Origin of the sequence: uncultured Psychroserpens sp., assembly GCF_947500255.1 — a bacterium.
Classification (GTDB): Bacteria; Bacteroidota; Bacteroidia; order Flavobacteriales; family Flavobacteriaceae; genus Psychroserpens.
In genome coordinates this window covers 1-922746 of sequence record NZ_CANMRL010000001.1, presented here as the reverse complement: position 1 = coordinate 922746, position 922746 = coordinate 1, and the positions used below count along the sequence as shown (strand labels likewise).

At 33.2% G+C, this 922746-nt stretch carries 778 protein-coding genes, 7 tRNA genes, 2 pseudogenes and 1 riboswitch (1 of these 788 only partly in view); of the genes and pseudogenes, 425 read left to right on the top strand and 362 right to left on the bottom strand.

The annotated features are described in order from the left end of the window. From Q0783_RS03935 to Q0783_RS03890, 10 genes are all read left to right on the top strand, one after another. A protein-coding gene (locus tag Q0783_RS03935) for a glycosyl hydrolase (RefSeq protein WP_298893461.1) crosses the window boundary here: on the top strand, positions 1-2839 show its 3' portion. 254 nt of this gene lie to the left of the window's left edge; the window shows 2839 of its 3093 coding nt (coding positions 255-3093); its start codon lies beyond the left edge, outside the window; its stop codon occupies positions 2837-2839. Next, positions 2839-3387 (top strand): CopD family protein, encoded by a 549-nt coding sequence (locus tag Q0783_RS03930; protein WP_298893460.1) that lies wholly within the window; start codon positions 2839-2841, stop codon positions 3385-3387. Before Q0783_RS03935 ends, Q0783_RS03930 begins: the two co-directional genes overlap by 1 nt. A gap of 90 nt (positions 3388-3477) precedes the next feature. After that, positions 3478-4887 carry an ATP-binding protein gene (locus Q0783_RS03925; RefSeq protein ID WP_298893459.1) on the top strand — a complete coding sequence of 470 codons (1410 nt, stop codon included), beginning with the start codon at positions 3478-3480 and terminating at the stop codon, positions 4885-4887. 14 nt (positions 4888-4901) lie between these two features. Further along, the gene (locus tag Q0783_RS03920) at positions 4902-5684 is read left to right on the top strand and encodes an enoyl-CoA hydratase-related protein (RefSeq protein ID WP_298893458.1); all 783 of its coding nucleotides are present in this window, start codon (positions 4902-4904) and stop codon (positions 5682-5684) included. A gap of 385 nt (positions 5685-6069) precedes the next feature. Beyond that, positions 6070-7143: a PA0069 family radical SAM protein gene (locus tag Q0783_RS03915; protein ID WP_298893457.1), complete on the top strand. Its 1074-nt coding sequence runs from the start codon at positions 6070-6072 to the stop codon at positions 7141-7143. Between the two features lie 84 nt (positions 7144-7227). Beyond that, positions 7228-9573 (top strand): PSD1 and planctomycete cytochrome C domain-containing protein, encoded by a 2346-nt coding sequence (locus tag Q0783_RS03910; RefSeq protein ID WP_298893456.1) that lies wholly within the window; start codon positions 7228-7230, stop codon positions 9571-9573. Positions 9574-9578: 5 nt separating this feature from the next. Next, positions 9579-11039: a DUF1501 domain-containing protein gene (locus tag Q0783_RS03905; RefSeq protein ID WP_298893455.1), complete on the top strand. Its 1461-nt coding sequence runs from the start codon at positions 9579-9581 to the stop codon at positions 11037-11039. A 1-nt stretch (position 11040) separates the two neighbouring features. Further along, positions 11041-12084, top strand: a complete 1044-nt coding sequence (locus Q0783_RS03900) for a 6-bladed beta-propeller (RefSeq protein WP_298893454.1) — start codon at positions 11041-11043, stop codon at positions 12082-12084. After that, positions 12081-12866, top strand: a complete 786-nt coding sequence (locus tag Q0783_RS03895) for a chitobiase/beta-hexosaminidase C-terminal domain-containing protein (RefSeq protein WP_298893453.1) — start codon at positions 12081-12083, stop codon at positions 12864-12866. The genes Q0783_RS03900 and Q0783_RS03895 overlap by 4 nt, the downstream gene beginning before the upstream one ends. Continuing rightward, on the top strand, positions 12866-14992 hold the full coding sequence (locus Q0783_RS03890; protein WP_298893452.1) for a c-type cytochrome domain-containing protein: 2127 nt from the start codon (positions 12866-12868) through the stop codon (positions 14990-14992). Before Q0783_RS03895 ends, Q0783_RS03890 begins: the two co-directional genes overlap by 1 nt. A 40-nt stretch (positions 14993-15032) precedes the next feature. Here Q0783_RS03890 and Q0783_RS03885 read toward each other — a convergent pair whose 3' ends face one another. The 6 genes from Q0783_RS03885 to Q0783_RS03860 form a co-directional block, all read right to left on the bottom strand. Then, on the bottom strand, positions 15033-15455 hold the full coding sequence (locus Q0783_RS03885) for a hypothetical protein (protein ID WP_298755230.1): 423 nt from the start codon (positions 15453-15455) through the stop codon (positions 15033-15035). 246 nt (positions 15456-15701) lie between these two features. Beyond that, on the bottom strand, positions 15702-16283 hold the full coding sequence (locus Q0783_RS03880) for a dihydrofolate reductase family protein (protein WP_298893451.1): 582 nt from the start codon (positions 16281-16283) through the stop codon (positions 15702-15704). Positions 16284-16525: 242 nt separating this feature from the next. Next, positions 16526-17080 carry a hypothetical protein gene (locus Q0783_RS03875; RefSeq protein ID WP_298893450.1) on the bottom strand — a complete coding sequence of 185 codons (555 nt, stop codon included), beginning with the start codon at positions 17078-17080 and terminating at the stop codon, positions 16526-16528. 210 nt (positions 17081-17290) lie between these two features. Continuing rightward, positions 17291-18829, bottom strand: a complete 1539-nt coding sequence (locus Q0783_RS03870) for a rhomboid family intramembrane serine protease (RefSeq protein ID WP_298893449.1) — start codon at positions 18827-18829, stop codon at positions 17291-17293. Positions 18830-18993: 164 nt separating this feature from the next. Next, the gene (locus Q0783_RS03865) at positions 18994-19623 is read right to left on the bottom strand and encodes a hypothetical protein (RefSeq protein WP_298893448.1); all 630 of its coding nucleotides are present in this window, start codon (positions 19621-19623) and stop codon (positions 18994-18996) included. Positions 19624-19886: 263 nt separating this feature from the next. Beyond that, positions 19887-20825 carry a J domain-containing protein gene (locus Q0783_RS03860; protein WP_298893447.1) on the bottom strand — a complete coding sequence of 313 codons (939 nt, stop codon included), beginning with the start codon at positions 20823-20825 and terminating at the stop codon, positions 19887-19889. 257 nt (positions 20826-21082) lie between these two features. Here Q0783_RS03860 and Q0783_RS03855 point away from each other — a divergent pair, with 257 nt between their 5' ends. From Q0783_RS03855 to Q0783_RS03750, 22 genes are all read left to right on the top strand, one after another. Further along, positions 21083-22033 (top strand): polysaccharide lyase family 7 protein, encoded by a 951-nt coding sequence (locus Q0783_RS03855; RefSeq protein WP_298893446.1) that lies wholly within the window; start codon positions 21083-21085, stop codon positions 22031-22033. Positions 22034-22044: 11 nt separating this feature from the next. Beyond that, positions 22045-23130 carry a T9SS type A sorting domain-containing protein gene (locus Q0783_RS03850; RefSeq protein WP_298893445.1) on the top strand — a complete coding sequence of 362 codons (1086 nt, stop codon included), beginning with the start codon at positions 22045-22047 and terminating at the stop codon, positions 23128-23130. Positions 23131-23214: 84 nt separating this feature from the next. Beyond that, a complete protein-coding gene (locus Q0783_RS03845; protein WP_298893444.1) occupies positions 23215-25539 on the top strand; it encodes a chondroitinase-B domain-containing protein in 2325 nt (774 codons plus the stop codon). A 23-nt stretch (positions 25540-25562) separates the two neighbouring features. After that, positions 25563-26588: a polysaccharide lyase family 7 protein gene (locus Q0783_RS03840; RefSeq protein ID WP_298893443.1), complete on the top strand. Its 1026-nt coding sequence runs from the start codon at positions 25563-25565 to the stop codon at positions 26586-26588. A gap of 53 nt (positions 26589-26641) precedes the next feature. Then, a complete protein-coding gene (gene gndA, locus Q0783_RS03835) occupies positions 26642-28528 on the top strand; it encodes an NADP-dependent phosphogluconate dehydrogenase (RefSeq protein WP_298893442.1) in 1887 nt (628 codons plus the stop codon). A gap of 15 nt (positions 28529-28543) precedes the next feature. Next, entirely contained in the window at positions 28544-29818 is a 1275-nt protein-coding gene (locus Q0783_RS03830; RefSeq protein ID WP_298893441.1) for an Nramp family divalent metal transporter, read from the top strand. Positions 29819-29840: 22 nt separating this feature from the next. Beyond that, the gene (locus tag Q0783_RS03825; RefSeq protein WP_298893440.1) at positions 29841-30929 is read left to right on the top strand and encodes a polysaccharide lyase family 7 protein; all 1089 of its coding nucleotides are present in this window, start codon (positions 29841-29843) and stop codon (positions 30927-30929) included. A gap of 9 nt (positions 30930-30938) precedes the next feature. Continuing rightward, positions 30939-31709: an SDR family oxidoreductase gene (locus Q0783_RS03820; protein ID WP_298893439.1), complete on the top strand. Its 771-nt coding sequence runs from the start codon at positions 30939-30941 to the stop codon at positions 31707-31709. A 160-nt stretch (positions 31710-31869) separates the two neighbouring features. Then, on the top strand, positions 31870-34437 hold the full coding sequence (locus tag Q0783_RS03815; RefSeq protein WP_298893438.1) for a chondroitinase-B domain-containing protein: 2568 nt from the start codon (positions 31870-31872) through the stop codon (positions 34435-34437). A gap of 11 nt (positions 34438-34448) precedes the next feature. Further along, entirely contained in the window at positions 34449-36737 is a 2289-nt protein-coding gene (locus tag Q0783_RS03810) for a heparinase II/III family protein (protein WP_298893437.1), read from the top strand. Between the two features lie 12 nt (positions 36738-36749). Beyond that, positions 36750-37097, top strand: coding sequence for a cupin domain-containing protein (locus tag Q0783_RS03805; RefSeq protein ID WP_298893436.1), 348 nt, complete (start codon positions 36750-36752; stop codon positions 37095-37097). A 310-nt stretch (positions 37098-37407) separates the two neighbouring features. Next, on the top strand, positions 37408-40515 hold the full coding sequence (locus Q0783_RS03800) for a TonB-dependent receptor (RefSeq protein WP_298893435.1): 3108 nt from the start codon (positions 37408-37410) through the stop codon (positions 40513-40515). A gap of 15 nt (positions 40516-40530) precedes the next feature. Continuing rightward, positions 40531-41982 (top strand): RagB/SusD family nutrient uptake outer membrane protein, encoded by a 1452-nt coding sequence (locus Q0783_RS03795; protein ID WP_298893434.1) that lies wholly within the window; start codon positions 40531-40533, stop codon positions 41980-41982. Positions 41983-42000: 18 nt separating this feature from the next. Then, positions 42001-43968: a PKD domain-containing protein gene (locus Q0783_RS03790; protein WP_298893433.1), complete on the top strand. Its 1968-nt coding sequence runs from the start codon at positions 42001-42003 to the stop codon at positions 43966-43968. Positions 43969-44088: 120 nt separating this feature from the next. After that, complete coding sequence (locus Q0783_RS03785; protein WP_298893432.1) at positions 44089-45018, top strand: polysaccharide lyase family 7 protein; 930 nt, start codon at positions 44089-44091, stop codon at positions 45016-45018. A 151-nt stretch (positions 45019-45169) separates the two neighbouring features. Next, positions 45170-45871, top strand: a complete 702-nt coding sequence (locus Q0783_RS03780; protein ID WP_230934471.1) for a FadR/GntR family transcriptional regulator — start codon at positions 45170-45172, stop codon at positions 45869-45871. Between the two features lie 26 nt (positions 45872-45897). Continuing rightward, a complete protein-coding gene (locus tag Q0783_RS03775) occupies positions 45898-47184 on the top strand; it encodes an MFS transporter (protein WP_298893431.1) in 1287 nt (428 codons plus the stop codon). 33 nt (positions 47185-47217) lie between these two features. Further along, positions 47218-47982: an SDR family NAD(P)-dependent oxidoreductase gene (locus Q0783_RS03770; protein WP_298893430.1), complete on the top strand. Its 765-nt coding sequence runs from the start codon at positions 47218-47220 to the stop codon at positions 47980-47982. Positions 47983-48034: 52 nt separating this feature from the next. Continuing rightward, entirely contained in the window at positions 48035-49054 is a 1020-nt protein-coding gene (locus Q0783_RS03765; RefSeq protein ID WP_298893429.1) for a sugar kinase, read from the top strand. A 9-nt stretch (positions 49055-49063) separates the two neighbouring features. After that, positions 49064-49732: a bifunctional 4-hydroxy-2-oxoglutarate aldolase/2-dehydro-3-deoxy-phosphogluconate aldolase gene (locus Q0783_RS03760; RefSeq protein ID WP_298893428.1), complete on the top strand. Its 669-nt coding sequence runs from the start codon at positions 49064-49066 to the stop codon at positions 49730-49732. A gap of 7 nt (positions 49733-49739) precedes the next feature. Next, complete coding sequence (locus Q0783_RS03755; RefSeq protein WP_298893427.1) at positions 49740-50270, top strand: LacI family DNA-binding transcriptional regulator; 531 nt, start codon at positions 49740-49742, stop codon at positions 50268-50270. 9 nt (positions 50271-50279) lie between these two features. After that, positions 50280-51113 (top strand): DMT family transporter, encoded by an 834-nt coding sequence (locus Q0783_RS03750; protein ID WP_298755204.1) that lies wholly within the window; start codon positions 50280-50282, stop codon positions 51111-51113. A 163-nt stretch (positions 51114-51276) separates the two neighbouring features. Here Q0783_RS03750 and Q0783_RS03745 read toward each other — a convergent pair. The 3 genes from Q0783_RS03745 to Q0783_RS03735 form a co-directional block, all read right to left on the bottom strand. Beyond that, positions 51277-51350: transfer RNA gene (locus tag Q0783_RS03745), tRNA-Asn, on the bottom strand. Between the two features lie 85 nt (positions 51351-51435). Beyond that, complete coding sequence (gene rseP / locus Q0783_RS03740; RefSeq protein ID WP_298893426.1) at positions 51436-52761, bottom strand: RIP metalloprotease RseP; 1326 nt, start codon at positions 52759-52761, stop codon at positions 51436-51438. A gap of 79 nt (positions 52762-52840) precedes the next feature. After that, positions 52841-54775 (bottom strand): M1 family aminopeptidase, encoded by a 1935-nt coding sequence (locus tag Q0783_RS03735; RefSeq protein WP_298893425.1) that lies wholly within the window; start codon positions 54773-54775, stop codon positions 52841-52843. A 113-nt stretch (positions 54776-54888) separates the two neighbouring features. Here Q0783_RS03735 and Q0783_RS03730 point away from each other — a divergent pair, with 113 nt between their 5' ends. The 4 genes from Q0783_RS03730 (at position 54889) to Q0783_RS03715 (ending at position 58129) form a co-directional block, all read left to right on the top strand. After that, positions 54889-55557, top strand: a complete 669-nt coding sequence (locus tag Q0783_RS03730; protein ID WP_298893424.1) for an SCO family protein — start codon at positions 54889-54891, stop codon at positions 55555-55557. Between the two features lie 72 nt (positions 55558-55629). After that, complete coding sequence (locus tag Q0783_RS03725) at positions 55630-55863, top strand: FeoA family protein (RefSeq protein WP_298893423.1); 234 nt, start codon at positions 55630-55632, stop codon at positions 55861-55863. Beyond that, positions 55856-57955 carry a ferrous iron transport protein B gene (gene feoB, locus Q0783_RS03720; RefSeq protein WP_298893422.1) on the top strand — a complete coding sequence of 700 codons (2100 nt, stop codon included), beginning with the start codon at positions 55856-55858 and terminating at the stop codon, positions 57953-57955. Before Q0783_RS03725 ends, feoB begins: the two co-directional genes overlap by 8 nt. A 30-nt stretch (positions 57956-57985) precedes the next feature. Continuing rightward, a complete protein-coding gene (locus tag Q0783_RS03715) occupies positions 57986-58129 on the top strand; it encodes a FeoB-associated Cys-rich membrane protein (RefSeq protein ID WP_298753816.1) in 144 nt (47 codons plus the stop codon). Here the strand turns inward: Q0783_RS03715 and Q0783_RS03710 are convergent. After that, entirely contained in the window at positions 58126-58554 is a 429-nt protein-coding gene (locus Q0783_RS03710; protein WP_298893421.1) for a hypothetical protein, read from the bottom strand. The genes Q0783_RS03715 and Q0783_RS03710 overlap by 4 nt on opposite strands. 118 nt (positions 58555-58672) lie before the next feature. Here Q0783_RS03710 and Q0783_RS03705 point away from each other — a divergent pair, with 118 nt between their 5' ends. Genes Q0783_RS03705 through Q0783_RS03680 form a run of 6 tightly spaced genes read left to right on the top strand, consistent with a single transcriptional unit; the run spans position 58673 to position 64069 of the window. Further along, positions 58673-59329: a metal-dependent transcriptional regulator gene (locus tag Q0783_RS03705; RefSeq protein WP_298753820.1), complete on the top strand. Its 657-nt coding sequence runs from the start codon at positions 58673-58675 to the stop codon at positions 59327-59329. Continuing rightward, complete coding sequence (locus tag Q0783_RS03700) at positions 59319-60125, top strand: transporter (protein ID WP_298893419.1); 807 nt, start codon at positions 59319-59321, stop codon at positions 60123-60125. The genes Q0783_RS03705 and Q0783_RS03700 overlap by 11 nt, the downstream gene beginning before the upstream one ends. Positions 60126-60134: 9 nt before the next feature. Continuing rightward, positions 60135-61052 (top strand): zinc ABC transporter substrate-binding protein, encoded by a 918-nt coding sequence (locus Q0783_RS03695; RefSeq protein WP_298893418.1) that lies wholly within the window; start codon positions 60135-60137, stop codon positions 61050-61052. Next, a complete protein-coding gene (locus Q0783_RS03690; protein WP_230934451.1) occupies positions 61052-61789 on the top strand; it encodes a metal ABC transporter ATP-binding protein in 738 nt (245 codons plus the stop codon). The genes Q0783_RS03695 and Q0783_RS03690 overlap by 1 nt, the downstream gene beginning before the upstream one ends. Continuing rightward, positions 61789-62916, top strand: coding sequence for a metal ABC transporter permease (locus Q0783_RS03685; RefSeq protein ID WP_298893417.1), 1128 nt, complete (start codon positions 61789-61791; stop codon positions 62914-62916). Before Q0783_RS03690 ends, Q0783_RS03685 begins: the two co-directional genes overlap by 1 nt. Beyond that, positions 62909-64069 (top strand): metal ABC transporter permease, encoded by a 1161-nt coding sequence (locus Q0783_RS03680; RefSeq protein WP_298893416.1) that lies wholly within the window; start codon positions 62909-62911, stop codon positions 64067-64069. The genes Q0783_RS03685 and Q0783_RS03680 overlap by 8 nt, the downstream gene beginning before the upstream one ends. 5 nt (positions 64070-64074) lie before the next feature. Here the strand turns inward: Q0783_RS03680 and Q0783_RS03675 are convergent, their stop codons facing one another. Together Q0783_RS03675 and Q0783_RS03670 are read right to left on the bottom strand one after the other, a co-directional pair. Continuing rightward, positions 64075-65418 (bottom strand): HAMP domain-containing sensor histidine kinase, encoded by a 1344-nt coding sequence (locus Q0783_RS03675; RefSeq protein ID WP_298893415.1) that lies wholly within the window; start codon positions 65416-65418, stop codon positions 64075-64077. Beyond that, the gene (locus Q0783_RS03670; RefSeq protein WP_298893413.1) at positions 65408-66760 is read right to left on the bottom strand and encodes a sigma-54 dependent transcriptional regulator; all 1353 of its coding nucleotides are present in this window, start codon (positions 66758-66760) and stop codon (positions 65408-65410) included. Before Q0783_RS03670 ends, Q0783_RS03675 begins: the two co-directional genes overlap by 11 nt. Positions 66761-66967: 207 nt before the next feature. Between Q0783_RS03670 and Q0783_RS03665 the strand changes: the two genes are divergently transcribed. The 10 genes from Q0783_RS03665 to Q0783_RS03620 all read left to right on the top strand — a co-directional run bounded on the left by Q0783_RS03665 (position 66968) and on the right by Q0783_RS03620 (position 84263). Then, entirely contained in the window at positions 66968-68218 is a 1251-nt protein-coding gene (locus Q0783_RS03665) for an efflux RND transporter periplasmic adaptor subunit (protein ID WP_298753833.1), read from the top strand. Between the two features lie 32 nt (positions 68219-68250). Then, positions 68251-68928, top strand: coding sequence for an ABC transporter ATP-binding protein (locus Q0783_RS03660; RefSeq protein WP_230934445.1), 678 nt, complete (start codon positions 68251-68253; stop codon positions 68926-68928). 128 nt (positions 68929-69056) lie between these two features. Further along, positions 69057-71456 carry an ABC transporter permease gene (locus Q0783_RS03655; protein ID WP_298893411.1) on the top strand — a complete coding sequence of 800 codons (2400 nt, stop codon included), beginning with the start codon at positions 69057-69059 and terminating at the stop codon, positions 71454-71456. Between the two features lie 22 nt (positions 71457-71478). Beyond that, complete coding sequence (locus Q0783_RS03650) at positions 71479-73926, top strand: ABC transporter permease (RefSeq protein ID WP_298893409.1); 2448 nt, start codon at positions 71479-71481, stop codon at positions 73924-73926. A gap of 54 nt (positions 73927-73980) precedes the next feature. Beyond that, positions 73981-76413, top strand: coding sequence for an ABC transporter permease (locus Q0783_RS03645; RefSeq protein WP_298893407.1), 2433 nt, complete (start codon positions 73981-73983; stop codon positions 76411-76413). Positions 76414-76444: 31 nt separating this feature from the next. Then, positions 76445-78799: an ABC transporter permease gene (locus Q0783_RS03640; protein ID WP_298893405.1), complete on the top strand. Its 2355-nt coding sequence runs from the start codon at positions 76445-76447 to the stop codon at positions 78797-78799. 33 nt (positions 78800-78832) lie between these two features. Next, entirely contained in the window at positions 78833-81214 is a 2382-nt protein-coding gene (locus Q0783_RS03635) for an ABC transporter permease (protein ID WP_298753843.1), read from the top strand. A 176-nt stretch (positions 81215-81390) separates the two neighbouring features. Then, positions 81391-82137 (top strand): head GIN domain-containing protein, encoded by a 747-nt coding sequence (locus Q0783_RS03630; protein ID WP_298753848.1) that lies wholly within the window; start codon positions 81391-81393, stop codon positions 82135-82137. Positions 82138-82150: 13 nt separating this feature from the next. Next, on the top strand, positions 82151-82828 hold the full coding sequence (locus Q0783_RS03625; RefSeq protein ID WP_298753850.1) for an ABC transporter ATP-binding protein: 678 nt from the start codon (positions 82151-82153) through the stop codon (positions 82826-82828). A 10-nt stretch (positions 82829-82838) separates the two neighbouring features. Beyond that, positions 82839-84263, top strand: a complete 1425-nt coding sequence (locus Q0783_RS03620) for a TolC family protein (protein WP_298893403.1) — start codon at positions 82839-82841, stop codon at positions 84261-84263. A gap of 12 nt (positions 84264-84275) precedes the next feature. Here the strand turns inward: Q0783_RS03620 and Q0783_RS03615 are convergent, their stop codons facing one another. Then, entirely contained in the window at positions 84276-85094 is an 819-nt protein-coding gene (locus Q0783_RS03615) for an AraC family transcriptional regulator (RefSeq protein ID WP_298893401.1), read from the bottom strand. A gap of 343 nt (positions 85095-85437) precedes the next feature. On the opposite strand from Q0783_RS03615, the gene Q0783_RS03610 reads away from it, so the two are divergent. The 5 genes from Q0783_RS03610 (at position 85438) to Q0783_RS03590 (ending at position 91026) form a co-directional block, all read left to right on the top strand. Further along, the gene (locus Q0783_RS03610; protein WP_298893399.1) at positions 85438-85911 is read left to right on the top strand and encodes a hypothetical protein; all 474 of its coding nucleotides are present in this window, start codon (positions 85438-85440) and stop codon (positions 85909-85911) included. Positions 85912-86020: 109 nt separating this feature from the next. Next, a complete protein-coding gene (locus Q0783_RS03605) occupies positions 86021-87568 on the top strand; it encodes a serine hydrolase domain-containing protein (protein ID WP_298893397.1) in 1548 nt (515 codons plus the stop codon). Positions 87569-87572: 4 nt separating this feature from the next. Then, positions 87573-88679, top strand: a complete 1107-nt coding sequence (locus Q0783_RS03600; RefSeq protein WP_298893395.1) for a DUF2911 domain-containing protein — start codon at positions 87573-87575, stop codon at positions 88677-88679. Between the two features lie 9 nt (positions 88680-88688). Next, positions 88689-89783 carry a hypothetical protein gene (locus Q0783_RS03595; protein ID WP_298893393.1) on the top strand — a complete coding sequence of 365 codons (1095 nt, stop codon included), beginning with the start codon at positions 88689-88691 and terminating at the stop codon, positions 89781-89783. Between the two features lie 10 nt (positions 89784-89793). Next, on the top strand, positions 89794-91026 hold the full coding sequence (locus tag Q0783_RS03590; protein WP_298893392.1) for a S41 family peptidase: 1233 nt from the start codon (positions 89794-89796) through the stop codon (positions 91024-91026). A gap of 36 nt (positions 91027-91062) precedes the next feature. Here Q0783_RS03590 and Q0783_RS03585 read toward each other — a convergent pair whose 3' ends face one another. Genes Q0783_RS03585 through Q0783_RS03570 form a run of 4 tightly spaced genes read right to left on the bottom strand, consistent with a single transcriptional unit; the run spans position 91063 to position 95355 of the window. Beyond that, a complete protein-coding gene (locus tag Q0783_RS03585; RefSeq protein WP_298893390.1) occupies positions 91063-93210 on the bottom strand; it encodes a hypothetical protein in 2148 nt (715 codons plus the stop codon). 11 nt (positions 93211-93221) lie between these two features. Beyond that, complete coding sequence (locus Q0783_RS03580; RefSeq protein ID WP_298753868.1) at positions 93222-93764, bottom strand: sigma-70 family RNA polymerase sigma factor; 543 nt, start codon at positions 93762-93764, stop codon at positions 93222-93224. A 48-nt stretch (positions 93765-93812) separates the two neighbouring features. Then, a complete protein-coding gene (locus Q0783_RS03575; RefSeq protein WP_298893388.1) occupies positions 93813-95021 on the bottom strand; it encodes an MFS transporter in 1209 nt (402 codons plus the stop codon). A 10-nt stretch (positions 95022-95031) separates the two neighbouring features. Continuing rightward, positions 95032-95355: a TraR/DksA C4-type zinc finger protein gene (locus tag Q0783_RS03570; protein WP_298893386.1), complete on the bottom strand. Its 324-nt coding sequence runs from the start codon at positions 95353-95355 to the stop codon at positions 95032-95034. 88 nt (positions 95356-95443) lie between these two features. Here Q0783_RS03570 and Q0783_RS03565 point away from each other — a divergent pair, with 88 nt between their 5' ends. After that, positions 95444-95587 carry a hypothetical protein gene (locus Q0783_RS03565; protein WP_298893384.1) on the top strand — a complete coding sequence of 48 codons (144 nt, stop codon included), beginning with the start codon at positions 95444-95446 and terminating at the stop codon, positions 95585-95587. Between the two features lie 2 nt (positions 95588-95589). Here Q0783_RS03565 and Q0783_RS03560 read toward each other — a convergent pair whose 3' ends face one another. Beyond that, positions 95590-96384, bottom strand: a complete 795-nt coding sequence (locus Q0783_RS03560; RefSeq protein WP_298753874.1) for a DnaJ domain-containing protein — start codon at positions 96382-96384, stop codon at positions 95590-95592. Between the two features lie 126 nt (positions 96385-96510). On the opposite strand from Q0783_RS03560, the gene Q0783_RS03555 reads away from it, so the two are divergent. The 4 genes from Q0783_RS03555 (at position 96511) to Q0783_RS03540 (ending at position 98929) form a co-directional block, all read left to right on the top strand. Next, the gene (locus Q0783_RS03555) at positions 96511-96918 is read left to right on the top strand and encodes a hypothetical protein (protein WP_298893382.1); all 408 of its coding nucleotides are present in this window, start codon (positions 96511-96513) and stop codon (positions 96916-96918) included. Between the two features lie 116 nt (positions 96919-97034). After that, positions 97035-97445, top strand: coding sequence for a BrxA/BrxB family bacilliredoxin (locus Q0783_RS03550; protein WP_298893380.1), 411 nt, complete (start codon positions 97035-97037; stop codon positions 97443-97445). An 84-nt stretch (positions 97446-97529) separates the two neighbouring features. Continuing rightward, entirely contained in the window at positions 97530-98273 is a 744-nt protein-coding gene (locus Q0783_RS03545; RefSeq protein WP_298893378.1) for a lysophospholipid acyltransferase family protein, read from the top strand. Further along, on the top strand, positions 98270-98929 hold the full coding sequence (locus Q0783_RS03540) for an HD domain-containing protein (RefSeq protein WP_298893376.1): 660 nt from the start codon (positions 98270-98272) through the stop codon (positions 98927-98929). The genes Q0783_RS03545 and Q0783_RS03540 overlap by 4 nt, the downstream gene beginning before the upstream one ends. 6 nt (positions 98930-98935) lie before the next feature. Here Q0783_RS03540 and Q0783_RS03535 read toward each other — a convergent pair whose 3' ends face one another. After that, positions 98936-99901, bottom strand: a complete 966-nt coding sequence (locus Q0783_RS03535) for an NAD-dependent epimerase/dehydratase family protein (protein ID WP_298893374.1) — start codon at positions 99899-99901, stop codon at positions 98936-98938. 154 nt (positions 99902-100055) lie between these two features. Here Q0783_RS03535 and Q0783_RS03530 point away from each other — a divergent pair, with 154 nt between their 5' ends. Both Q0783_RS03530 and Q0783_RS03525 read left to right on the top strand, forming a co-directional pair. Further along, entirely contained in the window at positions 100056-100580 is a 525-nt protein-coding gene (locus tag Q0783_RS03530; protein ID WP_298893372.1) for a hypothetical protein, read from the top strand. Positions 100581-100681: 101 nt separating this feature from the next. Further along, positions 100682-102745, top strand: a complete 2064-nt coding sequence (locus Q0783_RS03525; RefSeq protein ID WP_298753887.1) for a M13 family metallopeptidase — start codon at positions 100682-100684, stop codon at positions 102743-102745. Between the two features lie 69 nt (positions 102746-102814). Here Q0783_RS03525 and Q0783_RS03520 read toward each other — a convergent pair whose 3' ends face one another. Next, positions 102815-103504: a hypothetical protein gene (locus tag Q0783_RS03520; RefSeq protein ID WP_298893369.1), complete on the bottom strand. Its 690-nt coding sequence runs from the start codon at positions 103502-103504 to the stop codon at positions 102815-102817. Between the two features lie 160 nt (positions 103505-103664). Beyond that, positions 103665-104471: an NAD(P)H-binding protein gene (locus Q0783_RS03515; RefSeq protein WP_298893367.1), complete on the bottom strand. Its 807-nt coding sequence runs from the start codon at positions 104469-104471 to the stop codon at positions 103665-103667. Between the two features lie 108 nt (positions 104472-104579). Between Q0783_RS03515 and Q0783_RS03510 the strand changes: the two genes are divergently transcribed. Beyond that, complete coding sequence (locus Q0783_RS03510; protein WP_298893366.1) at positions 104580-105044, top strand: CBS domain-containing protein; 465 nt, start codon at positions 104580-104582, stop codon at positions 105042-105044. A gap of 2 nt (positions 105045-105046) precedes the next feature. Here the strand turns inward: Q0783_RS03510 and Q0783_RS03505 are convergent, their stop codons facing one another. The 3 genes from Q0783_RS03505 to Q0783_RS03495 are packed head-to-tail and all read right to left on the bottom strand — an operon-like array spanning position 105047 to position 106641. Further along, positions 105047-105736, bottom strand: coding sequence for a GIDE domain-containing protein (locus tag Q0783_RS03505; protein WP_298893364.1), 690 nt, complete (start codon positions 105734-105736; stop codon positions 105047-105049). A 55-nt stretch (positions 105737-105791) separates the two neighbouring features. After that, positions 105792-106142: a hypothetical protein gene (locus tag Q0783_RS03500; RefSeq protein WP_298893362.1), complete on the bottom strand. Its 351-nt coding sequence runs from the start codon at positions 106140-106142 to the stop codon at positions 105792-105794. Then, positions 106123-106641 (bottom strand): GNAT family N-acetyltransferase, encoded by a 519-nt coding sequence (locus tag Q0783_RS03495; RefSeq protein ID WP_298893360.1) that lies wholly within the window; start codon positions 106639-106641, stop codon positions 106123-106125. Before Q0783_RS03495 ends, Q0783_RS03500 begins: the two co-directional genes overlap by 20 nt. A 213-nt stretch (positions 106642-106854) precedes the next feature. On the opposite strand from Q0783_RS03495, the gene ssb (Q0783_RS03490) reads away from it, so the two are divergent. Then, positions 106855-107187, top strand: a complete 333-nt coding sequence (gene ssb / locus Q0783_RS03490; protein ID WP_298893358.1) for a single-stranded DNA-binding protein — start codon at positions 106855-106857, stop codon at positions 107185-107187. A 97-nt stretch (positions 107188-107284) separates the two neighbouring features. Here ssb (Q0783_RS03490) and Q0783_RS03485 read toward each other — a convergent pair whose 3' ends face one another. The 35 genes from Q0783_RS03485 to Q0783_RS03315 all read right to left on the bottom strand — a co-directional run bounded on the left by Q0783_RS03485 (position 107285) and on the right by Q0783_RS03315 (position 145328). Then, positions 107285-108361, bottom strand: a complete 1077-nt coding sequence (locus Q0783_RS03485; protein WP_298753905.1) for a TlpA disulfide reductase family protein — start codon at positions 108359-108361, stop codon at positions 107285-107287. Between the two features lie 108 nt (positions 108362-108469). Beyond that, entirely contained in the window at positions 108470-110098 is a 1629-nt protein-coding gene (locus tag Q0783_RS03480; protein ID WP_298893356.1) for a T9SS type A sorting domain-containing protein, read from the bottom strand. A gap of 27 nt (positions 110099-110125) precedes the next feature. Beyond that, positions 110126-111028 carry a C1 family peptidase gene (locus Q0783_RS03475; RefSeq protein WP_298893354.1) on the bottom strand — a complete coding sequence of 301 codons (903 nt, stop codon included), beginning with the start codon at positions 111026-111028 and terminating at the stop codon, positions 110126-110128. A gap of 866 nt (positions 111029-111894) precedes the next feature. Beyond that, positions 111895-112590 carry a TlpA disulfide reductase family protein gene (locus Q0783_RS03470; RefSeq protein ID WP_298893352.1) on the bottom strand — a complete coding sequence of 232 codons (696 nt, stop codon included), beginning with the start codon at positions 112588-112590 and terminating at the stop codon, positions 111895-111897. Position 112591: 1 nt separating this feature from the next. Next, positions 112592-113290, bottom strand: coding sequence for a redoxin domain-containing protein (locus Q0783_RS03465; RefSeq protein ID WP_298753913.1), 699 nt, complete (start codon positions 113288-113290; stop codon positions 112592-112594). Positions 113291-113369: 79 nt separating this feature from the next. Continuing rightward, positions 113370-113603, bottom strand: coding sequence for a hypothetical protein (locus tag Q0783_RS03460; RefSeq protein WP_298753915.1), 234 nt, complete (start codon positions 113601-113603; stop codon positions 113370-113372). A gap of 7 nt (positions 113604-113610) precedes the next feature. Further along, positions 113611-114330: a TlpA disulfide reductase family protein gene (locus Q0783_RS03455; RefSeq protein WP_298893351.1), complete on the bottom strand. Its 720-nt coding sequence runs from the start codon at positions 114328-114330 to the stop codon at positions 113611-113613. Then, positions 114327-114992 (bottom strand): peroxiredoxin, encoded by a 666-nt coding sequence (locus Q0783_RS03450; RefSeq protein WP_298893349.1) that lies wholly within the window; start codon positions 114990-114992, stop codon positions 114327-114329. Before Q0783_RS03450 ends, Q0783_RS03455 begins: the two co-directional genes overlap by 4 nt. 48 nt (positions 114993-115040) lie before the next feature. Further along, positions 115041-115544 (bottom strand): phosphoglycerate mutase family protein, encoded by a 504-nt coding sequence (locus Q0783_RS03445; RefSeq protein ID WP_298893347.1) that lies wholly within the window; start codon positions 115542-115544, stop codon positions 115041-115043. A 151-nt stretch (positions 115545-115695) separates the two neighbouring features. After that, positions 115696-116697, bottom strand: coding sequence for a redoxin domain-containing protein (locus tag Q0783_RS03440; RefSeq protein ID WP_298893345.1), 1002 nt, complete (start codon positions 116695-116697; stop codon positions 115696-115698). Positions 116698-116771: 74 nt separating this feature from the next. Continuing rightward, a complete protein-coding gene (locus Q0783_RS03435) occupies positions 116772-118118 on the bottom strand; it encodes a hypothetical protein (RefSeq protein WP_298893343.1) in 1347 nt (448 codons plus the stop codon). A gap of 176 nt (positions 118119-118294) precedes the next feature. Further along, positions 118295-120190 (bottom strand): T9SS type B sorting domain-containing protein, encoded by a 1896-nt coding sequence (locus Q0783_RS03430; protein ID WP_298893340.1) that lies wholly within the window; start codon positions 120188-120190, stop codon positions 118295-118297. Positions 120191-120228: 38 nt separating this feature from the next. Continuing rightward, positions 120229-121419 (bottom strand): TlpA disulfide reductase family protein, encoded by a 1191-nt coding sequence (locus Q0783_RS03425; RefSeq protein ID WP_298893338.1) that lies wholly within the window; start codon positions 121417-121419, stop codon positions 120229-120231. Positions 121420-121423: 4 nt separating this feature from the next. Beyond that, entirely contained in the window at positions 121424-122974 is a 1551-nt protein-coding gene (locus tag Q0783_RS03420; RefSeq protein ID WP_298893336.1) for a hypothetical protein, read from the bottom strand. A gap of 103 nt (positions 122975-123077) precedes the next feature. Next, entirely contained in the window at positions 123078-123716 is a 639-nt protein-coding gene (locus Q0783_RS03415; RefSeq protein WP_298893334.1) for a hypothetical protein, read from the bottom strand. 117 nt (positions 123717-123833) lie between these two features. After that, the gene (locus Q0783_RS03410; protein WP_298893332.1) at positions 123834-124604 is read right to left on the bottom strand and encodes a LytTR family DNA-binding domain-containing protein; all 771 of its coding nucleotides are present in this window, start codon (positions 124602-124604) and stop codon (positions 123834-123836) included. A gap of 5 nt (positions 124605-124609) precedes the next feature. Continuing rightward, complete coding sequence (locus Q0783_RS03405; protein WP_298893329.1) at positions 124610-125635, bottom strand: histidine kinase; 1026 nt, start codon at positions 125633-125635, stop codon at positions 124610-124612. After that, positions 125632-126675, bottom strand: a complete 1044-nt coding sequence (locus Q0783_RS03400) for a histidine kinase (RefSeq protein ID WP_298893327.1) — start codon at positions 126673-126675, stop codon at positions 125632-125634. The genes Q0783_RS03405 and Q0783_RS03400 overlap by 4 nt, the downstream gene beginning before the upstream one ends. Beyond that, the gene (locus Q0783_RS03395; RefSeq protein ID WP_298893325.1) at positions 126665-127879 is read right to left on the bottom strand and encodes a hypothetical protein; all 1215 of its coding nucleotides are present in this window, start codon (positions 127877-127879) and stop codon (positions 126665-126667) included. The genes Q0783_RS03400 and Q0783_RS03395 overlap by 11 nt, the downstream gene beginning before the upstream one ends. Positions 127880-128065: 186 nt before the next feature. Then, a complete protein-coding gene (locus Q0783_RS03390) occupies positions 128066-129211 on the bottom strand; it encodes a serine hydrolase domain-containing protein (protein ID WP_298893323.1) in 1146 nt (381 codons plus the stop codon). A 76-nt stretch (positions 129212-129287) separates the two neighbouring features. Further along, the gene (locus Q0783_RS03385) at positions 129288-130136 is read right to left on the bottom strand and encodes a LytTR family transcriptional regulator DNA-binding domain-containing protein (protein ID WP_298893321.1); all 849 of its coding nucleotides are present in this window, start codon (positions 130134-130136) and stop codon (positions 129288-129290) included. Positions 130137-130138: 2 nt separating this feature from the next. After that, the gene (locus Q0783_RS03380; protein WP_298893319.1) at positions 130139-131374 is read right to left on the bottom strand and encodes a TlpA disulfide reductase family protein; all 1236 of its coding nucleotides are present in this window, start codon (positions 131372-131374) and stop codon (positions 130139-130141) included. A gap of 163 nt (positions 131375-131537) precedes the next feature. Then, positions 131538-132749 (bottom strand): TlpA disulfide reductase family protein, encoded by a 1212-nt coding sequence (locus Q0783_RS03375; protein ID WP_298893317.1) that lies wholly within the window; start codon positions 132747-132749, stop codon positions 131538-131540. A gap of 52 nt (positions 132750-132801) precedes the next feature. After that, positions 132802-133896, bottom strand: a complete 1095-nt coding sequence (locus Q0783_RS03370; protein WP_298893315.1) for an alpha/beta hydrolase-fold protein — start codon at positions 133894-133896, stop codon at positions 132802-132804. 5 nt (positions 133897-133901) lie between these two features. Then, positions 133902-135155: a TlpA disulfide reductase family protein gene (locus Q0783_RS03365; protein WP_298893312.1), complete on the bottom strand. Its 1254-nt coding sequence runs from the start codon at positions 135153-135155 to the stop codon at positions 133902-133904. Positions 135156-135173: 18 nt separating this feature from the next. After that, the gene (locus Q0783_RS03360) at positions 135174-136181 is read right to left on the bottom strand and encodes a hypothetical protein (protein WP_298893310.1); all 1008 of its coding nucleotides are present in this window, start codon (positions 136179-136181) and stop codon (positions 135174-135176) included. Next, positions 136147-136809: a hypothetical protein gene (locus Q0783_RS03355; protein WP_298893308.1), complete on the bottom strand. Its 663-nt coding sequence runs from the start codon at positions 136807-136809 to the stop codon at positions 136147-136149. The genes Q0783_RS03360 and Q0783_RS03355 overlap by 35 nt, the downstream gene beginning before the upstream one ends. A gap of 80 nt (positions 136810-136889) precedes the next feature. Further along, on the bottom strand, positions 136890-138221 hold the full coding sequence (locus Q0783_RS03350) for a serine hydrolase domain-containing protein (RefSeq protein WP_298893306.1): 1332 nt from the start codon (positions 138219-138221) through the stop codon (positions 136890-136892). Between the two features lie 75 nt (positions 138222-138296). Beyond that, entirely contained in the window at positions 138297-139475 is a 1179-nt protein-coding gene (locus Q0783_RS03345) for a VCBS repeat-containing protein (protein WP_298893304.1), read from the bottom strand. An 8-nt stretch (positions 139476-139483) separates the two neighbouring features. Beyond that, entirely contained in the window at positions 139484-140650 is a 1167-nt protein-coding gene (locus Q0783_RS03340) for a TlpA disulfide reductase family protein (protein ID WP_298893302.1), read from the bottom strand. Between the two features lie 13 nt (positions 140651-140663). Continuing rightward, a complete protein-coding gene (locus tag Q0783_RS03335) occupies positions 140664-141785 on the bottom strand; it encodes a hypothetical protein (protein WP_298893301.1) in 1122 nt (373 codons plus the stop codon). Between the two features lie 157 nt (positions 141786-141942). Next, entirely contained in the window at positions 141943-142686 is a 744-nt protein-coding gene (locus Q0783_RS03330) for a hypothetical protein (protein ID WP_298893300.1), read from the bottom strand. Between the two features lie 116 nt (positions 142687-142802). Next, a complete protein-coding gene (locus Q0783_RS03325) occupies positions 142803-143714 on the bottom strand; it encodes an AraC family transcriptional regulator (RefSeq protein ID WP_298893299.1) in 912 nt (303 codons plus the stop codon). A gap of 411 nt (positions 143715-144125) precedes the next feature. Further along, positions 144126-144383: a hypothetical protein gene (locus tag Q0783_RS03320; protein WP_298893298.1), complete on the bottom strand. Its 258-nt coding sequence runs from the start codon at positions 144381-144383 to the stop codon at positions 144126-144128. 39 nt (positions 144384-144422) lie between these two features. Further along, the gene (locus tag Q0783_RS03315) at positions 144423-145328 is read right to left on the bottom strand and encodes an AraC family transcriptional regulator (protein WP_298893297.1); all 906 of its coding nucleotides are present in this window, start codon (positions 145326-145328) and stop codon (positions 144423-144425) included. A 122-nt stretch (positions 145329-145450) separates the two neighbouring features. On the opposite strand from Q0783_RS03315, the gene Q0783_RS03310 reads away from it, so the two are divergent. The 12 genes and pseudogenes from Q0783_RS03310 to ssb (Q0783_RS03255) all read left to right on the top strand — a co-directional run. After that, positions 145451-145957, top strand: coding sequence for a hypothetical protein (locus Q0783_RS03310; RefSeq protein WP_298893296.1), 507 nt, complete (start codon positions 145451-145453; stop codon positions 145955-145957). Between the two features lie 107 nt (positions 145958-146064). After that, positions 146065-147555: a serine hydrolase domain-containing protein gene (locus Q0783_RS03305; RefSeq protein ID WP_298893293.1), complete on the top strand. Its 1491-nt coding sequence runs from the start codon at positions 146065-146067 to the stop codon at positions 147553-147555. A 1-nt stretch (position 147556) separates the two neighbouring features. Then, the gene (locus Q0783_RS03300; RefSeq protein WP_298893291.1) at positions 147557-148255 is read left to right on the top strand and encodes a GLPGLI family protein; all 699 of its coding nucleotides are present in this window, start codon (positions 147557-147559) and stop codon (positions 148253-148255) included. A gap of 8 nt (positions 148256-148263) precedes the next feature. Continuing rightward, entirely contained in the window at positions 148264-149076 is an 813-nt protein-coding gene (locus tag Q0783_RS03295; protein WP_298893289.1) for an alpha/beta hydrolase-fold protein, read from the top strand. Further along, complete coding sequence (locus tag Q0783_RS03290) at positions 149069-149647, top strand: hypothetical protein (protein ID WP_298893287.1); 579 nt, start codon at positions 149069-149071, stop codon at positions 149645-149647. Before Q0783_RS03295 ends, Q0783_RS03290 begins: the two co-directional genes overlap by 8 nt. 3 nt (positions 149648-149650) lie before the next feature. Then, complete coding sequence (locus Q0783_RS03285; protein ID WP_298893285.1) at positions 149651-151204, top strand: beta-lactamase family protein; 1554 nt, start codon at positions 149651-149653, stop codon at positions 151202-151204. Positions 151205-151206: 2 nt separating this feature from the next. Beyond that, positions 151207-151464 carry a hypothetical protein gene (locus tag Q0783_RS03280; RefSeq protein WP_298893282.1) on the top strand — a complete coding sequence of 86 codons (258 nt, stop codon included), beginning with the start codon at positions 151207-151209 and terminating at the stop codon, positions 151462-151464. 70 nt (positions 151465-151534) lie between these two features. Further along, positions 151535-151669: a hypothetical protein gene (locus Q0783_RS03275; RefSeq protein ID WP_298893280.1), complete on the top strand. Its 135-nt coding sequence runs from the start codon at positions 151535-151537 to the stop codon at positions 151667-151669. 23 nt (positions 151670-151692) lie between these two features. Further along, positions 151693-153096, top strand: a complete 1404-nt coding sequence (locus Q0783_RS03270; RefSeq protein ID WP_298893278.1) for a serine hydrolase domain-containing protein — start codon at positions 151693-151695, stop codon at positions 153094-153096. Positions 153097-153207: 111 nt separating this feature from the next. After that, a complete protein-coding gene (locus Q0783_RS03265) occupies positions 153208-153714 on the top strand; it encodes a hypothetical protein (protein ID WP_298893277.1) in 507 nt (168 codons plus the stop codon). A gap of 1 nt (position 153715) precedes the next feature. Further along, positions 153716-154822 carry a T9SS type A sorting domain-containing protein gene (locus tag Q0783_RS03260; protein WP_298893275.1) on the top strand — a complete coding sequence of 369 codons (1107 nt, stop codon included), beginning with the start codon at positions 153716-153718 and terminating at the stop codon, positions 154820-154822. Positions 154823-155254: 432 nt separating this feature from the next. Continuing rightward, a pseudogene (ssb, locus tag Q0783_RS03255) lies at positions 155255-155428 on the top strand (single-stranded DNA-binding protein); the annotation flags it as partial. 69 nt (positions 155429-155497) lie between these two features. Here the strand turns inward: ssb (Q0783_RS03255) and Q0783_RS03250 are convergent. From Q0783_RS03250 to Q0783_RS03225, 6 genes are all read right to left on the bottom strand, one after another. Further along, complete coding sequence (locus Q0783_RS03250; protein ID WP_298893273.1) at positions 155498-156814, bottom strand: T9SS type A sorting domain-containing protein; 1317 nt, start codon at positions 156812-156814, stop codon at positions 155498-155500. 157 nt (positions 156815-156971) lie between these two features. After that, positions 156972-157361, bottom strand: a complete 390-nt coding sequence (locus Q0783_RS03245; protein WP_298893271.1) for a hypothetical protein — start codon at positions 157359-157361, stop codon at positions 156972-156974. Positions 157362-157401: 40 nt separating this feature from the next. Continuing rightward, entirely contained in the window at positions 157402-157950 is a 549-nt protein-coding gene (locus Q0783_RS03240; protein ID WP_298893269.1) for a carboxymuconolactone decarboxylase family protein, read from the bottom strand. Positions 157951-158078: 128 nt separating this feature from the next. Continuing rightward, entirely contained in the window at positions 158079-158231 is a 153-nt protein-coding gene (locus Q0783_RS03235) for a hypothetical protein (RefSeq protein ID WP_230934399.1), read from the bottom strand. Positions 158232-158323: 92 nt separating this feature from the next. Further along, entirely contained in the window at positions 158324-159163 is an 840-nt protein-coding gene (locus Q0783_RS03230) for a helix-turn-helix domain-containing protein (RefSeq protein WP_298893266.1), read from the bottom strand. Positions 159164-159212: 49 nt separating this feature from the next. After that, positions 159213-161621: a hypothetical protein gene (locus Q0783_RS03225; protein ID WP_298893264.1), complete on the bottom strand. Its 2409-nt coding sequence runs from the start codon at positions 161619-161621 to the stop codon at positions 159213-159215. Between the two features lie 238 nt (positions 161622-161859). Here Q0783_RS03225 and Q0783_RS03220 point away from each other — a divergent pair, with 238 nt between their 5' ends. Further along, positions 161860-164442: a phosphoenolpyruvate carboxylase gene (locus Q0783_RS03220; protein WP_298893262.1), complete on the top strand. Its 2583-nt coding sequence runs from the start codon at positions 161860-161862 to the stop codon at positions 164440-164442. A 7-nt stretch (positions 164443-164449) separates the two neighbouring features. Here Q0783_RS03220 and Q0783_RS03215 read toward each other — a convergent pair whose 3' ends face one another. Next, positions 164450-165352, bottom strand: a complete 903-nt coding sequence (locus Q0783_RS03215) for a histone deacetylase (RefSeq protein WP_298893259.1) — start codon at positions 165350-165352, stop codon at positions 164450-164452. 69 nt (positions 165353-165421) lie between these two features. Between Q0783_RS03215 and Q0783_RS03210 the strand changes: the two genes are divergently transcribed. Beyond that, on the top strand, positions 165422-165568 hold the full coding sequence (locus Q0783_RS03210; RefSeq protein ID WP_298893257.1) for a hypothetical protein: 147 nt from the start codon (positions 165422-165424) through the stop codon (positions 165566-165568). Continuing rightward, positions 165552-168068, top strand: a complete 2517-nt coding sequence (locus tag Q0783_RS03205) for an alkaline phosphatase family protein (RefSeq protein ID WP_298893255.1) — start codon at positions 165552-165554, stop codon at positions 168066-168068. The genes Q0783_RS03210 and Q0783_RS03205 overlap by 17 nt, the downstream gene beginning before the upstream one ends. A gap of 56 nt (positions 168069-168124) precedes the next feature. Here the strand turns inward: Q0783_RS03205 and Q0783_RS03200 are convergent, their stop codons facing one another. Then, a complete protein-coding gene (locus Q0783_RS03200; RefSeq protein ID WP_298893253.1) occupies positions 168125-168958 on the bottom strand; it encodes a T9SS type A sorting domain-containing protein in 834 nt (277 codons plus the stop codon). 256 nt (positions 168959-169214) lie between these two features. Here Q0783_RS03200 and Q0783_RS03195 point away from each other — a divergent pair, with 256 nt between their 5' ends. Beyond that, on the top strand, positions 169215-169553 hold the full coding sequence (locus tag Q0783_RS03195) for a T9SS type A sorting domain-containing protein (RefSeq protein ID WP_298893251.1): 339 nt from the start codon (positions 169215-169217) through the stop codon (positions 169551-169553). A 4-nt stretch (positions 169554-169557) separates the two neighbouring features. Here the strand turns inward: Q0783_RS03195 and metG are convergent, their stop codons facing one another. Then, positions 169558-171603: a methionine--tRNA ligase gene (metG, locus tag Q0783_RS03190; protein ID WP_298893249.1), complete on the bottom strand. Its 2046-nt coding sequence runs from the start codon at positions 171601-171603 to the stop codon at positions 169558-169560. A 59-nt stretch (positions 171604-171662) separates the two neighbouring features. Here metG and Q0783_RS03185 point away from each other — a divergent pair, with 59 nt between their 5' ends. After that, complete coding sequence (locus tag Q0783_RS03185) at positions 171663-172691, top strand: LD-carboxypeptidase (RefSeq protein WP_298893247.1); 1029 nt, start codon at positions 171663-171665, stop codon at positions 172689-172691. Position 172692: 1 nt separating this feature from the next. After that, the gene (locus Q0783_RS03180) at positions 172693-173457 is read left to right on the top strand and encodes a HEAT repeat domain-containing protein (RefSeq protein WP_298893246.1); all 765 of its coding nucleotides are present in this window, start codon (positions 172693-172695) and stop codon (positions 173455-173457) included. Here Q0783_RS03180 and Q0783_RS03175 read toward each other — a convergent pair. After that, on the bottom strand, positions 173438-175564 hold the full coding sequence (locus Q0783_RS03175; RefSeq protein ID WP_298893245.1) for a serine hydrolase domain-containing protein: 2127 nt from the start codon (positions 175562-175564) through the stop codon (positions 173438-173440). The two genes, Q0783_RS03180 and Q0783_RS03175, sit on opposite strands and share 20 nt — an antisense overlap. Before the next feature lie 79 nt (positions 175565-175643). Continuing rightward, positions 175644-176579 (bottom strand): helix-turn-helix domain-containing protein, encoded by a 936-nt coding sequence (locus Q0783_RS03170; RefSeq protein WP_298893244.1) that lies wholly within the window; start codon positions 176577-176579, stop codon positions 175644-175646. Between the two features lie 306 nt (positions 176580-176885). On the opposite strand from Q0783_RS03170, the gene Q0783_RS03165 reads away from it, so the two are divergent. Beyond that, positions 176886-177245: a YraN family protein gene (locus Q0783_RS03165; RefSeq protein WP_298893243.1), complete on the top strand. Its 360-nt coding sequence runs from the start codon at positions 176886-176888 to the stop codon at positions 177243-177245. Here Q0783_RS03165 and Q0783_RS03160 read toward each other — a convergent pair. From Q0783_RS03160 to Q0783_RS03145, 4 genes are all read right to left on the bottom strand, one after another. After that, the gene (locus Q0783_RS03160; protein ID WP_298893242.1) at positions 177242-177580 is read right to left on the bottom strand and encodes a hypothetical protein; all 339 of its coding nucleotides are present in this window, start codon (positions 177578-177580) and stop codon (positions 177242-177244) included. The genes Q0783_RS03165 and Q0783_RS03160 overlap by 4 nt on opposite strands. Before the next feature lie 141 nt (positions 177581-177721). Further along, positions 177722-178300, bottom strand: a complete 579-nt coding sequence (gene nadD, locus Q0783_RS03155; RefSeq protein WP_298893241.1) for a nicotinate (nicotinamide) nucleotide adenylyltransferase — start codon at positions 178298-178300, stop codon at positions 177722-177724. Then, positions 178297-178893 carry a guanylate kinase gene (gene gmk / locus Q0783_RS03150; RefSeq protein WP_298893240.1) on the bottom strand — a complete coding sequence of 199 codons (597 nt, stop codon included), beginning with the start codon at positions 178891-178893 and terminating at the stop codon, positions 178297-178299. Before gmk ends, nadD begins: the two co-directional genes overlap by 4 nt. Positions 178894-178917: 24 nt before the next feature. Then, positions 178918-179778, bottom strand: coding sequence for a YicC/YloC family endoribonuclease (locus Q0783_RS03145; RefSeq protein ID WP_298893239.1), 861 nt, complete (start codon positions 179776-179778; stop codon positions 178918-178920). 97 nt (positions 179779-179875) lie between these two features. Here Q0783_RS03145 and Q0783_RS03140 point away from each other — a divergent pair, with 97 nt between their 5' ends. Beyond that, positions 179876-180352 carry an acyl-CoA thioesterase gene (locus Q0783_RS03140; RefSeq protein ID WP_298894162.1) on the top strand — a complete coding sequence of 159 codons (477 nt, stop codon included), beginning with the start codon at positions 179876-179878 and terminating at the stop codon, positions 180350-180352. Here Q0783_RS03140 and Q0783_RS03135 read toward each other — a convergent pair. Next, positions 180344-181237, bottom strand: coding sequence for a DMT family transporter (locus Q0783_RS03135; RefSeq protein ID WP_298893238.1), 894 nt, complete (start codon positions 181235-181237; stop codon positions 180344-180346). The two genes, Q0783_RS03140 and Q0783_RS03135, sit on opposite strands and share 9 nt — an antisense overlap. Then, the gene (locus Q0783_RS03130) at positions 181230-181589 is read right to left on the bottom strand and encodes an ArsC/Spx/MgsR family protein (protein WP_298754061.1); all 360 of its coding nucleotides are present in this window, start codon (positions 181587-181589) and stop codon (positions 181230-181232) included. Before Q0783_RS03130 ends, Q0783_RS03135 begins: the two co-directional genes overlap by 8 nt. 114 nt (positions 181590-181703) lie before the next feature. Here Q0783_RS03130 and Q0783_RS03125 point away from each other — a divergent pair, with 114 nt between their 5' ends. Further along, complete coding sequence (locus Q0783_RS03125; RefSeq protein ID WP_298893237.1) at positions 181704-182951, top strand: sodium:proton antiporter; 1248 nt, start codon at positions 181704-181706, stop codon at positions 182949-182951. Here Q0783_RS03125 and Q0783_RS03120 read toward each other — a convergent pair. Next, positions 182948-183670 (bottom strand): DUF3298 and DUF4163 domain-containing protein, encoded by a 723-nt coding sequence (locus Q0783_RS03120; RefSeq protein ID WP_298893235.1) that lies wholly within the window; start codon positions 183668-183670, stop codon positions 182948-182950. The two genes, Q0783_RS03125 and Q0783_RS03120, sit on opposite strands and share 4 nt — an antisense overlap. Positions 183671-183820: 150 nt before the next feature. Between Q0783_RS03120 and Q0783_RS03115 the strand changes: the two genes are divergently transcribed. Then, entirely contained in the window at positions 183821-184960 is a 1140-nt protein-coding gene (locus Q0783_RS03115; RefSeq protein ID WP_298893233.1) for a cystathionine gamma-synthase, read from the top strand. Between the two features lie 74 nt (positions 184961-185034). Here the strand turns inward: Q0783_RS03115 and Q0783_RS03110 are convergent, their stop codons facing one another. Then, positions 185035-185850, bottom strand: coding sequence for a glutamate dehydrogenase (locus Q0783_RS03110; protein WP_298754069.1), 816 nt, complete (start codon positions 185848-185850; stop codon positions 185035-185037). A 222-nt stretch (positions 185851-186072) separates the two neighbouring features. On the opposite strand from Q0783_RS03110, the gene gdhA reads away from it, so the two are divergent. From gdhA to Q0783_RS03090, 4 genes are all read left to right on the top strand, one after another. Then, positions 186073-187416, top strand: a complete 1344-nt coding sequence (gene gdhA, locus Q0783_RS03105) for an NADP-specific glutamate dehydrogenase (RefSeq protein ID WP_298893231.1) — start codon at positions 186073-186075, stop codon at positions 187414-187416. A gap of 124 nt (positions 187417-187540) precedes the next feature. Further along, on the top strand, positions 187541-189907 hold the full coding sequence (locus Q0783_RS03100; RefSeq protein WP_298893229.1) for a two-component regulator propeller domain-containing protein: 2367 nt from the start codon (positions 187541-187543) through the stop codon (positions 189905-189907). A gap of 11 nt (positions 189908-189918) precedes the next feature. After that, positions 189919-190638 (top strand): DNA repair protein RecO, encoded by a 720-nt coding sequence (gene recO / locus Q0783_RS03095; RefSeq protein WP_298893227.1) that lies wholly within the window; start codon positions 189919-189921, stop codon positions 190636-190638. 5 nt (positions 190639-190643) lie between these two features. Continuing rightward, positions 190644-193052: a TonB-dependent receptor gene (locus Q0783_RS03090; protein WP_298893225.1), complete on the top strand. Its 2409-nt coding sequence runs from the start codon at positions 190644-190646 to the stop codon at positions 193050-193052. A gap of 64 nt (positions 193053-193116) precedes the next feature. On the opposite strand, the gene Q0783_RS03085 is transcribed toward Q0783_RS03090, so the two are convergent. Next, on the bottom strand, positions 193117-198408 hold the full coding sequence (locus Q0783_RS03085) for a choice-of-anchor D domain-containing protein (RefSeq protein ID WP_298893223.1): 5292 nt from the start codon (positions 198406-198408) through the stop codon (positions 193117-193119). Positions 198409-198532: 124 nt separating this feature from the next. Here Q0783_RS03085 and Q0783_RS03080 point away from each other — a divergent pair, with 124 nt between their 5' ends. Continuing rightward, on the top strand, positions 198533-199006 hold the full coding sequence (locus tag Q0783_RS03080; protein WP_298893221.1) for a regulatory protein RecX: 474 nt from the start codon (positions 198533-198535) through the stop codon (positions 199004-199006). A 56-nt stretch (positions 199007-199062) separates the two neighbouring features. Here the strand turns inward: Q0783_RS03080 and Q0783_RS03075 are convergent, their stop codons facing one another. The 7 genes from Q0783_RS03075 to Q0783_RS03045 all read right to left on the bottom strand — a co-directional run bounded on the left by Q0783_RS03075 (position 199063) and on the right by Q0783_RS03045 (position 206535). After that, positions 199063-199554, bottom strand: a complete 492-nt coding sequence (locus tag Q0783_RS03075) for a DUF6646 family protein (RefSeq protein ID WP_298893218.1) — start codon at positions 199552-199554, stop codon at positions 199063-199065. A 62-nt stretch (positions 199555-199616) separates the two neighbouring features. Next, positions 199617-200480: a cupin-like domain-containing protein gene (locus Q0783_RS03070; protein ID WP_298893216.1), complete on the bottom strand. Its 864-nt coding sequence runs from the start codon at positions 200478-200480 to the stop codon at positions 199617-199619. Positions 200481-200628: 148 nt separating this feature from the next. Continuing rightward, a complete protein-coding gene (gene bioB, locus Q0783_RS03065) occupies positions 200629-201723 on the bottom strand; it encodes a biotin synthase BioB (RefSeq protein WP_298893214.1) in 1095 nt (364 codons plus the stop codon). A 28-nt stretch (positions 201724-201751) separates the two neighbouring features. Then, positions 201752-203176, bottom strand: a complete 1425-nt coding sequence (locus Q0783_RS03060; protein ID WP_298893212.1) for a T9SS type A sorting domain-containing protein — start codon at positions 203174-203176, stop codon at positions 201752-201754. Positions 203177-203288: 112 nt separating this feature from the next. Then, positions 203289-204719, bottom strand: a complete 1431-nt coding sequence (locus tag Q0783_RS03055) for a flotillin family protein (RefSeq protein WP_298754093.1) — start codon at positions 204717-204719, stop codon at positions 203289-203291. Further along, the gene (locus Q0783_RS03050) at positions 204688-205320 is read right to left on the bottom strand and encodes a hypothetical protein (protein WP_366522585.1); all 633 of its coding nucleotides are present in this window, start codon (positions 205318-205320) and stop codon (positions 204688-204690) included. The genes Q0783_RS03055 and Q0783_RS03050 overlap by 32 nt, the downstream gene beginning before the upstream one ends. Positions 205321-205392: 72 nt before the next feature. Further along, positions 205393-206535 (bottom strand): beta-ketoacyl synthase N-terminal-like domain-containing protein, encoded by a 1143-nt coding sequence (locus Q0783_RS03045; protein WP_298893211.1) that lies wholly within the window; start codon positions 206533-206535, stop codon positions 205393-205395. A 120-nt stretch (positions 206536-206655) separates the two neighbouring features. Between Q0783_RS03045 and Q0783_RS03040 the strand changes: the two genes are divergently transcribed. Then, entirely contained in the window at positions 206656-207087 is a 432-nt protein-coding gene (locus Q0783_RS03040; RefSeq protein WP_298893208.1) for a cytochrome c oxidase assembly factor Coa1 family protein, read from the top strand. 6 nt (positions 207088-207093) lie between these two features. Here the strand turns inward: Q0783_RS03040 and bioA are convergent, their stop codons facing one another. The 5 genes from bioA to Q0783_RS03015 are packed head-to-tail and all read right to left on the bottom strand — an operon-like array spanning position 207094 to position 211089. Beyond that, on the bottom strand, positions 207094-208359 hold the full coding sequence (gene bioA, locus Q0783_RS03035; protein WP_298893205.1) for an adenosylmethionine--8-amino-7-oxononanoate transaminase: 1266 nt from the start codon (positions 208357-208359) through the stop codon (positions 207094-207096). Beyond that, positions 208356-208964 carry a dethiobiotin synthase gene (bioD, locus tag Q0783_RS03030; protein ID WP_298754103.1) on the bottom strand — a complete coding sequence of 203 codons (609 nt, stop codon included), beginning with the start codon at positions 208962-208964 and terminating at the stop codon, positions 208356-208358. Before bioD ends, bioA begins: the two co-directional genes overlap by 4 nt. After that, positions 208961-209374: a DUF2007 domain-containing protein gene (locus Q0783_RS03025; protein WP_298893203.1), complete on the bottom strand. Its 414-nt coding sequence runs from the start codon at positions 209372-209374 to the stop codon at positions 208961-208963. Before Q0783_RS03025 ends, bioD begins: the two co-directional genes overlap by 4 nt. A 31-nt stretch (positions 209375-209405) precedes the next feature. Continuing rightward, positions 209406-210554, bottom strand: a complete 1149-nt coding sequence (locus tag Q0783_RS03020; RefSeq protein WP_298893202.1) for an aminotransferase class I/II-fold pyridoxal phosphate-dependent enzyme — start codon at positions 210552-210554, stop codon at positions 209406-209408. Positions 210555-210561: 7 nt separating this feature from the next. Then, entirely contained in the window at positions 210562-211089 is a 528-nt protein-coding gene (locus tag Q0783_RS03015; RefSeq protein ID WP_298893200.1) for a hypothetical protein, read from the bottom strand. A 131-nt stretch (positions 211090-211220) separates the two neighbouring features. Here Q0783_RS03015 and Q0783_RS03010 point away from each other — a divergent pair, with 131 nt between their 5' ends. From Q0783_RS03010 to Q0783_RS02965, 10 genes are all read left to right on the top strand, one after another. Beyond that, positions 211221-211742 (top strand): DUF2975 domain-containing protein, encoded by a 522-nt coding sequence (locus tag Q0783_RS03010; RefSeq protein WP_298893199.1) that lies wholly within the window; start codon positions 211221-211223, stop codon positions 211740-211742. A 2-nt stretch (positions 211743-211744) separates the two neighbouring features. Continuing rightward, entirely contained in the window at positions 211745-212269 is a 525-nt protein-coding gene (locus tag Q0783_RS03005; RefSeq protein ID WP_298893198.1) for a DUF2975 domain-containing protein, read from the top strand. 2 nt (positions 212270-212271) lie between these two features. Next, positions 212272-213081 (top strand): DUF2975 domain-containing protein, encoded by an 810-nt coding sequence (locus Q0783_RS03000; RefSeq protein WP_298893196.1) that lies wholly within the window; start codon positions 212272-212274, stop codon positions 213079-213081. A 2-nt stretch (positions 213082-213083) separates the two neighbouring features. Beyond that, positions 213084-213290, top strand: a complete 207-nt coding sequence (locus tag Q0783_RS02995) for a helix-turn-helix transcriptional regulator (RefSeq protein ID WP_230934352.1) — start codon at positions 213084-213086, stop codon at positions 213288-213290. Next, entirely contained in the window at positions 213277-213822 is a 546-nt protein-coding gene (locus tag Q0783_RS02990) for a GNAT family N-acetyltransferase (RefSeq protein WP_298893194.1), read from the top strand. The genes Q0783_RS02995 and Q0783_RS02990 overlap by 14 nt, the downstream gene beginning before the upstream one ends. A gap of 43 nt (positions 213823-213865) precedes the next feature. Next, on the top strand, positions 213866-215122 hold the full coding sequence (locus Q0783_RS02985) for a Y-family DNA polymerase (RefSeq protein ID WP_298754120.1): 1257 nt from the start codon (positions 213866-213868) through the stop codon (positions 215120-215122). Beyond that, positions 215119-215559: a translesion error-prone DNA polymerase V autoproteolytic subunit gene (gene umuD / locus Q0783_RS02980; protein ID WP_298893192.1), complete on the top strand. Its 441-nt coding sequence runs from the start codon at positions 215119-215121 to the stop codon at positions 215557-215559. The genes Q0783_RS02985 and umuD overlap by 4 nt, the downstream gene beginning before the upstream one ends. A 144-nt stretch (positions 215560-215703) precedes the next feature. Next, a complete protein-coding gene (locus Q0783_RS02975) occupies positions 215704-216612 on the top strand; it encodes a helix-turn-helix domain-containing protein (RefSeq protein WP_298893191.1) in 909 nt (302 codons plus the stop codon). A 104-nt stretch (positions 216613-216716) separates the two neighbouring features. Next, complete coding sequence (locus Q0783_RS02970) at positions 216717-217832, top strand: nuclear transport factor 2 family protein (RefSeq protein ID WP_298893190.1); 1116 nt, start codon at positions 216717-216719, stop codon at positions 217830-217832. A gap of 20 nt (positions 217833-217852) precedes the next feature. Further along, entirely contained in the window at positions 217853-218269 is a 417-nt protein-coding gene (locus Q0783_RS02965) for a nuclear transport factor 2 family protein (protein WP_298893188.1), read from the top strand. A 117-nt stretch (positions 218270-218386) separates the two neighbouring features. On the opposite strand, the gene Q0783_RS02960 is transcribed toward Q0783_RS02965, so the two are convergent. Then, positions 218387-218662, bottom strand: coding sequence for a F0F1 ATP synthase subunit epsilon (locus Q0783_RS02960; RefSeq protein WP_298893186.1), 276 nt, complete (start codon positions 218660-218662; stop codon positions 218387-218389). A 17-nt stretch (positions 218663-218679) separates the two neighbouring features. Beyond that, positions 218680-220188 (bottom strand): F0F1 ATP synthase subunit beta, encoded by a 1509-nt coding sequence (gene atpD, locus Q0783_RS02955; protein ID WP_298893184.1) that lies wholly within the window; start codon positions 220186-220188, stop codon positions 218680-218682. A gap of 855 nt (positions 220189-221043) precedes the next feature. Between atpD and Q0783_RS02950 the strand changes: the two are divergent. After that, positions 221044-221703, top strand: a pseudogene (locus Q0783_RS02950) (thrombospondin type 3 repeat-containing protein); the annotation flags it as partial. Positions 221704-222496: 793 nt separating this feature from the next. Here Q0783_RS02950 and Q0783_RS02940 read toward each other — a convergent pair. The 5 genes from Q0783_RS02940 to Q0783_RS02920 form a co-directional block, all read right to left on the bottom strand. Beyond that, on the bottom strand, positions 222497-224146 hold the full coding sequence (locus Q0783_RS02940; RefSeq protein ID WP_298893182.1) for a G-D-S-L family lipolytic protein: 1650 nt from the start codon (positions 224144-224146) through the stop codon (positions 222497-222499). Positions 224147-224157: 11 nt separating this feature from the next. Next, the gene (locus Q0783_RS02935; RefSeq protein WP_298893180.1) at positions 224158-226911 is read right to left on the bottom strand and encodes a TonB-dependent receptor; all 2754 of its coding nucleotides are present in this window, start codon (positions 226909-226911) and stop codon (positions 224158-224160) included. A 201-nt stretch (positions 226912-227112) separates the two neighbouring features. Then, complete coding sequence (gene glmS, locus Q0783_RS02930; protein ID WP_298893178.1) at positions 227113-228960, bottom strand: glutamine--fructose-6-phosphate transaminase (isomerizing); 1848 nt, start codon at positions 228958-228960, stop codon at positions 227113-227115. 6 nt (positions 228961-228966) lie between these two features. Beyond that, the gene (locus Q0783_RS02925; protein WP_298893176.1) at positions 228967-230622 is read right to left on the bottom strand and encodes a DUF4270 domain-containing protein; all 1656 of its coding nucleotides are present in this window, start codon (positions 230620-230622) and stop codon (positions 228967-228969) included. 11 nt (positions 230623-230633) lie between these two features. Then, positions 230634-231443 (bottom strand): glycogen/starch synthase, encoded by an 810-nt coding sequence (locus Q0783_RS02920; protein WP_298893174.1) that lies wholly within the window; start codon positions 231441-231443, stop codon positions 230634-230636. 109 nt (positions 231444-231552) lie between these two features. Between Q0783_RS02920 and panC the strand changes: the two genes are divergently transcribed. The 12 genes from panC to Q0783_RS02860 all read left to right on the top strand — a co-directional run bounded on the left by panC (position 231553) and on the right by Q0783_RS02860 (position 248470). After that, entirely contained in the window at positions 231553-232404 is an 852-nt protein-coding gene (gene panC / locus Q0783_RS02915) for a pantoate--beta-alanine ligase (RefSeq protein ID WP_298893169.1), read from the top strand. A 13-nt stretch (positions 232405-232417) separates the two neighbouring features. After that, entirely contained in the window at positions 232418-232768 is a 351-nt protein-coding gene (panD, locus tag Q0783_RS02910; protein WP_230934337.1) for an aspartate 1-decarboxylase, read from the top strand. A 4-nt stretch (positions 232769-232772) separates the two neighbouring features. Continuing rightward, entirely contained in the window at positions 232773-233726 is a 954-nt protein-coding gene (locus Q0783_RS02905; RefSeq protein ID WP_298893167.1) for a lysylphosphatidylglycerol synthase transmembrane domain-containing protein, read from the top strand. Between the two features lie 36 nt (positions 233727-233762). Beyond that, positions 233763-234908 (top strand): alpha/beta hydrolase-fold protein, encoded by a 1146-nt coding sequence (locus Q0783_RS02900; protein WP_298893165.1) that lies wholly within the window; start codon positions 233763-233765, stop codon positions 234906-234908. An 83-nt stretch (positions 234909-234991) separates the two neighbouring features. Next, positions 234992-236173, top strand: a complete 1182-nt coding sequence (locus tag Q0783_RS02895; protein ID WP_298893163.1) for an alpha/beta hydrolase-fold protein — start codon at positions 234992-234994, stop codon at positions 236171-236173. A gap of 201 nt (positions 236174-236374) precedes the next feature. Next, positions 236375-237733, top strand: coding sequence for a DNA repair protein RadA (gene radA / locus Q0783_RS02890; RefSeq protein ID WP_298893161.1), 1359 nt, complete (start codon positions 236375-236377; stop codon positions 237731-237733). A gap of 107 nt (positions 237734-237840) precedes the next feature. Further along, positions 237841-238410: a Crp/Fnr family transcriptional regulator gene (locus tag Q0783_RS02885; protein WP_298754156.1), complete on the top strand. Its 570-nt coding sequence runs from the start codon at positions 237841-237843 to the stop codon at positions 238408-238410. 452 nt (positions 238411-238862) lie between these two features. Then, positions 238863-243146, top strand: a complete 4284-nt coding sequence (locus tag Q0783_RS02880) for a LamG-like jellyroll fold domain-containing protein (RefSeq protein WP_298893159.1) — start codon at positions 238863-238865, stop codon at positions 243144-243146. A 127-nt stretch (positions 243147-243273) separates the two neighbouring features. Beyond that, positions 243274-243861: a hypothetical protein gene (locus Q0783_RS02875; RefSeq protein ID WP_298893157.1), complete on the top strand. Its 588-nt coding sequence runs from the start codon at positions 243274-243276 to the stop codon at positions 243859-243861. A gap of 82 nt (positions 243862-243943) precedes the next feature. Continuing rightward, positions 243944-247348: an isoleucine--tRNA ligase gene (gene ileS / locus Q0783_RS02870; protein WP_298893155.1), complete on the top strand. Its 3405-nt coding sequence runs from the start codon at positions 243944-243946 to the stop codon at positions 247346-247348. A 5-nt stretch (positions 247349-247353) separates the two neighbouring features. Beyond that, positions 247354-247731 (top strand): TraR/DksA C4-type zinc finger protein, encoded by a 378-nt coding sequence (locus Q0783_RS02865; protein WP_230934329.1) that lies wholly within the window; start codon positions 247354-247356, stop codon positions 247729-247731. 124 nt (positions 247732-247855) lie between these two features. Next, the gene (locus Q0783_RS02860; protein WP_298893153.1) at positions 247856-248470 is read left to right on the top strand and encodes a lipoprotein signal peptidase; all 615 of its coding nucleotides are present in this window, start codon (positions 247856-247858) and stop codon (positions 248468-248470) included. Here Q0783_RS02860 and Q0783_RS02855 read toward each other — a convergent pair. The 5 genes from Q0783_RS02855 to rimK form a co-directional block, all read right to left on the bottom strand. Beyond that, positions 248467-248877 (bottom strand): response regulator, encoded by a 411-nt coding sequence (locus tag Q0783_RS02855; RefSeq protein WP_298893151.1) that lies wholly within the window; start codon positions 248875-248877, stop codon positions 248467-248469. The two genes, Q0783_RS02860 and Q0783_RS02855, sit on opposite strands and share 4 nt — an antisense overlap. 5 nt (positions 248878-248882) lie before the next feature. Continuing rightward, positions 248883-250337, bottom strand: coding sequence for a PAS domain-containing sensor histidine kinase (locus Q0783_RS02850; protein WP_298893150.1), 1455 nt, complete (start codon positions 250335-250337; stop codon positions 248883-248885). 113 nt (positions 250338-250450) lie between these two features. Further along, complete coding sequence (locus Q0783_RS02845) at positions 250451-251020, bottom strand: 5-formyltetrahydrofolate cyclo-ligase (protein WP_298893149.1); 570 nt, start codon at positions 251018-251020, stop codon at positions 250451-250453. Then, positions 251013-251984: a succinylglutamate desuccinylase/aspartoacylase family protein gene (locus tag Q0783_RS02840; RefSeq protein ID WP_230934324.1), complete on the bottom strand. Its 972-nt coding sequence runs from the start codon at positions 251982-251984 to the stop codon at positions 251013-251015. The genes Q0783_RS02845 and Q0783_RS02840 overlap by 8 nt, the downstream gene beginning before the upstream one ends. Continuing rightward, positions 251985-252860, bottom strand: a complete 876-nt coding sequence (gene rimK / locus Q0783_RS02835; RefSeq protein WP_298893147.1) for a 30S ribosomal protein S6--L-glutamate ligase — start codon at positions 252858-252860, stop codon at positions 251985-251987. A gap of 120 nt (positions 252861-252980) precedes the next feature. On the opposite strand from rimK, the gene uvrC reads away from it, so the two are divergent. The 10 genes from uvrC to Q0783_RS02785 all read left to right on the top strand — a co-directional run bounded on the left by uvrC (position 252981) and on the right by Q0783_RS02785 (position 268818). After that, positions 252981-254774, top strand: coding sequence for an excinuclease ABC subunit UvrC (uvrC, locus tag Q0783_RS02830; protein ID WP_298893145.1), 1794 nt, complete (start codon positions 252981-252983; stop codon positions 254772-254774). Between the two features lie 44 nt (positions 254775-254818). Beyond that, complete coding sequence (locus tag Q0783_RS02825) at positions 254819-257008, top strand: patatin-like phospholipase family protein (protein ID WP_298893143.1); 2190 nt, start codon at positions 254819-254821, stop codon at positions 257006-257008. A 189-nt stretch (positions 257009-257197) separates the two neighbouring features. Further along, positions 257198-258358 (top strand): homogentisate 1,2-dioxygenase, encoded by a 1161-nt coding sequence (locus Q0783_RS02820; RefSeq protein WP_298754179.1) that lies wholly within the window; start codon positions 257198-257200, stop codon positions 258356-258358. A 10-nt stretch (positions 258359-258368) separates the two neighbouring features. After that, positions 258369-259529 carry a 4-hydroxyphenylpyruvate dioxygenase gene (gene hppD / locus Q0783_RS02815; RefSeq protein ID WP_298893141.1) on the top strand — a complete coding sequence of 387 codons (1161 nt, stop codon included), beginning with the start codon at positions 258369-258371 and terminating at the stop codon, positions 259527-259529. 182 nt (positions 259530-259711) lie between these two features. Next, positions 259712-260491 (top strand): DUF3108 domain-containing protein, encoded by a 780-nt coding sequence (locus Q0783_RS02810; RefSeq protein ID WP_298893139.1) that lies wholly within the window; start codon positions 259712-259714, stop codon positions 260489-260491. A 5-nt stretch (positions 260492-260496) separates the two neighbouring features. Then, the gene (locus tag Q0783_RS02805; protein WP_298893137.1) at positions 260497-261429 is read left to right on the top strand and encodes a tryptophan 2,3-dioxygenase family protein; all 933 of its coding nucleotides are present in this window, start codon (positions 260497-260499) and stop codon (positions 261427-261429) included. A 13-nt stretch (positions 261430-261442) separates the two neighbouring features. After that, positions 261443-262732, top strand: a complete 1290-nt coding sequence (locus Q0783_RS02800; RefSeq protein ID WP_298893135.1) for a M23 family metallopeptidase — start codon at positions 261443-261445, stop codon at positions 262730-262732. Further along, positions 262732-264378: a glucose-6-phosphate isomerase gene (pgi, locus tag Q0783_RS02795; RefSeq protein ID WP_298893133.1), complete on the top strand. Its 1647-nt coding sequence runs from the start codon at positions 262732-262734 to the stop codon at positions 264376-264378. Before Q0783_RS02800 ends, pgi begins: the two co-directional genes overlap by 1 nt. A gap of 162 nt (positions 264379-264540) precedes the next feature. After that, positions 264541-267114 (top strand): carboxypeptidase-like regulatory domain-containing protein, encoded by a 2574-nt coding sequence (locus tag Q0783_RS02790; RefSeq protein WP_298893131.1) that lies wholly within the window; start codon positions 264541-264543, stop codon positions 267112-267114. A gap of 12 nt (positions 267115-267126) precedes the next feature. Beyond that, positions 267127-268818, top strand: coding sequence for a choice-of-anchor J domain-containing protein (locus tag Q0783_RS02785; RefSeq protein WP_298893130.1), 1692 nt, complete (start codon positions 267127-267129; stop codon positions 268816-268818). Between the two features lie 68 nt (positions 268819-268886). On the opposite strand, the gene gldD is transcribed toward Q0783_RS02785, so the two are convergent. From gldD to mutY, 4 genes are all read right to left on the bottom strand, one after another. Further along, positions 268887-269468 carry a gliding motility lipoprotein GldD gene (gldD, locus tag Q0783_RS02780; protein ID WP_298893128.1) on the bottom strand — a complete coding sequence of 194 codons (582 nt, stop codon included), beginning with the start codon at positions 269466-269468 and terminating at the stop codon, positions 268887-268889. A 15-nt stretch (positions 269469-269483) separates the two neighbouring features. Next, a complete protein-coding gene (locus tag Q0783_RS02775) occupies positions 269484-270791 on the bottom strand; it encodes a gliding motility-associated protein GldE (protein WP_298893126.1) in 1308 nt (435 codons plus the stop codon). Between the two features lie 25 nt (positions 270792-270816). After that, positions 270817-271269: a single-stranded DNA-binding protein gene (ssb, locus tag Q0783_RS02770; protein ID WP_298893123.1), complete on the bottom strand. Its 453-nt coding sequence runs from the start codon at positions 271267-271269 to the stop codon at positions 270817-270819. An 83-nt stretch (positions 271270-271352) separates the two neighbouring features. Further along, positions 271353-272393 carry an A/G-specific adenine glycosylase gene (gene mutY / locus Q0783_RS02765; protein ID WP_298893121.1) on the bottom strand — a complete coding sequence of 347 codons (1041 nt, stop codon included), beginning with the start codon at positions 272391-272393 and terminating at the stop codon, positions 271353-271355. A gap of 134 nt (positions 272394-272527) precedes the next feature. On the opposite strand from mutY, the gene Q0783_RS02760 reads away from it, so the two are divergent. Then, positions 272528-272818 carry an HU family DNA-binding protein gene (locus Q0783_RS02760; protein ID WP_028870804.1) on the top strand — a complete coding sequence of 97 codons (291 nt, stop codon included), beginning with the start codon at positions 272528-272530 and terminating at the stop codon, positions 272816-272818. 315 nt (positions 272819-273133) lie between these two features. Then, the gene (locus Q0783_RS02755; protein WP_298893097.1) at positions 273134-274678 is read left to right on the top strand and encodes a ribonuclease E/G; all 1545 of its coding nucleotides are present in this window, start codon (positions 273134-273136) and stop codon (positions 274676-274678) included. 65 nt (positions 274679-274743) lie between these two features. On the opposite strand, the gene Q0783_RS02750 is transcribed toward Q0783_RS02755, so the two are convergent. The 6 genes from Q0783_RS02750 to Q0783_RS02725 form a co-directional block, all read right to left on the bottom strand. Beyond that, on the bottom strand, positions 274744-275121 hold the full coding sequence (locus Q0783_RS02750; RefSeq protein WP_298893095.1) for a hypothetical protein: 378 nt from the start codon (positions 275119-275121) through the stop codon (positions 274744-274746). An 88-nt stretch (positions 275122-275209) separates the two neighbouring features. Then, entirely contained in the window at positions 275210-276718 is a 1509-nt protein-coding gene (locus tag Q0783_RS02745) for a hypothetical protein (protein WP_298893094.1), read from the bottom strand. 219 nt (positions 276719-276937) lie between these two features. Next, positions 276938-277156, bottom strand: coding sequence for a hypothetical protein (locus Q0783_RS02740; protein WP_298893092.1), 219 nt, complete (start codon positions 277154-277156; stop codon positions 276938-276940). 76 nt (positions 277157-277232) lie between these two features. After that, positions 277233-278270 (bottom strand): aldo/keto reductase, encoded by a 1038-nt coding sequence (locus tag Q0783_RS02735; protein ID WP_298893090.1) that lies wholly within the window; start codon positions 278268-278270, stop codon positions 277233-277235. 96 nt (positions 278271-278366) lie between these two features. Next, positions 278367-279326: an OmpA family protein gene (locus tag Q0783_RS02730; protein ID WP_298754224.1), complete on the bottom strand. Its 960-nt coding sequence runs from the start codon at positions 279324-279326 to the stop codon at positions 278367-278369. 25 nt (positions 279327-279351) lie between these two features. Continuing rightward, entirely contained in the window at positions 279352-280113 is a 762-nt protein-coding gene (locus Q0783_RS02725; RefSeq protein ID WP_298893088.1) for an exodeoxyribonuclease III, read from the bottom strand. 111 nt (positions 280114-280224) lie between these two features. On the opposite strand from Q0783_RS02725, the gene Q0783_RS02720 reads away from it, so the two are divergent. Next, positions 280225-283641, top strand: a complete 3417-nt coding sequence (locus tag Q0783_RS02720) for a hypothetical protein (RefSeq protein WP_298893086.1) — start codon at positions 280225-280227, stop codon at positions 283639-283641. A 59-nt stretch (positions 283642-283700) separates the two neighbouring features. Next, positions 283701-285665, top strand: coding sequence for a heavy metal translocating P-type ATPase (locus tag Q0783_RS02715; RefSeq protein ID WP_298893084.1), 1965 nt, complete (start codon positions 283701-283703; stop codon positions 285663-285665). Positions 285666-285750: 85 nt separating this feature from the next. Here the strand turns inward: Q0783_RS02715 and Q0783_RS02710 are convergent, their stop codons facing one another. Then, positions 285751-286125, bottom strand: a complete 375-nt coding sequence (locus tag Q0783_RS02710) for an NINE protein (RefSeq protein WP_298893082.1) — start codon at positions 286123-286125, stop codon at positions 285751-285753. A 53-nt stretch (positions 286126-286178) separates the two neighbouring features. Here Q0783_RS02710 and Q0783_RS02705 point away from each other — a divergent pair, with 53 nt between their 5' ends. Further along, entirely contained in the window at positions 286179-287048 is an 870-nt protein-coding gene (locus Q0783_RS02705; protein WP_298893081.1) for a hypothetical protein, read from the top strand. A 52-nt stretch (positions 287049-287100) separates the two neighbouring features. Here the strand turns inward: Q0783_RS02705 and Q0783_RS02700 are convergent, their stop codons facing one another. Together Q0783_RS02700 and Q0783_RS02695 are read right to left on the bottom strand one after the other, a co-directional pair. Continuing rightward, positions 287101-288642, bottom strand: coding sequence for a glycine--tRNA ligase (locus Q0783_RS02700; protein ID WP_298893079.1), 1542 nt, complete (start codon positions 288640-288642; stop codon positions 287101-287103). A gap of 63 nt (positions 288643-288705) precedes the next feature. Continuing rightward, a complete protein-coding gene (locus tag Q0783_RS02695; protein ID WP_298893077.1) occupies positions 288706-289590 on the bottom strand; it encodes a hypothetical protein in 885 nt (294 codons plus the stop codon). Between the two features lie 81 nt (positions 289591-289671). On the opposite strand from Q0783_RS02695, the gene Q0783_RS02690 reads away from it, so the two are divergent. Both Q0783_RS02690 and Q0783_RS02685 read left to right on the top strand, forming a co-directional pair. Next, positions 289672-290340, top strand: a complete 669-nt coding sequence (locus Q0783_RS02690) for a phosphoribosyltransferase family protein (protein ID WP_366915430.1) — start codon at positions 289672-289674, stop codon at positions 290338-290340. Positions 290341-290404: 64 nt separating this feature from the next. Then, positions 290405-292009, top strand: coding sequence for an Ig-like domain-containing domain (locus Q0783_RS02685; protein WP_298893072.1), 1605 nt, complete (start codon positions 290405-290407; stop codon positions 292007-292009). On the opposite strand, the gene Q0783_RS02680 is transcribed toward Q0783_RS02685, so the two are convergent. From Q0783_RS02680 to Q0783_RS02665, 4 genes are all read right to left on the bottom strand, one after another. After that, positions 291996-292775 carry an amidohydrolase gene (locus tag Q0783_RS02680; protein WP_298893071.1) on the bottom strand — a complete coding sequence of 260 codons (780 nt, stop codon included), beginning with the start codon at positions 292773-292775 and terminating at the stop codon, positions 291996-291998. The genes Q0783_RS02685 and Q0783_RS02680 overlap by 14 nt on opposite strands. A gap of 95 nt (positions 292776-292870) precedes the next feature. Beyond that, complete coding sequence (locus Q0783_RS02675; RefSeq protein WP_298893069.1) at positions 292871-293380, bottom strand: hypothetical protein; 510 nt, start codon at positions 293378-293380, stop codon at positions 292871-292873. A 62-nt stretch (positions 293381-293442) separates the two neighbouring features. Next, positions 293443-294585, bottom strand: coding sequence for a methionine aminotransferase (locus tag Q0783_RS02670; RefSeq protein ID WP_298893067.1), 1143 nt, complete (start codon positions 294583-294585; stop codon positions 293443-293445). Between the two features lie 25 nt (positions 294586-294610). Further along, positions 294611-294805 (bottom strand): hypothetical protein, encoded by a 195-nt coding sequence (locus Q0783_RS02665; protein WP_298893065.1) that lies wholly within the window; start codon positions 294803-294805, stop codon positions 294611-294613. A gap of 115 nt (positions 294806-294920) precedes the next feature. On the opposite strand from Q0783_RS02665, the gene Q0783_RS02660 reads away from it, so the two are divergent. The 3 genes from Q0783_RS02660 (at position 294921) to Q0783_RS02650 (ending at position 298432) form a co-directional block, all read left to right on the top strand. Continuing rightward, on the top strand, positions 294921-295436 hold the full coding sequence (locus Q0783_RS02660) for a hypothetical protein (RefSeq protein ID WP_298893063.1): 516 nt from the start codon (positions 294921-294923) through the stop codon (positions 295434-295436). 58 nt (positions 295437-295494) lie between these two features. Continuing rightward, a complete protein-coding gene (locus tag Q0783_RS02655; protein WP_298893061.1) occupies positions 295495-297579 on the top strand; it encodes a S46 family peptidase in 2085 nt (694 codons plus the stop codon). Between the two features lie 88 nt (positions 297580-297667). Next, complete coding sequence (locus Q0783_RS02650) at positions 297668-298432, top strand: hypothetical protein (protein ID WP_298893057.1); 765 nt, start codon at positions 297668-297670, stop codon at positions 298430-298432. Between the two features lie 51 nt (positions 298433-298483). Here the strand turns inward: Q0783_RS02650 and ahcY are convergent, their stop codons facing one another. Then, entirely contained in the window at positions 298484-299797 is a 1314-nt protein-coding gene (gene ahcY / locus Q0783_RS02645; RefSeq protein ID WP_298754261.1) for an adenosylhomocysteinase, read from the bottom strand. 136 nt (positions 299798-299933) lie between these two features. On the opposite strand from ahcY, the gene Q0783_RS02640 reads away from it, so the two are divergent. The 8 genes from Q0783_RS02640 to Q0783_RS02605 all read left to right on the top strand — a co-directional run bounded on the left by Q0783_RS02640 (position 299934) and on the right by Q0783_RS02605 (position 307231). After that, the gene (locus Q0783_RS02640) at positions 299934-300560 is read left to right on the top strand and encodes a 4'-phosphopantetheinyl transferase superfamily protein (protein ID WP_298754263.1); all 627 of its coding nucleotides are present in this window, start codon (positions 299934-299936) and stop codon (positions 300558-300560) included. After that, complete coding sequence (locus tag Q0783_RS02635; protein ID WP_298893055.1) at positions 300561-301286, top strand: geranylgeranylglyceryl/heptaprenylglyceryl phosphate synthase; 726 nt, start codon at positions 300561-300563, stop codon at positions 301284-301286. A gap of 7 nt (positions 301287-301293) precedes the next feature. After that, the gene (locus Q0783_RS02630) at positions 301294-301554 is read left to right on the top strand and encodes a hypothetical protein (RefSeq protein ID WP_298893054.1); all 261 of its coding nucleotides are present in this window, start codon (positions 301294-301296) and stop codon (positions 301552-301554) included. After that, positions 301538-302179 (top strand): nicotinamide riboside transporter PnuC, encoded by a 642-nt coding sequence (gene pnuC / locus Q0783_RS02625; RefSeq protein ID WP_298754270.1) that lies wholly within the window; start codon positions 301538-301540, stop codon positions 302177-302179. The genes Q0783_RS02630 and pnuC overlap by 17 nt, the downstream gene beginning before the upstream one ends. Continuing rightward, complete coding sequence (locus tag Q0783_RS02620; RefSeq protein WP_298754272.1) at positions 302131-302706, top strand: ATP-binding protein; 576 nt, start codon at positions 302131-302133, stop codon at positions 302704-302706. The genes pnuC and Q0783_RS02620 overlap by 49 nt, the downstream gene beginning before the upstream one ends. Beyond that, positions 302703-304259, top strand: a complete 1557-nt coding sequence (locus tag Q0783_RS02615; protein WP_298893050.1) for a DUF4301 family protein — start codon at positions 302703-302705, stop codon at positions 304257-304259. Before Q0783_RS02620 ends, Q0783_RS02615 begins: the two co-directional genes overlap by 4 nt. 1 nt (position 304260) lies before the next feature. Next, complete coding sequence (gene arfB / locus Q0783_RS02610) at positions 304261-304668, top strand: alternative ribosome rescue aminoacyl-tRNA hydrolase ArfB (protein WP_298893048.1); 408 nt, start codon at positions 304261-304263, stop codon at positions 304666-304668. A 319-nt stretch (positions 304669-304987) separates the two neighbouring features. Further along, a complete protein-coding gene (locus tag Q0783_RS02605; protein ID WP_298894160.1) occupies positions 304988-307231 on the top strand; it encodes a TonB-dependent receptor in 2244 nt (747 codons plus the stop codon). 89 nt (positions 307232-307320) lie between these two features. On the opposite strand, the gene Q0783_RS02600 is transcribed toward Q0783_RS02605, so the two are convergent. After that, positions 307321-307746, bottom strand: a complete 426-nt coding sequence (locus Q0783_RS02600) for a hypothetical protein (RefSeq protein WP_298754279.1) — start codon at positions 307744-307746, stop codon at positions 307321-307323. A 168-nt stretch (positions 307747-307914) separates the two neighbouring features. Here Q0783_RS02600 and greA point away from each other — a divergent pair, with 168 nt between their 5' ends. Then, positions 307915-308388, top strand: coding sequence for a transcription elongation factor GreA (greA, locus tag Q0783_RS02595; protein WP_298893046.1), 474 nt, complete (start codon positions 307915-307917; stop codon positions 308386-308388). An 87-nt stretch (positions 308389-308475) separates the two neighbouring features. Then, on the top strand, positions 308476-308865 hold the full coding sequence (locus Q0783_RS02590; RefSeq protein WP_298893045.1) for an HIT domain-containing protein: 390 nt from the start codon (positions 308476-308478) through the stop codon (positions 308863-308865). Here the strand turns inward: Q0783_RS02590 and Q0783_RS02585 are convergent, their stop codons facing one another. Continuing rightward, the gene (locus tag Q0783_RS02585; protein ID WP_298754286.1) at positions 308866-309222 is read right to left on the bottom strand and encodes a hypothetical protein; all 357 of its coding nucleotides are present in this window, start codon (positions 309220-309222) and stop codon (positions 308866-308868) included. It abuts the gene before it with no gap. A gap of 9 nt (positions 309223-309231) precedes the next feature. Continuing rightward, positions 309232-310437, bottom strand: coding sequence for a HAMP domain-containing sensor histidine kinase (locus tag Q0783_RS02580; protein WP_298893043.1), 1206 nt, complete (start codon positions 310435-310437; stop codon positions 309232-309234). A gap of 152 nt (positions 310438-310589) precedes the next feature. Between Q0783_RS02580 and Q0783_RS02575 the strand changes: the two genes are divergently transcribed. The 3 genes from Q0783_RS02575 to aat all read left to right on the top strand — a co-directional run bounded on the left by Q0783_RS02575 (position 310590) and on the right by aat (position 312756). Further along, positions 310590-311459, top strand: a complete 870-nt coding sequence (locus Q0783_RS02575) for a flavin reductase family protein (protein WP_298893041.1) — start codon at positions 310590-310592, stop codon at positions 311457-311459. A 42-nt stretch (positions 311460-311501) separates the two neighbouring features. Further along, complete coding sequence (locus tag Q0783_RS02570) at positions 311502-311873, top strand: DUF3127 domain-containing protein (RefSeq protein WP_230934272.1); 372 nt, start codon at positions 311502-311504, stop codon at positions 311871-311873. A 256-nt stretch (positions 311874-312129) separates the two neighbouring features. Then, positions 312130-312756 carry a leucyl/phenylalanyl-tRNA--protein transferase gene (gene aat / locus Q0783_RS02565; RefSeq protein WP_298893039.1) on the top strand — a complete coding sequence of 209 codons (627 nt, stop codon included), beginning with the start codon at positions 312130-312132 and terminating at the stop codon, positions 312754-312756. Here the strand turns inward: aat and Q0783_RS02560 are convergent. From Q0783_RS02560 to Q0783_RS02550, 3 genes are all read right to left on the bottom strand, one after another. Beyond that, positions 312753-313439 carry a DUF2490 domain-containing protein gene (locus tag Q0783_RS02560; protein WP_298893036.1) on the bottom strand — a complete coding sequence of 229 codons (687 nt, stop codon included), beginning with the start codon at positions 313437-313439 and terminating at the stop codon, positions 312753-312755. The two genes, aat and Q0783_RS02560, sit on opposite strands and share 4 nt — an antisense overlap. After that, complete coding sequence (locus tag Q0783_RS02555; protein WP_298893034.1) at positions 313420-313917, bottom strand: hypothetical protein; 498 nt, start codon at positions 313915-313917, stop codon at positions 313420-313422. The genes Q0783_RS02560 and Q0783_RS02555 overlap by 20 nt, the downstream gene beginning before the upstream one ends. Before the next feature lie 76 nt (positions 313918-313993). After that, on the bottom strand, positions 313994-314557 hold the full coding sequence (locus Q0783_RS02550) for a DNA-3-methyladenine glycosylase I (protein ID WP_298893032.1): 564 nt from the start codon (positions 314555-314557) through the stop codon (positions 313994-313996). A gap of 143 nt (positions 314558-314700) precedes the next feature. Between Q0783_RS02550 and Q0783_RS02545 the strand changes: the two genes are divergently transcribed. Further along, positions 314701-315321: a thioredoxin family protein gene (locus tag Q0783_RS02545; protein WP_298893030.1), complete on the top strand. Its 621-nt coding sequence runs from the start codon at positions 314701-314703 to the stop codon at positions 315319-315321. Here the strand turns inward: Q0783_RS02545 and Q0783_RS02540 are convergent, their stop codons facing one another. The 8 genes from Q0783_RS02540 to Q0783_RS02505 form a co-directional block, all read right to left on the bottom strand. Beyond that, entirely contained in the window at positions 315322-316074 is a 753-nt protein-coding gene (locus Q0783_RS02540; RefSeq protein ID WP_298893027.1) for a hypothetical protein, read from the bottom strand. 58 nt (positions 316075-316132) lie between these two features. After that, positions 316133-316672, bottom strand: a complete 540-nt coding sequence (locus tag Q0783_RS02535) for a hypothetical protein (protein ID WP_298754300.1) — start codon at positions 316670-316672, stop codon at positions 316133-316135. Positions 316673-316709: 37 nt separating this feature from the next. Further along, the gene (truB, locus tag Q0783_RS02530; protein ID WP_298893025.1) at positions 316710-317402 is read right to left on the bottom strand and encodes a tRNA pseudouridine(55) synthase TruB; all 693 of its coding nucleotides are present in this window, start codon (positions 317400-317402) and stop codon (positions 316710-316712) included. A gap of 2 nt (positions 317403-317404) precedes the next feature. Next, positions 317405-318202: an undecaprenyl-diphosphate phosphatase gene (locus Q0783_RS02525; protein ID WP_298893023.1), complete on the bottom strand. Its 798-nt coding sequence runs from the start codon at positions 318200-318202 to the stop codon at positions 317405-317407. A gap of 74 nt (positions 318203-318276) precedes the next feature. Then, a complete protein-coding gene (locus Q0783_RS02520) occupies positions 318277-318534 on the bottom strand; it encodes a DUF3098 domain-containing protein (RefSeq protein WP_298754306.1) in 258 nt (85 codons plus the stop codon). A 6-nt stretch (positions 318535-318540) separates the two neighbouring features. After that, entirely contained in the window at positions 318541-318891 is a 351-nt protein-coding gene (locus Q0783_RS02515; RefSeq protein ID WP_298893021.1) for a hypothetical protein, read from the bottom strand. 56 nt (positions 318892-318947) lie between these two features. Continuing rightward, positions 318948-319607 (bottom strand): hypothetical protein, encoded by a 660-nt coding sequence (locus tag Q0783_RS02510; protein WP_298893019.1) that lies wholly within the window; start codon positions 319605-319607, stop codon positions 318948-318950. Between the two features lie 13 nt (positions 319608-319620). After that, positions 319621-320499 (bottom strand): permease-like cell division protein FtsX, encoded by an 879-nt coding sequence (locus Q0783_RS02505; protein WP_230934261.1) that lies wholly within the window; start codon positions 320497-320499, stop codon positions 319621-319623. Positions 320500-320621: 122 nt separating this feature from the next. On the opposite strand from Q0783_RS02505, the gene Q0783_RS02500 reads away from it, so the two are divergent. The 5 genes from Q0783_RS02500 to Q0783_RS02480 all read left to right on the top strand — a co-directional run bounded on the left by Q0783_RS02500 (position 320622) and on the right by Q0783_RS02480 (position 326161). Next, complete coding sequence (locus Q0783_RS02500) at positions 320622-323630, top strand: class I tRNA ligase family protein (RefSeq protein WP_298893017.1); 3009 nt, start codon at positions 320622-320624, stop codon at positions 323628-323630. Positions 323631-323638: 8 nt separating this feature from the next. Beyond that, complete coding sequence (locus Q0783_RS02495) at positions 323639-324001, top strand: hypothetical protein (protein ID WP_298893015.1); 363 nt, start codon at positions 323639-323641, stop codon at positions 323999-324001. Between the two features lie 41 nt (positions 324002-324042). Next, positions 324043-324558: a hypothetical protein gene (locus tag Q0783_RS02490; RefSeq protein ID WP_298893013.1), complete on the top strand. Its 516-nt coding sequence runs from the start codon at positions 324043-324045 to the stop codon at positions 324556-324558. 85 nt (positions 324559-324643) lie between these two features. Beyond that, positions 324644-325339: a zinc metallopeptidase gene (locus Q0783_RS02485; protein ID WP_298893011.1), complete on the top strand. Its 696-nt coding sequence runs from the start codon at positions 324644-324646 to the stop codon at positions 325337-325339. A 96-nt stretch (positions 325340-325435) separates the two neighbouring features. Further along, the gene (locus Q0783_RS02480; RefSeq protein ID WP_298754319.1) at positions 325436-326161 is read left to right on the top strand and encodes a Bax inhibitor-1 family protein; all 726 of its coding nucleotides are present in this window, start codon (positions 325436-325438) and stop codon (positions 326159-326161) included. Positions 326162-326217: 56 nt separating this feature from the next. On the opposite strand, the gene Q0783_RS02475 is transcribed toward Q0783_RS02480, so the two are convergent. From Q0783_RS02475 to Q0783_RS02465, 3 genes are all read right to left on the bottom strand, one after another. Then, positions 326218-326895 carry a response regulator transcription factor gene (locus tag Q0783_RS02475; protein ID WP_230934255.1) on the bottom strand — a complete coding sequence of 226 codons (678 nt, stop codon included), beginning with the start codon at positions 326893-326895 and terminating at the stop codon, positions 326218-326220. Beyond that, positions 326885-327691, bottom strand: a complete 807-nt coding sequence (locus Q0783_RS02470) for a sensor histidine kinase (RefSeq protein ID WP_298893009.1) — start codon at positions 327689-327691, stop codon at positions 326885-326887. Before Q0783_RS02470 ends, Q0783_RS02475 begins: the two co-directional genes overlap by 11 nt. Before the next feature lie 607 nt (positions 327692-328298). Then, positions 328299-328709, bottom strand: coding sequence for a hypothetical protein (locus Q0783_RS02465; RefSeq protein ID WP_298893007.1), 411 nt, complete (start codon positions 328707-328709; stop codon positions 328299-328301). A gap of 182 nt (positions 328710-328891) precedes the next feature. Between Q0783_RS02465 and Q0783_RS02460 the strand changes: the two genes are divergently transcribed. The 3 genes from Q0783_RS02460 (at position 328892) to Q0783_RS02450 (ending at position 331137) form a co-directional block, all read left to right on the top strand. Beyond that, positions 328892-329416 carry a tail fiber protein gene (locus tag Q0783_RS02460; RefSeq protein ID WP_298893005.1) on the top strand — a complete coding sequence of 175 codons (525 nt, stop codon included), beginning with the start codon at positions 328892-328894 and terminating at the stop codon, positions 329414-329416. 63 nt (positions 329417-329479) lie between these two features. Then, positions 329480-330292: a T9SS type A sorting domain-containing protein gene (locus Q0783_RS02455; RefSeq protein WP_298893003.1), complete on the top strand. Its 813-nt coding sequence runs from the start codon at positions 329480-329482 to the stop codon at positions 330290-330292. A gap of 74 nt (positions 330293-330366) precedes the next feature. Next, on the top strand, positions 330367-331137 hold the full coding sequence (locus tag Q0783_RS02450) for a T9SS type A sorting domain-containing protein (protein WP_298893001.1): 771 nt from the start codon (positions 330367-330369) through the stop codon (positions 331135-331137). A gap of 66 nt (positions 331138-331203) precedes the next feature. Here the strand turns inward: Q0783_RS02450 and Q0783_RS02445 are convergent, their stop codons facing one another. Together Q0783_RS02445 and Q0783_RS02440 are read right to left on the bottom strand one after the other, a co-directional pair. After that, positions 331204-331674, bottom strand: coding sequence for an Lrp/AsnC ligand binding domain-containing protein (locus Q0783_RS02445; RefSeq protein ID WP_298892999.1), 471 nt, complete (start codon positions 331672-331674; stop codon positions 331204-331206). Positions 331675-331686: 12 nt separating this feature from the next. After that, positions 331687-333051: a saccharopine dehydrogenase C-terminal domain-containing protein gene (locus Q0783_RS02440; RefSeq protein WP_298892997.1), complete on the bottom strand. Its 1365-nt coding sequence runs from the start codon at positions 333049-333051 to the stop codon at positions 331687-331689. A 92-nt stretch (positions 333052-333143) separates the two neighbouring features. Here Q0783_RS02440 and Q0783_RS02435 point away from each other — a divergent pair, with 92 nt between their 5' ends. After that, the gene (locus tag Q0783_RS02435) at positions 333144-333539 is read left to right on the top strand and encodes a DUF423 domain-containing protein (protein WP_298892995.1); all 396 of its coding nucleotides are present in this window, start codon (positions 333144-333146) and stop codon (positions 333537-333539) included. Positions 333540-333599: 60 nt separating this feature from the next. Beyond that, positions 333600-335207 (top strand): phosphoenolpyruvate carboxykinase (ATP), encoded by a 1608-nt coding sequence (pckA, locus tag Q0783_RS02430; protein ID WP_298892993.1) that lies wholly within the window; start codon positions 333600-333602, stop codon positions 335205-335207. 80 nt (positions 335208-335287) lie between these two features. Here the strand turns inward: pckA and Q0783_RS02425 are convergent, their stop codons facing one another. Further along, a complete protein-coding gene (locus Q0783_RS02425) occupies positions 335288-336040 on the bottom strand; it encodes a uroporphyrinogen-III synthase (protein ID WP_298892992.1) in 753 nt (250 codons plus the stop codon). A gap of 16 nt (positions 336041-336056) precedes the next feature. Next, positions 336057-336710, bottom strand: a complete 654-nt coding sequence (locus Q0783_RS02420) for a DUF4271 domain-containing protein (RefSeq protein WP_298892990.1) — start codon at positions 336708-336710, stop codon at positions 336057-336059. Positions 336711-336873: 163 nt separating this feature from the next. Between Q0783_RS02420 and Q0783_RS02415 the strand changes: the two genes are divergently transcribed. Both Q0783_RS02415 and Q0783_RS02410 read left to right on the top strand, forming a co-directional pair. Then, complete coding sequence (locus Q0783_RS02415) at positions 336874-337599, top strand: polyprenol monophosphomannose synthase (protein ID WP_298892988.1); 726 nt, start codon at positions 336874-336876, stop codon at positions 337597-337599. A 1-nt stretch (position 337600) separates the two neighbouring features. Then, positions 337601-338947: a dihydroorotase gene (locus Q0783_RS02410; protein ID WP_298892986.1), complete on the top strand. Its 1347-nt coding sequence runs from the start codon at positions 337601-337603 to the stop codon at positions 338945-338947. A gap of 7 nt (positions 338948-338954) precedes the next feature. Here the strand turns inward: Q0783_RS02410 and Q0783_RS02405 are convergent, their stop codons facing one another. After that, a complete protein-coding gene (locus Q0783_RS02405; RefSeq protein ID WP_298892984.1) occupies positions 338955-339971 on the bottom strand; it encodes an NAD-dependent epimerase/dehydratase family protein in 1017 nt (338 codons plus the stop codon). Positions 339972-340057: 86 nt separating this feature from the next. Between Q0783_RS02405 and tyrS the strand changes: the two genes are divergently transcribed. Then, on the top strand, positions 340058-341350 hold the full coding sequence (gene tyrS, locus Q0783_RS02400; RefSeq protein WP_298892982.1) for a tyrosine--tRNA ligase: 1293 nt from the start codon (positions 340058-340060) through the stop codon (positions 341348-341350). Positions 341351-341444: 94 nt separating this feature from the next. On the opposite strand, the gene Q0783_RS02395 is transcribed toward tyrS, so the two are convergent. The 3 genes from Q0783_RS02395 to Q0783_RS02385 all read right to left on the bottom strand — a co-directional run bounded on the left by Q0783_RS02395 (position 341445) and on the right by Q0783_RS02385 (position 345072). Beyond that, a complete protein-coding gene (locus Q0783_RS02395) occupies positions 341445-341894 on the bottom strand; it encodes a YHS domain-containing (seleno)protein (RefSeq protein ID WP_298892980.1) in 450 nt (149 codons plus the stop codon). A gap of 30 nt (positions 341895-341924) precedes the next feature. Continuing rightward, the gene (locus Q0783_RS02390) at positions 341925-342905 is read right to left on the bottom strand and encodes an acyl transferase (protein WP_298892978.1); all 981 of its coding nucleotides are present in this window, start codon (positions 342903-342905) and stop codon (positions 341925-341927) included. Positions 342906-342972: 67 nt separating this feature from the next. Then, positions 342973-345072 carry a T9SS type A sorting domain-containing protein gene (locus Q0783_RS02385; RefSeq protein WP_298892975.1) on the bottom strand — a complete coding sequence of 700 codons (2100 nt, stop codon included), beginning with the start codon at positions 345070-345072 and terminating at the stop codon, positions 342973-342975. A gap of 345 nt (positions 345073-345417) precedes the next feature. Between Q0783_RS02385 and Q0783_RS02380 the strand changes: the two genes are divergently transcribed. After that, the gene (locus Q0783_RS02380; RefSeq protein WP_298892973.1) at positions 345418-346101 is read left to right on the top strand and encodes a response regulator transcription factor; all 684 of its coding nucleotides are present in this window, start codon (positions 345418-345420) and stop codon (positions 346099-346101) included. Further along, positions 346101-347144 (top strand): ATP-binding protein, encoded by a 1044-nt coding sequence (locus Q0783_RS02375; protein ID WP_298892971.1) that lies wholly within the window; start codon positions 346101-346103, stop codon positions 347142-347144. The genes Q0783_RS02380 and Q0783_RS02375 overlap by 1 nt, the downstream gene beginning before the upstream one ends. On the opposite strand, the gene Q0783_RS02370 is transcribed toward Q0783_RS02375, so the two are convergent. Further along, positions 347118-348179, bottom strand: coding sequence for a glycosyltransferase (locus tag Q0783_RS02370; RefSeq protein ID WP_298892969.1), 1062 nt, complete (start codon positions 348177-348179; stop codon positions 347118-347120). The genes Q0783_RS02375 and Q0783_RS02370 overlap by 27 nt on opposite strands. Before the next feature lie 81 nt (positions 348180-348260). On the opposite strand from Q0783_RS02370, the gene trmB reads away from it, so the two are divergent. The 7 genes from trmB to Q0783_RS02335 all read left to right on the top strand — a co-directional run bounded on the left by trmB (position 348261) and on the right by Q0783_RS02335 (position 353028). After that, positions 348261-348935, top strand: coding sequence for a tRNA (guanosine(46)-N7)-methyltransferase TrmB (gene trmB / locus Q0783_RS02365; protein ID WP_298892968.1), 675 nt, complete (start codon positions 348261-348263; stop codon positions 348933-348935). A 2-nt stretch (positions 348936-348937) separates the two neighbouring features. Next, on the top strand, positions 348938-349567 hold the full coding sequence (locus Q0783_RS02360; RefSeq protein ID WP_298892965.1) for a LysE family transporter: 630 nt from the start codon (positions 348938-348940) through the stop codon (positions 349565-349567). Positions 349568-349582: 15 nt separating this feature from the next. Further along, entirely contained in the window at positions 349583-349912 is a 330-nt protein-coding gene (locus Q0783_RS02355) for an MGMT family protein (protein ID WP_298892963.1), read from the top strand. A gap of 168 nt (positions 349913-350080) precedes the next feature. Continuing rightward, entirely contained in the window at positions 350081-351217 is a 1137-nt protein-coding gene (locus Q0783_RS02350) for an Mrp/NBP35 family ATP-binding protein (RefSeq protein ID WP_298892961.1), read from the top strand. A 3-nt stretch (positions 351218-351220) separates the two neighbouring features. Then, positions 351221-351463, top strand: coding sequence for a NifU family protein (locus Q0783_RS02345; protein ID WP_230934229.1), 243 nt, complete (start codon positions 351221-351223; stop codon positions 351461-351463). 171 nt (positions 351464-351634) lie between these two features. Next, complete coding sequence (locus Q0783_RS02340) at positions 351635-352696, top strand: NAD(P)/FAD-dependent oxidoreductase (protein WP_298892958.1); 1062 nt, start codon at positions 351635-351637, stop codon at positions 352694-352696. Continuing rightward, complete coding sequence (locus Q0783_RS02335; protein ID WP_298754377.1) at positions 352696-353028, top strand: 2Fe-2S iron-sulfur cluster-binding protein; 333 nt, start codon at positions 352696-352698, stop codon at positions 353026-353028. The genes Q0783_RS02340 and Q0783_RS02335 overlap by 1 nt, the downstream gene beginning before the upstream one ends. Here Q0783_RS02335 and Q0783_RS02330 read toward each other — a convergent pair. The 16 genes from Q0783_RS02330 to Q0783_RS02255 form a co-directional block, all read right to left on the bottom strand. After that, positions 353025-353921, bottom strand: a complete 897-nt coding sequence (locus Q0783_RS02330; protein WP_298892956.1) for a metallophosphoesterase family protein — start codon at positions 353919-353921, stop codon at positions 353025-353027. The genes Q0783_RS02335 and Q0783_RS02330 overlap by 4 nt on opposite strands. A gap of 49 nt (positions 353922-353970) precedes the next feature. Continuing rightward, positions 353971-354681, bottom strand: coding sequence for an SGNH/GDSL hydrolase family protein (locus Q0783_RS02325; RefSeq protein WP_298892954.1), 711 nt, complete (start codon positions 354679-354681; stop codon positions 353971-353973). A gap of 252 nt (positions 354682-354933) precedes the next feature. Then, the gene (locus Q0783_RS02320; protein ID WP_298892952.1) at positions 354934-355971 is read right to left on the bottom strand and encodes a T9SS type A sorting domain-containing protein; all 1038 of its coding nucleotides are present in this window, start codon (positions 355969-355971) and stop codon (positions 354934-354936) included. Between the two features lie 143 nt (positions 355972-356114). Continuing rightward, positions 356115-356450, bottom strand: a complete 336-nt coding sequence (locus Q0783_RS02315; RefSeq protein WP_298892950.1) for a hypothetical protein — start codon at positions 356448-356450, stop codon at positions 356115-356117. 138 nt (positions 356451-356588) lie between these two features. Then, positions 356589-357074 carry a hypothetical protein gene (locus Q0783_RS02310; protein ID WP_298892948.1) on the bottom strand — a complete coding sequence of 162 codons (486 nt, stop codon included), beginning with the start codon at positions 357072-357074 and terminating at the stop codon, positions 356589-356591. Between the two features lie 66 nt (positions 357075-357140). Next, entirely contained in the window at positions 357141-357497 is a 357-nt protein-coding gene (locus tag Q0783_RS02305) for a hypothetical protein (RefSeq protein WP_298892946.1), read from the bottom strand. Positions 357498-357624: 127 nt separating this feature from the next. After that, positions 357625-358044 (bottom strand): hypothetical protein, encoded by a 420-nt coding sequence (locus Q0783_RS02300; protein WP_298892944.1) that lies wholly within the window; start codon positions 358042-358044, stop codon positions 357625-357627. A gap of 121 nt (positions 358045-358165) precedes the next feature. Further along, positions 358166-358660: a hypothetical protein gene (locus Q0783_RS02295; protein ID WP_298892942.1), complete on the bottom strand. Its 495-nt coding sequence runs from the start codon at positions 358658-358660 to the stop codon at positions 358166-358168. Positions 358661-358841: 181 nt separating this feature from the next. Then, a complete protein-coding gene (locus Q0783_RS02290) occupies positions 358842-359357 on the bottom strand; it encodes a hypothetical protein (protein WP_298892940.1) in 516 nt (171 codons plus the stop codon). Beyond that, on the bottom strand, positions 359357-370597 hold the full coding sequence (locus Q0783_RS02285; protein WP_298892938.1) for a hypothetical protein: 11241 nt from the start codon (positions 370595-370597) through the stop codon (positions 359357-359359). Before Q0783_RS02285 ends, Q0783_RS02290 begins: the two co-directional genes overlap by 1 nt. 31 nt (positions 370598-370628) lie before the next feature. After that, on the bottom strand, positions 370629-371339 hold the full coding sequence (locus Q0783_RS02280; RefSeq protein WP_298892935.1) for a hypothetical protein: 711 nt from the start codon (positions 371337-371339) through the stop codon (positions 370629-370631). Beyond that, on the bottom strand, positions 371339-378007 hold the full coding sequence (locus Q0783_RS02275; RefSeq protein WP_298892933.1) for a hypothetical protein: 6669 nt from the start codon (positions 378005-378007) through the stop codon (positions 371339-371341). The genes Q0783_RS02280 and Q0783_RS02275 overlap by 1 nt, the downstream gene beginning before the upstream one ends. A 564-nt stretch (positions 378008-378571) precedes the next feature. Continuing rightward, the gene (locus Q0783_RS02270) at positions 378572-379750 is read right to left on the bottom strand and encodes an acyl-CoA dehydrogenase family protein (RefSeq protein WP_298892931.1); all 1179 of its coding nucleotides are present in this window, start codon (positions 379748-379750) and stop codon (positions 378572-378574) included. 100 nt (positions 379751-379850) lie between these two features. Then, the gene (locus Q0783_RS02265) at positions 379851-380564 is read right to left on the bottom strand and encodes a methyltransferase (RefSeq protein WP_298892929.1); all 714 of its coding nucleotides are present in this window, start codon (positions 380562-380564) and stop codon (positions 379851-379853) included. Beyond that, positions 380557-381087 carry a ribosome maturation factor RimM gene (gene rimM / locus Q0783_RS02260; protein WP_298892928.1) on the bottom strand — a complete coding sequence of 177 codons (531 nt, stop codon included), beginning with the start codon at positions 381085-381087 and terminating at the stop codon, positions 380557-380559. Before rimM ends, Q0783_RS02265 begins: the two co-directional genes overlap by 8 nt. Positions 381088-381186: 99 nt before the next feature. Continuing rightward, positions 381187-381705, bottom strand: coding sequence for a 30S ribosomal protein S16 (locus tag Q0783_RS02255; protein WP_298892926.1), 519 nt, complete (start codon positions 381703-381705; stop codon positions 381187-381189). A 192-nt stretch (positions 381706-381897) separates the two neighbouring features. On the opposite strand from Q0783_RS02255, the gene Q0783_RS02250 reads away from it, so the two are divergent. Further along, positions 381898-383184 (top strand): DUF6252 family protein, encoded by a 1287-nt coding sequence (locus tag Q0783_RS02250; protein ID WP_298892925.1) that lies wholly within the window; start codon positions 381898-381900, stop codon positions 383182-383184. Positions 383185-383345: 161 nt separating this feature from the next. Next, positions 383346-387731 (top strand): DNA polymerase III subunit alpha, encoded by a 4386-nt coding sequence (gene dnaE, locus Q0783_RS02245; RefSeq protein ID WP_298892923.1) that lies wholly within the window; start codon positions 383346-383348, stop codon positions 387729-387731. Positions 387732-387738: 7 nt separating this feature from the next. Here the strand turns inward: dnaE and Q0783_RS02240 are convergent, their stop codons facing one another. From Q0783_RS02240 to Q0783_RS02230, 3 genes are read right to left on the bottom strand one after another with little or no spacing between them, the layout of a single operon-like run. Beyond that, complete coding sequence (locus Q0783_RS02240) at positions 387739-388170, bottom strand: SRPBCC domain-containing protein (RefSeq protein WP_298892921.1); 432 nt, start codon at positions 388168-388170, stop codon at positions 387739-387741. Beyond that, positions 388163-388492 (bottom strand): metalloregulator ArsR/SmtB family transcription factor, encoded by a 330-nt coding sequence (locus Q0783_RS02235; protein ID WP_298754401.1) that lies wholly within the window; start codon positions 388490-388492, stop codon positions 388163-388165. The genes Q0783_RS02240 and Q0783_RS02235 overlap by 8 nt, the downstream gene beginning before the upstream one ends. Further along, the gene (locus Q0783_RS02230; RefSeq protein WP_298892919.1) at positions 388482-388913 is read right to left on the bottom strand and encodes an SRPBCC domain-containing protein; all 432 of its coding nucleotides are present in this window, start codon (positions 388911-388913) and stop codon (positions 388482-388484) included. The genes Q0783_RS02235 and Q0783_RS02230 overlap by 11 nt, the downstream gene beginning before the upstream one ends. A 295-nt stretch (positions 388914-389208) precedes the next feature. Between Q0783_RS02230 and trxA the strand changes: the two genes are divergently transcribed. From trxA to Q0783_RS02210, 4 genes are all read left to right on the top strand, one after another. Then, complete coding sequence (gene trxA, locus Q0783_RS02225) at positions 389209-389529, top strand: thioredoxin (protein WP_298755187.1); 321 nt, start codon at positions 389209-389211, stop codon at positions 389527-389529. 88 nt (positions 389530-389617) lie between these two features. After that, positions 389618-390163 carry an ATP-dependent Clp protease proteolytic subunit gene (locus Q0783_RS02220; RefSeq protein ID WP_298754405.1) on the top strand — a complete coding sequence of 182 codons (546 nt, stop codon included), beginning with the start codon at positions 389618-389620 and terminating at the stop codon, positions 390161-390163. 3 nt (positions 390164-390166) lie between these two features. Further along, entirely contained in the window at positions 390167-391096 is a 930-nt protein-coding gene (locus tag Q0783_RS02215) for a DUF58 domain-containing protein (protein WP_298892917.1), read from the top strand. 77 nt (positions 391097-391173) lie between these two features. Further along, a tRNA-Asp gene (locus Q0783_RS02210) sits at positions 391174-391247 on the top strand. A 178-nt stretch (positions 391248-391425) separates the two neighbouring features. On the opposite strand, the gene Q0783_RS02205 is transcribed toward Q0783_RS02210, so the two are convergent. Next, on the bottom strand, positions 391426-392529 hold the full coding sequence (locus Q0783_RS02205; protein ID WP_298892914.1) for a hypothetical protein: 1104 nt from the start codon (positions 392527-392529) through the stop codon (positions 391426-391428). Between the two features lie 449 nt (positions 392530-392978). Between Q0783_RS02205 and Q0783_RS02200 the strand changes: the two genes are divergently transcribed. From Q0783_RS02200 to Q0783_RS02190, 3 genes are all read left to right on the top strand, one after another. Continuing rightward, positions 392979-393152 (top strand): hypothetical protein, encoded by a 174-nt coding sequence (locus Q0783_RS02200; RefSeq protein ID WP_298892912.1) that lies wholly within the window; start codon positions 392979-392981, stop codon positions 393150-393152. A 198-nt stretch (positions 393153-393350) separates the two neighbouring features. Next, positions 393351-395285, top strand: a complete 1935-nt coding sequence (locus Q0783_RS02195) for a tetratricopeptide repeat protein (RefSeq protein ID WP_298892911.1) — start codon at positions 393351-393353, stop codon at positions 395283-395285. Positions 395286-395289: 4 nt separating this feature from the next. After that, positions 395290-395958, top strand: a complete 669-nt coding sequence (locus tag Q0783_RS02190) for a response regulator (protein WP_298754415.1) — start codon at positions 395290-395292, stop codon at positions 395956-395958. Positions 395959-396192: 234 nt separating this feature from the next. Here Q0783_RS02190 and Q0783_RS02185 read toward each other — a convergent pair whose 3' ends face one another. Then, a complete protein-coding gene (locus Q0783_RS02185) occupies positions 396193-396690 on the bottom strand; it encodes a DUF456 domain-containing protein (protein ID WP_298754417.1) in 498 nt (165 codons plus the stop codon). Between the two features lie 120 nt (positions 396691-396810). Here Q0783_RS02185 and Q0783_RS02180 point away from each other — a divergent pair, with 120 nt between their 5' ends. The 5 genes from Q0783_RS02180 to Q0783_RS02160 all read left to right on the top strand — a co-directional run bounded on the left by Q0783_RS02180 (position 396811) and on the right by Q0783_RS02160 (position 402009). Beyond that, positions 396811-397539, top strand: a complete 729-nt coding sequence (locus Q0783_RS02180; RefSeq protein WP_298892910.1) for an energy transducer TonB — start codon at positions 396811-396813, stop codon at positions 397537-397539. 134 nt (positions 397540-397673) lie between these two features. After that, on the top strand, positions 397674-398036 hold the full coding sequence (locus Q0783_RS02175) for a BlaI/MecI/CopY family transcriptional regulator (protein ID WP_230934207.1): 363 nt from the start codon (positions 397674-397676) through the stop codon (positions 398034-398036). A 1-nt stretch (position 398037) separates the two neighbouring features. Next, on the top strand, positions 398038-400347 hold the full coding sequence (locus Q0783_RS02170) for a M56 family metallopeptidase (RefSeq protein ID WP_298892909.1): 2310 nt from the start codon (positions 398038-398040) through the stop codon (positions 400345-400347). Further along, a complete protein-coding gene (locus Q0783_RS02165) occupies positions 400347-401483 on the top strand; it encodes a tetratricopeptide repeat protein (RefSeq protein ID WP_298892908.1) in 1137 nt (378 codons plus the stop codon). The genes Q0783_RS02170 and Q0783_RS02165 overlap by 1 nt, the downstream gene beginning before the upstream one ends. Before the next feature lie 49 nt (positions 401484-401532). Then, positions 401533-402009: a hypothetical protein gene (locus Q0783_RS02160; RefSeq protein ID WP_298754428.1), complete on the top strand. Its 477-nt coding sequence runs from the start codon at positions 401533-401535 to the stop codon at positions 402007-402009. A 16-nt stretch (positions 402010-402025) separates the two neighbouring features. On the opposite strand, the gene Q0783_RS02155 is transcribed toward Q0783_RS02160, so the two are convergent. From Q0783_RS02155 to Q0783_RS02140, 4 genes are read right to left on the bottom strand one after another with little or no spacing between them, the layout of a single operon-like run. Continuing rightward, positions 402026-402763, bottom strand: coding sequence for a Bax inhibitor-1/YccA family protein (locus Q0783_RS02155; RefSeq protein ID WP_298892906.1), 738 nt, complete (start codon positions 402761-402763; stop codon positions 402026-402028). After that, positions 402763-403635 carry a hypothetical protein gene (locus Q0783_RS02150; RefSeq protein WP_298892903.1) on the bottom strand — a complete coding sequence of 291 codons (873 nt, stop codon included), beginning with the start codon at positions 403633-403635 and terminating at the stop codon, positions 402763-402765. The genes Q0783_RS02155 and Q0783_RS02150 overlap by 1 nt, the downstream gene beginning before the upstream one ends. Before the next feature lie 54 nt (positions 403636-403689). After that, positions 403690-404817: a glycosyltransferase gene (locus Q0783_RS02145; protein WP_298892901.1), complete on the bottom strand. Its 1128-nt coding sequence runs from the start codon at positions 404815-404817 to the stop codon at positions 403690-403692. Further along, complete coding sequence (locus Q0783_RS02140; protein WP_298892898.1) at positions 404817-405791, bottom strand: lysylphosphatidylglycerol synthase domain-containing protein; 975 nt, start codon at positions 405789-405791, stop codon at positions 404817-404819. The genes Q0783_RS02145 and Q0783_RS02140 overlap by 1 nt, the downstream gene beginning before the upstream one ends. A 25-nt stretch (positions 405792-405816) precedes the next feature. On the opposite strand from Q0783_RS02140, the gene Q0783_RS02135 reads away from it, so the two are divergent. The 17 genes from Q0783_RS02135 to Q0783_RS02055 all read left to right on the top strand — a co-directional run bounded on the left by Q0783_RS02135 (position 405817) and on the right by Q0783_RS02055 (position 421645). Continuing rightward, positions 405817-406452 carry an outer membrane beta-barrel protein gene (locus tag Q0783_RS02135; protein WP_298892896.1) on the top strand — a complete coding sequence of 212 codons (636 nt, stop codon included), beginning with the start codon at positions 405817-405819 and terminating at the stop codon, positions 406450-406452. Continuing rightward, the gene (gene ruvC, locus Q0783_RS02130; RefSeq protein ID WP_298892894.1) at positions 406452-407006 is read left to right on the top strand and encodes a crossover junction endodeoxyribonuclease RuvC; all 555 of its coding nucleotides are present in this window, start codon (positions 406452-406454) and stop codon (positions 407004-407006) included. Before Q0783_RS02135 ends, ruvC begins: the two co-directional genes overlap by 1 nt. Positions 407007-407034: 28 nt before the next feature. Continuing rightward, on the top strand, positions 407035-408765 hold the full coding sequence (locus Q0783_RS02125) for a hypothetical protein (protein ID WP_298892892.1): 1731 nt from the start codon (positions 407035-407037) through the stop codon (positions 408763-408765). After that, positions 408765-409895, top strand: a complete 1131-nt coding sequence (hemW, locus tag Q0783_RS02120; RefSeq protein ID WP_298892890.1) for a radical SAM family heme chaperone HemW — start codon at positions 408765-408767, stop codon at positions 409893-409895. Before Q0783_RS02125 ends, hemW begins: the two co-directional genes overlap by 1 nt. Continuing rightward, positions 409895-410644 (top strand): cyclase family protein, encoded by a 750-nt coding sequence (locus Q0783_RS02115; RefSeq protein WP_298892888.1) that lies wholly within the window; start codon positions 409895-409897, stop codon positions 410642-410644. The genes hemW and Q0783_RS02115 overlap by 1 nt, the downstream gene beginning before the upstream one ends. Positions 410645-410711: 67 nt before the next feature. After that, positions 410712-411323, top strand: coding sequence for a DUF4230 domain-containing protein (locus Q0783_RS02110; protein WP_298892886.1), 612 nt, complete (start codon positions 410712-410714; stop codon positions 411321-411323). Beyond that, positions 411320-411721, top strand: coding sequence for a GNAT family N-acetyltransferase (locus Q0783_RS02105; RefSeq protein WP_298892884.1), 402 nt, complete (start codon positions 411320-411322; stop codon positions 411719-411721). Before Q0783_RS02110 ends, Q0783_RS02105 begins: the two co-directional genes overlap by 4 nt. Next, a complete protein-coding gene (locus tag Q0783_RS02100) occupies positions 411718-412080 on the top strand; it encodes an MmcQ/YjbR family DNA-binding protein (RefSeq protein WP_298754450.1) in 363 nt (120 codons plus the stop codon). Before Q0783_RS02105 ends, Q0783_RS02100 begins: the two co-directional genes overlap by 4 nt. Before the next feature lie 228 nt (positions 412081-412308). Continuing rightward, positions 412309-412491 (top strand): hypothetical protein, encoded by a 183-nt coding sequence (locus Q0783_RS02095; protein ID WP_298754453.1) that lies wholly within the window; start codon positions 412309-412311, stop codon positions 412489-412491. 121 nt (positions 412492-412612) lie between these two features. Continuing rightward, a complete protein-coding gene (locus Q0783_RS02090) occupies positions 412613-413026 on the top strand; it encodes a response regulator (protein ID WP_298754455.1) in 414 nt (137 codons plus the stop codon). Next, positions 413027-413566 (top strand): heme NO-binding domain-containing protein, encoded by a 540-nt coding sequence (locus Q0783_RS02085; RefSeq protein WP_298754457.1) that lies wholly within the window; start codon positions 413027-413029, stop codon positions 413564-413566. It begins immediately after the preceding gene. Next, complete coding sequence (locus tag Q0783_RS02080) at positions 413566-416040, top strand: PAS domain S-box protein (RefSeq protein WP_298892882.1); 2475 nt, start codon at positions 413566-413568, stop codon at positions 416038-416040. Before Q0783_RS02085 ends, Q0783_RS02080 begins: the two co-directional genes overlap by 1 nt. After that, entirely contained in the window at positions 416037-416357 is a 321-nt protein-coding gene (locus Q0783_RS02075; protein ID WP_366915429.1) for an Hpt domain-containing protein, read from the top strand. The genes Q0783_RS02080 and Q0783_RS02075 overlap by 4 nt, the downstream gene beginning before the upstream one ends. A gap of 10 nt (positions 416358-416367) precedes the next feature. Further along, the gene (locus Q0783_RS02070) at positions 416368-417078 is read left to right on the top strand and encodes a LytTR family DNA-binding domain-containing protein (protein WP_298892880.1); all 711 of its coding nucleotides are present in this window, start codon (positions 416368-416370) and stop codon (positions 417076-417078) included. A 478-nt stretch (positions 417079-417556) separates the two neighbouring features. Further along, positions 417557-420154, top strand: coding sequence for a T9SS type A sorting domain-containing protein (locus Q0783_RS02065; protein ID WP_298892878.1), 2598 nt, complete (start codon positions 417557-417559; stop codon positions 420152-420154). Between the two features lie 193 nt (positions 420155-420347). Beyond that, entirely contained in the window at positions 420348-421259 is a 912-nt protein-coding gene (locus Q0783_RS02060; RefSeq protein ID WP_298892876.1) for an HNH endonuclease signature motif containing protein, read from the top strand. Next, positions 421256-421645 carry a (deoxy)nucleoside triphosphate pyrophosphohydrolase gene (locus Q0783_RS02055; protein ID WP_298892874.1) on the top strand — a complete coding sequence of 130 codons (390 nt, stop codon included), beginning with the start codon at positions 421256-421258 and terminating at the stop codon, positions 421643-421645. Before Q0783_RS02060 ends, Q0783_RS02055 begins: the two co-directional genes overlap by 4 nt. Here Q0783_RS02055 and Q0783_RS02050 read toward each other — a convergent pair whose 3' ends face one another. Beyond that, positions 421646-423709, bottom strand: coding sequence for a tetratricopeptide repeat protein (locus Q0783_RS02050; RefSeq protein WP_298892870.1), 2064 nt, complete (start codon positions 423707-423709; stop codon positions 421646-421648). 153 nt (positions 423710-423862) lie between these two features. On the opposite strand from Q0783_RS02050, the gene Q0783_RS02045 reads away from it, so the two are divergent. The 3 genes from Q0783_RS02045 to Q0783_RS02035 all read left to right on the top strand — a co-directional run bounded on the left by Q0783_RS02045 (position 423863) and on the right by Q0783_RS02035 (position 426777). After that, positions 423863-424141 carry a hypothetical protein gene (locus Q0783_RS02045; protein WP_298892868.1) on the top strand — a complete coding sequence of 93 codons (279 nt, stop codon included), beginning with the start codon at positions 423863-423865 and terminating at the stop codon, positions 424139-424141. Positions 424142-424167: 26 nt separating this feature from the next. Continuing rightward, a complete protein-coding gene (locus Q0783_RS02040) occupies positions 424168-425421 on the top strand; it encodes an oligosaccharide flippase family protein (RefSeq protein WP_298894159.1) in 1254 nt (417 codons plus the stop codon). A gap of 123 nt (positions 425422-425544) precedes the next feature. Further along, positions 425545-426777: a glycosyltransferase gene (locus tag Q0783_RS02035; protein ID WP_298892866.1), complete on the top strand. Its 1233-nt coding sequence runs from the start codon at positions 425545-425547 to the stop codon at positions 426775-426777. Here Q0783_RS02035 and Q0783_RS02030 read toward each other — a convergent pair. Genes Q0783_RS02030 through Q0783_RS02020 form a run of 3 tightly spaced genes read right to left on the bottom strand, consistent with a single transcriptional unit; the run spans position 426755 to position 432581 of the window. Continuing rightward, complete coding sequence (locus Q0783_RS02030; protein WP_298892864.1) at positions 426755-428272, bottom strand: glycoside hydrolase family 2 TIM barrel-domain containing protein; 1518 nt, start codon at positions 428270-428272, stop codon at positions 426755-426757. The two genes, Q0783_RS02035 and Q0783_RS02030, sit on opposite strands and share 23 nt — an antisense overlap. Beyond that, the gene (locus tag Q0783_RS02025) at positions 428266-429492 is read right to left on the bottom strand and encodes a hypothetical protein (RefSeq protein ID WP_298892862.1); all 1227 of its coding nucleotides are present in this window, start codon (positions 429490-429492) and stop codon (positions 428266-428268) included. The genes Q0783_RS02030 and Q0783_RS02025 overlap by 7 nt, the downstream gene beginning before the upstream one ends. Further along, complete coding sequence (locus Q0783_RS02020) at positions 429492-432581, bottom strand: hypothetical protein (protein WP_298892859.1); 3090 nt, start codon at positions 432579-432581, stop codon at positions 429492-429494. The genes Q0783_RS02025 and Q0783_RS02020 overlap by 1 nt, the downstream gene beginning before the upstream one ends. 178 nt (positions 432582-432759) lie before the next feature. On the opposite strand from Q0783_RS02020, the gene Q0783_RS02015 reads away from it, so the two are divergent. Both Q0783_RS02015 and Q0783_RS02010 read left to right on the top strand, forming a co-directional pair. Then, entirely contained in the window at positions 432760-433944 is a 1185-nt protein-coding gene (locus tag Q0783_RS02015) for a response regulator (RefSeq protein WP_298892857.1), read from the top strand. A 17-nt stretch (positions 433945-433961) separates the two neighbouring features. Continuing rightward, positions 433962-434456: a family 2 glycosyl transferase gene (locus Q0783_RS02010; protein WP_298892854.1), complete on the top strand. Its 495-nt coding sequence runs from the start codon at positions 433962-433964 to the stop codon at positions 434454-434456. 28 nt (positions 434457-434484) lie between these two features. Here the strand turns inward: Q0783_RS02010 and Q0783_RS02005 are convergent, their stop codons facing one another. After that, positions 434485-434961 (bottom strand): GNAT family N-acetyltransferase, encoded by a 477-nt coding sequence (locus tag Q0783_RS02005; protein WP_298892852.1) that lies wholly within the window; start codon positions 434959-434961, stop codon positions 434485-434487. 61 nt (positions 434962-435022) lie between these two features. Here Q0783_RS02005 and Q0783_RS02000 point away from each other — a divergent pair, with 61 nt between their 5' ends. Then, positions 435023-435601, top strand: a complete 579-nt coding sequence (locus Q0783_RS02000) for an alkylphosphonate utilization protein (RefSeq protein ID WP_298892850.1) — start codon at positions 435023-435025, stop codon at positions 435599-435601. On the opposite strand, the gene Q0783_RS01995 is transcribed toward Q0783_RS02000, so the two are convergent. Next, complete coding sequence (locus Q0783_RS01995; protein ID WP_298892848.1) at positions 435588-436445, bottom strand: AraC family transcriptional regulator; 858 nt, start codon at positions 436443-436445, stop codon at positions 435588-435590. The genes Q0783_RS02000 and Q0783_RS01995 overlap by 14 nt on opposite strands. 158 nt (positions 436446-436603) lie before the next feature. On the opposite strand from Q0783_RS01995, the gene Q0783_RS01990 reads away from it, so the two are divergent. The 6 genes from Q0783_RS01990 to Q0783_RS01965 are packed head-to-tail and all read left to right on the top strand — an operon-like array spanning position 436604 to position 443353. Next, positions 436604-437518, top strand: coding sequence for a dihydrodipicolinate synthase family protein (locus tag Q0783_RS01990; RefSeq protein ID WP_298754495.1), 915 nt, complete (start codon positions 436604-436606; stop codon positions 437516-437518). 1 nt (position 437519) lies between these two features. Then, positions 437520-437786, top strand: coding sequence for a DUF1272 domain-containing protein (locus tag Q0783_RS01985; protein WP_298892847.1), 267 nt, complete (start codon positions 437520-437522; stop codon positions 437784-437786). Then, a complete protein-coding gene (locus Q0783_RS01980) occupies positions 437783-439366 on the top strand; it encodes an aldehyde dehydrogenase (NADP(+)) (protein WP_298892846.1) in 1584 nt (527 codons plus the stop codon). The genes Q0783_RS01985 and Q0783_RS01980 overlap by 4 nt, the downstream gene beginning before the upstream one ends. Continuing rightward, complete coding sequence (locus Q0783_RS01975) at positions 439363-441093, top strand: DUF885 family protein (protein ID WP_298892845.1); 1731 nt, start codon at positions 439363-439365, stop codon at positions 441091-441093. The genes Q0783_RS01980 and Q0783_RS01975 overlap by 4 nt, the downstream gene beginning before the upstream one ends. Next, on the top strand, positions 441086-442096 hold the full coding sequence (locus Q0783_RS01970; protein ID WP_298892844.1) for a 4-hydroxyproline epimerase: 1011 nt from the start codon (positions 441086-441088) through the stop codon (positions 442094-442096). The genes Q0783_RS01975 and Q0783_RS01970 overlap by 8 nt, the downstream gene beginning before the upstream one ends. Before the next feature lie 9 nt (positions 442097-442105). Beyond that, positions 442106-443353, top strand: coding sequence for an FAD-dependent oxidoreductase (locus Q0783_RS01965; RefSeq protein ID WP_298892842.1), 1248 nt, complete (start codon positions 442106-442108; stop codon positions 443351-443353). On the opposite strand, the gene Q0783_RS01960 is transcribed toward Q0783_RS01965, so the two are convergent. Continuing rightward, positions 443354-444673 (bottom strand): S28 family serine protease, encoded by a 1320-nt coding sequence (locus Q0783_RS01960; RefSeq protein ID WP_298892841.1) that lies wholly within the window; start codon positions 444671-444673, stop codon positions 443354-443356. Between the two features lie 279 nt (positions 444674-444952). On the opposite strand from Q0783_RS01960, the gene Q0783_RS01955 reads away from it, so the two are divergent. Then, positions 444953-445231, top strand: coding sequence for an STAS domain-containing protein (locus Q0783_RS01955; RefSeq protein ID WP_298754510.1), 279 nt, complete (start codon positions 444953-444955; stop codon positions 445229-445231). Here the strand turns inward: Q0783_RS01955 and Q0783_RS01950 are convergent, their stop codons facing one another. The 5 genes from Q0783_RS01950 to Q0783_RS01930 form a co-directional block, all read right to left on the bottom strand. Then, positions 445232-445696 (bottom strand): nuclear transport factor 2 family protein, encoded by a 465-nt coding sequence (locus tag Q0783_RS01950; RefSeq protein WP_298892839.1) that lies wholly within the window; start codon positions 445694-445696, stop codon positions 445232-445234. 33 nt (positions 445697-445729) lie between these two features. Continuing rightward, positions 445730-446830 carry a DUF4407 domain-containing protein gene (locus Q0783_RS01945; protein WP_298892837.1) on the bottom strand — a complete coding sequence of 367 codons (1101 nt, stop codon included), beginning with the start codon at positions 446828-446830 and terminating at the stop codon, positions 445730-445732. 133 nt (positions 446831-446963) lie between these two features. After that, a complete protein-coding gene (locus Q0783_RS01940) occupies positions 446964-447827 on the bottom strand; it encodes a hypothetical protein (RefSeq protein WP_298892835.1) in 864 nt (287 codons plus the stop codon). Positions 447828-447965: 138 nt separating this feature from the next. Further along, on the bottom strand, positions 447966-450989 hold the full coding sequence (locus Q0783_RS01935) for a M56 family metallopeptidase (protein WP_298892833.1): 3024 nt from the start codon (positions 450987-450989) through the stop codon (positions 447966-447968). Between the two features lie 2 nt (positions 450990-450991). Continuing rightward, complete coding sequence (locus Q0783_RS01930) at positions 450992-451357, bottom strand: BlaI/MecI/CopY family transcriptional regulator (protein ID WP_298892831.1); 366 nt, start codon at positions 451355-451357, stop codon at positions 450992-450994. Positions 451358-451483: 126 nt separating this feature from the next. Here Q0783_RS01930 and Q0783_RS01925 point away from each other — a divergent pair, with 126 nt between their 5' ends. After that, complete coding sequence (locus tag Q0783_RS01925) at positions 451484-452878, top strand: M28 family peptidase (protein ID WP_298892829.1); 1395 nt, start codon at positions 451484-451486, stop codon at positions 452876-452878. Between the two features lie 57 nt (positions 452879-452935). On the opposite strand, the gene Q0783_RS01920 is transcribed toward Q0783_RS01925, so the two are convergent. Beyond that, complete coding sequence (locus tag Q0783_RS01920; protein WP_298892826.1) at positions 452936-454327, bottom strand: dipeptidase; 1392 nt, start codon at positions 454325-454327, stop codon at positions 452936-452938. A gap of 120 nt (positions 454328-454447) precedes the next feature. Between Q0783_RS01920 and Q0783_RS01915 the strand changes: the two genes are divergently transcribed. Further along, positions 454448-454529: transfer RNA gene (locus Q0783_RS01915), tRNA-Leu, on the top strand. A gap of 74 nt (positions 454530-454603) precedes the next feature. Here the strand turns inward: Q0783_RS01915 and Q0783_RS01910 are convergent. From Q0783_RS01910 to Q0783_RS01890, 5 genes are all read right to left on the bottom strand, one after another. Beyond that, a complete protein-coding gene (locus tag Q0783_RS01910; protein ID WP_298892824.1) occupies positions 454604-454786 on the bottom strand; it encodes a DUF4177 domain-containing protein in 183 nt (60 codons plus the stop codon). A 155-nt stretch (positions 454787-454941) separates the two neighbouring features. Next, on the bottom strand, positions 454942-457860 hold the full coding sequence (locus Q0783_RS01905; protein ID WP_298892822.1) for an alpha-amylase family glycosyl hydrolase: 2919 nt from the start codon (positions 457858-457860) through the stop codon (positions 454942-454944). A gap of 81 nt (positions 457861-457941) precedes the next feature. Continuing rightward, complete coding sequence (locus tag Q0783_RS01900; protein ID WP_298892820.1) at positions 457942-459126, bottom strand: SusE domain-containing protein; 1185 nt, start codon at positions 459124-459126, stop codon at positions 457942-457944. A 14-nt stretch (positions 459127-459140) separates the two neighbouring features. Beyond that, positions 459141-460733 (bottom strand): RagB/SusD family nutrient uptake outer membrane protein, encoded by a 1593-nt coding sequence (locus Q0783_RS01895; protein WP_298892818.1) that lies wholly within the window; start codon positions 460731-460733, stop codon positions 459141-459143. 42 nt (positions 460734-460775) lie between these two features. Then, positions 460776-463673 carry a SusC/RagA family TonB-linked outer membrane protein gene (locus Q0783_RS01890; protein ID WP_298892816.1) on the bottom strand — a complete coding sequence of 966 codons (2898 nt, stop codon included), beginning with the start codon at positions 463671-463673 and terminating at the stop codon, positions 460776-460778. A gap of 314 nt (positions 463674-463987) precedes the next feature. On the opposite strand from Q0783_RS01890, the gene Q0783_RS01885 reads away from it, so the two are divergent. The 11 genes from Q0783_RS01885 (at position 463988) to Q0783_RS01835 (ending at position 482750) form a co-directional block, all read left to right on the top strand. After that, positions 463988-465040: a LacI family DNA-binding transcriptional regulator gene (locus tag Q0783_RS01885; RefSeq protein WP_298892814.1), complete on the top strand. Its 1053-nt coding sequence runs from the start codon at positions 463988-463990 to the stop codon at positions 465038-465040. Positions 465041-465170: 130 nt separating this feature from the next. Next, positions 465171-466544 carry an MFS transporter gene (locus Q0783_RS01880; protein ID WP_298892812.1) on the top strand — a complete coding sequence of 458 codons (1374 nt, stop codon included), beginning with the start codon at positions 465171-465173 and terminating at the stop codon, positions 466542-466544. Between the two features lie 2 nt (positions 466545-466546). Beyond that, positions 466547-467239, top strand: coding sequence for a beta-phosphoglucomutase (pgmB, locus tag Q0783_RS01875; protein ID WP_298892810.1), 693 nt, complete (start codon positions 466547-466549; stop codon positions 467237-467239). Positions 467240-467256: 17 nt separating this feature from the next. Then, positions 467257-469563 carry a glycoside hydrolase family 65 protein gene (locus Q0783_RS01870; protein WP_298892808.1) on the top strand — a complete coding sequence of 769 codons (2307 nt, stop codon included), beginning with the start codon at positions 467257-467259 and terminating at the stop codon, positions 469561-469563. A gap of 31 nt (positions 469564-469594) precedes the next feature. Beyond that, the gene (locus Q0783_RS01865) at positions 469595-471565 is read left to right on the top strand and encodes a glycoside hydrolase family 13 protein (RefSeq protein WP_298892806.1); all 1971 of its coding nucleotides are present in this window, start codon (positions 469595-469597) and stop codon (positions 471563-471565) included. A gap of 1 nt (position 471566) precedes the next feature. Beyond that, the gene (locus tag Q0783_RS01860; RefSeq protein ID WP_298892804.1) at positions 471567-472523 is read left to right on the top strand and encodes an alpha/beta hydrolase-fold protein; all 957 of its coding nucleotides are present in this window, start codon (positions 471567-471569) and stop codon (positions 472521-472523) included. Further along, positions 472524-474968 carry a TIM-barrel domain-containing protein gene (locus tag Q0783_RS01855; RefSeq protein ID WP_298892802.1) on the top strand — a complete coding sequence of 815 codons (2445 nt, stop codon included), beginning with the start codon at positions 472524-472526 and terminating at the stop codon, positions 474966-474968. A 4-nt stretch (positions 474969-474972) separates the two neighbouring features. Then, positions 474973-476406, top strand: a complete 1434-nt coding sequence (locus Q0783_RS01850; protein WP_298892800.1) for an alpha-amylase family glycosyl hydrolase — start codon at positions 474973-474975, stop codon at positions 476404-476406. A 3-nt stretch (positions 476407-476409) separates the two neighbouring features. Further along, on the top strand, positions 476410-478068 hold the full coding sequence (locus Q0783_RS01845; protein WP_298892798.1) for an alpha-amylase family glycosyl hydrolase: 1659 nt from the start codon (positions 476410-476412) through the stop codon (positions 478066-478068). Between the two features lie 8 nt (positions 478069-478076). Next, complete coding sequence (locus tag Q0783_RS01840) at positions 478077-480194, top strand: glycoside hydrolase family 97 protein (RefSeq protein ID WP_298892796.1); 2118 nt, start codon at positions 478077-478079, stop codon at positions 480192-480194. Between the two features lie 180 nt (positions 480195-480374). After that, positions 480375-482750 carry a GAF domain-containing protein gene (locus Q0783_RS01835; protein ID WP_298892794.1) on the top strand — a complete coding sequence of 792 codons (2376 nt, stop codon included), beginning with the start codon at positions 480375-480377 and terminating at the stop codon, positions 482748-482750. A gap of 15 nt (positions 482751-482765) precedes the next feature. Here the strand turns inward: Q0783_RS01835 and Q0783_RS01830 are convergent, their stop codons facing one another. Continuing rightward, on the bottom strand, positions 482766-483968 hold the full coding sequence (locus Q0783_RS01830; protein ID WP_298892792.1) for a Pycsar system effector family protein: 1203 nt from the start codon (positions 483966-483968) through the stop codon (positions 482766-482768). Positions 483969-484174: 206 nt separating this feature from the next. Between Q0783_RS01830 and Q0783_RS01825 the strand changes: the two genes are divergently transcribed. Genes Q0783_RS01825 through Q0783_RS01785 form a run of 9 tightly spaced genes read left to right on the top strand, consistent with a single transcriptional unit; the run spans position 484175 to position 494856 of the window. Next, positions 484175-485737, top strand: coding sequence for a protein adenylyltransferase SelO (locus Q0783_RS01825; protein ID WP_298892791.1), 1563 nt, complete (start codon positions 484175-484177; stop codon positions 485735-485737). Between the two features lie 20 nt (positions 485738-485757). After that, positions 485758-485988 carry a peptide methionine sulfoxide reductase gene (locus tag Q0783_RS01820; protein WP_298892790.1) on the top strand — a complete coding sequence of 77 codons (231 nt, stop codon included), beginning with the start codon at positions 485758-485760 and terminating at the stop codon, positions 485986-485988. Continuing rightward, on the top strand, positions 485985-486941 hold the full coding sequence (locus tag Q0783_RS01815) for an aldo/keto reductase (protein WP_298892789.1): 957 nt from the start codon (positions 485985-485987) through the stop codon (positions 486939-486941). The genes Q0783_RS01820 and Q0783_RS01815 overlap by 4 nt, the downstream gene beginning before the upstream one ends. A gap of 7 nt (positions 486942-486948) precedes the next feature. Next, positions 486949-487230 (top strand): DUF427 domain-containing protein, encoded by a 282-nt coding sequence (locus Q0783_RS01810; RefSeq protein WP_298892788.1) that lies wholly within the window; start codon positions 486949-486951, stop codon positions 487228-487230. After that, positions 487230-487757 carry a peptide-methionine (S)-S-oxide reductase gene (locus Q0783_RS01805; protein WP_298892787.1) on the top strand — a complete coding sequence of 176 codons (528 nt, stop codon included), beginning with the start codon at positions 487230-487232 and terminating at the stop codon, positions 487755-487757. The genes Q0783_RS01810 and Q0783_RS01805 overlap by 1 nt, the downstream gene beginning before the upstream one ends. Positions 487758-487767: 10 nt before the next feature. Next, positions 487768-488985 carry a bifunctional alpha/beta hydrolase/OsmC family protein gene (locus Q0783_RS01800; RefSeq protein WP_298892785.1) on the top strand — a complete coding sequence of 406 codons (1218 nt, stop codon included), beginning with the start codon at positions 487768-487770 and terminating at the stop codon, positions 488983-488985. A gap of 23 nt (positions 488986-489008) precedes the next feature. After that, positions 489009-490154 (top strand): ergothioneine biosynthesis protein EgtB, encoded by a 1146-nt coding sequence (gene egtB / locus Q0783_RS01795; protein ID WP_298892784.1) that lies wholly within the window; start codon positions 489009-489011, stop codon positions 490152-490154. Between the two features lies 1 nt (position 490155). Continuing rightward, positions 490156-491100: an L-histidine N(alpha)-methyltransferase gene (locus tag Q0783_RS01790; protein ID WP_298892782.1), complete on the top strand. Its 945-nt coding sequence runs from the start codon at positions 490156-490158 to the stop codon at positions 491098-491100. A gap of 33 nt (positions 491101-491133) precedes the next feature. Next, on the top strand, positions 491134-494856 hold the full coding sequence (locus tag Q0783_RS01785) for a metallophosphoesterase (protein ID WP_298892780.1): 3723 nt from the start codon (positions 491134-491136) through the stop codon (positions 494854-494856). A 108-nt stretch (positions 494857-494964) separates the two neighbouring features. On the opposite strand, the gene Q0783_RS01780 is transcribed toward Q0783_RS01785, so the two are convergent. Together Q0783_RS01780 and Q0783_RS01775 are read right to left on the bottom strand one after the other, a co-directional pair. Next, positions 494965-495396, bottom strand: coding sequence for a hypothetical protein (locus tag Q0783_RS01780; protein WP_298892778.1), 432 nt, complete (start codon positions 495394-495396; stop codon positions 494965-494967). A gap of 154 nt (positions 495397-495550) precedes the next feature. After that, positions 495551-496567, bottom strand: coding sequence for a trypsin-like peptidase domain-containing protein (locus Q0783_RS01775; protein ID WP_298892776.1), 1017 nt, complete (start codon positions 496565-496567; stop codon positions 495551-495553). 112 nt (positions 496568-496679) lie between these two features. Here Q0783_RS01775 and Q0783_RS01770 point away from each other — a divergent pair, with 112 nt between their 5' ends. Further along, positions 496680-497330, top strand: a complete 651-nt coding sequence (locus Q0783_RS01770; RefSeq protein WP_298892774.1) for a hypothetical protein — start codon at positions 496680-496682, stop codon at positions 497328-497330. A 9-nt stretch (positions 497331-497339) separates the two neighbouring features. On the opposite strand, the gene Q0783_RS01765 is transcribed toward Q0783_RS01770, so the two are convergent. The 4 genes from Q0783_RS01765 to Q0783_RS01750 all read right to left on the bottom strand — a co-directional run bounded on the left by Q0783_RS01765 (position 497340) and on the right by Q0783_RS01750 (position 503724). Next, positions 497340-498068 (bottom strand): DUF3575 domain-containing protein, encoded by a 729-nt coding sequence (locus Q0783_RS01765; RefSeq protein WP_298754581.1) that lies wholly within the window; start codon positions 498066-498068, stop codon positions 497340-497342. 220 nt (positions 498069-498288) lie between these two features. Further along, on the bottom strand, positions 498289-499590 hold the full coding sequence (locus Q0783_RS01760; RefSeq protein WP_298892771.1) for a T9SS type A sorting domain-containing protein: 1302 nt from the start codon (positions 499588-499590) through the stop codon (positions 498289-498291). A 109-nt stretch (positions 499591-499699) separates the two neighbouring features. Then, a complete protein-coding gene (locus Q0783_RS01755; protein WP_298892769.1) occupies positions 499700-502024 on the bottom strand; it encodes a T9SS type A sorting domain-containing protein in 2325 nt (774 codons plus the stop codon). A 104-nt stretch (positions 502025-502128) separates the two neighbouring features. Then, positions 502129-503724 (bottom strand): tetratricopeptide repeat protein, encoded by a 1596-nt coding sequence (locus tag Q0783_RS01750; protein ID WP_298892767.1) that lies wholly within the window; start codon positions 503722-503724, stop codon positions 502129-502131. Positions 503725-503884: 160 nt separating this feature from the next. On the opposite strand from Q0783_RS01750, the gene Q0783_RS01745 reads away from it, so the two are divergent. Further along, positions 503885-504295, top strand: coding sequence for a hypothetical protein (locus Q0783_RS01745; protein ID WP_298754590.1), 411 nt, complete (start codon positions 503885-503887; stop codon positions 504293-504295). 18 nt (positions 504296-504313) lie between these two features. On the opposite strand, the gene Q0783_RS01740 is transcribed toward Q0783_RS01745, so the two are convergent. Continuing rightward, on the bottom strand, positions 504314-505372 hold the full coding sequence (locus tag Q0783_RS01740) for an adenylate/guanylate cyclase domain-containing protein (protein ID WP_298754592.1): 1059 nt from the start codon (positions 505370-505372) through the stop codon (positions 504314-504316). Positions 505373-505468: 96 nt separating this feature from the next. On the opposite strand from Q0783_RS01740, the gene Q0783_RS01735 reads away from it, so the two are divergent. Further along, complete coding sequence (locus Q0783_RS01735) at positions 505469-505894, top strand: TerB family tellurite resistance protein (protein ID WP_298754594.1); 426 nt, start codon at positions 505469-505471, stop codon at positions 505892-505894. 68 nt (positions 505895-505962) lie between these two features. Here the strand turns inward: Q0783_RS01735 and Q0783_RS01730 are convergent, their stop codons facing one another. From Q0783_RS01730 to Q0783_RS01685, 10 genes are all read right to left on the bottom strand, one after another. Then, complete coding sequence (locus Q0783_RS01730) at positions 505963-506793, bottom strand: universal stress protein (protein WP_298892765.1); 831 nt, start codon at positions 506791-506793, stop codon at positions 505963-505965. A gap of 302 nt (positions 506794-507095) precedes the next feature. Continuing rightward, positions 507096-508916, bottom strand: coding sequence for a pyruvate kinase (locus tag Q0783_RS01725; RefSeq protein WP_298892764.1), 1821 nt, complete (start codon positions 508914-508916; stop codon positions 507096-507098). Positions 508917-508960: 44 nt separating this feature from the next. Next, on the bottom strand, positions 508961-510100 hold the full coding sequence (locus Q0783_RS01720) for a porin (protein WP_298892763.1): 1140 nt from the start codon (positions 510098-510100) through the stop codon (positions 508961-508963). Between the two features lie 23 nt (positions 510101-510123). Beyond that, positions 510124-511542, bottom strand: a complete 1419-nt coding sequence (gene aspA, locus Q0783_RS01715; protein WP_366915428.1) for an aspartate ammonia-lyase — start codon at positions 511540-511542, stop codon at positions 510124-510126. Between the two features lie 44 nt (positions 511543-511586). Further along, positions 511587-512168, bottom strand: coding sequence for a TlpA disulfide reductase family protein (locus tag Q0783_RS01710; RefSeq protein ID WP_298892762.1), 582 nt, complete (start codon positions 512166-512168; stop codon positions 511587-511589). Between the two features lie 24 nt (positions 512169-512192). Then, the gene (locus tag Q0783_RS01705; RefSeq protein ID WP_298754601.1) at positions 512193-513494 is read right to left on the bottom strand and encodes an anaerobic C4-dicarboxylate transporter; all 1302 of its coding nucleotides are present in this window, start codon (positions 513492-513494) and stop codon (positions 512193-512195) included. Between the two features lie 53 nt (positions 513495-513547). Then, positions 513548-513970 (bottom strand): hypothetical protein, encoded by a 423-nt coding sequence (locus Q0783_RS01700; protein ID WP_298754604.1) that lies wholly within the window; start codon positions 513968-513970, stop codon positions 513548-513550. A 17-nt stretch (positions 513971-513987) separates the two neighbouring features. Continuing rightward, complete coding sequence (locus Q0783_RS01695; RefSeq protein WP_298892760.1) at positions 513988-514731, bottom strand: succinate dehydrogenase/fumarate reductase iron-sulfur subunit; 744 nt, start codon at positions 514729-514731, stop codon at positions 513988-513990. Between the two features lie 7 nt (positions 514732-514738). Beyond that, positions 514739-516649 carry a fumarate reductase/succinate dehydrogenase flavoprotein subunit gene (locus Q0783_RS01690; RefSeq protein WP_298892758.1) on the bottom strand — a complete coding sequence of 637 codons (1911 nt, stop codon included), beginning with the start codon at positions 516647-516649 and terminating at the stop codon, positions 514739-514741. A gap of 7 nt (positions 516650-516656) precedes the next feature. Further along, positions 516657-517319 carry a succinate dehydrogenase cytochrome b subunit gene (locus Q0783_RS01685; RefSeq protein WP_298754610.1) on the bottom strand — a complete coding sequence of 221 codons (663 nt, stop codon included), beginning with the start codon at positions 517317-517319 and terminating at the stop codon, positions 516657-516659. 482 nt (positions 517320-517801) lie between these two features. On the opposite strand from Q0783_RS01685, the gene Q0783_RS01680 reads away from it, so the two are divergent. The 4 genes from Q0783_RS01680 to Q0783_RS01665 are packed head-to-tail and all read left to right on the top strand — an operon-like array spanning position 517802 to position 525037. Beyond that, on the top strand, positions 517802-520144 hold the full coding sequence (locus Q0783_RS01680) for a TolC family protein (RefSeq protein ID WP_298892756.1): 2343 nt from the start codon (positions 517802-517804) through the stop codon (positions 520142-520144). A gap of 5 nt (positions 520145-520149) precedes the next feature. Beyond that, positions 520150-521229 carry an efflux RND transporter periplasmic adaptor subunit gene (locus Q0783_RS01675; protein WP_298892754.1) on the top strand — a complete coding sequence of 360 codons (1080 nt, stop codon included), beginning with the start codon at positions 520150-520152 and terminating at the stop codon, positions 521227-521229. Between the two features lie 18 nt (positions 521230-521247). Beyond that, on the top strand, positions 521248-524367 hold the full coding sequence (locus tag Q0783_RS01670; protein WP_298892752.1) for an efflux RND transporter permease subunit: 3120 nt from the start codon (positions 521248-521250) through the stop codon (positions 524365-524367). Then, entirely contained in the window at positions 524360-525037 is a 678-nt protein-coding gene (locus Q0783_RS01665; protein WP_298754629.1) for an ion channel, read from the top strand. The genes Q0783_RS01670 and Q0783_RS01665 overlap by 8 nt, the downstream gene beginning before the upstream one ends. Here the strand turns inward: Q0783_RS01665 and Q0783_RS01660 are convergent. Continuing rightward, positions 525034-525843, bottom strand: a complete 810-nt coding sequence (locus tag Q0783_RS01660; protein WP_298892750.1) for a hypothetical protein — start codon at positions 525841-525843, stop codon at positions 525034-525036. The two genes, Q0783_RS01665 and Q0783_RS01660, sit on opposite strands and share 4 nt — an antisense overlap. 125 nt (positions 525844-525968) lie before the next feature. On the opposite strand from Q0783_RS01660, the gene Q0783_RS01655 reads away from it, so the two are divergent. The 8 genes from Q0783_RS01655 to Q0783_RS01620 all read left to right on the top strand — a co-directional run bounded on the left by Q0783_RS01655 (position 525969) and on the right by Q0783_RS01620 (position 533361). Next, positions 525969-526655 carry a glycerophosphodiester phosphodiesterase family protein gene (locus Q0783_RS01655; protein ID WP_298892748.1) on the top strand — a complete coding sequence of 229 codons (687 nt, stop codon included), beginning with the start codon at positions 525969-525971 and terminating at the stop codon, positions 526653-526655. Then, on the top strand, positions 526652-527863 hold the full coding sequence (locus Q0783_RS01650) for an NAD(P)/FAD-dependent oxidoreductase (protein WP_298892746.1): 1212 nt from the start codon (positions 526652-526654) through the stop codon (positions 527861-527863). The genes Q0783_RS01655 and Q0783_RS01650 overlap by 4 nt, the downstream gene beginning before the upstream one ends. Then, positions 527860-528405: a DUF1697 domain-containing protein gene (locus Q0783_RS01645; protein WP_298892744.1), complete on the top strand. Its 546-nt coding sequence runs from the start codon at positions 527860-527862 to the stop codon at positions 528403-528405. The genes Q0783_RS01650 and Q0783_RS01645 overlap by 4 nt, the downstream gene beginning before the upstream one ends. Before the next feature lie 87 nt (positions 528406-528492). After that, positions 528493-529578, top strand: a complete 1086-nt coding sequence (locus Q0783_RS01640) for a diphosphomevalonate decarboxylase (RefSeq protein ID WP_298892742.1) — start codon at positions 528493-528495, stop codon at positions 529576-529578. A 90-nt stretch (positions 529579-529668) separates the two neighbouring features. Next, positions 529669-530598, top strand: a complete 930-nt coding sequence (locus Q0783_RS01635; protein WP_298892740.1) for a mevalonate kinase — start codon at positions 529669-529671, stop codon at positions 530596-530598. A 10-nt stretch (positions 530599-530608) separates the two neighbouring features. Next, positions 530609-531511 carry a geranylgeranylglycerol-phosphate geranylgeranyltransferase gene (locus tag Q0783_RS01630; RefSeq protein WP_298892738.1) on the top strand — a complete coding sequence of 301 codons (903 nt, stop codon included), beginning with the start codon at positions 530609-530611 and terminating at the stop codon, positions 531509-531511. Then, positions 531511-532461, top strand: coding sequence for a carbon-nitrogen hydrolase family protein (locus tag Q0783_RS01625; RefSeq protein ID WP_298892736.1), 951 nt, complete (start codon positions 531511-531513; stop codon positions 532459-532461). Before Q0783_RS01630 ends, Q0783_RS01625 begins: the two co-directional genes overlap by 1 nt. A 39-nt stretch (positions 532462-532500) precedes the next feature. Next, a complete protein-coding gene (locus Q0783_RS01620) occupies positions 532501-533361 on the top strand; it encodes a pseudouridine synthase (RefSeq protein WP_298892734.1) in 861 nt (286 codons plus the stop codon). Between the two features lie 12 nt (positions 533362-533373). Here the strand turns inward: Q0783_RS01620 and Q0783_RS01615 are convergent, their stop codons facing one another. The 5 genes from Q0783_RS01615 to Q0783_RS01595 all read right to left on the bottom strand — a co-directional run bounded on the left by Q0783_RS01615 (position 533374) and on the right by Q0783_RS01595 (position 536806). Then, positions 533374-534267 (bottom strand): class I SAM-dependent methyltransferase, encoded by an 894-nt coding sequence (locus Q0783_RS01615; RefSeq protein WP_298892732.1) that lies wholly within the window; start codon positions 534265-534267, stop codon positions 533374-533376. A gap of 162 nt (positions 534268-534429) precedes the next feature. Beyond that, positions 534430-534789 carry an MmcQ/YjbR family DNA-binding protein gene (locus tag Q0783_RS01610; RefSeq protein ID WP_298892730.1) on the bottom strand — a complete coding sequence of 120 codons (360 nt, stop codon included), beginning with the start codon at positions 534787-534789 and terminating at the stop codon, positions 534430-534432. Positions 534790-534802: 13 nt separating this feature from the next. Next, positions 534803-535342 carry a dihydrofolate reductase family protein gene (locus Q0783_RS01605; RefSeq protein ID WP_298892728.1) on the bottom strand — a complete coding sequence of 180 codons (540 nt, stop codon included), beginning with the start codon at positions 535340-535342 and terminating at the stop codon, positions 534803-534805. 5 nt (positions 535343-535347) lie between these two features. Then, positions 535348-536361, bottom strand: coding sequence for a transglutaminase domain-containing protein (locus Q0783_RS01600; RefSeq protein ID WP_298892726.1), 1014 nt, complete (start codon positions 536359-536361; stop codon positions 535348-535350). Between the two features lie 16 nt (positions 536362-536377). Then, complete coding sequence (locus Q0783_RS01595) at positions 536378-536806, bottom strand: carboxypeptidase-like regulatory domain-containing protein (protein ID WP_298892724.1); 429 nt, start codon at positions 536804-536806, stop codon at positions 536378-536380. Between the two features lie 342 nt (positions 536807-537148). On the opposite strand from Q0783_RS01595, the gene Q0783_RS01590 reads away from it, so the two are divergent. Continuing rightward, a complete protein-coding gene (locus tag Q0783_RS01590) occupies positions 537149-537454 on the top strand; it encodes a hypothetical protein (protein ID WP_298754666.1) in 306 nt (101 codons plus the stop codon). Positions 537455-537478: 24 nt separating this feature from the next. Here Q0783_RS01590 and Q0783_RS01585 read toward each other — a convergent pair whose 3' ends face one another. From Q0783_RS01585 to Q0783_RS01560, 6 genes are read right to left on the bottom strand one after another with little or no spacing between them, the layout of a single operon-like run. Next, positions 537479-538852 carry a mannosyltransferase gene (locus Q0783_RS01585; protein WP_298892721.1) on the bottom strand — a complete coding sequence of 458 codons (1374 nt, stop codon included), beginning with the start codon at positions 538850-538852 and terminating at the stop codon, positions 537479-537481. After that, the gene (locus Q0783_RS01580) at positions 538852-540342 is read right to left on the bottom strand and encodes a cellulose synthase family protein (RefSeq protein WP_298892719.1); all 1491 of its coding nucleotides are present in this window, start codon (positions 540340-540342) and stop codon (positions 538852-538854) included. Before Q0783_RS01580 ends, Q0783_RS01585 begins: the two co-directional genes overlap by 1 nt. Beyond that, a complete protein-coding gene (locus Q0783_RS01575) occupies positions 540339-541037 on the bottom strand; it encodes a glycosyltransferase family 2 protein (protein ID WP_230934125.1) in 699 nt (232 codons plus the stop codon). The genes Q0783_RS01580 and Q0783_RS01575 overlap by 4 nt, the downstream gene beginning before the upstream one ends. Continuing rightward, on the bottom strand, positions 541034-541861 hold the full coding sequence (locus Q0783_RS01570) for a toxin-antitoxin system YwqK family antitoxin (protein ID WP_298892717.1): 828 nt from the start codon (positions 541859-541861) through the stop codon (positions 541034-541036). Before Q0783_RS01570 ends, Q0783_RS01575 begins: the two co-directional genes overlap by 4 nt. Next, positions 541861-543450 carry a 4Fe-4S dicluster domain-containing protein gene (locus tag Q0783_RS01565; protein WP_298892715.1) on the bottom strand — a complete coding sequence of 530 codons (1590 nt, stop codon included), beginning with the start codon at positions 543448-543450 and terminating at the stop codon, positions 541861-541863. Before Q0783_RS01565 ends, Q0783_RS01570 begins: the two co-directional genes overlap by 1 nt. Before the next feature lie 2 nt (positions 543451-543452). After that, positions 543453-544757, bottom strand: coding sequence for an FAD/NAD(P)-binding oxidoreductase (locus Q0783_RS01560; protein ID WP_298754679.1), 1305 nt, complete (start codon positions 544755-544757; stop codon positions 543453-543455). A gap of 205 nt (positions 544758-544962) precedes the next feature. Here Q0783_RS01560 and Q0783_RS01555 point away from each other — a divergent pair, with 205 nt between their 5' ends. The 5 genes from Q0783_RS01555 to Q0783_RS01535 all read left to right on the top strand — a co-directional run bounded on the left by Q0783_RS01555 (position 544963) and on the right by Q0783_RS01535 (position 549721). Next, entirely contained in the window at positions 544963-545670 is a 708-nt protein-coding gene (locus Q0783_RS01555) for a DUF547 domain-containing protein (protein WP_298892713.1), read from the top strand. A gap of 34 nt (positions 545671-545704) precedes the next feature. Next, positions 545705-546574 (top strand): hypothetical protein, encoded by an 870-nt coding sequence (locus Q0783_RS01550; RefSeq protein ID WP_298892711.1) that lies wholly within the window; start codon positions 545705-545707, stop codon positions 546572-546574. 36 nt (positions 546575-546610) lie between these two features. Further along, positions 546611-547609, top strand: a complete 999-nt coding sequence (locus Q0783_RS01545) for a glycoside hydrolase (protein WP_298892709.1) — start codon at positions 546611-546613, stop codon at positions 547607-547609. A 64-nt stretch (positions 547610-547673) separates the two neighbouring features. Beyond that, positions 547674-548936, top strand: coding sequence for a POTRA domain-containing protein (locus Q0783_RS01540; protein ID WP_298892707.1), 1263 nt, complete (start codon positions 547674-547676; stop codon positions 548934-548936). A gap of 53 nt (positions 548937-548989) precedes the next feature. Next, positions 548990-549721 (top strand): metallophosphoesterase family protein, encoded by a 732-nt coding sequence (locus Q0783_RS01535; protein ID WP_298892705.1) that lies wholly within the window; start codon positions 548990-548992, stop codon positions 549719-549721. On the opposite strand, the gene Q0783_RS01530 is transcribed toward Q0783_RS01535, so the two are convergent. The 11 genes from Q0783_RS01530 to Q0783_RS01480 all read right to left on the bottom strand — a co-directional run bounded on the left by Q0783_RS01530 (position 549722) and on the right by Q0783_RS01480 (position 558662). Further along, positions 549722-550417: a TIGR04283 family arsenosugar biosynthesis glycosyltransferase gene (locus Q0783_RS01530; RefSeq protein WP_298892703.1), complete on the bottom strand. Its 696-nt coding sequence runs from the start codon at positions 550415-550417 to the stop codon at positions 549722-549724. Beyond that, on the bottom strand, positions 550410-551342 hold the full coding sequence (locus tag Q0783_RS01525) for a DUF547 domain-containing protein (protein WP_298892701.1): 933 nt from the start codon (positions 551340-551342) through the stop codon (positions 550410-550412). The genes Q0783_RS01530 and Q0783_RS01525 overlap by 8 nt, the downstream gene beginning before the upstream one ends. A gap of 41 nt (positions 551343-551383) precedes the next feature. Continuing rightward, positions 551384-552271, bottom strand: coding sequence for a sterol desaturase family protein (locus Q0783_RS01520; protein ID WP_298894157.1), 888 nt, complete (start codon positions 552269-552271; stop codon positions 551384-551386). 10 nt (positions 552272-552281) lie between these two features. Next, the gene (locus Q0783_RS01515; protein WP_298892699.1) at positions 552282-553397 is read right to left on the bottom strand and encodes an inorganic phosphate transporter; all 1116 of its coding nucleotides are present in this window, start codon (positions 553395-553397) and stop codon (positions 552282-552284) included. A gap of 125 nt (positions 553398-553522) precedes the next feature. Further along, positions 553523-554335 (bottom strand): purine-nucleoside phosphorylase, encoded by an 813-nt coding sequence (locus Q0783_RS01510; RefSeq protein ID WP_298754699.1) that lies wholly within the window; start codon positions 554333-554335, stop codon positions 553523-553525. After that, entirely contained in the window at positions 554328-554939 is a 612-nt protein-coding gene (locus tag Q0783_RS01505; protein ID WP_298754701.1) for a TIGR04282 family arsenosugar biosynthesis glycosyltransferase, read from the bottom strand. Before Q0783_RS01505 ends, Q0783_RS01510 begins: the two co-directional genes overlap by 8 nt. Further along, positions 554932-555447 (bottom strand): rhodanese-like domain-containing protein, encoded by a 516-nt coding sequence (locus Q0783_RS01500; protein WP_298754703.1) that lies wholly within the window; start codon positions 555445-555447, stop codon positions 554932-554934. The genes Q0783_RS01505 and Q0783_RS01500 overlap by 8 nt, the downstream gene beginning before the upstream one ends. A 42-nt stretch (positions 555448-555489) precedes the next feature. Further along, positions 555490-556458: an arsenosugar biosynthesis arsenite methyltransferase ArsM gene (gene arsM, locus Q0783_RS01495; protein ID WP_298754706.1), complete on the bottom strand. Its 969-nt coding sequence runs from the start codon at positions 556456-556458 to the stop codon at positions 555490-555492. 116 nt (positions 556459-556574) lie between these two features. Continuing rightward, a complete protein-coding gene (locus Q0783_RS01490; RefSeq protein ID WP_298754708.1) occupies positions 556575-557252 on the bottom strand; it encodes a DUF2064 domain-containing protein in 678 nt (225 codons plus the stop codon). A 3-nt stretch (positions 557253-557255) separates the two neighbouring features. After that, on the bottom strand, positions 557256-558320 hold the full coding sequence (gene arsS, locus Q0783_RS01485; RefSeq protein WP_298754710.1) for an arsenosugar biosynthesis radical SAM (seleno)protein ArsS: 1065 nt from the start codon (positions 558318-558320) through the stop codon (positions 557256-557258). A gap of 6 nt (positions 558321-558326) precedes the next feature. Next, a complete protein-coding gene (locus Q0783_RS01480) occupies positions 558327-558662 on the bottom strand; it encodes an arsenosugar biosynthesis-associated peroxidase-like protein (protein ID WP_008270413.1) in 336 nt (111 codons plus the stop codon). 179 nt (positions 558663-558841) lie between these two features. Between Q0783_RS01480 and xdhC the strand changes: the two genes are divergently transcribed. Continuing rightward, positions 558842-559618, top strand: a complete 777-nt coding sequence (gene xdhC / locus Q0783_RS01475; RefSeq protein ID WP_298754712.1) for a xanthine dehydrogenase accessory protein XdhC — start codon at positions 558842-558844, stop codon at positions 559616-559618. On the opposite strand, the gene Q0783_RS01470 is transcribed toward xdhC, so the two are convergent. From Q0783_RS01470 to Q0783_RS01445, 6 genes are all read right to left on the bottom strand, one after another. Further along, positions 559615-560025, bottom strand: a complete 411-nt coding sequence (locus Q0783_RS01470) for a hypothetical protein (RefSeq protein ID WP_298754714.1) — start codon at positions 560023-560025, stop codon at positions 559615-559617. The two genes, xdhC and Q0783_RS01470, sit on opposite strands and share 4 nt — an antisense overlap. 90 nt (positions 560026-560115) lie before the next feature. After that, positions 560116-560685 carry a GNAT family protein gene (locus Q0783_RS01465; RefSeq protein WP_298754717.1) on the bottom strand — a complete coding sequence of 190 codons (570 nt, stop codon included), beginning with the start codon at positions 560683-560685 and terminating at the stop codon, positions 560116-560118. Positions 560686-560697: 12 nt separating this feature from the next. Beyond that, positions 560698-563025 (bottom strand): molybdopterin cofactor-binding domain-containing protein, encoded by a 2328-nt coding sequence (locus Q0783_RS01460; protein WP_298892697.1) that lies wholly within the window; start codon positions 563023-563025, stop codon positions 560698-560700. Beyond that, entirely contained in the window at positions 563018-564430 is a 1413-nt protein-coding gene (locus Q0783_RS01455; RefSeq protein WP_298754721.1) for an FAD binding domain-containing protein, read from the bottom strand. Before Q0783_RS01455 ends, Q0783_RS01460 begins: the two co-directional genes overlap by 8 nt. Before the next feature lie 3 nt (positions 564431-564433). Beyond that, complete coding sequence (locus Q0783_RS01450; protein WP_298754722.1) at positions 564434-564907, bottom strand: nucleoside deaminase; 474 nt, start codon at positions 564905-564907, stop codon at positions 564434-564436. 39 nt (positions 564908-564946) lie between these two features. Beyond that, on the bottom strand, positions 564947-566401 hold the full coding sequence (locus tag Q0783_RS01445; protein ID WP_298892695.1) for a membrane dipeptidase: 1455 nt from the start codon (positions 566399-566401) through the stop codon (positions 564947-564949). Between the two features lie 167 nt (positions 566402-566568). Here Q0783_RS01445 and Q0783_RS01440 point away from each other — a divergent pair, with 167 nt between their 5' ends. Then, positions 566569-567276, top strand: coding sequence for a M90 family metallopeptidase (locus Q0783_RS01440; protein WP_298892694.1), 708 nt, complete (start codon positions 566569-566571; stop codon positions 567274-567276). Positions 567277-567278: 2 nt separating this feature from the next. Here Q0783_RS01440 and Q0783_RS01435 read toward each other — a convergent pair whose 3' ends face one another. The 13 genes from Q0783_RS01435 to glp form a co-directional block, all read right to left on the bottom strand. After that, positions 567279-569438, bottom strand: a complete 2160-nt coding sequence (locus tag Q0783_RS01435) for a molybdopterin cofactor-binding domain-containing protein (RefSeq protein ID WP_298892693.1) — start codon at positions 569436-569438, stop codon at positions 567279-567281. Between the two features lie 11 nt (positions 569439-569449). Further along, complete coding sequence (locus Q0783_RS01430; RefSeq protein ID WP_298892692.1) at positions 569450-569911, bottom strand: (2Fe-2S)-binding protein; 462 nt, start codon at positions 569909-569911, stop codon at positions 569450-569452. 62 nt (positions 569912-569973) lie between these two features. Beyond that, positions 569974-570555: a nucleotidyltransferase family protein gene (locus Q0783_RS01425; protein ID WP_298892690.1), complete on the bottom strand. Its 582-nt coding sequence runs from the start codon at positions 570553-570555 to the stop codon at positions 569974-569976. Then, the gene (locus Q0783_RS01420) at positions 570552-571574 is read right to left on the bottom strand and encodes an XdhC family protein (protein WP_298892688.1); all 1023 of its coding nucleotides are present in this window, start codon (positions 571572-571574) and stop codon (positions 570552-570554) included. Before Q0783_RS01420 ends, Q0783_RS01425 begins: the two co-directional genes overlap by 4 nt. A gap of 153 nt (positions 571575-571727) precedes the next feature. Continuing rightward, positions 571728-572735 carry a GTP 3',8-cyclase MoaA gene (moaA, locus tag Q0783_RS01415; RefSeq protein ID WP_298892686.1) on the bottom strand — a complete coding sequence of 336 codons (1008 nt, stop codon included), beginning with the start codon at positions 572733-572735 and terminating at the stop codon, positions 571728-571730. Between the two features lie 2 nt (positions 572736-572737). After that, positions 572738-573649 (bottom strand): bifunctional molybdenum cofactor biosynthesis protein MoaC/MoaB, encoded by a 912-nt coding sequence (gene moaCB, locus Q0783_RS01410; RefSeq protein ID WP_298892683.1) that lies wholly within the window; start codon positions 573647-573649, stop codon positions 572738-572740. Between the two features lie 3 nt (positions 573650-573652). Next, positions 573653-574099, bottom strand: a complete 447-nt coding sequence (locus Q0783_RS01405) for a molybdenum cofactor biosynthesis protein MoaE (RefSeq protein ID WP_298892681.1) — start codon at positions 574097-574099, stop codon at positions 573653-573655. After that, positions 574099-575175, bottom strand: a complete 1077-nt coding sequence (locus Q0783_RS01400; RefSeq protein WP_298892679.1) for a HesA/MoeB/ThiF family protein — start codon at positions 575173-575175, stop codon at positions 574099-574101. Before Q0783_RS01400 ends, Q0783_RS01405 begins: the two co-directional genes overlap by 1 nt. A 5-nt stretch (positions 575176-575180) precedes the next feature. Beyond that, entirely contained in the window at positions 575181-575414 is a 234-nt protein-coding gene (locus tag Q0783_RS01395) for a MoaD/ThiS family protein (protein ID WP_298892678.1), read from the bottom strand. After that, positions 575398-575982 (bottom strand): molybdenum cofactor guanylyltransferase, encoded by a 585-nt coding sequence (locus Q0783_RS01390; RefSeq protein ID WP_298892676.1) that lies wholly within the window; start codon positions 575980-575982, stop codon positions 575398-575400. Before Q0783_RS01390 ends, Q0783_RS01395 begins: the two co-directional genes overlap by 17 nt. Further along, positions 575983-576726, bottom strand: coding sequence for a sulfite exporter TauE/SafE family protein (locus tag Q0783_RS01385; protein WP_298892674.1), 744 nt, complete (start codon positions 576724-576726; stop codon positions 575983-575985). Further along, positions 576723-577061 (bottom strand): winged helix-turn-helix domain-containing protein, encoded by a 339-nt coding sequence (locus Q0783_RS01380; protein WP_298892672.1) that lies wholly within the window; start codon positions 577059-577061, stop codon positions 576723-576725. Before Q0783_RS01380 ends, Q0783_RS01385 begins: the two co-directional genes overlap by 4 nt. 7 nt (positions 577062-577068) lie before the next feature. Then, positions 577069-578244 (bottom strand): gephyrin-like molybdotransferase Glp, encoded by a 1176-nt coding sequence (gene glp, locus Q0783_RS01375; protein WP_298892670.1) that lies wholly within the window; start codon positions 578242-578244, stop codon positions 577069-577071. A gap of 214 nt (positions 578245-578458) precedes the next feature. On the opposite strand from glp, the gene Q0783_RS01370 reads away from it, so the two are divergent. The 24 genes from Q0783_RS01370 (at position 578459) to Q0783_RS01255 (ending at position 615945) form a co-directional block, all read left to right on the top strand. Beyond that, positions 578459-579124 (top strand): DUF4255 domain-containing protein, encoded by a 666-nt coding sequence (locus Q0783_RS01370; protein ID WP_298892668.1) that lies wholly within the window; start codon positions 578459-578461, stop codon positions 579122-579124. After that, entirely contained in the window at positions 579117-580454 is a 1338-nt protein-coding gene (locus Q0783_RS01365) for a hypothetical protein (RefSeq protein WP_298892666.1), read from the top strand. Before Q0783_RS01370 ends, Q0783_RS01365 begins: the two co-directional genes overlap by 8 nt. A gap of 27 nt (positions 580455-580481) precedes the next feature. Next, positions 580482-581891 carry a phage tail sheath C-terminal domain-containing protein gene (locus Q0783_RS01360; protein ID WP_230934074.1) on the top strand — a complete coding sequence of 470 codons (1410 nt, stop codon included), beginning with the start codon at positions 580482-580484 and terminating at the stop codon, positions 581889-581891. 38 nt (positions 581892-581929) lie between these two features. Further along, positions 581930-582847: a hypothetical protein gene (locus Q0783_RS01355; protein ID WP_298754762.1), complete on the top strand. Its 918-nt coding sequence runs from the start codon at positions 581930-581932 to the stop codon at positions 582845-582847. Positions 582848-582866: 19 nt separating this feature from the next. Then, positions 582867-583784 (top strand): hypothetical protein, encoded by a 918-nt coding sequence (locus tag Q0783_RS01350; RefSeq protein ID WP_298892663.1) that lies wholly within the window; start codon positions 582867-582869, stop codon positions 583782-583784. A 27-nt stretch (positions 583785-583811) separates the two neighbouring features. After that, positions 583812-584285 (top strand): phage tail protein, encoded by a 474-nt coding sequence (locus Q0783_RS01345; RefSeq protein ID WP_298754765.1) that lies wholly within the window; start codon positions 583812-583814, stop codon positions 584283-584285. Between the two features lie 8 nt (positions 584286-584293). Continuing rightward, on the top strand, positions 584294-584758 hold the full coding sequence (locus tag Q0783_RS01340) for a phage tail protein (RefSeq protein ID WP_298754767.1): 465 nt from the start codon (positions 584294-584296) through the stop codon (positions 584756-584758). A 3-nt stretch (positions 584759-584761) separates the two neighbouring features. Continuing rightward, positions 584762-584926 (top strand): DUF5908 family protein, encoded by a 165-nt coding sequence (locus Q0783_RS01335; protein ID WP_298754769.1) that lies wholly within the window; start codon positions 584762-584764, stop codon positions 584924-584926. Next, positions 584926-585630: a hypothetical protein gene (locus Q0783_RS01330; protein WP_298892661.1), complete on the top strand. Its 705-nt coding sequence runs from the start codon at positions 584926-584928 to the stop codon at positions 585628-585630. Before Q0783_RS01335 ends, Q0783_RS01330 begins: the two co-directional genes overlap by 1 nt. 1 nt (position 585631) lies before the next feature. Next, positions 585632-587419: a type VI secretion system tip protein VgrG gene (vgrG, locus tag Q0783_RS01325; RefSeq protein ID WP_298892659.1), complete on the top strand. Its 1788-nt coding sequence runs from the start codon at positions 585632-585634 to the stop codon at positions 587417-587419. A gap of 9 nt (positions 587420-587428) precedes the next feature. Beyond that, positions 587429-587719 (top strand): PAAR domain-containing protein, encoded by a 291-nt coding sequence (locus Q0783_RS01320; protein ID WP_230934066.1) that lies wholly within the window; start codon positions 587429-587431, stop codon positions 587717-587719. Between the two features lies 1 nt (position 587720). Further along, complete coding sequence (locus Q0783_RS01315) at positions 587721-588143, top strand: GPW/gp25 family protein (RefSeq protein ID WP_298754778.1); 423 nt, start codon at positions 587721-587723, stop codon at positions 588141-588143. A gap of 16 nt (positions 588144-588159) precedes the next feature. Continuing rightward, entirely contained in the window at positions 588160-592524 is a 4365-nt protein-coding gene (locus Q0783_RS01310; protein ID WP_298892657.1) for a hypothetical protein, read from the top strand. A gap of 7 nt (positions 592525-592531) precedes the next feature. Continuing rightward, positions 592532-599614: a hypothetical protein gene (locus Q0783_RS01305; RefSeq protein ID WP_298892655.1), complete on the top strand. Its 7083-nt coding sequence runs from the start codon at positions 592532-592534 to the stop codon at positions 599612-599614. Positions 599615-599618: 4 nt separating this feature from the next. Then, a complete protein-coding gene (locus Q0783_RS01300; protein WP_298892653.1) occupies positions 599619-601229 on the top strand; it encodes a contractile injection system tape measure protein in 1611 nt (536 codons plus the stop codon). Between the two features lie 55 nt (positions 601230-601284). Beyond that, a complete protein-coding gene (locus tag Q0783_RS01295; RefSeq protein ID WP_298892651.1) occupies positions 601285-604194 on the top strand; it encodes a DUF4157 domain-containing protein in 2910 nt (969 codons plus the stop codon). Positions 604195-604197: 3 nt separating this feature from the next. Continuing rightward, entirely contained in the window at positions 604198-604368 is a 171-nt protein-coding gene (locus Q0783_RS01290) for a hypothetical protein (RefSeq protein WP_298754788.1), read from the top strand. A gap of 1 nt (position 604369) precedes the next feature. After that, positions 604370-608689 carry a DUF4157 domain-containing protein gene (locus tag Q0783_RS01285; RefSeq protein ID WP_298892649.1) on the top strand — a complete coding sequence of 1440 codons (4320 nt, stop codon included), beginning with the start codon at positions 604370-604372 and terminating at the stop codon, positions 608687-608689. A gap of 16 nt (positions 608690-608705) precedes the next feature. Further along, a complete protein-coding gene (locus Q0783_RS01280; RefSeq protein WP_298892647.1) occupies positions 608706-609596 on the top strand; it encodes an ankyrin repeat domain-containing protein in 891 nt (296 codons plus the stop codon). A 99-nt stretch (positions 609597-609695) separates the two neighbouring features. Continuing rightward, positions 609696-611108, top strand: coding sequence for a vanadium-dependent haloperoxidase (locus tag Q0783_RS01275; RefSeq protein WP_298892645.1), 1413 nt, complete (start codon positions 609696-609698; stop codon positions 611106-611108). Between the two features lie 11 nt (positions 611109-611119). Then, on the top strand, positions 611120-611881 hold the full coding sequence (locus Q0783_RS01270) for a ParA family protein (protein WP_298892643.1): 762 nt from the start codon (positions 611120-611122) through the stop codon (positions 611879-611881). A 14-nt stretch (positions 611882-611895) separates the two neighbouring features. Next, complete coding sequence (locus Q0783_RS01265) at positions 611896-613473, top strand: DUF4157 domain-containing protein (protein ID WP_298892641.1); 1578 nt, start codon at positions 611896-611898, stop codon at positions 613471-613473. 75 nt (positions 613474-613548) lie between these two features. Then, on the top strand, positions 613549-614901 hold the full coding sequence (locus tag Q0783_RS01260) for an ATP-binding protein (protein ID WP_298892638.1): 1353 nt from the start codon (positions 613549-613551) through the stop codon (positions 614899-614901). Between the two features lie 306 nt (positions 614902-615207). Then, positions 615208-615945 (top strand): helix-turn-helix transcriptional regulator, encoded by a 738-nt coding sequence (locus tag Q0783_RS01255; RefSeq protein WP_298892635.1) that lies wholly within the window; start codon positions 615208-615210, stop codon positions 615943-615945. Positions 615946-616055: 110 nt separating this feature from the next. Here the strand turns inward: Q0783_RS01255 and Q0783_RS01250 are convergent. Continuing rightward, positions 616056-616131 (bottom strand) — tRNA-Phe (locus Q0783_RS01250). A 191-nt stretch (positions 616132-616322) separates the two neighbouring features. Between Q0783_RS01250 and Q0783_RS01245 the strand changes: the two genes are divergently transcribed. The 7 genes from Q0783_RS01245 (at position 616323) to Q0783_RS01215 (ending at position 624250) form a co-directional block, all read left to right on the top strand. Then, on the top strand, positions 616323-617051 hold the full coding sequence (locus tag Q0783_RS01245; RefSeq protein ID WP_298892634.1) for a type III pantothenate kinase: 729 nt from the start codon (positions 616323-616325) through the stop codon (positions 617049-617051). Beyond that, positions 617051-618355, top strand: a complete 1305-nt coding sequence (locus Q0783_RS01240) for a hypothetical protein (protein WP_298892632.1) — start codon at positions 617051-617053, stop codon at positions 618353-618355. The genes Q0783_RS01245 and Q0783_RS01240 overlap by 1 nt, the downstream gene beginning before the upstream one ends. Positions 618356-618372: 17 nt before the next feature. Further along, positions 618373-619755 carry a hypothetical protein gene (locus tag Q0783_RS01235; RefSeq protein ID WP_298892630.1) on the top strand — a complete coding sequence of 461 codons (1383 nt, stop codon included), beginning with the start codon at positions 618373-618375 and terminating at the stop codon, positions 619753-619755. Further along, positions 619756-620325 carry an LPS export ABC transporter periplasmic protein LptC gene (gene lptC / locus Q0783_RS01230; protein WP_298754809.1) on the top strand — a complete coding sequence of 190 codons (570 nt, stop codon included), beginning with the start codon at positions 619756-619758 and terminating at the stop codon, positions 620323-620325. A gap of 74 nt (positions 620326-620399) precedes the next feature. Then, positions 620400-620591, top strand: a complete 192-nt coding sequence (locus Q0783_RS01225; RefSeq protein WP_298754811.1) for a hypothetical protein — start codon at positions 620400-620402, stop codon at positions 620589-620591. A 2-nt stretch (positions 620592-620593) separates the two neighbouring features. Then, entirely contained in the window at positions 620594-621883 is a 1290-nt protein-coding gene (locus Q0783_RS01220) for a hemolysin family protein (RefSeq protein ID WP_298892628.1), read from the top strand. A 204-nt stretch (positions 621884-622087) separates the two neighbouring features. Beyond that, positions 622088-624250 carry a SurA N-terminal domain-containing protein gene (locus Q0783_RS01215; RefSeq protein WP_298892626.1) on the top strand — a complete coding sequence of 721 codons (2163 nt, stop codon included), beginning with the start codon at positions 622088-622090 and terminating at the stop codon, positions 624248-624250. Between the two features lie 48 nt (positions 624251-624298). Here Q0783_RS01215 and Q0783_RS01210 read toward each other — a convergent pair whose 3' ends face one another. Beyond that, entirely contained in the window at positions 624299-625213 is a 915-nt protein-coding gene (locus Q0783_RS01210) for a GYDIA family GHMP kinase (protein WP_298892624.1), read from the bottom strand. A gap of 1 nt (position 625214) precedes the next feature. Beyond that, on the bottom strand, positions 625215-626531 hold the full coding sequence (locus tag Q0783_RS01205; RefSeq protein WP_298892622.1) for a hydroxymethylglutaryl-CoA reductase, degradative: 1317 nt from the start codon (positions 626529-626531) through the stop codon (positions 625215-625217). 177 nt (positions 626532-626708) lie between these two features. On the opposite strand from Q0783_RS01205, the gene Q0783_RS01200 reads away from it, so the two are divergent. The 4 genes from Q0783_RS01200 (at position 626709) to Q0783_RS01185 (ending at position 633698) form a co-directional block, all read left to right on the top strand. Continuing rightward, positions 626709-628934 (top strand): S9 family peptidase, encoded by a 2226-nt coding sequence (locus Q0783_RS01200; RefSeq protein ID WP_298892620.1) that lies wholly within the window; start codon positions 626709-626711, stop codon positions 628932-628934. Between the two features lie 24 nt (positions 628935-628958). Continuing rightward, a complete protein-coding gene (locus tag Q0783_RS01195; RefSeq protein ID WP_298892618.1) occupies positions 628959-630779 on the top strand; it encodes a peptide MFS transporter in 1821 nt (606 codons plus the stop codon). Positions 630780-630850: 71 nt separating this feature from the next. Beyond that, the gene (locus Q0783_RS01190) at positions 630851-633055 is read left to right on the top strand and encodes an oligopeptide:H+ symporter (RefSeq protein WP_298892616.1); all 2205 of its coding nucleotides are present in this window, start codon (positions 630851-630853) and stop codon (positions 633053-633055) included. Between the two features lie 85 nt (positions 633056-633140). Further along, positions 633141-633698 (top strand): thioredoxin fold domain-containing protein, encoded by a 558-nt coding sequence (locus tag Q0783_RS01185; RefSeq protein ID WP_230935010.1) that lies wholly within the window; start codon positions 633141-633143, stop codon positions 633696-633698. Positions 633699-633706: 8 nt separating this feature from the next. Here Q0783_RS01185 and Q0783_RS01180 read toward each other — a convergent pair whose 3' ends face one another. Together Q0783_RS01180 and Q0783_RS01175 are read right to left on the bottom strand one after the other, a co-directional pair. After that, a complete protein-coding gene (locus Q0783_RS01180; RefSeq protein WP_298892614.1) occupies positions 633707-635743 on the bottom strand; it encodes a ComEC/Rec2 family competence protein in 2037 nt (678 codons plus the stop codon). 41 nt (positions 635744-635784) lie between these two features. Continuing rightward, positions 635785-636303 (bottom strand): C40 family peptidase, encoded by a 519-nt coding sequence (locus Q0783_RS01175; protein WP_298892612.1) that lies wholly within the window; start codon positions 636301-636303, stop codon positions 635785-635787. A gap of 139 nt (positions 636304-636442) precedes the next feature. Between Q0783_RS01175 and Q0783_RS01170 the strand changes: the two genes are divergently transcribed. Continuing rightward, complete coding sequence (locus Q0783_RS01170; protein ID WP_298892611.1) at positions 636443-636784, top strand: hypothetical protein; 342 nt, start codon at positions 636443-636445, stop codon at positions 636782-636784. Here Q0783_RS01170 and lpxB read toward each other — a convergent pair. The 3 genes from lpxB to surE are packed head-to-tail and all read right to left on the bottom strand — an operon-like array spanning position 636754 to position 638955. Further along, entirely contained in the window at positions 636754-637878 is a 1125-nt protein-coding gene (lpxB, locus tag Q0783_RS01165; RefSeq protein ID WP_298892609.1) for a lipid-A-disaccharide synthase, read from the bottom strand. The genes Q0783_RS01170 and lpxB overlap by 31 nt on opposite strands. Positions 637879-637901: 23 nt before the next feature. Continuing rightward, positions 637902-638186: a hypothetical protein gene (locus Q0783_RS01160; RefSeq protein ID WP_298754834.1), complete on the bottom strand. Its 285-nt coding sequence runs from the start codon at positions 638184-638186 to the stop codon at positions 637902-637904. After that, entirely contained in the window at positions 638176-638955 is a 780-nt protein-coding gene (surE, locus tag Q0783_RS01155; RefSeq protein ID WP_298754835.1) for a 5'/3'-nucleotidase SurE, read from the bottom strand. Before surE ends, Q0783_RS01160 begins: the two co-directional genes overlap by 11 nt. A gap of 214 nt (positions 638956-639169) precedes the next feature. On the opposite strand from surE, the gene Q0783_RS01150 reads away from it, so the two are divergent. Further along, positions 639170-641332 (top strand): carboxy terminal-processing peptidase, encoded by a 2163-nt coding sequence (locus Q0783_RS01150; protein ID WP_298894156.1) that lies wholly within the window; start codon positions 639170-639172, stop codon positions 641330-641332. 1 nt (position 641333) lies between these two features. Beyond that, on the top strand, positions 641334-642428 hold the full coding sequence (locus tag Q0783_RS01145) for an ABC transporter permease (protein WP_298892607.1): 1095 nt from the start codon (positions 641334-641336) through the stop codon (positions 642426-642428). Positions 642429-642431: 3 nt separating this feature from the next. Here the strand turns inward: Q0783_RS01145 and yihA are convergent, their stop codons facing one another. Both yihA and Q0783_RS01135 read right to left on the bottom strand, forming a co-directional pair. Then, positions 642432-643040: a ribosome biogenesis GTP-binding protein YihA/YsxC gene (gene yihA, locus Q0783_RS01140; RefSeq protein ID WP_298892605.1), complete on the bottom strand. Its 609-nt coding sequence runs from the start codon at positions 643038-643040 to the stop codon at positions 642432-642434. 31 nt (positions 643041-643071) lie between these two features. After that, the gene (locus Q0783_RS01135) at positions 643072-643836 is read right to left on the bottom strand and encodes an alpha/beta hydrolase (protein ID WP_298754838.1); all 765 of its coding nucleotides are present in this window, start codon (positions 643834-643836) and stop codon (positions 643072-643074) included. A gap of 299 nt (positions 643837-644135) precedes the next feature. Here Q0783_RS01135 and mraZ point away from each other — a divergent pair, with 299 nt between their 5' ends. From mraZ to Q0783_RS01060, 15 genes are all read left to right on the top strand, one after another. Then, positions 644136-644603 (top strand): division/cell wall cluster transcriptional repressor MraZ, encoded by a 468-nt coding sequence (gene mraZ / locus Q0783_RS01130; RefSeq protein ID WP_298892602.1) that lies wholly within the window; start codon positions 644136-644138, stop codon positions 644601-644603. After that, the gene (gene rsmH / locus Q0783_RS01125; RefSeq protein ID WP_298892600.1) at positions 644590-645486 is read left to right on the top strand and encodes a 16S rRNA (cytosine(1402)-N(4))-methyltransferase RsmH; all 897 of its coding nucleotides are present in this window, start codon (positions 644590-644592) and stop codon (positions 645484-645486) included. Before mraZ ends, rsmH begins: the two co-directional genes overlap by 14 nt. Next, positions 645483-645800 (top strand): FtsL-like putative cell division protein, encoded by a 318-nt coding sequence (locus Q0783_RS01120; RefSeq protein WP_298892597.1) that lies wholly within the window; start codon positions 645483-645485, stop codon positions 645798-645800. Before rsmH ends, Q0783_RS01120 begins: the two co-directional genes overlap by 4 nt. A 58-nt stretch (positions 645801-645858) precedes the next feature. Then, complete coding sequence (locus Q0783_RS01115) at positions 645859-647805, top strand: penicillin-binding protein (protein ID WP_298894155.1); 1947 nt, start codon at positions 645859-645861, stop codon at positions 647803-647805. After that, complete coding sequence (locus Q0783_RS01110) at positions 647805-649268, top strand: UDP-N-acetylmuramoyl-L-alanyl-D-glutamate--2,6-diaminopimelate ligase (RefSeq protein WP_298892595.1); 1464 nt, start codon at positions 647805-647807, stop codon at positions 649266-649268. Before Q0783_RS01115 ends, Q0783_RS01110 begins: the two co-directional genes overlap by 1 nt. Before the next feature lies 1 nt (position 649269). After that, the gene (mraY, locus tag Q0783_RS01105) at positions 649270-650511 is read left to right on the top strand and encodes a phospho-N-acetylmuramoyl-pentapeptide-transferase (RefSeq protein ID WP_298754843.1); all 1242 of its coding nucleotides are present in this window, start codon (positions 649270-649272) and stop codon (positions 650509-650511) included. After that, positions 650512-651843: a UDP-N-acetylmuramoyl-L-alanine--D-glutamate ligase gene (gene murD, locus Q0783_RS01100; protein WP_298892593.1), complete on the top strand. Its 1332-nt coding sequence runs from the start codon at positions 650512-650514 to the stop codon at positions 651841-651843. It begins immediately after the preceding gene. A gap of 10 nt (positions 651844-651853) precedes the next feature. Continuing rightward, on the top strand, positions 651854-653047 hold the full coding sequence (locus Q0783_RS01095; protein WP_298892591.1) for an FtsW/RodA/SpoVE family cell cycle protein: 1194 nt from the start codon (positions 651854-651856) through the stop codon (positions 653045-653047). Continuing rightward, entirely contained in the window at positions 653047-654141 is a 1095-nt protein-coding gene (gene murG / locus Q0783_RS01090; RefSeq protein ID WP_298892589.1) for an undecaprenyldiphospho-muramoylpentapeptide beta-N-acetylglucosaminyltransferase, read from the top strand. The genes Q0783_RS01095 and murG overlap by 1 nt, the downstream gene beginning before the upstream one ends. Next, entirely contained in the window at positions 654142-655494 is a 1353-nt protein-coding gene (murC, locus tag Q0783_RS01085) for a UDP-N-acetylmuramate--L-alanine ligase (RefSeq protein WP_298892587.1), read from the top strand. After that, positions 655484-656203, top strand: coding sequence for a cell division protein FtsQ/DivIB (locus Q0783_RS01080; RefSeq protein ID WP_298892586.1), 720 nt, complete (start codon positions 655484-655486; stop codon positions 656201-656203). The genes murC and Q0783_RS01080 overlap by 11 nt, the downstream gene beginning before the upstream one ends. Before the next feature lie 3 nt (positions 656204-656206). Beyond that, complete coding sequence (ftsA, locus tag Q0783_RS01075; RefSeq protein WP_298892585.1) at positions 656207-657541, top strand: cell division protein FtsA; 1335 nt, start codon at positions 656207-656209, stop codon at positions 657539-657541. 80 nt (positions 657542-657621) lie between these two features. Beyond that, positions 657622-659559, top strand: coding sequence for a cell division protein FtsZ (ftsZ, locus tag Q0783_RS01070; RefSeq protein WP_298892584.1), 1938 nt, complete (start codon positions 657622-657624; stop codon positions 659557-659559). A gap of 147 nt (positions 659560-659706) precedes the next feature. Beyond that, complete coding sequence (locus tag Q0783_RS01065) at positions 659707-660156, top strand: GatB/YqeY domain-containing protein (RefSeq protein WP_230934022.1); 450 nt, start codon at positions 659707-659709, stop codon at positions 660154-660156. 32 nt (positions 660157-660188) lie between these two features. Continuing rightward, positions 660189-660262: transfer RNA gene (locus tag Q0783_RS01060), tRNA-Arg, on the top strand. Between the two features lie 242 nt (positions 660263-660504). Here Q0783_RS01060 and Q0783_RS01055 read toward each other — a convergent pair. After that, a complete protein-coding gene (locus Q0783_RS01055) occupies positions 660505-661428 on the bottom strand; it encodes a LysR family transcriptional regulator (RefSeq protein ID WP_298892583.1) in 924 nt (307 codons plus the stop codon). 86 nt (positions 661429-661514) lie between these two features. On the opposite strand from Q0783_RS01055, the gene Q0783_RS01050 reads away from it, so the two are divergent. The 4 genes from Q0783_RS01050 (at position 661515) to Q0783_RS01035 (ending at position 664105) form a co-directional block, all read left to right on the top strand. Continuing rightward, positions 661515-661751 carry a hypothetical protein gene (locus Q0783_RS01050; RefSeq protein ID WP_298892582.1) on the top strand — a complete coding sequence of 79 codons (237 nt, stop codon included), beginning with the start codon at positions 661515-661517 and terminating at the stop codon, positions 661749-661751. A 21-nt stretch (positions 661752-661772) separates the two neighbouring features. Further along, positions 661773-662741 (top strand): sodium-dependent bicarbonate transport family permease, encoded by a 969-nt coding sequence (locus tag Q0783_RS01045; protein ID WP_298892581.1) that lies wholly within the window; start codon positions 661773-661775, stop codon positions 662739-662741. A 103-nt stretch (positions 662742-662844) separates the two neighbouring features. Further along, complete coding sequence (locus Q0783_RS01040) at positions 662845-663144, top strand: hypothetical protein (protein ID WP_298892580.1); 300 nt, start codon at positions 662845-662847, stop codon at positions 663142-663144. A gap of 100 nt (positions 663145-663244) precedes the next feature. Beyond that, positions 663245-664105 carry a zinc-dependent peptidase gene (locus tag Q0783_RS01035; protein ID WP_298892579.1) on the top strand — a complete coding sequence of 287 codons (861 nt, stop codon included), beginning with the start codon at positions 663245-663247 and terminating at the stop codon, positions 664103-664105. On the opposite strand, the gene Q0783_RS01030 is transcribed toward Q0783_RS01035, so the two are convergent. The 6 genes from Q0783_RS01030 to Q0783_RS01005 form a co-directional block, all read right to left on the bottom strand. Beyond that, the gene (locus tag Q0783_RS01030; RefSeq protein ID WP_298892578.1) at positions 664106-664687 is read right to left on the bottom strand and encodes a hypothetical protein; all 582 of its coding nucleotides are present in this window, start codon (positions 664685-664687) and stop codon (positions 664106-664108) included. 89 nt (positions 664688-664776) lie between these two features. Then, positions 664777-665838 (bottom strand): nucleotidyltransferase family protein, encoded by a 1062-nt coding sequence (locus Q0783_RS01025; protein ID WP_298892577.1) that lies wholly within the window; start codon positions 665836-665838, stop codon positions 664777-664779. A gap of 51 nt (positions 665839-665889) precedes the next feature. Further along, complete coding sequence (locus Q0783_RS01020) at positions 665890-667023, bottom strand: hypothetical protein (RefSeq protein ID WP_298892575.1); 1134 nt, start codon at positions 667021-667023, stop codon at positions 665890-665892. Between the two features lie 14 nt (positions 667024-667037). Next, complete coding sequence (locus Q0783_RS01015; RefSeq protein ID WP_230934012.1) at positions 667038-667199, bottom strand: hypothetical protein; 162 nt, start codon at positions 667197-667199, stop codon at positions 667038-667040. An 87-nt stretch (positions 667200-667286) separates the two neighbouring features. Continuing rightward, positions 667287-670841: a T9SS type A sorting domain-containing protein gene (locus Q0783_RS01010; RefSeq protein WP_298892573.1), complete on the bottom strand. Its 3555-nt coding sequence runs from the start codon at positions 670839-670841 to the stop codon at positions 667287-667289. 214 nt (positions 670842-671055) lie between these two features. Then, positions 671056-674475, bottom strand: a complete 3420-nt coding sequence (locus Q0783_RS01005) for a choice-of-anchor J domain-containing protein (protein ID WP_298892571.1) — start codon at positions 674473-674475, stop codon at positions 671056-671058. 824 nt (positions 674476-675299) lie between these two features. Here Q0783_RS01005 and Q0783_RS01000 point away from each other — a divergent pair. From Q0783_RS01000 to Q0783_RS00900, 21 genes are all read left to right on the top strand, one after another. Continuing rightward, complete coding sequence (locus Q0783_RS01000; protein WP_298892569.1) at positions 675300-676385, top strand: DegT/DnrJ/EryC1/StrS family aminotransferase; 1086 nt, start codon at positions 675300-675302, stop codon at positions 676383-676385. Positions 676386-676401: 16 nt separating this feature from the next. Further along, positions 676402-677268 carry a sulfotransferase gene (locus Q0783_RS00995; protein WP_298892567.1) on the top strand — a complete coding sequence of 289 codons (867 nt, stop codon included), beginning with the start codon at positions 676402-676404 and terminating at the stop codon, positions 677266-677268. A 41-nt stretch (positions 677269-677309) separates the two neighbouring features. Beyond that, positions 677310-678473, top strand: coding sequence for a hypothetical protein (locus Q0783_RS00990; protein ID WP_298892565.1), 1164 nt, complete (start codon positions 677310-677312; stop codon positions 678471-678473). After that, the gene (locus Q0783_RS00985) at positions 678470-679894 is read left to right on the top strand and encodes a lipopolysaccharide biosynthesis protein (protein ID WP_298892564.1); all 1425 of its coding nucleotides are present in this window, start codon (positions 678470-678472) and stop codon (positions 679892-679894) included. The genes Q0783_RS00990 and Q0783_RS00985 overlap by 4 nt, the downstream gene beginning before the upstream one ends. After that, a complete protein-coding gene (locus Q0783_RS00980; RefSeq protein WP_298892562.1) occupies positions 679894-680736 on the top strand; it encodes a nucleotidyltransferase domain-containing protein in 843 nt (280 codons plus the stop codon). The genes Q0783_RS00985 and Q0783_RS00980 overlap by 1 nt, the downstream gene beginning before the upstream one ends. Then, on the top strand, positions 680733-681476 hold the full coding sequence (locus tag Q0783_RS00975; RefSeq protein ID WP_298892560.1) for a sulfotransferase domain-containing protein: 744 nt from the start codon (positions 680733-680735) through the stop codon (positions 681474-681476). Before Q0783_RS00980 ends, Q0783_RS00975 begins: the two co-directional genes overlap by 4 nt. Before the next feature lies 1 nt (position 681477). After that, positions 681478-682437, top strand: a complete 960-nt coding sequence (locus Q0783_RS00970; protein WP_298892558.1) for a hypothetical protein — start codon at positions 681478-681480, stop codon at positions 682435-682437. A gap of 58 nt (positions 682438-682495) precedes the next feature. Then, positions 682496-683587, top strand: coding sequence for a glycosyltransferase (locus tag Q0783_RS00965; RefSeq protein ID WP_298892556.1), 1092 nt, complete (start codon positions 682496-682498; stop codon positions 683585-683587). 9 nt (positions 683588-683596) lie between these two features. Beyond that, positions 683597-684334: a class I SAM-dependent methyltransferase gene (locus Q0783_RS00960; RefSeq protein WP_298892554.1), complete on the top strand. Its 738-nt coding sequence runs from the start codon at positions 683597-683599 to the stop codon at positions 684332-684334. A 141-nt stretch (positions 684335-684475) separates the two neighbouring features. Continuing rightward, positions 684476-685246: a class I SAM-dependent methyltransferase gene (locus Q0783_RS00955; protein ID WP_298892552.1), complete on the top strand. Its 771-nt coding sequence runs from the start codon at positions 684476-684478 to the stop codon at positions 685244-685246. Positions 685247-685335: 89 nt separating this feature from the next. Beyond that, on the top strand, positions 685336-686613 hold the full coding sequence (locus Q0783_RS00950; RefSeq protein WP_298892550.1) for an O-antigen ligase family protein: 1278 nt from the start codon (positions 685336-685338) through the stop codon (positions 686611-686613). Further along, on the top strand, positions 686607-687701 hold the full coding sequence (locus tag Q0783_RS00945; protein ID WP_298892548.1) for a glycosyltransferase family 4 protein: 1095 nt from the start codon (positions 686607-686609) through the stop codon (positions 687699-687701). Before Q0783_RS00950 ends, Q0783_RS00945 begins: the two co-directional genes overlap by 7 nt. Then, positions 687694-688860, top strand: coding sequence for a glycosyltransferase family 4 protein (locus tag Q0783_RS00940; RefSeq protein WP_298892546.1), 1167 nt, complete (start codon positions 687694-687696; stop codon positions 688858-688860). The genes Q0783_RS00945 and Q0783_RS00940 overlap by 8 nt, the downstream gene beginning before the upstream one ends. Then, positions 688857-689315 carry an acyltransferase gene (locus Q0783_RS00935; RefSeq protein WP_298892544.1) on the top strand — a complete coding sequence of 153 codons (459 nt, stop codon included), beginning with the start codon at positions 688857-688859 and terminating at the stop codon, positions 689313-689315. The genes Q0783_RS00940 and Q0783_RS00935 overlap by 4 nt, the downstream gene beginning before the upstream one ends. Next, positions 689316-691454, top strand: a complete 2139-nt coding sequence (locus Q0783_RS00930; protein ID WP_298892542.1) for a bi-domain-containing oxidoreductase — start codon at positions 689316-689318, stop codon at positions 691452-691454. After that, complete coding sequence (locus tag Q0783_RS00925) at positions 691444-692649, top strand: delta-aminolevulinic acid dehydratase (RefSeq protein WP_298892540.1); 1206 nt, start codon at positions 691444-691446, stop codon at positions 692647-692649. Before Q0783_RS00930 ends, Q0783_RS00925 begins: the two co-directional genes overlap by 11 nt. Further along, entirely contained in the window at positions 692639-693337 is a 699-nt protein-coding gene (locus Q0783_RS00920; protein ID WP_298892539.1) for a WecB/TagA/CpsF family glycosyltransferase, read from the top strand. The genes Q0783_RS00925 and Q0783_RS00920 overlap by 11 nt, the downstream gene beginning before the upstream one ends. A gap of 23 nt (positions 693338-693360) precedes the next feature. Continuing rightward, entirely contained in the window at positions 693361-694461 is a 1101-nt protein-coding gene (gene wecB, locus Q0783_RS00915; RefSeq protein WP_298892537.1) for a non-hydrolyzing UDP-N-acetylglucosamine 2-epimerase, read from the top strand. Positions 694462-694566: 105 nt separating this feature from the next. After that, positions 694567-695679 carry an MraY family glycosyltransferase gene (locus Q0783_RS00910; RefSeq protein ID WP_298892535.1) on the top strand — a complete coding sequence of 371 codons (1113 nt, stop codon included), beginning with the start codon at positions 694567-694569 and terminating at the stop codon, positions 695677-695679. Between the two features lie 88 nt (positions 695680-695767). Then, positions 695768-696529, top strand: a complete 762-nt coding sequence (locus tag Q0783_RS00905; RefSeq protein ID WP_298892533.1) for a polysaccharide biosynthesis/export family protein — start codon at positions 695768-695770, stop codon at positions 696527-696529. Positions 696530-696531: 2 nt separating this feature from the next. Continuing rightward, on the top strand, positions 696532-698871 hold the full coding sequence (locus tag Q0783_RS00900) for a tyrosine-protein kinase family protein (protein ID WP_298892532.1): 2340 nt from the start codon (positions 696532-696534) through the stop codon (positions 698869-698871). Here Q0783_RS00900 and rpe read toward each other — a convergent pair. The 6 genes from rpe to Q0783_RS00870 all read right to left on the bottom strand — a co-directional run bounded on the left by rpe (position 698868) and on the right by Q0783_RS00870 (position 704788). Beyond that, entirely contained in the window at positions 698868-699530 is a 663-nt protein-coding gene (gene rpe, locus Q0783_RS00895; protein WP_298892531.1) for a ribulose-phosphate 3-epimerase, read from the bottom strand. The genes Q0783_RS00900 and rpe overlap by 4 nt on opposite strands. A gap of 319 nt (positions 699531-699849) precedes the next feature. Next, positions 699850-700713, bottom strand: a complete 864-nt coding sequence (locus tag Q0783_RS00890) for a sigma-70 family RNA polymerase sigma factor (RefSeq protein ID WP_091423042.1) — start codon at positions 700711-700713, stop codon at positions 699850-699852. Between the two features lie 177 nt (positions 700714-700890). Beyond that, positions 700891-702126, bottom strand: a complete 1236-nt coding sequence (locus Q0783_RS00885) for an outer membrane beta-barrel protein (protein ID WP_298892529.1) — start codon at positions 702124-702126, stop codon at positions 700891-700893. After that, positions 702116-702682 (bottom strand): sigma-70 family RNA polymerase sigma factor, encoded by a 567-nt coding sequence (locus tag Q0783_RS00880; protein ID WP_298892527.1) that lies wholly within the window; start codon positions 702680-702682, stop codon positions 702116-702118. Before Q0783_RS00880 ends, Q0783_RS00885 begins: the two co-directional genes overlap by 11 nt. A 50-nt stretch (positions 702683-702732) precedes the next feature. Then, positions 702733-703695, bottom strand: a complete 963-nt coding sequence (locus Q0783_RS00875) for a hypothetical protein (RefSeq protein ID WP_298892525.1) — start codon at positions 703693-703695, stop codon at positions 702733-702735. A gap of 31 nt (positions 703696-703726) precedes the next feature. Next, the gene (locus tag Q0783_RS00870) at positions 703727-704788 is read right to left on the bottom strand and encodes a hypothetical protein (RefSeq protein WP_298892523.1); all 1062 of its coding nucleotides are present in this window, start codon (positions 704786-704788) and stop codon (positions 703727-703729) included. 227 nt (positions 704789-705015) lie between these two features. Here Q0783_RS00870 and Q0783_RS00865 point away from each other — a divergent pair, with 227 nt between their 5' ends. Further along, on the top strand, positions 705016-705411 hold the full coding sequence (locus tag Q0783_RS00865; protein WP_298754929.1) for a hypothetical protein: 396 nt from the start codon (positions 705016-705018) through the stop codon (positions 705409-705411). 161 nt (positions 705412-705572) lie between these two features. On the opposite strand, the gene Q0783_RS00860 is transcribed toward Q0783_RS00865, so the two are convergent. Then, the gene (locus Q0783_RS00860) at positions 705573-706541 is read right to left on the bottom strand and encodes a hypothetical protein (protein ID WP_298892521.1); all 969 of its coding nucleotides are present in this window, start codon (positions 706539-706541) and stop codon (positions 705573-705575) included. Positions 706542-706658: 117 nt separating this feature from the next. On the opposite strand from Q0783_RS00860, the gene Q0783_RS00855 reads away from it, so the two are divergent. The 3 genes from Q0783_RS00855 (at position 706659) to Q0783_RS00845 (ending at position 709444) form a co-directional block, all read left to right on the top strand. Then, on the top strand, positions 706659-707291 hold the full coding sequence (locus Q0783_RS00855; protein WP_298892519.1) for a hypothetical protein: 633 nt from the start codon (positions 706659-706661) through the stop codon (positions 707289-707291). Between the two features lie 10 nt (positions 707292-707301). After that, positions 707302-708399 carry an acyl-CoA desaturase gene (locus Q0783_RS00850; RefSeq protein WP_298892517.1) on the top strand — a complete coding sequence of 366 codons (1098 nt, stop codon included), beginning with the start codon at positions 707302-707304 and terminating at the stop codon, positions 708397-708399. An 85-nt stretch (positions 708400-708484) separates the two neighbouring features. Then, entirely contained in the window at positions 708485-709444 is a 960-nt protein-coding gene (locus Q0783_RS00845) for a fatty acid desaturase (protein WP_298892516.1), read from the top strand. Between the two features lie 3 nt (positions 709445-709447). Here Q0783_RS00845 and Q0783_RS00840 read toward each other — a convergent pair whose 3' ends face one another. Continuing rightward, positions 709448-710446: a hypothetical protein gene (locus Q0783_RS00840; protein WP_298892513.1), complete on the bottom strand. Its 999-nt coding sequence runs from the start codon at positions 710444-710446 to the stop codon at positions 709448-709450. A gap of 136 nt (positions 710447-710582) precedes the next feature. Here Q0783_RS00840 and Q0783_RS00835 point away from each other — a divergent pair, with 136 nt between their 5' ends. Next, positions 710583-711161 (top strand): hypothetical protein, encoded by a 579-nt coding sequence (locus tag Q0783_RS00835; protein ID WP_298892511.1) that lies wholly within the window; start codon positions 710583-710585, stop codon positions 711159-711161. A 59-nt stretch (positions 711162-711220) separates the two neighbouring features. Here the strand turns inward: Q0783_RS00835 and Q0783_RS00830 are convergent, their stop codons facing one another. After that, positions 711221-713476, bottom strand: a complete 2256-nt coding sequence (locus Q0783_RS00830) for a polyribonucleotide nucleotidyltransferase (RefSeq protein ID WP_298892509.1) — start codon at positions 713474-713476, stop codon at positions 711221-711223. Between the two features lie 198 nt (positions 713477-713674). After that, the gene (gene rpsO, locus Q0783_RS00825; RefSeq protein ID WP_230935007.1) at positions 713675-713944 is read right to left on the bottom strand and encodes a 30S ribosomal protein S15; all 270 of its coding nucleotides are present in this window, start codon (positions 713942-713944) and stop codon (positions 713675-713677) included. A gap of 180 nt (positions 713945-714124) precedes the next feature. On the opposite strand from rpsO, the gene Q0783_RS00820 reads away from it, so the two are divergent. Then, entirely contained in the window at positions 714125-715006 is an 882-nt protein-coding gene (locus tag Q0783_RS00820) for a hypothetical protein (RefSeq protein WP_298892508.1), read from the top strand. 91 nt (positions 715007-715097) lie between these two features. On the opposite strand, the gene Q0783_RS00815 is transcribed toward Q0783_RS00820, so the two are convergent. The 4 genes from Q0783_RS00815 to Q0783_RS00800 all read right to left on the bottom strand — a co-directional run bounded on the left by Q0783_RS00815 (position 715098) and on the right by Q0783_RS00800 (position 723740). Continuing rightward, complete coding sequence (locus Q0783_RS00815) at positions 715098-719012, bottom strand: caspase family protein (RefSeq protein ID WP_298892506.1); 3915 nt, start codon at positions 719010-719012, stop codon at positions 715098-715100. A 160-nt stretch (positions 719013-719172) separates the two neighbouring features. Further along, a complete protein-coding gene (gene accD / locus Q0783_RS00810) occupies positions 719173-720030 on the bottom strand; it encodes an acetyl-CoA carboxylase, carboxyltransferase subunit beta (RefSeq protein WP_298892504.1) in 858 nt (285 codons plus the stop codon). A gap of 36 nt (positions 720031-720066) precedes the next feature. Next, positions 720067-721134 (bottom strand): class II fructose-bisphosphate aldolase, encoded by a 1068-nt coding sequence (fbaA, locus tag Q0783_RS00805; RefSeq protein WP_230933973.1) that lies wholly within the window; start codon positions 721132-721134, stop codon positions 720067-720069. A 125-nt stretch (positions 721135-721259) separates the two neighbouring features. Next, positions 721260-723740, bottom strand: a complete 2481-nt coding sequence (locus Q0783_RS00800) for a BamA/TamA family outer membrane protein (protein ID WP_298892500.1) — start codon at positions 723738-723740, stop codon at positions 721260-721262. Between the two features lie 197 nt (positions 723741-723937). Here Q0783_RS00800 and Q0783_RS00795 point away from each other — a divergent pair, with 197 nt between their 5' ends. After that, complete coding sequence (locus tag Q0783_RS00795; RefSeq protein WP_298892498.1) at positions 723938-724663, top strand: RNA methyltransferase; 726 nt, start codon at positions 723938-723940, stop codon at positions 724661-724663. Here Q0783_RS00795 and Q0783_RS00790 read toward each other — a convergent pair. Beyond that, a complete protein-coding gene (locus tag Q0783_RS00790) occupies positions 724650-725363 on the bottom strand; it encodes a porin family protein (protein WP_298892496.1) in 714 nt (237 codons plus the stop codon). The two genes, Q0783_RS00795 and Q0783_RS00790, sit on opposite strands and share 14 nt — an antisense overlap. A 31-nt stretch (positions 725364-725394) precedes the next feature. After that, entirely contained in the window at positions 725395-726126 is a 732-nt protein-coding gene (gene ubiE / locus Q0783_RS00785) for a bifunctional demethylmenaquinone methyltransferase/2-methoxy-6-polyprenyl-1,4-benzoquinol methylase UbiE (RefSeq protein WP_298754945.1), read from the bottom strand. 122 nt (positions 726127-726248) lie between these two features. Between ubiE and trkA the strand changes: the two genes are divergently transcribed. From trkA to Q0783_RS00765, 4 genes are all read left to right on the top strand, one after another. Continuing rightward, positions 726249-727595 (top strand): Trk system potassium transporter TrkA, encoded by a 1347-nt coding sequence (gene trkA, locus Q0783_RS00780; RefSeq protein WP_230933968.1) that lies wholly within the window; start codon positions 726249-726251, stop codon positions 727593-727595. A gap of 22 nt (positions 727596-727617) precedes the next feature. Next, positions 727618-729111 carry a potassium transporter TrkG gene (locus Q0783_RS00775; protein WP_298892494.1) on the top strand — a complete coding sequence of 498 codons (1494 nt, stop codon included), beginning with the start codon at positions 727618-727620 and terminating at the stop codon, positions 729109-729111. A 161-nt stretch (positions 729112-729272) separates the two neighbouring features. Continuing rightward, positions 729273-729527, top strand: coding sequence for a hypothetical protein (locus tag Q0783_RS00770; RefSeq protein WP_230933966.1), 255 nt, complete (start codon positions 729273-729275; stop codon positions 729525-729527). Positions 729528-729697: 170 nt separating this feature from the next. Continuing rightward, positions 729698-729970 (top strand): hypothetical protein, encoded by a 273-nt coding sequence (locus tag Q0783_RS00765; protein WP_298892492.1) that lies wholly within the window; start codon positions 729698-729700, stop codon positions 729968-729970. 77 nt (positions 729971-730047) lie between these two features. On the opposite strand, the gene Q0783_RS00760 is transcribed toward Q0783_RS00765, so the two are convergent. Together Q0783_RS00760 and Q0783_RS00755 are read right to left on the bottom strand one after the other, a co-directional pair. After that, positions 730048-731232, bottom strand: a complete 1185-nt coding sequence (locus Q0783_RS00760) for a pyridoxal phosphate-dependent aminotransferase (protein ID WP_298892490.1) — start codon at positions 731230-731232, stop codon at positions 730048-730050. A gap of 15 nt (positions 731233-731247) precedes the next feature. Continuing rightward, complete coding sequence (locus Q0783_RS00755) at positions 731248-732345, bottom strand: acyl-CoA desaturase (protein ID WP_298754950.1); 1098 nt, start codon at positions 732343-732345, stop codon at positions 731248-731250. Between the two features lie 145 nt (positions 732346-732490). Here Q0783_RS00755 and rsmG point away from each other — a divergent pair, with 145 nt between their 5' ends. Then, positions 732491-733120: a 16S rRNA (guanine(527)-N(7))-methyltransferase RsmG gene (rsmG, locus tag Q0783_RS00750; protein WP_298892488.1), complete on the top strand. Its 630-nt coding sequence runs from the start codon at positions 732491-732493 to the stop codon at positions 733118-733120. Between the two features lie 51 nt (positions 733121-733171). Here the strand turns inward: rsmG and Q0783_RS00745 are convergent, their stop codons facing one another. Beyond that, positions 733172-734848: a DUF6029 family protein gene (locus Q0783_RS00745; protein WP_298892486.1), complete on the bottom strand. Its 1677-nt coding sequence runs from the start codon at positions 734846-734848 to the stop codon at positions 733172-733174. Between the two features lie 25 nt (positions 734849-734873). After that, positions 734874-735359, bottom strand: coding sequence for a TlpA disulfide reductase family protein (locus tag Q0783_RS00740; RefSeq protein ID WP_298892484.1), 486 nt, complete (start codon positions 735357-735359; stop codon positions 734874-734876). A 163-nt stretch (positions 735360-735522) separates the two neighbouring features. On the opposite strand from Q0783_RS00740, the gene Q0783_RS00735 reads away from it, so the two are divergent. Continuing rightward, a complete protein-coding gene (locus tag Q0783_RS00735; RefSeq protein ID WP_298892482.1) occupies positions 735523-736839 on the top strand; it encodes an Omp28-related outer membrane protein in 1317 nt (438 codons plus the stop codon). A 72-nt stretch (positions 736840-736911) separates the two neighbouring features. Here the strand turns inward: Q0783_RS00735 and rpsU are convergent, their stop codons facing one another. From rpsU to Q0783_RS00715, 4 genes are all read right to left on the bottom strand, one after another. Further along, on the bottom strand, positions 736912-737106 hold the full coding sequence (gene rpsU / locus Q0783_RS00730) for a 30S ribosomal protein S21 (protein WP_230933958.1): 195 nt from the start codon (positions 737104-737106) through the stop codon (positions 736912-736914). Between the two features lie 29 nt (positions 737107-737135). Beyond that, on the bottom strand, positions 737136-737999 hold the full coding sequence (locus tag Q0783_RS00725) for an RNA polymerase sigma factor RpoD/SigA (RefSeq protein WP_230933957.1): 864 nt from the start codon (positions 737997-737999) through the stop codon (positions 737136-737138). A 144-nt stretch (positions 738000-738143) separates the two neighbouring features. Beyond that, entirely contained in the window at positions 738144-740774 is a 2631-nt protein-coding gene (locus Q0783_RS00720) for an AsmA family protein (RefSeq protein WP_298892479.1), read from the bottom strand. Positions 740775-740862: 88 nt separating this feature from the next. Continuing rightward, positions 740863-741567, bottom strand: coding sequence for a queuosine precursor transporter (locus Q0783_RS00715; protein WP_298754957.1), 705 nt, complete (start codon positions 741565-741567; stop codon positions 740863-740865). Positions 741568-741638: 71 nt separating this feature from the next. On the opposite strand from Q0783_RS00715, the gene folK reads away from it, so the two are divergent. Next, entirely contained in the window at positions 741639-742769 is a 1131-nt protein-coding gene (folK, locus tag Q0783_RS00710) for a 2-amino-4-hydroxy-6-hydroxymethyldihydropteridine diphosphokinase (protein WP_298892477.1), read from the top strand. Positions 742770-742797: 28 nt separating this feature from the next. Here folK and Q0783_RS00705 read toward each other — a convergent pair whose 3' ends face one another. Next, on the bottom strand, positions 742798-743454 hold the full coding sequence (locus Q0783_RS00705) for a methyltransferase domain-containing protein (protein ID WP_298892475.1): 657 nt from the start codon (positions 743452-743454) through the stop codon (positions 742798-742800). Continuing rightward, positions 743455-743994: an RNA methyltransferase gene (locus Q0783_RS00700; RefSeq protein WP_298892473.1), complete on the bottom strand. Its 540-nt coding sequence runs from the start codon at positions 743992-743994 to the stop codon at positions 743455-743457. Positions 743995-744116: 122 nt separating this feature from the next. Here Q0783_RS00700 and mutS point away from each other — a divergent pair, with 122 nt between their 5' ends. The 3 genes from mutS (at position 744117) to Q0783_RS00685 (ending at position 747008) form a co-directional block, all read left to right on the top strand. Further along, positions 744117-746729 carry a DNA mismatch repair protein MutS gene (gene mutS, locus Q0783_RS00695; RefSeq protein ID WP_298892471.1) on the top strand — a complete coding sequence of 871 codons (2613 nt, stop codon included), beginning with the start codon at positions 744117-744119 and terminating at the stop codon, positions 746727-746729. A 103-nt stretch (positions 746730-746832) separates the two neighbouring features. Next, positions 746833-746904: transfer RNA gene (locus tag Q0783_RS00690), tRNA-Gly, on the top strand. Between the two features lie 20 nt (positions 746905-746924). Further along, a tRNA-Leu gene (locus Q0783_RS00685) sits at positions 746925-747008 on the top strand. A gap of 357 nt (positions 747009-747365) precedes the next feature. On the opposite strand, the gene Q0783_RS00680 is transcribed toward Q0783_RS00685, so the two are convergent. From Q0783_RS00680 to Q0783_RS00590, 20 genes are all read right to left on the bottom strand, one after another. Then, positions 747366-747857 (bottom strand): hypothetical protein, encoded by a 492-nt coding sequence (locus Q0783_RS00680; RefSeq protein WP_298892469.1) that lies wholly within the window; start codon positions 747855-747857, stop codon positions 747366-747368. Between the two features lie 7 nt (positions 747858-747864). Further along, positions 747865-748362 (bottom strand): DUF6252 family protein, encoded by a 498-nt coding sequence (locus Q0783_RS00675; protein ID WP_298892467.1) that lies wholly within the window; start codon positions 748360-748362, stop codon positions 747865-747867. A gap of 175 nt (positions 748363-748537) precedes the next feature. After that, positions 748538-748813 (bottom strand): hypothetical protein, encoded by a 276-nt coding sequence (locus tag Q0783_RS00670; RefSeq protein ID WP_298892465.1) that lies wholly within the window; start codon positions 748811-748813, stop codon positions 748538-748540. Further along, positions 748786-749136, bottom strand: coding sequence for a hypothetical protein (locus Q0783_RS00665; RefSeq protein ID WP_298892463.1), 351 nt, complete (start codon positions 749134-749136; stop codon positions 748786-748788). Before Q0783_RS00665 ends, Q0783_RS00670 begins: the two co-directional genes overlap by 28 nt. Before the next feature lie 398 nt (positions 749137-749534). Further along, positions 749535-749972: an SMI1/KNR4 family protein gene (locus tag Q0783_RS00660; protein WP_298892459.1), complete on the bottom strand. Its 438-nt coding sequence runs from the start codon at positions 749970-749972 to the stop codon at positions 749535-749537. Positions 749973-749978: 6 nt separating this feature from the next. Beyond that, positions 749979-761741: a deaminase domain-containing protein gene (locus Q0783_RS00655; protein ID WP_298892457.1), complete on the bottom strand. Its 11763-nt coding sequence runs from the start codon at positions 761739-761741 to the stop codon at positions 749979-749981. Between the two features lie 9 nt (positions 761742-761750). Further along, positions 761751-762485, bottom strand: a complete 735-nt coding sequence (locus tag Q0783_RS00650) for a hypothetical protein (protein WP_298892455.1) — start codon at positions 762483-762485, stop codon at positions 761751-761753. Next, complete coding sequence (locus tag Q0783_RS00645) at positions 762475-763110, bottom strand: hypothetical protein (protein ID WP_298892453.1); 636 nt, start codon at positions 763108-763110, stop codon at positions 762475-762477. Before Q0783_RS00645 ends, Q0783_RS00650 begins: the two co-directional genes overlap by 11 nt. A gap of 19 nt (positions 763111-763129) precedes the next feature. After that, positions 763130-769258 carry a hypothetical protein gene (locus tag Q0783_RS00640; protein ID WP_298892451.1) on the bottom strand — a complete coding sequence of 2043 codons (6129 nt, stop codon included), beginning with the start codon at positions 769256-769258 and terminating at the stop codon, positions 763130-763132. A gap of 9 nt (positions 769259-769267) precedes the next feature. Then, positions 769268-769852 (bottom strand): hypothetical protein, encoded by a 585-nt coding sequence (locus tag Q0783_RS00635; protein WP_298892449.1) that lies wholly within the window; start codon positions 769850-769852, stop codon positions 769268-769270. Positions 769853-770132: 280 nt separating this feature from the next. Then, positions 770133-771170 (bottom strand): T9SS type A sorting domain-containing protein, encoded by a 1038-nt coding sequence (locus Q0783_RS00630; RefSeq protein WP_298892448.1) that lies wholly within the window; start codon positions 771168-771170, stop codon positions 770133-770135. Between the two features lie 40 nt (positions 771171-771210). Continuing rightward, a complete protein-coding gene (locus Q0783_RS00625) occupies positions 771211-771708 on the bottom strand; it encodes an OmpH family outer membrane protein (protein WP_298892446.1) in 498 nt (165 codons plus the stop codon). Continuing rightward, positions 771701-772195: a hypothetical protein gene (locus Q0783_RS00620; RefSeq protein WP_298892444.1), complete on the bottom strand. Its 495-nt coding sequence runs from the start codon at positions 772193-772195 to the stop codon at positions 771701-771703. Before Q0783_RS00620 ends, Q0783_RS00625 begins: the two co-directional genes overlap by 8 nt. Continuing rightward, on the bottom strand, positions 772195-773151 hold the full coding sequence (locus Q0783_RS00615; protein WP_298892442.1) for a hypothetical protein: 957 nt from the start codon (positions 773149-773151) through the stop codon (positions 772195-772197). The genes Q0783_RS00620 and Q0783_RS00615 overlap by 1 nt, the downstream gene beginning before the upstream one ends. Continuing rightward, entirely contained in the window at positions 773135-773662 is a 528-nt protein-coding gene (locus Q0783_RS00610; protein ID WP_298892440.1) for a hypothetical protein, read from the bottom strand. Before Q0783_RS00610 ends, Q0783_RS00615 begins: the two co-directional genes overlap by 17 nt. Continuing rightward, a complete protein-coding gene (locus tag Q0783_RS00605; protein ID WP_298892438.1) occupies positions 773663-774841 on the bottom strand; it encodes a PilN domain-containing protein in 1179 nt (392 codons plus the stop codon). Continuing rightward, positions 774841-776766 carry a type II and III secretion system protein gene (locus Q0783_RS00600; RefSeq protein ID WP_298892436.1) on the bottom strand — a complete coding sequence of 642 codons (1926 nt, stop codon included), beginning with the start codon at positions 776764-776766 and terminating at the stop codon, positions 774841-774843. Before Q0783_RS00600 ends, Q0783_RS00605 begins: the two co-directional genes overlap by 1 nt. A 6-nt stretch (positions 776767-776772) precedes the next feature. After that, a complete protein-coding gene (locus Q0783_RS00595) occupies positions 776773-778173 on the bottom strand; it encodes a GspE/PulE family protein (RefSeq protein WP_298892433.1) in 1401 nt (466 codons plus the stop codon). Between the two features lie 3 nt (positions 778174-778176). Further along, on the bottom strand, positions 778177-778662 hold the full coding sequence (locus tag Q0783_RS18360) for a prepilin peptidase (protein ID WP_366915424.1): 486 nt from the start codon (positions 778660-778662) through the stop codon (positions 778177-778179). 1 nt (position 778663) lies between these two features. Next, positions 778664-779092 (bottom strand): type II secretion system protein, encoded by a 429-nt coding sequence (locus Q0783_RS00590; protein ID WP_298892431.1) that lies wholly within the window; start codon positions 779090-779092, stop codon positions 778664-778666. Between the two features lie 519 nt (positions 779093-779611). On the opposite strand from Q0783_RS00590, the gene Q0783_RS00585 reads away from it, so the two are divergent. From Q0783_RS00585 to Q0783_RS00540, 10 genes are all read left to right on the top strand, one after another. Further along, positions 779612-780292, top strand: coding sequence for a hypothetical protein (locus tag Q0783_RS00585; protein ID WP_298892429.1), 681 nt, complete (start codon positions 779612-779614; stop codon positions 780290-780292). Positions 780293-780329: 37 nt separating this feature from the next. Beyond that, positions 780330-782177, top strand: a complete 1848-nt coding sequence (locus Q0783_RS00580; RefSeq protein ID WP_298892427.1) for a histidine kinase — start codon at positions 780330-780332, stop codon at positions 782175-782177. 2 nt (positions 782178-782179) lie between these two features. Continuing rightward, entirely contained in the window at positions 782180-782914 is a 735-nt protein-coding gene (locus tag Q0783_RS00575; RefSeq protein WP_298892425.1) for a LytTR family DNA-binding domain-containing protein, read from the top strand. A 101-nt stretch (positions 782915-783015) separates the two neighbouring features. Continuing rightward, positions 783016-783834 (top strand): hypothetical protein, encoded by an 819-nt coding sequence (locus tag Q0783_RS00570; RefSeq protein WP_298892424.1) that lies wholly within the window; start codon positions 783016-783018, stop codon positions 783832-783834. Positions 783835-784014: 180 nt separating this feature from the next. Then, complete coding sequence (locus Q0783_RS00565) at positions 784015-786195, top strand: T9SS type A sorting domain-containing protein (protein ID WP_298892423.1); 2181 nt, start codon at positions 784015-784017, stop codon at positions 786193-786195. A gap of 178 nt (positions 786196-786373) precedes the next feature. Continuing rightward, positions 786374-792283 carry an Ig-like domain-containing protein gene (locus Q0783_RS00560; protein ID WP_298892422.1) on the top strand — a complete coding sequence of 1970 codons (5910 nt, stop codon included), beginning with the start codon at positions 786374-786376 and terminating at the stop codon, positions 792281-792283. 3 nt (positions 792284-792286) lie between these two features. Continuing rightward, positions 792287-794011 (top strand): PKD domain-containing protein, encoded by a 1725-nt coding sequence (locus tag Q0783_RS00555; RefSeq protein WP_298892421.1) that lies wholly within the window; start codon positions 792287-792289, stop codon positions 794009-794011. A gap of 2 nt (positions 794012-794013) precedes the next feature. Next, complete coding sequence (locus Q0783_RS00550) at positions 794014-794730, top strand: hypothetical protein (RefSeq protein WP_298892420.1); 717 nt, start codon at positions 794014-794016, stop codon at positions 794728-794730. Between the two features lie 120 nt (positions 794731-794850). Then, positions 794851-804627 carry an RHS repeat-associated core domain-containing protein gene (locus tag Q0783_RS00545; protein ID WP_298892418.1) on the top strand — a complete coding sequence of 3259 codons (9777 nt, stop codon included), beginning with the start codon at positions 794851-794853 and terminating at the stop codon, positions 804625-804627. Continuing rightward, entirely contained in the window at positions 804620-805132 is a 513-nt protein-coding gene (locus Q0783_RS00540) for an STM3941 family protein (protein WP_298892417.1), read from the top strand. The genes Q0783_RS00545 and Q0783_RS00540 overlap by 8 nt, the downstream gene beginning before the upstream one ends. A 200-nt stretch (positions 805133-805332) precedes the next feature. Here the strand turns inward: Q0783_RS00540 and Q0783_RS00535 are convergent, their stop codons facing one another. The 6 genes from Q0783_RS00535 to Q0783_RS00510 form a co-directional block, all read right to left on the bottom strand. Next, complete coding sequence (locus Q0783_RS00535; RefSeq protein WP_298892415.1) at positions 805333-806454, bottom strand: type II secretion system F family protein; 1122 nt, start codon at positions 806452-806454, stop codon at positions 805333-805335. Continuing rightward, positions 806444-806932, bottom strand: coding sequence for a hypothetical protein (locus Q0783_RS00530; protein ID WP_298892414.1), 489 nt, complete (start codon positions 806930-806932; stop codon positions 806444-806446). The genes Q0783_RS00535 and Q0783_RS00530 overlap by 11 nt, the downstream gene beginning before the upstream one ends. Further along, entirely contained in the window at positions 806916-807272 is a 357-nt protein-coding gene (locus Q0783_RS00525) for a hypothetical protein (protein WP_298892413.1), read from the bottom strand. The genes Q0783_RS00530 and Q0783_RS00525 overlap by 17 nt, the downstream gene beginning before the upstream one ends. After that, the gene (locus tag Q0783_RS00520; RefSeq protein WP_298892410.1) at positions 807250-808455 is read right to left on the bottom strand and encodes a hypothetical protein; all 1206 of its coding nucleotides are present in this window, start codon (positions 808453-808455) and stop codon (positions 807250-807252) included. Before Q0783_RS00520 ends, Q0783_RS00525 begins: the two co-directional genes overlap by 23 nt. Positions 808456-808676: 221 nt before the next feature. Beyond that, positions 808677-809060, bottom strand: coding sequence for a hypothetical protein (locus Q0783_RS00515; protein ID WP_298892408.1), 384 nt, complete (start codon positions 809058-809060; stop codon positions 808677-808679). Positions 809061-809168: 108 nt separating this feature from the next. After that, positions 809169-810395, bottom strand: coding sequence for a glycosyltransferase N-terminal domain-containing protein (locus tag Q0783_RS00510; RefSeq protein ID WP_366915423.1), 1227 nt, complete (start codon positions 810393-810395; stop codon positions 809169-809171). 87 nt (positions 810396-810482) lie between these two features. On the opposite strand from Q0783_RS00510, the gene Q0783_RS00505 reads away from it, so the two are divergent. From Q0783_RS00505 to Q0783_RS00495, 3 genes are read left to right on the top strand one after another with little or no spacing between them, the layout of a single operon-like run. Beyond that, positions 810483-811637 carry a DegT/DnrJ/EryC1/StrS family aminotransferase gene (locus tag Q0783_RS00505; protein ID WP_298892406.1) on the top strand — a complete coding sequence of 385 codons (1155 nt, stop codon included), beginning with the start codon at positions 810483-810485 and terminating at the stop codon, positions 811635-811637. 1 nt (position 811638) lies between these two features. Then, entirely contained in the window at positions 811639-812661 is a 1023-nt protein-coding gene (gene galE / locus Q0783_RS00500) for a UDP-glucose 4-epimerase GalE (protein ID WP_298892404.1), read from the top strand. A gap of 10 nt (positions 812662-812671) precedes the next feature. Continuing rightward, on the top strand, positions 812672-813949 hold the full coding sequence (locus Q0783_RS00495) for an amidohydrolase family protein (RefSeq protein ID WP_298892402.1): 1278 nt from the start codon (positions 812672-812674) through the stop codon (positions 813947-813949). Positions 813950-813998: 49 nt separating this feature from the next. On the opposite strand, the gene lspA is transcribed toward Q0783_RS00495, so the two are convergent. From lspA to Q0783_RS00480, 3 genes are all read right to left on the bottom strand, one after another. Further along, positions 813999-814517, bottom strand: coding sequence for a signal peptidase II (lspA, locus tag Q0783_RS00490; protein WP_298892400.1), 519 nt, complete (start codon positions 814515-814517; stop codon positions 813999-814001). A gap of 5 nt (positions 814518-814522) precedes the next feature. Then, positions 814523-815416 (bottom strand): ACP S-malonyltransferase, encoded by an 894-nt coding sequence (gene fabD / locus Q0783_RS00485; protein WP_230937110.1) that lies wholly within the window; start codon positions 815414-815416, stop codon positions 814523-814525. Positions 815417-815492: 76 nt separating this feature from the next. Beyond that, positions 815493-817052: an FAD-dependent protein gene (locus Q0783_RS00480; protein WP_298892397.1), complete on the bottom strand. Its 1560-nt coding sequence runs from the start codon at positions 817050-817052 to the stop codon at positions 815493-815495. Positions 817053-817296: 244 nt separating this feature from the next. Here Q0783_RS00480 and Q0783_RS00475 point away from each other — a divergent pair, with 244 nt between their 5' ends. The 5 genes from Q0783_RS00475 to Q0783_RS00455 all read left to right on the top strand — a co-directional run bounded on the left by Q0783_RS00475 (position 817297) and on the right by Q0783_RS00455 (position 825952). Then, positions 817297-818838 carry an AraC family transcriptional regulator gene (locus Q0783_RS00475; protein WP_298892395.1) on the top strand — a complete coding sequence of 514 codons (1542 nt, stop codon included), beginning with the start codon at positions 817297-817299 and terminating at the stop codon, positions 818836-818838. Positions 818839-819507: 669 nt separating this feature from the next. Continuing rightward, positions 819508-822621 carry a SusC/RagA family TonB-linked outer membrane protein gene (locus tag Q0783_RS00470; RefSeq protein WP_298892393.1) on the top strand — a complete coding sequence of 1038 codons (3114 nt, stop codon included), beginning with the start codon at positions 819508-819510 and terminating at the stop codon, positions 822619-822621. Positions 822622-822631: 10 nt separating this feature from the next. Continuing rightward, entirely contained in the window at positions 822632-824107 is a 1476-nt protein-coding gene (locus tag Q0783_RS00465; protein ID WP_298754974.1) for a RagB/SusD family nutrient uptake outer membrane protein, read from the top strand. A 17-nt stretch (positions 824108-824124) separates the two neighbouring features. Continuing rightward, positions 824125-824967, top strand: coding sequence for a hypothetical protein (locus tag Q0783_RS00460; protein WP_298892391.1), 843 nt, complete (start codon positions 824125-824127; stop codon positions 824965-824967). A 10-nt stretch (positions 824968-824977) separates the two neighbouring features. After that, positions 824978-825952, top strand: a complete 975-nt coding sequence (locus Q0783_RS00455) for a hypothetical protein (protein WP_298892389.1) — start codon at positions 824978-824980, stop codon at positions 825950-825952. Between the two features lie 321 nt (positions 825953-826273). Here Q0783_RS00455 and Q0783_RS00450 read toward each other — a convergent pair whose 3' ends face one another. From Q0783_RS00450 to Q0783_RS00430, 5 genes are all read right to left on the bottom strand, one after another. After that, a complete protein-coding gene (locus Q0783_RS00450) occupies positions 826274-827695 on the bottom strand; it encodes an SUMF1/EgtB/PvdO family nonheme iron enzyme (protein ID WP_298892387.1) in 1422 nt (473 codons plus the stop codon). 6 nt (positions 827696-827701) lie between these two features. Further along, positions 827702-828604 carry an alpha/beta fold hydrolase gene (locus Q0783_RS00445; protein WP_298892386.1) on the bottom strand — a complete coding sequence of 301 codons (903 nt, stop codon included), beginning with the start codon at positions 828602-828604 and terminating at the stop codon, positions 827702-827704. Positions 828605-828739: 135 nt separating this feature from the next. After that, complete coding sequence (locus tag Q0783_RS00440) at positions 828740-828949, bottom strand: hypothetical protein (protein ID WP_298892385.1); 210 nt, start codon at positions 828947-828949, stop codon at positions 828740-828742. Continuing rightward, positions 828946-830190, bottom strand: coding sequence for a T9SS type A sorting domain-containing protein (locus Q0783_RS00435; protein ID WP_298892384.1), 1245 nt, complete (start codon positions 830188-830190; stop codon positions 828946-828948). Before Q0783_RS00435 ends, Q0783_RS00440 begins: the two co-directional genes overlap by 4 nt. 8 nt (positions 830191-830198) lie before the next feature. After that, a complete protein-coding gene (locus Q0783_RS00430) occupies positions 830199-833027 on the bottom strand; it encodes a T9SS type A sorting domain-containing protein (RefSeq protein WP_298892383.1) in 2829 nt (942 codons plus the stop codon). 302 nt (positions 833028-833329) lie between these two features. On the opposite strand from Q0783_RS00430, the gene Q0783_RS00425 reads away from it, so the two are divergent. The 3 genes from Q0783_RS00425 to Q0783_RS00415 all read left to right on the top strand — a co-directional run bounded on the left by Q0783_RS00425 (position 833330) and on the right by Q0783_RS00415 (position 836276). After that, complete coding sequence (locus Q0783_RS00425) at positions 833330-834103, top strand: LytTR family DNA-binding domain-containing protein (RefSeq protein ID WP_298892382.1); 774 nt, start codon at positions 833330-833332, stop codon at positions 834101-834103. A 213-nt stretch (positions 834104-834316) separates the two neighbouring features. Further along, positions 834317-835195, top strand: coding sequence for a histidine kinase (locus tag Q0783_RS00420; RefSeq protein WP_298892381.1), 879 nt, complete (start codon positions 834317-834319; stop codon positions 835193-835195). Beyond that, positions 835188-836276, top strand: a complete 1089-nt coding sequence (locus Q0783_RS00415) for a histidine kinase (protein WP_298892380.1) — start codon at positions 835188-835190, stop codon at positions 836274-836276. Before Q0783_RS00420 ends, Q0783_RS00415 begins: the two co-directional genes overlap by 8 nt. On the opposite strand, the gene Q0783_RS00410 is transcribed toward Q0783_RS00415, so the two are convergent. The 8 genes from Q0783_RS00410 to Q0783_RS00375 all read right to left on the bottom strand — a co-directional run bounded on the left by Q0783_RS00410 (position 836273) and on the right by Q0783_RS00375 (position 844086). Beyond that, positions 836273-837202 carry a dihydrofolate reductase gene (locus tag Q0783_RS00410; protein ID WP_298892379.1) on the bottom strand — a complete coding sequence of 310 codons (930 nt, stop codon included), beginning with the start codon at positions 837200-837202 and terminating at the stop codon, positions 836273-836275. The genes Q0783_RS00415 and Q0783_RS00410 overlap by 4 nt on opposite strands. 326 nt (positions 837203-837528) lie before the next feature. After that, positions 837529-838071, bottom strand: a complete 543-nt coding sequence (locus Q0783_RS00405) for an energy transducer TonB (RefSeq protein ID WP_298892378.1) — start codon at positions 838069-838071, stop codon at positions 837529-837531. 38 nt (positions 838072-838109) lie between these two features. Further along, positions 838110-838934 carry a thymidylate synthase gene (locus Q0783_RS00400; protein ID WP_298892377.1) on the bottom strand — a complete coding sequence of 275 codons (825 nt, stop codon included), beginning with the start codon at positions 838932-838934 and terminating at the stop codon, positions 838110-838112. Between the two features lie 179 nt (positions 838935-839113). Continuing rightward, complete coding sequence (locus Q0783_RS00395) at positions 839114-840859, bottom strand: nucleoside transporter C-terminal domain-containing protein (protein WP_298892376.1); 1746 nt, start codon at positions 840857-840859, stop codon at positions 839114-839116. 10 nt (positions 840860-840869) lie between these two features. Further along, positions 840870-841478, bottom strand: coding sequence for a bifunctional nuclease family protein (locus Q0783_RS00390; RefSeq protein ID WP_230937090.1), 609 nt, complete (start codon positions 841476-841478; stop codon positions 840870-840872). Between the two features lie 115 nt (positions 841479-841593). Beyond that, complete coding sequence (locus tag Q0783_RS00385; protein WP_298892375.1) at positions 841594-842556, bottom strand: electron transfer flavoprotein subunit alpha/FixB family protein; 963 nt, start codon at positions 842554-842556, stop codon at positions 841594-841596. Between the two features lie 21 nt (positions 842557-842577). Continuing rightward, positions 842578-843324: an electron transfer flavoprotein subunit beta/FixA family protein gene (locus Q0783_RS00380; RefSeq protein ID WP_298892374.1), complete on the bottom strand. Its 747-nt coding sequence runs from the start codon at positions 843322-843324 to the stop codon at positions 842578-842580. 27 nt (positions 843325-843351) lie between these two features. Further along, entirely contained in the window at positions 843352-844086 is a 735-nt protein-coding gene (locus tag Q0783_RS00375) for a hypothetical protein (RefSeq protein ID WP_298755002.1), read from the bottom strand. A gap of 329 nt (positions 844087-844415) precedes the next feature. Here Q0783_RS00375 and Q0783_RS00370 point away from each other — a divergent pair, with 329 nt between their 5' ends. After that, complete coding sequence (locus Q0783_RS00370) at positions 844416-845393, top strand: pyruvate dehydrogenase complex E1 component subunit beta (protein ID WP_230937086.1); 978 nt, start codon at positions 844416-844418, stop codon at positions 845391-845393. Between the two features lie 156 nt (positions 845394-845549). Then, entirely contained in the window at positions 845550-848060 is a 2511-nt protein-coding gene (locus tag Q0783_RS00365; RefSeq protein ID WP_298892373.1) for a DUF5686 and carboxypeptidase-like regulatory domain-containing protein, read from the top strand. A gap of 19 nt (positions 848061-848079) precedes the next feature. Here Q0783_RS00365 and Q0783_RS00360 read toward each other — a convergent pair whose 3' ends face one another. The 7 genes from Q0783_RS00360 to Q0783_RS00330 form a co-directional block, all read right to left on the bottom strand. Continuing rightward, a complete protein-coding gene (locus Q0783_RS00360) occupies positions 848080-848904 on the bottom strand; it encodes a cyclase family protein (RefSeq protein ID WP_298892372.1) in 825 nt (274 codons plus the stop codon). 141 nt (positions 848905-849045) lie between these two features. Then, a complete protein-coding gene (locus tag Q0783_RS00355) occupies positions 849046-849483 on the bottom strand; it encodes a DoxX family protein (protein ID WP_298892370.1) in 438 nt (145 codons plus the stop codon). Between the two features lie 5 nt (positions 849484-849488). Next, positions 849489-849941: a carboxymuconolactone decarboxylase family protein gene (locus tag Q0783_RS00350; RefSeq protein ID WP_298755007.1), complete on the bottom strand. Its 453-nt coding sequence runs from the start codon at positions 849939-849941 to the stop codon at positions 849489-849491. A 77-nt stretch (positions 849942-850018) separates the two neighbouring features. Next, positions 850019-850600 carry a Crp/Fnr family transcriptional regulator gene (locus Q0783_RS00345; protein ID WP_298892369.1) on the bottom strand — a complete coding sequence of 194 codons (582 nt, stop codon included), beginning with the start codon at positions 850598-850600 and terminating at the stop codon, positions 850019-850021. A gap of 10 nt (positions 850601-850610) precedes the next feature. Next, positions 850611-851396, bottom strand: coding sequence for a GNAT family N-acetyltransferase (locus Q0783_RS00340; protein WP_298892368.1), 786 nt, complete (start codon positions 851394-851396; stop codon positions 850611-850613). Next, the gene (locus Q0783_RS00335; protein WP_298892367.1) at positions 851396-851935 is read right to left on the bottom strand and encodes a TetR/AcrR family transcriptional regulator; all 540 of its coding nucleotides are present in this window, start codon (positions 851933-851935) and stop codon (positions 851396-851398) included. The genes Q0783_RS00340 and Q0783_RS00335 overlap by 1 nt, the downstream gene beginning before the upstream one ends. Positions 851936-852008: 73 nt before the next feature. Then, complete coding sequence (locus Q0783_RS00330; RefSeq protein ID WP_298892366.1) at positions 852009-852446, bottom strand: helix-turn-helix domain-containing protein; 438 nt, start codon at positions 852444-852446, stop codon at positions 852009-852011. Between the two features lie 90 nt (positions 852447-852536). Between Q0783_RS00330 and Q0783_RS00325 the strand changes: the two genes are divergently transcribed. Continuing rightward, positions 852537-852893: a nuclear transport factor 2 family protein gene (locus Q0783_RS00325; protein WP_298892365.1), complete on the top strand. Its 357-nt coding sequence runs from the start codon at positions 852537-852539 to the stop codon at positions 852891-852893. 15 nt (positions 852894-852908) lie between these two features. On the opposite strand, the gene Q0783_RS00320 is transcribed toward Q0783_RS00325, so the two are convergent. The 3 genes from Q0783_RS00320 to Q0783_RS00310 form a co-directional block, all read right to left on the bottom strand. Next, on the bottom strand, positions 852909-853760 hold the full coding sequence (locus Q0783_RS00320) for an FkbM family methyltransferase (RefSeq protein WP_298892364.1): 852 nt from the start codon (positions 853758-853760) through the stop codon (positions 852909-852911). A 78-nt stretch (positions 853761-853838) separates the two neighbouring features. Then, on the bottom strand, positions 853839-854036 hold the full coding sequence (locus Q0783_RS00315; protein WP_298892363.1) for a hypothetical protein: 198 nt from the start codon (positions 854034-854036) through the stop codon (positions 853839-853841). Positions 854037-854048: 12 nt separating this feature from the next. After that, complete coding sequence (locus tag Q0783_RS00310; RefSeq protein WP_298892361.1) at positions 854049-854732, bottom strand: DUF6090 family protein; 684 nt, start codon at positions 854730-854732, stop codon at positions 854049-854051. A gap of 206 nt (positions 854733-854938) precedes the next feature. On the opposite strand from Q0783_RS00310, the gene Q0783_RS00305 reads away from it, so the two are divergent. The 4 genes from Q0783_RS00305 (at position 854939) to Q0783_RS00290 (ending at position 859686) form a co-directional block, all read left to right on the top strand. Next, complete coding sequence (locus tag Q0783_RS00305; RefSeq protein WP_298892359.1) at positions 854939-855466, top strand: inorganic diphosphatase; 528 nt, start codon at positions 854939-854941, stop codon at positions 855464-855466. A 116-nt stretch (positions 855467-855582) separates the two neighbouring features. Beyond that, complete coding sequence (locus tag Q0783_RS00300) at positions 855583-858000, top strand: sodium-translocating pyrophosphatase (RefSeq protein WP_298892358.1); 2418 nt, start codon at positions 855583-855585, stop codon at positions 857998-858000. A 117-nt stretch (positions 858001-858117) separates the two neighbouring features. Next, positions 858118-858636 carry a hypothetical protein gene (locus Q0783_RS00295; protein WP_298892355.1) on the top strand — a complete coding sequence of 173 codons (519 nt, stop codon included), beginning with the start codon at positions 858118-858120 and terminating at the stop codon, positions 858634-858636. 54 nt (positions 858637-858690) lie between these two features. Continuing rightward, on the top strand, positions 858691-859686 hold the full coding sequence (locus Q0783_RS00290) for a phosphatase domain-containing protein (protein ID WP_298892353.1): 996 nt from the start codon (positions 858691-858693) through the stop codon (positions 859684-859686). A 46-nt stretch (positions 859687-859732) separates the two neighbouring features. Here the strand turns inward: Q0783_RS00290 and Q0783_RS00285 are convergent, their stop codons facing one another. The 7 genes from Q0783_RS00285 to Q0783_RS00255 all read right to left on the bottom strand — a co-directional run bounded on the left by Q0783_RS00285 (position 859733) and on the right by Q0783_RS00255 (position 867196). Continuing rightward, positions 859733-860971, bottom strand: a complete 1239-nt coding sequence (locus Q0783_RS00285; protein WP_298892351.1) for a sodium:proton antiporter — start codon at positions 860969-860971, stop codon at positions 859733-859735. Further along, on the bottom strand, positions 860971-861717 hold the full coding sequence (locus Q0783_RS00280; RefSeq protein ID WP_298892350.1) for a hypothetical protein: 747 nt from the start codon (positions 861715-861717) through the stop codon (positions 860971-860973). The genes Q0783_RS00285 and Q0783_RS00280 overlap by 1 nt, the downstream gene beginning before the upstream one ends. Before the next feature lie 3 nt (positions 861718-861720). After that, positions 861721-863337, bottom strand: coding sequence for a glutamate synthase-related protein (locus tag Q0783_RS00275; protein WP_298892349.1), 1617 nt, complete (start codon positions 863335-863337; stop codon positions 861721-861723). A gap of 161 nt (positions 863338-863498) precedes the next feature. Beyond that, positions 863499-864113, bottom strand: coding sequence for a deoxynucleoside kinase (locus Q0783_RS00270; RefSeq protein WP_230937068.1), 615 nt, complete (start codon positions 864111-864113; stop codon positions 863499-863501). 2 nt (positions 864114-864115) lie between these two features. Beyond that, a complete protein-coding gene (locus tag Q0783_RS00265; protein WP_298892347.1) occupies positions 864116-864898 on the bottom strand; it encodes a hypothetical protein in 783 nt (260 codons plus the stop codon). A gap of 86 nt (positions 864899-864984) precedes the next feature. After that, positions 864985-865662: a response regulator transcription factor gene (locus Q0783_RS00260; RefSeq protein ID WP_298892345.1), complete on the bottom strand. Its 678-nt coding sequence runs from the start codon at positions 865660-865662 to the stop codon at positions 864985-864987. Then, positions 865655-867196, bottom strand: coding sequence for a HAMP domain-containing sensor histidine kinase (locus Q0783_RS00255; protein ID WP_298892343.1), 1542 nt, complete (start codon positions 867194-867196; stop codon positions 865655-865657). The genes Q0783_RS00260 and Q0783_RS00255 overlap by 8 nt, the downstream gene beginning before the upstream one ends. Before the next feature lie 123 nt (positions 867197-867319). Between Q0783_RS00255 and Q0783_RS00250 the strand changes: the two genes are divergently transcribed. The 4 genes from Q0783_RS00250 (at position 867320) to Q0783_RS00235 (ending at position 872435) form a co-directional block, all read left to right on the top strand. Then, a complete protein-coding gene (locus Q0783_RS00250) occupies positions 867320-867685 on the top strand; it encodes a hypothetical protein (protein WP_298892341.1) in 366 nt (121 codons plus the stop codon). Positions 867686-867694: 9 nt separating this feature from the next. Beyond that, on the top strand, positions 867695-868546 hold the full coding sequence (locus Q0783_RS00245) for a GLPGLI family protein (protein WP_298892339.1): 852 nt from the start codon (positions 867695-867697) through the stop codon (positions 868544-868546). A gap of 168 nt (positions 868547-868714) precedes the next feature. Continuing rightward, positions 868715-869617, top strand: a complete 903-nt coding sequence (locus tag Q0783_RS00240; RefSeq protein ID WP_230937062.1) for a GLPGLI family protein — start codon at positions 868715-868717, stop codon at positions 869615-869617. 67 nt (positions 869618-869684) lie between these two features. Next, the gene (locus Q0783_RS00235) at positions 869685-872435 is read left to right on the top strand and encodes a carboxypeptidase regulatory-like domain-containing protein (protein ID WP_298892336.1); all 2751 of its coding nucleotides are present in this window, start codon (positions 869685-869687) and stop codon (positions 872433-872435) included. Between the two features lie 146 nt (positions 872436-872581). Here the strand turns inward: Q0783_RS00235 and Q0783_RS00230 are convergent, their stop codons facing one another. Continuing rightward, the gene (locus tag Q0783_RS00230; RefSeq protein ID WP_298892334.1) at positions 872582-874402 is read right to left on the bottom strand and encodes a hypothetical protein; all 1821 of its coding nucleotides are present in this window, start codon (positions 874400-874402) and stop codon (positions 872582-872584) included. Positions 874403-874551: 149 nt separating this feature from the next. On the opposite strand from Q0783_RS00230, the gene Q0783_RS00225 reads away from it, so the two are divergent. Then, positions 874552-875397 (top strand): GLPGLI family protein, encoded by an 846-nt coding sequence (locus tag Q0783_RS00225; RefSeq protein ID WP_298892332.1) that lies wholly within the window; start codon positions 874552-874554, stop codon positions 875395-875397. Between the two features lie 77 nt (positions 875398-875474). On the opposite strand, the gene Q0783_RS00220 is transcribed toward Q0783_RS00225, so the two are convergent. From Q0783_RS00220 to metK, 3 genes are all read right to left on the bottom strand, one after another. Beyond that, positions 875475-877289: an Ig-like domain-containing protein gene (locus tag Q0783_RS00220; protein ID WP_298892330.1), complete on the bottom strand. Its 1815-nt coding sequence runs from the start codon at positions 877287-877289 to the stop codon at positions 875475-875477. A gap of 248 nt (positions 877290-877537) precedes the next feature. Further along, a complete protein-coding gene (locus Q0783_RS00215) occupies positions 877538-878050 on the bottom strand; it encodes a hypothetical protein (RefSeq protein WP_298892328.1) in 513 nt (170 codons plus the stop codon). A gap of 210 nt (positions 878051-878260) precedes the next feature. Next, the gene (metK, locus tag Q0783_RS00210; RefSeq protein ID WP_298892326.1) at positions 878261-879514 is read right to left on the bottom strand and encodes a methionine adenosyltransferase; all 1254 of its coding nucleotides are present in this window, start codon (positions 879512-879514) and stop codon (positions 878261-878263) included. A 256-nt stretch (positions 879515-879770) separates the two neighbouring features. Beyond that, positions 879771-879892: riboswitch (SAM riboswitch) on the top strand. Between the two features lie 119 nt (positions 879893-880011). On the opposite strand from metK, the gene Q0783_RS00205 reads away from it, so the two are divergent. The 7 genes from Q0783_RS00205 to Q0783_RS00175 all read left to right on the top strand — a co-directional run bounded on the left by Q0783_RS00205 (position 880012) and on the right by Q0783_RS00175 (position 888951). Continuing rightward, positions 880012-881187: a PLP-dependent aspartate aminotransferase family protein gene (locus tag Q0783_RS00205; protein ID WP_298892324.1), complete on the top strand. Its 1176-nt coding sequence runs from the start codon at positions 880012-880014 to the stop codon at positions 881185-881187. Beyond that, on the top strand, positions 881174-882256 hold the full coding sequence (locus Q0783_RS00200) for an aspartate kinase (protein WP_298892322.1): 1083 nt from the start codon (positions 881174-881176) through the stop codon (positions 882254-882256). The genes Q0783_RS00205 and Q0783_RS00200 overlap by 14 nt, the downstream gene beginning before the upstream one ends. 5 nt (positions 882257-882261) lie before the next feature. Further along, a complete protein-coding gene (locus Q0783_RS00195) occupies positions 882262-883263 on the top strand; it encodes a homocysteine S-methyltransferase family protein (protein WP_298892320.1) in 1002 nt (333 codons plus the stop codon). Next, positions 883263-885941 (top strand): methionine synthase, encoded by a 2679-nt coding sequence (metH, locus tag Q0783_RS00190; RefSeq protein ID WP_298892318.1) that lies wholly within the window; start codon positions 883263-883265, stop codon positions 885939-885941. Before Q0783_RS00195 ends, metH begins: the two co-directional genes overlap by 1 nt. Before the next feature lie 172 nt (positions 885942-886113). Beyond that, on the top strand, positions 886114-887070 hold the full coding sequence (gene metF / locus Q0783_RS00185; RefSeq protein ID WP_298892316.1) for a methylenetetrahydrofolate reductase [NAD(P)H]: 957 nt from the start codon (positions 886114-886116) through the stop codon (positions 887068-887070). A gap of 34 nt (positions 887071-887104) precedes the next feature. Beyond that, positions 887105-888202, top strand: a complete 1098-nt coding sequence (locus tag Q0783_RS00180; protein ID WP_298892314.1) for an acyloxyacyl hydrolase — start codon at positions 887105-887107, stop codon at positions 888200-888202. Continuing rightward, on the top strand, positions 888199-888951 hold the full coding sequence (locus Q0783_RS00175) for a head GIN domain-containing protein (protein ID WP_298892312.1): 753 nt from the start codon (positions 888199-888201) through the stop codon (positions 888949-888951). The genes Q0783_RS00180 and Q0783_RS00175 overlap by 4 nt, the downstream gene beginning before the upstream one ends. A 219-nt stretch (positions 888952-889170) precedes the next feature. On the opposite strand, the gene gldA is transcribed toward Q0783_RS00175, so the two are convergent. Beyond that, on the bottom strand, positions 889171-890064 hold the full coding sequence (gldA, locus tag Q0783_RS00170) for a gliding motility-associated ABC transporter ATP-binding subunit GldA (protein WP_298892310.1): 894 nt from the start codon (positions 890062-890064) through the stop codon (positions 889171-889173). A gap of 281 nt (positions 890065-890345) precedes the next feature. On the opposite strand from gldA, the gene Q0783_RS00165 reads away from it, so the two are divergent. From Q0783_RS00165 to rlmN, 15 genes are all read left to right on the top strand, one after another. Beyond that, entirely contained in the window at positions 890346-891173 is an 828-nt protein-coding gene (locus Q0783_RS00165) for a prephenate dehydratase (RefSeq protein WP_298892308.1), read from the top strand. After that, positions 891170-892315: an aminotransferase class I/II-fold pyridoxal phosphate-dependent enzyme gene (locus Q0783_RS00160; RefSeq protein ID WP_298892306.1), complete on the top strand. Its 1146-nt coding sequence runs from the start codon at positions 891170-891172 to the stop codon at positions 892313-892315. The genes Q0783_RS00165 and Q0783_RS00160 overlap by 4 nt, the downstream gene beginning before the upstream one ends. 3 nt (positions 892316-892318) lie before the next feature. Then, positions 892319-893170, top strand: a complete 852-nt coding sequence (locus tag Q0783_RS00155) for a prephenate dehydrogenase (protein WP_298892304.1) — start codon at positions 892319-892321, stop codon at positions 893168-893170. Between the two features lie 9 nt (positions 893171-893179). After that, a complete protein-coding gene (locus tag Q0783_RS00150) occupies positions 893180-894262 on the top strand; it encodes a bifunctional 3-deoxy-7-phosphoheptulonate synthase/chorismate mutase type II (RefSeq protein WP_298755077.1) in 1083 nt (360 codons plus the stop codon). Between the two features lie 133 nt (positions 894263-894395). Continuing rightward, positions 894396-895052: a T9SS type A sorting domain-containing protein gene (locus tag Q0783_RS00145; RefSeq protein ID WP_298892302.1), complete on the top strand. Its 657-nt coding sequence runs from the start codon at positions 894396-894398 to the stop codon at positions 895050-895052. A gap of 71 nt (positions 895053-895123) precedes the next feature. Next, positions 895124-896074 carry a ribosome small subunit-dependent GTPase A gene (rsgA, locus tag Q0783_RS00140; protein WP_298892300.1) on the top strand — a complete coding sequence of 317 codons (951 nt, stop codon included), beginning with the start codon at positions 895124-895126 and terminating at the stop codon, positions 896072-896074. Next, entirely contained in the window at positions 896061-896378 is a 318-nt protein-coding gene (locus tag Q0783_RS00135; protein ID WP_298892298.1) for a hypothetical protein, read from the top strand. The genes rsgA and Q0783_RS00135 overlap by 14 nt, the downstream gene beginning before the upstream one ends. A gap of 20 nt (positions 896379-896398) precedes the next feature. Further along, positions 896399-896851 carry a D-aminoacyl-tRNA deacylase gene (gene dtd, locus Q0783_RS00130; protein ID WP_298892295.1) on the top strand — a complete coding sequence of 151 codons (453 nt, stop codon included), beginning with the start codon at positions 896399-896401 and terminating at the stop codon, positions 896849-896851. Further along, positions 896851-897378: a metal-dependent hydrolase gene (locus tag Q0783_RS00125; RefSeq protein ID WP_298892293.1), complete on the top strand. Its 528-nt coding sequence runs from the start codon at positions 896851-896853 to the stop codon at positions 897376-897378. Before dtd ends, Q0783_RS00125 begins: the two co-directional genes overlap by 1 nt. An 86-nt stretch (positions 897379-897464) precedes the next feature. Further along, positions 897465-899366 carry a DUF3857 domain-containing protein gene (locus Q0783_RS00120; protein ID WP_298892291.1) on the top strand — a complete coding sequence of 634 codons (1902 nt, stop codon included), beginning with the start codon at positions 897465-897467 and terminating at the stop codon, positions 899364-899366. A 16-nt stretch (positions 899367-899382) separates the two neighbouring features. Beyond that, positions 899383-901401, top strand: a complete 2019-nt coding sequence (locus Q0783_RS00115) for a hypothetical protein (RefSeq protein ID WP_298892288.1) — start codon at positions 899383-899385, stop codon at positions 901399-901401. Position 901402: 1 nt separating this feature from the next. Further along, positions 901403-901729 (top strand): nucleotide pyrophosphohydrolase, encoded by a 327-nt coding sequence (locus Q0783_RS00110; protein WP_298755087.1) that lies wholly within the window; start codon positions 901403-901405, stop codon positions 901727-901729. A 29-nt stretch (positions 901730-901758) separates the two neighbouring features. Further along, positions 901759-902985, top strand: a complete 1227-nt coding sequence (locus Q0783_RS00105; protein ID WP_298892286.1) for a 3-phosphoshikimate 1-carboxyvinyltransferase — start codon at positions 901759-901761, stop codon at positions 902983-902985. A gap of 137 nt (positions 902986-903122) precedes the next feature. Further along, complete coding sequence (gene queA / locus Q0783_RS00100) at positions 903123-904172, top strand: tRNA preQ1(34) S-adenosylmethionine ribosyltransferase-isomerase QueA (RefSeq protein ID WP_298755091.1); 1050 nt, start codon at positions 903123-903125, stop codon at positions 904170-904172. Between the two features lie 206 nt (positions 904173-904378). Next, complete coding sequence (gene rlmN, locus Q0783_RS00095) at positions 904379-905419, top strand: 23S rRNA (adenine(2503)-C(2))-methyltransferase RlmN (protein ID WP_298755093.1); 1041 nt, start codon at positions 904379-904381, stop codon at positions 905417-905419. Positions 905420-905468: 49 nt separating this feature from the next. Here the strand turns inward: rlmN and Q0783_RS00090 are convergent, their stop codons facing one another. Further along, complete coding sequence (locus Q0783_RS00090) at positions 905469-907121, bottom strand: choice-of-anchor J domain-containing protein (RefSeq protein WP_298892284.1); 1653 nt, start codon at positions 907119-907121, stop codon at positions 905469-905471. Positions 907122-907278: 157 nt separating this feature from the next. On the opposite strand from Q0783_RS00090, the gene Q0783_RS00085 reads away from it, so the two are divergent. From Q0783_RS00085 to dnaG, 5 genes are all read left to right on the top strand, one after another. Further along, positions 907279-908256, top strand: coding sequence for a polyprenyl synthetase family protein (locus tag Q0783_RS00085; RefSeq protein WP_298892282.1), 978 nt, complete (start codon positions 907279-907281; stop codon positions 908254-908256). Between the two features lie 106 nt (positions 908257-908362). Continuing rightward, a complete protein-coding gene (locus Q0783_RS00080) occupies positions 908363-908929 on the top strand; it encodes an RNA polymerase sigma factor (protein ID WP_298892280.1) in 567 nt (188 codons plus the stop codon). Beyond that, complete coding sequence (locus Q0783_RS00075) at positions 908916-909749, top strand: hypothetical protein (RefSeq protein ID WP_298892278.1); 834 nt, start codon at positions 908916-908918, stop codon at positions 909747-909749. Before Q0783_RS00080 ends, Q0783_RS00075 begins: the two co-directional genes overlap by 14 nt. Positions 909750-909775: 26 nt before the next feature. After that, positions 909776-910849: a hypothetical protein gene (locus Q0783_RS00070; RefSeq protein WP_230937028.1), complete on the top strand. Its 1074-nt coding sequence runs from the start codon at positions 909776-909778 to the stop codon at positions 910847-910849. Between the two features lie 88 nt (positions 910850-910937). Next, positions 910938-912905 (top strand): DNA primase, encoded by a 1968-nt coding sequence (gene dnaG, locus Q0783_RS00065; protein ID WP_298892275.1) that lies wholly within the window; start codon positions 910938-910940, stop codon positions 912903-912905. On the opposite strand, the gene Q0783_RS00060 is transcribed toward dnaG, so the two are convergent. Both Q0783_RS00060 and nadE read right to left on the bottom strand, forming a co-directional pair. Next, positions 912902-913531, bottom strand: coding sequence for a response regulator transcription factor (locus Q0783_RS00060; protein WP_230937026.1), 630 nt, complete (start codon positions 913529-913531; stop codon positions 912902-912904). The genes dnaG and Q0783_RS00060 overlap by 4 nt on opposite strands. Before the next feature lie 137 nt (positions 913532-913668). Beyond that, positions 913669-914457, bottom strand: a complete 789-nt coding sequence (gene nadE, locus Q0783_RS00055) for an NAD(+) synthase (protein WP_298892274.1) — start codon at positions 914455-914457, stop codon at positions 913669-913671. A 105-nt stretch (positions 914458-914562) separates the two neighbouring features. Between nadE and gldB the strand changes: the two genes are divergently transcribed. The 3 genes from gldB (at position 914563) to Q0783_RS00040 (ending at position 916618) form a co-directional block, all read left to right on the top strand. Then, entirely contained in the window at positions 914563-915522 is a 960-nt protein-coding gene (gene gldB / locus Q0783_RS00050; RefSeq protein ID WP_298892271.1) for a gliding motility lipoprotein GldB, read from the top strand. Next, positions 915522-915860: a gliding motility protein GldC gene (gene gldC / locus Q0783_RS00045; RefSeq protein ID WP_298892269.1), complete on the top strand. Its 339-nt coding sequence runs from the start codon at positions 915522-915524 to the stop codon at positions 915858-915860. The genes gldB and gldC overlap by 1 nt, the downstream gene beginning before the upstream one ends. Positions 915861-916003: 143 nt before the next feature. Next, entirely contained in the window at positions 916004-916618 is a 615-nt protein-coding gene (locus Q0783_RS00040; protein ID WP_298892267.1) for a DUF4230 domain-containing protein, read from the top strand. Here Q0783_RS00040 and Q0783_RS00035 read toward each other — a convergent pair. Together Q0783_RS00035 and Q0783_RS00030 are read right to left on the bottom strand one after the other, a co-directional pair. Beyond that, a complete protein-coding gene (locus Q0783_RS00035; RefSeq protein WP_298892265.1) occupies positions 916613-916918 on the bottom strand; it encodes a rhodanese-like domain-containing protein in 306 nt (101 codons plus the stop codon). The genes Q0783_RS00040 and Q0783_RS00035 overlap by 6 nt on opposite strands. Positions 916919-916928: 10 nt before the next feature. After that, positions 916929-918674 carry an aromatic amino acid hydroxylase gene (locus Q0783_RS00030; RefSeq protein WP_298892263.1) on the bottom strand — a complete coding sequence of 582 codons (1746 nt, stop codon included), beginning with the start codon at positions 918672-918674 and terminating at the stop codon, positions 916929-916931. Positions 918675-918791: 117 nt separating this feature from the next. On the opposite strand from Q0783_RS00030, the gene Q0783_RS00025 reads away from it, so the two are divergent. The 5 genes from Q0783_RS00025 (at position 918792) to paaC (ending at position 922639) form a co-directional block, all read left to right on the top strand. Further along, positions 918792-919361: a TetR/AcrR family transcriptional regulator gene (locus Q0783_RS00025; RefSeq protein WP_298892260.1), complete on the top strand. Its 570-nt coding sequence runs from the start codon at positions 918792-918794 to the stop codon at positions 919359-919361. 69 nt (positions 919362-919430) lie between these two features. Beyond that, positions 919431-920504, top strand: coding sequence for a 1,2-phenylacetyl-CoA epoxidase subunit PaaE (gene paaE / locus Q0783_RS00020; protein WP_298892257.1), 1074 nt, complete (start codon positions 919431-919433; stop codon positions 920502-920504). A 71-nt stretch (positions 920505-920575) separates the two neighbouring features. Then, positions 920576-921532, top strand: coding sequence for a 1,2-phenylacetyl-CoA epoxidase subunit PaaA (gene paaA / locus Q0783_RS00015; protein ID WP_230937017.1), 957 nt, complete (start codon positions 920576-920578; stop codon positions 921530-921532). Positions 921533-921543: 11 nt separating this feature from the next. After that, on the top strand, positions 921544-921831 hold the full coding sequence (gene paaB, locus Q0783_RS00010) for a 1,2-phenylacetyl-CoA epoxidase subunit PaaB (protein ID WP_230937016.1): 288 nt from the start codon (positions 921544-921546) through the stop codon (positions 921829-921831). 52 nt (positions 921832-921883) lie between these two features. Next, positions 921884-922639, top strand: coding sequence for a 1,2-phenylacetyl-CoA epoxidase subunit PaaC (paaC, locus tag Q0783_RS00005; protein WP_298892252.1), 756 nt, complete (start codon positions 921884-921886; stop codon positions 922637-922639). Positions 922640-922746: the final 107 nt, after the last annotated feature.

The following is a 922746-nucleotide window of genomic DNA, read 5'->3' as shown; positions in this document are numbered from 1 at the left end:
TGGTGGAAGTATCGGTGCAATTACAGTATCAAAAAGTGATCCTAATGTAATGTACGTTGGTGGAGGAGAGAAAACAGTTCGTGGAAATGTGTCTTCAGGTTATGGAATTTGGAAAAGTGTTGATGCAGGAAAAACATGGGCATCTTCAGGTTTGAAAAATTCACGCCATATACCTCGAATTGCAGTTGACCCAACAGATCATAATATTGTATATGCAGGTGTTCTCGGAAACATCTACAAACCAACTCAAGAACGCGGTGTTTATAAAAGTATAGATGGTGGAAAGACATGGAAAAAAACATTATTTTCTAACGAACATGCTGGCGTTGTTGATTTAATCATAGATCCAACAAATCCTAGAATATTGTATGCATCAACATGGCGCGTTCAGCGCACGCCTTACAGTCTAAGTTCTGGTGGTGATGGTTCTGCGTTATGGAAAAGTACAGATAAAGGCGAAACCTGGAGCGAGATTTCAACTAAAAAAGGATTTCCAGAAGGAACTTTAGGAATTATAGGTGTTACAGTATCACCTGTAAATAATCAACGTGTTTGGGCTATCGTAGAAAATAAAGATAAGGGTGGTTTATATAGAAGCGAAGATGGAGGCGAAACTTGGAAACAGGTTAATAGCGAACGTAAATTGCGCCAGCGCGCATGGTACTATACCAGAGTGTATGCAGATACTAAAGATGTAGATGTGGTCTATGTTTTAAATGTACGTTATCATAAAAGTACAGATGGAGGAAAAACATTTAGCACTTATAATGCGCCACATGGAGATCATCACGATTTATGGATTGCACCTGAAGACCCAAATCGAATGATTATTGGTGATGATGGTGGAGCTCAAGTGACTTATGATGGAGGAGATACATGGAGTACCTATAGAAATCAACCAACCTCTCAGTTTTATCGTGTCACGACAGATAATCATTTTCCTTACCGTATTTATGCAGCACAACAAGATAACTCTACTATTAGAATACCGCATAGAACAGATGGTAGATCGATTTCTGAAGACGACTGGGAAAGTACAGCGGGAGGAGAATCGGCTCATATTGCTGTAGACCCAGAAGACAATGATATTGTTTATGGAGGAAGTTATGATGGGTTTTTAACCAGAGTGAATCATAAAACAGGTACAGTAAGAGCTATTAATGTTTGGCCAGACAATCCAATGGGTCATGGTGCTGAAGGGATGAAGTACCGCTTTCAGTGGAACTTTCCTATTATTTTCTCTAAGCACAATCCTGATCGATTGTATACATTTTCTCAGCATGTTCACGTTACTGAAAATGAAGGACAGTCTTGGAAAATTATTAGTCCGGATTTGACTAGAAACGATCCCGAAAAATTAAAATCTTCAGGAGGACCAATCACACAAGACAATACTTCTGTAGAGTATTATTGTACAATTTTTGCCGCTCAAGAATCGCCTATTACTGAAGGTTTACTATGGGTTGGTAGTGATGATGGTTTAATTCATATCACAAGAGATGGTGGACAAAATTGGGATAATGTTACACCTAAAGGGATGCCAGAGTGGATGATGATTAATAGTATAGAACCTAGTGCTTTTGATGCTGGAACATGTTATGTGGCTGGAACAAAATATAAAACGGGTGATTTTACACCTTACCTTTATAAAACAACCGATTACGGTAAAACGTGGAAGAAAATTACTAATGGGATTAATCCAGAACATTTCACAAGAGTACTGCGCGAAGACCCAAAACAAAAAGGGTTGTTATATGCTGGAACTGAAACAGGGATGTATATTTCGTTTGATGATGGAAAGAATTGGAAGCCTTTTCAATTAAATCTTCCAATAGTCCCAATTACTGATATAACACTAAAAGACAACAACCTAATTGTTGCAACGCAAGGAAGAAGTCTTTGGATTATTGATGACTTGACTGTTATACATCAATTGTACAGTTCCAATACGGAAGACAACAGGTTATTTAAACCTAAAGACACCTATAGAATGCGTGGTGGTAGTCGCAAAGGAAGTAAGACAGATGGAACGAACCATCCAAACGGTGTGGTAACGTATTTCAATCTAAAAAGCTATGACGCAAAAAATGATGAAGTGTCACTTACTTATTTTGATACTAAGGGCGATACGATTAAGACGTTTTCAACTAAAAACAAAAAAAAGGATAAACTCGAAGTTAAACAAGGGATGAATCAATTTGTGTGGAATATGACTTATGAGGGCGCCGAACGTTTAGATGGTATGATTTTGTGGTGGGCAAGCTTAAATGGTCCAAGAGCAATTCCAGGAACTTATAAAGTACATCTTAACGTGAATGGAACAGCAATTCCACAGTCGTTTAATATTGTCGCAGATCCTCGTGCAGAAAGTTCACAAGCCGATATGCAAAAGCAATTTGATTTTATAAAAGATGTCAATAAAACCATGGATGATGCTCATAAGTCTATCAAGTCCATTAGAAAAATTAAAAAACAGCTTTCAGCTTTTGAAGCACAATACAAAGGAAATGATAATCTGAAACAGTTATTGGAAGACGCAAAAAAGCTCAAGGAAGAATTTACAGCAATTGAAGAAGCCTTGTATCAAACCAAAAACAGAAGTGGTCAAGACCCTTTAAACTTCCCAATTAGGTTGACAAACAAATTAGGGCATTTGAACTCTTTAGTAAGTATGGGAGATTTTCCGCCAACCGATCAGGATATAGCTGTAAAAAATGAACTGACGGCTAAAATAGATGAACAATTAAATGCATTTAACACATTGATATCCAATAAAATCAAACAGTTTAATGCAGACTTTAATGCTAAGAACTTAAACTATTTATTTGTCGAGGATTAATGGAGTATTACAACTATATAAAAGCCCTTCATCTTATTTTTGTTGTAACGTGGTTTGCAGGTCTATTCTATATTCCTAGATTATTTGTGTATCAAATTGAAGCGTTCCATAAGCCATCTCCTGAAAAGGAAATCTTGGGAAAACAATTAAAACTAATGGCTAAACGATTATGGAATATCATTACATGGCCATCTGCGATTTTAGCGACACTATTTGCTATTTGGCTCATTGTATTGCAACCTGTTTGGTTAGAACAACCTTGGATGCATGTTAAGCTTACTTTTGTTGTGCTGCTACTTTTATACCATTTAAAAACACATCAGTTTTATAAGCAATTACAACGTGATGAGGTAAAGAAAACCTCAAACTTTATGCGGTTATGGAATGAAGGTGCAACCTTTATTTTATTTGCTGTAGTATTTTTAGTTATTCTGAAGAATGCTATTAATTGGATCTTTGGCGTTATAGGGATTGTTGTGCTAGCTGTTTTATTGATGTTAGGTTTCAAGATTTATAAGAATATTAGACGCAAAAATCCTGAAGCTTAATATTGGCTTAATTATTGTTACATTTATCGCACTACAAAAATTGAGATGAAGTTAAACAAACTGTCTTTACGAGTCCGCATATTTTTTGCCATGATATTATTGGTGCTTATTGCATCTATACTTATTGCAGGTGTCACTATTTACCAATATAATGAAGAAGCTAGAGATTATCATAAGGGTCGTTTAGAACGAAAAGAACAGGCTATAATTAGTGATATAGACTATGTGATTAAAGAAACAACCTATCTCGTTGAAACAGAAAAGGTGCCTTTGATTTTTAAAGATGAAATCTATAGAATTGCAGAAATTCACAGTTTAAGAATTAATTTGTATGATTTAGATGGAACTTTGCTCATTACGTCTAAAGCAAGCTTTACCAATGACTCAATATCTCAATGTATAGATACTAATGTTTTAAACGAAATTTCAAATACTGCGGAACATCGTTTTGTAGAAAAAATCCAAAAAAATGGTGAGACGTTTCAATCGTCTTATCGATATATTGTTGATTCTAAATCGAAACCTCTAGCTATTTTAAATTTACCGTATCTCGAGAATGATGATTTCCTAAATAAAGAGTTAGATGAGTTTTTAGAGCGACTTGCTTACGCATATTTGTTTATGATGCTCATCGCCATTATTCTTGCATTGTTGTTATCAAAATACATCACAAGAACCTTAAAAACTATTGCAGATAAAATAAATGAAACTCGATTAGAAAAGCGGAATAAGAAAATTGATATTGCATCCTCTAGCGAAGAAATTTCGACGCTAATTAACTCGTACAATAGTATGATAGACGAGTTGGAGGAAAGCGCTGTGAAATTAGCAACAAGTGAACGTGAGCAAGCATGGAGAGAAATGGCAAAACAAGTCGCTCATGAGATTAAAAACCCGTTAACACCAATGCGTTTGAGTGTGCAAAGTTTTCAGCGTAAGTTTAATCCAGATGATGAAAATATTCATCAAAAAGTAGACGAATATAGTCAGACACTCATTCAGCAAATAGATACAATGAGTTCTATAGCCTCAGCATTTTCAAATTTTGCCAAAATGCCTGCTCAAAAAAATGAAACATTAAACGTTACCAATATTGTAAAATTGGGACTGGATATTTTTAGTGAAGATTATATTATTTTTTCTTCCGAAGATGAAGATATTGTAGCTAATTTTGATCGCACACAATTAATACGTGTTGTTACCAATTTAGTTAAGAATGGAATTCAAGCCATTCCTGAGGATAAAGAAAACCCAAGAATTGAAGTAAAAGTCACTTCTGAAAATGATATGGTTAAAATTACTGTAGAAGACAATGGGGTTGGAATTACTGAAGAGAATAAACCATTGATCTTCGAACCTAAATTTACGACAAAAACAAGTGGAATGGGATTAGGTTTAGCTATGGTTAAAAATATTGTTGAAACTTATAAAGGAAATATTACCTTTACATCTCAACAAGGAGATGGAACAACGTTTTCTGTTACATTTCCGAAGTTATAACAATACAAAACATCATGAGTTACGAAAATATCTTATCGAACACCTATAACGGAATTACAACAATTACAATTAATAGACCGAGTAAACTTAATGCTCTAAATAAAGCAACCATACAGGAGTTGCACGATGCACTTAAAATAGCTAACAAAAGTGGTGACACAAAAGTTATTATTATTACTGGTAGTGGAGAAAAAGCATTTGTTGCAGGTGCAGATATTAGCGAATTTGCAGATTTTGATGTTAAGAATGGGGAGAAATTAGCTGCTAAAGGGCAAGAACTTTTATTTGATTACATCGAAAACTTAGGAACTCCAGTCATAGCGGCTGTTAATGGTTTTGCGCTAGGAGGAGGTTTAGAATTGGCTATGGCTTGTCATTTTAGAATCGCCAGTGCTAATGCTAAAATGGGATTGCCTGAAGTTTCACTTGGAGTTATTCCAGGATATGGTGGAACCCAGCGTTTGCCTCAGTTAGTAGGTAAAGGTCGTGCTATGGAAATAGTGATGACTGCAGGAATGATCGATGCCAATCAAGCATTACAGTATGGTTTGGTAAATCATGTCACTGCTGAAGGTGAATTAATTGCCTTGGCCGAAAAGATTGCAAGTAAAATCATGCGTAATTCTTCAGTGGCTATTAAAGCTGCAATTAAATCCATTAATGCTAATTATAAAGATGGTGTTAATGGTTATAAAACCGAAGTCAAACAATTTGGAAAATGCTTTGGTACCGAAGACTTCACAGAAGGAACAACAGCATTCTTAGAAAAGCGTAAAGCAGATTTCCCAGGGAAATAGTGAGTTAAATGAGCAACAAAACAACGTTCGTTTTTTTACCCATACTAGTTTGGTTTTCATCTTTGTTTGTTGTCTATATCTTTTTAAGGCCTTTCTTTACGGAAAATTTCACATCAGATTTTTGGGTTTTCTTTGTACTATTTATTCTTGCTGAAAGATTAGCTGTTGCCATTGGTATTGTTGAAATATGCAAAAAACATAGACTAAGTATAAATAGTTGGTTTGTAGTTTCTCTAGTTTTTGGACTCAATACATTACTATTTATAAACATAGCAATTTGGTTAAAACCCAATAACAAATAAACCTATTATTACTTTTAAAAAGTATTAACTCTTAAGCTTTAAGATTTATAAATATTTTGTAATTTTACAAAAAAATACAAAATATGTTTAAAAAATCAATCATAAAAGGCCGAGGTGCTCAGCAGAATGTACACAATCGTTTTTTTGAATTGAGTCATGAGCAACGCGATGATTTTTTAGAATATTGTGCAAAAGAAGGTGAGCAAGCCGATCAAAATAAAACATTATACCTTCCTGTTTTTCCAAAAACGATTGTCAATAAAGTCACAAGTCCAGATGTAGGAATGGCTTATTCTATGAATATGTATCAAGGCTGTGAACATGGTTGCATTTATTGTTATGCACGAAATAGTCATGAGTATTGGGGCTTTAGTGCTGGATTGGATTTTGAACGTCGTATTTTAATTAAAAAGGATGCACCAAAGTTATTGGAAGCTTTTATAAAGCGTAAAAGTTGGAAAGCCTATCCTATAGTGATGTCTGGTAATACAGATTGTTATCAACCTGCAGAGAAAAAATTTAAAATTACTAGACAATGCTTAGAGGTGTTTTTGAAGTATAAACATCCAGTAGGGATCATTACTAAAAACGCTTTGATTCTACGTGATCTAGATATTCTACAAGAATTAGCTAAAGACAATCTAGTTAGTGTAAATATATCCATAACATCGCTATCTGAAACAACAAGACGAATCTTAGAACCTAGAACGGCATCCATTAAGAAACGATTAAAGACCGTAAAAATGTTGAGCGAACATGGTGTTCCTGTTAATGTGATGCTAGCACCAATTATTCCTTCAATTAATAGTCATGAGATCTTACCAATGGCTAAATCTGTTTCTGATGCTGGTGCATTAAGTATAGCACATACAATTGTACGATTAAATGGAGCTATTGGCGAAATCTTTACAGATTGGATTTATAAAGCACTTCCCGATCGTGCAGAGAAAGTATTACATCAAATAGAAAATTGTCATGGAGGAACACTAAATGAGTCTCGCTTTGGAAAACGAATGAGTGGTGAAGGCCAAATAGCAAAACAAATTCATGATCTAGTCAAATTAGCTCGACTCAAATACTTCAAGGAAAAAACAATGCCTAAATTAAATATTGAGTTACACGAACCTTTTAAAGATGGACAGATGCGATTGTTCTAATATTTTGGTTTTACTAGTACAGATTACTATCTTGTAGGGCATTAGTTTAATATTGCCCCTAAAGGCTTTGTAAGCAGCTAAAAATTGAAAAAGAAAGAACAGAACAAACCATTTAAATGGGTATTGTATTTTGCAATACCGTTTGTTTTGGTCCTGTGTTATAAATACATTTCAAAGACGTCTAAAAGCGACTATGTTACTGTTGATTCGGCAGATTTAACCAATGCTAATTCTACTAAAGAAGTACCCAAAACTATCGATTATATTTTCGACGTAAAACCTATTTTATCTGATCGCTGCTATTTGTGTCATGGCCCAGATAATGGTACACGTGAAGCGAATTTAAGATTAGATACTAAGGAAGGTGCTTATGCGGCTATTGGTGAAAATTTAGACCGATTTGCTGTCGTCCCAGGAGATACACTTTTGAGTCAAATGGCTCATAGGATTAATTCCACTAATCCCTTAAAAATGATGCCTCCTGAAGATTCTAATTTGTCACTAAATACTTATGAAAAAGCAGTGCTTACAAAATGGATTGCTCAAGGTGCAATTTGGAAAGATCATTGGGCATTTGTTCCTCCTGAGAAATCAAAGATTCCTGAGGTAAAAAATAGCAACCTTGTTGTAAATGAAATTGATAATTTTATCATCCAAAAGTTAGAAGAACAAGGATTGTCACTTTCTGAAAAAGCTAGTAAGGAAAAGTTAATAAGACGGGTTTATTTTGATTTAACAGGTTTACCTCCGAGCCTAGAAGATATTGATGCTTTTTTAGCTGATAATTCTAATACTGCCTATGAAAAAATAGTTGATCGCTTACTCAACTCGACACAATATGGAGAACATATGACTGCAAGTTGGTTGGATGTTTCTAGATATTCAGACACACATGGTTACCAAGATGACTTAGAGCGTGTTATGTGGCCTTGGCGCGATTGGGTTATTAGTGCTTTTAATAGAAATATACCCTATGATGAATTCATTAAATGGCAACTTGCTGGCGATTTATTACCCGATGCTACATTAGAGCAAATTCTAGCGACAGGATTTAATAGAAATCATAAGATTACTCAAGAAGGTGGTGTGATAGATGAAGAATATCGTGTAGAGTATGTTTTAGATCGAACTAATACAGTTTCAAAATCTTTATTAGGATTAACTATGGAATGCGCCCAATGCCATGATCATAAATACGATCCTATTTCTCAAAAGGAATATTTTAGTTTTTACAGCTTCTTTAATAAAGTTAAGGAAAAAGGGCGAATGGATTATGGTGAAATCCCAGAACCTAATATTAAGATTACTGAAAAAGAAATTGATGAGGTACTGTCATTTATAAATAAACCAGACTCGATTCCAGAGATTGATTTGATGGTTATGCGAGATGATGCGCCTAATAGAAAAACATATGTACTCAAAAGAGGTGCTTATGATGCACATGGTGAAGAAGTCGAACCTGCAACACCAAAAGCGGTGCTTCCTTTTGATGGTTTTAAAAAAAACAGATTAGGATTAGCAAATTGGTTTTTTGATGAGAAAAATACATTGACAGCTAGAGTCGCTGTCAATAGGTTATGGCAACAAATTTTTGGAGTTGGTATTGTCGCTTCCAGTTCAGATTTTGGGAATCAGGGCGCACTACCATCGCATCCCGAATTATTAGATTGGTTAGCGATTACATTTAGGGAAGGTGGATGGGACATGAAAAAGATGATGAGGCGAATGGTCATGTCTAGCACTTATCAACAAACATCAAAAGCTACTCCTGAATTATTAGAAATTGATCCTTATAATAAATGGCTGGCTCGAAGCTCAAGACAAAAATTAACTGCAGAAATGATACGAGATAATGCACTTGCTGTTAGTGGGTTATTGGTAGAAAAAGTTGGTGGGCCAAGTGTGAAACCATATCAACCCAAGGGGCTTTGGGCTGAAACGACATCAGGACAAGGACTTACAGAATATATTATGGACACAGGCGAGAATTTATATAGAAGAAGTTTGTATACCTTTTGGAAACGAACGGTTCCTCCTCCGGCAATGCTCACTTTTGATGCAGCAACTAGAGATTTTTGTACCATAGAACGCCAAAAAACAAGTACACCATTGCAAGCTTTAGTAATGCTTAATGATCCTCAGCTTATTGAAGCTTCAACTGTTCTGGCCACTCATTTACTTAAGGATAAGAATTTAACAGATAAAAAACGAATCCAGATTATTTTTAGAAAAATTACATCTAGAGCTCCAGAGGAATTTGAAGTTGATAACCTTCTAAACTTTCTATCTGACTCAGAAGCAAATTATGATGATACAAAACGGATTCAGTTAACGGAAAAACAAGAAGATATTTCAGAAGAAAAATTATATGCATTGAGCACATTAACAAGTTTGATTTTCAATTTAGACGAAGCCATTGTAAAAGGATAGTAACTATGGAAGATGAAGTTTCAAAACATTTTTTGAATAATAACAGGCGACAATTTATCAAAAAATTGGGTTTAGGTATTGGTGGATTGGCTGCGGCGTCTATGCTAGATCCTTTCTCTTCAATTGTTGAAGCCGAAGGGTCTCCTTTAGCTGGCATGAATTTACCTCATTTTGCACCAAAAGCAAAGCGAGTGATATATCTGTTTCAAAGTGGTGGTCCATCGCAATTAGAATTATTTGATTACAAACCTTTACTTGATAAAATGCGTGGTCAAGATCTACCAGATTCTGTGAGGCAAGGTCAGCGTTTAACAGGGATGACTTCTGGTCAAGATAGTTTCCCTTTAGTTGGTAGTCAGTTTAAATTCAATCAGTATGGTGAATCCAGAGCTTGGGTTAGTGATTTAATGCCTTATACTGCCAAAATTGTAGATGAGCTTTGTTTTGTGAAGTCTATGCATACTGAAGCTATTAACCATGATCCAGCAATAACATTCTTCCAAACAGGATCTCAGCAGGCAGGACGACCAAGTATAGGTTCTTGGATGAGTTACGGTTTAGGTAGCTTAAATGATAACTTACCTACATTTACAGTATTGTTATCGAGAGGAACTGGACGACCTCTTGCGCAACCTTTATATTCAAGACTTTGGGGAAATGGTTTTTTAAGTTCATTACATCAAGGTGTGCAGTTTCGTTCAGGTAAAGATCCAGTACTATATCTAAAAGATCCTGAAGGAATGACAAGGTCTGAACGTCGTAAAATGCTCGATCATATTAGTGAATTAAATGAGAAGCAAGAGCGTGAATTTGGTGATCCTGATATTAATAGTAGAATTGCGCAATATGAAATGGCTTATAGAATGCAAACATCTGTGCCAGATACTATGAATATTGAAGACGAACCAGACCATATTCTTCAAATGTATGGCTCTAATGCGGCAATACCTGGAACCTATGCTGCAAATTGTTTGTTAGCAAGGCGCTTAGTAGAAAAGGATGTAAGATTTGTGCAGTTGTATCATATGGGTTGGGATCAACATGAAAATTTACCATCTCAAATTGAAAAACAAGCTAAAGATATCGATCAAGCTACTGCTGCATTGATTATGGATTTAAAACAACGAGGATTATTAGAAGATACACTTGTAGTTTGGGGAGGAGAATTTGGCCGAACCAATTATAGTCAAGGCACATTAACCGATACAAATTACGGCAGAGATCATCATCCAAAATGCTTTACCATGTTTATGGCAGGAGGAGGCGTAAAGCCAGGATTTACATATGGGGAAACAGATGATTTTGGTTATAATATTGCAAAAGACCCAGTACATGTTCACGATTTACAAGCCACAATGATGCATTTAATGGGAATAGATCATACCAAGTTTACGTACAAACATCAAGGAAGACGTTTTAGACTTACTGACGTTTCTGGACATGTTATTAATGATTTGATAAGCTAATATGAGTAGGAGGAAATTTCTAAAGCAATCGTCATGTCTTGCTATGGGATTATTAACGTATCCTATGTATAGTAGTGCTTTTTCGTTTAGTAAGACCGAAGATATTATTGTTGGACACAACTCTCATAAGTATAAAGTCAATCTTAATTGGGGACAGCTTAATTCATTAAAAACACCTGTTAATGATTGTCATGAGATGGTTCAAGATTCGAAGGGACGAATTGTGTTATTGACCAATCATATTAAGAATAATGTGATTATCTATGATAAATCTGGAACGTTATTAGAAACTTGGGGAACAGAGTATCCTGGCGCACATGGATTAACTTTAGTGAAAGAAAATGGAACAGATTTTTTATTAATTACCGATTATGAACGTCACCAAATCATTAAAACTACTATAGACGGTAAGGTTGTATTTACTTTAGATTTTCCTTCGGAAACAGGAAAGTACTCGACAAAAGAGGAGTTCAAACCAACGGAGACCACTGTGGTTGAGAATGGTGATTTTTATGTTGCAGATGGTTATGGTAAGCAGCATATTTTACATTATAATCACAAAGGAGAGTTATTGAATATTTTTGGAGGACAAGGAACTGGAAACAGACAGTTTTTAAATGCTCATGGGATTTGTTATGATGATAGAGACAAACAAAATCCGTCACTTTTAATATCTGCAAGAGAATTAAATCAATTAAAACGATTTAGTTTGAAGGGTGAATTTTTAGAAACTATAAATGTACCTGGCGCTTTAATTTGTCGTCCTGTGATTCATAAAAAGGACATTTATTTTGCCGTGTTGAGGTCTAAAAATTCATTGCGCTCAAACTCTGGCTTTATTTTAATTATGAATGAGAATAATGAAGTCATATCTTGTCCTGGAGCTACAGCTCCTTCTTATAAAAATGACAACCTAGAAGAGCTATATCAAACTATTCGATTATTTCAACATCCTCATGATGTGTGTATTGATGATGATGAGAATATGTATGTGGCACAATGGAATTCGGGTCAAACCTATCCCATAAAATTAATGCGAGTATGAAAGTGAACATTGTGGTTTTGGTCATGCTTTGCTTTTTTGGTTGTGCTAAAAAAGATAAGAGTCCGTATGTTCAACAGCAAGATATTCAATTGGAGCAGCCCAGAGTAAAAGCATCAAATACGATTATTGATTCTTCAGTTGTAATCACTTCAGAATTACGTATGAAAGGGGTTGAGATATTTTATACATCTGATGGTTCCGAACCATCTAAATCCTCAGAGGCCTATAAATCGGCTTTAGTAGTAAGTGAAGAAGGGCGTTATAAGTTTAAAGCCTTTCATCCCGATTGGAAACCTAGTACTGTTTCAGAATTGAGAGTTTATCAAAAAGGAATTACGCCTCTTAGTATCGACTGGAAGACCAAAGCACATAGTACCTATCCAGGCTTAGGTGACTCAACACTTGTGAACCATCAAAAAGCAGAGTTAAATTTTAGAGATCAACAATGGGTAGGTTTTGATACTATTGTGAAAGCCAATGTTCATTTTGCAAAAGACACGTATATTAAAAGTATTACTGTAGGCTATTTGGTGGACACAAAATCTTGGATTTTTCCGCCAGAGGTCGTCTCTGTAATAATTAATAAAACAGATACAGTACAAGCAAAAACACCTAAACCAGAAAACAAAGAGGTTTTGGCATTAGATGATGTTCGAATTTTAATAGAAAAAAATGTTGAATCACTATCGGTAATGATAAGTAATACCAAAGAATTACCAGAATGGCATGCAGGAAAAGGACTCAAAGCATGGCTGTTTATGGACGAATGGATTTTTAATTAATGACAAATAATAATCAGATATATAAAAGTGTTTTTTTAATAATACTACTCCTATTTGGAGTACTAACATTGTATGGTATAAAAACAGATGAAGCACCTCGATTTATTTTAGCCTTAGGACGTTTTCATCCATTGCTTTTACATTTACCAATTGGTGCATTGATAGTCACTTTTTTTATTGATGTTTTAGGAAGATTTCAGAAGAACTATCCAGAAAACACCATAAAGAGTTTGCTCGGTTTTACTTCACTTTTTGCAATCATCACCTGTTTTTTGGGTTACTTTTTATCTTTAGAAGGCGGTTATCAAAAGGAGACCTTAGACCTTCATTTTTATACAGGAATTGCTACAGCACTATTAGCTGTTGTTCTTTTCTTTATGAGTTTAAAGCCGTCTTTTAAGTCGAATAAGATCTTTCTTCCATTGTTTATAGCAACTGTAATTAGTATTAGTGTTGCTGGTCATTATGGAAGTGTTTTAACACATGGTGATCAGTATTTAACCGAATACATAAGTGTTTCGAAAAAAGAACGCACGATTGAAGACATTGATAGTTTAAAGCTATACAATGATGTCGTTGCAAAGATTTTGGATAAAAAATGTATTCAATGTCATAATGCATCAAAGCAAAAAGGAGAATTGTCACTAGTTACAAAAGAGCAGATCTTAAAAGGTGGTGCGAGCGGGTTGAGTGTTATTAGTGGAAATGCTTCGGAAAGTTTATTGTATTCAAGAGTGTTGCTTCCTATTTCCGATGAGGAGCATATGCCTCCAGAAGGGAAGGAGCAATTAACAAAAGATGAGATTTGGTTAATTGAACATTGGATAGAAAATGGGTTAGATTTTGAAAATTATGCGACTGTTAATTCAGAAAATGACACCTTAAAAAAGAAACTAAACAAGTATCTCGTTTTTAACAAAGTAAATATTCCTAAAGCATCTCAAGATGATATTGATGACGTAAAAGCTGCAGGATTTCGTGTGCTTGAATTGGTTCCGGGTCAAGCAGAACTTAATGTCAAATATTTAGATAGTGTTCCAACTAAAAATACGATGGAAACCCTTTTGGCTTTAAATGAACAAATCATTGAATTAGATTTTGGTAATTCGGGAATAACAGATGAGATGACTTCAGGGTTTAAAAAGTTCAAAAACCTCAAATCACTACGCTTACAGGGTACGGCAATTTCAGATAAAACTATTGAAAACCTTAAAGCAATGGAGCATCTCGAAGTGCTTAATATTCACAATACTGCTATTTCCGAAGAAGGACTTGAAAACCTATTAACGACAATACAACCTAAGCGTATTTACTCATGGAATACTAATGTTGATAATGATAATGCGCAACGACTAGCCAACACCTTTGGAGTTAGCATTCAAAATGATATTGTTGGTTTTGTAGATAGAAGTCAGTTAGAACCACCACTAATAAGTCCGAGTAAAACCTTGTTTAATGATACAATTCATGTTAATGTGTTGAGTCGATTAAAAAATGTAGACATACGGTATACGCTCAATGGAGATGTGCCAGATTCTACGTCTAAAATTTTTGATAGAAAACTAATTTTAAACACTTCAAAAACACTCAAAATTGCTGCGTTTAAAGATGGTTGGGAGCCGAGTGATGTGATTACACGACACTATGCAAAGGTCCAGTATGCTGTGACAGATTTTATAATAGAAGAAATGCCTGACGATCGCTACCCAGATCCTTTAAAGGTGTTTGATATGAAAGAAGGCAGTACCGATTTTAGAGATGGTCATTGGATAGGTTATTTTGGTAATGATTTGCAGATTACTATTGACCTAAAAGAGAAGCAAACTGTAAATCATATTTCTGTTAGTTGTCTTGAAGATATTGGGAGTTGGATTTTATACCCAACAGATATTACTGTTTTTACATCCACTACCGAAAAAGGCATTTACAAAAAAGTGGGAGACCTAAAAAATGCACCTAGCACCAAAAATGTAGACCCTCGAAAAGAAAAATTCACTATAGCATTGCCAGAGACCACGGCAAGGTACTTTAAGATTGTTGTTAATAATCATGACGCCTTACCTAGCTGGCATCCAAGTGCTGGTAACCCATCTTGGCTTTTTGTTGATGAGGTTTATTTTTGGTAGTGAAGATTGTTAATTATACGGTTTGGTGCAGTCACTGTTTTTATTCAAAAGCTAGCAAGTCTGGTTTTAAAAATTCTCTTTTTGCTAATTCAGAGGTGAAAATATTGAAACTGTAATGCGTATTTACCAATTCTTTAAATTCCGATTTTAATTGTGGAAATTCGTTAATGAAGTCGGTAAAATTCTCCGACTTAGATTTTTGCATAAAGTGGTTCACAATTCTAGTGGCAACTATGGTTAAAGTCTTATGATATTTGTCTTTGGCTCCAACAGTTTCAACAAAACTCTGAAGTTGATCTTGTATATCCTGTTCGGCTTGTTTTATTCCAAGCCTGTAAATGTATAACCAAGCCAAACGTAAATGAGCTTCGTGATTAAATATTTCAGGATTTAAAGACCCATTTGCAAATTGATCAATAAATTTACTATCAGAAAGTTGATTATGATTTGATTTACTTTCCATTTTTTAATTGGTTTTTAATGTAACGCTTCACAATCTTAACCAACTTGAGTAAGGTATTATGCACGTTGTTGTTGTTGAGGCTTACTTCTTTTATAGGCATGAGTGTGTAATGTTGTATAGCGTATTTGTGTATAGTGGTTAGAACTAAGTTAGTAAAAGAAAACGAACCAGAGGAAAATCCGCTAGGACTTTCCCGAATAAACACAGATCAAGCAATTAACTATTTACGTTGTTGTAGCCAGTGATTTATTCACATTTGTAGATACTCATTACTACTCCATTAGAGGTTGATTCCGATTTAACTAAAGTCAGGTTTTTTGGCACGAAATCTTTAGAAAATAAGCGCTTTCCTTTGCCAAGAACAACAGGGAAAGTCCAAATTCTAAATTCATCAACAAGGTCATTTAAAAGTAGTGTTTGAATCAAATCCCAACTTCCATGAACTTGCAATAATAAACCATCTTGAGATTTAAGTTTAGAAATTTCTTCTGCAACATTTCCTGTAATAGCTATTGAATTTTTCCATTCTAACTTGTTATCCGAATTGGTTACAACATATTTTGTTGCTTTGTCCATTGGGCTTTCATCTGAATTTCCATTCATGTTTGATTTATGAGCAGATGCAAAAATATCATAAGTCTTTCGCCCCAGAAGTAAATCATATGGCTCTGACATTGCTTCGCTTTTGACTTGTTCCATTACCTCATCCCAATATTTATCTGCCCAACCACCAAGTTTAAAACCATTAGAGGTGTCTTCTTCGGGTAGTTTAGGAGCTTGCATTACTCCGTCAAGTGTAATGAAAGTTAAAAGTGCAAGTTTTCTCATTTTTTGATTTTCTTCCAAAGTTTTATCACATTGGATACAATGTGTTCGTGTATGGTTTGCTTAGCCAGTTCGCTGCACTCGTGTGTTACGTTGGCTAGGAACTAAGTTAGCAAAAGAAAACGAACCTGAGGAAAATCTGCAGTATTTTAACCGACATTTACATTAAACAAATATTCTACTAAAGCATTCAGCCCTATTGCTACAGCTCCCACAAAAGCAATACACTTTTTTATCATTTACTATTAGAAATGCCAACCTAACTTCACAGATATTTCAGGGATAATTACTGGGGTTTCAAACGTACTTCCATCAACTATAACATCTTTGTCTCCAGCGATTCTTAAATGTCCAGCCACCCATGGATTTAAATAGAAGTTTTTGTAAAACTTCCATACGTAACCACCACCTAATGTAAATATCACGTTGTTGTATTTTGAAGTATTTAACTTGGCATCGGTCTGTATCTTGGCGTCCCAATACTCTAAGCCAGGCCCAATCCACCAACCTTTGAAGTCAGGTTTAAAAAAGTAATCTACTATAGTTGCATAAACTCTAATTTCATTATTGGTAAAACCGTCGTCTAAGATAAAGTCTGGTGTATCTATTTTTGTAATTACCGCTCTATATCTAAAATGATTGTGACCAACCCAGACTGAGGCATAATACCCTTGGAATATATATGGTACAGCATCTAGTTCAAAACCTATACTAATATTTTTTGTTGATTGATTATCTGCTTGACCAAAGGAGTAATTAAAAAGTAGTGCAAAACAGACAGATAAGATTATTGCTCTCATGATATAATATGTTTTGAGAGCAAATTACTGAAGTGAGTCTCCTTATGAAATGATTTTAATCATCTAACACCTTGTTTTTAATGGTTTAGAACGGTCTGGTATATAAAAAGTAACGGATTTTTATCACTAACTTTTCGGACTATAACTGACTTCTAATTTATTCATTTTCTTTCGATTAAGCGATTTAACCGTTATTTTTTATAAACGTTGTTAGCTTGCGTTTTTTTTCAGTTGTTCTTTATTTGTCAATATTAAAATTCCTCCAATCACAAATCCGCTTATCAGTCCACCAAAATGAGCTGCATTATCAATTCCGCCTAAAAATCCAAATAACAAACTTACTCCTGCGTAAAGTCCTAATAGCATCCAAGTCATTCCTCTCATATAATTTGGGTAAATTTTAAAAACTGTAAAAGCCAAAATTAGACCATAAAGTCCAAAAATTGCCCCAGATGCTCCAACACTAACTGTGTTTTCGTGCCAATAAATACTCGCTAAACTTGCAAGTATTCCGCAAACAATGTAGGTAATTATTAATTTTACCGAACCAAGAATGTTTTCCAATAAACTGCTTCCAAGTCCAAGACCTATTAAGTTCATAAACAAGTGTAATAGTCCACCGTGAATAAACATCGAAGAAAATAACCTCCAATACTCGCCATTCATAACTTCAAATCTTCTATTCCCTCCAATTTCGAGTAATTCTTTTGGTGTAGGCGAAACTATGTTTAGTCCGTCAAATGTCATAATTAGAAAAACAATAATATTTAGAAGCAATAAAATTGCTGTGGCTTTATTTTCGCCCATTGGATTTAAAAAGCCAATCATATCTTTTAAATCATCTTCTTTTAGTGGGTTGTTCTTTTTAAAATCGTTTAATTCCTTTTCGTCAATTTTTGGAATTACTACCATTAGCAAAAGAGCTAATGCTCCAATTCCAAAAGACCCAAAAATCCAAGGAAATGAATTGCCGAGTCTTTCTTCAAAAACATCATTTTTAGGTACAAGTATTATTTGTTCTTTTTCGTTTAGATTAGCGTTTCTTTCTTTTATTGCTTCTATAAATCCATCTCTGTCGTCTGAATATCCTAGACGTTCAAAATATTCTACATCTTGAAAATTATAGGTTTTAAATTCTTGTTCTGATTTGTTTAAAAAAGTTCTGTAATCTGAATTTTTCCTTTGTTCATTAATATGATTACTTAAATTCTTTTTATACTCAACTCCGTACCAAACAGAGCTTGTTTCTTCAAACGGACAAGCGAGATATAAGTAAAAGTTCAGATTCTCATTATTTCGACCAGAAGTTCTAGCAGTTACATATGGAAGACTTGAGTTATGGTCTATATTAAATGAGGTTATTTTAAAATATTTTTCGTTTTTTAATTCTTTAATTTTTGAGATTGAAGATATTTCGTTTAAGTCAAAAGAACTTTTCTCAATGTAGTTTTGACTTATTATTATTGGTACAGCCATTGCTGCTGCCATAGCAAATTGATATCCAAAATATCCATTATCTCTTTTGCCTCTAACATTTAAAATTCGAATTCTTCTTCGTAACCAAATAAGTATTGGAATCCAAGGAAGAGCGAAAGGAATCCAAAAATTCAATAAGTTTTCTTTTATGGGTAAAATTCCGAGTTTGATATCTAAAGTCCAACGAAATATGTTGTAAAAAAGAATAGTTCCTATCGAAACTATTAAAAATGGAATATATACTTCTTGAAGTTTTGTTTTAATATTGTTCAATTCTCGATGTTGGTTTTAAATGCAAGCTAACGTGTTTGTGCATGAGTAGTTGCGTGGGTTAGCACTTAACTTTGCAAGTTCACACCGAGCTGAAAATCCGCTAGGATTTTCAGAAGTAAGCGAGAACAAACAATTACTTATAGCTATTGTTGTGCATAGTATTTTTATTTTTCTGCCTTCGGAATTTTTCCATTCATCCATTCCTTAATTTGAAGTTCTGAACCTGGAAGCATTGCCATTTGTTTGGTTTCCATTTCAATAACACAAAAAGCAAGTATGTGAAAGTCCGAATTATTATATTTTTTTGCTATTTCGTCATTTCCTACTTCTGAAACATATCCCAATAGCCTCAATATTTTCCCTTCTTTTTCATATCCACTTTTTACTAATGAAGCTATCCAAATGGTTTTTCCGCCTTCCAATTTGACTTGATAGTAAAGTTTGTCATTATGAGCATTTTGAACTTTTGTAACTAATCCATTAAGCGCAACTATTTCCCCATTTCGTTTTTTAATTTTTTTCAAGTCTTTACTCTCGAAATTTGTTGGACAAGGGTTATTAGTTGTGGATTCAGCCGAATTTTCTACGTCAGTTTTGATTAGCTTTCTGATTTTTTCGCACTTTTCATTTAACTTTGGTATAATTCCATTTTTCACTTTTTCTAAAGCTCCTTTTTGAACTAATATTTTATGTTCAGTCGAGTCAACAATGTTAAATATGAAATTAAATTCCTTGTCATAGCACCTATTGAATTCAGGTTTTATTTCTGAGTATTCTTTTAGTTCGTCACTCATACATTGACAGATTTTGTCCGATATTTTTTCGGTAATCGTTTCAATGCTTTGAGCGAAACTTGTCAGACTTATTAAAGTCAAAATTATAATTGTTATTTTCTTCATTCTCGTGATTTCGGATATTATGCTCAACGTGTTCGTGTATGGCTAGTTATGTTGGTTAGATCTAAGATAGTAAAAGGGAACGAATCATTAGGGAGATCCATAGGATTTTCCGAGTACACACAGAACGAGTAATTAACTATACACGTTGTTATATGACGTTACGATTTACGGTTTTTCAATTCTTCAAATGCCATGTTAATTTCTTGCATACGTCTATTAAGTATAGCCTGTTCTAAATCACTTAAATGACTGTATTTGTCAGGATGATAGAGGGCAGCCATTTTTTTTCTAGATTTGTTTAATTGATCCATTGTGTAATTTTTTGGTAATGATAATATTTCATCAACTCTAGAATCCATTCGGTGATTATGTATTTCATTATTGGAAATTTCTTTATCATAACTTGTTTCTGTTCCTGGAATAGGAGCTTTAATTTTCAAAGCTAATCTTTGTGGAATTGAAAATTTTGTACCAACAACTAAACCTTCTTGGCTTCGCCATTTTAGTAATCGCCTTCTTGCATCGTAAAGTAAATCTGAGTCACCGATATCACAATTTAAAAATTCATTGCCTAAAAAATCATCAACAGATCTTGATTCATATTCATTTGGCTTTTTACCTTTATTATTGAGTATAAAATCTAGTTCAAAAGCTTCATATTTGTCTGGTTCAAAATTTAATACAAATGCCGCTTCTCTCCAAGTTGATAAAAGAACACATTGTTCAATTAATTTGCTATCACTAACCCAGTTTTGTTTGGATTGAAATAGAATTGATTTTTTTTCAACTCGATAACCTCTATTTAATTCGAGTTCAATTATCCCATCTGCGCCAACACGATTCTCGGTCGCATTGATTCCTCTTCCACGGAATTTAGTATAATTTAAAGACCAAGACCAAACCCCTTTAATCTCGTCCTGAGTTACTTCAACTTTCCGGTTACGAGCTCGTAGAGTTCCTCCGAAGTCACCAGTTAATGTGTCTTCATCTTCGTTTGCTGAAAAATATCCGTCAAGGGCAACTTTATATTTGATATTTAGATGGTTACGAATATCTTCTTTTACTTGCTCTGGAATATATATTTTTCTTCTAGACATTTTTTTTTAGTAATGACATATAACTGGTTATATGGAGATAAATATACACGTTTTTGGGGTCTATGTTCCCAAAAACAGGAAGTTTTGATGGTAGACAGAATTTGTAACATTAGTGTCTGTAGCGAATAAGATCAAGCATCAACGTATTCGTAAGACAAGACCTGTTAATTATGGGAGCAAAGTTTGTTCAATTCAAAAATATATTTATATTTGGTAAACCAATCTGGTAAACCAATTTTATAATTCACGAATGACTCATGAGATTAACAATAAAAACAGATAGCTCTAGATTAGTCTTTTTTCTTTTCCTTTTAGTCATAGTTGGGTGTTCAAGCGAAAACGATACACCTAATGATGTTGATGTTTTAGATGAGGTTGTTGAAAATGAAGAAGAGGAGGAGGAAGAAGAAGAGCAAGAGGAAACACCTGTTTATGCAGATATCGATTTTTCTAATTGGAAAGTCACACTACCTATTGATGCAAATAATAACGGAAGTCCAGACGAGTATCAACCTGATGAATTAATGAATTTTGGATATCAAACGCTAGAGCCGGTTCAACCATTTATGTATGATGATACCATTGATTCGTCTCTTGTTTTTTATACCTATCCAGATGTATCTACTACCAATAGTTCATATTCCAGAACAGAATTAAGAGAACTTATAAACCCAGATAATGCACGTGAAAATTGGACATTACTTGAAGGAGGAGAAATGATTGGACGACTTAAAGTTTCTGAGGTCTCTCAAAACAACCAATCTAGTGATGATTATCATAAGGTTATCGTCATGCAAATTCATGGGATTATTTCAGAAGAAGATATGGATATCCATGGTTTTTCATCTAATAACGGTCCACCATTAATTAAAATCTATTGGAAAGATGGTTATGTCTGGTCTCACAAAAAATCACTTATTGATGAGGATACAGATGGTGATGATTTGCTTGAAACATCTAATAATACATGGTATGATATTAAGGTAAACTTAGGATATGTTGGTTTTGATGCTTTTGATTTTAGAATTTCTGCCACAGATGCAAGAATAGAAATACAACTTAATAATGAAACCCCTTATGTTTATCAAGATATAAGCCTTGATAAATGGCCATATGAGAATTATTTTAAAGCAGGCAATTATCTAACATCAACAGATGAAAATGCTTTCTCCTATGTGAAATATTACAATTTGAGTATTACTCATTAAAAATATTAATTATGAAAACAAAATTACTTTTTATTTTTTTACTTACCTGTCAATTAGCAAGTGCACAATTTTATTTAAACGAGGTTATGTTGGATCCACCTGGTACTCCAGATGCACCACATAACTTTATAGAGATTAGAGGTGCTGCTTCAACTCCTCTTACAAACATGTACATTGTTACAATTGAAGGTGACGGAGATAGTGATGAGGGAAGAGTCGATGAAGTTATAGATATAAGTACTTTTTCAACTGGAACAAATGGCTATTTTGTGGCTGCACAAACAGGAAATTTTTATAATATAAATCCAGATGCAACGGTAGCACTAGATTTGTTTTCGGGTGATGTAGAAAGCCAATCGCATACTATTATGTTAATTCAAACTGCCACTCCGCCATCTACTGGAAATGATATTGATCCTGACGAAGACGGTACGCCAGATGGTTCAATTTGGGATGGATGGACTGTGTTAGATAGCGTTACGCTTCTTAAAGATAATAGTCAATCTACAACAACAGCAGTTGCTTATTCAACAGTTGTATTTTTAGAGAATAATGAGGCAACTACACCAACAGTAATTGCTCCTGTTGGAGCTACTATCATAAGTACTCCAGGTACTCAGTTCGATTATGCAGGTAGAATAGGTAATTCTACAGGAGATGCATTAACTAATGATGCACTAACTTCTGATTGGGTTGGTTCTGATTTGCCTTCTTCAGCTACTCCTTCTATGGCTGGAGATTTTTGGGTAATGAGTTCTAGTAGTAGCGCACTACGTGCTTATCCGGAAAGTTTTGAAGGTTCAGAATTAAATCATATTGGAGGTCCAAATCCAAGTCAGAATACACTATCAAATGATGAGTTTGCCTTATCAAATTTTAAAATATATCCTAATCCAGCAAAAGATTATATTACTATTGAAACGAACAATGTTGCAATAACTTCAATTGTTATGTATGACATATTAGGTAAAAATGTATTTGCTCAAAGTGAGCTAACTAATAATCGTATTAATGTTTCAGATTTTAACTCGGGTTTGTATTTTGTTAAGATTGAATCTAGTGGAAACAGTATTACAAAAAAACTTATTATTGAGTAAGTTTAAATTGGCCTCTAACAAAAAGCTTTTTATTACGAAAAGCTTTTTGTTTTATATCTTATAATTTTTTACAAAATAGTTTTTATGAAAAAGAGTCTTCTTCTATGTATTATTCTAGTGATTTTTGCTTGTGAGCAGAAGTCTGATATCCGTTCAATTTCAGTTTCCAATGCTAAAGAACTTAATAACGCTATTGAGAATTGTAAGGCTGGAGATGAAATTATTTTGACTAATGGGATTTGGAACGATGTAGAAATAAAGTTTAGAGGCAAAGGCACTAAAGATAATCCTATAACCTTGAGAGCCGAAACAGCTGGTAAAGTTAGTATTGAAGGACAATCTTATTTAAAATTTGGAGGAGAATATTTAATAGTAGAAGGCTTACATTTTAAAAATGGCTTTTCTCCTTCTAATGCAGTGATTGATTTCAAAATTGGACATAAAGATGCGCCAGATGAAATTTCCAATAATTGCAAAGTCACCAATTGTGTAATTGAAGATTTTAATAAACCCAAACGCGATAAAAGCGATTTATGGGTTCAGTTTTGGGGACGACATAATGAATTAAGTAATTGTTACATTGCAGGAAAAACTAACAGAGGACCAACGGTAAGAGTTAGTATTGCAGGAATAGAAAGTATAAACAATTACCATCAAATCGTTAATAATCATTTTGGACCAAGACCAGTCAAAGGTGGCCCAAGTGGTGAAACCATTCAATTAGGAGACAGCTATACCTCAATGTCGCCAAGTTACACAATGGTCGCTAATAATTTGTTTGAAGAGTGTAATGGAGAAGTAGAAGTCATTTCAAGTAAAACAAATTTTAACGTATTTAAAAACAACGTGTTTTATAAAAGCGAAGGCTCTTTAGTTACACGACATGGTAATTATGTAACTGTAGATGGTAATTATTTTATAGGTGATGGAGTGAACGAAAACTATGGAGGCATTAGAATAATAAATACAGGGCATTGGGTCGTCAACAACTATTTTTATGGCCTTAAAGGGAAAAGTTTTAGAAGCCCTTTAGCGGTTATGAATGGTATTCCAAAATCACCTTTAAACCGTTACAACCAAGTCACAGATGTTGTAGTAGCTTATAATACCTATGTGAATTGTAGCTCGCCTTGGCAGTTTGGTGTAGGACAAAATTTAGCTCAAGCAGATGTATTGCCAAAATCTGAAATTCGCTCAGCAAGAGCCATAAGAACAACAGTTGCTAATAATATAGTATATAACGAAAAAGGATTAGAAAGCATCGTTGTAGAAAATGACAAAGCAGATGGTGTTACGTTTAAAAACAACATCATTAATAATCAAGGTATAGGCTTTAACGGATTTAATAAAGGTATCGTTGAAGCACCATTAGAGCTACGAAAATTATCAGATAATATTTATATTCCCGTAGGAATTCCTACAGATTTTGAAGCCTATAATGGGTTTGATTTTAATACTATTGAAAACGATTTGTTAGGTGTATCTAGAAAAGACAGTAAGAGTGTCGGTGCAGTAATAGGTAAAGATGTTTCTAATCCAAATATTTTAGATAAATCTAAATATGGGACAACATGGTTTTCCAATGAAGTAGAAGTTAAAGAACCCGTAACATATAAGGTTACTAATATAAATGAGTTAGAAGCTAAAATAAACGAAGCAAATAATGGAGATATAATTGCATTGGCTCAAGGTGTTTATAATGTGGATAAATCTCTAACAATTAACAAAACGCTTTTTATCCAATCTCAAGGAAATGAAAAAGCACAACTTGTATATTCAGGAGAATCTAATACACCTTTATTCTCTTTGCAATCTTACGGAAAACTAACAATATCTAATTTAAACTTAAAAGGAAATAATTCAAATTATGCCTTTGCAAGTCTCAAAGAAAACATGTCTAACCATTTTGGGTTGACAGTTTCTAATTCTGAAATAAGCAATTTTGGTTATGTGCTAAAAGCCTATAAGGAATCATTTGCAGAACGAATTACTTTTAAAGAGACATTAATTTCTGACTGTGAAAATGGCATTGAATTGTCTGAAGAAACGAACGATAAAGGCGATTATAATACAGAATACTTAACGATAAGTAACTGCGATTTCAATAATGTAAAAGCAAATGTTATTGATTATTACAGAGGAGGTTATGATGAGTCTACAATAGGAGGAAACCTTCTAGTAACCAACAGCACATTTACAAACTGTGGTAAAAACGAGAAAAACAAAATGCTCTTAAATCACAGAGGAATTATAAATGTAAATATTACTAAAAACACATTTAAAAATAATCCAGTGCAGTTTGTTTCAATCTTATGGGGAGCAAAAAATAATGTAGAATCAGAAAACACTTTAGATAATTCTGGACAAATAAAAACAGAGGAAAACTTAAAAATGAAGTTGATGTATTAATCTAATAAAAATGAATCAGCAATATGAAAAAAGCATTAATTGTAATAGTTGCATTTTTAGTAATTCTTTCTTGTAAAAAGAATTCTAAAGAAGCCGTTTCAGAGATTGTAAATGAATCAGAAGCTGTTAAAAAATATCCAAGCGATGTTATTCCTTTTATGGATAAATGGAAGATTCTTTTAGGTGATGGGACACGATCTGACAGTTTAGTTAAGTTTCAAAAGGATGACTTTTTTTATGTAGAAAGTGAAGAGGGTATAGATTGGGTAGTTTATAAAACACCTAATTCTGGAGTCACTTCAAGAACGTCAAGCAATACCAGAACAGAATTAGGAGAAAAAAAGCATTGGATTCCTGAAGAAGGAGGTAAATTAACAGGAACGCTAAAAGTAATGCATGTCTCAACAACTGGAGATGCGACTGCATCTTCTTCTTATTCTGTAGTTATTGGACAAATTCATAGTGATGAAGGTCATGAAAATGAACCGCTTAAAATCTATTATAAAAAATTTCCTGGTCACGCAAAAGGTTCTGTGTTTTGGAATTATGAAATCAACACAAAAGGAGACAATATTGGAAGATTTGATTTTTCAACAGCAGTTTGGGGTTATGATTTTTCAATAGTCGGTTCTAACCCTACAGATTACCCAAAAGAGCCAGAAAATGGTATTGAGCTAGGTGAAGAATTTAGTTACGAAGTTAATGTATACCAAGGTGTTATGTACCTCACTTTTACTAGTAAAAACCATGAAACAGTAAAATTTACAAAGAGTTTAATAAAATCAGAATTTGCAACAAAAGCAGATATTCCTGAACAAGTATTAAAAGTATATGCAAATAGAGAAAAAGGAGGAGGCGTTGAAAGAGAAATAGCATATGCTGGTGAACTAAACTATTTTAAACAAGGCGCTTATAATCAAGCTAATGCAAAATCTACTAAATCCAAGGTTTATGGAGGTGACATAGCAAAACAATATGCTAACGGAAGTTATGCCGAAGTTTGGTTTAAAGATGCAACTGTAGGTTCTGGTACTATGCCTAAAGAATAAGTTCTCGGGTCATAATACCAACACTTCAAGTGCAATAGTATCATTTTTGAATCATGAAAAATAAGGTAGTATTCATAATGGGAGTTTCAGGAGTTGGTAAAAGTACCATAGGAAAATTACTAGCTCAAGACTTAAATATTCCTTTTTTTGATGGTGATGATTTTCATCCTGAAAGCAATATTACTAAAATGTCTTCAGGTCAACCTTTAAATGATGATGATAGGCAACCTTGGTTAGAAACTTTAAATGCTTTAGCAAAAAAAGAACTCATTAAAAACAGTTGTATTATTGTTTGTTCTGCATTAAAGCAAAAGTATCGTGATATTGTGAGTAAAGAAATTGAAAGCAAGACAAAATGGGTCCATTTATCAGGATCATATGAGCAAATTTGCGAAAGAATGAATAGCAGGACTAAGCATTTTATGCCTTCAGAATTACTCCAATCACAATTTGATATTTTAGAAAATCCTACAGAAGCATTGCAAATAGATGTTAGTAAAACTCCACAAAATATTATAAGAACAATCAAACATGAATTAATGGATGCATCAGAATTTGGAGTTTTTGGTTTAGGAGTGATGGGAAAAAGCCTTTGCAGAAATTTAGCTAATAATGGTTTCAAGATATCTATGTTTAATAGACATGTTGAAGGTTTAGAAGAAGATATAGCCACAAACTTTAAAACGCAATTTAAAGAATTGTCTCAAGCTGCAGCTTTTGATGATATTGCAGCTTTTGTTAATTCTTTGCAACAGCCAAAAAAGATAATGCTAATGGTCAATGCTGGAAAAGCAATAGATGATGTCATAGAAGATCTTTTACCTTATTTGTCTGAAAGCGATATTTTAATTGATTGTGGAAATTCAAATTATAAGAAAACAAAAGAACGCTACGAGTATTTAAAAACAAAGAACATTCACCTCGTAGGCGCAGGAGTTTCAGGAGGTGAAGAAGGCGCTTTAAAGGGACCATCTATTATGCCAAGTGGAGCTAAAGAAGCCTATAAAAAAGTAAAGCTTTATCTAGAAGCTATTTCAGCTAAAGATAAAGACAATTTACCATGTTGTACTTATATTGGACCAGACGGTAGTGGTCATTTTATAAAAATGGTTCATAATGGTATCGAGTATGTTGAAATGCAATTGTTAGCTGAGGTATCTACTATTTTAGAAGCCTTAGGTCAAAACCCAAGCGAGATTGCTGATACTTTAGAAAGTTGGAAGGGTCAAGCAAGTAGTTACTTATTGGATATAACAACTTCAATCTTTAGAAAAAAAGAAGGTAATGATTGGTTGGTAAATAAAGTTTTAGATAAAGCAGGAAATAAGGGAACAGGAAATTGGACTGCAATTGCTTCTGCAGAACTAGGAGTTCCAAGTACATTAATAGCATCAGCTTTATTTACAAGATATATGTCATTTTATAAAGAAGAGCGGCTTCAATTGAACAAGAGTTTTAAAAAGGGAAGTTATGTGAAATTTAAAATAACGTTTAACGAATTATTTGAAGCATATCAATTTGCGAGAATTATAAATCATTATCAAGGATTTAAACTCATAACTGAAGCTTCAAAGTCTTATGCATGGAATTTGAACCTTAGTGAAATTGCAAGAATCTGGACAAGTGGGTGTATTATTAAATCTAAACTTATGAAAGATTTAGTTGAAATCTTTAAGAATACATCTAATCTATTGACTCATAAAAAGATTATAGAAACACTTAATCAATATAAATCTTCGACAAAGACTGTCGTTTTACAATCTATTCTTAATGATGTTTCAATTCCTGCATTGAGTGAAGCAATTCAATTTTTTAATGGAATAACTACAGCATATTCCTCTGCAAATATCATACAAGCACAACGTGATTACTTTGGTGCTCATACATATCAGAGATTAGATGATAACTCAGGAAAAAATTATCATACAAACTGGAAATAAAAACCAACTATTATTATGGAAGCACCAACAATTAAAAAAACTTTTCTCAAAAAGATAATTACCATAATATTAGGTTTTGGTCCAGGGATTTTTGCAATAGGTTATACTATAGGTACAGGTAGTGTAACTTCAATGATAGTTGCGGGAAGTAAATTTAATATGCAATTACTTTGGGTGCTTTTTTTAAGTTGTTTATTCTCTGGAATTTTAATGTTTGCATACGGAAACTTTGCATTAATAACAGGAGAAACAGCACTATACGGATTTAAAAAGCATTTGAAGTTTGGTAAAGTATTGGCTATCTTAATTATTGTCGGTATTACATTTGGACAATGGAATTCACTCATGGGAATTTTAGGAATTTCATCAAATATTATTTTCGAAATTCTGGTACTTAATTTTGAAGGATTAAGTACTCATGAATATGGAACTGTTTTAACGATAGCAATTATAATAATTGTTACGTTTTACCTGTTGATGCTAGTTGGTAAGTACACTTTTTTCGAAAAGATATTGATCATATTTGTTACACTAATGGGCATGTCATTTTTGCTTTCATTATTTTTTGTACAGCCACTTCCAATAGATGTTGTTAAAGGTTTAATACCTACTATTCCAGATGTGCCAGGCGGTAAAATGTTAGTTGCTGCTTTTGTTGGCACTACTATGGCTGCAGCGACGTTTTTATCTCGCCCATTATTTGTTAAAGGAAAAGGTTGGACGATTAAAAACTTAAAGCAGCAAAAAAAAGACGCCATTACAGCTGCTATTTTAATATTTATAATCAGTGGTACCATAATGGCAGTTGCTGCTGGTGCTTTATTTTATAAAGGCATAGAGGTTAACCATGTACTAGATATGGCAAACACTTTGGAGCCCGTTGCAGGCAAATGGGCAGTCACTATTTTCTTTTTCGGGGCTTTGAGTGCTGGTTTATCTTCTATTTTTCCTTGTTTGCTAATAGCGCCACTTTTGGTTGCAGATTATCAATCTGGAACGATAGATACCAATTCACGCCAGTTTAGAATTATAACAGCTATAGCATGTTTGGTAGCTTTAATTGGTCCGGCATTTGGCGCAAATCCTATAGAAATTCAAATATTATCACAGGTGTTTAATGTATTTGTATTGCCAATTGTAATATTAGGAATTATACTAATGTTAAGTAGCAAAAAGGTGATGAAAGGTTATAAGACGCATCTTGGTGTTTATATTGGGATGTATGCAGCATTGTTCTTTTCTTTAGTGATTTCTTATAACGGTATAATAGCATTACTAGAGTATTTTTAATAGCATTCAAATACATAAAGAAATGAATAAAAAACATATCATATCATTAGTAACAGTTTTTACTCTTGGTGTTTTTTTAATACTAAGTAGTTGTAACAACACTGAAAAAAAGTCAAATAAAAAAGAAGGGCAAAAAACCGTTTACGCAAGTGATGTTATTCCATTTTTTAACGATTGGAATTTAATTTTAGGAGATGGCTCAAATGTTGGTCATGCAAATAATTTTGAACATGAAGATTTCTTTTATACAGCAAATGATGGTAAAGAAGATTGGGTAGTTTATAAAGCACCCAATGCAGGAAATACCCACGGGACTTCAAATAATTGTAGAACCGAATTAGCTCAAGTAAAAAAATGGTATCCAGCAATTGCTGATGATAAACTATCAGCGACGCTCAAGGTCATGAATGTATCATCAACAGGTGATGCTCGCGTAGCAGCTTCTTATTCCGTAGTTATTGGCCAGATTCATAGTGCCGATGGGCATGAGAATGAGCCACTTAAAATATTTTACAAGAAATTCCCAGGTCATAGTAAAGGGTCGGTTTTTTGGCACTATGAGATTAATACAGCTGGTGACGATAATTCTGGACGATGGGATTACTCTACTGCTGTTTGGGGTCATGACTTTTCTGTAGTTGGTACTAGCGAAAACACCTATCCAGAAGAACCTAAAGATGGTATTGAATTAGGGGAAGAATTTAGTTATAAAATTGAAGTTAAAAATGGTATTATGAACTTGACATTTACCAGTAAAGAACATAAGACTAAAACATTTACAAAGAACTTAATCGAATCAGAATATACTACAAAAGATGACATACCTGAACAAACCCAAAGCTTGTTTGTACCAATAGGACAAGATGGGTTAGAGCGCAAGAACGCCTATGCTGGTGAAGGCTGTTTTTTTAAATTAGGGTCATATAACCAAACCAATGGAAAGTCACCAGACGTAAATAAAAACTGGTGTTCTGGTGCTGAGACACATGGTGGAGATATACATAAACAATATAAAGATGGAAATTACGCTGAGGTTTGGTTTAAAAAAGCAAGTATAACTGTAAGTGATACATCAGTATCTAATCAAGGCTATTTTACTAAAAATGATTAATTCAATGATATGAAAATATATAAAAAATTAACTGGGAAAAAAGTGCTCATTACTGCTGGAGCTCAAGGTATTGGTGAGTCTATTACTAAACACTTTATTGATAATGGTGCCCATGTGGCTGTCCACTATTTTTCTAGCGCAAATACTGCAAATCAATTGGTTGAATATGCAAAAGGCAAAGGACAAAAAGCGATTGCTATAAGTGGTGATTTAACAAAGGAAGACGATGCCAATGCGCTAGTTAAAAAATCGGCAGAGGCATTAGATGGTTTAGATATACTAATTAATAATGCCGGATCACTAGTTGCACGTAAATTGCTAAATGAAATGGAAACTGAATTTTGGAATAAAGTCATGGATATCAATCTCACATCTATGATGTTTGTTACAAGAGCTGCATCACCTTATTTAGCAAAAAACATCAATAGTAGTATCGTTAATTTGGCATCATTGGCAGGAAGAAAAGGAGGCCACCCAGGTTCTTTAGCCTATGCTACTAGTAAAGGTGCTATCTTAACTTATACAAGAGCACTTGCAACCGAGTTTGGTACTCAAGGGACTCGAGTTAATGCAGTAGCTCCAGGTTTAATTCTTGGCACTTCATTTCATGACACACACACAACAAAAGAATCAGCAGCTGCAACAATTTCTGGTATTCCAATTCAAAGAGCAGGTAATGCTGCAGATGTAGCTCGAGCAGTCTTATATCTCGCATCTGAATATGACGGTTTTATTACTGGTGCTACTCTCGATATTAATGGAGGTGTTTACAACATGTAGTTCGTCATTAAAGTTGATGTGGTTAAATACAAATCAGAACTAATTACTCGTTAAAAAAACATATACTAACTAAGTACATTCAACGTAAATATTCGATTTCAAAAATTATTCTTATATTTGGTTAACCAGTTTGGTTAACCAGTTTAACAATACATTTAAAATGAAAAATATTTTACTTTGTTCTTTATTACTTTTTTCTTCATTAGTAATAAGCCAAACGACTTATAATATCACTAGCCCTGAAGCATTAGAGAATGAGGTTTATGGACCAGGAGATGTAATTATTTTAGCAAATGGAACATACAATACTGAAGAACGAATAGACTTTATTGGTAATGGAACTGCAAGTGAACCTATTGTTTTTAGAGCAGAAACACCTGGAGGCGTTATTTTTACTGGTGGTTTACAAATGAATATTGGTGGTGATTATGTTATCGTGGATGGCTTTCATTGGCAAGGAGGTTTTGGAGCTAGCAATTTTATTCAATTTAGAAATGGGACTGATTATGCTAATTATAGTACAATTCAAAATTGTGCGATTGATGGTTTAGCAATACACCCTGATGATGTAGCCGATGATATGGCGAACAATTCTATTACAAAACATAGATGGATTGTACTTTACGGAACTTACAACAATGTGATTAACTGCTCTTTTATGAATAAATCAAGTGCAGGTGCCCTAATATTAGCAGAATACCAGTATAATGCTGAAAATGATCCTTGTGCAACAGTTGGGCACACCATAAGTAATAATTATTTCTATAACTATGAAAAAATTGATAATACGTTAAGTAATTCTGGTGATAGTGAGACTATTCGTATTGGTTCTAGTGGAAATCAAAATGTAAATAGTAATGTTGCTGTAATCAATAACTATTTTGTTGAGGCTGATGGTGAAAATGAAATCATCACCAATAAAAGTAAAAACAACATATTTATTAATAACACTTTTAGAAGATGCAGAGGGTCTTTAGTATTGCGTCATGGTTCTGATGCGACGGTTGATGGAAACTACTTTTTAGGTGAAGACGTTGAAGGCACTGGAGGAATCAGAATTACCGATAGCAACCATGACATTACGAATAATTACATTCAAGATTGTATTACAGTAAATAGCCAGGCCAAATGGAATAACGGTATAACATTTTTAGGTGGTAATGATAATAATGCAGTTCCTTGTACATCTACTAATACTACAAATGGATACCAAAAATCTGAAAATATTAACCTGTCAAATAATACCATAATAAACACTAATGCACCATTGTTTTATAACACCGATAAAGGGTCAACCGATCCAACAGGAACTGTTTCTGATAATTTAATTTATTTCGCTGCGGCCAATCCAAATATATCAGATATTATTTCTGGTGATACACCTACGTCCTATGCTAATCTGGGTACAACTTTAATGTACACAGGAAACGTTTATAAAGGAACTGTTTTAGGTGAAACCAATACAGGCTTCTCTGAAGAGACTGGAATAGCAGCAACAGCAAATGGTGAAATTTTTACGTTTTCTGGACCTGGTTCTTCCGGAAAAGGTGCTGATATGGGTACTTATGAACCAACAACCGACGCTATGGTTGGTTATGGAATAGGAGCATGTTTTGTTGATAATTTAGGCGCTAGCATTTTGGATGGTGATTGCACCATTAGTGTATCAGAAACCTTAACTGTTAGTAGCTTGCCAGAGTTTACCTTTAATGCTGGTAGTAATGATGTTTCTGTAAATGCAAACGTAAGTTGGACAGCTGTATCTAATGACGCTTGGATATCTATTGATATTAGCTCAGGAACTGCTAGTGCAATTGTTTCAGTGACAGTTGCTGAAAATACAGATGTAAACAGTAGAGCAGGTACCGTAACTTTTATGCAAGACCCTGGAGGTGATGATATTGTAAGAATCTTAAATGTTACACAAGAAGGTGCAGATTTAACAGAGTTATACGACCTAATTAATACAGGTCTAATTGATGACCCTGTTACCATTCACTCTTTTTCGCAAGAACAAGTAGAGCCTGCTAATAATAAATTTAACTACGCATCAAACACATTAGATAAAGATACTGAAACACATTGGACAGCCCAAGATGGTGCTATTTTACCAGGAGATAACAAAGGCGATGGAGAATATGTTATTTACGATTTAGGTAGTGAATATGAGCTTGATTTAATACAAATCGCTACAGATGACAAGAATGATCCTTATGGTTTACAAGTCTGGCTGTCTACAACGGGAACAAATGCTTCAGATTTCACAATGGTATTACCAACAACTGGAGATTTATTAATTACTACAACAACTGGCGTAAATGATGCTTTTGATCAATATGAGATAACTGCTAATGCACGCTATGTGAAATTAATGGGTTATGGAAGATTTAATAGTGCAGGCGATACTAGAGTAAGCGTATGGACGAATATTACAGAAATAGAGTTCTTTGGTAATCAAAGGTTATCAATTAGTGAAGTTGATTTACAAAATAGCATATCACTTTATCCTGTTCCTGCTAAGGATAAATTGTATATTAAAGACATAAATAACCAGATTGATTTTATTCAAGTATATAGTTTAGATGGTAGAAAAGTTATTGAGAAAACTATACATACAGCCTCTGAAGAATTAAGTATAGATACATCATCATTGATTAATGGAGCATACATTCTTAGCTTATCAAATAGAAATCAGATCATATCAAAAATGATAGTTATTTCAAATTAATGTTACAAACCATGACACTAGGACATAATATAACTTTAAAATTTGCAATAGTAACTCTTGTTTTTACAATGATTTCTTGTAAAAATGAAAACACTTCTATTTCAGATAATAATTCTGAAACTATAACTTCTGAAGAGCATCCAAATTTGATTTTAACCAAAGAAGGCGTTAAAGCTATTAGAGCAAATTTAGGAGAGATTCCAATTTTTGATCAAACATTAGCTAAAGTTCAAGAAGAGATAGATATTGAAATTAATAATGGTTTTGATGTCCCAATTCCTAAAGATTATTCTGGAGGTTATACGCATGCAACACATAAAAAAAACTATAGTTTAATGCAAAAAGCTGGTGTGTTGTATCAAATTCTTGATGATGAAAAATATGCCAATTTTGTAAAGGATATGCTGTTTGAATATGCTAAAATGTATCCAACATTACCTATTCACCCTAAACCAAGATCTTATGCAAGAGGGAAACTGTTTTGGCAATGCCTGAACGATTCTAATTGGTTGGTATACACAAGTCAAGCCTATGATTGTATATACGATTACTTAACAGAGGAAGAGCGTAATAATTTAGAATCAAACTTGTTCAGACCTTTTGCGGATCATATTTCAAAAGATAATCCTCAATTCTTTAATCGTGTTCACAACCATAGCACCTGGGGAAATGTGGCTGTTGGAATGATTGCCTTGGTAATGGAAGATGATGCTTTATTGCAGAGCGCATTATATGGTATAAAAAACATTGATTTAGATAAGAGTTTAAAAGACAATGACGGTGGCTTCATAAACAAAGATGGGAAAAAGGGCTTTTTTGCAAACTTAGATGAACCTTTTTCTCCAGATGGTTATTATACTGAAGGACCTTATTATCAGCGTTATGCAATGTATCCCTTTTTAATATTTGCTCAAGCACTTCAAAACAAAAAACCAGATTTAAAAGTTTTAGAATATAAAGACGGTGTATTACTTAAAGGAGTTAACGCATTATTAAATTTATCTGATGCTGATGGCGATTTCTTTTTGTTGAATGATTCTCAAAAAGGAATGTCCTATTATAATACGTCTTTAATATCAGCTGTAGACATTGCCTACCATTTTGGAGGTAATAACCCCGAATTATTAAGTATAGCAAAAAAACAAAGTGAAGTCACACTTGATGACGCAGGTTTAGCAGTAGCACTTGGTATAAAAGAAGGGAAGACAAAACCTTTTGATAAAAAATCTATTGAATTATCAGATGGAGCAAATGGTGATCAAGGAGCAGTAGCTATTTTGAGAAGTGGTAATTTAGAGTTAGTACATAAATATACAGCACATGGATTAAGCCATGGACATTATGATAAATTATCGTTTGCCCTTTTCGAAGATGGTAAAGAAATTATTCAAGACTACGGAATGTCACGTTACGTTAATATCGAACAAAAAGGTGGTGGTAATTATTTAAAAGAAAATAAAACTTGGGCCAAACAATCTATTTCACATAACACATTGGTGCAAAATGAAACATCTCATTTTCAAGGAAAATATGATATTGGGAGTAAGCACCATTCATACAAATATGTGTTTAATGCTGATAATGAAAACTTGCAAGTATCCAGTGCAAAAGAAGACAATGCATATCCAGGAACCAAGTTGCATCGAACCTTTGTAACAATAAAAGATAATGATTATGACAATCCTTATGTTTTAGATATTATGAGAGTAGAATCTGAAACAGCTAATCAGTATGATTTACCACTCTATTATTTAGGACAGCTAATACAAACAAGTTTTGAATATACAAAAAGTGACGTTCCGCAAATTTTAGGTAATAAAAATGGGTATCAACATTTATATAATGAAGCTAACGCAATAACTAAAGGCGAAAATATAAAACTAAACTGGTTGCTAAATAATAAATTTTACAATTATACTGCGGTAACATCAAAAGGAGACGAAGTTATTCTTGCTAAAATTGGCGCGAATGATCCAGAATTTAATTTACGTCAAGAACCTGCGCTTGTTTTACGAAAAAGAAATTCAAAAAACACGGTGTTTGCTTCAATTATAGAATCAACAGGTGTATATAGCCCAGTGTCTGAATTAGCTATAAATTCTAAGAGTAATATAAAATCTATTGAGGTTGTATTAGATTCTAAAGATTATACAGCAATTCAAATCATAACAAATAAAGATAAAAAAGTAATGTTTGTTATTTCTAATCTAAATAATGATAATGAAATAGAACACAAATTAAATATAAATAACAATGAGGTGTCCTGGAAAGGTCCTTTTATCTTAAAAGAAATCAACTAAAAATTAAAACACATGAAAACATTTGGAGCAAGTAAAGAATTTATCTTAGACAAAGACCTTGAATGGGAAAAGGTAGGAGAGGGCGTAAAGCGAAAAATAATGGGCTATGATGACAAAATTATGTTGGTAAAAGTACATTTCGATAAAGGAGGAATTGGTTACAAGCATGAACATTATCATAGTCAAGTGACTTACGTAGAAAGTGGCGCTTTTGAGTTTTCTATAGGCGACGAAACCAAAATCGTAAAAGGAGGAGATACGGTTTATATCCCACCACATGTATTACATGGCGCAACTTGTACTGAAGAAGGTGTCTTAATTGATGTATTTAGCCCTATTCGAGAAGACTTCATGGAGTAAATATTTAATTTTTTGCTAGTTTTTTTATCGATTTGTGACTTTTAGGTATAATATTTTACGAAATCGTTGGATTTAACAAAAATTTATATATATTTGGTAAACCAATCTGGTAAACCAATTTTTTTTAAACTAAAAAAAGGACAGGGTGGGCCTATCCTTTTAAAAAATACTTCTTTAAACCGAAGTAAAAAAAATGATGTAATTACTTAAAAGTAAATACATAAGCAAAGGTACAAAAACATATTAATTTGCTATGCATTGACTTCAAGTAATTGTAATTACTAACTAATTCAATTCAAAAAGATTAATTATGAATTTAAAAAACAAACTGCTGCTAATAGTTTTATTACTATTCAGCGTAACAATGTTTGCCCAAGACAGTTTCCTACTCAAGGGTAGCGTTGTTTCTGAAGTCGATAGTCAACCTATTCCAGGTGTAAACATTTTAGTTTTAAAAACTACAAGAGGGGCTTCAACGGATTTTGATGGAAAATTTGAAATCCAAGTGACAAAAGGAGATGTACTTCAATTCTCTTATTTAGGTTTCGTGACAAAAACAATTATTGTTGGAGATCAAACAACTGTATCCATTTCACTTGTTGAAGACGCAAGTAAACTTGATGAGGTTGTAGTTATTGGTTATGGTACTCAAAAGAAGAGTCATTTAACAGGAGCGATTTCTAAGGTAACTAATGAAAAATTAGACCAAATACCTGTTTCAAGGGTAGATGATGCCTTGATAGGTCAAGTATCTGGGGTTAATATCCAATCAACAAATGCAGAAGCCGGTGGTGCACCTACCGTTACTATTAGAGGTGTTGGATCTATTACAGCAGATTCAGGTCCTGCAGTTGTAGTTGATGGTGTAGTTGTTAACTCTGAATTTCTTGGTAACATTGATATGAACGATGTGGAGTCTTTTGAAGTGTTGAAAGATGCTGCATCAGCTGCTATTTATGGTAGTGAAGGTTCTAATGGTGTTATACTTATTACTACAAAAAGTGGTCAGGAAGGAAAAACAAGATTTAGCTATCAAACCTACCTAGGTTTTAAAGATGCACATGGAAGTGATGATTATAGAAAAAGTGTAGCAGATTGGGCTAGAATAGAGCAGGCTGCAACAGGTACACTTTCAGGAGAAACTTTATATGCACAATTATTAGTTGCTACCACAGGTATTGATAGAGATTGGCAAGATGTTTTTTTTAATGGTGGTACTATTACAAGTCATTCCTTTGCAGCGCGTGGAGGATCAAAGAGTACTAAATTTAGTACATCCTTAAGATACCTTCATGATGAAGGTGTTGTAATAACCGATGATTACAAATTGTATACGGCAGCCCTAAAAGTTGATTCTAAATTAGGTGATAGGTTTAAGTTTGGAGTTAGAGCTACGCCATCTTATACTGAGCAAAGAAGATTACCTACATCAATACATAATCCTACACGTCAATCACCATGGTTGCCAATATTTCATACCGAAGAGACACTACAATTTATTAATACGGATACATATCCTGATGTAGGTGTAGGAGATTACTTTTTAGAGAATCATTTAATAAACTTGGATTTGGACAACGATGGTAACAACGAAAGACCTCGTACTTCGGGAGATTCAAACCCATATCAACAATATGTTGAGAGAGAACATTATGAGTTTAATACTAAGTTATTTGGTTCTACATATTTAAGCTATGAAATTTTAGACGGATTAACAGCAAAAACATCTCTCGGTATTACTTTAGAACAAAGAAAGAGAACAAGATGGGACGGTACAAATTATCATGCATCCGGAGCAAGTAGAGCACAATATGATTTACAGAATAGATTTCGTTCAAGAGTGATTTCAGATAATACGATTTCCTATAACAAAATATTTAATAATGATCATGAGTTTAATTTACTGGTAGGTATGACCGTACAGCAAAGAAAAAGTGAAAACAGCGGTGTTATCGGTAATGGGTATACTAATGATTTGCTTCCAAACTTGCAAGGTGCTACTCAAATAGCTAATTATGGTGAGGTGAATGAAAACAGAAAGAAAGTAGGTTATTTTGCCAGAGTTAATTATGCTTATAAGGATAAATATTTATTCAATGCTTCTTTTAGACGTGATGGTAGTTCTGTTTTTGGGATCAACTCAAAATGGGGTAATTTCCCAGCCGCATCTGTAGGTTGGAATGTACACAATGAAGATTTCTTATTAGATAGTGATGTCATAAGCAGATTAAAGTTTAGAGCTAGTTATGGTTTTACAGGTGCTGAGAATTTTAATGTAGGTGATGGTAATGTAAATGCATGGCCTTATTTGGCATTGTTACAAAATTCAAATGCTATTACTGGAGGCAATATAACTCCTGGTGTTTCACCACTTAACATAGCAAATACTTTGTTACAATGGGAGGCTTCAGAAGAATTTAATCCTGCAGTAGATTTTGGATTTTTAAATAATAGAATATCAGGATCGTTGGATTATTATCAAAGAACTAGTGACGAATTATTATTAGAAAATCCTGTGTCTTACGTTACTGGATTTACAAGCGGTATTGTGAATTTAGGTGAGGTGCAAAACAGAGGATGGGAACTAGAGTTAAGAACTAAAAATATCTCAAGAGAGAATTTCTCTTGGAGTTCAACTCTTATAGCATCTACTAACCAAAATGAATTACTAAGTTTTGGTGATTCGAATAATGCGCTAATAGAAGATACTTATGGTAGAAACTCACAATGGATTAACCGAATAGGTGAACCTATTTCATCTTTCTGGGGTTATGTAGTAGATACCGAAGCTTATAATGATACTGATTTCAGAACAACTTATGTTGACAATCCTTGGAATCGAATTAATGGTCAAGCCGATGATACTATAGTAAGAGATTTAAATGGTGATGGTGTAATTACCGAAGAGGATAAAACTATTTTAGGAGATCCTTACCCAGATTTAATATATAGTTTTACTAATGACTTTAGAATTGGAGCCTTTGACTTCTCGTTTATGGTACAAGGAAGCCTTGGAGCCCAAGTAAATAATATAGGGGATCAATACTTCTATAATTGGTTTGGTAATAGAACCAGAAGTGGTGGAGAAGCACAAGCAGTTGCTGATGGTCTTGTACCACATGAATCTTTCATTCAAGAAAAAGTGCTAACAAGTGAAGTTATTGCAAGTGCAGACTACTTTTCACTGCGAAATGTAAGCCTTGGGTATAATTTACCAGATGATTTAACATCAAAATTAGGTTTAACAGGTCTAAGACTTTATGCTACAGCTCAAAATTTGATTTACATCACTGCTGATGATTATCATGGTTTTAATCCAGAACATGTAGATGGTAATAATCCAAGAGCTTATGGCTCTCAAAGAGCGGGTACACCTATATTTAAAACAATAACATTTGGTCTAAACGTTGACTTTTAATAAAAAAAACTTATTATGAAACATATAAAATATTTAGTCTTTGCCATTACAGGACTTATTTTTACTTCCTGTAGCGATGATTTTTTAAATCCATTGCCAGACACTGCAGTTGCAGTAGAATCGTTTTTCCAATCTGATGAAGATGTGTTAGCTGGAATTATTGGAATTTATGACTCCTACCAAGGTGTTAATGAAAACACACAAACTAATATTGGTAGAGCAAATAGAGGAGTCCAATTTTTACATCTTCTAACAGAACACCGTACCGATAATACTAGAAATGCAACACTCGAAGGTTCGAAATCTGATTTTCACAGATATGTGGTTAATGCCAACAATGTAGAATCTGAAGATTTTTATCAATCAATGTATCAAGTTATTTTCAGAGTTAATAATGTTCTGAGCTTTATTGATGTTGCAGACGAAAGTAATCAAGCAAGTTATGCAGCTGAAGCTAAATTTTTAAGAGCTTATGCGTATTTTAACTTGGTTAGATTATATAGTGATGTGCCTTTAGTTACTTCGGTAGTTGGTCCAACAGATAGCGAAGCACTTTTTACTAGAACTCCTGTAGCACAGATTTATGTACAAATTGTAGAAGATTTACAAGAAGCTGTTAATAATTTAGATAACTCTTTTAAATCAAGAGCATCAAAGGCAGCAGCACAAGCGTTGTTAGCAAAAGTATACTTAACGCAGTCAAGTCCTAATTATTCTGGAGCACAGCAATTATGTGAATCTATTATCAACAGCGGAGAATTTGATTTAGAAAGTAATTTCAGCGATGTGTTTTATTCAGAATTAAACAATGAAATTATTTTTGCTATCCAATATGAAACAGGAAATTCTTTAGAAAGCCAAAGTTTTTCTTCTGAATTTACTTCAGCATTCCGTCAAGGAAGAGAGGATGGTCAAAACATTGTTAATACAAATCTTTTTTTAGATTTTGCAACACATGGAGGCAATAGAACAGCAGCTTCTATAACTAATCTTGGTATTCTTGGTCAAGATGATAATGAAGTGATAAAATTTTTACCTGATGGATCTGATATTACGACCTCGCCTCCTTCATATGGTGGGAATGCTCGAAATGCTGGTAATGATTATATCGTATTGCGTTATGCCGATGTGCTTTTAATGCATGTTGAGGCGATTATGGCAGGAGGTTCACAAACAAGTAATTCAAACGCTTTGAATTCTTTTCAAGAAGTAAGAGACAGGGCTGGGTTAACCGATTTAGTTTCTAATATTACAAAAAACGACTTGCTTACGGAAAGACGTGTTGAATTAGCATTTGAGAATCAACGTTGGTTTGATCTACTTAGATTTGGCGTTGCAGAAGAAGTATTAAGCGCACATGCAACAGACAGAGGATATGTTTTTTCTGGTAGAGACTTACTGTTACCTATTCCAGCAAGAGAAATAAATCTAAGTGGTGGTCTTTTGACGCAAAACCCAGGATATTAATATTTAAATAATTAAACGATGAAAAATAAAATAAATATTTTCCGTAATACAACATTACTGGTAAGTGTCTTTATAGCTAGTCTTTTAGTTGGTTGTACACTTCGAGACGATTTACCAGGCGCTAATTCTAAAGCTGACACTGTGCCACCTGAAGCTAACTTTTCTTATGCTTCTGATAGCAATGATTTTAGAACGATTAATTTTACTAATCTTTCTTCTGAAGCAACTACCTTTGCATGGGATTTTGGAGGAGGAGCTACTTCTGACCTACAAGATCCAACCCATACGTTTGAGGCTGGTGAAGGTACATATTCTGTCACTTTAACTGCTAGCGATGCATTAGGTGCTGTAGATACCGTAACTATTGAAGTTATAGTAGCAGAAGGTCCATTTCAACCAATTATTTTAGAACCAGGTTTTGAAGATGATACCTTGCCTGGTGGTGGTGGCGATGGCCGTGACTCATGGAGAAATAGTGATTTAGGCGGCGTTATTCAAATTACGGGTAGTCCAGTAACATTTGGAGATCAAGGAGCTAAGTTGCCGTTACCTGCAGGAGATCGTATAGGTTATCAAGAAATTACTGTCGAACCAGACACAAACTATGATCTAAGATATTATTATACAATGTTGGATAATTCTTCTAATCCATCATTAACTGTATCAATTTTAGGTGTAACAGAGTTTGGGTCTCCTGAGACTACACAAGAAGCTCTTGATGCTACAATCGCTTCTGTAACTGTAACCGATGATTCGGAACCTGCTGTATATGTTCAATCGACCTTAACATTTAATTCTGGAATCAATAATACCGTTGCAATTTATTTCACCAATGGTCCTGTTGAAGCTAGACTTGATGACTTCACGATTGATGTAGCACCTGAAGGTGCTGTACCTCCATCTGCAGGATTTAATTCTGTTCAGAGTGAAACTAATTACTTGGAATATACATTTAATAACTCATCTACAGGTGCGACAAGTTACCTATGGGATTTTGGTGATGGGAATACTTCAACAGAAGAATCTCCTACTCATGTTTATGACACACATGATATATACACAGTGACACTTACAGCTACTAATGATGCAAATCTGTCAACGTCTTTAAGCCAGAACATTGATATACAAGCACCGGTCACTGCTGCTTTTACCTATTTAGTTGATGGATCTGACTATAGAACTTATGAGTTTATGGATGCTTCGGAAGGAGCAGTAATGTTATTGTGGGAATTTGGAGACGGCTTCCAATTTACAGGCATGAATCCTTCGCATACTTATACTGAAGATGGGATTTATACAGTGACTTTAACAGCAACTAGTATTACGGGAAGTATAAGTGTTGCAACTGAAGAACTTATAGTAGCTGAAGGCTTTGTCGTACAGGTTTTAAATGGAACTTTTGACCTTTATGGTACAACACCTGGATGTGATGGTGAAAGTACTGGTGATAATGCTGATGCTTGGGATATGACACCAAACTCTACCATTAAAGATTGTGATGGAAATGACATTCCAAGCCCGTATGATCCGCTTTGGGATAACGGTGCTTTAGATTCATGGCTTGACGCCTTTTATGGTGATAATAGTGAACAAGCTGGGTCTACTTCTAGTGGAAACAACGGAACTAGAGGAGCAAAACTTGACGAAACAGGTCGTCGATTGTATCAGGTTGTTCAAGTGCAGGTAGGAGAGACATACACGTTCTCTATTGACGCAAGCACAACAGCTGGAGGGATAACTTCCGAAGTATTTATATTAAATACAGAAATTGCAGATGAGGTAGGTATTAATGCCTCGACTTCTGATCCTGCAATTGATGCCTATTTTGCAATTCCAAATACTTTCGATACAGATGGTGGTGCTTATAATACCCATACATTCCAATTTACAGCATCTACGAATGAGATTGTTATTTATGTTAGGAATGTTGATGTCATAGATAATGTTGCTGAGGCTTTCTTTGATAATATAATGATCACAGATTAGAAATAAGCATAAAATTAAAAACCACCCAGAAACTAAATGTGTTACTGGGTGGTTATAAAACAATTGAGACGAAGACATATGAGCTGACTTCGTAATTATTATGAATAATTAATATATAAAATGAAAAACTTCCGAAAAGAAATATTAACAATTCTATTGATGGTATTCATATCAGTTAATGTTTCTTCTCAAGAAAAGAGTAGTAACGTAACAGAATCGGATAAAAAAACTGAAAAACAGGATAAAAAAAGAAAGAAGAAGAAGAAAAAAAAGAAAGTAAAATTACCTGATATTGACTTGTCTCATTGGAAAGTCACTATTCCAATTGCTAATGATAAAGGAAAACCTTATGAAGTTGAAGCACCTGAGATATTGGATTATGCAAATAATGAGAAGCTGAAGACATATATGTATAATGATTCAGTTAAAGGAGCATTGATTTTTTATGCGAAACCAACAAGTTCAACCACAAGGAATACAAAGTATTCCAGATCTGAGTTAAGAGAGCAAATGATTCCTGGTGATAATAATACCAATTGGACCTTTAAACAAGGAGGTGTTATGAAAGGCAAACTTGCCATGGAAGAGGTGTCAAGAGATAAAAATGGTAAATACCATCGTGTCATTATCATGCAAATTCACGGTAGATTAACTAATGAACAACGTGATCTTATAGGTGCAGATGATAATAATGCGCCACCAATATTAAAAATCTATTGGGATAATGGAAAAATAAGGGTAAAAACTAAGGTGTTGAAAAATTTAAACTTATCTGATACCGATATTTTGCATGAAGAGGCTTGGGGAAATGATGATGGATTTAATTTTGAAGAAAAAGTTGGATTTAAAAAGTTTACACTCGAAGTCAAAGTATCTGAAGGTAAGATGGTTATTATTTTAAATAATACTGAATATAAAGTTTATGAAAATGTTCATATGACAAGATGGGGAATATTTGAAAACTATTTTAAAGCGGGAAATTATTTTCAATCGCGAGATGAAGGCGCTTTTGCTCGAGTAAAATATTATAGTTTAGAAGTTAATCATTAATGTAAAAATTTGAATTGGTCTCTTATTGAATTCTACTTATTTCAAAAGGATAAGTAGAATTCTTTAAACACTAACAAAGATTTAATGTGACTTGCATATTATTTCCCTAAATTTAGATTAAAACCAGCAGACAAAAAAAGAGCTTAAGATTATGAAAATAGACATACTAGCAAAAAAGGATAGTCAAAGTGTTCAGAAGACAATTATATCTAATATAAGAGAGCTTATAAATCGTAAAAATCTTGAACCTGGAGACAAGTTGCCTTCTGAAAGAATGCTGTCTGAAAAATTTGGAGTTACCCGAAGTAATGTGAGAGAAGCTATTCAAAAACTTGAATTCTATGGCTTATTAAAATCGATTCCGCAAAGCGGAACTTTTGTCGCAAATATTGGAGTGATTGCTATGAATGGTATGATTGAAGATATTTTAAGATTAGAAGATCCAGATTTTAAATCTTTGGTTGAAACAAGAATATTATTAGAACTTAAAACAGTTCGTTTGGCTGCTCTAAGACGAACAGATGAAGATCTTGAAAAAATGAAAGAAGCACTCGAAGCTTATACTAAAAAAGTGTTAGACGGTCAAGATGCAGTACAAGAAGATTTACTATTTCATTTAGCTATAGCAAAAGCTAGCGGGAATAGTACAATGAATACATTTATGCTTATTATCACACCAGAGATCATAACTAATTTTGAAAAATATCATGTGTGTGATAAAAGTTTAGCTCGAAATGGAATTCAAGAACATCAAGAAATATTTGAAGCTATAAAAAGCCAAAACCCTCAATTGGCTAAGGAGAAAATGAAAGAACACTTTAGTGTGTTATATCAGTATTGTTACAATGTTTAACTAATTAACACACACAACTTTCAAATATGAAATTAAAAGGATTAAGATGGTGGATTATAGGTTTAATCTTTGTTGCCACCGTAATAAATTATATTGATAGAACAGCTTTTGCTTTACTTTGGCCAGAAATGGGTAAAGATTTAGGCATGGATAAAACAGATTATGCTTTAATGCTTAATGTGTTCATGTTTACTTACGCAGCAAGTAAATTTTTATCAGGAAGATTATACGATAAAATTGGTACCAGAATAGGTTTTGTTTTATCAATAATAGTATGGTCTCTAGCTGCTGCTTTTCATGCAGTCGCAAAAGGCGTAATGTCTTTATCAATAGTTAGAGGTTTACTTGGTTTAGGAGAGGCAGGTTTATGGCCTGGAGCTGTAAAAAATAATGGAGAGTGGTTTCCTGTAAAACAAAGAGCCTTGGCACAAGGTATATTTAATTCTGGAGCCTCTATTGGTAATGTAATTGCTCCAATAATTATCGTCTATTTATACGCGCAATTTGGTTGGAAATCTACTTATGTAATATTAGGTCTTTCCGGTATTATATGGGTATTACCTTGGCTTGTTATTAACAAAAAAACTAAGCCAGAAAATCACCCTTGGATGACAGAAGGTGAAAAAAACATGTTACTTAATGATCGTTTAGCCAATAACGTAGTTGAGGTTGAAGGTGCTAAAAGTTTAAGTGTTGTCAAAATATTGAGTTACAAACAACCTTGGGGAATTTTACTATGCAGATTTTTTATAGAGCCTATTTGGTGGTTCTTTGCTGGTTGGATGCCAATTTACCTAAATTCCAAATTTGGTCTAAGTATAGAAGAAATTGGAAATACTATGTGGATCTCTTATCTAATGGCAGCTGCTGGAGGAATATTAGGTGGACTATTTACTGAAGAAATAATAAAACGCACATCTACAGATTTTGGAAGAAAAGCGAGTATAGTTTTAGGAAGCGTTTTAATTATTATAGGTTTTGTATCTATTATATTATTTGTAAATGATTCTAATTATATGACCTTCATATACCTTGCTGGATTAGCACTTTTTGGATTTCAGTTTGCAATTGGTAATATACAAACACTATCAAGTGATTTATTTAGAGGGCCATCTGTTGGTACTTTAGCTGGATTAGCCGGAACTGTAGCGGCATTTTCGGTTATGATTATGAATTGGTTTATTGGTAGAATCACAGAAGGAGGATCATACACTCCTGCGTTAATAACGATTACATTGTCAGTAGTATTAGCCGTGTTAGCAGTTCTTATTTTAATTAAAAAAGTAAAATTAGTTATAAACGAAGAAAATTAATAAATATAAAATTTAAAAATAACCATAATTAATATGAGTGAAAATAAAGGAAAAGTAGCCATAGTAACAGGAGCTACAGGAGGTATTGGTTTTGAAGTAGCAAAAAGACTAGGTCAAGATGGATATACAGTAGTTCTAAACGGTATTCAAGATGATGAAGGAGCTAAACGATTAAAAGAGCTTACAGATCAGGGAATTACTGCTGAATACTATGGGTTTGATGTTACAAATGAAGAACAAGTAACAGCTAATATCAAAAACATAGGAGAAAAATATGGAAAAATAGATGTGCTAGTTAACAATGCTGGTGGATTAGGTGGACGGTCTCGATTTGAAGACATGACAACCGAATTTTATAGGTTTGTAATGGCACTTAACTTAGATTCTGTGTTTTTTGCTTCAAGAGCAGCAATACCTTACCTGAAAAAAGGAGAACATCCTTCTATAATTAATTACACATCTAATGCTGGATGGACAGCAGGAGGTCCTGGAGCAGGAGTTTACGGAACCTCTAAAGCTGGTGTTCATGCTATAACCAGAGCTTTAGCAAAAGATTTAGCTGAATATGGAATTAGAGCAAATGCTGTATCTCCAGGTACAATTGACACACCATTTCACGCGCAAATTAAATCCACTAAACCAGAAGTTTTTGCATCTTGGGCAAATAATATTATGTTAGGAAGGTTAGGTCAACCAGAAGATGTTGCAGGAGTCATTTCATTTTTAGCTAGTCAAGATGCTGCTTTCATAACAGCCGAAACCATTCAAATTGGAGGAGGACAAGCTTTAGGAATTTAAAAAATAAAGCTGTTAGATTTAAAAAGATAAAAATAGTATTTAAATTTAGAGAATGAGTAAGATTGTCACATTTGGTGAAATCATGTTACGTCTTTCCACAGAGCGCTTTTTAAGATTTTCTCAAGCCAAATCATTTAACGCTACTTATGGAGGAGGAGAGTTTAATGTAGCTGTATCTTTAGCTAATTTTGGGGTTTCATCTGAATTTGTTACAAAATTACCTGATAATGAAATAGGAGAAAGTGCATTGATGGAAATGCGTAAACGAAACGTAATTTCTAAAAATGTTCTTTTTGGAAAAGACCGTTTAGGGATTTATTTTCTTGAAACAGGTGCCGGAACTAGAGCAAGTAATGTCGTTTATGATAGAGCTCATAGTGCTATGGCTAAAATTGAAAAAGGCACGTTTAATTGGGAAACAATACTTAAAGGAGCAACTTGGTTTCACTGGAGCGGAATTACTCCTGCCATATCAAACTCTGCTGCTGAAGAATGTCTTGAAGCAGTAAAAGCTGCTCATAAATTAGGGCTTACAATCTCATGTGATTTGAATTATAGGTCCAAATTATGGAAGTACGGCAAAGAGCCTCATGAAATTATGCCAGAACTCCTCAAGTACAGTAATGTCATTTTAGGAGATATTGATACCGCCTATTTTATGCTAGGTCGCCATAAAGAAAACCCTAACTATCAAGACCTAAAATCGCTACCTCTTCTTTATGATAAAATAATAGAGGAATGCCCAAATCTAGAACTTATAGCAACTACCCTAAGATACTCTGTTAGTGCGTCTCATCAAAGAATTGGAGGAATTCTATATGATCGGAAAAACATTTATGATGCTAATATAAAAGAAGTTACACCTGTTGTTGACCGTGTTGGAAGTGGAGATGCCTTTATGGGTGGATTGATTTATGGATTACTAAACTCGGAAGATAAGCAACGTGCAATAAATATTGCTGTAGCTTCTTGTTGCCTTAAACATACCATATATGGCGATTATAACTTGGTGTCAATTGATGATATTAATAAGTTCTTAGATGGAGAGAACACAGGAAAAGTATCCAGATAAATTAGAGATATGGCAAAATATTCGAGATTAGAAGTTATAAATGTAATGTCTAAAACAGGACTTGTGCCATTGTTTTATGATTCTGATATAGAGCATTGTAAAAGTATATTAAATGCTTTGTACAAAGGAGGAGCAAGGCTCTTAGAGTTTACAGCCAGAGGAGATTTTGCTGAAGACATCTTTGCCAAACTTAATATTTATGCTTTGGCAAAACTTCCAGGAATGATATTGGGAGTAGGTTCTGTGACTGATGCTGCTTCGGCCTCGAGGTATATGGCATTAGGAGCCAATTTTATTGTGACTCCAGTATTGCGAGAAGATATAGCTATAGTTTGTAACAGGAGAAAAGTACTTTGGTCTCCTGGTTGTGGTTCTCTTTCTGAGATTGCTAAAGCCGAAGAGCTTGGTTGTGAAGTTGTAAAACTCTTTCCAGGTGGAATTTATGGACCTGATTTTGTAAAGGCAATTAAAGCACCACAACCTTGGACTAGCATAATGCCTACTGGAGGTGTGTCACCAACAAAGGAGAATTTAAGTCAATGGTTTGATGCAGGAGTCACATGTGTTGGAATAGGCTCAAAGCTTATTAAGAAAGACGCTAATGGAGACTATGATTTAGAAAGTATTGAAACCACGACTCGAGATGCTTTGCAAATAATTGAAGCCATAAGAAAATAATTATATTGTGTCAACAATTACACTAAAAGAACTCTCACTTGTATCAGGTTACTCAGTATCTACTGTATCTAAAGCACTTAACAATAAATCGGATATAAGTAAAAACACAAGAGAGGTTATTAAAACGATAGCTAATAAATATAACTACATTCCAAATACTTCTGCTGTAGCTCTGAGGAAAAAGAAAACCAAGGCGATCTCTGTCATTGTTCCTCAAGTAAATACATCTTTTTATAGTTGCTTTTTGTTCAACATTGAAAAAATTGCATATTCTCGAGGCTATAGAGTGATACTATTTCAGTCTTTACAGGATGCTTCCAGAGAAAAGGAATTTATAAATAGTAGTAATGATGGTAGTGTTGATGGGATCATCATAATTTCATGCAGTACAGAACTTAATATCGCTCCCGAAGAAAAAAATATCTTACCTGTAGAGTATGTTAAGATTAATGATATTATTTCCGAAGCTCAATTAAAAAAGGAAAGTATAATGCATTTTAGTAATTTGCTAAGACGGATAACAAAGTTTAAAAGTTAAAAGTACTCTATGTTTAAAAAAGCAATCGTTTTAATGATTATAAGTGCTTTTGCTTTTGCTATTTTAAATGTATTTGTCAAAAGTCTAAATCAATTTAATGTGTATCAAATTGTGTTTTTTAGATCAATAGGTTCTTTGGCTTTTACAATTCCATTTTTATTGCATCATAAGATTTCTCTTTTTGGTAAAAAAAGAACTTTACTCGTTTTAAGAGGTATTGTAGGTTTTGTTGCAATGACTCTTTTTTTTTCCTCAATTAAACATCTTTCTATGGGATCGGCCGTTTCTATACGGTATCTTTCTCCCATTTTTGCAGCGCTATTTGCCCTTGTTTTATTAAAAGAAAAAATAAAATATTTACAATGGGTTTGCTTTGCTATCGCTTTTTTTGGAGTACTTATATTAAAAGGGTTTGATGCACAAATCAATGAACTAGGTTTATTGTATGCAATGTCATCTGCTTTATTTACAGGATTAGTATTTGTAATAATAAGAAAGATTGGAAATAACGATCACCCGATTGTGATTGTGAACTACTTTATGATCATTGCTGCATGTCTTGGAGGTCTTTTTGCAATTTCTGAATGGAATAATCCTGTTGGTATAGAATGGATAATTCTTTTAAGCCTTGGAGTTTTTGGTTATTTCGGACAATATTATATGACCAAAGCATTTCTAATAGGTGAAGTCAATCAAGTTGGTCCATTAAAATACATCGAAGTTATTTTTACTATGTTAATTGGTGCAATTTGGCTTGATGAAATTTATACTTTTTGGAGTTTTATAGGTGTGTCGTTAATTATTATTGGATTAACATTTAATGTGATTATTAAAACGAAATAGTTTAGACATAAATATATTGATTATTGAACTTTTGTTTGCTCCTATTTCCTGAAAGTGCTCTGGACATGCTTTGAGCTCCTCGAAATACTTCGCTTTCGAGATAAACTTTTTGCCCAATTCGTTGTACAAAAAAACCCATCACTTTCGTGACAGGTTTTATTTGCTCCTCTTCTTGGGCTCGAACCAAGGACCCTCTGATTAACAGTCAGATGCTCTAACCAACTGAGCTAAAGAGGAGTGTTTATCGCTTTAGCGAGCGCAAATATATATTATTTTTTAGGTTTAAAAAAAGATTTTTTTAAAAAAATTGCTTAATTTTTTTCTAAATCCAATCGTTGATATTCGCAAATAGAACTAAGGTGATTAAAATCACGAATCCAACAAGCTGGGCACGTTCTAAAAACTTCTCGCTAGGTTTTCTGCCTGAGATGATTTCAAATAATAAAAACATCACATGACCACCATCTAATGCAGGAATAGGTAACAGGTTAAGTACGCCTAACATGATTGATAAAAAGGCAGTTAATACCCAAAATGCTTGCCAGCTCCAAAAAGGAGGAAATACTTCATAAATTGCTTTGAAACCTCCAACACCTTTATAAGCTCCAGTACTAGGTGTAAATATGGCTTTTAATTGTGCACCATACTTTCGTAAGGTATCCACAAAATCAAAAGCACCAGCACCAAAACTTTCTCCAAACGTATAGGTTTGAATTGTACGATCAAAGTAACCCAACTCAACAAAGCGATCTTCATCATATCCAGCTTGAAATCCAAATTTACCTTCACCATCAACTTTTAATTGCTTGGTGATTTCTTCTTCGCCTCGCAGCAGTTGAACAGTTAAGGTTTCGTTTTTATAACCAGTCATTAACGAGTCTAATTGATCGAAATATCTTAGTTCTTTTCCATCAATAGATGTAATAATGTCTTTTGGTTTAATGTCCGCATTTTTGTTCAATGATGTATCCGCTATTTTACGAATCATAAATGGAATGCGTCGTTCAAATAGGTCTCTACTTTTTGCAGATGAAAACTGACCCAGAAAATCTTCAGGTAAAGTGATTACTTGCTCTTGACCATGTCTTCTTATGGTGAATGTTTCAGCTCCAATAATATTAGACTTAACGTCATAATCATTGACAACTGCAACATCATTAACTTTTATAATCTTATCTCCTGTTTTAAAACCAATGTCTTGTAATAGTTCATTTTCAATCCAATACCCATCTTTTAAGCTCTCTATAGTAGTGGTCTTGTCTCCGTATACAAAAGCAACAAACACGTAAATGAAATAGGCTAATATGAAATTAACGGTGACACCACCTAACATGATAATCAAACGTTGCCAAGCTGGCTTAGAGCGAAATTCCCATGGCTGAGGTGGCTGCGCCATTTGCTCTTTGTCCATACTTTCATCAATCATTCCGGCAATTTTTACATAACCACCAAGTGGTAACCACCCAATACCATAAACAGTTTCTCCAATTTTCTTTTTGAATAAAGAAAACTTAATGTCAAAAAAGAGGTAAAACTTTTCTACTCTGGTTTTAAATAGTTTCGCTGGTATAAAATGTCCTAATTCGTGTAATACGATTAGTAATGAAAGACTCAGTAAAAATTGAGATATTCTTATTACAAACTCCATGTATCGTTAGTCAAATAAAATTCTAGTCGACAAAAGTAGTGTTTTAGCAGCATTTAGAAAATTTTAATCGGTTTAATGGCTAATTTTTTAACACCGATTTAGTAATGATGCCTTCATTGGTTTGAAATTGAACAAATAATAATCCAGATGACCAGTAGGATGTATCTAGTGTAGAACTCCAAGGCAACTGATTTATTAATTGCCCAAGTGTATTGTAGATTCTAATTTCTGAAACTTCGGTAGCTTGAGGTTTTTCAATATGAAGTACCTCAGATGTTGGATTAGGATATACAAAAAGCTCTGGATTGATGTCAAACTCATCTGTGCTTAATAGCACGTTATTATTTGCTGAGATCAAATCAGATTCTGGATCGAATAAAACAGTTTGTACCGTAAAGTTTACAGTTTCCAAAAAGCTTTGCTGATTAGTTGTATTATCTAAAACAAGGTCCATTTGCTCACCAAGCGTTCCTATTAATCGTATAGGGACAGGTGCTTCAAAATAGGAAACCGAAGCATGACTTTGTGTTTGTTCTATGGTTATTCCTACTTGATTAGTTGTTGGTTGATTCCAGGTAATTGTATAGCTAGGATACCCTTGGTTATAAAGCCAATCGTTAAAAAATTCGGTCAAATCTTCTCCCGACGTTGCTTCAACAATAGCGATAAAATCCTCAGTTTTAGCATAATCATAGGCATGCTCAGATGTATTTAAATAATCTTGAAGCGCTTGATAAAAGGTAACATCACCAAGCTTTTTTCTAAGCATATGTAATACCATAGCACCTTTGTTATAAGAAAGACGACCGCTAAAAATTCTTCCAACGGATGTCGTATCTGCATCTGAAAGATAAACGGCTCCATTAGGTGCAGCTGTAATTGAACTATTTCGTTGCTGTTTCCAGGTTGTGAATGCATTATTTCCGTCTAAATGTTCAATGACAATCCCAGACAGATAGGTTGCAAAACCTTCGTTGAGCCAAATATCTTTCCAACTACCACATGTAATTTTATTCCCAAACCATTGATGTGCCAATTCATGAGCAATTAAGTTTCGCCCAAAACTCCCCATAAATGATACTGTAGTATGCTCCATTCCTCCGCCCCAACCAAATTGTGCATGGCCATATTTTTCATTAGCAAAAGGATATTCTTCAAACAAATCATTAAAAAGATTCATTATAGGTACTGTAACAGCTGTGCCGGCTTGAGCAGTACTTAAACTTTCGGGATAAACATAGTTCACAATTTCAAATGGGTTTCCGTTGTTAGGAACCGTTTGAGTGTACACACTATAATTTGTTGCGGCAATGGCAATAAGATATGCAGGAATAGGGTAGCGGTGTTTAAAATGTGTTGTTTTTTCGTTTCCATTTATAACCTGACTTTGTTCTAGTCCGTTTGATACCGAAATGTATTCTTCGTTTGATGGGTTAAACCTAGGTGTCGTCATAAAGACATCTATAGAATCTATTTTGTCAATGAGGTCTTGTTTACAAGGCCACCAAGCTTTAGCTCCATATGGTTCAGAAAGTGTCCAGATGATTGGGTCACCATTATGTTGATTCTGTTCAAATGAACCTAGTCCAGCAAACTCAGGATTTCCAGAGTAACTTACCGTTAAAGAATCTAAAGTTCCTGTACCTAAAGTTGAAGGAAGTGTAATGATAAGTTCATCACCAAGATGCGAGTATGATAATAGATTACCACGTTGTAAAACCTGATTAACGGTCATATTTGATGACAAATCAAAAGTTATGGTGGTCATATTGCTCTTAGCTGTAAAATAGGATGTGATATCTCCTGTGATAAATGAAACGGCAGGATCTATGTCTAATTCCAATCTGTGATATTTTAAATCGTAATTGCCAGTATTTAAGTTTGAGCGTTGCATGATGCGGTTTAAGGCAGATTTTGCTTCGGCTTCACGGATGGTATTTAAGGTTTCGTTGTAATCTTGAGAAAATGATACTGTCGAAAACAGTCCCAAAAAAATGAGTAGTCTTAACTTCATGGTAATAATCTTTTTCTTTTTTAACAATATAGCTTGTTAAAAGTAGTCATTTTGTTGCTATTCTGTCGTATTTTTGCACTCAAATCTTACATTAAAGCCTTAAAAATCAAGAGATGTTTGCTTATATCAAACAATTTAAATTCTTTTTTATCGTCTTGCTTTTAGTCTCAGGGATTATTATTTCAATAATTTATTCTATACTAAAAGTAGAAAAACCATTACCAATTTATCAACCCAATAGAGTAGATGCTTCGTTAGTAGATAGTACTATTCATCATAAAAAGAAGTATCATACAATTGCAGATTTCAAATTGATAAATCAAAATGGAGATACTATAACCCAAGATACTTACAAGGATAAAATTTATGTTGCTGATTTCTTTTTTACAACATGTCAAACCATCTGCCCAGTTATGACAGATCAAATGAGCCGTATTCAAAGCGAAATTATTAACGACGATGAAGTTTTATTGTTGTCGCATTCGGTAACTCCTGAGATTGATAGTGTAGCACAGTTAAAACGATACGCTATAGAGAAAGGTGTTAATGATAACAAATGGAACTTAGTTACTGGTGATCGAAAACAAATCTATGATCTGGCAAGAAAATCCTATCTGGTTGTTAAAGATGATGGCATGGGAGAATATGGTATGGTGCATACCGAAAATTTTGCACTCATAGATAAAGACAAGCAAATAAGAGGTTTGTATAATGGTATTAGTCCAACGTCTGTAGATTCGTTAATTCATGACATTAAACGTTTAAAAAAAGAATATCAATAGTTTTAACGCTACAATTTTTTTACACTGAAATTTTCCTTTACTTTTGCTTACTTAAAATCAATCTAAATAAGAGTGCAAGTCACATTAGCAGATATAAAAAGAGGTCAACAGGGCGTTATTACTGACGTTTCTTCAATTCATATTCCGCTCAAACTTCTAGAAATGGGATGTTTACCAGGTAATATGGTCGAACTAGTTCAAGTAGCACCATTTGCCGATCCAATGTATCTTAACATTAACGGAACACATTTAGCCATAAGAAAAGAAACGGCTATTCACATTTTAATCGATATTTCTAATGAGTAAACAAATTAATGTTGCACTTATTGGAAACCCTAATACTGGAAAAACCTCAGTATTTAATGCACTTACAGGTTTAAATCAAAAGGTAGGGAACTATCCTGGGATTACTGTAGAGAAAAAAGAAGGCATCTGTAAACTACCAAGAGGTGTTAAAGCGCATATCATTGATTTGCCAGGAACTTACAGTTTGAATGCGTCTTCACTAGATGAAAATGTCGTTATAGAATTACTTTTAAATAAAAACGACAAAGATTTTCCTGATGTTGCTGTAGTGGTAAGTGATGTTGAAAACTTGAAACGTAACCTACTGCTCTATACTCAAATAAAAGACTTAGAAATCCCCACAATTCTGGTGATCAATATGTCGGACCGAATGGAATACAAAGGGATTCATTTGGATATTCCTTATTTAGAACAAGAGCTACAAACAAAAATTGCTCTTATAAGCACAAGAAAAAATAAAGGAATAGATCAATTAAAAGAGCTAATTACCAATTATAAAGACTTATCGGTTACGCCATGTTTAAATGCTTCAGAAATAGATACAGCTTATTTTGAGAAGTTACGCCAAGCATTTCCAAATCAGTTATTGTATAAACTCTGGTTGGTAATTACTCAAGATGTTAACTTCGGAAAGGTTGATAGGAATCAAATTGAGGCTATTAATAGTTTTAAGACTAAAGGAAAGTCAGACCTGAAACGATTGCAACAAAAAGAAACCATAAAACGCTATCAGTTTATCAATAATACGCTTAAGAAAGGTCAAACAATCGATTTAAGTAATGCCAAAGACTTGCGTATAAAACTCGATAGAATTTTAACACATAAGATTTGGGGCTATCTCATCTTTTTTGTGATTTTACTCACTATTTTTCAAGCCATTTATGATTGGGCTGAAGTCCCAATGGATTTTATAGATAGTACATTTGCTTCACTTAGTGAATGGGTGAAAAATGTCTTGCCTGAAGGTGCATTTACTAATTTAATTGCTGAAGGAGTTATTCCTGGACTTGGCGGTATTGTCATATTTATTCCCCAAATAGCATTTCTGTTTTTGTTTATAGCCGTTTTGGAAGAAAGTGGATATATGAGTCGTGTGGTCTTTTTAATGGATCGTATTATGAGACGTTTTGGGCTTAGTGGTAAAAGTGTAGTGCCTTTAATTTCTGGAACGGCATGTGCCATTCCAGCTATTATGGCAACTCGAAATATTGAAAGTTGGAAAGAACGTTTAATTACAATTTTAGTAACACCTTTTACAACCTGTTCGGCACGTTTACCAGTGTATTTGATTATCATTTCATTGGTTATTCCTCAAGGTCGTTTCTTAGGCTTAAGTTATCAGGCATTGACATTAATGTTATTGTATCTCATAGGGTTTGGAGCTGCTATTTTTTCGGCTTGGCTTTTAAACAAAATATTGAAGATTAAAAGCAAGACTTTTTTTGTTGTTGAAATGCCAAATTATAAGGTGCCTTTACTTAAAAATGTAGCGCTGACGGTTTTAGAAAAAACGAAATCTTTTGTGTTTGGTGCAGGTAAAATCATTTTAGCGATTTCAATTGTATTATGGTTTTTAGCATCTTATGGACCAGGAGAACAATTCAATAATGCTGAAGAAATTGTAACTGCAGAGTATGCTACAGATAACTTATCACAAGATGAATTAGATCAAAAAATAGCCTCTCATAAATTAGAGCATTCCTTTATTGGTATAGCTGGTCATGCCATAGAACCAATTATTAGACCTTTAGGTTACGACTGGAAAATAGGCATTGCAATAGTAAGTTCGTTTGCGGCTCGTGAAGTTTTTGTAGGAACATTGGCAACCATCTACAGTGTGGGTAGTGATGAAGAAGAAACGATAAAAAATAGAATGGCAAAAGAAATTAATCCTGTTCTTGGTACACCATTATTTAATTTCGCAAGTGGGATTTCATTATTACTCTTTTATGCATTTGCTATGCAGTGTATGAGTACATTAGCTATAGTGAAACGCGAAACCAATACTTGGAAATGGCCTATATTGCAATTAACTATTATGAGCGCCTTTGCTTATGTAGTGGCATTGATTGCTTATCAATTTTTAAAGTAAGATTAGTATATTATTAACGACAAATCAATTATGAATACCATATTACAAAACATATTAGTCTTTACTTCAGTAGCTTTGGCGATATGGTTTTTATTGCGCAAGTTTGGGGTCCTTCCGAAGAAAAAGGTAGTGAACAACAAAGCTTGTGGTGATGATGGTTGTGGTTGTCACTAAAGTCGTTTAGGTTGAAATACAACGTCTAAAATATAATCCTGCTCTGGAATACTGTTAGTTCCTTTTGGGTAAGGTTTCAAGGTCATCCCATAGATTTTAAAATCAGTACCATTAAAGACTAGATTGTTTTCTTCCATGACATAACCACTTGCATGAATTGTAATTTCTTTATCCAGAACAAAGGCTCCTTTTTTATAAATAGACACTAATACTTTTGCTTCACCAGCTCTAACACACATCACATCTTTTGGACATCTAGAATCTGATATCAGTTTTTTAAACTTTACTTCATAGTCTTCAAAATCTACTTTCTGATGAAATCCAACAGAGGTACTTATGCTTAGAGAATCTTTAACGAAAGGTGTTTGGGCGTTAATAGATATAAATGCAAAGCTCAATAATAGGGTAATACTTAAGGTTTTCATGCTTCAATTTAATTAAATCATAACTTTTATGTTACCAAAATTAACAAAACATTAAAATTTTAGTTACATTTGTAAAATATTTAAGCTTACTTAAAAATAAATTAAAGTAATTTAAAAAATGTCTGTAGCTATAGAGAACTTCGTAAAAGCGATTTACAATAATGATAAACACGATATTAAGGATACTAAACCTGGTAATATCGCTAAAAAATTAGGTATTTCCAATGCAGCAGCAACAGACATGGCTAAAAAATTAGCAGCCAAGAATTTACTTAATTATGAAAAATATCAAGCGTTACAACTCACAGAACAGGGTACAAAAATGGCCCTTAATGTGATTAGAAAACATCGTTTATGGGAAGCTTTTTTATTTAAAATGTTTGACATGACCTTACATGATATTCATCGTGAGGCAGAATTACTAGAACACCAAACCTCAGATTTGTTGGCTGAAAAAATTAGCGAATATTTAGGCCATCCAAAGTTTGATCCACATGGTGATCCTATACCAAATGCTAATGGTGAAATCACCACCGAAGACACGTCAATCTCTTTAGCTGAAGCCGTTGAAGGTAAAACATACACTATTGCTAGGTTAATGAGTGATGATAAAGAATTTTTTGAGTTTTGTGCTCAAAACCAAATTAGATATAGAAATACACTAACCGTTTCAAAACAATTTATCGGTAATAAAATGACTCAAATTTCCATTGGATCCAATACCATTGTTTTGAATGAAGATTTTACTAAAATTATTTATGTTGATGAAAACTAAAAACACCTACTTACTTATTGTATTGATGCTATTTTCAATAGCTATTAATGCACAAGATGAAAACCAAAATAATGTAACGTCTGAACCATTAGTTACTGATCGACCTGATGCTACAGAAGCCTCATCAACAGTTGGAAAAGGCGTTCTTCAAATAGAAACAGGAGGTTTATATGAATCTTTTGAAGAAAACTCTGTGACATCTCAAAGCTACACCTTCAATACAACTCTTGTGCGTTACGGTATCCTCGATAATATAGAATTACGCCTAGGTTGGGATTTTGTAGAAGGCGTGACAAAAGTTAATGGTAATAAACTAGATAATGTCACCAGCGGATTATCTCCATTGCTACTTGGTGTAAAAATTGATATCACTGAAGAGAAAAATGGTATGCCAGAAATTGCATTAATCGGACATGTATTTCCGCTTTTTAGTGCATCTAAAGATTATCGTCCTGAAACTACTGGAGTCGATTTTAGATTTTCTTTATCTCATACGCTAAGTGAAAACTCAAGCTTAGGCTATAATATTGGAGCTCAATGGGGAGATGATTCTTCAGAGGCTGCAGCAATTTATACATTAGCTTACGGCTATAGTTTTACAGATAAGTTTGGTATGTATGCCGAACTCTATGGTGATTTACCAGAAGATAGTTCAGCTAATCATTATTGGGATGCAGGACTTACTTATTTAATTTCAAACGACTTACAATTAGATGCATATGTTGGTACAAGCATCACTGAAGGTCAAGATATCCTAATTGGTTTAGGCGCTAGTTTTAGAATACCTACTAAATAAAAAACAACAATGAATACATTAAAAAAATTATCAATACTAGTATTAATTACAGCCTTTTTTGGGTGTAAAAATGACACACCATCTAATGGAAAACTAAATGTAGTTACTACGACTACAATGATTACCGATTTAGTTGAAAATATAGGTGGAGATCATGTGAATGTTAAAGGCTTGATGGGAAGTGGTGTCGATCCACACCTCTATAAAGCCAGTGAAGGCGATGTTACAAAATTGGTAGACGCTAATATTATTTTTTATAACGGACTACACCTTGAAGGTAAACTTGTTGAGGTGTTCGAAAAAATGGAAAGCAGTACTAAAACACCAATAGCTTTAGGTGAAGCGTTAGATAAAAACACTTTAATAGGATCAGATTATTTTGCGTCTAATTATGATCCGCATGTCTGGTTTGATATCGATTATTTTAAACAATTTGCGGCTAAAGTAACTCAAGTACTTTCAGAAAAAGACCCAAAGAATGCCGAGAATTATAAAGCCAACGAAGCTGCTTATGGTGCAAAATTAGAAGCGCTTCAAGCTAAAGTAAAAGGAATCATTGAGACGCTTCCAAAAGAAAAACGAATTCTAGTTACTGCCCACGATGCCTTTAATTACTTCGGAAAAGCATTTGACTTTGAAGTTGTTGGCTTACAGGGATTATCTACTGCAACAGAAGCAGGAGTTCAAGATGTTCAAAATTTATCAGCATTTATTATTGAAAAAGATATCAAAGCAATTTTTGTCGAAAGTTCAGTTCCAAAACGAACTATTGAAGCGTTGCAAGCAGCAGTAAAATCTAAAGGTCATGAAGTGACTATTGGCGGCACCTTATACTCTGATGCATTAGGAGACGCTGGAACTATAGAAGGAACCTATATTGGTATGTTTGAATATAATGTCAATACAATTGTAAATGCCTTAAAATAATGAGCGATAAGATAGCAGTACAAGTCGATGATTTAACTGTAGCGTATAACTACAAACCTGTGCTTTGGGATATTGATCTCGAAATTCCAGAAGGTGTTTTAATGGCTATTGTCGGACCTAATGGTGCTGGAAAATCAACACTTATCAAGTCTATTTTAGGAATTTTGAAACCTATAGCTGGTAGTGTTTCGATCTATGGAAAATCATACGATAAGCAACGCTCTTTAGTCGCTTATGTACCTCAAAAGGGAAGTGTAGATTGGGATTTTCCAACAACTGCGCTTGATGTCGTAATGATGGGAACTTACGGAAGTTTGGGTTGGATCAAACGACCTAGACAAAAGCAAAAGAAAGCGGCACTTGAAGCACTCGAAAAAGTAGGAATGCTACCGTTTAAAAACCGACAAATAAGCCAGCTGTCTGGTGGACAACAACAGCGTATATTCTTAGCTCGAGCATTAGTGCAAGATGCGTCTATCTATTTTATGGATGAGCCTTTTCAAGGTGTAGATGCCACAACAGAAATTGCCATCATCAATATTTTAAAAGAACTACGAAAAGCAGGAAAAACTGTAATTGTTGTTCATCATGATTTACAAACGGTTCCAGAGTATTTTGATTGGGTAACCTTTTTAAACGTGAAAAAGATTGCAACTGGACCAGTTAAGGATATTTTCAATGATGATAATTTGACAAAAACCTATGGTATTAATTACAAAGTAAGTATACAAGAGTAATGGATATTCAAGAGTATTTTTCTTTAGTATTTTCAGATTATACTTTACGTACAATCACACTTGGAACAGCAATTTTAGGCGCTGTAACAGGTATGTTAGGCAGTTTTGCTGTATTGCGAAAACAAAGCCTTTTAGGTGACGCTATTTCTCACGCTGCTTTACCAGGAATTGCTATTTCATTTTTAATTACTGGAGCAAAAGATAGTAACACACTATTATTAGGTGCTCTAGTAAGCGGGTTGATTGGAACGTTTTGGATACGTGGAATTATTACCAAAACTCATCTCAAATCTGATACTGCCTTAGGCTTAATACTCTCCTTGTTTTTTGGCTTCGGAATGCTTTTGCTAACGTTCATTCAAAAGCAACCTAATGCCAATCAAGCTGGATTAGATAAATATTTATTTGGTCAAGCTGCAACTTTAGTAGAAAGTGATGTATGGATGATGGCTATCGTTACTGGGATTTGTCTTTTTGTATTGTTACTCTTCTGGAAAGAATTTAAAATTTTACTCTTTGATAAAGACTATGCTAAGACACTTGGGTTTAACACGAAAACCATTGATATTCTTATTACTAGCTTTATTGTATTAGCTATTGTTTTAGGGCTTCAAACCGTAGGTGTTGTATTAATGAGTGCCATGCTTTTAGCTCCAGCTGCTGCAGCTAGGCAATGGACAAACAGTTTAGCAACTATGGTGTTTCTAGCAGCGCTTTTTGGTGCATTCTCGGGTGTTTTCGGAACAGCAATAAGCGCCAGTCAAAATAATCTGTCTACTGGACCAGTAATTGTTCTTGTAGCTGCTGTTTTTGTGTTTGTTTCATTTATATTTTCGCCTAGTAGAGGTTTGTTGTTTAAACAAATACGTTTTATCAAGAATCGTCGTGATTTGCAGTTACATAAAACCTTAGCCTTTATGTATAATATTGCCGAGACACATGACGATATCTCTCATCCTCATGAGATAAAGATCTTAAATAATTTTCAAGGATTTACGAAAGGAACACTTAAAAAATTAGTTGAAAAAGACTACGTGACACTACAAGGATCGACTTGGAGTTTAACTAACGAAGGCTTTAAATCGGCATCTAATCTATATAACCAATTAACCAAAAACGATGAGTAATGCGCAAATAGAAATACAGCTCATTGCAAGTTTAGTAGCTATTGCTTGTGCTATTCCTGGAACATTTTTAGTACTTCGGAAAATGGCTATGATTAGTGATGCTATTAGTCACTCGATACTACCAGGAATCGTAGTTGGATTTTTTATAACTCATGATTTAGGATCGCCACTTCTAATTTTACTCGCCACTTTAGCAGGTGTGGTTACAGTTGTACTTGTAGAGTATATTCAAAAGACAGGTTTGGTAAAGGAAGACACAGCTATTGGTCTCGTATTTCCTGCATTGTTTAGTATTGGTGTTATTCTAATTAAAAAGAATGCAGATGACATTCACTTGGATGTCGATGCTGTTTTATTAGGTGAATTAGCTTATGCACCTTTTGATCGATTGTTTGTTTCTGGTGTAGATCTAGGACCTAAGTCATTATGGATTGTGGGAGCAATTCTTTTAATAACTATCGTATTACTAGTCGCATTTTTTAAAGAATTAAAGTTGAGCACTTTTGATAAAGGCTTGGCGGCGTCATTAGGATTTTCTCCTGTTATTATTCACTACGGACTAATGACAGTCTCATCTATAACAACCGTAGGAGCTTTTGATGCGGTTGGTGCTATTTTGGTCGTCGCTCTTATGATCGCTCCAGCAGCAACGGCTTATTTATTGACTACAGATTTAAAGAAAATGCTCTTTCTGTCTATTGCATTTGGCATATTTAGTGCCATTTCAGGCTATTGGTTTGCACATTGGCTAGACGCATCTATTGCAGGATCTATCACCACTATGCTCGGTGTATTGTTTTTGTTGGTGTATTTGTTTGCTCCAAACAAAGGTGTTATCGCAGTACTTTATCGAGAAAAACAACAACGCACAGAGGTGTCGCTGTTAACCTTTTTACTTCATTTAAAAAACCATGACGAAGAGCGTGAACGTCATGTTAATCATTTAAATGAGCATATCAATTGGCAAAAAGTTAGATCTAAAACCGTTTTGGAACTAGCTTTAAAAAATAACATGATAATTATCGATAATAATATTGTGTCATTAACGTCTAAAGGTGATGAGTTTACAACTCAAGCGATAGATTATATTATTACCAATGAAGATGCTCAGATCGAAGACATGAAAGATGATTTCTTTTTGTTTAGAGGCTAATTACATTAGAACACAAGACTAAAGACAGACCCTTCTCCTTCTAAACTCTTTACAAGTATTTTACCTTTATGAAGTAGCATAATTTGCTTACAAAGGCTTAATCCAATTCCGCTTCCAGTGGCTTTGCTTGTGAAGAATGGAACAAAGATGTTTTCTAAAATATCTTGAGGAATACCCGTTCCGTTATCATATACTTTTAAAACAATATTTCTACTCGTATTTTGAGATGCTGATACTTTAATTTGAGCATCTTCTTTGTGTTTGCAGGCATCTACAGCATTTAATATTAGATTAATCAAAACTTGTTCAATGAGGTGAGTATCAATATCTAATTCTAATTTCGGTCCAGAAATTTTAAACGTTATATCTATGTTCTTGGCTTCAATTGAAGGCGCCATTAACAATTGAATATTACTAAACAGTTCAGACACTTTAACCCTTTGTAAATTCAGGTTTGTGACCTTACTTAAACTGCGATAAGTTTTAGCAAATTTAAGCAAACCATCACTGCGATTTTTGATCGTTTTTATTCCAGAATTTAAATCGTCTAATTCAAGATTACTTTCTTTAGGTTGTTTGATAGCTATCTGTAAATTAGATTGAAGTGTATCTGCTAACGATGAAATGGGAGCAATAGAATTCATGATTTCATGAGTCATAACGCTTAATAATTTCTTCCAAGATTCAGACTCATTTTTGTTTAAGGTATTATCAATATCCTGAATAACAATTAATTTAAAAGCATCATCATCAACCTGAAAAACCGTATCAGAAATTAGTATTTTGATACTTTCATTTTGTAAGGCGATAGAAATTGAGTTTGGTTCTCTATGATAGGTTTCAAAAATAGTATTGAATAGTTCTGGTTTTCTATTTTCAATAAATCGTATGTTTTTAAAGGAAGGCATATCCAATATTTCACCAAAAGAATCATTAACCCACAAAACATCACCTGTTTCTAAGTTATAAGCTATGATGCCAATATCGACCATTTCTAAGATCTTTTGTAGATAAACATATTGCGCTTGATTCTGAGAGTTGATTTCTTTTATAGTTCTATTAATTTCATTAAAACCAGTATACAAAAACCGTATATCTTTTGGGCCTCTGTCTTCTGGAAACCACCTTGAGAAATCACGATATTTTACCGCTTCAAAAAAATCGTCCATAGCGACAAATCGGCGTTTAATAAAGGTATATGTATTAATAAGAAGATAAAGTAACCCAATACCTATAATAACCGAATACACCGTTTGATCTTTATAAATGGTATACACTAAAGCCAGTATGGCACTAACTAAAAGTAGAATTCTAAAAAAAAGTCTAAAGATGTAAGCTCTATAGTTCATACTTATCTAGTCGTCTATATAAAGCAGCTCTTGTAATTCCTAATTCTTTGGCAGATTTAGATACATTGCCTTTATTTTTTTCTAATACCGTGAGAATGGCATTTTTTTCTATGTCATGCAAATTTAGGCTGGCGATGGTAGTATTGGAGGCTACCGAAGAATGCTCGATGGAAGAAAATACCAAATCATCAGGTTTTAAAACAGTTCCATCTGCCATTATTACAGCACGTTCAAGTACATATTGAAGTTCTCTTACATTCCCAGGGAAATCATGTTTTTTCAATTTTGAAATAAAACCAGGGTCAAACGAAAAAGTATTTTTATTATATTTTTCGGCATAAAGTGATACAAAATGGTGAGACAATTCGGTAATATCTTTACCACGATCTCTAAGTGGAGGCATAGTAATGTCAACGGTGTTGATTCTATAAATTAAGTCTTTTCGAAACTTCTTTTCATCTGCCAAAACTATTGGGTCAACATTTGTAGCACATATCAACCTAATATCTATAGGGATAGAATCATTAGATCCTAGAGGTGTAACTTGCCTATTTTGTAGCACTGTTAACAATCTTACTTGTTGTCCTAAGGTAATATTTCCAATCTCATCCAAAAATAAGGTTCCACCATTAGCAGCTTCAAATCGACCTTTTCTGTCTTCTCTGGCGTCTGTAAAAGCTCCTTTCTTGTAGCCAAATAATTCGCTTTCAAAAAGAGAAGATGTTAACGCACCTACATCAACTTTTACAAAGGGCTTATTTTTTCTGTTAGAATTATCATGAAGAGCTCTTGCAATTAGATCTTTACCAGTACCATTTTCGCCTAGTATAAGTACATTAGCATCGGTTGGTGCTACCTTTTTAAGTTTTACAAAAACATCAGTCATTACATCACTATCACCAATAATTTCAATACTGTTAGAATTAAAACTTTCTTTATGTACCGACTTTGATTTCTTCTGACTTAGAATTGTTGTTATGGTCTCAATAACTTTTTTATTATTCCATGGTTTCATTAAGAAATCTGAAGCACCTTCTTTAAGTCCTTTTATAGCCAAATCAATGTCTGCATAAGCTGTCATAAGAATAACTGATATTTCAGGATTTTGTTTTTGAATTTTATTCAACCAAAAAATACCTTCGTTACCAGTATTGACTAAACCACTAAAGTTCATATCCAAAATAACAATGTCGAATGAAGCACCTTCAATTTGAGATAATATATTATTTGGGTTTTTTTCGGTGACCACCTCTCTTACCAATGGTTTTAGGAGTAGGCGTAATGCTGTTAAGACATCTACATCATCATCTATGACTAATATGGAAGCGTTTTTTAAAACCATTACTACAATATTACGATTTTATATTCAGCTTCTAAAGACTCTAAAACCAAAAATATTTATGTGATATAAAGTGTACACTATCGAACACAAAGTGTATCAAAATCGAACACTTTTAATTTTTCATTTATATGTAAACACTTGATTGTTAGTAAAATAAAACTTTGGCATCATCTTGACTATAAATGTAGTGTCATAAAAAAAATAAAGATGGACCTACCAATTAAAAAGAAAAAATTTTCAAAGCAAAAACTGGGACTCATTACTGGTGTTTTAATTATTGTTGCCTTAATAGTTTATGTTATTGTTCAAACTTCTGGTGGTTCTAAATTGAACGTTGAAAAGGAACGAATTTCTATTCATACTGTTAGTAAAGATGTATTTCAAGAGAATATTCCAGTGAATGGTATTGTATTACCAATTACGACAATTTATCTAGATGCTTTAGAAGGTGGTCGTGTTGAAGAAAAATTTGTAGAAGATGGCGCGATGATGAAGAAAGGAGAGCCAATTCTTCGCTTATCAAATACAGATTTAGAATTAAGTCTGGTCAATCAAGAAACGTCAGTTTATAATCTACTAACACAGATGCAAATCTCTCAAAATGCAGCACGCCAGAATACTATTAATAGACAAAATCAATTTACAGATGTTGAGAATAGCCTTATTGAAGCAGAACGTGTATATACGCTAAACAAAAGATTATATGATAAAGGTGCTATTGGAAGAATGGATTTCGAATCGTCTAAAAATAATTTCGATTACCAGAAAGAACGTATGAAATTGGCTAAACAAGTATTATCTGAAGATTCTATCTCTTCAAAACTTGAAATAAATCAAGCTAAAAGTTCTTATGCTAGAACACAAAGTGCTTTAGAATTAATGCGAAAAAAAGTAGGAGACCTAGTAGTACGCGCACCAATTGATGGCCAGTTAACATCTTTAGATGCCGAAATAGGACAATCCATAAATAAAGGAACACGATTAGGTCAAGTAGATGTTACTAGTGGGTATAAAGTAAGAGTCGATATCGATGAGCACTATATTTCTAGAATTTACAATGGACAAACAGGAACATTTACACTTAATAATAAAACCTACACTTTAGTCATTAAGAAAGTATTTACTCAAGTAACTAATGGCCGTTTTCAAGTTGATATGAAGTTTGAAGGTGAAGTCCCTGAAGGTATTAGAAGAGGGCAAAACCTTCAGATACGTGTTGCACTTAGTGCCGAGAAAGAAGCTTTATTAGTTGCCAAAGGTGGTTTCTTTCAAAAAACAGGAGGTAACTGGATGTTTAAAGTAACTGAAGATGGATCTACAGCCTATAAAGTAGATGTAAGATTAGGCAGTCAAAATACAGAATATTATGAAGTTCTTGAAGGATTAAATCCAGGAGATAAGGTTATAACGTCTAGTTATGACTCTTTTGGAGACGTTGAAGAACTTATTTTAAAATAGAATAGAAGACAATCAATTAAAAAATGAATACAATGATACAGATTACGGATTTAGAGAAATTTTACAGAACAGAAGAAGTTCAGACTATTGCTTTAAATAAATTATCCTTTGGTGTTAAAGAAGGCGAGTTTGTTGCGATAATGGGACCCTCAGGTTGTGGGAAATCTACATTATTAAACATCTTAGGCTTATTGGATGATCCAGATGGAGGTAGTTTTATGTTTAATGGTCAAGAAGTCGCTGGTTATAATGAACGAAAACGTTCAGAGTTGCGTAAACATAATATAGGTTTCGTATTCCAAAGCTTTAACCTTATTGACGAGCTTACTGTTTTTGAAAATGTAGAATTACCATTAATCTATACAGGTGTTAAACCTTCAGAACGAAAGAAGAAAGTTGAAGAAGTTTTGGAAAAAATGCAAATTATGCATCGTAGAAATCACTTTCCTCAGCAATTATCTGGTGGTCAACAGCAACGTGTAGCAGTTGCCCGAGCAGTAGTTAATAATCCAAAATTAATTCTAGCAGATGAACCAACAGGAAACTTAGATAGTACTAATGGTAATGAAGTTATGGACTTGCTTATAGATTTAAATGAAGCAGGTACAACTATCATTATGGTGACGCATAGTGAACATGACGCGAAATATAGCCATCGTATTATTAGAATGTTAGACGGTCAAAAAGTAACAGAGAATATTCTGGCTTAAAACAATACCATCAATCAAATCAATCAACTAGGTGAAGTCACTTCAGTATAAACACTAACCAATCAAATCAATTATACTGAAGTGTTGAAACCAAATCAATCAAAAACGAATAGTAATCTTTAGAAATCATGCTTAAAAATTATTTCAAAATAGCGTTTAGAAACCTTCTTAAAAATAAGGTGTATTCATTTATAAATATTTCGGGTTTAGCGATCGGAATGGCGGCTACTATGCTTATTGGACTTTGGATTTTTGATGAGCTTAGTTACAACGATTACTTTGATGATAAAGTTACTATCGCACAAGTTTTTCAGCATGAAACCAATAATAATGAGACCGATACTGGTCCTGCAATTCCTAGACCACTAGAGTTTGCATTACGCCAAGATCATGCAGACAATTTTAAGCATATCATCATGTCTTCTTGGGAGCAACCAAGATATCTGAAATATGGTGAAACTAATATTAATCGTCAAGGAAATGCTATGCAAGAAGGCGCAACAGACATGTTGAATCTAGATATTGTTGAAGGCATAAAAGATGGTTTAAAAGAGAAGAACTCGATTATGCTTTCTCAATCTACAGCAGCATCTTTATTTGGAGACGATGTTGCCATAGGAAAAATAGTAAAAGTTAATAATCAAGATGACCTCATTGTAACTGGTATTTATAAAGATATTCCAGAGAACAATTCGTTTAGCGATATGGATTATTTAATACCATGGAAACATTATGTAAGTACGCAACGATGGTTAGAAAGAGCGAAAACATCTTGGGGAAATAATTCGTTCCAAATGTTTGTTCAGATTAATGATAATACAACTATGGAAGCGGTTTCTGCTAAAATAAAAGATGTTAAGAAAATCGGAGATCCTGATGAGGCCGAATTTAATCCAGAAATGTTCTTATTTCCTATGAAGGATTGGTACTTAAGAGGTGATTTTGAAAACGGAGTGCAATCTGGAGGACGAATTGAAAATGTATGGTTATTTGGTGTTATAGGTATTTTTATATTATTACTTGCATGTATTAATTTTGTTAACCTTAGTACAGCTCGCTCTGAGAAACGAGCAACTGAAGTAGGTATTAGGAAATCTATTGGATCTCAACGCGGACAACTTATTTTTCAATTTTTAAGCGAATCTTTTCTAATTGTTATTTTATCATTCGTTTTTGCTGTTGGTGTCGTACTTCTATTTCTAAATGGGTTTAATAATTTGGCAAGTAAGGCTATTGTTTTTCCTTGGGAGAATTTTCAATTTTGGGCTATTTCATTACTATTTATAATAGTTACCGCATTTTTAGCAGGAAGCTATCCGGCACTTTATTTATCATCGTTTAATCCAGTTGCAGTTTTAAAAGGAACGTTTAGAGCAGGGCGTTATTCTTCGTTACCAAGAAAAGTCCTAGTTGTCACTCAATTTACAGTATCTATTGCTTTAATTATAGGAACTTTAGTTGTTATGAATCAAATTCAATTCAGCAAGGATAGACCTGTGGGTTATGAAAGAGAAGGCTTAATTCAAATTCCTGTAATGAGCTCAGAGTTTGTAGGAAAACATGAAACAATGCGAACACAGTTTGTAGCTTCTGGTGGCGCAATGAGTATGACAACCATGAGTAGTCCTACAACAAATGTATGGTCCAATCGAAGCGGTTATACATGGGATGGTAAACCTGTTGGATTTCAAGAGGATTTAGCGCATACTTCGGTTAATTACGATTTTGTAAAAACCTTAGGTTTAACACTAATTGAAGGAAGAGGGTTTTCTCGTGAATTCGCAACAGATTCTAATGCTGTTATTCTAAATAAAACAGCAGCAAAATATATGGGATTAACAAATCCTATAGGGATGTACATTAGAGATTCTGATACCGAAGACCCATTCACACCTTTGAAAATTATAGGTGTTATAGATGATATGATTGTGCAATCTCCATATCAACCTGTAAAACAAGCGATGTATGTTTTTGAACAATATGGCAATATTGCATTCTATAACCTTAGATTAAATCCTGAAAAAAGTACAAGTGAAAATCTAGCTCTCATAGAAAACGTATTTAAAAAGAACTTTCCTAATACACCATTTGACTATCAATTTGTGGATGAGGAATATGGTCAAAAATTTAGAGCAGAAGAACGTATAGCTAGTCTAGCCAGAGTTTTTACGGTATTAGCCATTTTTATTAGTTGTCTTGGCTTATTTGGGCTAGCATCTTTTGTGGCAGAACAGCGCACTAAAGAAATTGGAGTTAGAAAAGTATTAGGAGCATCGATAAGTCAGCTTTGGTTATTACTTTCAAAAGACTTTATAACACTTGTAATCATTTCACTTATTGTAGCTTCTCCTTTAGCATATTACGTTATGGGACAATGGTTACAAAAGTTTAGTTATCGTACATCTGTTGGTTGGGACGTGTTTGCAATAGCATGTTTTGGCGCATTAATAATCACGCTAATTACAGTAAGTTTTCAAGCGATTAAAGCTGCAACTGCTAATCCAGTAAAATCATTACGTACAGAGTAAATCAATCAAAAATCGAGCAGTTATGATTAAAAATTATTTCAAAATAGCGTGGAGAAACATAATGAAGCACAAAGTGTTCTCTCTTATCAATGTTATTGGTCTTACTATAGGTTTAAGTGCATCGTTCGTTATAGGCCTTATGGTTTTTTACGATTCTACTTTTGATACGTTTCACAAAGATGGTGATCGAATTTACAGAGTGGTGACAGATTTTAGCAGTCCAGAAGGACAATATCACAATTCTGGTGTTACACTATCTTTAGAAGACGCAATAAAAAATAATTCGAATTTTGAAACGGTTGGTGGTTTCTATATTGAAAGACCAACAAAGGTTGAAAATAAAGACAATAATTCTGAATTTAAATGGCCAAACTTTGTCATTTTTACTGATCAAAATTATTTTAAGATTTTTAACTATAAATTCTTAGCAGGAGATAAAACAGAAGTATTATCTAAGCCAAATACAGTGGTTTTATCAGAAAAGCGAGCTGCAGATTATTTCCCAAAAATGAAACCTTCGGAAATTATTGGAAAAACTTTGGTTTATAACGATTCTTTAAATATAACAGTTACAGGAATTGTTGAAAATTTTAAGGAAAGAACAGATTTTGTTTTTGAAGAATTTATTTCTCAACCAACCATATTACAAACAAGATTAAGACAAAACTTTTTAAACAAAAACTGGAATAATACTAACTCTGCTTCACAGTTAATAGTTAAGGTTAGTGAATCTGCCAATTTTGAAGCCATTCAAAAACGATTCGATGATTTGGTTTTAGAGCATAGAAGTGAAGATGCTAAAAAATATAACAATTTTAGAGCGTTTAAGTTACAACCATTAAGCGATATTCATTTTAATGAAAATTATGGGATTTATGATTGGAGTAAAGGGCAAGCCAGTAAGTCATTACTAACCAATTTGGCTTTAGTTGCATTGTTTTTATTGTTATTGGGATGTATTAATTTTATTAATCTTAACACCGCTCAGGCATCACAACGTGCTAAAGAAATAGGTATCCGAAAGACCTTAGGAAGTTCAAGAAAACAGCTTATAGGTCAGTTTATGGGAGAAACATTCTTACTCGTGTTTCTATCGTCCATATTATCACTTTTGTTATCTAAATGGCTAATTAATGTATTTTCAGATTTCATTCCAGAAGGCTTAGAATTTGAACTTTTTAAATCACCTTTAATTATTTTAAGCATAATTGTTTTACTACTAGTAGTTACAATTTTATCAGGGTTTTATCCGGCACTTGTCTTATCAAAATTTAATGCTGTTTCTGTTTTAAAAAATCATCTTTCAGTAGGAGAAAATAAAGTTAAGTTAAGAAAATACTTAACTGTTTTTCAGTTTACAATTGCCCAAGTATTTATAATTGCTACATTATTGGTTGGAAAACAAATTAATTATCTTCTTAGCAAGGATATGGGTTTCAAAACTAATGCTGTGGTTTCAGTATATAGTCCTAGGGCAGAGAGTGAGTTATCTAAAAAAGAAATTTATGTCCAAAAATTAAAAACAATCCCTCAAATAAAAAACATAAGTATTGGAGGTAATCCTCCTGCGTCGTTTTCAACTAGTACATCAAATGCGTCCTTTGTAGATGGAGAAAAAGAGATTGCTACCGAACTTCAATTTATACAAGGAGATACTCATTATTTAGATGTTTTTGAGTTGAATTTATTAGCGGGTCGAGTGTATAGAAATGATACCATTAGAGAGTTAGTTATAAACGAAACATTTGGTAAAACACTTGGCTTTAAAACTCCGCAAGAAGCCATCGGTAAAAACATTGTATTAAGCGAAGAGAATGTACCAATAGTTGGAGTTATGGCCGATTTTCACCAGCGTTCCTTGAAGACAGATATAGAACCAATGGCATTAGTAGGCGATTGGTATCGTGATAGGTTTAGTCAGTTTCAAGCCATTCATATTTCATTTAAAAATGAGTCTTCCGAAAATTTAAAGTCCACATTATCTAAGATTGAAAATGTTTATAAATCGGTTTATACCGAAACAGAGGATTATCGCGTGCAATTTATGGATGAGACTATTGAAACGTTTTATAATCGCGAACAAAAAATTTCTAAACTACTTAATTGGTCAACGGGTTTATCCATATTAATAAGTTGTTTAGGATTACTAGGATTGGTTATTTATACCACCAATCGACGCGTTAAAGAAATAGGGGTTCGTAAAGTTTTAGGGGCATCATTATTACAAATCAATACATTACTGTGTAAAGAATTTTTGATTCTTGTAACGATAGCATTTATTGTAGCATCTCCAATTGCTTATTACGGAATTAATAACTGGCTTCAGGATTTTGCCTATAAAACAAACATTAGTTTTTGGCTGTTTCTAGTAAGCGGATGTGCCATGATTTTGTTTGCCTTAATTGTAATTAGTGCTAAGACTTTACAAGCAGCAAATGCAAATCCAGTGAATTCATTGCGCTCGGAATAATAAATCAATCTGTGTTGAATTAGTTTCAGCATCATCAATTAAAAATATAAAATCATGATTAAGAATTATTTTAAAATAGCCTGGAGAAACCTTCTAAAGAAAAAAAGCTTTACAGCTATAAATATTATTGGTTTGTCATTAGGCATAGGTTGCTTTATTATGATTTCTATGTTCGTGATTGATGAAATAAGTTATGATCGTTACCATGAGAAAGCAGACCGTATTTATCGTATTAATTCTGATGTCATTTTTGGCGGAACCGAATTGAGTATGGCTGTAACTTCAGATCCAATGGGAGAGGTCTTAAAGAATGATTACCCAGAGGTTGAAAATTATGTGAGATTCTATGCATCGCAAGGGTCTAAGCTAATAAAAAAAGGAAGTGAATATATTAACGAAGGAGCTGTGGCTCATGCCGACTCTACCTTATTTAACGTCTTTACTTTACCAGCAATAATTGGTAATCCAAAGATAGCACTTAAAGACCCAAATACAGTAGTTATTACAGAGACAGCTGCTAATCGCTATTTTGGTAGTCCTCAATTAGCAATAGGGCAATTTTTAGAAACTGATGATAATGGCAAGACATTGTATAAAGTAACTTCAGTTATTGAAGATATGCCCAAAAATTCACATTTCAATTTCGATTTCTTTTTTTCTATGGCTAATGTAAATTATGATTTTGGAAATTACTTAAGCCATAACTTTCATACCTATGTACTATTAAAGGAAGGAGTTGATTATAAAGCATTCAATAAGAATTTTAAAGCGGTTATTGATAAATATTTACTTCCACAGGCAGCTCAGATCATAGACATTTCTAGTATGGATGATTTTGAAGCAAGCGGAAATAAATTGGAATATTCTTTAATTCCACTTACAGATATTCATCTGCGCTCCTCGAGAGGTATTGAATTAAGTGCTAACGGTAATATTCAGTACGTTTATATTTTTTCTGCTGCTGCGTTATTCATATTATTGATTGCTTGTGTCAATTTTATAAATCTTACAACGGCTAGATCTTCTGGTAGGGCAAAAGAAGTTGGGATTCGTAAAGTTTTAGGTTCTGAAAAGAAATCATTAATTGGTCAGTTCTTAACAGAGTCAACCCTAATAGCAATTTTAGCGCTTTTTGTAGGCTTATTGTTTGTATGGTTGTCTTTAAGTTGGTTTAACGGTGTCTCAGGAAAAGAGATGTTAATGACATCCTTGTTGAGTCCAAAATTTTTAATTTTCATTTTTGTATTACCATTTATAGTAGGTGGATTAGCAGGTGCGTATCCAGCATTCTTTTTATCTTCATTTCAGCCTATTAAAGTTTTAAAAGGAAAATTATCATTAGGTCATAAGAAAAACACCTTAAGAAACTTTTTGGTCATATTTCAATTTGCAACATCCATTATATTAATTGTTGGGACTATAGTCATTTATAAACAACTCAACCATATTCAAAATTCTAATTTAGGATTTAATAAAGACCAGGTTGTGGTAATTAGTAATTCTGGATTATCAAGCGAAACTAGGCAATCTCTAAAAAATGAAATTGAACAATTAACCGAAGTGAAATCAGCTTCATTTGCAGGTTATTTGCCAGTAAGTAGTTCTTCGCGTTCGGACACAACATTTTCAACAGAATCTGTTATGACTGAATCCAATGGATTTAATATGCAGTACTGGAACATAGATTATGATTATTTAGAAACCATAGGTATGGAAATTAAGGCAGGTCGAAATTTCTCCAGAGATTTTGGTTCAGATTCAACAGGCATCATCTTGAATGAAACAGCTGTTAAATTGTCTGGGTTTGTAAATCCTATCGGGAAAAAGTTATATACAATAGATGGTAATGGTGACCTCGAGGGCTATACGATTATTGGTGTAGTTAAAAATTTCAATTTTGCATCGCTACGCGAAAATGTTGGAGGCTTATGTTTCCAATTAGGAAATAACAGTTGGGAAAGCGCTTATAGATTTAATACAACCGATATTAGTGGTTTATTGTCTACAATTGAAAGTAAATACAAAGCTGCAGCTCCTGGTATGCCATTTGAATATGAGTTTTTAGATGAAGCTTTTGATAACATGTATCGACAAGAAAGACGTGTTGGTACAGTTGCTATGGCTTTTGCAATACTAGCTATAATTATCGCTTGTTTAGGCTTATTTGGATTGGCAACATATATAGCAGAACAACGTACAAAAGAAATAGGAGTGCGTAAAGTATTGGGTGCAACTGTAGCTAATATTGTAAAAATGCTATCTAAAGATTTTGTGAAGTTGGTAATTATTGCCTTTGTAATTGCAACACCAATAGCCTGGTGGTTTATGAATAAATGGCTACAAGAATTTGCCTTTAGAATAGACCTTACATGGGGAGTTTTTGCAGTTACTGGATTTGTTGCATTAGTCGTAGCTCTAATTACATTAAGCTTTCAGGCTATTAAAGCAGCAATCGCTAATCCAGTTAATTCTCTAAGGTCAGAATAAATTAATCAATCATCATCAAAAAACAGAAATTATGATAATCAATTATATAAAAATAGCATTCAGGAGTTTACTCAAAAACAAAGGGTATAGCTTTCTTAATATTTTTGGATTGGCTATAGGAATTACCTGTGCGAGTTTAATTTTTCTTTGGGTAGAAGATGAGTTAAGTTTTAATCAATCTTTTGCTAAACAAGATGAAGTTTATTATGTGCCAACCAATCAAAATTACGAGGGTGAATGGCGAACGTTTTATTCTACACCAGGACCACTAGCTCAAGACATGCTCAATGAAATTCCTGGTATTGTAAGAGCAACTAGGTCTAGTAGCGAAGAGCGTTTATTTGCCGTTGGAGATAACTCGATTACTAGAAAAGGACGCTATGCAGATCCCGATTTCTTAGACATTTTCAGCCTTAAATTTATTGAAGGTAACCGTGAAGGCGCTTTTGTAAATCCTGAAGCTATTGTATTAACTCAAGAAACAGCCGAACAACTTTTTGGTAAAGATGAAAAAGCCCTTGGGAAAGTGGTTAGAGTAAGCAATAAAGACAATTATCTAGTTACAGGTGTCATTGAAAATTTGCCTAAAAATGTCTCGTTTCCTTTTAGTTGGGTGGCACCTTTTGAACGTTATAGCGAAGGAGCTCAATGGATGACAGAATATGGTAGTAATTTTTCAGATACGTTCGTAGAACTATCTCCTGAAGCAAACTTTGAAACGGTAGATACTCAAGTAAGAGCACTAATTGGTAAAAAAGCTGAGTTTACTGATGATTATGCTTTTTTGCATTCTATCAAAGATTGGCACTTGCGCTCCAAATTTGAAGGCGGAGAAATAGTTGGTGGTCGTATTACCTATGTACGTTTGTTTATGATTATAGCATTTATAATTTTACTTATAGCATGTATCAATTTTATGAACTTATCTACAGCCCGAAGTGAAAAAAGAGCTAATGAAGTTGGTGTACGTAAAGCTATGGGTTCTAGTCGTTCAAGATTGATTACACAGTTCATTTCTGAAGCTTTAATCCTTGCATTTATTGCTGCGGCATTTAGTGTTTTGTTACTTGCTGTTTTACTGCCTCAGTTTAATCTCATTATTGAAAAAGACTTGTCTTTAGGCTTAACTAATCCAGTTCATATTTTTGTGTTATTGGGTATTGCGATAATATGTGGTGTTTTTGCAGGTTTATACCCAGCGTTTTATTTATCGTCTTTTAAACCTGTTGAAGTTTTAAAAGGTCTTAAAGTTACACATGGTTCAGCTTCATTTATCCGAAAAGGATTAGTGGTAGGGCAGTTTACCGTTTCTATCGTATTTATCATTTTTACCATATTGGTATATCAGCAAATTCAGCATGCAAAAAATAGAGAATTGGGTTATGATAAAGACCAATTATTGTCGATGCGAATTGATCGTGATTTTATACCAAAGTTTGATTTAATTCAACAAGAATTAATAAGAACAGGTTCTGTGCACAATGCGACTTTATGCAACTCTAAAATACTTTCGAGTGGTAATAATGGCTCTGGTTTTCGTTGGAAAGGCGGCACAGATACTGAAGACGTTTTGCTCTCTTTTAGAAATGTTACTCAAAGCTTTTTTGAAACTACAGGAATGGAAATCATAGAAGGTAGAGGCTTTAGTAATAATGTTGAGGCAGATAGCGCTTATGTTATGATTTCAGAATCTTTAGCTAAAATGATGGGAGACGAAAACCCAATAGGAAATATTATTAGTCGTGATGAAGATAATATGGAAATAATAGGTGTTGTAAAAGATTATGTCTATGGAGATATGTTTGATTCTAGTGATCCAGTACTATTTTTACATTACCCTAATTATGCGAGATTCATGTTTATAAAAACAAAGGACGGTGTTCCTATTGATGAAGCCCTTACTGATATTGAAGCCGTATTAAAAAAACACAATCCAGCGTATCCTTTTGAATATACTTTTGTAGATGAGGCTTTTAATGCCAAGTTTAAAAATGAGCAATTGGTTGGTGAATTATCTCAGATATTTGCTATGCTTGCGATACTTATATCTTGTTTAGGACTTTTTGGTCTAGCAGCTTATACAGCTGAGCAACGCAGTAAAGAAATAGGTGTGCGTAAAGTTTTAGGCGCTAGTGTTTCAGGTATTGTAAAGTTATTATCAAAAGACTTTTTAAAGCTCGTAGGTATTTCCATTTTAATTTCTATTCCTATTGCATGGTATGCAGCATATAATTGGCTTCAAGATTATGCTTACAGGATAGAGATAAACTGGTGGATTTTTGTCATAGCAGGTGTACTTGCCATATTAATCGCTTTAGCTACAGTGAGTTTTCAAGCGGTTAAAGCAGCGATTGCAAATCCAGTAGATAGTTTAAAAACGGAATAGATTGAATCATCATTAATCAAAAAACGAATTATCATGATACGGACACATTTTAAAATAGGTTTAAGAAGCATTATAAAGAATAAAGGCTTTTTCGCACTTAATGCAAGTGGCTTGATTATTGGGTTGACCTCGGTAATTCTAATAAGTTTATGGGTTCATAGTGAGTTGAGTTATAATGAAGAACTAACCAATTATAATACGATTGCCAGTGTTATACAAAATAGAGCTTTTGCAGGAGAAATAAACACTAATACTGGTCAGGCTATGCAATTAGCACCAGAGTTAAGGAGTCAATATGGGAGCCATTTTAAGCATGTTGTGACAAGCTCAAGGAGTAGTGGTTTTGAAATTACATATAATAAAAACATTGTCGTAGTTGATGGGAGATTTGCAGAACCTGGATTAGCTAATCTTTTAGATCTGAAAATGATTAATGGAAGTATATCTGCACTCGATGATATTTCATCTGTATTGATTTCTGAAAGTGCTTCTAAAAGTATATTTGGAGATAATAATCCAATAGGAGAAACGCTAAAGTTAAATTCTGCTTTGGAAATGAAGGTTGCAGGTGTCTATAAAGATTTACCGCAAAATTCGAATTTTAAAAAATTGAATTTTATAGCTCCTTGGGAACGATTAAAAACAAGTCAGAAATATGATGAGAGATTAGGTTGGGGAAATCGTTGGTTTCAAGTTTTTGTGCAATTAGATGATGAAAGTTCTTTGAGTAATGTGTCTGCAATTATTAAGGATGTTGCAAAGAATAATTTCCCTGAAGATTCTGCAAATGCTGAATTATTTCTTTTTCCAATATCTAAATGGCATTTATATTCTGAATTTGAAAATGGGATTAGTGTAGGTGGAAAGATTGAGTATGTTACAATATTTAGTATCATAGGAATTTTTATACTGCTCTTGGCGTGCATAAATTTTATTAATTTAACTACAGCAAATGCTTTAAAAAGAGGAAAAGAAGTTGGAGTTAGGAAAACACTTGGGTCTTCTCGAAAACAATTAGTTTTTCAATTCTTTACAGAATCTTTTATGCTTATTTTGTTCTCATTCTGTATAGCGCTAGTTTTAGCGTTCTTGATACTTCCTCTGTTTAATACTATTACTTTGAAAGAGGTTTCTGTACCTTTTAATAGATGGTCCTTTTGGATAGCCAGTTTAGTATTGATTTGTATTACAGCAATTTTAAGTAGCCTTTATCCATCTATGTATCTTTCTTCTTTTAGACCTGTTAAGGCGCTAAAGGGTGCTAGCGATAAGCACAGAAGCCCACTAATTTTAAGGAAAGCACTTATTGTGACACAATTTGTAATTTCTAGTATTTTGATTATCGGAACACTTACTGTTGTTAGTCAAATTAACCATGTTAAAGACAGACCAATAGGGTTCAATAAAGATTTGTTGGTTAGTGTGCCTATAAATAATGATAAGGTATTACAAAGTTTTGAATCAATTAAAAATGAACTTTTAGAGTCTATTCATGTGGAACAAGTAACGGCTTCAGATGAAAAAGTGACTAGTATATATACGACCAATGGAGGTTTTGATTGGAAAGGAAAGGACCCAAATTTTGAAGAAGAGTTTCATACCATAAGAGCGACTCATGGTTTTGGAAAAATGATAGAATGGGAGATTTTAGAAGGAAGAGATTTCTCTCAAGAGTTTGCTAGTGACTCATTAGCCTTTATAGTAAATGAAACAGCTGTGAAATATATGAATCTTGAAAATCCGATTGGAGAATTTATAAATTGGGGAGGAAATGAAAACTACAAAATCATAGGTGTGGTTAAAGATATGGTAACTCTATCGCCATTTGACCCTATTGTACCAACATTATATGTGTTACATCAAGGAGATTATTTGAATTATATCAACATAAAAATAGCTTCTAATACAGATAATGTCAAAGCAGCTATTAGTAAGATAGAAAATGTCTTTCAAAAATATAATCCTGAAAATTTATTTACGTATACATTTTTAGACGATGAATATCAAGAAAACTTCAATTCAGAAAAACGAACAGCGAAATTGATAGGTATATTCTCAATTGTAGCAATAATTATTAGTTGTCTAGGAGTTTTAGGTCTTTCAATATATATGACTATACAACGGAAAAAAGAAATTGGTATTAGAAAAGTCTTAGGAGCATCAATACATTCAATTTGGCAATTATTGTCGAAACAATTTATGATACTTGTTATTATTTCATTGCTAATTGCAATACCAATTGGGTATTACTTTTCATCACAATGGCTGATGGAGTTTAGCTATCGAATCAATGTGAATTTTTGGATTTTTGCTTTGGCTGGTTGTATTACTATAGGAATCACTTTAATAACTGTAAGCTTTCAAACGATTAAAGCTGCTATTGCAAATCCAGCTGATAGTTTAAAAACCGAATAAATCAATTTTATAGTTTTTAAGTGTTCGATTCTGAACAAGAAGTGTATCAAAATCGAACACTTTACAGTCTTTCAATAAAAATAAAAATCTGATTATCAATTAGTTATACGTTTGGCATCATCTTCACTATATATTATGTGTAAAACTATTTTATGAGTCATCAAAAACAAATAATCATGAAAAATTTAAAACACATTATAGTAGCGAGTTTGATTGTAACTAGTCAAGCATTGCTAGCGCAAACAAAGAAAACTGTATCATCTTTTAATAAGGTCATTATAAGTCCGCACATAGAAACCACTTTTGTTCAAGGTGACGAAGAATCTGTGACCATATTAGAAAATACTGTATTAGACGATAAAGTGAATATTGAAGTTAAGGGAGGAACACTTAGAGTATATTTAGATGATGCAAAAGTGACAACGAAACATGAAAAAGTAGTACGTAATGGAGTAAAAATGAATGTGCCTATCTATAAAGGAAAAGTATTAACCGTAAGAGTTACTTATAAAAGCATTGATAATTTGTCTTTAAGAGGTGAGCAAAAAACAGTTTGCGAGAGTTTAATAGCTGTTGAACATTTTAAACTCAAAATTTATGGAGAATCTGAGATCACATTTAAAGAGGTAAACTTCAAAACATTTGATGTTGATATTTATGGTGAGAGTCAATTAACTATAGAAGATGGCACTACCGAAAATCAATATATAACGGCTTACGGAGAAAGTGAAATAGACCTTATTGGAGTTGATAATAAAAGATCTAAGCTTAAAGCTTTTGGTGAAGCAGAGTTTAAAGTACAAACTTCAAATCATATCAAATTTACAGCTTATGGTGAGGCTGAGTTGTATTATAAAGGTACAGCCGAAGTGAGTAAAGGAATAAGTTTTGGAGATTCAAAAATCAATCGTATAGATTTATAAAACATCAATTAAAATGGCAAATACATTATTAAGTTTAAACGTAGCGACAAGAACTGTTAATTCGGGAAGCAATGCAGTAACCTTATTAGATAAGATTAATCTTCAAGTAAAAGAAGGTGAATTCATTTCCCTAATGGGGCCTTCAGGTTCTGGTAAGTCAACTTTACTAAACTGTATTGGCATGTTAGATAGTTTTACAGGAGGTGGTTATACGTTTCTAGGTGAGCCGGTTCATAGTATGAAAGAGAAAAACAGATCTAAATTGTACAAAGAATATATCGGATTTGTATTTCAGGCTTATCATCTTATTGATGAGTTAACGGTTTGGGAAAATATTGAAACGCCATTATTATATAAAAATGTAAAATCTTCTGAACGTAAAGCTTTAGTAGCTGATATGCTAGACCGTTTTAATATTGTTGGTAAAAAGAACTTGTTTCCAATACAGTTAAGTGGTGGTCAACAGCAACTAGTAGGAATTGCCAGAGCACTTATTGGAAAACCCAAATTAATTTTGGCAGATGAACCAACAGGAAACCTAAACTCTAAACAGAGTACAGAGATTATGGAGTTATTTTCACAATTAAACAAAGAGGGTGTAACTATCATTCAAGCAACACACTCCGAGCACAATGCATCCTATGGCTCAAGAATTATAAATCTATTAGATGGACGAATAGTCTCAGAATAAGAAGAACATCATGAAACATAAAAGCATAGTAATTACCCTCATAATTTTAATGAGTTGGGCAGGATACACTCAAAATTTGAATCAGAAACGTTATTCATTAGACGACTGTATTTCTATTGCATTAGCGAATAATCTCGATTTAAAATCGGCTAATTTAAGAGCTAATTCAGCTAAAGTAAATCATCAACAATCAAAAGCCAATATGTTACCAAGCATAAATGGAAACTTTAATTTAGGGGTTAATAATGGTAGAAGTATAGATCCATTTACCAATGATTTTATAAATCAAGAATTAACATTTTCTAATATGGGTTTAAGCTTGGATGCTACTATTTTTAATGGATTCAGATTATTGAATGCAGCAAAGCAAAATTACTTAAATAGAAAAGCATCGGAGTTTGAAACTGAGGCTGCTAAGCAAGATTTGGTGTTGAATGTTACTTTAGCATATTTACAGGTTTTAAATAGTAAAGCGGTTTTAGATTTAGCGAAACAACGTTATGAAACGACAAAGAAACAACTGAAGATTCAAGAAGATTTTTATAAAAATGAATCTGGAAACCCAGCCGACTATGCCGATATTTTAGGGCAAGTTGCCAATGATGAGACTAGTATTTTGGTTTCAGAATCAAACCTGAATAGTGCCAAATTAAGCCTTGTAAGATTATTGAATTTACCAGAAAACATCCAAATAGATACAGAGTTGATGCTGTTAGACTTCGAGAAATACAATCGTTCTGCTGATGAGGTCTATACAGAAGCTTTACAGAATTTAGCAACATTTAAAGCGAGAGAATTACGTATTGAAGCAGCTAAAAAAGGGATTAGTGTTGCGAAGTCTCAATTTACGCCTGAGGTGTCTGTTTTTGGTGGCGTCAATACAAATTACTCTAGTGCAGCAGAAACGTTTTCTGAAACAGGGACAAGTATCGTAGACACAGGAGATTTTGTGACTTTTAATGGTCAAGACCTACCTGTGATGACCGAACAAACATCCTTCTCACCACAAAATATCAATTTTAAAGATCAGTTAGATAATAACTTAAGTACAGTCGTTGGTGTTTCAGTGAGTGTGCCTCTTTTTAATGGTTTTAGAGCAAAAAATAATGTGGCTTTAGAAAAAATCAGAGTTGAGGAATCGGTTTTAGAATTAGAACGAACACATTTGGATATTAAAAATACAATAGCTCAAATTCATTTTGAGATGGAAACAGTTTACAATCGTTATCAAAGCTTATTAAAGCAAGTTGATGCTTATGAAGAATCATATCGTATTAATGAAATTCGATTCAATAATGGAATTTCTAATTTCTTAAACTATATCACCAGTAAGAATAATTTAGATAATGCTAAAGTAAACTTGACCAATGCTAAATACGACTATTTATTGCGTGTAAAAGTGCTAGATTTTTACAGAGGAAATCTATCGATTTGATAAGATAGATATTTAGTGATTTAAAATTGAAGCTTTTTGAAACTCTCTAGGTGTCATTGAGGTCTCTTTTTTAAATGCAGTATAAAATGAAGATGTTGAGTTAAATCCTACATCGAAAGCAAGCTCTTCTATTTTAGTATTTACTGAATCAGGATTTTTGAGCTTTTTTATAATGTCTTCAATTCTCATATGATTTATAACTTCTGGAAAAGATTTTAGATATCTATCTTTAATCGTTATAGATATAATGTACTTAGGAATGTTTATTGTTTTAGAAAATTCGGTTAGAGATATTCCTTGTTTATGATACATTTTTTTCACCTCTAATGCTTCTATTATTGTATGTATTTGCTCAGGTTTAGGTTTAGTTTTATGTATTGCCTTCATTAGATTTGGAGGATATTTCATCATATAAATAAATAGTCCACTAATGATTAATGATGAGAGGCCTGTACCAATCACATATAGTTGGATAGTAGCAACAAAATATTGAATTAAAAAAACAAACAACAATAGACTCATTGTGATAAAGATGACCTTATCTAATTTTAAGAGATGAGAATCCATTGTTCTTCTTTTAAAAACAAACCTGAAATAAATATAAGCGAGATACACAGTTAAACTTATATTGCATGCCAAATACATTTCATTATCATATTTTTCAGAAATAGTCATGAGTAAGCAGCCAATAATAGGAAATACTAAATGTAAGTATTCTGCTTTCGGAAAATCTTTAGCGTTTTGTTTAGAATCAAACTTAAAATACCAATAGACTAGTGGGCCAAAAGTAGAGAAGCCTAAAAACCCTATGATGATTCCTATTGTTGGCATAATTGAAAATTGGCTCACGGCAACATAGTATAATACTGACTTTATCAACCGTAATGATATTGCAATAATCAAAAGAATCAAAAAGGTTTTCTTTAGATTTTTTTCTTTGATGCCAACCATAAGGTACATCGTCGTAAAGAGACACATTGCAATAGATATTCCAGAAAAAATAGAAAGCAAATAGTAGATTCCCATAGGTGCAAAATACTTTAAATTTTAAATTGGTTTTATAGTCCCTCTTGTTAAAAAAATCACAAACTTATATCCTGTTTTTTGAAATCAGGAGTTTTAGAATGCCTAAGTAAACTAGTTTTAATCACGATTAACAAAAACAATGTGATTGATGAAATATATTAAACTTTTCATACTTGTAGTGATTGTGAACACCAATTTATCAACTTATGCACAACAAGCAAAAGACGATACTAAACAACTAGAAGATTTAGTGAATTCTATTTCTGAAGGTGTGAATATGAGAAATCATTCTATGATTCTTAATGCATTCATACACCCATCGGCACTTATTTATTCAACTTATGAAGGAGTGTCTGTTGGAGGCCATTCAATTAAATCTAATACAGCCCAAGGATTAGCAGATTTTATAAAAGATTCAAATGACATTATAAAACAGCAATTTGATTCAGTTAAAATAGAGAAGATTTTTAATGGGAGAGCTGTGGTGACTACTTATTATTATGTAACAATTAATGGTAAAAAATCTCACAAAGGAGAAGAATTTTATTCTGCTGTAAAAACGAAAAAGGGATGGAAGTTCATTTCCTTAATGTTTACACTAGAAGCTTGGAAAGATCAATAGAGAGTAAAGTTGTTAAATCTCTCACAATTTTATGTCCAGCTTTAAAAAATCAATACATAACTATAGATGTGAAGTCCTAGTTTCGTATCCAATCAAAAAAACGTTATAAATGAAAATTAAATTACCAAACTACAGTACAATTTTACTTATTTTAACCTTTTTCGTAACCTGTTCTGTTGCCTACTCACAAGAAAAAGCATATGCTGAAAAAATTGACGATTTTATTGAAAAGGTAAATGAAATGTTTCCAGATGTTCCTGCCTTGGGAGTTGCTATAGTCAAAAATGATAAACCAATACTCGTAGAAGGATATGGCTATGCCGACTTGAAAAACAAAAAAGAAGCCGATAAGAATACATCCTTTTATATTGCCTCTACAACGAAGTCTTTTATAGGTATTCTTGCAACATTATTAGAGTATGAAGGCTTATTAGATTTATCTGCACCTTTAACTAATTACAAACCATTTAAAACATTGTCTAACAAAGAAGTGTTTGAAAAAACAACGATTGCTGAGTTGCTCAATCATACCAGTGGTTTAACAAATAACTTTATCACTTTTAGAAATTCGTATTTGGGGAATTTATCTCAAAAAGATGCTATAATGCTTTTAGATAATGCGACCAAAATAGGGGAGAAAAAATTTGAATACTCTAATATTGGCTATAATCTACTTAGTATTTTATTAAAAGAAGAATTTGGTAAGGATTGGAGAAATCTATTGGATGAAAAATTATTTGTACCATTACAAATGAATCATACCTCGGCATATATATCTAAAGCTACCAAAGAAAAATGGATGTTAGCCAAACCTTATATAGCACAAGAAGAGAAGGGTCCCAAAGAATATTCTCATAAGACAGATAACACAATGCATGCGGCCGGAGGATTAATATCTTCTGCTTCAGATGCAGCAAAGTGGTTATTATATAATATAAATCAAGGAAGCGTTGGCGAAAAACAAATTAGTGCATCACAGGTTTTAGAAAAAGCACATAAACCTAGTGTGAAATATATCAAAGAAAAGGGGCAAATATTTCAAGGTTACAGTTATGGAATGGGATGGCATAATGGAACCTTTAAGGATAAAAATAAAGTGATTTATCATTTTGGAGGGTATAATGGTTTTCAATCTCATATTTCGTTCATGCCTGAAGAGAAAATAGGGATTGCAATTTTTACCAATGAAGAACATTTTGGAGACAATGTAGGTAGTATTATTGCATCCTATGCTTATGAAGTATTGTTAGACGAGAACCCAAATGAGGAAATTTATGAGCAAAAATTAGATCATTTAGATGGATTTCAACTCAAATTAGTTGAGAATTTTTCAAAAAACAAAGAAAAGGAATCCTATTTTGAATGGCGACTAACAACATCGTTACAGGCATTTACAGGAAAATTTTATAACAAATACATGGGCATTATTAGAATTAGAAAAAAAGACGATGCCTTGTATATCAGATTTGGTGAATTGGAAGCAGAAGCAAAGGTTTCACCAAAGATCAATAGTATGCGAGTTGAGCTTATACCTAATCGTCCAATGACCTTATCTTTTAAAGTAGATGATACTCATCATACTATAAAAGAAATAAATAGTGGTGGCTTAACTTTTAAGAGAATAGAGATCAAAGAAATACAATCACAAAAAAACTAATTAAATGACATCCAAAATTCTAACAATTTTATGCGCAATTGCATGCATTTTTAATAGTCATGCACAGCGCTCAAACCCATTTCATACATTAAATACACCTAGCAGTAGCCCTCAAGTACTAGAGATGCAAAAGTTAGGCGTAACACAAATAGAAATTAATTATCATAGTCCAGCGCTAAGAAATAGAGATGTTTGGAATACACCTGGAGTGATTCCTCAAAATGGAACTCCAATTGCTTGGAGGGCTGGAGCAAATATGAATACAACAATATCATTTAGCACAGATGTGTTTATTGAAGGACAACCATTGTCTGCTGGGACCTATGGTTTTCATATTGTTCCTAACGGAAATGAATTTAAATTACTATTTGCTCATAATAACAATCAATGGGGAAGTTACTATTTAGATACCAATAAAGACATCACTTTAAGTGTTGATGTATCTGGAGTTAGCTGCCCAAAATCTGAACAACTAGATTATGAGTTTTTAAATAGAACCGAAAATAGTGTCGTTATTGGATTAGAATGGGGAGAAAAGAGAATACCATTTACTGTAAGTGTAGATCTAAATACAACAGTGGTAAAAAGTTTAAGAAAGGAATTAAGAGGTATTAATACGTATCGTTGGGAAGCCTGGAATGATGCTGCGAGTTGGTGTTTAAATCACAATACAAATTTAGAAGAAGCTTTAACCTGGGCAGAGCGCTCTATTTTAGGCGGCTATAATGGTTTTGGAGCTAATAAGAATCTTACAAATCTTACAACTAAAGCGAGAATACAACAAAAACTAAATAAAACCGAAGAGTTACAACAAACAATTATAGAGGCATTATCTACTGTAGGTACGGCATACGATATTAATACATTTAGCATGTTTTTAATACGAAACAAAAGTTTTGATGAGGCTTTGCAGTTAAGTGAAATCGGACTTAAAGACAATCCTAAAGTATGGTATTTAATGCTTAATCATGGGATATCTAATTACTTCCTTGGAAAGAAAAAAGCTGCGGTAAAAATGCTAGATAAAGCACATCAAAACACTCCAGATTCTTATAAATCATATGTGGGTAAAGTTTTGGATGATGTTAAAAATGGGACATACAAATTATAGCTTAAGTCAATGGATTCAAAATATTTAGTTATAGCTCTTTTTAGCATATACTTGTTTAATTGTGTCGAACAAAAAGTGCCACCAAAAGTGAAGTATTATACTAAAATTGTAGGTATTGTCTCACCATTTATGGATTATAATCTTCAAGGAGATTTAAAAGGCGATACATTAAATGTAGTCAATTATTATAGAGTAGAATATGATAATGATTCTCAAATTTCAAATATTGCCTTTTATAAAATGGGAAAAAAAAGTGAGGACAGTTATTTTGGGACACATCGAGTCATGTATCACTACGAGAAAGGAAAATTATTAAGACAATACTTTAATGCAAATGGTTTTAAAAGTAACATGTCTAGACACTATTATGGTGGTGGAGATATTCATATAGAAGAGTTTGATCTGGATCCATCTGATAATAAAAAGCGACTTGTATTTAAAGACTCCACTATGAAAAGAGTTGAGACAGGCCTTGCAACTTATGAGTACGTTTGGTCTGTAAAAAGTAATGATAAATTTATACAAAACCAGTACAAAAAGAATGGTGCTCGAAATTATTTAACCGCTTATTTCCCTTTTTATAAATCTGAGATTACCGTAGACCATAGAGGATATTTATACAGTATATCAAACATTGACACACTTACAAATACCTTAGCTATACATGAGTCTGCTGGTTACGCAAAGGTTCTTTTTGATTTTGATGATTATGGAAATGAAAAGGGATGGCGGTTTTATAATGTAGAGGGGAAATTATCCAACAGAAAACCTTTTCTCAACATGGAGCATGGGTATGCACAATGTCTCTATGATTTCTCTTATCGAAATCAAAGATTAGGATTTTTACGCGCATTTTCAATGCGTCTTTATGACGCTAATAATCAGCCAGTGAATAGTAATTTAAATATACATAAAACACATTTTACAATTAATGATAATGATGATATAAGTGCTATAGAATATTTTGATGCATCCCTAAATAAACAATTACATCCAGAGTTTAACTATCATAAAATAACGATTGATTATCAAAATAATGGTGAAGCTCCAGTTGTAAAAACCTATGATGACAATGATTTAGAGATTATAAGAAAAGGAACATAATAACTCACTAATGCTAAATTCAATATTCAAAAAATCACCAGTAATAGTTCTTTTTTTCGTTGTATTCATTTCGCAAACTTCATATGGTCAGTGGAAATTTGCTGATAGTATTAATATGACTTCCGAAAATTATAGTTTAAATTTCAATGAAATCAATGATATTGTAAAGAAAAAATACAGTCATTTAAAGCGCAAAAAAATAGACTTAGATGCTTTGTTTTCAAACGTTAATCAAAAAATTTCTGTTTCAAAAACCAAAGAAGAATACTTTCAATGCTTGTTATATTACTTTTCTGAACTCAAAAACTCTCATAGTCGTCTTTTTTTAGATGATTATGGCATAAACTGTTCTGCAAAATTAATTCAAAATCGTCTTTTTTTAGAAAGGATAGAGGATAATACTTTTATTGAAAATGGAATACAATTTGGTGATGAAATTGTTGAAATTGATCATATTCAAATGTCGAAGTGGTTAGAATCTCAGCTCAATTATATCAGTTCGTCTACTTATGAAGGCGATATAAATGCAGTGGTATTGTTTAAAGTTTTTAGTTCTACATTTAAAGACGTTAGGACCTACAGTATTAAAACTTCGAGTGGAATAAAACAAGTAAAAGTAAACTTAGTAAATCCTGCCGATTATTCACACTTATTGTTTAGAAATCAACGAAAGGCTAGTGGTAAAATATTAAACAAAGAAACGGCATATATAGAAATTAAATCTATGACAGGTAAGGTTGTTCAGGATTTCATAAAAGTTTACGACACCTTAAATAATTACCCAAACCTAATTATAGATATAAGAAGAAATTCTGGAGGTAATTCTGACTACAGCGAACAAATCGCTAGTTATTTAATACATAAACGCATGAGAGCATGTGTGTCAAGAAAAAAAATAAACCCAAAACCAAACAGCTATAAAGGAAATATTTATGTGCTAACAGATGTTTTTACAGGGTCGGCAGCCGAAAGTTTTGCTCTAGATTTACACGAAAGTGGAAACGTCGTTTTAGTTGGAAGCCAAACAAATGGTGATACGGGAAACTTACCAAAAGTTTTTACTACATCTTTTGGTTTGTCCTTTAGTATTCCAATCCGAAAACCAGTTCAGATTTCTTTCAAAGAATTTCCAATGGAAGGAATTGGAATACCTCCGCATCATAGCATAGAACAAACCATTAAAGATTATGTAAATAATATTGATACTGTTTTAGAATATACTTTAAATCTCATTGAGAAATGAATAACTTCTAAAATCGCATAAAATAATACCTATGTATTAAAGACTACTGTTTAATTTCTCCAACACTTGTTTTAAGTCTCCAATACTAACTTCCTTAAAATCAAAATCAAGTTGTGGATTTACCTTTGTCGTTGTGTCTATGGTATCGTAATAGAGTTTTCCGTTTTTGCGCTTAATAGCAACAAGAACAATCGGCTCACCTGCACCAACAGTTTGAAAATCATAAACTCCATTGGTGTACCAACTTGGTAAAACCGAATTCATAGATTTAAACACCATACTTATACTGGCACCATCTGCATTTTTAATTTTGAGCTTGTATTTGATACGTTTAGTTCGTCCATTGATAAAACGATCACAATTGATCCATCCTAAATTTGACGTTTTCAAAACATAATAACTCACATCTCTGGATGATATATCCGAATTGGATTCTTCCAATAATTCGTCAAATTGATTAGCGGTAACGGCAACTCTTCCTGCCGAAAAGGTTTGCTTTGGTACAACTCTGATTATACTGGTTGTCGTAGGTATTTTTTTGTCATCCCAAGGGATTCGTACAACATGTCCACCTCGAGTTATTGAGTCATCTTCAAGAATTTTAAACTTAGTACCTTGCATTTCAAATAATGGTTTTCTAAGAACAAAACGTTTATTATTCATCACATCAAGTTCCCGAATTAAGCGTTGCTTCTTGTAGTTTTCCCATTCCATAATAAACAGCGAGTCTACTGGGAAATCCTTGTCGTGCATTACTTCTCTAATGAGCTCTACCATACCACGACGTTCTGTGTATATGGTATCCATTTCAATAATAGGCTTTATGTTTAAAGGATCAATACTAACTGCTATTGGATTTGTAGATATACTATCCAAATTAGAGAATCGTGTATTAGTATTCGTAGATTCACCCTCAATAGTAAAAACTATAGGTAAGGAGTAAGGCACAATTACTGTTCTACCACGTTGTACTCCTGGATTGAATTGTGGTAAGAGATTAAGTACGCGATCGGCTTCTTCGCTTAGTCTAGGATGTGCTGCACGAGTTTGAATAAAGACTACATTCCCACCTTGATCGATTTTAAAAATACAGTTGATACGCTGTTTGCCAGATAACCCTAAACTAATACCTGTTTCAGTATTAAAATTCCGACTAATAAATTTAGAGATAGCATTTTCGGTACATTTTTTTCTAGTCTCATTGTCTTCGGCCTCACAACCTGGAAATGTTGGAACTTGCTCTACAATAGCAAATGGAACTTCTACAGTTTCTTCTTGGACTATTAAACCATCTATAACGTCGCTCTGAAGTGTCCAATTGATATTATCATTTGACCATTGCCCAGAGAATAATTGCATTTCTGGTTTTTTGTTTGTCGTCGGAAATTGAATCTCAATTGGTGTACCATCCTTTAATTCTAATGCAGTGCCATTTTGCTTGGCTTCTATATAAAGCATACCACCAGTTTCTAATTGTTTTCCATTGGATACTGTTGAAAGATTTGCGAGTAATATATCTGATAATTTGTAATACTCTGTTACGTTTAGGTTGATTTTACCAGTAACAATTTGCTGTGTGTTTGGATTGATGAAAGTTCCTTTTTTGATTTTTAAAATGGTTCCTTCTTTGCACTTAATTATCGTATCGTTAGTAACATCGATTTTAATGTTTTGAGGCTTCTTTTGGATATTGACTTGTGTTTCGGAGATACTTCCAAACTTTTTGTTAGTGGTAGTTGTGGTATAGCTAATCTCAACTTCAGAATCTGTTTTTGTGCTATCTGTTTTTACTTCAGAATAATCAACTGTAGTATCATGCTCTGCTTTTTTAGTTGATACAGAATCTAGAAGTATGGTATTTAAACTATCGTTGTTTGAAGCTGGTTCAATTTCCGAAGTATTAAAAACTATAGTATATAGCATTACTAAAGCTCCAATTACAATGATTGAAATCCCTGAAATTTTTATCCACTTTTGGGTAGTGTAAGCGCGTTTCGCTTTAAAGATATCTTCTTTAATTTTAATACGCTCTAATCCATTTACAAAAACAATATGCTCTTTGTAAAGTGTATTAAATTCTACATTGGTCTTGAGCTTATTTTCAAAGTTTAGTTGCTCCTCTTTGCTTAATAAATTGTTGAGGTAACTGTGAATGAGTTCTATATGTTGGTTATAAGTTTCCATGCTTTTTTGATTTAGGATTGAACCGATTTTAATTTGGTTTTATAAATGTCTTTTGCTTTTTGTAAGCATTTGTACTTCTGATTTTTTGCAATTTTTGAAGATTTAAATTGCATTACATTAGCGATATCATGAAATGACATGGCCTTGTGGTAAAACAGTTGTAGTAATTGTTGACATCGTTTTCCAATTTCTAGAAAAGCATGTTCGGCAAGTTGGTATTTTTTTTCTTCTATAACAGCTTGAAATACTTCAACTTCTTGCGCATTGAGTTGTTGTAATTGCTGTTTCGAGAGGTTTTTTTGAATATCTGACCACACAAATCGTGATACCGAATAGAGATAGGTATAAAACGACGAGGTTAATTTAAAGTTTGAGGTTTCTAAATTTCGATTTAAAATGATTAATGCTTCTTGAAACACATCATTGGCATCTGCTTTATTTCCGCCTTTGGAGAGCACAAGCTTCTCTATTCTTGGATAAAGGCGATAGAGTTTTTTAAACGCCTTATCACGCTGACCGTTTTTAAAAAGTACTAAAATGTCTTGATCACTCATACATGCTTTTACTTATTAATGGTCAAAAGCTCAAAAGGTCTCCTAAAATTATTCTATTAATTCATGTTCAGACAATACATTTTGATCATCTCTTTTTTGAAAAAACCACATTAGTATGGAAATTAACCCATAAAATGCAAGTGCGAAAGTTATAGCAATTAATATACCAGAAGGGCTAATTTCATCAAAATAATCTCGAATATTAAACGCTATTTTATTGAATATGAATATCGGAATAGTGACTAAGCTAAATATTATAGCTAAATATTTTGGATTTGTATAACGTGTTATAGTAGCATATAGCATAGGTCCTAAAAAAGTTTCACCAATAGACAATAAGATAAATGAAAATAATAATGTTGATGTATTACCGTCAGAAGGGTTTTCAGGAAAATAAATGAGTAGACTTATAGCAAAAGCAGACAAAATTAATCCGATACAAAATTTAGAGAATTGATTGGTATAAACAAATGTCCAAATAATAGTAAGTAAAAACCCGAGAACAATTCCAACAATTACGGGTATGTTTTGCATTATAAAACTGCTTGATTTTGAACCATATGTATGAGAATACATGAGTTCTGCTGACGCGTCATATGAAGCCCAAAAAACTACTGAAAATACAAGAGCGGCAAAAACAAAAATAAAACTTTTGATTTTGTCATTATCTGTTTTGTTTTTGTCGTACGTTGGTTTTGAGTCAATAAGAAAATAGGCCATCAATGTGGATATAATTAACAATATACCGCTAAAAACAAATCCATAAGCCATGTATTTATTAGCAAGTAAGGTAATAATTGCAACACCTAAAAATGCACCAAAATTTATAAAGAAGTAAAGTCCTGTAAAACCAGAGTCAACAAGCTTTGGTTTATTTGAATATTGCTTGCCAAATTGCGCTAATAGATTAGGAGATAACAATCCATTTCCAATAACAAAAAAGATAATTCCAATATAGAAAAATGATAATGTTGGAATACATAGTATAAAACAACTAAAAGCTTGCAATAAGCCACCAATTAATAGTGCTAATTTATTACCAATAAGTAAATCCCCCAACAGAGCTCCTAATAATTTTGATCCATAGAAACTTGAGGTAAGGATGCCGTAAAAATAAAGGGCTTCACTATTGGTCATCTGGATACTTTCGCTAACCATATACAATACAATAATAGATCTCACTCCATAATATGAAGCTCTTTCAATTCCGTAGGAAATGGCGTATAAAAAAGCATTTAGAGAATGAGTTTGCTGCATAATTTATAAATTATCTCGCACAGTTAACACACAATAAACTTTCAGGTCTTATCAAGATTCTCCCAACTGGTATTTGCTGTTTACATTTCAAGCATAAACCAAAGTCGGTATCATCAATTTTTGACCATACACGTTTTAAATTATTGAGTTTGATTTCAGCTTGTCGTAATGAGGCTTCATTAACACTTTTGTTATTTATGGCATCCATTCTACTCACACGACCAATGGCATCATTTGGAGAAATGGGCTTGGTAAGTTCTTTATAATGTTCTATTGATGCTTCAGTTTTAGAGATCTCCTCCAAAATAGTTTGTTTTACCTGTGCTTTATCCATAGCGATCCATTATTTGATGATTCTAAAATAAGCTATAAAAATGAAAGTTCTATATTTAGCAACGACTATAAGACCCTAATATACTATTATGAAACTCATTGAATATGTTACTGGTAAAGGCGGATTTATGATTCTTGCCTTAATTGTGGTTGCTGTATTTATCTACAGGAAATACAAAGAAAAACGCTACTATAAAGACGTTGAAAAGCGTATAAATAATAAAGATAAATAATATTAAAAGCCACGTTCCTTCTGCAATTGCTCATAAGCTAATTGCACTTGTCTGAATTTTTCTTCTGCGCCTTTTTGATGCTCTTTTCCTAAATGAATCACTTTATCTGGATGGTACTTTTTTGCCATCTTTCGATAGGCTCTTTTAACTTCGTCATCTGTTGCATCTTTAGTAATTTCTAAAATCTTATAAGCATTATCACTACTATTGTAGAACATGGCTTTAATGCTTCCATAGTCACGAGTACTTATCCCTAAATACCCCGAAATCATATAGATCTGTGACACCTCGTTATCAGTAACCATACCATCTGCCTTTGCTATTCCGAAGAGAAAATGAAGCAGTTGCAATCGTGAAGAGTGATCCATCATTTGCTTGATTTGCAAGCACACTTTACGCGTAGGGATATTTTGTTTATTGATGTTTTTAAACAATTTAAAAGCGTGATTGGCTCTTTGTTTTCCATACATACTTACAAATTGCTGACGCACATAATCCAATTCACGTTGATCTTGAATACCATCGGCTTTGATAATAACAGATGCTAATATTAAAAGGCTCACTTCAAAATCCCCAGATTGTGTTTGTGGTCTTGTACGTGTTTGCGTTCGCGAACGCGAACGCGATGTTGACTGTCTTGAACGTCTTTGTTGCTTCGGATTTCCTTCATTTAATAAAAAGCCACTTTGTTCGGCTGCACCATCAATTAAACTTCCAATAGCGAGACCAATTATAGCGCCTATAGGTCCGCCAAAAGACCATCCTAAAGCACCTCCTACCCATTTTGCAAAACTCATGTACGACTGTTATTTATTGTTGATTTCAAATATACTATTTGTTAGTAGATTTTTTTAGATTTTGTTACGATTAGACGCAACCTTTTTAAGGTTTTAGTATCTTCTTAGTATAAAATCGATTGTATTATGAAATCCTATATTTATCTATTGATATTTACAATGTTCGTGTTTTCGTGCAATAATGACGATGATGGTGCATCAAATAATGAATCTACACTACATGGCGAATGGTCTTTGGTTAACGTATCTGGAGGCTTGGCTGGGATAGATGATGATTTTCCAGTAGGATTAATCACTTGGGATTTTAATCTTAATGCCCAAGAGTTAACTGTTACTAACACTAATGTTGAACTTGTAATTTATGATGGTCTACCAACAGGTACTTATGATTATTCTGTAATGACTTCAACAGGAAGTGATGCAACGATAGTAATTAATAATGTTAATTATGCTGTAGTTTCGATAACATCAACAAGCCTTGTATTAGATGAAGGTGTTGCAGCAGATGGATTTTTACTCACCTATATGAGGTGATGATCTGCTATTGAAAACTTAAATGGTACCATTCAAACTGCTTACCGATTAGTGCATTCTTCGCACTATTTTTGCGTATCTTTGCAATTCAATAGTAATAATTAAAAAACAAAAATATGTATCCAGCAGAATTAGTAAAACCTATGCGTGAAGATTTAACCAACGTTGGTTTTGAAGAATTACAGACAGCTGAAGCTGTCGAAGCTGCTTTAGCAAAAGAAGGAACAACCTTAGTAGTTGTAAATTCGGTTTGCGGTTGTGCAGCTGCCAATGCTCGTCCTGGAGCGAGACAGAGTTTACAAAATGCAAAACGCCCTGACCATATCGTTACGGTTTTTGCAGGTGTAGATAGAGAGGCTGTAGATGCAGCAAGAGCACATATGGTGCCATTTCCTCCAAGCTCGCCAAGTATGGCTTTATTTAAAGATGGTGAATTAGTTCATATGTTAGAGCGTCATCATATTGAAGGTCGTCCAGCAGAATTAATTTCTGAAAATTTAATGGATGCTTATAACGACCATTGTTAAAGAGCATTGCATAAAATAGTATATAAAACCACGATTTGATCGTGGTTTTTTTGTGTATTATTTTCATTCAATTAATTTTACAACATGCAAAAAATACTAGCTTATCCTTTAACCGTTGTCTATTTTATAGTCTTTGGATTAACCTTACTTATTTTTCACCCGATACAGTGGTTTTGCTATAATGTTTTTGGATATCAAGCTCATAAAATTTGTGTTGATGCACTTCAATTTTGTTTAATGCGATGCTTAAATGTTTTAGGAACTCGGTTTTCTTGGAATAATGACTATGAGATTCCTAAAAACAAACCATTACTTATCGTTTCTAATCATCAAAGTATGTATGATATATCACCAATAATGTGGTATATGCGACGACATCATGTGAAGTTTGTTGCTAAAAAAGAATTAGGAAAAGGATTTCCTAGTGTGTCGTATAATTTGCGTCATGGCGGCTCTGTATTAATAGATCGTAAAAACCCAAGACAAGCCTTACCTGCAATGGTTACTTTTGCAAAATATATAGAGGATACCAATCGAGCAGCAGTTATTTTTCCTGAAGGAACACGAAGCAAGACAGGTGAACCAAAACAATTTAAAACAAGAGGGCTGGAACTCTTAATGGAAAACACGCCATCTGCACTTATCGTTCCTATAACTGTAAATAATTCATGGAAAACATTGCGATATGGTAAGTTCCCAATGGGAATAGGAAGTTATATCAAATTTAAGGTACATCAACCTATTGATTTGTCTGAGGTAGAGGACCATAAAAAATTAGTCAAAACAATAGAGAATACAATAACGAGTTCTATAATTCTAAAAAAATGACAGAGGCACAACACCACCAAATTCAACTCACTAAAGCATTTGTGAAAACAACATTAGAAAATGCAGAAGGCGGTCATGATTGGTTTCATATCCTAAGAGTCTATAATAATGCCTTACTTATCACTAAGGACGAAATTGTTGATGAGTTTACAGTAGCGTTAGGCGCTTTGCTTCATGATATAGCAGATAGCAAATTTCATAATGGAGATGAAACTGTTGGTCCTAAAAAGGCACGTGAATTTTTGTTTGGTATCAATGTAGATTCGGTAGTCATAGAACATGTTGTTAATGTCATTGAGAATATTTCATTTAAAGGAGGCAACCAAACTCAAAAATTTAAATCACCAGAATTAGATGTCATTCAAGATGCGGATCGCTTGGATGCGATAGGAGCCATAGGAGTGGCTAGAGCTTTTAATTATGGAGGATTTAAAAATCGAAAACTCTTTGATCCATCTATTCAACCAAATTTAAATATGAACAAAGAGGAATACAAAGCCTCTAAAGCTCCAACAATTAATCATTTTTATGAAAAGCTATTGCTATTAAAAGATAGAATGAATACCAATACAGGCAAAAAAATCGCAACCGATAGACATAAGTTTATGGAACAGTTTTTAGATCAGTTCTATGCCGAATGGGATGGAGAAAAGTAAAGGGTATTAAGAGTTAATTTCTGAATCTTGATACTTACGGCCCAGTTGCTTGAGCATTTCTGTCGTCATTTTTTCCAGATTAAATTCATGATTCCAGTTCCAGTCTTCTCTTGCTGCAGAATCGTCTATTGACTTTGGCCAACTATCGGCAATTTGCTGTCTGTAGTCAGGACTGTAAGTGATTTCAAAATCTGGAATGTGTTTTTTTATTTCTTCGGAAATGGTCAACGGTGTAAAACTAATAGCACCTAAATTATAAGATGATCTAATTTTTACCTGTTCAGCAGGAGCTTGCATGAGATTAACAGTGGCATTAATAGCATCATCCATATACATCATTGGTAACTCTGTATGCTCAGATAAAAAACAATCATAATGCTTATCTAATATAGCTTGATGATAGATTTCAACAGCATAATCTGTAGTTCCTCCACCAGGCATCGTTTTCCAACTAATGATACCAGGATACCTAATACTTCTCACATCTACACCATACTTTTTATTATAATATTCACACCAACGTTCCCCAACTTGTTTTGTAATACCATAGACAGTAGTTGGCTCCATGGTGGTATATTGAGGTGTATTTTCGGTAGGCGTTGTTGGTCCAAAAACAGCTATACTCGACGGCCAAAAGATATGTTTTATAAATCCGTCTTTAGCCAAATTCAATACATGAAATAGAGAATTCATATTAAGATCCCATGCTTTCATAGGGTATTTTTCACCAGTAGCACTTAGCATAGCAGCCATTAAGTAAACGGTATCAATATTGTGCTTTTCAACACAAATTTTTATAGAGTTGTAGTCTTGGGCATCAACAATTTCAAAGATGCCAGAATTAACGACTTCAAGGTTGTGATAGCCTATATCGCTAGCAACAACATTCTCAGATCCATAAATATCTTTTAATTTAAATGTAAGTTCAGACCCAATTTGTCCGCCGGCACCAATGATTAATACTTTAGGCATAGATAGATGATGTTTAATCGTTCCTCAAAAATAACAAGAATATAGAGTACAAAAAACATAAAATTGTAAAATTAACAACTCATTAATTTTTGTTAATTGCATAATAGATTTATACGCTTTGCCTATATTTACCTCAAATTGAATAGGTATAATTATGCGCTTCATTACGCTTTTATTTATAAGTTTTAGTTTGTTACTCACCAATTGTAAAGGAGATACGGTTTCAGAAGTAATTGAAGAGACTCAAGAAGAAATTGATGCTCGTAAAATATCACAAAAAGATATTGAAAGCTTTAGATATGCAGATTTCGGATTGAGTTCAGATGCTCAAAAAGCTGTAACCGATTGGCAAAAGTTTCAAGAGCTTAATACACAAATTGAATTATTGAAGAAAAGCGACCTTAGCTTTTTTAATGGAGACCTTTTATTGTTGAAAACGTTTTTAACCGAATTAAGAACCGAAATGCCTGAACAATTACAAACTAATGAGATTAATGCTAGAATAACGGCTTTAGATACCAAAGGTCAAAAGTTAAATAGTCTTTTAACGATTAATAATATTAGTAAGGAAGAGAAACTTCAAGGGATTAAAGAGTTGTTAATTGCAGTATCTAACCTTAATCTACAAATCAATAAGAAGTTTGAGTTTGATAAAAACAATGTTTTTAAGCCAGAATGATTCTTTAAAATAGTCTTAATATTTTGTTAATATGTAACATTTTGGCGATTGAGGCTTCTTATTAATAACTAATTTTAATCAAATTTAATTTTCACCACATTATGAAAACCAATATCAAGAGTATTTTGGTGGTTTCTGTGTTGGGACTTTTTGCATTTTTAGGATGTAAGGAAGAACCAAAGGAAGAAACTGCTATGATTGAGAAAATTCCCGGAATTGTTCTCGAAAACATGGACACTTCTGTAAGTCCGAAAGATGATTTTTACAATTACGTTAATGGTAATTGGGTAAAGACAACAACAATCCCTGAAGAAGAAACACGTTGGGGAGGATTTGGAGTACTTCGTAAATCCACAAGAGATGACGTTTTAGAAATTATGAATAGGTCTAAAGAACTAAACACCTATGAAGAAGGAACCGATCAGAAAAAAGCATTACTGATTTTTGAATCGGAATTAGACACAGTTGCTCGTGACGAAGCTGGTATAAAACCATTAAGACCGTTTTTAGAAGAAATTGATGGTATTAAAAGTCTTCAAGATATGCAAACAGCAATTGCAACATCTATTGGCGTATCGGCACCATTTGCTCAATTAGGAGCTGGGCCAGATTTAAACGACAGTAGTATGAATACGACTTGGGTTGGACCTGCAGGCACTGGATTGCAACGCGATTATTATTTAGATCAAGACGATAAGTCTAAAGAGATTAGAGAACAATATAAGGCGCATGTCTCAAGAATGCTACAGTATATTGAATACTCAAAAGAAGATGCAGATGCTGCAGCAGTTAAGATTATCGACATGGAAACTCAACTTCAAGAGCCGAGATTGGACAAAGTTGCAAGAAGAGATTTACGTAACATGAACAATCCAAATTCTGTTGCTCAGTTGCAAGAGATGTGTCCAGCTATTGACTGGAACAAAATGATTACAGATTTGGGCATCAAAAAGAAGATAGACACCATACTTGTTGCTCAACCTAAATATATGGTTGCGTTAAACGATTTCTTAAAGAATACATCTTTAGATGATGTTAAAACATTAATGGATTGGACTACGATAAACAATGCTGCAGGATTCTTATCTACAGATATTGAAAGAGCTAATTGGGAGTTTTATTCTCAAACACTTAGAGGAGCAAAAAAACAACGTTCGGCTGAGGAACGCGCTTTAGGAACTGTAACCGGTTCTGTAGGAGAAGCTATTGGTAAAGTTTATGTAGATGCTAAGTTTCCACCTGAAGCTAAAGAAAAAGCTGAAAAAATGATTGCAAATGTGATTAAAGCTTTTCAAAATAGAATTGAGAAATTAGATTGGATGAGTTCTGAAACTAAAGCAAAAGCTATAGAAAAACTGGAAAAGTTTACTGTAAAAATTGCTTATCCAGATGAGTGGGAAGATTATTCTACACTTATGGTTAAAGAAGGTAACACCTATGCTGAAAATATGATGGCTGTGGGTAATTGGGCTAAGGCAGATAATTTAGCTGATATTAATGAGCCTATAGACAAATCAAAATGGGGAATGCCACCACAAATGGTGAATGCTTATTTTAATCCAATTAATAATGAAATTGTTTTCCCAGCAGCCATTTTACAACCACCTTTCTATAACTGGACAGCAGATGAAGCTGTAAATTATGGAGGTATTGGTGCTGTTATCGGTCATGAGATTTCACATGCTTTCGATGATTCTGGATCACGTTTTGATGCTGATGGAAATTTAAAGAATTGGTGGACTGATCAAGATCTTGAAGAATTTACAAAGCGAGGAAATGCTTTAGCTGAGCAATACAGCGCAATAGAAGTAATGGATAGTGTTTACATTAACGGTAAGTTTACTTTAGGTGAAAACATTGGTGATCTTGGTGGTGTGCTAGGAGCTTATGATGGTTTACAATTATACTTTGCTGAAAATGGAAGACCAGAAAACATTGATGGTTTTACACCAGAGCAACGTTTCTTTATGTCATGGGCAACGGTTTGGAGAACTTTAACTAGAGAAGATGCTTTAAGAACTCAGGTTAAAACAGATCCACACTCTCCAGGAATTCAAAGAGCAGTACAACCGCTTAAAAATATTGATGCATTTTATGAAGCATTTGATATAAAAGAAGGTGATGCGATGTGGTTAGCTCCAGAAAAGCGTGTTAGAATTTGGTAAACATACCAATGTATATAAAACAAAAAAGCACCCAATTTGGGTGCTTTTTTATTAAAATCAAAAATATAGTTATTCCTTTTTCTCTTTTCGCGCTACTAAAGCATCTTTACTTAACTTAGCTAGGTTAAAGTTAGCATCCATGACCATGGCTTCATCCAACAATCCAATTGCTGTATCTAAATTGTCAGTTTGATTCATATTAAATACAATCAAAGCTTTTAGATAGGTTAATGCACCTTTTAATGAAACTTCATAAGGTCTCTGAGATTCGTAGTATGAACGTTTCATATCATCTTTAACATTGGCTAATCCAAAATCTACTTTTGCTTTCGCACCTGCTAGATCTTGTGTTTGTACTTTAAGATCTGCAATTTCATAGGCTAAATATGAATTAGCATCTCTTTTAAATAATTCCTCATAAAATACTAAGGCACGTTGCGGCTGGTTTAAAGCCTTTAATGCAATAGCTTTTACTTCAGTATTCATATCAGTATCTGTCGGATTTTGTTCAATTCCAATAGTATTCAAAGCTTCAAGGTTTCTGCCTTCAGAAGCGTAGATGTAAGCCAGTGTATCTAATCTCGCTTTGTTTGGCTGTAAAACATTAAGATGTGTCATAGCATTAATAACACCTTGAATATCACCTTGAGTTTTCATTTGCTGATAATAAGCTTCAAAGTGTTTTACAAGTTCAGATTTTGTTTGTGCAGTGACACTAAAAGTGCATACTACAGCTAAAAGGAGGATAAGTTTTTTCATCTGTTTAGATTTATTGTTTTTAATTGTCAGATGTAACATTCATCAAGTTCATTTGCTTTTTAAACATAGTTCTTAATTAAGAATGTTTCATAATATTCGTCATTTATTGCGCCAAAACTAAAAAAATATATGGCATATACTCTTAAAAGTCTGCTAATTATTAGAGTTTTACTTTGAAATCATAGTTCAAAACACGTACCAATTTTTGAGAATCGATATACTTTCCTTTACTTTTTATAGATTCATCAAACTCAGGAACAGGAATATTCATCGCTTTGCAAACCGAAGTGTAATAGGCTTTTTTTGTTGGATGAGGTAGTGTAGATGCATTTAAAGTAGTAGACCAAGCTTGCTGTTTGATAATTGACAAGATAATACCAATACAATCGTTACGATGAATTAAATTCACAGGAGCATCGGCATTTTTAAGGTTCTGTTTTCCTGATAAAAAACGAGCAGGATGTCTATCTTCAGCAAAGAGCCCGCTAAAGCGCAATAAGGTTGTGTCGAAGTTTTTATTCTGCTGAAATAGGCGTTCTACCATAACTAGTTTTGATGCTGTTTTGGATTTAGATGTTGGAGTATCCTCAGTAATTATTGGACATGTTTCGTCATCATCATACACCGAAGTCGAACCAATAAGCACTACATGTTTTACCGAAGCTGTTTCAATATGCTTAACAAGGTGTATCATTTGCTGTACATAATTATGTTCAGGATTTTTACGTAGACCAGGAGGAATGTTAACAATAAGTATTTCGCAATGATCTAAACAGGCTTCAATATTACCTATAACACCTTCCAAAGATAATTGTATTATAAATGGTGTAATATTCGCTTGCTCAAGCTTAGGAATTTTGTCTTCTGAAGTTGTAGATCCATTAACTTGATAATCATTTTCAAGGAGTTGTTTTGCTAATTCAAAGCCTAACCATCCACAACCAATTACACAAATTTTGTGACGCAATTTTTTAGTTTTTTATTACTCTGAAATGTACAAATTATTAGTTGGATAACCACTCTAGCTAAATTCACTTATTTTCAGTAACTTTAAAACACACTAAAAGAATTGGTTATGGGCATTAAAAGTTTTCAAGGAGCAAGAAAGCAGCAAAATACTGCTGAAGTAAAAGCAATTACAGTCAGTGATTTTATGACACGCGACTTAATCACATTTAAACCAGAGCAATCTGTTGAGGAAGTGATTCAAACGTTGATTAAGAATAAAATTTCTGGAGGTCCAGTAGTAAATAACAACAACGAGTTGGTTGGTATTATTTCTGAAGGCGATTGTTTAAAGCAAATTAGCGAAAGTCGTTATTACAATATGCCAATGGAGCAACATACTGTTGAAAATCGAATGGCAAAAAATGTAGAAACCATTGATGGTAATATGAATGTTTTCGATGCTGCTAATAAGTTTTTAGAATCTAAAATTAGACGTTTCCCTATCGTTGAAAATGGTAAATTAGTTGGGCAGATTAGTCAGAAAGATATTCTAAAAGCTGCTATAGAACTCAAAGGGCAGAATTGGAAATAAGTTTACAGCTTTCGATGATTAGGTAAGGTTTCAGGTAAATCAGTAATAATGATTTTCTGTTTGCCTTCACTTTCTAATGTCGCAATCTTAGAATATGGATACTCAGGTAAAGGCTCACTTAATGCTTTCCATTTTGCAATTCCTGCCACTGTAATTCGCTCTCCAATTTCAATAACACCTTCTTCATAACGTAAACGTTTATTCATGCCGAAGAAATTTTCTGGATTAATATTATAACGTCTTAAAACCGCTTCAAATTTTGGAGTTGGGCTGTTAAACACTCCAGATGATTGATTGGTGTCTTTTACAAGATAACTGATATAATTTCGAGGGTTCGCCGATGGTTTTACAATAACAAAGTCACCATTAGTGTCTATAAAAAACTCTTGAAATTGTTCATCTTGTACTAAGGTTTTCCAATGTGAACTTTTTCCAGAATTTACACGTTGCTGAATTCTAATTTGATAGAACACACATTTTCGTCCAGTGTAAGGTGCTATTAAAGGAGCTTTGACATGTAACGCTTTACCACTTACTTTTGAAAGATCATTAGTTTTTAAACTTGATGCAGGTTTATAAGGTATTTTAGAAAGGGTTCTAATTATCACATTTCTTTTACTGAAATGAACAGCTAAGAAAATAATAAGACCTATAACGCAAATGGCAATAATGATAATAAGAGGAGTACTCATAAAAGATGGTTTGGTTGTATATATAAGTAGTTAAAATCTAAAAAACGTTACAATGTCAACTTTCGCGTTTCACTAGGGCATAATAGTCTCCTTCTAATGGTAAGTAGCCTTGATCATACACAAAATAGTATACGGTTCCGGCTTTTGTAGTATAGATACTAGTAAAGTAATTGAAGTCGAATCCTTTTTCTATCATTCGCGCTCTAGAGATTTTTTTCTTTTGATCGGGATTGAGCTCTTCTAATATGCGATAGTTCTTTCTCAATCGGTTGTTGGTATTCCTTATTAAATTCTTACTGTCTTTATTAATTGCATTATTATAGGCATTACGACAAGCATCACTACAGAATTTCTTATCAATTCTACCCACTATTTTTTCACCACATTCAGGACATTGTTTTTGCATAGTCTTCTTTTTTAAGTTCGTACCAATTAATCATTTCACCTTCAAATAGGAATTGTTCAATATAATTCAATCCTATTTTTTTAAGTATTTTATTAGAACCAATATTTTTAATTTCGGCCGCACCATAAATGATATCTAGTTTTAGGTCTTTAAATCCAAAATCTAATACGGCTAAAGATGATTCAGTTGCATACCCTTTTCCCCAATACCTTGGAATAAAACGATAGCCAATATCATAAAAGTCTCTTTTTGACCCTAAGGCTTCTTTATCTCCAGTATTAAGTTTTAACCCAGACCAACCTATAAAATCTCCAGATGATTTTTCAATGGTTGCAAATCGAGCAATGCCACGTTTATGATATTGCTCTCTTATAAAATTAATATTCTCTTGCGCTTGTGCTTTTGAAGTAATAGGACGCTTTCCAAGGTATTTATGAACTTCAGGGTTTGAATCTAATTCAAACATACCGTCAATGTCTGATGGTAAAAGTTCACGCATGATAAGGCGTTTTGTTTCTAGGTAAAATAGCATATGCAAAGATACATTTTTTCCGTTTACAAACGACTACAAACACTTACAAACGATTTTAAATATGTAACTACCGACTAATATTTGGAGTTCGTTACATATTTGCACTGTTGAATCACTGAAGGTTCAATAGCATTAACTGTTTAACACTTGCCAGTGACGGCAGGTATAAATTTAAAAATTATGAACACACTTAGAAACAGAGTACAGTTGATTGGAAGATTAGGACAAGATCCAGAAATCATCAACTTTGAAGACGGAAACAAAATGGCAAAATTCTCATTAGCTACAGACGATAGCTATAAAGATAAAGATGGGAATAAAGTAGAGCGTGCTTATTGGCACAATGTTGTGGTTCGTGGCGGACTAGTAAAAGTAGTAGAAGAGTACGTGAGCAAAGGAAAGGAAATTGCAATAGAAGGTAAACTCACTAATCGTTCTTGGGATGATAAAGACGGACAAAAGCGCTATACGACCGAGATAATTTGTAATGAGTTGTTGATGTTAGGGAAATAAAAAACATTAATATGCAATATAAAAATGCGAGTATTCTATTTTAGTTATTCGCATTTTTAATTTGATAAAAAATTCAAAGGATTATTAAGGAAATAAGCTATTTAATTGATTTCAATATATTCTTTATCTTATTAAGATTCTCTCCTCCATTTCCAACGTATTTTAATATTCCATGAGAATCAAAAATACAATATAGTGGTATTGTCATTTGTTTATGCCCATAAGCACTTCCATAAAATTTCCATAATACATTTTCATTACCCAACCCATCTATAGTTGTTGGCCAGTCTATTTTATAATTAATTAATATATTTTTAGCAGCTTCTATTCTATTCGGGTAATCAATGTTAATTGTGATAATATTTAAATCCTTTTTATAATTTGTTTCTATAGATTTTAGAAGAGGAAATTTTTCTACGCAAGGGAGGCACCATGAGGCCCAAAAATCTAAAATTAAAGGTTTTCCTAATAAATTATTAGAATTAATAGTTATTCCATCAAAAGATTTTTCAATAAAGGGAATAACTTTATCACCCAATTTTGGTATAGGTCTTGAATTTTTCTTAAAAATTAATGTGTACTCTTCAGATAATATATTGATCGTATAAGTAACATTACATAAACTAATTAATTGATGAGTAGTATAGTGTTCATTTTTACCATAAAATTTTCCGTCATTATTGATATCTATTGACAGATTAGTTCCTATTTCACTATCTTTTTTCTCAAATATTCCATTACCATCCATATCCCTTATAGAAATTTTGAAATTACAATCAGCTGTTTTAAATGTGCCAGTTAATCTATAATTTGATATCCAATACAAGCTTTTTGTTTTTTTTTCATTACTTATTTCAGTTATATATTTAATGGTATATGGAAGAATGAGGTCATTTTTTCGCTTTATTTTAAAAGTAAAGGTTGAACCTGCTTTTAATTTCACTGTTTTTTCACCTTCATACGTTGGAATAGTAAAAACTACACTATTCATAGTCATATGTTTAATTTTTAATTGAACATTTCCAGGAGCAATACCAATACTATCTTTGACCCATATTGGTGATAGTAGTTTTGATTTATAACTATCATCAATTTGCATTTGGACATAGGTTCGCTCTTGAGCATTAACTATTAGATTAATAAAAATTACTAGAAACAATAATTGCTTTTTCATCGTATTATTTTATATCTACAAATTGTTATTCAATTTTTTTTGAGAGTGATATTAAGGTAAATTATAGGTTAATCATTAAACTAATTACTGGGCTTATATTTGCATACTTCAATTAACAACTAGTTTTATAATTTTATTTAAATTAGTTCCTGTAAATTTCATTAAATACAGACCAGATTTTAGATTAGATAGATTTAACGTGTTGTTTTCAATAGTTACATTGTTAAAAACCCTTTTCCCAAGGATATCATATATATCTAATGAGACTCCATCAATGTTTTGCAATCCTGAGATAGTTAAAACGCTTGTAGTATTAGGGTTTGGATATATTTTAATATTATTAGTTATTTGCGCATCATGTAATGATAGAGTACTGTCTCCATACATTTGGATGAAAATTTCATTCTCATTACCTACAAGAGGAGGGATATTATCGTCACCGTACCACGTAATTATATAGGCATTTTGATTGTTGGTTGCAATTGCTGGACTATCAGCTTTAAATGAACTGTCATTATCATCTCCCATATCACTTAATCTAAAAGAAGTACTATTATTAGTTCCTGAAGCATTTAATTTTTGACCAAAAACTTCTTCTTCAGAGAGCGTGAAGTCTGCTCTATAGATTACCATATATTCATTATTTGTATTGTTCCAAACGACGTCTGGAAAAGCTGTGTCAAAATTACTATCGGTAGCTGTTACAGCTGTTATTTGAAAGTCATTACTGCCAAGTTCACTTCCTGAACTTGATAGTAGCTGCCCATAAACTTCAAATTGGCTAATAACAGTATCGGTTCCATTCCAAACAACTAAATACTCATTGTCAGTCGCATTATATGCTACACGAGGCCTTATAGGAAAAAAACTGATATTAGTATCTGGTCCCATATCACTTATTCTAAAATTAGAACCCGATATACTTTGCGAGTCTAGGTCATAGATTTGTCCATAAATCTCTTTTTCGTCATCTGTGCTGGTCTCTCCTTGCCAAACAATCAAAAAATCATTCTCTATGGAATTCCAAATCAAATCTGGACCTCTAGCATCGAAATTTGCATCTGCTAAAGGAAGCTGTTGACTAATTTGAAAATCATTAACTCCAATTTCGGCGCCAGAATTTGAAAGGCGCTGGCCATAAATTTCAAACTTATTATTAATAGATTCGTCGCCTTCCCAAATCACTAGGTATTCATTGGAAGTAGCACTATATGAAACTCTAGGGAGGAAAGCTCCAAATGAAGTATCGCCTTCATTACCCATATCGCTAATTCTGAAATTTGCACCAACAAGATTTCCTGTATTAGCATCTACAATCTGTCCAAAAATTTCGAATTCATTGTCTACAGATGTTTCTCCTCTCCATACTACCAAAAACTCATTATCTGTAGAATTATAAACTACATGAGGGTCTTCTGCTCTAAGCTGTGTTTCACCATCGGTTCCTGTAACACTAATTCTAAAGTCATTAACACCAGTTTCGGTGCCGTTATCTGATATGAATTGTCCATAAATTTCAAATTCATTATCTACAACTGTTCCTGTATTGTCATCTGCAGACCAGACAACAAGATATTTGTTTTCTATATCACTGTAGGCAACTTCAGGGAAAAATGCAAAGAAATTTGTTGCTCCATTGTCTCCCATATCACTAATTCGAAAATCATTGGTGCCAAATTCTTGAGCATAAATGTTTACAGAAAATAAGATAGATAAAATGAGTAGTTTTTGCTTCATAATGTTTGTTTATTTAGTTTTATATAATTAGTTCTTAATCGTATATGCAGATGCTCCCATAGATACTTTGGTAGCATACTCTTGTTGGTCTTTTGTCAAGTTTGGTATTTGTGCTATTAAATTATTAGCTTCAAAGTGTTCTAAAAGGTACTTTTTAGACATTGTCCCATAACCATTTTCACCCCAATCTTTACTCCAGCTATTCTTAAAAGAGAACATTTCAGTTTTTTTATTGTAACCTGTAATTAAAACAACATGACCTCCCATTAGTACAGGACTATCAGGAATAGTTAATGCACCTGTTTTAACATCCATACCGTTTTTGTAAATCCATATATTAACAACTACTGGACGCTTTTCTGATAGAATAAATTCATCAATTTCCTCAAGTGGGATATGTACAATTTTTAAGTTGATATCTAAGGTTTTTGCGCCTTGAGGAGGTACTCCTGTATGACATTCTCTTGATGAGACTCCATTATCTGTTTTACAGTTTTTGGCATTTGATTCTTTCCAGGAAGCACTACCGTCATAGATCCATTCACTTTCTTCCATACAACCATTTTGAAAACCTGTAACAGCTAAATAGCCACATAAGCCATCAACGGGTTCATAAGATTGTTTTAAAAACGAATTACTTAAAACCGTTTTTTTTGCATTGTAGTATGCATAAGCTTCAGACAAGTCATAGGTCTTTCCTAGATCTTTTTGAATAACAAATTCTGCTAATGCTGTAGAAGCAAAGGCACTACAAGTATTACGAACACCTTGATTTTTGACCTCAGACATCTTTGAAGATAAATCGATTGAATCTAGCTTGTTTTTTTTATCAAATTCAAAAGAATATTGTTGTTTCAGTGTCTCAAATATCTCATTTTGAGCTAGAGATGACATTGAGATTAATAGGAAAAATGGTATTAAAAATTTCATTATAATTTACTTATAGTAGTTTGTTAATTTCTTGATTTGACTTACCGTTAGCCTCATTTTTGTATCTAGTGATAATATTTCACCTATAATAACTGTTAAAAGTGACCTGTTAGCTTTAATTCAAAAATTACATGTATCACATTAAAAATGACACTTAAAGCAGTAATTATAGACGCAACAATAATCATATGGAGTGTGGTGTTTTTTAAATAAACTTTACTTAATTTCATATCAAACAATTAATTTCTAAATTCAGTGTATAGTTTTTGTATTCTTTTATTTGTATTTACTTCTTAAATCATAGCCCTATAGTTATCTTTATGCATATTGAAATAACTAGTCCAATGATAAAATGGAGGATGTTTTTTGTTAATGATTTCTTACCTGAAATGTTGTTAATGATTTTAAAAGCTTTTATTACCTCGAATCTGTGAATCCATAGTATATATAGGATTATGCTTTGATATGCAATTGCAGATGCTAATGCCCACCATAGTACATCGTAAATTATATCTTGTATAATTATGTTTATTAAGATACCCGTTAATATGAAACAACCTATAATTCTTGTTTTGCGTAGCACTAATAGACCTGCTCCCAGTAATTCAAAAAGGCCAATGATTATGGGAAATGTTAATGTGCGACCATAAAAAGCCCACATCAATTCCATGTTAGTTAGGTTTTTTACAATTTCATTGGCGTAGGGAGCCTCTCCAAATTGCATATATTTAAGTGCACCATAAAGAAACATGGAAGAGGATACATATATAACCAAAACACTTTCTAGCAAGCCTTTAAAAAAATCACTTTTATTTAGTTTAAGTTTAACCATGTTGATTTGCTATCATATGTGTTGGATAAATTGTTTAAAGTAATGAGTTGATTTTTTGACTTAACACATCATAAATATTATCTCTGTATCCAATAATGGCCTCTCTTATGATTCCTTTTTTATCTATGATTAAATGTGTTGGATAACCTTTAACTTTAAAACCTTTAACAAAGTCATTTACATCTGGTACTACTTGATATGTGAATTTTGTACTTGTTTTCTTAAAAAACTCATTGAGTGTTTCTTCTGAGTCTAATGAAGGTGCTAAGAATTGAACATTTGAGTTATTGTCAAATTTCTTTACAACCTTATTAAGTTCTGGCATTTCCCGAATGCAAGGCGAACAGTGAATAAACCAAAAATTAAGCACTGTTACTTTACCTTTTAAATCATTTTCATTATACGTCTTTCCGTTTAAAGTTGTAAATGAAAATTCTGGAAATGGTTTATTTAAAGTATGCTTTAGCCATGTCGTGTGTTTCTTATTTGTATCGTCGTTAACATCACCTTTAACAGGAATAATTGTGAGTTCAATTTTCCCGTTGCTTAATTGCTTTTGAGTTAATTTAAATGCACCTTTATATATAATATCTTCAGCTTCTTTTTTTGCAAGAACCTTACCCTCTTCAGATTTGAAAATCAAATTAGGATTATCCAAATCTAGTTTAAAATCTTGAGCGGCAACTTGGGAGGTTATCAACAAAATGATATATATAAATAGTTTGCGCATGTTAGTCTAGAAGCTTATTTATTTTGGTTGTTAATTGCTCTTCAATATTTATCCCGCCAGAAAACACAAACTTTATTATCCCATCTTTATTAGTTACAATATGTAAAGGGTAAGATTGAATTTGAAGCTTTTTATTAAGTTCCATTGTATCGTAAAGGTTAATAAACTTGAAATCATTCTCGTTTATGAAATCACTTAAAATTTGCTTGTTTTCAAACGTCATTGATACAAAGTTTACGTTTTTAAACTCATTTTTTAAATTATTAAGAACTGGTATTTCACGAATACAGGGTTGGCATTTAGTAAACCAAAAAGTATAAACAGTAATTTTTCCTTTAAAATCATTATTTAAAAATTCTTTATCATTTAAATTTTTGAGTTTAAAATCTGGAATAGACTTGTTTATTAAATCATTATAGTAGGATTTTCTGTTATCTAAATGCTTGTTTTTAGCTATTTCAGCTTCAGTATATATTGTGTATATATTTCTATTTATTGAATCTTTACGAGAAGACATAAAAATTTTATCATTATTTTTCATTTTTTCAAATTCTTCTTTAGTAATTGTTCTTCCCAAACTATCTTCAATTAAAATTTCTTTTTGAGCTATACCAGTCTGATACAATACAAATGTGATTATGACTGTAAGACCTAACGATAACAATAAAATAACTAAAACATCTTTTTTATAAATTTTCACTCTGATCGTTGCCTTATTTTACTTTTCATTTTTTAAATCATTTTATGTTTATAAACATAATTGTATGTCGGAAAATTTATTACTTACTCTTTGGCATGGAAAGTATAATTTCTTTTTTTCCATTTTTTATAATACGGTGTGCCATTTTAAAAGGTCTTTCAGAAATAAATTTTTCCACTTCGTCTTTTGTCAAAGTTTTTCCAGTATCTGATTTAAATATTGTATTAAGGTCATTAGTATCTATTTGAGCATTTAATACGCTCAAAGAAAAGAGTAATAGAAAATTGACAACTTTAAAAAGAATAGATTTCATATCAGCTTTAATTAAGATTAGTATTAATGGCCTTTGAGAGTTTACTTACAATATCAGTATCATAACCAATTAGAACATCTGTGATAATACCTTCTTTTGAAACAACAATATGAGTAGGGTAGGATGATACCAGTAGTTTTTTTAGTAATGGCTTTGCATTAAATAATACATCATAATCAAAACCTTCTTCTCTAGTTTCAAAAAAATCGACCAAATCCTCTTTAGTTTCATACGTAGGAGCTAGAAACAAAACGTCTTTATTTTGGTATTTGTCTACTAACTTATTTAGGTCTGGTATTTCTTTTATGCAAGGCAAACAATTGATAAACCAAAAATTAAGAACAGTGACTTTACCTTTCGTGGTTTTATTAGAGATTTTTTGTCCTATTAAGCTTGTTAAGGAAAACTCAGGGAATTGTTTTCCAATTTTAGAAGCTCTCCAATCTTTACTGCTTAATTGGTGCTGCTTATCAATTTTTGTTTTTTGTGTTTTATCCAATATTTTTAAAACAATTTCCATTTTGCCTTTGTTCATTTTATATTTCATCTGAACATTGTCACCTCCATAGGTTTTGTAAAGTGTTTTCACTTCATCTTTGGTTAATACTTTACCTTCTTCAGATTTGTATACAATATTTTTGTCATCAAAGTCAGGTGCACTTGTTTGAGCAGTTGTTATGGTGAGAGCAAATAAAAGGACCCAAAAAAGTAAAAGATGTTTTTTCATTTTAACAAGTTATTGATTGATTGCGATAATTTTTCTTTGATGTTTTCATCAAACCCAATAATAATATCACGTATGACTCCTTTGGTATCTATTACCATATGTGTTGGATAAAAATTGAGACCAGTTTCGTAGTTTAAAGCTCTTGAGTTTGAAAGTATTTGATATTTAAAGTTGTTTTCTTTTGCTGTCACAAAATCTTTTAATTCGTTTTCATCATCAATACTTGGAGCAAAAAACACGACGTTTTGAGATTTGTATTTATCAACTAGTTTATTTAATTCGGGCATTTCTTTTATGCAAGGTTTGCATTTGGTGTACCAAAAGTTTAAAACAGTTACTTTGCCTTTAATTGTATTATTGGTTGTGGTTTCACCATTTAAATTTTTCAGAGAAAATTTGGGAAGTGACTTTCCAGTCCATTTATTAATCCAATCTTGAGATTCTGATTGTTTTTGCCGGGCTTCATTTAAGACTTCTCCTTTGATAATATATACAACTGTTTTTCCATTAGATAGCTGTTTGTTATATGTTTTATAAGGTGTTTTTTTTTCTTTAATATCTTCTACTTCTTGTTTGCTAAGTATAGTGCCATCAGGAGTTTTATAGATAATATTTGGATCATCAAGGTTTAACTCTTGCGAAAAAGCCAATGAGCAACTCATGAATAAAAAAATAAATACTATTGTTCTATAAAGGGCTTTCATAACATATTAAAGGTTGCAGAGTTGAAGATCATTAACAACATTGTCTTTAATGGTAATAATATAGAGGTTACCATAATCATTTTCTTGAATTTGGCCATACTTGTTTTTACCAATAAATGTGTTGACATACATTGGTGTTGTATTACTATGACCTACAATAAGTACATTTTTGCCTTTGGTATCATTAACAAATTTTTGCAGATCAAAAGCTCTTGGATCGTATAATGTTGTTTCTAGTTTATTAGCTTCAGCTGTTGGTTCTGCTGTTTCTTTTGTTCTAAAGTAATCTGTAGAATACACAGCGTCTATTTTATATCCTTTAAGAATGTTTGCCCAATGTGCAGCTCTTTCTTTTCCTTTATCTGTTAAATGCGGATTTTTACTACCATCATTAGCTTTTTCGGCATGACGAATGAAGAAATATGTTGTAGTAGTAGTAGTTTCTTTATCTTGTGCGCTTAGGATGTTAATAGTACATGTTACGCATAAGAGTAATAGTATTTTTTTCATGTTTAAATTTTTTGTTTGGTGCAAAGAAGTAAAATGAGTGCTTATTTATGTGGTGAAAATTGCTTATTGTCAGTTTTTGTTCTTTGAATGAGTTTTGTCATTATTATCTTTTTTGATTTTAACTCATCAAGAGTTGATATTATTAACAATACTAATTATTAGTTAAGATTTCATTTATTGTTTGTTCCCAATTATTGTGTGGTCTTAAATTCTTAGCAATAATTCTTCCTTTAGGATCAATCAAGAATGTAGATGGAAATGAATTTAGTTTAAATAAATTATTAGAAGATTTACCTTGATCAATTACTTGTGTCCAAGTCATTTCATTATTGCTAATAAAATTCTCCCATTTCACTTTATCGGTTTGTACAGCAATTCCTATAATTTCAAAATGTTTATTTTTTAAATTTTTGTATAGCAGTTTTGTGTTTGGAACTTCTTTAATACATGGCTTACACCAAGTACCCCAAAAATCGAGTAAAATAAACTTGCCCCTATAATCTTTCAAGGAAATAGAATCGCCTGTTGAGTTGGGTAAAATTAAATTAGGTGCTAAAGAACCTATAGATGTTCTTTTTAGACTAAAATATTCCTTTTTTATAAGTGAAGTAATATTCCAATCTGGATGAGTGCTTATGAAATCTTCAATTATTTCTGTTATTTCATCATCTAATTCTAGATAGTAAGGCCATACCTCTAATGCTTTCAGAATTATTGGAGATCCTCTAAGTTTACTCTTGAAAATTTCTTTTTTCTCCTCTACATCTGCCATTTTAAATTGATGAAATGTTTTTGTTAAGTGTATTTGACTTTTATTACTTTCAATATCCATTTCTTCATCAGAAATATTAATTTTTATATTATCACCTGGGAAAACTATGAGATCATTATAAACAGGTGTTTTTCCTAATTGAAAATAATAAAACCTTGGTTCGTTAATTGTATCTGAAAAATGAAATTTCCCGTTTGAATTTATGTTTTGGACTTCCCATTTTGTTCTGTCGTTCTTTAGAGAATCTTCGATAAATACGATAACCTCTCCATTGACTGGATTTTTTATATTAACATCAATTGTAAATGGCTCAATTGCATTTTTGTTGCATGATAGAGACATAATTAATATTACGACGCAACTAAAGGCTTTATTTTTCATAACTATGAAAATCTTTGATAAAATTGTCTAGTAAAGTTATATTAAAGGAAGACCTTTGAAGTGGTTAAAGTTGCTTATTCTTTCTTTTTTAAAACATATCTTATTTCTGATTCTTTTACGATTTCAAAATCGCCTTTAAATCGCAATACATAGCCATCACCAACGATACTGTCTTTAGTTATTGTTTTTGGGGCCTTTAAATAACAGCTTTTAAAATCTAAGGATATTAAAATACCGCTATGAGCATTAAGAGTTCCCCATGAATCTTGAAGCTTTACGCCACCAAAATACCTCCCTTCATTTTCAATACTATATTCTGGAGGCATAGCAGAAAAACTCTGTTTAAAAAAAGGCACGAATAAATGTGGTTGTATTTTGTAGTTTTGAATAATTGTATCTGTTATTTTTTGTTGTTGAGCGGCGCGTTTAAACTCTTTGTCTGAGATTTTATGTAAATCGTATTTAGAGATATAATATTCTATATCGTTATTACTTGTTAGATTTAGTTTTTCGGAAAAAAAGTTTGTCAAATTTGTCTTAGGTGTTATTTTTTTATGCCACAAAGCATCTATTTTATTAATAGCATTACCATAAATTGGTATGGAAAAATAGGCGAACTGCCTATTATAGTTATCGAGATTGATATAATTATCTATAAGCATTGTATAAAATGAGGTATAGCTTTGCTCATAAAAATCGGTTGCAATGCTCAATGCCATAAATTCTGCAAGACCCTCATTGAGTTCTAAGCTATTTTCTTGATCTTTATAGAGAGGGAATTCCATATGTCTTATTTTCCTAACAGACAAAGCATCCTTTATTAAACTTAGGTCTTTTTGATTGGAGTTTATAAACCGTTTTAACAACTCTATTTCTATACGCATTAATAATCGTCCTTTGTATTTATTTAAATGACTGATATCAACAGTATGTTTTGGAAACCCTAGCTCTCCTAAGGCAATATGACTTAATTCATGAAGATTTAATAACTTGGCATATAGAGGAGGCATGTTTGATAGTGGTAATTCTAATACAGCCCATTTTTTTTCTTTCCAATTTATATTTGTGTTTCCATTTACAATTATTTCTTTAGGAAACTTTCCTTCAAAGCATTTATACCCTGGTGTAAAACTATCATTGTCTGGATTTGTATTGGCATAATATGTTTTTGTTTTATGATCAATAAAGAGCATGGGACCATATATGTTTTTATCCCAAATATGGGCGTTGGCTGTGGCAATAGAATCTGTCTCTTTAAATAACCGACTAAAATCTTCTTTTGTGATATACTCTGCAGTTTCTGTTATAGTTTGATGAATTTCATTTACGCTTTTTTCAACCTGATGAGGATTATTTTTACAGGTTAAACATAATAATATTGCAATGACAAATAGTGTCTTAAAAGTATTTGATGTTATCATTGTCGATTTTTTTAGATATGGTATCTAAATTAAATGAGCGGCTTAGTTTAGAAAAACGATTTGTAACGAAACGTTGTTTTAATGTAGTGGAATGTCTTAACATTATAAAAGTGTAAGGTTTTTAGAAGAAGAAACTCAACAAATAAGTTGGTCAATTCTTTAAATATTGTATTCAATTACCTTTTTAATGTGAAATGCCCCGTTTTTTCTAATCCAGATTTAGTTTTGAAGACAAACCAATAATCTGATGCAGGGAGTTGGAGACCATTGAAAGTACCATCCCAACCAATTATTGAATCGGGTATAAAAGAGAATAGCATTTTTCCATATCTATCAAATATCGTTATTATGGATTCTCTTTTTATTCTATCTGTTGCACCTTTAATGTTCCAAAAATCATTTAGATTATCTCCATTTGGTGTAAAAAATTTTGGAAAAACAATAGAAAGAATCTCAATATTAGTAAAACAATCTATGTCTAAGTAAAAGTTTGTTATTGTATAACAGTCATGTTCGTTGGTGACTTTAATGAAAATTTCTTGAATAGGGTTTTCTAAATAGTAGATGTTTGATATTTCGTTAGTATCGTTTTCGGCATCTAAATGACTTAAATAAAATGTGGTTTCAAAGTTCCCTTCACTTAAAATGGTATCATTTTCAATATCGTTTAGGTTAAAATACCCATTACTGTTTTCATCAAAGTAACAAAAATCAAGTATTAAAGTGGATTGCATACTTGATAATGGAAGTAAAAGCGGAATGTCATTATTTATAACCTGAAAGCTATAAACCAAATTACAACCACCGTTATTATTTTCTACATTAACAAAGAGAGTTTCCAGATTTGTAATACTGCTATATTGAAGAGGTAAGGGGTTACTAACATTATTACTTTCAAGATCTGTATTATAATATGTAAAGGTTAAATTATCATCAGGATTTATTTGCATTTGAGTGGACACCTCAGATAGGTCAAGAACATCATCAAAACATTTTATGAGATCTAGTGGTTGATTAACGTTTGGATAAGAAGAAATAGTAATATCTAAAATAATAATATCATCTGTTCCAGTAGTTGTACTTTTTATTCTTATATAGAGAGTTTCTTCTCCAGGTGTTATGTTTGTCCAAGTTCCAGCTATACTATTCACTTCATTTTCAGCATCATTTAAAGTTAAATATGTATTTATGTCAAATACTATAGCTTCATGTAATCCTGCTGCGCCAAACCATTTGTCTTCTGGATTGGGGTTTTGAATAATATCTGAAAATGTAAAATCTGACAGATTTATTTTAAACAGTTTATTAGGTGTCACACCATAAAGGCTACCTAATTCTGATGCCAAACCGTAAGTTTGATTAGGTAGTTGACCTAAATCAATATGGGAGATATAATCTCTATCCTCGTTTACAGTTACTTCATATAGTCTAAAGTTGTCATTAGCTAATCTCCATGATATATACATTTTGTTATTGAGTAACACAAAATCACCTCCAGAAGTTCCCATTTGGAAATCATGCCAAAGTTCATAATTAGATAGTGTTGTGTCATTAATATTACTATATCTATATATACGAGATTCAACTCCGTTACCTGTATATAAATTGTCTAAATCGTCAAATGAAAGTGCATTGTTTTGAAAAGAAGAATCGTCATAATAAAAAGCACTACAATTATTATCAACGCTAATTATTGAATAATCATCGCAAACAAAAACTTGTTGGTTTGAGTTAACTGCTATATCTGAAAAACTTCCATTTAAATTACATAATGTAGAAATGTAAGGATCATTAGAAGTAGAATAAATAGAATAAATATTTCCGGTTGAACTTGAAACTAATACTTCTTCTAAAAAATAATTATTTTCTACTCCTACTGTTTGTATAACGTAGTTTTCTATTTCATGAACATTAATAGACATATACCCATCAGCGTCTTCATCACACAGGGTTATTGCTAAATTTTGATTTGTAAGTCTATTATATGAGCTAGAGTTTTGGGAATAAATTACGTTTGACACCAAGTATAAATAAATCACAAGAGAAATAAGACTAGTCGATGTGTTTTTCATTAGTAAATTGTTTTATTCGGAGATAGAATACTGCTCATTTATAGGTGCTTATTAATAACACTTTTCCAATGTTCGTAGGATTTTGAATTAAACCCAATCTCAGAGTACAAAACTTTACCTTGTTTATCTAGAATGTATAGAGTAGGATATGCTCTAACATTATAGTTATAACCGACTTGATCTCCTTGACTAAGATGCAAATAAGTGTAATTGTTTTCGGAAAAGAATTTTTCGGCATCACCAATGGCGTCATTAACCGAAATACCAATTACCACGACATCCTTATTAAGATAGTTTTTATGAAGTTTTTCTATAGTTGGCATAGCTTTAATACAGGGTGCACACCAAGTACCCCAAAAATCTAAAACTACTATTTTTCCTTTTAATTCGGACAATTTTTTAAGCTCTCCTTTTCCTGAATATAATTCCCAATTTGGAGCGGCCTGCCCAACCTTTAAGAGTGGTTTTTTTGGACGTTTAAATATCTCATCATGAGATGTGATGAAAACCTCTTTTTTATTACTATCAATATTGTAATCATCCGAATTTGGCATGAAATCTATATCTGTTATTGTGTATGAAACAAATACTTTATGAGTCTCATAAGCCCTAATTATATAATCAACTTTCCCAATCCAAAGCACCTTAGAGCTTTGGTTCTTTTCAATCTTTTTTGAGTGTTTTGATACTTTTATTTCTTTTATTTTGTAACAGTTTATGCCATTAATCTTTTCTTCTCCGAGCAGCTGATGTTTTATATCATGCAATAGATAGTCTTTATTTTTTATAAGACTTCCTGATTGATTATCTATGCTTAAGGTTACGAGGCTTAGAGGTATATATCTTACCGCAGATCTTATACTGCCTTCATTTATTCTGATAAGATTAGTGTATCCTGAATGATCTATAAAAACGGTATTGTTTTGATATGCATATTTAATCTTGGTCTCTTCGCCGTCATAGCATATATTGGCATCAACTAAAGCTTTCCAATCTTTCATGTTTTTTGCTGATGGTGCCTTGTAGTTAATTTTGGATTGAATTGAAAAACTCTTTTTATTAGGACCATTGTTAGTGGCTTTTTCCTCTAAGCGAGCATTATATTTAATAGTTTTAATCTGCTCAATTTTTTTTGTGAATTTTAGTATTATTTCAGATGCATTATTATTTTCTTGTGTATGCATGACTAATGGAATAATCAACACAATTGCTAGGTATATTTTTTTCATAACTCTAATTACTTTTCCAAGCATTAAATAATTTTTCTTGCATTGGAGTAGGGGTTTCAGTTTTATATATTTTTATGCTAGAAACACTGCTTTCTTTTTGCTCATAAACAATCCCAATTTTTTCCAGGTACTTATCATAAGGCAACTCTTTGTCTGTATAAACGCATTCATCAAAAAAAGCTCTAATTTCTGGATAGGTCATTTCTACCAAATCGTTAATGAAGTTTTCTTCTGAAACAGGCTTTCCTTTACCGTATTTTTTAATTAGTTTTTGAAGCAATTCTCTAAGACCTAATTCTCCATTACTTAACTCTAATAATTCTATATCAAGAAATAAGGCGGTAAGAGCGCCTTTGAAATAAATATTCCCGTACTCCCTTGCACCTGCTTCGGTAAAAGACTTGTCGGCTATTTGTTTTAAACTCCACTTTGGATTAAAGTAATTTTTGTTAATCTGTATTTTCTTTTTAATATGTTCTTCAAGAAATGTTTCAAAGTTTACTAAACCAGCTCTAAATTGCAATATTTTAGAGGCCCATTCTGTAACGCCTTCATATAGCCACAAATGTTGAGACGGCACAGGTGATTTAAAATTAAATTCTTCAATAACTTCACTATGGATATTTAAAGGTGTTACGATATGAAAAAACTCATGAGAGGCTAAATCTTGAATTTGTTTCATAAAAGGTTCGGTAGGTTCCGATTCTTGTAAAACATACTGAGAACTATATGAATGCTCCCACGCTCCTAACTGTTTTGATGTATTTGGCTCAAAATGATATAGAAACACATAACGGTCTACAGGTAATTCTTGAAGAAATTCTTCAGTTGCCAAAATCATTTTTGACATACCATTGAGTATTTGACTAGAATTGATCTTATCGTTTTGAGAGTATGTATAGATTTCAATATTAGTTCCAGACACTAATTTTTCAGCTTTAGAGAGCTTTCCTAATAAAAAGGGAGAATCTACGGCGTGGTCAAAATTTTCAGCATAATATTTACCATTGGTTTCTTTTAATGCCGTACCTACTTCCCATGATGTAGGTTTCAAAAACTGAATGTGTATTGAACGATTTTGAGTACCTTCAAAATATCCAATAACAGTATGCAGGCTTATATACGCATGATCGTTTTCTAATGAAGATCCACACATAGCATGAATAGGAAACTCTTTTACAGGCGTATCCCATGTTTCTGCAATTTTATATTCTATTTTAGAAACTTTTCTTGGTTTTGAAATGTAATATTGATTTACATTGATTTTCTCTACATCAATTTCATTCCCTTTTTTGTCATATGCTTTAAAGTGATTTACAAATCGTCCCATATTCATAGTTTGGTAAGCACCTGGCGCTGTAGAGGCAAATTGAAAGATATGACTCTTTCGTGGTAGTTTTTTAAGGATTTTACCTGTTACAAGAATGGTGTCTTTGGATGTGTCTGTTGTTAAATCGAGAGTAAACGCTACTCCCTTTTTTTGGGCATTAATCTGGAGTGATGTTAATAATAAAACCACAAGCATTCCTTTTATATTTAAGCTATGTTTTTGCATTTGGATGAGGTTTATATAAGATGTGAACTCTACCATCATAGAGTCCACACCTAAAACTAATACATGTAATAAATTAGTTAGTTACTTAACGTAAAATATAGTATTAAGGGTTAATATTGAATACCGTTTTTGGGTATTCTTTGTTTAGAGCTGTTATGTTTATTTTCTGAGTAAATGCCTTGTTGGTTAATCCTATTGGTAAGTAATTATCGCATTGGATGTACCAATATTGAGTATATGTTACTTTCTTTTGACCGTTCTTTAAGATACTAGCTTTGATTTTATAACATTGTTCTCCATTATATTGCTCTTTACCTAGGTATTCGTATCGGGTTGATTTACTGGCATAACTATTTTTTGTATAAGGAAGGACATTCATACTATATACGAAGGGCATCAAATAAGAGATGACTAAATTTTTAGCAGGTGTGTTGAGCACCTTTTTAAACTTTTTGCCTTTATTATACTTGAATTGATCTCCATCATATGAAAAAGCAAATTCTTCGGTTTTTCCATTTTGTTCAATATTGCCTTTGGCAATTACCATTACTTTACCAAAAGCAACATCTTCAACATTTTCATCTTTGCTACATATGAAAGTGGCATTAATGTTTGGTCGCAATTCATGATTTTTTTCTTGAACAACTTCATATTCTATTGAGTATATGGATTTTAACGCATTTACAGATTTAACAATAATGGCATCGGCTTTTGCCTGTTCCTGCGCGTTCAGTTGAAACATAGCAAAACACATAAGAGTTATAAGAAATGATTTTGTTTTCATGATAAGAACTGTGCTTGTTTAGACATTCTAAAATAGAAATAGCCTTTAGGATACATGTGGTTATAATTGCTTATTTCAGAATATTAAATCACCTTCAAACCACTTTTTAAAATCTCCAACATTATCTCGGCTTACTATAATTGCTACATCTGTTTTTACTTTGCAATTAATCTTCAATCTACTGTTTGAGTAAACAATAACATTGGCAATAGTATTTATACTAACTATAAATGTTCGATTCACTCTAAAAAATGTTTTAGAATTTAAAACTTTAACCAAATCCTTTATGGTAAAATCAATAATATATTTCTTGTTTTGATTTGTGATAAGGTAAATCGTTCTGCCTTCGGCATAAAATAGAGCGATATCTGTTTCAGAATTTACAGTATGAATATAGTTTCCTAATTTCACCATAAACCGCTCTTTGTTTTTTCTTTTTTCAACCTCTCTTTTTAAGCTTGTAATACTTTCATTTATAGAGTAAAAGGAGGTCATGTTTTTAAGTTTATTTAAAGCTGTAGATACATCTGTAAAATGGATGGGTTTTAAGATGTAATCTATACTATTTACCTTAAATGCATCAATGGCAAACTCATCATAGGCAGTAACAAAAATAACAGGCTTCTTTATGATTACATTATTAAATATTTCAAGACTTAGTCCATCTGTTAGCTGTATATCCATAAATACAATGTCGTAATGAATACTACTCATTGTAAACCAATTAATAGCTTCTTCTACGCTAGTTATTTTAGCAACAATTTTAACTTTAGAGTTATATTTTAACAGATAGCGTTCTAGTTTATCAGAGGCTAAAACTTCATCCTCAATAATTACTACATTCATATCTATTATTTTGTGGTTAACAATTTTGGTATACTAATTATTCTGAACTCATTTTTTTCAATAATTTGAATCTGTCGTTCAGTATATATTGAATAGATATTTTGAATATCACCTAAACTTTCTATGATTAGCTTTTTATTTAATCGATCATTTTTAAGGTATTTTAAAATGATATCGTTGTCTGTGTCATTTATTTCAATTACAAATTCGATTCTAGAATTGGTTATAGAACTATTAATGACCTTTTGCATTGTTTGTAAAAGAATACCAGGAACCACTAAGAAATCTAATAATAAAACCCGATTCACTATTGAAATATTTTTATGTGGAATGGTATTTATAAGTGCTTGTAGTTTAGTACAAATTTGTAACTCCTTATTAAAAGAAACTAGCTGTCTAGTTTTATGCACTAAGGTATATCTATACAAGCTGGCTAGGTGATTCACTAGATCATTTGATTTATGATCTTCTAATTTCACCAAGATGATAAGTGCTTCTAAACTTGAAAATAATAGACTCGGATTAATTTCTTTTTTAAAATCAGAATAATTACGTTTTATATTGTCATTTTTTAGTTGTTCTGTCTGAAGCTTTAGGGCTCTTGATTTTTGCAAATAATTTGAGCTTATAACCAATAAAATGTGAGTTAATGTAATTAAAGAAAAAACACAATTAAATAGCAATATTTCGTTGGTGCTAGGAAGAAAGCCAAAAATGTAAGTATAGTAAATACTTATGGATATTGTTACTGCGGATACACAAACCATAATTGCGAAAAATATTTGTAATAAAATAGAACTAATCATACCCTGAGAAAACCGTGTTTTATTAAATACAATGATTTCTACTCTTAGCAGTTCTAGAGTTATATATGATAAACCAATACAAATAAACAGTTCGTTACTTATAAATGAAGAATGAAGTTGTTCTAGACTATTATTTACTAAGAGTATAAGTAAATATACTGCGGTTCCATTAAATATGGGATTAAGCAAACGAAAGCCAGGATGATCTAAGAGCATTTTTTTCATACTAAAAATGGAATTTCAACAATGAACTCTTCATCACTATTAATGTTTGTAATTTTTTTTCCTAATAATTTATAGCGTTCAACTATGTTGTGCATTCCTATGTGTAAAGACTCTTCTAGATTTCTTTTTTTATTGATATTATTTTTTACTAAAACCCCTTTGTGATTTGTGGATATTGTTATTAAAAGAGGGTTGTCTTCTCTCAATTCATTATGTTTTAAGGCATTTTCAACAAGTAATTGCAGTGTTAAAGGAGGAATCTTTTGTTTTAAATAGTTGTCATTTACATTGATAATACATGAAAACTTATTTTGAAACCTTGCTTCAAATAAAAACGTATATGATTTTACAATTTCTAGCTCTTTTTTCAAACAAATTAAGTCTGTTGTACTTGAATCTAGTATTGATTTATATAGATTAGCCAGATGCCTTATAAATTGCTCTGTCTCAAGTTTGTCTTTGTCAATTAAAGATGATATTGCATTTAATCCATTAAATAAAAAATGAGGGGTAAGCTGTGATTTTAATGTTTCTAACTTTAAGTTGATTTGTCGATTTTCTTGTTCTATTAATTTTAGTTTTGATAAGGTATGGAAAGAGTAGGTATATAAAGCAAAATGACCTATAGTGTACATTAACATTATAAAAAGAAGTGTAATGCCTAGTTTTAAAATATCTTGTTTATAAACACTAAAAACAACGGAATCAAAAAACAGCGCTCTATAAATCATTAAAATGCAAATGAAAACGATAAAAACGATAATAAAGTTTAGGATGATACTAAATATAAAGCGTGTAATTATGTTCTTATTCCAGGATATTTTGTTATCTAGTATTGTATTTATATAGTTTACGCTGCACAGAGCTATGGCTCCTGTACTTCCAGATATAATAACCATACAACCAAAATCATTATTAAAGATATCAAGTAATAGTAAAGAACCTATTAGAGCTCCAAATAAAAAGCCAATTAAAAGCGTAAAGATATTTTTACTTATACTTTTTTTTAAAAATGGTATTATTGATATATTATTTTTCAATGGCATTTAGTACTTTATCATAGTAAAATTCATAATTGGGTTTTAGTCTCATGGCAATTTTTCGATATTGTTCTTTTACGTTTTCAGTTGATTTTGAAATAGTTTTTGAAACTCCCATCATTGATTTGTATAAACTGATAGGTTTAACCGTATTTTTTAGAATAGTGTTTAGTATTTCTAATATTTCACTTTCCGTATAGGTATTATGAGAAAAAACATATTCATAAAAAGTTATGGCGTTAGATTCTTTTTGTGGACTCGTTTGGATTGCAATAAGTAGTTTTCTTAATGCTGAGATGTCTAATGATTGGGTTAAAATTTTTCTTATAACATTATTACTGTAGAACTCTTCAGAATTAATTTGATTAAATAGAGTTAAAATTTGATCTAGAGATTTATTTGCGCCCTGAATTTCAATTAAACTATAACATAATTTTGTTATGTAATTTTCGGAGGTAATGCTTTTTGAAATAGCCATTATATCTTGAGAGCTTGGCATCTCTGTAAGCTCGTTGCTCGTTTTGATAGCATTTTGAAGTAAAGAAAATTTATAAAAGTCTGATTCGTATTGAGAGATTGTTTTTATGAATGTAGCGCTTACTCGGGAATCTTTCAGAAAACTATTTTGATTTTTCTCTAATACCTCAAATATATAAAGTTGTTGCTTTATAAGCCCATTTAAGTTTTTTAATATTGTATTTAATTCATTAACAGATAGTCGCTTTTTGAGAAGAAAATCAATATACTTTGATTTTACAAAATCATAAGATAAATCTTCTATAGTTTTTAATACGGCATTGACGCCTCCTTTTTTAAATGACCTATCCACTCGACTTTTGCCTCCAAGAAATGTTGTTTTAATAATTTTTGGTAACACTTTTGACAACCATTTCTTTCCCTTAGGAACAAAGTTTTGCTTTTCATTTTTAATAAAAAACTGTTTAATAAGCCCGCCATTATTATCAGATTTAATAACAAGCCTTCTTTCAACACCAAATGAGGATTGCTTTATTTCTATGAAGCCATAATTGGAGATACTTATTATATTTTTGTCATCTTCTGAGACCACAATATCTCCTTCAAAATGCACATTGAAATAATCGTCCTTATTTCGTTTAGTTGTATCTACAGATATAGCATTTACTTGTGTAGTGTAACCTGTTGCTATAATTATCATCAATAGTTTGATTACTATTTTTTTCATAACCTTTATTATTTTTTACATTAATTATTACCAAAAGTAGTGGCACTTAGTCTCTGTTAAAAATAAATGGTAACCAATCGTTATTTTCATGTATTAAGCCGTTAATATTTAGTTTAAGCAATAGATTAATAGTGTTGTAAGAGTTAATGATATAAAACGGCTATTTGATAATTGTGGTTATTATTGCTAAAACAAGAAGAGTTTTTTTATAATCCTATTTCTCATTTTACTATACTCTTTTTTAAATATTGGAGATGCTGATCTAAGACCTGTATTGCAAAATATAGCTATGGTCATATCTTTATGTGGAAAGTAATATAAATCTGTTGTTATGCCAATACCACGACCGGAGTGTCCAAGAAGAAATTTGTAAGGAAAGCTTTTGTCAGCCATTAGCCCTAACCCATAATCAGGATCGTTTTCATCATTCCATGTCATCATTTCTTTTAGTATTTCTTTTCCTAAAATTTTACCATCTACAAGTTTTTTTAAAAAATTAGTAGCGTCATCAATCGTGGCATAAATACCATCATCACCACTATACCAATTGGTAGTTTCTATGGTTTGAGATGTTAGGTTTTCTAGAGTTTCATCTAAATTAATGTCGCCATAATATTGTAGATTGCTAGAATCTGGTATTTGCTTATAGTAGGTGTTTTTAAAACCATGATGCTTTAAGAAATCTCTCATATATTTCACATGACCATCTGGTAATATTGTATCCATTATCATGGTCAATAAGAGGTAATTTGTACTACAGTAATTAAACTTACCATATATGGCTTTTGAATATGTTTTTCCATATGCATAGCGTCTTAGAGCGTTTATATGAGATAAAGTGTCTAGTTTTAAATTCCCAGAAAGGTAAAGTTTGTTTAGTTCTGGGTTAGAATTGTAATTGTAGAACCCAGAAGTATGGCCTAATAAGTTTCTTATGGTTACTTTTTCCGCATTAGGTAAACCTTCTATAATCTCTCTGGGGAGATAATTTTCAATTTTATCATCTAGTTGTAATTTTCCATCTTCGACTAATTTTAAAACAGCTGTTGCAGTATAAGTTTTCCCTATACTGGCTAGGCTAAAAATGGCATTTTTATCAATTAATGTATTGGTCTTGGTATTTGCATAACCAGATTTGCCGATCCATTTACCATATTCTGGACTTTCAATAGATATTAGAACGCCTTGTAATTTTCCATCTGTAGCCTTGTCAATGATAGACTGGATTTTTTTGAACTTTGAATTGTTTGATTCAAAAGAAAGTAATGCAAATGAAACACACCCAATAAGAATAAATAGAGCGATTTTTTTTGTTTTGTTTAAATATTTCATAATTCAGTTTTTTTCAAAGGGAAGAAAAGAGCTCTTATTTCTTTTTGTACCGAAGTAGAATTTTCTTGAACTGCTATTAATTTATGACCGAACTGCTATACCATTGTCTAAATTTAGCTGCTTTTAGTCTACTTACAGTAACAATTGTATGGTCAATAAACTCATTATTTAACTCAATTTCTATTTTCCCATAGGTAGATGATCTGGTTTTTTTAATACCTTCTTTGTGTGTGATAAGATGACGAGATAGTTTAAAAAAATCACATTCTGGCAGTTGTGATTCTAGGTATGTTAAAGAACCATTAAACGAGCCCAATTTTTTATTTGTATTGTATACATTTATTACACCGGATTCTATAATTGCATATCTAATTTTTGAGACAGGAGCATGAATGATAAAGTTGCCTTTAACAAGCTCTATTTCTTTTGAAGATTTATCTATATAACTTTTGAGTTTTTGATTTTCGTTTAGATTATTAATTAAGTTTTTATTTACTAATACCCATTTGTTATATAAAAAGAAACACCATTTTATGAGTGATGAGATCAACACTATACTAAGTACTATGAGGTTTATTAATAAAGTTTCGTCTATTGAGTGAAACGTATCTCCGGAAAGCCAGATATAAAGATTCCCAAAACCATTTACTATTACGAATAAAAGGGCACTAAGAACAATGAAGTTTAAAAATAAATGCAATTTAAAATTTGAACTCCAATTTAGTTTTTTGTCGAGTTTGTTAGAGGCATATCTGGTAAGTTCAGTAATTATTGTTGCGAAAAATATAGCAACTAGAAACTCTTTAAAAATAAAGTCAGGATGTTTAGGATTAAAGCAAATATTTATCAAAATATTAGATAAAACACCTAACATTAAGGGTTCTAAAACTCTTGAATTTATACGATAAAAAAGGCCTTTTGTCAAAATCATTGATTTAATAAGCTATTAATCATCTTTTTCCAGTTGTGAAATCCATCTTGAGAAAAGTCGGTTTCATAATACGACACCTTCCCTTGTTTGTTTATTATGTATACGGTTGGGTAATATTCTACTTTGAATTTTTTCGCTATATCAATTCTATTTGGAATATGAGTATAGCTATATTTTTTGTTATTGAAGTATTTTATTGAAGCGCTATTATCTTTCTCATTGGCCGATATTCCCAAAATAATTACATTCTTATTGTTTTTATAATGCTTATAAAGTTGTTCTATCTGCGGCATTGCTTTTTTACATGGTGCACACCAAGAACCCCAAAAATCTATAAAAACTACTTTCCCTTTGAGGTCTACTGAGTTCCAAATTTTCCCATCTTGATCTTTAGCAATCCATTTAGGAGAATTAGTCATAAGCTTTAGTAGTTTTTCACCAGCCAGTTCCATTCGAGCTTGGCTAACACTCATAGTATTTTCATTAGCACTTTTGGTTTTAAAAGGTTTTTTATCGCTTTTATTGATGTTTTTGATACTGATTTCTTGTTTATAAAATTTCTCATCTGAGAAGCCAATTGGTAAAAAGCTATGAGTACTAATGTACCATATCTTTATTCTCTTTCCTTTTACAATCTCTCCTTCTGCATTTATTACAGCGCTAGTTGTTTTAACCTTAAAACACTTTTCTCCGTTATACATTTCAATTCCTTCATATTTATAGCCAAAACCTAAAGGCATATAAGGTACTTCATCAGTATAGGGAAATGCCTGCAACATAAATAAATGTTGTTGTAAATACCCCATGACTATTTTGCGAGTAGGACTCTTAATCACTTTGTTTTTAATATTGCCTCGAGAATACTTGAATGTGTTACCATCATAAGAAAATGAAAAATCTTCTTTTTTTCCATTTAATTCAATGGTTCCTTGAGCCTTTAACTTTGCTTTCCCAAAACCAACGTCTTTAACTCTTGAGTCTTTTTGACAAGTGAAGATAGCATCAATGTAGGGTTGCCCATAACGTTCTTTAAGTGCTTTTTGTTGTATGATTTGATATTTTATTGATTCAATTGAGGATAGTGCTTCTCTTGATTTATTTAATATATCGCTTAACGATATTGATTCAATTGAAATTGGTATTCTTGATTTTCTATTTATTGATTCTTGAGAAAAAGTTGATAATATGCCACATAAGAATGCAACTATTCTAATAGAAATTTGTTTCTTCATTTAATTGATTTTTAAACTACTTTAACTTAGAAATAGCTCTTTTGCTCTCAATTAATATCTTATCTATTGAGTTAATATCTTGAGCAAAAGAGCTAAAATTCAACACTAAAAAAACAATACTATTAACCTAAAGTATAGCGATGATATCATATATAAATTGCAATTACTCAATTAGTTTATCTATTGTTGTTTTCCAGCGTTCAAAACTGTTTGGGTGATACCCTTTCTCTGCACTAGCTATCTTTCCATGCTTATCTAAAATGTATAAAGAAGGGTATTCTTTTACTTTATAGTTTGATTTAGCGATATCATCTCCATTGGGTATATGTGTATAATTATATCCTTTTTCCTTAAATAGCTTAAGAGCTGCTTCTTTATCTCTTTCTCCTGCTGAAATACCAATAATAATCACATTTGGATTATGTTTATAATGATCTTGAAGTTTTTGTATATCTGGCATAGCTTGAATACATGGCGTACACCAACTGCCCCAAAAATCTAACAATACAACTTTTCCTTGGAGTTGCTTAGAACTAATAGTTTTTCCAAATTGATCTTTGGCGCTCCATTGAGTTGGGATTTTACCTATTGGTAATAGATTTGCCTTTGTCAGTTCATTTTCTACTTCATTTCCAGTTAAATAATCTGTATTTGAATTTTTATTAGATAGTGTAAAAAAGGAATTTGGGATGGGATAGTTTATCTTTTTTAGAGTGATGTCTTTATAGATAAAACCATCTGAATATGCCCTTGGTAAGCAATCTAGTTCACTTATCCACCAAATATTTTTTGTAATAAGTTCTTTTCCATTTGGAGCTTTAAAAGTCACAGATGTTTCTATTTTATTGCATGGGTGTCCATCTTTTTCTTCGGTAGTAATTAAATTTATATCAACCTTCCCTTTACCAGATATCATTTTATATGGGTCTTCTTCTGCAAAAGGAAAAATTCTCATCATAAATAGATGTTGTTGTAATTTCCCCATGGTTACATTTCTTGTTGGTCCCGAGATGCTTTTTTGTCTTGCCTTTTTCCCTATTTGATACATGAAATCTTCCCCATCGTAGCTAAAGCTAAATGGCTTTTCATTTCTATTTTCTGTAATTATTCCAGTTGCTTTTATTAAAGCTTTGTCAAAACCAATATCGTCCAAGCAGCTATCTTTTTTTTGAATGATCGTAGCTTGAATTTTTGGCATACCATAACCAAATTTGCCTGGAGCACCTTTCTGATGTATTGTATATTCTATAGATGAGATTGTCTTGCATATTTCATTAGATTTTTCTAATATTTCTTCTGCAGTTTCTTGAGAATAAGAAAATGATGAGACACCTAAAAAAGTAAAAAGGTAAAAAACGATTTTCAGTACTTTCATGATTTTTTGATTTTAGCTAATCAACTAAAAAATTAGTTAGAAAAAGTGGTGATTATTGCTTAAAAATTTTAATCAAAGATTTAAGAAAAAAATCGCGCCACATTATATCATCATGAGCAGCGACGTATATTTGATAATGGGATGTTATACCTTCTTTGAGCAACAATTCATTTAATAATTTTGTTAGTTCAGAATAATCTTTTTCTAATGTGCCAGCGCATAAATGGTACTTCGATGTGGTATTTTTAAACTTTACTTCTATTAATGGTAGCCAACCAAACGATCCTAAAATAATGTGTTGATACATATTTGGGTAATTTATGCTTGCGTCCAAAGAAAAGGCTGCCCCGTTAGAACATCCAAAAATCATTCTATCAGTTTGTTGATTTGATACGTTAAATTTTGCTTCAATATGCTCAATAACTTCTTCATTAAAAAACTTCATGTGTTTCGAGTATAAAGTGCTATCTGTATCAGGTATATATTTATGAATGTCTTTTAGGTAGGCTAATGTTCTAAATTGCTTTATAGTGTTATCATTTGAGTGTACTCCAATTAAGACAATAGGAGGGATCTGTTTATTTATGATGAGCTGCTCTATATACGTCGCATAATTAGTAATCCAAGCACCATCTGTTAAATAAACTACTGGACAGTTTTTAGAGGTTTTATTGTAATTTGGTGGAAGGTATATACTAATACTGCGGTTTTCTTTTAACCATTTACTATGTATTGAATCATGAATTATATGACCTTTTAATGCACTTACTTTTTGATTTGTTAAATGCAAACTATCTCCTAAAAAGTGACTTTTGATACTTAAGAAATGGTTAGAATTTTTGTACGTTGAAAATTGATATTGTAATATCACTTCATTAACATTTGGTATATGTTTGGTGAGTTTCCATAACTTTTTTTCGCCATTATGAGATAGTTGATATAAGCGATCTCCTTTGATGTTAAAATGTACACTGTCTAATTTAATAGTTGACTTATAATTTACAAATAGTGTGTCGTTGTAAGTTTTTATGTTTTGAGCTTTTATTGTTACTGAAAAAAATAATACTGAAAAAACATATAACATCTTTAAAAAGTGAAAAGAGGTAGTATTATTCTTATTAGACATTAAATGATATTCTTTTAACATACTACTTAATTTATTTCATTAATATATTTTTCAATTTCTTCGGCCTCAATAGCTGTTAATACAACTTTCCCTCCACTAGAAATTAAAATATATGTAGGAAACATGTTTATTCTGAAAATATCATCAAAGTTTTCATCTGCAAGAGCAACTGGCCATTTTAGCTCATGATTCTTAATATACTCTTCTACCGATTTAAACGTGTCATGTTTAAAAACCCCTAAAACTTCAATATCGCCATTTTTATACATGTTTTTTACGATTGGCTCTTGAGAAACACAACCTCTGCACCATGTACCACCAACATCTATTAGTAAATATTTTTTTGTTTTTATTAAATCTTTTAAAGTCACTAAAGTGTCATCCAGCAGGGTAATTGATAAAGAAGTCAAGTCTTTAATCTTTTTAAAGTCATAACTTGGCTTTTTATGGGTTTGTGATAATGTAATTTTGTTTCCGTTGGATGTCACATTCTTTATGTGGTATTTTTTATCATATATTTTGAAGATTGCATTATGGCTTATAGGTTCTGCAAATCTTAATATTGATGTTAGTGTTTTATCTGTATCAATATGTCCCTCTAAAACGAGAACACGATCACCTAGTTTATTTGTTTGAAAAGAAAACATTCCATCAACAGAATTATCTACTAAAAGAATAGTTATTGGCTTTTTATCTAAAAAATGTTTTGAAATTCTAACTGAAAGACGTTTGTATGCTAACCAATATTTAGCAGGTAGTATGTTGCTTTTTGGGAATTTTTCCGCAAAATTTTGTTTAAGCTTACTTTCATATTGAGGGCTTATTTGACTTTTAGAAAGTTGATAGTGATAAATAGCTGAAATACTATTATTATTTGCTAATTCTAATGTTGAATTATTTTTGAAAATGATCGGAGTTCCATCATCTGTAAAATCTAAGTTTCCATTTCTATCTATAAAAATTGAAGGATTATCTGTAGTATAATTTTCGATTAAAGCCACCAACTCATTTTTAAATGAAGAAGAGCTTACTCCTGTAAAATAGAAAAAGCAATAGGACGTTTGTGATACATCTAAGTTTTTGGGAAGCTTTCTTATTTTTTCACTTTTCACTTTGTTATGGATAGAATCTGAATCTAATTTAAATAACGGGTTAAATCCAACAAGGTCAGATGACATACCAAATGGTGTCACATATAAATTTTTTAAATCAAAACTTATATCTTGCGCATTTGAGAATTGAATTAATATCAAGATAAAAAATAGTTGTATATTTTTCATTATTAAGTACGAAGTGAATTATGGGTTTTGAAGTTTTGTTAACCATCGTAGTGTATTTAAGAATAGGCCAGCATTATTGGCTTCGGGGTCATGAATGGTAACCGCTATTTTTTTGTCTTTAATAAGCAGGTTCATGCTTCTAAAAATTCCTTGATCTGTGCATATTACTACACGTCCATTTCCATATTCAAAACCAATCATTCCTGCATAGTTGTTTGAGTTTTCTTCGATATATTCCTTTTTACCTATTTCAGGAGTGTAATTAATCGTGTTTTCTGGAAAAGGCAAAATCACATCTTCGGGGTTTCTAAAAATTGCTGCGCCACAATAGAACCTAATATTATTTGGGATTGTTCTTTTCTCTAACGAGTTTTTAAAAATTGGGTGATCGAGGTTAAGCATTTTATTATTTTTGTTCATCATAAAATGACCGCATACCCCATCTTCACTTGTGTGATATTGTTCTTGAAACGCATAACCATCTCTAAGCTTAACTTGTAAGGCTTCTACAAGTGGTAATGCACCACTTCCTTCAGGGAAATGTGAAAGAAATAAGAGTAAACTTCCGCCATTAAATACAAACTTTCCAATATTACTTACTTCTTTAGTATTTAAGGGTGAAGTATACAATATCTCCTTTTTGGTTCCATTATCTAGGACCTCTTCGTCATTTGGCATACCATGGATTATAAGTAAATCAGTACTCTCATTGTTGAGATGTTTTTCTAATAGTTTCTCTCCAGAAAATTTGATGTTAAAACCGTCTGCTTTAATAATGCGAAGCATTTCTCTTGCAGTTTCCTTACCATAAGGTTTAGAATAAATGGTATTATGAATACTATCTATCATCACAGTCATATTATGGTTGTTTTCAACAGGTTTGAACTGATATCTATAATCTTCTTCTAACTCTGCTTCAACTGTAGGTTTTTGTGCAACAACGTTTAAACTTGTGAAGAAGATTAAGTATATATATTTTAACAATCTGATTTTAACAATCACTAAAGATATATTTTGTTTTTTCATAATGTTGTATAAGTTGTACTTGTAATTGACGTATTTGTTTCAAGTTTCGAAGGAGTCCTTCAAAGTCACCTTCTTGCATTAACTCTACGGCTCTATTAATTAACCTTGAAACACGATACTTTTGGCTGTATAAATCTTCTAAATTATAGAGGCAGTCATAGTTGATTTTTCCTAATGCATTTGTTGACTTTGCTGTTTCTAATGCAATAAATCTAAGGTTTGTTATTTCAAAATACATTGTTATTGCCCCATCAAATTTGTAGAGGTTACTGCCTATGATTTTTTTGGAATCATTTATTTTATAAAAACTTGGGTGATTTTTTTGAAACTCATTTAGTTGTTCTACTGAAGCTTCAAATGCAGTATTGAAATCACTTATTTTTTTAAAGTCACCAAGAGTTTTAATTAGTGTATCTAAATGTTGAATACTGTTCTCTATTTCGGCATAATTGTTATTTATTTCGATATATATTTTTGATAAAGCAATATCTTTTGTTGTATTTGTCTTTCTGCTTTCATTCCAATTATTAAACCATATTGCTAAGCTTATACCTACAAAAATCAGTATGACTTCTGATAGTAAGTATTTTGCATTTGTTCTAGAAATTATTCTTTTTAATCGACCCAATTTTTAGTGTTTTTGATTTTGTTTATGGCTGCAGAATATTTGATTATAATTTAATTCTTAATAAGAAACGATTAATGGTTTTATTTCACTTCTTTTTTAAATATTATATTTTTTGTTTTGGTTGTATTTAAGAACATTAATTTTTTATTTTCATCATAAGTGAATTGCATATCGTTTAGAATTATAGTGTTTCTATTAATTGGAGTGAATTGATATTTACTCTTTTCAAAGTAAACATTAACCAAAGTATTATTTTCGATTTCAATTTTACATCTGGTCTTTATTTCGTTTGAAAGCCAATTGCCATTTATTTTTTCGTTTACCGAGAAGTTACCCGAAGGAATGATATTTAATTTTGCCATATTTTTTTCTTTTGATACAGTTCTAGATAGATTCCAATTAGTTATACTACTTATGATACTGTAAGTAAGCTCTTCTACACTGTATTTTGGATTACTGTTTGTTAAAATGACTAAAGCAAAATCTTTATTGGGCACTACTGCGATATCATGGGTGTATCCACAAAATATTCCACCATGTTTGTAAATGGAATAATCATTAATAGTTTCTTTATAAAATCCATAACCATAATTGTTAGTAAGAGTGTCTAAAGGTTTTTTGACATTTACCATCTTGTATAAAAGGTTTTGTGTTGGAAATGAATTGGTTAGATAGTTTTTAGCCCAAATACACATGTCGTTTAAATTGGAAACTAAGCCTCCGTCTCCAGTGACATAGTCATTAGAGCTGAAAGGATGATAGAACATATTTTGAAAATAATAGCCTTTTGCAATTGAGTTGAAATCATAATCCTTATGAAGAAATGTGGTGTTCTTCATTTTCAATGGACCAAACAATCTTTTGTTGGCAATAATATGCAATGGTTTCCCTAGTACTTTTTCTATAATTCTGGCTAGTAAAAAATAGTTTGAATTGGAATAGCTGTAATCTGTTTTGGGAGCAAAGTTTAATGAACCTTGAGCATTAATAATTTCAAATACCTTTTCGGGAATTGGTAATTGGTTTTCAGGGTAGCCCATTAAAGCTAAAAGTTCTACATAGTCTTTAATTCCTGATACATGATGTATTAGATCTTCAATAGTTATATTATTATAAGCCTTATTTAGATTTGGAAGGTGATCAATAATATTGTCATCTAGGTTCAGTTTTTTTTCTTCAATGAGTGTTAAAACAATTGCTCCAACAAATTGTTTTGATACCGAGGCCATTCTAAATTTAGTAAGAGAATGTATCCTATGTTTTGAAGTTAAATCTGAAAGCCCTTCAAAATATTGTAATATGGTATCATGAGTTATTAGACCTACAGCATAACCTGGAGTCGTAGAGCTTATGTTATATGTTCTATTGAACTTTTTTAATTGAGACTCTATTTTAGTGTTAATTGTAGCCATTTTAGAATTTTGGCCTAAGGATATATTTATAAAGGTTAATAAAACTATTATGAATGCTTTTTTATGCCCCATTAATTACTTACTTAAGAATAATTTATCATTGATTCCAAAACATGCTAAATAGATATCTGGTTTGTTATCTTGATTGAAATCCGCGACCTCTATATCGACAATTAAACCATTGATGGGATACTTTATAAATTGTTCTGTATGTTCTTTAAAATTTCCTTTTCCATCATTGATGCCAATAGAGAAACCATTCATTTTACCTAGTAATAAATCTAAGTCACCATCGTTATCTAAATCAAAAAAATCGGCATCAACAGCAGCTATGGTGTTTTTAAAATGGAGCAGCTCTTTACTTTTATCGATATATTTTCCATTTTCATTGATTAACAATCGCTGTATGGGTTCTTTTTGAGTAAACATTTTTACATTCGCAAAATAGATGTCTAAATCACCATCATTATCTACATCGGCAAAGTCGGCTTCTCTAGTCTCTTCAGAAATACCAGAACTAAATGCTTGATAGGTAATATCTTTAAAATAGCCTTTCCCATCATTTATTAATAAACGATTGTCATCTTCATTGCCAACCAAAATATCAAGGTCGCCATCATTATCATAATCGCCTACTTCTAAATCTTGAGTTACATCAGATATAGCTGGAAGTCTTGTTTCAGTTTCATCAACCAAGGTTCCTTTTTCATTTTTTAGATAATAATTTTGTCCATTATTACCTATAATACAATCCTTCCAGCCATCATTATCAAAATCACTAACCATTAAAGCGTTTGAAATTCCTTTTACAGGAAATTTATCTGATGCATCAATGAACTTATTACTCTCGTTTTGTAAGTATAGTTCATTTATTTTATCATCTTCTGTTATGAATAATATATCAAGTTTGCCATTATTGTCTATATCTTTTATTGCGACATCCTCCGAATCGTGATAAGGATAATATTGATAAGGTTTAGTTGTTTGTTTTGCAATCTTGTCTGGTAACATATAGCTACCGTCAGAGAAGTGTCCTTTGCCATCATTTATAAAAATTAAATTTTTATAAAACTCTATAGCTACCACTATATCTAGATCTCCGTCATTATCAATATCTGCTACATTGGCATCCATTGAATTATATGGAAGTTTCGCGGCTTGTGGCAAATGGGTAAATGTAACTTCTTCAAGTTTTTGCGCATTTAAGGTTATAGATATTAGTAAAAGGACAACTATGTAGATTTTTGCTTTCAAATGAAATTTTATTTTAGTGCTACGTCTATAATTTTACTCCAATCATGTAATCCATTTTCATTATATTTTTTTTCTGCATAAATGATGTTTCCTTTTTTATTTAGAATATATAATGTAGGGTACACTTTTACTTTTATTTGTTCTGCAAGTTCTTCACCATAAGGTAAATGTAAATAAGTATAACCTTTAGACTTAAAATACTTTTCGGCTGCATTGGGTTTGTCGTTAACCGAAACACCTATGATTACAACATCCTTGTTTTTGTATTTATCATGTAATTTTTGAATATCTGGCATCGCTTTCTTACAAGGAGGGCACCAAGTCCCCCAAAAATCAATAACAACTATCTTTCCTTTAAACTCTGAAGATAATCTCAGATTGCTAGAAGCATCTTTTAGATACCATACTGGGAATTTTTCTCCAATGTTTAGCAGACCAGTATTTTCAATGGTTTCATTTGTGGTATAGTTTATCTTATCGTGTTTAACTAATTTAAATGCGTCATTAGGATGAGTTTGGTTAACTTGATTTACCTTTATTGAAAATTTTTGAAGTTTACTTTCATGAGCTACAGGATAGAATGTTTTAGAGTTAATCCACCATGTGTATTCATATATTTTATTTTCACCAGAAAGAGGAGAAGCAATTGATTTCTTTGCAAGAAGTTTATAACAGTTTTGACCATCTTTTTTTTCTATTGCTAGTAATGATACATCATCATGAACTATAAAACCTTTTTTAAGAAGTAATGGTCTTCTATAGATGAACAACGAACTGCCTAATAAATCGATAACAGATTCCATTGTTGGGTCGTCTATAATAGTTATTTCTCCATTCTGTTTTGGCTGCACAAACAACGTATTACCATCATAAGAAAAACTAAATGTTGAAGTTTTTGAAACCTTGTCCGTTAGTCGTATTATCGCTTTTTGTTTTGAGTAACCAAATCCATTGTTATTGTCAATATCTGTTCTTTCCTGTAAATTCTCACTTTTAGCTATATTACCATAATTGTCTTCTACGGTCATTGTATAGCTAATGGTCTTAATTTTATCAAAAATCTCAGTTACTTTTTTCACCACGTCTGTTCCATTTTTTAAATCTTGTGAATGACTTATGCTTGTTGTAAATAATACAAGAACAACTATGATTAAGTATGTAAATCGAAGTTTCATTTTTAATGATATTTTATTTTGCTTTTTGAGCATTGGCTTGAGCTTGCTTTGCCCAATCTGTCCAATCTGCATATTCAAAATGTTCTAAAACCTTTCCATCTTTGATTACCAAATTAGTTACCATAGGAACATTGAACTCAAAAACAGCATCAGAGTGCATCATTCCTTGGAAAAATTTTGCAGGAATTCTATAATAATAATTACCCCAAATTGCTACATATGGACCTGAATAAAATTCTTTTTCGAATGTATATTTAGCATCTTGTACACCATTGAATCCACTTTTTAAATCAGCTATAATTTTGTCTTTACCAATGCTTTTTTTAACATTTGGGTTTATTACAGCAGTTGAAGGATCGAACCAAAAAGATTCATCAGTGTAAAAGGTTTCTAGTTTTTCATAGTCTAAATCGTAAAATGCTTTTAGGTATGTTTTTGTAACATCTTTTATCGACATATGGTCTCCTTTGGTAAATAGAGATACTTCCAATTTTGGGTTTAATTCAATCTTACTAAATTCTAACTCATAAACTCCAGCACTAACCTTTTTTGGAAAATACATACCATCAATGATTTGATGTTCTTTGTAAACAAGTTTTTGTTTACTTTCTACATCTTCTGTTTGATTAATAAAATAGGTTTTTGAATCTAACCACACATGGGATGTCTTTCCTAAGACATCGGTAATTTCCAACTTAATTGATTTTTTTTCATTAACGACTTCATCTGTTAAGTATTTGATTTTAGCGCCATTGTTTTTATAATACCAAAGTTGATTATCAATGGTTGCACTTGTTGAATAAGCGTTTAGTTTTGCTTGGTCATAATCAACAGGATCATTGGCTCCAGCAAATTGATTAATCTCCCAGCCAGAGTTTCCATTAATAACTACAAGCATTTTTGTTTTATTTAATTCTATTTTTCGTCGCCATTTATCTGGCCGTTGTTTGATTATCTCTAAGTTTAATATTGTACCGTTTTGTATAAAAGTGCCTTCTATTTTCAAGCTGTTAACAGTACTTAGTTTTGTTTGATTAAGAGCTTTAAAGTGTTTTTTTAGTATGGAATTAACTTTAGCATCTTGAGCATTTATACTAAAACTGACAAATAGAAGAGCAATTAGGATTTTTTTCATTGTTTAAAATATTTAATGATTTGTAAATGGTTTTGTCCAAGTGGAATCTATCTGCCAAATCAAAAAAAAAGTTGTTGAAATGATGTGGTGATTATTGCTTAATAGTATAATTGAGACTAAAAGTGATTTGTATTGATTTTATGATGTGTTACAATTTTTAAAATAGTTTGATTTTATAACGTTTTACACCATCCCAAACCTCTACCATTTTTAAGACTTCCCTATTGTTCTTATCAATCCAGAATATAGCATGATTTTCTCTTTCATATTTAATTTTAAGTAACCAACAGTTAACTTTACCAGTACTTCCAATAGTTATGGTGTCTTCTCCAATTACCTCATAGTTGTAATACGTAGGACCATTAGTACTGCCTGGATGGTAAAAATTAATCCTAAAAACTGTGTTTTTTTTAAATGGTAAACATTGAAAAGTTTCTAAGTCTAATTCCCAGTTAAGTGTAGGTTCTTTTAGCTTTAAATAGAAATCCCTCTTAGAGTTTTGAATAATACTATCTGACCCTTTTATATGATTTGAAGTAAAATTGAAAGCATCTTTTTTAGTTATCCCTACTATTGCAGAATGATAAATAGGATAAAAATTTTCTTTTTTACAGATAGAATAAACAGTTCTAAATTTTCCAACTTTAGGTTTTTTCCAATGTTGCTCAATAATAATGGCGTCTTTATTATTGTGCGTTGAAAATTTAATTACTCTCTCCCAAATAGAAATGTTTACAACATCACCATCTTTGTTTTCTCTATAAACTAGATATTGTTTCTTTCCTTCTGTTAAATATGTAGTGTTTAGATTTTTCTCATTGATTGTTATAATATCATTTTGAGATGTAATCATTGACTGCCAGAAAAGTACAATGATTAGGGTTGTAGTTGTTGTTTTCATTGTTTCCCAATTTTCAGAAAAATGAAGAAACAATTGATGATTTATGTGGTCTTTATTGCTTAAAACTATTAGACTTAAAAAAGTAATGTTTTAATGTGTATTATAAATTTAGACTACTAAATTTTTATCTGTTTTTGGTAGATAGAGGGTAAAAGGCCATAGTACTTTTTAAAAACCTTAGAAAAAGCACGATAGTCTGTGAAACCGCACAAGTCAGAGGCCAAATTAATACAGTACCCTTTGCTTAACAACTCTTTAGCTTTTTTAACTCGAAGTTCTATTATCTTTTTATAGGGTGTTGTACCCATTATTTTTTGATAACACCTCAATGAATGATATTTAGATAGACAAGCCATTTGAGATAAATTTTCTAGAGTTATCTGTTCTGTATAATTATCATGAATGTAATGATTCATGGCATCAACACGTCTATAAATCTCTTCTCTAGTTGATAATTTTGAATGTGGTAATTGAGAGATCTTAGAATGAATATTAAGTTCATTCTCTATCAACAACTCTCCAAAATTTAAATAAAATGATTCTTCGTTATAAACATCACTAATTGTATTATGTAATAAAGTATACTTTATACTTTGCAATACATTACTAAATCTTGTATTTGTAATTCTATTTTTTTGGGTAAAGAAATCTAAACTATTTGAGCTGTTAATGAAAGGGTTATCAAGACATAGGTTTATTTTTTGACCAATTGAAACTGCTAGGTTATTTAAAAACTTATCTGTTAAACCAACACAAATTCCTACAACTGGAGTTTTACTCTTTACTAAAGCTTCTAATTCAACATATGGGTTAGTAATAAGATAGCTTTGATTATCAATTTGAATCTTTTTATTAATGGTGTAATAGGTTTCAATACCATTTATTGGTATTTTTACTGAATAACGTGACGAAGACAACTTACCTTCAAAAAGGTTAATTTTTGAATAAAAAATAATATTCTTAGGGAGCGTTTTATTCTTTCTTACAGTTTCTTGTCCTTTGAACTCATTTATTTGCAATGTTTTCATTTTGATAAGCAATAATTACCGTATTAATTCAACTAAATTATCTGAATTTAGATATAAATAAATAAAAGATTTGAACAGTAACAAAAAACGATTAAAATTTAACACATCTTTATAAAACAATTTGTGTTTTAAACAATTTTTTAAGTTAGAAGAATTAAATCGTCAAGCATAACTTACTCACGTATACAATGGGGCCAACTCGCAAATTTTATAAGCGCATTAAGAAAAGAAGTTGATTTACTTAATGTATTGTGTAAAAAAACAGAAGGGAAATGAGCTAAGCTATGGTTTATAGATTATGTTTCAAGCATAGAGATAAAAACCCACATAACCTTACTATAAATGTTAGAAGCACTCAAAAATATCGATGGATTTCTTTTGACAGTTTTTTAAATGTATTTCTTTAAAAAATCAAAAAGGAAATCCTGTTTTTAACATTAGTTCTATACACTCATTACATTTATTATGAATCGCATTGCAATCATTGGAATAATATAGTTCTAATTTATTTTTAATTTCACTGCTAATGCCTAAAAGGTAGCCAATAGGCATTTTTTTTAAGCAAACAGCAGATTGAGTTTTATCATTTTCCTTTTTTATGATTACAGGAAATTCTATGGCATCTCCAGATAATTCTATAACCTCTTTTTCTGTGACTCTTTTTATCATACTCAAAATTGAAGTATATCATAAAAAAATACGTGGTAATTATTGCTCAATGATTTGTCTGTATTGAGAAGGTGTTGTATGATAAACCTTTTTAAATAATTTTGAAAAAGCTCTATAATCTGCAAATCCGCAGGAATCCGAAATTTCGTTAATACTGTAACCCTTTAACAAAAGCTCCTCAGCTTTACTAAGTCTAAGATTTATGATTTTTTTATAAGGAGAAATACCTTCTATTTTTTGATAACATCTAACGGCATGATACTTAGATAAACAAGCGATTTTTGCTAATTCTTCTAAAGAAATATTATTGTTATAATTATCATGAATATATTGATTCATTAAATCGATTCTTCGATAGATTTCTTCTTGAGTAGAAAATTTGGATTGATTTAAATTATTAATTTTTGATCTAAGTTCTAGTTGATCATTGATAAGCATTTCGCCAAGATCTAAGAAAAAAAGTTCTTCATTATAATCCTGAGTTAAATGATTAGTCGTTAATTTTGATTTTAAGGTTCCAAGAAAACAAGAAAGAAGACTATTTTTAATAGCATAGTTGTGACTCACTAACATGAAATCTGATGAATCTTCTTTTAATTCTAAAGCGCTTTTAAAATCAGAATTCATATTTGTATATAGGTTTTTTAAGAAATCTTCAGTAAATCCGATACATATACCTTTTACAAGTTTATTTGAGTTAACTGAAACTTCAGTTTTAAGACCAGGATTTGTTAATAGATAATGTCCTTCTTTTACATGAAACTTTTTACCATTTATGACATAGTTTTCACTGCCTTCTAAAGGTAATTTTATTCCATAATGACCAGAATACAACTGTGTTTCAAAAGTATTTAATTCAGAATACACAATACTATTAGAAGACTTAATTTCTTTATCATTTCTAACCTTTTCTCCTTTATATGTATGTATTTTGAGTGTTTTCATAAATAAAAAAGCAATAATGACCACATAATTTATATGCAATACAATGATTTTAGCTATCTAATATTATTTAACGCTAAAAAGTACAATTCGTAACATATATTATAAAAACTTTAACATAGACCATGAAAAAAATTCTCATCACATTTTCATTAATTCTAACAAGTCAAATTAATTCATATTCTCAAACAACATATAATACTGAATCTATAGATGAGGTCATAAACGCCACATATGATATTCTCTCCGGTGAAGCGGGAGAACGTGATTGGGAAAGTTTCAAATCACTTTTTCATGAGTCTGCCAAGATGGGAGCCACTATTTTGGGGCAAGATGATAAAAGAACTTTTTATGGTTTTACAGTAGACCAATATATTTTAAATAATGATGCTTTTTTAAAGAAAAGCGATTTTTATGAAGAAGAAATTGGAAGAAGAGTAATGGGGTTTGGAGGTGTGGCAATGGCATATAGTGCTTTTCAATATAAGTTTTCAAAAGATGGTAAAATTGAAGCTAGAGGAATCAATTGCATTCAACTTATAAAAGAAAAAGGGCGCTGGTGGATTACCAGTTTACTTTGGGAAGATGAGTCTACAAATAATAAAATACCTGAGAGTTTAATACATAAATAGACTTTGACTACGGTTCGTTACATAAATTATGCACTTTAATACATTTCATAGAAAAGAAGTTTTTTTCATTAATAGTTTTGTTTCAGAAACTTAAAATTCAGAAAAAGATGAAAAAAAGAACTTTATTTATAATTGTCGTACTAATTGTGCTGTCCAAAAACTTAATAGCACAAGATAGTAAAGAAGAAAGGTTATCAAATTTTATTGAAGAAGTTCTAGAAGCTTTTCCGGTAATACCTGGTGTAAGCATAGCCATATCTAATAATAACGAAACACTTTATACAAATGGCTTTGGGAAATATGATATTGAAAATAATTTTAAATGTGATAGTAATACTAATTTTTATATCGCTTCTACTACCAAAAGCTTTGTAGGGTTATTAGCTGCATTATTAGATAATGAAGGAAAAATAAATCTCAATGAACAAATTACGAGTTACAAACCATTTAAGAATTTTTCTAATACAGACTTGTTTAAAAATATAACTGTTTTAGATTTAATTACACACCAAAGCGGTATTGATAACCATTATCTTTCTTTTTTATTAGCATATTCTGGAGACTACACCAATGAAACTATACTAAAACTTATTGAAGAAGAAACCTTTAAAAATGAAAAAGGAAAAGCCTTTGCGTATAGTAATTTTGGATATTACCTGTTTGATGTTCTTATCAAGGAAGAACTTGGGCTAAGTTGGAAAGGTTTACTTCATGAGAAGGTGTTCAAACCTTTAGATATGCAAAATACAACAGCTTATATATCTCGCGCAAAAAATGTTGCTAAGCCTTATATTAGTGTGTTTCCTGAGCAATTAAAAACAATACACTTGCAAAAATCTGATGCTACTATGCATGCTGCTGGAGGTTTAGTAAGTAACGCTAATGATATAGGTAAGTTTTTATCATTTTTCCTAAGTAAAGGAATGTATAATAATGAAACTTTAGTTTCAAAAGAATTAATTGAAAGCACCTATGCAAAACATATTTCTGCTGCACATGATGGGATTAAAGTATTTGATGGGAAAGCTTATGGTAAAGGTTGGCGAATAGGAAATTTCAATAAGTATAATGTCATTTATCATTTTGGAGGCTATTCTGGTTATTATTCACATCTTTCTTTTTTACCAGAACAGAACTTAGGGGTGGCAGTTTTCATAAATCATGAATTCGGATTGCCAGTTGCTAACCTTATAGCGAACTATACTTACGATTTGTATCTAGGAAATGACTCCAATTTGAAAAAGCATGAAAAAACTTTAGAAAAAAAGCTTCCTAAGTTGTTGAAATCTGCACAAAAATCTCAAGTTGCACACGAAAAAAAACAAGCAGCAAGACGTTGGGAACTTTCACTAGAAAAACAAAATTATATAGGTCATTATTATAATGAGAAATTTGGCACTGCCATTGTAACTTTTAATGAAGATAAAAATTATATAGAAATTGGAAATCTAAAAGCTGTATGCACCCCTTTCCCTCAGTTAGATACAATGCGTGTAGAACTAATTCCTAATTCGGGAACAGTCATAAAATTTATTATAGAAAACAACGAAGCTATATCTATTTCTTACGGAGGAGAAATATTTAAAAAACAAAAATAATATGAAATCAAAATTTTGTTCCACTCTCTTAATCAGCTTTTTTATTTTAAATATAGGAGCTCAAAACAAATCAGGAAAAGCAGTTTATCATGTAAAACGTGATACTGAAGTCTCAGCAGGTGGTATGTTTATTAGTAAAGAGATGGATGAGTTAATTTACGAAATGTCTAATGCAGATTATGAAGTCCTGTTTAGCAATAATATAATTTCATTTAAAAGAGAAAAGCCAATAGTGTCTAAAAACACAAGAATTAATATCAATTTTGCAGATTTAGAAGTAACGGGATCTGATACATTATTCTCTAATTTAAAATCTAAAAACTTTATTCATAAAAAGCTTTTTAATGGATCAAAGTTATATTTGATTGAGGATGATTTGCCTAAAATAGAATGGAAAATTCATAACGTTGAAAAAGAGATTGATGGTTATAAATGCAAAAAAGCGACTGCAACATTAAAAGCTAACGAATATTTTTTAAAGGACACTAAAGTTATAGCTTGGTTTGTCGAGAACAAAACGATTGTTTTTCCTAGCAAATATTTTGGATTAAATGGAACTATTGTTGAGTTAACAACAAATGACTTTAATTATAAATTGAAATCTCTAGAATTTGATGATGAGGTCGAAATAGTTTCACCAAAAGAAGGTGCATCTATAAGTCAAAAAGTATTCAAAAAAGTTTTTGATAACAATAAATAATTTTTGTTATGAAGTTTAGATTCATCATATTTACCAAGCTCTTCTTTTTATTAATTTTCATTAGTTGCTCTAAAGCGGATGATAGTGTCACTACAGATAAAGTAGACATTATTAATATTCATTCCAATATTGTAAATGAAGATTATGTGTTATATGTTTACTTGCCACCAAGTTATGAGAATAGTTCTAATGATTTTCCAGTACTGTATCAGCTCGATGGAGATTTTACCGTTGAACTTACAATAGAAAATGCAGAATCTTTATCAAGTATTGAAGAGTTTATTATAGTTGGAATTGATTACTTAGGAAACAATAAACGAGAAAGAGATTTTACTCCGACATATCAAGAAGATTTTCATGATAGTGGAGGTGCAGATGCTTTTTACGATTTTTTAAAAACAGAACTCATTCCTTATATAAATTCAAATTATAGAGTAGACTCTAATTTTGGTAATACTTTAAAAGGACATTCTCTAGGCGGTTTATTTGCAACAACAGCTCTATTGAAACACAACCAAAACCCTAATGTTTTTAAGAATTATATTATTGAAAGCCCTAGCTTATGGTGGGATAATGGTTTAATGCTTAGTGAAGAGCAAGAATTTTCAGAAGCTAATACTAGTTTAGATACAAAAATATATGTGAGTGTTGGCGAGTTAGAACAAGTAATTCAAAAACTATATTTTGAAACTTTTAAGACACAACTATTGAGTAGAAATTATTTAGGTTTAACATCTAAATTTCGAATCCTTCCCAATGCAAATCATAGTGATGTTAGAAATAACCCAGAAGTATTAACCTATATCTATCAAAATGAGTAGTTTGAAATTATGCTTTTTATTATTTATATCAATGGTTTCATTAACCATAGTAAGTGCACAAAATGAAAGGCAATTAATAGATGAATTATTGCTTAGGACTAATATTAATAGGATTGCCGATGATATTATTACAAGTATTGAAATAGAAGTTAATAGAGATATCTATCATTGGGGTTTTGGTAAAGGACATGTTGGAATATCTATGCAATATGGCGTGTCTATTATTGGTAATGATAATTCACAGATTGTTCAATCTAGAACGAGTTATTGGCAATATATACAAGCTAATGTAGGACATCGTTTTTTATTTTTTAATAAACGATTGTCTATGTTATCAAGTATAAAATTTGGGCCAAGTAATTTTCACCAAAAAGCAACATTAAATGATTCTAATTTGGAAATTAACAACACATACGAATTTAGTAAAACTGAATTTACAATACAATCTCAAATAGGAATAGGGTATAGGTTAGGAAAATCTTGGGGCCTTGAGTTAATGGCTTACTTACCCCTAACTAAGTCTAAGTTAACTCAATTAGGCGCAGGTCTTTCTCTTAACATAATGATTTAAAAGATGAATAAAAAAATAGTTTGTATTGTAAGTTTATTGATAGTGATTTTATCATGTAAAAACAGCGAGCCAGAAAAACTAGTAGAAAGAACAATTGAAAATAGTTTATTGTCAAAGTATTCAAATTCATTTGATAGTTTATCATTTATGAGCCTTGAAGCTAGAATGAATTATTACAAAGTTCCTGGTTTAAGTCTATCTATTATCGAAAATGGTGATATTATTCAATCTAATTTTTATGGTTATAGAGATTTAAATTTAAAATTCAGAGGGAATGTTAATACCATGTTTCAGTCTGCCTCTACAGGCAAATCATTAACAGCTACATTGGTAATGCAACTAGTTAATGAAGGGTTACTAGACTTAGACACAGATATAAATCAATATTTAAAAACATGGAGGATTCCTGAAAATGAATACAATAAAAATGAAATTATAACACTAAGAATGTTACTTAGTCATACTTCAGGATTGTCCACTCATGGTTTTGATGGATACAAGAAAACAGACTCTTTGCCAAATATTTATCAAATTTTAAATGGTAAACCACCTGCAAATTCTAGTAAAGTAGTATCTAAAAGGAAACCACAAACTAAATGGGAGTATTCTGGAGGTGGTTATCAAGTCATACAACTTATTATTGAAGATATAACAGGCAAACCTTTTGTGGATGTCGTCACAGAGAAACTCATAAAGCCTTTAAAATTAACCAATACGGTCTGGCAAACTCAATTAGAAAGTAAGTATTACTTAAAGGTCTCCAAAGAATATCATAAAGGAAATGAAATGTTAGAAGGTGGTTGGTTTAATTTGGCTTCAAATGGTGCAGGAGGCGGATTATGGACAACACCAAAAGATTTGGCAAAATTTATCATTACTCTAAATAAATCTAGATTTAAGCCCACAGCAATCAGTTTATCTCAAGAACAAGCAAAAGAAATGCAAACCAAACAAACCACTAATAAGGCTTTTGGATTGGGGCTCTTTTTAGATATTAATGATGAGTATACTGCTATTTACCATCCGGGTGGAAATATGGGTTATAGAACAATGATGTATTATATACCGCAAACTAAGCAAGGAATTGTTATTATGGCAAATTCTGACAACGCGTGGTATTTAATCCCAGAAATTATGAGAGCGGCTTCTTATGTTTATAATTGGCCGTCATATAAAGTGAATATAAAAGAAGAGTCAATAGTTTCCAATTACATAAATAAATTTTTAAGTGATAAGGATTTAAAAAAGCTTAAATCCAGATTGAGTGCTAGTTCCAAAAATAAAACTTACAAAGAAGTTATATACAATGAATTAAGTGACTTTGGAGCTTCTCAATATCAAATATGGAGAATGAAAGAAGCGATTTCACTCTTTAAAATGAATAATGAATTGTTTCAAGATTCATTAGATACTTATATTAATTTAGGAATGGCCTACAGAAGAAATGAAAATTATGAGCTAGCAAAAGAGGTTTTTGAAAGAGGGATGGAAATAGACTCTACAGATGAATTCTTAATTGAAAAAATAAATGAAATGGATAAAAAAATAATCCGCTAAATATGAAAAAAAGCATAGTTTTAATTTTCGGGATACTTCTATTTGGATGCAACCATGAAAATAGTTATTTATTAATAGACGATGCTATTTATTTCAAAAATGCAACCATCATAACAGCCAATCAGCACGGAGACATTATAAATCAACAAAGCCATCTTGTAGTTCAAAGTGATTCTATAGTTTATGTTGGAGAAAAAGCTCCCCAAATAAAAGGTAAACCAATAGATAGAATTTTATTATCTGCTCAGAATTTAGAATAAAAAGCAACTTTAACCACATTAGTAGAAATGTATAACCTCAATTTTGATTGGAAATCTAAATAAGGTATTTATGAAAAAAAAAATACAAATTCGTCCAATTTCGATTATTTTATCTGCACTTTTTCTAAGCATATTTGGAGGGATCTGGTATGGTTGGTGGTTTAGTGATGTTCAAGTAGAAGCACATAGGTACTCTACCTACTAAATAACTTTTCAAGGCAAAAAATAATGAATTATAACTCTAAGATTTTTAAAGTATTAATGTTTTCGATATTACTGATAAACTGTAATTCTAATACCAAAAACAATCAAAACATATACAAAGGAGAGAGGCTTCAGATGTATGACTATCTAAATCTTAGATCACAAACAGCATCATATAGTGGAACTGTATTAGTAGCAAGAAATGATTCTGTTATTTTTTCTAAAGGTTTTGGCTTTGCTAATCGAGAACAACAAATAGCAAATAATAAAGACACAAAATTCAAGATAGGATCAATCACAAAAACATTTACTGCAGTAGCTATTTTGCAATTACAAGAAAAAGGTCAACTGTCTGTTGAAGATAAACTTTCCAAGTTTTTAACTGATTTTCCTAATTCTCAAAATATACAAATTAAACATCTACTCAACCACAGTTCAGGACTTCCACAAGACTGGAGAGAGAGTTGGCATGAAAGTAGAGTGTTTAATTTTGATAGTATCATTAGTATTATAGGTAAACAAACACTCCTCTTTAAGCCTGGTACTTCAGAAGAATATTCTAATGGAGGGTATGCCTTGTTGACCAAAATTATAGAACAAGTGTCTGGTTTAACATATGAGGAGTATTGCGAAAAATACATTTTTTTACCTGCAAAGATGAAAAACACTGGAGCTGTTTTTAACCCTCAGGAAACATACGAAAACTTTGCATCTGGTTATCAATACGGAGAAGGGAAGGATGGTTACAATACCAATATAGAAGCTCAATATGTTTTTACTCCCAACCTTAAAGGACAGGCCTCGGCTTATTCAACAGTTAAAGACTTATATAACTATCATTTGGCCTTAAAAAATAAAACATTACTTAATGAGTCCTCTACCCAATTAATGCTTAGTAAGTTGCCTAATTCAGAATATACACTGGGAAGTTGGTTGAATGTTGAAACGAAAACGAATGGTATTTTGTCTTATTGCTCTGGAGTTTCTAATGGCTTTGAGTCTGTTATGTATAGATATTTGGATAAAAATAGAAGTATCATTGCTTTAAATAATCATCAAAATACAGATGTCTTTAATATTAGTAGAACCATGAGCGCTATTGTGGACGAGAAAAAGATTTATAATCCTCAAATTAGGAGTGAAATTCCTATAGAAGATATCTCAAGCTATAATTTCATTAAAGGCAAATATATGTATCCTGACGATGTTGAAGATTTTTTTGAAATAATCATTAAAGATGCAAGAGTATTTGTGTTTTCCAATAACGAGCCCTTAGAAGAGCTTTTTCTCTATAAACCCAATTATTTCTTCTCCAAAAACTATGATTTACAATTAGATTTTTCTGAAAAAGGTAAATGCCTATGGATATACAATGGTGTTACAGATGCCTACATGTTGGAAAAAGATAGTGATGAAATTTCCAAATAAATGACTACGATTGTTAAAACTTTTAGACATTAAATAACAAGCAATAATCACCACTCTTTGCATATTAATTTTTGATTATTTAGAGGTAATCATTAATCAAATCATATTAATATGAAAAATTCTTTTTTACTTTTTTTAGTATTCCTAGTGTCTATCAGTATGTCTTCATGTAGCAATGATGATGATACTGTAGCACCAAATGAACAACAAACAAATTTAATTGGTATATGGAACGGCAATCTTAAAGATAGCTTTTACAATGAAAATACAGGCTATCCCAATGGTATAAATTTCACAATTGATGTGAAGCAACAATTAATTATAGCTGACGGTAATGTTCCTGGTGATTATATCATTGGGAAAATTTATTTCTCAGACACTATAACATCCTGCTGTGGACAAGAAAATGATGGGCAGATTACGGCACAATATTTTGATGATGGAAAGTTGAGCAATGCAGTTATTCAACAAACGTCAAGTATTAACAATATTATCTGTCAAGGTATATTGACTGGAACAGGATTATTTACATCTAATACGATGACTATAAATTTCATTGGAACTGATTGTGAAGGATTTCATACTGGAGGTGAAATACAATTAACTAAATCAAATTAAGATGAGAAAATTTAACTTGTTTATAGTACTCTTAATATCATTCAATACCTTTTCTCAAAACGTAGATACTTTAGTAAATAACTCTACATTTACTATGAATCACGGTTGTGTTATTGGTGATGATGGAAGTATTTATTCTACAGATTTATTAGGCAATGGATCGTTCAATGGAGACAATATATATAAAACACTACCTGATGGAACTACAACGCTATTCGCAAGTGGTATTTCAGGAGCTTCAGGACTAGCTATTGATTCTTCGGGAAATTTATATGTTTCAGAGCTGAATTTTGGTAGAGTTTGGAAAATTTTACCAGATGGTACAGCTTCAATTTATACCTCTGGAATGGGAGTTCCTGCTGGACTTGCTTTTGATAGTCAGGGGAATTTATTTGTGGCTAGTTTCCAAAACGACTTAATCATTAAAGTTGAACCAAATGGTAATGCTAGTATTTTTGCTAATACACCTGATGAACCTGTAGGAATTATTATAGATGAGAATGATAATTTATATGTGTCTCATGAATCCTCACATGTCATTAATAAAATAACTCCAAATGGAATTCAAACAGAATTTGTGAATATTCCCAATACAAAGTTCCAATACTTGACCTTTTTTGGAGATGATATCTTAGTTACTGGTTCAATAGATCATAAAATTTATCATATAACCTCTGACGGAACATATACAGTTTTTGCTGGAAGTGGAGTTCAAGGAAATATGGATGGGGATATAAATTTGGCGTCTTTTGATAATCCAACAGGAATTGGTATATCGCCGGATGGTCTAACGTTGTATATTGTCGAATTAAACAGAATAAGAACTATAGATAATTTAAACCTATCAATTGATAATTCTAAAAAAGAATTATTTAAAATTTTCCCAAATCCAATTAATGAAAACTATGTACAAATAAATTTTGATAATACATTTGATGGTGTTTTTAAGCTTTTTTCTGTAACAGGACAGGAATTAATCAAAATTGAGTTATCAAATGAAACAAATCTAAAATTGGATTTCGCTAATCTGTCTTCAGGTATATTTTTCTATAAGTTACAAGGTTTTAAAGACAATAATACTTATACAGGTAAACTCATCAAGCAATAACAATGATCCTCAGATACTATTATGTATTTTATATTTTCGTTTTGATTTCTCTGAGTATATCTATAAAGACTAAATATGTAAACTTCAAGGATAGCCCAAAAATATTTAAACTATCCTGTTATTTTATTTTCAGTTTTTCTTTTTGGATATGTCTTAGTTATTTGGTTATTATCTGGCACTTTTTGAATGTTAGTATTCTTTGGGTTTTTATATTTCCAATACTATTGCTTTTACTTGCTCTAATCCTTGATTATGTTTTTGGTTTTAAGGATGTTAAAAGTAGTCCTTACATTCTTAATTTTGGAGCTGTAGATTTTTGGTATTTACCTGGAGTAACCTTTGTTGGATATTTATTAAAATAAAAATAGAGAACTGTCAAAAAGTTGCAAAAAATAAATTTAAAACGGTAACTAACTACAATTGGTATCTACTCACAATATTGTGGTTCGTGGCGGACTAGTAAAAGTAGTAGAAGAGTACGTAACTAAAGGAAAGGAAATTGCAATAGAAGGTAAACTCACTAATCGTTTTTGGGATGATAAAGACGGACAAAAGCGTTATACGACCGAGATAATTTGTAATGAGTTGTTGATGCTTAGTAAATAAACAACATCTTTATAAAAAAGCCCGCGATTTAAAATCGCGGGCTTTTTTTATTTTATGAAGTAAACTCCTTTACTGTCTAACAATCTTTTTTGTTACAGATAAACCATTAACATCATCTTCTATAGTCATAAAGTAAATAGATGTTTTTAACTGAGATAAGTCCATATCAATAGTTCTGTTAATACTTGATACATCTTTATCTAAAACAACGCGACCATTAACATCAAATATCGAGATGTTAAAATCACTATCATTATAGTTTCCTGGTAAAGTGATTCTAATATTGTCATTAAAAGGGTTTGGTGCCACTTCTAAGCTTTCTAAAGTAAAGTCATTAACACTAAGTGCAGGACAAAGCGTCCAGCCCATATCTAGAAATAATCCACGTGTAATAGGGCCAGTATTATGGTTGGCTTGACCATTACCTATAGAAGGCGTCATTAATGAATTAATATTGGCGTTTGGAAAAATATTATCATCCCAATGGCTATAACTAGATCCTTGATTAAAAGGGTTTGGTGCCCAATATTCTGGTGGTACTCCTGCATTTGCTGCGACAGCTGCTGGACTATTAGAAAATAAATTTCCACCAGTTAGTTGTTGTAATAATTGAAACGAAGGATCTGGAAAATCTAAAATAGAAGTTCCTGCTCCATTTTCTACAAAATTATCGTAAGCACTTACAAAACCACCGTTTCTAAGCAATCCTTCTGTGTTAGCACCATTTGGCCTTGCAAAACCAGCAAAACCTAATCCATGTCCTAGTTCATGCAATACAACCGATACAAAATCGAATTGATTATTAAACGGATTAGCATCAGTTCCAAAATACCAATTTATCGAATTGCTAAAATTACAGTTGATATCAATTGATGCTTGCGGTGGAAATGGATCTGTATCAGAACCCGTTAACTTTTCCGCAAGTGCTCTTGGGAAAAGTGTATTAGGTGGAATACCTGCTCCAGTCACTTCAAAAAATCCGTTTGCAGAAGCACTTCCTAAAACACCAGGACCTAAAGCGGTGTAATTTGCATTTATTCTAATTGGCACTGAAGATTCTATAGTATTAGACCAAATATCTACAGCAAATTGAAATGCAGCTTGAGCTTCAGGAGTAAATCCATTATAAGAGACTACAAAAGTTGAGCATGCTGCTCCATTAGAATCTGCAACATCTCTTGCTAAAATTAAATCGTTGGGTATAGAAATCTGCTCATTGTTTGGATCAAATATTCTTGGATATTCACAAGTAGGTCCATCTAAATAAACAGCTTCGCCTACAATTTGATAATCTTGAGCGAATACTAATGTTGTGCAAGATATCATTAAAACAAATGCTAATGCTTTTGAAAAAAAATCTCGTGGGTAAGTAGTTTTACTTTTCATTAATTCTTCTTTTTTAAATTTTTTGAACGCTAAAGTTACGAAATAACTACGTATTATGTAAAAGTCGTAATAAAAATAATATAATTACAAAGGACTATAAAACAAAAAAGACTTTCCCTAGGGAAAGTCTTTTCGCAATTAATCAACTTTAGTTAGCCTACTTAACAATTAGGGTATATTGTGGCGTCTTATTTAGAGGGCAAAAATATATGTACTCTCCTTTTGTTAACTTCGTTTTATTTGAGCTTTGTGTTTCTCCATCTTTTACTACTTGTGTTACATAAGCAGTCTTAATATGATTCTCTGGTTTAGAAGCATCTTTCCCTTTGGGTACTAAAACAAAACCAACCTCTTTTCCTACATTGTTGTTTGCAACTTCAAAAATATAAGTCCCTTCACTTACTGTTAAGGCCTTTTGTGTGAACTCACCTGTAGTTTGCTCTAGTGATACTATTTTTACATCACCTTTTGTCATCATTTTATCTTGAGCATTTGTAGTTAATGTAAATGCTAAAACCATTACGAATATTGAAATTACTTTTTTCATCTTTTTATAAGTTTTTATGTGTTTAATTTATATTTTGAATTTATACTAATACGTCTTCTAATGAAGGAGCTACTGGAAAATCTACAGGAACTTTAGTCGTACTATGAATGTAGTTAGAAATGGTTTTGTCTCCAACCAATGAAATAGTATCAATTAAATTAGCTTTTGTGTAACCTGCTTCGAAATAGTTGTCTAATACGTCTTGATCTGTATTTCCTCTATTTTCAGTAATGTTTCTAGCTAATCTAGCTAAAGCATCTAATTTAGTATCAAATGAAGCTTTACCTGTTCTTAATTCTAAGATTTGATCATCATTAAAGCCGTTCATTTTTCCAATGGCTGTATGAGCAGATAAACAGTAAATACAATTGTTAACTTGACTTACGGCCAAATTCACAACTTCTTTTTCTTTTGCAGATAATGAAGTTTTTGCATTAGAAAAGTTAAGGTAGTTCTCTAAAGCTGTATCACTATTAGCATAAGTTGCATATAAATTAGGAACAAAGCCTAATGCTTTATTAAGGTTATCAAAAATAGCTTGATTATTTTCGCTTACGTTTTCTCTTGTTGGTACATTGAATGTATTCATAATATTTGTTTTTAAATGTTTGTTATTATTTACATTGCAAAGATGCAATGACTGTTATGGTTTTGAAATGGTCTTTTTTCCTTTTGAGTTGTCAATTTTTCCCGAATCACTTTTTTTACTTCTGAAAATTAACCAATATGAGGTTTTTCAGCATCACAATAGTAATCGTGAATATGTTTCTGCTCGCAATGTGTTTTCGGACTTATGGTTTGAACAATTTTTTTTTGACTTGTTCTAAATATTTCAATTAAATTGAAAATAGATATGTGTTTTAAATTCATCTTTATATGTGTTTTGATTTAACACTACAAAGATGCGATAGGTACGTGGTTTAAAAAATGGAAGGACTTCCTTATGAATTGTCAATTTTTCCCTAAACGTATAATTTGCTTCCTTTTTTGAATTCTGAAGGTGTTAATGATGTTTGCTTTTTAAACAACCTGCTTAAATGCGACGCATCATCAAATCCAATATCGTATGCGATTTCTTTTGAAGATTTATCAGTATACAATAATTGACGTTTAGTTTCTAGTACTATACGATCATGAATGATTTGTAACGGACTCTTTTGATATTTTGAAAAACTATTAGATAGCGTTTTTGGTGATTTGTTTAATTTTTCAGCATAAAAAGAGACACTGTGTTCCTGTTTATAATGCGTCTCTACTAAAAAATTAAAATGTCGTAATGTGTCATTGCTTCCTTTTAAAGGTTTGGTGTCTTCAGAACTAGATTTCAATAAACGTGTCGTTTTAATGATAAATCGTGCCATAAGCATACGTAACATTTCTGCTTGAATGGTATCTGTTGTTTCCAATTCGTCTAAAAACACTTCATGTAATATGGAAAATTTCTGCTGTTCTGTTGTGTTTAGCGTTATAATGGGAATATGCTCATTTCCGAAAAACAATAAACCTGCACATCCTACTTCTTTATCATGGTCTTTTATACAATAGAATTCTCTATTAAACTGATAAACAATCACGTCGCTACCTTCTACAAATTGAAAATACTGAATGGCTGTAAGTGATAAAATTTGATGAGGTTCTAGAGTTAGTGGTATACCATCTACAATAACCTTAATGGGCGAACTTGTAGCCCACACAAATGTGTATAGTCCAATAGGTTTTGATGAGGTATACTTAGAAAGTAATTGTTCATCACCTACATTTAAAATAGCATTGGTAGAAAACTCTGTAAATGTTTTTGACATGAACTAATGGTCTCATTTAACATTGAAACATTACAATAGAATTTAAGATTTAATTAGAATTAGTGTTTTCTATCGTTTTAATTTCTGATAGTAATTCATTACCATTTACAATACCATTAATATAGAGATTGATACGTTCAATACTTGAGTTTTTAATTTTAAAACGAATCAAACCTTCACTATCGACTTTTAAATTTGGTTTCCAATCTATAGTCCCATATTCATTAAAAAACTTTGTATTGTAAAACTGATACTTTGGTGTATAGAATTGTTTGTCTTCATCAAATGTTAGCGGAAAATCAAATGTAGAAATGGTATTGGCTTTTCCATCATTTCTATAGAAAAACTCTGGACTAGTATAAATCTTTATAAAACCAGCTTGGCCTCTAATACCTCCACCAAAACCGTAATACTCTACATCAACATAATCTACATATGACAGATTAATCGTAGCTAAAATATCAAAGTTAGATTCCCACAAGAGGACATCGTCCAAGTAAACTAACGGTACAGGGTTGCCCCAATTCACCCTAGGGTTTATAATGGAAAATATACCATTTACGAGATCATATCTGGCTACAAAACCAATGGAGGTTAAATACACATCCAAAGGTGTGCCTCGAAGACGCTGTCTATTAGTAACCTCAAAAATTTTGCCTTTAATTTTTTTCTCTTGGAGTTTCTCTATTCTGGTTTTTTCCTTTTTTCCAGTAATCACAACTTCATCTAAGGTTTCAATATCACTCCAAGAACTTGGTGTATTGGGAATTCTAGTGCTAGTAGTCAATCTTGAACTATCAAATAAGGCATAGTCATATGTTTTATCGAATTGAGAAAACGTTGATGGATAAAATTGTGGATACACTGAAGGTGCTCTAGGCTCTCCTTTTTTGTTGAGATAACCTATTTTAAATTTCTCTTCGCTATCTGGGAAAAGTCCTTTGGTTAAAATAGTTCTATCATTTTCAGTAACGGTATAAATCTGTGATGTACTTTCCTTGAGAGGATAAGTCATGTAAATACCAGATTTGACTTCTCCATTTATATTTGATGTTATTCTAATACCTTGTTCAAACTCGTATTTATAGATATTACTAAAATTAAAAATGTTAGTCCAGTTATAACTGCTCCAGCCCTGAGTAAGTAATAAATTATCTAACTCATATGTTGTTTTACGGCTCTTATCTTTAAAGTAATATCCAGCATTTTGTATTGGTGTTTTTATATAAGGTTGTAAGTATAATTGTGATAGTAAATTGTGATGATGATTGTAGCTTTTAGTTTCTGAAGGCAATATCGATACACTCACGTTGTTAAATTGATTAAGTTTATTGTTGTCAACTTTTAGAGTTATCAATAGAGAATCCTTGTCTTGAACCGAAGACATATAGTTGGTTTTTCCTTTATTGATATTGATGTGGTTAAACACTAAGCGCTCCAAAATGGGTTTGTTTTTTTCGTCAAACACAGTGAAAATATTAATGCCAGAAAATAATTCAGATCTAGGAACAGTCAAAGTTTTAGCATGTTCATTCATTTTAAACGGAACAACACTTATATCATTTCCATTATGAATAGCAAGTTTGAATGTTTTAGTTTTTAAAATAGCAATTGAAGCGTCGTTAGTTGCAAAGTTAATGAGTAGCCTGTCTTGTAGATTATTAACAGTCATATTAAAACCTATAGCTTTAATATCTTTAATTTCAATAGTATTAACAGCGTCATTATGATAGACGTTCACAAAATATTTACGATTTGGTTCTGGGTTGAAAATAACTTTTGAAATTCCTAACGCATTAAGCTCAAATTCATTAATCGTTAGGTTATTGTCATCAATAATTTTTGCTTTTGCATAAGGTAGGCCTTTACCAGATTTGTTCTTAACAATAATACCAGCGGTATTAAGCGTATTGTATACTAAGTGACCACCTTCGCCTAAAATTTGAATATCAAGGTCATTATCTATCGCTTTTGATGCTATTTCAGATTGCGTATCAGCATCAAGTACACTAAAGACCTGCTGAAAATGATTTTGCTCTTCAAAGTTGAGCATCCAATTCGTATAAGCCTTAAACATAAAGTTGCCACTTTTCAGTTTTTCGTCAATATAGAATACGTTTGAAGCAACACCATCAACAACACGTATTAGTTTTTGTTTAATCACATTTCCGTTAAGATCTGAAATGATACAGTAGAGGTTTGATGTTAAATTAGATCTTTCTTTTGTGAATTTATCAAAAGCATAAGCCGTAAAACCTAACATTTCACCATTTATATATGTTGATTTATTTAAATGTGCATAAATAGTTTCTCTTGGAGCTTCGGTATAATCTTCATAGGCATCTACCAATGATTCTTCATCGAAATTGTTTTGTGCGTTGAGATTTAAAAGTGAAGAGCTAATTAGAAAAAAGCAGAAATGATAAAAACGGAAGTGCTTAAAAAGATTAAAATTCATAGTTGATGGTTTTTAGTCTAGCATTTTAAATATCAACGCTTTAAAGCGTTGACATAGAACATAAAGATACTTTAAAATGAGCTATTTTCTTACAAAACCGTTATTAATTTATAGTTAAAATTTATTTTAATTGATATTTTGATAATTAAGGTTTATAAAAATTGAAGAATCCATAAAAAATAAGATGAGGTTACTTTAACCTTGCAAGCTTTAGTATCTTTATACAAACTACGATAAGATGTCTACGCAGCCAAAATTGACAAGATTCAAGCAAAATGTCATGTCTAAATACCAAATTTACAATAGTATTTTTATGACATTACCTTTTGATACGATTACAAAAACAGGTGCTTTGTTACCATTATTTCATGAAACCTGTCAAAAAGGATTTAAAGCAGGCGACGATCCCACAACCATAGTAGAAACTTTTTTTAAGAAGTACCAAGCGCGACGCTCAACACAAAGTCAGATCAATTTACTGTTTCGATTTATTCAATATATCGAAAGACAAGTAGTGCTATTTGATGCTATTGAAGATGCTGCGTTCTCAATTGTAAATAACATGGATGGTATTGGAACGTTACGAAGTTTAAAAGAATCGGCTATTTCAGAAAATAAACTTGAAGAATTACAACGGTATCTCGAAGAATTTAAAGTTCGAATTGTACTTACAGCGCACCCTACGCAATTTTATCCAGGATCTGTTTTAGGGATTATTACAGATTTAACCGAAGCGATCAAAAGAAATGATCTGCTCGTCATTAACGACTTACTTGCACAATTGGGTAAGACACCATTTTTTAAACACAAAAAGCCTACACCATATGATGAAGCGGTTAGCCTAATTTGGTATTTAGAGCATGTGTTTTATTATTCTTTCGGAAGCATTTATAACTACATTCAGCAAAATATTTTTGATGGGCAGCATATTGATAATGACATTATAAATATTGGCTTTTGGCCTGGAGGTGATCGTGATGGTAATCCATTTGTTACTCCAGAGATAACCTTAAAAGTTGCTAGAAGATTGCGTGAAACTATTTTTAAAAATTACTATCGTGATATTAGAAAATTAAAAAGAAAGCTAACCTTTAAAGGGATAGGCGAGCGCATGACTAAATTAGAAATTCAACTTTATAAAGCGTTTACATCTTTAGAAAAAAGTGAGTTGACATTAACACATTTTAAATCAGAATTAGAGGCTATTAAATCGATGGTTATTAATGAGCATCAGTCGTTATATCTTGATGAAATTAATAGTCTTTTAAATAAAATTCAGTTGTTCGGATTTCATTTTGCAACATTAGACATCCGACAGGATAGTCGTGCTCATGCTTCAGTTTTTAATGCTATGGTCGATACATTAATCGCTTCAGGAAATGCTATTTTCCCAAAGAACTATCAAGAATTACCAGAAAAAGAACAGGTAAAAGTACTTTCAAAAATTAAAGGCAGTATTGATCTTTCATTATTTGAAGATGACACTGTTGTAAAAACGCTGAAAACTATTGAGGCCATAAAAACGATCCAAGAGACCAATGGCGAACGTGCAGCTAATAGATATATTATTAGTAACAATCAAACTACACTTCATGTTATGCAATTGTTTGCTATGTTAAAATTAGTGGCTTTTGAAAATGAGTTAACAGTTGATATAGGGCCATTATTTGAAACTATTACCGACTTAGAGAATGCGCCAACAGTAATGGAGGAGCTTTATACAAATCCAGATTATGCAAAGCATTTAAAGAAAAGAGGGAATAAACAAACCATTATGTTGGGCTTTAGCGATGGCACTAAAGATGGTGGATACCTAATGGCTAATTGGGCGATATTTAAAGCGAAGGAGCGTCTAACTGCTGTTTCCAGAAAGTATGATGTAACTGTGATTTTCTTTGATGGTCGTGGAGGACCTCCAGCTAGAGGAGGAGGGAAAACCCATCAATTTTATGCATCGTTAGGACCAACTATTGAAGATAAAGAAGTGCAATTAACTATACAAGGGCAAACGATTAGTTCTAATTTTGGCACATCAGATTCTTCTCAGTATAACTTAGAGCAATTGATAAGTTCTGGTATTTTAAATCATCTCAATGAGACTAATACAGCTATGGCTAAACACCATACCGAAGTGATGAACGATTTGGCTAGCTTAAGTTATGAAACGTATTCAAACTTTAAAAAACACCCCATGTTTGTACCATATTTAGAACGTATGAGCACATTAAAATACTATGCAAAGACGAATATTGGAAGTCGACCTTCTAAACGCGGGAAATCAGATAAGCTCATTTTTGAAGACCTAAGAGCGATTCCTTTTGTAGGTAGTTGGAGTCAGCTAAAGCAAAATGTTCCAGGTTTTTTTGGCGTTGGTACAGCACTTCAATACTATGAAGATAAAGGCGAATTTAAAAAAGTAAAAGACCTTTATAATAATTCAAATTTCTTTAAAACGCTTATTGAAAACAGTATGATGTCATTGTCTAAATCATTTTTTGATCTCACAAAATATATGGCAGATAATGAAGAATTTGGTGAATTCTGGACCATTATTTTTAAAGAATATGAAACTTCTAAGCGTTTATTGTTAAAGCTTACTAATTCAAAAGAACTCATGGAAGAAGAGCCTGCAGGAAAAGCATCAATAGATATGCGAGAGGCTATTGTATTGCCATTATTGACTATACAACAATATGCGCTTAAAAAAATACAAGAGTTGGAAAAAGCAGAAGTTAGAGATGAAGAACAGATAGCCATTTTTGAGAAAATCGTAACCCGTTCGCTTTTCGGAAATATTAATGCGAGTCGTAATTCGGCTTAAGTTGTTTTTAAAAGAAAATCTCTTGAGCCAAGCGATAAGTATTGGCATGTGCTTCGACAATAGTTTTGATATCTGGACTATAACCACCTCCCATACTACACATCACAGGAATGTTATGAGATTTACAAGTGCTTAAAACAAATTGATCACGTGTTTTACAGCCATTTAATGTTAGTCCTAATTTACCAAGCTTATCAGTTGCAATTACATCTACACCACTGAGGTAATAAATAAAATCGGGTTCTTCTTGCTTGATTAATTTTGGAAGTATATCATATAAGATATTGAGATAGGTATCATCATCAGTATCATTTTCTAAAGCGATATCTAAGTCGCTCATTTCTTTTTTAAATGGATAATTGCTTTTTCCATGCATGGAAAATGTAAAAACAGAAGTGTCGTTTTGAAAAATCTCTGCTGTTCCGTTACCTTGATGTACATCCAGATCTACAATTAAAATCTTATGTACTAATCCTTTATCTTGAAGATATCGTGCACTAATAGCCTGATCATTTAACAAGCAAAAGGCTTCACCACGATTGGTATAGGCATGATGTGTCCCGCCTGCAATATTCATTGCAATTCCATATTCTAATGCGTATTCACTCGCTTTTATAGACCCATCTGCTATAATGACTTCACGTTCAACCAAAACAGAGCTCAAAGGAAACCCTATTTTACGAGCTGCCCTTTTATCTAAGGTTAGTTGTTTTAGATCTTGGTAGTAGTCTTTAGTATGTACATTTAGAATGTGAGTATCACTTGGTGTTTCTGGCTTAAAAAAATTAGCCTCCGTACAGGTGCCTTCATACAGTAATTGCTCAGGAAGCAACTCATACTTTAACATGGGAAAACGATGCCCTTCTGGCAATGAATGTTTGTAAATAGGATGGAAAGCTATTTTAAGCATTTAAAATTTTAAAAATGTAAATATACGTCTAAGATTTATTCTATTTTTATGACGATTAAAATGAATTAAATGAAGGAAGAATTACAAAAGCAACCTATAGAGATTACTGAAAAAGGATCACTCGGACTTCTAGCACTTGGTGACCTAGGTTTGAGGGCTTGGAGGGAAGTAAAAAAAGAAGCAAAACAAAACCGTAAGAATGAAGAAGAAGAATAAAGTTTTGTTGTTAGGTTGGGACGCGGCTGATTGGAAAATTATGGGACCTTTATTAGCAAAAGGTCAAATGCCAGCACTAAAAAAACTTATAGATAGAGGTGTTTATGGAAACATGGCTACGATGAATCCTCCGTATTCTCCTATGTTGTGGTCTACCGTAGCTACTGGGAAAACTCCAGATAAACATGGTGTTTTAGGATTTTTAGAGCTCATGCCAGACATGAAAGGAGTTCACCCAGTAACTGTTAATTCAAGAAAATCAAGAGCTATATGGAATATATTACATAATCAAGGCTTTAAAAGTAACTTAGTAGGTTGGTGGCCAAGCTTTCCTGCAGAACCTATTAATGGTGTTGTTGTTACAGATCGATTTCAAAAAGTAAGTATGGATCCAAAAGCTAAAAACCCTATAGTTTCTGGTACCATACATCCCGAATCATTAGTGAAAGAGATGAGTGACTTAAGATTGTTTCCTTATGAAATAACAGAAGCTCATATATTGCCTTTCATGCCCAAAGCAAAAAACATTGACCAGAAAAACGACAAAGGTTTACGCGCATTTGCTAAAATTATGGCAGAAAATGTGTCTATACACTCAGCAGCCACATATACCATGCAAAATTCTGAATGGGATTTTATGGCTGTTTATTACGATTTGATAGATCATTTTTGTCACGCATTTATGAAGTTTCATCCACCTAAGCTAAATCCCGTTCCTCAAGATTTATATGAGATATATAAAGATTGTGTGAATAGTGCCTATCGTTTTCAAGACATGATGTTAGAGCGAACCTTAGAGCTTGTAAGTGAAGACACAACCATTATCATTATGTCTGATCATGGTTATGAATCTGATCACAAGCGCATTTTGGAGATGCCTAAATATCAAGCAGCTCCTTCATTAGAACACCGTCAGTTTGGGATGTTTGTAGCAGCTGGACCTAATATTAAAACCAACGAAAAAATATTTGGTTTAGGACTCATTGATATTGCGCCAACCCTATTACATATGTTTGATTTGCCTATTGGTAAAGATATGGATGGTAAAGTCGCACTAGATATTTTTAAGGAAACATCACCACCTAATTATATTGAGAGTTGGGAACATATAGAAGGTGATTTTGGTGAGTCAAAAAACACAGATTATAAAGATTTCTTGAACGATCAAGAAACTATGGAACAGCTTATAGAGTTAGGTTATATAGATCGTCCTGATGAGAAAATTGAAAATTCAATAGTAAAGGTTAAATGTGATTTAAAACATAATTTAGCTCGAGTATATCTTGGGAAAAAAGACTACGATAAGTCAAAAACCATATTGTTAGAATTAATTGAAGAAAAAGATCCCATAGATCTTATTCCATATTATATGGATTTATTAGCGATTAGTTTTTCTGAAAGCGATTATGACAAAGCAGAGATCTACTTGAATGAATTGAGAACAAGAGATAAAAAATTTAAAATAAATACGTACTTCTCTGAGGCTAAAATTTTAATGCACAAGGGTCGTATAGATAAGGCTTTAAAGTTGTTGATTGAGGCAAAGAATAAAAAACCTAATGCTCAAGTATGGTATGAAATAGGTAAAATATACCTTCAGATTGGTGACTATTCTAATGCCAAAAATGCCTTTGAAAAGAGTTTAGAATTAGAAGTAGATAATGCGAAATTTCATAATGCATTAGCCGTTACATTAATTCGTCTTGAACATTTTGAAGAAGCCGCCGAACATGCTTTAACTTCTATAGAACTGGTAAAGTACTTTCCCGAAGCACATTACACATTGGGTGAAGCCTTAGAAAAATTAGGAGACACCGAAAATGCAAAGAAAGCTTATCAAACAGCTGCTAAATTAAAGCCTAAAACACATCATCGCGCAGAAAAGGCCATAGAAAACATTGAGTTGCAAAATCGGTTTGAGGATAAAATAAATTCAACCAATCATAAAGACCAAATCATTGTGGTTTCTGGGTTGCCAAGATCTGGAACCTCCCTAATGATGCAAATGCTTCATAAAGGAGGCAAAACAGTGTTAACCGATTCTAATCGTAAGGCTGATATTTCGAATCCTAAAGGCTATTTCGAATACGACCCTGTTATGTCCTTACATAAGGATAATACTTGGTTACATAAAGCGCAAAATAAGTCTGTTAAGGTTGTGGCTCCCTTACTTAAGTTTTTGGATCCTCAGTATCGCTACAAAGTAATTTTCATGAATAGAGACTTACATGAAGTGGTACAATCTCAACAAAAAATGATTGGTAAGGATACCGAAACGTTGCCAATACGATTGTTTGAATCCTACAAAAAGCATCTTAGTTTGGTTGAAACCTGGAAGAATAAAGAACCAGGAGTAGAGCTTATATATATCAATTATAAAGATGTATTAAGTAGTACTAGAGAAGTGACCTCAAAAGTATCTTCGTTTTTAGGAGAAGATCTCGATCTTGATGCCATGATTGGATGTGTAGATACATCTTTGTATAGAAATAAATCTTAGACCATAAAAAAAGGGACTGCAATTACAGTCCCTTTTTTTATCAATTTTATCTTGTTTTATAATACCACTTTTTTTCTTATTGCTGCTTTTGAGTTCACATCAATAAGTTCAATAATATAAACACCTGAAGCAACTGTGTTCGCTTCTATTACATAAGTATTATCAGTAACAGTCCCTTCTAAAACTTGCTTTCCAGTCATACTAAACAACTTATAGTTGGCTGTATCTGTCAAATTATAAAGTCCTATACTTTTATTTAAAGCAACTATTCTAACATTCTCTAAAATATTTGTTTCTACACTTAAGGTTTGTTGACCTGCCATGATACTTTGGTTAGCGGTTTGATTATAAGCAAAGTCTTTTACTGTCCAAGTATCTAAAGGTCCTGCTCCTACGTCTAATCTTGCCCAACCATAATGGATGCTTCCGCCAATATTAAAACGTAAACCAATAAAGCCATCTGTGACGCTACACCAATTACCAATACTACAGCTACTGCCATAATTTAAAGATTGAAAACCATTAGAAAATCCATTATTATTCCAGGCAGACCCTCCGCTTGAAATAGCATCTCCAGAGTTTAAAACAAAAGGATATGCATAGGTTGCACCACTTGATCCAAGTACATCATTACTTGCTGTTAGAGGTGAAATTAAAACAGCAGCACTACTAGATGAACTTACGCCGTTTTGGAAAATTCTAAAATCATTTGTACCATTATTGTCCAAGTCTAAAAAGTATTCTCCTCCAACACCAGATGAAGAAAAATCGGGATCTACATTTGTGTAGCTTATTTGCCCACTAGCATCAGCTACACCTGCTATGGCTACAGTTAAGGCACCATACTTGGCAAGTTGTTTTGATAATTTTAAAGAGGTAGTTTTTTTCATATTGAAATACGTATTGAGTTATGAGTGACCAAATTACATTTTTTATCAATATACTTTTACTTTTTCAAAGTTAAAGTTAACAAGAACGTGTTGATAACTCATTAATTTACAGTTTGCTATTTACTAGTGTTTTTTTGGTTGAGACATTTGATTGTGTAATGAATTAACAATAGCGATTTTAACTTTAATCGCATAATTATTTGATTTTTAAATCGTTATTGATAACCCTATTCATCAATCACTAAATTTAAACATCATGAAAAATGCGCGCTTTGCTTTTTTAATCTTAATCATTTGTAACTATTCATTTTCTCAAGAACAACAACCAGAACCGCCTAAAGAAAATCAACTTCCAGAAAAAATTGAAGTTTTCAAGTTTCATCCCAACCCTGTGGAAGATGAATTATTCGTTATAGGTACACATAAAATAAAGAGCATAGAAATTATGGATGCACTAGGCAAGAGTGTGGCTGTACACCAATTTGATAAAAGCATTATTAGAATGAATGTTGCACAACTAGAAAGCGGTATTTATTTTCTAAAGGCGATAGACAAATACGACCAACAAGCCATTAAAAAACTAGTCGTTAAATAAGGGTCTAACTTATCTGCAACCCACTATTTACCGTAGTATCTGGATTAACGAATACCAATTTCCCTTCAGGTGTTTCGGTCATTAAAATCATGCCCTCGCTCTCCACACCTCGTAACGCTCTTGGCGCCAAATTCACTAAAACAGTAACTTGTTTTCCAACCACTTCTTCAGGAGTGAAACTTTCGGCAATACCAGAAACAATAGTTCGTGTATCAATACCTGTATCTACTTTTAACACTAGAAGTTTTTTAGTTTTTGGCATTTTTTCAGCTTCGAGAATGGTTCCAACTCTCATGTCGAGTTTTGTGAAATCGTCAAAAGTGATTGTTTCTTTTTGAGGCTCTACTTCTTTATTCGCTGCTTCGTTAGCTTTCTTGCTTGCTTCTAATTTATCTAATTGCTCTTGAATGGTTTTATCTTCAATTTTAGAAAATAATAATTCACCTTTTCCAATATGATGACCCGATGGCAATAGAATATCCTTAGTTGAAATATCGGTCCATGAATTTGTATCTATATCTAAAATACGTTTTAATTTTTCAGAAGTAAATGGTAAAAATGGCTCACTCAACGTGGCTAACGCACTCGCAATTTGAAGTGCTACAAACATGATTGTTTTTGTACGCGCTTCGTCAGTTTTCACCAACTTCCAAGGTTCTTCATCGGCTAAATACTTATTCCCTAAACGTGCTAGATTCATTAATTCTTGGCTCGCTTCTCTAAATCGGTAACGTTCGATAGAGCTTTCTATAACAGATGGATAGGCTTTAACAGTAGCTAAAGTTTCTGTATCAATTTCTGAAAATTCTGAAGTTTCAGGTATCACACCATCATAATATTTATTGGTAAGCACTACAACGCGATTAATAAAATTTCCGAAGATCGCTACCAACTCATTATTATTTCTTGCTTGAAAATCTTTCCAAGTAAAATCGTTATCCTTACTCTCAGGAGCATTTGCTGTTAATGCATAACGTAATACATCCTGTTGATTTGGAAAATCCTCTAAATAATCAGGTAACCAAACCGCCCAGTTTTTTGAGGTCGATAATTTATTGCCTTCTAAGTTTAAAAACTCATTGGCAGGCACATTATCTGGCAAAATATAAGACCCTTCAGCTTTAAGCATTGATGGAAAAATAATGCAGTGAAACACAATATTATCCTTACCAATAAAATGAATTAATTTAGTGTCTTTATCTTTCCAATAAGGTTCCCAGTCTTTGCCTTCATGTGCAGCCCATTCTTTAGTCGCAGAGATATAACCAATAGGTGCATCAAACCAAACATAAAGTACTTTTCCTTCACCTCCAGGTACTGGAACAGGAATTCCCCAATCTAAGTCACGTGTTACAGCTCTTGGACGTAAGCCATCATCAATCCATGATTTTACTTGTCCGTAAACATTTGGTTTCCAATCTTTTTTATGGCCTTTTAATATCCATTCTCTTAAAAAACTCTCATGTTTATTAAGTGGTAAAAACCAGTGTTTGGTCTCTTTTAAAGTAGGAACATTTCCTGTAATTGCCGATTTAGGACCTATAAGGTCTGTAGCATTTAAACTCGAACCACAATTTTCACATTGATCTCCGTAAGCTTCTTCATTACCACACTTTGGGCAAGTTCCGGTAACAAACCTATCGGCTAAGAATTGATTAGCTTCTTCGTCATAGAGTTGTTCTGTTACTTCCTCAACAAACTCATGTTTATCATATAAGGTTTTAAAAAACTCTGATGCTGTTTCATGATGAATTTTTGCTGAGGTTCTGGAGTAGTTGTCAAATGTAATTCCGAAGTCTACAAACGATTTTTTAATAATAGCATGATATTTATCTACAACATCTTGAGGTGTTACGCCTTCTTTTTTTGCTTTGATTGTAATAGGTACGCCATGTTCATCACTTCCACAAATGAAAGCCACATCATTACCAGTTAATCGTTTATAACGTGCGTAAATATCTGCTGGCACATAAACACCTGCCAAGTGCCCAATATGAATTGGACCATTAGTGTAAGGTAAAGCTGCAGTAATTGTATATCGTTTAGACATTTCGAATTCGTTTTAACAAGCTACAAAAGTAAGCATTTTACAAGCGTTTTAGAAAAAAAATGTACATTTACAATATGTCTAAAATGTGTAATGTTTTACTTTTAATTTGTCTGATTTTTTTCTTCGGAAATGTAACAGCACAAGAACAATCTGAACAACAAAATCTAATTACTTTGATACAACCACCATACTTGAAAGCTGGAGATACCATTGCTATTGTAGCACCTTCAGGGATATTAAAAAACAGAAATGATGAAGTAGAGCAAGCAACAGCCTTATTAAAAAGTTGGGGATTACATGTTGTGGTAGGAAAACATGTGTTTAATAAAGATGATCATTTTGCAGGAACCGATGATGAACGTTGTGAAGATTTTCAAAAGGCATTAGATGATCCAAAAATTAGTGCGATTTGGTGTGCTAGAGGAGGTTACGGAACCGTTAGAATATTAGATAAGTTAGACTACACAAAATTTAAGGAACACCCTAAATGGTTGATAGGCTATAGTGATATTACGGCATTGCACAATCAATTCCACAATGAAGGATTTCAATCTATACATGCATTAATGTGTGTGAGTTTAACTAAAGATTTAGAAGAGATCAAAGAAACAGTAGATACGTTTAAAGCGACAATTTTTGGCAACCCGGTTAATTATACTTTAGAAGGTTCTAATTACAATAAGGTTGGTGAAGCTAGTGGGCCTCTAGTTGGTGGAAATTTGACAATGTTGCATACCATGTTAGGCTCAAAAACGAGTATTGATGTGTCTGGTAAGATTTTATTTATTGAGGAAATAGGGGAGTATAAATACCATATAGATCGTATGTTGCAGAGTTTAAAGCGCGCAGGTTATTTTAATAACTGTAAAGGTGTTATTGTAGGCGACATGAGTAAACTACGGAAGAACACAACACTTTGGGGAACCTCAGTTGAGCAATTAGTTATTGATGCTTTAGCAGATTATGATTTTCCAATTGCGTTTAATATGCCAGCAGGTCATGAAAAGGATAATCGTGCTATGGTTTTAGGAAAAGTGATCGAGTTGAAGGTTGAAAAAGGTAAAACAACAATTACTTTTAAAGATTAACATGGCATTCTACGACTTATCAAAAGAAGAACGGAATCTCTTAGTTACCCAAATAAATACTGAAATTGCGAGCGACTTATCTCAAGACAAAATAGAACATATTCTTGCCTATTTTTCAGATGAAGATACTTATATACGCAAAACGGGCTATCTAGCTATAGGCAAGATCTTTTATTCACAATCATCATTACAAACCAAAATTTTTTCAGTATTAAACACTTTGATGCAATCTGATGATGAATTAATACGTCAAACTGTAATCAATGCTGCCGGAGAAATAGGGAAATTTCATTTTGATAAAATTCAAGATTTCATGGACATGGGTTTGTTTGATGACCATCATCGTGTGCGTAATGCCGTAATAGGCTCTATAAAGAAAATGGGAGAGAAAAATCCAGAGCCTGTTTTAACTTGGGCAAAATCGTACCTTAAACATGCTGATAAAGAAATACGAAGAGAAATTTGCCATGGTATTGAACTTCGAGGACGTACACATCCACAAGACATTTTGCCATTGTTAAAAGAACTTGAGTTTGACGACACACGACGTGTTTCTGATACATTGGTGCATGTACTTGGTCAAATAGCCTATAAGAATGGTTGCTTAAAAACAGTGGTGGCACATCTCAATACATGGAAAAACAGAGAACTCGTTGAAAAGGCATTAGATGAAATTGTCGATGTACATGATCGTTATAAAAAGTTTGCTGTGCTAACGCAAGATGAAGCCATTGCTTATATTGATGCTAATTATAAGCCTCTTTAATTTCTTCCAAAACTTTATTTGAAATTTCATTCCCTTCTTTATCAATATTTATAAACCAAGCATTGGTTGTGCAGGTTCTATTTAAAACATCAGTATTTGAGCTACAATTTTGCTTAGTTCCTTTGATTAAATACCCTGTTTCAGTTAGCTCAGCAGTGTAACCATATTCATTATAGAAATCACCATAGCTGTTATTCCATTGTTTCTTTCCTTTTTTATCCACCTTTACTACATAAACATCATAATTACCATTACCATAGGAGCTTGTAGATCCAATAATTAAATACCCTCCATCTTTGGTATTAATAATCGAACTCGCTTTATCATAACTTTTACCGCCAAATTGTTGCGACCAAATTTCATTACCATTTTCGTAATTTTTAGTCAGTAAAATTTGTGATGACTCCCCATTTTTTGAACCTATCGTCGTGACATTTATTGAGCCATTTTCAGTAGAAATTTTGGGTTGAAATTTCAGGTTTGTTTTCTTGATGAATTTATTATTTAAGACACGATTTGTAGTGAGTAAAATAGAAATCACTCTATTAAATTGGTCTCTTTCAACTTTCATGATATAATCAAAAACCAAAAGTTCATTTCTATTTAAAACTTCAAGTTCTTGCTCATTGTTCCATCCATGTAATGCAACCATAAGTGTGTTGTTTTCTGAAAGTCTAATACTAAATTCAACATCTAATTCAGTACTATAATAACTACCTTCAAAGCTTTCTAAGTCAGAAAGTGTAACTTCTTCTTCAGGCATCTTTGAATATACATTTGCTTTTCCTGAGGGATAAAAGAGAATCAATTGATCAGAGAGAAACCCAATCTTAAGTTTAGTATTATAGGAAATGGCATAGACGTTAGGTTGTTCTTTAGTAAGTTCAATAGGGTTATTGTTACCGTTTCTCCATGTGAGTTTACCGTCTTTAGATTCAATACGTATCAAATATTCATTAGGCGATAGGTACTGTCCAATTAGTTGATTTTGCTGTGTATTATTTGAGATGTCTGTTAGACGATCATCATAAGTTTCTTTAACGTCTTTTTTTGGTAATAAGATTTTAGCGACTTCATCGGCAATAGCACCACTCCAGAGGTTACTATTGTTACTCATTACAAAAACTGATAACTTCTGACTCGGAATTCGTATCGTTTGTGAATGATATGATCCTGTTCCACCCGAATGATGAATAGCGTCATAATTTAATCGCTTTCCAAATTCTAATCCAAAACCGTAGGTAGTGATTTTGCTATTTTGGATGGGCTTCTGACTTTGTATAAGTAATTGATTGTTTGATTTTTGAGCATTTTGAATAGCCTGTTCGAAAATAAGCTGATCTTTCAATGTTGTAAATAGAAAACCATCACCATATAAATTCGTAATCATTGGATATTGTTGCCATTTACCATCTCCCCAATCAGAATACGGTAAAGCTTGGTTAGGAATCACATGCATATAGTTTTTTAGAAATGTTGTATGTTGCATTCCGAATTCTTCAAATAGGTTTTTAGAATAGTCGTGAAAAGACATTTCAGAAACGATTGCCACAATTTTAGTAAGTAATGTATACCCAGAGTTACTATACATATATCTTGATCCTGGCTTAAAAGCTAAATCTTCCTGTTTTTCTAATAATGCAATAGCATCATCATTATCTAAACCTTCTTGACTCCACCAAGGATTTTGCTGTATGCTCATAAGGTCATAGAAATCTCTAATACCACTGGTGTGATTAAGCAAATGTCTAATTTTGATATCCTCATTGACTTTAGGATAAAACTCAGGAAGATATTTTCGAATATCGTCTTCCAAACTTAATTTATTTTCTATGCTCAGCTTTAGGATACATAAAGCAGTAAACTGTTTGGCTGTAGAAGCGATGTTCGACCTTGATTTCTCATCAATCTTTACTTGGTGCTGTAAACTTGCCAAGCCCTTGTAGTTTTCGTAAACGATTTTTCCGTCTTGAACAATACCTACAAATAACCCAGGATCATTAGAAGTTAGTTTCGAGTTAACTATTGAATCAATTTGTTTTATTTGCTGTTGTGCAGCTAGAGAAATTGAAATTAGTAAAGCGAATAGGGTAATTGTTTTTTTCATGACTAAAAAATTTAATTTGATACAAAAGTCATATGAAATACAATGCAAAACGCTTCAAATCTAGATTTGAGACCTCTTTTTAAGATAATTTAACAAGATATTCTTTAGGTGAAAGTGATGTGTTTTTTTTGAACGCTCGATTAAATGTGGCTTTACTATTAAATCCACATTCTAATGCGATACCAAGAAGTGTTTTGGTGTTTTGTTCTCCCTTTTTTAGCTGTTCAATAACGGCTTCAACTCTGTAATGATTAATAAAGTCATTAAAATTCATTTGAAAACCTGAATTAACTACAGAAGACACAACTTTGGTCGTTGTTTCTAATTTTTTGGCAACATCAGACAAGGTCAATGTAGAATTTTCATAGATTTTATCGTTATTAATTAAGGCCAATATTTTGGGTTTCCAATCTTCAATATCTTTTTCGATAGGATTGTCTGGAGTTGTTGTTAATTGCTCTTTTTCCTTCGGGAAAAAATCGAGATTCTCCGAATTTGTAGTGGACAGTATAGAAGACTTCACAGCATTAGAAAAACCATTAACTGAGATATAATAAAAAACAAAAGAGAAAGAGATGTAATGCCAGAATTGACTTCCAAATTCGCCCCAATCGGGATTTAGAATGAAAAATAAAACGCGTAAAATTAAAATACCTAGAAAAGCGATCATGAAATTTCGTATCCATTGAAATAATATGGTATCAGCATAACTCACAGTCTCAAAAATTAATTTTTTGTAGTTAGCATAATATTTTAAACTTAATATTAAGTAAAAACTCATTGAGATTAAACCGGCAACTTGATACCAATTAGCTAAGTCTTTGTCTCTGCCATCTGCATAAAAGTAAAAACTGTCAAGTACCAATTTATCTGTCACAAAAACAATAAGACTATATATGAGATAAAGTAAAGCTGGTATGAAATGAATCCAATCTTTTTTCGTTAATCGAAATGAGGTATTTAATAAACTTTGCGTATAAAAATAAACCACAGGGCCAATTAATAGGACTTGCATAAATGGTATAAAAAACAAGATTTCCCTAGTCAATTTTTCCGAATACCAATTGGCATATCCCAGCATATAAGGTGTGATATACATAGCATACAAAAAAAGTAATAAGCTTAACCATTTACTTGACTTACTATTATGTGTTATACCTTTTCTCAATAATAAAAACGAAAAGACAATGCCATGAAAAAAGAAAATCAGGAGTAAAGAGCTTTTTTGACCAAAGCTAAACGGAAAGTCAAATAATGAATTGATGAATTATGTATTTAAATTAATAACTTAAAAGTAATACTATTTTTCTATTTTAGTGATATGGCAAATCATAATGAGCTAGGAAAAAGAGGTGAGCAATTAGCTATCAATTTTTTATTGAAAAACGAATACGAGATTCTTGCTCAAAATTATGTATTTCAAAAAGCCGAAGTAGACATTATTGCTAAAAAAGGGAATGTTCTAGCTGTTATAGAGGTTAAAACGCGTTCTTCAAAAGATTTTGGGAATCCTCAAGACTTTTTAAAGCCAAAACAAATTCAACGCATAATTAAAGCTGTTGATGAATTTGTAAAATCTAATGCACTTGACGTTGAGGTGCGATTTGATATTATTGCGATAGTAAAAAACGGAAAACAATTTGATATTGAGCATTTAGAAAATGCGTTTTATCATTTTTAAAAAATGATATTGAGAGATACTAGTAACAATGCATAATAGCATGCATTGATCATTTTGTCTTTGGTGCTTAAAGCTAAGTACCGTTTTGCTTCATCTCTTACCAAAGCAGAAGACAAACTAAGAGAGAGAATAATAACAGCTGAAAATATGAACCAGTACAAAGAATCTGGGTAAGTTAAAAAGTAACCTGTGGTGATAAATGCAAATATTAAAGCTGCAGATATTCCAAATTTAATTCGTCCTAATTTTGTGAGGTTATTACGTTTCACACATTCATAAACCTTGTAGAGCAAGAGCGCTAAGAGAGAAAAACCTATGATAAGTGTGTAACTCATGTGGGATTTAAATATTTAGACAATAAAAATATAGATTTTTTTTTGATGTATAAAATTTTTTTTCATCAAGTTTAACATCAATATGATGTTAACGTTATATACGTCGAGATTATTGTATAGGTTTGAAAAAAAAAGAAAGATTTATTTATAAAAATTCATTTCATCTAAATACTCCCATACATGTTCAGGTAGCATAGGGCGAACATTTTTCCCTTCCTTTATAGATTTTCTAATAAAGGTAGAAGACAACTCCATTATAGGAGCATTGACTTTATGGATCTTTTTATGATCATCAAATTGGGTGTCTACAGATCCTTCAGAAATTCTCGGATAAATATATATGTTATGATTTTCTAAAATGAGATCATAATTTTTCCACTTATGAAAACTCTTCAAGTTATCTTCTCCCATAATTAATGCAAATTCATATTTTGGATATTTCTCTTGAAGATGCGTTAGAGTATTAATGGTGTAATTAGGCTGTGGTAAATTAAATTCAATATCACTAGGCTCTAATTTCACATAATCTTCTGTAGCGCGATATACCATTTCATAGCGTTGACGATTGTCGAGTAATGAACTTTTCTTTTTAAAAGGACTATGAGGTGTTACTACAAACCAAATTTTGTCCAAATCACTATATTCTGCTAAATGATTTGCAATAGTTAAATGACCAACATGAATTGGGTTAAAGGTTCCAAAATACAAGCCTACCTTCATGACTTTTCATTGATAAAATTTGACACTAAATCATAGGCGTTTTCAAGTGCCTTATCTAAATCTTTATTAAGAACAATCTCATCAAATAATGGTGCAGTAGCTAATTCAGCTGGAGCTTTAGCAACACGCATGCTAATTTTTGCTTCACTTTCTTCACCACGTTCTTTAAGTCTTATGATAAGCTCATTCAAATCTGGAGGTTTAACAAAAATTGCCAATGTTTCTTCAGGAAATTTCTTTTTTATTCGTAGTCCGCCCGATACATCAATATCAAAAATCACGTGCTTACCTTTAGCCCAAATACGTTCAACTTCAGTTTTTAAAGTCCCGTAGAAATTATCTCTATAAACTTCTTCCCACTCTAAAAACTCATCGGCTTTTATTTTATTTTTAAACTCTTTTAAACTCAAAAAGTAATAATCTTTTCCATGAATTTCTTTTCCACGTTTTTCTCTAGAAGTCGCAGAAATTGAAAACTCTAAATTGAGTTCTTCTTGTTTTAGTAAATGCCTCACTATTGTTGTTTTTCCAGAACCTGAAGGAGCCGAAAACACAATTAACTTTCCTTTTTTTATGGGTTTTTTGTCTTTCACAAATAAGATTTAGAATGTTGTTTTTTAAAGAACGTTCAACAACTGTTCCTTAATTTTTTCAAGTTCGTCTTTCATTTGTACCACCAATTTTTGCATTGGTGCATAATTTGATTTAGAACCTATGGTGTTGATTTCTCGTCCCATTTCCTGAGTGATAAAACCAAGCTTCTTACCATTGGAGTCATCTGATTTTAAAGCTTTTTGAAAATAATCTAAGTGGTTGCTTAAACGTACTTTTTCTTCGGTGATATCAAATTTTTCTATGTAATAGACTAATTCTTGTTCAAAACGATTTTCGTCAACTTTTTCCTTTATTTCAGAAATCCCTTTTGTTAAGCGTTCTCTTACACCTTCAATACGATCTGGATCCATAGCAATCACATCGTCGAGCAGTCCTGAAATATTTTTCACACGAGCGAGAAAATCTGCTTCAAGACTTTTACCTTCATCCAATCTGTATGTATATATTTTGTCAAGACTATTATCAATAGCTTCAGCAATTTGTTTCCATTCGTCTTCATCAATTTCGTCACGTTCGGTGGTCACAGCATCTGGTAAACGAATGGCCATTTTTAAATATTCGGTTTCCTCACCAGTATTGATAACATCTTTTAATTGCTTTATATACTGTTTAACAACCGTTTGATTAATTTGAGTCGACGTTTCTTCTCCAGTGATTTCCATATAAAGCGAAAAATCAACTTTACCTCTTACCAATTTAGAAGCAATAAGCTTTCTTATACTTAATTCTTTTTCACGGTACATAGAAGGCATACGCGCATTTAGATCAAGATTTTTACTGTTAAGTGACTTTATTTCAATAGATATTTTTTTGGTTGGAAGCTGTAATACAGATTTTCCATAGCCTGTCATTGATTGTATCATGGACAAATTTTAAAAGTTGAGCAAAGGTAAGGAAAATCGCAACGTGAGTTTAAGTTGATTATAAAAAACAATAACTTTGCAGCTTCAAAAAAGAAATATGTATAAAAAAGATTTTGAAATACGTTGGAGTGATGTTGATGCTAATAGTCATTTAGCAAACTCAGCATACGTGAATTTTATGAGCCATACACGAGTTGGCTTTTTAAATGAACATGGATTTTCTATGAAAGAATTAATAGCACATGGTATTGGACCAGTGGTGTTTTCTGAACAAATTTATTATTTCAAAGAATCATTTTTAGGTCAAACCATAACAGTAACGCTGGCAGTTTCTGGATTGAGCGATGACGGCATGTTGTTTAAATTTGAACACAATTTTTATAATGAAAAAGGGAAGCATTTAGCAACCTGCGATATTTTAGGCGCATGGATAGATTTAAAGGCTAGAAGTTTGACCGTACTTCCAGAACCATTAAAAGTATTGATGTTGCAATTTCCAAAGTCGGAAAACTTCAAAGTGCTAACTAAAGCAGATACCAGATCAGGTGGGAAAGTGCCTAAAAACTTAAGCTGATAGTTTTGGTTTTTTGGTCACCAAGTAAACCCCAGAGAAAATTAAAAGCATAGCAATGAGCTTTACAGGGCTTATTGCATCTACACCCATAATTATAGCAAACATTCCTGCTATTACTGGTTGTAAGTAAATAAAAACACCTACTGTAGACGCTTTTAATGATCGTAATGCGAACGGATTCAACACATAGGTAGCAAACGTAGCACCAACAACTACAAATAGTACCGAAAGCCATACATAAGGTGTAAAAGTTTCCCATTGAATTTCTGTAGCTTCAGTATATCCAAAAGGTAAAACCAATACTAGCCCAATTAAGAATAGCCATTTTATAAGTGTGAATGGATGGTATTTAGATGTCAATTTTTTAATAATAATGATATATATACTGTAAGATATGGCATTAATAAAGATGAATAAGTTACCTAAGGGTACATTGTCACCAATACGCGTAGATTTGCCTAACAGAGTTAATAGAACACCTCCGCAAAATCCTAATACAACTCCTAAGACCTTTAGTTTAGTTATTTTTTCGGATAAGAAAAAGGAAGAAAGTACTAGGATGATTATAGGTGTTATGGTTACAATAACTGAAGCATGAATAGGTGTTGTTAACTCTAATCCTTTCAAGAACAATAGCATGTTTATAGCGACGCCAAACATTGCACCTAAGAAAAATGTAAAATAATCTTTTTTGTCAATTTTTTCTCGCTTTAAAAATAATCCTGTAAGCCAAAACAACAAGGTAGCTCCACCAACTCTTAAAACCACAAGGGCAAAAGGTTTTACAAAATTCTCATTGATGACAATTTTGGCAAAAGTATAGTTCAACCCATATAGCAGTTGAACCATGAATAAAGCAAGTATTGCGTATCTCCTGTTATTCATTTGCGTGAATATAGGCTTTGGCAGCATCTACAGTTTTAGCGCTATTACCAATAAATATTTGGTCGTTGTATACAATAACGGGTCTGCTTAAAAAAGTATAGTGATCTAAAATGTAGTGCTTGTAATCTTTTTCGGTGAGATTTTGATCTTTCAAGCCCATTTCCTTGTAGAGTTTTGCACGTTTACTAAATAAAGCCTCATAACTACCAGCCAATTTTTCAAGTGCTTCAATTTGCTTTACTGTAATGTCTTCCGTTTTTATATCCTGAAATACAACATCATCTGGTAAATCCAAAGATTTAATAATTCTTATGCATGTGCTACAGGTCTTCAAGTAGTATATTTTTTTCATAAAAGTTTTTTTAAAACCTTGATAATTACCAAGATGTTTAATAGGCGATGTACTTTGCAAAGTAAACTGATTTCAAAAGAAAAATAGTTACTTTTATCGAAAATTTAGTTACCTATGGATTATTATGGAATAGCATCAGTTTTAATAGTGTTATCAGCACTTTTTGGTTATATAAATGTTAAGTTTTTGAAGCTGCCAATAACTATTGGTTTGATGTTAATCACTATTGTATTTACAGTAATTATAATCGCTATAGGACAGTTCGATGATACCTTGTTGTTGCGTGAAAAGGAGCTCATTTCTCAAATTGATTTCAAAACAGTTTTACTGGATATCATGTTGAGTTTTCTTTTATTCGCTGGAGCTTTACACACAAACTTTAATCAACTTAAAGTGCAGAGATGGCCGGTTTTGGTCTTTGCAACCTTAGGTGTCTTGGTCTCTACCTTCTTAGTAGGTGTATTAACCTATTACTTACTTCAGTTTATAGGAATTGATGTTGCATTTATCTATTGCTTGTTATTTGGTGCCTTAATTTCGCCAACAGATCCTATTGCAGTTTTGGGTATTCTCAAGAAAGCTGGAGCACCAAAAAAATTAGAAACTAAAATTGTAGGAGAATCTTTGTTTAACGACGGTGTGGGAGTTGTTGTTTTTCTAACAATTTTTGCCATTGCAGCAAAACCTGAAGCAGCAATTCAGGTGGGAGAAATAGCAAAACTATTTGGCCAAGAAGTCATTGGAGGTATAGTTCTCGGTCTTATTTTAGGATACATAACCTATAAACTGTTAAAGTCTATAGATGATTATGAAGTAGAAGTTATTATTACTATTGCAACAGTTATGGGAGGAAGTCTATTAGCGCACTACTGGCACTTATCTGCTCCATTAGCTATGGTTACTGCTGGTTTAATTGTTGGAAATGATACAGTACGACAATCGGCTATGTCTGAAATCACCGAAATGTACGTTGATAAATTTTGGGAATTAATCGATGTGCTTTTAAATACGGTTCTTTTTGTAATGATTGGCATGGAAATATTAGTGCTTAGCTTTAGTTTTGATTATGTTTTAGCTGGTTTAATAGCAGTGCCATTAGTATTGTTAAGTAGATATATTTCCTTATGGTTACCAATCAAATTCTTCCAAAAGAAATTAGAATTTGTAAGGCACACTAACTTAATTATGACATGGGGAGGGCTACGAGGCGGTATCTCAATTGCATTGGCTTTGAGTCTAACTCAAGATATGCATCGCGATTTGTTTTTAGTGATAACCTATATAATTGTCGTATTCTCAATAATTGGTCAAGGACTTACAGTAGAACCAGTAATCAAACGTTTGTCAAAACAGAAAGATTAACTTCTGTTTAAGAAAGAATTTACCTCTTCGAAAGGAATAGTAAATTCAATAATCCCTTGCGCATAGGAAGCTATTTCATAAGGGTTGTATAATATGATCAAACCTTCATCACTGTAACCTAGAGATTCAGGTAGCTGAAAATCTTTTCCGAAGAATAAATCTTCGACAGGTTCATTGCCAGATTTTGATTTAACTTCATCTATCAACTTATGTTCAATTAGTTTTGAAAGTTTTTCAGTATTTGAAATGAGTTCTTTTTTTGTGAGTAATTTTCCAGTTTGTGGATCAAAATTAAAAAAGCGAACAGTGGTATTTCCGTGAGCGCCACCTGTGTCTAAATATGAGTTAATAGCTATACTGATAATTTCTGGTGAGCGATACGTAACTTCGCCATCGATAAAAGCTTCCCATTGTTGAGCGTCATTTGGAAATTCATTTTTAAAACTAGAGAACTCGTAATTAAATTTTGCTACGGCATCATCAATAGAACCTTTTGTTTGAGAATCTTCTGAAAAATTAATTTGTTTGACAATATAATTTTGAATAGATGTGTTAATGCGATTTGCAATGTCCTCTGTGCCTTCAGCTTTAGGATAAACTATAGATATTTCGGCCGATTGGGAGGTTTCGATTTGCTGTTCAATAAAGTCAATTGTAACTTCTTTGTTGCAAGAATATACTAAGGTTAAGATAATGATGATGAGGCTTGTTTTTTTCAAAATTTAATAGTTTCTGTTAAACATACAATAAAGGTATTATATAGATTTGAATAGAACGAATTAAACCTTAAATTTGTTGCATACTACAATACCCTGAAATGATTTTGCTTAGTTTACGACTGAGGAATTTTAAAAACTGAAATAATACAAATGAAATTTAACACAAAAACAATACATGGAGGGCAAGAACATGATCCAGCTTATGGAAGTGTAATGCCACCAATTTATCAAACATCAACTTATGCGCAATCCACTCCTGGAGGGCACAAAGGTTACGAATACTCAAGAACACACAATCCTACCAGAAATGCTCTAGAGAATGCTTTTGCTAGTATCGAAAATGGTAATCATGGTTTAGCTTTTGGCTCTGGATTAGCAGCAATTGATGCCGTTTTAAAATTATTGCAACCTGGTGATGAAGTGATTTCTACAAATGATTTATATGGTGGAACGTATCGTTTGTTTACCAAAATATTTGAAGGGTTAGGTATTAAGTTTCACTTTATAGGTATGGAAAATGCGTCACATATTGAAAGTTATGTGAATGAGAATACCAAATTGATTTGGGTAGAAACACCTACTAATCCAATGATGAATATTATTGATATCAAAGCTACTGCTGCTATATCAAAAAAACATAATATCCTTTTAGCTGTTGATAATACATTTGCGACGCCTTATTTACAACGACCTCTAGACTTAGGTGCAGATATTGTGATGCATTCTGCTACAAAATACTTAGGAGGACATAGCGATTTGGTTATGGGAGCATTAATCGTTAAAGATAAAGATTTGGCAGATCGTTTGTATTTTATTCAAAATGCTAGTGGAGCTGTATGTGGACCTCAAGACAGTTTTTTAGCATTAAGAGGTATTAAAACACTACACATAAGAATGCAACGTCATTGTGAAAATGGTAAAACAGTTGCCGAGTATTTAGCAAATCATCCCAAAATTGAAACCGTATATTGGCCTGGTTTTGAAAGTCACCCTAATCATGACATCGCAAAAACACAAATGGATGATTTTGGAGGGATGGTATCTTTTACAACGAAAGGAAACAACTATGAAGAAGCAATTAAGATTGTCGAAAATCTTAAGATCTTCACTTTGGCCGAATCATTAGGTGGTGTAGAGTCTTTGGCTGGCCACCCTGCAAGTATGACACATGCTAGTATTCCAAAAGAAGAAAGAGAAAAAACAGGCGTTGTTGACTCATTAATTAGATTAAGCGTTGGTATAGAAGACGAAGATGATTTAATTGCAGATCTAGAACAAGCCATTGGGTAAACAACCTGAAATGGATATAAAGCAAAAAGACCAAGCATTAACTTGGTCTTTTTTATATTTAAAATTTTTCTTTTTCAATCGAGGTAATAAATATACCCAAAGTTTAACCAAACTAGCCAATCGTTAGCTTTGTTGGATTTTAAGTTGTGATCTAAGCCATCTACTTTATCATTAAAGTAATACTGCCACCTTAAGTCAACCATCAAATCTGATAGTACAGTTAATTTATAACGTGTTCCAACACTTCCTACAACAGACCAAGTTGTATCGTTGCCATTAAATAGAAATGGATCTTCATTAGCGTTTGGAACAGCAGCTTGTCCCCAAGGTATCCAGAAATTATTTATGTTATCAATATTCCCATCACCATATGTGGTTGACACTTCTGGGTTATAAGATGTAAAATGCACACCTAGACTTATGAATGGTGCAAATGAATAGCTAAAAGCTTGGAATGAACGAATACTTTTTGGAAAAAATTCAATTTGTGTACCAATATCAAAATTCTGTGCCACACCAGAGTGTCGTCTTAAACGTTCTGCGTTTTCACTTGTTCTAGAAGGATCAGCCCATTTTCCAAAATGGTCTAAATTTGTCTTATTCCAGGAAATTTCGTTTCGTAATTTAAAATGATCATTAAAAAAAGTATCTGTTGTATAACAGTTACAATCAGCCCTATAAGCAAAATTTATGTAGTGTACTATACCAATTCCAATACCAGTATTACCTGCATTTGTTTCAAAATCTCGTCTAACACCAAAGTCAGACTGAAAGGCTACAGGTCCAGCTATGACACCAATTTCATGAGAAAAACCAAGCTGAGAATAACATTCGTTTATACCAAGTATAAATACGAATAAGTATGTTAATTGTTTAAAATTAAACGTCATAGGTTTCATTTTATTGAGGGCTTGTTCGCAAACAAATATATAAAAACTAGATGAACTACCAAAAAATTAGACGAAATGTAAAAATATCCGAACAATTGCATAATATTAAATTAACATATAAATAATCTGACATTGAGAATATGAAAAAAAATAGAGGTACATTTTAAAGATAATGTATCTTTGTGCTATAAAAATTTACATACATTATTAATACTGTAATAAATGAAAGAAAAAATTGACGCTTTTTTAAATCTTGTAAAAGATAAGAACAGTCACGAAACTGAGTTTTTACAAGCTGTACATGAAGTTGCAGAAACTGTAATCCCTTTTATAGAGGAGAACCCTAAATACCAAGGCAAAATGTTATTGGAACGCATGGTTGAACCTGAACGTACTATTATTTTTAGAGTACCTTGGATTGACGACCAAGGTAACACTCAAGTAAATAGAGGGTTTAGGGTAGAATTTAACTCTGCAATTGGTCCATATAAGGGAGGTTTACGTTTTCATCCATCAGTTAACTTAAGCATTCTTAAGTTTCTAGGATTTGAGCAAGTATTTAAAAACTCTTTAACAACATTGCCAATGGGTGGTGGAAAAGGAGGTTCTGATTTTAATCCAAAAGGGAAGAGTGATAATGAAGTAATGCGCTTTTGTCAATCATTTATGACCGAATTATTTAGACATATTGGCCCTAATACTGATGTTCCTGCTGGAGATATAGGTGTTGGTGGACGTGAAATAGGATATATGTTTGGTCAATATAAGCGATTACAAAATGAGTTTACTGGTGTTTTAACAGGAAAAGGGATTAGCTATGGTGGATCATTAATTAGGCCAGAAGCGACAGGTTATGGCTGTGTATACTTTGCCAAAAACATGTTAGCCACTAATGGTGATTCATTTGAAGGGAAATCAGTAGTAATTTCTGGTTCTGGTAATGTAGCACAATATGCTTGTGAGAAAGCAACACAATTAGGGGCTAAAGTAGTAACATTATCTGATTCTTCTGGATATATCCATGATGCCGATGGCATTGATGCCGATAAATTAGCTTTTGTAATGAATCTTAAGAATGTAAAACGAGGTAGAATAAGTGAGTATATTGATACATATCCTACGGCTACATTTCATAAAGGAGAAAGACCATGGTCTGTTAACTGTGATATTGCGTTACCTTGTGCAACTCAAAATGAACTTAATGGAGACGAAGCTAAATTATTAATAGCTAATAATGTTATAGCTGTTGCCGAAGGCGCTAACATGCCAACAACACCAGAAGCTATTGAAGCGTTTCAAAATGCTAAAGTATTATTTTCACCAGGAAAAGCATCAAATGCTGGAGGTGTAGCTACTTCTGGATTAGAAATGAGTCAAAACTCATTAAGATTAAGCTGGACCAGAGAGGAAGTTGATGAAAAGCTTAATAAAATTATGGATGATATTCATGAGTCTTGTGTTGAATATGGCACAAGAGCAGATGGTTATGTCGATTATGTAAAAGGCGCTAATGTCGCTGGTTTTGTAAAAATTGCTGATGCAATGCTTGCTCAAGGTGTTGTATAATCTACATTATAAATAAATAAAAAAAGCTTTCAGATAACTCCTGAAAGCTTTTTTATTTACTAAGCTTATATGATATTTGATAAAATGTCGTTAGATATAAATATATTTGACAAAAACAATTGGTATGTTTAAAAGAATAATATGTATCCTTTTAGTTTTAATTTCTTTTGAAAGTAATTCTCAAGATTTTTCTACGCTTTGGGAAGGGTACTTCTCTTATTTTGATATAAAAGATGTCACTCAAAGTAGCGACAAAATTTATGCAGCTTCAGAGAACGCTATATTTAGCTATGATATATTTACCAATGAAATAGAAACAATAACCACAATTAACGGTTTATCAGGAGAAACAATATCTACTATAAGGTATAGTGATAATTTTAATGTATTGATTGTTGGTTATGAAACGGGATTAATGGAAATCATTTTTGATTCAGACTCTGAAATATTATCCGTTGTTGATATCCTAGAAAAAGAATCTATTTCCCCCACACTTAAAAGGATTAATCATTTTAATGAAGATAATGGACTCCTCTATATTTCTACAGATTATGGGGTTTCTGTTTATGATTTAGAGCAATTGCAGTTTGGAGATACTTATTTCTTAGGTAACGGAGGTAGTCAGATAATTGTTAATCAAACAACCATTTCTAATGGTTTTATATATGCCGCATGTAGTTCAAGTAATGCTATAAAAAAGGCATCGCTTTCCAATCCAAACTTGATTGATTTTCAACAGTGGACAACCATCTCTTTTGGTAATTTTGTCGCTATTCAACAGGTAGGAAGTAAGTTATATGCAGTAAGACTTAATAAATCTATATATGAAATTGTAAATGATAATTTAAATCTATTACTTGTATATCCAACATTACCTGTAGATGTTAGAACAGTCGGTGATAATTTAGTCGTGGCGCTTCAGGAAACAGTTTTTGTTTATGATGAAAACTTTGTAGAAGTTCAAAGCGCAACCACAAATGAAAATTTTGATACCGATTTTACTTCGGCTACAATTTCCGAAAATGATATTTATATAGGTACTATTGGTTCTGGTGTTCTAAAAACAATTCAAGATACACCTGATGATTATGATATTATCTTACCGCAAGGCCCTTTAAGAAATGAGGCCTTTAAAATACAAGCAAATAATGGCGTATTATGGGTAACTTACGGCGATTATAATAGATCTTTTAATCCTAGTCCTTTCAGGCAAAGAGGGGTTAGTGTTTTTAGAGAAGAATCTTGGAACAATATTCCTTACGATAGCTTATTTAATGCCCGAAACCTATGTGATATAGCTATAAATCCGTTTAATCCAAGTCAGGTTTTTATTAGCTCATTTCAAGACGGTATTGTCGAAATTAATGATGAAGTACCTACAATAAAATATAATCAAAATAACAGTGGGTTGGAATCCTTGATATTTCCACCTGCTCCAAATTTTGTAAGTATACGTCAAGCAGGATCAACATTTGATAGAAATGGAATTATGTGGACAGTGACCTCTAAAGTAGATCGCGCTTTAAAATCGTACGATCCATCCACAAATCAATGGCAAGGTTTCAGTTTTTCCGAAATTTTACCAGATGCTTTAAATGGAGAACAAGGGTTTTCTGATGTGGTCGTTGGAAGTGGAGGTATGAAATGGGTTGCTGCTTATAGAAAAGGTGTCATAGGATATAATACAGATACACAACAAATAAATACTGTATTTACTGAAGAACAAAATATGCCATCTGAACAAGTAAGAGCGCTTGCATTAGATAGTAGAAATCAACTTTGGATAGGAACAAGTAAAGGACTAAGAGTATTATTTAATACCTCAAATTTTGTTGACGACCCAGACCCAAGAGTTAATGAGATTGTGATTTTAGAAAACGGAATACCTACCGAATTGTTATCAAATCAATTTATTACAGACATAAAAGTTGATGGTTCAGATAATAAATGGGTCGGAACATTGGATTCCGGTATTTTTTATTTTTCTCCAGATGGTCAAGAAACGATATTTCAATTTACAACAGATAATTCACCATTGCCTTCTAATACCATAACAGACATATCTATTGATCCTGAATCGGGTAAAGTATTTATAGCAACAACTAGAGGGTTAGTATCATTCTCATCTGGAGGTACAAAACCAAAAGAAGATCTTGAAGAGGCGTTTGTGTATCCAAATCCTGTAAGACCAGAGTATAATATTTTAGGTTTTGATGATTTAAATGATATTAATAAAGGGATTAAGATTTCGGGATTAACCGAAAACGTGAATGTAAAGATTACCGATATAGAGGGCAACCTTGTTGCCGAAGCTCAATCTCGTGTCAACCAAAGATCATCTAATTATAATTTCGCTATCGATGGTGGTACCGGAATTTGGAATGGAAAAAATCTAAGAGGTAATGTTGTTGCTTCTGGTGTGTATTTACTCTTAATCTCTGATTTAGATTCTTTTGAAACCAAAGTTCTAAAGCTCTTAATTGTTAGATAACAAGTTCTATAATGCTTATTAAAACTAAAGTTATTGTTCTTTCCAAGCTCAAATATAGGGACAATGATCTTATCGTAAAATGCTTTACCTGGCATAGAGGCGTTGTAAGTTATTTACTAAGAGGTGTTCTAAATTCTAAGAAGGGACAATCTAAAATTGCCTATTTTCAACTATTGTCTCAATTGCAGATAGAGGAGAGTTATAGAGAGAATCAATCTTTACAGACCATTAAAGATTTACGATTAGATTACAGCTTTACTAGTTTACATACAAACATACTTAAGAGTTCAATCGTAATGTTTTTAGCTGAGGTTTTGGCCTCAGTTCTTAGGGAAGAGGAGAAAAACGAACAACTTTATGACTATCTAGAAACAACCTTTCGATGGTTGGATACTAAAGATGAGTTTTCAAATTTCCATTTATTATTTTTACTCAACCTAACAAAACATTTAGGTTTTTATCCTGATACAACAAATACTAATCAAATGTATTTCAATTTAAACAATGGTCTTTTTGAATCTAAAAAAGAAGATATTTACAGTATTTCAGGTGAAAATTTAACAACCCTTAAACAGCTATTAGGCATAAATTTTGATGCATTAGAAAGTATAAAATTGAATTCAAAACAAAGACAATCATTTCTCGCTATGCTATTGCTATATTTTGAATTACATTTGGGCAGCTTTAAAAAACCAAAATCCCTACAAATTTTCAATCAGGTATTTAATTAAAATTTATGAAGTCTATACTTTCAGTTTTATTTATCCTTTCATTTTTAATAGGTAATGCACAAACCGTTACTGTTTTAGAAGAAGGCACAAAGGCACCTATATCTGGTGTGGCCATTTTCAACTTTAAAAAGGATAAGTCTGTTGTGACTAACATAGATGGAAAGGCATCTTTAGAGTTGTTCGAAGCTAATGAAACTGTCTATTTTCAAAATATTCTATATAAGAAAAGAGCGATTAAAATATCTCAAATTGGTGTAGATTTTATTATATACTTAACACCAAGGATAGAAGATTTAAATCAAGTGGTTATTTCAGCTTCAAAATTTGAACAAAGTAAACGCGATATACCGCAAACTATTGTGAATATAAGTGCTAAAGACATTCAGTTTGAAAACCCACAAACCAGTGCAGATCTTCTTGAAAGTACAGGAAATGTATATATTCAAAAGAGTCAATTAGGAGGAGGCAGCCCAATGATAAGGGGTTTTTCTACGAACAGGCTTTTAATTACTGTTGATGGAGTGCGAATGAACAATGCAACGTTTAGAGGTGGTAATATTCAAAATGTCATTTCTATCGATCCTTTTACGATTCAAAATACCGAAATTACCCTTGGAGCTGGATCTGTAGTCTATGGAAGTGACGCCATTGGTGGCGTTATGAGTTTCTACACGCAAAAACCACAGTTATCTTATAAAGATTCTCTATACTTTAATGCTAATGCAGCATTAAGGTATGCTTCTGCAAATAAAGAAAAAACAGGACATTTAGATTTAAATTTTGGCTTAAAGGAATGGGCTTTTCTGAGTAGTGTGAGTTATACAGATTTTGATGACTTAAGGATGGGAAAGCACGGTCCAGATGATTATTTAAGGCCTGAGTATGTTGAAACTATTAACGGAGAAGACGTTGTTGTTCAAAATGAAAATCCTCGTATTCAAAAACCAACTGGCTATGACCAGATCAATTTCTTACAGAAAGTAAGGTATGAACCGAAAGAAAACCTAAGTTTCGATTTGGGATTATATTATACCACAACATCATCTTACCCTAGATATGATCGATTAATTAGATATAGAGATGATAACCTGCGTTCTGCCGAGTGGAACTATGGACCGCAACGTTGGTTCATGGGTAATTTTCAAGTGACAAAATTGAGCAGTGCTTCTAATCTTTATGATAAAATTCAAGCAACAGTTGCTTATCAAAACTTTCAAGAGAGTAGACAAGATAGAGATTTTCAATCTGAAATTAGAAATATAAGAGAAGAAGCTGTAGATGCCTACTCTTTAAATGTAGATTTAGAGAAAAGTTTAAGCACTAAGACAAAACTGTTCTACGGACTAGAATATGTTTACAACAATGTTAATTCTGAAGGAATTGAGACAAACATTACAACTAATACAAGCATGCCAAGCGTATCAAGATATCCTAACGGATCCAATTGGCAATCTATAGCCGCTTATGCCAGTTTTAAGTATAAGCCTAATTCTAAATTCGTATTTCAGTCTGGCCTGAGGTATAACCATATCACAGCTAATGCAGATTTTACTGAAAACAACGAATTCTTGAATCTCCCGTTTGATAAAGCTAAACTTAATGCTGGAGCAATTACAGGAACAGCAGGAATAAGCTGGATACCTTCAAAAATGATGCAATGGAAATTTAATGCGTCTACTGCATTTAGAGCCCCAAATATTGATGATATAGGTAAGGTGTTTGATTCAGAACCAGGCTCGGTTGTGGTGCCTAACCCTAATTTAAGACCAGAATATGCTTATGGTGGAGAACTTGGGTTTCGATTAAATGTTGATGATACATTCATTGTAGAAATGGCTACTTATTATACTTTTTTAGATAATGCATTGATTCGAAGAGATTTTACATTGAATGGTGCATCTCAAATTGAATATGATGGTGAATTAAGCAATGTACAGGCTATTCAAAATGCATCAAAAGAATGGATCTATGGTTTTGAGGCAGGCATTCTTGTTAACTTTACAGAACGTTTAAAACTCTCATCACAATATAACATTCTTGGTGGAACAGAAGATAATGAAGGTGTTGAAGTGCCTGTTAGGCATATTGCTCCAAATTTTGGAAACACACACTTTATTTGGCAAAACGAGAAATTTCAAATAGATGCATTTGCCGAGTATAATAGTGAGTTGTCCTTTAGTCAATTTGCACCTTCAGAACAATCAAAAGATTTTATTTACGCATTAGATGAAAATGGAAATCCTTACTCACCATCTTGGTATACATTTAATATCAGAACGAAATATAAAATTTCCGATGCAGCAACATTTATCGCATCTTTAGAGAATATAACAGACCAGCGTTACCAAACGTATTCTTCAGGTATTGCTGCTCCCGGAAGAAACTTGATTTTATCACTGCGTTATAGTTTATAGGTGTTAAAACAAAAGAGGTTTCAGTATATACTAAAACCTCTGTCTTTTATTGTTCTTGTGTAGTTTATTTTCTTTTTACTGCTTTCTTAGTAATTACTTGCCCATTAGAAAGCGTCACTCTCGCAATGTAAGTCGATTGACTTAAACGAGATAAATTGTAAGTTTCCACATTGTTATTTCCTTTGAGCTGATAAATTACACGCCCTATAGCATCAAGGATTTCAACATGTTGTATAAGTAAAGCATTACCTACTGAAAATTTAACATCACCATCATTTAATTCAACAATTGTAAAATTATTAGGATCTATATCATTTTCATTTACTGAAAGTGCTTCAGGTTGAAATACGATTTCAAAACGTGAATTAAATTCACCAACTTCAGAAGTAAAGACGTAATCGTTGGTGCTTAAATCATGAGTAATATCTAATAAGTTATCTTTTAGATACACCGTATTATTATTCATGAAATCACCCTGTAATTCAGCAATAGATATAGTATATAGAGTAGCCTCATCTATAGTTGTATAAAATCCTAAAGGAACAACTTCTTCAATTGTCAAAGTATTTGTTGCTTTCCCTTGAATGGCAAATTTCTTATCGCTAGAACTATCAATTAATGAGTAGAATACCGCATTAGCATTAGCCGATAGGTTTTTGTGTGCATCATAATACATGCCATCATCATCATTGGTTGCTCCATCTACATAACCAACAAGTATTTGATTGAAAACACCGTTATCTGAAGTTAAATCTAATCGAATCTTGTTAAATATTGAAGCACTTGTCGTTCTAAAGAACTGTGAATTGTTTCCAGTAACTCTCATACTGTTATTAAATACAACATCTGTTGTTCTTATAGATCCTGAAACTATAGTAGAAGGAGATGCATCAGACATAGATACAAAGAACCCTTGACCTGAAGGAATAAAGCGATCTGGAACAACACCATCTCCACCGGCTGTTTGACCAGTACCATTTATAATGGCATAATCACTTTGCGAGTAATTCAGTACTTCATTACCATTAGTGTTTCCATCTGCAGGCGTATTATGAGACCAAAAGAAAATAGCACCATTAGTAGCACCTACTGTTTGGTCAATACTAGCATTAGCAGTTAAAAATAAGTCGGCATCAATAGCTGAAGGATAAGGATTACCTATGAAATTCCAGTTATTATCATTTGTTTCTGCATCATTTCTATAAATAGGGATGTTGTAAACTCCATTATTAAAAGGGCCTTCAAACGTATACTTGTATTGTGCAACACCAACATAGCCTAAAGCATTATGAGTTGATGCATATCCAATACCAGGTGCCATTACCATTGCGGCACCAGCTGTTTGCCAGTCATTGGCATCATCATCAATATCATCTTGACCAGCTACTGCAGTATTGTCGTTATTAGTTTCTTGAAAAGAGTCTCTAAAGTTTTGTCCATTATACCAAAAACGTCTTACCGAAGAAGCTTCACTTAAACCATCACTAATAATTTCTCCAAAGACAGGTGATGACCAATAGGTATACTCTTGATACGAATTTAAAATAGCCGTTTCTTTTTCAACAGTACTTCTCGTTTTATCACTAGTCACTGCACCATCTACAACTCCAGAATCGTTATTTTGAACAAATGCACCATCAGTTTCAATCAAGATGTTTCCATCTACAGTGAGATCGTTTTCAACTTCAACATAAGTTCCATTAGATATAGTTAGTGTATGGGTAGCATTAATAATTAAGATACAGGCTTCGAAACTTGTTTGTCCGTTTGTACCAATACTCGTATCATAATCTCCATCAATAACGGCTACCTTATCAATAGCTGGAACAGAAGACCAATTCGTACCATCCCAAATGGTTCTTGGAATATCTAATTTAATAGCGTTACTAGCAGTATAACATGTTGCATCATCCTCTCTTACCTGACAGTAATATTGATAACCATCTAAATTAAAAGGATCTAAAATATTTAATGTAGCTAATGTAGCTCCAGAATAAGTTGCTCCATTAGTAATAGCTGTCCAGTTTAAGTCACCTTGAGCAGCAAAGTACCATTGATAAGCTAATGAATTTCCGCCAGAAAAACCTTCATTGGCAGTAACACTAAGTGATACTGTAAGGTTACAATCAGTCGATGGTAAGCTTGGTTGAGCGGTTATTAATGGAGGTGTACCTGTTGAGAAGTCATAAACACCTATATCCGAATAATCATTTGTACTTACACATGTAGCAGAACCAGAACCAGCCCAATCAATTATATTCCAATCTCCAGTATTAAATGTTGTAGTAGGAATAGGTGTGGCTGTATTTAATCTTCTGAAATTAAAACCTCTATCTCCTGTTATAGATGTAGAATTCAACCAATTGTCAACTCCAAACTCTCCAAAGGCATCTATTAATGTACCTGAATTGTAAAGACCAATAAAATCATGCTCATTATTGACAACATTCACACCAGCTAATGTCGAACTTACAAGATCTCCATAAGAACCGTCTCCACCAGGTGTAGCACAAAGTGAACTTCCAAGTACTCCTGAAGTACCAGTAGTTAGAACAAAAGTGTCTCCAGCATTAATAGTCCCACTTAAGGTTTGAGATGTAAAACTAGAGGTACTACCATTGGCATAAACCCTAACCTCATAGCTAGCTAGATTCACATTAGCACCTGTTGCGTTATAAATTTCTATATATGTTAAACTACCATAGGTTGCATCTGTAACTTCGCTTATGAATAACTCACCTAGTGCCGAACCACCTTCGCAGGTTCCAATTTGAGTGTCTATTACAGTAAATGCAGCATTACCCGGACAACCTAAATCATCAGTGATTTCTAAATTTCCTGTTAGCGCACCATTAGGAACTGTAACTTCCATAACTGTACTAGATATATTATTAACAGTTGCTGCTAAACCATTAAAGGTAGCTGTTGCTGTACTTAAATCTGTTCCTGTAACAGTCACTATAGTTCCCTCAGGTCCAGAATTTGGAGATAATGTTATTGCATTTGCAACACAATTCCCAGTTCCTTGAACTCTAAAATTATAAGGATTTTCATCACCATCATTGTTAGTAATGATAATATCTGCTTGTCTTATACCAGCAGCAAGTGGAGAGAACGACACTTCAAATACTGTAAGATTAGATATAGCAACACTTGATGCTGGAGCTACCGTTATAGTGAAATCGCCTGGATTAGTTCCACCAACAGTAATGTTAGATATGTTTAATACATCTGTTCCTATGTTTTGAATTCTGAATGTTTTTTCTTGAGACGATCCTATAAACTGGGCAGCAAATAATGTATTATCAGTACCGCTTGGTGTAAGATCTCCATCAGCAATATCAGGAAATGCTCCTATATCTCCTTCAACGTTTATTTCAGGAGCTGGAGAAGCGCCTGTACCTTGTAGAGTTATGGTACAAGCAGATTCATCAGAATCATCATTATTAATAGTAAGTGTTGCATTTCTGAAGCCAATAACACTCGGAGTAAATCTTACGGTCACCGTTTGAGTATTTCCTGCAGCAACAACAAAAGGAGTAGCTGGAGAAACAATCGAAAAATCTCCTGAAGCAGCCCCAGTAATAGCAAATGAAGATACGGTTAAACCTAAAGCTCCATCATTGTCAATATCAAAAGTAATATCAGTATCAAAACCAGTGGCTTGAGAGCCAAACGCCATCACAAAAGCGCCACAGGCTTGATCGGTATTTGAATCATCAACAAGTTGTATCTCTGGTACTGTACACGGAGAGACTAGAGTGTTATCTCCTGGAGAACCTCCGGTTAATACGGCTTGCCAATTTGTATCTGTATCAGAATTATCTGCAGTGGCGTCAATAACGTGAAAAGAACTACCATTACCATCAGTAGCATTACTATCAGCATCATCGTAAGCGACCAAATCTATCACATCATTAGCTGGAGATTCCAGTGTAATAGTAGCTCCACCATTGATCAGGAAATTCGTAGTTCCAACAGGATTAGAATAATCTGGCGTAAATGGACATTCTGGCGCAGGAGATGACCCTAAATGTCCTAATAAGACAGTAATACAAGTATTTGCTGGAATTGTAGTAGTTGAAGGAAATGTAAACCTCGTTGTTCCATTAACATCTATTGTATAGTCACTTACATCTTGTGCAGTGCCATTAAGATTACAGATTTCTATCCATTCGTAATCATTTGCAGCTGGAGGGTTATACATGATTTCTGTAATCACCACATCGGCTAAAATAGTCACAGTTAACATGGCACTATTTGATGTGGTAGATCCACAAGTATTTGTTGCAATACATCTATATAAGTCACCATCCATTGCAACTGCTGTTGCTCCTGTTGTATAAGTATCGGTTGTTGCTCCTGTACCACCAGTAACATTATTCCATATGGTTCCTCCATTTGTCGATACTTCCCATTGATAAGAGGTTGCATCACTTGAAGCTATAGAAAACGAAGCTGTATTTGGTTGCGAAACAGATTGGTTGGCAGGTTGTGTTGTAATAGATGGTACTGTAATTCCTGTACCTGTTACATTACTTGTAGGTGAATTACTTCCTGCAGTTGAACTAGTTGCAGTTATTGTTGCTCCTTGAGTTCCTGTACCAGAAGGTGTAAACGTAACATCATAGGTTGCAGTACCAGATGGAGCAATTGTTGTTGAAGACAAATTACTTATAACGAATTGAGCATCATCTGAAACAACATTAATTCCATTTGCAGTTAACGTTCCATTATTTGTTATTGTATATTGTATAGTTGATGCAGCTGTAGTTAAGCATGACGATCCATGATCTGTAGTTCCTGTAATTGATAAGTCAGGATCTGCAACTACTGTGTAGTCTGATATAGAAATGTCATCCACATTCATTCTACGATTACCAGAAGTTCCAGGTGTAGAAGCTATGACGATTCTAACTCGAATATTTCCAGTAACATTTACAGTTTCAGAAAACACTTGAACTGTTGCTGTAGCCGTAAAATCGCTACCAATTTGAGTCCAGCTACTTCCATCATTTGTAGAGTACTCAACTGCCCAGGGCTGTTGTGCTCCGTCAGTACCAAATCGTCTGTATTCAAATGAAATGGTACCAATACCATTTGCTTTGTTGGCTAACATGGTTATTCCAGAACCATTTCTTCCTCTAAATCTGGCAGAATGCAGAGCGTTTTTATAATCACTAGCAGTAGTACCTATTAAGGCCTCGGTCATATCCCAGTTAATACCATTTAAAGTAACGGTGTTAGATGCATAGGCAACCTTGGTGTCATCTTCAAAGTCTACATCGTATTGTGCAAAACAAGAAAAGCTTGCGCACAAAAAGGCTAGTAAGATAAGGGAGTAATTCTTTCTCATAGGGATGAATTAATTTTTTTTATTTTTTTACTCAAAAAGCAAACATGCGAATTTACGCAAAAATACTTATTAATGAGTGGTTTAAGGTACGACATTTATTAACAAAAAGTTATATTTTCGCGCTATGAATCTATCAAGAACATATACATTCGACGAAGCGCAGAAAAAGCTAGAACGATATTGTGCATATCAAGAACGTTGTCATAAAGAAGTGACGCAAAAATTATATGAAATGAGAATGATTCCAGAGGCTAGAGATCAAATTATAGTGCATTTACTTCAGCACAATTTTTTAAACGAAGAGCGTTTTGCGAAGGCATTTGTGAGAGGGAAGTTTAGGATAAAAAAATGGGGAAAGCAACGATTACAATTAGAATTAAAACGAAGGGATATTAATAAAACCTTGATTAATATTGCTTTGAGTGAAATTAACGAATCTGATTATTACTCCGCTTTTCATGCATTAGCCGAAAAAAAAGCTGAGACAATTAAAGAGACCAATGTGCTTAAAAAGAGAAAAAAACTTGCAGATTATTTATTGTACAGAGGATGGGAAAGTCCTCTAGTATATGAGAAAATTAGAGAGTTAATTCCATAAAAAACCAGCTTTAATCAAAGCTGGTTTTTTACATTTAAATATGTTCTTCAATCGCTTTACAGATTAAAAGAAGCGCCAATATTTATCGCAAATTGGTTGTGAATAAAATTTGCTGGCTCTAATTTATCTTCATCATATTTTGCTAGAGGAAAAGTAGCTTCAGTATACACTCCAAATCCGTCAGTAAAGAAATAACGAGCACCAATATGACCACCAAAATTCTTTAAGCTTAAACTTAATCCAGGATATAGATCAAAATTGTCATCGATATTTAAAACATTACCTAAGTTAGCATTGAAACGAGCTTTTAAATCAAAACGATCACCAAAATCGGCATCTAAAATATCATCAACACCAAGGGCATAGGTTGAAGAAACTCCTATAGAAATATTTTCTCCAATTCCATAATCATAGGTAACGTTTATTCCAGTAGCTTCATCTTGAAGGTTGGCTCCAATTTGAAATTTTTGGTCACCTTTTCCTTTGTAAGCTTGAGCATTTACAAATGAAACAGATACCAAAGCGGTAAGTAAAAGTAATTTTTTCATAATCATTATTCTAAAAATTTGAGAAGGCAAATATATTATAAGTTTTTAATACTGAGGAGTTTTTACGAAAAACTCTTATTTGTTCTTGTAATGGCTTGTTCGTTTTTCCAATCAATCCATTTTTGACCTTTTATCCGCCTCATAAGATTGTCAAAATGACGCATAACCAAAACATTGTAGATTGCCTTACTTAGGTTTTTTGGGTGTCTAGCTATTGCTCTTAAACTCATAGAAAAGCCAGGCGTAAGATACTTCATGTAGTGCCAATACCCTTCAGGCATATATAATATTTCTCCATGACTTAATTCGCATTGCCAGCCTTTTGCATGCTTTAGTGCTGGCCATTTTTCGAAATCTGGATTTGAAAAATCAATATCTTCTCTGGTTATCAACGAATGCGGAATTTTATATAGATAATCGTTTTGCTTTTGATCAAACAAAATACACTGTTTTTTTCCTTCAAAATGAAAATGAAAGATATTCGCTAAGTCGATATCATAATGCATAAAGGTGTGAGAATCTCTACCACCAAAAAATAACATGGGTAGACTTTTCATTAGTTTTAAACCAAAATCGGGATAAGAATAATCGTTTTGAAGTTGTGGGATTTCTTTTAAAACATTCCAAAGAAAAATGCGATATTTTGTAGGCTCTTTTTTAAGTAAATCTACATATTCACTCATTTTCATTTTAGCATGAGGCTCATTGAATCCATCTTTATAATCGACTGGTCTGTCATCATAAAGTGGCACGGTTTTGTCGCCTGCGATGTCCTTCATGTAGTCTAAACTCCATTTTGTATAGGCAGGCCAATCTTCAATAAAACGTTCTATGACCACAGGTTTTTGTGGTTTGAAGTAGTTTTTTATAAACTCCTCTTTGGTAATGTTTTTAACACGAGGAATATCTTGAAGATTGAGTTTCAAATGTCAAAAAATTTAAGTTTCAAAGTTAAGAAAACGTTATGAAACGGAATTAATTGTATGTTAAAATTTCCGAACTAAACACCAATTTTGAATTTTTCAAAATTAAAAACAATTGGCAAACTTGTCAAGTCATTTACTTAAGCATGAATTACTTAAGTGCCTTTGCTTTTTGCTTAGCTTCTTCATTACGCTCAATAGTATGCTCTGGTCTCGTCCATTTTGGTTTTTCACCTAAGGCTTGATATTGCGAGTTTTGAGCTTCTACTGTTTCAGGTTGCATTTTTTTGATAAATGGTTTTTGAGGATTTAAACCAAGTAGTTTAAACATTTCCATGTCTTCGTTCACATCTGGATTTGGAGTTGTAAGTAATTTGTCTCCAGCAAAAATTGAATTTGCACCAGCAAAGAAACACATGGCTTGGCCTTCACGCGTCATTTCGGTACGACCAGCACTTAAACGTACTTGAGTTTCTGGCATTACAATTCTGGTGGTTGCTACCATTCTTACCATATCCCAAATAGATACTGGTTTTTGGTCTTCTAAAGGTGTTCCTTCTACAGCTACCAAAGCATTTATTGGAACGGACTCTGGTTGTGGATTCAACGTTGATAAGGCCACTAACATACCTGCTCTATCTTCAGTTTTTTCTCCCATTCCAATGATACCACCAGAGCAAACCGTTACATTAGTTTTTCTAACATTATCTATAGTTTCTAAACGATCTTCATAGCCACGAGTAGAAATCACTTCTTTATAGTATTCTTCAGAAGAATCTAAATTGTGATTATAGGCATATAATCCAGCTTCAGCCAGACGCTGCGCTTGGTTTTCGGTTATCATACCTAAGGTGCAGCACACTTCCATATCTAGCTTATTAATGGTTCTTACCATTTCTAAAACCTGGTCAAACTCTTCACCATCTTTCACATTACGCCAAGCGGCTCCCATACATACACGAGAACTTCCTGATGATTTTGCTCGTAAGGCTTGCGCTTTTACCTGTTGAACAGACATCAAATCGTTGCCTTCAACATCTGTGTGATATCGTGCTGCTTGTGGACAATATCCACAATCTTCAGGGCAACCACCTGTTTTTATTGAAAGTAATGTTGATACTTGAACTGTATTAGGATCGTGATGCTTGCGATGAATAGTTGCGGCATCGTATAACAATTCCATTAAAGGTGTATTATAAATCTCTAGAATTTCTTCTTTGGTCCAGTTGTGTTTAGTAGCGCTCATATTTTTTATTTAATAGAATTCAAAAATATTAATTCTTGAGTATTTTTTTTCTAAAAACACCAGAGATTGTTTTTAGTTCAAGCAAATAAGTCCCTTGAGCTAAATCATTAATATCTATTTTATAAAAAGTTTCGTTATTTAACTTTTCTTGCTTTATTATCCTGCCTTTGATATCTAAAATCAAAAACTCACTTATATGAGTATTATTTTGATTTTCAATATTGATTATATGAGTTGATGGATTAGGATAAATTATAAATTGATTTATAGATTCATCATCTATTCCTAAAGTATATAGATTGTTTACGTATAGATTAGTTGTGCTAGTAAAAGAACTGTTTGAGCCAATATTAATAATTTCAAGATCCGAATCACCATCAATATCAGCGGCTGCAATACGGCTAATAAAATCTAAGCCTTCAAAAGTGGGTATTGTGGCTTCAGTAAAATTACCCGAGCCATCATTTAGGTAAAGTTTTGTCGTTTTAGAATCGTTTATTAATCTTCCGGTTAAAAGCACATCTGGAAAATTGTCATCGTTAATATCTGCAAAGATAGCTTCTCCTAATTTTACATCTTCAAAAGGCGTATTGAGTACTTCTGAAAAATTCCCATTCCCATCATTTATAAATAGACTTGTTATAGGATCGTTTGAAGAAAGCTGACCAGTAATTATCAAATCTAAATCATTATCATCGTCGATATCATCAGAATCTATAGAGCTGAAAATTAAACCAGAGAAAGAAGTCCCAATTACTTCAGAAAAGTTTCCGTTTCCGTCATTTTCATAGAGCTTGGCTATTTTTCCTTCAGCGGAATAAGTTTCGCCTATAATTAATAAATCAGAATCTAAATCACCATCCTTATCAAAAAACTCGAAATCTCCAAAATCTATACCTGTGATACTATTAGCAGAAATTTCGGTAAAAGTACCATTACCATCATTTTGATAAATTTGAACGATGGCATCTCCAACTAACAATATATCTTGATCCAGATCACCATCTATATCTTCAAAATTAACAATACCGCTTCCTATATTAAAAGTAGTTCCTGTAACTTCAGTGAAATTACCATTTCCATCATTTGTAAATAGAATAGTTGTAGGGTTATTGTCTGCCATTCTTCCATTAATTATGAGATCCAAATCTGTGTCTCCATCAATATCTTCGAAATCTACAGAACTATTGTCTAGACCTACAAATGTTGTAAATGTGGACTCTGAAAAACTACCACTACCGTCATTAATATAGAGTTTTGAGTAAAGAATAGTAGAGCCCGATGTATTGTCTGCTCCAGAAATAAAAACATCATTATCTAGATCGCCATCAACATCTGCAAATTTCACACTACCTAGAGTAACATTATCAAAAGGGGTATTTGTTGCTAATGTAAAAGTTTGAGAGAAAGAAAATGAACTATAAAGAAAGAGAATGAGTAGTGCTTTTTTCATATTGTTATATCGCGTTTTGTGAAGCAAAAATACCTTTTTTATGTTCATATTGCTTCTGATTCTGTAATTTATTATTGAAAAAAAAATCCGCTATTTAGCGGATTTTTTACAATTAACTTTCATCATCTTCTTTTTTCTTCGGAAGTGATTTTGGATCTTCTGGTTTGGTTTTGTCTTTTCCTTTCAGGTACTCAGGTAAATCCATACCAGCCATATTAAACATATCTTGTAATGGCGGAACAGATTTGTACATTCCTGATAGGAAATTAGCTGTTGATGATTTTCCATCTTCTCCATTTCCACCATTTTCCCAAACGGTTACTTTGTCAATCTTGATGTTCTTGATTGCTTCAGCTTGTGTTTTTACCAATTCAGGTAATTTGTCTGCAATTAATAATAATACAGCATCTTTACTACTGTTTCCAGCAGCTTTTACGATTTCTTGTAAACCAGCAGCTTGTTTTGTTAAGACTTCAAATTGTCCTTGTGCTTCAGCTTGTGCTTTAAATAAGATGGCATCAGCTTCACCTTTCGCTCTTCTACGAATCATTTCAGCTTCAGCTTCGGCATCAATCTCTACTTTGCGTTTATCAATTTCAGCAGGAACAATAACATCTGCCATTTGAGATGAGCGTTCTCGTTCTGCTCTTGCTATTTCGGCATCTTTTTCAGCAGCATAAGATTCTTCTAAGGCTTTAGCACTTTGTACTTTTTCTGCTGCTATAGCCACACGCTCAGCTTCGGCTTCACGTTGACGACGTAACGAATCAGAATTGGCTACAGCAATTTTCGCTGTATTTTCACCTTCAACGGCTTGTGCATTTGCAGCGGCAACTTGTGTTCTTTCATCTTGTACAGCATTTGCCTCACCAATAGACCCATCTCTAGTTTTCTCTGCTACCGATTTACGAGCGGCATTAATAGCATGTGCAGCAGCTTCTTTACCAAGAGCTTCAATATAGCCAGACTCATCAACGATATCTGTAATGTTTACGTTAATCAATTTAAGACCAACTTTCTTTAATTCGGACTCAACACTTTGAGAAATATTAGTTAAAAACTTGTCTCTATCACTATTAATTTCTTCAATATCCATTGAAGCTACTACTAAACGCAATTGACCAAAAATGATCTCTTTTGCTAATTCTTGAACATCCTGTTGCGCTAGACCTAGTAATCTTTCGGCAGCATTTTGCATCACACCAGGTTCGGTAGATACACCAATAGTAAAACGTGATGGTACATTTACACGAATGTTTTGTTTTGAAAGCGCGTTAACTAAGTTAACTTCGATAGAAATAGGTGTTAAATCTAAGAATTCATAATCCTGAATTACAGGAAAGATAAAAGCTGCACCACCATGGATACATTTGGCCGATTGACCTCCACCTACTTTTCCATAGACCACCAAAATGCGATCGGAGGGACAACGTTTATAACGTTTAATTAGAATTATTAGGAAGACAAATACAATGAGTATCGCAACGACGATCACTATTGGAAAGCCTAAATCAAAGTTTTGTTGTGTCAGAAGGTAGTTCATGTGTTTCTGTTTTAATTGGTTCTATAGGTTTTTTTGTTTGTTCTACTATTAAAATGCCGTTGCTTGTTACATCGACAACTTTAATAAGTGTCCCGGATTTGAGTTCTACAAGAGAATCTGATAACGCTTCAAGTTCGCGTAATGTTCCTTGAACACGTACACTAACTTTTCCCATTTTGGTTCGGTTTGCGCCAACAGTGAGATAAATTTCACCAATGGCACCAATTGCATTTTTGTAATCTAAGGTTCCGCTGTCTGCTAATTTCCGCATAGAAAAAAACATAGCTGCCATAAGAGCCATCATTAGCAATCCACAAACTGTAGCAATGATGACGCTAATAGGTTTAGACATGCCTGCATTGACACATGCCACGCCTGTCCATCCAAAAATGGTAAAGAAGCCAACAAGATTTTTAAAGGTGATAAATTGAAATCCAATTCCTGTATCTGCATCAATATCAGAATCGACATCGCCTATGTCGTCACCGCCATCAATACCAGCAAAGGTTGTGATGATAACGAATAAAAAAATTAGGGAGCCAATGAGTGCAATAATCCAAAAGAATTGAGAGAATCCATCTAAAGCTGAAAACCATTCCATAATAGGTTAGTGTTAAAAATTAATACTGAAATATAAGACCTTTATAGCGGTCTTACAATTATATATCAAATGTTATTTTGATAGCAAAATAGATACTGCATTTCCACCAAATCCAACGGCATTAACCAAAATGTTTTTGATGTGTTTAGGTGTTTGGGATTTTAGGTAAGGTATTGAAATAAACGTCTCGTGTTGCAACATCATAATCGCCATTTCGATATTTAAAAGTCCGGAAGCACCAAGGCTGTGACCTATCTTCCACTTATTAGTAGTTAATGAAGGAATTTTGTTACAAAAAATCGATTCGATAGCATTTATTTCGGCCTGATCTCCTTTTATCGTTCCTGGTGTATGAGTGACAATAATATCGACATCTTCTGGTTTCACAGAGCCTAGAGCCATTTTCATAGACCTTTGAAAACACAGTGCATTGGTTGATAAGGATGCATTGTGCTCTAATAGTTCTGTAGCATAACCAATACCAATAATTTTAGCTAAGGCATTGTTAGTGTCTCCAGATTCTAAACAAGCCATAGCAGCTCCTTCACCTAAAATCATTGTATTGTCTTTTTTACTCAAATCTAATGACTGATTTGGAAATAGAGAGTCATCAGTTTTTGCATAAATTTTCAAGGCTTGCATCTGGGCAATAGTGAATGCTGTTAAAGGCGCTTCACTTCCGCCAACTAGAAATTTGTCGCACATCCCAGAGTTGATCCAAGCAATACCATTTAATAAAGCATGTAATGCAGTAGAACAAGTAATGGAGTGTGAAATTTCTGGTCCTTGAGTTCGTAAGTCATGTGCAACCCAAGACGAAATATTTCCTAAGGTAGTGGTTGGAGAGGTAAGCGTATTCGCTTTTTGGTTGTTAATAAACTCTGAATGATAATTTTCAAAAAGAGTAGTTGCACCTCTTGATGATCCAATATTAATTCCGAAATTATCGGAAGCTTTCCAATTGGCATTTGTTACCGCTTGTCTTGATGCATATATGGCAAATAGTACAGAATCATCTAATGTTTTATACTTTGAATTAGATTGCTTCAATGTATCAATCCCTTTCTTTGTTTCAGTTGAGATTTTAGCAATAAGGTTACCTTCTTTTTTAGTAAAAAAATGATTGGTATTTGTATAATTTTTCCAAATCTCATCAGGTAAAGAACCTAGTGGAGAAATAGAAGCGATAGCTGTTATGGAAATAGGGTGTTGCAAAAGCAATTGAAATTTTATGCAAAAATAGGATATTGTATATTTATGTAAACATAAAATCGAGATAGTTTGAGTAACAATTTTGAATTATAGCAGACCTATCAAATAAATCAATCATATATTATGGAACACGTACGTCAAAAAAGCTGGTTTGGACGAAACTGGCTCTGGGTTTTACCTGTAGGAGGTTGCCTAGGTGTTATTTTATTATTTGTATTTGGAATAGGCGCTGCAATTTTTGGTGTCTCTAAAATTATCAAAGAATCTGCACCTTACGAGTATGCTGTTGAATCTGCTAAAAGTAATGGTGATGTCCAAGATGCCTTAGGAGAAGTTATTGATACCGATGGGCTTTTTGAAGGTAATATCACTATCAATAATAGCACAGGAGAGGCCGATTTAAAAATTCCAATTAAAGGGGAAAAGGGTAAAGGGATTATTGTTGTTCTTGCTGAAAAAGACGACGAAGGCTGGCAGTATGAAAAACTGTATGTCCTTATTAAAGAGACTCAAGAAAAAATCAATTTGTTAGAAAAGAGCATAGAAGGTGATTGATTTTTTCTATATCATTTCCAACGCGTCTTCTATCACCTGATACACCTTTAGTAATTGCTTATCTGTAATCACATAAGGCGCTAGGATATAAACGGTGTTGCCCAATGGTCTCAAGCACACGCCATTTTTCATAAAGAAGTTAAAGAGCTTGTCGCGTAAATTCCCATAACGCTCCATTTCAACATTGAGGTCTAAAGCAAAAATGATTCCTGTTTGTCTCACAGAAGCCACTTTCGGATGTGTTTTGATGTGTTTTCCAAATTGTTTGTGCGATTCTATGATACGTTTGATATGACGTTGGATCTCATCAGAAATTAATAATTCTATTCCTGCTAATGCTGCAGTACATGCCAACGGATTGGCAGAGTAGGTGTGACCATGAAACAATCCTTTGCTTATCTCATCACTATAAAAGGCATCGTAGATATCTTGGGTACAGCTAGTTATGGCCATAGGTAACAATCCAGCTGTTAGTGCTTTGCTTAAACAAATAATGTCTGGCTTAATCTCTATATGATCTGAAGCAAAATGTTTTCCTGTTTTTCCAAAGCCCGTCATGACCTCGTCTGCAACAGTTATAATTTGATTTGATTTGCAGAATTTCAGAATACGTGCTAATCCTTCTGCATCATGCATTTTCATTGCTGCAGCGCCTTGTACTAATGGTTCGTAGACAAATCCTGCTACGTTGTGTTGCGATGAAATGTCTTGTAAGCGTTCTAAAATTGTGTCATGATTTTTACCATTTGGTGTTGGAATACGTTTAACATCCAGAAAGAAATCTTCAAAAGGACCATTGTAAACCGATAGCCCAGAAACACTCATAGCGCCAAATGTGTCACCATGAAATCCGTCTTCAAATGCAATTAAAACATTACGTTTTTCACCATGATTGAAATGATATTGCAATGCCATTTTAATACCAATTTCTACTGATGTTGAACCATTATCGCTAAAAAAAATCTTGTTTTGATTTTCTGGTAGGATATCTATCAAGGCTTCGGAAAGTTTAACTGCAGGTTCATGAGTAAAACCACTAAATACAACTTGATCCAAAATTTGCATTTGTGTAGCAACTCGATTGGTGATATAATTGTTGCAATGCCCATACATACTCGTATACCAAGAGGCGATGGCATCTATATATTCGTTGCCATTTTCGTCTATTAGTACGCAACCTTGAGCTTTAACAATCGCTGTAGTTTCAGGATGTAATTTATGCTGTGTTAATGGATGCCAGATGTGTTTTTTATCTCTTTCTTTTAGATTCATAGTTTACTTTTAAATGCTTCAGCATATTCTTTAACCACATTGTGATCAAAGTAAGGTTCTTCATTAATACGACCTATAACTTTTACTTTGGTCATTTCTGTAATAATGGCTTCAGTTGTTTTATGCTCATTTCCGCTAAAAATAATAGACACTTCAAATCCTTTTTCCTTGAGGAGATTAATCGTTAATAATGAATGATTGATACTACCCAAATAGTGTCTTGATACTACAATAACCTTGTAAGTCGGTTTAATAAGATCAAGAATGGTATTCTTTTTATTAATAGGGACAAGCAAGCCACCAGCACCCTCTATAACTAAATGATTATTTGTTTTAGGTGGTTTTATATCCTTTAGTTGTATAGAAACACCATCAATATCTGCAGCAGCATGCGGACTCATGGGTGTCTGTAATGCATAACTATTGTCATGAAACTTTGATTTATGGTTGGATACATACGATTGGACTTTTTTTGTGTCGCAAAAGTCTAATTCACCTGCTTGTATAGGTTTCCAGTAATCTGCTTTCAACGCTTCAGTAATGATTGCAGAAGCCACTGTTTTACCTACATCAGTTCCTATTCCAGTAATAAAGTATGTGCTCATTTTTGTTTAAATTCTGTATTACAATTATCGCATTTGTATTTGTAACGTGTATGAAATGGTAGCGTTCCGGATAAAAACCCAATAATAAAAGCAAAAAAAGATTTAAAATCTGTAATCGTCGAAAATAATTCGACTTTCTCGCTATTGCAGTTTGGGCAATGAATAGTATTACCATCATCGTCTAAAGCATATTGTTTAATTGTACTTAAAATATGCTGTGCTTTCATCGCATCTTCCGATAGTACTTTTAGTTTTACACCTCCAATAGCATTACTTACCAAGGGGTCGGTATCAATAGTAAGATGATCTTGTAGGAACACTTTCACACCTTCTGCCTCCAAACGTCCTTTAATGATTTGGGCTTCTGTTGTGTATTGAAATCTTGCTATGGTTTTAAATTTTTCGCTCATTTAGAGTAATGACATACTATGTTCACAACGTTTATACAAAGGTAGTGAGTATACCCAAGACTTCCGAGATTTCTTTTTCAGTATTAAAAGCATGCAAACAAAAACGTAAGCGTTCTTTTCCTTTAGGCACAGTAGGTGATAGAATTGCCTTTACATTAAAATTATTGTCTTTCAGTTTATTGGAAAGTTGTTTAACCTTATCGTTTCCAGAAATAACACAACAGTGAATAGCAGAATCACTTGTAATAAACAATTCTTGAAGTTTTAGTTTGCTGATTTCAGATTTAAAAAATTCAATATTGTGATGAAGTTTAATCGTATGTTTAAGTTGATTCTGTAGTTCATAATACGCTACTTTAATAAGTGCCAATGTATGTGGAGGGAGTGCCGTAGTATAAATAAAAGGTCTTGAAAAATTAATGAGATAATCTCTAAGTGCGTTGCTACATAAAATAGCCGCACCATGAGCACCTAAAGCTTTTCCAAACGTTATGATTCTGGCAAAAACCATGGCTTCAAGTTGATGCTTAGAAATGAGGCCATTACCATGAGTTCCAAAGACACCTACAGCATGTGCCTCGTCAATGATAAGATGGACATGTTTTGCTTGACATAGTTGCGATAGCGTAACTAAATCTGGAGCATCACCATCCATAGAAAATACCGATTCGGTGACAACGTAAATACATTGACCTTCTTCTGAAACATGCTCAGAGTGCTGATCAATTAGTTGTTCTAAATGTTTTAGATTGTTATGCTCAAATTTATAAGCTTTAGCATGACTCATTGTAATGCCATCGCGAATAGATGCATGGCAATATTCGTCGTATATAATAATGTCATGGCGTTGTGGAACACATGAGAAAAATCCTATGTTGGCGTCATAACCGGAGTTAAAAACAAGCGCATTTTCAGAATTATGAAAGGCGGCTATTTGTTGCTCGACCTGTTGATATAATGTATGATTGCCAGATAATAATCGAGAACCTGTTGCACCATTTTGAACACCATTTTGAGTATCTAAAATTTCTAGCGACTTGTTAAATAGGTGTTTTGATTTTGAAAACCCTAAATAGTCATTAGATGAAAAATCAATCAGATTGTTAGTTTCACCAAGCTGTCGAAAGGCATTTTCTTCTTGTCGCTTATTGAGTTTATGTTGGAGTTTTTTAGGCAGCATTTCACAATTAATCTATATAAACTAGTTCTCTTTTGTCTCTAAGAATGTTCTTATCCACCCATTTATAATCATTTGGTGCAGTAGCATCTAAAAGATCAATCAATAGGGCATCGGCAATATGTGAAGCAACATCGAAAGCATCTTTAATATCTTTAGTTTTATAAACAGTTATTTTCTTATTTCTTCCATAAAAAATATTTAAAACTATTATAGGAAAAGAGTTTGTTGTTTCTGCACTAAGTGCTCTTACTGTAATGTCTTCTGTTGTATTAAAGACAGAAATATATTCAGGGTTTTCAAGTGAGTTCCAAGAGCCGAACTTTATACCTAGAAATGATAAGGTTTTTCTGTAGGTTTTTGATTCTAAGTCAATTTCTGAACCTTCAGTTTTAATCATTAATATGCCAAATAAAATAGGTACTAGCATTAGGAATTCTAAATTAAACAATCCATAAATTCCTACTAATATTGCTGCGATTCCACCGATAAATTTCCAAATCGGTACTTTTCTTGTATATCTAATTGTAGCATCCATAGCCACAAATATAGCTAATGAAAAAGTGAATGAATAATGATTTGTAGAAACAATAAAATTATCTTTTTTAAACAAAAAATTATTGTTTATCAATAATTTTTATATATTTGTTATCGTTAAACGATAATTAAATGAAAACAAAACAAATTTTTAAGACCATGAATATTGTGTCGTGGATTGTATTTATCGGTTTTTGTATTAAAGCTGGAGCTATAACTATCGTATCAGTAATGAGTCTTTCTGGACATACAAATGCGACTAAAGATTTATATATGGGTATTGATCTTTCAAACATATATGCGTTTAATAGTGCTCATTTTATTTGTGTAGTTCTATTACTTGTATTAATGGCAAGTTTAAAAGCTTATATCTTCTACCTTTTGATACATGTGTTTAAGCACATGGATTTTAATCATCCGTTTAATGATGTCGTGATGGCTTTAATTTTTAAGATAAGTTATGTGGCTTTGAGTGTTGGACTATTAGGAATTATTGGAAAGGCTTATACAACTTGGTTAGCATCCAAGGTGGTTTTCGCTCAAATAGATATAGAAGCATCTGCCTATATATTTATGGCTGGCGTCGTATTTATTATAGCGTCTTTATATAGACGTGCTATTGAAATTCAATCAGAAAACGAACTAACCATATAATCATGAAAGACAATACAACTATTTTAACAATTATTACTTGGGGTGTTTTGCTAACGGCAATTTCGGTATTACTCAATGACATGCGTGAGTTTGATTTTAATCAGTTTAAAGAGTTTCAAAATTGGGCAAAAGTTGCAGATAAAAATGAGACCTGGTTAACTTCAGAAAACGCAATTAAATGGAGCTATTATGCGATTAGTGCTGGTTTGTTTTTTTGGAGAGGGTATCTTATTTACGGGTTTTCTTATTTTTTATCTATTCTGAAAGAGATCGAGCAAGGCCATTATTTTAGCGACAATAATATTAGATACTTCAAGAAGATAGGAAACATTTTTATTCAGTATACAATTAGTGTGTTGGTGTTGAGGTTTCTTATGGCAGCCATTGGTAAGTCTACCTTTGACTTCTTTGATGAGCTGAAAGCCGAATTTACATTTTTAATCCCAGCAGGATTGGCGTTTTTCATCCTTGCCGAAATTTTTAAACGCGGGAAACAAGCTGAAGAAGAAAACGAACTAACCATATAATTATGAAAACAGGAACTGCTCTTGCTGATATATTATTTTTAATATGCAGCATTTCATTTTATTTATTAATTATAGCTTTTGGATTTGCATTAGCTACTGAGGCTTTTACTGATGATGGCAAAATGGGTAATTTCTCTCCTAAATTTAATAGTTCTCTTGGTTACGAGATGCCTGTTGAATTTAAAGTTAAACCTAAAAATCCAATGTTTAATAATATACTGTTTACTGATTATAAAGAAGGGATTGATGATAAAGGGAAGAAAACATACGCTACTATACCTCAATATGCTAATTTAATAACTACAGAAGATTCCTTAAATTTTAAAGCTGTTGTAAGTATTAATAACTATGGAATGGGAGATAATTTCGAACTGACTTCTAATGTGTTTAGAGGAGATGGTCATGTACATATAAAACCTAAAACAGTATTCAATAAAGTGATTATTGTGTTTAGAACTTATTTAAACTTTATTATTTTAATCATTGTTTTCTTCTTTCTTAAGAATATATTTAAGATGTTAAGAATCACTATTGAATTTTCTCAAAAGCTATATAAATTAATACAAATGTTAGGCGTAATAATGATTTCTAAGGTTCTACTCGCTGTAATAATTAATTCTATTCTAGGGATGACATTAAAAGATATTGTTATACAGCCATTGAATGATGGCTTAAACTATGTAGATATAGCCATGAGTTCACGTTTAGATTTTGATTTTTCATTGTTTTTAGTTGGGTTTTCTCTTATTGTTCTTAGTGCACTATTAAAGTCTGGTAGTAAAATGCAACAAGAAAACAAATTAACCATTTAAGTATGCCAATAATTGTAAATTTAGATATAGTGCTTGCCAAGCGGAAAATGAAAAGCAAAGAATTGGCTGAGATTATTGGTATTACAACAGCTAATTTGTCTATCTTAAAGTCTGGCAAAGCAAAAGCAATTCGATTTTCTACTTTAGAGGCTATTTGTGAAGCTTTAGACTGTCAGCCTGCAGATATTTTGGAGTATGTTGAAACCTAAAATTACATATCATAGAGTAAAAACCAACGAGGAATTAGAAGCTATTTTGAAGCTTCAAAGTGATAACCTTCCCAAAAAGATAACAGCTTCAGAACAAGAAAAGGAAGGCTATGTCACCATTCATCATACTTTTGATATTTTAAAGCGTATGAATGATTCATGTGCCCATATTATTGCAAAGCATGAAGAAAATATTGTTGGTTATGTGTTATGCATGACTAAAAGCTTTAAAGATGAGATTCCCATATTAGTGTCTATGTTTAATGAAATCGAATCGATTATTCCAGAGGCGCAAAACTATATAGTGATGGGACAAGTATGTGTATCTAAGGCATATAGGAAGCAAGGTATATTTAGAGGCTTGTATCAATTTATGTCTCAAGTGTTAAAACCAGACTTTGATGCCATAATTACAGAAGTAAATATTAAAAATGTGCGTTCTTCAAATGCGCATCTAGCTATAGGTTTTGAGTTGTTAAAAATCTACAACTCTAATGACGATACCTGGGAACTTATTCGTTTGTCTATTTAAATAGAATTGTAAAATTCAAACATTTTATTGTATATTTACACATATGTTTGCACTTGTGGATTGTAATAATTTTTATGCGTCTTGCGAACGTGTTTTTAACCCTAATTTACGAGGAAAACCAATTGCGATTCTTAGCAATAATGATGGTTGTGTAATTTCACGAAGCGATGAAGCAAAAGCGTTGGACTTGCCAATGGGAGCACCTATTTTTAAATGGGAAGGCTTTTGTAAGGTCAATGATATTCATGTACTGTCATCCAATTATCCTTTATATGGTGATATGAGTAGTCGCGTTATGAATATTCTAAGTCAGTTTACTCCAGATGTTGAGGTGTATAGTATTGACGAGGCTTTTTTACAATTTAAAGGTTTTGAAAACTATAATTTTGATGACTACGGAAATGAAATGCGACATCGTATTTTAAAATGGACAGGCATTCCAACTTGTGTTGGTATAGCTCCAACAAAAGCCTTATCTAAAGTAGCTAATAAAGTTGCTCGAAAATTTCCGAAGCAAACAAAAGGTGTTTATGTGATAGATTCTGAAGACAAACGTATAAAAGCCTTAAAATGGATTAAAATAGAAGCTGTTTGGGGAATAGGATATGGCCTACAAAAACGACTAAAAGCTAAAGGTTGTAAAACTGCTTATGATTTCACACAATTATCTGATGATTGGGTACGAAAAACTTTTTCTATTACCGAATGGAAGTTAAAGAAGGATTTAGAAGGAAACTCTAAAATTTTATTAGATGAGCCTAAAAATAAACGAGCTATAGCAACAACACGTAGCTTTGAATATACCTATTCAGATATTGAGAATATAAAAGAGCGTATTTCTACTTTTGCGACCAGTTGTGCCGAAAAACTGCGCAAACAAGGATCGAGTTGCCACATGATTATTGTGATGCTAAGTAGTGATAGACACAAAAAAGATTTAGAACAACATCGTGCAAGTAAAAGTATAAGTTTATCTTACCCAACAAACTCATCTTTAATCATAAGTAATTGTGCAATCAATGCAGTAATGTCTATCTTTAAAACAGGAATAAAGTACAAAAGAGCAGGAGTAATAGTTACAGGCTTGGTGCCAACCAATAATCATCAATTACATTTGTTTGATGCTGAAAACCCTAAACATCAACCATTGATGCAATCGATTGATAGTTTAAATACAAAATATAAAAGTCATAAAATTAAATTAGGTAATCAAGATCTAAAACGTACATGGAAAATGCGTCAAGAGCGATTATCACCAAAATATACCACGAGTATTAACGATATTATTGTAGTAAAATGATAACACACAAATCAGAAAGTTTAACTTTTTTCACACCAGAAGTCATAGAAGGAGCGGCAGCACAATTGTTTGACGCAGGGATTTCAGCAGGTTTCCCTTCACCAGCCGACGATTTTAAAGAACAACGCTTATCTCTAGATGAAGAATTAGTTCGAAATAAAGAAGCTACATTTTATGCTCGTGTGAGTGGGCAGTCTATGATTGGAGCAGGGCTAGAGGATAATGATTTATTAGTTATAGACCGAAGTCTTGAACCAGCAAATAATAAAATAGCTGTTTGTTTTTTAGATGGCGAGTTTACAGTAAAACGGTTACGTGTATCTAATAACCAAATGTGGTTGCAGCCAGAAAACCCAGATTATCCAATTATTAACATCACCGAAGAGAATAATTTTCTAATTTGGGGTATTGTTACCAATGTCATTAAAAAAGTATAATAGACTTTAATGGATACCTCCAATCAACTGTTATTTTTTTTCAGCGCTTTAGGTGTTTTTAATGGGTTTTTATTAAGTTTCTACCTTCTCTTTTTTCGTAAAAAAAACCGCTTACCTAATTACTTTTTGGGATTACTCGTTTTAATGTTAAGTATTAGAATTGGTAAATCTGTATATATGGTTTACAATGAGAATGATGTATTACTCTATATTCAAATAGGTTTGTCTGCTTGTTTTTTAATAGGTGTAATGCTATTCTATTATATAAAAGCGTCTCTTGACGAGATAAAAAAGGTGCCCAATTCCTGGAAAATCCATATCACCATTTTGCTCATTTTTATAGTTGTTGTAGGAATTTTGAAACCCTATAAAAGTGAACGCGCATTTTGGAATACATATTTTATACGTTTTATTTACTATACCTGGGGAATTTATGTCTTATTGTCTGGATATCTATTGAGACATATTTTAAAAAGATTCATTAAAAAGTATAAATCCTGTACTACTTCTGAGGTGTGGCTATTGGTCGTTTATGCTAGCTCACTTACCATTTACCTAGCCTATATGCTTGGAAGAAAAAAGTGGTATATCTCAGGAGCTGTATCGTTTTCCGTAGTGTTATATTTAGTGATATTCTTTTTGTTATTTAGAAAAAATAGAAAGGAAATATTTACTGAAGCTGAACCAAAATATGGATCAAAAAAAATAGAGAACACCGAAGCAGAAATCTTTATTAAAAGACTTGATGCTATAATGGAAGAGAAAAAACTATATAAAAACAGCAATATAAAACTTAAAGATATTGCTCACGAATTAGAAGTATCTACACATTATTTATCTCAATTATTAAATGATAATTTAGGAAAATCTTTTGCGCAACATATAAATACATTGCGAACAGAGGAAGCAAAAGAACTTCTTCAAAAGAACGATCAATTTACGCTAGAGGCTATTGGTTTGGAAGCAGGTTTTAGTTCTAAATCAACATTTTATGCAACATTCAAAAAGTTAACAGGAACAACTCCTGCTGAATTTAAAAAACAGTTTTCATAGCTCTTTTTCTCCAAAATTATAATTCTGGACATATCAATTATAAATTAAGAACACATTTTTAATTCGTTTTTAGAGATTTATTCTCAATCAATAAAAAACGAAAGATGAAAGTAAAATTTATAACAGCTGTTTTATGCTGTTCAGTAGGTATGTTGTTTGCCCAATCAGCAGATGAATTTGCCATCAGTAAAACATTGCATGATTATATCAACGGGAGTTCATTTAATCAGCCAGAACAAATTAAAAGCGCATTTACAAAAGATGCTACTTTGTACCTTACTAAAGGTGATGGTACTTCTGTGTTGTTTTCGCCTGAGACCTATTCAGATTTATTCAAAAAGAATAAGCCTGGAACTTTTGCTGGTAGAATAGGAAATATTTTAACAATTGAGGTTTATAATGATATTGCTACAGCTAAAGTGGAGATTACTATGCCAGAATCTAAACTCTATTTCATAGATTTGTTTTTGCTCAAAAAAGTAAATAACAGTTGGAAGATAATAAGTAAAACAGCGACGAGATCTCCTTTAGAAAGTAAAGGGCGAATTTTATTTATCATGTCCAATGCCAAAACTTACGGCAATTCAAGCATCGAGACAGGTGTAAGCTTTTCAGAAATTATATATGCTTACGATACTTTTATAAATAACAATTATCAGGTAGACTTTATGACGCCTCATGGAGGTGCGATTCACTTAGGCCATTATTATAATGCAAAAGATAGTCTACAGCGTCAATATTATACCAATAATCAATTTATGACGCGATTAACCTATACTAAATCTCCAGATGAAATTAATGCTTCAAGTTATAATGCAGTGTATTATGTTGGAGGTGGTTCTGCTATGTATCAGGTTCCTGAAAACAAACAGATTCAAAATATCTCAATGGCTGTTTATGAGCAAAATGGTATTGTTTCAGCGGTTTGCCATGGTACAGCTGGAATTGTTAATTTAAAAACCAGTGATGGAGGCTATTTGGTTGAGAATAGAAAAGTAAATGGTTATCCAGATATACTTGAGAAAAAAGAAAAAGCTTATTATAAAGAATTTCCATTTTCTATAGAAGAAAAAATCAAACAGCATGGAGGAGATTTTAAGTATTCAAAGACGGGTTGGGATAGTTATTATATTTCAGATGACCGATTGATAACAGGACAAGACCCATCCTCATCTACCAAAGTAGCCAAAGAAGTTATAGCAAGATTACAAAAACAATAATCATTTTAAATTTAAAAACAATGAAAACATCAATCATTACATTATTACTATGCTTAAGTATGTCAACAATTACTTTAGCTCAAGATTCAGAGTATAAACTAGTAGAGCAAACGGTGTCTTATTATTTGGATGGAGGAACCAACAACGATTTTGACACGCTTAAAAAAGCGTTTCATAAGAATGCCACAATGAAATATATACGAAATGGTGAGTATACGGAAGTTAATGCTTTAGAGTTTTTTAAAAAAGTAGTAAAACGTGGTCCAAAGCAAGATCGGAAAACACGTATCACCTATATCAATATCACAGGAAATGTGGCTAATGCTAAATTAGAAATAGATTATGAGAAATTTAGTTTTATAGATTATATGAATTTGATTAAGATTGATGGCGAGTGGAAAGTAGTAAGTAAAATATTTTATAGAAAAGGGAAATAATTTTAAAGTAAAATAAGCAACATTGCTTATGTTGCTTATTTCTTAATAAAAATCAATTAAACAAAAACGCCAAACATAATGTTTGGCGTTTTTTATATATGTAAACAAAATAATGTCTTAGTCTGCTAATACAATTACTTTATTATCTTTCATTTCAATTGTTCCAGAAGTGATAGGTAACCAAAACCCTCTATCAGATTTATTAAATAAAGATTCAACCTCTTCTTCAAGAGTAATATTACCGTTAATTTTCACGTTTCCTTCTTTTAGTAATGAGATGACAGGTGCGTGATTAGTTAACATTTCAAATTCACCCATAACACCCGGAACAGTAACGCTAGTTACTTCTCCACTAAATAGTGTAGCTTCTGGTGATACAATTTCTAAAAGCATAGTTCTGTAATTTTAGATTAAGCTTCTGCAAGCATTTTTTCTCCAGCTTCGATAGCTTCTTCGATAGTTCCTTTAAGGTTAAAAGCAGCTTCTGGTAAGTGATCTAATTCACCATCCATAATCATGTTAAATCCTTTGATAGTTTCTTTAATATCAACTAATACACCAGGAATACCTGTAAATTGCTCAGCTACGTGGAAAGGTTGAGATAAGAAACGTTGAACACGTCTTGCTCTACCTACAGCCATTTTATCTTCTTCAGATAATTCTTCCATACCTAAGATGGCAATAATGTCTTGTAATTCTTTATAACGCTGTAATAACTCTTTTACACGTTGTGCACAATCGTAGTGATCGTCACCTAAGATGTCAGCAGTTAAGATTCTTGATGTAGAATCTAAAGGATCTACCGCAGGATAGATACCTAACTCAGCAATCTTACGAGATAATACTGTTGTTGCATCTAAGTGAGCAAAGGTAGTCGCAGGAGCAGGATCGGTTAAATCATCTGCGGGTACATAAACCGCTTGTACAGATGTAATAGATCCTTTCTTTGTTGATGTAATACGTTCTTGCATTGCACCCATCTCAGTTGCCAATGTTGGTTGGTAACCTACCGCAGAAGGCATACGACCTAATAATGCAGATACCTCAGATCCAGCTTGTGTAAAACGGAAGATGTTATCTACGAAGAAAAGAACGTCTTTTCCTTGTCCATCACCAGCTCCATCACGGAAATATTCTGCTATAGTTAATCCTGAAAGTGCTACACGAGCACGAGCTCCAGGAGGTTCATTCATTTGTCCGAAAACGAAAGTTGCTTTAGAATCTTTCATTGCAGATTTATCAACTTTAGATAAATCCCATCCGCCTTCTTCCATAGAGTGCATAAAGTCATCACCATATTTGATAATACCTGATTCTAACATTTCACGAAGTAAATCATTACCCTCACGAGTACGCTCACCTACACCAGCAAATACTGAAAGTCCACCGTGTCCTTTTGCAATGTTATTAATTAACTCTTGAATCAATACTGTTTTACCTACACCAGCACCACCAAATAAACCAATCTTACCACCTTTTGCATAAGGCTCAATTAAGTCGATTACTTTGATACCAGTAAATAAAACTTCTGTTGATGTTGATAAATCTTCAAATTTAGGTGCTTGTCTGTGGATTGGTAAACCGTTATCACCAGATTTTGGTAAATCTCCAATACCATCAATTGCATCTCCAATTACGTTGAAAAGACGTCCGTAGATATCTCCACCAATTGGCATTTGAATAGGAGCACCAGTTGCAGTAGCCTCTGTACCTCTACTTAAACCATCAGATGAATCCATCGCAATAGTACGTACAGTATCTTCACCAATGTGAGATTGTACTTCTAGTACTAAAATAGAACCATCAGCTTTTTTAATTTCTAGAGAATCATAAATTTTTGGAAGTTCAGAACCAGCTTCGAATTCAACGTCGATAACTGGACCTACTATTTGTGCAACTTTACCTGTAACTTTTGACATTACTTATGTATTTAATGTTTAGATATTTCGATTGCTAAAAACATTCGTTTTTCGCGCTGCAAAGATATATCTTTTTAATTTAAAACTAAAGTAATTTTAAAGGCTTTTTTATTCAATATATTTTTGAGGAGTTTTTCACTCTTAATAAAAAAATAATCTCATTAATTTGGTTTTCTAGTTTTCGATAAATGGTAATTTTCCTACATTTTTTTTGCGTAACTTAAAGACTTAACCCAAATCTTTTTTATTATGAAAAATTATTATTTATTTATGTTAATGCTCTTACCTGTTCTTGGTTTTGGACAGTTTGGACCTTATTATCCTGCTAACGCCAGTTGTAGTCCTACATTAGATTATTTTGACGATGTACCACAAACGGCTAATACCTACATGAAATTCAATGTTGAGTATAGTAGCATAACTGGCCCTCAATTAATTGAAAACTATAATTTACAATATCCCGTTGATCCTTGGGGAGCTACAGGATGGCAACTTATCATTAGAAGAAAAGACGCTAATGGTGATGTGTATCCATTAAATAGTGATCCAATACTTAATCCAATACCTCCTGGACAAGAGTTGTATTATGTTTATCTGAATACACCAACAGATCATTATAATTATGAATTTCTATTTCCGTATACCAATCCAGTATCAGGAGCGTCATTTGATTACTACAAATATTATTATGAAAGTGATAGTATTGACGTGAAGTCATTATTTCCAGACCATGTGTCTTCAGATGAGTATCTAATTACATTAGTTACTGTAAAACCAAATCCTTTGGGTTGGCCACCTGTATTAACACAATGTATTGATATGGATTTGCCAATGATTGGTATTTATCAAGGTGTTGATACTGATGGTGACGGTATATTTGATTTGGAAGATAACTGTGTTAGTACATCAAATCCAGGTCAGGCTGATAGTGATAATGATGGAGCTGGAGATGTGTGTGATAATTGTCCAAATGATGCAAATCCAAATCAAGAGGATAATGATAATGATGGTCTAGGAGATTTATGTGATGACGATGATGATAACGATGGTATTATTGATACTAATGACAATTGCCCATTAATAGCTAACCCTGATCAAGCTGATGCCGATAATGATGGTATTGGTGATGTATGTGATGATGAAGATGGTGACGGAATAATTGACATTAATGATAATTGTCCTGAAGTTGCCAATGCCGATCAAGCTGATGCAGATGGCGATGGTGTTGGTGATGTATGTGATAACTGTGAGGACGATGCAAACGCCGACCAAGCAGATAATGATGGTGACGGTCTTGGGAATGCTTGCGATAACTGTCCAAACAACTCTAACTCTAGTCAAACAGATAGTGATGGAGATGGTCTAGGTGATGTATGTGATAATGATAGAGATGGTGATGGTGTAAACAATTCAAATGATAACTGTCCAGATAATTATAATCCAGATCAAGCAGATACTGATAACGATGGTTTAGGTGATGCATGTGATGATACTGATAATACTGCTTTACCTAATTTAACTTGGGGAAATATTATTGTTACTGTTTCTGGAACTACATATAATGTAGGAAATGGAGAAACTATTATTTTCAAGAAAGATGAATGGGCCGATTTTGATATTACTGTTCAAAACAACGATGATGGAGATGCAGGTGGATTTCCAACATATTTAGGTGTTTCGACATCTTCTTCGGCATATCCTAATGGTACAGCTGCTGTTTATGGCTTTTCTACGCCTAACTTTGGTAGTGGTATTAATGCCAATAGCTCTGAAACTGTTAGTATTAGTGAATTTATTGGAAGTAATATATTAGGATTGAACTTACAAGAAAATGTAACTTATTACATGTTTTTTGACATCGATTATGATAATTCTGTCGAAGAATCAAATGAAAACATAAACGATAATATTTATGTGTTTGCATTTAAATGGGATGATCCTGCTACTTCTGGACGAGTTGCACATTTAGATATTGGAAATGGGTTAATTGAAGTGCCTTTAGATAGTGGAGGAGGACTTGTTCCTTTTGGTAAACAACTTCAACCAATTTTTAATTTAAAGTTGTATAGTTTATATAATTCGGGGACACCAATTATAAATCAAAATGTAGTTGATGGGCAAATTGTTAATGTGTCAACACTTGGAGCTGGTACTTATATAGTTCATGTTAATGATGAGTATGTCAAGAAGTTTAAAAAAGCAAAAGGAGGACTTATAAGTATAGACGACTGATGAGTTATTTGTTTTCTAAATAAAAAAAACACCAGAGGTAACTCTGGTGTTTTTAGTTTATATAAATTCTATCTTCTTATTGCAATGCAGGCGAGTAGTTTGTTGGGTATTCACCAATATCTACAAAATTACCAGAAGCTTCAAAATTTGATCCATAAGTGGCATCAATTGCTTTCATAAATTCGTTTGCCAATAAAGCATATCCTCTAGCAGTTGGATGAACTCCATCTAAAGAAAATGCACCTCCAGTTACTAAACTGGATGTTAAGATAAAGTCACCACTAGCAAGCCCGCCATTAGCTAATTGATTAAGTAAAGCATTAGCATCTACAAAAGCTAAACCAGCTTGGCTAGCACTAGCAGCAATAGTTGCGTTAAAACCAGAAGTAGCTTGAGCAACTTCAGCTTGTTCTGTTGGTAATAATACCCATTTATCTTCTAAAGGTAATGATACACCCTCTACAGCAAATTGACCTGCTAAAGTAGGTGGTAAGCCTTGTGTTCCTAAGAAGTCAGCAAAATCTTCATTAACCGTTCCAATTATAGAAGAACTTGGAAGTACCATTAAGTCATCAGGAGTTGCTTGTCTAGCTTGTCCGTAAACAAATCCTAACAAACCAGCTACTTGAGGAGCTGCCGCTGCAGGTAATCCAAACGATTGTACAAACGCAGGGAATGTTGGACTTGCGTTCAATACGCCAGTAATTTGAGCAGCTAGATCCATTAAACTCTCGTCTCTAATTACAACAGGACTCGCTTCAGTTTCAGAAAAAACGATTTGACGATCTGTTGCATTTGGAATTCCTTGACTTTCTAAGAAAGCAAATACCTGATTGATTTGACCGAAAATTCCATTTAGTGTTGGTATTTGTGGACCAAAACTTGGGTTTGACGGATCAAGAGGGTTATGAGGTACAGTTGTAAAGTATGGTATAGATGTTACATCTGGAATATTAGCCACAACGCCTTGAGCGCCTTGTGATGTTAACGTACTAATTAATGTACCATAAGCAAAATCAAAAGTTCCCTGATCTGTTAAAGCACCAGAAGCACCACCAGAAGTTGCATAACCTAATACATCATTGTTTCCTATCCATAATGAGAAAAATGATGGCGATTGTGCCATAGCTAATTCTATTATGGAAGCATCAGTATTTCCTGCTATTCTAATCGCATAAGGATTTGCAGCAGCAGGGAAATTTGCTAGGTTACCATAGCCATTGGCAAGTAAGTGAAAACTTAATGCTCCAGGTACACCAAGATTGTTAAATGGTCCTGTTGGGTTGTTTAAAGCAAAATCAGTAGTAGACATTGCAGCAGGATTTAAACTTTCTAAAGGAACTGGTCCTGCACCTCCAAAAGCTAATCTAGGAGCGAATAATCGTTCACCAGTTACTGGATTTAAAACTGGGTTACCAGCTAAAATAAGACCTCCAACATTGTCACTGGCTAATGGTTGTGTGAAACTTCCACCGCCAACTAATGCAAACTGTTGCGATAAGGTATTAGGAAGTGAATTTTGTTGACCAGCAATAAATAGTGCGTTATCTGTAAACCCGGCTGTTAGAGAGTTTCCTAAAGCAACATAGTTTGATAAGTTTGCAGATCCGGCAGTCAAAGCAGGTAGTTCGACAGCGTCTTCAGTCGTGTCAAAATCCTCTTCATCATTACAAGCTGTAAATCCAATTAGGACTGCAGATAATAGAATATATTTTATCGTTTTCATTATTGTAATTTTTATAAGTTATTAATCGTCCAAGATACGTAGTACATAGATCCAATAAATCCAGTACCAAAAGCAGTAAAGTATTCATCACCTGTTAAGTTAGTTGCACCAGCTTTAAATGATGATTTTAAGCTAGGAACTCTATAATTTATTTGTGCATCTAAGACATGGAATTCTGGTACAACACCTTCTCCAAAAGTCGCTTCCCAGAAATAGTCATCACTAAATCTGTAAGCAATATTGAAACCGAAGTTTTTGAATAAATCAGTATGACCAAAAGAGGCTTTAAACTTATGCTCTGGAGTGTTAAAGTTTGTCATGAAATCTGGATTAGCAGCTTGATCAAAATCTTGTTTTGTGAAAGTGTAACTTCCACCTAAATCAAAACCATTAAATACTTTAGTTGATAATCCAAGAGAAGCTCCATATGAATTAACATCAGCATCAGAGTTTGTGTAAGTACTGTAGGCTTGAGAATCACCGTTTGCAATTGCAGCAACAGATAACGACCCATCACCAACAGTTCCATATAATGGAGAGATAACAACTTCTTGAGAAATGAAATCCTTGTATTTGTTATAATAGGCGCTAAAGTCTACAATTAATTTATCAAATTTTCCTCTATACCCAGCTTCAAATGAGATCACTTGTTCAGGTTCTACCAAACTAGGGTTACCAATTTCAAGTGCTGCAGGGTTTCCTGATTCTTGAAGCGCTAAAACAGAACTTAAGGTATAAGAGTTGTTATATGCAGCTGCACCTGTTTGAGTTACAGAAGCCGGAATACCTAAGGCTTGTCCTGCTGCACTAATAGAGTAGTCTCTAACATATCTTTCTAAGTTATCAGGAGCTGCACCAACTAAAATAGCTCTACCAGCATCTAAACCAATAAATAAATCTTGAGTTGTTGGGTTTCTAAATCCTGTTTGTACAGAAGCTCTTATGTTATGATTTTGATTAACTGTTAAACCAGCTGATAATCTTGGTGAGAAGAAACCATCAAAAAATTCAGACTTATCATAACGAACAGACCCTGTTAATTTCAATTCCATAGTTTCATTGAGGTCAAATTCTTTTTGTATTTGAGTATAAATCCCAAATTCAGAGTAGTTAATAGGACCATCAGTATCTGTGTAGATTGTTCCACCAGAATTTAAACTATAACGTCTAAAAGAACCACCAACTTGGATATTAGCAAAATCAGTTAAATGGCTAAAATTGTAGTTACCATCGGCATGGTAATATTTAGAAGCATCTTGGAATTTTGATCCAGTAGTTAAATCTGGGTCATCAATACTTCTTTCAAATGCTGCTTGAAATTCAGGAGATCCTGGTTCAAAACGTCCAGATTCTGCCTGAGCCCTTGCAGCAGCATGTGCTTGTGCATCTGTTGCTCCTCCTAGTGTTTGAGCAACATAAGTATTAATGTATTCTCCAAACCATTGCTCGTCACTTTTCCATGCTCTGTTAATGTTAATTCCTGTAAATACCATATCATAAGAATCTCCGGCTTTATCAGCAACTACATAACCTCTCAAGAAGAAATTATCATTTCTAACTTCAAGTTTGTGTTGCTCTTGGAAGAACCCATTGATATTATATCTATTTGTTCCTTGGTAAATTGTTGATCCAGTTCCAACCTTACCTACGTAAGATAGTTCTAAACTGTTACCTTCAATTGGGCGATAGTATAATCCCCAATCTGCTTTAATACTTTCGGCGTTATAATTGGTTAAGTCACGTTCGTTATAACCTGTCCTACTCACCGATACATCAGGTACAATACCTGCACCACCAGCTAATCCTCTAATATTTGCTGATACTTCATCACCATAAACGTTAATACCATTATAGTTTAAATTGTTAGCTCTTGTTCCGCCAACCATGTCATTATCGACTTCACTAGTTGCTGCCCAGTCTGTTCCTTTTAAGTAGCCAAAGTTGATTTTAGCAGCGAATTTATCACTGAATTTATAGGCTGCTCTAAAACCTAAATCTGTGTAATCGTTGTCTCCTGCAGATTCCTGAGATGTAATACCTTTTTTAATATAACCACTAATACCTTGGTGATCAAAAGGGTTTTTACTTCTCATAAACAAAATACCGTTAAAAGCATTTGCTCCATAAAGTGCAGAAGATGCACCAGGTAGAAGTTCGACACTTAAAACATCGGTTTCTGTCATACCAACTAAGTTACCTATTGGAAAGTTTAAGGCTGGAGTAGAGTTGTCCATCCCATCCACTAATTGCATAAATCTAGTATTAGCAAATGTGGCAAAACCTCTTGTGTTGATAGATTTAAATGTTAAACTGTTGGTGTTGACATCTACACCTTTTAGATCTTCTAGACCTCCGTAGAAATCGGCCGAAGCTGTATTCTTAATTTCTTTTAGACCAAAACGCTCTACAGTTACTGGTGATTCAAAAATTCGTTCTGGAGTTCTAGAAGCCGAAATAACGACTTCATCTAGAGAGGTTCCTTCAATCATAGTAACATCTATGGTTTGAGGATTTGTAGTTACTTCTTTAGTAACGGTATCAAAACCAACACTACTTATTTGAATTGAAAAAGGAGGGTCTTGATTGACTACTAAGGTGTAGTTACCATCAAAATCTGTAATCGCTCCAGTAGTCGTACCTACAACAAGGATATTGGCTCCTGCTAGAGGAATACCATTATTGTCAACGACTTTACCTTTAACTGTTGTTTGTGCAAAGGTAAGTGCACAACAAAACAGCATCATAATCTTAAAAATTGTCTTCATTTTAGGGAATTAGTTAAATTTAGTAAAGCAATATAAATAATTAAATGATACTGAAATGAAAAAAATCAAAAAAAGTATGCACGCATAATAGTTTTTAACAAAAAAAACGGGTGTATTTTGAATATTTTATAAAACAAAAAGCTGAAAATGTGAATTTTACATTTTCAGCTTCAGTATATAAGGTAATAATTAAGGTCTAATTTATTCTACAGTAACCGCTTTTGCTAAATTACGAGGTTGATCAACATTTTTACCAAGCATTAAGGCAATATGATACGATAATAATTGTAAAGGTATTGTAGTTAATAAAGGTGTTAGCGACTCAATTGTTTCTGGAACTTCAATAACATGGTCGGCTAAACCTTTTACTTGTTTGTCTCCTTCGGTGACAATACCTATAATTTTTCCTTTTCGAGATTTTATTTCTTGGATATTACTTACCACTTTTTCATAATGTCCTTTTTTAGTAGCGATAACTACTATTGGCATATTTTCATCTATCAATGCAATAGGTCCGTGTTTCATTTCAGCAGCAGGATACCCTTCGGCATGTATGTATGAGATTTCCTTGAGTTTTAATGCGCCTTCAAGAGCAACAGGGAAATTGTAGCCTCTTCCTAAATATAAGAAGTTATGGACATCTTTATAAATGGCAGCAATGCTTTTTACATAAGCATCAGATTCTAGTGCTTTTTTTACTTTTTCAGGAATTAGCTCTAACTCTATCAAATGATGTCTATAGTCTGAACTTGATATGGTACCTTTTGCTCTAGCTAAGCGAAGAGCTATAAGAGTAAGCACAGTAATTTGAGTAGTAAATGCTTTTGTAGATGCCACACCAATCTCAGGTCCAGCATGCGTATATGCTCCAGCATGAGTTTCTCTAGCTATGGACGAACCTACAACATTGCAAACCCCAAATACAAAGGCTCCTTTAGATTTTGCCAATTTAATGGCAGCTAGCGTATCAGCAGTTTCACCAGATTGAGAAATTGCAATGACCACATCATTTTCAGTTATCACAGGATTTCTATATCTAAATTCAGAAGCGTATTCTACTTCTACAGGAATACGAGCTAAGTCTTCAAAAATATATTCAGATACTAATCCAGCATGCCATGACGTACCACAAGCGACAACAATAATTCTATGTGCGTTTAAGAATTTTTTCATGTTATCTTCAACACCTGCCATTTTTATAATACCTTCATTAGAGAGTAGTCTCCCTCTAAATGTATCTAAGATAGCACTAGGTTGTTCGTATATTTCTTTTAACATGAAATGTTCATATCCACCTTTTTCAATTTGCTCAAGATTTAATTGAAGAGCTTGAACATAAGGATCAACTAAAGAGTCGTCTTTTATTTTTCTAATTTTCACACCTTTATTGCGTCTAACAATAGCCATTTCTTCATCTTCAAGATAAATCGCATTTTTTGTGTATTCAATAAAAGGAGAGGCGTCACTTGCTATGAAAAACTCATCTTCACCAATACCAATTGCTAGAGGGCTTCCTAAGCGAGCCACTACAATTTCGTTAGGTTTGTTTTTATCAAAAACAGCAATAGCATAAGCACCTACAACTTGATTTAAAGCAATTTGTACTGCCTTTCCTAGTTTGATGTTTTCGTTTTTTTTAACATCTTCAATGAGATTAACTAAAACTTCGGTGTCTGTATCAGATTTAAAATTGTAACCTCTTTTGATTAATTCTTTTTTTAGAGACTCATAATTTTCTATAATACCATTATGAATAATTACGAGATCTCCAGAATTAGAATAATGTGGATGAGAATTGATGTCATTTGGGACACCATGTGTCGCCCAGCGTGTATGACCTATACCTAACGAACCATGAGTTGAGATTTCATTTTCAAGTCTTGTTTCTAAATCGGAAACTTTACCTTTAGTTTTAGACAACTTGATGTCTGTTCCGTCGTATAGTGCGATACCTGCACTATCATAACCTCTATATTCCAATCGTTTTAATCCTTTCAGAATAATTGGGTAGGCTTCTCTATGTCCTATGTAACCGACAATTCCGCACATATTGATTTAGTTGTTTGGTTCAGTAAAAAATATTTCTAAATATAACTTTTTTTCTTCATTGGACGTGTTGTTTCCGTACAATACAGTGCTTCGAGGAGTAATAATTGAACTTACTGGTGTGCCTTCTTCAATATCGGTTCCGTTAAGAACATCAAAAAGAAAGTTGCTGTTTTCTAAATTTATATTTCCTGAAACGGCTAAACCTAATGCGACATTTGTCGAATCTCTTAGTAATAAGTTATTGATGTGCTCTGTTATTTTGATTTTATATTTAATACCATCTTGTGTTGGATCATCATCTACGCGTTGTAATCGTCCAAGGTGGTTGATTCTAGAGAACGTAGGAAAGGATGTGTTAGCATTATCTAAGAAATAATCGGCAAGGGGTGTTCCATTGTTAGCGTCATACATATATAAACGTTCTGGTTCATCACCATCTACAATAGATTGATTTACAAAGAATACAAGGTTAGCTTCATTGATAAGCTTTTTACTACTTACAAATTTACCTTCGGCATCTGTAACAACAAATTCATTTTTGAAGGCTTCGAATGCATTCTCATTAGTATCGTCATCATCAATATCATCACCATTAAATAATTTGATTTCTGCTACTGAACCTTGACCTCCTTTTAAAATTAAATTTTCATCACCTGTAGTTTCATTTCCATCTGGAATTGTAAAATCGTTCGAAATAAAATTCACTCGGTTATCTCTAAAATTTAATGTGTATGTCGCATTAATTGGATCTGCTCCTTCAACATCACTATCTCTAGTATAGAAAATCGTAATATTTGAAGCAGGTGCTGTAATGTTTAAAAGAGACATATTTCCCTCACCATCTACGGCTTCAACTTTAAAGTAAATCCCTCTAAAGTAATCGTTAAAATTATTAGAATTACTCAATTCAGGTTCTCCTTCTTTGTCTATGATTTTCGTTCTCCAATATGTCGTATCAAGTTTTACTCTTAATCCAGGAGCAAGTCTATTAGTTAACTCCCCTTCTTCATCTCTAAGTTCAATTTGTAATGGACTAGGTGCGAACTCATCAAAATCTAGATCTGTGTTTCCGTCTTCATCTACTAGTAATTCTAAAGGAACAGCTTCCAATTGATTTGAATCAATTAAATCTATTCCTGTACTCATATTAGCATAATAATTTTGAGGGTCACTAATTTCACCCGAAGGATCAAAGTCTCTCAAAAAATAATTACTTTCAAAAAGTGATAACTTGATTTTTCCACCACCAAATACTGAGTCTAATTCGTAAATTGTTCCCCCATCTTCATCAAGCTCTATCGGTCTACTAAAATATGGGATGTTTAATACTACAGAATCCATTACTACATTTTCGCCAAATGTTGGATTTATAAGAGATGATTCTACTTCTGTGACAAAACTAGCTGTTGTAAATCCACCATTAATATTATCCTTGTAGATACCTAACATGTTTATAGGTAGACCATTTGTTTGAACAGGGTCTAAGGACTTCGTATATGCTATCACATCAAAGTCTCGAGATGTTGTACTGAAATGGGTTGCATTATCATCGTTGATAATATCTGAATCGATATCTGCAAAATCCTTGTCACAAGCAATAAAAGAACTAATTAAAAGTGCTAATACTGCTATATTTCTTAAAGCAATTTTATTTTTTTTCATAAATGTATTTACTAATCTAAAACTTTAGTATTGTAAAATTCTGTGTAGTGGTCAGCAAAATCCTCTAATGGGAAATAATCTAGAACTGGTTTGTCGGCAGCATTTAGATAGGTATCCAGCTCATTAGGTAATTCACTTGACCCTTTTATCAATGCATCAGAATGATCTATAGCAACCTTCATTAGGTTAGTATAAGTAGGGTTAGCTAAAGATTCTATTTTACTTTCGTCTACGTTGTCGAACTTTACTTTATTAATCATGTCCTTATCTAACGTTCCTTCAAAGCTTTGATTGTATACTGAAGTCACAATTTTACTTTCAGTGAATAAAGGTTCATTTTTATAAAACTCTTTAAGGTATAAAGGAAGTAAAGAAGCTAACCATCCATTAACATGGATAATATCTGGAGACCAGTTTAATTTTTTTACAGTTTCAATGACACCTTTGGCGAAAAATATGGCACGCTCATCGTTATCATCAAATAATTTTCCATCTTCGTCAGTTAACGTTGCTTTCCTTTTAAAATATTCTTCATTGTCAATAAAGTATACTTGAATTCTTTCTTTCGGAATTGACGCTACCTTGATAATTAAAGGCATATCTAGGTCATTGATTACCAGATTAATACCAGAAAGCCTGATAACTTCATGAAGTTGATGTCTTCTTTCATTAATATTTCCGTAACGCGGCATAAATATTCGTATCTGTCCTCCTTGTTTGTTCACCATTTTTGGAGCTTCAAATGACATTGAAGAAATCTCAGTTTCTGGCAAATATGGTACAACCTCAGATGACACATACAATATTCTCTTATCTTTCATAAATTTATCGTTTTAGAAATTAAAAATAAAAAACATGCAAAATTACAAAAATTTATGCAGATTGCTAGTAAAATATTAAGTTTGCAGGCTGTTAAACTTTTGTTATTGTATGACCATTTTTAAAAATAAAACAGACTTAATAGCCTTTGTTAATACAATTAAGTCTGATAAGAAAACACTTGGTTTTGTGCCTACAATGGGTGCACTACATCAAGGACATGCTTCATTAATAATTGAAGGTTTAAAGCACAATGACTTTGTTGTTGTAAGTATTTTTGTGAATCCGACGCAATTTGATAACAACGAAGATCTTGTAAAATACCCTAGAACTTTGGACAGCGATGTTAAATTACTTTCAAATATTTCCGAAGAAAAAATAATTGTTTATGCTCCTACAGTTGAAGATATTTATGGTAACAATGTGATTTCAACATCATTTTCCTATGATGGTTTAGAGCACGAAATGGAAGGCCGATTTAGAGATGGTCATTTTGATGGTGTAGGAACTATTGTGAAACGACTTTTTGAAATTGTGAGACCTGATAATTCTTATTTTGGAGAAAAGGACTTTCAGCAACTGATGATTATTAAAAAATTGGTTGAAAAATATAGTATTCCGGTAAAGGTTAATGGTTGTAAAATATTCAGAGCCAAAGATGGTTTAGCAATGAGTTCTCGAAATACCAGATTAAAACCAGAATATAGAGCAGCTGCACCTTTTATTTATAAAACTTTGAACACGGCTAAAGAAAAGTTTGGCACAAAAAGTGCCAATGCTGTTACAAAATGGGTGACTAAACAGTTTGCTAAGCATGACTTATTAGAATTAGAATATTTCATTATTGCTGATGTGAAAACCCTAAAAACAGTAAAACGAAAGTCAAACAAAAAATCATATAGAGCATTTATTGCAGTATATGCAGATGATATTAGACTTATTGATAATATCGCACTAAATTAATTATCTTTGCCTCATGCAAATTCAAGTAGTAAAATCCAAGATTCACAGAGTAAAAGTAACAGGTGCAGACCTAAATTATATTGGTAGTATTACTATCGATGAAGATTTAATGGAGGCAGCCAATATTATTCAGGGTGAGAAAGTTCAAATTGTTAATAACAACAACGGAGAACGTTTAGAAACGTATTGTATACCAGGACCTCGAAATAGTGGTGAAATTACACTAAATGGTGCAGCAGCTCGTAAGGTAGCTGTTGGTGATACACTTATTCTAATTACTTATGCGTTTATAGATATTGAAGATGCTAAAGTGTTTAAGCCTTCTTTGGTGTTTCCTGATGAAGCGACTAATCTTTTAAAATAAACTTTTGAGTCCGAAACTTAAAAAACGCCTAAGGTTAATTATTCCGCTAGCTTTAGCGGTTTTCTTTGGGTGGTATACTTTTTCAAAATTACCAGTTTCAACGATCATCCCATTTGTGAAATCGGCAAATTATTGGTGGATAGCATTGGGTGTCTTTTTTGGATTTTTAAGCCATTTGTCTAGAGCTTACCGTTGGAAATATCTTTTGGAGCCTTTGGGGTATCAAATAAAACTGCCTAATAGTATTATGGCTGTTTTCATTACATATTTGGCCAATTATGGTATTCCAAGATCTGGTGAAGTGCTACGTGCTGCTGTACTAACAAATTATGAAGATGTCCCTTTCGAAAAAAGCTTTGGGACTATTGTCGCAGAGCGCATAGCAGATTTGTTAGTTATGATAGGTATTATCACTATTACCTTGGTTTTAGAATTTGATTTCATTGTGGAGTTGCTTCAAAAATCATTTCAGCCTAGAAAACTTGTTTTGTTTGGTTCAATTGGCATTTTATTAGTGGCTTTGGTTTTCATGATTATCAAAAGAAGTCAATCTAAATTTGCTGTAAAAGTTAAATCCTTTTTTAATGGTTTAGTTGAAGGTATGTTGAGTATCTTCAAGATGAAATATAAATGGGCATTTATTGGGCATACTTTATTTATTTGGGGAATGTATGTTTTGATGTTTTATGTCACCACATTTGCACTTCCAGATTTGGATAAAGTGAGTATTGGTGCAATTTTAGTAGCTTTTATTTCAGCAAGCTTTACCATTGCAGCAACAAATGGAGGGATTTTTGTTTATCCAGCGGCAGTTATGGCAGCGTTTACAGTATTTGGAATTGCTAAAGATCCAAGTTTTGCTTTTGGTTGGATTATGTGGTCTTCGCAAACAATTATGATCATAATTGCTGGAAGTTTGTCTTTTATATATCTGCCAATTTACAATAGAATTAAATAATTTTTTACCTTGCTTTATTATTAAACCTAGCTTGTCATGAATAAAACCATCTTATTTATACTATGTGGACTGTTCTTTAAAACGGCCACTTCACAAGTCATTTACGAGACTATAGAGTCCTCTAAATTGGGAGAATCTCGAGAGATTAAAATTCAGTTACCAAGAAATTACGATCCTGAAGGTGATATTTTATATCCTTTAATTGTTGTATTAGATGGTGACTATTTATTTGAACCTGTGATTGGAAATACAGACTACCATTCGTATTGGGGAGATATGCCAAGATCTATTGTTGTTGGTGTTAATCAAGCAAAAACTAGAGATGAAGATTTATCTTTTAGTATAGAAAGTAATTTTCCCTCTAATGAAGGTGGTGCACAATTTTTCGAATTTATAGGTATGGAACTCATACCATATATAAACGACAATTACCTTACCTCAGATTTTAGAATCGTTGCTGGACATGATCAAAGCGCAAATTTTATAAATTACTGGTTATTTAAAGATAAACCACTATTTAGAGGTTACATTGCTTTTAGTCCAGATTTATCACCTGAAATGGTTAGTAGATTACAAGAACGCTTATCGACCACAGTAGAAGATACGTTTTACTATTTGGCAACTGCTGATAATGATGTGAAAAGTTTGCGAGAAGATATTTTGACATTGAATACAGCATTAAGTGCAATTGAGAATCAAAAACTACACTATCGATTTGATGATTTTACAGATGCTGATCACTATTCATTAGTTGGTCTAGGTATTCCAAAAGCAGTCAATGAAATTTTTAGTTTATTTAAACCTATAAATCGAAAAGAGTATAAAGAAAAAATGCTCACATTTGAAGGCAGTCCCTATGAATACCTTATGAAAAAATATGAGGATATTGAGTTTTTCTATGGATTTGAAAAAAAGGTCGTAGAGAATGACCTTAGAGCTGTTCTTGCTGCGAGCAAAAAGAAAAATGATGAAGAATCACTTAAAAACTTGTCAAAATTAGCCAAAAAAGAATATTCAGAGTCTATGATTAGTGCCTATTACTCTGGTCAGTATTATGATTTTATAGGAAGCACTAAAAAGGCACTCCAAAGTTATCAATCTGGTTTATTACTTGAAGAGTCAGAATTTATATCTAAGGATATGTTATTAGATTTAATTTATGATATTCAAGATCAGGATTAAATAAAATCGTGCATTTCATCGAATAAATTGGCATTTTAACTTAATTTAGGTATATTTACAATCCCTAAATTAACCTACTTAAGATGAAAAATGCCTTACTTTTTGTCATCTCTTTATGTTTTTGTGCTCAAATATCTGCACAGGTCATTTACGAGAAATATGAATCTAGAAAATTAAACTCAACTAGAGATTTAAAAATTAAGCTTCCAGATAATTATGATCCTGAATCTGAGCTTAAACACCCAGTTATTATTGTATTTGATGGTGAATATTTATTTGAACCTGTATGTGGTCAAGTGAGTTTTCAAACACATTTTGATGAAATGCCAGAGTCGATTATAGTTGGTATAGTTCAAGGTAAAGAGCGTTTCTACGACAGTTACTTCGATGAGGTGTCTGGATTGCCTTTTGAGTCTGGAGATCGTTTTTACAAGTTCGTAGATCAAGAGTTAATACCATATATAGATGCCAATTACAATACCAGTAAATTTAAAGTTGCTGTTGGCCATAATCTTATGGGCAATTTCATCAATTCATTTTTATTTCACGAAAAACCAGTGTTTCAAGCTTACATTAATATAAGTCCTGATTTTAAAGGAACTATGAGTCAAAATGTAGCTACACGATTAGAATGGCTTGAGGATGACATATTTTATTATATGGCAACTTCAGATAAAGACATAAAATCTATTAGGGATATTGTTAGAGATACAGATAATAGCATAAAGGCTTTAGATAATCAAAAGCTAACGTATTATTATGATGAGCTTAAAGGCGATTCTCATTATCAATTAGTTACTGGCGCATTGTCAAAGGCAATGGATCGAATTTTTGAGCTGTACAAGCCTATAGATGAAAAAGAGCTCAAAGAAAAAGTGTTCCCTTACGATGGAACATTAGACGATTATATTGTAGATAGATATAAACGTATTGATGATTTATTTGGAATTTTTAAGCCCATTTCCGAAGTAGAGCTTCAACAACTGATTACTGTAGCTGAAGAACGAGATGACTTAGAATCGGTTTATAAAATTGGAAAATTAGCAAATAAATTAAATCCTAGTTCATCATTTGGCACCTACCATATGGCATTATATGCAGAGAAATTAGGAAAAACGAAAAAAGCAGTCAAATTGTACGAATCTGCACTTACCCTTGAGGATATGGCTCATATAGACCGTGAGTTTATTATGTCGCATGTAGAAGGGTTAAAAGTGGTTGAAGATGATACAGAAACAGAAGATGATGAAGATGAAGAAAACTAAAATAAGTATATATTCTACAGATTATTTCTTTGAGTGGCTTTATCGTAAAATAAAGAAATTCTTGTTTTCTAATATACCGTCAAAAGTTATAGCTGTAAAAATGTTAGCTCTCATTAGTTGGTTTAAAGATATCAACTAAAAATAGTTTAATTTAGCTGAAATTTTAATTCAAACCTTTCCGAATGTCTTCGGAAAATGAATATGGCTAAACTCAAAACGACTTTTTTTTGCCAAAATTGTGGCTCCCAATATGCCAAATGGCAAGGCCAATGCACATCCTGTAAAGAGTGGAATACCATCACCGAAGAGGTTATTCAAAAACCCGAAAAGAGTGATTGGAAAACACCAACCAATGCATCAAAACGTGTTTCAAAACCACTCAAAATAAATGAGATAGACACATCACAGGAGGCTAGATTAAATACGTTGGATGATGAGTTTAATCGTGTGCTTGGAGGTGGTATTGTTCCTGGATCTTTAACGCTTTTAGGAGGCGAGCCTGGTATTGGGAAAAGTACATTATTACTACAAATTTCATTAAAACTGCCTTATAAAACATTATACGTTTCGGGAGAGGAAAGTCAAAAACAAATAAAAATGCGAGCCGAACGCATTAATCCAAATGCTAATAATTGTTATATACTTACCGAAACAAAAACTCAAAATATTTTTAAGCAAATTACTACGCTTGAACCTGATGTGGTCATTATCGACTCCATTCAAACCTTACATAGTGATTATATAGAATCATCTTCTGGAAGTATTTCGCAAATTAAGGAATGTACGACCGAGCTAATCAAATTTGCTAAAGAAACAGCAACTCCAGTTATTTTGATTGGACATATTACTAAGGATGGAAATATAGCAGGGCCTAAAATATTAGAGCATATGGTGGATACTGTCCTACAATTTGAAGGTGATCGTAATCACGTTTTTAGAATTCTTCGTGCTCATAAAAATAGATTTGGTTCTACGAATGAACTTGGTATTTATGAAATGCAAGGTACTGGATTAAGGGAAGTCTCTAACCCTTCTGAAATTTTAATTTCGGCTAAGGACGAAGAACTATCTGGTAATGCTATTGCAGCAACACTTGAAGGTATGAGGCCATTAATGATAGAGGTTCAAGCATTGGTGAGTACCGCTGTTTATGGAACACCTCAAAGAAGTGCTACAGGTTTTAATGCCAAACGGTTAAATATGTTACTTGCCGTTTTAGAAAAGAGAGCTGGGTTTAGGTTAGGAGCTAAGGATGTGTTTTTAAACATTACAGGTGGAATTACGGTTGATGATCCAGCCATTGATCTTGCTGTGGTAGCCGCAATCTTGTCTTCAAATGAAGATGAGGCTTTGCAAAAAGACTTTTGTTTTGCTGCCGAAGTTGGTCTTTCTGGAGAGATTCGTCCTGTTCAACGTGTAGAGCAACGTATTCTAGAAGCCGAAAAATTAGGTTTCTCAACTATTTTTGTATCTAAGTACAATAAAATTTCATTAAAAAAGACATCAATTAAAATTCAATTGATTTCTAAAATTGAAGACTTAGTTGAGTGGATTGTTTAGTGTTATAATTTACACATTATCTTTTTTTATGTCATTTTGTAGGTATTATTTGTGTTCGCCAATAGAAATTTCAAACTTGTAGGTATACCAACACTAAGTCCTACATTATGAATAATCCAAATTTTGATTTTTTAAAGTCAAAATTTAATGTCTCTGAAGAGCTATTTAAAATTCTTCAAGGCCTTGCTGTAAAAAAAACGCTTAAAGCAGGTGAAAAGACAGCAAAACAAGGAGGAATGAGCAATAAAGTGCTTTTCTTAACTTCAGGCTTAATGAGAGCTGTTCAAACCTTAGAGTCTGGAAAAGAGTTTACAAAAAACATATTCTCTCCCATAAGTTTTGTAGCGCCATTTTCTTCTATTTTACAAAAGAAACCTTCATTATTATGTTATGAAGCATTAACGGATTGTAAAGTTTTTGAAATTAATTTTCATGAGTTTTTAAAACTAAGCCATACCAATATAGAACTCAGTAATCTATATAATAGGGTTTTGGAGTACATTTTTATCATCTACGAAAAAAAGCAATTAGAATCGATGTCCTTAAATGCTACCGAACGTTATAAAATTCTAAAAAAACAGATACCAGATATCGATAATCTAATTGCTCAATACCAAATAGCATCTTACTTAAACATCACTCCAGTGCAATTAAGTAGAATTAGGAAAACATTATAACGAAAATTAACATAGGTTAATTCATTTCTAAAGAATACTAACTACGTTTGCATATCAGTTGATAACTAAAAATAATCCCTAATTAATAGCAAACTGAAAAAAAGCGAGTGTCATACAGACCTTGCTTTTTTTATTTATACACTTTAGACTAATCTGCAAATAATGTTTTGTGTTTTAGATAATTAAAAGTATAAATCTTCACAAAAACGAGTGTTTTTAATCGATATTTTAGGCATTTCATTATTGACAAAATACACTTTATCGATTTTTATTATTTGTTTATCGAATAAGACACGGACTTGCTTTTCGCGTTCTCATACGAAGTACTATTATTGTGTTGTATTTTAAAACTAATCATAAGGTTTTAAGATAATTAAACTTCCCTCAAAGTTAAAATCCATTAGACTAAAATTTAAGTAGTACATAATTAAATAGTCCCAAACTATAATATTATGAGAACAAAACTACTATTATGCCTGCTAGCCATATTTTTTATATGTAATAAAAATATTGCCCAGAACTCAGATGTTCAAATCACTGTAAAATGGGGTGGCAATTCGTTCGAAAATAAAGTTGAGATTTACAACACAGCAAACGATTTGATTGCCACTATTTGTGATGATAACCAATGCTATGTTTCAACTCAAGCAGGTGTTACCGACCAATATGGTGCGAAATATGATTTAGGTTGTGTTACCAATGGTAATAATTACTACATCAAAATGTACGATATTGCCAATGATGGTTGGCAAAGTGGATATGTTACTGTAACAGTAGCTGGAGTTCAAGTTATTAATGACAATGGTACCAGTGCTAGTACAACTGGTTCAACCGTATTTTTTAATGTATCTGGTGGTGACGCAACTTGTAATGCTCAATTAGATACAGATCAAGATGGTTATGCAGATTATTTAGATTATGATGATGATGGAGATGGAATTACTGATGGAGCAGAAAACCTTGGTCAAGATAGGTTCGAATGTACTTTACCAGAATTAAAATTCGAAAATGGAAGCTATGATGCCGCAGCTAGTACTGCTGCTGAAGGCCTAGTAGGTTCGGTATACAGATTTGGAAATGCCATCCAAGGGTATGATGTTCTCATGGAAGTTACTGAAATGACCAATGCAACCATTGCAAACATAGATGTTGATACCGTAGATAATCCTACATACTTGCAAACAGAACTAAATCTTACAGGTGTAGGTACTCCTGGAGTAACATTTAAATTTACTGTTGTCAATTCTGGAACAACAACACCTTCAACGGAAATATTTAGAATTAATGGAATTACATGGGATTGTGATGGTAGTGGTAGTATGAAAGAATCGGTTGTTTACTACAATCCTGCAGCATATGGAACTGAGAATCCTACTTCTTTGGAAGTTTTACCAGTAGGTAGTGATGTGCAAATTAGTGCTTCTGGACTGCAAGAAGGACCAGGTTTTTCAACATTGAAAGTACTAAGAGCGTATTATCAATTTATTGGTAATTCATTTACTATGAGAATGCAAGGAATCAAAACCGGCAGCTCAACTACTAAACGTCAATTTGGTATGTCTTTTACCCAATGTGAATTTTTAGATTTTAATGCTAATTCATTAGTCATTATTACTGGAGAAGATTTTGATAATGATGGAAAATATAACCACTTAGATTTAGATAGTGATAATGATGGTATACCAGATAACGTTGAAGGTCAAACGACTTTAGGATATGTAGCACCAGTTGGAAGTGTTAGTAAGTTTGGTATAGATACAGCATATGGCGAAGGAATTATTACAGTAGATACAGATGATGATAACACGCCAGATGTATTAGATTTAGATACAGATAATGATGGCTTATTAGATATTAAAGAAAACGGAATGGCCGATAATATTTCTTCTTTTTCAGATGCTGATAATGATGGTTTAGATTTGCTATTTGAAGGAAGTAATACCAATGACCCTCTTGATGTTAATGATGATATTAATACGCCAGAATCTTCAGTATTACCAGATACCGATGGTGATTTGTATACTGGAGGAGACTTAGACTATCGTGATTTGTTCAACACTAACCCACCACCTTCTGCTACGCTTGATTTTGATGGTGTAGATGATTATGTTGTTGGAACTTCAGTGTTTTCACCAATAACTCAAACAGATACCGATGGTGTAACACTAATGGCTTGGGTTAAAAGTGATTCTAATGCATCAGATACTAACGAAAAATTTGTCTTTGGAGAAGAAAACGCTATAGAGGTGTATATCACAGATAAAGAGATTCGCGCTACCATTAAGTTTGTTAAATCAACTGGCGCAATTGCAAGCCGAACGATTTATAAATCTACTTTAGAGATAGAACGAAATGTATGGCGTCATATCGCTGTAAAGGTATCTTTTACTGATAATAGAGCGTATTTGTTTTTGGATGGAGAGGAAGCATTTTCAACAAATTTAATTAATGCTGTGGCTTTTACAAGTTCTACGACATCAGATGAAGAAGTCTTTAGAATAGGGAATAGAGAAACACTTTTATCATCAAGCTTTTTTAAAGGAGCGATTGACGAAATAAGAGTTTTTAATACAAATTTGACTGAAGAAGAAATTCAAGAGATTGTATACCAAGAAATCGAAAATGTTGGTGGACAATTAAAAGGAGCGATCATAGAAAATACTATTGATAACGTTGACTGGTCTAATTTAGAATTATATTATCCACTTAGTAATGTACAAACAAATATCATCAAAGACCACTCTCCAAAAGCAAGAGATGCAAAGATGTATAACATTACTACAATTCAAGAACAAACAGCTCCAATGCCTTTTGAAACAAAACAAAATGGAAGGTGGGATCATAAAGATACATGGTTGCATGGTGATGTTTGGTACATTCCAGGAGATGAAATAACACAAGCAGCTTCGTCTGGAGATGATGAACTTATAAGTTGGGGGATTTACCACATTAAAAATGATGTAAATCTTATAACATCATTAGATTCACAAGAAGGAATACTAGCGCTAGGGTTGATTGTTGATAGCAATAATGAATTCTCTGTTGGAGATAATAGTACAGATTTACAACTCAATGTTTCAAAATATTTAAAACTCGATGGAACTATAGATCTTTCAAACGATTCGCAATTAATTCAAGGATCTAATAGTGATTTGGTAACCTCGGCTACAGGTAAAATATTAAGACGTCAAGAAGGAAATTCAAGCGTATATTGGTATAACTATTGGTCGTCTCCTGTTGGTCAATTAGGAGCTACCTCACTAGCAGATAATAATACCAATACTAACAACCCAAACAATTCAGATTACAGGCTAAATATGCTTAAAAAAGGAGATGGTAGTGCTGTGGAGTTTACAAGTGCTTACGATGAAGTTGGAAAAGTCAGTATAAGCTGGTTGTATTCTTATAAAAACGGAATTGAATATTGGGATTGGTCTGCTGTAACACCTACAAGTCCAGTAGAACCTGGAGTGGGTTACACACAAAAAGGAACAGGAACTTCAGATTCTAACCAACAATTTATTTTTGAAGGAAAACCAAATAATGGTACCATTTTAATTGATGTAATTGATACTGGCGGAAATGGATCAGTACCTGCTGTATCTAAAACCGATTATTTATTAGGAAACCCTTATGCATCTGCTTTAGATATTCACCAATTTATTGATGATAATGCTGGTGTTATTGATGGAACATTACAATTATGGCAACAGTGGAGCGGAACATCACATAACTTAGATGAGTATGATGGAGGTTATGCTCAGGTTAATAAAATGGGATCGGTTAGAGCATATCAATTTGTTGGAATTGAAGGCGCTAATAATGGAAGTCAGGATGGAACAAAAACACCAACTAGATATTTGCCAGTTGGACAAGGGTTTATGACTGAAATTGTTGCCGACGGAACTATTGAATTCAATAATGGTCAGAGAGTCTTTAAAAAAGAATCTGATTACGCAGGTAACTATAATAATGGTTCAATTTTCTTCAGAAATGCAAATACTGAAGAGGATAGTTCAATTTCAGATGAAACTACAGAAGAACCAATTATGCAAAAAGTTCGATTAGAGTTTAGTTCAGTAGATGGTCCTGCAACGCGACGTGAATTATTATTAGGGTTTAGCAACTTTACATCAGATGATTACGACTATGGTTATGATGCTAAAAATGTAGATGAAAATGAAGATGATCTTAACTTGATTTTTGAAAATCAATTCATGACCATGCAAGCTTATAGTGCAATATCAGATGATAAAATAGTACCATTGTCGTTAATGGCATCTGGAAGCTACAATTATAAAATTAAAGCGACACAATTTGAAAATTTTGAAGAAGAACAAGCGATATACCTAAAAGATAACCTTACAGGAACATACTTCGATCTTAAGTCTGATTTAGCTTATGAGTTTTCTTCTGATGAAGGCGAATTTAATAACAGATTTGAAATTGTATTCCAATCTGAACAAGAGTCTTTATCTACCAATGATGATGACTATCAGTATAACTTAATTTATTTTAATAACGATTCAGATAAATTATTTGCTAAAGGATTGCAAACAGATGTCGACCAATTGATGTTTCTAAATATTTTAGGACAATCTGTAAGAGCGTATAAAAACCTTACGGCTCAAGAGTTAGATAACGGAATAGAAGTTTCAAATTTAAGTACCGGAACTTATGTGGTATATCTCAAAATGGGATCACGTGTAGAAACTAAAAAGATAATTATAAATTAAAAGAGCCCCTAATCCCGGCAAACCGCTGAAAAAAAAGCAAGTGTCTTAATTGGCCTTGCTTTTTTTATTTATATTAACTTCTTAAATTTAGAACTTTAAACGTTAACAGTGATTCAATTAAAACCGAATGAAAAAGAAATCTAAAATTTCAGAATATCTAATTCAACTTACCTTGGTTGTACTAGGAGTCTTTCTTGGGATTTTAGCTTCAGAATGGAACGCTTCAAAAAATTTGGAAAACAATCAAAAAGAAGTACTAAATAATATAAAGCAAGAGATCACTTCTAATTTAGAGACTGTAAAAAATGCTCAAAATAATAGGACAAAATTTAATAAGTCACTTGACAGTTTGTATCCTTTGCTCACTAAAGATGTTTTAAAAGAAAATTTATTTGACAGGAACTTTGATGAACGATTTCCCAATTGGAGAGGAGTTGGGGATGGGCAATTATCAAATGCAATGTTTGAAATGGCAAAATACAGTAATTTATTATCAAGTATGGATATTGAAGTTGCTGCTCAGTTAACTAAAACTTATGCGGTTCAACAAGGCTTAAATAAAACTAGAGATACTTTTTTAGACAAATTTTTTGATTTCAATTCTCAAACTAAATATAGTGATGCTCTACGTGTAATGTTTGCTATTAGACAAGAACTTGGCAGTTTTGAAAATTCACTTATAAAAGAATATTCAAAAACTCTAGAAATGCTTTAATTCCCCTATCGTTTTTCTTTAATACTGCTTCAATTTTCCCTAAAATTCCTTAATTTCGCGACGCGATTAGAATATTGATATCATGAACGGTAAATTTCCTGAATATAAAGGACTTGACTTACCAAAAGTTGCAGAAGACATCCTCAACTATTGGCAAGAAAATAACATCTTTGAAAAAAGCATTTCTACGAGAGAAGGTCATACGCCTTTTGTCTTTTTTGAAGGGCCTCCATCTGCCAATGGGTTGCCTGGAGTACACCACGTTCTAGCACGTGCGATTAAAGATATTTTTCCACGTTATAAAACCATGAAAGGCTACCAAGTAAAGCGTAAAGCAGGTTGGGATACTCATGGTTTACCTATTGAACTTGGTGTAGAAAAAGAACTCGGTATTACCAAAGAAGATATTGGAAAAACAATTTCTGTCGAAGATTATAACGCTGCCTGCCGTAAAGCCGTCATGCGTTATACCGATGTCTGGAATGACCTCACACAAAAAATGGGCTATTGGGTAAATATGGATGATCCATATATAACTTACGATCCTAAATACATGGAAAGTGTTTGGTGGTTGCTCAAACAAATTTATGACAAAAGCTTATTATACAAAGGCTATACAATTCAGCCGTATTCGCCTAAAGCTGGAACAGGGTTAAGTTCTCATGAATTAAATCAACCAGGAACGTATCAAGATGTGACCGATACCACTGTGGTTGCACAATTTAAGGCTAATGAATCCTCTTTGCCAGACTTTTTGCAAAATGAAGGTGATATCTTTTTCTTAGCATGGACAACGACACCTTGGACATTACCAAGTAATACAGCGTTAACTGTTGGACCTAAAATTGATTATGTTTTAGTGGAAACTTACAATCAATATACGTTTCAGCCAATGAACGTAATCTTAGCTAAGAAATTAGTAAACTATCAGTTCTCTGGAAAGTATAATTTAGTTGAAGAAAAATCAGACTTGTTAGCTTACAATTCAGGAGATAAAAAGATACCGTATTATGTGGTTAAGGAGTTTAAAGGTTCAGATTTAGTTGGAATAACTTATGAACAATTATTACCATACGCTTTACCAAACGATAATCCGGAAAATGCCTTTAGAGTGATTTCTGGAGATTTCGTTACAACCGAAGATGGTACTGGAATTGTACATACAGCACCAACGTTTGGAGCAGATGATGCCATGGTTGCTAAACAAGCAACACCAGAAGTGCCACCTTTATTAGTGAAAGATGATAATGGCAATTTAGTGCCATTAGTCGATCTACAAGGTCGTTTTAGACCAGAATTAAACGAGTTTGCTGGTAAATATGTGAAGAATGAATATTACGCAGAAGGTGAAGCACCAGAACGTTCAGTTGATGTTGAACTTGCCATTAAATTAAAAGAAGAAAATAAAGCCTTTAAGGTTGAAAAATATAAACATAGTTATCCAAATTGCTGGCGTACAGACAAACCTATCTTGTACTATCCGTTAGACTCTTGGTTTATTAAAGTAACTGATGTCAAAGATAGAATGCATGCGCTTAATACAACGATTAATTGGAAACCTGAGTCTACTGGTACTGGACGATTTGGGAACTGGTTAGCTAATGCAAACGATTGGAATTTATCGCGATCACGTTATTGGGGAATTCCATTACCAATCTGGAGAACCGAAGATGGTAAAGAAGAAATTTGTATTGGTTCCGTTGAAGAGTTAAAAACTGAAATGACTAAAGCTGTTAAAGCAGGTGTCTTGGCTAAAGATATCTTCGAAGGTTTTGAAGTAGGAAATTTTTCAGATGAGAATTATGCGAAAATAGACTTACATAAAAATATAGTTGATGACATTGTATTAGTATCTGAAAGCGGTCAACCTATGAAACGTGAAAGTGATCTAATTGATGTTTGGTTCGACTCTGGTTCTATGCCTTATGCACAGTGGCACTATCCGTTTGAAAATAAAGAATTGATCGATGATAAAAAATCATTTCCTGCCGATTTTATTGCTGAAGGTGTCGACCAAACACGTGGTTGGTTTTATACCTTGCATGCTATTGGTACAATGGTATTTGATTCTGTAGCTTACAAAAATGTAGTGTCTAACGGATTGGTTTTAGACAAGAACGGACAAAAAATGTCTAAGCGTTTAGGTAATGCTACAGATCCATTTGAAACCCTAGGAACATATGGAGCAGATGCCACTCGTTGGTATATGATCATGAATGCCAATCCTTGGGATAATCTAAAGTTTGATCTGGATGGAATTGAAGAAGTGAAACGTAAGTTCTTTGGAACATTATACAACACTTATTCCTTCTTTACCTTGTATACAAACCTAGATAATTTTACGTATTCTGAAGTTGATATTCCTTTAGCAGATCGACCAGAAATTGACCGTTGGATTTTATCCGAGTTGCATACATTGATTCAAAAAGTAGATGATTACTATGCAGAATATGAACCAACAAAAGCAGCAAGAGCGATTTCAGATTTTACACAAGATTATTTAAGTAACTGGTATGTGCGTTTAAGTAGAAGACGTTTCTGGAAAGGAGATTATCAATCTGATAAAATTTCAGCATATCAAACACTATATACTTGTATGGAGACTATTGCTAAGTTAGGAGCGCCAATTGCACCTTTCTTTATGGATAGATTGTACATGGATTTAAATGCCGTGACTAACAAAGAAGATTTTGAAAGTGTACACTTAGCAGATTTTCCTCAATATGATGCATCTTATGTTGATAAACGTTTAGAACGTAAAATGGAAAGTGCTCAAACAATTTCTTCACTGGTATTATCGTTAAGAGCTAAAGAAAAGATTAAAGTGCGTCAGCCTTTACAGAAAATCATGATTCCTATTGATAATCAAACCCAAAAGGAAGAAATATTAGCGGTTTCAGATTTAATCAAGTCCGAAGTAAATGTCAAAGATGTTGAGGTTCTGGAAGATGCTTCAGATATATTGGTGAAACAAATAAAACCAAACTTTAAAGTTTTAGGGCCACGTTTTGGACAAGACATGAAAGCTGTGGCTCAGGCAGTTAACAACTTTACGGCTGAAGACATTAAAAAAATCGAGCAAAATGGTGTTTTAAACGTTGAAGTTAATGGAAAAAACATTACTTTAGAACAATCTGATGTTGAGATCACTTCTAAAGATATTGAGGGTTGGCTTGTCGCAAGCGCTGGAGCATTAACTGTTGCTTTAGATGTTACTTTAACTGAAGATTTAAAGAAAGAAGGTATTGCAAGAGAGTTGGTAAACAGAATTCAAAATTTACGTAAGGATTCTGGATTTGAGCTCACCGATAGGATTGCAGTACAGTTTAAAAAAGATGATCAAATTATTAACGCGATAAACACAAATTTAGAGTACATTAAAACAGAAACATTAACCGATGAGTTAGAGATTTTAGAGGACTTAAATAATGGTATAGAAATTGCTTTTGATGATGTAAATACCAAATTGTTTATTAAAAAAATGTAGAAATTATGCCTGACAAAATAAGATATTCAGATAGCGACTTAAGTGAATTTAAAGCACTTATTCAAGAAAAAATAGAAAAAGCACAACATGATCTAGAGTTGATCAAAAGCGCTTATATGAATGACCATAATAATGGTACAGACGATACGTCGCCAACGTTTAAAGCGTTTGATGAAGGTAGCGCAGTTATGAGCAAAGAGTCAAATTCTCAATTAGCAATTCGACAAGAAAAGTTTATTCGTGATCTCAAAAATGCTCTAATTCGTATTGAGAATAAAACATATGGTATTTGTCGTGTTACAGGAAAGCTAATTAATAAAAAGCGCCTAGAATTAGTGCCTCATGCTACACTTAGTATTGAAGCAAAGAACATGCAGAAATAATTTTACATCACTATAAAAAAACGTCTCATAAATTTATGAGACGTTTTTTTATATACTACAATTAGATGTATTAATTAGCGTTTACAATATTAACCCTATTTTTGTTGATGCCTAAACCCAAAAAATGTCTTTAAAAAAAGCTACTATTCTTATCATTCTCATTTTGCTTATCGATCAAATAAGCAAGTTTTATATTAAAACCCATTTTACTCTAAAGGAAAAAGTAGAGGTCTTAAGTTGGTTTCAAATTGCCTTTGTAGAAAATGATGGTATGGCTTGGGGAACAAAACTTAGTGATTTTATTCCTTCCATTTCTGATAGGACAGCAAAGGTGTGTTTGACATCATTTAGAATTATAGCTGTTTTTGGCATTGGTTATTGGCTACATACATCTATAAAAAGTAAAAGTCCTAAGATTTTAATTTTTGCTATTTCACTTATTCTAGCTGGTGCCTTAGGTAATATTATAGATTCTGTGTTTTATGGGATTATATTTGATTCCAGTGATGGTCAAGTAGCTACATTTTTACCAGATCAAGGCTATGACTCGCTATTTCATGGTAGTGTGGTAGATATGTTGCATTTTCCTATTTGGGAAGGAAAATTGCCAAATTGGTTGCCTTTTGTTGGTGGAAACTCAGCCAGTTTTTTTGACCCCGTTTTTAATATAGCAGATATGGCTATAAGTACAGGTATAGGAATTTTAATATTCTTTAATAAACGCGCTTTTAGATCTTAAGCAGTTTTTGTAAATACAGCTTCTAGCTGATCTATTTCTACGGGCTTTACTAAATAGTTTTTTACACTTGATAGTGATTTTGCCTTAGCTATATCACTTTGGTTAATGGAAGAACTTACTACATAAAGTGTAATTGTTTTTTTAATCTTATTCCTTATCGCTGTGAATCGTTCAATAAATTCCCAACCATCCATAACAGGCATATTCAAATCAAGTAGTATAACCTCTGGAATGAATTCATCCTCTAGGTTTTGAAGAATGGTTTCAAAATATTCTATGCCATCTTTACCATCATTAAATACAAGAAGGTTGTCACATAGTTTTTTAGTCTCTATAATTTTCCTTATCAAATTCACATAGATACTATCATCGTCAATAATGCAGGCGAGTTTAATTTTATCGTTCATATCTATTAAAATTTAATGGTAAATGTAGTGCCTTCATTCAATATACTATCGACGTCTATTTCTCCGTTTAAAGATTCTATTTGATTTTTAGTAATAAATAAACCAATACCTACGGCGTCTTTATTATAATGAAACGTTTTATACATTCCAAAAACCTTGTCGCCAAATTTTTCCATATCTATTCCTGCGCCATTGTCTTTAATTTCTAAAACTACACGGTCATTATCTTTAAAGTCAACGAATGTTTTTACCGAAATGATAGGATCTCTATCAACATGCTTATATTTGATGGCGTTGGTTAATAAGTTTAATAAAATACTATCCATGTAAGCTGGAATGTAGTCTACGTCTTTAACCTCACTAAAATCAGGAAGTATGGTAACGTTGTTTGTCGATATGATTTGACTTATTGAAGTACAGACTTGATTTAAGGTTGCAGCAAAATTTACCTTTTCTCTATGTTGGTCTGCATTTGTTTGAATAGTTACAACTTCGTTTAAATGTTCAATTGTAGTATTTAAACTGTCAGACACATCTTTAATGTTGTCCATTAATTCTAACTTTTCTTCAATACTGTCCATATCATCGATGAGTTGAACAATTAACGATAGATTACTAGAGTGAGATCTTAAATTATGAGACACTATATGTGCAAAATTGAATAATCGAGAATTTTGGGAAGCTATGATTTCCGATGTTTTTTCAAGATTGATCTCTTTTTGCTTTACATCATCAATATCTTGAAAAACACCTCTTAAACCAATAATCTCTTTACTATCATTAAATACAGGCTTTCCCATAGCTCTTGCCCAGAATTTTCTATTATGTGCCGTAACCATTAAAATTTCAACATCAAATGGTTTTCCAGACATTCCACATTCCATAAATACAGTCTTAGCCAATGCTTGATGTTCTTTAGCGTATAATTTCAATCCCATTTTTAATGATGGAATAAAATCTTCAGGATACTCTAATATTTTACGGGTGATATGATCCCAATAACTTTTTTTCTTTTCAAAATCTATATACCAACTTCCAGTAGAAGTCATCATAGCAGTCTCATGATAATAAAACGTACCACCTCTTACTTTTTCGTGAGTATTGAGTTTAGATTTGAAAAAGAAAATGGTTTTTGAGTTTTCTTTTGAATCAATATTGATGTCATCATTTGTTTTACATACATACTCTAGATATTTTCCTTCTTTACTTAGCAGCAAGACATTTTGCTTAAAGTCGACATCATGTCTAACTAGGTTGTAAAAATTATCTTTAAAATGAGCACGATAATCCTCATGAATAATATTGTTTAAGAAAAAGTCGAGTTTGATGGTAACATCATTTGGTTGGTAACCGAGATTATTGATAAACGCTTTTGACCAATAACTTGTATTGTCATTCAACTCCCAATAGCAATATTCACTATTAGGAATCAGCTTTTCTTTTAGGGCAGATTCCGTCATTAATTAGTAGGTTAAGAATCAGATTTAGGGATTAAATTCTTATGTTAAAGAATGCAATATATAAAAAAAATGCATTTAATCTAATTTTTATGCATTTAATCGATAAAAATTACTTAGAGAAATGTATAAATTTTGTCAGGGACTACACAATAATCTAACTTGACATCAGTTTTGAATGCGTCAGAAATTTCTTTCTTTGAGCTTTGAAAAAAAGAAAGTCCAATCTTTATTGTTTCAGGTTTGCATGTTGCTAGAAACGCATCATAAAATCCTTTTCCGTAGCCTACACGATGTCCAGTATTATCAAAAGCGAGTAATGGAATAAATACCACATCAATTAAAGAAGTATTAATAGGGATTCCATCTACTGGTTCTGGAATGTTCCATTTGTTTTTTTTGATTTTAGTGGCATCGGTCAATAAATAGTGTGACATTTCAAGCGTAGAAAAGTTGCTTTTAGAAATGATAATGTTTTTGTCTTTACCTGAGAGAATATTGAGTATGTATTCAGTATTAACTTCATTATGCTCAGTAATAGATAGAAACAGGTGATAGAATTCACGATCCCAAATTGGTAAAGTGAGCAATTGATTAGCAATTTGTAAACTCAATGTTTCAATTTGTTCTTCGGAAAGATGTTTTCGAAGTTGTTTATAGGCTTTTCGTAATTCGGCTTTAGTCATTTTTTAAAGCTGTTGAAATATGAAAGATCGCATCACCTTGATAAATAATTGGAGATTCGTTGATATTAAAGATATATCCGTCATTTGGTGCTTTGACAAAGTGGTTAAAACTACCATAAGGATCAGTGATATGACCAATAACATCGCCTTTTAAAACATGAGTATTTATCTTAACAGTGGGTTTGAACATTCCAGAGTAATTGGCACGAATCCATTTACTATTTGAAATAAATACACATGATTTTTTTGGTTGCGAGACTTTAAACTTGCTATTAAGCATTTCTAAATGATCTAATACGCGTTTCGCACCATTTACACCTGTATTTGTAATTGTATTGTCAATATTAAACGACTTTCCACCTTCAAAAAGAAGTATAGGGACGCCTAATTTATAACAGGTATTTCTAAACGACTTATTAAGGTTCTTAGAGTACAAAACAAAAGGAGCTCCAAAGACTTTTGCCAACTTTTTGAGGTTTTTTTCACCTTTGATAATCCTAATCTGTGCTGCATTAAAACGATCTGCTCCGCCTGTATGGAAATCAATTACCAAATCGGCATGAGGTAAAATTTCGGTTACTAATTTAAAAGCAACGCGACTGGCTAGCGAACCACCTTTAATCCCTGGAAATACACGATTTAGATCTCGACCATCAGGAAATTCACGATCCATCTGGATGAAACCAAAAACATTAATAACAGGAACACAGATAATTGTCCCTCTTTTTGGTTTATTGATGCCTTTAGCAATAATCTGTCTAACAATTTCTACACCATTTACTTCATCTCCATGTATACCAGCAGTAATTAAAACTGTTGGGCCTGGTTTTTTTGAACGTTCAATAATAACAGGAACATCAATAGTATTCTGTGTGTGAAGTTTAGCAACATTAAAACTTACTGTTTTGCTTTTTCCCAAAGGGACATCCTCACCTAAAATTTCTAATATATCTTTTTCGCTCATCTATCTTCTGTTGCGTTCAATAAAAGTTATAATCGCTCTAGCAATATTTTTTTCTGTAGCAGTTTCTATACCTTCCAATCCTGGTGTTGAGTTCACTTCTAAAAGTAATGGGCCTCTTTCAGATTGTAACATATCAACACCGCAAACAGGTAATTTCAATGCTTTTGAAGCATTCATTGCAACACGCAATTCATCTGTATTCAATTTAATAATATTAGCACTTCCACCACGATGCAGATTAGATCTAAATTCACCTTCCTTTCCTTGGCGTTTCATAGCACCTACTACTTGTCCGTCAACAACCAATGCTCTAATATCGGCACCTTTAGCTTCTTTAATATATTCTTGAACAATGACTCTGGCCTGAAGTCCGTTAAAGGCTTCAAGCACAGATTCTGCTGCATTTTTTGTTTCAGCTAAAACAACACCCAAACCTTGAGTGCCCTCTAAAAGTTTTATAATCACTGGAGTCCCGCCTACATGTTCGATAACTTCCTCAACATCTCGAGAATAATTTGTGAACACGGTTTTTGGCATTCCAATACCCGCTTTACTTAAGCGCTGAAAGCTTCTTAATTTGTCACGAGATCGTAAAATGGCATCTGAAGTTACAATAGTAAATACACCCATCATTTCAAATTGTCTTACTACAGCACAACCATAAAAAGTAACCGAAGCTCCTATTCTTGGAACAATAGCATCTACATAGTCTAAGTAGCGATCTTTATAGTAAATGGTAGGTTTTTCTTTTTCAATAATAATATCACATTTAAGAGGATCAATAACTTCCATATCATGACCCCTTGCTTCTCCTTCTTTTACCAGTCGTTGGGTCGAATATAAATGTGGGTTTCTAGATAAAATGACAATATTCATGTAAGGTGCTTAAGGTGTTTGGCAACTCTTAAAACCAAACCCATTTAACGATGTTGCAATATACTAAAATACGTTAGCATTTAATTTTTACAATATTAGCTTTTCATTTACCTTTGAGTAATGCAAAAACCTACGTTAGATATTCAATTAAAGACCTTACCTCATCAGCCAGGCGTATATCAATATTTTGATGCAGATGATAATTTAATTTATGTAGGAAAAGCTAAAGATATAAAGAAACGTGTGAGTTCATATTTTACGAAAACACATGATAATGGAAAGACGAGAGTATTAGTAAAAAAAATAGCTAGTGTTAAACATATCGTTGTTGATACCGAAACCGATGCACTTTTACTAGAAAACAATCTTATAAAAAAATACAAACCACGTTATAATGTATTGCTTAAAGATGATAAATCCTATCCTTGGATTTGTATAAAAAAAGAACGTTTCCCTAGAGTGTTTTCAACACGACGTGTGTTTAAAGATGGTTCTGAATATTTTGGACCCTATACTAGTATGAAGACGGTTCACACCTTACTCGACTTAATTAGAGGTTTATATCAATTACGAACGTGTAATTTTAATTTATCTAAAGAAAAAATTGAAGCGGGAAAGTATAAAGTCTGTCTTGAGTATCATTTAGGGAATTGTAAAGGTCCATGTGAAAATTTGCAAACAGAAGAAGGTTACAATAGAAACATAGTTGCAATACGGGAAATAATAAAAGGAAATTTTAAAGACTCGTTATCTCAGTTTAAGACACAAATGAAGCAATTGGCTCAAGATATGCAGTTTGAGGAAGCACAACGAATAAAGGAAAAAATAGAAGTTTTAGAAAACTATCAAGCAAAATCTACTATTGTGAATCCTAAAATTAGCAATGTCGATGTGTTTAGTATTATGAGTGATGAAAGCTATGCGTATATTAATTTTTTACAATTGTCCTACGGAAGTATTATTAGATCACATACCTTAGAAATAAAAAAGAAATTAGACGAAACAGATAAAGAATTATTAGAACTATCAATTACAGAGATACGACAGCGTTTTAATTCTAAATCTAAGGAAATTTACGTGCCTTTTAAAGTTGATTTGGGAGGTGAGATAAAAGTTACTGTTCCTAAGTTGGGAGATAAAAAGCATATTTTAGATTTATCGCTTAGAAATGCAAAGTACTATCGTATGGAGCGTTTCAAACAAGTTAAAATTATAGATCCAGATCGTCATGCTAATCGCATTATGGCACAAATGAAATCTGATTTACGCCTGTCGGAAGAACCGCGTCACATCGAATGTTTTGATAATTCGAACATACAAGGAACACATCCAGTAGCCGCTTGTGTTGTGTTCAAGGATGGTAAACCAAGTAAAAAAGACTATAGACATTTTAATATTAAAACGGTCGATGGTCCTGACGATTTTGCATCAATGGAAGAGGTTGTATATCGTCGTTACAAACGTTTATTAGAAGAAGAACAATCATTACCACAACTTATTATTATTGACGGCGGAAAAGGACAATTATCATCGGCTCTTAAAAGCTTAGATGCTTTAAATTTGAGGCAGAAAATTGCTATTATCGGAATTGCAAAACGTTTAGAAGAATTATTTTACCCAGATGATCCAATTCCGTTATATTTAGACAAGAAAAGCGAAACGCTTAAAATTATTCAACAATTAAGAAATGAAGCGCATCGTTTTGGTATTGAGCATCATCGAAATAGACGAAGTAAAAGTGCGCTTTCAACAGAGTTGGAAACCATTCCAGGTATAGGAGAGCAAACGGTCGTGGCATTGATGAAACAATTTAAATCGGTCAAGCGAATTTCCGAAGCCAAAAAAGAAGATTTAGAAAAAGTAGTTGGCTTATCTAGAGCTCAAAAAATAATAGATTATTACAGTAAGAAGTGAAGCGCATAGTTGTTATCATATTTATATTGTGTTTGACGTTTTCTATGAAAGCACAAGTCAATTACAAAACAGACAAACCAAAAATAGGTTTGGTCTTAAGTGGAGGTGGTGCAAAAGGATTTGCGCATATTGGTGTGCTAAAGGTTATTGATAGTCTAGGGATTAAGGTAGATTATGTTGCAGGAACAAGTATGGGAGCAATTGTTGGGTCGCTTTATTCAGCTGGATATTCTGGTAAACAATTAGATTCTATTTTTAGAGACTTAGATTTTGAGAAAGTCATCAATGATAATCTTCCGCGTTCGGCAAAGACCTTCTATGAGCGCGATAATACTGAAAAGTATGCTGTAGCATTGCCATTTAACAATTTTAAACTCAAACTGCCTTCAGCGCTATCCAGAGGTCAAAATGTATTTAATTTGTTGTCAAAACTCACACTTCATGTTAGTGAGGTTGATGATTTTGATAATTTACCAATTCCGTTTTTTTGCATTGCTACTAATATAGAAACTGGAGAGCAAGTGATGCTAGATTCTGGGAGCTTGCCCTTATGTATTACAGCTAGTGGCGCTTTTCCGTCATTATTCCAACCCGTTAACATTAATGGTCAATTACTTATCGATGGAGGCGTTGCGAATAACTATCCTATTGACGAGCTTAGAGCCAAAGGTATGGATATCATTATTGGCGTTGATGTGCAAGATGGTTTAGCTACTCGCGAAGAAATGACATCGGCTCCTGATGTATTATTGCAGATTAATAATTTTAGAACAATAAATGATATGAAATTGAAGTCTAAAAAGACAGATGTTTATATTAAACCAGATATCAAAGATTTTACCGTCGTATCATTTAGTGAAGGGGAAAAAATTATAGAAAATGGAAAACTTGCAGCTTTAACACAATTAGATCAGTTATCTCAACTACCAAAAAAGTCTGATGAAGATACTACACGAGGTCTAAAGATTGTTCTTAAAGATAGTATTGCCATCAATGATATTTATTTAAAAGGGAATAAAAAATACACACGCTCTTATATCTTAGGGAAGCTAAAACTTAAAGCCAATGAGAAAGTGAGTTATTCAAATTTTGATAGAGGTGTAAATAACCTTGTGGCGACCAATAATTTTGATGCATTCCAGTATGATTTTAAAAAATCTAGAAGTAAAGAAGGGTATGATTTACACGCTACACTTGAAGAAAGTAAGGTCACTACGTTTTTAAAGTTAGGTATTCATTATGATGATTTATACAAAAGTGCGGCATTAGCTAATCTTACCAAGAAACAATTACTTTTTGATAATGATATTGCCTCTTTAGATATCATTCTAGGAGATAATGTGCGATATAATTTTGAGTATCTTATCGATAAGGGGTTTTATTGGAGTATTGGTTTGCGATCACGATACAATCAATTTGAAAAAAATATCAATGCCGAATTATTATTAGACAATGCTCAAATTACCGCTACCGGAATAAATAAACTTGATGTTGAATTGCGTGATCAAACCAATCAATTTTATTTACAAACTTTATTTAGAAAGGACTTTGCATTGAGCATTGGTGCTGAGCACAAACGCCTTAATATTAAGTCTGAAACAATAACAATTGATACCGAAACCGACGAATTTGAATTTGAGAACACCGACTATTTCAGCATCTTTGGAGCACTCATATTAGATACTTATGACAATAGGTACTACCCGTCCAGTGGTGTTTATTTTAATGGCGATTTTCATACCTATCTTTTTGCTTCAGACTTTAATAAAGGTTTTGACGAGTTTTCAATTGTCAAGGCAGATATAGGTTATGCCTTTAGTATTTCAGATAAGTTAAGTATCAATCTTCAAACCAGTGGAGGATTTAAATTTGGAGACAATTCAACACAAACTTTAGATTTTGCTCTAGGTGGTTATGGCAATAACTTGATCAATAATTTTATTCCATTCTTAGGCTATGACTTTATTTCGTTAACAGGTAATAGCTATGTTAAAGCTTATGCATGCGCAGATTATGAAATAGTTAATAAGCATCATATCACTTTAGAAGCTAATTGGGCTAATGTGGATAATGACATTTTTGAATCAGGCGAATGGTTTACTCTACCAGATTATAGGGGTTATGGTATTGGTTATGGTATTGAAACATTTTTAGGACCTGTTCAAGCAAAATTTAGTTATTCACCAGAACAACGAAAAAGTGTTTGGTACTTTAATATTGGCTTTTGGTTTTAGAATATTGAGAAATTTCACGATATTTGAAACATGTCAAATCTATTCTTCAAAGATTTATTAAGTTATCTTCATTTTCTTATCAAGAGAAACCCTGAATAAGCACACATATTTGTATCTTTATGTCAAGTCAAAATGTTTTGAGTTGAGCAAATTCAAACTTTTAATTTCAATTATTTAATATAAATATGTATGCCTTTTTATCATAAATTAGGAAAAATCCCATCTAAGCGCCATGTTCAATTTAGAAAAGAAGATGGAAGCTTATATGCTGAACAATTATTTGGCACCATTGGGTTTGACGGAATGTCAACCAATAGTTATCACGAACAACGACCAACACAGGTAAAAGCAATAAAAAAACAGTATAGTGTTGCTCCAAAAATTGCAAAAGCAAATCATATACAATCCTATCGTTTTAGAGGATTTCAAGTCCAACCTGAAAATGATTATCTAGAGAGCAGAAAAGCAGTATTAACCAATAGTGATTGTACTATAATTTTAGCTGCTCCAAAACAATCAACAACTGATTATTTCTATAAAAACTCTGATGCAGATGAGCTTATTTTTGTTCATAAAGGAACAGGAAAGTTGAGAACACATCTTGGGAATCTCGATTTTAAATATGGTGATTATCTTGTGGTTCCTAGAGGAATTATTTACAAGATGGATTTTGATACCGAAGACAATAGGTTATTTATTGTAGAGTCACGCCGACCAATTTATACGCCAAAACGCTATAGAAATTGGTTTGGACAATTACTAGAACATTCTCCGTTTTGCGAACGTGATTTACGACAGCCGCAAGAACTCGAAACTTATAATGAAACAGGAGAGTTTCTTATGAAGGTTAAAAAACAAGACGATATATTTGAAATGGTTTACGCATCGCATCCATTTGATGTGGTGGGTTATGATGGTTATAACTATCCTTATGCCTTTTCAATTCATGACTTTGAGCCTATCACTGGTCGTATTCATCAACCACCTCCAGTGCATCAAACTTTTGAAACAGATGCCTTTGTAGTATGTAGTTTTGTGCCGCGTTTGTACGATTATCATCCAGAGAGTATTCCAGCACCATATAATCACAGTAATATAGATAGTGATGAGGTGTTGTATTATGTTGACGGTGATTTTATGAGTAGAAATGATATTGATGCAGGTCATATTAGTTTGCATCCTGCTGGTATTCCTCATGGACCACATCCTGGAGCTACAGAACGCAGTATAGGAAAAATAAAAACAGATGAGCTCGCTGTTATGGTAGATACATTTAAACCACTACAAGTAACAGAAGAAGCTTTAAAAATAGCAGACGAAGATTATTTTAAATCTTGGTTAGAACATTAAAATAAATATTATGGCAAAAGAAGTAAAAAGTGTCAATTACGGATTAGAAAAGATCTTTGAAGACGCACAAGATTTTTTACCACTACTAGGAACTGATTATGTTGAGTTTTATGTTGGAAATGCAAAACAATCTGCTCATTTCTACAAAACGGCATTTGGATTTCAATCCCATGCTTATAAAGGCTTAGAAACAGGCTCAAAAGATTCTGTGAGTTATGTACTTAAACAAGATAAGATACGATTGGTATTAACAACACCTCTAAATAGTAAATCTCCAATTAATGATCATATTGTTAAGCATGGCGATGGTGTAAAAGTAGTAGCACTCTGGGTCGATGATGCTAGAAAGTCTTATGAAGAAACTACCAAAAGAGGAGCGAAGTCTTACATGGAACCTGTAGTAGAAACCGACGAGTTTGGAGAAGTTGTTAGAGCAGGAATATATACCTATGGTGAAACCGTACATATGTTCGTTGAACGTAAAAACTACAATGGTATATTTATGCCAGGGTTCCAAAAATGGGAATCAGATTATAATCCAGAACCTGTTGGACTAAAATACATAGATCATATGGTAGGTAATGTTGGTTGGGGACAAATGAATACTTGGGTAAAATGGTATGAAGATGTTATGGGATTTGTGAATTTCCTATCCTTTGATGATAAACAAATCCATACCGAATATTCTGCGTTGATGAGTAAAGTGATGAGTAATGGTAATGGACGAATCAAATTCCCAATTAATGAACCAGCTAAAGCGGCAAAGAAATCTCAAATAGAAGAATATTTAGATTTTTATGAAGATTCTGGAGTTCAGCACATAGCTGTCGCAACAGATGATATTATAAAAACAGTAGCCCAACTTAAAGCTAGAGGTGTTGAGTTTTTACCACCTCCACCACAATCATATTACGATATGATTCCCGAACGATTGGGAGTGCATATGGACATGATGAAAGAAGATATAAAAGAACTTCAAAAACTCTCTATTCTTGTAGATGCTGATGAAGAAGGTTATTTACTTCAAATTTTCACTAAGCCTGTAGAAGATAGACCAACATTGTTTTTCGAAATCATTCAACGTATGGGAGCACAAGGTTTTGGCGCAGGTAATTTTAAAGCTTTGTTTGAATCCATTGAGAGAGAACAAGCAAAAAGAGGAACGTTATAAACAACAATTATATAAACGCTGTCCATTTGGGATGGCGTTTATATTTTAAATTCTAACAGAAGTATAACACCTTTGTTTATAATGGTTTCAATAAAATTTTTATTTTTGGAATAGTAATTGTAATTCTTCATTACGAACAATAAAATGTGATACTGAAAGTTACATTTACAATACTATATATGATGAGAAACTTACTACTTATAATTGGCGTTCTATTTTGTTTGCAAACTTCTACTGCCCAAAAGAAAAGTGCATTCAAAGATGGTGAATGGTTCAAATTTAGAATGAGCTACAGTGGATTCCTAAAAGCAGGAAACGCAACATTGTCACTTAAAGAAACAAAGTTAAATGGAAAGCCTGTATACCATGTTGTTGGGAAAGGCTGGACAACTGGTGCTATTAAGTGGTTTTTCAAAGTAAAAGACAGGTACGAAAGTTATTTTGACAAGGAAACCGGAGTTCCATACAAGTTTATTAGAAAAATTGATGAAGGAGGTCACACCAAAGACATAGAGATCAAATTCAATCAAAATAAAAAAGAAGCCCAAGTCGAAAATAAAAAGCATAAAACGAAAAAGACTATAGCTACAGAACAAGATGTTCAAGATATGGTATCTGCATTTTACTATTTAAGAAATAATTATGACACTAAAAACATTAAAATAGGCGAGGTAGTAACACTCAATATGTTTTTTGATGAAGAAAATTATAATTTCAAGCTTAAATTTTTAGGAAGAGAAACTATTAAAACAAAATTTGGAAAAATTAAAACATTAAAGTTTAGACCATATGTTATGGCTGGACGTGTATTTAAAGAACAGGAAAGTTTAACACTTTGGGTAAGTGCAGATGAAAATAAAATCCCTTTAAAGATTAAAGCAGATCTAGCCGTAGGTTCATTAAGAGCAGACCTTGAAGATTATAAAGGATTAAAACATTACTTTCCTATTCAATTTGACTAACTAACATGGATGACACACAACATTTTGACGATATCATAAAACAGCTTCAAGAGAAGTATACTAAAATAGATCAAGATACAGACGATCACCTTTACGGCTTGCTTTATAGCAAGCCTATTACATATTGGGACTATATACAAACAGATGCCCTTTTGAACCTTCAAATACAGCGAACAACACTTCCTGATGAGATGGTTTTTATTGCTTACCATCAAATCAATGAATTGATCTTTAAAATGATCCTTTGGGAAATTCAACAGGTTGCAGAAAAAGAAAACCTTAATGTTGAATTTTTTGAAAATAAAATTATGCGTGTTAGTCGCTATTTTGATATGCTAACTACATCCTTCAATATCATGCGTGAAGGTATGGAAATTGAGCAATACATGAAATTTCGATATACGCTTACGCCAGCGAGCGGATTTCAAAGTGCACAGTATCGAATGATTGAGTTTGCTTCAACAGAATTAATAAACTTGATTGATTACAGATTTAGGAAAACCATAGATCGTAATACACCTTTTGAACATGCCTTTGAACACCTGTATTGGCAAGCAGCAGGGAAAGATTATAAAACAGGTAAAAAATCAACACTCTTAGTTAATTTTGAAAAACGATACAAAGGTGATTTCATTCGTTTTATGCAAACCTATAACACTAAAAATCTATGGTCTCGTTTTAAAGAACTTCCAAAAGAAGATCAACAGGACGCAGATTTAGTCAAGGCTATGAGGCATTTTGATTACACTGTAAATATTACCTGGGTTATGGCACATTATAATGCTGCAAAACACTATATAGAAAGTGGAACAGGAGATGGTGAAGCCACGGGTGGAAGTGACTGGAAAAAATATATGCACCCAAAATACCAAAAGCGTATTTTTTTTCCTGAACTTTGGAGCGAAAAAGAATTAGAAAACTGGGGAGAAAACATATAATACCATTAGCTTAATGCAACCAAAACAATTATTAATAGCACTTTTTATTTGTATTGGTTTTTTTTCATGTAAAGAAGACGAGAAAAAACCAGAGTTAGATCAATTACAAACTTATGTAGAGCCTGAACCTTTAAAAGAGTTTGGTTTAGTGCTCGACAATTACATCGTTAAAAGAGATACGATCAAAAAAGGGGATAGTTTTGGCGAAATCTTAGAGCGTAATCATATTGGTTACCCAAGAATCTTCAATATTGCTGAAAAAATTAAGGATTCATTTGATATAGGAAAATTAAAAATAGGTAAGCCTTATACACTCTTTTGTGCTAAAGATTCGCTTCAAACACCAGAGTGCTTTATATACCAGCCCAATAGTATTGATTACGTAGTCATTAAAATGACAGACTCTGTAGTTGCTTATAAAGGCAAAAAACCCATTACAATTGTACAAAAAGAGGCCTCTGGAGTTGTGATGAATAACTTGTCTGAAACAATGGAAGCTCAAGGGTTGCCATATCAATTAATAAATGATATGAGTGATATATATGCTTGGACTATTGATTTCTTTAGACTTCAAAAAGGAGATCGTTTTAAAATAGTGTATAATCAACGCTTTATTGAAGACACCATTTATGCAGGTATAGAAAGTATTGATGCCGCCTATTTTGAGCATAAGAGTGAGCCATTTTATGCATTTAATTTTCAGGTGGATAGTATGAAACAAATTTCAGATTATTTTGATGAAAATACAAAGAGTTTAAGACGAACATTTTTAAAAGCTCCTGTGCAGTTTAGTCGAATCTCCTCACGTTATAACCTAAATCGTCGCATCAAATACTATGGTTATAAATTACGACCACATCGAGGTACCGATTTTGCGGCTCCAATAGGAACTCCTATTCTAGCCACTGCAAATGGAACCGTAACCGAATCTACAAGACGTGGTGGAAATGGTAAATTCGTTAAGATCAAACATAATGGAACTTACAGCACACAATACTTACATATGAAAGCACAAAATGTTAGAAAAGGTGATTTTGTAAAACAAGGTGATGTGATTGGATGGGTTGGTATGACAGGTAATACAGGTGGACCTCACGTGTGTTATCGATTTTGGAAAAATGGAAAACAAGTCGATCCTTTTAGAGAGAAATTGCCTGCAGCAGAATCTATTCCAGATTCTCTTAAGGCAAATTATACCGAATTTATCAAACCTTTAAAATCTCAGTTGGACAATATACAGTTTGAAGATAATAAAATTGAATTACCAACCGAAGACGAAGTACTAACGTCGAAAATACAATAATGGCATTACAAACAGTCAACCCTACCACAACAGTCGCTTGGAGTAAGCTAAGTGCACATTTCAAAACCATAGAAAATACACATCTTAAAGCCTTATTTGCTAAACATCATAATCGTGCACATGATATGACCGTGAGTTGGGAAGATTTTTTTGTTGATTATTCTAAACATCGTGTGTCCAAAGAAACGATAAGCTTGTTACTGGAGCTAGCCAATGAAGTTGGATTGAAGGATGCCATGCAGAAATATTTTGGAGGAGATGTAATCAATCAAACTGAAGGACGTGAAGTCTTACATACAGCTTTGAGAGCACCTGAAAGTGCTCAGGTTTTTGTAAATGGTGAAAATGTTATCCCTGAAATTTTTGAGGTTAAACAAAAAATAAAAACCTTCTCAAATCAAATAATTAATGGTGACCTTAAAAGTTATTCCAACAAACCATTTACAGATGTTGTCAATATCGGTATAGGTGGATCTGATTTGGGACCAGCTATGGTTGTCGATTCATTATCGTATTATAAAAACCATCTTAACACTCATTTTGTGAGTAATGTTGATGGTGATCATGTCAATGAAATCATTAAAAAATTAAATCCAGAAACCACACTATTTGTAATTGTTTCTAAAACATTTACGACACAAGAAACATTATCTAATGCCAATACAATTAGAGAATGGTTTTTAAAGGAATCGCCTCAAGATGCTGTGTCTAAACATTTTGTTGCAGTATCTACCAATATTGAAAAAGTAAAAGCCTTTGGTATTGATGAAAACAATATATTCCCAATGTGGAATTGGGTAGGGGGTCGTTTTTCGTTGTGGAGCGCCGTTGGATTGTCTATAAGTCTAGCTGTAGGCTATGATAACTTTGATCAATTACTTCTTGGCGCACATAAAATGGACACACATTTTAAAACGGAAACGTTTGATAAAAACATTCCAGTCATTACAGCGCTTTTAAGTGTGTGGTATAATAACTTTTTCAATGCTGAAAGTGAAGCAGTAATTCCGTATTCGCAGTATTTGAATCAATTTGCTACCTATCTTCAGCAGGGTATTATGGAAAGTAACGGTAAAAGCGTTGATCGAAATGGTGATGCGATAGATTATCAAACAGGAACCATAATATGGGGTGAGCCAGGAACTAATTCTCAACATGCGTTTTTTCAACTAATACATCAAGGAACAAAATTAATTCCGGCAGAGTTTATAGGTTTTGCCAAATCATTGCATGGAAATCAAGATCACCAAGACAAACTAATGTCTAACTTCTTTGCTCAAACTGAAGCCTTGATGAATGGTAAGTCTAAAGATGTTGTAGAAGAAGAATTACAATCTCAAGGGCTTTCCGAAGAAAAAATGAAAGAGTTGATACCTTTTAAAATATTTGAAGGTAACAAACCAACCACTACTATTCTCATAGAAAAGTTAACACCTCAAAGCCTTGGAAAATTAATTGCCATGTATGAACATAAAATATTTGTTCAAGGAATTATATGGAATATTTTCAGCTACGATCAATTTGGTGTTGAACTTGGAAAGCAGCTCGCAAATACAATTTTAACAGAACTTCAAAGTGCGAATGTTATTAACAATCATGACGAATCTACTCAAAACCTCATTAAACACTACCAAGATATAAGATAGAGTTGTTAAATACTTGTTGACTTAGTGTAAGCTAAATGTTAAATTTTTAAGAAATTTTAAGTAATTTTAACAGTTAAAAATTCTTAACATTTTGGTAATACAGTATGTTCCTATTGAACGTACTTTTGCCGCAAATTTAAAACTCTAAATAATTCTTAAACAATGAAAAAAATTTCAAAATGTTTATTGGTATTTGTAGCTTTATTGTGCACTACAATTGCTTTTTCACAAAGCACAATTACAGGTAAGTTAGTCGGTTCAGATATGAACGAACCATTACCTGGAGCAAATATCATTGAAAAGGGGACGTCTAATGGTACTAATACCGATTTTGATGGAAATTTCACCCTTAAAACTCAAGCTTCATCGGGAGAATTAGTAATTACGTTTGTTGGTTACAACTCGCAAACAATTGCTTTCTCTGGAGATATGGATCTTGGAACAATTACTCTTGTCTCAAGTGAAGTAGGCTTACAAGAGGTGCAAATTATTGCGTCTGTAGCAGTAGACAGAAAAACGCCTGTTGCCGTGTCAACAGTTAGAGCTGCAGATATCCAATTAAAATTAGGAACTCAAGAATTTCCTGAAGTCTTAAAATCTACACCTGGTGTATATGCTACAAAAGCTGGTGGTGGTTTTGGAGATGGTCGTATTAACTTACGTGGATTTAACTCTGAGAATGTTGCTGTAATGATTAACGGTGTGCCAGTAAACGATATGGAAAATGGTCGTGTTTTCTGGAGTAACTGGGCAGGATTAGGTGATGTGACGAGTTCAATGCAAGTACAAAGAGGTCTTGGTGCTGCTAGAGTTGCTGTACCTTCAGTTGGTGGTACTATCAATATCTTAACTAAAACAACCGATGCTGAAGCTGGTGGAAACATCATGACAACACTTGGTAATGACGGGTATAGAAAATTTGGAATAACGTATTCTACAGGTCTAATGGAAAATGGTTTTGCTGCTACAGTTTCAGCTGCTAAGACTGATGGAGATGGTTATGTGCAAGGAACACCTTTTAATGCTGTTTCTTATTTTGTTAACGTATCTAAAGAGATCAACGATCAACATAAGTTATCGTTTACGGCTTTTGGTGCAAAACAACGTCACGGTCAAAGACAAAACAGACATTTAATTGACACGTATAGACAAAGTGAAGACGGAATTAAATACAACTCAGATTGGGGCTTTAAGAATGGTCAGCTAACGTCTATAGAAGATAACTTTTATCACAAACCTCAAATCTCTTTAAACCACTATTGGGATCTTAATGATAAAACTAGCATCTCGACAGCTGCCTACGCATCTTTTGGTACTGGTGGTGGAGGTGGAACTCTAGGTAGTGATGCTGACGCTCCAGGATTTGAAAATGATGGAAGATTTAAATTTACAAGTGCAGATTATCGTATTGGAGAATTTGGTCCTTTAGATTTTGATCGTATCGTTGATGAAAATATTGCAAATGGAGCTAACGGTTCTAATGCTGCTTTAAGAGCTTCTCGTAACGACCACAATTGGTATGGAATTTTATCTACATTGAAATCAGATTTAACTGATGACTTAGTGCTTTTAGCCGGATTAGACTGGAGAAGTTATACAGGAAAACACTTTAGAGAAGTTACCGATCTATTAGGAGGTCAATTTATAATTAATGAGGATAACGTTAATAATCCAACAGGTATCGCAAGAGTAGGTGATAAAGTAGCTTATAATAACGATGGAATAGTAGGTTGGTTAGGTGCATTTGCTCAGTTAGAATATGATGTAAATGAAAATTTCAATACATTCATATCATTAAACGCATCGAACACATCTTACAAGAGAAAAGATTACTTTAATTACTTAAACGGAGATCCTCTACAAGAAACAGATCGTTTCAACTTTTTTGGTTATGGAGCAAAAGGTGGTGCTAACTATCGTATCGATATGAACCATAATGTATTTGTAAACATAGGATACTTTGAAAAAGCAGCTGATTTTGACGCAGTTTTCCCTAACTTTAACAATGATGAGATTAATAAAAATGCCGAAAATCAAAAAATCACAAGTTATGAAATAGGTTATGGTTTTAGAGGCGAACGTTTGTCTGCTAATGTTAACTTATATAGAACTGCTTGGAGAGATAGAACAGAAACATTGTCTTTCCAATTAAGTGAAGACGAAACAGGATTTGCTAACATTTTAGGTGTAAATGCAATTCACCAAGGTATTGAAATTGACTTTGTATACAAAGCAACGGATAAATTAGACATCACAGGTATGGCATCTCTTGGAGATTGGAGATGGGAAGAAGATGTTACAGGAGTTAACATTTTAAATGAAGAGCAAGAAGTAGTAGATACAGTAAATTTATTTATTGAAGATACACCTGTAGGTGATGCTGCTCAAACTACAATGGCATTAGGTGTTAATTATAGATTTGGAATAAATACGAGATTATCTATAGATTATAACTATTTTGATCGTTTGTATGCAGATTTTGATCCAAGTGATAGAGGAACACAAGGTGCTCCAGATCCATGGGAAGTACCTTCTTATGGTGTATTTGATGCTGCTATTACTCACGGTTTCTCGTTTGGAGAGTTTGATGCGTCTCTTGTAGCTAGAATAAATAATATATTTAATACAGAATATATAGCAGATGCTTTAGATGGCTCAGGTTCAAATGCTGAAACAGCTTTAGTTTACTATGGTTTTGGTAGAACATTTAGTGTAGGAGCACAACTTAAATTTTAAAAAAACAAAACAATGAAAAGAATAGTTTATGTATTAGCCTTTATAGGCGCAATCTTTACAGGGTGTAATCCTGTAGAAGATATTAATAATGATCTCGCTAATCAAGATAATCCGATAATCGGAAATGATGCATTTACATTGTCGTCAGATGATTATGCTGCTCTTGTAGAACAAGGAGAAGATGAAGAACCAGATTACTATGAAACATTTGAAGCGTTTGCTGATTTAGAAGATGCAAAAGTGATTTTACCTCCGTTTTTAGCAGATAGATACCCATTTTGGGGTACTGGTTCATCGGTAACTGTGAGTTTTAATTTAAATGATGGAAACCCAGAAGATGTTAGTGCTTTTGTAAATGCCGACGTTTATAATCTTGGGAATACTGATTACCCAACGAGTAACAGTAATGCGTTTTTACCTGGTGAAGATGTTGAAGTTGCTTTAGAAGGTGTTTTGGCTTCAGAATTTGCAACTCCTGCAGAAGGACAAGTTGTAAGATTATCATACAATGAATTTACTGGACAACCAGAAGTTGGTTTAGCAAGTGTTTATGGTGCTGCATTTCCAACAAACTTTGGTGATTTTGAACTTATAGAGGTTCTAGATGATGGATTAGAAGGAATGGATGATAACTTAGGGTGGAGAGACCAACCTTCTTATGCAGAAGGATCTGGATTTTCAGGTGGAGCCAATGCTACAGAAGAGTGGCTTATTTCTCCTGAGGTAGATTTATCTGGAATTTCAGGTTTATCTTTTCAAATTACCCAAGAAATAGATTTCTTAGGTGATATCGCATTATTTGATATATTAGTATCTACAGATTATACTACAGGTGGAGATCCTATGGCTGCAGCATGGACAGCAATAGCTTTTGATAAAACAATTTTTGGAGATATGACAACTTCAGAAGATTTTGATTTTACAGCATACGATGGACAAACTGTACATGTTGCTTTAAAATATAGCTCTACAGATTCTGATTCGCCAAGATGGAGAGTTCAAGATTTTGCTGTTAGAACAACAGGTTTCTCTGGAGATACTGAAACTAAAAATGCATACTACAGGTATTCAGAAGGAGAGTGGGATGATGTCGGCGGAGTTTACTATTTAACTACTGCAGATTATGATTCTATGGGTGAAAATTCTGGGCAACCAGGAGCTTTCAATAATTTTAGTGGTTCTGTTTTACCTAGCAACTATTTACCACAATGGTTAGGTATTAACTACCCATTTGCACAAGAAGAAGATGAATTATTCATCATCTACAGATTCTTTGGTGGAAGTGGAATAGGAACAGTAACTAAAGGAAACTTATACACGTTTAATGGTGGAAGCTGGTCACCAAGCATCTCGTCTTTACAGTTTGGTCTTGAGAATGGTGTTTGGATTCCAGACAATACTATTAGATATACCTTAACAGGTAGTGACTATACATTAGTTGCTTCAGAATTAATAGCTGTTGAAGGATTTGAAGCAGCAGCAGAAAACTTAGATAATTTTGGTAACTTTAATAGAACTGGAGGAAGTACTAACTGGACTGATGAAATGATCGTTACTGCTTTAAATATTGTACTAGATAATTTAAACCCTTCTGCAGAAGAAGGACAAAAATATGTTGTTACTGTTGCAACTTGGGCACCTGGTAATTCAACTGAAGAATTCTCGATGATTAAAAGTAGTGGTGAATGGGTTATTAACGAATAATCGATTTAGTATCTATCTAATACATAAAAAAAAGCCTATCAATTTTGATAGGCTTTTTTTTATGTTTTTCATTCCTTCCATTCTATGGATTCCATAATGCGTTTAATGTCATTTTTTAAATACACAGCAGCAGGATAAATAGAATCGTAATTAGGTTCAGTATAAAAGTACAAAGAACCACTTAAAAAGTGATTAATACTATCTGTGACATAAAATTGAGATTGTGAAGCAGCATTTCCTCCAACTTCATAAAACATTCCAAATACGCTTTGCTCTGGGTTTTCATAAATAATACTTTCTATCTCATCGGCCTTTATAGTATGTTTCTGCGTTAGCGTTTGCGCATCTCTTAATAACGTATCCAGATTAGTAGCGTTAACCTTTTTATAGGTAAGATAGATAGTGCCTTTCATAGATGGATAGTTAATATCTACACCATAAAAGTTATTGATACCGTCTAACTTAATATTAGAAATTTTGTCGGCGTTGATATTCTTTTCAAAGGTAAAAGGTAAACGCACATCCACTTTTGAATACTCTGGTTTTTTATAGTCCAGTCTTAACATGGCTTTAGGTTTTGGTAGCGGATCATTTCCGCAAGAAAAACAAACTGCAGCTAGTAATGGAATACATAATTTTTTAATAATCATAAATAATATACAAGTTTAGTCTAAGATAGTAAACTTGATTTGTTTGATTCGTTTATTGTCAATAGCTTCAATAGTAAAAACGTAGTTTTTAAAATTTATTTTATTTCGTGGTCTAGGAAATACTCCAGAAATCTCTAAAACAAACCCTGCGATAGTTTCAGCTTCACCCTTGTTCTCTTCAAAGTCGGCCTCGTCTTTAACCTTGACTATTCGATAAAAATCTTTTAAAGTGGTTTTTCCTTCAAACGAATAATTTTGATCATCAATTTTTGTGTAGATGACATCATCATCGTCAAATTCATCACTTATATCTCCTACAATCTCTTCGATAACATCCTCTAAAGACACTACACCTGAGGTGCCACCATACTCATCTACTACTACTGCTAGATGCACTTTCTTCTCTTGAAACTCAACCATTAAGTCATCAAGTTTTTTGTTTTCAGGAACAAAGAATGGTTCGCGAAGTAAGGTGGTCCAATCAAATTGTTTGCGTTCAATATGTGGTAATAGATCTTTGATATATAAAATACCTGTAACATTGTCTATACTGTCTTTGTATACTGGAATTCTAGAATAGCCATTTTTGATGACCTCAGGAATAATTTCATCATACTTCAAGTCTTCGTTTAGAGCAAAAATATCCATTCTCGGTCGCATGACTTGTTTTGTATCAGTATTTCCAAAGGATACAATACCTTCTAATATTTTTTGCTCTTCATCTGTTGTGTCTCCCTCAGATGTTAATTCTAAAGCTTGAGACAGTTGATCAACACTTAGATTTGATTTTTGTTTCCCTAGTTTTTTATGAATGGATAAGGTTAAATGGCGCATTGGTAAACTGATTGGAGAAAAAATAACATCCAAAAACTTTAACGGGATTGCCATAAATGTCGAAAACTTAACACGATTTCTACTCGCATAAATTTTAGGGACAATTTCACCAAATAATAATATCAAAAAGGTGATAACAACAACTTCCAATAGAAATCGAACCCAAGTAATCTCTATATCTTTAAACAATGTTTCACCTAGATAGGCAAACAGAATTACAATGCCAATATTGATAAAGTTATTGGCAACTAGTATTGTTGCTAAAAGTTTTTTAGGCCGCTCTAATAATTTTGAAATAATAGTAAACTTTCTAGGGTTTTCTTCTAGACCTGTATCTATATCAGATTTTGTTAGCGAAAAAAAGGCTACTTCAGCACCCGAAATCAATGCAGAACACAGTAGTAAAATAAAAAGTAATATAAGCCCAGAAACGAGCGATACGTTTACTGTAAGCATTGTCATTATTAAACTCGAGGGTTCAGGATCCAAAGTAAATAATTTAAGTTTGATTTATTTAAAACGGAAGATCATCATTATCTTCGGCTATAGGTTCGGAAACAGATGTATTAGATGGTTGTTGGGTAGCTTGCTGAGGGTTAGAAGCTGGTGTTACTCCACCTTGATTTTCATTCTTAGTTGATAGGAACGTGAAATCGGTGCATTGAATTTCGGTCGAATAACGATCTGCACCTTTGTCATCTTGCCATTTTCTTGTTTTTAAACGCCCTTCAATATAGACTTTGTCACCTTTTGAGAGGTATTTTTCACAAATTTCAGCAGCTTTATTACGAACCACAATGTTATGCCATTCGGTATTTGTAACGCGTTCATTAGTTTGTTTGTTCGTGTAGGTTTCGTTTGTTGCTAATGGAAAACGACCAACGCAATTACCACCATCAAAATAATGCATCTTTACTTCATCGCCCAAATGCCCTATAAGCATTACTTTATTTAATGTTCCTGACATAGTTTCTATTGTTTAAGACTACAAAATTAATCATTTTAAAGTCTGATTATTAAAAGTATGAAAAATTTATGAGTTCTCTAAAATCAGAAATCGAACCTGTCTATAAAATTGCTAATTAATATTGAGGTGGGATAGGTTTTTAATTCTGAAATTGATATGCCCTTTTTAGGAAGCTTCTTAACTTCGATAATCCAGAATTTGGTATATAAATGTTGATGTGATAATTTGTGAACGAGCTCATTTGTATTATATAGGCTGTATGTGAACTTCGAACCGTTAAAAAGAGATTTAATACCTGGATTACTTTCAAATACTTCGGAAGTTAATGCACTTTTAGTTTCAACAAGAGGAAATTGATATAAATTTTGCCAAATGCCTTTAGATGTTCTTTTTTCAAAAATTATGTTGTTGTCTTCAGATATAATGACCAAAAAGTTGAAGTGCTTTTTTGTCACTTTTGTTTTCTTAAGTTTAACAGGAAGCTCATCTACTTTTCCTTTTTGAATCGCAATACAACTAGTGTTGAGCGGACAAACGATACAGTATGGACTTTTAGGTTTGCACTGCGTAGCGCCAAACTCCATAACGGCTTGGTTATAATCTCCAGGATGTTTACTATCAATTAAGCTCGTCGCTAGTTTTTTAAATTCTTTGATACCTTTTGTCGAGTTGATTGGTGTATCAATACCAAAATAGCGCGACAATACTCTATATACATTACCATCAACAACTGCGTGAGGTTCATTAAAACAGATCGAAGCGATGGCGCTAGCTGTATAATCGCCTACACCTTTGAGTTTTACTATTTCAGTATAGGTATTTGGAAATTCTCCGCCTAATACATTAGCAATGTATTTTGCAGAGGTGTGCAAATTTCTAGCTCTAGAATAATAGCCTAAGCCTTGCCAAAGCTTTAAAACGTCCTGTTCATTGGCATTTGCAAGGTCAAAAACAGATGGGAAACGGTTAACAAAAGCTTCATAATACGGTAATCCTTGTGTAATCTGTGTTTGTTGCATGATTATTTCAGACAACCAAATGTGATACGGATTTTTAGTTGTTCTCCATGGTAGACTTCTCTTATTGACTGAGTACCAATGTGTTAAAATTTCGGTAAAATTCATTTAAAAGGCTTAATTTTTACAAAAATAAATCTTTACAAGGTTAAATTTTAATTAATTACGCTTGAAATATTGAAATTAAATTACCTATATTTGCATCCCTTATAATTAATAGATAACCCTAAAAATTAATAACAATGACAAAAGCTGATATAGTAGCGAAAATTTCTGACAAACTAGGAATTGAAAAAGGAGATGTACAAGCAACAGTAGAAACATTCATGGAAGAAGTTAAATCATCTTTAGAAGGTGGAGATAACGTATACCTAAGAGGTTTCGGAAGTTTTATCGTAAAAACTAGAGCAGAAAAAACTGGTCGTAACATTTCAAAAAACACAACAATAAAAATACCTGCTCACAACATACCTGCATTTAAACCTGCTAAAGTATTTGTTGAAGGTGTTAAGACTAACGTTGAAGTAAACTAAAACATTAAAACAAATATTAATTTAAAAAAGACTTATTTATGCCAAGTGGTAAAAAAAGAAAAAGACACAAGGTAGCGACGCATAAGCGTAAAAAACGTAGACGCGCTAATCGTCACAAAAAGAAATAAATTAAGAAAAGTAGTTTTTTAACTACTTTTCTTAATTTAAAAAACAACGTTCTTTGATATAAAATTTATGAGTTTTATTACGATTTACCATCGTAATACATGAATTTGCTGGATTAAATATCCTGTGTCAAAATAAAATAACATCCATCTATCTCGAAATGAATCGGGATGGATTAAAATGAACAACATGGAAAAAGAATTGATTATAAGATCGAGTTCTGATATTGTTGATTTTGCCTTATTAAAAGATGGAAAACTTATCGAGTTACACAAAGATGAAGATGATAACAACTTCTCGGTTGGTGATATATTTATTGCCAAAATACGAAAAGCTGTTCCTGGTCTAAACGCTGCATTTGTAAATGTAGGTTATGAAAAGGATGCGTTTTTGCATTATCATGATTTAGGACCAAAATTACCTTCTCTTTTAAAATTCGTTAAACGTGTAAGCACAGGTAGACATACCGATTTTTTACTGAAAAATTTTCAGTTTGAGAAAGATATTGATAAAAACGGCAGTATTGCCAATGTTTTAAAATCAAATCAATCTCTATTAGTACAAATTGTAAAAGAACCAATTTCAACCAAAGGCCCTCGTATTAGTAGCGAGTTGTCTATTGCTGGTCGTTATATTGTCTTAGTACCATTTTCTGATCGTATTTCAATTTCACAAAAAATTGAATCGAAAGAAGAGAAAGATCGCTTAAAACGATTGGTCAAGAGTATTACGCCTAAAGGGTTTGGTGTTATCATTCGTACAGTCGCAGAAGGCAAGAAAGTTGCCGAACTCGACAAAGATTTACAGAACTTGCTGAATAGATGGACAGCAATGTGTAAAAAATTAAATAAAGCGCATCATCCTAGTAAGGTTTTGAGTGAAATGAACAAAGCATCTTCTATTTTAAGAGATATTTTTGATGATTCATTCTCGAGCATTACAGTAGATGACGAAGTGCTTTATGGACAGATTAAAGATTACGTGCAAGAGATTGCACCTGCTAAAGAATCCATAGTAAAGATGTATAAAAATGGCGTGCCACTATATGAAAAGTATGGTATAGAACGTCAAATTAAAACCTCTTTCGGTCGCACAGTGTCGATGGCAAAAGGCGCTTATTTGGTAATAGAACATACCGAAGCGATGCATGTGATTGATGTGAATAGCGGAAACAGATCTAACAAAGAAAAAAATCAAGAAGACACTGCTCTGGAAGTCAATTTAATTTCTGCTTCAGAAATTGCTCGTCAGTTACGTTTACGTGATATGGGAGGCATTATCGTTGTCGATTTTATTGATATGGGAAGAGCAGAGAATCGAAAAAAATTGTACAATCATCTTCGTGACGAAATGAAAGATGATAAGGCAAAACATAAGATTTTGCCACCTAGTAAGTTTGGTTTGATACAAATTACCAGACAGCGTGTTCGCCCAGAACGCAATATTAAAACAAAAGAAGAAAACCCTAACGGAGCAGTAGGAGGAGAAATTGAAGCACCAATAATTGTGATTCAAAAGATTACCCAAGACCTCGAAAGGCTTTTCAAAAAAGACTATAAGAAGATTACGCTTAATGCGCATCCATTTATAGCAGCCTTTTTAACCAAAGGGTTTCCATCAGTACGTTCTAAATGGTTTTTAGAACATAAAAAATGGGTAAAAGTTTTACCTAGAGATGCTTACACATATCTTGAATATCATTTTTATGACAAAAATGGTAAGGAAATCAAATAATATCTAAAAAACCCCTTTTCACTTATGTGGAAAGGGGTTTTTGTTTATTTAAAACTAGAATCAAATTATTCTTTGTTTTTCTTTTTTATGATTGTGTCTTTCACTTTAAGATTTTTAAATAAAAGACTATCAATCCTTTTTTGGTAAGCTATATAGTCTTCAACCGAATCAAAACTAAGAGATTTATCGGCATCTATACTGTAATCTAATTCAAAAGTAGAATTAGTCCCTTTCATATGTCGTTCCAGTTTTAAGGTGATAATCAGTTGCTTTTCATTGTATTTATTTTCAAAAAATAATCTTAATCTTCTATTCAACGCACTTGATTGAACAGAATCCTTGATGGCTAAGTGAAGTTCTTCCATGATAGGTGCACTTTTCTTAATCGCCTTATATTGAGTGTCATTGATATCCACATAAGTTTTAACTAGACTATCATTCAATTTAATTTGAGTTTCATTTTGTGCAGAAACTTTATTTAAAGAAACTGATAGGATAAGAAAAATACAAGAGTATAATCTTATAAAGTTTTTAGTTTTGCAAATCATAGCCATATGTGATTATATTTCCAGTTGAGTGATTATATACAACATAGAAGGTATAAACTTTAGATCTTTTCCAAGGGAACCCATCTATATTTAAACCAGTTGTTATTTTTCCTTTTATACTTACTTTAATTGTGTTTTGTTCACTGGAAATGTCTGTCCAATACTCTCCAATTTCTGTATAAGATGTTATTGTTTCATTTCCACTAATGTAAGTTTTTACGTCAAGAATCTCTATGCAATCGCAAGAATTTCCATCAGGAACTTCTTTGTCAACATCCATTTCTATAGCATAACTAAATAGTGGCATTAAAAAGTTGAAAGTAAAATTATCTCTTTCTACTGAAACAGTATGAGATGATGAATTATTAGAATTTTCAAAAAAATCTTCTACTTCATCAAATGTGTCAAAATTGGGATAGCTATTTATTTGATTCGATAGATCGTATTCTAACGTTACATTAGGGTTATTCATCAAATAATTAATCATACTTATTGCAAAATCTAAAGCCTCCTGCGAGATTTCAGTCATTTGATTTGGATCTAAACCACTATCTTCAATACTATCGTTATTTTTATCCTTGGCACGATTGGCATTCAAAAAATTAGCAATGGAAGTTAATTGCTCTTGAGAGGCTTGATTGAGCAGCCATTCTGCTTCAGGCAAAGCCACATGTCCTAATTCTAAAGCCATAATGATAGAAAGTGGGTTGGCACTTACAGTATTATCTAGCCACCAAGGTTCTTCAATGCTGCCATTTGTGCCTGCGATACCTTCATCTAAAGCTGGAATACTAAAACCAGGATTTCCAAAACCAGAGTCACTAATCGGACCACCAGTGCTAGAATCTCCCACAGCAATAACCTCGACAACATCATTTTCAATAAAACCATCTAGCCCAAACCAATCACCACCAACCCAATCGAGAAGGCAGCCGAGACTATCAAAAGGACTCTCGCAATCGCCAGTATCGGTTCTGTTAAGTGTATTGCTTACCAAATTGGGTAAGCCTTCTGAGATGCGCTGGCCGTCATCATATTCGTAGGCATATTCAATTATACCATCCAAGTTATAGATGAGCATAAAGCCAGAAAAGGCAGTATCATTTGTACTCTGCTTATAAAACAGGATGAAAATTTTTGATTGCATATCTCCATTCATTTCTACAGACCCAATAAAGCTTTTGGCTTTTCCAGAAGTGGGTAAGTAAATGGGTGTATATAGAATATCCAGAGTTTCTTGAGGCTCCTCCTTATATGCCTTAGATTTCGACTTATCCCAATCGGTGTCTAATGAGCTATCACCATTTCTAAATAAATCAGTTGTTTCTAAAGAAGACAAGTTTATTTTTTCATTGAAGTAAGTTTTAGCTCTTTCAATACTTGGCACTTTGTATTGATTAACACTTTCATTTGTATTATCGTCTTTCTCACAAGACCAAGTTAGTAGCAGTCCTACAAAGAGTAAGACAGCCGTTTTAAAATTATGTTTCATTGTACTATTGAATTTAAGTTAGTGTTCAGTGAATTTAATCGATTAAATGATTATATAGAATATTTTCTACACAATCAAATATAGAAAATATTCTATATGAATGCAATTAAATAATTGATTTATTGATATTTAATACTATGAAGGAGGCTGAAAAAATAAAAAAAACCTAGTCATAGCTAGGATATTTAGATAGTTGTTTTCTTGAAATAGTTTTTAATTCTAATCCTTATCAAGTTCGCGTTGCATGAGTTTATTCTTTAATTTAAAGTATTTCATGACTCTAATGTATAGAAATATAAAAAGCACAAAAAAGCTTATTACAGCTGCAATATATAGAATGTATAAGATCATCGTAAGTGTTGCAAATCCTGAAATACTATCATTTAATTCATAAGGTGGGTTCTGAAAAAACAGGAGAGATAGATTAAATATGTTCATGTCGATTGATTTAGTGTTAATCAAATATAGAATATAATCGACAATAAATCAATATAAATCTCAAAAAGCAATATTATTATGGCGCTGGATTAGGAATTTCTGCATGCACCTCATTGATGGCTTTTAAGAGCTCGTCACTTAATGTTATATCAATACTATCGATATTTTCTTCTAATTGTTCTAAAGAGGTCGCACCAATAATACTACTCGTTATAAAAGGTCTGTCTGTTACAAAAGCCAATGCCATTTGTGCTAAGGTCATACCATTGTCTTCCGCAATTTGCATATAACGTTTGGTGGCCTCAGTTGCTTTAGCTCCGCTGTAACGTGCAAATCTAGGGAACAGCTTTAATCGTGCATTATCTGCTGCAGTACCTTTAATATATTTTCCTGACAGCACACCAAATGCCATTGGTGAATAGGCTAATAAACCAACCTCTTCCCGAATAGCAACTTCTGCCATATCGCCTTCAAATACGCGATTTAATAACGAATATGCATTTTGTATGGTAATCATTCTTGGTAAGTTATGTGTATTGGACTCTTCCAAATAACGCATAGTTCCCCAAGCTTTTTCATTTGAAATCCCAACCTGACGTATTTTTCCAGATTTGATGATCTCATCCAAATTATGTAGGATCTCATTAAAATTATCGGTCCATGGATCATTAGCATTATGATTATAATCCCTAACACCAAACATATTGGTTTGACGCTCTGGCCAATGTAATTGGTATAAGTCAATATAATCAGTTTTTAAACGCTTTAAGCTGTTATCTACAGCGTCATTAAGTGCAGCTTTACTAAACCCATTGGTTCTAATATGTGCTGTATAATCTCCTGGACCAGCAATTTTGGTGGCCAGAACAACCTTATCTCTGTTTCCAGTTTTTTCAAACCAATTTCCAATAATACGTTCGGTTTCGGCATAAGTTTCTGCCGTTGCTGGAACAGGATACAACTCTGCCACATCAAAAAAGTTGACACCTTTGTCTATGGCTAGATCCATTTGAGCAAAACCTTCGTCTTGAGTATTTTGATTTCCCCAGGTCATCGTTCCTAAACAAATTTTACTAACTTTTATATCGGTTTTTGGTAATGTGGTGTATCTCATGGTGTTGGTTTAATTTTAAGAAGTGTAAAGATAAGAAGATGGTTCAGCTTTTTAAAAACTGAACCATCCTAAATCTATGTTAAGGTTTTGAAGCGCTTAAATGTCGTTCAATAGTTTTGAAATCTCATCTAATTTTGGCGTTAAAATTACCTCTATACGGCGATTTTTTGCTTTGCCTTCGGAAGTATCGTTACTTGCAATTGGTGCATATTCACCACGACCAGCAGCTGTTAAATTTTCAGGATTAATTGCTGAATTTTCTCTAAGAATATTCACTATTGCCGTAGCTCGCTTAGTCGAAAGATCCCAGTTGCCACTCAATTGCGAATTCCCTTTATAAGGTACATCATCGGTATGTCCTTCTATTAAGATGGCAATCTCAGGATTGTCGGCCAGTACATCACCTAGTTGCTTAACGGCTTGTTTTCCTTGTGTACCAACAGCCCAACTTCCAGATTGAAAAAGAAGTTTGTTTTCCATAGACACATATACTTTACCGTTACGCTGTTCTACAGTTAATCCTTTACCTTCAAAATTGGTTAATGCTTTAGAAATAGCATCTTTTAATTTCGTCATTGCCGCATCTTTAGTAGCAATCACATTTTCCAGTTCGGCTACACGTTGTGATCTAGAGTCTAATTCTTTCTTTAATTTTTCTAACCTTGCATTTTCTGCTACTAAGGCTTGTTCTTTAGCTTCCAACTGCGCTAATAATTCTCTATTCTTTTTTGAATTGGCTGCTATAGATGCACTACTGTTTTTTTCCAATGCATCATATGAAGCTTTTAAATTATCTAGGTTTGATTTGGTAGCGTCGTATTCAGATTGGAGCTTATTACGTTGCGCTAAGGTCTTATCATAATCTTGCTGAAGTCTAGTCAAGTCATTTTCGGCTTTGTTCAAAGCTGTTTCCAGATCCCTATTACTATCAGATAATTTGCGGTGCTCTTTTTTTAGATCTGCATATTTATTTTCTAAATCAGTGTATATTTTTTTAGATACACAAGACGTTGTAAATACAAAGGTTAGTGCTATTAATGACAATTTTTTAATCATGTTAATCAGGTTAAGTTTGTTATAATTAATTTTCTATTTCTACTAAGATCGGACAATGGTCACTATGAACCGCTTCCGTGAGGATAACGCTGCGTTTGATATTTTCTTGTAATGGTTGGCTAACCATTGCATAATCTAAACGCCAACCTTTATTATTCGCTCTGGCATTGGCGCGATAACTCCACCATGAAAATTCTTGTTTCTCTGGGTGTAAGTGTCTAAACGAATCTATAAAACCGCTATCAATGAAACGACCCAACCATTCACGTTCTTCAGGTAAAAACCCAGAAACACCTTTCATTTTTGGATTGTGAATATCAATCGCTTCATGACAAATGTTATAATCGCCAAGAATAACTAAGTTGGGCTTCTCTTGCCTCAAGTTGTTTAAATACGAATGAATCATATCCATGTATTCAAACTTGTGTGCTAATCGAGCATCATTGGTTCCAGAAGGTAAATACATACTCATTACAGACAAGCCATTAAAATCGGCTCTTAGATTTCGTCCTTCAAAATCCATAGATTCAATTCCCGTTCCATATTCTATATGGTCGGGTTCCGTTTTACTTAAAATGGCAACACCGCTATAGCCTTTTTTTTGAGCACTAAACCAATAATTATATTTATAACCAGCATTTTCGATAGCTTCAATATCAACTTGCTCCTTCATGGCTTTGATTTCCTGTAAACAAATCACATCTGGATTTGCGCTTTTAAGCCAATCGATAAAGCCTTTATTCATTGCAGCTCGAATACCGTTGACATTGTATGATATGATTTTCATTCTGAAAAGTTAAGATTTCAGCTAAATTAAATAATACTGTACTTTTACACTATTATTTTAACCCGATTTTAAGGATAAAATAATTTCCGCCTTTAGAAGTTTATATACTGAATGAAAATTGCTATTTCGCTTATGTGTTTTATAATGTCTTTTTGTGCCTTAGCACAAGAGGAACAATCTAATTATAGGACAAAGAAAGTAGTCGTTAGAGATTCTATTAAAGTCGATACTGTTAGTATTAATTCTAGCTGGTTTATCTTAAAGCGTAAAGATAAAACTACCATTGATACCTCGTATTATAAAGTTGATTTTGCCAAAGCCTTACTAACGTTCAAAAAACCGATTGCAGTTGATTCTGTAGAGATCAATTATTTGCGATATCCTGATTTTTTAACTCGGAAATATTTCCAACTAGACGATAAGATTATTGTTGATAATACCGACAATCTTCAACGTTTATACAAACTCAATCAATCCAACATCGAAAAAAATTTCACCCCTTTTGATGGCCTGAGCACTTCTGGAAGCATCTCAAGAGGAGTCACTCTTGGTAATAATCAAAATTCGGTGTTGAACAGTGAACTGGATTTACAGATTTCAGGAAAGCTAAGCGATAAGGTATCACTAAGAGCGTCAATTCAGGATGCTAATATTCCTTTGCAAGAGAGTGGATATTCACAGCGATTAGATGAGTTCGATCAGGTATTTATCGAATTGTTTAGTGATCGATGGAACATTAGAGCAGGAGATATAGATCTAGCCAACACTAATAGTTATTTTGCCAGCTTTACTAAGCGTGTTCAAGGCTTACAGGTGGCTGCAAATTTTGAAGGAGAATCGTCTAAAACCAATCTATTTGCTTCTGGAGCACTAGTTCGAGGACAGTTTACAACAAGCCAGTTTGTAGCACAAGAAGGAAACCAAGGTCCCTATAAATTGACAGGCCCTAATAACGAATTATTTGTGCTTATCGTCTCTGGTAGCGAAACGGTTTATGTTAACGGGATTCCCATTGAGCGTGGTGAAAACAAAGATTATATTATCGATTATAACGCTGGTGAGATCATCTTTAACTCGACGTATCCTATCACTTCGGAAATGCGAATTACAGTAGATTATCAGTTTAGTGATCGTAATTTCTCCCGCTTTACGGTTTTTGGAGGAGGAACTTATGAAACTGAAAAACTAAAACTTGGAGTTTCGGTATACTCTGAAGCAGATGCTAAAAATCAACCATTGCAACAAAATTTATCTACCGAACAGGTGGATATCTTATCTAATGCTGGAGATGATCAATCATTAATGGTAGCGCCTTCCGATGTTGCGCAAGCGTTTGATGACAACCGTATTTTATACAGAAAGGATATCGTTGGTGGTGAAGAAATTTTTGTGTTCTCTAATAATCCTGATGACGATTTGTTTAGTGTTCGATTTACTTTAGTAGGCGAAAACCAAGGAAATTATGTCATCATAAATAGTAACGCTGTAGAAAATATCTTCGAGTATGTTGCACCTTTAAATGGCATTCCTCAAGGAAATTATGAGCCTATCGTACGATTAATTGCACCAGAAAAACTACAAGTTGCTGTTGTTAATGGTGCCTACAAACCAAACGAAAAAACAGATGTCTATTTTGAATTGGCAGGAAGTAAAAACGACCTTAACTTGTTTTCTAGCATGGATGATGATGATAACGATGGCTTCGCTGGTAAGCTACGTATCAATCAAAAAGTTATTAAAACAGATAGCTTATGGAATTTAAATGCTTATGCCGATGCTGATATTATTAATAAGAACTTTAAAACGATACAACGCTTATACAGAGCCGAATTTAATCGTGATTGGAACTTAGAAGATCCGCTAGGAAACCAAATACTATTGTCTTCGGGAGTTGAATTACTTCATCAAAAAAAAGGAATAGCAACATATAAGTTTGAGCATCTTAACTATTCCGAAAATTTCAATGGGAATCGCCATAATATGCTGGCAAATCTTCAACTTAATAAATTCAATATATTTTCTAATTCTAGCTTTTTGAGTAATAAAAGTAGTGCGTCAACGTCTACTTTTGTACGTTCTTTTAATCGAGTAACCTATAATTTTAATAACGATAAACAATGGGTTGGTGCAAAAATTGCTTTAGAGGATAGTGAGCAGCGTGAAAGATCTACTGATCTATTAACAAATTTGAGTCAGCGATTTAAGTCTTACGAAGCTTTTACAGGTTACGGAGATAGTACAGGTGTTTTTGTTGAAATAGGCTATAAATTTAGAGTAAATGATAGTTTGCGTACTAATGAGGTTAAACGTGTTAACACATCTAATACCTACTATTTAAAATCTCAAATCATTCAGAATAAAACTACCAATTTAGGACTATATGCCAACTACAGAACATTGAAAAGCGAAGATGAAGGTATTGAAGATGAAAACTCATTGAACTCGAGATTAAATTTTAATCAAAAATTGTGGGGCAATCTAGTACTTTGGAATACGGTTTTTGAAACCAATTCAGGTACATTACCACAGCAAGATTTTACCTATGTAGAAGTAGAGCCAGGCCAAGGCGCTTACACTTGGATTGATTATAATGACAACGGAATTCAAGAACTCAACGAGTTTGAAGTTGCCCAATTTGCAGATCAAGGTAGTTATATTCGTGTCTTACTACCAAATCAGGTGTTTGTGAAAACGCATCAAAACAGATTTAGTCAAACCTTGACAATCAATCCAAAGCAATGGTCTAGTTCAGAAGATAAAGGGAAGAAATTCTGGTCACATTTTTATAATCAAACCTCGTTTTTAATTGATAGAAAAAACAGAAGGGTTGGAGATGGTTTTGATTTAAATCCTTTTTCTACAGATGAAATTAATCAACTCGCACTCAATAAAAGTATTAGAAATGTATTGTTCTTCAATAGAGGTCAACAAAAGTATACAACGTCTTATACGTTTTTGTCTAATACCAATCGATCAACATTGTCTATAGGATTTCAGGAGAATAAGTTGCAAAGTCATCAACTTCAATTTAATCATAAATTTTGGAAGAGTTGGCTAATTAATTTGCAATCTAGTTTGGAGATCAATGAGAGTTTGAGTGAAAATTTTGCAACTAGAAACTATGAGTTGGATGAAGTACGATTTCAACCTAAGCTATCCTATATATTTAATGAAAATGCTCGTTTTGATGTGTTTTATCAGTACACATCTAAAGATAATACTATTGGTGAGATGGAACGACTTACCCAAAGCAATTACGGATTATCATTTACCTATAATAATGCCAATAAAATTGCATTAACAGGTGAAGTTAATTTCTTTAAAAATGAATTCTCCGGAAATGCTAATACTCCAGTAGCTTATCAAATATTAGAAGGTTTGCAACCAGGAAATAACTTTACATGGAGCTTACTTGCTCAGAAGAAGCTTACCAAGTTCTTGGATCTAAATTTGAATTACTTCGGAAGGAAAACAGAGACCAGTAAAACCATTCACACAGGAACTGTCCAGTTAAAAGCTTATTTTTAAGTTTTGTAAGTTTTATAGGGTAGTTACGAAACCAATATTTGATCCATAAAATTATTGAGATGAATCAAAATAAACCTAATGAACATAGTCATAACCACGGAATTTTAGGCGAAAAAACAGAATTGTATTTTGCCATTTTAAGTGGTGTGTTCTTTTTTACCGGACTTCTTATTGAGCATTTCAGTACTATCCAAGAGTGGGCATTGGGATGTTTCATTGCCGCTTATATTTTTGGAGGATATTTCACGACTCTAGAAGCTATTAATAAGATCAAGAAAGGTGAATTTGAAATCGATTTTTTAATGTTAGCAGCTGCTATTGGAGCAGCATACATCGGGAGTTGGGGAGAAGGAGCGCTATTGTTATTTTTATTTAGTTTAGGCCATGCTTTAGAGCATTATGCCATGAATAAGGCAAAAAAATCTATTGAGGCCCTCGGAAATTTATCACCTAAAATAGCATTGTTAAAAAAGGAGAACGAATTGGTAGAAATACCTATTGAATCGCTTCAAATTGGAGATGTCATTGTAATAAAACCTAACACCAAAGTGTCTGCCGATGGTGTCGTTATAAAAGGCAATAGTAGTATTAATCAGGCATCAGTAACAGGAGAGAGTATTCCTGTAGATAAATATTCTATTTCTTCTTTAGAAACTCACACAGAGTTTAATGATATTGAAAGTAAGCACAAAGTGTTTACTGGTACCATAAATGGAGATAATGTTATTGAAGTAAAAGTACTTAAGCTTAGTGAGGATAGTACTATTGCACGTTTAGTGAAAATGGTTAGTGAAGCTGAAACTAAAAAATCACCAACGCAGCTACTAACTAAAAAGTTTGAAAAGTGGTTTGTCCCTATAGTTATTCTATTGGTGGTCACGCTGTGTTTTGCGTACTTGGTTATTGACGAAACATTTAATCAAAGTTTGTATAGAGCCATATGTGTTTTAGTTGCTGCAAGCCCATGTGCTTTAGCAATTTCTACACCAAGTGCTGTATTAAGTGGGATTGCTAGAGCGGCCAAAAATGGTGTGTTGATCAAAGGTGGTCGAGCACTGGAAGACATGGGAAGCTTAACGACCATTGCTTTTGATAAAACAGGAACGTTAACAGAAGGCAAACCTAAATTAACGAATGCTATTCCATTGAATGGGTTTGATAAAACTAATTTTTTGAGTTTGGTACTAGATGTAGAAAGTTTGAGTAACCATCCGCTCGCTAGAGCAATATCAAAAGATATTAGAGAACAGTATCAAATTGAAACTAAAAACCGAGCTTCTGATATGTCTGCGATTCAAGGAAAGGGTATCAAAGCCCAGTACGAAGGAGATGAGGTGATAATTGGTAATCCGCGATTGATGACCGATAATGGTATTGATATATCTACTGAAATAGAAACGCAAATGAGTGATTTGCTTCAAAGTGGTGAGACAGTTATGCTCGTTGCATATCATAAAGAACTCATAGGTTTAATTAGCGTTATGGATGTTCCTAGACCATTTGCTAAAGACACCTTACAACGTTTAAAAGCCATAGGCATTAAGAATATGATTATGCTCACAGGAGATCATCAAAATGTAGGTAATTCTATTGCACGTCAAATTGGTTTGACCGAGGCTAAAGGAAATTTACTACCTGAAGATAAAGTAAAAGCAATCCAAGAGCTAAGACAAAGAGATTCTAAAGTCGCCATGGTAGGAGACGGTGTAAATGATGCGCCAGCAATGGCAAATAGTACTGTTGGTATTGCTATGGGAGCAGCGGGAAGTGATGTTGCTCTAGAAACTGCAGATGTTGCCTTGATGTCTGATAAAATTGAAAGCTTACCGTTTGTTATTGGTTTGAGTCGTAAATCTAGATCCATTATAAAACAGAACCTTTGGATTAGTTTGGGCGTTGTTGCCTTTCTAGTACCAATAACTATGATGGGTTGGGCAAATATAGGAAGCGCAGTTGCCATTCATGAAGGTTCTACCTTACTCGTAGTAATTAATGCCTTAAGGTTACTAAGGTATAAAATGTAAAAACTCCCAAACCAATGGCTTGGGAGTTTTTTTTATAGTTTATAGATATCATGTTTGATGATATCAAGAATCTTAATTTAAAATCCTAGAAGAAACTACTTTTGTATGATCCATTTTTAGGCTCGTACGATCCGGTAATAATTCCAATTAAATCGACAATTGCCCAAATACCAAGACCACCTAAAGTAAGGATAAATAGTATGTTCCATCCAACAGGACTTCCTAAGTACCATCTGTGTCCAGCAAGACCACCTAAGAAAAACCAAAGCAATAATGCTACCCCTTGACTTTTTTGAGCAGCTTTTGCAGCCGGTGAATAAAATGTACCGTTGTCTTCAGTGTCTACAGTAGTCACAACTTCTGTACTTGTAGTTTTAGCTTTTACTACAGGAAATGAAGCATAGCTTAAGTTTACTGTTAGCATTAAAGCTAAGAGGGAAAGAATAATTTTAAATTTCATAAGATTTAATTTATAAGTTTATATTTACAAGTATAATAATTAAAATGCTATTAATGAGAAATTTCCTATGTTTTTTGTGTTCGATGATGTACTTTTTTTCTTACGGACAAGATACTTCAGAGTTTATGGGCGCTATTAAATTAAACGATACATCGTTTATAAGTTACAGTGTACACTTTACTGAAAAAGAAGGTGTTATAGATGGTTATTCTATTACAGATCTTGGCGGACCACATGAAACAAAATCAATGATTAGTGGATTTTTTAATGATAAAGAGAATAGAATTAGCTTTAGAGAACAAGGTATTGTTTACACCAAATCGGAAGTGAGTAGTGATGATTTTTGCTTCGTGAATTTTAAAGGGTCATTAAAAAAACTTAATGGAAAAGGAGAGATCAAAGGCGATTTTAAAGGTTTGTATAGTGATGGTCAAGAATGTATTAGTGGAGAGATTTTGATGGCAGATATGCAAAAAATTCAAAAGAAAGCTAAGAAGTTAGACAAGAAGATTGACAGAAATATCTTCGTAAAAAAAGAAGTTAAAGAAAAGATCAATGTTGTTAAACTTGTCGATTCATTAAAGACCACCTTCATTTCAAAAGATGAAACACTCAACTTTTTTAGCAAAGACAAAAAGATTACCATTGTGTTGTATGATGCTGGGCAAGAGGATGGAGACAAGATCAATTTAAAAATTGATTCTAAGGTTGTGCTCAGAAACTATGCTGTTACTAAACATAAAAAGAAAATTGAAATAGTTCTTGATAAACCTGAAACAGTTTTAGAACTTGAGGCATTAAACATTGGGAAGGTGTCACCAAATACTGTGTTTTTGGAGATTGAAGATTCTTCCAATAATTATAAAGCACTTACTAATTTAAAAATTAGGGAAAAAGCGAACATTGTATTATTAAAACGATAAAACAAAAAGCGCCTTGATTATCAAGGCGCTTTTTATATATATCAAAAGACAATTATTTCATTTTCATAAGCCAATGCTTAACATCGACTTCTTTTTTAATAATGTCTTTTAAGTCTTCAATTTTAACACGTTGTTGTTCCATAGTATCACGATGACGTATGGTTACAGTGTTATCTTCTAAAGTATCATGATCTACAGTTATGCAAAATGGTGTTCCAGCAGCATCCTGGCGTCTATAACGTCTTCCTACAGCATCTTTTTCATCATAGGTAACATTGAAATCCCATTTTAAATCATTCATAATTTGGCGAGCAATTTCTGGTAAATCATCTTTTTTCACAAGAGGTAGTATAGCCGCTTTAGTTGGAGCCAATACTGCAGGTAGTTTTAACACAGTTCTAACACTTCCATCTTCTAAAGTTTCGTCTTCAAGCGAATTAGAGAATACAGCTAAGAACATACGATCCAAACCTATTGATGTTTCTAAAACATAAGGTGTATAGCTCGCATTATCTTCATGATCAAAATACTGTAATTTCTTACCAGAAAACTCTTCATGCTGCTTTAAATCAAAATCAGTACGTGAGTGAATTCCTTCTAATTCTTTAAATCCGAATGGAAATCTAAATTCAATGTCAGTAGCCGCATCAGCATAATGTGCTAATTTCTCATGATCATGGAAACGATAATTATCATCTCCCATTCCCAATGATAAATGCCATTTCATTCGGTTGTCTTTCCAATGCTCAAACCATTCCTTTTGTGTCCCTGGTTTGATAAAAAATTGCATTTCCATCTGTTCGAACTCGCGCATTCTAAAAATAAATTGTCTTGCTACAATTTCATTTCTAAAGGCTTTTCCTGTTTGGGCAATTCCAAAAGGAATCTTCATACGTCCCGTTTTTTGAACGTTTAGAAAGTTCACAAAAATACCTTGCGCTGTTTCAGGGCGTAAGTATAAATCCATAGCGCTTTCAGCTGATGCCCCAAGCTTAGTTCCAAACATCAAGTTAAATTGCTTAACGTCTGTCCAATTTCGAGAGCCCGTCATCGGGTCTGCAATTTCAAGCTCTTCAATTAAAGCTTTCACATCTGTTAAATCTTCATTTTCTAGAGATTGCCCTAAACGCTTTAAAATTGTATCAATCTTTTCTTGATAGCCAAGAACACGTCCATTGGTGCTTAAAAATTCATCTTTATTGAAAGCGTCACCAAAGCGTTTTGCAGCTTTCTTGACTTCTTTTTCAATCTTATTTTCAATTTTTGCACAATAGTCTTCTACTAAAACATCTGCACGATAACGTTTTTTGGAGTCTTTATTATCAATTAAAGGATCGTTAAATGCATCAACGTGACCAGAGGCTTTCCATGTGGTAGGATGCATAAAAATTGCAGCATCTATACCAACTATGTTTTCATTCATTTGTACCATAGCTTTCCACCAGTAGTCACGAATGTTTTTCTTTAGTTCTGCTCCATTTTGAGCATAATCATATACTGCACTTAATCCATCGTAGATTTCACTACTTTGAAATACGTAACCATACTCTTTTGCGTGAGAGATTACTTTTTTAAATTGATCTTCATTTGCCATGGTGCAAAAATAAAAAACCGCTCCAATTAACGGAACGGTTTTTAAGAAATTATATAGTGTTGGTTATTTTAATTTTACTTCTGTACTTCCAAGCTTTCGGTCTTCGTGAAATATAGAGACATAATACATGCCACTTACTAGAGGCTGTTCATCAATATCTGCATCAACATCAATACAAACTTCGATAACTTTGTTATCATAGTTAACCACTTTCCTTGCGCTGTAAATTAAAGACGAATTACCAAAGTGAATAGCACCTTTATCTGCTACAACATTATTTCTCGGATTTAATATTTGAATGTACAGTTCTTTTTCTCCTGCTTCTGTTAATGAGTTTTCAGCAAGTGTAAAACACACCTCGATACTTTGAACACGTTTTGCTTTATTACTTGATCGTTTAGCGCCAAAGAATTTTTCAAAACCTTTAGCATGAAATGAATTAGCTGTAAGTTTAGCTCCAATTTCAATACTCTTTTCAAGGTCCTCATTTTCTTTTAAAAGTGTAGAGTTTTCACGTTTTTGTTTTCTTAATTCGTTGTATGCTAGGAGTTTTTGCTTTTCTAGATTTTTATTAACCTCGTCTAAAGAATCGACTGTTTTGAATAAAATTTTGTTTCTAGCCTTTAAGTTGAATAATTGACGCTTAAACTTAGACAATACCGAAAGGTCACTACGAAGCATTCTAAGTGAGTCCAAAGTTATTCGGGTACGTTTTTTAGCATCTTCCAACTGGGAAGAAATCAGATCATTTGAAATTGAAACATCATCATAGCGCGTGATCATTTGGGAGAGCTCACTTTCAACTAGCTTCTTTTCCTGTTCTAAAAATTGCTGATGCGATACAATGGATTGGTAACTTGTAAAACTATAAACTGTTAAAACTGCAACCGCAACTATTAAAGAACCAATAATTAATCTGTAGTTAAATGATTGAGGGTTAACTATCATTATTAATATCGTTATTTTATCTTGCGAAACTAAATAATATGTAACCGATAACTGATTTTAATCGTTGAAATGATAAAAAACTTGTTAAACTTATTTTTTCCGCAAATTTGTAGCGCTTGTAGTAATCATTTGTCAGACAATGAACTACAAATATGTACGACTTGCCGACACCAATTACCATTAACAAATTTTCATGATGATCCTAATAATGCGCTTCATAAAATGCTTTACGGAAGAGTAAAATTACAACAAGCAACAGCGTTGCTTCACTTTTCAAAAAAGGGAATTGTTCAACAAATGATGCATAACTTAAAGTATAGAGGACAAGAGCAAATTGGAGAGTTTTTAGGAGAATGGCTTGGTGAACTATTGAAACCAATGAGTTCTTATCAAGATATTGATGTTGTGATACCAGTGCCATTACATAAGGCAAAACTAAAATCAAGAGGTTATAATCAAGTTGATAAATTTGCAAAGGCAATTGCCAAGTCATTACATGCAGAATATAACACTACCATGTTAGTTAAAACAACAAATACAAAAACACAAGTGTTTAAAGATCGTTTAAAACGACAATCTAGTGCTCATAGTAATTTTGAAATTCAAAACGGAATTACATTAAAAGACAAACATATCCTTTTAGTTGATGATATCATTACTACTGGAGCAACTATAGAAGATTGCGCAAATCAATTATTGAAAATTGAAGGCGTTAAGTTAAGTTTGGCCACAATGGCTATTACAGATTAAAACGAAGTTAATTGTTTTGAGGATAAAGAGGTTTATTGTTAATTTGCTGAAATTTGAAGTGAGAATGCATAAAACTATTTTACAAGGTTTAGCTCTAGTTGCCATAATTATTACCTTGGCGAGTTGCGCTAATAGAGGAAACCCTTCTGGTGGACCAAAAGATGTGGAAGCACCTGTAATTATAAAATCTACTCCCGAGAATTTTACAACAAACTTTAAAGGAAAAGAAATTAGAATCTATTTTGATGAATATGTTAAGATTAAAAACCTCCAAAAGCAGCTTATCATTTCACCTCCAATGGATGTTGAACCTACTGTGACACCTCTTGGTACTGCTAGTAAATCAATTAAAATTATCATCAATGACACCTTAGATGATAATACTACTTATGCTTTTAATTTCGGACAAAGTATTGTTGATAATAATGAAGAAAACCCTTACGATTATTATAAATATGTGTTTTCTACTGGAGATTATATCGATTCGCTTTCGGTTAAAGGGAAGATATTAGATGCCGAAAACAGAAAACCAGATGCTTATATTTCTGTGATGTTGTATGAGCAGGATTCAACGTATACAGACTCTACTGTTTACAAACAAAAACCAAAATATATCACGAATACTTTAGACAGTATAACAAATTTTAGTATCGACAATATAAAACCAGGAAACTATAAACTGGTAGCTCTTAAAGATGAAAATGGAAACTTTACATTTCAGCAAGACAAGGACAAAATAGGATTTTATGAAGGCTTTATTACTGCACCAACAGAAGAAGAGTATACCATCAAACTGTTTAAGGAAGAATTAAATTTTGAAGCCAAACGACCTAAGCAAGTTACTGGTCAAAAAATTGCGTTTGGTTATGCAGGGGATTATAAAACGATGGACATTGAAATGCTTGGTGATCTGCCAGCAGATTATAAAACTCGAATAACTAAAGACGAAAAGACAGATACTTTGTATTATTGGTACAAACCAAAAATTGAGTTGGATTCGGTATTATTTGTTGTAAAGAATAAGACATATATAGATACTTTAACGCATAGGTTTCGCGATATTGCCAAAGACTCATTAACGGTCAAGGCAACAATAGCTGGAACCATAAATTTTAATGATGATTTTAGCATTTCAGCTAATATTCCTTTTGAAACCATTAATGAAAATCAAATCACTATCCTAGATAAGGATTCACTTAATGTTCCTTTTAAAACTACGTATAGTAATTATGATAATGTTTATAGTTTTCAGTTTGATAAAGAAGAATCAAACACCTACAAAATTAGAATGCTTCCTAATGCTTTGGAAGATTTCTTCGGAAACGTAAATGATACGCTTAATTATACGGTAAAGACCAAAACGTTTTCTGATTATTCTAATATTAGGATCACACTAAGAAATGCCGAGTACCCTATGATAGTTCAACTCATGACTGAAAGAGGAGAAGTCAAGTATGAACAATTTGCTGCTCAAGAGCAGTTGTTTGATTTTAGAAATCTCAATCCAGGGAAATATTACATTAGAGTGATTTTTGATGCAAATGGAAATAAAAAATGGGATTCTGGTAATTTTTTAAAGCAACTACAGCCAGAACGAGTTGCTCACTATCCAGACCTCGTAGATGCTAGAGCCAATTGGGATCCAGTTATTGAAATTATTTTAAAGTAAACATATCCCTATCGTTTAAAAAACCAAGCTTTGTTCTGTATTTGGAAATATGCATTTTATCAAGTGTAACGATTGCTATAGCTTCTTTACCAATTGGAATATTGTCTATTCGTTCACCAAGCACATCATAAGCTGCAGAGTGACCAGAATACTCATAATTATTACTATCTAAACCTACACGGTTAACTCCAATACAATAACTCATATTTTCTATTGCACGAGCTTTAAGTAATGTATCCCATGCTGAAATTCGAACTTTTGGCCAATTAGCAACATAGAGTATGACATCGTAATCATCTGTATTTCTTGCAAAAACGGGGAAACGTAAATCATAACAAACCAACGGACAAATTTTCCATCCTTTATAGTCTACAACTAACCTGTGTTTACCCGACTCATAGACTTTGTCTTCACCTGCAAGTGTAAATGTATGTCGTTTATCATAGCTATTAATTTTACCATTTGGCTCGATAAATAGCAATCGGTTATAAAATTTTTCATTCTCTTTTATAATACAGCTACCAACAATTGCCGAATCCTTTTCTTTGGCGATATGTGTCATCCATTTAACTGTAACCCCATCTATAGATTCGGCGATACCTTTTGGATTCATGGTAAAGCCTGTGGTGAACATTTCTGGTAATACGATTAAATCTACTGACTCAGAAATTGTTTCGATTTTGTCTCTAAGGTTGATTCGGTTTTGAACTGGGTTCTCCCAAACTAAAGTCGATTGTATTAAAGCAACTTTTAACTGATTTTGCATGACTTAAAATTACAAATTTTAAGCATAAAAAAAATCTATTTTGAAAGGTAAATCACCAAACAAAATAGATTTATAGTCAACAATATATGTGATGGTTATAATTTCTTTTTGGCTTTATCAATATTTTCCCTTAACCCTTCAAGCTTTTTTAACCATTTAACTTCATCTTGAGGAGATAGTTTGCCTTTGCGTTTTAGTTTGTCATATTTTTTTTGAGCAGCATTTAGTTTTTTATTGGATTTTTCAAATTTATCCTGAGCTCTTTGTTTTTTCTTTAATGCCTTTTCAGCACGTTTTTGCTCTTTTTCTGCCTTTTTTTGTGCTTTTTCGGCTTTTTTCTTGTCTTTTTCGAGTTTTTTTGCTTCTTTTTGCTTTTTCTTCTCTTGTTTTTCTGCAGCTTCTTTTAGTTTCATTTTTTCTGAAACCGTAGCAGCCTGTTTAAAAATATTAGCCCTTTCTTCAGCACTTAATGTTTCGGTAATTTCTTTACCGTCTAAGTATATTTTTTCTTTTTTAACCTCATAGGTTTTACCATTTTTTATAACTTCTTGTGCATTCACAGTAAATGCAAAGCATAAAAGGAGAAGAGTAATTATATATTTCATAATCTTTAGTTTAGTTTCTTCTAATAATTAGAAACAAAAATATTCAAAAAGTCACTTTTAAGTTAAATTGTATTTATGATTTTCGCTGCAGCTTCTAGAGTCTCATCAGTTTTTGCAAAACAAAAACGCAGTACCTTATCATCACGTCTATCATCATTAAATACCGAGAGTGGAATAGAAGCAATGCCTTTTTCAATAGTAAGACGTTTGGCAAAATCAATATCATTTTCAGAAGTAATTTTAGAATAATCTAACACTTGGAAATAAGTGCCTTTTGACGGAGTAAATTTAAACCTAGAATCTTTAATAAGATTGAGAAACGTATCGCGCTTTTCTTGATAAAAATGAGATAAATCTAAATAATGCTGAGGTACTTTTAGGTAATCGGCCAATGCTTTTTGTGTAGGATGATGAACCGAAAACACATTAAATTGATGAACAGTTCTAAAAGCGTCCATTAAGTCTTTTGGTGCACAGCAGTAGCCTATCTTCCATCCAGTATTATGAAATGTTTTTCCGAAAGAAGCCGTAATAAAACTTCGTTTTTTTAATTCTGAAAATAAACACACGCTTTGGTGTTGTGCTTTATCAAAAATTATATGCTCATAAACTTCATCACTTAGAACAATAGTATTAGTCCCATTAGTAAGTTCTTGAAGTTTAAGCATATCTGCTTCACTCATAACAGTACCACTTGGATTGTGTGGTGTATTTATAATGATGAGTTTTGTTTTTTTGTTAATACATTGTGCTACTTTATCCCAATTTATTTGGTAATCTGGAGCTTCAAGAGCTATAGCAATTGTTTTTCCTCTATTGAGGTCTATAGCTGGTTCATAACAATCATAGGCAGGCTTAAAGATGATGACTTCGTCTTCTGGTTTTATAAAGGTTGAAATAATAGTAAAAATTGCTTGAGTAGCACCTGCTGTTATTGTAATTTCATTTTCTGGATGATAGTGCGTGTCGTATAGTAATTCTATTTTTCTTGATATAGCGTCGCGTAATTCAAAATTTCCAGGCATTGGTGCATATTGATTATAACCAGAGTTCATAGCCTTTGAAACACCATCAATAAGTTTTTGATCACTTTTAAAATTAGGAAACCCTTGAGATAAATTAATTGCATTGTGCTTATTAGCTAATGCGCTCATCACCGAAAAGATCGAAGTTTCTACATTGGTAAGTTTTGGATCTAATTGCATCTTGTAAATATACTAATGATAATAATTAAAAGAAAAGAGAGTTGTATAACAAGTAACCATTACCTCTAACTATCAAACCATTACTTACATTACTTACTATTCTAATAGTCTCTTGCAACTCCAAAGTAGAGAAAGTTGTTGTAAACTCAAATAATAAAACACCCGAGATTTCATTTGCGGTTGAAGATAAAATACCATCGTTAGATTCAGTAAAACTCAAGATTAATTTCAAACCAAAAGGGAACTACAGTAGCATAGTAAATGGACTAAAAACGGATAGAGTTTATTTTAAGAATGTATACCAAACCAATAGAGAAAAAGCAATAGATTCTGCCATGACCTATTTATATATTAAGCTTTTAAATGAAATCGTACCACATTGGTATGGGACCGAATGGGATTTCAATGGTCATACAAATACACCTAATGAAGGTGAAATTGCTTGCGGTTATTTTGTGTCGACAACTCTAAAACATTTAGGGTTTAATTTAAATCGATATAAAATGGCTCAACAGGCTGGACTTATTGAAGCACAGCTATTGCAACCCAAATCCGAACTCAAGATCTATTCGAATGTATCTTTTGAAACCTTAAAACAAAAAATTAACGCAGTCTATAGCGACGGAATCTATTTTGTTGGACTTGATAATCATGTGGGTTATGTATTATTAAAAGACAAAGAACTTTACTTTCTGCATTCGAGTTATGTCGATGATAAAGTGATGATAGAAGATGCCGAAACATCTCCTTGTTTTTCTTCTAATATCTATGTGTTTGCTGAAATATCTACTAACAAAAAACTTATTGGAAGCTGGATTTTAAATGAGCGTTTGATTGTACCAACTAATTAAGTTTACTTTCAGTAACTTTTTTATCTTTACGTGTATTCAAAATTTAAAATCAGTTATCATGAGGTTTCTAAAAATTATCTTCTTTTTTATTGCGTTTCAAATGACTGCCCAACAAGGCGGTATGTGGATCCCTTCATTGTTAGAAGGAATGAATGAAGACGAAATGCAAAGTTTAGGTAGTAAATTAACAGCACAAGATATTTACGATGTCAATAATTCGAGTCTTAAAGATGCTATTGGCCATTTTAATGGCGGTTGTACAAGTGAAGTAATTTCTCCTAAAGGATTATTATTAACCAATCATCATTGCGGCTTTAGTCAAATACAATCGCACTCATCTTTAGAGAACGATTATTTAAAAGATGGTTTTTGGGCAATGTCTTTAGAGGAAGAAATTCCTAATGACGGACTTTACGTCGAATTCATTGTACGAATTGAAGATGTTACTGAGACTATGTTAGCTGGAGTGACTGAAGATATGAGTCCGAGAGATAAACAATCAAAAATTGATATTAATAGAAATGGAGTCGTAAAAGCCACTCAAAAAGAAGATTGGCAAGGCCTTAAAATTAGACCGTTTTATAAAGGCAATCAGTATTATTTATTTGTGACCGAACGCTTTGAAGATATACGTTTAGTAGGTGCGCCTCCAAGCAGTATTGGGAAGTTTGGTAGTGATACAGACAACTGGGTTTGGCCAAGACATACAGGAGATTTTTCGATGTTTAGAATCTATGCCGATAAAAACAATCGGCCTGCAAAATACAGTAAAGATAATGTACCTTATAAGCCAAAACATTTCTTACCAGTATCATTAGATGGTATCGAAGAAGGTGACTTTACCATGGTTTTCGGATTTCCAGGTCGTACTAACGAGTATCTTCCATCTGTAGCTGTAGAGCAAATTACACAAAAGGTAAATCCATCCAATATCGCGATTAGAGAAGCGGCTTTAAAAGTCATTGATGCCAACATGAAAGCTGATGACCAAATTAGAATTCAGTATGCATCAAAACAAGCACGAATTGCTAATGCCTGGAAAAAGTGGATTGGAGAAAATCTAGGTATTGAAAAAAGCGGTGCTGTTGCAATAAAACGCAAGTTTGAAAGTGAGTTTACAAAAGCTTTAAAAGCTAAGGGAATGGAAGCCAAATATGGTACTATATTACCTGAGTTCGATCGTTTGTACAAAGAATTCGAGTCGGTAAATGTAAAACGCAACAATTTTCTTGAAGTATTTTTCCGCACCAACGAACTTATGCAGATGACCTTTAGAGCCTACCAAATGGAACAAGCTCTTGCGAAAAACCCTGAAAACTCGAAAGCTATTGCAAGCTTTAAAAGTCGTATAGAGCGTATTCATAAAAACTATAATGCTAAAGTAGATAAAGGGGTTTATGAGTTGGTGATGCCACTATACTCCAAGAATGTGGATGCTTCAATTTATAATAAAACAGCATTTACTAATATGGATCGCACCTTAGGTTTATTACAAGGAACTTCAACAGAGGTGCTTGAAAAACTAAATAGCGATGCGGCATACCAATATGCTAAGCCATTGATTGAAGAGTTTTTTACAACGCTAGAACCAGAATTTCAACGTATAAATACACAAATCAATGCGCTTCAAACAACATACATGACAGCCTTAATGAAAGTAATGCCAGATGAACGTTACTTCCCAGATGCTAATAGCACACTTCGTGTGACCTATGGAAAAGTAAACGGCTATGCACCTCGTGATGCAGTGTATTACAATCCGGTGACCTATTTAGATGGTGTGATCGAAAAATATGTGCCAGGCGATTATGAATTTGATGTCCCACAAAAGCTTAGAGACTTATATGACGCTAAAGATTATGGGCAATATGCTGATAAAAATGGAAAACTTCCTATTTGTTTCTTAGGAACTAACCATACCACAGGAGGAAACTCTGGGAGCCCAGCAATTGATGCCGAAGGAAACCTCGTAGGACTCAACTTTGATCGTGTTTGGGAAGGTACCATGAGTGATATTTATTACGATCCAGAAATTTGCCGAAATATTATGGTTGATTTACGCTATGTCTTGTTTATTGTCGATAAATATGCAGGAGCCAAACGTTTGATTGATGAAATGAAATTAGTACATCCAAAGAAATAAAATAATACCTTTTATAGACAAAACCTTTCTAGAGATAGAGAGGTTTTTTTGTTTTATACGATATATGTCACTTATACGTTAAGCATATATGAAACAACTATTAGTTCTTATAACTTGTTTACTGTCATTAACAGTTAGTTCCCAATCCAAATCCAAAACCATTCATGTGTTTGTTGCTTTATGTGATAATGTTAACCAAGGGATTGTACCCGTTCCTGCCAAATTGGGTAATGGCCAAGACATTAAAGGGAATTTATATTGGTCTGCATTGTATGGTGTGAAAACACATTTTAAAAATAGTAAGGATTGGACGCTTGTCTCTTCAAAAAAAGATATAGGTAATCATGTTTTAGAGCGTGTATTGTTTAAGCATAAAACGACTAACACTTATTTGTTGGCAGACGCTTATGATGGAAAGTATATTAAGAAAACCACTATCGATTTTCTGGAAGCTTCGGCTGGAAGAAACCCTATTACTATTAAGCAGAAGGAACAAAGACTCCAATTTGGTGGTGATGCACAGTTAGTATCGTATATAGGTCATGACGGATTGATGGAGTTTAATGTGCAAGGCAATTTTAAACCTATTAATGACAAGAAGCGCGATGCCATTATTTTAGCCTGTATTAGTAAAGATTATTTTAAACCTTATCTCAAGCAAACCAAAGCTAATCCATTGGTGTGGACAACCGGTTTAATGGCTCCTGAAGCCTATACCTTAAAATGGGCAATTGATGGTTGGATTCTCAATGAAACTGATGCTCAAATTAGTGAACGTGCAGCAAAAGCATATCATCAGTATCAAAAATGCGGATTGAAAGGCGCAAAGCGTTTGTTGGTGAGTGGGTATTAAAAAAACCCTCACATCACTGCAAGGGTTTTAATATTTAATATAGAACTATTATTAATATCTGTAATGCTCAGGCTTAAATGGACCTTGAGGCGTTACACCAATATATTCTGCTTGATCTGGACGAAGTTCAGTCAACTCAACACCAATTTTCTCTAAGTGTAATTTCGCTACTTTTTCATCTAAATGCTTTGGTAACATATAAACCTCATTTCCGTAGGCATCAGCATTATTCCAAAGTTCAATTTGTGCCAACGTTTGGTTGGTGAATGAATTACTCATTACAAAACTTGGGTGACCTGTAGCACATCCTAAGTTTACTAATCGACCTTCAGCCAAAATAATAACATCCTTACCATTTATAGTGTACTTATCTACTTGTGGCTTAATTGTGTTCTTTGTATGACCATGATTGTCATTTAACCATGCCATATCAATCTCATTATCAAAGTGACCAATATTACAAACGATTGCCTTGTCTTTTAAAGCTTCAAAGTGACGTGCTTGAACGATATCTTTATTTCCTGTTGTTGTAATTACAATATCAGAGTTTCCAACAACAGTTTCTAATTTTTTAACTTCAAAACCGTCCATTGCAGCTTGTAATGCACATATAGGGTCAATTTCAGTAACCGTTACGATACTTCCTGCACCTTTAAAAGAAGCAGCTGTCCCTTTACCAACATCACCATAGCCACAAACAGTAACACGCTTTCCAGCAAGCATTACATCTGTTGCACGACGAATCGCATCTACAGCACTTTCTTTACAACCATACTTGTTGTCAAATTTCGATTTTGTAACCGAATCGTTAACGTTAATCGCTGGCATTGGTAAAGTTCCGTTTTTTACACGTTCGTATAAACGGTGAACTCCTGTTGTTGTTTCTTCAGATAAACCATTGATACCTGCAGCTAATTCTGGATATTTATCTAATACCATGTTCGTTAAATCTCCACCATCATCTAAAATCATATTTAATGGTTGACGATCTTCACCAAAGAATAAGGTTTGCTCGATACACCAATCAAATTCTTCTTCTGTCATATCTTTCCATGCGTAGACTGGAGTTCCAGCATCTGCAATTGCAGCAGCAGCTTGATCTTGTGTTGAGAAAATATTACAAGAACTCCAAGTCACTTCTGCTCCTAAAGCTTGTAGCGTTTCAATTAAAACGGCTGTTTGAATGGTCATATGTAAACATCCAGCAATACGAGCACCTTTTAAAGGTTGTGAATTTTTGTATTCTTCACGAAGACTCATAAGTCCTGGCATTTCAGCTTCAGCCAATTCAATTTCTTTTCTTCCCCATGCAGCAAGAGACATATCTTTTACTTTGTAAGGTACGTAAGTCGTTGTTTTATCCATTTGTTTATTTTTATGCTTTCTTATTTTTTAATTATGCTTTGCCTTTTAGAGTTTGAAATTGGTTAAATTCGCTTGACCAAAATATCAATTTCGCCAAAGGCGCTGCAAAGATAACCATTAAGTTTCAGATAATTAAATGCCACTTTATAAAACTATCCAACCAAACTCACAAACTACTGTTAAAATCTGGAAGATTACAGAGTCTTATGAGGACTTATTTAAACCTTTAGATTTAAAGTCAAATAGCTTAGAGCGTGTTTTAGGAATGAAAAGTGAACTGCACCAACGCGGATTTCTAAGTGTTCGACATTTACTTAGAGATTTTGGTTATACAGATCAAGATTTGTATTATGATGACTACGGAAAACCGCATTTAAAAGATGGGAAACACATATCCATTACCCATTCATTTATATTTTCAGGAGTGATTATTAGTGATAATGAAGTAGGAATTGATATCGAAAAACAAAGAGAAAAAATTGCAATCATTGCCAAGAAGTTTGTGGATTATGAATTTAAATATCTTTCTAAAGATGACGACACCTACATAAAAAAACTCACAGTAATTTGGGGAATTAAAGAATCACTTTACAAATTATTTGCGACACCAGGCATGTTGTTTAGAGAGCATTTTTTAGTAATTCCATTTATGTTACAAGATGGAAAAACGGTAGCCTGGATAGATTATATGAACAAGAAATATAGATATAACACAGCGTTTTTAGAGTTTGAAGGATTTACTTGTGCTTTTGTGACCACTTAAATGAAGACAGTTTATAGTAACATATTGAATTCTATTTCCGAAGACAAAAAAGGATTAGCGGTACTTATAGATCCAGACAAAATGAAACCTGAAGGCTTATCTGATTTCATGGAAAAACTCAATAAGAGTAAGGCCAATTTAATCTTTGTTGGTGGTAGTATAGTTGATGATCATGCTACTGAAATTTTAGTGACAGAAATTAAGAGGTATACGAATTTACCTATCGTTTTATTTCCTGGTGATGTGGCGCAATTGACAAATCGTGCCGATGCTGTTTTATTTTTATCATTGATTTCTGGGAATAATCCAGAGTATCTTATAGGGAAACATATTCAGGCTGTTTCAAAGTTGAAAGGCTCTAACTTAGAAGTGATTCCTACGGGCTATGTACTGATTGAAAATGGAAAACAAACAGCAGTTGAGAAGGTCACAAAAACGAAGCCTATATCAAGACAGAATGTTCAAGACATAGTTGATACAGCTAAAGCAGGCGAACTTCTTGGGATGAAACTCATATATCTTGAAGCCGGTAGCGGTGCTCTGCATCCAGTGCCAGCCGAAATTATTAGTTTTGTGAAACAAGAATTAAAGATTCCACTTATTGTTGGTGGTGGTATAAGAAGCCAACAACAATTAGAAACCGCTTATACTAATGGAGCAGATATCGTAGTTATAGGAACTGCTTTTGAAGATGATGTCTCCTTTTTTGATGAATTAAAAAAATAATACATACGTGAATATTTCAGTAGAATTAACCTTAACGCCATTACATGATGACTATGAACCTGCCATCATTCATTTTATAAAAAAATTACGTGCTTCAAATTTAAAGGTGCTTGAAAATCCTTTGAGTACTCAAGTTTATGGAAATTATGATGAGGTGATGGCCTTGCTTACTTCAGAAATAAAAGAAGCTTTCGAGCTTATAGAAAATGGACTCTTACATATGAAAATCGTAAAATCTGATCGACACGACTATGAACCACATTTTTGAGTTTTTTTTTGAGACCTATCAAAACAGGTCAATACATCTTGTCGTCCTTGAAGCCATTGCTTTTGTATTTGGTATTGCTAGTGTGATTTATGCTAAAAAAGAAAACATTTTAGTGTATCCTACGGGCTTGGTTGCAACTATTGTCACTGTATATATTTTTTTACATGATGAATTAATGGGAGATATGATGATGAATTTTTACTATTCTGTAATGAGTATTTATGGATGGTGGAATTGGTCTAGAAAAAAAGATGATAAATACGTTGTTCCAATATCAAGAACCAATACAAAAGAAAAACTTATTGGTTTCGCAATGTTTGTTTTGACCATGATTGTAACCTATTTGGTGTATAAAGGATATGGTACTGAAATTAACTCATCTAATTATATAGATATTTTTACATCAGGCGTATTTTTCACAGCTATGTGGTTTATGGCCAATAAGAAACTGGAAAACTGGACGCTTTGGATTTTTGCTGATATCATAACAGTTCCTCTTTATGCTTATAGAGGTTGGGGAATGCTATCTTTACAATATTTAATATTTACAGTGTTAGCAATACAAGGCTACTTAGCATGGAAGAAAAGCTTAAACAAATCGGTAACATTAACTCAAACTGTATAAAAGTTGTTTTATATGGACCAGAGTCTACAGGAAAATCGTCTTTGGTAAAAGAGTTGGCCAATTACTACAATACAGTTTATGTCGAAGAATTCTCACGTACCTATGCCGAAGCTAAAGCATTAGATAATCATAGATTAACAAAAGATGACGTTCTGCCCATTGCTATAGGACAGATGCAATTAGAAAATGAGCAATTAAAGAAGGCAAACCGACTTTTAATTTGCGATACAGATTTGTTAGAAACTCAAGTGTATTCTCAATTTTATTACCAAGGATTTTGCCCAGAATTAGTCAAAAAATATGCATTAAAAAACACTTATGATTTGTATTTTTTGACTTATATTGACACGGTGTGGGAAGCTGATGGAATTCGCGATCAACCACACAATAGATTGCAACAATTTAATCGCTTTGAACAAGCATTAATAGCTTCTAAAAAACCTTACATTGTGGTAAAAGGAAGGTTTGAAGAACGATTGAATTTTTGTAAAATACACATTGATGAACTTTTAAAAAAAGCCGATTGAATTTTTCTGAAAAAGATATACTACAAATAGAAACTAAAGGGTTAACTGTGCAAAAAGTTGAACAGCAAATTAGACTTTTTGAAAACGGAATACCTTTTTCCAACTTAGTTTCTGAAGCAACAATAGATAATGGGATTTTAAGATTATCTAACGAAGAAAACACACGTTTAATCTCTCGCTTTGAAGCAAAAAAAGATGCTATTTCTATTTTAAAATTTGTTCCAGCATCTGGCGCAGCTACTAGAATGTTTAAATTCTTATATCCGTTTTTAGAAAAATACAATCTTAAAAAGAAAAGTATTAATTCGTATATAAATACCAATAAAAATAAAGACTTATCTATCTTTTTTGTTGGCTTAGAAAAGTTTCCTTTTTATAATATTGTTAGAGCTAGATTGAAAGATGCTTATCCTAATTTTGATGAGTTATCTATAGACGAACAAGGGTTTAAATTTGTTCAAATGATGCTAGATAGTGACAAATTAGACTATGGAAATTTTCCAAAGGGGTTATTACCTTTTCATGAATATAAAAATCAAGTTATATCAACTGCTTTTGAAGAGCATTTGTACGAATCTGCATTGTATTCATCAAGTGATGAACCAACAAGATTGCATTTTACTATTTCAGAAAAGCACAATCATAAATTTGATGAGGAATTCGCCAGAATTGAAAAGAAAGTAGAAGATAAAACAGGTTCCAAATTCGATATTTCATTTTCATATCAAAAGGAATCTACAGATACTATTGCTGTTACGCCAAAAAATAAACCCTTCAGAAATGAGAACGGATCTTTACTGTTTAGACCTTCAGGACATGGAGCGCTAATTGAGAATTTAAATGACCTTGATGCCGATATTGTTTTTATAAAAAATATTGATAATGTGGTCACCTATAAATACAAAACTGAAGTAGCTAAGTACAAAAAAGTACTTGCTGGAATGCTTATTGAAATTCAAGAACAAGCGTTTAAATACTTAAATATTCTTGACGATGACAACCTTTCAGAAGAATTGCTTATTGAGATTGCCGAGTTTTTGGCTAACAAATTGAATGTCAGAATAAGTTCGGAGTTTGAAAAGTATTCTCGTAAGTATCAAATCGAATATTTAGCTGAAAAATTAAATCGTCCAATTCGTGTTTGTGGCATGGTTAAAAATGAAGGCGAACCTGGAGGTGGTCCATATTGGATTAAAGACGAAAGTGGAAATACCTCGCTTCAAATTGTGGAGTCGGCTCAGATCAATAAAAAGAGTAAACACCAAAAGGATATTTTAAAAGGCGCTACTCATTTTAACCCTGTAGATTTAGTTTGTAGTGTTAAAAATCATAGAGGTGAAAAATTTGACCTTCGAAAGTTTGTAGACCCCAAAGCTGCTTTTATTTCCATGAAAACCAAAACAGGAAAAGACCTAAAAGCATTAGAACTTCCTGGATTATGGAATGGCAGTATGGCCAACTGGAATACTATTTTTATCGAAGTACCATTAATTACCTTCAATCCAGTTAAAACAGTAAACGACCTGCTTAAGGCTCCGCATCAAATTAAATAACATGTTTGATGAGCAAACCATATTAAATGAATTAACCTTTAAAGCAATTAGAAGTTCTGGGTCTGGCGGACAACATGTTAATAAAACAGCTTCTAAAGTAGAGCTGACCTTTGATTTAGAACATTCTCAAGTCCTTACTTCAGAGCAAAAAGAGCTGCTCAAAACAAATCTCCAAACAAGATTGACAAAAGAGGCCCTACTAATCATGCAATGTGGTGAAAGCAGAAGTCAGTTTCGGAATAAAGCCATTATCATCCAACGTTTTTTAGAATTAATAAAGGCTAACTTGATTGAAGAAAAAGAACGGATTCCTACTAAAATACCTAAGGCAGTTGTAAAAAAACGACTCACTAATAAGCGTAGAAACTCAGAAAAAAAAGCCAATCGAAAACCACCTGAAATTGATTGATTAAAAAAATTAAAAATTATTGATGTGCAAATGATAAATCTACTTTATCTTTGCAGCGTTCTCAAAAAAGGGGTGCCTATTATCGGCTGAGATCATACCCATTGAACCTAGAACAGGTAATGCTGTTTAGGAAGCGAACGTTAAGAAAATGTCCAGTGGACATTTTTAGTGAGTGCAAAAAAATGCTTCTAGCGTTTTTCTAATCAAACTTATATTAATGTTCACAATTTTTATTAATTATTAACACTAAAGAATAATTACCTCTTTTTATTCGATTATTTATAATCGTATGAAATCTACTATTCTTAAAATGAAATCAATGAGGCAAAATGTGTCTCACTGTAGATTCAGTTTCGGCTTTCAGAATAAAGTCCACGGAACTAAAAACATTTTTCTTTTTTTAACACTTCTTGTGCTATCAGTCAGTACTTATGCACAAGAAAAACAACAAGATTCTACCAAAACTGAAAAGCTTGACGAAGTTCTCGTTAAAGCCGTAAGAGTAGAAGCTACATCGCCAATTACACATAGCAATGTGACCAAAAAGGAATTAGCAAAACGCAATTTAGGACAAGATATTCCAGTACTTTTAAACTATCTTCCTTCAGTAGTCACCACAACAGATGCTGGTGCAGGAGTAGGTTATACAGGAATTAGAGTACGTGGTATTAATGCACAATCAACCAATGTCACTATTAATGGAATCCCATACAATGATGCTGAATCTTTAGGAACGTTTTGGGTCAACTTAGGAGACTTCGCATCGTCTGTAGAAAGCTTACAGTTGCAACGTGGTGTTGGAACATCGACCAATGGATCTGGAGCGTTTGGTGCTAGTATCAATGTATTAACCGATGCTGTATCTACAGAATCTAATGGAGAAATTTCTAATTCCTTTGGAAGTTTTAATACTAGAAAGCATACTGTAAAATTTAGTACAGGCTTACTTAATGATCATATTGAAATTGCTGGTCGTTTATCAAATATTTCGTCTGATGGTTATATCGATAGAGCAGAGACCGATTTGAAATCGTACTTTTTACAAGGCTCTTATGTTGATGATAATACATTGATTAAAGCTATTATGTTTGGCGGTAAGGAAGTAACTTATCAGGCGTGGAATGGTATTGACGTAGAAACTTTGACAAATAATAGAACCTTTAACCCTTCAGGCATATATACAGATGCCGATGGTAATACGCGCTTCTATGATAATGAAGTTGACAACTACAATCAGGATCATTATCAATTGCATTGGAATCAGCGTTATAACAACAGATGGTCTACAAACGTTGGATTGAATTATACCTATGGACGAGGTTATTTTGAACAGTATAGAGAAGATGAAGATTTTTCAGATTATGATTTAACACCATTAGAGATAGGAAATGAAACCGTTAATACAACAGATTTGATTAGACGCCGTTGGTTGGATAATGATTTCTATGTATTAAATGCTAGTGCTAATTACAAAAACAATGAAGTGAATTTGATCTTCGGAAGTTCATATAGTTTTTATGATGGCGATCATTTTGGTGAAATCATCTGGGCAGAATTTGCAAGTGATAGTGAAATAAGAGATCGCTATTATGAAGGAAACGGTCAAAAAACGGATTGGAGTTTATTTACTAAAGCTACGTACCGTCTTAATGATAAAGTGAGTTTATATGGTGATTTACAATTGCGCTTGGTTGGTTATGAGACTTCGGGATTGACTTCTGATAGAATTCCGTTTAATGTTGATGAGAGCTATAGTTTCTTTAATCCTAAAGCAGGAATTACGTATAAAGTTAACGGAAATAATAGTTTGTATTTTTCTTATGCCAGAGCAAATCGAGAACCAAACCGAAGTGATTTTGAGAATAATGCAACTGTAAAGCCAGAGCAACTTAACGATTTCGAATTAGGTTGGAGACATAACGAGCAGAAGTTTAGATTGAATGTAAATGCCTACTACATGTTATATAATGAGCAACTAGTCTTAACAGGTCAAATTGATACGACTGGAGATCCAATTAGAGCAAATAATGGTGATAGTTACCGACTAGGTTTAGAAGTAGATGCAGCCATTGCAATTACTAATCAATTTTCGGTACAACCAAACTTTACGATTAGCTCTAATAAAAATAGGGAAACGTTTGAATCTGTAAATGGTGTTTTATTAGATCTTGGTAAAACAGATATTTCGTTTTCTCCGGAATTGGTTGCTGCTAATGCTTTTGTATTTCAACCAAAAGAAGGCTTTCAAATATCATTATTAAGTAAATATGTTGGTGAACAGTTTATGGAGAATACCGAAAATACTGATTCTAAATTAGATAGTTATTTCGTTAATGATCTTAATGTGACTTACGAATGGAAACCAAAGTCAATTTTCAAGTCAGTTGTGTTTTCTGGATTGGTTAATAATATATTTAACGAAAAGTATGTGTCTAATGGCTATTTTGGATCATTTGATTTTGATGATGCTTCAAGTCCAACAGGAACTACAACAGGTTATTTTGCTGGATTTTATCCACAGGCTACAACTAACTTTTTGTTAGGAGTGACGTTAAAGTTTTAATACAATTCCTGAAAAAACAGGAAACTAAAATAGAAAACTCCCAATCGTAAGATATGGGAGTTTTTTATATGACTTAATTTTTGATGAGATTAATTACTAATCACCAAATTATTACCAGACAATGTCACACGATATTCTTTTAATCCGCAAGGCAAAGGATCTCCAATTGATTGACCAGTAAATAAACTGTATTCATTTTCGTCAGCACATCCACAAGTCACGTTAACGCCATCAATTTGTAAAAAAGAACAGCTAGAAGGTGCATGATTTGGATCAAAAGCGTCCCAAGCACGATAGTTGCCATTACCAACGTTTGTCACATAAATACCACCATTACCTTGATTCGCCACATAGACCGAATTACTAATGAACATGAGTTGACTAAATTCAGGTAAATTTAAATTGAGTGAAGCATTTACACCAACGTTGAGTAAAAAGTTACAATTGTTTATTCTGTCGTCACTCCCACAATTCATTAAAAACAAGAGAGATAACATAAAAAGGCCTTTTTTCATAGACTTGTTAAGTTTTTGTTGCAATTTACAATATTTTAAAGGTTGAATTAAATATTTTGTATCTTTGTATAACAAATCTCGTGATAGCGAGATTTTTTTTATGCTGAATAAGATGAGTTTATTTTATATCTTAGATTTCAGCATCTTTTATTATTAAACGATTGAATTATGAGTAAAGTATCTTATTATACAGCTGAAGGTTTAAAAAAGTTGAGAGACGAGCTGCAACATTTAAAAGATATAGAGCGTCCAAGAGCATCTCAAGCTATTGCAGAAGCAAGAGATAAAGGTGATTTAAGTGAAAATGCCGAGTATGATGCAGCAAAAGAAGCACAAGGTATGTTGGAAATGAAAATTTCTAAGTTAGAAGAAACACTTGCTGGTGCACGTGTTATAGACGAATCTCAAATGGATACGTCGAAAGCTTTAGTATTATCTAAAGTGAGAATTAAAAACCAAACCAATGGCATGGAGATGACTTATACCTTAGTAGCTGATGGTGAAGCCGATTTAGCCTCTGGTAAGATTTCTGTGAATTCTCCTATTGGAAAAGGATTATTAGGTAAGTCTGTTGGTGAAGTAGCAGAAGTGCAAGTGCCTAATGGTATTATGAAATTTGATATTTTGGAAATTTCAAGATAGGTTATTCATCTTGTTAATATATAGATAAAAGATTCCTTCAAAAGAGGAATCTTTTTATATTTACATACACTCTAATACATTATAGCCATGGCTTCTATCTTTACAAAAATAATTAATGGCGAAATCCCTTGTTACAAAGTTGCAGAAACCGAAGAATTTCTTGCTTTTTTAGATATTAACCCTAATGCCAAAGGACATACGCTTTGTATCCCAAAACAGGAGGTAGATAAAATTTTCGATTTAGATGAAACGTCGTATCATGGGCTTATGGAATTCTCTCGTCAAGTTGCTATAGCTCTAGAAAAAGCAGTGTCTTGTAAACGTGTTGGAATGACCGTTATCGGACTTGAAGTACCGCATACTCATGTGCATTTAATTCCTTTAAATTCTATGGAAGATGCGCGATTTATTAGAAAAACACCTTTAACAAAAGATGAATTTGAAGCTACAGCTAATAAAATTGCATCGTTTTTATAATTAGAAAGATAATATTCCTGTCGCAAAAAGAACGACCACAATTAACAATAGCGCATCAGCTATTATGAAAATCCATGCAAGTTTTTTCAACTTTGTAGACCTTGGCTTTGGGTTTACAGCACGTTCTTGATACGCCACTACTTGCTCAATATCGTTGGTCCAACGCACAGGAAAAATATCTGTATTACAGGTATTGCAACGCATTTCATGAGTAGTGTCACCAGTAATGGCTTTGTAAAACGCATTCTCAACAAAGCGTTGCTTAAATGTTAATTGCAAACCTTCATTAGAATAACACTCAGGACAATTGTTGTTGAGCTGTACTTCTTTAAGTGTAAAGTATTGTTGTTCTTTCATGACGTGTAACTAAGATAACAATTTCAATGAAATTTGCATAGTCGTACCTTTGCCAATTTCAGAATTAAGGACTTTAATTTTTCCATTATGATAATCATCGATAATGCGTTTTGCCAATGAGAGTCCTAATCCCCAACCACGCTTTTTGGTAGTAAAACCAGGTTGGAAAACAGAATTGAAATTTTGTTTAGAGATTCCTTTACCAGTATCCTGAACCGTTATTTTTACGTATTTATCATCATTTGTTATGGCCAGTTTTAATGCTCCTTTTCCTTTCATAGCATCAATGGCATTTTTTACTAAATTTTCAATAGTCCAACTGTACAATTGCTTGTTGAGGTCTACATACAATTGCTGTTCTGGTGCTGTAATTTCAAAATCGATCAATTTTGATGATCGTGCTTTTAGGTATTCATAAGAGTCTAAAGTCTCTTTAACAACATCGGTTTTTTCTAACGTAGGTATAGAACCTATTTTACTAAAACGGTCTGTAATAGTTTGCAATCTTGTAATGTCTTTTTCAATTTCAGATAAATAATCTGGATTCACATTTTCGCTTCTTAAAATTTCAGTCCAGCCAACCAAAGATGACAATGGTGTTCCGATTTGATGTGCTGTTTCCTTCGCCATACCTGTCCATAATTTATTTTGATCAGCTGTTTTTGAACTTTTGTAGAAGAAATAAGCCACAGCTGCAAATAAAAATATGATGAGTAATAAGGCTAATGGATAAAATTTAAGCTTGTTTAATAGTGGTGAATTTCCATAGTAAAGCGTTTGATTATTGGTTCCAATTTCTATAGGTGTATTTTCTTTACCATATTTTGAAATGAGCATTTTAAGGTTTTCATTGACATATTTAGTTTCTTCAATGTTATGAATAGAATCAACTTCTGTTTTATTGATAATATTTCTAAAATTCACAACAACCGAATCTGCATCAATAAGAATCATTGGTGTTGTATTATTGTTGTCAAGTATTTCAAAAGCGAGGTCTAGATCAGCAAAAACATCATCACTATTACTAAGTTCGGCATCTTCAACTGCTTTAAGTAGATCTCTTTGAGCCGACGACCAGATTTCCATTTTGCTACGTTCTTCTGCTTTGAAATTTTGAAAAAACACATAAGTATTCCACAGAATAAGAGAGATAATTATAAATGAAGTTACGATGATAATCCATCGTGTCATATTGCGGTTTATGGTAAGTGCCATTAACTATATTTTTGAATTTTAAATATAAAGGATTTATGTTAATAATATTGTGTTCAGATAGGGTGAATTCATTTTTATAACACTAGCAATATGGTTACATTTGCATTTCAATATCTTGAAACGGTTGCGTTTAAGGGGAAAACAACAACAAAATGGCATCTTTTAATCCAAAAGACATTTCTACAGGACGTTTACATGGCTACTTATTAAGTGCTGTAGCGCCTAGACCTATAGCTTTTGCAAGTACAGTTGATGCCGATGGAAAGCCAAATTTATCACCTTTTAGTTTTTTTAATGTGTTTAGTGCTAATCCGCCAATTATGATATTTTCTCCTGCTCGCCGAGTACGAAATAATACCATTAAACACACCTTAGAAAATGTTGAAGCAACTAAAGAGGTGGTTATTAACGTAGTTAATTATGATATTGTTCAGCAAATGTCATTGAGTAGCACAGAGTATGCTAAAGGTGTTAATGAGTTTGAAAAAGCTGGATTAACCATGTTGGAGTCAGATATTGTAAAGCCGTTTAGAGTTGCAGAATCTCCAGTTCAATTTGAATGTAAAGTCAATGAAATTGTACATTTAGGGACCGAAGGAGGCGCAGGGAATCTAGTGATTTGCGAAGTGGTAAAACTTCATATTTCTGATGATGTTCTAGATGATAAGGACGTTATTGTACAAGAAAAATTAGACTTGGTAGCTAGAGCTGGAGGCAGTTATTACAACCGAGCAAAAAAAGGTTTTTTTGAAATTCCTAAGCCAATTTCTACTTTAGGAATAGGCGTAGATGCTATGCCAAATGAAGTTAAAAACAGTATGGTTTTAACGGGTAATGACTTAGGTATGTTAGGTAATGTTGAAACCCTGCCTGAACAAACCGAAATTGATGAATTTGTAAATAATGTAAGTGAGCGATATCCTAATATTAAGAATATGTCTCACCACGAAAAACATAAAATTGCCAGAAACTATTTAAGTTATGGCGATGTAGATAGTGCATGGAAATTGTTACTGTCTTAAGTAGTAAAAACAATCTAAATTAAACATAAGTAAATACAAAAAATGGAAGTACAAGGAAAAATCAAAATGATTGGAGAAACTCAAACGTTTGGAAGTAATGGGTTTAGAAAGAGAGAATTGGTAGTAACGACAGAAGAACAATATCCACAACATATTTTGGTTGAATTTGTTCAAGATAAAACAGACTTATTAAACAATTATCAAGTTGGACAATCTGTTAAAGTAAACATCAATTTAAGAGGAAGAGAGTGGGTAAATCCACAAGGAGAAACAAAATACTTTAACTCTGTACAAGGATGGAGAATTGAAGCCTTACAAGCCGAAGCAGATAATATGCCACCAGTAGCACCTACTGAAGCTTTTGAACCTGCAACTAACTTAAATGAGGAAGATCATGATGATCTACCATTCTAATTGGAGTTATTGCAATAAAAATCTTAAAAGCCTCAATACTAATTGAGGCTTTTTTATAAGAAAAAGTCCCGAAAAATTCCGGGACTTAGTATTGTGGTTTTAGGTTTGACCTTTATAAACAAACTCAAAAAAAAGCAATGATGAACAAAATTTAATTCACAAAGGTCATATCAAATATGGCGAAAAATCGATACTTTTCAAAGTTTAAAACTAGATTTAACATACTAATAGTCAACTATAACGTTATAGTGATCCAATGCATTTCCTTAATCAAGACATAAAATTCCCAGATATATCCAATGCCACAAAAGAGGGTATTTTAGCTGTTGGTGGCGATTTATCTCCTGAGCGATTGATATTGGCTTACAAAAGCGGTATTTTTCCATGGTTCGATAATGAGGAGCCTATTATTTGGTGGTCTCCAGATCCTCGATTTGTACTAATTCCAGAGCGTTTGAGAGTTTCTAAAAGCATGAAGCAAGTTCTTAGAAATAGTAATTTTAAAGTCACAGTAAATAAAAGCTTTGAAACGGTTATTGAAGAGTGTAGCAAAATGAAACGCCCAGGACAACGAGGCACATGGATTACTCAAAGCATGAAGGAAGCTTATATTAAACTCTACACTTTAGGTTTTGCAAAATCTGTCGAGGTTTGGTTAAATAATGAGCTTGTTGGTGGTTTGTACGGTGTTGATATTGATAATGGTATTTTTTGTGGTGAAAGTATGTTTAGTAAAGTGAGTAATGCGAGTAAAGTAGGTTTTATCACATTTATTCAAAATTCAAACTATAAACTTATAGACTGCCAAGTCTATACAAATCATCTTGAAAGCTTAGGTGCAGAAGATATTTCAAGGGAAGAGTTTTTAAAGTACTTAAATTAGAGGTTAAGTTCTAATGATGTATTTAAAAATACAGATTCAGCTGTTCTAATGTTTATTTTATCCAATCGTAGCTCTACACCAAATTCAAAGTTTAAGTTTTTTGATATTAACATGCCAATTGAAGGCGATACACGATATTCTAATTCTGGCTTATCTATTTTTGTACTAGTTAGTAATGCTTCATTTGTAAACACTAAATACGTTTCGCCAACATCTAATTTTAAGCCTTGTAAAGGGACATCGAATGCCAAACGATATCGAAACCTGAACGCTGTGAAGTCATCATAAAAACGTTGCTCACTTCTAAAACGATGTCCTAATCGTAACGTTTTAAAAATAGACTTTCTATTGTATTGTTGGGTGAGTCGAATCTCATTACTTGAATCTTCAAAAACTCCTCTGTTTCTATACATTAAACCTAAAGCAATACTTTGTTTCAGATCAAGTTTTAAGGCTGAAAAATGCGCAATTTGAATTTGTCGCATGCGATATACAATGTGCTCATCTGTATATATAAATGCTCTATTACTAAATTCAAAATTTACGCTGTACGATTTGTTAAAGTTGTGACGCAGAGCAAATGCATTTTCGTTAAAAACTTGAGTCTCGGCTTGTGCAGATAAAGATTGTCCTGATAACAAGAAAGCTACTAAAACTAAAATTCTAGTACATAATATATTCATAACTATCTTGTTGTAAGTTGCGAGCATTTAAAAACACACCTTTAGTATCAAAGGTCATTTCCTTAAGTTCCCAAGATCTTTCAGATTTTATAGCAACGATAATTTCATAGTTTGAATTTATAGAGACTCTATTATCTAAAATGGAATTTATAAACTCAACTTTACTCTTTTCCGAATTAAAAAGATATTGTTCTTGAATCTTAATCAGTTCAAACTTATCTGAATTTTCAGATAAATAAGAGTTAATAGTGTTGAGTACATTTGGTGGGAGTTGACGTTTTTTAATAACGACCTCAATATCTTCTATCGTCCCCGAGCTATTTAACTCAAGGCTAAACCAGTGTTTGTTATATTTAAATTTGCTCTCATAACTCAACTTGTCACCATCTGTTTCTCTATAGTACCGAATACGCTTTGCTTGATCTGGAATTGACTCAAAAACAAATTGTATTCGTAACGGAAGATCAGATAGTTGCATTCTAGACTCCTTTTCATTTTTGGTTTGGGCGTTCAAATTTGAAAAGGAAAAAAAGACTATTATACAGTATAAAATTCTAAACCTCATTATATCTAAAGCAATTAATTTCATGGTCATTTACCATACCTGTAGCTTGCATATGAGCATAAATAACGGTTGAGCCTACAAATTTAAAACCTCGTTTTTTTAGGTCTTTACTAATCGTATCACTAAGCGGAGTGTTTGCTGGAGCTTTTCTATAATCTTTAAAACTGTTCTTAATAGGCTTACCATCAACAAAACCCCAAATGTATTTTGAAAATGAACCAAATTCATCTTGAATTTTCATAAAAGCCTGTGCATTGGTTATGGTTGCATTTACTTTAAGCTTATTTCTAATAATGCCTTCATTTTGAAGTAGCTTATCTATTTTTTTCTGATTGTATTTCGCGATCTTTTTATAATCAAAATGATCAAATGCCTTTCTAAAGTTTTCACGCTTTCTTAAAACGGTAATCCAACTTAAACCCGCTTGAAACGTCTCTAAAATTAGAAATTCAAATAAAGTATCGTCATCATAAACAGGAACACCCCATTCCTCATCGTGATACGCCTCATAAAGTGTGTGTCCTTCACACCAACCACATCTATGTTTTGCCATAATAGTTCTATTGAATTTTAAAAATAGTAAGTTTTTGCTTAATAATCCGTCTTATTTTAGGACGATGTAAAAGGTTTATTGATTTCATGATTAAAATCAGCTTTCATTGCATTAGTTTCACTTAAATTGCACATCTAAATATTATGATAACATTGGAACAGATAACAGTACAAGACATTATAAAAGACAGCTTAAAAAAAGCAATTTCATATCAGGATTACCGCACACTAGTGCATCAATTAGTAGAAGATGAATCTACCAGCGGAAATGAGAAAACAGAAGCTTTAGTTAACTACACAATGCTTAACGACCGTCGAATGAAACGTTGGGATAAAACCGTTAAAGTTTCTGAAGACATTAAAGAGCGTTTTGCTAATTTTAACGGAAATGTGACATGGTTGGTCATTACCGAAAGTTGGTGTGGTGATGCGGCTCATGTGATACCAGTACTTAATAAATTGGCAGAGTTGTCGGAGCACATCGATTTGAAATTGGTATTTAGAGATGAAAATGGTGAGCTTATGGATCAGTTTTTAACTAATGGTGGACGCGCAATTGCCAAGTTAATTATGATTGATAATACAACTGGAGACGTTGTAAATACATTTGGACCTAGACCAAGTGAAGCAACACAAATGGTTAACGATTACAAAGCAGAACATGGTACATTAACTTCAGAGTTTAAAGAAGACCTGCAGGTTTGGTACAATAAAAATAAAGGTCAAAATATTATTGAAGATATGGTAGGCCTTTTAGAATTGTAATTACTTTCCTTGAAAATAATACGTAATAGACCCAATTTGACTTTTTCTATCTGCCGAAGAGAATAGAGCGTTTTTTGCATATTCTAAAGCGGTATCAATTAAACATTGATTCTTGCTTGATGACGATGAGTTGATATAAGTATCTGTGACTTGTCCAAGTTCATTAACTGTAATATTCACCACAATTTTTCCACTAACTTCACACAAATACACAGGAGGTGGTAACTTAACTTTTGATCGATTGGTTAAAGAAAAAGATACACTACTATTGGCATTCCCTTTATTGTTTTTAGCATCTTCTTTTGGTGAATGCATGGCTAAAACGTCATTTGCTTTATTGAAGGTTTTACGCTCGTTTTCTTTTAAAGCATAATTTTTTGAACTTCTATATGATGAGTTAGAGGTCATTACCTCTTCAGATGTGGAAGATGACTCTTCTTGAGGCTCTTCAGGGTCTTCTGAGGTGTCTTCAGGTTGAGAATTCATAGACTTGAAGTTACGCATCATTTCTTTGAACTCTTCATCTTCATTAAAGGCTTGGTTTGTTTTCGGATTCACATTTTCTTGCTCTTCAAGAGCTTTTAAACGCTCTAATTTCTCAAGCTCTTCAATAGTTTGAGGTTCGAGTTCGTAATAACTTTCAGCTATAAATTCTGCTTTTTTCTTGATATGAAAACTAAACATAGCAAGAACTAACGTCCCTGTAATTAAGGACGTGATAAGGAGTGCTTTATGTTTTTCAACAAAATTCAAGTAGGCAAATTTTAATTATAGTTGGTCTGTTATATACGTTCAATATACATAAATTGGATTAAAAGAGCATAAATTCAAAGAAAATGGCAAAGCTAGAAAGCTTTTCAGTTTGCCTAAAACCAAAGCGTTTTCTGCTAAAATCGAAACCGATTAAGAATGAATTTTTGAAATTATCGTCATAGGCACGATATCCAATGCCAACTTTATACGTATTCCCATTTTCAAAGGCTTTTCCTAGGTCGACCAATTTCCCATAACCACCACGAACAAAGACCTGATCATCAAAATCGAAGATGTTATACGTAAAATCGAGATAGACAGGCAAAAAGTTTAAATTTTGGTCTATATAGTGGTCGTATTCAATATTGAGCCCTAAACTGGAGCGTGTGTCAAATTGGTAACCAATCGTATTGTTTATGAAAATACCGTTGAGGTTAATAAATGATTCACCATCATCATTAGCAATAGTATAATTATCATTTGTAGTTAAGGTTGCAGATAATGATGCTTTGTAAAAAACTCCGCGCGTTTTTTCATCATCTTGCGCTTGAATCATTAAAACGGACAATAATAATAGTAAAGTAGAGAGTTGCTTCATGATTAATTTTTGTTAGAAGCAATACAAGCATCAAGAATTATTCCGAAGAAAGTGTAGCAATAAAATCTTCTGGCGAAACGGCGTTTTCAACATCAAAATCTCCTATTTTAGTTCGACGTAATACCGAGAGATGTGCACCAGAATTTAGGGCTTTACCAAAATCATGAGCTAATGAACGAATATAAGTTCCTTTACTACAAACAACTCTAAAGTTTACATGTTGACCATCGATATGCGTAATTTCAAATTCAGAAATATGAACAGTTCGTGATTTTATGTCTACAGCTTCACCAGCACGCGCATACTCATACAAACGTTTTCCATCCTTTTTTAACGCTGAAAACACAGGAGGAAACTGTTCGATTGCTCCAATAAATTGCTTGGTTGTGTCTTTAATCAAGGCTTCGGAAATGTGTTCGAAAGGAAACGTTTGGTCGATTTCAGTTTCAAGATCGTAAGAAGGCGTTGTACTTCCTAGAACAAATGTACCAGTGTATTCTTTGTCTTGCCCTTGAAAGGTATTAATCTGTTTGGTCATTTTTCCGGTACAGATAATCAATAACCCTGTAGCTAGAGGATCTAATGTTCCTGCATGACCGACCTTAATTTTTTTAATATTGAAAGCTTGTCTAATTTCCCATCGCAACTTATTAACGGCTTGAAAGGAAGTCCAATTAAGGGGTTTGTCAATAAGTAAAACCTGTCCTGATTGGAAATCTTCAGCTGTCATTGTTAACGGTTTAATAGGGTGAAAATAATTGCTGTGATACCAACAATAGCACAGTATATCGCAAAGTAAGAGAGTTTACTTTTTTTAACCAAAGCAATCATCCATGTACAGGCAAATAGCCCAGCGATAAATGCTGCGATAAAGCCAATTCCTAAACTTGTGAAGTTAGCGCTTTCATAAGTAATATCTCCACTTAAAATATCTTTGGCAATTTTTCCAAAGATCAAAGGGACGACCATTAAAAACGAAAAACGAGCAGCTCTGGTTTTATCATTTCCTAACAATACAGAGGTAGAAATTGTCGCTCCAGATCGTGAAATACCTGGAAGTAAAGCAATAGCTTGTGAAATACCAATAATGAACGCATTAGGGAAACTTACTTTTTTATTGGTATCCTTAGCGCGATCTGCTAAAAATAGCAATGCAGCAGTGACAATAAGCATACAACCTACGAGTAAGATGTTTCCGCCAAATAATTGTTCTAATTGTTCTTCAAAAAAGAGACCGACAATTACTGCGGGAATCATAGATATGGCAATTTTAGACACAAATTTTAAATCGTCATTCCATTCAAACTTTAAGATGCCTTTGATAAGATCTAGGATGTCTTTTCTAAAAACAACTATCGTGCTAAGTGCAGTAGCAAAATGTAAAACGACTGTAAATAGCAGACTTTCTTTTGGTACCGACTTATCGCCAAGAATAGCCTTGCCTAATTCGAGATGACCACTTGATGACACTGGTAAAAACTCGGTAAGTCCTTGAATAATTCCTAATACAATAGAATCGATGATATCCATGAGGCAAAAATATCAAAATTGATGTACCTATTGATAAAAAGTATATGAATTTGTAAAAAAGAATTACTTTAAGATTAAGATCCTTTATTCGGATTTAATAAAATCGCATAGACTTGAATACCAAAACCTATGAGAACCAAAGTTGGTGCTAAACGAATACGTCTCCAGTTAAAGATTTCTGGGTTGAATACATTTGGGTCGTCACTACCACCTCCAGACATTAAAATAAAACCAAGTGCTATACAGACTAAGCCTATAATCATGAATTTGTAATTCTTCTTTCCGAAGATAAAATCGCCTTTAGATGTTTCTTTACGTTTCTGTTCTCCCATACTATTTTAAAACTCTGAAAAAATAATCTCATCACCTACTGCTAATTGTGCAATATGCTCTGAAGTGCCAAAAAATAATTTTGGTAAGTGCAAAGTAACGGTTTTATTTAAAACTTTTGCGTTAAGAGAATCTAAATTTAGGCCGCGTTCTAATCCGCGATTAATATAATAGTGGTCACCATGGTCATCGCTAAAAATAATGTCAGAGGATGTTCCTTCTTTAATACTGATGATTTTTTCAATTTCAATATCACATTCTTCAGGCTTTGGATCGGTAATGATACAAGAGTAGAATGATAAGGTTATTACAAAAAAGAGACTAAGGGCTAGGACAAAAAAAGGACGTAGTTTTTTCATGACTAGTGGGTTGATGTTTAATGATAACGTATGAAACCACTAGGATATTATAAGGTCTAACTTTTCTTCTTAGATCGTCCTTCAGAAAACACAATGTTGTTTACTAAAGTTTCAAGTTCTTCTCGCTGTGCATCAGTATCATACGAAATAACGATCAATAAGCTAAAGCCCTTTGTAATGGTTGACATATATTGTTGGTGAAATTGTGACCCTAAATAGTCAACATCAACTTCTAGAATATCAAACGAGTAGTTATCCATAACTTTAGGGTCGTCTACATAGTTAAATGTATAATCTAGCTGCATCTGTTCCATTAATTTTTGGGCTTCTACTAAGTAATCTTTCCCACGTTTTACCTGTGGAAATTGATTGATGTTTTCTGCAATAAGGCTAATAGATGGATTGTAGCCTAATGTTGATCCTAACTCATATTTATAGGCCGTAAATAAAGTAGCATTATTTATAGTTGAAGCATCTATAGCGCGCTTTAGGTCTTCATCTGCAATAAGGTCTCTTCCAAGCTCAGAAATCTCTTCGCGTTCCTCTACTGATTGTACATCCCAAGTTGCATCAAAAGGCATACGCATTTTAAAATAATTATTGGTATATACACCGTTTTCAACTTTACCATAATCGAAATTTTCGGGAATATTAGAAGACTCTGTTTTGCAAGCAAAAGCTGTAAGAATAGTGATAAGAAATAATAGTTTTTTCAAAATGATATAATATTTAATAATACAATTGGTCGGTTTTTAAATTCAAGAAACGCTGCGTCGCAATAAATGTACTTACCCAAGTAATTAAAATACCTAAAAGGAAAATACCAATAAACAGAGCACTAATTAATACAGGTTTTTGAAGTAATTCTAGTTCCGGGAATGTTTTATTGAGATAATAGAGTACAACTCCCATTCCTACTAAAGCAACAATAGCTCCAATAACTCCTAATTGAATACTTTTAAAAACAAAAGGTTTTCTAATAAAGCGCTTCGTTGCACCTACCATTTGCATAGTTTTTATAATAAAACGTTTAGAGTACACGGCTAAGCGTATCGAACTGTTGATTAATAACACAGCAATTAATGTAAAGACAGCACTAAGGATAAGAACCCAAAACGTAATTTTTTTGACATTATCATTCATCAATTCAACAAGGTTGTTGTCATATTTAATGTCTTCAATAAAGGCTTTGTTAGATAACTCTGCGGTAATACCATCCAAAGTTTCGTTAGTCACAAAATCTGCTTTAAGGTATACATCTATTGAGTTTTGTAAAGGATTAGTTCCTAAAAATTCGGTAAAATCTTCGCCGAGATCAGATTTTACGATTTGCGCAGCTTCTTCTTTAGAGACATATTTTGCTTCTTTGGTATAATCTGCCATGGCTAAACTTTTTTGAAGTTGATTCACTTCAACATCCTTTGCAGAGTCGTTCAAATAAATGGTCACAACAACTTGTTCTCTAAAATGATCGGCTACTTTTTTTGCATTTAACACCAATAAGCCCAAACATCCTAATAAAAATAAGACTAAAGCAATACTGATGACTACAGAAAAGTATGAGGAAATTAATTTTCGTTTTTGATATTGATCAAAAGATGACGCCATAAATAGAACAGATTAATGATGTAAAAATAAAAAACAATTTGTTTGTTTAAGGTTTACAACGCTTAAACTTTTAAATGTGTTGTAATACCTTTAAATTTGCGGTCTAAATTTGCAAAGAAACCATGAGTTATCATTTTAACGAGATAGAAGCCAAATGGCAAAAATATTGGGCAGACAACCATACGTTCAAAGCTGAAAATAACAGTGACAAGCCTAAATATTATGTATTAGACATGTTCCCTTATCCTAGTGGAGCTGGTTTACATGTTGGTCATCCCTTAGGTTATATTGCAAGTGATATTTATGCACGTTATAAGCGTCATAAAGGTTTTAATGTATTGCATCCTCAAGGTTATGATAGCTTTGGCCTACCAGCAGAACAGTATGCTATACAAACGGGTCAGCATCCAGCAATTACTACTGAAACTAATATAAAAACATATAGACGTCAACTGGATCAAATCGGATTTTCATTTGATTGGAGTAGAGAAGTACGTACGAGTAATCCAGAGTATTATAAGTGGACGCAGTGGATTTTCATTCAGTTGTTTGAGTCTTACTATTGTAAAGATTCAAATATGGCTAGACCAATTGCCGAATTAATCTCTGTTTTTGAAGCCGAAGGAAATACGAGAATAAATGCTGCATGTGATGATGATGTGACAGCGTTTACTGCTGAAGATTGGAACGGTTTTTCTTCGGAAGAACAACAAGATATGTTGCTAAAATACAGACTAACCTATTTAGCAGAAACTGAAGTGAACTGGTGTCCTGCATTAGGAACCGTTTTAGCCAATGATGAGATCGTAAATGGTGTGTCTGAACGTGGAGGACATCCTGTGATTAGAAAGAAAATGACCCAATGGAGTATGAGAATTTCAGCCTATGCTGAACGGTTGCTTCAAGGATTAGAAACGATTGATTGGACCGACTCGCTAAAGGAGAGTCAGCGCAATTGGATTGGGAAATCGGTTGGTGCTTCAGTAACTTTTAATGTGAACGGTCATGATGCTGTTATTGATGTATTTACAACACGTCCTGATACTATTTATGGTGTGTCGTTTATGACCTTAGCACCAGAACATGATCTCGTGTCGAAAATTACTACAGCAGATCAAAAGGTTGAAGTAGAGACTTACATCGTAGCTACAGCAAAACGAAGCGAACGCGATCGTATGGCAGATGTAAAAACCATTTCTGGAGTTTTTACTGGTGCTTATGCAGAGCATCCATTTACCAAAGAACCAATTCCGATTTGGATTGGTGATTACGTATTAGCAGGCTACGGAACAGGAGCAGTGATGTCTGTACCATGTGGTGATCAACGTGATTATGATTTTGCTAAGCATTTTAATATCCCGATTCCTAATATTTTTGAAGGGGTCGATATTTCCGAAGAAGCCTATTCAGATAAAGACAATACGGTCATTGCCAATAGTGATTTCCTTAACGGGATGAACTATAAAAAAGCGACGAAGCGTGCTATTTACGAATTGGAGCAATTGGGTCAAGGTGAGGGTAAAACGAACTATAGGTTGCGTGATGCTGTATTCTCGCGCCAACGTTATTGGGGCGAACCGTTCCCAGTATACTATGTGAATGGTAAACCACAAATGATTGCACTTGAGCATTTGCCAATCGTATTGCCTGAAGTAGAAAAATACTTGCCAACTGAAGAAGGTGAACCACCTTTAGGTCGTGCCGATGTTTGGGCTTGGTGTACTGAAAGTAATGCTGTTGTTGGTAACGACAAGGTTAATGATACAACTGTATTTCCTTTAGAACTAAATACGATGCCAGGTTGGGCAGGAAGCTCTTGGTATTTCTTCAGATATATGGAAGAAGCTGCGAATAGAGCTGATGTGTTTGCTACGGAAAAGGCATTAAAATACTGGGAAAATGTCGATCTCTATATTGGAGGAAGCGAGCATGCGACAGGACATTTATTGTACTCGCGTTTTTGGGTGAAGTTTATGCATGACAGAGGTTTTGTTGGTGTAGACGAGCCATTTAAAAAGTTGATTAACCAAGGGATGATCTTGGGGACGAGTGCTTTTGTTTATGGTCTTTGGGTTTCTTTTTCAAATCATAATTCTGAAGAAGATTTAAATTCTGGAGATAATAAAATAGCAGATGATGTTAATAGACCTTTCTTGTTAGTAATTTCTAAAGATAAATTTGATGAAATAGATACGGATCAAATAGATATTGATGAAATTGAAGATTGGATAGTTGATAAATTTCCAAACTCGACTCCTCCATGTATGTTTGATAAAAATGCTTCAATAAAGAATATTTTCAACTATACACCGATGACTATTCATGCCGATGTATCATTTGTAAATGCTTCGGATGAATTAGATTTTGAGACATTTAAAAATTGGAGAGAAGAATATAATAATGCGATGCTTTTTGAAAATAGCACTTACAAAGTCGGTCGCGACGTCGAAAAAATGTCCAAGTCTAAATACAACGTGGTCAATCCAGATAACATTTGCGAACAATATGGCGCAGATAGTTTGCGTCTTTACGAAATGTTTTTGGGGCCTTTAGAGCAAGCTAAACCTTGGAATACAGCTGGTATTACTGGTGTTCATGGGTTTTTGAAAAAACTATGGAAATTGTATGTTGATGACAATAGCGTAAAGGTTAGCGATGCTGAGCCTTCAAAAGATAACTTGAAAACACTTCATAAAACGATTAAGAAAGTAGAAGAAGACATCGAGAATTTCTCGTTCAATACGTCTGTGTCGACCTTTATGATCGCTTCCAATGAATTGACACAACAAAAATGTACAAGTAAGGCTATTCTTGAACCATTATTGGTATTAATTTCCCCGTATGCACCTCATATTGCTGAAGAGCTATGGCATAAATTAGGGAATGATCAATCAATCTCAACGGCTCCATTTCCGAAGTTTGAAGAGAAACACTTGGTAGAAAGCAATAAGAACTATCCAATCTCTTTTAACGGTAAAATGCGTTTTACTTTAGAATTACCTTTAGATATGAGTAAGGACGATATCGAAAAAACGGTGATGGCTCATGAAAAAACGATTGCACAATTACAAGGGCGTGAACCTAAAAAGGTGATTGTGGTTCCTGGAAAAATTGTTAATATAGTAGGATAGAAATTAAGATGTTTAGGATTAAGAAATACGATAAGGTTGTGCTGTTCTTTTTTGCAGCCATTGTTATCGGCTTTTCTCTTATCTGGCTTTTTGAAGAACGATTTGATAGAGACGAATGGATTACTAATCCGCGAACGCGTTATAAAATGGCAGACCATATTGTAAGTAGTGATACACTTATTGGAAAGACTAAAGAAGAAGTTATTTTTATTTTAGGTAGCCCAGATGCAGACAACCTTATTGAAGTGGATCACGTGTCTTATGATATTGGAAAAGCCCCAAGTTTCTTTAAATCTGGTGAACGGCAACTCGTTGTTTTTTTTGAAAGCAATCTAGCTTTTGAAGTCGCAGTTGTATCTTCAGAAGATTGATAAGCTTAAGAACTTTCATTATTTTTACTAAAACATATAGCATGAGAGGTCTTATATTTTTTGTTATTCTGTTAGTTGGAACGTCAACATTTGCTCAAGATAAAGTGTTTCCAAATGACTACTTAGGTGTATATCAAGGAGATTTGGTAATTACCAATCCACAAGGGAAACAGACTATACCTATGGAATTTCATTTTAAAGACACCGATTCTCTTGATGTCTTCACTTATAAACTAGTGTATTTAGTTAATGACAAGCCAGTTGAAAAGGATTATATATTAAGAGTGAAGAATAAATCTAAAGGCGAGTTTCTTATCGATGAAAATAATGGTATCATATTGTCCGCTAACTATATTGATAACACATTATATAGTGTTTTTGAAGTTCAAAATAGTCTATTGACTACCACAGAAACGTTTTATGATGATAAGATGGAGTTTAAAATTGTGTTCTCTAATATGAATGACAAGACCAACATTGAAGGCAATGAAGACACACCTCAGGTGACCAATTATCCTGTGACTGTCATACAAAAGGCGATTTTAACAAAACAATAACTGACAAAATTTCTCTAACTATACCATTGGCTTACTTTTTGTAAATAAATTAATAACAATTTAATTCTTAAAAATTATGAATGGAATGATGGGATATTACATACTAATTGGTGCCATAGCATTGGTAAGTTGGTTGGTAAGTAATCAATTAAAACAAAAATTCGCAAAGTACTCTAGAGTACAGTTACGCAATGGAATGAGTGGACGAGAAATTGCTGAAAAAATGCTTGCAGATAATGGTATTATGGATGTTGAGGTTATTTCTGTGGCTGGTCAGCTAACAGATCATTACAATCCAAAAAATAAAACAGTCAATTTAAGTGAAGCGGTTTACAATCAGCGTAATGCAGCAGCTGCGGCTGTTGCTGCCCATGAGGTAGGCCATGCTGTTCAACATGCTCAAGCGTATAGTGCTTTAGGAATGCGTTCGGCACTAGTACCAATTGTTAGTGTTACCTCAGGAATGTCACATTGGTTGGTGATTGGAGGCTTGATTCTAGGTGCTGCTGCAGGTGTTGGTCTAGGCTATTGGGTGTCAGTTGCAGGACTTGTGTTTATGGGATTTGCTACTTTATTTAGCTTTATTACATTACCTGTAGAATATGATGCAAGTAACAGAGCATTAGCTTGGTTAAAGAACAAAAATGTTGTGACTCCCGACGAGTATAAAGGTTCTGAAGATGCTTTGAAATGGGCAGCAAGAACGTATCTGGTTGCAGCTGTAGGTGCACTGGCGTCACTTTTATATTGGGCACTTCAAGTATTTGGCGGAAGCGACTAAAGAAAATACATATAAGATTTTAGCCGAATTACGTTTTTTTACACGTGATTCGGTTTTGTTTTATTACTTTAGATATAACTAAAATTAAATGTGCTTATGGAAAATTTCAATCAAAACCCCATTGAAAACACTAATGACAAATTGATGATTAGTGCTTTGTCTGCTACTGATCGCGTAGCATTCTATAAAAAGACGTATGCTCATGTTGCTGGAGGTGTACTCGTGTTTATTTTGTTTGAATGGATGCTTTTACAGAGTGATACTATTGTTAATTTTGCATTATCAATGACGCAAGGATGGCGATGGCTTATTATGCTTGGTGGTTTTATGTTTATTACCAATTACGCCGAAGGAATGGCTTTGAAAACGCCAGATAAGAATAAGCAATACTTGGCTTATGGACTGTATATCTTAGCCGAAGCTTTTATTTTCGTACCACTTCTCTATATAGCCACTGCGTTTTTGAATGATGGTGGTGATATTTTATATCAAGCAGTTATTGTAACCCTTTCTTTATTTACTGGATTATCGGCAGTGGTATTTATAACCAAGAAAGATTTTTCTTTTTTAAGAACAGGAATAATGATTGGTTTCTTTATCGCTATGGGATTAATTGTAGCTGGAACGCTTTTTGGATTTAATCTTGGTCTGTGGTTTTCTGTTGCAATGTGCCTTTTAGCAGGTGGTTCTATCTTATATCAAACGTCCAATATGGTACATAAATACTCTACTGAAGACTATATACCTGCAGCTTTAGGATTATTTGCATCGTTGATGTTGCTTTTTTGGTATGTATTACAAATTTTCATGTCTAGAGATTAATTCTTCCGAAGAACATATACAAAAGCATTCTGAAAAGGATGCTTTTTTTATTACAATTAAAACTGTTCCTCTAGATTGACCAACTTGTTTTGAATGGCATACACCACTAGACCAGCGAGGTTTTTAGCTTCAGTTTTTAACAAGAGATTATTACGATGTCCATCAACGGTTCTTGGACTAATAAAAAGTTTTTCGGCAATTTCGTTGGTTGTATATTGCTTACAGATAAGATCCAGTACTTCTTTTTCCCGCTTCGTGAAATACGTTGTATCGAAGTTAGATTTTTTAACTTGATCATTATTGTTTAATAGGCCTTCATGGATAAATTTCATCACTTGCTCGTCATAATAAAACCCTTTATCTGCTACCTCTTTAATAGTTGTGAGCATTAATTTTGGTGTGCTATTTTTTGCTAAATATGCCACAGCTCCAATAGAGATCATATTAATAATAAATGGTTTGCTAAAGTAACTTGTAAGCGCTATGATCTTGATATCTGGAAACTCTTTTCGTATAAGTTTGGTAGTTTCAACCCCATTAAGACCAGGCATTTTTAAATCTGTGATGACAATTTCAGGTAATTGTTCTGCAGAACGTAGTTGCTCCATAAGATGATTCCCATCCTCAGCATCAAATAAGATGTCTAAGTTTTTTTCTTTACTTAAAATTGAGATCAGCCCTTGTCTAAATAAGAGCTCATCGTCTGCTACAGCGATTGTGATTTTAGTATCCATAAGAGTGACAATTAATTGTGAATATACTTCCTGTTTTTTTCGAGCTCTCAACAAAAAGTTGCCCATTTAAGATTGCAACTCTACTCTTTATATTTTGTAATCCAATTCCGGATTTCTTTTTATGTTCATTAACATCGAAACCGATGCCATTATCTTTGAAAACCAATTCAAAGCCTTGCTTTTCTTTTATAAGCTTCATTTGAAGCAGATCTGCTTTTCCATGCCTTAGTGCATTATTGATCAATTCCTGAGCAATCCTGAACACGTGAAGTTCACTATTTTTATCAAGCTGTTCAAGTGTTTCAATATGATGGTTTATTTTAATTGAGGTGTTTGATGTAAACTCTTCAAATAGTTCTTCCAAAGCCACTTTTAAACCAAACTTATCCAAGATTGGAGGCATTAATTCGTGGGCAATTTTCCTTGAACTTTCCAAGGTTCGAGTTGTGATATCAAGAATATGATTTAGGGCATCTTTGTGTTCATCATTTATGGTGTCGTCTTCAATTAATACGTTGGTCGTTAGGCTCACCACGTTTAATTTTGAACTAATAGCATCGTGTAAGTCTTGAGCAATACGGTTGCGTTCTTCTTCTTGAACTTTTATAGTCGTTTGTAATATTTTTTTCTGATGATCAAGTTTGATATTAACTTTTTCAACCTCTTTTTCAATAATTTTTTTACGGGAATAATAAAAAAACAGGATAAGTCCTAGTGTGACTAGAACCAAAAAAATGATACTATAAACAAGTGCACCTATGATTTGCTCTTGACTGGCAGAAAATTCGTTTTCCATTGTATCAAAATTAAAGTTAAATAGACAACATATAGAATTTTATTTATAAGATATATATTTCTTATTTCACTATTAAAATCTAGATCAGATAAATAATTTCCTAGAATAAAGATAAGAGTACTTGAAGTAATATATACAAGGACACCAGCATTTATTAAAATATATTTATAAATATGACTTAAAGAATTATACAAGTGTACTATTGAATAAATTACTAGCGGTAGTGAGGTAACAAAGATCTCAAGAGAATTAAATTGGGTAAATAAACTTGGTTTAAATGCATATTGAACACTTAGTATTGCTAACACTAATACGATTGTATAAATGACATATTTTTTCTGTTTACTCTTAAATAACGCTCTATAAAAAAGAGAGAGGAAGATAAATTGAGTAATAAAATAAAAATGAGATAAATACAAGTTTGGAATTTTATAACTAGCCAGAATAAATGCAGTAATTGCTATAGTAGCTGAAACTACAAGGTACCAACTAAAATACTTATAGGCTACAACGTTCTTGTAACGTTTGTAGCCTATAAGGTATAATAAAGCATTTATAAAAATTAATATAATTCCTGTGTATTCAAAAAGGGCATTTATTAATTTCATTAATAGGCTTCTGAGGTTATTTTGTGATAAAGTAAACTACCTGTATCACAGTCATTTGGACACGGTGTTGTAAAATCATAAATAGCAGATTGGCCGCCATCAACAGTAGTGATATCTTTATATAGTTTTCCGTCTGTTGTTTCGGTACCAACTATTAATAGTTTTTCTTCTCCTGCATAATCAATTCCTAAATAACCTCTTAAAGAGAAGTCATAGGTTCCAGGTACTACTTGTAGTTTTTTAGTGCTGGCATCTATGGTAAAATCTAGGCTCATTTCATTAAAACAGGCGACTAGGTCTTCGACTGGAATTCTAAAAGCTTTAGACAGTGTTTTGTGTTTGCTTTGCCAGTTTTCTGTCCAATCTTTACCTTCTTGGAGGGTTCTTGTTAAGGGTTTTGATGCACTCATAATATTTAGTTTTTGTTGATTAATATGCCTTAAAGCTACTCAATTAGAAATTAAAATTGAAGCCTATTTTAAAAAACAGGTATTTCTACGTGTTTTTAACTTATAGTGATTTTGCGCTTAAAAAATAAGTGGTTTACTGCCACATTTGTAGTCTATTAATCAATATAAAAAATTAGACTATTATGGAACAGTACATTGGACAAATTATGATGTTTGGAGGAAACTTCGCCCCAAGAAATTGGGCGCTTTGCGACGGACAATTATTACCGATTGCAAGTCACACTGCATTATTTTCAATTTTAGGAACCACTTATGGAGGTGACGGAAGAACGACTTTTGCTTTACCAGATTTAAGAGGTAGAGCAGCATTACATGCAGGTAATGGACCAGGAATTGACCCTGTATCACTTGGTCAAAAAGGAGGAGAGAATAGAGTGACATTAAACGTGACTCAAATCCCTGCGCATAGCCATACAGGAACAATTGAAGCTACAAATCCGGTAGGACGTGGACAAGGAACAACTGATCCAACAAATGCTTACCCAGCAGAGGGAGGATCATATGCGTCAGCCAAAAATGTAAAAATGGCAGGAGATGCCGTTCAAACAAATAATACTGGTGGTAACCAGGCTCACGATAATATGCAACCATATTTAGGGGTAAACTATATAATCGCTTTAGAAGGTATTTTCCCACCTAGAAGCTAACTAATTATTAATGTAGAGTGTGCTTTATGGTACACTCTGCATTAGTTATAAAACTCTATTATTATGAAAACAAACTACACTTATTCAAAGAAATCACTATTGAACACCATGGTTTGGTGTTTTTCGCTGTTTTTAAGCTTTAGTAGTGTAGCCCAAAATCTAAATTTTACAATCGATACAGCTGTTGATAATGGCACCGATATTACCGAAACTATTGTTAATGGATCAGATACCTATGTTTTAACCGTTGCGCATTCAGGAAATGAGGAACTTGATAATTTAGGAGGAGGCGACCTTGTATTTTTCCTAAGTGCAATAGACCCACTTACACCTCATAGTTTAAAAATCACTAAAAATGGGAATCTTATTAATTTTAAGCTCAATAGTATTGATTACGACACGCTAGGTGCTGGTACTATTTCTGTACGAAATCAAGATGATGAAGTCATCTCGAGTCCTACATTTTATCCTTTAGGAGCTGGTTCGTTATTTATATCAAATCCAACAAATGGTTTTGATATTACGGAAATTAAAATCTTTCCAACAGATACAGATGATCTAAATGATTTTGGATTTCATAACATTAATATTGACATTCTCGATACGCTTGGTGTAGATGAAAGTACGTTATTAGAAAATCATGTCACTATTTTTCCAAATCCATCAAATGGAGACATCACCTTAAAGAATTCGACAATTGCTCTAGAAAAAGTAGTTGTTTCAGATTTAAACGGACGCACAATTGTTACTCAAAATCTAAACGGAGTTATTGGAGACCTTGATCTTAAAATGAGTTCAGAACTATCAACAGGATTATATTTAGTTACGATCTCCTCTAAGGAGGGCTCGGCCGTTAAAAAATTAATTATTAAATGATCTATGTATTGGAGACTGGATGATTTATTATGTTATCTTTAGTTTCCAAATCTATTTTATTAAACACTTATATTATGAGAAAACTTTACATTTTAACTTTATTGATTTCATCGTTTTGCACTGCGCAAAACTTAAACTTCACTATTGATACTGCCACTGATAATGGCACTACAATTACTGAAACAATTGTAAGCGGTCCAGACACTTATGTGTTGACTGTTGATCATTCTGGAAATGAGGAGTTAGACAATTTAGGAGGCGGAGATCTTGTGTTCTTCCTTAGTGCTATTGATCCTCTTACACCTCACAGATTGAGCATTACAAAAAACGGAATGCCAACTAATTTCAACCTGAATAGTATTGACTATGATACGTTGGGAGCTGGTACAATTTCAGTAACTAATCAAGATGATGAAGTCATCTCTAGCCCTACAGCTTATGCCTTAGGTGCAGGATCATTGACAATTACTAATGCTGCAAATGCGTTGAGTATTACGCAGATTAAAATCAACCCTACCGATACGGATGATTTAAACGACTTTGGATTCCATAATATTAATGTGGAAATACTTGATACCTTAAGTACAGAGGATGTGTCTTTAGAGCAAAGTATTGATATTTTTCCAAACCCTTCAGAAGGAAAAATTACCATTAAAAATTCGGGTATTGTATTAGAAAAAGTAGTGGTAACTGATTTGAATGGTCGTACAATCACGACTCAAAATTTAGAAGGAATTACGACTGATAAAGACTTGGATTTTAGTTCGGTATTGTCATCAGGATTGTATTTAGTAACTATTTCTTCAGAACGTAATTCTATTACTAAGAAGTTAACGATCAAATAATAACCAATCAATCTTAAAGCAAAAAGCGACCTCTTATGGTCGCTTTTTTTATAAATTAAAAGTCAATTATATTTTGATTTGACGTTCAATTTGCTGGTCTAAGGAAATAAAGGTTTCTGTTCTTGAAACACCAGTAATTGATTGAATATCACGATTAAGAACATGCATTAAATGTTCATTGTCCTTACAAAGAATCTTTATAAAAATACTCCAATTCCCTGTGGTATAATGGCATTCTAAAACTTCAGGGATCTTTTGTAATTGCTTTACAGCTTCAGGGTTACTAATGGCCTTGTCTAAGTATATTCCAATAAATGCCATCGTTGTATACCCTAAGACCTTTGGGTTGATAACAAACTTAGAACCCGAAATTAATCCAGATTTCTCAAGCTTTCTTAATCTTTGATGTATGGCTGCTCCCGAAATACCAACCAAACGTGCAATTTCTAAAATTGGTGTTCTAGCATCTGCCATTAATGCACGTAGTATCTTTTTATCGATACCATCAATTTGTATGTTTTGATTGACCATTTTCATAAGCAATACATCTTATATGTTTAAAGGGTTATATCCTAAATAAGGAACTTCTTTTTCTGAAAATTGAATTCCGAAATCTTCTAACTCCTTTAAAATAGGTTCATAAACTTCTTTTGTAATTGGAATCTGAACACCAGGTGTCGTAATCTTTTCGTTTAAAATCGCTAATGTGGCAATAGCTACAGGTAAACCAACAGTTTTAGCCATTGCAGTGTAGGTTTGATCTTCTCCAATAGTAACCATAGTGGAATCAATTTGATACATCTTGCCATTAAGTTCATATCCGAACTTATGGTACATAACAATCATATCTTTATCCTCTTCTTTAAGAGTCCAACTATCCATTAATATCTTCTGAAGAATTTGTGCTGGTGTTGCTTTTTTGAGTTCAACCATTTTGGTTTTACTAAACAGATCTAATTCTTCGAGCTTGTCCCAAACAATATCATCTTGATCTATTTTGAGCGCATGCCTAAATTTTAATTCTACAGAATCTGTAGGACTGTATGGTAAAAAAGCATTGACAAAATCGCGATAACTCATATTTTCACTATCATCAATAGTGTAGCTGTCATCTGTTAGGCCCAATTGAACAAACATATTCCAGGCACGGCTAAATCCCACACGTCGCATAGTGCCTCGATATAAGGTTTTAATATCATCTAATCCATAAACAGATTGATATTTAAGAGAATCTCTATTGGCATACGCCTCAAAACGCCCAAAACCATCAATTTCTAAAAACTCTGTTCTTCTAAATAATCTATTATATGGGATATATTTATAAGCGTTTTCTTGTAAAAACTTTGCAGCGCTTCCTTGTCCTGCAACAACAACATTTCTAGGATTCCATGTGAACTTATAATTCCACAGATTATTATCGCTTTCAGGTGCTACTAAACCACCAGTAAACGACTCAAAAAGCACCATTTTCCCTCCTTTATCAACGACATTATCAATAACCTGCATAGCACTCATGTGATCGATGCCTGGATCTACACCTATCTCGTTCATAAATACTAATCCTTTTTCGGTTACCGCTTTGTTGAGTTTTTGCATGTCATCACTTACATATGACGCAGTAACCATATTTTTTCCAAAGGTGATACAATCTTTTGCAACTTCTATGTGATACCTCGCAGGTAACATAGATACAACGATATCTGCATTTTCAATAGCAGTTTGTCTAGATGATTTATCGAAAACGTCCAAAGTAATCGCATTGGCATTTTCGTGATCGCCAATTAATTTTTTAGCGTTTAGTATGTTGATGTCACCTACGATGACATGAAGTTCTTCTTCAATAGATTTATCTAATAAGTATTTTATGAGGTAAGATGCAGATTTTCCTGAACCTATGACTAAAATCTTTCGCATAATGGGTTGAGTTGAGTAATTTTGTTTTAAGATAAATTCAGCACGAATTTACTAAATAGTAAGGGTTATAAAAACCAAAAGTCAATTTATATATGAACAAAAAAATTCTTGTTACAGGATGTGTTTTAGGTCTAATAGCTATAGTTATAGGAGCTTTTGGCGCACACGGTTTAAAATCAATTATTTCGGTAGAATCTCAACAATCTTTTGAAACAGGAGTACGTTATCAAATGTATCATGCTTTATTTCTTTTATTTATAGGAAGTTATTCGGCATTGAACCAAAAAGCAAAAAAGATCATTTTTTATTTGGTATTATTAGGTGTTTTGTTTTTTTCAGGTTCGATTTATGGGTTAGCTACAAATGAGCTTTCAGGCTTTGATTTTAAACAAATAGGTTTCATTACTCCAATTGGTGGATTACTATTAATTATGGCTTGGTTTATTTTGTTGATAAACTTTTTGAAAACCAAGACCGATAAATCTTAAAATTAGCAGTCTACTTTAAAATAATGTTTAATTTTGCACTTTAAACAACACAAACAAATTATGGTAAACCATACACATACAACGAAAACGATTTCGTTAGATACTTACGGAATTAAAAATGCTCAAGTAAGATATCAATTGTCTCCAGACGAACTGCAGGAATTTACAATCTCTAAAGGACAAGGTCAAGAAACATCATCAGGTACTTTAGCTGTTAGAACAGGTGAGTTCACAGGTCGCTCTCCTCAAGATAGATTTATTGTGAAAGATGATATTACAAAAGATCGCATTTGGTGGGGAAATATTAACATTCCTTTTGAACCCGATGCTTTTGATAAATTATATGATAAAGTCACTAATTATTTATCAGGTAAAGAAGTTTTTGTAAGAGACAGTTATGCATGTGCAGATGAAGATTATAAACTTAATATTAGAGTGGTTAATGAATATCCATGGAGTAACATGTTTGCTTACAATATGTTCTTACGACCAACTGAAGATGAGTTAAAAGATTTCTCTCCAGAATGGACCGTTATTAATGCGCCAGGTTTTATGGCTGATGCTGAAGTGGATGGAACAAGACAACATAACTTTGCGATTTTAAACTTTTCAAAGAAAATTGCACTTATTGGTGGTACAGGATATACAGGAGAAATTAAAAAAGGTATTTTTTCTGCATTGAACTTTATTCTTCCAGTGTATAAGAATACCTTACCAATGCATTGTAGTGCAAATGTTGGAAAAGATGGAGATACTGCCATCTTTTTTGGTTTATCAGGAACAGGTAAAACAACCCTATCAACAGATCCAGACCGTAGTTTAATTGGTGATGATGAACATGGATGGACTAATGAAAATACCGTATTTAATTTTGAAGGTGGTTGCTATGCCAAGGTGATTAATTTATCACAAGAGCAAGAACCAGAAATTTATGACGCTATTAAAAAAGGAGCCATTCTTGAGAATATTGTCATGAATGATGATGGAGAAGTGGATTTTGCTAATACATCTATCACACAAAATACAAGAGTAAGTTATCCAATTCACCATATTGATAATATTCGAGTACCATCAATAGGAAAGAACCCAAAAAATATATTTTTCTTAACTGCAGATGCTTTTGGTGTATTACCTCCAATTTCTAAGTTAACTCCAGGACAAGCTGCTTACCATTTTATTTCAGGATACACAGCAAAAGTAGCAGGAACTGAAGCAGGGATTGATGAACCATTACCAAGTTTCTCTGCATGTTTTGGAGCGCCTTTTATGCCTTTACATCCAACGAAATATGCTGAAATGCTAAGTAAAAAGATGCAAGAAGCTGGTGTAAATGTTTGGTTGGTAAACACAGGGTGGACTGGTGGTCCTTACGGTGTTGGTTCACGTATGAAATTAAAATATACGCGTGCAATGATTAGTGCTGCAATGAATGGAAGTCTTGAAGCAGCAAATAAGGATAATTATCATATTCACTCTGTATTTGGAGTGAAGCAGCCGAGAACATGTCCAAATGTACCTACAGAAGTCTTAAGTCCAAGATCAACATGGAACAACGACGAAGGCTACTACAAGACAGCAGCTAAATTATCACAATCATTTAGAGATAACTTTAAACAATTTGAAGAGTTTGCAAATGCAGAAATAATGGCAGGAGCACCTTTAAAGTAATCTAGAAATCAGTATAAATAAAAAAGCGTCCCGATAAATTTATCGGGACGCTTTTTTGTACGTTATTATATCTAAAAGAATTATTTTCCTTTATTAACTTTATCTATATACTTCTCTAAAGCCATAGTCATTGATGGTGTTTCAGGAGTTGGAGCAGAAATATCTACTCTTAAACCATGCGATTCCACAGCTTTAATCGTGGTGTTGCCAAAAACAGCAATACGTGTGTCATTTTGCTTAAATTCTGGAAAGTTATGAAACAAAGATTCAATACCAGAAGGACTAAAAAACACTAAAATATCATAGTATACATTTGCCAAATCTGATAAGTCACTGATGACCGTTTTATAAAAAACCGATTGTTTCCACTTCACATTTAAGTTGTCCAAAATTTCAGGAACTTCAGGTTTTAATTTATCAGTTGTTGGAAGTAAGAAACTCTCCTCTTTATATTTCTTGATTAATGGCGATAAATCTTTAAATGTGCGTTTACCTACATATATCTTACGTTTTCTATATACTACATATTTCTGAAGGTAATATGCAACAGCTTCAGATTGACAAAAATATTTCATCGCATCTGGAACTTTAAATCGCATTTCATCTGCAACTCTAAAAAAGTGATCTACCGAGTTTCTACTAGTTAGTATGATAGCAGTGTAATTAGAAAGATCCACTTTTTGTTGCCTAATCTCTTTGGCTTCTACACCTTCAACGTGTATGAATGGTCTGAAATCTATTTTTACCTTTTGCTTTTCTTGAAGATCAAAGTAAGGTGAATTTTCTATCTTAGGCTCTGGCTGAGATACTAAAATCGTTTTCACTTTCGTCATATTCCTTAAAGTGTTTTTAAGCGTTGAAATCTTTAATTAACTTATATAAAATTAGATAGGGTCCAATTTCAAGTGCGCAAAGATACAAAATAAAATAGAATATGTTATTTAAAAGTAATTTTTGATGATTCTTGAAGGAAGAAATAAATCCTATCAAATTAATTAAGACCATAATGCAGATAACAACATATATAATCGTTTTTGAAGGGCTTAAGGTGTAAATCAAAATACAATTAATAGGAAATAAGACAAAACCAGTATAGTTTTTAAATGTTGTTTTTTGAAATAAATATGAATCTATAAGCTCATCAATCTCAAAAAGACTACCAATTAATCGTTCTAATAGGATCTTAATTAAAAACAAAACACCAACACCAAATAATAGCTTGAAAAAGAGATTAAGGTCAAATTCTGAAGGATTGACTAAGGTAGAATAACTGATGAATGCAAAAATAGAAACAGAAATAATGCCATTGAAAAAAAGAAGTGCATCAAATCCATCAATAAATTTTTGATCTCTAGCATAGATTTTTAAATACTTAGAGTTACCAATAACAGCCAAAAAGTCTTTAAACCTATGTGCAAAAACATATTTGGATAAGGTAATAAAGACAAGGCCAAGAATTAGAAAAACTGTAAACCAATCGTTGTAAATCACATCTCTGAGCATACTACAAAACTATGAAGAATATTTGATGAATAGGTGTCTTATATTCTGCAACTTCAAATCAATAAGGTAAGATTAACAATGTTTATGATTTTAAGCCTTATTTTTAAATCATAAAACACTTACTTTTGTCGTTGACTAACATTAAAAACTATTATAACTCTCGATGCAAGATGCTATTGTCATCATACCAACCTATAATGAAATAGAAAATATTGAAGCAATCATAAGAGCTGTTTTTGCTCAAGATAAAGCTTTTGATATTCTAGTTGTAGATGATAATTCTCCAGATGATACAGGTGCAAAAGTTGGAGCGCTTCAAAATGAATTCCCTAATCGGCTTCACTTGTTGTCAAGGGCTAATAAAACAGGACTCGGTACAGCTTACATTGCTGGATTTAAATGGTGTTTGTTAAAACATTATGAGTATATATTTGAAATGGATGCCGATTTCTCACATAATCCCGATGATCTTATTCATCTTTATAATGCATGTGCTGTTGAAGGTGCAGATATGGCCATAGGTTCTCGTTATATAGATAATAGAGTGAATGTAGTTGACTGGGATATGAAACGACTGATGATGTCATATTTCGCTTCTAAATATGTCAAATTTATCACTAGGATGCGTATAGATGATACCACAGCTGGTTTTATTTGCTATAAACGACATGTACTAGAAACTATCAACCTTGATAAAATTAAATTTGTTGGTTATGCTTTTCAAATTGAAATGAAGTTTAAAGCTTATCTTAAAAAGTTTAATATCGTTGAGGTTCCGATTGTATTCACGGATCGAACAAAAGGAAAATCTAAAATGAGTGGAAGTATTATTTCTGAAGCTATTTTTGGAGTTATTAATATGAAGTTTAAAAGTTTATTTGCTAAATAAGATGCAAGAAAAAATCATACTCATTAAAAATGCTAAAATCGTAAATGATAATAAAATCATTGAAGGTGATATTTTAATTGAAGGCGAATTTATCAAAGAAATTTCTGAAACAATAAGTGCAAAATCGGCCGATGTTGTTGTAATTGATGCTGAAGGCAATTATGTGTTTCCTGGAGTTATAGATGATCAAGTTCATTTTAGAGAACCGGGTCTCACTCATAAAGGAAATATTGCCTCAGAATCTAAAGCAGCCATTGCAGGAGGTATTACCTCTTTCATCGAAATGCCCAATACAAATCCTCAAACCACAACAGTAGACAAACTTGAGGAAAAATTTGAAGTTGCTTCAAATACATCATATGCAAACTATTCATTTATGTTTGGAGGCACCAATGATAATTTGGATGAAATCCTTAAAGTCGATCCTAAAACTGTTGCTGGATTAAAACTGTTTCTTGGGTCTTCAACAGGAAACATGCTAGTTGATGATCCAAAAGTAATTGAGAAAATCTTTAGTAGTACTGATATGGTGATTTCTGTGCATTGTGAAGATGAAGCTACCATTAGGAAAAATATGCAAGCACATATTGATGAATATGGTGACGATATTCCTATTGAAAAACATCCTATCATTAGAAGTGAAGAGGCTTGCTATCTATCATCTTCTAAAGCGATTGAATTGGCCAAAAAAACTGGAGCTAGATTGCATGTATTTCATTTATCAACAGGCAAGGAAACTAATTTATTTAGTAATAAAATTCCGTTAAAAGATAAAAAGATAACTGCCGAGGTGTGTATTCATCATCTTTGGTTTAGCGATGAAGATTATAAACAAAAAGGCACGCATATTAAATGGAATCCTGCAGTGAAAACAGCTAAGGATAGAGACCAACTTTGGAAGGCACTTTTAGATGATAGAATTGATGTAATTGCCACAGATCATGCACCACATACTCTTGAAGAAAAAAGTAATGTGTATACAAAAGCACCATCTGGCGGACCGTTAGTTCAGCATGCTTTGGTGGCAATGATAGAAATGTATCATAACGATAAAATTTCTTTGCCAAAAATCGCTCAAAAAATGGCACATAATCCATCTATATTGTTTCAAGTTGAAAAACGAGGTTATATTAGAGAAGGGTATTATGCCGATTTAGTTATTGTAGATATTAATAATCCATGGACTGTTAAAAAAGAGAATATTCTATACCATTGCGGATGGTCACCTTTTGAAGGAACTACTTTTAAATCTCGAATAACACATACCTTATTAAATGGAACTTTAGTCTATAATAATTTTAAAGTCTTAGATGTAAAAGCGGCCAAGCGATTAACATTTGACAGATAAATAAGATTTATTTTAAATCATCTAGATAATATTGAGAAACCTTTGCTATTGATTCATCAATAGGTTGAAATTTAAAGTTGAGTTCAGTTCTCACCTTAGAATTGTCATAAATCGTTTTCTCTGAAATAGACTTTGCCAATTGTTTTGATAATTTTCTACGTTTGCCAAACAATTTGTGATTGACCCAATCCAATCGCCAAACTACAGATAGTAAAAAAGGTGTAGCTTCCTTGGTTGAAGGTTTTGCATTTAATTGTTTAGCAACTTTATGCCCAAAGGTTTTGAATGATACATTTTCTGAAATCACAATAAAGCGCTCATTTTTAGTAGAACCATTCATTAATTGTATCATAATAGAAACCGTATCCCAAACATCTACATATGCTGAAGTTCCTTGAGTATGATAGTTTAACCCTTTGTAAATTTGTCTAAATAAACTGCCACTACCACCACCTTTCCAAAAGCCTGGTCCTAAAATAATACCAGGATTGACAATTACAGCATTGACGCCTTCTTGAGTGGCTCTCCATACTTCCATTTCGGCACCATACTTAGTGATGGCATAAACACTATTGTCATTTTCTGGATTCCAATCTGTAGTTTCGTTGATCAAAGTTTCAGCATCTTGTTCTTGTCCAATGGCAGCGATAGAGCTTACGTAACACAATTTTTGTATTGAATTTGAAATACACAGGTTGACTATATTGGCAGTGCCTTTGATGTTTGTTTTTCGAAGATCTTTGTATCGGTTTGGCTCAAAACTTATAAATGCAGCGCAATGGTAAACATGTGTAATACCATCAAAAGCAATTTCTAAAGCAGGAATATCATTGATATTTGCTTCAACCCATTCAATTTTATTATAAAGTGTGTCTACATCATCTGTATAATAAGCAAATACGTTCTTTACAGCGTCTAATTTATGAGCTCTTCTGTATGTGGCTCTTACCAATTGATTATCACTCACCAATTTGAATAATAAGTGAGAACCAACCAAACCTGTACCACCTGTGACTAAAATCATAGCATAAAATTACGCTTTTTTTCGATTGTCTTTTTGTGATTAGAGGTATAAATCTATCTTTGCGGAAGATTACTAATACACTTATTATGATAAAGAATTTTGTAGAAGAATTGCAATGGAGAGGAATGGTTCATCAAACCATGCCTGGAGCCGAAGAACATTTAATGGAAGCGATGCGATCTGCCTATATTGGTTTTGATCCAACAGCAGATTCTTTACATATTGGAAATTTAGTACCTATCATGTTATTGGCGCATTATCAGCGCTGTGGTCATAAACCATTTGCTTTAGTTGGAGGCGCCACCGGAATGATTGGTGATCCTTCTGGTAAATCGAGTGAGCGTAATTTATTAGACGAAAAAACGCTACGTCATAACCAAGAAGCAATTAAAAATCAGTTAGCACATTTCTTAGATTTTGAAAGTGATACTGCTAATGCTGCTGAATTGGTCAATAATTACGATTGGATGAAAGAGTTTTCTTTTTTAGAATTCATTCGTGATGTAGGGAAACATATTACTGTAAATTATATGATGGCTAAAGATTCTGTGAAGAATAGAATTTCTTCAGAATCTAGTGACGGAATGTCTTTTACAGAATTCACATATCAGCTGGTTCAAGGATATGATTTTTTACATTTATACAGAGCTAATGATTGTACGATCCAAATGGGAGGAAGTGATCAATGGGGAAATATCACCACAGGAACAGAATTGATAAGACGTATTGCTCAAGGAAAAGGCTTTGCGATTACTTGTCCGTTAATAACCAAGAGTGATGGATCTAAGTTTGGAAAGTCTGAAGGAGGAAATGTATGGCTAGATGCCAATAGAACCTCTCCATATAAATTTTATCAATACTGGTTGAATTCTAGTGATGAAGATGCTAAAAAGTATATCAAAATCTTTACGTTTTTAACTCAAGAAGAGGTAGAGGATATTGTTAAGACGCATCAAGAGGCTCCTCATCAACGTGGTTTACAAAAGCGTTTAGCTGAAGAGATAACAACAATGGTTCATTCTAAAGCAGATTTTGAAAATGCTGAAAAAGCATCTAATATTTTATTTAGTAAAACCTTTAAAGCAGATATTAAAACCTTAGATGAGAAAACCTTTTTAGATGTATTTGAAGGTGTGCCTCAAGCTGAAATTTCTAAAGATGAACTTTCTCAACTAGATATGATTGGCGCTTTAGCTGCTAAGACCAATTTCCTAGGGTCTAATAGCGAAGCACGTCGTGCTTTAAAAGAAAATGCTGTATCAGTAAATAAAGAAAAGGTAAAAGAAGATTACCAGTTATCTGAAGACGATCTCATTAATGATACTTATATCATTCTTAATAAAGGAAAAAAGAACACGTATATTATCAAAGTGCATTAAATAGAAAAACGTCCCGCAATCAACGGGACGTTTAACATTAACCAATCAACTATTATTAGAAGCTAATCCTTCTTTTTCATAGAACTCTAAACTACTAGTCTAAATTCATAGCTTCCCAATTTTTGTCGGCTTTTATTTGTAAACCTTTCACATTATTTTTTTTCCATGAATTTAATGTGTTATTTCCCCAAGCATTATAGAATAAATACAGCTTACCGTCTCTAATTTCGAATGTCTTTGGGTTAATGTCTACCTTCTTGCCACTAACAGCTATAGCGTAAGCACAGTAACCACCATATTGCGGAACGTATTTTTCTGGATTGCTTTTAAATGTATTCAGGTTTTTTTCTGAAGAAAATTTAAATTTTACATCATCATAAGTGGTTGTATATGCTTTGTCACCTTCGATGGCTTGGTTATTAAAATAAGCGACAACATCATAACCTTTGGCTACATAGTCTTTCTTCGTATTGTAATCTACAGATTGTGCGAATGTGGTTATCATTCCGAAGAAAAAGATAACACTAAATAATTTTGTTTTCATTTGCTTGTAGTCGATAGAAAACTACAAACTTTACAAGACCATCAAATTGCAGCCTCTAATATCACTAGAATCAAAGCGACCAATAATTTCAAAACTATGATCTTTATAAGTACGACCTAAATCTTGTGTGGCTATAAATGAACACGAATTGATATTTGCTAAGTCAATGATATTAATACCACCTGTTTTATTTATGTTTTGAAGTGTTAGAGCATCTTCAGGATCTCTAGTTAAAACACGCATCCAGTTTGGACATTTAAAACGACCATTGCCTAATGAATATGCTTGGCTTAAAAGTTCTGTCATACCATATTCACTATGAATTTTTGACACTCCAAAACCAGATTTTAAAAGCGCATGTAATTCGTCACGAACTAATTCTTTGCGACGCCCTTTCATCCCACCAGTTTCCATAACGATAGTGTTTTTAAGCTGAAATTGATACTGCTCTACTACATCCAATAAAGCAAAGGAGACACCAATAAGTAATATCTTCTTTCCCTGAGTATCTAAAGTGATCAATTGCTGTTTAAGGTCATTAATGTTATGAAGATAGAATCCGCTTTCTGGGTGATTGGAGTGCTGTATCATATCATTAACCATATAGATCAATGACGACCCTTTGCGTTCTAAATAATTAGGTAGTAAGGCTAGAATAACATAATCTTTAATAGTGCCGTAGAACTCCTCAAATCCCTTACGAAAGCTTTGCTCATAAATTGATAAATCAGTTACATAGTGTTTACTGGTTGTAGAGCCAGTAGTTCCACTGCTAGAAAACACATCTTGAATTTGAGCTTTAGAACTCAAGATGTCATGGCTTTTAAAAAACTGAATTGGTAAAAACGGAATGTCTTCAATCTGTTTTACATCACTTGGATGTGTGTATAATAAATCACAAAACGAACGATACACAGGATTATTTTCAAACTGAAATTTAAAAATATCTAATGCCAATGTAGAGAATTCTTTTTCCGAAGAAATAGAAAAAATAGCGTTTGTGTTTATCATTAGTGCAAAAATAAAAAAAGCGCCTCAAAATTACTGAGACGCTTTTATAGTTATTTATTATAACGAATTACTTGATCACTAACTTTTTAGTTACCGAAGCATTATTTTGAGAAATCTTTAAAATGTAAACTCCTGCGTTTAATGCAGATATATCTAAACGATCGTTATTTAAAGCTGTATCAATCACTTGCTTTCCTAAGATGTCATAAACAGCAACAGAAATAGCATCACTATTGTTACTTGTAATATTTACAAACCCTGTTGAAGTTGGGTTAGGATATACTTTAAAGTTATCTGCTCCAAGGTCTTGTGTAGACAACGTTGTTGGAGTAACTTCAGCCCATGATGTTCCTAATCTCAATTCATCAACATCCATAAAGCCAGTCTCAATAGTGTTATCTTGTCTTAAAGCAAATCTGTCAATACTCGCAGCCATTGCTGGATCAATAAATGTAATAGTTTCAGCAGGTTCAACACCTTCAAAATCTGAACTTGATGGATTAATCCATGCTTTCATTACACCTGTTGTCGTTTCGTAGCTCATAACAACAAAAACTTCGTCGTTAAGTCCATGCTCTGTAGCATTTATAATATCTGCAGCACCTGTATTGTATCCAAGACCAATTTGGTATCCTCCAGGAGAAGGTACTACCCATAATCTTCCATCAAAATTACCTAGAAAAGCAAAATAACCTCCATCAGGATCTGTAACTGCACTTAAATCTGTCACTCTAAAAATGAAAGATGAATACACAGTACCACTAGTTACAGGAGCAAAGAAAATAGCATTGTCAATACCACCACCATCAAAAGATACTTTGTTACCTGTTGAAGTAGCAAGTCCAGTATAACTTAAACTTGTAGCTGAAACCAAAATCTCATCTGATGTACCCGAAATATTATCCCAATTTGGAGCACTAGTAAGTGTTGATCCATCAGCATAATCAAATCCTTCATATAAAGGTAATGTTAGCTCAGGATCACAATCAGGACTATTGATATTTCGTGTAAAATCACATCCACTATTTGCTGAGTCACCAGTGAAGGTTACAACAAAGTCTGTGTTTTCAGTTACACCAGTAATTGTTATTGTACCAGCAGCTACACTAGTTGGATCATCACCTCCAACAACTCCAATTCCTCCAGTATCTATAGTATAAGTAGTTGTTCCTCCACCTGTATAATCTATAGTTACATTGTATGTGTCTGTTGTTCCAGACGTAATATTATCACAAGTTTCAGTAATAGTTCCAACTTGCAAATCACAAGGGAAAGAGATGTCAAAACTTACCATATCTGAAGCGACAACGCCACCATCTATAAGTTCAACAGTAACCACATAAGTGTCACCATCGGCAGTTGGTGTAATTGTAAAAGGACTAGTTGTATCAACTGTAGTAGCAGGAGCCCCTCCATTAGTTACAACAGTAACATTAAAAGTAGACATTGCAGGAGCATTTTCAGCATTAAAAACAATATCAACTGAAGTCGTTCCAGATGCTAAAGAAGATGCATCAGCAGGAGATGTAATTGTCACTACAGGAGAAGTAAGACAACCTGTATAGGCTCCTAAAGTTCCCCATCCTGAATTTGATGCGCCAATATTCCACTCCGAAGTAGCAGCATCCATACCAAAAGAACCTAATTCATTTGGATTAGGATCACAGATAGATGTTTTTCTAGTTAAGGTCTGGTCTTGAGTTCCATTAGTGTCGTCACCAACAGCCCATCCAGAACCTGGATCACCTTGTAAGTCTCCAATAAGATCAATAATTGTATAAGTTGTTGCAGTAGCTCCAGCTAATGTTAAAGCGAAAGCATCATCACCATTACTTAGGAACGTAAAAGTTTGATCTGCAGCAGCTAATATAGTAGCATCAGCACTTGGATGTGCTATAACATAAACATCACCATCCATTAGCATTGTTCCAGGGGCAAACGTCACGTTATCTGGAAAATCAAATTCTCCAAAAACGTCACAACCGTTAGAGCAGCTTGATAAAGAGTAATTGCTTAAGTCTACGTCAGCACCAGTTCCATTATATATCTCTAGGAACTTATTATTCGATGAACCTTCACCATACTTACTGAATAATAAATCAGAAGTTTGAGCTAAACACAAAGATGTTGTAAGCAAGGTTAAACATAAAAAGTAAAGTTTTTTCATAATTATTTTGTTTGTTAAAAAGTTAAGTATTTGAAAAAATAGCAAACAAATATAAGCAGAATTTGCAGTTTAAACGAATAATTGACAAGCTATATGACCATTTAACAATTGAATAACGTTTTATTTAAGTAACTAAAATGCAGTCAAATAATATAATCGTTGAATTTTTGGAGTAGTGTGTTATTTGAATTTCAGATGTAATGCACTTTTGCTCGATCATTTTACTTTAATGCATAGAAATGCTAGGGCGATTTAGCAAGGTTAACTTAATGTTATCAATTTATGGTTTAGCATAATTTTTTTTTATAAGTAGTATATTTACGTCACAAAGTTTTCACTATAACGATGAAAAAAAGAGACATTAAAATCTTGTTAGTTGATGATGAACCAGATATTCTAGAAATTGTTGGTTATAATTTATCGTCTCAAGGCTATCAAATTATTACTGCTGAAAATGGCGTTCAAGCTGTGAAAAAAGCAAAAAAAGAAAAACCACAATTAATCATTCTTGATGTAATGATGCCAGAAATGGATGGTATTGAAGCTTGTGAGCAGATTAGAAAAATTCCGGAGTTGAGTGAAACAATTATCACATTTCTAACGGCTCGAGGTGAAGATTATTCTCAAATGGCTGGTTTTGACGCTGGCGCAGATGACTATATCACTAAACCTATCAAACCTAAAGTTTTAGTGAGCAAAGTAAAGGCGCTATTAAGACGTCTTAAAGACGAAGAAAAAGCTGAAGATGTCCTGAAAATTGGTGATCTTGTCATTAACAGGGAAGAATATAAAATTACAATAAAAGGTCAAGAATTGGTCTTACCAAGAAAAGAGTTTGAATTATTATCTTTGTTGGCAACAAAACCTAACAAAGTTTTTAAACGAGAGGAAATACTTGACAAAGTATGGGGGAATGAAGTTGTAGTTGGCGGACGTACCATTGATGTTCATATTAGAAAACTACGAGAAAAAATTGGTGATAAAAAGTTTAAAACTATAAAAGGCGTTGGGTATAAGTTTGTAGATTAATGCAGAACAAATTAAAAAAAACGTACAAGTTTGCCTTTAAAACATCCTTGTATATTACATTTTTTTTGACGCTCTTATCGAGTGTTTTTTTGTATTTATTACACTCTATTGATATATTCTATCTAATATCTTTTGCATTATTTACTTATGTTTTATCTTTTATAGTTATTCAGTATAGAGTTGAGCGCTTTATTTATCGACGTGTCAAAAAAATCTATGATGATCTAACACTTTTAGAATCTGCATCTTTACGTAAACAGCCTATAACTACAGATATGGCAACGCTTACCGAAGAAATTGATAAGTACGCTAGAGATAAAAAATTAGAAATAGAAACACTTAAAGTTAGAGAGGAGTATCGTAAAGAATTTTTAGGTAATGTTTCACATGAATTAAAAACGCCGCTATTTACGGTTCAAGGCTATTTACTCACGTTATTAGATGGTGCCATTGACGATAAAAATGTTAGTGAAAAATACTTGAATAGAGCAAGTAAAGGTCTAGAACGTCTTATCTATATTGTTAAAGATTTAGATATGATTACCAAATTAGAAGTTGGCGATTTAAGATTAGATATTGAAACTTTCGATATTGTAGAATTGGTAGAAAGTGTATTTGAGCTTCTTGAAATGAAAGCAGCTAAGAAAAAAATATCGTTAATGTTCGATATTGATTATAATAAGCCTGTTCTTGTATCGGCTGATAAAGACCGAATTCAACAAGTGCTTTCAAATCTTATTGTGAATTCTATTAAATACGGAAAAGAAAAAGGGACTACAGAAATAAGTATAGAGAATCTCATTAAAAACAAGGTTATTGTAAGGGTTACAGATAATGGCGAGGGCATTTCTCAAATCAATATTCCTCGTTTATTCGAACGCTTTTTTAGGGTAGACAAGAGTGGTTCTCGTAAAGAAGGCGGTTCTGGGCTAGGGCTTTCAATTGTGAAGCATATTATTGAAGCTCATGACGAAAAAATCTATGTAGAAAGTGAGATTGATGTGGGTAGTGAATTCTCATTCACCCTCGAAAAGGCTAAATAATTTTTTATAATTCACTTCATAATCCATGGCGTTCAAACCTTTATATTCTGAAATAGATTTTAATTTTTCGATGTTAAAATCATCTTGCGTGCAACTAGGAGTGTAGCCAAGGTCTGTTAATCGTTTAGCCAGATATTCTTGTTCAAATTGTCCTGGTGTTGGAATAAAAAATGCTTTTTTACTTAATTTAGTCAAATCCATTAAAGATGTATATCCAGAGCGACATACTACAAGGTCACTTTCATTTATAGCTTTACCAAGAGCATCAGTGGTCATAAAGTTGTAGATAGTCATATGGTTGTCTTCAGAAATATACTGGTCTTCCTCAATGACACCTCGTATAAAAATCACCTTGCCATTAAAATGTTTGAAATCTTCTAAGAGCTTATTCTCTAATAATGTGCGCTGAGGCTCTGGTCCAGAAAGTAAAACCATGACATCGTACTTAATATCCAATATCTCTTTTTTAAAACGACTTAGGGGACCAATATATTTAATCGGCATTTCATGCATATTGGTATGTCCCAAAACACCACTAAGGTTAATGTCACCCAAATTATCTGGAACCCAACATTCATGAAAACGCTGAATTATTTTTTGGTGGAGTTTGGTGCTTAACCAAGTTGTACTTCCACTTAATACTTGAAGTTGATGCGTTATAAACACACATGGAATATTTTTATTGTGAACACCTAAACGGTTATCAGAGATAACACCATCTATATTATAATCTTCTATAATAGAAGCGGTTGCTTTTTTTTCAGCTTTAATAGCTTTCATTAGTTTTGGAGAACTCTGTAATAATTTAAGCTTAAAGTGTTGTCCTTTTTTTGGGTATGTAATGTCATATGAAGGCAATGTAATGGCTTTTAAATCAGGAAACTCCTTCTTTAATAATGAAAGTGCATTACCGTCACTTGCAATAATAGGCTCATAGTTATGAGTAATTAAAGCATTAATAATAGGAATACATCTGGTTGCATGACCTAATCCCCAATTTAAAGGCGCTATGAGTATTCGTTTTTTCAAATTCATTAAAAACAAAGTTAAAGCTTAAAATGTTTCCTTAATTTTACGGCGTGATTAGTAAAAATAAGAAATTGTTAATTTTTAAAAGTGGGAAGCAAAAACAAACTTAAACGATTTAAAGAAAATGAAACCTTTAATAATGTGTTTCAGCCTAAACGAGACGAACTCGTTAGCGACAACTATAACCTTAAAGGACATTGGAATGCCACTGTGTTTAAAAATGACAACCCTTTAGTTCTTGAGCTAGGCTGTGGTCGTGGAGAGTATTCAGTAGAACTAGCAAAGAAGTTCCCAAATAAAAATTTCATTGGTATCGATATTAAAGGTGCTCGTTTTTGGAGAGGTGCAAAAACAGCTTTAGAAGAAAATATACCTAATGTTGCATTTTTACGTACACAAATAGAATTAGTAGACTATGCCTTTGCAAAAGATGAAGTCGATGAAATTTGGATTACATTCCCCGATCCACAAATAAAATACAAGCGTACCAAACATAGAATGACCAATTCTGAGTTTTTAAAACGCTACAAAACGATTTTAAAACCAGATGGTGTTGTTAATTTAAAAACCGATAGCGAATTTATGCATGGCTATACACTTGGACTTCTTCATGGAGAAGGTCATGAGGTTTTATATGCCAATCATAATGTTTACAAACAAGAGGGAAGCCCTGAAGAAGTAACAAGTATTCAAACCTACTACGAATCCCAATATCTGGAACAAAACAAACCAATTACGTATATTAGGTTCAAAATTAAATAGATTTGAATATTACTGTCATTTTTTTTCTAGGATTAATTATTGCACTTGTAGGAGTTATTCCTCCTGGTTTACTAAATATGACAGCAGCAAAAGTAAGCCTTAAAGAAGGTTCTAGTAGAGGTGTTGCGTTTTCTATTGGAGTGTGCTTAATTGTATTTTTGCAAACCTATATTGCCGCAATGTTGGCACGTTATCTTAGTAATCACCCTTATGTAGTTGAAATTTTACAACGTGTCGCTTTTGTTATTTTTGTTTTAATTACTATTTATTTTTTGTTATTGGCTAAAGCGTCTACAAAACCAGATATAGAGCAGCATACAAAGAGTAGTCATAGTCGTTTTTTTCAAGGGATGTTCCTGTCTGCTATTAATGTGTTTCCAATTCCTTATCAGGCATATATGACCATAACCATTGCAACTTTTGGATGGTTTGCTTTTGATACAACAAGCATTATTACCTATTGCTCTGGAGCATCTATGGGAACCTTTGTAATGCTTTATGTATATATCTTCTTTTTTGATAAGATTAAGGATAAAGCATTTACCTCACAAAGAAATATGAACTATCTCATTGGAGCTATTACAGGAGTTGTTGCAGGAGTGACATTGATTAATATTATAATGGATTTATAAAAAGAAAGATAAACCATGAAACCAGAAACACTTAATTTCTTTGATAAAGTTTATGATGTTGCACGATTAATTCCCTACGGTAGAGTAACGAGTTATGGAGCCATTGCCAATTATTTAGGCGCAAAACGAAGTGCGCGAATGGTTGGTTACGCTATGAATGGATCTGGAGGTAAGGACGTTCCAGCGCACCGCGTTGTGAATCGAAAAGGATTACTAACAGGAAAACACCATTTTGATGGAACTAACCTTATGCAACAGCTTCTTGAAAGTGAAGGCATACCAGTTATTGATAACCAAATTCAAGATTTAGATAAGGTGTTTTGGGATCCAGCTAAAGAATTGTAATTCGTCTTTTTTAAAGGTTTTTGAAATCGTATAGTACAACCTATAACAAACCCAAATTCTACCATAAGAAATAGCAATGTTAAGGCTTTAATCTTCAAGCTTTATTAAGTATATTTGCATTTTAGAATGATTCTTAATAAATAAGAATTTCAGTTTTTAGAAGTTACTATGAAACTAAATAAACAAGATATACTTAAAGCACTCGAAACAATTTCAGCACCTGGAGAAGGACAGAATATGGTAGAGAGTGGCGCAGTAACGAACATTGTTACTTTTGCAGATGAAGTTATTGTAGATATCACAATAACCAATCCTAGTTTACAAGCCAAAAAGAAAACCGAAGTTGAGATCATGAAAACAATTCATGATATCGTATATGAAAAGGCTAAGATCACAGTTAATGTAAAAGTAGATGCGCCAACCAAGTCAGCGCCCAACGTGATAAAAGGAAAAGCCATTCCAGGCATTAAAAATATTATAGCTGTGGCCTCTGGAAAAGGAGGAGTAGGGAAGTCTACGGTTACAGCAAACCTTGCAGTTACCTTAGCAAAAATGGGATTTAAGGTTGGTATTTTAGATGCTGATATTTACGGTCCTTCAATGCCTATTATGTTCGATGTTGAATTAGAACGACCTTTGGCTGTTAATGTAGACGGTAAGTCAAAAATGAGACCTGTTGAAAATTATGGTGTTAAGATTTTGTCTATCGGATTTTTCACAAAACCAGATCAAGCAGTAGTTTGGAGAGGACCAATGGCAGCAAAAGCATTAAATCAAATGATCTTTGATGCCGCATGGGGAGAGCTTGACTTTATGTTGCTGGATTTACCTCCTGGAACAGGAGACATTCATTTAAGTATTATGCAGTCACTTCCAATAACAGGAGCTGTTGTTGTTAGTACTCCTCAAAACGTTGCTTTAGCAGATGCTAAAAAAGGCGTGGCGATGTTTCAACAAGAAAGTATCAATGTTCCTGTGTTAGGTATTATTGAAAATATGGCTTACTTCACACCAGAAGAACTTCCAGATAATAAATATTATATTTTCGGAAAAGAAGGCGCTCAAAATCTTGCCGAAGATTTAAACGTACGTTTTCTTGGAGAGTTACCACTTGTGCAAAGTATTCGAGAAGCTGGAGATGTTGGTCGACCAGCAGCATTACAAACGGCAACACCTTTAGAACAAGCTTTTGAGAAATTAACTCAAAATGTCGTAGAAGAAGTGGTGAGACGTAATGATAATTTACCACCAACAGAAGCAATTAAGATAACGACCATGGCTGGATGTTCAGCAGTAAAGAAATAATAGATGAGTACAGAAGAATTAAGACTTAATGTAGAAAAAGCATTGGACGAAATTCGTCCCTTTTTACAAAGTGATGGAGGCGATATTTCATTGCTGTCTATAGAAAATGATAAATTAGTTAAAGTGCAATTACAAGGCGCTTGTGTTGGATGTAGTGTTAATCAAATGACACTTAAATCTGGTGTTGAGATGACGATTAAGAAGTACGCACCTCAAATAGAGCAAGTCGTTAATATTGAGTCTTAGTATAGCGTGACCACAAGGGTCAGGCTTTCACTACTCGCTCTCTGCGAGGAGCTCAAACAGGTCGTTCAATCCTTCACGCATACTGATAAATATCATAAAAAAGAGACTTAAATTATTAGAACTTTGCCTAAACAAAGCTGATTAAGAACTACATAATTTCGAACAAAACAAATGATTAAAACAGATATACTCATTATTGGAGCTGGGCCAACAGGTTTATTCACCGTTTTTGAAGCAGGTCTGCTTAAGTTAAAATGTCATTTAATCGATGCACTGCCACAACCAGGAGGTCAATGTTCAGAGATATATCCTAAAAAACCTATTTACGATATACCTGCCTATCCCGAAATTCTTGCTGGAGATTTAACCGATAAATTATTAGAACAATGCAAGCAATTCGAACCAGGCTTCACACTTGGAGAGCGCGCCGAAACTATAGATAAACAAGAGGATGGAACATTTATTGTAACCACTAATAAAGGGACTAAACATCAAGCACCTGTAGTTGCTATTGCTGGCGGACTTGGGAGTTTTGAACCACGTAAACCATTAATTCATAATATTACCGATTTTGAAGATAAAGGTGTAGAGTACATTATTAAAGACCCAGAAATTTATAGAGATCAAAAAGTAGTTATCGCTGGAGGTGGAGACTCGGCATTAGATTGGAGTATCTTTTTAAGTGATGTCGCAAGTGAGGTGACATTAATTCATAGACGTAATGAGTTTCGTGGTCACCTAGATTCGGTAGAAAAAGTTCAGGAACTAAAAAATAAAGGAAAAATAAATCTCATTACTCCTGCTGAGGTCATTGGAATTGTAGGAGATCGAAAGGTGAAGGCTGTAGTTGTAAAACAAGCAAAACATATCGAGAAGGAATTTGAAATAGACTGTGATCATTTTGTGCCACTTTTTGGTTTGTCACCAAAGCTAGGGCCTATTGCCAATTGGGGATTAGAGATTGAAAAAAATGCTATTGTAGTTAATAATGCCTTAGATTACCAAACCAATATTCCAGGTATTTTTGCCATTGGAGATGTGAATACCTATCCTGGAAAATTAAAGTTGATCTTGTGTGGTTTCCATGAAGCAACCTTAATGTGCCAAGCCGCTTATAAGATTATTAATCCTGGTAAGCGCTACGTATTAAAATATACAACCGTAAGTGGTATTGATGGTTTTGATGGAACGCGTAAAGAAGCGCCAAAAGCAGTTGTAAAAGCAATAGAGTAGTGGAACAAGACGTCAATATAAAAATAATTGATCGCGATGGTGTAACCCATGAGGTTTTAGCACCAACAGATATGGCTATGAATCTTATGGAGGTTGTACGGTCATATGAGCTCGCTCCCGAAGGCACGATTGGTATTTGTGGTGGAATGGCCATGTGTGCTTCCTGCCAGTGTTATGTAAACTCCACACATGAATTACCCGAAATGCAAGACGATGAAGAAGCCATGTTAAGTGAAGCTTTTTATGTTAAAGATAATTCGCGTTTGGGTTGTCAAATTCAAATTACACCTGAAATGGAAGGCTTAGAGGTAGAATTAGCTCCTGAGAGTTAATCTGTTTTATAATCAGCCAATTTTCGAGGACCTTCCAATAGAATTCTAACAATTTTTAGTGTCCCATCATCTGTGGTAGCAATTTGCCATTTGATGAGTGAGATCTCGCCATTTTCAATTTCAATACCAGTAATACTTCTTGGGTGAACACAGCTTCCGTCGTTAAAAAAAGCAATGTCTCCTGGCTCAGGAAAACGAGGTCTATGGGTATGCCCAACTATTGTAATTAGGTTATCATTATCTGCAATCCATTTTTTTGTGCGACGTTCGATTTTAATCAATTCTTTGTAGTTTTTTGCTGGACTCGTTGGGTCTGCAATGCCCATCACATTTAATGGTTTCCAAAGAATACGTACCATAAAGCGACTCCATTTCCAGAAGAGATAATTCCACCAATCGGCTTGATGCCCATGAGCTAAGAATAATTCTTGTCCAGTTTCAGAATGTTTTAAAACAACTGCTTCATGGTATTTGATGTTACAAAACAACTCGACATCTTCGCCTATTTTAGGATCAAAATAAGTAGATAAATGTTTTTCTACATAACTGGGATCACGATACACCATATCATGATTTCCCCAAATCATATGCAGTCGCTCTTGCTCATGAAATAATTTCATCAACAGATACACATTCTTATGCGCATCTAAAATGGATTCGAAAGAGATGTTTTCCCAAAGTTCATCACCATCGCCTAATTCACAATAGCTAAAACCTTCGGCATAATAATGTTTTAAAGCATGAAAATAAATGTTTCGATTATTGGCAAAGTCATCAGCAAAACTATTATCGCCTCTATGGCAATCACTGAATAAAATGAATTTGCTCGTATCATCAAAGTGAACAACCTTAGCATTTTTATAAGCGCGATCTAATCTGGTTTTTGACGACATGGATAAACTTTCAACTAAAATAAGCAGAAATTAAATAACCTGAGAGGACTCATTCAATTTTTTCAATAGCTAGCGGTAATAGTCGTTCAACGAACATTGAGTAAGCCAATGTTGAAGGGTGTAAACCATCTGAAGCCACTAAATTTGGGTTGTCCAAACCTTGACGTGTAATATCTGTTATATTCAAAAAGCTAATACCTTCTTGGGTACAGTAATTTTCGGCAAACGTATTATAGAGGTCTATTTCTGATGAGGTAGTTGTTGGATTTCCAAAGTTTTGTCCAAATACAGTAAAGGCATAATCAGGAATAGAGAGGACAATGAGTTTAGTTTTATCGCCTTTAGCAGCTGTGATAGCTGTTTGTACCAATTGCGGAAATTCGGTCTCATAAAGAGAAAAGGGCTTTCCCTGAAATTGATTATTAACACCAATTAGGAGTGTGACCAGATCGTAATCGTTGGTGATATTTTCCGAAGCAATAGTATTGATAAGATTAGTGGTTGTCCAACCCGTTTGCGCTATGACATTGAGATTTAATGTGTCTTGCTCTGTATATCTCAACTTTAAACTATCCTTCAATTGCTCTGGAAATCGACAAGTCTCACAAACACTTTGTCCGATAGTATAACTATCTCCTAAACTTAAAATTTTAAAGGTTTTAGGTGTGAGTGTTTCGTTAATAATTATTGAATCATCATTAGTAGAACAACTCATAATCATCAACAGAATCAAAAAGAAAATCGATTTGATTTTATTCATAATTGTAAAGATACGACATGAAATAAAAATGCTTCTCAATTTGGGAAGCATTTGATTTTTTAACACACATACTTATATTATTGAACGTATGAGTGAGATAACAAAATAAGCCTTAGGCTTTATTTGAAGGCGTTAAAACCAGTAAGATTTATGCCAGTAGGTAACTATATATGATGAGTTCCTTGGAAAGTGATCATATCATCTGTTTTGTTGTATCAACGAAGGCACTTCACTAGCAATAGGATATAGAACTTATTGTTTTATGAATTTTTTTACTATTGAAGACGACTTGCCAATGCATTTGATATGATAATGACCTTGGGACAAACTTGAGACATCAATTTGATCGTTTGGAAAAACGGTTCCGCTTTTTATAGTTCTACCACGACTATCATAAATAGTATAATCAAGTTTATCTTTATTGGTTAGTTTTAAATAGTTGGTCGCTGGATTTGGAAAAATTTTAAAATCGATATTAGAAAACTCGTCAACGCTTAAGGATAAATCGATTTTAGATAAGACATCATCTTCCAACACATACATCACATCACCATCAAAAGTAATATCTCTTGGAAGGTTTAGACTGGTTAATACATCTTCAACAACTATTGGGTTTTCCAAAGCATTGGCTTTCACAATTTTTCCAGTAGTTAATGAAGCCATGTAAAGGTCGTTGTCTTTAAATTCAATTCCAATGGGCCAATTTATCCCTGTTAAAATTTCTTCCGCTTCGGCATCAGGATCTAATAAACTAATTTTATGCATTCTTCCAAGAGTCGATTGTGTGAAGTACAAAACATCATCTTTAACATCGAGACCGATTACGCCAGGATATGGTCCTAAAAAAAAATCGGCAGAATTTGACCCTCCAGTTAAATCATATTTGTATATGATTCCAATAGCATTATTTGTGTAATATAAATCGTTACCATAAATTTCTAACATGTTAGGTGAGTCACCAGATGTTGTAACAAGAATAGGTGAAGGATTTGTTTGTGTAAGATTAAGTTTTACAACTTGAGCAGAATCAAAAAGCGCCACATACATAAAATCATCTTTTACAGCCATACCTGCTGGGTTAGCTAAACCTGAAATTAAGGTAGTAACTGTTGGATTTTCCTCATTAATATCAATGTAAAAAATGCTTTCATTATCAGTAAAATATAATGTGTCGCCTTCCAGATGTAACCTATTCGCGTCTATTAAACCATCAACAAGAGGTGTTAATTGTGCATAAAAAACGGTGATATTGAAAAGAAATAGTAAGGTAAAGATGTAATTTTTTTTCATGAAATTTTGATTTAAGGGTGCCTAAGATTTAAAGTTATTATATTTAATTCTAGATGCCAATAAAATTGGTGTTTATTTTGATTATCAATAATTTAGGGATGCTTAGTAAGGTTTTTGAGAGAATAGAAATTCAATTGATTGAGTTATTCAGGAAAAAGATCAATTTTATTTAATATTAAAGTAGTTTGTTTGGAAATTAGCGAACAGTGTATAAGCTCATCATTTGAGTCTTGGGTATATAGAATCATATAATTACCATTAAACATTTTATTTTCAGATATAATTCTTATTGAATCTGTTTTGGAATATTCTATAACATCCCAATTAGCATGATTAAGAGGGTGTAAATCTTCTATTTCTGGAAGAATGATTTTGTCATCATCGATCGAGATTATCGGGATACGTATGCTATCTTTATAATTCTGACCTTGAAAGGACAATTCCTGAACTTCCCAAAGCCCTATCATCTTATCTTCCAAAGGTTTTGAACAACTATATGTGCTACATAGTATTAAAACAATAAAAAAAATCTGATAAACGCTGTTTTTCATTATTAACCTTATATTTATAAATATATCAATTAAAATAGAAAACATTTTAATTATCTGTGACATGAATTACAAGCTAGTGAGATTGGTATTAGGATTCGTTTTAAAATAGTCATTATTAGAGAATTGAGGATAAACCTCAAGTACATCTGCAATAAGATTGGCTTTAGTATTAGTGAATAATTTCCATAGATGTTGAAATTTTGTTTCAAATTCACAAGCTGTATTTTCATCTCTAATTTGTATTACGTCTTCCTTTTTTAATATTGAAAAATCATATTCGTTATATCGATAATCAAATACTCCAATTTCTGCATCTTTAAATTTTTCAGGTTTTAAATCATTTTTTAAAACCTTCAATCCTCCTAAAAAGCCATCTAAAAACTGAAACAAAAAAGCTTTAAATTCTATCTTATTGCAAGCTTTACAATAAATTTCAACTTCTCCATAGAACAGCTCATTACTTATTAATTCTTTGGTAAGTTCAAAAGAACTCAAGTTTTTTATTGCGCTTTTTGTAGCGTTATGGTCTAATTTATATCTTAAATCTAACATGTGTTAAAGTTTCATTATGCTGACTGGTGCTATTGAGTGCAAATAGAACGCATTTAAATTATAATGCTAATCTATCTCATTGCGCTTTAACTCTTTAAACTCATCTAAAAGCTTAAAAAATAAGTTAAAGGCTTTTTCTTCATCATTATTGCATTTATCTAATAAAAATTCGGAACATGAAGGCCCTTGAGATAAAGGAATATAAGATTGTCCTTGAATCCAAAACCTAAACTCATTTAAATTTACATCCTTTTCATTATAAATTAAACCATGATCATAAAAGCCCCATTTCCCAAAAACCATATAGCCTCTAATATAGTTTTCTAAAGCACTTATCGATTTTGATGTTAAAAAGTAAGGTCTTTTTCTAATTAATTCTAATACGTCATGTATTTTATTTGTATAGATTTTGTCGTTTTCCATATCAAAATAATTTAACATTTAGTAACATTTAGTAATGGATTAGTGGTAGGCATTATGTCATGAATAGTTAATTTTAAAGTAGCCAACTGTACACACGAATTACAAATCTGCGTTAGTTGGTTCATTCTTAATTACTCTGTTTTCTAGCAACAATTTGCAATTTATCTGAGATAAGTAATAATTCAGTAATAGTAGTATATCCATCATTTAGAAAGGTGGTGTCCATTTCATATCGATTATTGAATTTCGGGTTACTTGCACTTTTAATAGTAATATAATTGTCACTATCGTTAATTATCAATTCTCCTTTTATTTGCTCATCTATAGTTAATAAATCCATAATAAAATTACCATATTTATCTACAATCATATAGTCAACAATTATTATCATTTCTGAATCATTATTTAACAAATCAGTATTCTCTTCGTAAATATGAACCAACTGCCAATTACCTTCAAATTGACTCGGAATAGTTGCTCGATTGCAATTGATAAACAGAAGAAAAAACAACCCGCTTATCACATATTTAAATACACTATAGTTCATTTATTTATATTAAATCTCTCACACCAACCTTAGCAACAAGCGTCATATTTGTTACAATTTAGACATAGCTCAATTTATATCTATATTAAACAGCATGGACGTTTGCGTTGGTGAGAGGTAGTTAATCTTCTATATCTCTGTCATAGGGCCAAGCTAATTCTTTTTCATTATGATACTCTTTTAAATTTTCAACGCCGTTCTCTTTTGAATAAATAAATACTCTTTTAGGAAATGGCTGCTCTAAATTAATCGGAACTTCTTTTTCTCCTAGAGTCTGACTTATATAATAATAGGTCATATTGTTAATTTCTTTAATACTATCTAATGTAGATTTCATATTGCAACAATAGCTAGTAAAGCTGCAGCCATAAGAATAAAAATAGACGTCTTTCTTCATTTTATTATCCAAATAAACTGATGGAATCCTATTTAGACAAGTATCCAATTTAGAATCACTTAAGAAAAACAACTGATTGTTTTGAATACCTGTTGTAAAAGATATGTCGTTCACATTATAATGGCTAACGGACTTATAGTTCTTAAACATATTTCTTTTATCTCTACACGAAACAAATACGATAATTAATAATATTACAAATAGTGGTAGCTTTTTCATTTAATAACCATTTGGATTTATACCCTTACCATTTCTATTTTTTTCTTTTTTGAATTTTTCCTCACGCTGGCCTTAGATATTTGTTGTGATTTAAATATAGCTTAATATCTCTACTTTTAGCTTTGTTTATTTAGCACAAGCGTGGACGCTTGCGATAGCAAAGAATCAGTACTCTAATATTTTAATACTCAAAAAAATCCAAAACCTCATTTTGAATCAAGTAATTGATTACTTTATTTGATAGTAAATAGGTGTTATTTTCTATTTCTAGTAAATCTGTAGGTGAATTGAATTTTTTTTTAATTTTATTATCCACATTATTACTTACAATATAAAAATGATACCCTTCTAGTATTAGTTCTTTTAAGTGTTTAGATAACACATAATAACTACCATAGTTTCTTGACATGCAAATCATGTTTAAAGAACACAGAGGGTTATTTAGTTTTTTTATTATTTTTTTCCACAATTGTTCAGAGTAACCATGATTTTTTAAATTTTCATTATAGTAAACATAAAAATCATCATGTATAAATATGTCTTTTTCTTTTGTACTTAAAATCTTGTTTACCGTAAATTCACAAAAAAATTCTCCGTCTTGTTTTTTTTCTTTGTCAAAACCTAAGTCAGAAAAAAAATTGCTACTCTTTGATATTTTTTTATTACAACTAATTATTGTTAAGTTAACTCCTGACATTATTTATCAATTATTTTAATTAAATCTGCTGAATTATTAATTATATTCTCTCTTTTAACTCCCCAATCTAACAAGTTTTGAATTTGCTGATTAGATAATTTTTCTCCAGTATAATAAAAATATTCCATGCCTTCTTCTGCAGATGCCTTTAGTTGCTTCTCAACTTGCCATTTGTTTAATTTGGCACCTTTTTTAACTTCAATCCAAATAGAGTTATCAATATTTATATCAATATCAGTTCTTGATTTTAGACTTAAATTGCTAATTTCAGAATCTATTGCTTTTATTCTATTGGGTCTACTAAATTCAATCATATTTGCTAAATTAGCAACAAACTTGTCTCCTACATTGCTACTTTTTGGCATCCATATCTTTACAGATTTGATAATACCTTCACTTCCATATTTTATTATCAATCCGCTTGCAAAAGGAACAACTGTTGCTGTTGCATAAGAAAATGCACTAATTCCATCATCAATATCTCCAGTTAAAGAATACTTATATCCATAATAACTTGCTAAGACAGGATCCATGACTGTGTCAATTCCTGGGACTGAACCAATCATTTCCATTCCGTTTTCTAATGGCTCTAAAATTGCAAATTCAGCTAAATCATTTATTCCATCAACAGTCTTTAAAATCTTTTCTTGTTCAATTCTTCTAGCATCTTGCCCTTTGCCTACAAAATCACGTTTATTTAAACTGCTTACTCCTACTTTGTAACCAGATGCATCTAGAATTTTATTGACACCCGAAATGCCTTTGCTCTTTTTCTTTCCTCTACCATATTTCCACCACAAATAGAGTCGATTTAGAGATATAGGATCAAATTCCGAGCCTTCTAAATCAATTCCGTCAATCACCCTGTTTTCACTAAATACGTAAGGGCTGTTCCAGGGAAAAGATCTAAACAAAGGATCCACAGCAAAAAATCGTCCCACCCTTGGATCATGCATTCTAAACCTATAATTGATAGAATTCCCTTCACCTTTTACTTCGTCATCTTTTTCCTGCCCTTGGAAACCATAACGGTAATCACTTATACTACCATGGCGATCTGGCATGAGCATTCCAAAAGGATAATAGTCATTATAGGCTACAACATCTGGTATAAAGGTACCAAAAATATCAATCTCATTAGAGTTTTGAGCCACTGTAGTGATATCTGTAATACTTAAATTTTTAATGGTAAAGGTTTCGGCACTACTAAAACTATTATCAGAGTACACAATAATAGAATGTGTATTGGTAATATTAGTATGTATAATGGTTCCTGCCGTTTGAGATTGGTTTATAAACTCATCATAAAATACATAACCATCATTATCCTTGATCTTGAGTTTTAAATTAGAAGTATAATTATCTCTATCAATATCTAACTGGATTAAATAATCGGTATTGGCTGTCAAATTATAATTACCAATGGCTCCAGAATTTGCGCTTAATACGTTGACTTCAATACCATTACTTATGGTATTGATACTTGCGATATTGTAGGTGTTCCAGAGTTCGCCCAAAGTAGAATTGCCATAGGTTTCACTCCCTAAGTTTTGAGTAGGTAATTTGCGGTCTGTAATTACAGAGAGTACATTCCCCAAATGGTTACTTAGCTCGTAACGTTTGTCACCTACCAAACGATTATAGGCATATATATTTATCATACCAGGCAACAGCGGATCGCTATCGTGAGCATCTAAAAAGTCTGGGTGACCATCGATATCTTCATCTTCATTGGTTGGGTCGTTGTCGCCATCGTCATCTTCTTCTTCGGTGATATAACCATCGTTATCATCGTCAATATCCAAATGGTTTGGACTGCCATCGGCATCAGTATCTAATAAGTACACATCTACACCATCATTTGGCAATGGATCGAAGGTGTTTTCAAAAGCGGTTAACACCGTATCATCATCATCATCAATATCGAGGTAGTTTGGACTGCCGTCGCTATCAAAATCTTGGTTACTATGATACTCGTCAATAGTTAACACTGTATCATTATCATCGTCGTTATCTAAATAGTTTGGAATGGTATCAGCATCGAAATCATCATTGGTTGGATCGCCATCGGCATCAACATCTTCTAAAATGGTGTTGATACTATCGTTGTCATCATCGACATCGAGATAATTAGGTATCCCATCGCCATCGGTATCATCATTAATTGAAGAACCCGATTGGTCTATATCTTCATCGATAGTTAAAATACTATCATTGTCATCATCGGTATCTAGATAATCTGGAGTACCGTCACCATCAGAATCTTGAGCATCGGCATAATCTCCATCGCCATTAGGATCCATACCTTCATCATCATTTAAAACCGTATCATTGTCTAAATCGTCATCCACACCACAAGATGGTATCCATTTAGAAGGGGATAGATCATCTAACGATATGGTTAAGCCATTAGATATTGGCGACTCACCAATTGTTGTAAATCTAAAATCTCTTACATGACCTTCGATATCATAGGTGAGGTTGCACATTTCAAAATTATGGTTGGATATGTATGAGAATGATTCGGTATAGCTTACGGTTTCTACAGGCAATTCTTCTTTGGTTAAACCTCCCGCAGATGAGATGGTATAGGTATTTCCATTATGAATAAGCGTCACATTAAGGTAATTATTGATGCCATAGTACACATCGTAATAGATGGATTGGATATCTGTATTAGAGGTTACCGTTGTAGGATCGGTAATATAGACTAAGGTTGTTGTTTTTGTATACTGATTTGGACCAACTAAAGTAAAGTTTGTAAATCGTATTTCTGGAAGATATCGTATATCACCATTGCCTAAGTCTTCTTTCACTACAGCCACTTTTATGGTGTTTGCCTCGCCCAAATCTGTACTTGCCAATTGGTAAATAACACGTCTTGTATTTGGAAAATCTGCTAAGGTAAGATTGGTATCTATCGTAAAGTTATTACCAGTGGTAAAGCTAATATCCATGGCATTATCTGTAAAAAAGGCCGAAGTCGCATTAGATGAATTAAAGTTATAGGCACAATTATCACATATATTTGATTCGATAACCTGATTGATCGGGTCAAAGGCAATTAAATCATTAGCGTCGTAAGTGACCTCTGCCAATTTAAGTTTGCTGTATTCCTGTAATCCTAGTCGGCTGCTTCCATAAATATTGTGCTCTAGCACGCTGTACTCAACAGCAGTAGTGCTTCGGGTTGGGTTGGTATACTTCAGGTCATTTACTGCCAGTGTATTACCTTGAGCATCTCTTATATAATAGGTTTCGGTTGGCGAACCAATAAATGGGTGGACACGTTTTGATATACGATTACCTAAACCGTCATAATCAAAGAAAATATCTCTACCGTCTTTAACGATCTTTTTTACTTTTCCTGATACATTCCATTCTACCGTCATGGCTTCGCTAGTATCGGAAACTAATTGGCCAATATCATCATAAGTATAATTATCAAAAAGCTGTTCGTCAATATCAGAATCAAACTGGCTGTAATTGGTTTGCGAATCACCAACAAAGTTTAATTGATTAGTGCCTGCATTATACACATAGTTAAATTGATCCATTTGAATGCCCTTAACATCTCTATTTAATTGCTTTAAATTTCCATTTCGATCGTACTCATAACTGGTATCATATCCTGCATTGACCACACTAATACTTCCATTGGCGTTATTTTCTGTAGCTAATTGATTGGTACTTGATTTTATTCTATTTAATTGATCATAGATATAGGTATTCGAAAGTGTACCTAGTTTAAGTTCGTTTAATCCTCTAAGCGAGGTGGTCACTTGTTTTATATTTCCGTTGTATAAATTGGATTGTGATTGGGTTAAGGTTCCAGACAGATTTGACAATCGGCTTTGATGGTTAGCGATGTAATCATTATCAAAATAATTAAGCACATATCCTATAGCATCTTTAGCGGTTTTGTTATTGACACCAAAATGCCCATCATTTCCTATATCATCTTCGGCATCTATTTTTTCTGAATTAACCCCTTTTAACCAACCTTGAATGGTATAGGCATAATCTAAACCTTGCACTTTTTTATCACCTATAACTGTACGAGCCATAGGTCCATGTTTGTAGTATTCGTAAGCGGCTTCTTTCTCCCAAATAACACCATCTCTAGACGTTTTTACATCTAAAATTCTATTGTCGGCATCATAGTTATAGGCATGGATAAATTGGTCTTCCTTATCTTTTTGATAGTAGACCTTGTTTACATTACCACTTATCAAATCATAGTCATAGTACACCTTTTTTACGTTTTGTTCTAATAAGCTCAAGTATGAATTATTGATATAGGTAATAAACTCTTTAACATTACCATGGATATCATAACTGTAGAATAATCCATTCTGAAAATTAACAGGATTGGTTGGATAGGTTTCGTAGTATAGTACCGAAGTCACTCGATTTCTATTGTTGTAGCGATTATAGTTTTCGAAAAGATCAGCAATATCATTACTGAAGGCCTTATCATATTGTGTTACGGTAACCTCTTTTCTAAGCTGTGAAAAATTATCTGGGAAGTTATCGAGATTAACCTCTTCTACTATCGATTGGTCAAAATTACGTACCAATCGGCCTCTATTGTTAATTGTATACAGATTATTAGGAATACTCAATTCGCCAGATTCTTTAATTCTACCTAGTTCATCGTAAGAGGTATAGCTATATCGTTGTAATTCGGTACTGGTTCTTACAATTTTTACATCATGAATTTTACTATCGGTTCCTGTTAATGCACAATCAAATCGTAATGGTAACCCTGGAGTAGCTTCGGTTCGTGTCTTTTTTAGAATACCATTAACATAGAACTTGATTTGATCACCAGTTCTGGAAATTCTCAGTACATCACCTGCATTCCAGGAGCCAGCTGATGCAAATCCGCCTGGATAATAAAGTCGATAGGAACCAAAAGACTGTGGATGTATTCGATAATCTACATCATCATGATCTGTATCTGTATCTTCATAAGATAAACCTGCCATGTAACCATGATCTTGTAAGGTCCATTCTACATAACCATCACCATAAATAAGTTCTTGAGATGATGTACCTGCATTCCATGATCCAGAGGTTGTTTTGGTGATTGTACTTCCTGTGATACTTACATTCACTTGATTAATAAATGTTGGTGTATCTATGACTTCTTCATAAAATCCATTTTCAGGTTGAATTTGAATGGCATTTTGGGATAATACGATTCTACCTAGATCATCATAAGCAAATCTCGTTTCGCCTCCATCAGGTGTGTTTTGATAAACCAATTGATTTAATGAATTGTATTTATATCTTGTTTTAAGCGTGTGGTTCGGATTTATATCTGCATTGGTAGAGCCAACTTCTAAAGTTCGTAATTGGTTTATTTGTGTATTATCAGGTGTTTCCAGTCTATCAACACCTTCAGGAGATACGGTTTGCATTAGGTTACCTGCTTGATCGTAATAGTATAAGGTATATTGAAATTCTTTATCGTCATAGGTAAGATCAAAGGTCTCCACCAAATTATCCATGGCTGCATTTAGATATTCATTTTTGAAAAAAGCTCTTTGTTCTTCGAGGTATTGCTCATACAAATTATTGGCATACGAGGCTTGAATATTATCGATAAACTCTTCACAGTCGTCAAAAGCCTCAACACCTGGCGTATCAATTTCTAGTATTCCTGTTGGACATGTTTTTGTAGCTGGTAGATAGACTTGATTAACATATTCTAACCAATTTAGAGCTTCGGTATTTACTGGAAGTGAATTTATATAAGATAAAAAATCGGATATGGCTAGAGAGGTATCTGGATGACCTGCACCTAAAGCATGAGTACTAAAAGAAAAGAATGATATATAATTTTCATTATCGATGCCGTCAATATCAATATCAAATTCATCGATGTAAACCAAATAATCGGCTAATGAATATTTGTAGCCCAGTTCACAAAAGGTGTCTTTATCTAACCAATCTGGAATTTCAAAACCAGGAATCAAGCTGCTATATCCATTTCCGTCATCTGCTCCAAGTGTCGCAAGATAAGAGGTCCATTTGTCATCACAACTTACTGGCATTGGAGGCACTGGAACACAAGGGTTACATGGATTGGTGTTTGCTGTTCCTGAAGGTTGATAGAGTTCATTATATACATTTGTCATAAACGTGGTTAGCGCAGGACAATCATATACGCCCGAAGGTAGGTTAGGATTTAACTCGCTTAAGGTTAAAAACTTAAAATCTGAAGTATATATACTATTCGTGTTATCATAACTCACAGGCGTCCCAGAAATTAAACTATCAATAAACTCATAAGGAGTTAAAGACGTTTCTGGAGTACTTGGGTCATTGTCTATGATGGTATTAGTTGTCGTATCATAAATGATAAAAAACACTTTTTTAATGAGTGGGTTGTTAACTAAGTTATTATACGACGCTTGAGTATCACTTAAACTAGTAAACTTATCTCTTGCTATGACCACAAACATCACATCCATAGGTTTGTCAATAACCGTTGGAATATTATCGGCCATAATCTTAAATGAATTTGAATAATTATCATTTTGAATTTCATATAAGTATGGCGTTGTTTTTGGTTGACTTGCCGCTATCGTATATGAATATTGAGTAGCCGATCCCAGATAAGTAGTGACATTTCTTTGTATCGCACCATGAGTAATAAATTGTCCGCCAGAGGCATCTAAACTAGACGTTAATAAGAGATTGTCGTCTAATATTGAATTGAAAAAAGATAAAAATCCAGAGACTACATTTGATCGATTATCATTAGTAAAAGGGTTTCCTAGTGAAGCATTAGGCATTAAAATGGTTAATCCTATATGTTTTTCGTTACAATCACCAAGAATTGGAAGCGTTCCATTAGGATTAAAATCATCTGTATCACAACCGCCAATGACTGCACAAGAAGCACCGTCAAAAACAACTTCGACAGGATTATTAATATCTCCATCTTCAATAATGATTGCTAAAAAAGAGAATGTTTGTTCTCCATTATTATCATTTACATAGACCAAATCTCTAACATCGACGATGTACCATTGTCCATTTGCAGATCCATAATTGTTCCAGTTATACATGTTTGATGGATCATTGGTAGCATCAATAGTGATTGTACAGGTGTCACCATTATTCTCGTTTGAGTCTAAGTCGTCGTCGTCACCAACAAAAATTTCAAGAACACCTGTTCCTGCTGTAGATCCATTGGTGTATATTTTAATTCCTGATGCGCCTTCAAGCGGCTGACTTGAATTCCCTAATATGATGTTGCCGCCTAATCCAACATACAAATCTGGCGTTAGGTATTGCGCATTGGTATGTGCAGTTACCGAAGACGTCGGGATTTGCCCAGTAGTTTTTACAAACAGCCCTTTAAGTAGGGATTCCATATCATAAACTCCAGGACAGTTGCCTGTTTGAATCCATGTTTGATAATCGACTTCATCGGCTAAATCTTCAAAATTAGCAGAGCCAGTTGATGTATCTAATAAAACATCATAAGGGATAAAACGTCTCAACTTATTTTCATAGGCGCTCGAGAAACTGTTTTCACAAACACCTGAATTACTTGAATTACCAGATGGGTTTTCATCAAAATAAAAATCGAATACGTTTCTAAAACTTTGAGGATAATCACTTAATAGTGCCAAAGGATTATCGCTTAAATCTTCAACACAACCATTAAAAAATCCATTTTGGTTGGCATAAATGTTTGACATTATGAACACAATCTTGTCTTTAGTACTGAGATACATCGATCTATAGCCTTGCCAAAATTGTTGTTTTTCTGTAGTATTTAAAAGCGCTAAGGCAGAAGTCATATCACTTGGATATGTACAATTATAGAGAGAGGACTCTCCGCAAATAACGGCAAGATAGGCGCTTTCCCACATTGGCATTCCAAGACCGTCAATGTCATACTTTAAAATGTACTCCATCAAAGCTCTTCTAGCACCTAATTCTCCATCGAAATTATAGGTTTCAGAACCAATAGTAAAATTACTGGCTGGACTATAGGTGTTGTCCATATCAACTATACCATTAACAAGACTATTCACACCAGTATATTGTGTTGTTAAGTTGAAATAAGGATCATGTTCTACTAACATCAGAGGATTGGAAAAGATTGCTTCTAACTCTGAATTATTCAGAATCTGAATGTTTTCGGTGTCATTAGGGTCTAATTCATAAAATAATGATTTTAGGAGCTCGTCAAATGCAGATGAACTCAATTGACTTGGTAAATTAGAACTTGTAAAACCTGTATTACCAAGTGTACCACATATGTCATTAAAAAAGGTGCTGTATCCTACCTCTGGATGATAATATAAGAGCGATTTTGCCCAACTATTTTGCCAGTTATCAATAAAATCCTGTTCGTCTTTTAAGTGCTGTGGTTTTACTTCTATATAACCGTCTAAATTAACAATTGGGTCACCATTTCCGTCTAAGTATTGACTAATTTCTGCCAGTAAAATTGAAGGAGAAAAGACTATATTATTATCAGTGTCAAGAATAAAATCGCCATTTTCATCTTTTTGAGGCATCACTTCTACATAGGCAGTTTGGCCCTCATCATCTACATACTCATAGGTTAATATGTTTGGGTCTATTTGGTCTACAATAACGGGATTTCGCCATACAGCCGAAGTCAAACTACCAGTATTTGGTAAATAAGATGGATTAGACCCATCTAAATCATAATAGATACTAAATTCATCTTCGATAGGCTCTTCATTGTCATTTTGAAATATCGCATATTGTTCCCCTGGATTAAAGTCTTGTAATAACCTTAAATCTGCAATTTTACAGTTTGCGGTAAAACTAAAGGTGCCTGTTGGATCTGGCGTCTCTAAGATGTCTATATCAACACAAGTCTCTTCTTTGGCTGTGTAAATATCTGTAAGAGCTTCAGTATATAATGAATTTTGCTCTGTGGTTAATACATTATAAGGTGGATTATAATTGCTTATAGATAGTTCTATTTCTGCTATACGCGTTGTCAAGTAACTTGTTAAAGTTGGATATTGGGTGAAGAACGCATCACAATCTAAAGCACAATCATCATCTACTAATTGAAGTGTAAAATAATCCAAAGGCAAAATACAATCGCTTGCCATATATGTATCTAAACTAGCGTTATAGGCTTCTTCATTAACTTTAATACTCTTAGAAATGTTATAGTTTCCAACCGATAACGGGTTAGCAGATGTTTGAAAATTGACATTAGTAGCGCTGCCAGTATCTCCTATAGTTTGATTAAAAACAGAAAGGTTTGGATTTCCTAAATCTATGGGTTCACCACACTCATCTGTAAGACTTATAGACAGATCGTAGATAATATTGTAATTTTCATTACAAATTAATACTTGGTTTTGTTGTGCTGTATAATTTAGGGTAACAATAGAGTTGTCAATAGCAACAAATTCATTTCCAAAATATTGGAATCCGTCTTCAAATGATCCAAACGTACCTGTTGAATAGCTATAGTTATTGGTAAGTAAATCTACATTTATAGCCGTGTGATTACCATTATCATGATCTGATAAGGCATCGAGTTTTGTTGGCTTATTACCAGCCAATGCTGTTGCTATAGTTCGCCCTTGAGGATCGATGTAACTCACACTAACTTGTTGGTTAGGGTCAATGACCGTGTTTTTTTTGTAAAACTTATTGAAACCTACCTTATAGCCAAAAAGTCTATTGAGTTCTTTTTGATAGGGTGTCCCATAAAAATATTTCATCTCATGACCACTTCCAAATTGATGATTTAATCCAACACCTGATTTTCTTTTTACTCTACCTGTATTATCATTAGTATATTGAATTTGTGAAAATGGATACAATTGAGCATCTGGAATAAAGTAATCTTTATCTTCAGTTTTGAGTGTTAACTTTTGAGAATAGTATAAGCTAGCACCTGAATTGTTAGACATCCCATTTGTAATCATTTCTGTATCACAATCTGCCGCAGTATCTGACCAATCAAAATCTAAATGGGAATAGATTGTTTGATTTTCATTTAAATTAAAATCCTCATGAAAATTTAGAGACGCAATTTGCGAAGGTGCTGGTAATACTTCAACAGCAGGACGCCCTTGATTATCATATATAACTTCACCTACAATTGCCGTTCCATCAGTATTTATTTTTGTAACCGTTTGACGGTTTCTCAAAGTCCCATCAAAATAGCTAACAACTTCTTTCTTTTTTCCGTCTTCGGCATAAGACGCCTGAAATTGCCAATTTTTTGATTGCTGATGATGATAGGTTCTTTCATAATCTGGCCAATCTGAAACAAAGTCTTTATTTGATGAACCACTTGACCATTCTCCTAAAAATAATTTAGATGTATTTTCAAAATCGCCTCCTCCTTCATAAGCATCAGCTCGATAGCCAACGGCTCTTACTCTATAAACCAAATACCCATTTGGATAGATTAATGGGAGTCGATATTTGGTATCTGAAACACGCACTCTGGTATGGTTTAATTCAAAATCTCTTTCGGTTAAAACTAAGGCTGATGGTTGTAGCTCAGTCCCTGAAGGAGTGTTGGCATAATCATCAATCCAAGTCCATTCTAAATCATAAAATTCGGCACCAGTAATACTTGTCCAATTAATTTCTATCTCTTCTGCTGTTTGAGGGCTAGTTGCTGGTAGTTCTCCATTAGCCCCAAATTCAAAAAGTGAAGTAGAACAACTTGGTAAAACAGTAGAAAGTCTCTTGTATCGGTTAGTTGAATATTTTAGTGATAAGGACACATTTCCTGGGTTTGCAGTGCCAATACTCTGCCCACTTGATTTATCAATAATTGTAATTCCTGTAATTTCTATGCTTAAACTATGTGCGCCATCAATTTTTAATACATCTAAATCGCTAAAATTACCTGTGTTTCCGTATGGATTATATTCGACTGTAAAGACATGTCCAAAAGACGGATTCGTGGTTGCGGGTGGTGTCATGTCGATGGTTGAAATCTGTACTTTTAATTCGTATGTAAACCATAACGATGGATTAATAACGATATCATCTAAAACCCCGAGTGAAATTTCTATTCCAGGGTTTTCAGCAACACTATTAGGCGTGAAAAAATAGGGGTCTTCTATTAATAGTGTATTTTGCAAGGTCATCTCAGAAGGCAACAATGTTTCAATATGTTCTTCATTTTGAGCGTTAAGATTTAAGCCTAAAAAGAGGCCTAGCGAAATAAAAATAAAGTTGATTTTTTGACACATAATTTTTATGTTTTTTGATGGCTGTATGATATTATTGAACAAAGATTTTATAGTCTTTGGTATACGTTGAATTGGTATATGAATTGCCATTAGGCTTTAAATATTTTTCAAATGAAAAAACACTATTAGTGATTTTTGGTGATTTTTGAAAATTAGTTTGGACCACTTCTAGTCGTTCATTTTGTGTGTTTTTTGAACTAGAATCATATGTTTTCTCAATTGATGAATTGAAAAAATAGACTTGTTTTAAAACTGCATGATCTTTTTTGTTTATGGATAATATAATTTTAGAAAAAGGAGTTTTTAAGGTCGTAGGTTTAGATAATACACATTCCCAATAGGTTCCTTTATCATCAATAGTTTTGGTTTCAAACTGTTCTAAAAACGCAGTAAACTGATTTTGGATTTTAAAAAAATCATCTGATGCTTTATCCATTTTTGAGTAGAGCATCATTTTTTCAGAATGACTTATTTTGATAAAAAACGAGTTTGTAATTATGATTTCAGAATTGCCCATTTTGAAGTAGTAATCAGATCCTTTTTTGATAAACTCACTTTTCTGTTCATCCTTTTTAACCATTGAAATACTGTCATTGTAAATGGTGTAAATAAGTTCAGTTTTGTAATCATCTAAGCTGTTTTGTTTCGAAACTACTTTTTCAATTACAAGGTCAAAACTTTGGGCGTTTGAGTAAGCAAAAGCCCAAAGCATGATAATTATGGTTGCTATTAATTGTTTCATTAGTTACTTGGTATTTCTGGAATTGTAGTTGCCGATCTTGTTTCTTGTATGGTCATGATACCTCTTTCGGTTTCTTTTTTCACTCGCACAAGACCGCCTTCATGGTCATACTCGTAAAATGTGGCATAATTATTTTCATCTAACTCAGACATGAGTCTGTAATTTTGATTGTCATATACAAATGATTTCATACTACCATTAAAAGGGTGTATTCGAACGTCATCAAAATAGCCTGGGTTATTTGAAACACTTATTAAACTAATATCTATATAAGTTATATTGCTATTAGATGGCACATCAAACTCACCGATAATTCTTTGCCAACCATCAATAATTTCACCGCTAGGGAAAAACTCTACATCCACACCAACTTGAACATCATCTAAGGTTTTAAATTGAACTATAGCTCCAATGCTTTCATAAGTAATAGGTTGAGCCTCTAATAACTCTTCTGGTGTTGTGCCACTATTTTGAATGTCAACTTTAGTCCAAGCAGAAAATATATAAGATTCATTCATCTTAGGGCTAAATGATGTACAATCTGGACAATAATCTTGAATTGTTGTACCTTCAATGGTGACGTTAAATACCTTGCCTTCAATTATTTCACCATCTTCAAGTACGCAATTAGAATAATCACCATCTACTATTAAATCATTAAATTCTGTAGATAAGACTTCTTTATTTAGGTTAGTTTCTGTTCCAAAAACAAAGTCAACATTAGTATTACTATTAGAATATGTCACTGTTGGAAATGCAGTAGTCCACGATGGAAAATGCTTAAATGAAAACATTAAATCTATTCCTGCTGGAGACCCATTACCTGAGGTTATTTCTTTGACGACATCACAAAGTTGAGGTACGTCTCCATTGGGAAGAATGATATAGGGTTTAATCGCTTCAAATTCGGGAATGGAGAAACATGGGTTTTCATTGTCGTTAATTATTGGGTCATTATTAATGACTAATAACCTTATGGCATTAACTAAATCAACAAGCAACTCGTTCACGTTTGGAGTACCGTCTTCTGGACAATTTCTAATTAGGGTTTTACGCATGGTCACTAAACCTTGGCTATTTATTTTCATACTTCTACTTCCTGTATGCGACTCGTCATCCACTATTTCAAAGTTTCCTCCAGGAGATTCATCAAAATAAAAATGACCCGAACCACAATCTTTTGGTCTTTCATCTTCAAAACCATCAAAACCAATCTCTCGATATTCAGAATTAGAAGCGACAGCTACAGGGAAATTATAGTTATAACCGTACTGTGCAGAAGAATATCTATTTAAGGCATCTTTGTTTTCTAATTCTATCCCATAAGGGCTGTATTGTGTGACTTGAGAGGCCGATGTCCAATTCGTTTCGTTAATAGTCCAGTTTCCTTGACCATCGGGAACATAAAACGGGCTGTAGTTTTCAAAAAAGCCAGATGTTTTAGGGTTATAATCATCATCGCCATTGTATCGTCCCGTTAAATAGGCATATGATTCTTGAGCGCGCCAATCTCCTTTAATATTGTACAGATAAGGATTAAAAGCATTAGGTCCTTCATGATTAAACAAAAGTTCTCCATCTTCAGAAAATTGTATTTCTGGTAAATTACAATCACATGGATTAGGCCAGATGTTGTCATACTTTATAGCCGATGCATTTACAATTCGTTGATCGTCCCATTGTGCTGCTTGAAAAGAGTTGGATGTTATAAAATCGTCTATAATGCCATCATCATTGTTGTCATAATCGCCATCGCCATCTAAATCTATGGGGTTTTTCATCAAAGTAATACTAGCCATAGTAGCGTTTTGAAGGTTACGATATCCAGATCGCATCACTTTTATTTTGAATGCGTCAGCAATGTATTCTCCATCTTCATCAATCATTTTAAAATCGTTTCCATCTACTTCTGTAATCCATCCCTTGTTTTCATTATTAAACAAAACTTCATCACCATCGTACAAATAATCTTCAGCATTAGAATAACTATAGGTATTGTTATTTGGTGAGTTTAAATAGAGATAAATACCCAAGTTTCTTGAGGCAGCTCCCATTCCGTCATAACTCCAGTAGGCCGGATAATTAAAATTGTAGTATTTGTCTTTGTATTCATTATCGGTTTCTGTTAATAAGACCTGACCCGTTTCAGCATCCCAAGCGATATTCTTGGTTGTCACTTCGGCACCCAAATCAAAAGCCTTTTTTTCAATTAGAATTCCTGATTTATGAATGGTCTTAGTTGTAGTAGCTGTTCTCAATCTTGTATCATGAAAGGCTAATTGCGGGATTGGGGTAACATTGGTTGCTGGAATTATGAAAGGCGGAAATGGTACTGGAAACAAGACCGTTGCGATATTGACATCTACACCATAAGTCTCGAGGCTACTATCAGATTGTCTAAAATCATTAATAACATTGTAGTCTACTCCTATGACTTTTTCTGAAACTTTTCCCTTATTGTTTATGACAGGGAGGCTGTTATTTAATTGCCCATTATCATCTATATTATAGTAATACTCCACTTTAGAAATAGGTGTATCCTGACTCGACATGGATTCACCAAATACTTTTTGCGATTTCATTTTACCGTCCATATCATTAGTGACTACGGTAAACCCTTGAGACATTGACAATCTTTTTTTAGTGACAAAATTTAAACCGAATAAAGAAGTGATTAATGAAATTCCTTGAGATGGAAAGTTAACTTCATTAGGATCTCCTAAGGTTGTATGCTTTGTTATGGTTGGAAAATCTTTCGAGGTATAAAACTCATTAATAACCTTACCTGTTCCATTTTCGCTTATTTGATATGTCGTATTATTGTTTTGATACGTTCCTCGGTCAAGGTTTTTTACGATAACCTTGCTGTAAGTTATTTTTGGCGAAGGAAAGAAAGATATTCCGAAAGGTTTTTCGGTGAAATTTTGATCCTGTGGCGCCAAGATCTTATCGCTATCTGGATTGTCATAAAATGGTTCAATAAATGGATTTTCTTTACCACCAAAAGGTTCAAATGTAGCTACACCATTTGAGCTGCCATCATCGTTATTATAAGTATATGTTTGACCATATGACATTTTATAGAGATCGCTATTAGCATTTTGATCATTTCCAGTCATTTTATCCCATTGATCAAACATTTCAATTTTTGAAACTCGCAGTCCGCCACCTATTTTAGCTTTATTAGGATTTTGTAGTCTAATCCAAGATTTTGTATCACTAAATTTTTGTGCGCATTCCAATTCTTTTAATTCTGTATTCGGATTTTGAAATACTCTGTAAGCGTTACCAATTAGTCCGCCAATGGTAGCAGCAATATCCAATACATTAAAGTTACTAACTTCATCTTGTCCATAAACCACTCTATTTAAATATTGACGTCCAAAATACCATCCTGCTTTAGAGAAAGGACTTTCGCCACCATCCTGATATTCGCTTTTCTTTATATGTACAAATTTTACAGGTATAGCGGCATATACTTTGCCACTATAATCATCAATATTTATAATTTTTGACTGATTAATTTTAAAGTACCCAGATACATAATCATAGGCATAGCTCTTATTCTTACTCATATTTATCAAAAACTTGAAATAAATGGGATCATCTATGATATCTGATAAGTATTTATCAATAAACTCATTCTCAGTAGGCAAGTTGTTTGTCTCTTCATGTGGTAATTCTACATAGATGTATTCTTTATCTACATTGGTTTCATATAAGAGATTTCGATTAGCGTTAGCCAATCCTGATGCTATATCATTAGTGACGCCAGCACCTCTAACTTTAAACATTTGTAGGGCTTTTTTGTTTTGAACATATGCATAATCGTCGGCTTCGTAATTCATTTCAATTTTACCTCCCGAAGGCAAATCTATTGAGGTCATTGTCCACGCCGTAGCATATTGATTTTCCAAAGTTCTATTGTCTTGTTCTACATAAGGAAATTCGGCAGTAGTTGGGTCGTCAAAATGATCGAGACCCATGTTATTTTCGCTAGGGTTCTTGTAGTTTCCCCATAAGTTATAGCCTTTGATATGATAATTAGGGTTATTATCGATATAGCCATCATTGTCTAAATCTTTTTCATAATTAAAGACATACGGTGTAAACTTCCCCATATTTGAACCTCTATAGGAAAAATAAACACTCCTTAAGGTAAGCTTACCTCCAAGATCACCATCAAAATTACTTTCATTTTCATCTAAAACATTATCACTTGGATCATTATTAGGAACACCTTGGCAAAGTGTATAATCGTATTCGAAATGAGCTATCTTGATAGCACTTCTGGCTCTTGTGCTTTCAGGGATAAGATTAAAATCTGTAGTTTCCGTAAGCTTAGCGTATTCCGGCTTTGAGTACAAGTAGATTTTGTCAATTTGCTTCATGAGTGCAGATGAATTTGACAAACCTCCATTTTCTCCATCAACACCATAACCATCATTTCTGTCTTTAAGTTCAAATATGGCAATATGTGTTTTGGTTTCTATTTTGTTTACATAGAACAGTTCTTTTTCACCATACACATAATTACCCATATCATCACCTTGTAAAGAATTTAGCCCTTTATTAGAAGATGCCGAAAATGATTCAAATGGTACTCTCCAATTGTAATCTTCTGGGTCTGAGTAGTGAATTTTAGTATAAGCTCCAAGATCGTCATCTGTTGGACCGTTACCGGTTAAATCTTCATAATCTGAGGATAGTACTTCAGATAACAAATAGGTATGTGCATAAGCAGGTGTGGTGACTCTGTTGAAATAATTATCTATTCCTCTGCTATTGCTTGTACTATTGTCATTACTTTCATAACCTGTCAATTCTTGACTAGCAACTGTATTTTGAGCAAGACCTCTACCAGAGGTGTTAAATGTAGTTTCAATTTTTTTAGTATTGTAAGCTGGTTGACCAAAAACGTAAGTGCTTCCATCGGGTTGTAAAATTCTAGTTTCTACATTATGGTGATCTTTTGCAAGCGTATTGATTTTAGGAGCATTTTCCGTTGTATAATTTGAATAGTACTTTGACGCTTCCTTTTGTGAAATAGATTGAATGGCTTGATTTCGTAACAAGCGTTCAGATCGATTAATTTTGTTTGTTAACTCAGTGGCCTGTAAACCAAAATTTGCAGAATTCGTTGTTAGTTCACCCGTTCCAACTAAATATTTATTGGAGACACTTCTTTTATTTAGATTGCTTCCTTCTAATTTAATTTTAATAGGCTCTTCACCTCCTAATTGTTCTACTAACAGGTTATAGTCGTTATCAACATTGAGTTCTCCAATTGATTTATAGAATACTTTTTCATAATTGGGATCGTTGTTATTGCTCTGGATAAAATTACCTCTAGCATGATTTTCTGAAGTCCATAATCCTGTGGATGAATTTGATGGCGAATATCTAAACTCTACTCCAGAATGAACCAAATTACCTACACCTAGTTCTATACCTAAAAAAGCATCTTGACTTATATCTTTATCATATTTATCATGCACGTATCCAACTTGGCTTCGGCGTGGCTGATACATGCCAGAAATACCTTGTCCATTTATAGAGTAGAGATCATAGGTGTAATTAGTGACAGGTAATACATTTATATTTTTTGTAATTGTACGATCATTTTCTCTGTTGAAATCTAAAATATCATTTTTGGAAGCATTATCGGTATAGTTAAATCCGTATGCGTGTTCTGTCTTCGTTTTTTCGGCTAATGATTGTTCAGTAGCATATATGTATAATTCAAATTGACCTTCTAAGAAGAAAAACTCAGCACCCAGAGCCCCATTTGCCGATATGTTTCTGTTAATTAATTTATTCCTTTTTGTTGGTGTATATGTTGTTGGTAAAAATGACTTCGTCGAACTTCCTCCTAAACCATTTGCGGTTACTCTTTGTGTACCAGTATAACCGTATAAACCATTTCTTTTAATCCAGTCTTTATTGAGGCTTGGTGTAATAGATAATGAGGTTAATCCCTGCCTGGAGTTAAACGTTGTTCCTATTGCTGCACCTAAGCTAAAAGCTTTATCTCCAAATTTGTTACTATTCAAACTCAAACTAGGAGATAATGTAACACCTTGTGTGCTAGAATTACTTAGATTAGCACCTATTTGTACATTTTTTGACATTTGAAAGCTCACACCACTTGTTGCAGAGTATGACCAACCCGTGTAATTATTATAGTCAATTCCTAAACCTGCACCAAAATCAAATCCTACAGGAACATCTACACCAGCAAAAGCAGGGTGAAACATCACGTTAGCGCCAACTGTTTTGTTATCTTTTAGATTGTTTTCATAAGTTAATTCATCTCCATTAAAATCATCTGGTAACCCTCTAATTTGACGGTTAATTTGACCAACATTCAAATTCCATCCTAAACCTACCCATGACGCTTCTTGATCCATCGTGACCCCAGAATCATATGAAAGATTTAAAGGATATCCTCCCACATCCATTATAGGTATATTGTAATTGAAATCTCCAGAAGATAAGTTTACCATGTCTGAAGTTCCAATAGGTGTAAATGAATTAAATTCTGGCTGAGATGGTCCACCAGTTAATGCAAATAGGTTAGTTGGCTGAACTGTGGTAAGAAATAATTGAATGGCTAAATAGCATGCGATTATTTTTGAAGACTTTCCGGTTCTAATAGAGTGAATCATAATGTTTGTATTATAATTTGACGTTATTGAGTGATGTTAAATTAAAAATTGCGACTTTTCATTAATAACCTTATAGGATATAATGAAAGCTTATATTTATGACAAGTGATTTTACGGTATAGACAAACTATATCCTTTCAGATTGATTAATGAAATCTGTTAAAAACACCAATTAAAAAATAATTCTAATGTTGTTATTTTGTTTGACATAACAACTCTTACATTCTCTTTAAATAATAGATTAGTCCTATTATTATTTAGAATCTTCGCCAGATCTTATCGCACCTAATTAAAAAGGGAAAGTATAAATGCAAACAACTGAGATCCATCTCTTTCATTAAATGAAAGGAGTTGATTAATAGCTTATGTCAGCATAAACTTACAAATAAAAAGCTAAAAAAAGTAAGAAATGTATTACGGATTTTCCGTAATTTTTTTAAGGAAATTACCTACATTAATGAAGAGCATTCAGTAGATTAATTTTAAGTTATGAATAACAACAAAAGCCATGAATATGTAATCATGGCTTTTGTTGTTTCTAAATAGTTAAATAACCCTTAGACTTTATTTGAAGGCATTAAGACCTGTAACATCTAACCCAGTAATCAGTAAATGAATATCATGAGTTCCTTCGTAAGTGATCACACTTTCAAGATTCATAGAGTGACGCATAATACTATATTCTCCTGTAATTCCCATTCCGCCTAACATTTGTCGAGCTTCACGAGCAATATGAATAGCCATATCTACATTGTTACGTTTAGCCATAGAAATCTGTGCAGAAGTAGCAGTGCCATTTTCGCGCATAACACCTAAACGCCATGCTAATAATTGTGCTTTAGTGATTTCGGTAATCATTTCAGCTAACTTCTTTTGTTGTAATTGGAATTGACCAATTGGTTTTCCAAATTGCATACGTTCTTTACTATAGCGTAAAGCAGTGTCATAGCAATCCATTGCAGCACCAATAGCACCCCAAGCAATACCAAAACGAGCAGAATCTAAGCATCCAAGTGGTGCGCCTAGTCCAGATTTGTTAGGTAATAAATTCGCTTTTGGAACTTTAACATTGTCAAAAATTAGTTCTCCAGTCGCACTTGCGCGAAGCGACCATTTATTATGTGTTTCAGGTGTTGAAAACCCTTCCATACCGCGTTCTACTATAAGCCCGTGAATACGACCCTCTTCATTTTTGGCCCATACAACAGCAATTTGGCAAAACGGAGCATTAGAAATCCACATTTTTGCACCATTTAAAAGATAATGGTCTCCCATATCTTTATAATTAGTAGTCATTCCTCCAGGATTACTTCCATGGTCAGGTTCGGTTAAACCAAAGGATCCCATCCATTCTCCAGAGGCCAATTTTGGTAAAAACTTTTGACGTTGTTCTTCAGTTCCATACTTCCAAATAGGATACATGACAAGAGACGATTGTACTGATGCAGTGCTTCTCACACCCGAATCACCACGTTCAATTTCTTGCATAATTAATCCATAAGAAATTTGATCCAGTCCAGCACCTCCATACTCTGCAGGAATATAAGGGCCAAAAGCACCTATTTCTGCTAAACCACCAATAATTTGTGTAGGAAATTCAGCTTTTTGAGCATACTCTTCTATGATAGGTGATACATCACGTTTTACCCAATCTCTAGCTGCATCTCGTACTAATTTATGTTCTTCAGAAAGTAATTCGTCAAGATTGTAATAATCAGGTGCTTCAAATAAATCTGGTTTCATTTGTGTTCTATTTATAAATGTAAAATACTCTTGTTAATACTCGAGCCTATTTAAGTTATTTTGTTTGGGTAACAAAAATAACGAAAACGTTTTCTTAAAACTACATTTTCAAATAAAAATCCTTAGTCAAATTGATATACTCATCAGTATATTGATGACGTGCAGTTTCAATGACCAATTCAGAGAATTTAGGGTGCGTTTCCGTAAAAGAAAGTTCTATCAAACTACGTTTTATATCTGCAGAAGGCGATCCTTTAACATGTGTGATTCGTTTCGGAAAAAGGTCAAATGTTGTGGCAAGATCTATAAAACGCTGCTCTTCGTAAAACGGTATGATTAGTGAAAATAGTCCATTTTTATTAAGAAGAGTGGAGACACTTTCTAATAAATGTTCAAAAGGCATTGCATCTTGAAAACGAGCAAGGTCACGTTGCGTGTTTTCCGTTTTATAATTTTCGGCATAAAAAGGAGGATTGCAAATAATAAGATCATAGTCATCTTCAATTTCTTCTGCAAATTCTTGAAGAGAGGCGTGGTAACAGAACAACCGATCGTTCCAAGGTGACTGCTCAAAATTATTTACGCATTGCTCATATGCTTTGTCATCAATCTCAAGAGCCTCAATAACTTCGGCCTGACTTCGTTGCGCTAATATTAAAGCTAAAATACCTGTTCCAGCACCAATATCTAATATTGAAAATGGATAACCTTCTAATGAAGTCCAAGCACCAAGTAAAACACCATCAGTCCCAATTTTCATAGCACATTGGTCTTGGTTTACGATAAATTGCTTGAATTGAAAAGGTTTATTCATCTAAATATAAATCAATCAATCCCTCTGGAGTTTCAACATAAATCGTCTTATTATTTTTATCTACTTTAGTAATGAATTCATCATTCATTGGGATTAAGATTTCAATACCATTGCGATCAATTTCAAATAGTGATTGCGCTGTCGAATCGTTAACCGATTTAATAATACCGACATGACCAAAACTTTTGTCTTCGACCTTAAAACCTATGATCTCATGAAAATAAAACTTATCACCATCTAATTTTGGCAGAAATTCAAGCGGTAAATACAAGTCACTTTTAATAAGTGCATCTGCATCTTCTTCGGTGTCAACATCTTCAAACTTAATGCGTAACAGTTCAGATTTATGAAGTTGAGACGATTCAATAAAGAACGGAACAAGGTTGTTACGAAGATCAACAAAAACAGAATCCATATGCTCATAAAGATTAGGCTCATCAGTATCTAATTTAACTAATAACTCACCTTTGAAGCTGTATTTTTTTACAATTTTACCAAGAAAGAAGCAGTCTTTTTTTTGCATTTCAAGTCTATTTTTAAGAAAATGCTGGAACTAATCCGCGTTTTAAATAAAAAACCCAGACACAAATGGTCTGGGTTTAAAAGTATAAAAAATAATTTTTTATTCTTCTTCGTTTGAAGCTGTTGCTTCACCTTCAGCTTGCGCTTCTTCTGTAGTTTCTTCTTCAACAACAGGGGCTGCAGCTGCAATTCTTGCTTCATTAACTGCTTTCTCAGCGGCTAATGCTTCAGCTTTCGCTTTCGCTTCAGCTTTAGATAAACCGTCAGCTTTCGCTTGTACTTTTGCTGCTTTTTCTTCTAACCAAGCATCGAACTTCGCTTGAGCTTGCTCTTCAGTTAAAGCGCCTTTTTTTACACCACCAGCTAAGTGGTTCTTAAGCATTGCACCTTTATAAGATAAAATTGCTCTGGCTGTATCAGTTGGTTGTGCACCATTCTGTAACCATGTTACTGCTCCATCAACATTTAATTCTACTGTTGCAGGATTAGTGTTTGGATTGTAAGCACCTAATTTTTCTAAGTATTTACCATCTCTTTTAGAACGTGCATCTGCTGCAACGATCCAATAATAAGGTTTCCCTTTTTTACCGTGTCTTTGTAATCTAATTTTTACAGGCATAAATTTAATTAATTTGTGAGGTTCGCGACCTCGATTATTAATGAGGCGCAAAGATAACACAATAATTTAATTCTCAACATTTTATTTGAAATTAAGTAATATTGAAATTTTATTATACTTTTGGGTGTTCTAAAACGTTATGTTTAACCTAAATACACCTCAAGTTTAGATTTGAGAAAGAAAAATAAAGCAATGAAAAGATTAGCAATACTTCTTGTAACTGTATTTACCTTAGTGAGTTGTGGAGATGAGGTTGAGTTTAATTCGCCTGGATTTCAAGGAAATAGAGAATATGGACTTTGGAGAGCAGAATTTACCAATGCAGTAATAGACGACAGTGGTTTTTTAGTTATTACAGCTAGTAATAATTCTGAAACTGTAATTCTTAAATTACCTTCAGTAAATGTAGGGACTTATGTACTCGGAAATGTGAATTCTAGAGAAGGACGTTATATTGATGGAAACGGTACTGTTTTTTCTACAAATAATCCTCCAGATCCGAGTGTATCCATTTATCCTGAATTAGGCTTTGTGAAAATAGACGAAGTTAGTAACAATACATTTACTGGAACTTTTGAGTTTTTGGCCTTTGATGAATCTGGACTAAATTCTATCGGTTATAATGAAGGTGTGTTTTTTAGAGTTCCTTTAATTGCAGGAACTATCACTTCCGGAGCGCCAACATGTGAAGAAACCGAAGCGGCATCTGCTAATGCCTTGACAGCATACGAATCTACGTTTGCGTCAACTTTAGAATATATAGATAGTGATGCATATATCAACGCTTGTAATCTTTATACTCAAGCCTTACAGAGTCAAAAAAGTATTTGTGGCGATACCGATGGAAGTATTCAAACATTAATTGATAACTTAAATGATTGCGTGTTTCCATGTACTCTAGCTACTCAAAATAGAGATACGGCTCAAGCTGCCTTTGAAGCTGCTACTATAGCCAACTATATTGATGCTTGTGAAAATTACAGAACATTCTTAGAAGAGCAAATTGAATTTTGTGGTGATACCGATGGAAGTATTCAAGCTGTTATCGATGGCTTAGATTGTAATGACGATGATAGTGATGGGATTCCTAATAATTTTGAAGATTTTGATGGTGATGGTGATTTAACTAATGACGATACCGACGGAGACGGAATACCTAATTATATGGACGATGACGATGATGGTGATGGTGTATTAACTATAGATGAAGCTAAAGATGCCGACGGAAACCCTGCTGATACAGATGGTGATACAGATGTTGATTATTTAGACAATGATGACGATGGTGATGGAATCTTTACTCAATTTGAAACAGGAGATACTGATGGAGATGGCACGGCAGATTATTTAGATAATGATGACGATGGTGATGGCACGTTAACCGCAGATGAAAATGCAGATCCAAATATGGATGGAGACCCAGCAGATGCTGTTGATACAGACGCTGATACCATTCCTGATTATTTGGATGATATGTAATAGATATTTTATCATATAGAAAAAGCAGCCGATCGGCTGCTTTTTTTGTTAAAAACTGTTCATAACTTTCACTTTAAATAAGACGAGTTTCTTCGTAATTTTATGGACTTACTTTTGAAGTTTTTCTTCGGAAGAGAACTCCTTAAAATTGAAATAGCTACATGTATTTAATTTTCGATACCGAGACGACTGGATTACCAAAGCGATGGGATGCACCAATTACAGATGTTGATAATTGGCCTAGATGTATTCAAATTGCTTGGCAACTTCATGACGAGATGGGAAACTGTATCGATCACCAAGATTATTTAGTGCAACCAGAAGGGTTTAATATTCCTTATGATGCAGAGAAAATACATGGAATTTCTACCGAGTTAGCTCAGGAACAAGGAGTGCCGCTTCGAGAGGTTCTGGATAAATTTAATATAGCGCTATCAAAAACGAAGTTTGTGGTTGGGCAAAACGTCACTTTTGATCTCAACATCATGGGAGCAGAATTTGTAAGAGAAGATCTTGCAAATCAACTTCAAGAACTTCCAGTATTAGACACCTGTACCGAGTATACTGCCGAGCTTTGTAAAATTCCGGGAGGACGTGGTGGTAAGTTTAAATTACCAACTTTAACAGAGTTGCATCAGTTTTTATTTAATACACCTTTTGCCGAAGCGCATAATGCAACAGCAGATGTTGAGGCGACAACACGTTGCTTTTTTGAATTGGTACGTTTAGGTGAGTATACCAAAGAACAATTAGACGTTCAACCCGATTATTTTCAACGTTTTAATGAAGAGAATCCGCAAGCCATTCAGCTTATAGGTCTAAAGCATATTAACCTAAAAAAGGAAAGTGCTAAAATTAATGAGCGTCTACAGAAGTTGCAAAAAGATGATATTTCCGAAGCAGAAATAAAAGGGAATATTTCAGATTTGGCCGATGTTGATTTTGTTCACTTACATAACCATTCTCAGTTTTCAGTATTACAGTCTACTATTAGTATTTCAGATCTTGTAGCAGAGGCTGCAGAGCATAATATGCCAGCTGTAGCATTGACAGATCATGCGAATATGATGGGTGCTTTTCACTTTGTTAAAGCAGTTAATAACCATAATAAATCTGTTAAAGCCAAACATGCCGAAGCAGAAGAAAAGGGAGAAACTACGAATGCAAATGAAATAAAGCCAATTATTGGATGTGAATTTTTTGTTTGTGAAGATCACACAGATAAAACAAGAAAAGATAATGGATATCAAATTGTACTTATTGCCAAGAACAAAAATGGATATCACAATCTAGCTAAGTTGTCCTCTCATGCCTTCGTAGATGGATTTTATTATTTACCGAGAATTGATAAAAAACTCATTCAGCAATACAAAGAAGATTTAATTTGTCTCACAGGAAACCTTTATGGTGAAGTGCCAAGTAAAGTATTAAATATTGGCGAAAATCAAGCTGAAGATGCCTTGATATGGTGGAAGCAAGAATTTGGCGAAGATCTTTATGTGGAAGTAATGCGTCATAATCAGGAGGATGAAAATCGAGTTAATCCTGTATTGATAAAATTGGCTCATAAACACGATGTCAAGATCGTTGCTACAAATAATACCTATTACTGTAAACAAAAAGATGCTAATGCTCATGACATTCTATTGTGTGTTAAAGATGGTGAGAAGCAATCAACACCTATAGGTCGCGGACGAGGGTATCGTTATGGATTACCTAACCAAGAGTATTATTTCAAATCGTCTGAAGACATGAAAACGCTCTTTAGAGACCTTCCAGAAGCTATTACTAATATTCAGGATGTAGTGGATAAGGTAGAAGCGTTTGAATTGGCTCGAGATGTGTTATTACCTGCATTTGACATTCCAGATCAATTTAAAGATGATGCCGATTTGGCCGATGGCGGAAAACGTGGTGAGAATGCCTATCTTAAACATTTAACCTACGAAGGTGCAAAAAAAAGATATGACGAATTAACCGATGATATAAAAGAACGTCTTGACTTTGAGTTGAGTGTTATAGAGAACACTGGATATCCAGGTTACTTTTTAATTGTAGAGGATTTTATTCGTGAAGCACGTAATATGGATGTATCTGTTGGGCCAGGTCGTGGTTCTGCTGCTGGATCTGTAGTTGCTTACTGTTTATGGATTACCAATATTGACCCTTTAAAGTATGACCTGCTTTTTGAGCGTTTTTTAAATCCAGATCGTATAAGCATGCCAGATATTGATATCGATTTTGATGATGAAGGTCGAAGTCGAGTAATGGACTATGTGATTGAAAAATACGGAGCCAATCAAGTCGCACAAATCATCACTTACGGAACGATGGCTGCAAAGTCATCTATTCGTGATACAGCTAGAGTTTTAGATCTACCTCTATTTGATGCAGACCGAATTGCAAAGTTGATTCCTACCATGTCTAAATTGAATAAAATTTTTGGTTTAGATGAAAAGGAATTAGGTAAGAAATTTCGAGCTGAAGATTTAGAGAAAGTCAATCAGTTACTCAATATTGCAGATGGTGATGATCTCGAATCTGAAACTGTAAATCTTGCAAGAACATTAGAAGGTTCGGTTCGTAATACCGGAATTCACGCGTGTGGTGTGATTATTACTCCGGATGATATTACCAAATTCGTTCCTGTTTCGACTGCGAAAGATTCTGATTTGTATGTTACCCAATTTGATAACTCTGTTGTTGAAGACGCTGGATTACTGAAGATGGATTTCTTAGGGTTAAAAACCTTGACTTTAATCAAGGATACGGTTAAAATCGTAAAAGCAAAACACGATATTTTGCTCGATCCAGAAAACTTCCCTTTAGATGATGAAAAAACATACGAACTATTCCAAAGAGGAGAAACAGTAGGTGTATTTCAATATGAGTCTCCCGGAATGCAAAAACATCTTAGAGATTTAAAACCAACGGTTTTTGAAGATTTAATCGCTATGAATGCGCTTTATCGTCCAGGACCAATGGAATATATCCCGAGTTTTGTACGTCGTAAGCATGGCGATGAAGAGATTGATTATGATCTTCCTGCGATGGAAGAATATCTCAAAGAAACCTATGGGATTACGGTGTATCAAGAGCAGGTAATGTTGTTATCACAAAAACTAGCAGATTTCACCAAAGGTGAAGCCGATGTACTTCGTAAGGCAATGGGTAAAAAACAAATCGCGGTTCTCGATAAGATGAAACCAAAATTTATTGACCAAGCGAGTGCTAATGGCCATGATGCAAAAGTTCTAGAGAAAGTATGGAAAGATTGGGAAGCCTTTGCAAGTTATGCGTTTAACAAATCGCATTCTACATGTTATGCATGGATTGCCTATCAAACAGCCTATTTAAAAGCTCATTATCCAGCCGAATATATGGCAGCTGTACTGTCTAATAATATGAATGACATCAAGCAAGTGACCTTCTTTATGGAAGAATGTAAACGTATGCGATTGGAAGTTTTAGGTCCAGATGTCAATGAATCGTATTATAAGTTTTCGGTAAATCAAAATGGTGCTGTTCGTTTTGGAATGGGAGCTATAAAAGGTGTTGGTCATGGTGCTGTGAAAACGATTGTAAAAAACCGTAAAGAAGATGGGCCCTATAAATCTATTTTTGATATGGCAAAGCGTATTGATTTACGTGCGGCCAATAAAAAAGCGTTTGAGAATTTAGCTTTAGCAGGCGGTTTTGATGGTTTTGGAGATACACATCGTGCACAATATTTTCATGATGAAGGTGATGGTATTACCTTTTTAGAGAAAGCCATTAAGTATGGCGCAAAGCATCAGGAGAATGAAAATTCTGCTCAAGTGAGTTTGTTTGGAGCTGCAAGTGATGTTCAAATTGCTGAACCTATTGTTCCACCATGTGAAGAATGGGGAACTATGGAAAAGTTAGCTCAAGAAAAAGAAGTTGTTGGCGTTTATATTTCTGGTCATCCGTTAGATGATTTTAAAGTGGAAATGAAAACCTTTTGTAATGGTACTTTAGCACTTTTCAATGAACTGGAAAACTATGTGAATCGTGAATTAACGTTTGGAGGTGTAGTAACAGATGTGCAACATCGTGTTAGTAAACAAGGTAAAGGCTGGGCTATTTTTATGGTTGAAGATTATACTGATAGTTTTGAGTTTAGAATCTTTGGAGAAGAATATTTAAAGTATCGTCATTTTTTGGTTAAGAATAGCTTTATCTATGTAAGAGCTTTTGTTAGAGAAGGTTGGGTCAATAGAGATACGGGTAAAAAGAGTGATCCAAGATTACAGTTTAATAATTTTCAATTGTTACATGATGTGATGGATACCTATGCTAAGAAGTTATCTATCCAATTAAACATAAGAGATTTACAAGAACAACGTATCTCTATATTACAAGATTTGTTTAGACTACATCAAGGAGAAAAAGCCCTCAATTTTATTGTTTACGACAACGATGAAAAGATCAAACTTAACATGCCAAGTCGCAAACAAAAAGTGAAAATTTCTCAAGAGCTTTTAAACGAATTGGAAACTAATGATGTGAGGTATAAGTTGAATTAGTTTGATGTTAACTGAGATGATCTTTTAACCGGTGAGCAATAAACATATCCCAAGTAGTTGAGCATACCTCATAACAATCAATGTCTGGCGTTAGACCAACTTGATGAAAGTTAATTATTGTTTTGGAATCGATTTCTGTAATTTTCCAATGTAAGACGTGGCCAATCCATTCTTTGTTGAAATCGGGCTCACCATCAATGCATTTCCAAATGATTTCGTTATTTGGTGTAAATTCTAATATTTTAAAGGTCCACCAATAACCATTCTCAAAATGAATCGTAAAGTGTCCACCTTCTTTTTGAACTGAGTCGCTTGTTCTTGACCACCACAAATGAATATGATCTGTAAGTGCTTTAAAGGCTTCTTTAGGTGAAGCTGATATGTCTATTTGCTTGTTGTAATCTGTATTTACATGATTCACAGGTTTGTTGTTAAGCATCTTTTGAGGTGTTTAAGAAGTGATCTAAATTATCTAACGAGTTATCCCAGAACTGTTCATAGAATGTCATCCATTTGCTTAATTCTTTTAAAGGTTTAGCATTAGCATTACAAAAGCGTTCACGACCCTTGGTATCTAAATGAACCAATCCAGCATCTTCTAAGGTTTTAATATGTTTAGTAACTCCTTGTCTGGTCATTTCGAACTGATTGGATATTTGAGTGATTGATAAAGCCGAACTGGCAATCACCAAGGCGTGAAAAATTTCGCGCCTTGTTGGATCTGCCACAGCTTTAAAAAGCGTTGTTAGTCTATCCTGCATTGACTACTGTTTTTAGATAATCGGTTAATAAATTAACACAGTTGTCCCAGCCACCATTAAAACTTTCAAACATGGCTATAGCTGTTTCTCCACCATAGTTTGAAATTCCGGAGTGTTCCAAATACAATTTTGTGCCCTCTGCTACAGATTCTAAGGTCCATGTGACAGTGGTTTCTACTTTGGTGTCGGCAACAATCCATGTATAGGCTAATACATAAGGATTTGCTTCTTTTACGGTACCACTAATTGTGGTACAACCTTTTTCATTGGGCTCCGAAGTAAATGTGTATTGGTATCCTTTTTCGGCTTTAAAGTCGGCTTGAATAAACCAAGCTGAAATTTCTTCTGCTTTTGAAATAGCATCCCACACTTTTTCGATGGGATGAACAAATACTTTTTCTTTAGTGATACTATCTTTCATAATATTCGATTTTTTGATTAATATGCAACTTTATGGTTGCTAAAGTATACTAAATTATATTAATACGCAACTTTATGGTTGCATTTTAACATTTTGAATGCGCAAAGGATGGAGCAATTGTTGGAGCTCCTCAAAGAGAGCGACTTGTGAGAGCCTGGTTTATGCGCCCAAATTATGGCTATATAACCAATCAATAACCTTATAATCAAAACAAATACTGTCATTGTAAGGTTTGGCAAAATTTTTGACTAATTTTGTGTATTAAATTAAAACGAAGTTAAACATAGATAATATAATTATGGCATTAGAAATAACAGATGCAACGTTTGAAGAAACAGTATTAAAGAGTGATAAACCAGTAATGGTTGATTTTTGGGCTGCTTGGTGTGGACCATGTAGAATGGTTGGACCAATCATTGATGAAATTAGCACAGAGTACGACGGTAAGGCTGTTGTAGGTAAAGTAGATGTAGATGCAAATCAAGAATTTGCTGCTAAGTATGGTGTGCGTAACATCCCAACTGTTTTAGTTTTCCAAAATGGAGAAGTGGTTGGACGTCAAGTAGGTGTTGCACCTAAAAATGCTTATACAGAAGCTATCGATTCTTTATTGTAAGAATTAATTAGATATAATCTAAAAGAAATGATAAAAGGTTTGCCATTATGGTGAACCTTTTTTTATTTTTAATGCAAATAAACACAAGATGACAAAAAAATCGAAAACACAAGATGTAATAGATAGTAAACTATTAGAAGAGCGTAAAGTATTTTTATGGGGAATGGTAGATGACGATTCGGCAAAACATGTTATAGATAGACTATTGTATTTAGACTCTTTAGAGACGAAAGACATCCATTTATATATCAACAGTCCTGGAGGTTATGTCACTTCTGGATTTGCTATGTATGACTGTATTAAATCGTTAAATAGCGATGTATCTACTATTTGTACTGGATTGGCGGCATCTATGGGATCTATTCTACTATCTGTTGGTACAAAAGGTAAACGTTTTATACAACCACATGCTAGAGTTATGATACATCAACCAAGTGGTGGTGCTCGCGGACAAGCTAGTGATATAGAGATTACGGCTCAAGAGATTATAAAGACCAAGGAGCTAAGTGCAAAAATCTTAGCCGAAAATTGTGGTCAAACAGTTGAACAGGTCATGAAAGACTTTAATCGTGATCATTGGATGGGAGCCAAGGAATCAAAGGCTTACGGTATTGTTGATGGCATTTTAAAATAACAGATGAATTTACAGGCAGAACTTAATAAAGCAGGCGGCTTTAAAAACTTGGAACTCCTTGCTAAGCAAGTAGTAGAAGGTTTTATTGCTGGGATGCATAAGAGTCCGTTTCACGGCTTTTCCGCAGAGTTTGCCGAACATAAGATATATAATCAAGGCGAAAGTACGCGTCATATAGATTGGAAGCTGTATGCTAAAACAGATAAGCTTTATACAAAACGTTATGATGATGAGACCAACTTACGCTGTCATCTTATTGTAGACAATAGTAGTTCGATGCATTATCCTGAACTCAAAGATTTTAGTATCTCTAATCTTAATAAAATAGGCTTTTCGGCATTAGCATCGGCATCATTGATGCATATTTTAAAAAAGCAACGGGATGCTGTAGGTTTAAGTATTTATAGTGATGCTTATGATTATTATGCACCTGAAAAGGGTAGTGAACGTCATCATCAAATGTTACTAAGTCAGTTGAGTAACATGGTGGTTTCAAAGCAATTAAATAAGACCACTGAGACCTATACCTACTTGCATCAAATTGCAGAGAATATTCATAGGCGATCGTTGATTTTCTTTTTTACAGATATGTTGCAAACGTCGACAGATGATGTCAAGTTATTTGAAGCCTTACGGCATTTGAAATATAACAAGCATGAAGTGGTGCTATTTCATGTGATTGATAAAGAGAAAGAATTGAAATTTGATTTTGACAATTCGCCTAAACGATTTATAGATGTTGAAACAAACGAATACATTAATTTGTATCCAGATACAGTAAAAGAAGGGTATGAAAATGCTGTTGAAGACTACTTTAAGAGTATACGATTAAAGTGCGGACAATATCAAATTAAATATGTAGAAGCTGATATCAATAAATCCTTTGATAAGATATTGACGACCTATATGGTCGAACGTCAAAAATTTATTTAAATTTTTGATAAAAAATTGTCATAAAATATTTGTGATATTAAAAATCGAATGTATATTTGCCCTCGCAATAAAGCAACGGTCTGGTAGTTCAGTTGGTTAGAATGTCGCCCTGTCACGGCGAAGGTCGCGGGTTCGAGTCCCGTCCAGACCGCTAAAATTGCAAGAGCCTTAAGAGATTAGGGCTTTTTTTTGCAATAAAGATTAGTTGTGTTGTTCTAGGAGAAATCCTAGAGTTGTGAGAACCTCAATGTTGTTGAGTTCTTACCGATGAGAAGCTTTCCTTTTTTTGAGTAATCAAAAATCGGGATGCTTTTTTGTTTTAAGAGGATTTAGTTTTGTTCTATTACGTTCACAGTACTCTCAAAACTGGAATCATTTAAGGTATTGATTTTAATATCGGTAAAAGCATATTCAAAAACCTCTTCACCTTGAGTAAATGTGGCTTTTTTAAATATGTTGAGGCTGTTTAGTAGCTCCCAGTTTTCATACGCAATCACTACCTTGTCTTGATCTGGTCCAGGAAAAATTTCGAAACCAAGTGGCTGATAAGTCTCAAAGGCATAATAAAAGTTGACAGGAGACTTAACAGCATTTAGGAATGTAATCTTAAAAGCGTTTTGATCTTTAAATGGTACGATGCCATCAAATGAGGCTTTAGTAAAACGATCTTCCGGAAAAAGACTTAACCAATGTAATTCGTGCCCTTGAACAAAGGTCTTGGTGGCTGCGCTAAGACTATCAGTGTATGTTTTTGTATTGACGTTATAACTCCAGGAGTTTTGCTCTCCTTGTTTCATAATATAGTGATTGGCACCAGATTGCTGTTCCATTTTACTTCCTTTATGGTTGGATAAAATAAGCGTTTTAAAGTCTCTATTATCTGGCGCTTTGCATTCGGCCATAGCATATAGTGACTGTATGGTATCGCTAGCATTTGTATAATCTCGAGCATAATCTAATATCACTTTTGCACTAATTGATTGAGTAGCTTCAGTATTGGTGGTGCTTATGATTTTCCATTCGCCATTAACCTTTCTTAAGGTGCTTTGCCATGCTACAACCCAAAAAACAGGCACTTTGTTTAAAATACCTCTTATAGTTGCCGAATTACTATAGGTAGCTAAAGTGGCATCTTCGGAAATTTGAATAATTGGTTCATCACGCATAACCATGTCCTTAAACTCCATTTGATCTAAATAGGCTTGTGTTGGAGGAATGGCTTCTTCTTTATGTTGTGTTGTTATTTGACCATATCGTATGTCATACCATTCATTAGCATTAGGTTCATAGAATAGATTCGCATCTTGATTATAATGTGCTTGAGTAACGAGATCAATTTGTGCTTTTATGTATTCCTTCTCTTGATTAATGTCTCTTGATTTTTGGCATGAAAAGAATAATACAATAAGGAGGAGATAACAAGAAAATTTCATTTTGGAAGGTATTAATCTTCTCAAATGTAGCTAATAGTATTTCAAATTTGTATAAACTTATGTTAAGTAAGTCCCTAAAAAAGGGAGTATACATTTGAAAATTTTCTATTATACAGAATGGAGTTATTAACAGTTAATGAACAATAAATATTTAAAATCGCGTATTTAATCGATAAAAAATAACTTTTCGTCGGATATTTTTTTGTTTATCTCCTAAAAAGCACTATGTTTGAAGTCCTTCATAAGCCCCTAAATTCACTTATCAAGGTATTTTATTAATCCATTTCATGTTTAGATGCATTTGCGCGTTTAAATTTCCCTCAATTTTATAGGCATAGTTATGCCAAAAAAGTTAATAATCCATTCTTCCCTCGATTGGCATTTTTTGATGCCCTAATATTATTAACATAATTTAAAAATTGAATCTATAATCCCTAAAAACGAAAAACATGAAAACCCTGAAAATTACTTTTCTACTACTTGCAGTATTATTATTAACAGTTTCTGGACAAAGCAGTGACTCTGTAGCAGATAACTCTAATGAGCCTACTTACAAGACTCAAAAGCAGTATGATTTATTAGCTCATGCTAAAAAGAAAGCTAAGTTACAACCTCAAGGATAAAATCCTTTATGAAACTAAAAAAAAGCCCTTATTATAATAAGGGCTTTTTTTTGTGGAGATTATCTATAAATTTATTCTAACTTTGATTAAGTAAACTGTAACTTTTCAATTTTGGTTAAGTATTCTATTTCTCTTTTATGCCTTTTATTATCTTTTATATCTTTATCTCAAGATAAGAATGAGAAACTCGATAGAGTTTTGAATTTAAGAGAGAAATCTAAAAACTTTGATTACAGTCTTCAAGAACGATTAAACTTTGCGATTCAATCGTCTCAACTAGCTGAAGAAATTGGCAATGATTCTACAATTTTAAGAAGTAATAGGCAACTTGCCTTATTGTATTTTAATACTGAACAATACGACAAATATATAAGTACAAATAAGGCCAATGCAAAGATTGCAGAAAAATTGAATGACTCGAATGCCATAGCAATTGCAAATGATAATTTAGCCGTATACTTTCATTCTAATCAAGAAAATGATAGTGCATATTATTATTACTCAAAAGCTTTAAAATATTACAGTAATAATAGATTTGCATCTAAGGGTACTATTTTGTTAAATATTGCCGACCTGCAGGATACAGAGAAGGACTATTTTGGTAGTGAAGAAAATGCTATAAGTGCTCTTAAAATATTTGAAAATCTACCAGAAACAGAAGATAATCTAGACAATCTATGGATTTTAAATAACCTCATTGGGATTATTTCACTCAAATTAGGTAATTATGATAAATCTTTAGAGTATCACGACAAAGCTGAGAAAGTTAGCAGTAAGATGAGGAATGGTTTTTATAATAAAATTTATTCCACTAATAATAAGGCTTTCGTCTATCGAAAAAAAGAAAATTATTCAAAAGCCATAGAGTTATATTCTAGCTTGATAGAGATTAAAGATCAGTATGATGCGTATGACCCCACGTTTTATCCTCTTGTTGTTGATAATTTGGCGTACACAAAATTGGTTGCAGGTTCTAAAGATTATGAAGAAATGGAACGTTTGTTCAATGAAGCTTATCATATAAGTGATACCTTAGATGATGCGACAACTAAACTTCAAGTGAGTATTGACTTGTCAAAGTTCTACTTTCAGCAGAAAAAAACTGATTCGTCGTTAAAATATGCTGATGCCTCTTATAAAATAGCCAAAAGCATTTCTTCCAATGAGATACTACTTGATGCATTAAAAATTCTTTCTAAACTTAAAAAAGGTGAAGAAGGGAAGAAGTACTTGTATGAACATATTAGATTAGGTGATAGCTTACTACTTGTTGAGCGTTCTGTAAGAAATAAATACGCACGTATAAAATATGATACCGATAACGTCGAAAAAGCAAATGCAAGAATGTCTCAACAATTAATGTGGTTGCTGGCAATTTCAGGAGCTTTATTAGTCACTTTATTTTTATTGTATATCATCATTACACAACGTGCTAAGAACAAAGAACTAAAGTTTGAAAAGGATCAGCAAAAAGCAAATGAAGAGATTTATAACCTCATGTTATCACAACAAGACAAAGTTGATGAGGCTAGAGCCAATGAGAAGAAGCGAATTTCAGAAGAATTGCACGATGGCATATTAGGACGACTTTTTGGGACGCGATTGAGTTTGGATAGTTTGAATTTTTCCGAAGGACAAGACGCTATAAAGAATAGAGCTACCTATATTAAGGAACTTATGACCATCGAGAATGATATTAGAAAAGTTTCCCATGATTTAAATACCGATTTCGTTTCAGGCTCTGGATTTATGGATATTGTTTCAGAACTTATAGAGAAACAAACCTTAGCTTACCAACTAGAATCATCGTTTAACTATACCGATGATATCAATTGGGAAAGTGTTCCAAATAAAACTAAAATCAACATTTATAGGATTATACAGGAATCACTTCAAAATATTTATAAACATGCCAATGCTAATGCTGTAAAAATTAGCATTCAATTAAAAAATAATGTAATTTGCTTATCCATTACAGATGATGGAGATGGTTTTGATGTCAATAAAAGTAAAAAAGGTATTGGCCTTAAAAACATAAACTCTAGAGTAAACGAGGTGGAAGGGAAAGCTGAGTTTAACTCTATTTTAAAAGAAGGGACAGAGGTTAGTATTATTATACCTTACAAAAATTAATATAATGCAACATATTCACATTCTAATGGTTGATGATCACCCGATCATTATCGAAGGATACCAAAATACATTAATGGCTACTAAAAAGGAAAATCAAACTTTAGTCATTGATACAGCAAATACTTGTGATGCTGCAAACCTATTAATGCAAAAAGCCGCAAAAGAACGTCCTTATGATGTTTGTTTCTTTGATATTAGTTTACCTGCCTCTTCAGACGGGAAAATAACATCAGGTGAAGATCTTGCAAAAATCTCTCGTAATATTTTGCCTAATGCCAAGGTTATCATTCTTACTATGTTTAATGAATCGTATAGAATTCATAGTATAGTTAAAGAAATAAATCCTGATGGTTTTTTAATAAAAAGTGACCTTACATCTAGTGAACTTGCAGAAGCATTTCATCATATATTAATTGACCCGCCTTATTACAGTAGTACAGTAAGTAATTTTCTTAACAAATCTGTGGTTAATGAAATTTACGTTGACGAAATCAACAGAAAAATTCTTCATTTACTATCTCAGGGAATAAAAACAAGAAGCTTAACCGAGTATATAGATCTGTCTATGAGTGCAATAGAAAAACGAAAAAAACAACTCAAAATATTGTTTTCTATTGACGACGGAAAAGATGAATCTTTGATAATTGAAGCCCGAAAAAAAGGATTTCTTTAAAAAATACTGTTAAAATTACGGTTTTTCCCATTTTTAAACCATCTCGCAACCCTTATCATATATAGAAACTACGGTTTTTCCGCATCAAGTTTACGGTTTTTCCGTAACAAAAAGTTGTTAACATTAAATATATTTGAATAGTCAACAAAATTAATTAATCCCTCTAAGTAATTTGTTGAATTAATAGCAAAGAACTAAAACCTAACGTTTCTCAACAGACGTTAGGTTTTTCTTTTATAATAAAAGGTCTTTATATTCAAAAAACTTCACGATAAAAAATCCTAGAAATACTATAGCTACCATAAATTTAATAAAGGTGGAAGCTATAAAGCCTAAAAAAGATCCAAACGCAGCTTTTAATGCCTTATCAAATTCGGCCTTATTGAGTAATTCTCCTATTAGAGCTCCAAAAAAGGGACCAATAATAATACCTCCAGGAATAGGAGAGAACAACCCTACAATGAGCCCAATCGATGTTCCTATCATACCAGCTTTAGTGCCTCCAAAACGTTTGGTGCCCATTGCAGGAATAATATAATCCAGTATCCATATAGCAAGTGCAAAAATGAAAGTGATGATTAAAAACGTCCAATTCATTGGTACCACATCAGCTAAATGAAAAATGAGTAATCCAACCCAACTGGTTAGAGGTCCAGGTAATACAGGCAAAAAACTACCTATGATTCCTAAAATCATAAAGAAAGCGGCAAGAATGATTAAAAATATATCCATTAAATCGATTTAAAATTCTAATAATAAGACGCACAAAAATAAAGAATGTTACATTTTTAAACTAAAATTTTAGTTTAAACTAAAGTTTTAGTTATATTAGCAATCTTAAAGATTGAGAATATGGAACCAAAAAAAAACAGAAAAGCAGAAATAGGAAGAAATAGCTCTCTATATTTTGCTGTGAGTCTTTTGTTAATATTGACTCTAACGTACCTAACTATTAATTATAAATCTTACTCCAAAGACACAATTGATATTGGTCAGCTGGATTTAGATGCGTTAGAAGAAGAGGAGATTCCAATTACTAATCATGAAGTAATCCCGCCACCGCCACCACCACCACCTCCAGTTGTGCCAGAAGAAATTGAGATAGTAGAAGATGAAAAGGAAATTGAAGAAACTGTTATTGAATCTACCGAAACCGATCAAGAAGAAGAAATAGTGGAAGTAGAAGATGTAGAAGTTGAAGAAGTAGAGGAGGATATCGAAGTGCCATTTCATATCATTGAAAACGTACCTGTTTTTCCCGGTTGCGAGAAAAAAAAGACTAATGATAAAAAGCGTCAGTGTATGTCTGATAAAATAAAAAAATTCATCAATAAAAAATTTAACCTCGACTTGGCAAGCGATTTGGGTTTGCAGTCTGGTCGCTATAGAATTTCTATGATGTTCACTATTGATGAAAAAGGTAATGTTGTTAATATCCAAGCCAGAGGCCCAGATCCACGTCTTGATAAAGAAGCCAAGCGAGTTTTGGGATTGTTGCCAAGAATGCTTCCAGGTAAACAAAGAGGTAGACCAGTAAGGGTGCCTTATGCATTTCCTCTTACATTTAAAGTTGATGATTAAACTAGTGAAAACTCACGTTTTAAATTCTAGAGCATAATTAAATTTTAGTCATAATTTGTTAAAAATTAAACTAAATGCTTAGTTTTAACTAAGTATTTAGTTATATTTGAACGTAGAATACTGAAAACATAATTATGAAACAACTTACAAAAGCCGAAGAAGAAATTATGCATGTCTTATGGCAACTTGAAAAAGCCAATGTCAAAGATATTCTTAATCAACTACCAGAACCAAAACCTGCGTATAATACAGTCTCTACAATTGTTAGAATTTTAGAGAATAAAGGCTTTGTAGATTATGAAAAACAAGGGAAAGGACACATCTATTTTCCATTAATGAAAAAACAAGATTATAGTAATCAGTCCATAAACAATTTGGTTGATAATTATTTTCAAGGTTCTTTTAAAAGTATGGTCTCATTTTTTGTTAAGAAAAATGATGTTGATTTAAAAGACATGGAAGCTATTTTAAAAGACATTAATAAAACGAAACAATAGTATGTTACATTATATTTTACAGGTCGTCGCATTTCAACTATTGTTTTTAATCATCTACGATATATTTCTACGGAAGGAAACGTTTTTTAATTTAAACAGAGTCTATTTGCTTGGTACTGCCTTACTTTCTGTAGTGATTCCGTTTATTAAAATTGAACAAATAAAAACAGTTGTTGCAAAAGATTTTGTGATTCGTTTACCTGAAGTCATCATTGGAGAAACAACAAAAGTTGCAAGTGGTATAGATCCTCAAATAGCAATGGAAGCGGGTATCAATATTGAACCAGAACCTGTATCTATTTGGAATATCATTTTAATATCTGGTATGTGTTTAGCTACTTTGATATTAGTGATCAAAATTTCAAAATTGTTATGGCTAGCATCTAAACATCCAAAACGCTGGAGTGGTAATTTTTTGATTATTAATCTGCTTAATAGCACAAAAGCATTTTCTTTTTTTCATTACATATTTTTAGGTGAGAAATTAAACATTCAAGAACGCTCGAGCATATTAGAGCATGAAATTGTTCATGTTAAACAAAAGCACACTTTAGATCTACTACTTTTTGAGGTATTCCGTATAATTTTTTGGTTCAATCCACTGGTTTATATGTACCAAAAAAGAATTGCCGCACTGCACGAATATATTGCCGATGCCAATGCGGTAAAACTACACAATAAAGCTGATTATTATGATAATTTGCTATCACAGGTCTTTGAGACTCAGCAGTTTTCATTTGTCAATCCTTTTTTTAAACATTCACTCATAAAAAAACGAATTATCATGTTGAGCAAGTCAAAATCTAAACGAATTAATATTATTAAATACGCGTTATTGATACCTATCGTATTTTCGATGCTTATTTATACATCTTCTTATGCTCAAGAGAAAACAGTGACAACACAAGCAGAACATGTTGTTGATCAAGAATTGTCAGATGAAGAATTATATAATAAATACTATGATGACTTCGTGAACTTATATAATAGCAAGGCTATAACAAATGAAGACCTAGACACATATATTCTAGGAAATGAGAACTATATAAAATCAAGAGATGAATTCATAAAATCAAAAGCTTTTGGTGCATATCTTAAAGATTTACGTGTTGCCAAAGAAAATAAAAAGGCAAGCTCGAAAACACCTTTTAGAGAGACGTTAGATCCAATAACCTATGAAGCGTATTTGCAATATAAAAAGACAGATGAAGCTAGATTAGAATGGGAAAGTCGACCTAAAGATGATATACTGAGATTGGTGGTTACCGAAGCTGGAAATATGACTCCAGAAGAGAAAACCAAGTTTGATGAGAAAGTAGCTTTGATTGAAAGTGATGAGCTTTATAAAGGGCTTTTAATGGTATCTGTAGATGGAAGAACTAAAATGGTTGTAGAAGATGTATCAAATTATACTAAATTCAAGAAAGAACTTACAGAAGAGACTGTTGTCGAACAAGAAACTTTAGATCTAGAAGTCCCATTTGCAATTATTCATGAGGTACCAACATTTTCTTTTTGTGATTCCTTCAAAAGTCAAGAAGAGCGCAAACAATGTTTGGTCGAAAATATTTCTAAGCATGTCAATAAGAAATTCAATACAGATTTAGCTAAAAAACTGGGTCTTTCAGGTAGACAACGTATAAATGTGATGTTTAAAATAGATAAAGAAGGTGTTGTGACCGGAATAAAAGCAAGGGCACCACATCCAGCTCTTGAAAAAGAAGCCATTCGCGTCATTAATGAATTACCTCAATTCATACCAGGAAAACACAAAGGGAAACCAGTAGTTGTACCGTATAGTTTACCTATTCTTTTTCAAGTACATACAGATACATCAGCAGATAAAAGTGAAAACTACAATGTGGGAAGTGTTGAAGAGGTGAAGCAAATAGTAAAGGATCACAATACAACTAAAGTTCAAGATAAAGAAGTTCCTTTTGGTGTGGTAGATGAGGTTCCTATGTATGAGTCATGTGTAGGACTTCCAGATAACGAAGCTCGAAAAAAATGTGTAAGTCGTGAAGTCGCTATTTATGTAAACAGAAACTTTAATATCGATTTAGCATCTAAGCTTGGATTGGTTGGTAGACAGCGCATTACTGTTATCTTTAAAATAGATAAGTTAGGCTATGTAACTAATGTTAAAGCTAGGGCATCTCATCCAGATTTAGAAAAAGAAGCCATAAGGGTAATCAAAGGACTTCCACAATTTATTCCAGGAAAACATGATGGTAAGCCAGTTATTGTACCTTATAGTTTACCAATAGTTTTTCAAATAGCACCAGATACAAATAAAGACAAGAAAAATTAATGCGTAGTCTATTTATCCTGTTATTTTCAATACTTATAACTAAAACCGAAGCTCAGTCTTCGGTTTTAAATACTGCAGATAGCCTATACCTAAATGGTAATTATAGTAAAGCAATCACTGTTTACAAAACATATAATAATCCATCTGAAATTTATAATAAAATAGCTAAGTCTTATGTAGCGATTGGTAATTATGATCTAGCATTGCAGTATTACAAGCAAAGTGTAGATGCAAATCCAAAAGATGCTTTAACGCTCTACGACTATGCTAAGTTGTTATCAAAAACTAAAAAATTTGAAGCATCAATAGACGTTTTTAATCAGTTAATGAATATTGATTATCGCAACCCTAACTATCATTATGAAATGGGACTGGCCTTAGAACGAATGAACGATTCGACGGCAATAAATAGATTTAGATCTGCCTATGATTTAGATCAAACACATCAAAAATCGATTTATAAAATAGCAAGACACTATCTTAAGAAAAGAAGACACACACTAGCCGAAAAATATATAGATAAAGGATTGGAAAGCTATGCTAATAATGTTGAACTTATTAGTTTAAAAGCGCAGAGTTATTATTTGCAAGAGTATTATACTAAGGCTCGTGATAATTTTCAGAAATTAATAGACCTTGGAGAGTCTTCAGAATTTATTCATGAAAAATTAAGCTTGTGTCATGCACAAAACTCAGATTATGAGTTAGCTATTGAACATCGTAAAAAGGCATTAAAATACAACGCTTATAATTCTACAGCTATCTTTGTGATTGGAACGTATTATCAGCGTTTAGATGATTTTAAAAATGCCGAAAAATATATCAAACAAGCTTTGCTTTTAATGGATGTGCCACTGGATCATGAGTATCAAAAATTAGGAACACTTTACAATAGACAGAATAGATATAAGGAAGCGCTTCAAGCTTTTCAAAAGTCGCTTAAAGAGAATCCTAATAATGTAAGAACAGAATTCTTTATAGTCACTACAAAAGATGCTTACTTTGAAGATATTGATTCAAAGATTAAACTCTATGAAGGTTTTAAGAAGAAATATCCTGAGAGTTTTTATGCAAGATATGCAACACGACGAATTTCAGAACTTAAAGAAGAGAAATTTTTAAAGGCTAAAGAGTAAATCTTATTATATCCAAAAAAATTGTACTTTTCGGTTTCAGTTTATAACAATGAAACGCATACTCTACTTTTTGGCTATCGTTACGCTTGTCTCTTGTGATTATTTCGACAAGAAAAAAGTATATACTGAAGATATTTTGGAAGAACAATTACAAACATTTACATGGAATGATGTCGATGAGTATCCAACTTTTGAATTTTGTGAAAACACCTCTGGTAAAGAGAATAAAAAAGTCTGTTTTGAAAACACATTACGCCGTATTCTCAATAAAAACTTAGCTAAATACCAAATTATCGTTTCTGAAGAAATCAATGACACTGTTCAACTAAAGATTACGATTGATAATGAGGGCGAATTTTTTATTAATGATATCAAGAGTGCACAAACTACTAAAGATCAAATCCCTCAATTAGACAGTTTGCTTCGGCAAAGCTTAGATTCTTTACCTAAAATATATCCCGCTATAAAGCGAAGTCAGCACGTAAAAACTCAATTTGTGCTACCAGTAATTATAAAGATTGAGTAGCTTAATGTCACTTATCCTAAAATCTAATCGCTAGTTTTTGCATTAGTCGAAGAGTTTCAACATAGAGCCAGACAAGTGTTGCTAAAAGCCCCCAAGTAGCTAGCCATTCTTTCCATTTTGGTGCACGGTTTTTGTAGCGTTCTATATAGTCGAAATCCAATAGTAATGAAAATGAAGCAACTATGGCTGCAATACAATTAAAAACAATTGCGAACCATGATGTTCCCCAAAGATAGCTTTTGATTCCAAAAAAACTCAATATCCACGATATCAAATAAACGACCATAATACTTATTGCTGAAGTAATAATTACGCTTCGTAATTTTTTAGTCACTAAAATAATTCGTGTTTGATAGAGCAATAGCATTATAAAAAAAGTAACAATGGTAACGCCAATAGCTTGATAAGGTAATTCGGGAAAGTTTTTATGCGCATAAGCCGAAAAGCCTCCTAAAAAAAAACCTTTAGCTATTGTGTATATAGGAACCAACATTGGAGCCCAATGTCTTCTTACCGAAATAATGACGCTAATTACAATGGCTCCCAGCATACCGCCTAAAGTAAACCATCTTACAGATATACCATCTTCGCTTAGTTTCCAGACATATCCTGTGATACCAGCAATAACTAAAATGCAAAAGAGCGATTTAAAGAAAATTCCTAAAACGGTCATTTTTTTAGAAGAACGCTTTTGATCTTCCCAGAAATAACCTGAAAAAACAGGGTTATTTGTTTTGTAATTTGATAGTTTCATTAAAGATTGAACTTATAACCTACAGAGAAATCTTGAGAAAAGTTGCCTTGATTATCTAAAAATAATGCAAACAATTCATTATACGCAAGAGTGATATAACTATTTTCTGTGACTCTAATATCGGCACCTATCCCAAAAATAAAAGGGACATCAAATGACGTGTCATTAATCTCTTCTGAAATTGCATTTCCATTATTTTCGGTGACAACAACTACATTAGAAAAATTAACTGTTGCAAATTTTACATTACCATAGAGACTAAATTTTTCCTTATTTATAAACCTAAAACGATAACCTAATGCTATTTCAGTTGTAGAATACTGGAGTTCATCTTGTTCTAAAACATGTTTTAGTTGTAAAAAAACAGCATGTCTAGAAATTTGATTCACATCCAATACTTCAAGTTCGCCACCAAAAAGAGGAGTTGTTAGATTGTCAGGATTAGTAATAAACGGATTGTTAGTAATACCTCCAAAGAGACCAAACCGAAATTGCAACTTGTTTCTTATGGCTGTAGATTGGTATGAGGAATCTACGCTGCCATTATATTTGTCTATAAATTCCTTCAAACTAAAAAGTGTCAAATTTAAACGCTTTGTAGACATCGATTCGTCGGTGAGCTCATTAAGTAGTGACTTATACTCCTCTTGAAATTTCCCGTCTTTTTTTGTGTTTTTGAGCTCAATAATGGTATTGCTTTCAGTTCTCACAAAATAACGGTAGTTCCCATCAATTATATTCCAAAGCAAGTCAAGTTTTCCATCAACTTCATTTTTTAGTACTAATCGTTCACCATCGACCATGAAGGTTTCTTGAGCTCCCATAAAAGAGAAGCTTAATAAAAAGCAAAATAAACAAACAATTTTTTTCATTGCGATTAAGGGTTACGGTTTAGGTAAATCTAACAAAAATAAATGATAGTACCACTATTTACTATAAGGACGATCTTTCCATTTATAACCTTTAAACACCGAAATAAAAGCGATGTATACGTTAAAAAATGGATACAGAATACTTGAGAACACATAGGACCCTAAATACGATTCTTGATTAAAAAAACGAGCTGTTTTAAAGAGTAATAAAAAATCAATAAGAAATTTGATAGCCAAGCTATAAGCTAAAGTTTTTAGCGCTATTATTTGAAGTATGGCTAAGAGAGGCATACTTACCATAAGTGCATTCATTAGTAATATTAATAACCCAATGAGTTTTGTAAAAGCGTTTTTATAGCTTGAAGCTTTAGCTGCCCATCGTACACGTTGTGCTTTTAATGCTTTGAAATCCTTTTCAGGTTTTGTTGTCACCGTAATGTGATTATTTTTAATATAATGGACACTGTTTTTTTCTTTCTTTATAGCCTTTTCCAATAGGAAAATATCATCACCACTAGCGATATTGCTATTCCCTTTAAAGCCTTCAATAGTATAAAAAAAATCCTTTTTATAGGCTAGATTAGCGCCATTGCATAGAAACGGTTTTTTTATACCAAAACCGCCAATAGTGGCACCTTGTAAGCTTAAAATGTCAAGTAATTGAAAACGCTCAAAAAATGACCTTGCTTTATCAAAAGTTACTGGAGCTACTAAAACTTTTGAAGTGTTATTTTGAATGTAACTATCAAAACAATCTAGCCAATATTTGGGCAATTGGCAATCGGCATCTGTAGTTATAATCCATTCATATTTTGCATGTTTTATAGCTTTAGCTATGGCATCTTTTTTAGGTGATTTTGTAAGTCTTTCATTAGCTAATACCGAAAAATTTATTGATTTCAAATCGACTTTTCTGGTATAAATTTTTTCTACCGAATCATCAGTCGACTCATCATCAATAAAGAGAATTTCAAACATCGATTTAGGGTAATTCAAACTCGATATAGTTGCTATTAGTTGAGGTAAATGCTCAGCTTCATTTCTAAATGGAATAATGACTGAAAACTTTGTTTTAGGCGATAGATCTTCCATTTTAAAATCGACCACTTTGTCAAAACCGTATACAAAACTTCCTATGGATAATAGGTACAAAATTGTAATTGTAAGTACAATAATTAGCATTAGTAACTTTTAGTTTTTGGAAAATTAAAATTAAGAACATAGTAGCTGCCAAACACACTTGGTATTACAAAATTTAATAACCACATGATGGTGACTATACAAAGTGATGTAAATTCGTTTACTCCAACAATGGCGAATAGATATACTGCAACGCTACCTTTTATAATAACGTCAAAAATAAATATGGAAGGAATCACTGAAGCTAGCAAATACATGGTTGTAATAACAATCATTCCATTAAAATAACTCACATTGATTCCGAAAATTTGCAATAAAAAGTAAAACTGAAACGAGAAAATAAGATACCTCAAAACCGAAAGACCAAAAGCAGTAATATGGATTTTTACAGGAAGCTTATTAAGAAACGATTTTAACCTTTCAATAGAGAAACCTTTAATTTTAAATCGGTTTTGTTTTAGACCTAAAGCAGTAAAAATCCCAACAATTATAATAAGTACTATAAACCTAGAGACTTTAAAATAATTGATGTCCAAGTTGTATTTAGAATGCATGAGACTTAAACCTATGATACCTAATATGACTGTTACTGTCATTTGCATCATATTGCTTATCAAGTTAAGTAACATGACTTGTTTCCGTTTTGATGCACCATAGTAAATGGCTTTTGCACCATATTCTCCAATTCGGTTTGGTGTAAATAATGAAGCGGTTAAAGCACCTAAGCTTTGTTCTAAAGCATTTTTAAACGATATTTTTTTAATATGTGTGACTAAAGTCTTCCATTTTAAAATTTCAAAAAACCAATTAAAAAAGGTCAAAAAGAGCAAAAAGCAGGCGTTTTTTGGTGAAAATGCGTCATTTTCGCGTAAAAACACCAAAAATTGATAAAAATCTAAATCTTCGTTTTTGACTAATTTCTGATAGATAAAATAAAAAGCACCAACAACAATACTTAATTTAATAAGTACAAAAAAGAATTGTTTAGTTTTGTAAGGAAGGCTGCCAAAATGCATGTCGCAAATTAACTAATAAAAGAATATGACCTCAAATTATAGACTTCAAAAATTGAGTATTTTGATAATAGCGTTTATTTGTTTTGCTAACAGTCATGCTCAAAGAGATACTAATAAATGGAAAGCTCAAATAGCTTTTGGTATAAATAGTCCGTCACAATCGGGTTTTGTTGATGGTTTTCAAGCGAAATCGATTAATTTTCCAACAGTAAATTTGGGGATTCAGCATATGTTTAAACCGCAATTAGGGGCGAAATTAGATTTTGGATTTAATCGATTTTCAAGTGATGACAATTCGATAGAATTTAAAACCAACTATACACGATTAAACGCTCAAATAGTATACGATCCAACCGAGTCTATTACATTTATACCACAACGTATGGGACTTGTGGTGCATGCTGGGCCAGGGTATTCATTTGTAAAACCGCTTGGAAATTTTGGAAGCAACAACATATCGTTTTTTAATGTCATGGCTGGATTTGAAATACATTATGGTTTAACACAACGTATGTCGGTTTATGCAGATACATCCTATATTTTAGGTTTCGGAAAAGATTTTGATCCTGCAACCGATGGTTTTGGGTCATTCAATGGAAACCTTCTAACTATTACTTTTGGAGTCACGTTCTCTATTAGTGGATGCCAATATTGCGATTAATGAGTAATGAAAAAATCATATTAGGAATTGATCCTGGAACTACAATTATGGGTTTCGGACTCATAAAAGTGATCGGTAAAAAGATGTCCTTTCTTCAGCTTAATGAATTAGATTTAAAAAAGTATAGCGATCATTATCTTAAGCTCAAGCTCATTTTTGAACGTACAATAGAATTAATAGATACGCATCATCCTGATGAAATTGCTATCGAAGCACCATTCTTTGGAAAGAACGTACAAAGTATGCTCAAATTAGGACGTGCTCAAGGTGTTGCCATGGCCGCAGGTTTATCTCGCGAAGTGCCTATTACTGAGTATTCGCCAAAAAAAATAAAAATGGCCATCACTGGAAATGGAAATGCCAGCAAAGAACAAGTAGCAAAAATGCTTCAAAGTTTATTAGACTTAAAAACCTTACCTAAAAACTTAGATGCTACCGATGGTTTAGCCGCAGCGGTATGTCATTTTTATAACCAAGGCCGAGTAGAGGTAGGGAAAAATTATTCTGGTTGGGCAAGTTTTGTGAAACAAAATGGAGATAGAGTAAAAAAATAATATGCAGTTAAAACTTAAGTCCTTAATAATGTCATTAAGATATGTTGGTGTTATAATTTTAGCTGTGTTGTTGGTTACTTGTTCCTCGAGTTTATCTGATGAGGAACTTAAGACACGCTATAATAAAGCACTTGATAGTAAAAATTGGCAAGCTATTATCGAATTACTTGATGAAATAATCAAACGAGAACCCGATGTAAAAGATTATTACTATTCAAGGGCTATTGCCAAGTCAAACATCAATCCCAAAGATGTCAAAGGTGTTGTAGAAGACTTAACTATTTATATATCGTATGAGCCTAATTCTTATGAAGCAAGATATATTAGGTTTCAAGCGTATTCTGTATTGAAACAGTATGAAAAAGCACTTGAGGATATTGATAAAATTATTGAACTCAAAGGAAAAACTGCATTTTTATTAGCATGGAAAGGGAATTGTGCTTTTGCAGCCAAAAAATTTGATATTGCAGAGCAATCCTATGAAGAACGATTACGATTAACGGGAACTGCTGAAGACCTCAAAAATACATACTACTATTGGGTGTTTTCAAAGTATTTTGGAGGTAATAAGGAAGGAGCGCTTTGGGATGTTGCTTTTTTAGAAGATAGAGGCTTAGAGGCAAATAACGAATTAATGAAGCGTATTGTAGATGACAGCTTAGTTTTTGAAGAATTAGCTAATTTTCAATTGCCTCAAATGACCTTAGAGCAACTAGAAGAGATACTTAATAATTTCTGCTCGACCTTAAATCTTTTTGAAGACGAAACTTATTTTAGAGTCGAGCTGTTAAATCGTTTTGCACGTCTTGAAAAAACGGAAGATTTAGCAACTTTACTAGACAGAAAAGATGAGGTCTATGCCTTAAATTTGAGCTATTCCAATTTCACAGAGCTACCAAAAGAGCTGTCACAATTTATCAATTTACAGGCGTTGAATATTGCTGGCAATAAATTTAAAGACAAAGAAAAATTGTTTGAAGACTTAAGTAAACTTCCAAACCTAAAGATATTAGAAGCCTACAGATGCAATTTGAGAGCACTACCAGACAATATTAAATTACTTCAGAATGTTGAAATTTTAGATATTGGTACTAATGGATTACGAGAACTCAACGAGAATATAGGAGAGCTAACGAAACTAAAATATTTAAGTGTTAGAAGCAATAGTTATTTAAAAGATCTACCGCAATCTATTGGTAAGTTAAGATGTTTACAATTTTTGAATGTCTCTGGAAGCGGAATGACTAGGTTAAGAGACGAATTGTCCAATTGTAGTGAGCTAGTTAGTATAGTCGCCAATGCGTGTAAAATTAAAACCATACCAGTACAAATAGGCAGTTTGATAAATTTAAAATATATCAATTTAGGTTACAATAAAATTGAAACCATTCCAGAATCAATAGGTAAACTTACAGAACTAAAGAATCTAAGCCTTGGTTCAAATGAAATTTCAGAGTTACCAAAAGAATTTTCCAATTTGAAAAATCTGGGATCGGTAAGTCTTGAATTTAATAGGTTTAAACAATTCCCAAAGGAAGTATTGTCTTTAGATAACTTATACTCTCTTTGGATTCATAATAGTAATTTTGAGATTATACCTCCTGAGGTTGGAAAGATGAAAGCTTTGAAAACGATGTTAGTAGACCATCAACTTATAACAGATGACAATATTGAAGCTATTAATCGGTTAAATCCCGACTTAAATATTTCAAGACACGATACAAGACGATTGGTCAAAGGTAGAAAACGAAAAGAGTAATGAGTGGCATATATATTCACATACCATTTTGTAAACAGGCGTGTCATTATTGTGATTTTCATTTTTCGACGTCTTTAAAAAAGAAAGATGATCTTATACAAGCGTTAGCTAAAGAATTGGAAATGCGTAAAGATGAGTTTCAAAATGTAACAGTAGATACCATTTACTTCGGAGGAGGAACACCGTCGTTATTATCTATTGAAGAACTACAGTTGCTCATTTCAACTATATATACGCATTATAAGGTTTCCGAAGCACCCGAGATCACTTTAGAAGCTAATCCTGATGATCTTTCTGAGGCGCAAATTATAAAGCTTTCTAAAAGCCTAGTGAATCGCTTGAGCATTGGCATACAATCGTTTTTTGAAGACGATTTAAAGCTTATGAATCGTGCTCACAATGTTAACGAAGCTAAAGAATGTTTGTCTGTAGTGACACGTTATTTTGATAACATCTCCATCGATTTGATCTATGGTATTCCTGGCGCTACAAACGATCAGTGGCGTGAGAATATTGAGATGGCTTTGAGTTATAATATTCCACATATTTCTAGTTATGCTTTAACAGTAGAACCAAAAACAGCTTTGGAGCATTTTATCAAAAAAGGCGTTATTGAGAATGTTGATGATGATATAGCACAACAACAGTTTCATATATTAATTGATGCTTTAGAAGCTCATGATTTTGTACACTATGAACTATCAAATTTTGGTAAAGAAGGATATTTCAGCAGAAATAATTCGGCATACTGGCAAGGAAAACCCTATTTAGGGATTGGGCCGTCTGCACATTCTTTCAACGGAAATGATCGTAGCTGGAATGTGTCAAATAATTCAAAATATAGTAATGCCATTTCTAGTGGTCGTCTTCCTATGGAAACAGAAACGCTTACAGTTACCGATAAATACAATGAATATGTGATGACTGGCTTAAGAACAGTTTGGGGCGTTTCATTAGAAAAAATAGAGAAAGATTATGGTAAAACGTTTAAAGATTACCTTTTGCTCCAAGCACAGCCCTTTATAAATCAACATTTATTGTATATTGATGATGAAAAGCTATTGGTTGCTAAAAAGGGTAAATTCTTAAGTGATGGTATAGCTTCAGACCTCTTTAAAATTAATATATAGTGATAGCAACAATTCAATATAATTCAAGAAAGCTAAAAATAGACTTATCAAATCCTTTAGATATTTCTATTCCGTTAAAAGCTTCAAAGTCTAATGTTAATGCATGGTATATTGATGAACCGAAGATAGAAGCCGTTAAATTTGATGATGATGTGATAAGTGTTTCTGAAGGTGCAGCTGTGAATTTTAATACAATTCAGTTTAATCCACATGCACACGGAACGCATACCGAATGTGTTGGTCATATTACCAAAAACGTATACTCTGTAAATCAAAATTTGAAGCAGTTTTTCTTTTTAGCTGAAGTGATTACAGTAGCTCCAGAAGAATTTGGAGACGATACTATAATCTCAAAATCTCAATTACAATTTGCACTTGGTAATAAAAAAAGAGATGCACTTGTGATTAGAACTATTCCTAACACAAAAGAAAAATTATCACAGCAGTATTCAAATACGAATTGGACATACTTAAAGGAAGACGCTGTGACATTTCTAGTAAAAAAAGGAATAAAACATTTACTTATAGATTTACCAAGTGTTGATAGAGAAGAGGATGGAGGAGAGCTTAAAGCACATAAAGCATTTTGGAATTACACAGGAAAACTCCGAAAAGACTGTACCATAACCGAGTTTATATTTGTCCCAAATGCAGTAAACGATGGTGAATATTTTTTAAATCTACAAATCGCTCCTTTTGAGAATGATGCAACACCAAGCAAACCTGTGTTGTATAAAGTTATGGAGTAGGTGTTAGATTTTGAATACGTTCATTAACTATGGCGCGACATTTGAAAGCAGTTATTAAAAACTAACTATGGAAACATTTTTTATAATCATCTTAAGCATATTGGTCACTCTAGGTATTGTGACTATCATCAAGCAGTTTAGATTGCGACAACAAACCAATTCACAATCGGTAATTTTACTAGATAAGATTAAAAAAGTATGCAAATTCATTACTGTTGAAGGTGATTTTGCAGAGATCTATCACTACGAAGATGTTAAAGAACGATTTTTAAAACTTATTAGTAGTAAAAAGAAGGCTTTAGTAGTCATTAATGCGAAAGCACATGTTGGTTTTGATTTGTCGAAAATTCGAATGGATTCTGATCTCAAAACAAAGACAGTGAAACTATTTCATTTTCCGCAACCTGAAGTATTAAGTATTGAGACCGATTTAAACTATTACGATAAGTCTGATGGAATGTTTAATAAGTTTGAAGCTTCAGATTTAACCGAATTACACAATGAAGCAAAACTTCATATTATGAATAAGGTGCCAGAAAGTGGATTGTATGAGATTGCAAAAAAAGAAGCCTTAGAGTCTGTATTGCTTATTGAAAGTATTGTCGAAACTATTGGTTGGAAACTCGATTATTCAGCTTTGAAAATAGAAGAAGGTACACCTAAAAAAATAGAAGAGTGATAGATATATCTACCGATAAAACACGTCTAGACATCAAATTAATTCACGAGTTTTTAACCGAAACCTATTGGGCTAAAGGACGTACACTAGAAGAAGTGAAAACCTCTATTGAACACTGTTTGTGTTTTGGAGTATATCATGAAAATAAACAAATTGGTTTTGCTCGTATAGCAACAGATTATGTGGTTTTTGCATACCTAATGGATGTGTTTATACTTCCAGAATATCGAGGTAAGGGGTATTCTAAACAACTTATGGAAACGGTTCATAAGGAGCCAAAATTGAAGTCTTGTCACATATGGATGCTAAAAACTTCAGATGCACATAAATTATATCATCAGTTTGGATATACCGAGTTAAAACATCCTGAAAAAGTCATGGAACGCTTATTAAAATGAATATAGAAGACTATAGAAATTATTGCATGAATAAAAAGGCAGTAACCGAGCATTTTCCTTTCGATGAAGATGTTTTGGTGTTCAAGGTATTAGGGAAAATGTTTGCCTTAGCTTCTTTAAAAAAATGGGAGAGCGGAGAAGGGTTTATTAATCTCAAATGTGATCCAGAATATGCTATTGAGTTAAGAGAGACCTATGAGAGTATCAAGCCAGGTTACCACATGCACAAGCAACAATGGAATAGCGTATATATCCATACAGGAGAACTTTCACCAAAACTCTTGACCAAATTAATCGATCATTCTTATGATATGGTGGTTAAAGGTTTGCCTAAAAAAAAACGTCAGGAGTTAGACTAGTTTCTCATTCATCTACACTTATTTGCCACTCATCTATTGAATTAACTCATCTAAAGAATAGTTTTATAGTCAAAGGGTAGTCCTTTTAGATTTGTTACATATTAACAAAAGAAGATGCCCATGATTCCCTCCGCCCAAAAACTACTGTCCAAATTCCTATACTTTTTTTCTGATTATAGATCAGTTGAAAATACAAGTAAAACAAGTTTGGATAAAAACCAGGACAAGATGACGACGAGAACACAATTACGAGCCAGTTTAAAGCAGTTAGAATTTATCAGTTATTTTGAAATGCATATAGCTAAAAACCATGAAAAGAGCTACTCTTTGACTTTCTTGCAAGAATTAGAAAGAATTAAATACGATTCTCAAATCAATACGATTAACTTAATCAATCATCAAAAACTATAATGTAATTACCATTCGTCTACACTTAACTGTCATTCGTCTACACTAAATTTAAATTAAACGAAGTAAAATCATCATTAGTCACTATTGTAGTAATTTCACAATCTACAATAAGTACACCCTCATGGAAAAGAAATTAAAAGTATTGTTAATTGAAGACGATACTATTGAGATTATGAAACTCAATAGAACGGTTTCAACACTTGATATCAAACATGATATCATAGAAGCTAATAATGGTGAAGAAGCGTTAAGGATTTTAAAAGAAGAACAAAGTTTACCTCACATAATTTTATTAGATTTAAACATGCCAAAAATTAATGGCTTAGAGTTTTTAGGAATTCTTAAAAATGATGATACTTTAAAATATATTCCAACAATAATATTAACAACATCAAATAACCAAAAAGATTTGTTAGAATGTTATAGAATAGGTATTGCAGGTTATGTGCTAAAGCCTTTAAAGTATGAGGATTATGTTTCAAAAATTGAAAAACTATTAGCGTATTGGAGTATTAATGAATTAATTAAAGCATAAATGAAAGGTATCGTATTTACAGAATTTTTAGAATTGGTTGAAGATAAATTTGGATTAGAGATGGTTGATTATATTATTTCGAATTCTAATCTTGAATCTAATGGTGTTTATACATCAGTTGGAACCTATAAATTTTCAGAAATGCTGCAATTATTGCAACACCTAAGTGCTAAAACAGATATCAGCATAGATGACTTATTATTAGTGTATGCAGAGCATTTTTTTAGTGTTTTGGAAGATAGTTATCCAGGGCTTTTGGCCACTTATAGCGACCCTATAGATATGCTAGCTTCCATCGAAAACCACATTCATGTTGAGGTAAGAAAAATTTATCCTGATGCCGAGTTACCCACTTTTGAAGTGTTAGAAAAAACAGACGATTCATTAATTATGATTTATAAGTCTAGTAGAGCGATGCATCATTTTGGATTAGGGTTAATGAACAAGACTTTTGAACATTTTAATAGTACGGCAACTATACAATTGGAGAAGATTAAACCAGATGGAACAGAGGTTAAGTTTCTAATCAATAGAAATTAATGAGTCAAGAGCAGCTGGACATACTACAACGTGCTTTAGCTAGAGAACGAGCAGCAAGAAAGCAAGCTGAAAAAATCCTAGAAGAAAAATCTGCCGAATTATATCAAGTGAATAAAAAGCTTGAAGAATCTCATGCAGAGTTGATGTCGTTATACGATAAAACTAATTCTCAGCTACAAGGTGTTTTTGAAAATATTGTCGATGCATATGTGATTATGGACCTCTGGGGAAACATTCTAAAAATGAATGATGCAGCAGTTAAATTGCTAGGTTTTAATGATGTTAAAACGAATAGTAATCTTATGGAATTAGTAGATCCAAAAGAAATTGAGAAAGTGGCTACGTCTTTTAAGACTTTAATGGAAAAAGGGGTTATTACTAATTTTAAAGTAAAAATTGTTACAAAGACTGGAGAAAAAAAATTGGCACACATTAATGCTAGTGTAATTTATGAAAAAGGAATTGCTGTAGGAGCTCAAGGTATTGTTAGAGATATTACAGTTGAAAGTGATTATCAAAAAAGTATAGAAGCTGAGCGGCAGAAATACATGAGTATTATAGATAATATGAACCTTGGATTAGTAGAGGTTAATAATGAAGATGAAATTCAATTTGTAAACCAGCAATTCACAGAAATTTCAGGATATTCCAAGGATGAGTTAATTGGACAAGTAGGGGGTCAATTATTTCCTGTAGATAAGGATAAAGATATCATTGTTTTAGAGAATGAAAAACGTCTAAAAGGAAAATCAAACTCTTATGAGATTGAGGTCAATACTAAATCTGGAGAAAAACGTTTTTGGCTTATTAGCGGTGCTCCTAATTATGATATCAGCGGAAATGTTACAGGTTCTATAGGTATCCATTTAGATATCACCGATGCCAAGCGTAATACAGAATTAATACAGGAACAAAAACGCGAACTGGATGTTATTATTAATAATTCTTCAATTGGTATTGTATTAACACAATATGGAGACATTCTCAAAACCAATGCAACATTTCAAGACTTGCTTGGTTATTCTGAAAGTCAATTAAATGAGTTTTCTATAAAAGATCTTTCATTTGAAGAAGACTATCCAGAGTCAAAGTATTATATCGATAAAATGAATTTAGGTGAAATTGACAACTTCACAGTAAATAAACGCTATAAAAAGAGAAATGGCTCAGTTATTTGGGCTAAAACAAATGTAAATGCAGTAAGGGATAATGATGGAAATATCAAGTTTCAGGTAGCACTTATTGAAGATATCACTTCGGAAAGAGAACGAACATTGATTATTGATATGATCAATAATCTTACTAAATCTATTTTAGGAAAAACAGATGTTAATGAAATTGCTTGGGAAATTGTCAATAACATAGCTGAATATCTTGATTCTGAAGATTGTGTTATTTATTTAGTAGATCACAACAATAATACTTTAGAACAGATTGCCGTATATGGCGAAAAATTAGATGAGGACAATAAAATTCGTAACAAATTAACGGTTCCTATTGGAGAAGGCATCGTAGGAAGTGTTGTGAAATCTGGAATTTCAGAAATTATTAAGAACACCTCAAAAGATAAGAGATACATTGTAGATGATAAACAACGTTTTTCAGAAATAACTGTACCAATAATAAGTGAAGGTCGCGTTATAGGTGTTATCGATTCTGAACATAAAGATAAGAACTATTACACCAAAGAGCATGCTAAAGCTCTTGAAAGTGTAGCAAGTTTAGTAGCAATTCAATTGAGAACAGCTATCAATATTAGAGAACGTAAAAAGGCCGAATCTAAGAATGAGCATTTATTACTAGAGCTAGCAAAAAGTAATGACGAACTCCAAGAATATGCTCATATCGTATCTCATGATTTAAAATCACCATTACGTAGTATTGAAGCCTTAGTAAGTTGGATAAAAGCAGATAATTCTGGTAAGTTTGATGACGTTAGTTTGCAAAATTTTGATTTAATAGCAACGACACTTGAAAAGATGGAGCAACTTATCTCAGACATTTTAACCTATTCAAGTATTGGTTCTGAAACTCAAGAAGAGCAAGAGGTCGATTTAAATGTTTTGATAGATGAGTTAAAACAAATCTTATATGTTCCAGATCATGTGTCTATAAATGTATTAAACACTTTGCCAACAGTTAAAGGTGATAAAACCAAACTACAACAACTGTTTCAAAACTTAATTAGTAATGCCATAAAGTTTAATGATAAGGATTCTGGCGTGGTCAACATTAATGTCGAAGAAAAAAAGTCATTCTACCAATTTTCTATTCAAGATAATGGTGTTGGTATCGATAAGAAATACCATGATAAGATTTTTAAAATATTCCATTCCTTAAATAGTAGTAAAGAGTCTACTGGAATTGGTTTATCGATAGTTAAAAAAATCATAGACTTATTTAAAGGTGAAATCTGGATAGAATCTGAAAAAGGAAAAGGAACAACATTTCATTTTACTTTAAAAAAATCATGATGGAACAACCTAATCTATCCTACATTCATAGTATGTCTGGTGGTGATATCGCTTTTGAAGAAAAGTTAATCGCTATCATAAAGGCTGAGTTCCCAGACGAAAAGCAAGTATATTATAAAAATATAGCTGCTAAAAACTATCCGCTTACAGCTGAAAATGTTCATAAACTTAAACATAAAATTAGTATTTTAGGGCTTGAGAAAAGTTATGAGATTGCTGTAGCATTCGAAAACAATTTACTTGAAGGCAGTACAGAACTTCAAGACGACTTCGAATCTATTTTAATAACCATAACTAATTATTTACAACAGTTATAATTAGTACCATATGAATTGTATTATTATTGATGATGAAGCTACAGCAAGAGCAATTATTGCCCAATTATGCTCTAATGTAAACAGCTTAAATGTATTAGAAGAGTTTCCAAATGCAATTCAAGCCATTAAGTATCTCAATCAAAACGATATTGATCTCATTTTTTTAGATATTCATATGCCTGATTTTACGGGGTTTGATTTTATCGAAACACTGAAAAATCCGCCAAAGATAATTTTGACAACTTCAGATTCTAAGTTTGCTATTCAAGCATTTGAATATGATTGTATTGTAGATTATCTAGTAAAACCTATCACACCAGAACGTTTTCAAAAGGCTATAAAAAAAGCCGAAGTAAAATCAATGCCTGTAGCAGCATCAACAGCTTCTGAAAAAGTAGAAACTACTTCTGGTAATGATTTATATGTTAATATTGACAGACGTCTTATTAAAATTGATATTCCAAGTATTTATTTGGTGGAAGCTAAAGGTGATTATATTCATGTAAAAACCGAAAATCAAAACTATACAGTGCACTCAACCTTAAAGAAAATAGAAGAAAAGCTGCCCAATGATCTATTTCTTAAAGTACACCGTTCGTTCATTATCAACGTTAATAAGATTATTGATATTGAAGATAATAGTGTGCTTATAAAAAAAGATGTGATTCCTGTAAGTCGTTCAAATCGACCAGAGCTAATGAAACGTCTTAATTTACTCTAAAACCATTCGTCTATACTTAATTGCATTCTAACGCTCTTTGTTTTCGATCAAACGAAAATTAATGAGTGCTAATCGATATGTCTCTATTTTAGCATTAGAATCATAACATAATAGTTTTGTGATTAATAGCTAATTAAAAGGCAGAAGAATTTTCTATTCTTTTGCCTTTATTGTATATACATACCACTTGTCTAAAGGAAATAGTTATTCACATGCTAATTCCTGCTAACCAAAGAAAAATTTTCTAATTCTTTTACTAGTATTTTACATTCGCTTTAAATGGTTAATCCTTAATAAGGAATTGATTAGAATGGGACGATAAAAGGCAAAAGAGACATCTTTTGCCTTTTATCATTTTGTGCAATTCGTCTACAGTTAAACGTCATTAAACTTAGTCGACAATCGCCTAAACGAAAATAAAAAAAGCAGATGTTTAAAGCTCATAGTTTTGTCTCATAATCTTTTAATAATAAAGACAATGAATAAACTTTACAACATAAAAGTACAGTTCATCTTATTTGGGACAATATTTATGACTTTGAACTCAAATGCACAAGACATCCCATTTAATTGTGATTATAATGCTTACTTATTTCAGTATAACGATGTGTATGCTATAGATCTTGCATCTGGTGGATCATATCAAGTTGCTGCAGATGTAACCTCTGGAAATATCAACGCTGCAGCATATAATCCAGCAGATGGTTTTATTTGGGGATCACTTACATCGCCATCTAAAACGATTGTACGAATTGGTAAAAACTTTACGACAACAACTTATTATATTGATGAATTACCAACAAGCAATAGATACGTTGGTGGTATAAGTGCTACTGGAATGTATTTTCTTAAAGGCGGTGGAACCACGTATTATAAAATTAATCTCGACCCCAATTCTGGATCTTATACACAGCACGATGAAACGGCCACCTTATCACAAAACATCAACATACACGATTGGGCGTTTAATGCAGTAGATGGACAATTATACACTGTTGAAAAGAACACCAATATATTATATCGTATTGATCCTTCTAACGGAAATGTACAAGCTTTGGGAGAGGTTCCAATTTTGTCAGGACTCAGCTATACTTATGGTGCTGTATATTTTGATGCCGATGGTCGCTTTTATGTATCGGCAAATCAAACAGGAACTATTTATGTGATTCAAAATGTTCAAACCTTAGTCGAAAATGGAGAGATGGATTCTAATCTATTTGCTTTCGGTCCATCGAGCTCTAGTAATGATGGCGCACGTTGTCCTACGGCTCCTGTGCTTCAAGAGATTTGTGATAATGGCATTGATGATGATGGTGATGGACTCATAGATTGCGAGGATCCTTCTTGTTCAGGATATGGCGAATGTGCCGTAATCACACCTCCTACTTCTGGAGGTAATGAAGGTGGATTAGAAAGTAATAATAGACTGTCTGAACAAATCAATGCAAGAAATTTTAATCGTGCAAAAACGGGTTATAGATTTGATAGAACAACAGCAAGACGCCTTACCAAGTCTAATACCTATTTAGAGCGTAATGCAAATTCAGAATTTACACTTGAAGATTTTATTCCACTTGATGTGATCAACGAAGATGAGGTTATAGAATCAACACCTGTCGATTTATTAAATATTACCAATGCCACAGAAATTTATGCTGTAGACTACTTAGAAAATAATATGCCTGCGGCTTCTATTATCGCATTGAAAACTGAAAATGGCGTTTATGAGCATACCAAATACATCTGTGATCGATTACTTGGTGCCGAGCTAATCTCGGTAAATACAATTGATATTAACGAACAGGCTTTTATCAAATCGATTATCAAAAACACAGATGGTACGTATGAATTTGTATTGAGCTTATCTGCTAAAGTGGTTAATAACGATGAAAATTTCGCTGTAGAAAGCCATTGGAATCTTGATCAATATGAACAAGATGTTACATTCTATAATTTTCAAATTTGGACTAACTCTGTAGATGATCTCTATCTATTAGGTCTGGAAGTATTGAATCTTTTAGAAGCACAAAAACCAATTTCAAACTATAATAATTCGACTCCTCCAACCGTATTTGTGAGAAAAGGAACCTATAATAATGGCGCTTTAGATTTACAAATTATAAATGTAAATGCCACCGAGAATGTGACTTTTGATGCAGGATTTAGAACTACTGAAACAAGTGAATTTGATGCCCTGAATGCTACCATAGACCTTAACGAAGATTACATCACTAACCTACAATTAGAAACTGGACATCTATTTGATATCGGATTCAGAATTGGAGATGGAATCACTACACCAGACGACTTATTCATGTCTGATGGCCCTTGGGGAATTGATGATTCGCAACCAGATACAACAGTTGATACCTATACTGTTTTGCCAAATGACTATGCTTTTGATATTTCAGATTTTCCAATAGAACGTAATGTTGTTTTAAAAGCAACAACGAGTAGTTATGTTGCTGCTTATAGAGCTTTAACGCCACGATTCAAGCCTGTAGATCTTACAGATTATAATAGTTTAAAATTCAAAGCCAAAGGCACAGGACTATTAGAAGTGACTTTAGTTAAACAAGGTATTTCTAATTGGGAAGAACAATACCACACCAGTATCACATTATCTAATACAGTTAATATTTATGTGTTACCAATAACTAGTTTTGAATCGATCAATGGGGTTGATCCTATTTTGGATGATGTGATTACTGTGGTATTTACTATGGTGAGTTTAGATGGTACAACGACCACTAAAGAGATGACATTAGAAGATCTACGTTTCTCTCAAGAAACCTTATCTGTCTCAGATATAATGCAAGAGAATACTAAACTTAAGGCTATACCTAATCCAATGACGGCCGAGACAAGCATACAGTTTACATCTAACCAAACAGAGACTGTTCAGTTTGTGATCTACGATCAACTTGGGAAAGTAGTCTATCAAAGTCATCATAAAGTAACACCTGGAAGCAACAACATTACTTTACAAAAAGATAATCTTAGTGCAGGACTCTATTTCTGCAAAATACTGAGTCAACACACACTATATAATCCCTTGAAATTAATAATTAGATAACCCTAGGCTAATTCAAGATTCAACAAAGCATGGAGATTTGCGGCGATGTTGAATTGGATTGAGGCAAAAGCGAAAGCTTTTGCCTTTTTTTGTTTTGCCATTTCTAAAGCTTATTGATTATATTTATATTGAAATATTAAAAAGATCAACACTATTAGTTGAGTTTCATTACCGCTATTAAGAAACTTTTCAAATGTATTATTGGGTTAATCAAGGCAAAACTTATAAAGAAGAAAAAGAAGGAGGATATTTATGGGCTCCAACATCTAACAGTTCTGGGAAATCGTTTTTCCATTGGAACAATATGATTAAACTTAAACCTAATGATATTGTTTTCAATTTCCGAAAAGGGTTTTTGGTTGGTTATTGTATTATTTTATCTGAATATTTTCTATTTGCTCAACCTGATGAGTTCGATGTAGATGTCCAATGGGAAGATGAAGGTTATATGATTGATGCAAAATATCATTTATTTAATAAACCTTTAGATATTAATCAAGTTTATGAAAAAATAAAACAATATTTACCTCCTAAATATTCACCTCTTAATTTTACGGGAAACCCGCCAAAAGCAAAAGCAAATCAAGGTTATTTGTATGCATTAGACCCATATAGTGCTAAAGCAATATTCAAATTAGGAAACATATATATTGAAAATCAAAAAGAAATAAAACATAATATAAACGAAGAGAAGTTTAATTATAAATTGTCTAAGATAACAACAAGAAAAGGTTTAATTACATTAAGGACTGTTCAAGGTGAATTTAGACAACAAATATTAAAAAGATGGGGAAATAAATGCGCGGTAACTAATGCTTCATTAAAAGAAGTTTTGATAGCTTCTCATATTGTTCCCTGGAGAGAAGCTAATGATAAAGAGAGACAGGATGCTGATAATGGAATTTTATTGTCTCCAGTTTATGATGCACTTTTTGATAGATATTTAATTTCATTTGATGATGACGGAAAGATAGTTTTGTCTAATTCATTTGATAATATAGAATTTTTAAAATTAGGTATTACAGGAAATGAAAGAATTAAAAGCCTCTCTCTTGGAAATAAAAAATACCTTAAAAGGCATAGACGAAAATTAATTGATTTATGATAAAGGTTGCATGTGGTATTATTTATAGAGATGACAAATTATTTCTTTGTAGAAGAAACCCAAATAAGCATCTAGGGGGGTATTGGGAATTTCCTGGAGGGAAATTAGAGTTTAATGAATTTCCCGAAGATGCTTTAAAAAGAGAACTCGAAGAGGAGTTGTCAATGTCTGTGGAAATAAAAAATCACTTTACAACTGTTATCCATAAATATGAAAATTTTGTAATTGAATTAATCGCTTATGAATGTAAATTTATAAAAGCAGACTATTTACTGAATGCTCATGATAAATATGAATGGTTAGAATTAAATGAAATAAAGAACATAAAATTATCTCCGGCAGATATTCCTATTTTAGATAAGTTAACAAATGTTTTAAACAGATAGTTATTTTCCAAAAACCCCTCCATCACCAAACACCCATTTAAACCTCAATCCAATTTCGGTAAAAGTAAAGCCAGCAGCTGTGGCTGATGCAATATTGCTTCGGGTTCCAAATAGGTTTAACATCGTGCGTTCTGAGAATTTATAACCTAGCTTCCCTTGGAATCTATACGTGCTTTGGCGTTCACCATTGTCTATATATTGTAGTCCTGTTGCGGCTGTGAGTTCGTAAAACCATTGTTTTGATTTAGCTATGTTCTCATCTTTAACCAAATTTAGAAATACTTCAGCGGCTTGAAATGATTCGGGACTAAAATAGATGTTTGGCACCTGTTCTTTGAACGTAATATATTGATAGTTGAATCCTACTTTTAAAGAAGGTTTAGCCAATATGTTATAGTACAATGACGTGAAAAGTAAATTCCTTGCATTTCCATCATTTTGGGAGGTATAGATATATTGCGTAAACCAACCTAAATTAAAGTTGCTACTAAGATTATAATTGACATAATAATTGTTTTGCACAATCTCTCGATCTAACAAATCTGCATTAAAACTTTGGACACCTCGTTTGTAACCTAAATCTAAATTTTGAAGTTTAAAAGGTTTGATGTGTACTGATACATCAGTAATCAATTGATTGTAATCATTTGTTTCGGTTTTAGCAGAGGTAAGTCCTATAGTTCCTTTAAATATTAGATTGTCTAACAATTGATATGATAAACCAAAAGCTGCTGCATTTGAGTAGGCGTTATTCTTTGTGATGGTATTATTGGTCGTTCTATAGTTATACTGTCCGAGCAATTTTAATCTAGTAGATAGAGGATATGACACACTAGTTTGAAAAGCAAATGCTTGATTCTCACCATTGTCAAATGAATAAGCAGCTCTAGAATTAAGTGCAGGAGAAAAATTAGCGTTTAGCTCATTTATAAAGTTCACAGCATCTTTTTGATTGTCATAAAACTTTAGTGTATTTTCTGCTGAGGCATAGGCATCATCATAACGTCCCAAGGCTTTCAAGGCATTTGCTTTTCCGAGATTGCCGTCAAAGGATGTACTGTCGTTTGCTAAGATCCTATTATAATCTTCAAGACTTTTTTTAAAGTTACTCTTGTAAATGTTCAATGTGGCGCGCAATGCCAATACCCAATTTGCATTTGCAAACTCAGTCATTAAAGTATCAATTAAACGTTGAGCAGGTTTGTATTTTTTATTCCAAATTAGCGCTTGAATATAACGTTCTGTCGTTTGTTGTTTTAATGTTTGAGCAGAATTGGTCTCTATGAGTGATTGCGCATTATGACTTAATTGCAAAGCTTTCTTGTCTTTACTATTAAGATGTGCTACTAAAGACAAACCGTTTAAGGCTTCTATTTTGTTATTTGGGTTTTTAGCTAATCTATTATAGACGCCTTTGGCAGACTCTAACTCATTTTTAATAAGGTATAAGTTAGCAAGATTCAATAAGGTTTCTTTGTCGTCACCTAGTAACTCTAAATTTTTAATTAATAAGAATTCTGCTTCAGTATAGTCTTGTTCTTGCTGTTTCTTATAAGCAAACCCTAGATAGATATACTTTTTTGAATTAAGTGCATTTGGGTTTCCTGGTGATACCGCTAAAGCCTTGTCAATATAGATCAATGCTTGTTGGTATTCCTTTAGGTTTGATAAAGTATTAGCATAGCCTAACAAAGTAGGAAAACTTTTAGGAGCTTCTTTTACTAAATTACTATAGTAAGCTTTCGCTTTATGAAATTGTTGGTTCCATAATAAAGATTCGCCGTAATTTAGTTTCACTTCAAAATCGGCTGGATAATCTTTTAGTAATTGGCTAAAGATAGTATTTGCCTTTGACGTTTTACCATTAAGACCAACAGCTCTACCATAACATAAGCGCGCAGTTTTATTATTTGGATAGTCGTTTAATATCGTATTAAAAAATAGTTCGGCTTTAGTATATTGACCAGTTTCTAAATAAGTAAATCCGTCTTGCATATCTTGTGCATGACTAGATATTACAAGTAATAAAAAGAAGGGATATATTAATGATTTTAAAGTCTTCATAACGGTTTGATTTGCTTATTTGCAAGTTACGGACGAAGACCACTTCATTCATCTACAGCAAACTGCCATCCGTCGAAATCAAAAGGGTATACGTGGAGTTTGTTTAGATATTAGCGTCAGATTTAAACACATAATCATTTAAAAATTACAATTATGGCACTACGAATTTTAGAAGAAAACGGAGCATTTCAATTACACGGAAGTTTAACCGCAACAACAGCTAGATCGTTCATTATTCATTTTGAACATATCATTAATACAGCAAAAGATGTGACTGTAAATATTGAGAAAGTAAAATGCATTGATGCATGTGGTGTTGAAGCATTAAAAACGTTAATTGCAATAGCCTTACAATCTAATAACATGTTTTCTGTTATTGGATATGGATGTAAAGACATTTATGATGATTATAAGAGTTCATTTGCAGCTTAATAAAACTACAACAAAACTACTTGATGATGCAATATTTATCTGTCTTAAAATCCAAAAGACTGTCTCCAGAACAGTTATTTATGCTAAGTGTTTTAGCAGTTAATGGAGGTAACTATCTATACAACCTTATTTTAGGTCGTATGTTAGGTCCAGAACAATTTGCAGATGCGGCAGTCTTGATTACATTTTTATTGGTATTGTCATTTGTGGCGATGACCTTTCAATTAGTTACTGCTAAGTTCTCGGTTGTTTTTGAAGACCTTACTTTTACAGCTTTCGTCTCTAAAACCTACAAACGAGCTGCTGGTGCTGGTGTGGTTTTAAGCGCTTTAGTCATTGTATATTCAAATGAGTTGCAACAGGTGTTCAATACATCGTCTTCAAGTATGTTTATACTCTTTGGACTTGGGATACCCATATACTTTTTAATGAGTGTTAATCGAGGTGTATATCAAGGTCAAAAAGCATTTAAACCCTTATCGATTACGTATCAAGCTGAAATGTTAAGTCGATTGGTTATTACGTTCGGATTGCTATATGTATTTCAAATAGAATCTTCTGTTGTAATCGCTATTGGAATATTGATCTCATTTGGTTTTGGTTTAATACCATTCAGGTTTAGATATTTCCGATTTAAAACCTCATTTGATATTGAAACTACTACATCAAAACAAGTGACTCGTTTTTTTGTGATTACCGCTTTTTATGAACTCACTCAAATCATTATAAATAATAGTGACATTTTATTGGTTAAACACTATTTTGAATCCTATGAAGCAGGACTATATGCCTCTTTAGCGCTTATTGGTCGTATCGTGTATTTTTTAGCATGGATGTTTGTTATGCTATTACTTCCAACAGTAGTTCAACTTAAAAAAGAAGGAAAGGCTACTGCACCAATTTTATTTAAATACGTTGGATACATAGCGATGATTGCACTAGTAATAGTTACTATTTGTGCTTTATATCCTGAAACAGCGATTAATCTGTTATTTGGAGATAGTTATTTAGCCATGGCTCCTTTACTATGGAAATATGCACTGGCAACAGGTTTATTTGCCATCTCTAATATCTTTGCGTATTACTATCTGTCGTTAGATATGTATATTCCAGTGGTTTTTTCTGGACTTTTTGGAATGCTCCAAATGGCTTTGGTCATCTTCTTTCATGACAGCCTTGAACAAGTTGTACATATGCAAATCTTAGCGATGGTATGTTTACTTGTTATTCAGATTCTATACTTTTTATCAAACTCAAAATTGAAAGCGTCAAAAAGTTAAATCGAAGGCTTTTTTCCATTCATCTACACATAAAGGTATCCTATCTACAGTTGTCAAATTTACTGAGTTTTATAATGCAAATTTGTACTATAATTTATACAAAGAACATTAAAGATTTAGCATATGAAACTAGCAATTGTAACAGCATATCCGCCAAGTAAAGTAACTTTAAATGAATATGCATACCACTTAGTTAAACAGTTCAGACAAAAAGAATCTATTAAAGAACTTATACTACTTACAGATAAAACAGAAGGAAGTAAAGACATCACTTTTGCCGAGAATGGCTGTAAAATAACAGTTAAAGATTGTTGGGCATTTAATAGCTACTCTAATATCTTAACAGTGACTAAAGCTATAAATGCTACAAAACCAGATGTGGTACTATTCAATCTTCAATTTATGAAATTTGGAGACAAGAAAATTGCAGCAGCTTTAGGGTTACTATTACCGATGGTCTGTAAATTGAAACGTATTCCTAACATCGTATTACTGCATAATATTCTAGAGGAAGTAGATCTAGGATCTGCAGGATTTACATCAAATAAACTTATGCAAAAGCTTTATGGTTTTATAGGTACAACTTTAACCAGATTAATATTGCAAGCAGATACTGTTGCTGTAACCATGCAAAAATATGTGAATATATTAGAAAAGAAATATAAAGCCGAAAATGTCATATTAATTCCACATGGTACTTTTGAAATTAGTGAAGAAGAACCAAACTATTCAATCCCTACTGGTCCTCTACAAGTGATGACTTTTGGTAAGTTTGGCACTTATAAAAAAGTGGAATCAATGATAGAAGCTGTAGAACGAGTTAGAGCTTCAACAGGATTGGATATTGAAATTGTAATTGCTGGAACAGATAACCCAAATGTACCAGGATATTTAGCAAAAGTACAAGACACCTATAAGCATGTGCCACAAGTTAGGTTTACAGGCTATGTAGAAGAAGATGAAGTCCCTCAATTATTCAAAGAGAGTGCAGTAGTTGTATTCCCTTATACATCAACAACTGGAAGTTCTGGTGTATTGCATCAGGCTGGAAGCTACGGAAAAGCTGTAGTTATGCCAGATTTAGGAGATTTGGCTTTGTTGGTTAAGGATGAAGGGTATCAAGGTGAATTTTTTGACCCTAATGCTTTAGAAAGTCTAGTAGTAGCTATAGAGTCTATTGTTACTAATAGTGATTACAGAAAGGCTCTCGGACAAGCAAATTATAAAGCGGCTACAGCTTTTCCAATGACAAAGATTACAGATATGTATTTGAATGCATTTGATGCTATATTGACTCACAATATATCATGTTCTAGAACTGATTTAAAATCACCTACTGCCCAGAAATATATTTAAATGCTAACTTTTTTGCTCCATTTTTATCTATAAAGCCAAATTGCTTTTGAGCATCTTTACGCCAAGGAAGTTTTCCTACGACGTTCTTAGGTATATTCTCAAAATCATAAAGTGTCCAAGACATATATTGTAAGTTATTAGTTGCAATAATCTCTTGGGCTTTTTTATGGTAATTGGCTTGATCTTCATCAGAATTACCGAAGGGCTTCCAGAACCCATTATAAGAAGACATTCCAAATTCTCCTAGGACTATTGTTTTGTTCGGAATTTCTGCTTTCATAGTTTTTATTGCATCTTGTAGTAGCTCAAGATCTTCATAATAATGAAAGCTCACAAAGTCTACTTTGTCTTTTAATATTGATGCACTTTCAGTATTTGACCAACCAATAGTAACGGGATGGTTTTGGTCTTTAGATTTTACCAGTTGGACCATGTTTTTTAACCAAGCAACTACCATGTCTTTTCCTCGAGATTTAAAATCTAAGTTAGGTTCATTTTTAATGTCCCAAGCTACAATGGCTTTATGATCTTTAAGAGCTGTTACAATTGTTTCTGCATGCCGCATATTCAAAGTCCAATCTATTATCGAGTAATCTCCATAGAAATCAAAAAGTGTTACAACAACACCGAGATGATTGGCTTGAGCTGCATCTAAAGTGTGCTTTAGCTTTTCTAGTTTTTCAGCATCAACATCTGCTTTCCCAAAGTCTTCATATGGAATAAATATGCGAACGGAATTTAAACCAGCATCTTTAATCGTCTTAAAATCTTTTGTAATAATATCTGCTGAAAATGCTTCCCCAAACATATCCCAAGGTGTAGCTTGCGGATAATAATTAATCCCTTGGATGTTTAAGTTTTTAGTTGAAATTGCTGTTGCTATCGGGTCATAATTTTCAGTAGATTCCTTTACGAGATGTCTAATGCGCCAAAATCCATCTTCAAGTAATAATATAATCTTGTAAGTAGATATTTCAGTAGTCTCTAAAACCAATAATTCATTTTGGAAAATACGTTTGTATTCAATAACATCTTTATCTGTAATTACAGCTAATTGACCATCTTCACTAAAAAATTCTAGTGATGGATGATGCTCAAGTGTTGTAGATTCTATGCTTATGTTTTGTGCAGCATTGAGTTCAATAAAATTGAATAAATTTAATCTAGCACTATCAGTATAATAATCTTTGATGCCTGCTGTAGTATTAGTTTTGTAGGCAATATGTTTGACATACCAAGCGTCTAAATAATTATTTTCTATCTTATTTAAATTTTCAGAATCTATTGGTCTGCCTTCATTAGACAGAGGTGCCCAGGTAACTTTAGGGAGGTATTGATCAATTTTTTGAATTTCAGTATGAAGTATTGTACTGCGATCTGCACCAGTGTTAAGATAAGCTAACAATGCACTAATACCATAAATTATTAATGTAATAATTATAATGTATGAGGCGATTACAATAACGCGAAGTATATTCTTATTATAACTTACCATAGCGTTTTTGTGTTAAAGGATTGTTCAATACCTGCAGTTTTGATAATAAAATCATAGCTGTCATTTTGTACAATATTTGGTTTTAGATTAAAACGAACATAACCATCTACAGAGGTTTTGTTGAGTTGTTCTAATAACTCATTATTTTTATAAATGAATAGCTTCACTTGTAATCCATCGGGAATCATTTGATTCATAAAACTTTGTAATGGGCCAACAGTAATTGTTCTATTATGTTTTGAAAACTCAACGTTAAAATCTTTGATAACTTGTTGAAAGTTTAAATCAATTGTATTGCTTTCAGCCATACCAGCAACATAAGCCTTTATGTGCCACTGTGCTTGATGATCTGGATGTATCATTCTAGCTTGGGCGATACCTTTTATTGTTGTGCCGTAAGTTTTTAGAACAGTTCCCTCACTAGTTGTTATTGAAAATGTGACGAAAGTCCCATCACTAACGATGTTACCATATTTGTCTTTTAAAATTGATGTTGAAAAAACAGTCTGTTGATTTCCATCAGCATAATTGTGAGGTTGTTCTGCTGAAATTGTGAAGCTTTTAGGTATTGCAGGAAGTACATTGATTGTAAATTCTTTAGAATTGATATTGACACTTTCTGAAGATACAAGCATTCGTCCGCTTTCGTCCTTAGAATTTATGGTTTTGTAAGCAATCAAGTTTTTAGTCTGTATACTGTCTATGGATATCTCATTTAAAAATTGATGTTTAGCAGTTACACTAGTATGTTCGGGTAAAGGATTGTCTAATTCATCTGTTGGAATGACAACTAACATAGTGTAGTCTGTTCCACCTGCTTCAATGCTGGGTGGACCAATATAAGTTTCCATTTTAACCGCTTGTGTTTTTGGTATTATTTTGATTTCTCCATTTATATGAGTGGTGTCATTTAAGAGTTTCCAATATAAAGAACCAATTTTATGACTCAAATTTTGAGGCAGTCTATAGTAAAGTTTATTGTCTTTATTAGATGGTTTTATAAGTGTTGATCCATAACTATTAGTGCAGTACATTAATGGAGTAATCGATTCTGTTGTAGAAAACTGAAGTGTTATAGTATCACCAGCTTGAAACGTGTTTTTTTGAGTCAATAATTGAATGTCTGTAACGCTAACATTGTCTACAGCATCTGTTTTTATCGCAAAAGAAGATAAACATAACAGTATTATAACTTGGATGTAGATTAAATTAAGTCTCATTAGTTTGGGTTTCCAATATAAGCATTAGTTTCAATTTTAATATAACTAAACTCTGAATGATTAATAGGTTGTAGTTGAGTATATATGTGATTTTCAATTCTATTAGGAACTACTTTGTTAGAAATAGATGTATTTGGGAGTCCATTAACAAATACATTATCCATTCTATCTGTAATTACTTGAATAGGAGTATTGTCCATAAGCTTGTAGTTAAAATCTTGTTTTCGTTGTTGTCTTATTCCTTCTTCTAAAAATTTATGATCGACCCAGGTTATAGATTTATTCTCATCGTAATATGTAACTAATAGTTGAGGAATGGTCACTTCTTGTATCCCGCTATTGAATAAAGTCCCATTAATATGTTTTGAATTCATTTCAATATCACTAATGACTATGCGTTTATAGAGATCAGAACTGGAAACATTTCCTGCTGCGTGCAAATTGAATTTAGTAGGTTGCTCTTCAAACTCTACAGGAGTAAACTCATCCGGATTAAATGCCTTTGGGATAGAATCTTGAGTTTGAGACCAAGCAATACCTTCAAAATTAATTTTAAATGCACTGGTTTCTTTAGGCATTAATTTGTGTTTTATATGATATTTAGCGTTGTAAGTGGCTAATACTTTATTAGAGTCATTGTATAATGTGCCTTTCAAAATAACATCAGCTGGGACATTATCAATATTTTGAATTTCTCCAATTATGGCATAAGAATTATCAAGTTTTACAAGTTTGGCTGAAAGCACTTCCAATACAGGTTGTTTTAATACATCTTCATGGTGTGTCTGTTCTGTTGTAATTCTTCTTCGACCTTGATTAAAATAACCTGTAGCATTATTAGAGAAGAGTTGATCAGGTGGCAGATCTGTATCTATATCATCGGGTTCTAAATACCATTTGTCATTTATCTTTGATAATGATTTGTAATCAACTCTATTTATTTTTTCTAGTGGAGTAATCCAGTTGGTTTTTACCTTAACTGTTGCAGAACTATCATTTTGATTTAGAATTTTAGTTTCTATAGCATCTAATTTTGCATAGCTACTAAGGAGTCCATCAGTTACTGAAACTTCAAGCATATATTGCGCAATCGTTTTATTGCTTGCTGGATTGATTAATTGGTAAGCCGTTTCAAATTCTTTGAAATCTAAGGCATCATAGTAGGATAAGATGACATTTTCTGGATGTCGTTGTGCGTCATTTTTAATATAAAAATTGTAAATATTATAAATAAAAACTAGGACCAAGATTACCGACCAAATATGAGAAATTCTAAGTACAGAATTTGAAAATTTTGAGTAGTTACTTTTGAACTTTAAAAACTCTGGAATTATTTTAGGTTTAGTTCTAAGTGTGTTTACCAAAAGCATTTGAATATTTAAAAGAAAAGCTATTAATACTGTTGTTATAGGAATAACTCCCCAAAGTATTTTTTGCCATTTAGGAACATCATCTTTTGGCAAAACAGATGGGATAGGAGGTACGTTTAAACGCTCCCAAACCATAATACCATTTTCCAGTTGTCTTAGGCGTTGCCATCCACAAAAATATAAGATAGGATCATAGAACTTATCGTTAGAAAAAGTATACTTGAGGTTATACTTTTCTGGAGTTGTTAGAAACTGTTGCAGAGATCCGATTCCAGCAACACCTTTAAATTTTGAATTCTCTAAGCGCTCTATTGGTCTGGTTGTTAACTCTGGTAATCGTCTTGCAGAATGATAATTACCATCAACAGTCATGGCATTAGTTTGAGAACTTAACCAGGCCATTTGATCTCCAAAGCCAAGTGTTAAGAATCGCCATTTGTAATGGTCATCTTGGTTTAAGAAATTGACTATGGGCTGCATCTTTATTTTTTGGGGTTGTGATGGTCTAAAATAGCCTAAGCTCATAGTGAAAATAGTCATGAAAATAAAAAGACCAGCAAGAACACCTCCACAAATTCTATGATATACAGCACCAAATTTTAATTGAATCAAAGATTTTAAATCGCCCTGAACAAATCTAAAAGTAAACTCCCCAAATAATGGTAAAGCCATTATTGATGCCCAGAGCGTAAAACGATCTAGAGTTAAAATATTAAACGCAGTCTCACCTAATAAAAATTTTGGAATAGGAGTAGTTCCTCCAGTTCCTAAAAGAGTTAAAATAGTGATGGATAAACCAAAGAATAAATAACGTTTGCTATAATATCTATAAAAGATATATGGTAATAGTAAGAGTAATATACCCCAGGGAATTAAAAAGAACACTAATCCTGAAGAAGTAACTTCAAGAAAATTGTCTCTAGATCCATGTGGAATTGGGACCTGAGTTATCGGGTTGTTTTTTGAATTTATCCAATAAGGCAAAATGCATCCAATTATAATTATAAGTGAAGCTATTCCAAATTTAATAATACGTTTTAAAAGCTTAGAAAAACTGTTTAGAAAGACTTTGAATGTAATGGCCTTCATAGATTTAACCTGTTCTCTAGCATGATCCATGATTAACATTCCTATTAAAGGAAAAATAAAAAATACCATCCCAAAAATTGGCGTTACATGATGTGATGTTACTGTTACGGCAATTAGAGATAGTGATGTAGCTAAATACCAATATTTACCAGTTTTTAACCACGAGTATATTTCAGGTAAGGCATGCATTAAAACAGAAATCCCGATAATGCTTGGTAACTGACCAAAGATATGTAAGGTTTCAATAAATGATGAAGAGAACACAGCAAGTAAAGCAGCATAACCAGCAGAAGTTCTATTTGTAGTTATTAATAATGAAAACCGATACACACCAGTAATAAATAGTAATATACTTATTATGGTTACAGTAAATAAACCAAATTTTAAGCCGCCAATCATTGAAAATAGCGCAATAGCTTGATGTACTAATGGTGGATAACCCATTACTGAAAACCCTGTATACCATTTATAGTTCCAAGGTTCAAACCAGCTATTTGTATAATGATCTGCAAAAAATAAATGTATTAATGCATCATAGGTAGTTTCTAAGGTAAAGAATAAAGAACTTCCATGAAATATCAATCCTAAAAGGATAGCCACTATCAAATATTTATTTGTTATTTCTTTCATTAAAAAACTATTATTATTTCAATATGGTAAATATATATAATATCGATAGTCAGACGATTATCAGTCGTCTACAGCAATCTACCATTCGTCTACACTAAATGTTTCATGAACTAATTAAACAAATTTGAGGCATCAACCAAGCTACTTTTGACTCAAGAAAACCTATAAAAATAGTATTATGAAAGTTTTAGCAATAGATGATCAACAATTAGTATTACTTCCTTTACAAAAGCGATTAACAGAATTAGGATACGACGTAAAAACTGAAACAAATTCGGTTAAAGGCCTTAAGTTGTATAATTCGTTTAAACCAGATTTAGTAATTGTAGATATTAATATGCCAGGTATGTCTGGACTAGATATAGTAAAACATATTAGAAAAGATAAAAAGTCCCAAACACCAATTATGGTATTGTCAGGAAACACTCAAGATCATACAATTATTGAAGGTTTCGAGTTAGGAATAGATGATTATATGAAAAAGCCACTAAGCTTAAATGAAATTTGTGTGCGTATAAAACGATTAATTGGTATTCCAGAATTAAAACAAATGTATCAAGAAAGCAATACTATAATTCAAGAGCGTTGTGTTGGTGTTGTTATTCCTTGTTATAATGAAGAAGAACGATTATTAAGTAAAGAGTTTACAGATTATATAGATAAGAATACAGGATATCATTTATGCTTTGTTAATGATGGGAGCAAAGACAATACATTACAAGTATTAAGGAATTTGCAAAAAGGACGAGAAGATTTTATTACTGTTTATAATTGTGATAAAAATGGAGGAAAAGCAGAAGCTGTTCGTTTAGGAATGCTTCACATGGCTCAAAAAGAAGATCTTGATTATATTGGTTTTTTAGATGCCGATTTATCTACAGATCTAGCTGATTTTGATGACTTAGTTAAAACAATCGAAAACTCAAATTTTAAAGTAGTTAGTGGATCAAGAATTTGTAGGATGGGCGCTAATATTAATAAGGAATGTTCCAGAGCAATGATAAGCTTAACAATCAATTTTATTATTAAAAAAGTCTTATCAATGAAATTCAAGGACACCCAGTGTGGCGCAAAAATTTTCAGTAAAGATGTTATCAATATTGCTTTTAAAGATAAATTTATTACACGATGGATTTTTGATGTTGAAATCTTTAAAAGAGTAGCACATCATTTTGGATTGAAATCTGCACGAAAAATGCTCTGTGAACAACCACTAAAAAGATGGGTTCATGCTGACGGGTCTAAATTATCAATGAAAGATTCTATAAAAATTGTTGGTCAACTTGCACAAGTTGCATGGGTTTATAGACATAAAAAACATAATAAAATGATACTGGAGACATCAGAATTTAACATTACCTAAACCCTAAATAATAATCAATGAGAATAGGAATCATAATTATATTCCATAATGACGAAAAGAAAATTAACACTAACTCTTTTATCAAATATTGTAATAAAGCTGAGTGTATTGAATTTTGTTTAGTCAATAATCACAGCAAGGATGATACTTACTTTGTTCTAAAGGAAATTAAAGCCCAATGTAACAATGTCTCTGTTGTTAATATTAAAAAGTTTAAAGCAGATAATCAGGCGATAAAAGCAGGAGCCAGATATATGTTCAATCACACTAATTTTAATCATATAGGTTATATTAGTATGAGTATTTTGAATGAAACAAATGGCGACCTAATGACGCTTCTTGAAACCATTAATAAAAATCAAAACGCTATTGCTACCTATAATGCTATGGTGTTGAGTAGTCGAGAAGTAAAGCAAACAATGTTTCAAAAACTCTTCTCAGTTATAGACCATTTAACACAACTAAATTTAGAAAATCAATATATAGAATCCCGACTTTCAGGTAAATATTAACTTTTATAAAAAAATGAAAGATGGTTTTTTATAACTCAATGTCTCTAATATCCAAGCGCATATTTATTAAATGTTTTTTAAAGCCTGCTTTTTCGTAGGCTCTAAGAGCTGGTAGATTGGTGTCATAAACATCTAATTTAATTTCGAATACACGTCTAGATTTACACCATTTCAATAAAGCATTTAAAACGAGTTTGTTATAACCGTTTCCGCGGTGTTCTTCTGGGACATACATAAAACCTAAATACCCTTGAAAATCATGTTTTAAGTAAGGTCGGTCAGGAATAATTTGAGCATAGCCAGAAGCAACAAGTTCTCCGTCTATATCAGCAACTAATAGTTCTGAATTATCGTTAGTAATTAACGCTTTTAGATCATAATAACTCGTCGTGTCTTCCTTAATGGTTTCGTCCATAGGGAGTTCTGCTTGAATTAATCCAAGTTTAAATTGTTTTAAAGTTTCTAAGTCTGCTGATGTCGCCTTTCTAACGTTTGGTATTTGCATACTTAAAAATAAGCAGATAAAATTAAAACAATACATTTGCGATACTAAAAGTTTCAACTTTATGAGTTTAGAAAAAGAATTAAGAGAGCGAAGCAATAATACCTGTGAATTATGTGCGTCTAATCAAGATTTAAAACAATATACAATCCCACCATCGTTGAATGAAAATGTAACTAATGACGTACTTGTTTGTACTACATGTTTGGATCAAATTGAAGGCAAAACAGATATGGATCCTAATCATTGGAGATGCCTTAATGATAGTATGTGGAGTGAACATGTGGCTGTACAAATAATGGCTTGGCGTATGTTACAGCGCTTACGTAATGAAGGTTGGCCTCAAGATTTGTTGGATATGATGTATTTAGATGATGAGGCTTTGGCTTTAGCAAGAGCTACTGGAGAACATGAAGACGAAGAAAACAAAATTATTCATAGAGATTCAAATGGTGTTACCTTAGCGTCTGGAGATTCCGTTGTTTTAATCAAAGATCTAAAAGTAAAAGGCTCAAGTATGGTTGCAAAGCAAGGAACTGCTGTTAGAAATATTCGTTTAGACCGTGAAAACGCTGAGTATATTGAAGGAAAAGTAGATGGCCAGCAAATTGTCATTATTACACAATACGTTAAAAAACTGTAGTGGTCTTATGGGCTTTAAAAACTGAAGGACTCATCTTTTTTACAGATTTAAATTGCCTATTAAAATTCGAAATATTACGAAAACCGGTCATTTCAGCTATTTCAACAATAGGCATGTCTTTATTTACTAATAATAGCTTACAAGAGTGCTCAATACGTAATTCGTTTAAAAAGGTAATATAGGTCTTGTTTGTTCGCTTTTTGAAATATTTGCAAAATGCATTTTTTGTCATATTAGCCACTTCAGAAATTGTCGTTAAAGAAATATCTTCATTAAAATGATTCATTGTATATTCAAATACATTTCGCATACGATGTCCTTCTATATCTGTATACATTTTATTATAAATGAAAGACGATAAACTCGTATAACTAGACTTTGACAATAATTGCAGAAGTTCTAATAATATAATAAAACGCTTTAGCTTAGAAGCGCTTTCAAGTTGTTCAAATAATGCGCTAATTACTTTTTTATGAGAAGAGACCTTAAATCCGTGTTTTGAACGTTTAAAGAAAGGTTTCAATTCTTTGAGTTCTTCAAGATTGAAAAACTGAACTCCAAAAGAGGTTTCAGTAAAAAATAAAGTAAGCATATGCGATTTTAAATTTGAAGTCTGGTCGCTTTTAAATACATGAGGGATATGACTTCCTATAACTAAAACATCTCCTGTTTTGTAATAATTGATGGTGTCTCCAACAATTAAAGTGCCTTCCCCTTCAATGATTAAACTAACTTGAATTTCTTCATGCTGATGTAATTTATCAAAAAATAGATGGCCTTTATCCTCCTGAAATATGAGTGCGTCAAAATCTGGTTTCGGAATTTTAAATGGTAAAACTTTCATTCGTTTACGATCAAATTATTATCAAATATATGCAAATACTATTCTATTTTTTGACTTAAAACTAATTTAAAGATAATATAGTATTGATAATGGATAAATAGCCATTATTTATTTTGAAAATAGTGCACTAGTTTTACAGTATCAAAACAAGTTAATTTATGAGTATACAATGGAAAGGCGTCATGCCTGCAGTGACGACCAAGTTTACAGATTCTGATACGTTAGATTTACCGATGTTCCAACACAATATTGAAGCACAGTTAAAGGCTGGTGTTCATGGGATTGTTTTAGGAGGAACATTAGGAGAAGCAAGTACGCTGAGTGATGACGAAAAAAGGATTTTAACAAGAACTACCGTAGATATTGTTAATGGTAAGGTTCCTGTTCTTATTAATATTGCAGAGCAAACAACCAAAAATGCAATTCATGCAGCTCAAAAAGCTGAAGATGATGGCGCTAAGGGTTTAATGATGCTGCCACCAATGCGTTACAAATCTGGAGATAGAGAAACAGTTGAGTATTTTAAAGCGGTTGCAAATAATACATCATTACCAATTATGGTGTATAATAATCCTGTAGATTATAAAATTGAAGTGACGCTAGATATGTTTGATGAATTATTAAAATGCAATAATATCGAAGCGGTTAAAGAGTCTACTAGAGATATTTCTAATGTCACTAGAATTAAAAACCGATTTGGTGACCGACTAAAAATTATGACAGGCGTTGATACATTAGCTTTGGAGAGTCTGCTTATGGGAGCAGATGGCTGGATAGCTGGTTTGGTATGTGCTTTTCCTGCTGAAACAGTCGCTATTTATGAACTTCAAAACGCAGGTCGAATTCAAGAAGCGTTGGAGATTTATAGATGGTTTTTACCATTGTTAGAGTTAGATATAAACCCTAAATTAGTACAAAATATTAAGCTCGCCGAAGTAGCTACCGGGATTGGAACCGAAAATGTTAGAGCACCTCGTTTGCCACTTTATGGAGATGAACGTCAACATGTTTTAAACGTTATTGAAGACGGTTTGAAGCGCAGACCAACACTGCCAAATTATAAGAATTTATAAGATGCTGGAGATTAGACCAACATGCGAACATTGTAATAAAGCATTACCTTTTAATGCAGAGGATGCTATGATTTGTACATTCGAATGTACATTTTGTAGAGATTGTGTTAGCAATGTTCTAGAACAGATCTGTCCAAATTGTGGTGGTGGATTTGAAAAGCGACCGATTCGTCCCGAATCATTATTAGAAAAATACCCAGTGTCTACAAAAGTGATTCATAAACCCGTTGATGTAGTATTGCATTTAAAACGAATTAAAGAAAGATGATAACAGGAAAAAATTATATAGGAACAGCTCTATCTGCAAAAGGAGATGTAACGTATAAAACGTTTAACCCAAAATTAAATACTGAAAACCAAAATACGTTTATAGAAGCAACTCCTGCCGAAATTGAAATGGCATGTATACTTGCAGAACGTGCATTTCATAGATTTAAGACCTATTCAGGGAAGGATAAAGCTGAATTCTTAAATGCTATCGCAGATGAAATTTTAGCGCTTGATGACGAGTTAATACAAACATATTGTTCTGAAACAGGTCTGCCAGAAGGTCGTGCCAAAGGGGAACGCGGACGAACAGTCGGACAGTTACGAGCTTTTGCCGAATTAGTTGCCGAAGGATCTTGGGTTGAAGCGTCTATTGATACAGCTCAACCAGAACGACAACCGATGCCAAAATCTGATATTCGTAAAATGATGGTGCCTCTTGGTCCTGTCGTAGTCTTTGGAGCAAGTAATTTTCCGTTGGCGTATTCTACTGCTGGTGGTGATACAGCTGCAGCATTAGCTGCTGGTTGTCCTGTAATTGTCAAATCACATCCTATGCATGCTGGAACCGGTGAATTGGTGGCTTCAGCAATTATAAAAGCTGCAGAAAAAACAGGAATGCCAAATGGTGTGTTTTCTAATTTAAATAGTAGTGGTATTGAAGTTGGCGCACAATTAGTAAAGCGTCCAGAAATAAAAGCTGTCGGTTTTACTGGAAGTATAAAAGGTGGACGAGCTTTGTATGATTTGGCTGCACAGCGAGAAGAACCTATTCCTGTGTTTGCCGAAATGGGAAGTATAAATCCGGTTGTGATACTACCAGAAGCTTTAAAGAATAGAGGTGAAGCCTTAGCAAAAACTTATGCTAGTTCGATTACCTTAGGTACTGGGCAGTTTTGTACAAATCCTGGTTTAATCTTAGGAATCAAAGGTGATACGCTATCAAATTTTATAACCAAACTTTCAGAAGAAATTATAAAGATAGAGCCTACTTGTATGTTGCATCCCAATATTATTGGAGCTTATGAATCAAATAAAGAAAAAGCTTTAGCGCAACCAGAATTAACACTAAGTGTTGATTATACTTCTGAAGTACAAGCCAATTATGCGAGACAAGCAATTACAACCGTTAAGGGATCTACTTTTATTGAAAATCCTACCCTACATCAAGAAGTATTTGGACCATTTTCAATGGTAGTTCAATGTGAGAATACGACGCAGTTAGAACAAGTGATTTCAAATATAGAAGGGCAACTCACAGGAACAGTCATTGCAGATAATAATGAAGCATCTAACTACACAGAGGTGATTTCAGCATTGCAAAATAGAGTTGGTCGTATTATTTATAATGGTGTTCCAACTGGTGTTGAGGTTTGTCCATCTATGGTTCATGGTGGTCCATACCCTTCGTCTACAGATAGTCGATTTACTGCTGTAGGTATTCACTCCATAAAACGATGGGTAAGACCATTTAGTTATCAAGATTGGCCAAACGATTTACTACCAAATGAACTCAAGAATGAGAACCCATTAGGTATTTCAAGATTAGTAAATAACCAGCAAACGACCATGAAACTATGAGATTTTTAAAAGGCATTTGTATACTAATACTACTATTGATTTTTGGATGTGAAAAAGAAGAGTCTAATACAGCATCAAAAGAGTTAAACCAAATAATTAATAGTTATCAAGACTACGAAGGATATGACGACAAAGCATATCCTTTGGGTCTTTTTACAAAGGCATATTTTGAGTCTGAAGCAAGGTTTGCAAAAACCAAACTTCAAGAATTATCCCATATCAAATTAGACGACTTAAATGAAACTGAACAAATTTCGGCTGAGTTGCTAAGATTTATCCTTGAAGATCGAATTAATTATTTTGAGTTCGAACACTACTTAAATCCGTTACTTTCCGATTCAGGATTTCATTCAAACCTCACTTATAATGTGAGGTATTTAAATAATTATGAGCAAGTCATCGAATATATAAACAAATTAAAAGCGATACCAGAGTTTGTTAGTCAAAACCTAGTTAACCTTCGTGAAGGTTTAGAAAAAGGAATATCTCAACCCTTGGTTATCTTTAAAGGCTACGAGTCTACTTATAATGACCATATTGTCGACAATTACCAAGACAGTTATTACTACTCGCCTTTTAAAAATTTGCCACCAGATTTAACTGAAAGTCAAAAGGATTCGGTTTTGAACATTGCAAAAGATGTTATCCAAACAAAAGTGACTCCTGAATTTAAACGAATTAAAACATTTTTTGAGACAGAATATTTTCCAAATACAAGAACAACTATAGGTGTTTCTGAAACACCAAATGGAAAAGCCTATTACCAAGATCGTATCAATTTTTATACAACAAGTACACAATATACCGCAGATGATATTCATCAAATTGGTTTAAAAGAAGTGGCGCGTATAAAAGCTGAAATGGAACAGATTATTTCAGAGTTAAACTTTAAGGGAAGTTTTGCAGATTTCTTTCATTTTTTAAGAACAGATGAACAGTTTTATGCAAAAACACCTAATGAACTTTTAACAATTGCCAGAGATATGGCAAAGCGTGCAGATGAACAGTTGCCGAGATTTTTTAAAACATTGCCTAGAAAGCCTTATGGAGTAGCACCAGTTCCAGATGCTATTGCACCTAAGTATACCTCAGGACGCTATGTTGGAACTTCAAAAGAAAGTAGTGAACCTGGTTACTATTGGGTAAATACTTATGATTTATCTAGTAGAACATTATATACCTTACCAGCACTTACAGTTCATGAAGCCGTTCCTGGACATCATTTGCAAGGCAGTTTAAATAACGAATTAGGTGATAGCATTCCACAATTTAGAAAAGACCTATACCTCTCTGCGTATGGTGAGGGTTGGGGATTGTATTCTGAGTATTTAGCCGATGAAATGGGAATGTATACAACACCTTACGAGCAGTTTGGGCAACTAACTTATGAAATGTGGCGGGCTTGCCGACTTGTAGTAGATACTGGAATTCACATGAAAGGATGGACGAGAGATCAGGTAGTTGAGTACATGTCGTCAAATACAGCTTTGTCGCTTCATGAGATTAATACGGAGACTGATCGCTATATCTCATGGCCAGGACAAGCATTGTCATACAAAATAGGAGAGCTTAAAATAAGAGAGTTGAGACAAAAGGCCCAATCACAATTAGGCGCTAAATTTGATATTAGAGAGTTTCATGAAGTGATATTAGAGCAAGGCACTGTAACACTTTCTATACTTGAAAATAGGGTGAATCATTATATTGAAAAACAAAAAAATGAGTAAATCCAAATTTATATGTATTGATGCACATACCTGCGGAAACCCTGTTAGAGTGATCAAAGAAGGTGGTCCGAAGCTGGAGGGAAACTCTATGAGTGAAAAACGTCAACATTTTTTAAAAGATTATGATTGGATTAGAAAAGGATTGATGTTTGAACCTAGAGGTCATGATATGATGAGTGGGAGTATTCTATATCCACCTCATAATTCAGAGAATGATTTCGCCATCTTATTTATTGAAACATCTGGTTGCTTACCTATGTGTGGTCATGGTACTATTGGAACTATTACAATTGCTATTGAAGAAGGTTTGATTCATCCAAAAACACCTGGAAAGATTAAAATGGAAGCACCAGCAGGTTTAGTAGATATTGAATACCAACAAACTGGAAATAAAGTAGATTGGGTTAAACTCATCAATGTGAAAAGTTACTTAGCTGCTCAAGATTTGACCATTGATTGCCCAGAATTAGGAGTCATTACATTTGATGTCGCTTATGGCGGGAATTTTTATGCTATTGTCGATCCACAGCAAAGTTTTTCTGGAGTTCAGGATTTTACGGCTAGTCAAATCATTCAATATTCACAAGTAGTAAGAGATCGAATAAATGATAAATACTCTAATCTATTTGTACATCCAGAAAATGAAACGATTCGAGATGTAACTCATATGTTGTGGACAGGAAAACCAATACATGCGTCTTCTTCAGGAAGGAATGCTGTGTTTTATGGTGATAAAGCTATTGATAGAAGTCCATGTGGTACTGGAACATCGGCTCGATTAGCTCAATTGTATGCAAAAGGTGAATTAAAAATAGGGCAAGCTTTTATTCATGAAAGTTATATTGGGTCTACTTTTATTGGACGAGTTGAAGAAGAAACACTATTGGATGGAACATTAGCAATTATACCAAGTATTCAAGGCTGGGCAAAAGTGTTTGGATACAATACCATAACTATTGACCCTGAAGATGACCCATATGCTTATGGGTTTCAAGTGATTTAATTTTAACAAATGAGTAAAGACATTATCGTTATAGGAGGCGGAATTATAGGTTTGTGTTCTGCGTATTATCTTCAAAAAGGAGGTCATCAAGTTACTATTGTTGATCAATCCAACTTAGATGCTGGTGCTTCTTATGTTAATGCTGGTTATTTGTCTCCAAGTCATATAGTTCCTCTGTCTGCTCCAGGTGTCATGAAGAAGGGATTCAAATGGATGTTTAATTCGTCAAGTCCGCTATACATTAAACCTAGATTGGAGCAAGACTTCATAAAGTGGACATGGGCTTTTAATAAATCATGTAGTGCCAACCATGTATCTAAAGCAATTCCAGCTATTAAAGCAATCACCTTATTGAGTCAAGACTTATATGATGATATTAAGCGTGACGAACAGTTCTCATTTCATTATGAAAAGAAAGGGTTATTAATGCTTTGTAAGACTGAAGCGATGCTTGAAGAAGAGATTGAAACGGCTCATATTGCTAAGCAAGAAGGTTTAGAAGCAAAAACTATTAGTTTGGAAGAGTTACAAGTTTTAGAGCCTAATGTAGCGATGAATGTGAAAGGCGCAACCTATTATAAGTGTGATTCACATACAACACCGCATGAATTTATGGAGGAGATGAAAACATATTTAAAGAATTCGGGTGTTCAGTTTTATAAGAATGAAAAGGTGCAAGATTTAAATATTTCCAACGGAAAAATAAATTCTATTATAACAGATAAACAAGTTTTAAAAGCCGATGAGTTTATATTAGCTGCAGGATCATGGTCGTATTTATTGAGCAAAAAACTAGGATTGAAATTATTGCTTCAAGCAGGAAAAGGGTATCGTATTAACACCAATCGAAAGACAAATATATCGGTTCCAGCCATTTTGGCCGAAGCGAAGGTTGCTGTAACACCTATGAATGGTTTTACGCGTTTTGCTGGTACAATGGAAATAGCTGGAATAAATCATACAATAAATAAAGCTAGGGTAGAAGCTATTGCAAATGCAGCTACCCGTTATTACCCTGAAATTACGTTAAACTCGGAAGAGAAACAAAAGGCTGCTTCAGGATTAAGACCAGTATCTCCAGATGGATTGCCTTATATCGGGAAGTCTTCAAAATGTAAGAATTTGACAATTGCCACAGGTCATGCTATGATGGGTTGGAGCATGGCAACTGCAACTGGTAAGTTAGTTTCAGAGATTATTGCCGATAAAGAAACAGTAATACCTGTGACGCTATTTAGTCCAGATCGGCGTTTTTAATTAGTTCTGTACCCACTCATCTATTATATCATAAATAGACTGTTGAGTATTTTGAGAAAAGCTTCTTATACGTGTTCTATGATCTCCTTTAGGCTTAACAAATTTGTAAAGTGCTCTATTTTTTGCCGAGTCACTTAATTCGACCGCTGTGGCACTCCATGCATCATATTCGCCATAGATAAAGAGTATCTTTTCGGCAGAATTATCTAAATAGGATTTAATGTCTTGCATTGGTTTTAAGTCGTATGCCTTTGAAATCCCATCTGGAAAAGCCCAATCAAATTTGTAGATCTCTTCGGTATTTAAATAGTTTTTAAAAGGAGCAGTTTCATAGCCATAAATGCCTTGTTGTGTTAAAGCTGCCCAGAAATAAGGTTGTAAGTCTTCAACCGCTTTCTGTTCAAAAAAGCCATAGCCTACAACATCGATGAGGTGCTTATATATCTGAGCTACAGAAACATCTGAAGCTGGAATACTACTTAACGGAATTCCCCACTGCCAAAATGCAAACGAATATTCAAGAATTGTATAATCAATAGCTTTTTCAACTCCAAACTCCCAATTCATGCTCTTTTGTTGCGCTTCATTTTTCATGAGTTGAAGAAGTGCTGCCCTGTTTTCAAAACATAGATTTTGAAACGCTTTAACTTTATTTCTATCCTCTTTGGTTGCAACCGTTTTTAAAAACTCATATACTCGAGGATCTTCACGTTTATAGTTGAGTGGTCCAACATAGCAAACGCTCGCATCAACGTTATTTGGAAAAAATCGACGATGCGCCATCGTGGTTTGACATCCTTTTGAAATACCAGTTGAAATAAATTTAGCGTCAGGATACATGGCATTTCTTATAGTGGTAATGATATTGGCTTGATCTTTTGCAGCATTTTCAATAGTTAGAGTATTCCAATCTATTGTAACAGGGCGTGAATTATTAAAATATCGATGTTCAATAGTAAGTTGATTTGCCTTGTAGTGTGCTGCCAGTTCTCCAGCTCTTTCCGAACCAATTCCATAACCTCTTAATTCTACAATAACTGGCAGATTAGCATTTTCAAATCCAAGAAAAACACGTTGCTTAAATGTGCCTTTTGATGGATCGTTATGATCTATTGGCTGTTCAAACCAGATTTCATAGTTTTCATCAAAGTGACTCGTAGGTTGCTTTTTCTCAATACTAACAATATTAGGGATAGAGGCCAATCTTTCAAAATTGGACACCTCTTTTATTGGAGTAGTAACTGCTACGTTTTGTGTTGTTTTACAACTAAAAAAGGTTACTATAAAAAGAATAGTGTATATAAAATGAGATGGCTTCATAACTAATTGTTTTCTTTCATAAAAGTAACAATATCTATTAAAATGACATAGAATTAGCGGCTTTAAGGAGGAAAAACACTACAAAATCTTAAAAAAATATTTTTGTAATCTATTTAAAATGTGTTGTTTATCGAGTAAAAAAGTCCGTTTATAATCTAAAACCAACCAATTATACATTTAATCGAATATATAGTAATACGCGCATTTTATTTTAGATATTTATAACATAATAATATTGATTGATAGCAAATAAGAAAGACAACCTTAAATCGTATTATTATGAACTTAGAAATTACAAACGCAAATAACTTCTTTAAAGTTAAAGGCTCATTGGATAGACACAATGTTCATGTATTTAAAAAACAGTTTAGAAATGTTTTTGAAAGAGCTAACACAATCACTGTAAGTATTGAAAACCTAACAAGTATTGATCGTTATGGCGTAAGCGCTATAGCTCAATTGCATAATGAAGCCTTGGTTAAAAATAAACGCTTATCAATCATAGGATTAGGTCATAGCAATCTATACGATCATTTTAAGTCTGAAGAAGCAGCTTAATTAGCAAGACATATCAGCAATGATTTTCCATTGTCCATCGATCTTTTTAAAGATAATCATAAACACACCATTAGCATCACCAACTGGACGTGTTAAATGGTATTCTCCCATGACCCAATAATTACCGTTTTCTATTTTAGAAATATCATTAATGACAAATCGTAAAGTACCACTCTCGGCAGGTGTTGGGTAGCCTTTTTTGTAATTTGCAAGTGTATTATCCCAGCCTTGGGTAAGTCCGTTACTACCATAAAATTTTAATGAATTACTTCTCCAGTAACCTTGCATAAAACCTTCAAGGTCATGATTATTCCAAGCAATTTCTTGAGCAGTCATTACCTCTTTAATAGCGGCTTTAGTTTCTTCTATATTGTCTTCGGAAACTTCTACAACATCGATTTGTTTTGTTTCAGTTTGACAAGACATAAGAGTCACTATACAAAAACAGTATATGTATTTTTTCATAAGTATATATTTAAAATCTAAATATACTTAAAATTATAAGGCATTCTTTTGATGTTTAAAAAAAGCATCTGCTTGTAATTGCATTAATTCTCGAGCTTTTTTACGCTTGTAAGCGTATAATTCATCTTCTTCAGCTATATCAGTATAGATTCTATTATTAAGCGTCTGGTCAGTCTTTAATAAGATTTGACGTTCACTAACTTTTTGCTGTACCCAAGTTTTAACTGCAGTTTCGGCATCTTCCAATTTGAAATCGTATTCTCCTTTTGGAGATAATAATTTAGCGAATATAGGCGATGTTTCAATAGCCAGAAATAACAAAAGAATAAAGAACGAAGGCAACCATGGTAACTCACCCAAAGCATTAACGCGTGCCATTAGACCATCAAACCCATCAATAATGGGTTGAGAAGAACTCACTTGCGAGTCATAATCAGATTTAAGTTGAGCGATTTGCGCCTCTGTAGCCATGATTTTGGCTTTGTTATCTGCTTTCAACTGTTGTAACTCGGCAAGGGCTGCGTCATGTTTTTCTCGTTTTTCTTTATAAACGGGGCCTTTCCCTAACAACTCTGTTCCAGCTGTACCCTCGGCTTCAGAAATATAAATATCATAAAGTGCATTAACTTCAGCTTCTTTTGTTGCTATTTGAGACTGCAGTGTGGTGATATTATTTTCTAAGGCTTCTACATTAGGTGTATACTGCTCGGCAATTTGAGTTTGATTAGCTAAGGTTAATTCATTTTTTTGCTCTAGAAGTACTTGATTGATTTCTTTTTCAAAGATTTTAAGCTCTAAAGGTTTAGAAATAACAACAGCAATAATAACTGCTAGAATTATTCTTGGAGATGCTTGAATAATCTCATCAATGATATTATTTCTCTTTTTTATAGTTGAAACGATAAAACGGTCAAGATTGAAAATCAATAATCCCCAAACAAACCCAAAACCTATGGCTGCATATAGATTATCAAAAACAGTATATAGAGCATAGCTACAAGCGATAAAAGCCATCACAGCCGTGAAGAATACAGTAGCTCCTATACCTGCGTATTTGTTTTGTTCACCTATCGCACAATTTTCGAGAATATCTGTATCTGCACCAGAACAGATGATAAAGAATTTTTTTAGCATGATGATTGTTTTTTGATTGATTGCTTATTAGAACGCTAAAAGTATCACTTTGTTACATTATTTAACAGAAAAAGATCTTTCAGGTAATATAAATTCTGAAAGATCTCGAACTTTTATTTTTAAATGTAACCTTTTAGTTTGAAGCGCAATAAACTCTATTAGGATATTCACCACTAACAAACATATTGGTGTTTTCTTTAATAACAAATTCTGAAAGGCCTACGTGTGTTGGATTATCTGGACTCCAATCATAGGTATATCCTAATTGCGTCCAAGGATATCCATATTGGTTGAAAAGAGTGTCTTTACAATCGTTGTATTGTGTTGCTCTGGTATTGTTAAACCATTTTCGATAATCTGGAGTTACGTTATTAGGTAAGTTGAGTCCACATGTATTATCATTTACTTCATTATCTGGTCCAGGTCTAAACATATCTGATGGTTTTACCCATAATTCAAGAAAAAAGGTCTCTGGAGTAAATGGTTGTAAACCGAGTAATTGTCTGAGACGCATATTAGGATCTTTATGATTTTTATAGAAACTTCTGCAGCTATCTTTGATAATTGGAGCTGCTGTAACCCAAATAACTCGATTTCCATTATTAAATTTTCCTTTTTTAGGATACCATGCAGGATTTAGTTTCCACGACACCATTTTGATATAGTGTTCGCCGTTAATTGTTGTATCAATAAGGTTTTTATTTGTTTCAAGATTAATCAAATTATGACTTATCTCACTAGGTTCAGGATTTTGGGCATCTAACATTGCCAAGCTAAAAAGTGAATCTAATTCCTTTATAGGTATTGAAGTAATTGGCACTATACCTGATGTTTTAACGTCTTTAGTTGTTGAATCAGAAGATTTAGTTGCCGTTTGCTCATTTATACTTTGTTGGGAATCTTCTGCCTTTTTGCACATGGTGAGGTTTAATGTTAGACACAAAAAGAATAACAAAGACAGGCAAATGTTTACTTTAGGATTGTAAGATGATTTCATGATTAACGTATTTTCAAATTCTATGAATTGAAAATTAATCATACATCTACGAATCTTTTAGACTCCATTTACCCAAAACTAAAATCACGTAAAATTACGGGTATAAAAAAGCCTCAACTAGTGAGGCTTAACGTATTATTATTTGATGGTGACTACTATGGGTTTTAGCTTTATGCCATTATTACTTTTGATGTCAAAAAACTGTACAGCGCTTCCTTCGTCCATTGCTTCTACATATGATTTTGATTTGTCGTTCAAAACGTTACCAGAAATTGACTCTGTTCTTTTTCCTGGCACTTTAAACTTAAAGCTCTTCACTTTTAGTTTTTTCATTGTTAATTTTAAATCTTTAAACTCCTTTTTTGATAAAGTTATCTGACCATTTACTGGCGTTTTACCATTAATCATTACTAAGAGTTGATTGTTCCCTTTAATACCCAAAAGAGGTCCTTTTTCAGTTATGAAAACCGAAGGTTGTTTAGAGTCGACATTTTTAGCATCAATTTTTAGAAGACCACCTTTTCTTTTAACCAATGAAATTGCCTTATTTGAAGTAATCTCTTTGTCTTTATAAAAGAACTTAGCATTCTTTTTTGACATAGCAATTACAAATACTAAAGGAGACTCCATGTTAAGGGTTTTAGGCGAGATCTTTACAACATTGGATTCTAAGGAAGTCGATACATCAGCATCTTTATGTTTTTTTACATAGGCTAAAGCGTCTTTATATGTCATCTCTTTGTTTTCTAGATAAAAGCGTGCACCATGTCGATTCATCACTTTGATATGATCTACAATAGTTGCTGGTGTAGGTTTTTGAAGACCTACTTTGTTGTTTATAGTAGGTTTTTTAGAAAGTAGTATTGTTGGAATATTAGCTTCATCCTTAATGGTTTGGATATGAATAGATGTGTCTTTTTTTAAGATTTGAATTGCCTTGTCTGATGTGATTTTTTTTCCGTTGAAATAGAAAATAGCATCTTGTTTTGCCATATCTATGATATGATCTAATGGAGATTTTGGAGGTGGCGGCGGCGGAATATTAAGTTCTCCTTTTAAACTAGGATTATTGTCCTTGAATTCAGCGACTAGAATATCATTAGTGTACACTTTAGTTACATATTGATTAGGAATAACCTCTGAAGCATTTACTTGTGTTTTGCTTATGACTTTACCGTTTTTAGATATTTCGAAACCTTGTCTGTTGTAATATTTAGTAAGCCCATTAATAGAGACGTAGTAATTCGTATGACCATTAATTTTTATAAACCCGGTTTTAATGTCGGCTTTTTGTTTTCTCCAATAGTTGTCCGCAGCGTCCTGCATTTTTTTGCGTTGTTCGGGAGTTGCATTTTCAGGAATAGGAGGCGGTGGTGGAACATCTGCATATTCATCTGCACTCGGTCCATTCCCTGTTTTTTTCTTTACAGGAGGTGGCGGTGGCGGTGGTGCTTGAGGTAATTTTGGAAAAGGTTCGGCATTTGCTCTTTGTGCTTTAGTCATGAGTTTATAAATGCGTTCTAACTTTTTATAATCCTTAAGTTTTATAATTCGATTTTTTATGCTCTTATCATTTAGAAATTTTGCCATTTTATTGTACTCAGCTACTTGTTCTGGCGTAGCACCTTGTTGCGATTGTCTTTTGGCAGGCGGAGGCGGAGGCGGTAAAATATTATACTTTTTAATGTCTTCTTTTGAAAAAGAATCATATAACCTAAGACAACGATCTTTTAAAATCAATAAATCGGAGTTATCAAGCCTGTCACCTTTCAAGAATACTTCAATAGCCTTAGCATATTTTTCAGTAAGCACATGGTATTTTTTAATCTTAGATTCTTGATAAGTACTTTTAAAGCCTTCTTTTGTGTATAGACTAAATTGATGTTGCTGAGGAAATTTTTCACTTCGTGCATTTTTATGTACAAAACTACCTGTATAATGAGCAATATCATCTACCTTGTAAGAATTTAGCTTATCATTGGATACATGTACCCCATCAATCCAAATGGCAAATTCTTTCTCGTTTTTCCAAGATTCAAATTGTGCTTTGCTAGGCACTTTAGCTTTAGTTTTTGAAAGATCAACATTTGGGACTTTAGGGTATGGTTCTACAGAGGCCTTTTGTTTATCAGACATTAAATTGTAAATGGATACAATTCTTTCGTATTTAGAATAATCTATTACATGAGTTGTATTGAATTTGATAATGAATTCATTGTATTCTTTCATTAATGCATCTGGAACACCTTCTGAAGAAGTTTCTAAAATAGTATTTTCAGTAGGTGAGTTGTCTTCTCTTACAATTTGTTCTCTATTAGTGAAACTGTATAATAAAATTGCTAATAGTGGCAAAAGAAATAAGCTTCTTAGCCAGATTGATGTTTTTGATGTTTTTGTTTTCATAACTGTAAATCGTTTTTTGATGGATGAATAATTTATGGCATTTGCCAATTGCTGATCAGAAGCTTTTGATGAGAAAGCCAATATGATATTTTGATAAGCCGAAGGTTGTATTCCGTTATTTAAAACGGCACGATCTGCTAAAAACTCATGGTTGAGCTTGACGTCTTGTTTTAACAGATAGATAAGTGGGTTAAACCAAAACACTATTTGTAAAAACTCGATAATGAGTACATCTATACTGTGTTTTTGTTTGGCATGTGTTTGTTCGTGTAGTAATACTTCTTTAGGTATTTCTTTATGCTCAAATTTGTATTTATTTAAAAAGATATAACTGAAAAATGTATGTGGAATCATCAAATTGGTAACAAGTACATTGATAAAACGTTCCGATTTATACTTTGGATTATTCTTGATTCTTGAGATGATCTTATATAAATTAAGGCTAAATTTTAGTAGAAAAATAATAACACCTAGACCATAAATACTCCATAAAATAATTGGTGTGTAATTCGTTGAAGTATCGTCGACATATACTTCTGTAGCTTCAAAGGATGTAATTGGTTCAAATGTGTTAAAGTTTGAAGTAATTGGCTCAATGTATTCTATAAGCGTTATAGATGGAATGATTAATGCAAGAGTTAAAGCAGCTAATAAGTAAAACCGTTTGAATGAATGGATACTTGACTTTTCTAAAACCAATTTATAGAAGACCATAAAAATGGCAAGACAGGCACTAAATTTTAATATATAAATGAGCATGACTACTTGTTTTTTATTTCGTTATCAATTAGAGCTTTTAAATCTTCTAATTCTTCTTTAGTTAGGTCTGTTTCTTTAGTGAAAAATGAGGCGAATTGAGATGCACTATCATTAAAAAATGTTTTGATAAGCGCATTTACATGTTTTGAGAAATAGTCTTTCTTTTTCACCAAAGGATAGTATTCACGTGATTTTCCGTAGAGTTTATAGGCAACAAACCCTTTGCCAATCATTCGTTTTAAAAGAGTAGCAACAGTTGTTGTAGCTGGCTTTGGATTTGGGTAAGATTCTAGTAAATCTTTCATGAAAGCGGTCTCGAGTTTCCAAAGATATTGCATGAGTTGTTCTTCGGTTTTGGATAATTGCATTGCTCTACGTTTTTAGAATTAACTCTACAAATGTAGAATAAAAAATTGAATTTGCAAAAGCCTTTACTCCGTATTTTACCAAAATCCACTATATTTGATACAAAATCACAAGAAAAAGAGCCCACAATGAAAGCAATTAAAACAACCTTAATCTGCATTTTATTTTGTTCCATTTTGTCCCATGGACAAAATGTGCAAGATATTATAAATCAGGTCGATATCACTAGATTGACTCTGACGCTTAATGAATTTACTGGTGAACAAACAACTACTGTAGATGGTAATACAGTTACGATTTTAAATAGACAACAAGCTAATAATGATTTAGCTGCAGATTATTTAGTAGAACAATTTGAAGCGCTAGATAATCTAACAATTACTGACCAAACGTTCAATACTAATGGACGTAATATCATAGCCACTCAATTAGGAAAAACCAATCCTAATGATATTTATATTGTATGTGCCCATTATGATACTGTAGATGATTATTGTGCAGATGATAACGCCACAGGGACTGCAGCTGTACTTGAAATAGCTAGAATCTTATCTAAGCAATGTTTAGACAATACCATTATATATGCACTATGGGATGAAGAAGAAATTGGACTTCGAGGTTCTGCCTTTTTTGCTGACTTAGCTGCTGCAAATGGAGATAATATACTTGGTGTTTTAAATATGGATATGATGGGTTATGATGGAGATAACCCTGGACAACCAGGCGATAATCAATTTGATATTGACTTTAGGGATATTGCTGGTTCGATTGCTATGAAAAATGATATTATAACAGTTTTAAATACATACACTTTTGATTTGGAAGTGGTTGAGGTTCCTAACGGTACTACTGCTAGTGATCATGCTAGTTTTTGGTTTGCTGGAACTGATCCAAGTGATGCTTTTACTGCTGTTTTGGTTGGTGAGTCATGGGAAACTAATGATGAAACCCCTTTTTATCATACGTCTGGTGACCGCTTTACCACATTAGATATTCCTTATTATCATGAAATGGTGAAATTAGTTACAGGTTATATGGTGACACAGGGTAACCTAGTTGCTGTCGATAATACAGTAACACAAACAATGACCATGTTAACATCTAATCAATCCTCTGCATCTTACCAATGGTATGACTGTGATACTGATATGCCAATTTCTGGAGCAACAAATCAGTCTTTTACACCTACAGCTAATGGTAATTATGCCGTAGAAGTGATTTCAGGGACATGTACAGAACGCAGTGATTGCTTATCTTTTAATACACTTGGATTAGACTCTTTTTCTGAAGAGGAAGTCAATGTGTTTCCAAATCCTGTAAAAACAGACCTACACATAGAATCAACAATAAGAAATCAAGATTTACAAATTAATCTCTATGATCTTTCTGGAAAGTTGATTTTAAATACCATGTCTTCAAATGAATTGACTAGCTTGAATCTTAAAGATATTCCTCAAGGGATTTATTTCTTAAATGTGTTGTCCTCTGAAAAAACAGGAACATATAAAATAGTAAAAGAATAATGACATTAACCATGTCATAAATAAAAAAGCCACCAATAGTATTGGTGGCTTTTTTATTTATGAATTACTCAACTCAGTGAAATATTTATAAAACAAAGGGATGGTTTCAATACCCTTAAAATAATTCCAAACTCCAAAATGCTCATTAGGAGAATGAATGGCATCGCTATTTAAACCAAAGCCCATTAATATAGTTTTACTTTTTAATTCTTGTTCAAATAAAGATACAATTGGGATACTTCCACCACTACGTTGTGGTATAGGTATTTTTCCAAAAGTATCATTGTAGGCTTTTGAAGCAGCTTTATATCCAATACTGTCAATAGGTGTAACATAGCCTTGTCCACCATGATGAGGAGATACTTTAACTTTCACACCAGCTGGTGCGATGCTTTCAAAATGAGTTTGGAATAGATTTGTAATGTCTTCCCAATCTTGGTGTGGTACTAATCGCATTGATATTTTAGCAAACGCTTGGCTAGCAATAACTGTTTTAGCACCTTCACCAATATAGCCTCCCCAAATACCATTCACATCTAAGGTAGGTCTAATCGAATTACGTTCATTGGTAGTATATCCTTTTTCACCGTAAACGGCATCAATATCCAAAGCTTTTTTGTAATCATCTAAAGAGAAAGGTGCTTTAGCCATTTCTGCTCTTTCTTCTTCGGAAAGTTCCTCAACTTTATCATAAAATCCAGGAATGGTAATATGATTATTTTCATCATGCAATGAGGCAATCATTTTAGTAAGGATATTAATAGGGTTCGCTACAGCACCACCATATAGTCCTGAATGCAAATCTCTATTTGGACCAGTAACTTCTACTTCAACATAACTTAAACCTCTTAAACCAGTTGTGATAGAAGGGACATCTTGTGCAATCATTCCAGTATCTGAAATTAAGATGACATCATTTTTTAATTTTTCCTGATTGTTTTTAACAAATGTTGAAAGGTTGACACTTCCTACTTCTTCTTCGCCTTCAATCATAAACTTGACATTGCAAGGAAGTTGATTGGTAGATGTCATGAACTCCATAGCTTTTACATGCATATACATTTGACCTTTATCATCACAAGCACCACGAGCAAAAATAGCACCATCAGGATGTATATCTGTTTTTTTAATCACAGGCTCATAAGGCGGCGAGTCCCAGAGTTCTAAAGGATCTGCTGGCTGAACATCATAATGACCATAAACCAAAACCGTAGGCAAATTTTCATCAATCATTTTTTCGCCATAAACAATAGGAAATCCGTCAGTTTCACAAATCTCCACAGTATCACAACCTGCATCTTCAAGGCTAATTTTAATAGCTTCAGCAGTTTTGATCACATCATTTTTATAAGCAGAATCTGCACTTACTGAAGGTATTTTTAGGAGTTCAATAAGTTCATTTAGAAATCGATCTTTATGTTCTTCAATATAGGATTGAATATGTTGCATGAGTATGTTTTTTTGAATTCATTCAAAAGTACAAAAATGAAGGCTATTTTTTCCTAATTAAAGTTATTTGAATATTGAAACTATTGTTTATATTTGCATCCCAATATTTATTGGAAAGTTGCAGGTGTGGTGGAATTGGTAGACACGCTAGACTTAGGATCTAGTGCCGCGAGGTGTGCGAGTTCGAGTCTCGCCACCTGTACTTAGTATAAAGCCGACTCATTTTGAGTCGGCTTTATTGTTTTATGAAATGCGAATAGTTAAAGTTAAAATGGTTTATTCAATTCTTTTTTTCATTATCCCAATAACTTTAATGAACTCACTATATCCAGACTTTTCTTTTATAATTTGACAATTAACCAATTCCCAACCGTTTTTACCTAGTTGATTGAGATAGTTTTCAAGTTGAGAGCTATATTGATAAGTCCCGTCAATAACATCATATTTAAAAGTAGTCATGACAATTGATTTAAATTACTAATAGTGAAATGATTACAGTCTAAATATAATAAATTTAAGTGCTGTGTTGATATTTTTTATTAAAATAAAAAAACCTCCAAAAATTTTTTGGAGGTTTTCGGACCTAATTCAAATCACTAATTAATCAATCAATATTAAAGTTTAATAAGTTTTGAAGTTAATGTTTGACCATTATCATTTTCAATTTTAACTAGATAGATACTCTGTGTTAAATCTGAAATATCATATGTTTCATTTTCTGTGAAATCTCCTTTAAAAGATTTCACTAATTTCCCTGTAATGTCAAATATTTGCAAGCGGTTTAAAGCTTTATTGGTTTTAAATGATGTGTTTACAGGGTTTGGATAAATACTAAATGTATTATTTGTGTCAAAGTCTTCAGTGCTCAATGTTACTGGCACATTTCCAAATATTCTGAATTGCCCTGGAGCAATAGTTACAGTTGAAGCACTGTAAGTTGTATTTCCTGTTTCATCCATTAAGTCAAACCAATTTCCACCAGTAGGAAAACTAGTATTTACAGTTTGTGCAACCACATCAAAATTAGCAAGAACAATTACATTTCTTAATTCTGTTGTTGGAAGAGAGGTGTCAAAAACATCAATTCTTGGAGTTAAGTTCCCAGAAGTAATTGTATAATCACCTTCAAAAACAGGTTCGTTTATTTTTAATGCATTGAGTCTTGCCCAATCATTATAAATTTGATTTCTATTGGGATCACTTAACCAGTTTTCTGCCCATTGTGGCTGAGGTTTGGTATCAAGCTTACAATTTGGATTATTAACGCTACCATCAGGACATGTAAATATCGAATTGTCCATACCTAAAGCAGCAAAGTGCCAAATCATTTTTGGACCAGGAACAGTTAAGCTAACTGCACCTAATGCCGACATTCTAGATAACGCTGTGTTTAAATCTCTCACATTATGAGAACCATTACTATTGTTTCCAAACTCAATGTTTTTGTACATCAAGCGTTCTTCATCATGACTTTCTGGATATCCCATAACACGAGGACCATCAAATTGTGAACGTGATTTATGGCCTATACCATTAATGTTTGAGTTAGAGCTAAAGCCCATGGTTAGCTGATTATATGGATCGGTCATTTTCCCCCACATCATGATACCTTTTCCTTCATCAAAACGATAGTTTGCCCATTCTTTTTCTTCATTTTCCTGACCTAAATGTTCAAAAATCACATAATGATCTGGATCTAATGACCATGAATAATCGGCATATGCTTTTAAGATGTCAACACGATCTTGTTGGTAGCTGTTTGTACAACCTTCGTTGTTTTCACAATTTTGAGTAAATCCTTTAGTTAAATCCCAACGGATACCATCTATTTTAAAATCTACAATCCAATGTTTTAAAACACGTTCTACATAATTATTGGTAATTGGATTTGTGGTTTGGTTTGCACTAGCACCAGGGTCGTTTGGTTCTTCTTCTGTATGGCTAAAATCTGATCCTACATTGTAACTATGTTGAGGTGTTTGATTGAAGTAAGGATTCTCACTACTTGGTCCTCCCCAACCATCATTATCTGGATCATCCATCCACATACGTACCATTGGGCTTCTTCCGAAGGCATGATTTATGGCTAAGTCAAGAATGACAGCAATACCATTTTGATGGCATAAATCAATAAATTCTTTAAACTTGTTTTCCGTTCCGTAGTATTTATCTAATGCCATATGAAATGACGTATTGTAGCCCCAACTTTCATTGCCTTCAAATTCCATAACTGGCATTAATTGAATGGCATTAACATTTAAATTTTTGAAATAATCAATTCTGTCAATTAAATCTTGATAGTTTCTGTTGATATCAAAATCTCTGACTAAAACCTCATATACAATTAAATCTTCTTCTTTAGGTTTTTCAAAGTTTGTGACTTGCCAGTTGTAAGGTGTTTGTCCTGTTTGTAAAACAGTAACTTCACGCTCTTGTCCATCTGGATAAACAGGTAAGTTTGGATACGAAGACGCTGGAATAAATGGGTCATCAAAAGGAGATAACACTAAAGTAGAATATGGATCAGCAGTTTTTACCAGAGCAGGAGAATCAGCTACTGGATTTGTATCAAACACCCAATATTGATAGGTTTCAATTTGACCAGGAGTTAAACCTGTAAGTTCTAACCAATACTTTCCTGTACTTGGGTCACGCTTCATAACATCTGCGCTCGTTGGAAGATAGTTATTAAAACTTCCTGCAATTTGAATGAACTCTTTTTTAGGAGCAGTTAATACAAGTGTTGCTTTTGTTTGATCTGCATCATAATTGATGCCGTCTTCGACACCAACAGGCATTGCTTCTTCTGTAACATTAGATATAACATATACTTCAATGAATGCTTCTCCAGTTTCAGAGGAACTCTGTGGTGAGCCAACAAATTTGTATATAGCACTTTCAGTAATATTTTGAATTGTAGTATTACAAGAAGGAAATCCACAAGTACCAGAAACTACTGGAGTGACTTCATCATTCTTAAAAATATCAAATGAACCTTGAACTGTGGTAGCACCTTGAAATTGAATTGTTGCAGATACAGCCAAGTCATCTCCAGAATTTAAAATGACTACAGAACTTGATGGCTGTGTAATGGTAATAGAGACGCTTCCGATAGGAAAAATAAAGTCATTACAACCATTGGCTTTCAACTCTTGAGTTCCATCAGGATTTCTAAATACCATTCCTATTTGGGTAGCATTATCGGCTTGCGTCTGATCGAGTCCATAATACGATTGTGGCGTGATTGTAATACTGTAGGTTCCATCGCCATTATCGGTCATTTCACCAACACCATCATCTTGGCCCCAATTTCCAATAACACTAAATCCAAAGGCATTCGAATTATCACCTATGCCAGAATGCATATATACTTTTGCAGGGCTATTTAATCCATTACAATCACTATCAGTACTATTGATGTCAACAGTTATCGTAACTGGTTGATCTACTTCAATGGCACCAACATCAAGTGATACTTGCGCACTTAAAAAAGAAGAGCAAAGTAATAACAAAACATATAATTTTCTTTTCATAGCAAATGAGTTTTTTAAAAAAAGGCTATGTTATAACATAGCCTTTTCACATATTATATAATACTATTTAATATGAACGAACTACTGAAGTGTAATTGTCTTATTAACTGTATCTATTATTGTATAGTATTGGCCAGTTGTTCCAGTAAATCTGAAATTATTGTCACCATCCATGGCATCTTCAAAGTTTGAATCGATAACATAGCCATCATCAGCAAAGAATGGGAAGTTTTGTCCAGAAGACCAATCTGTAGCTGTTGTAAAGAATCTAAAGTTTGCGTCACCGTCAGCTGTATAATTTACCCAACCTTCGTAAACACCATTACCTTCACACATTAATTGTACTGGAGTTCCCCAGTCCCAACCAGCATCTGGTAAACCAGCACCTACTGCCCACAATTGATCTAGGTCACATGTACCTTGCGCTGTAGGAGCATCTAGTGTAATAGTTTTGTTTAAAGCATCAATAGTTAAGAAATATTTACCTGAAGGACCTGTGAATAAGAAATTGTTATCACCATCCATCGCGTCTTCAAACATTGGGTCGATTGTATATCCATCGGCAATAAAACCAGGATAGTTAACACCAGAAGACCAGTCTGTAGCTACAGTAAAGAATCTAAAGTTTCCGTCACCATCAACATTATTTACTAAATCTACATTAACAGTATATACATTAGTTCCAGAACATTTCGCTTCTTGAGGTGTAGCCCAGTCCCAACCAGTAAATTTCACACCAGCTCCAACCATATAGTATTGATCAAAATCACATACTGCTGGTGATACTGTAGTTTCTTCAGGTAGTACAACAGTTAAAGCACTTGAAGGAGAGAAGTTCTCTTCACCATTATCTCCAACAAATGAACGTAATCTAAAGTATACTTGTCCTGTATTAGGTGCTTCTGTTTCAGAATCGGCATCTAAACCAGCTTGAGCAGCATACCCCAACATGTCTCCAATGGTAATAGCAATCTCATTTCCAGAAGTTGTTGCTATAACTTCTCCATCAGTAAAGTCTCCTATTATAGATTTTTGTAATTCATAAGATACGTTAGTTGGAACGGCTACATCTGCCGAGTTCCAAGTAAAACGTTCACCTAAATTATTTGCAGTTTGTGGTGTTAAAACATATTCAGCCTGAAATGAGTTTGTGAAAACTAAATCAGAATTATTATTGGCTATGAAGACAACGTCATCTTCTGTTTCACAGCTATTAAAACTTAATAAGGCAAAGATGAAAAGGCCTAAAATTGATAATTTTTTCATGTTATTTGTTGTTATTAGTATCCTGGGTTTTGTGTTAAATTGGTGTTTACTCCTAAATCATTTGCAGGAATAGGCATTAGATCTCTAAAAGCTTCGGTAGTTGCTCCGTTAGGAACATTACCTTTCCAAGCCCATATTCCTTGAGTAGAGAATTGACCATAGCGTATAAGATCTGTTCTACGGTGACATTCCCAATATAATTCTCTAGAACGTTCATCTAGTATAAAATCGAGAGTTAAATCACCTGCCGTAATATTTCCACTAGTATCTCCATAGGCACGCACACGTAATTCGTTAACATAGTCAACGGCAGTAGACATGGTTCCACCACCACCTCTAAGCATAGCTTCGGCATACATTAGGTACACATCAGCAAGTCTAAACATTGGAAAATCGATATCAACAAATTCGCCAGTTGAGTCATTTCCTTGGTTTCCATTTACATCGACGTTTCTCCATTTAGTAACAGCATAACCACTTGTAAAAGGACCAATTGCTTCAACTTCTTTAGTTTGTCCATCGGTATAGAATAATGCACGTCCATCTGCAGAATTTTCTTCATCTGGGAATTGCTCTACAAACGTAGGTGTCGTTCTAATTCCGAACCATCCACCATTGATACCAAAATCACTAGCAGGCATTGAACCTCCAACAGGAGCGTGAACTAAAAATGTTGTTCCTCCGTATGATTGTGAATTAAGTCCGTCGAATGGAATTGTAAAAATCACTTCTTCTTGAGCACCATTAGAATTGTTGTCGGCAAGGAATGAATTAATATATGGTCCAGAAGGAATAGAGTATCCAGCTCCAATAATATTGTTAGTATAAGTAATAACCTCTGTGTATCTTGGTGTACCAGTATACACTTCAGAGTTAAGGTACATTTTAGCTAATACCATCCATACTGCAGCTCTATCTGCACGACCATATTCATTTGATCTAGGTGCAGCAATGTCATTCTCTATAGCTAATAATTCAGATTCTATATAATCAAACAAGTCAGCTCTTTGGATTTGTTGAGGTAAAAAAGCACCAACATTATCATTTTCAGTAACGAAAGGCATATTTCCAAAAACATCCATAGCGTGATAGTAAGCTAAGGCTCTTAAAAATCGCGCTTCTACTCTATAATCTTGAATTTCAGCTTGCAATTCGGCACTAACACCTCTATCATTTAGTTTAGCATCTGTTGTTTCTCTTAAAAAGTTATTAACGATAGAGACTTCATACATAAATCTAGAGTATGCAGCTCTTGTAAATTCGTTACCTGCTGTCCATGTTTGGTAGTTTAAGTTTCTAATACCACCATCATTCCATCCAATAACGGCTTCATCAGTTGGTAATTCTTGAACTTTCCAAAGAGATCTCAAATATGCCGAAGCACCTTCATCATCAGAAACAATATCAGGAGAACCTGTTGTATTTTGACCAGTTAACCCAAGACCTGCATAAAGTTTTGCAAAGGCTTGTCTGTACGCATCAGGACCATCAAAGGCGGCATCACCAATAAGGCGACCGTCTTCTGGTTGTAAATCCAGTTTATCCTCACAAGAGTGCAATACTGCAATCATAGCGAATAAAGCTAGGACTAATCTAATTGTTTTCATTTTTAACATAGCTTTGTAGTTTTATATTTATTCATCATTTTTTTAGAAAGAAAAATTAAGTCCAAGTACATAATTTGTAGATCTCGGATAAAAGTTATTATCAATACCACTAGAAATTTCAGGATCTAACCCATCATATTCTGTAATCACAAATAAATTTGTTCCAGTTAATGATAATCTCAATTGTGTTTTTTCAAATGGAATCAAGTATCCAATAGATAAGTTGTCTAATCTTACGAAGTCAGCTCTTTGAATATAAGCATCAGAAAATAATTGCTGATCTCTAAATCCAGTAGTTAATACACTTTGGTGTGCATTTGGCTGATAGTTTCCTGCAGCATCTAAAATAGATGCTAAGTTTCCTCTACTTGAAGCCACATTATTGTAAACATAGTTTCCAAAACTTCCTCTAAATGTGAAACTTAGGTCAAAGTTTTTGTAGTTGAAATTGTTAGTGAATCCCATAAACGCATCAGGTGTAGCTTTTTTATATGCTTGTCTATCTGCAGTTGTAATTTGATTATCACCATTAACATCTACATAAGCACCTTCTATTGCATTTCCATTAGCATCGTATACTTGTCTAAAAACAAAGAATGTCGATGGATCTAAACCTGGCTTGTATAATTGGATCGTATTACCTGTTCCACCAGAGATACCTCCAACTGGGATAGAAAATTCAGGATCATCAGATAAATTCAATTTAGTAATCTCTCTATCTTGTAATGTAATGTTGAAATTAGCATTCCAGTTTAGGTTTTCAGATTTTATAATCTCACCATTTAAACTAAATTCTAAACCTCTACTTACCGTTTCACCAATATTAGTTGTGACTTGATCCGACAGGTTTGAACCAGCAGGCACTGGAACTTGTGCTAATAAATCGGTTGTTTCTCTATAGTATCCATCAATAGTACCTGTTAGTCTATTGTCAAAAAATCCAAAGTCTAATGCAACATTATATTGTGAAGTTTCCTCCCATTTAAGGTCTGCAGCAAAAGCATCTGGTCTTAATGTAGGAACAAATTCATCTCCAAATTGAACAGATACTTGGTTGTTAACAGCTGGAGAATAAATTCCTAAATAACCGTAGTTATTATTATTTAATTCTTGCTGACCAGTAACACCCCAACCAGCTCTAAGTTTCAGGTTAGAGAAGAACGATTCTGCAAGGAACTCTTCATTTGATAGTTTCCATCCAATAGAAGCTCCAGGGAAATTACCCCAACGATTATCTGGTCCAAATCTAGAAGAACCATCACGTCTGTAGCTTAAAGAAACTAAGTATTTATCTGAAATATCAAAACTAGCTCTAGCAAAATAAGACTCAAGAGCATTTCTGTTAATAATTGTTGGTACAGGTGCTAAAGCACCTTCAGAATTTGTTCTGGTATTTTCATTGAGTTTATAAAACTCTTGGTAAGCATGACCTACAGTAACATCTAAGTCTGTATCGATGGATTGAATATCAGATTTGTAATTAAAGTAAAAATCTAATGATTTGTTTTTGTCAAATCCACCGTACAAATTTGTAGTATTAAAACCATTAGCATTGTTAGGGTTAGCTACTCTAAATTCGGCACCGTCATTTTCAGAATAATCTATACCTGCATTAAGATTAAAACGCAATCCTTCTAAGAACCAAAATTTGTAATCGATATTAAAATTGGCAATAGCACGTTTTGTAGTACTTCTATTTTGATAGTTATTATTATCTAAATAAAACAATGGATTTACAGGTGCTAAAGGGTCTCCTAATTGCGTGTAGTTTCCATCTTGATCAAATATAGATTGTGTTGGGTCAAATGCAATAGCGCCACCAATAGATCCTTGGTCAGCGAAGTTGTATTCATCCTTAATTCCTTTGGCTGTTAATGTTAACTTCAAGTCATTATCTAAAAATCTATGAACAAATGCAGTATTAATAGCATTTCTTTCGTAAAGATCTCCTAATAATGTTCCTTCCTGAGATACATGATTTAAATTCACTCTGAAATTGAAATTTTCATATCCTTTAGACACTGTTAAGTTATGAATAGCACCTACACCAGTTGTAAAAATTTCTTCTTGCCAATTGGTATTAGCAGTACCATTTAATGAAGGATCAAATTCTGGATTTGTACTTTGAATATCGATAAATTGATCAGCTGTAAGCACATCTACATAATCATTAACACTTTGTAATGATGCTTTTAAGTCATACTCTACAGCCCAAGGTGCGTTTGTTTTACCTTTTTTGGTCGTAATTAAGATTACACCATTTGAAGCTCTAGATCCATAAATAGCAGTTGCAGAAGCATCCTTTAAAACCACAAAATCCTCAATATCAGCAGGATTTATAGCATTCAATGAATTTCTAACACCTTGAACACCTCTTTGGTCTAAAGGTAAACCGTCTACTACAATAAGAGGAGAGTTGTTGGCAGTTAGAGAAGCTCCACCACGAATTCTAATTTCAGATCCTTCACCTGCAGCTCCACCACCAGATGTGATACGAACACCAGCAGCTTTACCAGCTAATAATTGTTCGGGCGCAACAATTGCCCCTCTATTAAATTCTTCGTCACCTACTTTCTCAACAGCTCCAGTTGCATCCTGCTTGGTTGTAGAACCATAACCAATTAGAACGACTTCGTCTAATTGACCAGCATCTTGAACTAAAGCTACATTAAGTGGCGATTGTCCTGTGTAAGTGATTTCTTTTGTCTTATATCCTAAGTATGAAAATACTAAGATATCTCCTTGACTGACTGTTATTGAATAATTACCATCAAAGTCAGTAGATGCTCCAGTTGTAGTTCCTTTTACAAGAATGTTTACTCCTGGAAGCGGTAATGCGTTAGCTTCATCAGTTACTATACCAGTTACTTTAGTTTGACTAAAGAGGGTTGCCGGTAATAAAAATGTTAGTACTAATAAGCTATTTAAAAATGTCTTCATAAAATATTTTTAAAGTTAGTTGCTTTAGTTAATTGATTTATATTTTCACTTCTGGTGTTAAATCTATGTAAAATTTAGGTGTTTTTTTTGTTATCCCTTTGTATTTGGGCAACGCAAACGTTTTCGTGTTGAAAACTTTTTAGATTTTAACAGTAACTAACTTAAAATGCTCAAAAATTATCGAATTTGTAATAAAATAATATCTTTATTGTCAACTTCGGAATATAAAATACGTAAATATAGCAAGAAAAGCAAATAATTGTTTAATCTTGTTTCGAAAATATTAAACAAAAATATTGTTGTAAATCGCTCGAATGAAACGAAAAATAACCTTAAAACAAATAGCAAAAGAATTAGATGTTTCTATTTCAACTGTATCAAAAGCATTAAGAAATAGTGTCGAAATAAGTGAAGATACTAGGCAGAAAGTTCAAGCTTTTGCAAAACTCTATAACTACAGGCCTAACAATATTGCACTAAGTTTGAAGAATAGAAAGACAAAAACCATAGGCATTATTATACCTGAGATTGTTCACTATTTTTTCTCAAAGGTGATTACTGGTATTGAACTTGTGGCCAACAAAAGAGGTTATAATGTTATTGTTGGACTTTCTAATGAATCTTTTGACAAAGAGGTGATTAACATGCAAATGCTTGCCAATGGCAGTATAGATGGTTTTATTTTATCAATATCAAAGGAAACACTGCAACAACAAGATTATCATCATTTTTTAGAGACTATTAACCAAGGTATGCCAATAGTAATGTTTGACCGTGTTGTTAATGAAATCCCTTGTGATAAAGTTATCGTTGATGATGTTAAAGGTGCAAAAAAAGCGGTTGAAAAACTAGTGTCTAGTGGCTGTAAAAACATAGCTATAATTACTACAAAAGATTATGTTAGTGTAGGCAAGCTTAGAACTCAAGGGTATTTGGAGGCTTTAGAAGATCATAAAATACATCCTGAGGCATCTATGATATTAAAAATTGAAGATAAATTATTGTCTGACGATGATTTGGATAAGTTAGAAGCTGAAATTGAGCAATTATTTAAATCCAATAAATCTATTGATGGTATTTTTGCAGTAAATGAGCTTTATGCAGTAACTGCTATCAAAGTAGCGAGAAAGTTAGGGTTAGAAATTCCTAAATCGTTACAAGTTGTTAGTTTTACTGATGGTGTGCTCTCCAAACATTCTACACCAAGCCTTACGACTGTGAGTCAGCACGGACAAGAAATCGGCGAAAAAGCTGCCGATTTGTTGATTAACAGATTAGAGATGGACGAAGATAACGAAGAGGAGGAGGAGACCTTTGAAACAGTCGTTATTGAGACTAATCTCATCGAAAGAGAATCGACCAAATAAGATATTTAACATTGATTAAATAAAAACTTTACTATATTTACACCCTAATCAAAACTTATATTTTCACTTCTACATTTAAGTTTTGATAAGTTTTATCGCTTGTCAATAGTATTAATTTAAACATACTATTATGAAAAAGCGCACGCTTGGTTTTTGGGAAATCTGGAACATGAGTTTCGGTTTCTTAGGGATACAATTCGGATTTGCATTACAAGGAGGCTTTATGTCTCGTATCTTTCAAACACTAGGAGCTGAAAAGGATGCTATACCATTATTATGGATTGCAGCGCCTCTTACAGGTTTGCTTGTACAACCTATTATTGGTTATTTAAGTGATCGAACGTGGCACCCTAAACTTGGTCGAAGAAGACCTTACTTCCTTATTGGTGCTATATTAAGTTCACTAGCTTTATTTTTTGTTCCTCACTCGCCAGCATTGTGGGTGGCAGCTGGATTTTTGTGGATACTTGATGCTTCAATAAATATTTCTATGGAGCCTTTTAGAGCGCTTGTAGCAGATAAATTACCTAAGTCTCAACGTTCTTACGGATTTGTTGTACAAACTCTGATAATTGGAATTGGGACATGGGTTGCTAGTAACTTACCGTGGATGGTCTCTAAACTTGGAGTGAGTAATTCTGCGGCGTCAGGTGTTGTGCCTATGTCTGTTAAAGTAGCTTTTGCTATTGGGGGCTTCGTGTTTTTATTAAGTATATTATATACTATTTTCACTACTTCCGAATATCCTCCTGAGGATATGGAAGAATTTAAAAGAGAAAAAGAAAAGAAAAATCAATTCATTCCTGATATTTTAAATAACATAGGAAATATGCCATTAACAATGAAGAAACTTGGATTGATCCAATTTTTTTCATGGTTTGCCTTTTTTACGATGTGGAGTTTAGCTAATCCAGCATTAACAGAGCATGTTTTTAAAACTCCTGCACCAGTAAAGAGTGAGTACAATATGGATATTCCAGCTCAAGCAGAGGCGTTTAATTTAGTAAATACGGCCTTTCAAGAGTCTTCAAATGCCGTAGGATCTGCGATGGGAGTTTATGGTTTGTCATCAATGGCATTTGCTTTAATATTAACATTTTATACTTCTAGACGGCGTATTAACAGAAAGTATGTTCACATGGGGTCGTTGATGTTAGGTGGATTAGGATTTTTGTTAATGAATTACACATCTCCCGAAAATTTAAAATGGTGTTTTGCCTTAATTGGTTTTGCCTGGGGAAGTATTCTGTCTATGCCTTATGCGATGCTCTCTAGTTCTGTAGATCCAAAGAAAATGGGTGTTATTATGGGAATTTTTAACATGTTTATTGTAATTCCCCAGATAATCGCAGCTTTAGGAGGGATTAATTTTGTTTCAGGGCTTTTAGGAGATGAAGCTATAAACGCTATGACTGTTGCAGGAGTCAGTTTAGTAATTGCCGGATTCTGTAACTTATTAATTACAAATAAAAATGCAATTACATACCAAACTGAAGAATTGTAAAAATGAATAAAAAAGGATTCATATTTGACCTAGATGGTGTTATTGTTGATACAGCAAAGTATCACTTTTTAGCTTGGAAAAAATTAGCCAATAGTATTGGTATAGATTTTTCCGAAGTACAAAATGAACAACTTAAAGGCGTTAGCAGAGTACGTTCATTAGAAAAAATATTAGAATGGGGAAATACATCCCTTTCACAAGATGAATTCATGAGACTCATGGGTTTGAAAAATGACAATTATCTGAGTTATATTAATACTATGGACGACTCAGAGATTTTGCCTGATGTCACCGAAACTTTAAATTTTCTTGTTGAAAAACAGCAAGGAATAGCTTTAGGTTCGGCAAGTAAAAATGCAAGATCAATTCTAACTAAAGTAGACCTTTTAGACAAGTTCCAATCTGTTGTAGATGGTAACGATGTATCTAAAGCAAAACCAGATCCTGAGGTATTTCTAATAGGTGCAAAACTATTAAATATTGAGCCTGAAAATTGTATTGTATTTGAGGATTCTGTTGCTGGAATTCAAGCAGCAAATACAGCCGGTATGATATCTATTGGGATAGGTGAAAATAGTGTGCTGCATGAGGCAGATTATGTATTTAAAGATTTTACCAAGATGTCTAAAGCCTTTATAACAGACATTATTTCTGGAAAAATCGAAAAACAATCAAAAAAAAGTATCAATCAATAATTGATTTGTAAAAGAAAATGAATAACAATTATATACAACCAGATAACTGGTCAATCATAGAGGAGGGATTTGATGTCGACCGTGTTAAGTCATCAGAAAGCTTGATGAGCTTGGGTAATGGAGCAATGGGGCAACGTGCTAATTTTGAAGAACATTATTCTGGAGCTACATTTCAAGGAAGTTATGTCGCAGGCGTTTACTATCCAGATAAAACAAGAGTAGGTTGGTGGAAAAATGGCTATCCAGAATATTTTGCTAAGGTATTAAATGCACCAAACTGGATAGGAATTAATGTTACTGTAAATGGTGAAGTTTTAGATTTAGCCAATTGTAATAAGGTAGACGATTTCCGAAGAGAATTAAACATGAAAGAAGGTTGGCTGTCAAGAAGTTTTACAGCTACACTCCAAAATTTTATTCAAGTTAAAGTAGAGACTAAACGATTTTTAAGTTTGGACGTTGATGAAATAGGTGCTATTGCATATAATGTGACACCTATTAATAATGATGCCCAGATTGATTTTTCACCATATCTAGATAACGGTATTACCAATGAAGATTCAAATTGGGATGATAAGTTTTGGGATGTCTTAAGTGTGAATCACGAAAAAGAGCAAGCATTTATTGTGTCTAAAACCATGAAAACGCATTTTTATGTGTGTACTTCTATGCAAACTCAAGTATCATTAAATGGTAAGATCCTAAAACAGGATAAAACTATAAATGATACTATTGATAGAATTGATTTTACTTACAAAAATCAGGTGTCTAAAGGGGATACAATTACACTTACTAAGTTTGGTGGATATACTACCGACAGAAATCATGACAAGAATGAATTAATTTCAATAGCGAAGAAAACCCTAAACACGGTCTCTGAAATTGGATTTGATACACTTCTAGAACAACAAAAGACAGCTTGGGCTAAAATTTGGGATATGGCAGATATTACTATCGAAGGTGATGTTGCTGCTCAACAAGGTATACGATTTAATATTTTTCAGTTAAACCAAACCTATCTTGGTAAAGATGCACGATTAAATATTGGTCCGAAAGGATTTACTGGAGAAAAGTATGGTGGAAGCACCTATTGGGATACCGAAGCTTATTGTATTCCTTTTTACATGGCCACTAAAGATCAGAATGTAGCAAAAAGCTTATTAGAATATCGTTACAATCACTTACAGAAAGCCATTGAAAATGCAGAAAAATTAGGATTTACTAATGGTGCTGCATTATATCCTATGGTAACTATGAATGGTGAAGAATGTCATAATGAGTGGGAAATTACCTTTGAAGAGATTCATCGAAATGGAGCCATTGCATTCGCCATTTTTAATTACCATCGCTATACTGGAGATTATAGTTATATACCTCAAAAAGGTCTAGAAGTATTAATTGGTATTGCAAGGTTTTGGCAACAGCGTGCTACATTTTCTGAAGCAAAACAACACTACGTTATTCTAGGTGTGACTGGTCCAAATGAATATGAGAACAACGTTAATAACAATTGGTATACAAACTATATTGCTAAATGGTGTATTGACTATACCTTAGAAAATATCAATAAGATTGAAGCTGAGTATGGTTCTGATTATACCAGAATAATGAATAAAGTCAAGCTGTCAAAAGCAGAATTATCGCAATGGAAAAACGTTGCAGATAATATGTACTTTCCATTTTCAGAAGAAAAAAATGTTTATTTACAGCAAGATGGCTTCCTAGATAAAGAATTGATAACGGTTTCAGATTTAGACGTATCGCAACGTCCTATTAATCAGAAATGGTCATGGGACAGGATTTTACGTTCTCCATATATTAAGCAAGCCGATATTTTACAAGGATTCTACTTTTTTGAAGATCAATTTTCTACCGAAGAATTGGAGCGTCATTTTGATTTTTACGAACCTTTTACAGTTCACGAAAGCTCATTGTCACCATGCGTACACAGTATTCAAGCTGCTAAATTGGGTCGTATGGAACAGGCTTATGAGTTCTACTTGAGAACATCGCGTTTGGATTTGGATGATTATAATAAAGAAGTAGAAGAAGGTTTACATATTACATCAATGGCAGGTACATGGATGAGTATTGTTGAAGGTTTTGGAGGAATGAGAGTCGTTAATAATACATTATCATTTGAGCCTAAAATTCCAGAGCAATGGGAAGGATATTCCTTTAAAGTGAACTTTAGAAATCAAATCATAAAAATTAATGCCTGTAAAGGGCATACACATTTTGAACTTGAAGGGCATAACGATTTAGATATTATGGTTAATGGTAAAACAGTGACCATAAGCCCAAATAATTTAGTAACCGTGTAACATACAACGACACATTTAAACTAGTATAATTATGAAAAAACAGATGTATTTATTTTTCTCATGTATCATTGCTTTAAGTGTGTCCTGTAAAGACCAATCTTCAACTAATGATGTTGTTAATGGGAATTCATTAGAACTTATTGATAAAAATGATATTGAACGTATCGAACCACCTAACTGGTGGATTGGTTTTGAAAATGACAAATTACAGTTATTGGTCAAGCATAATAATATTGCAGAGTATACACCAAGTATTTCCTATAAAGGAGTATCTATAGAAAAAGTAAGTAAAGGTGATAATAGTAATAATTACTTATTTATTGATCTATTGATTTCTGAAACCGCTTCTGCAGGAACCTTTAATATAAAATTTAAAAATGGAAGTGGTGATGAATTGATCCACACTTATCAATTGAAAAATCGATTAAAGCCAGCCGAAGATTTTATAGGATTTGATAGTAGTGATGCTATTTATCTTATAACGCCTGATCGTTTTGTAAATGCAAACCCAAACAATGACTCGCCAGCTGCCATGGAAGGGCAAGAACAGCTGCTAGAGCAAACAATCGATAGAAACAACAGTTATGCACGTCATGGAGGTGATATAGAAGGTATCTTAAACCATCTCGACTATATTCATGATCTTGGATTTACGGCAATTTGGTCGCAACCTATGCTAATTAATGATATGAAAGAAGGATCGTATCATGGTTATGCCATTACAGACTTGTATAAAATTGATCCGCGTTTCGGAACTATAGAAGACTATCAAACCTTATCTCAAAAAGCAAAAGAAAGAGGAATGAAACTTATCATGGATCAGGTGGCAAATCATTGCGGATTAGAACACTGGTGGATGAAAGATCTACCATTTAAAGATTGGTTAAACCTTCAAGATAACTACGAAAAGAATAAGAATAATTGGGATTGGAAAACCACAACGCATTCTAATCATAGACGTACTGCCAATCAAGACATTTATGCTTCTCAGCATGACAAAGATGGAAACTCTGATGGGTGGTTTGTGGCGACTATGCCAGATTTAAATCAACGTAACCCATTCTTAGCAACATATATTATCCAAAACAGTATCTGGTGGATCGAAACTGCTCAATTAGATGGTATTCGACAAGATACTTATCCGTATCCTGATAAAGATTTTATGAGTGATTGGGCTGGAGCTATTATGACAGAGTATCCTAATTTCAATATTGTTGGAGAAGAATGGAGTTACAATCCATTACTCATTGGGTATTGGCAAGAAGGTGCGAATAATAGAGATGGCTACGACTCTAATTTAAAATCTACAATGGATTTTGCAATGCAAGCTAAAGTTGTAGAAGCACTTAATGAAGAAGAGTCTTGGGATAAAGGTCTTGTGAAAATTTATGAAGGATTAGCTAATGATTTTCATTATGCTAATCCTAAGAGTATTATGATATTTCCTGGCAACCATGATATGAGTCGCATTTTCACTCAGTTAAAAGGAGATGTTGCTAATACAAAAATGGCAGTTGCAACCTATGCCATGATGCCTAGAATTTTGCAAATGTATTATGGGACCGAAATCTTAATGGATGATTTTGAAATTCCTGGAGACCATGGTTTAATTCGTACAGATTATCCTGGAGGTTGGCAAGGTGATACCGTAAGTGCTTTTACAGGAGAAGGTTTGTCAATAGAGCAAAAAGGAATGCAATCATTTATGACAAAACTTCTTAATTATAGAAAGAAAAGTAAAGCTATTCATGATGGCAAAACTGTTCATTTCTCACCATTTATGGGCACGTATTTCTTATTTAGAACTCTTGGCGATGAAACGGTAGTTTTGATTATTAATAAAAATGATGAGCCAATTACTATTGATCTAAAACGTTATACTGAAATTGGTCTTGACGGAAAAACATTAACAAACATTATTACAGGTGAAACCTTTGATTGGAATGATGCCATAGACTTATCTGTTAAAGGTCCATTATTGCTAACAACTAAAACAGAATAGTATGAAACGATATATTCTAATGGTTTTGATATTATGGTCTTTTGATGGTCAATCTCAAAGTAAAAACAGCTCTAATGCAGATGATATTGTATTTAAGCAACTAAAAGAAGCCGTGCTTTATGAAGGGACTTTGCATCGTGTTGAAGCTTTTCCATCACAGTATATTAAACCAAGACCTGTTGATGTTTGGTTGCCAAAAAATTATACCAAAAAGAAGTCATATGCTGTATTGTATATGCATGATGGACAAAATTTATTTGATTCTACAACCACTTGGAACAAGCAAGAATGGAAAGTTGATGATTGGGCTTCAAAACTAATGAATAACAAAAAAACCAAAGATTTTATCGTTGTAGGTATTCATAATATTCCACAAATAAGATGGCTGGATTTATTTCCTGAAAAGTCATTTGAGTATATCAACGAAACAACACGAGATTCTTTAATTGCCATGGCAAAAAAGAACAATTTTGACGTGAAGTTAAATGGTGATAATTATCTAAAATTTCTTGTTGAAGAATTAAAACCAGTCATTGATAGAACCTATTCAACTCTGCCTGAAAAAGAGCATACGGTTGTGGCAGGTTCAAGTATGGGTGGCTTAATGTCGATGTATGCTATTTCTGAATATCCAGATACTTTTGGAGCAGCAGGATGTATTTCAACACATTGGGTTGGCGCAATGCCAATGCCTAACAACCCTTATCCTGAGGCTATATTTAAATATATGGAAGACCATTTACCATCCTCAAAAACCCACAAGCTGTATTTCGATTATGGAAATAAAACCTTAGACCAATTTTATCCAAAATTTGCACCTCGTGTAGATAAGATTTTAAAGCAAAAAGGATATACAGAAACAAATTCTAAAAACTTATTTTTTGAAGGAACAGATCATTCTGAAAGTTCATGGAACAAACGATTAGATCAACCATTATTATTTTTATTAGCCAATTAAATGAAGAATGTTTTATTTTTAATAAGTACCATTTGTTGTTTTACGATCGGATTTTCTCAAAACCCGAATCGTATTTTTAAAGGTGCAGAAATTAAAGGTTCTAATTTGAAAATTGAGGTGAATGATGGTTACTATATGATCAAGCCTTTATCATCAGAAATTATAGAAACTACCTTTGTTCCAACCGGTGAATCGTTAAATGAAAACTCTCATGCTGTTGTTTTAAAATCAAAAGCGTCTAACGTTCAAATATCAGAACGCGGTGAGGATGTGTTGTTAAAAACTAATGGGCTTTACGTAACCGTCAAGAAATCACCTTTTCAAATATCGTATTTCTTCAAAAACAAGCATGTTATTTCTGAAAAAGGAGGTTATATAAAAACTGATAGCTTGGAAACTATTCAATTTCAACTTACCAAAGATGAAGTGTTATATGGTGGTGGAGCAAGAGCTTTGGGTATGAATCGTCGTGGTAATAGATTACAGTTGTACAATCGTGCGCACTATGGTTATGAAACACGATCTGAGTTGATGAACTACACATTGCCTATAGTAATTTCGTCTAACAAATACATGGTTCATTTTGATAATGCGCCAATAGGCTTTTTAGATCTAGATAGTAAACGTGATAATACACTCACATATGAAACCATTTCTGGACGTAAGACCTATCAGGTTATTGTTGGTGAGTCTTGGTATGATATTGTTGATAATTATACAAATCTAACAGGAAAGCAACCTATGTTACCACGTTGGGCTTTAGGAAATTTCTCAAGTCGATTTGGATACCATTCTCAAAAAGAAGTGATTGAAACCATTGATAAGTTTAAAGAAGAAAATATTCCTGTTGATGCTATCATTCTAGATTTATATTGGTTTGGAAAAGAAATTAAAGGTACTATGGGAAACCTAGCTTTTGATAGAGACTCTTTTCCAAATCCCAAGCAAATGGTGGACGATTTAAAAGCTAGAAATGTAGAAACTATCCTTATTACTGAGCCTTTTATCCTCACGACTTCTAATCGTTGGGACGAGGCGGTTACAAAAGATATTTTAGCTAAAGATTCTATAGGACATCCAGCAACCTATAATTTCTATTTTGGAAACACAGGTATCATAGATATTTATAGTAGTAAGGGAAATGCTTGGTTCAAAAACATTTACAAAGACCTATCTCGATTAGGTGTCAACGGATTTTGGGGAGACCTTGGCGAACCTGAAGTGCATCCAGGTTGGGTGCAACATGCCACTGGTACTGCTGATGAGGTTCATAATATCTACGGTCATGATTGGGCAAAATTAGTATATGAATCTAGCTTAGAAGCCAATCCAGATAAACGACCTTTTATTTTAATGCGCGCTGGTTATTCTGGGTCGCAACGTTATGGAATGGTACCATGGTCGGGAGATGTCAATAGAACTTGGGGCGGATTACAAAGTCAGCCCGAAATTGCACTCCAAATGGGAATGCAAGGTTTAGCCTATATGCATAGTGATCTAGGCGGATTTGCTGGTGCCAATCTTGATGATGAGCTGTATGTAAGATGGTTGCAGTATGGTGTATTTCAACCAATTTATCGTCCCCATGCACAAGAAGAAGTGGCTAGTGAGCCTGTGTTTAGGAGTGAAAAAGTCAAAGTTTTAGCTAAAGAAGCTATTGAGCTACGTTATAAAATGCTCCCATATAACTACAACTTGATGTATGAAAATCATCAAACAGGAGCACCTCTAATGCGACCATTATTCTTCGAAGAACCAAATAATTTGGATTTGTTTACATACTCAGACGCTTACTTATGGGGAAATGATATGTTAGTGGCTCCAATTTTAAAGGCTGGACAAAAAGAAAAAGAGGTCTATTTTCCGAAGCATACCACATGGTTTGATTTTTATACTGATGAAAAATTTGAAGGCGGACAAACAAAAACCATTGCAACTAAAGAAAATTCGATACCCACATTTGTGAGAGCTGGTGCTTTTATTCCAATGTATGAACCTATGTCTAATACTCGAAGTAATAATAATCCCATTTTGTATTTAAATTATTATTATCATGAATCTATAACTCAAAGTATGCGAAAACTCTATAACGATGATGGTCAAACGATTAATACATTTATTAAAGGAGAGTTTCAGATATTAGAGTTTAATGCAAAGTATAAAGGTCGCAATCTTGAATTTCAATTTAACCTAGATTCTGGAACGAATTTAAATATGGATAGTAAAGCGATTGACTTGATGATTAGGAATATTCAAAACCAACCTAGATATGTAAAAATTAATGGTAATAAATTTAAAGTTGATCTAAAACAAAAGCCAAGATATATCAAAATTGAAGGCGAAAAGAACCTAGAATGGGACTCAGAAAATAAGGTAATAACAATTCCCATAGAATGGGATACAACACAGGAAGACATCAATATCAAAATAAAACTCAAAAGATAATCCAATGAAAAACATACTAACCATAATGCTAATTACACTATTGCTCTGGTCTTGTAAGACAGATAAAAAAGACAATAGTACTGTTGTTGTAAATGAAACCGAACCAAAAGAAATTTTAGCACCAATTTCTGATGATGTATTAGAAAGTGCTATTATTTATGAGGCTAATATTCGTCAGTATTCTCCAGAAGGATCGTTTGATGAATTCACCAAAGATATTCCTGATTTAAAAAAACTAGGTGTAAAAATTATTTGGCTGATGCCTGTTTTTCCAATTTCAGAAACAAAACGAAAAGCGACAGGCGGAGCAGATAGCAAGTTTGCTTCAGACTTCCCAGAAAATGAACAGGCAAAATATCTAGGAAGTTATTATGCAGTTTCAGATTTCACTAAGATTAATCCTGAGTTTGGAACTATAGAAGATTTTAGAGAATTAGTGAGCACAGCTCATGATAATGGGATGTATGTCATTTTAGATTGGGTGCCAAACCATACAGGTTGGGATCATACTTGGTTAAAAACGAATCCAGAATATTATACGCAAAACGATAAAAGTGAAGTCGTACATCCTGAAGGAACAGATTGGACAGATGTTGCCGATTTAAACTACGACAACAAATCGATGCGAAAAGAAATGGTTGAAGATATGAGTTATTGGATAACTGAAGAAGGTGTTGACGGATTTAGATGTGATGTTGCTGGTTCTGTACCTTTTGATTTTTGGAAAGAGACTATTCCTCAACTTCGTAAACAAAAAGATATTTTTATGCTAGCCGAAGCTTGGGAACCAGAATTGCTAAAAGGCGACTTGTTTGATATGGCTTATGCTTGGGATGGCCATCACCTAATGAATGCACTAGCAAAAGGCGAGAAAAATTTAAGTGATTTTGATGCCTACTCTACTAAGATATTTAAAGATTATCAAACCGATGATATCTTAATGAATTTCGTTACTAACCATGACGAAAACTCATGGAATGGAACCATTAAGGAGCGTATGGGAGATGCTTCAGAACTTATGACAGTTTTTAGTTATATGCAAAAAGGAATGCCATTAATTTACACAGGACAAGAGTATGACTTAGCCCATAGACTGAAGTTTTTTGAGAAAGACTCTATCCCTAAAACCAAAGGAAAGACTTGGGGCTTATTAGAAAAATTAGCAGTTTTAAAAACAACCAATACCGCATTGCATGGTGGGAAAGATGCCGCTGCATTCGTGAACCTGAAAAGTGATAATAAACATATATTGGATATGGTAAGAAAAAAAGGGAAGCAAAAAGTTAGATTCATAGGTAATTTTTCTAATGAAGTACAAACCATGAAAAATACAACAAGCGGTTCTTTTAAAGATTACATGACCAATAGTGAAGTAGAACTTAAAACGGGTGACGAATTAACATTTCAGCCTTGGGAATATAAAATATTAACAGACTAGTTTATGAAACATATTTTTATAATAACATACAGCCTTTTAATGCTGGTATCTTGCCAAGAAGCAAAAAAGCAAACCATTGTAGAACAACAAGAAACCCCTTTCGTTTGGGAAGGTGCTAATCTTTATTTTCTATTAACAGATCGCTTCAATAATGGTGATACATCTAACGACGTAAATTTTGATAGAACCAAAGAAACGGGGAAATTACGCGGTTTTAAAGGTGGAGATATTAAAGGGATTACTCAAAAAATCGAAGAAGGCTACTTTACAGATCTTGGAATTAATGCGATTTGGATGACACCAATAGTTGAGCAAATTCATGGAGGAACAGATGAAGGTACTGGCGTTACTTATGGATTTCATGGCTATTGGACAAAAGATTGGACAGCTATTGATCCCAATTATGGAACAAAAAAAGATTTAAAACAACTTGTTGAGGTTGCACATGCCAAAGGGATTCGAATTCTTTTAGATGCTGTAATTAATCATACAGGACCTGTTACTGAAAAGGATCCAGTTTGGCCGAGTGATTGGGTACGAACCGAACCACAATGTAAATACAGTAACTATGAAAATACGATTACTTGTACGTTAGTAAAGAACTTGCCAGATATTAAGACCGAAAGTGATGAAGCCGTTGATTTACCACCTCAATTAGTTGAGAAATGGAAAACGGAAGGACGTTATGAAGATGAGGTTGCCGAATTAGACGCATTTTTTGAAAGAACAGGTTACCCTAGAGCACCACGTTTTTATATTATGAAATGGTTAACTGACTATATTACCGAATTTGGTATTGATGGTTATAGAGTTGATACTGTGAAACACACCGAAGAATTTGTATGGCAAGAATTTAAAAAAGAATGCGATTATGCATTTTCAGAATTTAAGAAGAACAATCAGGATAAGGTTTTAGATGACAACGATTTTTATTTAGTTGGTGAAGTGTATAACTACGGAATCTCATCTGGAAAGGCGTTTGATTTTGGCGATAAAAAAGTGAACTATTTTGATGAAGCCTTTACAAGTCTTATTAATTTTGAACTCAAATGGAATGTTGCTCAACAGTCTGAAGAAGATGTTTTTAAACGTTATTCAAATGAATTAAATACAAAATTGAAGGGTTATGGTGTCTTAAATTATTTAAGTTCACATGACGACGGACAACCATTTGACCCAACGAGAGAAAAGCCTTATCAAACCGCAACAATGTTATTACTAACTCCAGGAACATCCCAAGTGTATTATGGAGATGAATCTGCTAGAAGTTTAGTTGTTGAAGGCACAGTGGGAGATGCTACTTTACGTTCTATGATGAACTGGGACGCTATTGAAAGTGATGTAAAGACCAATAAAGTGTTGGAGCATTGGCAGAAACTTGGTCAGTTTAGAGCTAATCATCCTTCTATTGGTGCAGGAACTCATCAAATGATTACTCAAGAACCATATACTTTTTATAGAAGTTATACCAATGAAGATTATAAAGATCTGGTCGTCATAGGTTTAAATTTAGCTAAAGGCGAAAAATCGATAGATGTATCTAAGTTTTTTAAAGATGGAGAAACTATTCATGATGCATATTCAAATGAAGATATAGTAGTGTCAAATGGAAAAGCAGAATTCAGTTCTGAGTTCTATACTGTACTTTTAGAACAAAAATAATTAGAATTATGAGAGGTTTAATTATATTACTATTAGCGCTATTTTTAGTGTCTTGTAATTCTTCTGATGACAAGCACGTATTTGAGGCGGTATCATCAAATGGAGTATTGAAGTTAACATTTAATGTCACCAAAGAAGGAGCTCCTTTTTATGTCGTTACTCGAGAAAACAAGGTTGTGATCGACACCTCTTTTCTAGGTTTCGAGTTTAAAGATGCGCCTGCATTTCATAAGAACTTTAGTGTTAAAAACTCTGAAACAAAGACTAATGTTGAGACTTGGTCAATGCCTTGGGGAGAACAAAAGGATGTTGTTAATAATTATAGAGAATTAAAAGTGATGCTTCAAGAAAAAGTATCGCCAGAACGTTTTCTTAATATTATATTTAGAGTCTATGACGACGGTATTGGCTTTCGTTATGAGTTTCCTGAACAAGCAAGACTCAAAGATGTTGAAATCACCGAAGAACGTACACAATTTAACTTAACACAGGACTACAATACCTTCTGGACTCCTGGAGATTGGGATATTTACGAACATTTGTATAGTACGACTAAACTTTCAGAAATTAATGCTTTAAAATATGTAGGACATGTTAATTTGGCTCAAACGTATATACCAGAAAATGCTGTTAATACGCCTGTGACTATGGTTGGTGAAGATGGTATTCATCTCAGCTTTCATGAAGCAACTCTGGTAGACTATTCGGGTATGACCTTAAAAGTAGATACGACCAATTTAAGCCTTGAAAGTCACCTTGTAGGTTCAGAAAATACAAGCTATAAAGTAAAACGTAGTTTACCATTCCATACACCTTGGAGAACTATACAAATTACAGATAATGCGCCAGATTTAATAGCATCTAACCTTATTGTAAATCTGAATGAACCTAATAAATTAGGAGATGTATCTTGGTTTAAGCCAATGAAATATACAGGTGTTTGGTGGGAAATGCATTTAGGGAAATCGTCATGGGACTATGGTATGGAGATGGTTGATGGAAAATGGACCGATACAGGAAAGGCACATGGGAGACATGGCGCTACTACCGAAAATGTAAAGCGATTTATAGATTTTTCAGCAAAAAATAATATCAAAGGTGTTTTAGTTGAAGGTTGGAATACAGGTTGGGAACGTTGGATCGGTTTTGAAGATCGGGAAGGTGTTTTTGATTTTGTAACAACATATCCCGATTATGATATCGATGAAGTAGTTCGCTACGGAAAAGAGAAAGGTGTTGATATCATAATGCACCATGAATCTTCTGCTGCTACCGAAACGTATACAAAACAACAAGATGCTGCTTTTGCTTTGATGCAGAACTATGGTATACATTCTGTTAAAACTGGATATGTTGGAAAAATCCTTCCGAAAGGAGAATATCATCATGGACAGTATATGGTAAACCATTATAACAATACAGTTGAAAAAGCTGCAAAGTATAAAGTGGCTATCAATGCTCACGAACCAATCAAGGCAACAGGATTGAGACGAACATATCCTAATACCATTTCGAGAGAAGGTCTTCGTGGGCAAGAATTTAATGCATGGGCTCAAGATGGAGGAAACCCTCCAGAGCATTTGCCAATTGTAGCTTTCACTAGAATGCTAGCTGGTCCAATAGATTTCACACCGGGAATTTTTAATATTAAGTTTAACGAATACAAAACAGAAAATCAGGTCAATACAACCTTAGCACAGCAATTGGCATTATACGTTGTAATTTATAGCCCAATTCAAATGGCTGCCGATTTGGTAGAGCATTATGAAGCAAACCCTAAACCATTGCAATTTATTAAAGATGTAGGTGTTGATTGGGAAGACACAAAAGTGTTGAATGGTGAAGTAGGAGATTACGTGACCATTGCAAGGAAAGAACGTGAAACGGGCAACTGGTTTTTAGGCAGTATTACTGATGAAAATGCTCGAGAATTGGATGTAGATTTTGATTTTTTAGATGATGATCAAGAGTATATAGCTACGATTTATAAAGATGGAAAAGATGCACATTGGGACAAAAATCCATTAGCTATAGATATTGAAACGCTAGTAATACATAAATCATCTCAATTAAAATTAAGATTAGCCCAAGGTGGAGGTGTAGCCATAAGTATTATAAAAAAATAGTGCTATATTTTTTTATTGATAAGCGTTTCTTTGAGCTAGCTTATAGTTAAGTACCATTTTTAATCGATTAAATTTCTTACATTTTTAACATAATTTCTTGTAACATTCTGACACTTAGAAAGTCTTATTAATAAGAATTAAACTATTAATTTGTAACTTTGCATGCAACAAAACGTTGGTATGAGTGACATTAACGAGAATATAGAATCTCCTTTTGAGCTTAAAGTAAGTTTTAGTAAACTACTCAAGCACTATGAGGAATTAGCAAAAAGTGAAGACGAATTCATTGCTGCTAAGGCTAGACGTGTCTTGAAAACAGCTGATGCTCACCCTGTTTTGCGCGATGGGTTTAGTGATCCTAAAATTCTGAAGGAAAGAGAGAAAGAGATTAGTATTATACTACAAGACTCTTTTAGCCCAGTTTTGACAAAAAATGAAATCAAAACAGCTTCTGTTCCTTTTCATAACCTCATTTTTAACTCTTCTGAGCGTTTCAAAAGTATTATTGAAACTGCTGGTGACGATTTTGAATTAGAAATTAAAAATATGCCAAAGGATGATAAGTATATTATTGCATGTACTATCATTTTAGCGTTTTGTTACGGTCACAGTATTAACTTCAAGCGACCATTCTATTATGAAATTCCTGATGCTAATGGAATTATGCAGTTCTATAAGATATTGTACAATGCAGATTTTACAGAGATTATTCCAGCAGATAATGCCCCAAAAATAACACAAGAAGATGTTGACGAATTGCTAGACAATTTTGACAACATGGAATTATGGAAGGAAAAATTCCCTCCTAATAGTTATACGTTTAAGGGTTTTGTAATTTCTAATATTTTCAATGTTACAGATGACCAATCTATTTCAAATATTAAAACCACATTAATTGGTGAGGATAAGCGAAAAGATGAAGGTTTTATGGAAGATTTTCAAGAAATCTTTAGATCACTCTTAGGACTTAAAGATATTAAAGTAGGTTTTTCTATTTATAATGAAGAAGAGGATGATTTTGAGAAGGTCTATGGTGTGGCAATGAATAGCTTTTTACTAAATAATTTAGATTCTAATAAGTGTTCTAGTGCGCTTTGCAGTGACTCATATCAAACGTTATTAAAAGAGAAAAAGTTTTACGCTATTTCTGATGTAGAAAAATATTATAAATTATCTGAAGGTAAAGCTCCTCAATACAAAACACTTAAAGATCAAAACATTAAAAGTGCGATTTTAGCGCCTATAGCTAACGAAGAAGGGTTAATGGGAATTCTGGAAATTGTTTCAGACCAGCCTAAAGTTTTAAATAGCATTAATGCTAATAAACTAGTTGATGTAATGCCTTTTATTGTATCAGCAGTTGAACGCTCTAAAAGTGAAGAAGAAAACTTAATTGAAGCTATTATTCAGCAAGAATGTACTTCGATTCACCCAAGTGTTAACTGGCGATTTGTTAAGGAGGCCAGAAACTTTATTAAGGATCAATTAAATGGTAAAGAGCCTAGTTTTAATAAAATAGCTTTTGAAAATGTTTATCCGTTGTATGGACAAATAGACATTAAAGGTTCATCCGATGCAAGAAATTCGGCTACTCAACAAGATTTGACAATTCAACTAAATGCTATAAAGGCTATAATAATTAATGCTCTTGAAATTGAAAACTTACCAATTTATGAGCAATTTCTATATCAAATAAATGATTATTTAGAAGGTTTGAATTCGCATTTTCAAGTCGATAGTGAGCAACAAATTTCTGCATTTATAAGAAAAGATATAGATCCTTTATTAGATCATTTAAGAAGAGATGGTGTTTTAACAGATCAAGTAAACGCTTACTTTGACAGTATTGACGATAAAGTAGATGTCTTATATAAGCATAGAAAAAATTACGACGATACAATTACTTTAATAAATAAAGAGATGGCTGCGCTTTTAGATAAAAAGCAACTAGAAGCACAGGCTATGTATCCTCATTATTTCGAACGCTTCAAAACTGACGGTGTTGAGCACAACATGTATATTGGTGAGTCTATTACTAAAGAAGATAGCTTTAACCCAATCTATTTATATAATTTGAGATTGTGGCAATTACAAGTCATGTGTGAAATGGAAAATGCCTTTTATTTAATGCAATCTGATTTTCCAGTAAAACTAGATGTTGCTTCTATGGTTCTAGTGTTTAACCAGCCTTTATCTATTAGTTTTAGAATGGATGAAAAGCAATTTGATGTTGATGGCACTTACAATGCTAGATATGAAATTGTAAAAAAACGTGTGGATAAAGCTTATATCAAAGGTACTACTGAGCGTGTCACTCAAAAAGGTAAGATAAGTATCGTTTATTCTCAAAAACAAGACGAAAGAGAATATTTAAGGTATATTAAATTCTTACAGTCTAAAAAGTATTTAGATGATGATGTTGAAATTGTTGAACTTCAGGATTTACAAGCAGTTACAGGCTTAAAAGCCTTACGAGTAAGTGTATTATATCACAAAAATGAAGATGATAAATTGTTCTATACCTATGACGATTTAATGAAGGAAATTAATGCCTAAGTGTACTTCTTAAGTTTATGGAATCACTGCTCCAGAAGATTGAAAAGCAATAGCAAAAGCAATAACACTTACTACTATACCTATCATAAAAACAGTGTAGGTTTGACGTAATAAACTATATTTTCTGTTTAAAACTAGACCTAAAAAGTATAAATCTTTAGTTAGAGAACTGTATAAGTAATCTCTATCTTGCATCATTTCATTCATAGCCCATTCAAACTCATCAAGTTTCATTTTATGGAAGTTTCCAAAGAATAATAAATTAACTTTTTTATTAGCGACATCTTCTTTATTAAATTTTCCCTGAGTTACATTTGGTCGTGTAGCTAATACTGATAAAACAATAGAAGCTACTGTAAACGCAGCAAATATTACAGTAGGCCAAATCAGGTAGTCGTTTGATGGGTTATCAAGTTTAGAGACTAAATTTGATAATACTAATGAGATAATAATAGCATTTACAGAGAGTAAAATATTCGCTTTAGTATCGGCAATATCGCTTAAGGTAATGTGATTTCGAAGTGCAACTCTAAACATGGTCTCAATACCACGTTCAGGTAAATCTAGTTTGTGTTTTTTAAAGCTTAATTCGGCTTTTTTTTGCTTTAATTTCTCTGTATTTTCCTTAATCTTATTTTGACTTTGTAATAGGCCAGCTAGGTTTTTTCCTTTTCGCTTTTCCCATTTACTGGCAGCTATGTTTGTATAAAATGTATGATTTGTTAAGAATGAAATGTTATCATTTACCCAATCAGGCTTTGATATGAATTTGTCTTGAGTGAGTTCCCATTCTTTTCTTAGTAGTGATGCAAATTCATCATAATTTTTACTGGACACATGTGCGCAATCTGCATCTCTAATGATGCCTTCTAGTTCATTTTTAGGCTCATAGGTCATTTGAGTAGCTAATATGATATTAGCAACCGCTTTGATAGTGTCTTCTTCAACTTGTTTTGATTTTAAAAAATCAGAAGCAATTTTTACACTCTCTTTTTCATGACCTTCAATTACTTTCGTAAAACCAGTATCATGAAACCACGCTGCAATCAATAAAATATGCTTTTCATTGTCACTAAGACTACTAGTATCTGTAAGTTCTTTAACTTTTTCTACCACACGTTGTGTATGTGCGAGGTTGTGATAAACAAATTTAGGATCTAAATTATCATTTAAATAACCTGTAACATATTTTTCAGCTTCAAGAACTAGGGTTTCCATAAAGAGTGTTAGTTTATTTAGTAAAAATACTAAACTTTAATTAATGACTATTTTACAACGAGATTTGTCGAAAATTATTAAAATGCTTTCATCCACACAGATCAAAAAATCTGTAATTTTTTCAAGGGATAACGACTAAATTATTTGTAAATTATGTGACTTTAAAATTTATTTTAAAAAACAGACTATCAATTAGTTCAATTTTAATGAAATTAAATCTAAAACATACATTTATTCGAGAATTACCGGCTGATCCTATTTCAGAAAATACTAGACGTCAAGTAAAGGAAGCTTGCTTTTCTTATGTCACACCAAAGAAAACCAATGCACCAAAAATGCTACATGTTTCTAAAGACATGGCTGAAGCATTAGGACTATCTGAAACTGACGTTTCAACAGACACTTTTACCAAAGTATTTACAGGTAACGAGGTATTACCTAATACGAAACCTTATGCGATGTGTTATGGCGGTCACCAATTTGGTAATTGGGCAGGACAACTAGGCGATGGAAGAGCAATAAATTTGTTTGAAGTTGAGCATAATAAAAAACAATGGACAGTTCAACTTAAAGGCGCAGGTGAAACACCATATTCTAGAACTGCAGACGGACTAGCTGTTTTAAGATCGTCTATTCGTGAATATTTATGTAGTGAAGCGATGTTTCATCTTGGCGTTCCTACAACACGAGCTTTGTCCTTAGCATTGTCTGGTGATGAGGTCTTAAGAGATATGCTATATGATGGTAATTCGGCATATGAAAAAGGCGCTATTGTATCGCGTATTTCGCCTTCATTTTTGCGCTTTGGAAGTTTTGAAATATTTGCTGCACGACAAGATCATAAAACTCTTAAACAGTTAGTAGATTACACAATACAGCAACACTTTACGCATTTGGGAACACCCTCAAAAGAGGTATACATCAAATTTTTTGCTGAAGTTTCTCAGCGTACACTTGAGATGATTATTCATTGGCAGCGTGTAGGGTTTGTACATGGTGTAATGAACACTGATAATATGTCTATTCTTGGATTAACTATAGATTATGGGCCTTATGGTTGGTTAGAAGGTTTTGATTTTGGTTGGACACCAAATACAACCGATAGGCAGCATAAACGCTATCGTTATGGTAACCAGCCTAACATAGGTCTCTGGAATTTATACCAGTTGGCTAATGCCTTATATCCATTAATTGAAGACGTAGAGCCGTTGGAAGCTGTTTTAGAAAGCTATAAAACAGATTTTGAAAAGAACTCTTTAGTGATGATGAAAACCAAATTGGGTTTAGAACTAAATGACGACAAAGACCATATGTTAGTGCAAGCTTTGGAAGACGTCTTGTTATTAACAGAAACAGATATGACATTGTTTTTTAGACTTTTAGGTCGCTTCAAAAAAGGCGATGCAAAAAGAGGGCTGGATATAGTAAAAGAGGCTTTTTATATACCTAATGAGGTGTCTGATACAATTGCGCAACAATGGCGAGATTGGTTTGAGAGGTATGATTTTAGATTGGATAAGGAATTACTTTCTAATACTAAAAGGCAATCAAAAATGAATACTGTAAATCCTAAGTATGTACTCAGAAATTATATGGCGCAATTGGCAATTGATGATGCCAATAAAGACAATTATAACTTGATAGAGGAATTGTTTCAGCTTTTGAAGAAACCTTACGATGAGCAACCTGAATATGAAAAATGGTTTGCCAAAAGACCAGATTGGGCAAGACATAAAGTAGGATGTTCCATGTTATCATGTAGTTCGTAATGTCAATTTTAAAACGCATTATGTTACTGCCAAAAGGGTATAGTGAAGTTATATTTCAGGATAAAAAATACGGAATCACAAGAACAGATTTCAATAAAGGAAAAAGTATAAAAATATATGCTGAAGAATTAGCTGGGAATGATTTTATCAGTTTAAATTACTACATAACATCAGATAAAGAATTACTAAAACCCTGTGAGATGCCTGATGAGAAAGTCCTTCAATTCTTAAATAATATGATTATCCTATGAATGAAAACAAAACATTAGGGTTTGGGACAGCAGCAATTGGCAGACCACAGTATATTAATATTCGCCAAGGACATTATTTTGATGGTGATTTAGAAGCCTTTAAAACTCAAGGCTATGCTGTGCTTGAGCGAGCTTATAATTTAGGAATTCGCTATTTTGACACAGCTCCAGGATATGGCTTAGCTGAGCAGTTACTTATCGATTGGTTGAAAACTAAAACAGATCCAAAAATTAAAATAGCTACAAAATGGGGTTATACTTATGTGGCTAATTTTAATCCAGATGCTGCGATTCATGAAGTGAAAGAACACAGTTTGAAGAAATTGAATGAACAATGGGAAACGTCAAAAGTACTCATCCCAAATTTGAAGGTATATCAAATCCATTCGGCAACATTTGAAACTGGTGTGCTAGAGAATGATGCCATTCTAAATCGGCTGGCATTTTTGAAAAATGAATTTAGCATTGACATAGCTATTACAACTAGTGGAGCTAATCAAATTGAAGTGATTAAAAAGGCCTTGGATGTTTCTGTGGCTAATGAACAATTATTTGATGCTTTTCAAGTCACTTATAATATTTTAGACCAAAGCTTGTACGAATTGCACTCAGAATTAATGGGTCAAAATAAAACGGTTATTATTAAAGAAGCTATAGCCAATGGTCGTTTGTTTAGAAATGAAAGATTCCAAAATTATAACAAACTCTATACTGTTTTGGAAGAATTATCAGAAAAATATAACGTGGGAATTGATGCTGTTGCTTTAAAATTTTGTCAGCAGACAATAAAAGATAGTATTGTTTTAAGTGGAGCCTCAAATGTTACGCATTTAGAATCCAATGCAAAGGTGACATCATTTAAATTATCTGAAAATGATATAGAACGGCTTAAGGATTTTGCTGTTAATACGACTAACTACTGGAACGAACGAAAACAATTAAATTGGAATTAAAATAATTATGAAAGCCATTTGGAATAATCAAATTATAGCAGAAAGTAATGACACAGTTGTTATAGAAAACAACCATTATTTTCCACACGAAAGTATTAAAAAGGAGTTTTTTAAACCAAGTGATACACATACCACATGTGCATGGAAAGGTGAAGCGTCTTATTACACTTTAGAAGTCGATGGAAAAGAAAATAGAGATGCCGCCTGGTATTATCCAGAAGTATCTCAATTAGCCAAATCGATAAAAGGGCATGTAGCTTTTTGGAGAGGTGTAGAGGTTACAGATTGATGAATAGTGAAGATAAAATAGGATTTGGAGGCGGTTGTCATTGGTGTACAGAAGCTGTATTTCAATCGTTAAAAGGAGTCATTTCTGTAGAACAAGGTTATATCGCATCCACTAATGAATTTGCAAGTTTTTCTGAAGGTGTTCTAGTGACGTATAATCCAAAAGAGGTTAGTCTTGAGCTGCTAATAGAAATTCATGTATTAACACATAAGAGTACCAAGAACCACTCTATGCGCGATAAATATCGTTCGGCAATTTATACATTTTCAGAAGTTGTAAAAGCAAAATCCAAACATATTTTAAGTGCTTTGAACAAGCAACATAAAGATGAATTAATTACCCTTGTTTTAGATTTCAATACATTTAAAACCTCAAGAGAAGAGATTACTAATTACTATTTTAAAAACCCCGAAAAACCGTTTTGTAAAACGTTTATTAACCCTAAATTGAAACTATTATTAACTAATTATACCAACAAAGTTAACTGTGATAAGTTAGATCATTTAAAGTTGGAAGCAACACTGTAAATGCATAATTATGAGTAACGAGAGATTAAAAATAGAAAACAATAAAGGTCATAAACTTCAGGCATATTTAGAATTGCCTGCTAATCAAAAGCCAAGTTATTTTGCCATTTTCGCACATTGTTTTACCTGTAGCAGTACATTAAGTGCTGTCAAAAATATTAGTCGGTCACTAACTAATCACGGTTTTGGCGTGGTAAGATTTGATTTCACAGGGCTGGGACGTAGTGAAGGTGAATTTGCAGACAGTCATTTTTCTGCAAATGTTGATGACCTCATAGCTGTTAATGATTATCTAACAGAAAACTACGAAGCTCCAGCTTTACTTGTAGGACACTCTCTTGGTGGAGCAGCTGTTTTAGTCGCCGCTTCAAAATTGAATAATATCAAGGCAGTAGCAACAATTGGTGCTCCAGCCACAGTAAATCATGTTAAACATTTGTTTTCTCATGGTATCGAAGATATAAAGCAAAAGGGTAAAGTAGAAGTTAATATTGGTGGTAGACCTTTCAAAATAGACGAAGATTTCGTTTCAGATTTTGATAAAACAGATTTACCAGCAATAGTAAAATCTCTTAGAAAACCACTACTTATTTTACATTCGCCAATCGATACAATTGTAGGTATAAAAAATGCCGAGCAATTATATCATAATGCACATCATCCAAAGAGTTTTGTGACCCTTGATGATGCAGATCATTTACTGTCTAATACTCGAGATAGCTTATATGCTGGAGATATTATAGGCAGTTGGGTGCAGCGTTACTTTGAACCTAAGGAAAATAAGATGCTTGATACAGGAGGAGAACAGTTGGTGGCACATTTAAATTTGAGAAACGATAATTTTACAACTACAATTCAAACGTCAAAGCACAATTTTATTGCTGATGAACCTGATAGTGTTGGCGGTGATGATTTTGGGCCCTCACCTTATGATTTTCTAAGTGCAGGATTAGCTGCTTGTACAGTGATGACCCTAAAATTATATGCCGAACGTAAACAATGGGATTTACAAGAGGTATATGCTCATATAACCTATTCTAAGAAACATAGTGATGATTTAATGTTAGACATTGAATCTCCAAAACGAATAGATCATTTGTCAAAAAAGTTGACTTTTATCGGTAACTTAGACGATTCACAAAAGCAACGATTAAAAGAAATTGCTTCAAAGTGTCCAGTTCATAAAACGTTACAAAGTGAAGTGATTATTGACACAGAACTTATATAATTCAAAAATTTCATCATCAATCAATGACATTAAAAGATTCGTATCTAAAAACAAGACAACGATTTACATCAATTTGCAGAACTCTAAAAACCGAAGACTATTCTGTACAACCTGTTATATTCGTGTCACCTCCAAAATGGCATTTGGCACATAGCACATGGTTTTTTGAGCAGTTTGTGCTTTCTAAATTTAAATCTGGTTACAAAACTTTTGACGAGGATTTTGCCTATTTGTTCAATAGCTATTATAACAATGCAGGTACACGTGTATTAAGGCCTAATAGAGGTTTAATGACGCGCCCAACAGTTGATGAAGTTTATCAATATAGGCAATACGTGGATCAAGAAATGCTCAAGTTTTTATCTGAGGACATTTCAGAAGAGATTAAAAAAATAATAGAACTCGGCATTCAACATGAGCAACAACACCAGGAGTTGTTTTATTATGATGTTAAATACATTTTAGGAAACCAACCAACGTTTCCAACAATTGAAAGTGATATTTATTTTACTGAAATTGAACAGCCTTCAAAATGGTTAAAAATTGAAGAAGGTATTTATGATATTGGCCATAATGATGACTCATTTTGTTATGATAATGAATTAGGAAAACATAAAGTGTATTTACATGAATTTGAAATTTCCAATCAGTTAATTTCCAATCAAGATTACATAAATTTCATAGACGCTGGAGGTTATGATAATTTCAATTTATGGCATGCTGAAGGTTGGGATTTTATTCAACAAAATGCTATAAAAGCACCAGAGTATTGGCATAAAATTGATGGGATATGGCATCACTATACACTTCAAGGTTTTCAAGAAGTTAATCTTAAAACACCTGTTAATCACATTAGTTTTTATGAAGCTCATGCGTTTGCCGAATGGAAACAAATGCGTTTACCTACAGAGTTTGAATGGGAAGTGGCATCAAAGCATTTTAACTATGGCGAGCTTTGGGAATGGACTAATAGTGCTTACTTGCCCTATCCTAATTACTCCAAAGCACCTGGCGCTCTAGGCGAATATAACGGTAAGTTTATGATCAATCAAATGGTACTTAGAGGCGCTTCGGCAGCAACAGTAGATGGACATAGCAGATCAACATATCGCAATTTTTTTCATCCAGAAATGAGATGGCAATTTTCAGGAATTAGACTCGTAAAGTAATATGAACAATACATTTGCAAAAGACATCATTGATGGTTTAACCAATGAGCAGAAGCAACTTTCTTCTAAATATTTTTATGATGATAATGGCAGTCGCATATTTCAAGAGATTATGCAAATGCCTGAGTATTATCTTACCGACTCAGAATTTGAAATCCTCTCACTTCAAGCACAACAAATAGTAGATGCCTTAGCGTTTCAACAACCGTTCAATATTATTGAACTTGGCGCAGGTGATGGATTCAAAACATTCAAGCTTTTAGAGTATTTGGTAAACAATTCAGTTGCCTTTAATTACATACCCATAGATATCTCCCAAGAAGCTATTACAATATTAACTCAAAAATTAACAGAACGTTTGCCCGAACTTTCAATCACACCTAAAGTAGGTGATTATTTTGAAATACTAAAAGAGACGTCTAAGAGCAAAACACCAAGTTTACTGTTGTTTTTAGGAAGTAACATTGGTAATTATTCTCAAGAAGATGCTAGTAACTTACTAAGACTTTTTAATAAGAATATGAATAAAAATGACAAGTTGCTCATTGGTATGGATTTAAAAAAGAATCCGATAACAATTCATAATGCTTATTATGATGAAGGAGGCGTGACCAAACGATTTAATCTCAACCTTTTAATTAGAATCAATCGCGAATTTGATGCCGATTTCAAGATAGATGACTTCGATTTTTACTGTCATTACAACCCTGTAAATGGCGAAGTAAAAAGTTATATAGTGAGCCTAAAAGCACAAACGGTTGATATCAAAAAATTAGGAGCAACAATTGAATTCAAACAAAACGAATTGATATGGACTGAGCTCTCAAAAAAATACGGACTTTCAGAAATAGAAGAACTATCTAAAAAGGCGAATTTCAGTATAAAAAAACATTTTCTAGACTGTAAACATTATTTTACAGATAGTCTATGGGAAAAATTAGATTAAGAATCAATATCTTTAGAAAACAAAACCGTCCAAATGAAAACCTTCAATAAATTAGCTCCATTAATTTTAGTAAGTATTCTTTTAAATGCCTGCGCTAATTTTAAAGCGCAGTATAATATCGAGGGATCTAATCTGTCGCATATTAGTGATGATATTAAGGCGCATTTTGATACTTATCCAGAAAACAAAGAGATAGCGCATACATTTTACTTAATTGGAGATGCGGGAAATTCTCCAATAGGAGAGCTTTCACAAGGCTTGATAGCTTTTGAAAAGGAACTAAAAAACGCTTCAAAAAATAGTACAGCTCTATTTTTAGGTGATAATATTTATCCAAAGGGACTGCCAGAAAAAGGCGATGAGTCAAGGGCTTTTGCCGAGTATCAACTCAAAGCACAAACAGATGTTGTTAAGGATTTTAAAGGAGAAACTATTTTTATTCCTGGTAATCATGATTGGTATAGTAATGGTGTTGAAGGCTTAAAACGACAAGAGAAGTATATTGAAGATCAACTAGGGAAGAATACATTTTTACCTGAAAATGGATGCCCTTTAGAAAAGGTCACTATATCTGAAGACATTGTAATGATCTTAGTCGATTCGGAATGGTATTTAACCAATTGGGACGATCACCCAACCATTAATGATGATTGTGAAATTAAAACAAGGAATAAATTTTTTGACGAATTTGAAGGTTTGATAAAAAAGGCGAGAGGAAAAACAACAATCATCGCTTTACATCATCCTATATTTACTAATGGTTCGCATGGTGGTCAATTTTCATTTGCGAGTCATATGAAACCCATTCCAATTTTAGGTACCCTAAAAAATGTGATTCGAAAAACTGGAGGTGTGACCACTGTTGATATTCAGAATAGATACTATAATGAGTTTAGAAAACGTATTATCACACTATCTCAAGAGAATGATAAAACGATTTTTGTTTCAGGTCATGAACATAGCTTGCAATATTTAATTCAGGATAACTTACCTCAAATTGTTAGTGGATCAGGATCTAAAATTTCGGCAACACGAAATGTTCAAGGTGGTCAGTTTTCATATGGAACTCAAGGTTATGCTGTTCTTGATGTGTTTAAAGATGGATCGTCTTTTGTAAGCTTTGTAAAGGCTTCTACTAATGAAACAGTTTTTCAAAAAGAAATACATGCGGCTACAAAAGAAATAGCAAGTGTAAATTATAACGATAATATAGCCAAACAGACAACAGCTTCAATATACACTGAAGAAGAAACGACGAAAGGAGGGTTCTATAAAACACTTTGGGGAGAACGTTACAGAGAAGAATTTAGTCAAAAAATATCTGCCCCAACAGTAAGTCTTGATACGCTATTTGGAGGTTTAAGGCCAACTCGTAAAGGAGGAGGGCACCAATCAAAATCTGTTCGATTAGAAGATAAGCAAGGGAGAGAATATGTGATGAGAGCCCTTCGTAAAAATGCATTACAATATTTACAAGCTGTAGCTTTTAAAGATCAATATATTGAAGGACAATTTGATGATACGTATACCGAAGGTTTACTTTTAGATGTGTTTACTGGGTCTCATCCATATGCACCTTTTACTATTGCAACGTTATCTAAGGCTGTAGGTGTTTATCATACGAATCCTGTTTTATATTACATTCCTAAACAAGAAGCTCTAGGCATGTATAATGATGAGTTTGGAGATGAACTATATATGATAGAAGAACGTGCTTCGGATGGTCATGGAGATAAAGTGAGTTTTGGGTTTTCAGATGAATTGATAAGTACAGATGATTTACTAAAAGAACTTCATGAAGACGAAGATCATATTCTAGACGAACCAGCATACATTAGGGCACGTTTATTTGACATGCTTATTGGTGACTGGGACAGACATGAAGATCAATGGCGTTGGGCTAAGTTTAAAGAAAATGGAAAAACGATTTATCGACCTGTACCTCGAGATCGTGATCAGGCGTTTTCTATCATGGCCGATGGTGCATTACTTAGTTTTGCAACAACGGTTGTACCTGCATTACGCTTAATGAAAAGTTATGATGAAGAGTTAAAGAGTCCGAAGTGGTTTAATCTAGAGCCTTACCCTTTGGATATGGCTTTAATAAATGAATCAAATCGCGACGTTTGGAATGCACAAGTACAACAGATCGTTACTAATCTTACAGACGCGGTTATTGATGAAGCGTTTACGTATTTCCCTTCTGAAGTCAATCAAGAAACGGTTCAAGATATCAAGCGAAAATTACAAGGCAGACGATCAAATCTTCAGAAGATATCTGATGAATACTACAATCATATCAACATGTTTGGTTTGATTAAAGGAACCGATAAAGACGATTGGTTTGATATTGTACGATTGCCAAATGGCGATACAAAAGTCACCGCTTATCGTATTAAAAAAGGCGAGAAATCTGATGTGTTTCACGAGCGTACTTATACCTGTGAAGACACCAAAGAGATTTGGATTTATGGTTTAGATGACGATGATGTATTTAAGGTGTCAGGTGAAGGCAACAAGCTCATAAAGATACGATTGATTGGTGGGCAAAATAAAGATGTTTATGATATTCAAAATGGTAAAAAAGTAAAGATATACGATTATAAATCAAAAGAAAGCGAGTTTTTAACCAACAAAGGAAAAGTCAAACTAACCGATGATTATGAGACGAATATCTACGACTATAAAAAACTAAAAAATAGTAGTAATCAGTTTATTCCAACCTTAGGTGCTAATCCTGATGACGGATTCAAATTAGGCTTCACTAATACTTTAACTAATTACGGCTTTGAACGTAATCCTTTTACATCACAACATATCTTTTCTGCGGCTTACTATTTTGCTACACAAGGTTTTGATTTGGGATATAATGGCGAGTTTGCTAATGTAGTCGGACATATGAATCTAGGAATTCAAGCACATTTTACAAGTCCTAATTATGCCGTTAACTTTTTTGGATTTGGTAACGAGTCGCTAAACCCTGAAGCTGATGATGACGATGGTTTAGATGTAGATCTCGATTATAATCGTGTAAAGATTAGAACATTTAAAGTGTCACCTTCATTAATTTGGAGAGGACAATTAGGTGCTAGTTTTAAAGTTGGTGTGAGTTACGAGTCTAATGAAGTAGAACGAACTGAAGGTCGTTTTATCGCTTTACTACCTGCTAATAATTCTGTGTTTGACAAGCAAGATTTTTATGGCATTGAAGCAAAGTATCACTATGCCAATACAGATAATGCTGCTTTTCCAACATTGGGTATGATGATAGCATTAGAAACAGGATATAAAAATAATGTGAGTACATCCAGTGGTTTTGGATATATCATTCCAGAACTTAGCTTCGATTATAAATTAGTGCCAAGCGGACAATTAGTTTTAGCGACAAAACTTAAAGCGCAGATCAATTTGGGAGATGATTTCGAATTTTATCAAGGTGCGAATTTAGGAGCAAATGAAGGACTTCGTGGCTATAGAAATGAACGTTTTATTGGTAACAGTGCTTTTGTTCAAAGTACCGATTTAAGGCTCAATTTAAATAAAATCAAAACAGGATTATTACCATTAAATATTGGCTTTTATGGTGGTGTAGATTATGGTCGTGTTTGGCTAGATGGTGAAGATTCCGATCGATGGAATAATTCATTTGGAGGTGGTATTTTTGCTAATGCTGCAGATATGATCACTGCAAATATTTCAGCATTTAATAGTGATGATGGTTTACGTTTCGCTTTTAAACTAGGTTTTGGGTTTTAAGAAATGAATTGTGTTTTTTAAAAAACGTTTTCTGAAATAAGTGATTCTGCACCTAGTCTATTACATTAACCTTCTAATCTTGCATTAGTCTTGATAGAATGCTTTTTTTTATTTCTTTTTATTCAGTAAAAGCTTATTGGTAAGGATTTTTTCAAATTCAGCCATTAGCTTTAAGTGTTTTTTGTTTTGATCTTTAGATAAAATGGGTTCAACACTCGAATTTAAGTTACCAATATTTTCCTTAATGCTTTTTAAATACTCAGCTTCAGGCAAGACTTTATCTCTGTTTTCTTTATCCTTATAGCGTCCTATTTTATCAAGGTGAAATGCAAATAAAGTCTCATATTCTATTAGTGTTTCAGCGCTAAGCATCAATCCTTCAACTTGGTTATCAACCCAAATATGTAAACTAGAGAACTCTTCCATTGAAAAAATACCATATCCATATTCTTCCTTTTCATTTTCCTTTTGACTTTGAGCATTTACAGCTGACATTGAAAACACGCATACTAAAATGATTAACGCTTTAATAATTTTCATGATTTTAATCTTTAATTGGATTCATTTTTAAGTTAAGTTCTATTCACTTAATAAGTTTAAACTTTTCAGGGACTCATAACATTTAGTGCAAAAATAAAATACACTTCTGAATTAATAAGACGTAAATGTATGAAAATCGAAGAAATTTCACGAGCTATTGATGTTTTAAAGTGATAATTTTGCCTGATCTTAGAACTGTAATTTCGAAGGCGTCATCATTTGATAAATTTTGTCCAAATTCAGCGAGTTTAATTAAAGTGTCGTCAGTTAATTCAAACTGTATATCATTAAAGGCTAATATAATATCACCTCCTGCAATTATTTTTTTTAGCCCAATAGAAATCTCCATATCACCTCCTTTTACTCCCATATCATCAAAAATACTTAATGATGCAACTCGTTGAACTAATAGTCCGCTTTTTTGAGGCAAGTTAAAAAGATTAGCTTCTTTCCCTGTGAGCGTGTAAAACTCGGCTCCAAACCAAGGGATTTTATTATTCAATAATAATTTAGCCACTAAATTTGAACTTGAAGCATAACCAATCCCATCGGAGCCTCCCGAATTTGATTTTATATGACTTACAACACCTATAACTTCGCCTTCTAAATTAAACATTGGACCTCCAGAGTTACCTTGATTTATAGCAGCATCTGTTTGAATGAACTCTGTGTTTGTAAATTGGTTTTTTCCTAAATTTTGTCTTTTGAATGCGCTAATGTATCCTGATGATAGTGAAAAGCCTACACCAAGAGGAACACCTATTACAAATACTTGTTGGCCAATTTTCATTTTATCAGAATCTCCAAAGGACACTGTGATTGCATTTAGTTTTGGTCTTAATAATTTAATTAGTGCTATATCAGCGCTGTCATATGATGATATCACTTTGGCAGGTATGGTTTCTCCATCTGAAAACTTAACAACCAAGGATTCGGGCACTCTAACGACATGAGCGGCAGTAATTATTAATTCGTTTGAAATCATAAAACCTGAACCCAAACCACTAGTGCTAACTTTTTGTGAAGTATTTGCCTGATTAGTAGTGATGGTGTTTTCTTGAGTAAAAATGGCTACTACAGCAGGACTTACTTGTTCATAAATTTTTGAAAGATCTTGAGCATTGAGGACAAAACTGAAGAAAAAAATGATAATGATTAATGTGTTTTTCATAGGACTATAAACTCTTTTTTGATAAAGAATACGTATCTTTATATAGCTCTAAATTAGGCTATTTTTTAATATAATTGAACTGAAATATTCATTTTTAAATTCTAATTTCGTTATGAAAACTTTATCCATTAAAAGTGGTTTTATTCTCTTTTCTATTTCTTTTTTGATTTTTAGTTGCGCTCCGAGACTGTCCTCTAGTTTTGTGAAAGAAGGATATACAGATAAAACATATTCTAAAATAGCAGTTATTGGCATAAGTAATGATTTGACGTCTAGATTAGCATTTGAAAGAACAGCTGTTAATTTATTTAAAAACAATGGGATTAATGTGGTTCAAGGGATAGATATATTTCCTCAAAATATGAGTGAAAAGGATCAACAACCAGCAAACCTGATAAAAATAATTAAGGATAATAATCTGGATGGCGTAATTACTATGAGTTTAATTAGTACTAACGATGGTCATCGCTATCAACAAGGGAATAGCTACTCAGTACCAGCTGGTTATTATAAAGTGGGGAAGCATATTTACCAACGTTACATTACCGTTAGCGAACCTGGATATTATGTGCCTACAAAATCTTATGTTATTGAAGCTGTTTTATATAATTTAAAAGGAGAGCTAGTAGAAGGGAAAGAGACTTGGGTTTGGACTGGTGAATCTTCGCTAGTGGACCCTTATTCATTACAATCTGCAGCTTTAACCTTTTCACAACAAATGGTTGGACAGATTATTAAAGATGAAATCATTATTCCAAAATAGATTTTAGTTTTAAAACGAGTATCCTAACTTTATTCCATATCGCCAAGCTGGAAGTGTAATTTTAGTTTCTTGATTACCATTAACTCTAAAATCGGGATCAATAAAATCTATGATGCCTATATCTTGCAATGCTTCTGATAAATCATCATAAAAAGCTTGAGGCACAGGACTAATTTCTGTTAAAGTAATTCTATTAGTGCTAAATCCAGGGCCTGCAAAAATTAGATCAATAAAAAAACCTTTTTTTAACAGCCATTTATATCCAAGTTCTATTCCAAAAACGGAGGACTTTAAGTTTGCGTCAATTAAAATATCACTGACTTCGTCTTCTCTAGATGTATATACGCCTCCTAAATCTGCACTTGCGTCTTGATATTTAAAATAAGCACCTAAATACAGACCATTGAGTCCTGATTTACGTTTTTGAAAATACCATCTAAATTCTGGAATAACTTTAAATCCAGAGAAATTTAAATCATTAGAATCAAAGCGATCAAAGCTTATTTGAGTCACTTCAAAGACACCAGAAGACCCTTTATAACCAAAAGACACACCCAAAGATGTATTAATTCCTATGCCACGTTCATAATGTATTTGAAATGTTCCAAAAAGCGGAAGTATAGGGTCAACGCTAATGTGATTTTTTCTAAAATCTAAATCGTCATCTTGTGCAAAACTACTATGAGATACTAGCACTAATACAATAGTAAAAAAAGTAATGAATGTGTTTTTTTTCATTATTGAGATTATGATTTTATTCTTTTAAAACGTTTGATTACTAGAAATAATTCTAATAGAGAATTTAAATTTACTTCAATATTTGATGTTATCCTATTGGAAAATCGAATCCTAATAATTTATGAGATATAATAAATGCAAAACAGGCACCATATTTATGATACCTGTTGAAATAAAATAGAGGGATTATCTATGATATAATAAGAAAAGAATATGCAAATTATAATTTGCTAAATCTTTTTATCCAAACTGTTTTTCCACTTTGAATACGAACAAAATATAACCCAGTTGATAGAGAAGACACGTTTATACTTTGAAGCGTGTCATAGTCGTTGACTTTTTGACCTATTGCCGAAAATATACTCACACGATCAATATTTAAATGTTCTGGAATTTGAAAATTTAAAATATCCTTGGCAGGATTTGGATACAACGAAAAATCATCAAATACATTATCTTCAACTCCAAGTAGAGGTAATCTAAAAATAAATCCTCTGCCATTATTTGTCACTCCAACTACGGTGGAACCATCGTCAGATAATCCTAAGGGTAATGCTAATATAGCGCCTTGAACATCTATACCTACTGAAATAGCATAGTCGGTAAGGTCCACTAATCCTTCGCTTTCTGTATGTATAAAACCTCTTCCAAAAGCTGCTGGTCCTGGCCATTGTCTATAATAACCAACTGCAATTTCACCATCAGATGATAAGCCTGTTGTGGTTCCTCTCCATCCACTTACTGGAGAAGGTCCAATATTAATGATTCCTGATGATTGACTCCATTTCCATGCCTGAAATTCATTTGTAGGTGATTGTCCACCACCACCAGCCCAAAGGCCGTCATCAGATAAAGTGCCAACTTCAGCAGCGGGATTGTTATTAGAATGGGTTAATAAGGTCTGAACACCATTAGTCCATATGGCACCTTGCCGAATTCCATCTGAATTATCTTGCCATCCACCAATTACGCTACCATCATTATTGACGGCATTCGCTCTTGTGCTTTGACCAGGTACTGTACTTCCAAGATCTTCTAGACCTCCATCGGCTGTCCATTTTATGGCATGAGCAGACCCAGAGCTGAACCAGCCTAGGCCAACAATTGTTGATCCATCTGATGAAATTCCCCAAGCAGAACTTGCAGAGCCTTGAGACGAGAAACCTAAAGAACCGTATGATGTCCATGCTTGTGTATCGACATCATACGAACTTAGTTCCCCTAGACTGTTACTTGGATTAATGCGTGTGCCTGCAATTATAGTCCCATCCCCATTAATTCTAGTTTGACCACCGTAAAATGAAGGTTCGACACCTCCAATTAAATTTACACCATTAGCTTCGGTCCATATAAAATGTTCTGCATTATTATGACCTACAGCAATGGTACCATCATCACTAACATCAGTTAATATAAATCCAATATCAAGAATATTTAACTGTGCATTACAGTTGCTTGAATACATAAGCAGGATTATAATAAAAGTTGAAATTCTGTTTATACTAAGTGCATTGATTTTCATTTAAATAAGATTTAGTCAGTTAATAAAATAAGGTGCTAATTAATTATACAATTAGTTCCAAATGAAATAAGAATACGATTGTCTATACTTTTTATATAGAAGATTAAGATTAGAGTTTACTAAGTCTTTTTATCCAAACAGTTTTCCCACTTTGAATACGAACAAAGTATAACCCAGTTGATAGAGAAGACACGTTTATGTTTTGAAGCGTGTCATAGTCATTGACTTTTTGACCTGTTGCTGAAAATATACTCACGTTATCAATATTTAAATGTTCTGGAATTTGAATATTTAAAATGTCTTTTGCAGGATTTGGATACATTTTAATATCTAATTCGCTGTATTCATTATCTGGAGTTGATAATGTGTCTGTATTAATATTATACGTCATAATCCCAAGGTCTGGAGTTGCTATATATACTGTAACAGAATTAACATCAAAAGTAAAGTCCATACTCTGAGAGCCAACATTTTCAATGGCTTGAACAGGAATTTCGATCCAAGTATCAGCATTATTTTTACTCACTAATATTTGAGCTTCAGTTGTTGGTGACGAATATATTGAAGCGGCAAGATGATTAGTACCAGAATATTTTATTGAAGTGACATTATCACCTATATAGACCTGTGTCCAGTTTTCAGCATAATCTGTTGTCTTAAATATACCTTGAGTAGTTGCAATTACGATTTCTTGATTATTATTTGGATTTTGTTTAATATCTAAAATAGCATCACTATTTGGTGTTAAGGAAATGCCGTCACTCTTCAACTCCCAGGTAGCACCATTATCTGAAGATTTGTAAAAGTTTGTACCAACTGAAACAAATACAGTATTAGGATTTTGACCATCAAAAGCTGTTGACCAATGCAACCCACTTTCAGGAAGTGTAATTTGTGTAGGTGTAGGACTCATTGGATCTGAAAAATCAATTTTGTAGGTTCCTGAATTTTGAAAAGACGCCCAAACAATATTATTATTTGATGGATCTGTAGTCGTACTAAGAAGGTTGTCAAATTGTACACCGTAAATAGGAAATGGATTTGCTCCAAATTCATTACTCACATTAAGTAATGTATTACCAAAGCCTCCACTTGTAAAACTATAGACTCTACCTTCAGTAGTTCGATCTATAAAATATGTATTTCCATTACCAATATTCCCAATATTAAGAGGTATGATATTATGTGCTGTTTCTAAATTTGTAGTCATGTCTTTATGGACTAAACCACCTTGTACACCATAATATAAATTTTCAGATCCAATTTGAGAGACTGCTACTTTATTAGAAAGAAAGAAAGGATTCTCTAATTTTTCTAAAGTTACACCACCATCAGTCGATTTAAAAGGATGATAGTTGGCATTGACCATTAATTCATTGTTATTGAAAGGGTTGAAAGACACATTAAGCCCATAAAAATAAGAGTCTGGGTTTTCAGTGAAGTCATCATTAAGCGGGTAAATATGGTTAGTCCATGTTGCACCACCATCACTTGATATTATCATTTCATTGGTATCTAGTACTATTATCTTATTGGCATCTGTAGGATTAAATTCAATTCGAGTGATATCGTCATCAGCCCAGTCGTATAGATTGGTCCATGTTATGGTCATAGGTTGCCAAGTGTCACCATTATCTAAAGAGTGGTATAGATTCTGATCTCCACCACCAAACGATGATGAAGTTCCTAATAACATCTCTGAAGCATTCTGTGGATTAAAAGTAATTGGACTTAATACAATACCTGCTAATTTTTCAGTCCATGTTCCACCGGCATCATTTGATACAAATAAACCACCATCAACACCATTTGGTCCATAATTTCTCGACATATATAAACTACCAGGATTATTAGGGTGAATCGCAACCTTGTTTATAAATACAGAATCATAATTTGTATTAAAATAAACTTCAGACCAAGTACTTCCAGCATTGGTTGTGTAAAATACTTTTACATAATTTATGTTCTGATAATTAAATCCTTGAGCAAACAAGATAATGTTTGGATCTTGATTATAAATATCATAAGATGTAACCCATTGTTGATCTGATAAGCCTGGATTAGGTGCTGTAATCTGTTGTGATATATTTTGAGTGTTTAAATCGAAAAAATAAATGGTGTTATTCGCGTTCTGACCAGAGTTTTTAATAATAAAACTAAGGGTATCATTCCCCATTAATCTTAAGTCACTAATTTGAGTACCGCTTTCAGGAAATGAATACATGACTTCCCAATTGATACCATTATCAATAGATTTCATTATGTGGTTTCCAAGTGAAACTGCATATAATGTGTTTTCTGTATTAAGGTCATAGGTTACATCGTCTAACCTTCCGTATGTACTATTTCCTTCATAGCTAATTTGAGCAAAGGAATTAAAAGAGCAACTTATAATTAGTGCTAGAGTAAAAAATGATTGTAAAGTTGTTTTCATGGTAATTAATTTAGATTTAGGCAAATCTTTCTAAAAACCAAAACATCTAGCAAAAATGTAGACCGAAATAGTGTGACATTTTATTAGAATAACGTGACAATGCCTTATAGAGAAGCTAAATAGTGGTAGAGATCGTTACTCTCACCTAATCCAAGTTTTTTTGAAATACGTTCTTTCCGTTTTCTACAAGCTTCGGGAGTGATATTAAAAACTGTAGCAATCTCTTTTGGAGAAAGGTCCATATATACATAAGAAATGAACCGAATATCATTAGCATTAATTGAAGTATGCTTTCTTTTAAGATTGCTTAAAAACCCTTGGTTTACTTCTTCAAAATGCTTAATAAAGCTGTCCCATTCTTCATCTGTTTTTAAGTAGCTTTTTAGGTTCTTAATATGCTGTTTAATAGTTGAAGAATGTTCCAAGGTATTGTTTGCTTCTAATTCGGAAATAATAGTCGTAACAAGCTTATTTCTATCTGATAAGAAAAGCGCCTTTGCCGAGAGTTTTCTGTTCTTGGACTCAATTTCGCTTTTTAGCTGTTTTTCGAGTAATAAATTTTCATTTTTTTCTTTCTCTAATTCTAAAGTCAGAATTTCTTGATTTCTTTTTTCAAGAATTTTACGCTGTTTATTTTTTAAAATTTGGTTTCTTAAAGCCCAAATAATTAGAAGAAACAATAATAAAGCTGCGCCCAAAATTGTATAGAAAGCCTTTCTCTCTTTTTCAATTTCCTGTTGTTGGTCATTTAATTCTTTTCTATAATTTTCAATCTCAAACTTTTCTTTACTTCTTTCAAATAATTGACCATCATTTATGGTATTTAATTTCTCTTTAGCAATAATCAATGAATCTTTTATATTTAAAGCTGCTATATAGGATTCATTTTTAGTTAGCAAATTAGAAAGTCGTTCGAAAGCATTTATTTTACTTTCTAAAGTGATACTAGCTTCCACAGACATTTCGGCATAAGAAATAGCATCTTCTATATGATTTTCCTTTTCAAAAGCTCTAGAAATCAATAATAATAAATTGTTTTTAAGTTCAGAATTAGTAACATTATTTAATTGCGGCAATAATTCAAAAGCTAATCTCTTTGAGCTTTCAGTATTATCTCTTAATAAATAGTTTTCTACTAACAAGGCTTTAGCTTCCAATAAAAAATCAGGAGATTCTTGGGATAAATTAATGGCTTCATCTAGAAATGACCTAGCTTTAGACACTTCATTTTTTTTATTTGCAACAGAGGCTAGATTAATAGCATAAATACTTAAATTAACAGTTGCATTATTTTTTTTAGCGATGTCATATGCCTTGAGAAAATACTCTTCAGATTTGTCGAATTTTTCTTCCTTAGAATAGAGAATTGCAATATTATTTAGAACAATCATTTCTTGTTGAGGTTCTAAGTCTTTAATGGCAATAGTATATGCTTCCAAATAATATTCTAGAGCCTTACCATAATCGAGCATATTATAATAATTGGCACCAATATTATTAATGGCTAGAAATTGTTGTTCGTACCATTGATTTTTAATTGCCAATTCTTTGGCTTGGTTAAGTAGTTCAAGAGATTTTGAGTAATCCTTTTCTACCATAGCGTTTACGCCATCTTTAATAAGTAAATTAGCCTCTTCTTGAGCTTTTAAGCCCATTAATCCAGAGGATAGAACAAATACTAAAAACACATAAAATCTCATAATGAATCTGAATAGGAGTGTGAATAAGAGATTAAATTCCAAGTTACGCCTTTATTCCCTTTTTAACAACCACAGGTTAATATTATGGATTTCAATACAATTATTCGTTTTAAAAATTTATTTTTATAGAACTAATCTTGTAATGAAAAAACTTGCTAAAATGAGTGCGAAAAGTAAATATTTTGAAGCCTATGCTGCGGTAATGAAGATTACTCTTAGAGATGGTGATGCCTCAGAGGAGGAAAAAGGATTCCTTCAAGTTTTTGGAAAGAAAATAGGAATTACATCTTCAGAGTATTTTGATATTTCAGAAAACTACATGAGTTATAAAATAATTGCCCCTTATACATTTGATGAACGTAAGGAAGCATTATACAAAATTACTGAGATAATTTACGGAGAGAATTTAATGTTTAATAGTACTCGTATAACATGGCTAGAACGGATGGCAATTGCTATGGGTTTTGACCCTAGTAATGTTAAAGATATAGTTGCTAAATCATTAGCTTTAATTAGAGAGGGTTGTGATTTGGAATCTTATAAAGATGAAATCAAAAAGATAAGTACATGATTATTTGAACCAAAAAGATCAGGTTGTTTTTTTTAATGAATACATTTTGACTTTAGTGTTTTTCCCTTTTAATAAAAGGTTATCCTCAAACTTTATTGCATATTGAGCATTTAAATCAATGGCGTTTAAAACATTTTCTGAAATAACCAATTCAGCACCTAATCTATTGCATTCACCTTCCAATCTTGAAGTTGTATTAATTGTATCTCCATGATAAGCAATTTCTCGCTTTAGTACACCAACTTCAGTCACCATTATAATTCCCAAATTGACTCCTGCTTTGAATTCGGGAACAAGTCCATAGTTCTTTTGATAGTATGTGCTTTTCTCATTTAGTACATCCTTAAATGCAAAAAAGGCATTTATACAATTATTATGCTCTATTCCATCTTTTATTGACCAAGTTAGTACAGCTTCATCTCCAACATATTGATAAATTCTTGCCTTATAATCATTGACGATAGCTAAATCATGAAAGCAATCCTGAATTAATCTACTATACTTAATATGGCCTAATTTTTCGGCATAGGTGGTTGAGCTTTTTAGATCTAAAAACATAAACACTTTTTCATCTTCTTTAGGCGTATAAAATTTGCCGCTAATCATTTTAAGAAGATTTCCTCTACCCAATACTAAATCAATATAGATTATGGTACTTATGGCAAAATTCACAATTAATGCATATAGAAACACAATCCATAGGCCATCTAATTTATCTAAAAACTCTAAAATTGTAATTTTTGATGATATGACCTTAGTAATCTTAAATGAGAAAAAGATTATTAAAATCAAAAATACAGCAGTGATGATTTGTGAGAAGAGTGAATAAACTTGAAGCTTATAAAAAGCAACTCTGTTTTTTATAAACCGATCTATGGCGAGATGTAATAAACCATAAAGTAGTGCTTGCGAAATCCATGTTACAAGAAATATCACAGTATCATTTGTAAATGATTGATTTATGAAATTAATAGTATTGGAGCTGAATTTTGATGCCATATACCATATGATACTTGCAATAAACCAACCAATTAAATAAGCTTTGAGAATATGAAGTTTTTTTTGTAAAAGTTTCATTAGAAATTGGTTGTTGGTATAACTGCATAAAAGTAATCCTTATTTACTAATTTTGAAATAGCTTATCTTTATATTATAAATATTTAAATTTAGAGTATGAGTTCACAAAATGCACATTCTAAAAGCCAATACCACGATGCCTTTGCGGCTATAATGAAAATTACATTTAGAGATGGAAATGCATCTGAAAAAGAAAAACTATTTCTAAAGCATTTGGCTAATAAATTGGAACTATCAGATGCTGAGTATAATACTATATCTAATACTTATATGTCATATGATATTGTTGCTCCATATTTGCATCAACATCGTGTATCTCATTTTTATAACGTTGTGAAAGTGATTCATTCTGATAGAAGTATCGAAGGTGAAGAACAGACAAAATGGTTAACGCGAATGGCTACTGCTATGGGATTTGATCCAAGTAATGTTAAGTATATTGTAGCAAAGTCATTGGATTTATTTGATGATAATTGTGATTTTGACAGTTATAAAGAAGGGATAGACAATATGATGATGTGAGAATTGTATAAGTAAAAAAGCCTAAATTTATGTTTAGGCTTTTTTATAGAATTCAAATTTGCTTGTGGTTACAACTTAAACGTAATAACTGGAAGCATAGAGTGATTAACAACATCTTCAGCAATACTACCACCAAAGAAATGACTTAGGCCTGTTTTACCATGGGTTGTCATTGCTAATAACTGTGCTCCAGTTCTCTTAGAGTGATTTAAAACCCCATCTTCAACAGAATAGTCAGAAGCATATTTGATGTGATCTTTCCAATCTTTCGCATCTGCTTTTTTTAAGAATTCATTCGCTTTAGTTTCAATTTCATCGGTACTTCTGAAACCGTTATGAGGTGTGTTTATATGCAACAGCGTGATTTTATTTCCTAATGTATTCAAAAGGTTAGAGGCCTTTTTAAATGCTGGAATACTTTCTTCAGAAAAATCTGTCGCTAATACGACATTGTCAAAATCAACATTAGTATGTTTACCCTTAACAACAAGTACAGGTGTGTCGCTATGTCTTACAACTTTTTCAGTATTAGAACCAGTAAATATTCCGTCATGATTACTATGCCCTCTTGAGCCCATTACAATCAAATCGGCATCTTCCTGTTTAGCTATAATATCCACTTCTTTAAATACTTTATGACGTTTGATCATTGGAACAACATCTATACCTTCCAAATAATCTTTATCCAGAAAGCTTTCAAATGTTTTATTTGCCGAAGCCAGCATAAATAACATTTCTTCTTGTTTATCTGAACTAGATTCTGAAAAGATAGATTCTGATAATTCAAGCATATTCATGACAATAAGTTGTGCATTGTGCTTTTTAGCTAGAGTAGCTGCAGTTTCTAAAGCATATTCTGAATGCTTCGAAAAATCTACAGGTAAGATTATTTTTTTCATAGTGTTTGTTTTCGTTAGGTGTAAATGTATGAAAATCGAAGAAATTTCAAGAGCTATTGATGTTTTAAAGTTTACATTACAGTTAATGAATTAGGACATTATGTGCTTACAAAATCATATGTTAACAAGGCTGTTTTGTATAATTTAAAAGGAGAACTAGTAGGAGGGAAAGAGACTTAGATTTGGACAGGTGAATCTGCACTATTGGACCAATCTTTAAGACAATCTGCAGCTTTAACCTTTTCACAACAAATAGTTGGACAAATTATTAAAGACGAAATCATTATTAATTGCTAGTATAGTTAAGCCTTTTCCATTTTAGGAAGCATGGTTTCATTTTTTTCATGATAATGTTCCATGTTTGATAGAATTTTGGTTAACAATTGGAGAACATTTTCCATATAAGGACCTTTGTTTAACATAATACATTCAGCTTGAAGTGAATGCACTGCATCTGTTATTTCTGATCTTGAAGGTAATCCTTTTTTTGCAAAGTTTTCTAATACTTGCGTTGCCCAAATCACAGGAATATGTGCAGCACTACATAGTGCTAGTATTTCCTCTTGTATTCTGCCAATATTTTCCCAACCAGTTTCAACTGCCAAATCTCCTCTTGCAATCATAACGCCAATATGTTTCACCTTCATGGCAGCTAATAATATCTCAATAAGATTGTCAAAGGCAAATTTTGTTTCAATTTTTAAGATAATACTTAAAGAATTAGTAACGTTCCATTTCTTTAATTCTACAAGTAATTCTTCGACATCTTCTTTAGAATTAACAAAAGAAAAATTAACGACATCGGCATGTTGAGTAACAAACTCTAAATCAATCTTATCTTTTTCTGTTAAACCACTAATACCAAGATTTGTTTCAGGAAAGTTCATTCCTTTTTCGGCTTTTAACTTGGAACCTGTATCTTTTGCTCTTGTTATTTTTACCTTCAAATAGTCTTCAAGAATCGTTTCTATACGACCTTCAATTTTACCATCATCAAATAGAATAATCTCACCTTCTTTGATACGATTAAATACTTCTGGTGTTTGACAAGAGATATGAGCATTTTCGATTAGCTTTCCTTCATCGTCATATACAGCAGGACTACCAAGAACATTATCTTTTGTAATAATAAGACTATCATTTGTCTTTAATAATATATGTTGCTCAATTGGAGGTAATTCTCCAATATGAGTATCCAACATGGTTGATCTATTACAACAAATTAAAGTTCCTGTTTCTATGTATGACGTTTCGTAACAATGAACGATTACTTTGTTTATTGATATTTCAATGACTTTGAATTCTCTATGTTTATCTCGTGAATCTTTTAAAAATAAAAGATCACTTTTCTCTAATTTTTTCAACCATTCTGCAGAAACGGGTAATGAGTTGTACTCTGAATCTTCCATTATAACTGGGACAAGTTCAATTATAGCAGGATTAATTATTTTACCCGATTCATCTCTTTCTGGTGAGAATTTTTTGATTTTTGGACCTGGTGTAATATGCCCAGTTCTAATTTTTGGTCCAGCCAAATCCATAGCTATTTTTATGGTTTTGCCATGAGCTTTGGATGCTTTTTTTATGTTATTTATAATTTTTTCCCAGACTTCTGGATCATCATGTGCGCAATTAATTCGAGCACAGTTCATTCCAAGTCCTACCATTTCATGAACCATATTATAATCATAGGCAGCCTGTGTTGGTTGTGTTACCATTATTCTAACACGTCTTCCTTTAGAACGGTATCCTAAAAGTTCTTTAGAGTGCTTATTTAATAAACGTTTTCCATTTTTTATGGATAATCCAGGTTTGATTGCATATGGCGGTAATTCATCCAAAAGCTTATAGAGAATAAATCTTGTTTTTACCAAACTAGACATAATATGTCCTTCAGCTTTGGCTAGCCTAGAAAGACCTAAATTTTGTAATTTTTTTTGTAGAGATCTTAAATCTACTTTCCTAATACTGTTGTAATAAACCAAGTTTTTAGTACTCTCTGAATAGTGCGAATGTACAGAATTAAAGACATCTTTATAGCGCTGTTCTTCACTCATAAGAAGTTCAATAAGAGATTCAATTTGGGTAATGAGTTTTTTTATTTTATTAGGATTAACTTTCATTTAATTTGGCGGATTTCATAATGCTTAACTTTTTAAGAGTTGCATTAAAAATTAAATCGTATTCCAATACCATAGATACTCTGATTTCTTCTATCGTCAAAGCTATTTTTACTTTGGTCTTGTTTTGTACTCACAAAAATATGACTCGACTTTTTAAAATTATAGGCGACCTCAAAGATTCCAAATTTTGTATCAAAATCACCTAAATTTTCTCCTGAGTCTGGTTTTAATGAACTAAATCCAGCTGCTACATGCCATCGCTTATTAGTAGAAAACTTATAACGTGAATAAAACTCTATGCCTTTACTATCGTAGAACATATCTCCTGTTCTATGATGATTCTTAAAAATTCCATATGACAAGGCTACTTTAAAACGATTTTTTTCAAAAGAAGCCGCAGTTATAAAGGCTTCATCTCCGTCTTTAGCCTGATTAGGCTCAGGATCTTCTACACCATCATTTACTTTATTATAAGCGATACCTATAACAAACCCATTTAATTTGTAATTGGCTCCAAACCCATAGGTGTCAATACTTTCACTATTTACAGAAATGTCTCGAACTTGAGCTTGAGCACCAAGACTTAAACCTTCTTTCTTATAGTTTAGTTGTAATACTTGATTTGCCCTACCTGTTCCAGAAACGCCACCATCAGATATGTTCCAAACACCAAGACCTGTTCCTCCAAAAGCAAGGAAGTTGTCTACTTGACCAGCAGCTAAACTGTAATAAATAGAGTTGTTTTTTCCGAAAATAATTGAGAACTCTTTATAAGAAATGCCTGCATATCCAATTCTTGTAAAAACAGCATCTCCTACTTGAGCTATACCTTCGTCTGCATCAACAGCAAATTCAACAGTGTCATCTCTTGACGTTAAATTTAATCCAAATTCAACACGTCCTATAATATTAAAATTATCTGCTTCATTTTGTGAGAGTCTATGACTAAACGTTAAACCTACTCGTGGCGAATTATTTGAAATTCCAATTTCGCCTTCCTCGGCAAAACCAGCACCAAGCCTTATACTTCCATAAGGCGTCACTCGAGATGTAATTTCTTCAATCCAATTTGTATTGGTTTCGCTTTCTTTTTTATCATTTTCTTGCCCATATATATGACAGGAAATAGAGCATAATACCAACAATAGTGTTCTTTTTCTGAAAGTATTAAAAGGTTTTTTCATCTGGATAATTTTTGATTAAGAAATTATTTATGTAACGCTGCAGTGTATTTAGGATTCATTAAATTATCTACACTTAAAATTTTATCTAATTCTTCTTCAGAAAGTAATTCTTTTTCAAGAACTAATTCACGAATTGTTTTACCGGTTTCTACAGCTTCTTTACCTAAAACATCACCCATATGATGACCTATATAAGGATTCAAAAATGTAATTATACCTACTGAATTAAACACCATTTGTTTGGTGTGCTCTTCATTAGCAGTTATTCCATCTATACATTTTTCAGCAAGGGTAATGCAAGCATTAGATAACAATTCTACAGACTCAAACATACATTGTGCAATTACAGGTTCCATAACATTTAATTGTAATTGTCCTGCTTCAGCAGCGAAAGAAATTGTAACATCATTACCAATAATTTTAAAGCATACTTGGTTGACTACTTCAGGAATTACTGGATTTACTTTTGCTGGCATAATAGATGAACCTGCTTGCATTTCTGGTAGATTGATTTCATTAAGCCCACAACGTGGTCCAGAAGATAATAACCGTAGATCGTTACAAATTTTAGATAATTTAACACTGGTGCGTTTTAATGCTCCAGAAATCATAACATAAGCACCACAGTCTGAAGTGGCTTCAATCAAATTTTCAGCAGGAACAAAACTTGCTTTAGTATATTGTTGTAAATATCCTATAGATAATTGAGTAAAGCCATCTGGTGCATTTACACCTGTACCTATTGCAGTTGCTCCTAAATTAACTTCTAAGATTAAGTCGCGACAATGTTTTAGATTCTTTGTTTCTTCTTTTAAATTTGCAGACCAAGCCCCAAATTCGTCACCTAAAGACATTGGTACGGCATCTTGTAATTGAGTTCTACCCATTTTAAGAACCTTCTTGAATTCTGCAGCCTTCTTATCTAAGCTCGTTGTTAAAAGATTAATGCGATCTAATAACTGATTCATATAATAATAAACAGCAACTCTAAAGCCTGTTGGATATGCATCATTTGTAGATTGAGACTTATTCACATGGTCGTTAGGGTGTAAAATATCATAACTTCCTTTTTCGTGACCATTAAGTTCAAGACCTACATTGGTAATAACTTCATTTGCATTCATGTTTACTGAAGTACCAGCACCTCCTTGAAAAACATCGGAAGGAAAAAATTGTGCATACTTCTTTAGATTATCAAGTATGTGATCACAAGCTTGAATAATCATATCTGCCTTATCTGCTGGTATAGTTCCAATTTCTTTGTTAGCAGATGCACAAGCTTTTTTGGTTAGTACTAAACCTTTAACAAAGATGGGGAAATCACCAATTTTAGAGCCTGAAATTTTAAAGTTGTTAATAGCCCTTTGTGTATGTACTCCATAATATAATTCGTCATAAATTTCTAAGTCTCCTAGAAGATCAGTTTCTTTTCTTGTTTTCATGATGTCTTATTTTTAACTCAGTTCGATGTTAGAACTGAAATGTTTTATTTTAAAATTTTAGTAAACAATGAATCCACTTTTTTAGAATCCCAAGGTGCAGCTCCTACATGATGGAATTGAATTTTGTCATTATGAATAATATAAGTGTCTGGAATACTTCCTCCATTATATTGAAAATATTCTGGCAAATTAGATTTACCGTTGAAAGAATAAACAGGGAAGGAAAACCCTTTTTTATTTATAAATTCTTTTGCCTTATCTATATCTTCATATGTCAATAGATAAAAATCTACATTTTCATTTGATCGATCGTACAGTCTTTGAATTGAAGGCATTTCATCTATACAAGGTTTGCACCATGTTGCCCAGAAATTGATAAAAACGATTTTCTTTCCTTTTTTGATATTCGTTTCTTTTTTATCTAAGGACGTTAATTTCATTTTATATAAATCACTTGCGATAAATTCAGGTGCTTTTTCTTCTACCATGAATTCATTTTTCTCATAGTCTTTGTAGAATTCCTCAATAGACGCAGCATTGCTGAAAGATTCATAGCGATCGTAAGCAAACCATACCAGTAAGCCTGTAACTAATCCAAGGGAATAAATAATTATTTTTTGTTTCATGTTTTTTGATGTTTTATTAAAATTTTATAAAATTAAACCTCCTAATATAAATCCGAAGATGACACTTGCTGTAATGGTTACTATTCCTGGGATAATAAAAGAGTGGTTAAAAACATATTTACCAATTTTGGTAGTTCCTGTATCATCCATTTCAACGGCGGCTAATAGTGTAGGGTAGGTAGGTAATACGAATAATGCACTTACTGCTGCAAAAGAAGCAATAGCGGCTAGAGGACTAACTCCTAAAGCTAAAGCTGCAGGCATTAAAGCGGTTGTTGTTGCAGCTTGAGAGTATAGTAACATACTAGCAAAGAATAAAACGACAGCCAACATCCAAGAATATTCATTTAAAACACCACCAGCTGCACTCTTAATTTCTTCTATATGATTGCTAACAAAAGTATCACCTAACCAAGCCACACCAAGTACACAAATAGCAGCACTCATACCCGATTTAAAAGTAGACATACTTGTAATGTCATTCATTTTTATTTTACAAACTAAAGCGATTACTGTTGCTGCTAATAGCATTACTGCCATAATAGCTTCGTTTCTACCAATCACAGGATTTTCTATGAGGCCTACTTTTTTAGAAATCATACTTGCATAAGTAACTATCAATATAATAGCAACTAAAAAAATGCCTACAGACCATTTTGCACTTTTAGGATCTTCATGATGTTTTCCGCTTTTATGTTTTACTAACCCTGCAGCAACTCGTCTTTGATATTCTGGATCTTCGGCTAAAGGTTTTCCTAATTTATTTGCTACAATTGCACCAACCATACACGCTAGAATTGTTGATGGAATTGCTACTGCTAACAATTGTAAATATGAAATACCTAAAGGTTCTAGAAAACTAGCAAATATTACAACTGCAGCAGAAATAGGAGAGGCAGTAATTGCAATTTGAGAAGCCACAACCGAAATACTCAAAGGTTTAGATGGCCTAACACCACCTTCTTTTGCTACTTCTGTAATTACAGGAAGTGCAGCATAAGCTGTATGTCCCGTTCCAGCCAATAAAGTCATCCAGTACGTAACGGTAGGTGCTATGAAAGTGACGCGCTTAGGGTTTTTGCGCAATATTTTTTCAGATAAATGGACTAAATAATCCAGTCCGCCAGCTTTTTGCATTGCTGCGATTGCAGAAATTACTGCCATAATAATTAAAATAACATCTACAGGAACAGAGCCAGCCTCTAAACCAAAAATAAGTGTGAGTACAACAACACCAGCTCCACCAGCATAACCAATACCAATACCTCCCATTTTAGATCCTAGGAAGATAAAAAAGAGAACGACTAATAATTCTATCCAAATCATAATGTTTTAATTTTAGTTGTTAATTGATACAAAGAGTTTTGTTAATAGTAATATCAGTTATCCCATTTCTTTTGATAGTAAACTGCTCTTAATATCGCCTTCCATGTGTCATCATGGATTACATATTGTTCAGTATTTAAAATCTCTTTGACATCAGTATTCATCAATTTTAACTGTTTCTGCAAAGCTTTGTATACCTCTTTATCATTTAACTTTTTATCTAAATCATCTAGACGCTCCATTTTATAAGCATGATAGACTACGATTTTTTTATAATTTTCTCTTAGTTCTCCCTTAAGTTTCATTTTGTCCATTTGGTCTTCATACCATAATTCTTGTATTTCTTTTTCTCCAGAAGTGAAAATATCGATCTTGTATTCAAGACGTTCTTTTTGTTCTGCGGTGAGTTCTTGAGCAAACATAACTTGTATGCTAAAACATCCAATGGCGATTAATAAAGTTCTTTTTAAGTTCATTTTATATATATGTTTGATTATCTCAATAATTTAGATTTTACTACACGAGCATTCATTTCTGCAATATTGATTATAGAAATACCTTCAGGACATTCTACTTCGCAAGCACCAGTAAAGGTACAACTTCCGAAGCCTTCAATTTCCATTTGAAATGTCATTTCTGCCACACGTTTATGTTCTTCTGCTTTACCTTGAGGTAATGTATTTAAATGATTTATTTTTGCTGAAGTAAATAACGCAGCAGATGAATTTTTACAAGTTGCTACACAAGCGCCACAACCAATACAGGCTGCGGCATCCATAGCTCTATCTGACACATCTTTTGGTATTGGAATGGCATTTGCTTCTGGTGCTGTTCCTGTTTTTGCACTTATAAAAGCACCGTGTTCAATAATCCTATCTAATGAAGAACGATCGACTACTAAATCTTTAATTACTGGAAATGATGCTGCTCTCCAAGGTTCAACAATAATCGTGTCTCCGTCATTAAAACTACGCATATGCAATTGACAGGTTGTTATATTATCGTGAGGCCCATGAGCACGACCATTAATAAACACACCACATTGACCGCAAATACCTTCACGACAATCGTATTCAAAAGCAACGACTTTTTCGTTTTTAAGAACAAGCAACTCATTTAAATGATCTAATGCTTCCAGAAACGACATGTCTTCTGATAATCCATCTACTTCATATGCTCTTATGACTCCTTTATCATCAGGTCCCTCTTGTCTCCATATTTTGAATGTTACTCGCATAATCTAATTATTTATAGCTTCTTACTGAAGGTTTAACAAATTCAAATTCTAGTGTCTCCTTGTGTAGTTTGAAATCACCATTATCATATTCCCAGGCTGAAACATAACTATAGTCTTTATCTACACGCACAGCTTCTCCATCTTCAGTTTGGTATTCTTCTCTAAAGTGCGCACCACAGGATTCTTCACGCTCTAAAGCGTCTGTGCACATTAAAATTCCTAATTCAATGAAATCGGCCAAGCGTAATGCTTTTTCAAGTTCAGTATTCATTTCCTTATCGTGACCTGTAACTTTCACATCACTCCAAAACTGATCTCTAATCGTTTTGATTTGAGTAATTGCTTTTTCTAATCCAGATTTATTTCGGCTCATCGCACATTCTTGCCACATGACTTTACCTAGTTTTCTATGAAAATGATCGACTGTTTTTGTTCCATTTATAGCAAGAATTCGTTCTATATGTGCTTTGGTTTCTTTTTCTGCTTTTTCAAACTCTAGATGATCTGTAGTTGGGTGATCTGTTTTTATTTCGGAAGCCAAATAATTATTTATAGTATTTGGTAATATGAAATAGCCATCAACACTTGCTTGCAATAATGAATTAGCACCTAGTCTGTTAGCACCATGATCAGAAAAATTACATTCTCCAACAGCATATAAGCCAGGAATGGTTGTCATTAATTCATAATCTACCCAAAGTCCACCCATAGAGAAATGTGCCGCAGGTGAGATTTGCATTGGTTCTTTATAAGCGTCTATTCCCGTAATTTTTTTATACATCGTAAACAGATTGCCATACCTATCTTTTATAGTTTCCAAACCAAATTTTTCAATAGCATGTCTAAAATCTAAATAGACTGCATTTTTTAATCGTCCTACGCCAAAACCAGCATCTATACGTTCTTTAGCTGCGCGTGAGGCAATATCACGAGGGGCAAGATTTCCAAAACTAGGATAGCGACGCTCTAAGTAATAATCGCGCTCTTCTTCAGGAATATCATTTGCTTTTCTTGAATCTCCTTTTTGTTTTGGAACCCAAATGCGTCCATCATTACGAAGTGATTCAGACATTAAGGTAAGCTTGGATTGTGCTTCACTAGACTGTGGTAATGCTGTGGGATGAATTTGAGTAAAACTTGGCGCTCCAAATAATGCGCCTTTTTTATGTGCTTTCCATAATGCACTTCCATTGCAACCAATAGCTAAAGTTGATAGTCTAAATACACGAGAATAGCCTCCAGTTGCTAAGACAACAGCATCAGCAGCAAAACGTTTTAATTTACCAGTCACTAAATCTCTAACGATAATACCTTTTGCTTTTCCATCAATAACAACTAAATCTAACATTTCGCTTCGCGGAAACATTTCAACTTTTTTAGCACGTACCATTTTATATAATTGAGAATAAGCAGCCAAAAGTAATTGCTGACCTGTTTGTCCACGAGCATAAAACGTGCGTTGGACTTGTACACCACCAAAACTCCGATTAACCAAAGTGCCTCCATATTCTCTTGCAAAAGGTACCCCTTGCTGTACAAAATGGTCAATGAGCGGAGCAGATAATTCTGCTAACCGATAAGTGTTGGCTTCACGTGACCTAAAGTCACCACCCTTTAATGTGTCGTAAAACATACGATACACACTATCGCCATCATGTTGATAGTTTTTAGCGGCATTTATTCCGCCTTGAGCTGCGACAGAATGGGCACGTCTGGCAGAATCCTGATAACAGAAGCACTTCACATCATAGCCTAATTCAGCTAGAGTAGAAGCTGCTCCAGCACCAGATAATCCAGAGCCAACAATAATGATATTGAGCTTTTTCTTATTTGCAGGGTTTATTAATTGGGACTTAACTTGGTAGTTACGCCATTTATCTTCGAGTTTTCCTTCTGGAATTTTTGAATCTAATGTCATCTTCTAGTTATTTGAAATAAACGATAAAAGGAATAATCCCAAAACCAACACCCATTATAATCGCATATATTAAGGATACTTTTGCTAAAAATTTCAATCCTTTTTTATGATAAAAGCCTAAGGTTTTGAAGGCGCTTTTTAAACCGTGATGTAAATGTAATGCCAGAGGAATAGAAATTAGGGTATAAAAGATAACAAAGTAGATGTTTTGAAATAAGTTATATGTTACTTCATAAACATCTTTGTTGCCCATATCATCTAACCGAACTTCTTCTCCCATTCCAAGTTTAATTCGTGCCCAGAAATTTGCTAAATGCACAATAATGAATAGTAATATTATTGTGCCTATTAATCCCATATTTTGAGAGGTCCAGGTGCTATTTTCATTGGAGTGATTAACAACATATTTTTGAGGTTTAGCTTTGCGATTTCTAAGTGTTACCAATAAAGCATAAAATGCGTGAAGAATTATGGATGCATATAAAACGTAAGCTATGATCTTAATTAAGGGACTTTCCCGTAATGTTGTCGAGTAGGAGTTATATAAATCTCTGGCAATATCCTCTGGTAATAGTAAAATACAATTTGCAGAGAGATGTACAATCAAAAATACACAAAGAAAAAGGCCTGTCGCAGCAATAATTGTTTTTCTAAAAAACAGTGGATTCATCGAAGTTAATTTTGATTGATTGGATACTTCTTCTAAATCTTAGAATATTAGCTACTAATTTAGTGAAAAAACATCACTTTTTTAAATCCTTCTTTCCTTTTATTAATCCATATAAACCAATACTAACTAATGGTACTATTAGGACTAATAATTTTAAACAAATTTGTAAGATTTCCATTATTTTATATTTAAATGAAACAGCTTTTTATTATATGTTATACAAAGTTAGCATGTTAAAATCTTGAGGAATATGACTTTTGTCATGTGAGTGTTTATAAAGATTTTTTGAATTTTTTATTTCTGAAATATGCCAATACAGAAACAAAGAGAACTATCGCAATTAACACATAAATAAATTTTGGAACTGGTACAGGATCACCAGTAGCATAACTGTGTAATCTAACTTATGATTTGATTTTAGTTATAATTAGTAGTAGTTATTTATTTGTATAACAGTTATATTTACAAAATAACAATTTGAAATGAAAAAAATCATCTTAGTATTAGCGTTGACTTTTGTTACATTTGCCTTTTCACAAAAAAAAGATACTTATGCTATTGGTATTTTACTAGACAATAGAACCGAAGAAATGGAGCCTTTGCTTCAAAAAATTCAAAACCAGATTATTGCTGTAGTAGGAGAAGACGCTAATATTATATTTTCTGAAAAAAATATTCTTGTCAATAACTACAACTTAGAAAACGCGAGACTACATTATAATACGCTTGTTTCTAATGATACCGACATTATTCTTGCCTTTGGTGTCGTTAATAATGAGATAGTGAGTAAGCAACCTGTTTATGAAAAGCCTACCATTTTATTTGGTGCTGTTAATAGAGATTTTAGTTCAATCGATTTTAGTAAGACTACTTCTGGAATTGATAACTTCACCTATTTAATAGAATCTGAATCTTACAATGAAGATTTTATCAAGTTTAAAACCCTTACCAATTATAAAACATTAGGAATCTTGGTTGAAGACCATATGGTAAACCTTTTACCTTTAAAAGATACCTTTGATAAAGAGTTTGAAGCTTTGGATGCCAGCTACAAACTAATTCCTTTTAAAACAGTTTCAGATATCACGTCGAACTTGGACGATATTGATGCTGTATACTTAGCTAGTGGGTTTTTCTTAAAAGACGATGAGGTGAAATTATTGGCTCAAGCTTTTATTGATAAAAAGCTACCATCATTTACATCTAATGGTATAAAACAGGTTGAACAAGGTTTGATGGTAACTAATCAATCTCAAGATAATTTAAACCAATTTATTCGTCGTATATCACTTTCAGTAGAAGGCTATATTAATGGAACTCCGTTGTCTGAAATGCCAGTATTTATTGATTTTAGTGAACGTTTAACTATAAATTTTAATACCACTGAATTGGTTGGAATTCCAATCAAGTATAGTTTAATCAACGATACAGATTTTGTGGGTAAGTTTGAAAACGTAATTTCTGAGAAGCAATACAATTTAATAGATGTCATCAATACAGTACTAGATCAAAATTTATCATTGCAGTCCATTCAAAAAGATGTTGAATTAAGTGGACAGGATCTTAAGACAGCTAAAAGTAACTATTTGCCAAGTTTAACTGCCGCAGCTAATGGCACTTATACAGACCCAAACCTTGCAGAGATTAGTAATGGGCAAAGTCCAGAATTTCAAACGGCAGGAAATATTACCTTACAACAAACCGTGTTTTCTGAAGCAGCTAATGCCAATATTTCTATTCAAAAGAGTGTATTGCAAGCACAACAGGAAAATTTCAATGCCGAGCAATTAAACTCAGTTTTTGATGCTTCTAATGCGTATTTCAACGCCTTAATACTTAAAGCAAACTTACAGATTCAAATGGGTAATTTAGAATTGACACGGAGAAATTTGCAAATTGCCGAACAAAACTACGAAGCTGGCGAATCTGGAAAATCAGATTTATTACGTTTTCGTAGCCAAATGGCACAAAATACACAAGCTATGGTTGAGGCAATTAATCAATTAGAGCAGAGCTTTGTGACTTTGAATCAATTGCTTAATAATCCTGTAAATACTGAAATAAGTATTGAAGATGTCAATTTAGATCAAGGCTTTTTACAACAGTATAATTACGATAGTTTTATTGATTTATTAGATAATCCGAAGTTAAGAGAACCCTTTATTGAATTCTTAATTCAAGAATCAAAAAACAATGCTCCCGAATTAAAAGCCTTAGATTATAACTTAGATGCCACCGAACGGAATATAAAGTTAAATAGTTATGGTCGTTTTTTACCAACAATTGCCTTACAAGGACAATATAATAGAATTTTTGATAGAAATGGTATAGGTAGTACGGCGCCACCAGGAACGTCTTTTTTAGATGATAATTACAATATCGCTTTAAATGTATCTATTCCTATATTAAATAGCAATCAAACTAATATCAATAGGCAAACAGCTATTATTCAAAAAGATCAATTAAATATTAATAAAGAGAATACAGAATTAGCTTTATCCGCAAATATTAGAAATTCGGTTTTAAATATTATCAATCAAATATCTAATATTGAATTGTCTAAAGTTTCTGAAGAAACTGCCAAAGAAGCACTTGATTTAACACAAACATCCTATTCAAACGGTGCTGTAAATATTGTACAATTAATAGATGCCCAAAACAACTATTTAAGCGCAAGAGTCGCAAGTGTAAGTGCAGTATATAACTATCTAATCAATGCTTTGCAAATGGAGCGCTTTCTGGGGTATTATTTTCTGCTGAATGATCAAGCCAAAAACAACGAATTTAATCAGCGCTTTTTAGAGTATTTAAACACAAGAAATTAGAATTTATGATGAAAAATAAAACTAGTATTTACCTCCTTTTATTAATGGCATTTTTTTCCTGTTCTGAAGAAAAAAAAGCTGTGGAAAAATTTGTTCGCCCTGTTAAATATCAAACGGTAACGTATTTAGGAGGAGAGAAAATAAGATCATTTAGCGGAACCGCTCAAACAGATAAGATTATTAATTTGAGTTTCCGGAATAATGGAATCATTACGCAATTTGATGTTAAATTGGGTCAAAAAGTAAAAAAAGGACAACTATTGGCTAAGCTGGATAATGTGCAATCTCGATTGTCATATGAGCAAGCTATAACAGATTTAAATAGCGCAGCATCACAAATGAATACCGCTAAACTGAGTTTAAATCGAGTACGGTCTTTATACGAAAAAGGAAGTTCTTCATTAAGTGATTTTGAAGCGGCGAAGAATGCTTATAAAACAGCACAACAGAGTCATGAATCAGCTAAACGAGGTGTAGCTATTCAGCAAGAGCAAATACGTTTTGGATATATCAATGCTCCAGAAAATGGTGTTATAGCTGCAGTGATGTCTGAAATTGATGAGAATGTTAGCGCTGGTCAAGCCGTTGCTACGCTTAATGCAGGAAAGGATATGGAAATTACTTTAGGGATTCCAGAAAGTGTCATTAATGGTGTAAAACAAGATATGCTTGTGAATGTAAGTTTCACTTCTTTGTCTGATAAAAAGTTTAAAGGAAAGGTGACTGAGGTTGCTCCGTCTGTAGATTCAAATACATCAACATATCCAGTACGTGTTACAATAACTAATCCTAGCGATGAAATAAAAAGTGGTATGGCTGCCAATGTTACTTTTGATTTTGGAGATAGTAAAACAAAAAGCACTGTATTAGTCGTTCCTGCTAATGCGGTTGGAGAAGATAGTAATGGTCGATTCGTATTTCTCGTTGAAGAAGGTGAAACAACTAAAGTAAAGAAACAACCAATTACGATTGGTAACTTAACAGGAGATGGCTTTGAAATAGTATCTGGATTGACAGAAGGACAGAAAATAGCAACTGCGGGTTTACAAACATTATTAGACGGACAAGAAGTAAGACTACAGTAATTCTAAACAACCAACTAAATGAATTTATCACAATTTTCTATAGATAAAAACAGAATTACTTTTATGGTATTGGCTACCATAATACTTATGGGTTTAACCATGTATTCTGGTTTGTCAAGAGATAGCATGCCTCCTTATACAGTAAGAGTTGCTACTGTAGTATCTCAGTTTCCAGGTGCTGGTCCAGAACGTGTAGAGCAATTGGTTACAGATAAAATAGAAAAAGTAGCTCAAGAACTTCCAGAATTAAAAGAAGTAAAAAGTACTTCGAGATCAGGTTTATCTGTTGTCACAGTAACTTTGAAAGATGAGGTTTCGCCTAAAAAAATGCAAGCGGTTTGGGATCGATTACGACGTAAATTAAATGATTTACAAGGCTTACCTCAAGGTGTTCAACCATCTTTAAAAGATGATGGTGTAGGAGATGTTTATGGGATTGTAATTGGGTTAACTTCTGATGGATACTCCTATGCCGAGATGAAGGAATATGCGGATGATATCAAAGACGCTCTTATTAAAATACCGGACGCTGCAAAGGTTGAAATGGGAGGTGAGCAAGATGAACGCATTTTTGTTGAATTTGATAATACGCGATTAAAAGAGTATGGATTGTCTGCTTCAAAATTGCAACAATCTATTGCTTCAACTAATATCTTAAATTCTGGAGGGCAGATTAATTTAGGAGACGAACGTATTATTTTAGAACCAACAGGAAACTTTAATTCTGTAGAAGATATTAGGAATATGCTTATATCTGTTGGTAATAATAATGGGACACAGTTAGTGAAACTAGGTGATATTACTTCTGTAGAGCAAGGGTATATCGATCCACCAACGCAAAAAGTCCGTATCAATGGAAAAGATGCCATTTCATTACATGTGAACTTAAAAGAAAATGCCAACGTGATTTCACTTGGAGAAGAGGTTAATGCTGTAGTTAATGAATGGCAACAAAAATTACCCCTTGGTTTAGAAATTACGAGAGTCTCTTCATTAGACACTTATATTGATGTGAAAGTCAATGATTTTATAGTCAATCTCATGCAATCAATTGCCATTGTATTGTTGGTAATGCTCGTCTTTTTAGGCTTTAGAACAGGTTTTGTTATTGCGAGTCTTATTCCAATAGTGACCATCATGACTTTGATGATTATGGGAGTTATTGATATGGGATTAAATCAAGTAACATTAGCGGCTTTAATTATGGCTCTTGGGATGTTGGTTGATAATGCTATTGTAGTAGCCGAAACCATCATGGTTAAGATGGAACAAGGTATTGATAAAAAACGTGCAGCTGTTGAAGCCTTTTCAGAATTATGGATGCCTTTACTAATTTCAACCTTAACAACTTCGGCAGCATTTTTAGCGTTTTATTTATCTCCAACGACTATGGGAGATATCGTTGGGCCAATTTTTGTTGTGATTTCAATAGCGTTATTGTCGTCTTGGATGATAGCATTAACAGTTATTACGTTATTCTGTTATCTCTTTTTAAAAGTAAAACCAAAAGGAGAAAGCAAACCTAGTTTTATAGATAGGATTATTAATAAATACAAAAGATATTACAAGGATCTAATCTTAATTGCATTAACCAATAAATGGAAAGTGATCATAGGGATATTTCTTATCTTTTTTGCATCCTTATATGGATTTACAAAAATACCTTTCATCTTCTTTCCCGATAGTGATCGAAATATGATTACTATAGATATAAATTTACCTGAAGGAAATAAAATCGAACGTACAACCGAAGTCGTTAAGCGTATTGAACAATTTATGGCAGATTCGTTGCAAGTCAATACCAATAGAGTTAATGGTATTTCAGATTGGTCGTCTTACATCGGTGAAGGACCTGAATCATATGATTTAGGATATTCTCCAGATGAAGCAAATTCAAATTATGCTCATATTCTGGTTAATACATCATCTTTTAATGAAAACAATGAGATGATTACAAAACTTGATAAGTTTACGTTTGATAATTTTCCTAACGCAGATATAAAAGTTGGGGTTTTGGGTGCAGGAGGTAGCGGAACACCTATTGAGATTAAAGTTTCTGGTAAAAACCCTGATGAATTGTCTCGAATCGCTGAAGCAGTTAAGTTAAAATTATCTACTATTACTGGAACCAAAAATGTAAAAGATGATTGGGGACCAAAGAGTAAAAAATTCTTAATTGAAATAGATCAAAATAGGGCTCAAACTGCTGGAATAACGAGTGAAGATATTGCTACATCGCTCAGAACTGTGTTGGATGGCTTTCAAACAGGTGAGTATCGTGAAGATGATAAGTCTATACCAATAATAATGCGAAGTGATGTGAGTCAACAACAATCACTAGCATCATTAGAGACGTTGAATATATATTCGCAAAATTCTGGTAAAAGTGTGCCTCTATTGCAGGTGGCTTCAATTGTTCCGCAATGGCAATATTCAAAAATTAAACGTTTTGATTTGCGTCGAACCATAAATGTGACTAGTGAATTAAGAGCAAGTGGAAATGCCTCTGAAATTACTAAAGCAATAACGCCATGGTTAATAGAACAACAACAAAATTGGCCGCAAGATTATCAATATGAGTTTGGAGGTGATGCTAAGCAAACTGCCGAAAGTATGGGTTCTGTAATTGGATACTTGCCTGTTTCGGCATTTATAATTGTTCTGCTTTTAATTATTCAGTTTAACTCCTTTAGAAAAATGACAATGGTCGTACTTACAATTCCTTTAGGTATCATTGGTGTTGTTATTGGCTTATTGGTATTTGGTGAAGCATTCGGTTTTATGCCATTTTTAGGTGTGATCTCTTTAGCTGGAATCGTTATTAATAATGCTATTGTACTTATTGACCGCATGGAAGTTGAACAACGTGATTTAGGAAGGTCAGAACAAGATGCAGTCATTGCCGCTTGTTTGCAACGATTTAGACCTATTCTTCTTGCTACGTTTACAACAGTATTAGGTTTAATTCCTCTATATATTTCTGGAGGAGAGATGTGGGAAGGTATGGCTATTGGGATTATGGTAGGATTGTTATTTGGAACAATAATAACATTATTGTTTATCCCATCGCTATACAGCGCCCTATTTAAGGTGAATTATAAAGATTATGAGTTCAATAAGGAGTTATTAGATGATTAAAGATTTATATAAACATAGATTCGAAATTTTCTTTGCGACACAATTGTTTATATTGTTTGGATCGTTGCTATTTCCTAGTGAATTTTTTGAAAATGTGTTAACACCAATCTTGTTTTTGGTTAATACCATAGCTGGCATTTTTTTAGTATCGAAAAAAAGAAAACTCATGTGGTTTTTAATTATTCTCTTTGGGATATCTCTTGTGGTATTTGGCAGTAGTATGATGAATAGACAAACTGAGTTTCAAGAGAATTTCCTCATAAGATTAAGCGTTTATTTTATTTTTTATATTATCGTTGCTCACCAGATTATACTTCAAATATGGAAAGCCAAACGTGTTAATAACCTTGTGGTTATTGGGCTTATGTGTGGTTATATTTCTCTTGGCTTTATTGCGTTTTTTCTTTTTACAACTATAGAAATTGTAGAACCTAACTCTTTTAAAGGTATTGTAATTGACTCCACTAATGCATCTATGGGTCTAGACTCGATAATGTACTATTCCTATATTACGTTGATGACTATTGGTTATGGTGATATAGTTCCTGTGTCACCTCTCGCACAAAAAGCGTCGTTAATTACTGGACTTATGGGGCAGTTTTATTTAGTGATAGTAACGGCAATTGTTGTTGGGAAATATATTCAGCATAATGCAAAGTCTAACGATTAATCAAAACTAAAACTATAAATATTTCCGCCTTCATTTTTTGTTTTTTCATCTGTAATTAAAACAGTGTTCGAATTTATTAATGTAATGCCTTCTTTTTGAGAGTCATGCTCAAATTTGACTGTCTCTACGGTTCCGTTAAAAAAGTCATCAGAGGTGTAATTGGTTAATTTCCATAGCTTGTCATGTGTGAGTAATACCACTGTTCTTCCATCGTCGCTAATATCGGCCGAAGTCACTTTCTTGTATTTCCCTTCAAATTTATATTCTGAAATAAACTCAGCCACATGATCGCCTATGGTATTTGGAACCTTAAATAATTTACATTTCTTATGATCTTTACTGAATAGATAGAACGCATTATTATATAAAAAGAAAGATTCAAAATCCTTAGACTTTATCTTCTTAGGAAGTGTAAAACTAATCACATTAGCAGTCGTAGATTTATCAATGTTTTTGGGATTTGTTACTTTATATATAGCAAAGTTTTTACGCTTTTTTGAGTTGTTTCCAAAGTCGCCTATATACATATTTCCATCATCATCTGAGGTGAGGTCTTCCCAATCAATATTCTGAATATTGTCAATATCTATGTCTTTGATAATAGAACCTTCACGGTTAAGTGCATATAAATTATTCTTATTACCAGCATCTTCAATAACCCATAATAACTCAGGATTTTTAGTGACTTCAATCGCTGAGGTTTCTTTTAAACTAGATGGTAGATCTGCAATTACGGTTAGTTTTCCAGTATCACATGATGCTGTGAGGACTATTAAAAGAACAACTAAATTGAAATGTGAGCGCATAAAAATCTGTTTTCAAAATAAAGTTAAAGCCTTTTTCTTGAGAATCACAAAACTAAGTGTATAAAGATTTGATAAAATTAGTTTTGTTGATAGTTCTACAGTTGAATTTAATACTTTTATACTCTATGAAAAAACCACTTAAAATTGGACATAGAGGCGCTAAAGGCCATATCGCTGAAAATACTCTTGAGTCTATAGAAAAGGCAATGGAACTTAATGTAGATGGTATTGAAGTTGATGTTCATAAATGTGCTTCTGGTGAACTTGTTGTATTTCATGATTTTACTCTGGATAGAATGACCAATGGGATGGGAGAAGTATCTAAACATACCTTAAGTGAGTTGAAAAAAATAAAGGTTGATGGCCAATATGCTATTCCAACTTTGGAAGAGGTCTTAAATATCATTGATAGAAAATGTATACTCAATATAGAACTCAAAGGAAAGGATACAGCTCTAGAAACATGCAATGTAGTCACTCATTTTATGAATACTAAAGGATGGACAGCCGAAGATTTTATCATCTCAAGTTTTCAGCACCATGAACTTGAAACGGTGTTTAAAATCAATGCTAATTTGCGTTTAGCGATTCTAACAAAAGCTAGTGTTACTGATGCTTTAGAATTTGCTAATACTATAAATGCTTATGCTATTCATCCAAATGTAGCTTTGGTAACACGTGAAAATGTGAAACGAGCTCAAAAGGAAGGTTATAAAGTCATTACATGGACGGTCAATGACGTTCAAACCATTCAACGAATGAAAACTTATGGTGTAGATGCTATAATTTCTGATAATCCAGATCGCCTATGAAATCATATGATGTAATAATAGTTGGAGGAGGTGCGGCAGGTTTTTTTGCAGCTATTAATATTGCCGAACTCAATCCAAACCTAAGTGTCGCTATTCTCGAACGTGGAAAAACAGGACTTCAAAAAGTAAAAATATCTGGAGGAGGACGATGTAATGTAACGCATGCCGAGTTTGTGCCACCTGAACTAGTAGGTAATTATCCAAGAGGGGAAAAAGAGCTCTTAGGACCATTTCACCAATTTATGACAGGTGATACTATTGAGTGGTTCGATAAAAGAGGTGTGGCCTTAAAAATTGAAGATGATGGACGTATGTTTCCTGTAACCAATTCGTCTCAAACGATTATTGATTGCTTTTTAAACGAAGTAAAAAAACATAAGGTTGATGTCCTGTATAATCATGTACTGAAGTCTTTAAAACAGTCAAATGAACAATGGCTATTAGAGACAACTCAAGGTGATTTTTCGGCAAAAAAAATAATGGTAGCTACTGGTAGTAATCCTAAAATTTGGAAGGTGTTAGAAGAGTTAGGTCATACTGTAGTTCAACCAGTTCCGTCCTTATTTACATTTGATATTAAAGATGAGCGCATTAAAGGTATTCCTGGCGTTGTTGCCTTAGATGTTGAAGTAAAAGTAAAAGGTTCAAATCTATGGAGCGAAGGACCATTGCTAATCACACATGTTGGCATGAGTGCTCCAGCCATTTTAAAGCTCTCTGCTTTTGGAGCCATAGAATTGGCTAAACGTGATTATAAGTTTCAAATTGAAGTGAACTTTATTAAACAATCATTAGACGATTGCTTAGATCATTTAAAGACTCTAAAACAAGATTTAGCTAGAAAAACAGTGCTTAAATTGGCGCAATTTGAATTACCAAAACGTTTATGGCAAAAATTAGTATTGGCCTCAAACATAACTAATGACACACGTTGGGCAGATCTTAATAAATTCCAAACCGAACAATTGGCTTCACAGCTTACACAGGCTGTATTTGCTGTAAACGGTAAAAGTACTTTCAAAGAAGAGTTTGTAACGGCTGGTGGCATTAACCTTAAAGAAGTAAATTTCAAAACCTTTGAAAGTAAATTTTATGAAAATCTGTATTTTGCAGGTGAGATTTTAAATATAGATGCTGTTACTGGAGGATTTAACTTTCAGAATGCTTGGACAGGAGCTTATATTGCTGCAAAAGCCATATCAAAATGATGAATATATACCTTGTACTTTTAAGAGGAATTAATGTTGGCGGTCATAAAAAAGTGCCTATGGCCGAATTACGTGAGTTACTGTCTAAACAAGGATTTGTAGACGTGAAAACTTATATTCAAAGCGGAAACATCATATTGAAATCTTCAGAAAAAGATTATGAAAAAGTAGAACAGATCGTTCAACAAGCGATTTTAGATCATTTCGGATTTGAAGTCCCAGTTATGGCGAGAACTAGAAATGAAATAGAACAGATTTTTGATGCTTGCCCATTTTCCGAAGAGAAAAAAGAGAATAGTTATTTCACTATACTTAGCAGGATCCCTAAAAAAGAATTAGTTAACGAGGTGATGCAAATCACTTATGACAATGAAGAGTTTCAAATTATTAAAGATTGCCTATATTTTTATTCATCTGTAGGTTATGGCAAATCAAAATTCAATATGAATATGTTTGAAAAGAAGCTAAATGTAAGAGCAACATCTAGAAATTATAGAACCATGGTAAAGTTATTGGCAATGTCTTTAGAAAATGAAAAATAACAAGAGATATTCACTATTTTTGCTAAAAATTAATTGACTATTGTTGTTATGCTGTCATTTACAGTATTTCTTAGAATTAAATAGTACATGACTGAAAATTATTTTATTTCAAGACCTTATGTGAAAACTATCGACAATGGCAGTTTTACTTGGTCATCTCCTAGTAACATTGCTTTAGTGAAATATTGGGGAAAAAAAGAACACCAAATTCCAGAAAATCCTTCGGTAAGTTTTACATTAGATCACTGTAAAACAACAACTACTCTTAGTTTTTCAAAAAAAGAAACTTCTAGTGAGTTTTCATTTGAAGTCTATCTAGATGATGAAAAAAAAGACGATTTCAAACCAAAAATTGAAACGTTTTTTAAGCGTATCGAACGCTATGTTCCGTTTTTAAAAGTGTATCACTTTAAGATTGAAACAGCTAACACATTTCCACATAGTTCTGGTATTGCATCTTCCGCTTCAGGAATGAGTGCCTTGGCTTTGTGTTTAATGAGTGTTGAAAGAGTACTTTTAGGAGATATTTCTGAAGCCATGTTCAACCAAAAAGCATCTTTTTTAGCGCGTTTAGGTTCTGGAAGTGCGTGCCGAAGTATTGAAGGTGACTTAATCGTTTGGGGAACACATCAAGAAATAGAAGGAAGTTCTGATCTTTATGGTGTTAAATATCCGTATGAGGTGCATCAAAAATTTAAAAATTACCAAGACACTATTTTATTGGTTGATAAAGGAGAAAAGCAGGTAAGTAGTACTGTTGGCCATAACTTGATGCATAATCATCCATTTGCACATCGTCGTTTTGAACAAGCTCATGAACATATGTCTCAGCTCATTTCTATTTTTAAAAATGGAGATGTTGATGCATTTATCAAGATTGTAGAAAGTGAGGCCCTTACCTTACACGCCATGATGATGACGAGTATGCCTTATTTCATTTTGATGAAACCTAATACTTTAGAAATTATCAATAAAATTTGGGCTTATAGAAATGCAACTAACTCAAAAGTATGTTTTACTTTAGACGCCGGAGCTAATGTGCATGTGTTGTATCCTGAAAATGAAAAAGAAACTGTACTAGACTTTATTAAAAATGAATTAGTTGGATATTGTCAAAACGGACATTATATTAGCGATCAAATAGGATTTGGAGCTCAATTAATTAACGCTTAAATGTTAATAATTTATAAATGTCTTAACTATTGATTATAAACGACATACTGGAATAATACGTATATTTGTTAAAGCTAATCGCTAAAATACATGAAAGGACCTCTTTTTTATTCAAAAATTCTACTCTTTGGTGAGTATGGAATTATCAAAGATTCTAAAGGTTTATCTATCCCTTATAATTTTTACAACGGCGCATTAAAGACAGATGAAAATCCGTCGCACGATGCTGTAAAATCTAATGAAAGCTTAAAGCAGTTTGTGTCTTATCTCAAAGATATTGATGATGAATTGGTAACGTTTGATATTGAAGTTTTAAGTCGTGATGTAGATGCTGGGATGTATTTTGATTCGTCAATACCTCAAGGCTATGGTGTTGGGAGTAGTGGCGCTCTAGTTGCTGCGATTTACGATAAATATGCACATGATAAAATTACAGTTTTAGAAAACCTAACTCGAGAAAAGTTATTGAAACTTAAAGTTATTTTTTCTGAAATGGAATCGTTTTTTCATGGGAAGTCATCAGGCTTAGACCCTTTAAATAGTTACCTAAGTATTCCAATCTTAATCAATTCTAAAGATAATATTGAGGCTACAGGAATTCCTGCGCAACAAGCAAACGGAAAAGGAGCTGTGTTTTTATTAGATTCTGGAATTATTGGAGAAACTGCTCCTATGGTTCGAATTTTTATGGAAAACATGAAGCAAGAAGGCTTTAGAAGTATGCTTAAAGATCAATTCATTAAACATACAGATGCTTGTGTAGATGATTTCCTAAAAGGAGATATTAAATCGCTATTTAAAAACACAAAACAATTATCTAAAGTGGTATTCAACCATTTTAAACCAATGATTCCAAAACAGTTTCATGAGCTGTGGAAAAAAGGAATCGAAACTAATGAGTATTACTTAAAACTTTGCGGTTCTGGCGGAGGAGGTTATATCTTAGGTTTTACCGAAGATATCGATCGTGCTAAACATTCACTTAAAGATTATAAATTAGAAGTCGTATATAACTTCTAAAAGGTCATTTATGTTTTCCCGTAAACAAAAACATATTCTGCTAAAGTTCTTTAGCATGTTTTCTGTGGTTCGCGGTTATAATATTCTTATTGTTGTTATTGCTCAATACCTAACAGCTATCTATATTTTAGCACATGATAAGCCTCTTAAAGCAGTGGTGCTTGACCTTAACTTATTGATGTTAGTTTTAGCTTCTGCAGTAACCATTGCAGCAGGTTATATCATTAATAATTTTTATGATTCTGAAAAAGATCTTATCAATAGACCCAATAAGTCTAAACTTGATAGACTGATAAGTCAAAACACTAAACTTTCTTTTTATTTTGTATTAAATTTTTCGGCAGTAATCATGGCAAGTTATGTGTCATTTTATGCGGTATTATTTTTTTCGTTTTACATTTTCGGAATTTGGTTCTACTCACATAAATTAAAGAAACTTCCATTCATAGGAAACTTGACCTCTGCGATACTTACCATTCTCCCTTTTTTCGCCATTTTTCTATACTACAAGAATTTTGAGTCTGTTATTTTTGTGCACGCCATCTTCTTGTTTTTAATGATTTCAATGCGAGAATTAACCAAAGATTTAGAAAACATGAAAGGGGATTTATTACTCAACTATAAAACGATACCTATTGTTTACGGTGAAAAAGCCTCAAAGCTTATGTTAACTGCTTTGATCGCACTTACTAGTGTCCCTATTTATTTGTTGCTCAATAATTACAATGTAGGTCACATGTATTTATTTTTCTACCTCTCTGTAATTTTACTTCTTGTTTTTCTACTATTGCTATGGAAATCTAATACTAAAACACATTATTTGATACTTCATAATATTTTAAAGTTTATTATAGTGGCAGGTGTGTTTTGTATAGTTTTAATTAATGTAAATGTTGTTTTAAATCGTATCTAATGAATCATACACTAAAAGTTGCCCTAGCACAAATTTCACCAGTTTGGTTAAATAAAGTAGAAACTCTCAAAAAAGTTGAAAACTCTATTGTTGAAGCAGCAAAAGAACAAGCCGAACTTATTGTTTTTGGTGAAGGCTTGGTACCAGGTTATCCATTTTGGTTAGCACTAACTGGTGGAGCAGAATGGAATACTAAGGTCAATAAAGAATTGCATGCGCATTATGTAAGCAATTCTATTACGATTGAAAAAGGAGATTTAGATACTGTTTGCGAATTAGCTAAACTGCATAGCATTGCCGTGTATTTAGGTATTATTGAACGTCCTACAGATAGAGGTGGTCATAGTGTTTATGCATCATTGGTGTATATTGATACTGATGGTTTGGTGCAATCTGTTCATAGAAAATTGCAACCTACCTATGATGAGCGTTTAACTTGGGCTCCAGGTGATGGTAATGGTTTACAAGTACATTCGTTAAAGGATTTTACGCTCGGCGGACTTAATTGTTGGGAAAACTGGATGCCGTTACCAAGAGCAGCACTCTACGGTTTAGGAGAAAATGTGCACATTGCTGTATGGCCAGGAAGCGATCATAATACAAAAGATATTACACGATTTATTGCTCGAGAGTCACGTTCATTTGTGATTTCAGTTTCAAGTTTAATGACAAGGGATGATTTTCCGAAAGACACACCAAATTTGAATCAAATTCTTGAGAAAGCACCTGAGATTCTTGCTAATGGTGGAAGTTGTATTGCTGGGCCAGATGGCGAATGGTTGATAGAACCTGTTTTACATAAAGAAGGATTAATATATCATACGCTGGATTTCAATCGTGTTTTAGAAGAACGTCAAAATTTTGATGCTGTAGGTCATTACTCAAGACCAGATGTAACTCAGTTATCGGTTAACCGCGAGCGTCAATCTACAACTAAATTTATAGATTAGTTCAACTATTATAGTACCTTTGCGCAAAATTTAGTCATCATGAGTAGACAGCAAGGACGTAGCGGAAAAGGAAAAACTTCGGGAAAAGGAGATCAGAAACCTGCTAATAAAAAATATGGTAGAGGTGGAGATAATGCAAAAGGAAACAGGTTTCCTAAGAAGAAAGCATCTGCAACTTCTAAAGTTTCTAATCCAGATGAAATACGTTTAAACAAATACATTGCAAATTCGGGTATTTGTTCTCGAAGAGATGCAGATATGCATATCTCTATCGGAAGTGTTACGGTAAATGGAAAGGTAGTAACCGAAATGGGTTATAAAGTGAAGCTAGATGATGAAGTACGTTTTGATGGTGCACGAATTAATCCGGAAAAGAAAACGTATGTATTACTAAACAAACCTAAAGGGTTTGCCACAACAACTAGTGAGAGCAAAGGACGAACGGTTATGGATTTGGTCGCTAATTCTACAAACACACGTATTAAACCCATTGGTCGCTTAGGAAGAAACTCAACAGGATTGTTATTGTTTACTAACGATGATGCAGTAGTTAAGAAGTTTACAAATTCTAAGAATGGTGTTGCACGATTATTTGAAATAGAGCTAGATAAAAACTTAAAGTTTGATGATTTCAAAAAAATCCAAGAAGGCTTTAAACTTGAAGGTAAACTTGTTTCTGTAGAAGAGGTTAGTTATATCGATGGTCAGCCAAAAACCAAAATTGGTCTGAAAATAAAGAATACAGGTAATTCTATTTTACATACTATTTTTGATTATCTAAAGTATGATATTATTAAAGTAGATTGTGTACAGATTGGCCACTTGACGAAAAAAGATTTACCTCGCGGACATTGGAAGCATTTGACACAACAAGAAGTAAATACTTTGCAGATGTTATAATAGCGTCTTATTTTATTGTACCTCCAACCAGATACTTCCACCTCTATTCTTTAAGCATAAAGGCATATTGGCTTTAAACCAATCTTCATGAAATTCTTCTAAAAATGTATTGAACGCGATGATTTTGAACTTATCATTGTATGCTAAAAAAGCACGTAATAAATAATCTTCATTCCAGCTTCGTTTACCATCTATGACCCAACGTTTCGGATATTCAAAAGGATAGAATATATCATGAAAATGAATTTTCACACCTTTTTTCAATCGTGGTAAAACGTCAAACATAAGAAAGTTAACATCGCTACCAGTTTTAGAAACATGCGTAGAATCAATAAATAGAATATCGTTGGCTTCCAATTCTTCAAAAAGCGAAAGTTCAACATCCTGAACAGGTTTTTGGAGAAGTCTAATCGAATCACTTTCAAAAAGAAGCGAGTTTAACCGTTCTGGATAAGGCTCAATAAAAGTACACTCCATGTTGTTATCGAAGAACAAATTATTAGTGTCTAATGTAACTGCAGAACTAAACCCAGATCCAACTTCAATAATACGTTTTGGTGTATACTTTCTGAGCACACAAAAAAGAAATATAGCATCGGAATAACTATACATTCGGTTCTCATAATAATAGCGCAACCCTTCTTTTTCAGTAGCTTCAAAAGGTAATTCTTTGTAATAGGCAGCAAATTCGTCGAGTAAACTCAATTGAGATTCCTCATTAAGATTCAATCCAATAATTTGCCTTGGATGATCTTTCCAGATGTTTTTAGATCGTTTTACGAGATCTTCTTTCGATATTGTTGGTGAATAATAATGTCCTGGTGGAACATGTAGTTGGTCTAATTGCGCTTTTAACCCTTTGACGTATGGTAATTTGTCGACTATTTTTTTTATTGCTCTTTTCACTAATCGTATTTAAAAATTATTGACAACACGTTTTTAAAACATAAGTTGGCATAGGATACTAATTTAGTAAAAGAAACTGAACCGAAGTGAAAACACTTGGTTTTTAAAATTTAAATATTAAAAAACAGACTTAGACTTACAAGTTGAAATTTTCATTTAGTTTTACTGCTGCTGTAGAAGACGTCTTTGTTTTTTTGTAAGCTTAGAAACAACTAAATCATAAGAAATATCTAGCCAACTGTATAGCGTTTCATCTTTAATGCTTCCATCTACCAGAACTTTACTCCAATGTTTTTTACTGAAATAGGATGGTTCTTCAAGAGCAGAGTATTGAGCTCTTAGGTCATCTATAGTTTCTGGTATGCATTTTATACTGAAACTTGAGAACGTATCAATATCTGTTGCTGTAAACATTTTTCCTGCCACTTTAAACACAAGAACATTTTGAAGTTTAGGAAACGGTAATGATTCTGTAACTCCTTGTTTAGATAGACAATATGTTCGGTAGTCTTCGATGTTCAAAATATAGTTTGTATTATTGTTTTATATCATAAGTTAACTCTACCATTCCATCTTTATAAGCCGTAACATCTTTTAGATGAAGATTGTGTTCTTGACCAATAAAATCGAAAAAGAGTGTGCCGTCACCAAGAATAATTGGCATCATTGAAATGATAATTTCATTTGCTAATTTCAAACGAATTACTTCTTTGGTAATCATTGCGCCTCCAACAACCCATATATTCTCATACTTAGGTTTAAGTTTATGGGTTATGAGTTTGTTTATATCTCCCGAAAAGAACATGACATTTTTTTTGTCTGATTTCAAAGATCTATGACTTAATACATAAACAGGCTTATCGCCATAAGGCCATCCTAACTCTAATGCATGTTCGTAGGTTTTTGAGCCCATAACATAACAGTGTATCGTTTTGAGGTAGTTTTCTATATCTTCTTGAGAGAGGGTGATTCCTTTATCATAAGTGTCTTTAGATTGAAGCCATGATACAGTTCCATCTTTTTTGGCTATAAAACCATCTAAGCTTGAAACCATGTGTATAGTAACTTTAGACATAGTATTCAACTTTTTACTTTTACTGTATATGTTGAAATTAAATCTTCACCAATGTATAAATGTACATCGTAAAACCCTTTAGTATCAAATAGGTGTTCTAGAGTTAAATTCTCGTTCTCAATAAGAGTAGATGTAGGCTTTATTTTTTTGTTATGATAGCCATTGTCAATGAGAAACTTGATATCATCTTCTTCAACTGATTTATGAAGTTGATATTTAAAGACAACTTTTTCATTCTTTTGAATAATATGATGCATTTTTTTTGGTGCATCATGACCCGTTAAGTTGGTATAGGCCTTGCCATAAATAACTGGAGCATTAAGAAATTCGTCGAATGTTGGCTTGTTTTCCTTTAGAAGCATCCATCTATCATCTATAGGGAAATGGTTTACAGCAAAGAGTTTCGGGTTGGTAAGAAACATCCCATCGTTATATTGAAATTCAAATTCATTTGTTTCAGGATTTGGTATCCCACTAGCCCAAGTTGGATCGCAGAGATACCACTTTCCGTTAAGTTGAATGACATTCCATGAGTGATTTGGAGCATCAAGCTTTTCGACATCTGTCATGCTCGTTCGTCCAAACCCATGAACGATTTTACAATTGAGGTTGGCCATTTTCGAAAGCTCTTGTAAGATATAAGCATAACCTGTGCAAATGGTTCGTTTTTGTTTTAAGAGTTTACGGAAAATTTCTTTTTTTAAACGCGTATTCCAAGCATTGAGTTTTATACTATCGTTTTTATACTTGTAGCGTTTTCTCTTATTTTTTTGATACAGACTGTAATCATTTGCAATGTTAGAGCAAACCCATAAATAAATGGCTCTAAAGCGTTCTACATCTGTATCTAAATTAGAAGTGAGTTTATAAGCTAATTCTGGTAAATTACTAAGCCCCTCATCTTTGCATGCCATTGCCGCACTATCTGCTTTTCGAAAATTGATATGTTCAAAGTCAGATAATTGTGCATGCGTTTGAAATGCAACTATGAAGAGCAGTACAAATAGCCTTGTTTTCATCTAAACAAATGCTATATTAATTTTTTGAGCGCTTAGATTTATATGGTTTATCTGTAGATACAGCTCCCATGATCTCAACAAGATCGGTTGATAATACTAAATTGATAAATGTTGTATTTGAATCAATTTTAACCTCTTGCTTTTCATAACCTAAGAAGCTAAATACCAAAATGTCTCCTGAGCTTAATGCCTTCGGAAATGTAAACTCACCTTTTCCATCAGTAATAGCCCCAACCTTGCTACCTTTAAGTACAATGTTAACTCCAGGTAATGGTCCTTTGTCATCACTTACTTTCCCTTTGATCGTCATTTGTTGACCAACAGCTGTAGCAGATGCAGTAACTTGCGTTTGTGCATATAGCGGATTAGAGATAACTGCGGCAATCATTACAATACTTATTACACCTAAGGTTTGTGCAATTCTTTTCATCGTTAGTGTTTTCATAATTATAATTGTTTTGTTTACATCAAATCTATAGACTTCACTTTGAGTTTTCAAATGATAGTGAGTAAGCTCAAGTTCTCATTTAGCGAAAATGCTTTTTCAGTGAGTGAAATTTTAATAAAAGTATGAAATCTAAGGTTTTCTAAGAAAAAGTAATCAGACTTTAACGTTAATAAACTTTCAATCCTTAACCTATATTTAATATTCAATTTTAATGACTAGCAATAAATAATTTACTTTAGCTCAAATTATTTTTTTAATTTTAATACTAGCTATTGATTTATTTAAATATTAATAAGGGAGTGTTATATCTTAATTCTAACCTACTAGGTATATACAATTATGAATAAAAAAGACAGTTTAAAGCGTGTTATTGTTGATTTTAAAAAGTTGACACCTGAAATTTTAGCTTTATTAGTAGAAAAATATCCATATGGATATGATGATGGCCATATTATTTCATTTACAAACGCCAAAAATGAAATTGTTGAAGCAGTTGAAGTTACTACAGATGATACCAAATATTTGGTAAAGGTAAGTACCAAACTAGCTGTAACAATGCAAAATTATGATGAAGATGATTATGAGGCTTTTGATAATGACGATCCAGAAGCGGTTCAAGATCCAGGGTTAACGAGCGACGACTAAAATTAGTCTTCCCAAGCTTTAAGATCAAGCCTCAATTTTTTGAGACGGCTTTCTTATGAAAACTTCCCAAATAAAAACGCCATATACAATCGTGTATTCTAAGGCAATTATCCATAAGTTTTCAGACTTATCGGCTTTATTGAGGTTTATGTATGCTAGATAACTTAGTATGATAATAAAACTCCACACTATAGGAAACTTATAATCAGTAAACACACATAAAATCAAAAGCATAGCAACATACCATGGGTGAATAGTTGTACTTAGAAATAAATAGAAAGTAAATGCAAATAACATATGCGTTATGAGCCTTTTTAAATCAACATGTTTCTTAAAAAATGCTAACGAAATGATAAAAACAAAAACCAGAGCTGGTAATATTTTACCAATTATAGCAATTTCATTATAACCTGTAATCCAATAGCCAATATGTCTTGCAACATAATAGACACTGGCGTTAAATTCAAATTTTTGAAACCATAATCCAACAGTTTGCGCATAGTTGTTTATAAATTCTGTTGAAAAGAATGGCGCAAATAATAAGAGTGTAGTAATACCTATAATAGAATAAAATCCAATAAGATTTAAAAACCCTTTTTTCGGTGTTGGTCGCGAAGAGATAAAATAGTAGAAGAATAAAGGTAAAAACAACAATGGGATTAATTTTACCGAAATCGACAAAGCAAAAACAACTGCAGCCCATTTCCATCGTTTAGAATGTAGTAAGTATAAGCTCCAAACAAGGAAGAAAATCATCACGCCTTCAAAATGAAGATTTCCAGTTAATTCAATAATAATAAACGGATTGAGAATATACCAAAAGATATTTTTTACAGGAATATTTAATTTCTTCAAAAGCCGTTTTCCGAAGAATAGTGTACCAAAGTCCGCTGCAATAATTAAGAGTCGTAATACAAGTGCTGAACCTAAAATACTATGACCAGAAAACAACGCGGCAATTGTAAAACATAGTTGATTAATTGGAGGATAGTTAGTGTAATGACTTCCATTGAGTTCACCCATTCCATCGTATAAAGCTTCTGCTTGTAATACTGGCAAATCTGTTCCTGCTTGTATAAATGATTCGGGAGTATATAAATACGGATTTAAACCTTCTAAAATCATACGGCCATCCCAAATAAACCTATAGAAGTCTTGAGATAGATTGGGAATGGCTAGAATAAATATAGCACGACTTAAAAACGCAATAATCGTTAAGAACTTTAAGTGAGTTTTGGCGTATTTCAGAATAAAAATAAAGGTCAACCAAAGCAAACAATATAAAACAATAAGAGTTGTATAATCTGTTCTTATGAGTTCATAAGCGAAAAGCCAATAGAGAATAAGGCTAACAAATGTAAGCAGTAACGGAACTTTATAAAGTTTCCAGAATTGCATTATACTTTAGAAGATAGAGATTTGAAAAAGACGTAGCCAAATCCAACAAATAACATTAAGTGGAACGGAAATAACCCAAAATCACCACCCTGATCACCAACAACAAAGGCATAGTATAATCCAAATCCAAAATAAAGCATTAAGAGCCCTTCAACAATGACATTAAGGGATAGTTTTTTGCGCAAGTATTTGTTGCCTTTCCAAGAGTCTTTTATGGTACTAATATTAAATTTAGGTGTTCTAACAAACTCACTTCGCTTTCCTATGTGTCCTTCAAGAACAGCTATAGAGTTATGTAAAGAAAAGCCCATGGCTATTGAGAAGAATGTAAAAAACATACCTATATAACCAAAAAACCTCTTGAAACCACTTCCATAAATTTGCTTGTACATAAACCAATAGCAGATAAAGAAAATTACCGTACTCATTACAAAGAAACTCATAAAGTAAAAGTAAAAACGTAAATGTGCATATTCGTTTTTGATATAAAGCATTGGAATACTCAACACAGCAACTATAAATACATTTAAAAACATGGTGCTATTGAGTAAATGTAAGAGGCCGTGGACTTTAGTCTTGGTCGAAATATTTTTAGATTTTAAAACGCGCCAAAGCATTTTTCTAAAATTTTCGGCACCTCCTTTATTCCATCTAAATTGTTGTGAACGCGCTGCGCTAATTACTACAGGCAATTCGGCAGGTGTTTCAACATCTTCTAAATATTTAAACTTCCAGTTTTTGAGTTGTGCTCTATAACTTAGATCCAAATCTTCTGTTAAGGTGTCTCCTTCCCAGTTTCCAGCATCTAAAATACATTCTTTACGCCATATGCCAGCAGTACCATTAAAATTGATAAAATGACCTTTACTGTTTCGTCCAACTTGTTCTAAGGTAAAGTGTGCATCTAAAGCAAATGCTTGAATTTTTGTGAGAATAGAATAGTTTCTATTGATATGTCCCCAACGTGTTTGAACAACGCCAATATCTGGCTGTTTAAAATATGGGATTGTACGTTTCAACCAGTTTTTCTTTGGAAGGAAATCTGCATCGAAAATGGCAATAAACTCGCCTTTAGCAATTTCTAAACCTTCTTTAAGTGCTCCAGCTTTAAATCCAGTCCTATCTGTTCTAGTAATCTGTTTAATGTCTAAGCCAGTTGCTCGTAATTTTTCTACATGCTTTCGTGTGGTCTCAACAGTTTCGTCTGTTGAATCATCTAGAACTTGTATTTCTAATTTGTCTTTAGGGTAATCTATACGCGCAATATTGTCTAACAGGCGCTCCATTACGTACATCTCATTGTATACAGGTAATTGTATGGTCACTAAAGGAATTTCATCTGGGTTAGATAAATCAAAAGTGTCACAAGTCGTATCTGCTCTTTTCGAAGACAAGTAATTAAAGAGTAGGTTGAGCTGTGCTAAAGCATACATAAAAATAAGTATGATAGCAATGGTGTAAATGACAATTATGGTCGTTTCAAGAATCATTTTTTAAAACTGTATTTAAAAATCCAGCCTAGGATTTTTACGCCTGCAAATATAGCACCTTTTACCGTACCTGAAACTTTTGAGACGCCTATTCTATTTCTATAGTTTACAGGGACCTCAGTGTAGCTCAATTTTTGTCGTAATGCCTTGAGTTGCATTTCTACGGTCCAGCCATAGGTCTTATCTTCCATTTTTAATTGAAGAAGTTTCTCATACTTAATCGCTCTAAAAGGACCTAAATCTGAAAACTTAGCTCTAAAAAACAAAGTCATCAATGTAGTAGCTAGCCAATTTCCAAAGATTTGCGGACCTGTCATAGACCCTTTTTCTCTCAGACTCTTAACTCGTGCTCCAATAACAAAATCAATATTATTATCAATTATAGGTGCAACAATCTTTGTTAGCTCTTCAGGGTAATCACTGTAATCACCATCGAGAAATACTAAAATATCTGGATGCTCTGGTTCTGGTTGGCTGGCGATATAATGCATTCCTTTCAAACAGGCATAACCATAACCTCTATTTTGTTCAGTAAGTACAGTAGCTCCTGCATTTTTCGCATTGATTTCGGTATCGTCGTTAGAATTATTGCTCACTACAATAACTTCGTTTACAATGTCTGGAATATCTTTTATAACATGCGTTATAGAATCTGCTTCGTTATAAGCAGGAATAATCACTTTAATTTTGGTCATTTAAGATCGCTGAGTTTATTTTCTTTTTTAAATGACGCTAAATCCGTCCATTCTTTTATTTTTTTTCCTTTGGAATATTTAACGGCCGAAACCAGTTTTTCATTTTTATACATTAGACAATACCCGTTTTTTTGATTGTTATCTAATTGACATTTATGATTTATCTTTTCTTCAGAATCATAAAACAACCACCAATTTTTCTTTTTCCCATTAACGTAATGACCTTCAGATGTCTTTTTTCCATTTAGGTTGTAAAATTGCCAATAGCTAGTGAATTTTCCTAACTTAAACTCACCATCTTTTTCCAATTGTCCATTTTTATGATAAAACCTCCAATAGCCAGTCGTTTTATTGTGCCTAAAATGCCCTTCTTTTTCAAGTCGACCATTTTTGTAATACGATTTCCAATATTTGGTTTTTAGATCATTAGAATAATGCCCTTCTTCTTTTAATGCGTTATTAGCATAATAAAACTTCCAATGGTTTATTCGTTTTCCATTGCTATAGTTTCCTTCTTGGATAATACTATTTTTATCGTAGATTTTCCAATAGCCAGCCCTTAAACCATTTTTGAAATACCCTTCTTTTTGAAGTTGACCTTTAGCATTGTAAAACTTCCAGAAGCCATTTTTCTTATCGTTATTATAATGACCTTCTTCAGAAAGTTGGCCATTTTCATGATAAAATTTCCAATACTTTGTTTTTAGATTATTGTCTAACCAGCCTTCAGATTTAATAGTTCCATTTTCAAATGGATTTTTCTGATAGGTGTTTTGTCCATATACTGAAAACGAAAACAGAAGGCATATTACTATTAGTCTCATTATTTTTGATTTACCAAATCCATTAGGTCTACGTCATTACCTAATAATACTTCTGTCGGATTAATTCTTCCTTTCATACTATCATTCTCCAATTTTAATACACCTCTTGGGCAAACAGCAGAGCAAATGCCACAACCAACACAACTAGATCGAACAATATTTTCGCCTTTTTGTGCATAAGCTCTAACATCAATTCCCATTTCACAATAGGTAGAACAATTTCCGCAAGAAATACATTGTCCGCCATTTGTTGTAATTCTGAAACGCGAGAACATACGCTGTTGGAACCCTAATATTGCTGCCATTGGGCAACCAAAACGACACCAAACACGATTTCCAAAGATAGGGTAGAAGCCCGTTCCGATAACACCAGAAAAAATAGCACCTATAAGAAAACCGTATGACGTTCTTAAAGTCTCTGCTTCAAAAATGAAAAGTTTGGTTTTCGAACTAAAGAGGTGAATGGCAATTAAAGCAATTATAATGGCAAAATAACCAATCGCTCCATATCTAGCATCTTTTCCTAATTCATTGCGCTTAAAAATCATAACCAAGGCAAAAATTAGAGTAAGAAAACCAGCTACAGAGAATAAAAACACATCTCTTGTTAACCAATATTTATCTGGGTCATAGCCTAAATACGTATAAATAACAGCTGTTGTCATTAATACCACAAAAACTAAAACACTATGAATTACCCATCGTTCTATTTTCCAGGCACTCTGACTTTTATCACTCAAATGTCTAAACGAATCACCAGCAGTTTCTGCTAATCCACCACAACCACAAACCCATGAACAATACCAACGTTTTCCAAATTTGAACGTTAATATAGGTGTGATTACAAAAATGGATACAATTCCAAAAATGAGCATAGCCATACCAATAGTACCACCATTGATAAATGAATTGATACGATACTGTTCAAAGTTATAATAGTTAAGTGGCCAAACATTTTTAAGATCATAGTATGGCAAATCTGAATTCATGACATACATAAATTCAGGAATTAAAAAGGCAAATGCTAATTGAAAGAACATTACCGAAATGGTTCTGATTTGTTCATAACGATTATGTCTGTATTTCAAAATAAATTTGTAGCCAAAGGCTAAAATAGCAATAGTATAAAGTGTTCCGTAAACAAACCACTGACTTGCAGGTCTTCCGCTTAGTAGTTGACTTAATGGATCGAATAACCCAATTAAACCTGTGTTCGCTGCACCATCAACACCAGCTCCAAGAAGGCCTTCATAGAAATAAAGTACCACGTAAAACGAGGTCAGTACGATTCCGGTAATCCATCCTAGTGAACCACGAGAGGATATCGACTTAAACCAAACACCATCATTCTTGATACCTTTTAGTTTTGTAAGATAGGCGTCATTTGCAAATAGAATTGTTCCTACAGAAATTAACGATAATGAAACGGTTAAAAATATTGAGGTATTAGGTAAGTCAAGATTAAATAAAGCTAAGACTAAGATGAACAGTCCAATGACTCCCATTCCTACAGCTAATTTTTGCTTCTTTGATAAGTCTTGAGCATCAGGTTTAGCTAAAGACATACTATAGTTTAATTTATTACTCATAATTATGCGGTTTGTAGTTGGTTGTTGTAGGCACTTAAAATATCTTTTTCAAAATGCTTGTAAAATTCAGGATCAAAATTGGCCTCTATGAGATGATTCATTACATAGTCGACATCTCTATTTTCAGTAAGCCATGTATCAAAAGTCTCATGTCGCATTCGTATTCCAAAAGTGTTAATTCCTAAAAACGCATTAGTATCTTTATGATAGGCTACTGTTATACACTTGGTGTCGTCTTCATGTTTCCAATGAAAATGTTGTTCATAATCTTGTTTGCTTTTTTCGCTAAATACCCAACCATAGGTTTGATATTCGATATCTAAGAACTTGGCCGAATTAAACCAATGTCCTGGTTTATATTGAATACGATTTCCACAAATGGTTTGTGCTAAGGTTTCGCCCATCATACGTCCAGTATACCAAACAGCTTCGATAGGTCTCCGGTTTCCAATGGCTTCATGTTGCTCAGCACAATCGCCTATAGCATAAACATCTGGTATATTGGTTTCTAAATATCTATTTACTTTTACACCACGCCCAGTTTCAATGTTTGAAGATTTTATGAAGTCAATATTAGGAGATACACCTGCAGTTAGACCAACTACATCACAAGGAATCTCCTCGCCTGTTTCTTCAATGATTATAGATTTTACTCGTCCGTTATCGTCACTTTTAATTTCTTTTAGGTTTGTAGATAAGCGTAAATCTATATGGTGATTTTTAATATGTCTGTTGATCATAGCACTTTCACCTTGAGGTAATACGCCGTTCCAGAAACTGGATTCGCGAACTAAAAAAGTAACAGGAATATGTCTAGAATTTAACATTTCAGCTAATTCAATACCTATAAGTCCACCACCTACAATAACAGCTCGCTTACAAACGTCATTATTAGGTGCATTTTTCTCTAAAGCATCTAAATCTTGTTTGCTATATAAACCTTGAACACCTAATAAGTCTTGACCAGGCCATCCAAATTTGTTAGGTTTGCTTCCTGTTGCTATAACTAATTTGTCATAACTTAAAAAATCTCTCTCGTTAATTTTAAGGACCTTATTGTCGGTATCAATATGATGAACATAACCTCTAACAAGTTCAATTCTGTTCTTTCTCCAGAACCAATCTTCATAAGGTTGTGTATGCTCAAACTTCATATGTCCCATATAAACATACATTAATGCAGTACGAGAGAAAAAGTAATCGGTTTCTGCCGAAACAATAGTGATTTTTTTGTCAGAAAGCTTTCTAATGTGTCTTGCAAGTGTGACACCTGAAATTCCATTTCCAATGATAACGATATGCTCCATAATTTTTTGGTTGTTACTACGATTCTGTCGTTACTAAAGATAAGAACTTAATTGTGCTTTCTAATTTATATCTGTTTTAAATTAAAATTTTTCTGTAAGGTTTTCTTCGGAAATTAGACAGGGCGTTTTTTTTAAAATCCTTGTAAGTAAAGGGTTTTTAACCGACTTAGCCATAGTAAAAATTGTAATAAAAGAATTTATAATCATGAAAAAGATCATATTAATACTAGCATTTTTTGGAGCATTAAGTTTTGGATTTGCGCAGAGTACTTCTGAATTTTTTAAAACTGCAGATGCTTTTTTTAAGGCTAATGTATCCAATGGGAAAGTGGCTTACTCAAAGATAAATGACAACCCAGAGGCTTTACATAAGTTAGTGTCTTTAACCGAAACTATTTCTGTGTCAAAAAACGATGCTAAAACCTATCAAGCATTTTGGATTAATGCCTATAATATCTCTGTGATTAAAGGTATTATAGATAACTATCCAATAAAATCACCTTTAGATAAAGCGGGTTTCTTTGATAAAACCAAATATAAAATTGCAGGTGAATCTATCACATTAAACGATATAGAAAACAAAAAATTAAGAGCGCAATTTGGCGATGCACGTTTTCACTTTGTATTAGTATGTGGTGCTAATGGTTGTCCGCCTCTAATTAATAAGGCTTATTTGCCAACTACTTTAGAAAAGCAATTACAGAAGCAAACCGAAATAGCACTTAATAATTCCAATTTCATAAAAGTAAAAAAGAACAAAGTTGAGCTTTCAGAAATTTTTAAATGGTATAAAGAAGACTTTGTGAAAAATGGTAGCGAAATAGATTTCATCAACACCTTTAGAACTGATAAAATTGCTACAAAATCTAAAGTGTCCTATTACGCATACAATTGGAATTTAAACAAACAATAAAAAAGAAAAATTAAACAACCAAAAAAGAATTAAAATGAAAAAAATAATCACATTAATAGCTATAGTAAGTTTTACATTTTTAGGATTTTCTCAAGAAGATCAAGAACCTGAAAAAAGTGTTATTCAAGAATATACACCTTCAAAATTATTAAATAAAGGGCAATGGGATATTAAATGGTTTAATAACCTTTACACACAAACAGAAAGTACATTTTCAGATGGAGAAGAACCAAGACAAACATTTTTCACATCTACATTAGATATATTCACAGGTGTTTCAGAGAGCAGTAGTTTTAATGTTGGATTATTATTAGAGTTTCGTTCAAACGTTATCAACGATAGAAATGCATTAGATGTGTTTTCATTTGATGGCGAAAGAGGAACTGCTCGTTCTGGGTTTACATCATTTGCACCAGCTGTAAAATTCAATCCAATTAAAAGTGTAAGTAATTTTACAATTCAAACCGCTTTTCATATTCCATTAGTGGATAATGAGACTGAAGATGGTGTGTTTTTAGACCAAAAAGGGTTTATTTTTCAAAATAGATTCTTTTATGACTATACGTTTCCTAGTGGAGACTGGCAGATTTTTACAGAACTTAATACTGAATATAACTTCGGAAAAAAAGAAGATAGTTTTGCCAATAATAGTTTAAGCCTTACACCAGGCGTATTTTTAAGCTATTTTCCAAGTCAGAAATTTACAATATTAGCATTGGTACAGCATCAACAACGTATAGATACTGGTAATGATTTTGAACAAGATTTTACTGCTGTTGGAGGAGGTGCAAAGTACCAATTGAGTAAAGTTTTGAATATTGAAACCTTATATACCAATTTTGTTAGAGGAAATAATACAGGTCTCGGACAAACATTTAACATAGGCTTAAGAGCATTATTCTAGTCTTTAGTATTAAATTAGGAGTCTAAATTAAATCTCATGAGAATTTTTAGACTCCTAATTTTATTATGTGTCATTACATCGTGTGCTGCACAGCCCGAAAAAATTAATGGTTTAAGTTTTGTAGCTGCTCCTGATGCTATCGACGAATCTCATACAAAACCAGTAGTTAACGTTGGTGCAAATTATACGGCAATTATGCCTTTTGGCTTCATTCGAAATTTAGAGCATCCAGAAATTGCACATAATACAGATCGCCAATGGTATGGTGAAACCAGAGCTGGAGCCAAACAATACATAGAAGAACTTAGAAAGAAACAGATTAAAATTATGGTCAAACCTCAAATTTGGGTTTGGCGAGGAGAGTTTACAGGATACATTAAAATGACTAATGAAGCCGATTGGAAAACACTCGAAGAATCGTATTCCAAATTTATTTTAGAGTATGCCGATCTGGCTCAAGAAACAAAAGCTGAAATTCTATGTATTGGTACAGAGTTAGAGAACTTTGTAAAAGAACGTCCAGACTATTGGAATAGCTTAATCAAAAAAATCAAAACCATTTATAAAGGCCAATTAACATATGCTGCTAATTGGGATGAATTTAAGCGCACACCATTTTGGAGCGAATTAGATTATATTGGTGTTGATGCCTATTTTCCGGTGAGTGATCAACAAACACCTACGGTTGAAGAATGTAAAGCAGGATGGCAAAAGCATAAAACAGTCATTAAATCACTTTCTGATACACATAACAAACCTGTTTTGTTTACCGAATATGGTTACCGAAGTATGGACTACACAGGTAAAGAACCATGGGAAAGTGATCATACAATCAAATCATTAAATTTTGAAGGGCAAACCAATGCAACTCAAGCTTTATTTGAAGAGTTTTGGAATGAAGAATGGTTTGCTGGTGGTTTTATTTGGAAATGGTTTCATAATTATGATAGAAGTGGTGGAGAAAAAGACAATCAATTTACACCACAAAACAAACCTGTGGAAATGGTCTTACAAACTTTTTATAAAACCAATTAAAATACTCGTCATTTAACGTAAGGAAATGTGATGTAAACGACCAAAGAGGTCTAACAACAATCACATGAAAACTGTAATCGCATTACTGCTTTTAGTAACAACATTTGTACAGGCACAAGACGCTACTGTGGCCGATTTAAAAGTTCAAGGACATAAAAAACTCAAGGCATCATTTGTTAGAAAGATTTCTAATATAAAAACAGGAGTAAAACTAGATTCATCAGTAATCGAGGCCGATATCAAACTCCTAAAACGTTTACCATCAATAGCACATGCTTACTATCAAGTATTTCCTGCAGATGAAGAGAATACCTATAATGTCTTTTATAATATTGAAGAGAATTTTACTATTATTCCATCTGCTAATGTCTACACGACAAATGATGATGAATTTGCCTACCGTTTAGGATTATATGAGTTTAATTTATTTGGTCAAAATATGACCTTTGGCGGATTCTATCAAAAGGATATTTATGATTCGTATGCGTTAAATTTTAGAGCACCTTATTTGTTTTCTAGACAGTTAGGGTTAGCTGTCAATTATCAAGACCTCACAACACAAGAACCTGTGTTTTTTGATAATACAACCTCAGATTATAAATACAATAATGAATCTATAGAAGTATTAGGTTTATTTCAACTCAATTTTAATAACCGATTCGAATTTGGATTGAATTACTTCACCGAGGATTATGAATATAAATCTGGAGCTACAAACCCAGACGTACCTTTAGAATTAAGAGTGCATAAATTGCTCTATAAATTAATTTATGAATACAATAATCTAAACTACGATTATCAATACGTTGAAGGCTTTAGAAGTATTTTTAATTTCCAATATGTGACCTCTAGAAACGAATCGCAATTACCAGCCTTTTTAATTGGTTGGAATGATTTTCAATATTTTCAACGATTCGGAAACAAAGGGAATTGGGCAAGTCGATTACGATTAGGTGTTGCTACAAATAACGATACACCATTTGCTCCTTTTTCAGTAGATAATAACTTAAACATTAGAGGTGTAGGAAACACTATTGATAGAGGTACAGCCGCAATTGTACTTAATACAGAATATCGTCACACACTCTATGAGAAAGACTGGTTTTCACTACAAGGAAACGCATTTATAGATGCTGGTAGTTGGCGAAATCCTGGAGGTGATTTTGGCGATTTTAGCGATTCTCAAAATATTAGAGTTTATCCAGGAGTTGGTCTTCGATTTATTCATAAAAAGATCTTTAATGCGATTTTTAGAATCGATTATGGTATAGGTGTCACCGAAAACTCTACACAAGGATTGGTATTTGGTATTGGTCAATATTTTTAATTTTCTTTTTTTACATGCTATAATCTTATAGATTTGCGATAAGCGAAAATGATATGAGAACACTAGCCATAGGAGATATTCACGGCGGATTACAAGCTCTTATTCAACTGTTAGATCGTGCAAAAGTAACCAAAGACGATGCACTTATTTTTGTAGGTGATTATGTCGATGGTTGGAGCGAATCTGCACAGGTTATTGAATATTTGATCGGTTTGTCTAAAACCAATAACTGCATATTTATTAAAGGAAATCATGATGTTTGGTGTGAAGATTGGTTGCGAACTGGTTATGGTGAATCTGTATGGTTGATACATGGTGGGGAAGAAACAGTTGAGAGTTATCAAAACTTTTCTGAAGAAGACAAACGTAGGCATCTCGATTTTTTTGAGTCCATGCCTTTATATCATATCGATGATCAAAACAAGTTATTTATTCATGCCGGTTTTACTTCAAAAGAAGGTGTTACACAAGAGATAGATCAAGAGAATTTCTATTTCGATCGTACGTTATTGGAAATGGCTTTAACCATGGAAAAACGAGTTATTCAATCTCCGCAATCATATCCATATAGACTAAAAAACTATAAGGAAATTTATATTGGGCATACGCCAACGATTCGTTTTAATAGCGACCTGCCAATTAATGCACTTAACCTCTGGAATGTTGATACAGGTGCAGCTTTCACTGGAAAGTTATCTGCAATAGATATTAATACTAAAGCAATTTTTCAGAGTGATGCTTTGCCAGATTTATACCCAAATGAACTAGGGAGAAATAAGAACTAATCAGCAAATATGCTTCTTGTAATATGCAAATAATTCATCGGCAGAAGCCCCAAACCATTTCTTTACATAAATGGTCCAAAAGTGATATTGGAGTTTCCATACACCATGTTTGCGATAGAGTCGTGCTGAGGTTTCAATCTTTTTATTGATTACAACAAATTCCTTTCTTTCATAAAGGGCATTGATCAATATATTGTCTTCATAAATGATATAGCTTTCGTCATAACCACCAATTTCCTCAAACAGTTGTTTTGTGATAAACTGACTTTGGTCTCCACCACGACAAGCTCTCCAACGAAACTGTGTAAGCCAACTAGCTAAGCGTAGCCACCAATGACTACTATCAAATTTTAATCTGAAACAACCAGCTTGATGTCCTTTTTCAATTTCATCAATAATGAGTTGGTCATAACGATGTGGCGGAAATGAATCGGCATGCAGGAAATATAATATATCTCCAGTAGCAACCTTCGCACCTAAATTCATTTGTTTGGCTCTGCCTTTTGGGGCAGACAATAATTTAATGTTTAGGTCTAAAGCTTTTATAAGCTCTTGAGAACCATCAGTGCTACCACCATCTACAACAATAATTTCTGAAATGGTTTGTAATGAGGCATTGTCTATTAAGTGAAACAAGAGTTTTTTAATAGTTTGGGCTTCATTTAAAACAGGAATTATTATCGAGATGTTATTCATTCAAACTCCAGTTATAATCTTTATAGCTCTTTTTTGCTTTAGCCGAAATTTTAACGTCTGAATACTGATTTAAAAAATCGATTAACGTCTTACCCTTGCTTTTAAAATCGCCACCATACCACTTAAATATTCGTGATAGCTTGATGGAGTTTTCACTAAGCTCATTCTTTGACGTATCACTTAAAAATCCTCGAGTTAATAAATCTAGATCTGCTTCTAGATCTTTTTCGGTAAAGGCTTTATTGTATAATCTTGGACAGGATACAGCTGCGCAAACAAGTGCAAAGTGAATACGAGGTTCATCCATTTTACGAATGATACGATGCTCAACATCATTTAAGGTATACCATTTTTCACCAATTCGTATAAAACGATGACTCCATGGTCCGCTGATATCTTTAATACTTTTTGTTGGGTAATTATCTAATATAAGCTTCACTGTAAATGCATTGTATACATTCATCCAATAGGCGAGTGTTTCATCCTTACTCCAAGAGTCTTGAGGAGGTATTTCAGACAATAAGTCTAAATAAGCATAGAAGACTGTCTTATCTTCTTTAAACCCTTTGTAATTAACATTTCCTTGTTCTGAAACATGCTTTTGAAGGAGTTCATTCCAAGCTGAATGGTTTACTCTAGCTCTTATCGCGTTGGTACTAGTAGATGTTGGCTCATCTAGCTCAACTTTGGTAGCTTTAACCTCTTTTGATGCTTCATTCATCTCTTCAATTTCCTTTTCTGATAAGACCGTTTCTTCTACATCAAGTTCGGTCTCATCGATTTCTATAATTTCAACATCTTCTGTATTCGTTTCAGTAACAGTTGTCTCTTCTTTTGCATCCTCTTTAATCACAGCCTTTGTTGTACCACAACTATAAAGACTAATGCCAATGTATAAGAACACGATATATTTTAGATTATTCATGTTTCAGTTTTAATGTTCATTATAAACACTTACGACAATTTTTAACTTTTGGTTTTAAGTGGATATAATTCTTGTTGAAAAAAATCTTTTGGGAATTCTTCGTCACCATCAAAACCAAGTTCAATATCTCTTCCATTGTGAGGTATATAGTTCGTTTTGAAGATATAATCCCAAATACTTAATGTTAGTCCGTAGTTTACGCCAAACCTAACATGTTTGGGAAGTTCTTTGGCATGATGCCAGATATGCATCTTCGGATTATTGAAAATGTATTTGAATATACCATAGTCCCAACCAAGGTTAGCATGGTTAAGATGGCCAATGGCAATACTGAAAAAATGAACTATTGCAACATCTTTAGCATCAAACCCACCAATAATTGCAATAGGTACATAAAGTAATGTTTTATAGACTACAGGTTCCATCCAATGATAGCGTAAATGTGCCGCAAAACCCATTTCCTTTACAGAGTGATGAACTTTATGGAAATTCCATAACATAGGTACACGATGTAATAAACGATGTGTGTTCCATTGAACAAAGTCACTAACGATGAAAAAGATGAATAGACCAAGCCACTTTGGTAGATCGTCAACATCAAAGAGCTGAAAATTAGAAATCGAAAGCCCCATTATTTCTAAGACATCATCAAATAGAGCCGAAGCCGTATTTGATAGGGCCATAAATACGAGTAAATTCAGAAGAAAAAAATTGAAAAACATATAAAAGGTGTCCAACCAAAAGTCTTTCCTAAATATGCCTTGATTTTTTCGCCAAGGAAATACTATTTCTAGAATCCAAACAATAAGCGAAATAGCTATCAATCCATAAAAATAATTATCCCAATTGTTTTGAAGAAGAATTTCATTTTTAAGGTAATTCCAGTAGCCAGAATAGGAATTTGCAATAATATCAATATACTTTTCGATAGACAGGTAATTAAGAAAGGGTTTCTAATAACTTAAATAATAAACCACTCACAATAGCAGCTATTGGAAGCGTTAGCAACCAAGATAACAATATTTTACCAATCATATTATAATCGGCTTTTTTTGTAACCGTTCCAATTCCAAAAATTGAACCAACAGAGACGTGTGTTGTAGATACAGGTAAGCCATGTATGCTTGCCGTTGTAACCAATAAACCAGTAACCATGTTTGCTGTAAATCCTTGACCTGAATTCATGGGTGTTATCTTTTTACTCATAGTTACACCTACTTTTTTAGCATTAAACAATCCTCCAACAGCCATAACAATTGCAATAATAATCATGCTCCATTTTATGTCTATAGCGTTAATAATTAACAGTAATCCGACAATTTTTGGAGTATCATTTAAACCACGTGCAAAACTTACAATTCCAGCGCTTAAGTAATGCAAAGTGTCTAAAACTTTTTGAGAGCTTAAACCAAAAATTTGACCATCATAGGTTTCCATTTTTTTTTGAATTGTAGCCTCAATTGTTTTTTTTGTTTTTAACGTTGCCACACTATCCATATTAAGTGAAGCAATAGTTGAGATTCGCTTTTCGTGAATATTAAGATTTGTTTTTTTAGTAACACCTAGTCGTTTTCTAAAAAACCTAAAGAATAGATAAGCAATTAAACTAATAATTGCAGCCATCAAAGGACTTACAATTAAAGGCATTAAAAAGGTGCCTCCAAGTTTTGTAAAATTGAACTGTGAACCAACAGCCATAACTCCAGCACCAAATAGAGCACCTACTAAACTATGTGTTGTTGATATTGGCATTCCTATTTTTGTAGCTATAAATACAGTTAAAGCAGCGCCAAATGCAATTGATATTGCAAAAATAGGCATGGTTATTAGTTCATTTGGAACTAATCCTTTTCCAGAAAAATTTTTTACTAATTCATTGGCGAAAAAAATGGCAGCAACAGATCCAGAGAATGTGGTAATTGTAGCCCAGTTAATAGCTTTTTTATAATTTGTTGTTCCGCTTCCAAAGAGTGTGGCAACACCTTTGAAATTATCGTTAGCTCCATTACTATAAGCTAAAAAACAAGCTGAAATAAACAGTAAGGTTAAAATCATTGTTCGCAATTTGTATTTTGTTTTGGACGAAATACTAACTTAAGACTTACAATGATTTTTCGAATTTAATGTTAAAAAAGCCCCTAAGTATAGGGGCTCTTTTTGGTTTTAAGATTGAGGTGTGGTTATAATGTTTTTATTAATTCTTTGAACAGTATAATCATATCAGGTTCAGCTTTTGCAGCCATAGCGATTATTTCTCCAATATCAACTGGTTTTAAATCGTCGGGATCACATTCATCTGTTAAAACGGACACTGCGGCTACCTTTAAGTTCAAATGATTGGCAACTATAATTTCTGGGACAGTGCTCATACCAACAGCATCGGCTCCAATAATTTTAAGCATTCTGTACTCGGCTCTTGTTTCTAGCTGTGGGCCGACAACACTAGCATAGACGCCTTCATGTAGCTTAATATTGTTAGCTTTAGCTATAGCCTTAAATTTTTCATTTATGTCTAGATTATAAGGTGCGCTCATATCTGTAAAACGTTCGCCCAATTCTTCAACACCTTTAAATGCTAGAGGTGAGCTTCCTTGTAAATTGATATGGTCATCAATTAACATCAATTCTCCTTTTTTGAAATCTAAATTAATAGCTCCAGATGCATTAGAGACTAATAATGTTGTAATACCAAGTTTTTCCATAACACGAACAGGATAGGTTACATCTTGTAATGAATAGCCTTCGTAAACATGAAAACGCCCTTGCATTACAACTACTTTTTTACCAGCTAGATGTCCGTAAATAAGTTTTCCTTTATGGAATTCTACAGTTGCTGTTGGAAAATTTGGAATGTGATTATAGCTCACTTCATGAAGAACTTCAATTTCTTGGGTTAATAAACCAAGTCCTGTACCAAGTATGATGCCTATTTCTGGATTATCAAAGCCTTTTGATATGAGATAATCTGTCGATTCGGTTATTAGTTTAATCATGAGTTTTATAAAATGGTTTGAGTTGATCGTAATGTTTCATATCATCAAAAGTATCAATATCATTTAATTCTTTTAATAAATAGACATTACTATTTTGTAAATCTTTTAATGTGTCTTGACGAACAGTTTCGGTTCCCCAATCTTTGTTTTTAAATAATTTTGAGTGCTGTGTTTTCATGCCAAGTAGGTAATAACCACCATCCTTAGCAGGACCAATAACAACATCGTGAAGATTCAATTTCACAAAGGCTTCCTCTATAATGGTTTCATTTAAATCTAATAAGTCGCTTCCTATGATGACTAGTTTTTCATACCCAGAATCTAATAGTTCTTTAAAAGCATTATCCATGCGCTCACCAAGATTTTCTCCTTTTTGAAGTTTCTTACTGAAAAAGTTATGGCTCCAGATATCATCATAATTGATGTCAACAGAATAAAACACATAGCGATCAACTTGAACACCTTTAGCAACATTAGCTGTATGTTGAAGTAAATACTTATAAATATCCAATGCAGATTGATCTCCAAGTGTTTTGGCTAAACGTGTTTTGCATTTGCCTAATTCTGGATTTCGGGTAAATACGATTAGTGCATTTTTAGTCATTCGATTTCAATACTTTTGGATATACTTTTTTTCCTTTTTTTAGCCACTTTCCCCAATAACTTGAGCAAACATGTACACTATCTGTTGCTTTGTTTTTGATATTGTAAACATCAAAGTCTTTATTTTTCCATTCAATAATACCGCCAAAAAGATTCTTGACATTAGTATATCCTACTTTTTTTAATCTATTGGCTATCACTTCAGATCTTACGCCTAAAGTGCAATAGACAACAATGGCTTCATCTTTATTAGGGATTTGTTTTATTACCGTCTCTAACTTAAAATTATCATAACCCACATAAATAGCGTCTTTAAGATGACTTACATTAAATTCATCTAGCTCTCTAGCATCCAAAACAACAGCATTGGTTTTAGGCATAGCCAATTCTTGAACCGAAATATAAGGGACATTATTTTTGTTAAAACGCTTAAGTAAGTCGTCAAGCGTTTCTTGCCCATAAAGGGATAATGACGCAAAAGCAAAAATGAAGATTACTATTTTTCTCATAAAAAAAGAGGCCGTTTTAAATAATGAATAGCGCTTTCTTACTTAGCAACAACCACCACCATCGTAATGGAATGTTGATTCACTAATAAATATATCTTTTCTACCAAGATTGGTAAGATCAGCAGCCGTTTTATCACAAATTGCTAAAGGTTGATTCTTTAAAAGGACATGGCCTTTTTTATCATCAAAGTAATCCTCTTTACCAAAATAGATAGCAGCTTTTCCAGTAAAAATACAAGGACCATCTTCTGGCATCGGATCTTTAATTGCTGCTACTTCAATGGATTCAATGTAGATAAGTTCGTCAGTTGGATAATCTTCAGGATTCAAAATTCTGTAAGGCTTACGCGCTCTAATTTCTATGGTACCAAAGCCTACATCTGTTAATGCTTTAACGTAGTCGGCAATAGGAAGACTTCCGCTTAAACACAATGCACGTAAACGCTCATCATTTCTGAGTGTTTCATTCATAGGTTGCTCACAAGTAGGATCGCTCATTACCAATCGCCCATGAGGTTTTAAAACGCGATACATTTCTTCAATGGCACGTTTTAAATCTTCAGCTTTAAAAATATTAAAGAGGCAGTTTTGAGCAGCAACATCTATACTATTATCTTCAACAGGTAGATTAAGTGCATCTCCTTTTTTTAGATCTACAAACTCACTTTTAAACCAACTGTTTTGTTCTTCGGCGATTTTAAAGTTTTCTTTTGATGCTTCTAACATTTCATCAACGACATCAACACCAATAACACCATTTTTTTGTCGGTTGAAATATGAGAATTGCAATAATTCCATACCACCTCCAACACCAACATATAGCATTTTTGGGTTATTAGATAAATCTCTTGCATGTACAGTACTACCACAACCGTAATTCATTTCTTGCATTATTCTTGGGATTTTTAAGCCTGGTAATTCCCAAATAGGGTTGGTCGTGCAGCATAACCCAACATCTGGTGTTAAAGCAGCTTCTTTATAGACGTCATGTGTGGTTTCTAAGTAACTCATAGTTCAATTGTATTTTTAATAGGGTCGTTATGTGACACAAAATTTTATTTATAATTATTCAATCGCTTTTCTTCGTTATGAAGACGCAATATTTTAAAATCTAAGGATAAGGTATTCTAAACTAAGCTAGGCGAACCTTTATTAAAATAGGTATCTTTACTTAGTATTGAAACAAGGTTTATTGAAGTGTAATAAATCCTTTTTTCTATGGAAATGTATGTTTTTAAAAGTTGTTTTAGGTCATTTGAAATACGTTCAAACCTACTCATAACAGCCTTGATATCTGAAGTTTTATCGATATCTGAAAGCGTTTCTAAGTAATATAGATTTACTTTTTTAGAACGAATTAATCTTGAAATACTTCGGTTCAATCCAGATGTTTGCCACGGTAATTTCAAGAATGTTTCAACATTAAAATTAGATCGTTTTAATCCCATCAAGTAAAAACCACCATCTTTAGAAGGTCCCAAAACAACATCATTCTGTTCTAATTGTTGAACAGCTTTTAGAATATGTTTTGTTTGTAGGTGAGGCGTGTCATTTCCAATAGTGATAATGGCATCAAATCCTTTTTCATAAACAGATTGAATGGCATTAGTAAAACGTTCGCCAAAGGTTGAGCCAACTTGATTTTTTTCAGACGAATGAAAATAAGGTAAACCAGCACGCTCTACAATCTTTAAGGTTTGTGTATTGAGCGCATCAAATAAAACTTCCGATGATTGAAACGGTTTTTGTGCCGCTTCAAATTTGGCAGTATTTGCAAAGATTAATATGGCTGTTTTATTATTCATATATTAAGCTACGACACCTTGGCAACTACTTCCTGCACCAGCAGTGCAACCATAGCAGTGTTGCGAAATAACAATGTTTCTACCTTCTAGTAATTCTTCATTAAATTCCGAAATATGCTTGGCTTTACTGTTTACAGGTAATTCAAGCATTTGATTAAAGTCACAGTCAAATAAGTAACCATCCCAACTCACAGATAACGTATTGGTACACATGACATTGGCAACTGCTGCAGGATTGTAAGCATCAACCAATTGATACATATAATCTTCATAATTTTCTGAAGCAATTAAATAATCAAGAAATCTTGAGATTGGTAAATTGGTAATGGCAAAGAGATTGTGAAATTGTATTCCAAAATCTTCCATTAAAGCCTTTTTGAAATCTTTTTCCATCGACATTTGGTCTCCTGGTAAAAACGCACCAGATGGATTGTAAACCAAGTCTAATCGTAAATTACTGTCTGGCATTCCATACCCAACAGCATTCAGTTCTTGTAAGGCTTTAATTGATTTGTCAAAAACACCATCTCCACGCTGTTTATCAGTCTTTCCACGTGTCCAATGTGGCATAGAACTCACGACATGAACATTGTGTTTTTTAAAGAATTCAGGTAAATCGTAATACTTTTTATTGGCGCGAATAATGGTCAAGTTAGAACGTACAATAAAATCTTTGATTCCAACTTTTGCCGCTTCTTCAACAAACCATCTAAAATCGGGATTCATTTCTGGAGCACCTCCAGTTAAATCTAAGGTATGTGCACCAGAATTTTTAATCACCTCCAAACATTGTTGCATAGTCTCACGTGTCATGATTTCTTTTCGATCTGGACCAGCATCGACATGGCAATGTTCACAAACCTGATTACACATGTAACCAACATTAATCTGTAAAATTTCTAATTTTTTTGCTTTTAAAGGAAATTGACTTGTCTCTGAAATCTTATCTTTAAATGTAGGCAATTCTCCATTTTGGAAAATTCCATTAGATAAAATCTCTAGCTGTTTATTACTTTGAGCTAAGTCGCTTCCTTTTTTATGAAGGGATTGGGTCTTTAATTTCGTCATTTACAATTAACCGTCTAATTTATTTACTTTATTCATCATCTGCACACCATGCACTAAAGTGGCACCACTTTTTATAGCAGCTCCTACATGAATAGCTTCCATCATTTCTTCTTTGGTAACACCTCTTTGAAGACCATCTTTTGTGTAAGCATCAATACAATATGGACATTGTTCAGTATGCGCAACAGCTAAGGCAATCAAAGATTTTTCACGAGCTGAGAGCGCACCTTCTTCAAAAACTTTTCCATAGTATTCGAAGAATTTATTACCAAGTTCTTCACTCCATTCGGTGATTTTTCCAAACTTTCTTAAATCTGCTGGATCGTAATATGTTTTTGACATGTTTTTAAAATTTCAAAGGGTTATCTTATCTACGTAAAAAATAGATGTCGAGTTTTTGTCGCAATTAATTATCAAACTTAACAGAAAATTTACCAGAAAGCTAATTTATTTTTCAAGACAAAATTCAAATATGGTTTACAGCAAAAAAGTCTTACTTTTAAACGCGCTTTAGGTCAATAATGAAGAACTGGATAACACTATTATCAGAATTTAAAACTAAGCAACAACCTGTTGCTTTAGTAACTGTTACAAAATGCTTAGGGTCAACGCCTTGTGTCGTTGGCTCTCGAATGATAATTACTAATGATAATGTAGTTCATGGTACCATAGGAGGAGGGAAGTTAGAGTTTTTGGCTATTGATGAAGCTATAAATGCACTTCGTGAAAATAGAATTATTGAATCGAGTTACACCTTAGGACCAGAGTTTGAGCAATGCTGTGGAGGGAAAGTTGAATTTATTATAGAACCTATGAATCAATCACCAGAATTATTTTTATTTGGAGCAGGTCATATCGGACATGAAATTGCTAAGATTTTAGTAGATACACCTTTTGAAGTCAACCTTATCGATTCGCGTCATGATTGGTTTAAAAATTCAACGCTAGATGAAAGCATTAAGCTTTGTCAAGTTAATATAGATGACTTCAAGACGTTTAGAGATGTGGTTAGATGGGGAAACAATTGTTATGTCTTGGTGCTAACTCATGATCATTCCATCGACTTCGAAATTATTGCAATGGCTTTGCAGAATGAAACTCGATTTTTGGGTTTAATAGGAAGTAAAACGAAACGCGTGCGTTTTAATAATATGCTTATTAAAGAGATGAATATCGAAGCAGGAATGCGTGATGTTGTTTGTCCGATAGGATTGGAAATTGGAGGGAATACACCTAAAGAAATAGCAATAAGCGTTGCTGCACAACTACTTCAAGAGCATTATACGTCTAAAGCCTAACTGAATAGCGTTTCACTCAAGGCATAATAAATAGCCATTAATGCTGAAAACAGAGCACTTGCTAAAAAGCGCCACTTGAGTTTAAATCGGTTCTGAATTAGATAATTAGCCATAAACGAAATTAAAATATTAGCCACAAATGACCAGAAGGCGATTTCTAATAATGGCCAACCTATGGCTTCAAATTGGCCAGAAAACAACTTGATGAATAATAAATGTCTAGCAATCCACAATGGATTGAAATACAAAATGGCCAATCCTGTTTTGGTTAAGGTTGCTTTTATCCCTTTTAAGTGGTGTGTTTTTTTTACGATCCAATCAAAATAGTTTGGAATCTCAAAAGCGTAAAAAGTCGCACCAATCAATAACATTCCTAGAAGGCGTGTCCATAAAAATTCGTCAAGCAAAAGTGCAGCAACCGTATCACCTGCACTATAAATGAGTGCGCCTTTTAGAATGTTTTGTTTTTTGTAGTATAGTGGAATAAGCTTTATGTTTTAATTGATATCCGATTTTAGTAAGCAGTAAATTTCGCTATCTAAGAATTGTCCATTGTAATAAAAATTTTCTCTAAAATAGGCTTCTAATTTAAATCCGAATTTAAGCAATAGCGTCTTTGAGTTTTCATTGTCAATATTGACATTCGCTTCTAAACTATGAAGGTTTAAATCATTAAAGCCAAAACGAATCAGTGTATTCATTGCTTCTGTCATGTAACCTTTACCCCAAAAATCAGGATGTAAAATATAGCCTATTTCGCCTCTAGCGTTTTTTCTGTCAATTCTCCAGATGCCAAAATCGCCAACAAGTTGATTGCTAGTTTTATCTATAAAGGCCCAAGTAATTCCTTTACCTTCTTCAAAAGCCGTGTGGTATCCTTTAATTCTTTTTTCTGTATCTGAAACATGCGTCGGTATTTCGGTATCCATATATTTAGATACAGCCTGATGACTTCTCATCTTTAAAAGTGCTTCAGCATGTTCAATGTTATAAGCCTTGAATACAAGTCGTTCACTTTCCAATTCAGGAAAGGTATCAAAAACGTGTTCGTTTACTTGAGTTTGCATAATGGTCTTAGTTTAGTTGTTTTCATATAGACTCATTAGTACTTTTTCTGGTGTCATTGGTGCATGAAACTTCAAATCATAATTAGGATTAAAAGCTTTGATTGCATTTTGAAGTGCGAAATAAGCGCCAATACCGTACATTAATGGAGGCTCACCTACAGCCTTTGATTTTAAAATAGCGAGTTCGTGCCCTGTTGTTTCAACTGGAATCACTTCAACGTTTTTAGGCACTGAAAATAAATCAGGAATCTTGTATGTTGATAAAGCGTTTGAAAGCAAGCGTCCTTCCTCATTATAGGCAATGTCCTCCATTGTCATCCAGCCAATACCTTGGGCAAGTGCGCCTTCAACTTGACCGAGATCAATCCCTTCGCTCATGCTTTTTCCGTAGTCATGAACAATTTTAACCGAATCAAATTCATATGTGCCTCGAGTACAATCTACTGTTGTGGTAATGATTGCCGTTCCGTAAACATGATAGGCAAATGGGTGTCCCTTTTCTTTGGTTTTATCGAAGTGAATTTCTGGTGTAGCGTAATGCGCATTTTCAGTTAAAGCGACGCGCTTGAGCATTGTTTTACTGATAAGTTCTGTCCATGATAAATTTGATTTTTTATTATTGATATAAACAAACTCATCTTTCAATTCTATAGTATCTTCGGAAACGTTTAGTTCTTCAGAAGCGACGGTCTTTAGCCTTTCCAATAATGCCTTACAAGCTTTTAAGGTTGCTTTTCCATTTAGATCTGCTGTCGAACTAGCAGCAGAAGGTGATGTATTGGCAACTCTTGTTGTATTGGTTGTTTCAATCTTAATGTGTTCAATAGGAACAGAAAATACATCTGAAGCAATTTGCATCATTTTGGTATTTACACCTTGTCCCATTTCAACGGCTGCTGTACTGATACCAATACTACCATCAAGATAAATATGTACTAAGGCTCGAGCGTGATTCATTGGTGTATTGGTAAATGAAATACCAAAGGTTATTGGCATTACTGCTAATCCTTTTTTAAAGTTTGAATTGTTTGCGTTGAAATCTTCAACTTCTTTTTCTAGAGTATTAATGTTATAGATAGACTTTGCCGAATCCCAAGTGTTTTTTGCTTCAACTTTTTTGGCAATTTGACCATAAGAGAAGGAGTCATTTTCATCTAGTAAATTAACTTCCTGAATGGCTCTGGCTGTTACTCCAATTTCATTTGCAGCTTTGGCAATAGCAGACTCAATAACAAACATGCCCTGCGGTCCTCCAAAGCCTCTAAAAGCTGTATTAGGAGGCAAGTTGGTCTTACAACTTATGACTGTAGTTTTTACATGCGGCACAAAATAACTATTCGTGGCATGAAATAAGGTGCGTTCAGCAATAGCAGGAGATAGGTCGGCTGCAGCTCCAGAATTTTGAAGAAACTCAGCTTCGTAAGCAAGAATTTTCAAATCTTTTGATAAGCCAATCTTATACGTGCTTTCATATGGATGACGCTTTCCAGTCATTCGCAAATCGTCATGACGATTCAGTATTAATTTTACCGATTGATTTAAATGATAGGTTGCCAAAGCAGCCATAACTGCCCATGGTGTTGCTTGGTCTTCTTTTCCTCCAAAACCACCACCAAGTCTGGTAACATCAACTTCTATTTTATGCATGGCAACACCCAAAACTTGAGCTGTTGTTTTTTGAACAGCTGTAGGACCTTGAGTAGATGAGGTAATCTTTATCGTTCCATTTTCCAGAGGTTCGGCATAGGCACCTTGCGATTCGATATATAAATGTTCTTGACCATTTGAGAACGTCTCGCCTTCAAAAATATAATCACAGTCTTTAAATGCTTTTTGAGTATCGCCCAAACTAAATGAACGTGGCGCATTGATAAAACTTTCTTTGGCTTTGGCTTGTTTTGCAGTAGTAATGACAGGAAGTTCTTCAATTTCAATATCTATTAATTGTCTTGCTTTTCGGGCAATTAATTCGGTTTCAGCCACAATCAAGGCAATAGGCATTCCCCAAAAATGAACCTCCTTTTCAGCAAATAAAGGCTCGTCTGGTATGATACCTCCAATTTGGTTTTTTCCGGGTACATCTTTATACGTAAAAATACGTTTAACACCTTCTAGGGCTTCAGCCTTAGTGTAATCTATATGTTTTATCTTTCCATGTGCTTTTGGTGAATCAAATACAACCGCATGAAAGGTACCTTGTCTAATATTAACATCGTCAACGTATAAAGATTCGCCTCTAACGTGCGTATAGGAATCCATGTTTTTGATACTCTGCTTTATTGACATGGAAACAGTATCTAGTTTAGAATCTAAAATGTTATTTGATTTGTGTTTATGCATGCTGGACAAAGTCGTTTAGAGTAAATTGTTTTGGAAATAACGTTATGAAATGAGCAAAGAACAACTGTCTAGCCAATAAGCGTTTGTAATCACTAGAACCACGAACATCACTTATTGGAGCAATTTCGTTTTGAAGTATGTTGTTGGCTTCGATAATAGTTTCTGGAGTTAATGATTTGCCATTTAAAAATTTAGATGTGTTGTGCAAATATTTAGGAATGGCTGCCACACCACCAATAGATACATGAGCCTCGGAAATACGATCATTAGCTATATGCATATGTATTGCAGAATTTACACTAGCAATATCTAAATGTGTACGTTTACATACTTTTTCAAAATTAAAAACCGATTGACTTGTTGGTAATGTAAAGCTAATATCTTTTAAAAGTTCTCCATCCTTTAGATCGAAAGTTTTATAGCCTTGATAGAAGTTTTTGAGCGGAAGAGACCGTTCTTTTTGGTTTTTATCTGTTATTGTTATATCACTATTGAGTGCTAAAAAGAAAATAGTCATATCTCCAATGGGAGAGGCGTTAACAAGATTACCACCTAAGGAAGCCATATTTCTAATCTGCTCTGATGAGACTAGTTTTAAATGTGCTTTAAGGCGAGGAAAGTACGTGTTAAGTTGACTGTGGTTCCATAGATCTGAAACTGTAGAACTGGTTCCAACTTTGCAAACGTTATCATTAATTGAAATACCTTTTAAATAGTTTTTTTCGGCAATAAGATGTACTGAATTGTCTGCTAAATGATCGGCTTGTTGCACATATAAATCTGTTCCGCCAGCGACATACTTTCCTTTAGGTTGTTCTCTGTCTTTTGCTTCTAGATCTTGCAAGCGCTTAGCGATCGTAGAAAAATAATCAGGCACAAATCCGTTTTTAATAAGCCAGTCAAAGTTGGGTTGAGTTTTATGTTCTTTTAAATTACTCACCATTTGATGAGCGGCCTTTTCAATAGATTTATAGCCTGTACATCTACAAATGTTTCCGCTAATAGCATCAAGTGCGTTACTATAGTTTTTTTCAGAATTTGATAATGCGAAACCAGTAAGTGCTACCACAAAACCTGGTGTGCAAAAACCGCATTGTGTGGCATAATTAGCTTTCATTGCTTCTTGTGCAATGGTGAGTTCATTTTGGAGATTGGTACCTTCAACAGTAACTATATGCTTGCCATGTGCATTTCCTAAAGGGGAGATACATGACGTAATACTTTGATAGTTTACATGTCCATTTTCTAGAGTGCCAACTAAAACTGTACACGCACCACAATCACCTTCACGACAACCAATTTTGGTTCCAGTAAGACGCTGTTCATAGCGTACAAAATCCAACAAGGTCATCCCAGAATGTTCTGAGGTTCTAATGGGTGTATTATTTAAAATGAAGGTAATCATTAACTAATATTCGGTTTTATCTTCTTTCTTTGTCCATTCTTGAAATGGTTCGAGCGCAATCTCACGAGCTAATTGTTCAAATGGAATACTTCTTTCGTTGTAAGGCAACGGGATTTCTTTATAAATAAATTCATCATCAAAGCCAATATTAGCGGCATCTACTTGATTACTTCCATAGTATACGCGATCTGGACGAGCCCAATAGATAGCACCTAAGCACATAGGACAAGGTTCACAAGAGGTGTAAATTTCACAACCATCTAATTGAAATGAATCCAGGTTTTTACAGGCATCTCTTATTGCTGTAACTTCTGCATGCGCTGTTGGATCATTGGTTGAAGTTACTTTATTATTTCCGCGTCCTATGATTTTTCCATCTTTTACAATCACACAACCAAAAGGACCTCCTTCATTATTGTTCATTCCTTTTAAGGCAGCATTTACTGCTTCTTTCATGAATTTTTCATTCTCACTCATATATGTTGTTTTCTTTTTATTTTCTGAAGAATTGAAACCTTAATTAAAGTATTGTTTCAAAAATTCGTTAGCATTTATAAATAGCACACGATCTATTATTTCACTTGCTGAAATCTGATTTCTAGCTTGTAATTTTGTAGCATTTGCATTGAGGTAATCTTGTGCTTTCTCAATGAGATAGGGTTTAATATCTTTTATGTTTTCTGCAGTCCATAGGCCTTTTATAGGATTAACAATGCCGTCAAAATCAGATCCAATAGCTATGGTTTCCCAACAAAATAAATCATTTTTATCTAAGAGTTCAGCAATATGCTGAATTTGTCTCCAGATTAACTCAGATTTATTTCTGTAACGCCTTTTTTTACTAGGCCAATAAATTCTGGAACTTCTTATTGCTTTTTTACTAGCTATACGACGTTCATCTAACTGCAGTCCAAAAATACCTTTTGATTTTGCAATACGCAAGATTTCTGAATCATAAAAATTGATATCATCTGCTCTGAAATATTTACCCAAGGGTGTATCTGAACTATTAGATTCTGAGATTGAGCGTTTTCCATTAACAGCACCATGACTTACAATGATTGGAATATCTTGATTTGAATACGTAGTTTCCAATAGCTTATAATAACTTGTTCTGGATGCTTTGCTCATATGTTTGATATCAATGAAGATACGTTTTCCAGTAGAATTATCAAGGAGCTTATCAATCACTTTAAATCCCAAATCTGTAATGTCTGTGTTAAGTCCGCGATTTTGATTTTTCTTAATCAAACCAATACTAATACTTCTCGCATGACCACAAATTTCATTGTAGAAATGATGGGCTAGAGTGATAAAAAAAGGTTGGTGTTCCCAGTTTTTTACAGTGTCTATATTGTTTAAAACAGTTGTTTCATCTGCCATGTCATTATCTTTGTCTAATCCAGTTTCGAATGCATGAGCACCTTCTATTGTTGGGACTAGACTTATAATTTTTCTGGTATCTGTTGAGGTGTTCTTATGGTTGGAAATTTCAGCATAACTATTGACCAAGCGATAGGTATAGGTAACACCTTTAATGACTTCTGCAAAATTGTGACGCTGCATATAATAATCATACTCATCATTTAGGTCTTGAAAATAACTATTGTGATTTCTGAGGTTGTCAATGCGTTTCTGACTCACACCTGCAGCTAAATTGACCAATAGATCAGATACAAATTTAAAACCCAACATCTTTTTCTTTAAAAAGTGCTTCTCAAAAGGATATAACGAAATTACCATCACATAGCAATTGGCTTTAGCAACTGCAGTGACATCAGTTTGAGTAAATTTGGTGAGCGTTAATAATCTATTCACTTGACGTTCTAGAAAATTGGGTGGACTGTAATGCCAAATGGAATTTTTACGACCGCTATGACTTGCGTTTTGCTTTGGAGGATCGTACTTAAAACTCTTTCCGAAAGGTTTTAATGAGGGATGACAATGTAGATCAATGTATGACATGCTCATTTAGAATTGGTTAGATACTGAAAAGATATTCATTTTTTGTTAGAATTTAGATGAAATCGATTCAAAATCATTAGTTTAGAATCCTAAACTTAATTTAATCTGCTTATATGATTTACTTCATTATCTTCATTGGCCTCTTCGTTTTCGTGGGTTATACTTTTTATAAGATGAATACTAAAAAGGCCAAACCATTTCCGCAACATTGGCATCCAATCTTAATGAAAGAGGTAAAGTTTTACAAAAACCTTGAGAGTACAGAGCAGAAGCGTTTTCAAAATAGAATGATGCAATTTTTGAGTGAGATTTATATTGATAGTGTTGATGTTGATCTTGTTGAATTAGATAAGATATTGATTGCTGCAAGTGCAGTAATCCCTGTATTTGCTTTTAAAGAATGGTATTACCCAACAGTAAGTGGTGTCATTTTATATCCTGATAATTTTAATGAGGATTTTGAGTTTTCACATAAAAGTAAATCTAAACGTATTGCAGGTGTTGTTGGTACAGGTCGTTTGGAAGGTAAAATGATTTTATCAAAAAAGGCGTTGTATCATGGTTTTAAGAATTCAAATGATAAACGAAATACAGCCGTTCATGAATTTATACATCTTATTGACAAGATGGACGACAAGATTGATGGCATCCCAGAAATACTAATGGAAAATGTCAATGCCATTCCTTGGCTAAAATTGATGCACGACGAAATGGAGGCTATTAATAACGATAAATCCGATATTAGAGCGTATGGTGGTACTAAGCAAGCCGAATTCTTTGCTGTCGCTTCAGAGTATTTTTTTGAAAACCCTAAACTCATGAAACGCAAACATCCTGAATTATACCAAATGATGGCAGCTTGTTTTCGGGTTAAAGTGTGATATTATACCTTCAAATTAGCCTCATACTTTTTTAAGACACTCATAAACGGTTGCTTTAGTAGTAACTGTCCTGTAGCCGCTTTTATCGCATTTGCTAAAGCACCTCCAGCAGGTGGAAGACCTGGTTCTCCTAATCCCGTTGGTGACAAATCATTCTCAACAAAATAAGTATGTACTGTTGGTGTTTCTCTCATTCTAATTAAACGGTACGTATTGAAATTAACATCTTGAGGTTTTCCTTTGTCAAATGAAAAATCACCATACATCGCATGTCCGATACCATCAATAACACCACCTTCTACTTGGTTTTTTGCGCCAGTTGGATTAACTACGATACCACAGTCTACTGCAACGGTTACTTTTTCAACAGAAGGATAGCCATTTTTTAAAGTAATATCTACAACTTCGGCTACATGAGTATTGTGACTATAGTAGGCTGCGAATCCTTGATAGACACCTTCTCTTGTTTTCCCCCAATTACTTTTTTCGGCAGCAAGTTTGATCGTATCTGTCATACGTTTTGCTGAATACTGTATGTCTGGGTCTTGACCGTCTTTTACATTCTTAAGTAAATCTAAACGTAATTGCACAGCATCAACTTCTAGAAGCTCAGCTAGTTCATCAAAGAAGCTTTGTTCAGCATAAGCCAAGAAGTTCGTGTAAGGTGCTCTCCAGGCACCAGTAGTGATATTACTTCGATAGTTCCCTGTTTCTACTTTATAATTATCAATTGCTCCAGCAGGGAAGAAGTGCGGAATTAAGCCATACATGTTATTGTTTATAGCCGCTTCTTTTAAATGATAACCAGTTACTTTTCCATCTTTGAGCGATGCAGCAATTCTGTATTTTATGGCTGGTCTGTAAATACCTGCAGCCATATCATCTTCTCTTGAAAATACTACTTTTACAGCTTGTTTAGTAATGTTAGAGATTTCAGCAGCTTCTAAAGCAAAGTCACCATAGAGACGTCGTCCAAATCCACCACCCATTCTCGTCATTTCCAAATGAATATCTTTTTCATCACGATCAATCAGGTTGGCAATTCGTCTTGCAGTACCTGCAGGTGTTTGAATTGGTCCTACCAAATGCACTTTATCTGCAGTGACATTAGCATAGAAATTCATAGGTTCCATACAATTGTGAGGTAGGAAAGGTGACTCGTATGTGCGTTCTAAAACTTGGTCGGCTTCTGCAAATGCTTTTTTTACATTGCCGTCTTCCCGACGTATATCTAATTGATTGCCATCAAGAATGGCATTAAGTTTTTTGTCATGATCAGCTGTGCTTTCTAAAGTTCCATCATTTGTCCATTGTACATCTAAGGCTTTTTTTCCTTTCATGGCAGCCCAAGTGTTAGATGCTAGTACAGCAATTTTATCACCAAACTGTACCACATCAGAAACACCATTAATTGATTTAGCATTAGTGTCGTCAAAAGAACTTACTTTTTGACCAAAAGCTGGAGGTCTCATAACAGAGACATATTTCATGCCTTCGGCTTTATAATCCAGACCAAACAGAGGTTCGCCAGTTATAATTTTATCGATATCGACATTCACAGCATCTTTACCAATTATTTTATAATCTTTGGTAGCTTTTAGTGTAACATTTTCTGGTACTTCAAGTTGTGCAGCGTCATTGACAACATCACCATAACCAAGTGTTTCACCTGTTGGACTTGTAATTACACCATTAGATGCAGAGCAAGAAGATGCTTCAATTCCCCATTTTGCAGCAGCAGCATTAACAAGCATTTGCTTTGCTGTAGCTCCAGTTTCACGCAAGGCATTCCAACCAAATCGAATGGACTGGCTACCACCAGCAACTTGTCTTGTGAAATTATTAGTATCTAAGGCGCCTTGCTCAACACTAACATGTTCCCAAGGCACATCAAGTTCTTCGGCAATAATCATTGGCATTGATGTTTTAACACCTTGTCCAATTTCAGGATTGGGAGAAAAAATAGTGACATAACCATTATCGGCTATTTTGATGAAGGCATTAAAGTCGTTAAAATTAAGTTGCGATACATCAACAGGAGGAACCGCAGCTTCCTTACATGATGTAAAGAAGTTAAATCCTATTAAAATTCCGCCACTGGCTAATGCAGAAGTACGAATGAAACTACGTCTGCTAAATGTGATTTTGTTTTGATTTTCCATAATAATTTAGCTTAAGACATTTTTTTAGCAGCTAAGGCAACTGCTTTTTCAATTCGGTTATAACTCGCGCATCGACATAAATTACCATTCATGGCATTTCTTATGTCTTCGTTACTAGGGTTTGGATTGTCTTTTAAAAAAGAAGAAGCGGTCATCATTTGACCAGCTTGACAGTAACCACATTGCGGTACATCTAATTCTTTCCAAGCCTCTTGCACAGGATGTAATTCATCTTTTGCAAGGCCTTCAATAGTTGTAATGTTAGCGCCTTCAAGGCTAGATACAGGAAGAGAACAACTCCTGACTGCAACACCGTCTAGATGCACTGTACATGCACCACATTGAGCAATTCCGCAACCAAATTTGGTGCCTACTAAATTGAGTTCGTCACGAAGTACCCATAGTAAAGGAGTATCATCGTCTACGTTTATGTTAACTGATTTTCCGTTAACTTTTAAATTATAACTTGCCATAGAACTTGAGATTTAGCTAAAGTTATAAAATATTTGCTGGAAAATCGTAGTGTATTAATTTTTTATAACGATTTTAAGAAATCGAGATAGTCTTGTTGTGTATCTATATCTAATAACGTATTACAATTGACTTTAATAACATTTTTATTATTGGAATTCAAGACATTTTTTGCGCCTTTATCTCCTTCAAGTCTTTTTAACTGTTTAAAATATGTCTTTGGAAAAATAGCAGGTACGCCAATATTATCTTGATAATCTGATGCAGAAATTTTTGAAGAATTTTGATTAAAACTATCAATTAATACATTTAGATAATTGACATCAATACGAGGTTGATCTGCAAGTGTTATTAAAACAGCATCAAAGTTTAGATTTTCAATATGATCTAATCCAGCTATAATGCTAGAACTTAATCCGTTATTGTAATTCGTGTTAATGATAACGTTTGCTTTATATGAATTAATAGATTTACGAATTTTTTCAGCATTTGCACCTAATACACAAAACACCTCGTTGGCATTAGATTGTAAAGCTGTTTCGATAGATTTTCCTATAAGTGTTGTATGACCAATAGTTAATAATTGTTTCGCCGTTCCCATTCTATTTGAACTACCAGCTGCTAGAATTAAAATGGCAACCTTCATTGTTCCTTAGACATTTTATTCGCAAAGGTTCTTAGCGGCATCACTTCAGTTTTTCGTATAACAGATAAAATTTCGGCAAGAATTGACAAGGCAATTTCTTCAGGAGTTATGGCGCCAATATGTAATCCGGCTGGACTATGTATACGTTCAAGAAATGTTTCAGATAACTCTGAGACATAATTCATGAGTTCATTTTGTAATTGATTTCTACGTTTAGATGAACCAATAATGCCAATATATTGAGGGTGTAATGGCTCTAACTTGATCAAATATTTTAAATCTAAAACATAATTATGAGTCATCAATACAACAACTGTTTCAGTATCTATTTTGAGATCAGCTATTTCGGGAGTTTGCGCAGTGACTGATTTGGCACCTGGAAAATCAGATAATAACTTAGGATCTTTTATAGACGTTATGATATCAACTTCCCAGCCTAATAAATTTGCCATAGCACATAACTTAACCGCGTCATGTTCACCGCCAATAATGAGTAATTTAAGACTAGGTTTTAAATCTTGAGAAAAGAGTTGTGTCGTTTCAGAGTGTTTAGGTTTGAATGTTTCTGAAAACGTAAAATTAGTATTGGTATTGACGTGAAACACACTTCCGAAATTACCATAGGCTTCATCTTCTTTTTTGAAATAAGATTCAATTTTAAAAGTATCCCGACAGTCTAAGCTCGATTGAAATGTTTTCAAGAAGTCATCAGAAATATAGAATGGTTCAATCAAGATATACAATATACCTTCACAGCCTAATCGGTAGCGTCCATCATAAGTAATGACTTTAGGTTTTCCATCTACAAATACGGATTGTGCACGTCGTTTAACTTCATTTTCTACACAACCACCGCTTACAGCGCCAACCATTGTGCCATCTTCAGAAATGAGCATTCTTACTCCAGGTTTTCTGTAGGACGATCCTTCGAGAAATACTACAGTGGCAAGGACATTTTTTAATCTGTTTTGCTGATTGATCTTAGCTTTGTAAACAATGTCTTTGAATTCGTGTGTCATAGATCTTATTATCTGAATGCCTACTAAAATACAGTTTTATTGAATATTATAAAACTAAATAAGATTTTGTCTGCTACTATTAAACCAACACTTTTTAAAAGCAAGAGCAAATAAAAACGTATTCACACTAATTAAAACTTATAGCATGATTATCTATCCTCCAATAGTAATCATGCTTCTATTTTTTGAGTGTAGATCAGGTGTTTTTAGCTTTTCGAGTGTGTCCATTCCACCTCTCATTTTGGCTTTTAAGCGAATAGCTTTCTTAATGATATTATCGATAGATTTTCCTACTCTAAGCGCTGTTAATAGATCAGATTCTTCAGCAGAAAACAAGCAATTCTTTAAATGACCGTTTGCAGTTAATCTAAGTCTATTGCAAGAATCACAAAACGGATTAGTGACAGAGCTTATGATTGCAAATGAACCTTTGTAGCCTTTAATCTTATAATTTTTGGATGTGTCATTCTTAGCGTCATCTAATCGTATGAGTTTTTCTTTTGAAAAGCTATCAGTTGTGATATCTAATACTTCTTTTAATGAGACCATTTTTTTGATATCCCACTTGTTACCATCAAAAGGCATAAATTCTATAAACCGAACAGTAATAGGTAATATTTTAGTTAGTTCTATAAAGTCGATGATTTCATTGTCATTAAATCCTTTCATTAAAACAGCATTGATTTTTACATTGAACCCTTCTGCAACTAATGATAGAATATTGTTATACACTTTATCAAAATAATCCCGTCTTGTAATCTCTTTAAACTTTTCAGCATTTAAAGAATCCAAGCTAACATTGATATTTTTTATGTGACAGTTTTTTAGCGTTTCAATGTGACGTTCTAGATTCACAGCATTAGTAGTTAAGGCTAGTTCAACAGGAAGTGTTGCCAATTTTTCTAAAATAATATGAGCATCTTTTCTAACCAAAGGTTCTCCTCCAGTAAGTCTAATTTTTGTCACGCCATGATCTACAAATATTTTGGCAATGGTGTAGATTTCATCAAAAGACATGATATGTGATTTTGGTGATAACTGAATGCCTTCGGCAGGCATGCAATAGGTGCATCGTAAATTACAACGTTCGGTAAGAGAAATACGAAGATATGTATGCTCTCGTTTATAGGTGTCTATTAAAATAGGATTTACTTTTTTCATGTTTAATCGTGACGTGCGCCTTTAAATATTCTGAAAATATGCAACAGTGATGGAAAAATAGCATCCATAGATTCTTTAGCACCATTAGTTGAGCCAGGTAAAGCTAATACCAAACAATTTTTATACGTTCCTGCAACGCTTCGAGATAACATAGCATATGGTGTTCTTTCTTGTCCGTAACTACGAATAGCTTCTTCTATACCAGGAATGGTTCTGTCTAATAGCGGCTCTAAAGCTTCTGGTGTGACATCGCGTTTAGATAATCCTGTGCCTCCAGTAAAAATGACCAAATCTATATGTTGTTCTTGATAGTGTTTTACTTTTTGTTGAATGCGATCTATTTCATCAGGAATTATGGTATAGTCTGAAATCGCAACATCGCAATCCTCTAATTTTTGAATAATAGCTTTTCCAGCTTTATCCTCTTTTTGTCCTGCCGAAATGGTATCTGAGCACACAACAACAGCAGCTGTTATATCTTTTCTGAAATGATCTTTAAAATCAGATTTTCCGCCTTTTTTATTTAATAATTTGATATGATGAATTTCAACACCTTTGTCAATAGGTTTTAGCATATCATACATGTTTAACGCAACAATACTTGCGCCATGCATGGCTTCTACTTCGACTCCAGTTTTGTAAATAGTTTTTATCGTACAAAGAATTGTAATTTCTAAACCATTGATGTCATAGTCTATACCTGTAAATTCTATTGGTAATGGATGACAGTCTGGAAGTAGGTCAGGTGTTTTTTTAACGCCTAACAAACCTGCTGCTTTACTCATAGCAAAAACATCACCTTTTGGTACTGTTTTGTTTTCTATTGCTTTAATAGTATCCAAGGTACTCACTTTTACAATGGCTTGAGCAGTTGCAATCCTTAACGTATTTATTTTGTGTGTTATATCTACCATTTTTTAACTATTAACTTTCCATTGGTGGCTTTGGTCTTCAAAAATCTCTTTACCAAAAATGGGAACTTGTTCTTTAATTGTGTTAACCAAATATTCTATAGCATTAAAAACTTCTACACGTCTTGGAGAAGAAACGAATACAAATAGGCAGATTTCTCCTGCATTTACCTTTCCTAAGCTATGATAAATATGCATACAAGTAAGGTTGAATTTTTTAAAGGTTGCTTCACGAATCTCATGAAATTTCTCGTTAGCCATCTCTTCGTAAGCTGTATATTCAATAGCTTTAATGGTCTTTCCATCTATAATATCTGCTCTCACCTGTCCTAAAAAGATGTCATGAGCACCAATAGTGGTTTTTGTTTGATGCTTAGCAATAGAATTTCCTATAAATTCTGCCGAAATAGCCCCTTCTATAAAAACTGCTTTAGGTTTACGTTCTTTGTTCATTATACATGTATTTTAAAATAGTTCTCAATGGCGGTTATACCATTTTTTATACTATAACAATTAGTAATATCTTGTTCTTGTAAAATAGAAACGGCTTTTTTACTTCGCATTCCAGATTTACAAAACATTATTATGGTTTTTGTTTTATCAATACTATGAAGTTCCTGTTTTATTGTACTCAACGGTATTTTTATATGATGTAATCTGTTAGCTTTTGGTAACTCATTAAGTTCACGCACATCAATAAACAAGATGTTTTCTTTTTGTAAAGCTTCATCTATGGTTATTTCTTTTACAGTAAGGTTGCAGGTTTTGCTATAATATTGTTCTTCAAAGTAATCTCTTTTGGATTTAACCTTCTCAAATTCGGTAGTAGATTTTTTAATGTCAATGGTAAATGTTTGTGTGGTTTTCGAATTGTAGCAATAGAGCTTTCCAGACAGAACGTTTTTAAAACCGAGAATGATTTTAATAACTTCATTGGCTTGCATAGTTCCAATAATTCCAGGTAAAATACCTAAAACACCAACTTCAGAACAATTGGGAATGTCATTTTCACTTGGAGGATTGGGAAATAGACATCGATAACTTGGTCCATTATTATAATTAAAAACAGATACCTGTCCTTCAAATTTATAGATAGCACCATATACAATAGGTTTATTAGTTAATATGGCAGCATCATTTATAAGGTAACGAGTTTCAAAATTGTCTGTACCATCGACAATAATATCGTAGTTAGAAAAGTAATGTAATGCATTCTGAGGTGTAAGGGCTTCTGTAAAAGCTTCGACAGTTATAGTGTTATTTAAATCACTTAGTCGTTGTTTTGCTGCGATGGCTTTTTGCTGCCCTAAATTAGACGTTCCATAGAGGATTTGGCGTTGCAGGTTTGATTCTTCCACAATATCAAAATCTATAATACCAATATGACCTATGCCAGCAGCCGCTAGATATTGAAGCACAGGACAGCCTAAGCCACCAGCGCCAATAACTAAAACTTTAGCCTGATTAAGTTTGTTTTGACCATCAATGCCGATGTCCTTTAAAATAATATGTCTACTATATCTACTCATAGTCTTTAACCTCCAGCAAAAGGTGGTAATAGTACAATTTCAGAATTTAAAATTTGAGTGTCTTCTGAAACCAAAGTTTGATTTTGAGCTACTTGAAATTCTTTTTTTTCAAGTGCTGGGTATTTAGCAAGGAGCATCTTTAGTAATTCAGAAACAGTGTCTTCAGAAAATGTAATAGTTTCCTCTGTACATTCTGTAATCTCCGCTAACATTCCAAAATATTTAATTGTCAATTTCATTGTATAACAGATTTAATTGATCTCGTGTATTTATGTTTTGTGAATATTTCTCTAGTGACGATTTCAGAATAATAGTCTTTGTTTTTTGTTGGTTTACAAAGGTTTGTAAGCGACGTTCTCCAGATTCTATTGTTTTTAAACAAGACATCATACAGCGTTTTTTGTATACAGCTAATAAGGGGTTTGTTCTATCTTTAACTGAAACCTGTACAATATCATCTTCAACAGAAACATCACTAATAAGCTGTTCTAGTAATTCCTTAGTTATTAATGGAATATCACAGCTTAACACAAGGTTGTCTTCGGTTGTGGAATGGTATAACCCAGAATATAAACCTGCTAAAGGCCCTGTATTTATCATTATATCATTAACCCGTTTCAAATTAAATTGATCATAGTTCTTATTGTTACTTACGATAATGACCTCATTAACCAAAGTCTCAGCAGCATGAATAACGTGGGCAATAAATGGTTTGTTTTTGTACATAACAAGACCTTTTTCATAACCCATACGTGAGCTTTTGCCTCCTGCTAAGATAATTGCTGTGATGTTACTTTGGTTTAACATTTATATTATAATTAATTTAACTGAAGCAATGATTAAAACAATAGCAAGCATATAGCGTAACAGTTTATTATTAAATTGTTTACTTCCTAGATAACTTCCAAAGAAACCACCAACAAGCGCAATACCAACAAGTAAAAATGATTGACTATCTAATGTAAGTCCGTTGCTAAACTGACCTGCTAATCCCGCTACTGAATTTACCCAAATAAAAAGTGCAGATACTGCAGCGGCTTCTTTCATTTTTCCCCAGTGTAATAATAGAATTATTGGACTTAAAATAATACCACCTCCAATTCCAATAAGACCAGAGAAAAAACCGATACCGCCTCCGACTACGAGTCCTTGCCAAACTTTTACATCCTTGATTTGCGAACTTTCTTTACCAAAGACATTTAGCATTTTTAAGATGGCGAAAATTAATAGTGCTGCTAATATTTTTTTGTAAATCGATGCATCAATTTCAAGCATGCCTCCAATAAAAGCTGTAGGAATTGATGCAACCGCAAATGACAAAAACAGTTTTGCATTAAAGTATCCAGCTTTATAGTAATGGTAAAATGCTATAGCAGCGACAAATAAATTAAGCAGTAATGCTGTTGGCTTCATTATGTCTGGTGCAAATGAAAATAAGGCCATTAAAGCTAGATAGCCACTTGCGCCACCATGACCTACACTTGCATATAGAAATGCAACAACAGGCAAGATTATTAAGAATAATATATTATATGAAGTATATATCATCATATGCTATTAATTTTATCTAAGTGTTTATCTAAATATTTCCAGCAACCTTTATTGATTGTATCAAAAGCTATTATTAACGATTTGCCATAAGGTGTTAGCTTTGCGCCACCTCCGTTTTTCCCACCAACACTTGTAATAACTACTGGTTTAGTAGCAGATTTATTAACAGCATCTAATAATGTCCATGCTTTTTTATAAGACATTTCTAAGCTTTTAGCTGCTTTAGATAAGGAACCATCAGTGTCAATAGCTTTAAGTAATCGTACCCTTCCTTCACCAAGGAAAACATTATTGTCGGCTTCAATCCAAATTCTACTCTTTATTTTGTAATTCATGCTATTATTAATTAGGTAGTGTTATTACATTTACAGTATCTCCAATATTAACTTGCATGATTTCTTCAGGTAAAAAAACCAATCCATTGGCCAATGCAAACGTTTGGAGCATGGCAGAGCTTTGCCCATCCAATATGGTGACAGATTCTTCTTTTATTACTGCTTTCAAGAATTGTGGTCGATCTCCTTTTTTAGTAAAAGTTGATGTTGATTTTTTTTCTGTTTTAGGTAACTGAAAAGTTGAATTTCCACTTAGTAACTGAAGTGCCGTATAAACATAAATATAAAAACAGTTGAGTGCAGCAGCTGGATTTCCTGGCAAAGCAAAGATGGTTGTCTTGTTCTTATTACCAAAGAACAGAGGCTTGCCAGGCTTTTGTTTTACTTTATAAAAAATCTCATTGACATTTAAAGCTTTTAAAGCTTTACCAACAAAATCATAATCGCCAACAGATATTCCTCCAGTTATTAAAACAATATCATATTTAGAGATAACATCTTGTAATAGACTATACGTGTTGTCATAATTATCTTCAACTTTATACGTGTTGTAATCAGAAAACCCAAGTACTTGTAAAGCCGATACTAACATGATAGCATTGCTTTCGTAAATTTGCCCATATTGCAAATTTGTACCAGGCGCAACAAGCTCATTACCTGTAGTAACTATAGCAATAGATGGTTTTTTGTATACTGAAACTTCTGTAATTCCTAATGACGCTAAAAAACCAATAGCGGCAGGTGTTAACTGAGTTCCTTTTTTTAAGGCCGTTTCCCCTGATTTTATTTGTTCCCCTAAAAGGCGAATATTCAAGCCTTTATTTATGTCACCATGTATTACAATGCTACTATCTACGACAGTAACTTTCTCCTGCATAATCACAGCATTTGCAGTATCAGGAACTGCTGCACCAGTAAATATGCGTATAGCCTCTCCAGGTTTTAAAATAGGGTGATCATTGTCTCCTGCTTTGATTTCTCCTATTAGTTGGTAGGATTCTAAATCATGAATATGTATTGCAAAACCGTCCATAGCAGATTGTCTAAAAGGAGGCATATTGATAGAAGAAATAACATCTTTAGATAGAAAATAACCACTGCTGTTACTTAGAGTCATTCTAGATCCTTTCAATGGTTCAATGGTCTCTATTATCTTATTATATGCTTCTTTAATACTAATCAATTACAATTCTTTATTGTTATATGTTTCTAAATATAGCGTTATTTCTTTATAAATATAACGGTTTGTAAAAACGATTTAGAAATCCCGCTTGATTTCTATTTAAAAAATGGGAGATTCATAAATCCCTAAAAATGGGGATTGACTAAACTCTTCATTATGAATACCTTAAACTCCAAGTTTTTCGTGATAAATAAACTTCAGAAAATAAACAAATATGATTGCTCTTGCGCTCAAATTATTAAGAGATGAATTAAGTGATTACATCGTCCAAAACAAAAGGTCGGGTGATGGTATTACAAAAGATAGAATTGCTCTTGGCAATATAGCCTCAATGGATAATGATACTATAGTAGAATTAAAGGATAGTGTCATTATTACCTTGGTCAATATAGAAGAGGAAAGTACTCTAAAAAATGGCAGTCATATTGTTAAGACCAACACAGGTATAAAATATATGGAGCCTGCCGTACATTTAAATCTTTACGTTTTAATATCTGCTACTCAAAAAGAAAAGCCTGTTGCCGATAATTACGAATTTCCTTTACATAGATTGTCCTTAGTCTTACAGTTCTTTCAAGCAAAAAAAACCTTTACTGTTAAAAATTCTCCTTTTAGTCAAATCTCCATAGATCAACCAGGTGTAGAAGATGATTGGATTACAAACGAGTTAAGAGATGAGATCAAATTAAATGTTGAGTTATACACTTTAACTTTTGAGCAAATTAATCATTTATGGGGTTCCTTAGGAGGTAAACAAGTGCCTTTCGCTATGTATAAAGTAAGGTTGGTTAAAATTCAAGAAACTTCTGGTATTGAAGCTCCAGTTATTGAAGAAATTAAGAATAATGTTTTAGTAACTAATGCAGAATGTGATGAGTGAATTCCTTTACAAACGTTTGTTTGAAGTCAATCTACTTCATGATTATTATTTGATCTCATCAGATGGCATTTCCTTTTTTGAAAAACCCAAAGCAGAAAAAGAGGCACTAATTAAGAACATGATAAATCAGCAAGCGTATAATGTTGCAGATTTTTTAGAGATACAACCTACAGAAGCTACCAAAAAAACCTTGAGTGAGTTTAAACTGATTTACAAAACAACAACACTCGGATTTTTAATAGGAATAGAAGTAAGGGAAGAGCTAAAGTTGGGAGCTAAAGTTTATAAACCTCGTTTTAAACTTCCGGATACACTTAGTCTCACTTTTTCAATACGTATAGCAGTAGCTAATTTTCTAAGTATGACCAATATAAGTATGAGGCCTACTTTACCAGCTATTTACTATTTCACAAATAAAGGCAAAGAAGAGTTTATTGAAGCTGACCCCAACTATAAAACTTTACCTATATCAATAGAGGCAAAGAATCATCAAAGTGGTATGCATTATGAAATGGGAGCTTTGGTGAAATTTGGAACTGGATTAAGAGAAGCTTTGGAATTTACAACGACTAGCAGTAGTAATCTGAGTTTTTGGGGAAAACTCAAAGACAAGCGTTATGTTACTAATGCTGATAGGATTTTGTTGCCACCTATTTTCAACTATCCTATTAAAAAAGAACAAAACATAACGCAACTACAAATTGTATTAGAAGACCAAGACGATAACCTAATAAAATCAATTACTAAAAGTAGTGCTAATCCTCTCCAAAATATCCTTTTGAATTTTGAAATGATAGATGAAACTATTGAAAATCCAATAGCAATTCCTGAAGGGCTTTACAACTTGAAGATTAAAGAAAATGGAGGTCCTGAAATCAGCTATTTAGTGCATCTAAATGATAACTTATATAATAAAAATCACTTAGGCATTATAGATATTCGCTTAGACGAAACAGACTCTCCATTTAGTCTCTTGGATGTAGAAGGATATCTCAAAACTAGAACAGAAAATACGGGAGAGTACATATCGCATCCAGTTTATGAGCTTAGACTTAAAAACAGAAAAACGTATTGGAGATATAACAATGAAGCTAATTTTAAAGCTGCAGATGTCACTGGTGATCTCAACCCACATGTGGTATTTGAGCCAACAACAAAAAAAATAATTTCTAAAAAGCCAAAAGGATTAACACAAGCGTTAGTGCCTTTTATAAGTGGAGCCAATGAGAAAATATTACCTCATCCTAGAACATCTTCATTGAAGGTAGAAGGGAAAAGAATGTTTTCTGAAATCTATATTAATAAATCAAACAGATTAGTAAATAGTTGAAATTAATCTTAAAACAAAAATGACATTATGAATTACAAAACACCAGGAGTTTATATTGAAGAAATCCCTAAACTCCCACCGTCAATTGCACAGGTAGAAACTGCAATTCCTGCTTTCATTGGATATACTGATAAGGCTTTAGATGAAAGAGGAAATTCGCTACTTAATGAGCCCAAAAGAATTAGTTCTATGTTAGAATATGAACGTTTTTTTGGTAAAGCCGTTCCAGAAGAAAATCTTTCAGTACTTATTAAAGAAACACCAGGTGCACCCGTAAACGTACAAGCATCTATTACAGACAGAGCAAAGTATATAATGAAATATTCATTAGAAATGTTTTTTGCTAATGGTGGAGGACCATGCTGGATTGTTTCAGTAGGAGATTACACTACTGGAATAGTGAGTTTTGCCGACCTTAAAAAAGGTTTAGATGCCACAGAAAAAGTAGATGAAGTAACACTTTATGTTTATCCTGATTCTCAGGGTATAGATAATTTTTCAGATTTCTATAATCTTTTTGGAGAATCGATGGACATGTGTGAAGAATTAAAAGATCGGTTTACAGTAATGGATATTTGGTTAGATCCAACTCAACCAGATCTACTGGCAAATATTGAAACGATGCGAAATAATACGCCTCCAGAAGAAAATACAATTAAGTACGGAGCAACATATTTTCCAAATGTAGAGACTATACTAGATTACTATTATGGAGGAGAAGGAATAGGAGATGCTAGAGTAACAATTGTGCACGAAGGAGGTGACGGTTCTTTAAATGGAACATTAGAAGAATTAAAAACTAAAAATAATGCACTCTACTTTCAAGCACAAAATTCGATACGAAATCTGCCAATGGAAATGCCACCGTCACCTGGAATTGTTGGAATATATGCAAATGTAGATTCTTCGCGTGGTGTTTGGAAAGCACCTGCCAATGTCAACATGGATTATGTAATTAAACCAGTTATAAAGATTACAGATAAACAACAAGAAAGCTTAAATGTAGATGTTAATGCAGGTAAATCAGTTAATGTTATACGCTCCTTTGTTGGTAGAGGTAATGCCATTGTTTGGGGAGCTAGAACTATGGCTGGTAATAGTAATGAATGGCGATATATCTCTGTTAGAAGATTTTTCAATATGGTCGAAGAATCTGTAAAAAAAGCATCGGTACAATTCGTTTTTGAGCCTAACGATCTCAATACTTGGGTCAGAGTTAAATCAATGATAGATAATTTCTTAGTACAACAGTGGAAAGCAGGAGCTTTAATGGGAACTACTCCAGAGCAAGCTTTTTATGTAAAAGTTGGATTAAATGAAACTATGGATGAAGTAGACATTTGGGAAGGACGAATGATAGTTGAAATTGGAATGGCTGTAGTAAGACCTGCAGAGTTTATCATTTTAAGATTTAGTCATAAAATGCTATCAGAGTAATATTAAAAGACGATAAATAAATTTAAAACAATAGTAAAATGGCAAATACAAATGGTAATGATAGCGATTTGCAAAATCCTGAAAAAAAGATTTGTGAAAAGCTGAAATATATCAAAAACGAGAAAAAAGCTGCAGATAGTTTATATAAAGCTAATGACACAAAAAGAGAGTCTAAAGAAAGCTCTCGTGGTTATAAAATATGCTGTCTTAATAAAGCAGAAGAAACTCATAATCTATATCAAGATTTAATGAGCTGTATAGTTTTAAAAAACTATACGAAGGCAGGGATTATTCAAAAAAGTGTTGATGATTATTGTAAAAAAGACGATGACCTTGAAAAGCTTATAAATGAATCTTCAAAGCTTATCAATGATTTGCGGATCAAAATAAACGAAGCGAATGATGCCGCTTGTGTTATGGTTAATTGCGTAAAAGAATGCATTATTCCAAAACCTAAAAGGGGTAAAGGGAGTAAAGGTTCAAGTGTCGCTAAAGAAGTTAAAGATGTCTCTAGAACACTGACTACTATATCTGAGAAAACTTCCGAATTAGCGTGTAAAGGGCAAAATGCATTCAACGGTGTAGTGAATATTGCAGGAATACAAACATTTACAAATACTGGTGGTCTTAAAAGTTTTGCAACTAAGCTTATGGATACCATGAAAATACTAAATGATTGTATCACTGAAAATATAAAAACTTCCGAAAAAGATGTGATCACTTATCGCGATGAATTAAATGTAATTGTTGAAGAATTAGCAGAAGTTAACTGCACCATGCTTGCAGAAGGAAGTAAGAGTCAAGGATTAGAAAACACTCGACTATTTATTTGTAAAGGGGAATGTAAAGAAGACGATTTAGATATTTTATGTGAATGTGAGGATGAAGGAGATTGCGACGACGATGACGATCATTATTCTGGAAAAAATAAGCAACAAAGCGTAGATAAAGATTAATAAATAAAAAAATAGAATTATGGGCATGATAAAATTTTTGAACAACAAAACCTGTTGTGAAGATGACCAAAGCAACGGAGGTAATGGTGATAAAAATTGCTTAACACAATGGGAAGAGCAATTAACCGATGCAAGTAATGATTACAGCGAGAAGTCTGCAGAATCAGAAAAAGCAAAAGAAAAGTATGACAATTCCTATAATTGGAGAGATAAATTAACCAAATGGCTAGATCTCATCGAAAAGTCAAATGAAAAAGCCGATAACATTGTTATTGAACTTGAATTCTTTTATGGACAAGTTATAGAAGTTTGTAAAAATGCAGAATGTACCAGTAAGGCTTTAGAAAAACTGCTTTGTCAAGTGAAATCAATTTTTGATCTTTTGTATACTTATGAAAATGGAGAAGATCAACTTAAAGCTCTTATTGCCAAACTAATCAAAGAAATAAATTGTGTTAAAGACGTCAAAGTCCAAGACAAAGAAACCGCTATTAATTGTGTGAAAGCTTACGAAGAGAAAATTAAAATGGTGTGTGAACTCCAAGATGATCTTTTATGTAAGCTTATAGACGCACTGAAATGCGCCAATCTCCTTTTTGCATATATCTGTGACGAACAAGGGTTACGTTTTAAACTGAAGAAAATCTTAGATGAATTTAACGGTAATATAAAAGAGGAAGCTAGTTGCTCTTCAGATGACGATGATTCTGAATCTTACCCTTGCGATGCACAAGCTAAAAAGCCTCAACCAACAATGCCAATTGATAAAAGCGACTACTTTAAAAATACAAAAAGTAACCTAGATATCGCAATTGTTAAAACTGATAAGTTTAAAGAGGATTGGACAAAAAAGAAAAAGAAAAGCGATGATGCTCTATCAAGAAAAAATAGTCTAGCAGAAGCAATAAAAGCGGCAAAAGCTGCAGAAGGCAAATAAAATTAAAAACAATAAAAAAATAATATCATGGCAGAAAAAAAAATAGATTATCCACTACCAAAGTTTCATTTTAAAGTAGAATGGGGTGATAAATTTCGTATTGGATTTACAGAAGTAAGCGGATTAGATTTCGAAACAGAAGTGATAGAATATAGAGAAGGTGACAATGTAAAATTAAGTAAAACAAAACAGCCTGGACTCACCAAGTATAGTAATGTAACACTTAAAAGAGGTACGTTTCAAGGCGACTTCGACTTTTATAAAGAATGGCAAAAAACATATTACTTCCAAGAGGGTAACAGTACAAGATCTAAATTTAGAAGAGCTGTTACGATTAGCTTGTTAGATGAAAACCATAAGGCAATAATTACATGGGTTTTAGAAAATGCATGGCCTAGTAAAGTACAATCTACAGATTTAAAAGCAGATGCCAATGAGGTTGCAATTGAAACCATGGAACTTGTGCACGAAGGCTTAACCATTCTTGAAGCAAAGGGATAGTAGTATTTATGAAAAGTACGCATCAAATAGTAGGGTTTTACTTTAAAGTAATTTTTGAGGGTCTTTCAGGTACAGATGGTACAGATGTTAGCTTTCAGTCTGTTACTGGTTTAGATGTGCAAATAGAAAAAGAAGCATTGAAAGAAGGTGGTGAGAATCGGTTTGAGCATCAAATGCCTGGACGCACTAAGTATACAACTTTAACTCTAAAAAGAGGAATTATAAAACCCAAAGATTCTAAGTTGTCTATCTGGTGTCAAGAAGCCTTTCAAAACAAGATAATAAACCCTCTTGAAGTCGTTAATGTGCAGCTGTTAGATCAAGAAGCTAAACCGCTAATGCAGTGGCAGCTTTCTCATGTATGGCCAGTAAGTTGGAAAATAGGAGAGTTTAATGCCGAAAGAGGTGAGGTGCTAATAGAAACCTTAGAACTTAATTATAATTATTTCAAACTAACACCTAAAAAAGAATAAAAAATGCCTTTAGAAATTAGAGAATTAGTTATAAAAGCTTCTGTAGGAGATGAAAAGAGTAGTTCTAGTTCAAATAGTGCTGCTGGTGGTAGTACAAGTGATGAATCTACTATTAATGAAATTGTAGAAAAAGTACTTAGTATAATAAAGGAAAAGTCAGAAAGATAATGAATGAGTCAGGAAAATTAGTAAAGGTTTTAATTCATGCTTATGATGATGAGGAATTTAAAATAAAATCCTCTACAAGTCCAGATCCAATTGCTTTGCCTGTTAACCCAGAAAGTTTTAACCGAAACTTAAAAGTAACATTAAATCGACAACAAGGCCAGGGTAATCAAGGTACTAATCCAGACTACAGAGGAACTGAACCAGAGGTGCTCAAGCTTGATTTTGTACTAGATGAGACAAACTCTATTCAAGGATACAAACCTATTGCAGGAAAACAGTTTGTCAAAGATGAATTAAACGCCCTAATGAATACCGTGTATAAAATGAACTGTGGAATACACCGTCCGAATTTTTTAAAAATTCATTGGGGAACGTTGGTATTCACCTGTGTTTTAACAGATCTCGCATTAAATTATACATTATTCAAGCCTAACGGAGATCCTCTCCGAATAAAAGTTAGTGCTACTTTTTTAGAGTATCTATCTCAAAAAGAGAGGGTAGCTAGGGAATGTAAGAAGTCACCAGATTTAACACATGTTAAGCAAGTAAAAGCGGGTGATAGATTAGATTGGCTGACACACCAAATCTATAAAGACCCGAAGTATATAACTCAAATAGCTAGGGCTAACGATTTAACAACTTTCAGAAAAATAAAGCCAGGTGTAACGTTGGTTTTTCCACCTCTTGTAAAAACAGCTGAATAGTATGAAAAATAGAGAAATACCTGTAGAAGCCTCATATAATGTAGCAACGTTTGACATCTTGATTAACGAACAATTAGTTGATCCAGGCTATCAGGTAATTTCAATTTCAATAGTTAAAGAAGTAAATAAAATTCCAACAGCTAAAATTGTTTTAAAAGATGGAGATTCTGCAGATGAGAGCTTTAAAATAAGTGAAGAGGAAGAATTTTTGCCAGGTAAGTCAATAGCAATAAAAACAGGTCGAGATGGAGAAAATGACCTACTATTTAGAGGAATAATAGTTAAACATGGTATTAAAGTTAAAGAAAGTGGTGAAACTCAATTGATATTAGACTGTAGAGATGAAGTCGTAAAAATGACACTGGGAAGACATAATTATTATTATGAAGAGCTGAAAGATAGTGAAATTATGGAGCAGATTATCGACAGATATTCGTCTTTAAGTCATAATGTAGAAGAGACTACTATTAGTCATTTAGAAATGGTACAGCATCACTGTACAGATTGGGATTTTTTATTACTAAGAGCTGAAGCTAATGGTAAATTAGTAGTTGTTGATGATGGTGTTATTAACATCAAATCTCCAGTTACAAATGAAGATCCTTCTCTTTCAGTATTATTTGGATCAACACTTATTGATTTTGAGGCCGAAATGGATTCTAGAAGTCAGTGGACATCAGTTGAGGCTAAATCATGGGATTATGCTGGACAAAATATGTTTGAACATGTAACCGACAGTGTACCAATTGATGAACTAGGAAACGTTAGCGGAGAAGATTTAGCTGAATTAATTAGTCCCGAAAAATTTGAACTCAGACACACAGGTCAGGCAATTGAAGAAGAATTGCAAGAATGGACAAAATCCTTGATGCAGATTAGTCGACTTTCAAAAATACAAGGGCGTGCTAAATTTATTGGATTTGGAGCTATTAAGCCAAGTCAATTAATAGGATTACAAGGTGTTGGTGCAAGGTTTACTGGTAATGCTTTTGTTTCTGCTATTAGGCATGATGTTTATAATGGATCATGGTATACACAGGCGCAATTTGGTTTAAAAGAAGACTGCTTTTCACATATTCATAAAAATATAACAGATGTGCCTGCAGCAGGATTAGTGCCAGCTATTAATGGTTTGCAAATAGGAAAAGTAGTTCAATTGCAAGATGATCCAGAAGGAGAAAATAGAATACTGGTAAGATTACCAATTATAGATAACTCTGCAAGAGGAGTTTGGGCAAGAGTAGCCACATTAGATGCTGGTAAAGGTGATGTCAATGGAGGTAGAGGGTCATTTTTCTTGCCAGAAATAGAAGATGAGGTTATCGTAGGCTTTTTAAATGATGATCCTAGAGAAGCTGTTGTATTGGGAATGCTCAATAGTAGTGCAAAACCAGCACCAATTAATGCACAAGACGATAATCATGAAAAGGGGTTTGTAACCAGATCCAATTTGAGAGTTTATTTTAATGATGATACCAAAACGATAGTGATTGATACACCAGCAGGTAACAGTATCAAATTAGACGAAGATACAACCTCAATAACGATTGAGGATCAGAATGGGAATCTAACAAAAATGGATTCCTCGGGTATAGAAATAAATAGCCAAGGAGACATAAAAATTGAAGCCTCGGGTAAAGTAGATATAAAAGCAGGAATGGAAATGAAATTAAGTGCAATGCAAATAGAGGCTAAGGCCAATGCAAGTATAGAAATGAAGGGAGCAACTGCGAAGTTTTCATCAGATGGAATTACAGAGATCAAAGGGTCTTTAGTTAATATAAATTAAACAAATACTATGGGAGCAGCAGCAAGATTAGGAGATATGCATGTGTGTCCAATGTTTAATGGACCAGTGCCACATGTAGGAGGACCAATTGTTGGACCAGCAAAGCCCAATGTTTTAATTGGAGGGCAACCGGCTGCTGTAGTTGGAGATATGTGCGTTTGCGTAGGCCCTCCAGATACTATAGTAAAAGGTTCATCTACTGTTTTTATTGGAGGAAGTCCTGCAGTAAGAATGGGTGACATGACATCGCATGGAGGAAACATCGTGCAAGGATTTCCAACGGTAATGATAGGAGGATAATATGAATAATGACAAAGCATATTTAGGAACAGGTTGGTCATTTCCACCAACATTTGATAGCGACAGTAAAACCGTGACTATGGTTAGTGCCGAAAAAGACATAGAACAAAGTCTTGAAATTTTACTTTCAACGAGCTTTGGCGAACGTGTTATGCAACCTGATTATGGCTGCAACTTAAGAGATTATCAATTTGAGAGTATGGATAATGCCTTTATCGGTTTTATAAAGGATTTAGTTGAAAGAGCTATACTCTTTTTTGAACCTAGAATTAGTCTAGAAAGAATAGACATAACCCAAGAAGATTCCTTTGATTTAATCGAAGGCTTTCTGAAGATTGATATTCACTATGAAATTGAGGGCACAAATACGCGGTATAATTATGTGTATGATTTTTATTTAAGAGAAGCCGATCAAGGGATATAAAAAGACATTTAAGTAAATGAAAAATCCGTCAAACATAGCACACCCATTAAAAAATAGAACTGGAACTAGTCAAAGAAATAGAGTGATTCAGGCTTTAGGGACAGATGCTGCTCCTATTGATGGAAAAACTTTGGCCGATCGATTGTATTTAATTAATGACTATGCGAGACAGATTAATTTCTATCAGTATAAAAAAACAGAAACAGATGGCGAATCTCAGGAATTAAATACGTGGTCATTATTTTTTGAAGATAGCCTTCCTTTTCAACTCGCAATTTTAAGTAAAACATCAATTGACAAATTAGAGACTCAATTTCTCCTCTTATATCAGGAGTTAGAGGTAAATCCTTCAAAAGAATCTCTAGAATCTCTCTTCAATTTTATATTTAATAAAATTATTACACCTATAACATTGCTATATAAATCGGTTGAATATAGTGAGAATAGTTTTACCGAATCATTAGTGGGAATCATTAAAAGCTCATTCTTAGAGCCTATAATATCCTATATATGTTTGTATAATTCTAGTGCTAATTTTTTGTGTATAGCAAAAAAGAACTTCATTGATTTTATGAAAATGCCATGGCAGTTAAAAGTAGATGAAATATATGCATTAGACTTATGTATTAAGTATGTGAAAAAAGGAAAGAAAGAAGCTTTTTTAAAAGCTGGAGACGTATTGAATACCATATTTTATCAAGTTTTAACTGGTATGCAAAATATTGTAATTGCAGCTCCAGATTATATTGAAGAAAGCTTAATCCCTTTAAAAGAATCATTACAAAAAAAGCACGAGCCGCATATTGCATTACTATTTGCTTTTCTAGAGTTATTTAAACATTTCCAAGGCAACATCAATGAGTTAACTAAGAAGCATTTAGATTTCTTTTATGAGGAAGTGTTAAAAATGGTTCCTAAAGAAGCTGTTCCAGATATGGCTCATATTGTGTTTGAAGTTGCAAATCATCAAGACGCTTACTTACTAAAAAAAGACTTGTTATTAAAAGATGGGAAAGACCTTAACAAACAAGATATACAATTTGGTTTGGATCAGGAAATTGTAATTGATAAGGCACAAGTTAAAGACTTAAGAACATTGTCTTTATATCCTATTGAAAATAACAATACTATAAAATTTATTGAGGGTGTGTATATGGCACCAGTAGCAAAAAAAGCTGATGGAAAGGAGAAAGACTTTAAAGACGATCAACCGAAAAATTGGCCCACCTTAGGTTCAAAATATAGTAAGTGCATTTTAGAGGGAAAAGAGACACCAGAGCACTATCCCAAAGCGAGATTAGGATTTGCGTTGGCATCGCCAGTGCTGTTATTACAAGAAGGAAAACGAAGTGTAAAAATTATTTTGAATTGTGATTTAGTATTTCAGAATGATGAAGAAAGGGAATCAATTACATCATGCTTGCCAGAGTTTATAACTGCTTCAAATAACAATGTAGAACCATTATTTAAAGTTTGGTTTAGTGGTGAAAAGGAATGGATACAGGCAACACCAACAATCATAGCTAAAAACCCACCTGGTAAGATAGAGTTTGAAATAAATGTGACTTTAAAACCAGAAATTGAACCAGTAACTTTTTTCGACGAAACAGTGCTCAACGAAAAAATTAATCTAAAAGAATCACAGCCTGTAGTAAAGATAGAGTTAAATGAAGACGTAGAAATTGAATGTGATATACCTTCTTCAGATACAAATTGCTGTTTGAGAAAAAAAGATGTTGAAAACCCTCAAAACAAAATTTCACCTTATAATTTTCTGAAATGCTTAAAATTAGTTGATGCAGATATTGATGTCAAAGTTTGTGGTGTCAAAAATTTAATTGTTCAAAATGATGAAGGCACTTTAGATATTAAAAGTCAATTATTTCCATTCGGATTACGCCCTGAAGTTCCAGGTTTTGATCCTATGAATCAATTAGAGCCTCCTGAAGGTACACCAACTTGTAAAGATAATACAGATGATAATAATGCATCTTGTTTTGGTTCTAGTTTTTATATAGGAAGTAAAGAAGTATTATTTAAAAAATGGGATTCTATACGAGTAAATTTAGAATGGAAGGATAAACCCGATAGCTTTAATGATTATTATAAAGCTTATCTCAAAAAAGAAAAAGATCTAGGCGTTCCTACAGATATAAATAAGCTTGGTTTAGATGAAGATGATTTTCATTTAAGAATAGGAAAATTAAAAGATGGGACTTGGAACAATCTTTCCAAAATTAACTTATTCGAAAAAACAGTAGACGCTTTTGGAGATTTAACCTGCGAAACGACTGTATATGGATGGGAGGTTGAAAACAAAGGGGTTAATAGTTTTGTAGACTATAATCAACCTATAGATTTGTTTAAAAATTCATTTAATGGGTTTTTAAGGTTTACACTAGCCGATCAAGACTTTTTACATAAAGAATACCCTTTTGTTTTAGCAAGACAAATGCTTGCTTATGCCAATATTGAAGCCAATGGCGGAAAAAAATTAACAGATGCCATTTACATAGAGGAATCTGGGAAAACGGTGATACATCCTTTTCTTGATTTTTTAAGTTTAGGGATAGAAGAAGTTTTAACTGGGCTAAGTGATGAGTTAGAAAAGATTCATGATGCAGTTGAAGCAGCAATCCAATTTCTTGAAGATGACATCGCACTTTTGGCTTCTGTTGAGAATGTAAAAACACAATTGACTACTATTAGCACTAGTATTGATACTTTTTTAGTAAATCCATTTGATCTTGCCGCAATTACTACTTTTTTAGGAGACATAGGTACCAGTATTCAAGATCTAACTACTGGTACTGGCGCAGCGAATCAGGCTTTAAATGATGTTGTAGATTTTATTGCAAACGCATTACTGGAGCTTCGATTAGATGGGATGGCTCTCGACACGTATATTGATAATCTTAAAGGTTCATTTGACGACTTTTACGATGTACTTGATAACACAAACATTTTGAAATTTTTTAATTCAAATGCGTACCAAGCATTAATCCCAAATGAACCTTGGACACCTATTATTAAAAATTTATATATCGATTATTCGGCAAGTGCTGAAAAAAATAACATGGATATCATTCATCTTTATCCTTATGAAAACACATCTAAGCACGAGGATATTGAACAAAGCCCAACACTTTTCCCATATTTTGATGCTGAAGGCACACTATTTATTGGAATAGAGAATATAACAAAAGGTGGAAACCTATCAATACTTTTCCAGTTAGCAGAAGCAACAGCCAATTCTGAATTGGATAAAGCACAGGTCGATTGGGCTTACTTAAGTGAAAATGAATGGAAACCCTTAGCATATGATTTTGACATTATTTCAGATGAAACAGATGGATTTACAGTATCAGGTATCATTACTGTCGCAGTACCAGATGATATAAATAACGATGGAAATACTATAATGCCTGACCCATTGTATTGGATTAGAGCATCATCACCAAAAAATGTAAAAGCAACAGCCGAAATCATAGGAGTACATACACAAGCTGTAAAAACATCGGCTAGATTTAGTGAATTAAGTGACAAAAGCAGATTAGAAAATGAACTTAAACCTGGCAGTATATCAAAATTAGTTGAAGGTGATTTTAATGTTAAAAAAGTTGAGCAAATATATCCAGCATTTGGAGGTAGAAAACCAGAGGCGAATGGACATTTTTATACGCGTGTAAGTGAACATCTAAAGCATAAAGGTAGAGCATTAATGCTAAATGACTATGAAAAAATTGTTTTAGAAGGGTTTCCAGAAATTTATAAAACTAAATGTATTACACATACCATGGGACTTTCGGCTATTAGCTATGAACGTGACCTAGAAATAGCTCCTGGTTATGTAGTGGTAACTGTAATTCCTGATTTAACAAAGCTTAAATCGGGAAACTTACAAGAACCAAAAGTACCAATAAGCTTATTAGAAAGAATTGGAGATCATATTAGAAAACGCACTTCTCCTTTTGCCCGATTAAAAGTGATGAATCCAAGGTTTGAATATGTTGATGTGACCATTTCTGTTAGACTGCATCGTGGTAAGTCGGATGATTTCTATAAGCAAAAACTAAAAGATGATATCCATTTATTCTTAGCGCCTTGGTCACTAGGTGATTCTGAAAAATTAGCTTTTGGACAAGCAGTTCTTTTTTCAGATATCGTTGGTTTTGTTGAACAGCTTGAATATGTAGACTTTATTTCAAAGCTTGAATTAGTTGGCCCATGTGGACAAACAGGATCTATCATAAAACCATTGACAGCAAGATCTGTTTTAACAGGCGGAACACTATCTGTTGATACCGATAAGGAGGAATGCCCAGAAGATAATGAATGTAGAGATAAAGAACCTATAACACTGATTAATCATATTAATTAATGTAAATATGTCAGAAGTATCAGAAAATACAATATCTGTTATTAAGCAACTCGACCCAGATTTGCCTCAATACCTAGATTTTAAGAACCTTAGAAAAGAAGGGCTTGAACATATTGGGAATTTGGCAGGTAAAATATGGACCGACCATAACGTACATGATCCAGGAATAACAATTCTAGAGGTTTTAGTATATGCTTTAATAGATTTAGGATATAAAACAAACCTTCCTTTCAAAGATTTAATTGCTCGCGAGAACAATCAGGATATAGACGATAATTTTTTAACTCCTTTGGAAATACTTACTGTAAACCCAGTAACTATAACCGATTACAGAAAATTACTTTTAGATATTAAAGGTGTTCGAAATGCTTGGTTAGAACCAGCTAATCAGGAAGTAAAGTTATTTATAGATCAAAATGCAAGTGCTTTAAGCTGTTCTTACCCACGCAATTCTAATAATGATAATGATGATTGTGTTTTAGATGCAAAATATGAAGAGCTCTTTTTAAATGGATTGTATAAAGTTTATATAGAAAAAGGGAATGATGTTGCAGACGAAGACGAACTTAAAAAAGAAGTTAGAGAACGGCTTTTACAACATCGAAATTTATGTGAAGATTTTATAGATATAAAGATTTTGGAGCCTATTAGTTTTGGTATCTGTGTCGATGTGGAAATACATGCAGGATATGATCCCAAAATTATATACTCTGAAATTATTAAAGCGTTAAAAAATAGTATTCAACCCGATATTAGATATTATACGCTTAACCAACTCCTCAATAAAGGAAAAGCTATCGATGCTATTTTTGCAGGAAGACCATATAGCGAAAAAAGTTTTGGATTTATTGATACCGATGAGTTAGAAGCTTATGAAAGACGTAGAGAAATCCGTTTGTCCGATTTATATCATAGTGTGCTTAGCATAGAAGGGGTACGGAAAATAAAAAAAATACATGTAAATAAAGAACATAAAAATGAAGGTGAAGATTCTCTGCCTTTAAATTGGACTCATGATATTGGGCCTTGTGAAGTCCCTGTATTTTCTCTTGAAAACACTTGTGTAGATATATACAGTGAACAAGGAGTGTTAAAAATAGATAAACTTAAAATTCACAAATCATTTTCATTTAGTAAAAAATTCGAACTACCTTCAACTAGTTTGAATAGTGAAATTCCTTTTGGAGTATATCATGAAGATATAAACGACTACTATTCTATTCAAAATGATTTTCCTGTAGTATATGGTATTGGTGAAGATGGCTTACCAGAAAGTGCAACATTGCTTCGCAAAACTCAAGCCTTACAGCTTAAGAGTTACCTTATGTTTTATGACCAAATATTAGCAAATTACACATCACAATTAACCAACATTCGTTCGTTGTTTTCATTGAAATCAGAACAAAATAAAACTCAGGATGAAAAGAAAACATATTTCACGCAAATTCCAGAAAGTATCACTGGAATAGAAGACCTACTAAGGTTTTATGATTCAAATCCAATCCAACAACAAAGTTCTGTACTAGCATATCCAGTGTTGGAAGATGATGCATGGGAAAAAGCATTGAAACAGCTTGAGAATAATCCTAGAACAGAATTTTCAATTGGAAATACCTGTGATACTAAAAACAGATTAGTCGATATGTTTACGTTTTCTTCGGCAAACATTCGTTCTATTTATATTAATCAGATTATTGATTCTTTTTATGCTAAAAATTATACCATTCAAATTCTAGAAGATCGTTTCGGTTGCTTTTTTGTATTACGTCCTAGCTTACCAAATGATGTCTTAATTGTTGGAACAAAAAGATATGAATCGGCTAGTAAAGCGAAGATTGAAGCAAACAATGTTGCTTTTATTGCTGCTACTAATACGAGTTATAATTTAGTGACTAATAAATCGGAAACTAATGATCCTGACCAACATTACTTTGGTATTATATACCATCCAATATCATACATAGATCTTATTCAAGAATTAACAGAAAACAAAGAAGAATACATTTCTAGGCGAAAGCAATTTTTAGATCATTTGTTAGCAAGATTTGGAGAAGAATTTACAGAGTATGCACTACTTCAATATAAAGGAAAGTTAAGTGAATCTGAGCGCAAAGAAGAAATGATTAATAATCAATCTAAATATATAAATGAATTTGCAGAATTAAGTCGAAATCGTGGGAAAGCATTTAACTATTTAGAACAATCGTGGAATACAAATAATGTTTCCGGATTTGAAAAACGAATATCATTATTATCAGGAATACATAATTACCACAGAAGAAATCTATGCAATTTTGAAGTAACAGAATGTTATAGACTATTACTTAACGATCCAAACGGAATTCCTCTTTTTAGAGCTAATAGAAGTTTTGAAACTAAAGAAGAATTACATCATGCAGCAAACAAGGTTTTAGTACAACTTCGAGATTCTGATTCTTATAACGCACTAGAAAAAAGCTTAAACGGTTTCAATGCTAGTGCTATAAGTAGAGTGTTTTCAGAGAAGCCAAAAGATGAGAATATTATAATTACCAAGTACCACTTTAATCAGCAATTATTAAATAGTGAAGGGAAAGAAGTTGGCTTAAGTAATAATATCGCCTCAAAAAATAGTGCTGTTAAAAAGAAAGGTGATTTTTTAAAAATAGGAATCCCGCAAGTTTTACCTAACTCATCGTATTCAGATAAAAGTAGAACATATCGTTTGCTTTCAATAGACAAGGATAATCACTATTTAGACGCTACTCATCTGGATAAATCTTTAACAATTAGTCCAATTGAAACATGGAAATGGCATATCAATACAAAACGTCCAAAAAAAATAGTAAGTGAAATTTCTTTTAACAGTGATGAAAAAGCTTGGGAGGATGTAATTAATAGTGGTACTCTCGATAATTATTTAGTGAAGCATAAGACAGGATATAAATGGGTGTTTGATATCCCAAATCAGCAAATTTCTTTTCAAGGATTAAATTGTTATCCCGATAGAAACAAAGCAATAGCTGCGTGGCGAAAAGCAAAAGTTTTGGGAAGTACTATTAAAAACTATACCCTTGAGAAAGGAGAGAAAACACATAGGTTAGTATTAAAAAATGAAAAGAAAAAAGTCATAGCCGTATTAGGAAAACTAGAAAAGAGTAAAACCGATATTATAGAGCAGTGTACAAAAGTTTTTAGTAATAGAGCAGTAAAACCAAAATATGTTAAGGAAACAGATAAATTAGGATTTAGAATTCCTATTAATAGTGATTTAACATCACTTGTAAGCTATTGTGTCTACGATTCTAAAAAAGAAGCTTTGCAAGAAATGAACAATGCTTTCAAATTTGGGAAGACCAAAAAAAATTATTTACAATCAGGTGACGAAGGAAATCCAGAGTATAACTTTTTGCTTAGAGATGCGCATAACTCCTTTTTAGCGTTACCTCCCGAACACTTTGAAATAGCATCAAATAGAAACAATGCTTTAAAGTCAATACTACGTTTTTTTAAAAGTAACACAGCTCCTGTTCTAATTAAAAAAGAGCCTAATACGTATGTCTGGTCTTTGTTTGATAATGAAAATGTATTATTAAAGTCAGAAACTGAATTCTCATCAAAGGTAAGAGCACAATCAGATTTTGATAAAATTATAGTGTCAGAATCCCTAAAAAGTTGTTATGAATTATGTAAGGAACACATTTATAAATTTGATATCAAATCAACACCTTCACAATTTAAATTTATTTATGGCAATACGAATGTACATAATGAATTAAATCCACTTTTTATAAGTGAAGCCTTTTATGATAATGAAGGAGATACTAAAAAAGCGTATACAGAATTTGTAAAAAAATTACCTCAATTATTATTAAAAGAACCAAAAGGAAAACCTTTTCAGTATAGATTGTATAATAAAACATCTCCAGTAGCTATACAATATATAAAAGGAAGGGTTAAAGGAGATTTAAATACCGCAAGAGAATTAACAAGTTATATAAGTAATATATATAAAGACAGTAAAACTCCCAATCAAGAATTTGTGCGTTCTCAAATGGCTGAGAGTCAGCAAAAATCATATGAATGGCGATTTTACAAAAAAAACTCACCATTAGCTAAGAGCCCATATCTATGTCTAAGAAAAGAGCAAACAGAGTCCATAAAAACCATTATTTGTGGCATAATACCACCAGTAAACTTAAATAAATGTCCTATAAAAGATATTGTTGTTTGTCCAGATAAAGACAAAAAAAAGTATCACTATCAAGTATGTTTCAATGATAATAAGGATAATGAATTTCTCTTAACAAGTTATGTTGGCTATGCAACTAAAAAAGAAGCCGAAGATGCGTGGCATAAAGAATGGTTTGAAGTCATTAATATAGCTAGAGACCCAAAGCAGTATATGCCTGGTGGAAAAATAAGTCCTGTTGAAGAGTATAAGAAACCTGATGATAAAACATGTGATGATATATCATTTATTGCAGTAATTCCAGACAAAAGAAAAACCGATAAAAAAGAGCAAGAATTAATAGATTACTATATACAACAGGCTAATTTATATCCCTTGTACAAGGTTGAAATTGATGATGAAGATGAGGAACAAAATAGAGAGATTCAAAAGTGTAAGAACAAATATAAATATCGTGTCGTTGTATCAGATAAAGAGTTAATTGATACCGATTGCACATTAAAAGATGAAAATGAATATCAAGGTACTTTAGTATGGGATAGTGTAGATTGTTTTGATAGTATTGATGAGGTAATGCATGCTTATAGACATTTTTACACCTTGACAGGTACTCATAATAACTGTAGAATTCTTTGTGAAAAAGGTAAATTTTATATTGGTCTAGTTGAGGTTCTTGCCGAAAGTTCATGTGATTTTATCTCAAAAGAAGAGGCTTGGGATGATGCATTCCCAGAAGATAAAAATTCATGCGGAGATTGTATTCCGAAAGGAGTTAGAGCATTTATTTATGCCGCAGAAGATGATAGAAATTATATTCCAGTCTGCGATCAAGATTATTGGAAATTCAAAGTGGTTTCACCTAACTATTTTGTAGTTGATCATAAGTGTTGGTATAATTCTGAATGCGAGAGAGACCATCAAAAAAATGAATGGATGGATAGCTTAAAAGCATTGAATTGGGACAACTATACAACAGGATTACTCTTTGAAAATGATGAAATTATTTTAGATAATCATCCATTGACTCACATAGATTCATCTCAATCAAACACAAAGCCATTTAAAATATGTTGTGATATGGTTCATGATATTAGGGAATGCTTGAAAATGTGCTCTAAAGGTTTTGAAAGAGATAAGCAATTAGTTGAAATCAGAAAGTGTTTAGTTGAAAAATTCAAAACATATATATGTACAGAAGAGGAGATTGAAAACGGGATTAGTAAAGATGAAAAACGTACAAAGCATGATCAAGCTATTAAATTACTTGACTTGTTTGATTCAGATATTGACCAATTTCACTTTTTGATAAATCACTTTCCAATACATAAAACAGATAAAGGCTACTGCTATAAAATCTATTTGGAAGAAGACGATAAAGGGATTAAAGAAGAGGAGTTACAACCTTGCGGATGTGGTAGCGAAAATAGTATTGAAAAAAACGATGCATGTGAAGAAGCGCATCCATTTATAAGTAGTAATTGTTATTCTTGTTGTTCGGAAGCATTTGATGCATTCAAAGCATTTCGAGAATTGATAGAGCTAAAGAAAACATTTGATTTTAAATCTGTTTCAAAAACAAAATATGGACCATATTCTTTTCAAATAATTGATACGAGTAAAGTATTAGCTTACCATCCGCAACAATATAAATGTCTACAGGAAGTAGAGGACGCCATTCAAATAACTAAAGATTGCGTAGATAATGTTGGGATGCACCTTTTAGAACACATTTTATTAAGACCTAAAACTACAAACGAATGTGGCCATAGTATTTATACTGGTGATGACGTTTCTTTAAGTAACAACGTTGAAAATTGTCTCTTACCTATATGTCCAGATTATTGCTGTGATATAGAATGGCAACCAGATATGGATAAAGAAGATCCATGCTCAAATAACACTGAGCAAAACAAAATTTATTACTTACCAGGTATAGATCCATATTCATTTTGGGCGACTATAGCATTGCCAGGATGGGTGAAACAATTTAGAACAAATGAATCTAGACAGGTTTTTGAAAAGTTACTTTACAAGGAAGTACCTGCTCTTGTTGGACTCAATATTTTATGGTTAAGTCCATCTAACATGTGCAAATTTGAAGATGAATATAAAAGGTGGTTAGAATGGATAGAGAGTTCGAAAAAATACCTATGTGAACCTGAAAAGTTACCAATATGCACTTTAGCAGATTGTATTAAAACATTAAAAACCGAAGATGCTTGCCCTACAAAGCCAGGCGAAAAAGGTGATTGTGATTGTGAAGAAAAGGATTGGGTGAATGATGATGAATGCTGCATGCCAAACGAGACCGAGGGAACCATTTTTTGGTCATGTTGTGAAACGTCAGATCCTGTAATTTATAGTGAGATTTCAAATTTTGAGTCTGTAAATGTAAAAGAGAAATCAGTTTCAAAGCGTAAAACATCTAAAAAGACACCCAAATCAAAAGTATCTATAGAAAAAATCAAAAAATCTGTAAGCGAAGAAAGGGATGTGCTAACTCTTGTGAGAAAGAGAAAACCTAAGTACTTATCGGATATAAAATCATTGACAAACAATGATATTCAAAAAACTAAAAGCTATGAGCGAACATTATTTTTTCTGAAAAATATGCCTACCGTGAAAGCTCATACTCAGCTAGTAAACTTCTTTAAAAGGTATAGTTTACAAAAAGACAATAATATAGAAGGCTTCCTTTACCTCTTAAAGAATGCAACATGGCATTTATTAGATAATATGGTGCTAAATCAGAAAGGAGAAATCAAAAAAGAAGATCTCGATGGACTAAAAACTAATCTTCAAATTTTAAAACAAGAAGGTCTTTCTCTTAAAATGTTAGTTAAAGAATGGAAAATTGAAGAGGTGAAATCATTAGTAAATAGAAAATCTCTAAACCAATTAAAAAGAATATTGAAATAATACAATGACCGATAAACACCTCATAGGAAAACAGATTTTAGAACTTCAAGTTAGTTCCTCTGATAAAATATACGCTATGCAACAACGTATGAGTGATTTATTATGGAACGATTTATTGCCTGAGCTAAATAATCTATTTGATAGAGTCGTAAGCAATAATGAGGTCATATGTATAAATAAAATTGAGTTAGATATAGGTCGTATAGGTTTAAGTGCCGATAATAGTATTAGTGAAATAGTGAACAAAATAATTAACCTTTTAGAAGAAAAAATAAAAGAGCAAATACATAATTATTCTCTAGAGAAAAAAGATTCTGAAGTTAAAAGTAAAGATTATTTTAACGATGAATCGGAATTAAAAAAGGACAGTCACTATAATGAAAAAGAAAAAATTCTAAAAAAGTACCTAAAAGAAAAATCTAATACGAATCATAAAAACCATTATGAAGAGCAAAAACTAAACAGAAAGAGTCATCAACTCCTTAGACGCTATTACTTTGAATTATGGTTACACTGGTTAGAAAAAGGGATTTTACCTTCCTATTCTATTGAACCAGAAGAAAATTGGATGGAACTGGTATTAGAAACACTTGCTTTAGATATTGATGCAGTGGTGCTGTTAGAGAATAAAATAAAACAAAGCCCAGTGGTACTTCAGAGATTAATTCTTCAACATAGGTTGAAAGATTTAAAATCAATAGTAGAATTATACACGGCAATATCTCAAATACAATTATTAGATTTTTTTAGTGAATTAAAACAATTGTTTAAAGAGAAATCAATCCACTCAAGTTTAATGCACTATAGAGCATTTGAAATTAATGCTTGGGAAATAATTTTAAAGAAAGTCATTCTCGAAAGAAAAAAGTTAGATAGTATAGCTTTAGGAATTCAAGTCGTTAAACATCCATTTGTTAATACATTCAGGAATAAATTAATAAAAAAAAGCAATCAAATTAAAAGTGCATATCCCTTTTTACAGGACGTATTCAAAACAGCTGATTTGATTACTTCAAAAGACGAAACCATTGAGCTCAAAGTAGTAAAAATGTATCTTACTTCAAGAGACAATATCAAAGATGTAAAAGAAATACAAGATGATTTGCAAATAGATTCCCCTCAATTTTTTAGAAATGCCGGAGTCGTATTAATTCATCCTTTCTTAAATAGTTTCTTTAAAAATCTTAACCTACTCGAAGAAAATAGATTCAAAGATTTTAAAAGTCAAAGTAAGGCGGTAATACTATTGCATTATCTGGCAACCGGCGAAAATAATCCACTAGAATATGAAATGGTATTGCCAAAGTTTCTTTGTGAAATGCCAGCTAATATACCTATAGATCATACGCTGTCAATAACAGATGAAGAGAAAGAAGAAGCTAATAACTTATTAGTAGCGGTTCTTGAGCATTGGGGAGCTTTGGGAAGTACAACTCCAGATGGTTTACGTGAAGGATTTTTAAGTAGAGAAGGTAAGCTAGACCATGAACCAACAGGCTGGAAATTGTATGTAGAGCATAAAACATTAGATATACTCTTAGACCGTTTGCCATGGAATTTAAGCTTGATAAAATTGCCTTGGATGAAAGAGATTTTAAAGGTTGAATGGAGGTAAAAAAATGAGTATAAAATAATAGATCAAATAAAACGGTTTTTCATAATTATATTAGGTGCAAACAGTAGAAACAAAAACAAGTTCAACTGCTTTAAATCAAATACAAAAGAAGCAGCAGCCCTTTTTTAATAAAGAAGGACAAGACGGCTTTTTTTCTAAACCGAATGAAACAACACAACCTTTTTTCAATGCATCAGCTATACAGACAAAACTAACTATTGGGCAGTCCAACGATAAATATGAAGTAGAGGCAGATGCCATGGCAGATAAAGTAGTGCAACGACTCAGTCAACCCGAAAATAATTCAATTTCTAGTACATCTTCAGGAACAGTTCAAAGACAATGTTCAGAATGTGAAGAAGAAGAACAACTACAAAAAAAAGAAGAGCCTTTAGCAAAAGAGATTAATTCAATCCAACTAAAACCCATTTTTGAAAGTAATGTCGAACGTCCTGATGCCGATATCCAAAATAAGCCATTAGCTGCATCAGTAATCCAGACAAAATGTACGAGTTGCGAGCAAGAAGAGGATTTACAAAAAAAAGAAGAGGAAGAACACTCTGATAATGAATTGTCACTTCAGAGAAAGAGTATGGATATACCTTCTGATAATCCAACAAATCTTGAAAGTAGGTTAAATTCAAGTAAAGGAGGAGGGAGTTCCCTTCCTTCAGATTTGCAAACGTCAATGGGTTCAGAATTTGGAGCCGATTTCAGTACTGTAAGAATACATACTGATACTGAAGCTGTACAAATGAGTCAGGATATTGGTGCCCAAGCATTCACTCATGGTTCTGATATCTACTTTAACCAAGGCAAGTATGATACCAATTCAAATTCAGGAAAACATTTATTGGCGCATGAGTTGACGCATACTATACAACAAAATGGAAATGAATTTATCCAAAGAGAAACAATAACAGAAGAGAGCACGCCATCACAAGCAGAAGCTTCTTTAGATTCTCATCCAAGTCGCCCAAGGCATGAAATAGTTTTAATGAGTGGAGGACCTGTAAGTAATAGAGAAGATCCTGACCACGATAATAATCCTTTGAATTTTGCCACTGCGGCTAGAATTAAAATTGAAAGATTAATGGAAAGTGCATTTGGAAATCAAAGAATAATGATTCCAGATGATAAAATAACATGGGTAATAATGAGACCGCCTTATCGATACAGAGCCCTTGAGGATGGTGAACATATAGACTCATACATAAACTTATTTCAATCGGTTAGTTTAGTAAGGCTAAGAAGACAATGGGATAATTTAGCAAGACAATCTGGATTAGAACATGTTGCTTCAGCTTCTGAAGCTATCAAAATTCATTTCGTTGATAGTTCAGATGATTTTGTAGAATTTATGAATAATGGCGCTGTTGAGGGAGATAGGGCGACAATGCCTATTGGAAGATTTGAGTATTTTGGGCATGGGGTTCCAGGGACACTTTGGTTTACTATGGGCTGGGATCATTTAAGGTCTGTAGATCGTCAATTTTTTGGCGTGGATGATATAGAAAGATTGGATTCTGCAGTGTTTTTATCTTATTCAGAATATAGGAGTTGGTCGTGTAATACCGCTACACCTTATGGAAGTCAGCCTGTAAACTTTGTAGAAACATGGGTAGAAACTTTAGGCGGTAGGTTTGTTGCGCCAGTAGGTAGGTCATCTTATGAATTTATATTAGATCAACCTCGAAATCAAGATGCGGTAGTTTTAAGTGAAGGATTATATCCTAGAGATGCAGCTGATAGAAGAAATGCACCCACAATAGATATACCTAGACCTGCATATTGGACTACCACTACACGTATTTCTTCGGAATCAAGCCTAAATCCAGAAGATGCTGTGACGACAACGGATGAGAATTGGGTTCATGATTCTGAATTACCTGGCCAAGATAACTTAGAGGTTGAATCGTCAACATCTAATGCGTCCGAAACACCTTTAAACTTAGATGCAGAATCTTTACAGTTTCCTCCATCACCTGATGATAATGTTACAGAAGACTCTGGAAATATGGTTTGTCAAGCAGAAGTAGTTCCTTTCAATGAAGACGGAATTCGTGGTAGCGAAATATGTTCTGAGCATGGGTCGGGTCAACTTAATATAAATTACTGCGAACCAGAAGAACAAAACGTGGCTATAGAATCTTCAGCCATTACAGATGATGAAATGTCTACAGCAATAGAATCAGGGTTTTACCCTGTGCAATTTGTAGACTTAACTCCAGAAAGCGTTGTCGCCATTGATGAACATGATGAGTCGTGGCAACCTTTGCTTAGAGAAATCGCAGAAAGAGCATATAATGAAACATTAGATACAGACAGTATACCAACTACATTGCAACAAACATATAGTTTGGCAAGTAATATTAGGGCACAAGGAAGAGGTTTTAGAATTGGTGTAGTAGAAAGGAATGGAAGAATTTATTATAAAATTTTTGGATCGAGAGGAGCCAATCCTAATGTTCCTGGTAGATGGTATGCAGCGCGTAACCTTCCTCGTACAAACTCAACCTTGAATACAATGTTGCAACCAAGAGCAGGTTTAGTCTCTGGATTGAGATCAGGTTCTATTGGTATAGGAGGAGCACTAACGGTTGCTGGTACTACATTGGATTATGCTATAGACCCTAATAAGGATGTTGCATCATCTGATTTTGCAGTAGACCTATCTCTTGATCTTGTAAAATCAACAGGAGCAACTGCTGCAGGAGCTGCTGCAGGAGCTGCTGCAACAAGTTGGCTAGCTGCCGGAACACTAGGAGCTACTGTAGGTTCAGCAGCTCCTGTTGTAGGAACAATTATAGGCTTTGCAGTGGGAGTTTTAGCAGCAATGGCAATTGAGTTTTTTATAGGAGATTTTAGAGCTTCTGTTAAGGCATGGTTGAGAAATCGCCATAATATTCGTAATACTAGAAGAAGTAATTCTTTGGGTAATGGGTCGTCTGATGAAATTAAATGAGATATGAGTTGGTTAATAAAAAAGAGAATACTTGTTCTTAGTCTTTTAGGAGGAATGATTGGTAGTTCTTTTGTTTTCTTCCTTGAAGGTGGAATAATTGAGGCTGCCATTATAGGAGCACTATTGGGTATTGTATTAGAGCTTTTTTATAAAACATTAATAAAGAAAAAATAGATTGAAGACAGTAGAAACAAAAACTAGTTCAACAGCTAATAACCTGATTCAGGCAAAGCGACAACCTTTCTTTAACAAAGAAGGGCAAGATAGTTTTTTTTCTAAACAAAATGAAACAGCACAGCCTTTTTTCAATACATCATCAGCTATACAGACAAAACTAACTATTGGACAAGCCAACGATAAATATGAAGTAGAGGCAGATGCCATGGCAGATAAAGTGGTTCAACGGTTAAATCAACCTGTAACTAATTCAATTGCCAATAAACCCTCAGGACTAATTCAAAGACAATGCTCGTCATGCGAGGAGGAAGAGAAACTACAAAAAAAGGAAGACCTTTTAGATAAAGAAACTAATGCAGTACAGTTAAAACCTATTTTTGAAAGTAATTCCGAAGAGACCAATGTCCAAGCCAAACTGATAAACACTTCAATAGTCCAAACTAAATGTGCAACTTGTGACCAGGAAGAGTATGTACTAAGAAAAGAAGAGGAGGAATTGCCAGACAATGATCAACTACTTCAAAGAAAGGGAATAGATACACCTTCTGAAAATACATCAAACCTTGAAAGTAGGTTAAATTCTAGCAAAGGAGGAGGGCGTTCGCTTCCATCAGATTTGCAAACCTCTATGGGTTCTGAATTTGGAGCTGATTTTAGTAAGGTAAAAATTCATACTGGTTCTGAAGCTGTGCAAATGAGTCAGGATATCGGTGCCCAAGCATTCACTCATGGGTCAGATATCTATTTTAATGAAGGTAAGTACGATACCAATTCAAACTCAGGGAAGCATTTATTGGCCCATGAATTAACACATACAGTTCAGCAAGGCGCTTCAGATGTAACACCTTCTGTTCAAAAACTTTCGTGGGACGATGTCAGACAAGCAGGATCGAGTGCGCTTTCTTCAGCAGGTCGAGGGCTAACGAATATTGGAGGTGCTATTTCCGATACTGTAAGTTCAGGTGTAGATACTGTAAGGAATGCAGGTGCATCATTTATGAGAACAACCTTAAACCAATATGCTCCTGGTCTATGGGATTTACTTACCAACGGGGTTGATGTCGAATTGAAGAGGCGAATTTTTCAAAGCGTAATGCGAGTTGTTAGAAACTTGAAAACCCAAATAGAGAATAGTGATCTTGTTGGTAAAATCCGTGATTTTTTCTCAAATTCAAAAGTAAAACTAAAACAATGGAAAAATGAAGTAGCAGATAAGTGTAATACGCTATATGAGAAAATTGATGCTTTAGTTTCGTTCTTTGGTGATATGACCGACCCAGTTATTCAACAAATACGACTGGGTTTACAAACATTGGGCGGATATGCATCTGCTTTTTGGGATAATATTGGAAAACCAGCTTGGGAGGCCATTCGCCAGTTTGCTGGTGATGCATGGGATTGGTTACAATCAACAGCAAGATGGATTTGGGATAGAACCGAAGGAATTAGACAGCTATTTGTAGATATTTGGGAATGGATTAAAACACAGCTAGGCTTACTGCAAGATTCAGCTACTTCAATATGGGATCGATTTAAAGAAATAGCTGCAGAAGTATGGGAAGAAATAAAATCATATATAGAACCTGTACTTCAGCCTCTAAAGGTATTGGGCGGACTTATGCTTGCTTTTAGTCCGTTAGGACCTATAGTAGCTATTTATCAGGCAGGTCCGAGAATATGGGAATCTCTAAAATGGGTAGTGACAAATTGGTCGGGTTGGCAAACTCTTATTGACCTTAAAGATCAATTTGCGAACGAAATATTGCCAGCAATAAGCAGAGGAGCTCAGCAGGCTAAGTTGCACCTTCAGCAAGCAGTCACTTGGGTTAATGGAATTGTTACTTCTGTAAAACAAGCAGTTAAAGACTTCTTGAACTCTATAGGTATTTTACAAGTTATTGACGAAGTTCGCGGGTTTATGGCAGAACTTCGACTTTTATTTAATCAAATAAAAGCTGAATTTGATTCACTCTACACTAGTCTTAAAGAAGACTTTAATGCTGTAATGACTTTAGCTAAAGATCTGTTACAAAGTCTTTGGGAATGTGTACGACCAATTCTCGATTTTGTATTAGGGATCGTAGCACTAGTTATAAACCCCTTTATGTGGCCTGTATATGCAGTGGCACTAATAACACGCTTAGCATGGTTTTTCTTACCTAGAGATCTTAAAATTGTAGCCATAGATTTTGTAATAGAGCTATTACGTGGCGCTGTAGAATATTTAAGACCCTCAGGAGTTCCAGAACAGATATGGAATATCTTTAGATCAGGAGCAGTGAGTTTCTTAAATCGCTTAGATGGATATACTCCAGATGAAAAAATAAATTTTGTAAATAAAGTATTAAATCTATTAATAGATCCAAGAACCTATGGTGCTTGGATGCGAGGCTTAATAGGCGGTTTTTTACATCAAGCATGGACACTAGTATCAGGAGTAATAAGCTTAGGTATCGAAATGCCTAGCATTATTCAAGGTATAATTAACTTTTTTAGAAATTTAGTTCCAGATGTTGAGATGTTAGAACGAATGTTAGATCGCATAACCGAACTTTCAACTAGGTTACAAGAACTACTAGCAAGAGAAAACTTGTTACAGTATATCATTAATACTGTTATGAACAGCCCTCAGGTATTAGTTGACTGGATTAATGAAACTACCGGAGAAGCAGCTAACTTTGCCGAAAATACTGGAAGAGAAATGGCCGAAGGACTGTTTACTTATGTTAATACAATGACTAGTTCTGGTGTAGGTTATAAAATAGGAGATATTATTGGTCGTATCCTATTTGAAGTTTTACTCACCAAAGGAATTGGTTTTGTAATCGGTAAAATAACACAAGGAATAGCTTGGTTTAGAAGAATTCTAGGAATGTTACGTTCTGGAGCTCGTAATGCAGCTCGGGGTTTATTGCAGAGAGCAAAAGAGCTATTTACTTGGGTTATGGATAAAATGAGAACCTTGTTCCAGAGATTAGGTGAAGCTCTAGGACGAATTTTTGCAAGCTTTAAACGACTTATTGATGATATCATAGCATGGATTATGCGTGCGTTAAAAGGTACTGCACAGAATATTTTAGCATGGAGTGCTTTTGTTGCTCAAGTAATGGGGTTGACAAGAGGAATAAATACAGGATATGAAGGAAAAACAAGAAGAGAAGCAGCTAATTTATTTAATGCTATTCGACTCCCTTTTAATAGTGTGGCTGGAGTGCCTTTTGGAGCTGGTACACGAAACAGAAGATTAGTACAAGATGAAGAAAATAGTGGATACTGGAAATTAATGGCTCGTAAAAAATTTGGAGTCAACCCAATAGAAGGAACAGTAGGTACTCAAGTTGGTAGGATATTAATAAAACGAGTAATTTCTGGTCCGGCTAATGGAAGGTGGAACCGTGGAAAACAAGCAGTTCGCGAAAGAATAAGAGAAGGATTCAGTCCATCAGATTTAAACAAAAGAACATTAGATAATATTCTAGAACCTTACAAGGAAAACTTTAGATATCGTAAACTAGAAGTAGAGTGGGATGAAAGAGAAAATGATTGGAATGTAATAGCCTCAATGAGTCCTGCAAAAAATATAGGAAAAATTAAGAACGGAAATGGCTCCATTCAGCAAAAAATAAATAAACCAATAATTCAAAAAGCAGATACTACAGATAAGGAGATTGCAGAAATTAATCAAAGCTCTACTTTGCCAGATGGCTCGGCTAGAAAGCCTATACCAATTACTTGGTATAAAAACCCTAATAATTATCCCACAATAAGTTTTAGCAATTATAACTCTAGTAGGTGGAGAGGTAGGACTCCCCAAAGACCCCTTAATACTCCTACTGTTAATTTTGGAAGTGAAACTTGGATTGAAATACCTCCTACTCAATACAATTCTTTTCCTACTTCTGGGTCTTTAAGTAGTAGATATTCAGTAATTACAAGAAGTAATGGACGTAGATATTTGAGAATAGGAATTGCAAATCGTTTCATGCCTAGTCTAGGTTTTATTGTTCGCAGACAAAGAGCAGGAGGCCGTTCACGTGCAATTCAAGGTAGATTTAGAACCCTAATGCGTAATTATAATAATACAAACTTGAGGCAAATGGATCATGTTATTGATATTGGTTTAGGAGGAAGATACAGTAATGCTGATCATATAAATAACCTTTGGCCTTTAGACACTGGAGCTAATCAAGGAGGAAATCAAGTTTACGGACAAGAAGTTACATTTTGGGATTCTACTGCTAGTACGGTTAGAACGGTAAGACTATATCAGTTACAATATACAGAGAATAAATTCTTCAAAATAGAAAGATTTGCATAACAAAATTGATAAAAGGATGAGTAAGATTATAAAGGAATTAAAAGAGGCGATAAAAAATACTGATTCAAAAGAACTGGAAGCAATACTCCTACATAATCCAGATATAAATTACAATACAAAAAAAAGTATAGAGGTTTTTTATCAATTATTGGATTATGTATACGAACCTGTTATAGAAAAAGCAAAATTACTTTTAGATTATGGTTTTGATGTAAATCAAAAGAAAAATAGTAACTCTTATTCGTTACTGCATATGGCGGTTTCTTACGGTGATCCAGATTTAGTAGAAGAAATTGTAAATAGAAAAGCAAATATTAATGAAAGGGATAATAAGTTTCTAAGAACTCCACTACATTTTTCTAAGAACTCTGAAATAACCACTTTATTAATTAATGCAGGAGCAGATTTAAATGCAAAAGACATACAAGGAATTAGCCCACTTCTATCTTCTCTAATGAACCCTTCAGTATCATTTCCTGAAGAAGAAATATGTAAACAAGTAAAATTGATTTTAGATGCAGGAGCAGATATAAATAGCACAGACAATTATGGAAATACAACTTTGCTAATAGCAATTAGTTTTCCTTTAAGAAAGTGTGTCGATTTAATATTAAAATATTATCCTGATGTAAATTGTCAAAATGATAATGGTCATACAGCGCTCTCTTTGGCAATAAATATAGGATCAATAGATATAGTTAGAGTATTAATAGATCTAGGAGCAGATATAGATTTAGTTAATCCACATGATTTGTGGTCTCCTTTGTTTATAGCCACTAATAGAGGAAACGTAAGAATGGTAGAAATTTTAATGGAAGCAGGTGCTAATAAGAATCTTATGGATAAAAATGGAAAAACACCAATTCATTATACAAGAAATAAAAAAATAGTAGAGCTTTTGAAATAATGCAAGAATAAATTTCCTTGAATTAGTTTAAAATTAATGTAAAAAAACCAAAGAATATAAAGGTTTATAAAATTATCAAAAAAACAAAAATTATACACAATGAGTACAAACTATAATTACAAACCCAGCAAAGCCCATCAATGGAACCGTTTAACCTGTGATGCATTGCACTACGTTGGAGCACCGCCTACTGTAGCAGCACGAGCCTTGGCTATGGTGCATACAGCGATGTATGATGCTTGGACCAATTATAATGATGGCGGATGTGAAGTAAGTACTACTACTGGAAGTCGTTTAAAACAACCCGATAGTAAATGCACTTCCGAAAACCGAGCTAAGGTATATAGTCATGCAGCTTTTACAGTATTGCAAGCCCTTTTTTGGTTGGACTTACCGCCAGAAAAGAAAAATATGTTTAGGGATTTTATGTGTAAATGTGATTATGATCCTGATGATACATGTTTAAAACCTTTCAATGCCGTTGGTATAGGAAATTTATCCGGAAAACTAGTATTAGAATGTCGTATGGGAGACGGTTCTAATCCTCATGCCACGTTGCACAAAGGTAATTTTTCTGATTTTACAGGCTACCATCCTGTTAATCCACCTGTGCCACAGCCATTAAAGCATATTGACCGATGGCAACCACAATTAAGAGATTTTCAACCGCAAAAGTTTTTAACACCACATTGGGGCGTAGTTAAACCATTTGCATTACAATGGAGTGGACAATTTAGACCACCTTCGCCTGCTGCGTGTGACGAAAAAGAGTTTAAAAAACAAATAGAGATTCTTATTGATTACAGTGCTAATTTAACTGATGAGCAAAAGTTAATTGCAGAGTTTTGGGCAGGCATGCACGAAGATAAATTTGTAGATACTGCAAATAGTGAAAAAGGTCCTTGGGCTTCACCACCCGAACAATGTTGTAGGCAAGCACGCTATTTGTCTAGAAAATACAAGTATAAAAATGCGAATGATGTAAAAATGTTTTTCGTGTTGTCTAATGCTTTACTAGATGCAGCTATTGCAGCTTGGGATTGTAAAGTGTATTATGACTATGTGAGACCGAAATCGCTAATTAACTTATTGCACAAAGGAGAAACCTTAGAAGCTTGGGGAGGTCCCTGTGAAGGTACCAAAGAGATAGAAGGTGAAAAGTGGATGCCATACATACCAACTCCGCCATTTGCAGAATATGTATCGGGACATAGTACGTTTAGTGCTGCAGCCGACGAAGTGCTATATAGTTTTTGCAATAGTAGAGATTATGGAGAATCTGTTGTGATACCAAAAGGCGGCTCTAGAATTGAACCTAGCTGTACACCTTGTGAAGATATAACCTTGACTTGGGCAACTTTAAAGGATGCTGCTAATCAGGCAGGTATTTCAAGGTTGTATGGTGGTATACATTTTATAGATGGAGACCTAGAAGGACGAAAACTTGGTAGTAAAGTGGGATGTGAAGTATGGTATAAAGCCAATGAATATTTTAATGGAGAACTGGGTTAAATTAACATAAAATGAAAGTAATATCAATAGCAAATTTTAAAGGAGGTGTGGGTAAGACAACTACAGCTATTAACCTAGCCGCTGGATTAAAGAATCTTGATAAAAAAGTTTTAATCATAGACATTGATCCGCAAGCCAACCTAACACAATCTCTAGGTATAACAGATGAAATTGAAACTTCTGTTTATACTATTTTGCGTAAAGAAGCATTTGGTGAAACAACGAAGTTAACCGATGCATTAGTAAGTGCTTCTGGTCTTAATGTTATCCCATCTTCTTTAGACCTTGCAAGCGTTGAATTAGAATTAGCAAGTGTCTATGGAAGAGAACAAATACTTTCTCAATTAATAAAACAATTAAAAACATACGATTATGTGTTTATTGATTGTCCACCCTCGATGGGAATGTTAACTATTAATGCTTTAGTGGCTAGTGACTTTGTCTTAATACCACTACTGGCAGAATTTTTACCCTTAAAGGGAGCACTAAGTTTTTTAAAACACTTTGAACTGGTTCATAAATTAAATAGTCAATTAAAATTGCTGGGTTTTATTTTAATGAAATATGATTATAGAAAAAAAATGAACCAAGAGGTTAAAAGAGAACTAGAACTTGAGTTTACAACCGATAAGGTTTTTAAAACTCATATCCGAACCAATATTGCCCTTGCAAATGCTCAAGAAAAAGGCATGGATATTTTTACATATGATAAGAAATCTAATGGAGCAATTGACTACAATGATTTAACTCGAGAGTTTTTGTTAAAAATGTAATTAAAATTGAAATCATGAAAAATATATTCTCAAGTCGTCGAAATAGAAATAAAAGACCACATAATAACGAAGAAGCAGAAAAATCGGAAACCCCATTTTTTTCAAAAGAGAGCAAAACTCCTTTTTTTAATAAGGGTGCAACAGTACAAACAAAACTCACTATAGGGCAACCAAATGACAAATATGAAAAAGAAGCTGATACTATGGCCGATGCTGTTGTCAATAATTCATCTAAACCAGATATTCAGAATAAAGAGATTAGTAATATTCAGCGAGAATCGTTGGCTACACCTCAGGAAGATGAGAAGTTAGGAACTGCCGAACAGCGTATAGAGGAAGATAAACTAATACAGGAAAAACCAGAAGTTCAAAGATTGGAAGAGCCTGAGGAAGATATGGTGAACAAGTTGGACGAAGAAGAAGGTAAGATCAATAAAAAGGAAGGCGAAGAGGAGGAAGGAAAGTTGCAAACCAAGAGTAATACGACTCATAGCCAAATTGCAAGTAATCAGGTATCGAACAAAATTAAAAGGAAATCAGGACAAGGTAGACGAATGCCTAAAAAGACAAAAACCGAAATGGAAGCTTCTTTTGGGACTGATTTTAGTGATGTCAATATTCATACAGATGATGAGGCAATACATATGAATAAAGAATTAGGTGCTCAAGCTTTTACTCACGGTAAGGATGTGTATTTTAATTCAGGAAAGTATAATCCTGATTCTTCAGAAGGGAAGCATTTATTAGCCCATGAGTTGACACATGTGGTGCAACAAAATGGGAAAGAGAAAACAAGAGATGAAGCTAAAAATAGCATTCAGCCTAAACCTCATGCTCCTAACTTGGAAGATAAAACTAATTATGCGTTTGATACCTATAGAATTACTAAAGATGATTTAAGTGATCCTGAGATTAAAGGTAGAATTGAAGCTTTGAATTGGAATGGCCTTATACATTATAGAGATAAGGTTAGTGACTCTGAAGTTAAATTATACATACAAAATATTATTGATAGCTATACAAGTCATGAAGTTGCTTTAGGTTATAAAATTCAAGACCCTCCATTTACGAAAATGATAAATGGATTAAAAGTAGTGGTCTTAGCTGATAAATCTGATGCTACTATCGGTCAAGGTGGAGTTACTAGATATTCATTCCCTGATAAAATCAATTGGGTTACTCATCCAAAAACGAAAGAAGTAACGTCAATAGATTTTGATTATGCCATAACTATTCAATCAAATTATAAACAGATCCGAGATAGAGAAGGAGTTTCTGGATATGGATATGGTACTACTGGGAAAGATAAAATAAACAACACGACGAGTTTAGCTCACCATGAAGGACAGCACGTATTAGATATTTTAAGTCATTTAGAGACAAACCCTTTGCCAACGTTTAATGGGAGACTACGAATGTCTAAAACATTAATAGAAGAGGAAGCGGAGAGATACATTAGTGCTCTCAATAAATATAAATCTCAACTGGATGCTTTCTTAATCAAAAAAGGACATTGTGTTGGAATCTCAATAGATGAGTATAATAAGTCAAAAGGAGTAACAACCCATAAATGTAAATCAACAAAACCATAAAAGAAATATGTTAAGAGTAATGTTACTACTAACGAAGCATTTGAGGTGGATTACTTACCATAAAAATAAAAAGATATGAGTGAAAGTCAATTAGATAATATGTTTATAAATAGGTTAATTGCGCCAGAATTTAATTATCTCAAAAGATTGATTCAATTTAGATTGGAGCGGCATTTTGATCGTAATGAAGGAATGTCGTTACCTGCCTTGCCAGCTATAGAAACATGGTCTTCACATGTGCCAGAGAATATACTTAAGGCTACACTTTCTGAATCAGAATTGACCTTATTATTACTTGCATTATGTCCGCATTTTAATAGTAATTTATTAGATGAGGTTATTCAGAATACATTGGCATCTACAGGAGATTTTCCACAATTAGGAGGTGTAAGAGGCAAAAATTTCAGAGGTTTTTTGCCTACCGGACATACTGCATTGTTTTTATTAGCGGGAGACAATTCAAAAAAAAGAAAGGAAATTCAGGAAGTATTTAATACAGGTCATTTTTTTGAAAAAAACCATATCCTTTGGCTAGAGGAGGTTCCTGAAGGAGAACCCAAAATGAGTGGGAAGATAATTATCTCTCAAGAATATGCGCACTTGTTTATATTTGGTAAAGCGAGCAGACCTAAATTTAGCATGAAATTTCCAGCTCAGATTATAGAGACAAAAATGGAATGGGAAGATTTGGTGTTAGATGTTGAGACTGATAAACAAATACAAGAGATAAAAACTTGGATTACTCATGGAAATACATTGTTGAATGATTGGGGAATGCATAAAAAAATAAAACCCGGATTTAGAGTGTTATTTCATGGACCGCCAGGAACAGGAAAAACACTAACAGCAGGTTTGCTGGGAAAGCACACAGGCAAAGACGTATTCAAAATTGACCTTTCTATGGTTGTTTCTAAATTTATAGGTGAAACAGAAAAAAACCTTGCGAGTCTATTGTCTAAGGCAGAAAAAACAGATAATATTTTATTTTTTGACGAAGCAGATGCGTTGTTTGGTAAACGTACAAGTGTTAGAGATGCACATGATAAATATGCAAATCAAGAAGTGTCCTATTTACTTCAGAGAATAGAAGGCTATAAGGGCTTAGTTATTTTGGCTTCTAATTTAAAAAATAATATAGACGAAGCGTTTTTAAGGAGGTTTCAATCTATTGTACATTTTCCGCTTCCTAAAAGTGCCGAACGTTTGCGATTATGGAAAAAAGCTTTTCCGAGTAAAGTTCGTCTGCATAATGATGTGAATCTATCAAAAAACGCTAGAAATTATGAATTATCTGGTGCCGAAATAATGAATGTAGTACAGTATAGTTGTTTAAGAGCCTTGGCTGCTAATAAGAAAACGATCTATCAAGAATATATTTTAAATGGTATACAGCGTGAATTTCAAAAAAGTGGCAAAATTATGCGCTAACAAATGTTGGGACAAACCTTAAATATTCTTTAGAAGCATTATTCCATTAGGTAATGTTTTGGTATAAAATACATGAAGTGGAAATGCCAAAATCAAGAGAATGTATTTAATTAATTGTTTTTTCTTCTAAAATTTGTTCAAGTTATTGTGAATCAGTATATTTACAATCCTGAACAAATATTGATATTTTGTTTTGTAGATACATTTTTCAAGAATGGAAGTTTCTCTAACTTTTATTCTATATCTCCACTAAAATCTACAAATAAGAGTAACTAATTTAATAGATAAAAATTAATGTTGTTTTGCATGATAAAGCAAGACAACAAGCTTGATGTTACATTTAGTTTTATCTGTTTTATGAGTCCTAAAGACAACCATACAAAGCTTATCAATTTTGGTAATGAATCTGATCGATGCAGTATTTCAGGTTTAATCAAAGCATGCGATTGTCTTGATAATCTACTCATATCAATTTATTTACTTAAAAAAGACAAGTTCATTTATTGTAATTCGATGTTGGAAAAAATTGTAGGACACAATTCTTGTGAAATTTTGAGTAAGGGTTGGCAGTTTTGGTTTGATATGGTTAGTAAAGATGAAGTGTTGTATGTAAAAAGTGAAATAGAATATTTTTTTTCAATGTCTCATCTTAAAACGTCACATACGTTAAAGTACCATATTATAAATGAAGATGGTAAGAAAACGTTCTTAAGACATGAATTACTAAGGCATTGTATAGATGATCATATTCTAGTTGTCAATTATTTTTTTGATATTACTGAGAAGGAAAAAATTGAGACTTATTTTAAAGTAGATGCTATTAATGATAACGATTTTTATAAAAAAAAGAATTTAATCTCACCAAGAGAAAAAGAGGTTTTAATGCTTGTTGCCGATGGTTTTTCGTCAAAACAAATAGCCGATATGCTTTATATAAGTAATCATACGGCGATAACACATCGTAAGAATTTAATAGAAAAATTTAAAGTAAAGAATACTGCTCAATTAATTAAAAAAGCATCAAGAAATATAGAGTTTTGGTAAGTTACTACTTAAATAAATAAGAAGTCATATTTTTATACTATAGTCACCTTTCTTCCTACTTGTTAGCTTTTAAAACCAAAAAACCCGATTCATACGAATCGGGTTTATGATGGTGGTGCCTCCAGGAATCGAACCAGGGACACAAGGATTTTCAGTCCTTTGCTCTACCAACTGAGCTAAGGCACCAGTTGCATAAAATTGCGAGTGCAAATATAGACCCATTTTTAATATTCACAAAAAGAAACAATAAAAAATTAAGCATATTATTTGTTTCATGCCCCAAATTGTTGATTTCAACCAAAATAATGTTATAATTTGGTTAATTACTACCCCAAAATGTATCTTCGTTTTGTAGTTTTAACACTTTGATATTAGTTATGAATTTAATTATTGACGTTGGTAACACCTATGTCAAGTTTGCCGTTTACATGGAAGGTGAACTAAAAGAGAAGGTGGTTGGTGAGCTAAATGATTTTGAGGGTATAGTCTCAGGTGTCATTAGCGATCACCCCCAAATTAATCAAGCTATAGTATCGTCTGTAGGAAAGCTGGAGGCGTCAACTATAAAATCGCTTGAAGATAAAGTCCAAGTTTTAGAACTGTCCCATAAACTAAAATTACCTTTTACCAATCTATATGCAACACCTAAGACATTAGGCGTTGATCGTATAGCATTGGTGAGTGCTTCTGTAGAACAATTTCCAGACCATAATGTACTTATAATAGACGCAGGAACTTGTATTACTTATGATTTTATAAATACAAAAAATGAATATCTTGGAGGTGCTATTTCTCCAGGAATTAGATTGAGATATCGAACACTAAATAATTTAACGGCAAATTTACCGTTATTGGACACGGAGATGCCTCAAGATATATTGGGAGATTCTACACAAAATTCAATTCACTCTGGAGTTGTGTTTGGTGTTTTAAAAGAAATCGACGGTGTAATTGATGAATATGTTAGAAAATATTCAGATTTAACAGTTATTTTAACAGGAGGAGACACCAAATTCTTGTCAAACCAATTAAAAAATAGCATATTTGCCAACTCAAATTTTCTTTTGGAAGGTTTGAATTTTATTTTAGAATATAATACGAAATAATGATAAAAAAACTTGTAATAGTTTTAATCGCTTTTTTTGCACTACAATCGTACGGGCAAGAAGGTACAGCGTCTCCATATTCATTCTACGGAATTGGAAGTTTGAAATTTAAAGGAACGGTTGAGAATAGAAGTATGGGTGGATTGAGCATTTACACAGATAGTGTACATGTTAATCTTCGTAATCCGGCAGCTTATGTTAGTCCCAATCTTAAACTATGGAATAATGAAACTAGACCAGTAAAGTTTTCGGTAGGTGCAAGCCATACTAATTTAAATCTTAAAGCAAACTCGGGAGAATCAAAAGTAAATTCTACAACATTTGATTATTTAGCCTTATCAATTCCAGTTGGTAAATTTGGATTTGGATTTGGATTGGTGCCTTATACATCTGTGGGATACAAGCTTGAAGATAATGATGATGGCGTGCTTCAAAATAGATATAGAGGTGAAGGTGGCGTAAATAGAGCGTTTTTAGGGTTTGGATATCAAATTACAAATGGGTTAAATATTGGTATTGATGCGAATTATAACTTTGGAAACATTCAAAATAGTGTTATCCAATTTGCTTATGACGAAGATGGTAATCCTGTTCAATATCAAACAAGAGAAAATAATCGTTCAGATTTAAGCGGACTTAACTTCAATATTGGTTTGACTTACAAAACCATGCTTAATGAAAAACTTGAACTTCAAACAGGCTTGACTTATTCGCCAAAAAGCGACCTGTCTTCTATGAATGAACGATCTTTCGCTACTATAGTTATCAATCAAATTAATGGTCAAGAGTTTGTACTTAATGAAATAGAAGGTGATCTGGAATCGCAAGGTCTTGCAGAAACAGACTTAACATTGCCATCTCGTTTTTCATTTGGTGCTGGTATTGGAGAACCTAGACACTGGTTTTTAGGTGCAGAATATACACGTCAGAATACAAGTGAATTTTCTAATCCAATAGTTTCAATAGAAAATGCTAATTTTGTAAACGCCTCAAATATTTCTGTTGGAGGTTTTTATATCCCAGATTATACATCGTTTTCAAATTACTGGAAGCGAGTTACCTACAGGGCTGGCTTTCATTTTGAGAATACTGGCCTAGAAATTAATAATGAGACCATAAATGAGTTTGGCATGTCTTTTGGAGTAGGATTACCAGTTGGAAATGTATTTTCAAATGCCAACCTTGGTTTTGAGTTCGGACGACGTGGGACAACAAACCAAAACTTGATACAAGAAAACTTTTTCAATATAAATATAAGTCTGTCATTAAATGATAGATGGTTTCAAAAAAGAAAATATAACTAACATAAATATAAAGGAAGATGAAAACGAAATTAACACTTATAATAGCGGCTTTGTTTATGGCGACAAACTTCGGGTTTGCGCAACAAGACGAAGAGTGTATGCTAAATTTGACGTTGTTTAACGACTACGTTAAAAGCAAAAAGTACGACGAAGCTTATGAGCCATGGATGGCTGTAAGAAACAAGTGTCCTAAATTTAATATTGCTATATACAAAAGAGGAGAGAAAATCTTAGCTCATAAAATCAAGAATTCTAGTGGGCAAGAGAAAATTGATTTCATTAATGATTATATATTACTTCTAGATAAAGGTGCAGAATATTTTGCTAGCAAGTATCCATTAGGAGAAGTATTAGAGCAAAAGGCATTATTGAAATATGAAAATAGAAAAGATCTTGGTGTTGATAACATGCAAATCTATGAAGCTTTTGATGAAGTATATACTAAGGACAAAGAGAACTTTAAAAGTACTAAAGGACTATATGTATACTTTACAAAAACTGTAGATTTATTTAAAGCTAAGAAATTTGAACTTCAAAAGGTATTTGATAAGTATGATGATGTTAATGAGTTGCTTGAAAACTTAAATGATACGTACGCAAAGTCATTAAATAAATTAATTGAAAAGGAAAATGCTGGTACTGCATTAGGAAGAAAAGAAAAGCAGTATAAAGGGTTTTACCAAAAATCTTTAGAAGCCAATGCTAAAATTGCTGGAAGTTTAGATACTTATATTGGAGATCTTGCAAACTGTGAAAACTTAATCCCATTATACAAAAAGGATTTCCCTACGTATAAAAATGATGCAGCGTGGTTAAAAAGAGCGGTGAGCAAAATGTACAATAAAGAATGTACAGATGATCCGTTATATATTGATTTAGTAAAGGCATACGACGAAGTTGATCCTTCAGCAGAAACAAAATACTTTGTGTCTACTGTATTGCGTAAGCAAGGAAAAACTAAAGAGGCTGATGACTATGTTAGGCAATCATATGATTTGCAAACAGATCCTATCAAAAAGGCAAGAATGTCAAAAAAGATTGCTAACGATTTCAAAAAGCGTGGTAGTTATGGTAAAGCCAGAACTTACTACAGAGAAGCATTGAAATTAAACCCGTCTGATGGAACACCACATTTACAAATTGCAGCAATGTACGCTAAAAGTGCTAATAGCTGTGGTGATACAAACTTTAACAAGAGAGCTGTATTCTGGTATGCTGCACAGGAAGCTTTAAAAGCAGGTAAAGTTGATCCAGGATTAAAGGGAGCCGCAAATCAAGCAGCTACATCTTACAGAGCTAATGCGCCAACAAAATCTGAAATATTCACTTGTGGATGTGCAGGTACTACAATCAAGATTGGTTGTTGGATTGGTGGAAGCGTAGTTGTTCCTAATCTCTAAATGAAAACGAAATTTTCACATACTAATATATTCATAGTCACAGCAATTGTTGTGACTATGTTTTTTTCATGTGAAAAGGATTTAAAAGAAATACAACAAATAGGTGTCCTTCAAAATCAGCCTATTGGTGAAGCCAAAAATATCAATTTAAAGTATACCGAAGCTCAAGACACAATTGGGCGAGTTATTGCTAATCTAGAGAGTCCTAGAATGTTAGATTACTCCAATCGTGATTTTTCTTTCTCAGAATTTCCAGATGGTGTGCGTTTGTCTTTGTTTGACGAAAACAATAAAAAAAATATCGTTTTAGCAGATTATGCAATTGTTTATAATGCTACAGATTTAATAGATCTGCAAGGAAACGTCATTTTAATTACACCTCAAAAAGATACGCTTTTTGCAGATCAAATGTATTATGATCAAAAACGAGAATGGTTGTTTAGTAATCATTCAGTGCAATTAAAGTCTGCATTATCTAGAAGTGGTTCAGGTGATATCTTTGATGCAGATACTAAATTTAACAACTATACCATTCTAGAAGGTAGAGGACAAGGTGTTCTAAAAGATTAATAGATTACACCATAGTTGGCAAAACATCTTTATCTTTGTACTACAATTCAAAAAAAATCATTAGAAATTAACACATGAAAATACTTCAGTTTTTTCAATACGTATATCTCTTTTTTGCAGCTTTATTTATTTATGACGGTTTCGAAAACTTAGGAGAAGAAGGTAACAGGTCTATTATCTCATTCGTGTTTGCTGGTCTAGCAATATTTATGTTTTTCTTTAGAAAGAAATTTAGAAAAAAGTTCGATAATAGAAACGGTTCCTAAGTATGGATCTTAGCATTGTTATTATTATAGTTATGCTATTGCTTTCGGCGTTTTTCTCCGGAATGGAGATTGCTTACGTGTCTTCAAATAAAATCCACATAGAAATTGAAAAAAAACAAGGCGATTTCTTAGCAAGGATTTTAACCAAACTTACCGAAAAACCATCAAAATTTATTGCTACAATGCTTATTGGAAACAATATAGCATTAGTGATTTATGGATTTGTTATGGGAGATGTTTTGATGAGTTGGTTTCAATCCATGTGGCCTTCTCAATATCAAATAATCAATTACTTAATTGTTGATCTTAGTTTATTAACTCAAACTGTTATTTCAACAATCGTTATATTAATTACTGCCGAATTTTTACCAAAGGTTTTTTTTCAAATTTATGCCAATAGATTTATAAAAATATTTGCGCTTCCAGCATATCTCTTTTACTTATTGTTTTGGTTCTTATCGTCGTTTGTCATTTGGATTTCAGATATCATATTAAAACGTTTTTTTAAAACTGAAGGTGACGATGTCCAGCTAGCTATGACAAAAGTAGAGCTAGGGAACTATATTAGCGAGCAAATGGAATCTGTAGAAGAACATGACGAGGTTGATAGTGAAATACAAATTTTTCAAAATGCATTAGAGTTTTCCGAAGTAAAAGCACGTGAAGTCATGGTGCCTCGTACCGAAATAATAGGAGTAGAAGTTAATGATACAATTAAAAATATAAGTACACTATTTATCGATTCGGGACTGTCAAAGATTTTGGTTTATAAAGAATCTATTGATGATATTTTAGGGTACGTACATTCATTTGAACTGTTTAAAAAACCTAAATCTATTAAGTCTGTAACTAAACCAGTAGTTTATGTTCCAGCTACTATGTTGGTTAAAGATGTATTGAACATATTAACCAAGAAACGAAAAAGTATGGCGGTTGTTATTGACGAATATGGAGGTACTGCAGGTATAATGACTATCGAGGATATTGTTGAAGAACTTTTTGGTGAAATTGAAGATGAGCACGATAGCGTAGAATTGATCGAAGAAAAAATTGATGATCAACACTATCGATTCTCTGCACGATTAGAAGTAGATCATATCAATGAGACCTATAAGCTCAATTTGCCTGAAAATGAAAATTATGAAACACTTGGCGGACTTATAGTTTTTGAGACCGAAGGTATTCCAGAGTTAAATGATCAAGTTATTATTGATAACTTTAAATTTGAAATCTTAGAAGTATCATCTACTAAAATTGATGTTGTTTCACTACAAATAATTGAAGCCGATTAAATCTGCAAAACGAACTATTTTGTAAGGTATTGCTTATTAAAGTTCAATGCTTTGCATTCTTCATTTATGAGTTTAATCATCATCCTTTGCCTAACAATCGATGAAACCTATTAAAAATCGGTAATAAAAACATAATTCTACTTTTATAATTAGATAGAAAATGGTATTTTCGCCCACTTATTATTCGATAAATTATACATTAAAATGGCAGTTTTAAATAAAATTAGACAGCGTTCATTGTTTTTGATTTTAATCATTGCACTAGCGTTATTTTCATTTGTACTAACAGATCTATTCAAAAACAGTGATGCCCTATTTGGAGGATCACAAGATGTTGTAGCTACTGTTAACGGACAAAACATCAATAGAGTTGACTTTATGAATAGAGTTGAGAATATGCGTAGACAATTAGGTCCTACAGCAACCAATACTCAAGCAATGAATAGAGTTTACGATCAACAGGTAAGAAGAGCCGTGATGACTACTCAATTTGAAGAGCTTGGATTAACTGTTGAAGAGGATCAAATGAGAGATTTATTAGAACAAAACTTTTCTGCATACCCAGAATTTCAAAATGAAGCAGGTCTTTTTGATGAGAGTAAACTAACGACCTTTATTGCTAACTTGAAAGAAGCTAACCCAGAAAAAATGCTTCTTGGGAACTTTCAGTTAAACTATGATGAGTGGGTTAGTAATGAAAATTCAATTGCAACAATTGCCAAAGAAAGATCGTATTATAATATGGTTAAAGCTGGTGTTAGTGCTACTTTAAATGAAGCCGAAGTTGATCATATGTTGGAGAATTCTACTAGAGATTTAAAATATGTTCAGATACCTTACTCAACTATCAATGACAGTTTAATTGATGTAACTAAAGCCGATATCAAAGCCTACATCAATGAGAATAAGAAACAATTTGAAGTTGAAGCTTCGAGAGATATCGTTTTTGTTGAATTTAAAGAAGAACCAAGCTTGAAAGATGAAGAAACTCTTAAATCTGACTTTGATCGACTTATCAATGGAAAATTAGAGTTTGATAATACAACTAATGATACAATTAGAGTGCAACCGTTTGCGCAAGTTAAAGAGGAAGATTTAGCAGGTTATGTTAACCTTACTGGAGAATCTGCTCAAAGTTATAATGATTCATTTATTAAGAAATCATTGTTGCCAACTGTAGCTGCCGATACAATCTTTAATTTAAATGTTGGAGGGTTATATGGTCCTTATAAGGATAATGGAATGATGAAACTAACACGATTGGTGGCAGAAACTACAGTTCCAGACTCAGCTAAGGTTCGTCATATTCTAATTCCGTTCATTGGAGCAAATAGAGCAGGAATAGATGCGCAATCAGAAGAAGATGCAAAGAAAACGGCTGATAGTGTATTAGCTATTGTGAAAGCAGATAATTCTAAATTCCCTGAGTTAGTAACTGCATTGTCTTCAGATCAAGGTAGTGTTGCTAATGGTGGTGTTTATGATTTTCACCCAAGCACTCAAATGGTAAAACCATTTAGTGATTTTGAATTTCAAAATAATGTTGGAGATATTGATGTTGTAAAAACACAGTTTGGATTCCATATCATTGAAATCTTAGATCAAAAAGGATCGTCTAAAGCTGTTAAGGTGGCTACGATTGCTAAACCAATAGAGCCTTCTGAAGAAACCATTGATGAAGTATTTACCAATGCTTCTAAATTTGAAATAGCTATCCAAGATGATGATTTTCAAAAAATGGCCGAAGAACGAAAACTAGTTGTTAAGCCAGTTAATAATATCAAGATATTAGATGAGAATATACCAGGACTGCAAGCACAAAGACCTATCGTTCGCTGGGCTTTTGATGCTGAGACTAAAGTAGGAGACTATAAGCGTTTTACAATTCCAGGTGGTGGATATGCTGTTGTTCAATTAACTAAAAAGAGCAAAGCTGGATTAATGGATCCAGAAAACGCATCTGCATCTGCTTTAAGTGAGATTAGAAAAGAGAAAAAAGCGGAGATGATTCGTGCAAAAATTACCGGTACTACAGTAGACGACGTTGCTAAAAATCAAAATAGACCAGCTAATACAGCAGCTGCAGTAAACATGAAAAACCCAACGATTTCTGGAGCTGGACTTGAGCCTGAAGTTGTAGGTGTTGCTTTTGGTTTAAATGAAGGTGATACTTCAGGATTGATTAATGGTAATAGAGGTGTTTATATGGTGACTGTAACCAAAGCGAATGAGGCTACTAAATTAGATAACTACCAAGCTATTGCTAATAGATTGAGTGCTGCTAGATTAAATGCAGCTCAAACTAAAGTGTATGATGCATTAAAAGAAACTGCAGATATAGAAGATAATAGATCTAGATTTTACTAGTATTATCAATCAAGATATAAAAAAAGCTTTGCAATTTGCGAAGCTTTTTTAGTTTATGACCATTTCAGTGTAAGGAAGTATAATATCATATCCCTTCGATTTGAAATAAGTTGTAGGATTGACTTTTGAGGCTACCATCACAAAATCACCTCCCCAAGCACCTAAACTTTTTATACTACCATCAAAATCTTTAAACAGTTGTTGTTTAACAGGTGTCTGTTCTATGATTCTTGAAATGAGTTCTTCATGCGCATTCATTAGCTGTTGAAATACTGTTAGTGAATCACAAATGATCATAGTTTGAGTGAGCTCTGTGATTCTTGAAATGGTCGATGATAGATCCGATGTATTTGCTCTGTATTTTTGTATACCATCACGACTGTTTTGTTTCTTATTAAGGTAAACAAAATAGATATGCTCTTTAAATGAAGGGTTGAAATCAACCATTTTTATATGGCGATTATCATTACCTAATTGATAGGTTAAACTTTGCTCTGCATTGGCACATGCAATGTCATAACCACTTCCGCCAAAGGTCGCTTCAAGTAATTCATAAGCATCTACATTAGCCCAATTAGCGATATTGTTTATTAAAGTAGATGATGTGCCAAGTCCCCAATCTTTAGGAAATCCCAATGCTGTTGTACATTCATAACCAGAAATGTCTTTTAAGAATTTTGGGTTAAGATGTTTAGCTGCTTCGAGTATACTGACTAACCTCCTTGAAATTGGATTGTCATTATGTGTAGTGTCCTGGAGCTTATCATTTCTAATTTCTAACTCTGTTTCAAACCAAATATGATCTTGGTGATCTAGGCTGGTCCATTTAATTGTCTGCTTTTGACTGGTTTCGATAGTTAGTGATTGTCCGAATCGTGTTGGTACAGCCAAGGCGTTGGCACCATCAAGAACAACATATTCTCCCGTTAGCAATAATTTTCCGTGACTGAAAAAAGTTTTCAATTTAGTGTCTTAGTTTTTCAATTTCCTCAACAACTGCACTATGCGTCACAGTATTGGTTTTAAAGTACTCTACAAGTTTTACTTTTTCTTCTGAAGTAGCTTCAAACTGATTTAAGATATTCATCAAATGCATCTTCATATGACCTTCTTGAATGCCTGTAGTAGTTAACGAACGTAGTGCTGCAAAATTTTGAGCTAATCCGGCTACGGCAACAATTTGCATGAGTTCTTTTGCTGAAGGCTCTCCTAATAGTTCTAGCGCAAGTTTTACTAATGGATGCAGTTTTGTTAATCCGCCAACAGTACCTAAAGCCAGTGGAATTTCTATCCAAAACGTGAATATGCCATTTTCTATTTTAGCATGCGTTAAGCTACTGTACTTACCATGACGAGATGCATAAGCGTGAACACCAGCCTCAACAGCCCTAAAATCGTTTCCAGTAGCTAAGACGACAGCATCAATGCCATTCATGATGCCTTTATTATGTGTTACTGCTCTAAAAGGTTCAACTTCGGCTATATGTACAGCCTGCACAAATTTTTCAGCAAACTCTTGGGCCGAGATATTAGGATTCTCTGTTAATTCTTCAACCTTGCAGCTTACTTCTGCTCTTACCAAACAATCTGGCACATAATTGGAAAGAATAGACATAATGACTTCAATGTCTTTTTCTACAGCAGAAAACAAATCAAAGCATTGTGCTTGATTTTTTAACGTTTTTGCGAATTGTTCTAGGCAGGAGTTGATAAAGTTTGCTCCCATGGCATCTAGGGTCTCAAAAGTAGCATGTAGCTGATAGTACCCTTTAATGTCCTTTGTTTTGTTTTTGAGTTCTATATCTAAAATCCCTCCACCACGTTTTTCCATATTCTTGGTGATAGATCTTGAGTCTTCAATAAGTTTTGGTTTTAATTTTGTAAAAAACTGATTGAGCTTTGCAACATCGCCATGATACATAAAGTGAACTTGACCAATCTTTTGAGTTGATATGACTTTAGCTTTAAATCCGCCACGATCATACCAGAACTTTGCGGCTTTACTCGCTGCGGCCACCACAGAGCTTTCTTCAATGGCCATTGGTATAGTGTAAAGCTTGTTGTTTATCAAAAAATTAGGTGCAACACCTAATGGAAGGTAATAGTTGGTAATCGTATTTTCTATAAATTCATCATGAAGTTGTTGTAGCTTTTCATTGGCATTCCAGTATTGTTTTAAAAGTGTTTTAGCCGATTTAGAATCGGTAAAATAAGTACTGACAAGCCAATCGATTTTCTCTGATTTCGATAATTTTGAAAAGCCTGTAATCGTTTTAGTCATGTGTTTATATTTAAAATAGATGCCAGTAAAAAGCGCTCCAATACGAAAAGCAAAGATACTATTCTTGGTATTATTATTGATGCAATACCATATTATTGCGCATTTAACACACAATAGTTACTGTTTTTTGCATTATTTTTAGTAAACTTGACATTATTTTATCAAAAAAATATCCCTATGAACATATTCAAATCGGTCGCACTTCTTTTATTTTTTGTAACCGCTTTAACATCAGCGCAAAATAAAGAAATCACCCTTGAAGAGATATGGAACGGAAGTTTTAGAACTGAACGCATGGATGCTTTGCATTCTATGAAGAATGGTCAGCAATACTCAGTTTTAAATTTTGGCAATAGAACGTCTCAAATCGATATTTATGACTATAAAACGCTAAGCAAAGTTAAAACCCTAGTCAATTCTGCTAACATTAATGATATTGCTTACTTTACCGATTATACATTTAGTGATGATGAATCAAAAGTATTATTGGCTACTGATGTTGAGTCGATTTTTAGAAGGTCTACTTTAGGTCATTATTATGTTTATGATGTGACATCTAATACAGTTGATCTAGTTTCCGAAGAAAAAATACAAGAGCCTACGTTTTCACCTGATGCTTCAAAAATAGCATATGGATTGGATAACAATCTTTACATCAAAGATTTGAAAACGGGTAAAACACAACAATTTACCTACGACGGTGAGAAAAATAAAATTATAAATGGAATTACAGATTGGGTATATGAAGAGGAATTTAGTTTTGTAAGAGCTTTTGAGTGGAATGCATCTGGAGATAAAATTGCATTTATTAGGTTTGATGAAACCAATGTTCCAGAGTTTTCAATGGATGTTTATGGACAGCAGTTGTATCAAACACAGCAAGTCTTTAAATACCCTAAAGCAGGTGAAACAAACTCTAATGTGTCATTACATATCTATGATGTCAATCAGAAAACGATTAAAGAATTTAAACCAAAAAAACAGTATTCAGATTTTTATATTCCAAGATTAAAATGGACCAATGATGCTAATATATTGAGTGCTCAGTATATGAACAGACATCAAAACGAACTGGATCTATGGATGATTAATTCTAATAGTGGTGAAGGCGATTTAGTATTAGCCGAAACAGATAAGGCTTATATTGATGTCACATTCAATCTTACTTTTTTAAAGGATAATAGTTTTATTTGGACGAGTGAAAAAGATGGATTTAATCACATTTACCATTACGATAACAAAGGAACCTTGATCAATCAATTGACATCAGGAAACTGGGAGGTGACCAACTATTATGGTTATAATGAGAAATCAAAACGAATTTACTATCAATCTACAGAGGATGGTTCAATCAACCGTAGTGTCTATTCTATTGGTCTCAATGCTAAGAAGAAAAAACGTTTGACTAAGAGCACAGGTACAAACGCTGCATCATTTAGTGCAGATTTTACATACTTCATTAATTCATACTCTAGCGCTACAAACCCACCAGAATACACCCTAAATAATTCTAAAACGGGAGATTTGGTTAAGAGCATCAAGGATAATGATAAGCTCGCACAAAAATTATCTAACTATAAAACATCGCAAAAGGAGTTTAGTACTATTAACATTAATGGTAACGATTTAAACATGTGGATGATCAAGCCTGCAAATTTTGATGAGAACAAAACCTATCCATTGTTTATGTATCAGTATTCTGGTCCAGGATCACAGCAAGTTGCTAATCGATGGAATGGAACTAACGATTATTGGTATCAGCATTTAGCTCAGCAAGGTTATATTGTTGCTTGTGTTGATGGTAGAGGTACAGGTTTTAAAGGTTCCGATTTCAAAAAAGTAACTCAAAATGAATTGGGTAAATATGAAGTAGAAGATCAAATTGCTGCTGCTAAGCAGTTAGCAAAATTGCCTTACATTGATGAAAATAATATTGGAATTTGGGGATGGAGTTATGGTGGCTTTATGAGTAGTAACGCTTTATTTAAAGGTAATGATACGTTTTCTATGGCCATTGCTGTAGCACCAGTAACAAGTTGGAGATTTTATGATACAATATATACTGAGCGTTATATGACAACGCCTCAGGAAAACCCTTCAGGTTATGATGAAAACTCTCCAATTAACCATGTGGATAAACTCAAAGGTGACTTTTTGTTAATTCACGGAACAGGAGATGATAATGTGCATGTTCAAAATACAATGCGAATGGTAGAAGCACTTATTCAAGCAGATAAACAATTTGAATGGATGATCTACCCAGACAAAAACCATGGAATTTATGGCGGAAACACAAGATTGCACTTATATAAAAAAATGACAAACTTTATTCATGATACTTTAGGTAAGAATCGAGAAATGCCTGAAGAATCAAAAGAAGAACAAGTGAAGATCAAAGGATAATATACTAACTAATAAATAAAATTTATGTCAGCAACAGTTAATCAAAATCGTAAAGAACTATTTGGACATCCAGTAGGGCTATTTGTACTATTCTTTACTGAGATGTGGGAACGCTTCTCTTACTATGGAATGCGTGGAATATTAGTACTATACATGGCGACATCAGCAACTGCTATCGATCCAGGTTTAGGATGGAGTAATAAAGATGCGATATGGTTATATGGCTGGTATACAATGTTAGTTTATGTAGCATCAATTCCTGGTGGCTGGATAGCTGATAAATTTCTAGGACAGAAGAAAACAGTAATGCTTGGAGGATTACTACTTTGTTTTGGTCATGGGATTTTGGCAATACCTCAAAATTGGGCATTTTTTACTGGTTTAATTCTTATCATATTGGGAGTAGGTGGTCTAAAGCCTAACATCTCAACTATGGTTGGTGGTTTATACCAAGAAGGTGATATTCGTCGAGATAGCGGGTTTACCATTTTTTATATTGGTATTAACATTGGAGCATTCTTGGCAAGTATAACTGTAGGTCTAGTTGCTTATTACTATGGATGGCACTACGGATTTGGATTAGCAGGTATCGGAATGGTGCTTGGACAATTAGTGTTTATTTGGGGTCAAAAATTCTTAAAAGGTGTTGGTGAGTTTACTGGAGGAAGCCAAGCGTCTGATGAAGAACGTGCCGCCGCAAAACGACCGCTTAATAGTATTGAAAAAGATCGTGTAGTTGTATTATTAATCTCGTTCTTGATCGTTGTCGTATTCTGGGGTGCTTTTGAACAGGCTGGTGGATTGATGAATCTTTATACCGATGCTAAAGTAGACAGAACAACAGGGTGGAGCTCTTTAGCTGAAATTCCAGCAGCAGTGTTTCAGTCATTAAATGCTGGTTATATTATCATATTTGGAACCGTTATTGGTGGTTTCTGGATCTGGTGGAAAAAGAAAGGCAGAGAATCATCTTCACTTTTCAAAATGGCTGTGGGTACAATCATCATGGGATTAGGTTACGTATTTATGATGTTTGCTTCTCAAGAAGCAAGTGCTGAAACCTTTGGTAAAGCTGCGATGGTTTGGATTTTCCTAGCATATTTATTTCATACTATTGGTGAGCTATGTACGTCTCCAGTAGCATTATCATTTATTACCAAGTTAGCGCCATTAAAATATGCGTCTATCATGATGGGTGTGTATTTTGCTGCAACTGGTTTTGGTAATAAATTAGCAGGAAGTATAGGTGAAGCATCGCAATTAGAACCTTTCGCGGGGAAAATGGTAGTTAGTAAACAAGATGTTATTCCATTTATGACCAAAGATGAAATTGAAATAAAAAATGCACAAAAAGAGATTGTCAAAATTGTTGACTATCCAATCAATGAAGATAAAAACTTTAGTATCAAATCTAAAGTATATGCTGAGAATGGAGCAGTTGTTTATAAAGAATTTGAATCTGGAACAGATCTTAATTCATTGTTCGAATTGTCAACTGAAGAAGACTCAAATACCGACGAGTTACTCGCAACATTAACCGAAAATAATATTACTGCGTCTAACCCTTATCATGCTAAACTTGTTTTTGAAAAAGACAAGGACAAAGCTCAAATAACAGAAAACAAAGGTGATGGAAAAGATTACGGTGTTTCTTTCGTTCTAGAAGAACAACAAAGTGAAGTAGAGTATGCAACCTTTAAATGGTTGGTAATTTTTACCGTTGCTTTTGGATTACTTCTTATCTTATTCCTGAAGAAATTGAAAAAGTTAACTCATGGTGCCGAGGATAGAGAAAGAGATATGAAACATGAAGAAGCAGAAGGATTCGAAATCGCAGATAACTAATATAAACTATATATGTAACCCTTGTAATATTAATTTATGAGGGTTTCTTTTTTCTAACTAAATCATTTTTTATGAGTACGTCCAATAATAATTTTTTCGATACCAAAGTAATGGGGCATCCAGCTGGATTGTTTGTTCTGTTTTTTACTGAAATGTGGGAACGTTTCTCCTACTATGGAATGAGAGTTTTACTTGTGTTTTTCTTCACAGCATCACTCCTAGATCAAGGTTGGGGCTGGCCAAAGGAACATGCTCTAGCAATTTTTGGTACTTATGCATCATTAGTGTATTTATCTACTATGCTTGGAGGTTATTTTGCCGATAAGATTATTGGATATCGATGGGCTGTTGTTGTAGGTGCTTTACTAATGACATTAGGACATGGATGTATGGCTGTTGAAACTCCATTCTTTATTTATTTTGGTCTCGTATTATTAGTATTTGGAAGCGGATTTTTTAAACCTAATATGACATCAATTATCTCTGAAATGTATAAAGATGTTCCAGAGAAAAAGGATGGCGCCTATACTATTTTTTATATGGGTGTTAATGCAGGTGCATTTTTTGGAATTATGCTCTGCGGTTATTTAGGAGAGAAAATAGGTTGGAGCTATGGTTTTGGAGTGGCAGGTATTTTTATGTTCTTCGGATTGCTACAGTTCTGGTTTGCACAAAACATTTTTGGTGATATAGGAAAAAAACCTAAAAAGGAAGATAAAGATGATGTTGAAGTATATACTGATGAAAATGGCGGTCCTAAAAACCCATTTACCAGATTTCAGCAAGTATTAATAATAGTTTGTTCTGTACTTGGTTTAACATGGATTTTAAACGACCCAATTTCAAAAATTACAGAAGGAACGTACAATATTTATGATTTCAGTTTATTTGGATTAGATGGTAACAATGTGATTATAATAGCAGCACTATTGTTATTTGTTGTCTTGTTAATCATTAGAATCCCAAAATATATCCCTGTGGTAAGAGATCGGATGTTAGCTATCGTGTTTTTTGCATTTATCACGATGTTCTTTTGGGCTTTATTTGAACAAGCTCCAGGATCTCTTAACTTATATGCACGTGATTATACGCAAAGAATATTAGAGGGTGTGACAGGCGATATTTTTAAAGTAGTTGATGCCTTAATTACCATTGTTCCATTAGCGATCATAACCTATGTATTATATCAATTATTCAAAAGAACATTTAAGAAATATGCATTATCTAATGTGATTTTAGCATTTAGTTTTGTTATCATTTGGGGATTAGCAATCATGAAGGTTTATAACGATTATAAATCTGCTTCATATGTTGTTGAATATGTTGATAATAATGGGGAAGCGAAGACTTCAAAAATTGTAACGTTTGTAGAATTCGCAGAAGGGGATGCTATGCCTGTTTTAGATAACGAATCGGTTGAGATTTATGATGCTAGTGCTGAAGAGAACGAAAAGAATTCTGTAAAAAATAATTATTTATTTAATGCAGACAATGAAGAATTGGGTGAAGTTTTTGATGCTACAATAACTGATGTCTTTGAACGAGATAAAATTGGAGCGGCTATTCAAAATACCTTTGCTGTTTTTTCTTTTACTAATGCCAATGGGAAAACATTGACGAAAGAAGTTAAGCTGTCTGGTGATTTGAAAGACTTAAAACAAGGGGATTCTAAGCAATTATTCATAACGCATGATTTAAAGTTTGATAATGGAGATAAAGCGGCACATCAAGCAACTGTAAAAGCAAAGGAAAGTGCTGTCGAAATAGGTGCAACTTGGTTTAATATTCTTAATTCATTATACATTATTGCACTCGCACCATTATTTTCAAGATGGTGGGAAAGCAAATACAACCCTACAGCCAATGGTAAATATGCAATTGGAATGGCATTACTAGGTTTAGGAATGTTAGTTATTGCTATTGGAGCTAGTGGTATCGAGCCAGGACAAAAATCGGCTCAAACGAGCATGTTTATTTTGGTATTTGTTTATCTGTTCCATACCATGGGAGAACTCTGTGTCTCCCCTGTGGCACTATCATATGTAAGTAAACTAGTGCCTAGTCGTATGATTGCCGTCATGTTTGGTGTATGGTATCTTGCTGTGGCAATTGGTATGAAATTGGCCGGAATATTTGGAGAACTGTCCGAAGGCATTGCAAAAGAGGCTGGTATTAGTACGTTTTTCTGGTACTTAACAGGCATTTCAGTCATACTTAGTTTATTGGCTTGGGTGACTACGCCAGTAATTAAAAAGCTTATGCATGGTGTTCGATAATCGAATAAAACCGTTAAAATAACGCAAAATGCTCCAGATTTGGAGCATTTTTTGTAAGTTCGGAATAACTTTTGCAACGAATTAGATTATGAAGAGAATCATTTTAATATTAGCAGTAGCCTTGATCACATCAACATCTGCTATCGCTCAGTCACAAGAAATCAATTGGATGACTTTTGAAGAAGCATTAGCTGCTCAAAAGAAAACACCTAAAAAGATCATGATGGATGTCTATACCAATTGGTGTGGTCCATGTAAAATGCTTGATAAGAACACCTTTCATAATAAAGATGTGGTAGACTATGTTAACAAAAATTACTATGCTGTAAAGTTTAACGGCGAAGGAAATTCAGTTGTTAATTATCAAGGAAAATCTTATAAAAATGCTAATTATAAGGCAGAATTAAAAAATCGCCGAAATAGTGCACACGACTTAACTCGTGCTTTAGGAATAAGAGCATATCCAACCATCGTCTATTTTGATGAGAAAGGGGAGAAAATTCAACCTATTAGCGGATATATGAAACCAAGACAGATCGAATTGTACTTAAAATTGTTTCACACTGATGATTATAAAAAAATCAAGACGCAAGAACAATTTAATACATATTACAAAGCGTTTAAAGCAGAATTTAAAGAGTAAATATTTACTTACTTAATGATAAATGCTCCCTTTTTACCCGTTTGGTGAAATGGGAGCTTTCTTTTTTTACAAGTGGATTCCCATCGTTTTATGTAAGATTTATAATTACTGCCATCTGCAATGATGAGTTTTGGATGAATGGAGTCAATGAGACGATCAAGGTGTATTCTAGGAGAATTCCGAAGTAATACAAAATCTGGTTTGAAATGCTTTACATTATAAATACTTAAACTGTCTATAACTAGTAATGTTTTATTCTGAAATTGATATACTGATTGTAAAGGTCTTCTTTTAATGGTATTAATGAAATTTCCAATACAAAAACTCATAATCGTTTTATCTTTTGTATAGGCAATACTGTCAAGGTTATCAAAAACATTTAATTCTGAATCAACCTTTTTTGCAATTAAACTAAATCTGTTCTTGTGAAATATTACAAATTTGCTATTGGCATTTTTGTATTCGGAATATATCCATACACCTTGAATTAGAATTAAAGATATCAGAAAAAATGATAAGTGTTTGAAGCTTTTCTTTTGGTAAAGGAATACTATCGCAATAATGGTAAAGTAAGAGACTAAAACATGCTCTATGTCAAAAGAAATAGATGTCATTATAAAAGTATCTTGCTCTGCAATCCAATTAACCACAGCATTCATTAGGTGAATTAAATACCCAAAAAGATGTGCTAAAAACTCTGGCAAACTATGTAATAATGCCAAAATAATAACTAAAATTCCTAAGCATAGAATAAGACCTAAACATGGAATAATAGCTAAATTGGATATAAAAAACAGACCTGGAAATTGATGAAAATAATACAGGCTAATTGGAATAACTCCAATTTGCGCAGCTATAGTTACAGTGAAAATTTGCCATAGATAATCTGTAATTTTCCATTTAGGTTTCCAAAACTTGTAGAGTATAGGTTGAAGACTTACTATGGCAAATACAGCCAAGTAACTCATTTGAAATCCAACGTCAAATAAAAACATGGGTTTGCATAAGAGAAGGATAAGAATAGAGATTGTTAATGTGTTATATATGTTTGTAGGTCGCTTCAAGTTTAAAGCAAAAGCTACTATGCTGAACATTGTAACAGCGCGAGTTACAGATGCTGAAAGTCCAGCTATTATGGCAAACATCCAAAGCAAAAGAATGATGAGTGATATTTTTATAAGTTTGCCATTTTTAAAACGTTCAAAAGGTTTGAGTATATAGCTCAAAAGCATAAGAATAATACCAACATGTAAACCTGAAACGGCTAAAATATGGACAGCGCCTGCATTAATGTAATCTGCATAAATATCTTGATCCATATCTTGTCGTTGCCCCAAAATGAGTGCATTTATAATATTGAGTTGTTCAGACTTAAAATCAGATGTTTCTAACTCATAATTAATTGTTTTGCGTAATGACTCGGCATAACCAAATAAAGTTTGCTTTTGAGATTTTAATGTTATGATGGACTTAGAATTACTGTATAGTTGGTGATAGATATATTGCTTTTCCAAATAGGCTTTATAGTTAAACTGATAAGGATTTAATGATTTGTGTATTGGTTGAATGTCTACCGAAGTAAATAATATGTCATCTACATTATATGTGTGATCTAGACTATCTTTTTCAATATTTAGCAAAAGTTTACCTACAGCTACTTGTTCGTCAATGTCTAATATTTTTACCACATATTTGTTATGATAAAGCGTTGGCTTAAGTCGTTCTCTTATTTGAATAGTTAATTCGTAAGAGCTTGTATTATTGTCGTCGATTATAGATGTATAATGGTATTTGAAATTTTTTTGATCATGAAGATTATAGATCAAAGCACCAATACAGCACATTAAAAGAAAAGATGAAAGCCCAAACCAAATGTGCTTTCGGAATTGGCGCTTAGAATGATGGAATAAAAATATAAATCCTAAAAAAAGAAATATCGTACTACTAAAGGATTGACTTAGAGATAATGGTAAGAAATGAGCAGCTAAAATGCCAATTACAAGGCAGGCTGTAAGCTTTATGATAATAAAATTAAGAGGTTTCACATTCTCAATATAGTAAATAATCTACAATTATAGTAAATAATCTACATGACTCGTCTTGCCTGAACATAAGCGAGATACCAATATTTTTCAGATAAATTTGAAGTAATCACACCACGACTTGTGGTAGAGTGAATGAATTCTACATGACCTGGTCTACTATCAGTCACAATGCCTACATGGTTTATTTTCCGACTATTCTTTTTTGTTGCAAAAAATAATAAATCACCTTCTTGAACCTCTTTTACATCAATCCAATCGCCGCGTTTTGATAAATCGCCTGTAGTTCGTGGTAATAAAATATCTTCTTTCTTAAAAGCCGTAACAACTAAACCAGAACAGTCCATGCCTTTTTTAGTTGTTCCTCCATATTTATAGCGTGTACCTTCAAACGTTTTTGCGTAATCAATAATGTTTTTTATCTCTTTTGAAGAGGTTGTTGTAACGGTTGATGTTTTTGTCGATGCTTTTGATGTTTTACCTTTTTTGGTCACAACACCTTTCGAGGAATTACAACTAGCTAAACTAATGCACAAAATTAAAAGCAGGATAATGTTTTTCATAAGTAGTAAATAATGCCTAAAAATATAGAATTAGTATAATCCACTAAGAAGATAACGATTGGGTTTTCAACAATCTTATTTACAACTTGTCAAATCCAGTCCTTTTTTTCGTAAATTATACAATTAAAAATCAAGAGCTATGATGGTATATCTTTGTAATATATTTGGAAATCAAACGTTTTGGCCTAGATATCAATATATCAATATTTTAGATGTTTTATCAATGTTGTGTATTGTTGCATTTTTTTTGATAATACACAGAATATTTAATCGAGAGCCCTTGGAATTACCAGTAAATAAAGGTGAGAATCTTGACCAATATGTATTTGTTTTTGAAGACGCACAAGTAAGCACTAAAAAAGTACCGCTCTCAATTAAAATAGCGGCTTATATTGTTTCAATACTTTTAATTTTAATACCTCTCAAAGATATATTAACTATTGCCAGTTTTCAAGATACTATTTGGGCTTGGATATTCTGATAAATTAATTGAGCAGCTTTTTGGCTAGCGCCTTTGCCGCCAAGCTTTTTCTCCAGATCGTAATAATCGATAAAAAACTTAATACGCTCATTTTCATCTAAAATTTTAATGAGCTCTTTTTTAAGACGTTTTTTATTTAAATCACCTTGAATGAGTTCTGTCACCACTTCGCGGTCCATAATTAAATTGACAAGCGAAATATATTTAAGTGTAATGATACGCTTGGCGATTTGGTAAGAAATAGCATTGGCTTTGTAACACACAACTTGCGGTACTTTGAATAAAGCTGTTTCTAAGGTTGCTGTTCCAGACGTTACTAATGCTGCTGTAGAGACACTCAATAAATCATAAGTTTTGTTAGAGATAAATGCGACATTGTCTTGTTTGATAAAGGTTTTATAAAAACTAAAATCTTGACTAGGTGCTCCAGCAATTACAAATTGATAGTCTTTAAAATCATCAACCAAACTTAACATAACTCCTAGCATTTTTGTGATTTCCTGTTTTCTACTACCAGGAAGCAATGCTATAATAGGCTTTTTACTTAGGTTGTTGTCTTTTCTAAATGTTATCTCATCAACTTGTTCTCTATCTGAAATAGCATCTATAAGTGGATGACCTACAAAATTAACCTCATAACCATAGGTGTCATAAAACTCTTTTTCAAAAGGAAGAATAACGTACATAGCATCAATATCACGTTTGATTTTTTCAACACGACCAGCTCTTGATGCCCAAACTTGAGGCGAAATATAATAATGCGTTTTATAATCTAATTCCTTTGCCCATTTGGCGATGCGAAGATTAAACCCAGAATTGTCAATAAATATAATAACATCAGGTTGGTATTGATTAATATCACTTTTACAAAATTTGATGAGCCCTAGAATTTTTCTAAGGTTTAAAATAACTTCGGCAAAGCCCATGAATTGACGCTCCTTGTAGTGTTTTACTAAAGTGCCACCAACAGATTGCATTAGGTCACCTCCCCAAAATCTAAAATCGGCATTACGATCTTCATTTTGTAATGCTTTCATCAAATTGGAACCATGTAAGTCTCCAGAGGCCTCGCCAGCAATAATGTAGTACTTCATTTTAATACATACCCAATTATGGATTAGACAAATCTAATGATTATGGTAATAAGGGCAACAACTATAGTAGCAATAAGAACTCCTCTCGCTCTTATGTCTTGTTTTCGTTTAAGAAACAGGAAAAAAGCTCCAAGATTTAAAATGGCACCCATACTGACTAGTTTTGTTAAGACACCGTTATTAATGGCTATGTCTAATGAGTCTGTTATTGAATTTCCTTTTCCGAAGATGATTAACGTTGCTATAAGTCCGATAATACTAGCCAATAAACCTATAACTAAACCAATGATGAGTTCTTTATTTTTCATTAAAATTCCATGTGTTTAAGTGTTGAATACTATGATGAGCTGTCAAGTCAAATTGAATCGGTACAACCGATATATATCCATTAGACAAGGCCCATTCATCGGTGTCTTCGCCATGATCTAAATTGACAAATTTTCCTGTAAGCCAATAATAATCTTTACCATAAGGATTTTGACGTTTGTCAAATTCTTCTTCCCAATTGGCTTTGGCCTGTCTGCAAACTTTTATCCCTTTTATATGTTTTTTATCCAAATTAGGAATATTTACGTTCAAAACAGTACCGTCAACTAAACCATGTTTCAATACATTTTCTACAATAGTTTTAACGAAAGATCTACTGTGCTCAAAGTTTGCACCCCAATTATAGTCGCATAATGAAAACCCTATTGCAGGAATACCTTCGATACCTGCTTCTATAGCGGCACTCATTGTACCCGAATAGATAACGTTGATAGAAGAGTTAGAACCATGATTAATTCCAGAGACACAAAGGTCTGGTTTTCGGTCAAGAATTTCTCTAATACCTAGTTTTACACAATCTGCAGGTGTTCCAGAGCAGCTATATTCTTCATAATCTCCAGTGCCATCAGTCATCTTATCAATATGAAGTGTAGAATTAATAGTGATCGCATGTCCTGCTCCACTTTGAGGGCTATCAGGTGCGACTACAACAATGTCTCCAATGGTATTCATAACGTCTATTAGCGTTCGTATTCCAGGAGCAGTAATTCCGTCGTCGTTGGTAATTAAAATTAGAGGCTTTTTTGGCATAAAATGTCTTGATTTATATATTTACAAAAATAGGCAAACGCGCTCGAATTTCCTATAAATAAGGGTTTAACAAAAAATTAGTAGCACATGATTTTATTGGCATGATTTTTTCAATTACTTTAGTAGAAATTATAGAATTTAGCATTAACTTACATGACTAAAGAATTAATTTCTGGTTAAGTGCGTATTATATCAAAAAAATATGAAGAATATGATGAAAAGGAATTATAAACTGCTGCTACTTGTTTTATTGTTAGCTTTTGCCTCATGCAGTTTTACTACCAAAAATGAAGACCCAAATAAAGATAAGTTGCTTATACAGCTTATAACTTATGTTTTAGAGAATGGACATTTCAACCCACAAGATCTCAATGATAACTTCTCAGAGCAAGTATTCAATGACTACCTTGAGCAATTAGATCCATTCAAACGTTATTTTTATGCCTCAGATATTGAAGAGTTCGAAGCTTATAAAATTGAGTTAGATGATCAAATCAAGGCGTATGATATTTCGTTTTTTAACTTAACACATGAGCGTTTGTTAAAGAGAATTGAAGAGTCTAAAGATGTATACAATGAAGTATTATCTGAACCTTTCGACTTTTCTAAAGCTGAAGACTTTTCAACAGATTATAGCAAATTAACTTATGCAACTTCAAAAAAGGAAATGAAAGAGCGTTGGAGACAACAGCTTAAGTTTTCAACTATTGCTAATTATGATGATTTGTTAAGTGATCAAGAGAATGCAAAAAAACAAAATTTGCCTAGTGAGAGCTCTGCAGAGTCAACAGAGAAATCTATTGTTGATAAATCAAAAGCCGAATTAGAAGCAGATGCTAGAGATGCTACGCAAAGATCTCTAGATGAATTATACGATTTTATTGATGATAGACAGCGTAAAGATTGGTTTGCAGTTTATATCAATGCCATCGTAGAAGAGTTTGACCCACATACTTTTTATTTTGCTCCAGAAGATAAAGACCGTTTTGATGTGGCTATGTCTGGAAATTTTGAAGGTATAGGCGCAAGGCTTCAGAAAAAAATGGACGCTATACTTGTGAATGAAATTATTAGTGGTGGACCAGCTTGGAGACAAAATGAATTAGAAGTTGGTGATCAGATACTGAAAGTGCGACAAGAAGATGAAGAAGAAGGTATTAATATTGTTGGTATGCGTTTAGATGATGCTATTAAGTTTATTAAAGGCCCTAAGGGAACAGATGTAACACTTACTTTGAAAAAAGTTGATGGCACAGTAGAAGATATTACAATTAAAAGAGACATAGTTGAATTGGAAGAAACCTATGCTAAATCATCAACCGTTATTAAAGATGGTAAAAAGTTTGGTGTGATTAACTTACCAAAATTCTATGTAGATTTTGAAGATTATAAGAAAAGAAATGCAGCATCAGATATCAAGTTGGAAATCGAAAGATTAAAAACTGAAGGTGTTGAAGGCCTTGTTCTTGATTTAAGAAATAATGGAGGAGGATCGTTACAAACTGTGGTTGATATGGGAGGATTATTTATTGATCAAGGTCCAATCGTACAGGTTAAAACAGCTGGTGAGCCTAAAGAGGTACTAAGAGATAGAGACAAATCTATTGTATGGGATGGCCCTTTAGTGATATTGGTTAATGAATTATCAGCTTCAGCTTCTGAAATACTTGCAGCTGCAATGCAAGATTATAAGCGTGCTATTGTTATTGGTAGTAAGCAAACTTACGGTAAAGGAACTGTGCAAAACGTACTAGATCTAAACCGAATGGTGAGACAAAGTAGTAACGGCGATTTAGGCGCATTGAAGTTTACAACACAAAAGTTTTATAGAATCAATGGAGGTTCAACACAGTTAGAAGGTGTAAAGAGTGATGTTGTTGTTCCAGACCGTTATAGTTATATCGACATTGGTGAGAAAGATCAAGAAAACCCATTAGAATGGGATAAAATAGATGCTGTAGATTATAATGTATGGGAAAGCTATTACGATTACGACGCCACTATTGCTAAGAGTAAAGAACGTATGGCAAATAATGAACAGCTTAAATTAATTGATGCTAATGCACAGTGGGTGAAAAAGATCAGAGATCGAGAAATGTACTCACTTAACTATGACGACTATAAAAAAGCTTTAGAAAGTAATGAAGAAGAATCTAAGCGTTTTGAAAAGCTTTCAGATTATAAAACAAATTTAACGTTCCAATCATTGCCTTATGAAATGAAATTAATGAATAAGGATTCTATTTTAAAAGAGAAACGTGAACGTTGGCATGTTAGTCTAAGTAAAGATGTATATATCGAAGAAGCATTAAATGTTTTGAATGATCTTAAAATGACCTACGAAATTAAAAAAGTAGCGACTTCTGTAAAAAATTAAAATGAGTAAAACAAGCGACTCATTAACACAATTAGCGCTCCGAAAGTTCAAAAAGAACTTTTGGGGCGTTTTGAGTTTTTGGCTAATTGTTAGTATTGGTTTAGTGTCGTTGTTTGCTTATGTTATTGCGCCAGACGACTCGCAAAATGCAAATCAAATGCATTTATCAATCCATTCCCAGCGACCAGGATTTAAAGTGCAAATGTTGTATGTGCCTTCTGAAATAGAAAGTAATCAAAACATATTTTCTAAACTATTATTTGGTAAAAATAACAATGCCAATGAAATCCCTGTTTCTAAATATTCAGTAAGAAATGATACCTTGATTTATACAGAATATGCTGCAGACGGATTAGTTGGTGTAAGTAAATCTATCAGCTTGGATGTTTTCCCAAAAAAAGATTACGCTTCATACATTAAGCAAAAAACCTTCATTTTTGGAACAGATAAGTATGGACGTGATCTTTTAAGTCGTATTCTTATTGGTTCAAGGATATCATTTTCCATTGGGTTTATAGCTGTATTGATTTCTTTAGTTATTGGAATCTTTATGGGAAGTATTGCTGGTTATTATGGTGGAAAAATTGATGCAATTATCATGTGGATTATCAATGTCACTTGGTCCATTCCAACTTTACTACTGGTAATAGCCATTACACTTGCTCTAGGTAAAGGCTTTTGGCAAGTTTTTATTGCCGTAGGTTTGACGATGTGGGTTGAGGTCGCAAGAGTCGTGCGCGGCCAAATCATAAGTGCTAAAGAAATGCAATATGTCACTGCTGCTAGAGCTTTAGGGTTTAATGATTATAGAATAATAACCAAACATATATTGCCAAATATTATGGCGCCTATAATTGTTATCTCTGCTGCAAATTTTGCTGCTGCTATTCTTATTGAAAGCGGTTTGAGTTTTCTTGGAATTGGAGCACAACCTCCAATGGCAAGTTGGGGAGCAATGATTAAAGATCATTATAATTATATTATTCTTGGGAAACCGTATTTAGCAATGATTCCTGGATTGTGTATTATGATTTTAGTGATGGCGTTTATGCTTATTGGAAATGCTTTGAGAGATGCGTTAGATGTCAAGTCTTAATGTTTAACGTAAGGCTTCAATTTCTGTGTTAGTATCATTAATAAATTGTAAAACCTCGGCTCTTCCTATAGCTTTTGAAGATGAAGTAATAAAATAATTTGGAACACCCTCCCATGTTTTTAAAAGCTCTTGACAATACGCTTCTACATTGCGCTCAATCGCTTTTGGTTTAAGCTTATCAGCTTTTGTGAAAATAATTGAAAAAGGAATTTGATTAACACCCAAATATTCCATAAACTCTAAATCTATTTTTTGTGGTTCATGTCTCACATCAACCAAAACAAACGCTGAAACCAGTTGTCTACGTGTCTCAAAATAGTTGGTAATAAACTTCTGAAATTTCTTTTTCGCAGTTTTAGATACACGAGCATAACCATAGCCAGGTAAATCGACTAAAAACCACTCTTTATTAATCATAAAGTGATTGATAAGTTGCGTTTTTCCTGGTCGTCCCGAAGTTTTAGCAAGATTTTTATGATTGGTAAGCATGTTGATTAAAGATGATTTTCCAACATTACTACGTCCAATAAATGCATATTCTGGTATCTGATTTTTTGGACATTTATCCACATCAGAATTACTCACTATAAATTCGGCAGTTTTTATGACCATAATAGTCCTTTAAGTTAATTGTAATGGTGAACTATAATTCTTTTTTAGTCAACCAATCATTAAGGATTTGATTGAATTCATTTGGATGTTCCATCATTGCAGCATGACCACATTTGTCAATCCAATACAAGTCTGAGTTAGGTAAAAGTTCATTGAACTCTGTAGCAACTTCAGGAGGTGTCACAGTATCATTTTTACCCCAAATAATACAAACAGGTAATACCATTTTTGGTAAATCTTTAGCCATATTGTGTCGTATGGCACTTTTTGCAATAGCTAAGGTCTTAATAAGCTTATTTCTATCATTAACAGTTTCATAAACTTCATCAACAATCTCTTTTGTAGCTACTGCTGGATCATAAAAAACCTCTTGAGCTTTTTTCTTAATAACCTCGTAATCTCCACGTTTGGTGTATCCACCTCCCATAGCACTTTCGTATAAACCAGAGCTACCTGTTATGATTAATGCTTTTACCTTTTCGGGATATAATTTCGTGTGGTAAAGACCAATATGACCTCCGAGAGAATTTCCGAGTAGGATAACATCATCAAAACCTTTAAAATCAATAAAATCTCGTAGGTATTTAGCAAAGCTCTTAACATTAGTCTTTAGTAAAGACATCGTGTATATCGGAAGTTCAGGAATTAAGACCTTGTAACCTTTTTCGCTAAAAAAATCTGTAACGGCATCAAAATTACTCAATCCACCCATTAACCCATGTAGCACAATTATAGGAGTGCCTTCTCCAACTTCAATATACTTATAGTCTTTCTCTTCCTTTAAACGATGCGTCATGTACGAGTTAGTGGTTTTGGTCAAAAACAAATATAGGTATTTCCATTAAAACATTAGCATAATTATTTGCTATCAGAATGAATAGTTTGAACGAAGATGTTAACAATGAAAATGGGATTTTGAATTGAAGATTTATTAAGCTGATAGTAAAGTTTTTATGGCATTTTAAACTGAAGTTTTTTAGAGCAAATTCACTCTAAACTAGAAATTTATCAACAAAAGTGGAGTAGAGTGGTAAATTGTGGTAAATTTTTCAATATATTTGAATCTTAATCGTTACTCTAAGTAAATCAATCATTTTGAACCCTTTAATCGGAACATACGAATGTAAAGTTGATGCCAAAGGAAGGCTGATGCTTCCTGCTGCTATAAAGAAGCAGTTGTTGCCTGTGTTGCAAAATGGGTTTGTATTGAAACGTGCTGTTTTTCAGCCATGCTTGGAGTTGTATCCTATGAGTGAATGGGAGGTTTTGATGCAAAAAGTAAATAAACTCAATCGCTTCAAAAAGAAAAATAACGATTTCATTCGTCGTTTTACAGCAGGTTTAAAGCAAGTAGAAGTTGATGCTGCTGGACGATTATTGATTCCAAAAGATCTAGTCGCTTTTTCTGGTATAACCAAAGATATCGTCGTCTCATCTGCAATAAATATTGTTGAGATATGGGATAAAGATAAGTATGAAAAAGCCATTGATGATGCGACGGGTGATTTTGCAGATTTAGCTGAGGAAGTGATGGGACAAGATGATAACGATGGAATATCATAATCCAGTATTGTTAAAGGAAACTGTTGAAGGTTTAAATATAAGACCAGACGGTATTTACGTTGACGTCACCTTTGGTGGTGGAGGTCATAGCAAAGAAATATTAAGCCAATTAGGACCTAACGGAAAGTTATATGCTTTCGATCAAGATAAAGACGCTCTTTTAAATACAATTGATGATGACCGGTTCACATTAATTAATGAAAACTTTAGATACATAAAGCGCTTTTTGAGGTTTTATGGAGTGAGACAAGTTGACGGAATTTTGGCCGATTTTGGTGTGTCGTCACATCAATTTGATGTAGCCGAACGTGGATTCTCGACGCGATTTGAAGCCGATTTAGACATGCGTATGAATCAAGATGATGCGTTGTCGGCTTACCATGTGGTTAACGAGTATGATGAAGAACAATTACGACAAGTTCTTTTTCAATATGGAGAGTTAAGACAGGCACCAGCTATGGCTAGAGTAATTGTTGAAACACGTCGTGATGGTGAAATCAAAACGAGCGAGCAATTAAAAACGACGCTTAAACGCTTTCTTAATCATAAAAAAGAAAATAAAGTGTTGGCTCAAATATATCAAGCGATTCGCATAGAAGTCAATCAGGAGATAGAAGTGTTAAAAGAGTTTTTGTTGCAAACACCAGAAGTATTGGTGAAAGGAGGACGATTAAGTGTGATATCCTATCACTCTCTAGAAGATAGACTGGTGAAGCGTTTTATAAGAAACGGTTTGTTTGAAGGAGAACCTGAACGAGACATGTTTGGGAATTTTGAAGTGCCTCTAAAAAAAGTTGGTGGTTTAATTGTTCCAACTAAAGAGGAAATAAGTCAAAATAATAGGGCTAGAAGTGCAAAGCTTCGAATAGCTGAAAAACTATGAAAAAAAACATTTACAGCATATTAAGAGGTAAATTTTTAGTGAGTGATGACTCCTTTAAAAATTGGCGAATCATCATTTTTATTTCTGTTTTAGCCATTATTATGATTGCAAGTTCGCATAGTGCAGATCAAAAAGTATATGAGATTGCAAGACTCAAAAATGAAGTGAAAGAATTAAGATCTGCATTTGTAGATGGAAGATCAAAACTGATGAGACTAAAAATGGAGTCTTCAATCATAAAAAAAGTAGAAAAAAAAGGAATCAAAATATCTGAGATTCCGCCTCAAAAAATAAAAGTAAAAACACAGAATTGATCACGTGGCAACAACCGAAACTAACATATTAAACAGATTGTATTTCGTAGCTGGCAGTATGTTTGTCTTCGCACTTGCTGTGGTCTTTAAGTTGTGCAGTATCCAATTTATTCAAGGAGATCAATATAGAAGCTTAGCTGAACAACGTACGATAAAAGATGTAGAAATTCCTGCAAACAGAGGTAATGTTTATTCTGCTGATGGAAGTTTGTTAGCTACTTCTATTCCAAAATATGACATTCGTATTGATGCCATTCAACCCAAGCAAGACATCTTTAATGAGAATATAAAAGCTCTTGCAGATTCTTTGTCTAACTATTCAGGGAAATCATCAAGTCATTATCTAAAAGGTATTAAAAAGGCAAGACTTGATAAAAATCGTTACTTCCTTTTGGCTAGAAATATCAGTTACTCCGATTATATCAGACTTCGAAATTTTCCATTGTTAAAACTTGGTGCGATTAAAGGCGGACTTATAGTAGAACAAACAACTAGACGAGAGCACCCTATGGGTGGTATTGCCGAACGTACTATTGGTTATGAGAGAAAAGATGAAGATGGAAATGTAACTAGACCAGGAATTGATGGCGCATTTGGAGCAAAATATTTAAGTGGTGTCAACGGCAAACGATTAAAACAAAAAATTGGTAATGGACAGTGGAAACCTATCGTTGATTATAATCAAGTCGAACCTCAAGATGGCTATGACGTGTATACGACAATTGATGTAAACATTCAAGATATAGCGCATCATTCTTTATTAGGCCAGTTAGAAAAATATGAAGCAGATCATGGTTGTGCTGTAGTGATGGATGTAAAAACAGGTGAGATTAAAGCGATTTCAAATTTAGGACGCAACAAAGACGGGAAATATTACGAACGTCTCAACTATGCTGTTGGAGAAAGTCATGAGCCTGGGTCTACTTTTAAAACAATGGCATTTATGGCTGCCTTAGAAGATAAAGTTATTGATACATCCACAGTTGTTGATACGCAAAACGGATCTAAGCGCTTTTATGGAAGAACGATAAGCGACTCTCGTGGAAATGGTGAAATTTCTGCTGCTCGTGCTTTAGAAGTGTCTTCAAATATTGGCTTAGCTACCATTGTAGATGAGCATTATTCTAAGCAGCCAAAAAAGTTTATCAATCGCATTAAAAGCTGGAATTTACATGAGACATTAGGTGTTTCAATTATAGGTGAAGGAAAGCCTGTTATTCCGGAGCCAGGCGATAAGATTTGGAGTAGAAATGCACTGCCTTCTATGGCTTATGGATACAATTTGCGTATGACACCTTTACAAACCTTAGCATTTTATAATGCGATTGCTAATGGAGGTGAAATGGTAAGGCCGCGATTTATTAAGGCGGTTAAAGAATTTGATCGAGAAGTAGAGGTGTTTGAAAAAGAAGTAATCAATCAAAAGATATGTTCGGATAAAACACTTGGCGAAATTCGTGAAATATTGAAGAATGTTGTGGTCAGAGGAACAGGGAGACGTATGTATTCTGAAAATTTTTCTATGGCTGGTAAAACAGGAACGGCCAGAACCGAGTATAATAATTTTGAAGAATGGAAAAAGGACAAAAAATATGTCTCATCATTTGCAGGATATTTTCCAGCAGATAATCCTAAATACTCTTGCATTGTAGTGATTCATAAACCGAGTACCAAAGTTGGATTTTATGGCGCTGATGTTTCTGGTCCAGTATTTAAAAGAATTGCTCAAAAAATTTATACTGAAACCCCGCTTATTGATGAAGTGGAATCATTGGAAGTTGTTAATGCTAAAACAGAGGAACAATACCAATCATTTTTCAAAACAGCACAAACCTATATCACAATTATGCCTAATGTAATTGGTCTCCCAGCTATGGATGCATTGGCGCTATTGGAAAATATGGGGCTAAAAGTAAAGCTAGAAGGTGTAGGTACTGTTAAGTCGCAATCTATTAGTAAAGGAACAAAGATAAAACCAAACCAAATCATTGTTATAGGAACTTGATGAGTCAATTAAAAGACATATTGTATAAAGTTACCATTAATGCTGTAGTTGGAAGTACTAGCATAGCTATTAATACTTTGCATTTTGATTCTCGACAAGTATCAAAAGGTGATGTATTCATTGCTATAAAAGGTACAGTGGTTGATGGTCATCAATTTATTGATACGGCTATTGATAAAGGAGTTATTGCAATTGTTTGTGAGGTGTTACCAGCAGATTTAAAAGATGGTATTACTTATGTAGAAGTAGAAAGTGCTAGTCAAGCTTTGGCGTTCATGGCGGCAAATTTCTATGGAAACCCTTCGGAAAACTTACGATTAGTAGGTGTTACTGGAACGAATGGAAAAACAACTATTGTGACCTTGCTATACCAATTATTTAAAAAGGCAGGATATAAAGTTGGATTGTTGTCTACTGTTAAGATTATGGTGGATAATGTCGAATATAAAGCTACGCATACCACACCTGATTCGTTGACTATCAATAAATATTTGAAGCTCATGAATGACGAAGGTGTTGAATTTTGCTTTATGGAAGTTAGCTCTCATGGGATTCATCAAAATAGAACTGATGGTCTTTATTTTGAAGGAGGCATCTTTACTAACCTTTCGCATGATCATTTAGATTACCACGATACGTTTGCTGAATATCGTGATGTCAAAAAATCATTCTTTGATCATCTTCCAAAGACAGCATTTGCATTAGTAAATATCGATGATAAAAATGGTTTGGTGATGTTGCAAAATACCGAAGCCAAAACCCACACATATGCACTTAAAACATATGCAGACTACAAAGCTCAAGTTTTAGAAAATGAATTTAGCGGGCTTTTGCTCAAGCTTAACGAAAGTGAGTTATGGACTAAGCTCATTGGGAGTTTTAATGCATATAACATTACTGCAATTTATGGAGCGGCTGAATTGCTAGGTTTGGAAAAGGTTGAAATTTTAAGATTAATAAGTGAGTTAGAAAGTGTTAGTGGTAGATTTCAATATCTCATTTCCGATGAAAAGGTTACTGCAATTGTAGATTATGCTCATACACCTGACGCTCTAAAAAATGTATTGGAAACCATTAATAGTATTCGTACAAATAATGAGGAATTAATCACGGTTGTCGGTTGCGGTGGAGACAGGGATAAAACCAAACGCCCAAAAATGGGGCACATAGCTTCGGCATTAAGTACCAAAGTCATTTTTACAAGTGATAATCCAAGAAGTGAAGTTCCTGAAGTTATAATTGAAGACATTGAAAAAGGGGTAGAGCCTCAAAATTTCAAAAAAACCATGTCTATTGTAGATAGAAAACAAGCGATTAAAACAGCTTGCCAATTAGCAAATTCAAATGATATCATTCTAATCGCAGGAAAGGGACATGAGACTTATCAAGAAATTAAAGGTGAACGTACAGATTTTGATGATTATAAAATAGTTAAAGAATTTTTAAAGCAGTTACAAAAATAATATGTTGTATTACCTATTCGAATATTTAGAACAACAGTTTCAGTTTCCTGGAGCCTCTCTCTTTGGTTTTATTACGTTTAGAGCTGCTGTTGCTATTATACTATCTCTATTAATCTCTACCATCTTTGGAAAACGGATCATTCGTTTCTTACAAAAAAAACAAGTAGGGGAAACAATAAGAGATTTAGGTCTTGAAGGTCAAGTTGAAAAAGCAGGAACTCCAACGATGGGAGGTATTATCATTATTCTTGCAACCCTTATTCCTGTATTGCTATTAGCTAAGCTCGAAAATATATATATCATCCTTCTTATTGTAACCACAATATGGATGGGAGCTATTGGATTTATTGATGATTACATCAAAAAATTTAAAAATAATAAAGAAGGATTAAAAGGGCGCTTTAAAGTGCTTGGACAAGTGGGTCTTGGAATTATCGTTGGAACAACAATGTACTTCCATGAGGATGTTACAATCAAGGAAAAGTTGCCTATAGAGCAGCAAAGAGTGCTTTTGGCTGAAGATCCAAATATCTCTCCTGCTAAGTTATTTGAAGAAGAAGAAAAATCTACAAAAACAACAATTCCTTTTGTTAAAGGTAATGAGTTCGATTATGCAAATTTGATTACTTGGATTAGTCCAGGCTTAGGTAAGTATGCTTGGGTTATTTTCATTTTAGCAGCCATATTTATAATAACAGCAGTCTCAAATGGCGCTAATTTAACAGATGGTATTGATGGCTTGGCTGCAGGTAGTTCGGCAATTATAGTATTGACACTTGGTCTCTTTTCATGGGTTTCAGGTAACATTATTTTTTCTGAGTATCTAGACATTATGTATATCCCAAGAGTTGAAGAAATTACAATTTACATCGCTGCTTTTGTTGGAGCGCTTATTGGGTTTTTATGGTATAACACTTATCCGGCTCAAGTGTTTATGGGTGATACAGGAAGTTTGACCATTGGTGGAATTATAGCTGTTATTGCTATTGCAGTGAGAAAGGAATGGCTAATTCCAGTGCTTTGCGGCATCTTTTTAGCTGAAAATTTATCGGTCATGTTGCAGGTGAGTTATTTCAAATACACAAAAAAGAAATTTGGTGAAGGTCGACGCATTTTTAAGATGTCTCCTTTGCATCATCATTATCAAAAATCTGGCTATCACGAAAGTAAAATCGTAACTAGATTCTGGATTGTAGGTATACTGTTAGCTATCATAACGATAGTGACATTGAAAATTAGATAGATGAAACGATTAGTAATTCTTGGTGGAGGAGAAAGTGGTGTTGGGACAGCACTTTTAGCAAAGAACAAAGAATTCGAAGTATTTGTTTCTGATAAAGGAGAAATAAAAGAAAAGTACAAACAAGTTCTTATACATAATGAGATTGAATTTGAAGATGGAGTGCATTCTGAAGATAAAATTCTGAATGCAGATATCATCATGAAAAGTCCAGGGATTCCTGATAAAGTTCCCTTAATAAAAGAGATTAGGACTAAAGGAATTACTGTGGTTTCTGAAATAGAATTTGCATCCCTATATACCAATGCAACATTAGTTGGGATAACAGGAAGTAATGGTAAGACAACAACAGCTACTTTGACATATCATGTGCTAAATCAAGAATTAAATGTTGGTTTAGCAGGTAATATAGGAGATAGTTTTGCAAAGCAAATTTTAGAGCATGATTATCAAAACTATGTGCTGGAGGTGAGCAGTTTTCAATTAGATGATATTATTGAATTTAAACCAAAAATTGCGGTTATAACTAATATTACTCCAGATCATTTAGATAGGTATGAGTATCAATTTGAAAATTATATCGCTTCAAAATTTAGAATTGCAAAAAATCAAACCAAAGATGATTATCTCATTTATGATGGTGATGATACAGTAATTCTAAATTGGTTAAAAGATCATCCAGTTCAATCCACATTATTACCATTTTCATTAACAAAAAACATTGAAAATGGTGCGTATTTAGACAACAACAATATTAAAATAACAATAGATAACAATCAAATAATTATGCCAACAGCGAATTTAGCATTAGAGGGAAAACACAATATTAAAAATGCAATGGCTGCTTCAACAGTAGCGCATTTGCTTAAAATTAGAAAACAAACCATTCGAGAAAGTTTAGAGAATTTTCAGGGTGTAGAACATCGTCTTGAGCATGTACTCAAAATTAACAAGGTGCAGTATATTAACGATTCGAAAGCGACCAATGTAAATGCTACATATTTTGCATTAGAAAGTATGGATGCGCCTACAATTTGGATTGTTGGTGGTACTGATAAAGGTAACGATTATCAAGAATTATTTCAATTTGTAAACGAAAAGGTTAAAGCTGTAATATGTTTAGGAGTCGACAATGAAAAGTTGATGAAAAACTTTGGTGGTATGGTAGATATCATCGTTGAGACTCAGTTTATGAGTGAGGCTGTGAAAATAGCATATAAGATTGCTGAAGCAGGTGATAATGTATTGTTGTCTCCTGCCTGTGCAAGTTTTGATTTGTTTGAAAATTACGAAGATAGAGGACGTCAGTTTAAGGAGGCAGTAAGAAACTTATAATTAGTAAACAGTGCAGACACTATTTAAAAATATAAAAGGAGATCGATTAATCTGGGCAATTGCTGCGCTGTTGGCAATTTTCTCATTTCTTCCTGTATATAGTGCTGCAAGTAATTTAGCTTACACTGGAGGTACAGGTAATACCTTCACCTATTTTGTAAAACACTTTATGCATTTGTTTTTAGGTTTTGCAATTATGTACGGCGTGCATAAAATTCCGTATCGCTATTTCAGAGGGTTGTCTATGGTAATGATTCCAATAGTGTTGGTATTGTTAGTTATAACAATGCTTCAAGGAACTACTATAGGAGGTGCAAATGCAAGTCGTTGGATTCAAATACCGTTTGTAGGTATGTCTTTTCAAACCTCTACATTGGCAGCTGTAGTATTGATGGTCTATGTAGCAAGGTATTTGTCAAAAATTCATGATAGAAAAGTGTCGTTCATCGAAACCATTATTCCATTATGGGCACCTGTATTCTTGGTTTTAATTTTAATATTACCTGCTAACTTTTCAACGACTGCCATTATATTCTTAATGGTCATGATGTTGGCTTTCATTGGAGGTTATCCTATAAGGTATTTAGGAATAATTTTAATTTCTGGCGTCGTTGCATTAGCTCTTTTCGTCACAATGGCAAAGTTAACAACAGGATCATTAAATGTGAAAGTTACTACATGGGAAAATAGAATACTTAATTACTCAAACAATGAAGACACCGAAGGGGATTATCAAATCGAAAATGCTAAAATAGCTATAGCTTCTGGTGGGATTAGAGGTTTAGGACCAGGAAAGAGCAGGCAAAAAAATGTATTGCCACAGTCGTCGTCAGATTTTATTTTCGCCATTATTGTTGAAGAATATGGTTTGTTAGGTGGATTGTTTTTGTTGATTTTATATTCGTGGTTGTTATTCAGAATTGTGATTGTATCACAAAAATCAGATACCATTTTCGGTAAACTTTTAGTTTTAGGTGTTGGTCTACCCATTATTTTTCAGGCATTAATAAATATGGCCGTAGCGGTCGAATTATTCCCAGTAACAGGGCAAACTTTGCCTTTAATTAGTAGTGGTGGTACTTCAATATGGATGACCTGCTTAGCAATAGGTATCATATTAAGTGTTAGCGCCAAACGAGAACAAATTAAAGAACAAGAGATAAATAATGATAACCCACTAGAAATTTTAAGCGAAACTATTTAATGAGTCATTATAAGATTATATTATCCGGAGGTGGAACAGGAGGACATATCTATCCTGCCATTGCCATTGCAAATGAGTTGAAATCTCGTTTTCCTGATGCTGAATTTTTATTTGTTGGTGCTCAAGATCGCATGGAGATGGAAAAAGTACCACAAGCGGGTTATGATATTGAAGGACTATGGATTTCTGGAATTCAGCGTAAGCTTACTTTAAGAAACCTAATGTTTCCATTTAAATTGATATCAAGCTTATTGAAATCACGAAAAATTATTAACGCATTTAAGCCAGATATAGCGATTGGAACTGGCGGATTTGCAAGTGGACCATTGTTAAAAACAGCCACATCTAAAGGCATATCTAGCTTAATTCAGGAGCAAAATTCCTATCCTGGAATTACTAATAAATTACTGTCTAAAAAAGTAGATAAAATCTGTGTGGCCTATGAAGGTCTGGAGACATTCTTTCCTAAAGAAAAAATAGTCCTTACTGGGAACCCTATTCGAAAGGATTTGCTAAATGTGGAGAATAAACATATTGAAGGAAAAGATGCTTTTTCACTTATACACAGCAAACATACGCTGTTGGTTTTAGGTGGGAGTTTAGGTGCAAGGCGTGTGAACCAATTGATAGAGGATAAGCTGGAATATTTTAAAGAACAGGGAATACAATTGATATGGCAATGTGGAAAATTATATTATCAGCAGTATAAACATTACAATGATTTAGAAAACGTTCAAGTGCATGCATTTTTGAATAATATGGATATGGCATATGCTGCTGCAGATATTATTATATCTCGGGCAGGAGCGAGTTCTGTGTCTGAGCTTTGTGTTGTTGGAAAGCCAGTGATATTTATACCATCACCTAATGTTGCTGAAGACCATCAAACAAAAAATGCTAAAGCAATAGCCGATAAAAATGCAGCAATTTTAATTAAAGAAAGTGATTTAGATGATACGTTTGAAGATCACTTTAATATGTTAATGTCTTCATCGGAAAAAAGACAAGCATTAGGGCAACATATAAAATCATTGGCATTGATAAATGCAACCAAGGATATTGTAGACGAAATTGAAAAATTATTAAAGCGATAAATGAATTTAGAGCGTACAAATAATGTGTATTTTATTGGAATAGGAGGCATAGGTATGTCTGCCTTGGCACGCTATTTTGTGGCTAAAGGATTAACAGTTGGTGGTTACGATAAAACAAAAACTGATATTACAGATGCCTTAGTAAATTTGGGTGTTTCTATTCATTTTGAAGATGATGTTAAGCAAATCAAAAGCGAATTCCTTAATCCTGAAACTTCACTTATTGTATATACCCCTGCAATTCCTAAAGCGCATAAAGAGCTAACCTATTTTAGATCGAACGGATTTGAAGTATTGAAGCGCTCGGCCGTATTAGGTGAAATTACAAAGCAAACATTTTGTTTGGCTGTTGCTGGTACTCATGGAAAAACAACTACAACAAGTATTCTCGGTCATTTGCTTAATACCTGTGATGTTGAAGTTACAGCATTTTTAGGAGGTATTAGTGAGAACTATAACTCTAATCTTATTTTAAATGGTACAGAAGTAACTGTAGTTGAAGCCGATGAATTCGACCGTTCATTTTTAACCTTATCACCAGATTTTGCATGCATCACTTCTATGGATGCTGATCATTTGGATGTTTATGGAGATGCTTCAGAGCTCGTAAAATCGTTTGAGGATTTTTCAAAAAAAATAAAACCCAATGGCAAGCTATTTGTTAAAAGTGGACTTCCAATACAGGGCATTACTTATGGTATTGAAGACAATTCAGATTATTCAGTAAAAAATATAAAAATAGTAAATGGTAGCTATGTGTTTGATGTAAAAACACCTAATGCGCTACTCGAAAATTTCAAATTTAGCCTACCTGGTAGACATAACCTGTCGAATGCATTAATAGCCTTGGCGATGTCTGTAGAATATGGACTCCCTCATCCTCAGCTCGCCAAAGCTTTAGCATCTTACAAAGGTGTAAAGCGCCGATTTACCTATCAAATTAAAACTGATGAATTAGTGTTTATTGATGATTATGCTCATCACCCCGAAGAGATTAATGCTGTGCATCAAGCAGTTAGGGAAATGTATCCAGGTAAAAAAGTCCTAGCTATTTTTCAACCACATTTGTTTAGTAGAACACAAGATTTTGCAGATGAATTTGCAGAGAGCTTAGCTAATTTTGATGAAATCGTATTGTTGGATATTTATCCAGCTAGAGAGTTACCAATTAAAGGCGTGACATCTCAATGGTTACTTGACAAAATTGAAAACAAGAATAAGAAATTAGTTCAAAAATCAGAATTAATTCAGACGATAATTCAATCTAATGCTCCTGTAATTTTAACCATTGGAGCTGGAGATATAGGAGAGGAAGTAAAACATATAAAAAACGCTTTGAATCTTGCGAGTTAATTATAGCTACATAAGAGTTGTGTTACTGCTAATTTTAGTAGGCTTTTTGTATGCCTTTTCTTCTGTTAGGAATTCAGCAAGAAAAGTAGCAGCACCTCAAATAAAGTTTGTTGGAGATGATAACCTTTTTGTGACGCAGGAAACTGTTAGTAAATTGTTAATACAAAATCAGGAGACTGTTACGAATAAGCCGAAAGATATTATAGATTTGAACGAATTAGAATCTGCCCTAAACTCTAATCCAATGATTAAGCAAGCACAAGTGTTTATGAGTGTTGATGGTTTAATCACGGCTGAAATTGAACAAAAAAAACCTATTGCAAGAGTAAGCACAAATGCATCTTATTACATTGATGAGACGGGTTCTTTTATGCCTTTATCAACAAATTATACTGCACGAGTGCCTTTAGTTACTGGTTATATTGAGAAAAATGACTTGGAAAATGTGCATGTTATAGCTCGGAAAATTCAAAACGATGAATTTTTAATAAAGCACGTTGTTCAAATACATCAAAATCAAGATAAGACCATTGATTTAAAATTTAGATCTCATGATTTTAGAATCCATTTAGGACACCTGAAGTTATTAGATAAAAAGATAAATAATCTTAAAGCTTTTTATGTGAAAGCAATGAAAGATGAAACACTAGACAATTATAAACTAGTGAATTTAAAGTTTGATAAGCAAGTAATTTGCACCAAAAAGTAAGTGATGGAGAATAATAAAATTTCAGTAGGACTCGATATCGGAACCACAAAAATTGTGGCAATGATTGGTCGTAAGAACGAATATGGCAAAGCCGAAATTTTAGGGATAGGTAAATCCAAAAGTTTGGGAGTACATAGAGGTGTAGTTAATAATATAACGCAAACAATTCAATCCATACAGCAGGCAGTTCAAGAAGCTGAAGCTGAGGCTGGATTAAAAATTGAAGATGTTACAGTTGGTATTGCAGGTCAGCATATTAGAAGCCTACAGCATAGCGACTATATCACTAGAGCAAATTCTGAAGTGGTTATTGACGAAGAAGACATCGACCGCTTAATCAATCAAGTGCATAAGTTAGTCATGCTTCCTGGTGAAGAGATTATTCATGTGTTACCTCAAGAATATAAAATTGACGGCCAAGCTGAAATTAAAGAGCCTATAGGGATGTATGGTGGACGATTAGAGGCTAATTTTCATGTTGTAGTTGGTCAAGTGTCATCTATTAGAAATATTGGACGTTGTGTCAAAAGTTCTGGCTTAGAGTTGGAAGGCATCACCTTAGAACCTCTAGCATCGGCAAATGCTGTATTGAGTCAAGAAGAAAAAGAAGCTGGTGTAGCACTAATTGACATTGGAGGTGGAACAACAGATTTAGCTGTTTTTAAAGATGGTATTATTCGTCATACTGCTGTTATTCCATTTGGAGGCAATGTAGTGACCGAAGATATTAAGGAAGGTTGCTCAATTATAGAGAAGCAAGCCGAATTATTGAAAATAAAATTTGGTTCGGCATGGCCTGGAGAAAATAAAGATAATGAGATTGTCTCTATTCCAGGATTACGTGGTCGTGAACCTAAAGAGATTACATTGAAAAATCTTTCAAAGATTATTCATGCTCGAGTTGTAGAAATTATTGAGCAAGTATATGTAGAGATTAAGAATTATGGCCATGAAGAGCAAAAGAAAAAATTGATTGCTGGAATTGTGCTAACTGGAGGAGGTAGCCAGTTAAAACATTTAAAGCAATTGGTGGAGTATATCACTGGAATGGATACGAGGATAGGATATCCAAATGAACATTTGGCTGGCGATAGTGATGATGATATAGCTAGTCCACTTTTTGCTACAGCCGTAGGGCTTGTAATGGATGGTTTAAAACGCCAAGAACGCAGACGTGTTGAAAAAGAAGTGGAGCAAATGGAGCATGTGGCAGAAGAGCATTCAGAAGATAACATGACTCACGAAGAGGACATTATTCAACAACCAAAAAAAGAACGTAAATCGTTTTTAGATAAGTTAACAGAGCGCGTTAAAGATTTTTTAGATAACGCAGAATAAATAGATCATACATCTTCAATTGGGTAGGACTGTTGAAGATATTTGGGGAAGTAAAGTATAAATAGAGTAAAAGTAATTTTATGAGCAACAACAAAGAGTTAGGCAATATTGCATTTGATTTACCAAAGAACCAATCAAACGTCATTAAGGTGATTGGAGTTGGTGGAGGAGGAAGCAACGCAATTAATCACATGTTTTTACAAGGGATTAAGGGTGTTGATTTCGTGATATGTAATACTGATGCCCAAGCACTGCAAAACAGTGGTGTCCCGAACAAAATCCAATTAGGAGTTAATTTAACCGAAGGTTTAGGTGCAGGTGCAAATCCAGAAGTGGGAGAGCAGGCTGCAGTTGAGAGTTTAGAAGACCTGCGTCGTATGTTAGATACCAATACTAAAATGGTATTTATTACGGCAGGAATGGGTGGAGGTACTGGTACAGGTGCTGCACCAATTATTGCTAAACTTGCTAAAGAATTAGATATTTTAACTGTAGGTATTGTGACGATGCCTTTTCAGTTTGAAGGGAAAACTAGAAATGAACAGGCGCTTAAAGGTGTCGAAACCCTTCGTGGTCATGTCGATTCATTGGTAGTTATCAATAACAATAAATTAAGAGAGGTTTATGGTAATTTAGGCTTTAAAGCTGGTTTTTCAAAGGCAGATGAAGTATTATCAACAGCCTCTAGAGGTATTGCAGAAGTAATAACTCATCACTATACGCAAAACATTGATTTACGTGATGCTAAAACCGTATTGAGTAATAGCGGAACAGCCATTATGGGATCTTCAACAGCTTCAGGAAAAGCTAGAGCTCAAGAAGCTATCATGAAAGCACTTGATTCGCCATTACTTAATGATAATAAAATTACAGGAGCTAAAAACGTATTGTTGCTTATCGTTTCTGGTTCACAAGAAATTACTATTGATGAGATAGGTGAAATCAATGATCATATTCAAAATGAAGCTGGGCATGGCGCAAACATTATTATGGGTGTTGGTGAAGATGAATCATTACAAGAGTCAATTTCTGTGACCATTATTGCTACTGGTTTTGATATTGATCAACAACATGAGATCTCTAATACAGAACAAAAGAAAGTTGTTCATGCTTTAGAAGACGATAGAAACGATGACGTACATGTAAAAGAAAGTGATCCTGCAATTATAACTCCAGATATCATTTTGGAGAAAGAAGAAAATGCAGCTCCAGAAGTTGTTATTCATACCTTAATGGATGATGAGGACGATGTTAATGAAGCTATTGATGATTTTGATACCGACCTTATACCTACAACTGATATTATTAAAAATATTAATGTGGTTTATGATGAAGTTCTTGATCATAAAGTCGAAGTCGAAGACGATGACTTTGTTATCACTCCTGTTCAAGACGTAAAAGAAGATGTTATTGAAGAAGAAGTTGAGGAAGAGCAAATTACATTAACATTTGATCTCCCGTTATCTTTTGGAACATCGGAAGATGAAGTCGAAGAAGAGAAAACCATTTTTGCTTTAGAAGATGAGGTTAAAGATTTGGAAGTTAAAGAGCATGTTGAAATCGTGCCTGTAACAGAAGCTAACGAAGAAGGGGAAAAGCGTTATGCTTTGGATGATTTTATGACCTATGAGTCTGCAATGAACGATAATGAAGCAAAAGTTAAAGTTCAACCAGAGATAGAAGAAGAGATTGTATTTGAAAAGAAGGTTATTGAATCTGAAGTAATTGAAGAGCAAGTGCCTGACGAAATTGATCCAATGAATAGTCCTATTTCAGAACTACTGAAAGAGAGAGCAGATGAAAGACGTCGCAAGATGAAGGATTTCAATTACAAGTTCAATACGGCTAAAATAGATGAAATTGAAAAAGAACCTGCATACAAAAGACAAGGTGTGAATTTAGAGGATGCTCAGCATTCATCAGAAACCAACGCTTCAAGAACATCAGTTTCTACTGACGAGAACGACGACGTTCAATTAAGAAGTAACAATTCATTTTTACACGATAACGTAGATTAATAGCAAATTTAGTTTAGTGTTCCACACTTTGTTAAACCCGAAAAGTTGAGATAATTTTTCGGGTTTTTTATTGTGTAATGTCCATCTGTATTCCTAAAAAGCACTAACTTTTTTCATATCTTCGCAGTTCAAATTAAATCACGTATTATGAGTTTACAAAATGATGTTATGACTGCTATGAAAGCAGCAATGAAAGAAAAAGATCAAACAGCATTAGCAGCATTAAGAGCTGTAAAATCTGAAATATTATTAGCTCAAACTTCAGGAGAAGGCGGAGATTTAACTGAAGAACAAGAGATAAAAATCTTATCTAAGTTAGTAAAACAACGTAAGGATAGTGCTGCAATTTATTTAGAACAAGACCGAAAAGATTTGGCTTTACCTGAAATTGACCAAGCAGAAGTGATAAGCCAGTTTTTGCCTGAAGCATTAAGTGAAGAAGAAATCGAGAAGGTTGTGGTAATGACGATCGATCAAATTGGTGCCGAAGGTATGAAGGATATGGGTAAGGTTATGGGAATTGTCAATAAAGAATTAGCTGGACAAGCAGATGGGAAGACTATTTCTACCATTGTAAAGGCTAAACTAATGTCTTAAATAAAGAATAAGATTCCTCCTTAGGGAGTTAAGGCCTCGTAGTTCAACTGGATAGAATATCAGATTTCGGCTCTGAGGGTTGGAGGTTCGAATCCTCTCGAGGTCACGAATAAACAAAAAAACTCTGCGTTAAATCAAGCTTGCTTGAATTTAAAAGCAGAGTTTTTTTGTTTTCAAAACGGAGTTTAGAGGAAGGGCGAGCGTAGCGAGTCAATCCTTGATGTTCAAAACGGAGTTTAGAGGAAGGGCGAGCGTAGCGAGTCAATCCTTGATGTTCAAAACGGAGTTTAGAGGAATTCAAAATAGAGTCTTCTGTAATAGCTGTTTAGTTGTTTTGCTATGTTCATCTTAATATTTCTCAAACCAATCAAAGTGATTTTTCATGATTTGAGATTTACTATCATTAATATGATCTACGAAGTGTCTAGCTATTGCAGATAAGTTTTTCGATTTAAGCCAGATCAAATTCCAATCGGTGATCATAGGAAGTCCTTTGATTGGAATGACTTGTAAATCGCCATTATTCAATTCATTTTTAATACCTATAAGTGGCATAATTGAAAAGCCCAAACCAGCGATAACAGCCTGTTTTAGAGCTTCATTAGATTTTAACTCCATTTTCTTATACGTTGATATTTTATGAGAAGCAATAAAATATTCCATTTGATTTCTAGTGGCCGAACCCTGCTCTCTGTAAATAAGAGGGAGTTTTTCAAACATTGATTTAGTTAGCTGTTTTTCAGAATATTTAAACTGTTTACCACCAACAAGATAGAGCTTATTTTCCATGAGTTGTATACGATCTATTTTTAAGTATTTTGGAATGGTTGATACCATAGCAAAATCGACCAAATTATTTTCAAGTGATTTTACGACTTCAGATTTATTGGTTACATCCATGCTAAGGTCTACTCCTTTATGTTGATTCATGAAGTCTGTTAAAAAATAGGGCATTGCATATTTTGCAGTAGAAACAATAGCGATTTTTAATTTTCCCGAGAGCTCACCTTGAAATGATAATGCCTTGTAGTTTATTGCATTCACTTCGTTTAAAATGTTTTCAGCAGCAAGTGCAATCTCATCACCAAAATCGGTGATGTAGATTTTTCTTCCAACAACTTCAAAGAGAGGAATTTCAAATTGATCTTGAAACTTTTTTAGCTGGATAGACACTGCTGGTTGAGTTAGGTAGAGTTCTTCAGAAGCTTTCGTGACACTCTTTAATTGCGCCACTTTATGAAATATTTCTAATTGGTGTAATGTATAATGCATAACTAACGTTTATGTTTTACATAATAAATATAAATAAAAATATATAGATTTTCTATATAATCTTTGCAAAAAAAAACGTCTGTCTTATGAGTGATTTAATTTTAAACAAGCAAAGAAAAAAAGAAATAAAGGTTACTGGAAGTTTAGTGTTAGTAGCTAAAAAACTTTTAAAATTTATTAAGCCCCTGGTTATGGCTGCTATCTATGCCGTAACTATAAGAGCATCTTTAGAGTGTAATAACTTATTTCTATCTGAATTATTAGTATCTGGAGCTATTATGGCAATGCTATACTTTGTTCATGTACTATCTCAAAAGCAATAGTTAGATTTAATATAAATTATAATGGATCTACATTTACTTATAGATAATCTCACGAACCCTGCCTTATTGTTTTTTTTTCTTGGTGTAATTACAGTTCAGTTGAAAAGTGATCTTAAGATACCAGAAAATTCATCAAAGTTCATATCATTTTATTTGCTGCTGTCGATTGGTTTTAAAGGCGGGCAGGAGTTAGCGCATAGTGAGTTTAGTATGGAGATTTTATGGGCACTTTTATTTGGGATTTTTCTCGCCTTATTAGTTCCTCTATATACGTATTTTATTTTGCGTAAGAAATTCAGTGTTGAGAATGCTGGAGCCATTGCGGCAGCCTATGGGTCAGTGAGTGCTGTTACCTTTGTAACCACAATTTCTTTCCTTGAAATGGAAGGAATTCCTTTTAGCGGTCATATGGTAGCTGTAATGGCATTAATGGAAGCACCATCTATAATGGTTGGTTTGCTGTTAATGACCTATTTCAAAAAGAAAAATAAGGAAAAACAGGACATGCCAATGAAAAAAGTTTTACATCATGCTTTAACTAATGGGAGTGTTTTGCTCATTATTGGTAGTCTTGTTATAGGGTTGATGGCGAGTGAAGCTCAAGCCGAGGGAATCAAACCATTTACAACAGATATCTTCAAAGGTTTCTTAGCTGTATTTCTGTTGGATATGGGGATTGTTAGTGGCCGAAAATTGTCAGATTTGATGAAGAAGGGATTGTTTGCTGTTTTGTTTTCAATCATTATTCCGGTCATTAATGGGGTGATTGTTGCGGCTATGAGTGGCATGTTAACTACCAGTGAAGGTAACAGATTGTTATTTGCAATTCTAGCTGCTAGTGCTTCATACATTGCTGTGCCGGCTGCTATGAAGATTGCTGCCCCAAAAGCTAATCCAAGTTTGTATATTCCAATGGCGCTTGCTATTACATTTCCATTTAATATTACGCTAGGAATGCCTCTATATCTCTGCATTATTAATTTAACATAACAAACGTTTATGATCAACATTAAATATATAAATAAAAATATATAAATAAAAATATATAAAAAATAAATTTCAAATTTGTACCAATAAAAAAACACCCATAATTATGGAAACTTTAGAAAAAGTAAAAAAAACACAAAAAATTGATTTGATAAGTGGATGCTACTCAGCATCAGAAGCATCACATATTATTAATGCTGTATTGAATGTGAAAATCAACTTTCATAAACTACACCGTTTATCAATAAAAGAAGGAAATGAAGCCGACGCTTGCCAATTTGATAGTGGGAGAATAGAAGAACTTATGAATGAGCAGGATATAGCTAAACAATTCTTTTCTCAAGCTAGACTTGAAGGTAAGAAATTAAAAATGAAAAGCACTATACATATTGAAATAGAGGATTAAGACAATTAGTGAAGTCATTATATTAGTTATTGATTTAAATTTGTTAAAACCCAAGTATCACTCAAATGCTTGGGTTTTATTTTTTCAGTATATTTAGCTAATGATATTAGCCCTTTTTAATTACATATTAGCGATTTCGCCTACAACCCGTATTGTCCTTATTGTTATTTTTTTTGTTGGCATGTTTGCTGTTGTTTTCTCGCGTTTTTATATGTTTTTTGAACAGCGATATGCTAGTAAGTATAAGCGTCCTTTTTTTGTGCATTTTTATCTTTTTAAGAAGAGATTGGATAAAGAAAAACAAAGTATATTAAGGCGTCAGTTTAGTTTTTATCAAAAATTAGATGATACTGAAAAAGTACGATTTGAACATCGTGTTGCAACATTTATCAATTCAAAGTATTTTCTTGGTCGAGAAGACTTAGTTGTGACTACCGAAATGAAGGTTTTGGTGGCAGCTACATCTACCATGCTTACCTTTGGTTTTAGAGATTATCAAATAGATTTAATTGATAAAATTATTATCTACCCTGGGACTTTTTATTCAAATTCAAATGAGGCTTATCACAAGGGAGAGCTTAACCCGAAATTAAAAGCTCTTGTGATTTCTTGGGAAGACTTTTTATATGGTTATGATGACGAAAATGATAATATTAATTTGGGTATTCATGAGTTTACACATGCGATACATCTAAACAGTTTGAAAAACAATGATGTTAGTTCTTTGATATTTAAAGTGGCTTTTTCTGAGCTTACAGATATGCTTTCAGCCGAAGAAAAATTAAGAAAACAATTGATTGCTTCTAAGTATTTTAGAGATTATGCATTTACAAATCAGTTTGAATTTGTGGCAGTCATTGTTGAGACATTTATAGAAACACCTGAGGAATTTAAAAGACAATTCCCTAGAATATATAATAAAACTAGAGAAATGTTAAATTTTAATTTTGCTCAATACTAATTATAGTCTAAACATAACTTGTAGCATATATTGAAAGTGATTATTATCAAAACGATTGTCCTTAGCGTTAAAGGCAAATTTACCAACACCTTGTAGTCTTACACCAATATTACTGTTGAACCAATAGGCTCCACCAAGTACTAAGTTGGCTGAAGTATTAAGTTCATCTATAGAAAAAATACCTAAACCACCACCTACGAAAAGGTCTAGCCATAAGGCTTCGGGAAATAATTCATCTGAAAAAAAATATTTAACATAGGTATTAGTAGAAAAGTAATTGAATTCTTCTGGAAGTGAGCCATTGTCAATTCTAGATGTAATCTTAAACCTATTCATAGTAAAGTCTTGCTCTACAGATAAATATCTTGACCACCTATGTTGCACTGAAAGTGCTAACGGACGGTTAAATTCAAAATCACCTAATTTTTCAAAAGGGTTTCTTGTTCCTAAGCTACCAACTGCATTCACTCCAACACTAACAGTCCAAGCTTCAATATTTCTTAGATCTCTTTTGCTTACTTGTGACTGACTATCATAACTAAATAGCGATACTAATATTAAGAATAGGATGATCTTTTTCATGTTTCAATTGTATGGGTTAATTCAAAGATATACTTTGAACTATAATATTGCAAATAAACCTCAAAGTTATTGTATTTTAAATTAAGGCTTTAAAATTTTGATTTTAATTCTTTTAATATGCGTTTTCTGTCATTGAAAAGGGCTTTTCTATACTTTTTATTTATTACAAAAGTACTTAGTCTTGAAGGGATTTGTCTTAATAATATAGATAGTGTCAGTCGTTTTCTGTGAAATGAATCAAGACTAGGCGATTTTAAACGTGATGTGAACTTATTAATGCTAGATTGACTTAACTCAATACCCTTAAATTCTTCAAAGAATATCGAGTTTAGTGAAAAGTATGACGTGAAGTATTTGTTATTGTTAGATGCTATTAATTCTGGAAATAATCTCATCAACACAAGGCTGTCATAAGTTGAACGCATACTCAATTTTGAATAATAGTGACCTCTATCATTAATTTGAAAATTTAAAATATTATGACTAAAAAGATCTTCGGTATGCAAAATTGGGAACTCCTTATGATGCCATGTTTTATTTAAAAGTGTTTGGTTTGACAATATATTATGGTGAGGTTTGTTAAGTAAATATTTATGCAACTCCACAGCGCCTAAGCCACTGTCAATAATAAGCCTATCTAAGTGCTTATGATCGAAAAAAGTCGATTTAATACTTGATGGTATTTTTGCGTATCCATGATCGAGTAGTAGGTCAAATGCTTTTGATATATGATTATCGTCTACCAAAATATCAATATCTCCAACCATACGTTCGGCATTATCTTGGTAAAAATCAGCAATCAAAAAAGCAATTCCTTTAGTGAAAGTATATGTAATATTGTTAGCGTTGAAAATGTCAGAGATAATTCTTGATTGTTCAATTAAACCTAGGTTACGATTTTTATTAATAGTAGTGATATCCTCAAGATATGCCTCTAAATCTCTGGGAATACATTCTAAGAATTTCTTTTGTTTTAACCTACAATAAATAGTCGGTAAAACTAGATGGTCACTAGCTACTGTTACAAATTGTTCCCAATTTATTGTAGCGCTTGTTAGTGATAGTTTTAAATTTTCATTAGGATATTCAAAACTCAAAATGTCAGCTATTAGCTGTAAGGTGTCTTTATATGTATAATTTGTTTTGGACAAATGTTGTATTTAAACATTCAAAAATAAACAAAGAAATTCCTAAAAAAGCGTTTAAGAATCAAATAGTGATTTAAAACTTGAGATTGCAAAGTCATTATCGCTATAATTTAATTGATAGCATTTGAGATGATTAAGCCAATCTAAAAAATGACGTGCATGAATTTCATTTGGTGAAATCCATGAATCTGGAATTAAGGTTTCTAATATTTTATCGATAGAGATTTCTTTTAACGATGACTTAATAGCTTTGTCATATTTGACATATACAATAGTTTGACACGGAAAATTATGTTTCGAATTTTTATAATCTAAAGGCGATGGTAAATATTTTAAGTTAACTTTCTTTGGGCCAGAGGTATGGATTTTTAGGTCTTGAAAGTTTTTAAATTGAGTCTCTAAAACGCCGAAAGCTCCTTTTTTAATTGAAATAGCTGCAGGATATCTATAGCAGTTCATATCCTTATATAGAGGCGTGAAGTCATCGGCTAATAAATCTAATCCGTTTGCCATCAATAAAGCTGATAGTGTGCTTTTGCCATTACCCGAATCGCCTACAATCATAATAGATTCTTTGCCATTTGTAATAGTTGAAGCATGAAATGTAGCAATCCATTGTTCTATATTCAGATTGTGGATTTCATTAGTGAGCTCTAATGCAAACTTTCCTTGGAGAAAATGAAAAGCTTTAGTTTTATAACTACCTATATGTTTGGCGTTTTTAAATAGATGTAAGTCATCATTTGTTTTAAAAATATCAAATGTAATATCTGGTTTTGATAATTGTTGCGTTTTATATTGTGATAATTGAGGATGGATCAAACTCTCAATAACATGGGATTCAAAGTTTACGCTAATAGTTTTATTATTAATCCTGTAGGTTTTGTTGATACTTTCTTGAGGTACTTCAGGAAATTTATGAATAAATGAATCTATTTCAGGAGTTATATTTGCATCTTTTAAAAAGTTAGATATATCGTTATAAATCTCTTCGCATTTAGTTGGTTCAATTTGTAATGATTGCTCTAAGGTATCTATAAAGGAGGTTTTGTTGTCAACCCTTAAATACAAGTCAATTAGTGTGTATGAAGTTTCTGAGACGACAACATATTTATTAGAGTTGTGAAACCACAATAGTATGGTTTCATTAATCTTATGTACGTACTTCGGAGATAAATCCGCTTTCAAAATAAAAATAGAAATTAATCAAAAGGATTTCCTCCTGGATCTGGTGGAGAAGATGCTTGTGCTTTCTTTGGGTTTAATATAAGAAACGTACCTATTGCTGTAAGCGCAGCGTACTTGCCCATTCTTTGTAGGGCTTCCTTACGAGTGATTTGATTTTGAGGACTATTTCTTTTCATTATATCATATAATACAAAGCAAAAGTAAATAAAATATTACTATTTACCTGATTTATTAGTTTTTAATACCTTGAGTTTACTGTAACTTTATCTGATAATCACTTTTTGAGATTTCTGCTGAGTACTATTACTTAACTGGACAATATATACTCCAGAAGTGACATTAGAAATATCAATTTGATTACTATTACTTCTACTATCAAGCTTTGTCGATAAGATCATACGACCTTGAATATCATATATTTCAGCTTTTGTTTCGTTATTCAACTCACCTTTAATAAACAATGTTCTTGGTGTTTTAGTGGTATATATTTGAATAGAACTAAAGTCTTCTTCAGACGTAGATAAAGCTTCCGCGGAAATTCTCAAGAAGAAACGACCAGTTCCAGATAGCGTTACATTTGGAGTAAATACATAGTTAGATGTATTTAATAATGTAAAGGTATTAGTTACAGTGTCTTCAAGATAGATATCAAAATTACTCGGTATATCTGTATCTAAAATACTAATTGTTAACTGCTCACCTTCATTGGCATTCACACCTAAAGGAATAACCACATTATTTAATGCATTATAATTTACAGCTTGGACAGCTAAATTATTTCCAACGTTATTATCTACTAAATGCGAATACAATGCAAAATCAGGAGTGTTGCCATTAAACATCACAGCATCGTAACCAGAATCCATACTTAGAGATGCATTATCGTTAAAGTAAAAATCTGTATTGTACAAAGAACTTTCATTAGACAGTTGAAGTCTTAAGTGAGCTAAATTTGGATTAACTATTCTTCCAGGAATAAAATCATCAGTAGTCCCAATAGAACGCATAGGTGCATTAAAAGTAATAGATCCACCACCTGCTTTAGAAGACACAAAAAATCCTTGACCTGGTGCTATTAAGGCAGTAGGGTTAGCATCAGAATAAGCTTGATTCCATATGGTGAAACCATCAGAGTTATCGCCATCATAACCATAGACTCCAGAATTTAGTGGATTAAATTCGGTGTTATTAGCAGTTAAGAAATCTGCTAATTTTATATAAGAAGGATAAGGATTTCCAATGAGGTTAAAATCACTATTAGTGCCTACAGTAATAGGAACAATGTTAGTCGTTGTTTCAACATTACCTTCAAATCTGAATGTAGAACCAGTTGGAGCCGTAGAGGCTGTTCTATATCCAACACCTGCTGTAATAATTGAGGCGTCATCAGCATTAGTGTAATTGATATACGCATTAGCATTATTGTCAAAAGGACCAAATAAGAAAGAAGGGACTCCTCCTATGGTTCCTGAAGGAATATCTGGATTAGCAGTCCTTAAATCAAGAAATGTTTGGTCTGAATTAGTAACAGGTGCCGCAACTAAATCATTAAAACCAGTTGTTGATCCTGAAGGTGCAACTTGGTTGACATGTCGATTGTATACGATTTCGCCTTCAACACTACTTGCGATTAAACTAGAATATGTAGTTGAAACCGAATTTAATTCAAAATTTCCATTATTTACCAATTCATTATTAACAGTCATTGATTGTGCAATAGGAACTTGAACCTGTGCTCCAGGATTAACTATGAAATTGTTAATCTCTACATTTGAATCTACCGTGTAACTTCCATCAATAACCAGTGCGTCTAATGCTCCAGTAGTTGGGCTTGGTGCTTCATTATTAATCCATCCATCTGCATCGTAGTATATTAAACCTTCAAAAATACTAGCTACTCTAAAATTATCAAAACCTGAGAATCCAGTTAAAAGGTTATTTCTAATACTTAATTCCAATCCTATAGTGTTTGTTGCGTCAGGGATGTTTATAAGAACCGAACCTTCGTCTGAATCTATTGGTCCATTTCCATCTACTAAATATACTATTGGTTGTGGTATTCCATCTAAATATAGTCTGTAATACACGTCACTATTGTTTTGTACATAGCCTTCAATATCCCAATCAAAAGTAATTTGCACATTATCATATACTGAAACATCTACAGTGTCAAAAGCAATAGTAGCAAAGCCTACAGCTCCATTTCCTTCATCATTCAAGTCATTCTCACCTAATATATTTCCTGATAAAAATTCAAAATCTAAAGGTGCAATATCTGCAGCATCTATTAGGCCGTAGTAACCATCTGTTCCCCATCCATTATCAAAGAAAGGAGTGTCATTAGTAAAGGTCCACTCTGGTGAAGAACCATCAAAGTCTTGTATGGCAAGATTTATTAAAGGTCCATTAACGTCAAACGGGTCACTAAATGTAAAAAAGCCATTACTAAATGTAAATAAGTTTATAGCTGTATTTTGATCAGAATATTCTATGGTATTTAAAAGAGCCTCTCCATTTACAAAAGAATAATCAATTGGAGAACCTACTAACGTTCCTGCAGATGTAATTACTGTTAAAACATCACTGTAGTCCAAATCAAGGTTGTCATTATTATCTTGAACTAAAACTGTCGGATAAGGAAACATAATTTCAAACTGATTGCTGTCTGTTACTTGCTCGTCAAAAACAATTTTTGAGGCAGTCACTTCAATTCTATTGTCATCACCTACAATAGGTGTAGCTGCTCCTCCAGCATTTGCGAGTGCGAAAAGCGAACTTCCTGTTGCAGCCGTAGTTGCCAAGTCTACAGTAACCTGTATCTGTTCATTATCAGTTACTATAGATTTAAATGTAGCATAAACTGTAAAGTTTTTTGTAGCATCGTCATTAGCAATTAAAGCTGTTAAACCGGCAAAAGAAACTAAAGGGTCGACAGTTGATGTTTCGGCTATGTTTGTTGTGCCATCAAAAATGGCAAGTGCAGCTAAATATTGATTATTAGAAACTGCAAACTGAATATCTGTAACGTTAGTACCATCGCTATCACTATCTGGAGCAGTTGCTCCACCATCTCTAATTGAGAATTCTCCAAGCTGTATAGCATTAGTGGTCGTTAATCCAGAAGTAGCATTAAATGCACTATAATTAATATTGTCTGTTGGGTCAAAAGCCGTAGCAATGATGTCAGATTCGATACTGTTAGAAGCACTTGTTGAAGTACTACCAATAATACGTATTCCTGGGTCAGCAATTCCTAGTGTTCCAGCCCAAGCGGGTTGGCCAGTTACTCGTAACCAACCACCAATACTATTTGCATCCCATGCATATAATCTAAACGTAATGGTACCAGATGTAGGTGAAGTTATCGCTAAACCAGAAAAATTAAACTCAAAACTGCTCGTAGCAGGCATTGTTTGTGGAACTGATACAGCTGTTCCTGCTGTAGCAAAGTTATCTAAACTATAATATATTTGCCATTGACTAGGACCGTTTCCATGTCGTCTTAATCGAATATCAAACTCATTTACAGTGACTTCAAAATTTGTTGTTGCTGATACCGACCATTCAATATATTCATTAGCTGCTTCGGCTGAGGCTTGATCTGTTGCATCCCAATCTCTTGATGTAAAATCCGTTGGGCTTGACGCACTAAGGTTTACACCAGAACCTCGTGTTAATCCTACTGATGATACAGAAGCTGCATTTCCAGTTGCAGTTGGTCCAACAATGTTATTTCTATCAACTGTTGTTATCGGGCTTTGTGAGAAACCAACAGTAAAAAAAAGTAATGTTAACGTTGCTAAGTAAATTTTTTTCATAACTGTAATAAATTATTTTTTTCTTAAATCACTTGAACTAAATACGACTTAAAGCAAATTGAGGGAATTATCAAAGATAATAAAAGATATGAGTGATAAAAACTAATTTTAGCTTTTTACGGTTTTAAGAATTAGTTCATTAAGGCATGTATTATAAAAAAAACGCATTCAATTGAATGCGTTTAAAAAAGATGAGGTAGGGATTTCTATTAAACTATTTAATAATGATTTTTTTAGATCTACTCTGTTTTTGGTTGCTAAGCATGACAATATAAGTGCCACTACTTAATTTACTAATATCTATTTTTTGTGAGGTAGTATTTGTATCCAGTAGAGATTCAAAGAGTGATCTGCCTTGGAGATCATATATGGCTAGCACAGTTTTTTCAGTTAAAATCCCATCAATGAATAGTGTTTTTTCATTAGGATTAGCATATATAAGTATATCAACTAACTCTGGTTCGCTTGTGCCTAAAGTACTATCTGTAAACTGTAAAAAGAAACGACCAGTTCCACTTAAAGAAGTATCGAGTAAAACATTATAATCTTCATTTGTTAAAAGTGTTGTTGTGTTGGTTTGATTGTCAATCAAAAAGACATCTACTGTCTCCGGAAGTGATGATTCAGCGATACTAAAATTTAGTAATGAACCATTACTCGCATTAACACCTAAAGGAATTATAGTATTTACAATATCGATACTACCTATAGTTTGAATAGCCATTGCTCTACCTGTGTTCTCTTCTACTAAATGTGAGTATAATGAAAAATTTGGAGGTGTCGTATTCCAAACTGAAGCGTCATATCCAGGATCTAACCCTAGACTTGCATTATCATTAACATAAAAACTAGTTGAAAAACTGCTTGAAGTTGAACTAAGGTTAAGTTTCAAATATTGCAATGGCACAGAGTTGCGTCCTAAAATAAAATCATCATCAGTTCCAGTAGTTCTCATATTTGGATCAATAGAAAAACTGCCAACAGACTCTGCTTCGACAAAAAAGCCTTGACCAGGAGCAATTTTAGTGTCTATAGTAGTGTTGGCTAGGTTGTAAATTGTCCAACCATCTTGTGCAGAACCATCATAGCCATAAATAGCTACAGCATTTACATCTACAGTTCCTGAGTTTATAATACTGGTAAGAAGAGCATCAACATTTAAATAGCTCGGATAAGGGTTTCCAATGAGATTCCAGTTTGAGGTTCCAGAAGTTAAATTAATTTGTACTGTACCAGTTTCAATGTCTCCAGTAAAGATATAGTCTCCATTGTCTGTTGAGCCAGTTCTAAAGCCAATACCAGCTTCTAAAGTATTGCTGTTATTTGCATTAGTATAGTTAATAAAACTATTAGTAGCTGTGTCAAATGGACCAAATAAAAAGGCTGTATTTCCTGAAATGGTGCCAGATAGAATGTTAGAATTAGTTGTTCTAAAGTTTCCAAACGTTTGCCCTGTGAGTGGCGGACTTATAAGATCATTATTACCTGTAGTGGTTCCACTAGCTGCTGCATTATTTATATGGCGTTCATACCTAACAGAACCAACAATGGTTCCATCAAGAATTAAACTTGAATAGCTAGTTGAAGATGATTCTAAAACAACATCGCCTATAGCAGTTAAAACAACACCGCTATTAACTGTTAGTCCTGCACCTGGACTAATTGTCAACGAATTACAATTGATGTCATTTGTAAAATTGGTATCACCATTTGCTATAATAATATCATTAGCAGTTGTTGCTACACCATCTGGATCTGAAGGTGTCCATCCATTGTCATAGACATAAGTAATTCCAGGTAAAACAGTAACTGTATAATCTTCTATTTCGCCATCTGTAGAACCATCGCAAGGTCCATTATTAGGAATGGTTATATTATAAAACTGCGATAGTATTCTCATACGTGTACTACCTAGGTTTGCATCATTTGGGACGACAATGGTTAACGGGCTATTAGAAGTTGGACCATCGGGATTATCATCAGTGAAACCTAAATCATAGGTTTCATTGATATCGTCAAAATCCCCATCTTGATTCCAATCAATCCAAGCATAACTATATACTGTAAAATCCCCATCAGTATTGAGATTTACAGTCAAATCTTCTGAAGCACCTCTGGCAATACTTGTTGAAAGTGACGTAAAATCATCATATCCAGAGCCTTGCCCAGTTGCATTGTTAATGTCTCCAAAATCTACTAGAGTGATTGCAGTTTCAAAACTAATGTCGCCAGTAACTGTACAGTAATTTATGTCTATGCTAATGGGTACACCAGAGCTCCAAGTAGTTCCTTTTCTTGTAAACACTTCAAAGTGATAGGTATTGCCAAAATTGATGTTTGATACATCTACATTGTTATCAATACCTTTAAATACTACAAACTCATCTGTAGTTATTTCAGTTCCATTGCCAAAATTATTATCTGCAGAATAATTTGTTCCATCACCTGTAGGAGTAGCTGTAACAGCACTGCCTTCCTTTGCAATGACTAAGATCTCATCATAGCAGGAACTTAAAGCCCACTGCAAACTTATAGTATTATCAAAATAGCTTGCAGATAAATTACTAATATCTTCTGGTATTGTACAAGGCGGAAGTTCGACAATTGAAACATCATCTAGAAACCAGTTGTCACCATCATTTTGCTCCATCACAAAAGCAATATATACAATGCCGTTATAAGATGAAAGGTCTATGGTTTTTTCATTAAAAACAATCCCTAATTGTGTTTCGTTATAGGTTTCTAGAATTGCAAAACTTGAAATATCTGTTGCTGAAGTTTGTGATATTCTAACTGTATATTCTGTGTTGAAATCAAATGTGAATTGATCTCTTGCGAAAAAGCGTAATTGAGAGCTGCTTGTGCCTAGGTCTATGGCTGGAGAGACTAGCCAATCTTGTGCATTTCCTCCTGTTACTGGTTCAAATTGAACAAATGCAGAATTTGTTCCTGTATTTGCTGTTAAACTAGAGCTCGTCCAATCTTGATTTTGTCCCAATCCGTTGGTTCCTCTATAAGTTGACCAACAATCTGGTGGGAAATTTAAACCTTCAAAACCTTCGTTAAAAGGTAAGTTAAAAGTAGTACATACTGTTGTACCAGTGACTAATATATTATCAATCCGTTGTCTTTCATTACCAGCATTATTTATGAAGATTACTCTAATTTCGAGTGTGCCTCCATTTAATCCAGATTGACTAATAATTACATTTCCGTAGTCATTAATAAGCACGTCATTAGTACTTGCATTTACCCATGGACCATTATCAATACGGTATTGCGTCGTCACAATATCATTGTCTTCTAGAGTGTTTGCATTATTTTCAGAAGCATCTATTATAAACTCAACATTAGTGAAGCCTGATATATCAATACTAGGAGAGAGCCAGATACTTTCACCATCCAAATCTCTAGATTCTAATTGTTCGTTTCCAGCAATAGTTCTAACGCGAAACCAATCTGTTGTTGCTGTTAGATTAGCGTCACTAACATCAACGCTCCAGTCGACACCACTTAAATCAATAGTAGGAACTCCCGAATTTGTTCCTGTTGCACCTTTAGTGTTTTGACCTGTAAAGTCTTCAAGATATATTGTTGTTTGACTAAAAGCATTGCATGCTAGTAGTACTAACATTATTAAAAGTAAATTTTTAATTTTCATAATTCTGCATCCATCTTTTTTTGAAAATCTTAAACAAAGACATTGTAACAACTAAGTCACGATGTTTGTTCTGTTCCTCATTAGTGAAGACAGTGCATAGCTATGCTATAATAATAGTGTACATATAAACTACGTCGAAGTAATGATACAGCGCATTAGATGCTAAGACTATGATATAATCACAATCTAGCAGGTACTGTAATACAAGTATTGGAAATTTAAGAGGGGTGTCAATACCAATGATAAACTAGTACTGAAAAGTGTCTTTCCAAAATTAAAATCAAAACTATTGTAGCTAAGACACGAGCATTTATAAGGTAGTCAACAAAATTAATGAGGGTCTTAAAACTATATGTAAATTTTAGGTGTCTGGTTTCATCTCTATATTTTATTAATTAATTCAGGTACGACTACATTAGATCACTCTAATGAATATCAGAATTGTAATTAGGTAGAGATAATATTTTGATGAATAGGGGTAGTTAATAATTGTGAAAATAATACTTAACTGGTACTTAGATTTAAATCTCAACAGATCTAAGTATTTCATAAACAATAAACTATCGAGGGATTATAGTTTATTGTTTTGCCTTATTACTGACTAAGTAGATGCTTTTCAGTTCTAAAAATAACACTTTTTAGTTAATTTTCCTACAAACACGAAAACTTAGGCTTATTTTTAAGAACTAATTTTTTGATTAAATTTATATGGCAAATCATTTAATAATCTATATTATCCTATAATTTAGAATATATTTGCAAGCTTACACGGAATAACTCCGATTTTAGATAATAATATGATTACTGTTACTAAAACTTTTTTCCCTCCAATAGAAGAATACAAAGCTTATATTGACAAAATATGGGAAAGCAAATGGTTAACAAATAATGGGGATCTTACTAAGGAGTTAACGGGTAAATTGACCGAGCATCTTAATGCTAATCATCTCATATTGATGACTAACGGGACACTTCCAATTCAAATAGCATTAAATGCCTTTGCCGAACAAGGAGAGGTGATTACTACACCGTTCTCATATGTTGCAACAACATCTAGTATAGTTTGGGAGAAGTGCACACCAGTTTTTGTTGATATACATCCAGAATATCTTACAATTGATGAAACGAAAATAGAACAGGCTATTACGAGCAAAACTACCGCAATATTAGTAACTCACGTCTATGGTAATCCTTGTGATATTGAGGCAATAGATGCTATTGCAAGAAAATATAAACTGAAAGTCATCTATGATGCAGCGCACTGCTTTGGAGTAAAGTATAAAAACAAACCGATATTTAATTATGGCGATGTAAGTGTGTGCAGTTTTCATGCCACCAAGTTGTTTCATACTGGTGAGGGTGGTGCCTTGTTTTGTCAAGATGAGAACACGTACAATGAAATGCTCTATAGACATAAGTTTGGTCACGACGGACCACTTCGTTTTCATGGAATAGGCATAAATGCTAAAATTAGCGAGTTACAAGCAGCGATGGGATTAAGTGTCTTGCCTTATATTGATGCTATTATTCAAGATAGGAAACGTGTTTGCCAACTATATGATGATTTATTAGATTTCAAATTACTGAGAAGACTTAAAATTAGAGCGCATACAGAATGGAACTATAGTTATTACCCTATTATTTTTAATTCGGAAGCGGAGCTACTAAAAACTGAGAAACTGTTACATTCTAATGAGATTGTTCCAAGACGCTATTTCTATCCGAGCTTGTCGTCATTATCATATGTAAATAATACCAATGATTTAAAAGTTTCCGATGATATCGCTCCACGAATTTTATGTTTACCATTGTACTATGGCTTAGAAAATGATAACATTAAAAAGATTTCAGAATTGATATCTACTGCATTAGGAAAATTTTAGTTAATACTGATTTAGTATGACCCATCAAAACGTATTTATTATTGGTAACCCAAGATCTGGAACATCGATGTTTAGAATGATGATGAGTAGCCATTCATCAATTGTTGTTCCTCCCGAATGTGGATTTATTCAATGGTGGTATAAAGTTTACGGTGATTGGAATATTGAAAATTCGCAATCTAAAGATGACTTAAAAGCATTTATTTCAGATTTAAAAACGTCTAAAAAAATCGAGACGTGGGAGTTGGATTATACGACATTGGAAGACTTAATCAGCTCAAGATTACCAAAATCTTATAAGGAATTAACGTCGTTAGTTATTTTGCAGTATGGAATTCAGAATGGGAAAGCCCCTTACATTTTAGGAGATAAAAACAACTATTATATAGAACATTTAAATTTACTTGATTCTATTTATCCAGATGCTAAATACTTAATTATAGTAAGAGATTGTAGGGATGTGGTTTGCAGTTATTTAAATGTAAATGCCCTTGCAACGGACTCAAAATATAAGCCAAAATTCCCTGAAACCATTAAAGAAATGAGTTTAGATTGGTTACATAAAAATAAAAAGATACTAAGTTTCTTAGAATCGGTTCATACTTCAAATTATGCACTTATTAGATATGAAGATTTAATAAATAAGCCCGAACTTGAATTACAAAAATGCACAGAAATTCTTGATTTACAGTTTGAAGATCAAATGCTGGACTATTATAAAAATAAAATGGAACCTTCTGAGCTTTTAGATTGGAAAAAGAAAACCAATGAAGAAATTGATAAAAGTAACACTCAAAAATACTTAGAACAATTATCAGCATTTGAGATCGACGAAATTATGTCTGTTTCTGGAGATTTAATGCGTAAATTTGGTTACCTATAGGTGCTTTTTATATGAATCTATCTCAACTCAAAATTAAAAAGTTGTACTACGTCTCACCTAGAGATATGCGAAAAAACAGAGCAGATGCTGTACATATGATGTATAGCTGTGCCGCATTTTCAAATAACGGAATTGATGTTGAATTAATCACTCCTAAGGTGAAGCGCAATGATTACACTTTAGAAAAAGATCATATTTTTGATCTTTATGATGTTCCAGAAAACTTTAAAATAACCGAGTTAAATACTAAAATAAAAGAAGTCAACAACAAGTCTTCGGCATGGGTACTCTTAATTAATAGATTTATTTTCAATTTTATCTATGTGTTACGGCATTTATCATCTTTTAGAAATAAAAATGTAGTAGTGTACAGTAAATGTTATACATCTATTATTCCTTATATTATGTTGAGATTTGTTGGCTTGATAAAATGTAAATTGGTTTTTGAAACACCATACCTTAGCAATAACAATTATCATAAGTTTATTATGAAACGCATGGATGCAATTGTAGTTATGACAACTTATGTGCAAGAGTTTTTAATTAATACATTTAAAATTTCTAGTGAAAAAGTGATTAAATGTCCCATTCGTTTTCAGTCAGATTATCATGATCAAACAGCTATTGATAAGGAAGTCAAAAGAGAACACTTAAAATGGAATACTGATTATAAGTACATTGTTTATGCAGGAAAGGCAGGAGAAAAATCTAAAAGGATTAAAAACTTTGCTGAAGCTTCAAATGCTTTTACAGGTGTTAAATTTATTGTTGTAGGCGCAACAAAAGGACTTCAAGAAGAATACAGTGATACAGCTTATAACAATTTAATTCTTTATCCTTTTCAAACCTACCCTGAGTATTTAAATTTTGTATACGCTGCTGATGTATTAGTGTCTACATACGAAGATAATTTATATAATAGATATACTTTAAGCCCAGGTAAAGGAGGTGCTTATCTTCAAAGTGAAAATCCTGTGATTTTTTCAGACTTACCTTGCTTAAGAGAACGCTTTCCAGATGATTTGGTGTCTTTTGTTAGACCCGATGATTCAAATGATTTAGTTTTAAAGATAAAAGAGATTTTAAATGCTTACCCTGTCTATCAAGAACAAGCAAAAAATGCGGCTCGTTTTGTTTCAAAGCAAACCTTTACAGATGCCTCAACTGTTATTTTAAATAAACTAGATAAGATACTTTTTAATTGAGTAAGAATAAAATCATAAAAGGCGGGTTTTATCTCACAATCGTTAATGTGCTGTCACAGGTTTTGGCGATTGTGGTCAATATTGTATTAGCACGTCTATTACTTCCAGAAGATTTTGGATTAGTTGCCTTAACAATGACTTATATAGGGTTTATAACCTTATTTACCAATATGGGATTTGGGTCATCTATCATTCATGAGCAAAGCACTACGAATAAGCAATTGTCGTCAATTTATTGGTTGAATTACGGATTGTCTATTTTTTCATTCATTATCATTATATCAACGGCCAAGTTTGCTGCTAATTTTTACGATGAACCAAAGTTAAGTGCTATCGTATATGTTGCTGCGCTAAATATATTGATCAACCCATTTTATAGTATTCAATACAAACTTTTAGAAAGAGATTTAGAGTTCAAAACAATTAGTAAGATTAACCTTTCTGGTATTCTTATTGGTTCAATTTCAGCAATTATTGGAGCCTATTATGGACTAGGAGTCTATGCACTTGTGATTCAGCCTTTAGTCTCTTCAGTTGTTAGGATGATGTTAATACTAGTGTACAAAAGATGGTTTCCTAAATTTTATTTCAATATCAAGGAAATAAAACATATGATATGGTATTCTTTAAAATTTAAAGCCTCTCAAATGTCAATGTATTTTGAAAGAAATATTGATTATTTAATTTTGGGTAAGTTTTTTACAAGCGTGATCTTAGGGTATTATGCATTTGCATATAATATTATGTATACACCTGTAAAGCGTATTTCTTATATTTTTAGTGAGGTGCTGTTTCCATCATTTTCATCTTTTAAAAATGATAAAGTAAAAATTATTAATGGGTATTTTAAATCGGTCAATTTAGTCGCATTGGTAGCAATACCAGCGATGACAATTCTAGCGTTTAATGCCGATTTAATTATTCATCTTGTATTTGGACAAAAGTGGGATGGCGCTATTCCAATTGTTAGAATTTTATGCTTTGCTGGAGCAATACAATCTATAAGTCAGTTTGGAGGTGTCATTTTTTCAAGTATTGGAAAACCAGAAGTAACACTATATGTCTCCATTGGAAGAACTATTTTAACAGTGTTGGCTATAATTATTGGAGTTCAATATGGTGTATTGTGGGTGGCTTATTTCCTTGTGATAGCAAAAGCGTTATCATACATTTTATTTTTGCTAGTCCTTAATTACTATATTCCATTTTCTATACGTCAATTGTTTAATAGTTTACAAGGGCCAATGGTATCATTGTTTAGTTTGAGTACCATTTATGTGTTGTTTTATTTAGATTACCTCAATGTGAATGCATGGACGCTTCTATTACTTATGATTCTTGTAGCCTTAACGATATTGTATGTATTTCACAAAAACACGATTGTTGGAATTTTAAAAGTTTTAAAAGATAAAAGTAAGTAATGACCTTAAAACATCAATATAAAATAACAATCAATAAATACGATGGTACACTTAGCCTTGTTAGTGATATAGCGCGTTTGATTGATCGGAAATATGCTAAAATTTTTCATTCAGTTGTTGTTCATGGAAGTGTTGCTACAAACGAAGTGATACCATATAGTGATTTTGATGGCTTACTAATAGTTAGAGATGAATTTATCAATTCAAAGCAACTTCAGAAGTTTAAAATTGAATCTATGAAATTGATCTTGAAATTTGACCCATTACAACACCATGGATGGTTTCAGATTAAAGAAAGTGATTTAAAAAATTATCCTGAAAACTATTTGCCTGTTTCAACTTTAGAACATTCAAAATTGATTTACCCTAGTAAAGAAAACTTTGAGTATAATTTAAAATTTTCAGAAGAAATAGATTATAAAAGTAGCTTAAGAGCTATGTTGAACCAATTTGAAAAGCGAAATCAAAACAATTGGAAGCCAAGCAACACATACGAATTAAAAAGTATCTTAAGCCAGATTATGCTCATGCCTTGCCTATACTATTCGGCTATTAACAACAAAGGAATTTTTAAGAGAGAAAGCTTCGACGCCGTTAAACATAATTTTACACCTCAAGAATGGCAACCTATTGTAATTGCATCGCAACTAAGAAAGGATTGGAATAATAACTTCACTAAGCTTCAATTAGTTTTGCTTAAAATGCCACACCCTCTATTGCGAAAAGTAATTAAGAAATTTGGAGCTCCAAAAATAAACTTAGCTACTCAAAACATGTTGAATTCTGAATTCTATTCAAATCTAAATATGTTGATTAAAAAAATTAAAACAGATATACAATGAGATATGCTTTCGTAACAGGAATGGGAAGGTCGGGAACAAAATTTTTAGGATCTTTATTAGCATTAGATATTAATGCTTTCTCTGCTCATGAGTATATCGGCAACAGAGAATATTGGTTGGTTTCATGGTACTTAGGGAAAGTCTATTCTACAGTAATACTTAGCAATGCAAAAAAGAAAATAGATGCGCAAATCACTAAAGATGTTTTTATCGATGTAAATGGATATTTGTCTGATAGTGTTGAGAGTTTAAATGATGTATTTGAAAATCCTGCTATCTTTCATCTCGTAAGAAACCCTAAAAAGGTTGTACCATCTTTAATGATTAGAAGAGATGACAGAGGCATACATAAAATCCCTAAAAACCAAAAAGACATTGAAGCTTGGACAGTAATGAGTAAACTAGAGCAAGTATGTGTTAATTGGGTGCAAACCACCGAAGATCTATTGAAATCTGATGCTCAACTTTTACTTTTTGAAAACATAATTAAAGACTATGATTATTTGTCTAAACATGTTCTAACACCATTAGGCTTAACTATTAGTAAAAAACAATACGATGAGTTTAAATCTAAGAAGGTAAACAAAACTAGAGGTTGGTTATATCGATATTTGTATGCCAAATATAAAGGGAAGCGACAAATAAGTAAAACGATAACTTTTGAAGATTTAACCGAAGAACAACGATCACTTTTTTTTACTATTTGTGGGCCAACCATGGATAAATTAGGGTACAAATAAAATGGTAGCATTAAAATATATAGATCACCCAGTTACTATTTCAGTGTCACAATATAAGGCGCTCAAAGAGAAATTGGTTCACCTATTGATGTCCCATGAAGCAATTTTGAGTGTCTATCAAATGGGCTCAGTAAAGCATCCAGGAATATCAGATTTAGATATTATTTGTGTGTTTAAAAATGATTCTCAATGTCATGAAAACTTTAGATTACAATTAACGCCAGACGAAAAAAGTATTCTAACTCATGGTATTTTCGGCATTCAAGAGAAAGACCTTCTTAAAAGTATGTCGTATAACCTTATCTCTAATTTAAAACACCTTGGAGGAGAAAAATTAATTGTTGATGAACCAAAAACAAATACAGACTTAAAACAGCAAATTGCATTAGAGTACTTGGTTAAAATGTTAATTACTATAGATGCTCAAGTCACCTTAAAAATTGTGAAGCTACGGGCGTTTTTATTGTTAGCAAAAGCTATAGAGTTTGATCTAGAACTGTTAGGTATAAACAATGGAAAGCTTTACGAGTTAGTGCAAAGAGTGATTCAATATAGAAGTCAATGGTATATTAATACACCTAATAAAGAAGAAATTACATCGTTGATTTTAAGTTTTAATGATGAGTTGAGATTGTTTCTAAGCAAAGAGTTGCAAACATCTCGACTTTATTTGCCAGCTCAATCCTTCAGTTTACCTGGTAATTTTAGTATTCAAAAAAGCGAATCATTTTCAATTAATCATAGTGGTTTTGTACTACCTAATCAGTTTAGTTTTTTAGGTAGAAAGTATATCAACCTTCAAAACAGGCTTAATAGCTTCGCATATGGTCTCCCATTTGAGATTCCATCAAAGGACTCTATTCACGAAGAGCGATTTCAGTTTAGCAAAAAAATGGTGCAAACCAATAGACAAAAATATCCTCATTTTATACCATTAACCACTAGCCTGTCAATCTATTAATGATAGATCAATTTAAAATAATTAATATCTCTATTTTTACACATTATAAGATAAGAAATTGAAAGTAATTCACTACATAGGAAGTCTAGGATTTGGTGGTATAGAACGCTTGGTTTACAATTTGGTAAATGAGCAAAATAAACGTCAAGTTTTAGAAACAGGCATAGGCGTAGGCAAATTAAAAGGTGAATTTAAAACACAATTTGAAAGTCTAAATACCCAATTGATAGATTTTGACTTAAATTCTGGTTTTGACCTCAATCCATTCAAAATTTCACGAATTGCCAAACACTTTAAGAGATTTGATGTGTTGCATCTTCACGGTTTTCATTTGAGTGTTGCACTAGCTGCAGTATGGTCTAGAAAAAAGATTATATATACTGAACATGGTAATTTTGGACTGGGCAGACGAATAAAAGCATCTGATAGATTGAGCTTCTTTTTTAGAAAACTATTTTTTAAAAGCACTAAGACCGTTATTTGTTGTAATTCAAAGTTTACTAAGCAATATGTTGAGACGAAGTTTTATTCGGGAAAAAGGCTTAAACTAGTTTATAATGGTAGTGCTTTGAACCATCAGGTAAATGATAATTTAAAACATAAATTAAAAGAAAAATACGACGCAAACTATATTATTGGAACGTCATCAAGATTAGCAGGCTTTAAAAAACTTGATAGGTTGATAGATGTATTTGCTCAATATATAAAGGTTAATCCTAAATCATTATTGGTTATTGTTGGTGATGGTGTAGAACGAGAAAATCTAGAGAAACAAGTTTCAGAATTTAAACTACAAGGCCATGTTGTGTTTGAAGGGTATCAAAGTGAAGTAACGACGTATCAATCTATTTTTGATGTGAGTGTATTTCCATCTTTAAATGAACCTTTTGGTCTAGTAGCAATAGAATGTTATAGTCAAAAGAAACCAGTACTTGTATTTAATGATGGCGGTGGAATAACCGAAATTGTAAGCCGATTTGAACCTAAAGATGTTTGTTTAGATACTAAAGTAATGATTGAACGACTTAATTATTACTTTGAAAATGAATTTGCCTGGAAAGATCATCATATAGATCAATTAAGCTATTTTAGTGTTAAACGAATGGAACAGGATTATTATAATGAATATACAAGTATAGTTAGGAGTTAAAAGAAATATATGCTAGGATTAAGTCATAGAAACGGAAAATATTTTTACTCAATTTTCAGTCATCCAGTATCAAGGGTAATGAAATCTGAGTTGTTTATTAAATATTTTAATCTAATAGATAAGCGCGATTCTGTTTTAGATTATGGATCAGGAGATGGTCCATATAAAGAGATGCTCAAATACTATTTTGAACATTATGTAGCTGCAGATTACCAAGTAACCAATGTGCATCACAGCGTGCGACCAGATATATTTATAGACGATAATCAAAATGTTAACGTAGATGATGAATCATTTTCGTGTGTTGTTATTTCTGAGGTGTTAGAGCATGTATATAAACCGCACGAAGCGCTCCAAGAAATCAATAGAGTCCTTAGTCCTAATGGATTTGTTATTGGAACTGTTCCGTTTTTTATGTGGGAACATGAAAAGCCTTATGATTTTCATCGATATACCTATTTTGGATTAAAACGAATGTTTGAAGACAACGGATTTGAAATTGTTAAACTTGATTATGTTGGTGATATTGTAGGCGTCTCTACTTATGGTTTTAGTAAGTTATTAGGTAACTTTATCAAACCAATTAGGAAAATTAAACCTTTGCATTTTGTTTTAAAGACAATAATTAGCATCCCTTCCTTATTGTATTATTTTCTTGTAAAGGTGAAATTTGTCAAGTCCTTTTTTATGAAATATTTTGGTGAATATCCATTTGGTTTTGTTTTTGTTCTCAGAAAATCTGTCTAATAGTGTTCAAATAAAATAAACTTAATACGAGTTCTATTATGATTGCTGCTTTTAAGATAAAACAAGTAACAATCAGTTAAGGTTCTTTTATATTTATTATACATTTGCAGTGGTGGAAAAGCCCATCACAAAAAATAGAGCATGACCAATACAAGAGAGATAGAAAAAGATTTTATTGCAAAACGCGATAGCTATTTTGAAGATAATTATATAAAGAAAACCAAAGGAAATTACTTAAGGCGATATCGAAATAACTTAATAAGAAATGAAGCTGAACAACTTAAAAATGTACAAAAGGTATTAGATGTAGGTTGCGGACCAGCAATTCTTTATCCAGAAGTGTACAAAAGATGTGATGAGTATCACGCTTTAGATTTAGTTCAATCGAATCTTGATAAAATTTTAAGCGAAAATGATTCGAGTAAAATTACTGTAATTCAAAGCGATTTAGATAGTTTTAAACCCCAAGGGCAATCCTATGATTTAGTTATTTGTTCGGGCTCGATTGAGTATACCGAAAATCCCGAAAAGGTTGTTGACGCATTAATAAAAGTTTTAAAGCCTGGCGGCACTTTAATAATGTCATTTCCTAACAAAAAGAGCCCATATAGAATTTGGAGCGAATCAGTTTATAAGTCTTTCAACCGTTTTAGAAATAAACTAAAAAACAAGGAAGTAAGAAGTTATAAACGAAGATTACTAAGTGAGAAGGCTATTAGAGAAGTATTAGAGAGAAATACAGAAAATGCTAACCCATCAATTAAATATTTTGGATTGAAGTTGTTGCTTCAACCATTAGATGCTATATTTAGGAGTCTAGACTATACAATTTTGAAATACTTCAATGAACATCCTTCAAAACTGTTACATAAGCTATCTCAAGAGTTTTTAGTGGTCTATTCCCGAAAATAGAAAGATTAAATGTAATTGTTGAATACTAATTTTATAGGGTCACTTATAAAATCTATAAGTTTATAAGGTCTAAATTTTAAAAGTAACATGTGCAGTTAACAGCAAATCATATTAATTGGGACAAGAAAGTTTATAAAAAGTGGTTTAATACACGGTCTATTAACTTAAAGTGGATGCTATTGGCCATTTTGGTTTTTCCATTTTTTGCTGCGACTTGGGAAATGAAAAAAGCTGCTGGTTTTTCACCTTTACAAGTATTGGGTTTGTTGGTATTTGCTTTTGCATTTATGTCTGTAATACGAAAAAAAACAAGTGCACCTAAACTCATTTTTACATTTTATATCTTCATATTTCTTTTAATTATAAATCTTTTATTTGTTCTAGGTATGGAGCAATCTGTATCACAATTTGGGGATACAATTCGTACCATTTTACCATTTTTACTATTCTTTTACTTTAGAAAATTTATAAACAACTTAGTCGATTTAGAAGGGTTCTTAATCACATTTCTTATTGCTTCGGTATTTCCAATTGCAACATTATATTATGAAATTATATTTGATCCAATTAGAGAAGTTTACAATACAGAATCAAGAGGAGGAGGCTTAAGGCTAAGTGGTTTTTATGCCGATTTATTTGGGTATATGAGTCATTTGATCTGCGGGTTTATTTGTTATTGTTATTTTTATATAAAACGTATCAATAAAAAGAAAAAACACTTTGTTTTTACCAACATAGGGTTTTTAATCGTACTACTTATATGCTTAATTGGAATATATAATTTAAGACATCAGGCGTCTTGGGCTGTATCATTAGTGCTTATATTTATGTTTGTATATTTTATTCGTAAGAAAGTTTCAGCTTTTCAGCTCATCATTTTTTTAGGAATTATGATTGGTGTAGGTTTTTATTTTTATACTGAAATATTTAGTACACTATTTGCCAAAGATATTCAAGTATATGAAGGAGATGCCAAAGATACTGCAGCTTTAAATGGTCGTGTTTGGATTTGGAAACGTTATTATGCCTATTGGGAGAATTTCAATGTGTTGTCACAATGGTTGGGGTCGGGATTTGCACAACATGAAAAATCAAAAATAATGATGGGAGGTGGTATGCATAATGACTATGTAAGGTTGTTTTTTTCAACCGGAATCTTAGGTATTTTATGTTACATATCTTTTCTGTTGTACTTAATTAAAAATGCTGTAAAAATTAAAATATCCGAACTCAAATATTTAACGCTAGGTGCCATTGTAGTTATAATTATGTACAGTATAAGCTCATTACCTTTGTTAGCCTCTGGAGCTATGATGTACTTTCTAATGGCAGTAATATCTCAAACCAATAAAAGAAAATTATGCTAAAAGTATTATGGTTAGCACCAAATTTTAATCATTACAAAGCACGGTTTTTAAACCATTTGGCTAATGAAAACGGTATTGAGTTAGCTATTTTATCAGGAACAGGTAGAGCTAATATGGGTGATCAAGAATTAGAAGGAAATTGGAGTTTTAAGCTTGAAAAACTTAAGGTTACTAAAAAAGACTTTGGAAACTCTAAACAAGTAAAAGAACACCTAAAATTAATATTCAAAGAGTTTGATTGGATATTGATCCCTGCCGAAAAAAAGAACCTTTCCCTTTTTTCTTTTGCATTAAAACTTAGAAAACAAAACACATCTGTTCGTCTTTTTTCTTATAACCATGCACAACTTAAGTCTAAAAACATATTGCATTCATTTTTAGATAGGTCGTTGACAAAATTCTACAATAAAAAATTGGATCGTGTTATTTTTTATACTGAAAACGCCTGTAAACAAGCGGTTAAGCACAAGTTAATAGCTCCAAATAAAGCATTTTGGGCAAATAATACGGTTGATAACATCGAAATCGATAAATATTATACATACACACTTCCTCCAGAGGATGTGCCAACATTACTCTTTATAGGACGATTAATTCCATCTAAACGTATTTCAGATGCTATAGACTATTACAAACGCCTTAAACAAAGGTTCCCAAAGCTCAAATTAGAAATTATTGGCGACGGACCAGAAAACACCATTGTTAAGTCGGCTATTCAAGTAGATTCAAGTATTATCTGGCATGAAACTCTAGTTGATGAAGCTAAAATAGCTCCAATTATGACTCGTGCTTCTTTAGTTTTCATACCTGGACTCTCAGGGTTGTCAATCAATCATGCGTTTTCTTATGGAAGACCTTATGTGACATTAGAAGCAGACAAACACGGACCAGAAATTAGCTATTTGCAACATAACGAAAATGGATACATTTTGAAAGATGATGTCGATGAGAATATTGAGACATTATCAAATTTGCTTAAAAATAAAACCTTATTGCATCGTTTTTGTGCTAACGCAAAAGAAAAAGGAACCTATCTATCTGTTCAAAATTGGGTAGAACAAATAAAGTCGAGCCTTTTACATGAATGATAAAAAATCTAAAATACTATTTATAGGTCCAACACCACCACCTTATTCAGGTCCTGAACTAAGTATGCAGCAATTTTTAGAGTCTGAAACCTTAAACAAAGCCTTTCATATAAGATTCCTAAAAACAAATTTTAGAACAGATAATACAAAAAAAGGGAAATTTGGTTTTTCAATGGTAACCAATTTTTTTATTTTCTTTTCAAAGCTGCTAAAGGTATTGATAATTACAAGACCTAAGTGTGTTTATTACCCTATTACGCCTACACAAATAGGATGGATTGGAAGAGATGTATGGACTATTTTGCTCAGTAAACTTTTTGGAGCAAAAGTGATTATTCATTTAAGAGGAAGCCACTTCAAACTCAATTTTCAGGCATTTAAAGGTGTTGTAAAAAAACTAGTGGGATTTAGTTTGAGAAAAGTAGACTGTGCAATTGTTCAAGCTAGTTATTTAAGAGATCAATTTGAGCCTTATATATCACAAAGTAATATTGCTGTGCTTTATCAAGCCATGGATGTAAATCAATATTCTAATACAAACAAATATAAGGTTGAAAGAGGAAAAATTCTCGTCATGGGACATATGACTAAGGCTAAAGGCTATACTGATATTTTAAAAATAATTCCTGACCTTTGTGAAGCGTTTCCATATGTAAAGTTTTATTTTGCAGGAAATATTAGAAAAGGGGAAAGAGGCGTATTTTATAATCAGTTTACAGGAGAAAAAATCACGTATGAAGACCCTTTTGAAGCCGAAAAGGCTATCTTGAATTCAATATATAAAGATAATTATGCGAACTTGGGGATAATTAGTGGAGAAGATAAAATGAAACATTTGCAAACAACCGACATATTTTTAACGGCATCATATTCTGAGGGCTTCTCAAGATCTTTACTTGAAGCAATGTCTATAGGCAAACCTGTTGCTTATACGCCAGTTGGAGCACATCGTGAAGTTTTTGAAAACGAAACTCATGGCTTTTCTTTTGAACCTGGTGAGTTAGATCAGCTTAAAAATGCTTTGAAAAACTTATTGGTTGATGATCAAAAGCGATATGAAATAGGTTTAAATAATAGAGCATATGTCGTTTCAAATTTTTCTATAGAAACTATTTCCGATCATTTCAAAACAATTATATCAAATACACTAGCATCATGAAAGTAGTTATTAGAAAAATGGTGCATTATTGTGGAAATGTACTTCGATTTATTCAACTGTCTTTTTTGAGAGCTTCAGGCGCTAGAATAGGAAAGAATACTATGATTAGTCTTGGTGCAAAAATTGATGTAAGACGTGGCAAAATAACAATTGGAGATCATTGTCTTATTACTCATGGATGTTATATATTGTCTCATGACGGAGCAGCACATGTTCTAGATACCGAAGATAATGGAACAGGCTATGTAACTATAGGAGATCATGTGTTTATTGGTGTAAATACTGTTGTTATGAGAAATGTAACTATTGGTAGTCATGCTGTAATAGGTGCAGGATCTGTAGTCAATAAAGATATCCCTGAAGGTGCAGTAGCAGCTGGTAATCCAGTCAAAATAATAAAACAAATAGAAAAACCATACAGGCCTTTACCAAAGGTGCATAAAAAAGTAGATTAAATGCAACAACTTACACAAAAGCTAGGTTCTGGCGATATGATAATTCAAGACGTACCTTATCCTCAACTGGGTAAAGGAATGGTTATCGTTAAAAACCACTATTCTATTATTAGTGCTGGTACTGAGGGGTCTACAGTTGTGGCTGCAAGGAAAAGCTTGATCGGTAAAGCTAAAGAGCGTCCGCAACAAGTAAAACAGGTTATAGATACTTTAAAAAAACAAGGTCCAATACAAACCTATAGGGCTGTAATGAAAAAATTAGATGCCTATTCTCCTTTAGGGTATAGTTGTGCTGGTGAGGTTATTGAAGTTGGTGAAGGCGTTACTGAATTCGAAATAGGAGATAAGGTAGCTTGCGCTGGAGCTGGTTATGCAAATCATGCCGAAATTGTTTCTGTACCAGTTAATCTTTGTGTTAAGTTAGATACTTCGACCAATTTAAAAGATGCTGCTTATAATACTTTAGGTGCCATTTCTATGCAAGGTATTCGCCAAGCCGATTTACGTCTAGGTGAATCTTGTGTTGTGATTGGATTAGGATTATTAGGCCAATTAGCAGCATTGATATTAAAAGCCTCTGGTGTTAAAGTTATTGGAGTTGATGTTTCTGAAGCTGCAGTAAAGCAATCCATAGATAATTCAGTTGTAGATTTAGGGTTAACAAGAAACGCTGAAGGAATAGAAGAACAAATACAAAGTGCGACCAATGGTTATGGCGCAGACGCTGTTATTATTGCGGCAGCAACATCAAGTCTAGATCCCATAAATTTTGCTGGGTCTATAGCTCGTAAAAAAGGGAAAGTGGTTGTTTTAGGTGCTGTGCCAACTGGTTTTGATCGCGATCCATTTTGGTATCGTAAAGAATTAGAATTAAAAATGGCTTGTTCTTATGGTCCTGGTCGTTATGATCTAAATTATGAAGAAAAAGGGATCGATTACCCATTGCCATATGTACGTTGGACAGAGAAACGTAATATGCAAGCCTTTCAGGACCTAATTGCAAATAATCAGATTAATATCGATTACCTTACAACACATGAGTTTGATTTTGAAAATGCAAAAGATGCCTTTGATCTAGTGGTTTCAAAAACCGAACCTTTCACTGGAATTGCACTAAAATACAACACAGATAAAGTAGCTTCTAAAGCCAAAATTTCTACCTCAGAAACAGATAAACTAGGAAAACTAAACATCTCTTTCATTGGTGCTGGAAGCTATGCTCAAGGAAACTTACTGCCTAATATTCCTGAAAGCAATGACGTAGGTCGTGTTGGTGTACTAACAAATACAGGAACCACATCTAAACGTGTTGCTGAAAAGTTTAAATTTCAGTTTTGTGCTACACAAGAAGATGATGTGCTCAATGACAAAACCAATACTGTGTTTGTGGCGACACGTCATGACTCACATGGCGCTTATGTTTTAAAAAGCTTAGAAAAGAATAAGAATGTATTTGTAGAAAAGCCATTGTGTCTTTTAGAATCCGAATTAGAAGCTATTATCGAAGCACAGTCTAAAGCAAAAACAGCTGTTATGGTTGGTTTTAATAGACGATTTTCTCCCTTAACTACTCAACTTAAAAAAGCATTTGGAGATCATCCAATGACTATGCTGTATAGAATTAATGCTGGAGCTATACCAAGTGATAACTGGATTCAAGATATGGAGATTGGAGGTGGTCGTGTTTTAGGGGAAGTATGTCATTTTATTGATTATCTAACCTTTCTCAACGGAAGTCTCCCAGTAAAAATATCGGCTACAGCACTACCTAATGTTAAACAATTAAATGACACATTGAATATTTTGATTCAGTTTGAAAATGGATCTTCTGGAGTTGTGGCCTATTACGCTAATGGTTCAAAATCAATGACCAAAGAATATGTTGAGGTGTTTTCAGCAGGATTATCTGCAACGCTAAATGATTTTAAAGAATTAAAAATCTACGGAAAAGGCAAACCAAAAAGACGTAAGCTTTTTAATCAAAATAAAGGTCAAAAAGAAATGGTAAATGCCTTTATTGACGGATTACTCTCTCATGGTAAAGCACCAATTCCATTTGAAGATATTGTTGCTGTGACCAAAGCATCTTTTAAAGTTTTAGAATCTATAAAACGTGGAGGGCAACAAGTTGAGATATAAAGTCGCATCAAGCTTTTTAAAACTTAAAGCCTATTGTGAAGCCGAAAACTTCAAGGGTTGGGATCCATATGATGGATTAAATTCTAAAGTATTTCAAGCCTTACCTTTAAAGCGTTGGGACTTAGCTAGATTAGCTTGGATACAAGGGTTTAAAAGAAGTCCGATTAATTTTAGAAGACTACTTATGGTGCCTAAAGAGCACAATGCCAAAGGTGTTGCATTATTTTTATTAGGGTATTGTCGATTGTATAAATTAGCTAAAAATGGTTGTGAAGATTTCGGTGATAAAGACGATATCTTAAAACGCATTAATGAGATTTCAGATCTATTGCTTAGCTTGAGAAGCAAAGGATATTCTGGCTCGGCTTGGGGTTATAATTTTGATTGGCAAGCTAGGCGGTTGTTTCTATTTCCAAAGCATACACCAACAGTAGTAGCTACTTGTTTTTGTGTTGAAGCGTTATTAGAAAGCTATGAAATCACAAAGAATAAATCTGTTTTGAAAGAAACCTTATCTGCTGCAGATTTTGTGCTTAACGATTTATCCAGAACACCACATGGACAAGGTATAATATTTTCATACAGTATAAAGGATGGAAATAATACAGTGATTAATGCATCACTTTTAGGTGCTAAAATCTTGAGTTATTCATACAAGTATACAAAGAATGAGGAGCATGCTAATATGGCTAAACTAGCTGTAACTTCTGCATGTGATCTACAAGAAGAAGATGGCTCATGGATTTATGGTTTACTGCCAATTCAATCTTGGAAAGATAGTTTTCATACAGGGTTTAATTTGGATGCAATAGAAACTTATCAGCAACATACCAAAGACTACAGTTTTCTAAACTATATAGACAAAGGCTTAGCCTATTATTTACATCATTTCTTTGAAGATAATGGTATGCCAAAATATTATAATGATAAAACATACCCAATCGATATTCATTGTCCGGCTCAAGTCATAGTGACTTTGTCTAAACTAAATGCGTTTAAAGAGAATGAAGCACTATTGTCAAAGGTTTTAAATTGGACTATAGACCATATGCAGCATAAAAAAGGCTATTTTTATTACCAGTTAAAAAAAGGCATAAGCTCCAAAATATCTTATATGAGGTGGAGTAATGCATTTATGTTTAATGCCATGGCACATTTCTTATTAGAAACTAAATCTGAAAATCGTGGAAGCTAAGTTCTTGAACGGAGTGATGACCTATGCTCCAAAATCTAGAAAAGAGTTGATGCAATATGCGTTCGATAATCATAAAATAATGGTTGCCGTAAATGCTGAAAAAATTCTTCATGCAACAGAAGATAGTCGTGCTCTTATTAATAGAAATTTAGGCTATCCTGATGGAATTGGAGCCGTTTGGGCACTTCAGAAAAAGGGATTCAAAAATGTGGTAAAAATTCCAGGTTGTGAACTTTGGTTAGATGTTGTTCAACATTATTACAAGACCAAATCATTTTATTTGGTAGGCGGAAAGCAAGAGATTATCGAAGCTACAGTTACTCAATTGAAATCTGAATTTGATGGGATTAACATCTGTAATTTTAGAAATGGATACATTAAAACTGAAGCAGAAGAACAAGCTTTAATTGCCGATATTAAAAAACACAGTCCAGATGTTGTTTTTGTCGCAATGGGCTCACCCAAACAAGAAAACTTGATGGAGCGTATCCAACAATCACATCAAGCTGTTTACCAAGGTTTAGGTGGTAGTTTTGATGTCTATACAGGACATGTTAAACGTGCACCTGAGTGGTGGGTAAAGAATAATATGGAATGGACCTACAGATTGCTAAGCCAGCCTTCAAGAATAAAGCGTCAAATACACTTAGTGCGTTTTTTTGTTAATTTGCACTTAAATCGTTACTAAACGATATTATAACAAAACTCAATATGTATAAAGTCACAATAATTGCTGGAGCTAGACCTAATTTTATGAAAATAGCACCAATTATTCATGCGATTCAAAAAGCTAAACAAGATGATTTTGATATGGACTATAGATTGGTTCATACAGGGCAGCATTATGATAAAAATATGTCAGGGAGCTTTTTTGAACAGCTTGAAATACCCGAACCACACGTCAATTTAGAGTGTAGTGGAGGGACTCAGGCTGAGCAAACAGCAAATATTATGATTCATTTTGAGAGAGAGTTAATGGCAAATCCAGCCGACTTGGTTTTGGTTGTGGGTGATGTAACTTCTACAATGGCCTGTGCTTTGGTTGCTCAAAAATTGCATACTAAAGTGGCACATGTTGAAGGCGGTATTCGATCTGATGATTGGACAATGCCTGAAGAAATTAATCGATTAGTTACAGATAGTATTACAAATTACTTTTTCACAACATCAAATACTGCGAATAGTAATTTAAAGACTAGTGGTGTAGGAGACGATCAAATATTTTTCGTTGGAAATACAATGATAGATACGTTGTTAAAACAACGTCCTCACTTTATACAGCCATCGGTTTGGAAAAATCTTGACCTCAAAGACGGTAATTATATTGTGATGACACTTCATAGACCAGCAAATGTTGATGAAGAGTCTCAGCTAAAAGATATGATTGATGAGATTATTGCTCACACTCAAGATTTACCGTTAGTTTTTCCAGTACATCCTAGAACAGCAAAAATCTTAGAACGATTACATGTCAACCACCAAAGACTTCATATGGTTGAACCATTGAGCTACTTAGAGTTTAATTATTTAGTAGAGCGCGCCAAAGCAGTAATTACCGATTCTGGTGGTATTACCGAAGAAGCTTCTATTCTTAGAGTTCCATGTTTAACACTTCGTGATAATACTGAAAGACCAGAGACCATAACCTTAGGTACTAATGAATTGGTTGGAACCGACCCCAAAAAATTAAAACCTTATTTGGATACTTTGTTTGCAGGAAACTGGAAATCAGGAAGTGATATTCCTTTATGGGATGGTCAAACAGCTCATAGAATTATAGAGGTCTTAAAAAACAAAATATGTTGTAAATAATATTCAATACCTGCTACCTCAATTCTTTTCTATTAAAAGTTTACTTTTTTAATTTGTATCTTGTACTAGCTATTAATGGATACATAAAATGACATCAAATCTATTATGATAGAAACACTACTTGAAAATTTTAATCCTGAGAATAGCCCTATTATATGGTTGCTCGCGGCGTTTCTGTTGGCTTTTATAATAGCACAACAAACCTTTCCCACGATTCTTTATGTTGCCAAAAAAAAGCAACTCATGGACGAGCCAGATAGTAGGAGCTTACACTCTAATAATACACCAACCTTGGGAGGTATTGGTATTTTTTTAAGCTTGGTTGTGGTAATGACTATAGTTGGAGCCATGTTGAATACTAAGGTGTTGTTATTGGTTATGGGAGGACTTACAATTTTGTTCTTTCTTGGATTAAAAGACGACTTAACTGTATTGTCGGCACGATCAAAATTTCTTGGGCAATTAGTAGCTGCACTACTTTTAATAGTTTTTACCGATACGAGAATTATAGGATTTTCTAAAATTCTTGACGTCGATGTACTACCATATTGGGTGTCTATATTTTTTACATTGTTCGTTTATATTTTGATTATTAACGCTTACAATTTGATTGATGGTATAGATGGATTAGCTGGAAGTGTTGCACTTTTGATTAGTATAGTATTTAGTTTGCTTTTTTATGATTCTGGAGCTTTAAGTCTAGCAACTATTTCAGTTGCATTAATAGGTGCTTTACTAGCGTTTTTGCGACTCAATTTTTCTAAAAAGAATAAGATTTTCATGGGAGATACAGGTTCGATGATTGTGGGTTTTCTTTTAGCTTTCTTTACCATTAGCTTTATATCTCAATCACAAACAAATATAAATTCAGACTATTTTAAAGCGTCACCAGCCTTAGCATTAGCGATGTTGTTTTTTCCATTAATGGATACATTTAGAATATTCTTTATCAGAATTTTTGTATTGAAGAAAAGTCCCTTTGAAGCAGATAAAAACCATATTCACCATCGTTTTATTCAGGCAGGATTTACACATATACAAACAACGGCATTCATTGTTGCAATCAATTTGGTTATCATTGTTATAGCTTTTAATATGCTTCATCTAAATCTGAATACACAAATAGGACTCCTACTAATTTATGGATCTATACTGTATTATCTGCCTTTTGTTTTAAAAAGGAATTTCGCTAAGCAGCGAGATAAAATTGAAATTTAATGTAATAAACGGCGTCAATCTTGGTTAAACATGACTTTGAGATTGCCTTAAATAGGTTATATTTGCTTCTTGATTAACTTATAGATATATGAAAATTAAGTTTTTAGGATTAGTGTTGCTTTTTGTGATAACATCATGTGCTTCAAAAAAAGAAATTTTGTACTTACAAGATGCTACACAGAATAACAGTTCAGAAATAACGTATCAAACAGCTACAATCCAGCCTAATGATATTTTAAAGATAACTGTTGAGAGTTTAGTTCCTGAAGCTGCTATTCCTTACAATAGAGGAGGAAATAGCGATGTGCAAGTAAATTCGTTGGAATTAATTAAACTTCAAGGCTATTTAGTCACAAATGAAGGAACTATTAATTTCCCTATCTTAGGACAAATATCTGTATCTAATCTTACTGCCTTAGAAATTGAAGAAAAAATCAAAAAGTTATTGATTGATGGCGCTCATTTAAACAATCCTACGCTCGAAGTGCGATTAGTAAATGCAAAGATTACTGTTCTAGGAGAAGTCAACGCTCCTGGAACTTACAATTTTACTGAACAAAACATAACATTACTTCAAGCATTAGGGTATGCAGGAGACCTAACAATTAATGGAAAGAGAGATGATATTATAATGACCAGAGATGTAGATGGTGTTAGGAAAATAACACATATAGATTTAACTTCTACTGCATTTATGGATAGTGAGTATTATTTTATAAAACCTAATGATGTGATTATTGTTAATCCAAATAACCCAAGGGTTAAAAACGCTGGTTTTGTAAATAATGTAGGTACTGTACTAACTATTGCATCTTTAGTGTTAAGTTCAATTATTTTATTGACACGATAATTATGGAGCCTTCTACAAATAACCCATATACATTTTCAGAAGATGATAATGTAGATCTTAAACAAGAGTTAAGCAAATACTTGAGATATTGGCCTTGGTTTGCTGTTTCCTTAGCAATAGCGTTTATTGGAGCTTATGTGTACTTAAGATATGCACCAAGAATATATCAAACAACGGCTAAAATGAAAATTTTAGACGAATCTGAAGGGCTAGAACTCCCTACTTCTGCATTTATTTTTAAGCGTACGAATATTAATCTTGAAAATGAAACTGAGATTCTAACTTCTTTTATGATCGTAGAAAGAGTGGCTAGAAAGCTCAAATTAAATACACGTTTTTTTGAAGAAGGGACCATTCAAACTAGACTTATTGGTGACCTCCCTTTTTATTATGATCAAATTATTGATGTTGACAGTATTACGAGTCCTTTAACTTACACCATAGATGTGAAACAAGACGGATTTGAAATTCTCAACGTGAAGACTGAAAAGACCTTCTCCATTCCAAATCATAATAGTTTAGAAGCCGATCATAATCTCCCATTTCATTTAGTAATTGATGACAAAAAAGTATTGGACCAAAATATTGGCAAACGTTTTATTATCAAGTATGGATCATTAAGAAACACGGCTTTGGGTTTAAAGAACCGAATCAATGTTGAAGCCATAGGAGAGCAAAGTGATTTGTTAAAGATGACAATCAAGGGTGAAAGTAAAGAACGTTCTGAACGTATTTTAGATACACTCATGAGCGTATTTAATAGAGATGGCGTGAAAGACCGTCAACAGGTTTCTCAGCGTACTTTAGAATTTATTAAAGATAGGTTTAAGTACCTAGCTTTTGAACTAGATTCTATAGAACTGGTTCGTAAAAATTTTAAGCAAAGTAACAATCTTGTTGATTTGGCTGCTGATGCAGAACTAGGACTACAACAGCGTTCAAAATCTGATGAGGAAGTGTTTCAAATTGAAAACCAATTGGCATTGGCCAATTTATTGCAGGAAGCATTAAAATCGGATACAGGTAGTGGACTTCTTCCAGCTAATATTGGATTAGAAAGCGGAAGTATTAATTCCCTTATTAATGAGTATAATACTGCAATATTAGACAGGGATAAATTAGCAAGTAGTGGAGGAGCAAATAACCCTACAGTTAGATTCGTACAGTCTAAAATTAATGATCTTAGAGCTAATATTACAAGATCATTAAATTCGTATAATCAACAGCTAAAAGTGTCTCAAACTCAGCTAAGAGGTCGAAACAGAAAGTTTGTTGGACAAGTGTCGCAAATACCTGAAAAAGAGAAGTTGTTAAGAGCAATTGAACGACAGCAAGCTATTAAAGAAAGTCTGTACCTGCTTTTACTTCAGAAAAGAGAAGAAGCCGCTATTAATTTAGCAATTACCGAGCCCTCTATTAAAGTTGTTGACAATGCGCTTTCTAGTTCGAGTCCAATATCACCAAAATCAAATATTGTTTATGCAGGAGCCATTTTAGGTGGACTACTTGTGCCATTTGGGTTGATGTATTTGTTTTTTATGCTAGATACTAAACTTCATGGTAAAGAGGATATTTTAAAGCAAAACAATAAAATACCAATCATTGGAGAAATACCAGATATAAAAAAGAACGAGGGACTTATTTTTAGAAACCCGAATGATCGTTCTGCTTTGGCCGAATCGTTTAGGATATTAAGCTCTAATGTGAATTATCTTATGCCTTTAATGAAAAATGATAACAAGGATCAAGGAAAAGTAATTTATTGTACGTCGACGATTAAAGGTGAAGGTAAAACCTATATAAGTATCAATTTATCTTTAGCATTGTCAAGTCTTAATAAAAAAGTACTACTTATTGGAGCTGATTTGAGGAACCCTCAAATTCATACTCAAATCGATTCTGATAAAAATGCTGTGGGTTTATCCAATTATTTACATGATCAATCATTTGATTGGAAAGACCATTTAGTAAAAGGTTTTGACAAGCATCCTAATCATGATATTTTATTATCTGGGAGTATTCCTCCAAATCCTTCTAGTTTGTTAACTAATGGAAGATTTGAAACACTTATAGAAGAAGCTAAAGAGCATTATGATTATATTGTAGTAGATACTGCACCAACTATATTAGTAACAGATACAATGCTCATTTCACAATTATCTGATGTGACTGTCTACATTGTAAGGGCTAATTTTACCGATAAGAAATTATTGAGTTTTTCTAAAGATTTATTTGAATCAGGAAAACTTAAAAATATGGCTTATGTCATCAATGGTGTTGGTAACAATAAATCCTATGGCTATAACTATGGCTATAATTATGGTTATGGCAGTAAGAACTAATTGTTAGCGACTGCTTTCAAATGTTTTATTGTTTCAGTTTGGTTATCACTTTTAAAAATATAACTTCCTGCGACCAAAACATCTGCACCAGCATCAACAAGTGCTTTAGCATTTTTATCTGTGACACCACCATCAATTTCAATTCGCGTATCCAAACCTTGATCATTCGCCATTTTACGTAATTTTTTTACGCGGTTATAAGTCATTTCTTCAAATTTTTGTCCGCCAAACCCTGGATTGATAGACATTAATAAGACCATATAACATTCTGGCAAAATATCTTCAAGAACCGATATAGGTGTTGTTAGATTTAGTACAATACCTGCTTTGCATCCAGCATCTTTTATTTGTCTTAGTGTACGATGTAAATGAACTGTAGACTCATGATGAACTGTAATGATATCTGCTCCAACTTTTGCAAACTCTTCGATATAGCGCTCAGGTTTTTCTATCATTAAATGCACATCAAGAGGTTTAGTGGCATGCTTTTTAATGGCTTGAATTACTGGCATTCCGTAGGAGATGTTTGGTACAAAATGACCATCCATGACATCAATATGGAACCAATCTGCTTCACTGTTGTTTACCATTTCTACATCGCGTTGAAGATTACCAAAATCGGCAGCGAGCATTGAGGGAGCTATAAGAGTTTTAGACATGTTAAGAGTATACTTGGTTTAGGCAAAGATACAGTCTTATTTTGTAATGACTTTATTATTTACGATATTAGTTTTATGGATGAAAAGATAAAACTATTTTTTACCGAATTGTTTAAACTCCTTATACCTTCATTGGTTGTTCTTATTGTTGCAACAGGAGTTTTATTTGGAGTGTTTAAATTATTTGGCTGGATGTAAATGTATAAAAAAGTGAACCCACGGTAATCAGCCGTGGGTTCTTTCATCAATCAAAAAACGAACAGTTATGTGTAACTGTTTGTTGCTGTAATTTAGTCGTAATTACTATCTAATAATTACTCTAGCCTAAATAAGTCTTTAATATTTTACTACGAGACGTGTGTTTTAATCTACGAATCGCTTTTTCTTTAATTTGTCTTACACGCTCACGTGTTAAATCAAATGTTTCACCTATTTCTTCTAACGTCATTGGGTGTTGATTTCCAAGACCAAAGTATAAACGAATCACATCTGCTTCACGAGGAGTCAATGTTTCTAATGCACGTTCAATTTCAGTACGTAAAGATTCATGTAATAAATCTTTATCTGGATTAGGAGATTCACCGCTACGCAATACATCGTATAAGTTAGAATCTTCTCCTTCTACTAAAGGTGCATCCATTGATACGTGACGTCCAGAATTTTTCATAGACTCCTTAACATCGTTAATAGTCATGTCTAACTCTTTTGCAATCTCTTCTGCACTTGGCGGACGCTCATGACTTTGCTCTAAAAAGGCAAAAGTCTTATTAATTTTATTAATAGATCCAATCTTATTTAATGGTAAACGTACAATACGCGATTGCTCAGCTAACGCTTGAAGAATCGATTGACGAATCCACCAAACAGCGTAAGATATGAATTTAAATCCACGTGTCTCATCAAAACGTTGTGCAGCTTTAATTAAACCTAAGTTACCTTCGTTAATTAAATCAGGTAAGGTTAAGCCTTGATTTTGATATTGCTTCGCTACAGAAACTACAAAACGAAGATTAGCTTTAGTTAATTTTTCCAAAGCTAATTGGTCACCTGCTTTGATACGTTGTGCTAATTCAACTTCTTCATCTGCAGTAATTAAATCAACCTTTCCAATTTCTTGTAAATATTTATCTAACGAAGCTGTTTCTCTATTAGTAACCTGCTTCGTAATCTTTAGTTGTCTCATTTAATTATCTCCTTTAAAATTTGGGTAAATGTATAATACTATATAGTTATACGTAACAAGTACTAAAAATGTTACAATAAAATTAAAAATAATCCAAAATATAGTGAATTTTAGCCAAATAATAAGACTGTAATTATCGACAAAACGGTAATGTGTTGTTTTTTAACGCTATATGGTTTAAAAGCGATATTCAATCCCTGTATGTATTGAGAAAATAAAGGGTTCAATATTGTTTTTTTGAGTAAAAGGTTTTAATTGATAATTAAAATTTGATTCTAAATTAAAATAGATTTGATTAAAAAGCTTAGTTTCTAAGCCTAAACCAAGATTTAGACCCATTGTAGCTTTATATTCAAAATTATTAGACGAATTATTAGAATCCTCTTGTAATTTAAAATAACTCAAACCACCAGTAATATAAGGATTGATTCTGTTGTTTCGAGGTCTGTATTTGATTTCTATAGGAAATTCTAAATACTCTACATTTCTTTCTGTTCCATCACTATCTATAGTCTGATTAAGTTTTAGTTGTCTTACACCTATTCTTAAGTAAGTCTTTGGAGTCATTCTATAACTTGCTAATATGCCATAATTAACAGAAAAATTATCAGTGGTTTTAGTGTTTAATGCACCATAATATGACAATGTAACTTGTGGTGTTATGCTCCATTTAGATTGGTCATCAAGGTTACTGCTATCTTTTTCTTTTGTGTTTTCTTCGGAAACTAAAGATCTAGATTGACGTTGCATTTTAATAGAGTCTCTAACTTTTTTGTTTGCAGAAATCAAACTATCACGTCGTCGTTTTCTTTTTTCTAAAATTTGACGTTTTGAATCAGAAGTTAGTAACGCAGTTTTGTTGTTTTCGGAAAGGGATATGTTGTTATCGATAGATTTTTTTGACATATCGTTGACGCTATCATCTTGCTGCGAATTTAAATGAGATAAGGTGTAGTCTTGTTCGCTAGGAAGATTATGTTGAGGTCTCTGAGTTTTTCGTTGATTTGGAAAGGTATTAACTGTATTTTGATTCGTCTTATCAGATTCTTCATTTTCAGCAACAGATGTATGATCTAATTGATGTTGGTTTTCATTTGAAAGAGGGTCTGTATTAGATGTAATTGAACTATGATCTTTAGTCGTATTCGAATTGTTATTTGGGTATTGATTAACGGTTTCAATTTCTATATCTGTGGTCTTATTTTTATCAAAATAATGAAACGGATCTACTATCCCTAACATTAAAAACAATAGGGCGAAACCAAGCCCTGAGAACCATAAAAATAGTACTCTTCTTTTCTTTTTCTTTTTCAGCTTAGCTTCAATAGTATTCCATACCAAGTCATCTGGACTATCCTTGAATGGTTCTAATCTGCTTTTTAGTGCAGCTCCAATATCTTTTTTAGTTTCCATTAGATGTTAGGTTTTTAGGAGACACATTAGTTGATTGTTGTTGTATCTTGGTTTGTAATATATTTTTGGCTCTGTGTAAATTTGATTTCGAGGTATTTGTACTTATGCTTAAAAGTTTAGAAATATCTTTATGTGTATAATTATCAAGTTCATAAAGGTTGAAAACCATTCTATATCTAGGCGGCAAATCTTGAATATGTTTTAATATTTGATCTAGTGGGATTCTATCTATAGTGTCGGTTTCTATTAAAGTATTATCCTCTAAGATGTCATTATTTATAACAATATTTAGATGACTATCCTTTTTATATTTATCTATGGCTTTATGTATAGTGATACGTTTCATCCACCCTTCAAATGACCCAGAATTTTTATAAGATTTTATCGTGCTAAAAATTGCAATAAAAGCATCTTGTAAATTGTCTTGGGCCTCTTCTTTGTTTTTACAGTATTTTAGACATAATGTGAACAGGTCATCTTTATACATTTGATATAATTGACTCTGTGCCTTTAAGTTATGCTTTTTACAAGCTTTTATTAATTGTTCTAAATTCAACTATAGTGTTGGGCTTTATGATTTAAGTTAATATAGAGTTTTTAAAAGGATTACTCAAATATGAATTCTTGAGAAAATCGTGCAATTACATCGCCAGATATAATGGTTTTAAAATCACTAGATGTCGTATTGTTGTTATCGTCTGTAATGTTTATAATTTCAAAGTCTGCAAAAGAATTTCCCCAAGTACTTTCAAAAGTATTCAATGCGTTTTTTGAAATACTTTTTGCATTAATAGAGTTCACAGCTGCAGATTGTAGATGATATAATATCATTAGGTTCTTTCTTGTAAAAGTTGCTTCATTAATACTATTAAAAAGATTTTCAGATGTAGTTGTGGTATAATTATTCTCAAATGAAAGGAATTCATTTCCATTATCAAGTACTAAATATTTAGATTCATTGAGGATATTTGAATTGACATCGTAAGTATTGACTTCAAATTGAATATCATCATTTAAATAACTATAAGTTTCTAAATAAGTTCTATTAGTATTGACATCTAAAACTATTTTGAAATCGGATACACTAGTATCGAAATTTATACCATCATCGCTACGAGTCCAGCTCGAGTAAATGGTGTCTGCTGTATGTGTAAATAGATGACGTTCAAAACTTGAAGATGAATCATTTGAATCAATATATTCAGATTGATATTCTACAAGATCATCATTTGCATCATAGATGAAAGATTGAATCCTTGATAAGATACCATTATTAAAAGATTGAATTTCATCAATTTTTCCATTAACATAACTATAATTTGAAGCGTGTTGCGATAAGGTTTCTAGGTTTAAGCCAGATGAACTTATGATTTTATTATCGCTAATCATATAGTTTGTAGAGTCTTTAACCGTATTTGGTGTATTTGATACATTATAAGTTTTATAAATATAATTAACTACTGAAGGTTGATTTCCATTCGTGCTTTGTTCAATGATACTATCACCTGTAGAACATGCAAAACAAATTAGGGCAAAAAAGGTAACGATAAAGAATGGTGATGTTTTCATAATATTTGGTTTTGAGGTTGTCTTCATTGGTTTAACAGTTAATTGTGATAAGAGCAATCATAACATAATAGTGTATGTCGTTTTCAATATCATTGATTCTAACATAGATCGTTTGATTAGGTTCTGAACTTATATATAGATCTTCGGAAAGAATCGGATTTAGGTTTGTTAAGGCATCTTCTTCGGTTTCGTGGAAAGAGATCTCATAAGTATCATTACTATTATCAAATTCAAGGGTGTCTAATATGCAGAAGGTGTAATCATCTAGAATGAATTCGGCAATACCACTATCCAATTCTGTTTCACAAGCTTCAAAGTTAAAATTTCCGCAGTCGGCAAAATCGGGATCGCAACGCTGATTTAAAATCAATTCACGTTCTAAATGTGTTAATTTTAATGAGTTTTCGTCAATATATTCCACTTTCCAATCAAAATTAAAATAGGCACCTAGAGTTGTTGTATCGTTTAGATTGATATTGATATGTAATTCATTTTCTATTGTAAAAGGTGACCAGGAACCATTTAACAACATGTCGCCTACATTTAATGTGGTAAATCCATCTGCTTCTTGAAAAATGCCGCCAAGATAATTGTTGTCATCTTCGAAACTGTATCCAATTTTCCAAACGCAATGTCTTATGAGCTCTCCACATTCGAAGACTAACTCTTCACTTAGGCAACTATCAATGGCTTCTTTGAGTTCTTCTTTGTTTTGTATTATGAAATCCTCACCAGATACTAACATACTTGTGATGGGAAAGCTCATGCTTATAGAATAGGTTTCGTCTATGGTTTCTAAAAAATCACTAAATTCTTGGTCATTTATTATGAGTGATGAAGAGAGATATTGATTAGTGTCATCAAAAACGAAAAGCGTTAAAGGGTAGATAAAATCTATACATACAATGCTTTCATCTGGTCGATCTTCATCATTGGTAATATCTTTAAGGTGATCAAACAAATCTGAATCTGAAGAAATAATATCCACAGTATTAAAATTTGGATCAAGTCCTACTAGGTTATCGTCTGCATCATAGGCACAAGATGTTATAGAAACACATAAGATGAAAAGTAAAAATTTGGTAAGATTCATAAAGACTAGTTTCCCTATAGTCTCAAAATCTTAAAAAGGTTGCGTGAATAATTTAAATTTTTTCAAAACTCAAAACGAATGAAATTAAGACTATTGGATGAAGTAGAAATAATCATCAAATTAGCGTAACTCTTTGGTTTATAACAAATTCTAGTTATACATAACATTTCTTTTTTGATATAGTATTTAGGGTGTATCTTTTTTTAACAATTTTAAAATTTATCACTATGAAAGCTATTGCAAAATTTTTCACACTTATATTATTCATGTTTGTTGTGACCAGCTGTACAACAGAAGAACTAACCGAGGAGACTGCTATTGGTCCTAAAGTGGAATCAGATATTATTAATTTAGATGGCAGAGCAAGTTTTGACCCTAATGGAGCTAACCTTGATCATGGTCCAGGTATTGAACCTAACGGTGTGACATCTAATTTAGGGCCAAGTATTACTCCCGATGGTAGGGGGAATTTTGATCCTAATGGGTTAAACCCAGACAATGGGCCAGGACTTGAGCCTAATGGAATTGACACTAATGAGGAACCCGAAGAAAGTTCTAATGAAGATAGTGAAGATGAATCAAGTTCTAGTGAAGACAACGAAGAAGAGTCAAGTTCAAATTAAGGAAATTAAGAGTCATGTAATCTTGATTAGTTTGTATCGAGTTTGATTGAGTTTTAAAGAGTCGTTTTTAATTTAAAAAAACGACTCTTTTTCATGAATTATAATAGGAAATTAGCTCTTAATGTTTTTTAAAATTTCTAATGTATAGGTTTAGATCAATCTTATTCAAAATCCAAAATCTGAGTAGCGCTAATCAATTGTTTTAGAGCATCTACCTTAGCATACATCCTATTGAAAAATGTACGTTGTTCTTTTTCTCCTGAAGTATTGAGTAATTTTGAATGTTGGAGCTGTTGATTGAGGTATTTTTCGGCTTGTTTGCAGGTTATTGCATCGCTAGTTAAATAATATGAGAGAATTGAAAATGGGACATACAAAGACTGTTGATTTGGAGTAGAGACCAATACATTATTATTCATGAGGAGTAACTCGTTATAATAGAGTTTGTATTGCGTAGAATGAGCGTCTACTCGTTCTGAAATTGTTTTAATTAATCGTTTTAAAGCATCACATAGTTCTAACGCATCAGTATTACTTATTTGTCCAGCCTGATTATAAAAATGAATTTGTTTTAGCGTACTATTTATAGTAGTAATATCCCAAATTTCTGTTGTATTAAGATCTTGATATAAGCTTCTCAAGGCTTTAGCAGATTTGATAAGTCCAACACTTGGCGAAAACTGCTCGAAGGTTTTTGTATTGAAGGAATTGTCTAGCAATTTTAACCATACATAGGTTTTAAACCGACTTAAAATATCATCACCTATAGTATAAAATAAAGGAATATCCTTGGCCGAATATATGATGCGACTATCAGTTTGTTGTAATAAAGGTAATAGAGATTCGTATGAATTCTTGAAATAAGCCTCCAACTCATTTTCATTATGGATGTGTTTCGTTTTTTCTACAGAAATATAACTTTTATCAGTGGTTTCAAATAAACCATCTAATGCAATGTGATAGGATCGAGCTAATATAATACACTCGTCTATAGATAACTTGCTCTTCAAACTAGTACGCCTATGAGCTGCATCATAACTAATATCTAAAGACGTTGCAACAGCGTCAATTAATGAGGTGTTCTCTGGTAATTGTGATTGTATTTGTTTTAAAAATTTAGACTGAAACATTGCTTAAATATATCATAATTTGTGATTATCACAAAAAATATTAGCATTACTTGTTTTTATAACAACTAAAAATGTGATTATAGCAATAATTTTGAATTGAATTTAAACTTTAACATGATGACCTATTATTTTTTGACTGCTATCTCGTTCTTTTTTTGTTCCTCCTTATTTGGACAAGAACTCCAAAGTATAAACCAAAAGGATTCAATCCCAATTAGAAATATTATTGGGTTTTCACCATCAAAAGCTCAAAAGGTGAATGGACTAAATATTAATTATTGGTATAATAATGAACCTTCTATAAGTACAAATGGGATTGAATTGGGTGTCCATCCATTAGGTATTCCATTAACACTATTAACAATAACTCATCCAGTAAAAATGATTTCTAACGCATGGGCTGAAATGGATAATCCTGAAAAGGCAGGTTATAATAGTCCTGGAAAAATCAACGGTATTCGATTTGGTATAGCATTTCTAGATTACAAAACTATTAATGGTATAGAGTTTAATTTAGCTGGCAACTACGCTACCACAGTGAACGGAATCTCTATGACGCCCTTGTTAAATGCGCACTATAATGTTAATGGTTTAGGACTTGCAGTTTTTGGAAATATTGACGCTCAAGTTAATGGAATTCAAATAGGTTTATTTAACAAGTGTAAAAAACTTCGAGGTCTACAAATAGGTATATGGAATAAAAACGGTAAACGCTCTCTTCCATTTTTTAATTGGCAATTTAAAGGATAAACATAAGGTTATGAAAAAACTCAAATTCGCAACAGATGAGGGCTCTGCCTTCTATAAAGAATTAAGACAGAAGATTGATATTCATTTTTTAGTTAATAAGTCTGAACGAACCGGAAATAAAAAAATGCTATTCAAAATAGCTTTGTATTTCACATTAGACATTCTTTTCTATGCATTGATGATCACAAGTACATCACTCGTTAGTTTTCTAGTCTTTTATTTACTTATGGGATTATCTATACTATTAACCGCATTTAACATTTCTCACGATGCAGCACATGGTGTTGCCGTAAAAAGTAAATTTTGGAATAGAATTTTGTTCTCGTTAAGTTTTAACCTACAAGGAAACAACGCTTATGTTTGGGGTAAAAATCATAACGAATCTCATCATTTATATACCAATATAGAAGGAAGCGATATTGATGTTTTAAATAATCCATTGTTTAGGATGACAGCATCTCAACCTTTAAAATGGTATCACAAGTATCAACAGTATTATGCACCATTTTTGTACTTACTCTATTCGATAAATTGGTTTTTGTTCAGGGAAACTTTAATGCTCATTAATTACTCTAGCAGAACCATTAAAATTGAAATACCAAAAGTAGAGGTTATTAAACTTATTGTTTACAAACTACTCTATATAGGCTATATGATTGTATTACCTATTTATGTTTTACCCTTTGATTGGACGATGATAATTTTGGCTTTTGTGCTTAATCATTTTATGGTGTCGTTATTATTTGTTGGTGTGTTAGGTGTCTCTCACTTGTCAGATTTTGTGCATCACCCTAAAACAGATTCTAATAATAATTTAGCAATGAGCTGGCCAAAGTTGCAGATGTGCACTTCAGTAGATTATAATCCAAGTAGTACTTTTTTTAATTGGACTTTGGGTGGTTTTAATGCTCATGCTTTACATCACTTATTACCTAATATTTGTCATGTACACTATTTAGATATTTTGCCAATTTTCAGAGAGGTAGCTAAGAAGCATAATATTACCTATATGGAAATGTCATATAGAGAATCCCTTGTTGCGCATTTTAGGTTTCTGAAAATTATGGGAACAAAAACTCATTTCACACCACGAACTTATGAAGGATAAACATATTAAAATAGAAAGAGATAGTCAGTTACTCAAGTTGATTAAGTTTGAAATAAATAAGTATTTACAAATAAACAAAACTGATATGAAAAAGTTTTTACTACTAAAATTTGTTTTCTATTATCTTCTTGCGATAGTCTTTTATGCTGGTCTATTTGTAATTGATGATGTTTTTATGTTTGTAGTATCCTATATTTTATATGGATTTATTACACTATTATTGGCCTTTAATTTTTCACATGACTTATCTCATAATACGGTTTTTAAAAGTCGGAAAATCAATAACTTTTTTTACATAATTACATTTGCAATTGTAGGAGCTCATGCCGAAGCTTGGAAGAAAAGACATATCAATTCCCATCATTATGCTCCAAATGTCGAAGGCTATGATTCTGATCTAAAAATCACTAAACTAATTAGGGTTATTCCTAATAGTGATTATTATTGGTTTCATAGATTTCAGCATATTTATGCGCCAATTGCATATACAACTTATTCTTTATTTTGGATTTTTGTCAAAGATGTTGTTCTCTTATTTTCAAAAGATAGCTATCAAGTCAAAACAACGGTGAACTATCATATATCATTTTGGATTCAAAAACTTTCCTATTTAACTATCGTATTAGTTTTACCATTATATGTCTCACAACAGCAATGGTATATCGTATTATTAGGGTTTTTACTAATGCATTTCACCATGTCTCTTTTTTTATTGTTCACCTTTTTTATGACACATCATGTAGAATCTACAGTATATCCTACCACTGATGAGAAAGGTTATATTAATACATCCTGGTTAATGAATCAAATAAAAAGTTCTAATGATATGCATCCATTTAGCAAGGTCGCTAATTTTATATTTGGAGGTTTTAATAATCATATTGCACATCACTTATTTCCTCACATACATCATGTACATTATCCAAAACTTAATAAAATATTATATCCTGTATTGATCAAAAATGGAATTACTCCAAATCAAACGTCGTATTTTGGAGGAATTGTATCTCACTTAAAACTATTAAAGCGAATGAGTAGGGTATAAATTTTACTCATATCCTGAAGGATTATCAATGTTAATTTGACTTCTTAATTTATTAATTTTTTGGAGCATTTTATTAAAAAACAAGGTGCGGTCCTTCTCTCCAGAGTGTACTAATAATTTAGAGTTGGTCATTTGCCTGCTAAAAAAGTCATCCATGATATCACAAGTAGCATCATGCTCAATCTTTAAATATTCTAAAACAGTGTAAGGCACGAAAAAAGCTTTTTTATGAGTTGTTTTAACCATGATAATATTACTCATAGTTAATAAATCGCTTTTGTATAAATTATATGATGCATTGTTCTTAGAATTTATAATACTTTGCTGAATGGTTTGTTTTTCTACATGATGAATAATGTCTTCAAGGTCATCACAGATCTTTAAAGCTAGATCTTTAGATAGTAATTGCGATTCGAAAAAGTAAACAATTTGTTGTAAAGTACCATTGATGGTATTGTCGTTCCAAAATTCTGTAATGTCTATGTAGTTATAAGTTTGTCCTAGTTCAAATGCTTTTTCCAGTAAAGAGGTTGGAATTGTATCTATAAATGTATCAAAGGATACTTTGTTTTTAGTCATCTCTTTATTAGTGAGTTTTAACCAAACATAAATTTTATAGCGCGTGATATACGAATCTTTAAGAGTGTAAAACAGCGGAATGTCTTTTGCAGAATATAAGATCGAGGCACTTTTGAGCTGTGTTAAAGGTTTTAAATTTTCTATTGATTTACTGAAATAGTCTTCCAGATGTCGTTCATTGGTAATGATTGGTGATTTTTCGGCAAGAATAGTATTCTGGCTACCTATTTCATAAAGCTTATTAAGAGATATGTTATAGTGTTTGGCAAGTTTTATACTTTCCTCAAGACTCAAATGAGTTTTCATATTTACCCGTCTATAAGCCGCATCATACCCAATATCTAAAACCGTAGCGATCTCATCTACAAAAGAGGTTGTACTTGTGCTTTTTTCTTTTAAATAGGCGATAAATTGATTTTGCATAAAACGAAAATTAATAGTTGAATATTATTATTAATTTGTAAAAAATACAAAAAATATATTGCAAAATCGCCTTTTTCATTACGGTTTACTTAAATATCGCAAGTAGTTTTATGGTTTTAATCAAAATTCTATTATTATGAAAGCAATTATATTGTACCTGTTTCTTTTTTTGTCTGCACTGAGTTTTTCACAAGATAACGCTCAAGGTAATGCTTGGCGGTACCGTTCATTTTCAATTAATCCTATATTGGGTTATTATTCAGATTTTAACGGTAATACATTTGGAAAAGCAGTGGAAAGTTATAAGGATTTTAATGATACAGGAATTACCATAGGAGCCGATGTGACTTTTTCCTATTTAGAAAAACACCTTTTAACTTTGTCTTTATATTCGGGCACTGAGTTTAATATCCTTGGCACATCTAATGGTATTGATCAAATAAATTTATTTTATGGAAGAATGATTCCTATATCACGTACTGTTTTTTTTGAAGCGCATTTAGGGGCAGGCTATTTTAGGTTTAACTCGAGACATATCGATAATGAATCTCGCAGACAAACATCAAAAAGCACAATAGGGTTTCCTATAATGACAAAATTCCGTGTAATGACCGGGAAACGATTTTCATTAGGGGTAATGGCTCAAATAAATTTTAACAGTATAAAATCTTTTTACAATGTTGGATTAATCTTACAATGGAATAAAAAACGATAACATAAAAAAAAGCCTCACAGTTAATATGTGAGGCTTTATGTTTATAAAGAGAAGAGGAATTAATCGTCTTTCTTGTCATTATTTCTAGGTTTGCGATCATCACGACGATTATCACGTCCGCGATTATCTCTTCCTCTGTTATTATCGCGTCCACCTCTGTTATTATCTCTTGGTGGTCTTGGTTGATAACCTTCAGGTTTTGGTAAAATCGCTTTGCGAGATACTTTCTCTTTACGAGTTCTAGAATCTATACCAAAGTACTTTACATCAAATACATCTCCCATGTTTACAACATCAGATACATTTTCAGTACGTTCCCAAGCTAATTCACTTACGTGAAGTAATACTTCATTTCCAGGCGCTTCAGTGTACTCTACTACAGCACCAAAATCTAACATCTTGATGACTTTAACTTCATAAACACTTCCAACTTCAGGTTTAAATAATAAAGAGTCAATTTTTGCCATAACAGCATCAATACCTTTACTACCAACACCTAATACTTCAACAATACCTTCTTCAGTAACAGGGTCTTCATTGATAACGATAGTTGTTTCGGTTTCTTTTTGTAACTCTTGAATGACTTTTCCACCAGGACCAATTAAGGCTCCAATAAACTCATTAGGAATACGTCTAGTTACCATTGTAGGTGCATGCTCCTTAACTTCTGCATTCGGAGTAGCAATCGTATCGGTTAATTTTTCTAAGATATGTAAACGACCATCACGAGCTTGTTTTAATGCATTCACTAAAATCTCATATGATAGACCTTTTACTTTTATATCCATTTGACAAGCAGTGATACCATCAGCTGTACCAGTCACTTTAAAATCCATATCTCCTAAGTGATCTTCATCACCTAAAATATCAGATAATACTGCATATTTTCCAGAGTCAGCATCAGAAATTAATCCCATAGCAATTCCAGAAACAGGTTTTTTTAGTTGTACACCAGCATCCATTAATGCCATTGTTCCAGAACAAACAGTTGCCATAGATGACGATCCATTAGATTCTAAAACTTCAGATACAACTCTTACTGTATATGGACATTCTTCAGGTACCATTCCTTTTAATGCACGTTGTGCTAAGTTACCATGACCTACTTCTCTACGAGATGTTCCTCTAATTGGTCTAGCTTCTCCAGTAGAAAAAGGAGGGAAGTTATAGTGTAAATAGAAACGCTCTTCACCTTCGTAAGATGGCATATCAATTTGATTGGCTTCTCTAGAGGTTCCTAAAGTTACCGTCGCTAATGCTTGAGTTTCCCCACGTGTAAAGATTGCAGAACCATGGGTTGAAGGTAAATAGTCAATTTCACACCAAATAGGTCTGATCTCGTCAGTTTTACGACCATCTAAACGTAAACCTTCATCCAAGGTTAGGTTTCTAATAGCTTCTTTTTGTGCTTTTGCAACATACTTATGAATTAGTTTCCCTAAATCTTCTTGCTCTTCTTCTGAGAACGATTCGAAAACTTCTTCTTTAATTTCACTAAATGCAGCACCACGTTCATGTTTTGCCGAACCAGCTTTTGCAATTGCATAGGTTTTATCATAAACCATATCGTGAATTTTCTTCGCTAGGTCTTCATCAGAACGCTCAGGATCGTATTCACGTGTTTCTTTTTTACCGAAAGCTTCAGCTAATTTTACTTGAGCAGCACATTGTACCTTAATTGCTTCATGTGCAAATTTGATAGCTTCTGCCATTTCTTCTTCAGAAATCTCATCCATTTCACCTTCAACCATCATTACAGAATCGGCAGATGCTCCAATCATCATATCGATGTCAGATTCTTCTAATTGTGCACGTGTTGGGTTAATGATAAATTCACCATTGATGCGACCAACTCTAGCTTCAGAGATTGGACATTCAAATGGGAAATCTGATAATTGAATAGCTGCTGAAGCTGCTAAACCAGCCATAGCGTCTGGCATCACATTCTCATCATGAGACATTAATTGAATCATCACTTGAGTTTCAGAATGATAATCTTTTGGGAATAGCGGACGTAATACACGATCTACTAAACGCATAGTCAAGACTTCACCATCACTTGGTCTTGCTTCTCTTTTGAAGAAACCTCCAGGATAGCGTCCAGCTGAGGCAAACTTCTCTCTGTAATCAACAGTTAGTGGCAAAAAGTCTACATCTGCTTGATGGTAATTGGAAACAACTGTACATAATAACATACATTTTCCAGATTGCACAACAACGCTTCCATGCGCTTGTTTTGCAAGTTTTCCAGTTTCGATAGAAATCTCTCTACCGTCACCAAGGTCTATGACCTCTTTAAAAGTTTTTGGAATCATAAATTTTTAATTCTAGTTCTAATTCTATTGCATATTAGAACAATGTTAAACAATGGTCGTTGTGTTGTTGTAGTTGTTGTGTGACATTTTAAAATGTCTTGACCAATGAAAAACTGTAATTAGCTTCTTATTTACGATTATTATACTCTATCGTAAGAGTTATTTATATAAAAAAAGAGGCACGGAGCCTCTTTGATATTATTTTCTTAATCCTAATTCTTTAACTATCGCACGATATCTTAAGATATCTTTTTTAGTTAAGTAATCAAGTAAAGCACGACGCTTACCTACTAATTTTACTAACGAGCGTTCTGTGTTGTAATCTTTACGATTGTTTTTTAAGTGCTCAGTTAAGTGATTAATTCTGTAAGTAAATAATGCAATTTGACCTTCTGCTGTTCCAGTGTCTTTGGCATTTTTACCGTGTTTTTTGAAAATTGCTTCTTTTTCTTTTTGATCTAAATACATGCTAATATTATTGTAAATGATTTTTATGTACGTTGAAAGTCTTTCTTTCAAGCGGCAAATATAGTAATTTTTAATGATTTCCAAGTATTTGCGATACCTAGATTTATTTTTTTATTCGGAAAATTAAACGTTTTCATTTTTGGTTAGTCTTAACACCATATTAACATCAAATACTCAATTATGAATTTTACAAATGATGAACTCAAAGCTAGCATGAGAAATGCTGTGAGTAAAGTAAGTACTAGATTTATGTTAACCTTAGTGGTTTTAGGTTTGACATTTACAAGTTGTAGCAATGAAGATACTGTTACAGAAGAAGAACAAGATGTAGAAATTTCAGAAGTTAGACTCTCTTCTGATATTGATACAGCAGCAAATGTGATTGGCGATATTATTATAGGCGCCTATGAAGAAGAAGAATCCAATACTTTAGATCGTACAGCGCAGCAATCTGGATTACCAGACTGTGTCACGATTACTATAGTTGCACAGCAAGGATTTAGAGAAGTAACAATCGATTTTGGTACAGAGGGTTGTATCGTTCATGGTCATTTACTTAAAGGGCAAATTGTATTTTCTTATACAAGAGATACTGAAGCTCAAGAAGTATTAATTACCTATAATTTGATAGACTTCTTCTTTGATGCTAAAAATATTTTAGGTAGTAAAACACTCTTGAAACAACTATCAAATGATAACGGAAATCCACAGTTTACGCATACATTAGATTTGACTGTGATATGGCCTAATGGTGCTCAAGCGAGTAGAGAAGGACTTAAAGTAAAAGAATGGATTGAAGGTTTTGGAAGTGGTGTATGGAGTGATAATGTTTTTGAAATTACAGGAAATTGGACAACAACATTCGTAAATGGTAATATGCATACCTATGAAGTGTTAACACCTTTACGCCGTGAAGTGATTTGCTTTTACTTTGTAAGTGGAAGTGTAGATGTACAACGCACAAATTTTGGTGGGACGTTTGATTATGGAAATGGGGATTGCGATAATCAAGCCACCTTCACAACAAACAACGGAAACGTGATTGATGTGACGTTGAATTAACTTTAGTAGATTAAGTTGGTTTTTTAAAAGCTTTAGGACGTTTATGTTCTAGAGCTTTTTTTATGAGCGTTTACATATTAAGCAACTAATGTTATTGTTCTCTATGTATTCTAACTTGATTAATGAGATCATCTGTAAAAGCAACGATATCTTCATCTAAGTTATTTTTGTCAAAAACTTGGCAGTATTGTGGGTTTTCATCATCTAAGTTGCATTGCGTTTTATTTAAAGTAATGGGCTTACCGTCTTTAAAAAGCCAATACTTTAGTTTAATAGTATTAGGATTAATTGAAGTGCTTCCATAGAGTCTATATCCTGATTCGGTTACTTTATAATCAAGCTCCCTAAACGTAAAAACACGTGTAGAAGTGTTTTCTAAATTTGAATGTTCTTTTAATAATGTGCTTATTTTTGATTGTATTTCCGAAGCTCGTTGCACAGAATTAAAGGAATTATTATCACCATTAATTTTTGCATTATTCATTAACGGTAATGGACTAGGGAGTTTAAAATTAGCTAAGACATTATCTTTTACAGATCCAATAGCAAAATCAAAATCTTTATTGAAGTCTACAGATGGTTTTTGAATTTGTATGTTAGAGATTTGATTCTCTACAATGTATTTGGCATAACTCAGCCAAGCACCAATATTAACATTATCATCGTCAAAGTCTTTTTCTTTAAGTGCTTTTAATAATCCCCAAGTCAGGAAAGAATGTTGGTATATATCATCTTCATAGGCTTTTTCATCACTTCGAGACGCAGTCATCACTACAGTTCCAGTTTTAGAGTTTAAATCACGTAGTGCTTTTTCTTGTGCGGCTGTTAATTTACCACCATCAGATTTAACTGAGGTTAAGGTGTTATCTTCTATCAGTTTTCCAGAATAACAAGCATCCATAATCAATATTTTCTTCTGAGCATATAAGTTTTCTCCAGAAAGGAAACTCATTAGCTCTGCAGATGAAATCGCGACATCACTGTTAAATTGATTATCAATTTCTATTTCAGAAAAATAATCCTTATTCACATAGTTGAAGTTTTCAGTAATAAAATAAAAGTTGTTATTGCCAATTTGCTTATCCAGTAAGGCATCACCAGTAATACCATGACCACTAAAATAGAGTAAGATCACATCTTGAGCTCTCGCATTATCATTAATATAATTGAGTTCATTTATGATATTGTCTTTAGTTGCTTGAACATTGGTCAAAGACTTAATATATGGATTGTTTTTGTAGAGCTTCTTGTTAATTAAATCAACACAAGTTTCCATATCAGTTGCATCGTCTTCAGCATATTCTAATTTACGATTGTTGTAGTTTTCAATACCTACAAAAAGAGCAAATAGTTTAGCCTCTGGATTGTAAGTCGATGTTTTTACTTGAGCATCTTTAAGAGACGCTTTGTATGTATAATTTAAAATAGGTCCATTGCTCGATATAGTATTTGAGCTATTCGTTGCTCTTACCGATATCATATTGTCGCTAACATAACTATCATTAAACTCATCTAATGAAAGTGTAAAATTTGAAATGCCTTGATCGTTAAAGTCAAGTGGAATTTCCTTTTTATCACTTCCTGCAATTGTAAAAAAAACATTGTTTACACCACCTTCACGTTTGGTAATTGTTCCTGATAAAACTGTATTATCAATTATTTGATAGTCAATAATTGGTGGAAGCTTTTTTATTTCGTTTTGAAGGTTTAATAATTTAGGAAGCGGCTTATCGTTGTATCCAAGTAACACGTTTAGTAAGTCATTGACTTTATATTCTTTTTTAAACTGATCCAACTCAAAAATTTCTTTATCACCATAAACAAAATATAAATTGTCTTTAGCATTCGGACTTTTATCAAACAAACATTCTGGCGTAACTACATACCAATCAGATTCGGAATAGTAATAATAGTCGGCCAATTTTTTTTGTTTAATGAGGTCATAGACTTCAAAATGATTTTCAGATAAGGGCATAAGAAGCACTTTATAATCGTTGTGAAAAGAGGGATAATGGATTTTTTTACTGTAGTCAAAAGGGAAGCGACCTACAATTTTCTTGTCTTTAAGATCTACCAGATATAATAATTCGGAATTGTATATTGAGCTAATCTGAGAATTCCAGAGCATATAACGACTATTGTCTGAAAATCCAATAATAGGTGTGTCTTCATTATTAAAATGTGATGTCCAAAAATCCCTTGATACTTCTAAAGGTATATGGTCAGCAACCAATTTAGGATCCAATTTAATTGTGACGACATTATCTTCACCTAACTTATTATAATGTTCGTATAGTTGAGCATCAGATTTTAGATTATGAACATTTTTATAATGCTTGATAATATCATTAATACGATTGTTCTTTTGGATATATCCAAACTTGTAATTGTTTCTTGGCAATTTTAGTTGGCCACGTCCAAAAGGAGACTCTATATCAATATTAACAATGTTATCCTCTTTAGCGATTAAGTTAATCTGAGTTATATGACTATCATTATCGATAAACTTAAAATTAATTTTTTCCGAGTTATAATCATCGTAGAGTCTATCAATTCTTGTGTGTAAGTTGGGTAGTGGCTTTTCTAGAACAAAAAGCTCATCTTCGCAGTACCATGAATTTTCATAGGAGAATTTAAATTCAAATTCAGTATTTCCAATGTCTTCCTTTGGTCGGTTTGCTGAAATGTTATAAGATAATTTATTCCTAATAAATGAAAATGATCCGTTATTATGAGTTGAATCTAAAAGAATTATTGGTGTATATTCAAAGACATTATTTTTTTCTGAAAAATGAGTAAAATGATCATATAGATAAGTTAAGCCATACCTAGATTTTGTGTTTTGATTTATAGCATAATACAACACGTACGACGCAGAGCGAATCATGTCTTCATCTTCTTCTAAGAAAGTATTATCATCTTCTATAAGATCTTCATAAAACTCATCATATAGATTTTTCAATATACCATCAACACTCAATTTCTGAGTTTTATTTTTAAAGACTAGTATCGAGTCATTTTTTAAACTCTCAATCGAAGGTTTTATATAATAATCGTCATCATAAAATGTTTTATAGCGCTTATGGAAATCAATCAAATGTTCTTCGTTTGGTGGTGAAAAACTATTTAAGTTGTATTTTGATAAACTTTTATTGATGCGATTTTCAATCGCTCTCTGATTATTCAAAATAGAATCGGATAGACTTAGAATGTCGTTGGGTTCATTTATTAAAAGGACATCGTTTAGTTTAAAATTAAGAAGTTGGGTAAACTCTTTAAGAGATTTTAAATCGATAATTTTCAGTCCTTTATTTTCTATGTCTTCTGCCATGATGTATCTCGAATTTGGGTCTAATGCCATATAACGTATGTTATAGTCCATGTTGTCGAGTTCATCATAAGAATAGTTGCAAATCTTGGTCACTTTAATTGATTCATCAAAAAAATAGCCTTGTGTCGCGTATTGATCGAAATAAATGATAGCTTCTTTATAATCATCATTAGCTGAGACTTTTTTCTTGAAAATATAAATGTCTTTATAGGTTTTGTTTTCAGGAATATTTAATCCTGTATTTACTTGTGTAAAATGGTTATAAAGTTCTTTTTTATCGTTGTCATCAAGATCTACACTACTAAAATAAAGATCACGTTCTTCATTGAATTTTTTTGCTTCGTATTCTAAAGTTTTATTATTCCAATCAACTTTTAGTTCATTCCGTTCAAATTCAACATTGTCTTTCTCTAGTTCTTGCAATGGGTTTTTTATAGTTTTTATAAGTCGTCTCAGTTTGACGTTAATAAAATAGCCATATTCTGGTGTGATTACTAGTGCTTCAGACGCGTCGTTAGATACTTGGTTGGCGACAGTCTTCTGAAGTATAGGAAAAGCATTATCGTAATTAAACACATTATAAATTAGCCTTAAACTATCTCTTCTTACAGTAGTTTGAGAGAAGCTGTTAACCGTGAATACTAAACAAAATACAAGTGACAGTATTTTTTTCATGAAATGCTCAGTTAGGTTTTTAATTGAAAGAATATTCTTAAAGTTAAGAAAAAACATTTGTTCTTAAAAGGAGAAGGTGATTAGCTCATTTTTATAAATAAGAAAAGCCTCATAAATTGTACAACTTATGAGGCTTTTCTTGTTTATAATGGTTGAGTTTTTAGGCTCTTACACTTTGATTTGTAATCAAGTCAATATATAAATTCACTTTATTTTTTAAATCTCTACGATGTGTAATGAAATCTAAGAAACCATGTTCTAGTAAAAACTCCGAAGTTTGAAACCCTTCTGGTAATTCTTGGCCAGTAGTATCTTTTACAACTCGAGGCCCTGCAAATCCAATAAGCGCTCCTGGTTCACTAATATTGATGTCTCCTAGCATGGCAAACGATGCTGTAGTACCTCCTGTTGTTGGATCTGTACATAATGAGATATAAGGAATTCCTGCATCTGCTAATTGTGCTAGCTTTACTGATGTTTTAGCTAATTGCATTAGAGATAGTGCAGCTTCCATCATACGTGCTCCTCCAGATTTGGAGATGATCATAAATGGGATTTTTTTCTTAAGTGCATAGTCGGCAGCTCTTGCAATTTTTTCGCCTACAACACTTCCCATAGAACCACCAATAAACGTAAAGTCCATACAAGCAATGACGAGGTCTTTCCCTTTAGATTTTCCAACGGCTGTTTTAACCGCATCTTTTAGGTTCGTTTTTTCTTGAGCAGCTTTTAAGCGATCTGGATATTTTTTTGTGTCTTCAAATTTTAGAGGATCTTTAGACGTTAATCCTGGATCTAATTCTTCAAATTTATTATCATCAAATAAAATTTCGAAGTATTCTTTACTTCCAATTCTTACGTGATATCCATCTTCCGGACTTACATAAAAGTTTTGTTCTAATTCTTTTGTGTCAACAATTTTACCTGTTGGAGATTTGTACCACAGCCCTTTAGGTGTGTCTTTCTTCTCTTCAGTAGAGGTTTGTATTCCCTTATCTTTCCTTTTAAACCAAGACATTAAACAGAGTTTTAATTAGTAGTTAGTGATGCAAAGTTATAAAGTATTTACATTATTAAGGTCTTCAAATGCCTTTTTTAAGCGTTCCACAAATGCATTTTCTCCTTTTCTTAGCCAAACTCTTGGGTCATAATGCTTTTTATTTGGTACATCATCACCATCTGGATTTCCAATTTGAGCTTTAAGATATTCAGCTTTTTCTCCCATATAATCACGAACTCCGCTCATAAATGCATATTGCATATCAGTATCAATATTCATTTTAATAACACCATATCCTATAGCTTCTCTAATTTCTTCAACTGTAGAACCCGATCCACCATGAAATACAAAATCAATATGGTTATGAGGTAAATTATGCTTTTGAGATAAGAATTCTTGAGAGTTTTTAAGGATTTTAGGCGTTAGTTTTACATTTCCCGGTTTGTAAACACCATGAACATTTCCGAAGGCAGCAGCAACTGTGAATTGATCACTTACTTTACTTAATTCTTCATAAGCATAAGCCACTTCTTCTGGTTGTGTGTATAATTTAGAATCATCAACATCTGTATTGTCTACACCATCTTCTTCTCCTCCTGTGATTCCTAATTCGATTTCTAGCGTCATTCCCATTTTACTCATACGTTCGAGGTACGTTTTGCAAATCTCAATATTCTCTTCTATCGGTTCTTCAGAAAGGTCAATCATGTGAGAACTATATAATGGTTTCCCAGTCTCTTTAAAGTGTTGTTCACTGGCATCAAGTAAACCATCTATCCATGGTAACAATTTTTTTGCACAATGATCTGTATGTAAAATGACAGGAACACCATAGGCTTCTGCCATTAAATGCACATGTTTTGCACCAGCAACTGATCCAGCAATTGCTGCCTTTTGATCTTCGTTACTTAGTCCTTTACCTGCATTAAATTGCGCTCCACCATTAGAAAATTGAATAATTACTGGCGCATTAAGTGCTTTAGCAGTTTCTAGAACGCCATTTATTGTATTAGATCCAATAACGTTTACAGCTGGCAAGGCAAATCCTTTTTCTTTTGCGAGATTGAAAATATCTTGTACTTCACGTCCAGTTGCAACTCCGGCTTTTATGTTGTGACTCATGTTAGTTTTTTAGTTGAAAATTAAAAGTCAAAAATACATAAAATTTGACTAATATTTCAGGATTTTAAGACTTTGACGTAAGTAAAACTTACGCAAACGTTATCGTTTCTGAAGAAAAAAAGAGACTAAAAAGGATAGTTGACACCAATATTGTAAACGGCATTGCTAAAGTTGTAATTTTTAAACCAACGATTGCCTAATTCTCTAGATGGATCATAAGTTTTAAAACCAATGTCACCTCTAAGTACGAAGAAGCCAAAATCATATCTAATACCAAATCCAGAACCTATGGCGATGTCTTTTAAAGAGTCAAACCCATCAAAGGTAGCCTTCTCATCTTCGACATTATCAAATACGTTCCATATGTTTCCAGCATCAATAAAAACGGCTCCATTAAAACGCCCTAAGAGGTTAAAACGCTGTTCGGCACTAAGCGTAATTTTCATATTAGCTTCGTTAAACTCGTTAGTAGAGAATGAACTTCCTGGACCTAAGTTATAGGCCGTCCATGCACGAACATCATTTGGACCACCTGCAAAGAAACTTTCTGCAAATGGTATACTATTTGAATTTCCGTAAGGTATAGCAATACCAAAATAAGTTCGAATTGCAAACTCATTTTTTCGACCAAGATCCCAATGCTTAACATAATCAATTTCGGTTTTAACATATTGCGAAAATGGCACACCAAATAATTCATATCTTCCATCGGCATTTCTTGGCAGATTAAATGCTTTTGATAAATTAGATAATAAATTTCCTGCTAATTCTAGTCGAAAACGTACGATTGAAAAATCATTGTCAAATAAATTTTCTCTACGATTTTTCACGTAGTTAAAGCTAGATGAGAAAATAAGGTTGTCTTCTGTAAGTCGGTTTTTTCGTTGATTGATATTATTAACATCTATAAAATCACTATCACCAGGCACAAGTGAAGTGCTATTGCCTAAAACATCACCTATAAATGTATCAGCAGGAGAAAAATCGTTAGGTATTAACGGGTTTTCTAAACTTTCGTCATCTGCTATATAGCCAATTCCTCGAGCAATAGAATTAAGTCGGTCAAAAGATGTCGTATATACACCAAAATAATTTCCAGTATTAAGGTTTTTTACAAACTGAACATTGAAAAGATCAAGATTATTAGTCACTTTTCGCGAAGGATACCAGTTGTAGTTTACGGTTCCGGTAAATGCTTGTTTGTCTAATCCAATATTGGTTTGACTTGTAGCGCTTAATGTTATTCTACTGCTTGGCGACATGTACTTTGGAATGATCTTTTCGGTATTGAACGGAAGGAAAAATCGAGGAATATTTAACCGTAAATTGCCACCAAGTTCATTAATATCAAAAAACTGATCTTTTGTATCTGAGGCATCTCGAGATGAACCTATTGAGCCTAAAGCTGAAATCTCTAAAGTTTCGGCACCTCTAAAAATATTTCTAATAAGTAATCCTGTACTAAATGCAAAGCCTACAGTTTGAATATTACTTTGCGAAATTTCAAAACTGTTGGTCATTTCAAACTTTTTCCTCGGAACTAAATAAACATTAGCAACCAGCGTCGTGTCGGTTTCATTTGGGATATAGTCAATTCTTGGATACCTGAAGGCTTGTAGTTGACTTAAATAACGATAGGTTCGCGTTCGATCAATATCTTTGAATACTTCGCCTTTATTAATAAAAATGGCATCTGTAATGGCTTTTGGTCTGTAGTTTAGTTTGTCAAAACTATATAAATTATAGTCTTTAAATTGTACCGAATCTGTAATGGTAGAATCTCGATTTTCGTTTTTAAAATCAGTGTAGATATTAACCTCTTTAATTTTATAAATCTTGAATGGTACACGTGTAATTGAGTCTTCACTTCTAACAGCTCTGTCTGCAATTATTAGATCGGTTTTTATTTTTTTATCGTTACTAATCGTATCAATGTCAAAGGTAATATAGTCTTGACCAAAATGATAAAAACCTGAATTTCTTAGTTGTTCAGTTAATCGATCTCGTTCGGCTGCAAAATTTGCCTCATCATATTGTTGCCCTTTTTTTATCAATGACCCTTGCTTTAATCTAGAATTATACAAAGAATCTATTATTGGTGTTTTTATGTTTTGGTGGATAGAATCTAATACATAAGGGTCTCCAGTATTGACTTTATAAGTAACTCTAGCACGTTGATTACTGTCTTTTTCGGTCTCGAAAGACGTTTCAACATTAAACCAACCTTTACTAAAGTAATATTTCCTTAATGCATTAGCTGTTTTTTCGGCTCTAGCTTCATCATATATTGCTGGTGCTTCTCCTGTCTTTTTAAGCCAATTGTTGAAATTCTTTTTTGATTTAATAAAGGCCTCATATTGCTTTAATGATAACAAATTCTTTAAACCAGTTCTTGGGTTATCTGGATTTCTATACTTAGCATTTAATATGGAGTCTATATTGGGTCTCGCTAAATTATAAATATGAACACGTAATGGAATGCCTAGCAAGGTGCCATTTGGTTTTTGATAGAGCAAATTAGAGATGGTCTCGGAAGTATTCTTTTTGTCATTAACCAAAACGGTATTGTTCGTCAATAAATGCTCATTCTTTTCTACACGCTTCATTATATTACACGAAAAGGTCGTGCATATTAATACATAGATTAATATCTTGGAAAGGTCAAATCTCAAAAAAGAAAGTGTTTGCATTTAAGTTCTATCCAAATTTACAGTTTTATTGTGGTCTAATCATAACAAATAATAGACCAAAAAAGTATTACTTTGTATTTTAGTTAAAACAACACAAAAGTAAATACATTTTAATGCTAACAAAGAATCACATAAAATTAATTGCGAGCCTAGGCCAAAAAAAGTTTAGAATCCAGCATCAATTATTTGTGGTTGAAGGTATAAAAGGTATTCAAGAGTTTTTGAATTCTCGTTTTGAGTTATACCAATTGTTTTCAACAGAAGCTATTTTTAATGCAGAAACAGTTTTAATTTCTGAAAAAGATCTTCTAAGGATAAGTAGCTTGAAAACACCTAATACAGCTGTTGCTGTTTTTAGGATTCCAAAGCAAAATGAAATAGTTTATAACGGATTAATTTTGGCTTTAGATGATGTGAGAGACCCAGGAAATCTTGGAACGATTATTAGGCTTTGCGATTGGTTTGGAATTAAAGATCTGATATGTAGTAAGGCTACTGTAGATTGCTATAATTCAAAAGTGGTACAAGCCACTATGGGTTCCTTAACTCGTGTGAATGTTCAATATACAGACCTTAACGACTTTATAAAGAGTACAAAAACTGAAGTCTTTGGTACCTTTATGGATGGTGATACTATTTACAATGAAACATTATCAGATACTGGTATTATCATTATGGGCAACGAAGCTAATGGTATTTCAGAAGCAATAGGAAAACAAGTAACAAAGCGATTGAGTATTCCAAGATTTGGAAACTTGCAAGCTACAGAAAGCTTAAACGTAGCAACTGCCACTGCAGTTGTATTGAGTGAGTTTAAAAGAATGTCTACTGAAAAGTAAAATTTAAGAAGACTCCTCTAGTTTTCATAGTCCTAATATTACTTGTCCAAGGGCTATCAGGATCTTCATCTCTAATCAATTCATCATTGAGTGCAAATACACCACGTATGGAAGGTGTAAATTTAAACCATTGATTATAGAAATCGATACCAATACCTAACTCATAAAATAAAACATTCTTCTTGGTTCTAAATTGACCAGCAGCATTGTCATCAGGATTTTCTTCATTACTCGATAGATTTAATGCCATAGAAAATCCACCTATAACAAAAGGTTTAAAGTTATTTAAACGTTTGGTGGAGACTTTTAATAATAAAGGGAAATGAACATAGGTAGACTTTACCTCACGCAATAAATCGGAATCTGTTGATTCAATACCATTGAAATAACTCGGATCATATTGTATGTTTCTTGTAGTAATAAACAGCCCTGGTTCAAATCTAAGATCCAGATGATTATTAAGTCTTAGGTTAGATACAAGGCCTACACTGAAACCTAAATTAGTTTCAACTAGAATCTCTTTAAGATCTCTCTCGTAATTAAATTGATAATCGTAACTGTTGAGCCCAAGATAAAATCCCCATGACAGTCTTTTTTTATCAAAATTCTCAATATTTTTTATTTTTTCCCTACTAAATAACTGTGCAGAAACACTCTGCGATACAATAAGTAGGGTTAAAAGGATAAGTATTTTCTTCATAAATATCACGGTAATGACATGTCAACCACAATTAAGCTTTGGATGCGACATAAATTGTTGCAACTCCTAAAGTTTGAGGTTTGTCTTGCACGTTAATAAACCCAATTTTACGTAAAATATTGTTTAAAACCTCACCATATGGAAAAACAGATGCAGATTCGCTTAAATAAGTGTAAGCAGATCGGTCTTTAGAGAAGAGTTTTCCTATGGTTGGTAAAATGTATTTAGTGTAGAATTTATAACCTTGTTTAAACGGTGTTTTTGTTGGAACTGATGTTTCTAATATCACAAATGTTCCGTTTGGTTTTAATACTCTTAAAATTTCAGCAAGTCCTTTTTCTAAAGTTTCAAAATTTCGAACACCAAAAGCTACCGTTATTGCATCAAAGCTATTATCTTCAAAAGGTAAATTTTCAGAATCACCAATTACCATTGTAATAAGGTTGTCTAAATCTTTACTTTTTATTTTTTGTCGTCCTACCTCTAACATCCCATCGCTAATATCTAAACCTATAATCTCTTTTGCATTAGTTTTTGCAAGATTTATGGCTAGGTCTCCAGTACCAGTAGCAATATCTAAAACGCGTTCAGGGTGTCCTTGAGATACAATATCTACGACTTTATTACGCCATTTAATATCAATACCAAAAGAAATCACACGATTTAAACCATCGTATTCTTTTGAGATATTATCAAACATTTGAGTGACTTGTTGCTTTTTATTCAAATCACTATCCTTATATGGAGTAACTTTTGAGGACATTCTTTTTTTTTGCAAATATACTTAAAACTAATAGCTTTAAATAATTTGACGCTTACTTTTAAGAGTCTCTCAATCACATAATAATGTAGTATATTTGTATGTTTTTTTGAATAAACATATCCATGAAAATAATTATTGCAGGTGCAGGAGAAGTTGGATTTCATTTGGCTAAACTATTGTCGTATGAGTCTCAGGAGATTACTTTAATAGATACAAATAAAAATAGTTTGGCATATGCTAATGATCACTTAGATATTAGAGTGATTAAAGGTGATGTGACCTCTATAGCTATTTTAAATGAAGCCAGAATTAATACGTCTGAGCTATTTATTGCTGTAACCTCTTCTGAAACAACCAATATTACAGCTTGTGTTCTTGCTAAAGAGCTAGGAGCAAAGCAAACGATAGCTAGAATTTCTAATTCTGAATTTTTAGATCAAACAGAAGTTGGGTTTACAAAGTTTGGAATAGACGAATTGATCTCACCAGAAACATTAGCTGCTGCCGAAATAGAACTGCTACTTAATCAATATGGCTTTAATGATACTTACGAGTTTGAAGACGGTAAATTAACAATGTTGAGTTTACGTTTGTCGCGAACTGCAAGTTTTGTAGGTAAAACAGTTAGAGAAGCTGCACAAGTTTTTCCAGAATTGCATTTTGTCCCTATTGCTATTCAACGTTTTGGAACGCAATATACTATTATACCACGAGGCGATACAGAATTTAAAGAAGGTGATAAAGTTGTTTTTATGACCTCTAAAGGAGGCGATGAAGAATTGTTTGAACTTTCAGGAAAAGTAAAAACAGAACTTAAAAACATCATGATATTAGGTGGTAGTAAAATTGGGTACAAAACGGCTAGAGATCTTTGTGAAAGTAAATTTAAGGTAAAATTGATCGAAAGCGATAAAGAAGTTGCTTTTGAATGTGCCGATGACTTACCCAATGCACTAGTTATTAATGGTGATGGAAGGAATGTTGAGCTCCTTGAAGAAGAGAACATTACAGAAATGGATGCATTTATCTCGGTGACAGGAAACTCCGAAACGAATATTATGTCTTGCTTAGTAGCCAAATCTAAGGGCGTGAAAAAAACGATTGCTTTAGTAGAGAATATGGATTATTACCAGTTATCTCAGTCTATAGGTATTGATACCTTGATTAATAAAAAGCTTTTGGCAGCCAATAATATCTTTAGATATATTAGGCGAGGAGAAGTTTTAGCAATGACCAAATTGAGTAATATGAATGCCGAGTTATTAGAGTTTGAAGTGACTTCAAAATCTAAGATCACTCAAAAAGTTATTAAGGAATTAGATTTTCCTCGTTCGGCAATTATAGGAGGCGTAATTAGAAATGATATTGGGATTATTCCTTTAGGAGATTTTCAAATTGAGGTAGGAGATAAGGTTGTTGTATGTTGCTTACCTAGATCCATAACTAAGGTCGAAAGATTCTTTTTCTAATATCTATTCATAGTATAAGTCCATGAAACTCAACTATAAAATCATCTTTCATTTTTTCGGATTACTATGTCTCTTTAATGGTGGCTTTATGCTGTTATCAACACTCATCAGTTTAATTTATAAAGATGGAGTTACTCTTGATCTGTTTGCTGCTGGAATTATAGTGTTGATACTTGGAGGAATCTCTATGTATCTCACCAAAAATCATAAAAAAGAGCTTAATAAAAGAGATGGCTATATCGTTGTTGCCTTTGGGTGGATTGTCATGGCATTAACAGGAACGTTACCCTATTTAATTACAGGTTCAATACCGAGTTTTACCAATGCATTTTTTGAGACCATGTCTGGTTATACAACTACTGGAGCTAGTATTTTAAATGATATTGAGTCAATTCCAAAAGGTGTGTTGTTCTGGAGGAGTATGACGCATTGGATAGGAGGTATGGGAATTATTGTTCTTGCAATCGCTATCCTACCTTTATTGGGCATTGGAGGAATGCAGTTATTTGCTGCTGAAGCTCCTGGACCAAATGCAGATAAGCTTCATCCTCGAATTACAGATACTGCTAAACGATTATGGCTCATTTATTTTGGGTATACGGCAGCAGAAACGATTTTACTTCAAGTGGCTGGAATGTCATTTTTTGATGCGATAAATCATTCGTTGTCTACTTTATCTACAGGTGGGTTTTCGACAAAAAATAGTAGTATTGCCCATTGGAATGGTCAGCCAATCATTCAATATATTATCATGGCATTTATGTTTTTGGCAGGAACAAATTTTATCTTAAGTTACTTTGCATTTAAAGGACGTGTTCAAAAAGTAATACGTGATGAAGAGTTTAAACTCTACTTTAAGTTTATTGCTTTGTTTACAATCATAGCTGCGTTTATTATTTATTTTAGAGCCGATTTTTCTATATCCTCAATAGAACATCCGATGGTTTTAGGTAAGGCCGAAGCTTCGATTAGACATGGACTATTTCAAGTTTTAGCTATTGTTACTACTACAGGGTTTGTTACTGCAGATTATACGTTGTGGACACCATTTTTAGTGGTTTTCTTTTTTGGGTTGATGTTTTTAGGTGGATCAGCAGGCAGTACCTCTGGTGGAGTGAAAGTTGTTCGTCATATGCTAATGATCAAAAATGGATTTTTAGAATTCAAACGAGCCCTTCATCCTAATGCGATCTTACCAGTTCGCTATAATAAAAAGTCCGTGTCTGGTGATATTGTATTCAATATTCTGGGCTTTTTTATTCTTTATATGCTCTCTTTTATTATTGGTGCTTTGGTGTTTTCGATGTTTCAAATAGATTTTGAATCGGCTATTGGTCTCTCAGCATCTAGTTTGGGAAATGTCGGACCTGCATTAGGTGATTTTGGACCAGTAAATAACTATGCTGAATTACCAAATTTAGGTAAATGGTGGTCGGCATTTTTAATGCTTATTGGGCGTCTTGAATTGTTCACTGTTTTAATATTATTGACTCCTTTTTTCTGGCGAAATAGATAAATTTTTCAAAAATTTTTAAAAATATTTTTTATTCTGAAATATTAATATTTATAGGTATTTCGGGAATTTTATGTTGGTTTTAAAGGGGTTACGAAAGACTATTGTTGTAACAAATATGAAAGATCTACGTCTTATTGGTATAATCAATTAAATTAATCATCATGGAATTAGTATTAACATCAGAAAAATTAGAGCCTTCGCCCAAACGTAGATTAAAGACAGAATTTGTTAGACCTGAAGGTTTATTAAATTCAAATTATAAGTCGGTTGTAAAATGTAATTTAAGCAACTCAAAATCAACTTCTATTTTTGGTATTAAGCAACGTGTAAAAAGCAGACAATATCAATTTACTTCAAGTATCGATACCCTTTTAAAACTGTCTGTTTTTGTAACAGTATTAGCTTTTATCTTATAAGCTACTGTCAATAGACCTTTTTAACTGGTACGATTGAGTTCTCTCTCAAAACTATCTTTTATATTATTAACTATACAATTTTGATATGTCGATTCATATCGAAAGGTATACTATACTTCAATTTTAACGGTTGAACTTCTGAACTCGTTTCAGAAATAAATAAAGATATTATGGGAATCTCATCAATGAATGCTGTTTTGAGAAACAATAGAAATCTATTAAGACAAAAGAAGAGAAAGCCACTTAAAGATTTTGTTGGAGGATACAAAACGGTTAGCACTTATAAAGTTTATGTCCTGCCAGAAGTGCCACCACATGTGTTGCGACGTATTAGAATTAAGACTAGAAGACAAAATAGACGTTTGCTCATCAAACAATTAATAATAGGTGTTCTAGTTAGCTCTGTCATTTTGTATTGGTTTTATAGATTCCAATATGGATAATCAAAATAAATCAAACAAAAAGCCCTATTTAGTAATTTACTAAATAGGGCTTTTTATTTTTAAATTTGACAGTTTAGCTAGCTAACCGCTTCTTTAATTCGCCTTATTGCTTCAATAATTTGATCTTGAGATGCTGCATAAGAAATTCGTATGCAATTTGGGTTTCCAAAGGCAATCCCAGTAACTGTAGCTACATTGGCATGTTCTAATAGAAATAAAGAAAAATCTGTAGCGTTTTCTATATGTTTTCCTTTTAATGTTGATCCAAAGAAGTGCGATATGTCTGGAAATACATAAAAAGCACCTTCAGGAACATTGGTTTTAAAACCTTCTAGATCATTTAGTAAGCTTAAAATAAGTTCACGTCTTACCTTAAATTCATCAATCATGTATTGAACACGATCAGGCGATTCATTAAGCGCAGTGATTACGGCACGTTGTGCGATGCAATTAGCGCCACTGGTCACTTGACCTTGCATTTTGTTGCAGGCTCTGGCTATGCTTTCTGGAGCACCAATATAACCAATTCGCCATCCCGTCATTGCAAAAGCTTTAGAGACACCATTTACAGTGACAGTTCTATCAAACATATCGTCAAATTGAGCCATGCTTTCATGTCCACCAATAAAATTGATATGTTCATAGATTTCATCAGAAACTACAATGATATTAGGATGTTTTTGTAACACATCAGCTATAGCTCTAAGTTCAGCTTTACTATATACAGAACCACTAGGGTTACACGGAGAACTGTACCAAATCATTTTCGTTTTTGGCGTGATTGCAGCTTCTAATTGCTGAGGTGTTAGCTTAAAATCGTTGTCTATTGATGTTTTAACTTCTACTGGAATACCTTCATTGAGTTTTACGATATCGCTATAACTTACCCAGTATGGACAAGGTAAGATTACTTCGTCGCCTTTATTGAGTAAAACGGCCGCAATGTTAGCTAGTGCTTGTTTAGCTCCAGTAGAAACAACAATTTGTGATGGCTTGTAATTAAGGTTATTATCTCTTTTGAATTTAGTGATAATGGCATCTTTTAATTCTGCGTAGCCATCAACAGGAGTGTAAGAATTATAATTATCATTGACAGCTTGAATTGCTGCTTCCTTTATGAAATCTGGCGTATTAAAATCTGGCTCACCCAGACTCAAACCAATAATATCTTTTCCTTCTGCTTTTAGTTCTCTCGCTTTAGCTGCCATAGCAAGTGTGGCAGATGTTGCCATATTGAGAACTCTATCTGAAAGTTGTGTCATTTAAAATATGTCGTTTTAGCTCATTGCTGGCTTCATTCCCATTTGTTTTAAGAATCTGAAATGGGCAACAATTGCTTTTCTGGTGGTTTCGTATTCTTTATATGGTAAATTAAATTCTTTAGCCGTTTCTCTAACTATTTTAGAAATCTTTCCGTAGTGAATATGACTTATATGCGGAAAAATATGATGTTCAACTTGATGATTGAGTCCGCCTGTATACCAGTTGATGATCTTGCTTTTTGCACCAAAATTCACAGTAGTTTTCAATTGGTGGATGGCCCAAGTATTTTTCATAGTCCCATTTTCTTCAGGTAATAACATTTCAGCTTCGTCCATAACGTGTGCTAATTGAAATACAACACTTAGAATAAGACCTGCCACATAATGCATAATAAAGAAACCAAGTAAGATTTTCCACCAAGCAATATCTAGAACAAGCATTGGAACTACTATCCAAATAGACACATAGATGAGTTTTGAAATGACTAGTTTACTCCAATTTACTACTGGGTTTGGTAATTTACCGTAAGATAATTTACGCTTCATGTAACGATACATTTGTTGAAAATCTGTAGTAATGGCCCAATTAATAGTTAATAAACCATAAAGTAAAACAGAATAATAATGCTGAAATTTATGATGTTTATGCCATTTTGCATGCTTGGAGAAACGTAAGATGCGTCCAGCTTCAAGGTCTTCATCATGACCATGGATATTGGTATATGTGTGATGTAAAACATTATGCTGAACTTTCCAGTTATACACATTTCCAGCAAGAATATAAATACTACTTCCCATTAATCGATTAACCCATTCCTTATTTGAATAAGAACCATGATTACCATCATGCATTACATTCATACCAACACCAGCCATGCCAACACCCATTACTACCGTAAGTAATAATTGTAGCCACCCAGGAATGTCAAGTGTTAATATTAAGAAATAAGGTAAAAGGAACATAGTAAACATTACTACTGTTTTTAACCAAATCTTCCAATTTCCAGTACGTTTTATATTATTCTCTTTAAAATAATTATTCACACGTTTATTGAGTGTTCTAAAGAATTTTGCTGAGTCTGTTCTTGAGAAAGAGAGTGCTTGCTTTGTCATTGAATTGCCATTTTTCAATTGTAACGTAAAAAAGTACGTTTTAATATTTAAGGAGCAAAGATATGTAATAAATGCTCCCATATTACCAAATAAATGCTAAAAATATCCACATAAAAATGTATACTTTTGTGTAAATTTTAAATTAATGAAGCTTATACAAGAGTATTTTCCAGATTTGAGTGACCATCAAATCCTTCAATTTCAACAATTAGAAGATCTTTATAAAGAGTGGAATTTAAAAATCAACGTTGTTTCTCGAAAAGATATAGATGAGTTGTATTTACGACATGTATTACATTCACTTGCGATTGCAAAAGTATTACGTTTTCTTCCTGGTTCGGCTATTTTAGATGTTGGGACAGGAGGTGGTTTTCCGGGTATACCTTTGGCTATTTTGCATCCAGAATCTCAATTTCATTTAGTTGATAGTATAGCTAAAAAATTAAAAGTAGTGGATGACGTTGCAGAACATATAGGTCTTACAAATATAAGAACAACTCATAGTAGAGTGGAGGCTATTGATGAACAGTTTGATTTTATTGTAAGTAGAGCAGTAACAGCGATGCCAGCTTTTGTAAAATGGGTTAAAGGAAAGATTACAAAAGAACAACGTCATGATTTAAAAAATGGAATCTTGTATTTGAAAGGTGGTGACCTCTCGGAAGAATTGAAACCTTATAAGACAGCAACTATATACAACTTAAACGACTATTTTAAAGAAGCGTTTTTTGAGACCAAAAAAGTGGTGCATTTACCACTTAAATATCGCGGATAAAAAAGCACCATTAACCAATGGCACTTTTTTGTTTATATAAATTACTTAGTGTTAGAAAGAAGTCGATACACTTAATGAAAATCCTGTGTTTTCTGGTACAAATCGACAAATACCTCCAACACACACTAAGCCACCACGTTGTCTTCCATAGCTAGCCATAACTCGTGTAGCTCCCTTAGTGAAACTTCCACCAAATGTATAATAATGTATTTGACGATCTTCGTCTGGATTACCATAGTTCCAAATATCGGTTGCAAAAACACTCAGTCTACTACTAAAGTTATATTCTAATGTTCCGCCAGCCCAGTTTTTAGCTCTTTCACTTGTCTCATCATCTGAAAATAAATGTGATACTTCTGCTCGAACAGATTTCCCGTTGCCTAATTTTCGAGTGACCTCACCAACTATTGCTGTAGCATTTACTTCACCAATTCTATCTTCTACAAAACGTGCATTGTAAAACGTGTTGACTATAGATACTATTGAAGACCATTTTGGAGACCATTTTTTCTTTATATCTAAACTAAATTCTTCAAAGTACTTTTCACCAAAACCAAAGAATTCTGTGTCTTCATATGTTCTGTCGTTTATATTGAAGTTGCCTTTTAAACCAGACCATGTAGCGTAGTTAAATGCTAGTTTTGTTCCGTATTTACCACCAAGGGTTGTTCCTTTTTTTATGTTGTAGAAAATATCAACTTGACCTCCAATTTCACCAGATTTAAATATAGGGTTAAAGGTTAATCGAGGTTGTGATTGATAAACAAAAATATTAGTTAATCCATAATCATGTTGCTTTGTTAATGCTGGAATGAAGTTGAGATAGTTTTGATTAAATACGTTTGCAGATTCATCTCTTTCAGAGAAAAAGGCCATGTTTTCCATACGTCTGAAGGTAGCATCAATACCTAAACCAGATTTAGCATATCCAAAATTAAATAACCACGCACTACCGTCAAAATATCTGTCTTCAATAATATTACCTAATTCAGAATAAACATCCTCTCCTTTTTTAACATATTCAATTGATGAATAGATGTTTCCTTCAGTAAAATCTAATCGTGCGGAGAAAGCGTTAGTTAACGATTCGAAATTTGGGTTGTCGACGTCTAGATCTTCGTCTCTACCTACATAACTCAACCCTAGATCTAAACCTGTTGTTTCAAGTTTAAATAACGACGATAAACCAATTTCGGCATTAAAGCCATAAATAGAACCATCGGAAACTTCAAAGCCATCTCGCTGTCTACCATATAGAGATGAAAACTCTAAAGCATTAGTTGGTCTATATTTTACGTTAGCGCCTCTTATAGAGTTATTTATTCCTAACTGTCTGTCTTCCCATGAGCGCAGTATAAGTCCGCTCCCAAATTGCTCATAGAAATGTCCAAGAGTTGCTTCAAATTTTGAGGATTTATAACCTACTGCGAAGGTTCCAACATCTGTGCCTTTATATTTTGGATAAAAGTTTAATATCGCATTAGGTTCATAAGATTCAACTTGAATATGAGCAAACCAATTTTTGTAATCGTAATTTAATCTTAAGTAGTTATTAGATCTAAACGGGTCGTCTTCTTCAAAATCTCCTGTTTTTGAGTCGTCGACATAATATTGGGAATTAGATTCTATCCCTCCGCTTAATTTTCCATAATCTTTTTTATCATCTTCTTGTGAAAACATAAAAAAGGGAGCGCATAGCAAAGTTGCTATTAGTTTGTAGCGATTCATTTAGTTGTGGGTGTTGATTAGTGATTTATTTAGAAAACTCTTTGATTTTTTCGTAAAGTTCATCTTCACTACCAGGTGTATATCCTGAATGCCTGTAGAGAATTTTATTGTTTTTAACCAATAATGTTAAAGGGATCGTTGGCGCATTTAATTTTCTTTTCAAGTCACTATTTGTATCCAAAAGGATATCAAATTCCCAGCCTTTTCCACTCACTAAGGGCTTAACTCGTTTTACAGTTCTTGAATCATCTACAGAAACAGCATATAATTTCACATTAGTTTCTTCTACCCAATCTTCATAAACGTCATTGATGGCATCTAATTCATTTTTACAAGGTACACACCATGTCGCCCATAAAGACACAATAACAAGTTGATCATTACTAGAAATGTCTTCAAGATTTATGTTGGCTCCCTTGAGGGTTTCGATTTGCATTTTTGGTAAAACATCTTGACCAAATACAGTTGTAGAAATTGTTAAAGTAAGCAATAGGGTAATTAGGGTTCTCATCTTAAGATATTTAGATTTAATTTGGGCAAAGTTAATTTTTTTTAAAAAATACAATCATTAATATCTGTTTTTTTACAAACTATATGCCAATTTCATAAAAAATGATGAAATATATTTTTATATTCGCAAATCTTAAAATTTTAACATTTAACCACAAATTATTATGAAAATCAAAAATTTCACTAAAATTTTCCTTTTCGTGGCAGTAACTGCATTATTCTCGTGTAGTTCATCTGAAGACGGAAATGGAGATGGTAATGGTAATGGAAATGGAGGTCCCAATTCTATAACTGTCAATGCAAGTTCATTTTTTGTTGATTATGGTCAATCGGTAACGTTTACTGTATCTACTAACGAAGGTGATGACGTGACGTCAGAATCTACTGTCTATGTTAATGGTAGTCCTATAACTGGCAATACTTACAGTGCTACTGAAACAGGATCGTATGCTGTTACAGCTAAGTACGAGGATTTTACAAGTTCGGCAATTACTGTTCAGTTTTTAGCAGTTGTAGAATCTATAGCTATGACAGTAAATAATACAGCACTCAATTTAGGAGATAGAATTGAATACACAGTTATGGCGACAGATACTCAAGGAAATGAAGTAAATGTAACTGATGTGGCTACTATTTATATTAATGATCAACAATCTGTAACAGGAGGTGTTTATATCCCAGATACAACGGGAGATTATAATGCTTATGCAACTTATGAAGCGTTTACTACAGAAACTCTAGCTGTAAGCGTTGCAGATAATGCTGTAACTCCAGCAAGTTATAATAGAAGAGCTTTAATAGAGGACTATACAGGTGACTGGTGTGGATATTGTACAAGAGTATCAGTAGCTATCGAAATGGTTCAAGATGCAAGTGATGATGTGGTTGTAGTTGCTACACATTTATTTAATGGCGACCCATATCAAAATCAATATGGTGTTGAAATGTCTAACTATTTAGGAATAACAGGTTTGCCTACAGCATATGTAAATAGACAAGAAGAGTGGAATTTCCCTGAAACTAATAATGTTAATCAAGTAACAAGCAAAGCTGAAGGTACTGTTGGAAGTGGTTTAGCTATAAACTCTACAATTAAAGGAAACAACCTTTCATTTATGGTAAGTGTTGGATTTAGTGAAAATCTTAACGGATCAAAATTAGTTGTCTTTTTATTGGAAAATGGTTTAGTATTAAGTCAAGCCAATTATTATCCAGAGTATTATGGAGGTCAAAACCCAATTCCTAATTTTGTTCATAATCATGTATTACGTCACTCATTTACAAATGTATTAGGAGATGTTATTCCAGCAGGTGAAGCTGTAGCTAATAATACGTATAGAACTAAGTTTGATTATACAGTTCCTACAGGAACAATTGGTAATCCAGGAAACTTGGAGATCGTAGCAATGTTAGTTAATTCTAGTAATGCTATTATAAATGTTAATAAGACGAGTGCAAGTTCTCATGCTGCATTTGATTAAATTTAAATATATAACATAAAAAAAAGCCTTTCCATTGGAAAGGCTTTTTTTTATGTTAAGGTGAAATGTCTACTAAATATCTTCTTGATTTCTTAAATCTTGAATGTAGCTAGCTTTTTGAATTTCACGTCTTCTTTTTACTGATGGCTTAGTGAAAAATTGATTTTCACGAATGTTTTGCATCGTTTTTACGTTACGGTGTTTTCTTTTGTAACGCTTTAAAGCACGTTCTATGCTTTCTCCTTCTTTTACTAAAATTTTAATCATTGTAATACTTGTGGTTATCTATTTTAGGGCTATCCTAAATACGTTTTTAATATTTTACTTTTAGAATCTTGACGTAATCGTTTAATTCCTTTTTCTCTAATTTGTCTTACACGTTCTCTAGTTAAATCAAATGTTGCTCCAATTTCATCTAATGTCATTGGTGGCTCATTACTTAAACCAAAATTTAAGCGAATAACATCACTCTCTTTTTGCGATAGCGTGTCTAATGCTCTATTTATTTCAACATTAAGAGATTCTTTCATCAAATCTCTATCAGGATTTGGTGATTCACCAGATTTAACAACATCATATAAACTTGATGTTTCACCTTCTTTTAAAGGTGCATCCATTGATAAATGCCTTCCAGAATTTTTCAAAGACTGTTTCACTTCAGTAACAGTCATATCTAATTCGTGTGCTATTTCCTCGGCACTAGGAGGCCTTTCATGTGTTTGCTCCAAGAAAGAATAGGTCTTATTGATTTTATTTATTGAACCAATTTTGTTCAAAGGTAATCTAACTATTCGAGATTGTTCTGCTAAAGCTTGTAAAATTGCTTGTCGAATCCACCAAACTGCATAAGAAATAAATTTAAAGCCTCTAGTCTCATCAAAACGCTTAGCAGCTTTAACTAAACCTGCATTTCCTTCATTAATTAAATCTGGGAGCGTAAGCCCTTGGTTTTGATATTGTTTTGCAACAGAAACTACGAAACGTAAGTTAGCTGTCGTGAGTTTGTCTAAAGCCAATTGATCACCTTCTCGGATACGCTGAGCAAGTTCAACTTCTTCTTCAGCAGTAATCATAGGTAGCTTACTGATGTCTTGTAGGTATTTGTCTAAGGATTTAGATTCACGGTTGGTAACTTGTTTAGTGATTTTTAATTGCCTCATGTATAAATGTGTATTTTAAAAAGTTTGCAAGAGTACAACATAACTTTTAAATTGACAAAAGCAAATAATTATGCATTTCTTTACAAAAAAGACTTAAATTTTGTTGATTTTTAGTTTTTTTTTAACGCTTTTTACTGAAAGACGTTAGTTTTTAGTCGAATCCTTCTTTTTCTTTCTCTTTTTTAATAGCCCACCAAGTAAATCTTTAACACCTTCTTTTAATGGATCTGCCTTTTTAGTAGTGTCGGTTTTTACGATTGTTGAATCTTTGTTAGTTTCCTTTTTTGAACCTATGAGTCCACCTAAAAGATCATTGATTTTATCTTTGCCTTGATTTAAAAGTTTTTCCTTCTGAATTTCAACTAATTTCTTTGTCAAATTTGATACACCGCTACTTAAATCTGTTTGTACTTGCGGACTAGTATAGCTACCAGTTATATTTGCTGTTACTGGAATTGTGAGTTTATTTACTTCGGCATCATTAATTTTACCAAGCAATTGATTAACATCACTTCCTAAATATTTAGCAGGCACATCAAATACCACATCATAGTTTAAGTTTTTATCAAAGCTGTGTGTTCCAGATACAACAATATCTATATCCTCATATTTTAGGCTGAATGGTTTTACGCTCACTAGACCATCAGAAAAGTCAAGCTTCGTTTTCAAGGCTTTTAAATCGAGTTTATTGAAATCAATAAACTTTAAAGCATTACTAAGTTTACCTATTATTGCTTCATTTTGAGTGATGTTTGTAGTGAAAACTTCAGCAAAGGCATCTCCTGAAATGGTGTTTAGATTCGGTGTAAATTCATTATTAAGTGTGCCTTGTAGTTTGATTACGGTGTTGAGTTTTCCTTGTAATACTTTAGCAATAGGAGCTAAGTTTTGTAATAGTTCTAGGCCTTTGAACGATTGAGAAATATCAAAATCTTCGGCGCCTAAATTAAGATCAAAAACTGGGGTGTCGGTTTTTGTTGATACACGACCAGTTAACGCCAAAACACCATTGAATATATTTGAGGTCAAATTATTTAATTTAGCTTCTTGATCTTTAATTAATAAGGTGCCAGTTACATCCTTTAATGTGAGATTGTCATAGACCACTGTTTTTGCATTAGCATTAATTGTACAATCTAAAAAATCTGGAATTTTCAACGATTCACTATCCGATGTTGTCTTATTAGAGTTTTCAGTAGCAGACTCATCTTCAATCATAAAGTCACTAACCACAAAATTATTGGAGTCGACATTGAAATTTCCTTGTAATTTTTTGTCGCTTAGTAAAAAACCTAGTAAGTTTTTAATAGTTCCGGTAGCTCTAAAATCACTGGTGCCTGTTTTTGCATCAAAACTATTTAATGAAACATGCCCTGGATTAAAGGTCATATCTGCTTTGTTAATTTGTATTGGATTAACTATATCTTCTGAAGAAAAAATGAAATCACTAATGCTAGCACTTCCGGCAGTTTTAATGCGCTGATAAGCATTAGTTTCTATAGCATTCATATCAAAAGATGTATTGAGTTTTCCTTTTAAAATTCCACTGAGCTGTTTGTCTAATTCGATAGGGTAGGCTTTGGTTAAATTGGCGAGATTTAACGTGCCATCAATATTAGCGTTAACCAATATGTTTTCTGTAAGGTTTCGTATTTGAGCACTAGATTTAAAGCTGTCGTTATCAATTTTAAAATTCAGTTTTTTAATATCTACATAGGTGTCATCAGAATTTCCCGTGGTATTCTTTATTGCTGTATTTATGGTGATATTATTAACCCGTTTAGGTAAATCGGGATATTTAAATGAAGCATTATTAGATGAAATATTAATATCTAATTTTGGGATGGTGGTTTCTGTTACTTTTCCTTTGATGATACCATTCACTTTAAAATCACCTGAAGTTTCAACATTGTCAATATTTTTTGAATAGGCTTCGGGAATTACAGCAAGAAAATCTTTAAAAGATGATTCTGGATTTTCAAATGTGATATCAATATCTTGACCATCTTCCAATTGTTGAAAGTAACCACTAAACACTAATGGCAATTGATTGATAAAGCCTTTGTTTTCCATAAAGGTATACTTTTGATCTTTTAAATTCATTCCAATAAGAGCATCTAACTTTATTGTATTTTGATTTAAGTATTGCGTACTATCAATACTCATACTTACAGTGGCTGCCGTTTGTGTATCTAATTGCGATTTTTCTTCCGAAAATGTACCGTTACCAGAATGGTTTAATTCTGAAATGTAAATTTGTGTATTAGATTTTTCATCTAAATAAGTAAATGCACTGTTATTGATTTTGTAATCTTCGATATCAAAAGCAAATCCGCTTGACGAATCTACAGTTGTTTGTGCGTTTTCCTTTTCTTTGGTAATATCATAATTATTATTTCCCAGAGGATCAGTTTTTAAGGTCAATAAGGCTTCATCTATAGCTATAGAATTTACAACAATAGGATCTTCACTCGCACTTTTAAACAATTCTTTTACAGACATTGTAAAGGCGATGTTTTTTGCCGTAGCAAAGGTTTCTCCTTCAAAAGGTTTATAATTGGTAATCACCAAATCGTCTACAGTGACATGAGCTTGTGGAAAGCTGCGAATAAAACTTAAGCTAACATCACTAAATTCAACCTTAGCATTAAGGTTTTCATTAATAAAGTTTTTTACCATGTCTTTTATTTGACCTTGAAACGCAAACGGTATGGCGATCAATAAGAAAAATATAATGAGTAGAGTAATTCCTGTAATCTTTAGAGCTTTCTTCATGTGATTGTTTTGTAACCTATATACGTACAGAATATAGTTTAAGTCTTGCTAATGCAAAAGTTTAATAAAATTTTAACCCAATAGGCATTTAAATGAGATCAATTTCTTCATTTATTTTTAAGTTGAAACGTCTTCTAAATAGATAAACACCAAGATATAAAAATGGAGTGTCAAATAATGCAACTAATACTTTAAATAGAAATCCAGCAACCAATAAACCACTAAATCGTTCCCAGGCAATAATATCAAAAGAGCATAGTAATAATAATATGGTTAGTGTGTCTACAAATTGAGAGAGCCATGTAGAAAAGTTATTACGCAACCATAAGTGCTTTCCTTTAGTGAGTCGTTTCCAGAAATGATAGATTTGAATATCGACAAATTGTGCTAATAAATATGCCATCATACTAGCAAACACAGCAATTGCAGTACTCCCAAAAACAGTAGAGAACATTTTGTTTCCAACAGGAGACCAAGATGTTGCTGGAACACTATTAGAGACGTAAACAATGAGTAATGAAAAAGCCGATGCAAAAATACCTGCAACAACGACTTGGTTGGCACGTTTCTTTCCGTAGATTTCGCTAATTAAATCGGTAATTAAAAATGTGATCGGATAGGGGAGTATCCCAACTGAGATTTCAAAAAGCTTAGATCCAAAAATTTCGACATCAACAGGATACCAATAAAAAAACTTTTGAAAAATAAGATTCGAAACCACTAACGATGTGATAAAAAGCGCAGCTAAAAACAAATAAATACGTTGCGCAACTAGTTTGTCTTTTAAGGTCATAAATTGTGAATAAAAACTTACTGTAAATATACGTCAAAGTGATTTTCTTTTCATTATTTTGACAACTCAATATGAATTCTACTAACCACGTTTACATCGCTCTCGGGAGTAATAAAGGCGACAGATTAAAATATCTGCAAGATGCTGTGAATTTAATTTTTACTGAAATAGGTAAAGTTAATAGCATTGCAAAGGTGTATAACACACCTGCGCTTGGTTTTGCAGGAGACGATTTTTTAAATACATGTATTTGTATTGAAACTACTGATACTGCCGAAAATGTTTTGGAAAAGCTGCAGGTAATAGAAAAGAAACTAGGTCGTGACAAAATACAATCAGGCACCTATGAGTCTAGAACAATTGATTTAGATATTTTGTTTTTTAATACTGAAATTTATAATCAAGATGACTTGGTTATTCCGCATCCTGAACTTCAAAATAGACAGTTTGTATTGCAACCTCTTAAGGATATTGCGTCAAAAATAGAACATCCCAAACTAAAGAAAACTACTGAAGAATTGGTGCTTGAATGTGACGATAAAAGCTCAGTTGAAGCCATAAAAATTTGGTTAAAGAACCCATCAAAGCAATTTAATTTTTCGAGTTACAATTACATAGCTATAGAAGGAAATATAGGTGCTGGAAAAACAAGTTTGGCTCATCAGATTTCTAATGATTTTAATGCTAAATTAATTTTAGAACGTTTTGCTGATAACCCGTTCTTGCCTAAATTTTACGAAGAGCCACAACGTTATGCTTTTACACTAGAAATGTCGTTTTTAGCAGATCGTTACCAACAAATAAGTGACGATTTATCTCAATTAGACTTGTTTAAGGACTTTATAGTAAGTGATTATGACATTTATAAGTCACTAATCTTTTCTAAGATTACCTTGCCAGAAGACGAATTCAAGTTATACAGAAAGCTATTTTACCTAATGTACAAAGACATTGCAAAACCAGAGTTGTATGTGTATTTGTATCAAAACACAGAGCGATTACAGGAAAATATAAAAAAACGTGGGCGAGATTATGAGCAGAATATTGATGATGAATACTTGGAAAAAATCAATTCAGGCTATCTAGACTTTTTAAAAAAACAAACAGAACTGAATGTGAAAATTATTGATATTTCAGATAAAGATTTTGTAAATAACCGAAACGACTATTTATGGTTGTTGGGAGAGATTTGTCGAGAGTGATTTAGGTACTTTAGACTTGATTAAGAATCTATGTAATGAATAGAGTTGTTGTAATTTGACCCTTGTTACCATCTAAAACAATGTTGTCTATAAGAGACTGCTGATTAATTTTTAAATTGAAAGGGGCTTTTAGCAAGTCAACACCACTATCATATTTTAGTCTAATACCCTGTCCTGAAATAATGTCCTTATTTGGCGTGAATGTTCCTGTTGGTATGTGTTCAGTTAAAATGATGTATTTATAATGCTTTAATTTTTTAGTTATGCTTTGAATTTCTGCGTTTGACAAATGCTGAAATACTTGTCGTATTATGATACAATCTGCAAATGGAAGTTTGTCTTTTGCAGCATCTAAGCAATAAAACTCAAGATGATCTTTTTTAAACTTAGTTTTGTTTCTTTCTATAAGATTTTCAACAATATCAATAGCAATATATGTATTGGTGTACTTGGTTAAGTGTTTTCCTATATTGAAATCGCCACAACCTAAATCACAAACGGTCAAAGAATTGTTATGCGACTTTAAAAAAGATCTTACTGCTTCAATATAGGAGCTCAAAATTTCTTGATCATGAGACCCTTCTCCAGAATAAAAATCAACATCTTTTCCGCCCCAAAGGTGTTGTTCATAAACCTGATTCATAACATCTTTTGTAGGCCAAGCTATTTTGGGTTTTTTTCGCAACTACTTTAAGCTTTTAGTTAGTTTATTGAACACATCCCAAACCACAACACCACAGCTTACAGAGATGTTTAGAGAATGCTTAGTGCCAAACTGTGGAATTTCTATAACCATATCACTGGCATTAACAACCTCTTGAGAGACTCCTTTTACTTCGTTTCCAAACACAAGTGCGTAGGTTTGATTTTCTTTAGGTTTAAACTCATTAAGCATAGTCGCCTGATCTGCTTGTTCAATAGAGATCACCTTAACGTTCTCAGATTTTAGTTTTTTGACGATGTCTAAAGTGTTTTCAATATATTCCCAATTTACAGTTTCAGTACTTCCTAAAGCCGTCTTTCTGATATCATTATGAGGAGGCGTAGCTGTAATTCCGCAGAGGTAAATTTTTTCAACTAAAAAGGCATCACTAGTACGAAACACAGAGCCAATGTTGTTTAAACTCCTAATATTATCGAGAATAATGATGAGTGGTGTTTTTTTTGCTTCTTTAAATTCATCAACATTTAATCGGTCAAGTTCGCTATTTTTTAGTTTTCGCATGTTAAAATCTTACGTTTTTTGTAAATAACTTCTGGTTATTCAGCTTTATAAAACTTCAAATTATAAGTACTTTAGCAGTCTTACAGTTTTGACAAAAGTACTATTTAAAAAATATAAAACCATTGGCTAAAAAAGCAAAAAAAGAAACACCGTTAATGAAGCAATATAATACCATCAAGGCAAAATATCCTGATGCGTTGTTATTGTTTCGAGTAGGGGATTTTTATGAAACCTTTGGTCAAGATGCCGTAAGAGCCTCTAAAATTTTAGATATCATTCTTACTAAACGAGGCGCTGGTAGTGAAACCGAAACCGAATTGGCTGGTTTTCCTCACCACTCATTAAACACCTATTTGCCTAAATTGGTTAAAGCTGGTGAACGCGTTGCTATTTGTGATCAGCTCGAAGACCCTAAACAAACCAAAACGATTGTGAAACGTGGAGTTACTGAATTAGTAACACCAGGAGTTGCACTTAATGATGATATCCTACACTCTAAGTCCAACAACTTTTTAGCGGCTGTTTTCTTCGGAATAAAAGCTGTAGGTATCTCATTTCTAGATGTGTCTACTGGCGAATTTTTCATCTCCCAAGGAAATGAAGAATATGTTGACAAGCTCCTTCAAAACTTTAGACCTAGCGAGGTATTGGTGTCAAAACCAAACCGAAAAAAATATAATGAAGCTTTTGGCCATGACTTTCATGCCTTTTATCTCGAAGATTGGGTGTTTCAGGATGATTATGCTAATGAAACCTTACTGAAACATTTCAACACAAAATCATTAAAGGGTTTTGGAATTGATGATTTATATGAAGGTATTGTAGCCTCTGGAGCTGTCTTACATTATTTAGGAGAGACTCAACATCATAAATTGCAGCATATCACAACGATCCAACGCTTGGCAAAAGGAGAGCATGTTTGGATGGATCGATTTACGATTAAAAATTTAGAGCTATACCATTCTACTAATCAGAATGCCGTGACTCTTGTTGATGTAATTGATAAGACCATCTCTCCAATGGGAGGTCGATTACTCAAACGATGGTTGGCATTACCTCTTGTGAATAAGGATGGTATTAATCAGCGTCATGATGTTGTTGAGTTTATAAAAAACGATTCGGAATTGCTGCAAAAGTTACAACATCAATTAAAGCAAATTGGTGATATTGAGCGTCTTATATCAAAAGTAGCAACTGCAAAAATTACACCTCGGGAAGTTGTTCAGCTTAAAAATGCTTTAGAAGCTATCGTGCCTATTCAAGCTTTAGCTGTTCAAGCAGACAATAAAGCCTTACAGCATTTAGGTGAGCAAATGGATACTTGTGATGAACTTCGAGAGCGTATTAAGGCAACTCTAAACGAAGAAGCGCCTGTTAATATCTTAAAAGGAAATACAATTTCTTCTGATTTTTCTTCTGAACTCAAAGAACTCCGAGATCTTTCGGCTTCAGGCAAAGATTACCTCGACAAAATGCTGGAGCGTGAAAGCGAACGTACCGGAATTACCTCACTCAAAATAGCATCTAATAATGTATTTGGGTATTATATAGAAGTGCGTCATACGCATAAGGATAAGGTTCCAGAAGAATGGATAAGAAAGCAAACACTGGTAAGCGCAGAACGTTATATTACTGAAGAACTCAAAGAATACGAAACAAAAATTCTAGGTGCTGAAGAACGTATTTTGGCTATAGAACAGCAATTGTTTTCAGAACTAGTGCATTGGATTGGACAGTTTATTAAACCGGTTCAAAAAAACTCAGCATTAATTGCACAATTAGATTGTCTTAGTGGTTTTGCACAATTAGCGACCGAAAATAATTATACGAGACCAATACTTACTGAGGGTTATGAATTAGACATCAAAAATGGAAGACATCCTGTGATTGAAAAACAATTGCCACATGGAGAACCTTACATTGCAAATGATGTTTATCTTGATAGGGAACAACAGCAAATTATAATGATTACTGGCCCAAATATGTCGGGTAAATCGGCAATTCTACGCCAGACAGCATTAATTGTATTACTAGCACAAATGGGAAGTTTTGTTCCTGCGGAAATAGCTAAAATTGGGCTAACCGATAAGATTTTCACAAGAGTAGGTGCGAGTGATAATATCTCGATGGGCGAATCAACGTTTATGGTTGAAATGAATGAGACGGCATCGATTTTAAATAATATTTCAGATAGAAGTTTAGTCTTATTAGATGAAATTGGACGTGGCACAAGCACCTATGATGGAATCTCTATTGCTTGGGCCATTAGTGAATACTTACATGAACATCCTACTAAAGCAAAGACCTTATTTGCAACGCATTATCATGAGCTCAATGAAATGTCTGAAACTTTCGAGCGTATTAAAAATTTTAATGTTGCTGTAAAGGAATTAAAAGATAACGTGTTGTTTTTAAGAAAACTAGTTGAAGGCGGTAGTGAGCATAGTTTTGGAATTCACGTAGCGAAGATGGCAGGTATGCCACAACAGGTAATACATCGCGCAAATAAGATATTAAAGCAACTAGAAAAATCGCATTCTAGTGAAGAATTGACTGATAAGGTAAAAACCTTGGATAATGAGATGCAATTGAGTTTCTTTAATCTAGATGACCCCTTGTTGGAACAAATTAAAGAAGAGATTGTCAATACAGATATAGATACCTTAACACCAGTTGAGGCATTAATGAAACTCAATGAAATTAAACGTATGTTATTGAAAAAGAAGCGCGCATAAAAAAAGTGTATTTTTTTTATTAAAAGGCTTTGCATTTCTAAGAAAAGTCTTAAATTTGCGCTCGCAATTACTACAAAACGTTCATTAAAATAATTGCTATAATGCGAAAGTAGCTCAGGGGTAGAGCATCACCTTGCCAAGGTGAGGGTCGCGGGTTCAAATCCCGTCTTTCGCTCTAAACCTAAAATATACCAAGCTGAAGTGGTGGAATTGGTAGACACGTTGGACTTAAAATCCAATGTCCATTAGGACGTACGGGTTCAAGTCCCGTCTTCAGTACAGATGAAAAGCCGAAACGAAAGTTTCGGCTTTTTTGTTTTATATAGGAAGTATTGTTCTTTTTATAAACACTATTGAATTATAGGGTTTTCACACTAAATCATGTATTAGGATTCAATTGTTTTGGTATTTAGTCTTTTAAATATATCAGTTTACTTTCTTTGTACATCTGAACTTACCGATAAAAATAAGATCATATACACTAACAATAAGGCAAATTTTCTCATGATATTGTTTTTTTTAAATATATCTTTTTTAATTATGGGCAAACATAAAATTCATAAGTGTAACAAAAGCCTTTAGACAACTGCAAAGGCTCTGGCTTTTATTCTAAAGAATTTTCTAGGCTTTGGAAAACTACCCTCCATTTGCCATTCGTTTCTCATCCAGCTTTTTAAAGTAGGCACCCATAAATTTATTCCAACTTATTGGTGCTGTTTTACTCTTGTATTGTTTTTCTGTAACTCGATCATAGACCAAAAAGTACTTCCATTCTGAACTACTTTGGCCAGTTTTGGTCAAATGCTGAATGTCGGCTGTATTATCAGATAAAAAAACATATCTATATTTCTCTTTATCACTATATGCCATGGTCTCTAATTCATCATATAAAATGATCTTATACGGACCTGTATAAGATTCTTTTGCACGTTTGTTGACGTATTTTTTATACCATAAATTAGAATCAGCATCTTCAATAAGTAAAAGAACGGTTCCATCTTTTCCAAACTCTGGAGGAATAGCACCTTGTTCTACAGTTAAATATTTATTTGCGGCACTATTAATGCCCAAACCGCAAGACATGCATAGTAAGAATAATGGTATTATTGTATAGGCAAACTTTTTCATTAGATTATTAATTTATTGAAAATGGAATATTATTGAAGACACCATTAGTTAAGGTTTGGTCATCAACAGTATTTCCGTCAGAAACAACACCACTAAAGGTTCCTGAAATAGTATTGTCTTCAAAATTAATAGAGGTAATCGTGATTTGGCAACCGTTGGTTCCTCCATAAACTGATTGTGTGTTTTGATAGAAAATCGTGGTATCGTCGGTTCCATTCCAATTATAGGTCATTCCAGCTTCTAGTACTGGTGACAAAGACTCATTAAAATCACCAATTCTTAACTGAAGGCCTTCGGTACCGTCTGAATTTGCACTATCGAGTTCAAAATATTTATTATCGTTACCCATGGCAGCCATGATAGCAGATGCCGTGTACTGCGTTCCATTAACATTAATGGTTAGTTGTTCTTGTGTAGAGGGAGGATTTGAACTATCATCACTACTACAATTAACAAGTACTAGGCTAAAACAAATTACGGTTAAGATTTGGAATAGGTTTTTCATTGTTTTGGAGTTGTTCAAATTAATATGCAAATTTAATTAACAATTTAATGTGTAGAAATTTTTCTACAACAAATTTTAATTCTATTAACAGCAAAAGTCTTTAATGTTATTATATAAACCTTCTTAATTTAATTGAGAGGAGTTTAATTATCACATCCAATCAAACATTTCATAATTACTCCTCTTCCCATATGATATTGTCATCAGGAGAGCAATAACCAAATATTCTATTCTCAATTTCAATTATTACCTCTTCTTGGTATTCTTCTAAATTGTTATTTTGAACATAGTCAAACAGCAATTCTAAAATCTCAGGTTTTGTAAAATTACTTTTATACTTTTCTAACAAAATTTTGAATTCATCATACAATGTGTAATAATTATCTACAGTTACTTTGGTTAAAAAAGATTTTATTTTGTTATTTAGTTCGATGTTTTTACTTCCTCCCATAATGGTTGAGTATTTCTAATATTTTTTTGATATTGTTCCACTGTCATTTCTGCTTTTGGCTCTTCATTTTTTTCTGATTTTTGAGGTTTCTCTCCATACAACTCTAAAATTGTTCGTGTAAATTCTTCAGCACTTTTCAGAACTTCTTTAGTTGTAGTAAAGTTATCAATATCTGGTCCTTTTTTTATTAAATCTACTTGATTCATACTTTCTGGATACAATTGAAAGAAAGGAACTTTTCTTCCCCAACTAAAAAATGTATCTCCATCTTGTTTGTGAAACTCAGGGTAATCTTTAGTCGTTCCAAAGCCTTCTTCTCCCAAGAAATTTATTGGATGAGTATGAATCGTACCTATAACTACTAAATTCTCTTTTCCTTCATATATTATAACATTCTTACTCCTGTTCTATCAATTAAATTATTTAAAAACTTACGATTAAAACTTTAAATATTGTATTATTATGATTATAAAATATCTAAGCCAAACTTATGACTCTTAAAAAACTAAGAAAGTTTTCATTTATAATATTGACACTGTGTTTTAGTATCTATTTCATAGGTAATATTTTACCCAATTTAATAGGTGTACCTCTAGCTTTTTACCATTCATATAAAATTGAACAAGAGATAAAAGGTCATAACAATAAAATATATGAGACTCAACCTGAAACAGCAATTGACTCAAGTTTGCAACAAAAAAAGAACTAATCTTTAGTTTTGTTACGAGAAATCTCCATCGTTTTGCATATTTTCATAGTAATCTTTTAAGAAGCTCTCAAAATTACTATACTTAATAGTTGGATGCATATCACCTTCAGTATAATAATATATTTCAGAGTTATCTTTAGAGGTATCAAAAAAAGCAAATATATATCCTTGATGGCTATAAAACACATAATGCTCCTGTTCTAACTTAAAATCGCTACCATCCTCTTCTAATAAATCAGTTGCATATTCTCGTAATTCAAAAATTCTATCATAAAAACAATCTTCACCTCTCATAAAATCACCTGCATCATATCCCATTTCGCTTAGGAAAATTTTATACTCTTTAGGTAATTGAACATTATAAAATTGTTCTATTTTTTTTATTTGACAAGAATTTAACCCCTTTAAATTAGATACGTTCTTTTTTATTATTTCTATTATTTTGTTCATAATCTTTTAACCTCCCGTTTTTATTCCATCTGCCCCAATTTTTATTTTTACATTTGGAAAAATTTCATTGAATTGTTTAAAAATAACATCTCTACAAGATCCACAATATGGTCTTTCTGAAAAAATACTTATTTCTCCTTTAACATTTAGATTATCCTCATACTTTCTTGCAAAGTCTTCCAATAGTTTAATCTCAGCATCATGTGAATTTTTATTCTTTTTGTTTGTTTGGAAGAACCTAGAAATACTAGGTACTGGTGAGGTACCTTCTTTTGAAGATTTACTGCCAGAATGTGCAATCATCTCTAAAGGCTTTCCTTCTATTTTACCTTCAATCCATGCAATATTTTTTCCTTTTCCTATTGTATACTTGTCTCTAATTGTTTTTAGTTTAGCTGCGGCTTTAGTATTTGCATTGTTTATAATATTAGCAATCTTAGCTCTTACATTTCTTAAAAACGGCGAGACATACTTACCTCCAGATAAAGGGATAAATGCTTTTTTATAAGAGCCTTTTGGTAGATTCCCCATCTTTCGTGTGATAATTCCAACGAAAATATTCTCGGCTGTATCTCCAACAACTTGACCATTAGTCTTATAATCACCGCTCAATACTGATGCCAATGGATCTTCAACAAAGTCTTTGTGTTTCTCATAAGGGTTATGAATATTGATTGCCTGTTCTTCATTCCAAGTTGGTAGTCTTTTGGAAAAAGTATAACTCGCAATTTGAGAACCGTCATGATCGCTATATATAATATAAGTTACTGAATCAGGACTAAAATATGAGGACTCTCTTTCTCTTTCAGGCATTTCATGAACACAAGTTCCACCATCTTCTGTAATGTAAATAGCATAATATTTATGCTCCATTCCTTCAAGTTCCCTAAAAGCGATAACTTTATTTCCACTAAATGCATAAGGTGAATAGTACGGATAGTTTCTTTCCAACGGATCTGTAGCAAAAAATCGTCCAACACGAGGGTCATGCATTCTATACTTATAATTTATAGAATTTCCTTCACCTTTAATTTCGTCATCTTTTTCTTGCCCTTGGAACCCATAACGATAGTCATCCACTGCGCCATGACGGTTTGGAAGCAGCATTCCATAAGGGTAATAATCATTGAAGGCTAATACATCTGGTAAAAACACATCTAATTCGTCATTAGGAATGAACTTTATAACATTGAATTCTCTAATATAAAATGCCTCCTTAATTTCTCTGTCTCCTGCTTCTCCTCCTAGTCGTTTAAGCACCAAAGCATATTCTGTTACCGAAGTACTATTAAAGGTGAATTCAACAAACTGTGATTCACTAAATGTTGCGCTGTAATAACTATTTCCAGCCTCGTCAATAATACTTACGTTGACATTAGCATGATATTCGTCGAGATTCAAATAGAAAGACACGTGATGTTCTGTATTGGAATCTAGTGTTAGTCTGTAAAGTGCACCTGTATTTTCAAATTCGGTTGCTATTTGCAAATCCCTATCAGTGCCATTTAGACTTACTTTTTCACCGTACTCTCTCCAGTTTCTATAATCTTCTTTAACAACATAGTCTTTCTTAATTCCAAATTTAACTAGCTTTCTATCTGAAATCACACTGAGTACATTACCTAAATGATTACTCAATTCGAAGCGTTTATCACCAATAAGATGTGAATAGTTTGAGTAAATTAGCGGTCCGTCAACTGGGTTGTCGTAATTGGTGTCATCTAACGAGTTGATAATACCATCTCTATCGTCATCTTCAAGACCTTCATCGATAGAAAGCCATCCATCATTATCATCGTCGGTGTCTAAATAATTATTAATACCATCTCCATCAGTATCTAAGGTATACTCATCTATTGTTAATTGACCATCATTATCGTCATCAGTATCTTTAAAATCAGGAATACCGTCTGAATCACTATCATCATTTTCAGCATTTCCATCAGCATTAATATCTTCTTGATAGTCGAATACACCATCTAGGTCCAAATCTGTGTAAAAGCGGCTATCTATTTTATAATCGGCTACTGTTTTATTTTGACCTGCAACTTGAGATAATGTATTGTTTTGTTCGCTGGTTAAAAAGTTATTTTCAAAAAATGGGAAATACGTTAGATTAGGAACATTACTATCTTCAATATCAAAACCGTAATTAATAAAAGCGAAATCAACCTGAGCACTAGTATTTTCCGTTCCTCCTAAAATATTTATGTTGTTTTCACTTATACCATTAATATTTTCAATTTTTGGCTTTAAAACAATTAGTCTATTGGATTTGGAGGTAGGAGAAAATTCTTGGTTATTTATATATACAATAGCCGTATTACCAAAATAGTTAAATATGATATCTAATCCATTATTTTGAACTTGATTTTCAGTAAAACTATAAGGTGTCTGATATCCCTTTTCGTAGTAAGTTCCTTTACCATCATCTTCTCGTTCATCTTCAAGTTGTTCTTTAACTATAAATGACAAAGCAAAAAGGTTGGTATCAGTATCTTTCAATGTTTTTACCACTAGATTGTAATGCTGATCATATCGCTCCATTTTTTTATTTGGTTGATTAATGGAAATAATTTGATCAGATTGGCTGGTTTGCGAGATTTTCACTTTGGTATTGAGAGTTATACCTCTAAACACTGTTCGTTCTCCTGAGCTAGATTTTTCTGAATTCCAATTAAAGGATTGATCTGGAGCTATACGTAATGCACTTTTCTGAAAATCGTCAAACGTAGTTGATGTCACTACAGATGCCTCTCTCTGTCCTCTTGATTGTGAAGAAACGGTAAGGATTGTACCAGTTGAAATAACAGGTCCAGAGTCACCAAATGTGTGGGTGTATAGTCGTAGATTATTGTTTTCAAGACCTAATCTAGAACTACCAAATATGTTTTGTTCTGAAAGGTCAAACACACGTTTAATCCCGTATTTGTTTTTTGACTCCGATGTATTGTAAATTGACAACGGATTTCCTTGAGCATCTCTAATATAATAGGTTACGTCTTTACTTCCTGAGTTGACATATGATTTAGTTTTAGCGATACGATTTCCCAGACCATCATATTCGAAACCAATTTTTAAAGGTGTTTCTGATGTTTCAGCCCCTTTGATTATTTCTTTCACTTTACCATCAACTCTCCATGAAATATAAAGATCTTCCCCTGCATCATAAACCAATTGTCCAATATTGTCATATTTATAATTCCCTTCTATTTGACTATCCAAATCGACATCTAGTATTCCAGCGTCGACATCGTCTAAAACATGGGTAAGCTGATTGGAAAGTAATTTGTTATTGACGTCTTTTTCATAGTTGTATGTAAAATCGTCAATAGTTAACGGCGTGCCGCTACTTTGATACATGGATCTTGATAAAGTCAATAAATTACCATTTCTATCAAAACTGTAGTTACTTCCATAACTATCTTGATTGGTCAACGTCGTATTTGGTTTATCCACTACCGATTTTGACGTCATCGATTTGATACGGTTTAACTGATCGTATCGATAGTTGTTTGATTGCGTGTTAAGGATATTTTCGTTTTGATCTCTAAGTGCAGTGATCATTCTTTTAATGTTTCCATTATATAGATTATTGGTATTCTGTTGTATAGAAGCATTACTGCTTAGTTTAAAAACAGTGTTGGATACAGAAAGATTATTTGGTGTATAATCTGAATACCCATTTTGATCATTATTGAAATAACTCAATGCATAAGCATAGGCATCTCTTGCTACCAAATTCCCATCTCTACCAACATCATTACTTACCTCTGCAATACTCTCTCCATTAACTGCTTTTAACCATCCTTGAATAGTATAGACATAATCTTGACCTTGAACTTTTTTATCTCCAATTTCGACTCTAGCTAAAGGCCCGTGATCATAATAATCATAGTTTGCATCATTATCCCAAATCGAACCATTTTTAGAGGTGTATACTTGGGTAATTCTATTATCAGCATCATAGTCGTACTTATAAATTAATTGATCAGGCTTTTCAGGCTGATAAATCACTTGGTGTGCTTTACCACTAATTAAGTCATAATCATACATAACCCGTTTGATATGTGCTTCACAATCTAAAATATATTTTGACTCAACACATTTGTCAATTTTTAACTCGGGTATATAGGTCACCATTTCTTTGACATTTCCATGAATATCATAATTATAGAAAAGGCCATTACTAAACTTTCTAAGATTTCTGTCAACAGGATAAGGTCCTTCATCTGAGTTGTGATTTATGATATCGTAATACACAACGGCAGTTACTCTATTTCTAGCATTAAACGAAGTACCGTTAGAAAATTCATAGTATGTATGGAATAAGTTACCATCTGAGTATAACGGATTAATAAGATTATTTTCTATTAAAACGCGTTCGTCATAAAAATTTCTTGTTACTTCATTTTTAAGAGGAATAATACCATCTTGTCTGACATTGTCAGGAAAAATTGGATTGTTCACATCTACATTAGGAAGTATCCCATCATCTCCGATAAAATGGCCATCAGCTCTAACTTCACCAGTTTCAATAAGTCTACCTAATCTGTCGTATTTAGTATAGGTGAGATATGTTCGTCCATCTTCAGGGTCTTCTATTTGATTAGCATTTTGTGAGGCCACAATTCTCCCCAACTTATCATATGTAAAACGGGTAATTCCGCCATCTGGTGTTTCCTGATATACCAATTGATTTAGTGAATTGTAACGGTATATTGTCGCTAATGTATGATTTGGTTGAGTTGAAGGAGAAATCACACCATCTGCATTCAATCGATCAGTATTATAAGAGTTAAAATCATTTGCGTTAGCCGTATATTCTTTACGATCGACTCCTTGTGGCGGTACAGTTTGTGTTAAGTTACCTGCTTGATCGTAGTAGTATAACGTATATTGATATTCTTTGTCAAAATACGTAAGATCTAAGGTTTCAACTACATTTTCAAGTGCTGCATTGGTATAAGCAATCTTAAATTCTCTTTTGATTCGTTCCAAATACTCTGCATAGTTATCGGCACCATATGCTTCATTAACACTAATAGCAAATTCTACGCAAGGTTCCTCGGCTTCAGTAGGCACTTCAATAATTGGGAACATTGGTCTTGGAGGGCAAATTTCAGGATGGTCTAATAAATACGTATTTACAAAATCGCTCCAAGTTAAATAGTTATCATCATCTGGTGTTAAATATGTATCACTAGCATCATCATAGATGTAATCCTTATAAGCTAATGCCGCACTACCATAATCATAGAATCCATAGTTTAATGCTGAAGCTCCAAACTCTGGTAATGTAATAAAATACACTTCTTCAACATTAACATTGTTCAATGATCCTGCAAACACAGTAAGGTAATCTATCCAACCTTGTGTAAGGTAGTGATAGTTCATATTTGCAAAATAAGTACTAGAATTATCAGCATTGATATCTTCATAAAAATCTGGATAGGTATATCCATTTATACTATTTGCTGCAGCTTGGAAAATTGGCCACATTTCAAAACTACTCACAGGTATAATTTCCTGAGGAATACATTCTACGCACTCCGTATTTTGACTTGCCGCCTCAGATCTTTGCTGGTTTATGTTTTTATGATATGTATAATATTCACTTTGAGCAACAGCTGTTCTAGGTTGGATAATATCTGAACAATCCGTAACAAAAGGAAGCGCACTTCTAAATGTTCTCTGTATCGATTGTTTGAAAGCAACTACTGTGGATACTGTGTTTCCAGAACCCTGTTGTTGGTACTGGACATCTGCATAACTAAATTCAGATGTTCCGCCATAAGGATATACCGAATTGAATGAATTGATATTACCAAAGTCAACATCGTTGCTAAGCGGAGCATTGTTTAACCCTAGATATACATAATAGGGTGTAAAATCATAGGAAAAAAATGTAAGCCAAATAAAATCCCCTTCACTAGAATTTAACCTTCTCCAATTAACAAAGTCGTAATTATAAGCTGGATTACCAATGAGTAAACTTGCATTTTCTAAGAAAAATTCTTTTAAGGTAATCCTAGAATTTATTTCACTTGTAATATCAATTTGGAAATGCGAATTAAAATCACCTGAGGATAGCATGTGATTAAGTAGTCCTGTAAGTTCTGAACTCAAGCTGTTAAAATAATCTGTACAGTCGGCTGTAATTATATCTTTATCGCAGGCATCATCAATACCATCACCGTCAGAATCTCCAATATTTGGTTTATCTGGACAAGAATCACAACGGTCGCCAATACCATCATTATCTGCATCTTCTTGACCAGGGTTAGCAAAGTCTAAACAGTTATCACAGCCGTCATCAATACCATCATTATCATTATCTACTCCCCAAGGTGAACTGCAAATATTATTTGGATCACACTGGAAAAATGACTTTGTAGATAGGTAAATAGTTTCATTGCTACCTGAATTTGTTACATAACCCATACTACCATATACGCTAGGCAACACATGATTGTGAACAATACTGGTAAATTGATTAATGTTTAACGTATTGATTGGTGTTCCTGATATGTTATTTGTGTCGTTGATTGAAACAAAGGAGAATTGGTACAATGTCACTCCATTCAAGCGAAGCCTGAAGGTTGTATTAGATGTTACATTTTCCCATGTTAAAACATCATTTGGTTGGATGTTGAAGAAATCAAATAAACATGTTTGATTAAAAATAGATGGGTTTATAGTATAAAGTCCATCATAAATATGACCACTATCAATCAATTCATTTAAAAGTCCTACTATCACAGTATCACAATTTGCACCTGTGCAATCTACTGGGTCATCACAAGTATCGTATGGATCATTTGGACATTCATCACATTCGTCATAAACACCGTCACCATCGGAGTCTACGATACCACATTCATTGGTTATAATTGTACAGCATTCATAATCAAATTGAGTAACATTTGCGGTTAGTGTTACCTCGTAGTTAAATATATTACCATTGAAATTATACGCTGTTACTGTACTCAAACTTATGCCGTCATAGACTTCTGCTCCGACCTGTGTTTCGGTATCTGTAAAATCTATATCTGTAAAATTAGATATCGTTGGAAAATTACTAGTATCCTCAAGCGTATTAAAGGTGTACTCTGTACCAATAGGAACAGGCCCTGCTATAACAATTTCATTATCAAATATAATTTTAAAAACTTCAGCATTAGATACTAGAATATATCCTGTATTATTTAAACTATCATAATTCCACGTTGCAGTAGAACTATTAATATTGTCACCTATAAGTTGTTGCAAAAATGTGTCTTCTTGATATACATCCAAAGTATTTAAATTGACTAATCCACTCGAAAACAATTGATTCGAACTATTCAATCCGTTAAATAGATTATTTAAAGATGCAGTAAAACTGTCTTTCTCATCACAGTCTTCACTACCATTTAAAGGACCTCCATCACCAAGGCCAGGACCAATAGGATTGCCATTATCATCAACAGTAGGATCTTGACCGTCCACATAACATTCGCCAATCCTAGCTTGAGTCGTTCCATAAACGACTATTTCATCATCAACATTACCATCATTATTAGTATCTATTTTAGCTGAAAACGCAAAAGTGAAAATTGTAGGCGTAACATCTGAATCATAGTTAATATATCCAAAGTTGCTAACCTCCATGATACTCCAGTTTCCATTATAACTATTCCAGTCGTAGTTATAATCAGGATTTAAACTAAACGTTATTGGGCTTAAGCTTACTCCAGAAGTGATTTGCAAAATCCACTCATTAGCATCGGAAGAATTCACATTTCCAGAAAATTGAATATTACTATTTGGATTGGATTGTGATGTAGGTGTTCCTCCCAATTCCTCAAATAAAGTCATGGTAAAATAGTTTCCATTAAAAGCAGAAAAACTACCAAATAAGGCATCATTATCATTACTCTCATCTATGAGACCTCGAACAAGCTGTTCAAAGTCGCGTCCCATTGGACATTGTCCAGATTCGACGTAATACTGATGGTTTAAATAATCCTCTAAATCCTCTCCTGTTTGCGCTGTACTTTGACTCGAGTCATAATTAAAGTCTTCAGAAACCATGCGTTTGATCTTATCGTAAAATAAAGATGCATTGTCTCCACAAACAGCATCAGGGCCTTGATTACCATCATTTGGATCGTTTGGAAAACTATATCCATTTTGATTAAGTGCTAATATAGGGTCTCCAGGATTATCAAAACCTTCACCAATACAGAAATTATAGCATCCATTATCAATGGCATACATATTAGCCAACGCACTTTTTATACGATCTCTAAAAGAAAGATATAAACTTCTATACGTATCCCATAACTCTTCCATTTGAGCGTCTGTCAAAGTATTTAAATTGATGCTTGAAGGCATAGGACATTGACTAATACTGTTGCATGTTACTGTTAAGTAACTTGTAAATAACATCGGCTCTCCAGAACCGTCAAAATTCACGTTGATAGCTCTATTCATCGTATCTATATGAAAATCGGAATTACTAGAATTTAAATCGCTAATAATCTGAGGGACGGAGCCTTGAAAAAGTGGATCATGAGAAACAATATTAAGGAGGTTACCTGAATTCATATATAAACTCTCGGCATCCTGCCAATCTAGATTTAATAAATAATTAGAATAGCCATCAGGGTTAACATAGAAAACACCTTCGCCTGGAATATTAATTTGATTCGTTAATTGACATAATTCTTTGGCAAAATCGACATAACAATATTCTGGATGGAAGATAACCAAAGATTCAGACCATATTGGCTGCCAAAATGATTCATAGTCGTCTAAGTTTGTAATGAACTGTGGCTCAACCAATGCAAATCCCGGATTTAATGGATCTTCAGTAACCGCAACATCCAAAGGAATCACAGGATTACCATTATCGTTTAATTGTACAGAAACTTTAATAATGTCTCCTCCATAATCATAGTAGTGGTAAGGGTTTGTTGGATAAGATGGATTAAATGGTGTTTTCCAATTAAATACAAAATCATTATTGACATTGGCACCTCCAGTATTATAAAGATCGACAGTATAAGGCGTGCTTAATAAGTTTGTGTCACTAAATATACTTACATTAGGGTCAACATCTTCAAGTTCCTCAGTGTTAGAATCGGTGTATTGACGACCATATTGGCCAATCAATTTCATATCATTTGCTAAAATTTGTGATGACACAATACAGGTTATCGAATTTGTAGCACCGTCTGGCGTCTCACTTGTACCACCAGTGGAGTCACTTTCGCAGTTGACATTACAGGCATCAACCAGCAACTGATATTCGCGCTCAAAACGTTCAATTAATGCCTGAATGGTCGCATTATCCAACCCTAGGTTATCATACTCTTGCAATTGTGCATTAACATAATTACTCATTTGTTGTGCACCAGGAGTTCCTTCTGCAATAGACTGAATACACTCTTCACATGTCGAAAAACATCCTTCTATTTCGGCTGCTGGATTAAAGGCAGAAGCGTCAAGTAAACAGCCTTCTATTTGCATAGCTCTGTAGATGTAATCTTCAGCAAATGTGTTTAACGCGATCTCGTCAATTTTTAATAATTTAAAAATTCCTAAATCACCTATTGGCGGTGTGCCAACCTGTTGTGGAAGGCTTAATCCAGTGGAGCTAGATACAAGATTAACTTGGTTATAAGAAATTGTTACATCGTCTTCTGTTCCTTCTCCATTTGGAATGGTAAAGGTTACGGGAGTTGTATTAAATGAACCAACATCTTCGTTGACTTGACCATTCGATAGTATACTATCTCCACAATCATCTGTAGCATTGAATTCAAGGTCAAAAATAAAAGGATATCCTTGAGATAGATTTGTTAAACATTCATATTTGAAAACACCTTCATTTATGAGATTGTAATCAAACTTATGTTGTACACCATTTGATAGTACCGATTTAAAACTAAAATATCTTAAACCGTTAAATATGCTCAACCCATCTAATTCTTGGGTATCAATCAATTCATTATTATCTACTTCTGTATCTGTATCGTTTACATTAACTTTACCTAGTAAATCTTGTGTCGTTTCGATATGTTCTAATGCCGTACCATCAGATGGATCCAGGCCATCTTCATGAGGAAGACCTAACAACTCGTTTGGATTATCAGCTACTAGAGCTGTTGCAATTGTTCTACCTTGAGGGTCTAAATAACTCACGCTTACTTGACCATTAGGATCAACAACAGCATTCTTTTTGTAATGCGATAACCAACCCACTTGAGAGCCAAATAAACGGTCTAATTCCTTTTGAGAATTTGGCGTCGAGTAAATATATCTTAACTCCTGGCCGCTTCCTATTTGATATGCAATTCCCACACCACCTTTGCTCTTAATTCGATCTGTATTATCTTGTGTATATTGAATCTGAGAGAATGGATACTCTAATGCATTAGGTACAAAATCATGTTGTACATCACTGGTAATATATTGCGGAGAATAGTAGTTACTAGCACCACTTGAATTACTCATTCTGTTTGCTGAGATTCCACAATCTGAGGTATCCCAATCAAAATCCAAATGAGAATAGGGGTTATTGGTGTTTAAACCACTTCTATTAAATCTCGGATAATACTTTAATTCATTTGTTTCGGCTTTTGCTACAGGAGATGGTAAAACTTCAACAGCAGGACGACCTTGATTGTCATATATAACTTCACCTACAATCGCATTATCATATGCATTTATTTTGGTAACCGTTTGTCGTTTTCTTAATGTGCCATCAAAGTAACTTACAACACCTTTCTTTTTTCCTTCTTCAGCATAATTAGCTATAAACTGCCAATTCTTATTCTCATCTTCATGCGATGACACCTCTAAATTAGGCCAGCTTGCAATAGTAGATGCCGTTTCGGTACTCCATCGACCATAACTGTTTGTATCGGGATAATTTAAAAATCGCCCAACGGGTCTTACTCTTGCTATAATAAATCCTTTACTATAAATATTTGGAATTTCGTAACGTGTCTCATTTGTAGTAACTCTAGTATTATTAAGTTTAAATTGATTAACTGTAAAAGGAATACTGCCCGCACCAAGTGTTCCAGAAAGTGTCTCACTGTAGTTGTCAACCCAAGTCCATTCCACATCATAACTCTCGGCACCGCTAATAGAATTCCAGTTAATTAAAAACGTTTCACCATCATTATCTGAACTTGCAGAAATATCAATTGACAGTTGAGTTTGGGTATCCAATTCATACACTCTTTCAGCCGAGAAACCCAAAGTTAGACCTACGTTGGCTGGAACTGATGTGGTCGAAGTATTGGTATCTATGTATGTGGTACTAATATCGTCTATTCTAATTTTTACACCATATCTACTAGTAATTTCATGATAAGATTGATCTGCAGTATTACCTGAATTGCCATTTGGATTATATTCTATACTTAAACCTGCTCCATATTCTGGACCATAGGTAACGCCATCTGCCAATAATGGATAAACTGTGATTTTCAAATCGGTTTTATACCATACAAACGGAGGAGCGTCATTATCAATGTTTAAAAGAACATAGGACTTAAATGATTGTGTGCTGTATACATTTGAAGAGTTTAAATCAGGGTCATCAATTGATGGTTCAAACGCAGCTAGAAATATTTCATTAATCTGATTTCCCTCATATGATATTTGATCATTTTGGGCTTCAATATGTTGCGTACATATTAATAATACAGCGGTTAGTAATAACTGAAACCTGCGAAAATAAATTTTGTTAATGGCAAAAAAAGTACTCATAAGCTTGATTTAGTCTTGAATAATTTTGAAATTTTTATATGCTGTTGAAGGACGAATTTCCGAACTAGATGTATTAACATAGTTCGATAAAAACGTTAGTCCTTTATCTTTATCTGTTAAGGAAAATTGATAGTCTGAAATTGAAATTTCCAATCTAGGGTTACCTAAATGATTTGTTCCATCCTTTTTCTTATAGGGCATCTGTGACGAAAAGTACAAGACTTGCTTCGTTAACAGTTTTGTCTCTTTATTTACGAACAGCTCTACCTTGCTGTAAGGTAATTGAGAAACCGTATTTGCCTTGAGCGTACAAATCCAATAGTCTCCTTTGCTTTTTAAGCTTTGATTTTTGTACAAATTAATTAGTACGCTTACTTGATCAAATAAAGAACCATTAGTTGTTGCTACATTTTTTCCTTTGAGAAATTGGATCAGTTTCTGTTCTGTATTAAGTTTTAGAAACGTATTTGTATTGAGTTGATTTAAAAAAATAGTGTTATTAATCTTTATATAATATCTATCTTCATTTTTTACAATGTTGCCGCTATAATGTTCTTTTACTTCATTTGAGAATGATGTAGAGTATAGATCATAATTCATAGTGCATTTCATCTCAGATTTATCTTTTAAAAGTGTTTGTGATTGTGTTAAAACACTTTTAACGGTTGGACTCTGTCCAAAACAAAATGTACTTGCTATCGTAAATAATATAACTAAAGTGGTATTCGGAATCTTAATCGTCATTATTCTCTTTTTTTGTTGTACCTGTGCGCGTCTCTTGTATTGTATAAACTCCTTTCTCAGTTTCCTTTTTAACACGTACTAATCCACCTTCTAAATCATATTCATAAAAGGTGGCATAATTATTTTCGTCCAGCTCAGCCATAAGTCGCTGGTTATTTTCATCATATACAAAACTCTTTTGAGTTCCGTTGTATGGAAATATACGCACGTCATCGAAGTAGGCATTTTTACTAGTATTATCATTTACTAGTTCAATTTTCATTTGACTCTCATCGACTGTAGGTGCTGTAAATTTTCCAATAATACGTTGCCAGCCATCAATGATTTTACCACTTACATAAAACTGATCTAATGATATTTGTTGCGAGCCATTATTTGTAGTAAACTCTATTTGTAAGTAAACGTTATTACTGTAAGTAGGAACATTAACCGCTTCTTCTTTTACCCAAGCACTTACTATATAATCTTTGCTCACTAATGGGTAGAACGAAGAACAACTTACAATTTCAGATGGGTTAGGCGGTAGAATTACTACATTATCATCTGGAAGTCTTTCCTTTCTAAAATCTTGAGCATAAGACACAAAGCTTATTAAGAGAAGTATTATTGTTATTTGATTTTTCATGATTTTCAATTTTAAAAGGTTAACAGGTCGTACAGAATTTTATGATGTGGTTACATACTGTACCGTCAGGATAAGTTACTGTAAAGCATAAATTGATGTATACATAGGACTGATCACCAAATGAGTTTGGCGGACATCCATTTGTATTGATTATTACTTTACTATTTATAGGATCTAAATTGTACGATATACACTCACTACCTTGATCACCATCATTGCCCATGATACATTCATTAGTCATAAAAACGGTTTGCACGTTATTTCCAAAGAGGAAAGCATAAGAGAATTCGTTAACATCATTTGATGCTAAAGGTTGATCGCCAACTGATGGACATCCGCAAGGGTTGCAATTTGGAAAAGTTCCTCCACACGGACAATCATATTCTGGTTCTTCACATAGGTCGTTCCTAAGTTCATAAGGTACAGTTGGATCTAGACATTTTCCACTCTCTTCGAATTGCTTGCTTATAGTAGCTTTGTTACCAGGAGTGACTTTCATGCTATAACGTCCTGTATGCGCTTCCTCTGAAGTAATACTTGCGCCATTATTAGCATCACCATACTGGCTGTTTTTAAAGCTGAAATGCAAGTTTCTACCTCGACTATTATAGTCTTCAAAACCATCATAACCCATTTCTCTGTATTGGCTATTACTCGCAACAGCATTTGGTAAAGTATAACCATATCCATATTGAGCCGCAGAATATATACCCAAAGCATCTGCATTTTCTAATTCAGCCCCAAAAGGAGAATATTTTGTCACCTTACTGGCAAAGGTCCATAGATTTTGTTGCGCGTTATCGTCGACAACCCATTCATTATTTTCATACTTATAAAATGGCACGAAATCCTTAAAGAATCCACTATTTCTTGTGGTATTGCTAGATAATCTTTGTGTAAGATAAGCATATGACTTTACAGCTCTCCAATCACCTTTAAAGTTATTGTTATATGGGTTGGCTGTAAATTTTGGGTAGCTCACATTGTTATCATTTTCATCAAGGAAAATATCTTGAGGATATAATCTTAAATTGCCTTCACGTTGTGGTCTCCAAAAGTCCTCATACTGAATTACTGAAGCATTTATAATTTTTGGGTTAGTGCCAGTACCATTGAAATTAAAACCATTGGTGATATTAACGTTAGTTACAATATCATTACTAGCGTTATAGATAATCGGATTGGCACGAGATGTTACTGAAGCCATAGATGCTGATTGTAAATTACGTCTATGCGAGCGTATGACACGCATCCATTTATCATTATTATCACCACAAGGTGTTTGGATATTTCCATAGCGATCTACTAGTATGAATTTTTGATTATTAGCGTTGATCTCGCTTACCCATAAATGTTTGTAAGGTGTCCCTTCTTTTGTTGAATAGATGTAAACTTCGTCCCCTTCTGATAATACATCTCTAATATTTGTTGTAGAGAAATCTCTTAGCTGATTCCAAGCAGATCCTTGAGGGTCTGCAGCATGATAACCTTCTAGAGCAGGGTAATCAACATCACCGACATCGGCAGCATCTTGTAGCGTAATTGGCGCTTTCTCAATCCAAGCATTCAAACCAAGATTGTGAACTGCTTGCCCCATTCCTTTGTAGGCCCAATGTGCTGGATAACTAAAATTATAATAATTATCATCATATTCGTTATTGGTCTCAGTGAGCAAAACTTGTCCACTAACAGCATCCCAAGCAATATTTCTGGTACTCACTCTTGCACCAACATCATATGCTATTTTTTCTTTCAAAATACCCGTTTTATGGATTACTTTGGTCGTACTAGTTGTTCTTAATATGGTTTCATTCTTTTTTTGAGAATAAGGCAGTTGACCTAAAAGTATCGGGATAGGAATTACTGCTGGTATTATAAAGAATGTAATATTGGTATTAACACCATAGGTTTCACTTAAATTATAATTCTCGTTAAAGTCTGTTATTACATCATATTGCATACCAATATTTCTATAATCTACTGTACCATCTTCCAATACAACAGGCAAGTTGTTATTTAATCGCCCATTAGTTTCATTGTAGATATAATCCACGCCAGAGATAAGCATACCATTTTCATTAAGTACTTTCTGACTTTTAGGTTTACCATTCATGTCGTTTGTAATAACTGTAAAGCCTTGGGACAAGACGAATTCAGTTTTAACATTTAGATTGAGTACGTTGTCTAAAATGTTGGCCTGATTTGTTTTATAATTATTCGGATCTTCTAAGTTAGTATGATCTGTTATTGTAGGGAATTTTTTGGTTGTATAAAACTCACTAACAACCTCTCCTGTTGCATTATTTCCTACGACATTATTACCATCTTGTCGGTCTAGACTTTTAACTGCCACACGACGATAGGTAACTGTTGCACTAGGAAAGAAAGATAATCCAAATGGCTTTTCAACATAGTTCATTTCTTTTGGTGCAATGAGTCGTTCACCGTTATTATAGAAAGGCTCAATAAAAGGATTTTCCTTACTCATGTTTGGCTCCCATGCCGCAACACCGCTACTACCATTGTTATTTTCTAGTTCATACGAATATTCTTGTCCGTAAAAATTACTATATGGATTGACCATGTCAGATTGAGGTGTATTCACCATAACGTCCCAATTATCATGCATCATTATTTTTTTAACCCTAATGCCTCCTCCGAGTTTTGCCTTGCTTGGATGTTTAAGTCTTATGAACGATTTTTCTGGTTTGAACTTTTTAGCGATTCCTCTATCTTTTAGATAACCATTAGGGCCTCTAAAAATTTCTGCCATTAATGGTAACCATCCACCAATAGCATTGACTATTTCTTGTAGACTTAAGTTAGAAGGATTATCATCACCTTGACCATAAGCATATCTATTTAGACTTTGTCTTGCAAAATACCAACCTGACTTTGCAATAGGGTTAACATCTGCATTACCACTAATTCCTCCTTCTAAATCGACTAATTTTATTGGAATAGCACCATATTGTTGTCCTCCATCTCCTGAAAATACGCCAAACTGCGCATTGGTATCGATATTGCAATAGCCTTCTACATAATCATATGAGCAACTACTATTTTTTTCCATGTTTAATAAAAACCTAAAAAACAAAGGCTTATTCACATATTCACCTAAATACTTTTCTTCAAATTCAAATTCATCATAAACGTCCTCTGTGAGTTCAACTATGAGATACTTACCAGCTCCTCCAAGCCCATAAAGTTGATTTGGATGCGTTCCAAAATTATTTTTGTTATCACTAACGCCAACAACTTTAAACATTTGCATAGCTGCTTTGTCCTGAACGTATTGATAATCATCAGATTCATACTCCAATTCCAGTTTTCCTCCAGAAGGTAAATCGATAGATGATAGCGTCCAAGCTGAAACAAATAAATCTTGTTCGGTTTTATCTTGAGAAACAAACGGAAATTCCTGCGCTGTAGTTGGGTAATTTATTTCACATGAAGGATCACTAGGAGCTGCTGACACATAAAAATCATCATAAACACCATCGCTGTTGTTATCTTCAAGAACTACAGAGTCTTCTAACAAAGGTTTATAATTTCCCCAAACGTCATAAGACTTTATTTGATAGTCTGGATTGGGATTGTCATAATTAAAAACATATGGAGTATACTTACCCATATTAGAATCTCTATAAGTAAAATAAAGTTTCTTTAACGTTAATCGTCCATAATTTTCATTTGGATTACCGTTAGGTGTTCCTTTCATTAATGAATAGTCATATTGAAAATGAACCGTCTTAATTGGACTAATATCTTCATTATTATTTGGATCGTTATCAAGTAAGTTAGCCGCTATAGCTTCTGGTCGAGAATACAACTTAATTTTTGTTATGTGTAGTTGATGATCGGCGGAGTTCCCTGAAGACACGCCATCTAACCTTCTGTCAAAATCGAAAATTGCAATATGCGTTTTAGTTTCGATCATGGTAGCATATTTTAGCTCTTTTGTACCACTAACATAACTTCCTTTTTGATCATTCCCTTTGGTATATAACCCAGGATTGTACGATGACTTATTTGTTTCATATGGAACTCTCCAATTGTAATCATCACTTACGCTCGTCACTTTTTGTCCTGAATCATTTGCTTCATCATTGATGAAGTTGTTGTAATAAAATTTTGTGTAAGCGCCAAGATCGTCATCTGTAGGTCCATTACCACTTAAATCCTCATAATCTGATGATAGCACTGAAGTTAGAAGATAAGTATGTGCATAAGCTGGAGTAGATGTTTTACTATAAAAATTATCTACACCGCTCGAGTTAAATCTGGAATCTTCAGATGCAATTCTTGGGATTGTACCTTCACTTAAATTTGGGTTTTGATTAGTTGCAAAAGACACTTCATTTTTTTGAACATTAGCAACAGCCTCACCATAAATATAATTTGAACCATCTGGTTGTAATATTTTCAAACCGTTAGTGTGATGATTTTTTAGCTTCGTATTTACATTAACAAATGGATCTAAATTTGCTTCAGCTTTTGTAATTTTTAAAATTGCCTTATTACGCTTATCTCTGTTATTTCTTCTCAGACGATTAGTAATAGGAATTGTAGCATTGATAATCTCATTATTATTTCCGTAGCGCTTGGTATTAAATCTACTCACAGCGGTCTTACCATAATCACCACCTACTAAATCTAAAGCAATAGGGTCCTCACCACCAACATTGTTTTGATCTAATCCATTGACATGTGAAAATAATTGTCTGTCGTCATCTATGCTCATGTCGCCAACAGCTTCAAAATATACTGGCTCATAATCAACATCAGTATTTGTTGCTGGTTTAAACTTGCTAAGTACTGGGATATCCCAAACCCCTGTTCTACTTTCGGTAGGAGAATATCTAATGTCGACTCCACCATGAAAACCTGTGGCGGCTTCGACTTCAGCTCCCAAACTAAAACTATCACCAGAATCTTCAACCGTACTGCTAAAGAGATAACCAACTTGACTTCTATGTGGTCTAAATTGACCCCCAATACCTTGACCTTGAATAGTATACAGGTCGTAAGTATAATTTACGACTGGTAGCGATAGAGTGTTTTTACTTATAGTTTTCTCATTTTCACGATTAAAATCTAGAATATCATCATAGGTGCCTTTTTCAGTATGTTCATAACCAAAAGCTTTTTCGGTTTTCATTTTTTCTTCTTCAATTAGTTTTTGAGAAGAGGCAAAAGCGGAGGCTCCAAACTCAGCACTTACTGGCCAAAAATCTGGTCCAAGTGATGCACTAAAAGTGTAATTGTCGTTTTTATAAGAATTTCTTTTGCTTGGTGTAAATGTATTATCTATAAATGATAAGCTTGCGCCACCAGCATAAGAGTCTGTAATATTTTGAGTCTTTCCTCCAATCTTCTTTTTGTAAGTATCGGTAGATTTTTTTGATGTAGAGGTGTTAATATTCAGTGCGGTGATACCTTGTCTACTATTATAAGGCACTCCAAAACCTACAGAATTTGAGATTCCATCGTTAGCATTTTCCTTAGTATCCTTATCTTTTTTGCTAAAACTTTGAGATGCAGATGGGGTTAAGGTTACACCATCATTGATAGAAGGTGTCAGGTTCATCCCAACACTTGTACCACTCGCAAATTTATAGGACACACCAAAAGATGGTGTAAAGGAAAATCCATCATAATTATTATGCATAAGCGTTGCACTTGCACTTGCACTTGCCCCAACACTTTCATTACCAGAAACTTGTCCATTTATTGACAATGTAAGTCCAACCGTTTTATTGTTTTTTATATTGTTTTCATAAGTCATTTGATCACCTTTAAAATCGTCAGGTAATCCTCTTACTTGTCTGTTTATTTGACCAACATTGAGGTTCCAACCTAACCCTACCCAAGTTGCTTCTTGATCCATGGATATTCCAGAATCGTATGCAAGATTCAAAGGGTAGCCCCCAACATCCATTAATGGAATATTGTAATTGAAATCTCCAGAAGATAGATTAACCATATCTGATGTTCCAATGGGCGTAAAAGTGTTAAACTCTGGCTGAGCTGGTCCACCAGTTAAGGCATATAGATTTGTAGGTTGAACCGTGGTTATTATCAATTGTATTGCCAAATAACTAGCAATAACCTTAGAAAGTTTACTTGTTCTAATAGTATGAATCATAATCTGTAATTATAACTTAATTGGTGTTTCTGTGAAATTGAATTTAATAATGCCATTACCAAATAATTGATCTTGATATATGAGCTTAATATTATCTTCGGGGTTTATATTATTGAAATAGAGCAATGCTCGTTTGAACGGAGCAACTTTAAAGTTACGTTCAAAATGTGCTCCTGAACATTTAATTGTATCATTGGAAGAAGTTATTACAGTAAAATCTTTCTCAATTTGAAAAGACAAATATTTTACGGCATCTTCGTATGACCTTTCGGTAAATTCTTCCTTAAGTAAATCGTATTTATCGACATGCTGAAATTCAATCTCTATAATACGTTCTTTAGAATTTGAGTTGTAAATGGAATCGACTTTTTCAATTTGATCCTCACTGTTTTTTAAAATATAGTATTGTAAAGGGACTTCGGTGGCAGTATAATTTATGTCATTTATGAATTGGTTAATTTGTTTGGATTTCCAACCTTGCTGTTGAAGATTATAGAATTTGTAATCTTCCGTTATAACGGTTTTTTCATCTTTTTTACAAGATGTTAGAACAAAAAATGACAATAAAGAAATGCAAAGAATTTTCTTAAACATGAAAAAATAATAGTTGATTAATAGCTTGAGTCAGTATAAACGTACAAATTATTTTCTATAAAAAGAAAGAAATTACTTACGGTTTTTCCGTAATTTTTTTAAAGAAAAATCTTACAGATTTTAAAATTAAGTTATTGATAATCATTTGTTTATACAAATCAATTTATCAATTGCGTATGCAAATCTATGTTTTTATATAGTTTGCTTAGCAATAAAAAACGTAGAAATCGACTACTATTGCAGTATAGAAAATAATTTATGAAATATAATATGACGTAATTTACTGCACTATGAATTTTTTAGTCACATTTGATATTCCTTCAAATGTGATAAAATAATAACCTGGTGTCAAAGAGGACACATCTATTTTTTCATTAGGAGAGACATTATCTTTTTTTAGAGTTCTACCATTAATATCATTAATGATAAATTTTAAATCGGTTTTCTGATTTGCTATATTAAGATAGTTTTTCGTTGGAACAGGATATAAAACAATATCATTAATAGAAGATTCATCAACACTCAGCGACAAATCTATTTTCGATATTTTATTGAGCTCACTTATGTACATGATATCACCATCAAAAGTAATATCTTTTGGGTTATTTAGATTTATGACAACATCTTCTATGACCGTTGGAGATTGTGTCACATCTATTTTTACAATCTTATCATCATCCAAATCGGCAACGTAAAGATAATTCCCTTTAAATTCCATACCAATGGGACGATCTAATCCAGAGACAACTTCTACTGGAGTTCCATTGGGATTATTAAGGGCTAGTTTAAAAATGTTTCCCAACGAAGCCTGACCGTAGTATAAATACCCATCTTTAATCTCTATACCTATCGGGCCACTTGCTGTATTTAAAAAAGTCTCAGCTGGTGGAGAATCGCTCGTTGTATCATATTTATATATCCTGCTACCGTTATTATCTGTAAAGTACAGGTCGTTATTGTCAAGTTTAAGCATATTTGGGGTGTTCCCAAAAAATGTGACATCAATAACACTTGGCGCTGGGGTGTCTAAATCTATTTTTATCACATCACCTTCACCAAAATGAGCCACATACAAAAAATTATCCTTTATGCTCATTCCTGAAGGCTCATTTAAACCAGAAATTAATATTGTGGGAACAGGATCAGTTTCAGCAATGTCTATGTAAGCAATATCATTTTGTTGAGTAAAATATAACGTGCTATTCACTAATAATAACTTGTCTGAATCGTCCAAACCAGCTACTACTGTTGTCACCTGTCCAAATAGAGTACCAATACTCAATGAAAATAAAGTAAGTAATAAGTAGATTTTCTTCATAGTTTATTGAGCTGGCAGTTGATACATTATTAAACTACAATCATTTTAATTGTAGACCGCTGTACCTTTCATTAACATATAGTAAGGCCTCATCTGTAATATCAATGGCATCCTTGGCGTAAAGGATGTTAGATCCCAGAATTAGTTTTAAGTCTTTGGCTTTTCCAAATTCTTTCAAGTATGCATCTAGTCTGTCGGTTATTTTCTCATTAACTGAGTTAAAATAACCCTGTTGAAACTCTTGAAGCTCCTTATTGAGCGTAATAATTTTATTCTGTATGTTTTTGGCTGTTTCGGACGTTTTGTCTTCAATAGATTGATAATTTGACACTAGATCATCTAAGGTTTTACTTTTTTCTTGCATCTGCCTCTCTCCAATGGCACGCATCTCCTTAGTCATTTGAAACTCATTAAAAAGTTTTACATTATTTACGTATGCTATAGGTGCTTTTTTATCCAATAGCATTGTAGCACAAAAAATAGCCAAACCTATAATTAAGGCTGTATTTAGGAAAGGTAAAATCTTATATTTATTCATTGACTTTTATAATGGTTTTAGTTGTATTATTGAAGCTTAGTTTTATGGAGTCATTATATGCCTTAACTATCAGAATGTTATCAATCTTTTCTTGCTCCCTTTTTCGATGAAGCTTATTATTAATTTTAATAAGTGCCAAACGGGTTGTTTTAGAATTATTTTTTATAAACCCATAGTAAGTCACTCTGGGCCATGTCATACTTGTCTTGGTTTTTTGGGGAACCGAATTAAAAGTTGATTTTGGCTCCATCTTTACAATAGGTTTTCTCGTGCGCATTTTGCTTATCCCAAAAGGATCACTTTTCATACTAGAAATATTAAAATTAGACCGCTTAATGTTAAAGTCTGAGACTTGCTGAGAAAATGTCGAGTTATAAGCTGAATTATCTAACTGGACCTCTTTCTTTTTGAAAATCTTGAAAAACACACCGCCGTAAATAACAAATACAAGAATAAATAATACTATGTTAAGATGCTTTTTTTTCATTATTGAATGATAAATGATCTCACAATACTGTAGTCACCTACATTACCAGCACTATCATAAGCTCTAACGCGCCAATAATATGTTCCGGTGGTTTCAAAAGTATATTGATAAGAGTTGTTTTGTAAGTCTTCTGAATCGACCAACGTTCCAAAGTTAATGTCTGATGACACCTCAAAAGTGTTTGTTATAGCGGACTGCAAATCTCCAGTATCTGCACCATTGGTCCAATTAAAGTTAACTGTGAAATCTGTAAACTCTTCCATATCATTGGGTAACGTAAGAGATGGCTGGTTAGGCGATACTCTGTCTATAAAAATCGAACGTTCAGAAAAATTTGTCTGACTTGTGGCATTAACGGCCTTCACTCTCCATATGTATTCGGCATCTTCATCAAAAACAGTCGAAGATGGTGAATAGTTGGTAGTGGTTATATCTGGCTCTTGTAATACCGTTTGCTCACCACCATTAATCTTCACAATGTCTAAAGTATAAGAGTCGGCACTAATAATAGATGACCAAGTCAAAATAATACTGTTAGGATCATTGGTATATAGATCATCAGAAGGTGTAAGTAATTGCACATTTTGGTTGGTCAAATCATTTGATGCTTCCACATCAAAATTTATTGGAAATGTATATTGCGTAGTGTAGGCGAAATTCTCCCCTTTTACTCTCCACTGATAGCTACCTGGATTTAAAACAATATCCAAGCTTGTGGCTGTGGTCAAAGAATCTACAACTAAAGCTTGATTACTATTAATGACTTGCAACCTATAATCATCAGCACCATCTAGGGCTTGCCATACAAATTGAACAGTATTACCATCAATTGTTGCGCCTTCATTTGGTGCGACTGTTTGAATTGTATCGTTGGCAATGTCTTCTTCGATAATATCGTCACATGAAAAGGACATTATCGTTATTGCGGCTAATAGAATGCTATTTATTTTTTTCATAATTCTGAAAAATTAATTTTAAATATAATCGTTTTGAATTGGTTCTGTAGTTCTTAATTGAAAATAGTTTGCTACTAATTATTTTAGACATATTAAACTCTCTTTCAATATCATAAAACAGTTTCATTAAATCAAAATAAGAGCCTTCAATTTCAATAGTGTTGGTGTATATTTTAAATTCGTTATCACTATATAAATGGGTGTCTTCTATAGATGAAATATCAACATCGTAATTAGAGTTAGATACAAAATCAAGAATCATTTGCTGAACTTGCTCTGGTGTTTTACTTTGACCTCCTATAATGTTATCAAGACTATTGATTTCATTTTTGAGAAAAATAACTTCATTATTAGAATTATCAACGTCTTTTAATTTATCATCGACCAAACTCAATTGTGCTTTAGCTTCAAAAACATGTTTGTATGTTTTTTTATAAGTCGCAAGCGATAGGATGACAAAGCCTAATACTATGCCAAAAAACTTTTGTTTATATGTAAAACTTTTAGCCACTTATTTCTTTATTTCTAAAACAAATGAATTTCCAGATTTATCTTCTGTATAGCTAGTAATATCTATTTTTTTGACCCAAGAAATGGCTCTCAAATTTTTAACCAATTTATTGAAGTCGTCATCATTTTCAGACTCACCAATAACGCTAATAATTTTTGTATCGATAGTTACTTTTTCATTTGGTTTTATTTTTTTTAATGCAGGAGCGATGTCCATAGAATTTATAGTAATACTCTCTGGGATAATATTTCCAATTTCGACAAAATATTGCGTTAAAAAATTGGGGTCGATAACACCACTAGATTCTAATATTTTCTCTTTGAGTTCTCTTTCTTCTCTCAAATTGTTAACCTCAAGGATGGTTTGTTGAGAAATAGAATAGAGAGATTCCTTTTGGGCAAGAGATTCTACATAATGACCTAAGAGGTTATGACCAATAAATAAAGCCAATAGAATGAATGCAATTGTAAAGGCACTCATTTGTTTGAATTGTTTTCTGTATTTCTGTTGCTCTTTATTTGCGTTTAAAAAGTCATCATCAAAGTGCACGTTTGAATTCCCTTGTTTGTATTCTAAAAAGGTAGCGATGAGTGCGATTTCGTTCTGATTAAATAGATCTTCGGAAATAGAAACCTTTTGGTTTTTCTCTTCTGTTTTTGTAAACGAAACTAAGTGCTCAGAAGTGAATTCAAGCGCATAAAAATTTGTATATATGTGAGATTGATTAACCAATGAAAACAATTGAGATAACACAAAAGGACCTAAAGCCGTGTGCACTACAAACTTGTCGTTCTTGTTTAATAATGCCATCACGTCATCTATAACCTTCTTTCTAGTTAGAGAGGCATATATTTGATTATCCTGATGGTATTCGTAAAAGTTGAAGTCGTCTGGATTCATTTTAAAAACAATACTATTTCTATAGCCTTGTTTATTTTCTGTAGATCTAGAAATCACATTATCACCATCAAAATGAAGTAATACAGGGTAGTCCTTCTTAAGGTAGTTTTTAAACTCTTCGTCAGCATTAGAAAAATGCTGCCTTTCAATAATCTTTAGTTCGTCGACCTCGAGAGCAACTTCAAGGAACTGGTATTCAATAGTATCTTGAACGGAGTAAACTCCAATCAAGTAATAGTGATCTTTTCCTTTTAAAAGTGTTTTGAGGTTCTTTACCATTAGTAGGTTACTGTGGGTTTAATAAATATATGAAGTTTTGATTTTTCTTTTCGTTTCTTTCTACTACTAAAAAACCACTTTATAATTGGTATTCTAGCAAAAAATGGTGTTCCTGTTCCTGAGTTTTCATTCTCTAGTTCATCGAGTCCTCCCAGTAATATCATCTCATTATTTCTCACACTTATCATTGATTCAAATTTCTGAGTTGCTTTACCTGGAGGTGCATTTTCTCCAACACGTGCCAAAAATGAACTGCGTTCAACAGATATGGTAAGTGTTACATTTTCATCCTTAGATACAAATGGTGTAATACTAATGCTCAAATTTGCTTCGGTAGATTTCCATGTGCCAGATTGTAAGATGTTATTGTTCACTCCAGTATTAATGAGCTGGTTATTCTGCTCAAAATAATAACTTGTTTCACCTATAGAGGACGTAGCATCATGCCCATTAAGTGTTACCAACTTTGGTGTTGATGATAGTTTGATCAACGAGTTGTTTTCTAGAGCTCTTAAATTGAGATAAAAATTTTCAGTGACCTTACCTAAATTTATAAAGCCAAGTCCGTTAAATGCATCTATAAGACTATTTACAGATGTCGAATTAAGTGATACGTCACCTGTTGGAAACAATACACCAGACGTTGTTCTTGGTTGGTTGTCTAATCCCGCTTGAATTCCAGTTTGTATTTCATATGATTTCTGATACTGAACGATAATAACTTCAATCTGAATTACAGGTACAACTATATCTATTTCTCGAATGTAATCTTTAAACTCATCGATATAAATTTTCGATCCAGATACTACAAACCCATTTAGTTCTATAAACTCTTTGATTTCAAGATTTTGAGTAAGTGCAGCAGGAAGCGAACTAAATACAGATTCAATAGATCTGTTTTCTAATTGCACGAGTTCGGTCGTTCTCAGACCTTCGGTGACATGCTCTCCGATGAGATATGATTGATCTACAATTTTATAAGTGTATATCTCTCCTGTAAACAAATGATTTAAAAGTTCGTCAAAAGTGATTCCGTTAGCAATTAAAGTAGTACTCACATTTTCGGGTGTATCATACATAAACAAACTTATCTTAAGTTTCTCGGCTGCTTCAATGATCATTTCGGCAGCATCACCTTCAAATGATTGAATATTTAAAAATCCTTTATCATTAATTTCTATAGTAAAACTTCCTGAGGTTCCTGTTGCTGGTCTATTATTATTTTGTCTTCTATTGTTTGAAGTATTACGTGTGTTATTTGGTCTAACCTCTTCTTTAGGCGTATTGTCTTTTTCTAAATAGTAGTTGCTATTCTCATCCTGAGATACAACAAGACTATTAGATTTTGCCATCATATCTAATACCTGATCAAAAGGTCTATTTAATATATACGCAGAAACCTTCATATCCTTAATATCTGGAGCTAGAACAACATTCTTTTTAGAAGCGTCTGTAATGGCTTGGGCCACTCTTGGCAGAGAATCGTTCTTGAGTTTCATTGATAGAAAATCATTTTGATTATTGTAGGAGACATCTATGACTTTTAAAGGTTTGGGTTTTTCTACTATAACTTCTTCTTTTTTCTTATTGAAAATCAATATATTATTCATGACATCGACATCCAATTCATATGTTCTGATTAAAAAATAAAATACTTCAGAAACCTTGACATCAAAAAAATTGGCAGTTACTATTTGATTAAGTTGTGGATCGACACTAACATTTAATTCATGTTCAGCTGCCAGTGTCGTGATATAATCATATAAGGTAAGTCCGGTAAGATCAATTCTTATGCTTTCATCTAAACCTTTTTTAGTTTTTGCGAGTTCTTCCATTTTACTCTTAAACTCATTCAAATTAGATTGTGTCCATCCTATTTGAAAGGAAAGAATGACTGTTAATAGTAGTAGTATTTTCTTCGTCATAAGTATTTAGTTAATGAGTATAGAATAAATTTCATCGATAGATGTTAATCCTTGGGTAAATAAATCTAAAGCTTTGTCTGATAATTTTTGACCTTCCATAAAATTAGACTGCTCTAACGTACCATTTTTAATGGCATTTGTTGTTTCAGCAGTCATTGGTAAAATTTCATAAATTGCTCGTCTTCCTTTGTAGCCTGTATGATAACAACTGTGGCAACCAACAGCAACGTGATGTGTTTTTATCTCTCTATTTAGTTTAAACGTTTTTGGCATATCATTGATATCAAACGTTTGTTCTTGCTTACAGTCTTCACAAAGTGTTCTCAATAAACGTTGTGCGACAGATATATTCATGGTTTCTGCCAATAAAAATGATGGTACTCCCATATCCATAAGTCTAGAGATGGTACCAACGGCAGAATTGGTATGTATAGTAGAAAGAACTAAATGACCGGTTAAAGATGCCCTTATAGCCATTTGAGCGGTTTGTCCATCTCTAATTTCCCCAAGCATAATAATGTCTGGGTCTTGTCTTAAAAATGATCGTAATGCCGAGGTGAATGTAAGTCCTATATCTTCTTTCAATTGGACTTGATTTATACCTTTTAAAGTATATTCTATAGGATCTTCTACGGTAACAATATTACGCTCGATATTATTCAAGTATTTTAGTGTTCCGTATAGAGTTGTTGTTTTACCAGATCCTGTAGGTCCACTAATAAGGACAATACCGTTAGACTTCCTAACAGCTTCTAAGTACCTAGAAAGATCATCATTTTCCAGTCCAAGTTGGTTAATATTTAAGTGCGATGCGTCTCTTCCTAGAATCCTCATCACTACTTTTTCACCGTGATGTGTCGGTAAAATAGATACCCTAATATCAAAATCTTCGTATTCAATCCTTCCATCTTGGGGCAGTCTCTTCTCGGTAATATCTAAATTTGACTTAATTTTAATTTGATTGATTAACTCATTATAGCTATCTTTTTTGATATGATTTTTCTCAATTAGCTGGCCATCTATTCGTAATCTAACCCTAGCATCCTCTTCATATATTTCGATGTGAATATCACTAGCATTAATATGTTTCGCTTCAAAGATTAATTCTTCTAAAAAATCGTTAGAATAGGACATTAATTTCGAACGATCGGTATTTGTTCTGTAATATGTAGATAATGCTTTTTTTAGAACAGTACTATCAATGGGTTCTAAAGTGATGTTCTTATTAAGTATGAGTATAAGTTCTTCTTTAATCGAATTTAATTCTGAAATCCTATTCTGATCAAAGTAGAAAAGTGCATCGGCAGTATTGATTTCTTTTGGCACCACACTAAAATGATTAGCCATGTCAGAATTTATGGCTTGTTGCAAACCAATACTTAACTCTATGTGTTCTAAGTTGTTCAAAAATTATAGTATAATCAGGTTTAAATTTAGAACGCGCTCAAAAAAAACTGTTCCGATTAAAAATAAGGCAAGATAACCTGCCAATGGTACAGTTTTTTGTTTTTTAAATGCGTTTACTATGATATGTATGACAAGCGAAAACAGCATGCCTACAATAAAAAATAATATATATGATTTCAAGTTAAACAATGGTGTAATTGCTACAAAAAACAAAATATCACCTAGGCCTATCATTGAATCAACTGGGTTAACAAAACTTTTATTCTTGAATGAAAAATAAAGTGTTACACCAATAATGTTTATTACTACAAATCCAATATTTTTTAAGCACATCATAAAATTTAGATGCTCACTTAAATAGTTTATTATTACAGCTGTTAAGAACACCAAAATTGGTAACAACACATGAATGAGGCGTTGTTTCAAATCTTGCCAAACAACAACACATAAAATAATAGTTAATATGACAAAAGAGAGATGAAGTTCCAATCTAATCCTTCACAATTTCTTTCAACATTCTATCTTGATCAATTTGCCACGTATTATAATTTCCATCTCCATCAAAATCTTGTAACGAAGTAGCGGTAGCTTTAAATGTATTCATTGAGGACTCAATAACTTCTATTTTATAAACGGCTTGCCCTCCTTTATCAATGGTTAATGCTTGTTCAAAACCTAATTCATCAAAATCCTGAGTATATTTAGAATAACGATAGAAATGACTTTTCTGTAAGCCATGTACCATACTTAACATATTTTGAGCTTCAATGGATTTAGCTGAGACAACTACTGAAGTCTGATTAGGCACAACCAAATAAATTAAAATACCAATAATACACAGCACACCTAAAATTTCGGTCATCGAATATGCTTTTAAATAACCTTTCTTTGTAGTAGATATATTTTTGTTCGCTTTCATAATAAATTAGACTAATGAGACTTCCCTAACAAATATATCATTTTGAATTAGAAATTAAAATCTAATTTTCAAGTAGTTTAATGAGAACTAATATTCGCCAGTAGATTTTATATATTTGAATTAAAAAGTTTGACCAAAGTTGTTATATTTACAGTAATATGGTTTGGAAAATGATGTTGGATTTTAATATCATTTTTACTACAATGTGTGAATATTGTGTGTTTTAAACACATTATTACTTCTTTTAAATACTTAGTTTTTGATCGATTTGATTACTATCCTTACGGAATACTCTTCCAAACCATCATGGGTCAATAGACTACTACCGTTATGGGTTCCAAGGACAGGAGAAAGATGATGAGAAACGAATGGCAAATGGAGGGTAGTTTTCCAAAGCTTAGATAATTCTTTAGAATAAAAGCCTGAGCCTTTACAGTTGCGTAAGGGCTTTTATTACACTTATGAATTTTATGTTTGCCCATAATTAAAAAAGATATATTTTTATAAAAAAACAATATCATGAGAAAATTTGCCTTATTGTTAGTGTGTATGATCTTATTTTTATCGGTAAGTTCAGATGTACAGAGAAAGTTTATCAGGTCTGGTGATTATGATATTGTGTGTTATGTTGCACTTAAAGAGGTTAAGAAATTTAGTGAAGGCAAAGAGTACTACTGGTTTAAAACAGGAGAAATTCACAACAGTGTTTCGAGGGCAGGTGGTTTAGTGCTACATAACGAATATGAAAAATTTTATAGATCAAAACAGTTAGCAGAAAAAGGAAATTTTGATTTTGGTCTCAAAGATGGCGAATGGCGTACATGGTATGAAAATGGTAACGTCAATTCAATTACCAATTGGAAAAATGGCCTAAAAGATGGTTTGTTTTTACAATATGATGTGAATGGAATTCTAGAGCAATCTGGTCACTACAATAAAAGTAGAAAAAATAAGATCTGGATCAATCATAAATTAAAGGATACCATATACTTTAAAGGTGATAGTGTCTACACTGCTAAACCAAAATCAAACGGCTTTTTCGCTCGTATATTTAAAAAGCGAGATTCTACAGAGCGCGCTCAGCGAAAATTAGAACGTATCCTCAAAAAGAAAAATGATTCTATTAAAAGAGTTGAACGAAAAAAGGACACGACTAAGCAAGGGTTTTTAAAAGGAATATTTCGTAAAAAGAAGCAATAGAATATTAGATGACTTTTTTTTTCATTAAGTTTGATTTATGGTCAAACAGATTTTAGGTATTCTAATTTTAACAATTGTTTTTCATAGTTGTCAATCTGATATAACTAATGACTTTGAGGCCAGTGTTATTCAGTCACATAGCAACATAAATAAGGATATTAGTTCAGATTCTACCTATGCTATCTTAAAGTCGATTGAAAAAGACATCACTAAAAAAAACTTCGCTAACGATTCACTTATAGCAGAAAACAATTTTTACTTAGGTCAATATTTTCAATCTAAGGAACAACTAGATAGTGCTGCTTACTATTTCTATAAAGCTGCCGATAAGGTAGAAGGAACTATCTCCTCAGAACGTGATGTAGATTACTTTTTTTATTGCTGGAATGTTAACAAAAACCAGAATAAGTACGGAGATTGTTTAGCTATAACCGACTTATTTGTTACTCATTTAGATTCGACTCAACATCATAGCTGGATGGCACTAAGCCATTTTATGCATGAGTATACTTATATAGAAATACCAGACTACGAAAAGGCCCTAGACTATAATATCAAACGTCAGAAAATGCTTGTAAAGGCATCCCAAAGTGAGTTTGTTCCTTCTGCCCTTATCCATAGAGTTGAGATAAAGTCTAAAATGAATGATAAGAAAGGTGCTTATAAAATTTTAGATAGCTTAATACTTGAAAAAGATAAGTTAAGACCTAGTTTAAATATGGAGTTGTTTAATTCTTATGGCATTTATAAATATTTTGATGGAGATTACTCTGAAGCATTAAACCTCTATTTAGATGGGCTTAAATATGCCAAGAAAGTATCCAATTCATTAACTCAAAAAAGTGACGTTGCCACTTGCTATGGAAATATCGCAGAGGTTTATATGGATTTAGACAACTATGAATTAGCAAGTAAATATCTGGATTCAGTGAAGCAAATGAATATAAATTCATTGAGCGCTCGGGTTCAAAAGGATATTTTGAAATATCAAATTAGATATGCCGTCGAAACAGATAAAGAAATAGACCTCGTGTATAATGCGTTAGAGGATCTCTATAATCATCAGGAGGAAACATATACTGACAAATTTTCGAACGAACTATTGGCACTTAAGGAAGCAAATAGGAAGGAAAAATTATTAATAAAAGACAAACAAGACGTAGAATTAAAAAATTTAAAGCTTAAATCACAATTTTTAATTGCATTATTAGTTTTTCTATTAGTCGTAGGTATCGTTTTTACAAGATATAAGCAAAGACAGTTCAGGTACGAGAAACAAGATTTACAAATGCAACAACGTTTATTTCGTTCTCAGATGAATCCGCATTTTATTTCTAATACCTTATATGCTATTCAGAATTTAGTCAAAAAAGATCACGAAAGAGCATCTAATTATCTGTTGAAATTTTCTAGATTATTACGCTTATCATTAGAAAATTCGTTACATAATTACGTATCTTTAGAAAAAGAGTTAGAATCGATTGAACAATATTTTGAATTACAATTATTAAAATTTCCTAATAAGTTTTCATATAGCTTTGATGTTAAAGAAGTTGATCCTGAATTGACCTACATTCCACCAATGATTATTCAACCTTTGGTAGAAAATAGTATTATTCATGGTTTTGCAGGAATTGATTACAAAGGAAAGATTGAAATTAAAATTCGATTAGATAAAACCTATTTAAGCTGTAAAATTGAAGATAATGGAAGAGGAAAACATTCTGAAAAATCAAATCAGAACAAGTCTATATCCACAGCGCTAATTTCAGATTTCATTTATAAATCAACTAAAAAGAAAATAAAAATTGAAAATAAACAAGACCTAAATAGAAATGAAACAGGAGTTATAACGACATTCTATATGCCATATAAAATCAACTAACCATGATTAAAGCTATTATTGTAGATGATGAGTCTTTTGTTAGAGACGATATTAGAAAAAAGCTCATTAGTAAGTTTAATGCCAATATTGCTATTGTAGGCGAAGCTAAAAGCGTAAAAGAAGGTATTACCTTAGTTAATAATATGCAACCACAATTAATTTTTCTAGATATCAATTTAGAAGATGGATTGGGGTTTGATATTTTAAAATCTGTCACTTTTAAAGAGTTTGATGTTATTTTTATTACTGGTTTTGATGACCAAGCTATAAAAGCCATAAAAGTTGGTGCTCTAGATTATATATTAAAACCAATAGATGATAACGAATTCAAAGAAGCGGTAGATAAAGCACTTGCTAATAATGAAAAAAAGGACCTGAGCCAACATTTTGAAGTGTCTAATGACTATTTATTGGGTAAAGAGAAAAAGCGAATTATTCTAAAAACAGCCGATAGTGTTTACGCTGTATATGAAGATGATATTTACTACTGCAAGTCCGATGGAAATTACACCACATTTTATACTGCAAATGATGAAAGAATTGTCATTTCTAAGTCTATAAAAAAAGTAGAACAACTACTTTCAAATGATGTATTTGTAAGGTGTCATCAGTCATATTTGGTTAATAAAACTCATGTAAAAAAATATGCCAAGCAAGGTTATCTATTGCTAAATTCACAATTAAAAGTTCCTGTGTCGAGTAGGATGAAGGACACTACGCTATCTAAAATTTTTTAGACCTTAATTTTGCGGATATGAAAAAAAAGTGTGCGGATTTACATTAGATTTCTTAAAATCATAATATTATGTTAAATTCATAAAAAAATTACTATACTATTATGAAGAAAAGAAAAACCCTCAACAGTCTTTTTGTATGCATGTTACTTATCTTTTCATGTGAGACAGAAGACATTTCAACACAAGACCAAACATTAACTAATTCAAAAACAAATACTTCAGAAGTTTATGCCAGAGATGGCAGTGGCGGTGGTGTAGACATTTTAACTGATGCTGAAATCCTAGAAAACCATTTACAATGGGTGTCCTTCATAGCCGCAGAGATCATTTTATATCATCCAGATGCTAGAGAGGAATTCTTAGCAAAACTTGATGTCAATGGCACTGTTGCTCTAGAAGAACTCATAGGAAATGATATGAGTATGGGAGGAAGTTTTAGAGATACATTTGATCAAATACTATACTACCATGTTTGTATCGACATTTTTGGTCAGTGTGGTAAACCAGGTTCCGTTTCTGGAACTCCAAATAGACCAGCATCCTCTTCTAACGGAACTGGAGGAGGAGGTATTCTTCCTGGATTTGAGGTAGAATGGGCTGTTGCTGACTTTAGAAATTTTGTTCTAAGTCAAAACTGTATAGAGTTGCATACAAATTATAATAGCGTTCTTGTAGGAGCTTTTATAGTAAATGATATGACCTCTACAGCACATCCACTAAATACAGATGACAGTAATATTGGGATTAGACGATACTCTCAGTTAGGAACTCAACCGATTTTAAGCGTCGATAATGCATACATGGCTACCAATTTAACGCTTATAGCCAGACCATTTAGGCCTAATGCAGTTAGTATAGGAGATGAATGCAGTTATACAGAGTATTCTGATGTAGCAGACTTTACAGATTTTCCTCAGTAAATATATATACTAACACTACTAAGAAGTCGTGCATTTTTTAATGCACGACTTTTTTTATGTTTATCACCTTTCTTTTATAAAATTCACTTATGAAATATATCTCAACACATATGAGATTGCTATAGCATCAGCACATAATCGAAAATATATTTATAGAATAAATATTTAAATCAAAGAATTATGTACAAGAAATTACTTTTATTCGCTGCATTTGGTTTAAGTTGTTTTCTATCAACCAATGCTTATGGTTATGCTGGGGATCAACTTTCAACAAATGATCTATGCGAATGTGAAACCGTGTTAGACCCGTCATTTGAACTTACAAATTTTGATACAGATAACTGCACGGCAAGCTTTGTTGCAAGCCCAGGAGATAATGTTTGTGTTGAAGATTTTTACTTGCTTTACTATTGGTCCAGAAATGGCGGAGCAGAGTCGGTTACATCAAATCCCGAATACACATTTACTGACATTTCAGATTTAGGAAATGTGGAGTTGAGGGTTGTAGCTTCAGTTTCTCAACTTGGACAATACCTGTGTGAGAAAACTTATGAAGTTGCTTATACAGATTATACGTGTAGTGTTGCTGCTGAAGGAGATATAATAGTAAGAAAAGCGGCATACCCTAGAAATAGTGATGTTGAAACGTGTAATGTGTATACAACGACACCATTTGATTGGAGAATTACAATTGAGAATACGTATGAAAATAAGAGTTTTACCTTTAGATGGGAAGATCAGTTTTTAACCACCCCTGATGGAGATGGAGACGGAATAGGTGATTGTGATTTTACGTTCACTTCAATGTCAATTCAGTATCCGGGTACTATGCCAAGTGATATCCCAGTTGTTTTTGATGGTATATTTATTCTTGAACCTGGAACAACAATAATTAATTATATTGTAGCTCCTTCAGACGGCAGCTGTACTACAGTAGGTTCTATTCCAGATCCAGCTGTTTGCCAAAATATAGAAAGTTGCAATTGTGATGCGCCTTACATAAATAGATTTGGTTATGAGTACTTTGAAAGAGAAACATTAACTAGCGCTATAGACGAGTTAGGACCTATTTTTGGGTCTGGAGAAAGTTGTAGCGAGGTCTGCTTGAGATATGGATGCCCTGCTGCATTAAAAGATGGATTTTGCTTAGAAGAACATCAAATAGAATCTGGAGATATACTTGAAAGTGAAATAGCTTTTCATGCTAGTTTTGGGAATATTGTAAAGATGGAAGGAGACATTATATACGATAGTGAAAAAGTAGAAGACTTGAGCGTAGAACTTAGTAATTTTATTCCTAATAGTTTTTCTGTAAGCATCTTACCAACAGGTACAAATTCTGCTACTATGATAGTAGAAACTAATGAATATGGAGATGCCTTTGATATAGGATCAGGAGGAACACATACACCATTTAAATTAAAAGGGACATTAATTAATGACCTATCCGATTGTTTTTCATTTCAACTTGTTAATTTTAAGATGACAAGTTATAATGGTATTGGTCTACAGGTTAGTTCTGTATTTGTTGATCCAGGAGAATTTTGCGAGTATTATGATGATAATTATGATGAAGCTTGGATAACCACGACTAACGGCGAATCGTGTGCATCAAGTGATAATGTTCTAACTTTAACAGCATTAGGACCTTTTGAAACACAAGACCCAAGTGTGCAATATGAATGGTCTACTGGAGAGGACACACAAGAAATTAGTGTAAGTACAGGGGGAACATATTCAGTTTTAATTACAGATGAGAACGGTTGCCCTAGAGAAGCGAGTATTACTTTAGAAACCTGTCCTACTGTTTGTGAATGTGGAGATCTTGCGCCTCAAATACAATTGGAAGTAGTGGGTTGTCAAGTGTATGCTACTGCTCTAGTAAATGATTGTGATTCATTTACAAATGTGAACTATCACTGGGAATTCTCTAATGGTAATGAATACGACGGAATAAATCCTCCGCCACAATCAAATTGGCCTAATGGAGGATGGTTAAGCGCAAAATTACAAGTATCTTATGTAGTGCCAGGTGATTTTGGATTTTGTATAGAACCAACAGTGAAAAATGAAATATTCATACCATGCCGCTCAAATAAAGGAAGATTAGCTTCAGACTTTAAGATGTATCCTAATCCTGCAAAAGACCAATTAACCATATTTATTGATACTCAAGACGATCAAAAAGGAAGCTTAGAAATCATGAATAGTGTTGGTTCTGTGGTGATAAAATCATCCCATGACTCAAACATCAATAAAAAGACAAATCTTGATGTGTCTAAACTTAATCCTGGAATTTATTTTGTGAGATATACAAGCCAAGATGATAATACAATCATTAAAAAATTAGTTATAAATTAGAGATAGTTAAAAGAGAGTAAAATTCTAATTTATAAAGCCCAGGAGGAAACTCTTGGGCTTTTTTTGTTCAGAATATGATTGCTATTTCACTTATGAAAAAATAACAGACGCATATGAGTTCAACCTATGAACCATAACTGTTATAAGGTAATTTTAATTGTTATCTAATTTAAAGATTATGTATAGAGCAATTAGAACTAGTAAATTCTCAAAAGTAATAGCGAGCTACTTAGCTATTCAATTAGTGATTTCAGTTGTCCAGCCAACAAGTTTATATGCATTAACCTCAGGGCCATCTCAGCCAGAGTTTAATGCGTTTACACCAATTGGCACGTCAGATATGGTTAACCTTTCCTCAGGAGATTTTAACTATAATTTACCTATCATGGATGTAGGAGGCTATCCTCTTAACCTATCTTATGATTCTGGTATCACTACAGATCAGGAAGCATCTTGGGTTGGGCTTGGTTGGAATTTAAATGTTGGTCAAATCAATAGGCAACTAAGAGGACTGCCAGATGACTTTGATGGAGATGAATTAATATACGAAAATAATATTCGCAACAATTTCACCGCTGGAATAAATACCGGGATCAAGTTCCCTATTTATGGTACAGATGTATTAAACAATGTAATTGGTCTCGAATTAGGTGTTGGTATGAAATACAATAACTACAATGGAATCACATTTAATACCAACTATGGGATTAGTTTTGATATTTCTGAACAGGTTTCTGCAGGTCTCAATATAACAAATACGGCTGGAGAAGGTGCAACAGTAACTCCAACAATTGGGATCACTGCAAAAAAAACAGATGGTTTTGGAGATGATAAACTAACAACTAATATTGGTATTCCATTTAACTCAAGACAAGGTTTAACCGGTTTAAATTTATCAGCATCGTCAAGTGGTCAATATATTGACAACGACAAGAGAAAGGGACTGTCTACTATAAAAAACTACTCTGGATCAACATCGAGTTCGTTGTCTTTCAATGATAATTTATCATTTAATCCGACAAATCAATTAAGTTTTATAAATGCTAATCTCACTTTAGATTTTGGTTTGGGAACCGAATTATTTGGTCCAGAAGGACCACAAGGACAAATCACGGGTTTTGGAAGTATTCAACTGCTTAGAGCTGATGATAAATTCAAGCGAGTAAAAGGATATGGCTATGCTAATTCAGAAAACGCATCACCACTCAATTCGATATTGGATTTCAATAGAGAAAATGATAGAACCGTCAATAAAAATACAACAATGCTTCCTTTAGTGAATCAAACATATGATGTTTATTCTATTGAAGGCCAGGGTGTATCGGGAATGTTTAGACCACATCGTAACCAAGTAGGACATGTTTATGATCAAACAGTCACTTATTTTGGAGTGGGTGGTAATGCAGGATTTGAATTAGGGCCTGGAGCTGCAATTCATTTTGGAGGCAATGTTAAAGTAAATCCATCTTTTACAAGATCAGGTCGTTGGGAAGGCGCAACAAATCCAGAACTCCAAAAATTCAAATTAAGAAATAATGAGTCTACAGATAAAATAGACTATGAACCTATTCATTATAAAACTGTTGGTGAGTTAACCGCAGATTTTGACTCTCCTTATACGTCAAGTCTTATATCTGAAAAAGATCCGATTAAAATGCAAATTGGTGGTGGCGAATATAACCGTAAAACCTTACCCAATTACGATGTCAAACAATATGATCCTGTGACTAATGAAATAACCTATGGAGAAAATGGTGTAAATAAGATTAAAAGGGAACAACGCGAGTTTAGAACGCAATCAGTACAAATGATTGAGTACGGAAATGTAAAACGTGGAAATGATGGCCAAATACGTATAGATAAACTTCCAGATTTAATTCCAGATTCAAATAATAGAGTTCCAGATAATCATCATGTAGGAGCTAAGGTTTTAAAATCAGATGGGAGTACTTATGTATTTGGAGAAACAGCCTACAACACAAAAAAAATTGAAGCTACTTTTGCCACTAATTCGTCTGGAGACTGTTTGACAGGACTTGTTACCTATTCACATGGTGAAAATACGAGAAGTAATAGCTCAGGTAGAGATCATTATCTTAATAAAATTCATACACCTGCTTATACGCATACTTATTTGTTGTCTTCGGTATTATCTTCAGATTATGAAGATTTAACCCATGATGGACCAACAGATGACGACTTAGGAGCTTACACAAAATTTACATATACAGAACCGCTTCAACATAATTGGAGAGTGCCATTTACAAGAAGTACGAGATCGGCATCCTATAGTAAGGGGCTATATGCCGATAATAGAGATGACAAGGCCAGCTATGTATATGGAGAAAAAGAACTTAAATATGTTAAGGAAATAGAAACCAAAACACATATTGCCATATTTGATATTTCAGATAGACAAGATGGGTTAAGTGCAGCAGGTGAAAATGGCGGTGTGTCTTCTGTTAAAACCAAAAAGATTGATAAGATTTCTTTGTATTCAAAACCAGAATATAAAGAAGCCATAGAAAATGGGACGGTACCAGTTCCAATTAAGGTAGCTCATTTTGAATACGATTATTCATTATGTAAAAACCTTCCTAGTCATTCTAATTATGACCCAATTGATCTAAACAATGAAGATGGTAAGTTAACGCTTAAAAAAGTGTATTTCACTTACAGAACATCACATATGGGGAAGTATACACCTTATGTGTTTCAATATGAAAAGGATCTTGACAATGATGGAGTCATAGACAATAATCCAGATTATCATTTTAAGGCTTTTGATATTTGGGGTAATTACAAACCTATTGAAGGTGGTTGCAGTGTTAATAGTAATGCCACGACTCCAGAATTTCCATTTGTACAACAAGACAATGAATCATTGCAAGATGAATATGCAATGGCTTGGACGATGACATCAATAGAATTACCATCGGGTGGAAAGCTAGATCTTGAGTATGAATCTGACCGCTACAGTCATGTGCAAAACAAAGATGTAATGCAAATGTTCAAAGTTGTTGGTGCAGGTGATGATCCAATCAGTCTAGGAGGCCAAAACCTGTATCAAGGTTCTAATGATTTTGATTATATCTATGTAGATATAGATGATGATATCTCAGACGAAACTGAATTCATCAATACATATTTGAAAGATATTGGGGCTTCTGATGCTAATCCAATGTATTTCAGATTCCTGCTCAACATGTCCAATAACAAATATGACTATGTAACTGGATATACTTTGATTGAAAAAGAGTATTCAAGAGTGTTTGAAGATAACGGAAATACATATGCTTCAATTAAATTAAAACGTGTAAAAAAAGAAGGAGGTCTAGTTGATTCAAATCAATTGGTAAATCCTATTGCCAAGTCAGGTTGGTACTTCGGAAGAAAGAACTTGAATAGATTGGTCTACGGCTTACCTGCAGGTGATTTTGATGAACCTGGGGATTTACTAGCCTTAGGACAAACATTTGTTGGTGCTATTGGAGCAGTTAGCGATATTTTCTTTGGTCCAAACGAGGCATTAAGAATCAGGAATTGTGCAAAAGAATTTAAGCCACTAAAATCGTGGATACGACTGTATCATCCTGATGAAGAAAAGTTGGGAGGAGGCCTTAGAGTAAAGAGTATAAAGCTTCATGATAATTGGGACGGCATGACTAATCATATTGATAATCCACTATATAAAAATTTCTATGGACAAGAATATACTTATACAACAACAGAAGGTAAGACAAGTGGAGTAGCAACCTTTGAGCCCAATGGAAGTAAAGAGAACCCATTAATACAACCATTTTACGATAAACCACAAAAATTATTGGCCCCTAAAGAATATAACTATGTCGAAAAGCCTGTTGGACAATCTTTATATCCTTCACCAACAATAACGTATAGTCGCGTGGTGACTAGTAACTTAAAACGAGATAGAGATATTGAAGATACCGATGGTAATACAATTAATATCGAATTAAAAAAACATGCTACTGGACGCGTTATTAATGAGTTTTACACATCTAAAGATTTTCCAACAATCTCTGATTATACAGATTTAACACCTAAAGTCGATATCACCGGTATTCTAGGAAGTATCCTAAAAGTGAGAACCAATAAGAGTCTCACTTATTCTCAAGGATTTGTTATTAGAACAAACGATATGAATGGCAAAATGAAGTCTCAAAAAGTACAATCTGAGGCACAACAAGAAGATGAATATATGTCTAAAGTAGAATATAAATATAGCCTCAATGATGATGGGACGTTAAATAATAACTTGCTAGTTATGAATAATGATGGAGATGTTACTGAAAAACCAATAGGTGTTACCTATGACATGGTGCATGATTTTAGATCTTATTACAATAACTCTACAGTAGTTGGTATAGATGGAAATCTCGCTGGTATTTTAGTATTTATAGGGATTTTGCCAATTCCAACATTACTGCCAGTAGTTCAATTTCATGAACAAGAATTGAAAACCGTTACCACAACTAAGGTTATTAATTCTGTCGGTATATTGAAAGAAAAAATTGCCTATGATCTCGGATCTAAAGTCGCTACTGAAAATGTAGTATGGGATGCTCAAACAGGTGATGTGCTTTTAACCAAAACTCAAAATGAATACAGCGATCACTATTATAATTTCAAATATCCAGCCAATTGGTATTATAAGAATATGGGACTGGCCAGTCAAAATATAGGACTATCTGGTTTTATTGAAGAGGATGCAACATCATCATCTTATATGAAAATAGTTAATCCATCAAACACATCAACTAATATAGATGCTGAAGACTATTTAACTCTTGGAGATGAATTATTAATAACACGTTTTGTATTTACGCCGTTTCCAGCTCGAAGAACAGATAGAGTTTGGGTGGCCGATTTCCAAAGCGGAAAAGCACTCTTAATTGATGAAGAAGGAAGTTTGTTTGATCTTGAAAGCACAATACCATTGCTGCCTATAACATTTAATGTTTATCGTTCTGGGTATAGAAATTTACCAAACGAAGGTATGGCATCCATAACATTACAGGAAAGCCCAATCATTGGAGGGCAACTAACAAATCAAGTCGATTGGGCAAATTTTAATATTGTGAATTCTAGCGCTGTCGAATATAATGATGCTTGGAATACCCAATGCGAATTTAGATTACCTAACCCTGATGGTTTAATTTTTAATGAAGATGGAAGTATTGAAAACATTACTGTATTAGAGTTTAATCCTTATCTCTATAATGCAAAAGGAGACTGGAGAGCTATAAAGTCTTATGTTTATATGACTGGACGAAATAATGGCGATGAAAATTTCAGTACAAGAAAAGAGGGGTTCTATAAAACGTTTAAACCGTTCTATAAATACACAGGGAGTAATTGGGTTATCGATAATCCTCAAGAAGAAGAAAATAGATGGACATTTGCTAGTGAGGTGTCTATGTATAGCCCATATGGTGTAGAACTAGAAAATAAAGATGCTCTAGATCGTTATTCTGCGGCACAATATGGTTATCGTTATACATTACCTACAGCAGTAGGATTTAATTCAGAATATAGAGAACTTGCATATGATAACTTCGAAGATTACAAATTCTCTCCACTTAATGGTGATGGTGCCGAACCAATAAATCCGCACTTCGGATATCAAGATGAGGTAGAGATCAATGATAATGCTACAATTACAGATGATGAATCTCATACAGGTAGAAATAGTATAAAAATTGAAGCTGGAGCATCTGCTAAATCAATATATAGACTAATTGAATGTGAAGATGATAATCAGAACTCAGTGCCTAATGCCGAAAATGATTACGCACAGAATTGTGGTTTAAAGCCTGGTAGTACAATTTTTATCAATGTTTTGAGTAATGATGATTTTGGAGACGATGGTCCTTCTGGTGATGGAATTACAATTGTGTCACCACCTTCAAATGGTATAGCAATAGTTAGCTTTGGTAACATGGTAATCTATACGGTTGTACAAAATGCTCCAGATAGTTTTACCTACCAAATTTGTGACGCAAACGGAGATTGTGATATAGCAACAGTATATATCAATTGTGATAGTTTAAATGGTTTAAAAAATTAAAGCATGATTAAGAAAATAGGTGTAATAGTAGCCCTTTTTATGCTAAGTTTTAGCGTAAATGCTCAAATAAAAGTTACAGATGAGGAAATAGGCTTCGACAGAGAGCAAATTGAAAAAGCAATTTTAAGTAATAGTAATGAGCTTCTATTTCTTAAAGGTTCTACAACAGAAAAAATCAATCAATTAAGGGACTTGTATGTCAAAAGATACTTAGATCGAATTGAAAGAAGCAAAAATAGAATGCCTCCAATCGAACCTCCAGTAAATGAGACATGCGTTAACATGGATTTTGTTGAAGGAAATTTTAATGGTTGGTGCAGGTATTGGGATAATTATGAACAATATGATGAAGGGCATAACCCATATGACGATGATGGTAATGGGACTTGCGATTTAGATGGAGATATCATTGATAGTGGTCCACATGACAATTGGAATTTTACTAATAATTTACGTTTTGAGGTTATTGATCAAGGGAATTTTAATGATCCATTTATTGGAACAGGAGATGATTTTCCAGCAGGAGTGACTGATGTAGTTAGACTAGGAAATGATAGAGTTTACTTTGGGAAAGACCAATTAAGACAAACATTCATATTATCAGAAGACAATTCAATATATAAATTTCATTATGCAGCTGTATTAGAAAATCCAGATAATCATGATTTTAGTGCCCAACCTTATTTTAAGTTTTATATTGAAGTTAATGGAAACATAATTGATTGTACTGAAAAATTATTTGTTGCAGGACAAGTGCCAGATTTTACAACTGTAGAATTACCAAATCCTCTAACTGGGATTTTGAGTAGAATACAATTTTCGGGCTGGCAACCTTTTATTATTGATTTATCGTCTTATGCATCAGATGATGATGAAGTTACTATTGTTCTGGAGGCCGCAGATTGTTCGCATTTAGGACATTTTGGATATGCTTTTTTTAGTGGAGAATGTTTAAGTAGCGATGATGGGATTGAAGTAGAATCAAGTTCTGGAGAGTTTTGCGTTGATGAACCTCTTGTGTTTACAAATACAGCCATAGGAACTTTCATTGATGAAGAATACTTATGGACATTTCACGATGTAGGAGGTCCCGTAACTTCAACTGAGGCTTCACCAATATATACGTTTAATACTGCTGGTTCGTATTTAGTCGAGTTAAGCATAACAACTTCAGATGCCTGCATTCTTGAATTCTCAAAAACTGTCGATATCTCGCCATGCTTGCCCGAACCTTGTAATGACTGTGACTCATTTAAACCTAAACCTAAACAGCGTTACGTGATTAGTGCTTGGACAAAAGAAGACCTAAATACGCAAGTAAAAACTTATGAGCATTCTAGTATTACAATTAGTTATTTAGATAATAGTGATCAGGTGATGTCATCTTCCGAATTTGTACCTAATGGTAAAATAATTGAAGGATGGCAGAGAATTTATAGCGAATTTCAAATCCCTGAAAATACCGCTGCTATTGAGATAATCCTCAATAATATAGGAACATCTCCAAATTATTTCGACGATATCAGAATTCATCCTTTCAACGGTAGTATGAAATCATTTGCCTATGATCCTGAGACACAGCGATTAATGGCAGAATTAGATGAAAATAACTATAGCACTTATTATGAGTATGATAATGAAGGAGGGCTGATAAGGGTAAAGAAAGAAACCGAAAAGGGTGTATACACAATTAAAGAAACACGTTCAAAAACCAGTATAAAAAATTAATTATGATACGACGATTATTTTTAATAACACTATTATTAGTCTCTATACCTGCAACTTCGCAAACGGCTGATGACATACTAGAGAAGTACATTGAGGGGAAAAAAGTAGAACAACAGTTTCAAGCAGATATTAATTACGCCTTGTATAAAGGAGTAGAAGGGACCAAAGCCTATGAATCTTTTCAAGGAGTGTTGGCTAAAAATAATGGAACACAATATCAAAAGCTTGGCAGTATGGAACTTGTACAAGGTGAAAACTTTGTAGTAAAACTTAATTCAGAAGAAAAAGCAATGTTAGTAGGCTATTCTTCTAAGCCTATTTTTAACAATATAGGTCAATTAGATAATGAACAATTATTAAAAGTTTTTGATGAAAAGAACTTAATAGATAACGGAGATACTTGGATATTAACACTTACATCCAAAGTTTCTCAGCTTAGTCAATTTACTAAAATTGAAATCCATATTAGAAAATCTGATTTACAACCTCAAAAACAAGTGTTTTTATATAATACGGTCTCAGATTTTTCGGCTTACAACAAAAAAGAGACAGTACCTAATTATGATAACCCAAGATTAGAAATAGTCTATAAAAACTATCAATCAAAGATCACACTAAGTGAAAACCTGTTTAAAATGAATAGATATTTTGAGCATAGTAACAATCAAATAATTGCAGCAAAGGAGTTCAAAGGCTTTGAAATCTTGCATGCTAATTAAGAAATACTAAAATAGATTAAAAATTAATACAGCAAAGTTATGATATTAGATACCTGTATTCAGAACATAAAAAAAATAAAGCTTAGCCTTATAACGTTGATATTTTGTATGATGAGCCTAATGGCTTATTCGCAAGGTACAATTGTGTTGCCACCTGAACTTGAAGGGATAGAGATTGTCGAAGATGCCGAGCTGTATATCATTGATTCCGAAATTGGAGAACCTGATTTAGTATCAGTAAATCCAAACACTTATCTTCAACTGGAAGTGGATAATGATCAACCACCGTTTTTTTGGTTCAAATATACGGTCAATGTCTTAATTAATCCAATTTTAGCCGATGGTACTTATGGTACATCTTATACTAGAAAACTAAGTGTAGAATATAACCCAAATGGGAACTCTGCCAATTTTATAGATCTTAAATTACATAAACTATCAGGTAGACACGGAGCTTATGTAAAAGTCATTTCTGTTTTAACTGAAGATGTTGAAAATTCAACGACTTCAAGTATTACACCAGATAACGTCAAACTGTCTTTAAGTTTTAACGTGAAACGATTCTATCAGTTGTCGGATAGTTTAATTAGCCTTGGTATTGATGAGGTTTTAGACGACGGGAATCCTTGCACGCTAGAGATTAATTGGTCACCAGTTCTTGGAGCAGAAGAATATGAACTAGAATGGACTTGGATTGATAATTATGGAGATACAACTTCAGAATTACCAATAGAAACTATTGATTTGACTGAAAGAGATTTCGAATTAAATAATACTAGAGTGCAAATAAGTGATCCGTATAATGAACCTCTTTTAGATGCCCAAAATTTAAAATATCAAATCCCACTAATATATGCAAGAGGATACCTTGTGTTTAGAATAAGAGCAGTGGGTCGATTTCTCGATGACGTAACAATTCCATTCTATGGAAACTGGAGTACCGATGGTGGCATAGAAGAAACTAAAGTAAGTCATTGGGAATATAGATATCACATAGAAGAATCACATGAAAATAATAAAAACTGGCAATTTCAGTCAAATTATGCAGAAGATGGTAAGAAAAAGGAAGTGATCAGTTACTTTGATGGTACTTTGAGAAATAGACAAACAGTAACAACTATTAATAGTAATGATAATGCCATTGTTGGAGAAGTTATTTACGATAATCAGGGCCGTCCAGCAATAGAAGTTCTGCCAGTGCCTTCTGGTAAAAATAAATTGCAATATTTTGACACTTTCAATAGAAATGAAAATGATGAGTTATATACCCACTTAGATTTCGACTGGGATAACGTATTAAGTGATGAAGATTGTGATATTAATTTAATAGGCATGTCTCCTAATATCTCGGGAGCAAGTAAATACTATTCGCCAAATAATGACACACAAAATAATTTTCAAGATTATGTCCCCGATGCCAAAAAATTTCCATTTAGTCAAATAGAATATACTCCTGATAATTCAGGGAGAATTAGAAGAAAAAGTGGTGTCGGGATTGACCATCGATTAGATACTGGAAATGAGACGACTTATTTTTATTCGCAACCAACATCGTCGTTTGAATTAAATCGATTATTTGGATATGAAGTTGGAGACTTAACGCACTATAAGAAAAATGCGATTATTGATCCTAATGGTCAAATTAGTGTGAACTATCTTAATCCGCAAGGTCGAACAATAGCAACAGCTTTGGCAGGATCTAATCCATTAGATGACAATGAAAACCCAATTTTTCAGGCTTTAGAGGATGAAACCAATGCAGAATTGCATGATTTTATAAGTGCTGATCTCATGCAAAATAATGTTATTTATTCTACGGGCAGATATGAATTACTAGAGGATGGGTCACGAATTGATGGTCAAGGCGTGGTCTTGCAAAATAACTCTAATCGCACATTTAATTACACATTGATTAATACCGAAGAATTTACATTTTTAGAATGTCCGCAAACATTTCCATACGAATACGATTTGACAATGGCACTTTTTGATGATTGTGGTGTGATTGCTAGAGGGAGTCCTACCCGAATATCTGAAACTTATACGTTTTTTCAAGAACGTACAATGAATATTGGTGAATATGGTTATGTAAAAGACCTTATTGTTAGTGAAGAGGCTTTGGAAGAACACTGGAATACCTTCATTACAACAGCAACACAAGATGGTTCGGAATGCATTCTCACTCAAGAAGATTTTGCACTCATCATGTTCGACTGCTCTACAATAGATTGTGATATCATTGCTCAGGGTGTGACATCGTATATTGTTAGTAAATTAGAAATATCGTATAATCCAGATGATTATAACGTAGTTGGAGATACTATTACAGTAACGACCACAGACGAAAATCTCGCCGCAGAAATGGAGGCTTTTATTTTAGGGCTTGAAGAGTCATTTCCAATTGTTACCGAATTCTGTGAGCAAAAGTCCCTATGCTTTGTAAATGAGCAAACGCTATTGGCTGATATGAGTCCCCATGGTCAATATGGAGGTATAACCTTTGATTTTGAGGATTTAAACGGCAACGGCGAATTAGATGGCGAAGAAGTTACATTGCCTACGATTAGCACGCCACTTAGTATTTTTAATGATGGAAGTGGTGGGATCCCAAATCTGTTATATTATAACAATCCTGCGGGACCAACTATTGAAAACAATGATTGGAGACATCCGTTACCTCTACATTATATAAATTCTGATGGTACTTTAGCCAAAATTGAAGTGGAGTATTTAGGCTTAGATGATGAAGGTTTACCGCTTTATAACCCTCAAATTTTAGAAGGTGTTGTACCAATGGATAATGAAGAAGAGCAAATATTGGAAATCTACCCAGAACAATTAGCATATGTTTCAGACTTCATTGCAGCATGGAATCCAAACTGGGCCAAAGCATTACTCCCTTATCATCCCGAATATTGTTATCTAGAATACACTAGTGATATGTGCGATTTGACAAATGTGCCTCAAGGTGGATTAAACACTTTAAATACCTATGAATATGATGATTATCTAAGATCAATTCTTACATACAGTGATGCACAATTTGACGGATTAATTGGTTCTGGATTTATTCAAATTATGGAGAAAGATCCATTCTTTTATAACCAATATGCTTCCGAAACAGCTTCTGTAACAGACTTTGCAGCTCTAAGGAGAGCCATTATGGAAGAGGCATTAACTAATAATTTTAATGGCTTTGCAGATGATTTTCCACCTAATGAAATCTGTGGAATCTTATCATACAGTTATGCTGTTGTAAAGTTTGGCAGTTTAATGAATGAAGGAAACATACTGTCCATTCCAGATACGGCTGTGGAACTGTATTCAGCTAGTGTAATAGGGGACTTAACTCCAGAAGAAAAAGATAATTTATGGACCCAATATGTCAATAATTATTTAGGACTTAAAGCGAAAATTTATGATGTGAGTATCGCTATTCATGCAACAAATTCTGGATGTTTTAATGATTGTTTAAATGGAGAAATAATAGGTCAGGATGTTATTGATTTGGCAGATGATTACGATATCACTATTAGTTCAGGTTCTGGACCTTTTACTGATTTAATTAGTAGCTATTTAGACGTGCCCTTTAATACCTCTACAATTGAAGAAACTATCGATAACGTAATAAACCCTCCGGCAGTTACATTATGTACATCGAGCTCGGCAGAATTGTACAATGAAAAAGTGAGGCGCTTTCCATTTTCAACATATTTATATGATGCTAATATTTTAAATGATGATCCAAACATTATTTTCGATGGAAGTGAAGATGAGTATTATGAATTAACAGGAAAATGTAAATCCCAATTAGATCTTGAGATATTTTTAAGAGGTTTTTTTAAAGAAAGAAATGAACTAGAATTACCATTAACAACTAATTTGCTCTATGATAATACCTATTTTATAATTGATTTATTTGAAGAGTTTGGTGGTGTAAATGGAGAAGAACCTTCAATTAAAGGTCAAATTTTAGGTGATAACCTCATTATTAGCTTTGAAGGAATCGCCAATGATAAATGTACAGATCCTATCGTGTTGTCAATTCCAACAGGTTCAGGTTTAAGTTGGTCAGGATATGGGTCTACTTGGGAGTTTGATAATGTCATTGGAATTACAGAATTATATTATGATCCTTTAATTGAAGAAGAAAATAGATATCACTATGAAATTTTAGGTACTGTAAAAATAGGAGGGCAGACAGTAGAATACGTGTTCAAAGGAAATACCTGTGCACAACTAAATTCTTGCCTAGAAAGTTGTAACGATTTATGTGATCGTCAATTTACAATAGGAGCTAAAGCAGATTTAGCGATCTTGTTAAATCGTATTTTAAACGATAACGATTTAAATAGTTCCATCCTTGTAGATATAGGAGGTTATACAGAGTATACGTCTAGTTTTTTACCAGCTTTTTATAATGTCCCTTTTACAAGTCAGTATAATTATGACACTGAAGGAAATTTCAATTTCACCTTTAATAATGGAACAGATGCTGGACTTATTTTTCGAATGGATGGTACCTACGATAATGCCAATACGTTTATTCAAGAGTTTTTAGATGTGAGATTCGAATCAGAGACTTCTATAAATGGAAACCCTGCTCATAATATTACACTAGTTTATTTAAGCACAAGTGATAATATAGTAGAAGACACAGGAATTTTAGAATATGAAAATCACTCTCTGCTTGAAGTCTGTTTGCAAGATCCTGAGTACTTCTTAAAGTTTACACTTAGAAAACAAATCTCTCAGTTTGGACCTAATGGGAACTTATTTTTCAAGGATGTAGAATTTTCGGTGCCAACAAAAACATATGCGCTTCATGAATTAATGAATTTCGACTTTAATATTTCATTTGACCCAGGTGTTTATACAGATCCTGTTGCCTTTGGAGACGTCAATCTAGATTTAAGTAATTCCAATTTGAGCATCTTATTAAATGGAGAAACTTATAATTATGGTTCGAGTGATTTATTGGTTAACTTTTCAAGTAGAGAAGAAGGCGATAATAAAGTATACCATTGTTTTGATCCAGATGCTTTAATAAAAAGAGATGCACTTCAAAATGATTTGTCTTGGGCAGGACAGTATCCAGCTGAATTTAGTATTAGCCTATTGGATTACAGTGTTAATGGGAATCAAGCGCTATTCAACTTTAATGAAGGAATGGGAAGCCCGACTTCTTCGGATAATTCTATTACCATGTCCAGTGGTAATCCATGGAATTGGGTACCATCTTTTGACGACCTTGATGCTGTTGCTTTAGCAATACAGGACAGCCCTTATTTTCCATGTGATCAAATAAATCCAACTTGGACAGATGACTTTGAAATGATTTTTGAATCCGGATTAGATTTGAACTTTAAATCTAATATCAGACTTAACTCACAATTGCATATAGTACAGGATGATCCGTTACCAGGTGATAACTACTACTTCGGACATATTGCACAACTCAATTATTTTGAAGAAACAGATAACAATACCCTGTATTCTTTAATTGTTAGTGCTCAAACATCTATAGATTATGAAACACAACAAACTGAAGAATGTCCTTGCGTTGTTCAAACGGTAAAACCAGTAAGTAGCGATGAAAAATGGAATCGATTTTATACGTATTTCGGATTTGAAGAAGTGACTTATAATAATGGACCAGGTGATGACCCAGCAACTTATACCGTTACCGAGTCAACAGTTAATGTCCTAGGAATCCAATTGCCAGATCTATTTACAAAAGCATTTTTCTGTGGTATGAATTATCAATATATTACCGAAACTTACATTCATTACTTAGAAGAATTAGGAGTAGATTCGGTATCTCATCCATTTTATTTAACCATAGGCTCTTTTGGTAACACCGACTTAAATTATGGTTTTGATGATCCGTATACGCTTGAAAATGAAATGGAATTAGTTATCGAAGCTTATGCATTAACCGGTTTGGATGCAGATGGTTATCCTTTAATATCATGGAGCGATTTTGTAAGGGATTATATCATGGAAAATGATCCATGTATTCCTGCACCAATGATTCCTGAGGTATTAATAGAAATTGAAACACCGCCTAGTACTTGTGACGAAATCATTGAATCTATTACACAAGCTTACGCACAAGACAGCTACTTGCAATATTTGGAGCAACTAAGAGCTGATTTCGAGGAACAATATATCAATGGAGCTATAGCAAATGCACAAGAAACCTTTACGGTAATCTATCCAGATAAAGAATACCAATATACTTTGTACTATTATGATCAAGCAGGAAACTTGACACAAACTGTATCTCCAGAGGGAGTACAACGTTTGGGTGATGATTTAGATCTAGCTGAAAAGGAAGCCTTAAATAATCAAATCAATCAGGATCGTGAAACAGGAAGTACAACAACAGCCTTACCAGATCATGATTTAAACACAGCATATAGATATAATTCATTAAATCAATTGATATGGCAAAAAACACCAGATGGTGGTGAAACACAATATGCGTATGATGCATTAGGTAGGATTATAGCATCACAAAATGCCAATCAGGCAGCTAAATCTGATGGTTATATGAGTTATACCGAGTATGACGATTTAGGTAGAATTGTTGAAGCAGGAGAAATTATTTTCAATAATAATTATAATGTAGGGCCAATCTATTTTATTAGCGATAATGGTCAATTAATTTTGAGCCAGAATGGTTTTGCAGGTATTGATAATCAACCCGTAAATGGTTTTGATGATTATATCAAGAAACAAGAAATTACAATAACTATCTATGATGAAATGCCTGGCAATAAATCAGAATTATTTGAAGATTATGGTAATAATGATAGAAATAGAGTCACTGCTATATTATATCTAGACACTGAAAACAGCTTTGTCGAACCAATCTCGCCTTATTTTGATAATGCCATATTCTATGACTATGATATTCATGGCAATGTAAAAGAGATGATTACCGAAATCAATAAAAGACAATTGGAAAAATGGAATCATCACATCAAGAAAGTGCATTATGAATATGACTTAATTAGTGGTAATGTAAATCAAGTAATTTACCAAAGAAACAAGATAGATCAATTTATGCATCGCTATGAATATGATGCTGATAACCGAATTGTAATGGCACAAACCTCAAATGATGGTGAAATTTGGGAGACTGATGCTCAATATGAATATTATGAACATGGTCCGTTAGCAAGGGTTCTGCTAGGAGATAAAAAAGTTCAGGCTATGGATTATGTTTATACTTTACAGGGTTGGATTAAAGGGGTTAATGGCGAAAAACTTGATTTAGAATCAGGAATGAGTCTGAGCACTACTGCAAAAGACGCTTATGCTTATGCCTTATCTTATTTCAATGACGATTACAAACCTCGAACGAGTGTTGCTAACCCATTTACTTCAAGCGAAACACATTATGCTTCTAATTCAAGTTTGATGAATGGAAATATAAGGGGAATGACCACGGCTTTAATGGATACCGATGAAAATCCTTTAAGAGTAGCCTTTAATACTTATTCTTATGATCAGTTAAACAGAATTGTCGGTATGAGCAATTATGAAGGTGATGTCTTGGGAGGTACACCATCGGTTTCTGGAATAAATACAACATACGCCTATGATAGAAATGGCAATCTTGATAGATTATATAGGTCTGCAAAAGCCAATGATGGTACCATAAAAGATATGGATGTATTAACCTATGAATACTATGATATTTCTGGCAATCGTTCTAATCGTTTAAAAAAGGTGAATGATGATGTGGCCGACAACGTATTTGAAAAAGTAGACATTGATAATCACAAATTTAATTACAGATACGATAAGATTGGTCAATTGGTGCAAGATTATGATGAAGGGATTAAGAGTATCAATTGGCGTGCAGATGGTAAGGTAGAAAGCATTGATAAGACTGATGGCGATGTCATTTCGTTTACTTATGACGGTTTGGGGAATAGACAATCCAAAACAGTGGAGAGTGAAAAGAAAATCACCTACTACATTCGTGATGCTCAAGGTAACGTAATGAGCGTATATAATAAAACGTCTTCACGATCTGCACCTTTCGTACTTAAAGAACAACATTTATTTGGTAGTAGTCGCTTAGGAATACAAGAGCCAAATAAAACCCTTGTAGGCTTATCTGGAGGTTTAGATAATATTGGAGAAAAACACTTAGAATATGATCGCTTAATTGGTGATAAGCGCTATGAATTAAGTAATCATTTAGGAAATGTATTATCTGTAATTAACGATAAAAAATTACCAAAATTAACAACTACAGGTATTTTTGATTATTTTGTACCAGATGAAATCGCTTTTAATGATTACTATCCATTTGGCTCTTTGATACCTAGTAGACGTAGTAGTACTGATTTATATAGATATGGATTTGGTGGAGTCGAGATGGATGATGAGATTAAAGGCGAAGGGAATAGTTTAAGTTATACTTTTAGACATTATGACCCTCGTGTTGGACGTTTCTTTGCAACGGATCCATTAACAAAGGAATTTCCATGGTACTCACCTTATCTTTTTGCTGGTAACACGCCAATTATGGCTGGAGAATCAGAGGGTTTATACCCAATTGTTAGAGGAGGAAAAATAGTAGGATATGTTATAGAGCCAGGTCAAGGGCCTACTCAAATATCAGAGGATATTAATAATCCAGAGACACAAAAAATATGGGGATATACTCTACAAAAACCTGTGACTTGGGATAAAGTTGTGATGGATAATGTTGTTTATTATGCAAAAGCAGGTGGTTTAGATAACTGGAAGGATTCAAATATGTTAGATATAGATAATCCAATATATAGAAGTTTGAATTCTAATGCCGGAGAAATTTTGGAAATAAATTTAATATCTGCAGATAGTGAAGAAACATTACCGCCAATTCCAATTCAAGAAGATGATAGATATGGTGGAGCTGGATTATTTGAATATTCTGATGAAATTTTGGCAGGCGCAAATAAATACACATCAGGTTTAAAAAATGGTGGTGGTTATATAGCATACAGTAAGGCTAAAACTGGTAAGGGTCTATATTGGAAGCCTAATGCTAGAGGATTGAATAATATAAACGGAGGAGCAGTTAACGTTAATAAAGTGTTTAAGTTTGGAGGTCCAATTCTTGGCACAGCATTAGAAGTTCCTGAAATAATAGATGGATATGAGCAAAATAGTCATGAAGGTAATAAACAAGTAGCTGGAGCTGTAGGTAGTGTTGGTGGAGGATGGCTTGGAGGAGCTATTGCTGGTGCTGGTATGGGACTCCTTGGTATTGAAACAGGTCCTGGAGTTGTCATAACTGTAATAGCAGGTGCTATTATAGGTGGTTTTGTTGGGGAAGAAGGAATGGAACGTATGTACGATGAAATTATGAACAGCGAACCTAGAGAGAAACAGCCACATCAATATATAACAACCTGTTTTGTTGCAGGAACAAAAATAGAAATGGCAGACGGAAGCTTCAAAAATATTGAAGATGTAGTTGCTGGAGATAAAATTTTAAGTATTGATGTCAATACCATGAAATTAGAAAGTGACCTTGTTGTTGAGATTCCTCAAAAAGTAAAGAAATATAAAAGAATTAAAATAGTTATGGCGGATAATACAACAATTGAGTGTTCACCAGCTCATCCAATATGGGTAGAAGGTAAAGGTTGGTCTGTTTTTAGTAGAAAAGAAGCTAAAAAGGAGTTAACATTTAATGTTAATGTATTAGAAGAGAACGATATTATTCTTAAAAATGTAAACGGTAAGTTGGTTGAATTAAAAATAAGCACAATTACTGATACAGGAGAGTTTGTCGAGATGTATAATGTTGAATTTGTAAAGAAAAATAATACGTTCTTCGCAAATGGCGTTTTAGTTCATAATAAAAGAGGTGCTATAAATGATTAGTTTTCGATACAATAAAAAAAGAATTGGATTTGGACTAGTGTTCTTTATATTATTCAATATAATTGGAATTTGGTTTATTGTTGAACCTGAAATTTTTATTAGAAATTTTTTGATGAAAGAAGAACATATTAAGTTAATAGGTATTCTGTTATTCTTTTATAGTTTATTTATGCTGTGTTCATTTATATTATTGCTTAATAAAAAAGAAGCTTTTATCATTTCTGACAATTACCTAATTGATAATTCTAGGTATGAATCAATTGGGAAAATTTATTTTAATGAAATTCATGATGTAAAAAGGGTCAAAAAGTATAGTTTAAAAATAGTTCTGAAAGAATCAATTTTTAAAATCAAGAAGTTAAACATTCTACAAAAAATTCTTCTAATGGTAAATAATTGGAATTCTAAAAATAGTATTATTGTATCAAGTGCATTAATGAATTGTGAAATAGATGTTCTTGAAGCTAGTATCTCGTCGTATATGGACAAGTACAAGCATCGATAATGAGACAAGTTGTCAATAGGTTGCCTTGATATCTTCCAATGGCGTAATGATAATCTAAAAGTTATTTACCCTAGTAATAGGTAATAGTAGGGATTTTGATAGGTGTTGTAATGATTTAAAATTACAGTTTTGGGTGTTTTTTGTGCATTTTAAGACGTGTTAAATCATGTTAATTCAACCATTTATGACATAAAAACTCATTAGCGCTCTAAGATTTTACTTAAATTAAAAATTGGTGAGTACATTGCTACCATAATAAAACCAACAATACTGCCTATTAACAATATCATTACAGGTTCTAAAATAGTCCCAACAAGCTTGGTAGAATGATCGATGTCATCATTGTATTGGTTGGCTAGATTGTCATACATCTTATCCAACTCATTAATTTGTTCGCCAATAACAGTTAGTGATATAATTTTTGGTGTAAAAAAGGAATGTTTTGCCAAACTGTTTGCCAAAGTTTCGCCTTTTAAGACATCACGTTTTGCACTAATCAAAGCCGTTTTTAACGGATAAAAGGTGATCATACGTTCGGTGAGGTCTAAGGCAGTAATTAAAGGTGTCTTAGCTGATAACAAAAGACTAAAAGATTGACAAAATCGTGCCAAATAAATTTTTGTAATTAAAGGACCAAAAAATGGAATCTTCATTAATAAGGATGATGTTATTTGTCTGTACTTGTCGTTGGTCTTTAAAAGTTTATGTCCAAATATCAGGCCTGCAACTATCAATACGAATACAAGTAATATCATATTGAAATTCTCAGATAGCCGTAGTACAAATTGCGTAATACTAGGAAGTTCTTTACCAAATTGCTTAAAAATAGATGAGAACATTGGAACAACAAAATTTAACATAAAGTACAACACTCCAAAAGTGATAAATAATACAAATATGGGGTAGGCGAGTACGGAAACTACTTGACGCCTCATCTTTATTTTTCTAGCAAAAAACTTTTGTAATTGATCAAAGATCTCAGGCAATCGCCTTGTGTCTTCACCAATCTTTATACTGTAATATTCATATGGAGTGAAAAATTTATGATCTTGTATCGCGACATGCAATGGTGTTCCTTTTACTATAGCATCATTAATTTGCTCATAAATAGATTTTAAAAACTTTGACTTTTGTTGTCCTGCTAAAATTTTGAGTGCTTGATTATAATCCACGCCAGATTTTATGAGAGTCGAAAATTCTCTATAAAAGTCTTCTTTTTGCTTGTTCGTAAACCTTTTAAATGAAGGTAGTTTAGCATCCAAATCTAAACTTAACGCAGGCTTTTTTGTTTCTTTTTTATTTTGGGATAAATCAATCTTCATCAAATAGTAAATTATTTATGTATTTGGCATTACTCTTTTTTAAATAGTAATTGGTACTAATTGTATCTTGTAATAACTCCAGTTTGAGCTCTAAATAATCTTTTGACTGTCTATTGTTGGTGCTTTTTACGAACTTATAATGCACAGCTGAAATATCAAATGAGTCTGTTATAACATCATGACGTCTCAATATGTTTTTATTTTGAATATAATAATTAATGGTATCACCATTGTAAAAACGAAGCATTAAATGATTAGAATCAACCGAGAAGTCATCAGCATTATTAATATCGTTAATCAATGTCGAGTTAAATAAATTGTATTCCAGAACTTGTGTGTTCTCTTTTTCAAACAGGCTTAACTGTCTTCCAATGAGATCAATTAAAGCGTAAGACAAGCCTATAATAATACTAATTAACATTAAGGTTATTAGTGATTCTAAAAGAGTAAATGCAAGTATGTTATTTTTCTGTTTCAATCGTAATGAGTTTATTAACTGTAAATCTCTTTTTACCTGATTTTATGATATAGTTTATCACTGCTATGCGTTCGTTATTTTTTATAGTAACATTTTTTTCAATAATATAGTTTTTATAGCGATAGATATCATCTTCAAAATCTTGTTTAGATTCTGCCTCCTGTGTTAAAATTTCGATTTTATGTTTGGCTTCATAATAGTTGAGAGGATTATTTTGACTAATCACATTTAAGTAAACGGTAAGAGCAACTAATGAACATATAGAAATAAGTACAATAGCTATTATAGATTCAATTAAGGACGATGCCTTTAACTGTTTAGAATTCCTTGATAATCTCATATCCGCTTGATTTTAATTTAGAATTCATTATAGGTAATCGAACAAATTTTTCAGGTAAATTATCACCATCTATAGTGCCATTTAATATAATATTTTCGTAATTAGAGGAAGTCGTTTTAAGAAAAAAACGGTCAGTATAGAGCTCTCCAATGACGTCACCTTGAAGTTGCGTTTTTCCGTAGCAATACACACTTCCATATAGTTTTGCCGACTTGTCAATAACGAGTTGTCTCATCAAAGAGCCTTTATAAGTATTTCCGTTTATGACGACACCTCCTGCAATACTCGACGAAGGTTTAAAATGAACTTTTATAGAGTCTGTGTCATTCTCAAGATATAAACTTGAGGGGTATTTTAAAGTTACATCTTCTTCAACAATAACATTGTTTTTTGCAATGACTTGGAGATTACCTGAAAAATCATTTTCAAAAACAATAGATTTTGCCATCAACAGTACATCGTGAAGTTGTACTGTATTCGATACTTTTATATGATGAGATGAAAAAATGATAATATTTCCTTTTATAGTAATATCTCTTAATTCTGATAAATTTGACACGTCAATAACTATGGTTTCAGAATCAAAAGAGTTGATAATTTGGTTTGATTTAAACGCATCTATAGTAAGCGTTTTAAAACGCTCAATATTTATATCCAGAGTTGAGTTTAATCTAGGCAGCTTATCTTCAGAGATCATAACTCTACCTTTAATTTCTACATCATTACCGTCTTGACCATTAATGTAGGCTTGCTCAATTTGACCTATGGGAACTTTAGAATTCCCTATTATTTTAGTATTTCCAGATAGTTTTAATGGCAAGTCATAGTCTGTTACAAATAATGAAGGAGAAGACTTATCACTATTAATATTGCCAATAAGTCCAATCTTGTGTATTGTGTCACCTTTAAATATTGTTTTGGTTGATAGAATATCAAAAAAGCCCCATTTTTTTTTTGTTGAATATGATATAATGTCATTTTCAAAAATATCGATTTCTAAAGTTTTGTTTAAATCTAAAAGGTTTGGGTTTAAGGCAAAGTATTTAAAGGAAGCGTTATTGGTGTTGATTAAAGTTTCGGTAAAATCTAATTTAGAATTTAATAAATTTTGATAATGAGATATGAGCACTAAACATCCTGAAAATATCGAAATCATTAAACATACAAAGATGGCATTGCTCAATGAGGATGCTTTTAACAAATATGTATATTGTTTAAATATCAAAATTTATTTTCTGTACTAAAAGTATTTGACCAAGAAACATAAATATTAAACATAAACAATAAGGTGTTTAGTTTTTTTCAAAAATGCAATTGGAAATTACGTATGTGGTAAGATAATAATTTTCATAAAAAAAAGGCCTGAAAAATATCAGACCTTTTTTTTATGAAAGCAACTAGTATTTAGTTGTCTTTTTTCAATTTGTCAGCAGCTTTGTCTAAAGCTTTTGAACCTTCTTCTTTAGCTTTGTCTACTGCATCATTTGCAGCCTCTTTAGCTCCGTCAACAGCATCTTTAGCTCCTTCTTTTACAGCATCAGCGCCTTCTTTTATCGCATCTCCTGCAGCATCAACAGCGTCTTCAGCACCTTCTTTTACTGCTTCAGCACCTTCTTTTACCGCATCTCCTGCTTTATCAGCAGCATCTTCCATTGCGTCTCCAGCTTCTTCAGCTGCGTTTTCTACTTTATCAGCAGCATCCTCAGCACCTTCTTTAGTTTCTCTACATGATGTTACAGACACAACAAGTGCCAATACCAATGCGATGTTTAAAATCAATTTTTTCATTGTAATCGTTTTAGTGTTAATTGTTAATACACGAAATTAGTAACTTAAATTGAATTTTCTGATAAAAATTTAACATTTATTAAGATTTTATACTATTCAATCAATGCACTATATACGAATATAGTTCGCAATTTGGACTACAGCGCCCTTATTTTTATTGATAAACGCTGAGTTTTTAAGTCCTTCAGACGTGCAGTATTCTTTAGAAGAAATCAATGCATCAAACACTGTTTTTAAGTCTTTCTCACTTTTTACTGAAGTTACTCCAGCATGCTCAATCATTGAAAAAGCCTCAGGGAACTTTTGATAGTTTTTACCAATAATAATTGGTATTCCAAAAACCGCAGGCTCTAAAATATTATGCAAACCAGTTTGACCCATAGCTCCGCCTACATATGCAATATCTGCATAACTGTAAACTTTAGAGAGTAAACCAATAGTGTCAATAATTAAAACCGAAGCATCATTAAGGTCTTTACCTTGTTTTTTAGAAAATAAAACTGTAGTTACTTTAAGTTTTGAAAGAATAGCTTTTACATGACTATTTTTGATTTCATGTGGAGCAATAATAAATTTCAAATCTTTTGAAGCGTTACTATTTATATAAGGAATGAGTATGTCTTCATCTTCAGGCCATGAACTCCCAATAACAATGCATGTACTATCGCTTTTGAATTCTGTAACAAAGTCAAGTGTATTTATTTGTGATAATTGGTTACTTACGCGATCAAACCGTGTGTCTCCTGATATAGTAACCGAATTATAGTTAATTGAGTTTAGTAATGATTTAGAATTTTCATCTTGGACAAAAATATGTTCAAATGCAAATAGTGCAGATTGGCGTTTTCCACCGTAAGATTTAAAATAGGATTGGTTTTTTCTAAATAAAGCTGAAATTAAAATAGCGCGTCTATCCTGTCGCTTTAATTCATGTAATAGATTAGGCCAGATGTCATATTTTACAAATACAGTAAACTCTGGATGAACTAACTCTAAAAAACGTTTAGCATTAACTCGAGTGTCTAAAGGAAGGTAGACAACCACATCTGCTAATGTTGTGTTTTTTCTAATTTCATATCCAGAAGGCGAAAAGAAAGTAAGCACTATTTTATGATTAGGATAATTTTTTCGCAATACTTCAAAAACAGGTAAGCCTTGCTCATACTCACCTAAGGATGCGCAATGAAACCAAATGGTTTTGTCATTGATGTCTATTTTTTCCTCAAGAATGTTAAATGTTTGTTTACGACCATTTACACCAAGTTTTATCTTAGTGTTAAATAATGCCAGAACCTTTAAAAAGAAGCTAACGACGTATATTCCTGTAGTATACAATATTTAAACAATTAGTTACTGCTAAAATACTGTTCTTTAAAATAAATTCATTGCTTAATGCTAATGAATTTTGTAAATTCGTCAGGTATGAAAAAAATTCAAATGGTTGACCTTAAAGGTCAATATAGCAAAATAAAAGAAGCAGTAGATAGCTCTGTTTTGGAGGTTTTAGATTCAACAGCGTATATCAATGGACCTAAGGTTCATGAGTTTCAGAAAAATTTAGAGAATTATTTAGGTGTTAAACATGTTATCCCTTGTGCAAACGGTACAGATGCCTTGCAAATAGCAATGATGGGATTAGGTTTGAAACCTGGTGATGAAGTGATTACAGCCGATTTTACATTTGCTGCAACCGTAGAGGTGATTGCATTATTGCAATTAACACCTGTTTTGGTTGATGTAGACCCGGTGACTTTCAATATAGATATTGATGCTATTAAAAAAGCAATTACACCAAAAACGAAAGCTATTGTTCCAGTGCATCTGTTTGGAATGTGTGCCAATATGGAAGCGATTATGGACATAGCTAAAGCAAATGACTTATTTGTTATTGAAGACAATGCACAAGCAATTGGTTCAACATATACTTATAGTGATGGAACAAAAGCTAAAGCTGGAACAATAGGACATGTGTCTTCAACTTCTTTTTTTCCATCTAAAAACTTAGGATGTTATGGAGATGGTGGTGCAATTTTCACTAACGATGACGATCTCGCTCACACTATAAGAGGTATTGTTAATCATGGAATGTATGTGCGTTATCATCATGATGTAGTAGGTGTTAATTCTCGACTAGATTCTATCCAAGCAGCAATATTGGATATCAAACTTAAGCGTTTAGATGATTATAATAAAGCTAGACAAAGCGCAGCGCGAGCTTACAGCAAAGCATTTGAAGGTCAAGAAAATATTGTTGTTCCATCTGGTAAAACAAGTTGCTCTGGTATTTGCAATTCATGCGATTGTCATGTATTTCATCAATACACATTGCGTATTTTAAATAGTGATCGTGATGCTTTAGTAAAACACTTAAATGATAAGGGTATTCCTTGTGGTGTGTATTACCCAATTCCGTTACATCGCCAAAAAGCATATCAAGACTCAAGATATAATGAAGCAGACTTTTCAGTAACCAATCAACTGGTAAAAGAAGTTATTTCTTTACCAATGCATACTGAATTAGATAGCGAACAAATTGAATTCATTACATCTACGGTTATAAATTTCGTTAACGCGTAGCATGAAAAAAGTTCTAGTTACTGGCGGACTCGGTTTTATAGGTTCGCATACTGTTGTAGAATTACAAAACAAAGGTTTTGAGGTTGTTATTGTTGATGATTTGTCAAACTCGTCTATAGAAGTCATAGAAGGTATTACAGCTATAACCAATCAAAAACCAATCTTTGAAAAACTAGATCTAAAAAACAAATCTTCCGTAGCACAATTTTTTAGAGCACATAGAGATATAAGTGGAGTTATTCATTTTGCTGCGAGTAAAGCCGTTGGAGAAAGTGTAAATAATCCATTATTATATTATGAGAATAATCTCAATACACTCATCTATTTGATGAAAGAAGTATTGAATTTAAATACTCAAAATTTTATATTTAGTTCATCATGTACCGTTTATGGTCAAGCCGATGAAATGCCAATTACTGAAAACGCTCCAGTAAAACCTGCAGAATCTCCATATGGAAACACCAAACAGATTGGTGAAGAAATTATTAGAGATGTTTGTAATGTTGAACCTCATTTAAATGTAATCGCTTTGCGTTATTTTAATCCAATTGGCGCGCATTCTACTGCTAAGATTGGAGAGTTACCAATTGGAATACCACAAAATTTAGTTCCATTCATTACACAAACTGGAGCTGGATTAAGAGATTGTCTCTCTGTTTTTGGAGATGACTATCCAACTCCAGATGGTACATGTTTAAGAGACTATATCCATGTTGTAGATTTAGCAAAGGCTCATGTTGTGGCACTACAACGCTTATTAGATAATAAACAAGAATCAAATTTTGAGACCTTTAATATAGGAACAGGAGTAGGAAGCTCTGTTTTAGATGTTATTAAGTCTTTTGAAAGAGTCTCCGGAAGATCACTAAACTATAAAATTGCACCAAGGCGAAAAGGAGATGTCATAAGTGCTTATGCTGATACAAAAAAAGCAAACTCAGTATTGGGTTGGAAAGCAAAATCGACACTCGATGACGCTATGAGTTCAGCATGGAATTGGGAAAAAACCATTAGAAATTTATAAACCGTTTACAATGAAAAAAATACTACAACTTGCAATCCTTTTATTGACTATTTCAGTAACCGGACAAAATACATATCTGCATTGCGGAAAATTAATTGACACTAAAAATGGAACGGTTTTAACTGAAAAAACAGTTGTTGTTTCTGGACATAAAATTATTGCTATTGAAAATGGATATATAGCTGCAGAGTCTTCTAATGATGTAGTTATCGATTTAAAGACTAAAACGGTAATGCCAGGATTGATAGATATGCACGTACACATAGAACAAGAGTTTGGCCCAAAAACTAGATTGGAGCGCTATATTTTAAATGAATCTGATATAGCGTTTAATTCGGTTGCATATTCTAAAGAAACTTTATTATCTGGGTTTACTACAGTGAGAGATTTAGGAGGAACAGGAGTTAATATTTCGGTTAGGAATGCTATAAATAGAGGAAAAATTGATGGCCCTAGAATTTATACTGCAGGAAAAATTATAAGTTCTACTGGAGGTCATGGTGATTTTACTAATGGAGCAAAAAAAGGACTTCTTGAAGATCCAGGCCCTGAAGATGGTGTTGTTAATAGTACTGACGATGCGAAAAAGGCAGTAAGACAGCGTTATAAAAATGGAGCAGATTTAATAAAAATCACAGCTACAGGAGGCGTTTTAAGTGTGGCGAAAAGCGGAGATAATCCACAATTTACTATTGAAGAAGTGAAAGCTATTTGTGATGCTGCCAAAGATTATGGAATGCATGTAGCTGCTCACGCCCATGGAGACGAGGGGATGCAACGTGCTATTCTTGGAGGTGTTAAAACTATTGAGCATGGAACTTATATGAGTGATGAAACTATGGAATTAATGAAAAAACATGATGCGTATTTAGTTCCTACGATTACTGCTGGAAAAGAGGTAGAAGAAAAGGCAAAAGTTAAAGGGTTTTATCCAGATATAGTGGTGCCTAAAGCTTTGGCAGTTGGACCTCAAATTCAAGGAACTTTTGGGAGAGCTTATAAAAAAGGTGTTAATATTGCTTTTGGAACAGATGCAGGTGTTTTTAAACATGGGAATAGTGGAAAAGAATTCGGATATATGGTAGAAGCTGGGATGCCAGAAATGGAAGCCATTCAAAGCGCTACATTAACTAATGCAATGCTATTGAATATGAAAGATGAAATAGGTCAAATAAAAGAAGGTTTTATTGCAGATATCATTGCGGTTAATGATGATCCTACCAAAAATATCTCCACATTGGAAAATGTAGTTTTTGTAATGAAAGACGGAAACGTTTACAAAAATTAAGCTTGAAAATAAATAAAAAAAGCCTCAATTTAATTGAGGCTTTTTTTATTTAAGCTGTTTGTGTTTTCTTTTTTTTAGAAAAGAGCGTTACGTACGCTAGTATGATCATTCCAAACGTAACAGACATATCGGCTACATTGAAAATCCCTGTTCTGAAGACACCTCCAAAATCTAAATGAAAAAAGTCGGTAACTTTACCAAAAGCTACACGATCAAATACATTTGCTATTCCTCCTCCAGCAATACAACATAAGGCAATCAAACTGAGTTTATCCAATGCTGTTGTTTTAACAATATAGTAGACTAAATACACAAGTACTGCAATAGGAAGGATCTTTAATAATAATAGTTTAAGCGTGTCGTTCATGTCACTTCCCATGCCTAAAAAAGCACCTTCGTTCTCTACATTCATCATTAAAAATGTATCGCCAATAACATTGATTCTTTCTCCAGGATCTGTTTCAGTTCTTAGTCTAATATTAGATCTAACTATCACCTTTGAAATTTGGTCAATAGCAATATTAAAAGCTATAAGCAGTACTATTCCTGCTGTTCTTGATAATTTCATAAAAATTAGGCGTTAGATTCTAAAGTAGCTGAAGCTGTTTCTGTGTCTCTATTAATTTTTTTCACAAGCCCTTGTAATACTTTTCCAGGACCAACTTCAGTAAAATGAGATGCACCATCAGTAATCATTTGCTGTACAGATTGTGTCCAGCGCACAGGAGCTGTTAATTGAGAAATTAAGTTAGCTTTTATTTCGTTTTCATCTGTTACTGCAGAAGCTGTTACATTTTGATAGATAGGGCAGTTTGGCGCATTGAATTGAGTGTTTTCAATTGCAGCAGCCAACTCTTCACGAGCTGGTTCCATTAAAGGTGAATGAAAGGCACCACCAACAGGAAGTACTAATGCTCGGCGTGCACCTTCTTCTTTTAAAGTTTCACAAGCTCTATTAATGGCATCGATTTCTCCAGAAATAACTAATTGACCAGGGCAATTGTAATTAGCGGCAACAACAATACCATCAGTTGTAGCACAAACCTTTTCAACAATATCATCATCTAATCCCAAAACGGCAGCCATAGTACTTGGTTGTAATTCACAAGCTTTTTGCATCGCTTGAGCACGTTGAGAAACTAACTTTAATCCGTCTTCAAAGTTTAGAGTTCCGTTAGCAACCAAAGCAGAAAATTCACCAAGTGAATGACCAGCAACCATGTCTGGTTTAAATTGATCACCTAAGGTTTTAGCTAATATCACTGAATGTAAAAAGATAGCTGGTTGTGTTACTTTCGTTTCTTTTAAGTCTTCGGCAGAACCTTCGAACATGATATCTGTAATAGAAAAACCAAGAATATCATTAGCTTTTTCAAATAGCTCTTGGGCTAGTGGTGAGTTTTCATATAAATCAAGACCCATTCCAGTAAATTGAGCACCTTGACCAGGAAAAACGTATGCTTTCATTGTTATCAAATTTTATCCGACAAAAATAGGAATAATATCTTTAAACTGTGCCTATTGAAACGAAGACAAATTAAATTTATAATTGACCTGTGGCAGCCTCGGCACATCGCTCTCCATCCATAGCTGCAGAAACAATTCCTCCAGCATATCCACCACCTTCACCACAAGGGAAAAGATTTGATAGTTCTGGATGTGCTAAATTCTCATTCCTTGGTATATTTACTGGAGAAGATGTTCTCGATTCAACACCTATTATATTCGCTTCTGAAGTGTAAAAACCTTTCATTTTTTCTCCAAAGGCCTTAAAACCTTTCCGAAGAGAACTTCCTATAAGTTTTGGAAAAAGGGAATGTATGGGTGCAGATTTCAAGCCTGGTTGGTAGGAGGTAGGATTCAAACTTGCTGAGAGATTACCTTCAACAAAATCTGTTAAACGTTGAGCAGGAGCTGTTTGGCTTCGTCCGCCAGCTGTAAAGGCCAATCGTTCTAGGTCTTTTTGGTATTCTAAACCTTTGAGCGCACCATGATGTTCATATTTATAAAGGTCTTTGTCTACATTAATTTCAACAACAATTCCAGAATTGGCATACTCATTATTTCGTTTTGAAGGGGACATTCCATTCACAACAACTTCTCCATTAGCTGTAGCGGCAGGAACTATAAATCCACCAGGACACATACAAAAAGAATATACGCCTCTGTTATTAACCTGTTGAACCAAACTATAGGCTGCAGCTGGTAATAATTCATCCCTTTTTTCACCGCTACAATGGTATTGAATACCATCAATAATATGTTGTGGATGTTCTACACGAACACCCATGGCAAAGGATTTAGCTTTAAGTTGAACATGTTTAGTGTGTAATAAATAGTATATATCTCTTGCAGAATGCCCTGTGGCCAAAATGACTTTATCAACGTTTATTTCATTGTCATTTTGGAGTGTGATCGATTTTATAGTATGATCAACAATATTGAAATCTGTTACGCGACTTTCAAAATGTACTTCTCCACCATATTTTAATATAGTTTCACGAATATTCTTGACTACTTTTGGAAGTTTATTGGTTCCTATATGTGGATGCGCATCTATCAAAATTTGATCTGTAGCACCATGATAAACTAGATTTTCGAATATTTTTCTAACATCACCTCGTTTTAAACTTCTTGTATATAACTTTCCGTCGCTATAAGTACCAGCGCCGCCTTCACCAAAGCAATAATTAGAATCCTCATTGACGATATGATCTTGATTAATTGCTTTTAGATCACGTCGTCTATCTTGAACATTTTTTCCACGCTCAAAAACAATAGGTTTATATCCTAATTCGATACAACGTAAAGCGGCATACATTCCAGCAGGACCAAATCCTATAATATGTATGGGTTTTGCCGAAGATACATCTTTATAATCAAAAGTATAGGCTGTATCTTCTGTGGGTTGTTCGTTGATATAAACCTCCACTTTATAATTGAGAATGATCAATTTTTTTCGAGCGTCAATTGATTTCCGAAGTATTTTTACTACCGAAATATCCTCCGGATTTACATCTAAAACTTGAGAAGCTTTCTTGATCAAAATACCGGTTTGTCGTTCTTCTTGAAGTGTAATTCGAAGTTGTAGTGATTTGATCATAATGCGAAAATAAGAAATAGAATTTTAAGCACGTGTAGTATTTATAGGGGTTTTGAAACTAATGTCTAATTCATTAATATTAACAAAATTTTAAGAATGAAATATTGTCTTTGAGATGAAATCTTATGATTAATTTATGTTAAAGTATGTTAAAGAGGTAAGTTTACATCGGATTTAACCTCTTTTTTCCGAATAATTAACTGTTTTAATCATTTGTTTGTTAATTTTATTTAAAAAGGGTTCTATGAAATTCATAAATGTTTTGCTAGTTTATGTATTCTTATTTTGTGTTAATTTAAATGCACAGAGTGAAGACATATTGTTAGTACTCAAAAACAATTATGAAAATGGAACTTCTGAAAATATACTTCCTTTATCAGAAGACGTTATTGCACTAAATGTAAACTCAGCAGAATTTTGGTTTTTGAAAGCCTTATGTGAAGATCAAGTTGGTGATTTTTCAGCTTCAAAAAATAGTTTGATTAAATCTGAGATTAATGGTTATTATAAAAAGTCTAAACTGTATTATCATTTAGCAAAAGCAGAATTAAATTTAGATAATAAAGAAGCATCTTTAGCTTATGTTGAAAAGGCATTAGATAGAAGGGCCAAACCAGAACAATTTGAAGATGAAGCGTTTAGTGATTTGAGTGATAGTGTTGTTTTTATGAAATTATTGGAGTCTTATAAGCCAGCTTTAAATAAATGGACAGGCACTTTTTTATTTATTGCAATTCAAGGAATTATTCTCTTTTTTGTATTGTTTTTCCGAAAGAAAGGAAATACAAAGGCTAATAAAAATTTAGGACTTTTTGTGTTATCCTTTTCTATAATATTATTGTTTTATGTAGGTTACAAAAGTCGTTATCTATATGAATATCCTATTATCTATTTCAGAAAACTTTGGATTCCAATGATGTTTGCCCTTGGGCCTCTGCTATTATTTTATGTTAAAGATTTATTTAAGATTAAATATTCCTCAAGATTTAAACTTGGACATTTTAGTCTTTTTTTAATTGCCTTTGCATTTTATGCATCGTTTCATTTGCTTGATCCAAAAAATAGAATTTATAATGTTGCTATGGATATTATATGGTATGAATGGGTGAAGAATATACAAATGTTTGTTTATTTAGTTTTAATATATAAACTGGTTAAGAAGGCAAAAGATAATGTTGGTCCAAATGTTGTTAAGTGGTTACACTATATGATGTATACATATGCCGGATTTGTATTGTCATTTGCATTGTATTCTACACTTAATAATTTTGATTTTTTCTATAGCGATGGTTGGGATTATATGATTTGTCTTCTCATTTCTGCTTCAATACTATTAATAGGTTTATTTGGTTTGGTACAACCTCAAATTTTTTGGGGATTTAGCATTGTTGGAGCACTAAATGTTATTAAGTATGAAAAATCGGGATTGATTCCTAGTTTGGCAGCAGAACTCAAACAAAAGTTAATTGAACTCATGGTTGATGAGAAGATTTACAAGCAAAATAATTTGAATTTGGATGAATTGTCATCACTTCTTGGCACTACAAAACACAATACGTCTCAGATAATTAATGAGCATTTTAACGAAAACTTTTTCGACTTCCTTAATGATTTTAGAATTGATGAGTCCAAGGAATTACTCTTGGATGTTAATTGTAAGATGACCATTTCAGAAATTTTGTACGAAGTCGGTTTTAATAATAAAGTAACTTTTAATAGCGCTTTTAAGAAAAGAACAGGCGTAACACCTACGCAGTATAGAATACAAATGTCTCAGGCCGTCTAATATACTTTGGCTTTATCTTTAAAAAAATAATTGATTGTGTTATCTTTTTTTCTCACTGCACAATATTCATAATCTGTTTGTTTTCCATCAGTCTTACTTTCCCGGCTTAATAATTACTCTACTTTTTGGTTGAGCATAACCATTTTGTCTGGTATTTTGTTTGTTTGATACAGAATTTTGATTCATTTTTTGGATGATATCTAATTCTAATACTAGTAGATTGAAATAGATAGTTAGATCGTACTACTTATATGATACTATTTCTGAATAAACATCTCAAGTTTATTAGAATTTATTGAAGGATTCATTATTATTTTTCAGAATTCACTTACAGAAGGTTAAAGATATTATTTCTGTAAAAAACTGATAATCAAATGCTTTTAAATTGTAAACTGACACAATCTTCGTTCGATTAAAATATATGGTAAAACTGGCTCGGGAAGAGGTAAACTATTATCGGAATTGCCACAGTTAGTGTAATTCTTCTCTTTTTTTACGGTAGCAATTGCAAGGCTAGGCAGTCGTTGCCTTACTATATTTATGAAATATCCATGTTAACTTTAATTTCATACTGAGTAATTATTTTGAATTAGTCTTTAAAAATACAACGCTGCCTGCCTTTCTCAATTGCACTACAACTAACATCGTAATAATTAAAAATTTAAGCTTATGAAAGTAAAAAATTATGGTTTAGTGTTAGTGCTCTTGTTTTTAAGTGTTACTTCAAGTTTTGCACAAGAGAGGACTATCACAGGAAAAATTACATCTTCGGAAGATGGCTTGCCATTACCCGGAGCTACGGTAATTGTAAAAGGAACTACTAGGGGCCAACAAACAGATTTTGATGGACAGTTTTCTATTAGAGCGAGTACTGGCGAAACGTTGGTGTTCTCTTACGTCGGGTACCAAACAATTGAAAAATTAATTGGTGAGTCTAGTACTATTGATGTCATATTGTCGGCAGATAATACACTAGATGAAGTGGTGGTTGTTGCCTATGGTAATGTATCATCACTTAAAAAGAGTACTGCTGCTGTTGGTACAGTAAAAGCAGAAATTCTAGAAGACAGAGCAAATGCCTCTGCACTGCAAAACCTACAAGGACAGGTCGCTGGTTTAAATATTGCAACAGGTTCAGGACAACCTGGTAATGACAGTACGATCATACTTAGGGGAGCAGGATCAATAAATGGAAACATCGAACCTTTATTTATAGTCGATGGAATTCCAGTAGATGAAGACAATTTCAGAAGTATAAATCCAAATGACATTGAAACGTTTTCTGTTTTAAAAGATGCTGGTGCTGCAAATATCTACGGAAATAGAGCTGCAAATGGTGCCATTGTAATTACTACTAAAAAGGGACGATATAACGAGAGTTTAAAGTTTAGGTACTCAACAGCATATGGTAATTCAGAATTACAAGATCAACCGTTTGAATTAACGAACTCTACTCAGATTTTACAATTTCAACGTGCCAATGGTGCAGGAATTGGGGTTGGTTTATCAGATGCTGAAATTGCTGCTATATCAAGTCAAGCAAATACAAGCTGGACCGATGTTTTCTTTAGAACAGGTAGAACACAATCACATGATTTAACAATTACTTCAGGTGGTGAGAATTCAAATAACTTTACATCATTACAGTACTTTAATCAAGATGGTATTTTTATTGGTTCAGACTTTCAACGTTTTTCTTTAAGAAACAACTTTAATGGAAAAACTGATGATGACAAGTTTAATTATGGATTTAATTTGTCACTCGGATTTTCTGAAACAAACGAATTAGATAATGCAGGTAGTGGAGCGACATTCTTCAATCCATTTAGTGCAGCTTTACAAGGACTTCCATATTTAAGTATTTTTGAAGCTGATGGTTCTCAAACAATAGATGGAGGTATTACACCAGGTGATGCTGGTGCCATTCTTTCAAATGGAGCAACCAACTTCCCTTATGTATTACTTAATAGTATTGCGTTAAATACCGATAGAGAAGAAGAAATCAAAATTTTAGCGTCGTTCAATGCAAGTTGGAATTTCGCTGAGAATTTGTTTGCACGAGTTCAATTAGGAGCTGATTTAAGTACAGAAAAGCGTTTAGAGATTTTACATCCTAATAGTATTCTGGGACCATTTCAAGCGAATGTAATTGGTAATCAAGCTCAGTTTGGTGGAATCCAAGAGGAAACGTATACAAGAGATTTTAGGCTTAATGTCGTACCTTCTATTAGTTATTCTAATGTATTTGATGAAAAGCATGATGTTACCGCAACAGCCTACTTTGAGTATAACAGAGGATTTTTAGATGGTCTTGACTTTGATCAAACAGGTTTAGACCCTAGGCTTCTTGGAAGTGGTGCAGCATTTATACCAGGTACTACAACCGAGCCAAATCCGGCAAACGGTGTTTTAGTTAACCCTTATATTCCAGTAGTAAATTCATTTACAAGTGAAGTAGGTAACTTATCAATATTCGGAACATTAGATTATGTATATGATGGTAAGTATGGAATATCTGCAGGTATAAGACGAGATAATTCATTTAGATTTATCGAAGATAATGCTTGGGGTACGTTCTGGTCTGTTGCTGGACGTTGGAATATTAGTGATGAAACCTTTATGGATGGATCAGGATTTGATCTATTAAAACTGAGAGCATCTTATGGTATATCAGGAAATGATAGAATTACTGGTGGTTACTATGGTGGTTTAAACCTTACAAGAAGTTTGTATACTGCAGGAACTGGATATAATGGTTCTGTGTCTACAGTAGTAACTCAATTAGAGAATAGAACTTTAAAATGGGAGGAAACTACACAAACCAATATAGGTGTTGATTTTGCAGTATTAGATAATAAATTAAGTGGTAGTCTTGATGTATACAACAAAACTACTGATGACTTATTTCAAAATAATCAAATATCATTAATCAACGCTACACCTAGTATTAACTCAAATATTGGATCATTAGTTAATGAAGGTATAGAATTGTCATTAAACTATAGAGTGTTATCTAATGATAACTGGAACATTAGTGTAAATGCAAATGGTTCGTATAACGAAAATACCATTGAACAATTACCACCTTCTACTAATGGATTGGTAAACACTGGTGGTTCTACCGCTTTAGGTGAAGGACAAGCTTTAGGATCTTACTTCCTAGTAAGATATGCAGGAGTTAATCCATCTAATGGTAATCCTTTATTCTTAAAAGCAGATGGTGTTACACTTACAGAAACTCTAGATGCAGCTAATGATAGAGTGTTCATTGACAAATCTTTCTATCCAACATGGCAAGGAGGTTTTGGAACAAATGTAGAACACAAAGGATTCGAGTTAACTACACAATGGTCATTTGTGGCAGATGTATGGTTAAACAACTTAGATTATGCCGATTTACAAGAAGTATCTGTAGGATCTGTTAACAATGGTAGAAATAGATCGGTTACTGTATTCAATGCATGGCAACAGCCGGGTGATATTACAGACGTACCGAGAGTTGGATCTGCATTGTCAAGTGTAAATTACATCAATTCAACGGATCGATATTTAGAAGATGCGTCTTACTTAAGATTAAGAAACATAACGTTTGCTTACAACTTACCAAGTAAGATTCTTGAAAACACGCCAATTTCTTCTTTGAGACTTTATTTACAGGGAGAGAACCTCGTAACATTCACGAAATTTAGAGGTTGGGATCCGGAGTCTAATTTTAGACCTACCAATAGAGGACAATTCCCAACGCCTAAGATTTACACTTTTGGTGCAACAATAAATTTTTAAAAAAATGAACATGAAAAAATATATATTAAAGACACTAGGTATTGCAGCTATATTTATGATTGCTGTAGCCTGTGAAGATGCAACCGATGTGGTACAGGAGGGAGAGCTTAATGAACAGGCTGCCTTTCAATCAGTTGCTGACTTGCAAACAGGGTTAAATGGTGCTTATGCAGCCTATGGTCCTGACTTTGGAGGAAATGGAACTGGAGATGGGATATACGCCAATGCAATTTTGTCTGATAATTTAAAAGCAGGTCAAGCGAGTAACGGACAAGGAGCGCAAGCTTATTCTTATATAGTTAATTTTGCTGGAGGTACACCTTCTAACTCTATATGGTCAAATCGTTATGCTACGATTAATCGTGTTAATCGTGTATTAAGAGCGATGGGGAATTTGACCTTTACAACTCAAAGTGATATTGACGAATCAAATCATATCAAAGGTCAGTTATTAGGGTTACGTGCCTTAGCTCATTTTGATCTATTTGAATACTTTACTGTGGATTATCAAGATCCAAATTCATTAGCAATAATAAATGTTGATTTTGTGCCATTAACTTCAGATTCTTTTGAAAGAAATACGGTAGCAGAAACTATTGCATTTATCAAAGCCGATTTAGAAGAAGCAAATACCTTGTTAGACCCTAGTAATGCAACAGCTAATACACCAATTTTTATTAGCAGAGATTTTATCAAGGCTATGCAAATTAAACTTGCAGTTGATGAAGGTAGCTTTGATGCTCAAACGATGACTATGGCTAATCAACTATTAAACGATTATCCATTGGCTAATCAGGTTCAATATGCGACAATGTATTTGGATGCAGATAATACAGAAGTTATTTTCAAGCTCGCTAGAGTTAATGGAGATAATGGTGTTGGAGGCTTATTCTATTTTAATCAAGTAATGCCTTCAGATGGATTTTTAGAAATATCTAATCAGTTGTTAAATGAACTGTCTGAACTTCCAAATGATATAAGACGCAGTGTTAATTTAGCACCTGCTAGTACTATAGTTGGACTAAATGACCCTACAAATGAGTTGTTAATCAATAAGTACCCTGGAGGAGCTGGTGGTTTACAAGTTAATGATATCAAGCTTATAAGAGCTTCAGAAATACAATTACTTAAAGCAGAAATGCAAGCGAGAAATGGAATGCTTCCACAGGCAGCTCAAACGGTTCAAGACTTAAGAGATGCTAGAACTGGTTCAGCATCACCAGCACCTAATTACGGCTCATTAAATGTGGCTTTAACAGACATATTAAAAGAGAGACGCAAGGAATTTTGCTTTGAAGGAAAACGTTTCTTAGATATTAAGCGTATTGGTTCAGATATAGGGTTAGGAGTAAGCAGATTACCTGCTGATTGCGGTACGTTTGATGCACCTTGTGATTTAGCTGTGAATGATTTTAGATTCACTTTAGCTATTCCTCAAGCCGAACTTGATGGTAATAATGCAATTACACAAAATCCAGGATACTAACTTAATCAATAATGAATATGAAACATATATATAAAATAACGTTCGTACTGGGTTTTTTACTCTGTATGACGTCTTGTGATGAAAATATTGATCCTATCCTTTCTAATGGTGTAGAATCAGAGAATAGAACATTTTTATCCTTCGCTAATACAACAGTTAGCTTGCCTATTACTATAGATGATACAGGAAGTGTAGATCTTATTTTAAATTCTAGTACTATATCATCTACAGACAGAACTTTTAATATTAACCTAGAAATGGAAAGTAACGCAGATCCTGCAACATACACATTGCCTGGTTCTGTAACAATTCCTGCTAATTCTTATCAAGGAGTTTTAACTATCAATGGAGCTGATAATGGCTTGGTTGATGCTACAGTAAAGCAAATCGTTTTTTCTTTAACTGGTTTGCCTGATAATGTAGATATGGACCTTAATAGAATTGTAGTTAATGTATTTGAAGTATGTCCTGTACCAGATACTTATTTGGTAGGTGATTATGCATTAGCAGATGATGGTAGTGGTAATTTCTTAAGTGGTAATGTAACTGTTAGTGTAGGAGCTACTCCAACAGAACGTGTGCTTTCAACAACGTTTTTACCAGGAACAGGAGTAGATACAGTTCTTAACGTTACTATTAACTTAGCTTGTAATCTTTTTAATCTAAGTCAGGATGTTGATATCTCGGTGTCATGTACAGCTGGTAATCCTCCATTCTATATACTTACAAGTGCAGGTAATGCCAATAACGGTACTTATTCGTTAACGAGTGATGTTACACACACTATAAATTATTTACAAGATCCATTTGAATCATGTGGACCTATGTCAGTTCAGAGTTTCACATTAACAAAACTATAAAACAAGCACTATGAAAAATCTTTTTAAAATAACATTTTTCTCACTTACGTTGTTATTGACTGTTTATAGTTGTGATGATAGTGAAGGAGAAAATGAAGGAAAATTTAATGATGACCCAACAACAGGTTGGGTGCAATTTGTAACTGATGGCTTTTCACGAAATATTGCTATAGATTCTTACAATACAGATAACTTATTTGAAGTTCCTGTATTTGTTAATGTGCCTATTTCAACTGATGAGTTGAGAATAAATTATGATTTAGTATCAGTTTCAGGACCAGATCCAAGCACTGTGTTTTCGAATAATGGTGTTTTAGTTAATCCTGCAGGAAGTTCAACTCATTTTTTCTTTTCAGATCTAGAATCTGGAAATTTAGATGTGGCTAATGGAGGAGCTAAAGATCCTTTGACTATAGAAGCGTTTCCTAAGATTCAATTTGATATAGCTCAAGCTGTTAATATTACTGAAGCTATGATTTTTGATATTGTATTGACATCAACTAGCAATGGGAAAGTTGCAGCTGGTGTAGATGGATCTAGCAGACCGATAGCTTATAGAATTCAAATATGTCCCTCTCTGAATGCATCATCAGGTAACTTTGTTGGTGATTATAATTTAACTGTAACATCTGGCGATAGTCTTTTTGGTGGCCCTGTTTTTGCAGATCAAACGGTAACTATTAGCGAAGGAGCTAATGGTGCATTGAGCAGACAATTTCAGGTAGCTTATTTGCCTGGAGGTCCAACCAATTTAATGACGGTTACTTTTTCTTTTACCAATGGTCAAGTTATAATTGACGATGGTTTATCAACCAATATTGGTTGTGCATCGCTTTTATTACTTGGTGGTGATTCGAGTAATATTATAGCACAACCCTGTGATGATTCTGAAGCCTTAACACTTAATATGCTTGATTTTCAAGGAGGATCAGGAGGCTGTGGAGTAGGTGATATACCCTTAGTAGTAGTCCTGACTAAAGTTTAATAGATTTTAGTTAAGACATAAGGTGCGAGATGTTCTTTGGAGCATCTCGCTTTTTTGGGATTTGGTCATTTTAAATGACATTCTCATATAGTATATGAATCAATAATGGTTTGTTTAAAGATATAAAACCTTGAAGCGAAATATTCAGCTTGAGCCCTGCTTCTGTTAGTAGGGAACAGATCAAGTTCTTCACTGGTGTAAAGGTCTAACACTAGAGGAGTTTTCAGAATTGAAATTTCAGATTAGAATTGTTGACTTTAAGGTTTTTTATATTTTATGACCTAATTCTACTTTAAAGATATTATACGTATTTATCAGTTACTAATTTGAAGTACGCACAAATCTTGCTCCATAGGCATTAGTTCTGTTGCCACCTGACCATCCACCATATGGTCTGTAAGATATAGGACTGTAAGGGTTGAAGTCATGATAATCTCTTCCGTAACCATAAAAACCGCCACCTCTAAAACCATAACCTCCAGTTTCTTCTATGCCCTTTGGCCAATCTTCATTGGTAGCAAACCCATAATTGGAAAGGTTACCATCTCCATGAGTGCCTATAAATGACCTTCCTTTGTCATCACCAATTGTTATCATGCGTTCCCATAGACTACCAGATAAATCCATTACCCAATAGTATGAAGCACCGAATAATGCTTTGTTTTTAGTTGTTAGTTCGGCTTCGCTCATGCCGTTAAGCATTTCTAGATTACCACTTTCGGCTACCATTCTTTGTAACTGATCTTTTGAGTTTGAGCCCCAAGGAAAATCTATACCTAAAGGGTTTTGAACTGGGCCTCTTGAAGCCTTAGTAAATTCTAACTCGGTCATAGGCCTCAAGCAGGACCAATCTGCAAATGCCATGGCGTCATCCCAACTCATGTGATTACATGGTTTGAAGTTGTTATCAGTCACATACTTTCCATTTTTAATGGTTATTGAACCTCTTTCACTATAATAGCTTTTTCCTCCAAAATTAGCTCTATTCTGACTTTGGTATTCGTTTAGAGAATTTAGAAAATCCACATATTGACCCTCTGTGGGTTCGTATTTCATAATATAAAATCCTTGAACACCTTTAGGGAAAGCAGGCGGAATTACTCCATTTTGATCACCTTCATATCCTTCAGGTGCTTGATAATAGAGGTTTCCTTTGGTAGGAGCTATAGTTATAGATTGCTTTTCTTCTGTAACTTTAAATAGACCATCATAATTACCATTGGAATCCGACTTATATACTGATCCAAATTTGAGTGCAGACGGATCACTATCTCCAAGTACAAAAGAACCATTCGGTATTTTTACCATTTCAATGGCATATGCAGTAAAGTTTGATGTTCTTGTATTAATATCTTTAAGGCTTTCTGTATCTAGAAAAATCTTGAGGGTTACATTTACATGCCCTCTAAAATTTTCTTTTGGGAATATATATAAGCCTAACCGATCATTAGGTACCTCAATACCGAGTTCTAATTTAGTATCTGTATGATTAGAAACAACCAAATGATTATAGGTGTTCACTTTTACATGATTATAACCTCTAGTTCCTTTTAAAAATTTAAAAAATATCCAAACCGCATCATTGTTAATTTGGTTATGCCATGCATTATCCCAACTTAGGTTGAGAACAGCATATGATTGCCCATCATCGGTATAAAGTATCGGTTTGGAAATCTTAAGATCAGTTGCATGTACATTGATAGATACAAGGAAGGCTGTGAAAATGAATATAGGTGTTTTCATGACTCGTTATATGTTTATTGATTTTAGAAAATCAGAAATGCTTTTATAATATATCTTAGGTTGATCTAACCACCCATAATGTCCAGAGTTGGCTATAATTTTTAATTTTGAATTAGGAAAAGTGCGATGTGTTTTTTGTGAAATCTCTATCGGAATTATATCTTGCTTTCCTTGAATTATGAGTACTGGTTTTTGAAAGGATTTTAAGTGATTACTACAATCTAAATCTATGGCATTCATATTCTGAAATATCAATTGATTTATCTCAAAGTTAACTTGTGTTAACCTATGCGCGATTCTTTTAATATAAGATAGATCTCTTAAATAGGCAGGCGCTAAGTATTTTCCTCTCTGAAATTTTGCATGGTAGGAAGTGTCACCACGTCTTATTTTGTTGGTCCAATAAGACAATGAGTCACGTTGTTTTTGTGTTAATTTTGAAGTAATCTGTATTGAAGATAGTGATTTAACATCTAGCCCTCCGGAAGAAGATAAGATGAGTGCTTTTATTCTTTTTGGAAATTTAGTTGCATAATAGGAGGCAAGCATACCACCGAAAGAATGGCCAAGAATAACCCACTCTTTAACATTAATGTGTGTTCTAATGGTTTCGATATCCTCTAACATTAAATCGAGGGTCATCGTGTTTGAGTTAATAACATCAATTTTGGATTTTCCAGTTCCTCTTTGATCATAGATAATCACTTTATGTGTCTTCCCCAATTCTTTAGCCAAATCTGAAAACCCTTGACTATTCATTCCTGGACCTCCGTTAATAATTAAAAGCGGTGTCCCTTTACCAAAAACAGTAAAACTAATTTTAGAGTTTTCTAGTGTTATCAGTTGCTCGTTTTGAGTAAACGATTCTACAGATGAGAGCAGTATCAATAAAAAAATAATTAGTCTCATTAAAGTGTATTATACGTTCAAAAATTTAATCTATAGTTCAGATAAATGCATCATGATTCATCTTCTATCAGAAAAATAGAAAATATCTAACTATTTATGAACTATTTAGAACTATTTTATGATTAATATCAAAGTTCATTTCTTTAAATCAGTAAACCTTTTTCTGGAAAAGAAGAACATACTTACTACTAAAAATGGAATGCCTAAACCTTTACAGAAATCTATAATATCTATATTTATTTTTGTGATATAATTCAAAATGCTTGGAGCACCTATGCATAAAAGACCAAGGATTAAGAACATGCAATGTGGCTGAGTTGTATTGCGATGGGATTTGTTTTTCATGATTTAATTAGTTTGCCATTTTTTATGGCGTCAGAATTATTATAGATAGTGTAGAGATAAGTGCCAGCGGCTAAACTTGAGAGATCAATCTCTATTTTTAGCTTACCATTAGTAAACTCTATATCACTAATCTCTTTAATTAATTTTCCTTTTAGATCAAATAATTTGATATTCAAGCCCTTGTAATAAATCGGTGTTTCAGATTCTAATGTGAATTTGTCTTTCACAGGGTTAGGATAGGTTTTGAAGTTTGATGAAGGGTTTACCGACTCAACCGATAAATTTCCAGACTGTACACCTTTAATCAATCTTATTACTTGAGGATTTAAAGGATTGCTCGGGAAATTTGTGACTGGGATTGCACTGTTGATATATATAGAATCACCAGTTTGAGTTACGGCAACACCATTAGGTCTTGAAAACGTTGCTAATAAGGCATTTTCATTATCTGTATTGCCTCTTGTGCCGCTTCCCGCAATTGTATTAAGCGTAGGAAGCGCCTCATCTAATTCTAAGCTATATATTCTATTAGAACCATGACTAGCAATAAATAGAGTATTGGTGGATTGATGATAATCTAGATGTCCATTGCTTGGGCCAGAAGTAGTGCCTCCTGGTGTGGTAATTAATATGGATGGAATTCCAGCAGGTGTTATTTTTACAATATTTCCGTTAGAAAAGTTTGACACATATAAATTGTCATTCTCATCAATCGTGAGACCGTTAGGACAAAAAAATGTTGGAGCACCAGAGGCAAAAGTTGATGATGATGTAACAACTCCTAGGGTAAAAGTGATTTTTTGGATGCTATTGGCTCCACAATTACAAACAAATAGATTGCCTTGACTGTCAAATACCAATCCGACTGGAGCTGATATTCCTGTTGAGGTGACAAAAGTTCGAACGCCGTTTACGATTTTGTATATACTGCTATTACCTATATCCGATTGATATAATGTGCCTTCGCTATCAAATGCATTTCCTGAAGCTCCAACAAACCCTGGAGAGAATACGGTTAAGTTTAAATTGGTGTCTAATTTCCAAACATTATTTGGCAGGCCATCATTGTCACCTGCAGAAAGGAAATCACCAAAATCTCCTATGTATAAATTGCCTTCGCTATCTAAAGATAAACCTCCACTACCATTAAAATTTGAGGTTAGACTGTTGGTCGAAATCTCTTGTGAAAAACTCATAAGAGATACAATTAGCACGATTATAAGGAATATTCTCTTTTTCATAATGATGTCTATTTTATAATAATTTTTTTGGTTGTTTTCTTATTTGCAAGTGTTGTATTAATCTTGGCAAAGTAGATTCCTGATGAGAAATCAGGTGCTATATTCCATGTAACAGTATGATTAGAATTGTTTGGACTAGCTTTTATGTCTTCAACTTTTCGTCCTAACACATCAAAAATTTCAATTTTGACCATTGAGGTCATTGAAGGGTGAAATTGAAAGTTAATCACATCCTTTGCTGGATTTGGATGAATACTCACATCTAAATTTTCATTGATTTCATCAATGCTTAAAGCGGATAAAGTCAAAATTTGAAAATCGTCAACAAGAGCTTCAACGATAGAACCTGATCCAAAATCGGAAACAACAAACCGAACTTGAATAGTGTTTGTCACTGAAACATAATCGCTTATTTTATGTTTGGTATTTATCCAATAACGATGATCACCATAATTTGTGCTTTCAACAGTTACCCAATTTGTGCCATTATTAGAAATTTCCATAGCCCATTCACCTTGCACCGGAAACACAAATCCTGCGCCATGAATAAACCATTTGTAGAACTGGATAATGGAAGTGTCATCTAGGTTATTAAACACCGGAGAAGTGATAGTTGTTTTTCCTGTATCAACATCATTTGAGTACCAAAAAACACCTTGTGTTGCACCAGTAACTAAACAAGTTGAGCCACTAGGCGAATGATCAGATCCGGGTTGTACAATAAAACCAGCACCATCTATTGTTTGCTGAGGAGTTCCCCTTTGCCACAACCCAGATGTTGCATTATCTGAAGACGAACCAATTTGCCATCCTTGATTAAATTCAAAATCATCCTCGAAATCTGCTAAGTAATTACCAACATAAAATGAATAATTTTCGGTTAAAAAGTCGTTAGATGGATGAAAAAGTATATTAAATGCACAACTAACATTTGGTATAGAAAAATAATAATTTACTAATGTACCAGCTGATTGGCTAGGAATAAAGGCTTCAAAAGTTGTGTCGTTAACTTGAGAAAATGACACTGTATTAGTTGAGTTAAAACCATTAGTAGAGTATGTTAATGATATATTTAATTGACTCGTAAATGGAGTGGGATCTAAGCTAATTTCTATTCTGTAATCGTCTGAGGTGTTTAATGTGTTTTCATGAGCTAAATGTGAAATTTTCTGTGACGCAAAAAGATTAAAGCCAATGCCATGTTGACAAAAAGCATTTTCGATGGCCATCCCATTAGGTGTGCCATTCATTAAGTTACCATCGTCGTCATCGGCAACCAAAGTTTCAAAATATACTTCGGCATATGCCACTGCAATATCAGAATCATCAGGAGTTCCATATTTGGCATAATGAGCTAGTTCATAAGCAGTTTGCGGCGAAGTTAATAAACTCAAATCCCAAAAAGCACCTCCAAGAATCAAACCATCAGTATGTTGTTGACCAACAATATTTGCTGGATATCTATTACTATTATTAAGGTTTCTGGTAAATGTTCCTGGTCCAAACCAACCAAGTGCTAATCGACTGTCATTTAAAAATAATGTAGAGTAAATATCTGCAAATGCTTCTTGCAAAATTGGGTTTTTCATACCTCCAGAAACACCAGCTTGATTGTACATTCTATCATTTGTAGCATGACCATATTCATGATAAATGGTAGAAGGACTATGCGCCGAATTTATGGAGCAGTTACTCGCTTGAATACCAAAATGTAAGTTGACACCATTCCAAAAAGCATTACACAATGCATTTGCATTTGTATCATTTACAATACATTGCAAGGGGTAATCTAGAGCATTGAAACCAGGATCTACTTGTTTGTTGTTTTGATGAATTTTATTGATATGATAATACACGTTTCGCTCTTCTAATGTGGAGTTGGTATTATTCCAAACAATATTTAGAACGTCATTTTGCCCCACAGTTTGTGTTATTGAAGCATCGGGAGAACCGAAGTTGCTTACTGAAACAAAATCACCTTTTAATTCTGCATTTAGTATTGCTGAACTTCCAGCAATTGTATGATCAAAATTGCCATTTTCATCGGTACTAATTTGCGTTCCTCCAATAGTGACATGAAGATTTGGAAACCCTATAGATTGTGGTAGATCTGTAGGAGTTATAGGAAGTATTTGACCGTCTACACTTCCTTGTATGTCATAATTGTGATTATGTATTTTTGAATAACTTTCTAGAATTTTAGCTGTGTTAGCCTCTACGTATAGTACTTCTGAAATATCATTCGAATTGGTGACAAAGATTTCGTATGCAGACTTAAATATAATATCACGTCCTTTGCGAATAGGTAGTATTTTTAAACCTCCAAGAAATTCAATTTTTACCTTTTCATTGGGATAGGTATTAACAATGGATTGTTCTATAGCAGAAGTTGGTTGACTATTATTTTCAATAGCTGGAATATCATAGACTTCCATTCCAAATAATACTAAGTTACCATTGGTGTGTACTCTAAATATCAATTCTGAGTTTAAAATAACCTTACCTTCATAGGTCTGAGCAAAATGCGCATACCACAAATGTTTTGCTTTTTGGATTTTAATACGTCTGTAATTTTTGTCTTCAATATTGAATATTGATTGATTAGAACTTATAAATTCCCTTATAAGAGCTTCCAATTGTTGCGCATCATAGATATACTCTGATAGTTTTATGGGTTGGCAAATGACTCTATGAGGAGATTCAGATTTGTCTTTCCATTGAACAATAGTTTTACCATATTTTTTTTCGAAAGTATCCCAGTTTTGTTTTATGCTTTTTTTTTGAGAAAAACATAACATCATACTGAACGTAAATAAAAGGAGTAGTAGTTGTTTCATAGCTTAGCAATTTTTTAAGTTAAGTTATAAGATTTTAAAGCTAAGAGGCTCCTAAATGTTTTGAACAATTATCATATGGAGATGAATAACTGTCATTTTGTGTTTAAATGTTTTAAGGAGTTTGCATTCGAGTGTTTAAAGAATGATATTAAAACATACGTTTTTGTCATGAGTGGTACTTAATATGTGCTCAATAACTGAAATTTCAAGATGAACGTAACCAAATTATAAAGAATGAACAGATTGTTATATTAAATTTATACTTTGTGTTACAGAATATAAATGGATAAACTCAAGAGATAATGCAATTAAATTGTCTGGTTATAGATGACGAACTTTTGGCAAGAAAGCGATTGTCTAAACTTGTAAATGAAGTGGTCGAACTTCGACTAATTGATGAATGTAAGACAGGGAAAGAAGCTATATTAGCTATAGACACTGTTAAGCCGCATTTAATTTTTCTAGATATCCAAATGAAGGATATGACTGGATTTGATGTTTTAAAACAAATTCAGCATGAGCCGCTAGTAATTTTCGTTACCGCATATGATATGTATGCAATTAAGGCTTTTGATTATTTTGCCTTTGATTATTTATTGAAGCCTTTTAAAAAAGAACGATTTAAACAATCTGTGAATCGGGTACTCCACTATTTTGAAAGGAAAACAGCACCTAAGATGAATGATCAATTAGAAGATCTATTAGATTATATCAAAGCACAAAAAGAGCAGGAAGACACCACCTTTTTTAAAGATAAAATGCCTGTGAAAGTAGGACAGAAGGTGTCTTTTTTGAACATATCTGATATTAAGTATATTCTGGCCTCAGGGAGCTACGTTGACATTTTTACCGATAAAAAATCCTATGTTGTAAGATCATCTTTAAGTGACATCACTAATAATACAAAGCATAAAGATTTAATTAGAATACACCGATCTACAGTTATTAATGTGATGAATATAGAGAATGTTATTCATTCAAGTTTTGGTGAGATAGATGTGAAAATGAAAGACGATAGGTTATTTCGGGTAAGCAAAACATATAGGAAGGTATTTCTAGATAATTTAGGGATTTAGTTGATTAATAAATATATAGATATAAGGCTGTTCAAATACTTAACTGTATTTTTTACCGTAACCATGCTGTTGCATACGTGTAGGTTGATTTATTTTAAAGTTCAGGGGTATTATGTGAATCTTGGCTGGTACGATCTATTTGTATATACTGTATTTCTTAAATGGCTTTTTGTACTCATATTTATGTTTTTCATTAGTAATCTAGTAAAATGGATGATAGACATAAAAATGAATTGGTTCTATAGAATAATTATTCATTTAGTATTATCTGTAGTCTTGTTTTATTTCGTTTTTTCATTAGGCTCAACATACATATATACATTTGGTCATTTTAATTTGGATAACGCATTAGCTAATGTTTCCTTTAAAAAGTACATGAGTGAAATCGATGAGATCTTTCTTATTTATTTCACGTTGCTAGGTATTATTCATGGCTATTTTTATTTAAAAAAAATAAAGATCATTAAAGCTCAAGAGTCTCAGATTCAAATTGACCTGATGAATTCTAGGCTTAATGTGCTAAAGGCTCAACTACAGCCCATTTTTATCTTTAATACCTTAGATAGTATTTCGAACTTAATAGAAACGAATGAAGAAAAATCTCAGAATTTGATTGCAGATTTTGGAGAACTCTTTAGGGAAATCATTGAGAGTAAGGATGAGAACCTAATTCCATTAAGAAAAGAATGGGAGTTCTTAAATAAGTTCATAAGTATAGCCAAATTAAGATATTCTGAAGATGTTGAGTTTAGAATGAAGCTAGATCACGAGATTATGGATGTTTTGGTTCCAAGTCTTATGCTGCAGCCTTTGGTCGAGTATGATTTAGGTTTTTACAGATTTAAACCTAAAGACAAATTGGAACTAGCATTAGATGTTAGTGAGGTGGACAATGAACGTATAAAGATGCATATTCAAATCAATGGAAAATTAAAAGAAGATGCCAATTTGGATACCTCAAACAATAATCCTGTTTTAAGAAACATTAAAGACAGACTATCTGCCTTGTACAATGACAACTTTGAGTTTTCTATGATAAGAGATAATAACATAATCATCACTACACTAATGATTCCTAGAATATATGACTAAGAGCAAATTACTTGATTATAAACTTATAGTAGCAATGGTATTGTATTATACTATAGTTGCTTTAATTATCGGAATCAAATATAGTTATTGGAATGTTGTAGGAGACGCTGGTGTAGATTGGAAAAGTATTTGGTTGTATAATGTGTTTTTAGATTGGTTAGTCGTTTGTGTGTTTATGATAGCGATTAGTATACTTACTAAAAAAATGTTTGACAGAAATATGTCAACAGTAACAATCCTAATTATTCATTTTATATGTTCTTTAAGTATTGGTTTTGTAATATTTATAATGTCGTCGTCCATTCTGTTTTTATTTAGAGGAGATGTAGATCTTTTTTTAAACAACATAACGATGGATCATTATATGAGGTTTTTAGATGTAAACTTCATGGTTTATTTTTCAGTGCTAGGAATCATATATGGCTACTATTATCTAGAAAAAATTAAAAAGATTGAAGCAGAGAGGACCAATCTTCAATCAAAACTCATAGCTAGTAAAATGAGTGTGCTTAAATCTAAATTGCATCCTCATTTTGTATTTAATACCTTAAACAGTATTTCTTCTTTAATAGATATAGACAAGAAAAAATCCCAAGATATGATTACCGATTTTGGTGATTTATTTCGAGATATTTTAGATTTAGAAAACAAAAATCTAATTCCGCTAAAACAGGAATTGGATATGTTGAAAAAATATATTGATATTATTTCAATTAGATTTTCCGATCATCTAAGTTTTGAAGAAGTTATTGATAATGAACTAGAAGAAGCTCTAGTTCCTGTCATGTTATTACAGCCAATAATTGAAAACTCCATTAAGCATGGCTATTCATATAACTCAACAGAGTTAAGTGTTATATTAAGAATTTTTAAAGATGCTCAATACTTGCATATCGAGGTCGAAAATGATGGGCAACCGCTCCAGCAACCATTTAATGACACCATTGTAACTGGAATGGGGATTAAAAACATAGAGGACAGACTGAAAACCTTATATAAAGAAAACTTTAGTTTTAAAGTTGAAAATGTCAAAGACAATCAAGGCGTAAAAACATCAATTAAAATCCCCCTTGGAGCTTAGTATTTCGTATAGGTTAAAAACGTAAATGCGTATTGGTGTTTCTCATCTTTTTCATGAAACTTACTATGCGTCTCTTTCCAAATAGAAGCATCTATTTCTGGAAAAAAAGTATCTGCATTTTCAAAACTATGATGCACACGAGTAATTTCAATCTTATCCGCTAGAGCCATCGATTGTTTATAGATTTCTCCGCCACCAATAATAAATGGTTGTTTGTCGTTTCTGGCAGCATCAAGAGCGTCACTCATATTATTAACTACTATAACACCATCTGGGACTTTGTAATTATCTTGTCGCGTAATAACAATATGTTTACGATTAGGAAGTGGCTTAGGGAAACTCTCAAAGGTTTTTCTACCCATAATGATGTGATGGCCATTGGTCAATAATTTGAAACGCTTAAGGTCGTCACTTAAATGCCATATCAAATCGTTGTCTTTACCAATCGCGTTATTCTCTCCTGCAGCTACTATTATAGTTAATTCAGATTTTTTTTTTTGCTCAGTACCTTTGTTTTCTAATGTTTCATTATAAGCCTGTGATTTTGCAATTTCAGTCTCTTCTTTTAAAAATTGCTGTTTGAGTTTTTCAATACGTTGCTGTTGCTTAGCAACTAGAGCTTCTAGCTGTTGATCTTCCCAATCTTTACCCATAAAACTATGAGTAATGAATACCGTTACAAAATGGTAAATGAATAAGGCTAGCCATATAACAATAGCAATCACAAACCAGTTTAGCCCAGCTATGGTAAAATCTTTACCAATACCTAAAACCGTATTTGCTATAATTAAAAAAACGGCACCTATTAAAAAGACTACAAAATGAAAATAAACACGCTTTTTTTGCCTAATACGTTTTTCGGCATATTTAATTAATGCTAATTGTTCTTTATCTATTTGAGGAATGGGTTTCTTTTTTCCGAACATAAATCAAAAATATTTCTATTTGTAAAGTTAATCTTTTTAACGCAAACGTTGTAATTATTTTTTTCTTCGGAAAATCATAAATAAAGCAAACGATGTAGCGTGTAAATTACTGATAATCAAGCATTAAAATTGTATTTTTTTTATTGCAAATCTCATAATTAAGTGAAGCCTTTTTCAGTGTTTTAAATTTTTATACGTTGTAATTTATGAAAATGATAAATCTTTTATTTCGAGAGGCTGAACCATTTAATGAGTGGAACTAAAATACTGTTCAACTAAAAAAATTAATAAAAAAAGCGTCTTGTTAAATCAAGACGCTTTTTTTATTAATTTTTCTGACTTCTTCTAAGTCGTCGTCGTTCCTTTTTTGTAAGTTTTTTAGAACTGTTGTCAATTTGGAACACTATAGGAAGTGAATATGGGACAATAACAGGTTTGCCTCGTTGAATTCCTGGCTTATCCATATCTGGAAGTAAACTAATAACTCTTTCAGCTTCTTTTTCTAAAGCAGGATGAGGTGCTCTAGCTTTAATATCAATCACTTTTCCTTCTTTATTAATTTTAAATATCACATTAATTCTAACTCTACCATCTGGTAATCCTAAATTGTTGGCGATATCAGCATTAAAGTTGGAGGATACATGTTTGATTACTTTTCTATTCATGCAATTTTTAAGTTCCAAATTAGAAAGCTTTTCATTGCATCCATAGTATACAGGAACGTGCTCTATAACTTGAAAAGCTACTTCTTCAGAGCCTTCATCAGTTTCTGTAACAATAACAGTCTCTTCTTCTTCGGTTGGTTTTTCTTCTTGAGCAAAAATAAGTGTGCTAGAGAGCACGAATAGTAGTGTGAAAATATATTTCATGAATTTTAATTTAGAGTTTTGGGTAAATAGTATAATGTTTAAACAGCAACAACACCTTTAATATGTGGATGCGGATTGTAGTCTTCCAACGTAAAGTCTTCAAATTTAAAATCGAAGATATCTTTAATCTCTGGATTCAATGTCATTTTAGGCAATGGTCTTATGTCTCTGGATAATTGTAATTCTAATTGTTCATAATGATTGCTGTAAATGTGAGCATCTCCAAAGGTGTGGATAAATTCACCAGCTTCATAACCACATACCTGTGCCATCATCATCGTAAATAAAGCATAAGATGCTATATTGAATGGAACACCTAAAAAGATATCTGCACTGCGTTGGTAGAGTTGACAAGACAATTTACCATTAGCAACATAGAACTGAAAGAAAGCATGACATGGAGGTAAAGCTGCTTTACCATTGGCAACATTTTCACTAAAAGATTTTGATGTATCTGGTAATACTGAAGGATTCCAAGCAGATACAATCATTCGACGACTATCTGGATTGTGTTTCAAACTGTGAATGACGTCCTTTATTTGATCGATCTCATCATTATTCCAATTACGCCATTGATGACCATAAACAGGTCCTAAGTCGCCATTCTCATCGGCCCAGTCATTCCAGATGCGAACACCATTTTCTGTAAGGTAATTAATATTTGTATCGCCTTTTAAGAACCATAGCAATTCATAAATAATCGATTTTAAATGTAATTTTTTTGTGGTTACCATAGGAAACCCTTCACTTAAATCAAATCGCATTTGGTAACCAAAAACACTTTTTGTTCCTGTTCCTGTACGATCACTTTTTTCGTTTCCTTCGTTTAAAACGTGTTTTACTAAGTCGTGGTATTGTTTCATATTCATTTTCCGCGAAACGGAAATCTCATTTAATTGAACTTCATTTTTCAGCAAATAAAAATAAAAATAAGGGTTGAATCTCAATGGCTTCAACCCTTTATAATATTAAAAGTTATTAACTAAAGCTTAAATGGCTTTTATACAGTTAAGTTAGATAAGCTGTCAGCGGTAATTTGTTACTAGCCGATAATCATTCCAGCTATGGTTGCAGAAATTAATGAAGCTAATGTTCCACCAATTAATGCCTTCATTCCAAACTTAGACAATTGCTTTCTTTGTCCAGGAGCTAGAGAACCAATACCTCCAATTTGAATTCCGATAGACGCAAAGTTGGCAAAACCACATAGCATATAAGTGGCCATAATGATTGATTTTTGATATTTTAAATGTGTAGCACTTGCAGCATCTTTTAAGTCGGCCAGTTGGATATAACCTATAAATTCACTAGCTGCTAATTTGATGCCTAGTAATTGTCCCATAAGCGCCATATCTTCAGTAGCAACTCCAATAAGCCACATTAAAGGCGCAAAGATATAGCCTAGAATAAACTCGAGAGATAAACTATTATATCCTGTATTATCTACAATCCACTCATTGAGACCTGTAAAATAACCTATTTTATCAAAACCATAATTTATCATGGCAATAAACGCTACAAATACAAGTAACATGGCACCAACATTAACGGCGAGTTTTAGGCCCTCGGTCGTTCCATTAGCGATCGCTTCTAAAATATTGGAACCTATTTTTTCTTGAGACACATGAACATCTGTATCGATTTTTTCTGTTTGTGGAAATAAAATCTTAGAAATAACAATAGCTCCGGGAGCGGCCATAACTGATGCAGCTAATAAGTGCTTTGCATAAAACAACCTTAATGCTGGGTCATCTCCACCTAAGAATCCTATATACGCCGCTAGAACAGCACCTGCAACGGTAGCCATTCCACCAATCATAACCAGAAGTATTTCAGATTTATTCATCTTTTCAAGGTAGGCTTTTATTAAAAGCGGGGCTTCTGTTTGACCTAGAAAGATATTCCCAGCCACACTTAAACTTTCAGCACCTGAAATCTTCAGTACTTTTGACAATAACCAACCTAGCCCTTTTACTAATTTTTGAATAATTCCTAAATAAAACAACACAGAAGTTAGTGCAGAGAAGAAAATAATTGTTGGTAATACTTGAAAGGCAAAGATAAATCCAAAAGTGTCCATATCTACCACTAAACCTTCGAATAGGAATTTACTGCCCGCTCTAGTAAATTCTAGTACTTGAACGAAAAGTCCTCCAATAAATTCAAAAATAGCTTTTACGAATCCAACTTTTAAAACTCCAACGGCAATAATAAGTTGAAATGCTAACCCTAGTCCAACTGTTTTCCAGTTGATGGCCTTGCGGTTACTACTAAATAAAAATGCAATAAAAATGAGTGTTATCATTCCTAAGGCACCACGCCACAAACTATTCATTGAGAAGCCTTGACTTGGGATAATATCTGTGGTATTATCTGTTGCTAATGGTGTTGTTTCAGTGGTTCCATTATCGACCTGCTGAACGATGTTTTTAGTTTTTATCGCTCTAAATTTATAGGTGGTCTCCTTTTCAGAAAAGACTAAAGTAGAATCTGTAAGTTCGGAAATCTTATAACGCCTTATAGTATCATTTGGTTTGGAATAGTAAAATATCAAAAGGTTATTTTGATAGATATAGTCTCCTGATGCTTTTAGGTCATTATTTGAATTTAAATTGTAACTAAACTCTCCAGCTTCTAAATGTAGGTTATCGGTATCTGAAACTTCAAGTAATGATAATCCGCTTTCATTTTCAATCGCATCAAACTGCCATTTCTTTTCTAGGTCTTGGCTAAAAGTTGTTGTAATTCCAAAAAAAATAGCTGCAATAGCTAGTAAAAAATGTCTCATGTGAAAGGGATTAACGTTTAGAGATTTCGTCTCGTATTTTGGCTGCTTTTTCATAATCTTCATTATTGACAGCCTCGTCTAGAAGTGTATGTAATTCTTGAATTGTTTTATCCTTATAGTTTTCTTGAATACTAGCTTCAATTTCTTCAACGACCATGTCGTCTACAAGAATAGAATCTTGGTCTTCGCTTTCTTTTTTAGGATTCACTTTTAGGTAAATTCCAGCTTTATCTAAAATATTTTTATAGGTAAAAATGGGAGCCTTAAAACGCAACGCTAGTGCAATAGCATCACTGGTTCTAGCATCAATAATTTCTTCAATCTTATCACGTTCGCAAATCAAACTAGAGTAGAAGACACCATCAACTAATTTATGAATGATAACTTGCTTTACTACGATGTCAAAACGATCGGCAAAATTTTTAAATAGGTCATGTGTTAAAGGTCTCGGAGGTCTTATTTCTTTTTCGAGAGCAATAGCTATCGATTGGGCTTCAAAAGCGCCAATAACGATAGGTAATTTACGATCACCATCAACTTCATTAAGAATTAAAGCGTACGCACCATTTTGGGTTTGGCTGTATGAAATTCCTTTTATGTTTAATCTAACTAAACTCATAATTTCTAAAACGCAAAGAACTGTTTTAATTAGGACTTTACAAACTGCAAAATGCAGATTTATATATAAAGAACCAAATCAAAACAGCCCTTTTCAAACTACAATTTATAAAAAATTATGCGTTTTGAGCTTTAAAAGCTTTTAATTTTTCGATGAGCGTTGGTACAACTTCAAAGGCATCACCTACAACACCATAATCTGCAGCTTTAAAGAAAGGCGCTTCTGGATCTGTATTGATAACTACTTTTACTTTTGAAGAGTTAATTCCTGCTAAATGCTGGATAGCTCCTGAAATACCAATCGCAATGTATAAATTTGATGCTACTGGTTTTCCTGTTTGACCAACGTGCTCACTATGAGGTCTCCATCCAAGGTCGGATACTGGTTTTGAACATGCTGTTGCTGCACCTAAAACATCTGCTAATTCTTCTACCATTCCCCAGTTTTCAGGACCTTTTAATCCACGACCACCAGAAACAACGATTTCAGCATCTGCTATAGTAACTTTGTCTGTTGCTTTATCTACCGATTGTACAGTAACTCCCGATGTAGAAATAGCAGGAGAGAAGTCCTCAGAGGCTGCATTTCCGTTAGATTCAACTAATCCGAAAGCATTTTTTGATACACCAACAACTTTAACGTCTGTATCAATAGACGTTACATTGAAAGCTTTGTTAGTAAATGCTGTACGCTTTACTGTAAAAGGAGCTGTACTTGAAGGCGCTTCAACAACATTAGAGGCATAACCTGCATCTAATCCAACAGCTACTAATGGCGCTAAATATTTACTATCGGCACTAGAACTAAGCACTACAACTTTAGAGCCTTCCTGTTTAGCAGCTTGCTCAATAGCACTTGCATAAGCAGCTGCATTGAATTTGTCTAAATCACCATTATTAATGTTAAGTACCTTATCTACACCATAGCTTCCTAATTCTGAAGAGTCTCCAGCATTAACAGTTACAGCAGTAACGGTTGTTCCCATTTGATCTGCAACGGCTTTGGCATAAGAAGCAACTTCAAAAGCTACTTTTTTAAATTTTCCTTGTTCTGATTCTGTATATACTAAAACTGACATGTGTTTTCTTTTAAGGGTTGATTAAATTACTTTCGCTTCGTTGTGAAGTAAACTAACTAATTGATCAATATTATCTGCATCTACTAAAGTTACAGCGCCTTTTGGAGCTGGTTTTTCAAACTTAACAGAGTTTGTTTCGGCAGCAGCATTTGTTGGTTCTACAACAGATAATGGTTTTTGACGTGCCATCATAATTCCTCTCATATTTGGAATTCGAAGATCACTTTCTTCCACTAATCCTTTTTGACCACCAATAATTAAAGGTAAACTTGTCGCTACAGTTTCTTTTCCACCATCAATCTCACGCATTGCAGTAGCATTGGTACCATCAACTTCTAAACTAATACAGTTAGTTACAAAGTTAGCATTCGTTAAAGCTGCTAGCATACCTGGAACCATTCCTCCATTATAATCAATAGACTCACGTCCAGCAATGACTAAATCATAACCACCTTGGTTAACAACATTTGCCAATTCTTTTGCCACTTGAACACCATCTTTAGCTTCTGTGTTTACACGTATTGCAGCATCAGCTCCTATAGCTAAAGCCTTACGAAGTGTTGGTTCTGTTTCTGGGCCACCAACATTAACTACTGTTACGTTGGCACCTTGTTTTTCCTTAAACCACATGGCACGTGTTAAACCAAACTCATCGTTTGGATTGATCACAAACTGAACACCATTAGTGTCAAATTTCGTATCTCCTTCGGTGAAATTAATCTTTGAAGTTGTATCAGGAACGTGACTAATACATACTAATATTTTCATATCGAATTATTTATTTTGAGTGTATATTTATTTTAATTTTTTCGCTTTTTTGATAATTTTTGGAAGCCGCTTATTTAAGTCTTTCATCAATCGCTCTAATGCACTTTCACACATAGGTAAGATTTTTTTAGTACTCATTACAGGAATCCCTTTAACCATTACAGATGTTTTTTTAGAATTAGCACCTTCATTAATTACAAAGACTTTTTTTCCTGATTTGTCATACATTGTAATTCTGGCATTGGCTCTCATTTTTACAGTTGCCGTACCTCCAATTCCAAAACCTTTGGTAAGATCAAAATGTACTTCAACAAACATCACTCCGTTAGCTTTATCACTGAACATTTTTGCTGTGGCAACTTCATTGTCTTTACCAGCAAAGCCATCATAAATGTACTTATAGCCATCATAAATGACGTAGCGCTTTAGTTCTTCTTCATCTTTTTCATACTTTGGTTTGAAATCGATATACTCTTGGTTTTTTGTTACTTCGTCTTCTGGAAGTAATTCAAATGGAAACTTTTTTGAATATGTATTGAAGAATTCTGTATGAAATTTTTCTAAAATAGGTGTTAAATCAAAATCTGGATTATCTCTTAATTTTAATACACTCGCCAAAAGTTCTTCTCCTCCTGCATCTAGTTCACTAAAACCAATTATTTTATCTGTATAAAAGCTAACTACAGCTACTTTTTTGTCTTGAGTAAAACCTTTGGCAACCATACATAAGGTCACACAAAGCACTAATAAAGTTTTTTTCATATTGAAGTTTATTTGCAATGTTATTTTTTAGAGGTTACGAAGATAATTATAATAATTTGAATTTTACTATGCATGCATAATAAATTTTATAAAAAAATTAATTACCATGTGTTTCATTGTCAAATTCTCAGAAATGTCTTTATAAAGTGTGAATAATTCAATTTTTTAGGACTTCAATTTCTTAGTAATTGTACGTTTTATAAAGGAAAATATATAAAAAGATAAAAAATGCTCGCTTGATTGTATTTGTTTCTATTTTTCATCCTCAATTTTATGTTATTTTATAAGCAATAATTATTATTTTTGCTATTCGTTTAAAAAACTTATAGATGAAGACAATTCAATTTAGAGAGGCTATTGCCGAAGCCATGAGCGAAGAAATGCGCAGAGATGAAAGCATTTATTTAATGGGTGAGGAAGTCGCGGAATATAATGGAGCTTATAAGGCTTCAAAAGGAATGTTAGATGAATTTGGATCTAAACGTGTCATTGATACACCAATTGCTGAGCTTGGCTTTGCTGGTATTGCTATTGGATCTACGATGACAGGAAATCGTCCTATCGTAGAATACATGACCTTTAATTTCTCTTTGGTTGGTATTGATCAAATTATAAATAATGCGGCTAAGATTAGACAAATGTCTGGCGGACAGTTCAAGTGCCCGATCGTATTTCGTGGGCCAACTGCTTCTGCAGGTCAGTTAGCAGCAACGCATTCACAAGCATTTGAGAGCTGGTTCGCCAATACACCAGGTTTGAAAGTTGTAGTGCCTTCTAATCCTTATGATGCTAAAGGCTTATTGAAATCGGCTATTCGTGATGATGATCCCGTAATTTTCATGGAAAGTGAGCAAATGTATGGTGATAAAGGAGAAGTGCCAGAAGGTGAATACACAATTCCATTAGGTGTTGCTGAAATTAAGCGCGAAGGTACAGACGTAACCATCGTATCGTTTGGTAAAATCATAAAAGAAGCCTACAAAGCTGCCGACGAACTAGAAAAGGAAGGAATCTCATGTGAAATCATCGATCTACGTACTGTACGTCCAATGGATAGAAATGCAGTTCTAGAGTCGGTTAAAAAAACAAATCGATTAGTAGTTCTTGAAGAGGCTTGGCCTTTTGGAAATGTAGCTACCGAAATCACGTACTTAGTTCAGTCTGAAGCATTTGATTATTTAGATGCTCCAATTGTTAAAATAAATACTGCAGATACACCAGCACCTTATTCTCCAGTGCTATTGGAGGAATGGTTGCCTAATAGCGAAGATGTAATTAAAGCAGTAAAAAAAGTGATGTACAAATAAATAAATCGCAATTATTTGCGTTAAAAGAACTTCATTAGCACGATTGTTGATGAAGTTTTTTATTATGAAAGCCTATATTCGCATTTAGGTTGCAATAGCTCTTACGACCAAAGAGAATTAATTCTTAAATCTAGTGTATTGCAAATATTGATATAAATGAAACAAAAGCTCCTTATTTTATTTTTATTCTTCGGAATATCCATGGCATTTGCTCAAACTAAAGTGAGCGGTTATGTGTACGATGAGAACAATGAACCTATAGCCTTCGCTAACGTATTATTCAAAGGATCTACTGAAGGTACCATTACCAATGAAGATGGTCGTTTTTATTTAGAATCTGAAAACACATGGCAAACTGTTATTGTATCTTTTTTAGGTTATGAACTCAAAGAGTTTACTCTAGAACAAAAAGTTAATTACGATTTAAAATTCGTTTTAAAAGAAGAAGCGGCAGCACTCAATGAAGTCGTTATTGTTACAGGTAAACAATCTAAGAAAGCTTCTGAAAATCCCGCCATTAGGATTTTAAAAAAAATATGGGAACGCAAACGTCAAAATGGGTTACGCCAATTCAAGCAATACCAATACGACAAATACGAAAAAGTTGAATTTGATATCAATACTATAGACAGCGCTTTAATTAAAAGTCGTTTGTTTAGAGGTATGGAGTTTGTTTTTGATAAGGTGGATACATCTAGTGTTACTGGTAAAACCTATTTGCCTATGTTTATCAATGAAGCTGTGAGTAAAGTGTATGGTGATAATCTTCTTGACAAAGAAAAAGAAGAGCTAAAAGGGAATAAAAATTCTGGGTTTAGTAACAATCAAGTGATTATTGATTTTGTAGATGATCTCTATGCCGATTTCAATATCTATGACAACTATCTCAAGTTTTTTGATAAAAGTTTTGTGAGTCCGTTGTCGCGTACTGGAATTCAAACTTATAACTACGTATTATCCGATAGCGCCTTTATTGATAACAAATGGTGTTACAATATTATCTATTATCCAAGACGTAAAAATGAATTGACCTTTAAAGGTGATTTTTGGGTCAACGATTCGACTTATGCCATCAAGGATATTAATTTACAAGCCTCTAAAAGTGCTAACATTAACTGGGTTAAAGAGATTTACATCGAACAGGAATTTGAAGTACTGAACGATACACTCTTTTTAATAAAACGCGATTATATGTTATCAGATTTCGCCTTGAGTAAAAAGGAAAAATCTCGTGGTGTCTACGGAAAACGAACCACCTTATATGATAACTATGTTTTTGATGAGGTGCTACCTGAAAAATTTTATGATGAAGAGGTATACAATTATAACGAGGATGCCTATAATCGAGATGATGAATTTTGGGAAAAAAACCGAATGGAATCTTTAAATAAAGATGAAAAAGGTGTTTATAAGATGTTAGATACGCTCAAAACAGTAAAGAAATTTAAACGTCTTTATAACCTTGGGAGTATTCTGGCTTCTGGATATATTGAAGTGCCGAGTCTTAATCTAGATATAGGACCAGTATTTTCAGTATTCGGATTTAATGAAGTAGAAGGTATGCGTATTCGAGGTGGAGGGCGAACTTACTTTGGACCTAATGATCTTTGGAGAGTAGAAGGATTTTTAGCCTACGGATTTAGAGATGACAAATTTAAATATGGTATTTCAGGGAAATGGCTTATCGATAAGAAAAACCGATTAATCATTTCGGGTGGAAATAGACGTGATGTGGAGCAAATTGGTGCTAATTTAACATCGTCAACAGATGTTTTAGGACGTAGTTTGGCGTCCTCAGCGGTTGTTGGAACGAGTGTAAATGATAAGTTGACCAATGTTAATTTGACCACATTGGCCTTGGAGATTGAACCAAGCAAGAACTTTGTAATACGAACAAGTGGTACTTATAGAACACTAGAGTCTGCATCACCAACGTTTAGTTTAGATTACAATGATCCAGAGTCTCCAACAGGAATCTCATCTGAAGTAAAACAATTTGAAACAGCCTTATCGTTATCGTACTTTCCTAAACGTAAAATGACAGGATATGGTGTTGAACGTCGAAATGCCAATGATGGTTTTGCTACCTTATTTGCGCAAATCACTAGAGGTGATAAAAGTTGGTTCAATAGTGATTTTGACTATACAAAAGTTCAGTTGTCTTACATCCAGCCTTGGCAAGTTGGCGGTTTTGGAAGATTAACTACAACGGTTGAAGCTGGTAAAACTTTCGGAGAAGTTCCATTGGGCTTATTGAGTGTAGTTCCTGGAAATCAGTCGTATTTTTCAATCTATAATACATTTCCGCAGTTAGATTTTTATGAATTCGTTACAGATACATATACTTCGGTGCATTTAGAGCATAATTTTAACGGACGTATATTTTCTCGAATCCCATTTCTAAAGAAATATAACCTAAGAGCTATTGTTGGTCTTAGAGGAGTTTGGGGAGATTTGTCTGATAAGAATATAGCATTGAATACTACAGGAAATCCTGTAGAAACACCTTTAATTGCACCAAGCGAAGATATTTATTATGAATACAGTTTTGGTGTTGGTAACATCTTCAAAATTCTAAGGATTGATTTTAATTTTAGAGGGAATTACCTCTCTAATCCTGATGCAAGATCCTTTGGTGTGACTGGAAGCTTTGGGTTTAGTTTTTAAAAGAAATCTAGTCTAAATCTTAGCTTTTCTCTTCACTTACAAGCGCTACTATTCTTAAAGGTGCACCACTGCCACCTTCTATTTTCATTGGTAAGGCAATAATTTCAAATTCATTTGATGGCAATTTATCCAAATTGGTAAGGTTCTCAAATGCTGGAATATTTTGCTTTAATAGGATGACATGGCTCTGGAAATATTCAGATTGACCATAATCAATACTAGGCGTGTCAATACCTATGGCATTGATATTTCTGTTCTCTACTAACCATGTTGCGGCTTCAGGAGAAAGACCAGGAAAATGTAAAAGCTTTACGGCATGGTCTCCGCGTTCATCTGTACCTAGATATTTTACTTTATCTGGATAGTATTTTGAAAAGCCAGTTTCAATTAAAACAATGCTCTTGTCTGGAATTGTATGTCCATGATCTTTTTCCCAGTTTGTAAAATCTTCTATGCTAACAAGGTAGTCGGGATTATTGCTACTCTTTAATGTGACATCAATTTTTATGGCATTACCAATTAGTTTTTCTAGAGGAATTTCGTCTACAGTTTGAGCATTTTTTGCGAAATGAATGGGTGCATCTATATGTGTGCCACCATGCTCTGCGGTACTAAAATTATTGGCGGCATAATAATAACCTTTTTCAGTTTGCCCTTTAAATACCGTATCTAATTTAAACTCTTTGGCAGTTACCCAATAGACGGTTTTATCAGAATAACTGTGAGATAAGTCTATAATACTTTTGCTGGTAGATTCTGGTACTGTTTCAAGAGACTGTTCATTTTTGGTGTTACAGCCAACTAAGGTTAAACCCAATAATAGATATAAAGTGGAAGCTTTCATAAGACGATAACTTTAAGCCATTAATTTTCCTGAAACTTTATTAATGGCTTGATTGCATATCTAATGTAGTAAATAGAAACTAAATAATGAGTATTAGACTAAGTTTATATGCATATTATTAGTTATAAAAACCCAAATTGTTTAGTTTTCTTTTTTTATAAATAACGTATCGAGCTCCAAGTGCTTTTCTTTAAATAAACTCAAAGCAAAAGCTGCTGCAGAAGCAGTAAATACTGAATAGTCTAGAGCGCCTTTTACACCTGTTGATAGTGTCATTGAAACAGCAAAAATCAATAAAAGGATACCGCTTAATTTTGCAACTAGTTCGGTTTTGAATCCTAGTAGAAGGCATATTGCAAATGCTATTTCGGCAATAGTTGCAATACTACCAATTGAAGCTATAAGGACATCTGGAATCCACGGATTTATAAGTTGTGTATACTCTAAGAAATTGGTCCAGCTTCCCCAAGCAGAAAGTTCTGCTTTCCAAAAACCAAAACGATCGGCAACAGCTGATAAAAACCCAATAGAAAGCGCAAATCTCAAAAAGGTTTTAATTGTTTTATTTCTTGTTTGCATAATTTTTATTCGTCTGCTTTGTAATTTCCAGGTGTAAACTCAAATGTTTTCATTAATCGGTTCCATGTATTACTTTGGGAAATAGCTAAAGTGATATAACAAATCTCTTCTTTAGTATAAAAACTTAGTAGTTCATTGTAAATCGTATCAGGAATAGGTTTACGATTTAATTTGGTAAGCGCGTCTGTAAAATAAAGAACTGCTCGTTCTTCTTCAGTAAAATACGGCGTGTCTTCCCATACACATAGAGATGATAAGCGCAAATCGGTTTCACCTAAATGTTTTAATTCTTTGTGATGCATATCGACGCAATAAGCGCAACCATTTTTTTGAGAAGTTCTCAGACGTATAATTTCAATTAATTGTTGGTTTAAAGAAGAGCCAGTTATAAAATCTTCAATTGTTCTTAAGTGTTCGAACATTCCATTTGGAATATCCTGATAAGTAATTCGTGCCATACTATTCGTTTTTTGATTATGGTGTAAAATTATGAGTTACTTGTCAGGTAAAAATTAAGATATCTTAAGAATGACTTTTAGTTGCGTTGTCGTCGTAATTCACTTAAATATTCGGGTGTGATTTCAAGATACGAAGCAATCATGTACTGAGGAACACGTTGTGCGAAATCTGGTAATTTTTCAACAAAAAATGTATAGCGTTCTTTACTTTTCATTTGTAAATAGATGTCACTTTTTCTAAGGTTTGCAATGAGCATGTTTTCGGTAACAAGTCTGAACATACGCTCCAATTTTGGATGTTCCTTGTAGAGTAATTCCAAATTGTGTTTAGATAAACATAATACAGTAGTGTCTTCTACGGCCTGTAAATATTGAGATGAAGGTATTTGGTTAATGAAGCTTTCCATATGGGTAATCCACCAATTGTCTATGGCAAACTGAGTAATCTTTTCATGACCTTTAGCATCGATGTAAAACAAACGAACAACACCTTTTAAGATAAAATAGTTGTGTCTACAGATGGTGTTCTCCTCTAAAAGAAAGGTTTTCTTTTTAAAGGTTTTTTCTTCAAGTTTTTCATAGATCGCATCAATTTCGGCATCATCAAATTCTACATATCTATTAAAATATGTTTTAATCTGTTCTTTCATTTTGGGCATTAAGATTCATTTATACAAAACTAATATCTATAATACTATGATCATAATGGAATCCTGCTTTTTCTATAGCTTTTTTTGAAGCTATATTATCAATTGTTGTTGAACAAATAGGTTTTCGATGTTTGCTTAATGCCATATGAGCAAGTGTATTTAGAATTCGTGTTGCATACCCTTTCCCTCTAAAATCGTTATGAACAGCAACACCAACGTCAGCAAATTGGGGTTGAGAATCACTTAAGCGACATTCTCCTGTTCCGATAAAATTTGTTTGATCTTTTAAAATGTATAATTCATTTCGTTGCACCAAATTTTCGGTGTAACCAAACGTGTCTTCGAAACCAACTTGAGTCTTATAAAATGATTTTATGGTGTCTACGTCCTTACTAGTTGCTTGAATTAATTCCGTATGTACTTTTATTTTTTTTTGGTTACTATCAAATTGAAAACAAAATGTATTGTTTGCTATAGCTGTTGAATATAGCATACATGTATTAAAGCTAACAGGTTCAATTGAACTTAGTTTGGCAGAAGTAATAAGGTGGGTTTCTATTAAAAGCGTAATAGCATTTTGCATCAAACCTAGGTGTGGTTTGCTGAGGTATATTTGTGTGAGACTTTTATCGCTGTCAATACAACAGTAACCAATGGTGCTGTTATTTTTTACAATGAGATAAGTTGTTGATGACGCTATATATAGGGACTCCCACATACTGTCTAAGGCTGTTGTAAACGTTTGATAAAGCTTTTGTCTTAATGGAGTTATTAAAGTGGGATCGTTGGTTTTTATAAAATTCATTATTTGGTGTATTTAGCTAAGAGTTGTTGTTTTATTTCTTGTAAGGGATAATCTTCAAAAATGGTTAAATAGTTTAATGCGATTCCGTCTAATTCAGCAATGAACATATAACTTTTAATTGTGGCATTTTTTGAGTCGATTACACTATATATGTGTTTAACGTGGTTAAGAATGTAAGATGATCTTTGGTCAATTAGATCTTTTAAAAGTTGTCTTGTTTTAGGTTGAAGAATTAAATGTAGGTTGAGCTGAAACAATGTTTTGTCAATCTCTAACTGATCGAACAATGAGTCAATAATATTCCGTAATTGTTGATAAGGATCTTTGCTAATGTTCTCAATGGAGGATATGTCTGCTACTTTTTTGGTCGTTTCTTCAAAAATAGCACGTAGAAGTCCGTCTTTTGATTTAAAATGATGAAATACCAACCCTTTAGACACTTTAGCAGTATCACAGATTAAAGAAACAGGAGTATTTTCAAAACCGCGCTCTACAAATAGTTGTGTGGCTACTGTTATAAGTTGTTGTTTTTTATCCATAGATATATAATTACTGACTGACCAATCAGTCAATTGCAAATATATATAATTTAAGATATAAGAGGATAGTAAATTAACAAAAGTTTTTACTGTCAAAATTTCGTACAGATGTTGTCACTTCATTTATAAACGATTCTTTATCATTGCGAATGCGATCAACAATAGCGGTGCTCTCTTCAGGGATAAAAATGGTATCATCATTTTTAAAGCCCCAAGCCATCATTTCTACTATTATAGGTATTAGCTCAATTCCTTTTTCGGTAAGCTGATATAATTTTTTCGTTTTTTGAAGATGATATTTTTCACTCGTGATGAATCCATGATGCTCCAATTTTTTTAATCGATCTGATAAGACATTAGTAGCTATTCCTTCGCCAGAGTCTAGAAATTCGTTATAAAAATGGTAGCCTTTAAAAACGAGATCTCTAATGATTAGCAATGACCATTTATCTCCAAATAAATCTAGCGATAGGCTAATAGGGCATTCTGAACGTTTTTCTAGTATTTTCATTAATCACTTGTTTTTTGCAAGTTAATTATTACATTTGTGTTAACTTGCTTTTTGCAAGTAACAAATTTAATCAATTAAATCTAATTAGAAATGAACAACGAGAATAAATCATTAGACATTGTTGAGGGCTTTTTCAAAGCTATCAATACAGGCGATTTTGATAAGGCTAAATCATTCATGGCAAACAATCATGAATATGTTGGACCAATGTTTTCAACTAAAAATCCAGAAGACTATTTTGAAAAACTTAAGGCTTTCGAAATGGAGTTTGCAGTAGAAACCCAAGATATGCTAGTAGGTGAAAACGGTTTAACACATCGATCACTATTGAAAGTCTTAAATCCAGTGCAAGCTACAATTCCGTGTTGCGAAGTTTTTATTGTTGATAACAACAAAATCACACATCAGTATTTTTATTTTGATACAGCATTGTTTCCAAAACCTTGATGCTATGAATAGATTTTAACTTTTAATAATTTCAAAATGATATTCATCTTCTAAACATGTTGGCTCTTTAGTAGCAACTAAATTTTCACATTTTAAAGATCTGTAGTTATTATCTAATGGTTGTAGATGCGTATTGTTAATGACTTTAAATATGTGAAAACCAGAACTAGCCAACAGGTTAATAATATCACCTGTATTATAATTGTAAGTGGCATAGTTGTTCTCAAAAGACTCAAAATATATGAGTTTAGTTTTGTTTAAAACTGCTGTAGCGCCTTCAAAAACTTGTTTTTCAAAACCTTCAACATCAATTTTTAAAACATCGATGTAGTTCGTGTCTTTGAGTAACTCATCTAATAGGTTCACATCCACTTCAACTCCTTGGTTAGAATCTAAAAGGACTTTATTAGAATCATCAGATTTGGCATCACTAAAATGTAATTTGCCTTTTTCATTTCCAACTGCAGAATTGATAAGTTCAATAGATTTAAACCCATTAAGTTTGATGTTAGATTTTAGGACCCCAAAGGTTTTTGGATGGGCTTCAATACCAATCACATGACCTTCGGTTCCTACAGAAATAGCTCCGCTAAGAACTAATGTGCCAATGTTAGCGCCAACATCAACATAAGTATTACCGGGTTTGAGTGTTTTCCTAAGAAATCCTTCATCTTCTTGTCCGTAATCTTTATTTCCGAATAAGGTAATTGCTAAATTAGATTGTGACAGATGAATTTTGTAACCGTGTTGTTTGATGTGAACATATTTATTTAAACCTGTTCGTAAGAGGATATAAGCCCAAATAATTTTTAACGGATTGTCACGTTCTTTTAGAATCGACAGAATGGTTTTAATATGTCTGAGCATATAGATTGGTCAATTGGTTGACTTACAATTAACAATAATTATTTGAGATATAGAAACATTGTGGTTGAAGTACAGTTTTTAAATGTCCTCTTCTAGTTGTTTTTTGTAGTCTTTAGATTTTACTAAAAACCTGTAGCCAATAAAAACACCAATAATACCAACAAAAGAAATACCTCCAGAGAGCAATGCAAAAATAATAAATACAGCACCTATGGATAAAATAATATAGGCTAGTGTAATATTTGTATTAGCAGTTCTTAGTTTTTTATTATTCATTTAGTGTTGTTTTTAATCAATTAGAGCGATTTCATCATCCAATTCTTTTATAAGCGTTTCTCCATTTTTAAGCAAGTTTTTATAGAGTTCCAGCATGTATTGATCAGTCCTTAAAGCCCAATTAATTGTTTGTTTAAATTTGAAGTCATCAAACAATGTGTCATAGTCAATAGGTTTTAATGCATAGTTAGATAAATCGAAGTGCTTAATCATCAATGGCTTTAAGTAATTAATGTAGTGCTCGTAGTGTTGTTTTTCATTTGTCTTTATTTTTTCATATTCGAAATCATAGTAAAGAGCAATCTGTAATCTTAAACTATCATTGCTAATGGTTTCTAACCCTCTTGATTTTAATGTTTCATATGGACCTTCATTTGATAAAAAAGTAGTTACACCTAATAAGTAAGGTAATTTTGTATTCAAACTATCATTCATTGGTAAATCTTTTTCTACATGTTCAATAACTTGATTATACAATTTTACTCGCATACTAAATCCGTATATGTTTTCATTGATATCCAATATATCCTGATGTATTGCACTTTTAATTTCTTTAATTGATTTAAGTTCTATTTTATTAGACTTTTTGGTTTCATTCCAATTGTTAAACCAAATAGCTATGGTAATACCCAAGAAAATCAATAGTAATTCTCCAAATGCATACTTCCAGTTAATACCTTTAATTAGTTTTTTCAAAACGCTACATATTTATGTTTATATAATCCTTTTCAATATAAGACATATCCTATTAATTTCTTAAGTTGGTTAAAAGTTTTATATCGTCTTATAAATTTTCAAAATCTCCTTCACTTTTTAATTGCTAAACTCAAACATTAGACTATCTTTGCACCCCAAAAAAAGAATAAGACACCTATTTCTGTAGGAATAAATAGTGATAAGTAATGACAGCAACTGGAAAATTGACCTTTGATGTATTGATAGAGATCCCAAAAGGGAGTCGTAACAAATACGAATATGATTTTGAATTAAATAAAATACGTTTTGATCGTATGTTGTTCTCATCAATGATGTATCCAGGTGATTACGGGTTTATCCCAGAAACACTAGCTCTAGATGGTGATCCATTAGATGTGTTGGTCATGGGAACTGAGCCTACATTTCCGATGTGTGTGATGGAAGTAAAACCAATTGGTGTATTCCATATGGCAGATGAAAAAGGTCCAGATGAAAAGTTGATTTGTGTACCAGTTACAGATCCTATCTGGAATAGTTATGAGGATATCACCGATTTAAATCCACATAGAAAAAAAGAGATTACACATTTCTTCCAGGTGTATAAAGACTTAGAAAAGAAGAAAGTAGATGTAGGTGGCTGGGGTAATGCTAAAGAAGCTTATGATATTTTAAATAAGTGTATTGATAGATACGAAAATAGTGAGCATAAAACTAATGGTGACTTTACCATTTAGTTAATATTTTAGATTTGAGTAGTTAACCCTTTGTAATAAACACAAAGGGTTTTTTAGTTTTAATGGTTTTCACTACTTTTGCCCAGCTAATTAACAAATCAAAACAAAATTATAATATGGAGTCACTGATGATTTACATGCCAATAGCTTTGGCGCTTTTAGGATTAATTTACATGATTGTGAAACAATCTTGGGTTATGAAACAAGACGCTGGAGATGGTAAAATGAAAGAAATTTCAGATCATATCTACGAAGGAGCACTTGCATTCTTAAATGCTGAATATAGATTACTAGCCGTTTTTGTGATAATCGTAGCAGCTTTATTGGCTGTGGTATCATTTGTTGTACCAACAACACACTGGTTGATTATAATCGCCTTTGTTTTTGGTGCTGTCTTTTCTGCGTTTGCAGGAAATATCGGAATGAAAATCGCAACTAAAACCAACGTAAGAACTACTCAAGCTGCTCGTACAAGTTTACCAAATGCACTTAAAATCTCTTTTGGAGGTGGTACTGTAATGGGACTTGGTGTTGCAGGTTTAGCAGTATTAGGTTTAACATCCTTCTTTATTGTGTTCTTTAACTTTTTTATGGGAGGTGAATGGACGAATACAACAGACATGACCATCGTTTTAGAAACATTGGCTGGTTTCTCTCTTGGAGCCGAATCTATCGCTTTATTTGCACGTGTAGGTGGAGGTATTTATACAAAGGCTGCCGATGTAGGAGCTGATTTAGTAGGTAAAGTTGAAGCAGGTATTCCTGAAGATGATCCACGTAACCCTGCAACTATTGCAGATAACGTAGGTGATAATGTAGGTGATGTTGCTGGTATGGGAGCCGATTTGTTTGGATCTTATGTTGCTACAGTATTAGCAGCAATGGTATTGGGTAACTATGTGATTAAGGATATGGGTGGATCTATTACTGACGGTTTTGGAGGTATTGGACCAATCTTATTACCAATGGCTATTGCTGGAGCAGGAATCATTATTTCTATTATTGGTACGATGCTAGTGAAAATTAAAAGTAACGATGCTAAAGAAGCTCAGGTGATGGGTGCTTTAAATGTTGGTAACTGGACGTCTATTATCTTAGTAGCTGTGTCTTGTTTCGGATTGTGCTACTACATGCTTCCTGAAACAATGAAAATGGAATTCTTTGGAGAAGGTTTACAAGAGATTTCTAGCATGCGCGTATTCTATGCAACTTTAGTTGGATTGTTTGTAGGTGCTGTGATTTCATCGGTTACCGAATTCTATACAGGTCTTGGTAAAAAACCAATCTTAAAAATTGTACAACAGTCAAGTACTGGAGCTGGAACTAACATTATCGCTGGTTTAGCAACAGGTATGATTTCTACATTCCCTTCAGTATTATTATTTGCTGGAGCGATTTGGGCTTCATATGCATTTGCAGGATTTTATGGTGTGGCTTTAGCTGCTTCTGCAATGATGGCAACAACAGCTATGCAGTTAGCGATTGATGCTTTCGGACCAATTTCTGACAACGCAGGTGGGATTGCCGAAATGAGTGAACAAGAACCAATCGTTAGAGAACGTACAGATATTTTAGATTCAGTTGGTAATACAACTGCTGCAACAGGAAAAGGATTCGCTATTGCTTCTGCAGCATTAACGTCATTAGCTTTATTTGCTGCTTATGTAACGTTTACTGGTATTGACGGCATTAATATCTTTAAAGCACCTGTTCTAGCGATGCTATTCGTTGGAGGTATGGTTCCTGTAGTATTTTCTGCATTAGCAATGAATGCCGTAGGAAAAGCTGCCATGGAAATGGTACAAGAAGTACGTCGTCAGTTTAGAGATATTCCGGGAATTATGGAAGGTACTGGGAAACCAGAATACGATAAATGTGTGGCGATTTCTACACAGGCATCTTTAAAAGAAATGATGTTACCAGGTTTATTGACTATCGGATTTCCTTTAGCTATTGCGTTTATTCCAATGTTATTTGGTATGGATCATCAAGCTATCGCCGAAATGCTAGGTGGTTATATGGCTGGTGTTACTGTTTCAGGTGTATTATGGGCAATCTTCCAAAATAATGCTGGAGGTGCTTGGGATAATGCTAAAAAGTCTTTTGAAGCTGGCGTTGAGATTAATGGTGAAATGACTTATAAAGGTTCAGATGCACACAAGGCGGCTGTAACTGGAGATACAGTTGGAGATCCTTTTAAAGATACGTCTGGACCATCAATGAATATCTTAATCAAATTAACATGTTTAATAGGATTAGTTATTGCACCAATTTTAGGTGGACATACTTCTGAAGAAGGATTGGCTAATGCTGAAATTGAAGTGGAAAGAACTATGGATGTTTCGCATGATTTAGCTGAAGCTACAATTACATACACTACAGTTGAAAACGGAGAAGAGGTAACAAAAGAGGAAACATTCTCTGGTACTGAAGCTGAAGTTGAAGCAAAACTTGATGCGTTTGAAAAATCAGTTGAAACTGTTGAAGGAGATGCTAAAAAAGTGATCAAAAAAATGGAGGTTATTAAAGAATAATTTCAATCCACATAATTATAAAAAAAAACCACGTTTATCGTGGTTTTTTTATTGCTCAATAATCAGGTGTTTTTACCTAGCTATATGTCTTTCGATTCGTTTATTTTTATACTGTAAATGAGTCATGTTGAAAACATATCAAACCTGTTAGAAAAGATCCAAGCATTTCAAGTTGTTAAGTGCAACATGCATCATGAACGTGTAGCCTTTGATAGCCATAAAAAGCCAATCTATAGACAAACCGATAAAGACATCTTTTTTGATCGTGTTAGCCTTTGTGATGTAAAGCATAGAAAATTGAGATTGGGTTGTGCACATTCTAGTGTTAATATGAACTTTATAAGATTGTTGGAAGCGCTAGAACAAGAGTTACCACAACAATCACAGCAATTTTTAGTATTTAAAAAAACATTTAACGACCTCATATACAAGATCTATGCATTAGATCATAAAAAAGGGCAATTAGAGCATGATCTCGCACTTTTTAAGCTTACTTCAAGCACAGGTAGCAACGAGCAATTGAAAACCGTTTCAAAGATCTTAAAAGCAGAACATGGGATGCTTATGGATCAATTATTGGTAATTAAGTCTGATATTGAGTTGTTTATCAAAACTATTCTTAATAACAACTATTAAAACTACCCTAGTTTTTTATGATTTTAGTATCTTGAACCTCTAATGTTTTGATTAGTGTTTAAAAAAGACCCTTTACAAATTATTACGTTTCAAAGTTATGGTACAGATACCCATTTTTATATGCGTGGTCGTGCTTTAGAAGATGAAACAATTAATCTGGAACAAAAAGGACTATTTGGTTTATTTATCAATTCATGGAAACGTTTTGAAACTGATGAAATTAAACACACCGAACTTAGAATAACATTACCAAATGAAACCGTTTTAAAAACAGTTACAGACGATCATGGTTATTTCAAAATTGATGAGAATGTTGAGGGTTTAGAGTCCTTAACTAATGAAGAAGGCTGGCTTCACTTTGAAGTTGCCTATGATGATGCTAATATTAAACGTAGTATACAAAATTCAAATCGCTTTCCAGGTAAATTATTAATTCCGTCATATCAAGCAAATTTTGGTGTGATTAGTGATATTGACGATACGATTATTCACACAGGCGTAGTCTCTACACTGAAATGGAAAGTATTACTCAATAGTATCTTTAAAAATGCCGCAAGCCGAATTCCTTTAGAAGGTGCTGCAGATTTTTATCATAAGCTACACAGAGGTACTTCTGGTAACGATGCTAATCCAATTTTTTATGTAAGTCATAGTCCGTGGAATTTATATCGCTATCTTGATTTTTTCCTAAAGCAACATACCTTTCCTAAAGGTCCGATCTTACTAAGAAGTTTTAAAGATATTTTTAAAAAGAAGTCTGGTGATCAACCGCAAAAGCAAATAGAGATCATTAATATTCTAAAAGCTTACCCTAAATTAAAATTCATATTAATTGGAGATAGTGGAGAACACGATGCAGATATCTATATTGAAATTGCTAAAACTTACCCAAGTCAGGTGGCAGCCATTTATTTGAGAAGTGTGAAACACAAAAAGAAAATGTTACGTGTCAAAGGTCTTTTCGAGAACTATACACAAACACCTGTGCTTTTAGTAGAAAGCAGTGCCCAAGCCATTAAACATGCCAAACAGAATGGGTTTATAAAGTAGCTCTTCTTAGTACTCTTATAACAAATTTCTAAGAGGTACAAAGTTTTCATTTGTTAGGTTTTGATAACTTAGAGACTAGTTTTTCTATGGTTAATCCTTGTCCTATAATTGAGAAAACAACAACTACATACGTGGCATATAAAATAATGTCTTTTACATCACCTTCTGGAAGTGAAAGTGCTAATGCAATTGAAATCCCACCACGTAAACCTGCCCAAGTTAATATTAATGCATCGTTTTTATTTGCTCTATGTACTCTTTTTAACAGGAAATTTGACAAAATAATGGTGACATATCTAGATAAAAGAACAATAACCACAGATATAAGTCCTAATAATAAATGATAAATATTGAAGTCTAAAGTAATCATTACAATCCCAATGAGTACAAATAAAACAGCATTGAAGATTTCATCTAAAACTTTCCAAAAGATATTCATATGATTTTTTAAGTCTTCAGAAATATTTTTTGAATGCAGACTATTACCGATAATAAGACCAGCCACAACCATGGCTATTGCTCCAGAGATATGAAGCATATTTGATAATACATAGCCACCCATAACAATCGCTAAAGAGATATGTACGGCAATTACCGATTGTTTGTTAACACTAACGATGCATCTTTTCCCTAAATGCCCTAAGAGAAATCCCATCAAAAATCCGCCTCCTGCTTCTTTACCAAATTCGGATATAATATGAGAAAATTCGAATTCGTGCATCATAGTTGCTAAAGCAAGTATAGTTAGAAATACTACTATACCTACACCATCATTAAACAGTGATTCTCCTACAATTTTAATTTCCATATGTTTTGGAGTTCCAGCTTTTTTCAATAAGGCTAATACAGCTACAGGATCTGTGGGTGAAATTAATGCTCCAAAAACTAAACTATATAGATAACTGATATCTAATCCTATTAGTGAAGCGATATAAAAAAATATCGTTCCAATAATAAATGTGGATGTCAAAACTCCAAAAGTGGCATAGATAAAAACGGTTAACTTTTCTTTTAGAAGCCCTTTTAAATTGACATGTATAGCACCTGCGAAGAGCAAAATACCCAGAAGAAAATCAAACAAAATAGTCTTAAAATCAATACTTTTTGCAAAATCTGTGACTTGATCAAAATAGGTTTGGTCAATAAAGTAGCTAGCAGCAAACAGAAGTGATACAGCTATAGAAAGAATCATAACACCAATAGTTTCAGGAAGCTTTAAAAACTTAGCATTCAAATAGCTTAGAAAAGCGGCTAGGGCGATGATACCAACAAATATTTCGAACATTATTTGATTGTATTTTCGTAAGTGTTGATAGCGACTTGACAAAATTCAATTGCTGAATGTTCATCAAGCTCATTTATAGACATAGCAAAACCTTGCCAGCCATTACTGTAGTACGACCCTTTATTTGTAGAGTTCGTCAATGCTATATCAATAGGCTGATGACCATTATACCCACTAACATAAAAATAAAAACTATCAATTAGTGTATCTGGCATAGCCATTCCCAAACCAATCGAGAGTTGATCAGAAATATTGACAAAAGCACCTGTATCAAAATGATGAGGCCATATTCGTATTGGGCTTTCAAAATCATTAGATTTTAAAATAGTACTAATTACCTTTTGTGCTAGATCTCTTTGCTGAATTAATACATGCAAATTTTCAGAATTAGTAATTTCAAAACTAGTTCCATCAGAAACTTGATTATAAGGCAGTTCGTAATGTAACTCATATTGATAAGGCATTTCTATACCATTATTTTTACTGGTTTGTATTATCCAATTTATAATGTCTTTGTGAGTGGTTTTATTTAAAAGGAAATGTTCTTTGTTTCCATTACTATGAATCCATTCCAAGGAAAAACTCTCGTAGCTAAGACCCAATTTATCACCATTAGGAAACTTATGTGTTTCAAGGCTATGATTTTTCCAGCCTAAATTGGTATGACTATCATCCTCTTTTTTTGTAATAAAACTAATAGCTGCTGTAGCTAAATATTGTGCTGCTAAATGTAGTGTTGATGTCATAATTTAAAATTTTACTCCAGCGTAATTAATACCCGTAAGCTTGTGCATATTTAAATCAAACGTTGAAAGGTCATTTGTGTTAAATTTTGAAATATCATCATAACCACAAGCTCTAGCTACAACTTTAATAAGATTATTAGTGGCATCAAAGTAGTTGTAAAGTTGTTTAGCTGAAGATTGAATAATTAGGCGACTTCTTAGCGATTCCTTTTGAGTAGCAATACCAACAGGGCAATTATTTGTACCACAAGCTCTCATACCTAAACAGCCTATAGCTTGTAATGCCGAATTGGAAACTGCTATGGCATCAGCACCTAGCATCATAGCTTTTGCAAAATCTTCAGCAACGCGTAAACCACCAGTAATGACTAAGGTGATATCTTTTGCGCCAACTTGATCTAAATATGTTCTTGCCCTAGCTAATGCAGGAATAGTTGGAACATTAATATGGTCTCTTAAAATAGTAGGAGCAGAACCTGTTCCGCCACCTCGTCCATCCAATATAATATAATCTACTCCAGCATCGATTGCAAATTGTATGTCTTTTTCGATGTGACTAGCTGCAATTTTAAATCCGATAGGAATACCGCCTGTTCGTTCTCTTACTTGGTCTCCAAATTTTTTAAAATCTTGAGCAGAGTGAAAATTGGGGTTTGCTGCAGGAGAAATAGCAGTTTGCCCTTCTTCTAGACCTCTAACTTTGGCAATTTCTTTACTTACTTTATTTCCAGGCAAATGACCACCCGTTCCTGTTTTTGCACCTTGCCCTCCCTTAAAATGAAAGGCTTGAACATTGTCTAATTTGTCCCATGAAAATCCAAATTGAGCAGAGGCCAATTCATAAAAATATTTTGAGTTGCTTTGTTGCTCTTCTGGTAACATACCACCTTCACCAGAACAAATTCCTGTTCCAGCCATTTCTGCACCTTTGCTCAAAGCTATCTTAGCTTCTCGTGACAATGCTCCAAAACTCATATCACTAACAAAGAGCGGGATGTCTAATACTAAAGGTTTTTTAGCATTTGGTCCTATAACGACTTTGGTAATAACATCTTCTTCATCTAATAATGGACGTGAGGCTAATTGTGCTGGAAGAAACTGAATGTCATTCCATTTTGGCAGCGTATTTCTGTCAACTCCCATAGAGGCCGAAAACCCATGGTGTCCAATATTTTTTAATCCGTTTTTTGCAAGCTCTTTAATATATCCTGTATAAGGTTCTGTATCTTCAGGATGTGTGTCTGCGTAAGTACCTAAATAGTCATCACGATTAAATGGTTGTGGATGATTGGTTTCAAATTCGTCAATTTCATTTTTATCAATCATTAACGCATCTCCTTCTATGTACTCCTGAAACTTGTGTAGTTGTTCGTCATTATTGTATTCGCTAACGCCAGTATCATACCTATAATCCCAATGATGAACACCACAAATTAAGTTGTGACCTTCAATATAACCATCTGCTAGTAAGGCGCCACGATGATGACAACGACCGTAAAGAACAGAAATGCCCTTTTCATGTTTTATAATTACTAGATCGGTATTTTTTACTAAAGCATAAGCTGGTTGTTTTTCCTGAAGCTGAGAAATCTTAGCGATTTCAATCTTGTGAATTGCCATGAAGTTGATTGTTTAGAGTTTCTAAGTTACAATCTTTGGACGAAAAAATATAGGACTAATTACAATATAACTAAGATGTATAGTAATTGTATAGGTGTTATAACTATAATGAAATAGTCGATACGCTTTAATTTAAAAAAAAGTGATTATGCGAGATGTCTTTAAAACAATCCGTTAATTTGTGCGTCAATTTTATTGATAATACCTCCAAGATCTTCGGGATTAGCTACAAAATCTAAATTATCGACATCAATAATTAATAAGTTTCCTTTGTTATAACCATGAATCCATGCTTCGTAGCGTTCGTTTAGACGACTTAGATAATCAATACTAATCGAGTTTTCATAGTCGCGTCCTCTTTTGTGAATTTGAGACACCAAATTTGGAATGGTACTTCTCAAGTAAATCAATAGATCGGGACCTTCTACAAAACCTTCCATAAGATCAAAAAGCGAACGGTAATTTTCAAAATCTCGATTGGTCATTAATCCCATGGCATGAAGGTTGGGCGCAAAAATATGTGCATCTTCATAAATAGTTCTGTCTTGAATAATGTCTTTACCACTTTTACGAATTTGTGCGACCTGACGAAATCTGCTATTTAAAAAATAGACTTGTAAGTTAAAACTCCAGCGTTCCATCTGGTTATAAAAATCATCGAGATAAGGATTGTCAACTACATCTTCTAATTGAGGTTCCCATTTATAGTGTTTAGCTAGTAACTTAGTAAGTGTGGTTTTACCAGCACCAATATTTCCCGCAACTGCAACGTGCATATCTATTTGATTTTTAGTTGGTATTTATGAAGTTTTTCAAGATCGTAAATATACAAGGTTTCATTGGTTAGTAAAAACTGATTTATTAACAATTTCGGTGTTTTTAAAGGAATGAGGTCGTTACTCTTTTTTGACTTATAGACTAGTGAACTACCAGTTTTGAGAATAATATTTTCATTATGTATGGCTAACGAGGTATAGTCTTTGTTTTCAATTTTTGAAATTAAACTTCCAAAGTATGTGTATTGATATAAAAAGTTTTCGGTTAGCATCCAACAGTAATTGTAATCACTTTTAAGGTCTAAAACATTGGATTGAACAGGTATAGTTGTCACTCTTACATTGTCATTTTTATAATCGTATAATTGCAGTTGTTGGATGTCCTGATTAAAAATCCATAACGTATTATCGTAGCCTGTAGATACATGAGATACATTTTTATAAACTGGGATTGTATTGAAATCAACTTTAAAAATTTCAGCTAAACGATTGTCTAAAATAACAACAGTATTAAAATCCTGATAAAACATATTTATTTTTAAAGGATTAAATGCATTTACTGTAGTAGGGATTCCTAATTGAACATTACTATAATTAATTGAGGGCTTATCTTTTGGTTTTTTGTGTAAAATAGTGTTTGTAGTATAATAGACTGTTTCGAAATTATCGACAGCAACAATTTGATCTGCTTTTATAGCTGTAGAATCAACAAGCGTCAAATCTATTTGTGTTTGCGCAATTATTGCAGTTGTGAACAGAAAGAAAATATATCTAATAAAAGCCATGTTTCGTTTATAGTATCGAAAATACAAAAATTGAACCATTATTTAGAGGATTCAATTTTTAAACGATGAATTAAGAGATCTATTTTCTAGCAAACGAGCTTATATCCAAATCCACGTACATTAATGATTTGAATTTGCTCATCCTTTTGTAGTTTTTTGCGGAGTTTTGTGATAAACACATCCATACTTCTGGCAGAGAAGAAGTCGTCATTTCCCCATAGTTTATTGAGTATTATAGAACGGTCTAGAACCTCATTCTTATTTTTTATTAGGTGAAATAGAAGATGAGATTCACGATGAGTTAGCTGTTCTGAAATATTGTTATAATGTAATTGCTGCTTTGGGAAATCAAAAGTGTAATTGCCTATTTTTAAAACTTCTGAGGTTTTTTGAACTTTAGTTCTTTGGAGTAAATTATTGATTCTTACAATGAGCTCCTCCATACTAAATGGTTTCTTAAGATAATCATTTCCTCCAATGGTAAAACCCTCAACAACATCTTGGGTTTGTGATTTGGCTGTTAAGAATATGATGGGAACACTATCATCAATGGCTCTAATTTCCTTAGCTAGAGTAAATCCATCTTTTTTTGGCATCATAACATCAAGAACTAATAGTTCGGGATTGTCATTTTGATAGGTCTTTAAGGCTTTTTCTCCGTCATTACATAGCAGTACCTGGAAGTCTCTGGTTTCCAAACTTTCTTTGATTATCTGTCCTAAAGCTGGTTCATCTTCAGCTAATAAAATAGTTGTTCTATGCATTGGGCAACAAAATTTTAAAAGTGGTAAGTTGGTTGTTAAGCTCAAGATCTATGGAGCCACCATGTTTCTCAATGATCTTTTTTGAATAATACAAACCAATGCCAAAGCCTTTAACATCATGAGTGTTTCCTCTTGGGATGCGATAGAATTTTTCAAAAATTCGATCTTTATTAGCTTTTGTCAACGTATTACCATTATCAGATATAGAGATCTCAATTTGAGATGAGGTATGTTTTAAATCAACAAAAATGGTATTGCCACCATATTTAAAAGCGTTGTCAATGATATTATTTATGGCATTTTCAAAATGAAAGATGTCTACATTGGCAAAAATGTTATCAATAATATTATATGTTATCGATGTGTTTGAATTTTGAAGTTTGTGTTTTTCTACGATAGTCGACAAGACCTCAGAAATGTTATAATTGTCTCTATTGAGTTCTAAATTTTCACTGTCTAGAGTAGCGGTTTCTAATAACTTTTCAACCATAGTGTTTAATTTAGACAATTGTGTGTTTGACATATCTAAATAGGCCTTGGTTTTGTTTTTATCTTCAATCACATTAAAGTTTTGAATGCTCTCTAGTGCAACTCCAATTGTAGCAATAGGTGTTTTGAATTCATGGGTAATATTACTTATGAGGTCGTTTTTAACTTCTGCTAACTGTTTTTGGTGTTTTATAATCTTTAATAGATAAAATAAACAACCTACTACGGCAAATACTAATAGGGACGAGATAATGATACTCCAAATAATTCGTTTTAAAACTGCCCAAGTGGTGTTTTCGTATTGAATTGATAAGACACTATCAAGAGGTATAAAAGATGATTTTGATATCGAACTTAAAAATAATTTGTCATTAGAGGCATCTTGATAAATTTTAGGTCGTTCGATCCAGCAACTGTCTAATCCTTTATTAGACTTTTCAATATAGTTTAGTCTATAGCTAATATCGATATTCTTTCGCGCTAGATCAATTTTAAGTAAGCTATCAACTTCTTCTATATCTAATGTGTCATTATTAATAGAGATCACAACTTTTGTCGTTAGCATTTCAAGACTAGAAAGATTAAAGCTAATACTATCACTTTTAAATCTAAAGCTGTCTATACGTTTTTTTAACTCTTCATTTGACAAGGGTTGATTATCTTTCTTATCTGCCGCCATCATAGAGTCTGCTTTAAACCCTCTAACTACTGTAAACCCTTCGGTTGATTGAAAATCGATAGAATCAAGATTTCTAAATTCTTTGTGGGCACCATCAATTTGTTGCAAGAATTTTTCAAGCTCACCATTTTCTCTAAATGCATTTTTTTGATGTTCACCTTCTAAAGAAACACCTAAGGTAGTTCGTGTTGCTAATGCAGTGTAATAATTATCTACTGCATCATCAAGACTAGCTTGTACATCATTGATAAGCTGTTGTTTATTTGTCAAGTAGTTTTTATAATTCCAATAGGTTTGAATGCCTATTGTAGCTATAATAACAACGACAATAACATAGAGAATGTACCTGTATTTTGAATCATTCATATGTCAAAAGTAAATGTTAAAAGGGTCAAATACTAATCGGTTAACACACGTTAACACTGGTTAACTAAAAAGCATTAGTGCGTCTGTTACATTTGTGAAGTATTAATCATTAAATCAAAAAACATGAAACACCTATTTACCATTTTAACGCTTTTTATTGCAACAATTGGCTATAGTCAAAAACCTGAATTAAACGGAAAAGTAACTACGAATAATACAGTTACCGACTTAAGTATTTCGGTTAATGTAGACTCGGCTAAAGAGATTGAATCTACATTTATTATGAAAGATATTAAAGAACTTCTCGAAGATATAGATAGTGATGAAAGCATTACGTTTGAAATTACCTGTAACGGGAAACAAATGTCAAATGGTCAAAAAAGTAAAATGTCTTACACAGTTAATGGCAGTAGAAAAGACATTGACGGGTTTTTAAAGCGTGTAAAAAAAATGAGAAAAGCTGCAATTGAATATTATAACAACAAATAAAATAAAACCATGAAAGTAATTATTAAACTCATAATCGTAACAGCACTTTTGTTCTCGGCAAAAGCAAAGGCTCAAGAATTTCAAGGCCAGGCTACTTATAAGTCTAAACGTAAAATTGATATCAAATTAGATAGTACGCAAGTGTCTTCTGGTATGGCAGACCAAATGATGGAAATGCTTAAAAAGCAGTTTGAAAGAACTTATATTTTGTCTTTTAATAAAGAGGAGTCATTATATAAAGAAGAAGAATCTTTAGGCGCACCACAGCCTCAAGGAATGCAGATTGTTATGGTAGAAACAGGAGGTGCAGATATACTTTATAAGAATATCAAAGAAAAGCGTTTTACTAACCAAAATGAATCGTTTAGCAAATTGTTTTTGATAAAGGATAAGTTAGAAGATATTAAATGGACATTAGGGTCTGAGACTAAAAATATTGGAGACTATACGTGTTTTAAAGCAACTATGACCAGAGAGATTGAAGATGTTGAAAGCGGGATTAGTTTTAATGGTGATAAAGATTTAAGTAGAGATGAAAATGCACCTCCTAAAATGAAAGAAATTACTATAACGGCTTGGTATACACCACAAATCCCTGTAAGTGCAGGTCCAGGAAATTATCACGGATTGCCTGGTTTAATCCTTGAAGTCAATGATGGTACTGAAACAGTCATCTGTAGTAAGATTGTTCTCAACCCTAAAAATGCATCTGAAATTGTTGAACCAAAAAAAGGTGATGAAATGACGCAAGAAGCTTATGATAAGATCATGGAAAAGAAGATGAAAGAAATGGAAGAACGCTTTAGATCAAATAGAAGAGGTCGAGATGGTGAAAATATTGAAATTAGAATAGGAGGCTAATAAAATAACTTTAAGAAAAGTTTAACCTTTTACGATTTAACATTTAGTGTTTTTTAGAGTCTTAATACTTTAATTAAAGTATTTTTGAACGTTAATGTTATTATAAATAGCAACGTTTTGTTTAATTCTTGTTTAGTTTTGTTGAACAAGAGTAATTGTAACTCTATTATGAAAAGACTAATTTCAAAGCTCAGTATTGTACTATTACTACTAATACCAGCACTAAATGTAAACGCGCAAGACTTCCAGGGTCAAGCTATCTATCAAACCAAAACCACAGTTGACATGAGTAATTGGGGTGGCGGTCAAATGAGTGAACAGCAAAAAAAGATGGTTGCAGAACGAATGAAAAGTATGTTGGAAAAAACATATGTGCTTAATTTCAATCGAAGCGAATCAACCTATAAGGAAGAAGAAAAACTTGATGCTCCAGGATCAGGAGGAGGTCGATGGAGAGGTATGATGAGTAGTTTTACTGGAGGTCCTCAGTACAAAAACATAAAAGAAGATGTCATTCTTCAAGAACAGGAATTCTTTGGTAAATCATTCTTAGTAAGAGATTCGCTACCAAAATTAGAATGGAAACTTGAAAACGAAACAAAGCAAATAGGTCAGTATACATGCTTTAAAGCCACAACAACAAAGCCTGTTGATGAGATGGATTTTATGAGTATGCGCCGACGAAATAGAGGAGGAGATCAGAAGAAAGATAATGAGAAGAAAGAAGGTAAAGAAACTGCTGATACAACTAAAACAGATTCTGATGATCCTTTTGATGAACTCGAAGTGCCAAAATTTGTAGTTGTTACGGCTTGGTACACGCCTCAAATCCCTGTGAGTTCAGGTCCAGGAGAATATCATGGATTGCCAGGTTTGATACTTGAGGTTAATGCAGATAGAACGGTTATGCTATGTACTAAAATAGTCATGAATCCTAAAGAAAAAGAACTCATCGAAAAACCTGAAAAAGGAGATGTTGTGACTCGTGAAGAATACAATAAAATAATGAAAGACAAGATTGAAGAAATGCGCCAGATGTATGGTGGTAGAAATAGAGGTCGTAGAAATTAATAAGTAATCAAAAAATAAGGTTTCGGTTCTCCATTTTGGAAAACATATAGAAACAAAATCCAATCAAATGAGAAATATATTCATACTTGCGTTACTGCTCGTGACGAGCATTACTAGTGCTCAAATTACAGTACAAGGTGTTGTCAAAGACAGTATCGGGGCACCTTTAGAACTTGCCAATGTTATTGCCATTAATAAGGAAACAAAAGCCATGGCATCATATGCAATTACAAATGATAAAGGACGTTTTAAGCTAGATCTTGACAAAAACACCACGTATACTGTTCAAGTGAGTTACATTGGTATGAAAACCCTATCTGAAGAGATTACTACCAAAGAAACTAACATCACAAAAAATTATACACTTCAAAATGACAATGCACTTGATGCTGTAGAGTTAACATACGAAATGCCTGTAACTATTAAAGGTGATACGTTGGTTTATAATGCCGACTCCTTTAAAGATGGCTCTGAGCGTAAACTTGAAGATGTTCTCAAAAAATTACCTGGTGTAGAGATTAATGATGATGGCCAAATTGAAGTTGAAGGTAAAGTGGTCAATAAATTAATGGTGAACGGGAAAGATTTTTTTGATGGCGATTCTAAATTGGCTACAAAAAACATTCCGTCAAATGCCGTGGATAAAATTCAAGTATTACGTAACTATTCCGAAGTTGGTCAGTTAAGAGGTGTACAGAACAATCAAGATAATGTCGCCATAAATATCAAACTAAAAGAAGGAAAGGAAAACTTCTGGTTTGGAGATGTTACGGCAGGCGCAGGTAAGGCTCCTGATAAAGACTTATTTCTTGTACAACCAAAACTCTTTTATTACAGTCCAAAGTACAGCATCAATGTTATTGGTGATATGAATAATATAGGAGAAGTGGCTTTAACGAATAGAGATATTCGAAACTTTGGTGGCGGTTTTAGACGTCCGAGTCAAAGTAGCGGAACAAATATTAATCTTGGAAATAATGGATTGGGAGGCTTGACCAATTTAGGTAATGCTCAAGCCATAGATACTAAACTCGGTGCAGGTAACTTTAGTTACTCTCCAAATAAAGCCTTAGATCTTAGCGGATTTGTAATCTACAATAGTAGCCGTTTAAGAACGCGTGAAGAGAGCTTTGTTCGCTATATTGATTCAGATTTAGGAATTCCTGATGAAGAAACTGTAGAAACAGGACGCGAGGCTTCTAATCAGGCACTTGCTAAGTTAAGTGCATCTTACAAGCCTAATTTCAATAACCAATTAGATTATGATCTTTTAGGACGATTATCTAAAGATACTGAACGTCAAAATCAATTTTCTTCAGTGATTGGCAATACAGATCAGTTTGAAGAAGTGACACCGTTTAGTATTAATCAAAACCTTAACTATTACTATACACTAGACGAGAAAAATATCTTCGCCTTAGAAGCACAACATTTAATTAGTGATGAAGATCCATTTTATAATGCGCTATTAGTGAATGATCCAACAAATAACGACGATCCTCCTCAAGATCAAGATGCTTTTGATAATACCGCTCTAGGCTTAGGGTTTGATCGAGATCAATTTGGATATAACCTTAATCAAAACAGGCGCATCAAATCCAATCAATTAGATGCTAAAGTAGATTACTATTATATTTTGAATAACAAGAGTAATATTAATTTGACTTTAGGAACCATTTTAAGTAACCAAAAGTTCAACTCTAATATCTTTCAGTTTTTAGATGATGGTTCATTCTTTGACCCTGTAGCTTCATTAACAGATGAAGATGGGAATTTATTGAGAAATGAAAATGATACCGAATACAACTTTAGTGATGTGTATTTAGGATTTAGATACCGAGTAAAAACAGGAAAATTTACCATTACACCAGGATTCTCACTACATGCTTACGGTAATAAAAACACACAGTTTGGTACAGAGTATAAAGATAATTTCTTTAGAGTGTTACCAGAATTTGAAACACTCATACAGTTTAAAAAGAGTGAAACCTTAACCTTCCGTTATAATATGAGTAACTCTTTTACAGATGTAACTAGTTTGGCCGAAGGTCTAGTTTTAAATAGCTTCAATAGTATCAATTATGGTAATCCAGAATTACAAAACTCTTTATCTCATAATTTAAATTTAAGATACTTTAGTTTTAACTTATTCAACTATACCAATGTATTTGCATTTGCTAATTACAGCAAGAATATTGATCAGATTAGAAGTTCAACTAATTTTGATAATGTGATTAGAACGAGTTCATTTTTCAATTCTAGTTTTGCCGACGAATCTGCTAGTCTATTTGGTCGAGTAGAGCGTACATTTAAAAAGATTAGAGCGCGATTAGGTGTACGTTTTTCATACTCAAAGCGTAACCAATTTGTTCAAGATATACGTACGGTAAGTGAAAGTTTTACTCAATCATATTCACCAGAGTTACGTACTAATTTTAGAGAAGCACCCAATGTGCGTTTAAGATATACATACGCTGTTAGTGATAACGATCAAGGAACAACATCTACACGATTTGTGACGAATTCGCCATCAATTGAAGTTGATGCTTACATCTGGAATTCTGTAACCTTTAGAACAGATTTCACCTACACCAATCAAGATGATGGTGTGAGACCTTCGCAATCATTTCAAACTTGGGATGCGAGTTTAGCGTATAGAAAAGATAGAGATGCTAAATGGGAATATGAAATAAAAGCTTCTAACTTATTAGATATCGACTCAAGAGTAAATAATAGTGCTGGGAATATTTCTGTATTTAATTCAGAAACCTTTATTCAGCCAAGATTTGTAACCTTTAGAGTGATTTATACTTTATAAATTGGGCGTTACTTTTGCTTGGGCAAAAGTCAGGCTTTCAGCAGTCGCTCTCTTCGAGGAGCTTCAACAAAGCCTCAATCCTTAACGCATATTAAAGCCTTCTATTTATAGAGGGCTTTTTTTATTTATTGAATAAATTGTTGTGATTAGTAATCTCTTATCGCTTGTATCTGACCAGAGATAGGGAATGCTTCAATTTGATCAGATGCAAAAGAGCTAGACATAGTTCCAGAAAACGAGATTGTTATAAATTCACCAAGCAATTCACCAGCAGAAATAACGGTTACAGTACCCTCAAATTGGTCATAGGGTAACATTACAATTGTAGCAAAAGGGATGTTACTAGTAAAATCACCTACGCCCATAGCTCCAATATAATCACCTGGTGTCGTATAATTGTTGATTCTTAAATCAAATGAAGGTCCGCCAAAAGTAAGCGGATTCATATAGCTAATTCCTAAAGTTCCGCTACCATTAATTCCAGCTGAGGTCACAGAAAGCGTATTGAGATTACCCGAGGCTGAAGTATACTGTATATACTCAGAGTTCAGCACAGCGCAGGCTTGTATGATACCAACATCAGTTAACGGCGTCGTAAATGAAACAATTTGTGAATTGAACATATTTAAATTTTCATAGTCCACGGCTTCCAATTCAAACGATGTTGTTTCAACACATCTTAAAAGGTTAAACTCGAAGCTACCATCCGTTACAGAATGATAGAGCTCTTGAGTCCCATATATGATTTTAACATAACCATTTGTGACAGGACTATTATCGCAAGTAACAAAATTTCCTGTAACTGTTTCAACTATGAGATCGGTAGACATAAAATCTGTAAGTTGAATGTCTAATGAACTATCTGATGTAAACGGACCAATAGTACTTGAGTAGATAGACGTCGTGATACAAGGATCGTTAGTAGACGCATTTATGTCTAATGTTTCATCACTAGGAGCATATCCACAAACCTCGCCGCTTTCGTTTGTAAAACCAACAGTTGTACCAAAATTTGAACTTGTAATCTCAACTTTGAGATTGTCTATAGGGGTATTATCAACGTCGGTGAATGTTGCACAAAATGAAACTGTTTCTGCAGGAAGGTCGCAGTTCCAAAAGGAAAAATGCCTAACCGTTCCAACATAAGTATTAGCAACTAAAGTGGCTTCACCATCTTCTACCCAATAACCATTATCTTCATCAAAGTACCATAACGGAATTGTGTTTGGAGCATTAGATAATAAACTAGGGTCTAATGGTATAGTTATTTTTGCTGTAGAGCCGCGAGCTAAATTCAGTTCTTGACCAAATTCAGAACGTAATTCTACAGCTAACATTCCAAAGGTCTGAAGCATTCGTTCTTCATTCTGTCCATTCGCTGCATAAAGCATACCAGGCATCTGGTCAGGCATGCTCTCATCAGTTGGGTCTAGAAAATGCATAATAACACTAACATCTCCAGTGTATGCTGTACCTGTGGCTTTAACATACTGCCCTTTTAAATCTACTGAAGCACCATTTGGTAAGCTAATGGTTTCTTGAACTCCACTGGTAGTAGTAGCAGTAATAGTTTCAGTTAACATTATGATACGAACCCTATTCGTGCCAGTACTCGGAACTAATGACCTAGATGTATTAATATAACCGATCTTTTCAGCTTTGATATGTGCAAGTCTGCTTTTAACAACAGCATTATTGATAATAAAAGTGCCATTGATATCTGTTAATGCATAGCCATTACCAATTCTTATTCTGGCATCTGCTATTGGGTTTTTATTAATATCTGTAACCGTTCCAATAAAGTCTCTAGAGACGTCATTACCCAAATTTTGAACAAAAGAAGTAGCATCATGAGTTAGTATCGGATTAGAATTTCCGTTTTGTTGATTACGTTCATTATCGTCTTCAGAGCAGGAAAAAACAAGCAACAAAATTGAAAAAAAGTAAATAATTCGCTTTGTACTCATAGATGTTCAAGTTATTTGTTTGAATGTACTTACAAGCAATATAAACAAATATGACTAAAATGCGTAGTGTTAATGTTATGATAAAGATATTAGTTTTGTTTAACTATTTTTTATATTTGTTAGACACACAAGACTAATCAAACATAATTATGAAAACACTAACCACAAAACTAAGTATTCTGGTATTTGGTTTACTCATGACATTAAACCTTAATGCTCAAGATTTTCAAGGACAAGCAACATACATTTCTAAATCAACTATGGATTTAGGGAATTGGGGAAAACGACTAAGTGAAGCTCAGAAAAAGCAAGTCATGGCACGTCTAAAAAACAGACTTGAAAAAACATACACGCTTACGTTTAACAAAGAAGAGTCTATATTTAAAGAAGGCGATAAGCTTGATGCTATGTCTGGTGCAACAGATTCTTGGGGCAAAAACTTTGCAGCAGGAGATCAATATAAAAATGTAAAAACCAACACACAGATTCAAGACCAAGAATTTTACGGGAAACGCTTTTTGGTTAAAGATAAATTACAAAAGATAGAATGGGTTATGGGTACTGAAACAAAACAAATAGGAAACTATACGTGCTTTAAAGCAACAGCGTCCATTCCCACAGACGAACTAACATGGTATGCATTCTCATGGGATAAATTGAGAAGAAATAATGCAAATGTCGAAACAGGCAAAGCAACAGATAAAGAAGAGAAGGAAGAGGAGATTCCTATGACAGAAGTAGAAGCATGGTATTCACCTCAGATTCCAGTAGGTCATGGTCCATCTGAATATTGGGGATTACCAGGATTAATTTTAGAAGTGAGTGCAGGAGATACAACGATGCTATGTTCTAAATTAGTGATTAATCCAGAAGAGAAAGTAGAGATTGAAGCTCCAGATAAAGGCAAAGAAACCACGAAAATGGAATATCAAGAAACGATTGTTGCGAAGATGAAAGAGTTTAGAGATAATCGTATGGGACGTAGTCGAGGATAATTGACCTGTATAAATAACTAACATAAAAAAGCCATCTCAATAGAGATGGCTTTTTTTGTATATAAAATAGAGCACGTTTAATTGTCTCTTAAGACATGAATAATACCATTTATGGTATGCATCACCCCTAAAGAATCTTCATAACTACCACTAAAATTAATGTCAATATACTCGTTTGTGTCACCTAAGGTGGTGAAATTGAAAATGATATTATTGTTATTGGATGAGATGTCATTGCATTCAGAAATATTAAAGCCAGTATCTCCTCCAATTATACCGTTCCATTCATAATAATCATATGTACCAATATAAGGATCACCATTAAGAACGCCTTGTAAATAGAAACAATTCTCACCACTTCCAAAGATAGCAAGTGTAGGTGCATCATAATTAGGATTGTATTCGGCAAATAATACCTCAAAACCGTCAATGAAAACTTCGGTTTCATTATCATCAATGGTATATTGAACAAATTCGGTAACTGTATTACAAGCTGATATGGTTCCTATGTTAGTTACTGGTGTAGTAAATGTATAACTAATACTATCAGTAACTTGTAAATTCACATAGTCACTTCCTTTTATACTAAATGTATTATTAGATTCACATCTTATAAGATTGAATTCAAAGTTTCCGTCTTCAACAACATCTGTGAAAACCTGACCACCATAATTCATTAGTATGTAACCATCTGTAACAGGATTTCCACTACAATCGTTAAATATACCTGTAACTGTTTCAGAAATAGTTTCAGGACCATCAAGTATCGTTATGCTTATAGCAGAGTCTACTACAAATGGACCAATAGTCTCAGAATATATTGGGCTTTGTCCACATATGTCATAGCTATAAACATTAATTTCTAAGGTTTCACCACTTGGTATTACACCGCAAGTTTCACCATTTTCATTGGTATAACCAGAAGTTGTCCCATAATTTGAACTTGTCAAAGTCACTTGAGTATTTGCTATAGGGTTTGACTCACTATCAAAAACAGTGACACAAAAATCCACATATTCTGCTGGGATATCACAATTCCAAAAGGAGAAATGAGATACGGTTCCAACATAAGTGTTTCCAACTAAAGTAGCTTGACCTTCTTCAATCCAATATCCATTGGCTTCATCAAAATACCAAAGCGGAATAGAACTAGGTGCATTTGTCATTAAGCTAGGATCGAGTGGTATTTTTATTTCAGCTGTAGACCCTTCCGTAAGATTAAGATCTTCACCATTTTCACCACGTAATTCTACTGCTAACATTCCAAATGTTTGAAGCATTCGCTCTTCATTTTGAGCGTTGGCAGCATATAACATACCAGGCATTTGATCTTGCATATTTTCATCTACTGGATCGAGAAGATGCATAATGACGTTAACACTTCCATCATAAGCAGTACCATCAGGTTTTATATAATCACCTTCTAAAGCTACCGAAGCACCATTAGGTAAGTTAATAGTTTCTTGAGTACCACTAGCAGTTGTACCAACAACTGTTTCTGATAACATCATAATACGTACTTTGTTGGTGCCTTGACTAGGAACCACAGCTCTTGAAGCATGAATATAACCAGCTTTTTCTGCTTTAATATAGCCAAAGCGCTGGTTGACTGTAGCATTGTTAATAATGAAAACACCATTACTATCAGTCATAGCTGTAGAGCTACCAATACTAATCATAACATTTTCAATAGGGTTGCCATTGATGTCAACAATAGTTCCTAAGAAGTCTCTTGAGATTTCATCACCGAAATTTTCAGAGAATGTGGTTGGATCTGGACCTTGATTTTGAGGGTTTGAAGTTGTGTTGTCGTCATCTGTACAAGACAAACATAAAAACATACACAAGACAATAAGTAAAAAAGATTTACGGGGCATTTGTAATAATTTCATAGAGTTAAGTTTTGTTGTTGTTACTATAACAGTTAAGGTTAAAAAATTCCTACGTGATTGATTTTGGATTCTGATTTTGTAATCAAATTGACTACAGTTTCTAATAAGATGATAGTTGCTAAAAAAGGTTGCGTGATGTCTCACAACTAAATCTAATTAAATCACTTCGTTTTTAATTTTTGTCATTGTAAACGTTCCATTTTCTAGTGATATATAAAAAGTGATAAAACCTTTCCAGAAGAGTAGTTTTAATTATCTCTTAGGACGTGAACACATCCAACAATGGTTTTATAGCTATCAGTAAAAGTAGCATCATAATATTCTCCAGCGAAGTTAATATCAATATACTCGTCTATAACTCCAATATTTGTTACGTTAAATACTAATGTATTATCAATATTTGGTGAAACAGTTAAATTAGAAAAATAAAAACCAAGATCCTCGTTCTGATCATTTGTATTGCTGAACAAATACTCGTAGGAATTGATTGGTTGATTAAAATCGATTTTCCCTGAAATAAGAAGAGTAGCACCATCATCAGAATTAAATATCATAGTTAATTTTCCAATATTTTCATTAAACTGAGAATAAGTTATAGATGTGGGGAATGTAATTCCAGTATCTTCATCAATAGTGATTTTTGCATATTCGTCAAACTCACTACAATCAATTTCCAAAATGTCATTTTGAATAATGTCATTGTTCTCACAACATAAGAAACTCAAAGACAGGGTCAATAATAATATATTTAAGATTTTCATTGCATACAAATTACAGTTTCTACTAAGATGATAGTTTTCTACTAAGATGATAGTTGCTAAAAAAGGTTGCGTGGTTTTTTAAAATTAATTTTTAAAGAAGTAAATTCACTTTGAATATTATTTAAACTATATGTTATGAAATTCTGGTAAAAAACAAAAAACCTCTAAATGTTTAATTTAGAGGTTTTTATTTGTGATTTTTTTGGATACTTACAATCCAAAAGCAGCTTTTACTTTATCAACATAATCTAACTTTTCCCAAGTGAATAATTCGACATCCATCGTTACAGGATTGCCATTAGGTTGATTAAATGTTTTGCTTACTGTTTCAGAATCGCGTCCCATATGGCCATAAGCAGCTGTTTCGCTATACATAGGTTGACGTAATTTTAAACGTTCTTCAATAGCAGCTGGTCGCATATCAAAAACCTCGGCGATTTTTTCAGCGATCTCACCATCTGTAATATTAAATGGGCAAGTACCATACGTATCTACAAAAATAGAGGTTGGCTCTACAACACCAATCGCATAACTCACTTGTACTAAAATTTCATCACAAATACCAGCAGCTACCATGTTTTTTGCAATATGTCTAGTTGCATAAGCAGCACTTCGATCTACTTTACTTGGATCTTTTCCAGAGAATGCACCTCCACCATGAGCGCCTTTTCCACCATAAGTGTCAACGATAATTTTACGTCCAGTTAATCCTGTGTCACCATGAGGTCCACCAATGACAAACTTTCCAGTTGGATTGATGTGATACGTAATATCATCATTGAACAGTACTTGAATAGGTTCTGGTAATTTTGCCACCACTCTAGGAATCAATATCTCTACAATATCTTTTCTAATTTTAGCTAACATCTCTTCATCATTAGCAAAATCATCATGTTGTGTAGAGACCACAATAGCATCAATTCGCTGAGGAACATTATCATCACTATATTCAATTGTCACCTGACTTTTAGAATCTGGTCTTAAATAAGTAATGTCTTTGTTCTCACGACGTAAATCGGCTAGTTCTTTTAAAATCCTATGTGAAAGATCTAGAGCTAAAGGCATGAAGTTTTCAGTCTCACGCGTGGCATACCCAAACATCATTCCTTGATCTCCCGCACCTTGTTCCTCTTTGCTTTCTCTGTCTACACCACGATTAATATCTTCAGATTGCTCATGGATTGCAGAAAACACACCACAAGAATTACCATCAAACATATATTCACTTTTAGTGTATCCAATTTTATTGATGGTATCTCTAGCTATTTTTTGTACATCAAGGTAAGTATTCGACTTCACTTCACCTGCAAGTACAACTTGCCCAGTAGTGACTAAAGTTTCACATGCTACCTTGGATTCTTTGTCAAAAGCTAAAAAATTATCTATTAAAGCATCACTAATTTGATCTGCTACTTTATCTGGATGTCCTTCAGAGACGCTTTCCGAAGTAAATAAATATCCCATAAATCTCTTTTAAATTATATTGTTTTTTGAAAAATGAATTGAGATTGCTTGGTCGCTAGAGAAGTTGTAAACTAACTGCTTTAGCATTTTTTATTGAGGTTGCAATCAGAACAAATTTTTCCTCTTAAATTATTATTTGGCAAAAGTAAAAAAATAAAGGGGAAAGTATATTTATTTTATTTTTTTTCTGAAATATTTGGTTTTTTAATTTTTCTATTGCAATATTTGTATTCACAAAGTTCAATAACTTACTGAAATGTTATCAAGAAAGGCGGAGGGAATAGACCCGAAGAAGCCTTAGCAACCCTTAAGCAATTAAGAAGGTGCTAAATTCTACTTGAAGCGTGATTCATTTATCACGATTTAGATAGATAACTCAGCGTAATTACTCATCTGTACTTACGTTATTTCTTATAACATTTTTCTATTAGGTACGCTTTTTAAAGCGCATTTGACTTTTGAATTAATTTATTTATTAACTCAAAAAAATTAGAAAAATGAGTGCAACAAAAATTATTCATTCCATTCCAAGTGATCCACTCACTGGAGCAATTTCGGTACCTGTGTACCAAACGTCAACTTTTATTCAGGATGCTCCTGGTGTAAATAAAGGTTATGATTATGCAAGAAGCAACAACCCAACACGACATGTTTTGGAAGATGTGGTTGCCAAACTTGAAGGCGGCGATTCGGCATTTGCTTTTGCTACTGGTTTAGCCGCTATTGATGCTGTTTTAAAACTATTATCTGCTGGTGATGAGATTATAGCAGTAGATGATATTTATGGCGGTGCCTATCGCTTATTTACACATGTTTATGAAAAACTTGGTGTTACAGTGCATTACGTTGATACTACAGATGCAGCTAATGTCGCTAATGTGATTAGTAGCAAAACAAAACTGGTTTGGATAGAATCACCAACCAATCCAACGTTGAAGGTTTCAGACATTCAAACGATAAGTATTATTGCAAAAAGTGTAGGTGCTTTGTTAGTTGTAGACAATACATTCGCAAGCCCTATTGCACAGCAACCAATAGCGCTTGGAGCAGATCTCATTATTCATAGCGGAACAAAGTATATTGGCGGTCATTCCGATTTGGTAGCTGGTCTAGTAGTAACTAAAACCAAAGAATTATCTGAACGGTTAAAGTTCATTCAAAATGCTTCTGGTGGTATTTTAGGACCTTGGGATTGCTTTTTAACCATTCGAGGTATTGAAACCTTAGAGTTGCGTTATCAAAAGCAATGCGAAAACGCCTTTGCTGTAGCTGCTTTTTTAGTAAATCACCATGCTGTAGATGAAGTGTTTTTTCCAGGATTGGTGACGCATAAAAATCATGATATCGCTAAGCGTCAACAAAATGGGTTATTTGGAGGAATTGTATCTTTTACGTTAAAAGAGGATACACAAGAAGCAGCCAATCATTTTGTTACCAATACGAGCTACTTTAAACTTGCAGAAAGTCTTGGTGGTGTGAAAAGCTTGCTATGCCATCCACCACAAATGACACATGCTTCAATACCTAGAGAAAAACGATTACAATCTGGAATAAAAGATTCTCTCATTCGATTGTCTTGTGGAATTGAAGATGCTCAAGATTTAATTAATGACCTTAACCAAGCGTTTACTGCAAAGCATACATCTAAAACTCAGAATTATGTCAAGTCGTAAAACCATACATCTTGTGATTTTTGGGATTGGAAACGTTGGTAGTACACTTATCAGTCAAATCAACGCTTCAAAAGAACGTTTGCAATCACAATTGAATTTAAATATTGAAATTCCAGTAGTGACTAATTCCAAGCTTGTTTTTTTTAATGATGAGGGAGACATTGATACTTGGGAAACCAATTTCAAAAAATTTTCTGTCCCGTTTGATGTATCAGATATCATTACATTCGTGAAGGAACAACAGTATGAAAACGTAATTGCTGTTGATGCAACTGCTAGTGCAGATCTGGTTAAGAATTATATTTCATTAATCGAAAATGGATTTCATATTGTATCGGCTAATAAGTTAGCAAATACGTTACATTATGAATTTTATGATGGATTGCGCTTAGCACTAAAGAAACATAAGAAGTCATTTTTATACGAAACCAATGTTGGTGCTGGACTACCGATTATAGAGACAATTAGAAATCTTTATGATTCTGGCGAGGAGATTGAAAAAATAAGAGGTGTGTTTTCGGGTTCATTGAGTTATGTATTTAATACGTTTTCTTCGGAAAATAAAACATTCTCAAAGGTATTAACTAAAGCTTCACATTTAGGATTAACAGAACCCGATGCTCGTGAAGATCTTTCAGGAAATGATGTGGCCAGAAAACTCTTAATTTTAGCAAGAGAATTAGATTTAAATGTAGAATTTCAGAATGTAAAGATTCAGTCTTTAGTGCCTAAAAACCTAAATGGAAAGACGAGTTTACATCAATTTAAAACTAGAATTAAAGAGTTAGACCAACCTTTTTTAGAACGTAAGGATGCCTTGTCCAAAAATCAAGTGTTGAGATACGTAGGTGAATTGAATGTAGCTGAAAAACGATTAGAAGTCAAGCTCATTTCCGAAGAGAAACAATCTGCTTTAGGTCAATTAAAAGGTTCTGATGCCATTTTTGAAATCTTTACAAAATCCTATGGTGCACAACCTATAGTAATTCAAGGTGCAGGAGCAGGTAAAGAGGTTACAGCTAGAGGCGTCTTATCAGATATAGTCAAGCTTTCAAACCATATAAATTAAAGTCTATGAGTGATATCAGAGAAGAAATAGAAAAACGAATTTTAGTACTAGATGGTGCCATGGGAACTATGCTGCAACGTTATGATTTTTCTGAAGAGGATTTTAGAGGCGAGCGATTTAAAGATTACCCTACGTCTCTAAAAGGAAATAATGATTTATTGTCGATAACACAACCGCAAGCTATAGCCGAAGTACATGGTTTATATTTTGAGGCTGGAGCAGATATTGTAGAAACCAATACGTTCTCTGGAACAACAATTGCCATGGCAGATTATCAAATGGAAGATTTGGTTTACGAACTCAATTATGAGTCGGCTAAAATCGCAAAGCAAGTTGCCAATGAGTTTACAAAAGCAAATCCTGAAAAACCTCGATTTGTAGCTGGAAGCATCGGACCAACAAATAAGACAGCGAGCATGTCGCCAGATGTTAATAAGCCAGAATATAGAGCCATAACTTTTGAAGAGCTGCGTATTGCTTACAAAGAACAGGTAGAAGCGTTGATTGATGGCGGTGTAGATGTGTTATTGGTTGAGACCATTTTTGATACACTCAATGCTAAAGCGGCTTTATTTGCAATTGAAGAAGTTAAGGAAGAGCGTCAAATCGATATACCAATTATGGTATCTGGAACTATTACTGATGCTTCAGGACGAACCTTATCTGGCCAAACCGTTGAAGCATTTTTAACTTCTATTTCACACGTGCCTTTATTGAGTGTTGGTTTTAATTGTGCCCTAGGCGCAGAACAGCTCAAGCCTTATTTGCAGCGATTGTCTTATGAAACCGAATTTTATACCTCGGCGCATCCCAATGCAGGTTTGCCAAATGCTTTTGGGGAATACGATCAGTCTGCAATACAAATGCAAGAATTAATAGAAGATTACCTAAAAGACGGTTTGATTAATATTATTGGTGGTTGTTGTGGGACAAATCCAAAGCATATTCAAGCTATTGCTGAAGTTGCTAAAAATTATAAACCTAGACAGATTAATATTGAAGTATAATGGTAAGACGTAATACATATTTAACCTTATCTGGTCTTGAGCCTTTGGTTGTGACTCCTGAAAGTAATTTCATCAATGTTGGAGAACGTACCAATGTGACTGGATCTAGAAAGTTTCTCAGATTGATTAAAGAAGAGAAATATGATGAAGCTCTCGATGTTGCTAGAGATCAAGTTGAAGGAGGCGCCCAAATTTTAGATGTTAATATGGATGAAGGCATGCTCGATGGGAAGTATGCCATGATTAAGTTTTTAAACCTTATCGCTTCAGAACCTGATATTGCACGTATTCCAATAATGATAGATAGCTCTAAATGGGATATTATTGAAGCTGGATTACAGGTGGTTCAAGGTAAATGTGTAGTTAATTCAATTAGCTTAAAAGAAGGTGAAAACGAATTTATTCGTCAGGCAAAATTAATCAAACGCTATGGAGCAGCAGTGATTGTTATGGCTTTTGATGAGGTTGGTCAAGCAGATACATATCAGAGACGTATTGATATTTGTAAGCGTTCTTATGATGTTTTGGTCAATCAAGTCAATTTCCCACCCCAAGACATTATTTTCGATCCTAATATTTTCCCTGTAGCTACAGGTATGGATGAACATCGTTTAAATGCTTTAGACTTTTTTAAAGCCACAAAATGGATTCGTGAAAATTTGCCTCATGCAAATGTGTCGGGAGGAGTGAGTAATGTTTCATTCTCATTCAGAGGAAATACAATTGTTCGGGAAGCGATCAACTCTGCATTTTTATATCATGCTATTCAACATGGTATGACTCTTGGCATTGTGAATCCAACGTTGTTAGAGGTCTATGATGAAATTCCGAAGGATTTATTACAGCATGTTGAAGATGTGTTGTTTGATAGACATGATGATGCTACCGAACGTTTACTAGATTTTGCCGAAACTGTAAAAGGACAAAAAAAAGAAGACGATACTAAGGTTTTAGAATGGCGAAACGCACCTTTACAAGAACGTATTACACATGCTTTAGTTAAAGGGATCGACGCTTTTATTGTTGAGGATGTTGAAGAAGCTCGTGTATTATCTGTTAAACCTATTCAGGTTATTGAAGGCCATTTGATGGTAGGAATGAATGTGGTTGGTGATCTATTTGGTAGCGGAAAAATGTTTTTGCCTCAAGTCGTAAAATCTGCACGTGTCATGAAAAAAGCAGTAGCTTATTTGCAACCTTTTATTGAAGCCGAAAAAGATGGAAAACAAGCATTTGCAGGTAAAATATTAATGGCTACTGTAAAAGGAGATGTACATGATATAGGAAAGAATATTGTGAGTGTGGTTTTGGGTTGCAATAATTATGAAATTATCGATTTAGGAGTTATGGTTCCTCCTGAAAAAATTATAGAAACAGCAGTCAAAGAAAATGTAGATGTTATAGGATTAAGTGGATTAATAACACCATCACTTGATGAAATGGTTTATCTCTCTAAAGCTATGAAAAAGGAGAATTTAACGATTCCATTAATCATTGGTGGTGCTACCACATCCAAAGCGCATACATCTGTAAAGATCGCACCTCATTATAATCATACTGTTGTGCATATTAATGATGCATCAAGAGCAGTTACTGTTGTTGGTAATTTATTGCAAAAGGATAATAAAGCTTACAAAACTCAAATTCGTGAGGAGTATGACAAATTTCGAGAGCAGTTTTTAACGCGAGGAAAACGAAAAGAATATATCTCAATAGATGTCGCACGACAACGTAAATATCAAATTAATTGGGCTACTTCGGAAATTGTTAAGCCAAAACGATTAGGAATTCAAGTTATAGACCATTTTGATCTGGCACAATTAGAAGCATACATAGATTGGAGTCCGTTTTTTAGAAGCTGGGATCTCCACGGAAAATTTCCAGATATTTTAAATGATTCTGTTGTTGGACAGCAAGCGCAAGACTTGTTTAAAGATGCACAGGACTTACTGAAACGAATTTTGGATGAACAACTCCTTAAAGCAAAAGCTATTTTTGGATTATTTCCTGCCAACACGATCAATGATGATGACATTGAAGTGTATGATGATAACGGAAATGTGCAAGCCATCTTTTTAACGCTTCGTCAACAACTTAAAAAAAGAGAAGGTGTTCCAAATATAGCGCTGGCTGATTTTATTGCGCCAAAAACGTCAGGAATACAGGATTATATTGGTGGTTTTTGCGTCACTACAGGTTTTGGTACTCAAGAATTAGCCGAACAGTTTGAAGCCGCTAACGATGATTATAATTCGATTATGATTAAAGCATTAGCAGATCGATTGGCAGAAGCTTTTGCCGAGTACTTGCACGAGCATGTAAGAAAAGATGTTTGGGCTTATGCTTCAGACGAACATCTTAGTAATGAAGAATTAATCAAAGAAAGTTATAAAGGCATTCGGCCAGCACCTGGTTATCCAGCATGCCCAGATCATTTAGAAAAAACAACCTTATGGCACTTATTAGATGTTGAAGAACACATAGGTGTTAAGCTTACCGAGAGTTTAGCGATGTGGCCAGCTGCTAGTGTAAGTGGCTATTACTTTGGACATCCCGAAGCTAAATATTTCGGATTGGGAAAAATAACTGAAAACCAATTAGAGGATTATGCAAAACGTAGACAGATTAGTGAAGATCAAGCCAGAAAATGGCTCAATCCGAATCTGGCAGAAACTTAACAATTTCTTAGAACTAAGCTTACCATAAGATAGCAACTAAAACCTAATCTTGTATTGAACAAAACAGTCAAGATGATGAAAAAATATAAAGTAGAAATAAGATTTGCATTGCAATTATTAGTGTTAACCACAGTGTCTTTGCTCATAGCATATCTCACATCAACACCATAGTATGAAAGTTACCGAACACATAAAAAATGCCAACGGAAACACACAATTTTCTTTTGAGATTTTACCACCTTTAAAAGGGCAGCATATTCAATCAATTTTTGATAATATCGATCCGTTAATGGAGTTTAAGCCACCTTTTATTGATGTGACCTATCATCGTGAAGAGTATACCTTTAAAGATGCTGGTAATGGATTGCTCAAAAAGCAAATTGTAAAGAAACGTCCTGGAACTGTTGGGATTTGTGCAGCGATCCAAAATAAATATGGTGTCGATGCGATTCCTCATATTTTATGTGGCGGATTTACAAAAGAAGATACCGAAAATTTCCTTATCGATCTAGATTTTCTTGGGATTGATAATGTTATGGCACTTCGAGGTGATGCCGTAAAAACCGAAACCTATTTCAAACCAGAAAAAGATGGCCATGAATATGCAAGTGGTTTGGTAACTCAAATTTCCGACTTAAATCAAGGCAATTATCTTGATGAAGAATTGGAAAATTCCTCACCAACTAATTTTTGTATCGGCGTTGCTGCCTATCCCGAAAAACACGCTGAAGCGCCTAGTTTAGATAGTGATATTCATTTCCTCAAAAAGAAAATAAAAAAAGGAGCTACTTATATTGTGACACAAATGTTTTTTGATAATGATAAATACTTCAAATTTGTTGAAAAATGTAGAAACGAAGGGATTACCGTTCCTATAATTCCTGGATTAAAACCTATAGCCACAAAGAAGCAACTTAATTTAATTCCACATCGTTTTCATGTGGATCTTCCAGAAGATCTTATTATAGAAATTGTAAAATGCAATGATAATAAAGCTGTGCGTCAAGTTGGAATTGAATGGTGCATACAACAATCTAAAGAGCTTCAAAAAGCAGGGATTCCTGTCTTGCATTATTATTCTATGGGGAAAAGTGATAATATTAAAGCGGTTGCTTCGCAGGTGTTTTGATTATTCTGTTATTTTTGTGGCATAACTAAATTGAATGAAGCGTTTTTTTAACTGCGTTTTTTGTTTGCTTTTTATATCTGTATCTGCTCAAGAGGAAGACCCTAAGCTGTTTACTCTAGATGTAAACACCTTCTACGGAACTATTCTGGAGCATAATCCAGATATTTCTCATTTGATTACAGACCATCCAACAGGATTTATTTTAAGTTATAATAGAAAAACTTTCGGATTTAAAAATTGGGAAAGCCGATATAATTATCCAGATTGGGGATTTTCGTTTGTATACCAAGATATGAAAAACCGCTTTCTTGGTGAGAATTATGGATTATACGCTCACTATAATTTTTACTTTTTAAAACGGAACTTAAACTTTAGAATAGGTCAAGGAATAGCGTATACCACAAATCCGTATGACAAAGAAACCAACTTTATAAATAATGCATATGGTTCAGATTTAATGAGTACAACCTACGCGATGCTTAACTATAAAAAGGAGAATATATTCAAAGGTTTTGGAGTTCAGGCTGGTATTTCTGTGATTCATTATTCAAATGCTAATTTTAGAGCGCCAAACAATTCAACGAATACCTTTGTATTTAATGTTGGAGCTAATTATTTGTTCGATTATGAAAAAGAACAGGACTACATCCCGTCTTCCGAAGAGAAAAAATATAAAGAAAAGATCAAATATAATTTAGCCTTTAGAAGTGGAGTCAATGAAAGTGATATTATCGATATTGGGCAATATCCATTTTATATAGTCTCAGCTTATGCCGATAAACGCTTAAACCGAAAAAGCGCCATACAAGTTGGAGCCGATGTCTTTTTCTCTAAATTTTTAAAAGAGCTCATTTACTTCTATTCTGTAGCATTTCCTGAACTAAATGTAAGTGGTGATGAAGATTGGAAACGTGTTGGTGTTTTTGTTGGACATGAACTATTTATTAATAAAATGTCGTTTATTTCTCAATTGGGTTATTACGTATATTACCCTTACGATTTTGAAGGACGTGTTTATAATAGGATTGGTTTAAAGCGTTATTTTGGAGACAAAATATTTGGAGCTATAACGTTAAAATCTCACGGAGCTAAGGCCGAAGCTGTAGAATTTGGAATAGGAATACGATTATGAAAAAACTAATTTACATCACATGCTTTACGCTTTTATTATTCTCTTGCAATGGTGAAAATGTACCTGATTGTTTTCAAAATACAGGTGACATTGTAGAGCAAGAATTTAATGTAGATGCGTTTACTAAAATTGCAGTTTTTCCAAGGGTAGAGTTAATACTTACAGAGGCGGCGACTCAAAAGGTAACTGTTCAAACAGGAGAGTATTTACTTAATGATATTGAGGTTAAAGTCATTAATGGAAGATTGGAGCTTTACAACAATAATGCTTGTAATATTACACGAGATTATGGAGTTACTAAAGTATTTGTTAGCGCACCAAATATTACTCAAATTAGAAACGGATCTGGTTTGCCTGTCCGCAGTAATGGTGTATTGAATTACAATAATTTAGAATTGATTTCTGAAGATTTTGAAGAAGAAGATGCTGTAAATACAGATGGTAATTTCATTTTAGAAATTGATTGTAACACATTTACAGTAATCGTAAACAACCTCTCAACATGTTTTATTTCGGGAGAAGTAGATACGGCCAACATACGATTTTTCTCAGGCGATGCTAGATTTGAAGGACGTCACTTGGTAGCTCAAGATATTGATATATTTCAGCGTAGCAGTAATGATATGATTATTAATGCACAACAATCTATAACAGGCGAAATACGAAGTACTGGTGATGTCATTCTAGTTAATACGCCTTCAGTTGTTGATGTAGAACAATTCTATACTGGACAGCTAATTTTTGAATAATTAAATGATACAGTATATAAGCAAGAACAGGAGAAACATAAATCCAAAGAAACCTAAAATAGTATTCCATCGTTCTTCTAATATGTCGTCATATTTTCTTTTACCAAGATAAACAAGTCATTTGATAGAAGCGCCAATTGGTTTTAATAAATCCAGTATAAAATCTGCAAAAAATTATCCAATAAATGCTATAAAGAATTCGCCCATATTACTTTTCGATTAAGATGTAAGCTCTCTAAACAAACTTTCTAAACTGGCATTTTTTTGATTGAGCTGAAGAATCTTCAATTCATTATCATGTGCAAAATCAAATACATGAGAACGCATGTCATCTCCTGTTGCGAATGTGATTTCGTAAATGAAATCATGTGTATTCTTAACACTTTTAGCATTAGGAAGTTTAAGTAAAAAAGCATCTTCTACACGATAGTCAAACTCTACGATAACGGTTTGTTCCTTGTCATCTCTTAACTCTTTTAATTTTTTATCAGCAACGATTTGTCCCTTATTTATTATAATCACACGATCACATATGGCCTCCACTTCCTGCATAATATGCGTAGATAGAAATACTGTTTTGTCTTTACCAATATTTTTAATAAGATGTCTTATGTCTACCAATTGGTTTGGATCAAGACCTGTTGTTGGTTCATCTAAAATTAAAACTGACGGATTATGTAAAAGCGCATTAGCCAAACCTACACGTTGCCTGTAGCCTTTTGATAATTGTCCTATCTTTTTATGTGCTTCTGGAGTAAGCCCAGTTAATTCAATTACATCATTAATTCTAGATTTTGGTGTTTTATAAATCCCAGCGTTAAAAGTCAAATATTCTTTAACGTACATGTCTAGGTATAATGGATTGTGCTCTGGTAAATAACCTACGCTAGTTTGCACGTCTTTTTTATCAACTTCAACGTTAAAGCCACTTACTTTGGCAACACCTTCTGTTGCATTGATATAGGTGGTTAAGATTTTCATAAGTGTCGATTTTCCAGCGCCATTCGGACCTAAAAAACCTACAATTTCACCTTTGTTAACAGAGAAAGAAATACTGTCAAGCGCTTTTTGCTCACCGTAAACTTTAGAGATGTTTTCAACTTCTATAGACATATACCAAAATTATTTATTCAAAAATAGTAATTATAACCAATGGCTACCTTTAAATTATGAATTCTTTAAAACTGAAACGAAAAACTCAAAAATATGTTATAACAATTTTGATTTCTTAAAATAATAATTACATTAGCAATTCAATAACACTATGAACACTTTAAATTATACATATTATAACTGGTTTTATTTCTTTTTTAACGAAAAGGAAGAGACGTTATATGTATAATTTATTAAGAATAAATTTAATATGAGTCTCGATGAAAATCGGGACTTTTTTTATGATAAAATCAGTAGCTATACAAGGAATAAAAGGATCATTTCATCACATTGTATCACAGCAATTTTTTGATCAATTGGTTGATGTTAATGAGTATTTGACGTTTGATAAAACAGTCGACAGTTTATTGACTCGTAAGAGTGATGCTGCAATTATGGCAATTGAAAATTCTATTGCAGGTTCGATCATTCCAAATTATGCATTAATAGATACAAAAGGGTTACATATTGTTGGTGAGCATTATTTAGATATTCAACATCACTTAATGGCATTGCCAAACCAAACTATTAATGATATTGAAGAAGTGTATTCGCATCCAATGGCGCTGTTACAATGCAAAGATTTTTTCAAACAATATCCGCATATTAAGCTCATTGAAGATAAAGATACAGCTGAAGTAGCACAACGCATTCAGACACATCAAATTAAAAACGTTGCAGCAATAGCATCTCAATTAGCTGCACAATTGTTTGAATTAAAGATTATTTCAGAAAGCATTCAAACCATTAAACACAATGAAACACGATTTGTAGTTGTAAAGACAAAAAACGCTGAAATTTCTGAAGATGAAATCAACAAAGCTTCAGTTAAATTTGAATTAGACCATAAAAGAGGAAGTTTGGCGACTATTTTAAACGTATTAAGTGATTGTAAGTTAAATTTAACGAAGATACAATCACTCCCAAAAATTGAAACGCCTTGGAAGTATGCTTTTTTTGTAGATTTAACTTTTGACTCTTATAAAGATTTCGAAAAAGCTAAGTCTGTAATGACCATAATGGCTCAAGAGTTTAAAGTATTGGGAGAATATAAAAATGCAAGACAATGATTCAGATTGCTAACCGATTACAAAACGTTGAAGAATATTACTTCTCAAAAAAATTAAGAGAAGTGAGGTTGCTTAAATCTCAAGGGAAACCAATTATCAATTTAGGTATTGGTAGCCCAGATTTAAATCCGCCAGAACGCGTACTTAATGCATTAGTGGAGACGTTTAATGAAGAAGGAGCACATAAATATCAAAGCTATCAAGGGATACCAGAACTAAGGGAGGCTATTGCCAATTTTTATAAAAGGTACTTCAATGTACCGTTGAGCCCGTTGACAGAAATCCTTCCACTTATGGGAAGCAAAGAGGGTATTTTACATATATCTATGGCGTTTTTAAATGAAGGCGATGAGGTATTGATTCCAAATCCAGGTTATCCAACATATCAATCGGTGACTAATTTAGTAGGAGCTACACCCGTGCATTATGATCTTACAGAAGATAATAATTGGTTGCCAGATCTTATTGCTCTAGAAAAAAGAGGCCTTGAAAAGGTAAAGCTCATGTGGGTGAATTATCCTCATATGCCAACTGGAGCAGCTGCTACAAATAAATTATTTGAAGATTTGATAACATTCGCAAAGCGAAATGATATTTTGATTGTTAATGATAATCCATACAGCTTTATATTGAATAAATACCCAAGAAGTATTCTTAAATATAATGGAGCTTCTGAGGTGTGTTTGGAATTAAATTCGCTTAGTAAAACCTTTAATATGGCAGGTTGGCGTGTAGGTATGTTGTTAGGAAAAAGTGAGTACATCAACGCCGTATTACGCGTAAAAAGTAACATGGATTCTGGAATGTTTTTAGGGATTCAAAAAGGTGCAATAGAAGCTCTAAACTGCTCTGATATTTGGTTTTTAAGCCTCAATAGTGTTTATGAACAACGTCGAAAAATTGCATGGCAGATAGCCGAGGCACTTAATTGTACCTATGATAAAGGATCGACAGGCTTATTTGTTTGGGCAAAATTACCCGACTATTTAGATGCCGAAGAGTATATAGATTTAATACTAAAAGAGAGATCTATTTTTATTACGCCAGGAACTATTTTTGGAAGTAATGGAAAAGGATATATAAGAATTTCATTGTGTGCGCCTCAAGATGAGTTGGAAGAAGCACTAGCAAGATTGACATAGCATATGAATAACATTTACATTATTGGTGTAGGATTAATTGGTGGGAGTTTGGCGTTAGATATCAAATCTAATTACAACAAGGCTAGAGTTTTTGGAATTGATGCTAATAACGATCACATACAGCAAGCCATTGCGCTCAATATTATTGAAGATGAAGCATCGTATGATGATTTGCATAATGCCGATTTAGTGGTGCTCGCTATTCCAGTTGATAAGGCAGTTCTTGAGTTACCAAAAATATTGGATGTTATTTCAGATCAAACATTGGTGATTGATGTTGGCTCAACCAAGCTTCCTGTTTGTAAAGCTATTGAAGACCACAAAAGACGTCGTAATTTTTTGGCAACACATCCTATTGCCGGAACCGAATTTTCTGGACCTAAAGCAGCTATAAGAGATTTGTTTCAGAAGAAAACGAACATTATTTGTGAGGTTGAGAAAACCACATTTAAATTGCAAGAGAAAGCTTTACAGTTATTTTCAGACTTAGGTATGCGTATTCGATATATGAATCCAGAAGCTCATGACAAACATATTGCTTACGTGTCTCATTTATCGCACATTAGTTCATTTATGTTGGGTAAAACAGTTATAGAAAAAGAAAAGAACGAACGCGATATTTTTGATATGGCAGGAAGTGGTTTTGAGAGTACTGTACGTTTGGCTAAAAGTTCTCCTGAAATGTGGACACCAATTTTTAAACAAAATAGAGAGAATGTTATTGAAACATTAGAAGAATATATCGCCAATTTGAAACAATTTAAAACGTTGATGGAAGCCGATGATTTTGATGAGATTTACAACGAAATGAAAAATACAAATCATATAAAAGAGATATTAAAAGGAATTGCTTAATAGAAAATTATGGAGAATAAGAAAGAGTTGAGAGCATGGTTAGATAAGTTCGGATTAGAACATCCGCTTGTTATTGCAGGACCATGTAGTGCCGAAACTGAGCAGCAGGTTTTAAAAATTGCGCACCAGTTAAAAGATAGTGATGCTACTGTGTTAAGAGCTGGTATTTGGAAACCTAGAACACGCCCTGGGAATTTTGAAGGCGTTGGTGCATTGGGTTTGAAATGGCTACAAAAGGCGAAAGAGGAAACGGGAATGATGATTACGACCGAAGTTGCTAACGCACATCATGTTGATTTGGCCTTAAAGCACGATGTTGACATATTATGGATTGGTGCGCGTACTACTGTGAGTCCGTTTATTGTGCAAGATATCGCAGATGCTTTAAAAGGAACCGATAAAACAGTATTGATTAAAAATCCTGTGAATCCAGATTTGGCGCTTTGGTTAGGTGCTGTAGAACGGTTTCACACGGCAGATGTAAAAAATCTAGGTGTAATCCACAGAGGGTTTTCAACTTATGAAAAAACACGTTATAGAAATAATCCTGAATGGCAAATTGCTGTTGACCTTCAAAACCGTTTTCCTGATTTACCTTTAATTTTGGATCCGTCACATATTGCTGGTCGTCGAGATATTATTTTCGATCTCTGTCAAACTGCCCTTGATCTTAATTATGATGGCTTAATGATAGAAACGCATTACGATCCTGATAAAGCTTGGAGTGATGCAGCTCAACAGATCACACCAGATACATTGATCAAGTATACTGAAGATTTACGTATTAGAAAGGAAACAGATAATGAAGCAGAATTCAAGAATGCATTGAATACGCTTCGTACAAAGATTGATGTGATAGATCATCAATTAATTGAAATGTTAGGCAAACGTATGATCGTGGCAGATGGTATTGGAGAGTTAAAGAAGTCTAGAAACGTTGCTGTTTTACAAACCAAACGTTGGAATGAAATTCTTGGCAAAATGATCCTGCAAGGCGAAGAGAAGAACTTGAGCGAAGAATTTATCTTACGTGTGTTTAAAGCCATTCACCAAGAATCCATCAATCACCAAGAAAAGATTATTAACGGATAAACTTAAAAGCCTCAAACGTATTGAGGCTTTTTTTTTTACACGTTTACTAATCAAAATGTAGTGTTCACTCATTATCAGTTTCAGTTGGTTTCTATTTCAATTAGGTTTGATGTATCAACCAATATATAGAATTATGAAACCGATCGTACTAGCATTGACAACATTTTTAACCTTGTCTTCTTTTGCACAAACAACCATTAAAGGAACCATTTCAGATGGAAATGGTGAAGTCCCATTTTCAAACATTATTATTAAACATTCAAACAAAGGTGTTTTAGCAGATGAAAAAGGACGCTTTAGTATTGAGGCAAAATCAACTGATACATTGCAAATATCAAATTTAGGATATCACACAGAAGAGATTGTTGTTGGTGAACAAAAGAAATTGAATATTGTCCTAAAAGATTATGAGGAATTGGCAGAAATTGTCATAGTTGGATATAAGACGCATACTAAATGTTCGTATTTAATATGTGGAAAAAGAAGAGAGTGTGGTTCTGTGCCTGTTTCTGTTGTACCTAAATATATCGAGGATATAGAACAACGCAAAACAACACTGTATCCAAACCCATCAAATGATGGTATATTCAATATCAAATGCAGTGATGACTTTTCTAATGTGACGGTTGTTGTAGCCGATCTCACAGGGCGAATTATTTTAAATTCAACATATAAAAACCTCGACTCAACGGTTAGCGTCGATTTATCCAATCAACCTTCAGGTATTTATATTATCAATTTACAATCCAACGGAAAAACCATTACTTCAAAAAAAGCAATACGAGTTTAGTTAACAAAAGACTGACAACCGTCAGTCTTTTTTTATTGGTTTAAAGGCTAATTATTAGCATCTTTGTTGTAATGACAGGAATTGTTTATAAATCAACTGGAAGCTGGTACACCGTTAAAACCGATTTGGGTGCTACATACCTATGTAGAATTAAAGGAAAGTTTCGTCTTAAAGGCATTAAAAGTACCAATCCGATTGCGGTTGGTGATAATGTCGATTTCGAATTAGAAACCAATAACGATGAAACCACAGGCGTGATTCATAACATTCATGATCGTGTCAATTATATTGTTCGTAAATCTGTTAACCTGTCTAAGCAAACGCATATTATCGCTTCAAATGTAGATCAGGTATTTTTGCTAATTACGATTGATAATCCACCAACATTTACCAGTTTTATTGATCGATTTTTAGTCACTGCCGAAGCGTATTCAGTAAAAACAATTCTGTTATTTAATAAGATAGATACCTATAATGAAGAGACGCTAGATGAGGTACGCTATTTAGCTCATGTATATCGAAAGATCGGTTATGAATGTATTGGGATTTCAGCAGAAACAGGAAAGAATGTCGACAAAGTAAAATCACTTATGGTTGGTAAGGTGAGTATGTTTGCTGGTCATTCAGGCGTTGGAAAATCAACATTGGTTAATGCTATAGAGCCCGGTTTAGACCTTAAAACTAAATCTATTTCAACCCAACACAGTCAAGGACAGCATACCACAACATTTGCCGAAATGTTTGATCTGAGTTTTGATGCTAAAATTATTGACACGCCAGGAATAAAAGGCTTTGGTGTCGTAGATATGGATAAAGAAGAAGTTGGTGATTATTTCCCAGAATTCTTTGAACTCAAACAAGACTGTAAGTTCAATAATTGTTTGCATATCGAAGAGCCCAAATGTGCTGTGAAAGATGCATTGGATAAAGATGAAGTAGCCTATTCCAGATATAGAAGCTATCTCCAAATTCTAGAAGGAGAAGAGGAACATTACAGAACTGATAATTATGACAATGAATAAAAAGTCTGCTGTTATTATATTGAGTTTAATATTGTGGTCTTGTACGATTGTTGACAAATCGATTTTTTTGACCATTGAAACAACTTCCAATCCAGATACCATGACAATTGATGGGGAAACTGCTGAAATATCAGATATTATTCCTGCTGTTCAAAATAAAACTAAAGATTTAGATTCTGTACAAAGATCTCAGTTTTATGTCAAATTAAAGATTGACGAAAATACGACCATGGGAATGGTTTCCGATATAAAGTATGAATTAAGAAAAGCCAATGCACTTAATTTACAATTTATCATTAACTAAGAAAACGAAGTAAAAGAGTAATGAAAGCAGTCATCCAACGTGTGTCTCAAGCTTCTGTAACTATTGAAGGGCAAAAAGTGGCCAATATCCAATCGGGTTTGCTTATTCTTTTAGGAATAGTCAATGATGATACACAAGATGATATTAAATGGTTATCTAATAAAATTACAAATCTCCGAATTTTTTCAGATGAGAACGGTGTCATGAATAAGTCAATACTTCAAATAGATGGAGAGGCTATCGTTGTGAGTCAATTTACACTGCATGCTAGTACTAAAAAAGGAAATAGACCTAGCTATATTTATGCCGCTAAGCCAGATATTGCTGTTCCACTCTATAAGGCTTTTGTAAAGCAATTAGAGACCGATTTGGGTAAAGTGGTTCAGACAGGTGAGTTTGGTGCAGATATGAAAGTAGAACTGCTTAATGATGGTCCTGTGACTATAATTATTGATACAAAAAACAAAGCATAATGGCATCAGTTTTTGGTCATGGATTGGTAGCCTATACTACAGCAAAAGTCTTAGATTCAAAATCGAATGCATTATTGGTGTTTCTAGCTATTGGTTCTGCTATACTTCCAGATCTGGATGTACTATCTTTTAAATTTGGTATCGATTATATGCATCCATTAGGACATAGAGGGTTTACACATTCTATTCTGTTTGCATTGATTTGGAGTATTGTATTGTGCGCTGTTTTCGGAAAAACAAGAAAACTAGTTTTCGCCATAGTGATTTTTCTATCAACCATATCTCATGGGATATTAGACGCTATGACTACAGGAGGAAGAGGCGTTGGATTTTTCATTCCTTTTGAAAATTCCAGACATTTTTTTCCATGTAGAGTGATTGAAGTATCACCATTAGGTATTGAACGATTTTTTTCAGAATGGGGCCTTCGTGTTATCATTAGTGAGTTCAAATATATAGCCATTCCATGTTTCATTATTTTAACCACGTTATATGTGTTTAAAAAGAGAAAAAAGTCTATATTGTAGTTGTGTAATTGCTTTTCTGTTTTTTACACATTCTGTTAAAATAAAACAGCTATATTTGAATTAGCTATTAATAAAAACTCTAAAGAATGCCCTTCAGAATTTTGGTGATGTTATTGTTAACATCACTGTCTTCAATGTTGTTTGCCCAAGAGGCCGACTTATATAAATCATCAACGATTCCATTTGAATTAAAAATCAAATCAAATGCTGTCATTAGGTATGATAAAACTGATATCGAAGTCAAGGCTTACAATAAATTTATATACAAAAGAAAACGCATTGTCACAGTATTTAATGAAGGAGGAATAAGACATCAAGGAACTGTGGAGTCTTACGATAAACGCATAAAAATTAAAGCATTAGAAGCTAGGATATATGATAAAAACGGGAATGAAATCAAGAAGTTTAAGGAAAAGGACTTTGAAGATGTTAGTGCCGTAAGTGGAGGTACATTATATTCCGATAGTCGAGTGAAGTATCTGGAATATACACCAATTAGTTATCCATATACAGTATCTTATGAAGTAGAAGTAGAGTATGCGAGTACGGCATTTTTTCCTAGTTGGAGTCCCATAAACGGATTTTATGTTAGTGCTCAGAATTCAGAATATAAAATCACTAATAATTCAGGTGTTGAGTTGAAAACTAAGCCCATCAACCTTGAAAATTATAATATCGAAAAACATAGTGACTATCATTATACAGCAAAAAATTTAACGTCCTTAAAACCTGAAGCATATAGTCCTTCTTTTAGAACATTTGCTCCAGTTTTAAGAGTTGCATTAACCGAATTTGAAATGGAAGGTGTGCGAGGTATTAATAATAACTGGCAAGATTTTGGAAAGTGGATGCATGACGAACTTTTATCGGGAACAGAAGCACTACCAGATGCTGTGAAAACTGAAATTAAAGCACTTACAAAAAATGCAACTTCTGATATTGAAAAAGCTAGAATTGTATACAACTATATGCAAGAAAAAACACGCTATATAAGTGTTCAAGTAGGTATTGGCGGTTGGAAACCTATGTTGGCTGAAGATGTTGAGCGCTTGGGTTATGCCGATTGCAAAGGGTTATCAAACTATACGAAAGCGTTGTTGGAGGAAGTTGGTGTTGAGGCGCATTATGCAGTGATTTATGGTGATGAAGATTTGGTGAGTATAGATAAAGAGTTTTCTGCTACCGAAGGAAACCATGTCGTATTATGCGTCCCAAATGAAGAGAAAGATATTTGGTTAGAATGCACTAATCAAACAAATCCGTTTGGTTTTATTGCGAGCTTTACAGATGATCGTGACGCTTTATTAATCACACCTGAAGGTGGTAAAATTGTACACACCACAATATACAAAACAGAAGATAACCTGCAGTTGACTAATGCAGATGTTAACCTTACGATAAATGGAGAAATTTCTGGAAGTGTTACCATAAAAACTTATGGTTACCAATATGCATTGCATGAAGGTGTTCAAAAAAGACCTCTGCGAGAACAAGAATTATATTTTAAAGAATATTGGGATTATATTAATAATCTTTCAGTAGATAATATAGCCTTTAATAACGATAAAGATCATGTTGAGTTTACAGAAAAAGTAAATGTATCTTCATCTAGTTTTGTTACCAAAACGGGAAAGCGTCTATTGTTTCAGCCTAATGCTTTTAATAGAATCAAAAGTATACCTACGCGCTACGAAAACAGAACTTTAGATTTTGAAATTGAAAGAGGTTATAAAGATGTAGATGAGTTTGTCATTAAAATAGCTCCAGATCTTAAGGTTGAAGCCATGCCAAACCCCATAGAAATAGTCAATAAATTTGGGACTTATAAGTTCTCTATTGAAAAACGCTCAGAACATGAATTGGTCTATAAACGAACACACATTTTAAATAAAGGCTATTATCCTAAAGAAGAGTACGACGATTTCCGCTCTTTTATGTCAACTATTGTGAAGCATGATAAAACTAAAGTTGTACTTACTACTAACTAAATCAATATACCTAACCATGAAACAACTATTAACACTAATTCTGCTTGTAGCATTTATGATGTCTAGTAAGGCACAAAATTATAAATTTGGAAAAGTATCTGCTGAAGAATTAGCTCAAAAACAACATCCTATTGATTCAGCTGCTAATGCAGCAATTCTTTACAAAAATGAAAATATTTATTTCGAATTTACAGATGAGAGAGGTTTTGTACAGAGGCGACAAGTACATGAACGTATAAAAATATATAACAAAGACGGCTTTAATTATGCTACAGAAAAGATTTTCTTGTACCAAGCTGGAGCAGGGAGTAAAGAAAAATTAACGGGATTAAAAGGTTATACGTATAATCTCGTTAATGGAAAGATTGAAAAAGACAAACTAAAAAAAGAGGGTATTTTTGAAGAAGATGCTACTGATTTTATAGAGATCAATACCATAACGATGCCTAATGTAAATGAAGGTTGCATTATTGAATTTACCTATGATGTAATTTCTCCATTTTTAACTATAGATGACATTGTATTTCAATATAATATTCCCATTGATAAATTGGATTTGAAAATAGCAAGTCCAGAATATTATGTGTATAATAAAAAAGTGAATCCTAGGGCATTTTATTATCCCAATATCAAAAGTACCGTTGAAAACAAGTCAGCTACCTATAAAAGAACAGTTCAAAACAATCAAGCGTCAAGAAGTGTTAAAAATTATTCAAGTGGTTCATTCGAATATAAAGTCAATGTGCTTTCGGCAAACGAATCAAATATCCCTTCGTTAAAAGGCGAGGCTTATGCTGGTAATATGGATAATTACAGGGCCAAAATGAGTTTGGAATTATCTGCTATTTTAAATACTTATGGTGCTGTAGAAAAATCATTTTCATCTAATTGGGAAAATGTGTCAAAATCCATATATGATGAATCCGATTTTGGAAATCAGCTTAATAGATCTGGCTTTTTTAAAGAAGATATACAATCACTTGTTGCCTCTGCTAATGATGATTTTCAAAAAGGTTTTGTATTGCAATCGTATGTAAAGTCTAAGGTAAAGTGGAATGGATTATATGGTTTTAGAGCACAAAAAGGTATACGTAAAGCTTATAAAGAAGGTGAAGGTAATGTAGCAGACATCAACCTTTTATTGATTGCAATGTTGCGCTCGCAAGGCGTGAATGCTAACCCAGTATTAGTAAGTACAAAGAATAACGGTATTCCTTTGTTTCCAACGCGTAAAGGTTTTAATTATGTGATTTGTATGGTGGAGAATCAAGATAGTTATGCCTTATTTGATGCAACCGAAATGTATAGTATGGTTAATGTATTGCCGCAACGTGCATTAAATTGGCAAGGTCGTGTAATAAAAGATGATGGAACTTCAGGTTGGGTGTCTTTAAGGCCAACAGGGAAGGCTACAGAATCTACGTCTTTAAATGTAAAGATCAATGAAGATTTTACTATTAACGGAAAAGTAAGACGCAACATTTCAGATCATTTGGCTTTATCTTATAGAAAGAGTAACACCGGAATTAGTGCTGATGAACACAGAAAACGTCTTGAAAAAAACAAAGGTGATATCGAGGTTTCTAATATCGACTATAAAAATGATACAGATATTACTCAACCCGTAAGATTGTCGTATGATTATACGTTAAGTGACGGAATAGATGATATTGGCGGAAACTTATATTTTTCACCAATGTTTTTTATGGCAACAAAAGAGAGTCCGTTTAAATTAGAAGAGCGACAATATCCAATCGATTTTAGTTTTCCATTTGAAGATAAGTATGTTATCAATATTATGATTCCAGATGGGTATCAAGTTGAATCCTTGCCAGAAAATGGAGCGTATGAGTTTAAAGATAATGATGCTAAGTTTACATATATCATCAAAGAAAGTGGTAAATTTCTTCAATTAAATATTTCTTTGGAGATGAATACGTCTTTTATAAATTCTGACGATTATAAAGTATTCAAAGATTTTTATGAAAAAATTGTTGAAAAGCAATCAGAACAAGTCGTACTTAAAAAAGTGTAACATGAATATTAAAAATGCTCAACTGGATGTTGATAATTGGATTAAAACGCATGGCGTAAGATATTTTAACGAGCTAACCAATATGGCTCAACTTACCGAAGAAGTGGGTGAGGTTGCCAGAATTATAGCAAGGCGTTATGGCGAGCAGAGTGAAAAAGAAAGTGATAAAGATAAGGACTTAGGAGAGGAATTAGCAGACGTAGTTTTTGTAGTTTTGTGCCTAGCAAATCAAACAGGAATAGATCTGCAAAGTGCTTTCGATAAAAAAATGGATAAAAAAGCCAAACGAGATCACGATAGACATCACAATAATGACAAACTAAAATAAACCATTCCTGCGCAAGCAGGAATTTTTTTATGACACTACAGCTTTACAAATCTCAAATCGGAAACATATCCGAAATTATAATTACGGGCTCTAAAAGCGAATCCAATAGATTACTGTTATTGCAGGCACTCTATCCAGAATTAAGCATAGAGAATATTTCGAATTCTGATGATTCCAAAGTCATGCAAAAGGCTTTGACGTCTATAGAGAATGTGGTTGATATTCATCATGCAGGAACAGCAATGCGCTTTCTTACGGCTTACTTTGCTCAACAAATGGGTAGAGAAGTAGTACTCACTGGTTCAAACCGAATGAAAGAACGACCTATAGAAATATTGGTCGACGCTTTAAACCAATTAGGCGCTCAAATTTCATACCTCGAAACACATGGTTGTCCGCCATTGAAGATTAAAGGTACGTATCTAGTAAAAGATAAAGTAACGTTAAAGGCTAATGTAAGCAGTCAGTATATTTCTGCATTATTGCTTATTGCTTCAAGTTTGGAAAACGGACTAGAATTGACCTTAGAAGGAAAAATTACGTCTATTCCTTATATCAATATGACATTAGATTTGCTCAATCAAGTAGGAATCAAAACAACATTTGAAGATCAAGTTATCAAGGTAGAGTCAAAGCGTTCAGATCTGTCATGTGATCTTTTGGTAGTGGAGTCAGATTGGTCTTCGGCATCCTATTTTTATAGCATTACTGCATTGAGTCCTTTAGGGACAGAGATTAAATTGTCATCCTATAAACAAGACTCATTACAAGGAGACTCTGTGTTAGCAGAAATTTATAAAACATTTGGTGTAGAAACTACATTTGGAGATCATACTATCACTTTAAAAAAAGTAGAAGTCACTCAAGAGAAAGCTGTAGAATTTCAACTAAATAATGCTCCAGACATAGCGCAAACAATCGCCGTAACCTGTCTAGGATTAGGTGTAAATTGTCATCTTTCAGGATTGCATACACTCAAAATAAAAGAAACCGATCGATTGGTAGCACTTCAGAATGAACTAGAAAAGTTAAATGCTAAAGTTGATATTTCCGAAGATACACTAGAGCTCTATGTACCTTCATTGATTAAAGACAATGTCACTATTGCAACCTATAACGATCATAGAATGGCCATGGCTTTTGCCCCTTTGGCCTTAAAAACTAATTTAAATATCGAAGATCACATGGTAGTTTCTAAATCGTATCCAACGTTTTGGGACGATTTAAAAACGCTCGGATTTAAATTTTCCAAATAAATACAGCGTTTTACTTGACAACCCCTATGTTGAGATTGTATATTTGCAACTTGTAAAAAAATAAGACTCTTGAAGCCAGCAAAAAGATAACGCTGAAACTATCGCGAGACTTATCAAAATAAATAAAACAATAGCACATGAAATTATCACACTTCAATTTTGACCTTCCAGAAGAATTATTAGCTGAGCGTCCTTCAGACATAAGAGACGAATCTAGATTAATGGTTTTGGATAGAAAAAATCAAACAATCGAACATAAACTATTTAAGGATATCATCGATTATTTTGACGAAGGAGATGTGATGATCTTAAATAATACCAAAGTATTTCCAGCGCGTTTATATGGAAACAAAGAAAAAACTGGCGCTAGAATTGAAGTCTTCTTATTAAGAGAATTAAATGAAGAACAACGTCTTTGGGATGTGTTGGTAGATCCAGCTCGTAAGATTAGAATTGGTAATAAACTTTACTTTGGTGATGACGAAACATTAGTTGCCGAAGTTATTGATAACACAACGTCAAGAGGTAGAACCTTACGTTTCTTATATGATGGGTCTTACAGTGAATTTAGAAGAAAGCTTACAGAGCTTGGAGAAACACCACTTCCTAAGTACATTAAAAGAGATGTAGAACCAGAAGATGAAGAGCGTTACCAAACTATTTTTGCTAAAAATGAAGGTGCCGTAGCTGCTCCAACAGCAGGTTTGCACTTTTCGAAACACTTGCTCAAGCGTTTGGAAATTAAAGGTATTGAGTTGCCAGAAGTAACGTTGCATGTTGGATTAGGAACCTTTAATCCTGTTGAGGTAGAAGATTTATCTAAGCATAAAATGGACAGTGAAGAAATTTATATCACCAAGCCGGCTACAGATATTATTAATAAAGGAATTGCCGAAAAAAGGCGTGTATGTGCCGTTGGTACAACAGCTATGCGAGCAATTGAAAGTTCGGTGTCATCTAGTGGTACACTTAATGAGTTTTCGGGATGGACCAACAAATTTATTTTTCCACCTTACGACTTTAGCATAGCTAACAGTATGATTACTAATTTTCATACACCTAAGTCAACATTATTGATGATGGTATCTGCTTTTGCAGGTCACGATTTTATGAAAAAAGCTTATGAAGAAGCTGTTAAAGAGAAGTACCGTTTTTACACCTATGGTGATGCGATGCTCATTATTTAATAGCACAATACGATACTATTTAAAGCCTTATGTTTTCATGAGGCTTTTTATTTGGGCATTCCCCAAAGGGTCGTGCTCTCAGCTATATCTTTTGCCAAAAAGAGGCAAAAGGATGCCGCTTCCATCACTAATGCGAGTTAAGGCACTATAAAATCATAAATCGAATATCGAATATCGTTATTCCTTTCATTACTTTTGCACCAGAAATGGAAATTAAAAAAAGAGACATACGCGCATTAACGAAGGAACAACTTCGAGATTTTTTCGTAAGAGAAGGCGATAAGGCATTCCGAGGAAACCAAGTTTATGAATGGTTATGGAGTAAAGGTGCTCATGCTTTTGAGGATATGACCAATATTTCTAAAGAAACACGTCAAAAACTTGAAACCCATTTTGTAATCAATCATATTAAGGTAGATCAAATGCAAAAAAGTGCCGATGGCACTATAAAAAATGCAGTGCGTTTACACGACGGTCTAATTGTAGAGTCGGTTTTAATACCAGCAAAAAATAGAACAACAGCTTGTGTGTCAAGCCAAGTAGGTTGTAGTTTAGATTGTAAATTTTGTGCTACTGCACGATTAAAACGTATGCGTAATCTAAATCCAGATGAGATCTATGATCAAGTTGTGGCAATCGATAAAGAAAGCCGATTGTATCACAATAGACCCTTGAGTAATATTGTATTTATGGGAATGGGAGAGCCACTCATGAATTATAAAAACGTACTCAAAGCTATTGATAAGATTACATCTCCAGAAGGTTTGGGAATGTCTCCAAAACGTATCGTGGTGTCGACGTCTGGCGTGCCAAAAATGATTAAGAAAATGGCCGATGATGAGGTGAAATTTAAATTGGCAGTGTCATTACATTCTGCTATTAATGAAACCCGAACATCAATAATGCCTTTTAATGCTACATTTCCGTTGGAGGATTTAAGAGAAGCATTAGAATATTGGTATGCCAAAACAAAAAATAGAATCACGTATGAATATGTGGTTTGGGATGGCATAAACGATTCTAAAAAAGATGTGGATGCCCTTATCAAATTTTGCAAATTTGCACCTAGCAAGGTCAATTTAATCGAATATAATCCTATAGATGATGGCGAGTTTCAGCAGGCTAATTCCAAAGCTATAGATATGTATGTGTCTATGCTGGAAGCTCATAACATTACAGTTACAGTTAGGCGTTCCCGCGGAAAGGACATTGATGCCGCATGTGGTCAACTCGCAAATAAAACATAAAAAAAGAGCTGCAATTTGCAGCTCTTTTTATTTGACGTTACATCTATATTTATTGTTTAACGATTTTAAATGTTTTACTACTACCATTAATGGTTACAGTAGCTAGATAAACACCATCTGTTAAACGAGACATGTCAACTACCTCTCGATTTTGAGATAATTCTCTCGACACAACCTTTTGACCTAAGATACTATATAGCTCCATACTATCAAGTGGTAAACTTGTAGATTCAAGAGTTAATTGATCTGTGTCTTTATTATAAGTATAACTAAAATTGTTTCTGTCAAATTCATCAACACTTAATGTTTCTACGATATTGTAGTTAAACAATAATAAGAATCCACTATTAGCTGGAGACGTTGTACGGAATGCCACATGGAATGTTCCATCTGCAGTGGCATCAAAATCTTGAACGATATTTGTAGCCATGTTTTCCAATTCTGCAAAAGCACCAGTTTGTACAATACCAGTATTAGTGTAAAGTGTAGCCAGAATATTTGCTGATGATGTAGGACCGTCTAAAATAAGAACCTCTAAACTTTCATTGGCATTGTTAGTTGCTGTATTTGCTCCGTTAAATGAGAAGTCAACTGTATAAGTCGCATCCATTGTCATCGGAAATGCTGGAGAAACTAGCCAATCATCTTTAGGGTCAAGTCCGTTTGATCCATTAGTAGCAAACGTTTCATCAGTTAAATCACCATCTAAGTCTAAAGCTTGTTGTATCCAAGCTGTACCATTAGCATCTATATCTTCAACACCATAGCAAGAATTAAATGAGCTTTCACTAACAAAGTTCTCATCAAGTGGTAATACAATTGTAGAACAATCAAATAAGGTTGTAAATGCTATTGGTCCAACCCAATCACTATCACCTTCGGCACCACCACAATTTGTTCTGATGAAGAAATTGTATGTTGTTTCAGGCATTAGGCCAGGAAATGTATACGACGTTGATGTTAATCCGGTCACAGACGTTCCTGTACCTTGTGTGAATCCATCAGCTCCCCATTCTATTTCCCAGTTTGGCGTACCAGCATTGGTATCCATCCAAGTAACTTCATACGTTGTAGCAGTAACAGTTCCAGCAGTAAAATCTGTTGGGACAACACACGAAGGTGTTACTGAAACTTCAACATTATCTACTAGTAATACAAATTGATCTGTTGAATTGTTTCTAAAAGCGATGTATACATTTTGTCCTGTATAGGCAGAAAGATCAACTTGTCTTGATTGGAACGCTGGATCTTCAGCCGCAATAGAAAACAATAATTCAGTGAAATCTGTTGCTGTATTTGTACCAGAAGTAGATAATCTAACTTCATAGCCATCAGGAAATCCAGCATCTTGTGCCTTGGCATCCCAATATAATGTAGCATCAGAGGTTAAATTAATTTGAGGTGTAATTAGCCAGTCGTCTGAAGTGCCAGCAGGCGTATACCAAGAGGTACTTGCTACGGCAAAATCTCCAGCAGGACCACCATAATTAGCACCTCCACCTGCACTACCATCTCTATCTACTTCAATCCAAGCAGATGTGAATTCGCTAACATTAACATTAGGTGTTTGACCGTCTACATCGGTTACAGTCCAACCTGCAATACCAGGACCTGAGCCATCAAAGTTATCTTCAAAAAGAATTTGAGAATAACTCAAATGAGTGCATAAACATAATAACAGTAATAAAGTAATTTTTTTCATAAAGTTCGGATTTTTAATTAATTAACTATTAAATATACAAAATAAAGGGCTAGTCTATTTCTGACATTTAAATTTTAACGAATTATTACCAGTATTTAATTTCGATACCTACTTTATTAGTAATTTTGTAAAACACAGATAAGAATAGCCACTCTAATTGAAGATTACCGAACAAATAAAACAACCCATTACATATGAAATGGAACTTTTTGAACAAAAGTTTCTACTTTCTATGTCGAGTAAAGTGGCCTTGTTAAATCGAATTACGCATTACATTGTTAACCGAAAAGGAAAACAAATGCGTCCCATGTTTGTATTTCTAGTAGCAAAAATGGTTGATAATGGCCAGGTAAGTGAGCGAACATACAGAGGAGCTTCGGTTATAGAACTTATTCATACAGCCACCTTGGTTCATGATGATGTGGTTGATGATAGTAATCGTAGACGTGGTTTTTTCTCTATTAATGCGTTATGGAAAAATAAAATAGCCGTACTCATTGGAGATTACCTGCTATCTAAAGGTCTATTGTTGTCTATTGATAATAATGATTTCGATTTGCTTAAAATTATTTCGGTTGCCGTTAGGGAAATGAGCGAAGGGGAATTACTTCAGATTGAAAAGGCAAGACAATTAGATATCACCGAAGAAGTCTACTATGATATTATCAGACAAAAAACAGCAACATTGATCGCTGCTTGCTGCAGTTTGGGAGCCGCCTCGGTAAAACCTAATTCAGATCATGTTGAGTCTATGAGAAAGTTTGGAGAACTTATCGGTATGGCATTTCAAATCAAGGATGATTTATTTGATTATGGAGAAGAAGCTATAGGAAAACCAACAGGGATTGACATCAAAGAGCAAAAAATGACACTACCACTTATTCATGTGCTCAATAATTGCTCTAAAAAAGAAAAGTCTTGGCTCATCAATTCAATTAAAAATCACAATAAAGATAAAAAGAGAGTTAAAGAAGTTATTGCTTTTGTGAAAACGAATAACGGACTCGAATATGCCGTTAATAAAATGAAAGAGTTCCAGGCCGAAGCCTTACAAATCTTAAAATTATATCCTAAATCTGAGTATAAAACTGCTCTTGAGTTAATGGTAAACTATGTTATTGATAGAAAAAAATAATTTTTAAAAATCTGAAAAACAATATATTATAATTTTTTTTAAGCATTGGGCAACCATTTGCATCATTATTGCGTCTTTATAAATAGAAGACCAAACGAAAGCTATTTTGAAAGTCATTCAATTACATCATAAAAACAATACAACGCTAATAAAAAAGGCGGCTAAAGGTAAGCGAGATGCACAGCATACATTGTTTGAAATTCATGCGCCTAAAATGTTAAGTATTTGTAGATACTATGTAAAAGATATGCAAAATGCAGAGTCTGTAATGTTGAATGGTTTTTTTAAAGCGTTTACAAATCTGAAGAATTTTAAAAATGAAGGAAGTTTTGAAGGTTGGTTAAGACGTATTATGGTAAGAGAATCTATTTCGTTTTTAAGACAACAAAAACACGTTGAATTCTCAGTTGAAGATGAACCATTCGCCCAAGAGCAATACAATAATGTAGAATCTCAAATTGAAGTGGCACAAATTCAACAAATCATAGATGAGCTTCCTGATGGTTACAAAATGGTATTTGTCATGTATGCTATTGAAGGCTACAAACATCATGAAATTGCTGAGATACTAAATATATCTCAAGGGACTTCAAAATCACAATTATTTAAAGCAAGACAAATGCTTCAGAAAAAAATTAAGGACATAAATACAACAAGTTATGGCACCAATTAAATTTGAAGAAAATATAAAGGATAAGTTAGAAAAGCGATCGATTCAGCCATCAACTGACGCTTGGAATAAGCTTTCAAATCAGCTTGATACTCATGATAAGAAAAACTCAAGAAGTTGGTTTTTATATATAGGTATTGCTGCTAGCATCGTAGGCGTACTTTTTGTAACGACTTTGTTTTTCAAGTCTTCAGAAGAACAATCAGTTTCACCAATACTTGTAGATACTGAGATTAAAGAAAGCCTTGAGAACAAAGAGATACATAAGCCTACTGAAACTATAGAAAGTAAAGACGCCATTGTTGAGATTTTAAACGAAGACGCTATTGAGAAAACTAATGAGACTAAAATGGATGTCTCTCCAGTGAAGCCAATTCAAGAAGACCATACTCAAATGGTTCAAGTTTCCGAACAAAAGGCAATATCAATTGTAAAACAAGACAAGATTATAAATGACCATAAACTCCAAAATGCTGTTGTTGCAATTGCGAATGAAAAGAACAGTATTGAAAAGAAAGCTATTGCTACAAATACATTAACTTCTGAGGATGCAAAAGTACTTCAAGTCGTTAATCAAATAAAAGCATTAGATACAGATGGTACAGCAGTAACGAGTCAAGAAATAGAAGATCTTTTAAAACAAGCAGAAAAAGACATTTTAAAGCAGCGAATCTATAACGAAACAACTCGAACGGTCGATGCAGATGCATTACTTCAAGACGTTGAAGCCGATCTCGAACAATCGTTTAGAACCAAAGTATTTGAAGCTTTAAGATCCAGTTACAATACGGTGAAAACTGCAGTCGCCGAGCGTAACAATTAAATAATCATCAATTAAAAACAAACATTATGAACACTATTACTAAGTACGTAGTGCTACTCTCTCTATGCCTAATTACAGCGAATTTGAGTGCACAAGAAACAGAAAAAGACACAACGTTGTTGAAAGAAGTTAATTTTAAGATTAGCGCGTTAGAACGACTAAAAACAAAAATTCAAGATGAAGAACGAGAATTCTTAAAAGCAGAGGTGGAGGTTATTAATGAACGTCTATCTAAAGGTGAGATTACAGAAACTAAAGCAGAGCAACTCAAAAAAGAAGCTGCAAAGAGACGTGCTCTTAATATTGAAAACCGACTTGCAATTATTGATAATAAAATTGAATTATTAAAGCGAAATGATGCCTATTATGATGATAGAGACGATGATGAGGTTCACTTTAATTTTAGTTTGAGTAAACTTGGTGGACTTAATGTTAGTTCAAGACGAAAGCCAAGAAAGTATGATAAGCGAACAACAAGTGACCTCGTATTTGCAGCTGGATTTAACAATGCCATTGGCGATGGACAAAAAATAGGTGATGAGTATACCTTTATGCAATCTGGATTTGTAGAATTAGGTATTGCATGGAAAACAAGACTATTTGAAGATAATAACGCAGTGCGTTTAAAATATGGTTTCTCATTTATGTGGAATAAATTAACACCTAAAGATGATAGGTATTTTGTTCAAAACGGAAATACAACAACCTTAGAAACGTTTCCTAGTGAGTTAAAAGAGTCTGAATTTAGAATTACAAACTTGGTGTTTCCTTTGCATTTTGAGTTTGGGCCTTCAAAGAAAATTGAACGTAAGGGTTATTTTAGATACAGTACAGCAAGACATTTCAAAATAGGTTTAGGTGGTTATGCTGGATTTAACATAGGAACGCAGCAAAAGCTACGATTTAAGGAAGATGGGGATCGCGTGAAGGAAAAAATTAGACGTAGTTATAATGCTTCTCCTTTTGTGTATGGATTAAGTGCCTATGTTGGCTATGGAACTCTAGGGATTTATGCAAAGTATGACCTAAGCCCATTATTTAAAGATCAAACATTTGATCAGCATAATCTATCTATAGGATTTAGATTTGATTTGGATTAGTCTAGCTATATAAGCAATTAAAAAGCTCCATTTACTTTAGTAATGGAGCTTTTTTGTTAAATTTACGGTTCTATTATTATTTCTAAAATTGATCTCAAAATCCACCATAGAACAAGTATTTGACACCGCCCGAGTAGAGGAGGTAATTGGTGATTTTGTTCAACTAAAAAAAGCAGGGAGTAATTTTAAAGGTCTCAGCCCTTTTAGTGATGAACGTTCTCCAAGTTTTATGGTATCTCCCGTAAAACAAATTTGGAAAGACTTCTCCAGTGGAAAAGGAGGGAATGCTGTCACGTTTTTGATGGAGCATGAACACTTTACTTATCCCGAAGCGATAAAATATCTAGCTAAGAAATACAATATTGAAATTGAAGAAACCGAGCAAACCGATGAACAGAAGCAGGAAGCTAATGAGCGCGAAAGTTTATATTTAGTTAATGAGTTCGCCAAAGATTATTTTGAACGCATCATGTTTAAAACAGATCAAGGCCAAGCTATTGGGTTAAGTTATTTTAAGGAGCGAGGTTTTACTAATGAAACGATAAAACAATTTAACTTAGGTTATTCGTTAGATGAATGGCAAGCCTTTACTGATGAAGCTCTAAAAAAAGGCTATCAATTGGAGTTTTTAGAAAAAACAGGATTAACCATCGTGAAACCTGAAAAGAAATTCGATCGTTTTAAAGGTCGAGTGATGTTCCCAATTCATAGTATGAGCGGACGTGTTTTAGGATTTGGCGGACGTATATTGACTTCAGATAAAAAAGCGGCTAAGTATTTAAACTCTCCCGAAAGTGAGGTCTACCATAAAAGTAAAATCCTCTATGGAATTTATCATGCTAAACAATCTATAGCAAAAGAAGACAACTGCTATTTAGTTGAAGGGTATACCGATGTCATACAGTTTTACCAAACTGGAATTAAAAATGTTGTTGCATCTTCTGGTACTGCCTTAACACCAGAACAGATTCGATTGGTTAATCGATTAACCAATAATATCACTGTTCTTTTTGATGGTGATGCTGCAGGAATAAGAGCGTCTATTAGAGGTATAGATTTGATTCTAGAACAAGGTATGAATGTCAAGGTTTGCGGTTTTCCAGAAGGTGAGGATCCCGATAGTTTTGCAAAACAAAATACGTTAGAAGAATTGACAGCATATCTTAACGACAATTCGAAAGATTTTATTCAGTTCAAAGCATCTTTGCTTATCAAAGAAGCTAATAATGATCCTATAAAAAAGGCAGAGACCATTAGAGATATTGTAAATAGTATTTCTAAGATTCCAGATCAAATAAAAAAGGAAATTTATATTCAAGAGTGCTCACGCATTATGGATATAAGTGAAGATGTACTGTTTAGTACTTTAGCTCAGATTACAAAAAAAGAGGTACAGGAAGCCAATAAAACGATTAAGACCCAACAAAAAGCATTTGATGTTGTTAAACCTCAGGCTAAAGCACCTAAAGTTGATCTTCAATATGAGTTAGAGCGTAAGATTATTGAAATTTTGTTACTCTATGGAACAGAAACTGAAGATTTTGAAGATTTAGTTCTAAAAGAATCTGAAGATGGTGAATTACAGTTAGAGCCTGTTATACATAACGCCAAGGTGTTTGAAAAAATATACCTCGATTTGCAAGAAGACGAGATGCAATTTTCCAACTCTAATTTTAAATTGTTGTATTATACTATTATAGATACCTTAAACCAAGAACCAGAATTCTCTACCAAGAATTTTGTTAATAAGCTTGATCAAGAATTGGCTAGTGCTGTAACTACAATTTTGATGAATGATGAACGCTATAGCTTACATGATTGGGAGCGCAATCATATCATTCCTAAAGAAAAAAAACACAGTATTGCTCAACATGTCACGCAAACTATTTTAACACTGCGTTGTTACTTAATAGATAAAAAAGTAGCAGAATACCAGAATGATACTTTGCGTGAAGACGCAAACAATCGCAATATCCTTGAAGATGTTAAAGATTATGTTGGTCTAAAAATGCTTCTTTCTAGAAAACTTGGTAAGGTAGTTGGCGGAAAGATTTAAGTGATATCTAACTGCTTTCCTTGATTTACAAGATCAATAAGGTTGGTCACATTTAACTTCTTAAATAGTCGCGCTTTATAAGTGCTTACCGTTTTTTCATTAATGTCGAGTTCTTGAGCTATTTCTTTGTTTTTCTTACCTGAAGATAATAGTTTCAAAACTTCAACTTCTCTAGTGGATAAGCGCTTGTAGATTCTACTTTTTGTTTGTCTAGTATCATTGTAATTAAGATGTTTAGACATCTTATTACTGAGGTGAATTTCCCCTTGATGAGCCAACTTTATTGCTTTTACAATGACATCTGTTGGTTCAGACTTTGACACATAACCAGATGCACCTGCCTTAATAGTACTTATGGCATAAATCTCTTCAGGATGATAGCTAAACATAATAATGTTAATGTGGCTGTGTTCTTTTTTAATGGCTCTAAGCGCAGTTATACCATTAAGTTCAGGAAGTTCAATTTCAGAAACAATAACGTCTACATCATGGCGACGCACAAATTCAAATATTTCCACTCCACTTCCAACGGTTCCAACTATTTGGATTTCGTCGTGATTTTCAAATAAAAGTTGAAAGCCAGTAGTTACGATAGGATGGTTGTCAACGACTAATACCTTGATCATAATACAATAAATTAATTGGTTAGTTAGTATAGAGTGCCAGAACTTATAAAAATAAATTCAAGAATGTGGAGATTTGCATTGCAAAATTACTAAAAAAAATCAATATAATCGCTTTTTTTTAACGAGAAACCTAACAATTATTTAAATTCTTTGGGAATTTCGCAAATTGGTATAGGGATCATTTTGTGCGTATTTGAACGATTATATCTCATAAATATTTGAAACACTTGCTTTTGGCGTCCATCAAAATCGTTTTCAGTCTTCCCTTCATCTTTCATTTTCATAGCCCATTCTAATTCTGGATAAGAGGCTCCAATTTGGTCTTCATCACTTCGCGAATCACCAAAAAGACCATCACTAGGTGCTGCTTTCATGATCGAATCTGGAACTTTGAGGTATTCTCCAATCTGATATACCTCAGATTTTAATAAATCTGCTATTGGACTTAAATCAACGCCACCATCACCATACTTCGTGTAAAACCCAACTCCAAAATCTTCAACTTTATTACCAGTTCCCGCAACCAGCAATCCTAAAAGTCCGGCATGATAATATAAGGTTGTCATTCGTAATCGTGCTCTCGTATTAGCAAGTGCCATATCTACGGTAGCCTGTTTACCATCAAGAGACACTTCAGTTTTAAACTCTTCGAATACTGGTGTTAAATCAACTCTGTTGTCCCTAACATTTGGGAAACGTTGTTTCAATTGTTCTATGTGTTCTTGTGCTCTGCTCACATGACTAGCAGCTTGATGGATAGGCATTTCAATACAGAGTAACTCTAATCCAGTTTTTGCACAAAGTGTTGAAGTAACAGCAGAATCAATTCCGCCAGAAATTCCTATAACAAATCCTTTTACTCTAGCATTTGTAGCGTAATCTTTAAGCCAGTTTACAATATGATCAACAACTTTTTCTGTCTGCATTTTAATGTGTTTTTTATGTAATAGTAGTACCTTTGTGTAACAAAAATAGCGTAATCACGTTAGTAATAAAAATTTAGCTGAATTAAGTTTTTGTAATCAAGATATATGAAAAGAATACCTGTATTATGTCTTATTCTCATCTCATTTTTTAGTTGTAAAAATGAAGATGCTTTAGAAAATGAGATTTCTAAAATAGAAACCAATATTGTTATTGAGCGTTTTGATCGAGCCTTTGCTAATACAAAATCAGATCAATTAGGAACCCTGAAAAAAGCCTTTCCGTTTTTATTTTCAAAACGAACACCAGATTCAATTTGGATTAATAGAATGAACGATACCATTCAAAAAGAGTTGCACCAAGCAACGCATGTTACATTTGGTGATTTTAAAGAGGAAAGTAATGATATTGAAGCGCTGTTTCAACATTTAAAATATTATGATAAGGCCTTTTCAGAACCAAAGGTTGTTACCTTAACCAATTTTGTAAAGTATCGTGAAAAATTGATAGTCACAGATACAATCGTTTTAATTGCAATTGACAACTACTTGGGAAGTAACCATGAGTTTTATTCGGGTATACCAAAATATTTAGCAGAGAATATGAGGCCATCTCAAATTGTTGTTGATTTGGCCAAAGCCTACAGTGAAAAGCAAATCTTTCAATCTCAAAAAAGGACCTTGTTAGACGAAATGGTGTTCTTTGGAAAGCAATTGTACTTCAAAGATAAAATGATTCCGTTCAAAACCGATGCCGAAAAAATTGGCTACAGACCTGATCAATTAGAATTTGCTAAACTTAATGAAAATGTAATCTGGACCGAGTTTGTTGAAAAAGAAATGCTGTATAATACCGATAGTAGTTTATCTGCACGATTTATTGCTGATGCGCCTTTTTCTAAATTTTATTTAGAACTGGATAGTCAAACACCTGGTAGACTCGGACAGTACATTGGATGGCAAATTGTTCGAGCTTACATGAAAAATAATGATGTGTCCTTACAACAAATGTTGCAAACAGATGCAGCTGAGATATTTAATAAATCTAATTATAAACCACCAAAATAATGGCAAATAACCATACTTCAAAAATAGAACTTAGTGTTGAACTTGACGAAAATAGAGTGCCTGAAAAGCTGCATTGGACAGCCGAAGATGGAGGCATTTCTAACGAAGAAGCAAAAGCAATGATGCTTGCGGTTTGGGATGCTAAAGCTAAGGAAACCTTGCGTATTGATCTTTGGACTAAAGATATGCCAGTAGATGAAATGAAACAGTTTTTTCATCAAACTTTAGTGGAAATGAGTAATACATTTCACAGAGCCACACAAGACGAAAAGATGACAGCGACAATGAGAGATTTTTGTGATTATTTTGCTGAAAAACTAGAATTGAAGAAAACATAATTATTTAATTCTTACTTAAAGGTTAGATAACGCAACAGTATTACCAATTAACTAGATTTGTAATGCTATTAATCAATTTGGATTAACATTAGTTTAGGCTTCACTGTCGAAGAAAACTAATGTTTTTTTGTGTAAATTAGCATATGCGAAAAATATTATTCGGAGTTATTATTACACTCATCGTACTCTTCACATTCAAATACTGTGGTGATAAGCGGGAAGACAAAATTGTACTTCAAGAACATACAGCACTCATAAAAGAACAAGTTAAAAATGTTGGCAAGCTAGTTGTTACTGAAGGTCATTTTAGTGAAGTATTTACGTATAAGAATTCTAAAGCCGTTTTTGCCGATTTGTTAGAAGCCAAAAAACAAGCTATAGTGATTGTTAATGCCGATGTGACTATTGGTTACGATTTGAGCTTGATAGAATACGAAATTGATGAGTTGACCAAAACTTTACGTATCATCAAGATTCCAAAAGAAGAGATCAAAATAAATCCCGATTTCGAATATTACGATATTCAAGCAGATTTCTTGAATCAGTTTGAAGCAAAAGATTATAATGATATTAAGGAGACAGTTAAAAGGTCGTTGATGAAAAAAATTGAAGCTTCAGATTTAAAATCAAATGCGCAAAATAGATTAATTAGTGAATTGGCCAAGTTCTATATTCTTACCAATTCTTTAGGGTGGACATTGCAATACAATGAAAACCCTATAGATTCTTCAGAAAAATTATACGATATCAAGTTATAATTTGTATTGAACACTAACCCAACCGCCACCATTAATTGCATCAATGTTGTTAAGGTTTAAAAACTTTGCCGCTTTGGCAGAACGTACACCGCTTTCACAGCAAGCAATTACTGGTTTGTTAAGCTGTTTAACTTCATCAACTCTAGCATTTAATTCGTTTAAAGGGATGTGAACCGAGTTTTCTATATGTCCTTTGTCCCATTCTCGTTGCGTTCTCACATCTAATATAACAGCTCCATGTTCTAAATAACGTTTAACCTGTCGTTTTTTTGCACCAAATATAAATCCTAAAAATCCCATAATATAAAGTCTAATTTGTAATTAATTCTAATCCGTTTGCAATCAAATGCGCTACTTCTGGCCGTTTGGTTTTTAAATCTTCTAAGTGATTTAAAATCGTTTGACTTAAATTTTTGTCGTGTTTAGTTGTTAATTCATACAACTCTAATGATAAAAGCCAATCGTTTTTGTGGTTGTCTAAAATTGTACTAAAGACATTATTAATAGCTTTAGTGTCGTAAGTTGACTGTCTTATATCACTTACGCTTTTATAAAGTGATTCTAGCTCTAGTTTGGTTTTACTTTTTGGCTTTTGTACTGTTCTTGTTTCTGAAATATGATAAAGATTATCAAACGATCTATAATCTGCTGCTCCAGCAAATGCAGAAATAATTGATGATCCTACAGCTAATTTAAATGTGCCTTGGTCGGGAGAAAATAAAAGTTTGTCTTTGTATTTAACAGTACAGTCTTCAAATTCGATAAGAATTAATTTACCAAAGACATTTCTTATTCCGGTGACGTTTAAACCTTCAATGGTGATACCGCTTTCATATTCTATGGAAATTCGTTTTCCGTCGTAAAAATTATACGCCTTTAAATCTCTAGGTCTCATATCTTCAATAGCCAGGCTAATCCCCTTAAGTTTTCCAATAGGTGAGCTAAATCCATTTGGATTAGCTTCAGTACCATGTCCTATGAGTTCTTTTTCTCTATTAGCTAAAGCAGTTGGTCCTTCAGTTTTAAAGAAGACGACATTGTTGTCTTCATCTGTAATCATTTCAGTAAAAACACCAGAAATTTGTAAACCAGTATTTAATTCGATACTACCTATTTTTTTTGAATCTATGAGTTTTTGCAACCCTCTAAAACCACCTTTTCTTAGTGCCATGGTACCCGAGAACTCTTCAAGAACTTCCATGAGATATGCAAAATCAGGCGTTACGAAAAGTTGTGGCTGAGGTTTAGTGATATCAAATTCAATATCTGCTGCATCTATACTATACTGTCGCTTTTCAACTTCGTCTGTCATGCACCACTTGCTTTCTCCAATAGATGATAGAAGACCCGCTCCATAAATTTTTGGTTGCTCAACAGTTCCAATAAGTCCATACTCTACAGTCCACCAATGTAAATTTCTAATCTTTGCGATTTCAGAAAGTGGAACTTTTTTATTTTGAAGTTCATTAACCAAAGCTTCAGCTTTTTTGATGTCTTCTGGAGTTGAAGAAGTGGCCTCTTTTAAAATTGAAAGTGATCGCACAGCTTCATACATATCGTTATCATGTGCAGAAAGAATAGCCTTGGCGCCAATTTCTCCAAAACGTCTTAAATATTCGGCATAATCTGGATTTGCAATAATGGGTGCATGACCAGCAGCTTCATGAATAATATCAGGAGCCGGTGTGTATTCAATGTTTTCTAATTGTCTGATATCGGAAGCAATCACCAAAACCTTATAGGCTTGAAATTCCATAAATGCATTTGGAGGTATAAAACCATCTACAGCTACGGCAGCCCAACCTATATTTTTCAAAATACGATTCATGCCATACATGCTGGGAATGGTGTCAATAGAAATCCCAGTCATATCCAATCCTTTTAAATAAGAATTATGAGCAACACGACTCAAATAGGATACATTTTTTCTCATCACATATCTCCAAACTGCTTGATTGATTGGAGAATAATCATCGTAGTTTTGAGGCTTGATAAATTGTTTTAAATGTGGAGGTAATCTATCAATTAAAGGGTTAGTTTCTATTTGTTTGTCCATAATGTATTTAGATGCTTTTTTTTGTAAAGCCTTACAAAGTTATGAATTAAAAAAATGCCTTTTCTGTTACATACGAGTTTATCTTTTAGTTTAAATTGAATATGTATCTTAGTGCCAATGAAAGCCGAAACACGCAAAGAAGAAATCATAAATACCGCTGCAAAACTTTTTAAAGAAAAAGGATATAGCGCTGTTACTATGAGGGATTTGGCAACTGCAATGGGTATCAAGGCAGCTAGTCTTTATAATCACATTACATCCAAACAAGAGATATTAAAGGCAATTATTATTACCATAGCCGAAGAGTTTACCAGAGGAATGGATATTATTATAAATGCTGAGATTTCTAATATCTCAAAACTTAAACAAATCGTAGCACTTCACGTGAATATTACTGCTAATAATACCAATGGTATGGCTTCTCTAAATAATGATTGGATGCATCTCGAAGATCAATTAGAGTACTACTTGCAACTGAGAAATGATTATGAGAACAATTTTCTTGAGATTATTAAACAAGGGATATTAGCTAATGAAATGAAGCAGAGCAATCCAGAAATTATTATGTTTTCTATGTTGACTACATTACGATCATTATATCTGTGGATCCCTAAAAAAGAGGACCTTAACGCAAACGATTTAGCTCAAAATTTAAATGAAGTTCTCATCGAAGGAATTAACAACTAATTAAGAATAATATTTTGTATCTTTGTTCTCCAAACTAACAAGTGTTAGTTTTATGTTTAAGGTATACATATGGCAGAATTTCATAACCTAAAGATTGCAGATATTTATAAGGAAACAGAAGATACTTCAGTAGTAGCTTTTGAAATTCCATCAGAATTACATGACGAATTCAAATTTAATCAAGGTCAGCATTTAACACTCAAGGCAGACATCAATGGAGAGGATGTACGTCGTTCATACTCTTTGTGTTCTAGTCCATTTGAGAAACAATGGCGAGTTGCCGTGAAGCAAATTCCAGGAGGTAAATTCTCAACTTACATCAATGAAGAACTAAAAATTGGAGATGAAATTGAGGTCATGGCGCCAAGTGGAACATTTGGAGTAGACGTCATGCCTGAAAGCTCAAAGAATTATTTGTTTTTTGCTGCTGGTAGTGGAATTACACCTGTTCTTTCAATGATAAAAACCCATCTTGCAACTGAACCCAATTCAACTTGCAAGTTGTTTTATGTGAATAAAACCGCAAAATCCATTATCTTTAAAGAAGAACTGGAGCAACTCAGAAACACCTATTTTGGACGACTGGAAATCTATTATTTCTTAACTAAAGAACGTCGAGATATTGAATTGTTTAATGGACGTTTTGATGATGAGAAAATGGAGGTTCTCACTAAAACCTTTATTGATATTCCAGATACGAGTGAAGTGTTCTTATGTGGTCCAGAGCAAATGGTAAATTATGTAAGCGACTATCTAGTAAAGAAAGGTTTACCAAAAGAACTTGTTCATTTTGAATTATTTGTCACAGGACTTTCTGAAGAAGATATCAAGAGAGCTGAACGTCTGGCTCAACAAAATGTAGAAGGTATAGAAATTACAATAGTTGATGGAGGAAAAGAATTTGCATTCACCATGACTAAAGAATATGATAATATTTTAGATGCAGCTTTAGGCGCTGGTGCCGATTTACCTTTTGCTTGTAAAGGAGGTGTATGCAGTACTTGTAAATGTCAGGTTGTTGATGGTGAAGTAGAAATGAAAATAAACTACGCATTAGAAGACAAGGAAGTGGCGCAAAATTATGTATTGAGTTGCCAAGCTGTGCCAACAACTGAAAAAGTAGTCGTAGATTTTGATGTATAATTCTCAATAATTAAACATCAAACCAACCATATATTGAAAAGGAAAAATAGAGTCACTAAAAACAAAAAGTTATGAGTGAAGAGCAAATTAAAAGCTTAGAAAAACAATTTGATGAGCGTATCGCTAGAGACGAAAAGATCGAACCAAAAGATTGGATGCCCGAGAAGTATCGTCAAACGCACATCAGACAGATGTCCCAACATGCACATTCAGAAATTGTAGGAATGCTTCCAGAGGGAAACTGGATTACTAGAGCGCCTTCATTAAGACGTAAAGTAGCACTACTTGCAAAAGTGCAAGATGAAGCAGGTCATGGATTGTACTTGTATTCGGCTACAGAAACCTTAGGTATCTCTAGAGATGAGTTGTATGAACAGTTGCATACTGGTAAAGCCAAATACTCTAGTATTTTCAATTATCCAACATTAACATGGGCAGATATGGGAGCGATTGGATGGTTGGTAGATGGTGCGGCTATAATTAATCAAGTACCATTGTGTAATACATCTTACGGTCCTTATGCCAGAGCGATGATTCGTGTGTGTAAAGAAGAAAGCTTTCATCAACGCCAAGGCTATGAGATTATGATCAAATTAGCAAATGGAACACCTGAACAAAAAGAAATGGCTCAAGACGCATTGAACCGTTGGTGGTGGCCAAGCTTAATGATGTTAGGTCCTACAGATGACAAATCAGTGCATACCGCTCAATCTATGAAATGGAAATTAAAGCGTAAAACAAATGATGAGTTACGCCAACAGTTTATTGATCAAACTGTGCCTCAGGCCGATTTGATAGGATTAACAATTCCAGATCCAGATTTAAAATGGAATGAAGAACGTCAAAGCTATGACTTTGGAGAAATCGATTGGGATGAATTTTGGCAAGTTGTCAAAGGTCATGGGCCAATGAACAAAGAACGAATGAAAGCAAGAGTAGGTGCTTGGGAACGAGGAGAATGGGTGCGCGATGCTGCCATGGCTCATGCAGAAAAGAAAAGACAAAGAAAAGAAAAACAAGCAGTTTAAAATATAAAGTTATGTCAACAAAAAACTGGCCACTTTGGGAAATCTTCGTAAGAAGTAAAAACGGATTAGAACATAGACATTTTGGAAGCCTTCATGCTGCAGATGCAGAAATGGCTCTAGAAAATGCACGTGATGTCTATACTAGACGAAATGAAGGCGTAAGTATATGGGTTGTAGAATCAAAGCATATCACAGCATCTAACCCTGAGAATAATGGTGAATTATTCGAACCAGCTCAAGATAAGGTCTATCGCCATCCAACATTTTACGATTTACCAGACGAAGTAAAACATATGTGACGCTTGCGTCATTCCGAACGTGTTTCGGAATCTCATCAAACAAATTTTTAAGATGAAAAACGAAAATTTATATAACTACATTCTTGGTATTGCAGATAATAGCCTTATCCTTGGCCAACGCATGGGAGAACTCTGTGGTCACGGACCAAGTTTAGAAACAGATATTGCCTGCACGAATATTTCGTTGGATTTATTCGGACAAGTACGTAGTTATTTCCAATATGCTGCTAAAATAGCTGGAGATGGAAGAACTGAAGACGATATTGCAATGCTTCGTAAAGAACGTGAGTACAAAAATGTACTATTGGTTGAGCAACCTAATACCAATTTTGCCTATACCATTGGACGACAATTCTTATTCGATGTCTATCATTTAGCCTTTTTAGCTGAGCTACAAAAAAGTTCAGACTTAACACTTTCGGCAATCGCAAACAAGTGTATAAAAGAAGTAAGCTATCATGAACGCTTTTCTTCAGACTGGGTAAAACGTTTAGGAGATGGTACTGAAGAAAGTAACCAAAAAATGCAAGATGCTATAAATGATTTATGGACTTATACCGATGAATTATTTCATCTTACCGAAGCCGATAAAGCTATGGTCGCTGAAGGTATAGGCGTTGATGTAACAAAATTAAAAGAGAATTATTACAAAAACGTAAGTAATCTATTAACAGAAGCAAGACTTCAAACGCCTGAATCTAAATGGTTTCAAAAAGGAGGAAAGCAAGGTGTTCATACAGAACATTTAGGATACTTATTAAGTGATTTGCAATATATGCAACGTACCTATCCAAATATGGAATGGTAACATATTGCTGCGTTAGCAGAAATAGTTCAAAACATATTGCTGCGTTAGCAGAAATAGTTCAAAACATATTGCTGCGTTAGCAGAAATAGTTCAAAACATATTGCTGC

Excerpts from the sequence above, each read along its gene's own strand:
- Q0783_RS03930 (WP_298893460.1), top strand. The coding sequence starts at position 2,839 with ATGGAGTATTACAACTATATAAAAGCCCTTCATCTTATTTTTGTTGTA.
- Q0783_RS03925 (WP_298893459.1), top strand. The coding sequence starts at position 3,478 with ATGATATTATTGGTGCTTATTGCATCTATACTTATTGCAGGTGTCACT.
- Q0783_RS03920 (WP_298893458.1), top strand. The coding sequence starts at position 4,902 with ATGAGTTACGAAAATATCTTATCGAACACCTATAACGGAATTACAACA.
- Q0783_RS03915 (WP_298893457.1), top strand. The coding sequence starts at position 6,070 with ATGTTTAAAAAATCAATCATAAAAGGCCGAGGTGCTCAGCAGAATGTA.
- Q0783_RS03905 (WP_298893455.1), top strand. The coding sequence starts at position 9,579 with ATGGAAGATGAAGTTTCAAAACATTTTTTGAATAATAACAGGCGACAA.
- Q0783_RS03900 (WP_298893454.1), top strand. The coding sequence starts at position 11,041 with ATGAGTAGGAGGAAATTTCTAAAGCAATCGTCATGTCTTGCTATGGGA.
- Q0783_RS03895 (WP_298893453.1), top strand. The coding sequence starts at position 12,081 with ATGAAAGTGAACATTGTGGTTTTGGTCATGCTTTGCTTTTTTGGTTGT.
- Q0783_RS03890 (WP_298893452.1), top strand. The coding sequence starts at position 12,866 with ATGACAAATAATAATCAGATATATAAAAGTGTTTTTTTAATAATACTA.
- Q0783_RS03885 (WP_298755230.1), bottom strand. The coding sequence starts at position 15,455 with ATGGAAAGTAAATCAAATCATAATCAACTTTCTGATAGTAAATTTATT.
- Q0783_RS03880 (WP_298893451.1), bottom strand. The coding sequence starts at position 16,283 with ATGAGAAAACTTGCACTTTTAACTTTCATTACACTTGACGGAGTAATG.
- Q0783_RS03875 (WP_298893450.1), bottom strand. The coding sequence starts at position 17,080 with ATGAGAGCAATAATCTTATCTGTCTGTTTTGCACTACTTTTTAATTAC.
- Q0783_RS03865 (WP_298893448.1), bottom strand. The coding sequence starts at position 19,623 with ATGAGTGACGAACTAAAAGAATACTCAGAAATAAAACCTGAATTCAAT.
- Q0783_RS03860 (WP_298893447.1), bottom strand. The coding sequence starts at position 20,825 with ATGTCTAGAAGAAAAATATATATTCCAGAGCAAGTAAAAGAAGATATT.
- Q0783_RS03855 (WP_298893446.1), top strand. The coding sequence starts at position 21,083 with ATGAGATTAACAATAAAAACAGATAGCTCTAGATTAGTCTTTTTTCTT.
- Q0783_RS03850 (WP_298893445.1), top strand. The coding sequence starts at position 22,045 with ATGAAAACAAAATTACTTTTTATTTTTTTACTTACCTGTCAATTAGCA.
- Q0783_RS03845 (WP_298893444.1), top strand. The coding sequence starts at position 23,215 with ATGAAAAAGAGTCTTCTTCTATGTATTATTCTAGTGATTTTTGCTTGT.
- Q0783_RS03840 (WP_298893443.1), top strand. The coding sequence starts at position 25,563 with ATGAAAAAAGCATTAATTGTAATAGTTGCATTTTTAGTAATTCTTTCT.
- gndA (WP_298893442.1), top strand. The coding sequence starts at position 26,642 with ATGAAAAATAAGGTAGTATTCATAATGGGAGTTTCAGGAGTTGGTAAA.
- Q0783_RS03830 (WP_298893441.1), top strand. The coding sequence starts at position 28,544 with ATGGAAGCACCAACAATTAAAAAAACTTTTCTCAAAAAGATAATTACC.
- Q0783_RS03825 (WP_298893440.1), top strand. The coding sequence starts at position 29,841 with ATGAATAAAAAACATATCATATCATTAGTAACAGTTTTTACTCTTGGT.
- Q0783_RS03820 (WP_298893439.1), top strand. The coding sequence starts at position 30,939 with ATGAAAATATATAAAAAATTAACTGGGAAAAAAGTGCTCATTACTGCT.
- Q0783_RS03815 (WP_298893438.1), top strand. The coding sequence starts at position 31,870 with ATGAAAAATATTTTACTTTGTTCTTTATTACTTTTTTCTTCATTAGTA.
- Q0783_RS03810 (WP_298893437.1), top strand. The coding sequence starts at position 34,449 with ATGACACTAGGACATAATATAACTTTAAAATTTGCAATAGTAACTCTT.
- Q0783_RS03805 (WP_298893436.1), top strand. The coding sequence starts at position 36,750 with ATGAAAACATTTGGAGCAAGTAAAGAATTTATCTTAGACAAAGACCTT.
- Q0783_RS03800 (WP_298893435.1), top strand. The coding sequence starts at position 37,408 with ATGAATTTAAAAAACAAACTGCTGCTAATAGTTTTATTACTATTCAGC.
- Q0783_RS03795 (WP_298893434.1), top strand. The coding sequence starts at position 40,531 with ATGAAACATATAAAATATTTAGTCTTTGCCATTACAGGACTTATTTTT.
- Q0783_RS03790 (WP_298893433.1), top strand. The coding sequence starts at position 42,001 with ATGAAAAATAAAATAAATATTTTCCGTAATACAACATTACTGGTAAGT.
- Q0783_RS03785 (WP_298893432.1), top strand. The coding sequence starts at position 44,089 with ATGAAAAACTTCCGAAAAGAAATATTAACAATTCTATTGATGGTATTC.
- Q0783_RS03780 (WP_230934471.1), top strand. The coding sequence starts at position 45,170 with ATGAAAATAGACATACTAGCAAAAAAGGATAGTCAAAGTGTTCAGAAG.
- Q0783_RS03775 (WP_298893431.1), top strand. The coding sequence starts at position 45,898 with ATGAAATTAAAAGGATTAAGATGGTGGATTATAGGTTTAATCTTTGTT.
- Q0783_RS03770 (WP_298893430.1), top strand. The coding sequence starts at position 47,218 with ATGAGTGAAAATAAAGGAAAAGTAGCCATAGTAACAGGAGCTACAGGA.
- Q0783_RS03765 (WP_298893429.1), top strand. The coding sequence starts at position 48,035 with ATGAGTAAGATTGTCACATTTGGTGAAATCATGTTACGTCTTTCCACA.
- Q0783_RS03760 (WP_298893428.1), top strand. The coding sequence starts at position 49,064 with ATGGCAAAATATTCGAGATTAGAAGTTATAAATGTAATGTCTAAAACA.
- Q0783_RS03750 (WP_298755204.1), top strand. The coding sequence starts at position 50,280 with ATGTTTAAAAAAGCAATCGTTTTAATGATTATAAGTGCTTTTGCTTTT.
- rseP (WP_298893426.1), bottom strand. The coding sequence starts at position 52,761 with ATGGAGTTTGTAATAAGAATATCTCAATTTTTACTGAGTCTTTCATTA.
- Q0783_RS03735 (WP_298893425.1), bottom strand. The coding sequence starts at position 54,775 with ATGAAGTTAAGACTACTCATTTTTTTGGGACTGTTTTCGACAGTATCA.
- Q0783_RS03730 (WP_298893424.1), top strand. The coding sequence starts at position 54,889 with ATGTTTGCTTATATCAAACAATTTAAATTCTTTTTTATCGTCTTGCTT.
- feoB (WP_298893422.1), top strand. The coding sequence starts at position 55,856 with ATGAGTAAACAAATTAATGTTGCACTTATTGGAAACCCTAATACTGGA.
- Q0783_RS03715 (WP_298753816.1), top strand. The coding sequence starts at position 57,986 with ATGAATACCATATTACAAAACATATTAGTCTTTACTTCAGTAGCTTTG.
- Q0783_RS03710 (WP_298893421.1), bottom strand. The coding sequence starts at position 58,554 with ATGAAAACCTTAAGTATTACCCTATTATTGAGCTTTGCATTTATATCT.
- Q0783_RS03705 (WP_298753820.1), top strand. The coding sequence starts at position 58,673 with ATGTCTGTAGCTATAGAGAACTTCGTAAAAGCGATTTACAATAATGAT.
- Q0783_RS03700 (WP_298893419.1), top strand. The coding sequence starts at position 59,319 with ATGAAAACTAAAAACACCTACTTACTTATTGTATTGATGCTATTTTCA.
- Q0783_RS03695 (WP_298893418.1), top strand. The coding sequence starts at position 60,135 with ATGAATACATTAAAAAAATTATCAATACTAGTATTAATTACAGCCTTT.
- Q0783_RS03690 (WP_230934451.1), top strand. The coding sequence starts at position 61,052 with ATGAGCGATAAGATAGCAGTACAAGTCGATGATTTAACTGTAGCGTAT.
- Q0783_RS03685 (WP_298893417.1), top strand. The coding sequence starts at position 61,789 with ATGGATATTCAAGAGTATTTTTCTTTAGTATTTTCAGATTATACTTTA.
- Q0783_RS03680 (WP_298893416.1), top strand. The coding sequence starts at position 62,909 with ATGAGTAATGCGCAAATAGAAATACAGCTCATTGCAAGTTTAGTAGCT.
- Q0783_RS03675 (WP_298893415.1), bottom strand. The coding sequence starts at position 65,418 with ATGAACTATAGAGCTTACATCTTTAGACTTTTTTTTAGAATTCTACTT.
- Q0783_RS03670 (WP_298893413.1), bottom strand. The coding sequence starts at position 66,760 with ATGGTTTTAAAAAACGCTTCCATATTAGTCATAGATGATGATGTAGAT.
- Q0783_RS03665 (WP_298753833.1), top strand. The coding sequence starts at position 66,968 with ATGGACCTACCAATTAAAAAGAAAAAATTTTCAAAGCAAAAACTGGGA.
- Q0783_RS03660 (WP_230934445.1), top strand. The coding sequence starts at position 68,251 with ATGATACAGATTACGGATTTAGAGAAATTTTACAGAACAGAAGAAGTT.
- Q0783_RS03655 (WP_298893411.1), top strand. The coding sequence starts at position 69,057 with ATGCTTAAAAATTATTTCAAAATAGCGTTTAGAAACCTTCTTAAAAAT.
- Q0783_RS03650 (WP_298893409.1), top strand. The coding sequence starts at position 71,479 with ATGATTAAAAATTATTTCAAAATAGCGTGGAGAAACATAATGAAGCAC.
- Q0783_RS03645 (WP_298893407.1), top strand. The coding sequence starts at position 73,981 with ATGATTAAGAATTATTTTAAAATAGCCTGGAGAAACCTTCTAAAGAAA.
- Q0783_RS03640 (WP_298893405.1), top strand. The coding sequence starts at position 76,445 with ATGATAATCAATTATATAAAAATAGCATTCAGGAGTTTACTCAAAAAC.
- Q0783_RS03635 (WP_298753843.1), top strand. The coding sequence starts at position 78,833 with ATGATACGGACACATTTTAAAATAGGTTTAAGAAGCATTATAAAGAAT.
- Q0783_RS03630 (WP_298753848.1), top strand. The coding sequence starts at position 81,391 with ATGAAAAATTTAAAACACATTATAGTAGCGAGTTTGATTGTAACTAGT.
- Q0783_RS03625 (WP_298753850.1), top strand. The coding sequence starts at position 82,151 with ATGGCAAATACATTATTAAGTTTAAACGTAGCGACAAGAACTGTTAAT.
- Q0783_RS03620 (WP_298893403.1), top strand. The coding sequence starts at position 82,839 with ATGAAACATAAAAGCATAGTAATTACCCTCATAATTTTAATGAGTTGG.
- Q0783_RS03615 (WP_298893401.1), bottom strand. The coding sequence starts at position 85,094 with ATGCCAACAATAGGAATCATCATAGGGTTTTTAGGCTTCTCTACTTTT.
- Q0783_RS03610 (WP_298893399.1), top strand. The coding sequence starts at position 85,438 with ATGAAATATATTAAACTTTTCATACTTGTAGTGATTGTGAACACCAAT.
- Q0783_RS03605 (WP_298893397.1), top strand. The coding sequence starts at position 86,021 with ATGAAAATTAAATTACCAAACTACAGTACAATTTTACTTATTTTAACC.
- Q0783_RS03600 (WP_298893395.1), top strand. The coding sequence starts at position 87,573 with ATGACATCCAAAATTCTAACAATTTTATGCGCAATTGCATGCATTTTT.
- Q0783_RS03595 (WP_298893393.1), top strand. The coding sequence starts at position 88,689 with ATGGATTCAAAATATTTAGTTATAGCTCTTTTTAGCATATACTTGTTT.
- Q0783_RS03590 (WP_298893392.1), top strand. The coding sequence starts at position 89,794 with ATGCTAAATTCAATATTCAAAAAATCACCAGTAATAGTTCTTTTTTTC.
- Q0783_RS03585 (WP_298893390.1), bottom strand. The coding sequence starts at position 93,210 with ATGGAAACTTATAACCAACATATAGAACTCATTCACAGTTACCTCAAC.
- Q0783_RS03580 (WP_298753868.1), bottom strand. The coding sequence starts at position 93,764 with ATGAGTGATCAAGACATTTTAGTACTTTTTAAAAACGGTCAGCGTGAT.
- Q0783_RS03575 (WP_298893388.1), bottom strand. The coding sequence starts at position 95,021 with ATGCAGCAAACTCATTCTCTAAATGCTTTTTTATACGCCATTTCCTAC.
- Q0783_RS03570 (WP_298893386.1), bottom strand. The coding sequence starts at position 95,355 with ATGGATAAAGCACAGGTAAAACAAACTATTTTGGAGGAGATCTCTAAA.
- Q0783_RS03565 (WP_298893384.1), top strand. The coding sequence starts at position 95,444 with ATGAAACTCATTGAATATGTTACTGGTAAAGGCGGATTTATGATTCTT.
- Q0783_RS03560 (WP_298753874.1), bottom strand. The coding sequence starts at position 96,384 with ATGAGTTTTGCAAAATGGGTAGGAGGTGCTTTAGGATGGTCTTTTGGC.
- Q0783_RS03555 (WP_298893382.1), top strand. The coding sequence starts at position 96,511 with ATGAAATCCTATATTTATCTATTGATATTTACAATGTTCGTGTTTTCG.
- Q0783_RS03550 (WP_298893380.1), top strand. The coding sequence starts at position 97,035 with ATGTATCCAGCAGAATTAGTAAAACCTATGCGTGAAGATTTAACCAAC.
- Q0783_RS03545 (WP_298893378.1), top strand. The coding sequence starts at position 97,530 with ATGCAAAAAATACTAGCTTATCCTTTAACCGTTGTCTATTTTATAGTC.
- Q0783_RS03540 (WP_298893376.1), top strand. The coding sequence starts at position 98,270 with ATGACAGAGGCACAACACCACCAAATTCAACTCACTAAAGCATTTGTG.
- Q0783_RS03535 (WP_298893374.1), bottom strand. The coding sequence starts at position 99,901 with ATGCCTAAAGTATTAATCATTGGTGCCGGCGGACAAATTGGGTCTGAA.
- Q0783_RS03530 (WP_298893372.1), top strand. The coding sequence starts at position 100,056 with ATGCGCTTCATTACGCTTTTATTTATAAGTTTTAGTTTGTTACTCACC.
- Q0783_RS03525 (WP_298753887.1), top strand. The coding sequence starts at position 100,682 with ATGAAAACCAATATCAAGAGTATTTTGGTGGTTTCTGTGTTGGGACTT.
- Q0783_RS03520 (WP_298893369.1), bottom strand. The coding sequence starts at position 103,504 with ATGAAAAAACTTATCCTCCTTTTAGCTGTAGTATGCACTTTTAGTGTC.
- Q0783_RS03510 (WP_298893366.1), top strand. The coding sequence starts at position 104,580 with ATGGGCATTAAAAGTTTTCAAGGAGCAAGAAAGCAGCAAAATACTGCT.
- Q0783_RS03505 (WP_298893364.1), bottom strand. The coding sequence starts at position 105,736 with ATGAGTACTCCTCTTATTATCATTATTGCCATTTGCGTTATAGGTCTT.
- Q0783_RS03500 (WP_298893362.1), bottom strand. The coding sequence starts at position 106,142 with ATGCAAAAACAATGTCCTGAATGTGGTGAAAAAATAGTGGGTAGAATT.
- Q0783_RS03495 (WP_298893360.1), bottom strand. The coding sequence starts at position 106,641 with ATGCGTGAACTTTTACCATCAGACATTGACGGTATGTTTGAATTAGAT.
- ssb (WP_298893358.1), top strand. The coding sequence starts at position 106,855 with ATGAACACACTTAGAAACAGAGTACAGTTGATTGGAAGATTAGGACAA.
- Q0783_RS03485 (WP_298753905.1), bottom strand. The coding sequence starts at position 108,361 with ATGAAAAAGCAATTATTGTTTCTAGTAATTTTTATTAATCTAATAGTT.
- Q0783_RS03480 (WP_298893356.1), bottom strand. The coding sequence starts at position 110,098 with ATGAAGCAAAAACTACTCATTTTATCTATCTTATTTTCTGTAAACATT.
- Q0783_RS03475 (WP_298893354.1), bottom strand. The coding sequence starts at position 111,028 with ATGAAATTTTTAATACCATTTTTCCTATTAATCTCAATGTCATCTCTA.
- Q0783_RS03470 (WP_298893352.1), bottom strand. The coding sequence starts at position 112,590 with ATGCGCAAACTATTTATATATATCATTTTGTTGATAACCTCCCAAGTT.
- Q0783_RS03460 (WP_298753915.1), bottom strand. The coding sequence starts at position 113,603 with ATGAAATCTATTCTTTTTAAAGTTGTCAATTTTCTATTACTCTTTTCT.
- Q0783_RS03455 (WP_298893351.1), bottom strand. The coding sequence starts at position 114,330 with ATGAAAAAACATCTTTTACTTTTTTGGGTCCTTTTATTTGCTCTCACC.
- Q0783_RS03450 (WP_298893349.1), bottom strand. The coding sequence starts at position 114,992 with ATGAGTTGCTCATTGGCTTTTTCGCAAGAGTTAAACCTTGATGATCCA.
- Q0783_RS03445 (WP_298893347.1), bottom strand. The coding sequence starts at position 115,544 with ATGAAAAAAATACTATTACTCTTATGCGTAACATGTACTATTAACATC.
- Q0783_RS03440 (WP_298893345.1), bottom strand. The coding sequence starts at position 116,697 with ATGAAAAATAAAGCCTTTAGTTGCGTCGTAATATTAATTATGTCTCTA.
- Q0783_RS03435 (WP_298893343.1), bottom strand. The coding sequence starts at position 118,118 with ATGATAACATCAAATACTTTTAAGACACTATTTGTCATTGCAATATTA.
- Q0783_RS03430 (WP_298893340.1), bottom strand. The coding sequence starts at position 120,190 with ATGAAAAACACATCGACTAGTCTTATTTCTCTTGTGATTTATTTATAC.
- Q0783_RS03425 (WP_298893338.1), bottom strand. The coding sequence starts at position 121,419 with ATGAAAAAAATATACCTAGCAATTGTGTTGATTATTCCATTAGTCATG.
- Q0783_RS03420 (WP_298893336.1), bottom strand. The coding sequence starts at position 122,974 with ATGCAAAAACATAGCTTAAATATAAAAGGAATGCTTGTGGTTTTATTA.
- Q0783_RS03415 (WP_298893334.1), bottom strand. The coding sequence starts at position 123,716 with ATGTTTCAACTGAACGCGCAGGAACAGGCAAAAGCCGATGCCATTATT.
- Q0783_RS03410 (WP_298893332.1), bottom strand. The coding sequence starts at position 124,604 with ATGAATGTAGTAATTATTGAGGATGAAGTTTTAGCCTCTGATAAACTA.
- Q0783_RS03405 (WP_298893329.1), bottom strand. The coding sequence starts at position 125,635 with ATGAAAAAAATGCTCTTAGATCATCCTGGCTTTCGTTTGCTTAATCCC.
- Q0783_RS03395 (WP_298893325.1), bottom strand. The coding sequence starts at position 127,879 with ATGAAAAAAATAGTAATCAAACTATTGATGATAATTATAGCAACAGGT.
- Q0783_RS03390 (WP_298893323.1), bottom strand. The coding sequence starts at position 129,211 with ATGAAATATTTAAACAAAACAAAAAAAATCGCTCTATTTATTCTTATT.
- Q0783_RS03380 (WP_298893319.1), bottom strand. The coding sequence starts at position 131,374 with ATGAAGAAACAAATTTCTATTAGAATAGTTGCATTCTTATGTGGCATA.
- Q0783_RS03375 (WP_298893317.1), bottom strand. The coding sequence starts at position 132,749 with ATGAAAGTACTGAAAATCGTTTTTTACCTTTTTACTTTTTTAGGTGTC.
- Q0783_RS03370 (WP_298893315.1), bottom strand. The coding sequence starts at position 133,896 with ATGTTAAAAGAATATCATTTAATGTCTAATAAGAATAATACTACCTCT.
- Q0783_RS03365 (WP_298893312.1), bottom strand. The coding sequence starts at position 135,155 with ATGAAAAATATACAACTATTTTTTATCTTGATATTAATTCAATTCTCA.
- Q0783_RS03360 (WP_298893310.1), bottom strand. The coding sequence starts at position 136,181 with ATGAAAAAACAAAATATATCTTTAGTGATTGTTAAAATCAGATTGTTA.
- Q0783_RS03350 (WP_298893306.1), bottom strand. The coding sequence starts at position 138,221 with ATGGCTACAATTAACACTAAAATAGAGTCTCAATTAAAAAAGTTCAAT.
- Q0783_RS03340 (WP_298893302.1), bottom strand. The coding sequence starts at position 140,650 with ATGAAACTTCGATTTACATACTTAATCATAGTTGTTCTTGTATTATTT.
- Q0783_RS03335 (WP_298893301.1), bottom strand. The coding sequence starts at position 141,785 with ATGAAAAAAATCCTAATTGCTCTTCTATTTGTCAGTTTTAGTATAAAT.
- Q0783_RS03330 (WP_298893300.1), bottom strand. The coding sequence starts at position 142,686 with ATGAAAACAACAACTACAACCCTAATCATTGTACTTTTCTGGCAGTCA.
- Q0783_RS03325 (WP_298893299.1), bottom strand. The coding sequence starts at position 143,714 with ATGAAAACATTGCAAATAAATGAGTTCAAAGGACAAGAAACTGTAAGA.
- Q0783_RS03320 (WP_298893298.1), bottom strand. The coding sequence starts at position 144,383 with ATGATAAAAAGAGTCACAGAAAAAGAGGTTATAGAATTATCTGGAGAT.
- Q0783_RS03315 (WP_298893297.1), bottom strand. The coding sequence starts at position 145,328 with ATGAAAACACTCAAAATACATACATATAAAGGAGAAAAGGTTAGAAAT.
- Q0783_RS03310 (WP_298893296.1), top strand. The coding sequence starts at position 145,451 with ATGAAAAAAATTCTCATCACATTTTCATTAATTCTAACAAGTCAAATT.
- Q0783_RS03305 (WP_298893293.1), top strand. The coding sequence starts at position 146,065 with ATGAAAAAAAGAACTTTATTTATAATTGTCGTACTAATTGTGCTGTCC.
- Q0783_RS03300 (WP_298893291.1), top strand. The coding sequence starts at position 147,557 with ATGAAATCAAAATTTTGTTCCACTCTCTTAATCAGCTTTTTTATTTTA.
- Q0783_RS03295 (WP_298893289.1), top strand. The coding sequence starts at position 148,264 with ATGAAGTTTAGATTCATCATATTTACCAAGCTCTTCTTTTTATTAATT.
- Q0783_RS03290 (WP_298893287.1), top strand. The coding sequence starts at position 149,069 with ATGAGTAGTTTGAAATTATGCTTTTTATTATTTATATCAATGGTTTCA.
- Q0783_RS03285 (WP_298893285.1), top strand. The coding sequence starts at position 149,651 with ATGAATAAAAAAATAGTTTGTATTGTAAGTTTATTGATAGTGATTTTA.
- Q0783_RS03280 (WP_298893282.1), top strand. The coding sequence starts at position 151,207 with ATGAAAAAAAGCATAGTTTTAATTTTCGGGATACTTCTATTTGGATGC.
- Q0783_RS03275 (WP_298893280.1), top strand. The coding sequence starts at position 151,535 with ATGAAAAAAAAAATACAAATTCGTCCAATTTCGATTATTTTATCTGCA.
- Q0783_RS03270 (WP_298893278.1), top strand. The coding sequence starts at position 151,693 with ATGAATTATAACTCTAAGATTTTTAAAGTATTAATGTTTTCGATATTA.
- Q0783_RS03265 (WP_298893277.1), top strand. The coding sequence starts at position 153,208 with ATGAAAAATTCTTTTTTACTTTTTTTAGTATTCCTAGTGTCTATCAGT.
- Q0783_RS03260 (WP_298893275.1), top strand. The coding sequence starts at position 153,716 with ATGAGAAAATTTAACTTGTTTATAGTACTCTTAATATCATTCAATACC.
- Q0783_RS03250 (WP_298893273.1), bottom strand. The coding sequence starts at position 156,814 with ATGAAAAGTAAAACTACTTACCCACGAGATTTTTTTTCAAAAGCATTA.
- Q0783_RS03245 (WP_298893271.1), bottom strand. The coding sequence starts at position 157,361 with ATGAAAAAAGTAATTTCAATATTCGTAATGGTTTTAGCATTTACATTA.
- Q0783_RS03240 (WP_298893269.1), bottom strand. The coding sequence starts at position 157,950 with ATGAATACATTCAATGTACCAACAAGAGAAAACGTAAGCGAAAATAAT.
- Q0783_RS03235 (WP_230934399.1), bottom strand. The coding sequence starts at position 158,231 with ATGAATTTAAAACACATATCTATTTTCAATTTAATTGAAATATTTAGA.
- Q0783_RS03230 (WP_298893266.1), bottom strand. The coding sequence starts at position 159,163 with ATGTCAAAAACATTTACAGAGTTTTCTACCAATGCTATTTTAAATGTA.
- Q0783_RS03225 (WP_298893264.1), bottom strand. The coding sequence starts at position 161,621 with ATGAATTTTAATCTTTTTAAGCACTTCCGTTTTTATCATTTCTGCTTT.
- Q0783_RS03220 (WP_298893262.1), top strand. The coding sequence starts at position 161,860 with ATGTCTACGCAGCCAAAATTGACAAGATTCAAGCAAAATGTCATGTCT.
- Q0783_RS03215 (WP_298893259.1), bottom strand. The coding sequence starts at position 165,352 with ATGCTTAAAATAGCTTTCCATCCTATTTACAAACATTCATTGCCAGAA.
- Q0783_RS03210 (WP_298893257.1), top strand. The coding sequence starts at position 165,422 with ATGAAGGAAGAATTACAAAAGCAACCTATAGAGATTACTGAAAAAGGA.
- Q0783_RS03205 (WP_298893255.1), top strand. The coding sequence starts at position 165,552 with ATGAAGAAGAAGAATAAAGTTTTGTTGTTAGGTTGGGACGCGGCTGAT.
- Q0783_RS03200 (WP_298893253.1), bottom strand. The coding sequence starts at position 168,958 with ATGAAAAAAACTACCTCTTTAAAATTATCAAAACAACTTGCCAAGTAT.
- Q0783_RS03195 (WP_298893251.1), top strand. The coding sequence starts at position 169,215 with ATGAAAAATGCGCGCTTTGCTTTTTTAATCTTAATCATTTGTAACTAT.
- metG (WP_298893249.1), bottom strand. The coding sequence starts at position 171,603 with ATGTCTAAACGATATACAATTACTGCAGCTTTACCTTACACTAATGGT.
- Q0783_RS03185 (WP_298893247.1), top strand. The coding sequence starts at position 171,663 with ATGTACATTTACAATATGTCTAAAATGTGTAATGTTTTACTTTTAATT.
- Q0783_RS03180 (WP_298893246.1), top strand. The coding sequence starts at position 172,693 with ATGGCATTCTACGACTTATCAAAAGAAGAACGGAATCTCTTAGTTACC.
- Q0783_RS03175 (WP_298893245.1), bottom strand. The coding sequence starts at position 175,564 with ATGAAAAAAACAATTACCCTATTCGCTTTACTAATTTCAATTTCTCTA.
- Q0783_RS03170 (WP_298893244.1), bottom strand. The coding sequence starts at position 176,579 with ATGCAAGTCCTATTAATTGGCCCTGTGGTTTATTTTTATACGCAAAGT.
- Q0783_RS03165 (WP_298893243.1), top strand. The coding sequence starts at position 176,886 with ATGGCAAATCATAATGAGCTAGGAAAAAGAGGTGAGCAATTAGCTATC.
- Q0783_RS03160 (WP_298893242.1), bottom strand. The coding sequence starts at position 177,580 with ATGAGTTACACACTTATCATAGGTTTTTCTCTCTTAGCGCTCTTGCTC.
- nadD (WP_298893241.1), bottom strand. The coding sequence starts at position 178,300 with ATGAAGGTAGGCTTGTATTTTGGAACCTTTAACCCAATTCATGTTGGT.
- Q0783_RS03145 (WP_298893239.1), bottom strand. The coding sequence starts at position 179,778 with ATGATACAATCAATGACAGGCTATGGAAAATCTGTATTACAGCTTCCA.
- Q0783_RS03140 (WP_298894162.1), top strand. The coding sequence starts at position 179,876 with ATGTATAAAAAAGATTTTGAAATACGTTGGAGTGATGTTGATGCTAAT.
- Q0783_RS03135 (WP_298893238.1), bottom strand. The coding sequence starts at position 181,237 with ATGAATAACAGGAGATACGCAATACTTGCTTTATTCATGGTTCAACTG.
- Q0783_RS03130 (WP_298754061.1), bottom strand. The coding sequence starts at position 181,589 with ATGAAAAAAATATACTACTTGAAGACCTGTAGCACATGCATAAGAATT.
- Q0783_RS03125 (WP_298893237.1), top strand. The coding sequence starts at position 181,704 with ATGGATTATTATGGAATAGCATCAGTTTTAATAGTGTTATCAGCACTT.
- Q0783_RS03115 (WP_298893233.1), top strand. The coding sequence starts at position 183,821 with ATGAAATTTAACACAAAAACAATACATGGAGGGCAAGAACATGATCCA.
- Q0783_RS03110 (WP_298754069.1), bottom strand. The coding sequence starts at position 185,850 with ATGACGTTTAATTTTAAACAATTAACATACTTATTCGTATTTATACTT.
- gdhA (WP_298893231.1), top strand. The coding sequence starts at position 186,073 with ATGAAAGAAAAAATTGACGCTTTTTTAAATCTTGTAAAAGATAAGAAC.
- Q0783_RS03100 (WP_298893229.1), top strand. The coding sequence starts at position 187,541 with ATGTTTAAAAGAATAATATGTATCCTTTTAGTTTTAATTTCTTTTGAA.
- recO (WP_298893227.1), top strand. The coding sequence starts at position 189,919 with ATGCTTATTAAAACTAAAGTTATTGTTCTTTCCAAGCTCAAATATAGG.
- Q0783_RS03090 (WP_298893225.1), top strand. The coding sequence starts at position 190,644 with ATGAAGTCTATACTTTCAGTTTTATTTATCCTTTCATTTTTAATAGGT.
- Q0783_RS03085 (WP_298893223.1), bottom strand. The coding sequence starts at position 198,408 with ATGAGAAAGAATTACTCCCTTATCTTACTAGCCTTTTTGTGCGCAAGC.
- Q0783_RS03080 (WP_298893221.1), top strand. The coding sequence starts at position 198,533 with ATGAATCTATCAAGAACATATACATTCGACGAAGCGCAGAAAAAGCTA.
- Q0783_RS03075 (WP_298893218.1), bottom strand. The coding sequence starts at position 199,554 with ATGAAAAAATTACTTTTACTTACCGCTTTGGTATCTGTTTCATTTGTA.
- bioB (WP_298893214.1), bottom strand. The coding sequence starts at position 201,723 with ATGAGCGCTACTAAACACAACTGGACCAAAGAAGAAATTCTAGAGATT.
- Q0783_RS03060 (WP_298893212.1), bottom strand. The coding sequence starts at position 203,176 with ATGAAAAAAGCACTACTCATTCTCTTTCTTTATAGTTCATTTTCTTTC.
- Q0783_RS03055 (WP_298754093.1), bottom strand. The coding sequence starts at position 204,719 with ATGAACTACCTTCTGACACAACAAAACTTTGATTTAGGCTTTCCAATA.
- Q0783_RS03050 (WP_366522585.1), bottom strand. The coding sequence starts at position 205,320 with ATGGAATGGTTTTCAGCTTTAGATGGATTCTCTCAATTCTTTTGGATT.
- Q0783_RS03040 (WP_298893208.1), top strand. The coding sequence starts at position 206,656 with ATGGAACACGTACGTCAAAAAAGCTGGTTTGGACGAAACTGGCTCTGG.
- bioA (WP_298893205.1), bottom strand. The coding sequence starts at position 208,359 with ATGAATCTAAAAGAAAGAGATAAAAAACACATCTGGCATCCATTAACA.
- bioD (WP_298754103.1), bottom strand. The coding sequence starts at position 208,964 with ATGAGCACATACTTTATTACTGGAATAGGAACTGATGTAGGTAAAACA.
- Q0783_RS03025 (WP_298893203.1), bottom strand. The coding sequence starts at position 209,374 with ATGAGCGAAAAATTTAAAACCATAGCAAGATTTCAATACACAACAGAA.
- Q0783_RS03020 (WP_298893202.1), bottom strand. The coding sequence starts at position 210,554 with ATGCTGCCTAAAAAACTCCAACATAAACTCAATAAGCGACAAGAAGAA.
- Q0783_RS03015 (WP_298893200.1), bottom strand. The coding sequence starts at position 211,089 with ATGGATGCTACAATTAGATATACAAGAAAAGTACCGATTTGGAAATTT.
- Q0783_RS03010 (WP_298893199.1), top strand. The coding sequence starts at position 211,221 with ATGAAAACAAAACAAATTTTTAAGACCATGAATATTGTGTCGTGGATT.
- Q0783_RS03005 (WP_298893198.1), top strand. The coding sequence starts at position 211,745 with ATGAAAGACAATACAACTATTTTAACAATTATTACTTGGGGTGTTTTG.
- Q0783_RS03000 (WP_298893196.1), top strand. The coding sequence starts at position 212,272 with ATGAAAACAGGAACTGCTCTTGCTGATATATTATTTTTAATATGCAGC.
- Q0783_RS02995 (WP_230934352.1), top strand. The coding sequence starts at position 213,084 with ATGCCAATAATTGTAAATTTAGATATAGTGCTTGCCAAGCGGAAAATG.
- Q0783_RS02990 (WP_298893194.1), top strand. The coding sequence starts at position 213,277 with ATGTTGAAACCTAAAATTACATATCATAGAGTAAAAACCAACGAGGAA.
- Q0783_RS02985 (WP_298754120.1), top strand. The coding sequence starts at position 213,866 with ATGTTTGCACTTGTGGATTGTAATAATTTTTATGCGTCTTGCGAACGT.
- umuD (WP_298893192.1), top strand. The coding sequence starts at position 215,119 with ATGATAACACACAAATCAGAAAGTTTAACTTTTTTCACACCAGAAGTC.
- Q0783_RS02975 (WP_298893191.1), top strand. The coding sequence starts at position 215,704 with ATGTTAAGTATTAGAATTGGTAAATCTGTATATATGGTTTACAATGAG.
- Q0783_RS02970 (WP_298893190.1), top strand. The coding sequence starts at position 216,717 with ATGAAAGTAAAATTTATAACAGCTGTTTTATGCTGTTCAGTAGGTATG.
- Q0783_RS02965 (WP_298893188.1), top strand. The coding sequence starts at position 217,853 with ATGAAAACATCAATCATTACATTATTACTATGCTTAAGTATGTCAACA.
- Q0783_RS02960 (WP_298893186.1), bottom strand. The coding sequence starts at position 218,662 with ATGCTTTTAGAAATTGTATCACCAGAAGCTACACTATTTAGTGGAGAA.
- atpD (WP_298893184.1), bottom strand. The coding sequence starts at position 220,188 with ATGTCAAAAGTTACAGGTAAAGTTGCACAAATAGTAGGTCCAGTTATC.
- Q0783_RS02940 (WP_298893182.1), bottom strand. The coding sequence starts at position 224,146 with ATGAAAACGATAAAATATATTCTATTATCTGCAGTCCTAATTGGATTT.
- Q0783_RS02935 (WP_298893180.1), bottom strand. The coding sequence starts at position 226,911 with ATGAAGACAATTTTTAAGATTATGATGCTGTTTTGTTGTGCACTTACC.
- glmS (WP_298893178.1), bottom strand. The coding sequence starts at position 228,960 with ATGTGCGGAATTGTCGGTTACATAGGACATAGAGAAGCCTACCCAATT.
- Q0783_RS02925 (WP_298893176.1), bottom strand. The coding sequence starts at position 230,622 with ATGAAAAAAAATAAAATTGCTTTAAGAAATATAGCAGTATTAGCACTT.
- Q0783_RS02920 (WP_298893174.1), bottom strand. The coding sequence starts at position 231,443 with ATGAAAGATAAGAGAATATTGTATGTGTCATCTGAGGTTGTACCATAT.
- panC (WP_298893169.1), top strand. The coding sequence starts at position 231,553 with ATGACCATTTTTAAAAATAAAACAGACTTAATAGCCTTTGTTAATACA.
- panD (WP_230934337.1), top strand. The coding sequence starts at position 232,418 with ATGCAAATTCAAGTAGTAAAATCCAAGATTCACAGAGTAAAAGTAACA.
- Q0783_RS02900 (WP_298893165.1), top strand. The coding sequence starts at position 233,763 with ATGAATAAAACCATCTTATTTATACTATGTGGACTGTTCTTTAAAACG.
- Q0783_RS02895 (WP_298893163.1), top strand. The coding sequence starts at position 234,992 with ATGAAAAATGCCTTACTTTTTGTCATCTCTTTATGTTTTTGTGCTCAA.
- radA (WP_298893161.1), top strand. The coding sequence starts at position 236,375 with ATGGCTAAACTCAAAACGACTTTTTTTTGCCAAAATTGTGGCTCCCAA.
- Q0783_RS02885 (WP_298754156.1), top strand. The coding sequence starts at position 237,841 with ATGAATAATCCAAATTTTGATTTTTTAAAGTCAAAATTTAATGTCTCT.
- Q0783_RS02880 (WP_298893159.1), top strand. The coding sequence starts at position 238,863 with ATGAGAACAAAACTACTATTATGCCTGCTAGCCATATTTTTTATATGT.
- Q0783_RS02875 (WP_298893157.1), top strand. The coding sequence starts at position 243,274 with ATGAAAAAGAAATCTAAAATTTCAGAATATCTAATTCAACTTACCTTG.
- ileS (WP_298893155.1), top strand. The coding sequence starts at position 243,944 with ATGAACGGTAAATTTCCTGAATATAAAGGACTTGACTTACCAAAAGTT.
- Q0783_RS02865 (WP_230934329.1), top strand. The coding sequence starts at position 247,354 with ATGCCTGACAAAATAAGATATTCAGATAGCGACTTAAGTGAATTTAAA.
- Q0783_RS02860 (WP_298893153.1), top strand. The coding sequence starts at position 247,856 with ATGTCTTTAAAAAAAGCTACTATTCTTATCATTCTCATTTTGCTTATC.
- Q0783_RS02855 (WP_298893151.1), bottom strand. The coding sequence starts at position 248,877 with ATGAACGATAAAATTAAACTCGCCTGCATTATTGACGATGATAGTATC.
- Q0783_RS02850 (WP_298893150.1), bottom strand. The coding sequence starts at position 250,337 with ATGACGGAATCTGCCCTAAAAGAAAAGCTGATTCCTAATAGTGAATAT.
- Q0783_RS02845 (WP_298893149.1), bottom strand. The coding sequence starts at position 251,020 with ATGACTAAAGCCGAATTACGAAAAGCCTATAAACAACTTCGAAAACAT.
- Q0783_RS02840 (WP_230934324.1), bottom strand. The coding sequence starts at position 251,984 with ATGAGCGAAAAAGATATATTAGAAATTTTAGGTGAGGATGTCCCTTTG.
- rimK (WP_298893147.1), bottom strand. The coding sequence starts at position 252,860 with ATGAATATTGTCATTTTATCTAGAAACCCACATTTATATTCGACCCAA.
- uvrC (WP_298893145.1), top strand. The coding sequence starts at position 252,981 with ATGCAAAAACCTACGTTAGATATTCAATTAAAGACCTTACCTCATCAG.
- Q0783_RS02825 (WP_298893143.1), top strand. The coding sequence starts at position 254,819 with ATGAAAGCACAAGTCAATTACAAAACAGACAAACCAAAAATAGGTTTG.
- Q0783_RS02820 (WP_298754179.1), top strand. The coding sequence starts at position 257,198 with ATGCCTTTTTATCATAAATTAGGAAAAATCCCATCTAAGCGCCATGTT.
- hppD (WP_298893141.1), top strand. The coding sequence starts at position 258,369 with ATGGCAAAAGAAGTAAAAAGTGTCAATTACGGATTAGAAAAGATCTTT.
- Q0783_RS02810 (WP_298893139.1), top strand. The coding sequence starts at position 259,712 with ATGAGAAACTTACTACTTATAATTGGCGTTCTATTTTGTTTGCAAACT.
- Q0783_RS02805 (WP_298893137.1), top strand. The coding sequence starts at position 260,497 with ATGGATGACACACAACATTTTGACGATATCATAAAACAGCTTCAAGAG.
- Q0783_RS02800 (WP_298893135.1), top strand. The coding sequence starts at position 261,443 with ATGCAACCAAAACAATTATTAATAGCACTTTTTATTTGTATTGGTTTT.
- pgi (WP_298893133.1), top strand. The coding sequence starts at position 262,732 with ATGGCATTACAAACAGTCAACCCTACCACAACAGTCGCTTGGAGTAAG.
- Q0783_RS02790 (WP_298893131.1), top strand. The coding sequence starts at position 264,541 with ATGAAAAAAATTTCAAAATGTTTATTGGTATTTGTAGCTTTATTGTGC.
- Q0783_RS02785 (WP_298893130.1), top strand. The coding sequence starts at position 267,127 with ATGAAAAGAATAGTTTATGTATTAGCCTTTATAGGCGCAATCTTTACA.
- gldD (WP_298893128.1), bottom strand. The coding sequence starts at position 269,468 with ATGATTATTAAAAAATTATGTATTCCATTACTAGCTGCAGTTTGTTTT.
- ssb (WP_298893123.1), bottom strand. The coding sequence starts at position 271,269 with ATGTCAGGAACATTAAATAAAGTAATGCTTATAGGGCATTTGGGCGAT.
- mutY (WP_298893121.1), bottom strand. The coding sequence starts at position 272,393 with ATGAATTTTACCGAAATTTTAACACATTGGTACTCAGTCAATAAGAGA.
- Q0783_RS02760 (WP_028870804.1), top strand. The coding sequence starts at position 272,528 with ATGACAAAAGCTGATATAGTAGCGAAAATTTCTGACAAACTAGGAATT.
- Q0783_RS02755 (WP_298893097.1), top strand. The coding sequence starts at position 273,134 with ATGGAAAAAGAATTGATTATAAGATCGAGTTCTGATATTGTTGATTTT.
- Q0783_RS02745 (WP_298893094.1), bottom strand. The coding sequence starts at position 276,718 with ATGAAACATAATTTTAAAACGGCTGTCTTACTCTTTGTAGGACTGCTA.
- Q0783_RS02740 (WP_298893092.1), bottom strand. The coding sequence starts at position 277,156 with ATGAACATATTTAATCTATCTCTCCTGTTTTTTCAGAACCCACCTTAT.
- Q0783_RS02735 (WP_298893090.1), bottom strand. The coding sequence starts at position 278,270 with ATGAGATACACCACATTACCAAAAACCGATATAAAAGTTAGTAAAATT.
- Q0783_RS02730 (WP_298754224.1), bottom strand. The coding sequence starts at position 279,326 with ATGATTAAAAAATTGTCATTAATAGCACTAACCTTTGTATTTACAACG.
- Q0783_RS02725 (WP_298893088.1), bottom strand. The coding sequence starts at position 280,113 with ATGAAAATCATATCATACAATGTCAACGGTATTCGAGCTGCAATGAAT.
- Q0783_RS02720 (WP_298893086.1), top strand. The coding sequence starts at position 280,225 with ATGAAAATTGCTATTTCGCTTATGTGTTTTATAATGTCTTTTTGTGCC.
- Q0783_RS02715 (WP_298893084.1), top strand. The coding sequence starts at position 283,701 with ATGAATCAAAATAAACCTAATGAACATAGTCATAACCACGGAATTTTA.
- Q0783_RS02710 (WP_298893082.1), bottom strand. The coding sequence starts at position 286,125 with ATGAAATTTAAAATTATTCTTTCCCTCTTAGCTTTAATGCTAACAGTA.
- Q0783_RS02705 (WP_298893081.1), top strand. The coding sequence starts at position 286,179 with ATGAGAAATTTCCTATGTTTTTTGTGTTCGATGATGTACTTTTTTTCT.
- Q0783_RS02700 (WP_298893079.1), bottom strand. The coding sequence starts at position 288,642 with ATGGCAAATGAAGATCAATTTAAAAAAGTAATCTCTCACGCAAAAGAG.
- Q0783_RS02695 (WP_298893077.1), bottom strand. The coding sequence starts at position 289,590 with ATGATAGTTAACCCTCAATCATTTAACTACAGATTAATTATTGGTTCT.
- Q0783_RS02685 (WP_298893072.1), top strand. The coding sequence starts at position 290,405 with ATGCATAAAACTATTTTACAAGGTTTAGCTCTAGTTGCCATAATTATT.
- Q0783_RS02680 (WP_298893071.1), bottom strand. The coding sequence starts at position 292,775 with ATGCAAAATCAGTTAAAAGTTGCTTTAATACAATCGACTTTAGTTTGG.
- Q0783_RS02675 (WP_298893069.1), bottom strand. The coding sequence starts at position 293,380 with ATGAAATATATAATTACTCTTCTCCTTTTATGCTTTGCATTTACTGTG.
- Q0783_RS02670 (WP_298893067.1), bottom strand. The coding sequence starts at position 294,585 with ATGCAATTAGATCCAAAACTTACCAATGTAGAAACTTCGATCTTTTCG.
- Q0783_RS02660 (WP_298893063.1), top strand. The coding sequence starts at position 294,921 with ATGACCTATTTATATATTAAGCTTTTAAATGAAATCGTACCACATTGG.
- Q0783_RS02655 (WP_298893061.1), top strand. The coding sequence starts at position 295,495 with ATGAGGTTTCTAAAAATTATCTTCTTTTTTATTGCGTTTCAAATGACT.
- Q0783_RS02650 (WP_298893057.1), top strand. The coding sequence starts at position 297,668 with ATGAAACAACTATTAGTTCTTATAACTTGTTTACTGTCATTAACAGTT.
- ahcY (WP_298754261.1), bottom strand. The coding sequence starts at position 299,797 with ATGGATAAAACAACGACTTACGTACCTTACAAAGTAAAAGATATGTCT.
- Q0783_RS02640 (WP_298754263.1), top strand. The coding sequence starts at position 299,934 with ATGCCACTTTATAAAACTATCCAACCAAACTCACAAACTACTGTTAAA.
- Q0783_RS02635 (WP_298893055.1), top strand. The coding sequence starts at position 300,561 with ATGAAGACAGTTTATAGTAACATATTGAATTCTATTTCCGAAGACAAA.
- pnuC (WP_298754270.1), top strand. The coding sequence starts at position 301,538 with ATGAACCACATTTTTGAGTTTTTTTTTGAGACCTATCAAAACAGGTCA.
- Q0783_RS02620 (WP_298754272.1), top strand. The coding sequence starts at position 302,131 with ATGGAAGAAAAGCTTAAACAAATCGGTAACATTAACTCAAACTGTATA.
- arfB (WP_298893048.1), top strand. The coding sequence starts at position 304,261 with ATGTTTGATGAGCAAACCATATTAAATGAATTAACCTTTAAAGCAATT.
- Q0783_RS02605 (WP_298894160.1), top strand. The coding sequence starts at position 304,988 with ATGAGGCAAAATGTGTCTCACTGTAGATTCAGTTTCGGCTTTCAGAAT.
- Q0783_RS02600 (WP_298754279.1), bottom strand. The coding sequence starts at position 307,746 with ATGAAAAAAGGCCTTTTTATGTTATCTCTCTTGTTTTTAATGAATTGT.
- greA (WP_298893046.1), top strand. The coding sequence starts at position 307,915 with ATGAGTAAAGTATCTTATTATACAGCTGAAGGTTTAAAAAAGTTGAGA.
- Q0783_RS02590 (WP_298893045.1), top strand. The coding sequence starts at position 308,476 with ATGGCTTCTATCTTTACAAAAATAATTAATGGCGAAATCCCTTGTTAC.
- Q0783_RS02585 (WP_298754286.1), bottom strand. The coding sequence starts at position 309,222 with ATGAAAGAACAACAATACTTTACACTTAAAGAAGTACAGCTCAACAAC.
- Q0783_RS02580 (WP_298893043.1), bottom strand. The coding sequence starts at position 310,437 with ATGGCACTTACCATAAACCGCAATATGACACGATGGATTATCATCGTA.
- Q0783_RS02575 (WP_298893041.1), top strand. The coding sequence starts at position 310,590 with ATGGCATCTTTTAATCCAAAAGACATTTCTACAGGACGTTTACATGGC.
- Q0783_RS02570 (WP_230934272.1), top strand. The coding sequence starts at position 311,502 with ATGGAAGTACAAGGAAAAATCAAAATGATTGGAGAAACTCAAACGTTT.
- aat (WP_298893039.1), top strand. The coding sequence starts at position 312,130 with ATGCATTTCCTTAATCAAGACATAAAATTCCCAGATATATCCAATGCC.
- Q0783_RS02560 (WP_298893036.1), bottom strand. The coding sequence starts at position 313,439 with ATGAATATATTATGTACTAGAATTTTAGTTTTAGTAGCTTTCTTGTTA.
- Q0783_RS02555 (WP_298893034.1), bottom strand. The coding sequence starts at position 313,917 with ATGCAACTATCTGATCTTCCGTTACGAATACAATTTGTTTTTGAGTCA.
- Q0783_RS02550 (WP_298893032.1), bottom strand. The coding sequence starts at position 314,557 with ATGGCAAAACATAGATGTGGTTGGTGTGAAGGACACACACTTTATGAG.
- Q0783_RS02545 (WP_298893030.1), top strand. The coding sequence starts at position 314,701 with ATGATAACATTGGAACAGATAACAGTACAAGACATTATAAAAGACAGC.
- Q0783_RS02535 (WP_298754300.1), bottom strand. The coding sequence starts at position 316,672 with ATGAAGCAACTCTCTACTTTACTATTATTATTGTCCGTTTTAATGATT.
- truB (WP_298893025.1), bottom strand. The coding sequence starts at position 317,402 with ATGACAGCTGAAGATTTCCAATCAGGACAGGTTTTACTTATTGACAAA.
- Q0783_RS02525 (WP_298893023.1), bottom strand. The coding sequence starts at position 318,202 with ATGGATATCATCGATTCTATTGTATTAGGAATTATTCAAGGACTTACC.
- Q0783_RS02520 (WP_298754306.1), bottom strand. The coding sequence starts at position 318,534 with ATGGGAGAACAGAAACGTAAAGAAACATCTAAAGGCGATTTTATCTTC.
- Q0783_RS02515 (WP_298893021.1), bottom strand. The coding sequence starts at position 318,891 with ATGAAAAAACTACGTCCTTTTTTTGTCCTAGCCCTTAGTCTCTTTTTT.
- Q0783_RS02505 (WP_230934261.1), bottom strand. The coding sequence starts at position 320,499 with ATGGCGTCATCTTTTGATCAATATCAAAAACGAAAATTAATTTCCTCA.
- Q0783_RS02500 (WP_298893017.1), top strand. The coding sequence starts at position 320,622 with ATGAGTTATCATTTTAACGAGATAGAAGCCAAATGGCAAAAATATTGG.
- Q0783_RS02495 (WP_298893015.1), top strand. The coding sequence starts at position 323,639 with ATGTTTAGGATTAAGAAATACGATAAGGTTGTGCTGTTCTTTTTTGCA.
- Q0783_RS02490 (WP_298893013.1), top strand. The coding sequence starts at position 324,043 with ATGAGAGGTCTTATATTTTTTGTTATTCTGTTAGTTGGAACGTCAACA.
- Q0783_RS02485 (WP_298893011.1), top strand. The coding sequence starts at position 324,644 with ATGATGGGATATTACATACTAATTGGTGCCATAGCATTGGTAAGTTGG.
- Q0783_RS02480 (WP_298754319.1), top strand. The coding sequence starts at position 325,436 with ATGGAAAATTTCAATCAAAACCCCATTGAAAACACTAATGACAAATTG.
- Q0783_RS02475 (WP_230934255.1), bottom strand. The coding sequence starts at position 326,895 with ATGGATACTAAAATCACAATCGCTGTAGCAGACGATGAGCTCTTATTT.
- Q0783_RS02470 (WP_298893009.1), bottom strand. The coding sequence starts at position 327,691 with ATGGAAAACGAATTTTCTGCCAGTCAAGAGCAAATCATAGGTGCACTT.
- Q0783_RS02465 (WP_298893007.1), bottom strand. The coding sequence starts at position 328,709 with ATGAGTGCATCAAAACCCTTAACAAGAACCCTCCAAGAAGGTAAAGAT.
- Q0783_RS02460 (WP_298893005.1), top strand. The coding sequence starts at position 328,892 with ATGGAACAGTACATTGGACAAATTATGATGTTTGGAGGAAACTTCGCC.
- Q0783_RS02455 (WP_298893003.1), top strand. The coding sequence starts at position 329,480 with ATGAAAACAAACTACACTTATTCAAAGAAATCACTATTGAACACCATG.
- Q0783_RS02450 (WP_298893001.1), top strand. The coding sequence starts at position 330,367 with ATGAGAAAACTTTACATTTTAACTTTATTGATTTCATCGTTTTGCACT.
- Q0783_RS02445 (WP_298892999.1), bottom strand. The coding sequence starts at position 331,674 with ATGAAAATGGTCAATCAAAACATACAAATTGATGGTATCGATAAAAAG.
- Q0783_RS02440 (WP_298892997.1), bottom strand. The coding sequence starts at position 333,051 with ATGCGAAAGATTTTAGTCATAGGTTCAGGAAAATCTGCATCTTACCTC.
- Q0783_RS02435 (WP_298892995.1), top strand. The coding sequence starts at position 333,144 with ATGAACAAAAAAATTCTTGTTACAGGATGTGTTTTAGGTCTAATAGCT.
- pckA (WP_298892993.1), top strand. The coding sequence starts at position 333,600 with ATGGTAAACCATACACATACAACGAAAACGATTTCGTTAGATACTTAC.
- Q0783_RS02425 (WP_298892992.1), bottom strand. The coding sequence starts at position 336,040 with ATGACGAAAGTGAAAACGATTTTAGTATCTCAGCCAGAGCCTAAGATA.
- Q0783_RS02420 (WP_298892990.1), bottom strand. The coding sequence starts at position 336,710 with ATGCTCAGAGATGTGATTTACAACGATTGGTTTACAGTTTTTCTAATT.
- Q0783_RS02415 (WP_298892988.1), top strand. The coding sequence starts at position 336,874 with ATGCAAGATGCTATTGTCATCATACCAACCTATAATGAAATAGAAAAT.
- Q0783_RS02410 (WP_298892986.1), top strand. The coding sequence starts at position 337,601 with ATGCAAGAAAAAATCATACTCATTAAAAATGCTAAAATCGTAAATGAT.
- Q0783_RS02405 (WP_298892984.1), bottom strand. The coding sequence starts at position 339,971 with ATGATTTTAGTCACAGGTGGTACAGGTTTGGTTGGTTCTCACTTATTA.
- tyrS (WP_298892982.1), top strand. The coding sequence starts at position 340,058 with ATGATAAAGAATTTTGTAGAAGAATTGCAATGGAGAGGAATGGTTCAT.
- Q0783_RS02395 (WP_298892980.1), bottom strand. The coding sequence starts at position 341,894 with ATGAAAACAAAATTATTTAGTGTTATCTTTTTCTTCGGAATGATAACC.
- Q0783_RS02390 (WP_298892978.1), bottom strand. The coding sequence starts at position 342,905 with ATGATAAACACAAACGCTATTTTTTCTATTTCTTCGGAAAAAGAATTC.
- Q0783_RS02385 (WP_298892975.1), bottom strand. The coding sequence starts at position 345,072 with ATGAAAAAACTTTACTTTTTATGTTTAACCTTGCTTACAACATCTTTG.
- Q0783_RS02380 (WP_298892973.1), top strand. The coding sequence starts at position 345,418 with ATGAAAAAAAGAGACATTAAAATCTTGTTAGTTGATGATGAACCAGAT.
- Q0783_RS02375 (WP_298892971.1), top strand. The coding sequence starts at position 346,101 with ATGCAGAACAAATTAAAAAAAACGTACAAGTTTGCCTTTAAAACATCC.
- Q0783_RS02370 (WP_298892969.1), bottom strand. The coding sequence starts at position 348,179 with ATGAATTTGAAAAAACGAATACTCATAGCGCCTTTAAATTGGGGATTA.
- Q0783_RS02355 (WP_298892963.1), top strand. The coding sequence starts at position 349,583 with ATGAAACCAGAAACACTTAATTTCTTTGATAAAGTTTATGATGTTGCA.
- Q0783_RS02350 (WP_298892961.1), top strand. The coding sequence starts at position 350,081 with ATGAAACTAAATAAACAAGATATACTTAAAGCACTCGAAACAATTTCA.
- Q0783_RS02345 (WP_230934229.1), top strand. The coding sequence starts at position 351,221 with ATGAGTACAGAAGAATTAAGACTTAATGTAGAAAAAGCATTGGACGAA.
- Q0783_RS02340 (WP_298892958.1), top strand. The coding sequence starts at position 351,635 with ATGATTAAAACAGATATACTCATTATTGGAGCTGGGCCAACAGGTTTA.
- Q0783_RS02330 (WP_298892956.1), bottom strand. The coding sequence starts at position 353,921 with ATGTCGTCAAAAACCAGATTAGATCGCGCTTATAAAAATGCTAAGGTT.
- Q0783_RS02325 (WP_298892954.1), bottom strand. The coding sequence starts at position 354,681 with ATGAATAAAATCAAATCGATTTTCTTTTTGATTCTGTTGATGATTATG.
- Q0783_RS02320 (WP_298892952.1), bottom strand. The coding sequence starts at position 355,971 with ATGAAAAAAAATTACATCTTTACCTTACTATTTCTTTTCAATATCACC.
- Q0783_RS02310 (WP_298892948.1), bottom strand. The coding sequence starts at position 357,074 with ATGTTAGATTTAAGATATAAATTAGACCATAACGCTACAAAAAGCGCA.
- Q0783_RS02305 (WP_298892946.1), bottom strand. The coding sequence starts at position 357,497 with ATGGAAAACGACAAAATCTATACAAATAAAATACATGACGTATTAGAA.
- Q0783_RS02300 (WP_298892944.1), bottom strand. The coding sequence starts at position 358,044 with ATGAACTATAGTGTATTTAAATATGTGATAAGCGGGTTGTTTTTTCTT.
- Q0783_RS02295 (WP_298892942.1), bottom strand. The coding sequence starts at position 358,660 with ATGAAAAAGCTACCACTATTTGTAATATTATTAATTATCGTATTTGTT.
- Q0783_RS02290 (WP_298892940.1), bottom strand. The coding sequence starts at position 359,357 with ATGTCAGGAGTTAACTTAACAATAATTAGTTGTAATAAAAAAATATCA.
- Q0783_RS02285 (WP_298892938.1), bottom strand. The coding sequence starts at position 370,597 with ATGTGTCAAAAAATCAACTTTATTTTTATTTCGCTAGGCCTCTTTTTA.
- Q0783_RS02280 (WP_298892935.1), bottom strand. The coding sequence starts at position 371,339 with ATGAAACAATTAATAGCAACCATAATTATCATGCTTTGGGCTTTTGCT.
- Q0783_RS02275 (WP_298892933.1), bottom strand. The coding sequence starts at position 378,007 with ATGATTCACTCTATTAGAACCGGAAAGTCTTCAAAAATAATCGCATGC.
- Q0783_RS02270 (WP_298892931.1), bottom strand. The coding sequence starts at position 379,750 with ATGAAACCAGATTTATTTGAAGCACCTGATTATTACAATCTTGACGAA.
- Q0783_RS02265 (WP_298892929.1), bottom strand. The coding sequence starts at position 380,564 with ATGAATAAACCTTTTCAATTCAAGCAATTTATCGTAAACCAAGACCAA.
- rimM (WP_298892928.1), bottom strand. The coding sequence starts at position 381,087 with ATGCAAAAAAAAGACTGCTTCTTTCTTGGTAAAATTGTAAAAAAATAC.
- Q0783_RS02255 (WP_298892926.1), bottom strand. The coding sequence starts at position 381,705 with ATGCCTGTAAAAATTAGATTACAAAGACACGGTAAAAAAGGGAAACCT.
- Q0783_RS02250 (WP_298892925.1), top strand. The coding sequence starts at position 381,898 with ATGAAAAGATTAGCAATACTTCTTGTAACTGTATTTACCTTAGTGAGT.
- dnaE (WP_298892923.1), top strand. The coding sequence starts at position 383,346 with ATGTATTTAATTTTCGATACCGAGACGACTGGATTACCAAAGCGATGG.
- Q0783_RS02240 (WP_298892921.1), bottom strand. The coding sequence starts at position 388,170 with ATGCTTAACAACAAACCTGTGAATCATGTAAATACAGATTACAACAAG.
- Q0783_RS02235 (WP_298754401.1), bottom strand. The coding sequence starts at position 388,492 with ATGCAGGATAGACTAACAACGCTTTTTAAAGCTGTGGCAGATCCAACA.
- Q0783_RS02230 (WP_298892919.1), bottom strand. The coding sequence starts at position 388,913 with ATGAAAGATAGTATCACTAAAGAAAAAGTATTTGTTCATCCCATCGAA.
- Q0783_RS02220 (WP_298754405.1), top strand. The coding sequence starts at position 389,618 with ATGACAAAAAAATCGAAAACACAAGATGTAATAGATAGTAAACTATTA.
- Q0783_RS02215 (WP_298892917.1), top strand. The coding sequence starts at position 390,167 with ATGAATTTACAGGCAGAACTTAATAAAGCAGGCGGCTTTAAAAACTTG.
- Q0783_RS02205 (WP_298892914.1), bottom strand. The coding sequence starts at position 392,529 with ATGAAATTTTCTTGTTATCTCCTCCTTATTGTATTATTCTTTTCATGC.
- Q0783_RS02200 (WP_298892912.1), top strand. The coding sequence starts at position 392,979 with ATGAAAACCCTGAAAATTACTTTTCTACTACTTGCAGTATTATTATTA.
- Q0783_RS02190 (WP_298754415.1), top strand. The coding sequence starts at position 395,290 with ATGCAACATATTCACATTCTAATGGTTGATGATCACCCGATCATTATC.
- Q0783_RS02185 (WP_298754417.1), bottom strand. The coding sequence starts at position 396,690 with ATGGATATATTTTTAATCATTCTTGCCGCTTTCTTTATGATTTTAGGA.
- Q0783_RS02180 (WP_298892910.1), top strand. The coding sequence starts at position 396,811 with ATGGAACCAAAAAAAAACAGAAAAGCAGAAATAGGAAGAAATAGCTCT.
- Q0783_RS02175 (WP_230934207.1), top strand. The coding sequence starts at position 397,674 with ATGAAACAACTTACAAAAGCCGAAGAAGAAATTATGCATGTCTTATGG.
- Q0783_RS02170 (WP_298892909.1), top strand. The coding sequence starts at position 398,038 with ATGTTACATTATATTTTACAGGTCGTCGCATTTCAACTATTGTTTTTA.
- Q0783_RS02165 (WP_298892908.1), top strand. The coding sequence starts at position 400,347 with ATGCGTAGTCTATTTATCCTGTTATTTTCAATACTTATAACTAAAACC.
- Q0783_RS02160 (WP_298754428.1), top strand. The coding sequence starts at position 401,533 with ATGAAACGCATACTCTACTTTTTGGCTATCGTTACGCTTGTCTCTTGT.
- Q0783_RS02155 (WP_298892906.1), bottom strand. The coding sequence starts at position 402,763 with ATGAAACTATCAAATTACAAAACAAATAACCCTGTTTTTTCAGGTTAT.
- Q0783_RS02150 (WP_298892903.1), bottom strand. The coding sequence starts at position 403,635 with ATGAAAAAAATTGTTTGTTTATTTTGCTTTTTATTAAGCTTCTCTTTT.
- Q0783_RS02145 (WP_298892901.1), bottom strand. The coding sequence starts at position 404,817 with ATGCTAATTATTGTACTTACAATTACAATTTTGTACCTATTATCCATA.
- Q0783_RS02140 (WP_298892898.1), bottom strand. The coding sequence starts at position 405,791 with ATGCATTTTGGCAGCCTTCCTTACAAAACTAAACAATTCTTTTTTGTA.
- Q0783_RS02135 (WP_298892896.1), top strand. The coding sequence starts at position 405,817 with ATGACCTCAAATTATAGACTTCAAAAATTGAGTATTTTGATAATAGCG.
- ruvC (WP_298892894.1), top strand. The coding sequence starts at position 406,452 with ATGAGTAATGAAAAAATCATATTAGGAATTGATCCTGGAACTACAATT.
- Q0783_RS02125 (WP_298892892.1), top strand. The coding sequence starts at position 407,035 with ATGTCATTAAGATATGTTGGTGTTATAATTTTAGCTGTGTTGTTGGTT.
- hemW (WP_298892890.1), top strand. The coding sequence starts at position 408,765 with ATGAGTGGCATATATATTCACATACCATTTTGTAAACAGGCGTGTCAT.
- Q0783_RS02110 (WP_298892886.1), top strand. The coding sequence starts at position 410,712 with ATGGAAACATTTTTTATAATCATCTTAAGCATATTGGTCACTCTAGGT.
- Q0783_RS02100 (WP_298754450.1), top strand. The coding sequence starts at position 411,718 with ATGAATATAGAAGACTATAGAAATTATTGCATGAATAAAAAGGCAGTA.
- Q0783_RS02095 (WP_298754453.1), top strand. The coding sequence starts at position 412,309 with ATGACGACGAGAACACAATTACGAGCCAGTTTAAAGCAGTTAGAATTT.
- Q0783_RS02090 (WP_298754455.1), top strand. The coding sequence starts at position 412,613 with ATGGAAAAGAAATTAAAAGTATTGTTAATTGAAGACGATACTATTGAG.
- Q0783_RS02085 (WP_298754457.1), top strand. The coding sequence starts at position 413,027 with ATGAAAGGTATCGTATTTACAGAATTTTTAGAATTGGTTGAAGATAAA.
- Q0783_RS02080 (WP_298892882.1), top strand. The coding sequence starts at position 413,566 with ATGAGTCAAGAGCAGCTGGACATACTACAACGTGCTTTAGCTAGAGAA.
- Q0783_RS02075 (WP_366915429.1), top strand. The coding sequence starts at position 416,037 with ATGATGGAACAACCTAATCTATCCTACATTCATAGTATGTCTGGTGGT.
- Q0783_RS02070 (WP_298892880.1), top strand. The coding sequence starts at position 416,368 with ATGAATTGTATTATTATTGATGATGAAGCTACAGCAAGAGCAATTATT.
- Q0783_RS02065 (WP_298892878.1), top strand. The coding sequence starts at position 417,557 with ATGAATAAACTTTACAACATAAAAGTACAGTTCATCTTATTTGGGACA.
- Q0783_RS02060 (WP_298892876.1), top strand. The coding sequence starts at position 420,348 with ATGTATTATTGGGTTAATCAAGGCAAAACTTATAAAGAAGAAAAAGAA.
- Q0783_RS02055 (WP_298892874.1), top strand. The coding sequence starts at position 421,256 with ATGATAAAGGTTGCATGTGGTATTATTTATAGAGATGACAAATTATTT.
- Q0783_RS02050 (WP_298892870.1), bottom strand. The coding sequence starts at position 423,709 with ATGAAGACTTTAAAATCATTAATATATCCCTTCTTTTTATTACTTGTA.
- Q0783_RS02045 (WP_298892868.1), top strand. The coding sequence starts at position 423,863 with ATGGCACTACGAATTTTAGAAGAAAACGGAGCATTTCAATTACACGGA.
- Q0783_RS02040 (WP_298894159.1), top strand. The coding sequence starts at position 424,168 with ATGCAATATTTATCTGTCTTAAAATCCAAAAGACTGTCTCCAGAACAG.
- Q0783_RS02035 (WP_298892866.1), top strand. The coding sequence starts at position 425,545 with ATGAAACTAGCAATTGTAACAGCATATCCGCCAAGTAAAGTAACTTTA.
- Q0783_RS02030 (WP_298892864.1), bottom strand. The coding sequence starts at position 428,272 with ATGGTAAGTTATAATAAGAATATACTTCGCGTTATTGTAATCGCCTCA.
- Q0783_RS02025 (WP_298892862.1), bottom strand. The coding sequence starts at position 429,492 with ATGAGACTTAATTTAATCTACATCCAAGTTATAATACTGTTATGTTTA.
- Q0783_RS02020 (WP_298892859.1), bottom strand. The coding sequence starts at position 432,581 with ATGAAAGAAATAACAAATAAATATTTGATAGTGGCTATCCTTTTAGGA.
- Q0783_RS02015 (WP_298892857.1), top strand. The coding sequence starts at position 432,760 with ATGAAAGTTTTAGCAATAGATGATCAACAATTAGTATTACTTCCTTTA.
- Q0783_RS02010 (WP_298892854.1), top strand. The coding sequence starts at position 433,962 with ATGAGAATAGGAATCATAATTATATTCCATAATGACGAAAAGAAAATT.
- Q0783_RS02005 (WP_298892852.1), bottom strand. The coding sequence starts at position 434,961 with ATGCAAATACCAAACGTTAGAAAGGCGACATCAGCAGACTTAGAAACT.
- Q0783_RS02000 (WP_298892850.1), top strand. The coding sequence starts at position 435,023 with ATGAGTTTAGAAAAAGAATTAAGAGAGCGAAGCAATAATACCTGTGAA.
- Q0783_RS01995 (WP_298892848.1), bottom strand. The coding sequence starts at position 436,445 with ATGAAAGTTTTACCATTTAAAATTCCGAAACCAGATTTTGACGCACTC.
- Q0783_RS01990 (WP_298754495.1), top strand. The coding sequence starts at position 436,604 with ATGAGTATACAATGGAAAGGCGTCATGCCTGCAGTGACGACCAAGTTT.
- Q0783_RS01985 (WP_298892847.1), top strand. The coding sequence starts at position 437,520 with ATGCTGGAGATTAGACCAACATGCGAACATTGTAATAAAGCATTACCT.
- Q0783_RS01980 (WP_298892846.1), top strand. The coding sequence starts at position 437,783 with ATGATAACAGGAAAAAATTATATAGGAACAGCTCTATCTGCAAAAGGA.
- Q0783_RS01975 (WP_298892845.1), top strand. The coding sequence starts at position 439,363 with ATGAGATTTTTAAAAGGCATTTGTATACTAATACTACTATTGATTTTT.
- Q0783_RS01970 (WP_298892844.1), top strand. The coding sequence starts at position 441,086 with ATGAGTAAATCCAAATTTATATGTATTGATGCACATACCTGCGGAAAC.
- Q0783_RS01965 (WP_298892842.1), top strand. The coding sequence starts at position 442,106 with ATGAGTAAAGACATTATCGTTATAGGAGGCGGAATTATAGGTTTGTGT.
- Q0783_RS01960 (WP_298892841.1), bottom strand. The coding sequence starts at position 444,673 with ATGAAGCCATCTCATTTTATATACACTATTCTTTTTATAGTAACCTTT.
- Q0783_RS01955 (WP_298754510.1), top strand. The coding sequence starts at position 444,953 with ATGAACTTAGAAATTACAAACGCAAATAACTTCTTTAAAGTTAAAGGC.
- Q0783_RS01950 (WP_298892839.1), bottom strand. The coding sequence starts at position 445,696 with ATGAAAAAATACATATACTGTTTTTGTATAGTGACTCTTATGTCTTGT.
- Q0783_RS01945 (WP_298892837.1), bottom strand. The coding sequence starts at position 446,830 with ATGCTAAAAAAATTCTTTATCATCTGTTCTGGTGCAGATACAGATATT.
- Q0783_RS01940 (WP_298892835.1), bottom strand. The coding sequence starts at position 447,827 with ATGAAATCATCTTACAATCCTAAAGTAAACATTTGCCTGTCTTTGTTA.
- Q0783_RS01935 (WP_298892833.1), bottom strand. The coding sequence starts at position 450,989 with ATGCTCATTTATATATTAAAATTTAGTGCCTGTCTTGCCATTTTTATG.
- Q0783_RS01930 (WP_298892831.1), bottom strand. The coding sequence starts at position 451,357 with ATGCAATTATCCAAAACCGAAGAACAACTCATGCAATATCTTTGGAAA.
- Q0783_RS01925 (WP_298892829.1), top strand. The coding sequence starts at position 451,484 with ATGAAAGCAATTAAAACAACCTTAATCTGCATTTTATTTTGTTCCATT.
- Q0783_RS01920 (WP_298892826.1), bottom strand. The coding sequence starts at position 454,327 with ATGCAACATATTCAATCCTATATTGAAGAACATAAAGATCGATTTCTA.
- Q0783_RS01910 (WP_298892824.1), bottom strand. The coding sequence starts at position 454,786 with ATGACTACTTTTAAATATGATGTTATTGACGGGACTTATCAATATAGC.
- Q0783_RS01905 (WP_298892822.1), bottom strand. The coding sequence starts at position 457,860 with ATGAAAAGAAAATTATATGTTTTGTTATTACTTTGCTCTTCTTTTTTA.
- Q0783_RS01900 (WP_298892820.1), bottom strand. The coding sequence starts at position 459,126 with ATGAAAAAATTATCAATTTTAGGCCTTTTCATCTTTGCCTTATTAAGT.
- Q0783_RS01895 (WP_298892818.1), bottom strand. The coding sequence starts at position 460,733 with ATGAAAACAATTAGATTAGTCCTAGCTTTATTCGCTATGATTGCAGTA.
- Q0783_RS01890 (WP_298892816.1), bottom strand. The coding sequence starts at position 463,673 with ATGAAGACATTTTTAAATAGCTTATTAGTACTAACATTTTTATTACCG.
- Q0783_RS01885 (WP_298892814.1), top strand. The coding sequence starts at position 463,988 with ATGAAACGAAAAATAACCTTAAAACAAATAGCAAAAGAATTAGATGTT.
- Q0783_RS01880 (WP_298892812.1), top strand. The coding sequence starts at position 465,171 with ATGAAAAAGCGCACGCTTGGTTTTTGGGAAATCTGGAACATGAGTTTC.
- pgmB (WP_298892810.1), top strand. The coding sequence starts at position 466,547 with ATGAATAAAAAAGGATTCATATTTGACCTAGATGGTGTTATTGTTGAT.
- Q0783_RS01870 (WP_298892808.1), top strand. The coding sequence starts at position 467,257 with ATGAATAACAATTATATACAACCAGATAACTGGTCAATCATAGAGGAG.
- Q0783_RS01865 (WP_298892806.1), top strand. The coding sequence starts at position 469,595 with ATGAAAAAACAGATGTATTTATTTTTCTCATGTATCATTGCTTTAAGT.
- Q0783_RS01860 (WP_298892804.1), top strand. The coding sequence starts at position 471,567 with ATGAAACGATATATTCTAATGGTTTTGATATTATGGTCTTTTGATGGT.
- Q0783_RS01855 (WP_298892802.1), top strand. The coding sequence starts at position 472,524 with ATGAAGAATGTTTTATTTTTAATAAGTACCATTTGTTGTTTTACGATC.
- Q0783_RS01850 (WP_298892800.1), top strand. The coding sequence starts at position 474,973 with ATGAAAAACATACTAACCATAATGCTAATTACACTATTGCTCTGGTCT.
- Q0783_RS01845 (WP_298892798.1), top strand. The coding sequence starts at position 476,410 with ATGAAACATATTTTTATAATAACATACAGCCTTTTAATGCTGGTATCT.
- Q0783_RS01840 (WP_298892796.1), top strand. The coding sequence starts at position 478,077 with ATGAGAGGTTTAATTATATTACTATTAGCGCTATTTTTAGTGTCTTGT.
- Q0783_RS01835 (WP_298892794.1), top strand. The coding sequence starts at position 480,375 with ATGAGTGACATTAACGAGAATATAGAATCTCCTTTTGAGCTTAAAGTA.
- Q0783_RS01830 (WP_298892792.1), bottom strand. The coding sequence starts at position 483,968 with ATGGAAACCCTAGTTCTTGAAGCTGAAAAATATGTTACAGGTTATTTA.
- Q0783_RS01825 (WP_298892791.1), top strand. The coding sequence starts at position 484,175 with ATGAAATTAAATCTAAAACATACATTTATTCGAGAATTACCGGCTGAT.
- Q0783_RS01820 (WP_298892790.1), top strand. The coding sequence starts at position 485,758 with ATGTTACTGCCAAAAGGGTATAGTGAAGTTATATTTCAGGATAAAAAA.
- Q0783_RS01815 (WP_298892789.1), top strand. The coding sequence starts at position 485,985 with ATGAATGAAAACAAAACATTAGGGTTTGGGACAGCAGCAATTGGCAGA.
- Q0783_RS01810 (WP_298892788.1), top strand. The coding sequence starts at position 486,949 with ATGAAAGCCATTTGGAATAATCAAATTATAGCAGAAAGTAATGACACA.
- Q0783_RS01805 (WP_298892787.1), top strand. The coding sequence starts at position 487,230 with ATGAATAGTGAAGATAAAATAGGATTTGGAGGCGGTTGTCATTGGTGT.
- Q0783_RS01800 (WP_298892785.1), top strand. The coding sequence starts at position 487,768 with ATGAGTAACGAGAGATTAAAAATAGAAAACAATAAAGGTCATAAACTT.
- egtB (WP_298892784.1), top strand. The coding sequence starts at position 489,009 with ATGACATTAAAAGATTCGTATCTAAAAACAAGACAACGATTTACATCA.
- Q0783_RS01790 (WP_298892782.1), top strand. The coding sequence starts at position 490,156 with ATGAACAATACATTTGCAAAAGACATCATTGATGGTTTAACCAATGAG.
- Q0783_RS01785 (WP_298892780.1), top strand. The coding sequence starts at position 491,134 with ATGAAAACCTTCAATAAATTAGCTCCATTAATTTTAGTAAGTATTCTT.
- Q0783_RS01780 (WP_298892778.1), bottom strand. The coding sequence starts at position 495,396 with ATGAAAATTATTAAAGCGTTAATCATTTTAGTATGCGTGTTTTCAATG.
- Q0783_RS01775 (WP_298892776.1), bottom strand. The coding sequence starts at position 496,567 with ATGAAAAACACATTAATCATTATCATTTTTTTCTTCAGTTTTGTCCTC.
- Q0783_RS01770 (WP_298892774.1), top strand. The coding sequence starts at position 496,680 with ATGAAAACTTTATCCATTAAAAGTGGTTTTATTCTCTTTTCTATTTCT.
- Q0783_RS01765 (WP_298754581.1), bottom strand. The coding sequence starts at position 498,068 with ATGAAAAAAAACACATTCATTACTTTTTTTACTATTGTATTAGTGCTA.
- Q0783_RS01760 (WP_298892771.1), bottom strand. The coding sequence starts at position 499,590 with ATGAAAATCAATGCACTTAGTATAAACAGAATTTCAACTTTTATTATA.
- Q0783_RS01755 (WP_298892769.1), bottom strand. The coding sequence starts at position 502,024 with ATGAAAACAACTTTACAATCATTTTTTACTCTAGCACTAATTATAAGT.
- Q0783_RS01750 (WP_298892767.1), bottom strand. The coding sequence starts at position 503,724 with ATGAGATTTTATGTGTTTTTAGTATTTGTTCTATCCTCTGGATTAATG.
- Q0783_RS01745 (WP_298754590.1), top strand. The coding sequence starts at position 503,885 with ATGAGTGCGAAAAGTAAATATTTTGAAGCCTATGCTGCGGTAATGAAG.
- Q0783_RS01740 (WP_298754592.1), bottom strand. The coding sequence starts at position 505,372 with ATGAAACTTTTACAAAAAAAACTTCATATTCTCAAAGCTTATTTAATT.
- Q0783_RS01735 (WP_298754594.1), top strand. The coding sequence starts at position 505,469 with ATGAGTTCACAAAATGCACATTCTAAAAGCCAATACCACGATGCCTTT.
- Q0783_RS01730 (WP_298892765.1), bottom strand. The coding sequence starts at position 506,793 with ATGAAAAAAATAATCTTACCTGTAGATTTTTCGAAGCATTCAGAATAT.
- Q0783_RS01725 (WP_298892764.1), bottom strand. The coding sequence starts at position 508,916 with ATGAAAGTTAATCCTAATAAAATAAAAAAACTCATTACCCAAATTGAA.
- Q0783_RS01720 (WP_298892763.1), bottom strand. The coding sequence starts at position 510,100 with ATGAAAAAACCTTTTAATACTTTCAGAAAAAGAACACTATTGTTGGTA.
- aspA (WP_366915428.1), bottom strand. The coding sequence starts at position 511,542 with ATGAAAACAAGAAAAGAAACTGATCTTCTAGGAGACTTAGAAATTTAT.
- Q0783_RS01710 (WP_298892762.1), bottom strand. The coding sequence starts at position 512,168 with ATGAAACAAAAAATAATTATTTATTCCCTTGGATTAGTTACAGGCTTA.
- Q0783_RS01705 (WP_298754601.1), bottom strand. The coding sequence starts at position 513,494 with ATGATTTGGATAGAATTATTAGTCGTTCTCTTTTTTATCTTCCTAGGA.
- Q0783_RS01700 (WP_298754604.1), bottom strand. The coding sequence starts at position 513,970 with ATGAACTTAAAAAGAACTTTATTAATCGCCATTGGATGTTTTAGCATA.
- Q0783_RS01695 (WP_298892760.1), bottom strand. The coding sequence starts at position 514,731 with ATGCGAGTAACATTCAAAATATGGAGACAAGAGGGACCTGATGATAAA.
- Q0783_RS01690 (WP_298892758.1), bottom strand. The coding sequence starts at position 516,649 with ATGACATTAGATTCAAAAATTCCAGAAGGAAAACTCGAAGATAAATGG.
- Q0783_RS01685 (WP_298754610.1), bottom strand. The coding sequence starts at position 517,319 with ATGAATCCACTGTTTTTTAGAAAAACAATTATTGCTGCGACAGGCCTT.
- Q0783_RS01680 (WP_298892756.1), top strand. The coding sequence starts at position 517,802 with ATGAAAAAAATCATCTTAGTATTAGCGTTGACTTTTGTTACATTTGCC.
- Q0783_RS01675 (WP_298892754.1), top strand. The coding sequence starts at position 520,150 with ATGATGAAAAATAAAACTAGTATTTACCTCCTTTTATTAATGGCATTT.
- Q0783_RS01670 (WP_298892752.1), top strand. The coding sequence starts at position 521,248 with ATGAATTTATCACAATTTTCTATAGATAAAAACAGAATTACTTTTATG.
- Q0783_RS01665 (WP_298754629.1), top strand. The coding sequence starts at position 524,360 with ATGATTAAAGATTTATATAAACATAGATTCGAAATTTTCTTTGCGACA.
- Q0783_RS01660 (WP_298892750.1), bottom strand. The coding sequence starts at position 525,843 with ATGCGCTCACATTTCAATTTAGTTGTTCTTTTAATAGTCCTCACAGCA.
- Q0783_RS01655 (WP_298892748.1), top strand. The coding sequence starts at position 525,969 with ATGAAAAAACCACTTAAAATTGGACATAGAGGCGCTAAAGGCCATATC.
- Q0783_RS01650 (WP_298892746.1), top strand. The coding sequence starts at position 526,652 with ATGAAATCATATGATGTAATAATAGTTGGAGGAGGTGCGGCAGGTTTT.
- Q0783_RS01645 (WP_298892744.1), top strand. The coding sequence starts at position 527,860 with ATGATGAATATATACCTTGTACTTTTAAGAGGAATTAATGTTGGCGGT.
- Q0783_RS01640 (WP_298892742.1), top strand. The coding sequence starts at position 528,493 with ATGACTGAAAATTATTTTATTTCAAGACCTTATGTGAAAACTATCGAC.
- Q0783_RS01635 (WP_298892740.1), top strand. The coding sequence starts at position 529,669 with ATGAAAGGACCTCTTTTTTATTCAAAAATTCTACTCTTTGGTGAGTAT.
- Q0783_RS01630 (WP_298892738.1), top strand. The coding sequence starts at position 530,609 with ATGTTTTCCCGTAAACAAAAACATATTCTGCTAAAGTTCTTTAGCATG.
- Q0783_RS01625 (WP_298892736.1), top strand. The coding sequence starts at position 531,511 with ATGAATCATACACTAAAAGTTGCCCTAGCACAAATTTCACCAGTTTGG.
- Q0783_RS01620 (WP_298892734.1), top strand. The coding sequence starts at position 532,501 with ATGAGTAGACAGCAAGGACGTAGCGGAAAAGGAAAAACTTCGGGAAAA.
- Q0783_RS01605 (WP_298892728.1), bottom strand. The coding sequence starts at position 535,342 with ATGTCTAAAGTTACTATACACATGGTTTCAAGCTTAGATGGTTTTATA.
- Q0783_RS01600 (WP_298892726.1), bottom strand. The coding sequence starts at position 536,361 with ATGAAAACAAGGCTATTTGTACTGCTCTTCATAGTTGCATTTCAAACG.
- Q0783_RS01595 (WP_298892724.1), bottom strand. The coding sequence starts at position 536,806 with ATGAAAACACTAACGATGAAAAGAATTGCACAAACCTTAGGTGTAATA.
- Q0783_RS01590 (WP_298754666.1), top strand. The coding sequence starts at position 537,149 with ATGAATAAAAAAGACAGTTTAAAGCGTGTTATTGTTGATTTTAAAAAG.
- Q0783_RS01585 (WP_298892721.1), bottom strand. The coding sequence starts at position 538,852 with ATGCAATTCTGGAAACTTTATAAAGTTCCGTTACTGCTTACATTTGTT.
- Q0783_RS01580 (WP_298892719.1), bottom strand. The coding sequence starts at position 540,342 with ATGATTCTTGAAACGACCATAATTGTCATTTACACCATTGCTATCATA.
- Q0783_RS01575 (WP_230934125.1), bottom strand. The coding sequence starts at position 541,037 with ATGACCAAAATTAAAGTGATTATTCCTGCTTATAACGAAGCAGATTCT.
- Q0783_RS01570 (WP_298892717.1), bottom strand. The coding sequence starts at position 541,861 with ATGAGACTAATAGTAATATGCCTTCTGTTTTCGTTTTCAGTATATGGA.
- Q0783_RS01565 (WP_298892715.1), bottom strand. The coding sequence starts at position 543,450 with ATGAGTAATAAATTAAACTATAGTATGTCTTTAGCTAAACCTGATGCT.
- Q0783_RS01560 (WP_298754679.1), bottom strand. The coding sequence starts at position 544,757 with ATGGAGCATATCGTTATCATTGGAAATGGAATTTCAGGTGTCACACTT.
- Q0783_RS01555 (WP_298892713.1), top strand. The coding sequence starts at position 544,963 with ATGAAAAAGATCATATTAATACTAGCATTTTTTGGAGCATTAAGTTTT.
- Q0783_RS01550 (WP_298892711.1), top strand. The coding sequence starts at position 545,705 with ATGAAAAAAATAATCACATTAATAGCTATAGTAAGTTTTACATTTTTA.
- Q0783_RS01545 (WP_298892709.1), top strand. The coding sequence starts at position 546,611 with ATGAGAATTTTTAGACTCCTAATTTTATTATGTGTCATTACATCGTGT.
- Q0783_RS01540 (WP_298892707.1), top strand. The coding sequence starts at position 547,674 with ATGAAAACTGTAATCGCATTACTGCTTTTAGTAACAACATTTGTACAG.
- Q0783_RS01535 (WP_298892705.1), top strand. The coding sequence starts at position 548,990 with ATGAGAACACTAGCCATAGGAGATATTCACGGCGGATTACAAGCTCTT.
- Q0783_RS01530 (WP_298892703.1), bottom strand. The coding sequence starts at position 550,417 with ATGAATAACATCTCGATAATAATTCCTGTTTTAAATGAAGCCCAAACT.
- Q0783_RS01525 (WP_298892701.1), bottom strand. The coding sequence starts at position 551,342 with ATGAATAATCTAAAATATATCGTGTTCTTATACATTGGCATTAGTCTT.
- Q0783_RS01515 (WP_298892699.1), bottom strand. The coding sequence starts at position 553,397 with ATGATTTTAACCTTACTGTTTATTTCAGCTTGTTTTTTAGCTTATAGT.
- Q0783_RS01510 (WP_298754699.1), bottom strand. The coding sequence starts at position 554,335 with ATGATTAAACTAATAACCGAATCGACAGATTATCTCATATCAAAAGGC.
- Q0783_RS01505 (WP_298754701.1), bottom strand. The coding sequence starts at position 554,939 with ATGACTAAAAATGCACTAATCGTATTTACCCGAAATCCAGAATTAGGC.
- Q0783_RS01500 (WP_298754703.1), bottom strand. The coding sequence starts at position 555,447 with ATGAGAAAAATAGTAATCTTCATTTTTGCTTTTGCGTCATTATCCCTT.
- arsM (WP_298754706.1), bottom strand. The coding sequence starts at position 556,458 with ATGAGTTACTTAGAAACCACACATGACGTCTATAAAGAAGCTGCTTTA.
- Q0783_RS01490 (WP_298754708.1), bottom strand. The coding sequence starts at position 557,252 with ATGAATAATAAAACAGCCATATTAATCTTTGCAAATACTGCCAAATTT.
- arsS (WP_298754710.1), bottom strand. The coding sequence starts at position 558,320 with ATGACGAAATTAAAGACCCAATCCCTTCATAAAAAAGGAAGCGACTTA.
- Q0783_RS01480 (WP_008270413.1), bottom strand. The coding sequence starts at position 558,662 with ATGTCAAAAACATATTACGATCCAGCAGATTTAAGAAAGTTTGGAAAA.
- xdhC (WP_298754712.1), top strand. The coding sequence starts at position 558,842 with ATGAAGAACTGGATAACACTATTATCAGAATTTAAAACTAAGCAACAA.
- Q0783_RS01465 (WP_298754717.1), bottom strand. The coding sequence starts at position 560,685 with ATGCAAACTCAAGTAAACGAACACGTTTTTGATACCTTTCCTGAATTG.
- Q0783_RS01460 (WP_298892697.1), bottom strand. The coding sequence starts at position 563,025 with ATGCATAAACACAAATCAAATAACATTTTAGATTCTAAACTAGATACT.
- Q0783_RS01455 (WP_298754721.1), bottom strand. The coding sequence starts at position 564,430 with ATGATTACCTTCATTTTAAATAATACACCCATTAGAACCTCAGAACAT.
- Q0783_RS01450 (WP_298754722.1), bottom strand. The coding sequence starts at position 564,907 with ATGAGTGAGAATGAAAAATTCATGAAAGAAGCAGTAAATGCTGCCTTA.
- Q0783_RS01445 (WP_298892695.1), bottom strand. The coding sequence starts at position 566,401 with ATGAGCATGTCATACATTGATCTACATTGTCATCCCTCATTAAAACCT.
- Q0783_RS01440 (WP_298892694.1), top strand. The coding sequence starts at position 566,569 with ATGAATACTAAAAAGGCCAAACCATTTCCGCAACATTGGCATCCAATC.
- Q0783_RS01435 (WP_298892693.1), bottom strand. The coding sequence starts at position 569,438 with ATGGAAAATCAAAACAAAATCACATTTAGCAGACGTAGTTTCATTCGT.
- Q0783_RS01430 (WP_298892692.1), bottom strand. The coding sequence starts at position 569,911 with ATGGCAAGTTATAATTTAAAAGTTAACGGAAAATCAGTTAACATAAAC.
- Q0783_RS01425 (WP_298892690.1), bottom strand. The coding sequence starts at position 570,555 with ATGAAGGTTGCCATTTTAATTCTAGCAGCTGGTAGTTCAAATAGAATG.
- Q0783_RS01420 (WP_298892688.1), bottom strand. The coding sequence starts at position 571,574 with ATGACACACGAATTCAAAGACATTGTTTACAAAGCTAAGATCAATCAG.
- moaA (WP_298892686.1), bottom strand. The coding sequence starts at position 572,735 with ATGAAAAAAGTAAATCCTATTTTAATAGACACCTATAAACGAGAGCAT.
- moaCB (WP_298892683.1), bottom strand. The coding sequence starts at position 573,649 with ATGGTAGATATAACACACAAAATAAATACGTTAAGGATTGCAACTGCT.
- Q0783_RS01405 (WP_298892681.1), bottom strand. The coding sequence starts at position 574,099 with ATGAACAAAGAACGTAAACCTAAAGCAGTTTTTATAGAAGGGGCTATT.
- Q0783_RS01400 (WP_298892679.1), bottom strand. The coding sequence starts at position 575,175 with ATGAGTAGATATAGTAGACATATTATTTTAAAGGACATCGGCATTGAT.
- Q0783_RS01395 (WP_298892678.1), bottom strand. The coding sequence starts at position 575,414 with ATGAAATTGACAATTAAATATTTTGGAATGTTAGCGGAGATTACAGAA.
- Q0783_RS01390 (WP_298892676.1), bottom strand. The coding sequence starts at position 575,982 with ATGTTAAACCAAAGTAACATCACAGCAATTATCTTAGCAGGAGGCAAA.
- Q0783_RS01385 (WP_298892674.1), bottom strand. The coding sequence starts at position 576,726 with ATGATGATATATACTTCATATAATATATTATTCTTAATAATCTTGCCT.
- Q0783_RS01380 (WP_298892672.1), bottom strand. The coding sequence starts at position 577,061 with ATGAATTACAAAATAAAGAGTAGAATTTGGATTGAAGCCGACAATAAT.
- Q0783_RS01370 (WP_298892668.1), top strand. The coding sequence starts at position 578,459 with ATGATTGCTCTTGCGCTCAAATTATTAAGAGATGAATTAAGTGATTAC.
- Q0783_RS01365 (WP_298892666.1), top strand. The coding sequence starts at position 579,117 with ATGAGTGAATTCCTTTACAAACGTTTGTTTGAAGTCAATCTACTTCAT.
- Q0783_RS01360 (WP_230934074.1), top strand. The coding sequence starts at position 580,482 with ATGAATTACAAAACACCAGGAGTTTATATTGAAGAAATCCCTAAACTC.
- Q0783_RS01355 (WP_298754762.1), top strand. The coding sequence starts at position 581,930 with ATGGCAAATACAAATGGTAATGATAGCGATTTGCAAAATCCTGAAAAA.
- Q0783_RS01350 (WP_298892663.1), top strand. The coding sequence starts at position 582,867 with ATGGGCATGATAAAATTTTTGAACAACAAAACCTGTTGTGAAGATGAC.
- Q0783_RS01345 (WP_298754765.1), top strand. The coding sequence starts at position 583,812 with ATGGCAGAAAAAAAAATAGATTATCCACTACCAAAGTTTCATTTTAAA.
- Q0783_RS01340 (WP_298754767.1), top strand. The coding sequence starts at position 584,294 with ATGAAAAGTACGCATCAAATAGTAGGGTTTTACTTTAAAGTAATTTTT.
- Q0783_RS01335 (WP_298754769.1), top strand. The coding sequence starts at position 584,762 with ATGCCTTTAGAAATTAGAGAATTAGTTATAAAAGCTTCTGTAGGAGAT.
- Q0783_RS01330 (WP_298892661.1), top strand. The coding sequence starts at position 584,926 with ATGAATGAGTCAGGAAAATTAGTAAAGGTTTTAATTCATGCTTATGAT.
- vgrG (WP_298892659.1), top strand. The coding sequence starts at position 585,632 with ATGAAAAATAGAGAAATACCTGTAGAAGCCTCATATAATGTAGCAACG.
- Q0783_RS01320 (WP_230934066.1), top strand. The coding sequence starts at position 587,429 with ATGGGAGCAGCAGCAAGATTAGGAGATATGCATGTGTGTCCAATGTTT.
- Q0783_RS01315 (WP_298754778.1), top strand. The coding sequence starts at position 587,721 with ATGAATAATGACAAAGCATATTTAGGAACAGGTTGGTCATTTCCACCA.
- Q0783_RS01310 (WP_298892657.1), top strand. The coding sequence starts at position 588,160 with ATGAAAAATCCGTCAAACATAGCACACCCATTAAAAAATAGAACTGGA.
- Q0783_RS01305 (WP_298892655.1), top strand. The coding sequence starts at position 592,532 with ATGTCAGAAGTATCAGAAAATACAATATCTGTTATTAAGCAACTCGAC.
- Q0783_RS01300 (WP_298892653.1), top strand. The coding sequence starts at position 599,619 with ATGACCGATAAACACCTCATAGGAAAACAGATTTTAGAACTTCAAGTT.
- Q0783_RS01290 (WP_298754788.1), top strand. The coding sequence starts at position 604,198 with ATGAGTTGGTTAATAAAAAAGAGAATACTTGTTCTTAGTCTTTTAGGA.
- Q0783_RS01280 (WP_298892647.1), top strand. The coding sequence starts at position 608,706 with ATGAGTAAGATTATAAAGGAATTAAAAGAGGCGATAAAAAATACTGAT.
- Q0783_RS01275 (WP_298892645.1), top strand. The coding sequence starts at position 609,696 with ATGAGTACAAACTATAATTACAAACCCAGCAAAGCCCATCAATGGAAC.
- Q0783_RS01270 (WP_298892643.1), top strand. The coding sequence starts at position 611,120 with ATGAAAGTAATATCAATAGCAAATTTTAAAGGAGGTGTGGGTAAGACA.
- Q0783_RS01265 (WP_298892641.1), top strand. The coding sequence starts at position 611,896 with ATGAAAAATATATTCTCAAGTCGTCGAAATAGAAATAAAAGACCACAT.
- Q0783_RS01260 (WP_298892638.1), top strand. The coding sequence starts at position 613,549 with ATGAGTGAAAGTCAATTAGATAATATGTTTATAAATAGGTTAATTGCG.
- Q0783_RS01255 (WP_298892635.1), top strand. The coding sequence starts at position 615,208 with ATGATAAAGCAAGACAACAAGCTTGATGTTACATTTAGTTTTATCTGT.
- Q0783_RS01245 (WP_298892634.1), top strand. The coding sequence starts at position 616,323 with ATGAATTTAATTATTGACGTTGGTAACACCTATGTCAAGTTTGCCGTT.
- Q0783_RS01240 (WP_298892632.1), top strand. The coding sequence starts at position 617,051 with ATGATAAAAAAACTTGTAATAGTTTTAATCGCTTTTTTTGCACTACAA.
- Q0783_RS01235 (WP_298892630.1), top strand. The coding sequence starts at position 618,373 with ATGAAAACGAAATTAACACTTATAATAGCGGCTTTGTTTATGGCGACA.
- lptC (WP_298754809.1), top strand. The coding sequence starts at position 619,756 with ATGAAAACGAAATTTTCACATACTAATATATTCATAGTCACAGCAATT.
- Q0783_RS01225 (WP_298754811.1), top strand. The coding sequence starts at position 620,400 with ATGAAAATACTTCAGTTTTTTCAATACGTATATCTCTTTTTTGCAGCT.
- Q0783_RS01220 (WP_298892628.1), top strand. The coding sequence starts at position 620,594 with ATGGATCTTAGCATTGTTATTATTATAGTTATGCTATTGCTTTCGGCG.
- Q0783_RS01215 (WP_298892626.1), top strand. The coding sequence starts at position 622,088 with ATGGCAGTTTTAAATAAAATTAGACAGCGTTCATTGTTTTTGATTTTA.
- Q0783_RS01205 (WP_298892622.1), bottom strand. The coding sequence starts at position 626,531 with ATGACTAAAACGATTACAGGCTTTTCAAAATTATCGAAATCAGAGAAA.
- Q0783_RS01200 (WP_298892620.1), top strand. The coding sequence starts at position 626,709 with ATGAACATATTCAAATCGGTCGCACTTCTTTTATTTTTTGTAACCGCT.
- Q0783_RS01195 (WP_298892618.1), top strand. The coding sequence starts at position 628,959 with ATGTCAGCAACAGTTAATCAAAATCGTAAAGAACTATTTGGACATCCA.
- Q0783_RS01190 (WP_298892616.1), top strand. The coding sequence starts at position 630,851 with ATGAGTACGTCCAATAATAATTTTTTCGATACCAAAGTAATGGGGCAT.
- Q0783_RS01175 (WP_298892612.1), bottom strand. The coding sequence starts at position 636,303 with ATGAAAAACATTATCCTGCTTTTAATTTTGTGCATTAGTTTAGCTAGT.
- Q0783_RS01170 (WP_298892611.1), top strand. The coding sequence starts at position 636,443 with ATGATGGTATATCTTTGTAATATATTTGGAAATCAAACGTTTTGGCCT.
- lpxB (WP_298892609.1), bottom strand. The coding sequence starts at position 637,878 with ATGAAGTACTACATTATTGCTGGCGAGGCCTCTGGAGACTTACATGGT.
- Q0783_RS01160 (WP_298754834.1), bottom strand. The coding sequence starts at position 638,186 with ATGAAAAATAAAGAACTCATCATTGGTTTAGTTATAGGTTTATTGGCT.
- surE (WP_298754835.1), bottom strand. The coding sequence starts at position 638,955 with ATGCCAAAAAAGCCTCTAATTTTAATTACCAACGACGACGGAATTACT.
- Q0783_RS01150 (WP_298894156.1), top strand. The coding sequence starts at position 639,170 with ATGAAAAGGAATTATAAACTGCTGCTACTTGTTTTATTGTTAGCTTTT.
- Q0783_RS01145 (WP_298892607.1), top strand. The coding sequence starts at position 641,334 with ATGAGTAAAACAAGCGACTCATTAACACAATTAGCGCTCCGAAAGTTC.
- yihA (WP_298892605.1), bottom strand. The coding sequence starts at position 643,040 with ATGGTCATAAAAACTGCCGAATTTATAGTGAGTAATTCTGATGTGGAT.
- Q0783_RS01135 (WP_298754838.1), bottom strand. The coding sequence starts at position 643,836 with ATGACGCATCGTTTAAAGGAAGAGAAAGACTATAAGTATATTGAAGTT.
- rsmH (WP_298892600.1), top strand. The coding sequence starts at position 644,590 with ATGGAATATCATAATCCAGTATTGTTAAAGGAAACTGTTGAAGGTTTA.
- Q0783_RS01120 (WP_298892597.1), top strand. The coding sequence starts at position 645,483 with ATGAAAAAAAACATTTACAGCATATTAAGAGGTAAATTTTTAGTGAGT.
- Q0783_RS01115 (WP_298894155.1), top strand. The coding sequence starts at position 645,859 with ATGTTTGTCTTCGCACTTGCTGTGGTCTTTAAGTTGTGCAGTATCCAA.
- Q0783_RS01110 (WP_298892595.1), top strand. The coding sequence starts at position 647,805 with ATGAGTCAATTAAAAGACATATTGTATAAAGTTACCATTAATGCTGTA.
- mraY (WP_298754843.1), top strand. The coding sequence starts at position 649,270 with ATGTTGTATTACCTATTCGAATATTTAGAACAACAGTTTCAGTTTCCT.
- murD (WP_298892593.1), top strand. The coding sequence starts at position 650,512 with ATGAAACGATTAGTAATTCTTGGTGGAGGAGAAAGTGGTGTTGGGACA.
- murG (WP_298892589.1), top strand. The coding sequence starts at position 653,047 with ATGAGTCATTATAAGATTATATTATCCGGAGGTGGAACAGGAGGACAT.
- murC (WP_298892587.1), top strand. The coding sequence starts at position 654,142 with ATGAATTTAGAGCGTACAAATAATGTGTATTTTATTGGAATAGGAGGC.
- ftsA (WP_298892585.1), top strand. The coding sequence starts at position 656,207 with ATGGAGAATAATAAAATTTCAGTAGGACTCGATATCGGAACCACAAAA.
- ftsZ (WP_298892584.1), top strand. The coding sequence starts at position 657,622 with ATGAGCAACAACAAAGAGTTAGGCAATATTGCATTTGATTTACCAAAG.
- Q0783_RS01065 (WP_230934022.1), top strand. The coding sequence starts at position 659,707 with ATGAGTTTACAAAATGATGTTATGACTGCTATGAAAGCAGCAATGAAA.
- Q0783_RS01055 (WP_298892583.1), bottom strand. The coding sequence starts at position 661,428 with ATGCATTATACATTACACCAATTAGAAATATTTCATAAAGTGGCGCAA.
- Q0783_RS01050 (WP_298892582.1), top strand. The coding sequence starts at position 661,515 with ATGAGTGATTTAATTTTAAACAAGCAAAGAAAAAAAGAAATAAAGGTT.
- Q0783_RS01045 (WP_298892581.1), top strand. The coding sequence starts at position 661,773 with ATGGATCTACATTTACTTATAGATAATCTCACGAACCCTGCCTTATTG.
- Q0783_RS01040 (WP_298892580.1), top strand. The coding sequence starts at position 662,845 with ATGGAAACTTTAGAAAAAGTAAAAAAAACACAAAAAATTGATTTGATA.
- Q0783_RS01035 (WP_298892579.1), top strand. The coding sequence starts at position 663,245 with ATGATATTAGCCCTTTTTAATTACATATTAGCGATTTCGCCTACAACC.
- Q0783_RS01030 (WP_298892578.1), bottom strand. The coding sequence starts at position 664,687 with ATGAAAAAGATCATCCTATTCTTAATATTAGTATCGCTATTTAGTTAT.
- Q0783_RS01015 (WP_230934012.1), bottom strand. The coding sequence starts at position 667,199 with ATGAAAAGAAATAGTCCTCAAAATCAAATCACTCGTAAGGAAGCCCTA.
- Q0783_RS01010 (WP_298892573.1), bottom strand. The coding sequence starts at position 670,841 with ATGAAAAAAATTTACTTAGCAACGTTAACATTACTTTTTTTTACTGTT.
- Q0783_RS01005 (WP_298892571.1), bottom strand. The coding sequence starts at position 674,475 with ATGTTAGTACTACTAGCATGCAATGCTTTTAGTCAAACAACAATATAT.
- Q0783_RS01000 (WP_298892569.1), top strand. The coding sequence starts at position 675,300 with ATGATTACTGTTACTAAAACTTTTTTCCCTCCAATAGAAGAATACAAA.
- Q0783_RS00995 (WP_298892567.1), top strand. The coding sequence starts at position 676,402 with ATGACCCATCAAAACGTATTTATTATTGGTAACCCAAGATCTGGAACA.
- Q0783_RS00980 (WP_298892562.1), top strand. The coding sequence starts at position 679,894 with ATGACCTTAAAACATCAATATAAAATAACAATCAATAAATACGATGGT.
- Q0783_RS00975 (WP_298892560.1), top strand. The coding sequence starts at position 680,733 with ATGAGATATGCTTTCGTAACAGGAATGGGAAGGTCGGGAACAAAATTT.
- Q0783_RS00970 (WP_298892558.1), top strand. The coding sequence starts at position 681,478 with ATGGTAGCATTAAAATATATAGATCACCCAGTTACTATTTCAGTGTCA.
- Q0783_RS00960 (WP_298892554.1), top strand. The coding sequence starts at position 683,597 with ATGCTAGGATTAAGTCATAGAAACGGAAAATATTTTTACTCAATTTTC.
- Q0783_RS00955 (WP_298892552.1), top strand. The coding sequence starts at position 684,476 with ATGACCAATACAAGAGAGATAGAAAAAGATTTTATTGCAAAACGCGAT.
- Q0783_RS00945 (WP_298892548.1), top strand. The coding sequence starts at position 686,607 with ATGCTAAAAGTATTATGGTTAGCACCAAATTTTAATCATTACAAAGCA.
- Q0783_RS00940 (WP_298892546.1), top strand. The coding sequence starts at position 687,694 with ATGAATGATAAAAAATCTAAAATACTATTTATAGGTCCAACACCACCA.
- Q0783_RS00935 (WP_298892544.1), top strand. The coding sequence starts at position 688,857 with ATGAAAGTAGTTATTAGAAAAATGGTGCATTATTGTGGAAATGTACTT.
- Q0783_RS00930 (WP_298892542.1), top strand. The coding sequence starts at position 689,316 with ATGCAACAACTTACACAAAAGCTAGGTTCTGGCGATATGATAATTCAA.
- wecB (WP_298892537.1), top strand. The coding sequence starts at position 693,361 with ATGTATAAAGTCACAATAATTGCTGGAGCTAGACCTAATTTTATGAAA.
- Q0783_RS00910 (WP_298892535.1), top strand. The coding sequence starts at position 694,567 with ATGATAGAAACACTACTTGAAAATTTTAATCCTGAGAATAGCCCTATT.
- Q0783_RS00905 (WP_298892533.1), top strand. The coding sequence starts at position 695,768 with ATGAAAATTAAGTTTTTAGGATTAGTGTTGCTTTTTGTGATAACATCA.
- Q0783_RS00900 (WP_298892532.1), top strand. The coding sequence starts at position 696,532 with ATGGAGCCTTCTACAAATAACCCATATACATTTTCAGAAGATGATAAT.
- rpe (WP_298892531.1), bottom strand. The coding sequence starts at position 699,530 with ATGTCTAAAACTCTTATAGCTCCCTCAATGCTCGCTGCCGATTTTGGT.
- Q0783_RS00890 (WP_091423042.1), bottom strand. The coding sequence starts at position 700,713 with ATGAGACAACTAAAGATTACGAAGCAGGTTACTAATAGAGAAACAGCT.
- Q0783_RS00885 (WP_298892529.1), bottom strand. The coding sequence starts at position 702,126 with ATGGAAACTAAAAAAGATATTGGAGCTGCACTAAAAAGCAGATTAGAA.
- Q0783_RS00875 (WP_298892525.1), bottom strand. The coding sequence starts at position 703,695 with ATGAAAACATCACCATTCTTTATCGTTACCTTTTTTGCCCTAATTTGT.
- Q0783_RS00870 (WP_298892523.1), bottom strand. The coding sequence starts at position 704,788 with ATGAATCTTACCAAATTTTTACTTTTCATCTTATGTGTTTCTATAACA.
- Q0783_RS00865 (WP_298754929.1), top strand. The coding sequence starts at position 705,016 with ATGAAAGCTATTGCAAAATTTTTCACACTTATATTATTCATGTTTGTT.
- Q0783_RS00860 (WP_298892521.1), bottom strand. The coding sequence starts at position 706,541 with ATGTTTCAGTCTAAATTTTTAAAACAAATACAATCACAATTACCAGAG.
- Q0783_RS00855 (WP_298892519.1), top strand. The coding sequence starts at position 706,659 with ATGACCTATTATTTTTTGACTGCTATCTCGTTCTTTTTTTGTTCCTCC.
- Q0783_RS00850 (WP_298892517.1), top strand. The coding sequence starts at position 707,302 with ATGAAAAAACTCAAATTCGCAACAGATGAGGGCTCTGCCTTCTATAAA.
- Q0783_RS00845 (WP_298892516.1), top strand. The coding sequence starts at position 708,485 with ATGAAAAAGTTTTTACTACTAAAATTTGTTTTCTATTATCTTCTTGCG.
- Q0783_RS00840 (WP_298892513.1), bottom strand. The coding sequence starts at position 710,446 with ATGCAAAATCAATTTATCGCCTATTTAAAAGAAAAAAGCACAAGTACA.
- Q0783_RS00835 (WP_298892511.1), top strand. The coding sequence starts at position 710,583 with ATGAAAGCAATTATATTGTACCTGTTTCTTTTTTTGTCTGCACTGAGT.
- Q0783_RS00830 (WP_298892509.1), bottom strand. The coding sequence starts at position 713,476 with ATGATTCCAAAAACTTTTAAAGAGGTCATAGACCTTGGTGACGGTAGA.
- rpsO (WP_230935007.1), bottom strand. The coding sequence starts at position 713,944 with ATGTATTTAGATCAAAAAGAAAAAGAAGCAATTTTCAAAAAACACGGT.
- Q0783_RS00820 (WP_298892508.1), top strand. The coding sequence starts at position 714,125 with ATGAATTTTACAAATGATGAACTCAAAGCTAGCATGAGAAATGCTGTG.
- Q0783_RS00815 (WP_298892506.1), bottom strand. The coding sequence starts at position 719,012 with ATGAAAAAAATACTGTCACTTGTATTTTGTTTAGTATTCACGGTTAAC.
- accD (WP_298892504.1), bottom strand. The coding sequence starts at position 720,030 with ATGTCTTGGTTTAAAAGGAAAGATAAGGGAATACAAACCTCTACTGAA.
- fbaA (WP_230933973.1), bottom strand. The coding sequence starts at position 721,134 with ATGAGTCACAACATAAAAGCCGGAGTTGCAACTGGACGTGAAGTACAA.
- Q0783_RS00800 (WP_298892500.1), bottom strand. The coding sequence starts at position 723,740 with ATGAAGCGTGTAGAAAAGAATGAGCATTTATTGACGAACAATACCGTT.
- Q0783_RS00795 (WP_298892498.1), top strand. The coding sequence starts at position 723,938 with ATGCTAACAAAGAATCACATAAAATTAATTGCGAGCCTAGGCCAAAAA.
- Q0783_RS00790 (WP_298892496.1), bottom strand. The coding sequence starts at position 725,363 with ATGAAGAAAATACTTATCCTTTTAACCCTACTTATTGTATCGCAGAGT.
- ubiE (WP_298754945.1), bottom strand. The coding sequence starts at position 726,126 with ATGTCCTCAAAAGTTACTCCATATAAGGATAGTGATTTGAATAAAAAG.
- trkA (WP_230933968.1), top strand. The coding sequence starts at position 726,249 with ATGAAAATAATTATTGCAGGTGCAGGAGAAGTTGGATTTCATTTGGCT.
- Q0783_RS00775 (WP_298892494.1), top strand. The coding sequence starts at position 727,618 with ATGAAACTCAACTATAAAATCATCTTTCATTTTTTCGGATTACTATGT.
- Q0783_RS00770 (WP_230933966.1), top strand. The coding sequence starts at position 729,273 with ATGGAATTAGTATTAACATCAGAAAAATTAGAGCCTTCGCCCAAACGT.
- Q0783_RS00765 (WP_298892492.1), top strand. The coding sequence starts at position 729,698 with ATGGGAATCTCATCAATGAATGCTGTTTTGAGAAACAATAGAAATCTA.
- Q0783_RS00760 (WP_298892490.1), bottom strand. The coding sequence starts at position 731,232 with ATGACACAACTTTCAGATAGAGTTCTCAATATGGCAACATCTGCCACA.
- Q0783_RS00755 (WP_298754950.1), bottom strand. The coding sequence starts at position 732,345 with ATGACAAAGCAAGCACTCTCTTTCTCAAGAACAGACTCAGCAAAATTC.
- rsmG (WP_298892488.1), top strand. The coding sequence starts at position 732,491 with ATGAAGCTTATACAAGAGTATTTTCCAGATTTGAGTGACCATCAAATC.
- Q0783_RS00745 (WP_298892486.1), bottom strand. The coding sequence starts at position 734,848 with ATGAATCGCTACAAACTAATAGCAACTTTGCTATGCGCTCCCTTTTTT.
- Q0783_RS00740 (WP_298892484.1), bottom strand. The coding sequence starts at position 735,359 with ATGAGAACCCTAATTACCCTATTGCTTACTTTAACAATTTCTACAACT.
- Q0783_RS00735 (WP_298892482.1), top strand. The coding sequence starts at position 735,523 with ATGAAAATCAAAAATTTCACTAAAATTTTCCTTTTCGTGGCAGTAACT.
- rpsU (WP_230933958.1), bottom strand. The coding sequence starts at position 737,106 with ATGATTAAAATTTTAGTAAAAGAAGGAGAAAGCATAGAACGTGCTTTA.
- Q0783_RS00725 (WP_230933957.1), bottom strand. The coding sequence starts at position 737,999 with ATGAGGCAATTAAAAATCACTAAACAAGTTACCAACCGTGAATCTAAA.
- Q0783_RS00720 (WP_298892479.1), bottom strand. The coding sequence starts at position 740,774 with ATGAAGAAAGCTCTAAAGATTACAGGAATTACTCTACTCATTATATTT.
- Q0783_RS00715 (WP_298754957.1), bottom strand. The coding sequence starts at position 741,567 with ATGACCTTAAAAGACAAACTAGTTGCGCAACGTATTTATTTGTTTTTA.
- folK (WP_298892477.1), top strand. The coding sequence starts at position 741,639 with ATGAATTCTACTAACCACGTTTACATCGCTCTCGGGAGTAATAAAGGC.
- Q0783_RS00700 (WP_298892473.1), bottom strand. The coding sequence starts at position 743,994 with ATGCGAAAACTAAAAAATAGCGAACTTGACCGATTAAATGTTGATGAA.
- Q0783_RS00680 (WP_298892469.1), bottom strand. The coding sequence starts at position 747,857 with ATGAAAAAGTTTGCCTATACAATAATACCATTATTCTTACTATGCATG.
- Q0783_RS00675 (WP_298892467.1), bottom strand. The coding sequence starts at position 748,362 with ATGAAAAACCTATTCCAAATCTTAACCGTAATTTGTTTTAGCCTAGTA.
- Q0783_RS00670 (WP_298892465.1), bottom strand. The coding sequence starts at position 748,813 with ATGGGAGGAAGTAAAAACATCGAACTAAATAACAAAATAAAATCTTTT.
- Q0783_RS00660 (WP_298892459.1), bottom strand. The coding sequence starts at position 749,972 with ATGAACAAAATAATAGAAATAATAAAAAAGAACGTATCTAATTTAAAG.
- Q0783_RS00655 (WP_298892457.1), bottom strand. The coding sequence starts at position 761,741 with ATGAGTACTTTTTTTGCCATTAACAAAATTTATTTTCGCAGGTTTCAG.
- Q0783_RS00650 (WP_298892455.1), bottom strand. The coding sequence starts at position 762,485 with ATGACGATTAAGATTCCGAATACCACTTTAGTTATATTATTTACGATA.
- Q0783_RS00645 (WP_298892453.1), bottom strand. The coding sequence starts at position 763,110 with ATGAAAAATCAAATAACAATAATACTTCTCTTAATAAGCTTTGTGTCT.
- Q0783_RS00640 (WP_298892451.1), bottom strand. The coding sequence starts at position 769,258 with ATGATTCATACTATTAGAACAAGTAAACTTTCTAAGGTTATTGCTAGT.
- Q0783_RS00635 (WP_298892449.1), bottom strand. The coding sequence starts at position 769,852 with ATGTTTAAGAAAATTCTTTGCATTTCTTTATTGTCATTTTTTGTTCTA.
- Q0783_RS00630 (WP_298892448.1), bottom strand. The coding sequence starts at position 771,170 with ATGAAGAAAATCTACTTATTACTTACTTTATTTTCATTGAGTATTGGT.
- Q0783_RS00625 (WP_298892446.1), bottom strand. The coding sequence starts at position 771,708 with ATGAATAAATATAAGATTTTACCTTTCCTAAATACAGCCTTAATTATA.
- Q0783_RS00620 (WP_298892444.1), bottom strand. The coding sequence starts at position 772,195 with ATGAAAAAAAAGCATCTTAACATAGTATTATTTATTCTTGTATTTGTT.
- Q0783_RS00615 (WP_298892442.1), bottom strand. The coding sequence starts at position 773,151 with ATGAAAAAAATAAATAGCATTCTATTAGCCGCAATAACGATAATGTCC.
- Q0783_RS00605 (WP_298892438.1), bottom strand. The coding sequence starts at position 774,841 with ATGGTAAAGAACCTCAAAACACTTTTAAAAGGAAAAGATCACTATTAC.
- Q0783_RS00600 (WP_298892436.1), bottom strand. The coding sequence starts at position 776,766 with ATGACGAAGAAAATACTACTACTATTAACAGTCATTCTTTCCTTTCAA.
- Q0783_RS00590 (WP_298892431.1), bottom strand. The coding sequence starts at position 779,092 with ATGAAAGCGAACAAAAATATATCTACTACAAAGAAAGGTTATTTAAAA.
- Q0783_RS00585 (WP_298892429.1), top strand. The coding sequence starts at position 779,612 with ATGAGAAAATTTGCCTTATTGTTAGTGTGTATGATCTTATTTTTATCG.
- Q0783_RS00580 (WP_298892427.1), top strand. The coding sequence starts at position 780,330 with ATGGTCAAACAGATTTTAGGTATTCTAATTTTAACAATTGTTTTTCAT.
- Q0783_RS00575 (WP_298892425.1), top strand. The coding sequence starts at position 782,180 with ATGATTAAAGCTATTATTGTAGATGATGAGTCTTTTGTTAGAGACGAT.
- Q0783_RS00570 (WP_298892424.1), top strand. The coding sequence starts at position 783,016 with ATGAAGAAAAGAAAAACCCTCAACAGTCTTTTTGTATGCATGTTACTT.
- Q0783_RS00565 (WP_298892423.1), top strand. The coding sequence starts at position 784,015 with ATGTACAAGAAATTACTTTTATTCGCTGCATTTGGTTTAAGTTGTTTT.
- Q0783_RS00560 (WP_298892422.1), top strand. The coding sequence starts at position 786,374 with ATGTATAGAGCAATTAGAACTAGTAAATTCTCAAAAGTAATAGCGAGC.
- Q0783_RS00555 (WP_298892421.1), top strand. The coding sequence starts at position 792,287 with ATGATTAAGAAAATAGGTGTAATAGTAGCCCTTTTTATGCTAAGTTTT.
- Q0783_RS00550 (WP_298892420.1), top strand. The coding sequence starts at position 794,014 with ATGATACGACGATTATTTTTAATAACACTATTATTAGTCTCTATACCT.
- Q0783_RS00545 (WP_298892418.1), top strand. The coding sequence starts at position 794,851 with ATGGCTTATTCGCAAGGTACAATTGTGTTGCCACCTGAACTTGAAGGG.
- Q0783_RS00540 (WP_298892417.1), top strand. The coding sequence starts at position 804,620 with ATGATTAGTTTTCGATACAATAAAAAAAGAATTGGATTTGGACTAGTG.
- Q0783_RS00535 (WP_298892415.1), bottom strand. The coding sequence starts at position 806,454 with ATGAAGATTGATTTATCCCAAAATAAAAAAGAAACAAAAAAGCCTGCG.
- Q0783_RS00525 (WP_298892413.1), bottom strand. The coding sequence starts at position 807,272 with ATGAGATTATCAAGGAATTCTAAACAGTTAAAGGCATCGTCCTTAATT.
- Q0783_RS00515 (WP_298892408.1), bottom strand. The coding sequence starts at position 809,060 with ATGAAAAAATTGATTTTAAACATCGCATTGGTATTGGCACTTGTTGTG.
- Q0783_RS00505 (WP_298892406.1), top strand. The coding sequence starts at position 810,483 with ATGAAAAAAATTCAAATGGTTGACCTTAAAGGTCAATATAGCAAAATA.
- galE (WP_298892404.1), top strand. The coding sequence starts at position 811,639 with ATGAAAAAAGTTCTAGTTACTGGCGGACTCGGTTTTATAGGTTCGCAT.
- Q0783_RS00495 (WP_298892402.1), top strand. The coding sequence starts at position 812,672 with ATGAAAAAAATACTACAACTTGCAATCCTTTTATTGACTATTTCAGTA.
- lspA (WP_298892400.1), bottom strand. The coding sequence starts at position 814,517 with ATGAAATTATCAAGAACAGCAGGAATAGTACTGCTTATAGCTTTTAAT.
- fabD (WP_230937110.1), bottom strand. The coding sequence starts at position 815,416 with ATGAAAGCATACGTTTTTCCTGGTCAAGGTGCTCAATTTACTGGAATG.
- Q0783_RS00480 (WP_298892397.1), bottom strand. The coding sequence starts at position 817,052 with ATGATCAAATCACTACAACTTCGAATTACACTTCAAGAAGAACGACAA.
- Q0783_RS00475 (WP_298892395.1), top strand. The coding sequence starts at position 817,297 with ATGAAATTCATAAATGTTTTGCTAGTTTATGTATTCTTATTTTGTGTT.
- Q0783_RS00470 (WP_298892393.1), top strand. The coding sequence starts at position 819,508 with ATGAAAGTAAAAAATTATGGTTTAGTGTTAGTGCTCTTGTTTTTAAGT.
- Q0783_RS00465 (WP_298754974.1), top strand. The coding sequence starts at position 822,632 with ATGAAAAAATATATATTAAAGACACTAGGTATTGCAGCTATATTTATG.
- Q0783_RS00460 (WP_298892391.1), top strand. The coding sequence starts at position 824,125 with ATGAAACATATATATAAAATAACGTTCGTACTGGGTTTTTTACTCTGT.
- Q0783_RS00455 (WP_298892389.1), top strand. The coding sequence starts at position 824,978 with ATGAAAAATCTTTTTAAAATAACATTTTTCTCACTTACGTTGTTATTG.
- Q0783_RS00450 (WP_298892387.1), bottom strand. The coding sequence starts at position 827,695 with ATGAAAACACCTATATTCATTTTCACAGCCTTCCTTGTATCTATCAAT.
- Q0783_RS00445 (WP_298892386.1), bottom strand. The coding sequence starts at position 828,604 with ATGAGACTAATTATTTTTTTATTGATACTGCTCTCATCTGTAGAATCG.
- Q0783_RS00440 (WP_298892385.1), bottom strand. The coding sequence starts at position 828,949 with ATGAAAAACAAATCCCATCGCAATACAACTCAGCCACATTGCATGTTC.
- Q0783_RS00435 (WP_298892384.1), bottom strand. The coding sequence starts at position 830,190 with ATGAAAAAGAGAATATTCCTTATAATCGTGCTAATTGTATCTCTTATG.
- Q0783_RS00430 (WP_298892383.1), bottom strand. The coding sequence starts at position 833,027 with ATGAAACAACTACTACTCCTTTTATTTACGTTCAGTATGATGTTATGT.
- Q0783_RS00425 (WP_298892382.1), top strand. The coding sequence starts at position 833,330 with ATGCAATTAAATTGTCTGGTTATAGATGACGAACTTTTGGCAAGAAAG.
- Q0783_RS00420 (WP_298892381.1), top strand. The coding sequence starts at position 834,317 with ATGATAGACATAAAAATGAATTGGTTCTATAGAATAATTATTCATTTA.
- Q0783_RS00415 (WP_298892380.1), top strand. The coding sequence starts at position 835,188 with ATGACTAAGAGCAAATTACTTGATTATAAACTTATAGTAGCAATGGTA.
- Q0783_RS00410 (WP_298892379.1), bottom strand. The coding sequence starts at position 837,202 with ATGTTCGGAAAAAAGAAACCCATTCCTCAAATAGATAAAGAACAATTA.
- Q0783_RS00405 (WP_298892378.1), bottom strand. The coding sequence starts at position 838,071 with ATGAAATATATTTTCACACTACTATTCGTGCTCTCTAGCACACTTATT.
- Q0783_RS00400 (WP_298892377.1), bottom strand. The coding sequence starts at position 838,934 with ATGAAACAATACCACGACTTAGTAAAACACGTTTTAAACGAAGGAAAC.
- Q0783_RS00395 (WP_298892376.1), bottom strand. The coding sequence starts at position 840,859 with ATGAGACATTTTTTACTAGCTATTGCAGCTATTTTTTTTGGAATTACA.
- Q0783_RS00390 (WP_230937090.1), bottom strand. The coding sequence starts at position 841,478 with ATGAGTTTAGTTAGATTAAACATAAAAGGAATTTCATACAGCCAAACC.
- Q0783_RS00385 (WP_298892375.1), bottom strand. The coding sequence starts at position 842,556 with ATGTCAGTTTTAGTATATACAGAATCAGAACAAGGAAAATTTAAAAAA.
- Q0783_RS00380 (WP_298892374.1), bottom strand. The coding sequence starts at position 843,324 with ATGAAAATATTAGTATGTATTAGTCACGTTCCTGATACAACTTCAAAG.
- Q0783_RS00375 (WP_298755002.1), bottom strand. The coding sequence starts at position 844,086 with ATGAAAAAAACTTTATTAGTGCTTTGTGTGACCTTATGTATGGTTGCC.
- Q0783_RS00370 (WP_230937086.1), top strand. The coding sequence starts at position 844,416 with ATGAAGACAATTCAATTTAGAGAGGCTATTGCCGAAGCCATGAGCGAA.
- Q0783_RS00365 (WP_298892373.1), top strand. The coding sequence starts at position 845,550 with ATGAAACAAAAGCTCCTTATTTTATTTTTATTCTTCGGAATATCCATG.
- Q0783_RS00360 (WP_298892372.1), bottom strand. The coding sequence starts at position 848,904 with ATGAAAGCTTCCACTTTATATCTATTATTGGGTTTAACCTTAGTTGGC.
- Q0783_RS00355 (WP_298892370.1), bottom strand. The coding sequence starts at position 849,483 with ATGCAAACAAGAAATAAAACAATTAAAACCTTTTTGAGATTTGCGCTT.
- Q0783_RS00350 (WP_298755007.1), bottom strand. The coding sequence starts at position 849,941 with ATGGCACGAATTACTTATCAGGATATTCCAAATGGAATGTTCGAACAC.
- Q0783_RS00345 (WP_298892369.1), bottom strand. The coding sequence starts at position 850,600 with ATGCCCAAAATGAAAGAACAGATTAAAACATATTTTAATAGATATGTA.
- Q0783_RS00340 (WP_298892368.1), bottom strand. The coding sequence starts at position 851,396 with ATGAATTTTATAAAAACCAACGATCCCACTTTAATAACTCCATTAAGA.
- Q0783_RS00335 (WP_298892367.1), bottom strand. The coding sequence starts at position 851,935 with ATGGATAAAAAACAACAACTTATAACAGTAGCCACACAACTATTTGTA.
- Q0783_RS00330 (WP_298892366.1), bottom strand. The coding sequence starts at position 852,446 with ATGAAAATACTAGAAAAACGTTCAGAATGCCCTATTAGCCTATCGCTA.
- Q0783_RS00325 (WP_298892365.1), top strand. The coding sequence starts at position 852,537 with ATGAACAACGAGAATAAATCATTAGACATTGTTGAGGGCTTTTTCAAA.
- Q0783_RS00320 (WP_298892364.1), bottom strand. The coding sequence starts at position 853,760 with ATGCTCAGACATATTAAAACCATTCTGTCGATTCTAAAAGAACGTGAC.
- Q0783_RS00315 (WP_298892363.1), bottom strand. The coding sequence starts at position 854,036 with ATGAATAATAAAAAACTAAGAACTGCTAATACAAATATTACACTAGCC.
- Q0783_RS00305 (WP_298892359.1), top strand. The coding sequence starts at position 854,939 with ATGACAGCAACTGGAAAATTGACCTTTGATGTATTGATAGAGATCCCA.
- Q0783_RS00300 (WP_298892358.1), top strand. The coding sequence starts at position 855,583 with ATGGAGTCACTGATGATTTACATGCCAATAGCTTTGGCGCTTTTAGGA.
- Q0783_RS00295 (WP_298892355.1), top strand. The coding sequence starts at position 858,118 with ATGAGTCATGTTGAAAACATATCAAACCTGTTAGAAAAGATCCAAGCA.
- Q0783_RS00285 (WP_298892351.1), bottom strand. The coding sequence starts at position 860,971 with ATGTTCGAAATATTTGTTGGTATCATCGCCCTAGCCGCTTTTCTAAGC.
- Q0783_RS00280 (WP_298892350.1), bottom strand. The coding sequence starts at position 861,717 with ATGACATCAACACTACATTTAGCAGCACAATATTTAGCTACAGCAGCT.
- Q0783_RS00275 (WP_298892349.1), bottom strand. The coding sequence starts at position 863,337 with ATGGCAATTCACAAGATTGAAATCGCTAAGATTTCTCAGCTTCAGGAA.
- Q0783_RS00270 (WP_230937068.1), bottom strand. The coding sequence starts at position 864,113 with ATGCACGTTGCAGTTGCGGGAAATATTGGTGCTGGTAAAACCACACTT.
- Q0783_RS00265 (WP_298892347.1), bottom strand. The coding sequence starts at position 864,898 with ATGGCTTTTATTAGATATATTTTCTTTCTGTTCACAACTGCAATAATT.
- Q0783_RS00260 (WP_298892345.1), bottom strand. The coding sequence starts at position 865,662 with ATGCATAGAACAACTATTTTATTAGCTGAAGATGAACCAGCTTTAGGA.
- Q0783_RS00255 (WP_298892343.1), bottom strand. The coding sequence starts at position 867,196 with ATGAATGATTCAAAATACAGGTACATTCTCTATGTTATTGTCGTTGTT.
- Q0783_RS00250 (WP_298892341.1), top strand. The coding sequence starts at position 867,320 with ATGAAACACCTATTTACCATTTTAACGCTTTTTATTGCAACAATTGGC.
- Q0783_RS00245 (WP_298892339.1), top strand. The coding sequence starts at position 867,695 with ATGAAAGTAATTATTAAACTCATAATCGTAACAGCACTTTTGTTCTCG.
- Q0783_RS00240 (WP_230937062.1), top strand. The coding sequence starts at position 868,715 with ATGAAAAGACTAATTTCAAAGCTCAGTATTGTACTATTACTACTAATA.
- Q0783_RS00235 (WP_298892336.1), top strand. The coding sequence starts at position 869,685 with ATGAGAAATATATTCATACTTGCGTTACTGCTCGTGACGAGCATTACT.
- Q0783_RS00230 (WP_298892334.1), bottom strand. The coding sequence starts at position 874,402 with ATGAGTACAAAGCGAATTATTTACTTTTTTTCAATTTTGTTGCTTGTT.
- Q0783_RS00225 (WP_298892332.1), top strand. The coding sequence starts at position 874,552 with ATGAAAACACTAACCACAAAACTAAGTATTCTGGTATTTGGTTTACTC.
- Q0783_RS00220 (WP_298892330.1), bottom strand. The coding sequence starts at position 877,289 with ATGAAATTATTACAAATGCCCCGTAAATCTTTTTTACTTATTGTCTTG.
- Q0783_RS00215 (WP_298892328.1), bottom strand. The coding sequence starts at position 878,050 with ATGAAAATCTTAAATATATTATTATTGACCCTGTCTTTGAGTTTCTTA.
- metK (WP_298892326.1), bottom strand. The coding sequence starts at position 879,514 with ATGGGATATTTATTTACTTCGGAAAGCGTCTCTGAAGGACATCCAGAT.
- Q0783_RS00205 (WP_298892324.1), top strand. The coding sequence starts at position 880,012 with ATGAGTGCAACAAAAATTATTCATTCCATTCCAAGTGATCCACTCACT.
- Q0783_RS00200 (WP_298892322.1), top strand. The coding sequence starts at position 881,174 with ATGTCAAGTCGTAAAACCATACATCTTGTGATTTTTGGGATTGGAAAC.
- Q0783_RS00195 (WP_298892320.1), top strand. The coding sequence starts at position 882,262 with ATGAGTGATATCAGAGAAGAAATAGAAAAACGAATTTTAGTACTAGAT.
- metH (WP_298892318.1), top strand. The coding sequence starts at position 883,263 with ATGGTAAGACGTAATACATATTTAACCTTATCTGGTCTTGAGCCTTTG.
- metF (WP_298892316.1), top strand. The coding sequence starts at position 886,114 with ATGAAAGTTACCGAACACATAAAAAATGCCAACGGAAACACACAATTT.
- Q0783_RS00180 (WP_298892314.1), top strand. The coding sequence starts at position 887,105 with ATGAAGCGTTTTTTTAACTGCGTTTTTTGTTTGCTTTTTATATCTGTA.
- Q0783_RS00175 (WP_298892312.1), top strand. The coding sequence starts at position 888,199 with ATGAAAAAACTAATTTACATCACATGCTTTACGCTTTTATTATTCTCT.
- gldA (WP_298892310.1), bottom strand. The coding sequence starts at position 890,064 with ATGTCTATAGAAGTTGAAAACATCTCTAAAGTTTACGGTGAGCAAAAA.
- Q0783_RS00165 (WP_298892308.1), top strand. The coding sequence starts at position 890,346 with ATGATAAAATCAGTAGCTATACAAGGAATAAAAGGATCATTTCATCAC.
- Q0783_RS00160 (WP_298892306.1), top strand. The coding sequence starts at position 891,170 with ATGATTCAGATTGCTAACCGATTACAAAACGTTGAAGAATATTACTTC.
- Q0783_RS00155 (WP_298892304.1), top strand. The coding sequence starts at position 892,319 with ATGAATAACATTTACATTATTGGTGTAGGATTAATTGGTGGGAGTTTG.
- Q0783_RS00150 (WP_298755077.1), top strand. The coding sequence starts at position 893,180 with ATGGAGAATAAGAAAGAGTTGAGAGCATGGTTAGATAAGTTCGGATTA.
- Q0783_RS00145 (WP_298892302.1), top strand. The coding sequence starts at position 894,396 with ATGAAACCGATCGTACTAGCATTGACAACATTTTTAACCTTGTCTTCT.
- rsgA (WP_298892300.1), top strand. The coding sequence starts at position 895,124 with ATGACAGGAATTGTTTATAAATCAACTGGAAGCTGGTACACCGTTAAA.
- Q0783_RS00135 (WP_298892298.1), top strand. The coding sequence starts at position 896,061 with ATGACAATGAATAAAAAGTCTGCTGTTATTATATTGAGTTTAATATTG.
- dtd (WP_298892295.1), top strand. The coding sequence starts at position 896,399 with ATGAAAGCAGTCATCCAACGTGTGTCTCAAGCTTCTGTAACTATTGAA.
- Q0783_RS00125 (WP_298892293.1), top strand. The coding sequence starts at position 896,851 with ATGGCATCAGTTTTTGGTCATGGATTGGTAGCCTATACTACAGCAAAA.
- Q0783_RS00120 (WP_298892291.1), top strand. The coding sequence starts at position 897,465 with ATGCCCTTCAGAATTTTGGTGATGTTATTGTTAACATCACTGTCTTCA.
- Q0783_RS00115 (WP_298892288.1), top strand. The coding sequence starts at position 899,383 with ATGAAACAACTATTAACACTAATTCTGCTTGTAGCATTTATGATGTCT.
- Q0783_RS00110 (WP_298755087.1), top strand. The coding sequence starts at position 901,403 with ATGAATATTAAAAATGCTCAACTGGATGTTGATAATTGGATTAAAACG.
- Q0783_RS00105 (WP_298892286.1), top strand. The coding sequence starts at position 901,759 with ATGACACTACAGCTTTACAAATCTCAAATCGGAAACATATCCGAAATT.
- queA (WP_298755091.1), top strand. The coding sequence starts at position 903,123 with ATGAAATTATCACACTTCAATTTTGACCTTCCAGAAGAATTATTAGCT.
- rlmN (WP_298755093.1), top strand. The coding sequence starts at position 904,379 with ATGGAAATTAAAAAAAGAGACATACGCGCATTAACGAAGGAACAACTT.
- Q0783_RS00090 (WP_298892284.1), bottom strand. The coding sequence starts at position 907,121 with ATGAAAAAAATTACTTTATTACTGTTATTATGTTTATGCACTCATTTG.
- Q0783_RS00075 (WP_298892278.1), top strand. The coding sequence starts at position 908,916 with ATGGCACCAATTAAATTTGAAGAAAATATAAAGGATAAGTTAGAAAAG.
- Q0783_RS00070 (WP_230937028.1), top strand. The coding sequence starts at position 909,776 with ATGAACACTATTACTAAGTACGTAGTGCTACTCTCTCTATGCCTAATT.
- Q0783_RS00060 (WP_230937026.1), bottom strand. The coding sequence starts at position 913,531 with ATGATCAAGGTATTAGTCGTTGACAACCATCCTATCGTAACTACTGGC.
- nadE (WP_298892274.1), bottom strand. The coding sequence starts at position 914,457 with ATGCAGACAGAAAAAGTTGTTGATCATATTGTAAACTGGCTTAAAGAT.
- gldB (WP_298892271.1), top strand. The coding sequence starts at position 914,563 with ATGAAAAGAATACCTGTATTATGTCTTATTCTCATCTCATTTTTTAGT.
- gldC (WP_298892269.1), top strand. The coding sequence starts at position 915,522 with ATGGCAAATAACCATACTTCAAAAATAGAACTTAGTGTTGAACTTGAC.
- Q0783_RS00040 (WP_298892267.1), top strand. The coding sequence starts at position 916,004 with ATGCGAAAAATATTATTCGGAGTTATTATTACACTCATCGTACTCTTC.
- Q0783_RS00035 (WP_298892265.1), bottom strand. The coding sequence starts at position 916,918 with ATGGGATTTTTAGGATTTATATTTGGTGCAAAAAAACGACAGGTTAAA.
- Q0783_RS00030 (WP_298892263.1), bottom strand. The coding sequence starts at position 918,674 with ATGGACAAACAAATAGAAACTAACCCTTTAATTGATAGATTACCTCCA.
- Q0783_RS00025 (WP_298892260.1), top strand. The coding sequence starts at position 918,792 with ATGAAAGCCGAAACACGCAAAGAAGAAATCATAAATACCGCTGCAAAA.
- paaE (WP_298892257.1), top strand. The coding sequence starts at position 919,431 with ATGGCAGAATTTCATAACCTAAAGATTGCAGATATTTATAAGGAAACA.
- paaA (WP_230937017.1), top strand. The coding sequence starts at position 920,576 with ATGAGTGAAGAGCAAATTAAAAGCTTAGAAAAACAATTTGATGAGCGT.
- paaB (WP_230937016.1), top strand. The coding sequence starts at position 921,544 with ATGTCAACAAAAAACTGGCCACTTTGGGAAATCTTCGTAAGAAGTAAA.
- paaC (WP_298892252.1), top strand. The coding sequence starts at position 921,884 with ATGAAAAACGAAAATTTATATAACTACATTCTTGGTATTGCAGATAAT.